This is a genomic window from Seonamhaeicola sp. S2-3, from assembly GCF_001971785.1.
Taxonomy (GTDB): domain Bacteria; phylum Bacteroidota; class Bacteroidia; order Flavobacteriales; family Flavobacteriaceae; genus Seonamhaeicola.
This window is the reverse complement of sequence record NZ_CP019389.1, coordinates 538,700-1,461,445: the sequence shown is the minus strand read 5'-3', so window position 1 is coordinate 1,461,445 and position 922,746 is coordinate 538,700. Positions and strand designations below refer to the sequence as shown.

The 922,746-nt window shown below is 32.8% G+C and carries 821 protein-coding genes, 8 tRNA genes, 5 pseudogenes and 2 riboswitches (2 of these 836 only partly in view); of the genes and pseudogenes, 453 read left to right on the top strand and 381 right to left on the bottom strand.

The features are described 5' to 3' along the window. Nucleotides 1–1,781: the 5' portion of a ribonuclease R gene (rnr, locus tag BWZ22_RS06785; protein WP_076698868.1), read on the bottom strand. Its footprint begins 418 nt before the window's first position; 1,781 of the gene's 2,199 nt are visible here — the first part of the coding sequence; it begins with the start codon at nucleotides 1,779–1,781; its stop codon lies beyond the left edge, outside the window. A 616-nt stretch (nucleotides 1,782–2,397) separates the two neighbouring features. Here rnr and rpiB point away from each other — a divergent pair. The 3 genes from rpiB to BWZ22_RS06770 are packed head-to-tail and all read left to right on the top strand — an operon-like array spanning nucleotide 2,398 to nucleotide 4,199. After that, on the top strand, nucleotides 2,398–2,832 hold the full coding sequence (gene rpiB / locus BWZ22_RS06780) for a ribose 5-phosphate isomerase B (RefSeq protein ID WP_076698866.1): 435 nt from the start codon (nucleotides 2,398–2,400) through the stop codon (nucleotides 2,830–2,832). Further along, nucleotides 2,833–3,750, top strand: a complete 918-nt coding sequence (locus BWZ22_RS06775) for a cation diffusion facilitator family transporter (protein ID WP_076698865.1) — start codon at nucleotides 2,833–2,835, stop codon at nucleotides 3,748–3,750. Nucleotides 3,751–3,752: 2 nt separating this feature from the next. Then, the gene (locus BWZ22_RS06770) at nucleotides 3,753–4,199 is read left to right on the top strand and encodes a GNAT family N-acetyltransferase (RefSeq protein WP_076698863.1); all 447 of its coding nucleotides are present in this window, start codon (nucleotides 3,753–3,755) and stop codon (nucleotides 4,197–4,199) included. Here BWZ22_RS06770 and BWZ22_RS06765 read toward each other — a convergent pair. The 4 genes from BWZ22_RS06765 to rnpA form a co-directional block, all read right to left on the bottom strand. Next, complete coding sequence (locus BWZ22_RS06765; RefSeq protein WP_076698862.1) at nucleotides 4,196–5,605, bottom strand: T9SS type B sorting domain-containing protein; 1,410 nt, start codon at nucleotides 5,603–5,605, stop codon at nucleotides 4,196–4,198. The genes BWZ22_RS06770 and BWZ22_RS06765 overlap by 4 nt on opposite strands. Nucleotides 5,606–5,608: 3 nt before the next feature. Next, the gene (locus BWZ22_RS06760) at nucleotides 5,609–6,472 is read right to left on the bottom strand and encodes an OmpA family protein (protein ID WP_076698860.1); all 864 of its coding nucleotides are present in this window, start codon (nucleotides 6,470–6,472) and stop codon (nucleotides 5,609–5,611) included. A 114-nt stretch (nucleotides 6,473–6,586) separates the two neighbouring features. Further along, nucleotides 6,587–8,221 (bottom strand): S41 family peptidase, encoded by a 1,635-nt coding sequence (locus BWZ22_RS06755; RefSeq protein WP_076698859.1) that lies wholly within the window; start codon nucleotides 8,219–8,221, stop codon nucleotides 6,587–6,589. After that, nucleotides 8,199–8,591, bottom strand: coding sequence for a ribonuclease P protein component (gene rnpA / locus BWZ22_RS06750; protein ID WP_076698857.1), 393 nt, complete (start codon nucleotides 8,589–8,591; stop codon nucleotides 8,199–8,201). Before rnpA ends, BWZ22_RS06755 begins: the two co-directional genes overlap by 23 nt. A 188-nt stretch (nucleotides 8,592–8,779) precedes the next feature. Here rnpA and BWZ22_RS06745 point away from each other — a divergent pair, with 188 nt between their 5' ends. Both BWZ22_RS06745 and BWZ22_RS06740 read left to right on the top strand, forming a co-directional pair. Continuing rightward, a complete protein-coding gene (locus BWZ22_RS06745; RefSeq protein ID WP_076698856.1) occupies nucleotides 8,780–10,630 on the top strand; it encodes an HPP family protein in 1,851 nt (616 codons plus the stop codon). A 3-nt stretch (nucleotides 10,631–10,633) separates the two neighbouring features. Then, a complete protein-coding gene (locus BWZ22_RS06740; RefSeq protein ID WP_076698855.1) occupies nucleotides 10,634–11,830 on the top strand; it encodes a succinylglutamate desuccinylase/aspartoacylase family protein in 1,197 nt (398 codons plus the stop codon). Between the two features lie 92 nt (nucleotides 11,831–11,922). Here BWZ22_RS06740 and BWZ22_RS06735 read toward each other — a convergent pair whose 3' ends face one another. The 7 genes from BWZ22_RS06735 to BWZ22_RS06705 form a co-directional block, all read right to left on the bottom strand. Then, the gene (locus BWZ22_RS06735; protein ID WP_076698853.1) at nucleotides 11,923–13,143 is read right to left on the bottom strand and encodes a hypothetical protein; all 1,221 of its coding nucleotides are present in this window, start codon (nucleotides 13,141–13,143) and stop codon (nucleotides 11,923–11,925) included. A gap of 103 nt (nucleotides 13,144–13,246) precedes the next feature. After that, nucleotides 13,247–14,086, bottom strand: a complete 840-nt coding sequence (locus BWZ22_RS06730) for a LytTR family DNA-binding domain-containing protein (RefSeq protein ID WP_076698852.1) — start codon at nucleotides 14,084–14,086, stop codon at nucleotides 13,247–13,249. 220 nt (nucleotides 14,087–14,306) lie between these two features. Beyond that, nucleotides 14,307–16,118, bottom strand: coding sequence for a M1 family metallopeptidase (locus tag BWZ22_RS06725; protein ID WP_076698850.1), 1,812 nt, complete (start codon nucleotides 16,116–16,118; stop codon nucleotides 14,307–14,309). Nucleotides 16,119–16,229: 111 nt separating this feature from the next. Next, nucleotides 16,230–17,840 (bottom strand): S8 family peptidase, encoded by a 1,611-nt coding sequence (locus tag BWZ22_RS06720; protein ID WP_076698849.1) that lies wholly within the window; start codon nucleotides 17,838–17,840, stop codon nucleotides 16,230–16,232. Between the two features lie 23 nt (nucleotides 17,841–17,863). Further along, the gene (locus tag BWZ22_RS06715; RefSeq protein WP_076698847.1) at nucleotides 17,864–18,724 is read right to left on the bottom strand and encodes an MBL fold metallo-hydrolase; all 861 of its coding nucleotides are present in this window, start codon (nucleotides 18,722–18,724) and stop codon (nucleotides 17,864–17,866) included. Between the two features lie 148 nt (nucleotides 18,725–18,872). Then, nucleotides 18,873–21,074: a SulP family inorganic anion transporter gene (locus BWZ22_RS06710; protein WP_076698846.1), complete on the bottom strand. Its 2,202-nt coding sequence runs from the start codon at nucleotides 21,072–21,074 to the stop codon at nucleotides 18,873–18,875. Continuing rightward, nucleotides 21,071–21,919 (bottom strand): universal stress protein, encoded by an 849-nt coding sequence (locus BWZ22_RS06705; protein WP_076698844.1) that lies wholly within the window; start codon nucleotides 21,917–21,919, stop codon nucleotides 21,071–21,073. Before BWZ22_RS06705 ends, BWZ22_RS06710 begins: the two co-directional genes overlap by 4 nt. A gap of 100 nt (nucleotides 21,920–22,019) precedes the next feature. On the opposite strand from BWZ22_RS06705, the gene BWZ22_RS06700 reads away from it, so the two are divergent. Continuing rightward, nucleotides 22,020–23,846, top strand: a complete 1,827-nt coding sequence (locus BWZ22_RS06700) for a sodium:proton antiporter (RefSeq protein WP_076698843.1) — start codon at nucleotides 22,020–22,022, stop codon at nucleotides 23,844–23,846. A gap of 14 nt (nucleotides 23,847–23,860) precedes the next feature. Here BWZ22_RS06700 and BWZ22_RS06695 read toward each other — a convergent pair whose 3' ends face one another. From BWZ22_RS06695 to BWZ22_RS06665, 7 genes are all read right to left on the bottom strand, one after another. Beyond that, nucleotides 23,861–26,260, bottom strand: a complete 2,400-nt coding sequence (locus BWZ22_RS06695; RefSeq protein ID WP_076698841.1) for a glycoside hydrolase family 31 protein — start codon at nucleotides 26,258–26,260, stop codon at nucleotides 23,861–23,863. A gap of 144 nt (nucleotides 26,261–26,404) precedes the next feature. Next, entirely contained in the window at nucleotides 26,405–28,312 is a 1,908-nt protein-coding gene (glgB, locus tag BWZ22_RS06690) for a 1,4-alpha-glucan branching protein GlgB (protein WP_076698840.1), read from the bottom strand. Nucleotides 28,313–28,329: 17 nt separating this feature from the next. Further along, nucleotides 28,330–30,270 carry an alpha-1,4-glucan--maltose-1-phosphate maltosyltransferase gene (locus BWZ22_RS06685; protein ID WP_076698838.1) on the bottom strand — a complete coding sequence of 647 codons (1,941 nt, stop codon included), beginning with the start codon at nucleotides 30,268–30,270 and terminating at the stop codon, nucleotides 28,330–28,332. 37 nt (nucleotides 30,271–30,307) lie between these two features. After that, a complete protein-coding gene (locus BWZ22_RS06680; RefSeq protein ID WP_076698837.1) occupies nucleotides 30,308–31,576 on the bottom strand; it encodes a glucose-1-phosphate adenylyltransferase in 1,269 nt (422 codons plus the stop codon). A 28-nt stretch (nucleotides 31,577–31,604) separates the two neighbouring features. Then, a complete protein-coding gene (gene glgA / locus BWZ22_RS06675) occupies nucleotides 31,605–32,807 on the bottom strand; it encodes a glycogen synthase (protein WP_076698835.1) in 1,203 nt (400 codons plus the stop codon). Between the two features lie 279 nt (nucleotides 32,808–33,086). Next, nucleotides 33,087–34,883, bottom strand: coding sequence for a translation elongation factor 4 (gene lepA / locus BWZ22_RS06670; RefSeq protein WP_076698834.1), 1,797 nt, complete (start codon nucleotides 34,881–34,883; stop codon nucleotides 33,087–33,089). A gap of 70 nt (nucleotides 34,884–34,953) precedes the next feature. Beyond that, nucleotides 34,954–36,057: a PD40 domain-containing protein gene (locus tag BWZ22_RS06665; RefSeq protein ID WP_076698832.1), complete on the bottom strand. Its 1,104-nt coding sequence runs from the start codon at nucleotides 36,055–36,057 to the stop codon at nucleotides 34,954–34,956. A 38-nt stretch (nucleotides 36,058–36,095) separates the two neighbouring features. Here BWZ22_RS06665 and BWZ22_RS06660 point away from each other — a divergent pair, with 38 nt between their 5' ends. The 4 genes from BWZ22_RS06660 (at nucleotide 36,096) to BWZ22_RS06645 (ending at nucleotide 39,850) form a co-directional block, all read left to right on the top strand. Beyond that, on the top strand, nucleotides 36,096–37,313 hold the full coding sequence (locus BWZ22_RS06660) for a M20/M25/M40 family metallo-hydrolase (RefSeq protein ID WP_076698831.1): 1,218 nt from the start codon (nucleotides 36,096–36,098) through the stop codon (nucleotides 37,311–37,313). Between the two features lie 45 nt (nucleotides 37,314–37,358). After that, nucleotides 37,359–38,354 carry a tRNA dihydrouridine synthase DusB gene (gene dusB, locus BWZ22_RS06655; protein ID WP_076698829.1) on the top strand — a complete coding sequence of 332 codons (996 nt, stop codon included), beginning with the start codon at nucleotides 37,359–37,361 and terminating at the stop codon, nucleotides 38,352–38,354. 17 nt (nucleotides 38,355–38,371) lie between these two features. Beyond that, nucleotides 38,372–38,650, top strand: coding sequence for a SelT/SelW/SelH family protein (locus BWZ22_RS06650; RefSeq protein ID WP_076698828.1), 279 nt, complete (start codon nucleotides 38,372–38,374; stop codon nucleotides 38,648–38,650). A 75-nt stretch (nucleotides 38,651–38,725) separates the two neighbouring features. Then, complete coding sequence (locus BWZ22_RS06645; RefSeq protein WP_371326824.1) at nucleotides 38,726–39,850, top strand: aminopeptidase C; 1,125 nt, start codon at nucleotides 38,726–38,728, stop codon at nucleotides 39,848–39,850. Between the two features lie 30 nt (nucleotides 39,851–39,880). Here BWZ22_RS06645 and BWZ22_RS06640 read toward each other — a convergent pair whose 3' ends face one another. Then, nucleotides 39,881–41,095: an ABC transporter permease gene (locus BWZ22_RS06640; protein WP_076698825.1), complete on the bottom strand. Its 1,215-nt coding sequence runs from the start codon at nucleotides 41,093–41,095 to the stop codon at nucleotides 39,881–39,883. Continuing rightward, the gene (rbfA, locus tag BWZ22_RS06635; protein ID WP_076698823.1) at nucleotides 41,096–41,491 is read right to left on the bottom strand and encodes a 30S ribosome-binding factor RbfA; all 396 of its coding nucleotides are present in this window, start codon (nucleotides 41,489–41,491) and stop codon (nucleotides 41,096–41,098) included. It abuts the gene before it with no gap. 80 nt (nucleotides 41,492–41,571) lie between these two features. On the opposite strand from rbfA, the gene mce reads away from it, so the two are divergent. The 4 genes from mce (at nucleotide 41,572) to BWZ22_RS06615 (ending at nucleotide 43,521) form a co-directional block, all read left to right on the top strand. Next, entirely contained in the window at nucleotides 41,572–41,976 is a 405-nt protein-coding gene (gene mce, locus BWZ22_RS06630; protein ID WP_076698822.1) for a methylmalonyl-CoA epimerase, read from the top strand. Nucleotides 41,977–42,026: 50 nt separating this feature from the next. Continuing rightward, nucleotides 42,027–42,100: transfer RNA gene (locus BWZ22_RS06625), tRNA-Ile, on the top strand. A 146-nt stretch (nucleotides 42,101–42,246) separates the two neighbouring features. Further along, nucleotides 42,247–42,969, top strand: a complete 723-nt coding sequence (locus BWZ22_RS06620; protein WP_076698820.1) for a DNA/RNA non-specific endonuclease — start codon at nucleotides 42,247–42,249, stop codon at nucleotides 42,967–42,969. A 348-nt stretch (nucleotides 42,970–43,317) separates the two neighbouring features. Beyond that, nucleotides 43,318–43,521, top strand: coding sequence for a PID-CTERM protein-sorting domain-containing protein (locus tag BWZ22_RS06615; RefSeq protein WP_076698819.1), 204 nt, complete (start codon nucleotides 43,318–43,320; stop codon nucleotides 43,519–43,521). Nucleotides 43,522–43,524: 3 nt separating this feature from the next. Here the strand turns inward: BWZ22_RS06615 and BWZ22_RS06610 are convergent, their stop codons facing one another. Next, nucleotides 43,525–44,115 carry a riboflavin synthase gene (locus BWZ22_RS06610; RefSeq protein ID WP_076698817.1) on the bottom strand — a complete coding sequence of 197 codons (591 nt, stop codon included), beginning with the start codon at nucleotides 44,113–44,115 and terminating at the stop codon, nucleotides 43,525–43,527. Nucleotides 44,116–44,180: 65 nt separating this feature from the next. Here BWZ22_RS06610 and pdxA point away from each other — a divergent pair, with 65 nt between their 5' ends. The 8 genes from pdxA (at nucleotide 44,181) to BWZ22_RS06575 (ending at nucleotide 50,046) form a co-directional block, all read left to right on the top strand. Then, complete coding sequence (gene pdxA / locus BWZ22_RS06605; protein ID WP_076698816.1) at nucleotides 44,181–45,221, top strand: 4-hydroxythreonine-4-phosphate dehydrogenase PdxA; 1,041 nt, start codon at nucleotides 44,181–44,183, stop codon at nucleotides 45,219–45,221. A gap of 80 nt (nucleotides 45,222–45,301) precedes the next feature. After that, nucleotides 45,302–45,844, top strand: coding sequence for a DUF177 domain-containing protein (locus BWZ22_RS06600; protein WP_076698814.1), 543 nt, complete (start codon nucleotides 45,302–45,304; stop codon nucleotides 45,842–45,844). An 8-nt stretch (nucleotides 45,845–45,852) separates the two neighbouring features. Continuing rightward, nucleotides 45,853–46,053: a 50S ribosomal protein L32 gene (gene rpmF, locus BWZ22_RS06595; protein WP_076698813.1), complete on the top strand. Its 201-nt coding sequence runs from the start codon at nucleotides 45,853–45,855 to the stop codon at nucleotides 46,051–46,053. 176 nt (nucleotides 46,054–46,229) lie between these two features. Next, a complete protein-coding gene (locus BWZ22_RS06590) occupies nucleotides 46,230–47,222 on the top strand; it encodes a beta-ketoacyl-ACP synthase III (RefSeq protein WP_076698811.1) in 993 nt (330 codons plus the stop codon). A 36-nt stretch (nucleotides 47,223–47,258) separates the two neighbouring features. Next, nucleotides 47,259–47,744, top strand: a complete 486-nt coding sequence (gene accB / locus BWZ22_RS06585; protein ID WP_076698810.1) for an acetyl-CoA carboxylase biotin carboxyl carrier protein — start codon at nucleotides 47,259–47,261, stop codon at nucleotides 47,742–47,744. 85 nt (nucleotides 47,745–47,829) lie between these two features. Beyond that, on the top strand, nucleotides 47,830–49,188 hold the full coding sequence (accC, locus tag BWZ22_RS06580) for an acetyl-CoA carboxylase biotin carboxylase subunit (RefSeq protein ID WP_076702346.1): 1,359 nt from the start codon (nucleotides 47,830–47,832) through the stop codon (nucleotides 49,186–49,188). Nucleotides 49,189–49,381: 193 nt separating this feature from the next. Further along, nucleotides 49,382–49,522 carry a hypothetical protein gene (locus tag BWZ22_RS16745; protein WP_198027658.1) on the top strand — a complete coding sequence of 47 codons (141 nt, stop codon included), beginning with the start codon at nucleotides 49,382–49,384 and terminating at the stop codon, nucleotides 49,520–49,522. 74 nt (nucleotides 49,523–49,596) lie between these two features. After that, nucleotides 49,597–50,046 (top strand): 3-oxoacyl-ACP synthase, encoded by a 450-nt coding sequence (locus tag BWZ22_RS06575; protein WP_076698808.1) that lies wholly within the window; start codon nucleotides 49,597–49,599, stop codon nucleotides 50,044–50,046. Here the strand turns inward: BWZ22_RS06575 and BWZ22_RS06570 are convergent, their stop codons facing one another. The 10 genes from BWZ22_RS06570 to BWZ22_RS06525 form a co-directional block, all read right to left on the bottom strand. Next, the gene (locus tag BWZ22_RS06570) at nucleotides 50,047–50,955 is read right to left on the bottom strand and encodes an ABC transporter ATP-binding protein (RefSeq protein WP_076698807.1); all 909 of its coding nucleotides are present in this window, start codon (nucleotides 50,953–50,955) and stop codon (nucleotides 50,047–50,049) included. It lies immediately after the preceding gene. A 59-nt stretch (nucleotides 50,956–51,014) separates the two neighbouring features. Continuing rightward, entirely contained in the window at nucleotides 51,015–52,460 is a 1,446-nt protein-coding gene (locus BWZ22_RS06565) for a TolC family protein (RefSeq protein WP_076698805.1), read from the bottom strand. Beyond that, nucleotides 52,453–55,701, bottom strand: coding sequence for an efflux RND transporter permease subunit (locus tag BWZ22_RS06560; protein WP_076698804.1), 3,249 nt, complete (start codon nucleotides 55,699–55,701; stop codon nucleotides 52,453–52,455). The genes BWZ22_RS06565 and BWZ22_RS06560 overlap by 8 nt, the downstream gene beginning before the upstream one ends. A 20-nt stretch (nucleotides 55,702–55,721) precedes the next feature. Continuing rightward, entirely contained in the window at nucleotides 55,722–56,807 is a 1,086-nt protein-coding gene (locus tag BWZ22_RS06555; protein ID WP_076698802.1) for an efflux RND transporter periplasmic adaptor subunit, read from the bottom strand. A 126-nt stretch (nucleotides 56,808–56,933) separates the two neighbouring features. Next, nucleotides 56,934–57,326 carry a hypothetical protein gene (locus BWZ22_RS06550; RefSeq protein WP_076698801.1) on the bottom strand — a complete coding sequence of 131 codons (393 nt, stop codon included), beginning with the start codon at nucleotides 57,324–57,326 and terminating at the stop codon, nucleotides 56,934–56,936. A gap of 79 nt (nucleotides 57,327–57,405) precedes the next feature. Then, nucleotides 57,406–59,529 (bottom strand): prolyl oligopeptidase family protein, encoded by a 2,124-nt coding sequence (locus tag BWZ22_RS06545; RefSeq protein ID WP_076698799.1) that lies wholly within the window; start codon nucleotides 59,527–59,529, stop codon nucleotides 57,406–57,408. A gap of 84 nt (nucleotides 59,530–59,613) precedes the next feature. Continuing rightward, a complete protein-coding gene (locus BWZ22_RS06540) occupies nucleotides 59,614–60,603 on the bottom strand; it encodes an aspartate-semialdehyde dehydrogenase (RefSeq protein WP_076698798.1) in 990 nt (329 codons plus the stop codon). A gap of 142 nt (nucleotides 60,604–60,745) precedes the next feature. Beyond that, on the bottom strand, nucleotides 60,746–61,147 hold the full coding sequence (mscL, locus tag BWZ22_RS06535) for a large-conductance mechanosensitive channel protein MscL (RefSeq protein WP_076698797.1): 402 nt from the start codon (nucleotides 61,145–61,147) through the stop codon (nucleotides 60,746–60,748). A 68-nt stretch (nucleotides 61,148–61,215) separates the two neighbouring features. Then, nucleotides 61,216–62,322 (bottom strand): alanine racemase, encoded by a 1,107-nt coding sequence (alr, locus tag BWZ22_RS06530; RefSeq protein ID WP_076698795.1) that lies wholly within the window; start codon nucleotides 62,320–62,322, stop codon nucleotides 61,216–61,218. Then, nucleotides 62,315–62,962 (bottom strand): thymidine kinase, encoded by a 648-nt coding sequence (locus BWZ22_RS06525; RefSeq protein WP_076698794.1) that lies wholly within the window; start codon nucleotides 62,960–62,962, stop codon nucleotides 62,315–62,317. Before BWZ22_RS06525 ends, alr begins: the two co-directional genes overlap by 8 nt. Before the next feature lie 109 nt (nucleotides 62,963–63,071). On the opposite strand from BWZ22_RS06525, the gene BWZ22_RS06520 reads away from it, so the two are divergent. The 5 genes from BWZ22_RS06520 (at nucleotide 63,072) to BWZ22_RS06500 (ending at nucleotide 66,121) form a co-directional block, all read left to right on the top strand. Beyond that, a complete protein-coding gene (locus tag BWZ22_RS06520; RefSeq protein WP_076698793.1) occupies nucleotides 63,072–63,815 on the top strand; it encodes a hypothetical protein in 744 nt (247 codons plus the stop codon). Nucleotides 63,816–63,827: 12 nt separating this feature from the next. Further along, complete coding sequence (locus BWZ22_RS06515; RefSeq protein WP_076698792.1) at nucleotides 63,828–64,403, top strand: pentapeptide repeat-containing protein; 576 nt, start codon at nucleotides 63,828–63,830, stop codon at nucleotides 64,401–64,403. 9 nt (nucleotides 64,404–64,412) lie between these two features. Then, entirely contained in the window at nucleotides 64,413–65,084 is a 672-nt protein-coding gene (gene rsmI / locus BWZ22_RS06510) for a 16S rRNA (cytidine(1402)-2'-O)-methyltransferase (protein ID WP_076698790.1), read from the top strand. Nucleotides 65,085–65,138: 54 nt separating this feature from the next. Beyond that, nucleotides 65,139–65,483, top strand: coding sequence for a HopJ type III effector protein (locus BWZ22_RS06505; RefSeq protein WP_076698789.1), 345 nt, complete (start codon nucleotides 65,139–65,141; stop codon nucleotides 65,481–65,483). 68 nt (nucleotides 65,484–65,551) lie between these two features. Continuing rightward, a complete protein-coding gene (locus BWZ22_RS06500) occupies nucleotides 65,552–66,121 on the top strand; it encodes a uracil-DNA glycosylase family protein (protein WP_076698787.1) in 570 nt (189 codons plus the stop codon). A 104-nt stretch (nucleotides 66,122–66,225) separates the two neighbouring features. Here the strand turns inward: BWZ22_RS06500 and BWZ22_RS06495 are convergent, their stop codons facing one another. Both BWZ22_RS06495 and BWZ22_RS06490 read right to left on the bottom strand, forming a co-directional pair. Beyond that, nucleotides 66,226–66,861 carry a toxin-antitoxin system YwqK family antitoxin gene (locus tag BWZ22_RS06495; protein WP_076698786.1) on the bottom strand — a complete coding sequence of 212 codons (636 nt, stop codon included), beginning with the start codon at nucleotides 66,859–66,861 and terminating at the stop codon, nucleotides 66,226–66,228. Nucleotides 66,862–67,146: 285 nt separating this feature from the next. After that, nucleotides 67,147–67,737 carry a carboxymuconolactone decarboxylase family protein gene (locus BWZ22_RS06490; protein ID WP_076698784.1) on the bottom strand — a complete coding sequence of 197 codons (591 nt, stop codon included), beginning with the start codon at nucleotides 67,735–67,737 and terminating at the stop codon, nucleotides 67,147–67,149. 54 nt (nucleotides 67,738–67,791) lie between these two features. Between BWZ22_RS06490 and BWZ22_RS06485 the strand changes: the two genes are divergently transcribed. The 3 genes from BWZ22_RS06485 to BWZ22_RS06475 are packed head-to-tail and all read left to right on the top strand — an operon-like array spanning nucleotide 67,792 to nucleotide 71,178. Next, the gene (locus BWZ22_RS06485; RefSeq protein WP_076698783.1) at nucleotides 67,792–68,214 is read left to right on the top strand and encodes an OsmC family protein; all 423 of its coding nucleotides are present in this window, start codon (nucleotides 67,792–67,794) and stop codon (nucleotides 68,212–68,214) included. Between the two features lie 2 nt (nucleotides 68,215–68,216). After that, nucleotides 68,217–69,908 carry a single-stranded-DNA-specific exonuclease RecJ gene (gene recJ / locus BWZ22_RS06480; protein WP_076698781.1) on the top strand — a complete coding sequence of 564 codons (1,692 nt, stop codon included), beginning with the start codon at nucleotides 68,217–68,219 and terminating at the stop codon, nucleotides 69,906–69,908. A gap of 1 nt (nucleotide 69,909) precedes the next feature. Then, a complete protein-coding gene (locus tag BWZ22_RS06475) occupies nucleotides 69,910–71,178 on the top strand; it encodes an MFS transporter (RefSeq protein WP_076698780.1) in 1,269 nt (422 codons plus the stop codon). On the opposite strand, the gene BWZ22_RS06470 is transcribed toward BWZ22_RS06475, so the two are convergent. From BWZ22_RS06470 to BWZ22_RS06455, 5 genes are all read right to left on the bottom strand, one after another. Beyond that, on the bottom strand, nucleotides 71,175–71,927 hold the full coding sequence (locus BWZ22_RS06470) for a UDP-2,3-diacylglucosamine diphosphatase (protein WP_076698778.1): 753 nt from the start codon (nucleotides 71,925–71,927) through the stop codon (nucleotides 71,175–71,177). The two genes, BWZ22_RS06475 and BWZ22_RS06470, sit on opposite strands and share 4 nt — an antisense overlap. 22 nt (nucleotides 71,928–71,949) lie before the next feature. Further along, the gene (locus BWZ22_RS06465; RefSeq protein WP_076698777.1) at nucleotides 71,950–72,750 is read right to left on the bottom strand and encodes a hypothetical protein; all 801 of its coding nucleotides are present in this window, start codon (nucleotides 72,748–72,750) and stop codon (nucleotides 71,950–71,952) included. Between the two features lie 43 nt (nucleotides 72,751–72,793). After that, on the bottom strand, nucleotides 72,794–73,249 hold the full coding sequence (locus tag BWZ22_RS06460) for a 6-carboxytetrahydropterin synthase (protein ID WP_076698775.1): 456 nt from the start codon (nucleotides 73,247–73,249) through the stop codon (nucleotides 72,794–72,796). Nucleotides 73,250–73,357: 108 nt separating this feature from the next. Continuing rightward, nucleotides 73,358–73,534 (bottom strand): hypothetical protein, encoded by a 177-nt coding sequence (locus tag BWZ22_RS16740; protein WP_198027657.1) that lies wholly within the window; start codon nucleotides 73,532–73,534, stop codon nucleotides 73,358–73,360. A 26-nt stretch (nucleotides 73,535–73,560) separates the two neighbouring features. After that, nucleotides 73,561–74,895, bottom strand: a complete 1,335-nt coding sequence (locus tag BWZ22_RS06455) for an MATE family efflux transporter (RefSeq protein WP_076698774.1) — start codon at nucleotides 74,893–74,895, stop codon at nucleotides 73,561–73,563. Between the two features lie 71 nt (nucleotides 74,896–74,966). Here BWZ22_RS06455 and BWZ22_RS06450 point away from each other — a divergent pair, with 71 nt between their 5' ends. Together BWZ22_RS06450 and BWZ22_RS06445 are read left to right on the top strand one after the other, a co-directional pair. Next, nucleotides 74,967–75,761, top strand: coding sequence for a universal stress protein (locus BWZ22_RS06450; protein ID WP_076698772.1), 795 nt, complete (start codon nucleotides 74,967–74,969; stop codon nucleotides 75,759–75,761). A gap of 55 nt (nucleotides 75,762–75,816) precedes the next feature. Continuing rightward, a tRNA-Ala gene (locus tag BWZ22_RS06445) sits at nucleotides 75,817–75,890 on the top strand. A 59-nt stretch (nucleotides 75,891–75,949) separates the two neighbouring features. Here the strand turns inward: BWZ22_RS06445 and BWZ22_RS06440 are convergent. The 8 genes from BWZ22_RS06440 to BWZ22_RS06405 form a co-directional block, all read right to left on the bottom strand. After that, the gene (locus BWZ22_RS06440) at nucleotides 75,950–77,254 is read right to left on the bottom strand and encodes a TRAP transporter large permease (RefSeq protein ID WP_198027656.1); all 1,305 of its coding nucleotides are present in this window, start codon (nucleotides 77,252–77,254) and stop codon (nucleotides 75,950–75,952) included. Continuing rightward, on the bottom strand, nucleotides 77,251–77,745 hold the full coding sequence (locus tag BWZ22_RS06435) for a TRAP transporter small permease (protein WP_076698771.1): 495 nt from the start codon (nucleotides 77,743–77,745) through the stop codon (nucleotides 77,251–77,253). Before BWZ22_RS06435 ends, BWZ22_RS06440 begins: the two co-directional genes overlap by 4 nt. Nucleotides 77,746–77,747: 2 nt before the next feature. Beyond that, on the bottom strand, nucleotides 77,748–78,722 hold the full coding sequence (locus BWZ22_RS06430; protein WP_076698769.1) for a TRAP transporter substrate-binding protein: 975 nt from the start codon (nucleotides 78,720–78,722) through the stop codon (nucleotides 77,748–77,750). 72 nt (nucleotides 78,723–78,794) lie between these two features. Then, nucleotides 78,795–80,207: a glucuronate isomerase gene (gene uxaC, locus BWZ22_RS06425; RefSeq protein ID WP_076698768.1), complete on the bottom strand. Its 1,413-nt coding sequence runs from the start codon at nucleotides 80,205–80,207 to the stop codon at nucleotides 78,795–78,797. A gap of 177 nt (nucleotides 80,208–80,384) precedes the next feature. Then, on the bottom strand, nucleotides 80,385–81,230 hold the full coding sequence (locus tag BWZ22_RS06420; protein ID WP_076698766.1) for a S9 family peptidase: 846 nt from the start codon (nucleotides 81,228–81,230) through the stop codon (nucleotides 80,385–80,387). Then, nucleotides 81,230–83,995: a PD-(D/E)XK nuclease family protein gene (locus BWZ22_RS06415; RefSeq protein WP_076698765.1), complete on the bottom strand. Its 2,766-nt coding sequence runs from the start codon at nucleotides 83,993–83,995 to the stop codon at nucleotides 81,230–81,232. The genes BWZ22_RS06420 and BWZ22_RS06415 overlap by 1 nt, the downstream gene beginning before the upstream one ends. Nucleotides 83,996–84,070: 75 nt before the next feature. Continuing rightward, complete coding sequence (locus BWZ22_RS06410) at nucleotides 84,071–85,459, bottom strand: OmpA family protein (RefSeq protein ID WP_076698763.1); 1,389 nt, start codon at nucleotides 85,457–85,459, stop codon at nucleotides 84,071–84,073. 198 nt (nucleotides 85,460–85,657) lie between these two features. After that, nucleotides 85,658–88,789: an exodeoxyribonuclease V subunit beta gene (locus BWZ22_RS06405; RefSeq protein ID WP_076698762.1), complete on the bottom strand. Its 3,132-nt coding sequence runs from the start codon at nucleotides 88,787–88,789 to the stop codon at nucleotides 85,658–85,660. 124 nt (nucleotides 88,790–88,913) lie between these two features. Here BWZ22_RS06405 and BWZ22_RS06400 point away from each other — a divergent pair, with 124 nt between their 5' ends. Further along, nucleotides 88,914–89,522, top strand: a complete 609-nt coding sequence (locus tag BWZ22_RS06400) for a superoxide dismutase (protein WP_076698761.1) — start codon at nucleotides 88,914–88,916, stop codon at nucleotides 89,520–89,522. Between the two features lie 562 nt (nucleotides 89,523–90,084). Here BWZ22_RS06400 and BWZ22_RS06395 read toward each other — a convergent pair. The 6 genes from BWZ22_RS06395 to purN form a co-directional block, all read right to left on the bottom strand. Beyond that, nucleotides 90,085–91,983: a hypothetical protein gene (locus BWZ22_RS06395; RefSeq protein WP_076698759.1), complete on the bottom strand. Its 1,899-nt coding sequence runs from the start codon at nucleotides 91,981–91,983 to the stop codon at nucleotides 90,085–90,087. Nucleotides 91,984–92,064: 81 nt separating this feature from the next. After that, on the bottom strand, nucleotides 92,065–92,991 hold the full coding sequence (locus BWZ22_RS06390; RefSeq protein WP_076698758.1) for a PfkB family carbohydrate kinase: 927 nt from the start codon (nucleotides 92,989–92,991) through the stop codon (nucleotides 92,065–92,067). Between the two features lie 199 nt (nucleotides 92,992–93,190). After that, on the bottom strand, nucleotides 93,191–93,946 hold the full coding sequence (locus tag BWZ22_RS06385; protein WP_076698756.1) for a CPBP family intramembrane glutamic endopeptidase: 756 nt from the start codon (nucleotides 93,944–93,946) through the stop codon (nucleotides 93,191–93,193). A 57-nt stretch (nucleotides 93,947–94,003) separates the two neighbouring features. Beyond that, on the bottom strand, nucleotides 94,004–94,195 hold the full coding sequence (locus BWZ22_RS06380; RefSeq protein ID WP_076698755.1) for a hypothetical protein: 192 nt from the start codon (nucleotides 94,193–94,195) through the stop codon (nucleotides 94,004–94,006). Between the two features lie 141 nt (nucleotides 94,196–94,336). Continuing rightward, the gene (locus BWZ22_RS06375) at nucleotides 94,337–94,978 is read right to left on the bottom strand and encodes a viroplasmin family protein (protein ID WP_076698753.1); all 642 of its coding nucleotides are present in this window, start codon (nucleotides 94,976–94,978) and stop codon (nucleotides 94,337–94,339) included. A 47-nt stretch (nucleotides 94,979–95,025) separates the two neighbouring features. Continuing rightward, complete coding sequence (gene purN, locus BWZ22_RS06370) at nucleotides 95,026–95,595, bottom strand: phosphoribosylglycinamide formyltransferase (protein ID WP_076698752.1); 570 nt, start codon at nucleotides 95,593–95,595, stop codon at nucleotides 95,026–95,028. Nucleotides 95,596–95,781: 186 nt separating this feature from the next. Between purN and BWZ22_RS06365 the strand changes: the two genes are divergently transcribed. The 5 genes from BWZ22_RS06365 to pyk all read left to right on the top strand — a co-directional run bounded on the left by BWZ22_RS06365 (nucleotide 95,782) and on the right by pyk (nucleotide 100,073). Next, on the top strand, nucleotides 95,782–96,015 hold the full coding sequence (locus BWZ22_RS06365; protein ID WP_076698750.1) for an acyl carrier protein: 234 nt from the start codon (nucleotides 95,782–95,784) through the stop codon (nucleotides 96,013–96,015). Between the two features lie 12 nt (nucleotides 96,016–96,027). Next, complete coding sequence (gene fabF, locus BWZ22_RS06360; protein ID WP_076698749.1) at nucleotides 96,028–97,275, top strand: beta-ketoacyl-ACP synthase II; 1,248 nt, start codon at nucleotides 96,028–96,030, stop codon at nucleotides 97,273–97,275. A 69-nt stretch (nucleotides 97,276–97,344) separates the two neighbouring features. After that, complete coding sequence (gene rnc, locus BWZ22_RS06355; protein WP_076698747.1) at nucleotides 97,345–98,028, top strand: ribonuclease III; 684 nt, start codon at nucleotides 97,345–97,347, stop codon at nucleotides 98,026–98,028. A 120-nt stretch (nucleotides 98,029–98,148) separates the two neighbouring features. Beyond that, nucleotides 98,149–98,631: an IPExxxVDY family protein gene (locus BWZ22_RS06350; RefSeq protein WP_076698746.1), complete on the top strand. Its 483-nt coding sequence runs from the start codon at nucleotides 98,149–98,151 to the stop codon at nucleotides 98,629–98,631. Continuing rightward, entirely contained in the window at nucleotides 98,631–100,073 is a 1,443-nt protein-coding gene (gene pyk, locus BWZ22_RS06345) for a pyruvate kinase (RefSeq protein ID WP_076698744.1), read from the top strand. The genes BWZ22_RS06350 and pyk overlap by 1 nt, the downstream gene beginning before the upstream one ends. Nucleotides 100,074–100,152: 79 nt before the next feature. Here the strand turns inward: pyk and BWZ22_RS06340 are convergent, their stop codons facing one another. The 3 genes from BWZ22_RS06340 to dinB (BWZ22_RS06330) all read right to left on the bottom strand — a co-directional run bounded on the left by BWZ22_RS06340 (nucleotide 100,153) and on the right by dinB (BWZ22_RS06330) (nucleotide 105,157). Next, nucleotides 100,153–101,517, bottom strand: coding sequence for a hypothetical protein (locus tag BWZ22_RS06340; protein ID WP_076698743.1), 1,365 nt, complete (start codon nucleotides 101,515–101,517; stop codon nucleotides 100,153–100,155). A gap of 12 nt (nucleotides 101,518–101,529) precedes the next feature. After that, nucleotides 101,530–103,947, bottom strand: coding sequence for a TonB-dependent receptor plug domain-containing protein (locus BWZ22_RS06335; protein ID WP_076702340.1), 2,418 nt, complete (start codon nucleotides 103,945–103,947; stop codon nucleotides 101,530–101,532). Between the two features lie 109 nt (nucleotides 103,948–104,056). Then, on the bottom strand, nucleotides 104,057–105,157 hold the full coding sequence (gene dinB / locus BWZ22_RS06330; RefSeq protein ID WP_076698741.1) for a DNA polymerase IV: 1,101 nt from the start codon (nucleotides 105,155–105,157) through the stop codon (nucleotides 104,057–104,059). A gap of 54 nt (nucleotides 105,158–105,211) precedes the next feature. Here dinB (BWZ22_RS06330) and BWZ22_RS06325 point away from each other — a divergent pair, with 54 nt between their 5' ends. Genes BWZ22_RS06325 through BWZ22_RS06315 form a run of 3 tightly spaced genes read left to right on the top strand, consistent with a single transcriptional unit; the run spans nucleotide 105,212 to nucleotide 107,110 of the window. Beyond that, on the top strand, nucleotides 105,212–105,685 hold the full coding sequence (locus BWZ22_RS06325) for a CYTH domain-containing protein (protein WP_076698740.1): 474 nt from the start codon (nucleotides 105,212–105,214) through the stop codon (nucleotides 105,683–105,685). A 4-nt stretch (nucleotides 105,686–105,689) separates the two neighbouring features. After that, the gene (locus tag BWZ22_RS06320) at nucleotides 105,690–106,232 is read left to right on the top strand and encodes a YciI family protein (RefSeq protein WP_076698738.1); all 543 of its coding nucleotides are present in this window, start codon (nucleotides 105,690–105,692) and stop codon (nucleotides 106,230–106,232) included. Further along, nucleotides 106,232–107,110 (top strand): endonuclease/exonuclease/phosphatase family protein, encoded by an 879-nt coding sequence (locus BWZ22_RS06315; RefSeq protein WP_076698737.1) that lies wholly within the window; start codon nucleotides 106,232–106,234, stop codon nucleotides 107,108–107,110. Before BWZ22_RS06320 ends, BWZ22_RS06315 begins: the two co-directional genes overlap by 1 nt. On the opposite strand, the gene pbpC is transcribed toward BWZ22_RS06315, so the two are convergent. The 3 genes from pbpC to BWZ22_RS06300 all read right to left on the bottom strand — a co-directional run bounded on the left by pbpC (nucleotide 107,111) and on the right by BWZ22_RS06300 (nucleotide 116,174). Beyond that, nucleotides 107,111–109,462, bottom strand: a complete 2,352-nt coding sequence (gene pbpC, locus BWZ22_RS06310; protein WP_076698735.1) for a penicillin-binding protein 1C — start codon at nucleotides 109,460–109,462, stop codon at nucleotides 107,111–107,113. 114 nt (nucleotides 109,463–109,576) lie between these two features. Continuing rightward, entirely contained in the window at nucleotides 109,577–110,446 is an 870-nt protein-coding gene (locus tag BWZ22_RS06305; RefSeq protein WP_076698734.1) for an SH3 domain-containing protein, read from the bottom strand. A gap of 166 nt (nucleotides 110,447–110,612) precedes the next feature. Next, nucleotides 110,613–116,174 (bottom strand): alpha-2-macroglobulin, encoded by a 5,562-nt coding sequence (locus BWZ22_RS06300; protein WP_076698732.1) that lies wholly within the window; start codon nucleotides 116,172–116,174, stop codon nucleotides 110,613–110,615. Between the two features lie 222 nt (nucleotides 116,175–116,396). On the opposite strand from BWZ22_RS06300, the gene BWZ22_RS06295 reads away from it, so the two are divergent. From BWZ22_RS06295 to BWZ22_RS06285, 3 genes are all read left to right on the top strand, one after another. Then, nucleotides 116,397–117,938: an aldehyde dehydrogenase family protein gene (locus BWZ22_RS06295; protein WP_076698731.1), complete on the top strand. Its 1,542-nt coding sequence runs from the start codon at nucleotides 116,397–116,399 to the stop codon at nucleotides 117,936–117,938. Between the two features lie 107 nt (nucleotides 117,939–118,045). Next, nucleotides 118,046–118,981 (top strand): OmpA family protein, encoded by a 936-nt coding sequence (locus tag BWZ22_RS06290; protein ID WP_076698729.1) that lies wholly within the window; start codon nucleotides 118,046–118,048, stop codon nucleotides 118,979–118,981. Nucleotides 118,982–119,003: 22 nt separating this feature from the next. After that, the gene (locus BWZ22_RS06285; RefSeq protein WP_076698728.1) at nucleotides 119,004–119,585 is read left to right on the top strand and encodes a hypothetical protein; all 582 of its coding nucleotides are present in this window, start codon (nucleotides 119,004–119,006) and stop codon (nucleotides 119,583–119,585) included. Between the two features lie 57 nt (nucleotides 119,586–119,642). Here the strand turns inward: BWZ22_RS06285 and BWZ22_RS06280 are convergent, their stop codons facing one another. After that, nucleotides 119,643–120,071, bottom strand: a complete 429-nt coding sequence (locus tag BWZ22_RS06280; RefSeq protein WP_076698726.1) for a lipocalin family protein — start codon at nucleotides 120,069–120,071, stop codon at nucleotides 119,643–119,645. Nucleotides 120,072–120,565: 494 nt separating this feature from the next. Between BWZ22_RS06280 and BWZ22_RS06275 the strand changes: the two genes are divergently transcribed. Next, complete coding sequence (locus tag BWZ22_RS06275; protein WP_076698725.1) at nucleotides 120,566–122,767, top strand: beta-glucosidase; 2,202 nt, start codon at nucleotides 120,566–120,568, stop codon at nucleotides 122,765–122,767. A 364-nt stretch (nucleotides 122,768–123,131) separates the two neighbouring features. Here BWZ22_RS06275 and BWZ22_RS06270 read toward each other — a convergent pair whose 3' ends face one another. The 8 genes from BWZ22_RS06270 to BWZ22_RS06235 form a co-directional block, all read right to left on the bottom strand. Next, on the bottom strand, nucleotides 123,132–124,541 hold the full coding sequence (locus BWZ22_RS06270) for an endo-1,4-beta-xylanase (RefSeq protein WP_232225238.1): 1,410 nt from the start codon (nucleotides 124,539–124,541) through the stop codon (nucleotides 123,132–123,134). A 64-nt stretch (nucleotides 124,542–124,605) separates the two neighbouring features. After that, complete coding sequence (locus tag BWZ22_RS06265; RefSeq protein ID WP_076698722.1) at nucleotides 124,606–125,736, bottom strand: IPT/TIG domain-containing protein; 1,131 nt, start codon at nucleotides 125,734–125,736, stop codon at nucleotides 124,606–124,608. A gap of 9 nt (nucleotides 125,737–125,745) precedes the next feature. Beyond that, entirely contained in the window at nucleotides 125,746–127,263 is a 1,518-nt protein-coding gene (locus BWZ22_RS06260; RefSeq protein WP_076698720.1) for a RagB/SusD family nutrient uptake outer membrane protein, read from the bottom strand. Between the two features lie 19 nt (nucleotides 127,264–127,282). Further along, the gene (locus BWZ22_RS06255) at nucleotides 127,283–130,435 is read right to left on the bottom strand and encodes a TonB-dependent receptor (RefSeq protein WP_076698719.1); all 3,153 of its coding nucleotides are present in this window, start codon (nucleotides 130,433–130,435) and stop codon (nucleotides 127,283–127,285) included. A gap of 35 nt (nucleotides 130,436–130,470) precedes the next feature. Continuing rightward, a complete protein-coding gene (locus BWZ22_RS06250; RefSeq protein ID WP_076698717.1) occupies nucleotides 130,471–133,152 on the bottom strand; it encodes a glycoside hydrolase family 3 protein in 2,682 nt (893 codons plus the stop codon). Nucleotides 133,153–133,583: 431 nt separating this feature from the next. After that, nucleotides 133,584–137,774, bottom strand: a complete 4,191-nt coding sequence (locus BWZ22_RS06245) for a hybrid sensor histidine kinase/response regulator transcription factor (protein WP_076698716.1) — start codon at nucleotides 137,772–137,774, stop codon at nucleotides 133,584–133,586. Between the two features lie 329 nt (nucleotides 137,775–138,103). Continuing rightward, nucleotides 138,104–139,237: an ATP-binding protein gene (locus BWZ22_RS06240; RefSeq protein ID WP_076698714.1), complete on the bottom strand. Its 1,134-nt coding sequence runs from the start codon at nucleotides 139,235–139,237 to the stop codon at nucleotides 138,104–138,106. 14 nt (nucleotides 139,238–139,251) lie between these two features. Then, entirely contained in the window at nucleotides 139,252–140,004 is a 753-nt protein-coding gene (locus tag BWZ22_RS06235; RefSeq protein ID WP_076698713.1) for an SDR family NAD(P)-dependent oxidoreductase, read from the bottom strand. A gap of 224 nt (nucleotides 140,005–140,228) precedes the next feature. On the opposite strand from BWZ22_RS06235, the gene BWZ22_RS06230 reads away from it, so the two are divergent. The 15 genes from BWZ22_RS06230 (at nucleotide 140,229) to BWZ22_RS06160 (ending at nucleotide 156,338) form a co-directional block, all read left to right on the top strand. After that, complete coding sequence (locus tag BWZ22_RS06230; RefSeq protein ID WP_076698711.1) at nucleotides 140,229–141,230, top strand: MoxR family ATPase; 1,002 nt, start codon at nucleotides 140,229–140,231, stop codon at nucleotides 141,228–141,230. Nucleotides 141,231–141,355: 125 nt separating this feature from the next. Next, nucleotides 141,356–142,222 (top strand): DUF58 domain-containing protein, encoded by an 867-nt coding sequence (locus tag BWZ22_RS06225; RefSeq protein WP_076698710.1) that lies wholly within the window; start codon nucleotides 141,356–141,358, stop codon nucleotides 142,220–142,222. Nucleotides 142,223–142,276: 54 nt separating this feature from the next. Next, the gene (locus BWZ22_RS06220) at nucleotides 142,277–143,917 is read left to right on the top strand and encodes a BatD family protein (protein ID WP_083692215.1); all 1,641 of its coding nucleotides are present in this window, start codon (nucleotides 142,277–142,279) and stop codon (nucleotides 143,915–143,917) included. Further along, complete coding sequence (locus BWZ22_RS06215) at nucleotides 143,917–144,921, top strand: VWA domain-containing protein (protein WP_076698708.1); 1,005 nt, start codon at nucleotides 143,917–143,919, stop codon at nucleotides 144,919–144,921. The genes BWZ22_RS06220 and BWZ22_RS06215 overlap by 1 nt, the downstream gene beginning before the upstream one ends. A gap of 98 nt (nucleotides 144,922–145,019) precedes the next feature. Next, nucleotides 145,020–146,057 carry a VWA domain-containing protein gene (locus tag BWZ22_RS06210; RefSeq protein ID WP_076698707.1) on the top strand — a complete coding sequence of 346 codons (1,038 nt, stop codon included), beginning with the start codon at nucleotides 145,020–145,022 and terminating at the stop codon, nucleotides 146,055–146,057. Nucleotides 146,058–146,114: 57 nt separating this feature from the next. Further along, nucleotides 146,115–146,996, top strand: coding sequence for a tetratricopeptide repeat protein (locus BWZ22_RS06205; RefSeq protein ID WP_076698705.1), 882 nt, complete (start codon nucleotides 146,115–146,117; stop codon nucleotides 146,994–146,996). Nucleotides 146,997–147,023: 27 nt separating this feature from the next. After that, a complete protein-coding gene (locus tag BWZ22_RS06200; protein ID WP_076698704.1) occupies nucleotides 147,024–148,799 on the top strand; it encodes a BatD family protein in 1,776 nt (591 codons plus the stop codon). A gap of 1 nt (nucleotide 148,800) precedes the next feature. Next, the gene (locus tag BWZ22_RS06195) at nucleotides 148,801–149,559 is read left to right on the top strand and encodes an SH3 domain-containing protein (RefSeq protein ID WP_076698702.1); all 759 of its coding nucleotides are present in this window, start codon (nucleotides 148,801–148,803) and stop codon (nucleotides 149,557–149,559) included. Between the two features lie 106 nt (nucleotides 149,560–149,665). Beyond that, nucleotides 149,666–149,914 carry a hypothetical protein gene (locus tag BWZ22_RS06190; protein WP_083692214.1) on the top strand — a complete coding sequence of 83 codons (249 nt, stop codon included), beginning with the start codon at nucleotides 149,666–149,668 and terminating at the stop codon, nucleotides 149,912–149,914. A gap of 87 nt (nucleotides 149,915–150,001) precedes the next feature. Further along, on the top strand, nucleotides 150,002–151,591 hold the full coding sequence (locus tag BWZ22_RS06185; protein WP_076698701.1) for a SulP family inorganic anion transporter: 1,590 nt from the start codon (nucleotides 150,002–150,004) through the stop codon (nucleotides 151,589–151,591). Between the two features lie 7 nt (nucleotides 151,592–151,598). Next, complete coding sequence (locus BWZ22_RS06180) at nucleotides 151,599–152,405, top strand: universal stress protein (protein WP_076698699.1); 807 nt, start codon at nucleotides 151,599–151,601, stop codon at nucleotides 152,403–152,405. Between the two features lie 44 nt (nucleotides 152,406–152,449). After that, on the top strand, nucleotides 152,450–153,079 hold the full coding sequence (locus tag BWZ22_RS06175; protein ID WP_076698698.1) for a carbonic anhydrase family protein: 630 nt from the start codon (nucleotides 152,450–152,452) through the stop codon (nucleotides 153,077–153,079). Nucleotides 153,080–153,092: 13 nt separating this feature from the next. Further along, entirely contained in the window at nucleotides 153,093–153,776 is a 684-nt protein-coding gene (locus tag BWZ22_RS06170) for a DUF2490 domain-containing protein (protein ID WP_076702333.1), read from the top strand. 65 nt (nucleotides 153,777–153,841) lie between these two features. Continuing rightward, on the top strand, nucleotides 153,842–155,707 hold the full coding sequence (locus BWZ22_RS06165) for a SulP family inorganic anion transporter (RefSeq protein ID WP_076698696.1): 1,866 nt from the start codon (nucleotides 153,842–153,844) through the stop codon (nucleotides 155,705–155,707). Between the two features lie 4 nt (nucleotides 155,708–155,711). Next, nucleotides 155,712–156,338, top strand: a complete 627-nt coding sequence (locus BWZ22_RS06160) for a carbonic anhydrase (RefSeq protein ID WP_076698695.1) — start codon at nucleotides 155,712–155,714, stop codon at nucleotides 156,336–156,338. A 59-nt stretch (nucleotides 156,339–156,397) separates the two neighbouring features. Here the strand turns inward: BWZ22_RS06160 and BWZ22_RS06155 are convergent, their stop codons facing one another. Beyond that, nucleotides 156,398–156,919, bottom strand: a complete 522-nt coding sequence (locus tag BWZ22_RS06155; protein ID WP_076698693.1) for a CvpA family protein — start codon at nucleotides 156,917–156,919, stop codon at nucleotides 156,398–156,400. A gap of 69 nt (nucleotides 156,920–156,988) precedes the next feature. Between BWZ22_RS06155 and BWZ22_RS06150 the strand changes: the two genes are divergently transcribed. The 9 genes from BWZ22_RS06150 to BWZ22_RS06110 all read left to right on the top strand — a co-directional run bounded on the left by BWZ22_RS06150 (nucleotide 156,989) and on the right by BWZ22_RS06110 (nucleotide 166,670). Further along, complete coding sequence (locus BWZ22_RS06150; RefSeq protein ID WP_076698692.1) at nucleotides 156,989–157,345, top strand: hypothetical protein; 357 nt, start codon at nucleotides 156,989–156,991, stop codon at nucleotides 157,343–157,345. Nucleotides 157,346–157,382: 37 nt separating this feature from the next. Beyond that, entirely contained in the window at nucleotides 157,383–158,402 is a 1,020-nt protein-coding gene (pheS, locus tag BWZ22_RS06145; protein ID WP_076698690.1) for a phenylalanine--tRNA ligase subunit alpha, read from the top strand. A 145-nt stretch (nucleotides 158,403–158,547) separates the two neighbouring features. Continuing rightward, entirely contained in the window at nucleotides 158,548–159,057 is a 510-nt protein-coding gene (locus tag BWZ22_RS06140; RefSeq protein WP_076698689.1) for a GbsR/MarR family transcriptional regulator, read from the top strand. Between the two features lie 20 nt (nucleotides 159,058–159,077). Then, the gene (locus BWZ22_RS06135; protein ID WP_076698687.1) at nucleotides 159,078–160,211 is read left to right on the top strand and encodes an efflux RND transporter periplasmic adaptor subunit; all 1,134 of its coding nucleotides are present in this window, start codon (nucleotides 159,078–159,080) and stop codon (nucleotides 160,209–160,211) included. Between the two features lie 27 nt (nucleotides 160,212–160,238). Next, a complete protein-coding gene (locus BWZ22_RS06130; RefSeq protein WP_076698686.1) occupies nucleotides 160,239–163,379 on the top strand; it encodes an efflux RND transporter permease subunit in 3,141 nt (1,046 codons plus the stop codon). Nucleotides 163,380–163,381: 2 nt separating this feature from the next. Then, entirely contained in the window at nucleotides 163,382–164,791 is a 1,410-nt protein-coding gene (locus BWZ22_RS06125; RefSeq protein WP_076698685.1) for an efflux transporter outer membrane subunit, read from the top strand. Between the two features lie 41 nt (nucleotides 164,792–164,832). Then, a complete protein-coding gene (locus BWZ22_RS06120) occupies nucleotides 164,833–165,648 on the top strand; it encodes a universal stress protein (protein WP_076698684.1) in 816 nt (271 codons plus the stop codon). A gap of 13 nt (nucleotides 165,649–165,661) precedes the next feature. Then, nucleotides 165,662–166,255, top strand: a complete 594-nt coding sequence (locus BWZ22_RS06115; protein WP_076698682.1) for a TetR/AcrR family transcriptional regulator — start codon at nucleotides 165,662–165,664, stop codon at nucleotides 166,253–166,255. Between the two features lie 19 nt (nucleotides 166,256–166,274). Beyond that, nucleotides 166,275–166,670: a hypothetical protein gene (locus BWZ22_RS06110; RefSeq protein ID WP_076698681.1), complete on the top strand. Its 396-nt coding sequence runs from the start codon at nucleotides 166,275–166,277 to the stop codon at nucleotides 166,668–166,670. A gap of 37 nt (nucleotides 166,671–166,707) precedes the next feature. Here the strand turns inward: BWZ22_RS06110 and BWZ22_RS06105 are convergent, their stop codons facing one another. The 3 genes from BWZ22_RS06105 to BWZ22_RS06095 form a co-directional block, all read right to left on the bottom strand. Then, a complete protein-coding gene (locus BWZ22_RS06105; protein ID WP_076698680.1) occupies nucleotides 166,708–167,178 on the bottom strand; it encodes a hypothetical protein in 471 nt (156 codons plus the stop codon). Between the two features lie 97 nt (nucleotides 167,179–167,275). Further along, on the bottom strand, nucleotides 167,276–167,629 hold the full coding sequence (locus BWZ22_RS06100) for a hypothetical protein (RefSeq protein WP_076698679.1): 354 nt from the start codon (nucleotides 167,627–167,629) through the stop codon (nucleotides 167,276–167,278). Nucleotides 167,630–167,680: 51 nt separating this feature from the next. Beyond that, nucleotides 167,681–168,682 (bottom strand): NAD(P)H-dependent glycerol-3-phosphate dehydrogenase, encoded by a 1,002-nt coding sequence (locus tag BWZ22_RS06095; RefSeq protein WP_076698678.1) that lies wholly within the window; start codon nucleotides 168,680–168,682, stop codon nucleotides 167,681–167,683. 132 nt (nucleotides 168,683–168,814) lie between these two features. Between BWZ22_RS06095 and BWZ22_RS06090 the strand changes: the two genes are divergently transcribed. Beyond that, nucleotides 168,815–169,750 carry a nicotinic acid mononucleotide adenyltransferase gene (locus tag BWZ22_RS06090; RefSeq protein WP_076698677.1) on the top strand — a complete coding sequence of 312 codons (936 nt, stop codon included), beginning with the start codon at nucleotides 168,815–168,817 and terminating at the stop codon, nucleotides 169,748–169,750. Between the two features lie 289 nt (nucleotides 169,751–170,039). Continuing rightward, entirely contained in the window at nucleotides 170,040–170,534 is a 495-nt protein-coding gene (gene lysM / locus BWZ22_RS06085; protein WP_076698675.1) for a peptidoglycan-binding protein LysM, read from the top strand. 33 nt (nucleotides 170,535–170,567) lie between these two features. Here lysM and BWZ22_RS06080 read toward each other — a convergent pair whose 3' ends face one another. From BWZ22_RS06080 to BWZ22_RS06065, 4 genes are all read right to left on the bottom strand, one after another. Continuing rightward, nucleotides 170,568–170,930 (bottom strand): methylglyoxal synthase, encoded by a 363-nt coding sequence (locus BWZ22_RS06080; protein WP_076698674.1) that lies wholly within the window; start codon nucleotides 170,928–170,930, stop codon nucleotides 170,568–170,570. A gap of 75 nt (nucleotides 170,931–171,005) precedes the next feature. After that, nucleotides 171,006–171,584 (bottom strand): nicotinate (nicotinamide) nucleotide adenylyltransferase, encoded by a 579-nt coding sequence (nadD, locus tag BWZ22_RS06075; protein WP_076698672.1) that lies wholly within the window; start codon nucleotides 171,582–171,584, stop codon nucleotides 171,006–171,008. 2 nt (nucleotides 171,585–171,586) lie between these two features. After that, nucleotides 171,587–172,171 carry a guanylate kinase gene (gene gmk, locus BWZ22_RS06070; RefSeq protein ID WP_083692441.1) on the bottom strand — a complete coding sequence of 195 codons (585 nt, stop codon included), beginning with the start codon at nucleotides 172,169–172,171 and terminating at the stop codon, nucleotides 171,587–171,589. 21 nt (nucleotides 172,172–172,192) lie between these two features. Further along, nucleotides 172,193–173,050: a YicC/YloC family endoribonuclease gene (locus BWZ22_RS06065; protein WP_076698669.1), complete on the bottom strand. Its 858-nt coding sequence runs from the start codon at nucleotides 173,048–173,050 to the stop codon at nucleotides 172,193–172,195. A 119-nt stretch (nucleotides 173,051–173,169) separates the two neighbouring features. Between BWZ22_RS06065 and BWZ22_RS06060 the strand changes: the two genes are divergently transcribed. After that, a complete protein-coding gene (locus BWZ22_RS06060) occupies nucleotides 173,170–174,192 on the top strand; it encodes a LacI family DNA-binding transcriptional regulator (RefSeq protein ID WP_076698668.1) in 1,023 nt (340 codons plus the stop codon). 60 nt (nucleotides 174,193–174,252) lie between these two features. Here the strand turns inward: BWZ22_RS06060 and xylE are convergent, their stop codons facing one another. The 14 genes from xylE to BWZ22_RS05990 all read right to left on the bottom strand — a co-directional run bounded on the left by xylE (nucleotide 174,253) and on the right by BWZ22_RS05990 (nucleotide 191,039). Continuing rightward, the gene (gene xylE / locus BWZ22_RS06055) at nucleotides 174,253–175,668 is read right to left on the bottom strand and encodes a D-xylose transporter XylE (RefSeq protein WP_076698666.1); all 1,416 of its coding nucleotides are present in this window, start codon (nucleotides 175,666–175,668) and stop codon (nucleotides 174,253–174,255) included. Between the two features lie 10 nt (nucleotides 175,669–175,678). Beyond that, a complete protein-coding gene (xylA, locus tag BWZ22_RS06050) occupies nucleotides 175,679–176,986 on the bottom strand; it encodes a xylose isomerase (protein WP_198027655.1) in 1,308 nt (435 codons plus the stop codon). A 10-nt stretch (nucleotides 176,987–176,996) separates the two neighbouring features. Continuing rightward, nucleotides 176,997–178,481: a xylulokinase gene (locus BWZ22_RS06045; protein WP_076698663.1), complete on the bottom strand. Its 1,485-nt coding sequence runs from the start codon at nucleotides 178,479–178,481 to the stop codon at nucleotides 176,997–176,999. Between the two features lie 326 nt (nucleotides 178,482–178,807). Beyond that, nucleotides 178,808–179,674: an RnfABCDGE type electron transport complex subunit B gene (locus BWZ22_RS06040; RefSeq protein WP_076698662.1), complete on the bottom strand. Its 867-nt coding sequence runs from the start codon at nucleotides 179,672–179,674 to the stop codon at nucleotides 178,808–178,810. A gap of 53 nt (nucleotides 179,675–179,727) precedes the next feature. Next, nucleotides 179,728–180,585 (bottom strand): ferredoxin-NADP reductase, encoded by an 858-nt coding sequence (locus BWZ22_RS06035; RefSeq protein WP_076698660.1) that lies wholly within the window; start codon nucleotides 180,583–180,585, stop codon nucleotides 179,728–179,730. 31 nt (nucleotides 180,586–180,616) lie between these two features. After that, complete coding sequence (locus tag BWZ22_RS06030) at nucleotides 180,617–180,823, bottom strand: hypothetical protein (protein ID WP_076698659.1); 207 nt, start codon at nucleotides 180,821–180,823, stop codon at nucleotides 180,617–180,619. A 14-nt stretch (nucleotides 180,824–180,837) separates the two neighbouring features. Further along, nucleotides 180,838–181,419 (bottom strand): electron transport complex protein RnfA, encoded by a 582-nt coding sequence (locus BWZ22_RS06025; protein WP_076698657.1) that lies wholly within the window; start codon nucleotides 181,417–181,419, stop codon nucleotides 180,838–180,840. Beyond that, nucleotides 181,416–182,048, bottom strand: a complete 633-nt coding sequence (gene rsxE, locus BWZ22_RS06020) for an electron transport complex subunit RsxE (RefSeq protein ID WP_076698656.1) — start codon at nucleotides 182,046–182,048, stop codon at nucleotides 181,416–181,418. The genes BWZ22_RS06025 and rsxE overlap by 4 nt, the downstream gene beginning before the upstream one ends. Further along, a complete protein-coding gene (locus BWZ22_RS06015; RefSeq protein ID WP_076698654.1) occupies nucleotides 182,038–182,742 on the bottom strand; it encodes an RnfABCDGE type electron transport complex subunit G in 705 nt (234 codons plus the stop codon). The genes rsxE and BWZ22_RS06015 overlap by 11 nt, the downstream gene beginning before the upstream one ends. Nucleotides 182,743–182,756: 14 nt before the next feature. Beyond that, on the bottom strand, nucleotides 182,757–183,758 hold the full coding sequence (locus tag BWZ22_RS06010) for an RnfABCDGE type electron transport complex subunit D (RefSeq protein ID WP_076698653.1): 1,002 nt from the start codon (nucleotides 183,756–183,758) through the stop codon (nucleotides 182,757–182,759). Beyond that, complete coding sequence (gene rsxC / locus BWZ22_RS06005) at nucleotides 183,751–185,109, bottom strand: electron transport complex subunit RsxC (protein ID WP_076698651.1); 1,359 nt, start codon at nucleotides 185,107–185,109, stop codon at nucleotides 183,751–183,753. The genes BWZ22_RS06010 and rsxC overlap by 8 nt, the downstream gene beginning before the upstream one ends. A 15-nt stretch (nucleotides 185,110–185,124) precedes the next feature. Then, nucleotides 185,125–190,068: a 2-oxoacid:acceptor oxidoreductase family protein gene (locus BWZ22_RS06000; protein WP_076698650.1), complete on the bottom strand. Its 4,944-nt coding sequence runs from the start codon at nucleotides 190,066–190,068 to the stop codon at nucleotides 185,125–185,127. 47 nt (nucleotides 190,069–190,115) lie between these two features. Continuing rightward, nucleotides 190,116–190,463, bottom strand: a complete 348-nt coding sequence (locus tag BWZ22_RS05995; protein ID WP_076698648.1) for a hypothetical protein — start codon at nucleotides 190,461–190,463, stop codon at nucleotides 190,116–190,118. A 494-nt stretch (nucleotides 190,464–190,957) separates the two neighbouring features. Beyond that, nucleotides 190,958–191,039, bottom strand: a tRNA-Leu gene (locus tag BWZ22_RS05990). Nucleotides 191,040–191,183: 144 nt separating this feature from the next. On the opposite strand from BWZ22_RS05990, the gene BWZ22_RS05985 reads away from it, so the two are divergent. The 3 genes from BWZ22_RS05985 to pth all read left to right on the top strand — a co-directional run bounded on the left by BWZ22_RS05985 (nucleotide 191,184) and on the right by pth (nucleotide 193,486). Next, on the top strand, nucleotides 191,184–192,125 hold the full coding sequence (locus tag BWZ22_RS05985) for a ribose-phosphate pyrophosphokinase (protein WP_076698647.1): 942 nt from the start codon (nucleotides 191,184–191,186) through the stop codon (nucleotides 192,123–192,125). A 23-nt stretch (nucleotides 192,126–192,148) separates the two neighbouring features. Continuing rightward, entirely contained in the window at nucleotides 192,149–192,772 is a 624-nt protein-coding gene (locus BWZ22_RS05980; RefSeq protein ID WP_076698645.1) for a 50S ribosomal protein L25/general stress protein Ctc, read from the top strand. A gap of 78 nt (nucleotides 192,773–192,850) precedes the next feature. Next, nucleotides 192,851–193,486 carry an aminoacyl-tRNA hydrolase gene (pth, locus tag BWZ22_RS05975; RefSeq protein ID WP_076698644.1) on the top strand — a complete coding sequence of 212 codons (636 nt, stop codon included), beginning with the start codon at nucleotides 192,851–192,853 and terminating at the stop codon, nucleotides 193,484–193,486. Nucleotides 193,487–193,507: 21 nt separating this feature from the next. Here the strand turns inward: pth and BWZ22_RS05970 are convergent, their stop codons facing one another. Further along, nucleotides 193,508–196,933, bottom strand: coding sequence for a reprolysin-like metallopeptidase (locus BWZ22_RS05970; protein WP_076698642.1), 3,426 nt, complete (start codon nucleotides 196,931–196,933; stop codon nucleotides 193,508–193,510). An 80-nt stretch (nucleotides 196,934–197,013) separates the two neighbouring features. Here BWZ22_RS05970 and BWZ22_RS05965 point away from each other — a divergent pair, with 80 nt between their 5' ends. The 16 genes from BWZ22_RS05965 to BWZ22_RS16475 all read left to right on the top strand — a co-directional run bounded on the left by BWZ22_RS05965 (nucleotide 197,014) and on the right by BWZ22_RS16475 (nucleotide 210,678). Further along, on the top strand, nucleotides 197,014–197,949 hold the full coding sequence (locus BWZ22_RS05965) for a bifunctional riboflavin kinase/FAD synthetase (RefSeq protein WP_076698641.1): 936 nt from the start codon (nucleotides 197,014–197,016) through the stop codon (nucleotides 197,947–197,949). Further along, complete coding sequence (locus BWZ22_RS05960) at nucleotides 197,942–199,258, top strand: HTTM domain-containing protein (protein WP_076698639.1); 1,317 nt, start codon at nucleotides 197,942–197,944, stop codon at nucleotides 199,256–199,258. The genes BWZ22_RS05965 and BWZ22_RS05960 overlap by 8 nt, the downstream gene beginning before the upstream one ends. Before the next feature lie 177 nt (nucleotides 199,259–199,435). Further along, nucleotides 199,436–200,707: a serine--tRNA ligase gene (gene serS, locus BWZ22_RS05955; protein WP_076698638.1), complete on the top strand. Its 1,272-nt coding sequence runs from the start codon at nucleotides 199,436–199,438 to the stop codon at nucleotides 200,705–200,707. A 489-nt stretch (nucleotides 200,708–201,196) separates the two neighbouring features. Continuing rightward, entirely contained in the window at nucleotides 201,197–202,972 is a 1,776-nt protein-coding gene (locus BWZ22_RS05950; protein WP_076698636.1) for a tetratricopeptide repeat protein, read from the top strand. A 36-nt stretch (nucleotides 202,973–203,008) separates the two neighbouring features. Then, on the top strand, nucleotides 203,009–203,338 hold the full coding sequence (locus BWZ22_RS05945) for a DUF4286 family protein (RefSeq protein WP_076698635.1): 330 nt from the start codon (nucleotides 203,009–203,011) through the stop codon (nucleotides 203,336–203,338). Between the two features lie 41 nt (nucleotides 203,339–203,379). After that, nucleotides 203,380–203,808: a GNAT family N-acetyltransferase gene (locus tag BWZ22_RS05940; RefSeq protein ID WP_076702332.1), complete on the top strand. Its 429-nt coding sequence runs from the start codon at nucleotides 203,380–203,382 to the stop codon at nucleotides 203,806–203,808. Between the two features lie 35 nt (nucleotides 203,809–203,843). Further along, nucleotides 203,844–204,632 carry a 16S rRNA (adenine(1518)-N(6)/adenine(1519)-N(6))-dimethyltransferase RsmA gene (gene rsmA / locus BWZ22_RS05935; protein ID WP_076698634.1) on the top strand — a complete coding sequence of 263 codons (789 nt, stop codon included), beginning with the start codon at nucleotides 203,844–203,846 and terminating at the stop codon, nucleotides 204,630–204,632. Nucleotides 204,633–204,650: 18 nt separating this feature from the next. Then, the gene (gene mgtE / locus BWZ22_RS05930) at nucleotides 204,651–206,030 is read left to right on the top strand and encodes a magnesium transporter (protein WP_083692210.1); all 1,380 of its coding nucleotides are present in this window, start codon (nucleotides 204,651–204,653) and stop codon (nucleotides 206,028–206,030) included. Nucleotides 206,031–206,144: 114 nt separating this feature from the next. Beyond that, on the top strand, nucleotides 206,145–207,080 hold the full coding sequence (locus BWZ22_RS05925) for a 2-hydroxyacid dehydrogenase (RefSeq protein ID WP_076698632.1): 936 nt from the start codon (nucleotides 206,145–206,147) through the stop codon (nucleotides 207,078–207,080). A gap of 9 nt (nucleotides 207,081–207,089) precedes the next feature. Continuing rightward, nucleotides 207,090–207,500 carry a response regulator transcription factor gene (locus tag BWZ22_RS17010; RefSeq protein WP_076698631.1) on the top strand — a complete coding sequence of 137 codons (411 nt, stop codon included), beginning with the start codon at nucleotides 207,090–207,092 and terminating at the stop codon, nucleotides 207,498–207,500. 106 nt (nucleotides 207,501–207,606) lie between these two features. Beyond that, the gene (locus BWZ22_RS05915) at nucleotides 207,607–208,065 is read left to right on the top strand and encodes a DUF4199 domain-containing protein (RefSeq protein WP_076698629.1); all 459 of its coding nucleotides are present in this window, start codon (nucleotides 207,607–207,609) and stop codon (nucleotides 208,063–208,065) included. Between the two features lie 5 nt (nucleotides 208,066–208,070). Next, nucleotides 208,071–208,529 (top strand): DUF1801 domain-containing protein, encoded by a 459-nt coding sequence (locus BWZ22_RS05910; RefSeq protein ID WP_076698628.1) that lies wholly within the window; start codon nucleotides 208,071–208,073, stop codon nucleotides 208,527–208,529. A 19-nt stretch (nucleotides 208,530–208,548) separates the two neighbouring features. Then, nucleotides 208,549–208,920, top strand: coding sequence for a VOC family protein (locus tag BWZ22_RS05905; RefSeq protein WP_076698626.1), 372 nt, complete (start codon nucleotides 208,549–208,551; stop codon nucleotides 208,918–208,920). Between the two features lie 11 nt (nucleotides 208,921–208,931). After that, entirely contained in the window at nucleotides 208,932–209,315 is a 384-nt protein-coding gene (locus BWZ22_RS05900; RefSeq protein WP_076698625.1) for a VOC family protein, read from the top strand. Between the two features lie 49 nt (nucleotides 209,316–209,364). Beyond that, a complete protein-coding gene (locus BWZ22_RS05895; RefSeq protein WP_157607919.1) occupies nucleotides 209,365–210,129 on the top strand; it encodes a sulfite exporter TauE/SafE family protein in 765 nt (254 codons plus the stop codon). Nucleotides 210,130–210,225: 96 nt separating this feature from the next. Beyond that, a complete protein-coding gene (locus tag BWZ22_RS16475; protein ID WP_083692208.1) occupies nucleotides 210,226–210,678 on the top strand; it encodes a DUF883 domain-containing protein in 453 nt (150 codons plus the stop codon). Nucleotides 210,679–210,681: 3 nt separating this feature from the next. Here the strand turns inward: BWZ22_RS16475 and BWZ22_RS05885 are convergent, their stop codons facing one another. From BWZ22_RS05885 to BWZ22_RS05875, 3 genes are read right to left on the bottom strand one after another with little or no spacing between them, the layout of a single operon-like run. Next, nucleotides 210,682–212,511 (bottom strand): GNAT family N-acyltransferase, encoded by a 1,830-nt coding sequence (locus BWZ22_RS05885; RefSeq protein WP_076698623.1) that lies wholly within the window; start codon nucleotides 212,509–212,511, stop codon nucleotides 210,682–210,684. Nucleotides 212,512–212,533: 22 nt separating this feature from the next. Then, the gene (locus tag BWZ22_RS05880) at nucleotides 212,534–213,784 is read right to left on the bottom strand and encodes an aspartate kinase (protein WP_076698622.1); all 1,251 of its coding nucleotides are present in this window, start codon (nucleotides 213,782–213,784) and stop codon (nucleotides 212,534–212,536) included. After that, complete coding sequence (locus BWZ22_RS05875; RefSeq protein ID WP_076702320.1) at nucleotides 213,771–214,265, bottom strand: GNAT family N-acetyltransferase; 495 nt, start codon at nucleotides 214,263–214,265, stop codon at nucleotides 213,771–213,773. The genes BWZ22_RS05880 and BWZ22_RS05875 overlap by 14 nt, the downstream gene beginning before the upstream one ends. A 121-nt stretch (nucleotides 214,266–214,386) precedes the next feature. On the opposite strand from BWZ22_RS05875, the gene fbp reads away from it, so the two are divergent. Beyond that, nucleotides 214,387–215,397 carry a class 1 fructose-bisphosphatase gene (gene fbp, locus BWZ22_RS05870; protein WP_076698620.1) on the top strand — a complete coding sequence of 337 codons (1,011 nt, stop codon included), beginning with the start codon at nucleotides 214,387–214,389 and terminating at the stop codon, nucleotides 215,395–215,397. 102 nt (nucleotides 215,398–215,499) lie between these two features. Next, nucleotides 215,500–216,728, top strand: a protein-coding gene (locus tag BWZ22_RS05860) for an IS3 family transposase (protein WP_371326805.1) whose coding sequence is annotated in 2 segments (ribosomal slippage) — nucleotides 215,500–215,860 and nucleotides 215,860–216,728 — 1,230 coding nt in all. Because the reading frame shifts where the segments join, the coding sequence is not laid out codon by codon here. A gap of 76 nt (nucleotides 216,729–216,804) precedes the next feature. On the opposite strand, the gene BWZ22_RS05855 is transcribed toward BWZ22_RS05860, so the two are convergent. From BWZ22_RS05855 to BWZ22_RS16735, 9 genes are all read right to left on the bottom strand, one after another. Continuing rightward, nucleotides 216,805–217,794: a T9SS type A sorting domain-containing protein gene (locus BWZ22_RS05855; protein WP_076698619.1), complete on the bottom strand. Its 990-nt coding sequence runs from the start codon at nucleotides 217,792–217,794 to the stop codon at nucleotides 216,805–216,807. A gap of 6 nt (nucleotides 217,795–217,800) precedes the next feature. Next, nucleotides 217,801–218,928 (bottom strand): hypothetical protein, encoded by a 1,128-nt coding sequence (locus BWZ22_RS05850; protein ID WP_076698617.1) that lies wholly within the window; start codon nucleotides 218,926–218,928, stop codon nucleotides 217,801–217,803. Nucleotides 218,929–218,958: 30 nt separating this feature from the next. Next, nucleotides 218,959–219,492, bottom strand: a complete 534-nt coding sequence (locus BWZ22_RS05845) for a hypothetical protein (protein WP_076698616.1) — start codon at nucleotides 219,490–219,492, stop codon at nucleotides 218,959–218,961. A gap of 4 nt (nucleotides 219,493–219,496) precedes the next feature. Further along, nucleotides 219,497–221,734: a T9SS type A sorting domain-containing protein gene (locus BWZ22_RS05840; RefSeq protein ID WP_076698614.1), complete on the bottom strand. Its 2,238-nt coding sequence runs from the start codon at nucleotides 221,732–221,734 to the stop codon at nucleotides 219,497–219,499. Between the two features lie 44 nt (nucleotides 221,735–221,778). Continuing rightward, nucleotides 221,779–222,714 (bottom strand): hypothetical protein, encoded by a 936-nt coding sequence (locus tag BWZ22_RS05835; protein WP_157607917.1) that lies wholly within the window; start codon nucleotides 222,712–222,714, stop codon nucleotides 221,779–221,781. A 19-nt stretch (nucleotides 222,715–222,733) separates the two neighbouring features. Next, nucleotides 222,734–223,690 (bottom strand): DUF6175 family protein, encoded by a 957-nt coding sequence (locus BWZ22_RS05830; protein WP_198027654.1) that lies wholly within the window; start codon nucleotides 223,688–223,690, stop codon nucleotides 222,734–222,736. A gap of 17 nt (nucleotides 223,691–223,707) precedes the next feature. Beyond that, nucleotides 223,708–224,235: a hypothetical protein gene (locus BWZ22_RS05825; RefSeq protein ID WP_076698611.1), complete on the bottom strand. Its 528-nt coding sequence runs from the start codon at nucleotides 224,233–224,235 to the stop codon at nucleotides 223,708–223,710. 19 nt (nucleotides 224,236–224,254) lie between these two features. Then, nucleotides 224,255–225,436 carry a hypothetical protein gene (locus BWZ22_RS05820; protein ID WP_157607916.1) on the bottom strand — a complete coding sequence of 394 codons (1,182 nt, stop codon included), beginning with the start codon at nucleotides 225,434–225,436 and terminating at the stop codon, nucleotides 224,255–224,257. 397 nt (nucleotides 225,437–225,833) lie between these two features. Continuing rightward, nucleotides 225,834–226,013: a hypothetical protein gene (locus tag BWZ22_RS16735; RefSeq protein ID WP_076698608.1), complete on the bottom strand. Its 180-nt coding sequence runs from the start codon at nucleotides 226,011–226,013 to the stop codon at nucleotides 225,834–225,836. A gap of 196 nt (nucleotides 226,014–226,209) precedes the next feature. Here BWZ22_RS16735 and BWZ22_RS05810 point away from each other — a divergent pair, with 196 nt between their 5' ends. Together BWZ22_RS05810 and BWZ22_RS05805 are read left to right on the top strand one after the other, a co-directional pair. Beyond that, nucleotides 226,210–228,243 carry a tetratricopeptide repeat protein gene (locus BWZ22_RS05810; protein WP_198027653.1) on the top strand — a complete coding sequence of 678 codons (2,034 nt, stop codon included), beginning with the start codon at nucleotides 226,210–226,212 and terminating at the stop codon, nucleotides 228,241–228,243. Continuing rightward, nucleotides 228,236–228,982, top strand: a complete 747-nt coding sequence (locus BWZ22_RS05805; protein ID WP_198027652.1) for a LytTR family DNA-binding domain-containing protein — start codon at nucleotides 228,236–228,238, stop codon at nucleotides 228,980–228,982. Before BWZ22_RS05810 ends, BWZ22_RS05805 begins: the two co-directional genes overlap by 8 nt. 61 nt (nucleotides 228,983–229,043) lie before the next feature. On the opposite strand, the gene BWZ22_RS05800 is transcribed toward BWZ22_RS05805, so the two are convergent. After that, a complete protein-coding gene (locus BWZ22_RS05800) occupies nucleotides 229,044–230,510 on the bottom strand; it encodes a glutamate synthase subunit beta (protein ID WP_076698604.1) in 1,467 nt (488 codons plus the stop codon). Nucleotides 230,511–230,514: 4 nt separating this feature from the next. Next, nucleotides 230,515–235,029 carry a glutamate synthase large subunit gene (gene gltB, locus BWZ22_RS05795; protein ID WP_232225236.1) on the bottom strand — a complete coding sequence of 1,505 codons (4,515 nt, stop codon included), beginning with the start codon at nucleotides 235,027–235,029 and terminating at the stop codon, nucleotides 230,515–230,517. A gap of 456 nt (nucleotides 235,030–235,485) precedes the next feature. On the opposite strand from gltB, the gene BWZ22_RS05790 reads away from it, so the two are divergent. From BWZ22_RS05790 to BWZ22_RS05775, 4 genes are all read left to right on the top strand, one after another. Next, nucleotides 235,486–236,496: an outer membrane beta-barrel protein gene (locus BWZ22_RS05790; protein ID WP_076698603.1), complete on the top strand. Its 1,011-nt coding sequence runs from the start codon at nucleotides 235,486–235,488 to the stop codon at nucleotides 236,494–236,496. 79 nt (nucleotides 236,497–236,575) lie between these two features. Continuing rightward, nucleotides 236,576–237,856, top strand: coding sequence for an ammonium transporter (locus BWZ22_RS05785; protein WP_076698601.1), 1,281 nt, complete (start codon nucleotides 236,576–236,578; stop codon nucleotides 237,854–237,856). A 180-nt stretch (nucleotides 237,857–238,036) separates the two neighbouring features. After that, nucleotides 238,037–238,375 carry a P-II family nitrogen regulator gene (locus BWZ22_RS05780; RefSeq protein ID WP_076698600.1) on the top strand — a complete coding sequence of 113 codons (339 nt, stop codon included), beginning with the start codon at nucleotides 238,037–238,039 and terminating at the stop codon, nucleotides 238,373–238,375. Nucleotides 238,376–238,401: 26 nt separating this feature from the next. Continuing rightward, nucleotides 238,402–239,631, top strand: coding sequence for an ammonium transporter (locus tag BWZ22_RS05775; RefSeq protein ID WP_076698598.1), 1,230 nt, complete (start codon nucleotides 238,402–238,404; stop codon nucleotides 239,629–239,631). 159 nt (nucleotides 239,632–239,790) lie between these two features. Here BWZ22_RS05775 and BWZ22_RS05770 read toward each other — a convergent pair. Beyond that, nucleotides 239,791–240,426, bottom strand: a pseudogene (locus BWZ22_RS05770) (phosphoenolpyruvate carboxylase); the annotation flags it as partial. 57 nt (nucleotides 240,427–240,483) lie between these two features. Here BWZ22_RS05770 and BWZ22_RS05765 point away from each other — a divergent pair. Both BWZ22_RS05765 and BWZ22_RS05760 read left to right on the top strand, forming a co-directional pair. After that, on the top strand, nucleotides 240,484–240,942 hold the full coding sequence (locus BWZ22_RS05765; RefSeq protein ID WP_076697894.1) for a helix-turn-helix domain-containing protein: 459 nt from the start codon (nucleotides 240,484–240,486) through the stop codon (nucleotides 240,940–240,942). Further along, nucleotides 240,888–241,736 carry an IS3 family transposase gene (locus BWZ22_RS05760; protein WP_232225262.1) on the top strand — a complete coding sequence of 283 codons (849 nt, stop codon included), beginning with the start codon at nucleotides 240,888–240,890 and terminating at the stop codon, nucleotides 241,734–241,736. The genes BWZ22_RS05765 and BWZ22_RS05760 overlap by 55 nt, the downstream gene beginning before the upstream one ends. Nucleotides 241,737–241,843: 107 nt before the next feature. Here BWZ22_RS05760 and BWZ22_RS05755 read toward each other — a convergent pair. After that, a pseudogene (locus tag BWZ22_RS05755) lies at nucleotides 241,844–243,796 on the bottom strand (phosphoenolpyruvate carboxylase); the annotation flags it as partial. A 272-nt stretch (nucleotides 243,797–244,068) separates the two neighbouring features. Between BWZ22_RS05755 and BWZ22_RS05750 the strand changes: the two are divergent. From BWZ22_RS05750 to nadB, 3 genes are all read left to right on the top strand, one after another. Then, a complete protein-coding gene (locus BWZ22_RS05750; protein WP_076698597.1) occupies nucleotides 244,069–245,871 on the top strand; it encodes a hypothetical protein in 1,803 nt (600 codons plus the stop codon). A 154-nt stretch (nucleotides 245,872–246,025) separates the two neighbouring features. Continuing rightward, complete coding sequence (nadA, locus tag BWZ22_RS05745) at nucleotides 246,026–246,952, top strand: quinolinate synthase NadA (RefSeq protein WP_076698595.1); 927 nt, start codon at nucleotides 246,026–246,028, stop codon at nucleotides 246,950–246,952. A 3-nt stretch (nucleotides 246,953–246,955) separates the two neighbouring features. Beyond that, nucleotides 246,956–248,527 carry an L-aspartate oxidase gene (nadB, locus tag BWZ22_RS05740; RefSeq protein ID WP_076698594.1) on the top strand — a complete coding sequence of 524 codons (1,572 nt, stop codon included), beginning with the start codon at nucleotides 246,956–246,958 and terminating at the stop codon, nucleotides 248,525–248,527. A gap of 48 nt (nucleotides 248,528–248,575) precedes the next feature. Here nadB and BWZ22_RS05735 read toward each other — a convergent pair whose 3' ends face one another. Continuing rightward, the gene (locus tag BWZ22_RS05735) at nucleotides 248,576–248,908 is read right to left on the bottom strand and encodes a single-stranded DNA-binding protein (protein ID WP_076698592.1); all 333 of its coding nucleotides are present in this window, start codon (nucleotides 248,906–248,908) and stop codon (nucleotides 248,576–248,578) included. A 168-nt stretch (nucleotides 248,909–249,076) separates the two neighbouring features. Between BWZ22_RS05735 and BWZ22_RS05730 the strand changes: the two genes are divergently transcribed. Together BWZ22_RS05730 and BWZ22_RS05725 are read left to right on the top strand one after the other, a co-directional pair. Continuing rightward, nucleotides 249,077–249,427 carry a hypothetical protein gene (locus BWZ22_RS05730; RefSeq protein ID WP_076698591.1) on the top strand — a complete coding sequence of 117 codons (351 nt, stop codon included), beginning with the start codon at nucleotides 249,077–249,079 and terminating at the stop codon, nucleotides 249,425–249,427. Nucleotides 249,428–249,475: 48 nt separating this feature from the next. Next, entirely contained in the window at nucleotides 249,476–250,186 is a 711-nt protein-coding gene (locus tag BWZ22_RS05725) for a hypothetical protein (protein WP_076698589.1), read from the top strand. 2 nt (nucleotides 250,187–250,188) lie between these two features. On the opposite strand, the gene BWZ22_RS05720 is transcribed toward BWZ22_RS05725, so the two are convergent. Beyond that, entirely contained in the window at nucleotides 250,189–250,656 is a 468-nt protein-coding gene (locus BWZ22_RS05720) for a CBS domain-containing protein (protein WP_076698588.1), read from the bottom strand. Between the two features lie 297 nt (nucleotides 250,657–250,953). Between BWZ22_RS05720 and BWZ22_RS05715 the strand changes: the two genes are divergently transcribed. Then, nucleotides 250,954–251,667, top strand: coding sequence for a M48 family metallopeptidase (locus tag BWZ22_RS05715; RefSeq protein WP_076698587.1), 714 nt, complete (start codon nucleotides 250,954–250,956; stop codon nucleotides 251,665–251,667). A 134-nt stretch (nucleotides 251,668–251,801) separates the two neighbouring features. Here BWZ22_RS05715 and BWZ22_RS05710 read toward each other — a convergent pair whose 3' ends face one another. Further along, the gene (locus BWZ22_RS05710; RefSeq protein ID WP_076698585.1) at nucleotides 251,802–252,317 is read right to left on the bottom strand and encodes a hypothetical protein; all 516 of its coding nucleotides are present in this window, start codon (nucleotides 252,315–252,317) and stop codon (nucleotides 251,802–251,804) included. Nucleotides 252,318–252,444: 127 nt separating this feature from the next. Here BWZ22_RS05710 and BWZ22_RS05705 point away from each other — a divergent pair, with 127 nt between their 5' ends. The 3 genes from BWZ22_RS05705 to BWZ22_RS05695 all read left to right on the top strand — a co-directional run bounded on the left by BWZ22_RS05705 (nucleotide 252,445) and on the right by BWZ22_RS05695 (nucleotide 255,209). Next, on the top strand, nucleotides 252,445–253,035 hold the full coding sequence (locus BWZ22_RS05705) for a HupE/UreJ family protein (protein ID WP_076698584.1): 591 nt from the start codon (nucleotides 252,445–252,447) through the stop codon (nucleotides 253,033–253,035). 152 nt (nucleotides 253,036–253,187) lie between these two features. Further along, nucleotides 253,188–253,619, top strand: coding sequence for a dCMP deaminase family protein (locus BWZ22_RS05700; RefSeq protein ID WP_076698582.1), 432 nt, complete (start codon nucleotides 253,188–253,190; stop codon nucleotides 253,617–253,619). After that, complete coding sequence (locus BWZ22_RS05695; protein ID WP_076698581.1) at nucleotides 253,620–255,209, top strand: S41 family peptidase; 1,590 nt, start codon at nucleotides 253,620–253,622, stop codon at nucleotides 255,207–255,209. A 43-nt stretch (nucleotides 255,210–255,252) separates the two neighbouring features. On the opposite strand, the gene BWZ22_RS05690 is transcribed toward BWZ22_RS05695, so the two are convergent. The 3 genes from BWZ22_RS05690 to BWZ22_RS05680 are packed head-to-tail and all read right to left on the bottom strand — an operon-like array spanning nucleotide 255,253 to nucleotide 256,647. After that, the gene (locus BWZ22_RS05690; protein WP_076698579.1) at nucleotides 255,253–255,858 is read right to left on the bottom strand and encodes an NAD(P)/FAD-dependent oxidoreductase; all 606 of its coding nucleotides are present in this window, start codon (nucleotides 255,856–255,858) and stop codon (nucleotides 255,253–255,255) included. A 1-nt stretch (nucleotide 255,859) separates the two neighbouring features. Beyond that, nucleotides 255,860–256,063 carry a hypothetical protein gene (locus BWZ22_RS05685; protein WP_076698578.1) on the bottom strand — a complete coding sequence of 68 codons (204 nt, stop codon included), beginning with the start codon at nucleotides 256,061–256,063 and terminating at the stop codon, nucleotides 255,860–255,862. Between the two features lie 2 nt (nucleotides 256,064–256,065). Then, nucleotides 256,066–256,647 carry a MarC family protein gene (locus BWZ22_RS05680; protein ID WP_076698576.1) on the bottom strand — a complete coding sequence of 194 codons (582 nt, stop codon included), beginning with the start codon at nucleotides 256,645–256,647 and terminating at the stop codon, nucleotides 256,066–256,068. Between the two features lie 89 nt (nucleotides 256,648–256,736). Here BWZ22_RS05680 and BWZ22_RS05675 point away from each other — a divergent pair, with 89 nt between their 5' ends. From BWZ22_RS05675 to BWZ22_RS05665, 3 genes are all read left to right on the top strand, one after another. After that, nucleotides 256,737–257,300: a DUF3109 family protein gene (locus BWZ22_RS05675; protein ID WP_076698575.1), complete on the top strand. Its 564-nt coding sequence runs from the start codon at nucleotides 256,737–256,739 to the stop codon at nucleotides 257,298–257,300. 473 nt (nucleotides 257,301–257,773) lie between these two features. Next, on the top strand, nucleotides 257,774–259,048 hold the full coding sequence (locus BWZ22_RS05670; RefSeq protein WP_076698574.1) for a ribonucleotide-diphosphate reductase subunit beta: 1,275 nt from the start codon (nucleotides 257,774–257,776) through the stop codon (nucleotides 259,046–259,048). A gap of 3 nt (nucleotides 259,049–259,051) precedes the next feature. Then, complete coding sequence (locus tag BWZ22_RS05665; protein WP_076698573.1) at nucleotides 259,052–260,842, top strand: ribonucleoside-diphosphate reductase subunit alpha; 1,791 nt, start codon at nucleotides 259,052–259,054, stop codon at nucleotides 260,840–260,842. 113 nt (nucleotides 260,843–260,955) lie between these two features. Here the strand turns inward: BWZ22_RS05665 and BWZ22_RS05660 are convergent, their stop codons facing one another. Then, the gene (locus BWZ22_RS05660) at nucleotides 260,956–261,834 is read right to left on the bottom strand and encodes an OmpA family protein (protein WP_076698571.1); all 879 of its coding nucleotides are present in this window, start codon (nucleotides 261,832–261,834) and stop codon (nucleotides 260,956–260,958) included. A 74-nt stretch (nucleotides 261,835–261,908) separates the two neighbouring features. Next, a complete protein-coding gene (locus BWZ22_RS05655) occupies nucleotides 261,909–264,200 on the bottom strand; it encodes an inorganic phosphate transporter (RefSeq protein WP_076698570.1) in 2,292 nt (763 codons plus the stop codon). A 287-nt stretch (nucleotides 264,201–264,487) separates the two neighbouring features. Here BWZ22_RS05655 and BWZ22_RS05650 point away from each other — a divergent pair, with 287 nt between their 5' ends. Beyond that, nucleotides 264,488–264,838, top strand: a complete 351-nt coding sequence (locus tag BWZ22_RS05650; protein ID WP_076698568.1) for a toxin-antitoxin system YwqK family antitoxin — start codon at nucleotides 264,488–264,490, stop codon at nucleotides 264,836–264,838. Nucleotides 264,839–264,911: 73 nt separating this feature from the next. Here the strand turns inward: BWZ22_RS05650 and BWZ22_RS05645 are convergent, their stop codons facing one another. From BWZ22_RS05645 to BWZ22_RS05635, 3 genes are all read right to left on the bottom strand, one after another. Next, nucleotides 264,912–267,800 (bottom strand): TonB-dependent receptor, encoded by a 2,889-nt coding sequence (locus tag BWZ22_RS05645; protein WP_076698567.1) that lies wholly within the window; start codon nucleotides 267,798–267,800, stop codon nucleotides 264,912–264,914. A 67-nt stretch (nucleotides 267,801–267,867) separates the two neighbouring features. Continuing rightward, entirely contained in the window at nucleotides 267,868–269,166 is a 1,299-nt protein-coding gene (locus BWZ22_RS05640) for a hypothetical protein (protein WP_076698565.1), read from the bottom strand. A gap of 276 nt (nucleotides 269,167–269,442) precedes the next feature. Then, entirely contained in the window at nucleotides 269,443–269,808 is a 366-nt protein-coding gene (locus BWZ22_RS05635; RefSeq protein ID WP_076698564.1) for a carboxypeptidase-like regulatory domain-containing protein, read from the bottom strand. Between the two features lie 164 nt (nucleotides 269,809–269,972). On the opposite strand from BWZ22_RS05635, the gene dgt reads away from it, so the two are divergent. Then, on the top strand, nucleotides 269,973–271,295 hold the full coding sequence (gene dgt / locus BWZ22_RS05630; RefSeq protein WP_076698562.1) for a dGTP triphosphohydrolase: 1,323 nt from the start codon (nucleotides 269,973–269,975) through the stop codon (nucleotides 271,293–271,295). Nucleotides 271,296–271,331: 36 nt separating this feature from the next. Here dgt and dxs read toward each other — a convergent pair whose 3' ends face one another. After that, nucleotides 271,332–273,089: a 1-deoxy-D-xylulose-5-phosphate synthase gene (gene dxs / locus BWZ22_RS05625; protein WP_076698561.1), complete on the bottom strand. Its 1,758-nt coding sequence runs from the start codon at nucleotides 273,087–273,089 to the stop codon at nucleotides 271,332–271,334. A gap of 39 nt (nucleotides 273,090–273,128) precedes the next feature. On the opposite strand from dxs, the gene BWZ22_RS05620 reads away from it, so the two are divergent. Further along, on the top strand, nucleotides 273,129–273,578 hold the full coding sequence (locus BWZ22_RS05620) for a nucleoside deaminase (protein WP_076698559.1): 450 nt from the start codon (nucleotides 273,129–273,131) through the stop codon (nucleotides 273,576–273,578). On the opposite strand, the gene BWZ22_RS05615 is transcribed toward BWZ22_RS05620, so the two are convergent. The 8 genes from BWZ22_RS05615 to BWZ22_RS05580 all read right to left on the bottom strand — a co-directional run bounded on the left by BWZ22_RS05615 (nucleotide 273,575) and on the right by BWZ22_RS05580 (nucleotide 286,179). Next, a complete protein-coding gene (locus BWZ22_RS05615; RefSeq protein ID WP_076698558.1) occupies nucleotides 273,575–273,811 on the bottom strand; it encodes a hypothetical protein in 237 nt (78 codons plus the stop codon). The genes BWZ22_RS05620 and BWZ22_RS05615 overlap by 4 nt on opposite strands. A 13-nt stretch (nucleotides 273,812–273,824) precedes the next feature. Continuing rightward, nucleotides 273,825–275,612 carry a chloride channel protein gene (locus BWZ22_RS05610; protein ID WP_076698556.1) on the bottom strand — a complete coding sequence of 596 codons (1,788 nt, stop codon included), beginning with the start codon at nucleotides 275,610–275,612 and terminating at the stop codon, nucleotides 273,825–273,827. Between the two features lie 44 nt (nucleotides 275,613–275,656). Beyond that, nucleotides 275,657–277,453 (bottom strand): chloride channel protein, encoded by a 1,797-nt coding sequence (locus BWZ22_RS05605; protein ID WP_076698555.1) that lies wholly within the window; start codon nucleotides 277,451–277,453, stop codon nucleotides 275,657–275,659. A 46-nt stretch (nucleotides 277,454–277,499) separates the two neighbouring features. Then, a complete protein-coding gene (gene aspS, locus BWZ22_RS05600) occupies nucleotides 277,500–279,254 on the bottom strand; it encodes an aspartate--tRNA ligase (RefSeq protein ID WP_076698553.1) in 1,755 nt (584 codons plus the stop codon). A gap of 233 nt (nucleotides 279,255–279,487) precedes the next feature. After that, a complete protein-coding gene (locus tag BWZ22_RS05595) occupies nucleotides 279,488–283,021 on the bottom strand; it encodes an efflux RND transporter permease subunit (RefSeq protein WP_076698552.1) in 3,534 nt (1,177 codons plus the stop codon). 29 nt (nucleotides 283,022–283,050) lie between these two features. Continuing rightward, nucleotides 283,051–284,220, bottom strand: coding sequence for an efflux RND transporter periplasmic adaptor subunit (locus BWZ22_RS05590; protein ID WP_076698550.1), 1,170 nt, complete (start codon nucleotides 284,218–284,220; stop codon nucleotides 283,051–283,053). After that, a complete protein-coding gene (locus tag BWZ22_RS05585; protein WP_076702313.1) occupies nucleotides 284,220–285,569 on the bottom strand; it encodes a TolC family protein in 1,350 nt (449 codons plus the stop codon). Before BWZ22_RS05585 ends, BWZ22_RS05590 begins: the two co-directional genes overlap by 1 nt. A gap of 4 nt (nucleotides 285,570–285,573) precedes the next feature. Then, nucleotides 285,574–286,179 carry a TetR/AcrR family transcriptional regulator gene (locus BWZ22_RS05580; protein ID WP_076698549.1) on the bottom strand — a complete coding sequence of 202 codons (606 nt, stop codon included), beginning with the start codon at nucleotides 286,177–286,179 and terminating at the stop codon, nucleotides 285,574–285,576. Nucleotides 286,180–286,303: 124 nt separating this feature from the next. Between BWZ22_RS05580 and BWZ22_RS05575 the strand changes: the two genes are divergently transcribed. Both BWZ22_RS05575 and BWZ22_RS05570 read left to right on the top strand, forming a co-directional pair. Next, nucleotides 286,304–287,278, top strand: a complete 975-nt coding sequence (locus BWZ22_RS05575) for a polyprenyl synthetase family protein (RefSeq protein WP_076698547.1) — start codon at nucleotides 286,304–286,306, stop codon at nucleotides 287,276–287,278. Further along, nucleotides 287,278–287,625: a hypothetical protein gene (locus BWZ22_RS05570; protein ID WP_076698546.1), complete on the top strand. Its 348-nt coding sequence runs from the start codon at nucleotides 287,278–287,280 to the stop codon at nucleotides 287,623–287,625. Before BWZ22_RS05575 ends, BWZ22_RS05570 begins: the two co-directional genes overlap by 1 nt. Before the next feature lie 34 nt (nucleotides 287,626–287,659). Here the strand turns inward: BWZ22_RS05570 and ric are convergent, their stop codons facing one another. The 9 genes from ric to BWZ22_RS05525 form a co-directional block, all read right to left on the bottom strand. Continuing rightward, on the bottom strand, nucleotides 287,660–288,376 hold the full coding sequence (gene ric, locus BWZ22_RS05565; RefSeq protein WP_076698544.1) for an iron-sulfur cluster repair di-iron protein: 717 nt from the start codon (nucleotides 288,374–288,376) through the stop codon (nucleotides 287,660–287,662). A 99-nt stretch (nucleotides 288,377–288,475) separates the two neighbouring features. Beyond that, nucleotides 288,476–289,258: an ABC transporter permease gene (locus tag BWZ22_RS05560; protein WP_076698543.1), complete on the bottom strand. Its 783-nt coding sequence runs from the start codon at nucleotides 289,256–289,258 to the stop codon at nucleotides 288,476–288,478. Next, nucleotides 289,251–289,958 (bottom strand): ABC transporter ATP-binding protein, encoded by a 708-nt coding sequence (locus tag BWZ22_RS05555; protein WP_076698541.1) that lies wholly within the window; start codon nucleotides 289,956–289,958, stop codon nucleotides 289,251–289,253. The genes BWZ22_RS05560 and BWZ22_RS05555 overlap by 8 nt, the downstream gene beginning before the upstream one ends. Continuing rightward, nucleotides 289,952–291,199 (bottom strand): nitrous oxide reductase family maturation protein NosD, encoded by a 1,248-nt coding sequence (locus BWZ22_RS05550; RefSeq protein WP_076698540.1) that lies wholly within the window; start codon nucleotides 291,197–291,199, stop codon nucleotides 289,952–289,954. The genes BWZ22_RS05555 and BWZ22_RS05550 overlap by 7 nt, the downstream gene beginning before the upstream one ends. Next, nucleotides 291,196–291,633 (bottom strand): CopD family protein, encoded by a 438-nt coding sequence (locus BWZ22_RS05545; protein ID WP_076698538.1) that lies wholly within the window; start codon nucleotides 291,631–291,633, stop codon nucleotides 291,196–291,198. Before BWZ22_RS05545 ends, BWZ22_RS05550 begins: the two co-directional genes overlap by 4 nt. A 14-nt stretch (nucleotides 291,634–291,647) precedes the next feature. Further along, entirely contained in the window at nucleotides 291,648–292,085 is a 438-nt protein-coding gene (locus BWZ22_RS05540) for a nitrous oxide reductase accessory protein NosL (RefSeq protein ID WP_076698537.1), read from the bottom strand. A 39-nt stretch (nucleotides 292,086–292,124) separates the two neighbouring features. Next, a complete protein-coding gene (locus tag BWZ22_RS05535) occupies nucleotides 292,125–292,715 on the bottom strand; it encodes a hypothetical protein (RefSeq protein WP_076698535.1) in 591 nt (196 codons plus the stop codon). Nucleotides 292,716–292,832: 117 nt separating this feature from the next. After that, nucleotides 292,833–294,797: a Sec-dependent nitrous-oxide reductase gene (gene nosZ, locus BWZ22_RS05530; RefSeq protein WP_076698534.1), complete on the bottom strand. Its 1,965-nt coding sequence runs from the start codon at nucleotides 294,795–294,797 to the stop codon at nucleotides 292,833–292,835. Nucleotides 294,798–294,922: 125 nt separating this feature from the next. Further along, nucleotides 294,923–295,426, bottom strand: a complete 504-nt coding sequence (locus BWZ22_RS05525) for a cytochrome c (RefSeq protein ID WP_076698532.1) — start codon at nucleotides 295,424–295,426, stop codon at nucleotides 294,923–294,925. A 116-nt stretch (nucleotides 295,427–295,542) separates the two neighbouring features. Between BWZ22_RS05525 and BWZ22_RS05520 the strand changes: the two genes are divergently transcribed. The 3 genes from BWZ22_RS05520 to odhB all read left to right on the top strand — a co-directional run bounded on the left by BWZ22_RS05520 (nucleotide 295,543) and on the right by odhB (nucleotide 300,231). Beyond that, a complete protein-coding gene (locus BWZ22_RS05520) occupies nucleotides 295,543–295,974 on the top strand; it encodes an Rrf2 family transcriptional regulator (RefSeq protein ID WP_076698531.1) in 432 nt (143 codons plus the stop codon). Nucleotides 295,975–296,241: 267 nt separating this feature from the next. Then, complete coding sequence (locus BWZ22_RS05515; protein ID WP_076698529.1) at nucleotides 296,242–298,980, top strand: 2-oxoglutarate dehydrogenase E1 component; 2,739 nt, start codon at nucleotides 296,242–296,244, stop codon at nucleotides 298,978–298,980. Between the two features lie 39 nt (nucleotides 298,981–299,019). Beyond that, complete coding sequence (gene odhB, locus BWZ22_RS05510; protein ID WP_076698528.1) at nucleotides 299,020–300,231, top strand: 2-oxoglutarate dehydrogenase complex dihydrolipoyllysine-residue succinyltransferase; 1,212 nt, start codon at nucleotides 299,020–299,022, stop codon at nucleotides 300,229–300,231. Between the two features lie 127 nt (nucleotides 300,232–300,358). Here odhB and BWZ22_RS17070 read toward each other — a convergent pair whose 3' ends face one another. Beyond that, nucleotides 300,359–300,445: a hypothetical protein gene (locus tag BWZ22_RS17070; RefSeq protein WP_198027670.1), complete on the bottom strand. Its 87-nt coding sequence runs from the start codon at nucleotides 300,443–300,445 to the stop codon at nucleotides 300,359–300,361. Nucleotides 300,446–300,680: 235 nt separating this feature from the next. Beyond that, nucleotides 300,681–300,743, bottom strand: coding sequence for a hypothetical protein (locus tag BWZ22_RS17065; RefSeq protein WP_371326823.1), 63 nt, complete (start codon nucleotides 300,741–300,743; stop codon nucleotides 300,681–300,683). A gap of 317 nt (nucleotides 300,744–301,060) precedes the next feature. Here BWZ22_RS17065 and BWZ22_RS05495 point away from each other — a divergent pair, with 317 nt between their 5' ends. Next, a complete protein-coding gene (locus tag BWZ22_RS05495; RefSeq protein ID WP_076698525.1) occupies nucleotides 301,061–301,498 on the top strand; it encodes a hypothetical protein in 438 nt (145 codons plus the stop codon). Between the two features lie 3 nt (nucleotides 301,499–301,501). Here the strand turns inward: BWZ22_RS05495 and BWZ22_RS05490 are convergent, their stop codons facing one another. Next, complete coding sequence (locus BWZ22_RS05490) at nucleotides 301,502–302,557, bottom strand: endonuclease (protein ID WP_076698523.1); 1,056 nt, start codon at nucleotides 302,555–302,557, stop codon at nucleotides 301,502–301,504. Nucleotides 302,558–302,695: 138 nt separating this feature from the next. Here BWZ22_RS05490 and BWZ22_RS05485 point away from each other — a divergent pair, with 138 nt between their 5' ends. Then, entirely contained in the window at nucleotides 302,696–305,464 is a 2,769-nt protein-coding gene (locus BWZ22_RS05485) for a TonB-dependent receptor (protein WP_076698522.1), read from the top strand. A gap of 33 nt (nucleotides 305,465–305,497) precedes the next feature. Next, nucleotides 305,498–306,880, top strand: coding sequence for a DUF5689 domain-containing protein (locus BWZ22_RS05480; protein ID WP_076702308.1), 1,383 nt, complete (start codon nucleotides 305,498–305,500; stop codon nucleotides 306,878–306,880). Nucleotides 306,881–306,936: 56 nt separating this feature from the next. On the opposite strand, the gene BWZ22_RS05475 is transcribed toward BWZ22_RS05480, so the two are convergent. Beyond that, entirely contained in the window at nucleotides 306,937–307,905 is a 969-nt protein-coding gene (locus BWZ22_RS05475; RefSeq protein ID WP_076698520.1) for an endonuclease, read from the bottom strand. A 77-nt stretch (nucleotides 307,906–307,982) separates the two neighbouring features. Between BWZ22_RS05475 and hflX the strand changes: the two genes are divergently transcribed. Beyond that, complete coding sequence (gene hflX / locus BWZ22_RS05470; protein ID WP_076698519.1) at nucleotides 307,983–309,194, top strand: GTPase HflX; 1,212 nt, start codon at nucleotides 307,983–307,985, stop codon at nucleotides 309,192–309,194. Between the two features lie 132 nt (nucleotides 309,195–309,326). Here the strand turns inward: hflX and BWZ22_RS05465 are convergent, their stop codons facing one another. The 13 genes from BWZ22_RS05465 to BWZ22_RS05405 form a co-directional block, all read right to left on the bottom strand. Next, a complete protein-coding gene (locus BWZ22_RS05465; RefSeq protein ID WP_076698517.1) occupies nucleotides 309,327–310,394 on the bottom strand; it encodes a hypothetical protein in 1,068 nt (355 codons plus the stop codon). Between the two features lie 113 nt (nucleotides 310,395–310,507). After that, on the bottom strand, nucleotides 310,508–311,437 hold the full coding sequence (locus BWZ22_RS05460; protein ID WP_076698516.1) for a DUF3078 domain-containing protein: 930 nt from the start codon (nucleotides 311,435–311,437) through the stop codon (nucleotides 310,508–310,510). Between the two features lie 70 nt (nucleotides 311,438–311,507). Beyond that, nucleotides 311,508–312,014: a DUF2480 family protein gene (locus BWZ22_RS05455; RefSeq protein ID WP_076698514.1), complete on the bottom strand. Its 507-nt coding sequence runs from the start codon at nucleotides 312,012–312,014 to the stop codon at nucleotides 311,508–311,510. Nucleotides 312,015–312,082: 68 nt separating this feature from the next. Further along, on the bottom strand, nucleotides 312,083–312,409 hold the full coding sequence (locus tag BWZ22_RS05450; RefSeq protein ID WP_076698513.1) for a DUF59 domain-containing protein: 327 nt from the start codon (nucleotides 312,407–312,409) through the stop codon (nucleotides 312,083–312,085). 66 nt (nucleotides 312,410–312,475) lie between these two features. Continuing rightward, a complete protein-coding gene (locus BWZ22_RS05445; protein ID WP_076698511.1) occupies nucleotides 312,476–312,898 on the bottom strand; it encodes a SufE family protein in 423 nt (140 codons plus the stop codon). Between the two features lie 38 nt (nucleotides 312,899–312,936). Then, nucleotides 312,937–313,701, bottom strand: coding sequence for an META domain-containing protein (locus tag BWZ22_RS05440; RefSeq protein ID WP_076698510.1), 765 nt, complete (start codon nucleotides 313,699–313,701; stop codon nucleotides 312,937–312,939). Nucleotides 313,702–313,747: 46 nt separating this feature from the next. Then, on the bottom strand, nucleotides 313,748–314,962 hold the full coding sequence (locus BWZ22_RS05435; RefSeq protein WP_076698508.1) for an aminotransferase class V-fold PLP-dependent enzyme: 1,215 nt from the start codon (nucleotides 314,960–314,962) through the stop codon (nucleotides 313,748–313,750). A gap of 91 nt (nucleotides 314,963–315,053) precedes the next feature. After that, nucleotides 315,054–316,367, bottom strand: coding sequence for a Fe-S cluster assembly protein SufD (gene sufD, locus BWZ22_RS05430; RefSeq protein ID WP_076698507.1), 1,314 nt, complete (start codon nucleotides 316,365–316,367; stop codon nucleotides 315,054–315,056). Nucleotides 316,368–316,433: 66 nt separating this feature from the next. Further along, nucleotides 316,434–317,186: a Fe-S cluster assembly ATPase SufC gene (sufC, locus tag BWZ22_RS05425; RefSeq protein WP_076698505.1), complete on the bottom strand. Its 753-nt coding sequence runs from the start codon at nucleotides 317,184–317,186 to the stop codon at nucleotides 316,434–316,436. Between the two features lies 1 nt (nucleotide 317,187). Continuing rightward, nucleotides 317,188–317,547, bottom strand: coding sequence for a hypothetical protein (locus tag BWZ22_RS05420; RefSeq protein WP_076698504.1), 360 nt, complete (start codon nucleotides 317,545–317,547; stop codon nucleotides 317,188–317,190). A gap of 13 nt (nucleotides 317,548–317,560) precedes the next feature. Continuing rightward, nucleotides 317,561–319,009 carry a Fe-S cluster assembly protein SufB gene (gene sufB / locus BWZ22_RS05415; RefSeq protein ID WP_076698502.1) on the bottom strand — a complete coding sequence of 483 codons (1,449 nt, stop codon included), beginning with the start codon at nucleotides 319,007–319,009 and terminating at the stop codon, nucleotides 317,561–317,563. A gap of 16 nt (nucleotides 319,010–319,025) precedes the next feature. Next, a complete protein-coding gene (locus tag BWZ22_RS05410) occupies nucleotides 319,026–319,355 on the bottom strand; it encodes an iron-sulfur cluster assembly accessory protein (RefSeq protein WP_076698501.1) in 330 nt (109 codons plus the stop codon). Nucleotides 319,356–319,580: 225 nt separating this feature from the next. Further along, complete coding sequence (locus BWZ22_RS05405; RefSeq protein WP_076698499.1) at nucleotides 319,581–319,820, bottom strand: hypothetical protein; 240 nt, start codon at nucleotides 319,818–319,820, stop codon at nucleotides 319,581–319,583. Between the two features lie 311 nt (nucleotides 319,821–320,131). Here BWZ22_RS05405 and thiL point away from each other — a divergent pair, with 311 nt between their 5' ends. After that, nucleotides 320,132–321,178 (top strand): thiamine-phosphate kinase, encoded by a 1,047-nt coding sequence (gene thiL / locus BWZ22_RS05400; protein ID WP_076698498.1) that lies wholly within the window; start codon nucleotides 320,132–320,134, stop codon nucleotides 321,176–321,178. On the opposite strand, the gene BWZ22_RS05395 is transcribed toward thiL, so the two are convergent. The 4 genes from BWZ22_RS05395 to BWZ22_RS05380 form a co-directional block, all read right to left on the bottom strand. Further along, nucleotides 321,168–321,410: a hypothetical protein gene (locus tag BWZ22_RS05395; RefSeq protein WP_076698496.1), complete on the bottom strand. Its 243-nt coding sequence runs from the start codon at nucleotides 321,408–321,410 to the stop codon at nucleotides 321,168–321,170. The genes thiL and BWZ22_RS05395 overlap by 11 nt on opposite strands. Before the next feature lie 81 nt (nucleotides 321,411–321,491). Further along, entirely contained in the window at nucleotides 321,492–321,758 is a 267-nt protein-coding gene (locus tag BWZ22_RS05390) for a hypothetical protein (protein WP_076698495.1), read from the bottom strand. A 58-nt stretch (nucleotides 321,759–321,816) separates the two neighbouring features. After that, a complete protein-coding gene (locus BWZ22_RS05385) occupies nucleotides 321,817–322,596 on the bottom strand; it encodes an alpha/beta fold hydrolase (protein WP_076698493.1) in 780 nt (259 codons plus the stop codon). Nucleotides 322,597–322,641: 45 nt separating this feature from the next. Further along, complete coding sequence (locus tag BWZ22_RS05380; RefSeq protein ID WP_076698492.1) at nucleotides 322,642–323,298, bottom strand: hypothetical protein; 657 nt, start codon at nucleotides 323,296–323,298, stop codon at nucleotides 322,642–322,644. A gap of 98 nt (nucleotides 323,299–323,396) precedes the next feature. On the opposite strand from BWZ22_RS05380, the gene BWZ22_RS05375 reads away from it, so the two are divergent. Beyond that, on the top strand, nucleotides 323,397–324,716 hold the full coding sequence (locus tag BWZ22_RS05375) for an aspartate kinase (protein WP_076698490.1): 1,320 nt from the start codon (nucleotides 323,397–323,399) through the stop codon (nucleotides 324,714–324,716). A gap of 68 nt (nucleotides 324,717–324,784) precedes the next feature. Here BWZ22_RS05375 and BWZ22_RS05370 read toward each other — a convergent pair whose 3' ends face one another. After that, nucleotides 324,785–326,077, bottom strand: a complete 1,293-nt coding sequence (locus BWZ22_RS05370) for an aminopeptidase P family protein (protein WP_076698489.1) — start codon at nucleotides 326,075–326,077, stop codon at nucleotides 324,785–324,787. Nucleotides 326,078–326,265: 188 nt separating this feature from the next. Between BWZ22_RS05370 and BWZ22_RS05365 the strand changes: the two genes are divergently transcribed. The 5 genes from BWZ22_RS05365 (at nucleotide 326,266) to BWZ22_RS05345 (ending at nucleotide 332,789) form a co-directional block, all read left to right on the top strand. Further along, nucleotides 326,266–328,113: a T9SS type A sorting domain-containing protein gene (locus BWZ22_RS05365; protein ID WP_083692201.1), complete on the top strand. Its 1,848-nt coding sequence runs from the start codon at nucleotides 326,266–326,268 to the stop codon at nucleotides 328,111–328,113. A 182-nt stretch (nucleotides 328,114–328,295) separates the two neighbouring features. Continuing rightward, complete coding sequence (locus tag BWZ22_RS05360; protein ID WP_076698486.1) at nucleotides 328,296–328,970, top strand: succinate dehydrogenase cytochrome b subunit; 675 nt, start codon at nucleotides 328,296–328,298, stop codon at nucleotides 328,968–328,970. Between the two features lie 10 nt (nucleotides 328,971–328,980). Further along, nucleotides 328,981–330,996 carry a fumarate reductase/succinate dehydrogenase flavoprotein subunit gene (locus BWZ22_RS05355; protein WP_076698484.1) on the top strand — a complete coding sequence of 672 codons (2,016 nt, stop codon included), beginning with the start codon at nucleotides 328,981–328,983 and terminating at the stop codon, nucleotides 330,994–330,996. Between the two features lie 22 nt (nucleotides 330,997–331,018). After that, nucleotides 331,019–331,762 (top strand): succinate dehydrogenase/fumarate reductase iron-sulfur subunit, encoded by a 744-nt coding sequence (locus tag BWZ22_RS05350; RefSeq protein ID WP_076702305.1) that lies wholly within the window; start codon nucleotides 331,019–331,021, stop codon nucleotides 331,760–331,762. Between the two features lie 127 nt (nucleotides 331,763–331,889). Next, nucleotides 331,890–332,789: a M28 family peptidase gene (locus tag BWZ22_RS05345; RefSeq protein ID WP_076698483.1), complete on the top strand. Its 900-nt coding sequence runs from the start codon at nucleotides 331,890–331,892 to the stop codon at nucleotides 332,787–332,789. Here the strand turns inward: BWZ22_RS05345 and BWZ22_RS05340 are convergent. Beyond that, nucleotides 332,786–336,205 carry a hypothetical protein gene (locus tag BWZ22_RS05340; RefSeq protein WP_076698481.1) on the bottom strand — a complete coding sequence of 1,140 codons (3,420 nt, stop codon included), beginning with the start codon at nucleotides 336,203–336,205 and terminating at the stop codon, nucleotides 332,786–332,788. The two genes, BWZ22_RS05345 and BWZ22_RS05340, sit on opposite strands and share 4 nt — an antisense overlap. Before the next feature lie 125 nt (nucleotides 336,206–336,330). On the opposite strand from BWZ22_RS05340, the gene BWZ22_RS05335 reads away from it, so the two are divergent. From BWZ22_RS05335 to BWZ22_RS05320, 4 genes are all read left to right on the top strand, one after another. Next, complete coding sequence (locus BWZ22_RS05335; RefSeq protein ID WP_076698480.1) at nucleotides 336,331–337,095, top strand: exodeoxyribonuclease III; 765 nt, start codon at nucleotides 336,331–336,333, stop codon at nucleotides 337,093–337,095. A gap of 31 nt (nucleotides 337,096–337,126) precedes the next feature. Next, nucleotides 337,127–338,086 carry an OmpA family protein gene (locus tag BWZ22_RS05330; RefSeq protein ID WP_076698478.1) on the top strand — a complete coding sequence of 320 codons (960 nt, stop codon included), beginning with the start codon at nucleotides 337,127–337,129 and terminating at the stop codon, nucleotides 338,084–338,086. A 184-nt stretch (nucleotides 338,087–338,270) separates the two neighbouring features. Then, on the top strand, nucleotides 338,271–339,302 hold the full coding sequence (locus BWZ22_RS05325) for an NADP(H)-dependent aldo-keto reductase (protein ID WP_076698477.1): 1,032 nt from the start codon (nucleotides 338,271–338,273) through the stop codon (nucleotides 339,300–339,302). 147 nt (nucleotides 339,303–339,449) lie between these two features. Beyond that, nucleotides 339,450–340,859 (top strand): T9SS type A sorting domain-containing protein, encoded by a 1,410-nt coding sequence (locus tag BWZ22_RS05320; protein WP_076698476.1) that lies wholly within the window; start codon nucleotides 339,450–339,452, stop codon nucleotides 340,857–340,859. A gap of 108 nt (nucleotides 340,860–340,967) precedes the next feature. Here BWZ22_RS05320 and BWZ22_RS05315 read toward each other — a convergent pair whose 3' ends face one another. Continuing rightward, nucleotides 340,968–342,512 (bottom strand): ribonuclease E/G, encoded by a 1,545-nt coding sequence (locus BWZ22_RS05315; RefSeq protein WP_076698474.1) that lies wholly within the window; start codon nucleotides 342,510–342,512, stop codon nucleotides 340,968–340,970. Between the two features lie 403 nt (nucleotides 342,513–342,915). Continuing rightward, a complete protein-coding gene (locus tag BWZ22_RS05310; protein WP_076698473.1) occupies nucleotides 342,916–343,206 on the bottom strand; it encodes an HU family DNA-binding protein in 291 nt (96 codons plus the stop codon). Nucleotides 343,207–343,348: 142 nt separating this feature from the next. Here BWZ22_RS05310 and mutY point away from each other — a divergent pair, with 142 nt between their 5' ends. From mutY to BWZ22_RS05285, 5 genes are all read left to right on the top strand, one after another. Continuing rightward, nucleotides 343,349–344,389 carry an A/G-specific adenine glycosylase gene (mutY, locus tag BWZ22_RS05305; protein WP_076698472.1) on the top strand — a complete coding sequence of 347 codons (1,041 nt, stop codon included), beginning with the start codon at nucleotides 343,349–343,351 and terminating at the stop codon, nucleotides 344,387–344,389. A gap of 88 nt (nucleotides 344,390–344,477) precedes the next feature. Next, nucleotides 344,478–344,924, top strand: coding sequence for a single-stranded DNA-binding protein (locus tag BWZ22_RS05300; protein WP_076698471.1), 447 nt, complete (start codon nucleotides 344,478–344,480; stop codon nucleotides 344,922–344,924). A gap of 52 nt (nucleotides 344,925–344,976) precedes the next feature. Next, the gene (locus BWZ22_RS05295; protein WP_076698469.1) at nucleotides 344,977–346,281 is read left to right on the top strand and encodes a gliding motility-associated protein GldE; all 1,305 of its coding nucleotides are present in this window, start codon (nucleotides 344,977–344,979) and stop codon (nucleotides 346,279–346,281) included. Beyond that, nucleotides 346,281–346,859: a gliding motility lipoprotein GldD gene (gldD, locus tag BWZ22_RS05290; protein ID WP_076698468.1), complete on the top strand. Its 579-nt coding sequence runs from the start codon at nucleotides 346,281–346,283 to the stop codon at nucleotides 346,857–346,859. The genes BWZ22_RS05295 and gldD overlap by 1 nt, the downstream gene beginning before the upstream one ends. 141 nt (nucleotides 346,860–347,000) lie before the next feature. Then, nucleotides 347,001–347,711 carry a hypothetical protein gene (locus BWZ22_RS05285; protein WP_076698466.1) on the top strand — a complete coding sequence of 237 codons (711 nt, stop codon included), beginning with the start codon at nucleotides 347,001–347,003 and terminating at the stop codon, nucleotides 347,709–347,711. A gap of 67 nt (nucleotides 347,712–347,778) precedes the next feature. Here BWZ22_RS05285 and BWZ22_RS05280 read toward each other — a convergent pair whose 3' ends face one another. After that, nucleotides 347,779–348,168, bottom strand: a complete 390-nt coding sequence (locus BWZ22_RS05280; RefSeq protein WP_076698465.1) for a heavy-metal-associated domain-containing protein — start codon at nucleotides 348,166–348,168, stop codon at nucleotides 347,779–347,781. Between the two features lie 155 nt (nucleotides 348,169–348,323). On the opposite strand from BWZ22_RS05280, the gene BWZ22_RS05275 reads away from it, so the two are divergent. From BWZ22_RS05275 to BWZ22_RS05245, 7 genes are all read left to right on the top strand, one after another. Next, nucleotides 348,324–349,202, top strand: coding sequence for a DMT family transporter (locus tag BWZ22_RS05275; protein ID WP_076698464.1), 879 nt, complete (start codon nucleotides 348,324–348,326; stop codon nucleotides 349,200–349,202). 79 nt (nucleotides 349,203–349,281) lie between these two features. Next, on the top strand, nucleotides 349,282–349,734 hold the full coding sequence (locus BWZ22_RS05270) for a DUF4199 domain-containing protein (RefSeq protein WP_076698463.1): 453 nt from the start codon (nucleotides 349,282–349,284) through the stop codon (nucleotides 349,732–349,734). Between the two features lie 96 nt (nucleotides 349,735–349,830). Further along, nucleotides 349,831–350,466: a 50S ribosomal protein L21 gene (gene rplU / locus BWZ22_RS05265; RefSeq protein ID WP_076698462.1), complete on the top strand. Its 636-nt coding sequence runs from the start codon at nucleotides 349,831–349,833 to the stop codon at nucleotides 350,464–350,466. A gap of 36 nt (nucleotides 350,467–350,502) precedes the next feature. Further along, a complete protein-coding gene (gene rpmA / locus BWZ22_RS05260) occupies nucleotides 350,503–350,763 on the top strand; it encodes a 50S ribosomal protein L27 (RefSeq protein ID WP_076698461.1) in 261 nt (86 codons plus the stop codon). Nucleotides 350,764–350,981: 218 nt separating this feature from the next. Further along, a complete protein-coding gene (locus BWZ22_RS05255; protein ID WP_076698460.1) occupies nucleotides 350,982–353,816 on the top strand; it encodes a TonB-dependent receptor in 2,835 nt (944 codons plus the stop codon). A 1-nt stretch (nucleotide 353,817) separates the two neighbouring features. Then, entirely contained in the window at nucleotides 353,818–354,819 is a 1,002-nt protein-coding gene (locus tag BWZ22_RS05250) for a phytase (RefSeq protein ID WP_076702302.1), read from the top strand. A 140-nt stretch (nucleotides 354,820–354,959) separates the two neighbouring features. Continuing rightward, a complete protein-coding gene (locus BWZ22_RS05245; RefSeq protein WP_157607915.1) occupies nucleotides 354,960–355,220 on the top strand; it encodes a hypothetical protein in 261 nt (86 codons plus the stop codon). A gap of 694 nt (nucleotides 355,221–355,914) precedes the next feature. On the opposite strand, the gene ahcY is transcribed toward BWZ22_RS05245, so the two are convergent. After that, the gene (gene ahcY, locus BWZ22_RS05240; protein ID WP_076698458.1) at nucleotides 355,915–357,231 is read right to left on the bottom strand and encodes an adenosylhomocysteinase; all 1,317 of its coding nucleotides are present in this window, start codon (nucleotides 357,229–357,231) and stop codon (nucleotides 355,915–355,917) included. 65 nt (nucleotides 357,232–357,296) lie between these two features. On the opposite strand from ahcY, the gene BWZ22_RS05235 reads away from it, so the two are divergent. The 16 genes from BWZ22_RS05235 to BWZ22_RS05160 all read left to right on the top strand — a co-directional run bounded on the left by BWZ22_RS05235 (nucleotide 357,297) and on the right by BWZ22_RS05160 (nucleotide 372,002). Continuing rightward, the gene (locus BWZ22_RS05235; RefSeq protein ID WP_076698457.1) at nucleotides 357,297–357,923 is read left to right on the top strand and encodes a 4'-phosphopantetheinyl transferase superfamily protein; all 627 of its coding nucleotides are present in this window, start codon (nucleotides 357,297–357,299) and stop codon (nucleotides 357,921–357,923) included. Further along, nucleotides 357,924–358,646, top strand: a complete 723-nt coding sequence (locus BWZ22_RS05230) for a geranylgeranylglyceryl/heptaprenylglyceryl phosphate synthase (RefSeq protein WP_076698456.1) — start codon at nucleotides 357,924–357,926, stop codon at nucleotides 358,644–358,646. A 4-nt stretch (nucleotides 358,647–358,650) separates the two neighbouring features. Next, nucleotides 358,651–358,911 carry a thiamine-binding protein gene (locus BWZ22_RS05225; protein WP_076698455.1) on the top strand — a complete coding sequence of 87 codons (261 nt, stop codon included), beginning with the start codon at nucleotides 358,651–358,653 and terminating at the stop codon, nucleotides 358,909–358,911. After that, complete coding sequence (gene pnuC / locus BWZ22_RS05220) at nucleotides 358,895–359,527, top strand: nicotinamide riboside transporter PnuC (protein ID WP_076698454.1); 633 nt, start codon at nucleotides 358,895–358,897, stop codon at nucleotides 359,525–359,527. Before BWZ22_RS05225 ends, pnuC begins: the two co-directional genes overlap by 17 nt. Continuing rightward, complete coding sequence (locus BWZ22_RS05215) at nucleotides 359,488–360,051, top strand: AAA family ATPase (protein WP_076698452.1); 564 nt, start codon at nucleotides 359,488–359,490, stop codon at nucleotides 360,049–360,051. The genes pnuC and BWZ22_RS05215 overlap by 40 nt, the downstream gene beginning before the upstream one ends. Before the next feature lie 3 nt (nucleotides 360,052–360,054). Then, a complete protein-coding gene (locus BWZ22_RS05210; RefSeq protein WP_076698450.1) occupies nucleotides 360,055–361,614 on the top strand; it encodes a DUF4301 family protein in 1,560 nt (519 codons plus the stop codon). Continuing rightward, entirely contained in the window at nucleotides 361,607–362,014 is a 408-nt protein-coding gene (arfB, locus tag BWZ22_RS05205; RefSeq protein WP_076698449.1) for an alternative ribosome rescue aminoacyl-tRNA hydrolase ArfB, read from the top strand. Before BWZ22_RS05210 ends, arfB begins: the two co-directional genes overlap by 8 nt. Before the next feature lie 51 nt (nucleotides 362,015–362,065). Beyond that, nucleotides 362,066–362,175: riboswitch (TPP riboswitch) on the top strand. Between the two features lie 97 nt (nucleotides 362,176–362,272). Then, nucleotides 362,273–364,366 carry a TonB-dependent receptor gene (locus tag BWZ22_RS05200; RefSeq protein ID WP_076698447.1) on the top strand — a complete coding sequence of 698 codons (2,094 nt, stop codon included), beginning with the start codon at nucleotides 362,273–362,275 and terminating at the stop codon, nucleotides 364,364–364,366. Nucleotides 364,367–364,484: 118 nt separating this feature from the next. Further along, nucleotides 364,485–364,599, top strand: a riboswitch (TPP riboswitch). An 87-nt stretch (nucleotides 364,600–364,686) separates the two neighbouring features. Beyond that, the gene (gene thiS / locus BWZ22_RS05195) at nucleotides 364,687–364,890 is read left to right on the top strand and encodes a sulfur carrier protein ThiS (RefSeq protein WP_076698446.1); all 204 of its coding nucleotides are present in this window, start codon (nucleotides 364,687–364,689) and stop codon (nucleotides 364,888–364,890) included. 82 nt (nucleotides 364,891–364,972) lie between these two features. Beyond that, nucleotides 364,973–366,835 carry a phosphomethylpyrimidine synthase ThiC gene (gene thiC / locus BWZ22_RS05190; protein ID WP_076698444.1) on the top strand — a complete coding sequence of 621 codons (1,863 nt, stop codon included), beginning with the start codon at nucleotides 364,973–364,975 and terminating at the stop codon, nucleotides 366,833–366,835. Between the two features lie 110 nt (nucleotides 366,836–366,945). Further along, nucleotides 366,946–367,578, top strand: a complete 633-nt coding sequence (locus tag BWZ22_RS05185) for a thiamine phosphate synthase (RefSeq protein WP_076702299.1) — start codon at nucleotides 366,946–366,948, stop codon at nucleotides 367,576–367,578. A 15-nt stretch (nucleotides 367,579–367,593) separates the two neighbouring features. Then, nucleotides 367,594–368,352 (top strand): hydroxymethylpyrimidine/phosphomethylpyrimidine kinase, encoded by a 759-nt coding sequence (locus BWZ22_RS05180; RefSeq protein WP_076698443.1) that lies wholly within the window; start codon nucleotides 367,594–367,596, stop codon nucleotides 368,350–368,352. Between the two features lie 10 nt (nucleotides 368,353–368,362). Further along, nucleotides 368,363–369,007, top strand: a complete 645-nt coding sequence (thiE, locus tag BWZ22_RS05175) for a thiamine phosphate synthase (protein ID WP_076698441.1) — start codon at nucleotides 368,363–368,365, stop codon at nucleotides 369,005–369,007. Between the two features lie 5 nt (nucleotides 369,008–369,012). Then, a complete protein-coding gene (locus BWZ22_RS05170) occupies nucleotides 369,013–369,783 on the top strand; it encodes a thiazole synthase (RefSeq protein WP_076698439.1) in 771 nt (256 codons plus the stop codon). Between the two features lie 46 nt (nucleotides 369,784–369,829). Next, nucleotides 369,830–370,942 carry a 2-iminoacetate synthase ThiH gene (gene thiH / locus BWZ22_RS05165; protein WP_083692198.1) on the top strand — a complete coding sequence of 371 codons (1,113 nt, stop codon included), beginning with the start codon at nucleotides 369,830–369,832 and terminating at the stop codon, nucleotides 370,940–370,942. 7 nt (nucleotides 370,943–370,949) lie between these two features. Further along, nucleotides 370,950–372,002 (top strand): HesA/MoeB/ThiF family protein, encoded by a 1,053-nt coding sequence (locus tag BWZ22_RS05160; protein WP_076698436.1) that lies wholly within the window; start codon nucleotides 370,950–370,952, stop codon nucleotides 372,000–372,002. Here the strand turns inward: BWZ22_RS05160 and BWZ22_RS05155 are convergent. After that, the gene (locus BWZ22_RS05155; protein ID WP_076698435.1) at nucleotides 371,999–372,424 is read right to left on the bottom strand and encodes a hypothetical protein; all 426 of its coding nucleotides are present in this window, start codon (nucleotides 372,422–372,424) and stop codon (nucleotides 371,999–372,001) included. The genes BWZ22_RS05160 and BWZ22_RS05155 overlap by 4 nt on opposite strands. A 231-nt stretch (nucleotides 372,425–372,655) precedes the next feature. Between BWZ22_RS05155 and greA the strand changes: the two genes are divergently transcribed. Together greA and BWZ22_RS05145 are read left to right on the top strand one after the other, a co-directional pair. Beyond that, on the top strand, nucleotides 372,656–373,129 hold the full coding sequence (gene greA, locus BWZ22_RS05150; protein ID WP_076698433.1) for a transcription elongation factor GreA: 474 nt from the start codon (nucleotides 372,656–372,658) through the stop codon (nucleotides 373,127–373,129). 5 nt (nucleotides 373,130–373,134) lie between these two features. Continuing rightward, nucleotides 373,135–373,524 (top strand): HIT family protein, encoded by a 390-nt coding sequence (locus tag BWZ22_RS05145; protein WP_076698432.1) that lies wholly within the window; start codon nucleotides 373,135–373,137, stop codon nucleotides 373,522–373,524. Here BWZ22_RS05145 and BWZ22_RS05140 read toward each other — a convergent pair. Next, entirely contained in the window at nucleotides 373,519–373,869 is a 351-nt protein-coding gene (locus tag BWZ22_RS05140) for a hypothetical protein (RefSeq protein ID WP_076698430.1), read from the bottom strand. The two genes, BWZ22_RS05145 and BWZ22_RS05140, sit on opposite strands and share 6 nt — an antisense overlap. A gap of 6 nt (nucleotides 373,870–373,875) precedes the next feature. Further along, a complete protein-coding gene (locus tag BWZ22_RS05135; protein ID WP_076698429.1) occupies nucleotides 373,876–375,027 on the bottom strand; it encodes a PAS domain-containing sensor histidine kinase in 1,152 nt (383 codons plus the stop codon). A 121-nt stretch (nucleotides 375,028–375,148) separates the two neighbouring features. Between BWZ22_RS05135 and BWZ22_RS05130 the strand changes: the two genes are divergently transcribed. The 5 genes from BWZ22_RS05130 to BWZ22_RS05110 all read left to right on the top strand — a co-directional run bounded on the left by BWZ22_RS05130 (nucleotide 375,149) and on the right by BWZ22_RS05110 (nucleotide 377,897). After that, nucleotides 375,149–376,018: a flavin reductase family protein gene (locus BWZ22_RS05130; RefSeq protein WP_076698427.1), complete on the top strand. Its 870-nt coding sequence runs from the start codon at nucleotides 375,149–375,151 to the stop codon at nucleotides 376,016–376,018. 29 nt (nucleotides 376,019–376,047) lie between these two features. Then, on the top strand, nucleotides 376,048–376,425 hold the full coding sequence (locus tag BWZ22_RS05125) for a DUF3127 domain-containing protein (protein WP_076698426.1): 378 nt from the start codon (nucleotides 376,048–376,050) through the stop codon (nucleotides 376,423–376,425). Between the two features lie 82 nt (nucleotides 376,426–376,507). Next, entirely contained in the window at nucleotides 376,508–377,137 is a 630-nt protein-coding gene (gene aat, locus BWZ22_RS05120) for a leucyl/phenylalanyl-tRNA--protein transferase (RefSeq protein WP_076698424.1), read from the top strand. Between the two features lie 107 nt (nucleotides 377,138–377,244). Next, nucleotides 377,245–377,538 carry a type II toxin-antitoxin system HigB family toxin gene (locus BWZ22_RS05115; protein ID WP_076698423.1) on the top strand — a complete coding sequence of 98 codons (294 nt, stop codon included), beginning with the start codon at nucleotides 377,245–377,247 and terminating at the stop codon, nucleotides 377,536–377,538. 2 nt (nucleotides 377,539–377,540) lie between these two features. Then, nucleotides 377,541–377,897, top strand: coding sequence for a type II toxin-antitoxin system HigA family antitoxin (locus BWZ22_RS05110; RefSeq protein WP_076698421.1), 357 nt, complete (start codon nucleotides 377,541–377,543; stop codon nucleotides 377,895–377,897). A 116-nt stretch (nucleotides 377,898–378,013) separates the two neighbouring features. Here BWZ22_RS05110 and BWZ22_RS05105 read toward each other — a convergent pair whose 3' ends face one another. After that, nucleotides 378,014–378,718: a DUF2490 domain-containing protein gene (locus tag BWZ22_RS05105; RefSeq protein ID WP_083692196.1), complete on the bottom strand. Its 705-nt coding sequence runs from the start codon at nucleotides 378,716–378,718 to the stop codon at nucleotides 378,014–378,016. Further along, nucleotides 378,684–379,250, bottom strand: a complete 567-nt coding sequence (locus BWZ22_RS05100) for a DNA-3-methyladenine glycosylase I (RefSeq protein ID WP_076698420.1) — start codon at nucleotides 379,248–379,250, stop codon at nucleotides 378,684–378,686. Before BWZ22_RS05100 ends, BWZ22_RS05105 begins: the two co-directional genes overlap by 35 nt. Before the next feature lie 91 nt (nucleotides 379,251–379,341). Here BWZ22_RS05100 and BWZ22_RS05095 point away from each other — a divergent pair, with 91 nt between their 5' ends. After that, the gene (locus BWZ22_RS05095; RefSeq protein WP_076702294.1) at nucleotides 379,342–379,959 is read left to right on the top strand and encodes a thioredoxin family protein; all 618 of its coding nucleotides are present in this window, start codon (nucleotides 379,342–379,344) and stop codon (nucleotides 379,957–379,959) included. Here the strand turns inward: BWZ22_RS05095 and BWZ22_RS05090 are convergent. From BWZ22_RS05090 to BWZ22_RS05080, 3 genes are read right to left on the bottom strand one after another with little or no spacing between them, the layout of a single operon-like run. Next, on the bottom strand, nucleotides 379,943–380,665 hold the full coding sequence (locus BWZ22_RS05090; protein ID WP_232225233.1) for a hypothetical protein: 723 nt from the start codon (nucleotides 380,663–380,665) through the stop codon (nucleotides 379,943–379,945). The two genes, BWZ22_RS05095 and BWZ22_RS05090, sit on opposite strands and share 17 nt — an antisense overlap. A gap of 42 nt (nucleotides 380,666–380,707) precedes the next feature. Beyond that, nucleotides 380,708–381,421 carry a tRNA pseudouridine(55) synthase TruB gene (truB, locus tag BWZ22_RS05085; RefSeq protein ID WP_076698418.1) on the bottom strand — a complete coding sequence of 238 codons (714 nt, stop codon included), beginning with the start codon at nucleotides 381,419–381,421 and terminating at the stop codon, nucleotides 380,708–380,710. 3 nt (nucleotides 381,422–381,424) lie between these two features. Further along, nucleotides 381,425–382,219 carry an undecaprenyl-diphosphate phosphatase gene (locus BWZ22_RS05080; RefSeq protein ID WP_076698417.1) on the bottom strand — a complete coding sequence of 265 codons (795 nt, stop codon included), beginning with the start codon at nucleotides 382,217–382,219 and terminating at the stop codon, nucleotides 381,425–381,427. 76 nt (nucleotides 382,220–382,295) lie between these two features. Here BWZ22_RS05080 and BWZ22_RS05075 point away from each other — a divergent pair, with 76 nt between their 5' ends. Then, entirely contained in the window at nucleotides 382,296–383,438 is a 1,143-nt protein-coding gene (locus BWZ22_RS05075) for a glycerate kinase (protein ID WP_076698415.1), read from the top strand. Nucleotides 383,439–383,477: 39 nt separating this feature from the next. Here the strand turns inward: BWZ22_RS05075 and BWZ22_RS05070 are convergent, their stop codons facing one another. From BWZ22_RS05070 to BWZ22_RS05060, 3 genes are all read right to left on the bottom strand, one after another. After that, entirely contained in the window at nucleotides 383,478–383,729 is a 252-nt protein-coding gene (locus tag BWZ22_RS05070; RefSeq protein WP_076698414.1) for a DUF3098 domain-containing protein, read from the bottom strand. Between the two features lie 72 nt (nucleotides 383,730–383,801). After that, entirely contained in the window at nucleotides 383,802–384,680 is an 879-nt protein-coding gene (locus tag BWZ22_RS05065; protein WP_076698412.1) for an ABC transporter permease, read from the bottom strand. Nucleotides 384,681–384,744: 64 nt separating this feature from the next. Next, on the bottom strand, nucleotides 384,745–385,683 hold the full coding sequence (locus BWZ22_RS05060; protein WP_076698410.1) for a DMT family transporter: 939 nt from the start codon (nucleotides 385,681–385,683) through the stop codon (nucleotides 384,745–384,747). A gap of 202 nt (nucleotides 385,684–385,885) precedes the next feature. Between BWZ22_RS05060 and BWZ22_RS05055 the strand changes: the two genes are divergently transcribed. The 7 genes from BWZ22_RS05055 (at nucleotide 385,886) to BWZ22_RS05025 (ending at nucleotide 394,657) form a co-directional block, all read left to right on the top strand. Next, nucleotides 385,886–386,443, top strand: coding sequence for a porin family protein (locus BWZ22_RS05055; protein WP_076698409.1), 558 nt, complete (start codon nucleotides 385,886–385,888; stop codon nucleotides 386,441–386,443). A gap of 212 nt (nucleotides 386,444–386,655) precedes the next feature. Then, nucleotides 386,656–389,730 carry a leucine--tRNA ligase gene (locus tag BWZ22_RS05050; protein WP_076698407.1) on the top strand — a complete coding sequence of 1,025 codons (3,075 nt, stop codon included), beginning with the start codon at nucleotides 386,656–386,658 and terminating at the stop codon, nucleotides 389,728–389,730. A 115-nt stretch (nucleotides 389,731–389,845) separates the two neighbouring features. Next, entirely contained in the window at nucleotides 389,846–390,124 is a 279-nt protein-coding gene (locus BWZ22_RS05045; RefSeq protein WP_198027651.1) for a SemiSWEET family sugar transporter, read from the top strand. A gap of 217 nt (nucleotides 390,125–390,341) precedes the next feature. Next, a complete protein-coding gene (gene ald, locus BWZ22_RS05040; protein WP_076698406.1) occupies nucleotides 390,342–391,442 on the top strand; it encodes an alanine dehydrogenase in 1,101 nt (366 codons plus the stop codon). A 141-nt stretch (nucleotides 391,443–391,583) separates the two neighbouring features. Further along, complete coding sequence (locus BWZ22_RS05035) at nucleotides 391,584–392,276, top strand: zinc metallopeptidase (protein ID WP_076698404.1); 693 nt, start codon at nucleotides 391,584–391,586, stop codon at nucleotides 392,274–392,276. Nucleotides 392,277–392,355: 79 nt separating this feature from the next. Beyond that, nucleotides 392,356–394,125: a hypothetical protein gene (locus tag BWZ22_RS05030; protein WP_076698403.1), complete on the top strand. Its 1,770-nt coding sequence runs from the start codon at nucleotides 392,356–392,358 to the stop codon at nucleotides 394,123–394,125. A gap of 46 nt (nucleotides 394,126–394,171) precedes the next feature. Continuing rightward, the gene (locus tag BWZ22_RS05025; protein WP_076698401.1) at nucleotides 394,172–394,657 is read left to right on the top strand and encodes a hypothetical protein; all 486 of its coding nucleotides are present in this window, start codon (nucleotides 394,172–394,174) and stop codon (nucleotides 394,655–394,657) included. Nucleotides 394,658–394,886: 229 nt separating this feature from the next. On the opposite strand, the gene BWZ22_RS05020 is transcribed toward BWZ22_RS05025, so the two are convergent. Continuing rightward, on the bottom strand, nucleotides 394,887–396,983 hold the full coding sequence (locus BWZ22_RS05020) for a S46 family peptidase (protein WP_076698400.1): 2,097 nt from the start codon (nucleotides 396,981–396,983) through the stop codon (nucleotides 394,887–394,889). A gap of 114 nt (nucleotides 396,984–397,097) precedes the next feature. Here BWZ22_RS05020 and BWZ22_RS05015 point away from each other — a divergent pair, with 114 nt between their 5' ends. Continuing rightward, the gene (locus BWZ22_RS05015; protein WP_076698398.1) at nucleotides 397,098–397,877 is read left to right on the top strand and encodes an amidohydrolase; all 780 of its coding nucleotides are present in this window, start codon (nucleotides 397,098–397,100) and stop codon (nucleotides 397,875–397,877) included. Here the strand turns inward: BWZ22_RS05015 and BWZ22_RS05010 are convergent. Together BWZ22_RS05010 and BWZ22_RS05005 are read right to left on the bottom strand one after the other, a co-directional pair. Then, entirely contained in the window at nucleotides 397,870–399,483 is a 1,614-nt protein-coding gene (locus tag BWZ22_RS05010; protein ID WP_076698397.1) for an Ig-like domain-containing protein, read from the bottom strand. The genes BWZ22_RS05015 and BWZ22_RS05010 overlap by 8 nt on opposite strands. 55 nt (nucleotides 399,484–399,538) lie before the next feature. Then, nucleotides 399,539–400,219, bottom strand: coding sequence for a ComF family protein (locus BWZ22_RS05005; protein ID WP_076698396.1), 681 nt, complete (start codon nucleotides 400,217–400,219; stop codon nucleotides 399,539–399,541). Between the two features lie 99 nt (nucleotides 400,220–400,318). Here BWZ22_RS05005 and BWZ22_RS05000 point away from each other — a divergent pair, with 99 nt between their 5' ends. Next, the gene (locus BWZ22_RS05000; RefSeq protein ID WP_076698395.1) at nucleotides 400,319–401,863 is read left to right on the top strand and encodes a glycine--tRNA ligase; all 1,545 of its coding nucleotides are present in this window, start codon (nucleotides 400,319–400,321) and stop codon (nucleotides 401,861–401,863) included. Between the two features lie 119 nt (nucleotides 401,864–401,982). On the opposite strand, the gene BWZ22_RS04995 is transcribed toward BWZ22_RS05000, so the two are convergent. Beyond that, nucleotides 401,983–402,453, bottom strand: a complete 471-nt coding sequence (locus BWZ22_RS04995) for an Lrp/AsnC family transcriptional regulator (RefSeq protein WP_076698394.1) — start codon at nucleotides 402,451–402,453, stop codon at nucleotides 401,983–401,985. A 142-nt stretch (nucleotides 402,454–402,595) separates the two neighbouring features. On the opposite strand from BWZ22_RS04995, the gene BWZ22_RS04990 reads away from it, so the two are divergent. Next, the gene (locus BWZ22_RS04990; RefSeq protein ID WP_076698393.1) at nucleotides 402,596–402,997 is read left to right on the top strand and encodes a DUF423 domain-containing protein; all 402 of its coding nucleotides are present in this window, start codon (nucleotides 402,596–402,598) and stop codon (nucleotides 402,995–402,997) included. A 57-nt stretch (nucleotides 402,998–403,054) separates the two neighbouring features. Next, on the top strand, nucleotides 403,055–404,671 hold the full coding sequence (gene pckA / locus BWZ22_RS04985) for a phosphoenolpyruvate carboxykinase (ATP) (protein WP_076698392.1): 1,617 nt from the start codon (nucleotides 403,055–403,057) through the stop codon (nucleotides 404,669–404,671). Nucleotides 404,672–404,745: 74 nt separating this feature from the next. Here the strand turns inward: pckA and BWZ22_RS04980 are convergent, their stop codons facing one another. Further along, complete coding sequence (locus tag BWZ22_RS04980; RefSeq protein ID WP_076698390.1) at nucleotides 404,746–405,495, bottom strand: uroporphyrinogen-III synthase; 750 nt, start codon at nucleotides 405,493–405,495, stop codon at nucleotides 404,746–404,748. Nucleotides 405,496–405,517: 22 nt separating this feature from the next. Then, on the bottom strand, nucleotides 405,518–406,162 hold the full coding sequence (locus BWZ22_RS04975) for a DUF4271 domain-containing protein (RefSeq protein WP_076698389.1): 645 nt from the start codon (nucleotides 406,160–406,162) through the stop codon (nucleotides 405,518–405,520). 115 nt (nucleotides 406,163–406,277) lie between these two features. Between BWZ22_RS04975 and BWZ22_RS04970 the strand changes: the two genes are divergently transcribed. Genes BWZ22_RS04970 through BWZ22_RS04960 form a run of 3 tightly spaced genes read left to right on the top strand, consistent with a single transcriptional unit; the run spans nucleotide 406,278 to nucleotide 408,855 of the window. Next, nucleotides 406,278–407,000 (top strand): polyprenol monophosphomannose synthase, encoded by a 723-nt coding sequence (locus BWZ22_RS04970; protein WP_076698387.1) that lies wholly within the window; start codon nucleotides 406,278–406,280, stop codon nucleotides 406,998–407,000. Continuing rightward, entirely contained in the window at nucleotides 406,997–408,337 is a 1,341-nt protein-coding gene (locus tag BWZ22_RS04965; RefSeq protein ID WP_076698386.1) for a dihydroorotase, read from the top strand. The genes BWZ22_RS04970 and BWZ22_RS04965 overlap by 4 nt, the downstream gene beginning before the upstream one ends. Continuing rightward, nucleotides 408,334–408,855: a DUF4296 domain-containing protein gene (locus tag BWZ22_RS04960; RefSeq protein WP_076698384.1), complete on the top strand. Its 522-nt coding sequence runs from the start codon at nucleotides 408,334–408,336 to the stop codon at nucleotides 408,853–408,855. The genes BWZ22_RS04965 and BWZ22_RS04960 overlap by 4 nt, the downstream gene beginning before the upstream one ends. Here the strand turns inward: BWZ22_RS04960 and BWZ22_RS04955 are convergent. Further along, nucleotides 408,833–409,840, bottom strand: coding sequence for an NAD-dependent epimerase/dehydratase family protein (locus BWZ22_RS04955; protein ID WP_076698383.1), 1,008 nt, complete (start codon nucleotides 409,838–409,840; stop codon nucleotides 408,833–408,835). The two genes, BWZ22_RS04960 and BWZ22_RS04955, sit on opposite strands and share 23 nt — an antisense overlap. A 120-nt stretch (nucleotides 409,841–409,960) precedes the next feature. Here BWZ22_RS04955 and tyrS point away from each other — a divergent pair, with 120 nt between their 5' ends. Further along, nucleotides 409,961–411,256 (top strand): tyrosine--tRNA ligase, encoded by a 1,296-nt coding sequence (tyrS, locus tag BWZ22_RS04950; protein WP_076698381.1) that lies wholly within the window; start codon nucleotides 409,961–409,963, stop codon nucleotides 411,254–411,256. Between the two features lie 128 nt (nucleotides 411,257–411,384). Here the strand turns inward: tyrS and BWZ22_RS04945 are convergent, their stop codons facing one another. The 3 genes from BWZ22_RS04945 to BWZ22_RS04935 all read right to left on the bottom strand — a co-directional run bounded on the left by BWZ22_RS04945 (nucleotide 411,385) and on the right by BWZ22_RS04935 (nucleotide 414,577). Further along, nucleotides 411,385–412,365 carry an acyl transferase gene (locus BWZ22_RS04945; protein WP_076698380.1) on the bottom strand — a complete coding sequence of 327 codons (981 nt, stop codon included), beginning with the start codon at nucleotides 412,363–412,365 and terminating at the stop codon, nucleotides 411,385–411,387. Nucleotides 412,366–412,478: 113 nt separating this feature from the next. Further along, nucleotides 412,479–414,125, bottom strand: a complete 1,647-nt coding sequence (locus tag BWZ22_RS04940) for a T9SS type A sorting domain-containing protein (protein ID WP_076698378.1) — start codon at nucleotides 414,123–414,125, stop codon at nucleotides 412,479–412,481. 107 nt (nucleotides 414,126–414,232) lie between these two features. Then, on the bottom strand, nucleotides 414,233–414,577 hold the full coding sequence (locus BWZ22_RS04935; RefSeq protein ID WP_076698377.1) for a T9SS type A sorting domain-containing protein: 345 nt from the start codon (nucleotides 414,575–414,577) through the stop codon (nucleotides 414,233–414,235). Nucleotides 414,578–414,771: 194 nt separating this feature from the next. Between BWZ22_RS04935 and BWZ22_RS04930 the strand changes: the two genes are divergently transcribed. Both BWZ22_RS04930 and BWZ22_RS04925 read left to right on the top strand, forming a co-directional pair. Further along, nucleotides 414,772–415,452 carry a response regulator transcription factor gene (locus tag BWZ22_RS04930; protein ID WP_076698375.1) on the top strand — a complete coding sequence of 227 codons (681 nt, stop codon included), beginning with the start codon at nucleotides 414,772–414,774 and terminating at the stop codon, nucleotides 415,450–415,452. Nucleotides 415,453–415,458: 6 nt separating this feature from the next. Further along, complete coding sequence (locus tag BWZ22_RS04925; RefSeq protein ID WP_076698374.1) at nucleotides 415,459–416,502, top strand: cell wall metabolism sensor histidine kinase WalK; 1,044 nt, start codon at nucleotides 415,459–415,461, stop codon at nucleotides 416,500–416,502. Here BWZ22_RS04925 and BWZ22_RS04920 read toward each other — a convergent pair. Next, the gene (locus BWZ22_RS04920; protein WP_076698372.1) at nucleotides 416,476–417,540 is read right to left on the bottom strand and encodes a glycosyltransferase; all 1,065 of its coding nucleotides are present in this window, start codon (nucleotides 417,538–417,540) and stop codon (nucleotides 416,476–416,478) included. The genes BWZ22_RS04925 and BWZ22_RS04920 overlap by 27 nt on opposite strands. Nucleotides 417,541–417,664: 124 nt before the next feature. On the opposite strand from BWZ22_RS04920, the gene trmB reads away from it, so the two are divergent. From trmB to BWZ22_RS04880, 7 genes are all read left to right on the top strand, one after another. After that, nucleotides 417,665–418,339 (top strand): tRNA (guanosine(46)-N7)-methyltransferase TrmB, encoded by a 675-nt coding sequence (gene trmB / locus BWZ22_RS04915; RefSeq protein ID WP_076698371.1) that lies wholly within the window; start codon nucleotides 417,665–417,667, stop codon nucleotides 418,337–418,339. Nucleotides 418,340–418,342: 3 nt separating this feature from the next. Then, nucleotides 418,343–418,978, top strand: a complete 636-nt coding sequence (locus tag BWZ22_RS04910; RefSeq protein ID WP_076698370.1) for a lysine transporter LysE — start codon at nucleotides 418,343–418,345, stop codon at nucleotides 418,976–418,978. After that, a complete protein-coding gene (locus BWZ22_RS04905) occupies nucleotides 418,975–419,304 on the top strand; it encodes an MGMT family protein (RefSeq protein ID WP_076698369.1) in 330 nt (109 codons plus the stop codon). Before BWZ22_RS04910 ends, BWZ22_RS04905 begins: the two co-directional genes overlap by 4 nt. 108 nt (nucleotides 419,305–419,412) lie before the next feature. After that, nucleotides 419,413–420,549 carry an Mrp/NBP35 family ATP-binding protein gene (locus BWZ22_RS04900; RefSeq protein ID WP_076698368.1) on the top strand — a complete coding sequence of 379 codons (1,137 nt, stop codon included), beginning with the start codon at nucleotides 419,413–419,415 and terminating at the stop codon, nucleotides 420,547–420,549. 5 nt (nucleotides 420,550–420,554) lie between these two features. Continuing rightward, nucleotides 420,555–420,797 carry a NifU family protein gene (locus tag BWZ22_RS04895; protein ID WP_076698366.1) on the top strand — a complete coding sequence of 81 codons (243 nt, stop codon included), beginning with the start codon at nucleotides 420,555–420,557 and terminating at the stop codon, nucleotides 420,795–420,797. 279 nt (nucleotides 420,798–421,076) lie between these two features. Beyond that, the gene (locus BWZ22_RS04890; RefSeq protein ID WP_076698365.1) at nucleotides 421,077–421,406 is read left to right on the top strand and encodes a 2Fe-2S iron-sulfur cluster-binding protein; all 330 of its coding nucleotides are present in this window, start codon (nucleotides 421,077–421,079) and stop codon (nucleotides 421,404–421,406) included. Nucleotides 421,407–421,835: 429 nt separating this feature from the next. Further along, entirely contained in the window at nucleotides 421,836–422,342 is a 507-nt protein-coding gene (locus BWZ22_RS04880) for a ferritin (protein ID WP_076698362.1), read from the top strand. 74 nt (nucleotides 422,343–422,416) lie between these two features. Here BWZ22_RS04880 and BWZ22_RS04875 read toward each other — a convergent pair whose 3' ends face one another. From BWZ22_RS04875 to BWZ22_RS04845, 7 genes are all read right to left on the bottom strand, one after another. Next, a complete protein-coding gene (locus tag BWZ22_RS04875; RefSeq protein ID WP_076698361.1) occupies nucleotides 422,417–423,211 on the bottom strand; it encodes a DUF1853 family protein in 795 nt (264 codons plus the stop codon). Between the two features lie 2 nt (nucleotides 423,212–423,213). Further along, nucleotides 423,214–424,110, bottom strand: a complete 897-nt coding sequence (locus tag BWZ22_RS04870; RefSeq protein ID WP_076698360.1) for a metallophosphoesterase — start codon at nucleotides 424,108–424,110, stop codon at nucleotides 423,214–423,216. A 69-nt stretch (nucleotides 424,111–424,179) separates the two neighbouring features. Next, nucleotides 424,180–426,264: a TonB-dependent receptor domain-containing protein gene (locus BWZ22_RS04865; protein WP_076698359.1), complete on the bottom strand. Its 2,085-nt coding sequence runs from the start codon at nucleotides 426,262–426,264 to the stop codon at nucleotides 424,180–424,182. Nucleotides 426,265–426,357: 93 nt separating this feature from the next. Continuing rightward, nucleotides 426,358–426,726, bottom strand: a complete 369-nt coding sequence (locus BWZ22_RS04860) for a hypothetical protein (protein WP_157607914.1) — start codon at nucleotides 426,724–426,726, stop codon at nucleotides 426,358–426,360. A 105-nt stretch (nucleotides 426,727–426,831) separates the two neighbouring features. Then, entirely contained in the window at nucleotides 426,832–430,284 is a 3,453-nt protein-coding gene (locus tag BWZ22_RS04855; protein WP_076698356.1) for a hypothetical protein, read from the bottom strand. Between the two features lie 158 nt (nucleotides 430,285–430,442). Further along, nucleotides 430,443–431,621 carry an acyl-CoA dehydrogenase family protein gene (locus BWZ22_RS04850; protein WP_076698355.1) on the bottom strand — a complete coding sequence of 393 codons (1,179 nt, stop codon included), beginning with the start codon at nucleotides 431,619–431,621 and terminating at the stop codon, nucleotides 430,443–430,445. Between the two features lie 117 nt (nucleotides 431,622–431,738). Then, complete coding sequence (locus BWZ22_RS04845; RefSeq protein WP_076698354.1) at nucleotides 431,739–432,455, bottom strand: tRNA1(Val) (adenine(37)-N6)-methyltransferase; 717 nt, start codon at nucleotides 432,453–432,455, stop codon at nucleotides 431,739–431,741. A gap of 135 nt (nucleotides 432,456–432,590) precedes the next feature. Here BWZ22_RS04845 and BWZ22_RS04840 point away from each other — a divergent pair, with 135 nt between their 5' ends. Further along, nucleotides 432,591–433,043 (top strand): DUF2383 domain-containing protein, encoded by a 453-nt coding sequence (locus BWZ22_RS04840; RefSeq protein ID WP_076698353.1) that lies wholly within the window; start codon nucleotides 432,591–432,593, stop codon nucleotides 433,041–433,043. Between the two features lie 6 nt (nucleotides 433,044–433,049). Here the strand turns inward: BWZ22_RS04840 and rimM are convergent, their stop codons facing one another. The 3 genes from rimM to BWZ22_RS04825 form a co-directional block, all read right to left on the bottom strand. Beyond that, nucleotides 433,050–433,574, bottom strand: coding sequence for a ribosome maturation factor RimM (rimM, locus tag BWZ22_RS04835; protein ID WP_076698352.1), 525 nt, complete (start codon nucleotides 433,572–433,574; stop codon nucleotides 433,050–433,052). Nucleotides 433,575–433,761: 187 nt separating this feature from the next. Further along, nucleotides 433,762–434,277 carry a 30S ribosomal protein S16 gene (locus BWZ22_RS04830; protein ID WP_076698351.1) on the bottom strand — a complete coding sequence of 172 codons (516 nt, stop codon included), beginning with the start codon at nucleotides 434,275–434,277 and terminating at the stop codon, nucleotides 433,762–433,764. 85 nt (nucleotides 434,278–434,362) lie between these two features. Continuing rightward, nucleotides 434,363–435,436, bottom strand: a complete 1,074-nt coding sequence (locus BWZ22_RS04825) for a lactonase family protein (protein WP_076698350.1) — start codon at nucleotides 435,434–435,436, stop codon at nucleotides 434,363–434,365. Nucleotides 435,437–435,595: 159 nt separating this feature from the next. On the opposite strand from BWZ22_RS04825, the gene dnaE reads away from it, so the two are divergent. From dnaE to BWZ22_RS04760, 13 genes are all read left to right on the top strand, one after another. Next, nucleotides 435,596–439,978, top strand: coding sequence for a DNA polymerase III subunit alpha (dnaE, locus tag BWZ22_RS04820; RefSeq protein WP_076698348.1), 4,383 nt, complete (start codon nucleotides 435,596–435,598; stop codon nucleotides 439,976–439,978). 79 nt (nucleotides 439,979–440,057) lie between these two features. Next, nucleotides 440,058–440,918: a hypothetical protein gene (locus BWZ22_RS04815; protein WP_076698347.1), complete on the top strand. Its 861-nt coding sequence runs from the start codon at nucleotides 440,058–440,060 to the stop codon at nucleotides 440,916–440,918. 354 nt (nucleotides 440,919–441,272) lie between these two features. Further along, a complete protein-coding gene (gene trxA, locus BWZ22_RS04810; RefSeq protein ID WP_076698346.1) occupies nucleotides 441,273–441,590 on the top strand; it encodes a thioredoxin in 318 nt (105 codons plus the stop codon). A 90-nt stretch (nucleotides 441,591–441,680) separates the two neighbouring features. After that, the gene (locus BWZ22_RS04805) at nucleotides 441,681–442,226 is read left to right on the top strand and encodes a ClpP family protease (protein ID WP_076698345.1); all 546 of its coding nucleotides are present in this window, start codon (nucleotides 441,681–441,683) and stop codon (nucleotides 442,224–442,226) included. 18 nt (nucleotides 442,227–442,244) lie between these two features. After that, nucleotides 442,245–443,174 carry a DUF58 domain-containing protein gene (locus BWZ22_RS04800; protein ID WP_076698344.1) on the top strand — a complete coding sequence of 310 codons (930 nt, stop codon included), beginning with the start codon at nucleotides 442,245–442,247 and terminating at the stop codon, nucleotides 443,172–443,174. 168 nt (nucleotides 443,175–443,342) lie between these two features. Further along, nucleotides 443,343–443,416: transfer RNA gene (locus tag BWZ22_RS04795), tRNA-Asp, on the top strand. Nucleotides 443,417–443,777: 361 nt separating this feature from the next. Beyond that, nucleotides 443,778–445,463, top strand: coding sequence for a PAS domain-containing protein (locus BWZ22_RS04790; RefSeq protein ID WP_076698343.1), 1,686 nt, complete (start codon nucleotides 443,778–443,780; stop codon nucleotides 445,461–445,463). 37 nt (nucleotides 445,464–445,500) lie between these two features. Beyond that, nucleotides 445,501–447,663 (top strand): ATP-binding protein, encoded by a 2,163-nt coding sequence (locus tag BWZ22_RS04785; protein WP_076698342.1) that lies wholly within the window; start codon nucleotides 445,501–445,503, stop codon nucleotides 447,661–447,663. 55 nt (nucleotides 447,664–447,718) lie between these two features. After that, on the top strand, nucleotides 447,719–448,087 hold the full coding sequence (locus tag BWZ22_RS04780; RefSeq protein WP_076698341.1) for a response regulator: 369 nt from the start codon (nucleotides 447,719–447,721) through the stop codon (nucleotides 448,085–448,087). Nucleotides 448,088–448,104: 17 nt separating this feature from the next. Beyond that, entirely contained in the window at nucleotides 448,105–450,600 is a 2,496-nt protein-coding gene (locus BWZ22_RS04775) for a sigma 54-interacting transcriptional regulator (RefSeq protein WP_076698339.1), read from the top strand. Nucleotides 450,601–450,780: 180 nt separating this feature from the next. Beyond that, on the top strand, nucleotides 450,781–451,194 hold the full coding sequence (locus tag BWZ22_RS04770; RefSeq protein WP_076698338.1) for a hypothetical protein: 414 nt from the start codon (nucleotides 450,781–450,783) through the stop codon (nucleotides 451,192–451,194). After that, nucleotides 451,169–451,615, top strand: a complete 447-nt coding sequence (locus BWZ22_RS04765; protein ID WP_083692193.1) for a hypothetical protein — start codon at nucleotides 451,169–451,171, stop codon at nucleotides 451,613–451,615. Before BWZ22_RS04770 ends, BWZ22_RS04765 begins: the two co-directional genes overlap by 26 nt. Nucleotides 451,616–451,675: 60 nt before the next feature. Further along, complete coding sequence (locus BWZ22_RS04760; RefSeq protein WP_157607912.1) at nucleotides 451,676–452,257, top strand: hypothetical protein; 582 nt, start codon at nucleotides 451,676–451,678, stop codon at nucleotides 452,255–452,257. A 116-nt stretch (nucleotides 452,258–452,373) separates the two neighbouring features. On the opposite strand, the gene BWZ22_RS04755 is transcribed toward BWZ22_RS04760, so the two are convergent. Beyond that, nucleotides 452,374–454,950 (bottom strand): TonB-dependent receptor, encoded by a 2,577-nt coding sequence (locus BWZ22_RS04755; protein ID WP_076698334.1) that lies wholly within the window; start codon nucleotides 454,948–454,950, stop codon nucleotides 452,374–452,376. Nucleotides 454,951–455,045: 95 nt separating this feature from the next. Continuing rightward, nucleotides 455,046–455,867, bottom strand: a complete 822-nt coding sequence (locus BWZ22_RS04750) for a helix-turn-helix domain-containing protein (protein ID WP_076698333.1) — start codon at nucleotides 455,865–455,867, stop codon at nucleotides 455,046–455,048. A gap of 179 nt (nucleotides 455,868–456,046) precedes the next feature. On the opposite strand from BWZ22_RS04750, the gene BWZ22_RS04745 reads away from it, so the two are divergent. From BWZ22_RS04745 to BWZ22_RS04735, 4 genes are all read left to right on the top strand, one after another. After that, nucleotides 456,047–457,054, top strand: coding sequence for a LacI family DNA-binding transcriptional regulator (locus BWZ22_RS04745; protein ID WP_076698332.1), 1,008 nt, complete (start codon nucleotides 456,047–456,049; stop codon nucleotides 457,052–457,054). A 409-nt stretch (nucleotides 457,055–457,463) separates the two neighbouring features. Beyond that, nucleotides 457,464–457,607: a hypothetical protein gene (locus BWZ22_RS16585; RefSeq protein ID WP_157607910.1), complete on the top strand. Its 144-nt coding sequence runs from the start codon at nucleotides 457,464–457,466 to the stop codon at nucleotides 457,605–457,607. 116 nt (nucleotides 457,608–457,723) lie between these two features. Further along, complete coding sequence (locus tag BWZ22_RS04740) at nucleotides 457,724–459,556, top strand: tetratricopeptide repeat protein (protein WP_083692191.1); 1,833 nt, start codon at nucleotides 457,724–457,726, stop codon at nucleotides 459,554–459,556. 11 nt (nucleotides 459,557–459,567) lie between these two features. Next, nucleotides 459,568–460,242, top strand: a complete 675-nt coding sequence (locus BWZ22_RS04735) for a response regulator (protein WP_076698330.1) — start codon at nucleotides 459,568–459,570, stop codon at nucleotides 460,240–460,242. 260 nt (nucleotides 460,243–460,502) lie between these two features. On the opposite strand, the gene BWZ22_RS04730 is transcribed toward BWZ22_RS04735, so the two are convergent. After that, nucleotides 460,503–461,006 carry a DUF456 domain-containing protein gene (locus BWZ22_RS04730; RefSeq protein ID WP_076698329.1) on the bottom strand — a complete coding sequence of 168 codons (504 nt, stop codon included), beginning with the start codon at nucleotides 461,004–461,006 and terminating at the stop codon, nucleotides 460,503–460,505. 139 nt (nucleotides 461,007–461,145) lie between these two features. On the opposite strand from BWZ22_RS04730, the gene BWZ22_RS04725 reads away from it, so the two are divergent. The 3 genes from BWZ22_RS04725 (at nucleotide 461,146) to BWZ22_RS04715 (ending at nucleotide 463,561) form a co-directional block, all read left to right on the top strand. Next, a complete protein-coding gene (locus tag BWZ22_RS04725) occupies nucleotides 461,146–461,508 on the top strand; it encodes a BlaI/MecI/CopY family transcriptional regulator (protein WP_076698327.1) in 363 nt (120 codons plus the stop codon). A gap of 2 nt (nucleotides 461,509–461,510) precedes the next feature. After that, a complete protein-coding gene (locus BWZ22_RS04720; protein ID WP_076698326.1) occupies nucleotides 461,511–462,968 on the top strand; it encodes a M56 family metallopeptidase in 1,458 nt (485 codons plus the stop codon). Between the two features lie 116 nt (nucleotides 462,969–463,084). Continuing rightward, entirely contained in the window at nucleotides 463,085–463,561 is a 477-nt protein-coding gene (locus BWZ22_RS04715) for a hypothetical protein (RefSeq protein ID WP_076698325.1), read from the top strand. Between the two features lie 5 nt (nucleotides 463,562–463,566). On the opposite strand, the gene BWZ22_RS04710 is transcribed toward BWZ22_RS04715, so the two are convergent. Both BWZ22_RS04710 and BWZ22_RS04705 read right to left on the bottom strand, forming a co-directional pair. Further along, a complete protein-coding gene (locus tag BWZ22_RS04710) occupies nucleotides 463,567–464,691 on the bottom strand; it encodes a glycosyltransferase (RefSeq protein WP_076698324.1) in 1,125 nt (374 codons plus the stop codon). Nucleotides 464,692–464,694: 3 nt separating this feature from the next. Continuing rightward, nucleotides 464,695–465,663 (bottom strand): lysylphosphatidylglycerol synthase domain-containing protein, encoded by a 969-nt coding sequence (locus BWZ22_RS04705; RefSeq protein ID WP_076698323.1) that lies wholly within the window; start codon nucleotides 465,661–465,663, stop codon nucleotides 464,695–464,697. Between the two features lie 28 nt (nucleotides 465,664–465,691). Between BWZ22_RS04705 and BWZ22_RS04700 the strand changes: the two genes are divergently transcribed. From BWZ22_RS04700 to BWZ22_RS04655, 10 genes are all read left to right on the top strand, one after another. Beyond that, on the top strand, nucleotides 465,692–466,330 hold the full coding sequence (locus tag BWZ22_RS04700) for an outer membrane beta-barrel protein (protein WP_076698322.1): 639 nt from the start codon (nucleotides 465,692–465,694) through the stop codon (nucleotides 466,328–466,330). Nucleotides 466,331–466,337: 7 nt separating this feature from the next. Beyond that, on the top strand, nucleotides 466,338–466,889 hold the full coding sequence (gene ruvC / locus BWZ22_RS04695; protein WP_076698321.1) for a crossover junction endodeoxyribonuclease RuvC: 552 nt from the start codon (nucleotides 466,338–466,340) through the stop codon (nucleotides 466,887–466,889). Further along, the gene (locus tag BWZ22_RS04690) at nucleotides 466,889–468,244 is read left to right on the top strand and encodes a hypothetical protein (RefSeq protein ID WP_076698320.1); all 1,356 of its coding nucleotides are present in this window, start codon (nucleotides 466,889–466,891) and stop codon (nucleotides 468,242–468,244) included. Before ruvC ends, BWZ22_RS04690 begins: the two co-directional genes overlap by 1 nt. Further along, the gene (hemW, locus tag BWZ22_RS04685) at nucleotides 468,245–469,378 is read left to right on the top strand and encodes a radical SAM family heme chaperone HemW (RefSeq protein WP_076698318.1); all 1,134 of its coding nucleotides are present in this window, start codon (nucleotides 468,245–468,247) and stop codon (nucleotides 469,376–469,378) included. A gap of 12 nt (nucleotides 469,379–469,390) precedes the next feature. Continuing rightward, nucleotides 469,391–470,140, top strand: a complete 750-nt coding sequence (locus BWZ22_RS04680; protein ID WP_076698316.1) for a cyclase family protein — start codon at nucleotides 469,391–469,393, stop codon at nucleotides 470,138–470,140. Further along, nucleotides 470,141–470,494, top strand: coding sequence for a DUF4260 domain-containing protein (locus BWZ22_RS04675; protein WP_076698315.1), 354 nt, complete (start codon nucleotides 470,141–470,143; stop codon nucleotides 470,492–470,494). 1 nt (nucleotide 470,495) lies between these two features. After that, entirely contained in the window at nucleotides 470,496–471,104 is a 609-nt protein-coding gene (locus tag BWZ22_RS04670) for a DUF4230 domain-containing protein (RefSeq protein ID WP_076698314.1), read from the top strand. Continuing rightward, on the top strand, nucleotides 471,101–471,466 hold the full coding sequence (locus BWZ22_RS04665; protein WP_076698313.1) for an MmcQ/YjbR family DNA-binding protein: 366 nt from the start codon (nucleotides 471,101–471,103) through the stop codon (nucleotides 471,464–471,466). Before BWZ22_RS04670 ends, BWZ22_RS04665 begins: the two co-directional genes overlap by 4 nt. A gap of 169 nt (nucleotides 471,467–471,635) precedes the next feature. After that, a complete protein-coding gene (locus tag BWZ22_RS04660; RefSeq protein WP_076698312.1) occupies nucleotides 471,636–472,436 on the top strand; it encodes a hypothetical protein in 801 nt (266 codons plus the stop codon). A gap of 115 nt (nucleotides 472,437–472,551) precedes the next feature. Continuing rightward, entirely contained in the window at nucleotides 472,552–473,130 is a 579-nt protein-coding gene (locus BWZ22_RS04655; RefSeq protein WP_076698311.1) for an alkylphosphonate utilization protein, read from the top strand. Here the strand turns inward: BWZ22_RS04655 and BWZ22_RS16725 are convergent. The 3 genes from BWZ22_RS16725 to BWZ22_RS04645 are packed head-to-tail and all read right to left on the bottom strand — an operon-like array spanning nucleotide 473,127 to nucleotide 475,057. After that, nucleotides 473,127–473,270 (bottom strand): hypothetical protein, encoded by a 144-nt coding sequence (locus tag BWZ22_RS16725; RefSeq protein WP_198027649.1) that lies wholly within the window; start codon nucleotides 473,268–473,270, stop codon nucleotides 473,127–473,129. The genes BWZ22_RS04655 and BWZ22_RS16725 overlap by 4 nt on opposite strands. A 34-nt stretch (nucleotides 473,271–473,304) precedes the next feature. After that, complete coding sequence (locus BWZ22_RS04650; protein ID WP_076702285.1) at nucleotides 473,305–474,609, bottom strand: S28 family serine protease; 1,305 nt, start codon at nucleotides 474,607–474,609, stop codon at nucleotides 473,305–473,307. A gap of 10 nt (nucleotides 474,610–474,619) precedes the next feature. Next, entirely contained in the window at nucleotides 474,620–475,057 is a 438-nt protein-coding gene (locus tag BWZ22_RS04645) for a DUF4440 domain-containing protein (protein ID WP_076698310.1), read from the bottom strand. Nucleotides 475,058–475,272: 215 nt separating this feature from the next. Between BWZ22_RS04645 and BWZ22_RS04640 the strand changes: the two genes are divergently transcribed. Next, complete coding sequence (locus tag BWZ22_RS04640) at nucleotides 475,273–475,551, top strand: hypothetical protein (protein ID WP_076698309.1); 279 nt, start codon at nucleotides 475,273–475,275, stop codon at nucleotides 475,549–475,551. 1 nt (nucleotide 475,552) lies between these two features. On the opposite strand, the gene BWZ22_RS04635 is transcribed toward BWZ22_RS04640, so the two are convergent. The 10 genes from BWZ22_RS04635 to BWZ22_RS04590 all read right to left on the bottom strand — a co-directional run bounded on the left by BWZ22_RS04635 (nucleotide 475,553) and on the right by BWZ22_RS04590 (nucleotide 489,996). Continuing rightward, nucleotides 475,553–476,653, bottom strand: coding sequence for a DUF4407 domain-containing protein (locus tag BWZ22_RS04635; RefSeq protein WP_076698308.1), 1,101 nt, complete (start codon nucleotides 476,651–476,653; stop codon nucleotides 475,553–475,555). Nucleotides 476,654–476,798: 145 nt separating this feature from the next. Next, nucleotides 476,799–478,211, bottom strand: a complete 1,413-nt coding sequence (locus BWZ22_RS04630; RefSeq protein WP_076698307.1) for a T9SS type A sorting domain-containing protein — start codon at nucleotides 478,209–478,211, stop codon at nucleotides 476,799–476,801. A 28-nt stretch (nucleotides 478,212–478,239) separates the two neighbouring features. Then, nucleotides 478,240–479,415: a cytochrome-c peroxidase gene (locus tag BWZ22_RS04625; protein ID WP_076698305.1), complete on the bottom strand. Its 1,176-nt coding sequence runs from the start codon at nucleotides 479,413–479,415 to the stop codon at nucleotides 478,240–478,242. Further along, entirely contained in the window at nucleotides 479,405–480,874 is a 1,470-nt protein-coding gene (locus tag BWZ22_RS04620) for a hypothetical protein (RefSeq protein ID WP_076698304.1), read from the bottom strand. The genes BWZ22_RS04625 and BWZ22_RS04620 overlap by 11 nt, the downstream gene beginning before the upstream one ends. Then, complete coding sequence (locus BWZ22_RS04615; protein WP_076702283.1) at nucleotides 480,861–482,339, bottom strand: RagB/SusD family nutrient uptake outer membrane protein; 1,479 nt, start codon at nucleotides 482,337–482,339, stop codon at nucleotides 480,861–480,863. The genes BWZ22_RS04620 and BWZ22_RS04615 overlap by 14 nt, the downstream gene beginning before the upstream one ends. A gap of 4 nt (nucleotides 482,340–482,343) precedes the next feature. After that, a complete protein-coding gene (locus BWZ22_RS04610; protein ID WP_076698303.1) occupies nucleotides 482,344–485,619 on the bottom strand; it encodes a SusC/RagA family TonB-linked outer membrane protein in 3,276 nt (1,091 codons plus the stop codon). Nucleotides 485,620–485,704: 85 nt separating this feature from the next. Beyond that, nucleotides 485,705–486,823, bottom strand: a complete 1,119-nt coding sequence (locus tag BWZ22_RS04605) for a FecR family protein (protein WP_076698302.1) — start codon at nucleotides 486,821–486,823, stop codon at nucleotides 485,705–485,707. 145 nt (nucleotides 486,824–486,968) lie between these two features. Further along, nucleotides 486,969–487,556, bottom strand: coding sequence for an RNA polymerase sigma-70 factor (locus BWZ22_RS04600; protein ID WP_076698301.1), 588 nt, complete (start codon nucleotides 487,554–487,556; stop codon nucleotides 486,969–486,971). Nucleotides 487,557–487,654: 98 nt separating this feature from the next. Then, on the bottom strand, nucleotides 487,655–488,512 hold the full coding sequence (locus BWZ22_RS04595; protein ID WP_076698299.1) for a DMT family transporter: 858 nt from the start codon (nucleotides 488,510–488,512) through the stop codon (nucleotides 487,655–487,657). A 95-nt stretch (nucleotides 488,513–488,607) separates the two neighbouring features. Beyond that, a complete protein-coding gene (locus BWZ22_RS04590; protein ID WP_076698298.1) occupies nucleotides 488,608–489,996 on the bottom strand; it encodes a dipeptidase in 1,389 nt (462 codons plus the stop codon). 99 nt (nucleotides 489,997–490,095) lie between these two features. Between BWZ22_RS04590 and BWZ22_RS04585 the strand changes: the two genes are divergently transcribed. The 7 genes from BWZ22_RS04585 (at nucleotide 490,096) to BWZ22_RS04560 (ending at nucleotide 499,976) form a co-directional block, all read left to right on the top strand. Further along, nucleotides 490,096–490,177: transfer RNA gene (locus BWZ22_RS04585), tRNA-Leu, on the top strand. Between the two features lie 659 nt (nucleotides 490,178–490,836). Continuing rightward, on the top strand, nucleotides 490,837–491,298 hold the full coding sequence (locus BWZ22_RS04580) for a GyrI-like domain-containing protein (protein ID WP_076698297.1): 462 nt from the start codon (nucleotides 490,837–490,839) through the stop codon (nucleotides 491,296–491,298). A gap of 805 nt (nucleotides 491,299–492,103) precedes the next feature. Further along, nucleotides 492,104–494,335: a glycosyltransferase family 4 protein gene (locus tag BWZ22_RS04575; protein ID WP_076702280.1), complete on the top strand. Its 2,232-nt coding sequence runs from the start codon at nucleotides 492,104–492,106 to the stop codon at nucleotides 494,333–494,335. Between the two features lie 75 nt (nucleotides 494,336–494,410). Continuing rightward, on the top strand, nucleotides 494,411–495,421 hold the full coding sequence (locus tag BWZ22_RS04570) for a glycosyltransferase family 4 protein (protein WP_076698296.1): 1,011 nt from the start codon (nucleotides 494,411–494,413) through the stop codon (nucleotides 495,419–495,421). Nucleotides 495,422–495,428: 7 nt separating this feature from the next. Then, nucleotides 495,429–495,704 carry a hypothetical protein gene (locus BWZ22_RS16720; protein ID WP_198027648.1) on the top strand — a complete coding sequence of 92 codons (276 nt, stop codon included), beginning with the start codon at nucleotides 495,429–495,431 and terminating at the stop codon, nucleotides 495,702–495,704. Nucleotides 495,705–495,709: 5 nt separating this feature from the next. Further along, on the top strand, nucleotides 495,710–496,897 hold the full coding sequence (locus BWZ22_RS04565; RefSeq protein WP_198027647.1) for a glycoside hydrolase family 130 protein: 1,188 nt from the start codon (nucleotides 495,710–495,712) through the stop codon (nucleotides 496,895–496,897). 511 nt (nucleotides 496,898–497,408) lie between these two features. Then, entirely contained in the window at nucleotides 497,409–499,976 is a 2,568-nt protein-coding gene (locus BWZ22_RS04560; RefSeq protein WP_198027646.1) for a metallophosphoesterase, read from the top strand. A gap of 8 nt (nucleotides 499,977–499,984) precedes the next feature. Here BWZ22_RS04560 and BWZ22_RS04555 read toward each other — a convergent pair whose 3' ends face one another. Further along, nucleotides 499,985–501,046, bottom strand: a complete 1,062-nt coding sequence (locus BWZ22_RS04555) for a phosphatidylinositol-specific phospholipase C1-like protein (protein WP_076698295.1) — start codon at nucleotides 501,044–501,046, stop codon at nucleotides 499,985–499,987. A 366-nt stretch (nucleotides 501,047–501,412) separates the two neighbouring features. On the opposite strand from BWZ22_RS04555, the gene BWZ22_RS04550 reads away from it, so the two are divergent. From BWZ22_RS04550 to BWZ22_RS04540, 3 genes are all read left to right on the top strand, one after another. Beyond that, the gene (locus tag BWZ22_RS04550; RefSeq protein WP_076698293.1) at nucleotides 501,413–504,454 is read left to right on the top strand and encodes a TonB-dependent receptor; all 3,042 of its coding nucleotides are present in this window, start codon (nucleotides 501,413–501,415) and stop codon (nucleotides 504,452–504,454) included. 3 nt (nucleotides 504,455–504,457) lie between these two features. Next, a complete protein-coding gene (locus tag BWZ22_RS04545) occupies nucleotides 504,458–506,230 on the top strand; it encodes a RagB/SusD family nutrient uptake outer membrane protein (RefSeq protein ID WP_076698292.1) in 1,773 nt (590 codons plus the stop codon). A 706-nt stretch (nucleotides 506,231–506,936) separates the two neighbouring features. Continuing rightward, on the top strand, nucleotides 506,937–508,193 hold the full coding sequence (locus tag BWZ22_RS04540) for a DKNYY domain-containing protein (protein ID WP_076698290.1): 1,257 nt from the start codon (nucleotides 506,937–506,939) through the stop codon (nucleotides 508,191–508,193). Nucleotides 508,194–508,526: 333 nt separating this feature from the next. On the opposite strand, the gene BWZ22_RS04535 is transcribed toward BWZ22_RS04540, so the two are convergent. The 3 genes from BWZ22_RS04535 to BWZ22_RS04525 are packed head-to-tail and all read right to left on the bottom strand — an operon-like array spanning nucleotide 508,527 to nucleotide 511,653. Then, on the bottom strand, nucleotides 508,527–509,561 hold the full coding sequence (locus BWZ22_RS04535; RefSeq protein ID WP_083692435.1) for an ABC transporter permease: 1,035 nt from the start codon (nucleotides 509,559–509,561) through the stop codon (nucleotides 508,527–508,529). A gap of 1 nt (nucleotide 509,562) precedes the next feature. Next, a complete protein-coding gene (locus BWZ22_RS04530; RefSeq protein WP_076698289.1) occupies nucleotides 509,563–510,501 on the bottom strand; it encodes an ABC transporter ATP-binding protein in 939 nt (312 codons plus the stop codon). Nucleotides 510,502–510,504: 3 nt separating this feature from the next. Next, complete coding sequence (locus BWZ22_RS04525) at nucleotides 510,505–511,653, bottom strand: NEW3 domain-containing protein (RefSeq protein WP_076698287.1); 1,149 nt, start codon at nucleotides 511,651–511,653, stop codon at nucleotides 510,505–510,507. Between the two features lie 434 nt (nucleotides 511,654–512,087). Between BWZ22_RS04525 and BWZ22_RS04520 the strand changes: the two genes are divergently transcribed. After that, the gene (locus tag BWZ22_RS04520; protein ID WP_076698286.1) at nucleotides 512,088–512,858 is read left to right on the top strand and encodes a LuxR C-terminal-related transcriptional regulator; all 771 of its coding nucleotides are present in this window, start codon (nucleotides 512,088–512,090) and stop codon (nucleotides 512,856–512,858) included. A 184-nt stretch (nucleotides 512,859–513,042) separates the two neighbouring features. On the opposite strand, the gene murF is transcribed toward BWZ22_RS04520, so the two are convergent. Continuing rightward, entirely contained in the window at nucleotides 513,043–514,317 is a 1,275-nt protein-coding gene (gene murF, locus BWZ22_RS04515) for a UDP-N-acetylmuramoyl-tripeptide--D-alanyl-D-alanine ligase (protein ID WP_076698284.1), read from the bottom strand. Between the two features lie 86 nt (nucleotides 514,318–514,403). After that, nucleotides 514,404–516,098: a gliding motility lipoprotein GldJ gene (gene gldJ / locus BWZ22_RS04510; protein ID WP_198027645.1), complete on the bottom strand. Its 1,695-nt coding sequence runs from the start codon at nucleotides 516,096–516,098 to the stop codon at nucleotides 514,404–514,406. 263 nt (nucleotides 516,099–516,361) lie between these two features. Here gldJ and porU point away from each other — a divergent pair, with 263 nt between their 5' ends. The 11 genes from porU to BWZ22_RS04455 all read left to right on the top strand — a co-directional run bounded on the left by porU (nucleotide 516,362) and on the right by BWZ22_RS04455 (nucleotide 529,890). Beyond that, complete coding sequence (gene porU / locus BWZ22_RS04505) at nucleotides 516,362–520,243, top strand: type IX secretion system sortase PorU (RefSeq protein ID WP_076698283.1); 3,882 nt, start codon at nucleotides 516,362–516,364, stop codon at nucleotides 520,241–520,243. Between the two features lie 34 nt (nucleotides 520,244–520,277). Next, nucleotides 520,278–521,498, top strand: a complete 1,221-nt coding sequence (porV, locus tag BWZ22_RS04500) for a type IX secretion system outer membrane channel protein PorV (protein ID WP_076698281.1) — start codon at nucleotides 520,278–520,280, stop codon at nucleotides 521,496–521,498. 179 nt (nucleotides 521,499–521,677) lie between these two features. Beyond that, nucleotides 521,678–522,160 carry a cytidine deaminase gene (cdd, locus tag BWZ22_RS04495; protein WP_076698280.1) on the top strand — a complete coding sequence of 161 codons (483 nt, stop codon included), beginning with the start codon at nucleotides 521,678–521,680 and terminating at the stop codon, nucleotides 522,158–522,160. 186 nt (nucleotides 522,161–522,346) lie between these two features. Then, nucleotides 522,347–523,345: a pyruvate dehydrogenase (acetyl-transferring) E1 component subunit alpha gene (gene pdhA, locus BWZ22_RS04490; RefSeq protein WP_076698278.1), complete on the top strand. Its 999-nt coding sequence runs from the start codon at nucleotides 522,347–522,349 to the stop codon at nucleotides 523,343–523,345. Nucleotides 523,346–523,348: 3 nt separating this feature from the next. Beyond that, nucleotides 523,349–524,989: a pyruvate dehydrogenase complex dihydrolipoamide acetyltransferase gene (locus BWZ22_RS04485; RefSeq protein ID WP_076698277.1), complete on the top strand. Its 1,641-nt coding sequence runs from the start codon at nucleotides 523,349–523,351 to the stop codon at nucleotides 524,987–524,989. A gap of 100 nt (nucleotides 524,990–525,089) precedes the next feature. After that, nucleotides 525,090–526,022, top strand: coding sequence for a M20/M25/M40 family metallo-hydrolase (locus BWZ22_RS04480; protein WP_076698275.1), 933 nt, complete (start codon nucleotides 525,090–525,092; stop codon nucleotides 526,020–526,022). Then, on the top strand, nucleotides 526,015–526,698 hold the full coding sequence (locus BWZ22_RS04475; RefSeq protein WP_076698274.1) for an SDR family oxidoreductase: 684 nt from the start codon (nucleotides 526,015–526,017) through the stop codon (nucleotides 526,696–526,698). The genes BWZ22_RS04480 and BWZ22_RS04475 overlap by 8 nt, the downstream gene beginning before the upstream one ends. Nucleotides 526,699–526,700: 2 nt before the next feature. After that, a complete protein-coding gene (locus BWZ22_RS04470; protein WP_076698272.1) occupies nucleotides 526,701–527,336 on the top strand; it encodes an HAD family phosphatase in 636 nt (211 codons plus the stop codon). A 127-nt stretch (nucleotides 527,337–527,463) separates the two neighbouring features. Then, entirely contained in the window at nucleotides 527,464–528,030 is a 567-nt protein-coding gene (locus tag BWZ22_RS04465; RefSeq protein WP_076702270.1) for an RNA polymerase sigma factor, read from the top strand. Continuing rightward, nucleotides 528,017–528,775: a hypothetical protein gene (locus BWZ22_RS04460; protein ID WP_076698271.1), complete on the top strand. Its 759-nt coding sequence runs from the start codon at nucleotides 528,017–528,019 to the stop codon at nucleotides 528,773–528,775. Before BWZ22_RS04465 ends, BWZ22_RS04460 begins: the two co-directional genes overlap by 14 nt. Before the next feature lie 38 nt (nucleotides 528,776–528,813). Next, nucleotides 528,814–529,890, top strand: coding sequence for a hypothetical protein (locus tag BWZ22_RS04455; RefSeq protein WP_076698270.1), 1,077 nt, complete (start codon nucleotides 528,814–528,816; stop codon nucleotides 529,888–529,890). Nucleotides 529,891–529,965: 75 nt separating this feature from the next. Here the strand turns inward: BWZ22_RS04455 and BWZ22_RS04450 are convergent, their stop codons facing one another. The 5 genes from BWZ22_RS04450 to BWZ22_RS04430 form a co-directional block, all read right to left on the bottom strand. After that, the gene (locus tag BWZ22_RS04450) at nucleotides 529,966–530,496 is read right to left on the bottom strand and encodes a DUF2911 domain-containing protein (protein ID WP_076698269.1); all 531 of its coding nucleotides are present in this window, start codon (nucleotides 530,494–530,496) and stop codon (nucleotides 529,966–529,968) included. Nucleotides 530,497–530,623: 127 nt separating this feature from the next. Continuing rightward, complete coding sequence (locus BWZ22_RS04445; RefSeq protein WP_076698267.1) at nucleotides 530,624–531,901, bottom strand: YCF48-related protein; 1,278 nt, start codon at nucleotides 531,899–531,901, stop codon at nucleotides 530,624–530,626. A gap of 44 nt (nucleotides 531,902–531,945) precedes the next feature. Further along, nucleotides 531,946–535,284 carry a bifunctional amidotransferase subunit GatB/aspartate--tRNA ligase AspS gene (gene gatB/aspS / locus BWZ22_RS04440; RefSeq protein WP_076698266.1) on the bottom strand — a complete coding sequence of 1,113 codons (3,339 nt, stop codon included), beginning with the start codon at nucleotides 535,282–535,284 and terminating at the stop codon, nucleotides 531,946–531,948. Then, a complete protein-coding gene (locus BWZ22_RS04435) occupies nucleotides 535,284–536,684 on the bottom strand; it encodes an amidase family protein (RefSeq protein WP_076698265.1) in 1,401 nt (466 codons plus the stop codon). The genes gatB/aspS and BWZ22_RS04435 overlap by 1 nt, the downstream gene beginning before the upstream one ends. 2 nt (nucleotides 536,685–536,686) lie before the next feature. Next, nucleotides 536,687–536,938: a hypothetical protein gene (locus BWZ22_RS04430; protein WP_083692185.1), complete on the bottom strand. Its 252-nt coding sequence runs from the start codon at nucleotides 536,936–536,938 to the stop codon at nucleotides 536,687–536,689. Nucleotides 536,939–537,564: 626 nt separating this feature from the next. Between BWZ22_RS04430 and gyrB the strand changes: the two genes are divergently transcribed. After that, the gene (gene gyrB / locus BWZ22_RS04425; RefSeq protein ID WP_076698263.1) at nucleotides 537,565–539,505 is read left to right on the top strand and encodes a DNA topoisomerase (ATP-hydrolyzing) subunit B; all 1,941 of its coding nucleotides are present in this window, start codon (nucleotides 537,565–537,567) and stop codon (nucleotides 539,503–539,505) included. Between the two features lie 99 nt (nucleotides 539,506–539,604). Here the strand turns inward: gyrB and BWZ22_RS04420 are convergent, their stop codons facing one another. Then, the gene (locus tag BWZ22_RS04420) at nucleotides 539,605–540,642 is read right to left on the bottom strand and encodes a substrate-binding domain-containing protein (protein WP_076698262.1); all 1,038 of its coding nucleotides are present in this window, start codon (nucleotides 540,640–540,642) and stop codon (nucleotides 539,605–539,607) included. A gap of 410 nt (nucleotides 540,643–541,052) precedes the next feature. Here BWZ22_RS04420 and BWZ22_RS04415 point away from each other — a divergent pair, with 410 nt between their 5' ends. The 5 genes from BWZ22_RS04415 to BWZ22_RS17060 all read left to right on the top strand — a co-directional run bounded on the left by BWZ22_RS04415 (nucleotide 541,053) and on the right by BWZ22_RS17060 (nucleotide 547,446). Continuing rightward, a complete protein-coding gene (locus tag BWZ22_RS04415; RefSeq protein WP_076698261.1) occupies nucleotides 541,053–542,087 on the top strand; it encodes a DUF6588 family protein in 1,035 nt (344 codons plus the stop codon). 252 nt (nucleotides 542,088–542,339) lie between these two features. After that, nucleotides 542,340–543,266: a malate dehydrogenase gene (mdh, locus tag BWZ22_RS04410; protein WP_076698259.1), complete on the top strand. Its 927-nt coding sequence runs from the start codon at nucleotides 542,340–542,342 to the stop codon at nucleotides 543,264–543,266. A gap of 73 nt (nucleotides 543,267–543,339) precedes the next feature. After that, a complete protein-coding gene (locus tag BWZ22_RS04405) occupies nucleotides 543,340–543,951 on the top strand; it encodes a hypothetical protein (RefSeq protein ID WP_076698258.1) in 612 nt (203 codons plus the stop codon). A 169-nt stretch (nucleotides 543,952–544,120) separates the two neighbouring features. Further along, a complete protein-coding gene (secDF, locus tag BWZ22_RS04400) occupies nucleotides 544,121–547,126 on the top strand; it encodes a protein translocase subunit SecDF (protein WP_076698257.1) in 3,006 nt (1,001 codons plus the stop codon). A 203-nt stretch (nucleotides 547,127–547,329) separates the two neighbouring features. Beyond that, nucleotides 547,330–547,446, top strand: coding sequence for a DUF6250 domain-containing protein (locus tag BWZ22_RS17060; RefSeq protein ID WP_371326822.1), 117 nt, complete (start codon nucleotides 547,330–547,332; stop codon nucleotides 547,444–547,446). A gap of 95 nt (nucleotides 547,447–547,541) precedes the next feature. On the opposite strand, the gene BWZ22_RS04395 is transcribed toward BWZ22_RS17060, so the two are convergent. The 6 genes from BWZ22_RS04395 to BWZ22_RS04370 all read right to left on the bottom strand — a co-directional run bounded on the left by BWZ22_RS04395 (nucleotide 547,542) and on the right by BWZ22_RS04370 (nucleotide 552,732). After that, nucleotides 547,542–548,492 carry an endonuclease/exonuclease/phosphatase family protein gene (locus tag BWZ22_RS04395; RefSeq protein WP_076698255.1) on the bottom strand — a complete coding sequence of 317 codons (951 nt, stop codon included), beginning with the start codon at nucleotides 548,490–548,492 and terminating at the stop codon, nucleotides 547,542–547,544. Between the two features lie 74 nt (nucleotides 548,493–548,566). After that, a complete protein-coding gene (locus tag BWZ22_RS04390; protein ID WP_076698254.1) occupies nucleotides 548,567–549,037 on the bottom strand; it encodes a DUF192 domain-containing protein in 471 nt (156 codons plus the stop codon). Beyond that, on the bottom strand, nucleotides 549,037–549,966 hold the full coding sequence (gene lgt, locus BWZ22_RS04385) for a prolipoprotein diacylglyceryl transferase (protein ID WP_076698252.1): 930 nt from the start codon (nucleotides 549,964–549,966) through the stop codon (nucleotides 549,037–549,039). Before lgt ends, BWZ22_RS04390 begins: the two co-directional genes overlap by 1 nt. 64 nt (nucleotides 549,967–550,030) lie before the next feature. Beyond that, on the bottom strand, nucleotides 550,031–551,176 hold the full coding sequence (locus BWZ22_RS04380) for a peptidylprolyl isomerase (protein WP_076698250.1): 1,146 nt from the start codon (nucleotides 551,174–551,176) through the stop codon (nucleotides 550,031–550,033). A 1-nt stretch (nucleotide 551,177) separates the two neighbouring features. Then, complete coding sequence (gldI, locus tag BWZ22_RS04375) at nucleotides 551,178–551,720, bottom strand: gliding motility-associated peptidyl-prolyl isomerase GldI (protein ID WP_076698249.1); 543 nt, start codon at nucleotides 551,718–551,720, stop codon at nucleotides 551,178–551,180. Continuing rightward, the gene (locus BWZ22_RS04370; protein ID WP_076698248.1) at nucleotides 551,713–552,732 is read right to left on the bottom strand and encodes a bifunctional oligoribonuclease/PAP phosphatase NrnA; all 1,020 of its coding nucleotides are present in this window, start codon (nucleotides 552,730–552,732) and stop codon (nucleotides 551,713–551,715) included. Before BWZ22_RS04370 ends, gldI begins: the two co-directional genes overlap by 8 nt. Nucleotides 552,733–552,817: 85 nt before the next feature. Between BWZ22_RS04370 and BWZ22_RS04365 the strand changes: the two genes are divergently transcribed. Further along, on the top strand, nucleotides 552,818–553,237 hold the full coding sequence (locus BWZ22_RS04365) for a nucleoside-diphosphate kinase (RefSeq protein ID WP_076698246.1): 420 nt from the start codon (nucleotides 552,818–552,820) through the stop codon (nucleotides 553,235–553,237). 126 nt (nucleotides 553,238–553,363) lie between these two features. On the opposite strand, the gene BWZ22_RS04360 is transcribed toward BWZ22_RS04365, so the two are convergent. From BWZ22_RS04360 to BWZ22_RS04350, 3 genes are all read right to left on the bottom strand, one after another. Next, complete coding sequence (locus BWZ22_RS04360; protein WP_076698245.1) at nucleotides 553,364–553,555, bottom strand: cold-shock protein; 192 nt, start codon at nucleotides 553,553–553,555, stop codon at nucleotides 553,364–553,366. A 101-nt stretch (nucleotides 553,556–553,656) separates the two neighbouring features. Further along, a complete protein-coding gene (locus BWZ22_RS04355; protein WP_076698244.1) occupies nucleotides 553,657–553,953 on the bottom strand; it encodes a DUF721 domain-containing protein in 297 nt (98 codons plus the stop codon). Between the two features lie 13 nt (nucleotides 553,954–553,966). Beyond that, nucleotides 553,967–555,046 carry a DNA replication/repair protein RecF gene (locus BWZ22_RS04350; RefSeq protein ID WP_076698242.1) on the bottom strand — a complete coding sequence of 360 codons (1,080 nt, stop codon included), beginning with the start codon at nucleotides 555,044–555,046 and terminating at the stop codon, nucleotides 553,967–553,969. A gap of 137 nt (nucleotides 555,047–555,183) precedes the next feature. Here BWZ22_RS04350 and BWZ22_RS04345 point away from each other — a divergent pair, with 137 nt between their 5' ends. The 8 genes from BWZ22_RS04345 (at nucleotide 555,184) to BWZ22_RS04310 (ending at nucleotide 561,715) form a co-directional block, all read left to right on the top strand. Further along, nucleotides 555,184–555,957 (top strand): tetratricopeptide repeat protein, encoded by a 774-nt coding sequence (locus BWZ22_RS04345; RefSeq protein WP_076698240.1) that lies wholly within the window; start codon nucleotides 555,184–555,186, stop codon nucleotides 555,955–555,957. A gap of 62 nt (nucleotides 555,958–556,019) precedes the next feature. Further along, nucleotides 556,020–556,505, top strand: a complete 486-nt coding sequence (ribH, locus tag BWZ22_RS04340; protein ID WP_076698239.1) for a 6,7-dimethyl-8-ribityllumazine synthase — start codon at nucleotides 556,020–556,022, stop codon at nucleotides 556,503–556,505. Nucleotides 556,506–556,688: 183 nt separating this feature from the next. After that, complete coding sequence (locus BWZ22_RS04335) at nucleotides 556,689–556,919, top strand: hypothetical protein (protein WP_076698237.1); 231 nt, start codon at nucleotides 556,689–556,691, stop codon at nucleotides 556,917–556,919. A gap of 19 nt (nucleotides 556,920–556,938) precedes the next feature. Continuing rightward, nucleotides 556,939–557,220, top strand: a complete 282-nt coding sequence (locus tag BWZ22_RS04330) for a riboflavin synthase subunit beta (RefSeq protein ID WP_076698236.1) — start codon at nucleotides 556,939–556,941, stop codon at nucleotides 557,218–557,220. A gap of 3 nt (nucleotides 557,221–557,223) precedes the next feature. Beyond that, nucleotides 557,224–559,074 (top strand): DNA mismatch repair endonuclease MutL, encoded by a 1,851-nt coding sequence (mutL, locus tag BWZ22_RS04325; RefSeq protein WP_076698234.1) that lies wholly within the window; start codon nucleotides 557,224–557,226, stop codon nucleotides 559,072–559,074. 3 nt (nucleotides 559,075–559,077) lie between these two features. Beyond that, a complete protein-coding gene (locus BWZ22_RS04320) occupies nucleotides 559,078–559,827 on the top strand; it encodes a rhomboid family intramembrane serine protease (RefSeq protein ID WP_076698233.1) in 750 nt (249 codons plus the stop codon). Next, nucleotides 559,828–560,676, top strand: a complete 849-nt coding sequence (locus BWZ22_RS04315) for a rhomboid family intramembrane serine protease (RefSeq protein ID WP_076698231.1) — start codon at nucleotides 559,828–559,830, stop codon at nucleotides 560,674–560,676. 13 nt (nucleotides 560,677–560,689) lie between these two features. Then, nucleotides 560,690–561,715 carry an endonuclease/exonuclease/phosphatase family protein gene (locus BWZ22_RS04310; RefSeq protein WP_076698230.1) on the top strand — a complete coding sequence of 342 codons (1,026 nt, stop codon included), beginning with the start codon at nucleotides 560,690–560,692 and terminating at the stop codon, nucleotides 561,713–561,715. A gap of 12 nt (nucleotides 561,716–561,727) precedes the next feature. Here the strand turns inward: BWZ22_RS04310 and BWZ22_RS04305 are convergent, their stop codons facing one another. The 7 genes from BWZ22_RS04305 to BWZ22_RS04275 all read right to left on the bottom strand — a co-directional run bounded on the left by BWZ22_RS04305 (nucleotide 561,728) and on the right by BWZ22_RS04275 (nucleotide 567,379). Then, complete coding sequence (locus BWZ22_RS04305) at nucleotides 561,728–562,039, bottom strand: DUF6122 family protein (RefSeq protein ID WP_076698228.1); 312 nt, start codon at nucleotides 562,037–562,039, stop codon at nucleotides 561,728–561,730. Then, nucleotides 562,039–562,662 carry a WbqC family protein gene (locus BWZ22_RS04300; RefSeq protein ID WP_076698227.1) on the bottom strand — a complete coding sequence of 208 codons (624 nt, stop codon included), beginning with the start codon at nucleotides 562,660–562,662 and terminating at the stop codon, nucleotides 562,039–562,041. The genes BWZ22_RS04305 and BWZ22_RS04300 overlap by 1 nt, the downstream gene beginning before the upstream one ends. Before the next feature lie 34 nt (nucleotides 562,663–562,696). Then, nucleotides 562,697–564,274, bottom strand: a complete 1,578-nt coding sequence (lepB, locus tag BWZ22_RS04295) for a signal peptidase I (protein WP_076698225.1) — start codon at nucleotides 564,272–564,274, stop codon at nucleotides 562,697–562,699. 67 nt (nucleotides 564,275–564,341) lie between these two features. After that, nucleotides 564,342–565,049, bottom strand: coding sequence for a 4-hydroxy-tetrahydrodipicolinate reductase (gene dapB / locus BWZ22_RS04290; protein ID WP_076698224.1), 708 nt, complete (start codon nucleotides 565,047–565,049; stop codon nucleotides 564,342–564,344). 46 nt (nucleotides 565,050–565,095) lie between these two features. After that, on the bottom strand, nucleotides 565,096–565,713 hold the full coding sequence (locus BWZ22_RS04285; protein WP_076698222.1) for a DUF5683 domain-containing protein: 618 nt from the start codon (nucleotides 565,711–565,713) through the stop codon (nucleotides 565,096–565,098). Then, nucleotides 565,703–566,611 carry a ParB/RepB/Spo0J family partition protein gene (locus BWZ22_RS04280; protein ID WP_076698221.1) on the bottom strand — a complete coding sequence of 303 codons (909 nt, stop codon included), beginning with the start codon at nucleotides 566,609–566,611 and terminating at the stop codon, nucleotides 565,703–565,705. The genes BWZ22_RS04285 and BWZ22_RS04280 overlap by 11 nt, the downstream gene beginning before the upstream one ends. A gap of 3 nt (nucleotides 566,612–566,614) precedes the next feature. Then, on the bottom strand, nucleotides 566,615–567,379 hold the full coding sequence (locus tag BWZ22_RS04275) for a ParA family protein (protein ID WP_076698219.1): 765 nt from the start codon (nucleotides 567,377–567,379) through the stop codon (nucleotides 566,615–566,617). A 182-nt stretch (nucleotides 567,380–567,561) separates the two neighbouring features. On the opposite strand from BWZ22_RS04275, the gene BWZ22_RS04270 reads away from it, so the two are divergent. Then, nucleotides 567,562–568,902, top strand: a complete 1,341-nt coding sequence (locus BWZ22_RS04270) for a sialidase family protein (RefSeq protein WP_076698218.1) — start codon at nucleotides 567,562–567,564, stop codon at nucleotides 568,900–568,902. A gap of 58 nt (nucleotides 568,903–568,960) precedes the next feature. Here the strand turns inward: BWZ22_RS04270 and scpA are convergent. The 8 genes and pseudogenes from scpA to BWZ22_RS04230 form a co-directional block, all read right to left on the bottom strand. Further along, nucleotides 568,961–571,083, bottom strand: a pseudogene (scpA, locus tag BWZ22_RS04265) (methylmalonyl-CoA mutase). Between the two features lie 122 nt (nucleotides 571,084–571,205). Next, a complete protein-coding gene (locus BWZ22_RS04260) occupies nucleotides 571,206–571,850 on the bottom strand; it encodes a hypothetical protein (protein WP_076698216.1) in 645 nt (214 codons plus the stop codon). Nucleotide 571,851: 1 nt separating this feature from the next. After that, nucleotides 571,852–573,210 carry a methylmalonyl-CoA mutase subunit beta gene (locus BWZ22_RS04255; RefSeq protein ID WP_076698215.1) on the bottom strand — a complete coding sequence of 453 codons (1,359 nt, stop codon included), beginning with the start codon at nucleotides 573,208–573,210 and terminating at the stop codon, nucleotides 571,852–571,854. Further along, on the bottom strand, nucleotides 573,207–573,524 hold the full coding sequence (locus BWZ22_RS04250) for a septum formation initiator family protein (protein ID WP_076698213.1): 318 nt from the start codon (nucleotides 573,522–573,524) through the stop codon (nucleotides 573,207–573,209). Before BWZ22_RS04250 ends, BWZ22_RS04255 begins: the two co-directional genes overlap by 4 nt. After that, nucleotides 573,525–574,130 carry a uridine kinase gene (gene udk / locus BWZ22_RS04245; RefSeq protein ID WP_076698212.1) on the bottom strand — a complete coding sequence of 202 codons (606 nt, stop codon included), beginning with the start codon at nucleotides 574,128–574,130 and terminating at the stop codon, nucleotides 573,525–573,527. 64 nt (nucleotides 574,131–574,194) lie between these two features. Further along, entirely contained in the window at nucleotides 574,195–574,602 is a 408-nt protein-coding gene (locus BWZ22_RS04240) for a cytochrome c (RefSeq protein ID WP_083692431.1), read from the bottom strand. Nucleotides 574,603–574,606: 4 nt separating this feature from the next. After that, nucleotides 574,607–575,734, bottom strand: a complete 1,128-nt coding sequence (locus BWZ22_RS04235) for a PQQ-dependent sugar dehydrogenase (RefSeq protein WP_076698210.1) — start codon at nucleotides 575,732–575,734, stop codon at nucleotides 574,607–574,609. Between the two features lie 5 nt (nucleotides 575,735–575,739). Then, nucleotides 575,740–578,037, bottom strand: coding sequence for a TonB-dependent receptor domain-containing protein (locus BWZ22_RS04230; RefSeq protein WP_232225230.1), 2,298 nt, complete (start codon nucleotides 578,035–578,037; stop codon nucleotides 575,740–575,742). 132 nt (nucleotides 578,038–578,169) lie between these two features. Here BWZ22_RS04230 and BWZ22_RS04225 point away from each other — a divergent pair. Beyond that, nucleotides 578,170–578,244: transfer RNA gene (locus BWZ22_RS04225), tRNA-Pro, on the top strand. Between the two features lie 217 nt (nucleotides 578,245–578,461). Next, complete coding sequence (locus tag BWZ22_RS04220; protein WP_076698209.1) at nucleotides 578,462–578,644, top strand: Arm DNA-binding domain-containing protein; 183 nt, start codon at nucleotides 578,462–578,464, stop codon at nucleotides 578,642–578,644. 89 nt (nucleotides 578,645–578,733) lie between these two features. Here the strand turns inward: BWZ22_RS04220 and BWZ22_RS04215 are convergent, their stop codons facing one another. From BWZ22_RS04215 to BWZ22_RS04195, 5 genes are read right to left on the bottom strand one after another with little or no spacing between them, the layout of a single operon-like run. Beyond that, nucleotides 578,734–579,669, bottom strand: a complete 936-nt coding sequence (locus BWZ22_RS04215) for a transposase (protein WP_076697213.1) — start codon at nucleotides 579,667–579,669, stop codon at nucleotides 578,734–578,736. 43 nt (nucleotides 579,670–579,712) lie between these two features. After that, nucleotides 579,713–580,096, bottom strand: coding sequence for a hypothetical protein (locus tag BWZ22_RS04210; protein WP_076697215.1), 384 nt, complete (start codon nucleotides 580,094–580,096; stop codon nucleotides 579,713–579,715). Continuing rightward, nucleotides 580,089–580,802 carry a transposase gene (locus BWZ22_RS04205; RefSeq protein ID WP_232225228.1) on the bottom strand — a complete coding sequence of 238 codons (714 nt, stop codon included), beginning with the start codon at nucleotides 580,800–580,802 and terminating at the stop codon, nucleotides 580,089–580,091. Before BWZ22_RS04205 ends, BWZ22_RS04210 begins: the two co-directional genes overlap by 8 nt. 38 nt (nucleotides 580,803–580,840) lie before the next feature. Beyond that, on the bottom strand, nucleotides 580,841–581,776 hold the full coding sequence (locus BWZ22_RS04200) for a transposase (RefSeq protein WP_076697213.1): 936 nt from the start codon (nucleotides 581,774–581,776) through the stop codon (nucleotides 580,841–580,843). A 43-nt stretch (nucleotides 581,777–581,819) separates the two neighbouring features. After that, complete coding sequence (locus tag BWZ22_RS04195; RefSeq protein WP_076697215.1) at nucleotides 581,820–582,203, bottom strand: hypothetical protein; 384 nt, start codon at nucleotides 582,201–582,203, stop codon at nucleotides 581,820–581,822. 241 nt (nucleotides 582,204–582,444) lie between these two features. Here BWZ22_RS04195 and BWZ22_RS04190 point away from each other — a divergent pair, with 241 nt between their 5' ends. Both BWZ22_RS04190 and BWZ22_RS04185 read left to right on the top strand, forming a co-directional pair. Next, on the top strand, nucleotides 582,445–583,425 hold the full coding sequence (locus BWZ22_RS04190; protein WP_232225226.1) for a site-specific integrase: 981 nt from the start codon (nucleotides 582,445–582,447) through the stop codon (nucleotides 583,423–583,425). Between the two features lie 183 nt (nucleotides 583,426–583,608). After that, nucleotides 583,609–584,025, top strand: a complete 417-nt coding sequence (locus BWZ22_RS04185) for a hypothetical protein (protein ID WP_157607904.1) — start codon at nucleotides 583,609–583,611, stop codon at nucleotides 584,023–584,025. A 227-nt stretch (nucleotides 584,026–584,252) separates the two neighbouring features. Here the strand turns inward: BWZ22_RS04185 and BWZ22_RS04180 are convergent, their stop codons facing one another. Further along, on the bottom strand, nucleotides 584,253–587,126 hold the full coding sequence (locus BWZ22_RS04180; protein ID WP_076698204.1) for an NACHT domain-containing NTPase: 2,874 nt from the start codon (nucleotides 587,124–587,126) through the stop codon (nucleotides 584,253–584,255). A 1,203-nt stretch (nucleotides 587,127–588,329) separates the two neighbouring features. Here BWZ22_RS04180 and BWZ22_RS04175 point away from each other — a divergent pair. The 5 genes from BWZ22_RS04175 (at nucleotide 588,330) to BWZ22_RS04145 (ending at nucleotide 592,863) form a co-directional block, all read left to right on the top strand. Further along, nucleotides 588,330–588,662, top strand: a complete 333-nt coding sequence (locus tag BWZ22_RS04175) for a single-stranded DNA-binding protein (protein ID WP_076698202.1) — start codon at nucleotides 588,330–588,332, stop codon at nucleotides 588,660–588,662. Between the two features lie 74 nt (nucleotides 588,663–588,736). Further along, the gene (locus BWZ22_RS04170) at nucleotides 588,737–589,180 is read left to right on the top strand and encodes a RadC family protein (RefSeq protein WP_076698201.1); all 444 of its coding nucleotides are present in this window, start codon (nucleotides 588,737–588,739) and stop codon (nucleotides 589,178–589,180) included. Between the two features lie 653 nt (nucleotides 589,181–589,833). After that, nucleotides 589,834–590,235, top strand: coding sequence for a BfmA/BtgA family mobilization protein (locus BWZ22_RS04155; protein WP_175545754.1), 402 nt, complete (start codon nucleotides 589,834–589,836; stop codon nucleotides 590,233–590,235). Nucleotides 590,236–590,246: 11 nt separating this feature from the next. After that, nucleotides 590,247–591,278 (top strand): MobB family relaxase, encoded by a 1,032-nt coding sequence (gene mobB, locus BWZ22_RS04150; RefSeq protein WP_072316412.1) that lies wholly within the window; start codon nucleotides 590,247–590,249, stop codon nucleotides 591,276–591,278. Nucleotides 591,279–591,288: 10 nt separating this feature from the next. Beyond that, the gene (locus BWZ22_RS04145; RefSeq protein ID WP_076698196.1) at nucleotides 591,289–592,863 is read left to right on the top strand and encodes a type IV secretory system conjugative DNA transfer family protein; all 1,575 of its coding nucleotides are present in this window, start codon (nucleotides 591,289–591,291) and stop codon (nucleotides 592,861–592,863) included. Between the two features lie 28 nt (nucleotides 592,864–592,891). Here BWZ22_RS04145 and BWZ22_RS04140 read toward each other — a convergent pair whose 3' ends face one another. After that, the gene (locus BWZ22_RS04140; RefSeq protein ID WP_076698195.1) at nucleotides 592,892–593,656 is read right to left on the bottom strand and encodes a LexA family transcriptional regulator; all 765 of its coding nucleotides are present in this window, start codon (nucleotides 593,654–593,656) and stop codon (nucleotides 592,892–592,894) included. Between the two features lie 56 nt (nucleotides 593,657–593,712). On the opposite strand from BWZ22_RS04140, the gene dinB (BWZ22_RS04135) reads away from it, so the two are divergent. From dinB (BWZ22_RS04135) to BWZ22_RS04125, 3 genes are read left to right on the top strand one after another with little or no spacing between them, the layout of a single operon-like run. After that, complete coding sequence (gene dinB, locus BWZ22_RS04135; protein ID WP_072316409.1) at nucleotides 593,713–594,924, top strand: DNA polymerase IV; 1,212 nt, start codon at nucleotides 593,713–593,715, stop codon at nucleotides 594,922–594,924. Nucleotides 594,925–594,927: 3 nt separating this feature from the next. After that, a complete protein-coding gene (locus BWZ22_RS04130) occupies nucleotides 594,928–597,948 on the top strand; it encodes a DNA polymerase III subunit alpha (RefSeq protein WP_076698193.1) in 3,021 nt (1,006 codons plus the stop codon). 29 nt (nucleotides 597,949–597,977) lie between these two features. Then, nucleotides 597,978–598,595, top strand: a complete 618-nt coding sequence (locus BWZ22_RS04125; protein WP_076698192.1) for an SOS response-associated peptidase — start codon at nucleotides 597,978–597,980, stop codon at nucleotides 598,593–598,595. A gap of 12 nt (nucleotides 598,596–598,607) precedes the next feature. On the opposite strand, the gene BWZ22_RS04120 is transcribed toward BWZ22_RS04125, so the two are convergent. The 9 genes from BWZ22_RS04120 to BWZ22_RS04080 all read right to left on the bottom strand — a co-directional run bounded on the left by BWZ22_RS04120 (nucleotide 598,608) and on the right by BWZ22_RS04080 (nucleotide 605,922). Next, nucleotides 598,608–598,973: a DUF4878 domain-containing protein gene (locus BWZ22_RS04120; protein WP_076698190.1), complete on the bottom strand. Its 366-nt coding sequence runs from the start codon at nucleotides 598,971–598,973 to the stop codon at nucleotides 598,608–598,610. Nucleotides 598,974–599,050: 77 nt separating this feature from the next. Then, nucleotides 599,051–599,884, bottom strand: coding sequence for a DUF4138 domain-containing protein (locus tag BWZ22_RS04115; protein ID WP_076698188.1), 834 nt, complete (start codon nucleotides 599,882–599,884; stop codon nucleotides 599,051–599,053). Between the two features lie 12 nt (nucleotides 599,885–599,896). Beyond that, nucleotides 599,897–600,823, bottom strand: a complete 927-nt coding sequence (traM, locus tag BWZ22_RS04110) for a conjugative transposon protein TraM (protein ID WP_076698187.1) — start codon at nucleotides 600,821–600,823, stop codon at nucleotides 599,897–599,899. Beyond that, nucleotides 600,820–601,437: a conjugal transfer protein TraK gene (locus BWZ22_RS04105; RefSeq protein WP_076698185.1), complete on the bottom strand. Its 618-nt coding sequence runs from the start codon at nucleotides 601,435–601,437 to the stop codon at nucleotides 600,820–600,822. Before BWZ22_RS04105 ends, traM begins: the two co-directional genes overlap by 4 nt. 41 nt (nucleotides 601,438–601,478) lie before the next feature. After that, entirely contained in the window at nucleotides 601,479–602,321 is an 843-nt protein-coding gene (locus tag BWZ22_RS04100; RefSeq protein ID WP_076698184.1) for a hypothetical protein, read from the bottom strand. A 3-nt stretch (nucleotides 602,322–602,324) separates the two neighbouring features. Then, the gene (locus BWZ22_RS04095; RefSeq protein WP_076698182.1) at nucleotides 602,325–602,906 is read right to left on the bottom strand and encodes a conjugal transfer protein; all 582 of its coding nucleotides are present in this window, start codon (nucleotides 602,904–602,906) and stop codon (nucleotides 602,325–602,327) included. An 18-nt stretch (nucleotides 602,907–602,924) separates the two neighbouring features. Beyond that, nucleotides 602,925–605,330, bottom strand: a complete 2,406-nt coding sequence (locus BWZ22_RS04090; RefSeq protein WP_076698181.1) for a TraG family conjugative transposon ATPase — start codon at nucleotides 605,328–605,330, stop codon at nucleotides 602,925–602,927. Beyond that, a complete protein-coding gene (locus BWZ22_RS04085; RefSeq protein WP_076698179.1) occupies nucleotides 605,323–605,601 on the bottom strand; it encodes a hypothetical protein in 279 nt (92 codons plus the stop codon). Before BWZ22_RS04085 ends, BWZ22_RS04090 begins: the two co-directional genes overlap by 8 nt. Nucleotides 605,602–605,634: 33 nt before the next feature. After that, on the bottom strand, nucleotides 605,635–605,922 hold the full coding sequence (locus BWZ22_RS04080) for a hypothetical protein (protein ID WP_076698178.1): 288 nt from the start codon (nucleotides 605,920–605,922) through the stop codon (nucleotides 605,635–605,637). Between the two features lie 184 nt (nucleotides 605,923–606,106). Here BWZ22_RS04080 and BWZ22_RS04075 point away from each other — a divergent pair, with 184 nt between their 5' ends. Continuing rightward, the gene (locus BWZ22_RS04075) at nucleotides 606,107–606,847 is read left to right on the top strand and encodes an N-acetylmuramoyl-L-alanine amidase (protein WP_076698176.1); all 741 of its coding nucleotides are present in this window, start codon (nucleotides 606,107–606,109) and stop codon (nucleotides 606,845–606,847) included. On the opposite strand, the gene BWZ22_RS04070 is transcribed toward BWZ22_RS04075, so the two are convergent. The 6 genes from BWZ22_RS04070 to BWZ22_RS04045 form a co-directional block, all read right to left on the bottom strand. After that, nucleotides 606,828–608,207, bottom strand: coding sequence for an RNA-binding domain-containing protein (locus BWZ22_RS04070; RefSeq protein WP_076698175.1), 1,380 nt, complete (start codon nucleotides 608,205–608,207; stop codon nucleotides 606,828–606,830). The two genes, BWZ22_RS04075 and BWZ22_RS04070, sit on opposite strands and share 20 nt — an antisense overlap. Nucleotides 608,208–608,304: 97 nt before the next feature. Continuing rightward, nucleotides 608,305–608,967 (bottom strand): ATPase, encoded by a 663-nt coding sequence (locus BWZ22_RS04065; RefSeq protein WP_076698173.1) that lies wholly within the window; start codon nucleotides 608,965–608,967, stop codon nucleotides 608,305–608,307. Then, nucleotides 608,951–609,700, bottom strand: coding sequence for a hypothetical protein (locus BWZ22_RS04060; protein WP_076698171.1), 750 nt, complete (start codon nucleotides 609,698–609,700; stop codon nucleotides 608,951–608,953). The genes BWZ22_RS04065 and BWZ22_RS04060 overlap by 17 nt, the downstream gene beginning before the upstream one ends. Before the next feature lie 9 nt (nucleotides 609,701–609,709). Beyond that, a complete protein-coding gene (locus BWZ22_RS04055; RefSeq protein WP_076698169.1) occupies nucleotides 609,710–609,994 on the bottom strand; it encodes a helix-turn-helix domain-containing protein in 285 nt (94 codons plus the stop codon). Nucleotides 609,995–610,264: 270 nt separating this feature from the next. Continuing rightward, nucleotides 610,265–611,110 carry an RteC domain-containing protein gene (locus BWZ22_RS04050; RefSeq protein ID WP_076698168.1) on the bottom strand — a complete coding sequence of 282 codons (846 nt, stop codon included), beginning with the start codon at nucleotides 611,108–611,110 and terminating at the stop codon, nucleotides 610,265–610,267. 18 nt (nucleotides 611,111–611,128) lie between these two features. After that, the gene (locus BWZ22_RS04045; RefSeq protein WP_076698166.1) at nucleotides 611,129–613,531 is read right to left on the bottom strand and encodes an aminotransferase class I/II-fold pyridoxal phosphate-dependent enzyme; all 2,403 of its coding nucleotides are present in this window, start codon (nucleotides 613,529–613,531) and stop codon (nucleotides 611,129–611,131) included. A gap of 200 nt (nucleotides 613,532–613,731) precedes the next feature. Here BWZ22_RS04045 and BWZ22_RS16580 point away from each other — a divergent pair, with 200 nt between their 5' ends. The 4 genes from BWZ22_RS16580 (at nucleotide 613,732) to BWZ22_RS04025 (ending at nucleotide 615,988) form a co-directional block, all read left to right on the top strand. Next, complete coding sequence (locus tag BWZ22_RS16580; RefSeq protein WP_076698165.1) at nucleotides 613,732–614,127, top strand: hypothetical protein; 396 nt, start codon at nucleotides 613,732–613,734, stop codon at nucleotides 614,125–614,127. Nucleotides 614,128–614,135: 8 nt separating this feature from the next. Further along, complete coding sequence (locus BWZ22_RS04035) at nucleotides 614,136–615,110, top strand: helix-turn-helix domain-containing protein (RefSeq protein WP_198027644.1); 975 nt, start codon at nucleotides 614,136–614,138, stop codon at nucleotides 615,108–615,110. Between the two features lie 116 nt (nucleotides 615,111–615,226). Then, nucleotides 615,227–615,652: a MauE/DoxX family redox-associated membrane protein gene (locus BWZ22_RS04030; protein WP_076698162.1), complete on the top strand. Its 426-nt coding sequence runs from the start codon at nucleotides 615,227–615,229 to the stop codon at nucleotides 615,650–615,652. Nucleotides 615,653–615,739: 87 nt separating this feature from the next. Next, nucleotides 615,740–615,988, top strand: coding sequence for a DUF6520 family protein (locus BWZ22_RS04025; protein ID WP_076698160.1), 249 nt, complete (start codon nucleotides 615,740–615,742; stop codon nucleotides 615,986–615,988). Nucleotides 615,989–616,095: 107 nt separating this feature from the next. Here BWZ22_RS04025 and BWZ22_RS04020 read toward each other — a convergent pair whose 3' ends face one another. From BWZ22_RS04020 to BWZ22_RS04010, 3 genes are all read right to left on the bottom strand, one after another. Further along, nucleotides 616,096–618,393, bottom strand: a complete 2,298-nt coding sequence (locus BWZ22_RS04020; RefSeq protein ID WP_083692182.1) for a zinc-dependent metalloprotease — start codon at nucleotides 618,391–618,393, stop codon at nucleotides 616,096–616,098. A 34-nt stretch (nucleotides 618,394–618,427) separates the two neighbouring features. Beyond that, a complete protein-coding gene (locus tag BWZ22_RS04015; RefSeq protein WP_076698157.1) occupies nucleotides 618,428–619,780 on the bottom strand; it encodes a RagB/SusD family nutrient uptake outer membrane protein in 1,353 nt (450 codons plus the stop codon). 96 nt (nucleotides 619,781–619,876) lie between these two features. Further along, a complete protein-coding gene (locus BWZ22_RS04010) occupies nucleotides 619,877–622,906 on the bottom strand; it encodes a SusC/RagA family TonB-linked outer membrane protein (RefSeq protein WP_076698156.1) in 3,030 nt (1,009 codons plus the stop codon). A 683-nt stretch (nucleotides 622,907–623,589) separates the two neighbouring features. On the opposite strand from BWZ22_RS04010, the gene BWZ22_RS04000 reads away from it, so the two are divergent. Then, the gene (locus tag BWZ22_RS04000; RefSeq protein ID WP_076698153.1) at nucleotides 623,590–623,835 is read left to right on the top strand and encodes a helix-turn-helix domain-containing protein; all 246 of its coding nucleotides are present in this window, start codon (nucleotides 623,590–623,592) and stop codon (nucleotides 623,833–623,835) included. 468 nt (nucleotides 623,836–624,303) lie between these two features. On the opposite strand, the gene istB is transcribed toward BWZ22_RS04000, so the two are convergent. Together istB and istA are read right to left on the bottom strand one after the other, a co-directional pair. After that, nucleotides 624,304–625,044 carry an IS21-like element helper ATPase IstB gene (gene istB, locus BWZ22_RS03995; RefSeq protein WP_076698151.1) on the bottom strand — a complete coding sequence of 247 codons (741 nt, stop codon included), beginning with the start codon at nucleotides 625,042–625,044 and terminating at the stop codon, nucleotides 624,304–624,306. A gap of 36 nt (nucleotides 625,045–625,080) precedes the next feature. Then, the gene (gene istA / locus BWZ22_RS03990) at nucleotides 625,081–626,634 is read right to left on the bottom strand and encodes an IS21 family transposase (protein ID WP_076698150.1); all 1,554 of its coding nucleotides are present in this window, start codon (nucleotides 626,632–626,634) and stop codon (nucleotides 625,081–625,083) included. Nucleotides 626,635–626,977: 343 nt separating this feature from the next. Between istA and BWZ22_RS03985 the strand changes: the two genes are divergently transcribed. Next, a complete protein-coding gene (locus tag BWZ22_RS03985; protein WP_076698148.1) occupies nucleotides 626,978–629,197 on the top strand; it encodes a S41 family peptidase in 2,220 nt (739 codons plus the stop codon). 40 nt (nucleotides 629,198–629,237) lie between these two features. Here the strand turns inward: BWZ22_RS03985 and BWZ22_RS16575 are convergent, their stop codons facing one another. Both BWZ22_RS16575 and BWZ22_RS03980 read right to left on the bottom strand, forming a co-directional pair. Beyond that, on the bottom strand, nucleotides 629,238–629,426 hold the full coding sequence (locus BWZ22_RS16575; RefSeq protein ID WP_157607902.1) for a hypothetical protein: 189 nt from the start codon (nucleotides 629,424–629,426) through the stop codon (nucleotides 629,238–629,240). Nucleotides 629,427–629,497: 71 nt separating this feature from the next. Beyond that, a pseudogene (locus tag BWZ22_RS03980) lies at nucleotides 629,498–629,623 on the bottom strand (ATP-binding protein); the annotation flags it as partial. On the opposite strand from BWZ22_RS03980, the pseudogene mobC reads away from it, so the two are divergent. The 10 genes and pseudogenes from mobC to BWZ22_RS03920 all read left to right on the top strand — a co-directional run. Further along, nucleotides 629,624–631,246 (top strand): annotated as a pseudogene (mobC, locus tag BWZ22_RS03975) (conjugal transfer protein MobC); the annotation flags it as partial. A 151-nt stretch (nucleotides 631,247–631,397) separates the two neighbouring features. Further along, nucleotides 631,398–632,240, top strand: a complete 843-nt coding sequence (locus BWZ22_RS03970) for an AraC family transcriptional regulator (protein ID WP_076698147.1) — start codon at nucleotides 631,398–631,400, stop codon at nucleotides 632,238–632,240. Between the two features lie 84 nt (nucleotides 632,241–632,324). Next, a complete protein-coding gene (locus BWZ22_RS03965; RefSeq protein ID WP_076698145.1) occupies nucleotides 632,325–633,647 on the top strand; it encodes a TolC family protein in 1,323 nt (440 codons plus the stop codon). Nucleotides 633,648–633,692: 45 nt separating this feature from the next. Continuing rightward, the gene (locus tag BWZ22_RS03960) at nucleotides 633,693–634,835 is read left to right on the top strand and encodes an HlyD family secretion protein (protein WP_076698144.1); all 1,143 of its coding nucleotides are present in this window, start codon (nucleotides 633,693–633,695) and stop codon (nucleotides 634,833–634,835) included. A 7-nt stretch (nucleotides 634,836–634,842) separates the two neighbouring features. Next, nucleotides 634,843–636,393, top strand: coding sequence for a hypothetical protein (locus BWZ22_RS03955; protein WP_076698142.1), 1,551 nt, complete (start codon nucleotides 634,843–634,845; stop codon nucleotides 636,391–636,393). Nucleotides 636,394–636,460: 67 nt separating this feature from the next. Then, nucleotides 636,461–637,210 (top strand): SDR family NAD(P)-dependent oxidoreductase, encoded by a 750-nt coding sequence (locus BWZ22_RS03950; protein ID WP_076698141.1) that lies wholly within the window; start codon nucleotides 636,461–636,463, stop codon nucleotides 637,208–637,210. A gap of 437 nt (nucleotides 637,211–637,647) precedes the next feature. After that, nucleotides 637,648–638,427: a lipopolysaccharide kinase InaA family protein gene (locus BWZ22_RS03945; protein ID WP_076698139.1), complete on the top strand. Its 780-nt coding sequence runs from the start codon at nucleotides 637,648–637,650 to the stop codon at nucleotides 638,425–638,427. A gap of 22 nt (nucleotides 638,428–638,449) precedes the next feature. Further along, nucleotides 638,450–640,693, top strand: coding sequence for a patatin-like phospholipase family protein (locus BWZ22_RS03940; protein ID WP_076698138.1), 2,244 nt, complete (start codon nucleotides 638,450–638,452; stop codon nucleotides 640,691–640,693). 91 nt (nucleotides 640,694–640,784) lie between these two features. Next, nucleotides 640,785–641,639 carry a universal stress protein gene (locus tag BWZ22_RS03935; protein ID WP_198027643.1) on the top strand — a complete coding sequence of 285 codons (855 nt, stop codon included), beginning with the start codon at nucleotides 640,785–640,787 and terminating at the stop codon, nucleotides 641,637–641,639. 444 nt (nucleotides 641,640–642,083) lie between these two features. After that, a complete protein-coding gene (locus tag BWZ22_RS03920; protein ID WP_076698133.1) occupies nucleotides 642,084–642,416 on the top strand; it encodes a hypothetical protein in 333 nt (110 codons plus the stop codon). A 212-nt stretch (nucleotides 642,417–642,628) separates the two neighbouring features. Here the strand turns inward: BWZ22_RS03920 and BWZ22_RS17055 are convergent, their stop codons facing one another. After that, nucleotides 642,629–642,829 (bottom strand): hypothetical protein, encoded by a 201-nt coding sequence (locus BWZ22_RS17055; protein WP_371326821.1) that lies wholly within the window; start codon nucleotides 642,827–642,829, stop codon nucleotides 642,629–642,631. A 563-nt stretch (nucleotides 642,830–643,392) separates the two neighbouring features. On the opposite strand from BWZ22_RS17055, the gene BWZ22_RS03910 reads away from it, so the two are divergent. The 12 genes from BWZ22_RS03910 to BWZ22_RS03855 all read left to right on the top strand — a co-directional run bounded on the left by BWZ22_RS03910 (nucleotide 643,393) and on the right by BWZ22_RS03855 (nucleotide 660,163). Next, nucleotides 643,393–644,649 (top strand): site-specific integrase, encoded by a 1,257-nt coding sequence (locus tag BWZ22_RS03910; RefSeq protein WP_076702264.1) that lies wholly within the window; start codon nucleotides 643,393–643,395, stop codon nucleotides 644,647–644,649. Nucleotides 644,650–644,769: 120 nt separating this feature from the next. Next, entirely contained in the window at nucleotides 644,770–645,456 is a 687-nt protein-coding gene (locus tag BWZ22_RS03905; RefSeq protein ID WP_076698130.1) for a response regulator transcription factor, read from the top strand. Then, nucleotides 645,453–646,736 carry a HAMP domain-containing sensor histidine kinase gene (locus BWZ22_RS03900; RefSeq protein ID WP_076698129.1) on the top strand — a complete coding sequence of 428 codons (1,284 nt, stop codon included), beginning with the start codon at nucleotides 645,453–645,455 and terminating at the stop codon, nucleotides 646,734–646,736. The genes BWZ22_RS03905 and BWZ22_RS03900 overlap by 4 nt, the downstream gene beginning before the upstream one ends. A gap of 66 nt (nucleotides 646,737–646,802) precedes the next feature. Beyond that, entirely contained in the window at nucleotides 646,803–649,217 is a 2,415-nt protein-coding gene (locus BWZ22_RS03895; protein ID WP_076698127.1) for a TonB-dependent receptor domain-containing protein, read from the top strand. A gap of 73 nt (nucleotides 649,218–649,290) precedes the next feature. After that, nucleotides 649,291–650,046, top strand: coding sequence for an isoprenylcysteine carboxylmethyltransferase family protein (locus BWZ22_RS03890; RefSeq protein WP_076698125.1), 756 nt, complete (start codon nucleotides 649,291–649,293; stop codon nucleotides 650,044–650,046). 165 nt (nucleotides 650,047–650,211) lie between these two features. Next, on the top strand, nucleotides 650,212–651,060 hold the full coding sequence (locus tag BWZ22_RS03885) for an RteC domain-containing protein (protein ID WP_076698124.1): 849 nt from the start codon (nucleotides 650,212–650,214) through the stop codon (nucleotides 651,058–651,060). A 145-nt stretch (nucleotides 651,061–651,205) separates the two neighbouring features. Continuing rightward, nucleotides 651,206–651,484 (top strand): helix-turn-helix domain-containing protein, encoded by a 279-nt coding sequence (locus BWZ22_RS03880; protein WP_076698122.1) that lies wholly within the window; start codon nucleotides 651,206–651,208, stop codon nucleotides 651,482–651,484. A 298-nt stretch (nucleotides 651,485–651,782) separates the two neighbouring features. After that, the gene (locus tag BWZ22_RS03875) at nucleotides 651,783–652,319 is read left to right on the top strand and encodes a hypothetical protein (RefSeq protein WP_076698120.1); all 537 of its coding nucleotides are present in this window, start codon (nucleotides 651,783–651,785) and stop codon (nucleotides 652,317–652,319) included. Further along, nucleotides 652,316–652,978: an ATPase gene (locus BWZ22_RS03870; RefSeq protein ID WP_076698119.1), complete on the top strand. Its 663-nt coding sequence runs from the start codon at nucleotides 652,316–652,318 to the stop codon at nucleotides 652,976–652,978. Before BWZ22_RS03875 ends, BWZ22_RS03870 begins: the two co-directional genes overlap by 4 nt. Nucleotides 652,979–653,304: 326 nt before the next feature. After that, nucleotides 653,305–654,300 carry a type IV toxin-antitoxin system AbiEi family antitoxin gene (locus tag BWZ22_RS03865; protein ID WP_076698117.1) on the top strand — a complete coding sequence of 332 codons (996 nt, stop codon included), beginning with the start codon at nucleotides 653,305–653,307 and terminating at the stop codon, nucleotides 654,298–654,300. Next, nucleotides 654,275–655,120 (top strand): nucleotidyl transferase AbiEii/AbiGii toxin family protein, encoded by an 846-nt coding sequence (locus tag BWZ22_RS03860; RefSeq protein ID WP_076698116.1) that lies wholly within the window; start codon nucleotides 654,275–654,277, stop codon nucleotides 655,118–655,120. Before BWZ22_RS03865 ends, BWZ22_RS03860 begins: the two co-directional genes overlap by 26 nt. Continuing rightward, nucleotides 655,121–660,163, top strand: coding sequence for a hypothetical protein (locus BWZ22_RS03855; protein ID WP_076698114.1), 5,043 nt, complete (start codon nucleotides 655,121–655,123; stop codon nucleotides 660,161–660,163). A 712-nt stretch (nucleotides 660,164–660,875) separates the two neighbouring features. Here BWZ22_RS03855 and BWZ22_RS03845 read toward each other — a convergent pair. From BWZ22_RS03845 to BWZ22_RS03835, 3 genes are read right to left on the bottom strand one after another with little or no spacing between them, the layout of a single operon-like run. After that, nucleotides 660,876–661,118: a hypothetical protein gene (locus tag BWZ22_RS03845; RefSeq protein WP_076698113.1), complete on the bottom strand. Its 243-nt coding sequence runs from the start codon at nucleotides 661,116–661,118 to the stop codon at nucleotides 660,876–660,878. Continuing rightward, nucleotides 661,096–661,518, bottom strand: a complete 423-nt coding sequence (locus BWZ22_RS03840; protein ID WP_076698111.1) for a DUF5675 family protein — start codon at nucleotides 661,516–661,518, stop codon at nucleotides 661,096–661,098. The genes BWZ22_RS03845 and BWZ22_RS03840 overlap by 23 nt, the downstream gene beginning before the upstream one ends. A gap of 2 nt (nucleotides 661,519–661,520) precedes the next feature. Then, complete coding sequence (locus BWZ22_RS03835) at nucleotides 661,521–662,276, bottom strand: hypothetical protein (RefSeq protein WP_076698110.1); 756 nt, start codon at nucleotides 662,274–662,276, stop codon at nucleotides 661,521–661,523. Nucleotides 662,277–662,491: 215 nt separating this feature from the next. Between BWZ22_RS03835 and BWZ22_RS03830 the strand changes: the two genes are divergently transcribed. Next, entirely contained in the window at nucleotides 662,492–662,689 is a 198-nt protein-coding gene (locus BWZ22_RS03830; protein WP_076698108.1) for a hypothetical protein, read from the top strand. A gap of 327 nt (nucleotides 662,690–663,016) precedes the next feature. Here the strand turns inward: BWZ22_RS03830 and BWZ22_RS03825 are convergent, their stop codons facing one another. From BWZ22_RS03825 to BWZ22_RS03805, 5 genes are all read right to left on the bottom strand, one after another. Continuing rightward, nucleotides 663,017–663,952 (bottom strand): transposase, encoded by a 936-nt coding sequence (locus BWZ22_RS03825; protein WP_076697213.1) that lies wholly within the window; start codon nucleotides 663,950–663,952, stop codon nucleotides 663,017–663,019. Nucleotides 663,953–663,995: 43 nt separating this feature from the next. Continuing rightward, a complete protein-coding gene (locus tag BWZ22_RS03820; protein ID WP_076697215.1) occupies nucleotides 663,996–664,379 on the bottom strand; it encodes a hypothetical protein in 384 nt (127 codons plus the stop codon). Between the two features lie 265 nt (nucleotides 664,380–664,644). After that, on the bottom strand, nucleotides 664,645–665,595 hold the full coding sequence (locus BWZ22_RS03815) for a transglutaminase family protein (protein WP_076698107.1): 951 nt from the start codon (nucleotides 665,593–665,595) through the stop codon (nucleotides 664,645–664,647). A gap of 8 nt (nucleotides 665,596–665,603) precedes the next feature. Continuing rightward, nucleotides 665,604–666,527: an alpha-E domain-containing protein gene (locus tag BWZ22_RS03810; RefSeq protein WP_076702258.1), complete on the bottom strand. Its 924-nt coding sequence runs from the start codon at nucleotides 666,525–666,527 to the stop codon at nucleotides 665,604–665,606. Nucleotides 666,528–666,540: 13 nt separating this feature from the next. After that, on the bottom strand, nucleotides 666,541–667,983 hold the full coding sequence (locus tag BWZ22_RS03805; protein ID WP_083692427.1) for a circularly permuted type 2 ATP-grasp protein: 1,443 nt from the start codon (nucleotides 667,981–667,983) through the stop codon (nucleotides 666,541–666,543). A 296-nt stretch (nucleotides 667,984–668,279) separates the two neighbouring features. Here BWZ22_RS03805 and BWZ22_RS03800 point away from each other — a divergent pair, with 296 nt between their 5' ends. From BWZ22_RS03800 to BWZ22_RS03790, 3 genes are read left to right on the top strand one after another with little or no spacing between them, the layout of a single operon-like run. After that, nucleotides 668,280–668,888, top strand: coding sequence for a SprT-like domain-containing protein (locus tag BWZ22_RS03800; RefSeq protein ID WP_076698104.1), 609 nt, complete (start codon nucleotides 668,280–668,282; stop codon nucleotides 668,886–668,888). Beyond that, entirely contained in the window at nucleotides 668,881–669,960 is a 1,080-nt protein-coding gene (locus BWZ22_RS03795; RefSeq protein WP_076698102.1) for a mannose-1-phosphate guanylyltransferase, read from the top strand. Before BWZ22_RS03800 ends, BWZ22_RS03795 begins: the two co-directional genes overlap by 8 nt. A 2-nt stretch (nucleotides 669,961–669,962) precedes the next feature. Next, nucleotides 669,963–671,408 carry a DUF389 domain-containing protein gene (locus tag BWZ22_RS03790; RefSeq protein WP_076698101.1) on the top strand — a complete coding sequence of 482 codons (1,446 nt, stop codon included), beginning with the start codon at nucleotides 669,963–669,965 and terminating at the stop codon, nucleotides 671,406–671,408. Between the two features lie 90 nt (nucleotides 671,409–671,498). Here BWZ22_RS03790 and BWZ22_RS03785 read toward each other — a convergent pair whose 3' ends face one another. Both BWZ22_RS03785 and BWZ22_RS03780 read right to left on the bottom strand, forming a co-directional pair. Continuing rightward, entirely contained in the window at nucleotides 671,499–672,266 is a 768-nt protein-coding gene (locus BWZ22_RS03785) for an ABC transporter ATP-binding protein (RefSeq protein WP_076698099.1), read from the bottom strand. Further along, entirely contained in the window at nucleotides 672,266–673,003 is a 738-nt protein-coding gene (locus BWZ22_RS03780; protein ID WP_076698097.1) for an ABC transporter permease, read from the bottom strand. Before BWZ22_RS03780 ends, BWZ22_RS03785 begins: the two co-directional genes overlap by 1 nt. Before the next feature lie 110 nt (nucleotides 673,004–673,113). On the opposite strand from BWZ22_RS03780, the gene pafA reads away from it, so the two are divergent. Beyond that, nucleotides 673,114–674,736: an alkaline phosphatase PafA gene (gene pafA / locus BWZ22_RS03775; protein ID WP_076698095.1), complete on the top strand. Its 1,623-nt coding sequence runs from the start codon at nucleotides 673,114–673,116 to the stop codon at nucleotides 674,734–674,736. A 1-nt stretch (nucleotide 674,737) separates the two neighbouring features. Continuing rightward, nucleotides 674,738–675,547 (top strand): DNA/RNA non-specific endonuclease, encoded by an 810-nt coding sequence (locus tag BWZ22_RS03770; RefSeq protein ID WP_076698094.1) that lies wholly within the window; start codon nucleotides 674,738–674,740, stop codon nucleotides 675,545–675,547. Here the strand turns inward: BWZ22_RS03770 and BWZ22_RS03765 are convergent. The 4 genes from BWZ22_RS03765 to gcvP all read right to left on the bottom strand — a co-directional run bounded on the left by BWZ22_RS03765 (nucleotide 675,540) and on the right by gcvP (nucleotide 681,001). Then, a complete protein-coding gene (locus BWZ22_RS03765; protein WP_076698092.1) occupies nucleotides 675,540–676,394 on the bottom strand; it encodes a glycosyltransferase family 2 protein in 855 nt (284 codons plus the stop codon). The two genes, BWZ22_RS03770 and BWZ22_RS03765, sit on opposite strands and share 8 nt — an antisense overlap. Nucleotides 676,395–676,451: 57 nt before the next feature. Next, nucleotides 676,452–676,979 carry a methyltransferase gene (locus tag BWZ22_RS03760; RefSeq protein ID WP_076698091.1) on the bottom strand — a complete coding sequence of 176 codons (528 nt, stop codon included), beginning with the start codon at nucleotides 676,977–676,979 and terminating at the stop codon, nucleotides 676,452–676,454. A 9-nt stretch (nucleotides 676,980–676,988) separates the two neighbouring features. Next, complete coding sequence (locus BWZ22_RS03755; protein WP_076698089.1) at nucleotides 676,989–678,047, bottom strand: 3-oxoacyl-ACP synthase III family protein; 1,059 nt, start codon at nucleotides 678,045–678,047, stop codon at nucleotides 676,989–676,991. Nucleotides 678,048–678,151: 104 nt separating this feature from the next. Next, the gene (gene gcvP, locus BWZ22_RS03750; RefSeq protein WP_076698088.1) at nucleotides 678,152–681,001 is read right to left on the bottom strand and encodes an aminomethyl-transferring glycine dehydrogenase; all 2,850 of its coding nucleotides are present in this window, start codon (nucleotides 680,999–681,001) and stop codon (nucleotides 678,152–678,154) included. A 120-nt stretch (nucleotides 681,002–681,121) separates the two neighbouring features. On the opposite strand from gcvP, the gene BWZ22_RS03745 reads away from it, so the two are divergent. Then, nucleotides 681,122–681,955, top strand: a complete 834-nt coding sequence (locus BWZ22_RS03745; RefSeq protein ID WP_076698086.1) for a hypothetical protein — start codon at nucleotides 681,122–681,124, stop codon at nucleotides 681,953–681,955. Here BWZ22_RS03745 and BWZ22_RS03740 read toward each other — a convergent pair whose 3' ends face one another. The 5 genes from BWZ22_RS03740 to BWZ22_RS03720 form a co-directional block, all read right to left on the bottom strand. Beyond that, nucleotides 681,956–682,219, bottom strand: coding sequence for a hypothetical protein (locus BWZ22_RS03740; protein ID WP_076698085.1), 264 nt, complete (start codon nucleotides 682,217–682,219; stop codon nucleotides 681,956–681,958). It abuts the gene before it with no gap. Nucleotides 682,220–682,221: 2 nt separating this feature from the next. Beyond that, the gene (locus tag BWZ22_RS03735) at nucleotides 682,222–682,773 is read right to left on the bottom strand and encodes a sigma-70 family RNA polymerase sigma factor (RefSeq protein WP_076698083.1); all 552 of its coding nucleotides are present in this window, start codon (nucleotides 682,771–682,773) and stop codon (nucleotides 682,222–682,224) included. Nucleotides 682,774–682,886: 113 nt separating this feature from the next. Further along, nucleotides 682,887–684,926, bottom strand: a complete 2,040-nt coding sequence (locus BWZ22_RS03730; RefSeq protein WP_076698082.1) for a M3 family metallopeptidase — start codon at nucleotides 684,924–684,926, stop codon at nucleotides 682,887–682,889. Nucleotides 684,927–685,068: 142 nt separating this feature from the next. Next, a complete protein-coding gene (gene purE / locus BWZ22_RS03725; RefSeq protein ID WP_076698080.1) occupies nucleotides 685,069–685,551 on the bottom strand; it encodes a 5-(carboxyamino)imidazole ribonucleotide mutase in 483 nt (160 codons plus the stop codon). 2 nt (nucleotides 685,552–685,553) lie between these two features. Continuing rightward, complete coding sequence (locus BWZ22_RS03720; protein ID WP_076698079.1) at nucleotides 685,554–686,708, bottom strand: 5-(carboxyamino)imidazole ribonucleotide synthase; 1,155 nt, start codon at nucleotides 686,706–686,708, stop codon at nucleotides 685,554–685,556. 266 nt (nucleotides 686,709–686,974) lie between these two features. Here BWZ22_RS03720 and BWZ22_RS03715 point away from each other — a divergent pair, with 266 nt between their 5' ends. Together BWZ22_RS03715 and obgE are read left to right on the top strand one after the other, a co-directional pair. Further along, the gene (locus tag BWZ22_RS03715) at nucleotides 686,975–688,084 is read left to right on the top strand and encodes an adenylate kinase (protein ID WP_076698077.1); all 1,110 of its coding nucleotides are present in this window, start codon (nucleotides 686,975–686,977) and stop codon (nucleotides 688,082–688,084) included. An 81-nt stretch (nucleotides 688,085–688,165) separates the two neighbouring features. Further along, entirely contained in the window at nucleotides 688,166–689,164 is a 999-nt protein-coding gene (gene obgE / locus BWZ22_RS03710; RefSeq protein ID WP_076698076.1) for a GTPase ObgE, read from the top strand. 4 nt (nucleotides 689,165–689,168) lie between these two features. Here the strand turns inward: obgE and BWZ22_RS03705 are convergent, their stop codons facing one another. After that, nucleotides 689,169–690,263, bottom strand: a complete 1,095-nt coding sequence (locus BWZ22_RS03705) for a S9 family peptidase (RefSeq protein WP_076698074.1) — start codon at nucleotides 690,261–690,263, stop codon at nucleotides 689,169–689,171. A 67-nt stretch (nucleotides 690,264–690,330) separates the two neighbouring features. Here BWZ22_RS03705 and BWZ22_RS03700 point away from each other — a divergent pair, with 67 nt between their 5' ends. Then, nucleotides 690,331–690,852 (top strand): DUF4136 domain-containing protein, encoded by a 522-nt coding sequence (locus BWZ22_RS03700; RefSeq protein WP_076698073.1) that lies wholly within the window; start codon nucleotides 690,331–690,333, stop codon nucleotides 690,850–690,852. Here the strand turns inward: BWZ22_RS03700 and BWZ22_RS03695 are convergent. The 3 genes from BWZ22_RS03695 to BWZ22_RS03685 are packed head-to-tail and all read right to left on the bottom strand — an operon-like array spanning nucleotide 690,849 to nucleotide 699,016. Further along, nucleotides 690,849–692,228, bottom strand: coding sequence for a M64 family metallopeptidase (locus BWZ22_RS03695; RefSeq protein ID WP_076698071.1), 1,380 nt, complete (start codon nucleotides 692,226–692,228; stop codon nucleotides 690,849–690,851). The two genes, BWZ22_RS03700 and BWZ22_RS03695, sit on opposite strands and share 4 nt — an antisense overlap. A 2-nt stretch (nucleotides 692,229–692,230) precedes the next feature. Continuing rightward, complete coding sequence (locus BWZ22_RS03690) at nucleotides 692,231–692,725, bottom strand: hypothetical protein (protein WP_076698070.1); 495 nt, start codon at nucleotides 692,723–692,725, stop codon at nucleotides 692,231–692,233. A gap of 36 nt (nucleotides 692,726–692,761) precedes the next feature. Next, nucleotides 692,762–699,016, bottom strand: a complete 6,255-nt coding sequence (locus tag BWZ22_RS03685; protein ID WP_076698068.1) for an MG2 domain-containing protein — start codon at nucleotides 699,014–699,016, stop codon at nucleotides 692,762–692,764. Between the two features lie 151 nt (nucleotides 699,017–699,167). On the opposite strand from BWZ22_RS03685, the gene BWZ22_RS03680 reads away from it, so the two are divergent. Next, complete coding sequence (locus BWZ22_RS03680) at nucleotides 699,168–699,905, top strand: lipopolysaccharide assembly protein LapB (RefSeq protein ID WP_076698067.1); 738 nt, start codon at nucleotides 699,168–699,170, stop codon at nucleotides 699,903–699,905. An 84-nt stretch (nucleotides 699,906–699,989) separates the two neighbouring features. Next, nucleotides 699,990–701,345: a UDP-N-acetylmuramate--L-alanine ligase gene (gene murC, locus BWZ22_RS03675; RefSeq protein WP_076698065.1), complete on the top strand. Its 1,356-nt coding sequence runs from the start codon at nucleotides 699,990–699,992 to the stop codon at nucleotides 701,343–701,345. A gap of 6 nt (nucleotides 701,346–701,351) precedes the next feature. Here the strand turns inward: murC (BWZ22_RS03675) and BWZ22_RS03670 are convergent, their stop codons facing one another. Together BWZ22_RS03670 and BWZ22_RS03665 are read right to left on the bottom strand one after the other, a co-directional pair. Further along, nucleotides 701,352–701,720, bottom strand: coding sequence for a DUF2200 domain-containing protein (locus BWZ22_RS03670; protein ID WP_076698064.1), 369 nt, complete (start codon nucleotides 701,718–701,720; stop codon nucleotides 701,352–701,354). A 1-nt stretch (nucleotide 701,721) separates the two neighbouring features. Then, a complete protein-coding gene (locus BWZ22_RS03665; protein ID WP_076698062.1) occupies nucleotides 701,722–702,609 on the bottom strand; it encodes a dienelactone hydrolase family protein in 888 nt (295 codons plus the stop codon). A gap of 275 nt (nucleotides 702,610–702,884) precedes the next feature. Between BWZ22_RS03665 and radC the strand changes: the two genes are divergently transcribed. The 4 genes from radC (at nucleotide 702,885) to BWZ22_RS03645 (ending at nucleotide 706,543) form a co-directional block, all read left to right on the top strand. Further along, entirely contained in the window at nucleotides 702,885–703,583 is a 699-nt protein-coding gene (gene radC, locus BWZ22_RS03660; protein ID WP_076698061.1) for a DNA repair protein RadC, read from the top strand. A 75-nt stretch (nucleotides 703,584–703,658) separates the two neighbouring features. Next, nucleotides 703,659–704,960, top strand: coding sequence for a polysaccharide deacetylase family protein (locus BWZ22_RS03655; RefSeq protein WP_076698059.1), 1,302 nt, complete (start codon nucleotides 703,659–703,661; stop codon nucleotides 704,958–704,960). Then, on the top strand, nucleotides 704,950–705,639 hold the full coding sequence (locus BWZ22_RS03650; RefSeq protein ID WP_076698057.1) for a YjjG family noncanonical pyrimidine nucleotidase: 690 nt from the start codon (nucleotides 704,950–704,952) through the stop codon (nucleotides 705,637–705,639). The genes BWZ22_RS03655 and BWZ22_RS03650 overlap by 11 nt, the downstream gene beginning before the upstream one ends. 46 nt (nucleotides 705,640–705,685) lie before the next feature. Then, the gene (locus BWZ22_RS03645) at nucleotides 705,686–706,543 is read left to right on the top strand and encodes a hypothetical protein (RefSeq protein WP_076698056.1); all 858 of its coding nucleotides are present in this window, start codon (nucleotides 705,686–705,688) and stop codon (nucleotides 706,541–706,543) included. 113 nt (nucleotides 706,544–706,656) lie between these two features. Here BWZ22_RS03645 and BWZ22_RS03640 read toward each other — a convergent pair whose 3' ends face one another. Continuing rightward, on the bottom strand, nucleotides 706,657–707,931 hold the full coding sequence (locus BWZ22_RS03640; RefSeq protein ID WP_076698054.1) for a replication-associated recombination protein A: 1,275 nt from the start codon (nucleotides 707,929–707,931) through the stop codon (nucleotides 706,657–706,659). Between the two features lie 181 nt (nucleotides 707,932–708,112). Here BWZ22_RS03640 and BWZ22_RS03635 point away from each other — a divergent pair, with 181 nt between their 5' ends. After that, nucleotides 708,113–708,883 carry a rhomboid family intramembrane serine protease gene (locus BWZ22_RS03635; protein WP_076698053.1) on the top strand — a complete coding sequence of 257 codons (771 nt, stop codon included), beginning with the start codon at nucleotides 708,113–708,115 and terminating at the stop codon, nucleotides 708,881–708,883. On the opposite strand, the gene rlmB is transcribed toward BWZ22_RS03635, so the two are convergent. The 4 genes from rlmB to BWZ22_RS03615 all read right to left on the bottom strand — a co-directional run bounded on the left by rlmB (nucleotide 708,880) and on the right by BWZ22_RS03615 (nucleotide 716,376). Continuing rightward, complete coding sequence (rlmB, locus tag BWZ22_RS03630; RefSeq protein ID WP_076698051.1) at nucleotides 708,880–709,620, bottom strand: 23S rRNA (guanosine(2251)-2'-O)-methyltransferase RlmB; 741 nt, start codon at nucleotides 709,618–709,620, stop codon at nucleotides 708,880–708,882. The genes BWZ22_RS03635 and rlmB overlap by 4 nt on opposite strands. Nucleotides 709,621–709,733: 113 nt before the next feature. After that, the gene (locus BWZ22_RS03625) at nucleotides 709,734–711,251 is read right to left on the bottom strand and encodes a RagB/SusD family nutrient uptake outer membrane protein (RefSeq protein WP_076702257.1); all 1,518 of its coding nucleotides are present in this window, start codon (nucleotides 711,249–711,251) and stop codon (nucleotides 709,734–709,736) included. A gap of 10 nt (nucleotides 711,252–711,261) precedes the next feature. Next, nucleotides 711,262–714,537 (bottom strand): SusC/RagA family TonB-linked outer membrane protein, encoded by a 3,276-nt coding sequence (locus tag BWZ22_RS03620; protein ID WP_076698050.1) that lies wholly within the window; start codon nucleotides 714,535–714,537, stop codon nucleotides 711,262–711,264. Nucleotides 714,538–714,684: 147 nt separating this feature from the next. Further along, nucleotides 714,685–716,376 (bottom strand): POTRA domain-containing protein, encoded by a 1,692-nt coding sequence (locus tag BWZ22_RS03615; RefSeq protein ID WP_083692172.1) that lies wholly within the window; start codon nucleotides 716,374–716,376, stop codon nucleotides 714,685–714,687. A 257-nt stretch (nucleotides 716,377–716,633) separates the two neighbouring features. Between BWZ22_RS03615 and rpsL the strand changes: the two genes are divergently transcribed. From rpsL to ctlX, 37 genes are all read left to right on the top strand, one after another. Then, a complete protein-coding gene (gene rpsL / locus BWZ22_RS03610) occupies nucleotides 716,634–717,008 on the top strand; it encodes a 30S ribosomal protein S12 (protein ID WP_076698048.1) in 375 nt (124 codons plus the stop codon). A gap of 20 nt (nucleotides 717,009–717,028) precedes the next feature. Beyond that, nucleotides 717,029–717,505, top strand: coding sequence for a 30S ribosomal protein S7 (gene rpsG / locus BWZ22_RS03605; RefSeq protein ID WP_076698047.1), 477 nt, complete (start codon nucleotides 717,029–717,031; stop codon nucleotides 717,503–717,505). A gap of 6 nt (nucleotides 717,506–717,511) precedes the next feature. Next, nucleotides 717,512–719,638, top strand: a complete 2,127-nt coding sequence (gene fusA, locus BWZ22_RS03600) for an elongation factor G (protein ID WP_076698045.1) — start codon at nucleotides 717,512–717,514, stop codon at nucleotides 719,636–719,638. Between the two features lie 11 nt (nucleotides 719,639–719,649). Continuing rightward, the gene (gene rpsJ, locus BWZ22_RS03595; protein ID WP_076698044.1) at nucleotides 719,650–719,955 is read left to right on the top strand and encodes a 30S ribosomal protein S10; all 306 of its coding nucleotides are present in this window, start codon (nucleotides 719,650–719,652) and stop codon (nucleotides 719,953–719,955) included. 149 nt (nucleotides 719,956–720,104) lie between these two features. Continuing rightward, a complete protein-coding gene (rplC, locus tag BWZ22_RS03590) occupies nucleotides 720,105–720,722 on the top strand; it encodes a 50S ribosomal protein L3 (RefSeq protein ID WP_076698042.1) in 618 nt (205 codons plus the stop codon). Beyond that, a complete protein-coding gene (gene rplD, locus BWZ22_RS03585; protein ID WP_076698041.1) occupies nucleotides 720,722–721,351 on the top strand; it encodes a 50S ribosomal protein L4 in 630 nt (209 codons plus the stop codon). The genes rplC and rplD overlap by 1 nt, the downstream gene beginning before the upstream one ends. Before the next feature lie 7 nt (nucleotides 721,352–721,358). Further along, the gene (rplW, locus tag BWZ22_RS03580) at nucleotides 721,359–721,649 is read left to right on the top strand and encodes a 50S ribosomal protein L23 (protein ID WP_076698039.1); all 291 of its coding nucleotides are present in this window, start codon (nucleotides 721,359–721,361) and stop codon (nucleotides 721,647–721,649) included. 5 nt (nucleotides 721,650–721,654) lie between these two features. Next, entirely contained in the window at nucleotides 721,655–722,482 is an 828-nt protein-coding gene (gene rplB / locus BWZ22_RS03575; RefSeq protein WP_076698038.1) for a 50S ribosomal protein L2, read from the top strand. A gap of 3 nt (nucleotides 722,483–722,485) precedes the next feature. Next, a complete protein-coding gene (gene rpsS, locus BWZ22_RS03570; RefSeq protein WP_027880209.1) occupies nucleotides 722,486–722,764 on the top strand; it encodes a 30S ribosomal protein S19 in 279 nt (92 codons plus the stop codon). A 5-nt stretch (nucleotides 722,765–722,769) separates the two neighbouring features. Then, complete coding sequence (gene rplV / locus BWZ22_RS03565) at nucleotides 722,770–723,177, top strand: 50S ribosomal protein L22 (RefSeq protein WP_076698036.1); 408 nt, start codon at nucleotides 722,770–722,772, stop codon at nucleotides 723,175–723,177. A gap of 9 nt (nucleotides 723,178–723,186) precedes the next feature. Further along, nucleotides 723,187–723,894 (top strand): 30S ribosomal protein S3, encoded by a 708-nt coding sequence (gene rpsC, locus BWZ22_RS03560; RefSeq protein WP_076698034.1) that lies wholly within the window; start codon nucleotides 723,187–723,189, stop codon nucleotides 723,892–723,894. A 19-nt stretch (nucleotides 723,895–723,913) separates the two neighbouring features. Continuing rightward, complete coding sequence (gene rplP, locus BWZ22_RS03555; RefSeq protein ID WP_076698033.1) at nucleotides 723,914–724,333, top strand: 50S ribosomal protein L16; 420 nt, start codon at nucleotides 723,914–723,916, stop codon at nucleotides 724,331–724,333. Nucleotides 724,334–724,346: 13 nt separating this feature from the next. Beyond that, on the top strand, nucleotides 724,347–724,538 hold the full coding sequence (gene rpmC, locus BWZ22_RS03550) for a 50S ribosomal protein L29 (protein ID WP_076698031.1): 192 nt from the start codon (nucleotides 724,347–724,349) through the stop codon (nucleotides 724,536–724,538). Between the two features lie 12 nt (nucleotides 724,539–724,550). Then, the gene (rpsQ, locus tag BWZ22_RS03545) at nucleotides 724,551–724,808 is read left to right on the top strand and encodes a 30S ribosomal protein S17 (protein ID WP_044626931.1); all 258 of its coding nucleotides are present in this window, start codon (nucleotides 724,551–724,553) and stop codon (nucleotides 724,806–724,808) included. Nucleotides 724,809–724,810: 2 nt separating this feature from the next. Beyond that, complete coding sequence (rplN, locus tag BWZ22_RS03540; RefSeq protein WP_076698030.1) at nucleotides 724,811–725,179, top strand: 50S ribosomal protein L14; 369 nt, start codon at nucleotides 724,811–724,813, stop codon at nucleotides 725,177–725,179. 13 nt (nucleotides 725,180–725,192) lie between these two features. Continuing rightward, a complete protein-coding gene (gene rplX, locus BWZ22_RS03535; protein WP_076698028.1) occupies nucleotides 725,193–725,504 on the top strand; it encodes a 50S ribosomal protein L24 in 312 nt (103 codons plus the stop codon). A gap of 2 nt (nucleotides 725,505–725,506) precedes the next feature. After that, nucleotides 725,507–726,058, top strand: coding sequence for a 50S ribosomal protein L5 (rplE, locus tag BWZ22_RS03530; RefSeq protein ID WP_076698027.1), 552 nt, complete (start codon nucleotides 725,507–725,509; stop codon nucleotides 726,056–726,058). A 3-nt stretch (nucleotides 726,059–726,061) separates the two neighbouring features. Beyond that, complete coding sequence (rpsN, locus tag BWZ22_RS03525; protein WP_076698025.1) at nucleotides 726,062–726,331, top strand: 30S ribosomal protein S14; 270 nt, start codon at nucleotides 726,062–726,064, stop codon at nucleotides 726,329–726,331. Between the two features lie 72 nt (nucleotides 726,332–726,403). Further along, a complete protein-coding gene (rpsH, locus tag BWZ22_RS03520) occupies nucleotides 726,404–726,802 on the top strand; it encodes a 30S ribosomal protein S8 (RefSeq protein ID WP_076698024.1) in 399 nt (132 codons plus the stop codon). A gap of 15 nt (nucleotides 726,803–726,817) precedes the next feature. After that, on the top strand, nucleotides 726,818–727,360 hold the full coding sequence (gene rplF, locus BWZ22_RS03515) for a 50S ribosomal protein L6 (protein ID WP_076698022.1): 543 nt from the start codon (nucleotides 726,818–726,820) through the stop codon (nucleotides 727,358–727,360). A 10-nt stretch (nucleotides 727,361–727,370) separates the two neighbouring features. After that, on the top strand, nucleotides 727,371–727,727 hold the full coding sequence (gene rplR, locus BWZ22_RS03510) for a 50S ribosomal protein L18 (RefSeq protein ID WP_076698020.1): 357 nt from the start codon (nucleotides 727,371–727,373) through the stop codon (nucleotides 727,725–727,727). 6 nt (nucleotides 727,728–727,733) lie between these two features. Further along, nucleotides 727,734–728,258: a 30S ribosomal protein S5 gene (gene rpsE / locus BWZ22_RS03505; RefSeq protein WP_076698018.1), complete on the top strand. Its 525-nt coding sequence runs from the start codon at nucleotides 727,734–727,736 to the stop codon at nucleotides 728,256–728,258. Nucleotides 728,259–728,269: 11 nt separating this feature from the next. Then, the gene (gene rpmD, locus BWZ22_RS03500) at nucleotides 728,270–728,452 is read left to right on the top strand and encodes a 50S ribosomal protein L30 (protein ID WP_076698017.1); all 183 of its coding nucleotides are present in this window, start codon (nucleotides 728,270–728,272) and stop codon (nucleotides 728,450–728,452) included. A 12-nt stretch (nucleotides 728,453–728,464) separates the two neighbouring features. Beyond that, entirely contained in the window at nucleotides 728,465–728,917 is a 453-nt protein-coding gene (gene rplO, locus BWZ22_RS03495) for a 50S ribosomal protein L15 (RefSeq protein WP_076698015.1), read from the top strand. A gap of 14 nt (nucleotides 728,918–728,931) precedes the next feature. Next, nucleotides 728,932–730,278: a preprotein translocase subunit SecY gene (secY, locus tag BWZ22_RS03490; RefSeq protein WP_076698014.1), complete on the top strand. Its 1,347-nt coding sequence runs from the start codon at nucleotides 728,932–728,934 to the stop codon at nucleotides 730,276–730,278. Between the two features lie 10 nt (nucleotides 730,279–730,288). Then, a complete protein-coding gene (gene infA / locus BWZ22_RS03485; protein WP_007094967.1) occupies nucleotides 730,289–730,504 on the top strand; it encodes a translation initiation factor IF-1 in 216 nt (71 codons plus the stop codon). Nucleotides 730,505–730,508: 4 nt separating this feature from the next. Next, nucleotides 730,509–730,625: a type B 50S ribosomal protein L36 gene (ykgO, locus tag BWZ22_RS03480; RefSeq protein ID WP_013305171.1), complete on the top strand. Its 117-nt coding sequence runs from the start codon at nucleotides 730,509–730,511 to the stop codon at nucleotides 730,623–730,625. A 106-nt stretch (nucleotides 730,626–730,731) separates the two neighbouring features. Continuing rightward, nucleotides 730,732–731,100 carry a 30S ribosomal protein S13 gene (gene rpsM / locus BWZ22_RS03475; protein ID WP_076698013.1) on the top strand — a complete coding sequence of 123 codons (369 nt, stop codon included), beginning with the start codon at nucleotides 730,732–730,734 and terminating at the stop codon, nucleotides 731,098–731,100. 6 nt (nucleotides 731,101–731,106) lie between these two features. Further along, nucleotides 731,107–731,490 (top strand): 30S ribosomal protein S11, encoded by a 384-nt coding sequence (rpsK, locus tag BWZ22_RS03470; protein WP_076698012.1) that lies wholly within the window; start codon nucleotides 731,107–731,109, stop codon nucleotides 731,488–731,490. Nucleotides 731,491–731,675: 185 nt separating this feature from the next. Further along, entirely contained in the window at nucleotides 731,676–732,281 is a 606-nt protein-coding gene (rpsD, locus tag BWZ22_RS03465) for a 30S ribosomal protein S4 (RefSeq protein ID WP_076698011.1), read from the top strand. Between the two features lie 100 nt (nucleotides 732,282–732,381). After that, a complete protein-coding gene (locus BWZ22_RS03460; RefSeq protein ID WP_076698009.1) occupies nucleotides 732,382–733,374 on the top strand; it encodes a DNA-directed RNA polymerase subunit alpha in 993 nt (330 codons plus the stop codon). A gap of 70 nt (nucleotides 733,375–733,444) precedes the next feature. Further along, nucleotides 733,445–733,927, top strand: a complete 483-nt coding sequence (gene rplQ, locus BWZ22_RS03455) for a 50S ribosomal protein L17 (RefSeq protein WP_076698008.1) — start codon at nucleotides 733,445–733,447, stop codon at nucleotides 733,925–733,927. 89 nt (nucleotides 733,928–734,016) lie between these two features. Beyond that, a complete protein-coding gene (gene carA, locus BWZ22_RS03450) occupies nucleotides 734,017–735,123 on the top strand; it encodes a glutamine-hydrolyzing carbamoyl-phosphate synthase small subunit (protein ID WP_076698007.1) in 1,107 nt (368 codons plus the stop codon). A gap of 155 nt (nucleotides 735,124–735,278) precedes the next feature. Then, nucleotides 735,279–736,568 (top strand): phosphopyruvate hydratase, encoded by a 1,290-nt coding sequence (gene eno / locus BWZ22_RS03445; protein WP_076698005.1) that lies wholly within the window; start codon nucleotides 735,279–735,281, stop codon nucleotides 736,566–736,568. 177 nt (nucleotides 736,569–736,745) lie between these two features. Beyond that, on the top strand, nucleotides 736,746–738,032 hold the full coding sequence (locus tag BWZ22_RS03440) for a citrate synthase (protein ID WP_076698004.1): 1,287 nt from the start codon (nucleotides 736,746–736,748) through the stop codon (nucleotides 738,030–738,032). Between the two features lie 134 nt (nucleotides 738,033–738,166). Further along, the gene (locus tag BWZ22_RS03435; protein WP_076698003.1) at nucleotides 738,167–739,078 is read left to right on the top strand and encodes a dimethylarginine dimethylaminohydrolase family protein; all 912 of its coding nucleotides are present in this window, start codon (nucleotides 738,167–738,169) and stop codon (nucleotides 739,076–739,078) included. A gap of 1 nt (nucleotide 739,079) precedes the next feature. Beyond that, nucleotides 739,080–740,024 carry a citrulline utilization hydrolase CtlX gene (gene ctlX, locus BWZ22_RS03430; RefSeq protein WP_076698002.1) on the top strand — a complete coding sequence of 315 codons (945 nt, stop codon included), beginning with the start codon at nucleotides 739,080–739,082 and terminating at the stop codon, nucleotides 740,022–740,024. Between the two features lie 39 nt (nucleotides 740,025–740,063). Here ctlX and BWZ22_RS03425 read toward each other — a convergent pair whose 3' ends face one another. After that, nucleotides 740,064–742,142: an ATP-binding protein gene (locus BWZ22_RS03425; protein WP_076698000.1), complete on the bottom strand. Its 2,079-nt coding sequence runs from the start codon at nucleotides 742,140–742,142 to the stop codon at nucleotides 740,064–740,066. Between the two features lie 453 nt (nucleotides 742,143–742,595). Between BWZ22_RS03425 and argS the strand changes: the two genes are divergently transcribed. Beyond that, on the top strand, nucleotides 742,596–744,368 hold the full coding sequence (gene argS, locus BWZ22_RS03420) for an arginine--tRNA ligase (protein ID WP_076697999.1): 1,773 nt from the start codon (nucleotides 742,596–742,598) through the stop codon (nucleotides 744,366–744,368). Here argS and BWZ22_RS03415 read toward each other — a convergent pair whose 3' ends face one another. The 6 genes from BWZ22_RS03415 to BWZ22_RS03390 all read right to left on the bottom strand — a co-directional run bounded on the left by BWZ22_RS03415 (nucleotide 744,369) and on the right by BWZ22_RS03390 (nucleotide 752,435). After that, nucleotides 744,369–745,133 (bottom strand): DUF5050 domain-containing protein, encoded by a 765-nt coding sequence (locus BWZ22_RS03415; RefSeq protein ID WP_076697998.1) that lies wholly within the window; start codon nucleotides 745,131–745,133, stop codon nucleotides 744,369–744,371. A gap of 3 nt (nucleotides 745,134–745,136) precedes the next feature. Beyond that, the gene (locus BWZ22_RS03410) at nucleotides 745,137–746,768 is read right to left on the bottom strand and encodes a DUF1501 domain-containing protein (protein WP_076697997.1); all 1,632 of its coding nucleotides are present in this window, start codon (nucleotides 746,766–746,768) and stop codon (nucleotides 745,137–745,139) included. 6 nt (nucleotides 746,769–746,774) lie between these two features. Further along, a complete protein-coding gene (locus tag BWZ22_RS03405) occupies nucleotides 746,775–748,415 on the bottom strand; it encodes a DUF1800 family protein (protein ID WP_076697996.1) in 1,641 nt (546 codons plus the stop codon). 126 nt (nucleotides 748,416–748,541) lie between these two features. Next, complete coding sequence (locus BWZ22_RS03400; RefSeq protein ID WP_083692170.1) at nucleotides 748,542–750,851, bottom strand: TonB-dependent receptor plug domain-containing protein; 2,310 nt, start codon at nucleotides 750,849–750,851, stop codon at nucleotides 748,542–748,544. A gap of 37 nt (nucleotides 750,852–750,888) precedes the next feature. Then, entirely contained in the window at nucleotides 750,889–751,785 is an 897-nt protein-coding gene (locus BWZ22_RS03395; protein WP_076697994.1) for a FecR family protein, read from the bottom strand. Nucleotides 751,786–751,916: 131 nt separating this feature from the next. Further along, nucleotides 751,917–752,435, bottom strand: a complete 519-nt coding sequence (locus tag BWZ22_RS03390; RefSeq protein ID WP_076697992.1) for an RNA polymerase sigma factor — start codon at nucleotides 752,433–752,435, stop codon at nucleotides 751,917–751,919. A 135-nt stretch (nucleotides 752,436–752,570) separates the two neighbouring features. On the opposite strand from BWZ22_RS03390, the gene BWZ22_RS03385 reads away from it, so the two are divergent. After that, nucleotides 752,571–754,331 (top strand): hypothetical protein, encoded by a 1,761-nt coding sequence (locus BWZ22_RS03385; protein WP_157607898.1) that lies wholly within the window; start codon nucleotides 752,571–752,573, stop codon nucleotides 754,329–754,331. A gap of 235 nt (nucleotides 754,332–754,566) precedes the next feature. Here BWZ22_RS03385 and BWZ22_RS03380 read toward each other — a convergent pair whose 3' ends face one another. Further along, nucleotides 754,567–755,196, bottom strand: a complete 630-nt coding sequence (locus BWZ22_RS03380) for a 7-carboxy-7-deazaguanine synthase QueE (protein ID WP_076697990.1) — start codon at nucleotides 755,194–755,196, stop codon at nucleotides 754,567–754,569. A gap of 127 nt (nucleotides 755,197–755,323) precedes the next feature. Here BWZ22_RS03380 and BWZ22_RS03375 point away from each other — a divergent pair, with 127 nt between their 5' ends. From BWZ22_RS03375 to BWZ22_RS03345, 7 genes are all read left to right on the top strand, one after another. Further along, nucleotides 755,324–756,100, top strand: coding sequence for a hypothetical protein (locus BWZ22_RS03375; RefSeq protein ID WP_076697989.1), 777 nt, complete (start codon nucleotides 755,324–755,326; stop codon nucleotides 756,098–756,100). 168 nt (nucleotides 756,101–756,268) lie between these two features. After that, entirely contained in the window at nucleotides 756,269–757,816 is a 1,548-nt protein-coding gene (locus tag BWZ22_RS03370) for a helicase HerA-like domain-containing protein (RefSeq protein ID WP_076697987.1), read from the top strand. A 37-nt stretch (nucleotides 757,817–757,853) separates the two neighbouring features. Beyond that, nucleotides 757,854–758,411 (top strand): hypothetical protein, encoded by a 558-nt coding sequence (locus BWZ22_RS03365; protein WP_076697986.1) that lies wholly within the window; start codon nucleotides 757,854–757,856, stop codon nucleotides 758,409–758,411. A 13-nt stretch (nucleotides 758,412–758,424) separates the two neighbouring features. Continuing rightward, entirely contained in the window at nucleotides 758,425–759,399 is a 975-nt protein-coding gene (locus tag BWZ22_RS03360) for a YitT family protein (protein WP_076697985.1), read from the top strand. Between the two features lies 1 nt (nucleotide 759,400). After that, nucleotides 759,401–759,766 carry a cupin domain-containing protein gene (locus tag BWZ22_RS03355; protein WP_076697984.1) on the top strand — a complete coding sequence of 122 codons (366 nt, stop codon included), beginning with the start codon at nucleotides 759,401–759,403 and terminating at the stop codon, nucleotides 759,764–759,766. Further along, nucleotides 759,766–760,593: an alpha/beta hydrolase gene (locus BWZ22_RS03350; protein ID WP_076697982.1), complete on the top strand. Its 828-nt coding sequence runs from the start codon at nucleotides 759,766–759,768 to the stop codon at nucleotides 760,591–760,593. Before BWZ22_RS03355 ends, BWZ22_RS03350 begins: the two co-directional genes overlap by 1 nt. An 18-nt stretch (nucleotides 760,594–760,611) precedes the next feature. Next, nucleotides 760,612–761,370, top strand: coding sequence for a pseudouridine synthase (locus tag BWZ22_RS03345; RefSeq protein ID WP_076697980.1), 759 nt, complete (start codon nucleotides 760,612–760,614; stop codon nucleotides 761,368–761,370). A gap of 9 nt (nucleotides 761,371–761,379) precedes the next feature. Here BWZ22_RS03345 and folD read toward each other — a convergent pair whose 3' ends face one another. The 3 genes from folD to BWZ22_RS03330 all read right to left on the bottom strand — a co-directional run bounded on the left by folD (nucleotide 761,380) and on the right by BWZ22_RS03330 (nucleotide 765,966). Beyond that, the gene (folD, locus tag BWZ22_RS03340; protein WP_076697979.1) at nucleotides 761,380–762,255 is read right to left on the bottom strand and encodes a bifunctional methylenetetrahydrofolate dehydrogenase/methenyltetrahydrofolate cyclohydrolase FolD; all 876 of its coding nucleotides are present in this window, start codon (nucleotides 762,253–762,255) and stop codon (nucleotides 761,380–761,382) included. Between the two features lie 88 nt (nucleotides 762,256–762,343). After that, nucleotides 762,344–763,675: a signal recognition particle protein gene (gene ffh / locus BWZ22_RS03335; RefSeq protein WP_076697977.1), complete on the bottom strand. Its 1,332-nt coding sequence runs from the start codon at nucleotides 763,673–763,675 to the stop codon at nucleotides 762,344–762,346. A gap of 245 nt (nucleotides 763,676–763,920) precedes the next feature. Beyond that, complete coding sequence (locus BWZ22_RS03330) at nucleotides 763,921–765,966, bottom strand: hypothetical protein (RefSeq protein ID WP_076697976.1); 2,046 nt, start codon at nucleotides 765,964–765,966, stop codon at nucleotides 763,921–763,923. Between the two features lie 140 nt (nucleotides 765,967–766,106). Between BWZ22_RS03330 and dnaG the strand changes: the two genes are divergently transcribed. Next, on the top strand, nucleotides 766,107–768,065 hold the full coding sequence (gene dnaG / locus BWZ22_RS03325) for a DNA primase (protein ID WP_076697974.1): 1,959 nt from the start codon (nucleotides 766,107–766,109) through the stop codon (nucleotides 768,063–768,065). Here dnaG and BWZ22_RS03320 read toward each other — a convergent pair. Both BWZ22_RS03320 and nadE read right to left on the bottom strand, forming a co-directional pair. Next, nucleotides 768,060–768,692 carry a response regulator transcription factor gene (locus tag BWZ22_RS03320; RefSeq protein WP_076697973.1) on the bottom strand — a complete coding sequence of 211 codons (633 nt, stop codon included), beginning with the start codon at nucleotides 768,690–768,692 and terminating at the stop codon, nucleotides 768,060–768,062. The two genes, dnaG and BWZ22_RS03320, sit on opposite strands and share 6 nt — an antisense overlap. A gap of 102 nt (nucleotides 768,693–768,794) precedes the next feature. Then, nucleotides 768,795–769,583, bottom strand: a complete 789-nt coding sequence (gene nadE / locus BWZ22_RS03315) for an NAD(+) synthase (protein ID WP_076697971.1) — start codon at nucleotides 769,581–769,583, stop codon at nucleotides 768,795–768,797. Nucleotides 769,584–769,675: 92 nt separating this feature from the next. Here nadE and gldB point away from each other — a divergent pair, with 92 nt between their 5' ends. Together gldB and gldC are read left to right on the top strand one after the other, a co-directional pair. Continuing rightward, on the top strand, nucleotides 769,676–770,638 hold the full coding sequence (gldB, locus tag BWZ22_RS03310) for a gliding motility lipoprotein GldB (protein ID WP_076697970.1): 963 nt from the start codon (nucleotides 769,676–769,678) through the stop codon (nucleotides 770,636–770,638). Continuing rightward, the gene (gene gldC / locus BWZ22_RS03305) at nucleotides 770,638–770,973 is read left to right on the top strand and encodes a gliding motility protein GldC (protein WP_076697968.1); all 336 of its coding nucleotides are present in this window, start codon (nucleotides 770,638–770,640) and stop codon (nucleotides 770,971–770,973) included. The genes gldB and gldC overlap by 1 nt, the downstream gene beginning before the upstream one ends. Nucleotides 770,974–771,039: 66 nt before the next feature. Here the strand turns inward: gldC and def are convergent, their stop codons facing one another. From def to BWZ22_RS03265, 8 genes are all read right to left on the bottom strand, one after another. Next, complete coding sequence (gene def / locus BWZ22_RS03300) at nucleotides 771,040–771,675, bottom strand: peptide deformylase (RefSeq protein ID WP_076697967.1); 636 nt, start codon at nucleotides 771,673–771,675, stop codon at nucleotides 771,040–771,042. Between the two features lie 33 nt (nucleotides 771,676–771,708). Beyond that, nucleotides 771,709–772,983, bottom strand: a complete 1,275-nt coding sequence (gene rodA, locus BWZ22_RS03295) for a rod shape-determining protein RodA (RefSeq protein ID WP_076697965.1) — start codon at nucleotides 772,981–772,983, stop codon at nucleotides 771,709–771,711. Between the two features lie 14 nt (nucleotides 772,984–772,997). Then, a complete protein-coding gene (gene mrdA / locus BWZ22_RS03290) occupies nucleotides 772,998–774,914 on the bottom strand; it encodes a penicillin-binding protein 2 (RefSeq protein ID WP_076697964.1) in 1,917 nt (638 codons plus the stop codon). Then, nucleotides 774,911–775,417, bottom strand: coding sequence for a rod shape-determining protein MreD (locus BWZ22_RS03285; protein ID WP_076697962.1), 507 nt, complete (start codon nucleotides 775,415–775,417; stop codon nucleotides 774,911–774,913). Before BWZ22_RS03285 ends, mrdA begins: the two co-directional genes overlap by 4 nt. Then, on the bottom strand, nucleotides 775,410–776,222 hold the full coding sequence (gene mreC, locus BWZ22_RS03280) for a rod shape-determining protein MreC (protein WP_076697961.1): 813 nt from the start codon (nucleotides 776,220–776,222) through the stop codon (nucleotides 775,410–775,412). The genes BWZ22_RS03285 and mreC overlap by 8 nt, the downstream gene beginning before the upstream one ends. Nucleotides 776,223–776,233: 11 nt before the next feature. Beyond that, entirely contained in the window at nucleotides 776,234–777,262 is a 1,029-nt protein-coding gene (locus BWZ22_RS03275) for a rod shape-determining protein (protein WP_076697959.1), read from the bottom strand. Nucleotides 777,263–777,420: 158 nt separating this feature from the next. After that, on the bottom strand, nucleotides 777,421–778,953 hold the full coding sequence (gene purH / locus BWZ22_RS03270) for a bifunctional phosphoribosylaminoimidazolecarboxamide formyltransferase/IMP cyclohydrolase (protein WP_076697958.1): 1,533 nt from the start codon (nucleotides 778,951–778,953) through the stop codon (nucleotides 777,421–777,423). A 166-nt stretch (nucleotides 778,954–779,119) separates the two neighbouring features. Further along, nucleotides 779,120–779,575, bottom strand: a complete 456-nt coding sequence (locus tag BWZ22_RS03265; RefSeq protein WP_076697956.1) for a GAF domain-containing protein — start codon at nucleotides 779,573–779,575, stop codon at nucleotides 779,120–779,122. Nucleotides 779,576–779,650: 75 nt separating this feature from the next. Between BWZ22_RS03265 and xrtF the strand changes: the two genes are divergently transcribed. From xrtF to BWZ22_RS03235, 6 genes are all read left to right on the top strand, one after another. After that, nucleotides 779,651–780,202: an exosortase family protein XrtF gene (gene xrtF / locus BWZ22_RS03260; protein WP_076697955.1), complete on the top strand. Its 552-nt coding sequence runs from the start codon at nucleotides 779,651–779,653 to the stop codon at nucleotides 780,200–780,202. Beyond that, complete coding sequence (locus tag BWZ22_RS03255) at nucleotides 780,195–780,623, top strand: exosortase F system-associated protein (RefSeq protein WP_076697953.1); 429 nt, start codon at nucleotides 780,195–780,197, stop codon at nucleotides 780,621–780,623. Before xrtF ends, BWZ22_RS03255 begins: the two co-directional genes overlap by 8 nt. Nucleotides 780,624–780,680: 57 nt before the next feature. Further along, on the top strand, nucleotides 780,681–781,091 hold the full coding sequence (locus BWZ22_RS03250) for a hypothetical protein (protein WP_083692168.1): 411 nt from the start codon (nucleotides 780,681–780,683) through the stop codon (nucleotides 781,089–781,091). Between the two features lie 71 nt (nucleotides 781,092–781,162). After that, nucleotides 781,163–783,403: a TonB-dependent receptor gene (locus BWZ22_RS03245; protein WP_076697952.1), complete on the top strand. Its 2,241-nt coding sequence runs from the start codon at nucleotides 781,163–781,165 to the stop codon at nucleotides 783,401–783,403. Nucleotides 783,404–783,444: 41 nt separating this feature from the next. Further along, a complete protein-coding gene (locus tag BWZ22_RS03240; RefSeq protein WP_076697950.1) occupies nucleotides 783,445–783,792 on the top strand; it encodes a heavy-metal-associated domain-containing protein in 348 nt (115 codons plus the stop codon). Between the two features lie 15 nt (nucleotides 783,793–783,807). Then, complete coding sequence (locus BWZ22_RS03235; RefSeq protein ID WP_076697949.1) at nucleotides 783,808–785,085, top strand: deoxyribodipyrimidine photo-lyase; 1,278 nt, start codon at nucleotides 783,808–783,810, stop codon at nucleotides 785,083–785,085. Between the two features lie 338 nt (nucleotides 785,086–785,423). Here the strand turns inward: BWZ22_RS03235 and groL are convergent, their stop codons facing one another. The 7 genes from groL to miaB form a co-directional block, all read right to left on the bottom strand. Continuing rightward, complete coding sequence (groL, locus tag BWZ22_RS03230; protein WP_076697947.1) at nucleotides 785,424–787,055, bottom strand: chaperonin GroEL; 1,632 nt, start codon at nucleotides 787,053–787,055, stop codon at nucleotides 785,424–785,426. A 90-nt stretch (nucleotides 787,056–787,145) separates the two neighbouring features. Further along, nucleotides 787,146–787,421, bottom strand: a complete 276-nt coding sequence (groES, locus tag BWZ22_RS03225; RefSeq protein WP_076697946.1) for a co-chaperone GroES — start codon at nucleotides 787,419–787,421, stop codon at nucleotides 787,146–787,148. Between the two features lie 167 nt (nucleotides 787,422–787,588). After that, nucleotides 787,589–787,942, bottom strand: coding sequence for a preprotein translocase subunit SecG (gene secG, locus BWZ22_RS03220; protein WP_076697944.1), 354 nt, complete (start codon nucleotides 787,940–787,942; stop codon nucleotides 787,589–787,591). Continuing rightward, complete coding sequence (locus BWZ22_RS03215) at nucleotides 787,939–788,895, bottom strand: hypothetical protein (RefSeq protein ID WP_076697943.1); 957 nt, start codon at nucleotides 788,893–788,895, stop codon at nucleotides 787,939–787,941. Before BWZ22_RS03215 ends, secG begins: the two co-directional genes overlap by 4 nt. A gap of 31 nt (nucleotides 788,896–788,926) precedes the next feature. Further along, nucleotides 788,927–789,433: an LPS assembly lipoprotein LptE gene (gene lptE, locus BWZ22_RS03210; RefSeq protein WP_076697941.1), complete on the bottom strand. Its 507-nt coding sequence runs from the start codon at nucleotides 789,431–789,433 to the stop codon at nucleotides 788,927–788,929. Nucleotides 789,434–789,551: 118 nt separating this feature from the next. Beyond that, on the bottom strand, nucleotides 789,552–790,820 hold the full coding sequence (locus BWZ22_RS03205; RefSeq protein WP_076697940.1) for a sigma-54-dependent Fis family transcriptional regulator: 1,269 nt from the start codon (nucleotides 790,818–790,820) through the stop codon (nucleotides 789,552–789,554). A gap of 7 nt (nucleotides 790,821–790,827) precedes the next feature. Next, nucleotides 790,828–792,276: a tRNA (N6-isopentenyl adenosine(37)-C2)-methylthiotransferase MiaB gene (miaB, locus tag BWZ22_RS03200; RefSeq protein ID WP_076697938.1), complete on the bottom strand. Its 1,449-nt coding sequence runs from the start codon at nucleotides 792,274–792,276 to the stop codon at nucleotides 790,828–790,830. Nucleotides 792,277–792,534: 258 nt separating this feature from the next. On the opposite strand from miaB, the gene BWZ22_RS03195 reads away from it, so the two are divergent. The 8 genes from BWZ22_RS03195 (at nucleotide 792,535) to BWZ22_RS03160 (ending at nucleotide 803,049) form a co-directional block, all read left to right on the top strand. Continuing rightward, nucleotides 792,535–793,317 carry a DUF2189 domain-containing protein gene (locus BWZ22_RS03195; RefSeq protein ID WP_076697936.1) on the top strand — a complete coding sequence of 261 codons (783 nt, stop codon included), beginning with the start codon at nucleotides 792,535–792,537 and terminating at the stop codon, nucleotides 793,315–793,317. A 139-nt stretch (nucleotides 793,318–793,456) separates the two neighbouring features. Further along, entirely contained in the window at nucleotides 793,457–795,946 is a 2,490-nt protein-coding gene (topA, locus tag BWZ22_RS03190) for a type I DNA topoisomerase (protein ID WP_076697935.1), read from the top strand. A gap of 5 nt (nucleotides 795,947–795,951) precedes the next feature. Beyond that, on the top strand, nucleotides 795,952–797,118 hold the full coding sequence (locus BWZ22_RS03185; protein WP_076697933.1) for a formimidoylglutamase: 1,167 nt from the start codon (nucleotides 795,952–795,954) through the stop codon (nucleotides 797,116–797,118). Nucleotides 797,119–797,281: 163 nt separating this feature from the next. Then, nucleotides 797,282–798,646 (top strand): gliding motility lipoprotein GldK, encoded by a 1,365-nt coding sequence (gldK, locus tag BWZ22_RS03180; RefSeq protein WP_076697932.1) that lies wholly within the window; start codon nucleotides 797,282–797,284, stop codon nucleotides 798,644–798,646. 84 nt (nucleotides 798,647–798,730) lie between these two features. Then, nucleotides 798,731–799,369 (top strand): gliding motility protein GldL, encoded by a 639-nt coding sequence (gene gldL / locus BWZ22_RS03175; protein ID WP_076697930.1) that lies wholly within the window; start codon nucleotides 798,731–798,733, stop codon nucleotides 799,367–799,369. 47 nt (nucleotides 799,370–799,416) lie between these two features. Further along, nucleotides 799,417–800,982: a gliding motility protein GldM gene (gldM, locus tag BWZ22_RS03170; RefSeq protein WP_076697929.1), complete on the top strand. Its 1,566-nt coding sequence runs from the start codon at nucleotides 799,417–799,419 to the stop codon at nucleotides 800,980–800,982. 39 nt (nucleotides 800,983–801,021) lie between these two features. Beyond that, nucleotides 801,022–801,912: a gliding motility protein GldN gene (gene gldN / locus BWZ22_RS03165; RefSeq protein ID WP_076697927.1), complete on the top strand. Its 891-nt coding sequence runs from the start codon at nucleotides 801,022–801,024 to the stop codon at nucleotides 801,910–801,912. Between the two features lie 93 nt (nucleotides 801,913–802,005). Further along, complete coding sequence (locus BWZ22_RS03160) at nucleotides 802,006–803,049, top strand: FAD-binding oxidoreductase (protein WP_076697926.1); 1,044 nt, start codon at nucleotides 802,006–802,008, stop codon at nucleotides 803,047–803,049. Here the strand turns inward: BWZ22_RS03160 and BWZ22_RS03155 are convergent. Then, on the bottom strand, nucleotides 803,046–803,444 hold the full coding sequence (locus tag BWZ22_RS03155; protein ID WP_076697924.1) for a DUF983 domain-containing protein: 399 nt from the start codon (nucleotides 803,442–803,444) through the stop codon (nucleotides 803,046–803,048). The two genes, BWZ22_RS03160 and BWZ22_RS03155, sit on opposite strands and share 4 nt — an antisense overlap. Nucleotides 803,445–803,530: 86 nt before the next feature. Between BWZ22_RS03155 and BWZ22_RS03150 the strand changes: the two genes are divergently transcribed. The 6 genes from BWZ22_RS03150 (at nucleotide 803,531) to BWZ22_RS03125 (ending at nucleotide 812,356) form a co-directional block, all read left to right on the top strand. Next, nucleotides 803,531–805,441 carry an ABC-F family ATP-binding cassette domain-containing protein gene (locus tag BWZ22_RS03150; RefSeq protein ID WP_076697923.1) on the top strand — a complete coding sequence of 637 codons (1,911 nt, stop codon included), beginning with the start codon at nucleotides 803,531–803,533 and terminating at the stop codon, nucleotides 805,439–805,441. Between the two features lie 78 nt (nucleotides 805,442–805,519). Next, nucleotides 805,520–806,650, top strand: a complete 1,131-nt coding sequence (locus BWZ22_RS03145) for an efflux RND transporter periplasmic adaptor subunit (protein ID WP_076697921.1) — start codon at nucleotides 805,520–805,522, stop codon at nucleotides 806,648–806,650. Next, the gene (locus BWZ22_RS03140; RefSeq protein WP_076697920.1) at nucleotides 806,647–809,844 is read left to right on the top strand and encodes an efflux RND transporter permease subunit; all 3,198 of its coding nucleotides are present in this window, start codon (nucleotides 806,647–806,649) and stop codon (nucleotides 809,842–809,844) included. Before BWZ22_RS03145 ends, BWZ22_RS03140 begins: the two co-directional genes overlap by 4 nt. Further along, on the top strand, nucleotides 809,834–811,150 hold the full coding sequence (locus tag BWZ22_RS03135) for a TolC family protein (RefSeq protein WP_076697918.1): 1,317 nt from the start codon (nucleotides 809,834–809,836) through the stop codon (nucleotides 811,148–811,150). Before BWZ22_RS03140 ends, BWZ22_RS03135 begins: the two co-directional genes overlap by 11 nt. Nucleotides 811,151–811,294: 144 nt before the next feature. After that, entirely contained in the window at nucleotides 811,295–812,116 is an 822-nt protein-coding gene (locus BWZ22_RS03130) for a Two component regulator three Y domain protein (RefSeq protein ID WP_076697917.1), read from the top strand. 167 nt (nucleotides 812,117–812,283) lie between these two features. Further along, nucleotides 812,284–812,356, top strand: a tRNA-Met gene (locus BWZ22_RS03125). 197 nt (nucleotides 812,357–812,553) lie between these two features. Here BWZ22_RS03125 and BWZ22_RS03120 read toward each other — a convergent pair. The 9 genes from BWZ22_RS03120 to BWZ22_RS03080 form a co-directional block, all read right to left on the bottom strand. Beyond that, complete coding sequence (locus tag BWZ22_RS03120; RefSeq protein WP_076697213.1) at nucleotides 812,554–813,489, bottom strand: transposase; 936 nt, start codon at nucleotides 813,487–813,489, stop codon at nucleotides 812,554–812,556. 43 nt (nucleotides 813,490–813,532) lie between these two features. Next, nucleotides 813,533–813,916: a hypothetical protein gene (locus BWZ22_RS03115; protein ID WP_076697215.1), complete on the bottom strand. Its 384-nt coding sequence runs from the start codon at nucleotides 813,914–813,916 to the stop codon at nucleotides 813,533–813,535. Nucleotides 813,917–814,317: 401 nt separating this feature from the next. Then, nucleotides 814,318–815,310, bottom strand: coding sequence for a T9SS type A sorting domain-containing protein (locus BWZ22_RS03110; RefSeq protein ID WP_076697916.1), 993 nt, complete (start codon nucleotides 815,308–815,310; stop codon nucleotides 814,318–814,320). 18 nt (nucleotides 815,311–815,328) lie between these two features. Next, the gene (locus BWZ22_RS03105; protein WP_076697915.1) at nucleotides 815,329–816,813 is read right to left on the bottom strand and encodes a glycoside hydrolase family 30 beta sandwich domain-containing protein; all 1,485 of its coding nucleotides are present in this window, start codon (nucleotides 816,811–816,813) and stop codon (nucleotides 815,329–815,331) included. A 17-nt stretch (nucleotides 816,814–816,830) separates the two neighbouring features. Then, nucleotides 816,831–818,249, bottom strand: a complete 1,419-nt coding sequence (locus BWZ22_RS03100) for a glycoside hydrolase family 30 beta sandwich domain-containing protein (RefSeq protein ID WP_076702249.1) — start codon at nucleotides 818,247–818,249, stop codon at nucleotides 816,831–816,833. A 42-nt stretch (nucleotides 818,250–818,291) separates the two neighbouring features. After that, on the bottom strand, nucleotides 818,292–820,031 hold the full coding sequence (locus tag BWZ22_RS03095) for a SusE domain-containing protein (protein ID WP_076697913.1): 1,740 nt from the start codon (nucleotides 820,029–820,031) through the stop codon (nucleotides 818,292–818,294). Between the two features lie 9 nt (nucleotides 820,032–820,040). Next, nucleotides 820,041–821,516 carry a RagB/SusD family nutrient uptake outer membrane protein gene (locus BWZ22_RS03090; RefSeq protein ID WP_076697912.1) on the bottom strand — a complete coding sequence of 492 codons (1,476 nt, stop codon included), beginning with the start codon at nucleotides 821,514–821,516 and terminating at the stop codon, nucleotides 820,041–820,043. 17 nt (nucleotides 821,517–821,533) lie between these two features. After that, on the bottom strand, nucleotides 821,534–824,482 hold the full coding sequence (locus BWZ22_RS03085; protein WP_076697911.1) for a TonB-dependent receptor: 2,949 nt from the start codon (nucleotides 824,480–824,482) through the stop codon (nucleotides 821,534–821,536). 277 nt (nucleotides 824,483–824,759) lie between these two features. Continuing rightward, entirely contained in the window at nucleotides 824,760–826,394 is a 1,635-nt protein-coding gene (locus tag BWZ22_RS03080; protein ID WP_076697910.1) for a DUF6377 domain-containing protein, read from the bottom strand. A gap of 863 nt (nucleotides 826,395–827,257) precedes the next feature. Here BWZ22_RS03080 and BWZ22_RS03075 point away from each other — a divergent pair. The 9 genes from BWZ22_RS03075 (at nucleotide 827,258) to BWZ22_RS03045 (ending at nucleotide 838,457) form a co-directional block, all read left to right on the top strand. Then, the gene (locus BWZ22_RS03075) at nucleotides 827,258–830,326 is read left to right on the top strand and encodes a type I restriction endonuclease subunit R (RefSeq protein ID WP_076697909.1); all 3,069 of its coding nucleotides are present in this window, start codon (nucleotides 827,258–827,260) and stop codon (nucleotides 830,324–830,326) included. Nucleotides 830,327–830,329: 3 nt separating this feature from the next. Next, nucleotides 830,330–830,926: a hypothetical protein gene (locus BWZ22_RS16855; protein ID WP_232225220.1), complete on the top strand. Its 597-nt coding sequence runs from the start codon at nucleotides 830,330–830,332 to the stop codon at nucleotides 830,924–830,926. After that, entirely contained in the window at nucleotides 830,911–831,981 is a 1,071-nt protein-coding gene (locus tag BWZ22_RS16850; protein ID WP_371326820.1) for a class I SAM-dependent DNA methyltransferase, read from the top strand. Before BWZ22_RS16855 ends, BWZ22_RS16850 begins: the two co-directional genes overlap by 16 nt. Continuing rightward, complete coding sequence (locus tag BWZ22_RS03065) at nucleotides 831,974–833,275, top strand: restriction endonuclease subunit S (RefSeq protein ID WP_076697908.1); 1,302 nt, start codon at nucleotides 831,974–831,976, stop codon at nucleotides 833,273–833,275. The genes BWZ22_RS16850 and BWZ22_RS03065 overlap by 8 nt, the downstream gene beginning before the upstream one ends. Beyond that, nucleotides 833,265–833,396, top strand: coding sequence for a hypothetical protein (locus BWZ22_RS16980; RefSeq protein ID WP_256371295.1), 132 nt, complete (start codon nucleotides 833,265–833,267; stop codon nucleotides 833,394–833,396). Before BWZ22_RS03065 ends, BWZ22_RS16980 begins: the two co-directional genes overlap by 11 nt. Then, nucleotides 833,389–835,620 (top strand): AAA family ATPase, encoded by a 2,232-nt coding sequence (locus BWZ22_RS03060; RefSeq protein WP_076697907.1) that lies wholly within the window; start codon nucleotides 833,389–833,391, stop codon nucleotides 835,618–835,620. Before BWZ22_RS16980 ends, BWZ22_RS03060 begins: the two co-directional genes overlap by 8 nt. After that, on the top strand, nucleotides 835,607–836,851 hold the full coding sequence (locus tag BWZ22_RS03055) for an McrC family protein (protein ID WP_076697906.1): 1,245 nt from the start codon (nucleotides 835,607–835,609) through the stop codon (nucleotides 836,849–836,851). Before BWZ22_RS03060 ends, BWZ22_RS03055 begins: the two co-directional genes overlap by 14 nt. Before the next feature lie 172 nt (nucleotides 836,852–837,023). After that, on the top strand, nucleotides 837,024–837,356 hold the full coding sequence (locus BWZ22_RS03050; protein ID WP_076697905.1) for a type II toxin-antitoxin system RelE/ParE family toxin: 333 nt from the start codon (nucleotides 837,024–837,026) through the stop codon (nucleotides 837,354–837,356). Nucleotides 837,357–837,371: 15 nt separating this feature from the next. After that, nucleotides 837,372–838,457 (top strand): ImmA/IrrE family metallo-endopeptidase, encoded by a 1,086-nt coding sequence (locus tag BWZ22_RS03045; RefSeq protein WP_076697904.1) that lies wholly within the window; start codon nucleotides 837,372–837,374, stop codon nucleotides 838,455–838,457. Between the two features lie 222 nt (nucleotides 838,458–838,679). Here BWZ22_RS03045 and BWZ22_RS16975 read toward each other — a convergent pair whose 3' ends face one another. From BWZ22_RS16975 to BWZ22_RS03005, 9 genes are all read right to left on the bottom strand, one after another. Beyond that, on the bottom strand, nucleotides 838,680–838,814 hold the full coding sequence (locus tag BWZ22_RS16975) for a hypothetical protein (RefSeq protein WP_256371294.1): 135 nt from the start codon (nucleotides 838,812–838,814) through the stop codon (nucleotides 838,680–838,682). 21 nt (nucleotides 838,815–838,835) lie between these two features. Then, nucleotides 838,836–840,293 (bottom strand): NAD(P)/FAD-dependent oxidoreductase, encoded by a 1,458-nt coding sequence (locus BWZ22_RS03040; protein WP_076697902.1) that lies wholly within the window; start codon nucleotides 840,291–840,293, stop codon nucleotides 838,836–838,838. A gap of 83 nt (nucleotides 840,294–840,376) precedes the next feature. Next, on the bottom strand, nucleotides 840,377–840,676 hold the full coding sequence (locus tag BWZ22_RS03035) for a hypothetical protein (protein ID WP_076697900.1): 300 nt from the start codon (nucleotides 840,674–840,676) through the stop codon (nucleotides 840,377–840,379). A gap of 18 nt (nucleotides 840,677–840,694) precedes the next feature. Then, a complete protein-coding gene (gene cydB, locus BWZ22_RS03030) occupies nucleotides 840,695–841,771 on the bottom strand; it encodes a cytochrome d ubiquinol oxidase subunit II (protein ID WP_076697899.1) in 1,077 nt (358 codons plus the stop codon). Nucleotides 841,772–841,773: 2 nt separating this feature from the next. Beyond that, nucleotides 841,774–843,108, bottom strand: coding sequence for a cytochrome ubiquinol oxidase subunit I (locus BWZ22_RS03025; RefSeq protein ID WP_076697898.1), 1,335 nt, complete (start codon nucleotides 843,106–843,108; stop codon nucleotides 841,774–841,776). Nucleotides 843,109–843,206: 98 nt separating this feature from the next. After that, nucleotides 843,207–843,644, bottom strand: coding sequence for an OsmC family protein (locus tag BWZ22_RS03020; RefSeq protein ID WP_076697897.1), 438 nt, complete (start codon nucleotides 843,642–843,644; stop codon nucleotides 843,207–843,209). A gap of 118 nt (nucleotides 843,645–843,762) precedes the next feature. Then, on the bottom strand, nucleotides 843,763–844,485 hold the full coding sequence (locus tag BWZ22_RS03015) for a peroxiredoxin (RefSeq protein WP_076697896.1): 723 nt from the start codon (nucleotides 844,483–844,485) through the stop codon (nucleotides 843,763–843,765). A 313-nt stretch (nucleotides 844,486–844,798) separates the two neighbouring features. Beyond that, nucleotides 844,799–845,095, bottom strand: a complete 297-nt coding sequence (trxA, locus tag BWZ22_RS03010; protein ID WP_076702246.1) for a thioredoxin — start codon at nucleotides 845,093–845,095, stop codon at nucleotides 844,799–844,801. Between the two features lie 13 nt (nucleotides 845,096–845,108). Then, nucleotides 845,109–845,528, bottom strand: a complete 420-nt coding sequence (locus BWZ22_RS03005; protein WP_076697895.1) for a DUF3365 domain-containing protein — start codon at nucleotides 845,526–845,528, stop codon at nucleotides 845,109–845,111. A gap of 207 nt (nucleotides 845,529–845,735) precedes the next feature. On the opposite strand from BWZ22_RS03005, the gene BWZ22_RS03000 reads away from it, so the two are divergent. After that, a complete protein-coding gene (locus BWZ22_RS03000) occupies nucleotides 845,736–846,194 on the top strand; it encodes a helix-turn-helix domain-containing protein (RefSeq protein ID WP_076697894.1) in 459 nt (152 codons plus the stop codon). Continuing rightward, the gene (locus BWZ22_RS02995; protein WP_232225262.1) at nucleotides 846,140–846,988 is read left to right on the top strand and encodes an IS3 family transposase; all 849 of its coding nucleotides are present in this window, start codon (nucleotides 846,140–846,142) and stop codon (nucleotides 846,986–846,988) included. Before BWZ22_RS03000 ends, BWZ22_RS02995 begins: the two co-directional genes overlap by 55 nt. An 89-nt stretch (nucleotides 846,989–847,077) precedes the next feature. Here the strand turns inward: BWZ22_RS02995 and BWZ22_RS02990 are convergent, their stop codons facing one another. From BWZ22_RS02990 to kduI, 4 genes are all read right to left on the bottom strand, one after another. Continuing rightward, a complete protein-coding gene (locus BWZ22_RS02990) occupies nucleotides 847,078–847,482 on the bottom strand; it encodes a c-type cytochrome (protein WP_076697893.1) in 405 nt (134 codons plus the stop codon). 574 nt (nucleotides 847,483–848,056) lie between these two features. Further along, nucleotides 848,057–849,232, bottom strand: coding sequence for a DUF4861 family protein (locus tag BWZ22_RS02985; protein ID WP_076697892.1), 1,176 nt, complete (start codon nucleotides 849,230–849,232; stop codon nucleotides 848,057–848,059). A gap of 16 nt (nucleotides 849,233–849,248) precedes the next feature. Next, a complete protein-coding gene (locus BWZ22_RS02980) occupies nucleotides 849,249–850,043 on the bottom strand; it encodes a gluconate 5-dehydrogenase (RefSeq protein ID WP_076697890.1) in 795 nt (264 codons plus the stop codon). An 8-nt stretch (nucleotides 850,044–850,051) separates the two neighbouring features. Continuing rightward, nucleotides 850,052–850,894, bottom strand: a complete 843-nt coding sequence (gene kduI, locus BWZ22_RS02975) for a 5-dehydro-4-deoxy-D-glucuronate isomerase (protein ID WP_076697889.1) — start codon at nucleotides 850,892–850,894, stop codon at nucleotides 850,052–850,054. 137 nt (nucleotides 850,895–851,031) lie between these two features. Here kduI and BWZ22_RS02970 point away from each other — a divergent pair, with 137 nt between their 5' ends. From BWZ22_RS02970 to manA, 3 genes are all read left to right on the top strand, one after another. Next, nucleotides 851,032–852,066: a LacI family DNA-binding transcriptional regulator gene (locus BWZ22_RS02970; RefSeq protein WP_232225218.1), complete on the top strand. Its 1,035-nt coding sequence runs from the start codon at nucleotides 851,032–851,034 to the stop codon at nucleotides 852,064–852,066. Between the two features lie 296 nt (nucleotides 852,067–852,362). Beyond that, nucleotides 852,363–852,545 carry a fibronectin type III-like domain-contianing protein gene (locus BWZ22_RS02965; RefSeq protein WP_083692160.1) on the top strand — a complete coding sequence of 61 codons (183 nt, stop codon included), beginning with the start codon at nucleotides 852,363–852,365 and terminating at the stop codon, nucleotides 852,543–852,545. 42 nt (nucleotides 852,546–852,587) lie between these two features. Beyond that, nucleotides 852,588–853,796, top strand: a complete 1,209-nt coding sequence (gene manA, locus BWZ22_RS02960) for a mannose-6-phosphate isomerase, class I (RefSeq protein WP_076697887.1) — start codon at nucleotides 852,588–852,590, stop codon at nucleotides 853,794–853,796. Between the two features lie 30 nt (nucleotides 853,797–853,826). Here manA and BWZ22_RS02955 read toward each other — a convergent pair whose 3' ends face one another. Further along, nucleotides 853,827–854,858, bottom strand: coding sequence for a LacI family DNA-binding transcriptional regulator (locus BWZ22_RS02955; protein ID WP_076697885.1), 1,032 nt, complete (start codon nucleotides 854,856–854,858; stop codon nucleotides 853,827–853,829). A gap of 152 nt (nucleotides 854,859–855,010) precedes the next feature. Between BWZ22_RS02955 and BWZ22_RS02950 the strand changes: the two genes are divergently transcribed. The 4 genes from BWZ22_RS02950 to era all read left to right on the top strand — a co-directional run bounded on the left by BWZ22_RS02950 (nucleotide 855,011) and on the right by era (nucleotide 858,644). Beyond that, entirely contained in the window at nucleotides 855,011–856,057 is a 1,047-nt protein-coding gene (locus BWZ22_RS02950) for a sugar kinase (RefSeq protein WP_076697884.1), read from the top strand. An 82-nt stretch (nucleotides 856,058–856,139) separates the two neighbouring features. Further along, complete coding sequence (locus tag BWZ22_RS02945; protein ID WP_076697883.1) at nucleotides 856,140–856,805, top strand: bifunctional 4-hydroxy-2-oxoglutarate aldolase/2-dehydro-3-deoxy-phosphogluconate aldolase; 666 nt, start codon at nucleotides 856,140–856,142, stop codon at nucleotides 856,803–856,805. A 110-nt stretch (nucleotides 856,806–856,915) separates the two neighbouring features. Beyond that, nucleotides 856,916–857,647 carry an FKBP-type peptidyl-prolyl cis-trans isomerase gene (locus BWZ22_RS02940; RefSeq protein ID WP_076697882.1) on the top strand — a complete coding sequence of 244 codons (732 nt, stop codon included), beginning with the start codon at nucleotides 856,916–856,918 and terminating at the stop codon, nucleotides 857,645–857,647. Between the two features lie 112 nt (nucleotides 857,648–857,759). Next, the gene (gene era, locus BWZ22_RS02935; RefSeq protein WP_076697881.1) at nucleotides 857,760–858,644 is read left to right on the top strand and encodes a GTPase Era; all 885 of its coding nucleotides are present in this window, start codon (nucleotides 857,760–857,762) and stop codon (nucleotides 858,642–858,644) included. A gap of 113 nt (nucleotides 858,645–858,757) precedes the next feature. Here era and BWZ22_RS02930 read toward each other — a convergent pair whose 3' ends face one another. Continuing rightward, nucleotides 858,758–859,279 (bottom strand): GTP-binding protein, encoded by a 522-nt coding sequence (locus BWZ22_RS02930; protein WP_076697880.1) that lies wholly within the window; start codon nucleotides 859,277–859,279, stop codon nucleotides 858,758–858,760. Between the two features lie 114 nt (nucleotides 859,280–859,393). Between BWZ22_RS02930 and der the strand changes: the two genes are divergently transcribed. Further along, a complete protein-coding gene (der, locus tag BWZ22_RS02925) occupies nucleotides 859,394–860,698 on the top strand; it encodes a ribosome biogenesis GTPase Der (protein WP_076697878.1) in 1,305 nt (434 codons plus the stop codon). A gap of 8 nt (nucleotides 860,699–860,706) precedes the next feature. Here der and BWZ22_RS02920 read toward each other — a convergent pair whose 3' ends face one another. The 5 genes from BWZ22_RS02920 to BWZ22_RS02900 all read right to left on the bottom strand — a co-directional run bounded on the left by BWZ22_RS02920 (nucleotide 860,707) and on the right by BWZ22_RS02900 (nucleotide 863,998). Continuing rightward, nucleotides 860,707–861,510 (bottom strand): YgcG family protein, encoded by an 804-nt coding sequence (locus BWZ22_RS02920; protein ID WP_076697877.1) that lies wholly within the window; start codon nucleotides 861,508–861,510, stop codon nucleotides 860,707–860,709. 44 nt (nucleotides 861,511–861,554) lie between these two features. Beyond that, nucleotides 861,555–861,992 carry a TPM domain-containing protein gene (locus BWZ22_RS02915; RefSeq protein ID WP_076697876.1) on the bottom strand — a complete coding sequence of 146 codons (438 nt, stop codon included), beginning with the start codon at nucleotides 861,990–861,992 and terminating at the stop codon, nucleotides 861,555–861,557. An 11-nt stretch (nucleotides 861,993–862,003) separates the two neighbouring features. Continuing rightward, entirely contained in the window at nucleotides 862,004–862,600 is a 597-nt protein-coding gene (locus tag BWZ22_RS02910) for a LemA family protein (RefSeq protein WP_076697875.1), read from the bottom strand. Between the two features lie 97 nt (nucleotides 862,601–862,697). Then, a complete protein-coding gene (locus BWZ22_RS02905; RefSeq protein ID WP_076697874.1) occupies nucleotides 862,698–863,027 on the bottom strand; it encodes a MerR family transcriptional regulator in 330 nt (109 codons plus the stop codon). After that, nucleotides 863,027–863,998, bottom strand: coding sequence for a M23 family metallopeptidase (locus tag BWZ22_RS02900; RefSeq protein ID WP_076697873.1), 972 nt, complete (start codon nucleotides 863,996–863,998; stop codon nucleotides 863,027–863,029). Before BWZ22_RS02900 ends, BWZ22_RS02905 begins: the two co-directional genes overlap by 1 nt. A gap of 212 nt (nucleotides 863,999–864,210) precedes the next feature. Between BWZ22_RS02900 and alaS the strand changes: the two genes are divergently transcribed. The 8 genes from alaS to BWZ22_RS02860 all read left to right on the top strand — a co-directional run bounded on the left by alaS (nucleotide 864,211) and on the right by BWZ22_RS02860 (nucleotide 874,220). Beyond that, on the top strand, nucleotides 864,211–866,823 hold the full coding sequence (gene alaS / locus BWZ22_RS02895) for an alanine--tRNA ligase (RefSeq protein ID WP_076697871.1): 2,613 nt from the start codon (nucleotides 864,211–864,213) through the stop codon (nucleotides 866,821–866,823). A 46-nt stretch (nucleotides 866,824–866,869) separates the two neighbouring features. After that, complete coding sequence (locus tag BWZ22_RS02890) at nucleotides 866,870–867,820, top strand: GSCFA domain-containing protein (RefSeq protein WP_076697870.1); 951 nt, start codon at nucleotides 866,870–866,872, stop codon at nucleotides 867,818–867,820. A gap of 80 nt (nucleotides 867,821–867,900) precedes the next feature. Next, the gene (locus BWZ22_RS02885) at nucleotides 867,901–868,443 is read left to right on the top strand and encodes a DUF6252 family protein (protein WP_076697869.1); all 543 of its coding nucleotides are present in this window, start codon (nucleotides 867,901–867,903) and stop codon (nucleotides 868,441–868,443) included. A gap of 22 nt (nucleotides 868,444–868,465) precedes the next feature. Beyond that, nucleotides 868,466–870,319 (top strand): PQQ-binding-like beta-propeller repeat protein, encoded by a 1,854-nt coding sequence (locus tag BWZ22_RS02880; RefSeq protein WP_076697868.1) that lies wholly within the window; start codon nucleotides 868,466–868,468, stop codon nucleotides 870,317–870,319. Nucleotides 870,320–870,552: 233 nt separating this feature from the next. After that, nucleotides 870,553–870,840 carry a hypothetical protein gene (locus tag BWZ22_RS02875; protein ID WP_076697867.1) on the top strand — a complete coding sequence of 96 codons (288 nt, stop codon included), beginning with the start codon at nucleotides 870,553–870,555 and terminating at the stop codon, nucleotides 870,838–870,840. Between the two features lie 10 nt (nucleotides 870,841–870,850). Continuing rightward, on the top strand, nucleotides 870,851–872,809 hold the full coding sequence (locus BWZ22_RS02870) for a sensor histidine kinase (protein WP_076697866.1): 1,959 nt from the start codon (nucleotides 870,851–870,853) through the stop codon (nucleotides 872,807–872,809). After that, on the top strand, nucleotides 872,799–873,449 hold the full coding sequence (locus BWZ22_RS02865; protein ID WP_076697864.1) for a response regulator transcription factor: 651 nt from the start codon (nucleotides 872,799–872,801) through the stop codon (nucleotides 873,447–873,449). Before BWZ22_RS02870 ends, BWZ22_RS02865 begins: the two co-directional genes overlap by 11 nt. Before the next feature lie 156 nt (nucleotides 873,450–873,605). Further along, a complete protein-coding gene (locus BWZ22_RS02860; protein WP_076697863.1) occupies nucleotides 873,606–874,220 on the top strand; it encodes a DUF4230 domain-containing protein in 615 nt (204 codons plus the stop codon). On the opposite strand, the gene BWZ22_RS02855 is transcribed toward BWZ22_RS02860, so the two are convergent. Continuing rightward, nucleotides 874,215–874,520, bottom strand: a complete 306-nt coding sequence (locus tag BWZ22_RS02855; protein WP_076697862.1) for a rhodanese-like domain-containing protein — start codon at nucleotides 874,518–874,520, stop codon at nucleotides 874,215–874,217. The genes BWZ22_RS02860 and BWZ22_RS02855 overlap by 6 nt on opposite strands. Before the next feature lie 108 nt (nucleotides 874,521–874,628). Here BWZ22_RS02855 and BWZ22_RS02850 point away from each other — a divergent pair, with 108 nt between their 5' ends. Both BWZ22_RS02850 and BWZ22_RS02845 read left to right on the top strand, forming a co-directional pair. Then, a complete protein-coding gene (locus BWZ22_RS02850; protein ID WP_076697860.1) occupies nucleotides 874,629–875,564 on the top strand; it encodes a pyridoxal-phosphate dependent enzyme in 936 nt (311 codons plus the stop codon). Between the two features lie 25 nt (nucleotides 875,565–875,589). Further along, the gene (locus BWZ22_RS02845; protein WP_076697859.1) at nucleotides 875,590–876,348 is read left to right on the top strand and encodes an enoyl-CoA hydratase/isomerase family protein; all 759 of its coding nucleotides are present in this window, start codon (nucleotides 875,590–875,592) and stop codon (nucleotides 876,346–876,348) included. Here the strand turns inward: BWZ22_RS02845 and BWZ22_RS02840 are convergent. The 3 genes from BWZ22_RS02840 to BWZ22_RS16715 form a co-directional block, all read right to left on the bottom strand. Then, nucleotides 876,345–878,105, bottom strand: a complete 1,761-nt coding sequence (locus BWZ22_RS02840; protein ID WP_076697858.1) for an aromatic amino acid hydroxylase — start codon at nucleotides 878,103–878,105, stop codon at nucleotides 876,345–876,347. The genes BWZ22_RS02845 and BWZ22_RS02840 overlap by 4 nt on opposite strands. A gap of 280 nt (nucleotides 878,106–878,385) precedes the next feature. After that, a complete protein-coding gene (locus tag BWZ22_RS02835) occupies nucleotides 878,386–878,931 on the bottom strand; it encodes a DUF4136 domain-containing protein (RefSeq protein ID WP_076697857.1) in 546 nt (181 codons plus the stop codon). 156 nt (nucleotides 878,932–879,087) lie between these two features. Then, complete coding sequence (locus BWZ22_RS16715; protein WP_198027642.1) at nucleotides 879,088–879,252, bottom strand: DUF5522 domain-containing protein; 165 nt, start codon at nucleotides 879,250–879,252, stop codon at nucleotides 879,088–879,090. 49 nt (nucleotides 879,253–879,301) lie between these two features. Here BWZ22_RS16715 and BWZ22_RS02830 point away from each other — a divergent pair, with 49 nt between their 5' ends. The 6 genes from BWZ22_RS02830 (at nucleotide 879,302) to BWZ22_RS02805 (ending at nucleotide 884,199) form a co-directional block, all read left to right on the top strand. Next, nucleotides 879,302–879,634 (top strand): hypothetical protein, encoded by a 333-nt coding sequence (locus tag BWZ22_RS02830; RefSeq protein WP_076697855.1) that lies wholly within the window; start codon nucleotides 879,302–879,304, stop codon nucleotides 879,632–879,634. Next, nucleotides 879,631–880,545, top strand: coding sequence for a 1-aminocyclopropane-1-carboxylate deaminase/D-cysteine desulfhydrase (locus tag BWZ22_RS02825; protein ID WP_076697854.1), 915 nt, complete (start codon nucleotides 879,631–879,633; stop codon nucleotides 880,543–880,545). Before BWZ22_RS02830 ends, BWZ22_RS02825 begins: the two co-directional genes overlap by 4 nt. Next, on the top strand, nucleotides 880,542–881,336 hold the full coding sequence (locus BWZ22_RS02820) for a glucosaminidase domain-containing protein (RefSeq protein WP_076697853.1): 795 nt from the start codon (nucleotides 880,542–880,544) through the stop codon (nucleotides 881,334–881,336). The genes BWZ22_RS02825 and BWZ22_RS02820 overlap by 4 nt, the downstream gene beginning before the upstream one ends. Before the next feature lie 6 nt (nucleotides 881,337–881,342). Next, complete coding sequence (hemL, locus tag BWZ22_RS02815; RefSeq protein ID WP_076697852.1) at nucleotides 881,343–882,629, top strand: glutamate-1-semialdehyde 2,1-aminomutase; 1,287 nt, start codon at nucleotides 881,343–881,345, stop codon at nucleotides 882,627–882,629. Between the two features lie 207 nt (nucleotides 882,630–882,836). Then, a complete protein-coding gene (locus BWZ22_RS02810; RefSeq protein ID WP_076697215.1) occupies nucleotides 882,837–883,220 on the top strand; it encodes a hypothetical protein in 384 nt (127 codons plus the stop codon). A gap of 43 nt (nucleotides 883,221–883,263) precedes the next feature. Continuing rightward, nucleotides 883,264–884,199 carry a transposase gene (locus BWZ22_RS02805; protein ID WP_076697213.1) on the top strand — a complete coding sequence of 312 codons (936 nt, stop codon included), beginning with the start codon at nucleotides 883,264–883,266 and terminating at the stop codon, nucleotides 884,197–884,199. A 101-nt stretch (nucleotides 884,200–884,300) separates the two neighbouring features. Here the strand turns inward: BWZ22_RS02805 and BWZ22_RS02800 are convergent. Continuing rightward, nucleotides 884,301–884,373 (bottom strand) — tRNA-Phe (locus tag BWZ22_RS02800). 158 nt (nucleotides 884,374–884,531) lie between these two features. Here BWZ22_RS02800 and BWZ22_RS02795 point away from each other — a divergent pair. The 7 genes from BWZ22_RS02795 (at nucleotide 884,532) to BWZ22_RS02765 (ending at nucleotide 892,444) form a co-directional block, all read left to right on the top strand. Next, nucleotides 884,532–885,263 carry a type III pantothenate kinase gene (locus BWZ22_RS02795; protein ID WP_076697851.1) on the top strand — a complete coding sequence of 244 codons (732 nt, stop codon included), beginning with the start codon at nucleotides 884,532–884,534 and terminating at the stop codon, nucleotides 885,261–885,263. Beyond that, nucleotides 885,260–886,570, top strand: a complete 1,311-nt coding sequence (locus BWZ22_RS02790) for a hypothetical protein (RefSeq protein WP_076697849.1) — start codon at nucleotides 885,260–885,262, stop codon at nucleotides 886,568–886,570. The genes BWZ22_RS02795 and BWZ22_RS02790 overlap by 4 nt, the downstream gene beginning before the upstream one ends. Nucleotides 886,571–886,589: 19 nt before the next feature. Continuing rightward, the gene (locus BWZ22_RS02785; protein ID WP_076697848.1) at nucleotides 886,590–887,972 is read left to right on the top strand and encodes a M48 family metallopeptidase; all 1,383 of its coding nucleotides are present in this window, start codon (nucleotides 886,590–886,592) and stop codon (nucleotides 887,970–887,972) included. A gap of 93 nt (nucleotides 887,973–888,065) precedes the next feature. Next, nucleotides 888,066–888,560 (top strand): LPS export ABC transporter periplasmic protein LptC, encoded by a 495-nt coding sequence (gene lptC, locus BWZ22_RS02780; RefSeq protein WP_232225216.1) that lies wholly within the window; start codon nucleotides 888,066–888,068, stop codon nucleotides 888,558–888,560. A 54-nt stretch (nucleotides 888,561–888,614) separates the two neighbouring features. Then, on the top strand, nucleotides 888,615–888,803 hold the full coding sequence (locus tag BWZ22_RS02775; protein ID WP_076697846.1) for a hypothetical protein: 189 nt from the start codon (nucleotides 888,615–888,617) through the stop codon (nucleotides 888,801–888,803). A 6-nt stretch (nucleotides 888,804–888,809) separates the two neighbouring features. Continuing rightward, on the top strand, nucleotides 888,810–890,099 hold the full coding sequence (locus BWZ22_RS02770) for a hemolysin family protein (RefSeq protein ID WP_076697845.1): 1,290 nt from the start codon (nucleotides 888,810–888,812) through the stop codon (nucleotides 890,097–890,099). Nucleotides 890,100–890,320: 221 nt separating this feature from the next. Then, nucleotides 890,321–892,444: a SurA N-terminal domain-containing protein gene (locus tag BWZ22_RS02765; protein ID WP_076697844.1), complete on the top strand. Its 2,124-nt coding sequence runs from the start codon at nucleotides 890,321–890,323 to the stop codon at nucleotides 892,442–892,444. A 106-nt stretch (nucleotides 892,445–892,550) separates the two neighbouring features. Here the strand turns inward: BWZ22_RS02765 and BWZ22_RS02760 are convergent, their stop codons facing one another. After that, nucleotides 892,551–893,462, bottom strand: a complete 912-nt coding sequence (locus BWZ22_RS02760) for a GYDIA family GHMP kinase (RefSeq protein ID WP_076697843.1) — start codon at nucleotides 893,460–893,462, stop codon at nucleotides 892,551–892,553. Nucleotide 893,463: 1 nt separating this feature from the next. After that, the gene (locus tag BWZ22_RS02755) at nucleotides 893,464–894,786 is read right to left on the bottom strand and encodes a hydroxymethylglutaryl-CoA reductase, degradative (protein ID WP_076697842.1); all 1,323 of its coding nucleotides are present in this window, start codon (nucleotides 894,784–894,786) and stop codon (nucleotides 893,464–893,466) included. A gap of 238 nt (nucleotides 894,787–895,024) precedes the next feature. Between BWZ22_RS02755 and BWZ22_RS02750 the strand changes: the two genes are divergently transcribed. The 4 genes from BWZ22_RS02750 (at nucleotide 895,025) to BWZ22_RS02735 (ending at nucleotide 901,252) form a co-directional block, all read left to right on the top strand. After that, nucleotides 895,025–897,229, top strand: a complete 2,205-nt coding sequence (locus tag BWZ22_RS02750; protein ID WP_076697841.1) for a S9 family peptidase — start codon at nucleotides 895,025–895,027, stop codon at nucleotides 897,227–897,229. A 37-nt stretch (nucleotides 897,230–897,266) separates the two neighbouring features. Beyond that, complete coding sequence (locus BWZ22_RS02745) at nucleotides 897,267–898,826, top strand: peptide MFS transporter (RefSeq protein ID WP_076697840.1); 1,560 nt, start codon at nucleotides 897,267–897,269, stop codon at nucleotides 898,824–898,826. 11 nt (nucleotides 898,827–898,837) lie between these two features. Beyond that, complete coding sequence (locus tag BWZ22_RS02740) at nucleotides 898,838–900,616, top strand: peptide MFS transporter (RefSeq protein WP_076697838.1); 1,779 nt, start codon at nucleotides 898,838–898,840, stop codon at nucleotides 900,614–900,616. An 87-nt stretch (nucleotides 900,617–900,703) separates the two neighbouring features. Then, on the top strand, nucleotides 900,704–901,252 hold the full coding sequence (locus BWZ22_RS02735) for a thioredoxin fold domain-containing protein (RefSeq protein WP_076697837.1): 549 nt from the start codon (nucleotides 900,704–900,706) through the stop codon (nucleotides 901,250–901,252). A gap of 6 nt (nucleotides 901,253–901,258) precedes the next feature. Here the strand turns inward: BWZ22_RS02735 and BWZ22_RS02730 are convergent, their stop codons facing one another. The 5 genes from BWZ22_RS02730 to surE are packed head-to-tail and all read right to left on the bottom strand — an operon-like array spanning nucleotide 901,259 to nucleotide 906,054. Further along, nucleotides 901,259–903,298: a ComEC/Rec2 family competence protein gene (locus tag BWZ22_RS02730; RefSeq protein WP_076697836.1), complete on the bottom strand. Its 2,040-nt coding sequence runs from the start codon at nucleotides 903,296–903,298 to the stop codon at nucleotides 901,259–901,261. Nucleotides 903,299–903,321: 23 nt separating this feature from the next. Further along, nucleotides 903,322–903,870: a C40 family peptidase gene (locus BWZ22_RS02725; RefSeq protein WP_076697835.1), complete on the bottom strand. Its 549-nt coding sequence runs from the start codon at nucleotides 903,868–903,870 to the stop codon at nucleotides 903,322–903,324. Between the two features lie 10 nt (nucleotides 903,871–903,880). Beyond that, nucleotides 903,881–904,993 (bottom strand): lipid-A-disaccharide synthase, encoded by a 1,113-nt coding sequence (gene lpxB / locus BWZ22_RS02720; protein WP_076697834.1) that lies wholly within the window; start codon nucleotides 904,991–904,993, stop codon nucleotides 903,881–903,883. Continuing rightward, nucleotides 904,994–905,275 (bottom strand): hypothetical protein, encoded by a 282-nt coding sequence (locus BWZ22_RS02715; RefSeq protein ID WP_076697833.1) that lies wholly within the window; start codon nucleotides 905,273–905,275, stop codon nucleotides 904,994–904,996. Continuing rightward, nucleotides 905,272–906,054 carry a 5'/3'-nucleotidase SurE gene (gene surE / locus BWZ22_RS02710; RefSeq protein ID WP_076702242.1) on the bottom strand — a complete coding sequence of 261 codons (783 nt, stop codon included), beginning with the start codon at nucleotides 906,052–906,054 and terminating at the stop codon, nucleotides 905,272–905,274. The genes BWZ22_RS02715 and surE overlap by 4 nt, the downstream gene beginning before the upstream one ends. A 177-nt stretch (nucleotides 906,055–906,231) precedes the next feature. Between surE and BWZ22_RS02705 the strand changes: the two genes are divergently transcribed. Continuing rightward, nucleotides 906,232–908,391: a carboxy terminal-processing peptidase gene (locus BWZ22_RS02705; protein WP_076702240.1), complete on the top strand. Its 2,160-nt coding sequence runs from the start codon at nucleotides 906,232–906,234 to the stop codon at nucleotides 908,389–908,391. Between the two features lie 10 nt (nucleotides 908,392–908,401). After that, the gene (locus tag BWZ22_RS02700; RefSeq protein ID WP_076697832.1) at nucleotides 908,402–909,496 is read left to right on the top strand and encodes an ABC transporter permease; all 1,095 of its coding nucleotides are present in this window, start codon (nucleotides 908,402–908,404) and stop codon (nucleotides 909,494–909,496) included. 6 nt (nucleotides 909,497–909,502) lie between these two features. Here BWZ22_RS02700 and yihA read toward each other — a convergent pair whose 3' ends face one another. Together yihA and BWZ22_RS02690 are read right to left on the bottom strand one after the other, a co-directional pair. Beyond that, entirely contained in the window at nucleotides 909,503–910,105 is a 603-nt protein-coding gene (gene yihA, locus BWZ22_RS02695) for a ribosome biogenesis GTP-binding protein YihA/YsxC (RefSeq protein ID WP_076697831.1), read from the bottom strand. Between the two features lie 33 nt (nucleotides 910,106–910,138). Next, on the bottom strand, nucleotides 910,139–910,903 hold the full coding sequence (locus BWZ22_RS02690) for an alpha/beta fold hydrolase (RefSeq protein ID WP_076697830.1): 765 nt from the start codon (nucleotides 910,901–910,903) through the stop codon (nucleotides 910,139–910,141). Nucleotides 910,904–911,187: 284 nt separating this feature from the next. On the opposite strand from BWZ22_RS02690, the gene mraZ reads away from it, so the two are divergent. The 11 genes in view from mraZ to BWZ22_RS02635 are tightly spaced (at most 60 nt apart) and all read left to right on the top strand, a layout consistent with a single transcriptional unit that may run on beyond the window. Further along, entirely contained in the window at nucleotides 911,188–911,655 is a 468-nt protein-coding gene (mraZ, locus tag BWZ22_RS02685) for a division/cell wall cluster transcriptional repressor MraZ (RefSeq protein ID WP_076697829.1), read from the top strand. After that, nucleotides 911,642–912,538, top strand: a complete 897-nt coding sequence (rsmH, locus tag BWZ22_RS02680; protein ID WP_076697827.1) for a 16S rRNA (cytosine(1402)-N(4))-methyltransferase RsmH — start codon at nucleotides 911,642–911,644, stop codon at nucleotides 912,536–912,538. The genes mraZ and rsmH overlap by 14 nt, the downstream gene beginning before the upstream one ends. After that, nucleotides 912,539–912,859, top strand: a complete 321-nt coding sequence (locus BWZ22_RS02675) for an FtsL-like putative cell division protein (RefSeq protein ID WP_076697826.1) — start codon at nucleotides 912,539–912,541, stop codon at nucleotides 912,857–912,859. It abuts the gene before it with no gap. Between the two features lie 60 nt (nucleotides 912,860–912,919). Further along, nucleotides 912,920–914,881: a penicillin-binding protein gene (locus BWZ22_RS02670; protein WP_076697825.1), complete on the top strand. Its 1,962-nt coding sequence runs from the start codon at nucleotides 912,920–912,922 to the stop codon at nucleotides 914,879–914,881. Next, nucleotides 914,878–916,341, top strand: a complete 1,464-nt coding sequence (locus BWZ22_RS02665; RefSeq protein ID WP_076697824.1) for a UDP-N-acetylmuramoyl-L-alanyl-D-glutamate--2,6-diaminopimelate ligase — start codon at nucleotides 914,878–914,880, stop codon at nucleotides 916,339–916,341. Before BWZ22_RS02670 ends, BWZ22_RS02665 begins: the two co-directional genes overlap by 4 nt. 1 nt (nucleotide 916,342) lies before the next feature. Continuing rightward, complete coding sequence (gene mraY / locus BWZ22_RS02660) at nucleotides 916,343–917,584, top strand: phospho-N-acetylmuramoyl-pentapeptide-transferase (RefSeq protein WP_076697823.1); 1,242 nt, start codon at nucleotides 916,343–916,345, stop codon at nucleotides 917,582–917,584. Further along, nucleotides 917,585–918,916, top strand: a complete 1,332-nt coding sequence (gene murD / locus BWZ22_RS02655) for a UDP-N-acetylmuramoyl-L-alanine--D-glutamate ligase (RefSeq protein ID WP_076697821.1) — start codon at nucleotides 917,585–917,587, stop codon at nucleotides 918,914–918,916. It begins immediately after the preceding gene. Nucleotides 918,917–918,920: 4 nt separating this feature from the next. Continuing rightward, nucleotides 918,921–920,114 (top strand): FtsW/RodA/SpoVE family cell cycle protein, encoded by a 1,194-nt coding sequence (locus BWZ22_RS02650; RefSeq protein ID WP_076697820.1) that lies wholly within the window; start codon nucleotides 918,921–918,923, stop codon nucleotides 920,112–920,114. Beyond that, nucleotides 920,114–921,211 carry an undecaprenyldiphospho-muramoylpentapeptide beta-N-acetylglucosaminyltransferase gene (gene murG, locus BWZ22_RS02645; RefSeq protein ID WP_076697818.1) on the top strand — a complete coding sequence of 366 codons (1,098 nt, stop codon included), beginning with the start codon at nucleotides 920,114–920,116 and terminating at the stop codon, nucleotides 921,209–921,211. Before BWZ22_RS02650 ends, murG begins: the two co-directional genes overlap by 1 nt. Beyond that, entirely contained in the window at nucleotides 921,208–922,560 is a 1,353-nt protein-coding gene (gene murC, locus BWZ22_RS02640) for a UDP-N-acetylmuramate--L-alanine ligase (protein WP_076697817.1), read from the top strand. Before murG ends, murC (BWZ22_RS02640) begins: the two co-directional genes overlap by 4 nt. 16 nt (nucleotides 922,561–922,576) lie before the next feature. Next, nucleotides 922,577–922,746: the start of a cell division protein FtsQ/DivIB gene (locus BWZ22_RS02635; RefSeq protein WP_371326813.1), read on the top strand. The gene runs 520 nt beyond the window's last position; the window shows 170 of its 690 coding nt (coding positions 1–170); it begins with the start codon at nucleotides 922,577–922,579; its stop codon lies beyond the right edge, outside the window.

The window sequence follows — 922,746 nt, the reverse complement described above, 5'->3', positions numbered from 1 at the left end:
AATAATCTATGAGCCATAACATCGGGGTAACGACGAATAGGAGAAGTAAAATGTGAGTAATAATCAAATGCTAAACCGTAATGCCCTATATTATGGGTAGTATATTCGGCTTTACTCATACTACGTATGGTTAGCGTATCTACTAAATTTTGTTCTTTTTTACCAACTACTTCGGTAAGAAGATTATTTAATGAAGCGGTGGTTGATTTTCTGTCTTTAAAATTTAGTTTATAACCAAATCTGCCAACTATATTTTGTAAAGCTGCTAATTTACTATCATCTGGCTCATCATGAACACGATATATGAAGGTTTTCTTAGGATTTTGTTTTCCTATAAATTCGGCTACTTTTTTATTAGCCAACAGCATGAATTCTTCAATTAGTTTATTAGCATCTTTACTGGTTTTAAAATACACGCCTTCTGGATTATTATCTTCATCTAAATTGAATTTTACTTCTACTTTATCAAAAGAAATAGCTCCATTCTTCATGCGTTTATTACGCATTATTTTTGCTAATTCATTTAATTTTAAAATAGCATTTGATAGATTTTCATTGGTTTTATAAGCTTTTCCTGTTAATGAAACATCTGAAGGAATTTCATTGGTTTTAGACTCAATTATGGCTTGCGCTTCTTCATAAGCAAAACGTGCATCGCTATAAGTTACTGTTCTTCCAAACCATTGGTGTTTTACTTCGGCTTTATCATTTATTTTAAATACTGCTGAAAAGGTATATTTTTCTTCATGAGGACGCAATGAACAGGCATTATTAGATAACACTTCTGGTAACATAGGTACTACTCTATCTACTAAATACACAGATGTTGCCCTATTGTAAGCTTCGTCATCTAAAACGGTACCTTCTTTTACATAATGTGATACATCGGCAATGTGAATACCTATTTCATACAATCCGTTTTCTAAAACTTTAAATGATAAAGCATCATCAAAATCTTTAGCATCTTTTGGATCTATAGTAAATGTAAGATCTTGACGCATATCTCTACGTTTGGCAATTTCATCTTTGGTAATAGAGGTATCTATTTTATTAGCAAAATCTTCTACTTCATAAGGAAATTCAAAAGGTAATCCGTATTCTGAAAGAATAGCATGAATTTCTGTATTATGATCACCAGGTTTACCTAAAACTTTAATAACTTTACCATATGGAGAATCGGCTTTTTCGGGCCAATCTTCTAGTTTAACTAAAACTTTATCACCATCTTCAGCTTTAAATGTTTTGTTAATGGGTATAAAAATATCTTTATACATTTTATTGCTATCTGGAATAACAAATGCATATTTATCATGTAATTGAATAACGCCTACGTATTCACTTTTAGCGCGTTTAATAATTTGTGTTATTTCACCTTCTAACTTACCGCGTTTTCTACGTTTATACACATAGAATTCTACTTCATCACCATTTAAGGCTTTGTTAATATTATTAGAGGCTATATATACATCATCATCAAACGCATCACTAATAATATACCCAGATCCTTTTGCAGATAAATCTAAAATACCAGTATGGTATTCTGCAGTTACTACAGCTTTAAATTTACCTCTATCTACTTGTTCTATTTCTTGTTTAGCTGCAAGTTTGGCTAGTGTTTTTATAATTTGATTACGGCTACTAGCATCATTAACACCAAGTTTAGCTGCAATTTGTTTATAGTTATAAGTTTTGTTTCTGTCTTTTTTTAATATACTAAGAATAGTATTTGTAAGGTTGGAAATTCCCTTTTTTCTGGATTTCCCTTTTCTTTTTTTTGTCATTTATTTTTAATCATATTCTATTTCCGTAAGTTAATGGAAATTCTGTTATTAAATAGCTTTATTTTAAGAGGAGAATGGCTATTTATTTTATGCAAAGCTACGCTTTTATTATTAAACTATATTTAATTAGTGTTAAATTCAACTTATTCACATTATATATTATAATATCTTTTTCTTTTAAAAATTTAAAAAAATAATAATGGTTATTATAGTGTGTTAATAACTGGTATAACTTTTTTAAAGTTTATTTTGAAAAGTTATTTATATAAGTTTATTGATAAGAAATAAACAGCCTCTTACTTTGTTAAGTAGTTAAAAATTAAGTTATTTTAAATTTATATTAACAATTGTTTATAACTCCAATTAACAAGATTTTTTAATAAAATTATTACTTAACATTGGTTATTAACATACTTTTTAGTGCTAATAACTTAACTAAAAATTTACATTAACTAATTTGGATGTTAACTAAACATTATGGATTGTAAAATAAGTTGAATTTTGCAAGTTTATTTTTTAGAAAGTAATGAACAGTTATTAACAAGTAATTAATAACACCGTTCACAATATTTATAATTAGTACTTTTGTTAAAAATAAAAACACACAAATAAAATTATGACTATTTCTATAGGAAACGACCATGCTGGTACAGACTATAAATTTGCTATTGTAAAATATCTTGAAGATAAAGGATATACAGTTATTAATCATGGTACAGATACTAGTGATAGTGTAGATTATGCAGATTTTGTGCATCCTGTTGCCGAAGATGTTGAAAACAATAAATCTACCTATGGTATTTTAATTTGCGGTAGTGCTAATGGTGTTGCTATGACCGCTAATAAACATCAAAAAATACGTGCTGGTTTATGTTGGAATAATGAAATTGTAGAACTTATCCGCCAGCATAATAATGCAAATATTTTATGTATTCCTGCTAGGTTTACCGCTATTCCGCAGGCAGTTAAAATGGTTGAAACATTTTTAAATACAGATTTTGAAGGTGGCCGTCATCAAAAAAGAATAGATAAAATACCATTATCTTGTTAAATGAGTCATTCACACACTCATAATCACTCTCATTCTCATACCGATTTAAAAGGTAGAAATCTTTTTATATCTATCTTTTTAAATATATTAATTACAGCATCTCAAATTATTGGGGGTTTAGTATCAGGAAGTTTAGCATTATTAAGTGATGCTTTACATAATTTTTCTGATGTACTGTCTTTATTAGTTAGTTATATTGCTAACAGACTTACTAAAAAGAAAGCTTCAGCATATAGAACTTTTGGTTATAAACGTGCCGAAATTTTAGCAGCTTTTATTAATGCCGCTACATTAGTTATAGTAGCAGTTTTATTAATTATTGAAGCGGTTAAAAGGTTTCAAAATCCACAAGAAATAGAATCTAACCTTGTTATTTGGTTATCACTTTTAGGTATTGTAGCTAATGGCCTAAGCGTACTTTTATTAAAAAAAGACTCTGATGTTAATATGAATATACGCAGTGCTTATATACATTTATTAACAGATATGATGGCAAGTGTTGCGGTATTAATAGGTGGTTTATTAATGAAGTTTTATCAAATTTATTGGGTAGATAGTATTTTAACTTTAGTTATAGCTATTTATTTAATTTTTATGGGATTAGATTTATTAAAAGAATCTACTAAAGTACTTATGTTATTTACACCAGATGATATTCCTGTAAAAAAAATTGTTGATGAAATAAATGCTTTTAAAAGTATTAAAAATGTGCATCATGTACATATATGGCAATTAAATGAAGAAGAAATACATTTAGAGGCGCATATAGATTTTAATAAGGATATAACTTTATCTGAGTTTGATTATATATTACAAGATATTGAAACATTGGTGTTTAAAAAGTATCAAATAAATCATGTAAATATTCAACCAGAGTTTGGTAAAGATGATGCTAAAGACATTATTGTACAAGATTAAAAATGCTAGTAATAAAAACTAAAACATTTTCTCAACTTACTACCCAAGAGTTATATAGTTTACTTCAATTACGTAGTGAGGTGTTTGTTGTAGAACAAGATTGTGTATATCAAGATATTGATGGTAAAGATCAAAAAGCACTACATATTTTAGGATATAATAATGATATTTTAGTTGCTTATACACGTATTTTTAAACCAGGTGATTATTTTGATAAAGCTAGTATTGGTAGGGTAGTGGTAGCTAAAAATAAAAGACAATTTAAATATGGTAATGCTATTATGGAAGCTTCTATAAAAGCTATTAAAACATATTTTAATGAAAGTACAATTAAAATTTCTGCACAATGTTATTTAAAAAGGTTTTATAACAACTTAGGCTTCAAAGAAGTAGGAGCGGAGTATTTAGAAGATAATATACCTCATATTGCTATGATTAAAAATAATTAGCGTTTTAAAGTAAAATGTCCTTTTATAGGAATATCTGCTTCACGGTAAATAACAAACCAATAATCATCAGTATACATTAATTTACCATTAAAAGTACCATCCCATTCAAAAGCATTTTTAGTTAAAGTTTTTAATAATTTACCGTATCTGTTATATATATTAATTAGTGTAAAAGAATTTGTGTTATCAATTACTTTCCAAGTATCATTTGTACCATCGTTATTTGGTGTAAAATATTTAGGAATAAAATATTCGCCTTCAAAAATGGTTACATAAAAACTGGTTTCATTACTAAAACATACTGTTTCATTGTATATGTAAATGGTTTGAGATTCAGAAATTATATCTCCTGCATATAATGCTAAACCATTTGCATCAGGTTCTGTGTAATAATTTCCATTACTTAAAGTTGGCAAGGTGTAATTTGTAAAAGAAGTAACATCATTTAAATTATCAACAGCCACAAAATTATCACATTCACTTTCTGAAGATACGTAGTTTGAAAATGTTGCTGGTTCCCAATTAGCAGGAATGTTATTAGGGTTATCAACAACTACACAACTTAAATTTGTATTATTTTCAAAATAAACATTAGTAGTATTGCTGTTATTTCCGTTATTCATGTTTATTAAACACAAATTATTATTAGAGCAATTTAAAGTTGTTAAAGATGAATTTTGGCTAAGATCTAATTCTGTTAATTCATTTTCAAAACAAATTAATGTGTTTAATGATGTATTTTGAGTAAGATTTAAACTTGAAATTTGATTAGAATTACATGATATATATGATAAATCTATATTATTATTAACATCTAAATTTGTTAATAAATTACCATCACATTCTAATCTATTTAAAGAAGTATTATTGGTAACATCTAAACTAGTTAAACTATTTAATCCGCAAGTAAGAACATTTAAATTTAGGTTATTACTAACATCTAAATTTGATAAATTATTATTTTCACAACGTAGTGAAATTAAATTAGGATTTTGACTAACATTTAAGGTAGAAATAGCATTATTAAAACACCACAATATTTGTAAATTAGTATTATTAGTTACATCTAAATTGGTAAGGTTATTAGCATCAACAAATAACTGTGTTAATTTTAAATTATTTGAAATATTAATGTTAGTAAGTTGGTTATTAGTACATTCTAGTATAGATAAATTAGTAAAATCTTCAATACCAGTTAAATCTGAAATGTTTTTAGAACTTATATCTAATGCTGTTATACTAGCAATATTAGCGGTAGGTACATAATCATTTAAAGGAGCTGTATCATAGCCTAAATCTATTAGAGCTTGTTCAAAATTATCATCTGGAATAAATGTATTTTGTGAAATGCAAGTTATACTTACTGTAAATAAGAAAGCGAAAAATAAGAAAGCTTTATTACACATTGATTATTGGTTCTCATCACCAACATAAGTGATTAAAATTTCAACCCGTCTATCATATTTAGGGTCGCCACCTAAAGGAAATTTTCTGCGCATGCCCATATAACGCATTCGTCTTTTATCTACACCTTTTTTTGCAAAGTAATCATACACAAATTTTGCTCTGGCTTCAGAGAGGTTACGTTTTTTTGTTCTTCTATCTACAGCATCTCTAGAGTATTTAGTACAACAAACATGCCCTTGAATTGTAAAATAAATATTATCGCGCTCTACTAAAGCTTCTGCAATAGATTCTAAAGTTTTTTTAGACTCTGGAGTTATTCTAGCATAACCAGTTTTAAATAAAATATTTTCAAAAATAATTTTATCTCCAGCCTTTAGTTTACTTCTTATCTGTTCTGCTTCAGTTTTCTTTTTATTAACTTCAACAACCTCTTTTTTAGGTTCAGGCTCTGGTTCTGGTTCTTTAGGTTTTACAATAATTTCTACTTTTCTATTTAGGCCTCTAATTTTTAAAATGTTTTTTTCATCAACAATTTTAAGTAAAACTTTGCCTTTACCATCAACATTTGTAATAAGGCTTTCGCTAATTTCATTATTAGAAAAAATGCTTTTTATAGCTTCTGCTCTTTGTTGCGATAGTTTTAAATTATAAGTATCTGCACCTCTATCATCACAAAATCCATAAATAGAGATAGATTCAATATCTACATCGGTTAACGTTGAAATAAATAAAAGTAATCGGTTTTTTTCTGTAGAAGGAACTTCGTACTTATCAGTATCAAAATATACTTCATGGGTTAATTTTTGCGAAAACACTAACCCACAAGTAAATAAAAAAGATATTATAAATACAAGCAGTTTATTCATAGTAGGATTTCATAAATATTGGGATATAAATATACTATTTTTAAACAATTAGCCCTGAAATTGCTATTGTTTTAAGTTAAATTGCAAATACTAAAGGTTAAAAAACAATAAATTTTAATTTAAATACCCTAAATATGTTGATGTATTACTAAGTATTTCTGTTGCTTTTTTAATTTTAGAATCATGTACTTTATAATATTCATATAAGCCTTCTCTATAGGCATAACGTTTTACAATTTCTTCAGTTAACAGGTCTAATAAAAAGTTTTTATTTTCATTAATAATATCTTCTTTAGAACGATTTAAATTTGAAATTAAGGTATTAAAATCTTTTTCAATGTTATCATCTAATTCTTCATTAGCAGCAGCTTCAAAAGCTTTATAAAGTGCTTTTTCGGTTTTAGTTTTAAATGAAAAATTATTGGTTTTTAAATATGTTTTAAAGTCTGAAAAATCAGCATCTGTAAGTTTAAAATCATTTAAATTGTTAATGTTGTGGTTGTAATAATAGTTAGTTGCAAAATTGAATATTAAATCATCATTTACAATGGCGTTGGTAACTGTAGCATTTTTAGAAGCATCAAAAGCAACATCTGGAAATACACCGCCACCATCAAAAACTTTACGTCCGTTTTTAGTTTTAAATTCATTATAATTTTCTTGTTTTACACGTACAGCGTTACCTTTTTCATCTCTATTCCAATAATCTAAAGATTGAATACATCTGCCAGATGGTGTATAGTATCTAGAGATAGTAATTTTAACTTGTGTACCATACGTTAGTTGTTTAGGACGCTGTACTAAACCCTTACCAAAACTTCTTGAGCCTACTATAACAGCTCTATCTAAATCTTGCAAAGAACCCGAAACAATTTCGCTTGCTGATGCACTTTTGCCATCTATTAAAACAACTAAAGGTATTTCTGTATCTATAGGTTCAGATTGGGTGTAATAGGTTTTATTGTATTTTTTTACTTTAGATTTTGTGGTAACTACCAATTGGCCTTTAGGTACAAATAGGTTTACAATTTTAATAGCTTCATTTAATAAACCACCTGGATTTCCGCGTAAATCTAATATAATACGTTTAGCACCTTGAGCTTTTAAATCACGTAGGGCATAATCAGTTTCTTTGTGTGCTTTTCTATTAAATTTACTTAAAACAATATACCCGGTATTATCATCTATCATAGAGAAATGAGGTACTGCTTTAATTTCTACTTCAGCTCTTTCAATGGTGGTAGTTGCGGTTTTTCCTTGCCTTTTATAAGTTACTTCTATTTTGGTGCCTGCAGTTCCTTTAAGTAAATCGCTACTATTTTCTTTAAAGTCTTTAATTAGGGTGTTGCCTACTTTTATAATTTCGTCACCTGCTTTTAATCCTGCTTTATCTGCAGGATAATCTTTATAAGGTTCTACAATTACTAGTTTGTCTTTAAAAGTTTTTACTTTGGCACCAATACCTGTGTAGTCTCCTGTATTATTAATTCTTGCAGCTTCAACATCTTGCTCATTCATAAAATTGGTGTACGGATCTAAATCTGCCAACATGCTTTTAATGGCGGTATCCATTAAATCGCCTGGGTTGGTTTCATCAACATAATTCATGTTGATTTCTTTAAAAAGTGTGGTAAAAATTTCTATTTGTTTAGCAATTTCAAAGAAATCATTTTTAAAAGCTGTTGTGCTTAAAAAAATAGTAGCTGCTAAGGCTATAAGGATAAATTTATTCTTGACTATTTTTTTCATAGGAAATTTTGTTTAAAAACTTTTCAAACACCTTATTCATACTTGTTTCAACTTGATAAAAAGTTGGTTTCTTTTTGCCAATGTACAAAATCATAAACGCATATTGTGTTGTAATGTTGTTAAAATAAGTAGCTTTATTAAGTCTGTAAGATTCTCTTAATAAGCGTTTTATTCTATTTCTATCTACAGCAGTTTTAAAATAACGTTTACTTACAGAAACGCCGGTTTTAGCAACAATATTTTCTTCAAAAGTAGTTTCTAAATATACCAAACGCAACGGAAAGGTAGAAACCGATTTGCCCTCTGTAAATAGCTGGTCTATAAGTTTTTTACTTTTTAATTTTTCTTTTTTTCCGTAAGTAAAATTCAATGAAGTGTTTTTTAAAAACCAAAGGTAGCAAAATATAACCCTATAATTAATAAAAGTAATATTTAGAAAGGCTAATTATTTCCTAGTTATCATTATAATGCATCATTGTACATATGATAAAAATCATAGTTTAAACCCCTATTCAAAATTAACTTAGCCTAGTTAAAGCAACTTAAAAATATAGGGTTATGGGAGATTTAAATGTAATAGAATTAAAAGGTAATAAAGATAGAGCAAATTACGTACATCATTTATTAAATGATATAAAAGCACTTGATTTAATAATAGAAAGAGGTCTTATAGAAGAAGCCCCTATTAGGGTAGGCGCAGAACAAGAATTTTGTATAGTAAATGAACAATTTTCACCAGAAAATAAATCGTTAGAGATTTTAAAAGATATTAATGACGACCATTTTACTACCGAAATTAGTAGCCATAACCTTGAAATTAATTTAGATGCCCAAGAATTAAAAGGTCTTTGCTTTTCTAAAATGTATGAGCAGTTAGAATCGTTATTAGAAAAAGCCAAAAAATCGGCAGCTAAAAAAAATGCAAAAATTATACTAACAGGTATTTTACCTTCTTTAACGGTTAAAAATTCTGATGAAAAAAACATGACCGAAGAAGAACGCTATGCGGTTTTAAATGATGCTATAAAAGGCCATAGAAGACAAAACTTTGATATACACATTAAAGGTGTTGATGAACTTAATTTATTACATGACTCGGTAATGTTAGAAGGCTGTAATACCAGTTTTCAAATGCATTTACAATTAGGTCCTAAAAATTTTGTAGATAATTATAATTGGGCGCAGGCTATTTCGGGCCCTATTTTAAGCGCTTGTACAAACTCTCCTATTTTATTTGGAAAAGAACTTTGGAGCGAAACTAGAATTGCGCTATTTACCCAAAGTGTTGATACTAGAACTAGTTCATTTTTATTAAACGAAAAACAATCTAGAGTTAGCTTTGGTACCAAATGGCTAACAGGATCAGTAACCGAAATATTTAAAGATAACATTTCTAGGTTTAGAAGCATTTTAACTTCAAGATTTATAAAAGATAGTGTTGAAATGCTTAATAACGGAGAAATACCTAAATTAAAAGCATTAGGGTTACATAACGGTACTGTTTACCCTTGGAATAGAGTATGTTATGGTATTATAGACGGTAAACCAAACTTACGTATAGAAAATAGATACCTACCCTCTGGTCCAACAACAAAAGATGAAATTGCAAACTTTATGTTTTGGGTTGGCGTAATGTTAGGTAAACCAAAAACGTATGATAACATTCATGAAAAATGGGATTTTAAAGATGTAAAAACTAATTTCTTTAATGCTGCCAGATATGGTATGGCAGCCCAATTTTATTGGAACGGAAAATACATTTCTAGCTATGATTTAATTTTGAATGAATTATTACCAATGGCCTATAAAGGCTTATACAAATATGGCATTTCACCACAAGATGCAGAATACTATTTAAGAATTATAAAAAATAGAGTACATAACAATAACGGTTCAGAGTGGTTAATAAGAAATTATAGAAATTTACTAAAAACCCATAAACGTTATGAAGCAATGCAAGTACTAACTGCAAATTTATACGAAAAACAAGAAAAAGGTTATCCTGTTTCTACATGGGGTATGTTACACCACAGTACAGAATCTAAGTTTAAAGACCAACGTGTTGTTAAACATATTATGAGTTCAGATATTTTTTCAGTTGATAAAAAAGATAGTGTAGAATTAGTTTTTAACATTATGAAATGGAAAAATATTCATCACATGCCTGTAATTAATGGCGATAGAGAACTTATTGGTTTATTAAGTTGGAATGATATAAAAGATTGTTTTGATAAGCCTAAAAAACTTAATAAGAGCATTGGTACTATTATGAAAACAAACATGGTTACTATTGATGAATACGCACCTGTAGATGAAGCTAGAGACTTAATGATAGCTAACAATATAGGTTGTTTACCAGTAGTAAATAAGAAAGAATTAATAGGTCTTGTTACCGTAAATGATTTATAAAATATGGTAAATGTTTACAGTAAAGCCTTAAATAAAACCATAACAGTAAAAAGACAAATAGGTAAAATTAAAGGAGCAAACTCCGGACCAACATTTGTTATTTTTGCTGGTATTCATGGTAATGAAACATCGGGTGTTTTTGCTGTAAACCAAGTTTTAAATACTATTAATTCTAAAAATATTGGCGGAGTCATTTATGCTATTGCTGGTAACTTAAAAGCGCTTAGTGCACACCAACGTTTTATAGACCAAGATCTAAATAGGTTATGGACAACAGATAATATTGCTACTATTAAAAATAAAGCGCATTTAAATTCTGATGAAAAAGAACTTATAGCGCTGTTAGATATATTAAACAACATTATAACTACCAATAAGCCCCCATTTTACTTTATAGATTTACATACAACCTCTAGTAAAACTTTGCCTTTTATTACCATAAATGATGCATTAATAAACCGAAAATTCTCAAAACATTTTCCAGTGCCTATTGTATTAGGTATAGAAGAGTATTTAACAGGCCCTCTGTTAAGCTACATAAATAAACTAGGTTATGTATCTTTAGGTTTTGAATCTGGTCAGCATGATGATGTTAATGCTATAACCAATAGTGTAGCTTTTTTAAATTTAGCATTAGTAAATGCGGGTGTAATTAAAAAAGATAGTAAAAAGTATAACGTTAATTATAATATACTTAAAGAGCAATCAAAAAACACTCAAAATTTTTTAGAAATCATTCATTTACATAAAATTAAGAAGGATGAAAATTTTAAAATGCTAAGTGGTTTTAAAAGTTTTCAAAAAATTAAAAAAGGAGTCCCTCTTGCTGTTAGTAACGGCGTTAATCTTTTATCAAAATATACAGGCCTTATATTTATGCCCTTATATCAAAAGCAAGGTGCAGATGGGTTTTTTATTATAAGAATTATAAAACCATTCTTTTTAAGGTTATCAGCGTTTTTAAGACGTATTAAAATAGATGGTTTACTAGTAGTATTACCCGGAATAACTTGGTTAAATAAAACCGAAGGTATTTTAAGAGTAAATTTAAAAGTAGCAAAGTTTTTTGCTAAACCTATATTTCACTTGTTGGGTTACCGAAGTAGATATTCAAATGAAATATATTTGGTCTTAAACAACAGAGAGCGTGTAGCTAAAACCAGCATGTATAAAAATGAAAAATGGTATAGAAGGTTTTAGGCTTGTTTAAAAAATTTAGAGATTTTTTAGTTATGTCTTAAATCATTTAAAACAATTAGTTAAATATAAATTATACGAATTTTTAGGCCTAGTTAATTCTCATCAGGTAAAATCCAATCTGCATTTCTAACAAATAAAATATATTGAGCATAATCAGTTGTTGAAGTACCATCAATAATATCATAGGCATCCCAAATAGATATCAATTTTTTAACTTTTGTACCTCTTGTGGAGTTTAAATAGGGTGAATTTTCAGCATCTAACTTTAATAAACTTATAGTGTTAGGTTTTGTTACCTTTTTATAGTCTGCAATTCCTTGTATGTACATAAATAATCTATTGTCTTGCGAATACTTAAAACGTGTAAATGCTTTGCCTTTATCTTGCATAAATTTAGGTAACGCTCTGCTATCTACAGTTAATTTAGAGTCTACATATAAACTATTTAAGCTAACTATTTTATTGGTAAAAGGCAATGTTGTGTCTCTTTTTATACGTCCAGCAAACGTATAATTATATGCTTGTAAAGTATGTGAAAAACCAAATCCGCCATAAATAATCATATTTTTCCATTGATTTTGTGTATACAATCTTTTAAAATTTTGATACATAAACTTATCTCTACTTCTGTTTTCTTTGTAATTATTTAGATTGAATGCTATGTTTTTTAATAAATTAAGAGTGTTTGCATCTAAATAAGATTTCTCATTTTCTAAAATAGTATTGAGTTTGTTTTTAGACCATGAAATCAACAAATCATTATCATTTTGAATCTCTTTGTGATATTTTTTAGGAAGTTTTTCTTTCAATAATTTTCTAATCAGTTCAAAGTCTGCTATTCTATCTACACCAACAAGCTCAAACTTTGAATTTTCAGGAAGTTGATGATAATAGGTTCTCATTTTCTCCCATTTATTTCTGTATTGTTGAGAAATACTTCCAATAAAAACAGGCCATTTTTTCAATATATTTTTTAGTTCAAGGTTATCAGAACCTTTTATATATTCTTGTAAATAATATCCTTGAGCAATGTCCATTTCGGCCAAATAGACGTCTACTTTTATTTTTTCGTTAAGTTGAGTAAACATTGCAAAATCTATTCTTGGAGACGTTTCTACTTCATGTACTTCGCCTACCAAAAAAAGTTTATTTTCATAAAAATTAGTATCTAGTGAATTAAACAGAAGAGAATCTGTCATTTTAACTACTTCAGTATTTTCTTTTAGGTATTTAACATATTTACTTGAAGAGCAGCTAGTAAAAAGTGCTATTAACATTACTAAGAAAATAAATGTAAGTGTATGCGTTTTCATTTGTTGTGGTTTTAAGTTCTCTACAAATAGAAAACATAAAAACAACAACAAAAAAAGAGTGTGACTAACTTGAAATTTTTGGGTTAACTTTGAAGTATGTGGGCTAACTTTGAAGTTCTAGGGATGAATTTGAAAGCCTTTTATTTAAGGCTTTATAGTAAACTTGAGAGATTGGTATGATATCTTCAGTTTCCGAAATGTGCATAAAACGTTTTCTTGCATTTCCTTCTACAGATGTAAGATAATCTAGGTTCACCAAATAAGAACGATGCACTTGCCAAGCCTTAGGTAATTGTTTCATAATATTAGATAGTGTATTACGAAATGTTTTCTGTTTTACACCTTTTTCTGTTTTAAAATAAACATCTACATAATTCTGTTGTGCTTTTGCAAAAATAAAATCAGATTCTAAAATGGTTAAAGTTTCAGATTTATTGTTTCCTGTAATAGTAATTGCAACCTTTTCTTCAACATGTTTTTTTCTGGGTAACGGAACCTCAATTAAGCCATATTTAGAACGTAAATAAAGCCACAAAGGCACCACAATAGGTGTAAATGGTAAACAGAATGTTTTAGCAAAACCCCATATGGCATGAAAAGTAAAAGCTTGTAGATTGCTAATTACTAAAAAATGATAAAAGAAAGCAAAAACAAATATTAAGAAAAGTGTTACGGCAATATATAGAAACTCATTCATTACAAACCAACGATTTGTTTGCTTGTTGTAAATATAATTTTCAATAGGATGAACTAGAAGCAAAGGTATTAGAATACAAAAGGCATAGCCTGATAGAATGATATATTTATAAGAAAATGTATTGCTATTGTCAAAAGGTTCTAAAGTTATTAATAGCAATGGTACTAAGGCTCCTAATACAACAGATATCAAAAAGGTATGCTTCCATTTTTTTGTATAAGCAATAGTTTTATTTAATGAGATCATTATGGATTTAAAATATTTTTTAAGCCTATTTGAAGCTATTGAATACTCACATGAGCTTTCTTAAATATGCCTAACTATAGAATTTATGTTGTTTTAATGATTTATATTCTGTGTTAAACGAAGGTAGCAAATTTTAGTTCAAAGTTAACATCAATAGCGCTTGGGTATAAAAAAACCGCCTAGAAATAAGCGGTTTTTATAAAGAGTAAATTAAAACGAGTTACTTTTTATTGTTTGTTTTGTTTACATCGGCCATAAGTTCACTAGGGTCTATTTGTACGCTTTTAACCTCTTTAGTGGTTTTAAACGTATAGGTTGGGTATGCCCAAGCCCAATCTTTAATTATAGTTGCTGTGGTAGGTTTTTCACCACGCATCATTTGTAATGGTATATAAAAATTTTCTGTAGAACCATCGGTATAAGTAATGCTTAAATCAATAGGCATTGGCATTAAACCAATACGCTCTAAGGTAATGGTGTTTCCTTCAACCTGTTTAACAGCATAATCTATGGTATTGGTTGTTTTGGTAAAATCTGTTAAGTACCAATCTAATTCTAACCCCGAAACTTTTTCGGCAACTCTAATAAAATCGTTTGGTGTAGGATGTTTAAAAGCCCAATCTACAAAGTATTGTTTTAAAGTTTTTTTCAGGTTTTCTTCTCCAATTACATAACCTAATTGGGCTAAAAATACTTCCCCTTTATTATATGCAGAAATACCATATACTTGGTTGTAATGATATCTATCGGCATGTGTTGTAAGGGGTTGTTGGCTGTTTGAGTTAGCTAAATAAATATATGCTTTGTAAGCATTTTTAAATGGATTTTTATTGTTTTGTTCCATTATTTCGTTCATAGCTAAATCACTAATATAGCTTGTAAACCCTTCATCCATCCACTCGTGTTTAGCTTCATTGGTTGCTAATAAAAATTGAAACCATGAGTGAGCCAATTCATGTGCTGTAACACCTACTAAACTACCAAAACTACGTTGACCAGTAATTAGCGTACACATAGCGTATTCCATACCGCCATCGCCACCTTGAATTACAGAATATTGCTTATAAGGGTATTTACCAATATGCTTACTGTAATATTGCATTAGTTCAACAACTTTTGGTTGAAATTTTTTCCAATCTTCTTTCTGTTGTGCAGATAATGTGTTTTTATAGTAAAAGTTTAATATGGGTCCGTTAGGTACTTGTATTGTATCATGAATATAATCTGGATCCGCAGCCCAAGTAAAATCGTGTACATTAGGAGCTGTAAAGTGTAGTGTTTTTTTGTTGTTTTCAACTTTTGGTTCGCCATTTAGGTAACCAGTACCTCCAACAACGTAGTTTTTATCAATAGTTAATTTAACATCAAAATTTCCCCAAACACCATGAAATTCTCTTCCTATATAAGGGTCTGCATGCCACCCTTCAAAATCATATTCTGCTAATTTAGGGTACCATTGTGTCATAGATAAAGCAACCCCTTCTTTGTTATTTCTACCAGAACGACGTATTTGAAGTGGCACTTGTGCGTTAAAAACCATATCAAAAGTTACTTTTTCACCTGGTTTAATAGGTTTTGCTAAATCTACTTCTAACACAGTACCTACCGTTTCGTGTTTTAAAGCAACTCCGTTTTGTTTTAAAGAGTTAACTTTTATGTATCCAATTTCATTGGGTTTTAGTTTACTAATACGGTCTCCAACTCTTGGGTCTGGGTCTGCAATGGTTCTTGAACGTACATCCATTTCACTATCAGGTTGAAATGCGTTAAAGTATAAATGATAATATACTTTGTTTAATACATCGGGTGAATTATTGGTGTAAACTAAAGTTTGTTTACCTTTATATTGATAGGTGTTTACATCCATATCAATTTCCATCTTATAATCTACATGTTGTTGCCAATATGTATTAACCGATGAAGAAACCAATGGTGTTTTAGGTGTAGTGGGAGATGTTATTTCAGTATTATTAGTACCCCCACAAGACCATAAAAAAATAAAGCTTAAAAAAACAATAAGAAAACGATTCATAGAGTTAAATTTTAAACAAATGCCGAAATCTTAGTTTCGGCATTTTATTATTATATTTCCCCAAAAACACACTTTAGCAAGCTTTGTGTGTACAAGTGAGACAAGATTATATTAGTTTGTGCTAGACATTTTAGAAGCCATTATTAAGGCATTGTATGCATTGGCAATTTTACCAGATTTAACAATGTCTGCAAACGGACGAACATCATCACTATTACCACCAACAATAACTTTAGTGTGAATAGCTAAACCAGAGTCCATAATAATTTGTTTTACCTGAGCAGCACTTAATTTAGGGTAATAAGAACGAATTAAAGCAGCAACACCAGCAACAGCAGGAGCTGCCATAGAAGTTCCGCCTTTAGTCATATATTCATTTTCTGGAGTGGTAGAATAAACCGAAGCACCAGGAGCAAAAATATCTACATTTTTCTTACCGTAGTTAGAAAAGCTTGCAACCATGTTAGATCCATATTTAGGTGCTAAAGCTCCCACTCTAATATATGTGTTTGATATTTCTACATAATTTACATTATCATCTGGAAAATTAGGTGCTGTATCTACATCTTTACTATCATTTCCTGCAGCGTGTACAAAAACTACATCATTATCACTAGCATATTTTATAGCTTCGCGCACATAATCACTATGTGGAGAAAAGCTTTTACCAAAACTTCCGTTTATAACTTTTGCACCATTATCAACAGCATAACGAATGGCTAATGCTACATCTTTATCGTATTCATCGCCATTAGGTACAGTTCTTATACACATAATTTCAACATTATTAGCAACACCATTAACACCTAAACCGTTGTTACGTTCTGCAGCAATAATACCTGCCACGTGTGTACCATGACTTTCACTTTTTTTAACGGGTTTTACATTACCATTACCGTAATATTTAGTTGTAAAATCGTTTGGATCATCGCCATTTACGCGTCCGTTAAATTCTTTGTTTAGGTTATAGTTTAAACGTTCGTTTATACTTTCTAACCCGCTGTTTAGCTCTTTTACTGCATCTTCTAAAGAGTCTAAACCATTACTAAACATATATTTTGCTAACTGTACAGATTTTTGTAAATCTTCATCTTCAGTTTTAATAGCGTTAACCTCTTCTTTTGTATAATCTTTTTTACCAAAATGACCTGTTAAAGTTTCATGAGCGCTAGAAACTTGAGCAAGAATTTGCTCATAGCGTGTTTTACGCTCCATCCATTTTGGGTATTCTTTGTTATATTCTTCTAAAGCTCTATCATAATCGGGGTTGGTTTTATCGCCTTTTGCTAAAATTCTAACATATTCTAGTTGTTCATCATAACCATCTCCTAAAAAGTTCCAGCCATGTACGTCATCAATGTATCCGTTTTTATCGTCATCAATTCCGTTGTTGGGTTTTTCATCTTTATTAACCCAAATAACGTCATCTAAATCTTCGTGATCTATATCAATTCCAGAGTCTATAACGGCAACTATTACTTTTTTTCCTTTTTTATTTTTAATTATTTCGGTATAGGCTTTATCAACACTCATACCAGGAATGGTATCTTTTACCAAATCTAAATGTCCCCAGTTTTCTTTTTCAGCTTTTGTTAGTTCTGAAACTTTTAATGGGATTTTGTCTATATTTTCAATGGGTGTTGAAATTATATTTGCTGTACCACAACTAGCCATAATTAAGGCCGAAAATGTTGTAGCGGTTAACACTTTAAATGTTCTCATATGTAATAATTATTTTAGTTTTTTTAATTGAATATTTCTTGCGTTGTGTATGTGGCTTTTAGCCTAACGCCTTTTTCTGTTTGTTTTACGGTTATTATTTCGTTATGTGCATCATGCTCTAAGAATAGGTAATAGTTATTTTTTGCTGCTAGGTTAAGAAATTTTTCTTTTTCGTTTAATGTTAATAAAGGACGTGTGTCATAACCCATAACGTAAGGAATGGGTAAATGCCCAACGGTTGGCAATAAATCTGCCATAAAAACAATGGTTTTTCCTTTGTAGTTAATTATAGGAATCATTTGTTTATCGGTATGTCCATCAACAAAAAAGATATCAAAATTTAACTCTGAGTTTTTTAAGGTATCGGTGTTTGGAACAGCTGTAAATTTTAGCTGTCCGCTTTCTTCCATTGGTAAAATGTTTTCTTTTAAAAAAGAAGCTTTTTCTCGTCGGTTAGGTTTGGTAGCCCACTCCCAATGGTTTTTATTACTCCAAAAGTGCGCGTTTTTAAAAGCGGGTTCATAACCTGTTTTATCTTTATTCCACTGAATGCTACCTCCGCAATGATCAAAGTGAAGATGGGTTAAAAACACATCTGTAATATCATCTTTATGAAAACCATATTCTTTTAAAGATTTGTTTAAAGAATAATCGCCCCAAAGGTGATAGTATCCAAAAAATTTATCAGATTGTTTATTGCCCATGCCGTTGTCTATTAATATTAGCCTGTTACCGTCTTCAATAAGCAAACAACGCGCTGTTAAATCAATCATATTATTGGCATCTGCGGGATTGGTTTTTTGCCATAAAGATTTAGGAACTACCCCAAACATGGCACCTCCATCTAACTTAAAATTCCCAGCATTTATAGGGTATAAATTCATAACATATTATAAAGGAAAGTACAAATTGAGTTATGTTTTTAATGTATGTATTTTGATAACTTTCACTTTGTGAGTAAAATTAAGAAATCTTATATAAATCTATAGAATAGTTAAGAGTTTATTAAGAAATTTAAAGTAAAAAATTACATTAAACAGATGAAATTACATCTTTAAGGCGTTTTCCGAAATCTAAAAGGGCTTTAATTTCTTTAATACTAGCTAAACGTTCTTTACCAAAAATTAACAAAGATGTTCCGTTAGATTCTACGTGGTAGTAGGGGTTGCTTTCAAAAAAGTGAATTAAATCATCATTAAAAAATGTTTTTATAGCCTGTTCATTATCTCCTAATAAATAGAAACGTCTTGAAAAATCAGAATGGTCTTGAATGGGGATATCTTTAAAGCCAGCAAAGGCGTAAACACGTTCTAAAAAACCTTCTCTATCTAGTGTAAACTCAGGAATGGTAGCATTTAGTTTTATGTGTAGCATAGTAGATCTTATAAGCTCTTTGGCTATAAATTCGCCCTCAGAAAATTCAATATCAAATAAATTTATTGTACCATTTTTAAAAGATAGTTGGTTGTAAATATGGTTTATGGTTTTGGTGTTAAAAAATAAGAAATTGTTTAAGAAATCTACTTCTTTATGTTTTTTAGGGTTGTATAGTAATTCATAGTCTGCAGCCAACTCTTCCATACTGGTTTGACGGCGCGTTAAGTTATTTTTTATAATGTTAGGTACTGGCAGTAATCTTCTTAAAGCAAAAGGGTGTTTAGAATCAGTATCATGCATATCTAAACCAATAACATCAAAATTACCGCCACGTTTTTTAAATAATTCTTGGTAATCATGCATGTTTTCCATAACAGTATGATCAACAAAACTACACAGTGAAAAATCTACAATAACATCTTCATTTTCTGGAACAGCATCTAATTTATTTTTTAGTTTATAATAATTTAAAAAGCTGCAAAAGTGTTTTACGCTTACATAGAAATCATGATTACCTTGAGCCTCCTGATACATTAAAACATTTGGTTTTAATACGTTTCTTATAAATAATGAAATGCTTTTATTAAGAATAATATGAATAATAAATGTAGTAACAACACCAGCCAAAATACCCGTTATTAAGCCAATTTTAAGAGTTACAAACAGTGTCACAAAAAAGATAACAAGCTGTTCTTTACCAATAGAGAAAATTTTAGTAATAACTTTAGGCGATGCCAATTTGTAGCCGGTATATACTAAAATAGCCATTAATGCAGGTAAAGGAATGCGTGTTAATTGGGTACTAAACAGAACAATAAATAACACTAAAAAAGTAGCATGCATAAAATTTGAAGATCTATTACTAGCGCCATTATTAACATTTACAGAGCTTCTTGCAATAACAGCAACAACGTTAAGACCGCCTAAAAAACCACTACCAATAGTGGCTAAACCTAATGCTTTTAAATCTTTGTTTACGTTAGAGCGCCGTTTTTCTGGGTCTAGTTTATCAACCGCTTTAATACTTAAAAGCGATTCTATACTTGCAATTAAAGTGATAGCTATTACGCTAGACCAAAATGATATTGTGCCAATTTTAGAAAATAATGGCAATTTTATAGTAGCAATAATTTCTTGAATTTCAGGAATTCCAGAAATCATATATTGTTGTGAAATGGGATTATCTTCGTGTAGTACGAGTTCAAAATAATAACTAAATCCAATAGAAAGAATAACAATCCACATAGGAGCTGGTACCAGTTGTAAATACTTATTTCTAAGTTTAGCATAAAACATCATGATAGATAAACTGATAATTCCAGCTAGGGCAGCAAAAATGAGGCCTTTATTTTCGTAATGAATAGCATCATTTATTGTATAAGGAATTTCAATAAGGTATTCTAAAGCGTCTTCTCTTGCAATTTTATGAGCAAGCATTATATGAAATTGTTTTCCAAGGATGATAAGACCAATAGCGGCAAGCATACCTTGAATGGCAGAAGATGGAAAAAAATCGGCCAATTTTCCCATTCTAAAAAAACCTAATGCCATCATAAGGACACCAGAACAAACTATAGCAGCATAAGCACTATCTAAACCAAGCGTGGTAATGGCCACCAAAAGCACACCTACCAGTCCGTTTCCTGGGCCTGTAATAGTAACATGGCTACCACCTAAAATAGAAACTATTATACCACCAACTATTGCAGTAATTATACCCGCTATGGGTGGCGCATCACTAGCCATTGCCAACCCTAAGGCTAAAGGTAGCGCAATAAGACTAACCACAAAACCAGAAAAAATATTTTTTGGCAGTACTTTAAAAAAGTCTTTTATTTTATTTCTTCTGGGGCTCATTGTAAGATTAACACATCGGTTGGTAATTCGGTTAAAATATGTTCTATATCATGTGGGAATAATCTATCCCAAAAAGTCATTTTACTTGGTGCATTCATTACTAATAAATCGGCTCTAGAAATTTGTGCATAATGACCAATAGAATAGCCTTGTTTTCCAAAAATAGGTTGAGATTTTATAGCAATGTCTTTTGTGTATTTTTTAGGGATATCTTCAATAATCTCATTAATTCTAGAGTTTTCACGCATTTTAATACGTTCTTTTATAATAGTTGCTTTACGTAATGATTTATCATCATCAACTTTTACAGAAACTTGCTCTTGTTTAATTTCTTCAACTATAGTAATTTTTTCGGCTTGTAGTTTTTTGGCAACATAAAAAGCCGCTTTAATGGTTTGTTCTGTTTTAGGGTCTTTTAACCCATTTACAACAATATGCTGACAACGAACCCGTTCAACCGAAGGTTTTATTAGTAATAAAACAGAGCATTTAGCTTTTCTAGTAATTTTTCTAGCAATAGAACCAACGTAGTATTTTAAGAAACGTTCACGTTGAACGGCTCCAAGAATTAAAAGATCTATGTTTTTTTCTTCATTAACTGTTAATATGGCTTCAACCGGATTACCTGGTTTAAAAACAACTTCATATTCTAAATTGTCTTTTTTAAACGGATTTAAAAAAACTTTAAGTGTTTTAATTTTGTCTTCAGACTTCTCTCCAACATGAATTAAAAACAATTTGGCCCCAAAGAATAGAGATAGTCTAGCCGCTTCATAAATGTTGGCTTTTAAATTAGGTGAGAATGCTGCACCTATTGCAATACTTTTAAATGGTTGTAACGACAAAAGCTTTAAATTTTACCAAAGTAGAAAGATAGTATTTTTTTAAAAATATAAAATCGTTGGTTTTACTTAAATTAGTAAACTCATAAAACAAGATGATTATATGTTAGAGCTGTCAGGAATTATTATCCTAGGAATTTTAGCCCAATGGTTTGCTTGGAAATTTAAGATTCCAGCTATTTTACCCCTAATCTTAATAGGATTATTTGTTGGTCCTATTGCATCAGAGTATTTAAGTGATGACGGTTATAAATGGATTGAGCCTATTTGGAACGGAAAAAAAGGATTGTTTCCAGGAGATGGTTTATATTACTTTGTATCTCTTGCCATAAGTGTTATCCTTTTTGAGGGTGGTTTAACTTTAAAATTAAAAGAAATTAGAAATATTAGTGGTGTTATTACCAAATTAATTTCTTTAGGCTCTTTGGTTACGTTTTTTGCTGGAGCGTTTGCAGTACACTATATTTTTGATTTAGATTTTGAATTATCTTTTCTGTTTTCGGCTTTAATAATTGTAACTGGACCCACTGTAATTACACCCATTTTAAGGAATATTCCACTTAAAAAAGATGTTTCTACTGTGCTAAAATGGGAAGGAATTTTAATAGACCCAATAGGTGCTTTAGTAGCGGTGTTGGTGTTTGAATTTATTTTTGTTGGCGGCGGCGGCGGCTTTACTAAAACGGCTTTAATAGAATTTGCTAAAATCATTCTTTTTGGTTGTACGTTTGGCTTTGCTTTTGCGCATGCCCTTCATTTTTTAATTAAGCAAAAATTAATTCCGCATTATTTAATGAATGTGTTTTCACTTTCTGCGGTGTTGGGTGTATTTGTTTTATCTGATAGTTTTGCTCATGAGTCTGGATTATTAGCTGTTGTAGTAATGGGTATGGTTTTGGGCAATAAAAATGGTTCATATTTAAAAGAAGTACTATATTTTAAAGAGTCTTTAAGCGTACTTCTAATTTCAGTGTTATTTATATTGCTTGCTGCAAATATTGATTTTGATAACTTATTACTTTTAGTTAATTGGAAAACCGCTTTATTATTTGCTGTGGTTGTTTTTATAATTAGACCTTTAGGGGTGTTTTTAAGTGCCTATGGGTCTTCTTTAACGTTTAATGAAAAATTATTTATTAGTTGGGTAGGCCCACGAGGAATTGTAGCCGCTGGTATTGCTTCTCTTTTTGGTAGTAAACTTATGGCAGAAGACGTTGTAAACGCTAATTATATTACACCTTTAGTGTTTATGATTGTTTTAGGAACGGTTTTATTAAATGCAACTACGGCCCGTTATTTTGCTAAATTAGTTGGTGTGTTTTTAAAAGATTCTAGAGGTATCTTAATTGTTGGGGCTTCTCCTGTATCTAGGTTAATAGGTAAGTACTTAGTTGATAATCAAAGGCACGTGGTTTTAATTGATAGCAACCAAAACAATGTAAAAAAAGCCCAGGAAATGGGATTAGAAGCTTTTAATACAGATATTTATTCTGAAACTTTAGAAGATAATATAGAACTTAACGATGTTGGTTTTTTAATGGCTCTTACCGGAAGTGCAGATATTAATAACTATGCTATTAATAAGTTTAGTGAGCAATTTGGTGAAAAAGGAACGTTTAGATTAATTACTGCTGATGAAATAAATGACCCAGAAAAGAGCCCAAAGGAAGGATTGTTTTCTCAAACTAGCGATTTTAATTCTTTAACTAAAGTTGCTAGAAATTATCCGACGATTCATGAAATTGAATTAAATGACAGAAAACATTTTGAAGAACTAATTGAAATAGCTAATACAGATGAAAATATTATTCCATTATTAATTAAAGACCATAAAGGCGTTCTAGAAATAATTTCATCTTATAATAAAAAGGATACTAAAATAGAAAAAGGCTTTCGTTTGGTATACTTAGGAAAGCCTTTACGTAATTAGTTTGTAGTTAAAGCTTAATCAGCTAATAACTGTAGGTTTGTAAATAGTTTTGTAACTACTAAAGAGTTATCTTTAAATTGAACATCTTTTAAATCTACATATTCATTATCTACTTTAACAGATTTTACTTTAAATGGTAAACCATAAAAATTTATTTTAAAGGTATCATAAGAGGTGTTAAACTGGCCTCTTTTATGAATTCTAATAATTATTTTATCTTCATTACCAGCAAAGTTAAATTTCTTTAAGCTGTAACGCCCTTTGGTATAATCATAACCATCGTTAGCATCTTCATATAATTCAGAATCTTCTTTACCATTTTTATAGTAAACATCAAGTGTTAGCTGCTCTATTTCTTTTTCTCCAACATATTGTTGTACTGGAAATTTTGGAATAATAGCACCTGCCTTAATAAATAATGGCATGCTATCTAAATCTGCATCAACCCAAGTTTCTTTTCCACCAACAATCACATCTTTAGTCCAGTAATTATACCATTCTCCTCTAGGGATATACATGCGTCTTCCCTTAGAATTAGGCTCGTTAATAGGGCATACTAAAATTTGATTTCCGCAAATAAATTCGTCTGTTCTGTAGTGTGTTTGCGCATCTTCTTGGTCAAACAACACTAACGATTTTAGCATGGGGATATTATCATGGTAGTATTGGTAGAAAGAGGTGTATAAATATGGTAATAGTTGATATCTAATTTCAATAAACTTTCTAACAATATCTGTAATTTCTTTATCGAAAGTCCAAGGTTCTTGGTCTCCATGGTCTCCAGAAGAGTGTGTTCTACAAAATGGATGGAAAACACCTAACTGAATCCAACGGGCATATAATTCGCCATTAGGTTGTTCTGCAAATCCACCAATATCAGAGCCTGCAAAAGAAAAACCAGATAGGGCTAAACGTTGTGCTTGAATATTGGCTATTTGTAAATGCTCCCATGTAGCAACATTATCACCCATCCAAGTAGATGTATAACGCTGTGTACCAGAATATGCAGAACGTGTAATTACAAACGGACGTTTAGGATAGTTAAAACGTTTTAAACCATGATATGTGGCTCTTGCCATTTGCATACCGTAAATATTGTGTGCTTTTTGGTGAGAGCATGGGTTACCGTCGTAATCATGACGCACATCTGGAGGGAATGATTTACCAGGAACATCCATTACGGCAGGTTCATTCATATCATTCCAAACTCCTTTTACACCAATTTCGGCAATAAGTTCTTTAAATAATCCTGCCCACCACTCGCGTACTTCTGGTCTTGTAAAGTCTGGGAAATAACATTCCCCTGGCCATACTTTACCTTTCATATAGGGGCCATCGGCACGTTTACAGAAATAGTCTTTTTCTAGACCTTCACGGAAAACATCGTATTCCATGTCTATTTTAATACCTGGATCTATAATAACCACGGTTTTAAAACCATCATCGGCTAATTCTTTAACCATGCGTTTAGGCTCTGGAAAGTATTCTTTGCTCCAAGTGAAACAACGGAACCCTTCCATATAATCAATATCTAAATAAATAGCATCGCAGGGAATTTTTAAATCTCTGAATTTTTTAGTTATTTCTTTAACGTTTGATTCAGGATAATAACTCCATTTACATTGGTGGTACCCTAGCGCCCATAAAGGAGGTAATTCTGGCGTACCTGTTAAATCTGTATAACTAACTACTACATCTTCCATTTTAGGACCGTAGAAGAAATAGTAATTCATTTCACCACCTGATGCCCAAAAACTAGTTACGTTTCGTCTTTCTTGGCAAAAATCAAAATACGTTCTAAAGGTGTTATCAAAGAAAATTCCGTAAGATTTACCATTGTGTAAACCTGTGTAAAACGGAATGGCTTTGTAAATAGGGTCGGTATTTTTTCCAAAAGCATAAGAGTCTGTTGCCCAATTTTCAAATCTTCGGCCTTTTAGGTTTGTATGTTCTGGTTTATCGCCTAAACCATAATAACTTTCACCACTTTGGGCTATTTTACTCATTTTAACTATATCGCCACCTAATTCATAGCTTTCTTCCCAATGAAATCCTAATTCGTCTTCACAAATAATTTTTTGGTCTTTAGCATCAAGAATGGAAGTTCTTAAATCAACTTTATAAATATGGCAAATAAGTTTGGCGGTGGTTACTATGTATTTTTCATCATCATCTGTAATTTCAAGATGATTATAGCCACGGCTAGCATTTTCATCAATAGCATATGAAAAGTCCTTATCAAACTTTCCAACGGTTGAGTATCTAAACCTTAAAACGCTATCTCTTAATACGGTTAGTTGTAATATAACATTGTTAGATGTAGTAAATTGTAATATATCTACATCTTTAACGTAGTCGACTATATTTGAGGGGAATAAATTTCCTTTGTATTCTAATTCAGTACTTAGTATCATAAAATCTGTAAGTCAGTTATTTAGGTGCCTAAAATAGTAAAATTAGCAAAATATAAAGGTTACTATTTATTAAAAATAAGGTTACATTTTTGTTTAAAATGCAAAAGTAATTATGTTAAATTTTTGATATCTATAAAATATAAATTATTTAATTTGAAAAACGGTGATAGCTAAGGGCGGAAGCGTTATTTCTGCTGAATATTCTTTACCATTCCATGGGTCTTTTTTAGCTGTAATTTGTCTTGGGTTACTTACGCCACTACCTCCGTACTTTTTAGCATCACTGTTAAATATTTCTTTAATTTTAGCCTTATTAGGAACCCCTATTTTATAGTTTTCTCTAACAGTTGGTGTGAAATTACAGACCACAATAACATTGTTTTCTTCTTGGTAGCCTTTTCTAATGTATGATATTACACAGTTTTCGTGGTCATCAAAACTTATCCATTCAAAACCTTCGCCACTAAAGCCTTTTTCGTATAAAGCAGGGGTATTTTTATATAGTGTGTTAAGTTCTTTAAAATAGGTTTGAGTGTCTTTATGGGGTTTAAAATCTAGCAAATTCCAATCTAAACTATTTTGGAAATCCCACTCGTTATATTGCCCAAACTCGCCACCCATAAACAATAGTTTAGTTCCTGGGTGTGTAAACATATAACCATATAGTAGCCTTAAATTAGCAAAGCGTTGCCATTCATCACCAGGCATTCTACCTAAAATAGAGTTTTTACCGTAAACCACTTCATCATGAGACAGTGGTAACATGAAGTTTTCTGTAAAAGCATAGGCTAAACTAAAGGTGATGTCATTTTGATGAAATTTCCGGTATATAGGGTCTTTTGCAAAATACTCTAGGGTATCATGCATCCAACCCATCATCCATTTCATACCAAACCCTAATCCTCCCATAAATGTTGGTTTAGATACCATTGGGAATGCGGTAGATTCTTCTGCAATGGTTTGTACGTCTGGGAAGGAGGCGTACACTTCTTCATTTAATTGTTTTAAGAAATCAATTACTGCAAGGTTTTCTCTTCCGCCGTAAATGTTTGGTTCCCATTCCCCGTCTTCTCTAGAGTAATCTAAGAAAAGCATTGAGGCTACGGCATCAACTCTTAAACCATCTGCATGATATTGGTCTAACCAAAAAATAGCATTACTAATTAAAAAGGAACGCACCTCGTTTCTTTCATAATTAAAAATTAAGCTTTTCCAGTCTTGGTGATAACCTTTTCTTTTATCGGGGTGTTCATATAAATGTGAGCCATCAAAAAAACCTAATCCGTGAGCATCTTCAGGGAAATGTGATGGTACCCAGTCTAAAATAATACCTATATCATTTTGGTGCAATTTATCTACTAAATATTTAAATTCTTCGGGGTAGCCAAAGCGTGATGTTGGTGCAAAATACCCTGTAATTTGGTAACCCCACGAGGGGTCATAAGGAAATTCCATGATGGGCATTAGCTCTACGTGTGTAAAATTCATTTCTTTAACGTAGTTTACCAAATCATCTGCTAACTCATAGTAAGACATATATCTGTCTTCTTCAATATTTCTTTTCCATGAACCTAAATGAACTTCGTAAACAGAAAAAGGAGCGTCTATAGCATTGTTTTTTTTACGTTTTTTCATCCAAGATTTATCTTTCCACTTATAGCTGTCATCCCAAACTATTGATGCTGTACTTGGTGGATGCTCACAGCGTCTTGCGTAAGGATCTGCTTTTTCTGTTTTTATATCATTATGGTGGCTTTGTATTTTATATTTATAAATAGCGCCTTTACCAACTAAAGGAATAAACCCTTCCCAAATACCACTTTCATCCCAACGAACATTTAGTTGGTGTTCGCCTTCAATCCAATAGTTAAAATCTCCTATTACAGAAACTTGTTTTGCGCTTGGAGCCCAAACAGCAAAATAGGTGCCGTCAATACCGTCTACAGTAACGGGGTGTGAGCCAAATTTTTCATAAAGTCTAAAATGTTTTCCAGCTTTAAAAAGGTTAATATCAAATTCTGTAAATAAGCTATAGGGTTTAACGTGTGCCATAGTTAATAGTTAGTGTATTACTTGTTTATTTTAAATATATGGAATGGTAAAGTTGGGTGCAACTCAACAAAATTCCATTCATTGCTCCAGTTATATTTGCTATCTGTAATTAAATCGTGCATTTCCATGGTGTGTCCTGCATTAATTTCTAGTTCATGCAATGGTACTTGTACGGTTCCTTGTTGAGAATTGTAAGCATCTAAACTTATAACTACAAAAATGTGATTGGTTTTGGCGTCATTCCATTTGTAAAACGCTATTAAATTATCGTTTTCTACATAACAGAATTTTATGTTGTTGGTTTGCTGAAGCGCTTCATTAAAGTGTCTTATATAATTTACTTTAGCAATTATGGTAATGAGTTTGTTTTTTATATCCCAGTTGTAATGAGCTATTTGAAATTTTTCAGAATTTAAGTATTCTTCTTTTCCAAGTAAAGAGTCAGATAACATATACTCAAAAACAGGTCCATAAATACCAATACTAGAACTTAAAGTTGCTGCAAGTACGTAGCGTTGTATGTGTTTAGGTTCGCCAGCACCTTGAAGGTGAAACGGATTAATATCTGGGGTATTTGGCCAAAAATTGGGCTGCATGTACTCTTTTAACTCTGTTTTGGTGAGTTCTTCTACATATTCAATTATTTCATGTTTGGTATTTCTCCAAGTAAAGTAGGTGTAAGATTGTGTATAACCTTGTTTTGCTAATTGTTGCATAATTTTAGGAGCCGTAAAAGCCTCTGCTAAAAAGATAACATTTGGGTGTTTTTCTTTTACTTTAGTGATAATCCAATTCCAAAAGTAAAAAGGTTTTGTATGCGGATTATCTACTCTAAAAATTTCTATACCACAATCAATCCAATATAATAAAATGCTTAGGCATTCATCCCAAAGGGCTTTATAGTCTTTAGTTTCCCAATAAATAGGTAGAATATCTTGGTATTTTTTTGGAGGATTTTCGGCATACTGTACAGTACCATCTGGCCGCCATTTAAACCATTCTGGGTGTTCTTTTACCCACGGATGGTCTGGAGCGGCTTGTAATGCGTAATCCATTGCAATTTCAAGGTTGTTCTCTTTTGCTTTTTGTATGAGCGATTTAAAATCATCTAAAGTTCCTAATTGCGGGTGAATATCTTTATGTCCGCCGTATTGTGAACCTACACCCCATGTAGAACCAACATCATCTGGTTGAGCTTCTGTAGTATTGTTTTTTCCTTTTCGGTTTACTTCTCCAATAGGATGAATGGGCGGTAGGTAAACTACATCAAACCCCATGTTTTTAATTCTTGGTAATAAACGCTCACAATCTTTAAAAGTACCGTGAACACCTTCGTGTTCTGATGCAGAACGCGGAAAGAATTCGTACCAAGTACTAAATCTTGCTTTTTTTCTATCTACATATACTTTATATTCTTTTGAGGTATTTTTAAGAATTTTTACAGGATTGTTATAAAAAAGTTGATATAATCTATCTGAAGTGGCTTCATTTATAGCTTCATCATACCTGTTTTCATCTTTAAAAATGGTATGAAGGTTTTCTAAATAAGCTTTATCATTTTTAGATGACACTTTTTTAATAATGGCTTTTACATATTCAGCACCTTCTAAAAGTTCTGATATAACATGTTGGCCATCATCAATTTTTCTAATAATACCATGTCTCCAATTAAGAGCATAATCTACCCAAGCTTCTACTTTATAACTGTAAAACCCTTGTTTTGTAACAGAAAAAGCAGCATCCCATTCATTATTATAACCAAGAGACATTCTGGTTTCTAGCCATTTTTTTTCATTTTGATGTTTATACAATACAGAGGCTCCTAATACATCGTGGCCATCTGCAAGTATATGTGCTCTTATATTTACTATTTCGTTTACTACTCGTTTTATATAAAACTCACCACAATTTATACTTGGCGAGATATAATCAATTACAACGCGTCTTTGGTCTTGCATGGTTTTGGTTAATAAGAAAAATAAAAATTATTTTTTGTTACTGTATAATGGTGTTTTTTGGAATTATTGCATCTTTTTTTAGAACAATAATACCATCTTTTATACAATAGGTGTCTGTTTCGGTGTCTTCAAGGTGTGGCCCGCCATTTATTTTAACATCATCACCTATACGGCAGTTTTTATCTATAATACAGTTTTTAATAAAACAGCGTTCACCAATACCCATTAACACTTCAATTTTATTATTTTCCATTTCTTCTAGGGTTTCATAATAGTCATTACCCATCATGTAGGTGTTGATTACTGTAGATTCTTTTCCTATTCTAGACCGAATACCAATTACAGATTTTTCAATTTTAGAAGCGCTAATAATACAACCTTCTGAAATTACAGTTCTATCTAAAATAGTGTCTGCAATTTTTGTTGTAGGAAGCATTCTAGCATGTGTGTATATGCGTTTGTTTTTGTCATATAAATCAAATTTAGGGATATCATCTGTTAATCCTAGATTGGCTTCAAAAAACGATTCTACAGTTCCAATATCGGTCCAATAGCCTTCATATTGATAGCTTAAAGTTTTATGAGAGTCTATAGCCTGAGGGATGATTTCTTTACCAAAGTCCATGGTTTCTTCATTTTCCATTAACTTAACTAATAAATCTCTATTAAAGATATAAATACCCATTGATGCTAAATAATGACGTCCTTGAGCTTTCATGTCATCACTTACTTCAGAGGTCCACTCAGGTAGTAAGCTAGCATCAGGTTTTTCAATAAAAGAAGTAATTATATTTTCTTGGTTTGCTTTAAGAATACCAAATCCTGTTGCGTCTTTAGCATTTACAGGAATGGTAGCAATAGAAATTTCTGCACCACTTTCTTCATGGGCTTGAATCATTTTATCATAATCCATTTGGTATAATTGGTCTCCAGATAAAATTAAAGCATATTCAAAATCATTAGCTAAAAAATGATGCATGCTTTGTCTTACAGCGTCTGCCGTTCCTTGAAACCAAGTTTTGTTGTGTGGGGTTTGTTCTGCCGCCAAAACATCAACAAAAGCACTACTAAAAAAACTAAAATGATAGGTGTTTTTAATATGTTTATTAAGACCCGCAGAATTAAATTGTGTTAATACATAAATACGCTTAATATCAACATTTAAACAGTTTGAAATAGGAATATCTACTAACCGGTATTTTCCTGCAATAGGAACTGCTGGTTTAGAGCGTTTTTCTGTTAATGGATATAATCTAGAGCCTTGACCGCCACCTAAAATAATGGCTAAAACTTTATTATTAATCATATTTAGTTGCTTTAATAGTTTAATGGATTCATATTAATGATTTGTATAGATCTTTGGTTTGTTTAGCAATGGCTACCCAATCAAAGTAGTCTTCAACACGTTTTCTACCTTTTTGAGCCATAGAGGTTCTTAGGGTGTCATTGTTAATTACTTTGTTAATTCCATTGGCTAAATCTCTTGAAAATTTATCGGGGTCAATAGGTTCAAAAGGTGCTTCTTTTTGTTGTTCTAAAGGCACTAAAATTCCAGTTTCTCCATCAACAACCACTTCTTTAATACCACCTACAGCACTTGCTACAACAGCGGTATTACACGCCATAGCTTCAATATTTATAATTCCGAAGGGTTCATAAATAGAAGGGCAACAAAATACATCGGCATGAGAATAAAGTTGAATAATTTCTTCTTTAGTAACCATTTTATCTATCCAAATAACGTTGTCTCTTGTTTTTTTAACTTGGTTAACAGCTTCCTTCATTTCTTCGCCAATTTCTTTGGTATCTGGTGCACCGGCACAAAGCACTACTTGGGTTTCTGGATCTATATATTTTATGGCGTTTACTAAGTGAATAATTCCTTTTTGGCGTGTAATGCGTCCTACAAAAAGCACATAAGGTTTGGTTTTATCAATGCCATAAACATCTAAAGTAGAGGTTTCTGAGGTTTGAACATACTGTTGCAAGTTAATGCCGTTATAAATTACCTTTACTTTATTTTCATCTACATTAAAGTGTTTAATCACATCTTCTTTTGTTTCTTCAGAAACTGCAATAAGGGCATCTGCCATTTCAATAGCAGTTTTTTCAACCCACGATGAAGCGTCATAACCACGTCCTAATTGTTCACGTTTCCAAGGGCGTAAAGGCTCTAAAGAATGGGTAGTGATTACTAGAGGAGTACCATAACAAAGTTTAGAGATAATGCCCGCAAAATGCGCGTACCAAGTGTGGCAGTGAACAATATCTGCATCTACCGCATTGGCGTTCATATGTAGGCCTGTACTAAGCGTTTTAAAAACCGATTTTAGTTTGTCATCAGCATTTTTAAATACACCATCTTCAAAAGGAAATCCTTTTACACTTAAGTTACCATCTTTAAAATCTTGATCGCCAAAACATCTTACTTCTAAATCCATTAATTTAGATAATTCATCGGCTAAGTATTCAACATGTACGCCAGCTCCACCGTAGACATATGGCGGAAACTCTCTAGTGTAAAAAAGTGCTTTCATATGGATTTCTTGAAAAATCGATTACAAATAATTTTTGTTGTTTAGTAACGGTTTAAACCAAAATAGGTTTAAGACCACTATCACATAAACTTACAAAAATATTGTTAATAACTTTGTTGAAATCTCATTTTTGAAGAAAAAAAAACATTATTAAGGAAAATGAATTTTTTTGTTAAAGAAATTCAACAAAAGTCTAAATTTTCCGATAATATTTTATAAATTTTGATGGAGTCTTTATAAAATGAAAAAATGGTTTTAGGTAATTAAAATAAGATTGTATTAATCATTAAGTTTAAGTACCGCCATAAAAGCTTGTTGCGGAATTTCTACATTACCAACTTGACGCATACGTTTTTTACCTTTTTTCTGTTTTTCTAGAAGTTTACGCTTACGCGAAATATCACCACCATAACATTTTGCCGTAACATCTTTACGAAGCGCTTTTACGGTTTCTCTTGCAATAATTTTGGCGCCAATAGCGGCTTGAATTGGAATATCGAATTGTTGTCGCGGAATTAATTCTTTTAATTTTTCACACATTTTTTTACCAATGGTGTGGGCATTATCGGCGTGTATTAATGCTGAAAGCGCATCAACAGATTGTGAGTTTAATAAAACATCTAATCGTACTAATTTAGATTGTTTCATGCCAATTGGGTGGTAATCAAAAGAGGCGTACCCTTTTGATACGGTTTTTAATCTATCGTAAAAATCAAAAACTATTTCAGCCAGTGGCATATCAAAATTAAGTTCTACACGCTCTGTAGTTAAATAGGTTTGGTTAGTTATTTGTCCGCGTTTTTCAATACACAAACTCATAACATTACCAACAAAATCGGCTTTGGTAATAATGGTTGCTTTAATATAAGGTTCTTCAACACGGTTTAAGGTTGAAGGGTCTGGTAAATCAGACGGGTTGTTTACAATAATAATCTCATCAGGGTTTTTATTGGTAAAGGCGTGGTAGCTTACGTTTGGTACGGTTGTAATAACAGTCATATCAAACTCACGTTCTAACCGCTCCTGAATAATTTCCATATGAAGCATACCTAAAAATCCGCAACGGAAACCAAAACCTAAAGCCGCAGAACTTTCTGGTTGAAATACCAAAGAAGCATCATTAAGTTGTAGTTTTTCCATAGAGGCTCTAAGCTCTTCAAAATCTTCAGTATCAACGGGGTAAATACCTGCAAAAACCATAGGTTTTACATCTTCAAAACCGGCAATAGCATTTTGGGTTGGGTTTACGGCATCTGTAATGGTATCACCAACTTTTACTTCTTTAGCTTCTTTTATACCTGTAATAACGTAACCTACATCACCAGCATTAATTTCTTGTTTGGGTATTTGTTTTAATTTTAGTGTACCAACCTCATCGGCACCATAGGTTTTACCTGTTGCAATAAATTTTATTTGCTGATTTTTTTTAATAGAACCATTTATAACTCTAAAGTAAGTTTCTACACCACGAAACGGGTTGTAAACCGAATCGAAAATTAAGGCTTGTAAAGGCTCATTAGGGTTTCCTTTAGGTGCTGGAATACGTTCTATAATGGCTTTTAAAATATTGTCTACACCAAAACCGGTTTTACCACTAGCGTGGATAACCTCATCTGGGTCGCAACCTAAAAGGTCCACAATATCATCGGTTACTTCTTCGGGGCTAGCACTTGGTAAATCTACTTTATTAAGAACAGGAATAATTTCTAAATCATTTTCTAAAGCCAGATATAAGTTAGAAATGGTTTGCGCTTGTATGCTTTGTGCAGCATCAACTATTAAAAGTGCACCTTCGCAGGCAGCAATACTTCTAGAAACTTCATAACTAAAATCTACATGACCTGGGGTGTCAATTAAATTAAGAACATATTTTTCTCCTTCATATTCATAATCCATTTGTATAGCATGACTCTTAATGGTAATACCGCGTTCTCGCTCTAAATCCATGTCATCAAGAAGCTGGTCTTGTTTTTCACGAGCGGTTACAGAACCCGTATAATCTAATAAACGGTCTGCCAAGGTACTTTTACCATGGTCTATGTGTGCTATAATACAAAAGTTTCTAATGTTCTTCATACCTGTTTCTTACTACAATAGAGGCGCAAAGATAGTTTAAATATTGAGTTTTTCTATTACTAAAAAGCAATCAATCTTGCCATTCTGCAATAAATAGATTAGTATCTCTTCCGCCACCATTATTTCTGTTAGAAGAAAATGCTAAATATTTACCGTTATTAGAAAATACAGGAAAGGCATCAAAGGTTTTACTATGGGTTACGCGTTCTAGGTTTTTGCCATCAATATCAATTAAATATAAATTGAATGGAAATCCGCGTTCTGATTCAAAATTTGAAGAAAACAGAATTTTTTTTCCTGAGGGATGAAAAAATGGACTCCAATTAGCATTTCCTAAATGGGTTAGTTGGCGTAAATCACTACCATCGGCATTACAAATGTATAATTCCATTTCGGTAGGTTCTACTAGGCCTTCGGCTAAAAGTTCTTTATATTCTTTAATTTCTTGTTCTGTTTTAGGTCTTGATGAACGGAAAATTATTTTGCTACCATCTGGAGAAAAAAATGCGCCACCATCGTAACCTAATTCATTAGTAATTTGTTTTACATTGGTCCCATCTAAATTCATAGTGTACAATTCTAAATCGCCACTGCGGGTTGAGGTAAAAACAATTTTATCACCCTTTGGAGATACGGTTGGTTCTGCATCGTAACCAGGTTCATGGGTTAATTGCTTTACAATATTCCCTTCTAAGTCTGCTACAAAAATGTCATAAGAGTCATAAACGGGCCAAATGTATTTTCCGTTTTTTCTTAATGGGGTATCGGGGCAGTTTTCATCTGCCAAATGGGTAGATGCATAAATGATATGCTTGTTATCTGGTAAAAAATAAGAGCAGGTAGTTCTGCCTTTTCCAGTGCTAACCATGGGTGGAGCTACAGAATCAAACGTATCGTTAAAATTCATTAAAAACATTTGGTCGCAACTCACATTCCACTTACTAAAATTAGACTGAAACACTAATTTAGTATCATCAAAACTCCAATAAGCTTCGGCATTATCACCACCATGTGTTATTTGTCTAATAGATTTAAAGTGTTTTTCTCCTGGAAAAATTAATGGATTGTTTTCTGTTTCGGTTTTAACTTCCTTTTCTAATTTTAATGGGTTTTTTGTTTGATTTTTACAGCTTACTATAATTAAAACCAGAATAATAACGTATATCTTATGCATTGTAATGACTAAATTTGTATAAACGTAAATTTAAAAAAATGAAATATAGTAGCCTATTAATTTTTTTGTTGGTTTTGGTAGCTTGTAAAAAATTAGAACCTATTTCTATAAAAGATGATGTTATTTTTTTGTCTGATGATAAACTTGAAGGCCGGCAAACTGGTACTGTTGGCGAAAAAAAAGCAGCTAATTACATTGCTAATAGGTTTAAAAATTTAGGAATTGAAGCAAAAGGCACTCAAAACTATTTACAACCTTTTACATTTAAACCAAAAACCAATCCGCACCAAAAAGTGAACTATAATGTTAAGGAAGGTGATAGTACTATAACCGGATTAAACGTTATAGGATTTTTAGATAATAAAGCAGAAAACACCGTTGTAATAGGTGCACATTATGATCATTTGGGTTATGGAGCCGAAGGGTCTTTACACCGAGGCGAAAAAGCCATTCATAACGGTGCAGATGACAATGCTAGTGGCGTTGCTGTTTTATTAGATTTGGCTAAAAAACTAAAAGAAACCAATACTAATAACAACTATTTGTTTATTACTTTTTCTGGTGAAGAAATGGGGTTATTGGGGTCAAACTATTTTGTAAAAAACCCAACTATTGATACTAAAAGGGTAAACTACATGATTAATATGGATATGGTAGGCAGACTTAAAACCGATAGTACTTTGGCAGTTTATGGTGTGGGTACTTCGCCAATATTTAAACAAACAGTAACTAGTAACAATGCTAACTTTAAACTAATTCCCAAAGAATCTGGTATTGGTCCTAGCGATCATACGTCGTTTTACAATGCCAATATTCCAGTGTTGCACTTTTTTACGGGTCAACATGAAGATTATCATAAACCAACCGATGATTATGATAAGCTTAACTACAAGGGCATGCAAACCATTTCTAATTATATTTTTGAAATTATTACCGATTTAGATGATAATGGAAAACTACCTTTTAGAAAAACTAAAAATGAAAGTGATGACACGCCACGATTTAAAGTGGTTTTAGGGGTGATTCCAGATTATTTATTTGATGGAAAGGGTATGCGTATTGATGGTATTTCTGAAGGTAAACCAGCCCAAAAAGCAGGATTGAAAAAAGGTGATGTTGTAATAAAATTAGGCGATAGTACAGTAACAGATTTAATGTCGTACATGAGGGCGCTATCAACTTTTGAAAAAGGTAATAAAACACAAGTAGTAGTTGATAGAAAGGGTGAAAAGGTAGAAGTAGAAATTGAATTTTAGATATATTGTTTGTTTTCAATACTTTTGCAATCCAAAATTGATAAGGTGGTAAAAATAGACAACATAGAACTTCCTGATTTTCCGTTACTTCTTGCGCCTATGGAAGACGTAAGCGATCCGCCATTTCGTGCTTTGTGTAAAGAACAAGGAGCCGATGTTGTGTATACCGAATTTGTGTCTAGCGAAGGCTTAATACGTAACGCAGCTAAAAGCGTTATGAAACTAGATATTTATGAAAAAGAGCGTCCGGTAGGGATTCAAATATTTGGTTCAAATCTAGATAGTATGCTGCAAACCATTGATATTGTTGAAAAATCTAACCCAGACATCATCGATATCAATTTTGGATGCCCTGTTAAAAAAGTAGTGAGCAAAGGCGCAGGAGCTGGCATTTTAAAAGATGTCTGTTTAATGGAAAAGCTTACCGCAGAAATGGTAAAGCGCACCAATTTACCTATTACCGTTAAAACCCGATTGGGTTGGGATCACGACTCTATAAAAATTGTTGAGGTTGCCGAAAGATTACAAGATGTTGGTTGTAAAGCCATATCAATTCACGGGCGAACCCGCGCACAAATGTATAAAGGTAGTGCCGATTGGAAACCCATTGCCGAGGTTAAAAACAACCCAAGAATGCACATTCCAGTTTTTGGAAATGGTGATGTTGACACGCCAGAAAAGGCAGTAGAAATGCGAGATAGTTACGGTTTAGATGGCGCTATGATTGGGCGTGCTAGTATTGGTAATCCGTGGTTTTTTAAACAAGTAAAACACTATTTTAAAACGGGTGAACATTTACCTCCTGTTTCTTTAGAAGAACGTGTTGAAGCAGCGCGTCGCCATTTACAAATGTCTATAGATTGGAAAGGTGAAAAACTAGGTGTTTTTGAAACCCGACGCCATTACACCAATTATTTTAAAGGCATTCCACATTTTAAAGATTACCGTATGAAAATGGTAACTAGCGATGACGCTAAAGATGTTTTTGCAACCTTTGATGAGGTATTAGATAAGTTTGCCGGATACCAGTTTACAAAGTAAATGTTCATAAGGTATTTATGAAAAATCATATTAAAATTATTTACTGTACACAATGTAAATGGCTATTAAGAGCCACTTGGATGTCGCAAGAATTACTCACTACATTTAGTGAGGATATTGATGCCTTAACTTTAGTTCCAGGAACTGGTGGTATTTTTGAAATTTATGCCAATGATGTAAAAATTTGGTCTCGTAAAGAAATGAATGGTTTCCCTGAAATTAAAACGCTAAAAATAAAAGTAAGAGATGTTATAGCGCCAGATAAAAATTTGGGACACACAGAACGCCATAAATAATTAGTGTAAGTAAAAGCATTTTTTAACTTAGCAGTTACTTTAAAATATTCTTATACATTAACACCATTTACCATGATAAAACAGACTTTTTTGTTGCTGGGAATTTTAGTTTCCGTTTTTACGCTTCAAGCCCAAGAACCGTACCAATTCACTACGGTAATAGATTTACAAACTACACCAGTAATAAGTCAAGGAAGAACGGGCACTTGTTGGAGTTTTTCTAGTACATCGTTTTTAGAATCTGAAATTATTAGGCTAACCGGAAAGCAAATTAATTTATCTGAAATGTACACCGTAAGAAACACCTATCCTGAAAAGGCAAAGAATTTTGTAATGAGACAAGGAAAGGCGCAATTTAGTGAAGGCGGATTAGCGCATGATGTATTAAACTCTGTGGCAGCATATGGTTTAGTACCAAACAGTGTTTTTAGTGGTTTGTTTGAGAATGAAACCAATCATAACCACGCAGAACTTGTTGCGGTATTACGAAGTATGGTAGAAACTTACGCCAATAATCCTGGGAAAAAATTAAGCAAAAAATGGGATGATGCTATTGATGCTGTATTATCTGTTTATCTTGGTAGTAACCCAGAAACGTTTCAATATAAAGGAAAGACTTATACACCAAAGTCTTTTTTAGAGATGACCACTTTAAATCCTTCAGATTATGTTAACATAACATCGTTTACACATAAGCCGTTTTACACAAATTTTATTTTAAATATTCCTGATAATTGGAGCAATGGTAGTTTTTATAATGTGCCATTAAACGAGTTTATACAAACTATTGATAATGCCTTAGAAAATGGTTTTACAGTTGGTTTAGATTGCGATGTTAGTGAGCGCACATTTTCTTCAAAATATGGAGTAGCTGTTATTCCGCAGCAAACTGAAAATAACCAAAAAGCTTTGGAGGGCATTTACCCAGAAAAAAGTATAACGCAAGCTTACAGACAGGATGAATTTGAAAATTTCACCACTACCGATGATCATTTAATGCATATTACGGGTATGTTAAAAGATCAAAACGGTACTAAATACTATAAGGTAAAAAATAGTTGGGGTACTGATGCCAATAGAAATGCTAACGGTGGTTATGTTTATTTTAGCGAAAGTTATATGCGCTTAAAAGCCATTAGTATTACGGTTCATAAAGACGCTGTTTCTAAAAAGCTTGCAGCTAAACTGCATATTAATTAAGAAACCGTTTTTGTGGCAACTTGTGCACCATTAAATATTTTTAATTAGGGATTTGGTTATTCTTGCCGAAGCAATTTTTGATGCTACTATACCTAAAACAGAAATGGTTAAAAACACCAAAAAGAGGTTAATCATTTTTATTTTTACTGGATACGGAAGCGTAGGCGTAATATAAATTTTAAGAAAATCTGGACCGTAAATTTGGTTGCTTATAAGTATTAAGCCCAAAACTACACCAATAAAACCGCCAACAATACTCATTAAACTGCCTTGATAGAAAAATATTTTTCTAACATCTTTTAAATGAATTCCCATGTTAAATAACGTGTTTAAACTTTGCTTTTTGTCTAACATCATCATAATAAGTGAGCCTATTACATTAAAAAATGCAATGATTAAAACCAGTGTAAAAATGAGGTAAACAGCAAGATATTCTGTGTTTAACATTTTGTAAAGCGCATCATTTAGTTGGGCTCTATTTTTAACAACTACTTTATCTCCTAAAACGTTTTTTATGTTTTGTTTTGTTGCTTCTATATCTGCACCTTCTTTTAGTTTAAACTCTAAAGCAGAGATTTGATTGGGCTTATAATTAAGCAATTTTTTAGCTAAATCTATTGAGGTATAAATGTAGTTATCGTTTAATTTTTCATTAATATAAAACACACCAACATTAACAGATCTAACGGTATTAAAAGCATTACTTGTAGAGGTAATTTGTTTTTTTCCTGGTTTAGGCACATAAATATCTATTGGTTTTGTAAAATCTAAAACACCAACAGATAGGTTATTTGCTATACCCCAACCAACAACTATTTGATTAGATTTTTGATCTAACCAACTACCATAGTCTATTTCAGACTCAATATTAACCACTTTTTGAAAATGTTCATCAACTCCTTTTATGGTAGCCAAAGTCTTTTTTTCATCAGAAGTTATTAATACACGCTCTTCAATAATTTTAGAATAAAGTGCAATGTTTTCTAAGTTGTTGAGTTTAGAAATGTCTTCATCTGTAAGTATAAACGATTTGCCAGATGCTACTTCGGCTTTTAAATCGGGGTCAACAATGCTAGAAAATTCTAAGGTAAAATCTTTTAAACCAGCAAAACCAGAAAGTACTACAAATAAAGAAGCAGAGCCTAAAATAACTCCAATAAGTGCAATATAGGTTATAAAATTTATAGCATTATTAGAGCTCTTAGAGCGTAAGTAACGTTTTGCTATATATAAGGATACATTCAATTAAGACTTGTTTCTTTTATCAAGTAAATCTGGGTTTTTTAATGGGTTATCTAACCCTTTTAAAGAACGCTCAATATTATCAATGTATTCTAAAGAATCATCAATAAAAAAATCTAGAGTAGGCATTCTTCTAAGTTGGTTTTTGGTACGTTGTGCCAATTCATGTCTTATTGCTGGTGTATTTGTTTTAATGCCTTCAATAAGTTCTTGGGCTTTATCATTAGGAAAAATGCTTAAATACACTTTAGCTACAGACAAATCTACAGTAACTGATACTTTAGTAACTGAAATGAGTACACCTTTTAAACCTCCATCTGTAGCGGCTCTTTGTAGTACATCTACCAAATCACGTTGTAAAACCGATGCTATTTTTTTTTGTCTTTGACTCTCTTCCATAATGCAAAAGTAACGGATATTTTATAGATAATCATGTTTTTTGATTTACAAATTTTGTACCTTTCTATGAAAGAAGAATAATGAATAAAATTGAACACATAGGAATTGCTGTTAAAAGCTTAAAAACATCTAATAAATTGTTTTCCAAACTATTTGGTGAATTACATTATAAGATAGAATCTGTTGAGAGCGAAGGTGTAAAAACAGCTTTTTTTAAGGTAGGAGAAAATAAAATAGAATTATTAGAAGCCACAAACCCCAATAGTCCAATTGCAAAATTTATTGAAAAAAAAGGAGAAGGTATTCATCATATTGCTTTTGATGTTGATGATATTGAAGCCGAAATTAAACGCTTAAAAGAAGAGGATTTTATTGTTTTAAATGAAACTCCTAAAAAAGGAGCCGATAATAAACTAGTAGCTTTTTTACACCCAAAAAGCACCAATGGGGTGTTAATAGAGCTGTGTCAAAATATAAAGGATTAATTTTTCTTGCTAGGAAATAAAAATAATAGTAATATTGCACTCCAATTTCGGGTCCTATAACTCAGTTGGTTAGAGTATCTGACTCATAATCAGAAAGTCCCTGGTTCGAGCCCAGGTGGGACCACCTCTTAAAGCCTAAATTACAAATGTAGTTTGGGCTTTTTTTGTGTTTAATTTTTTCAAAAAAATAAGTGGGGCTACTTATTTTATATAAAAATTAAAGTCTTTAACTTGAATGCTTACAATAATTTAAAGATAAATAACTTTAAAATGGATCATTCAAATTTAAAAAGAGAGACTCGATATGGTTTACCAGAAGCAGATCAAATTCTTTATAACAGGCATTATGTTTTAGGATATTCCTATTATTTTCGGCAAGCTAAATGGGCGCTTGAGATTGTAGACCCCAACTTCACTAATGTTGAACGAAAAGATTATTTTCGGTCTGACTATAGAATACCAGAAAAGTTTAGAGCAGATAAAGAAGTTTATGAAAATTCTGGCTTTAACAGAGGTCACCTAGTTGCTAGTGCAAACCAAATTGAGACTGCAATTCAAAATAGTGAAACCTTTTTATTGTCTAACATGTGTCCGCAAGATCCAGAATTTAATAGTGGTATATGGAAAAGGCTAGAAGATGCCGTAAGGTTTTTAGATAGTGATAAAAAGGTATTTGAAACCTATGTAATTTCCGGACCATTATTTTATTTTGATCAAGAAGTTGTTATGATAGGAGATGATGATCCAAACATTAAAGTTTCGCTACCTATTTCGCATGCTTTTTTTAAATCTGTTCTTACAGAAAGAAATACAGGCACTATTTATATGTGGTCTTTTATTATTCCTAATAAAAAATCAAATGAACCATTAGAAAATTTTTTAGTTGAAACATCAAAAGTAGAGAAACTTTCAGGGTTGTTTTTATGGGAAACCTTAAAAGGAACTAAAATCATGAATCAGAAGAACAAAATAAAAAAGATGTGGAAGCTTTAGAATTCTATTTATTTAGAATATTAAAAAGCAAATTAGGCAAGTAGTAGTTTAAGTGTAAGGTAATAACTTTTTATTTTGTTTAAATATCTAATAATGCCTTGATAATCAAATTAAAAACTAAAAGATATTTCAAATCATTTTATATATATTTGCATTAAAGTTAAAAAAGAGGGGTTGCTTTTTAGTTTAGCTATAATTTTTTGATAATAATTACGTTTCTTTGTGTGTATAAGTGAGTCGAGTAAATGTTATTTCGTCGATGATTTTAAACACTTTGCAGATGTTTTTTTCATTAAAAAGAATAGTAATTGTTTATACAACTCAGTTTTTTTATACATTTGTTATTAAATGACAATACAAAATAAAAGAATATTTGCCTCAATCTTATTTGTATTAATAAGTTTTGTATGTGTTGCCCAAGGGCAACTACCGCCACCAGGGTTACCACCACCACCACCTGGTTTACCTATAGATGGAGGTGTTATTTTTGGTGTTGTAGTAGCTATATTCTACGGAGTTAGAAAAATTCTTGTTTTCAGGAAACTTAAATAGTAGTTAGTTATTCATACTAACCAATTTGGTTACGTATTTTCCCAGAACATCAAATTCTAAATTAACTATACTTCCTTCTTTAAAGGTGTTAAAGTTTGTGTGCTCATACGTATAAGGTATAATGGCTACACTAAAACTGTCTTTTTTAGAGTTTACAACTGTTAAACTAGTGCCATTTACCGTAATAGATCCTTTCTCTATTGTAAGGTTGTTTAAGGCAGAGTCATACTTAAAAGTAAAAAACCAACTACCATTTTCTTCTTTAATATTAGTACAAACCCCTGTTTGGTCTACATGACCTTGTACAATATGGCCATCAAGCCTATCGCCAAGTTTCATGGCACGCTCAAGGTTAACTTTATCATTTAGTTTTAATGTACCTAAATTACTTTTATCTAAAGTTTCTTTAATAGCTGTTACTGTATATTCATCTTTATCAATATCAACAACTGTTAAACAAACACCATTATGAGCAACACTTTGGTCTATTTTCAATTCAGGTGTAATATTGCTTTTTATTGTGATATGAAGATTAGAATTTTCTTCTTTTAGGTTAGATACAGTGCCTATATCTTCAATTATTCCCGTAAACATAATATTCTCTGTTTATTTGGTTAAATTTGCAAAATCAAAATTACAAACAAAAGTTGTCATTTTTAATGAAGAAAGAAGAAAATATAATAGTTGGAATATCAATAGGAGATTTAAATGGCATAGGCGGAGAAATTGTTTTAAAAACTTTTGAAGACGCCAGAATTTTAGAGCTATGTACACCTGTAATTTTTGCTTCTGCAAAAACAATGAACTTTTTTAAAAGTCATTTTAAGTCTAGTATTAATTTTCATAACATAAATAATGTAAATCAATTAGTACACGGAAAAGTTAATGTGTTTAATTGTTGGAATGAACCTGTGAAAATTAATTTTGGAAAAGAAGACTTAAAAATAGGTGAATATGCTATAAAATCTTTAAAAGCAGCCACAAAGTCTTTAAAAGAAGAAGAAATTGATGTTTTGGTTACAGCACCAATTAATAAACATAATATACAAGCCGATGATTTTAAATTTCCAGGGCATACAGATTATTTAGCCCTAGAGTTACAAGGCGAAAGTCTTATGTTTATGATAACAGAAAATTTAAGAGTTGGCTTGTTGACAGATCATGTACCTGTTAAAGACATCGTACAACATATCTCCGAAGAATTAATAGTTGGAAAAATTAATACTATTTATAAATCGCTTCAAAAAGATTTTAGAATTTCTAAACCCAAAATTGCAGTTTTAGGTATTAATCCGCACACAGGAGACAACGGTGTTATTGGTAATGAAGATGATGATGTATTGCGCCCAACGCTAAAAAAAATAAAAGAAGACGGTAAGTTGGTTTTTGGCCCGTATGCAGCAGATAGTTTCTTTGGCTCAAACAATTACAAAAACTTTGATGCTATTGTAGCAACATATCATGACCAAGGTTTAATACCATTTAAAACCCTTTCCTTTGGGCAGGGAGTTAATTTTACTGCAGGATTAAATAGAATAAGAACCTCTCCGGATCATGGTACAGCCTATGAAATTGCAGGAAAAGGACAAGCAGACGCTGGTTCATTTAAAGAAGCTGTTTTTGCAGCAATACAGATATACAAAAACAGATATGATTATGAACAACTTACAAGAAACCCGTTAAAAAAGGCTCAGAAATAGATATAAACAAAAAAATGTTTATAAGTAATGTTGTGTAATATAAAAATTCATATATTTGCAGGCTCAAAATAGATGTGATAATGAAGCCATTAAAAGACTTTATAATCCAATTTGTAGGATTAAAATTAGGAAAGCATCATTTTGAGTACAAAATTGAGCCGGCGTTCTTTGAATATTTTGAGTATAAAGAATTTAATGATGTTAATGTTGATGTAAACGTTCAGTTAGAAAAAAAATCAACATTACTTGAGTTAAAATTTAATGTCTCAGGATTTGTAAATGTTAATTGTGATATAACCAATGAACCCTATAACCAAGCTATAGAAAATGAGTTTGAGCTAGTAGTTAAATTTGGTGAAGAATACAATGACGAGTATGTTGACATATTAATAGTGCCACATGGTACATTTGAAATAAGTTTACAGCAATACATTTATGAGTTAATTGTACTAGCAGTACCAATTAAAAGAGTGCATCCAGGAGTAGAAGATGGAACATTAAACTCAGATATACTTGAAAAGTTAGAAGAATTAAGCCCAAAGCTTAATGAAGAAAAGAAAAAAGATGAGGAAATAGACCCTCGTTGGAATACATTAAAAAAACTATTAACGGATAATAAATAATATAGAAAATGGCACATCCTAAAAGAAAAATCTCTAAAACAAGAAGAGATAAAAGAAGAACACATTATAAAGCAACTGCGCCACAGATTGCTACTTGTCCAACAACAGGTGAAGCTCATTTATATCACAGAGCTCACTGGCATGAAGGAAAATTATATTACAGAGGTCAAGTTTTAATTGATAACTCAGAAGAAGAAAACTTAGCATAAATTTTATATGCGTACAGAATAAAACGCTCACTTGTGAGCGTTTTTTTTATGAAACACATTTAAATACAAAAACAAATTATTTGTGTGTTATTACGCCAAAATTTAGTAGTTTTCACCAAAATTTAGTTTTTTTTAGTTAAAATTTAGCGGTTTTTTAGTCAATTTAACTACACGTTATGAGTAAAACATCAGCGGCAATTACAGCTGTAGGGGCCTATGTGCCAGAGTATGTATTAACCAATCAAATTCTTGAAACAATGGTTGATACAAATGATGAATGGATAACCACAAGAACAGGAATAAAAGAGCGTAGAATTTTAAAAGAAGAAGGAAAAGGAACCTCTTTTTTAGCCATAAATGCCGCCAAAGATCTTATTAATAAAAAAGGTATAAATCCTAAGGATATTGAGTTGGTTATTGTTGCTACCGCAACACCAGATATGAAAGCCGCTTCTACAGCCGCTTTTACAGCATCAGAAATTGGAGCAGTAAATGCTTTTTCTTTTGATTTAGATGCTGCATGTTCTAGTTTTTTATTCGGAATGTCTGTTGCAGCAAAATATATTGAGTCTGGAACCTACAAAAATGTACTTTTAATTGGGGCAGATAAAATGTCATCAATGATTAATTATAAAGATAGAGCTACTTGTATTATATTTGGAGATGGCGCAGGAGCTGTTCTGTTTGAACCTAATAAAGAAGGCTTAGGTTTAAAAGACGAGTATTTAAGAAGCGACGGCACAGGCAGAGAGTTTTTACAAGCAACCTACGGCGGTTCTGTGAACCCAATAACTCACAAGGCCATAGATGAAGGGGCACATTACGCATTTCAAGAAGGAAGAACGGTATTTAAAAATGCCGTATTTAACATGGCAGACGCCACTGTGAAAATTTTAGAAAGAAATAATCTAACCAAAGAAAATGTAGATTGGTTGGTAGCACACCAAGCAAATAAGCGCATCATTGACGCCACAGCAAACAGAATAGAGTTAGAAGAAGAAAAAGTAATGATGAACATTCATAAGTACGGTAATACTACTTCTGCAACATTACCATTACTTTTAAATGATTATGAAAATCAACTTAAAAAAGGAGATAATTTAATATTTGCCGCTTTTGGTGGCGGATTTAATTGGGGGGCCATTTTTCTAAAATGGGCATATAATTAATTAAAGATACCTAACCAATAACTAATTAGTAAAATTATGGATATTAAAGAGATTCAAAACTTAATCAGGTTTGTTGCTAAGTCTGGCGCAAGCGAGGTTAAATTGGAAATGGACGACGTAAAAATCACCATAAAAACAGGTTCAGATACAGAAACAACTATTGTACAACAAGTTCCTGCAGCTCCGGTTCCACAAGTTGCTCAAGTGGCAGCACATCCTGTACCACAGGAACCTGCAGCGCCTGCAAAAGGTTCAGCTGCACCAGAAAATGATGATTCAAAATACATTACTATAAAATCACCAATTATTGGAACTTTCTACAGAAAACCTTCACCAGATAAACCATTCTTTGTAGAGGTAGGGCAAACCATAGCAGAAGGTGATGTGCTTTGTATAATTGAAGCCATGAAACTATTTAATGAAATTGAATCTGAAGTTTCTGGTAAAATAGTTAAAATTTTAGTTGACGATGCTACACCAGTAGAGTTTGATCAACCATTATTTTTAGTAGACCCTTCATAACCTATTAAAAATTCCAATCTACAAATCCAAAACCCCAATTATTTGGAATTTGGTGCTTGGAAATAGAATTTTTAAAACTAAAGTTATGTTTAAAAAAATATTAGTAGCCAACAGAGGTGAAATAGCATTACGTGTTATTAGAACCTGTAAAGAAATGGGCATTAAAACAGTAGCGGTATACTCAAAAGTTGATGAAGAAAGCTTACATGTTAAGTTTGCCGATGAAGCTGTTTGTATAGGGCCTGCACCAAGTAGTGAGTCTTACCTTAAAATGTCTAACATTATAGCAGCAGCAGAAATTACAAATGCGGATGCTATTCATCCAGGATATGGTTTCCTTTCAGAAAATGCTAAGTTTTCTAAAATTTGTGCAGAACATGGCATAAAATTTATTGGTGCATCGGCTGAAATGATTGACAAAATGGGAGACAAAGCCAACGCTAAAGCTACTATGAAAGCAGCAGGAGTACCGTGTGTTCCAGGAAGTGATGGTGTTATTGAATCTTATGAAGAATGTGAAAAACTTGCCGAAGAAATAGGGTATCCCGTAATGCTTAAAGCTTCTGCCGGTGGTGGAGGTAAAGGTATGCGTGGGGTTTTCAAAAAAGAAGATTTAAAAGACGCATGGGATTCTGCAAGACAAGAAAGTAAAGCTGCTTTTGGAAATGACGATATGTATATGGAAAAGCTTATTGAAGAGCCCAGACATATTGAAATTCAAATAGTTGGAGATTCTACAGGTAAAGCTTGTCATTTATCAGAAAGAGATTGCTCTGTACAACGTCGTCATCAAAAATTAACAGAAGAAGTACCGTCTCCTTTTATGACTAAAAAGCTTCGTAAAGAAATGGGAGAAGCAGCGGTACGTGCGGCAGAGTATATTAAATACGAAGGTGCCGGAACAGTAGAGTTTTTAGTTGATAAACACAGAAACTTCTACTTTATGGAAATGAACACGCGCATACAAGTAGAGCACCCAATTACAGAACAAGTAATTGATTTTGATTTAATTAGAGAGCAAATTTTAGTTGCTGCAGGTGTGCCAATTTCGGGTAAAAACTATATTCCAAAATTACATTCAATAGAATGTAGAATAAATGCAGAAGACCCTTTTAATGGTTTTAGGCCATCACCAGGTAAAATCACAACGCTTCACGCACCCGGAGGCCATGGAGTTAGATTAGATACACATGTGTATGCAGGGTATTCTATTCCTCCAAATTATGATTCTATGATAGCCAAATTAATTACTACGGCTCAAACTAGAGAAGAAGCTATTAATAAAATGAAGCGTGCTTTAGATGAGTTTGTAATAGAAGGCATAAAAACCACAATTCCTTTCCACAGACAACTTATGGATGATCCAGATTATTTAGCAGGTAATTATACCACTAAGTTTATGGAAGACTTTAAAATGAAAGAAGTTTCAGAAGAACATGAATAATTAAAAACTCCGAAAGCAATTTCGGAGTTTTTTTATGATGACTTTCTATCTCAATTATTTTTTATGTAAACCTGTTAATAAGAAGTAAGACCTATAGTGTTTTCAAAGTTTTAATTCTGTTTACCTAGTGATAAAAATCATATTTTTAACAATTTACGTAAGGTATATTTGAGTTTCAATTAAAACTAAAATTATGTTTGAAGGAAGCATTGCTCTTTATAATTGGACAAATGGTGTAATAATGATGATAGTTTTTGGACTTATTTGTATATCATTAGTTGCAGCATTAATAATTTTTATGAGTGGAGGTAAGAAAAAAGATAAAACGGATTAATAATCTACTTTTTTTAAATACACAAAGTATAATATTGTTTAGGTTTTGTATTAATTCTATTTTTAGAATTTATTATGAACATTAAACAACAATTATACAACTACTGCATTGAGTTTATTGAAAACAGATTTCAAACCATTGAAAGTACAATAAACGAAATACAAAATGCTCTAACAACTGAAACTAAAAGCACTGCAGGAGATAAACATGAAACGGGTAGGGCTATGTTGCAGTTAGAACGAGAAAAGGCAGGAAATCAATTATCTGAAGTTCAAAAAATAAAAGAGGCGCTTATTAGAATAAACACTAATAAATCATCAAACACAGTTAGTTTAGGCAGCGTTGTATACACATCAAATTTAAATTATTTTATTGCTATTAGCGCTGGAGAATTAAGGGTTGATAAAGAAATCTTTTATGCTATTTCACCCAGTACACCTATTGGGCAATTATTGCTAGGAAAAATGGTTGGAGATTCTGTAATGTTTAGAAATCAAAAGTTTATTATTGATAATATAATCTAGCTATATTAGTAAGGAAACTGTAATGTTCTTTTCTAATTCATGTTGGTGTTCAAAAAAAATGTTCTTCCCATTAAAATCAGCTTCTATTAAATAGAAGTTTCCTTTATAGTAAGATTGTTTAACTGTAGCTTTTAAATCTGATTTTTTAACTACTTTAATTTGATTGGCATAAATAATACCGTAAGGTTCAATGACATTAAATTCTCCAAAAAAAGAGGCAATTAAGGGTGTTTTAGGATTATTATATAATTGTTCTGGTGTGCCGCTAGCAATAATCTTTTTGTTGTTAATTACTATCATTTTGTCTGAAAAAGATATCGCATCATCTTTATCGTGGGTAGCAACAATACATGTTATATTTTTTTCTTTTAAGTATTTAAACAAACTTCTTCTTAACGACTGTTTTTTAAAGTTATCAATATGACTAAAAGGCTCGTCTAATAAAATAATTTCAGGTTGTTTAGCTATGGCTCTAGCAAGCGCTACACGCTGTTTTTGTCCGCCACTTAACAATTTTACTTTGGTATTTGCCAAATGAGTTAACTCTACTACTTCTAGTAATTCATTAACACGTTCTTGCTTTTCTTTGGGATAAAAATTAGAAAGAAAAGCGCCTATATTTTCAGCTACTGATGTGTATGGCATTAAATCAAACTCTTGGGCGACGTATTTCATAAAATCGTACCCAACAACCAAGTTGTAAGCAGGCCCTAGAATTTGTGTGTCTTTCCAAAAAATACGGCCTTTATTCAAGTTGTATTCACCATAAAGTAGCTTAATGAGTGTGCTTTTGCCTGAGCCACTTTCGCCAATGATGGATAGATGCTCACCAACTTTAACTTTAAAAGATATGTTTTTTAAAATTGGTGTTTTGTTATATGAAAAACTTAAATTGAGCACATTTAACATGGATGTAAAAATAGCATAAAAAAACCGCCCAAAATAAATTGAGCGGTTTGAAGTTTATATTAATTCCATCCCCCTCCCAAAGCTTGGTAAACTTTTACATTGGCCAATAACTGGTCTCGCTTGGTTTCTATAATTTCAATTTTAGCATCTAAAGCCTCTCTTTGTGTTAACAATACTTCAGTATATTCTGCCCGTGCAGACTTAAACAACTGTACAGACAAATCAATAGATTTTGTTAATGCTTCTACTTGGTTTTCTTGTAACTGATAGCTTTTTTCAAGCTTTTCAATATTCGACAATTCATTAGTAACCTCTATATACCCGTTCAGTATGGCTTTTTCGTATTCATAAACGGCTTGCAGCTGCCGGTTATTGGCATTGGCATACTGAGCTTTAATAGCATTCCTGTTAATTAAAGGCCCTACCAAATCGCCTGCCAGGTTATATAAAAGAGACTCTGGTGTTTCGGTTAAAAATTTAGTTTTAAAGGCTTCTAAACCTATACCCGCCGTAATACCTATTGATGGGAAAAAATTGGCCTTGGCTACCTTAACATCTAATTTTGAAGCCTCCAACTCGTACTCGGCCTGTTTAATATCTGGCCTGTTAGCTAATAATTGTGATGGAACACCAGCATGAAAAGCATCCATACGTTTTGTAATAAAACTATCTGAGTTTCTTGGTATATGCTGCGGATATCTTCCTACCAGAAAATTTATTAGGTTTTCGGTTTCAACAATTTGTTGCTGTATCTGGTATTTGTTGCTTTGATTCTTGTAGACCTCGGCTTCAAAACGGTTTACTGCCAATTGGGTAGCTCTAGCAGCTTGTTTTTGAAGCTTAATCATTTTTAAAGCATTCTGTTGAATTTCCAAGTTTTGCTCAATAATCTTCAGCTGGTTGTCTAAGGCCAAAAGTTCATAATAAGCACTTGCTATTTCTGCAACCAATTGAGTTACCATAAAATTTTTACCTTCAACAGAAGCCAAATATTCCAGTACGGCCGCTTTTTTCTCATTTCGAAGTTTTTTCCAAACATCGAGTTCCCATGAGGCCGAAAGCCCCATGGAAAAATTGCTTAAAGGCTCTGGGAATTCCTCGTTGTCCCGAACATTTAGGTTATGTTCAACGGCTCCGTTTCTAGTATATTCCCCTACTTTTTCAACCTCAGCACCTGCATAAAAATCTACAAAAGGTAAATATTCTCCTTTTTTGGCTTTTATGTTGTTCTTTGCCATATTAACCTTTTGCAACATAATGTTTAACTCTTGGTTATTGGCCAAAGCAGTATCAATTAGGGATATTAAATTGGAATCGGAGAAAAAATCTTTCCACGACACCAATGCTGTGTTAAGGCTGTCGTTCGTCAATTGTCCGTTGTATTGCTCGGGCATGGTTTTGTTAGCTTCCCTAACGTTTTTGGTAGGGACGCATGAAGATAACGAAACCATAGCCAAAAACCATAGCCAACACCATTTGTTAAGCAATGTGTTTGTATTATTCATTTTTGTTCGTTTTTCTTAATTTGTTTAATAATTTTCTAAGCTTACTGATGTTTTCGGTATTAATTTTTGTCTGGTCTTCAGCTTCTGCACGATGCATAAATTCTTCTGAAAGTGATTCGTCTGCTTCATCTCTAATAAGGCTTTTACCATCGGCCATTTTTGCAAAAACGTAGTACAGACCAGGAATGATCAATACCCCACCAATAGTACCAATCAACATACCGCCTAAAGACGAACCTCCTATGGTTTTGTTTCCTACAGCACCAGCACCCGTTGCAATAACCAATGGCACCAATCCAGCAATAAAGGCAAAGGACGTCATTAAAATAGGTCTAAAACGCGCTTTAGAACCTTCGATGGCAGCTTCTAAAATAGACGCCCCCTGCCTGTGTTTTTGCACTGCAAACTCTACAATCAATACTGCATTTTTACCCAACAAGCCCACAAGCATTATAATACCGATTTGGGCATAAACATCGTTGGACAATCCCATAACCTTCAATAAAACAAACGACCCAAAGACTCCTACAGGGAGCGATAAAATAACCGCTAAAGGCAGTAGGAAACTCTCGTATTGAGCGGCCAAAACAAAATACACAAACACTAAAACAACAATAAAAATGTATAAAGATTCATTTCCTCTATTGGCCTCGTCGTACGACAGACCTTCCCAAGCAATATCGTAGCCTCTTGGCAACTCTTTTGCTGCCACTTCCTTGATCGCATTAATAGCATCGCCACTGGTATAACCGCTGGCGGGCAATCCTCGTATTGAAGCCGAATTGTAAAGATTAAATCGGGTAATTTCATTGGGGCCCAATTTTTTCTTAATGGTCATAAAAGCAGAATAGGGCACCATTTCTCCTTCTTCGTTCTTAATAAAGAGCTTTTCTAAATCAGAAGGGAAACGTCTGTATTCGGGACTTGCTTGGGTATACACTTTAAAGAAGCGCCCAAAACGAATAAACCCTTGCTCATAAGTACTACCAATCAAGATATTGAGGTTTTCCATTGCTTTGCTTATGCTAACGCCCTTTTGCATAGCAATCTTGTTGTTTATCTTTAACTCATATTGCGGATAATTAGCAGAAAAGAACGTAAATAAACCTGTTAGCTCTTTACGTTTTGACAAAGCCTCCATAAAATCGTTATTGATTTTTTCAAACTGGTGGTAATCTGTTGAATTGGTTTTATCGAGCAAACGCAAGGCAAACCCACCAGAAGAACCAAAACCAGGAACAGCAGGCGGTTCAAAATATTCTATAATAGCCCCTAAATCTTTGGTTTCTTCTTCCAATTCTTCCATGATTTCATGAACAGAATGCTGGCGTTCGGACCATGGTTTTAGGTTAATTAAACAAGTTCCTGCGTTAGAGCCCCTACCTTCGGTCATGATTTCATACCCTGCCAAAGAAGATACCGATTCTACCCCTTCGGTTTCTTCACATATTTTTTGGAGTTTTTTGGCCACTTCATTGGTACGCTCTAAAGTAGCCCCTGGTGGGGTTTGGATTATAGCGTAGATCATGCCTTGGTCTTCATTAGGAATAAAACCTGCCGGTAAAAATTTATTAGTGAAAAATATGCCCGCACAGAAAGCGGCCAACGCTCCAAATGTTATTATCCTACGCGCTACAATTTTATTCAAAACCTTAACATATCTTCCGGTTAACTTTTCGAAACCACGGTTAAACCAATCTATGAACCTATCTATAGGTGATTTCCTTTTTTTGCCATGGTTATTTTTTAGCAACATGGCACAAAGCACCGGTGTTAGCGTTAAGGCCACAATAGCAGAAATAACTATAGAGCCCGCCATGGTTATGGAGAATTGTCTATAAAACACCCCAACCGGTCCTGTCATGAATGAAATAGGAATAAACACAGAAACCATTACCAATGTTATGGCAATAATGGCCCCTCCTATTTCCCCCAATACTTCTGAAGATGCCTTATAAGGAGAGAGGTGTTCTTCTTCCATCTTTACGTGAACAGCCTCGACTACCACAATGGCGTTATCTACCACAATACCAATAGCTAACACCAAGGCAAAAAGCGTAATTAAATTGATAGACAGCCCAAAAAGTTGCATGATAAAAAAGGCTCCTACCAAGGATACGGGGACGGCTATAATAGGAATTAGTGTAGACCTCCAATCGCCTAAAAACAAAAAGACTACAATGGCAACAAGAATGAAAGCATCACGAAGTGTATGCAGTACCTGGTCTATAGAAGCATCTAAGAATTTGGAAACATCATAACTTATTTGAAAATCTACACCTGGTGGTAAATCTTGTTTTAATTCTTCTAATTTTGCTTTTACCGCTTCAATAACGTCTTTACCGTTACTTCCAAAGGTTTGCTTTAAAACAATTGAGGCCGACGGTTTGCCATCTAAGTTAGAATAGATGTCAAAAAACTCGCTTCCTAACTCTACTTTAGCAATATCTTTTAATCTTATTGTTTCTCCTTCCTTATTGGCTCTAATAATAATATTTTCGTATTGCTCTGGTTCATTGTACCGGTTTTGATAAGTCAGCACATATTCTAAAGCTTGAGACGCTATACCAGAGCTACGCCCCAAACGTCCAGGTCTGGCCAAAATACTTTGTTCTTCCATAGCTTCGAGAACCTCCTCGGCAGAAATATTGTAAGCGCGCATACGATCGGGTTTTAACCAAACACGCATGGCATACTTTCTACTTCCCAAAATTTTGGCACTGGCAATACCGTTTATACGCTGAATTTCTGGGATTATCTTGGTGTAAGCATAGTTGTAAAGGAACTTTTCGTCATTGTTCTTATCCTTGCTGGATAGGTTAACATACATCAACATACTGGGCTGAACGGGCGTAATAATAACCCCTTCGCGTTGCACCAACTCTGGCAATAGTGGCATGACTTGGTCGACACGGGTTTTTACCCGAACTACCGCTTGGTTGGGATCTGTGCCCGGTTCAAAAATAACCCTAACGGTTGCTTCTCCGGCACTGGTAGCATCAGTAGCAATGTACCGCATACCCTGTACACCATTTATAGCCGTTTCTAAAGGAATTAATGTAGAGTTAACTAAGACCTCTGAACTTGCCCCTGGGTAGGCTACAAATATATTTACCGTGGTTGGAGCTATTTGAGGAAATTGAGAGATAGGCAATTGTTTAATAGCAAGTCCCCCAATAAAAACTATTAATACTGAAATGACAATAGCCAGAACAGGTCTTTTTATAAATTTTTTAAACATAACTTTTGTAGATTTCTAAATTATTCTGTGTAAAGATCTAACTCAGATAATACTTTTTCAGGCTCCAAAAATTTGGTGTTAATCTTTTCGTTGTTTTTTACAACCCTAATGCCTTCCAGTAAAATGGTATCGTTTTCAGATAAACCTTTACTTATAATAAACAAGTGTGGCAATTCTGCTTCAACGGTAACTTCTCTTTGTTTCACCACATTGTTTTTGTCTATAACAAACACGTAAGTTTTATCTAAAATCTCAAAAGTTGTTTTTTGAGGGATAATAATAGCATCTTTGTAAGGTACTTTCATTAATACACTACCTGTTTCTCCATGTCGTAAAATTCCTTCTGGATTAGGAAAAGTGGCCCTAAAGGCTATGTTTCCTGTTTCGTTATTAAATTCTCCTTCTATGGTTTCAATAATTCCCTTATGGTTAAAGAGTTTATTGTTAGCCATTAAAAGTCCAACTTCCTTATTACCGTTATCTTTATCTTTACTCATAATGTAGTCTAGATATTCGGCCTCGGGAACATTAAAGTAAACCCACATTTTACTGTTGTCTGACAATGTGGTTAGTAATTCTCCTTCGTCTAGAAGACTTCCTTCCCTAGCTTCAAGGTGATCCATAATACCATTAAAAGGAGCCCTAATATTTGTAAAACTTAAATGGGTTTTAGCGGCATTAACTTCTGCAATAGCTTTTTCGTAATTGGCCTTTGCCAATGCCAATTCATTTTCTGAAACAACATTACCTTCTGCCAATAATTTAGTGTTCTTAAATTCAATTTCTGCAGCTTTAAGCTCTGCTTCGGCACTTTTTAGCTCAGCCTGGTAAACATTGGGCATAATTTGGAACATGGTTTGTCCTTTCTTTACGTACTGTCCTTCATCAACAGATACTTTTTGCAAATACCCTTTTTCTAAAGCTCTGAGTTCTATATGTTTTATAGAATGTATTTGGCAGACATAATCTTTTGTAATGGAAGTATCTTTTTTAATGGGACGGGATACTAGAAAGGCCGTCTCATCGTGTTTTTTTTCTTTTTTATCATGGCAACTTGTGGCAATAAAAAGCACAAGAATGCCTATGAAAAGGAAACTTTTTTTCATAATTATTTTAATTAAAATAGAGGTTAAAATGATTGTTTTAGTTTAGAGAGGACAAAGGATGCCCGTTAACTAACTAAATGGTTTTTTTAATATTTAAATTGGGATGGGTTACTTTTTAAAAAAAAATCAAATTATGAAAACCTGAAACCTAATATAAAGTTTGGTTGATGACTTGTCTTGATACTTTTTGCTATGACAAGTTATCTTTTTTTGAGATGGATATAACTCATTAAAAGAAATGAAGCCTAAAAAATAGGTAAAGAAGCTTTGAAGAGGTTGGTAATTTTTTGAAAATGATTCATCACCTTCTGCTTCATTAATTTCAATAGTTTCAAAAACTAAATGGTTTTCCTTTTTATGAGAAATTGGTTTTAAAGCAACAGGAGTATTATGTGTAGTTTTTGGAGCTGTAATACAAACACTAGTGTGTAAAAGGTCTGCAGAATTAGCGTTTACATTGCTAAACCCTAAGAACAGCAAAAGTAAAACCAATACGTATTTAAAAGTGTTTTTGCTCATAAACCAAGGCAAAACTAAAGTAATGTGTTTTTATTATCAAAAAAATTAGCTAAAAATTAACAGTATATGCGTTGTGAAATTATTTAGATATGTTCATGTTATAAAGTGTAAATCCAAAAATATCGGCGTATTGTTCAATAATTTTACTAACAGGTGTTCCTGCACCATGACCTGCATTGGTTTCAATTCTTATTAAAACGGGATTATTTCCTGCTTGTTTGCTTTGTAATTCTGCTGCAAATTTAAAACTATGCGCAGGTACTACACGGTCGTCATGATCTCCAGTGGTTATTAAAGTTGCAGGATATTTAGTGTCTGATTTCACATTATGTACAGGAGAATAGCCTTTTAAATATTCAAACATTTCTTTACTGTCTTCAGCAGTACCATAGTCGTATGCCCAACCTGCACCAGCAGTAAATGTATGGTATCGCAACATATCTAAAACACCAACAGCAGGTAACGCTACTTTTGCTAAATCTGGTCTTTGTGTCATAGTTGCACCTACTAAAAGTCCTCCGTTAGAGCCACCACGAATGGCTAAGTAATCTGAACTTGTGTACTTGTTTTGAATTAAATATTCGCCAGCAGCAATAAAATCATCAAAAACATTTTGTTTTTGCATTTTAGTACCGGCATCATGCCATTTTTTACCGTATTCGCCACCGCCTCGTAAATTAGGAACTGCGTAAATACCTCCTTGTTCCATCCAAACGGCCATAGCAATACTAAAACTTGGGTTTAAACTAACATTAAAACCGCCGTAACCGTAAAGGATTGTTGGGTTTTTTCCGTTTAACTCAATTCCTTTTTTATGAGTAATTATCATGGGTACTTTTGTGCCGTCTTTTGATGTGTAGAAAACTTGATTACTTTCGTAATCATCACTATTAAATTCAATAGCAGGTTTCCAATATAGTTCGGTTGTTCCTGTTTCTAAATTAAGTTTATATATACTAGATGGCGTATTGTAGTTTGTGAATGAAAAATAATCTATAGTTTCTTCTTTTTTGCTGCCAAAACCATTTGCTGTACCAACACCTGGTAATTTTATTTCTCTAATTAATTTACCATTATAATCATATTGTTTTACTTGAGAAATGGCATCAACCATATATTCTGCAATAAAATAGTTGCCAGAAGTTGAAACTGATAAAACGTTATTAGTTTCAGGAATAACATCTTCCCAATGTTCTGGTGTTGGGTTAGCAACATCAACTTTTACCAAGCGTTTGTTTGGTGCGTTTAAGTTTGTAACTAGGTATAGTGTTGAATCTTTAGTGTCAATTACAGATGTATTGCTATTAGTGTTATTTAAAACTGTAATTAGTGAACGGTTAGGTTTGGTTAAATCTTTGATATATAATTTGTTACCTGTTGTTGAAATTCTAGGGGTAATTATAAGGTATTTATCATCTTCTGTTACATTGGCATAAATATAACGATGTTTTTCATTGGGTGTGCCCCCATAAATAAGTTTGTCTTGTTTTTGTGGTGTGCCAAGTTTGTGGTAATAAACTTTATGCTGATCTGTTTTAGCCGAAAGCTCACTTCCTTTTGGTTTATCATAACTGGAGTAATAGAAGCCTTCGTTTTTATACCATGAAATTTTGGAGAACTTTACATCAACCAAGGTGTCTTCAATAATTTCTTTGGTTTCAGTATCCATTATAATTATTTTTCGCCAATCGCTGCCACCTTCAGAAATAGAGTATGCTAAAATACTACCGTCTTTAGAAAAACTTAAATCTCCTAGAGAAATGGTGCCATCTTTAGAAAAGCTATTAGGGTCTAAAAAAACTTCTTCTTTGCCATTTTTATTGGTTCTGTAAAGTACATTTTGGTTTTGTAAACCATTATTTTTTGAAAAATATGTGTAATTACCTTCTTTAAAAGGAGCGCCTACTTTCTCATAATTCCAAAGTTTTTCAAGGCGTTCTTTTATATCTTTTCTAAACGGAATCTTTTCTAAATAGTCAAAAGTTACTTTGTTTTGTGCTTTAACCCAAGCAGCAGTTTCTTCACTCATATCATCTTCTAACCAACGGTAAGGGTCTTTTACCGTTATACCAAAATAGGTATCTGCGGTGTCAACAGTTTTGGTTTCTGGGTAATTCACTGAAATTAATTTTTTAATTGATGTTTCATTTTTACAAGCTACAAACAAGGATAAACTAAGGGTAATGACTAAAATATTTTTCATTGATTGAATTTTTAGTTTTTACCAAAAATAAAAAAGCCTCTGTAAAACACAGAAGCTTTTAACAATCTTTTAATGAAAATGGATTTATACTAAATTATTTTCAATTAAATATTCTGCAATTTGTATAGTGTTGGTTGCGGCACCTTTACGGAGGTTGTCTGCTACAATCCACATATTTAATGTATTGGGTTGTGTTTCGTCTCTACGAATTCTACCAACAAAAACCTCATCTTTATCATGTGCATATATTGGCATTGGGTATGAATTGTTTGCAGTATCATCTTGTACAACAACCCCTGGAGTTTCACTAAGTAATTGGCGTACTTCATTTAAATCAAAATCATTTTCAAATTCAACGTTTACAGATTCTGAGTGTCCGCCAGCAGTAGGAATTCTAACTGCTGTTGCCGATACAGAAAATGTTCTATCATTCATTATTTTTTGTGGTTCTTGGGCTAATTTCATTTCTTCTTTGGTATAGCCATTTTCTAAAAATACATCGCAATGTGGTAATGCATTTCTACCAATTGGGTAAGGGTAAGCCATTTCACCTTCAATACCTGCAATTTCATTTTCTAGCTGTTGTACGGCTTTAACACCTGTACCAGAAACCGATTGATATGTTGAAACAACCACACGTTTCATGTTGTATTTTTTGTGAAGCGGATTTAATGCCATAACCAACTGTATTGTAGAACAGTTAGGGTTGGCAATAATTTTATCTTCTTTAGTTAGTTGGTCTGCATTTATTTCAGGAACCACTAATTTTTTAGTAGGATCCATTCTCCAAGCAGAAGAATTATCAACTACTTTAGTGCCAACTTCAGCAAATTTAGGAGCCCATTCTAAAGATGTACTACCACCAGCAGAAAATAACGCAATGTCTGGTTTCATTGAAACAGCCGTTTCTAAACCAACAACGGTGTAATTATTTCCTTTATATGAGATTGTTTTACCCACAGAGCGTTCAGACGCTACAGGAATTAATTCTGTTACAGGGAAATTACGTTCTGCAAGAACTTTTAGCATTACTTCGCCAACCATACCAGTGGCTCCAACTACAGCTACTTTCATTTTTTCTTTTTTTACTGTTATACTTTAGAGGGCACAAAATTAGGCATTAATTATACTTTTAAACCAAAAAAAAGACCTCATTTTTTTGAAAACGAGGTCTTTTTAACAACAAATAACAGAGTGTTATATATTTAACAAATGGTTATTTCTTTAATAAATCTCTAATTTCGGTCAATAAATCTTCTTGGCTTGGTCCTGCTGGAGCTTCTGGAGCTGGTTCTTCTTTCTTTTTCATTTTATTGATTCCTTTTACGATTAAGAACATAACAAAGGCCACAATAATGAAATCAATAACATGAGTTAAAAATGTACCGTATTCTAAGTAAACATCTCCTACCATTTCTCCAGCATCATTTAGTGTGCCGTCTTTTAGTTTGTATTTTAAATCTTTAAAGTCTGCGTTGAAAATTAACCCAATTAATGGAGACACAATACCTCCTGTAAATGATGTTACAACTTGTTTAAAAGCTGCACCCATAACAAAACCTACTGCAATGTCTACAAGGTTACCCTTCATTGCAAACTCTTTGAATTCTTTAAGCATAATTGTATATATATTTATAGTTAGTGAGACACTAAAAATATGAAAAAGTCACCAGAAAATACGTAAAACTATTTTAAAAAAGTACGTTTTACACGTTTAGAAATCCCAGTGATTAATTCGTATGAAATGGTATTGGCTGTTTCTGCTAAACTTTCGGCCGTGTTATTTGCATCAAAAATAATAGCTTCATCCCCTTCTTTACAATCAATATTAGTTATGTTTACCATAATCATATCCATACATACATTTCCAATTATGGGCGCTTTTTCCCCGTTTATGGTTACATAACCCTTACCGTTTCCGTATTGGCGGCCAATGCCATCTGCATGCCCAATGGGTAAGGTGGCAGTTTTAATATCAGCATTACTTTTAAATGCCATATTGTAGCCTACGGTATCTCCTTTTTTAACAGTATGAATTTGAGAAATAATGGTTTTAAGTGAAGCTATTGGGATTAAGTTTTGATTTTCTTTTTCAGAGTTTCCAAAACCATATAACCCAATGCCACTTCGCACCATATCAAAATGAGCCTCAGGATAATTTAAAATACCAGACGTATTGCACATGTGTAGCATGGGTTTGTAGCCAATACTGTTAATAAAGTTTTGAGCAATAGTTTTAAAGGTATTAATTTGGTTTAAAGAAAATGCTTTTTCATTTAAATCTTCGCTAGCAGCTAAGTGAGAAAAAATAGATGCTACTTTAATAGAGTTAGTTTCTTTTAATTTTGAAACAATAGAAGCTATGTCATTTTTATTAAACCCAAGGCGATTTAATCCGGTATTAAACTTTAAATGTACGGGATAATTGTTTAAATTTTTTGAAGTTGTTACTTTAATAAATTCATTTAAAACCTTAGTATTGTATAAATTAGGTTCTAAACAATTATCAATAATTGCATTAAAATTTGCAGGAAGTGGGTGCAGTACTAAAATAGGTAAAGTAATCCCCGCTTTTCTTAACTCAACCCCTTCACTAGCATAGGCAACGGCAAAATAATTGGCGCCTAAATGTTGCAGGTATTTTGCAATTTCTTTAGCATCACTTCCGTAACTAAATGCTTTTACAACAGCTAAAAATTTGGTGTTGTCTTTAATTTTAGATTTTAAATGCTCAAAGTTATGTTTAAGTGCTTTTAAATTTATTTCTAGAACGGTTTCTTGCGCTTTAGGCATCTTGGTCTTCAGGGTTTTTGGTGATTTCTTGGGGGTCATTAACATTCATATTTCTTACTTTATCACGCATCATGGCTTTGTAAAATGCGGCTCTACTTAAAGGTTCATATTCATCTACCTCACCAAGCATAACCAAATTATCGTTTTTAGCTTTACGGTAACTATATTGGGCTAAATTTCCGGTACGTGTACATACAGCATGCACCTTTGTAACATATTCTGCAGTAGCCATTAGGTTGGGCATAGGACCAAACGGATTGCCTTTAAAATCCATGTCTAAACCAGCCACAATTACTCTAATGCCTTTGTTTGCTAAATCATTACAAACTCTAACAATTTCATCATCAAAAAATTGGGCTTCATCAATACCAACTACATCGCAACCATCTGCCAAAATAGGTATGTTTGCGGCAGCAGGCACGGGTGTAGATCTAATTTCGTTGGCATCATGAGAGACTACCATATCTTCATCATAACGTACATCAATAGCGGGTTTAAAAATTTCAACTTTTTGTCTTGCAAATTGGGCACGTTTAAGTCTTCTAATTAACTCTTCGGTTTTACCAGAAAACATAGATCCGCAGATAACCTCAATCCATCCAAATTGTTCTTTATGATTTACCGTATTTTCAAGAAACATTTCGTAATTTTAGCACTAAAACAAAGCAATTTTTCGTTTTGTATAAAGGTGGCGTAAATTTATTAAAAATCAAAAGCCCACAACGCATTAATTTTAAAATTGTAGTAAGATGAAAAAGAAATTAGAATCTGAGTTAATAAGTATAGCCCATAAGATTCTTAAACTTAAAGGAAAAGAAGATGTTGTAAAGCTGCATGAAGAAGCAAGACTTGTTTATGAAAAACTCTCTGTTTTAAAATTTGCTCATGAAAATTTTGATGAAGATATACCAACCATTGGTAGCAATTCATCATTTTTTGGTATGCTAGATACTGCTTTTAATAATAAAGTGAGTGATAATATTGAAGTTGAAGATAAAATTTATGTTAATCTTGATGATGACAATGAAGAGGCCATTTCTGAGCCTTTAATGGAAACTATTAAAGACATGGTAGCCCAAATGCCTCATGAGTCTCAAGAAATTGATACCGTTTTTGAAGAAGCTATTTCTGAGCCTATTGCAAAACAAAATGATTTAGATGAAATAACTAAAGACTTTAAAGAAACTCCTGTTTTTGAACCAGTTTCTAAAGTTAAAAATGGTACGCAAGAGCATAAAAAATCTCTAAATGATAAATTAAAAAGAGGAGGACTTAACATTGGGCTTAACGATAAAATAGCCTTTATAAAACATTTATTTGAAGGAAAATCTGAAGATTATGACCGCGTCATATCTCAAATAAATACTTCGGAATCCTTTTCAGAAGCTAAACGTTTTATCACAGATATTGTGAAACCAGATTATAACGGTTGGAAGGGTAAAGAAGAGTTTGAAGAACGCTTTTTTGAAATTATTGAGGCTAAGTTTAATTAGCACATTATTTTAATGGAGGAGAGATTTATTGATGATGAGGTTTTTAATAAAATTGATTTTACAAAAAACCGTCTTGAAAAAGGAGAATATGATTCTTGTACTTTTATAAACTGTGATTTTTCTAATTCAAATACATCAGAAATTAGGTTTATAAATTGTGAGTTTAAAGATTGTAATTTAAGTTCTGCAAACATTTTTAATACAAGTTTTCAAGACGTTATATTTCAAGATTGTAAAATGCTAGGTATAAATTTTGAAAAGTGTTCAGATTTTGCCTTTTCTATTAAAATAGATACTTGTCAGCTTAACCATGCTTCATTTTATCAAAAGAAATTATCAAAAACAACATTTAAAAACTCTAAATTAAATGCTGTAGATTTTACCGAAAGTATGTTAAGTGATTCTATTTTTGATAATTGTGATTTACTAAATGCCACTTTTGAAAATACCAATTTAAAAGGGGCAGACTTTAAAAATTCTGTCAACTTTATTATTGATCCAGAAAAAAATATTATTGAAAACGCTAAATTCTCTTTACAATCTGTTATTGGGCTTTTAACAAAATACAATATTAAAATAACAGATTAGCATTTATTTATGAGTAAACTTTACCTTGTTCCCACGCCTATAGGAAACTTAAAAGACATCACTTTTAGAGCTATTGATGTACTTAAAGAAGTAGATTTAATTCTTGCTGAAGATACCCGTACATCGGGTAAGCTTTTAAAACACTTTGAAATTAGTACCCCTATGCAATCGCATCACATGCACAATGAACATAAAACCGTAGAAGGTATTGTGCAAAAATTAAAAGCAGGAACCACCATTGCCTTAATTAGTGATGCAGGAACACCGGCTATATCAGACCCTGGGTTTTTATTATCACGCGCTTGTATTGAAAATGATATTGAAATTGAATGTTTGCCCGGTGCTACTGCTTTTGTACCCGCTTTAGTGAATTCTGGCTTACCAAATGATAAATTTGTGTTTGAAGGGTTTTTACCTGTAAAAAAAGGCAGGCAAACCCGCTTATTACTTTTAGCAGAAGAAACTAGAACCATGATTTTTTATGAAAGCCCACATAAATTAGTAAAAACACTTGGGCATTTTTGTGAGTATTTTGGTGAAGATAGATTAGTTTCTGTATCAAGAGAACTTACCAAATTATATGAAGAAACTGTTAGAGGAACAGTAAAAGAAGTTTTAGAATATTATACAAATAAACCACCAAAAGGTGAGATTGTAATTGTGGTTAACGGTAAAAAATAGGCTTGTTGTTTCATTCAGAATATTTTGAAGTTTTAAGGATATAATAAATATAAAATGAACTTAAAAGATTTTAAGAAAAAACTAAAAAATACACCTAGAGCTATTGAGTTTTCTGAAACTATAGAAGTTATAGACTCTAACTATACATTTACACCAACGGCCTTTAAAAATGGCAATATAGAAAATGCCGAAGGACAAAATTCTGGGTCGTGCAAATTATTTGCTTTTGCAAAGAAACAGGGGTTTACAAAAGAAGAAACATTAGCTTGTTTTGGGCAGTATTATTTTAATGACGTTTTAAAAGACCCCAACGGAACGGGGCATCAAAATATTAGAAACTTTATGGTTACTGGTTTTAAAGGTTTAGTTTTTCAAAGAGACCCTTTAAAACAAAAATAAATTACAGTTGCTATTCAAAGTCATTAGGTTGATACGGTTTGAAATCTTGTTTCAAAATCTCAAATAAAATGGAACATTTACTCCAAAACATAAAACAATGCACTATTTGTAAAGCGCATTTGCCATTAGGTCCTAAACCTGTTGTATCTGCACATCCTAATTCTAAAATTGTAATAATTGGGCAAGCGCCAGGTACTAAAGTGCACGCTTCTGGTATTCCTTGGGATGATGCTAGCGGAAAACAGTTGCGTAAATGGTTAAATGTTTCTGTTGAAGATTTTTACGATGAAACCAAGTTTGCTATAATTCCTATGGGGTTTTGCTATCCAGGAAAAGGAAAATCAGGCGATTTACCTCCCAGACCAGAATGTGCTCCGCAATGGCATAAACTGTTGTTTGATGAATTGAAAAACGTTGAGTTGATAATTTTAATAGGCATGTACGCCCAAAAGTATTATTTAGGAAAAGCCGCGAAGAAAACTTTAACCCAAACCGTTAAAAATTATAAGGAATACTTACCCAAATATTTACCGTTGCCGCATCCATCACCACGTAATAGATTTTGGCTTACTAAAAATCCTTGGTTTGAGGTTGAGGTGTTGCCAGAGTTGAGGAAGCGGACTAATAATTACCTATAAAATAAAACCCCCAATTGTAGGGGGTATAAAACTTTAGGGGATATATTAGAATTAAAAAACTTTCATATAATTTAATGTCTATATTTAGTGAATACTAACTAAACTTAATCCTTATCAATATCATTTATACTAATAGCATTACTATCGTTATTGTAGTTGGGAGTAGTTTTTTCAGAAAGTAATTCACCATCTTTAAATTCCTGAGTAATTTTCATGTTATCTTTAACGTAAATTTTAGATATTACATCACCAGCCTCATTAAAAATTAAAGATGAATAAAGTTCGCCGTTTTTCATTCTAGATTCAGAACGTACTTGACCACCTTCATAATATTCAATGACTTTTCCATAAATTTTCCCTCTATTATAAGCAGAAAATTTCTTTAGTTTTCCAGAAGAATAGTATAATAAGTCTTCCCCATGAAGTTTCCCTTTAAAATACCTAGAATGGGTGAAAACTTTACCATTGTTATGGTATACAATATAATCCCCGTTTAAAAGGCCTTCTTTTACAGAAAACTCTTCCCACTTTTTAGATGAGTCACCAACAATATAGTAACCATTCATAACCTTTTTAGAAATCTTATCTCTATATATTGTTACACCGTTTCGGAAATCAACAATATAAGAGTCTCTTGGAATAAATTTAATTCCGTCATCGTTTGTTTCATTTTTGCAATTAAAGAAACTTAATAACGTACAAAATAGTAGTGCTATAACAGCAATTGTAGTTTTTTTCATATTAAATTGGTAATTTGGTTACTACGAATGTAATAATAAATGTTTAAAAAACAAGATGTTATGCAAAAAAAATCGATAAAATGAATTTAGTTGTGGATTTTTCTTAAAAAATAAAATATTATAAGATTTAATATAAACTTAGTTAGTTTTCTGTTTAAGAAATAAAATTATTTAGTGATTAATTTACTTTTCTGCTTTAATCAAAGTACCAAGTTTAAGCTTTATAAGTTGTTCTATTTAATTATAACTCTTAAATCGTAAATCAAAACCTTTGTACAAAACAATTTATTGGTGTTTCCCCTTCTCCCAACCATGTTTTCCTAAATATTGCTCGCCACTTTCAACAGCACCATTTTCAATAGTAGTTCCCATAGAGTCGTTCCACCGGTTTAGGTAACCAAATAGTGAAATTACACCCAGCATTTCAACAATTTCACCTTCATTCCAATGCTCGTATAAACGTTTTTTAATGGTTTCATCAACCGCATTAGGTACTTGGCTTGCTGCCAAACTAAAATCTAAAGCAACCCGTTCAGCTTCGCTAAACGCGGGGTGTGTTCTATACTCCCAAATATTATCTAATTGTTCTTGTTTTGCTCCGTAACGTTCGGCAGCTCTAATAGCATGCGCTTGACAATATCTACACCCTGTAGCATTACTGCTTACCCAAGCAATCATACGTTTTAAGGCAGAAGTTACGCGTCCTTCGTTAGCCATAACCGCTTTATTTAAATTTATAAAAGCTTTACTTATGGCAGGTCTGTGCTGCATGGTAAGTACAGAGTTTGGGCAAAACCCTAAGGTTTCATTAAAGAATTCTGCCAATTTTTTGGTTTCTAAATCGTGGTTAGCAGATAATGGTGTTACTAAAGGCATATGTAATTTTTAAGTAGTATTTTTGACTACTACAAGAAACAAAATAATTTAGATATGGCAGTAAAAGTTTCTACAAAGTGGTTGGGAAATATGCGATTTGAAAGTACCAATCCGTCAGGACATAATTTATTTATTGATGCAGGTGAAGAAAACGGTGGTAAAGGCGAAGGCTACAGGCCCAAAGCCTTAATGCTTTCTGGTTTAGCGGGTTGCTCTGGTTTAGATGTAGCATCCTTAATTAAAAAAATGAAGTTAGATGTTGATGATTTCAATATTGAAATTGAAGCAAATTTAACCGAAGAGCACCCAAAATATTACGATAAAGTGGCAATGCATTTTCACTTTTACGGAAAAGATTTAAACGAAAAGAAATTACAACGCGCCGTAGATTTATCAATTGAAAAATATTGCGGTGTTATGGAAATGTTCCGTCAGTTTTCAGAATTAAATATTGAAACTCATTTTCATAAGTCTTAAACATGCGCTGGACGCTTAAGCCAAAACCAAATCAAGAAAAAGTTGAAGCTTTACAAAAAGCTTTACAAGTTAGTGAGCCTATTGCAACTTTATTGGTACAACGTGGTATTGAAACCTATGACCAAGCAAAGGCGTTTTTTAGACCCAGCTTAAATGATTTACACAACCCATATCTCATGAAAGATATGGATAAGGCTGTTGAACGTATTGAAAAAGCCATTGCCAATAAAGAAAATATTTTGGTTTATGGCGATTATGATGTAGATGGAACTACGGCCGTGGCTTTAATGTCATCTTACCTAAAAACGAAACACGCATTGGTTTATACCTATGTACCTAATAGGTATGATGAAGGTTATGGCGTGTCTAAAAAAGGCATCAACTTTGCTTTAGAGAATGATTTTTCACTCATAATAGCTTTAGATTGCGGCGTTAAAGCTGTTGAAAAAGTAGCCTATGCAAAATCTTTAGGTATTGATTTCATTATATGTGATCATCATAGACCAGGAGCAGAAATACCCAAAGCAGTTGCCGTTTTAGACCCCAAACGTGAAGATTGCGAATACCCATATAAAGAATTATGTGGTTGTGGCGTGGGGTTTAAACTCATTCAAGCTTTAGCTCAAAAAGATGGATATACTATTGAAGATTTAATACCGTACTTAGATTTAGTAGCCACAGCAATAGGTGCAGATATTGTTCCTATAAATGGCGAAAACAGAGTGTTGGCTCATTATGGTTTAAAAGTTATAAACTCAAACCCCAGACCTGGTATTAAAGCTATACTAGATCAGGTTGAAAAAACAGAACTTACCATAACAGATGTGGTGTTTATTGTAGCCCCAAGAATAAATGCTGCAGGACGTATGAAACACGGTAATTATGCAGTAGCATTGTTAGCCGAAGAGGAATCAGAAAAAGCAAATAAGTTTGCCGCAGAAATTAACGAGTATAATTTAGATAGACGAGAAACAGATAAAGACATTACAGAGGCAGCGCTTAAACAAATTGAAGAACAAAAAGAACAAGACCGCTTTACAACTGTTGTTTATAACGAAACTTGGCATAAAGGCGTTATTGGTATTGTAGCTTCTAGATTAACAGAAACCTATTACAGGCCAACACTAGTATTTACCAAAAGTGGTGATAAATTAGCAGCTTCGGCACGCTCTGTTAGAGATTTTGATGTTTACGAAGCTATTGCTGCTTGTAGTGAATATGTTGAACAATTTGGAGGACATAAATACGCAGCAGGTTTAACGCTTAAAGAAGAAAATTACGAAGCTTTTAAACAGGCTTTTGAAGATTTTGTTTCAAAAACTATTGATAAAAACTTGCTCATTCCAGAAATAAAAGCAGATATTAAAATTGATTTAAAAGATATTACCCCTAAATTCTATAGAATTTTAAAACAATTTGCACCCTACGGACCCGAAAATATGACTCCCATTTTTATGACCGAAGATTTAGCAGATACTGGCCATGGTAAATGTGTAGGGCAAGATAAAACACATTTAAGGGTTACGGTTTCTCAACCCAACTCAAACACTTTTGTTGGAATTGGTTTTGGAATGGGTGATAAATTCAATATTATTTCAGATAAAAAACCTTTTAAAGCAGTGTATTCTATTGATGAAAATGAATGGCAAGGAAACGTATCACTTCAACTTAAATTAAGAGATATAAAACCATAACATGGCTAAAAACGACCCCTACGCAGCCTTACGTATAAAGGAATTCAATATCTTTTTATTGCTCCGGTTTTTGTTAGTATTTGGGTGGTCTATGCAATTTATTGTTATAGAATGGGAAGTGTATAGTTTAACAAAAGACCCTTTAAACCTTGGTTTAATTGGGTTGATGGAAATTATTCCCGCTTTTACCATGGCGCTTTTTGCAGGACATATTGTAGATCAAAATGAAAAACGCAACTTGTTAGCTAAGTGTATTGCCGCTTTTTCTTTTATTAGCTTGGGCTTATTTTTGTTAACTTCTGAAAAAATTGTTTCTAATTGGACAACCCAAAATATTTTAATAGGCATTTATGCTTTGGTTTTTTTCGGAGGCTTTTTAAGATCTTTTTTTGGTCCCACCATTTTCTCATTGGTGGCTTTAATAGTGCCTAAAAGAGTGTATCCAAATGCCGCAACTTGGAGCACAAGTACTTGGAAAGCAGCAGGCGTTTTAGGTGCTCTTTTTGGTGGGTTTTCTATTCATTGGATGGGTGTGCCCAAAACGCTTTGTTTGGTATTTATTATGGTAATGTTCTCATTAGTGATAACATTTAAAATTAAAAAGAAGCCTATTTTAAACCCCAAAATTGGGGAGTCTGTAAAAGAAAGTTTAAAGGTTGGTGTGCGTTTTGTATTTAGTAATAAAGCCATTTTAGGGGCATTAACTTTAGATATGATTGCTGTGTTATTTGGCGGAACAGTAGCACTTCTTTCGGTATTTGCTCAAGATATTTTACAGGTAGGTTCTAAAGGTTTTGGTATTTTAAACGCATCTATTTCTTTAGGGAGTATTTTATCTATGTTTTTAACTACGTATTTGCCAGTTAACAGAAATACAGGCGTTAAACTATTAGGTTCTATTTTTGTTTTTGGACTTTGTATTATTGCGTTTGGACTCTCTTCAATATTTTGGGTTAGTATTTTAGCCTTGTTTTTAAGTGGTGCTGCCGATGGTATTTCAATGGTTATCCGTCAAACGATTTTACAATTAAAAACTCCTGATGAAATGCGCGGACGAGTATCATCCGTAAATTCTATGTTTGTTGGGTCTTCAAACGAATTGGGTGCTTTTGAAAGCGGATTAGCAGCAAAATTACTTGGCCCTGTTACTGCTGTGGTTTTGGGAGGAACAATGACTCTTCTTACTGTAATTGCTGTTGGAATTAAAAATCCTATACTAAGGACTTTAGATTTAACTAAAGATATTGAAGAGCATGAAAACGATACCTAATAGGTTTTTAGTTCCATGTTTTCTCCATCAAAAACTCCATAGGTGTAATAGTTAATCCAATCGCCTAAATTAATATATTTTGAAGTTTTGTTCAGGTTTATATTTAATGGTAAATGCCTGTGACCAAATACAAAATAATCACGGTGTTTATCTTCTAATTTTCGTTTGCAATACTGTACTAACCATTCATTATCTTCACCTAAAAATTTGGCATCTTCTTCACCAGAAATAAGTTTGTTTTTAACCGATAGATGTTGCGCTAATTTTACACCTAAATCTGGATGTAACCAACGGAATAACCATTTACAAAACGGGTTAGTAAACACTTTTTTCATGCGTTTGTAACCTTTATCTCCAGGACCTAATCCATCGCCATGGCCAATAAAAAAGGTTTTGTTATTAAATGTAAATTCTTTGGGTTTATGAAAAACAGGTATGTTTAGTTCTTCTTCAAAATAGCCATTCATCCAAAGGTCATGATTGCCAACAAAATAATAGATTGGAATACCAGAATCACTAATTTCTGCCAATTTACCAAGGGTTCTTGTAAATCCTTTTGGGACAACCCGTTTGTAATCCATCCAGAAGTCAAATAAATCACCTAAAAGAAAAATGGCAGCAGCGTCTTCTTTTACCTCATCTAACCAAGCAACAAATTTTTTTTCTCTTGGTAATGAAGCCTCTTTGGTGGGAGCACCTAAATGATTGTCTGAAGCGAAATATATTTTTTTTCCTTTGGGAATTTGCATGTGTAAATATAGTATATTCTATTTATGCGCTAACTTTTTTATAATATACGCTTCGTAATTTTCTGTAAACCAATAAATAAATGGCGGCCATTGAAAATGAAATGAAAGTACCTAAGTAAATACCATATAATGGGTAAACTATGGAAACTGACAAGGAGTAAATTATTAAAGAAAACATACCAATAGGTACATTTTTAATTACTGTATGCACCTGTTTTTTTGAATATGTAAAATGAATAATGAGTATTAAAGGAAACAGCGTTGTTGGAAAAGCAGAAAAAAGACCCGCCCAAGTAGAGCCAACAAGTTTTGGAATACTAGTAATTAATAATATTATGGAGGCAGCTAATATGGCTCTTATAAAAAGTGTTTTATAATTAAGTTTTACTTTATTTTCAATTTGTACATTTTCAATTTTTTTAAAAAGATAGAGGTATATAAATGAAAATGAAACAGGAATTAAAATGGCAATATATTTATTAAGTTCAATAAAATGTAGTAGCCAAACAATAATAAAATAACCCAAAATTGAAGATAAAGAAGACAACAAGATGTTGTATTTAGTAAAATACGATGAGGCTAGATAATAGATATAAACAAAAGACAATTGCGCTGTTAAACCAACCATGTTATAAACCGCACTTATTGAAGCAAATTCTGAATTTATTTCTAACCCAAAAAAAAATAAAGTAATAGCAGACCCTGTTGGAAAAGCAGATAATACTCCAGCAACTTTAGGACTAACATTTTCTGCCAGAAGAGATAAACCTATTACAAACCCTATAGCAATAACTAACTTAATTAAGAATAATAGCTCTGGCATGCTTTTTTAATTTTTAATTGAAACCAAATTTTAATGATAAATTTTAAATATTATCATAAGCATACCATTCTGCAAAACTAGTGGTTGTTTCTTGTAGCTTTAATGAATGTAATTTGATGTTTTTTGGTAAACGTGGTTGAATTTTTTTGGCAAAATCAATGACCATCATTTCGCTAGTTGGTTGGTAATCTACTAACAAAACATTGTGCCCGTGTTCTTCTAACTTTTTAGCCAATTCTACATGAGGTGTGTTTTTGTTAAATACGGTAGCGTGGTCAAACACATCAACTATTTCTTCTTCTACAATTTTTTTAAGGTCGCCAAAATCTATAACCATACCGTATTTTACGTTAGTTTTATCTGAAATTGGCTGCCCAATAACAGTTACGTGTAATTGGTAGCTGTGTCCGTGTACGTTTTTGCATTTTCCGTCATACCCATAAAGAGCGTGACCAGTTTCAAAAGAAAATTGTTTTGTGATACGAATGTTGTTTCCCATTATCTTCGTTTTCCTCGGTTTCTGTTTATTATATAAACCACAATTAAAACTATGGCTAGTAGTAAAAATAATCCGTTGCCTGTTAAAAAACCTAGTATATCCATTTTTTTAATCTTTGTTCATTCTTTTTTTATTGTATCGGTAAATTACATAGGCTAATAATACCAAAATAACAAAAGGCAACATAGAGCCAATAAACACGCCAATTTCGTAACCTTTATCGGGTGCATTTTTTAATTTTTCTTCAATATCTACTTGCTGTAAAAGTGTAGTAAGCAATGACATGTTAGGTTGTAATCTAGACCACAAATTTAAGAGTTTTTAGCTAGCGGAAGGAATTGTTTTCTAAAATTAATTAATAAAGGTAAGCTTCTGGCTATCATCCAAAAAGTTAGGGCTATAAAAATACCGTTTAGTTTAAAATTAAAATAATCTAAAACATAGAGTACAGGTAAAAAAATTATGAATGTTGATAGCAATAATACATTTCTAAGTAGTTTCATTTTTCCCAGCCCTTTAAACACACCATCAAAAATAAAAGCTATTGCACAAATGGGTTGCATGATGAGTACTATCCAGAATACTGAGTAAAACTCACTTAAAACATGGGCTTCTTTTGTAAATAACAAACCTACAGGCTTGTATATTAAAACCCCAACAATTGCTAAAATAACACCTACTAAAACACCAATTTTAATTAATTTTTTATTTAAAGAAACAAGTTGTTTATAGTTTTTAGCTCCAAATAATTTACCCGATAAAATATTGCTAGCACTAGAATATCCATCAATTATAAATGCGCCTAAAAACCAAAGGTTAATAGCAATAGTGTAGGCAGCTATATAATTTTTTCCGTAGCCAGTAGCAAATCTTGTAGCAAAATAAAGTGTAATGTTTAGCGCTAATGTTCTAACAAATAAATTGAGAACCATACCGGTAAATCGTTTAATTTCTTTATTAAAAGGAAAACTCAATTTTAACGGAATAGAAGTTTTAGTTAATAAAAAATAAACTGACAATAAAGCCATTATAATTTGAGAAGTTACACTAGCGTAAGCAGCACCTTCAATGTACATTGGTTTAATAAAGCCATTAACGCCGTATACTAAAATAAAATCTAAGATAATATTTGCAAGTGCACCAATTATTGCAATTATCATGGGATAATAAGTATTTTGCAAGCCTCTAAAGGTTCCAAAAACAGCTATGGTAAATAGGGTAAAAGGAAATCCAAAAACTCTAATTTGGTAGTAAGTTACACTATAATCTAAAATTAAATTAGATGCATTATAAAGCTTAAAAATGTCTTTAGCAAAAGGAAAAGTGGAGACTATTATGAGTAAACTTAAAGCAGTGACGATAAAAATAGCCTGTGCAGGAAGATTTTTTACCGCGTCTAAATTATTAGCACCAACATACTGAGATACTATTGAAGAAATAGCACTTCTAGTTTGCCCCAACACCCAAATAAGCATAGACATAAAAGTGCCTACAATACCAACGGCTGCTAAAGATTCAACGGCATTTAAAGGTATGTTGCCAATAATGGCTGTATCTGTAATTGATAAGATTGGTTCTGAAATACCCGATATTAATGCCGGAATTGCTAGTTTATTGATGTATTTCAGATTAATGATGTCCGCCAATGTATATGAATTTGTTTATGCTTACTTTTGCAGCAAATTTATTGTAAATTTAACTACAAAACTTTCTAGATATGAAGAATATTTTAGTTCCTGTTGGATCATCTAAAAATGCAGTAAGTCACCTGCAGTATGCCGTTGATTTTGCCGAAGCTTTTAATGCAAAACTATTCATTGTTCAGGTTTATAATGTGTATACTAAAGCAGGAACTATGATGAACGTAGATAAAATTATTCAACGTGAAAGTCTAGAATTTTTAAACGGATTAGTGTCTAAAATTGATAAAAAAGGTGTAGATATAACGGTTAGAAGTTTAAAAGGAAATTTAGTAGACACATTAGAATTAGCAAGTAAAGCAGCTAACATAGACTTAATTTTAGTAGAACCCAGAACAACCTCTGTAAAAGATACTGTGTATTTAGGAAAAACATCTGGTAAAATTATTAAGCAAACACAAATACCAGCACTTATAGTACCAGAAGGATATACATTTAAACCAGCCACTAATATTTTAATGGCTCTAAAATCGGCTATTATAAAAAAGGAAGGAGTCTTAAATCCGCTTAAAGATGTACAGGATAAATTTAAAGCTGCTGTGAATTTATTATTAGTTAAAACGCCATACCATAAAGAACATGATTTTGATGTGAAAGATGATTTAAAATCATTAGTATCTAATATTACAATTACCGAAAATGCCACTACTTTTCAAGGAGTTTTAGAGCATTTTCAATCTCATAACCCAGATATGTTGTGTGTTGTAAGACGTAAAAGAGGTTTCTTTGCTAAGAAATGGGAAAAAAACACTATTCTTAAAAAAGACTTTTATAGTAGCATACCCGTTTTAGTATTAAGTGGATTAAAGTAAAAAGGTTTATAAAAACAATATTAATTTATATAAATTTGTATAATCTTTTAAAAAAGGGGCATTAGCTCAGTTGGCTAGAGCGTTTGGCTGGCAGCCAAAAGGTCATCGGTTCGACTCCGATATGCTCCACAAAAAGAGGCTTTCATTAATGAAAGCCTCTTTTTTGTTTTTTTACCATATTATGGTTTTTATAAATCGAAAAGTCTAGGTAACCACATAGAAATTTCAGGAATATAAGTTATTAGCAACAAAACAAGTACCATTATTAATAAAAATGGCAGCAAGGGCTTGACGACCTGAGAAACGGTTACATTTGCTATACCACTTCCTACAAAGAGAATAGTACCCACAGGTGGTGTACACAAACCAATACATAAATTTAATACAAGTACAATTCCGAAGTGAACAGGATCCATTCCTAAAGCCATAACTACAGGTAAAAATATTGGTGTAAATATTAATACCGCTGGTGTCATATCCATAAAGGTTCCTATTATTAATAAAGTAATATTAATTACAAAAAAGATAGCAAATTTGTTACTAAACTGTTCTAATAAAAAGTTACTAATAAGAGCAGGAATACTTTCAAATGAAAATAGCCAACTCATAGCCATTGAAGTACAAATTAAAAACATTACAACAGCAGTGGTTTTAGCACTATTTAGTAAAATATCAGGAAAACTTTTAAGAGTAACGCTTTTATAGATTAAAGCAAGTATAGCAGCATATAAAACTGCAATTACAGAGGCTTCAGTAGCTGTAAAAACTCCGGCAACAATACCGCCTACAACAATTACAAGCATTAATAAGCTAAAAAATGCTTTTCTAAAATGTTGCCAAACCTCTTTTAGTGTAGCTCTTTGTCCTTTGGCAAATTTTCTTCTTACAGCAACAAAAACTATATAGCCAATTAATGCTAAACCTAATAAAACTCCAGGTAAATAACCCGCTATAAATAAAGCAGCAACAGAGGCTGCACCACCACTAGCAAGAGCATATACAATTAAAATATTGCTAGGAGGAATTAATAATCCCGTAGTAGAAGAAGTAATATTTACCGAAGCACTAAATTCTCTTGGGTAACCTTCTTCTTCCATTCTATCGGTCATTATACTACCAATTGCAGAAGCTGCGGCAATAGCAGATCCTGAAATGGCGCCAAACAACATAGATGCTAAAACATTTACATAGGCTAATCCACCAGGGAGGCTAGCTACTAAAGATTTAGCAAAATTTATAAGCCGGTTGGCAATACCACCTTGTTTCATTATTTCTCCAGCCAACACAAAAAACGGAATAGCTAATAAGGCAAAACTATCTATTCCAGTAGTCATACGTTGTGCAATGGTTGTTAGTCCTGGTAGTTTATCAATATTTAATAATAGACTAATTGTGGTTGAAATTCCAATGCTATAAGCAACAGGAACCTTAAGCATTAAAAGAATAAAAAAACTAGAAAATAAAACAACAATACTTAAAACTTCAATACTCATAGCTCAGTTATTTGGTTTTTAGAAATTTGAGAAATATGGATGACAGAAAACCACATAATTAGTAATCCGCTAAATGGCAAAATAGCATAAATATATCCTAAAGGAATGCGTAAAGTACCAGAGAGTTGCCCTAAATGTAATGTGGTATAAACAAGGTTAAATCCGCCAATAACCATAACTATTAATGCAAATAGGAAAATTAAAACTTCTATTACAATAGAAACTTTCTTTTTGGTTGCTTGTGAGAACTTTCTATAAAGAAAATCCATTGATAAATGGGCTCTTTTAGCATTTAAATAAGCCGCACCTAGAACAGACATCCATATTAATGAAAATCTAGCAAACTCTTCAGTCCATGAAAAAGAAGCTTTTAAAACATATCTTGAAAATACTTGAAATAAAACATCAAAAACAAGTAATGCGAATATGACGATTAGAAAAATTTCCATGAATCTAACCACACTATTAAATAAAGAGTTGGATGGTTTCATACTTAATTAGATTTAATTTCTTTAACAATTTCAGCTAACTCAGGGTGTTCTTTTTGAAACTCTTCTAAAACAGATTTAGATTTTTCGGCAAACAAAGATTTTTCTGGAATAATAATTTCAACACCCGCATCTTTTACAATTTTCATACATTCATCAACAGATTCTTTCCAGAATTTCTTTTGTGCTTGCGCAGACTCGTCAGCAGCTTCTTGTACCCATTCTTTTTCTTGTTTAGATAATTTTTCCCATTGTTTTGTTCCAATTAAAAGAACATCTGGTACAGAAGAATGTTCATCTAAAGTATAATATTTACTAATCTCATAATGGTTTGATGATACAAATGACGGTGGGTTATTTTCAGCCCCATCAACAACACCTTGTTGAATAGCGGTGTATAATTCACCATAAGACATTGGTGTTGCAGCTCCACCTAAAGCATTAACCATATTAATAGCCATTTGATTATTCATAACTCTAATTTTGAGACCACGCAAATCTTCTGGCGTTCTAATGGCTTTGTTTGAGGTGTAAAAGCTTCTACTTCCGGCATCGTAATAACACAAACCACGAAGCCAAAATTTTTCTCCTTTTTCTAATATAGATTTTCCAACTGGTCCTTCTAAAACATCAAACTGGTGTTGTTTGTCTTTAAATAAATAGGGGATACCCAACACATGGTATTCTGGAACAAAGTTAGATAATGTTGCTGCACTTACTTTTGTAATGGCAACACTACCTATTTGTAAAAGTTCTAATACTTCTCTTTCAGAACCAAGTTGGCCGTCTGGAAATATTTTAATTTTTAAAGCACCACCAGATTTTTTTTCTAATGCTTTTTGAAATTCAATAATACCTTTATGAACTGGGTGTGTTTGTGGTAATGTATGTGCTAAATAAAGCGTTTTTGTATCTTCCTTTTCTATGCAGGAGAGTAGACTCATGCAAATTATAAGAGACAAAATAAGTTTAATTTTCATCTTTTTGTGGTTTTAGTTTAGTCTGAAACTGTTACAAAGATAATAAAAATACAATCGATTGTATTGTTTATTTTATGCAAAATTGAAATAGTTTTTTGCGTTATTATAACATATATCTTGAATCATTTTACCTAGAAATTCAAGGTCGTTAGGTACTAATCCTTGGTTTAAATCTTCTGCAATGATATTGCATAAAATACGTCTAAAATATTCATGCCTTGGAACCGATAAAAAACTGCGACTGTCTGTTAACATACCAATAAACTTACTTAAAAGCCCCATGTTTGATAGCACGTTTATTTGTTTTTCTATTCCGTCTTTCTGATCTAAAAACCACCATGCAGCGCCCCATTGCATTTTTCCTGCTATACCCCCAGTATTAAAGTTGCCCATCATGGTAGCAAAGGTTTCATTTTGTGCCGGATTTAAATTATACGTAATGGTTTTAGCTAGTTGATTGGTGCTGTCTAGAGCGTTTAAAAATTTTGATAAGCCCTCAATTATAGGATAATCTGCAATAGAATCGCAACCAGAATCTGCTCCTACCAATTCGTTTAATCTGGTATTGTTATCTCTTATTACCCCTAAGTGATATTGTTGAACCCAATTTTTTTCATGGTATTTTTTTCCTAAATATAGTAACAGGCTAGATCTGTATTTTTGAATTTCAAGTGTTGAAAGTTGTTCGCTATTTATGCCTTTAACGAAAATAGAAGCAACCTCCTGAGGGTTAAACGCTACATAAGAAAACGCGCCGCTAATACCGTAATCTGATAATCTACAGCCATTTTTATGGAAAAATTCTATACGCTCATCAATAGCCTTTAATAATGTTTCGTAATTTGTTATTTCAAAATTAACACAAGCACTTAATTTTTCTATGTATGAAATAAAATTATTTTCACCAATAAAAAATAAAGCGTCTGGTCTAAAAGTTGGGAATACTTTTACGTTAAAGTCGCCTTCAGCTATTTTTTTATGATATTCTAAATTATCTGTAGGGTCGTCTGTAGTACAAACTATTTCAACATTCATTTGCTCTAATAATTGAGCAGGAGTTTTTTCGGCTAAAATGCTATTGGCTTTGTTGTAAATGTTAGTAGCATTATTAGGCTGTAAAATATCATCAATATTGAAGTAACGTTTTAGTTCTAGCTGTGTCCAATGAAATAGCGGATTTCTAAGTGTATTAGGAACTGTTTCTGCCCATTTTTGAAACTTTTCTTCTAATGAAGCATTGCCCGAAATATATTTTTCTTCAATACCATTGGCACGCATACCACGCCATTTATAATGATCTCCTCCTAACCAGGCTTCGGTTATGTTTTTAATAGGCTTATTTTCTGCTATTTGTTTTGGAGAAAGGTGATTGTGATAATCAATAATTGGCATTGATTTAGCATAATCATGATATAGAATTTCGGCTTCTTTAGATTGAAGTAAAAAATTGTCTGTTATAATGTTTTTAGACTGAATTATACTCATAAATTTAACTTTAGTTTAGTACATGCGTTTATATAATTTGAAAAAGTATAATACAGAATTTTAGTGCGATTTTACGAGGCTAAAATAGATTGTGTATACTTTTCGTGTACGCACACGCAAATATAATAAATTCCTTTATCATTGGTTGATTTATGGTTAGCTTTTTTTAATTATTTGCTATTTAGAATTTAAGAAAAAGATAGTTTTATTAACAACTTCTTTTAGTGCTTTTGGCAGTTTATTTGTATCCCAAGGATGACGTGATTCAAATACATGATTAGCACCTTTTATAATTTCTAAAGTGCTTTTTGGATTCCATTTATGAAGGTTTTCTGCTTCATCAATAAAAACACTGGTATCATTGTCGCCATGAATAATTAAATGCGGTATTTTTAGGTTTGATACAGCGTTTTTTATGTTTAAGCGGTCTTTGTTGTTTACAGTATCTAAATAAAATTGATAATAGTGAGGCATTTGTTGTTTAGTGCGTCCATTTAAAACATATTTCACACCAGTTTTTTCCCAAGTTTCAACATCAACATTTGCTATGGTTCTGCTTAAAAAATCAGACACCCCAGCTAAACTAATAATAGCTTTTACTCTATTGTCTTCGTTGGCTTTTATTGAAACTATACCACCACCACGGCTATGTCCTATTAATGCTAATCTATCTAAATTACCTGTTTTTTTTATAGTGGCGTTTTCAAAACACCAGTTAATTACAGATTGTAAATCATCTAATTCTTTAGTGTAATTATTATTTCCAAAAGCCTCTAAATCTGGAAAATCAATAGGTTGCTCAATGGTGCCACCATTATGTGAAAAGTTAAATTTAATAAAGCAAAATCCAGCATTAGCAAAATATTCTGCCATAATGTTCCAAGCGCCCCAATCTTTAAAGCCTTTGTAACCATGGCAAAATATGATTATTGGGTTATTTGTTGTGTTGGCTAAATAACTTACATCAATTAGTATGGGTTTATTATGCTTGCCGTTAATTATAAAATCTTTTTTCTTTAGCATTATATTTCTTTTTCGGTAAATGGTATGTTGGGGTTGCAAATTTCTATAATAAGACGTTTTAATTCATTATTAAAATTATCAATTATTTCTTGAGTAATTAAGGTATCTTTTTTTGCGCCACGACCTACTTTATCTTTTTTAGTGAATTTTAAAAACCCACTGTTTAAATTTTTAAAAGAAATGATACCAGCTTCAATGGGTAATTTAATGTCTTTAGATTTTTGCATCATAAGGGCATAAGTTAGCACTTGAAAACTTTTACTGTACTTTTTATAATCTGTTGATATATCTTCCCAATTTACTATTTCAACATCGGCTTGCTCAACTTTTCCGGTTTTGTAATCTATAATTCTAGTTATGCCATTGTATTCATCAACACGGTCTACTTTACCTGTTATTTTAATACGGAAGTCTAACTCTGGAATTTCAATACTAACTTTGTTTTCAGCTTCAATAGCAATTATTTTTATTTGGTTTCCAGCTTTTAATTCTCTTATTTCTAAATCTAAAAAATTGTGTACGTAGCGCTTTGCTATTTCAAAAATGATTAAGTTTTTTCCCGTTTTAATATCACCTTCTTTATAGATGTCTTTAAAATGATGAGTAACGGTTTTAACTACGTTTTTTTTAAGGTTTTCAACTATTTCAACCGAAATAAAAGTACCTATAAATGGCTTATAAAAATCTTCAAGTGTGTTGTGTACCACAGTACCTAAGGTATTGGCTGCAACGGTTTCTTCTACTTCATCAAACGCTTGTATTTTTAATATTTTCTGATAATAAAAATCGATTGGATTTCTAATATAGTTTGTGAGTGATGATGGTGAAAACCCTTTTTGAGCAACTGCTTTTAGTTTTTCAATAACATCATTGGTTTTTGTAATAATGTTTACTTCCTGTTTAATAACAGGTACTTGTGGTGCTATAATTTGATGGTTTATTTTATGAATATCTTCTAATTCTAATTGGGTTATAAACCTGCTTTTTTCTCCTCCTGTAAGTACATCAGATTCTGTGTTATAAAGAATGTAAATATTTTTAGCACGCTGTAATAATCTATAAAAATGATAGGTGTAAACTGCATCTTTTTCTTTATAGGTAGGTAGTTTGTTTTCAATTTTAACATCAAAAGGAATGAACGAGTTGTTACTTTTTCCAGCAGGAAGAATGCCTTCATTAACACCAGAAATAATTACGGTTTCAAAATCTAAAACTCTAGATTCTAACATTCCCATAATTTGTAAGCCTTGTAAGGGCTCACCTTGAAAATCTAAGGTTTCTGTAGCTAAAAGTTCTTGGTAAACCTCAAATAGAGCTGTAATGTCTTTAATGTGGTTGTATTCTGAATTTAGCCGTTTTAATTCATTAAATAATTCATTAAAACGAAATAAATATTCTAATGAAAGTAAATTAGAGTCCTTGTTTTTATCTAAATAGTCTTTTATAGCAAGAATTATAAGCGAACAGTTGTTTAAGGCTGCTGTAACAGATTTGTCCCAATTAACAAATAGCAAGTCAATAATTTTAAAAGCCTCTTCAGCAATTTCTTTTAATCTGTGGCTAGTAACATAGATGAGGTTATTAGCATCAATAGTTTCTATAATTTTCGAAGCATAATCGGTAGTGTTTATATTAAATAGTGGTCTTATAAACTGATGCGAAATAATATTAATAACATCTTTATAATAAAATGAATTAGATGGTTTTTTATGTAAATGAAATAATGCTTTAAAAAGAGAAGCTAAAGGAATTGATTTTAGCGGAAACCCCATGGTTATATTTAATGCCTGAATATTTTGAGGCAATGAATTAAGAGTAGGGATGAGTAAGTTTTCATCACCTAAAACCACAGCGGTATTTTGTAACGAGGTATTCTTGTTTTTTAACTCATTTAAAAGGCTGCCAATATATTTAGCTTGCCCAATATTTTTTGGTATGCCATAAATAGAAATATTTTTGTTTTTAGAGTAGTTATTTGTAACCCAATTAAAAGGGTGTTTTTTAAAATACAACCAATTAGATTTGTGCTGTTTTGTAAATAAAGCCGCATCATGTTTTGGGTTGTTAAAGAATACTTTATCTATATCCCAGTAAATTTGTGCTATATCATTTTGAAGCAATTCTTGTATAATTGTTTCTTCGGCAGTATTAAGGGCGTTAAATCCTAAAAAAACATGTTGTTGTTTTTCATTAGCTTGAATGTAAGATTCTATATTTTCAACAGCTTCTCTGTAAATTAAGCCTTGATAACCATTTTTTTTCTTTAATAGTCTTTCTGTAAAGTGCGAGTAATACGTGTTTAGTTTTTTCCAGAATGATAAATATTTTTTAATGAATTCTGTTTGGTTTTCTTCTAAAGACCAATGGTTTTGTTCTATCTCTTTTATGGCACTTAAATAGTTGAAAATATTTGCTTGAGGTATAAGATAGCGGTCTATTTCATTAAAATCTTGAATTAAAATTTGCCCCCATTTTGAAAACGACTCGAAAGAATCCTTTTCGTTTTCATTTGTAAGTTGTAGGTATACTTCATAAAATTCAAAAAGAAGTTCTGTATTAGTAATATTTTTTAGTTCAGAGAGATTTTCAACAAACTCTTCTATACTAAGAATGGCAGGAGAAAAAATAGCTTTATCTGTTACCAGAGCTAGTTGATGTTTTAAAAATATTCCTGCACGTTTACTGGGTAATATAAAAGTAAGGCTAGAGAAATCTACGCCTTTTTTTTGTAAATCTTTTAATACATCAAAAATAAAAGTTGTCATTGTATAAAAATAAAAAACGCCTCGGGAATCCCGAAGCGTTTTTTAAAAAGTTATTTAGAGAATTAACTAAATAAATTATTTTACTAAGTTAATTTCAACTCTTCTGTTTTGAGCTCTACCAGCTCTAGTTTTGTTAGATGCAATTGGTTTAGATTCACCGTAACCTTTAGATGATAATCTGAATTGATCAACACCATGAGAAGTTAAGTAATCTTTAACAGAAGCAGCTCTAGACTCAGAAAGTCTTTGGTTTAATTTTTCACTACCAACACTATCAGTGTGTCCTTCAACAGTAAATTTAGCTGTTGGGTATTCGTTGATAATTTTAATGATATCAGCTAATACTTTTTCAGATTCTGCTTTGATAGAAGATTTACCAGTATCAAATAAGATAGTTTTAGCGTACTCATTTAAAGTTTTTTGAACTTCTTCAGTTACTTCAGGACAACCATTGTTTGCAACAGTTCCTTTAACTTTAGGACATTTATCATCTTTGTCTAATACACCGTCACCATCAGTATCTGGCCATGGGCATCCGTTATTTGCAGAAGGTCCAGCAGTGTTAGGACATTTATCATCTCCATCAGCAACACCGTCACCGTCAGCATCAGGACAACCGTTTAAAGCTTTTAAACCAGCTACAGTAGGACATTTATCATCTTTATCAGCAACACCGTCACCGTCAGTATCAGGACAACCGTTTAATTCAGCTAAACCAGCTTCATTAGGACAATCGTCTTTGCTATCTTCAATACCGTCACCATCAGAATCTGGACAACCGTTGAAAGCTTCTAAACCAGCTACGTCTGGACAAGCATCATCTTTGTCGTAAATACCATCTCCGTCAGTATCAGTTCCACCAAATCTAATAGAAATACCAGCAGTATGTTGGAAGTGAGTATCTAAGTAATCTTCAAAAGCGTGTTTGTATGCAGTTTGAAGAGTAAAACCAATATTATCGTTAAACCAAACGTTTAAACCAACAGTTCCGTTTAAAGTACCAGCACCTATTTCATCAATCCAAGTGTAACCACCACCTACACCTACGTAAGGGTCTATAGTAGTACCTTCTAAGAAGTTGTACTTAACGGTACCATCAATACCATAGTAAGATAAATCATCTACTGATGAAGCATCAGGAGTTCCTGCAACCTCACCCCAGCTTTCAATTTTGTTTAATGATCCTGTTACTCCAAAAGAGAACCCATCACCTAAATATTTAGAAACAGCAATTGAAGATAATGAAGGTAAAATGTTGTAGTTGTCTGTGTCTACAAATTTACTAAAGATAGACTCTGAGGCTTCTCCTGTTCCTGTAAATAATGCGCCATCTCCAGAAGGGAAGGCATCTACTGCATTTACCGCTATGGTAATTTGCCATGGATTGTTTTTGTCTTGTGCATCAGCATAATTGTAACCAAGTACAAGTACGAATGCTAACAATAATCTGCTAAGATTTTTCATATTCAAAAGTTTAATTTTTAAGTGTTAATTGTAAACAAAAGTAAGTTGTTAAATGTTATTAACAAAGACAAATATATAAAAAAATCGTACAAAAGCACCGTTATTCGATTGTTCAGAACGATTTTAGATAAAATATTTTGTCTTTTCTTCTAATATAGACACTCTTATAATAAAGAGGTCACATTAATTTTAAATTTTTTATAATTTTTTAATTGTTACCCTATCATCTATATAAACTAAAACTTTATGTTTAACTATTAGCTGCATGTTTTCTAATACATCTTGGTAGTCTTGTAGTTGCTGTACGTGTTTTTTATTTTCACTTCCGGTTTTATAATCTATAATTGTAACTTCATTTTTAGAATTTATATTAATTCTATCGGGTCTAAGTATCATGCCTTCCTTTGTAATGATATCTCTTTCATTATATATGGTATCATTTGAAGTGAAATATTTTTCTAAGAGCGGATGATTTACTATTTGTTTAACAATTTCTCTTAATTCATTTGCCTGTTCATGGTTTATTACAGAGGTGTTTAAAAAATCATTTATTACAAAATCAACATCATTTGTGGTTTTTATTTGTGACATTATATTATGAACAAGATTTCCTTTTTCAATAGCTTTATGTTGATTGGTATTCCATAAAAAGCCTGATTTTGTTACCACTTTAATATTATGTTCTTCTTTTGCTGTAGAAATAAACATTTTTTGGGTTTGCATGTTATCTTGTAAAACAACATTTTCTGATGTTTTTGTTGGGTTTCCAAAGTAGTATTTGAGTTGAGAGTTGTTCCATAAATTAACATGCTCTAAAAAATTAATGAATAAACCCGAATATCTTTTCTTGTTAACGTCTCCTTTTGATGAAATATCTTTTTTTGATATTACATAAAGTTGTTCAACGGCACGGGTTAATGCTACATATAAAAGGTTAATGTTGTCTAACTCAAGTTCAGCTTCATGTTGATTGTAAATTTGATATCCTTCTTCACCAAAATGTTCAAAATCTTTGTTATAATTTAATAAGGTGTGCGTAAAGCCTTGATATTGCTTAGGGTTTAATTCATACCATTGTTTAGCATCTACTTCGTTATAAATATCTAAATCTGCATAAGGAAAAATAACTACTGGAAATTCTAAGCCTTTTGATTTATGGATGGTCATGATTTGAACCGCGTTTTTACCTTTAGGAGAAACAATGCTTAAGCTATCTTTTTTCTTTTCATATAACTCTAGAAAGGCAGGAACATCTGATCCTTTTTTTTGCGAAAATTCTAAAACAAAGTCTAAGAAAAATTGAATATAGGCGTTAGATGTTTTACTTAAACCAAAGTTTCTTATAATAGTTTCAACCAAGTCATAAAGCGGAAGTTGTAATAAATTATTTTTTAAATAGATATTGTAATTTTCAAAGCTTTTAAAAAGTTTATGCAATGGTAATTCTAAATGCGTTGAGAAAAATTGATGTTTATTTTCAATATTTAACAGTGAAGTTAAATAGTTTAAAACCAATACTTTTATTTCAAGATTTTTAGGCTGAACTAATAATTTTAAAAAATTAATTACAAAATTGACCTCTTGTGAATTGCTAATTAGTAATGTTTCTGATGATACAATAGGTATTTCATTTTCACTTAAATAGTTTGCAATGGCCACTCCTTCTTTCTTCTTTCTAACTAAAATGCAAATATCTTTAAGAGAGAACCCATTATTTATACAGGTATTAATTTTTTCTAGGGTAGCTGTTGTAAAGCAAACATCTCTATCATCGGTTTTGTCTAAATCTAAAAAAGTTATTTCTACATAACCTGTATTTTCTATAAAGGTGTTTTGATGTGCGTTTTCATATAATGTTGCATAATCTTTATTATTAAAAACATGGTTTGAAAGGAATTTAAAAAAGCTATTGTTAAACTTTACAATTTCTTTATAACTACGGTAATTGGTTGGTAGATTTTCTACATGTTTTTCTATATGAAACGGGTTATCATTATTAAACAACCCTATAAATTGTTCTGCTTTACCTCCGCGCCATCGGTAAATGGCTTGTTTTGCATCTCCCACTAACATGGTGCTACCATTTTCTGTTGACAATGAGTTGCTTAAAAGCGGTATTAAATTTTCCCATTGTTTAATAGATGTATCTTGAAATTCATCAATAAAATAATGTCTAAATTTTTCACCAATGCGTTCATAAATAAATGGGGTAGGTTGCCCTTTTATTTGGTTACTAATAATGGTATTAAATTCAGAAATTAGCATTTTGTTTTGTTCTTCTTTTAACAATGTTAATTCATTGTTTATGGCATTTAAAACAGATAAAGGTGTTATGTTTTTGTGAAAATTCTTTAAGAATAGAAGGTGATAAACTTGCGCTTTTATTGTTTTATAAGTTATTTCAATTTCTGGCAGAATGGCTTCAATAGTGTCTGCTAAAGTGGGGTTTGTTTTTTTGGGGTATATATTTTTTCTTTCAACAATGTTTTCTTCTAGGTTGTTGTTGTAAAGACCGTATAAGTTAAGTTGAGCTGCTTTTTTAAAATGATTGGGTAAAGTGCTTCTAGAAAAATCTGAATGTTCTAAACCAGCTTCGTTAATTAAGGTAAGTACACTTTCGGCATTTTCAACTATATTATTTTCGGTTAATTTTATATCCTTTTTTAGTTGTGCTTTTAAAGTTATAAAATCTTTAAAGGTTTTTTCTTTTAAGGTTTCTATAAAAGGTATATCATTTTCGTTTACCAAAAGCTTTGAAATTTTGCTTAAATCTAAGGCAATATCCCAGCTTTTATCGTCATCTGCTTTTTCAATAGCAAATTCAACCAAAATATTTGTAAGAGCTTTGTTGGTTCCAGCTTTAGCTATAAGGCTATCTACAGCTTCATTTAAAAGCGCATCTTGGTCTAACTCAACCTCAAAATTTAATGGCAGTTTTAAATCATGAGCAAAAGTTCTAATGAGTTTATGTGTAAAACCATCAATAGTAGAAATATCAAAAGCAGCGTAGTTAAAAATTATGGAATCTAGAATAATTTTTGATTTATTATGAATTACTTTAGGAGCCATCTCTAACTCTTCACAAATAGTGTTAAACATACTATTTGGGTTTATTAAAATGGTGTCATCAGAAAACAATTTAAGAGCTTCTATAACACGTTCTTTCATTTCGGCTACTGCTTTGTTAGTAAACGTTATAGCAAGAATGTGTTTAAATTTTTCGGGGTTGTTAGATGTAAATAAAACTTTTAAATACTCTTTTACAAGTGTAAACGTTTTTCCGCTGCCTGCAGAAGCATTATAAATGGTGAATGAAGGATTTTTAATCATGAATGTTAATTTTATACAAGATAAAAACTATCAATGGTTTCATAACAATATATTATTTTTAATTGCCCTCTTTTATACGTAAATTTGAAATGAAATTAATTAATAATAGATAAAATAAGAAATTATGGCTTTTGAATTACCAGATTTAGGTTATGCATATGATGCATTAGAACCACATATTGATGCACGTACAATGGAAATACACCATACTAAGCATCACGCAGGATATACTAACAATTTAAATAATGCAATAGCAGGTACAGATTTAGAAGGAAAATCTATTGAAGATATTCTTACTAATTTAGACCTAGATAATGCTGCTGTTAGAAATAATGGAGGCGGATTTTACAATCACTCTTTGTTTTGGGCAGTTATGAATCCAGAAGATAGAGGGTATTTATCTGGCGAATTAAAAGACGCTATAGAGTCTACTTTTGGTTCTAAAGATGAATTTATTGAAGCATTTAGTAAAGCTGCAGCAACACGTTTTGGTTCTGGTTGGGCTTGGTTATGTGTTCATAAAGGCGGTAAAATAGAAATTTGCTCTACTGCTAACCAAGACAATCCGTTAATGCCTAGTATTGGTTGTGGCGGAACTCCAATTTTAGGATTAGATGTATGGGAGCATGCTTACTATTTAAACTACCAAAACAGACGTCCAGATTATATTAAAGCATTTTTTAATGTTGTTAACTGGAATGAAGTAGAAAAACGTTATGCAGAAGCAAAGTAGTTAAATACAATTTTAAGTGTTATAAACAATTAAATCGTCTAGATTTTTCTAGACGGTTTTTTTTTATGTCTTTTTACTAAAATTGAGATTTAAAATTTACAAAAACTATCAGGGTTTTTTAAAAAAGAGTGAAAAAGTATATAAAATGAAAAAGGTGAGCTAGAACGCTCACCTTTTTGCCCCAAATCTACCATAAACTTAACCTACTTATGTTATGGTGCTTCAAAGATATATTTGTGCTAAAGACTGGTGAAATATTTTGGGTGAACTACTAATAAATTGGCTTAATAGAGATAAGGTTTAAAAATTAGGGTGAAATGAAATGAAGTGCTTTTTTTGAAAGAATTCTATGTAATTTAGGTGTCTAAATTGCATAAAAAAAGGCGAACGAGAGTTCACCTTTTTTTGCCCCAAATCTACCATGAACTTAACCTACTTATGTTATGGTGGTACCAATTTATGTGTATTTTAGATAACAGGATTATTTATTAGATAAAAAGCGTATTTAATAGATGAAATACACTTTTTACGGTTTAACCGCAAGATTTTTAAGGACTTAAAATTAATAGGCTCGTTCTTTATTTCCTTCGTAAAAATTAATAAATGCTCTGTTTACAACTCTATTTCCTCCTACTGTTGGGTAATTACCTGTAAAATACCAATCTCCTAAGTTTTTAGGACAAGCTTTGTGTAAATTTTCAATGGTTTGGAAAATTATTTTTACCTCTGCATTTATACTTTCATCACTTAATAATTCAGCAATTTTATTAGAGATTTCTTCTGCAGTAAAAGGATTGTATATTTCTTTTACAAAGTTTTGTACGTCTTTATCTTCTAGGTCTTCTTGAGCTTTACACTTGTTATAAACGTTCTCAACAATATGGTATTTATTATTATCCTTAAGTAATTCTAAAGCAGCTCTAAAAGCCACTAAGCTTTCAAGGTTTGCCATATCTATACCATAGCAATCTGGATAACGAATTTGAGGAGCTGATGACACGACTATAATCTTTTTAGGATTTAACCTATCAAGCATTTTTAAAATACTCTTTTTTAATGTAGTTCCGCGTACAATACTATCATCAATAATTACCAAGTTATCATTTGGTTTTACTACTCCATAGGTAATATCGTAAACATGGGCTACTAAATCGTCTCTACTACTATCTTCTGTAATAAAGGTTCTTAGTTTTACATCTTTTATGGCAATTTTTTCAACTCTAATTCTTTCAGATAAAATTTCGGTTACTTTTTCTGCCGATATGTTACGTTGCCCAGATAGAATGGTTTTAGTTTTAGTTTTATTAAGTTCATTTTCGGCAGTTTCTATCATACCAAAAAACGATGTTTCTGCTGTGTTTGGTATATAAGAAAAAACTGTGTTTTTGGTATCGTTATTAATGGCTTGCATTACTTTAGGCATTAATAACCTACCTAGCATTTTTCGTTCTTCATAAATTTCGGCATCACTTCCTCTAGAAAAATAAATGCGTTCAAAAGAGCAGGCTTTGCGTTCTAAGGGTTCTAATATTTGTTTAAATCTTACTTCTCCAGATTTTTTTGTAATAATAGCATGTCCTGGGTCTAATTCTTTTACATCTTCAAATTTTACATTAAATACGGTTTGAATAACAGGACGTTCTGAAGCTACAACAACTACTTCATCATCTTTGTAGTAGTATGCAGGACGTATACCTGCAGGATCTCTTAATACAAAGAAATCTCCATGACCTATAAGACCAGCCATAGCGTAACCACCATCCCAATTCTTTGCAGCACGCCTTAAAATTTTGGCTACTTTTAATCGTTCTGCTATTTGTGGTGATGCTTCACGTTTATTATAGCCTTCTTTTTTTAAGTCTTTATATATTTTACTTACAGCATCATCTAAAAAATGACCAATTTTTTCCATCACAGTGACGGTATCTGTATATTCTTTTGGGTGTTGGCCTAATTCTATTAGATTGCTAAATAATTCTTTAACATTGGTCATGTTAAAGTTACCAGCCATAATTAAATTACGATGCATCCAATTGTTTTGTCTTAAAAACGGATGAACACTTTCAACACTGTTTTTGCCAAAGGTACCGTAACGTACATGACCAAGTAGTAACTCTCCTATATACGGAATATTTCTTTTTTGAGCTGCAACATCGTTTAAATATTCAGGGTGCGCTTTAAACTCATTATTAATTCTGTCATTAATTTGAGAAAAAATATCTTGAATAGGTTGTTGTTGAATAGATCTAATTCTACTTATATAACGTTCTCCAGGTTTGGTGTTTAACTTAATACTGGCAAAACCTGCACCATCTTGTCCTCTATTGTGTTGTTTTTCCATCATTAAGTACATTTTATTTACGCCATAAAATGCACTGCCATATTTTTCTTTATAATATTCTAAAGGTTTTAAAAGTCTTATAACGGCTATACCACACTCGTGTTTAAGAATATCACTCATTATGTAAAAGTTTTCGCTTTCGCGGAAAGATTAATTTGGTTTTATTTAATTAAAAAACGCGCTCTTTTTGAGCGCGCCAGTTTATTCTAATTCTATTTCAAATTGCGTTAATTGCTTAAACTGCAATAATCTTTTATGCACTTCTTCATTTGATAAATCTTGCATACGCTCTGTTCCAAATTTTTCAACACAAAATGAAGCTAATGTAGAACCATAAATAATGGCGTTTTTCATGTTTTCAAAAGATGTGTCATTTGTTTTAGCAAGGTAACCAGCAAAACCTCCGGCAAAGGTGTCGCCTGCTCCTGTTGGGTCAAACACTTCTTCTAAAGGTAGTGCTGGTGCATAAAACACATTGTCGTCATGAAACAATAACGCACCGTGTTCTCCTTTCTTTATTACTACATATTTGGGCCCCATGCTATGAATTTTTCTTGCTGCAACTACTAAGGAATACTCTCCTGTTAATTGTCTAGCTTCTTCATCATTTATTGTGATTACATCAACGCGTTTAATAACATTGTGTAATTCTTCTAGAGCAGAATCCATCCAGAAATTCATGGTGTCTAAAATAACTAAATCTGGTTTTGTTGTCATTTGATCTAGAACACTAGATTGGACGATAGGATGTAAGTTACCTAACATAACCACGCCAGCATCTTTATAATTTTCTGGAACTACAGGGTTAAAATCTGCAAGTGTATTGAGTTCTGTAACTAAGGTATCTCTAGAGTTCATATCATTGTGGTATTTACCACTCCAGAAAAATGTTTTACCTTCTTTTACAATTTCTACACCTGTAAGATTGATATTTTTGTTGGATAGTAAATTCAAATAATCTTGCGGGAAGTCTCCCCCAACAATAGATACGGCAGCAGTATCTATATTAAAATGAGATGCGGCTAAACCAATAAAAGTTGCTGCACCACCAAGTATTTTATCGGTTTTTCCGAATGGCGTTTCAATAGCATCAAATGCCATAGTGCCAACTATAACTAATTTACTCATAAAAAAGAGCGATATTTTTGTGCAAATATAAGTCTTTTATAGAGGTATTCAAGAATAATTTTTGTGTGGGTAATAACTCCTTTTTTTAGGGCAGTAAGCGACTTTGTATAATGAAACGATGTATTAAAACCAATTGCTGTTATTAATTTAATTGCTATTGGTGACGTAATTTATTTTATGATTTTTGATTATTTCTGTATTAAAACACTTTATTAGAAATTAATCTGTTAATTAAGTAAGCAAATAAAATTAAACTTAAACAGTAAAAATAAACAGAGAAGTTATCGTATATATAAGTTAAGAAGCTGTTTTTATGATGGTTAACATGATACTGTAATAAGTTTTCTAAAATAACTAAACCGTTATTAAGTGCATGAAGAATAATTACCATCCCTACACTTTTGGTTTTAAAATACACGTAACCTAAAAACAGACCTGAAATTAAGGCCCATAACATATTTAGTGAAGCTCCAATAAGATTTGTGAAGATTAAGTGTTCTAATGAAAATAAGATGGAAGATATTATTATGGATTTATTAGGTTTATAGCTAACTAAAAGTCCTTTTAAAATAACCCCTCTAAATATAATTTCTTCAAAAACAGGTGTAAGTATTACAATTGAAATAAGCCTTGTTTTTGAAGGTATAAAATTTTTATGAAATAAGTGAGAAATAGGTGAAATAAGTACTAAATATGTTAATAAGATTAAAGATAAGATAATAATGCTTTTATCAATTTTGAAGTTGAACCTCACTTTGATATTATTTTTTTTATTGACCACATAATATATTCCTAAAGCGAAAATGGAAGAACAAATATTGGCAATTATAGCTGATTTTTCAATCGATAATTTTAGAAAAAAAGCATTTAATGCAAATAGCGGGAAATAAGGAACCATATCAATTCCCATTATAGCAATTACCTCTAAAATGTTTGAAGGAAAGTGTTTTTTCATATTTAACAGAGTATAAACCCCATAATATATTAATACTATGGGGTTTGATAAGGTTAACTAAAACAGGTTGTTAATGCCATAAGCTATTAAATTCCAATTTACGGCAAAATGAAAATAGGCAATACGGTCACCTAAAATACTATCTCCATCGAACCCATTGGGGTCTAAATAGGGAATTTCTGTTCCGCCATTAACATTGATCATTTCTTTAGCATTTAGTTCTTTAGTGTTGAACTTTGTTAAAGTCATAATTTTTTAGATTTAAAATTATACAAAAATTTGAAAAACAAAAGAATGCGCATTATTTGTTTAGTTTTTGCAAGATAAACCCATTCACTGCACAAACCTTGCAGTGAAATATTCTTTAATAAGTTTTAATGAAAAAGTCTATTATTTCCTCCCAAAATCAGCAGGAATCTCTCCCCAAGCTTTGGTTTCCCACTTAACAATAATAGTTTTGTAAGTATTGGTTTTTAGCCAGTTTTCGGCTCTATCTACCAATTCAAAAAGCATCTTGTTTTTGTCTGTACGTTCTAGTTTAGTATTGCATTTTTTCTTTTTAATCCAGCTTATAGCAGTTCTAGAATCTGTGTATATAATTCTATTGCTTTTATGTTTTTTTAAAAAAGCCAACCCGTGAACAATGGCTAGAAATTCGCCTATATTATTGGTACCTTCTTCAAAAGGGCCTTGAATAAAGAGTTGCTTTTTAGTTTTGGTATCTACGCCACGGTATTCCATTTTTCCTGGGTTGCCGCTAACGGCAGCATCAACAGAAATAGAGTTATAATTAGGCTGCCCAATTTTTTTTAGTTGTGCATCAGATAGTTCACTTTTAAATTTTGAAGATTTTCCAATATAGTTTTTATAATTTTCTTCTAACGCTTTTTTAGCCGCATCTAGGGTTGAAAACGATTTGTAAATAGCCCCGTCAAAATTGTTTATCTGAGCTTTACAATCATCCCAAGACTCAAAAACGCCCGTTTTATGGCCTTTCCAAACGGTATAATATTTTTTCTTTTTCTTTGACATTTTTGTTATCCTGAACTTGCTTCAGGATCTCATTATTAATGTTTTACTTAATAGTTGTTTAACAATTTCTCAACAACTTTAGGGAAATGTTCCATCTCTAATTCATGAATTTTTGCGGCTACATCTTCAGCAGTATCAGTAGGAAGTACATCGCATTTTGCTTGAAAAATAGTAGCGCCTTCATCATAATTTTCGTTTACATAATGTATGGTAATGCCAGTTTCGGTCTCTTTATTAGCCACAACAGCTTGATGTACATGCATGCCATACATACCTTTTCCTCCAAATTTTGGTAATAAAGCAGGGTGCACATTTATTACCTTATTAGGAAATTCATTTAAAATAAATTCTGGAAACTTCCATAAAAAACCAGCCAAAATAATAAGGTCTGGTTTTGAGGCTTTTAAAATGTTCAAAACGTCGTGAGTCTTTGTAAATGCTACTCTATTAAAAGATAAAGTACTTACTTTAAGTTTTTTGGCGCGTTCTAAAACTTTGGCATGAGGATTGTTAGTAAGTATTTGAATAACAGATGCATTATCGCTGTTTTGAAAAAACTTAATTAAATTTTCAGCATTAGATCCACTTCCGGACGCAAAAATTACCACACGTTTCATATCACAGATTATAATGTTAAGATTGTTCAACAAAAAAAAGAATAATTATTAACATTTAGTAGGTAAAATTATAATACTTAAAAGTTATTTTAGTAAATTACAAACACATTTTTGAAGTAAACATGTGTTTTAAAAATAAAGTTTTTTATTTTTGCCAACTGAATTAAAACTTAAAATTAAAAGATTATGTCAGACATTGCATCAAGAGTTAAAGCTATTATCGTAGACAAATTAGGAGTTGATGAAAACGAAGTTGTTGCAGAAGCTAGCTTCACTAACGATTTAGGAGCAGACTCATTAGATACTGTAGAACTAATTATGGAATTCGAAAAAGAATTCGATATTCAAATCCCAGACGATCAAGCTGAAAATATTGCAACAGTTGGTCAAGCTATTTCTTATATAGAAGCTGCAAAATAAGCACGTTATTTTATGGAATTAAAGAGAGTTGTAGTCACAGGTTTAGGGGCTTTAACACCTATAGGTAACACCATAGATGAGTATTGGGATGGCCTAATTAATGGTAAAAGCGGTGCTGCGCCTATAACACATTTTGATACTGAAAAGTTTAAAACCAAGTTTGCATGCGAGGTAAAAAACTTTAACGTAACCGATTTTATAGATCGAAAAGAAGCCCGAAGAATGGATAAGTTTGCGCAGTATGCTATGATAGCTTCAGATGAAGCCATAGCAGATGCTAAACTAAATCTTGAAGCGGTTAATAAGTTGCGTGTTGGTGTTATTTGGGGAGCAGGTATTGGTGGTTTAGAAACTTTTCAGCAAGAAGTATTAAACTATGCTGCTGGTGACGGAACTCCAAGGTTTAATCCTTTCTTTATTCCAAAAATGATTGCTGATATTGCGCCAGCAAATATCTCCATAAAACATGGTTTTATGGGGCCAAACTACACAACAGTTTCTGCCTGTGCATCTTCTGCTAATGCTATTTTTGATGCCTTAAACTCAATTCGTTTAGGGTACACAGATGTAGTTGTTACCGGAGGAAGTGAAGCTGCAGTAACCATTGCCGGTATGGGAGGCTTTAACGCAATGCATGCACTATCAACTAGAAATGACAGTCCTGAAACAGCTTCAAGACCTTTTGATGGAACCCGAGATGGTTTTGTTTTAGGTGAAGGTGCAGGCGCTTTAGTTTTAGAAGAATATGAGCATGCTAAAGCAAGAGGAGCAAAAATTTATGCTGAAGTTGCAGGTGGAGGATTATCTTCAGATGCATATCACATGACAGCGCCTCATCCAGAAGGGCTTGGTGTAGTAGAGGTGATGAAAAATTGTTTAGAAAATGCAGGGCTAAAACCAGAAGATGTAGACCATATTAATACTCATGGAACATCTACTCCTTTGGGAGACGTGGCAGAACTTAAGGCCATTTCAAAAGTATTTGGTAGTCATGCTAAAAACATAAATATTAATTCAACAAAATCAATGACAGGGCACCTGTTAGGTGCGGCTGGAGCTATTGAGGCCATCTCAAGTATTTTAGCTATAGAGCATGGTATAGTACCTCCAACAATTAATCACACTACGGTTGATGAAAATATTGATCCAGAATTAAATTTAACTCTAAACAAAGCTCAAAAGCGCGATGTTAAAGTAGCAATGAGTAATACATTTGGATTTGGCGGGCACAACGCTTGTGTATTATTCAAGAAAATATAGACAGAATCCCGAGTGAAAAACATTCGTAACATATTAAATTCCCGTTTTAAACGCAACGGGAATTTTTTTATGGAAATAACTAAAATTGTAGGATTCAAGCCTAAAAATATTGAATACTTCAAAACGGCATTTACACATCGTTCTATGAATATAAAGGATGATGAAGGAAACGCTATAAATTATGAACGTCTAGAGTTTTTAGGTGATGCTATGCTAAGTGCTGTTATAGCTTCTCATTTATATCAGGAAGCACCAGGAGGAGATGAAGGTTATTTAACAAAAATGCGCTCTAAAGTGGTAAGTAGAGAGCATTTAAATGAATTGGGTAGAGAATTAAAACTAATTGATTTAGTAGAAAGTAAAATACCTGCCGGACAATTTGGAGATAATATTCACGGCAATTTATTTGAAGCTTTAGTAGGAGCCATATTTTTAGACCGAGGTTATAAATATTGCGAAAAATTTATCTTTAAACGGGTTATTATCCCTAAGGTAGATATTGAAAAGCTAGAGGGGAAAGTTATTAGCTATAAAAGTTTACTTATAGAATGGTGCCAAAAAGAAAAGAAAACCTTTGGTTACAATGTATATGAAGATACCGGAAACGATGATGTAAGACATTTTTCAGTAAAATTATCTATAGACCAAAAAGTAGTAGCAAAGGCTAGAGCAACTTCAAAGAAAAAAGCCGAAGAGAAAGCTTCAAAACGTGCTTTTTTTGCTTTTCAGAATAAGATTTCTAAAATGCTGTAAAAAATTACTGTTAATTAAAAGTTAACTATAACGTTTTAGTTACTTATCTTTTCAAGATTAACTAAATCCTATCTCAATTCAATATTATAAATATTATATTTACGCCTACAAAATTAGGGTATGGCAATTCATAAACTTGTTTTTGATGATGTTGAAGAAGACCTATTTACTTTAATTGCAATACATTGCACCCTTGAAGATTATAGGTTAGCTTATCTCTTGAACAAATTTTTAGGAATTACTTTAATTAGAAAACCATTAGATTTAGATTTTCAAAATGGAGAATTAACCTATTCTATTTATGAGTGGGAAGATTGCAAACAACAAACCATTTGGAATTTAGTATCTAACGTATGTAAAACGGAAGATTATAGACAAGGTAACAGTAATTCATTATTTAGTTTACAAGAAAAAACAACTAAAATAAATTACCTATTACCAGAATATAAAACCGTTAATTATTTTTTAAAAATAGATAACGAGTTCAATTTTAATAAAGAAAAATATATTATAGATAGTATATTAAAAATACCACAGGTGGCAACTGCCTACAGTATTAAATCTGATAAATTGAAATCTAAAGATCATTTAATTTTTAGCTAATGTCATTAACAAAAAAGACCAAAATAGTAGCCACATTAGGACCCGCAACAAGCAGTAAAGAAGTTTTAAAAGGCATGCTTGAAGAAGGGGCTAATGTTTTTAGGATAAATTTTTCTCATGCCGATTATGAGGATGTTGCCGAACGTGTAAAAATGATTCGAGAACTAAACGAAGAGTACGGTTTTACTGCTGCTATATTAGCAGATTTACAAGGGCCAAAACTTCGTGTTGGTGTTATGAAAGAAGAAGTAGTTGTAAGTCCTGGGGATGAGATTGTTTTTGCAACAGGAGAGCGTTTTGAAGGTACCAAAGAACGTGTTTACATGACTTACGACAGGTTTCCGCAAGATGCTAAACCAGGAGAACGCATTCTTTTAGATGATGGTAAACTTATTTTTGAAGTAGTTTCAACAGATCAAAAATCTGAAGTAAAAGCTAAGGTAATTCAAGGCGGACCACTTAAATCTAAAAAAGGAGTAAACTTACCTAATACCAATATATCACAACCGGCATTAACCGAAAAAGATATAAATGATGCTATTTTCGCAATTAGCCTTGATGTAGATTGGATTGCTTTATCATTTGTTCGTCATGCAGAAGATTTAATGCAGTTGAGAGATTTAATTAATGAGCACTCAGAGCATAAAATTCCTATTGTAGCTAAAATAGAAAAGCCAGAAGCTATTGAAAACATTGATAAAATAGTAACTCATTGTGATGGTATTATGGTGGCACGTGGTGATTTAGGCGTTGAAATTCCTGCAGCCGATGTTCCCTTAATTCAAAAGCAATTAGTATTGCGTGCTAAAAAAGCCAGAATTCCGGTAATTATTGCAACACAAATGATGGAAACCATGATTTCTAGTTTAACACCAACTAGAGCAGAGGTTAATGATGTTGCAAACTCGGTTATGGATGGCGCCGATGCTGTTATGCTTTCTGGAGAAACTTCCGTTGGTAATTATCCGGTACAAGTAATTAGTCAAATGGCTAGTATTTTAAAAAGTGTTGAGAATTCACCTTTAATTAAAGTACCACAATTACCACCACATATTCGTACTAACAGATATATTACTAAATCTATTTGTTATCATGCGGCAAATATGGCTAATGAAATTGATGCAAAAGCCATTTCAACCTTAACAAATAGTGGTTATACGGCGTTTCAAATTTCGGCTTGGAGACCATCATGTCATATTTTAGTTTTCACATCTAATAAACGCATATTAACCCGCCTTAGTTTACTTTGGGGAGTGCGTACTTTTTATTACGATAAGTTTGTGAGTACAGATGAAACTATTGAAGACGTTAATAAAATTGCTTGCCAAAAAGGATATGTAGATGTTGGTGATATGCTTGTAAGTTTAGCAGCAATGCCAATACAAGAAAAAGGTATGGTTAATACGTTACGTGTTACAGAAATAAAAAGCTGTAGTTTTTAATTTAAATTATAGCTTAGTTAATAAAAAAGAGGGGCAATAAATGTTGCCCCTCTTTTTTAGTGTACTTATAAAATGCTAATTACCAAGCACCAATAAAGTGGCTACCTTCAGCATTAATTAATTCGGCTCCTTTTGTTACGGTACCTGTTTCGGTATCTACAACATAAATATTACCGTTTTTACCTACAGATGCTGCGGTTAAATAAATATCGTTACCATCTACAGCATAACCTTGGTATTGGAACATTTCCATATCAACATCATAAGGAATATCGGTTATTTTAGTTGCTGTTTTTGCATTTAAATCTATTAAAGCAAAGTAGCTTTCTCCTCTTCCAGAAATACCTTCTTGAGAACCATCATGACGATAAGCTAATACACCTTTACCATTTGCAGCAGGCCTCCAAGCCAAAACATAAGCACCTGTAACACCTAAGGCTTCATCTAAATTAAAATCGTATGAATTATCATATTCATTATTGGCATCAATTTTTAAAATATAAGAACCTTCTGGGTCACTTTGGTTAGCTTGATACACGCTTCCGTTGTATTCAAAAGCATTAATACTACGGTAGCCATTTGTGTTTCCATGACCTACAGTTGATGTTATTATTGTTGGGTTTAATAATGATGGGTAATCTAGAACAATTGTTTTAGAACCTAAAATGTCGTAATCGCTATCGCTCTCAAGTGTACTTGGGTCTATTTTACTTATACGAGCACCTATGTATAATTTATCTCCAGCAGTATTTAATGTTGGCATATCTATTCTTGATATATAATAACCTTTTGCAGCATCTTCATCATTTAAAGTTATAGTATGTTCTTGGAAATTTTTAATTGAAGAGTTAACCAAATCAAGCGTTACAATACCAATGGTAGAATTTGTGTATAAATAAGTATCATCGGTAACATCTTCTGTAGTTCCATTGTCATCAACTTGGTGTTCTGTAGATACGTACACAGCGGCTCCGGTTTGGTCGCCATCAAATAATTTAATCCAACGAGGTGCTGTACCAACATAAGGCTCTATACTAATTTCAGAACCCGTTTTTACAAAGTTATTACCACCTTCAACAGTGTATTTTGTGTAAACACCTCCGGTATCGCCAGCATAACTAATATTAAATATTGTGTTGCCATCTTCCGATGCTTGTAAACGCGCTGTACGGTTTGATGGTGCAACAAAACCATTATTAAATGGGTCTATTTGTACATTTTCATCTTGTGCATCTTCTTTAGTAACCGAATAAATTAAGGTACCACCGTTACCATCTCCTGGTTCTGTTCCCATTAAGGCACCTGCAATGGTTATCCAACGGCTATTGTTTTCATTGTCTTCTTCAATAATATTTGGTGTATCATCGTCTGAACAACTAAAGAATATTGCTAAAGAACTAAATAGTAGTACTATAGTTTTAAGGTTTAGAATAGTTTGTTTCATTTTATACTTGTTTTAAAATTTATTGATTGAATAATTTAGTTTTACATAAAAAGCACGTCCTGGTTTTTGTACCGACATGTTATCGTAGGCCGCTTTATCAAATATATTTTTGGCGTCAAAGCTTAGCACCAGTTTTTTATTAGGAAATATGTAGCTACAACCTAAATCTTGAATAAATTGGCTAGGGATTACAAATTCATCATAGCCCGTATTACTATCTCCTGGTGGATTTAAATACAAAAACTCATCAGTAAAGTAGTTGCTGTAATAAAGATTTAATCGAGATTTATTTTGGATGATATTTTTAAATGAATAACGTAAGCTACCATTCATGGTAAATAACGGCGTATTAGGAATATCAACTGTGTTGCCATACCTATTTGTATATTCTAAAGTTAAGCGTGACAGATTAAAATTTAACCCGAAGTTATTTTTAAAATTATAACTAAATTGAAACTCGACACCTTTAGAAGTAGTTTCACTATCAAAATTAGCGTATTGTACTAGTTCATCGTTTTCCCAGCTATCTTCACTGCTTGCGGGTAGCCCAATTAAATCTTGTATGTTTCTAGCAAATAGGTTGGTAGAAATTGTAAAATCGTGTTCTTTAATAGAATATTTTCCGAAGCGAAATCCTAAATTGAAATTTTTACTAATTTCTGGTTTTACTGTAAGGTTAGCAATAACATTATCTCCAGCATCACCAAAAACTTCTATTTCACTTGGTAGCCTAATGGCTTTTTCGGCCGAAGCCAACAGGGTAAATGTTGGTTTAAAGGCATAAGACCCTGCTAGCCCAAAACCATTGTAGTTTTTATCGCTTTTATAAACGGTTTCAATAACTTCTGTTTCGTCATCGTTAAATTCGGGTGATGTGTTTAGTACTTTTTGTCTGTAGTGTTTACCAAAAACATTAAGTTTTAGTTTGTTTTTAAGTGCATTTAATTCGTAACTTAATGAGGTTATATTTTTGTATAAATCGCTGGTTTGCTGAAATGTGTTTTCAAGTAAAGACACCATTTCATCAGAATCTTCACGATCTAAACCACTATAAAAATGGTTCACTAAAATTTTATGATTACTGTTTATTTTATAAGAAACCCCAGCTCTAATAGATGACACATTTCGCTTTATATGAAGTAGTGTTGGTCCTTGCTCATTTTGCGCGCCCCAAGTATATTCATATTCATCACCTTTGTAATCTATAGCTCTATTACCTGTCCAACTATAAGCAATGGCGGTGGTATCATTAACTATTCTGTTTCGTTCACCAAATACCCCAGTAACATTTACATCTAAGCCGTTAACAAATAAATCTTTTTTTAAATAAACTAAATTGGCTAATACGGCATCAGACTCTAAAAACCGGCCTTTGTAAGGGCGTCTGGTTACAAAAGCACCATGTTGCACTTGTTTATAATCATCAGATGCAGTTACTCCAATAAAAAATTGGTCAGCCCATTTAACATCAGTATAACCTATGTTTAATATACCGCCCGTTGAGCGATAAGCATCATAAAAGCGTCTCGTTGTAATAGGGGTTTCTACCCCTCCAATACCAATATCTACAATAGTTGGTCCTGAAATTTTATAATCGTTGTCAGAATAATTATGAAATGCTGAGGTTTTTACCGTAAATCCCGACTTTTCAAAACGATAAAGACCATTTATATTAGCCTGAAAAGTATTAAAAGAACCATAAGAAACCGATGCGTTTAAACTTGTTTTAGTTCCTTTTTTTAAAACAATATTTATAGCGCCACCTAGTGCATCATCGGCCAAATGCCCAGGAATTACACCTTTGTAAACTTCAACACGTTCTATTAATGCAGGCGGAATACTGTTTAAGTTAAACGATGACCCGTACATAGACATAGGAATACCATCTATAAAAATGGTTACAGAGTTGCCAGATAAACCATTTAAACTGTATTCAACATTAGACCCTAAACCGCCATTTTGCCTAAGTTTTACGCCAACTGTTGCGTTTAAAAGTTCATTGGTTTGAACGTTTCTTAAACTTGCTTCTTTGGTTTCAATAAGATTTACAGAAAAACCTTTGGTTTCCGTTTTTCGTTTTTCTGTTTCTGTTTGTATTAATACTTCACTTAGGGCTTGATAATCTGTTATTTCTAGTATAACATTAACAGATTTGTTTGTGCTATTTAGTTGAATTTGTTTCGTTACGCTTTTAGCATTAAGCGAACTTATAGTTAGTGAATAATTACCAAAAGGAAGGTTTTTAAATACAAATTCACCATTAATTCCTGCTGAAGTTTCTTGTTTTAAAGAGCTGTTTTGAACAACTATTGTTGCGCCTAAAGCAGGTTTATTATTGTCAAATAAAACATAACCAGAAAGTGTGCTATTTTGAGATAATGCACTTAAACTAAAACAAATTGCAATTAAAGAAAATAACGACTTTGCCAAAATAACAGTTTTTTTATTTTGGGCAAAAATATACTTATTTAGACTAAATCCAAATAAAAACAAACGTTTTTTTAGAATGAATTTAAATAAGCGTTTTTTGTTTTAAAAATTAAAATCCAAATTTTAATTGTACACTTATGCTTTTTTTCTCTTGTGTTTTTTTTGGCTTTTCTGTATTTAAATTTGATAATGAAATGCCTAAAAGCCTTACAGAATTTTGTAGTTTTTCTTGGTATAATAACTCCTTAGCAGTTTCTAATATTACACTTTTATCGTTTATAAAATATGGTAGTGTTTTGCTGCGAGTTTGCAACGTAAAATCACTGTATTTAATTTTTAGGGTTACTGTTTTACCTGCTACATTACTCTTTGTTAAGCGTTTTGAAACTTCTGTGGCAATGTGGTCTAATTTATCTAGCATAAAAACTTCGCTAGATAGGTTTTCACTAAATGTACGTTCGGCAGCTAAACTTTTTCTAGTACGGTGGGGTTTAACTTCGCTAGTGTGAATACCTCTTACAATGTGGTAATAATACCTGCCAGATTTACCAAAATTGGCATCTAAATACTCTAATGATTTTTGTTTTAAATCAGCACCAGTAAAAATACCTTTTTGGTACATTTTTTCGGCCGTTACTTTGCCAACGCCGTAAAACTTTCTAATGTCTAGTTGCTCTAAAAATTCTATTACTTCTTCTGGGTTAACCGTTTTTTGTCCGTTAGGTTTATTGTAATCGCTTGCAATTTTGGCAATAAATTTATTAATAGAAATACCAGCCGAAGCCGTTAATCCAATTTCGTTTAAAATTCTATCTCTAATTTCTTTTGCAATTAGGGTAGCACTTGGGTTGCCTTTTTTGTTTTCAGTAACATCTAAGTAAGCTTCGTCTAATGAGAGAGGCTCTACTAAATCTGTATAATCAAAAAATATTTTTCTAATACGCTTAGAAATTTCAGAATAGCGCTCAAAATTAGGTTTTACAAAAATAAGTTCAGGACACAATTTTGCTGCTAATCTACCAGACATGGCACTTTTAACACCAAATGTTCTGGCTTCATAACTAGCGGCACTTACCACACCACGCTTACCGCCACCACCAACAGCAATGGGTTTTCCTTTTAATTTAGGGTTGTCCATTTGCTCAACAGAGGCATAAAACGCATCCATATCAACATGAATAATTTTTCGTATTGGTAAATCCACATACATACTGTAAATTTAGACATTAAATACTTTTTAGTATAACCTTCTTTTTAAAATTGAATGATAGAAATAGAACGTAAATTTTTGGTAAATTCTAATGCTTTTAAAAAAGACGCTTTTAAAGAAACTAGAATAATTCAAGGCTTTTTAAACACCCATAAAGAACGAACTGTAAGGGTAAGGTTAAAAGGGAACCAAGGTTTTTTAACCGTAAAAGGAAAATCATCAGATGATGGTTTAACACGTTTTGAATGGGAAACCAAAATATTAGATACCGATGCTAAAAAATTGTTAAATCTTTGTGAATCAGGAGTGATTGATAAAATTCGTTATGAGGTGCAGCTAAAAAATCATACTTTTGAGATAGATGAGTTTTTTGGAGATAATGAAGGCTTAATTATAGCCGAGGTTGAATTAAACTCTGAAAACGAAACCTTTGAAAAACCAGATTGGTTGGGAAAAGAAGTAACCGGAAATGTAAAATATTATAACTCTCAACTCAGTAAAAATCCTTATTGCAATTGGGAAAAATAAAAATATGATGAAAAAACTATTAATAACTCTATCTGTTTTAGCTTGTTTCATGTCTTGTAAAGAAGCACCTAAAACAAATTCAACAGACGCTAATGACAAGATTGATATAGAAGTAGATTCAACTAAAATAGACGTTGTTGAAGAAACTCCAGTTAAAAAAACAACCCAGCAAATAAAAGAAGAACTTACCTCAAAAGGTTTTAAGGTTTTTGATTATGTAGATGAAAAAACGCAAGATACTATCTTAATGCAACAATATTTTATGGCTTTTTTAAAACGAGGTCCCATTAGAAATCAAAACGAAGAAGAGGCAGCACTTATTCAAGAAGGACATTTAGCACATTTAGGTAAAATGTACGAGTTAGGTTATGCCGATATTTCTGGGCCATTTGGTGATGATGGTGATATTAGAGGTATAACCATTTACAACGTGCCAACCCTAAAAATGGCAGATAGTTTAGCAAAATCTGACCCAGCCGTTAAAGCTGGAAGAATAGAAGTTGAAATTCATCCGTGGTACGCAGCAAAAGGCTTTCCGTTACGCTAATGCTTAAAATTTTTCGCCCCATTATTTTTATTATTAATGTTATAATAATATTAGCATTAATAGGTATTCATTTTATAATCAAAGAGCATACTTACCAAACCTCTTTGTATTATTATACGTTTCCACTCCCTATCATTATCATTATAGTTTTGGTACTTTCTGTTTTCCTTAGCAAGAAATTTAGAAAGTATAATTTGTATTTAGCAGGCATTTTTTTAATTATTTGGTTAAGCAGAAGTTTTAAAATACATATAGCTGAAAATTTTGATGAAACAGATTTAGAAATTGTGTTTTGGAATGCCTCTCATTATAGAGAATTTGAAGATGTTTTTAAAGGGGTTGGAAGCATTCCTGATGTAGTGGTTTTGGTTGAATATCACGGTGATTATTTAGATGAAGCCAAAAAGAAATATCCTGAATATTATTTCTATGAAAGTAATGAAGAAGAAGTAGGTATATTTTCCAAAAACCCTATACAAGTTAAAGAGGTTATGCCATCAAAATATGGTTCTTCAGTTATTAATTTTGAAACTCATAATATTAATTTCTATGCTGTAGATGTTTCTGCAAGCATTGATGTTCCTAGAAGTTGGGAAACAGACTTTGTAAACAAAGCCATTACAAAAAAACAAAAAACCTTGGTGTTGGGCGATTTTAATGTTCCGTATGAATCGAAGTTTTTAACACCCATAAAAGAACATTTTAATCATGCTTTTAATAAAAAAGGATTTGGTTTTAGAGAAACCTGGTTTTATAATATTCCGCTATTATCTCTAGATCATATTTGGGTTTCAAAAGATTTAGAAATTTTAAAAACCGAAAAAGTAAGTACTTTTAAAAGTGATCATGCTATAATTAAAACGGTTATAAAAAACTAGTTATTTAGATACTTTAAACACACATTTAGCATCATTACCAAATGCATCAACCACTGTTAAAGTGTGCTTGCCTTGTTTGGGTAAAATAGCAAGTTCATGAATGTCTTTAGTACTACCAATAAAATGATTATCTATGTACCAAAACAGTGTGCTTTCAGGTTTTGAATGTGCTACTTTTAATATAAGTTGGTTGGTATCCCCATCAAAATTTTTAGGCAAATAAATAGTGTTATTGTCTTTTGGATAAATAAATTGCATAGAAATAGTTGTGTTGCCTAAACAATCATTTCTAAAAGGTGGTAATGTTTTATAAAACGGGTTGTTAGTTTTGTAATAATGCGCCATTAACGGTGGCAATACAAACCAAGAAGTGTGTTTTATATTGCTTACATCTTCGCAAGATGCATTTATTTGATAGGTTTTAGTACTATCTAAATGAACCAAAATATGGTACGGGCAAGGTTTAGTTTTTAGTCCGCTTAATTGAACATAAGTGTTTTCAGTATCGTTACAGTTTGGAGATGCTCTATAACCGCTTTGTTTACAAATGGTAATTGCTTGCATTTCATCAAATGGTTTGGCAAACCATTGGCTTTTTGGTAGTAAATTAAAAACTTCAAAAAGTATAGGTGCGGCAGTTTGCACGCCTACTAATCCGGGTCTGCCTTCACCATCAGCATTTCCAACCCATACGCCCACAACATAATCTTTAGTAGAGCCAATAGCCCAAGCATCTCTAAAACCAAAACTGGTACCGGTTTTCCAAGCTATTTGTTTAGAATCATCAAAAAACTCCCAATTTTCATCACCTTCGGGTCTGTTTACTTGTTTTAAGCTTTCAAAAGTTAAGTAAATAGAAGCGGCATCAAATAATGTTTTTTCAGATTGAAGGTCTCCAAAATCTACTGTTTTTGATGCAAACAAGGTTGGTTCGCAAAATTCATTAGAATAATATTCACTTGAAGTTTCAGAAAAATGATTTAAAGTTGAAGCCATGGCAGCATAACTTTTACATAAATCCCAAAGATTACTTTCGGCTCCGCCAAGAATTAAAGACAACCCATAATGATTAGCATTATATTTTAAGTCTTTTAATTTTAATGCTTTTAAATAATGATGAAACCTATCTAAACCAAACTCTTGTAGCATTCTAACCGAAGGCACGTTTAAAGACTGTGAAAGTGCTTTACTTGCAGGAATTGCACCTGCATAGGTTTTGTTGAAATTTTCAGGGTTGTAGCTTCCAAACTGGCTAGGTATATCGGCTACCAAAGTATTGGGCAATATATCGCCGGCATCTAACATGGCAGCGTATAAAAAGGGTTTTAAAATACTACCCGTGCTTCTGGGTTTATCAATAATATCAACATCTTTTTGGTGTGTTTTGGTAGTTGGTGTGTTGCCAACATAAGCCAAAACTTGTCTGGTTTTTACGTTTAAAACTAACACTGCGGCATTATGAATTTCATTTTGACTTAAAACCGAATAATGCTGTTTTACAATGGTATTTACTTGTTTTTGAAGTGAAACATCAATGGTAGTTTTTAAGGCTTCACCTGTATGTGTTTTAGATAATTTTTGCAACAAATGCGGTGCAATTTGAGGTAATGGGTAGGGTTTTTGTGGTAAATCTTCAGCAATAGATAAATTATAAGTTAATGAGTCTATAATATTATTTTGAAGTAATTTTTGAAGTAGTGTATTGCGTTTGTTACGTAAATGTATTTCGTTTTTACCCGGATAAATTAAACTTGGTGCATTAGGTAAAACAGCTAAAGTAGCACTTTCTGCCCAAGATAAATTGTAAGGACTTTGATTAAAATAGCGCCATGACGCGGCATCTAAACCAACTACGTTGCCACCAAAGGGCGCATTGCTTGCGTAGTAGCTTAAAATTTTTTCTTTTGAGGTTCTTAGTTCTAAGCGTGTGGCTAAAATGAGTTCTTTTAATTTTTCAAAATAAGTTCTTGGTTTTCCTTGTCTTGATAATCTAATTACCTGTTGTGTAATGGTGCTGCCACCACGTTTTATAGAGCCCGATTTTAGATTGTCTCTTAAAGCTTTAAAAATTGAGATAGGATTAAAACCTGGATGTTTATAAAAATATTCATCTTCAAACTGAATAATACAGGTTTTAAATTTTTCGGGTATGCTATCGTTATGCGGAAAACGCCATTGACCATCACTGGCTATTTTAGCGCCAATAAGCGTGTTGTTTGAACTGGTTATTACCGTTGAGGTTGGTGTTTTAAAAAGCTGCTTTGGTAAACAAAAATAGTAGGCTACCAAAAGTATGGCTAAGAAGGAAAATCTAACCTTACGTTTTTTTATGTAGCCTATTATTTTATTCAATTTTTATTGTTTTTATTAGTCATTTAGAATGCGTGAAGCAATCTAGTAATAAATAGAACTAAAATGATTTATAAGATTACTTTAGTTGTTTTTATTTGAAAATATGATTTAATATTAACAGCCCATAGGCACATTAAAAGCAACAATTTTTTCAATATTTTCATCATACATGGTGGTAAAAATAACTTTAAAATATATTTTACTAATACCAATTGTAGAGGCGCCTTTGTTAATTTTTTTATCGTCTTTAATCATATTATACCATACATCGCCACAATGCTCTTTTACGGCATTTTTAAATTCTGAAATATCAACGTTTATAAATTTATTTTGAGCTTTGTTGCTGTAGGTTATGGTTTCAAAAGTGCCTGTTTTTTTACTAGCTTTTAAAGGAGCCCAAGCAGAATAAAAATGTTTCCAATCTATTAAATCACAATGCGGACCTTCGGCTTGAATAGAGATGCTATTTTCATGTCTTTGAAACACTTTTATGCTTTTGTATTTTGAATGATGTCTAACACGAATGGTTTTGCCTTCAAGTGTTTCGCCCATTTCAAGAATGGCATCAACAGTATTATTTGAATGTGTTGAGACTTGCTCATCGCCAATAATTTCGGCATTTAAATTTTCAAATTCTAAAGTAAAGTCATCAAAACCTACAGTAAAGCGTTTTTCTATTTTATTTTCAGTTAAAAAACCATTAAATACGTAACCAGAACGGTTGTTGTAAATATCATCTTTACAGGTTACTTTTACCCATTCTCCAGAAACAATGTTGTTATCATCTTTAACATCAAGTTTTAAGTTTGTACGTTCTGTTATTTCTAGCGTGGTTCCATAAGCTAGTTTATCTATACGTTTTGAATCTTGACTAGGGTTGTCTCTTAAAAACAAACCATTATCGGCGTTTACATATCTTATTTCTTGTGCTTTAGCAATATTGAATGTTATTAATACTGCTATTATATAAATATATTTTTTCATTTTTTTAAAGTTTTTTTTTGTTATCTATTAAGCATAGGTAGTGTTAACCCAAATTTATTCTGGGTTCTCAAAAAAGATTAATAATCTATGTGATGAGACTCTGAACAACACTTGGATTGTACTTAGTGAATAGTTCAGAATGACAACTATAACTTTTTAGATAACGTTATTTGTTTACATTAATCCACTGCCCTTTAGTTTTCACTAAAAAGTCGTTATCATACATAGCTTCCGCCTGAATTCCAGGTAAGTAATAGCGCCCTAAGTAGGATGCATTTAGCATTACCGAGAATGTTTTGGTGCTATTAGAATTTCCGTTTTTGCTTAAGTCAAAATAGAAATTCACGCGGTCGTCTCTAATGTCTGTATAGCGCGCTTCACTAGAGGTTGTATCCCCAAAATCTGTAAACCGGGTATTTACAATTTCCCATCCCGAAGGGAAAATTTGGGTTAAAGCCACATCCTTAACTGGTGCACTTTTAAGGTTGTTAACTTTTACTGTAGCAATAAAATCTTGCCCTTGTTTTAAGTTGGCAACATCAATTGTATTGCCTTGCAAATCTTTATATGAATAGCTTATGCTTAGTCCGCGTTGTTCTGCAATTTCTTGTCCAACAGGTAGTTTTCCGGTGTTTAAAACACGCACATAAACCACATTATTATTACTGTTTGAAATTGAGATATTGTTTGTGCCTTCAACCACTTGTAATTCGCGTTGTGCAATGGCATTTTTAGTATTAATAGTTTCTTTTGATCCATTAATTGAGTAGTTGATATTTATGGCTTTTCCACCATTAGCATTTACCATTTTAGCCATAGCCAATAAACTGTAAGCGGTGGTTTGTGTACTCATCCAACGAGAACTAGATAAATCTTTGGCAATATATTCGGCTATTTCTCGCATTTTAGAATCTTTGGTTAATACCATAGTTTCTAGAGCCATGGCTCTATTTCTATCAACCGAACCGTATGAATAATAATCATATTTATTAGGTGTGAAATTGATGTTAGCCGATTGCGAAATACGTTCGCTAGCTTCTTTTTGTCCAGCCAAAGCATAAGCCGCTGCTAAGCGCCATTTGGCATCATTTGATAGTTCTGAAAACTCACGCAATCTATTCATAGATGCTAAATCTGGACTTCCTGCCAATGCTAAAGTGTACAATCTGTAGGCTTGTGCTACATCAGAATTATAATATTTGTAGCTTGGTCTCCAATCTCTAGCGGCTTGTTTTTGGTAGGTAATCCAATTACTTTTAAAAGTAAGTGGTAACACATAACCTTTCTTTTCTGCTTCAATCATAAAATGACCTGCGTAACTAGTACCCCAATCATCAGTACTGTTTTCACCTATCCAATAGCTTAATCCGCCATTTGGTTTTTGAAAATGAGCAAGACGCTTAATACCGTTTTTAATATTTTCTTGAATCTTTTGTTTTTTATCGGCAGTTAAATCGAAAATATCACTTAAGAATAACTGAGGGAATACGCTTGATGTTGTTTGCTCTACACACCCATGCGGATACTGAATTAAGTATTGCATTCTACGAGAGAAATCCATTGGAGGTAAAGTTGAAAACTCTACCGTAGCCGAATTTGTTCCGGCTACACCAAAGGTTTCAAAAGTAATTGTCTCTGAAGCATTAGCAGCCAGTGTTTTGTCTATAGATTTTGATGTAAACGGATTAGGGTTTACAACATCTAACTCAACTTTATAAGTAGATGTTTCACCATTACCTTTTGCAATAATTTCTACCGTATTGATGCCTTTAGCTTTACTTACATCTAAGGTGAAATAAGCCATTTTTTCATCAGGTTTTGGAAAACTAAGTTGTTTTGTTTTTTCACCTTCAATAGTAATACCATTGCTTAATTTTAGGCTAATATTTACGTTTTTAACTTTAGGTTCCATGGCAAAAATGGTTACTGGTAAGGTTACTTTTTCGCCTGGGCTTAATTTTCGCGGAAGCGTTGCTAACACCATTAAAGGTTTTTTAACTTGAACGGTTTTGTCGGTGCTTCCGTAAGCTTCATTAGTGTGGTCTCCAGCAACCACCATTGTTCTTACAGAGCCAATGTAATTTGGTATTTTTATAGTATGCGATTTTTGTTCGCCTTTCTTTAAGCTAAAAGGCCCTAAATACTTCACTACAGGTTTAAAGCGGTTAGCTTTTTTCTTTTTACCAGTAGTTGCACTACCATCACCACCAATGGCAAATACTTGGTCTATACTACCAGAATAGGCTCCTACTACATCATCAAAAACATCCCAAGTTTTTACCCCAAGCGCTTCACGTGCGTAAAAGCTGTTCCATGCATTTGGTGTTTTAAAACGTGTTAAATCTAGCAACCCTTCTTCTACTACAGCAATGGTGTAGGTCATGGGTTTTTTGTTTTTTTCAGAAACCGTAACCTTAAATTCTTGTTCTGGTTGTAGTACATCGGGCATGTATATTTGGGGCTCTAGTTTGGTGTTTGGATCTTCAACCATCATAGGTATTACACCGTAAAGTCTTATTGGTAAATCGTTTGCTGTTATAGCATGGGGTTGCAATAATGAAATGTTGATAAATACATTAGGTGCCATTTCTGGAGTTATAGGAATAGCAACCGTAGTTTCACCTTTTTGCGTTTTTACCCATTGGTAATCTATCACTTCGGTACCATTTTCAATACTCACTAAAGCACGTCCTTCGTTACCAGATTGAAAGGTTACTTTTGCTGTTTCTCCCACATTGTACGTTTCTTTATCACTAGAGAAAATGAGCATTTTAGCAGCTTCCTTATCGCCAGAACTTGCGTTTTGCCACCAATTTTTGTAGAAATATGCGGTTCTTCCTGTGGCATGCCCGCTCACAGGGTCTTCAATTCTAATTAAATAGCGACCTCTATCATGGTTTGGAACGTTAATGGTGAAACTTGCTTTACCATTGGCATTGGTGTTTATTTTTGATGTTGAATAAGGTCTGTGGTAGCTGCTAGACACGTAGCTTGATAAATTGTCGTAAGACGAGTTCCACCACCAACGCCATTCAATTTTATAGACTTTTACTTGCAGATTATTGCGTTTTATAGGGTTGCCTTGAGCATCAACTACTACAACATCAAAGGTTTGATTTTCATCTGTAAAGTACGAGCCATAAGCATTTCCTTTAGGAGAACGTAATCCTACAAATGAGCTGTAAGGTGCATACTTTTTTGTGAATGCATCAATAGAGAAGTCGCCACCATTTTCAAAAGCTCTCACTAAAAATTGAGCATTTAACATGCCAGGAGCTTTCTTTTTAATGTTTATTTTTTTATTGATGTTGGCTAAACCTTCGGCGTTTACTTTACCTTCAAACACATTAAACTCTTCAGAAGAAAAATTACGTGTAGGATCATTAAACACATAGTTTTTATAGTTTTTAAACCCAGCATTTGTTGATGTAAATTTTACTTTAACTTCGGTTTTTAAATTTTTGCCAGGAGCACCGTGTAGCCATTTTACGTCTAAATTACCAGTAAGTGGTTTTGTTGCAGTAAGCACATCATCTTCAAAATCAATTTTTATTTTTAATCGGTTAGGTTTTACGGTTTCAATTTTCAATCCTTTATGGAATGTAGCGCCACCAACCGATACTTTGGCATTGTAATTTCCTGTTTTGTCTTCGGCAGTTGTTGGCACCGTAAATTTGTATACATTATTTAGGTTGTAGCTGGTTACTTTTTTGAAAACTAACTTACCGTTAGGGTCTGTGATTTCTAGTTTTACTGGGTGGCCTTTAGGTAATTTGTTAGCATTGTCGTTTAACATAAAAGCTAAATGTAGCGTGTCACCCGGTCTCCAAACACCACGCTCACCATAAATGTAACCTTTAAGTCCGCGTTGAAGTTTTCTTCCAGAAACATCAAATTTGCTTAATGACAGTGCATTACCATCATAAAGACGCACGTAGGTAATATTATTGCCTTTTGAAATAATAGCGAAACTTGCATGTTTATCGGCATCTATAATAGTTAAACCATCTTTATCTGTTGTAGCCGAAGCAAGTTCTTGTTGCTGGAAATTATATAAAGTTACTTTAGCATTGGCTTCTGGCTGGGTAGTTAAAATATTAGTAACGGCAAAAAAGTAAGACTTATTGGTGCCTAGTTTTGCAATAACACCCAAGTTTGAAGCTATTAGGTTTTGTGATACTATTTTATTTTGATTATAGTACGCCTCATGGCAGGGGTTGTTTTCTTCACGCCAATTATAGGTGTAGTTTTTATAACGGTAAAGAAGGTTATCCCAGTATTTTTCTTCACGAAGTTCTTCATTTTCACTATCTGGATTATCATCTTCATAAAAATCGTCTTCGTAATAAGTATCTTCGTCTGTATTTGATGTATTAGTATTTGCTTCACAATCATACAATGAATAGCTTTTGTTAAAACTAAGTTCAACGCGGTAAATAGCGCCAATATCGGCTTTAAAATAGTTTGATAAATCTATACTATAAGCTTTCCATTTACCTGTGTTTTCGGCAGCTGTTTGCAATTGAATGGTTTGTTTTGCAATGCGGCGCCCCACTTTTTTAATGTTATATTGGTTATTGCTATTTAGGTTATTGTCTTGTAAAAACTGAAGCACATTGTCTTCAAAAATTTTAATAATTCTAACATCAACAGCACTTAGGTTTACCGCTTCAAAATTGAATTTTAATTCTTGCGAGTTTGGTAAAATACTACCGCTGTTTAATAAGCGCACTTGTGGTTTTAATGATTGAAAAGCAACAGTTTTAGAAAATGGTTTTTTAAGTTTAAAACCATCGGTATTTTTTATGCCTTGAAACACATCAACCTGAATATTACCTACCAATTTACTGCTTGGGTACACTTTTAAAACATTGCCGTCTACCACATATTTTGGGTTTTTTGCATTTTGAATAGACACCAAACCATCAAAATTTTGTTGCTTTTTTAATGGGTCTGAAAAATTAATAAGTAAATATTGTTCAGGTAATTGTACTACTTCGGTTTTTGTAATAGTGAAGTTATTTATACCTGGAATTACAATGGTATTTTCTCCTTTATTATTATCGGCATCAATAACTTTTCCATTCCATGAAACCTTAATATTACTGTCTTCAATAACTCGATTTATACTATCAATTTTAAATTCAAAAACCGTATTGTTTTTATAGCTTTCGTTAAAAACTATGTTTAGGTTTTTGCCATTTTGTTTGGCTGTAATTAATTTTTTAGCGTTTTCAATAGAAATAAGGTCTGCCGATTTTATAACGCCTTCAATGTATTGCCAGTTTTTGCTGTAAGATTGTAAATTGTTTGTAACTACATTAAAACTAGGGGTAATGGTTTTAAACTGAAAGGTGTAGTTTTTAAAATCTGAAGGTATGTCTTTATAAATTTCAGACAATTTTACGGTTACCGTATATTCGGTTGAAGCATCTAAATATTCATCTGGCGTAAAAATTAAGGTTTGGTTATTACCAACTTTTAGTGTGCCTTCAACATGAGGTTTAATGTTTATAATGTTATCTGTTATTTCTTGGTGCATTTCCCAACCATCAACTGGTTTAGCTAAATTAATTTGAATGGGTTTTACTACAGATGTTATTCCAGAAGTTGTGTAACTTATATAATCTCTGTACTTAAAAATATTATCGGTTTCAACAGTTTTTTCTTTACAGGAAGTTATTACTGAAACTACTAAAAAGGCGATAAATAATTTTTTTAAATACATGAGAAAAAAAGATTTTAAATGAACACAAACAAAAAATGTACGTTGTTTCCTGTTAATAAAGTTACGCTTTATAATTAAAGCTTAGACTTTATGTTTTTGTTAAATTGTTCTTAAATTTATATCACTAATAATTTTATAATTTTTATTAAAAGAGATTTTTTATTGATATTTTCGTAAAAAACGACTCAATAATTAAAAAATCAATATAAAATATACTTCAAAATGAAAGCATTTGGTTTAGATAAAGCATTACAAACTTTAGGTATTTTAACTGTAAACAACGGTACATCAACTGGTGTTAATAGTTTTGGTGAAGGTAAAATTATTAAAAGTTTTTCACCTGTAGATGGGCAATTGATAGGAAATGTAAAAACAACTACAGAAACAGATTACCAAAAGGTTATAGATGCTGCAACCAAAGCTTTTAAAACATGGCGATTAGTTCCTGCGCCACAACGCGGAGACATTGTACGCCAATTTGGAGATAAATTAAGAGCAAAAAAAGAAGCGTTAGGTAAATTAGTGTCTTATGAAATGGGAAAAAGCTACCAAGAGGGCTTGGGTGAAGTGCAAGAAATGATTGATATCTGTGATTTTGCAGTGGGTTTATCGCGTCAGCTACACGGTTTAACCATGCACAGTGAGCGTCCAGGGCATCGTATGTACGAGCAGTATCATCCGCTTGGGGTGGTTGGTATCATTTCTGCATTTAATTTTCCGGTAGCCGTTTGGTCTTGGAACACTGCTTTAGCTTGGGTTTGTGGCGATGTTTGTGTGTGGAAACCAAGTGAAAAAACACCGCTTTGTGGTGTTGCTTGCCAAAATATTATTGCAGAAGTTTTAAAAGAAAATAATTTACCCGAAGGTATTTCATGCTTAATTAATGGCAATTATAAAGTGGGTGAATTTATGACTAAGGACACCAGAATCCCTCTAGTGTCTGCCACTGGTTCAACCAGAATGGGTAAAATTGTGGCAAAAGAGGTAGCAGGCAGATTAGGTAAAACGTTATTAGAATTAGGTGGTAATAACGCTATTATTGTAACACCCGACGCCGATATAAAAATGACGGTTATTGGAGCTGTTTTTGGTGCTGTTGGTACCGCAGGACAACGCTGTACAAGTACGCGAAGGTTAATTATTCATGAAAGTATTTATGATAAAGTAAAACAAGCCATTGTTAATGCTTACAAACAAATAAAAATAGGAAATCCGTTAGATGAAACCAATCACGTAGGGCCACTAATTGATAAAGCTGCAGTAAAAATGTATGAAGATGCTTTAATTAAAGTTAAAAAAGAAGGCGGTACTATTTTAGTTGAAGGCAAAGTACTCTCGGGTAAAGGTTATGAAAGCGGTTGTTATGTTAAACCAGCTATTGCAGAAGCTAAGAATGACTTCGAAATTGTACAACATGAAACTTTTGCCCCTATTTTATACTTGTTGAAATACTCTGGAGATGTTACAAATGCTATTGATATTCAAAATGGTGTTGCTCAAGGTTTGAGTTCGGCTATAATGACTAATAATTTACGTGAAGCGGAACAATTTTTATCTCACGCAGGTAGCGATTGCGGAATTGCTAACGTTAATATAGGAACATCGGGTGCCGAAATTGGTGGCGCTTTTGGCGGTGAAAAGGAAACGGGTGGTGGTAGAGAATCGGGTTCAGATGCTTGGAAAGTTTACATGCGTAGACAAACAAATACTATTAATTACACCACAAAATTGCCCTTAGCACAGGGCATAAAGTTTAATTTATAACAATTAAACAAAATTTAAATGTGACTTTTTTCGGGTTAATGTTTCTTAAGTAATATGTAAAGTATTAAATTACAAACACTTAAACATTAATCAAAACAGTCTTTAAAATGAGTAAAAAAACATCCTATCTCTTAGGAATTCTACTCACAATTATTCTTGGTACTATTTTGTACTATTTCTTTTGCTGTAGTCAATGCTGTGATAGAAACTCTGATGCACAAAAGCAAAAACAAGAACCGTTGGTAGAAACCTCGCAAACAAAAAAAGCTACAAAAAATGCTTTTTCTATTACAGATGAAAATGGCGACTTAAAATTAGAAACTGCTAGCAATTTTAACTTTAAAACTTCAGAGTTTTCAATTTTACAACCCGTTTCTAATAATGTTGAAGAAAGCGTTTTAAAACTAAAGAATTATTTAATTGAAAATTCGCTTAAAGATTTAGAAATCACTGGACTTTATAAGAGCGAAGAGCAAAACAATTCTGCTTATCCTAATTTAGGTTTGGCAAGGGCCAATGCTGTTAAAAACTATTTGGTTTTACATGGTGTACCATCTAATCAGATTAACACTTTTGGTACGTTAAATGATGATATAGTTCCAGATGAAACTAATACACTTTACGGACCATTAAAATTTACAATGCAAACTTTAGATGCGTCTGATACTTCGGCACTAAAAGCATTAGAAAAAGCCTGCGATTCTATTAGAACTAATCCGTTAGTACTTCATTTTAAAACAGGACAAGCAGCTATTAATTTAACAGCCGAACAACGCCAAAAAATTGCCAACATTTCTCATTGTGTTGATAAATTAGGTGTAAAAGTTCAGGTAGTTGGACATACAGATAATTCAGGAGATACCAATAATAATGTTGTTTTAGGCAAACAACGTGCAGATTTTGCAAAAGGTTATTTGGTTAAAAATGGCATTTTAGAGCAAAATATTGAAACTTCTTCAAAAGGACCACATGAACCCATTGCAGACAATGCAACCGAAGAAGGTAGGGCAAAAAACCGAAGAACCGTAATAACAATTAATTAAAAACATTTTAAAAAATATAATCATGACTTTATTAACAATATCAATACCATGCTGGTTAATTCCGTTATTAGTAGGTTTAATTTCAGCAATATTAGGATACTTACTAGGCAGACTTATAGGAGGAGGAAGTAATGACGTAAGTGATAAAATAGCAAAATTAGAAGCAGATTTAGAGGCTTGTTTAAAAAGTAAGAAAACCCTAAAAAATGATTTAGACACTTGTTTAACAAGTAAAGAAACTTACAAAAGAGAATTGAACACTACCAAAGCATCTTTAGCAAATTCAACAAATGAGGTAGCTTTAATTCCTTTTAATGCAGCTACTGCAAAAACTGTTTTTGGTAAAAAAATTAAGGAAAACGATTTAACGGTGGTTGAAGGCATTGGTCCAAAAATTCAAGGGTTATTTCATAATCACGATGTTAAAACATGGAAAGCATTAGCAGAATGTAGTATAGAAAAATGTCAGGAAGTTTTAAAAAGCGGAGGTGATAGGTTTAAAATGCATAACCCAAGCACATGGCCAAAACAAGCTAAATTAGCCTATGAAGGTAAATGGCAAGAACTAAAAGATTGGCAAGACCAATTAGATGGTGGTGTTTAAAAAAAAGTACAGCCTGCTGTTTTAAGCGGGCTTTACTTTTTTAGACTAATTGATAAACTACCTTTTAAAATGAAGTTCATAATTGTTACTACCAATAACCAATTCTGTTTTGGTTAAAGTGATTATATTGGTTGCGTTTGTTGAGCCTTCACTTGTGAGTAGAATTTGATTTTCATCATCACTTAAAACATATGTTACTACTTCTATGCCTGTAGATTCACAATCGGTTCCATTAAATCCAAAGCTTTCTGCCACAAGCGTGCCGTCATTATAAAAATTATAATAAATGTTTTGTTCACACTCGTCGGCAATAAATTCTGTTACTGGCGTTGTTGAATTATCTACTTGTTTTACTATAAACCATTTGTGAGCCAAAAGTTCTGCTGTTGTTGGTTCTGTTGCATCATCATCACTAGAACAAGAAAAGAATGATGTTAGTAATACTAAAACAAAAAGTAATTTGTAGTTTTTGATAAGGGTTTTCATAATGTTTCTTTTAATTGTTTTTCTTTATAAAGGTTAACATTTTATACTTTAAAGATGTTACATTTATTTAGAGCTAAATTACTAGGCTCTTTAGATGTAGGGTACAACATATGTTACAAATGATAGAAGATATGTGATATAGTAATAATTTTATGTTTTAAATGGAAGGCTCTTTAAAAAGCGTTGAAGTCCTTAAAAATATTCCATACAATTAGTAAGTATTATTGTAAACTTATAGTCTTAAAAATTAAACCATAGAGATTAAGATAAAGCACAGAAGAAAAACTTTTTTTAAGAATGTTAATTTAGAGAGCATGGAAATTTTGTTTTTACAAAACTCAACTCTTACCATAATAGATTTCATCTAGTTTCTGTCTTTAATTTATAAGAATTGCAACATTTGTTTTAATCATTGCTTCACAAATAGCTGCTTTTTACACAGCAAGAAAGTAATTTTATTTTTTAAAAAATAAATATATAAACTCAAACGAAAAATGAAAAAACTTTGTAGATCCATACTTATTTTAACTTGTATGTTGGTGAATAATCCTGAAATTTTTGCTCAAAAAAAGGGTTCTAAATTAGACCATAATATTGAGTCAAAAATAGATAGTATTTTACCATTATTGACGCTAAAAGAAAAAGTAGATATGTGCCATGCGCAATCTAAATTTAGCACTAAAGGCGTAGGAAGGTTAGGAATACCAGAAATATGGATGTCAGATGGTCCTCACGGTGTAAGAGCCGAAATTAGCTGGGATTCATGGGATTATGCTGGATGGACAAACGACTCAATCACCGCTTTTCCTGCATTAACCTGTTTGGCAGCTACTTTTAACCCAGAATTGGCCGAAGCAATTGGATTTAGTCTTGGTGAAGAAGCACGATACAGGAAAAAAGATGTACTCCTAGGGCCTGGAGTTAATATTTACAGAACCCCGCTTAACGGTAGAAATTTTGAATATATGGGAGAAGACCCATTCTTAGCTTCAAAGATGGTGGTGCCCTATATTAAAGGTGTACAAAAAAATAATGTAGCCGCTTGTGTTAAACATTTTGCCTTAAACAACCAAGAACATTGGAGAAATACTGTTAATGTAGAAGTAAGTGATAGAGCCTTGCATGAGATTTATTTGCCAGCCTTTAAAGCAGCTGTACAAGAAGCCGGTGTTTGGGCTGTAATGGGAGCATACAATAAATTTAGAGGACAATACGCTACACATAACGAATTACTTACTAAAAAAATCTTAAAAGGTGATTGGAATTATGATGGAGTAGTAATTAGTGATTGGAGTTCTACGCACAATACAATGGAAGCTGCAATGAATGGATTAGATCTTGAAATGGGAACAGGAACAGATGGTTTAGGCACAAACTCTGTTAACCACTATGATAATTATTATCTAGCATCACCGTTTTTAAAAGCTTTAAAATCAGGAGAAATTGATGAAGCTGTTCTTAACGACAAAGTAAGACGTATCTTGAGATTAATGTTTCGTACAACATTAAAAACCAATAGAGGTTTTGGAAGAATTAATAATAAAGAACACCATGATGTAGCCAGAAAAGTTGCTCAAGAGGGAATTGTTTTATTAAAAAATGAAAATAAATTTTTTCCTATTGAAGATAAAAAAGGAGTAACAATTGCAGTTATTGGTGAAAATGCAACCCGTTCTATGACAGCCGGGGGAGGGTCTTCAGAGTTAAAACCTCAATTTGAAATATCTCCGTTAGAAGGTTTAAAAGTACGTTATAAAAACGCAAATATTGTACATGCTATGGGGTATGCAACTGGCCCATCAGTTTATGATGCTATTATACCATCTAAACTGAACGCAGACTCTCTCAGGACAGAAGCTGTAAAAGTTGCAAAAAATGCTGATATTGTTTTATTCTTTGGCGGGTTGAACAAAAGTCACCTTCAAGATTGTGAAGGTGCCGATAGAACGCAGTTTAACTTACCTTTTGGCCAAGACGAATTACTCAATGATATATTAAAAGTAAACAAAAATGTTGGATATATTTTAATGTCTGGAAATGCGGTTGAAATGCCTTGGTTAAAAAATATTGATGGCCTTATGCAAACATGGTACTTAGGTAGTATGGCTGGATATAGTATTGCTGATGTCATCAGCGGAGATGTAAATCCTTCGGGAAAATTACCATTTTCTTTCCCTGTTAAATTAGAAGATAATGCTGCACACTCATTTGGAGAATCTTCATATCCTGGGGTAAATCAAGAACAATACTATAAGGAAGGTATTTTAGTTGGTTACAGGTGGCATGATACTAAAAAAATCCCATCTCTTTATGCCTTTGGTTATGGACTTTCTTATACTAGTTTTAACATTACAGATGTAAAAACGGATAAAAAAACATACCATCCTAACGACAAAATTAGGGTAACTTGCCAAGTAACAAATAGTGGTAATTTTGATGGATCCGAGGTTGTTCAAGTATACATTGGTAAACCAAAATCTAAGGTAAAAAGAGCTTTAAAAGAACTGAAAGGGTTTCAGAAAGTACATTTAAAAAAGGGAGCATCTAAAAGTGTAGAAGTTATTATAGATACTGCCAATCTTGCTTTTTATGACGAATCTATTTCTGATTGGAACCTTGAAAATGGGGGTTACAAGGTTTATGTAGGCAATGCCTCTAATAACATTATTAAAACCATAAAAATAAACATTAATTAGAACTGTTAAAAAAACAGTATATTATTACCATACTTATAGATTTTAAAATCTCAGGTTGATTATCAATCTGGGGTTTTTTTATTCTTTAATCTTTAAAAACATTTCTTTATAAATCCAGAATATTTGTAAAACAATTTAAGAAATCTACTTAGGGGTCTCTTTAAATCATTTCACCCTTGTAATTAAGAATATGTAACACGTTTTTAACAGGATTGATTCTTGTCAGAAAAATGATTTTAGTAATTTAAATAAGTTATGTGGTAGAAATAACCCCAAATAAAGTATAAACTCCTTTTTATGAATAAAAAAAATCGTCTGAAAAGTATTTTCAGACGATTTGTCAAACTAAAAAACTAAACAAAACTTATTCTAACCCCTCTAAAAATCCTGTATGAGACTTTTTTAATTCAAATTTATTATTATACAATAGTGGCCAGTCATTCCCTGGATGATTTAAGTCGGTACTATAAGGTATCCAAGATTCGTTATCTTTAAAACCCCATACTGTTAAAGCATATTTATTTGCTTTAGGAAGCGCGTTATATATTTTAACAATCTCTTTATATTTTTCCTTTTGAGCCAATGCTCTTTCCTCTGTAAGGTAAGAGATGTCATTATTTTGGTTCACTTGAATATCTAATTCAGAAACGTGCACTTTTAAACCTAAGGCAACAGCTCTATTTATGTCTGTCTCTATTTGTTCTTTGGTTGGGCTTAAATAATTATTGTGCATTTGAAAACCAACTCCATCAATAAGGTTGTTCGACTTTAAATTATCTACTATACTAAATACTTTATCTTGTTTAGGTATATTGGTAGATGTTGCATAATCATTATAGAACAATAACAAGTCGGTATCTCCGGCAGCATTTGCAGCATCTCTCGCCCACTGGTAGCAATCTTTAATATAATCAGGACCCATTTTTTGGAGAAAAATAGTATTTCTCATGTTACCATTATCATCAACAGCTTCATTTACAACATCCCACGAGCTTACTTTTCCGGCATAGTGGGTAACTACATCGGTTATGTATTTTTTTACTTCTAAAGCAAACTCAGCATCTGTACCCGAAAAATCAGATAACCAATCGGGGACGGCATTATGCCACACTAAAGCATGCCCATGAACATTTATCCCGTTATCATTTCCGTAATTAACTATTTTATCGGCAGCTTCCCAATTATAAGATCCGCTCCCTGTGGAAATTGGGTCCATTTTCATTTCATATTCAGCCGTAATGCTGCTAAATTCATTTTTTAGTACCACATCATAAGCACTTCCTTCAGTCAATTGATTGGATTTAACCGCTACACCTACAAAAAAAGGATTTTCTAAAGCATTTGCTTTGACCTTAAGAAAAGTAGGGTCTTCAGATTCTTCAGGGGCAACCCCTGTTGTAGTAACTGTTATAACATTTGAATTATTGGTGATTTCTGTGCCTTTTTGGGCTCTTACCCTGTAATAATAGTTACTTGCCGGAGAAAGTCCTGTTATAGTAACAGCGTTATCTTGAACAATAAGAGCATCGTATCCAGTAAGCATAACAGAAAAATCGCTATCTGTTGAAACATCCACTAAATAATTTTCTGCCTCGGGAACCAAAACCCAATTGGCTTGAAAGGAATCATCTGTAACATTACTAGCTATTGAGGCAAATGGTATAGCTAACTTAGTAGAAGGTTCTGGGGAATTTTTATTATCGTCTTCACTACAATTTAGTAGTGTAAGCACTAAAAAAAAAGCTATTCCCATTTCTATCTTGATTATTCTCATTTTTATATGTTTAAAAAAGGTTACTATTTTTTATATAGTAACCTTTTGTGTTACTTTATCAGGGTTACTCTTCTACTTTAAATATAATATCATCAAATTTAACACTTGAAGCATTACCGTTATTGGGTAAAGATACTTTAACCTGTAGTATACCAGATGGATCTACTTTTTCCGTATCTGTTGCTGCATTCCCAGGGTTATATCCAGATCCAAATTCATCTAACCTAGCTGAAACTTCTTGCCATCCACTTGTTTCTAAGGTGAAATTATAAGCCCACGTGTCTAGAATGACATCAAAAGATGTGCCTGCATTAGCATTTACCTTCATTTTGAAGGTAACTTTAGAAGCTTCTGTGGCTGAACTTGGTAAAAATGCACCAGCTTCATCATTTTGGCATCCATTATATCCGAATGTTGTTGCTCCATTATAATCATATTGAGCACAATTACCAGTTTCGCCCGTAGCGGTTACAGATAAAGCACCTGCATCACCATAAAACCCCCAAGTACTAGTATATAAACCATTACCATCAAAATCTTCAAATAAGTAATTGACGAATCCAAAATTGATATCAAGAAAAGTAGTGTTTGTAATACCAGGACCAGGCTCTACAATTGCAGTGCTTCCTGCTTCGGTTGTAATAACAACATGTTGCCCTTCAGTTGCATCAGTTGGCACTAAGAAGTACATTTCTTGATCTGAAACTAGTGTATATTCTAGTGGTTCTCCTCCAAAAGTAACAGATTGAATACCTACAAACCAACTTCCTTTAATAGTTACTTTATCTCCTAGCTTAGGATTAGCAACACTAAATTTTTCAAAAACAGGAGCAGGTTGTATAATGTTAATTTCAGAATCAATTTCTCCATTTGCTGTTATGAACTTTATTGGTTGAACTCCAAAATTGTATGGATTTTCAAAATCATAATTAGGTATATTGAAAAAGATAGCATTATCAGAATTTAAATTTGGATTGAAGGAAACATCAAATTTATTGTCAAGAATAATTTTTTTCAAACCAGATAAATTTGTTCCTTCAATTTTAAGTAACTCACCAGGAGTTCCTGATGCATTTGGGTTTGATTGTGAAGAAAAAGTCGTTATTGTTGGTAATTCGACGTCATCTTCAGAGCATGAAAATAATGTAAGGGTAAAAATTGCCGAAACTAAATATATTTTTATCAAATTTTTCATAGTTGTAGTTTAAAAATTAAAAGGAACAGGTTCTGCTGTTAAATTCTCATTGATACTTATGGCACCAGACGGTAACGGCATAGAAAAGAACTCATCTGTTGGAGTGATTTTAATAGAAACCAACTCTGTTCTAGCATCATCACCGTAGAAACCTCTTTCTTGAGCAGCGATTTCTGCTAATGCATCAGCTCTATTTCTACGTTGTAAATCAAAATAATATTGCCCTTCCAATAAAAATTCTATTCTTCTTTCTTTAAATAAGCTGGCTTGGGTTATGGTATTAACCGGACTTAAACCTGCACGAGAACGCACTCTATTAAAAGCAGATAGTGCTTCACTGTCAGAGGTAGAGGCATTAGCTCCTAATTTGGCTTCGGCCATCATCAATAATACATCTGCATATCTTAACATATTGGTGTTTTGGTCTGTTCTCATAAAACAAACATTATAACCATCATCTGCAGAACCCACAATATATTTTCTAAAGTTTAAAGCTGTTTGAGAAGGAAGTTTATTGTATGTGTAACCACCTTTTTTACTTAACAATTCTGGGTAAAAATCACCATCCATCATAATAGAGGCTTTTCTTCTTTTGTCGCCATCTTCGTATAAACCAGGTAAATCGGTGGTTGGCATGTAAGACCCCCAGCCATCTCCACCTCCTGTTATACCAGAGCCTGATGGTGCAATAAAGGCTTGTTCTGTATTTTGAGTACCCCATTCATTACAATTTACTGTCCATTGTAAAGAGAATAAACTTTCTATGTTATTGTTGTAGTTGGGGTTATTGAATAAGTTACCATAATCTTCTAGCAAATCGTACTTACCACTATTAATGACTTCTCTACATAAATTGGCGGCCTCATCATATTTTTTTAAGTTTAACTTCACTTTTGCTAACATGCCCATGGCAGAATATTTACCAACTCTTCCCGTTTTTGGTTCTGTTGTTAATTTTTCTACGGCATCCTCTAAATCCATTTCGATGAATTTATAAACATCGGCTTCTAAATTCCTTTTGGCATTTATACCATCAGAGTTTTCATCAAAAATAGGTACGGGACCCCATATTCTAACTAAATAAAAATAAGCAGTAGCTCGCATGAATTTTGAAACTCCAATTCCTTGAATATAGGCGTCTTCAGGGATATTATCTTTGTCTCTAATTAAATCTTGTATTAAGGAATTAGCTTGGTTCACAACAGAAAACAAGGCTGTCCAATTAGTATTTAGTACGGGATTATCATTTAATACAGATGCCTCTGCAAATGGTCTAAATTCGCCATCGTTAGCCCATACGTTGCCTGCATAGGTATCTCCTTGGGTTATCATGCCCTTAAAATTATAATCAAACCAGCCTTTAGTATACATTCCGTTCTGAATGCCTTCATAAGGAGATGCTCCTGGAGGTAAACAGTCTACGCACAATGAATTCTCCGATCTTAACTCGGTGAAATCTTCCGAACATGATACCAAACAAAGAATCATGGTCACTAGCATTAATGCTTTTTTTATTTGTTTTTTCATAATAATCAATTTTAATTTTTTAAAATGTTAGATTAACACCTAAGGTTATTGTTTTTGCTAATGGGTATCTACCCACATCTAAACCTGCAAACCTTATATCTGAATTTCTACTTCCAACTTCTGGATCTAAACCAGAATATTTAGTGAAGGTGAATAAATTCTGTCCTGAAAGGTACACTCTTGCTTTAGTAAAGAAGTTTGTTTTACTTAAAATATTAGAGTTAATATTGTACCCCATGGTAATGTTTTGAATTCTAAGGTATGACCCGTCTTCTACAAAACGGTCTGAAACCCGTGTGTTTGAATTACCGTTTGCTAAATCAATTCTTGGAATATCTGTGTCTTGAGCAAGATTTGCGGCATCATCTAAAGTAACGCCATCTGGTAAATAATTTACAACAAAGTGATTTAGAGCATCTTTAGATTGATTTTCTCCTAAGAAACGTAAGGCTTCTGTATAAAATCTATTTTGATTGTATATTTTGTTACCGTAAGAACCGTTTATTACAACACTTAAATCAAAATCTTTATAAGATATGTTGTTATTTATACTGTAAGTAAATTTTGGAAGAGCAGACCCTATGTAGGTTCTGTCTTTAAGTGTAATTTCACCATCGTTATCTAAATCTTTAAATTTAATATCTCCTACACTGGTTTTACCTGGAACTTGTATAGCACTTTCATCAACTTCTTGTTGGGTTCTAAAAATGCCATCTGTAACATAACCGTAAATTTGACCTAAAGATTCTCCTTCTTCAACATAGCTATATAATAACTCACCATCTGATTGTGGAATATTGGCTGTTAATGGTTTTGTTCCGTCATAGAATTTGGTTAACTCGTTAGAGTATGTTGAAAATATAAAAGTAGAGTTCCATGAAAAATTATCTGTTTGAATATTTCTTGTGTTCAACTTTAAATCTAAGCCTCTATTAAGCATTTCACCCACATTTTCATAAGGGAGCACCCTTCCAGCTGTTCTATCATCTGCTGGTCTTTGAATTAATAAATCTGAGGATTTCTTTTGGTATAGGTCAAGATCCAATCTGATAGCGTTATCCAACAACCCTATTTCCAGGCCAATATTGGTTGATTTTAGAGTTTCCCATTTAATATCTGGGTTGCCATCTACTGTATAAACATATGAAAGTCCGCTAGATGAAGGAACGGCAGCAAATTGTGTTTGATATAAGAAGCTAGGAATGTTTTGGTTACCTACTTCACCATAACCTGCTCTTAATTTTAAAAAATTTATAGGTCCAGATGAAGATTTCATGAAATTTTCATTTGAAATGGTCCAAGCACCAGAAACTGATGGAAAGTAACCCCATTTGTTATTTGGGCCAAAATTTGAAGAAGCATCGGCTCTTATAGAGGCTGTTAAATAATATTTACTGTCATAGTTATAATTGGCTCTTGCAATGTAAGATTGCATAGCCCAAGCAAAACTTTGGTTATCTACTTCGGAGGTAGATTTTAAACCTAAAACTAAATTATCAAATTCATTATTTCCTTCTAAATCTCTTCTAGATCCTCTTAAATATTCAAAATTACTTTTCTGGCTTTCTTGACCTAATACTACGTTAATATTGTGTTTGCCTAAAGCGTTATTATACGTTAAAAAGTTTTTTACGGTCCAATAATAGCCTTGATCTTGCTGCTTAAGCGATGAATTTACCTCATTTGCGGCTGTACCTATGTCTTCATATGTAGGAATGAATACCCGACTATCTCCAGCATTCAAATCATATCCCAATTCAGTTCTAAAAGTTAAATGTTTTAAGAATGAAATTTCAGCAAATAAATTCCCATTTATTTTGAATTTTTTATCTAGATTGTTAACATATTCTGAATAGGCTACAGGATTTACTGCTTCATAATTATTAGAAGCACCATTTACACCGCCACTAGGAGCTCCGTAGCTACCGTCTGGGTATCTTACAGGGATTAACGGACTTAAACGTAAGGCTGAAGAAACAATACCTCCTCTATCATCATTCTTAACAATATGTTGCTGAACATTACTTAATGATATATTGTTACCTATTTTAAACCAATCATTAACTTTTGTTTCTATATTTAAACGCATTGAAATTCTTTCAAAATCGGTATTTACAATAACACCTTCTTGTCTAAAATATCCAAGGGATGTATAGTATCGCGTTCCATTTTTTTCGCCAGAAACAGAGAGTTGATTATTTGTTACTAATGCACTTCTAAAAATTTCCTTTTGCCAATCTGTTCCTTTACCTAATAAACTAGGGTTTTGAAATATAAACGGAACATCTCTGTTATCTGACTTCAATAGATCACTGGTATATTGAGCGTATTCTTGTAAATTCATCATGTCATAGTATTTAGCAACACTTTGAATACCTGTGTAGTGATCGAAATTAATAGTAGTTTTACCTCTTTTACCTTTTTTTGTTGTAATTAATACCACACCATTAGAACCGTTTGCACCATAGATAGCTGTGGCCGATGCATCTTTTAATATATCAATAGATTCAATGTCGGACATGTTTAAACCAGCCAAAGCGGAATTTACATTTTGCCCAGAACCACCTCCGGTAGCGGTTCCTAAATCTAAAGAAGTATTATTTCTGTCTGCAAATACAGGGGTTCCATCTATAACATAAAGTGGTTCATTGCCATAAAGCGATGTTATACCTCTAATTTTAATGGAAACACCCCCTCCTGGAGCTCCAGAGTTTTGGGAAACCGTAACACCTGCAGCTTTTCCTGTTAAGGCTTGGTCAACAGAAGAAAAGGGTTGGTCTTTTAGTTCTTCAGCAGAAACAGAAGATATTGCTCCTGTTAGGTCTTTTCTTTTGGAGGTACCGTAACCAATTACTACTACCTCTTCTAATTTAGAGGTGTCTTCCTTCAAAGTGATATTCAGTACATTTTTACCGTTATACGGAATTTCTTGAGTTGCATATCCTAAATAGCTAAATACAAATATACTGTTTGCTTTCACATCATTAATAGTATATTTTCCGTCAAAATCTGTTGAGGTTCCTTTTTTAGTGCCTTTTAAAAGAACATTTACGCCAGGTAACGGAACGCCATTCTTGTCTGAAACTACACCAGAGACCGTTTTAACCTGTGATAATGCATTTTGCATGCATAGCATTACTAGTGCAATACCTAAAAGTTTTAGTTTTATCATATTAAATAGTTTAAGTTATTAATTTAGTTTATTTGTTACTTATTTTTTAATGCTATTTTCTTCTCTAATACATTGGTTGTGTGGGTGTTTGAAAGACCTTTAAAACCGGGTTGTTTTCCACCTATGCTTATAACTAAATTACCTGGTTCTATTACAGGTTTACCATCTTCATTAATTAAACTGTATTTTTTTGGGTTAATATTATATTTTAGTTTTTTGGTTTCGCCAGCTTTTAAATGAATTCTTTCAAACTCTACTAAAGTTCTTATGGCCGCATTGGGTTTGCCTTTATGAGAGATGTATAATTGTACTACTTCATCTCCATCAAGGTCTCCAGTATTTTTTACTTCTACATTTATTTCAATATTACTACCTATGGTTATGCTATCAGGAATATTTAGATTGGAATATGTGAAATTGGTATAACTTAAACCATGACCAAAGGGAAACAGAGGGTCGCCTTTAAAGTATTTATAGGTTCTGTTTTCCATGTTGTAGTTTTTAAAATCAGGTAAGTCTTTTATTGATTTATAGAAGGTTACAGGTAATCTACCTGCAGGGTTATAATCTCCAAAAAGAACATCTGCAATTGCATTTCCTCCAAATTCACCTGGGTACCATGCCTCTATAATGGCGGGAATATTATTAGCTGCCCAATTAACGGCTAAGGCACTTCCATTCATTAAAACCAATATAGTAGGCTTACCTAAAGCTTGAATTTTTTTCATTAACTCAATTTGAGTTTTTGGAAGTGTAATATCTGACCGGTCACCTTTATCAAAACCTTCTAACAAAACAGGCATTTCTTCACCCTCAATATCTGGAGACAATCCTAAACACAGTACAACAACTTCAGATTTTTTAGCTGCTTCTAGAGCTGGTGTTATTAAATCTCGATCTATTTTAGCCCAAACAAATTGAGCTTGGGGGTCTGAATGATAATTATAATATTCAATTTTTATATTATGGGCTTTTCCTGATTTTAAATTAATATCAAAGTATTTAGTTTTTGGCTCATGGTCATCTTTAAATTCAAACTTTAAATCATCATCAAAATATAGTTTACCTGCGCTACTAGCTCTAAATCCTATTCTGTATTTTCCGCTTTCGTTTGGTGTTAATTGACCAGTCCATCTTACTGAAAATGCGTCTGTTTTTAAATTCTCAATAGGTTTTTTTAACGTCCAAATAAAATCTACTACACTATCATTTCTTATAAATTCTGGGTTTCCTTCCCAGTTTTTATTTTTAAAATATTCTCCTTTTAAGCCTTTATTTTTCCCATTTTTTAAAACAGAAGATGGTATTGTGTTTAACATAGGCCAACCAATGGCAATATCACATCCTAAGGCATAATTTACAGTAGCATTAGGCAATTTATTAGCGATAGCTTTTAATGGTGTATTGTAATTTTTTGGTGTTCCATGATAGTTTCCTAATAACGCTGGCTTAGAATTTGCATTGGGCCCTATGATTGCTACAGATTTTATATTTTTACTTAAGGGTAAAATATTATCTTGGTTTTTTAATAATACCATAGACTCTCTTGCTATCTTTTTTGATAAATCATAGTGTTTTTGACTTGCTACAACGCTATATGGAATTTTTGACCATTTTACATTTTCCTCTGGGTCAAACATTCCTAATTTGAAACGAGCTGTCATTAATTTAGTGAGGGCTAAATCTATTGTATCCTCATTTACCAATTTCTTAAGAACGGCTTCTTTTAAATTGGGGTCGTAACAGTCTCCGCAGTTTAAATCTGTTCCTCTAGAAACGGCTAATGCACTGGCTTCTTCTGGAGTTTTTACAAGCTCGTGTTTACCAGGTTCCCAAAAATCATTAATTGCCCAACAATCTGAAACCACATACCCATCAAACCCCCAATCATTATGAAGGATTTTATGTAATAATAAATTGCTTCCGCAGCAGGCTTCGTCTCTAAAACGATTGTATGCGCACATTACAGAATGTACTTTAGCTTCTTTTACGGCAGCTTCAAAAGCAGGTAAATAGGTTTCAAATAAATCTTTATTAGAGGTTTGGTAATTATCCTCATGTCTTGATTTTTCTGGGCCGCTATGTACTGCAAAATGTTTTGCTGTGGCTACTACCTTTAAATATTTAGAATCGTTTCCTTGAAGTCCTTTTATATAATTAACACCAATTCTACTAGTTAAGTATGGGTCTTCACCGTAAGTTTCTTGTCCACGCCCCCATCTTGGATCTCTAAAAATATTAATGTTGGGTGTCCAAAATGTTAACCCTTGGTAAATACCTCTTTTGCCTTCGGAAATAAATTTGTGGTGTTTAGCTCTTGCTTCATCTGATACAGCTGTTCCCATTTGGTAAATTAACGGTGCATTCCATGTGGCTCCCATGCCAATTCCTTGAGGGAAAACCGTTGCCTCACCTGCTCTTGCAACCCCATGTAAACATTCATTCCACCAGTTGTATGCTGGTACTCCCAATCTATCAATAGCTGGAGCATCATAACGCATTTGAGATACTTTCTCTGTAAGCGTCATTTGATGTATTAAATCTTGGACACGTTCTTCAATTTTTAACGATGGATTTTGAAACTTAAATTTGTAGGAGTCAATCTCTTTTTCATTTGTTTTACACGATGAAACTAATAGTAATACCATTACTGAAATCAACCGAAAGTTTGATAAATAAACTAATAATTTTGTGCCTCTGTATTTGTTAAAATGCATTCTATCAATATTTAAAATTGGTAATGATTGTTTTTATATGTAATTGAAAATAAGTAGAAGCAAAAACAACATAAACCCTATAATTAGGACTTCTTTCCATATTTTATACTTTGTTTTTTTTCGCTCTATCACCTATATTATATGAAATGTATTAACCAAATATAATTAGAGGCTAAGGTTTATAATAAAACTGATAATGCATGTACTGAAAGAATTGTTGCAATAATGAATTATATGCCTATTGTACAACATATGAAACATGAAATGCTACATTTGTTATATTAATAATGTGATTTAATTAGAAAAAACAAACATGACAGGGTTGTAGAAGCGAAACTAAACCCAAAATGAAATGGATTATGTATTGTTACTTAAATAGGGAATAGTGTGTATTGGGAAAAGGTGAAACAAAACTATTTCTAAATTTAGATTCAAGAATTTGATTCAATTTCTGTTGGTAATACCCCAAAATGGGCTTTAAAACATTTGGTAAAATAAGAGGGTGATGCAAACCCAACTTTGTAACAAACCTCGCTTACATTTACACTACCGCTTTCCAGTAATTGCTTAGCTCTTTGCAGTCGTGTTTTTCTTAAAAACTCATTAACGGTTTGTCCGGTTAGTGTTTTTATTTTTCTATAAAGTTGACTTCTACTTAGGTTTAATTCTGAAGCTAACAGTTCTACACTTAAATCTGAATCGCTCATATTTTCATTAATAAAATTTAATACTTTTTGAATGAACTCTTTATCAATAGATGTTGTGTTTGTTTTTTCTTTAGCGCCACTTATTTCGCCAAAATACTTATCAAAAATTAATTTTCTACTGGTAATTAATTGTGATGTACGAAGTTTTAACAATCTCAAATCAAAAGGTTTTACCATATAAGCATCTGCTCCATATCCAATACCCTCTATCCGATCATCTATTCTTGTTTTGGCTGTGAGCATTAAAAGAGGTATATGACTTGTTCTTATATCTGTTTTAATAATTTTGCAAAAATCAAAGCCATTCATTTCAGGCATCAAAACATCTGTAATAATCACATCAGGAAGCATTTCTCTGGCTACTTCCAATCCTTCTTTACCGTTGTTTGCTGTAAAAATTCTATAATCTTTCTTTAATTCGTTCTTTAAATAATTCCTGAGTTCAATATTGTCTTCAACAATCAAAATGCAATGGGGCTTAGTTGTTTTTTCTGTTTCTGTTTCTTCTTCTTTGTAATTATTATCTAAGGAAGGTGTGGAGTAAGTGTTTGAAATAAAGTGTTCTTTTTGAGGGATTGTAGAAGTTACTTCAGAAAGAAGTTCTTGTTCTGTAAAATGATTTTTCCCTGCCGGTAATGTAATTATAAAAGTTGTTCCTTCTCCTAGCTTGCTTTTAACTTCTATTTTACCTTTATGCAATTGAACAAAATTTTGGACTACTTCAAGACCTATTCCTGTTCCACCATAATAGGTTTTATTCAAGTTTTTTACTTGATAGAATCGCTCGAAAATTTTGTTGATTTGATCTTTTTCTAAACCTGGACCCGTATCAGAAATAATGATTTCGACAACCTTAACAGGTTTTGTTTCATCTACCAATGGCAAGATATGCAAATCATCTTTGGATAATATGTCGATATTTATAGCTCCGCCATCTGGTGTCACTTTCATGGCGTTGGAAAGTATGTTAAAAATAATTTTTTCTAGCATACTTTGATCTGCCCAAAGAATAATATTAGGTAAGTCTGCATCTACAGCTAGGTGTATATTTCTATTAAAAGCTTCTTCCTTGAAATAGCTTATGATTTCTTTAGTGAAGTTAACCAGATTTAATTCTTGAGCTTTTATTGACATTTTATTTAGCTCTAATTTTCTAAAATCCATTAATTCATTGATGAGCCTATAAAGTCTTTGTGTGTTCTTGTAAATTACGTTATGTTTTTCCTTAATGCGTGCTGGTAAATTTAAAGTGTTATCATTAATAATATCTTGTAGTGGGTTTATCATTAAAGTTAATGGCGTTCTAAATTCATGAGAAATATTAGTGAAGAACTGGATTTTATTTTTATGCAATTCATCTTCTTGAATTCTTTGGATTCTTTCATTTCTTAACAATTCCTTTTCTTTGATACGACGTTGAACTACTATATTTAACATATAAATTGCTCCCAAAAACAACATGATATATGTTACTAGCGCCCAATTAGTTTTCCACCAAGGAGGCAAGATGGTTATTTTCAACTCTAATGGAGTCTCATTCCAAACGCCATCATTATTAGCTGCTTTTAACTTAAAAACATAAGTTCCCTTGTCTAAATTTGTATAGGTTGCGCTTCTTAAGTTGCCTACATAATTCCAAGATTCCTCTAAACCTTCCAGATAATAAGCATATTGGTTTTTTTCTGGTCTGGTATAACTTATTCCTGAATACTCAATGGTAAAAACAGATTGGTTATGGTTTAGTTCTATTTCTTGTGTTTCGGCCAAGACTTGTTTTAAAGGAGAGTCTTCTTTATCTGGTAAAACTTCTTTGTTGAATATTTTAAGCCCAGTAAGATATAGAGTTGGTGGGGTTTTATTTAAACTAATGTCTTTTGGGTTAAAAAAATCAATCCCTTTATAATTCCCAAAATATAAGTATCCTTTCTTATCTTTATAAACAGCATTAAAGTTAAACTCATTGGAAAGTAGTCCATCGTTCAACGTAAAGTTAGTTATTTCATTATTCTTTAAATTTAGTTTTGTAAGCCCGGAGTTTACAGTAACCCATAATTTACCTTCTTTATCCTCAATGATATTAGAAACACTTTCTTCTGTGAATTCATACATTTCATTATACCATTGAAAATTTCCGCCTTTAGTATAGCGGCATAATCCTGAACCACGGGTTCCAAACCAAATTGACCCATCGGAACTTTCATACAATGACAATATGTGGTTTGCGCTTTTTTTATTTCTGTTACTATTTGTTTCTTTATTTGAAATAAATTCTACGTGATATTCGCTATTTCTATTTTTATTAATTCTAAATAGGCCTTCAGTAGTGCCTACCCAGACGTTATTTTTTGAGTCAACCAATACTTTTCTAACGGCATTTCCTATGAATTTGTTTTCTGGAAATGGCGGCATATACTGATTTGTAAATTCTTTATTTTCTGGGTTATACGTAACAACGCCACCATGAAAAGTACCTATCCAAATAATACCATCTGAATCTTCATCAAAACTTAATACGCTATTAGCATCGAGATTAGGGGTGTTTTCTGAATTATAATTAATAAATTTTTTAGTGCCATTTTTCATAAAAAACAGGCCATTATTCCAGCTTCCGGCCCAAATGTTTTTCTTGCTATCAATAAAAACGGTTTGAATATCTAAGCTAGTCAAACCTGTATAGCCTTTAGTGTTTGTTTTATCTATATGCTCAAATCTTTTAGTTTTTGGGTTATAAACATCTATTCCACCACCGTCCATACCTATCCAATAATTTCCGTTTTCATCTTGTTCAATAGCCGTAACAGATGAAAATTGCAATGAATTAGGGTTACCAGGTACACTTTCTAAGCTATTAAACTTATCATATAATTTGTCATAAACCGCCACGCCACTATTATAATACCCCATCCAGATTCTTTGGTTATTATCTACAAACAAAGACCAAATTGAGTTGGATTTTATACTGTCCTTATCTGTTTTATCTAAAGTATAATTTTTAATTACAGAACCATTTTTGTTTATATGAATAAGCCCATCGTTTTCTGTACCTATTAACAAAGTACCGTCAGGAATTTGAACCATTGACAGTATGCGTTTCTTGGTTATTTTATAATGGTTTAATTTAAATGAATCTTGGTTGTTATTATTTGATATGGCAACTTTATATAAACCGTTTTCTAGTGTGCCTATCCAAATATTTTTTGAGTTGTCCAACAATATAGATTCTATGGAATCATCTATTGAAACGTTTCCGTTTTCAGAGGAAAAGAGACATTTTTTTAGCATATTGACGTTACTGTCATATTCTAAAAGGCCAATATTAGATCCTGCATAAACTTTTCCATCCCCCCTAACTTGAATACCGTTAATATTTATATAGTTCGTTTCTAAATTTATACCATCTACAAGTATTTGTTCTATTTTATCATTATCTATATCATATTTATATAGTCCATTCTCAAAAGTACCTACATAAATATTCCCAGATTTATCAGAACCCAGACTACTGACGGTAACAGACATGTTTTTGTTTTTCTTTACCCTTTGGATTGGAATCTTTTTAAATCTATCAAACCTTCTTTCGTATAAATTAAGCCCCTCTTCAGTGCCTATCCATAATCTATTTTTATAATCTAGATGAGAACAATAAATTATATTACTAATCAAAGAGGTTGAATCATTAAGTATATGCTTATATGAAAGGTAATCAATCCCATCAAACCTATATAGTCCAGCACCGTTAGTACCAATCCATATAAAGCCGTCTTTATCTTGGGTAATACAGGGAACAGCCACTTTAGAAATGCCGTCTTTTATGTTAATAAAATTGAATTCTTTAAAGTTTACTTGGGTCCATACTTGTGAAGTAAGAAAAAGATAAAAAATAAGAATTCTGCATGTAATATTGTTAAAAACCATTTAAGCCTTTACTTTTTTTAGTTTAAATGTAGTATTTTTTTTAGTAATATAGGTGTTTAAAAACTATTGCAATTTAAAATTTCAAATAGATTTTAGAACTGTTTATGCTACAGTATTAAATAGATGGCTAGAGGTGAATGATGAAAAAGTGTTTCAAAAAATGTTTAAGCAATTGGGTTTTATGTAAAATAAAAACCTTGCTCCAATGCCGAATTATACGGGAGAAGCAAGGTTATATCTTAAAAAGATTAATAGCACCACAAAGGTAGTGAGTTTTGTCTTTTTAACAAAGTTTTAACGTTAATTTAAGGTTAATTTTTGCCAGAAAACTAACTGTATTTCACTTTTCTCAAAATTCGCATGGTTTCTTTGTGAAATTGATTAACCTCTTTGCCGTATTGTTTTAAATAAGGTTTGACTTCTTTTAGTTTATCTATGGCTTCATGAAATAAATTGAAGTAACAAATTAAGTATGTAGCTGGTAAATTCCTTAAATCTGATATTTCATGCTTTGTTAATGAGATTCCTTTTTTTAGTTTATCTAGTATGGCATTATTGGCATTATAAATATGATGAAGTACTTTTTTATCAAATTGTGGCGGTTCAAATAAAAGTTTGGTGTTGATATTATAATTGGCATTATCTTCAAACTCAATAATTGTTTCTTCTAGTTTGTAATATTTGTTATTGTTATGAAACCCAAGATTAACATATTCTATAATTTTAAAATTATCATCATTATAAGAAATAGAAACTTCATCTAAAGCAGAAAAGAATAATCGTACTTGTTCGTTTATTAATTCAATATCAACTCTAGAATAGTAAACATCGTCTTTTACAACTTTTTTTTGTCCAGACCAACATAGCACAAAATACTCTTTAAAAACTTTGTATTTTGGATTAAAGTCTTTTCGTTTATTTAAAAAATCAAAAACACCATCTAAAGTATGCTCAATATTATTTTGGGCATTATTTTCAATGGCAGCAACAATTTTAGAGTTTACGTCTTTAACTTCAATATCAAAAACTTTTGGCATGCTTATACTGCCATCTCTAAAAAACACAGAGCCTCCATAATATTTCCAAATGTTCTTTCTTAAAGAAGTTAGCTTGCCTGTGGGTCTTATAGTTACTAAACCAACTACTTTGTGGTCTGGTAAATGCGGAAATGGTATATTTTCATATTGAACAATTGGTGGGTTAGTTAAATAAGCATTAATGAGGTTTTGAATTTTGCTGTCATCAAAAAAGTCAACCCCAATAATGGTATTATCCTCATCTTCAACCCCAATAACAATGTATGAATTGTTTTTTGGGTTACTGTTAGATAGGGCACAAATGTGTTTTAAAAATTTAGCTTTTCCTTCTTTATGGCTAATATCAATTTTACGTTTTTTATCATAAAAACTATTTTCGTCATTATGAGCCAGAAGATGTTTTATAAGAAGGCGTTTGTTAATCATTGGGGCACTCTTAATTAAATTTCTTTTTTCACAAAGGTACTATTAGCTTGTGCGGTACAAAACATTAAAACATCTGCAATATTTACATGAGGAGGTCTAGATATTGCAAAATAGATAACTTCTGCAACGTCTTCGGCTTGTAAAGCTTTAAAACCCTTGTAAACGGTATCTGCAATTTTATCGCCTTTAAATCTAACTTTTGAAAATTCGGTTTCAACCAAGCCAGGATTTATTGCTCCCACTTTAATTCCGTAAGGGTTTAAATCTATACGCATACCTTCGGTAATGGCTAAAACAGCGTGTTTACTGCCACAATACACATTGCCTTTTGGGTAAACCTCTTTTCCTGCAGAAGAACCAATATTTATAATATGTCCAGATTTACGTTCTGTCATTCCAGGTATAATGGCTTTGCTTACATAAAGAAGTCCTTTTACGTTAATGTCTATCATTGCATCCCAATCATCAATACTTCCATTGTTAATAGGGTCTAAGCCATGAGCGTTACCAGCATTATTAATAAGGATGTCAATGTTTTTAAATTTCTCAGGCAATGATTCAATTGCTTTAAAAGTTTCTTCTTTGTTTCTAACATCAAAATTTAAAATATGCACATCGGTTAGTTTACTTAGTGCCTTTTTAATGGTTTCTAAACGTCCTAATCGGCGTCCGCAAAGTATCAAGTTAATACCGTGTTTGGCAAATTCAAAGGCGGTAGCATGCCCAATACCACTTGTTGCGCCGGTAATTAAAGCTGTTTTTTTCATTTAAGTTATTTTGTTTCTGTATAAAAGTAATTAAAACAGGTTTAAATTATAAATGAAAAAGGAGTAGTTTTATAACTAAGTATTAACATTTGTAAACTCTTGAAATTATTGATTTTACTCAATTTATTTTTAACCTATTTTTAACACCAAGTCACCAAAAATTTTAACAATTTGCACTGCTCAAAGAAGCTTATTATATTCGAGCTTTTAAAAAAATAAAAATGATGGAAGAAACAGGTACAATTGATATTAAGACAATTAACGAGAAGATTGAAAAGGAAAGTGCTTTTGTTGATTTACTTATGTTGGAAATGAATAAAGTAATTGTAGGTCAAAAGCACATGGTAGAACGCTTGCTTATTGGCTTACTGGGGCAGGGACATATTTTATTAGAAGGTGTTCCTGGACTTGCAAAAACTTTAGCAATTAATACCTTGTCACAGGCAGTAGATGGTAGCTTTAGCAGAATTCAGTTTACACCAGATTTATTACCTGCCGATGTAGTAGGAACTCTTATATATAACATAAAAGAAAATGATTTTTCAATAAAAAAAGGACCCATTTTTGCCAATTTTGTTTTGGCAGATGAGATTAACAGGGCACCAGCCAAAGTACAATCGGCATTGCTAGAGGCCATGCAAGAAAAACAAGTTACTATTGGCGATGAAACTTTTGTGTTAGATAAACCTTTCTTAGTAATGGCAACCCAAAACCCAGTAGAGCAAGAAGGAACTTACCCGTTACCAGAAGCTCAGGTTGACCGTTTTATGCTAAAAACCGTTATAGATTATCCTAAAATTGACGAAGAGCAATTAATAATGCGTGCCAACATGAAAGGCGCTTTTGAAAAGGTTAATCCAGTGGTTTCCATTCAGCAAATCTTAACTGCTCAAAAAGTAGTTAGAGAGGTTTATATGGATGAAAAAATTGAGAAATACATTTTAGATATCATTTTTGCTACTAGGTATCCAGAAAAATATAAGCTAGCCGATATAAAACCGCTTATTTCTTTTGGGGCATCACCTCGTGGAAGTATCAATTTAGCAACCGCAGCTAAGTGTTATGCTTTTATTAAAAGACGTGGTTATGTTATTCCAGAGGATGTAAGGGCTGTAGTGTACGATGTATTGCGCCACAGAATAGGTATTACTTATGAGGCTGAAGCAGAAAATATAACTTCAGTAGACATTATCAACAAAATAGTAAACGAAATAGAAGTACCTTAAATTAGTTGGCAGTATTCAGTTACCAGTCTTCAGAAATCACTAGCAAAATGTAAAACTGAAAACTTTTATACTGAATGCTTTATTTAGAACTGCTCACCGCATACTAAACACTGCAAACTGAAACAATGGATACTAAAGAATTACTAAAAAAAGTACGAAAAATAGAGATTAAGACACGTAGGTTGTCTGATCATATCTTTGGAGGTGAGTACCATTCTACCTTTAAAGGGCGTGGTATGACTTTTAGTGAAGTTAGGCAGTATCAATTTGGAGATGATGTTCGTAATATAGATTGGAATGTAACAGCACGTACCAATGAACCTCATGTAAAAGTTTTTGAAGAAGAACGAGAATTAACCATGATGCTTATGGTTGATGTTTCTGGATCTGAGCTTTTTGGTACAGAGCAACAATTTAAAAACGAGGTGGTAACAGAAATTGCAGCCACTTTAGCGTTTTCTGCAACACAAAATAATGATAAAATAGGGCTCATTTTGTTTTCAGATCAGGTAGAACTATATATTCCACCTAAAAAAGGGCGCTCTCATGTGCTTCGTATTATTCGTGAGCTTATAGAGTTTGAGCCAGAAAGTAAACAAACCAATTTAGCCGAGGCGTTAAAGTTTTTAACTAACGTAATGAAAAAGAAGGCTATTGTGTTTGTACTGTCTGATTTTATTGCAGATGATTATGAACATACCATGAAAATTGTGTCTGGTAAACACGATGTTACGGGTATTAGAGTGTACGATAAACATGAGGAAACTATTCCAAATTTAGGAATGGTTCAAATGCAAGATGAAGAAACTGGTGAGTTAATGTTGGTTAACACATCGTCAAAACAAGTGAGACTTAATTATAGCAAGTTCTATAACCAAAAAGTGAATTACTTTAAAGAGAGTTTTAATAAATCTGGTGCTGGTACTATTGATTGTAGAGTAGATGAGAGCTATGTTAAAAAGCTTTTGGGGTATTTTAAAAGAAGAGGTTAATCTAAGTAAAAGTTAAAAGTGATAAGAGGTAAGTTTATATATAAACAGAATAATTTGAGGTTATTGGGTGTTGGTAAATCATCTTCAATAATTTTTTCTACACTCTTTTTTCTGTGTTCTTTTTTTTCTTTTAGTCAAGTAACATCATCAATAGATTCTACTTCTATAAAAATAGGCGAACAAATTACTTATAAAATTCAGGTTGAAACAGATACAACTAGTTTGGTGGTTTTTCCAGAAGGACAAACATTTTCGCCACTAGAAATGATAGAATCCTACGCTGTAGACACACTTAAAAAAAGCGATAAATACAACCTAATTAAAAAATACGGATTAACACAATTTGATTCTGGTGCCTACACCATTCCAAGGCAAAAAATTATAGTAGGCAATAAAACGTTTTTTACAGATTCTTTACGGGTTGAGGTAAATGACATTGCTGTTGATACCACAAAACAAGGATTATATGATATAAAACCAATAATTGAGGTTGATAAAAAAGGAGGAGATTGGTGGAAGTATCTCTTAATAGCATTATTAGTTATAGGTGTTATTGGAGCTGTTCTTTGGTGGTTTATATGGCGGAAAAAACCATTAACAGAAGAAGAACAAATAGCCTTGTTACCTCCTTATGATAGAGCTAAATTAGCCTTAAAAAAACTAGATGAAAGCCACTATTTAGAACATGAAGATTTAAAAACATATTACTCTGAACTTACCTTGGTAATTAGAAAGTATTTAGATGAAAAAGTGTATGACCATTCTTTAGAAAGCACCACAGATGAGCTTATATCAAGACTTAAATTACTAAAAGATGGTAATCAAATAGATTTAAGCCAAGAAACAATAAAAAATATTGAAAATATTTTAAGACGTGCCGATTTAGTGAAATTCGCAAAATCAGCTCCAGATATAGCATTAGCAGAATTAGATAGAAATACCATTGATGCCGAAATAGACCACGTAAAAGAAGTATTACCAGAACCAACCGAAGAAGAAAAACTGCTAGATGAAAAATACAGAGAAGAATTAGAGCGCAAAAAGAAACGTAAAAAAGTAATTATTACAGTTGCTATTAGCTTGTTTTTAGTATTAGTAACTATTGGTGGTTTTTCAATAAAATATGGTTTTAATTATGTTAAAGACACCATTATTGGGCATGATAGTATAGAGCTTTTAAAAGCAGATTGGGTTACTAGTGAATATGGATTTCCGCCAGTAAGCATTTCAACCCCAAAAGTTTTAAAACGATTAGAGCCTAATTTACCAGAAGAGCTATTACAACAGGTTGATGTTACCATGTTTGGTTATGGTAGTTTAATAGAGAAGTTCAATATTGTGGTTGCAACTTCAAAAATTAAAAACATGGGTGATGGAGAGGCTAAAATAGACATTAAACAAGCCATTGATGGTAATTTAAAAACTATTGAAGCAGCAGGAGCAAAAAATATAGTAACAAAAAATGAAGAATTTGTAACACCCAATGGTGCCGAAGGTTTAAAAGTATTTGGAACTTTAGATATGCCAGAGGCTAATAATGGCAAATACGTAAAAGGAAACTATGTTATATTAGGGTTTACTGCAAAAAATGTAATTCAACAAATTATGCTTACTTGGAGAGAGAATGATGTGTATGCAGACCAAATAGTAGAGCGTATTTTAAATTCAGTTGAACTTAAAAAAGAAGAAAACTAATGTTTGAGGGCATTGAATTTTTAAACAAACAATGGTTCTGGTTGCTTTTAGCACTACCACTGGTTATACTTTGGTATGTTTTAAAGCATAAAAAGCAAACCGCAGAACTTAAAATGTCAAGTTTAAAAGGGTTTAAAATCACTAATACATGGTTACCAAAAGTTAGACATTTGCTTTTTGTTTTAAGATTATTAGCGCTCACATTATTAATAACTGCTTTAGCAAGACCTCAATCTGTTGATGTTTCAACAAAATCAAAAACCACCAGAGGTATTGATATAGTTATGGCCATTGATGTTTCGGCAAGTATGCTAGCCAAAGATTTGGCTCCTAACAGGTTAGAAGCATTAAAAGATGTAGCTTCAGAATTTATAAAAGGAAGACCAAACGATAGAATAGGCTTGGTAGAATATGCAGGAGAAAGTTATACTAAAACACCCATTACTAGCGATAAAGCCATTGTTTTACGTTCTTTAAAAAGTATAAAATACAACAACATAATAGAAGGTGGTACCGCAATAGGCATGGGGTTAGCTACCGCAGTAAACAGATTAAAAGATAGCAAAGCAAAAAGTAAGGTTATCATATTACTTACCGATGGAGCTAACAATGCCGGTTTTATAGACCCTATAACCGCAAGTGAATTAGCTGTAGAATATGGTATAAAAACATATACCATTGGTTTAGGAACTAATGGAATGGCTCTTTCTCCGGTTCGTCTTTTACCCAATGGACAATTTCAATATGGCCGTATTCAGGTAGAAATAGATGAAGCGTTGTTACAATCTATAGCAGAAGCCACAGGCGGTAAATACTTTAGAGCAACTGATAATAAAAAGCTTGAAGAAATTTATAACGAAATTAATAAGTTAGAAAAAACAGAAATAGAAGAATTTAAGTTTTATAATTACGAAGAAAAATACAGGCCATTAGTATTGTTTGCAGGCGTATTATTGTTGTTAGAATTACTACTTAGATTCTCTATTTTTAGGAGTTTTGTATAATAGAAAAAATAATAAAGACAAAAAATAAATTAAAGTTGCGGTATTTGTGATAAGTTTAAAAAACTGTTTACTAAATACTGCTACTGAATACTAATAACATGTATCAATTAGAAGAAAAAATATGGTTTTGGGCATTATTGATTATTCCGGTAATCATACTATTCTTTTTGGTGCTTCAACTTTGGAAATATAAAACCCAAAGAAAATTTGCTGATAAAGCATTATTAAAAAGAATAAGCCCTAATACCTCGCTATTTAAATCGGTTTTAAAAATCATCGTTTTAAGTTTAGCATTTTTGTGCTTAACCTTAGCATTAGTAAACCCTAAAATAGGCACAAAGTTAGAAACCGTAAAGCGCGAAGGTGTAGATATTGTTTTTGCGGTCGATGTTTCTAAAAGTATGCTTGCAGAAGATATTGCACCAAATCGGTTAGAGAAATCAAAACAGCTGGTTACTCAAATCATCAATAATTTGGCAAGTGACCGCGTAGGTATTATTGCTTACGCAGGAAAAGCATTTCCACAATTACCTATAACAACAGATTATGCTTCGGCTAAAATGTTTTTACAAGGTATGAATACTGATATGCTGTCATCACAAGGAACCGCAATAAATGAAGCCATAAAACTAGCTTCGTCTTATTTTGATGATGAACAACAAACCAATAGAGTACTCATCATTATTTCAGATGGCGAAGACCATAGCGAAGAAGCGGCTGCAGTTGCAGAACAAGCCAGTGAAGAAGGTATTAGAATTTTCACCATTGGTGTAGGCGATGTAAAAGGCGGCCCAATTCCTATAAAAAGAAACGGAGTCGTTTTAAACTATAAAAAAGATAGCCAAGGAGAAACTGTAATTACCCGTTTAAACGAAGAAACGCTTAAAGCCATTGCAGATGAAGCAAACGGAGCTTATATAAATGGTAAAAACACCAAAAATGTAGTAGAAAATATTAAAGAAATATTAACCAAAATGGATAAAACCGAGTTTGAAGCTAAACAGTTTTCAGATTTTAAAGACCAATTTCAATGGTTTTTAGGTTTTGGTATTTTCTTTTTATTACTAGATGTGTTCTTGCTAGAGCGCAAAACAGCTTGGTTAAAAAAGCTTAATTTGTTTAATGAGAATTTATAAATTCTTTAACTAAAACAAAAACAAGGTTTTATATATTAGAATTTAGATTTACGTAAAATGAAACACTTAGTAGTAATCATATTAACCTTATTAGCTTTTAACTCTTTTTCTCAAGAAAAAGAGGAAATAGATAAAGAAAAATTATTGGCTTTAAAGAAAGCTAATAATTACGTTTATGAAGCAAATAAACTAATATCAGAAGATTTTGTATTAGGTGAAATGGAGTATAGAAAAGCTCTTTCAGAAAATCCAAACTCTGTTGCAGGTAGTTACAATTTAGCAAACGCTTATTATAAACAGGGTAATTTTGAAGAATCTTTATACCGTCATCAACAAGCAGCTAATAAAGCCCAATCTAAAGCAGAAAAACACAAAGCATTCCATAACATAGGAAACATCTTAATGCAAAATAAAAAATGTACCGAAGCTGTAGAAGCCTATAAAAACGCTTTAAGAAATGATCCAACCGATGATGAAACACGCTACAATTTAGCATTAGCAAAAGAGTGCGCTAAACAGGAACAGCAAAATAAAGACCAAAACGAAGACGATAAAAACAACCAAGACAATAACGAAAACCAAGATAATAAAGAGAACCAGGACAATAAAGACAAAGACAAGGAAAACGAAAATAAAGATAACCAAGGCGATAATAAAGAAGATAAAGAAAACCAAGACGAAGGCAAGGAGAAAGAAAAAGAGGGAGATGACAAAAAAGATGAAGACGGAAAACCTCAAGATGAAAAAGATGATAAGGGTAAACAAGGCGATAAAAATGATGAAAATAAGCAGCCTCCAAAACCCCAGCAAGGTAAAATGTCTCCTCAGCAAATAAAGAATTTATTAGAAGCCATGAATAATCAAGAACAAAAAGTTCAAGAAAAAATGAATGCTGAAAAGCAAAAAGGCGTTAAAGTAAAAACTGAAAAAGATTGGTAAAGAAACTTGTTAGCTGAAATAAGAAGAATGAAGTTTAAAAATTACATATCCATTTTATTACTACTGTTAGTTTCAAGTTTTACAATGGCTCAAGTAACATTTGAGGCCAAAGTAAGTAAAAAGAAACTTGGGGTTAATGAACGATTGCGTATAGATTTTATAATGAATGAAGATGGCGATAATTTTAATCCACCAAGTTTTTCAAACTTTACAGTTGTTGCAGGCCCTAGTCAATCGGTAAGTAATTCTTGGATAAATGGTGTAAGAACTTATAAAAAAACCTACACCTATTTTCTGGCACCAAAAAAGAGAGGAACATTCACAATATCTCAAGCAAGCATTACAATAGATGGAGAAACCTATAAAACAGTACCTGTAAAAATTGAAGTAACAGAAGCTGTAGAAGTTCCTAAAGATCCTAATGATCCCAATTATGTGGCTTCAGAAAGCATCCATTTAGAAGCAGAAATTTCTAAACCTAACCCATATTTAAATGAAGCTATTTCGGTAGTTTATAAATTATATGTGGCTCCAAATATTCGTATCCAAACACCAGGAACTATAGATATTCCAACTTTTAAAGATTTCTGGAATCAAAATATAGAAATTAAAGAGTTAAGATTAGAACAAGGTACTTATAAAGGTGAAGACTACAGTTATGTAGTTATGATGAAACAACTTTTAATACCACAAAAAACAGGTAAATTAAAAATACCAGCTTTAGTATTAGATGTACCAGTGCAAGTACCAACTAACAGACGCGATATTTTTGGTAGTAGAATAATGACCAGAGTTAACAAAAGAGTGTCTTCTGGAATTAGAACAATTAATGTAAAAGCGCTACCAGAAACAGGAAAACCAGTAGATTTTACGGGGGCTGTTGGTAGAAATTTTAAGCTAAATGTTACAAGTTCTAAAGCAAAATTAGACGCTTCTGAGTCATTACAAATAAAAGTAAGTGTTAAAGGAAACGGAAATTTAAAATTGTTTAAGCTCCCTAAAATATCATTACCAAGTTCATTAGAAGTGTATGAACCCGAACATAGCGAGCAAATAAGAACCAACTTATCTGGAATGCAAGGAAGTATTTTAGATAGTTACACGGTGGTTCCTCAGTTTAAGGGTAAGTACCCCATACCAAGTATTTCATTTTCTTATTTCGATTTAGATACAAAAACTTATAAGCGTTTAACTTCAGAAGAAATTGTTATAGATGTTGTTAACGGACCTTCATCAAGCACACCAACTTCAGAAAACAGCACAGTAGAAAACAATAAACAAGCGGTTGTACTTAATAGCGATCAATTTGCATTTATAAAAACAAAAACTAATTTTAGTAATATTAGTAAAACACATTTCTTTAAAACTAAAGCATTTTGGAGCCTACTTTTATTACCATTTTTAGCAATTCCGTTAGCTATTGTAATAAGACGTAAAAAAGCAAGTAGAGATGCTGATGTATATGGAAACCGAATAAGAAAAGCAGATAAATTAGCAAAAAAATATTTAAAAGGCGCTAAAAAATCACTTGGTCAAAAAGAAGCCTTCTACATTGCATTAGAAAAGGCATTACATAATTATTTAAAAGCTAAATTACTTATAGAAACGAGCGATTTTAGCAAAGAAAAAATAACAAATCTGCTTAAAGAAAAACAGGTTGAAGAAAGTACCATTAATAACTTTATAAGCATTATAGAAAACTGTGAATTAGCCAGATATACGCCTATAGACACGGTTACTATGAACGAAGATTATGAAAAAGCAGCCAAAACCATTTCTTTAATAGATAAGCAAGCACGTTAAAATGAAAAAAATATTCTATTTAGCACTGTTATTGTTTAGTTCAACATTGTTTGCTCAAAATCAAGCATTGTTTGAGCAAGGAAATGCTTTGTATAATGAAGGTAAATATGCAGAAGCTATTGATAAGTATATGGCAATATTAGAAACAAAAAAACACTCTGCCGACTTATATTTTAACTTAGCCAATGCCCATTATAAATTAAACAATATAGCCCCTAGTATTTATTATTATGAAAAGGCTTTACAACTTAATCCTAATGATGCAGATATAAAAAACAATATAGCATTTGCAAAAAACATGACTATTGATGCTATAGAGGAAATACCAGATGCAGGATTGTCTAGATTAATGAAAAATATTACCAACACTTTAAGTTTTGATAATTGGGCAAAAACATCAATTGCTTTGGTGTTTTGTTTTGTAATCTTGTTTTTAGTCTATTATTTTGCATACTCTACCCTAGTTAAAAGAATGACATTTATAGGAAGTTTAGCATCACTTTTTCTAGTTTGTGTAACCTTAGCATTTGCGTTTCATAGATATAATTTAGATGAAAAAGATAATCCAGCCATAATTTTTGTGCAAGAAGCCAAAGTTAAAAGCGATCCAAATTTAAGAAGCGAAGAGGCTTTTAGATTGCATGAAGGCACTAAAGTACAAGTAGAAGAAACATATAATGATTGGAACAAAATTAAGCTTGCAGACGGAAAAACAGGTTGGATAATTTCAGAAGATATTAAATTGTTGAATGATTTTTAATATTTCCTTAACAATAAAAAGCATATATTTGCTTTTCAAAAATTTTTAATAAGTGTTTAAAAAAGTCATTTCTACATTTTTTTTAGTGATTTTTGTGTCATTTCTAATGGCACCATCAATCATTGTGTTAGTTGATGACTCTATTGATATTTCTACGTATTACACCACTTCAGAAGAAGAAGAAAAGAGTAATTCAAAAAGTAGTGATAAAAAGGTTTTATTTTCAGATTTAGGAGCAGATGATATAGTTATTGTTTCTAATAATTCTGAAAACAATTCAGAGTATTACTATAAAAAATATCAAAAACCTCACTTAAATTTAATTTCCCCTCCCCCAGACTTTTACATATTATAAATTTTAGTTTTTAAAAAGACATTACAGTCTAAAATCAATTTTTTAACCTCTTAGTTTTTTAATTAAGAGACATTATTTATTTATAATATGTTTAAAAGTATTAAAAAAGACTTACCAGCGAGTATAGTTGTATTTTTTGTTGCCTTACCATTGTGTTTAGGTATAGCTCTTGCCAGTGGAGCGCCCTTGTTTTCAGGATTAATAGCTGGTATTATTGGAGGTATTGTTGTAGGCGCATTAAGTGGCTCTAAAGTAGGTGTTAGTGGGCCTGCTGCAGGTTTAGCAGCCATAGTATTAACAGCCATAGGAACCCTAGGTGGCTACCAAAATTTTTTAGTTGCCGTAGTATTGGGCGGAGTTATTCAATTGTTATTTGGTGTATTAAAAGCAGGAGTTATTGGATATTATTTCCCATCATCAGTAATTAAAGGAATGCTTACTGGTATAGGTATCATAATAATTTTAAAACAAATCCCAAACTTTTTTGGTTATGATGAAGAGTCTGCGTGGGATTTAGAGTTTTTTGAAATAGATGGAGGAAATACGTTTTCAGAACTGTTTTCAATGTTAAGTAATATTCATCCAGGGGCTGCTATAATAGGCATTATTAGTTTAGCTATTTTAGTACTATGGGATCGTGTTCTTTCAAAAAAAGGAAAAATATTTAAACTTATTCAAGGGCCTTTGGTTGCTGTTGTTTTAGGAATTCTTTTTTATAATTTCACAAAGGGCGGCCCACTTTCTATTGCAGGTAAGCATTTAGTTAGTGTACCAATTCCTGAAAGTGCCTCAGATTTTCTTAATCAATTTAATTTCCCAAATTTCATGGCTATTACTAATGTTGATGTTTGGGTTACAGCATTTACAATAGCATTAGTAGCAAGTTTAGAAACATTATTGTGTGTAGAGGCGTCTGATAAAATAGATCCAGACAAAAATACAACACCTACTAACAGAGAGTTATTAGCACAAGGAACAGGTAATATAATTTCAGGTTTAATAGGAGGACTTCCAATAACGCAAGTAATTGTTAGAAGTTCTGCAAATATCCAATCTGGCGGAAAAAGTAAATTATCAACCATAATTCATGGGTTCTTACTATTAATTTCAGTAATACTAATTCCAAGATTGTTAAATATGATACCACTTTCTGTATTAGCAGCTATTTTATTGGTTGTTGGATATAAGTTAGCAAAACCATCGTTATTTAAATCTATGTATAAACTTGGGTGGAAACAATGGGCGCCCTTTATAGTAACGGTAGTTGGTATTGTATTTACAGATTTATTGTTTGGTATTGGTTTAGGTTTATTAGTAGGCATTGTAGTAATATTATTAAAAAGCTACCAAAACTCACATTTTCTTCATATTGAAGATAAAAGCAATGGTAAGCATAAAATAAAAATGACGCTTGCAGAAGAAGTAACGTTTTTTAATAAAGGAGCTATTTTAAAAGAATTAGACAGCTTACCAAGAGACACATATTTAGAGTTAGATCTTATTAAAACAAGGTATTTAGACAATGATATTATTGAAATTCTTGAAGATTTTCTGTACAAGGCAGAAGAACGAAACATTGATATTAAACTGGTTTCTAAAAGAGGTATAGTAGAAAATCCAGCAAGTTTTATCAAATTTTTTAATGATAGACCAAAGTCTAATTTAAGTTTAAGTTAATTAAGTCATGAAGCATAATAAATATAAAATTTTAGTACTTTCAGACTTAAGCAAAAGTTCTGACACTATATTAAAAACCACCGCCAATTTAGCTAAAATGATTGGCGGAGATATTAATCTTTTACATGTAAAAAAACCAGTTGAGGTTATTAAAACAGACAATCAACTTTCATCTTTACGTGTGTTTAATAGAGATTATTTAGAACGTAAAAATCATATAGAAACTATTGTAAAATCTGTAGACAAACAACTTCATATAAATTATGATATAGTTTATGGTAGCGTAAAGCATGAAATAGAAACGTATATACAAAACATAAACCCAGATATTATAGTTTTAGGAAAAAAGCGATTTAATGCACTAAAGTTAATTGGAGATAATTTAACCAAGTTTATTCTTAAAAAATACAAAGGTACAGTACTTATTGCCTCTAATAAAAGTGTTTTAGAATATAATGAGAATTTATCTTTAGGTATTTTAAATGATTTTGAACAATTATCAAACTCAGATTTAACAAAAACTTTAATGGATTTAACACAAAAACCCATTAAGGCATTTAAAATTAAAAAGTCTACTAATTTGTCTAGTCAGAACAAAAAAGATGTAACATCTAACAAAACTGTAGAATATGTGTTTGAGCCTAATTCTAATGTCTTAAATAACTTGTCAAACTATCTATTAAAAAGCAATGTTGGGTTGTTATGTATTAATAAAAATAGTGTTAATACCAAAAGTAACAAGGGGCTATACACAAATATAAATTTAGACGGAGTAATTAAGAGGCTTAATGTTTCTTTATTACTAACTGCATAGCAGTAAAGATTACAAACAAGAAATGATTTTAAATTAAAAATATTATGAAGGCACACACAAAAGAAACACAAGCAACAATGACTCCAGATAAGTCATTACAGTTTTTAAAAGAAGGAAACTTAAGGTTTCAACAAAACTTAAAAGCCAACAGAAACTTATTAGAACAAGTAAACGATACAAGCGAAGGGCAATTTCCTTTTGCAACCATTTTAAGCTGTATTGATTCTAGAGTATCAGCAGAATTAGTTTTTGATCAAGGTTTAGGAGACATTTTTAGTGTAAGAATAGCCGGAAACTTTGTAAATGAAGATATTTTAGGAAGTATGGAATTTGCATGTAAATTAGCAGGAACTAAGCTAATAGTTGTACTAGGGCATACAAGTTGTGGCGCGATAAAAGGCGCTTGCGATCATGCCGAAATGGGTAATTTAACAAAGCTTATTGAAAAAATTACACCAGCAGTAAATGCCGTTGCTGAACCAGAAGATTCTAGCCTAAGAAACTCAAAAAACCTTGAATTTGTTGATAGTGTTTCTAAAAAGAATGTAGAATTAACCATTAACAGAATACATAAAGAAAGCCCAATACTCTCAGAAATGGAGAAAAACGGAGAGATAAAAATAATTGGAGCTATGTACGATGTTAACACAGGAGTTGTAGAATTTTATGACTAATAAACCGCAAGGATTGGGAAAACTTGTATTGAAAAAGAAAATAAGTACGGTAGCATTAGTAATTTTACTAGTGCTGCCCGTATTTGCTCAAAGTCAAGATAGTAATTTTGGTAACTGGTTAATTTATATAGGAAACAAAAACATTAACCAAAAATGGAACCTTCATCATGAAGTTCAATACCGTAACTATAATGCTATTGGAGATTTAGAGCAATTACTATTAAGAACAGGATTAGGATATACTTTTAATGAAGGAAAAAATAATGTGTTATTAGGGTATGGATACATTCTTTCAGAAAATTATTTAGACGAAACAGATAATAAAACATCAGTAAATGAACATAGAATTTTTCAACAATTCATATCAAAACAATCTATAGGTAATGTAAGCTTAAGTCACCGTTACAGGTTTGAACAACGCTTTGTTGAAAGTGATTTTAAAATGAGGTTTCGTTATTTCCTAGCATTAAAAGTACCCTTTAAAACCAAGGAAAAGGAAAACAGTAAATTTTATTTATCAGCATACAATGAAATATTCTTAAACACTACAAGTTCCATTTTCGATAGAAATAGAGTTTATGGTGGTTTAGGATATAATTTAAATAAAAATATTAGAATTGAAGCAGGGTATATGAATCAGTTTTTTGAAACAAGTAGCAGAGATCAATTTAACATAATATCATTTGTTAACTTTTAAGCTTGTTCAAGAAATTAAAATGAACTACCTTCTTACGTTTCTTTTAAATTAAACTAAATAAAAAAATGAAAAATTTATTCTCGAATATTAAGGGAGATGCCTTTGGTGGTATCACGGCAGGTATTGTTGCATTACCTTTAGCTTTAGCCTTTGGAGTTTCTTCAGGTTTAGGCCCTAGTGCAGGACTTTATGGTGCTATTTTTATAAGCTTTTTTGCTGCACTTTTTGGAGGTACAAGTACACAAATTTCGGGACCAACAGCTCCAATGACAGCTGTAAGTATGGTAGTTATAGCTGGAATTATTGCTGTTAATGATGGCGATGTTAATAAAGCAATGCCCGTAATTTTATCAGTTTTTTTATTGGCAGGTTTAATGCAAGTTGGCTTAGGTATATTAGGCTTAGGTAAGTATATTAGGTACATTCCTTATCCTGTAGTATCAGGTTTTATGACCGCCATAGGGGTTATTATTTTAATTACTCAAATATTACCTTCATTAGGGTACTACCCAAAAGAAGATGAGCAGTTTGTAGAACAATTTAAACCACAAGCAGAAGAAATTATTCTTGAAAATATTTTAAAAGAAGAAGCTGGAGAAGGCATTTTAGTTTTAGAAAATTTTAAAGAAACCATTAATAGAGCTGAAAAAATTAGTGATGACGATATTTTAAGAGAAAGTAAAACCCTTGCAGGCACCGAAGCCTCAGGTGTTTTAGGAGCAATTAAAGTTTTGCCTAGAGCCTTAAAAAACATTAATTGGTTAGAGTTAGCTCTAGCTTTAGGAACCATTTTTATTATTTATGGTTTTAAACGTATTACAAAAGTTGTCCCTAGTACTTTGGTAGCATTAATTGTTATGTCTGGTATTGCTATAGGGTTTGGATTAAACTATAGACCTATTGAAGAAATTCCTAGTGGTTTACCTATCCCAAACCTAGAAATTTTCACAACCTTTAAACTAAGCAGTATAACACCATACATATTTACAGCACTAACCTTGGCATTGTTAGGAGCTATAGATTCATTATTAACTAGTGTTGTTGCAGATAATATGACAAAAACCAAACACAAACCTAATAAAGAGTTGGTAGGTCAAGGTATAGGTAACAGTATTGCCGCCTTTTTTGGGGGGCTTCCTGGGGCAGGAGCAACCATTCGTACGGTGGTGAATATTACTTCTGGTGGTAAAACCAAATTATCAGGTATGATAGCTGGGGTACTACTTTTTGTTATTCTTTTAGGTTTAGGTCCTATAGCCTCAAAAATTCCCGCAGCTGTTTTAGCCGGTATTTTAGTAACAGTTGGTATTGGTGTTATGGATTATAAAGGCTTAAAAGCCATACCTAATTTACCTAGAGATGTAAGTATTGGCCCTATTAAATTTAGCATGGAAGTAGTTATAATGCTAACCGTTTTAATATTATCTACATTCTGGAATTTAGTTTATGCCGTTGGAATTGGTTTAGTTATAGCGTCTTTAATGTTTATGAAAAAAATAGGAGATTTAACTGCAGAACGTTCTGATGTGAAAACATTAAAAGAAGAAGCATGGGAAGACGAAGTTGGTTTCCCAGAAAACCTAAAAGAAGAGGTGTTTATCAAGCATATTAAAGGACCGTTGTTTTTTGGGTCAACTAGCGATTTTCAACAATTGGCAACTCAAATACCAGATACAGCTAAAACAGTTGTAATACGATTTGATAGAATGCAATATATGGACCAATCAGGTTTATATGCCTTAGAAGACATGCTTTTAGATTTAAGAAAAAAAGGTATAGATTTCTTATTTGTTGACCTATTACCACAACCACGCTATATGATGGAGCGTATTGATATTATTCCAGATTTTGTTCCAGAAGAACATATATTTACTACATTTAAAGAATGTATGAAATGGATAAAAGAAAACGTTCAAGATACAAATACTTAAAACAATGAATCTAGATAAAGTATTTGAAAACAATAAAGCATGGATAAATGAGAAACTATCTGTAGATAGTAATTATTTTGATGATTTAGGTAAAGGTCAAAACCCAGATTTACTATACATTGGCTGTTCAGATAGTCGTGTAACAGCCGAAGAACTTATGGGAGCAAAACCAGGGGAGGTTTTTGTGCATCGTAACATAGCCAACATGGTAATTAGTATTGATTTAAATGCTATGTCTGTAGTTAATTATGCAGTTAATCATTTAAAGGTTAATCATGTTATAGTTTGCGGGCACTATGCCTGTGGTGGTGTAAAAGCAGCAATGCAATCGGCAGATTTAGGCATTTTAAACCCTTGGTTGCGTAACATTAGGGATGTTTATCGTATACACAAAAAAGAATTAAATGCCATTGAAGATGAAGAAAAAAAATATGACAGACTGGTAGAACTTAATGTAAAAGAACAATGTGTAAACCTAATTAAAACAGCAGCCGTACAAAAGGCATACAGAGATAGAGGGTTGCAAGTTCACGGTTGGGTTTTTGATGTTCATACCGGAAAACTTATCGATTTAAAAATTGATTTTGAAAAGTATTTAGGAGATATTATGGAAATCTATCATTTAGATTAAATAAAAAGCCGCTGTTTTTGAAGTGCCCCCAAAAAGTTAGACACTATTTGGGGGTATTTTTATACCTCATTATTCATAGTTTCTGCTTCATCATCGTTTTTATCACCCAAAATACTCGGGAAAATAGTAGGTACTAAAGATTTTACGGGTTGGTATAACATTGAAGATTCTAAATCCTCTTCATCAGCAAACGGAATGGTTTTATTAAATCTATCAAAAACAATTAAAACCACACTTAGTATTACAGCAATTTTCAGCGCTCCAAAAGCAGCTCCTAAAAGTTTATTAATAATACCCAAAGCTGCAAAATCTGCTAATTTAGTTAAGGCTTTTCCAGCTAAAGCAATAGCTAATACAATAACAACAAAAGTAATAGCAAAAGCAACAATGCTAATGGTTTTGTCATTCCAATCAACCTTTTCGGTTAAAAAATCGCCTGCAAAATTACTAAAGTGTATAGCTCCGTAAACACCGGCAACTAATGCTATTAAAGAAGCTACTTCAACAAAAAGCCCTTTCATTAACCCTCTAATTAGGCCAAATAAAATTAAAGCCCCTAAAACAATATCTATAAAACCCATAAAATTTCAATTTAAACAAATATAAATAAGTCGTGCCTAGTTTATTAACTTTGCAACTTAAAAATTAGTATGTCTAGAGACGAACAGTTAAAAGAACGTTGGCAAGAAGTGGTAAAAAAACTCTCCAATCAATTTGCAGATGGAGACCCACTAGATCTTGATGCTATTATATATTTAATTGGTGTTCAGGAACTTGGTCAATTAAACAGAACGTTTAAAAAAGACCAAAAACTAGACCTCATGCATATAGCCATATGCAGGCTTTTAGAACCCTATGGTTATTATAAATTAGATTTTATAGACCCTGATGGTTGGCCACATTACAAAATGTTAGAGCAATTACCACATTTAAAAGCAGGAGAACAAAGTGTTTTAATGAAAGAAGCTATTGTAAACTATTTTCTAGAAGCCGAGTTTATAGAATAGATTTACTAAATTTGCCTTCTATTTTTGAATTAATGTCATGATTGATAAATTAAAAGAACTCATAGCGGAAGCCGAAGCATTTTCAGCACAAACAAAGGAAGAAGTAGAAGCTTTCCGTATAAAATATTTAGGTAAAAAAGGCTTGTTAAATGATTATTTTGCAGAGTTTAAAAATGTTGCAAATGAGCAAAAGCGTGAGTTTGGTCAAACCATAAACCAACTTAAAAAAACAGCCGAAGATAAAGTAAAAGCCTTAAAAGAAGAGCTTGAAAGTAAAGAAGAAGAAAAAGGCATTTATGGCGATTTATCGCGCCCAGGAGAACCCATAGAAATTGGGGCACGTCATCCTATTTCTATAGTTAAAAATCAAATTATAGATATCTTTTCGCGCATTGGTTTTAATGTTAGTGAAGGGCCAGAAATTGAAGATGATTGGCATAATTTTACCGCCTTGAACTTGCCAGAATATCACCCCGCTCGTGATATGCAGGATACCTTTTTTATACAAACCAATCCAGATATTTTACTACGTACACACACCAGTTCTGTTCAGGTACGTTATATGGAAAATAACAAACCGCCAATTCGTACCATTTCACCAGGTAGAGTGTATAGAAACGAAGCTATTTCAGCACGTTCGCATTGTTTTTTCCATCAGGTAGAAGGTTTATATATTGATAAAGATGTTAGTTTTGCAGATTTAAAGCAAACACTTCAATATTTTACCAAAGAAATGTTTGGAAAGTCTGAAATTAGGTTACGTCCGTCATATTTTCCATTTACAGAGCCAAGTGCAGAAGTTGATGTGTATTGGGGTTTAAAAACAGAAACCGATTACCGTATAACAAAAGGAACCGGTTGGTTAGAAATTATGGGCTGCGGCATGGTAGACCCTAATGTACTTAAAAACTGTGGTATAGACTCTAAAGAATATTCTGGTTTTGCCTTTGGTATGGGAATAGACCGTATTGCTATGCTACTACATCAAATAGGTGATATTCGTTTATTAAGTGAAAACGATGTACGTTTTTTAGAGCAGTTTAAATCGGCTTTATAAAACTTAAATACACTAAAAATTTAATCCCGAGAAGTTATTTCTAACTCTCGGGATTTTTTATTTAACAATATTTTAACTTCGTTTTGTTCGGTCAAAACCGAACTAAATGTAAATTTGCCCCGTTATTATTTTTAAGAATGATATTATGACAAAGGAAATATGTAGTAAAAAAATGGCATTGGTAGAGAAGCTAGGGGTGCATTTAGAAAATAGAGAAAATTTAGCACCGGTGGCAGCAAGAATTTTGTCTTTCATTATATTAACGGGCAGAAGAGGCACTACCTTTGATGATCTTGTAAGCATTTTATGTGCTAGCAAAAGTACTATATCTACACACTTAAATCATTTACAAGACTTACAAAAAATAGAATATTTCACTAAAACCGGAGACCGAAAAAAATACTTTATAGTAAATAAAGACTCTGTACTCCATCATATTGATGCTATGATTTCAGAATGGGAAACTATTAAGGAATTGCATCTAGAAATTAAAGCCTACAAGCAAGCTATAAATAATCAAGTTACTGAAGAAAGTGAAGAAACAGAAAAATTTGAACTTTCGTTTCATAACGATTATTTAAAGTTTCTTAATGAAGCAATAAGATCTATCAAACAATTAAGAGAAAACCTAGTCAATAATAAATTTAACCTTTAACAAAAAAGAAAAAAAGAAAAATGAGAAATCGTAAAATAATTTTAATAGCAGTAGTTGCTAGTGTGTTTATAACCATAGTAAGCTGTGGTAATAAAGAAAAGGCGCCAGTAGCAGCAAAACAACAAGCCTTACCGTTTCCGGTAACGCAATTACAACCGCAAACAGTTACAGGCTATGCAGAATATCCTGTAAGTATAGAAGGTATTGTAAGTAGTGATGTTAGAGCAAAAACTACAGGATACATACAAAAAGTGTTGGTAGATGAAGGCGCAAGAGTACGTAAAGGTCAGCCACTTTTTAAATTAGAAACCCAAGCCTTAAGTCAAGATGCCGAAGCAGCAAAAGCACAGGTTAATGTAGCGCAAGTTGAGGTTAATAAACTAAAACCATTGGTTGAAAAAAATATTATTAGTCAAGTACAATTAGAAACAGCTAAAGCTAATTTAGCGCAAGCCAAAGCTAATTATAGCAGTATTGTTGCTAATATTAGTTACGCAACAGTAAAAAGTCCGGTAGATGGCTATGTTGGTTCAATTAATTTTAGAGAAGGCGCTTTAGTAAGTGCTGCAGATGCTACACCACTTACAACCGTTAGTGATATTAGTAAAGTATATGCCTTTTTTAGTTTAAATGAAACAGATTACTTAGATTTTATTCAAAACGCAAAAGGTAAAAACTTAGAAGAAAAACTTAAAAACTATCCAGAGGTAAGTTTAATACTTGCCAATGGTAGTACTTATAACGTAAAGGGTAAAATACAAACAAGTACAGGACAGGTTAATCAAAATACAGGAACTATTAGTTTACGTGCGATTTTTGATAACCCTAACGAAATTTTAACCAATGGTAGCAGTGGTAAAATTAAAATTCCTTCAACTTATAATAATGCTATTGTAATACCACAATCTGCAACGTATGAGCAACAAGGCAAAGTAATGGTATTTACAATTGATGAAAACAATTCGGCAAAAAGTAAAGTTGTTAAGGTACAAGCCAAAGTAGATAATTTGTATGTTATTGAATCTGGTATTGATGCTAATACTAAAATTATAGCATCTGGTGTATCAAAATTACGAGATGGTATGCCAATTACACCACAAGAAATTCCATTTGAAAAAGCCACAGAAAAAGTAGCTACTTTATTTAGAAACTAAAAAATCACATAAACATATTTATTAGTTATGTTAAAAACATTTATTGAAAGACCCGTTCTTTCAACAGTAATTTCTATTATTATTGTTGTACTTGGTGTTATAAGTATTACCAGTTTGCCTATAGAGGAATATCCAGATATTGCGCCACCAACTATTAAAGTTACGGCCAACTATACAGGTGCAAACGCAGAGACCGTTTTAGAGAGTGTTATAATACCAATTGAAGAGCAAATTAATGGTGTAGAAGGGATGACCTACATTACGTCTACCGCTTCAAACACTGGTACTGCCGAAATCACGGTATATTTTGATCAAACAATAGATGCCGATATAGCTGCGGTAAACGTACAAAACCGTGTAGCTAGAGCCAATGCATTATTGCCATCTGAAGTCATACAAACAGGTATTGTAACCCAAAAGCAAGAAACCAGTGCTTTAATGTTTATTTCTATGTATTCTGAAAATGACGAATATGACGCTACTTACATTCAGAATTACTTAAAAATAAACGTGATACCTGCCTTACAGCGTATTAAAGGCGTTGGTGATGTGTCTGTGTTTTCACAAAAAGATTATGCCATGCGTGTTTGGTTAAAGCCCGAAAAATTAGCGGCTTACAACTTAATGCCTTCAGATATTTCAGCTGCTTTAAGCGAACAAAACTTAGAAGCTGCTGCTGGTTCATTAGGTGAAAATAATGGGGAATCGTTCTCTTATGTTATAAAATATAGTGGACGATTTAAACAAGAAAGTCAGTATGCAGACATTGTTATTAAAGCCTTAGGAAATGGCGAATTTTTACGTTTAAAAGATGTTGCCGATATTGAATTAGATGCGCAATCATACGCATCTAACGCTATGACTAAAGGAAATCCTGCTGTGTTTATGGGGGTTTTTCAAACTAAAGGTTCTAACGCCCAAGAAATTATTGAAAATATAAAGTCAACACTAGAAGATGTTAAGCAAGACTTGCCAGAAGGATTAGACTTTTTTGTTCCATATGATACAAGTTTATTCCTTAATGCCTCTATAGATAAAGTAATTAGTACGCTATTAGAAGCCTTTTTATTAGTATTCTTGGTGGTGTTTATCTTTTTGCAAGACTTCCGTTCTACTTTAATTCCTGCCATTGCAGTACCGGTTTCCATTATAGGTACATTCTTTTTCTTAAATGTGTTTGGCTATTCCATCAACCTATTAACGCTATTCGCATTAGTATTGGCCATTGGTATTGTAGTAGATGATGCCATTGTGGTTGTTGAAGCGGTGCATGCCAAGATGGAAAGTGGGGAGAAAAAACCAAAAAGTGCTACGTTAAAAGCCATGAATGAGATTTCTGGTGCTATTATTTCCATCACTTTAGTAATGGCAGCGGTGTTTATTCCAGTAACCTTTGTAACGGGTCCAACAGGTGTATTTTACGAGCAATTTGGTGTAACCTTAATTATTGCCATTTTAATTTCGGCAGTAAACGCCTTAACGTTGAGTCCTGCATTGTGTGCACTTTTATTAAAAGAACACAAGCACGATGAAGAATTAAAAGGCAAAAACGCACTTCAAAAATTCTATACCTTATTTAATCGTGGCTTTGATGCTACAGTTAGCAAATACGGAAAATCACTTCAGGTTTTATATAAAAATAAGTTTGTATCTGTACTGTTATTAATTATTGCTGGTGTAGGTATTTATTGGGCATCAACAACAACTCCAACAGGATTTGTACCGAATGAAGATAGAGGAATTATTTTTGCAAATATTGAATTGCCTGCTGGAGCATCGTTAGACAGAACCGATGATGTTACTAGAAAATTATATGCAAAAATTAAAGACCTTGATGGTGTAGAGGCAGTTAGTTTTGTTAAAGGTAGAAGTTTAATTAGTGGTGCAGGTAGCAACTTTGGTATTGGTTTCGTAAAGTTAGATGACTGGTCTGATAGAGAATCAGAAGCCTTATCAGTACAAGCCATCACAGGTAAACTGTTTGGTATTGCAGCAACCATTCCAGAGGCTAATATTATTTTCTTCTCCCCACCTAGTATTCGTGGATTTGGTAATTCCGCAGGATTTGAAATTAACTTATTAGATAAGTTTGGTGGCGAGTTTACAGATTTAGATAAAGCCAATAAGGAGTTTTCTATGGCTTTAATGAGTCACCCCGAAATTAAGTATGCAACATCGGCTTTCAATACTAATTATCCACAATACGAAATGGAAGTTAATGTGCCATTAGCTAAAGAAAAAGGTGTAAGTGTGAGCAGTATTTTTGGAACCTTGCAAGGATATATTGGTGGAATTTACGCTTCAGATTTTAGCCGATTTGGTAAGCAATATAGGGTATATATCCAATCGTTACCTGAAGATAGAGCCGATGAAAGCGACCTAAACAGTATGTATGTAAGAACCAGTTCTGGAGAGATGACACCTATAACCCAATTTGTAAGCCTAAAACGGGTGTATGGTCCGCAATCGGTAACGCGTTTCAACCTGTTTAATTCTACAACCATAACAGGTGCCACAAACCCTGGTTATAGTACGGGTGATGCCATTAGGGTTATTGAAGAAGAAGTTGCTAAATTGCCAAGTAACTACACCGTTGCGTATTCTGGTTTAACACGAGAAGAGGTAAATGCAGGTAACCAAACCACGTTTATTTTCATCTTGAGTATTCTGTTTGTGTACTTCTTATTAAGTGCGCAATACGAGAGTTATATTTTACCATTTTCGGTATTATTATCGCTACCATTTGGTGTATTTGGTGCCTATATAAGTACAAAGTTTTTCGGATTAGAAAACAACATCTATTTCCAAATTGCACTCATTATGTTAGTTGGTCTTTTGGCTAAAAATGCTATATTAATTGTAGAATTTGCACTGCAACGCCGTAAACAAGGCGAAGGTATTGTAGATGCCGCAATTCATGGTGCCAAAGCACGTTTACGTCCTATTTTAATGACATCGTTTGCCTTTATACTAGGTTTAATGCCATTGGTGTTAGCCAAAGGTGTTGGTGCCGAAGGAAACAATTCTATTGGTACAGGAGCCGCTGGAGGTATGTTAATAGGAACCCTTTTAGGTGTATTTGTTATTCCAATTTTATTCATCTTTTTCCAATGGTTACAAGAAAAAGTATCAAGTAAACCTGTAGTACAAACAATTGAAGAACAATAACAATGAAATCAACTATAAATAGAAATTTTAGTAAAGGCGCATTGGTATTAATGCTTGCGCTAACATTACAAAGTTGTTTTGTGGCAAAGGACTATACACGTCCGGAGTTAGAAGAAACAGAACATTTATACAGAACCGATAATTTGCCACAAGATAGTGTGTCTTTGGCAGATGTATCGTGGAAAGATATGTTTAAAGACCAATATTTAGCTGAATATATTGAAGAAGGTCTTCAGAACAATTTAGATATTCGTGTGGCCATTCAACAAATAGCAGCTGCTGAAGCTTATATGAAACAAGGTAAAGCAGGTTATTTCCCAACCTTATCTGGAACTGCTCAAGTAACACACCAAGAACTATCATCAAATAGTCAATTTGGTGGACTTTTCTCTTCTTTAGATCAATATGAGCTGTCTGGAAGTTTATCTTGGGAAGCTGATGTTTGGGGAAAAATACGAAGCAATAAACGCGCTGGTGAAGCCAGTTATTTACAAACGGTAGCAGCACACAAAGCGGTTAAAACCGAATTAATTGCAGCAATTGCTTCAACGTATTATCAACTTTTGGCTTTAGATGAGCAATTAGAGATTACCGAAAAAACAATTGCTACTAGAGATAGTAGTGTGTATACAATAAAAGCGTTAAAAGACGCTGGAAACGTTACACAAGTTGCGGTAGACCAATATATTGCGCAGTATAACAATGCTAAAGCTTTAAAAGTAGATTTAGAAGCTGCTATTTTTAAAGCTGAAAATACCTTAAATCTGTTATTAGGTAGACCAGCAAAACATATTGAACGTAGTAAGTTAACCGAACAGCAATTGGATGCCAATGTTACATTAGGCGTGCCGGTAACATTGTTAAGAAACAGACCAGATGTGATTGCTTCAGAATATAGCTTAATTAATGCATTTGAGTTAACCAATGTAGCAAAAAGCAACTTTTACCCATCGTTAACTTTAACTGCAAGTGGCGGATTTCAAAGTTTAGAATTAGACGACTTATTTAGCGCTAATTCATTATTTGCAACGGTTATTGGTGGTTTAACACAGCCTATTTTTAATAAGCGTTCTATTAGAACTCAACACGAAGTAGCAAAAGCACAACAAGAACAAGCCTTATTGAATTTTAAGAAAACCTTGTTAACTGCCGGAAACGAAGTCTCTAACGCACTTTACGATTATAATGCTGAAACCAAAAAATTCGAGTATCGTAAAAATGAAGTTGAAGCGCTTAGACAAGCCGAAGCAAATTCAGAAGAATTATTGCAAAACGGTTTAGCAAATTACCTAGATTTATTAACAGCTAGAGAAAGTGTGCTAAGTGCTGAATTAAATGTGATTGATAACAAACTACAACAATTACTAAGTGTAGTTAATTTATACGAAGCACTTGGTGGTGGATGGAAGTAAAACTAGGGTTGTATAATTATTAACAGAATTAATTACAAATTATGAGTGCCATAATAGTAGCAACAAATTTTTCAAAAACATCAAACAACGCTGTGTTGTACGCAGCATCATTAGCGCAGGTGTTAAAAATTAAATTAGTGTTTTTTAATGCCTTTAAATTGCCTTTACATGCGTCAAACACTTGGTTGTCATCACAATCAATGGAAAAGTTAATTGAGAAAGATAGAGACAAATTAAAGAAACAGGCTTTAGATGTATCTGAAAAATTTAATATTGAAGTTGATTTTCAATGTAGTTATGTAGATTTTGAAAGAGAAATAGATACTTTAATGACAAGCTACAATTCACGGTTACTTGTAATTGGGATGTCAGAAAAATCAATGGAACAAAACTTATTAGGAAACCCTACAACAACCTTGATAAGCATGAAAAAGTTTCCGGTTTTGGCCATACCAGTAAAGGCGCAGTTTAAGGGTATACATAAAATTTTGTTTGCCTGTGATGTTATGAACGATATTCCTTTAAGAACCTTGGTGAAGTTAAGAAAAATAGCAGTTGACTTGAAGGCTGAAGTAGAGGTTTTTTATGTTGAAAAGAAAGTAAATGAGTTGCAAGCCAACAAAAACACTGTTGAAAATATAGAGGAAGGACTTGAAAATGTAACCTATCTATATAAAAAAGTAAATTCAGATGCGGTAATAAATGAAATTGAAAAAGAGATTGTAAAATCTAAGTCAGATTTATTGGTAATGATTCCCAAAAAATATGGTTTTTGGGAATCTATTACTCATAAAAGTAAAACAAGGGTAATGGCATCTGGGTTAGATATTCCTTTATTATCAATTCCTATTGAATAATATTGAATAAAAATTGATTACCAAAACCGAATTATTAAATTATGCTAAAACTAAATTCACACAATTTGGTAGCAAACATGTTACTTTAGATGAAATTGCAAGCGATTTAGGAATATCTAAAAAAACAATCTATTCTTTTTTTAAAAACAAAGAAGACTTAGTTGCAGGCAGTCTTGAAATTTTATTAAAAGAATATGAAGAAAATATAAATAGCATTATTACTAGTTATAGTAATGATACTGTTTTATGTGTTATATTAATTTATAAAAGAGGGTTTGAATATTTAAAATATTTCAAACCTTCTTTTTTATTTGGGCTTAAAAAATATTACCCTAAAGCCAACAAATTGTTTGAAGATTTTATTGAAAATTTATCTAAAAGCACTATTCTAAGTTTACTAAAAAAAGCTCAAGAACAAGGCCATATAAAACCTGAGGTAAACTTAGAATTAATAGTGAAAATTTATTTTTTTAGAGTAGATAATTTGCTATTTAAAAATAATAATTTATTTGAATTATACGGTGAAGATACCCTTTTTAAGCATTTTGTTTTGTATAACTTAAGTGGTATAATTAGCAAGCAATATTTTAATCCATATTTGAAGTAAAATATATATTTTTGACACCATGAAAAAAGATATTCAAATTCCAAAAGTAGAAGGAGTTTATATTGCTATTGTTAATGAATATAACCAGGTTTATAAAACCCAAGATTGGAATGCCTATATAATTAACGATAAAGAGGTTGCTTTAGACATGGTGCTTATAGTTACCAGTGGTTTTTCAGAAAATAAAAAAACCTCAGTACTTCGGAAAAAATTAGACAAACTACCTAAAAAAAGCTATGCTAAAATAGAGTTAATGCCTGAAGAATTGTTTGCGTTTAACAATCAATTTAAGGTTACTTTTTTTCAGGGCAACCAAATGTTTGATAAAACATACCTATTTAGAAAAAACACCATCAATTTAAAAGCATTACAGCCTGTACCCTTAATGGATGTTAAAGGGGTTTTAGTAAAATAAAAAAGCCTCATAAACACAAAGTTCATAAGGCTTTTTATTAAGCAGCAATACGTTTTATTTGTTTATTAAAAGTGTTTATCCATTTATTTGAAAATATAGTCTCACCACTTAAAGGAGGGTCTATTTCTTCATTATATACCCTAAACACATATTGGTTTTTAGATGTTTGAGAAAAACAAATATCAATTGTTGAAATAATTTCTTTTTTACTATTTTTAGTAGGTTTTCTGTTAATATTTATAAAACAATGCGATGTGTTTTTTAAATCAACAATAGTAGGTTCATCATTTTTTATATAAAAAGCAAGTAAATTTTCTTTATCTACGGCTATTATAGATTTATTAAAGATTTCAAACTCACTAATGTTGGCATTGTTCTTTTTGGCAACATCATTTAAATGGTTAATTAATATTTGCTTTTGTTTTTTTTTGTTAAAATAAAATATAATGAAAGGGATACAGCAAATAAAAGCTATAACTATCCCAATAAGAATGCTTTGTGAATCCATTTTTATGTTTTTTTAATTAAAATAAGGGTGTGAATTTTTACCTTAACTTCTCTATTTAGAAGCAAGAATAAATTTTAAAAACGATAAAAAGATAGATTTACCAGTGCGTATGAAAAGGAAAGATAATATCTGTGTTATTAAAAGGCACAAATATTATATTTTGTGTTTTAAATTTAACTTTATAAGACTCTGAAATTAGTGTTTCAAAATGTTTTTTAAAGTTAAATAGAGTGTCGTTAGGAGTAACATTATTAGAGTTAAACCTAACATCAGTTAAATTAAAAAGAATACTTTCTGTACTTTTTGGCGAAAAGTAAAATGTATCTGGATTATAAATTTTCCAGACATTTTCTTTTGTTGTAGTCTTGGTTGTAACATCTTCTAATGTATTATTAGAAGCGCTATAACCAAAAAGACTACATAGTAAAAGAAAGTATAAAATCTTTTTCATGGCACAAAAGTACCTAAAGATGAGTAAAATAAAAGACTTAAATTGTTAAATTTAATCTAACTTTTCTGTAAGCTTTTTAAATACCTTTTTTGGGTTTTTGTTTTCGTATAAAATCTCATAAACCGCATTTATTATAGGCAACCGTGTTTTTTTAAGGTTTTTTTCATTTAATAAATGAGCGCTTTTAGCGGCATAATAACCTTCTGCAACCATATTCATTTCCATTTGGGCAGATTTTACGGTATAGCCTTTACCTATCATATTTCCAAACATACGGTTTCTAGAAAATGTAGAATAGCCCGTAACTAACAAATCACCCAAATAAGCAGAGTTATTAATATTACGCTTCATTTTATGCATTTTTTTAATAAAACGCTTCATTTCTCTAATAGAGTTGCTCATAAGTACACTCTGGAAATTATCTCCGTACCCTAATCCGTGGGCAATTCCCGCAGCTATGGCGTAAATGTTTTTAAGCATTACGGCATATTCTACACCAACAATATCATCGCTAATTTTGGTTTTTATATAATCGCTAGATAATTTATTGGCTATTTTTCGTGCTTTTTTTGTGTCTGCACAAGAAATGGTTAAATAAGATAAACGTTCTAAGGCTACTTCTTCGGCATGACATGGACCTGCAATAACGGCTATGTTTTCTAAAGGAATATTATAAAATTCATGAAAATGCTCACCAACCAATAATCCAGTTTCTGGTATAATACCTTTAACAGCCGAAACAATAATTTTATTTGATATGTTTATGGTTAATTTTTCCAGCTCACTATGAATAAATGCCGATGGGATAACAAAAAATAACACATCTGCCCATTCTGCAATTTCGTTAATATCATTACTTAATTTAAGTTGATTTAAATTAAATTCAACAGAACTTAAATAATTGGGATTGTGTTGTTCTTTTAAAAGGTGTGCTTTAGTGTAAGCGCTTCTCATGTACCACCCAACTTCATCAGCATTTTCACAAAGCATTTTCACAATAGCTGTTGCCCAACTTCCACCACCAAAAACCGCATATTTTAAAGGCTTTTCCATAAAAAAATCAAGTAGTTTTTCAGTTCAAAAATACGTAAAATATTAAAGTTTGTTAGATACTTAAACTAATAATAACATTTTTTTGGCATGCGTTTTGAACTACAGATAATATAAACCCTAAAATAATTCAATATGAAAACTATAAAATTACTTTTTGCTTTTGCATTATCTGCAACTTTATTTACATCATGCCATACAGAAATTCGTGTTGATGATTTTGATGAGCCTACAATTTCAATAAATCAGTTGTTAAGCTCTTATGAGTTGTGGTATGTCGATATCAATGCAACCAAAGGATACGGAGAAACCCCTTTTTTACAAAAAGCATTTACAATATCATTTAAAGGAGGCGTGGTGTATGCAAATAATAATATTGTAGGCTTAGGTAGTAACGGAAATGGGTATGGAATTGACGTTGGAACTTATGATGCTTATGATATGATTTTAGATGTTTTTCATGATATTGATGGGTTTTCTACTTTCGACGTTTATCAAATAGATAGCAACACTATTGAGCTTTACAATCCTAATAATGATACATCTTATTTTTTAGATGGTTATCAAAGAAATACGTTTGATTACGATTACGTTTTTTATGATAATATTCACTACTTCTTACAAGAATATGAAGCTTGGGAAAAAATATATACTAGTAATTTTGGAGCTATAAATGAATTTGATAACGAAAACTTTTTACAGTTTTTACCAGGAGGTAATGATTCAACCTTTAAAAGTTCACAAGACAATGTAGGAACTAATGTAAATTATCTTTATTGGGATTACACAGGCATTTACGGTGTAGGGAATGTTACGGGTAATATGTATTTAAAAACTTTAACATTAGATTATGATTTCTTTGACAATGAATTCTTTGAATTAAGCGTTATAAATGACGAAACCATAGAGTTGTATCATCCATCATCTGAAACCGTGTATGAGTTTAAAGGAAGAGGATATATACAGTATTTAAAAACTACAGATTCAAAAGGTAAAACTATTGAGGTAGAAAAGAAACGTAAATTTAAAAATGACAGGGTTGATAACCCTAGAGAAAATACAAGAGACTAAACATTTGGTAAGAGCCAAAAAGATTAGGTTTTTTAAAAATTTGGTTGGTTATTTAGTTTAGAAACCGCTTTAAAGTAACTTCACTTTAAGCGGTTTCTTTTTTCTAAAACTCATTTAGATAATCAGAAAAATCAGCATTTTATTTTGCACAAAAACAAACAGTTACAAAATTTAATAATTTTTTTAAAGTAATGGCGCAAGATTAATTTAAATCTGTCATCTAAAAAAGTAGATAAAATTGAAACGTGATTTATAACAGTATTGTTTAGCCCTTTTAATTATGCTACTAATGAAGACATTTACATTTATAAAAGATAAAGGGACAAGAGTGTTTGGAATTGGCAAGATGAATCCGTTGGATGTATCTCAAGCTGCTATTATTGAAATGAAATTAGAAGAAATTGCAGCAATGAAATTGAAAAGAAAAATTTTAGACATGAAGTTTAAAGTGAGTGAATTTTCAATTTCTATTAACGATTGTATTGCAACTGTTAAAGGAATAGCTCCTAGTCAAGAAATTAAAGAAAAAATAATTTTAATTGTGGGCAATTCTGTAGGTATTGATAAAGTAGAAGATTTAATAATTGTTAAAGATAAATCTACTGAATCTAAGTTTTATACGGTTAGAGAAAAAGATTCTTTAGGTAAGATAGCCAAAGTTTTTTATGGAAACCCCAAAATGTATTACAAAATATTTGAGGCAAACAAACCAATGCTATCTCACCCAAATAACATTTATCCAGGTTTAGTGATACGTGTTCCAGTTGCTAATGGTATGCCTTAGCTTAGTTTTTCTTTTTTATAAAGCCCAAATGTATTAGAGTGCTTTAACTAATAATTCTGCTGTAGCAGGATTTGTAGCAAGTGGCACATCATGTACATCACATAATCTCATGAGCATATTAACGTCTGGTTCATGAGGATGCTTTTCTAAAGGGTCTCTAAAAAAGATGACCATTTTGCATATTCCTTCAGCAACTCGTGCAGCTATTTGGGCATCACCACCAAGTGGGCCAGATAATAATCGGGTAACTTTTATGCCTGCTTTTTCTACTTTACTTCCTGTAGTACCAGTAGATATTATATTGATGTTTTTTTCTTGAAGTTTTTCTTTATGATGATTTAAAAACTGAACCATTTCAGCTTTTTTACCATCATGTGCAATTATGGCTATTTCCATTCTTAATCCTATTATAAATTATTGTACATAAAACGAAATTAACTAAATGAAAATTTCATTCAAAACTAAGTTATTTTACTTATAAAAATTCATTTCATCTAAATATTTCCATACATTATGTGGTAATAAGGGTTGTATGTTTTTACCTTCTTTTATAGATTTTCTTATGAAAGTTGAAGAAATTTCCATTACAGGAGCGTTAATATAATGCACCTTTTTATGGTTGTTAAATTCTGTTTCTATGGGCTCTTTTAACATTCTTGGGTAAACATAAATATGGTAATTTTCAATAATAACACTAGCGTTTTTCCACTTATGAAAATGTTTTAAATTATCTTCTCCCATAATTAGGCAAAATTCATGGTTTGTGTATTTTTCTTCTAAATGAACAAGCGTATTAATGGTATAATTAGGTTGTGGTAATTTAAACTCAATATCACTAGGTTTTAATTTAGGATAATCTTCAGTGGCTCTATAAACCATTTCTAAACGTTGGTAATTATCTAAAAGAGAACTTTTTTTCTTAAATGGGTTATGAGGGGTTACAACAAACCAAACTTGATCTAGGTCGCTAAACTCAGCAAAATGGTTAGCAATAACTAAATGACCAACATGAATAGGGTTAAAGGAACCAAAGTATAAACCAACCTTCATTATTAAGAATTTACAAAGTTGTTAACTAAAGTTTCGGCTTCAGTAAGTGCGTGTTCTAAAGTATCATTTATAATAATTTCATCAAATAAAGGAGCTGTTGCTAATTCTGCTGATGCTTTAGCAACCCGCATACTTATTTTTTCTGGGCTTTCTGTTTTGCGTTTTTTTAGCCGTATTTTAAGTTCATCAATGCTTGGGGGTTTTACAAAAATGGCTAATGTTTGCTCTGGGAATTTACGTTTAATGCGTAAACCGCCAGAAACATCAATATCAAAAATAACGTGTTTGCCCATTGCCCAAATACGCTCAACTTCGGTTTTTAAAGTGCCATAAAAATTATCTCTATAAACTTCTTCCCACTCTAAAAACTCTTCGTTTTTAATTTTAGTTTTAAATTCTTTGGCAGATAAAAAATAGTAGTCTTTTCCGTTTACTTCAGTACCGCGTTTTTCACGTGAAGTAGCCGATATTGAAAACTCTAAATTTAAATTTTCAATATTTAATAAATGCCTTACAATGGTTGTTTTTCCAGAACCCGATGGTGCTGAAAATACAATTAATTTGCCTTGTTTTTTCTTTTGTTCAATCACTAATTAAAACGTTTTTAATTAAAGGACATTCAATAATTGTTCCTTAATTTTTTCAAGTTCATCCTTCATTTGTACTACTAATTGTTGCATGGGGGCGTAGTTACTTTTTGAGCCAATGGTGTTTATTTCTCTACCAATTTCTTGCCCTATAAAACCTAGTTTTTTTCCGTTAGAATCTTTGGTGTTTAAGGTTTCAATAAAATAGTTTAAGTGGTTTTTTAAGCGCACCTTTTCTTCTGTTATATCAAATTTTTCAATATAGTATACCAATTCTTGTTCAAAACGGTTTTCGTCATATTTCTCCTTTAGTTCTTCAACGCCCTTTAGCAACCTTTCTCTAACTGCTTTTATGCGGTCAGGATCCATTTTAATTACCTGCTCAAGAATAGTATCAATATTTTCAATACGTTTTCTAAAATCTGCTTCTAGAGTTTTACCTTCATTTAATCTATAATCATTTAAGGAGGTTACTGCATTATCAATTTCGGTTTTAATAGCATTCCATTCGTCTTCATCAATTTCTTCTCGCACTGTATTTAGAGCATCGGGAAACCTAACCGCCATTTTAAGCAACTCTATTTCATCGCCATTAACTACATCTTTTAATTGTTTGATGTATTGATTTACAACTGGTTTGTTAATTTGGGTTGAAGAGTCATCTGCAGTAACTTCAACATAAATAGAAAAATCTACTTTACCACGCACTAATTTATCAGCAAGTAATTTTCTAATTATAAGTTCTTTTTCTCTATAAATAGTAGGCATTCTTGCATTTAAATCAAGATTTTTACTGTTTAGAGATTTTAACTCAATGGTAATTTTTTTTGTAGGTAATTGCAAAACAGATTTTCCGTAACCTGTCATTGAATAAATCATAAGCTTGTGTATTAAGTTAGCAAAGGTAACTAAAACCTAAATGTATTGAAAATGCAGATTATAACTAAAATAAATGCTTTAAATTAGCTTACTTTTTGTTTGATGTATTTATTTTGAAGATGAAAAAGCGTATTACTTTAAAACATATTGCTAATGAGTTTGATGTGTCTATAGCCACAGTATCAAAGGCATTGAGTGATAGTTATGAAATTAGCGCCAAAACAAAAGATAAAATTCAGCAATACGCCAAGGCACATAATTACAAGCCCAATAGTGTAGCCTTAAGTTTGCTTAACAAAAAAACCAAAACCATAGGCGTAATTATACCCAATATTATGAATACTTTTTTTGCCAAAGTGTTTGTGGGTATTGAAGAAAAAGCAACCGAAAAGGGGTATAGTTTAATTTCTTGTATTTCAAATGAATCTCATGAAAAGGAGCTTAAAACTATGGAACTTTTAAAAAATGGCACTTTAGATGGTTTTATTTTATCTCTTGCAGAAGAAACCCAAGTAAAAGAAAGTTACCAACATTTAAAAAATGCTATTAATGAAGGTGTTCCTATGGTTATGTTTGATAGGGTAACACATGAAATTGAATGTGATAAGGTAGTTGTTGATGATTTTGAAGGGGCGCGTCATGCTACCAATCATTTAATAAAAACAGGTTGTAAAAAAATTGCATTAATTTCTGTGATAGATAATTTAAGTGTTGGAAAATTAAGAGCCGAGGGTTACAAAAAAGCTTTAATTGAAAATGATATACCGGTAGACCCAAAGCTTATTGTTAAGATAGGAAAGCATGATGATTTTGAAACTTTAATGAAGATTGTTCTAGGCGATAAATCTATTGATGGATTGTTATGTTTAGAAGAAAGTTCGGCAGTTGAATCTCTAGAAATTGTTAAACGTATGGGATATAAAATTCCTGATGAAATGTCTATCATTTGCTTTACAAATGGTAAATTACCACAATACGTATCACCTAAAATTACCACTGTTAGTCAGCACGGGAAATATATTGGCGAAATGGCGGCAACCATACTTATAAACAGATTAGAAGGAAATGCCGAAGAACCATTTCAAACAAAAGTGATTAAAACAAGTTTAATTGAAAGGCAGAGTACAAAACCGTTAAAATAAAAAAAGAAGCCTAACATAATTTATAGATAGACTTCTTTTTTGTTAAAAACAACCAAATAATTATTTTTTCTTCCAAATATTTTCCATTTCCTCTAGTGTTTTACCTTTAGTTTCAGGTACAAATTTCCATACTAATAAGGCCGCTAAAACACCCATAACACCATAAATCCAATAGGCAAAACCATGGTTAAATGTTTCTAATAAATAGGTGTTTTTATCTAACATAGGGAATGTCCATGAAACTAAATAATTAGAAATCCATTGTGCAGCTACAGCTACGGCTAAGGCTTTACCTCTAATTTTATTAGGAAAAATTTCAGATAAAAGCACCCAACAAACAGGTCCCCAACTCATAGCAAAACTAGCCACATAAATTAGCATAAAAATAAGGGCTCCTATACCCACAGATTCCATAAAAAATGAAGTACCTAAAGCAAACATTGCAAAAGCCATTCCTACGGCACCAATTATCATAAGCGGTTTTCTACCATATTTATCTACCGTCATTATAGCTAGAACAGTAAAAATTAAGTTAACAGACCCAACAATTATGGTTTGTAATAATGCCGCGTCTGTTCCAGAACCCATACTTTTAAATATTTCGGGCGCATAGTAAAGCACTACATTAATGCCAACAAATTGTTGAAAAACAGATAGTAAAACACCAATTATAATTACCGTTATACCAAAAGAGAATAATTTACCAGAATGACTAACTACTGTATTTTGAATTTCACCTAAAATCTTTTTAGCTTCATCAATACCATTTACTTTAGTTAAAACCTGTAAAGCTTTTTCTGGTTGTGATTTTAAAACTAACGATCTAGGTGTGTCTGGAACCATAAATAACATTAATAAAAATAATCCAGCAGGAATTGTTTCAGAAGCAAACATCCATCGCCATCCTATAGTATTTAGCCACGAATCGTCACCTTGTTTAGCTATGTAATAATTAACAAAATAAACCACCAACATACCAAAAATAATAGCAAACTGGTTCATTGAAACTAGCTTACCTCTAATTTTTGCAGGTGCAATTTCAGCAATGTACAAGGGAGAAAGCATAGAAGCTAGTCCAACACCAATACCTCCTATAATCCTGTAAACAATAAAAATATAGATAAAGGTATGATCTGCTTCTCCAATAGGTTTAACAAGCATTTCTGGCATTGCAGACCCTAAGGCCGAAAGCAAAAATAGAATAGCAGCTAAAATTAATCCGTTTTTACGTCCTAATTTTTTACTAATTACACCTCCAGAGAGTCCTCCAATAATACAACCTATTAAGGCACTTGAAACAACCAACCCTAAGCGGGAATTTGCAGCAGTTTCTTCTAGTCCAAATGGTAATACAAAGAAGTGTTCTAAAGAACTTACTGTACCTGAAATAACTGCTGTGTCATACCCAAATAGCAGCCCACCTAATGTGGCTACTAAAGTTAGTTTAATTAAATACTTAGAGTTAGTTGTTTCCATAATTTGTGTATTAAATATATTGGTTAATTATATTTTCAAAAAGTTCTTGTTTACCACTAATTAATGGTAATTCGCCATTTTCTTGAGCAATGTTATAAAGCGCTTTTAAATCAAGTTTTCCGCTTTCAAAATCTTTTCCTTTTCCAGAGTCAAAAGAGCTGTATCTTTCTTTTCTTAAGGTTTCGTATTGAGATGAAGATATTATTTTATCGGCGGTAATTAATGCTCTTGCAAATGTATCGGCGCCACCAATATGTGCATGAAATATATCTTCAATATCGGTTGAGTTTCTTCTAATTTTTGCATCAAAATTAACACCACCACCTTGTAAACCGCCAGCTTTAAGAAATACTAACATAGCTTCTGTGGTTTCTTGGATGTTATTAGGGAATTGGTCTGTATCCCAACCATTTTGGTAATCGCCACGGTTAGCATCAATACTTCCTAGCATACCTGCACTTGCAGAAACCTCTAATTCATGTTGGAAGGTATGTTGTGCTAAAGTAGCGTGGTTTACTTCAATATTCATTTTAAAATCTTTATCTAAACCATAGTTTTTAAGGAAACCAATTGCTGTAGCAGCATCAAAATCATACTGGTGTTTCATAGGTTCCATGGGTTTAGGTTCAATAAAGAAAGTACCCGTAAATCCTTGTCCGCGAGCGTAATCTCTAGCCATGGTTAAAAGTTGTGCCATGTGGTCTAACTCACGTTTCATATCAGTATTTAACAAAGACATGTAGCCTTCGCGTCCGCCCCAAAACACGTAATTTTCTCCATCTAAAGCCATGGTTGCATCTAAAGCTAATTTAATTTGTGCACCTGCTCTGGCCACTACATTAAATTCTGGGTTGGTAGCAGCACCATTCATATATCTTGGGTTAGAAAAGCAGTTAGCAGTTCCCCAAAGTAATTTTTTACCAGTTTCGGCTTTTTTCTCTTTAATATATTCAACAATGGTTTGCAATCTTTTTTCAGATTCTGCTAATGTTGGCGCTTCTTGAACCAAATCAAAATCATGAAAACAGAAATAGTCAAAACCCATTTTAGAAATAAATTCAAAAGCGGCATCGGCTTTATCTTTTGCAGCCTGAATAGGATCTGAAGCTTTATCCCATGCAAAGTTTTGTGTTCCTGGTCCAAATGGGTCTGCTCCTTGTCCACAGAAGGAATGCCAGTAAGCAATGGCAAATTTAAAATGTTCTCGCATGGTTTTACCAGCAACAACTTGGTCTGGGTTGTACCATTTAAATGCTAAGGGATTATCAGATTCTCTTCCTTCGTATTTTATAGCATCAATGCCTTTAAAATATTCCATAATTATAATGTTATTTATTTTTTAGTATTATTTCTAATTCTTTTTTCCAATTTAAATAAGCTTCTTGATAAGGAGCTTTGTCTTTTATAGGTGTAAAAGTCATTACGTGATCATTTTTAGTAATGCTGGCACCAAATTTTTCAAAATTACCATCGGTTAATCCAGCGGCTCGTGCAGCACCAACAGCTCCTGTGGTATTATAAATTTCAATTTCATGCCCTATAAGAGTAGCTACTGTTTTTGAGAAAATTTCGGCTCTAAATAAGTTGTCATTTCCAGCGCGAATGACTTTAATTTCGGCATTATCATTTTTTAAAATTTCCATACCATAAACAAAGGCAAAAGCAATACCTTCAAGCGCAGCTCTACATAAGTGCGCATTATTATGAAGGTTTAAATTGAAGTTTAAAAAGTGTGCGCCAATATTTTTACTGTTAAGCATACGTTCGGCTCCATTTCCAAAAGGAATAATTACAACACCATCTGAACCTATAGGAACTTCGGCAGCTTTATTATTCATAGCTTCATAAGAACCTATACCAATGTTATCTTTAAGCCAACGGTACATAATACCACAACCATTAATACATAATAATTTACCTATGGTTGTGTTTGTTGGTGTGTAATTTACATGAATAAAATGATTGATTCTTGATGATTCTTTTGATTGTAATTTATTGGTAACCGCATAAATTACCCCCGAAGTACCGCCAGTGGCAGCTACTTCGCCATGGTTGAAAATATTAAGTGATAAGGCGTTATTGGGTTGGTCTCCGGCACGATATGTAACAGGTACACCTGCAGGAATTCCAGTAGCCTCAAAAGCCTTGTTGTTAGTAACACCTTGGTTGGTAAAATTATCTACTATGGTGGGTGTTAAATTTTTATCAATGCCATAATAATTTAAAAGAGATTCGGCTAAAGCATCATTTTTATAATCCCAAAGAATCCCTTCAGATAAACTGTTTTTTGTGGTAACAATATCACCTGTTAGTTTGTAAGCAATATAATCACCAGGTAGCATATATTTATAAACTTGCTTGTAGATTTTGGGTTCGTTTTCTTTTACCCATTTTAATTTTGAAGCGGTAAAATTGCCAGGTGAGTTTAATAAATGTTCTGCGCAAAAGTCTTCGCCTAATCCTTTATGAGCAGTTTCACCAATTTCAACAGCTCTACTATCACACCAAATGATGGCGTTACGTAATGGTTTCCCATTTTTATCAACAATAACGAGTCCGTGCATTTGGTAAGATATACCAATACCTGCAATTTTTGAAGCATCGGCTTCTGTTTCGGCTAATACGCGTTTAATGGCTTTACAAACGTAGTTCCACCACATGTCTGGATCTTGTTCTGCCCAATCGTTTTGTAGGGCTAAAATTTCCATCTCTGTGGTAGGTTCGTTGAGGCTTAAAATATTTTCGCCTGATATGGCATTTACAAGAGCCACTTTTACAGAGGAACTCCCTATATCTAATCCTAAGTAGTACAAAATTTTAAAGTTTAGTTGGTAATTTAAACCTCTATTTATTATAGAGGTTTAAAGCGAAATGATTCTAACCTTAAAGATATTCAATTATTGTTAATATTTGTGTAATTTATAAATAAATAGCCTTGTTATTTATGTTTTAAAATTGATAAATAAGCAATGCTATATTTATATAGGATTATTTTGAAACCCTTGTATTAATGGGAGGTTTGAAAGGTTTCTTTGTTTTTATAAAAAGGAAGATGTAATTACTTAAACCTTTAAGTAATTTTTTAAAAATATAATGACTTTGATTATATATTTGATGAGTTTAAAAGTTAAAGATTAATTTAAGTGTTGCCCATTAATCTAGCACCCTTACGGATTATTTTTTTACTTTCTTTACCTTTTACAATAACACCGTTGCTTTCTACCCATACAATGGCTCCTGTTGGGCATCGTTCAATGGGTTTTTGGGTGTTATGGTTTTCTGCGTAATTAATATGGGGTAAATTATTTTTCATTGTAATTAATTCACCAGGGGCATCCATGGCACATTTTCCGCAGGCGGTACAACCTACTTGGCATTCTTCTAAAACAGCTTCTCCGTGTTCTAAGTTTTTACAGGCTACCCAAAGTTTATGGCTTATAGGTTGGAGAGAGAATAAATCTTTAGGACATGCTTCTACACAATCGCCACAGGCGGTACACTTTTCTGTGTCTACTACAGGTAATCCATGTTCATTCATGGTAATAGCATCAAAATCACATACCACTTCGCAATCACCATGTCCTAAGCATCCCCAAAAGCATCCTTTACCGCCACCTGAAACTAGGGCAGCTGCTTGACAACTTTGAATTCCTACATATTGTGCTCTATTAATAGCTACGTTGGTTCCGCCGGCACAAGCTAAACGCGCAACTTGTTTTTCTTCAGCACCTAAATCTACCCCAAGAAATTTGGCTATAGAGAGTCTGCCTTCATCTGTACTAACAGTGCATTTTCCAGGTAATGATTTTCCATGAACTAGAGCTTCTGCAAATGGTCTGCAACCTGGATACCCGCATGCGCCACAATTTGCGTGAGGTAACATATCTTCAACTTTATCTATACGAGGGTCTTCATAAACATAAAGCTTTTTGTTTGCAACTATAAGCATAATTGCAAGTAGTAAAGTTAACCCTCCAAGTGCGGCAATGGCGGTAATGATAGACATATTAATTCACGAATTTTATTGAAACATCATGTTTCTTTATTTAACAATTCACTTTAAAAAATAATTTCAGCCCATTTTCTACCAGCTATTAGTTCTGCTTTTCGAAGCTTCCATTTTTCTTCTGATCCTAGAACTTTAGAAAATGATTTGTTGAGTTTGCTAAGTATATTTGCATATCCTGCAACGTACACATAAGTGTTAGATTTAGAAAGTAGTTCTTTTAATTCTGCTGTTTGTTCTTCAATTACTTTTTCTAACTCAATAGAATCTGCCCAATGAGGTCTTGGACTTAGTGCATGAAATGCTTCAAAGGTATCTTTGTCATAGTAATTAGTTAAATCACCATCTTTATCATTTAAATACAATAATTCTAAACCGCTACGTGCACCATAAAACAATCTAATTTTTCCTTCCCAATTTTTTACATTTTTATAAATGTGTTTAATAAAAGCACGGAAAGGCGCAATACCTGTACCCATACCAATGAGTATCATGTTAGCTGTTTTATCATCAGGTACTTTAAATGGTAGTTGAAACGGCCCTGTAAGTGTTATTTCATCACCTTTTTTTCGGTTGCATAAATAATGAGAAGCAATACCTTTATATTCTTCACCATTAAAATCATCAACATACGAGCAACGTTTTACTAACATGGTAATTTTTGGATTACCATTAACTTTTGCTGGTAAATCTGCTACACTGTAAAGTCTATGATGATAAGTGTTTCCAAAATCTCCTGAGGCTTTTACCAATACGCCAAAACTTTGGTCTACCTCGCAATTAAATCCTTGGTCTTTAACTTCTAGTACAATTTCACGCACCTCTTCGGTGTCTTGTGGGGTTAATCTAGATGTTTTTTTAACCACTGCCTTATATTGTTTTTCGGTATCGAAATCTAATAAATGTGCCATGTTTATTTTATATTTTATTGTTATTCTTTATTTAATAAGTTTTAGGGGTTATTTCCCCTTTATCCTTTCGTTTACAAACGGTGGTACAACCACAATTAGAGCAGTTTCTTCTGCCTGCTAAAACATCGTCTTGAGAGTATTCTTCTTTAAAAACTTTTTTCCATAAGGTTTGCACTAGTACCCAAGCTACTGCTATAGTTACTATAAAACCAATTCCTATGATGAGTGATTTAATCATTTTGTTATTCTTTTTTAACCTCCTAAACCTGCAAATCCCATAAAGCATAGCGATAAGATGCCAGCAATAAATAGTGTTAAAGCTGTTCCTTTTGAAATTTTTGGAACTTCGGCAAATTCTAATTGTTCTCTTAATCCGGCAATTAATATTAATGCTAGTGTAAATCCTGCCCCGGCACCAAGCGCATATACTATACTTTCTAAAAAGTCATATTCTTTATTTGTTTGAAATAATGCTACACCCAAAATGGCACAATTTGTTGTAATTAAAGGAAGAAATATTCCAAGAGATCTGAATAAGGATGGACTTATTTTTTTAATGAACATTTCTACTAACTGCACGGTAGAAGCTATTACAACTATATAGCTAATAAGTTGTAAAAAAGGTGCACCAATACTTACTAAAAAAGCATGTATTCCGTAAGCACACATAGAGCTTATTAGCATTACAAACATTACTGCGCCACCCATTTTTGTGGCAGTTTCCATTTTTCCAGATACACCTAAGAATGGACAAATACCTAAGAAATAAGCCAAAACAAAGTTGTTAACTAAGCATGCATTTAGAAAAATAGTACCTAAAGATTCCGTATTCATGATTTTGTTTTTCTTGTTTGTATTCCGTTAATTATAAGTAGCCATATGGCTAGAGTAAAAAATCCACCAGCAGGTAATATCATGACTATCCAACTTTGAAATCCTTCAGGAAAAATAGCTATATTGAATATAGAACCGTTACCAAGAATTTCTCTTACTGCTCCTAAACAGAAAAGTGCAAACGTAAAGCCTAAGCCCATTCCTAAAGCATCAAAAATAGATTTTGATACGGTGTTTTTAGAGGCAAATGCTTCTGCTCTACTCAAAATCAAACAGTTTACCACAATAAGCGAGATGAAAGCTCCTAAGCTTTTATGTAATTCAACACTTATGGCTTGAATAGCATAATCTGTTACCGTAACAAACGTAGCAATGATGAGAATATATGAGGCTATACGTACCTGCTTAGGAACAAAATTTCTTAATAGAGAAACTAAAATATTAGACATTAACAAAACAAAAGCGGTGGCCAATCCCATGGCAAGAGCATTTTCTGCCGTATTAGAAACAGCCAATACTGGGCACATACCTAGTACCTGTACAAATACGGGGTTGTCTTTCCACAATCCTTTAATAAACTCATCGGTTGAGGTTACCTTTTTCTTTGATGAAGCATTGTCATTGCTCATTGCTTTCACTTGTTTTATGATTGTTGTTCTTAAAATGATTATATAAAATTGGAACTAAGGTTTCTGTACTTGTTCCAATAATATTTCCTATAGCTCTTGATGAGATTGTAGCTCCGGTAATGCCGTCTATTTCCCAAGGGTTTACTTTTTCGCCTTGTTTTACAGTAATTACTTTGTTGTTTAACTCTTTTTTGTTGGATGTTAAACTAACATCTAGTGCTTTAAAATTGTTTAGAAAATGTACTTCCTTTTCAATTTTATCACCCAGTCCTGGAGTTTCTTTACTTTCTAAAACTTGAAAACCAATGAGTATTTCTTTATCTGGTTTATACCCATACAATACCCTTATAATATCTGCATATCCTTGTCCCGAAGCTTCTACGGCATACCCTACAATATTGTTATTATCATCATACCCTGCGTAAACTGTAGTTTCGGTTTTGTCTCCTGCTTCCATTTTAAATAATTCTCCGTTGTTATTTACACCAAAAGCTTGGGTTTTAACGGTTCCTGGTAGCACTTCAAAAATGGCTTTTTCTAGTGCTTCAGCCTTTAATTTTTGTACACGTGGTAGTGTTAATTCAAAGGTTGTAACTATAAGCAACGCACTTATAATCCCAATACTAACCATAGCCAATAACATTTTTTTGCTACCAGCAAGATTTTGTTTTTTTATGTTAGCAACTTCACTCATGCGGCTTTCATTTTTTATTTAGTTCCATATACTCGATTTTTAATAACCGAATCTATATGGGGAGAAATAGCATTAGCTAATAGAATAGAATACATAACCCCTTCTGATAAACCACCCCACACTCTAATTACAATGGTTAGAATGCCAATTATAGCACCATATATCCACAAACCTAGTGGCGTTATTGGAGATGAAACCATGTCTGTAGCCATAAAAACAGCTCCTAGCATTAATCCTCCAGATAATAGCATAAACACTGGCGATGGGTATATTTCACTATTGAATAAATAAAGTATTCCACTTAATAAAAAAGCACTTAGTAGTACTGCAACTGGAATTCTCCATGACATCATATTACGTGCAATTAAATAGATACCACCCAAAGCAATGATTATAGCGCAGGTTTCTCCTGTTGAACCACTTATTTGACCGAAAGCTAATTCTGCTGTTGATGTTGTAATACCATCAAACTTAAATGCTGAAAGTGGGGTTGCTCCCGAAATAGCATCGTATTGTGGCTCCATAAAAGGCCATGTAAAAACAGATTGCGAAATAGATGTAAATCGGTTTGATAGAAATGCTGGATGCCATGTAGTAATGGCAACTGGAAAAGCGGCTTGTAAAACAGCTCTAGCTACTAATGCAGGATTAAACACATTGTATCCTAAACCGCCAAAAATATACTTACCAAGCGCAATAGCTATAACACCACCTACAAAAGCCATCCATAATGGAAAACTTGGGGGTAATGAAAGTCCTAGTAGCAACCCAGTAATTACTGCAGAATAATCATTAATAGTAGTTTCTTTTTTAGAAAGTTTACATAAAAAATGTTCAGTGAATACACTCGCAAAGGTTGTTGTAAATATTACTAGTAATGCATTTAGTCCAAAAGAATAAACAGAGAAAAACACAACAGGTAACAACGCCCATACTACGTTTTTCATAATATCTTCTGTACTTCGCCCCTTAACTATATGTGGCGATGAGCTAATATCTAATGTTTTTTTAAGCATCTACTTTCTCTTTTTTTTCTGCTTCACGCTTTCTTACAACGCGTTTGGCTAATCTAAAATACTGTACCAGTGGTATATGAGATGGACACACGTACGTACATGAGCCACATTCAAAACAATCCATTAAATTAAAATCTGAAGCCATTTCATTATAAGCTTCAAATTTTGCTAGGATACCTAGTTTTGATGGATTTAATAAAATAGGACATGCATCTACACAAGCGCCACATTTAATACAAGGATATATTTTAGGTGATCTACTTACATTCTTTTTTGTAAAGACAAGAATACCTGAAGTACCTTTTACTATTGAAATATCTAAGTTTGAAACAGCAACTCCCATCATGGGACCCCCCATATAAACTTCGCTAATTTCTTCATCAACACCTACTTGTTCTAGTACAAAACGTAGAGGTGTGCCTATTGGAATAGTATAATTTCCTTTCTTTTTAACTCCTGGTCCTGCAATGGTAATAACGCGTTCTTGAATGCCTTGACCATGAGGTAGTAATCTTCCTATTTCGGCAGTGGTTGCTACATTAACCACAACAACACCAACTTCAATAGGAAGTTTGCCTGATGGAATTTCTTTCCCTAAAACAGCAGTTACTAACATTTTTTCTGCGCCTTGGGGGTATTTAACAGGAAGCACTTTTACTGTAACAGGTAAATCTTCAGGAATATGTTTTTTTAAATGGTTAGCGGCATCTTGTTTGTTGGCTTCAATTCCTATAATAACTTTTTTAGTTCCTGTGGCTTTCAATAAATATCTAATACCGGTAAAAATGTCTTTTTCCTGCTCTAACATAACACGGTGGTCTGTTGTTAAATAAGGTTCACATTCAATACCATTAATAATTAAAGTATCACATTTTTTTCCTTCTGGAACTTTTAGTTTCACATGCGTTGGAAATGCAGCACCACCCAACCCTACAATTCCGGCATCTTGAATTGCCTGTAAAATTTCTTCGGGTGTTGCTGTATTGGGGTCAATGGGGTTTCCTTCAAGAACTTCTTGTGTTGAAAACGGAAATGCTTCAATAAAAATACCAGGAGACATTTTACCCGAAATTGTTGGAACATTTGCAATTTTCTTAATAATTCCTGAAACTGGCGCATGCATAGGCACAGAAACGTAACCACCAGCTTTTGCTAATAATTGTCCTCTATGTACTTCTTGTCCTTCCCGAACAATTATTTGTGAAGGCGCACCAATATGTTGCGCCATTGGTAAAATAATTAGTGGAGAAAAGGGAAACTGCCTTATTGGTAAGCCGTTAGTTTCGTCTTTACTCTCAGGTGGATGAATACCGTGCTTAAATGTGTCTTTATGAAAATTGAACAATGCCATTATGCCATTTGTATATTAATTATACTTTTCGCCTCTACTTATCCATTTTTCCATATCTTTTGCTAGTTTATCTGCCGGTAAACCAGGGTGTATTACACCTGCTGTACATTTTTCGGCAGCTTTAACTAAGTCTTCATAAGGACCTCCTTTTGGATTTTTTATATAAGCTTTGTTATCATCATTGTAAGCAAAAATATTGGAGTTAATATTTATGCACTCATCGCAAGAGGTACACTCATCAGATTCTAACCACGGCGCCATATATTCTCCATTTGATTGGGCTTCTTCTGCAGCTAAACCATTTGATTCTGCGGGTTTTTCCATAGCTATTTTAAGAGCGTCACTTCCGTTACCACCAGCAAGTTGCATTAAACCTTGTGCTATATTTCCAACAACTTCATTTCTTATTTTTTCTTCAAGGTTTTCTTCTTGTAGTTTTTCTGGTTCTACACCAGCAAGATCGCGTAGCATTAACCAGAAATCGCGTCGTTCTTCACAAGAATCTACAATTGGTTTAGCAACCAATACTCTGTTTAGTTTTTGATCTCTATCTACTGCCCAGATATAAGGGAATTTACCTTCGCGTTCGTTTTCATCTAATTCTAAAAAGTCTGCTAGTAATATCATGTTTTCATTCCAAGCATTTCTAGGTACTTTTCTAAAATGTTTTCTAAATCGGGCTTCGGTTAAAGCAAAGTCTGCAAAGGTCATTGGTAATTCCATGGTTTGCTCTTGACCGTATTCTAGGTATTTTAAAGTATAAGTTGGCCATGTTTGATTCATTGCAGGGTTTCCTGATAAATCAAAGGCTTCTTTAGCTTTTATTCCATTATCTGGATTGTATTTAAAAATAGGATATGCTCTAGATTCTACAGCAAGTTTTGCTTGATGAGAACCTAAATCATCTGCTACACCATGTTCTGGTTGGCAGGTTGTATATAGATTGAATAGCGCAGGACGTTTAGTGGTTAAACCATCAATAAATCCTTCAATCATTTGGCTTGTGTTTGCTAAAGAACCTTGTAACACATAAGTGTTTCTGTGTGCCATAGCTATGAGGCCAATTTCTTTTCTAGGTTCACTTTTTCCTTTCCATACTTTACCGTATTGTGCCATATCTGATACCTGACCAATAAATCCGGAAGTACAAGCTTGTCCTCCTGTGTTAGAATATACTTGTGTATCAACAATAATTACTTTTATTGGTTTTCCTGAAGCCATTAAACGAGATAAGTTTTGGAAACCAATATCGTACATGGCGCCATCTCCACCTAATGCTACTACTGGTGGACAAAGTAACCACTCTTCATCTGTAAATTGTTTCCAATTAAAATAGGTAAAGAATTGGTCATGTTCTTCAGGATTGTATTTTCCAGAAAGTTCTAGTTCTGCTTTTCTAATGGCTTTAAAACCATCTGCCATTTTAGCCATGTGCCCTTCAAATATTCCCATTGCCATAGAAGGTGAATCTTGGAATAAATGATTTGCCCATGGGAAAGGATATGGGTTAAAAGGCCATGTGCTACCCCAAACCGATGTACAACCAGTAGAGTTAAGCATACCCATATTGGCTCTACCTTTTCCAGTGGTTCCGTTGGTGTATTTCCATTGTAGGTTTTTTAATTGAGCAAGTAATTGCGTTACATCTCGTAACCATTCTTGGTCAACGGGTTCGCCTCCTTGTTCAGACTCTAACCTACGGGTTATTTCAGCCATGGTTAAATCTGAATTTTGCATTTCGGTTATGATTTTAGACATGGTATTGGAATCTGTTAAATTCACACCATCCATTAATTTAACCTGAATGTGTTTTTCTAGCTTATCTGTTAGCTCTTTTAAGTACGCCATATGCTTCTCAATACGTGGTTGCATGAGAGACTCTACAGTGGCTGTGAAAATGTGTACTACTGATTTTTCAGAACAACCTAAACATGCACCATCTCCACTAGCAAAGTTTAAGTAGGCGTCTTTGTTTAATAAAATAGTTTCTAATGGACCTATTTTTTCTTCAAGGTCATCAATACGATTGAACTTTTGAGGGGTGCTAGGTAAGTCTAACCAAAAATCCCATTCTTTATTTAATCTTGCAACAGAGCCTTCGGTTTGTGGTATTTTAATAAGTGCTCCATCATTACATACTTCAACACATTCCATACAACCTTTACACGTAGTAGGGTTAATGGTTATGCTGAATAATCCACCGCTGTTTTTTTCTTTTTTCTCATGTAAATCATAGTATGGTCTGGTTAAGGCAAATTTAAATTCTCCTAATTCGTCTTTAAACCAATCAAATTCTTTAATTAATCCTGGGTCGTTATTGAAGTCATCAAGCGTCATGTCTATACCATGCTTAATAAAATCATTAACTGTTTCTCCGCTTTTAGATGTATTGAATAATTTTCTAACATGACCTTCTAGTTTACGAACTGCTTTAGGTAGGTGTTCTACTTTTCCGTGGTTCTTTTTAACCCGTTTTACTATGGTATCAAAAACATCGGATACTTCACTTACCAGTCCAGGAATTGCTGTATCTGGGCATATGGTATAACAGTCGCCACAAGCTGTACAGTTATTAGGAATCCATTCTGGGTGTTCAAAACGAATACCTGTCATATCTCGGAATACCGATGAAACAGCAGGCATAACACTTAATCCAATAAACGGATCGGTAAGGTTATCATTACCCATTCCTTTTAGATAGAAATTACCTGTTTGCTCCCAAAAACGATGAATATCACTAAGTTTAGATTCACTTTGAGGAATTTCTTTCATCATTCTAGGAACTGGTAAACTTTGTGCGGCAATACCGTTTGTTTTCTTTTTGGTTCCTAGCGTTTTGTTTGTAATTTCATGTACTTCATCAAAACCACGTTTTACTACACGCATATTGTCATCTACAACACGTTGTCCTTTTGAACCAAATTTGTATTGTAATTGATCTTCAATAGCTTTTAGTAGTTTTTCTTCTGTAAGTCCAGATTTTTTCATTAGAGGGGAAGCTGCAAAAAAGGCGCCTTGGAAAGCAATACCCTGCATACGTAATTGAAGTTCAGGGTCTGTAGCTTCTTCTCTTGCAATTTTAAATCCATCTATATAGAATACATGAATATCATTATCAACAATTATTTTTTGGTAATGTTCAGGAATTTCGGCCCAAACTTCATCTGGTGTATTTTTATCACTTTGAATAATAAAGCTACCTCCTTTTTTAAGTCCAGCTAGTGCGTTGGTATGTTTAAATACATTTGGGTCTGGAGATAGTACTACATCAACAAAATAATATTCGCAATTTATTCTAATAGGTTCTGGGGCAGCAGCTAAATAATAAGTAGTGGGCTGTCCTTTTTTCTCAGAACCATATTTTGGATTTGCTTTAATGTTATAACCAAGTAGCTCATACAAGGTCATTGCAAGATTTTTACCCGTTGTAATAGCTCCCCAACCACCTATGGAGTGGAAACGCACAGTAATAGCGTCTTTTGGCATAAGGTTAGGGTTTTCTGACCCTCTAATAGCTAGTTCTTTAACTTTTGGATAAGATTCTTCAATGGTTTCTTGATAAGCTTTTTGTTTTGGAGAACTAGGTACTTTTTTAATAAAATCTATAGAAAGGTAAAACTGTTTTTTTTGTTTGCCTTTAGGTAGCATGTTTTCAACTGCACCTATAATACCTTCTGGTTGTAAGTCGCGGCTACCTAAACCAAATGCTCCAGAATATACTGAAGGAATATCGCCTAAAGCATATGAACTTAATTCTGGGTAAGGTTTTTGATTTTTGTTGATGCCGTTTTCTATACATTTATTTATAACAGAACGAACTTCTCGTGTAATTGGAGAATCTACTGCTAAAGGTTGGTCTAATCGTTCTAAAATAGTAACAGCTTTTTTACCTTTTAGTATTTCACCAAGCATATCTGCAGGGAATGGTCTAAACATAACTAAATCTACCACACCTACTTTAATACCTCTTGTTTCACGTAAATAATCTACAACTACTTCGGCACTAGGAACTAAACTTCCTTGTCCTAAAATAAGGTAATCTGCATCATCTGATCGATATGTCATGACACGTTGATAGCGTCTGCCAGTAAGTTCATAATATTCGTCAAAAGCTTGGTCTGCTAATGCTTCAATATGATCAAAGAAGAAAGGACGTTGAGCAGCAACACTTTGCATGTAAGAATCTTGATTTTGAACAATTCCTGCCATTAAAGGATTGTCTACATCCCAAAGTTCTGGTATACGACGACGTGTTTCACCATAAATAATACGTTGCGCGGGTGTTGGAGTTTTTATAATATCATCAGGTCTTCCAAGATATTCCTTAATTAATTCACGTTCTGGTAATAGAAAAGACTCTATTAAATGTGTGGTTAAAAACCCATCTTGAGCAATAATACCAGGAGTAAGCGCTAATTCAGCAATGCGGTGAGAAATAATATTAAGGTCTGCCACATGTTGTGCTTTTTTAGCGAACATTTGGAAAAAACCAGTGTCATCTACAGCATGGTAATCATCATGACCCGCGTGAACGTTTAATGTAGATTTTGTCATGGCACGAGCACCGATATTTAACACATAAGTTAGGCGTTTACCAACAGCTGCATAAAGAGATTCATGCATATATGCAATACCTTGACCAGATGAAAAGTTTGCAGCACGTAAACCAGTCATTGATAAGCCTGCAGTAACTGCAGCGGCAGCATGTTCGCCTTCGGGCTCAATGAATATTAAAGGTTTGTCTGAAATATTTAAATGCCCTTTAGCAGCAGCATCGGCCCAATATTCGCCCATTTGAGTAGAAGGTGTTATTGGGTATGCTCCAGCAGCATCGGTAGATTCACGTTCGCACATAATGGCGGCGGTGTTTCCATCGGTAGCAATGGGTTTACCTGGGTATTTAAATTTAGTTGTTTTGTTCTTCTTGCCTGTTCTTTTTTGAAATATCGACGTGCTCATAGGATGAGAATTTATGGTGTATTATTTTAATATCTGGTTACTATAATTTAATCAACTAATTCTTTGGTATGGTTAGCTAAATCAATACATTTTTGCATTTGATTAAATTCTGTACTATACTCGTAATCTTTCGAAAACGTTATAGGTTTTAAATCTAAATTGTTGAATTTATCACTAATGTTTTGGCATTTTTTTAGTAAAACTTCTACAGTGTCATCTTCATTAAATGCAACATTATTTTGCAATAAAAATCCCATTAAAAAATGGGCTATAGATTTGTGTGTACTTTTGCATACCATATATGGTACAACATCTTCTGCTGGTCTGTTTAATTCTTTTTTAGCAGATTCAAGAAATTGCTCTGCTTGTTTAAATTTAGTATCTGTGGTGTTCATAGTTAATGCTTTTTAGTTAACAATACTGTAGAACTTGTGGTGAAAAGCGGATTAAAATTAGATAAATGAACACTTGAATTTTATGACTTTTGTCAGGAATGGTTTGAATGCCAGTATTTAAAAAGATTATAAATAACGATGTTGCCTGATTTGGTGAAGAAACAACGGATCATGACCAATTTTTGCCTAAACACAACAATTGATTATGAACTGGGAAAATTCAATAATTTTATTCATAGGTAAAGCATAGGATATCCATAAGGTTGACCCGTCCTAAAATAGCTATACAAGTTAATAAATAAATCCTGATATAATTATACAAAGTTTAGTGGGTCTAGAGCAAGTTTCAGTACGTTGTCTTTTTTAAGAGAACCATTTAACTGTTTACACAATCTACACACAACTTTTGGACATGATCTGTGATTTAACGTACAATTCTTTAAAAACAAAAAAGCTAACAACTTATTAATTAAGAAGTTAGCTTTATTTTTTAGTACTCAAGGTGGGAATCGAACCCACACTTCCGAAGAAACTGGATTTTGAATCCAGCGCGTCTACCAATTCCGCCACTTGAGCGTTTCAGGACAGCAAAAATATATTATTTTTTAATATTATGCACAAAAATACTCTACAATATACTTTTTAGGTAAAAATAAATGTATAAATTTGCACCTCGTTTAAAAAATCTGGTCTTAGTCACTATAAAACAACACGTTACCCATGCCTATTGTAATTACAGAAGCTAAAATATTTGCTTGTACGCAAAGTGTAGAACTTGGTGAAAAAATAGCTAAAGCTTTTGGCGCAGAATTAGGTAATGTAATTACCTCTACTTACAGTGATGGTGAATTTCAACCATCATATGAAGAATCTATACGCGGAACACGCATTTTCATTATAGGATCAACACATCCTGGGCCTGAAAATTTAATGGAAATGTTGTTGATGATTGATGCTGCTAAACGTGCATCAGCAAGACACATTACCGCAGTATTACCGTATTTTGGTTGGGCAAGACAAGATAGAAAAGACAAGCCAAGGGTACCAATAGCAGCTAAATTAGTAGCTAAAATGTTAGAGGCAGCTGGTGCAACACGTATAATTACAATGGATTTGCATGCAGATCAAATTCAGGGATTTTTTGAAAAACCTGTAGATCATTTATTTGCATCAACCATCTTCTTGCCTTACTTAAAAAGTTTAAACTTAGATAATCTTACCATAGCTTCGCCAGATATGGGAGGTTCTAAGAGAGCGTATGCTTATTCTAAAACATTAAAAAGTGATGTTGTTATTTGTTATAAACAACGTGCTAAGGCAAATGTAATTTCTCACATGGAACTTATAGGAGATGTTACTGGTAAAAACGTAGTATTGGTTGATGATATGGTAGACACCGCAGGAACGCTTTCTAAAGCCGCAGATTTAATGATAGAACGTGGCGCCTTAAGTGTTAGAGCCATTTGTACGCATCCTATTTTATCTGGAAAGGCTTATGAGAATTTAAAAAATTCAAAATTAGAAGAACTTATTGTTACAGACTCAATACCATTAACACAAAAAAGTGATAAAATTAGAGTATTAAGTTGTGCAGATTTGTTTGCTGAGGTTATGGAAAGAGTACATAACAACCAATCAATAAGTTCAAAATTTATAATGTAAATTAATAATTAAATTTAAATAAAATGAAATCAATTACAATCAACGGATCTCAAAGAGAAAGCGTGGGCAAAAAAGCAACAAAAGCCTTACGTAATGCTGGAAAGGTTCCTTGCGTATTATACGGAGGAGACAAACCAGTGCATTTCTCAGCACCTGAATTGGCCTTCTCTAAACTGGTTTATACGCCTAATGCGCATACAGTTGTAATTAATTTAGAAGGTGGTGAAACTTTTGATGCTGTATTGCAAGATATACAGTTTCACCCTGTTACAGATAGAATTTTGCACGCAGACTTCTATCAATTATTTGAAGACAAAGAAATTTCTTTAAATATTCCAATTAAAGTTGTAGGTAACTCTAAAGGTGTTAAAAATGGTGGTATTTTAAGAAGACCATACAGAAAATTACGTATTAAAGCGTTGCCTGCTAACTTACCAGATTTTATTGAAGTAGATATTACACCATTAAAAATTGGAGACAAAATTAATGTAGGTGATTTACAAAATGATGCTTACACTATTTTACATCCAGATAACAATGTTGTTTGTCAAGTAAGAACATCAAGAACTGCAGTAGCAGATGATGACGATGATGAAGAATTAGAAGAAGGAGCAGAAGCACCTGCAGCAGAAGCAGCTCAAGAATAGTAATATTCTAGTTTAAATATAAAAGCATCCTGTGTAATTCAGGATGCTTTTTTATTTTTACACAAATTGAAAAATACCATGTGTCAGTTTATATGGAAACTTTTTAAAAAAAGAACACCGTCTTTTATTATTGAAGAAGAAAATCCTATGAAGAAGTTTTTAATAGTTGGTTTAGGTAATATTGGCGAAAAGTATGAAAACACACGCCATAATATTGGGTTTAAAGTATTAGATCATTTTGCTAAAAAAGAAGATGTAACCTTTGAAACCCAAAAATTAGGTGATATAGCTACCTATAAATTAAAAGGAAGAACGTTTATCTTTTTAAAACCAAATACATTTATGAATTTAAGCGGGAAAGCCGTATTGTATTGGTTAACTAAAGAGAAAATTCCGTTAGAAAATTTATTAATTATTACAGATGATTTAAACTTGCCTTTTGGAAGCATTCGCTTAAAAGCGAAAGGAAGTGATGGAGGGCATAACGGATTAAAAGATATTCAAGCTAAATTAAATACAACAAAATATAATCGTTTTAGATTTGGTATTAGTGATGCTTTTAGCAAAGGCAGACAAATTGATTATGTTTTAGGCGAGTGGAATGATGATGAAAATGATAAACTTCCAGAGAGACTTGACAAATCAGTAGAGCTTATAAAATCATTTGTATTGGCAGGTGTAAACAATACAATGAATGCCTTTAATGGTAAATAAAGTTGCTGCCAAAGATAAATTCTATTTAACAATTATCTTTTTAGTTGATTTTTTTACCCCATCACTTACATTTAAAATATACATACCAGATTGTACGTAATTAAGCTGAACATCTTCTTGAAAGTCTCCAGTTGCTTGAAATACTTTTCTTAATAAAAATCTACCTCTAGCATCAAAAAGTTCAATAGTAATATCTCTAGTTAGAGAGCCATTTAATTTAATGGTAAATTCACCATTATTAGGGTTAGGGTATACTATAAAGTTATCAAAACCATATTGTTCAATATTGGCAGTAGGTGTTATATTTAGCGTGTAATCTTCAACTTCGCCATCACCACCATTTGTAGAGGGATTTAATTCAGACTCACCAATATAGCCTGTTGCAACACGCATAATAGTGCTTCCTAAAGCGGCATCTATAGGCACATTTATAGAGAGCGGTGAGTTGCTTGTTATTGTATTTGAAGCGTTTGTTGCTTCTCCTAAATCATATGTTTCACCAGCATCTGTAAAAATGCCATTTTGGTTCCAATCTATCCAAGCCATTGTATTGGTGGTAAAATTTCCTTCAGTATTAACATTAACGGTTAAATCATAATTACTATTTCTATTAATATCTGTTGAAATTGATGTATAATCAGAATAACTAGAGTCTTTATCAGATGCATTATTAATACTGTTTAATTGTACCAATGAGATAGATGTTTCATAATCAGAATTTGGTAAAATATTTAGTGTGTAATCTTCAACCTCACCATCAAACCCGTTTTCACATGAAGTTACAAGTCCGTCATCTTTAAATTTTGTTGAAACTCTCATAGTAGTATTACCTGTAACGGCATCGGCAGGCACTGTAATTGTAAACGGTGAATTAGCTGTAGCTCCATTAGCAACATTGGTGGCATCACCTAAATTATATTCTTCACCAGCATCATCAAAACTACAGTTTTGGTTCCAATCTATCCAAACTTTTGTATTGGTTGTAAAATTACCATCGGTATTTACATTAACAGTTAAGTCGTAAGAGATATTTCTATTTACATCTGTTGATACGGAAGTGTAATTACTGTATCCAGAAGGTTTAGCAGATACTTGATTAATTGTGTTAAATTGAACTAAAGTGGTGCTGGTTGCATATTCAGTATTGGCTACAGAAGAGCAAACACCATTATAAAAAGGAAACTCAAAGTCTGTATTTTTAGTAATTGATGTTGATGTTCCTGTAACAGTAATAGTATAATCTCCTTGTGAAACATCATCTAAATCAGATATTGTCATGGTAACATTGCCTGAAGAGGACATGCTAGAAGGTGAAAACGATACTGTTGAACCTAAAGGATTTCCTGAAGCACTAAATGTTACAGTTTCAGAAAAACCATTAGCTGCTTCATAAACAAAATTAAAAGTGGCAGTAGCATCTCCACAATTAATTGGTGATAAAACGTCATTTACCATAAAAAAGTCGGGGTCTGTAGAAATAGAGAAGTTAAAATCAGATACATCATAAAATATATTATCAGCCGCTTCTATTAAAATTCTAGCTTGGTTAGTATCTGCAATGGTGGCAGGCACTGTGTAATCAAAAGAGCCATCATTAGGCGTGTTTGATGCTATAGTTGTAAATGTAGCGCCTCCATCGGTAGATAAAAGAATATTTACATTTTGACAATTTATAGTAGCGTTGGTGGTTTCTCCAACAACCCAAGTAATAGTTTGAATGCTTCCTTGTGCCCAAGAAATGGGGTTATCAACCGTAAAAGGGGTTACGTCTTCAACAATTATTTGCATGGTATCATAGCTAGATTGCCCTCCTGTTGAAGTGCTATTATATCTATCTCTAACTGTTAACGCCCAATTAAGCGTTCTTCCAACCGAAGCAACGGTTTCCCAGTCACTACCTAAAGTTGGATTGGTTTGTTCTGTTTTTCCAGCTAAAACACTACTGAATTTTGGTATATAGCGGTTTGGAGAACTAGATGGCGGTAAAGACCTGTTCATTGACCCTGTGGTTAATGTTGGGCCAAAATTTAGATAGTTAGTAATGCCACTATCGGTTTGTTCCCAGCAATAGGTTAGGTTGTCACCGCTATCAGTATCTGTAGCAGATCCTTTTAAAACATAAGCGGTTCCTTTAGGGATATTATAATCACTACCAGCATCTGCAATTGGAGGATTATTGCTTATAACTTCTGTTGTTTGACAACTTTTTCCTGTTAGATTATCAAGTATTTGTTTAATGCTGTGGTAATGAAAATAATCATCGCCACTTAATTCAACATTATTAGCTCCTTCAAGGCCAGCATAAGCCATTATTGTTGATCCACTACCAGGTTCAGACTGAACGCCTGTGCCTTCGTTTTCAAAAGCCCAAGTATGATTTGCACCCATCTGGTGACCAATTTCATGGGCCACAAAATCAATATCAAATAAATCGCCTTCTGGTACACCATCAGAAGGTGAAGTGTAGGCACTTCCTTTAGTATTATTATTACATACACACCCAATACAACCGGCATTTCCACCGCCACCAGATGCTCCAAAAAGATGCCCTATATCGTAATTAGCTTCTCCAATTACACTGGTTATTGTTGATTGTACTTCTGAGCTCCATGAACCTTCTGCACCAACACTAGCATTAGAATAGGGGTCTGTTGAGGGGTCTGTATAAATTAATTGATCATTATTTGCAACGAGTTCAAAAGTAATAGCCATATCGGTTTCAAAAACTTCATTTACTCTGCTTAATGTGGTGTTTATGGCAGCTAAGGCATCAGCTACGGTTCCGCCATGGTAATCTGTATATTCAGCAGTTACAGAAATGGCTATTCTGAATTTTTGAAGTACTTGGTTATTAGCACCGCCTTCATCATTTGTTTTTAAAGTTGAAAGGTTACTTTTTAAGGTTTCACTTACTTCATCAATTGTTTTACAATGTAATGTTGCGCTGTTACTACCCTTGTTGTATAAAACGTAAGTATCTGAACCTTTTTCAATGGGCTGCATAAACACGTTTGGTTTATCTGGATACGAAATCATGGTTTGAATACCTTCAGGAGAGGTACTCATTCTTAGTCGTACACCAGATTTGTTTAAACTATAACCTACATACGATTTAATTTGGGGGAATTTAGCCGATAATTCTGGAGCAAAAACAGGGGCTTCAAAAATTTTAAATTGTTCTATCTCTCCGTTAATTCCAGGAATTGAGATAATAGTGTTTTCATCTTTTTTTTTTGAACTTCTTAAAGAAGCTGTTGCTTTGTTTTTGTTAAATTGAGCCCTATTAACCTTAAAAAAATGTGCTTTATTTTTATCTATTTGAAACTTAGATATTTTTTCAGAGTTTTTAGCAGATTCTAGTTTTTTCCAATAAGAATTTTGAGCAAAACTTGAAAATGCAATTAAAAGTGTTGCTATTGATAAAACATAATGTAGTTTTGTTTTCATAAAGATTTTTCGGGGCAATTTCTTTTTGTTTAGTAACAAATCTAACTTTTTTAAATTAAATTAACAATTTGGTGAGTTAAATGAGTAGTGTAGAGAATATTACAGCGTATAAATCTGTAAAACCCACGGTGGTTACCATTGGTACTTTTGATGGTGTTCATATTGGGCATAGAAAAATTATTGAACGTCTTGTAAATACAGGGAAACAAGAAGATTTAAAATCTGTTATACTTACTTTTTTTCCGCACCCCAGAATGGTACTTCAAAAAGATTCTAATATTAAATTGATTAATACCATTGATGAAAGGCGCCAAATTTTAGAATCTGTTGGACTAGATTTTTTACTTATTAAAGAGTTTACTAAAGAATTTTCAAGGCTTACTGCTAAAGATTTTGTTAAAGATCTTTTAGTAGATAAACTCAATGCCAAAAAAGTAATTATTGGTTATGATCATAGGTTTGGAAGAAATAGAAATGCCGATATAAATGACCTTAAAGAGTTTGGTGAGATTTATGGCTTTGAAGTTGAAGAAATATCGGCTCAAGATATTGATGATGTTGCTGTAAGTTCTACAAAAATTAGAAATGCTCTAAACGAAGGCAATATAACCAAAGCCAATGCATATTTAGGTTATAATTTTATAATATCAGGAACCGTAACCAAAGGGAAAGGTTTGGGTAAGAAATTAGGGTTTCCTACGGCAAATATTAATGTTACAGAAAATTATAAACTAATACCAAAACATGGCTCTTATATTGTAAAATCTAATATTGAGGGAGTAACCATATACGGTATGATGAATATAGGAATGAACCCAACTGTAAATGGTAAAAAAGAAACTATAGAGGTTAACTTTTTCAACTTTAACAAAGATATTTATAACCAACCAATTAAAATAGAATTGCTTAAACGTATTAGAGATGAGAAAAAGTTTGAATCTGTTGAAGTCTTAAAAAATCAACTTAAAAAAGATAAGGAAATAGCACTCACCTATATAGCTACACACCATGATTAATAATGGCTTGTTTAAGCATATTGATAATGCTGCCCTTATTGTTTTTCGGGTTATTTTCGGGTTACTTTGTTTTCTAGAATCTGTTGGAGCTATTTTTACAGGATGGGTTAAACGTACATTAATAGACCCAGAATTTACATTTTCTTTTATTGGTTTTGAGTGGTTACAACCACTACCAGGATATGGTATGTATGGTTATTATGCTATTATGGGAGTTTTTAGTTTGTTTGTAATGTTAGGTTATAAATATCGTTTTAGCATAATTGCATTTACTATTATGTGGTCTGCAACATATTTAATGCAGAAATCATCTTATAACAATCATTATTATTTACTTATACTCATTAGCAGTATTATGGCGTTTTTGCCAGCAAACAAATATGCCTCAATTGATGTAAAACAAAATCCCAGTTTAAAACAATTTTCTATGCCTATTTGGTGCAAATGGGTTATTGTATTACAATTGTTTATTGTTTACACTTACGCATCAATAGCTAAGTTGTATCCAGATTGGTTAAATACAACGGTTATTGAATTATTAATGAAACCAAAGAGCAATTATTTTCTTGTAGGTGAGTTGCTTCAAAAAAAATGGTTGCATTATATTTTGGCTTATGGAGGCGTTATTTTTGACGGACTAATTATTCCTTTGCTATTATTTAAACCAACCAGAAAGTATGCTTTTTTTGCATCAATAATCTTTCATTTATTTAATTCGTTTGTGTTTCAAATAGGAATATTCCCTTATTTATCATTAGCATTTTCCTTATTCTTTTTTGAGCCAAAAACCATTCAACAACTATTTTTAAAAAAGAAACCGTTTTACAGTTCTAAAGAAGTTATACTTCCAAAATTTAAAATCCCGTTGGTTACATTTTTTACAGTTTACTTTGTTTTTCAAATACTGCTACCATTGCGTCATCATGTTATTAAAGATGATGTTTTATGGACTGAAGAAGGCCACAGACTTTCATGGCGTATGATGCTAAGAGCCAAAAGTGGTTCTGCAACATATACCGTTAAAAATAAAGAAACAGGGCGTGTTATACATGTTAAATTAAGCAACTATTTAACCAGAAAACAACAAAGAGGTGTTAGTGTAAAACCAGATATGATTTGGCAGTTTGCTCAACGCTTAAAAGAAATTTTTAAAAAGAATAATCAAGATGTTGAAGTATATGTAAATTGCAAAATAAGTGTAAATGGCAGGCCATATAAACAGCTTATAAACCCTGATGTTGATTTAGCTAGTGTTGAATGGGAAACTTTTAAACACAGTAAGTGGATTTTACCTTCAAAACAAGATTAATTTTCTTTGTAAATCCTTAAATTTATTCAGTAAAACTAAAATTTTGTGGCTTATAAAAAACAAAATTTAGTTTCATTTTAGTAACCACTTTTTTAGTCCATAATTTTATTTCATTTAGTTTTAAGAAACCTAAAAATGAAAAAAATCATGTACTTTTGTCGCTCAAATTTTTAAGACATGTTACAAGTACCTTTTATTAGAGAAAACAAAGATTTGGTAATAGAGAGGTTAGCAAAAAGAAATATTGATGCTACCAACGATATAAACCAAGTAATTGCTTTAGATGAAGATCGCAGAAAAATTCAAACAGAGTTAGATAATACTTTGGCAGAATCTAACGCGCTTTCAAAAGAAATTGGCATGTTGTTTAAGTCTGGAAAGGTAGAAGAAGCAAATCAAATAAAAACTAAAACCGGACAATTAAAAGAAACTTCAAAAAAACTAACAGAAGATCTTAATAACAAAACTAACGAGTTAAACGAGCTTTTATATAAAATACCCAATGTGCCTAACAGTATTGTTCCGGCAGGAAATACAGAAGATGATAATGAAGAGGTTTATAGAGAAGGCGATATACCAGTTTTAGAAGAAGGAGCATTACCACATTGGGAGCTTGCCAAAAAATATGACATCATAGATTTTGAACTTGGTAACAAAATTACAGGAGCCGGTTTTCCAGTATATAAAGGTAAGGGTGCTAAATTACAACGTGCTTTAATTACCTATTTTTTAGATAAAAATACAGAGGCGGGTTATACAGAATTTCAGTTACCTCATTTGGTAAATGAAGCCTCTGGTTTTGGTACAGGGCAATTACCAGATAAAGAAGGGCAAATGTACCATGTAACGGCAGATAATTTATATTTAATTCCTACAGCAGAGGTTCCAGGAACAAACATTTTTAGAGATGTTGTTTTAAATGAAACCGAGCTACCATTAGCTATTACTGGTTACACACCATGTTTTCGTAGAGAAGCAGGGAGTTACGGTGCGCATGTAAGAGGTTTAAATAGATTACATCAGTTTGATAAGGTTGAAATTTTAAGAGTAGAACACCCAAGTAAATCTTATGAAGCTTTAGACGGTATGGTGGCTCATGTAAAAACCATTTTGCAAGAGTTAAAATTACCTTACAGAATATTAAAGCTTTGTGGTGGTGATTTAGGATTTACCTCTGCATTAACTTATGATTTTGAAGTGTTTTCTACAGCTCAAGATAGATGGTTAGAAATATCATCAGTATCTAACTTTGAAACTTTTCAGGCTAACCGTTTAAAGTTGCGTTTTAAAAACAGTAATGGTAAAAATGAATTAGCACATACCCTTAATGGAAGTTCTTTAGCATTGCCACGTGTATTAGCCGGAATTTTAGAAAATTACCAAACAAAAGACGGTATTGTAATACCAGAAGTATTACAACCATATACAGGTTTTAAAATAATAAATTAAGCGTTCTACAGCCTTAAAACAAGAAGTAAAAACCTACAAAACAAATGGGTTTTTGTTGTTTTTATCGACGAAATGCATGTTTATAGTGTTGTTCAACGAATTTTAAAAGCTTCTCTTTGTTTTTCGTTTTATATTTTAGATGTTAGTACAACCAAATCTATCAAACTTACTAACCATGAAAAATTTAAAACGCTTCATTCTTTTAATTGCACTCATTTTATTTGCTGGTAAAGTATTATTTTCAGATTTTCAAATTGTAAAATCTGAGAATAATTCAACCGCTATTGTGAGTAAATAGGGATTTTCTCTTATAATATTTTAAAAAATTTAAGATTGTCCCCAATCTGAATAATACCATCGTTTTTATATTTAACGGTTGTTAATAGAACGTTTATTTTTTGGTTGGTTAATGTGCCCGAAATTTATTTCGGGCATTTTTTTATTAAAATATTTACATTTTCAACCTACTACATTTGTTATATTTACAGCATGAGAGCCCTATTTGTTTTATGTGTATTCCTGTCTTTTAATCTTTTTGCACAAGATGCAAATTTGGCTGTTGATTATTTTAAGAAAGGAGAGTTTGATAAAGCACTTCATGAGTATAAAAAGCTTTATGCTCAAAACCCTTCTAACATAAATTATGTAAATCAAATAATAGCTTCACATCAGCAGTTAGAGCAATATGATGAAGCCGAAACATTTCTTAAAAACCTTATTTCTAAAATTAATTACCCAGCCTTATTGGTTGAGTTAGGGTTTAATTACCAACTAAAAAATGATGTTCAAAGAGCAAATGCTTATTACTCACAGGCACTAGAACAGATTAATGAAATACCAAGTTATGTGTTTGCAATAGCTAGGAGTTTTCAAAGTCATTCACTTTTAAATGAAGCGGTTGTTGCTTATGAAAAAGCCATGCAACTAAATCCAGATTACAATTTTAATATTCAGTTGGCACAGTTGTATGGTGAGCAAGGACACATTGAGAAAATGTTTAACAGCTATTTAAATTTTGCAGAGACTAGTCCCATTTCATTAGGCGATATTAAAAGAAGAATAAACGGGTTTTTAGGAGAGAACGGAGATGATGAAAATAACATACTTCTTAGAAAAATTTTACTAAAAAAATTACAACAAGAACCCAATTTACTGTGGAATGAGATGTTGAGTTGGCTATTCATTCAACAAAAAGATTTCAAAAAAGCATTTATTCAAGAAAAAGCCATTTTTAACAGGCAACCAGAAAGTTTAGAAAGAATAAAAGAATTGGGAAGAATAGCTGCTAATGAAAACCAAAATGACATTGCTAAAGAAATTTACAATTACATCATTAATACTGCCCAAGATTTAGAAACAAAACTCAATGCGCAATATTATTTAATTCAAATAGAAACTAAAGAAAGCTCTAAAGAAAACTATCAAGAAATAAATAAAAAATATTTAGCGCTTTTTGAAGAATTCGGAACCTTTTCGCAGACCTTAGATTTACAAATTGCCTATGCGCATTTTTTAGCGTTTTATATGGATAAAACCACCGAAGCCACTAAAGTTTTAGAAAAAACCTTAGAATTACCTATAAACAGATTACAAAAAGCCCAAGTAAAATTAGAATTGGGAGATATTTTAGTTTTGCAAGAAAAATTTAACCAAGCCTTAATATATTACACGCAAATTCAGCGTAATTTAAAAAATAGTACAATATCTCAAGAAGCACGTTTTAGAGTAGCTAAAACCAGTTATTATAAAGGCGATTTTAAATGGGCAGAATCACAGCTTAAAATACTAAAATCATCAACATCTCAATTAATTGCTAATGATGCACTCGATTTAAAATTGCTTATCTCAGATAATAAGTACGAAGACTCTACCCAAACAGCTTTAAAATTGTATGCTAAAGCAGATTTATTAGCTTTTCAAAATAAAACAGACCAAGCTATTTCTATTTTAAACAAAATTTTAAACGAACATAATACAGAACCCATTATAGCGCAAACACTCTTTAAACAAGGGCAATTATTTAAACAGAAAGGTGAAATAAATAAGGCGGTAGCAAATTTTGAAGTACTTATAGAAAATTACAGAGATGGCATTTTAGCAGATGATGCCTATTTCAATTTAGGGCGTTTGTATGAAGAAGTTTTAAACCAACCAGAAAAAGCAAAATCTTTGTATGAACAAATTATATTTAATCATGCCGATAGTATTTATTTTGTTGATGCTAGAAAACGGTACAGAGCATTAAGAGGTGATGATATAAATTAAATACCCTAATTATAAAAATATTGGAATTTTAAAATTATGATAATATACAACGTAACAGCAAATATAGATGAGTCTATTCATGAAGAATGGTTAGAGTGGATAAAAGAACATATTCCACAAGTATTAGGTACCGGTAAGTTTGATAAAGCCACATTAACGCGGGTTTTAATTGAAGAAGAAACAGGAGGCGTAACATATTCTATTCAGTACAGAGCCTATTCTCGAGAAGCACTAGACGCTTATTATAAAGAAGATGCACAACGCTTAAGAGCAGATGCTCAAAAAAGATTTGCAGACAAAATGTTAGCTTTTAGAACCGAACTAGAATTGGTAGATGAATACTTTGTAAACATTAGTCCTAACTAAAGATTTTAGTGTTTTCAAAACTTGTAATTAATAAAAATACTATGAAAATATCTAAAGTAGATAAGGTAAGTGATTACGTTTTAAATGCTATAGAAAATTTAATTCCACAACTTTCGTCAACCAGCAAAATACCTACTAGAACAGATTTAGAAACTATAGTAAATTCTAATAGTACATACCTTTTTATTGCAGAAGAAGATAACAATATTTTAGGTACATTAACACTGGTGTTTAATAAAATACCCACCGGAGAAAAAGCTTGGATTGAAGATGTGGTGGTAGACAAATTAGCTAGAGGCAAAGGTGTTGGTAAAAGTTTAACACAATTTGCTATAAATTATGCCATTAGTAACGGGGTAACTAAAATAGACTTAACATCAAGTCCAGAAAGAGTTGCTGCTAATAAACTCTATCAAAAGTTAGGGTTTAAAAAAAGAACAACCAATGTTTATAGGTATATTGCCAATTAATAAATGAGAAATTCTCTCAAAATAACTAATAATAAGTGGCTAGTAATCAACATCAAGTAAAGGCAAAAAAATATTTAGGGCAGCATTTTTTAAAAGACGAAAATATAGCCAAAAAAATAGGCGATACACTTACTTTAAATGGCTATAAAAAAGTACTAGAAATAGGTCCAGGAATGGGGGTGCTCACCAAATACCTTTTAGAAAAAGATGTTGAAACCTACGTTATAGAAATTGATACAGAATCGGTTGCGTATTTGCAAGCTCACTACCTTAATTTAGCACCCAGAATTATTGAGAAAGATTTCTTAAAATATAATTTAAGTGAAGTTTTTGGAGACGACTCTTTTGCCATTACAGGTAACTTTCCATATAACATTTCATCACAAATAGTATTTAAAGCCTTAGAGTTGCGTCATCAAATCCCAGAATTTACAGGGATGTTTCAAAAAGAAGTAGCAAAACGCATCTGTTCAAAAGAAGGCAGCAAAGTGTATGGTATTCTTTCGGTTTTAACCCAAGCTTTTTATAATGCCGAATATTTGTTTACCGTGCCACCATCGGTTTTTAACCCTCCACCAAAAGTAGATTCGGGCGTCTTAAGGCTCATTAGAAAAACAGATTACAACTTACCATGTAATGAGGTATTATTCTTTAAAGTGGTAAAAACAGCATTTCAGCAGCGTAGAAAAACACTTCGTAACAGTTTAAAAACATTCAATTTATCAGATAATTTAAAAGCAAATAGTATCTTTGGCAAGCGTCCGGAGCAATTAAGTGTTACACAGTTCGTAGAACTTACTTTATTAATTGAAAAAGATGTTTAATCTTTTAAAGCTTTGCATTTGTCTGAAGAAAGAGATAACATACAACAATTTGAGGTTACAGAAGAACTTTTAGAGCAAGTTAAAACACTTGTTGAAGAACAAAACAACAAGGAATTACAAAAGCTTTTAAAAGAGTTTCATTATGCCGATATAGCCGAAATTTTAGATGAACTTAATCTAGAAGAGGCTATATATGTTATAAAACTTCTAGATTCTGAAACAACTTCAGATATTTTGGTGGAGTTAGATGAGGATACCAGAGAAAGGGTATTAAAAAACTTATCTGCCAAAGAAATTGCTGAAGAGGTAGAAGAATTAGATACCGATGATGCTGCCGACATGATTGCCGAACTTCCTGAATCGCGTCAGCATGAAGTAATCTCAAATATTGAAGATGAAGAGCATAAAGAGGAAATTAAAGAGCTCTTAAAATATGAAGAAGGCACTGCAGGAGCACTTATGGCTAAAGAGCTTGTAAAAGTTTACGAAACCTGGACCGTTGCGGGGTGTTTACGTAGAATTAGAGGGCAAGCCAAAGAAGTAACCAGAGTACACTCCATTTATGTGGTTACTAAAGATGAAAAACTTATTGGGCGTTTATCTCTTAAAGATTTAATAGTAGCCAAAAGCGATCAAAAAATAGCAGATATTTATATATCTAACGTAGATTATGTAAATGTAAACGAAGATGCCGAAGAGATTGCCAAAATTATGGCTAAATACGATTTAGAAGCCATTCCTGTTATTGAAAGCGACGATAATAAAGTACTATTAGGACGCATAACCATTGATGATATTGTAGATGTTTTAAAAGAAGAAGCAGAAAGAGACTATCAAATGGCAGCAGGTATTACTGCCGATGTAGATTCTGATGACAGTATTTTCGAACTTACTAGAGCCCGCTTACCATGGCTATTTTTAGGATTAATTGGTGGTGTAGGTTCCTTTTTAATTATGGAAGGTTTCCATGAGGCATTTAAAGAATATGCCGTATTATTCTTTTTTACCCCACTTATTGCAGCCATGGCAGGAAATGTTGGGGTGCAATCAAGTGCTATTATTGTTCAAGGACTTGCTAACGATGATGTAAAAGGAAGTGTTAATAGCAGACTTTTAAAAGAAATGCTTTTAGCAATGCTTAATGGTGTTATTTTAGCTGCGTTTTTATTCATATTTGTTTGGATATATGGAGGCGAAATGAATAAAGCCTTAGCCGTTTCAGTGTCATTAGTAGCTGTTATTATTATTGCAGGTTTAATAGGAACTTTTGTGCCTTTATTTTTAGATAAACGCGGTATAGACCCAGCTATTGCTACCGGACCATTTATTACCACCAGCAACGATATTTTAGGTATTTTACTTTATTTTTCTATTGCCAAACTTATTTTAGGTATTTAACATTTGTTAAGTTTAAACTTGCTTGTATTAAATTTATTTTAGTGCCTCATAAAATTCTTATGATTCCTTATTCGCTAATCTAAAACTTCGTAATTTTATCCAATATTTTTAATTATGAAAGTTCTTCACTTAGACACCAATCACGAGTTACTTATTAGTCAACTAAATAATTTAGGTTTTACAAATCATGAAGATTATTCATCTTCAAAAGAAGCTATTGAAGCTAAAATTTCAGAATATGAAGGTATTGTTATTCGTAGTAGATTTACCATAGATAAACAATTTTTAGATGCTGCCACTAACCTAAAATTTATAGGAAGAGTTGGAGCAGGTTTAGAAAACATAGATTGTGATTATGCCAAATCAAAAGGCGTTTACTTAATTTCTGCCCCAGAAGGTAATAGAAACGCAGTTGGAGAGCATGCTTTGGGCATGTTACTATCGCTCTTTAACAAACTTAATAAAGCCGATGCTGAGGTTAGAAATGGCAAATGGCTAAGAGAAGAAAACCGTGGTATAGAGTTAGACGGTAGAACTGTTGGGCTTATTGGCTACGGCAATATGGGTAAAGCATTTGCAAAAAAATTAAGAGGGTTTGATGTTAACGTGTTGTGTTATGATATTAAAGACAATGTTGGCGATGATAACGCTAAACAAGTTAGCCTAAAAGAATTTCAACAAAAGGTTGATGTGCTTAGTTTACACACGCCTCAAACACCTTTAACTTTAGGTATGGTGAACTCAGAATTTATCAATAAGTTTAAAAAACCATTTTGGTTAATTAATACAGCAAGAGGTAAAAGTGTAGTAACTTCAGATTTAGTTTCGGCATTAAAAACAGGGAAAATATTAGGTGCTGGATTAGATGTTTTAGAGTATGAAAAAGCCTCTTTTGAAAGTTTATTTTCTACAGAAATGCCAGAAGCTTTTAAATATTTAATTAAAGCTGAAAACGTATTATTATCACCTCATGTAGCTGGTTGGACGGTAGAAAGTAAAGAAAAATTAGCACAAACCATTGTAAACAAAATAAAAGCTAAATTTTGTTAAATTTATGAGATGAAAAAAACCGTTCTTGTTTTTTCTGTACTCATTTTTGCTATACTACTACTGTTTCAAATAAGTAAGTATGCAGTGCTTTCTGGTAGTCTAAAAATAGAAATAATAATAGGGGTTATAGCTATAGTTTTTTTAATTATTGGCATTTATATCAATAAAAAAAGCCTTAGTAAAAATGAGTTAGTTTCTACAGAAATAGATTATGAAAAGATTTCAGAATTAGAAATTACAAAACGAGAATATGAGGTTTTACAGGCTATTTCAGAAGGCTTATCAAATAAAGAAATAGGTAATAAATTATATCTTTCAGAAAGCACTATAAAAACACACGTATCTAACTTACTGGTTAAACTAAATGCTAAAAGACGCACACAGGCATTACAAATTGCTAAAGATTATAAAATTATTTAAAATTCATACATTTATACCTAAGTACTAATAGATTGGTACTTTAGTATGACCTCTAAATTACTGTTACCACCTACTTTTGAATTGTTAATCTTTAAAACGAAACGGTATGAAATCAACAATTTTTAAGTACGGGTTATACGGTTTATTAGTAGGCTTAATTATTTTCTTAATTCATTTAACACTAGGGAAAGATTTAAGCTATTCTACCAACGAAATTTTAGGGTATATATCTATTTTTATATCGCTGTCCTTTGTTTTCTTCGGTATAAAGCATTACAGAGATAACGTTAATAATGGTGTTATTTCTTTAGGGAAAGCTTTAATAATAGGAGTGTTTATTTCTGTTTTAGTTGCAATAGGTATTGGTATAGCAGATTTTATTTATACCCAATTTATAAACCCCGATTGGTTTGAAAATTATTATCAAATGATGCGAGATGCAGGAAAGGAAAATGAAATAATAGAAATGTCTAGCCTTAACGCCAGCATATTTATGGTTACATTAGTTACTGTTATCGGGTTTATAATATCTTTAATTTCAGGATTAATACTTCAACGTAAATAATTTATATGCAATACCAAGCCACATCACCAGACGATTATATTAGTCAAGTTCCTGAAGACAGACAAAACGCTCTAAAAAACTTAAGAAAAACAATTAAAGATAATTTACCAAAAGGGTTTGAAGAAGGTATTCAGTATGGAATGATTGGGTATTATGTGCCACACACTATATACCCTAGTGGATATCATTGTAATCCTAAAGAGCCACTGCCTTTTATGAGTTTTGCATCGCAGAAAAATTCAGTCAATCTTTATCATAGTGGCATTTATTCAAACCCAGAATTACACGATTGGTTTGTGAAAGAATACCCTAAACATTGCAAACGTAAATTAGATATGGGGAAGAGTTGCATTAGGTTTAAAAAGATTGATGAAATACCATTTGAATTAATAGGCAAATTAGCAAAAAAAATAACTGTAGAAGAATGGATAAACATTTATGAAACAGCCATTAAAAAGAAATAATCATAAAAATCAATAACAAATGAAATTAGGTGCATTTTCAACAAGTCTTAGTGTAAAAGACATTAAAGCCTCAAAAACATTTTATGAAACACTAGGGTTTAGTGTTTTTGCTGGTGCTATAGAGCAAAATTATTTAATAATGAAAAATGGTAATGCGCTCATTGGTTTATTTCAAGGTATGTTTGAACAAAACATTTTAACTTTTAATCCTGGTTGGGATGAAAACGCCAATGCTGTTAAATCTTTTGATGATGTAAGAGCCATTCAAAAACATTTAAAAAATCATAATATTAAGTTAGAAAGAGAAGCTGACGAGAACACTTCTGGTCCAGCAAGTATTGTTATGTATGACCCCGACGGAAATACCATACTTATAGATCAACACATTTAAATTAAATAAAAATGAAAAGAGTAACAGGAATAGGTGGGCTATTTTTTAAAACAAAAAACCCAAAAGCCACAAAAGATTGGTACAAAAAACACTTAGGGTTTAATACCGATGATTACGGATGTACCTTTTGGGGGAAAGATAAAGAAGGAAATGATAACTCTACACAGTGGAGTCCGTTTCCTGAAGATACCAAATATTTTGAGCCTTCAAAAAAAGACTTTATGTTTAATTATCGTGTTGAAAATTTACATGAATTAATTAAAACATTAAAAGAAGAAGGTGTAACCGTAATAGGAGAAATTGAAGAATACGATTACGGTAAATTTGGATGGATTTTAGATAACGATGGTAATAAAATTGAACTTTGGGAGCCCGTTGATGCAGCTTTTAAATAAAATGACATTACATTTGTAAAACAATTAAATAGCTTTTATCTAGCATAATTTGGGAATAGCAGAAATTCTTCAATCATATAATTTATCACTTTTAAAATGGGTAGCTATTGCAATAGCTGCCTTTGTTTTGGGCTTGTCTAAATCAGGAATTAAAGGTATTGGCATTATTATTATTTTAATATTAGCCTTTGTTTTTGGTGAAAAAGCATCAACAGGAATATTATTACCTATGCTTATTAGTGCCGATGTTTTAGCAGTAAGTTATTACAATAGGCACGCCCAATGGAAATTTATTAAACTACTTTTACCCTGGATGGTAATTGGCGTTTTAGTAGGAGTTTGGGTAGGTGATGCCATTTCTGAAGTACTGTTTAAACAAGTAATGGCTATTATAGTTATAAGTTCTGTTTTAATTATGTGGTATTTTGAAAAAAGAAAATCAACAACAGTACCACAAAACAAAGTGTTTTCATCTTCTATGGGTTTTTTGTCTGGGTTTACCACCATGGTAGGAAACTTAGCAGGACCAGTTTCAAATATTTATTTTTTAGCCATGAGGTTGCCTAAAAACCAGTTTATAGGTACAGCAGCGTGGTTATTTTTTATTATAAATGTATTTAAACTGCCATTCCACTTTTTTGTATGGAAAACGGTTTCTAAAGATACACTTGTTTTAAATTTAATATTATTTCCGGTGGTGGCTATTGGTTTTTTTATGGGAGCCAGAGTGGTAAAGTTAATTTCTAATGCAAAGTATAGGCACTTTATAATTATTGTTACTGCTATAGGAGGTATTATTATGTTATTTAGATAAAAAATGAAGTGTAACAGAATTAAAATTTAAAGCATAAATAACATTAAGTAAATTTAAATTTTTAATTTTATAGTCTAACCATAAATTAAAAACATAATGTCTGACGAAAAGAATTTAAGCGACGACCTAAACGATATGTTAGGAGATGCCAAAGAAGGCGCTAAAAAAACTGCCGATAAAGCAGGTGAAAAGGCAAAAGAATTTGCTAAAGAAGCCAAAGAGGCTGCTTCTGAGTTTGCAGGTGATGCAAAAGAAGTTTTAAGCGATGGTAAGAATGTAGCCATAATAGCACATATCCATTTAATCGGATGGATTATTGCATTAATTATGAATAGTAATAATAAAACAGAGTTAGGCTCATTTTATATTAGGCAAATGTTAGGATTAGTTCTATTGAGTTTTTTAGGAATTATTCCTATTATTGGCTGGATTTTGCTAATTGTAATTTTTGTTGCTTGGGTAATGAGTTTGGTAAATGCTTTAGGAGGTAAAATGAAACCAACATTTTTGTTAGGAGATAAATTTCAAGAATGGTTTAGTTCTTTATAATAACTATTCGTTTTTTGTAGCTGTTAGTTTAGCTTCTAACTCTGCCTGAAACTCTTCCATTACAGGGCGCACGGTGCTTTCGGGTAAGTCGGCAATTTTAATATACATTAAGCCGTCTACAGAGTTATTAAAAAGCGGGTCTACATTAAAAGCAACTAAACGTGCATTTTGTTTAATATACTTTTTAAGTAATACCGGGAGCCTAAGTGCTCCTGGTTCTATTTCATCTATAATTTTATCAAACTTGTTTAGGTCTGCTTTACTTTCATCAAAAACAAAATCTTTATCGGCATCTTTCAGTTTTACTTTAAACTCTTTTTTAGGCCTTACGTATTGCGCTAAATAGGGATCATAGTAATGAGATTTCATAAACTCAATCATTAATGACTTTGAAAATTTTGAAAACTGATTACTAATACTCACACCACCAATTAAATAGTTGTGTTCTGGGTAGCGTAATGTGGTGTGTACAATGCCTTTCCAAAGTAAAAATAAGGGCATAGGTTTTTGTTGATAGGCTTTAATAATAAAGGCGCGTCCCATTTCTATAGATTCGCTCATCATTTTATAAAGCTCGGGTTCAAACCTAAATAAATCTTGTAAATAGAAACCGTTAATACCATAACGCGCAAATATTTTAGAGCCCAATCCCATACGGTAGGCACCTACAATAACTTTGGTGTCATTATCCCATAAAAACATGTGGTGGTAGTAGGTGTCAAAAGTATCAAGGTCTATGGCTTCATTGGTGCCTTCACCAACTTCTCTAAAGGTAATTTCACGTAATCTACCTATTTCTCTAAGAATGTTAGGTATTTTATCGGCTGCTGCTAAAAACACCTCGTAATTTTTGCTTTGTAACAGTCTTAAATCGGCTTTTCTAAGCGCTTCAACTTCCTGTTGCATAACGTTTGTTTCAATAGGAGTAACAATACGTTTTGGAGGTTTTGGGGTTTTTAAAGTTGAGGGAATTTTATCTAGTATTTTAGATTTGTCTTCAAAAGCATTAGCAAGCATGTAGGTTTTCTTTCTAATAAATTCTGAAAAATCGTTTAAAGAATTGTATTCTTTTTGGTCTTTAACTAAAATAGGTCTTCCTATTCTAACTTTAATAGTTCTTCGTTTTTGAGTAAGTAATTCCGAAGGCAATTTAGCGGTTCTAAACGTATCACTTATTTTAGAAAGCTTGTAAAAAAGTTTGCTGTTTTTTGCATGAAAATAAATGGGAACAATGGGTACTTCTGCTTTTTTAATTAGTTTAATAGCAGCTTCTTCCCAAGGTTTATCTACAACCAATTTACCGTCTCGGTAAGTAGAAACTTCGCCAGCAGGAAAAATTCCTAAGGGGTGCCCATTGCGTAAATGAATAATGGCATTTTTAAAACCAGCAATACTTGATGCAGCGTCTTTTCTGTCTTCAAACGGATTTACAGGCATTATATAAGGCTTTAAAGGCGCTATACGGTGTAGTAAAAAGTTGGCTATAATTTTAAAATCGGAGCGCTGTTCTAACATTAATTTTAAAAGTAAAATACCATCAATACCTCCTAAAGGATGATTAGAAATGGTAATGTAAGCGCCATCTTTTGGAAGTCGTTTTAAGTCTTCTTCAGGTATTTCAAATTTAATTTGAAAATCATTTAAAATACCATTTAAAAAGTCTAGTTTAGTTAAATGTTTATTGCGTTTGTATATTTTGTTTAGAGTAGAAATTTTAAGCACTTTCATTAAAACCCAACCTATAAACGTACCAATAAAACCATATTTACCTAATTGAATGGCTTTGGCTACTTCTTTAGCGTTTACAAGTCCAGAATCTTGTTGTTTGCTCATGGGCGTAAATGTAGTAAATAAACTATTTGGTTACTATTTGAACAGTTTCTTGTGTTAATTGTTTCAGTAATACTGTTTTGCCTTGTTCTATTTTATTTAAGGCAGACTCATTGTAATGCCTTATAGTATACAATGATACATTTTCATGGCAATTTACACTAAATTTAGCTTTTAATTGTTGCAGTAATGCATCTAAATTGTTGTAAATATTATCTATGCATACCGAAAAACTAATAGCTGAATTTTGAATAACATGCACCTTCATTTTGTAGGTGTGAAGTAGTTTAAAGATTTCGCTAATATTTTCTTCAACTATATACGAAAAATCTAATGATGATAGCGATATTAATATTTGATTTTTCTTCACTATAAAACAAGGAATTTTAGGTTCTATAGATACACTTTTACCCACAGTAGTTCCAGAGTCTTCAGGGTTTAAAAACGATTTTACATGTAACGGAATTTCCTTATGTTGCAAAGGTTGAAGTGTTTTTGGATGAATAACAGAAGCGCCATAAAAAGCAAGTTCAATAGCTTCTCTATATGATATTTTATGAAGCAATTGGGCGTTTTCAAAATATCTGGGGTCTGCGTTTAATACACCAGGAACGTCTTTCCAAATAGTAACGCTTTCAGCATTTAGGCAATAGGCAAAAATAGCGGCAGTATAATCGCTTCCTTCTCTTCCAAGAGTAGTGGTAAAATTATTGCTGTCGCTTCCTAAAAAACCTTGTGTAATATTTAAAATAGAGGTGTTTAGAGCCGATGAAATAGTAGTTTGAGTGGCTTCCCAATTTACATTAGCACGCCTATAGTAGTCATCGGTTTTTATGAAATCTCTAGAATCAATCCATTGGTTTTTAATACCAATGCTGTTTAAATATTCACTTATAATTGTGGTTGATACCAATTCACCAAAACCAACAACTTGATCATAAACAAAATTGTAATTAGGCGATTTGTTTGTTTTAAAGAAGTTGTTTAGTTCATCAAAAAAAGTTTTTGTTTTTTTAAAGATGAGGTGGTTTTCGTTCTCAAATAAATCGAATAAAATATCGTTGTGGTATTTTATAACCTCTTGTAGTGAGCTTTGTAATTCAGTTTTATTATTAAAATAATTTGAAATTACAGTTTCTAAAGCATTGGTAGTTTTTCCCATTGCAGAAACAACAACAAGTGTGTTTTTATAACCCGTAGTATTTAAAACATCTGCTAGATTTTTTATTCCAATAGCACTTTTTACAGAAGCACCACCAAACTTAAATATTTTCATTGTTAAGTTTTGATATATAGTTCTTTATACTTTTTTCATTCATTTGAACCACATCCCAATCTCGCATTACATTGGCGCCTTTGCTCTCATAAAATTTTATGGCAGGTTCATTCCAATCTAAAACTTCCCAATTAATACGTTTAACGCCTAATTTGTGTGCGTGTTTAATAAACGCATCTAATAAAGCAGAACCTATACCAGTACCCCTAAAGCTTTGGTTTACAATTAAATCTTCTAGATGAATAATTTTTCCTTTCCATGTAGAATACCTGTGGTAGCCCAAAGCAATACCTTCTACTTTAGAGTTTACTTCTGCAACATAACAAAAGAATGCAGGGTTTTCACTAAACCCATCATTTTCAAGGTCTTCTAAAGTTATTTCTACAGCATCAGGTTCTTTTTCAAACTCTGCCAATTGCTTAATTAACGCTAAAACAGCTGGCATATCTTTTTTATTTGCTTTTCTAACAGTAAATTGCATAATATGTTTTATATTTTCAAATATAAGCCAAAGAAAAATAAACATTCTGTTATTCTTTAACGAAAACGATGTAGTTATTTGAAAATTATTGATATTTGTATAAACAAAACACATCTCATTTATGGCTCACCAAAAGCAAACTTTAGGCGAATTTATAATTAAAAACCAAACATCATTCAAGTATTCATCTGGCGAGTTATCTAGCCTTTTAAACTCCATTAGACTAGCGGCAAAAGTTGTTAACCATGAGGTTAATAAAGCAGGTTTAGTAGATATAATTGGAGCTGCAGGAGATACTAATATACAGGGTGAAGACCAACAAAAATTAGATGTTTATGCTAATGATAAATTTATACAAACCTTAACCAAAAGAAATATTGTTTGTGGTATTGCAAGTGAAGAGGAAGACGATTTTATAAGTATTAACAGTCAGGATGAAAATCATCAAAATAAATATGTTGTTTTAATAGATCCTTTAGATGGTTCATCTAATATTGATGTAAATGTTTCTGTTGGAACCATTTTTTCAATTTACAGAAGGGTAACCCCTATTGGAAGTCCGGTTCAACTTGAAGACTTTTTGCAAAAAGGAAGTGCCCAAGTTGCGGCGGGTTATGTTGTATATGGTACATCAACTATGTTAGTTTATACTACTGGCGATGGGGTAAACGGATTTACTTTAAACCCTGCAATAGGCTCATTTTATTTATCTCATCCCGATATGGAATTTCCCGAAGATGGTAATATTTACTCCGTAAATGAGGGGAATTATATTCATTTTCCACAAGGTATTAAAGATTACATAAAATATTGTCAAAAAGAAGAAGATGATAGACCGTATACATCAAGGTATATAGGTTCTTTGGTTTCTGATTTTCATAGAAATATGATTAAAGGCGGTATTTATTTATATCCACAAAGTTCTAAAAATCCTAACGGAAAATTAAGATTGCTTTATGAATGTAATCCCATTGCTTTTTTAGCAGAACAAGCTAAAGGAAAAGCTAGTGATGGTTTTACTAGAACATTAGATGTAGAGCCTACAGAGTTACACCAACGTGTTCCGTTTATTTGTGGTAGTAAGAATATGGTTGAAAAATGCGAAGAATTTATGAGAAATGCTCATTCTTGATATATAAGGATTAAAACATAAAAAAAGCGAACCTATTTTGGGTTCGCTTTTTATTTTTTACATGTCCCGTCCTAAAATAAGTTGACACAAAATCGACTTATTATGAAAAATAAAGAACACAAGCGATTTAAGCGCACACAACGAGATTACAATTTAGGCTTTAAATTAGCCTTGGTGTCCGAAGTAGAAAAAGGCAACTACACATACAAACAGATTCAAAAAGCTTATGGTATCCAAGGAAGGAGTACCGTTTTGGTATGGTTAAGAAAATATGGTACTTTAGATTGGAGTAAACCAAACTTTAATAATTTGCCTAAAGAAAAAGAAACACCAGCCCAAAGGATAAAGCGTTTAGAACGAGAACTAGAAGATGAGCGATTAAAGAACTTATTGCTCAATACAATGATAGATGTATCAGACAAACAATTTGGTACTTCTATTAGAAAAAAGCTTTTATCCCAACAATCCAAATCATCAAACAAGACAAGCAAGTAGCCATTGCGCACTCATGTAGATTGTTAGGGATAAGTAGACAAGCTGTTTATCAAGCTCAAAAACGTAAAGAAGCACGTATCAAAGAACTCTCAAAGATAAAATCCTTAGTACTTGTTATTCGTAGAGATATGCCAAGACTGGGTACACGTAAACTCTACTACTTGCTAAAGCCAGAGTTTGATAAACATCAAATAAAAATAGGGAGAGATGCCTTATTTGCTTATTTAAAAACAGAACATTTATTAATAACACCAAAGAAAAACTATACCAAAACCACAAACTCAAAACATTGGCTTAAAAAGCACCCTAACCTACTAAAAGACATCCAACCTAATAGGCCAGAACATGTGTTTGTAAGTGATATTACCTACATAAAAAGCAGAGAAAAAACACATTATTTATCTTTGGTAACAGATGCTTATAGTAGAAAAATAGTTGGATATCAATTAAGTGATGATATGAGTGCAAAAAATGTAGTCAAAGCTTTTAATATGGCCATAAAGAAAAGAGATACAAATAATGAAATTATCCATCATTCTGATCGTGGACTACAGTATTGTGCTTTTGTCTATCAAAAGGCTTTAAGGGAAAACAACGTAATACCATCAATGACTGATGGTTATGATTGCTACCAAAACGCATTAGCAGAGCGCATTAATGGAATTTTAAAACAAGAGTTCTTAATTTATAAGTGCAATAATGGAAGAGAGCTTGAACGGTTAATCAAAGAATCTATAGAAACTTATAACAATAAAAGACCGCATTTGAGCCTTAACATGAAAACACCTAACTTTATACACAACAAAAAACCTGAGAAGTTAAATTCTCAGGTTTAATTTAATTTATAAAAACTGTCAACCTATTTTAGGACGACTCAACAAAATATAAAAATAGATAATTGAGAATAGCAATTTAATTTTTGATGATTTTGAATGCGGCTTTTCCAGATTCTGATTCTAAAACTAAAACGTAGAGACCATTAGGAATACTATCTAATTTTATATTTGAGTTATTTTTAGAACTTGTGTAAACCACTTGCCCTAAATTATTATAGATCTTAGTTTTTAAGATAGTTTGGTTATCGGGCAATTTGATGAAAAGATTGTCACTAAAAGGATTTGGATAAATAAGTGTTTTTTCTTGAAGGTAAGTATCAATACTTAAGCTTTCTATTTCATCAAGAATTGTAGTAATAGACCATTTGTTATTAGAATCTTTTACTCGTACAAAAAGGTTATCGTTAAAATTATAGTTTCCAGTGGGGTAAGACACATTGAATGTCCAAGCACCATCGGCAGATGGTGTACTAATACTTTCTATGCTTTTTGTACTAAATCCAAAATCATCCTCAAAGAAATATTCTATTTCAACAATATCGGTATCTGGATTTAAATACACTTGTATATTCTTTCTAAAGGTATGACTCCAATTACCATAACTGTCTTTTATCCTTCCGAAGAGTTTATGGTAACCCAACGATACATTGGCAGCTATTTGTGCTGTAAAAGCTTGTTCAATATCTTGTTCTTCAGGGTTTATAGGAAAGGTTGTACTGTTACCATATCCAGTGTCAGTATCATCTATATAATACTCGCCCATTACAATATTGTTTTCAACAAAGGGGGCTACAATTTCAATATGTTTTCTTATGGTTTGGCTCCAGTTTCCGTTGACATCCTTTACCCGAATGTAGAGTTTGTGATAACCCGCCGAAATGCCAGAAGGAATGTCGGCTAAAACGGTTTCAGCAATATCTATATCCGGCGATGCGATATCAAGTACCGTGTTCTGTCCAAATCCATTATCGACATCCAAAAAATATTCAATTTGGGTAGCGTTGGATTGGGCACGGATTCCCAGTGTAATGGCCAATAAAATGGCTGTTAAAATAATCCGTTTCATCGCAAATTAGTTATTAGTTCGTGCTTTAACGGTTACCGAAAGCCCTGTACCAGGTTCGGACACACCAGTGGTAGTAACATCATAAGCTACGGGAATGGCACCTAAGCCAGATAAGTTATAACGATTAATTTCCACAACACCACCATAAGCACCACGTTCTGCACCATCGCTACCTGCTTGGTTATAAGAAGAACCCGATTGTAATTGGTATAAGCCATCGGTGGTGCCTTCTTCTACAAACAATAAAGCCATACTTGGTACCCAAATGTTTCCAGTAGTACCATCAAAGACACCGGAGGTTGACACTGTATTATACTGTACATTATTATTGGTTCCACTATTAATGTTTGCAGTAATACCCGCGGCTTTTAGAATATTGTTTTGGAAGGAGCCTGTGTTGAACTCTAAATTTAATTCATTAGCTGGTCCATCGAAAACATTATTGTTGCATTCCATAATAGTTCCAGTGCCCCATGCATTGTCTGTCCATAATAATTTTTTTTGGCATATGTTGTTGTTGAATATAATTTCTTGTGGAGGGATATAGGAACTACTTCCAGTATCGGCTATAGCACTAGTATTGTATGTGTTTGGAAAGAAATTTTGAAGAATATAAAGATCAATCAAAAGTGTATTGGGTCGAACGTAGCGCTCGATGCGGCATCTTTTTATTGAAATATCGTTGACGTTGACATATACAATACCGTCCACGTTACTGCCGTCATGTAAAACGTTCATGCCTATTAGTTGAGACGATTCCGAACCAGAATCAAATGTAACACGTCCAATTTTAGCATCATAGGTATTGTTTGAAACTTTAGGGTTTTCAGTTAAAAAGTAACCAGGGCCAATAATAACTAGCTCTTTTGTAATTGTGGCATCAGCATAAACAATGGTAGAACCTTCTATATGTAGTATGTCGCCATCATTTACATTAGGGTAAGCAACAGCTTCGTTAATTTCGCTAAATACGGGAAAGCTAGGTGTTCCCCCATAATTTTCACCAAAATTAGTGGTGCCATCGTAGTTTGATTGGTTGTTTACGCGCCAGATGGTTTGGGCATACGTCAAGGAGGTCAATAATAAGGCGGTATATAATACGGCCATGTTTGAGAGTAACAGTTTTGTTTTCATTTTTTAGAATTTTAAAGGATTAATTAATAGCTATATTTTATTCTTATAGGATACATTGGTGAAAACACCATCGGTAATGGAGTAGGTGTTTACGCCATCTGAAGCAGTAAACCTAAATTCTCCAGAAACAATGCGTTTGGTTTTGTCAATAAAAGTGATTTTTAAATAAGAATCTTCAGTAGATTCAGTAGTGGCTTCTTTTTCATTATCGTTCTCTACTTCAAAATAGTGCCCTACGGGAACACCTTTCCCACCGTCGTTTTTAGAGTCCCACACGGTATTTGGCCCCACAGTGTTAAACGATTTCTCGTCCATTATTGAAACAAGAATACTTTTGGCAACATTATCTATAACAGTACTGCCGTTAATGCTTAGTTGAAAGAACATGGGCGTTTTTACCAATACCGCAAAAATTTGGCTAAAGCCATCTTCTGGTGTTGGTACAAAATCACTACCGTTTATCTTGGCAGAGAATTGTGTGGTACCATTTTGGGCATAAATGCTTGAATAGTTAAAAGCGAATGAAAAACATACAATGAAGGCTATTTTTGAAAAAGTTTTCATGGTTCTAGTTTTTTATTATTTTTTTTGTAATTGTTCCCAAGCTTGACTTGATGTTTAAAAAATACAAACCGTTTTGAAGTTCAGAAAGGTTTATGGTATTCTCGCCTTTATCTAATATGTTACTTATTATAACTTGACCATTAATGTTTGTTAACACGTATGAGCTTTCTTGGTCTAGGTTTAAATAAACTTTGTTTTTTGTAGGGTTTGGATATACTGTTAGGTTGTTAATATTTTTTTTCTCCGTGGATAGTGTTGATGCTTCGTAACTTACTTCAAAATCATCTACATATAGTTTGTCTTGCCCAACGGTGTTAAAGTGCCTTACAATGATGCCAATGTTTTTTCCAGCAAATGTTATGGGTATAGCTGCTGTAATATCTTTAGCTGTTCCAGAACCACCTACTGTTAAAGTTTCTTCATATATTTTGGTGTCAAACGATTGTCCTACGGCTTCATCAAAAACATAAATAGCAAAGTGTTCTGCAGGGCGATCGCTACTAGAAGCCTCCACATTTAGTTTAAATGAAATGGATGATGCGTTACTAGGAACGGTTATGGCTCCAGTTGGTGTAATAAGTAAATTGTCTGGGGTTAATGCACCAGCAATATCATCATAAGATTTAGAAAAGAAACTTGTATCTGTTATAAGGCCTTTTCCTGCAACATTGCCGTTTTCTGTTTCCCAAGTAAAGGAATCGCCATCATTATTTGTGGCTGAAAAGTTTGCATAGTCACTAGAATCGGAAGACCAAATAATATTTTCCGCTGTTTGTTGATTTATTTTTAAATTAAAAACATCTCTATTACCAGCACTTGTATAATCTTCTATGCCAGAATTAAAATCTAAATCAACCGTTCCATTAAAACCTCCAGTTACATATAGATTATTAGAAAAATCATTAGTTATTGAATAAGCACTACACCATGTTCCAGGGGCTCCAGTTCCAAATGAGATTACCCATAGAAAGTTACCAGAGGCATCAAGTTTTTGAATGTAAGCATCATTATCTCCTACAGAAGTTAAATTCTCAATTTCTGTATTTGGATTAAAATCAATAGTGCCGCTAAAAGCTCCACAAACATATATGTTTTTAGAAGCGTCTGTTATTAGCGATGCTCCATTTGAGTAAAGGCCTGTGGTATTACTTGACATTGATTTTAACCAAATAAAATTTCCAGAGTTATCTAATTTTACCACATATATATCTCCAAGAGCGTTTGTAGAAAGAGCAGAAATTCCAGATCCAGGGTCAAAATCTACCGTACCAGAATAACTCCCAGTTATAATAATGTCTCCCGAGTTATCTGTAACTAAAGAATTAGCTTGATAACCGAATTCTCCAGAAGAAACTTCTTGAAATGATTTAACCCAAACAAAATCCCCATTACTATCTAACTTTAAAATGAAAACTTCGCTAGACCCATTAGAGGATAAATTAGATACTCCAGCATTTGGATCGAAGTCAACTGTATCAGAAAAAGAACCTATTGTGTATATATTATCATTTTTATCTATGGTTAGGCTTTTGGCTTGATCACATCCTGTATTGCCAATTGTTTTTACCCAAACAAGGTTACCATTAGGGTCAAATTTCTGAATAAAGATATCATTGCACCCTGAAGCTGTTATGTTAGTAGTTCCTACCCCTGGATCAAAATCTGTGGTTCCGTAGAAGAAACCAGCTATATATACATTATTAGAAGAATCTAAATCAATACTGTAAGATAAGTCGGTAGATGTTCCTCCATTGCTATTAGCCCAAATAAAATTTCCATTACTATCTAATTTTAGAACAAAGAAATCCCAATTATTATTATAAGAAGTCAAATTATATGTGCCAACATTTGGATTAAAATCTACAGTTCCAGAAAACCCACCAGTAATGTATAAATTTCCTGTCGTATCTGATGTTAAAGAGGTGGCAATATCATAACCAGTACCTCCTATAGATTTAACCCAAATGAAGTTCCCATTTGAATCAGTCTTTTTAATGTAAATATCTTTATCTCCTACAGCAGTCATATTGGTTGTTCCTGGCCCAGGTTCAAAGTCGACAGTTCCTGTGTAATATCCTGTAGTATAGATGTTCCCCGATGAGTCAGTTATAATAGAACTACTGTAATCATCATCAGAACTCCCTATTGAGTTACCCCATTCAAAACTTGGGCTTTGAGCACTGAAATGTGACGAAAAAAGGCTAAATACAAAGAATACAATGATATTATAATTTTTTTTCATTTTTAAAATTGGATATTTTTTGTGATTAATTATAGTGAGAGTAATTAATACCACCCCCTAATATTATATGTGTTAGGCTGTTGGTTATTACCATAAGCAACCCCAACATCTCTAGCCGCTTGGATTCTAGATTTTTCCACATCTAAAACTTTTAGTGCGTAGTTCCAGTTTCTGTCGCTTAATTCTTTGACTCTATCTGATATTTTAGAGAATAAAGATTTAACTTGATTGAAACAAGGTGCGGTTGGTTCAACAGTTGCTAAAAGTGCAGCGGCTTCGTTAGCGGCATTAATGTCTTGGTTGGCGGCCCAAATGCCACTAGCTTCCGATAGTTTAACTTTGCAATCAAATTCAATAGCCTTGTCATAATAAGTAGCAAGTTTGGTTTTTATTTTATCAAAACAAGTGCTAACTTCAGGAACGCTTGATAATAAAGCTAGAGCTCCTGCATAGTTGTTTTGAGATGCCAATGCATCAGCTTGCTTAATAACCAAGTTGCAATTGTTGTTAAAGTATTCAATAATGCGTTCTTTGCTTCTTGTTACTAAATTTTGTAATGCTTGGTTTTTAGGCTTTATTTGGTTTATGGCTGCCATATAAGCCTTGTTTTCGTTGGAGCCTACACCTTTAACTGTTAAGGATTCACTAGTAAACAAAGAGCCTTCAATACCATCACCAACATAAAGTGTTACCTCTAAGTTTAGCGCAATTGTTGGAGGTGCCGTAGGCATAATATCTTTACTAAGCACTGTAATGTTTGGTGTTATGATAAATCGTGTGTCAAAACCGCCCTGTGCAATACCGTTTTTTGTAATGATTTGGTTTAATTTGTTGGAAAACATACGTTTTGCGTAAGTAGGAATACTTTCTATTTGATTTGGAATGTAGGTTCCTAAAAAGATGCCGTCATAATTAACATTATTTTGCGCTACCAATGTTAGTGAGGCAATAAGTATAAAACTGAATATTAATTTTTTCATTTCTTTCATTTTTAATAATTTATTTACCACCTAAAATTATGGTGGCTCTTCCCAGCCCTTTCATGACTAATTTGTTTGGGATGTTATATGGAGCGCTTTTTAAATATTTACTAAGCTCATATACAAAACGTCGTGCATCTAAAGCTCTACCTTGTTCATTTTCTAATGGAATCCTAACTTGTTCAAACAATGCCATGTTTTCGGTCATGTCTGTGGTGCTAAATCGCCCTTTTACAGCGTTGTCTGCTAGCCAATCTTCAATGGCAAAACCAAGGACTTCACCACCATATTCCGTATCTAAATCACCATCCCAATCGTTCCATTTTTGAATGCGGACAATAATTTCTCTACCATTTTCAAACATGTCATCAAAATGGGCTTGTAAACGTTCTGTAAATTTATCCATGTGTGCTAACACGGCTTCGGAAAGCAATACTGGTAGTTCGGCCGAAAATGAAGGCGCACCTGTGCCAGCAGCCGTAGCAATTTGTTTATCGGTATAGGCGTCTATACCTTGCAAGTTAAATGTGATGGATTTTTTAGGACCAGTTTGGTTTACCGTCCAAGTAAGTTGCATGATAATATCTGCTTTAGCCACTTTTTTCAAAGCATCTATAGGGCTTTCGGCTACACCGCTACCCGAATCGCTAGAGGAACGTAAATTGTCTTCAGCCGAATTGGATTTTAGTGTTTTAATGACCGATTCCATATTTTTTAGAGGAAAACCTCTATCTGCCATCATGCCATTTATTTGGCTAATAACTAAAAGTACGTCGGAATCTTGTTGAAATGCTTTTTGATAATCAGGTATTTGAACCAAAGTGCCTTGGTCATCAAAATTCATAACGTAGCCATTTTTTATGCACCAAGCATCACTTGGAACCACCATAATTGTTGGTTTTTTAGCTTGGCTAAATGCTATTACACTTATTAAAAATAGGCAATAGGTAATGTATAACTGTTTCAGTTTTTTCATAAGTTGTGTATTAATAATTAAAATCCAGATGCTAAACCTTTTATAATGCCTTCTTCTTCCAATCGTTTTCTTAACATATCGGTTTGGACATTAACTACGGCGCCAATTTTGTATTCGCGTTTGCTTACTTTCAATCGGTCTCCAGGAGCTATGCTACCGTCTGTAGCTGCAGAAACGTATTTAAGGTAATCGCCGCCATCGGCAAAAAATGCATCAAAGAATTCAGCATGTTCAGCTGCGGTTTTAGCAGATTTTAGTAAAGGGCTAAAAGAAGTGCATCCTTGTCCGCCGCCTGCAAACCCTTTAAAAATGATACCATGTACAGCATTTTTCATGGCATGCGAAATGGCATGTTTTGGGTTTTTGGAGTAAGACCAAACTTTTACAAGTTTGGAGCCTAGTTTTGCAATGCCTTCACACTCGATATCATAACGAAAAATTTCGGTGTCTTTGTTTGCTTTTTCATTTTTCCATTGGGCGTTTGCACTTATCCCAATTACCAAGAAAGCAATTATAATAAATAGTGGTTTTGTTTTTTGTATCATGTTGTTTTAGTATTTAATGTTAATTAATTTGTCTAATTAGCATACCTGGGAAATATTTGTTTTTTCCTCCGCTAAAGGTGGTATATTCCAATTCTGAAGGATTTTCTTCGTTGGCATTAAAGCGGTTGTCCCAAATGAGATCCTTTTCAACTTTTATAACGCCTAAGCGTTCGTATTCAATAACTCCATTTTCATTGAGTACTTGTTCCAAAACTTCATATTTGTCTCCTTTTTCCAAACCTTCTTTGAGGCCAATTTTTGCTGCCAAAGGATCTGTACTTATCAGTGGCGTTTTTGTTCTGAAGACTTCAAATTCCCTTTGTAGTTTGGCAATAACGTTGTCAACCGCTCTAACCGTTGCAATACTTATTAAATCTTCGTTGCTTTTTTTGGTATAAACGGTGCTTTGTACATCGGCCCAAGAGGTGGCGTTACCAATGTATTCAAACTTGAATAGGTTGGTCTCATCAAAAGCATTTTTCTTTTCGGGATCAATGGCACTATCTTCCGTCCAGTAGCTATTGTAAAATATCCCAGCTATGTCATCGTTCCAAACTAGCTTGTACAAAAAGGCTTGGGTTTTGATGATGTAACCTTTTCCAGCAACTTCAACGCCTGCAGAGGTTGCCTCAGATACCGTTGCCACATCGTTTTTTCCGAGAATTGAAGCTACATCTGAAACGCTACCCAAAATGCCTTTGGCTTGGTTGGCTATTTCTTCTTTGTTGGTGTACTTAAAATTGTTGACCACCACAAAGGTGTTTTTTATAAGAGCTTCGCCTGCATCGGCTAACATAGCCGAACCGCGTTCACTATTGTTGGCAATTTTCACATCCAAATCGGTGGCGTTATAAAAGCCTCTTTCGGCTATTAAATCCATATTAAAACCACCGTTTTCACTTCTGTTAAACCATTTAGCAACCATGTCTTTAGCAATATTTTTACTGTTTAAATAATTTAATATGGCCAAATGTTGGGTGTCATCAGAACTATTATTGTTAGATTTTAAGGAAACTTTCGATAGTAGCCCTTTCTTTTTGGGGTGTTCGCTAGCTTTTGGTTTTGTATAAGCCAAGGTCGTATCGTTTTTAGGAATTAGCCTAGTAAATACCATGTGGTTGTTGAACTTGTTGGGCAAAGGGGCATTAACAAAAATGTCTTGGATGGTATTGGCATATTCCTGTTTTGGATCACTAATCATGAGGGTGTGCAGCGAACTGCGTTTATATTTCACATCAGTGTTTTGTTGTTGTGCGCTTGTAGATAGTGAAAACAAAAAAAGCAGCGAAAAAAAAACATTCTTAAAAAAAAGTTTCATGTTGAGAGTGTGTATGAATTAATAATAATACCGCAAGGCTTTCAGGAAGGCTACGGCTTGATTTGTTTAAATACTTTTAAGATTGAGGGTAACTGTTTTATATTCATTTTTTTAAAATTTTTATGTTTATTATTGATTTATTAAGGTTAGCAAAAACTTTTTTGGTCCCTTAAGTATGCTCTGTTTTAGGAAGTATCAGCTAAAGATTTTTTAAAATGATTTCTACTCTATTTATGCTTTTGAATTCAGAGTGTATTTATATTCCTATACTAGTAGAAAGCTATATCAGAAACAAGTTTTTTTGCTCAAACCAATAAATTTGGTCTAGAAATAAGCCTAATGTATAGTAGTCTATTTTAGAAGATTTATTACTTTTTGGTTTAGAGTATAAATGTTGAAAATTTATAATAGAATGAACAAACACCAAATTGGTAATACTTATTTGAGATAATGATTTCATTGTGGTCAGGATTAATTAATAGCGCCATGAAAATAGAACTGCAGCTATTAACAGAATACCTAAATTTATTATTTGCCGTCTTTTACTTATTATTTGTAGTTTTTTGTTTTATGTTAATAGTGTATTCTCTCTATTGTTTATATATTTGGTTTAATAACAATATTTTAACCCTTTTATGTTTAAAAAAATATGCTACTTGTTTTTTTTACTAAGTGTTGTTTTGGTAGCTCAACAGAGAGAAATAGACTCTTTAGAAAATCAATTGCGAAGCACTAAGTTGTCAGATTCTACAAGATTAAATTTGTTAACAGATTTAGGGTATTATTACTATTCCATTAACACAAAAAAAGGGTTAAAAGTCTTAGATGAAGCAGTTGCACTTGCCAAAAGTTTAAAAGATACAGATAAAGAAGCCAGAGCATATCAATACAAGGGGCATAATTATTCAACTATAGGTAATGATTCTATGGCTTTAGCTATGTATGATAAGGCAGGTGAAATTTATAAAGCCGATAATAATTTTAATAAGCAGGCAAGACTTATTTATAATAAAGGTCTCATTTATTTCAACAAAAGTGATTATATTAAGGCTAATAAATGTAATATTGAAGCCTTTGAAGCCTTTAAAAAAGCCAACGATAGTGTGTTAATGGCGAAAATGCTTAACAGTATGGGGGTGAATTACATGTATTTGTCTGATTACCCAACGTCTTTATCAAATTATTTAGAGGCACTTACTATTTATAGGCATTTAAATGATACTCTTAGTTTAGATTTTGCTAATACCACCGAAAACCTTGGGATTTTATATACTAAGTTAAAAACATATAATAAGGCATTAGTATATCATGAAAAAGCTTCAAAAATTTATAAAACTTTAGATTATAAATACGGTTTAGCAAATAGTTACAACAATATTGGTAACATTTATGATTATTTACGTCAGCAACAAAAAGCCATTGAAAATTACCAAAAATCATATGGTATAATGCAAAAAAGCGGAAATAAATTGGGAATGGCCAGCGCCCTAACTAATATAGGCATTGTAAACGTTGGATTAAAAAAACACAATAAAGCGCTAAACAATTTTAACAAAGCTAAAGCGCTTTATCAAAAGTTGAGCAATACCAACAATTTAGCCATAGTTTATAACTATATGGGAGAAAGTTACTTAAATACAAGTAATTTATATAAAGCTAAAAATCATTATCAAAACGCCTATAATTTAGCTAAAAAAGTCCAAAATTTATCATTGCAAGTATCTGCTTTAGAAGGTTTAACACAAGTAAACAAGCAATTAAAAAACTATAAAAACGCTTATAATTATATTAATGAAGCAGTTAAATTAAAAGACAGTTTTAATTCAATTGAAAAGAAAGGAGAGTTAGTAAGACTTGAAGAAAAATACAAGTACCAAAATGAAAAAAGTATACTAGAAAATAATCACAAACAAGAACAGTTAGTTTTTGCAAATGAATTAGAGAGACAAAAATTTATAAAAACAACCTATTTAGCTGTTGGCGGTATTATTGTATGTTTTGTAATTGGGCTAATGGTTTTTTATAAGAAAAAACGAGACGCCGATTTTAACACCAAAGTTGCTACAACCGAATTAAGAGCATTACGTGCTCAAATGAATCCGCATTTCATTTTCAATACATTAAATTCTATAAATAATTATATTGTTAGTAATAAGGTTGATGATGCGTCAAATTACCTTACTAAATTTTCCAAACTAATGAGACAGACATTAGAGGTGTCTATGTATGAAAATATTACTGTTGAAGAAGATATAAAACTGTTAGAAAATTATTTAGATATTGAAAAAAAACGCATTCCTAACACATTCAATTATGAAATTACTGTTGATGATGACATTGATAAAAGTAACGTTTTAGTTCCATCAATGATTATGCAGCCTTTTGTTGAAAATAGTATTTGGCACGGTGTGTCAAAACTTAACGATGCTGGTGTAATTACCATTCAAGTTAAAAAAATAAACAACCAACAACTGTGTTACAGTGTAGATGATAACGGTGTGGGTATGCCACTTGCAAACAAAAAGAATATGGCGCACACATCATTGGGTATAAAAATTACAAAAGATAGAATTGCGGTTTTAAACAAAACCAAAAAAACAAACGCACAAGTTAAAATTATTAATAAAAGTGTAGGTACAAGAGTAGAAGTTGTATTGCCCTTTCAGTTAGCCTATTTAAATGATGATTAACACAATAATTATAGATGATGAGCAGCATTGTATTGATGCTTTGCTTAAGTTAACCAATAAGCACAGTGATGTTTTTAATGTTGTTAAAACATGCACAAACCTTACAAGTGCTATTGAAGCAACAAAGGCATTAAACCCCGATTTGGTTTTTTTAGATGTTGAAATTAATAATCAAACAGGGTTTGAGTATTTACAACAAGTTAAACACTTAAATTTTATGGTAGTTTTCACTACAGCTTACAGTAAATACGCAGTAAAAGCTTTTAAATTTGCGGCGCTTCATTATTTATTAAAACCAATTGATTTAGATGATTTTGATGAGGTAGTTAGTAGATTGAAATCTCAAAAATCTACTGAAGATGTAAATAAAAAAATAGATACATTGCTTTATAATTTAAAAGAAGACACTACCAAAAAACGTATAAGTGTAAACACTATAAATGAATGTGTTGTTTTAGATGTTTCTAGTATTATTTATTGTGAAGCTAATGTAAATTATACAGATATTTACATTGAAAACGGAAAGAAAATAACAAGCTCAAAAACTCTAAAGCGTTTTGAAGAAATGCTAAACGAAAGTGGTTTTTACAGAGTAAGTCAGTCGTGTTTGGTAAACCTAAGCCACGTAAAAAAATACACAAAAACAAAACCACCATATGTTGTAATGAGTAATGCTGAAAAAGTTAAAGTATCATTAAGTAGTAAGGAAGGGTTTTTAAAACAGTTATTGAATTTATAGACATAAAAAAGCACACTATATAGTGTGCTTTTTTATTGAGTATTTATTTTAAGGTGTTGTTTTAGTGTAAACTCACTAAATCACCAGCTTCATTTTTAGTTGGTAAATCAGATTTACCCATTAAGAAAATATCAACTTGTCTTGCAGCTTCTCTACCTTCAGAAATAGCCCAAACAATTAATGATTGTCCGCGGCGCATATCACCAGCAGTAAAAATGTTTGGAATATTAGTTTGGTACTTTCCGTACTCAGCCTTATAGTTAGAGCGTGCATCTGTTTCAATACCTAATTTATCGGCTAAAGTACTTTCTGGTCCTGTAAAACCAAGTGCTAATAAAGCTAAATCACAAGGCCATATTTTTTCTGTACCTTCAATTTCAATTAGTTTTGGTCTTTCACCAGGAATCATTTCCCATTCTACATTAACGGTTTTTAAAGCAGTTAATTTTCCGTTTTCATCTGTTATAAATTCTTTAGTATTAATTAGCCAATTACGATTACACCCTTCTTGATGCGAAGAAGATGTTTTTAATTGTAAAGGCCAATAAGGCCAAGGAGTTGTAGGTGAACGATGTCCTGGAGGTTTAGGCATAATCTCAAAATTGGTAACCGATTTTGCACCTTGTCTGTTTGAAGTTCCAATACAGTCTGAACCAGTATCTCCACCACCAATAACAATAACATCTTTACCAGTTGCTAAAACTTGGTTTTTTACCTCTTTACCAAATAATACTTTAGTTTGTTGGGTTAAGAAATCCATAGCTTGTACAACGCCATCGGCATCAATACCAGGTGTTGGTAAACTACGTCTTTGAGTTGCACCACCACAAAGTACTACAGCGTCAAAGGCTTTTAGTTCTTCTACATCATAATTAACGCCAACATTTACATTGGTTTTAAATGTGATGCCTTCTGCTTTCAAAATAGCTAAACGTCTGTCTATGATTTCTTTTTCCATTTTAAAGTTAGGAATACCATAGCGTAATAAACCACCTATTTCATCATCTCTTTCAAAAACGGTAACGGTGTGTCCAGCTCTATTTAATTGTTGCGCAGCGGCTAAACCTGCTGGTCCAGAACCTACAATGGCAATAGTTTTGTCTGTACGTGTTTTAGGAGGACATGGTTTTATCCAACCTTCTTTAAAAGCACGTTCTACAATTTGTTTTTCTATATTTTCTATTGAAATAGGATCTTCAATGATACCCAGTACACATGATTTTTCACAAGGGGCAGGACATAATCTACCTGTGAATTCTGGGAAATTATTTGTAGAGTGTAATATCCATGATGCCTTTCGCCATTCACCTTGGTGAACCATGTGGTTAAAATCTGGGATTAAATTCCCAAGAGGGCAACCACTATGACAAAACGGAATACCGCAATCCATACAGCGAGACCCTTGTTTTGTTATTTCTTCCTCAGATAAAGGAATAGTAAATTCTTTATAGTGCTTTACACGGTCTTCAACCGGTTTGTAAGCTTCGTCTTGTCTATCAAATTCTTTAAATCCTGTTACTTTTCCCATAACACTATGCAATTGTTAATTCTTCAACCATTGGTTCTTCATTAGCTATTCTTTCTAAAGCTACTTTGTATTCTTTTGGCATAACTTTTACAAACTTAGGTAAGTAATTATTCCAATGGGCTAAAATTTCTTTACCCTTATCACTGTTTGTGTATGCTACATGATTGGTTATTAGTTGTTTTAATTCGGCTTCATCGGCTTCGGTAATAGGATCAAAATCTATAGTTTCTTCATTACATAAGCCATTTGTAAATTGGCCAGATTCATTTAAAACAAAGGCGTAACCTCCACTCATTCCTGCGGCAAAATTTCTACCTGTTTTACCAAGTACAACTATTTTTCCACCAGTCATATACTCACAACAGTGATCACCTACACCTTCAACTACAGCGGTAGCCCCAGAGTTACGAACTGCGAAACGTTCTCCTGCAATTCCGTTAATATAAGCTTCACCTTGAACGGCTCCAAATAAACAAACATTACCAACAATAATATTTTCTTCTGCAACAAAATCAGCTTCGGCTGGTTTTTTTACAATTAATTTGGCGCCTGATAATCCTTTACCTAGGTAATCATTAGCGTTACCTTCTAAAGTAAAGGTTAAACCATGTGCTCCAAAGGCTCCAAAACTTTGTCCTGCAGAACCTGTAAATTTAATGTTTAGGGTGTCTTCTGGTAAGCCTAAGTGGCCATAAATTTTAGAAATTTCGTTACTTACTATAGCACCAACCGTACGGTTAATGTTCTTAATAGGGTAAGCTAAATTAGTTTTTTCTTTTCTGTATAATGCTCTATGAGAGTCTTGTAGGATAGTGAAATCAAGTACGTTATCTAAATCATGGTCTTGTTTTTCAGTATTCCTAATGGTGAGTTTATTATACTCTGCAGGTCTGTGTAAGATATTTGATAAATCTAAACCTTTAGCTTTATAATGTTTTATAGCTTTGGTAGCATTTATCTTGTGGGTTTGCCCTACCATTTCTGCTAAGGTTCTAAACCCTAATTGTGCCATAATACCTCTTAATTCTTCTGCTACATAGTAAAAGAAGTTGATAACGTGTTCTGGTGTACCCTTAAAATTTTTACGTAGTTCTTTGTCTTGAGTAGCAATTCCTACAGGACAGGTATTTAAATGACATTTACGCATCATAATACAACCAGAGGCTACTAAAGGCGCTGTTGCAAAACCAAATTCTTCGGCTCCAAGTAAGGCTGCTATAGCAACATCACGACCTGTTTTTAACTGTCCGTCACACTCAACAACAATTCTACTTCTTAAATTGTTAAGAACTAAAGTTTGTTGCGCTTCTGCTAAACCAAGTTCCCAAGGTAAACCAGCGTGTTTAAGAGATGTTAAAGGAGATGCACCAGTACCTCCATCATAACCAGAGATTAAAACAACATCGGCTTTGGCTTTAGACACACCTGCTGCTATAGTACCAACACCAACTTCTGATACTAGTTTAACATTAATTCTAGCATCGCGGTTAGCATTTTTAAGATCGAATATTAATTGAGCTAAATCTTCAATAGAATATATGTCATGATGTGGTGGTGGTGAAATTAAACCAACAAAAGGTGTAGAGTTTCTTGCATCTGCAATCCATGGTAATACTTTTTCACCAGGAAGCTGGCCACCTTCTCCAGGTTTAGCTCCTTGAGCCATTTTTATTTGAATTTCTTTGGCGTTTGTTAAGTAGTGTGATGTTACACCAAAACGACCAGAAGCTACTTGTTTTATAGCAGAGTTTCTACTGTCTCCATTTATATCTTTTTGGAAACGACGTCTATCTTCTCCACCTTCACCAGAATTAGATTTTCCTCCAATTCGGTTCATGGCAATGGCTAAATTTTCGTGCGCTTCACGCGAAATAGAGCCATAAGACATAGCTCCTGTTTTAAAGCGTTTCACAATTTCGGTCCAAGGTTCTACTTCTTCAATAGGAATTGGGTCTAAATTATCAAACTCAAACAAGCCACGAATGGTCATTAGGTTTTCAGACTGTTCGTTAATTGCTTTTGCGTATATATCGTAACTTTTTTGGTCACTTAACCTAACAGCTTGTTGTAATTTAGCAACAGTTGTTGGATTAAACATATGGCGTTCGCCATTACGTCTCCAGCGGTAATCTCCACCAATATTTAAACCTAAACGGTTTTTAATTTCTTTATCTGGGTAGGCGTATTTATAGCGCTCATTGATTTCTTTTTCTATTTCGTATAGACCAATACCTTCAATTCTAGAGGTTGTGTATGGGAAATATTTTTCAACAAACGATGAGTTAAAACCAACAATTTCAAAAATTTGAGAACCTCTGTAAGAATGTAAGGTAGAGATTCCTATTTTGTTCATTATTTTTAAGATACCTTTTCCTATGGCTTTGTTAAAGTTATCTACAGCTTTTTGTTCATCTATTCCTTTAATAAAGCCTTCTTTTACTTGGTCTCTAATAATTTCATTTACCATATAAGGGTTAATAGCACTAGCGCCATAACCAAATAAGGTAGCAAAATGATGTGGCTCACGCGGTTCTGCAGATTCTATAATAATATCAAAATAAGAACGCTTGCGTAAGCGGTTTAATTGGTGGTTTACATAAGAACAAGCTAAAAGAGCAGGGATAGGAGCAAAGTCTTTGTTTACACCTCTATCTGATAGAATAATGATGTTTGTTTTTCTTTCTAATGCTTTTTCTACTTGTTTTATGATGTCTTCTAAAGCATCTTCAAGTCCATTCATTCCTTGTGCTTTTGGGTATAGCATATGAATGGTTTCAGCTTTAAAGCCTTCTATTTTAATGGTTCTTATTTTTTCTAAATCAGCATTTGAAATTACAGGGTTTTGAATGCGTAATTTTCGGCACTGTCTTTCTGTAATGCTAAATATGTTGCGGTCTTTACCTAGATTTAAACTAATATCTGTTACAATTTCTTCACGAATACCATCTAAAGGCGGGTTTGTTACCTGTGCAAATAATTGTTTAAAGTAGTTTGAAATTAGTTGAGGTCTGTCTGATAATACCGCTAAAGGTGTATCAGTACCCATAGAGCCTAAAGCCTCTTTACCTTTTTGTGCCATTGGTGTAATAACCTCTTGGATATCTTCAATAGTATAATTGAATAAACGTTGGCGCGTTTTAATATCAATGGTTTCTATTGGGCACGTTTCATTAGTATAAGGTACATCTCTTAAATGCAGTCTTGTTTTGTCTAACCATTCTTTGTATGGCCTTTCTGAAACAATTTTGTTTTTTATTTCTTCGTCATCAATAATACGTCCTTCATTCATATCAACCAAGAACATTTTTCCTGGTTCTAATCTACCATGTAATTCAACATCGGCAGGGTCTACATCAACAACTCCAACTTCAGAAGACATGATTAATTTACCACTTTTTGTAAGGGTGTAACGTGATGGTCTTAAGCCATTTCTGTCTAATAAAGCACCAATATAATCGCCATCTGTAAACGGAATTGAAGCAGGACCATCCCAAGGTTCCATAATACAGCAGTTGTATTCATAGAAAGCCTTTTTGTCTTCACTCATGGTTTTGTGTTTTTCCCAAGCTTCAGGAATCATCATCATCATGATTTCTGGTAAAGAACGGTCTGTGTGAGTTAGTAATTCTACTACCATATCCATAGAAGCAGAATCTGATTTTCCAGGAAGTACAATTGGGAAAAGTTTGTCTATTTGAGGTCCAAATACATCGCTTTTCATGATTTCCTCTCTAATTCTCATTCTACTAACATTACCGCGCAATGTGTTTATTTCACCATTCTGACACATAAAACGGAATGGTTGTGCTAACTCCCATGTAGGCATGGTGTTGGTAGAAAAACGTTGATGTACTAAAGCTAATCTGGTAACTAAATCTTTTTGTTGTAAATCGGTATAATAAGGCCCTATATCTTCAGGCATAATGATACCTTTATAAATCAACGTTGTTGTAGATAAACTTGGAACATAAAAATAATCTGATTGTGATATTTTTGATAGTCTAATATCATGTTCGGTTATTTTTCTAGCAGCGTATAGTTTAGCTTTAAAATTGGCTTCTGTTGCGCCTTCAGGTTTGCTAATAAAAAGTTGCTCAATATTAGGTTCTGAAGCTTTTGCAATTTCACCCAATTGCGAAGAATCTACCGGTACTTTTCTCCATCCTAAAATGGTAAGTCCTTGAGCTTTTACTTCGCGTTCAAATACATCTTTACAGTATTGATATTGGTTGGCAACTTTAGGTAAAAAAACCATACCCACAGCATACTCTCTAGGGGCAGGAATTTCAAATTCACAAACACGTTTAAAATAATCATGAGGGATATCAATTAATAAACCAGCACCATCACCTGTTTTTCCGTCGGCACTAACCCCTCCGCGGTGCTCTAATTTTACCAAAATTTCTAACGCATCATGTATGATTTGATTTGTTTTTTCTCCTTTGAGGTTACAAATAAAACCAGCACCACAATTTGCGTGTTCATAATCTGGGGAATACATTCCTTGTTTCTGCAGCATAATCAACTAAATTATATTGGTTTAAAACGTGACTAAGTAAGCGAAGATAATTATACATTTTAAATTAATAATAATAGGCAAAACATTATTTCGATTTTAGAAGCGAAGAGCAGATAAAAATAATTATATATCAATATTCCTCTAGTTTTTTAATAAATATTCAATTGCTAAAATTTAACGATAAATGCGGATATCTGAATTTATGTTAATAAAACATGGAATTATTAAAAATAACAGCATAAAAAAACAAAAAATAATGATAATAATTCAAATATTGCTGTTATTGAAAAACCAAAAAATCAAAAAAATAAACAGAATACCCCTAAAAAAATAGGGTAAAAATTAAAATATCTATAAAAATTAATTAAACACCCCCTTTTTTTATGGGGGTTAAAACTTTTTAACATAGTTTTATCACATTCTTAAAGAAAATTAAACATAATTAATAACTAAAAAATGAAAACAATTATGAGAAAACTATTTACTCTAACATTCCTTTTTGTAGCATCTGTTGTATTTGCTCAAGACGAAGAAACAAGCAAACTAAGTATTAGTGGTAGTGTAGATGCTTATTACCAAACTTATTTAACAGCTTCAGATAATGATGCGCCAAGTTTTGGAACTGCTTTTGCAGATAAATCTGGTTTTGCTTTAGGTATGGCAAACCTAGTTGTAAGCTACGAAGGTGAAAAAGCCGGTGCGGTTTTAGATTTAGGAACTGGACCAAGAGGTGCAGGAGCAACTTTTAATTTTGATATTGTTGACGGTATTGTAAATCAAGCTTATGTTTACTGGAATGTATCTGAAGGTACTACATTAACATTTGGTAGATGGAATACTTTTTTAGGTTATGAAGTTATTGCGCCAGCAGCAAACTTTAACTATAGTACGTCTTATTTATTTTCAAGTGGCCCATTTTCTCACATGGGTTTAAAAGCAGATTTTACTTTATCTGATGATTGGAGTTTAATGTTAGCTGTAACTAATCCTTGGGATACTAATGATACTTCTCTTTCAGGTGAGTATGCTTTAGGAGCTCAATTAGGTTTCTTTGGTCAATACTTAAACTTATACTATGATAGTGGAAATAATGATGGTTTAGGATTTGAAGTAGACTATACAGGTGGATTTGATTTATCTGATACTTTCTTCTTAGGAATTAACGCTGCATACAATGATAATGATGGTGAAGGATTCTACGGAGCTGCATTGTACCCACAAGTAGCAACTTCTGATAGTTTCTCAATTGGTTTAAGAGGTGAATATTATGGTTTACATGGAGATGGTGATGATTACCCAAGTGTTTTTGCAACAACTTTAACAGGTAGCTATACTGTAGATAACTTAATCATTAAGCCAGAAATTAGATTAGATTCTTGGAGTAATGATACTCCTTACTTTGATAGTGATGGTGCAGCTGCAGATAACTTAGCAGCATTTACTTTGGCCGCAATCTACTCATTCTAGTATATAAAAATTTATTTACGCATCCTTAATGGATGCGTAAATGTTTAAATAATTCACTAACCATTAAAAACAATTTATTATGTCTTTGTATAATATACCACTTTTTATTCAAGATACCGCCGCAATAGAAGGCGATATGGGAATGCTTTGGATGCTTATTTCAGGTATTTTAGTTTTCCTAATGCAAGCAGGATTCACATTAGTTGAGTCTGGAATGACACGTTCTAAGAACGTGGTTAACATAGCTATGAAAAATGTACTAGATATTGCCGTTGGGTCTTTAGTATATTGGTTCATTGGTTATTCTTTAATGTATGGAGATTCTCCTAGTGGATGGATAGGATGGGGTGGTTTCGCTTTTAATCAAGGTCCAGCAGATTTATTTTTCCAAACAGTATTTTGTGCTACCGCAGCAACAATTGTATCAGGTGCTATTGCTGGTAGAACAAAATATACAACTTATATCATTTTCTCAATAATAATGACTGCCTTTATATACCCTATAGCAGGTGGATGGGAATGGAACGGCGGATGGTTAAATGATACCGATGGTATTATGCCAGCTGAATTTATAGATTTTGCAGGATCATCTGTTGTACATGCTGTAGGAGGTTGGGCTGCTTTAATAGCTGCTGCCTTAGTAGGACCAAGAATTGGTAAGTACATAGATGGAAAAGCTGTTAGTATTCCAGGTCATAACAAATTGTTAGCCGCTTTAGGTGTATTTATCCTTTGGTTCGGATGGTTTGGTTTTAACGGAGGTTCTCAACTAGCTTGGGGTGGTGATGATGCAACAGGTGCTTCTATGGTAGTATTGGTTACAAACCTTGCTGCTTCTGCGGGTGCTTTAGGTGCGTTGTTCTTATCATGGGTTAAATACAAAAAACCAAATATTGATATGACTCTTAATGGTGCCTTAGCTGGTTTAGTAAGTATTACTGCTGGTTGTGGTAATATGGGTGAATTTGGCGCAATTGCTGCTGGTTTTGTTGGTGGTATTATTGTAGTATTCTCTATGGAGTTTGTAGAACAAAAACTTAAAATTGATGATGCTGTAGGTGCGTTTTCAGTACATGGTGTTGTTGGTGCATGGGGTACTCTAGTAATTGGTCTTTGGGGAATTGATGGCGATACTGGTATTGGTTTATTCAATGGCGGTGGTGCTAATCAATTTTTAGCTCAATTAATTGGTACTTTAGCTTATGCTATTTGGGCGGTTGTTACCTCTTTAATCTTCTTGACTATACTTAAGAAAACTATAGGACTTAGAGTTTCTGAAAAAGTAGAAATTGAAGGTCTTGATTTATCAGAGCATGGTGCATTAGCATATCCTGGTAAAAGACAAAGAGAAATTGAATAATATAATTTTAAATCTTATAAATATTTAGAATAAAATTTAAGCTAACTAGCTGATTAAAAACAGATGCCTTAAGAAATTTTCTTTTGGCATCTATTTTATGATATCACACTAAATTATATTAAAAAAGACCAATCCTAAACTCATTATTTTTAGGGAACTAATTATTAAAATTAAAATATTATGAAGAAAATTGAAGCTATTATTAGGAAATCCAAATACAGAGTAGTAAAAGAAGCTTTACACGAAGTTGGAGTAAACTTTTTCTCTTACTGGGATGTAACTGGTTTGGGAAATGAAAAGGAAGGACATGTTTATAGAGGAGTGTCTTATAGTACAAGTGACATTCAACGTAGGTATTTATCAATTGTTGTTAATGATGATTTTGAAGAAGCAACAATAAAAGCAATTCTCGATTCTGCCGCTACTGGCGAAGTAGGAGATGGAAAAATATTTGTATCAGATGTTACAGAATGTTACAGAATAAGAACAGGAGAAAAGGGTGGAGACACTTTAAAATAAATCATTAAAAATTACTTAAAAACATTATGGAATTACTCACCACAAATAACGTATGGATGATGATCTGTACGGCTCTAGTTTTCTTTATGCATACAGGTTTTGCATTTTTAGAAATAGGACTAACTAGACAAAAAAACACCATTAACATATTATTTAAAAATATTTTTATCATTACTATAGGGCTTTTGCTATACTGTTTAGTAGGCTTTAATTTAATGTATCCAGGTTTTGAAGAAGGCTCTTTAGGAATCTTCGGTTTTGCTGGATGGGGGTTAGATGCTACAGCTGCTGCAGATTTAACATATAACGAAGGGTATACTTACTGGACAGATTTCTTATTTCAAGGTATGTTTGCTGCTACCGCTGCCACTATTGTTTCTGGAGCTGTTGCTGAACGTATTAAAATAGGGCCTTTTATGATGTTTACCATAATATACGTTGGTATTATATACCCACTTGCGGGTTCATGGAAATGGGGTGGAGGTTTCTTAGATATGAGAGAAACCCCTTTTTATGATTTTGCAGGTTCTACATTAGTGCATTCTGTTGGTGGTTGGGCAGCTTTAGTGGCTGTTTGGTTATTAGGTGCTAGAATTGGTAAATTTAAGAATGGTAAACCACAAGCAATTCCAGGTCATAATATTCCAATGGCAACTGCTGGAGTTTTAATTCTTTGGTTAGGTTGGTTTGGTTTTAATGGAGGTTCTGTACTTTCTGCAGACCCTGCTTTAACTTCTTTAACTTTAGTTACTACTTGTTTAGCTGCTGCGGCAGGTGGTGTTGTTGCTGCTTTAGTTTCATTCTTAAAATTTAAAAACTTAGATTTAACTATGTTTTTAAACGGAATTTTAGGAGGACTTGTCGGTATAACCGCAGGAGCAGACCAAATGGGGCCTACAGACGCCATATTAATTGGTGCCATTGCTGGCGTATTAATTGTATTTGCTGTTAGTTTTATAGATAGATTAAGATTAGATGACCCAGTTGGTGCTATTGCTGTACATTTAGTATGTGGTATTTGGGGTACTTTAGCTGTTGGGGTTTTTGGAGCTTTAGCTGGTGTAGATCAGTTTATTAGCCAATTAGTAGGTGTGTTATCGTATGCTGCTATTTGTATTCCATCTGCATTTATCATATTCTTTATAATGAAGAAAACAGTTGGTATTAGAGTATCTGAAAAAGAAGAGTTAGAAGGACTTGATGGTTATGAACATGGTATGGATGCTTATTCAGATTTCCGAATGAATGAACACTAGTTTATAATAAGTACTATTAATTTAACAACTAAAATAGAGGTGTCTATAATTATAGATGCCTCTATTTTGTGTGTGTATTATATCAATAAAATCTAGGTATTAAAAAACCCCTAAGTATAAACTTAACTTAGGGGTTTTTAATATTATAGAGGCATATTTTTATGCCGAATTTCTACTAGCATTAATATTACCAAATAAAGATCGAGTTACAATCTTCTCAAAGATTTTAATTTCTTCTTCGTCTTTAACTTCAGCTTTCTTTAATTCTTGTATTTTTTTAAGCGCATATTGCTGAATAGTTAATAGTGGTAATACAATAGATTCTCTAACTTGAATAGATGCTTTACTTGCAGGTTCATGTTCCATTAACTCTTTATATCCAGTTACTTTTAGTAACAAACGTTTGGTTTCTAGGTATTCATTGTAAATAATAGTCCAGAATTCACCAAATTCTTTGTCTTTAGCCATGTACTTAGTTAAATCAAAGAATGATTTAGTTAAAGACATCATACTATTTTCTAGTAAGGTTTTAAAGAATTTAGAGTTATTGTAAAGTTGTTCTACTTTATGAAATTCGCCTCTATCTTCGTATTTTTTTAATGCTGTTCCTACGCCAAAGAATCCGGGTACATTTTGTTTTAATTGACTCCATGACCCTACAAAAGGAATAGCTCTTAAATCTGAGAATATTAATTTATCAGATTTGCCTCTTTTTGAAGGCCTACTACCTATATTAGTTTTTGCATAATACTTTAAAGTACTCATATGCTCTAAGTACGGAATAAACTTTTCGTGGCTTGAACTTTCCTGAAATAGGTTGACTAAAAATTAAACCATTAATTATAGTCACTTATGAAAACACAAAATGAGCACTGGCGAAAAAAAAGTTACCAAAAAGCCACTTTAGAAACCAAACTTTTAGTCGTTGACCAAATCCTAAACGGTCAACTATCCAACAACCAAGCTTCTAAAAAATACGACGTCCCCAGAACAACCATTTCCTATTGGTTAAGAAAATACAGTACCTTAGTACAACAAAATACAGGTATGAGTAAAAACGATGAAATTAAAAAGTTAAAGGAAAAGATTGAAGAACTTGAGTTTCAAAAAGACTTCCAACAAGACATTATCGCGGATATGGAACTTATTACAGGCGTTGATATGTCAAAAAAGTCATTGCCCAAAACATTAGCAAAAGAGATAGAGCTAAAGAAAAAACAGCGTATAAAAGAAAATGGCTCTATGGATGTTTTGGGATATCTAAACAAGCCTTTTACAAAAGACTCAAAACCCAACAAAAACAAGAAGTAGACCATCAGAAGCTAATGAAAATGGTCAAGGACTACCGTAAAAAAGTAGGCTCTAAAACTGGTGGAATTAAGCTACATAAAGAACTAAAACAGGACTTTATAAACGCTGATATTAAAATTGGTAGAGACAAGTTCTATCGCTTCCTTAGGCTAAATAATCTTTTGATTCCTAAAACTAAAAATTACATCACAACTACAAACTCAAACCATATGTACAAAAAATATAAGAACCTGGTAAAAGACCACGTTCCTACTCGACCAGAACAACTTTGGGTTAGCGATATAACATACATTAAAACAGAAAATGGGCACAACTATCTAGCTTTAGTCACAGACGCCTATTCTAAGCAAATTATGGGCTATAAACTCGATAATCATATGAGAACATCGCTTTGTACAGAGGCGCTTGCTATGGCTATTAAAAATAGAAAATATCCTAAACAAAAGCTTATTCATCACTCAGATAGAGGGTTTCAATACTGCAATCCTAAATATACCGAGTTTGCCGAAAGCAACGGAATAACAATGAGTATGGCTGAACAATACGACCCTTATGAAAACGCTGTTGCTGAACGTATTAATAGAACACTTAAATACGAATACGGCTTAAAACAAACTATTAAAAACACCGATTTAGCTCAAAAAATGACGGAGCAAGCTGTATATATTTATAACAATTTGAGAACCCATTTTAGTCTGGACCTAAGAAAACCTGCTGAAGTACATTTAAATCCAAACATCAAATACAAATCCTATAGAAAAAATAATGTAAATTTACCTGAACTTACAATTTAAGAACAAACCTAGTTCAAACTATTTTTTTGCCTTCTAAACGGCTAAAAAAAATCTTTTGAACAGCTAAATATGAACCAAAAAAAGTCAACCTATTTCAGTATAATACAGCTTTTAAAATCTTTATATGCCTGATAGCTTGTTTCGGCCAAATCATTCATAACTTCTCTATCTTCATCAGATAAAGCGTTGTTACTCTCGCCTATTCTGTTAAAAATACCAGAACTTATTAATTGTTCTAGGTTGAATTGTGATGAGTTTTTGGTTCCGAAGTTAGAACTTATGGTTTGTCCTTGTATGGTTAATTGAACTTCTTTGTCTTCTATGGTTGGACCTAAAGAAGCGTAGAAGTTATGTGTTTTTCCACCTCCACGTGCTGGTGGTCCACCTCTACCATCAAAGAAAATAGCTGTTACATCATATTTTCTAGATATTGCGGTTAATTGCTCTTTGGCTTTGTAAATACCCCAGTTTGCCATTAAGTAACCACCATCTTTGGTTCCATCTGAAAAACCAAGCATTATGGTTTGTTTGTTTCCGCGTTTTTCTAGGTGCGCTCTGTAAACGGGGTTTGTGTACAATTGCTCCATTACAGCAGGCGCATTTTCAAGGTCTGTTATGGTTTCAAAAAGTGGCACAATATCAACGGTTAAATCGTCATTAAAAGCAACCATTTTCAACATGGCAAATAGTTGCATAACGTTTAGTGCTGTTTGGTTGTTGCTAATAATGTATCGGTTAGCGCCTTTTTCACCATTAAAACCTTGAATTTCTTTTATAACTTCAATGGTTTTTAATGTGTTTGATACCATTTCGTCATCAAAAGCATCATAATCTATATCTTCATTAGTAACTTTAGAAAGAATTTCTATTTGCTCTTCTTCAGTTAATTCATGATAATTTTTTGGAAACGTTTTGCTACCCTTACTAATTAAATAATCTACTACGGTAGTGAATACAGAATGATGAATTCTACTGTCTTGTCTTATATCTAAAGTAGCAAAGTAATATCCAAACAAGTGTACTCGGTTTATTAAATCGTTAATTTCATGCTCGTACAAACTTTGGTGTTCTTCAACAATTACCTTTCTAATACTTAAAAGTTCAACTAAAAGCTCTTTGGCGGTAATGGCTTTTTTATAATTTAAATCTATACTGTATTTGTATATGATAGATTCTAGTTTAATGATTCTGTCTTCAACCCCTCTAAAAGTAAGTTTGCGTCTTAATTTTTTTAAGTCGGCATAATACTTTTTTAATATAGATTGTTTTAGTTTTCTAGCAACTTTTAGGGTGGTGCTTGGTTTTACAAAAGGGTTTCCATCACGGTCTCCACCAGGCCAGAAACCAACATTTATAATATCGTTATGTTTCTTGCCATCATCAAAAATATTTTGTTGAATGTAGTTGTATATTTCGCTAAACGAATCATAGAAAACATTTTCTAAATACCAAATTAAGCTTTTGGCTTCAAAGTAAGGGGTTGGTTTTTTGCGCTTAAAGAAAGGGGTTTTACCTAACTGCCCAAAAAGATTGTTAATTTCAGACAGGTTGTTTTCTTCAATAGCCTTGGTTAGGTCTGTAATAATGCCTAAAACCGGACCAGGGTAAAACTGAGTTGGGTGGGCTGTTAACACAATACGTACTTTAAATTCTTCAAGATATTGTTTTAGCTCTTCTAGCTTATTGTTAGATCTGGCAAAACCTTTTAAATATCTTAAAGTACCTACGCCTTCCATATTGTTTACAGTAGAAAATGCCGCATCTTCAATGGCATCAAATAATACTACTTGTCTTTCAATATACTGAATGAAGCGAAATAATAAATTTATCTGGCTTTGTTTATTACGTCTAGCCTGATATTTATTAAAAAATGTGTCAACAATAGTTGTTGGGTCATCTCCTTGTGCAAATCCTTTTTCACAAGTTTCATGAAATAACGGCAATAACACACCGGTTTTTGTAACAGAATCAAATGGTAATGTCATAAATATACTGTTGTATATTTGATATTTAGACATTACGTTTTGATTAAATCTAGTTAATTTTGGTTCTATTGACATCCTTTGCTCATATATAAATTGAACCGTAAAAATAATAAAGGAAAGACAAAGACCCTAAACGCATTGAAGTTTTATTGATTTATAGAGTTTGTAAGGCTGTAATTATGAAAAATTAAACATTTTTTAAATATCATTCCATTTTTATTGGTTGTTTTTATTAGCCCTACATTAATAGGTAGACTAAATAAGTATGATAAATATCATATTCTATAAAAATACACTGCAATAACTTTGTTAGCTTTAAGTAATAAGTAACAAATTAACTTCACAACATGAAACACGCACACACATTTCATATACCTGTAATGGGTATAGGATTTACTATAGATACCCCTTTAAAAGTAGCTCAATATGGAATGAGTTCTGCCATTTCATTGGTTGATGATATTTTGTTGGAGAAGATTAGAAAAATGTACTGCGAAAAATTTGAAGTTCCTTATAAAGAAATTACAAATAAAGTACATGATTTTAGAGCAAAACGTATTACCTCTTACCTCAATTTAATAAATGATTTAGTAGATAAAAAATTTGAAACTATTAAATATGATAACATCAAATCATATATTAATATGCTGCCTAACGGAGCTAATTTACGTGTTGAGTTTAAAAAGCTAACCGAGAATGGTGTAAGTATAAAAGCCATTAAACAATGGGCTTCTAAAAAATTAATTAAAGGCAGTATTGATGTAAACATCATGACTAAAGTTGATAAGGATAATTATTTACAAAATGAAAAACTGCCAACAGAGTTTAATGATGCACATGCAGCTTTAAGAGGCTTTGCTAATAGTAAATTAAAATCGTCTGTAATCTTATCGGCAGGAATGAACCCTCGGTTATATGCTTATATGAGTAGGTTTGAAGATTTTTATCCAGATAAAAACGGAGACTTTAAAAAGAAAATTACTTTAAAAGTAAGTGATTATCGGTCGGCATTAATTCAAGGGAAGTTTTTGGCAAAAAAAGGCTTGTGGGTATCAGAATACAGAATTGAATCTGGTTTAAATTGTGGGGGGCATGCATTTGCAACAGATGGGTATTTACTAGGACCTGTTTTAAATGAATTCAAACAAAAAAGAGAAGACTTAAAGCAAACCATTGAAACCATTTATAAACAAGAATTAATAAATTTAGGGCACCCTGTACCTGTAGCACCTTTAAGTTTTGAAGTGTCTGCACAAGGAGGTGTTGGCACCCAAGAAGAACATGATTTTTTAATTAAAGAATACAACCTAGAATCTGTAGGTTGGGGCACTCCTTTTTTGTTGGTTCCAGAAGCTACTACAGTTGATAACGATACATTAAATAAATTAGTGAAAGCTAAAGAAGAAGATTTGTATTTAAGCAACATTTCGCCTTTAGGCATTCCTTTTCATAACCTTAAAAACAACACTAAAGATTTAGAAAAAGAAAGACATATTAGTAAAAATAGACCCGGAAGTTCATGCCCCAAAAAGTTTGTAGCATTAAATAAAGAATTTAAAGAAGAAGGTATTTGTACAGCATCAAGAGAATATCAACATTTAAAAATAAAACAACTAGAAAGCGAAAATTTATCTGCTGAAGCTTTTAAAATAAGGTATAATCAAATTACTGAAAAATCTTGTACTTGTGTAGGTTTGGGAACTTCAGCATTGTTAGCATATAATTTAGATACAAAAACAGAGGGAACAGGCGTTTCTGTTTGTCCTGGTCCAAATATGGCTTACTACTCAAAAATAATGAGTCTTAAAAATATAACAGACCACATTTATGGTAGAGATAATATGCTATCTACCCCCAATAGACCTAATATTTTTATTAAAGAGTTGCATATTTATTTAGAGTACTTAAAAAATAAATTAGATGAAACCAAAGCTACTTTTACCAAAAAAGAAGAAAAGTATTTGGTAACATTCAGTAAAAACTTAAAAGAAGGAATTCATTATTATAAAAACATGTTTAAAGAGTTAAAAAATTCTTTTAATGATATTAAAGAACATGTTCTATTAGAGTTTGATAAAAGTGAAAAAACACTAGATTTAATTAATTTAGAAATTCAAAATTTGCGATATAAAGAATCATTTTCTGCTTAAGTTTTAAAGATTCTTTTAAAACACTAATTATTTTTTAATCAGTAGCTTCTTTTTCATTAAAACAGATTTCAATAGATTTTTTATTATGATATTTGCATAGTAATATATAATTTACATTGAATTAAATTTCATGTAATTATTTAGGTTAGTAAAAATGGATTTAGTAAAAGAGATAAACCAGTTAAGAAAAGAAAAAAATGCTGTTATTTTAGCACATTACTATCAAGAAGGTGCTATACAAGATATTGCTGATTATGTAGGTGATAGTTTAGGATTGTCTCAAAAAGCAGCAGAAACAGAAGCAGACATTATTGTGTTTGCAGGCGTGCACTTTATGGCAGAAACAGCCAAAATATTAAACCCTTCAAAAAAGGTTGTATTACCAGATTTAAAAGCCGGATGCTCATTGGCAGATTCATGTCCTCCAGCAGCTTTTAAAGAGTTTACAGCACAACACCCAGATCATATTGTAATTACTTATGTAAACTGTTCTGCAGAAATTAAAGCATTAAGTGATATTGTTTGTACTTCATCAAACGCACTAAAAATAGTAAACTCAGTACCTAAAGATACACCTATCATTTTTGCTCCCGATAAAAATTTAGGGCGCTATATAATGAAAGAAACAGGAAGAGATATGTTGCTTTGGGATGGTAGCTGCGTGGTACACGAAGCCTTCTCTATGGAAAAATTAATTGAGCTTCACCAAAAACACCCAGACTATAAAATTATTGCTCATCCAGAATCTGAAGAGCATATTCTAAATACTGCTACATATATTGGTTCTACTTCTGGAATGATAAATTATGTAAAAGATCATCAAGACGAAAAATTTATTGTTGCTACAGAAGCAGGTATTTTGCATAAAATGCAATTAGAAATGCCTAATACAGAATTAATCCCAGCACCCGCTGTAGAAGATAATACTTGTGCTTGCAGTGAGTGTCATTTTATGAAAATGAATACCATGCAAAAGTTGTACGATTGTTTGTTAAACGAAACACCCGCAATTGATGTGCCAGAACCATTAAGAACTCGTGCATTATTACCAATTGAACGTATGTTAGAACTTTCTAAATAAACCATGTTAGAAACACATTACTTAGTTATAGGCTCAGGAGTTGCAGGATTAACATTTGCGGTAAAAATTGCCGAAAAATTTCCTAATCATAAAGTTGTTATTGTAACTAAAGGTAGCGAAGACGAATCTAACACTAAATATGCTCAAGGTGGGGTTGCTGTAGTGTTAAATAAAGAAGAAGATTCTTTTAAAAAACATATTAAAGACACCCTTATTGCAGGCGATGGATTATGTAAAGAATCTGTTGTTGAAATGGTGGTGAAAGAAGGTCCGCAACGTTTAAAAGAACTTATGGAGTGGGGCGCTAATTTTGATGAAGATAGCACAGGTAATCTTGATTTAGGTAGAGAAGGCGGCCACTCAGAATATAGAATAGTTCATCATAAAGACCTTACAGGGGCAGAGGTTGAACGTACTTTGTTAAAAAGAGTGCACCAATTACCTAATATTACATTACTCTCGCATCATTTTGCTATAGATTTAGTAACAAATCACCATATTAAAAATAATGAAGATGCTAAATTGTCTTGTTACGGTGCCTATGTATTAAACCAAAAAAACGGAAACATTATCACAATAAAGGCTAATGCTACATTATTAGCTTCGGGTGGTATAGGTTGTGTTTATGGGCATACTACAAATCCTGTGGTTGCCACTGGCGATGGAGTAGCTATGGCTTATAGGGCTAAAGCTAGAATAAAAGACATGGAGTTTGTTCAATTTCATCCTACAGCATTGTATCAAGAAAATGGCGAATCTGCTTTTTTAATTTCAGAAGCTGTTAGAGGTTTTGGTGCTTATTTAAGAAACAGCAAAGGCTATCGGTTTATGCCCGATTATGATGAACGAGCCGAATTAGCATCAAGAGATATAGTTTCTCAAAGTATTGATACCGAACTGAAAAAATCGGGTGATAATCATGTGTATTTAGATTGTACACATTTGGATATAGAAGGCTTTAAAAAGCATTTCCCAACCATTTATGATAAATGCTTGTCACTTCATATAAATGTTGAAACAGATTGGATTCCTGTAGTGCCGGCGTCTCATTATTTATGCGGTGGTATAAAGGTTAATAAAAAAGGTAAAACTACTGTAGAAAACCTTTTTGCCTGTGGCGAATGTTCTAGAACAGGACTGCATGGTGCCAATAGATTAGCATCAAATTCGTTATTAGAGGCGTTGGTTTATGCACACAATATTTTTAAATATCTCAGTAAAAATGAATATAAAAGTAAAGATGTTGTTATTCCAGAATGGAATGATGAAGGTACTGTAATACCAGAAGAGCATGTGTTAATTAAACACAACCTTAAACGTTTACAAGCTTTAATGAGAGACTATGTAGGTATTGTACGTAGCAACAAACGTTTAAAACGTGCTATAAAACATTTAGATTTAATTTATGCTGAGGTTGAAGATTTATACCGTGAGTCTAAAATTACGGCTTCACTTTGTGAATTAAGAAACATGATTAATGTGGCACATCTTATAATTACCCAATCATTAGAACGAAAAGAAAATAAAGGAGGTTATTTTAATAAAGATAATGTAAAAAAAATAAAGAGACTCTAATTTGGAGTCTCTTTTAAATTACCTATATATTTTAAGGGCAAAAAAAGGTTATTTACTTAGCATTAATAATTCATTACAGAGTATTTCGGTAACGTATCTTTTTTCGCCTGTTTTAGTTTCATAACTTCTATTGGTTAATTTACCTTCAACAGCAATTTCTTTTCCTTTTGTAATATAGTTTTCAACAACATTTACTAAGCCTCCTTTAACAATTACATTGTGCCAGTAAGCACGCTCTACTTTGTTGCCGTTTTTATCTTTGTAACTATCATCTGTGGCAAGTGTAAATTTTGCCATCTTGTTACCATCTTGAAAGTTAATAATTTCTGGGTCTTGACCTAATCTTCCAATCAACTGTACTTTGTTTCTAAGTGCGTTCATAATTTTAAATTTTTAATGTTAAACAGTTAATACTATCGAGTTCTTATGTTTCGACACTGCAAATATGAATCAGCTTTCAAAAATTATTCGATTATTACTTATTTAAAATCGTTTGTAAATGTTTGTAGTCGTTTGTAAACGGATAATACTTTTTGTATATTGGCATCTATGGAAAAACAATGTTTAGAATGTGGCGAAAAAATTGTAGGCAGAATTGATAAAAAGTTTTGTAGTGATGGCTGTAGAAATGCTTACAATAACCGCGTAAACAAAGACAGTAAAAACTTAATACGCAACACTAATAATAGGCTTAGAAAAAACTACAGAATTTTAGAAGCCCTTAATCCAAACGGAAAAACAAAACTATCAAGAGCTAAACTTATTGAGCGGGGATTTGATTTTAATTACTTCACTAGTATTTACACCACCAAAGTTGGTACCGTGTATTATTTTGTATATGACCAAGGCTACTTACCTTTAGAAAATGATTATTATGCTTTGGTTAAAAGAGAAAGCTAAGTGTAACTAAATTATTTTTATTATTACTAATAACGGCATCTTATTTTTATGATTTTAGCCATCAATTTTCAAGATATTATGTTTCCTGTTTTAATGGTTTTAGCAATAATAACCGTTGGCTTTTTAAGCTATTATTTAGGCAGAAAGCAAACCATACTCAGGAAGTTTTCAAAGTTTAATTTAAGAAGCATAAATCAATTTAAAAACAATGAATTAACTAAAATTACGGGTAAAGTATTACATGTTCATGAACCTTTTGTTGCTCCATTTAGCAAGCGTAAATGCGTTATTTATTATATTAAAATAGAACAAAAAAAGAGTTCTGGTAAAAACTCATATTGGAAAACTTTGGTTGAAGAAGAAAATGTTCAGGATTTCTTTATTAAAGAAAATGATGAACTAGCTATAATAAAACCTATAAAAAAGCCTAAAAATTATTTTAATTATTTAGTTGAAGACAAAAGCATTTCCTCTGGATTTTTAAACAACCCAACGCCAGAATTTAAAAAAGTACTAAACCGTTATAATATTGAAAGTGAAACCTTTTTAGGTTTCAATAAAACGTTACGGTATTCTGAAAGAATTTTAGAAGTTGGTGAAATGGTAACTATTGGTGGTATTGCAAAATGGAAGTCTATAAAAGAGCCAATAGAAGGGTATAGCTACTCTAGAATTGCAACTCTAGAAAGTAGCAAAACACAAAAACTTATTATTACAGATTTGCCAGAAGCAAAAACACAAAAAAGACAAAGAATATAATTTTACTTCCAGGTTTGCCCTTTTAATGCCATGGCTGCTTTTAATACATCTTTTTGGCTTATTTGTCCCACCAATTTACCATTCTCTACTATAGGAAACCTTCTGTGTTTTGCTTCTAAGAATTTTTTAGCAGCATCAAAAATATTCATGTTTCCATCAATAGTATCTACATTACGAGCCATGAATTTCTCAATGGTTTTGTCTTGCATTGGCATATTATAATAGCGGCTTTCACTAATTTGTTTTATACAGTCTCCTTCAGAAATAATTCCAACTAATTCATGTTTGTCATTTACAACAGGTCCACCAGATATTCTATTTTTAATTAAGGTTTGCATAACACTTTCAATAGTTTGTTCTGGGGTAAAGGTTATCAAATCTCTAGTCATGTAATCACTCACCTTTAAAGGTGTATTTTCGGTTGCATTTGTTTGTTGCCTTCTGGCACCCTGAAAACTTTTTATTGCCATAATTTATTAGTTTAGATATTACTAAATATAAATATTTTTTTTGAGTTTTCCTAAAAGCTCATGTTATTAAACATTTTGGGTTTGTACTTATTTTTGGCATTGTTTGTGTTTTTAAATAAAAAATTTAAGCCTATAATTAAATAAAAGCCATTCTTTTAAGAGTTTCAATGTTAATTTTTTTTAGATTTAGGTCCATTAAAATTTTTGTGATACAATGAAGCAGAAACAATTTAGCCGAAGTTTCAAAAATGTTTAAATAGAAATTACATTAATCAATTAGTTAAATACAATAAAGCGATGAAAAAATTATTAGGATTAATTTTATTAATGAGTAGTTTTATGGTTAACGCTCAAAGCAACTCAGAATTAATTTCTCATTATGAAGCTTATTATGAGCAAATGATAAAACAAGGAGATGTTCAAGGAATAATCAATGCCATGACGCATTTAAATGTACTGTCTCCGTCTCAAGCAAGAAAAGATACACTGGCTTACATTTATATGGATCAAGGTATGAATAGGCAAGCCCTTAACACTATTGGTATTGAAAAAAATCCAAACGATTCTGATATAGCAATTCAAGTAAAGGCGTTGTCTTTAAAAGCTCTTAAAAGACCACAACTTGCTATTCCTTTTTTTGAAGAAATGTTTAAAAGAGATCCTAATCCTTTGGTGGCCTATGAACTAGCAGAGTTAAACATACAGCTAAGAAAAACAGCCGAAGCAGAAAAGCATATTATTTATGGTTTAGCAAACTCTAAAGATGATATGAAAAAAGCGTTTTTTGAAACCCAAACACCTTATGAAGTGCCTTTAAAATCTGCTTTTATGTACTTAAATGCTCTTAATGTTTACAATAAAGACACAAAAGCAAATATTGATGCTGCAGTTGATATTTTAGATGCTGCTTTAAAAGAATCACCTAATTTCAATATGATTCAAATTACTAAAAATGAATTGTTAAGACAAAAACAGGTGTTGCAAGCACAAGAATCTCAATCTAAAAATTAAGATAAGTAAAGCTAAAGAAAGCTATCTAAAAAGTATTAAACCTGTCATTCTGAATTTATTTCAGAATCTCAAATTAGTACAGGTTAACAAAAATACTTTTTAGATAGCTTTGTTTTTATAAAAAGATAAAGAGTTTAAGGTTTTTGAATATTTAAATTATCAAACTCTACCTTTTTGTTCATTTGGAGGTTAAGATTTGAGAAAGCTACTAATAAATCTTTTACTGTGCTTAAAAGTTCATCTTTTGTAGTAGTAGATAAATTTGATAAACTTTCTAGCTTTAAAAATTGTGTTTCAAAAGCACTTATTCTGGCTTCTATTGAAGGAGATTTTATAGCCTCTGGAATGTTTTTTCTTAAATCAGAGAGAGTAGTTTTTATGGTTTCTCGGTTATCATGAAAAAATCCTAAATCGGCTTTTTTAATCTCAAAAATCACTCCTTCAAGTTGGCTGTATTCTACCCAATTAGCAATAATAGTTTCAGTTTTTTCATCTAGAAGAAAATCAACATAGTCAATTTCCGAAATTTCTTTTTCTGTAAGCTCTTTGTTTTCATTTTCTGCATTATCATTAGTATCATTTCCCTGATTTTGTTTACAAGAAAAAACTACAACAAACAAACAAAGGGTGTATAAAAATAATCTACTCATAGACTGGTATTTTATAGTATAACGCAAATATATAGGAATAGTTTATTTTTTAAGTTAATTCGTTTAAAATCTAATTAATTGTATATTTGAAAACACCCTAAATCTAACATCAAATATTAAAAAAATTATGCTCGAAAATTTTTGGTTTAACGTAGAATATGGTATTAATCATGTGCTAGATATTAATGGTTATGACCATGTTTTATTTTTAATGGTTTTAACCGTTCCGTATATGTTTAAAAATTGGAAACGTGTTTTGTTATTGGTAACAACTTTCACAATAGGTCATACCTTATCATTAGTGTTGGCGGCATATAGTATAATACGTGTTAATGGCGAAATAGTAGAATTTTTAATACCTGTTACCATTTTAATTGTGGCACTTTTTAATGTGTTTACCGCAGGTAAAAGTGCACAAAAAGAAAAAATAGGTGTATTGTTTATATCTACTTTATTTTTTGGTTTAATACACGGTTTAGGTTTTGCGCGTGAGTTTCATATATTAGCAGGAGATTCTGATAACAAATTTCTTCTACTATTAGAGTTTGCTTTAGGTATTGAGTTGGCACAAATTATAATTGTATTTGTGGTACTCTTTTTAGGTTATATTGGGCAAACAATTTTTAGGTTTTCAAAAAGAGACTGGGTTATGGTAATATCAGCTATAGTAGTTGGTTTGGTAATTCCTATGATTTTAAACAGTGATTTTTTAGCCTAAAATTCAATAATTCCTAACTTTATAAAACTTTTAACTAACAAGCATTGTAATTAAAATACTAACCAAGTATCTTCGTTATACTATTTAGTTTGTGAAATTAATATGTTTGTTAAAGTTATTTTACAACTCACATCATCAACTATCAAAAATAAATGCCAAAAGAAAAGCAATTAAAGTACGATAAAGCCTATTTAAGAATGGCTAAAGAATGGGGAAAGTTATCGTATTGTAAGCGTAAACAAGTTGGTGCCATTATTGTAAAGGATAGAATGATAATTTCTGATGGCTACAACGGTACACCAACAGGATTTGAAAATTTTTGCGAAGACGATGAAGGTTACACTAAATGGTATGTATTACATGCCGAAGCTAATGCTATTTTAAAGGTAGCATCATCAACACAAACCTGTAAAGGTGCCACATTATACATTACATTATCGCCATGTAAAGAGTGTAGTAAATTAATTCATCAAGCAGGAATTGTTCGGGTAGTTTACAATACAGCATATAAAGATGATTCTGGTTTAAAATTTTTAGAAAAAGCAGGAGTAGAATTAACATTAATAGAAGATTTATCAGAATAAATGTCTAGTCAAAAAAAATATTTACCATTAGCCTTAGGTATTGCCATTGCAATAGGGATTTTTATTGGTGGTAAGTTAAATTTTAGTGACACTCCAGACCGATTATTCACCAAAAACAGCAAAAAAGATAAACTAAATAGGTTAATAGATTATATTGAGTATGATTACGTTGAAGATGTAAACACCGATAGCATTGTAGATGTTACAGTTAATGGTATTTTAGAAAATCTAGACCCCCACTCTGTATATATTCCTAAGGAAGATATGGAACGCGTAGCCGAAAACATGAAAGGAGATTTTGTGGGTATAGGCGTAAGTTTTTACACTTACAGAGATACAATTACCGTTATTAGAGCTATTGAAGGTGGTCCTAGCGATAAAGCAGGTATAAAAGGAGGTGATAGAATTTTAATGGCAAATGGCGATTCCCTGTACGGAAAAAATATTAAAGATACAGACATTGTAAAACGATTAAAAGGACCAATAAACACCAAAGTAGATTTAAAAGTATTTAGAAAAGGAGAACCAAAACTTTTAGATTTCACAGTTAAAAGAGGTGTGGTTCCTATTAAAAGCGTAGATGCAGCTTATATGCTAACCAATAAATTAGGTTATATAAAAGTAAATCGTTTTGCAGAATCTACTTATAGAGAATTTAAAAAAGGACTTGATAAACTTATAGATTTAGGAGCTACAGAAATTGCATTAGATTTACGTGGTAACCCCGGTGGGTTTTTAGGAATTGCAGAACAAATAGTTGATGAGTTTTTAGAAAACAAAAAATTAATTCTTTTTACCAAAAACAAACGCGGGGATATTGAAGAAAGTTTTGCTACAAAAAAAGGCGACTTTGAAAATGGTAAAGTTTATGTGCTTATTGATGAAAACTCAGCTTCTGCAAGTGAGATTGTAGCAGGCGCACTTCAAGATAACGATAAAGGTATTATTGTAGGGCGTCGCTCGTACGGTAAAGGCTTGGTGCAACGTGAAATGGATTTAGGTGATGGAAGCGCTGTTAGGCTAACAGTATCTAGGTATTACACGCCTACAGGTAGGTCTATTCAAAGACCTTATAACAATGGGCGTAAAGATTATTTTGAAGAATACTTTGATAGGTTAGATAGTGGTGAATTGTTAGACCCAACTAAAATTGAAGTAGCCGATTCTTTAAAGTTTACAACGCCAAAAGGAAAAGTGGTATATGGCGGTGGCGGCATTATTCCAGATGTGTTTGTGCCTATTGATAATGGCTTGCATAACGAAACCCTAAAATTTATTGAAGAATATCAATTCTTTGATAATTTTATTTTTAGACAATTAGATAAAGATCGTCATGTTTATGATGATATCTCAAGAAATGATTTTATTGAAAATTTTGAAATTGATGACGAAATGGTTATTCAATTTCAAGATTATGTAAATACACAAACCCGATCAAAAATTACTTTTGTGGCTTATCACAACGAAGTAAAACAGTATTTAAAAGCAACACTTGCCGACCAACTTTTTGGTAATGGTGCTTTTGAAGAAGTTTTCAATCAAGCAGATATTATGATTGATGAAGTGATTAAATTAAGTGAAGGAGAATAATTTTTTTGATGCTAAACGTGTTTCAGTATCTCCCATACTCTATTTATTCAATCTTATCATGTACCTTAGTATGTTTTCCGTCATTCCAAAGTGTTAAAATATCGGTTGCTACCTGTGCGCCACTTCCAGAGGCTATTGCAAATTGACTACGCCAACCCGCAAGTGTGCCAGCTACATACAGGTTTTTTTCAATTATATGGTCTGTGTTTTTTAACCAAATGCGTTCTTTTTCAGCGGCAGCTCTTGGGTGAGGTTCAATATACTCTTCTAAACCTTTAATGTTAATTAGATTTGTATAACCAACAGCTACTACAACTATTTTAGATTGGTGTTTGTTTTTATTGGTTTCTATATTAAAACCATCAGCATTTTTAGAAATAGATAATACTTTTTCGTTATCTATTTGTTCTACATGCGGATACAAATTGGTAAGTTGTTGTTTTCCGTTTTCAAGAATAGATGCACCAGTAGTACCAGGAGTTAATCCTAAAACATTATTAAATAAAGCTGTTTGTAAATGTGAGCTTTTTTGGTGTACAATAATACCAATGCGTTTACTTTTAGCAAAGGTTTTGTTTTTTGCAGAGCCTAACACTAAAGCGCAAGATAAGCCCGCAGCACCACCGCCAACAATTAAAACATCAAACATATTATTTTCTTTCTTTTACTTTTTGTTCTATACGTTTAGATATTCTTAGAATAACCATTAAAATAATGGCGCATAAGGCAGCTAAAATAGTTATTAAAGCAACCATACTGTCTCCTTCAAAAGGAGCTTTAAAGTCTATTTTTGTAGCGTTAAAAATTGCCATAGCAATAGCTAAAACAATAATAATAGCAGAAGTAATCCTCATAATTAGTTGAATAAAATTTTAATGTTTTCAGCAAAAAGCTTTACGGCAATAGCTAATAGTACAACACCAAAAATCTTTCTAATTATACTAATACCATTTTGCCCTAAAAAACGCTCAATTGATTTTGATGTCTTTAAAACTATAAAGATAAGAATCACATTTAAAATTATGGCTATAATAATATTTTCAACTCTAAATTCAGCTCTTAAAGAAAGCAACGTGGTTAAACTCCCTGGTCCCGCAATTAGCGGAAATGCTAACGGAAAAATAGAGGCTGTCATAACATTGTTTTCTTCTTCTTTATAAAGCGTTATGCCAAGAATCATTTCTAAAGCAATAAAAAATAGTATAAAGGCACCAGCAATTGCAAAAGAGTGTACATCTATACCAATGAGGTTTAAAATACTTTTACCTAAAAATAAGAATAGAATCATGATACCTCCAGCTATTAAAGAAGCTTTTTCACTCTGAATGTGTCCTGCTTTTTTGCGTAAATCTATAATAATAGGAATGTTACCAATAATATCTATAACAGCAAATAATACCATAAATGCTGTAAATATTTCTTTTAATATTAGTTCCATGTTATTTTTTTTAAATTTTGCGCAAAGGTCGGTATTTAATACTATACTTTAATGTTAAATTAAATGTAAAGTTTCTCTATTTTTGTCGCATGTTTCAGTTAGGAAAAACAATCGTTTCAGAAGATATTTTAAAAAAAGATTTTGTGTGTAATTTATCGGCATGCAAAGGAGCTTGTTGTATAGATGGTGATGCCGGAGCACCGCTTGATAAAGATGAAACACAAATTCTAGAAGATATTTATCCCAAGGTAAAACCTTTTTTAAGAAAAGAAGGAATAGATGCAATTGAGCGTCAAGGTACTTATATTACTACAGAAGATGGCGAATTAGAAACGCCACTAATAAATAATGCAGATTGTGCTTACGTTATTTTTGATGAAAATGATGTGGCACTTTGCGGTATTGAAGAAGCCTATAACCAAGGTGAGATTTCTTGGAAAAAACCAGTTTCTTGTCATTTATATCCCATAAGAGTAGCCGATTATTCTGAATTTTCAGCAGTAAATTATCATAAATGGCAAATTTGTGATGATGCTTGTGAACTGGGTGAAGAATTAGGTGTGCCTATTTATAAATTTGTTAAAGAAGCGCTCATAAGAAAATTTGGAGAAGATTGGTATGAAGCGTTAGAAAAAGTTGCTAAATCTTTTTAACAAACACAAGAAAACATTTTCACAAACTTTAAAATCTCTTTGTTTTATAGGGGTTGTAGGTTAAATTTATATTATTTTTTTGTAAACTTTTTATTTTTCAAAAAAAGTTAAATAATTGAAAAACAGTATGTTAAGTGTTTTTTCTTGTAAACTTTCTAGTATTCAAGGTTTTATTTTTTTGTTAAAAACTTGTTGAAAAGGTTTTTTAAGGCACTAAAAAACATATTAATCATTTTACAATCTTTGTGATACTCAATTCTGAGTAAAAAACACATTTTTTTAGCTTGTTAATCAACTTGTTAAAAATGTACTTGGTAATTGCCATATACATTTAACCATAAATAAATTTTGTTGAAATTTTATTTGTAAGATAATATTTTCAATAAGATAATTAAAATACATCAAATATTAGGGTGTATTTTCAGGATTATCCTGTTAGATTTTGTTCATCAATACTTAACCAAAACCAATACATGGAAATAACACATATCATTAAACGGGACTACGAAACAACCCCTTTCGTCTTAGACAAAATCACAAACGCCATTGAAAAGGCTATGCTTTCTGTGAACCATGGAACAAGACAAGATGCTAAAGAAATCTCAGACAGAGTATTTGAATCGCTTTTAGCAAGAAAAGCTGTTGATGCAAGGTATATTCCTACCGTAGAACAAGTACAAGATATTGTAGAAGATAAGCTAATGGATAGTGCCTTTCATGATGCTGCAAAAGCATACATTCTTTACAGAGATGAGCAAGCACGAAAAAGACAGTCTAATATTTTTGAAAAACGTATTAATTTAAAACCTTATGAATATCCAGATTTGTATGAATATGTAAATGCTATTAGGCATTCATACTGGATTCATACAGAATTTAACTTTACAAGCGATATTCAAGATTTTAAAGCGCAATTAACACCTTTAGAAAAATCGGCTATTAAAAACACCATGTTGGCTATTTCTCAAATAGAAGTAGCAGTAAAAACATTTTGGGGAGACATTTATCAAAAAATGCCTAAACCAGAAATAGGGTCGGTTGGAGCTACATTTGCTGAAAGCGAAGTACGCCATCATGATGCTTACTCTCATTTATTAGAGATTTTAGGTTTAAATGCAGAGTTTAAAGCCTTAAAAAAGAAGCCAGTAATTATGCGTCGTGTTCACTATTTAGAAACGGCTCTTAAAAATTCTAAAAGTGAAAATATACAAGAATACGCAGAGTCTATTTTGTTGTTTTCTTTGTTTATAGAGCACGTATCATTATTCTCTCAGTTCTTAATAATAATGGCTTTTAATAAGCATAAAAATATGCTAAAAGGTATATCAAATGTTGTAGAAGCTACCTCTAAAGAAGAACAAATTCATGGCGATTTTGGTATAGACGTTATTAAAATAATTAAAAAGGAAAATCCAAATTGGTTTGGAGATAACTATAACGAGAAAATTCAAACTGTTTGTAAAGAAGCCTTTAAAGCCGAAAGCGATATTATTGACTGGATATTTGAAGAAGGCGAATTAGATTTCTTACCCAAAAACGTGATAAATGAATTTATTAAAAACAGATTTAATAACTCATTAGAAAGCATAGGCATTGATAAAATTTTTGATATCAATGAAGAATTATTAGCACAAACCGAGTGGTTTGATGATGAAATTATAGGCACCAAACACGGTGATTTCTTTGTAAAACGATCCATTAACTATAGCAAAAGAACAAAAAGTATAACTAGTGACGACCTTTTTTAAAATATGAAAATTAAAACAAACCTACAAGACAACACAACAGAGCAACAATCTAACTACGAAAAATTAATTGATGCTAGAAAAGAACAAATTAAAAATTTAAAAAATTCTGAAGAAACTGAAGGATTTGAATGGTTAACCGAAAATAGCCGAAAATTTTTAGCATCAGGATACTTAACCGAAGGCGCCACTCCAGAAGGGAGAATTCGTGAAATAGCAGAAAGAGCAGAACAAATTTTAAAAATTGATGGGTATGCAGACAAGTTTTACCATTACATGTCTGAAGGCTTTTTCTCTTTAGCTTCTCCAGTATGGAGTAATTTTGGAAAAAAGAGAGGCTTACCAATTAGTTGTTTTGGCTCTAACATTTCTGATGATATGGGTAATATTCTTTATACCCAATCAGAAGTTGGTATGATGTCTAAGTTAGGAGGAGGAACATCGGGGTATTTTGGAAATTTAAGACACCGCGGTGCACCAGTAAAAAATAACGGGTCATCATCAGGTGCTGTACATATCATGCAGCTTTTTGAAAAAATGGTAGATGTTGTTAGTCAAGGGTCTGTAAGAAGAGGTAGGTTTTCACCATATTTACCAGTAGAACATCCAGATATTAATGAGTTTTTAGAAATAGGTACCGAAGGTAATTCTATTCAAGAGCTAACACACGGTGTTTCTGTTACCGATAAGTGGATGCAAGAAATGATAGATGGCGATGTTGAAAAACGTTCTATTTGGGCTAAAGTTATTCAACGTAGAGGTGAAATAGGATATCCTTATATTTTCTTTAAAGATCATGCCAATAACCAAGCTCCAGAAGTATATAAAGAAAATAACCATAAAATTGTGGCTAGTAATTTGTGTACAGAAATTATGCTGCCATCAAACGAAAAATGGTCGTTTGTTTGTGTATTATCGTCTGTAAATTTATTACACTATGATAAATGGAAAGACACAGACGCTGTTGAAACTATGGTTTACTTTTTAGATGCCGTAATTACAGAATTTGTTGAAAAACTTGAGGTTTATAGAGACTCTGATGATTTAGATGACAGACAAACATTTATGTTTATGGAGCGTGCCTATAATTTTGCAAAAGCAAATAGAGCCTTAGGTTTAGGAGCATTAGGATGGCACTCTTTACTGCAATCTAAAATGTTACCATTTGAGAGTGCCGAAGCTTTTAATTTAAATAGCGAAATTTTTAAATTAATAAAAGAAAAATCATATAAAGCATCTAAAGAATTAGCTGAATTGTACGGAGAGCCAGAAGTAATGAAAGGTTATGGCAGACGCAATGCTACTTTAAACGCCATTGCGCCAACAACATCATCGGCATTTATTTTAGGGCAAGTGTCTCAAGGTATTGAACCTATTTGGTCTAATATTTACGTAAAAGATATAGCTAAGATTAAAACCACAATTAAGAATCCGTATTTAGAGAATTTGCTTGAAGAAAAAGGGCAAAATACAACCGAAGTTTGGAGAAGTATTAGAGATCATGACGGTTCTGTGCAACATTTAGAGTTTTTAACAGAACACGAGCGCGATGTGTTTAAAACCTACTCTGAAATTGATCAATTGAATATTGTTTATCAAGCTGCAAACAGACAAAATCATATAGATCAAGGACAATCTGTAAACATTATTGTGCACCCAGATATGCCTGTTAAAGACATAAATAAAATTTATGTTACAGCATGGAAATTAGGATTAAAGTCTTTATACTATCAACACAGTATGAATGCGGCTCAAAAATTTAAGCAGAAAAAAGAATGTACTAGCTGCGAAGGCTAAAAGAGAAATTAATTTTCTTTAAGAGGGTATTCCCTCCTCACGGGGGGAACCCAAATTTAAACAAAAAAGCATCCTAAATCAGGATGCTTTTTTATGGAAAATGGATTATTTAATTAATCTAAAATATTCTCAGCTAAGGTGTTTTCATTTTCAGCCATTAAAGCAAAAAACTTGTCAATATTAGGAAGAATTACAATACGTGTTCTTCTATTTTTAGCTCTATTTTGCCATGTGCTATTATCGGCAATTGGTTGGTAACTGCTTCTTCCTGCAGCTATTAATTGCTCTGGGGCTACATTAAATTTATGTTGCAGTCTTCTAACTACTGAAGTGGCTCTAAGTACACTTAAATCCCAGTTATCTTTAATTTTATCTGTATTTATACCTCTAGAATCTGTATGACCTTCAACCATAACATCTAAGCTAGGTTCAGAATTAATAACTTCTGCTAATTTGGTTAAAATTTTATCGGCTTTAGAGCTAACTACGTAGCTTCCGCTGTTAAATAACATTTTATCTGAAATAGAAATCATAACCACCGTTTCATCAATATTTACCGCTATATCTTCGTCTTCATTAATATTGTTATTATTAATAGCGCGTTCTAGGTTGTATGCAACGGCTAAATTCATAGAATCTTTAAGCGTTTTAGCTTTATTTAGTTTCTCTGCATCAACGTTTTTTAGTGTAGCACGCATTTTAGCTTTAGCGTTGTTAGAAATTACAGCACCGTTTTTTAAAGTTTCAAACTTAGCATTGTTTTCTTCGGTAAGTGTGCCAACATCTTCTTTTAAAGAAGTTATTTTGGTATTGTACTCATTAACTCTAGCTTGAATTTTAGCAAATTTAGTTTCTAAATCTTCTTTTTCAACGCGTGTTTTAGTTAATTCACTTTTTATTTGGCCATTTTCATGCTCTAAAGCCAAATATTTTTTTTTAGAAACACAAGAAAAGGTTAAAGCTGCTAATAATAAAATTGCAAATTTTTTCATAATAATAATTTAGGTTTACATTCATTTACGTAATGAATGTAAATCTAGATTATTAGTTTATGAATTATTCTTAATTAACTATGCTCGTTTTCAACAGATGCTGGTGTTACTGTTGCATCATGAGAGTTGTAGTATTCTTCTAAAAGACTCATGGTTGCAGTTAATAAGTCTTTAGTTTCTAATAAAATACCAAAATATAATGTAGTATTTTTAGGGCTAGATTCTTCTTTGCGTGTACGTTCTACTTGTTTTTGAATTTTGTCTGTTAAAAGATTAAAAAGGGTATGTTTTCTTTTTAGTACAGAACCTATTTCATCAAAAGAGCCAGATTTAAAGGCGCTTCTAGTATCATTAAATAATATTTCAAAAGCATCATCAATTTCTTTAAGCTCTTTTATTTGACTGAATTTTAATTTTTTATGATTATTGTTGACATGTTTGTAGCTTGTGTTTGAGATGTAAGTTAAAGATTGAGCCATGTCTTGTAAGTATCTTAAAATACTTAAATAAAAGTTACTTGCTTTAACACTTGGTTCATCTAAATTTTTAATGAAATAGAATATGTTATCTTTTAAATCTTCAATTTCTTCAGTTAGTTTCCCTACTTGTGTTTTATTTTTCTTAAGTACTTTAAGATTATGTGTAGCAAGACCATTAACCGCATTGGTGTAAATTCTATTACTACGTTTAACAACGTTTGCAATATTGTTTGCACTTTCTAAAATAACACCTTGTGTAGAACTGCTTTCGGCTTTTTGTAAACTATCTTCAGCTTTTAATTCTTTTGTTTTTTTTCTGTGGTTTAAATAATTTCTAACTAAAACTATTAACGCAAAAGTAATTAAAGCTACAAGAGCATAGCCTCTGCCATAATATATAATTAAAGCCATTATTGCAGCGGCAACAAAAGCACTTAAAGCGGTAAAAAACCAACCACCAATAACGTTTAAAACGCCTGCTACTCTATAAACAGCACTTTCACTTCCCCAAGCTCTATCGGCTAAAGAGGTTCCCATGGCTACCATAAATGTAACATATGTAGTTGATAAAGGTAATTTCATTGAGGTAGCTAAAGAAATTAACACACTTGCAACCATAAGGTTAACAGCTGCTCTAACTAAATCAAAAGCAGGAAGATCTTCTTTTTTAATGGCAGCAGAAATAACAGGTTCTTTGAATTGCTGAGATGTAAAACGTTTAAAATTGTTTGGTAAAAGGTTGTTAAAATTATCTGATGCGGCAATAGACATTCTAACAATGTTTCTAGATAAAAAGTTAGGTTCAAAACGTTCTTTAACATCATCTTGTCTAGATAAATCTACCGATGTTTTTACAACGGCTTTAGCTTTACTAGAAAACCATAAGGTTAAGACCATAATTAAACCTGCTGCTAACAATATGTATGTAGGCGTGTAGATTTTATTACTAAGACTTTCCATAGTAAATTCTTGAGCTGTTAAGCCAAGTGTATTTACTTCTGGGTTTCCAAAGTCTAAATAAGCCTGATAAGCACCTGTTGTAGGCCCTATAAAGTTAACTAAATCATTACCTGCAAAAGCTACTGCTAAAGCAAATGTACCTACAACAATAATAATTTTGTAAATATTGGTTTTAAGTAGGGTCATAATTAGTAATGAAACTATTGTAAAGAAGGTAAAACCAATAGCAAGAACCATTGTGGTATTTTCTGAAATTAAACTTTTAAAGTTATCACTCATAAAAGTGGCATTCTTTATTCCTTTTATTAAAATAAAGTACATAATTGATGTTACCGCAAAACCACTAAAAATAGCCCCGTAAAGTTTGGGTTTATTGTTAAAGTTGAATGATAATAAAAGACGCGAAATGTATTGAATAATAGCACCTACAGAAAAAGCTACTACAACGGACAGCAAGATACCTAGAATGATTTCTATTGCCTTTTCGTTATTAATATAATTTCCAATGTCTAATAAAGACAGGTTATCATCTAATGTAATTTTTATAAGAGCCATAGAAACAGAGGCTCCTAAAAGCTCAAAAACTATAGAAACTGTTGTAGATGTTGGTAGTCCCAGAGTATTAAAGAAATCTAGCAGAAGAATATCGGTTATCATAACCGCCATAAAAATAATCATGATTTCATCAAATACAAACTCACCTGGAACAAAAATACCTTTACGAGCAATTTCCATCATTCCGCTAGAAGACAGAGCGCCAAAAGCTACTCCTATACTAGCTACAATCATTAAAGTTTTAAAGGAAACAGCTTTTGAGCCAATTGCTGAATTAAGAAAATTTACAGCATCATTACTTACACCAACAACTAAATCTGCTATTGCTAAAACAGCAAGAGCAATAATCATAAAAGTATACAGATTGTCCATTCAAATAAGGGTAAAATATATTGAAAACAAATGTCTTATTTTTAATTTAACCAAATGTTACGGAAATGTTATGTTCTTTCTGTATTTTATTTATTACTAATGAAAATTTAAAACAATTGCACTACTCTTATTGAGTTCTTATTATGTTAATAAATTTAAAATAAAGTAAAGCGCTAAAAATCAATTAATTACAAGTTTAATGTTAAATTAATGTTACGTAAATGTTGCGTATATGTAAAATCAGTTGTATATTTGTTATATAAATATTAATTAAAACCCCACGTATAATGAAAAAATATATCTTAATATTAGCAGTTTTATTTATAGGAACATCAGTTTTTGCACAAGAAAGTAATGCAAAAGTAAAACGTGTTCAAAAGAAAGAATTAACTGAAGCTACATATTTCTATGCAGATGGCAGTATACAACAAAAAGGCACTTTTAATAAAGCCGGAAAACTTCACGGTACCTGGACAAGTTATGATAAAGCAGGTAACAAATTAGCTGTTGGAAATTATGAAAATGGCAAAAAAGTTGGGAAATGGCTTTTTTATGCTAACGGTGTAGTGAACGAAGTGAATTATGTAGATTCTAAAATTACAAATGTTGCAACAACTAGTAAGGCAGAAGCTCTTTAACGAGTAGAGTAGTAGAATTAATTGAATAAAAAAGCTCCCAATTTGGGAGCTTTTTTGTTTATATCTAAACTCATTAAAACTTGAGTGAATAACCAAGTGAAAACTCTGTTCCTGGTTGTCTTAAAGAAAATATTTGATCTTGTGCTTTAAAAGATTCAAAAGCACTTTCTCTTTCATCACCTAAAATATTCTTTACTTTAAAATCAATTGAAGAATTTTTATTCTTACCAAAAGTAAAATTAGATGTAAAGTTTAAACTATGGAAAGGTTTGGTGTAAACATCAGGAAAATAACCATTACCAACTATTACTAAGGTTTTACCTTGTACGTTGTAAAATACACCAGTTCTTATACCAGAATCTCCAAAATTATAATCTAATCCTCCATTTATTAAGTAAGGAGCCATACCTTGTAAATCACGTGTTCTATCTACAGTTTCACCGGTTTTTATAACGCCATCTGCTGTACGTAATTGGTATTCAAAATCAGACATTTCTAATTCAGATTGTGTATAAGATGCGTTAGCAGTAAACTTTAAATTTGATAAAGACTCACTTAAAAACCCGAAGTTTTGACGAAACTCAAACTCTGCCCCATAAACTTTTGAATCTCCTAAGTTAGCTACTGTATATTGTGGAGCAGCCGAACTTGTATTTGGCATAAATACAATTTCTATAGGGTCTTTAAACGATTTATAAAAACCACTAAGCGCAATCATTTGGCCTTCTTCTCTAAAGATTTCATATCTTAAATCGAAGTTGTTAATATAAGTTGGACTAATAGGGTCATAAATAATAGCACCATTAGAGTCAAACTTACCAAATGCATTTCCTAAAAATGTATCGTTAGTTACAGGATCATAAATTTGAGCACTAGAAGCTTCTTTAAAAGAAGGTCTTGCTGTGGTTCTAGAATAAGATGCTCTTAAATTAGATTCATCAGATAGTGCATAAATTAAATTAGCCGATGGAAATACATCAAAATTGTCAATAATTTTTTCTCTTACGTATGCTGTACCATCGTTTTCTTCACCTGTATAGTATTGAACATAATTTTCTGCACGAATACCTAATACTGTTTTTAATTTTTCAGATAAGTTAAATTCAGCAGAAAAATATGTAGCACTCACTTGTTGTTCACCTTCATAAGCATTAGATGGTTCAAAGGCATTTTCTATAGTTAAGTAAGTACCTTCATCAGTATCTGGAGTCCAAATGTTTTCTGGCTGTAACAATAAGTTAGTATCACCATTTGGAATAATAACATTGGTTGATGTGAAAGAGTACTGATCTACACTAAAATCTCTAAATTTATAAGTATGAGCTCCACCAAATTTTAATTTAGCAGGTCTGTTAAAGATAGTAGCTTTTTTACTAAAATCGGCTTTTCCAGACCAGTTTTCTTCAGTTAAGCTTCTCCATAATTGTAATGGATAACTAGAAGAACTTGGAGAGATAAAATAATCGCCATCATCACTAATTTGTAAAGGTGTAATTCTGTGATCTTTATCATAAACTCCAGTAAATGTTGGAGATAATTTCCAATCAAAATTCCACTCGCTGTCTGCACCAAAAGCATGAGAACCAGCAACTAATAAATTAGTAATAGAGCGTTGGGTGTATAACAAACCATCTTTTACAATAGGCTCAAAAGAACCAACCCCACCACTGGTATTTACTTGTTGAGATAAAAAGTTAGAGGTAGATTCGCCGTTTTGTATGTGTAATAAGTTTATTTTAAACTTAGAACGGTTTGTTTTATAAGTAATTCCTCCTAAAGCACTTAGCAATACAGAATTTATGCTTTCTGACCCTGAACTTGTTCTACTAGCATCTAACTCATAAATATCGTTAGAACCAGAAGTAACACGTCTTGTATAACGACCATCAATTCTGTTTTCATAGAAAGTTACATCGTTCTTGTAAGACACGGCTACTTGATAACCAATTTTATCACTGTTTTCAAGTGCATATTGGTTACCTAAAGTAAAACCAAAATCAAAATTAGCACCGTTAGTAAAGTTAGTAGCTTTTAGTTGTTTTTCAAACCGACTTGTTAAAGATGTTAATAAGATTTTATCTTCAAAAGTACCAGGAATTGGTTGGTAACGATTAATAGGCAAACTTCTGGTGCCATCATCAAAACCAAAAATATCGGTATCGCTTCCTTCATACTCTAAAGCATTATCATTAAAATGCATGTCTGGGTTGTAAGCAGCTCCTACTGATATAGAATATTCTGCTTTTGTAGGGAAATCTTTTGTAATAATATCTACAATACCTCCAGTAAAATCGGCAGGGTGTTCTGCAGCAGCAGATTTAACTACTACAATATTATCAATAATGTTTGTAGGAAACACGTCCATTTGAACTGTGTTTCTATCTGGGTCTAAACCAGGAATATCAACACCATTTAAAATAGATTTAGAATATCTGTCTCCCAGACCTCTAACGTATACATATTTTCCGCCTTGAACAGAAACTCCAGGAACGCTTCTTACTGCACTGGCAGCATCACCTGCACCAGTTTTTTTAATGCTTTGTGCAGATAAAGCATCTAATAGTGTAACTGATTTTTTCTGAAGCGCTAATGCAGAACTTTCGGTATTTCTTTTGATAGATTGAGTAATGACTACTGTTTCTAAAGAATTTGATGCTAGTGTTACATCTAAGAAAGTTTCTTGTCCAGCTTTTATAACTACATCGGCAATTTCTTTAGTTTCATAACCAACAAAAGAAAAAAGAATTGTATAAGTACCGGCTTCTAAATCTAGTTGATATTTCCCTTCAAAATCTGAAGTGGTACCTGTTGTAGTTCCTTTAACTAGTACGTTAGCAAATGCAAGCGGTTCATTATTGTAGTCGCCATCAATAATGTTTCCGGTTAAAACTCCGGATTGTGCGTTGGCAACATCAAATAATCCTATTGCAAATAGAATAAGAACTATTAAATAATTTTTCATAAATGTGATTTATATACTACTGCTCACCTAGTGAGCAGTAGTTACTTATTTGTTAAAAATAGTTTGATTAGAAGCCTAAACTTCCAGCTGTATTAGCGTAAGTCCAGCTAAGAGCAGAAGTATTAGCTCCAACAGTTTGACTTCCTTGAGTTACAGCAGTAGCAGTATCTCCAAAACCTGTAACTGTAACGTTTTCTGCTTTGTTAGCAAAAATGCTAGTTACATCTGTAACACCACTTGGCAATACAATTTCCCAAGTACCTAAAGTAATTAAACCATCATTCCAGTTGGTAGCAACACCATCGTTATCTAACTCAACGTCTGAAGAATCTTTAAATCCGTAAGCATACACATTATTTACATGTCCTTGAGCGTTACTTCTAAAATCTGCATACTCACCGTTAGCAGTTGTAGTATTACCAATCATTGTTAAATTGTTGATAGTGAATTCACCATCAATAGAACCTTCTGGACCGTCAATTTCTAAACCGTGGTCTGAATCATCTCCTAAAACAACAACAGCATTGGTAATGGTTCCAGAGTAAGCTTGGTCAATATCTAAAGCATCATCACCTTGTGCCCATACTAATAAGTTAGATGCGTTTACAGTTCCACCAAAGAACTCAACACCATCATCAACGTTAGCAACAACTTCAACATTATCAATTGTAGTACCTCTACCAACACCACCTAATGTTAATCCGTTAATTTCATTTCCTTCACCTAATAAAGCTCCACCGTGACGGATAGAAACATATTGTAAAGTACCAGAGTTATCTTCATCATCAAAAGTTTCACCATCGGCTAAATCTACACCATAAAGACCAAATGTATCATCAGCAGCAATACCTTCTATATTAGCAAGACCAGTATCTCCAGAAACAGATATAGTGGCTCTACCTAACATAATAACACCACCCCAAAGACCTTTGTTAGCAGAAGTTAAGTTAGTTCCTGCTGTTTGTCCTGGCTCTATGTTATCACTTTCTGAAGTGAAAATAATTGGAGCATCAGCAGTACCAACAGCGTTAATTTTAGCACCTCTAGCAATAATTAATGCAGAAGATAAAGATCCTGTACCCGCTCTACCTTTAATAATTGTACCAGCTTCTATAGTTAAAGTAACACCTTCTTGCACTACTACTTTTCTGTCTAATACATAAACTTTGTCAGATGTCCAAGTTTCATCTAAAGCTATACCACCTGCTTTTATAATTGTTTCGTAATCTTCATCGCTGCCACTATTACCATCATTATAATAGTTATTTGTAGTTTCCTCAACAATTATAGGTGTGTCATCATCTTGTAAACATCCTGTAAATACTAAAGTAGATGCAATTAAAAGAGTTAAAATTATTTTTTTCATGAGTTTAAATTTTAGATAATTTTTTTGTTCAATTTTATGGTGCAAAGAAATGCACGTAATATGAACATGGTGTTACCAACAAGTTAAAGAACAGTGATAAAAGGGTTATTATAATGTTATGAGAAAAGTGTTTTTTTAAATAAACAAGCAACAATTTCTTAACATTAAAAAACAAGATAATTTACCTTTGTTGCAGAAAAATATAAAGTGAGTGCTTTTAAAACTAAAAAAGTTTATTGAAGTTAACTAGATAAAAAAACAAAAGAAGTATTATTACTAAATTTCTTTTTTGTCAATATTTTGGGCTGAAGCTACTTCTGTTATTGGTAAAGAAAAAGCTTCTAAGGAAAGTTTAATTTCGGCTGGGTGATAAGAATCTACATGTACTTTAATTTCTTTAGTTTCGTAACCAGCAAAATTACAAACCAAGGTATAATCACCATCTTTAAGGTTTTCAAAAAGAAACATTCCAGAAATATCAGAAGTTACACTATTTGAAGTACCTTTAATAGAAACATTAGCAAATGGTAAAGGTGTGTTATCCATTTCTTTATCTAAAATTTTACCAACAATTAACCCTGTATCTTGGGCAATAGCGCTTGTTGTAAACAAAATAAAAAATAAAATTGCTAATTGTTTCATTTTTAAGCTTATGGGTTTGTAAGTTGCAAATAACCGATTTTATTAAATTTTTAATGTTATGTAATTGTTATTGGTGTTTCAATTTTAGGTTAGCTTAATGTTAAGAGATTTTAGAATTTATTTTTACTGAATTTATTTATCTTGCTTGTTCTTAAATAAAACACATGAACTGGGAGCAATTATTGTCATTAAAACGCTATGGCGACACTAATAAACGTATAAGAAAAGAACAAGACGAAACACGATTAGGTTTTGAAGTAGATTATGATAGGGTTATTTTTTCATCAGAGTTTAGAAGCCTTCAAGATAAAACGCAGGTTATTCCACTTTCGCAAACAGATTTTGTTCATACAAGATTAACGCATAGTTTAGAGGTTAGTGTAGTTGGGCGCTCTTTGGGCAGAAAGGTAGGGCAAAAAATTCTTGAAAAGTACCCGCATTTAAGAAATGTTTATGGGTATCAAGCTAATGATTTTGGTGCCATTGTAGCCGCCGCAGCTTTAGCACATGATATTGGGAACCCTCCCTTTGGACATTCAGGTGAAAAAGCTATTGGAGAGTTTTTTATTAACGGTGAAGGTAAAAAATATAAAAACGAATTAACACCAAAAGAATATCAAGATTTATGTGATTTTGAAGGGAATGCTAACGGATTTAAGATAATAACCCAAAATAAGTTACGCTTAAGTTATGCAACCTTAGGGGCTTTTATGAAGTATCCAAAGGAATCATTACCTAAAAAGCCAACTAACCATATTGCCGATAAAAAGTATGGGTTTTTTCAGTCTGAAAAAGAAAAATTTGAAAACGTAGCTCAAGACTTAGGTTTATTAAAACGAAATGAGAAACATATAAGCTTTTCAAGACATCCGCTAGCATATTTAGTAGAAGCAGCAGATGATATTTGTTACACAATCATAGATTTTGAAGATGGTATTAACCTAGGATTGATTGAAGAAGAATTTGCTTTAGAATATTTAATTAATCTAGTAAGAGAAACCATTAAAACAGATACTTATTACGCTTTAACTAATAAAGAAGATAGAGTAAGTTATTTAAGGGCTTTAGCAATTGGAACCCTTATTGATGAAGCAGCAACTGTTTTTATGAAATATGAGGAGGAAATTTTAAAAGGAAACTTTGATTGTGCTTTGTTAGATAAAAGTAAATACGATGCACAAATAAAGGATATTATAAGAATTAGTGTAGAGAATATTTATCAATCAGAAGAGGTTATAGATAAAGAAATATCGGGTTATCAAATAATTAATAAGTTATTGAGTATTTACACTAAAGCTGTAAACAATAGTTTTAATGGAACTGCTTCAAATTATGATAAGCTTATCTTAAAAAGATTACCAAAAACTATCAACTTTTCTCAAGAGAATTTGTATGACAGGTTATTAGCTGTCTGTCATTACATATCATTACTATCTGATAGTAAAGCTATATTGAATTTTAAAACTATTGAAGGCGTAACGTTTTAGTATTGGCTCTAGATTTAGCTTGTTTTTTTGCACTTATTATGATGAAATTTTTTTAAATAAGCTTTTTAAGCTATCAATATCTAAACCAAGTAATTTTTGGAGTTCATAAATTGTACCATGTTCAATAAAATTATCAGGAACACCAAGAGTTTTTATAGCGTTTTTATAGTTATTCTCTGAAGCAAATTCTACAACAGCACTTCCAAACCCTCCTTTTACAGTGCCATCTTCAACTGTAATAATTGTTTTGTGTGTTTTAAAAACTTCATGAAGTAAGGTTTCATCTAAAGGTTTAAGAAAACGCATATCGTAATGAGATACATTTAACTCTGTAATAGCTTCAGTAATATTTTTAGCAATGGTACCAATACTTAAAATAGCTAAATTTCTCCCTTTTTTAAGTTGAATACCTTTTCCAATTTCAATTTCATTAAAAGGTTGTTTCCAATTGGTAGTTGTACCACGTCCTCTGGGGTAACGAATTGCTATTGGTTGTTTTAATTTTAATTGAGCAGTATACATTATGTTGCGTAGCTCTATTTCATTTCTTGGGGCAAAAATAACAAGGTTAGGGATGCATCTTAAGTAAGCTAAATCAAAAACCCCATGATGCGTAGCGCCATCTTCTCCTACTAAACCTGCACGGTCTAAACAAAAAATAACTGGTAAATTTTGTAAAGCTACATCATGAATAATTTGGTCATAAGCACGCTGTAAAAATGTAGAATATATATTGCAAAACGGAATAAGCCCTTGCGTTGCCATACCTGCAGCAAGTGTTACCGCATGCTGCTCTGCAATTCCCACATCAAAAGCGCGTTCTGGTATTTGTTGCATCATGTATTTAAGAGAACTTCCAGTAGGCATTGCAGGGGTAATACCAATTATTTTTTTGTTTTTTTTAGCTAATTCTACAAGGGTGTGTCCAAAAACATCTTGATATTTTGGAGGTTCTTTAGTCTCAGATTTAATAATGACTTCACCAGTAGTAGCATTAAATTTACCAGGAGCATGGTATTTTACTTGGTCTATTTCAGCTTGTTTTAACCCCTTACCTTTGGTGGTAATAATATGTAATAATTTAGGGCCTTTTACATTTTTTAACCGCTCTAATTCAGAAATAATTTTATTAATATCATGACCGTCTATTGGTCCAGAGTAATCAAAATTAAGTGCTTTAATAATATTATTTCTTTTTTGAGTTCCTTTTTTTACGTTAGTTAAATATTGTTTAAGCGCCCCAACACTTGGGTCTATACCTATGGCATTATCATTTAAAATAACTAACAAGTTAGCATCTGTAACACCCGCGTGATTTAAAGCTTCAAAAGCCATTCCGCTAGCAATAGAGGCATCACCAATTACAGCAATATGATGTTTATTTTCTCCTTTAAGTTTTGAAGCAATGGCCATACCCAAGGTGGCAGAAATAGAAGTTGAAGAATGCCCCACGCCAAAAGTATCATACTCACTTTCATCTCGTTTTGGGAAACCACTTATTCCTCCTAATTGTCTATTGGTGTCAAAAATATTTTTACGCCCCGTTAAAATTTTATGTCCATAAGCTTGGTGACCAACATCCCAAACCAATAAATCTTCAGGTGTGTTAAATACATAGTGTAGTGCAATGGTTAATTCAACAACCCCTAGACTAGCACCTAAATGGCCTTCTTTAGTAGCCACAATATTGATTATAAAATGCCGTAACTCTTTAGCAAGCTGAGGTAATTCGTCTTGTTTTAAAGACCGTAAATCTTTAGGTGAATTAATATGTTTTAATAACTCTTTTGACACAGGACAAAAGTACAAGAATGAAATTGTATTTTTGCTATTATGATAGAACCTTTTGATGATAATTACTTTATGCGGAAAGCTTTACAAGAAGCAGAACTAGCTTTTGATAAAGGCGAAATACCTGTTGGAGCTGTTATAGTAATTGATAATAAAATTATTGCTAGAGGGCATAATTTAACAGAAACATTGAATGATGTTACGGCTCATGCCGAAATGCAAGCCATTACTGCTGCGGCCAATTTTTTAGGAGGTAAATATCTTCAAAAATGTACATTGTATGTAACTTTAGAGCCTTGCCAAATGTGTGCTGGAGCTTTATATTGGAGTCAGATTTCTAAAATTGTTTATGGAGCTAGAGATTTAGAACGAGGTTGTATTAATTTAAAAACAAAATTACATCCTAAAACTAGTATTGAAGGAGGTGTATTAGTAGATGAAGCTAGTGATTTGTTAAAACGTTTTTTTGTAATGAAACGTAATTTAAATTAGTGTTTTTTTTCTTTTTGAGATTCTCGCATTTTGTCTAAATTCTCTTTAGTGAGCATGTAATCTTTTAAGTCTTTGCCTTTCCAACGGTAATAAGAAAATAGCGGGAATACAACTAAAAATAAACCAGCTACCCCAAAACCTATAAGTTTTTCAGAATAATTAACATTTAGGGTAAACCCTAAAATAATACTTGTAAAAACGGCAATTACTAATATGGCAATGAGATACTTCATGCAATTTGTTATATTATTTAGTAAATTTTATAAGTTGGCGTCTATAGGCGGTTAATAATTTTGATTTTGAAATATATCCATAGTATTTACCTTGTTTTACTACGGGTAAATTCCAAGCACCTGTAACCTTAAATTTCTCCATGATATCGTTCATAGAGTCGGTATCATAATCAATAATGTCGGCATCGGCATGCATAAGGTCTGCAACACGTACTTTGTCATAAAGGTCTGCTTTAAACATCATATGCCTAATATCATCTAGCCTAATAACACCTAAAAATTCATGTTTATTATTAATTACAGGGAAATGATTTCTGGATGATTTAGCTACAGCTTCGTTTAGAATTTGGCCTAATGTCATTTCTGGTTTAAGAGTAACAAAATTTGTTTCAATTACTTTTTTAATATCTAAAACCATAAGCACATTTTGGTCTTTGTCATGCGTCATTAATTCTCCGCGTTCTGCCAATTTCATTGTGTATATGGAGTGTGAAACATAAAATTTAGTTATTGCAAATGATATGGCGGCAACAATCATAAGAGGTACAAAAAGTTCATGTCCGCTTGTTATTTCAGCAATAAGGAATATGGCCGTTAATGGAGCGTGTAAAACTCCAGCCATAAGCCCCGTCATACCTAAAAGCGTGAAATTAGCTTCGGGTACAGAAAAATTCATTCCTATATTGTTAACAATTTTAGCAAAAGCATTACCTAAAACACTCCCCATTATTAGTGTAGGTATAAATATGCCTCCTACGCCACCGGCACCAAATGTTGTGGTCATGGCAATGGCTTTAAAAATGGCAATGCCTATAAGTAGCGCAATAACAATCCAGATATTATTTAAATCTAAATTCATGGGGGTTTTACCTATAGCAGCAAGGTGGTCACCTTTTAATAAGTTATTCATAAGGTTATAACCCTCACCGTAAAGCGGTGGGATAAAATATAGCATCGTTCCAATGGCAACACCTCCAATTAATAGGCGTAACGCTCTACTTTCAAATTGTTTAAAAAAGTTGGTAATAGAAAAAAATACTTTAGAAAAATATACAGATGCAATGGCTGTTACAATACCTAAAGCAATATATATGGGTAAGTTGTTAAATTTAAAACTATCTTCTAAATCAACATGTAGAAGAACATCGGTACCAAGAAACATATAAGAAGTTATAACAGCAGAAACTGATGCTAAAAGCAGGGGAACTAAAGAGGTAAAAGCAATGTCTAAACTAAAAATTTCAACAGCAAAAATAATAGCAGCAATAGGCGCTTTAAACATAGAAGCCATGGCACCAGCCGAGGCACAACCAATTAAAAGCAAACGCGCTTTTGTGTTCATATGAAATAATTGCGCAGTGTTTGAACCTAAGGCAGAACCAACACTAACTGCCGGCCCCTGTAGCCCTACAGATCCACCAAAACCAGCGGTTAATGGTGCTGTTATTAAAGCTGCGTAAATATTATATCTAGGAAGAATGCCGTTAAGTTTAGATAGCCCATATAGCGTTGTAGAAATACCATGGCCTATATGTTTTTTTAACCAAGTTTGCTTTATAACATAAACTAAAGCTAAACCGATTATGGGAAAAATAAAGTAAAGGGTATTTTGGTAATTTTTTAAAAAATTCAATTCTAATAATGAACGGATAAAATGAGTGAGGTTTTTAAGAACAACGGTGCCAGTTCCCGCCAAAATACCTACTAATATGCTTAATATATAAATAAACTGCTGTTCTGAAAGGTGTTTATATTTCCAGATTAAAAACTTACGTAATAGCTTTTTAGAGTTTTCAGGCATAATATGCTAAAAATAGTAAATTATTAGTGGAAAATCTTTGAGGATTAAGAATTTCCTTGAAGTGTAATTAATTGACGTCTATAAGATGTAAGTAATTTTGATTTTGATATAAAACCATAGTAAGTTCCTTCGTTTTTAGTAACAGGTAAGTTCCAAGCACTACTATCTTGAAATTTTTGCATAATATCAACCATTTTGTCTTTGTCTAAATTTATAACCTCTGGTGGTTTGTGCATGAGGTCGCTAGCCAAAATTCTTTTGTATAGAGATTGATCAAACATTATTGGTCTTAAATCATCTAATAAAATAATGCCCTTTAATCTTTTTGAATCCTTTTTAACAACAGGATAAATATTTCTGTTAGATTTTATAACAGCATTTTGTATTATTTGCTCTAAAGTCATTTCAGGATTTACGGTAATAAAGTTTCTTTCAATAACTTTATCAATATTCATTAATGTTAGTACAGCATGATCTTTATCATGAGTTATTAACTCACCTCTTCTACCAAGTTCCATATTGTAAACAGAATGTGGTTTATAGTATTTTGTAATAGCAAATGAAATACTAGCAGTAAGCATTAAAGGAATAAAAAGTTCATAACCTCCAGTAAGTTCTGCAATTAAAAAAATAGCAGTTAAAGGAGCATGTAAAACACCAGCTAATAAACCTGCCATACCTACTAAAGTGAAATTACTTTCAGAAATAGAAGTGTTAAACAAACCACAATTATTTATAATTTTGGCAAAACAATTACCCATAATACTTCCCATAAACAACACAGGAGCAAAAATACCACCAACACCTCCAGCTCCAAAAGTAAAGCAACTGGCTATAATTTTAAAGAACATAAGGCCAACTAACAGTATAATTATATTCCAGACATTATTTAAATCAAGATGGAACAAATTGTTGTTAAGAGAAAGTTCAGGATGTCCAGCTATAAGACTGTTAATTAAATCAAAGCCTTCACCATATAAAGGAGGCATTAAAAAAACTAGTAATCCAATACCTAAACTACCAACTAGCAATCTTTTGATTGGTGAAGAGAGTTTTTCAAAAAAATGATGAATTTTATCGTAAACATTAGTGAAATATATTGAAACAAAAGCAGCTACAACACCTAAAACTATATAGAATAAAGCATCAGAAAGATAAAACTTGTCTTCAATTCTAAAAGGTAATAAATTATCATTCCCAAAGAAAAAATGAGAAGTTAATATAGCCGAAATTGAAGCGAAAAGTAAAGGAAGTAATGACGCAAATGTAAGGTCTAAGCTAAAAACTTCAATAGCAAAAACCAAAGCAGCAATAGGAGCTTTAAAAATAGAACTCATAGCACCAGCGGCAGCACAACCAATAAGTAAATTTCTGGTGGTTTGGTTCATGTGGAACATTCTAGCTATGTTTGAGCCTAATGCAGCACCAGTTGCAACCGTAGGGCCTTCTAATCCTACAGAGCCACCAAACCCAACCGTTAAAGGAGCCGTTAAAATGGAACCATACATTTGAAACCGCTTCATAATACCTTTTCGTTTTGAAATAGCATATAAAGTTGAAGGTATACCATGACTTACTTTTTGTCTTATGATATATTTCATAATAAAATAAACCAGAGTAAGACCTATAACAGGGAATACAAAATAAAAGGCATGATGGTAATAGGTAATAAATTTGGTTTCAAGTAAATGTTGAAAAAAATGAGTTAAGTTTTTTAAAACAACAGCACCTAGACCAGCTGTAAAACCAATAAGTATGCTAAGTATAAAAACAAACTGTTTATTAGAAATGTGTTTAGCTCTCCAAATTAATAGTCGTTTTAAAATGGTTTTCTTTGGCATAACCCTTATTATTAAAAAATCCCGCTAAAAGCAGGATTTATAAATATTATGATTTTAAATTTAGTTTTAAACTTAATTCTTCTAGTTGTTCATCATCAATAGGGGCAGGGGCGTCTATCATAACATCCCTACCAGAATTGTTTTTTGGGAACGCAATAAAATCTCTAATAGTTTCTTGTCCGCCTAAAATGGCTACTAATCTATCTAACCCAAAAGCGAGTCCTCCATGAGGTGGCGCTCCATATTGAAAGGCATCCATTAAAAATCCAAACTGTGCTTTTGCTTCTTCTTCAGTAAATCCTAAGTAATCAAACATTAAGGATTGTGTTTCTTTATCATGTATTCTTATAGAGCCACCTCCAATTTCGTTTCCGTTTAAAACTAAATCGTAGGCATTGGCTCTAACCGCAGCAGGGTCTGTTTTTAATAATTCTATTTGTCCTGGTTTTGGTGCGGTAAATGGGTGATGCATGGCGTGGTAGCGTTCTGTTTCTTCATCCCATTCTAATAATGGGAAGTCTAATACCCAAAGTGGTGCAAACTCATTGGGTTTACGTAATCCTAAGCGTTCTGCTAATTCCATACGTAAAGCACTTAATTGGGTGCGTACTTTATTTTTATCTCCAGAAAGCACACAAATTAAATCACCTGGTTTAGCGCCAGTAACTTCGGCCCATTTTGCTAAATCGTCTTGGTTGTAAAATTTATCTACCGAAGATTTAAATGTACCATCTTCGTTACAGCGGCAATATACCATGCCTAAAGCGCCTATTTGCGGACGCTTAACCCAACTAATAAGTTTATCTATTTCTTTACGTGAATAGCTGTTTCCTCCCGGAACTGCAATACCAACTACTAATTCAGCTTGGTTAAATACGTTGAAATCTTTGTGTTGTGCAACATCGTTTAATTCGCCAAATTCCATCCCAAAACGAATGTCTGGTTTGTCGTTTCCGTATAAACGCATAGCGTCATCGTAGAATATCCTTGGGAATTTATCTATTTCAACACCATTTACTTCTTTTAATAAATGACGTGTTAAACCTTCAAAAGCATTTAAAATATCTTCTTGCTCAATAAAGGCCATTTCACAGTCTATCTGTGTAAATTCGGGTTGTCTATCGGCACGTAAATCTTCATCTCTAAAACATTTTACAATCTGGAAATACTTATCCATACCACCCACCATAAGCAATTGCTTAAAAGTTTGTGGCGATTGAGGAAGTGCGTAAAACTCTCCTTCATTCATTCTACTTGGTACCACAAAATCGCGGGCACCTTCGGGTGTAGATTTAATTAAATAAGGTGTTTCTACTTCAATAAATCCTTGGTTAGAAAGATAATTGCGAACCTCTTGTGTTACCTTGTGTCTAAAAATTAAACTGTTTTTTACGGGATTTCTACGAATATCTAAATAGCGATATTTCATTCGTAAATCTTCGCCACCATCGGTTTTATCTTCAATGGTAAACGGTGGTAAAATGGCTTTGTTGAGTATGTTTAATTCAGATACTAAAATTTCTATATCACCAGTTTCAATATTTGGGTTTTTAGAAGCACGTTCTATTACGGTTCCCTTAACCTGAATTACAAATTCACGACCAAGTTTTTGAGCTTGTTCTATAAGTGTTTTAGAGGTGCGTTCTTCATCAAAAACCAATTGCGTAATACCATACCGGTCTCTGAGATCTACCCAAACAATAAACCCTTTATCTCTAGACTTTTGAACCCATCCTGCAAGGGTTACTTCTTCATTAATATTTGAGGCTCTTAACTCGCCGCAATTATGACTTCTATACATAGTGAAATTTTGATGTGCAAATTTAAAGAAATCCTAAATAGATTAACCATTTTATGTAGCTTTTTTAAATACAAACCAAGTTATTCATTGAGGCTCATTTGTTACTTGTCGAAAAATATTTTCAAAAGAATTTAAAAAAGTAATTTAAATATTATACAGGTGTAAAAAAGAAAACCCGATGAATTGATACAGTCATCGGGTTTTCTTTTTTTTAAATAGTTTTATCTAATAGCCTAAGCTTCTTTTAAATTTTTTGTTGTACCTAATTCTTGTTCTTTTAACACATTATCTTGTACGGTTCTGTGTTTGTACAATCTCATTTTAAATTTGGTGACCAAATAAAATAAAATAGGTACTACTATGAGTGTTAAAAAGGTTGCAATTAAAAGCCCGTATATTACTGTCCAAGCTAATGGTCCCCAAAAAACAACATTATCACCACCTACATAAATGTTAGTGTCAAAATCACTAAAAAATGTAAAGAAATTAATATTTAATCCTGTGGCTAAAGGAATTAAACCTAAAATAGTGGTGATTGCGGTTAATAGTACGGGACGTAAACGTGCTTTACCTCCTGTTATGATAGCTTCTTTTAAATCATTGGTTTTTAAGTATTGGTTATCTTCATAATTTAATTCTGCCTTTTTTCTATCAATTAAAAGTTGCGTGTAATCTAAAAGTACCACACCGTTGTTTACAACAATACCAGCCAATGAAATAATACCCATCATGGTCATCATGATAACAAACGGTCTGCCAGTAATAATTAAGCCACCAAACACACCAATTAAACTTAGGAAAATGGCTAACATAATTATGGCAGGTTTTGAAATAGAATTAAATTGGAAAATTAATATGAAAAAAATGAGTCCTAAACCAGCAAAAAAAGCTTTCATTAAAAAGGCCATTTGTTTGGCTTGCTCTTCTATTTGTCCCGTGTAGTCTACTTTTATATTGTCAGGTTTTTCGGTGAAGGCTTCCATTTCTTTCTGAATTTTAGAAACAATAGCAGCAGCATCAGTATACCCTGGTGCTAATGCCGAATATAGTGTAACTACGCGCTTAACATCTCTATGCTTAATAGCACTATAACCAGAGGTGTTGCTTTGTTTAGCAACGGCAGATACTGGAATTTCTTTAATTTGACCAGTAGCCATATCTCTAAACGTAATTTTTTGGTTAAAGAGCGCACTTTTGTTATACCTGTTTTCCTCATTAAAACGCACATAGATATCATAATCTTCTCCATCTTTTTTGTAAATACCAGCTTTAGCACCAAAAATAGAATTACGCAATTGTTGTCCTACTTGACCCGCAGATATACCAAGTTCTCCAGCTTTTTTTCTGTCAACTATTACTTTCATTGAGGGTTTAGATTTGTTAACATCTATCTTTAATTCATCAATACCCTCAATATTTTTTGAGTTTATAAAGTCGCGCATTTTTTCTGCGGTAGCAATTAACTCAGAGTAATCTTCACCTTCTAGCTCTAAATTAATAGGGTATCCTACTGGTGGACCAACGGCATCTTTTTCAACAGAAATGGCAACACCAGGGTAAATGCCCTGTAAAGCTTCCTGTACTTTTTTAAGTAGTTCTTTACTGTCTGCGCCTTTTCTAAATTTAAATTCGCGCATGGTAGCGGTAATCTTACCTCGGTGAGGCATTTCAGCTTGAGAACCTCCATCAGTTTGTGGGTTTCCAGCGCCTTCACCTACTTGAGATATGGCACTTTCTGTTAGGAAATTATAATCTCCATTCATGTAAGCTTCGTCATTTATAATTTTATAAACGCGCTCTTCAATACTCTTAGTAATAGCATTGGTTTTTTCTATATCGGTTCCTTCGGGGTATTCTATATAAACAATAATTTGGTTTGGGTTATTATCTGGGAAAAACTCAACTTTGGTACGTTGGCTTCCAACAGACATTCCAAATCCCATAAAAGAGATAATGAGTAAAATAAATGTGCCTACAGAAATGATTACAGGCCATTTACCTTTAAAGGCACCACGAAGGGTGATTTCATACCAATTTTCCCAAATGGGTAAAATTTTATTTTGAAATGCATTAGCCCAATCTCTAAGAAATAATCTATATATCCAGAGCAGTATAACTGTAAATATCATTACAGATCCTAAGCCTCTTGCAGAACCTCCAAAAAGAAGAATTAGCAATCCTGAAATGCCAACTATTATAGAAATTCTAATGATGTTTTTTAAAGGCATTTGTATGTCTTCTGTGGTCATGTATTGCGATACTAAAACCGAATTAAAGAAGATAGCTACAAATAGAGATGATCCTAGTACCACGCCAAGGGTTTTGGGGAAGAAAATCATAAATTGCCCCATAACACCTGGCCACATTCCTAAAGGAATAAAGGCTGCTACAGTGGTAGCTGTTGAAATAATAATGGGGAATGCAATTTCACCAATTCCTTTTTTAGCAGCTTCAAGTCTGCTTAAACCTTCTTCATTCATAAGGCGGTACACGTTTTCAACTAAAACAATACCGTTATCAACCAACATACCTAGCCCCATGATAAGACCAAATAAAATCATGGTATTCATGGTAAAGCCCATAAAGTTTAATATCATTAGAGACATGAACATGGACATAGGTATTGCAAACCCAACAAATAGCGCATTTTTAAACCCTAAAAAGAACATTAAAACCGTTACCACTAGTATAATACCAAAGATGATGTTGTTTACTAAATCATCTACCTGACCTATGGTTTTAGTAGATTGATCGTTAGAGATGGTAACAGTTAAATCGGGTGGAAATACTTCTTCAACGGCTTTATCAACAATAGCTTGAATTTGTTCTGCAGCGGCCACCATATTTTTTCCAGCTCGTTTTTTAACATCTAGCATTACTACTGGGTGTCCAAACTCTCTTGCGTAAGTGGTTCTATCTTCTTCTTTAAAAGAAACTTTAGCAACATCTTTTAAGTAAATAGGGTTGTTATGTTCTGATTTTACCACGAAATTTTCAAGCTCTTCAGGAGTTTCAATTTCACCAATAACTCTAATGGTTCTTCGTTGTCCGCTAGCAATTAAGTTACCTGCAGACAGGGTCATGTTTTCATTGTTAATGGTATTTATGATATCGCTGAAACTAACTTGAGCAGCCATCATTTTGTAAATATCAACGGCCACTTCAACTTCTTTTTCTTGTGCTCCACGAATATCTACTTGCTTAATTTCTAAAAGGCCTTCAATTTCATCTTCAAGATATTCACCGTATTCTTTAAGTTTATCTATGGGGTAGTCTCCAGAGATATTAATATTAAGAATAGGGATTTCTTCAGAAATACTTAAATCGAACACATTAGGTTCTACTTTGGCACCGTTAAAAGTAGGCCAATCTTCGCTGGCGGTTTCAGAGTCAACCTCGTCTTTTACTTTTTGTTTGGCAGCTTCAACAGTTATATTTTCATCAAACTCAACAATTACAATAGAATAATCTTCTTGAGAAGTTGATGTGATTTCTACAACATTACTTACGGTTTTTAACCGGTCTTCAATAGGGTCTGTAATAAGTTTTTCAATGTCCTCTGCGGTGTTGCCAGGATATATTGAACTGATGTAGATTTTAGTTTCTTTAATTTCAGGAAAGCTTTCTCTAGGCATGCTAAAGTAGGCGCTAGAACCTAAAATTAAGATAACAGCAATTAAAACGTACATGGTAGTTTTGTTGCCAATAGCCCATGATGATAAGCCAAATTCTTTATCTACTTTTTTTGTGTTTTTCTTTTTACTCATTTGATGGTAGTCTTTTATAATTAGGCAACTTATAAATCAAGAATTTTAACTTCTTGCCCCTCTTTTACACTTCTTGCACCTTCATTAATAATTTCCATATTACTGGTTAAACCAGATAAAATTTCAATGTGGTCACCTTGTGTTTTACCAGTAGTAATAATTACGCGTTCTACTTTTGCGTGGTCTTCATTTTTATCGGTAATAGTGTAAACATATTGCTCACCTTCAGCATTTTCTGAAATGATACTTAAAGGAATTAAAATGGCTTTTTCATTGGTGTAATCATTTATTTTAAGTTTTGCAGTAAGGTTAGGCTTTATTAAATTAGCTTTATTAGTGATAGGTACTTGTATTTTAAAAGTTCTATTGGCAGGATTGATAAAACTACCTGCTTGACGAACTTTGGTATCAACTACTTTATCAAGAATTGGAAATTCTACCTTCACATTTTTACCAGTGGTAATACTGGTTATGTAAAGCTCTGGCACATCGGTTTCAATATACATGTCTTTTAAATTTACAATTCTAAAAAGAGCAGATTGACCTGGTGAAACCAGAGTTCCTTCATCTGTAATAATATCATCAATAATACCAGTAAATGGTGCTCTAACAGTGGTTTTTGCTAGTTGTTCTTTAAGTTGTTTTGTAGCTTGAAGTTGGGCTTCGTAATTGGCTTTGGCTTGAAGGTATTGTAACTCGCTACCAATTTTTTGTTTCCAAAGACGTTCTTGACGCTCAAAAGTGGTTTTTGCTAAATCTGTTTGAATTTGTAATTGAGAAAGTTGCATACTTAAACCACCATCATCAATTTTGGCTAATAATTGTCCTTTAGTAACACCTTGCCCTTCTTTTACATAAATTTTGGTTAATACACCGCTAAATTCTGCATTGATAACCACATTTTGATTGGTACTTACATTACCTTGTAATTCAACGTAATGTTTAAAAACCTGTTCTTGGGTTTTAAAAGTGGTAACTAAAGGAATTTTATGTTGTGGGTCTAATTCTTTAATTTTTTCTTCTAATTGTTTTATTTCGGTATCTATTTCTTGAAGATTTGTTTCTAGTTCTAATTTCTTTTTTCTTATTTCTGTAATATCATTAGATGCAATAATATCTTCAATAGATTTATTTTTATCTCCACAGCTACTTAAAATCACCGTAAAAATTATTATTGGAATGTAAAATTTGGTTTTCATTATTTATGGTTTAAAGGCGTGTTTAATACTTTATCTAATTCTGCTTTATTGTTAATTAAGTCTAGCATTGCTTGTAAAAATTCTTGCTGAGATGCGTAGAGCTGTGTTTGCGCTTGTCTTAAGTCAAAGCTAGAAGAAATACCTTCAAAAAACTTGGTTTGGTTTTTTTGTTCTATGCGTTCTGCCAGTGCCAAATTTTGTTTTTTGTTTTCATATTCTTCAATAGAAAACAGGTAGTTGCTTTTAGCTTGAGATATTTCTAATTTTAATTGTTGTTTGGTGTTTTCAAAATCGTTTTTAGCTTTTTCTAAATTAATTTTAGCTTTTTGGGTAGCTGCACTTTTGCCCAATGAACTAAAAATGGGAATATTCATGGTTACCCCAAAAAGAGAAGCTCCGTACCAATCTTGTTCTTTTTTTAAAAAATTAAATTGCTCGCCGTATCCGTTATAACTACCGTTAACAAAGGCGTTTAAAGTTGGTAGGGCTTTGCTTTTTTCTAATTTTAAAAGCAGCTCGTTAGAACGAATGTTGTTAGTGGCTATTTTATAATCTATATTATTTTCAACAGCGTTTTCGTTTTCAAAAATATTTAGAGTAATATTTTCTGACGCTAAACTTTCTAGAGAATCTGTTAGGGTTATTTTATCCTGAACATCTATACCCAAAGTTATATTTAGCATTTGGTAAGCTATGTTTTTTAAACGTTGGGTGTTTTTTAAATTACTTTGCACACTAGATAATGTGATTTGTAATTGTTCTACACTTTCTTCTTCTTCAAGACCGTTTTCATAAATCTTAGTTATTTCATCTAAGTTTTTTTGTAAAACGTCAATGTTTCTTTTTAAAATATTAATGCTTTCTTCTGCAAGTAGTACGTTGCCGTAGGCGTTAATAACGGCTTGTCTAATTTCTAAATCGGTTTTTTCTTTGGCGTTTTTAGAGATTTCTAAATACACTTTAGCCGATTGTAAACCAACTAAGTAAGAACCATCAAATATTTTTTGAGAAAGTGTAGCGGTAGCAGTTAAAGATTGTTTAGTGGTAAAAACGGCTTCTGCATATTCTCCTGGGTTACCACCAAAAAATTCGGCAGGAATAAGAGATATTTGTTGTTTTAGCCAATGATTATAATCTATACTAGCATTAATTTGCGGTAAACCTGTAGAGGTTGTTTCCCATTTTTGTTTTTTGGCAGCTTCAATATCAAGAGCAGCATTTTGCACGGTTCTGTTGTGCTCTAATGCGTAATCTATAGCTTCCTGTAAAGAAAAACTAAGGCTATTTTCTTGCGAAAAAAGCCCGAAACTACTTAATAAACTAAAAAATAAAATTAGTCTGTTTTTCATGTTTTTATGATTGATTAGAATTGATGTGGTCATTTAAAATGTCTAGTCCTTTGGGAGTGCAAATACCACGTAAATGATATTCTATATGGTTATTCATAAGCATTGACATGGTGAATTTGTCTTTAGGAAAAAGGTTGTTGTCTTTTATAATCATCATAGAATTAAAATAAATCCTAGAAATGAAATCTATATTAATGTTCTCTCTATAAAGTCCTTCTGCTACGCCACGTTCTAAATTTCTTATAACGCACCCTCGCATAACATCAAATTGTTTGTTTTTTAACGAGTTGTAAATTTTAGGATAGTATTTTTGTAGCTGGTATTGAGGCGAAGACTTTTCATTTTTAAGGTGCTTCATCACAAATTGCTTAATAGTATATATTTCTTCAATGGGGTTTTTGTTTAGCTCACAAATGCATGCAATGCCATTTGATATAGACTCAAACAAGCGCATTGTAGTTGCTTGTACTAGTTTAGTTTTATTAGCAAAATGAACATAAATGGTTTTTTTAGATATGCCCAAATTGTTAGCAATATCGTCCATTGTTATGCTTTTAAACCCATAGTTTAAAAATAACTCTCCAGCCTTATGTATAATTTTTTCTCTCATTTTCAGAGCGCAAATATAGGCAGGAAACTTTAAAAACCAATAAAGTTTCCTAAGTTTTATCTTTTTTTAACACTTAGTTTACTTTAATCCTTTTTTATACAATGAATTCATTTATTTTTGTTCTATGCTATCCATAGAAAAATACCAACAAGAATTTGTTTTCTTTCTAAAAAATTATCAGATAAAAAAAGAGCCTAAAGGGTTGTATAAACCCATTGAGTATATTTTAAATTTAGGAGGAAAGCGGTTACGTCCTGTATTAACATTAATGACTACCGATATTTTTGGCGGTAATTATAAAGAAGCTTTACATGCAGCTTTAAGTGTTGAGGTTTTTCATAATTTTTCTTTAGTACATGATGATATTATGGATGATGCACCATTAAGACGAGGCAAAGAAACTGTTCATGAAAAGTGGGATGTAAATACAGGAATTCTATCTGGTGATGCTATGTTAATTATGGCATATCAACTATTTGAAAATTACCAAGCCAGTACATTTCAAAGTTTAGCTAAGTTGTTTAGTAAAACTGCTTTAGAGGTTTGTGAAGGGCAACAATACGATGTAGATTTTGAAACCAGAAATGATGTTACTATTACAGAGTATTTAAAAATGATAGAATACAAAACGTCTGTTTTAGTAGCAGCAGCAATGAAAATGGGAGCCATTGTAGCAGGGGCTTCTAAAGAAGATCAAAATAATATTTACGAATTTGGAAGAAACTTAGGAATAGCATTTCAGCTACAAGATGATTATTTAGATGCTTTTGGAAACCCAGAAACCTTTGGAAAACAAGTGGGTGGCGATATTATTGAAAATAAAAAAACCTATTTATACTTAAAAGCTTTAGAGTTTTCTTCTGAAAAAGAACAACAGCATTTAAAGCATCTTTATAATATTGAAACCAATAAAACCGATGAAAAAATATTTGCGGTTAAAGAACTGTTTAAATCATCTGGAGCATCTAAAGCCACAAAACAAGCTATTTTAGATTATACAAATAAAGCTTTTTTAGTACTTGAAAGTTTAAATATTTCTGAAGCTAAAAAACAACTTTTAAAAGAATTTGGCACCAGTTTAATGAGTAGAAACGTATAATGCAACTTCCTACAACTTTTGATGATTTAGTTGAAGAGGCTAATAAATTAAACTTGTATAAAAAGTTAATTCTTCAATTAAACAAAGACTTTCAATTAGCTAATATAGATTTAGATTTTCATGAGGATATCTTGCCTACAAGTTTAAAATTATTGCTTCATGAAACCATTTACAAGCTTATTCAAGAAAAGTTTTCAGAATACTTAAATCTATTATATATAATTGATGTTTCTGAAAAAGCAATTAGGGCTTTAAACGGTGATGATACTTTAAAACTAGCAGAAGAGGTGTCGTTTTTAATATTAAGGCGCGAGTGGCAGAAAGTGTGGTTTCGCAATTGCTATTAATTAGTTTGAAACAACACCACTTCTGGTTTCTAGTTTAGCTAAAGCTTTGTTCTAATTTTTTAGCCTTAGGGTGTAAAATATTATTTTCTAAATGAATATGTTGGTGCAAATCTTGTTCAAATTCATCTAGTTTAGCGTAAAGCGCTTTAAAAGTGTTACAAGCCCCTTCTGGAGGTGTATAATTGTTAGTTAATTTGGCTATTTTTTTAAAAATATTGCCAGCTGTTTCATGCTCCTCTTCCATCATTTTTATAGGATTATTAACGGTTTCAAAAGGAGGTTTTGTTAACTCTAAATCTTCATTTTTATATTTTAATAATTTTTTAATGTATGGAAATAGTATGATTTCTTCTTTTTTTAAGTGTGCTGCCAACTCATTAGCAACTTCAGTAAAGAGTTTGTTAATTTCAATTACTTCGGTGTAATGATGCCCATGAACTTTGGCTACTTTGTTAGAGTATTGTAAAATTAAAGGTATAGATTCTTCTACATAAGCATGATGTACGTTGATAATATGATCTATTAAAAAGTCTAATTTCCATGAGTTGTAATTATAAGATTTTGGGGCATCATCTACTTGTAAGAGTTCGTTTTTAAGTGTTTGATAATCTAGTTGTTTTTTTTCGCAAGCTTTTTCAATGGTTATACCGCCACCACAACAAAAGTCTATGCCGTGTTTTTTAAATACATGAGCGGTTTTAATATTTTCTGCTACTACTTCTGCAACTGTTTTATTTTCGATTGTTTTCATAGTTTTAATTTAATAAAAGACATTTTTATCTTTTTTATTTTGATATCAAAGGTAGTAAGTTTAATGAAATAAAAACATGACATTTGTTATTTTTTTGCGTTAAAAATCTTTTTTTCTGGATTTAAAAACAATTCTTGTTATTGGTAAAATAACCCAAAATGAAAGTGTTAAAAGGGAAATAATGAGTCCGAAATTAGTACCAAAAAACTTTTTAAATATGGCGCCAGTGTATCCTAGTAGAGCCGAAATATCTAATTTTAAAAGGATAAGTGTTCTTGATAAATCTATAGGGTTTAGCATGGTGCCTATTAAGGATAATTTATCTAACGGATAATCTTCAAAAATAATTAAGGACATTAAAAAGATACCATCATAAATAATAGCTAAAAATAGCCATAACAGAATTGCATACCCAAAACCTTTAATTTTATTTTCGTTAGATAAGGCTATATTAAATGCTAATGCTGTAAAAATAAAGGTAAGGAAAGTACCTGTTATTAGCAATAATAAAAAATCCCAAATGGCAGACGATTTAAATAGTCCATAAAGTATAAAAGGAATACCTAGGCCTAAAATTAAACTCATAGAAAGTGAAATTGCCACACCTAAATATTGCCCTAAAAAAATAGATGATCGTTTTAATGGTTGTGCTAATAATAATTCGGTAAATTCTTTTGAATTGTAGTAATACATTACACCAAATATGGTGCCTATTAGCGGCACTAAAATAATAATAACGTTCATTAGGGTTATAACTGCTTTAGAAAGATTGTGGTTTAGAAATAATAACACAATTCCTAGCAACAAATAAAAAGCAAAATAAACGTAACTCCAGCGGCTACGCATTAAATCGAAAAAACTATATTTTAATATTTTAAGCATGGTTATTTGTTAAAATTGATGCAATGGCGTGTTCAAAATCTGGCTGATTGGTCTTGGTTTTTAGATTAGAGATGCTTCCTTTAAAATAAATTTTACCTTCAAGAAGAAACACAATTTCATCAGACACTTCTTCAACAAAACTCATAATATGAGAGGTTATTAAAATTGTTTTTCCTTTAGCCTTTTCTTTTTGAATAAGTTCTTTTAATCTAATTAATGAAATAGGGTCAAGCCCTGTTGTGGGTTCATCTAGAATAATTAAAGGACTATCAAACATAAAGGTTAGTACTATATTTACTTTTTGTTTAGTGCCACCAGAGAGGTTTCCTAGTTTTTTATCTAAAAAAGGTTCTAGTTCAAAAGTGTTGATTAAGTCTTTATCTGTTTCAGTTTTCCAGCGTAAATCTTTAATCATTTTAATTAGCTCCTTAACTCGTAAATTATTTGGGAAATTGGCTATTTGTGGTAGGTAATCTATTTTATGTTTGTAGCTAGCATTGTTTTTTATGTTTTCTCCCAGAACAGAAATTTCACCTTTATTGGGAACAACCATTCCAAGAATAGACTTAATAAGCGTAGTTTTACCAGAACCATTTGGTCCTAAAACCGCAAAAATTCCGCCTTTGTTAATGGTTAAATCTACACCGCTTAGCACTACATTTTTATTAAATTTTTTATGTAGATTTTTAATAGTTACCATGTTATTTTTTTTGTTGCTGGGTTGTTGTCTAATAGGTTATTGGGCGTAAAAACAGGAGATACTTTTTCTGAAAAATCAATAATATCTATAAATAAACTGCGCAATAAAATAATGGTTTCTGGTGTGCGGTTTACTACATAAGAAAATAGTTTTACAGGGCGATATGGTACATCGCCAATACCATCTTTATTTAAATCGTAACCCGTGTAACTGCTCCAATAATTTTTATCGAAAATATTATCATTTACTTTGCTGTTATACGCAATATCAAAAGAGTTATACAAAAAATTATTTTCTAAAAAACTGTTAGTATAGCAGGCGCCTCTTACTTTTATAGCCCACCCATTATTAATAAAATTGTTGTTTTTATAAATAATACGGTTAGAGCCTTCAATATTAATGCCTATGGTGTTTTCATTAAATGTATTGCCAATAATTTCGGCATCGTTAATTTCTTTTAATAGCATGCCGTACGACGCCGTACCCCAATTTTCTTTAAAAATATTGTTGTACATTTTAATATGTTTAGAGAACATAACAGCAACACCTGCTCCGTTATTTTCAAAGGTATTATCTTGATAACTATCGTTATTAGAAAACATAAAATGTAAACCATAACGCAGGTTATTAGAGCTTACATTATTTTTAATTAAGCAATTATTAGCAAACTCTAAATAAATGCCATCTCTAACATTTTGAACATAATTATGCTCTATTTCAATATGGTTGCTATACCAAAGTTGAATGCCGTTACCAGAGTTATACTCTTCAACTGCATCGCCAATTATCTTATTATGGTAAACTTTTCCATGATTAGCTTTTTCTAAATAAATGCCAAAAAAGAGTTTTTCTAGCACTAAATTTTTAATTGTAAAATATTTGCTTTTTTGAACTCTAATAGCTGCAAAATCTTCAGTATAACTTGTTCCTACATTTATTATAAACAGACCATCAACTGTTACATTATTTGAAGTAATTGTGATAATTTCTCCTTTTAATTCACCATCTATAATAGGGTAGTTTTCACCAACTATGGTTAAGGGTTTATCAATTACAATATTATATTCTTTGTAGGTGCCTTTTTTTACAGAAATAGTATCAAAATCATGTGCTGTTTTAATAGCTTTTTTTAATGAGTTTATAGCGCAAGAATTACAAACTGTTATTGTTTTGGCATGTAGTAGCGTGTTGCTATAACACAAATACATAGTTAGTAACAATATGTAGTTTAATAGTTTCATAATAATCCTCCAGATCTGGCACTAAAACCAACTAATACAAATAGCACAGAAACAATTGTTACGGAAATTATATGAAGCGCTAATGGTTTTAAAGCGCGTTTTGGTATTAAAAAAAATCTTGCATGCACTGCAAGAATTACGGTGCATAACAGCAATATTAGTTTAATGTAAATATGTTTGTTAAAATGATTTGAAAAATTAAAAGTAAGAAAACCATCTTCTGCATATTGAGTTGCCATATAAACTCCAGAAACTACTAATGTTAGTAATGCGGGAATACCAATTTTTTCATATTTACTTTCAAAAGATTCTATAATATTAAAGTCATTTTTCCGTAAAGCCTTAGGTAAAAAAGTTAAGGTTAAAATAAGATGTCCACCCGTCCAAATTGTTGCGGCAAGGATATGAATAAAAACAACTAATTTGAGTATCATTTTTAAAACAACTATTAATTTTGAAATTTAGTTAACAACGCTTCCCAACTGTAAAGTTTACCTCCTTTGTCTGCTTTAATTTTTGCAGCATCTTCTTTGGTTTTGAAAGCAGAAAGAAAAGCTCCCATAGGACTTGGTACATTTTTACTTATTAAAAAAGTTGCATTTGTAGCATCAATAAGCGTTTCTGGCTCTAGGTAATTGTTTGATAAGTAGAGTGCAATTTCAGAAGTATCAAATTCTTTCATAAAATGTATCATACATTCTGTAGCATCAAACTTGTAAACTTTCCCTTTTTTTGTAACTATTTCTGCTGCATGAACTTTATCTACAATAGTCATTTTACAGAAATGGCAACCATCGTTTCCGTAATCAATAGGTTTAGGAGAAACATTACAACCAAAAACTGTAAATAATAGTAATGATATTGAAAAGAGTTTTAGTGTTTGCATAATTTTAGTGCTTTAAGTTGGTAGTAATTATTACATAAATTACACTGTTTTATGGTTTTTCTTTCCAGTTAAATAGGCTATAAATGAAGCAGCAATTCCTAGTCCTAAAAATAACGCCCCAAGTCTTGGGTAAGAATGTGCTGTAAAATTCAAAATATCTTTAGTGCCAAAAAGCGGAGGTTGAAACCCCATAATAGAACCGTCAGGATTGGTAAATTTCATTATGGCTTTAGGGTCTAAGTTATGGCCATAATCGTGTTCCCAGATATAAAAATCGTAAAGCCCCGCACTACTTAAAACAATCATTAAAATAAACCAAAACAAAAACCATTTATAGTTTCCTTTAAAAGCTATTATTAGTCCAATAACAGTTGTGATAATAATACCTAACGGAAAAATTTTAAACTCTGGAATGGCATCTGGAATATATTTCATGCCAACATAATGATTCATTAAGTTGATGTTTTTAATGTCATGTGGGTGAACATCCGAAAAATCATTAATATGGATATTCATAGCAAGAGGTGTTGGGTATTGTGGTGCTTCTAAGGTAATTCTCCAAAGCGGAAATAAGAATAAACCTAAAGGAAGAATAGCAGCAAGAAGCATGATGATATTAGACTTTTTCATCGTATAAAATTTAGTGGTTTTGTTTTAATAGTGTTTTAAAAAGAAAGGCGAGAGCGAAAAAACTCTCGCCTTTTTCTAGGAAAATAAACACTAAAACAAAATTTTCCTAAGTTTTAATTACTCTATGTCTTCACCAAGAGACCAACGTAATGGTGTGTTTGCGTTGGCAGCAGATACTCTTACATATCCTTGCATTTCTTGATGTAATGCAGAGCAGAAATCTGTACAATAAAATGGCCATACACCAACTTGTTTTGGTTCCCATTTAAAGGTTTCAGTTTGCCCTGGCATAATTAGTAGTTCTGAAGTATTGGCTCCAATCATACTTACTCCGTGAGGTACATCGTAATCTTGCTCTAAATTAGTTACGTGGAAGTACACTTCATCTCCAACCTTAATGCCTTCAATATTATCAGGAGAGAAGTGACTGCGTATCATGGTCATATATACATGTACAGTGTTGCCATCTCTAACAACTTTGGTGTCTGCTTCACTTTTAGTTGCATATGGGTGATTGTTTTCTTCTAATTTAAATATTTTTTTAGAACGAGGTTTTATTAAATCTGCAGGACATCCAGCTGCGTAATGAGGTTCTCCAATTGTTGGAAAATCTAAAAGCAATTCCATTTTATCGCCAGAAATATCATATAATTGCGCAGATTGTGTTACTTCAGGGCCTGTTGGTAAATAGCGGTCTTTAGTAATTTTATTCATGGCAAGTACATATTTACCCCAAGGTTTTTGCGAGTTTCCTCCCGGAATCATTAAGTGCCCAACAGAGTAGTAACAAGGTTGTCTATCAACAACTTCCCAAGTTTCTAATTTCCATTTTACAACTTCTGAAGAAATAAAGAACGTAGTATAAGCATTTCCTTTACCATCAAATTCTGTATGCAGAGGTCCTAAACCAGGTTGTTCTACAACGCCAGCTAAAACATCTTCAAAGTTAATAATAGGAATACCATAAGCATCACCAGCAAATTTTTTGTTTTCAATGGCATCAAGCATTTTGGTAAATGAATGAACTGTTAAATTAGCCGAAAGTTTTCCGTTACCAACAATGTATTCTCCCGAAGGATCTACATCACAACCGTGAGGCGATTTTGGAGTAGGTAATAAGTAAACAGCACCTGGAACATCTAAAGGATTTACTGTAAGTACTTCTTCTTTAATGGTAGAGGTTGCAGAGTGCGTAGATTCATCATAAACATTATGAGCGTATTTAGAAGGCATCATGGTACCGCCACCATTGTTAACATATTCTTCTATTTTCTTCCAATTAACAGCAGCAATAAAATCTTTGTCGTTTTGAGAAGCGTTTACTTCTAAAAGGGTGTTGGCTTCTTCAGAATTATAGGTTGTAAAGAAAAACCAACCATGTGATTTTCCGCGTCCTGGATGCGATAAATCATAATCAAAACCAGGCATAATTAATTGGAATTTTATATCCATATGCCCATGTTCTGGCTCTACAGAAATAAATGTTAAAGCTCCTTTAAAGTTTCCCTTATAATCTTTAATAGGCATATCTTTTTGAGGAATAGGAATAGAGAACCTTGTTCCCGCCACTACATACTCTGTGTTTTCTGTAACAAAAGAAGAACTATGGTTTCCTGCACTATTAGGTACTTCTATTATTTCGGTAGTTTCAAAAGTAGATAAATCAATTTTTGCAATACGTGGTGTATTGTTACCGTTAATAAATACCCAACGCCCATCAATTTCGCCATTTGTTTGAGAAATGTCAGGGTGGTGTGCGTCATCCCAAGGAATAAATCCGTGCGAGGTATTTAACATGGGTTTGGTTTCTTCATTGTAACCCCACGCTTTTTCGGCATCTTGTGAAAATACAGGAATTACCTTAAATAAACGTCCAGAAGGTAGACCGTAAACAGAAAGTTGTCCGCTAAATCCACCAGATATAAATGCGTAAAATTCGTCATGATCACCAGGTTTTACATATACTTTTTCTGCAGCGCTACTAGATAAAGCTCCGGCGTTAGATTTAGAATCATTATTACAACTTGTAAATGCCACAAGAATACCTAATAATGTTACAATGGGTTTTAATACTTTTTTCATTCTTTAACTTGGTTTTAGTTGGTATTTTTATTCAATTGGAGGAAAAAAGCAGTTTGCTATTACGTGTACAATACCGATAGCTTTATATAGGTTATAAATTAGCGCCTCCAATAATGAGCTTGTTGTTATTTTAATGTTCTAAAATATTCAAGAACGGCTCTTGCATCTTCTTCAGGTAGATTTTGATTTGCCATAGGAGAACCGTTAAACTCCATTAATAAAGCCTTAGCTAATGGGTCTTTTTGAGTCATTTCATCTGGGTTCAAAATCATGTTCATTATCCATTCAGGAGATCTACGTTCTAAAATACCTGCTGGTGCTGGACCAATAAACTTTTTATTTGGTCTATGACATGCAGTGCACATTTTTTTATAAACATCAGCGCCATGAGCGGCCATAGTTTCATCTATACTCTCTGGTAATGAAAGCGATTTAATTGGGCCTATACCTTTATTAGTTAAATCTACTTGTTTAGAAGCGGGTATGGTTGCGTCTTTTTTCACTTCTTTTTTCACAGTGGTTTCTTTTTTTTCATAACTGAAACCTTCTTTCTTTTTTTCTTCTTTACCACCACAATTCATTAATATTGCAGTTAATAAGATGGTCATTAATTTTAGTGTTGTTTTCATATAATGTAATATTTAGGAATAGCAAAAGTATGTAGTAAACACACAAAAAAATATGATAAAAATCATATTTAAGATAATTATATCTTCTTTAAATTTGTACAAGATTATTTAAGTATATGTTTTCAAATTCATCAAAATACGCCATTAAAGCTGTGTTGTTTTTAGCATTACATGCTAGTGAAAAAAACAAGGTAATGGTTAAGGATATTGCAAATCCAATCAACGTGCCTTTGGCTTATATAGCTAAATTGCTTCAGCAGTTGGTTAGAGAAAACCTAGTGTCATCAGTTAGAGGGCCTAAGGGAGGGTTTTATTTAAGTGAAGCAAATTTGAACAAATCTGTAATAAATATTATTTATGTAATTGATGGCGAAGAAAAGCTTAATTCTTGTATGTTAAGTTTAAAAAAATGTCATGAAGAAACCCCTTGTCCGTTGCACAATGTACTAAGTGCTTCTAGAAATAATATTTTAAATAAACTTAAAAATATAACTATTAAAGAATTGGCATCTGATGTCAATGAAGGTAATTCATTTCTTCCTCTATGATATCCTCAAAATTTTAATAAATTCTAATTTATAGATTTATTAATAATGTTAAAATTTAATAAAATTAGAGGTGTTCTTATTGCTGATATTTAGCGATTAATAAAAAAACTCTTAAAATCTTAAAAATCACTAACAAATTAACATTTTAAAAAAAGTATTTGCTAAAAGTTAGGGTAGGAGTTATAATTCTTTGATTAGAAACATATAATTTTTATAAAAGTTGTATTTTTGGAGAATGTTTTTTCAAGAAGAGAATAGGATAGAATAATGGATAAATTTTCCTTTTTAAACGCAGCACACACAGCGTATTTTGCTGATTTGTACGAGCAGTATTTGCAAAACCCTGATAGTGTAGAACCTAGTTGGAGAGCCTTTTTTCAAGGGTATGATTTTGGTAGTGAAAACTACGGGTTAGATGGTGAAATTGTTGAAGGTGTATCGGCTCAAATGCCAGAGCATTTACAAAAAGAATTTCAAGTAGTTAAACTTATTGATGGGTACAGAATGCGAGGGCATTTGTTTACAAAAACTAATCCCGTAAGAGAAAGACGCACCTATACCCCAACCTTAGAATTAAAAAATTTTGGTCTTTCCGAAAACGATTTAGATACCGTTTTTAATGCCGGAGAAATTCTTGGTTTAGAAGCGCAGCCTTTAAGAGAAATTATAAAACACCTTGAATTAACTTATTGTGATACAATTGGTGTAGAATATATGTATTTGCGTAACCCAGAGGTTATTAAATGGTGGCAAGAAAAGCTTAACTTAAACGATAATCACCCTACGTATTCTGCAGATACTAAAAAATATATACTCTCTAAACTTAATCAAGCGGTTAATTTCGAGAACTTTTTGCAAACTAAATACGTTGGGCAAAAACGTTTTTCGTTAGAAGGGGGTGAAACACTAATACCAGCCATAAGTAATACGCTTTACAATGCTGTAGAAAAATACGGAGTTAAAGAAACCGTATTAGGAATGGCGCATCGTGGGCGTTTAAGTACCTTGGTTAATATTTTTAGAAAGCCATTAAATGAATTATTTAGTGAGTTTGAAGGAAAAGATTTTGAAGATCAAGATATTGATGGTGATGTAAAATATCACTTAGGCTTAACATTAGATAAAACCTATCAAAACGGTAAAACTATTAAGATGAATTTGGTGCCAAATCCATCACATTTAGAAACCGTTGGTCCTGTTGCAGAAGGTATTACAAGAGCAAAAATAGATAGCGATTATGGTGGAGATGATTCTAAAATTCTACCTATTATAGTTCATGGAGACGCCGCTATTGCAGGTCAAGGAATAGTTTATGAAGTGGCTCAAATGAGTCAGTTAAACGGTTATAAAACTGGCGGAACCATTCATATTGTAGTAAATAATCAAATAGGATTTACAACCAATTATTTAGATGCACGTTCTAGTACCTATTGTACAGATGTTGCCAAAGTAACATTGTCTCCTGTAATGCACGTAAATGCCGATGATGCTGAAGCTGTTGTACATGCAATTGAAATGGCGCTAGATTACAGAATGCGTTTTAAAAAAGATGTATATATAGATTTATTAGGTTACAGAAAATATGGTCATAACGAAGGAGATGAACCCAGATTTACACAACCTAAACTGTATAAAAATATAGCAAGACACCCTAATCCTTTCAAAATATATTCAGATAAACTTATTGCAGAAGGAACGGTAGATAAAGCATATGTAGATAGTATTGTAAGTGAGTTTAAGAACACGCTTGAAAGTGAGTATGAAAAGGCTAAAGAGGCAGAATCCTCTAAAGTTAGAGAGTTCATGCAAGAACGTTGGGCAAATTTTAAGCGTAGAGGCTTAGATGCAATGCTAGAACCAGCAGAAACAAAATATCCAGAAAATAATTTAAAGTCTATCTCAAAAGTAGTTTCAACAGTACCAGAAGGTGTTAAGTTTTTACGTAAAGCAGAACGAATTTTACAAGGACGCCAAAAGATGGTTTTTGAAACTGATACATTAGATTGGGGAATGGCAGAAACATTAGCTTATGGAAGCTTATTAGAAGAAGGATTTAATGTTAGAATTTCTGGGCAAGATGTTGAGCGCGGTACCTTCAGTCACCGTCATGCTATTTTACGTGATGAAATTTCAGAAGAACGTATCAATTTATTAAACACCAACCCCAATAATAAAGGCGAAATGTATATCTACAATTCGTCCCTTTCAGAATACGGTGTATTAGGATTTGATTATGGGTACGCCATGGCAAATCCAAACACATTAACCATTTGGGAAGCACAGTTTGGAGATTTTAGTAACGGAGCACAAATTATATTCGATCAATATTTATCAGCAGCTGAAGATAAATGGAAAGTACAAAATGGGGTTGTAGTACTATTGCCTCATGGTTATGAGGGACAAGGGTCTGAGCATTCTTCCGCAAGAATGGAACGTTACTTACAACTTTGTGCTAATGATAATATGATAGTAGCCGACTGTACCACGCCTGCAAACTTTTTCCATTTATTACGCCGACAAATGAAACGTGATTTTAGAAAGCCGTTGATTGTTTTTACCCCTAAAAGTTTATTAAGGCATCCAAAAGCAGTTTCCTCAATTAAAGAATTAGCTACCGGAGAATTTCAAGAAGTTATAGATGACACTATAAACCCAGATAAGGTTAAAAAATTAGTTTTCTGTACAGGTAAATTCTATTATGAGCTATTAACTGAGCGTGAAACTTTAAATAGAGATGATGTAGCTATTGTGAGAATAGAACAACTATTTCCTCTTCATTTAGAAAAGATTCAACAAATTATTGATAAATATCCTAATGTTGAAAAATACATTTGGGCTCAAGAAGAACCAAGAAACATGGGGGCTTGGAGTTTTATGGCACAACGATTAGATTTAGTTAAATTAGAAGCTTGTACCAGAAATTATAACTCGGTTCCTGCACCAGGTTCTAGCGCTAGAGATAAAGCAAGACAGCGTAAAGTTTTAGAAAACGTTTTCAGTATTTAAAATAAAAAAAAAGAAAAATTATAATTAAAATTATTACAGATGATTTTAGAAATGAAAGTACCATCACCAGGAGAGTCTATCACAGAAGTAGAAATAGCTACTTGGTTAGTAGAAGATGGTGATTATGTAGAAAAAGACCAAGCTATTGCAGAAGTAGATAGTGATAAGGCAACTCTTGAGCTTCCAGCAGAAGCAAGTGGTACTATTACCCTAAAAGCAGAAGAAGGAGATGCTGTAGCAGTTGGAGCTGTAGTTTGTCATATTGATACAAGCGCTGAAAAACCAGAAGGAGATGCGCCTACAAAAGAAGCTGTTAAAGAAGAAACTCCAAAAACCGAAACACCTTCGGCACCTGCTACACAAACAGCTACTTATGCTACAGGTAGTGCAAGTCCTGCAGCAAAAAAGATTTTGGCTGAAAAAGGTATAGAGGCATCAGTTATTAAAGGAACTGGTAAAGATGGTAGAGTTACAAAAGAAGATGCTATAAAAGCTGTTCCTTCAATGGGAACACCAACAGGAGGTAACCGTGGTACTTCTAGAAGTAAAATGTCTATGTTACGCCGTAAAGTAGCAGAACGTTTAGTAGAAGCTAAAAATACAACAGCAATGTTAACCACATTTAATGAGGTTGATATGTCTCCAATTTTTGCTCTAAGAAGTGAATATAAAGAAACCTTTAAAGCTAAACATGGAGTTAGCTTAGGGTTTATGAGTTTCTTTACTTTAGCTGTGGTTCGTGCTTTAAAAATGTATCCTGCTGTAAATTCTATGATTGACGGTAAAGAAATGATTTCTTATGATTTTTGTGACATAAGTATTGCCGTTTCTGGTCCTAAAGGTCTTATGGTACCAGTAATTAGAAATGCTGAAAATTTAAGCTTTAGAGGTGTAGAATCTGAAGTAAAACGATTAGCTATTCGTGCAAGAGAAGGACAAATAACTGTTGATGAAATGACAGGTGGTACTTTTACAATTACCAATGGAGGTGTTTTTGGTAGTATGTTATCTACACCAATTATTAATCCGCCACAAAGTGGTATTTTAGGAATGCACAATATTGTAGAGCGTCCTGTTGCTGTTGATGGTAAAGTTGAAATTAGACCAATTATGTACGTTGCATTATCATATGACCATAGAATAATTGATGGAAAAGAGAGTGTAGGTTTTTTAGTGGCTGTTAAAGAAGCTTTAGAAAACCCAATTGAAATTTTAATGAACAATGATGTTAAAAAATCATTAGAGCTATAAATTAGCCAATTATATTAAAGAAAAAAGAGATCGTCTAAAAAGCAATTTTTAGACGATTTTTTTTTCAGAATAGATTTTGTTTAGTTTTTGATTTAAAAAAAGGCTTTTTATCATTAGCTAATCAGTTTTATATAGCTAAACTATACTTTTTAAGGTTATGTGCCATTGCAATTAGTTCTATTTCTACATTTACTTTATCGATACCTCTGAGCATAAAGCGTTTTAAGGTTTATGTTTTTAAACTAGCTTCTACATCCCAACAGCGTTGTTTTCGTTTTTTGATACGTTCTTTGCTCGTCTTTTAAGAATAGTACACCTTCTTCTGCAAGCAAAATGACAACTTGAAGGAAGATTTTCTTTAAATGATTTTGTAAACGTTTGTTTGTAAAATCGTTTATTGTATTATGGTCTGGTTTGCTTTGACCATTAAGCACATAAAATGAATGTTCTCATAAATAAAAGGCTTGTTCTGTTTTTCTTGAGGAATAAAGATTATGTAAATAGCCATAAATAATTACCTTGAGTAAGATTTGTGGATGATAACTAGAGGTGCCACCGTCTTTATAGCTTGCTTCTAAAGCGTAATATCTGAATGATTAATAATTGTATTTACGATTTGAACAGGATGATGCTATGGAACTAAATCATCATAACTTGGGACAACAGACAAAGCAGGTCTTAGTTATAGGACTTGAAAACTACTTTTTTTACACATTCTTAAAGTTAAAAAAATAACTAAAAAAAATGCAAAAAAAAAGACTGTCTGAAAAGGCAGCCTCTTTTTTATAGATTAAAATCATTATTTTTGGTTTCATTTAAATTTATAACCATGTACGAGATTATACTTAATTTACATTCTTATTGGGCATACGTAGTGCTTTTAATATTAGTTATAGCTACTTTTAATGCCATTATAAAATCTGCTGGAGCCAAAGAATATAGTGCCAATGATTTTAGAATATCTTTGTTTACATTAATAGTTTCTCACATTCAACTTTTAGTAGGCTTAATACTCTATTTTGTATCACCAAGATTTGCTTTATGGAGTGAATTAGGTGGAGGTGTAATGAGTAACAGTTTAGCGCGTTTATTTCTAGTAGAACATCCATTAGTAAACATAATTGCCGTAACATTAATTACTATTGGATATTCTAAACACAAAAAGAAATTAACTTCTAAGGCAAAGTTAAAAACCATTGCTGTTTTTTACGCCATTGCCTTAGTGTTACTTTTATCTAGAATCCCTTGGAGTACTTGGATGGGTTAAAAATCATTTTTTAACCTCCTTAATTAAATAAACATACACAGGAAAGTGATCGCTAAAACCATTAGTGAAACTACCATTTGCAAAACTTCTAAAAGGGTAGCCTTTGTACTGCCCTTTTTTTGTTATTAAATAATTTTTATTAAAAATGCCTGCTTTATAAAACCTAAATGATGAAAAATCTTTTTCAAGTAGTGGTTTGGTAATAAGTATTTGGTCAAATAAACTCCAAGCATCTCTATAAGCGGTAGTCCCTAATCCGTCTTTAAAGTAATTTTCATAAGGATTGTAAATACCTTTAAGTCCAACTTTTGTTCTATCGTTTTTGGCTTTTAAAACCTTTTTCACACTCTCGTTGATGGGGTCATCATTTAAATCGCCCATAACTAAAATTTTAGCGTAAGGGTCATTAGACTGTAAAGAATCTACAAGGCGTTTAGTAAGTTTAGCAGCAGCTACACGTTTGGGTCTACTTCTAGCTTCACCGCCACTTCTAGAAGGCCAATGGTTAACAATTATATGTATAAGGTCACCTTCTAACTCACCACTTACTAATAATTGGTCTCTGGTATAAACTCTTTTTTTAGATAAATCATCAAATATTTTTAACTCGTGACTACTAGTAGATGTTGGTTTAAAAAGCTTTTTTTGGTATAGTAGCGCTACATCTATACCACGAGCATCTGGTGAGTGATAATGCACAATGCCATAATCTTTTTCTATTAGCATGGGGTCATTCACAACATCTTCAATAACTTTTCTGTTTTCAACCTCAGAAATACCAATAATAGCAGGAGAGTTATGGGTAACTTCTTGCCCAATATCTGCAATAACTTTAGCCATATTGCTTACTTTTTTCTTATAAACCTCCTCTCTATTTGTTTTTAACTCCATCATAGGGCTGGCTTCGTCAAACTTCGTGGGGTCGTTTTCGGTATCAAATAAGTTTTCTAAATTATAAAAAGCAATAGTGTGTACTTTGTACGTTTTTTTGTCTTGTGTGTAACTAGTTAAACTACATAAAGAAATTAGACCAAGAAGAATAAATTTTAGATATCTCATTAAAGAAAAGTTATGTTATTGTTATTTTGATTACAAATTTTAAGCCAAAAGTAAATATTTACTTTAAATAGCTTAAATTTGGCAATATTAAATAATCATTATTTAATGACAGTTAAAATATTAATTATAAATTAAAGTATGAAGAAAAGATTACTCATTTTTTTACTGGGAGTTTTTTCATTTTTTACGGTATCAGCGCAACAAACCCAAATAAAAGGTAGCGTAAAAGATGCTGTTTCTTATGAACCTATTCCAGATGTATCGGTTTCTGTTGAAGGAACAACCCTTAGTACAAGTACAAATGCTAAAGGCGAGTTTGTATTTGTATCTAACATTCCATTAGGAGAGCAAATTTTAAGAATCTCTAAAATAGGATACATCAGCAAAAGATTTCCAATTGTTGTAAACGAAAATCAAACGGTTGATATTTCGGATATGACTTTAGAAGCAGACCTTACTGCAAATCAAGATGTGTTTACTATTTCTCTTTCTGATGATGAATTAGATGATGACACCAGTGCTTCAGACAACATTTCTGGATTATTATCATCATCATTAGATGTTTTTCAAAGAACAGCTGCTTTTGAGTTTAGCCCTTCATTTTTTAGAGTAAGAGGTTTAGATTCCGAAAACGGCTCTATTTTAATTAACGGTATAGAGATGAATAAACTCTATAACGGAAGGCCGCAATGGAGTAACTGGGGTGGTTTAAATGATGTGGTAAGAAATCAAGAGCTTACTTCGGGGTTAACTCCTTCAAACTACAATTTTGGTGGTATTTTAGGTACTACTAACATTAACGTAAGAGCATCTCAAGCAAGACCTGGCGGAAGAATAACCTACTCATCATCAAATAGAAGTTATACTAATAGGCTTATGGCTACCTATGCCACAGGTTTAATAGAAGGTGGTTGGGCATTTACAGTTTCTATTGCCAGACGTTGGGGGAACGAAGGATTTTTAGATGCTTCACTTTATGATTCTAATTCGTTTTTTGCCTCTATAGAAAAGAAAATTAATGACAAACACAGTATTAATTTCACATCTATTTATGCGCCTAACAGAAGAGGGAAATCATCTCCAAATACTCAAGAAGTTTATGATTTAAAAGGTATTAAATACAATGAATATTGGGGGTATTTAGATGGTGAAAAGAAAAACTCACGTATTAAAGAGGTTGAAGAGCCTATATTAATGTTAAATCATTATTGGACTATTAGTGATAAAACCTCATTAAATACCAATGTTGGGTATCAATTTGGTAAGCTGGGTAATAGTCGTTTAGATTATTCGGGAGGTGGTAACCCTAGTCCTTCATATTACCAAGATTTACCAAGTTATGCATTGGCAGATCCAGACGGACCAGATTATGCAACAGCTTATCAATTAGAGCAAAACTTTTTAAATGATGGACAAATTGATTGGGAACGCATACTTGACGCTAATTTAACAAACAACATAGGTGCTCTACCAGCAGCTTACGTGTTGTACGAAGATAGAAGTGATGATAAACAACTTACTTTAAATACCATTTTTAGCTCAGAATTAACAGATAATATTATTTTAAATGCATCGGTTAATTATAAAAAATTGAAGTCTGAAAACTTTGGAGAAATTATAGATGTTTTAGGGTCTTCTACCGGAGCTTTAAATGTTGATTCATTTGATGGTTATCAATACGATAATTTAAATCCAGATAGATTAGTTGGCGAAGGCGATAAATTTAGATACAATTACAACTTGTTTGCCGATGTAATTTCTGGTTACGCTCAAGGTCAATTTAAATTTAACAAAATTGATTTCTATTTGTCAGGTAGTGTTACCAATACAACATACCAAAGAGAAGGTTTATGGGAACATAGCCGTTTTCCAGGAAGTGATTCTTATGGTAAAGGCGAAGAGTTAACCTTTACAGGTTATGGCGCTAAAGCAGGTTTTACTTATAAAATTACAGGAAAGCATTTGTTTGATGTTAATGCAGGATATATTTCTAGAGCGCCTACATTAAGAAATACCTTTTCAAATTCTAGAGAAAATCATAACATAGTTAGAGATATAACAGAAGAAAAAGTAACTTCTTTTGATGCTAGTTATATTTTTAGATCACCAATAGTAAAAGCTAAATTAACAGGTTTTTATACTACTATTGAAGATGCCAATGAGGTTGGTTTCTATTACGCCGATGGTTTAAGTGGTACAGAAATAGAAAACAATGAAACTTCGGCCTTTGTTCAAGAAGTTTTACAAGGTATAGATAAAAGGCACATTGGTGCAGAATTAGGAATTGAAGCACAAGTAACACCAACTATTAAGCTTAAAGGCGCTGCTTCAGTTGGTCAATACACCTATGATAACAACCCTAATTTATACTTAACATCTTCTAGTTTTACATCAGAAGATGGGTCAATATCTTATGGGCAAGCCAATTTAAAAGATTATAAACTTGCAGGCGGGCCACAAAGAGCTTACTCTGTAGGTTTTGAGTATAGAGACCCAGACTATTGGTGGTTTGGTGCTACAGCTAATTTCTTTAGTCATACTTACGTAGATATTAATACACTAACAAGAACATCTAATTTTTATTTAGATTCAGATGGTTTACCATTTAACGATTATGATGAAGAATTAGCTAATGAACTATTAAAACAAGAAAGGTTTGATGACTATATGGTTGTTAACCTTATTGGGGGAAAATCTTGGAAAATAGGTAATAAATACATTAGTCTTTTTGCAAGTATTGGAAATCTTTTAGACAAAGAATATAAAACCGGTGGTTTTGAACAAGGTAGGTTAGCAAATTACAGAGAATTAAGAGACGATGTTGCTAGTCCAAAACGTGTTTTTGGACCAAAATACTGGTATGGTAGAGGCACAAACTACTTTGTAAACTTAAACTTCAGATTTTAAAAAAAGACTATGGAAAACAAAATATTAAGCATTATGAGTACAAAAAAATTATTAAAAATAGCACTAACGTTAATGATTAGTGTAGCATGCTTCTCTTGTGTAGAAGATGATGATTATGTTATCCCAGCAAGTTTAGGGGATGAAGAAAATGAAGGATTAACCGCTATTATGGATAGTATTGCAAGTGGTGATATTACTGAAATTTCAATATCAGAATTGGTAGCTTTATACACAGGTACTGTAACTTTAATAGAATCAGATATTGTTGTTAAAGGTTATGTAACTTCATCAGATAGAACAGGCAACTTCTATAAAGAATTTTATATGCAAGATGCTCCTGAAAACCCCACTGCAGCCATTGGTGTTGTTCTTAATCAGGTAGATTCTTATAACCAATTTAATTTAGGAAGAGAAGTTTATATCAAGTTAAAAGGCGCTTATTTAGGTGAAAACTCATCAGAAGTAGTAACAATAGGAGGACAAGCCGATGGAGATCAGGTTGATGAATTTACAGCAAATCAAATTCCTAATTTCATTTTTAGATCTGAAAATACTATGGAAATTGTTCCTTTAGTTTTAAATCCTTCAGAAGTTAATAGTTCGCATTTGGGTATGTTTGTAACACTGGAAAATGTTCAATTCCCAATGAGTTTAGCAGGAAAAACCTTTTTAGAACCAACAGATGATTTTGATACTCAACGTAATCTAGTAAGTTGTTTAAATGGTTTTGAATTTCCTATAGAAACAAGTTCTTTTGCTAATTTTATTCAAGAACCTTTACCAACCGATGGTAGAGGAACAATATCTGGGGTTATTACACAAAGTTATGGTGGTGATGATATTGTAATGGTATTAAATGATACAAGCGATATTAATTTTACTGAAGATAGATGTGATCCTGTTTTTGAAGAATCATTTAATACAGCTATTGATAATACCACTTTAAATATTGATGGTTGGATTAATTATGCTGAAGCAGGAAGTGTAGTTTGGACAGAACAAGTTTATGGAGGCAATGGGTATGCAGAATTTAACCCTTATAACTCAGGAGATACTTCAAACATAGCATGGTTAATTACTCCTGGAATTGATTTAGATAGTCAAGATGGAGAGGTTTTAACATTTCAAACAGAACATGCTTATCCAGATTCTGGTCATGAGCCATTAGAGGTGTTTATTTCAACTGATTTTGATGGTACCGAAGCGGGTATTGCCACAGCTACTTGGCAACCATTAACTTTTGATGTTAGTTATGTTGTTGATTATGATACCTGGTTTACATTTACAGATTCAGGAAGTATAGATTTATCATCTTATTCTGGTACAGCATACATTGCATTTAAATATACAGGTAGTGATTCAAGCAATGAAAACATGACTTTACATGTTGAAAATGTATTGGTTACAGTTCCGTAGTTTTTTAATAAATAAAATTAATAAAAAAGGAGACCACACATGTGTGGTCTCCTTTTTTATTTCTTAAAAATAACATAAACAGGAAAATGGTCACTATAACCACCTTTATATTTTTTACCAACATAAGTTCTAAAAGGTGAGCCTTTATATTTGCCTTTAAATTGTTTTAAAAAATCTTCATCAAAAATATTGGCGTTGTAATACTCAAATTGGTCTTTAGAGCTTTTAATAAAGTTAGTAGTAAAAAACACTTGGTCAAACAAACTCCATTGTTTAAATCTGCTCACAGACCCTCTGTTAAAGGACCTAAGGGTTTCAAATGGGTTGTATAAATTGTAGTTTTCTACCAATCTAATTATACTGTTGTTATGTGGTTCATCATTAAAATCACCAAGAATCACAATTTTGGCATCTGCATTTTTGTCTTTAATACTAGAAATAATTTCACTTACTTTTTCAGAAGAAGCCAATCTTTTAAACTCGGTTTCTTTAGTTCCCTCACTTCTAGAAGACCAATGGTTTACAATAACATGTATTAATTCGCCATCTAGTTTACCAGACACCAATAGAATATCTCTGGTATAATCAAGAGAGCCATCCGCATCAGTTAAATGAACCGTGAAAGTTTCAGAATTCAATACATTAAAAGCAGATTTATCATAAATTAAGCCAACATCTATACCGCGTTCATCAGGTGATTCGTAATGTACATAATCGTAATCGTAGTCATCTAAATGTTTAGAATCTAAAAGGTCTTTAATAACTTTGGCATTTTCAACTTCGGCTAAACCTACAATAGCTGGGTTTTTTCCGGTTTCTCTTCGTCCAATATTAGAAATAGCAAACCCAAGTTTTCTTAATTTATTTTTGTAACGTTTTAGGGTCCATTTTTTCTTAGAATATGGCAGAAAATCATTATCGTTGGTATGTTTATCTTTTAAAACATCAAATAAGTTTTCTACATTATAAAATGCAATGGTTTGCATATTTTCCTTTACAGGGATATCCTCAAATAAATCAATCATAAACTTAAAAAATAGACCCCTAAAATATGAAATTAAAAGTAGTTGTAATTGCGTAACTTTGTACATTATTAATATTTATGATAGAAAAGAAAGACATAGCTTTAGAAAAAGCAGTTTTAATAGGAATTATAACTAAAAATCAAGATGAAGCTAAATCTAAAGAGTATTTAGATGAACTTGAATTTTTAACCTATACAGCTGGAGGCGTGGTAGTAAAGCGTTTTACTCAAAAAATGGATATGCCCAACCCTAAAACTTTTATTGGGTCTGGTAAAATGGAAGATGTTCGTAATTTTATTGAAGCAAATGATGTAGGAACAGCCATTTTTGATGACGAATTATCCGCTGCTCAAGAACGCAACATTAGTAAAATTCTAAATGTAAAAGTACTAGATAGAACCAATCTAATCTTAGATATTTTTGCACAAAGAGCCCAAACTAGTTATGCAAGAACACAAGTAGAGTTGGCACAATGCGAGTACTTATTACCACGATTAAGGGGGATGTGGACGCACCTTGAACGACAAAAAGGGGGTATTGGTATGCGCGGACCTGGTGAAACCGAGATTGAAACCGATAGACGTATTGTACGTGATAAAATATCGCTTTTAAAAGCCCGTATAAAAGCTATTGATAAACAAATGGCAGTACAACGCGGCAACCGCGGAAAAATGGTTAGAGTAGCCTTGGTTGGTTATACTAACGTGGGTAAATCTACCCTCATGAATGTGATAAGCAAAAGTGAAGTTTTTGCCGAAAATAAACTTTTTGCTACCCTAGATACCACTGTTAGAAAAGTAGTAATTCAAAACTTACCTTTTTTATTAAGTGATACGGTTGGTTTTATACGCAAGTTACCAACCCAATTGGTAGATAGTTTTAAAAGCACTTTAGATGAGGTAAGAGAAGCAGATTTGCTGTTGCATGTAGTTGATATTTCGCACCCAAATTTTGAAGAACATATAGATTCTGTAAACAAAATATTAGGCGAAATAAATAGTGGAGACAAACCTACTATTATGGTATTTAATAAAATTGATGCTTATAAACCAGAACCTATTGATGATGACGATTTAGCTACCGAACGCACTAAAGCAAATTACACTTTAGAAGAATGGAAAAACACCTGGATGAGTAAAATAGGTAACAATGCCCTATTCATTTCGGCTATTAATAAAAGTAATTTAGAAGACTTTAAAAAACGTGTTTACGATGAAGTTAGAGAGATACACATCACGCGTTTTCCGTATAATCATTTTCTGTATCCAGATTATGAAGATATGGAGTAGTTGGGCGTTACCACAAGGGTCGGGCTTTCGGTAGTCGCTCTCTGCGAGGAGCTCCAACAAATACCTCAATCCCTAACGCTCATTTTTGCTATGTTCTAGTTTAAATGAAAATTATTTAATTTTGGGTAACATTCAATTGTTTAACAATAGTTGAAGTCCCATTTTTAAATGTGCTTTCCATTTATCGTGTTCTCCTTTTACATTAATCACCTTGGCATTTTTAGATTCAAGAAATTTAATCTCATTTTCAGTTAGCTTTCCAACTCTTTGGTCATTTTCAATATAGATATATATGAGATTAGACAGGTCAGTGTCTTTCAGTAATTCGGTATATTTCTCGTCTCTATTTATGGCTGCTGCAATTTTTCGCATGTTAACTGTGTAAATATTATTTGATTTTTCACCAATTATTGGTGTAACAGCATCAGTTTCAAAATTAGCCTCAAATCCTTTAGAATAAGCTTCACTAACTTTTTTCGTCATATCAAGTCTACCTACCATTAATAAATATCTGTCTGCAATGTTGTTATAATCAACAAGAGATTTTAAACCAACTAAAGAGCCATACGACCCACCAACTACATACACTTTTTTATGTTGTGATTTAAAATAACTAATAAGCTCATAAAGCGTTTTTACCGTTTTTTCATTATAGTTTTTTGCCTGTTCCCATGAAATTTCTTCCTTTTCGGTGTCCTCAGGATGCAGAGTTTGTGATTCACGCATATTAATAAGAAAATAGTTGTTCTCATCAACTTCACCTGTAAAACTATATGAAAGTTTAAATCTATATGTTCTAAGATCATTTTCAGGCCCACCATCTATGTTTATAATTACAGTATCGCTATTAGGGTTTCCATATGAATAGCCAGAATTTATTAATGATTCAGGAATGTTTTCATATACAATTTTTATGTCATCGTTTTTAAGAATGCTTTTAACAACCAACGCTTTGTATTCTCCATTGTCATCTACAAACATACTGGGTATTAATTTTTGCCCCATTATTAATGGCAACACGTCTTTAAAGGCTACTGGTGTACCGTCTTCATAATAAACAGGTTCAAAATCGGCAGGTGGTTCTTTTTTTAACAGTTCTTGCAACGGAAGTAATCTTAAACTATCTGGAATAAAGGTGTATTCTTGGCATTGTGCGAAAACACATGTAAGTAAAACTGCAATAAGGAATAATTTTTTCATTTTATATCAGTATTTATGGTTGATTATGTTTTACAATTTAGGTAAAAACTAAAAAATCCGCTTCTAGAAAAAGAAGCGGATTTTTTAAAATTAGATATATAAAGTTTTAAAGCTTAAAACTTATAGCTTAAACCAATGGTGTAATAGCTTTGTAAATCGTTATCAACATCATCAAAACCAGTAGCTGTTGCTGGGTCTTGTGCTAGGGCATAATTTAATGCTTCTTGTTTGTTACTACGTAAACCAAAATCAAAACCTACACCAATCATTTTCCAAAGTGTGTAGCTAAATGAGTTGGTCCATGTCCAGTTTGATAAATCGCTAGATTTATAACTTTGAAAAGTAGAGAAGTTTGTTTTAAAGTCAATAGCACCAATTTTTCTTGTGTAATCTGCTACTATTTTAGCACCCATAGATGAATCAAAAACAGCATCATTATCAGCAAATACAAAGTTGTAGTTTAATGGGTGAATAACAACTATTAAATTTTCAATAGGCGTCCAAGTAGCACCAATACCAACATCTAAATAACCAGGGTCATTAAAGTTGTTTAAAATTGTAGTTCTGTATTCTAATAAACCAGAAACAGCTAAGTTTTTAGTAATGTTTCTACCGTAAAGCGATGATAGGTTAAATACATCGGTAGTAGGTTCAAAACTATCATCTTCATCGGTTCCGTTATCTTTGTCGTCTAGTTTTACCCATGCCAAATTAGTAGTTAATGAGTTTCTCCAAAAAAACTTGTCTTCAATTAAATTAGCAAAAGCGTTAAAGGTAAAGCCAATATTACCAGAGCTGTTGTTAGGTGTTCCTTGAGCATACCAATTATTAAAGTTAGATAAACTTCCACCAATAGTTCCAAAGGCACCTATTCTCCAACCTGGAAGTGCATCAATTTGAGCTTGTAATTTATTAGCTTCGGCTTGTGCTGCATCAGCTTCGGCTTGTTTTTCTGCTTTTTTAGCTTGTAATTCTTCTTTAGTTTGTGCGTTTATTGAAATTACTCCAAAAAACAACGATACTACTAAAAGTACTTTTTTCATAAAATTTTAAGTTTATTAAGTTTTGAAATATAAAATATAGACCCATTTTTTAATTTGGGGTCACAAGAAATTATTTGTTTTTATAAAGTGGAACCGAAGAGCAAGCTTCTCCATACATAATTGATTTTGCTAGGGGTTTTAACTTGCTAGCTAACATAATATATGCATTTTGAGGAACGGGTTTATTAGCGCATCCTTTTATAATAATAGGCTTGCCTTTAAACGTTTCTGTATTTAAATTGTTTATAATGTCTTGGTATATAGAAGTTTCTAAGGTTTCTAAATTGCCAACTATTACTTTTTTAGCGTAAGGCTCTAAATGAATGCTTAATAGTATATAAGCCCAACCTGGTACAATGGCATCTGTACTACATGTTAAGGCTATGTAGCAATCTTGAAATTGAGACCAATTGAATTCTAATACTTGAGCTCTAAAATCTTTTTCACGTAATACTAAGCCTTCAAATAACCAGTCTTTAATATCAAATAATACACGTTTACCTTCTGGATAAAAGTCTTCCAAATCTAAGGTTATTAGTTTACTATTCGCTACGCGATTTATAATTTCGTCTTTCAAAAAAGTAAGTTGTTTAATTGTGTATTGTTAAGTTGTGATGAAAACCATTACTTGAGACTGTAACTAAATCAAAGCATTCCTAATTCTAACTTAGCTTCTTCGCTCATAAGTTCTTGAGACCAAGGTGGATCGAAGGTGATTTCTACTTCAGCCGATTTTACTTCGTTAAGTGATTTTATTTTTTCTTCAACTTCTAAAGGTAATGTTTCTGCTACCGGACAATTGGGTGTGGTTAGCGTCATTAATATTTTAACGTCGTAGTCTTCGTTTACAAAAACATCATATATTAACCCAAGTTCATAAATATCAACAGGGATTTCAGGGTCATAAATAGTTTTTAATACGTTTACTATTTTTTCACCTAAGGCATTTGTGTCTATAGTTGTGTCGCTCATATTTTTAATTGTTTATGTGTTTATTCGTTGGTGTGTTTAAACAATTACACAAATTAACGAAATCCACTAATTCAACTGAGTTTGATACGCAATAGCGTACATTTTTAATTGTTTTACCATACTTACCAAACCGTTGGCACGTGTGGGAGATAAATGCTCTTTAAGTCCTATTTTATCAATAAAACTAGTATCTGCATTAATAATATCTTTTGGGTGCTGGTTAGAAAAAGCTCTTATTAAAATAGCAATAATACCTTTGGTAATAATGGCATCACTATCTGCGGTAAATTGTAACTTATCGCCTTTCATTTCAGCATGTACCCATACTTTACTTTGGCAACCTTTAATAATGTTGCTGTCTGTTTTGTATTGGTCGTCAATTAAGGGTAATTCTTTCCCTAAATCTATCATATATTGGTAGCGTTCTTCCCAATCTTCAAACATTGAGAATTCGTCTATTATTTCATTTTGAATATCTTCAATAGTCATACGTTCAATTTTAAGCAAAAATACAACAAGTAACGTTGCTATTCAACGTTTTGGGATAATGATAAGATTTCTTTAACAAGATTAGCAATATTTGGGTGCGGGTTACCATGATCAAAGCTAGGGGTTTCATAAGTTTTACCATTTAAGTTCACGGTTAATTTTGCTATTGCAGCACCATCAAAAAGGCGTTTGTTTGATGGGGCTTTTAAATTTGAAATACTATCGGGATTAACTAATTTAAACGCTTTAATTAGTTTTTGCCATTGCTTCTCGTTGCAGTCAATTTTTGTTATAGTTCCTTCTCTTTTATTTTGAATAGCAACAGATTTTTCATTCACTTTTATAAGTTGAAACCCTCCTCTTGAGTGTTGGGTATATTCAAACGAAATATTTTTAGAAACACCTTTTTTTACAGCGTTTAAGAGTTTATTCTCATTTTCTAAAAGTATTAAAGTGTCATTTTTTATTGAAAAATGGTTTGTCTTTGTTAAGGCGTCTAATAGTTCAGATTCAACACTGTTAAGCTTAGGTGTACACATTTTTCTGGTAGTGGCCAATGGACCTAATTTAATAGTATTGTTTTCAATGGTGTAAGAGCCAAAAAATCTATTACACCCAGAAAAACCAGATACCTGTTTGGTAGAATCTGCAAACGCAATGGTTAAATTAAATGCGGAAACATTTGTTCCGTTTAAAGTAGTTATGTTAAAGTTGTCTTGTAACATTGTTGTGTTTTGTTCTAAGCTAGTATTGTTACAAGTTTTTAATGTAATAATACTAAAAAGTATAAGTATCCACTTCATATAAGTAATTTTGAAAATAATATGCAAAAAGGGCGCCAAAATTAGTTTAAGACAACATCATTTTAGCTTTTTTAACGCCTTCAACTAAGGTGTCTATTTCGGCTTTGGTGTTGTAAAATGCAAACGAAGCACGTACGGTTCCTGGAATTTTATAAAAATCCATTATAGGTTGCGCGCAATGGTGACCAGTACGAACGGCAATCCCTAATTTATCTAAAATAGAACCTACATCATATGGGTGAATACCTTTAAGGTTGAATGATATAACTGATGTTTTGTGTTTAGAAGTGCCATAAATTTTTAAACCATCTATTTCAAGTAATTTTTTTGTGGCATACTCTAAGAGCTCGTTTTCGTACTCAGCAATATTATCAAAACCAATAGTGTTCATGTAATCTATGGCGGTTCCGAAAACAATGCCTCCTGCTATGTTTGGTGTTCCTGCTTCAAATTTATGAGGTAGGTCTGCATACGTGGTTTTTTGAAACGTTACTTCGGCAATCATTTCACCACCGCCTTGGTAGGGAGGTAGTTTGTTTAACCAAGCCTCTTTGCCGTAAAGAACGCCTACACCGGTAGGACCACACATTTTATGAGCCGAGGCAACATAAAAATCGGCATTTAAATCTTGTACGTTTGGTTTTATGTGCGCACAAGCTTGGGCGCCATCAATTAAAACGGCAGCACCAACATTGTGGGCTTTTTCAATGATGTATTTAACAGGGTTTATAGTGCCTAAAGCATTTGAAATGTGATTTACAAAAACCAGTTTAGTGTTATTAGAAAGTAGTTTTTCGTATTCTGATATTTCTAACTCACCGTTATCATTCATAGGAATGACTTTTAAGGTTGCGCCTGTGCGCTCACAAAGCATTTGCCAAGGTACAATGTTGCTGTGGTGTTCTAAGGCAGAAACTATAATTTCATCGTTTTTTTTAAGAATAGATGAAAATCCGTTAGCTACAATGTTTATACCGTGTGTTGTTCCTGATGTAAAAATGATTTCATGCGCATGTTTAGCATTAAAATGTGCTTGAATTTTTTGTCTGGATTGTTCATATAAGTCAGTGGCTTCTTGACTTAATGTGTGTACACCACGGTGTATGTTAGCGTTAAAGTTTGTATAATAATTTACAATAGCATTAATAACCTGCTGTGGTGTTTGTGATGTAGCAGCATTATCAAAATACACTAAAGGTTTGCCATTAACTTTACGAGCAAGAATGGGAAAATCTTTTCTTATTTCTTCAACGTTTAACATAGTTACTTTTTAGCCCCGATAGAAGCGGCATCCTTTTTTGAGGTACGAGAAAAAGATACAGCGGATAGCGGGAAATAGCTTCTAAAAAAAATTATAAATCGAAACCAATATTTACACCTAATTGATTAGCGATAATTTTTGTAATTCTACGCTTTAATTCTGGTATTTTAACAGAGTTTAGTACGTTATTACTAAATGCATACATTAACAATGCTTTGGCTTCTTTTTCTGGAATACCACGAGAACGCATATAAAATAAAGCGCTTTCGTCTAATTGACCTATAGTACAACCGTGTGAGCATTTTACGTCATCAGCAAAAATTTCTAATTGCGGTTTGGTGTTAATGGTTGCTTTATCACTAACTAAAATATTGTTGTTTGCTTGAAATGCATTGGTTTTTTGAGCTTCTTTTTCAACAATTACTTTACCATTAAAAACTCCCGTAGCATTATCATTAAATATACCTTTGTAATCTTGATGGCTTTCGCAATTTGGCTCTATATGGTGTACCAGTGTATTGTGGTCTACATGTTGTTTATTGCCAATAATGGTAACGCCTTTTAGGGTAGAATCTATACGTTCTCCTTCTTGATAAAAATTAAGGTTGTTGCGTGTTAATTTTCCGCCAAATGAAAATGTGTGTACAGACACAATGCTTTCTTGTTTTTGTTTAATGAATGTATTGTCTATTAACGATGCGTTAGCTTCATCATTTTGAATTTTATAGTAATCTACTATAGCACGTTTTTTTGTGTAAATTTCTGTAACACTATTAGTTAATACAGGGTTGCTGGTTAAACTTTGGTGGCGCTCTATTATTTGTACATGAGAGTTTTCTTCAACCACAATTAAATTACGTGGTTGTAACATGGTAGCAGATTCATTGCCTGTTGAAAAATGGACAATTTGAATAGGTTTTTCTACTATTTTTCCTTTAGGAATATGAATGTATGCCCCTTCTTTAGAAAATGCTGTGTTTAAAGATGATAAACTATCTTTAGTTGCCGCTTTGTTAAAATAGTTTTCTATAATTAAGCGGTATTTTGGTTTTGTTAGTGCTGCAGACATTAAGCAGACATCAATACCATCGTGTGTGGTTTCTGAAAGGTTAGAAGAGTATTTACCATCAATAAAAACTATTTTATAAGAATCTATTTCTTGTATAAAATATTTGCTTACATCTCTATATTCTAAAGCGTTTTCTTGTTTAGGGAAAACACTGTAGTCTTCTTTAAGTAATTTGTTTAAAGAGGTGTATTTCCAAGCTTCATCTTTTTTTGTTGGGAAACCTTTTTCTTTAAAGTTTTTTATAGCATCATTTCTTACTGTGTGAACATAAGAATCTGTTTCTGATTGATTTTCAAATACTAAGAACGATGATAATAATTTTTCTTTTAAATCCATGTTATTCCGTATTCAGTTACAGTAGCAATACAATTACTAATTGCGGCTGTAAACTGGTTACTGGTGCTATGCACCAACTTCTTCTTTTATCCAGTCGTAACCTTTTTCTTCAAGCTCATGAGCTAGTTCTTTGGTGCCAGATTTTACAATTTTTCCATTATATAATACATGTACAAAATCTGGGACTATATAATCTAAAAGTCTTTGGTAGTGAGTAATTACAATTACAGCATTGTCTTTACTTTTAAGTTTATTAACGCCATTTGCTACAATACGCAAAGCATCAATATCTAATCCAGAATCTGTTTCATCAAGAATAGCTAATTTTGGGTTTAACATAGCCATTTGAAAAATTTCATTACGTTTTTTTTCACCGCCTGAAAACCCTTCGTTTAATGAACGTGATAAAAACTTTCTGTCTATTTCTAATAAATCAGATTTTTCACGAATTAACTTAAGCATATCTTTAGCAGGCATGTCTTCTAAACCTTGTGCTTTTCTAGTTTCGTTAATAGCAGTTTTAACAAAATTAGTTACAGATACACCAGGAATTTCAACTGGGTACTGAAATGACATAAAAATACCTTTATGAGCTCTTTCTTCGGCAGCTAATTCTTCAATGTCTTCACCTTCAAAAATGATGCTTCCTTCAGAGACTTCGTATTCTTCCTTTCCAGCAATAACAGATGATAAAGTACTTTTTCCAGAGCCGTTTGGCCCCATTATAGCATGAACTTCACCTGGTTTAACCTCAAGATTAATGCCTTTTAAAATATTTTTATCTTCAACACCTGCGTGTAGATTTTCTATCTTTAACATATTACTCACTTAGTTTTATAACATTATTATAGTCATCATTTGGGGCTGCTTCTACATTAAGAATTTCTGTAATCTCAATTTTATTTTCCCAAAGAATGGTTTTGTGTTTTTCTTTATTTAATATTCCTTTAACTTCAACTCTAACCATATCTGTAGGTTGTTGTTTAAAAGCTTCTGCTTGTTTATTTAGTTCTTGTGCTTTGTTGTTAATAATTACTCCGTAAATAATACTGTCTGTTTGTAAAACAGCGGCATCATCTTGAAATACGTAATCTCCAGAAATTGTTATAATGTTTTTTTCTTCTTTCTTACAACTAATTGTAGCAGAAAAGCATAATAAAAGAATCATTAATTTTTTCATAGGTATGAATTATTTATCCAACACTTCCTTCTAAACTTATTTCTAATAATTTTTGAGCTTCAACAGCAAATTCCATAGGAAGCTTGTTTAATACTTCTTTACTAAATCCATTTACAATTAAAGCAATGGCTTTTTCGGTATCAATGCCACGTTGGTTACAGTAAAATATTTGGTCTTCACCAATTTTACTAGTTGTGGCTTCGTGCTCAATTTGAGCGGTTTGATTTTTAGCTTCTATATACGGAAATGTATGCGCACCACATTCATTACCCATTAATAAACTATCGCATTGCGAAAAGTTACGGGCATTATCTGCTCTTGAATTAATTTGAACTAAACCACGATAAGAGTTTTGTGATTTTCCTGCCGAAATACCTTTTGAAATAATGGTTGATTTAGTGTTTTTACCTAAATGAATCATTTTAGTTCCGGTGTCGGCTTGTTGAAAATTATTGGTTACAGCTATAGAGTAAAATTCTCCTACTGAGTTATCTCCTTTTAGTACGCAACTTGGATATTTCCAAGTTACGGCAGAACCTGTTTCAACTTGAGTCCAAGAAATTTTTGCATTTTTTTCACACAAACCACGTTTGGTTACAAAGTTGTAAACGCCACCTTTTCCTTCTGCATTACCCGGAAACCAGTTTTGAACGGTTGAGTATTTTATTTCGGCATCATCAAGAGCAATTAACTCAACTACAGCAGCGTGTAATTGGTTTTCATCTCTACTTGGTGCGGTACAGCCTTCAAGGTAGCTTACATAACTACCTTCATCGGCAATTACTAATGTACGTTCAAATTGCCCTGTTCCTGCTTGGTTAATACGGAAGTATGTTGATAATTCCATAGGACATTTAACACCTTTAGGAATGTAACAAAAACTACCATCGCTAAACACAGCGCTATTTAATGCTGCGTAAAAGTTATCTTTTTGAGGTACAACGGTACCAATATATTTTTTAACAAGTTCTGGGTGTTCTTTAATAGCCTCAGAAATACTCATAAAAATAATACCTTGTTCTGCTAAAGTTTTTTTAAAGGTTGTTGCTACAGATACAGAATCTACCACTACATCCATAGCTACTCCTGCTAATTTCTTTTGTTCGTCTAAAGAGATACCAAGTTTATCAAAAGTTGCCAATAATTCTGGATCTACCTCATCTATACTATTGTATTTAGGTTTGCTATTGGGAGCAGAGTAATAAGATATGGCTTGAAAATCTGGTTTTTCATAAGTAACATTTGCCCATTCTGGCTCTTCCATTTCGCTCCAAATTCTAAAGGCTTCTAAACGCCACTCAGTCATCCATTCTGGTTCTTCCTTCTTTTTTGAAATGGCGCGCACAATGTCTTCATTGAGACCGTTTGGAAACGTGTCTGACTCAATATCTGTGTAAAAACCGTACTCGTATTCTTTGGTTTTTAGCTCTTCTCTTAAATCGTCTTCTGTATATTTCGACATAGTTTTCTCTTAAAATTTATAGTGAAAACGATTCGCCACAACCGCAAGTTCTATTGGCATTAGGATTGTTAAAAACAAATCCTGTTCCGTTTAATCCACCGGAATATTCTAAAGTAGTTCCTATAAGATATAAAAAGCTTTTCTTATCTACAATGATTTTTACATCGTTGTCTTCAAATACTTTATCATCTTCTTGTTGTTCTTTATCAAATTTTAAATCATAAGATAAGCCCGAACAACCGCCACTTTTTACACCAACGCGCACATAATCTGTAGATGCGTTATAGCCGTCTTCGGCCATAAGCTCTATTATTTTTTTCTTTGCTGTTTCTGAAACTTTAATCATATCTTTAACTTAGATTTACTCTAAATAGAGTGCAAATATACAATATAAGTCAGTCATTACAAGATAACCTAACATTATATTAATATATGGTTTTATAGTTTTTTGTTATGGTAGAGTAGACCTAGTTTGTGTGAGTATTAGGTATGAGGTAATTTATTACTTTAGTTACTTAGGTTAACTGAAGATAACTGGTAAAAAATAAAGATTAAAAAGAGGTAGTAGTTTTTACTCGAAACCAATAAATTTATCAAGGTTAGCGCCTCTTCTATTTTTAAAATATTTTGAAACGGAAGACATCTCTCTGTAAGCAGATAAATTCATTATTTTATCATCATTTGTTGAGATAAAATGATTTCCACAACATTTGCATACTAATTCTGATGTGTCTTCGTCTATTTTTGAAACAAGTCTATAGTTGTGACCAAAAATGGCACAAAATCGGTTGATAGGTTTTTCAAATATCATGCTATTAATCAATTTGGGAATTACAAATATAGCTGTTTTAATCAAATAATTAGATTAAAAGCAATTATTTTCGATGAAATGCAGTTGTTTTTACGTTTTGTAGGTTAATTAGTTTGTTTATAAGGTGTTATTGCTTATTTGTTTAAAAAAATAAATAACCAATAAAAGGATAAAAAGCTTTGGCTTTTTAATTTTGCTCTACTTCTTGTTTTAATTGCTAATATTTTTATTGCGCTGACGTATTCTGAATATATTTCTAGTTTTTATAGTATAGTTGTATAAAAAACAAAATAGCTTCATATTTTTGCATCATGATAGAAGATAAAAACCAACAAAGAACTCCGTTAAGTGATTTAGGTGAATTTGGATTGATAGACCATTTAACCAAGAATTTTAAAATTAAACAATCATCAACCGTTAAAAGTATTGGAGATGATGCGGCTGTTTTAGATTTTAAAAAAAATAAAATAGTTGTAACAACCGATTTTCTTGTAGAAGGTGTTCATTTTGATTTAAGTTACATGCCTTTAAAGCACCTAGGGTATAAGGCGGTAATAGTAAATTTATCTGATGTATATGCAATGAATGCTAATGCAACTCAAGTAACGGTTTCTATAGCAGTTTCTAATAGATTTCCTTTAGAAGCTTTAGAAGCGTTATATGCAGGTATAGAAACAGCATCAAGAATTTATAATATTGATGTTGTTGGTGGTGATACTACATCTTCTACCTCTGGGTTATTAATATCAGTTACTGCTATTGGTGAAGTTGAAGCAAATAATGAAGTTTACAGAAGTGGTGCGCAAGTTAATGATTTACTAGTTGTTTCTGGAGATTTAGGCGGTGCTTATATGGGGTTACAGGTTTTAGAAAGAGAAAAGGAAGTTTTTAAAGTAAACCCAAATAACCAACCAGATTTAGAACCGTACACTTACATTGTAGAGCGCCAATTAAAGCCAGAAGCAAGAAAGGATATAGTTAAATTATTAAAAGATTTAGATGTGAAGCCCACCGCCATGATTGATATTAGTGATGGTCTTTCTTCAGAGATAATTCATATTTGTAAACAAAGCAATGTGGGTTGCGATTTGTATGAAAATAAAATTCCGTTAGACCCTCAAGTTATTTCAACTTGTGAAGAATTTAATATAGATAGTACTACTGTAGCGTTAAATGGGGGAGAAGATTATGAATTGTTGTTTACTATAGCTCAAAAAGATTATCCTAAAATAAAAGCAAATCCAAGCTTAACCGTAATAGGTTATATAAGAGAAAAAGAAGCAGGCATGCACTTAGTAACTAGAGCAGATACTAAAATAGCACTTAAAGCACAAGGGTGGAAAAATTTTAATGACTAAAAACTAGTAATTCAGGGTTGTTTCGTTGTCGTCTTTTTAAACGCCTTTTGTGAATATTTTCTAAAACAGCGTTAATTTCTTTAAACTTTGGTGTTAGTTCAACTAAGCTACCAGAACTGTTAGTTGTAAATTCTTTTTTACAATTTTTACATTTGTACTCTTTGACATGAAAAGTTACGTTTTTACTAACTTGAATGTCGTGTCCAAATACTTTACACTGAATGCGTTTCATATAATTTCAACCATTAATAATTACCTTAAAGAGAGACGCTTCTAAAGGTAAAAAAACTAGTTAAAAGTTATTAACAATTTATCAGCAAATCGATGAAAGAACAGGTTTTTCCTTTAAACGTTCAACTTTAGAATTGTGAACCCTTTCTAATATCGCATTTATTTCTTTGTATTTAGGGGTAAGTTCTACAAGTTCTCCATTACTATTAGTGGTTAATTGCTTTTTGCAATGCGAACAAGTGTACTCTTTTACGTGGTAAGTTACTCTTTTGGTAATTTTGTAATCATGTCCAAAAATGGAGCAATACATTCTAGGAAGTAAAGTAGGTTTGTTAGTAGTTTTTTGCATGGTTTTAATGTTTAGGGTGATTAAACCTACAAAAAAAATATAAAAAAACGTTAAAAAGTTAAATAAATTCGACGAAATGCATTAAAGAACTTAGTAATTCCTCTTTATTTTCTATAAAACTCATATGGCCGCCTTCAAATTCCACTATTTTTACTTCGGTGTTTTCTGTTTGAGTAATTAGTTGATTATAATCTAAAGCAGGATCATTTTTCCCTATAATCATCATTTTTTTATAAGGTGAAAAGTGAAGTAGAACTTCGCGGTCGTCTCTAATTTTCATGCCTTCTAACGCTGCTACAATACCTTGTAAAGGGGTTTGTAAACAATTATCAACTAAATCTTCTATTTCGTTTTTAAAAATAGTTCGATTTTTAGGTGTGAACAGGTTAGAAATAGCAATTCTAATAAATGTTTTGTGGTTTTGTTTTACAGCTTGTATGCCTCTTTCTCTATTTTTCCTTTTCTCTGGAGTATCAGCACTAGCGGTAGAATTCATTAAGCATAAACCTTTTACATTGTCTGGTTTTTTTTCTGCAAAAGCAAGCGCTACATAACCACCCATAGAATGACCAATAAAAATGGATTTTCTAATTCTTAAATGTTTAAGAACAGCATCTACAGCTTCTGCCATGAGTTCCATAGAATGTATATAGCCTAAACAACCTGTTTTACCATGGCCTAAAAGATCTATGCAAATAACTCTATTTTTTTTTGAAAGCTTTGGTATAAACGAATCCCAAATTTTGGAGCTTTCTAAAAAGCCATGCAGTAAAACAACAGCAGTACCTTTACCCGTGTCTGTATAAAAAATATTAGTGCCTTTGTACTCTAAAATCATAATTTATAAGTTGGTTACAAAGGTAAAAAGGATTGCTTAAAAAATTTAAGACTTCACCCTTTTAATGGCAGCAAAAGCTTTATCTACATATTCGTCTTCAACTAAAATTGTAAACTCATTGGTTGTTGAGAGTACTTCGTATAAAACAATACCTTCCCAAGCCAATCTTTTAAAAAAATGGTAATATAAACCTGCTATTTTTGAGTTGTTTTGTGGTAAATTTATACTTATTGCCGAAAGTCCTTCTTGAACAGCTATAAAGTGCTCATTTTTTAAATTTTCATGAACAAAATCTTTAAGGATGCTAGAGATAATTATGTTGCTTTCATGAATACCTCTTGTAAAGGTATAGAACAGCTTATTCTCTTGGTTTATTCTTTCTAAAATTTTAGCGTGATTATCAATTAAGGTGCTTGAATTTCTTACGGTAAAATCGGTTAAATTAGAGCGTACTGTAATATCACCCAGATTTTGAATAACACGTTTCATTTTAATAGAATTCCCCAAAGTTGGTGGCGGATTGTAACGCCTTAAGGCCATCATAATGGCTCCTGGCTTTACTTCTTTTTTAAGCATTTTACTAATAGGCTCGGTAAGTTCTACTGCTAAGGCACTATAGTTAATAATGTTTCTAGATAAGGCCTCTTCTAAATAAGGTTGCGTAATGAGTATGTCTTCTACACAGTTTGATACAGTTTTCATGTTAATTATTTAACAATATGTGTAAAAGTAAACATTTTTTTTAATAAACATAGTTTTTACAGGTAGTAGTTATAATTTTGTGCTCAAATTTAATAGAGATGAAAGTATTGAAGTTTGGAGGCACATCGGTTGGCTCTGTTGAAAATATGCAAAACGTTAAAAATATTATTAACGATGGCGAGAAAAAAGTAGTTGTGCTTTCTGCTATGTCTGGAACCACAAATCACCTAGTGGCTATTGCTAACAATATTGCAGAGAAGCAAACAGATGAAGCATTAAACAGTATTAATAAATTACATGAAACCTATTTTGAAACAGTAGACAAACTATTGTCTAATGAAGCCTTGAATAAAGAAGTTAAGGAATATGTTTCTGATGTTTTTAACTTTTTAATAGCCTGTACATATAAAGAGTTTTCTCAGGTTTTAGAAAATAGTATTTTAGCTCAAGGTGAGTTGCTTTCAACTTACATGTTTAATAGCTATTTAAAGCAAGAAGGAGTGAAATCTGCTTTATTACCAGCGCTTGATTTTATGCGAATTAATGCTGAAAACGAGCCAGATATGGAGCGTATTAAGGCGGGTTTTAAAACAATTTTAAATGAAGCAGAACCTTCTGAGATATATATAACCCAAGGTTTTATTTGTTTAGATGTAAATGATGATATTTCTAATTTACAACGTGGAGGGAGTGATTATACGGCAACAATAATAGGTGCAGCTATTAAAGCAGAAGAAGTTCAAATTTGGACAGATATTGATGGTATGCACAACAATGATCCTAGATATGTTGATAATACTAAGCCAATTTCAAATCTATCATTTGAAGAGGCTGCAGAGTTAGCTTATTTTGGAGCTAAAATTTTACACCCACAAACAGTAACTCCAGTAAGAGCAGATAATATTCCTGTTAGGTTAAAAAACACAATGAAGCCCGAAGCTTATGGGACTTTAATTAATAGCGACCATTCTGAAGTTGGTGTTAAAGCTATGGCTGCTAAAGATAATATTACAGCTATTAAAATAAAGTCTGCACGTATGTTAAATGCTCACGGGTTTTTAAAGAAAGTATTTGAAGTTTTTGAGCAATACCAAACATCAATAGATATGATTACAACTTCTGAAATTGCTGTTTCATTAACTATTGATAATGATACCAATTTAGAAAAAATTATTGCTGAGCTAGAAAAAATAGCACATATTGAAGTTGATAAAAACCAAAGTATTATTTGTTTGGTTGGGCACAGTATAGTGAATCATCCAGAAACACATAAATTATTTCAAATATTGCAGGATGTAAAAATTAGAATGATATCTTACGGTGGCAGCAATAATAATATTTCACTTTTAGTTGATACAAAAGATAAAATTAATACGCTGCAAAAACTTAATGATTATTTATTTGAATTAGTAGCGTAGTAATTTTTTAGATTTGACAATCTGAGTTACAAAAAAAAGCTGTCTTTTCAGACAGCCTCTTTTTTTGTTTATGAATTCATTAGGTCTTCAATTTCATCTGCTTCAATAGGGATGTTTTTCATTAAATTAAAAGGTTCTCCCGTTTCTTGAACAACTACATCATCTTCAATTCTAATACCAAAACCTTCATCAGGGATGTAAATTCCTGGTTCAACAGTAAACACCATATTGGCTTGTACAGGCTCGGTTATAATACCATAGTCGTGAGTGTCTAATCCCAAGTGGTGACTTGTTCCGTGCATAAAATATTTTTTGTAGGCAGGCCAATCAGGATTTTCATTTTGTACATCGGCTTTATCTAATAAGCCTAAACCTAATAATTCAGAAGTCATTATTTTTCCAACTTCAGCATGATAATTGTCTAGCATTAATCCAGGAGTTAACATTTTGGTGGCTTCATTTTTAACTCTATTAACAGCGTTGTAAACAGCTTTTTGTCTGTTAGTAAATTTACCAGAAACGGGTATGGTTCTAGTAAGGTCGCTACAATAATTGGCGTATTCTGCAGCAACATCCATTAAAAGTAATTCGCCTTCTTTACAAGTTTGGTTGTTTTCTATGTAGTGTAAAACATTAGCATTATTACCAGAGGCTACAATGGGGGTGTAAGCAAAACCTTTAGAGCGGTTTTTTATAAATTCATGAATAAATTCAGCTTCAATTTCATATTCTGTTACTCCTGGTTTTACAAAGCTTAAAATACGTCTAAACCCTTTTTCGGTAATGTTACAAGCTTTTTGAATTAAATCAATTTCAATTTCGTCTTTAACAGAGCGGAGTCTTTGTAAAATGGGGGCGCTTTTAGCAACAGCATGAGCTGGGTATTTTTCTTTTAACCATTTTGTAAATCTATCTTCTCTAGTTTCAACCTCTACATTGGCTCTGTAATGTTCGTTAGTGTTTATGTAAACCGTATCACATTGGGTCATAATTTCAAACATTACTTTTTCCATGTCTTGTAACCAATACACGGTTTTTATACCACTAACTTCAAAAGCTTTTTCTTTAGTGAGTTTTTCACCTTCCCAAACGGCAATATGCTCATTAGTTTCTTTTAAGAAAAGAATTTCTCTGTGTTTTTCCTTTGGGCAATCTGGAAAAAGTACTAGAATACTTTCTTCTTGGTCTACACCACTTAAGTAAAAAATATCTCTATGTTGCTGAAAAGGCATGGTGCTATCGGCACTTATAGGGTAAATATCATTTGAATTAAAAACTGCTAAACTATTGGGTTTCATTTTAGCAGTAAATTTTTTTCTGTTGTTTATAAACAATTTGTTGTTTATTGGAGAATATTTCATTTTTAAAAATTTTAGAAGGATAAAAGTAGCAAATCTCAAGAAATCATTTATTATATTTTGCTATATTTGATAATACCCCAGTTTTAACATAATGATAAAGCTGATTGTATGCCACTGGTATACAATCTTTTTATATTGTGCAAGAAGTCTTCTAGAAGATTTTTGTCGTATATTAAAAAAAAAGAAAAATGGAAAAAATTATTAAGAAGATTTTGTGTCTATGCACAATATTTGGTTTGTTGGGGGAGGTGTCTTTAGATGCTCAGTCTTTAATGAAAAAAGTGTCTTTAGAAAGTCAGATTTCTAATTCAGAATTAGTTGTAGAGGGTAAGGTTGTTTCTAAAAGAAGTACTTGGGATGCAAACTATAATCAAATCTATACAATTAATACCGTTGAAGTTTATAAGGTTTTTAAAGGAAATCCACTTTCACAAATAGAAGTTATCACTTCTGGTGGTGTAGTTGGCTTAAGTGCACAAATAACACATCCTAGTTTAAAGTTAAGAAAAGGAGACGTTGGTATATTTTCTTTAAAGAATAGTGAAATACCTTTAAAAACTACTGCTAAAAACGCAACTAAGCAGTTTAAACCTTATGCCTTATCACAAGGTTTTTATAAATATAATTTAAGGAAGGATTTGGCGGCAAATCCTTACAGTAAAAAAACAGGAATAGTCAGTTCTCTATATTCAGAAATAATAAATTACACCAAAACGCCTTATGTAGAACTTAAAAGTTTTGATGTAGCGAGTAAAATTTCAAAAATTAAGCAAAGTAGTAAAACAGCATTAGCTCCGGGAAATTTAACCTTAAATCCAACAACAATAACTGCAGGTACAAAAGAAGTCTTAACAATTACAGGAAGTAATTTTGGAACTACTCAAGGTAAAGTGTGGTTTAGTAACGCAGATGATAACGGTTTAACTTTTATAAGTGCTCTAGACTCTCAGGTTTTAACTTGGACCGATACTGAAATAACTGTAGAAGTACCGTCTAGTGCAGGTACGGGAGACATGTATATTGAGAATGCTAGTGCAGAAGTTTCTCCATATGCATCAATTACTATTCCTTATGCAGAGTTGAATGTGGAATATGATATTGATGATTTAACTGGAAATGATCCTCCTGGAACTAATGGTCCTGAACCAATGATTGCTTATCAAGTGCAACACTCATCTTATAATGGCTCTGACAATGAAGTGGTTTGGCATATGGAAACAGATTTTAATAATGATGCCGAAGTTTCTGGTGCAAAAGCTGCTTTTGAGCGTGCCTTTAATAATTGGATTTGTGAAACTAAAATAAATTGGAGTATTGGTGCAACCGCCACCACAGATGTTGCTGCTGATGATGAATACAATGTCATTAGGTTTGATAATGGAGAACTAGATTCGTCTACTTTAGGTGTCTGTACTTATTATTATAATGGTTGTGACTTAGGGGGTGGTACACTAAATTGGTTTGTGAGAGGTTATGATATAGAATTTAATAGAGATGATGTTACGTGGTATACAGGCACAGAAACAGGTGTAAATCTCCCTCCTGTGGGAATGTATGATTTAGAAAGTGTGGCACTTCATGAGTTGGGGCATGGGCATCAATTAGCACATGTGATTGATACCGATGATGTTATGCACTATGCGTTATCAACTGGTGAAGTACAACGTGTTATTGGAGCATATAACAGTACAGCAGCTAATGCTATACAAGATAGAAGTTTAACCAGTGTTTGTGGTAGAACACCGTTAGTAAACAATTCATCTTGCCCATTAAGTGTAGATGAAAATGAGTTAGAAAAATCAATTAGTATATACCCTAATCCAACTAATGGTGAATTTCAAATAAAAAATAATGCTTTTATTAACCTTAAAAAAGCTGTTATTTATGATGTTAGTGGGCGTAAAATATCAACTCATGATTTATCAAATACATCTAAAATAAAAACAATAAATATGAATGGAGTATCGTCAGGTATATATCTTATAAGTATTTATTCTGAAAAAGCAGCTGTTACCAAGAAAATAATTATTAATTAAAAAATGAACAAAAGTCCAAGAGGTATTATGTCCATTTTTTTAACTTTAAAATGATAAAAATCATTGTTTAATTCTAAGTATAATTACTTAAAATTGTTCTAAATTACAATTTTAATTTGATTACTTATTGCCTATCAATTTATAGTAATTTACCTTTGTGTATCTTAAATTAACTAACAAAAATGAGCGGATTTTTAAAATCTTCGATTGGAAGAAAAGTAGCCATGGCGCTTTCTGCATTCTTCCTTATGTTTTTCCTAATTATTCATTTAGCAGTCAACATTACTTCAGTTTTTAGTGAAGATTTATTTAACCAGTTGTCTCACTTTATGGGAACCAATCCACTAGTTCAGTTTGCGTTGCAACCTGTGCTTATTTTCGGGGTTGTTTTTCATTTTGTAATGGGTTTTGTTTTAGAGCTAAGAAATAGAAAAGCATTAGGTGTTTCGTATGCAAAAAACAATGGCGCAGCAAATTCTACTTGGATGAGTAGAAACATGATTTATAGCGGATTGGTAATACTAGCCTTTTTAGTATTGCATTTTATTGATTTCTGGATTCCAGAAATAAATGTAAAATACATTCAAGGCGATATGACCGGAATGCACAACGGAGAGTTTAGGTACTTCACCGAGTTGCAACACAAGTTTGTAAGCCCAATTAGGGTTGGTGCTTACGTAGTGGCTTTTATTTTATTAGCATTGCATTTGTTGCACGGGTTTACTTCGGCATTTCAATCAATGGGAGTTTCAGCAATTAGAAAACAATTCTATAAAAAACTTGCTGTTATTTATTCTGTTGTTATTCCATTAGGCTTTATTATTGTAGCCGTTTATCATTATTTTAATCACCATTAATTTTTAGAATATGAGTGTTTTAGATTCAAAAGTACCAGAGGGTCCTATTAAAGATAAATGGACTACTTATAAAGATAAAATAAACTTAGTAAATCCAGCCAATAAACGTAATATAGATATTATAGTAGTTGGAACTGGTTTAGCAGGTGGTTCTGCTGCTGCAACTTTAGCAGAGTTAGGATATAATGTAAAAGCATTTGCATATCAAGATTCTCCAAGAAGAGCACACTCAATTGCGGCACAAGGAGGTATTAATGCTGCTAAAAATTACCAAGGAGATGGCGATTCTACCTACCGTTTATTTTATGATACAGTGAAAGGAGGAGATTATCGTTCGCGTGAAGCTAACGTATATCGTTTAGCAGAAGTTTCGGCTAATATCATAGATCAATGTGTGGCGCAAGGAGTTCCTTTTGCACGTGATTATGGTGGGCTTTTAGATAATCGTTCGTTTGGTGGTGTATTAGTGTCAAGAACGTTTTATGCTAAAGGGCAAACAGGACAACAGTTGTTGTTAGGCGCCTATTCGGCAATGAACAGGCAGATAGCACGCGGTAAAATACAAATGTATAACCGCCATGAAATGTTAGATGTGGTAATTGTTGACGGAAAAGCAAGAGGAATTATCGCAAGAAATTTAATAACTGGTGAAATTGAGCGTCATTCTGCACATGCCGTGGTTATAGCATCAGGAGGTTACGGAAATGTATACTTCCTTTCAACCAATGCTATGGGCTCTAATGCTACAGCAGCTTGGAAAATACACAAAAAAGGTGCGTTTTTTGCCAACCCATGTTATACACAAATTCACCCAACATGTATTCCGCGTTCAGGAGATTATCAGTCTAAATTAACGTTGATGTCTGAGTCTTTACGTAACGATGGTAGAATTTGGGTGCCAAAACATAAAGAAGATGTAATGGCTATTAGAGAAGGCAGAAAAAAGCCAACTGAAATAGCTGAAGAAGATAGAGATTATTACTTAGAGCGTCGTTATCCTGCTTTTGGTAACTTGGTGCCTCGTGATGTAGCTTCCAGAGCTGCTAAAGAACGTTGCGATGCAGGTTACGGTGTAAATGCTACAGGAGAAGCAGTTTATTTAGATTTTGCTTCGGCCATTGAGCGTTACGGAAAAGAACAAGCAAAAATACACGGGATTGATAATCCTTCAAAAGAAAAAATTACTGAATTAGGTGAGAAAATAGTAGAAGCTAAATACGGAAACTTATTTCAAATGTACGAGAAAATTGTAGATGAGAATCCGTATAAAACACCTATGATGATTTATCCTGCAACCCACTACACTATGGGAGGTATTTGGGTAGATTATAATTTAATGACAACCATTCCAGGTTGTTACTGTATTGGGGAAGCAAACTTCTCAGATCACGGTGCTAATAGGCTAGGGGCTTCGGCATTAATGCAAGGGTTAGCCGATGGTTACTTTATACTACCTTACACTATAGGAGATTATTTAGCTGATGATATTAGAACTGGTGAAATTCCAACAGATTCTCCAGAGTTTGAAGAAGCAGAAAAAGAAGTTAAAGAACGCATTGATTTCTTCATGAATAATAATGGTTCTAAATCGGTCGATTATTTCCATAAAAAACTTGGAAAAGTTATGTGGGACAAAGTAGGAATGGCACGTAATGAAAAAGGCTTAAAAGAAGCTATGGTAGAAATTAAGACCATTCGTGAAGAGTTCTGGAAAGACGTAAAAGTTCCTGGTTCTGCTAATGAAATGAATCCAGAATTAGAAAAAGCTGGTAGAGTAGCAGACTTTTTAGAGTTAGGAGAGCTATTTGCTAAAGACGCTTTAATGAGAGAAGAATCATGTGGTGGTCATTTTAGAGAAGAATCTGTAGAAGAATCTGGAGAGCAAAAAGGAGAAGCTAAACGTAATGATAAGGACTTCGCTTTTGTTGCTGCTTGGGAATATAAAGGAGAACCAGCAGATGCGGTACTTCATAAAGAAGAATTAGAATTTAAAGACATTGAATTAAAACAACGTTCATACAAATAAGAGAGTTATGTCAGGAAAAGGAATGAATCTAACATTAAAGATATGGCGTCAAAAAGATGCCCAATCTAAAGGTAAGATGGAAACTTACAAGGTGAATGATATTTCAGAACACATGTCTTTCTTAGAAATGATGGACGTTCTGAATGAACAATTAATTGCAGAAGGAAAAGAACCTGTTGCTTTTGATCATGATTGTAGAGAAGGTATCTGCGGTATGTGTTCTCTATATATTAATGGTGAAGCTCATGGTCCAGATAGAGGTATTACCACATGCCAGTTACATATGCGTATGTTTAATGATGGTGATACTATTTACATAGAACCATGGAGAGCTGCTGCTTTCCCTGTAATTAAAGATTTAATTGTAGATAGAACAGCTTTTGAACGCATACAACAAGCGGGAGGTTATATATCTGTAAATACTTCTGGTAATACACAAGATGCTAATGCTATTCCAATTTCTAAGCATGCAGCCGATGAAGCTATGGATGCTGCTACTTGTATTGGTTGTGGTGCTTGTGTAGCTACCTGTAAAAACTCTTCTGCTATGTTGTTTGTAGGAGCTAAAGTATCGCAATATGCATTATTACCTCAAGGTCAAATAGAAGCTGCAGACCGCGTTAAAAATATGGTAGCGCAAATGGATTTAGAAGGTTTTGGAAACTGTACTAATACTGGAGCTTGCGAAATAGAATGTCCTAAAGGTATTTCTTTAGATAATATTGCTAGAATGAATAGAGAATTGTTAAAAGCAACTCTTAAGTAAGTAAAAGAAAGTAATAATTTTATATATAGCCCATGTTTTTTTAAAGCATGGGTTTTTTGTTTTCAGTTTTTTCAATTTAAAATTTAAAAAATAGGTATCTTTATTATTCATTAAAGATACCTATTACATGCCTAGAGCAATTATTATAGTACTTTTATACTTCGTTTTTCTAAATTCACAAGCCCAATCTAATTTAAACGATACTTTATTTAGTAAAGAAGCATTATTAAGACATGTGGAAGCACTTTCATCAGATTTATTTGAAGGCAGGCGTACAGGCACTAAGGGGGCGGTTAAAGCAAAAGAATACATTATTAATCAGTTTTATAGCTTAAAGGTAAAACCTTTAAAAAAGAGCTATGAACAGCCATTTGTGTTTACCAAAGGAAAGAAAGAATACAGAGGGACTAATGTTTTGGGATATATAAAAGGCGTTACCAAACCCAATAAAATTATTGTTATTAGTGCTCATTATGATCATGAAGGTATTCAAAATGGAGTAATTTATAATGGAGCTGATGACAATGCCTCAGGTTTAGGTGCTTTGTTTAGTTTTGCTGAATATTTTAGAAAACACCCACCACAACACTCTGTAATATTAGCGGCTTTTGACGCTGAAGAATTAGACATGAAAGGTTCATTGTATTTTGTGAATAATCTTTCTTTTTCTAAAAGAAAAATTAAGATTAATATAAACATGGATATGATTAGCCGGAGTGATAAAAATGAATTATTTGTTTCAGGATCAAATATATATAGTTCATTTAAAAATGTAGTTTGTTGTAATACATCAAAAAAAGTTAACCTAGTTATTGGGCATGATGGGTATGATGAAAAGGATAGCTGGGTATATGCATCAGACCATGCTAGTTTTCATAAAAAAGGTATTCCTTTCTTATATTTTGGAGTAGAAGATCATGAAGATTATCATGAACCAACCGATGATTTTAAAAACATTCATCCAGAGTTTTATGTAGAAGTTGTAAACGTTATTATTTCAGTTTTTAATAAAATTGATGCGCTTTAAAAATAAGCTTTTAGTTGTACAGAGCCTGTATGTATGGTTTTACTAGTTTCGGTTTTTCTTCCAAAGTAACTTAAATTTAAATCTAAAAATTTAGTAAGTTTTTTTTGAGCCAAAAGTGTCCAAGTAAAGTTTTTTCCAGGTTGTAAACCTTCTAGCATTTGGTAAGCTACTGGGGTGCTTGCACTACCATTAAAGGTGTTAGAAAAGAAATTAAATTCACCATTAATAGCACTTTTTGCATTGCTAGAGAACATAAAAGATGCCCCGTATTTTAGTTGTTTTAAGGTTTCAAAATCTGCAACCATATTTTCCTTTTTGGCATATTGAAAAAACACATCAAAGCTAGAGTTATCATTAAATAAATACGATAGTTTTGGACTAAACCTAGTTTCTTCAAAATTATAATTCTTACTAGTAAAATTCTCACTTATGCTTTCATTATCTTCAATGGCAGAAAGTAGTGTTACAAGCCAATTGTTAGAAATTTTATGATTAAAATTAAGCTGATGACTTTTTAAATTATTTTCAATAAAACCAACAGATAGTACGCTTTTTGTTTTGTTTTCTAAATAGGTATAAGAAGTGGTGTACTTTTGTTGACCTCTGTTAAAAAATAACACATTTCTAAAATTAAGTTGAAGTCCTAATTGATTGTTTGCATCGCTATCAAAAGGATTTAGGTTAAAACTATTGCCATCTCTTTCATTTTTTCTATCTATCAAATAACTTGTTTGATTATAGAAATGAGACCAGAATTTCTTAGTTTTTTGTTGGCTAACAGACCATTGTGAGGGGTTAATAGTTAGGGTTTGACTTAACCTGTTTTGATGCGTTTTAATGTAAACTTGGTTGGGTAATAGAACTCTTATGTACTTACCTTGGTCTTGAAATTGAGCTATTTCAAACTCTTCTAATTCCTGAATACCATTTTCGTTATAATCAATCCAAGTGTAGGAACCTTGACCTGCTTCTACTTCAACATAAGTAAAGTCTTGTTGAGCTATAGAACCCGAGTTAGTTTCAAAAATAGTGTTCCATTGAACAATGTTTTTAAAAAGTTTTTGGTTGAATTGAAGCCTTGAATTAAAAGACTTTTCATCTTCAATTTCTGCATCTTCACTTTTTAAATCTCGGTAGTTAGCATATACCGATAAATTGGTGTTTTTATTTTGAATTAGCTTAGAGTCTAAATAAAATGTGTTTGATGTATTAACTTTTTTAAGTTGGTTATCTCTTATACTATCATTCACCCTATTTTTATAGCCAACTTCAACAAAAACATTGGTGCTATCTCCCATACCAACAAATAACTCATACGATTTGAATTTTTGACTTAAATTGGTTAATGTGTTTGTAGCAACCTCAGTTTGTTGGTTATCTTCAAAGGCTAGTTTGGTACCAACCCAACTTTTTTTCATTCCATAAGTAATAGTGTTGTAAGACCTTAAAAAAGTAGATTTGTAGGTACTAGATGTAGCATTTAAAAAACTTGAATAAGAGTTAATTTTGAGATTATTAAATAATAAATTAGCATTTGCTACATGTCTATTTCCGTTAAACTCATCAGAATAGTTTAAATGTTCAAACTGGTAATTAACAAGACCTTTTTTGGGGTGAAACAGTTTTAAGCCCGAATTCATTAAAGTTTGGTTACCATCTATAATGCTTGATGTAGTTTCATCTGATGACAATAAATTCCAATCTCTAGAAAATTCTGCGTTATACAATCGTTCTATAGTTGAAAAATTTTCTTGAACGTGGTCTGCATTGGCAAAAACATTTAAAGACCAAAGACTGTCTTTTTTTATTAAACGTTGTTCCAGATTTAATTTTCCTGCAAATCCATTATTGTCATTATCATCTGCAGATGAAAATAAATTTAAATCATTCTTGCTACCCGCAAACTCAAAATCTATATTAGTTTTTTCATTAGGTTGGTAGTTACCATTAACAACTGCAATTTGTAATCTGGTAGGAGCTACAAGTTGTACAATGGGTTCGTAATTACCTTGGTTTTCTCCTACAAATTCGTAAATATTGTTTATAGCATTTGTATCACTTAAAATATAGCTACCTAGATTGGTCCCAACTTGGGTAAAGGTTACTCGGTATAACTCGTCGTCTGGATTGTTAGAAAACACAAAAGCTTCAACACCATTAACAAGCTCTTTTTTATATAAAATTTGATTTTCGGTAAAGGACTCTCTAACTTCTGAAGGGGCTACCATTTGCGAGCTATCATCGCCAGCATTGGCTAAAATTTGTATTTGCTCGTCTGAGAGGTTTTGTTGTAAGGGTTGATTTTTAGCATCACTTTCAGAAAAAACAGAAACTCCAATTTTTAACTTTTCGCTTTTTAAATTACCACCGCCATAAGCTACAAAACGCGAGTAATTCCGTTCGCTATATTGATAATCAACCGTAATGCGCATTTCAGAAGTTATAGGGTAAGTTGAGTTGAAGATAATTTCTCCAGCATTATAATCAATAATATAATCTTGGTCTTCACCACGTTTTACAGCAACACCATTAACATAAACAGTTTCACTACCAGAAACTACCAAAACATACAATTCGCCATTGGGTCCTTGTAGTTTATAAGGCCCTTGGTTACCCTCTTGGGCAGTAAATTGACTTCTTGTAAATTGACCACGAACAATAGCGCCAGCTGCAAATAGGTTGTTTTGTTTTTCTTTGCCTAAGGTGGTATTAACCAATAATCCTTGAACACGTTTAGAAAATTTTGCAAAGTAAGATTGGTTGTTTTCTAAGTCGATATCTCCCGCTCTAATGTTCCAATTATCACTAAAAAGCTCAATAAATACTTGATCAAATTCATCTAAGCGTTGGCTATAACCACTTTCTTGTAAGGGAATGTTAGCGTCTTGAATAGAGGCTCTAAGAGATACTTTATCATTTAGTTTGCCTGTAATTTGTAAGTCTAATTCACTATTTAAAACAGAGTTTTGATTGTTTCCTATAGTAACTCCTCTAGATATACTTCCAGAGGTTGTTAAGCCATCAAAAGGCATAAACGTATTATTGGTATTAGGTTGCGATAATTTATAAAGTGTTTGTATATTGTTGTTATTAGAAACTATAATAGACTCATCTAATTGCTGGTAGGTTCTAGTTAAAAACTCTGGAAATTTTAAATAATTTATTACTATTGAATCTGTTTTTATGGGTTTTTTAAATGTTAATAATGCCTTGGGGAAATCTATATTATAATAAGAAGAATCAACCAAAACATCTTCTTTAGTTTTTATAAAAAACCAACTAGAATTTATACTAACGCTATCAATTTTAATAGAATCCTTTACAGCAACTTTAACTGTTTTGTAGTTTGAGTTTTGCTCTTGAGCAAAAATGCAAAAGCTAAAAACAAAGAGTATAAAAGATAAATAGTATTTCATTTAGATATTTAAACTTCAATTAGTTTAAAATATTTTGTTTATAGTTTTATGAATAAAAGCTATAACAAACTATAGTGTAAAAGTAATGCATTATTTAATTTAGCTGAAATACAAAGAATCAAGTAATGAAAATCATATCATACAATGTAAACGGTATAAGAGCCGCAGTAAATAAAGGGTTTATAGATTGGTTAAAAGCTGCTAACCCAGACGTAATTTGTTTGCAAGAAATTAAGGCTTTAAAAGAGCAGTTAGACTTAAGTATTTTTGAAGAGGCAGGTTACAATTATCACTATTGGTTTAGTGCCCAAAAAAAAGGATATAGCGGTGTAGCTGTTTTAAGTAAAGTAAAACCCAATCATGTTGAATACGGTACTGGTATTGAATCTATGGACTTTGAAGGCCGCAATTTACGTGTAGATTTCAATAATTTTTCAATTATGAGTTTATATTTACCTTCTGGCACAAATATTGCTAGGTTGGAGCATAAACTAGAGTACATGGCTATGTTTCAAGAATACATAAACAAGCTTAAAAAAAATATACCAAACCTTATTATTTGTGGCGATTATAATATTTGTCATGAAGAAATAGACATCCATAATCCTAAGGGGTTAAAAAATGTTTCAGGATTTTTACCTGTTGAACGCGAGTGGATAGGAGCTTTTATTAACAGTGGTTTTATAGATTCTTTCCGTTATTTAAATCCAGACAAACAACAATACAGTTGGTGGAGTTACAGAGCTAATGCCCGTGCAAATAATAAAGGTTGGCGATTAGATTACGCTATGGTGGCACAACCTTTACAAGAAAACATAAAAAGAGCCGTTATACTTCAAGATGCTGTTCATAGTGATCATTGCCCAATACTTTTAGAAATAGATAAATAATTAAATACAGTCAAATCCAAAACCTAACCTAATGATTAAAAAATTTTCAGTACTAGTATTAACTTTAGTAGTTTTAACATCATGTGTATCTCCCAAAGTTTATAAAGAATTAGAGGGTAAATACAAGAATTTAAAAAATGAAAACAGAAAACTGTCTGATGCTAACGATGCACTTTTAAGAGAAAAAAATGCAGCAAAAAATGAGTTAAAGCAGTTACAAGCAGCCTATGATGAAACAGTAGCAGAACGCGACAAGTTACAGTCAGATTACAATGCATTAAAATCTAACTACGCTAATTTAAAAGCGTCTTATGATGCATTAGAAAAAAACAGTTCAGCAGCTATTGCTAAAAACTCACAAAAAAACAGAGAATTATTAGCGCAATTAGAAGCAAAAGAACAAGCCTTAGCAGCAGAAAATGCACGTTTAGAAAAACTTAAAAAAGAACTAGAAGATCGCTCAAACAGAGTTGCAGAATTAGAAAAAGTTATAGCAGATAAAGATGCTGCAATGAGTGCCTTAAAAGACGCAATTTCTAGAGCTTTAACAGATTTTGAAGGCAAAGGATTAACCGTAGAGCAGCGAGACGGAAAGGTTTACGTATCTATGGAAAACAAATTATTATTTGGCTCAGGAAGTTGGGCAGTAGGTGCAGAAGGGCGTAGAGCAGTACAGCAATTAGGTAACGTGCTTGCCGTTAACCCAGACATTGCCGTTTTAATAGAAGGACATACAGACAATGTGCCATACAAAGGTAGCGGGCAATTAAGCGGTAATTGGGATTTATCAACCAAACGCGCTACCGCCATTGTAAAAATTCTTAGAGAAAATACCGCTATTAATCCAGAAAATTTAACAGCAGCAGGACGTGGTGAATATGCACCAATAGCCACCAACGATACCGCCGAAGGAAGAGCAAAAAACAGAAGAATAGAAGTTGTTTTAACACCTAAATTAGATGAACTTTCTAAGTTGTTAAATGAAAATTAAAATGGCGTTACCACAAGGGTCGGGCTTTCGGCAGTCGCTCTCTATGAGGAGCTCCAACAAATGCCTCAATCCCTAACGCATAAAAAACCGTTAAAAGCTAAAAAGGCTTTTAACGGTTTTTTATCTTTGCTAACCTTAAAAACACTAAGAAATATAATAATTTAAGAAGTTCAAACAATCTACCATGAAATACACAACACTCCCAAATACCAATATAAAAGTTAGTAAAATATGCTTAGGAACCATGACCTTTGGCAATCAAAACACCGAAGCCGAAGGACATGCACAACTAGATTACGCAACAAATCAAGGCGTTAATTTTATTGATACCGCAGAATTGTATCCAGTTCCTGCTAATGCAGAAACAAGTGGACGTACCAGTGAAATAATAGGAACTTGGTTAAAGAAATCGGGGAAAAGAGACCAACTAGTAATAGCATCTAAAATTGCTGGCCCTGGAGATTATACAGCACATATCCGTACCAACGGGTTTAAAGGCAACGCAATTAAAGAAGCACTTGATGCCGAATTAAAACGCCTTCAAACAGATTATATAGATTTATACCAATTACATTGGCCAGAGCGAAATACCAATAGATTTGGTACAAGAGATTATAAATTAGATACAACTTGGGAAGATAATTTTAATGACATTCTTCATAGTTTAGAAAAAGAAGTTAAAGCAGGAAGAATTAGGCAAGTAGGAATTTCTAATGAAAATTCTTGGGGAACCATGCGTTATTTAGAAGAGTCTAAAACGCATAACTTACCTAGAATAATAACCATTCAAAATGCCTATTCTCTTCTTAACAGAACTTTTGAAGGCGATTTGGCTGAGGTTTCATTAAGAGAAAAAGTAGGTTTATTGGCATATTCGCCAATGGCTTTTGGTGTATTATCTGGTAAATATATTAAAGGAATAGCAGCAGATAACGCAAGATTAAAACTATTTCCTAGATTTTCAAGATATAGCGGGTTAGAAGCAACAAAAGCAGCAACACAATATTTAAAAATTGCCGAGGCAAATGAGATTTCGTTAGCGCAAATGGCTTTAGCATTTGTAAACCACCAACCTTTTGTAACAGCTAATATTATTGGGGCAACCAATTTAGATCAGTTAAAAGAAAATATAGATAGTATTAATGTTACTTTAAATAATGAAGTTTTAGATGCTATTAATGAAGTGCATAAAAGTATTCCTAATCCAGCGCCATAAAAAATAATCTTTCTATTTTAACGGTGGTTGTTAGGAAGTTTCAATGTTGGAAAATAACAAGTATTGTATAATTTAAAATATTCTCTTATCTTAAAAAAAGTAAGAAATTGTAAATAAACTCGTTTTATGTTATCTAAAAAAAGTTTTATGAAAGTATGTGTTCTAATAGCAATATTTATTAATTCATGCTTTTCTATAGCTCAAAATTTAATTAGTGCAGAGGTTATAGTTAATAGGTCTAAAGAGCAGGTGGCTTCTATTATAAATAAGGATATAACTAATGTTAACGCTGTAATAAGTTATAAGATTATATATAATACTGTTGACGTTAATGGCACCCCAACCGTAGCTTCAGGAGCTTTATATGTACCTCAAGGATTGTGTGATGAGTTGCCAATAGTTTCTTATCATCATGGAACCCAATTTGATAAAAATAATGTGCCATCTAATAATGAATACTATTATCAAGGACTAATTTTTTCAGGAAGTGGCTACATAACTACTATGCCAGATTACTTAGGTTTAGGTGAAAACTCAGGAATACATCCGTATATTCATTGGGAATCAGAAGCAACTGCCTCACTTGATTTAATTAGGGCTGCCCGAGAATTTTTGGCTAATAGTTTGTCAATAAGTGACAATAATCAACTTTTTTTAGCAGGTTATTCTCAAGGAGGGCATGCTACCATGGCTACGCATAAGTATATTACAGTTAATGATTTAAAAGATGAGTTTAACGTTGTGGCCTCTGCTCCTCTTTCAGCTCCATTAGACATATCTAAAACCCAAATGGATTTCATTTTTGATGATAGTCCTGTGTATTATACATCACAGTATATTCCATATGTGGCTGCATCTTATCAATTTGTTTATGGAAACCTTTATAATAATTTAAATGAATATTATGATAGTCCATATGATGTTACTATTGGAAACTATTTATCTGATGGTACATTCTCTAATAACCAATGGAACTCTGCAATCCCAAATAATTTATATACTTTTATGCAAGATTCTGTAGTAGATAACATAAAAAATAAATCTAATCATCCTTTTAGAAAAGCAGCAAGAGAAAACGATGTGCATAATTGGGTATCTAATGAACCAATAAGGCTTTTGTATTGTGGAGGAGATACGTCTGTTACTCCACTTAATTCAATAGTTGCGGCAAATGAAATGAATGCGTTAGGATCATCAGATGTTGTAGGGATTGATTTAAATTCATCTGGGACGCATGAAACCTGTTTAATTCCTACAATTAACTATGCTCTCAACTGGTTTAATAGTTTAACGGTATTTTGTGAATCTTTAAATCAAAAAAAAAAGGATAGTGAACTAAGACAAAAATATATATATCCAAACCCTGTTGGTAATATTTTAAACATCAATTTTTGCAACTATTGCTTTGTTAAAATTTATGATGTAAATGGTAGGGTAATATTAAAATCAAATTCAAACTCAATAAATGTTTCAAATTTAGAAAGTGGTATTTACTTTGTTGAAACTTTAGATTTAGATTCTAATAAGCATTATATTAATAAAATACATAAGCAATAAAATTATGCATAATATATTTTGAGTATATACACTAACTTTTTATAGTTTCTTATTATAATTAAACATAAAAAAACCCCAAGCTATGTAATATAGAAGGGGTTTTATAGTTTATTTAATTTGATTACCATCTTTATCAAAAAAGTGGTATTCTAAATATGTGTAAGCATCTCTAGGTAATATTTTCACCCATTTTTTATGTTCAAAAAACCATTTTGAACGTATAGATGGAAAACCTTTGGTTAAAAAGGCTGCTATAAAAGGATGTGTGTTTAAAGTCACCTTTTTATAGTCTTTTCGAAACAATACTTCAAGATCTTGCGTTATTTTTTGTATTAAACCAATGGGTGCTTCAACTTCGGCACCATTAACGCCGTTAGGGTTTTCCTCGCGGGTTTTAATGTTCATTTCTGGTCGTACACGCTGTCTTGTAATTTGTATCAAACCAAATTTACTTGGTGGCAATATTTTATGTTTTGCTCTATCGTCTTTCATTTCATCACGAAGATGATTGAACAAATTTTGCCTGTTAGCAGCATTGGTCATATCAATAAAATCTACTACTATAATACCTCCCATATCACGTAATCGTAATTGGCGTGCTATTTCTGTAGCAGCTATTAAATTAACTTCTAATGCTGTGTCCTCTTGGTTGTTGGCTTTATTAGATCGGTTTCCGCTATTTACATCTATAACATGTAAAGCTTCTGTGTGTTCTATTACTAAATAGGCACCCTTAGCCATGGAAACGGTTCTACCAAAAGAGGTTTTTATTTGTCTTTCAACGCCAAATTTTTCAAAAATTGGTATTTTAGAGTGATACAATTTAACTATTGATTCTTTCTTTGGTGCAATTTCTTGCAAATAATCTTTTACTTGATAATAAAGCTCTTCGTCATCAACATGTATAGCTGTGAAGGAGTCGTTAAATATGTCTCTTAAAATAGACGAGGCTTTATTCATCTCTCCTAAAACCTTACTGGGATGATGGGCTTTATGTAACTTTTTACACATTGCCGTCCAGCGACTAAGCAAATTCTGTAAATCTTTATCTAGTTCGGCTACTTTTTTGCCTTGTGCTACTGTACGAACTATAATTCCGAACCCTTGTGGTGTTATACTTTTTACCAAGCGTTTTAAGCGGTCTTTTTCTTCGCGGTCTTCTATTTTTTGTGAGATAGAAATTCTGCTAGAAAAAGGTACTAAAACAATATATCTACCAGCAATAGAAAGCTCTGAGCTTATTCTAGGGCCTTTGGTTGATATAGGTTCTTTTACTATTTGTACTAATAGCGATTGATTTGATTTTAAGACGTCTACAATTTTTCCGTCTTTATCAATATCTTTTTCAAATGGGAAATTTTTTAAAGAAAAATCTTTTAGTTTACCTGTGCTTACACGTTTTGTGAATTTTAAAAGAGAAGGTAATTTTGGGCCTAAATCATGATAATGCAAAAAAGCATCTTTTTCATAACCCACATTAACAAATGCGGCATTTAAACCAGGAACAGTTTTTCTTATTTTGGCTATAAACACATCACCAACAGAAAAATTGTTATCATCTTCATCCTTTTGTAATTCAATTAGTTTTCCATCTTTTAATAAGGCAAAATCAACAGCATCAGAACTAGATCGGATGATCAATTCTTTATCCATGTAGTTAATTTTTATCCATACGTTTTTAGTTAAAAGCTATAAGTTAAAAGATAAAAGTTTTCAAAAACTAATAATTAGCAACTAGCAACTAACAACTATTATAGTATAGATGGATTAAACAATATTTTTAAGGTTACCTAAAAAAAGTTTTTTAGATAATCCTAATCACAGGATTTTTAACCCGTGGAGCTCCATACTTTATGGAACTCATTTCAAAGAACGTTTTTGTTTTTAACCAAAAAAGTAGTTAATCTAACTACTTTTTTGATTTATTTATTCTTTTTGTGACGGTTAGCGCGTCTGCGTTTCTTACGCTTGTGTGTCGCTACCTTATGTCTTTTGCGTTTTTTACCACTTGGCATAAATAGTGTGTTTTTAATTAATAATTTATTTATTGCGTTTATTACTTAACGTCTACGTTAGTTTTAACACCTTCAACAAAAACTTTAGCAGGTTTAAATGCAGGGATATTGTGTGCAGGTATTTTTATTGTAGTGTTTTTAGAAATGTTTCTTCCAGTTTTTTCTGCTCTTGTCTTAATGATAAAGCTTCCAAAACCTCTTAAATAAACATTGTCTCCACTTTCTAAAGATGTTTTTACTTCCTCCATAAAAGATTCAACAGTTGCTTGAACATCTCCTTTTTCAATTCCTAATTTCTCAGAAATTTTTGCTACTAAATCAGCCTTCGTCATTTTAATTATTTATTTTTTAGATTACTATATAAAATTTTTAAGGGATGCAAATATAGGGATTTAATATTCAATATTTCAAACCTAATTCACTAAAATTTAATATTATAAACGTTAATTTTAGCGCTTTTTATAAAAAGAATCAATGCAATTTTTAAAATCTTTAATAAGCTGGTACTCAAACAATAAGCGTGAGCTTCCATGGCGACAAACTAAAAACCCTTATAGTATTTGGTTGTCTGAGATTATTTTGCAGCAAACACAAGTTAAGCAGGGGTTACCATATTATTACGCTTTTTTAAAAGCTTTTCCAACTATTTTTCATCTAGCAAAAGCTAATGAAAGTGAAGTTTTAAAATTATGGCAAGGTTTAGGTTACTATTCTAGAGCTAGAAATTTACATGCTACCGCAAAATATGTTGCTAATGAATTACATGGCGAATTTCCTAATAATTACAAAGCGTTATTAAAACTTAAAGGCGTAGGCGATTATACTGCTAGTGCCATTGCTTCAATTTGTTTTAATGAACCTACAGCGGTTGTAGATGGTAATGTGTATCGTGTTTTGTCTCGTTACTTTGGAATTGAAACACCCATTAATAGTTCTAAAGGTGCCAAAGAGTTTAAAGGTTTAGCACAAGAATTAATTGATAGAAAAGATCCAGCAACATTTAATCAGGCTATTATGGAGTTTGGTGCTGTACAGTGTAAACCTCAAAATCCAGATTGTTCCATTTGTCCATTAAATAATTCTTGTATAGCTTTTAATGAGAAAAGAATAGCAAACTTGCCTGTAAAAATTAAACCTGCCAAGGCCAAAAAGAAATATTTTAATTTTTTAGTTTTTATTTCAGAAGACGGGAAAACTATTTTAGAAAAGCGAGAGGGTAAAGGTATTTGGCAAAACTTATATCAGTTTCCTTTGGTTGAAACAAAATCAGATTTCATTTATAAAGATTTTAAAGCACTAGCACAAACACATGACTTGTTAAAAAACATGCCGTTTGAAATTATACTTTATAATAATCAGTGTATTATTCATAAACTATCACATCAGCATTTACATTCTAAGTTTTGGATTGTAAAAATTAAAAAGCTTCCTGTAAAAGGGATTTCGGTAAATGATGTTCATAAATACCCTGTACCTATTTTAATAGGTAATTTTATTGAAAGCTTTAGTTTTTAAACTAAAAGAGCGGCTTATCATATTTTTTTATTAATTTTAAAAATGAGTTACAATTAAGTAATTTTGCAACTACAAATAAATTAAAGCTATGTCAGGAACATTAAATAAAGTAATGCTAATAGGGCATTTAGGAGATGAGGTTAAAATGCATTATTTTGAAGGAGGCGGATGTGTTGGTAGATTTCCTTTAGCTACCAATGAAACCTATACTAATAGGCAAACTAATGAGCGTATTAGCAATACAGAATGGCATAATATTGTGGTAAGAAATAAAGGTGCTGAAATTTGCGAAAAATATTTAAGTAAAGGCGATAAGGTTTATATTGAAGGACGCCTAAAAACACGCAAATGGCAAGATGATAATGGTAATGAGCGTTATAGTACTGAAATTCAGTGTACAGATTTTACATTTTTAACTACAAAAAAAGAAAGTGAAAATAACGCAGCAAGTACAACAGCGGATCAAACACCCGTTGCTAAAGATAAGCCTGCTAGTGAACCTACTGAAGATGAAAATGATGATCTTCCGTTTTAAAAAAATTAATGAGCCTAAATCAAGGCTTTTTGTTTAACTAAAACCAAAATATTTGGACCCTGACCCCGCGAGTTTTTTAAGTTTAGTCATTGCATTAAATTATTCAATGATTTCTGGTTTTGCATTGCTGTTTTTGCTATTGGTTTGTTCTGCACTTATTTCAGGCGCCGAAGTAGCATTATTCTCACTTACTAAAAACGATATTGAAGAAGGTTTAGAAGATAATTCTAAACGAATGCAAGTAGTTGCAAAACTAACAGAACGTCCTAAAAAATTACTTGCCACTATTTTAGTAGCAAATAATTTTATAAATATTGCAACGGTTATTTTGTTTGCGTATTTAGGTGATTTTATTTTCGGAAATATTACAGATACCACTATTAAATTTCTGTTAGAAGTAATTTTAATAACATTCCTTATTTTGTTGTTTGGTGAAATTTTACCAAAAATATATGCCAGTAGAAACAATATAAAATTTGCTTCTTTTATGGCATATCCACTAAAGGTGTTAGATGTTATATTTTCACCCATAAGTTTGCCAATGCAAAACGTTACTTTGGCTATTCATAATAAATTAGGGAAACAAAAATCAAACCTAAGTGTAGATCAACTATCGCAAGCATTAGAACTTACTAGCGAAGAAGATACCACTAAAGAAGAACATAAAATACTTCAGGGCATTGTAAGTTTTGGAAATACCGATACCAAACAAGTAATGAGGCCACGCATAGATATTTTTGCTTTAAATGTAGAACAGAAATATGCCGAAATTATGCCAGAAATTATTGAAAATGGGTATTCTAGAATTCCAGTTTACCAAGAGAACATCGATCAAATAAAAGGTATTCTTTATGTGAAAGATTTACTGCCGCACATTAATAAAAAACAGTTTGATTGGGTTAAGTTAATTAGAGAGCCCTTTTTTGTTCCAGAGAATAAAAAGTTAGACGATTTAATGGCCGAATTTCAAGAAAAGAAAGTGCATTTAGCAGTTGTGGTAGATGAATACGGAGGAACATCTGGGTTAATTTCGTTAGAAGATATTATTGAAGAAATTGTAGGTGATATTAGCGATGAGTTTGATGATGAAGATTTACTATACTCTAAACTAGATGAAAATAATTATGTATTTGAAGGAAAAACGGCTTTAAAAGATATTTATAAAATTACTAAAATTGAAGACGAATCTGTTTTTGAAGAAAACAAAGGTGAAGCCGAAACTATTGCTGGTTTTGTTTTAGAAATATCAGGTAGCTTTCCAAAACTTAATAGCAAAATAAATTTTGAAAATTACGTTTTTACTATTGAAGCTTTAGATAAAAAAAGAATAAAACTTGTTAAATTCACAATAACTTAATGCGTAGCTATATATACCTTTTATTAATTTTTATTTGTGTGTCTTGTGGTGAAGACTATAAGCCAAAACCTAAAGCTTTTTTAAGGCTAGAATATCCAGAAGCTAAATATGTTGAAACCAAACTAAATATGCCTTTTACTTTTGAAACTAATGTATTGGTAGAAAATATTTCTACAAAAAAAATGAAGGCAACTACAGAAAGTTACGGTATTAATATTGATTATCCTGCCTTAAAGGGTACTATATTTTTAACGTATAAAGCCATTGAAGGCAACAAGAAGAACTTAGAAGATTTTTTAAGAGACGCACAAAAATTTACTTTAGAACACACAAAAAAGGCAGACGAAATTCCCCGTTTTCCTTATGAAAACAAAAACCAAAAAGTTTATGGTATGTTGTCTGTAGTTAAAGGAAATGTGGCTTCACCAGCTCAATTTTATGTTACAGATAGCGTTAATCATTTTTTAACAGGATCAATGTATTTCAATGCCAAACCTAATTACGATTCTATTTTACCTGCATCTCATTACTTACAAAATGATATGAGACGTATTATGGAAACCATTAGGTGGAAATAATAAGCGTTTAAAGTGTGGTTTTCTTCGATAAAGTGTTTTAATTTTTTTATTTAGGTTTAAAAAAACACAATAACGTTTTGCTTCTTTTCTATTAGTTATATTTTCGTTCACCTAAGAGGAAAATTAATAGCATAAAGCACGTTGAAAACATACAAAACAGAAGTAATAAAAGAATTGTGGGAATTACTTTGTCAAAAAATATTATTAAACTACATATTTTTAGGTATTATTTTTATTGATGCTTTAGGTGCTGTTTTACCAACATATTTAGATAGAAAGGTAACAATGTTTACTTCTTTTCCTCTAATTTTTATCATTTACATGTTAAATACAAACAAAAGAAGTTTGTTGTTTATACTTACTATAATCTTTAATTTTTTAGGAATTTGTAATTTTAATAATCCATATCAGGAGTATAATTCTAAGGGATTAATATATCATGTTATAGCTTTTCTTCTGTACAGCGTTTTATTGTTTAAACGTTTTAAACAGGTTGATGTAAAATTAGCCTTAAAATTAGTTGCGGTACTAATGGTGTTAGTGGGTGTTCCTTTTATGATTTTTTTTGAAGGAATGAATCAAATGTTTATTTTACAAGAAACAACATTGTATGTTTTATCAGCAACTATATTTGTTTTTAGTGCACTTTTATTGGGTTTAACTAACAAAACTAAGCTTAATAAGTTTTTAATAGTTTCTGCAACCTTTGTTTTTCTTAGTTCTTGTTTTCAAGGAGCAAATTTGTTCCTTAATAGGTATGCTTTGTTTAATTTTTTTGCTATTATATTCTTTAACTTAGCACATTATGCTATGTGCTGTTATATGATTAAATTTTCTTACAGAAAGTCTTAAGTGTTTTTTGTTTTGCTAAGGTTGATTATGTTATGTTTCATAATCAACCTAGCAAAAAAATATTGTTTTATTGTGATACCGAAAAATTGTCAACGGTTTTCATGTTGCTTACTTTGTATATGTCGGCAACATTAGTTACAGTTTCTTCTAAAGTATTTGGAGTTACTTTGGCTTCGTTGTATTCAACCATAGCTAATTTTTTATCAAAATCTACTTTAGCATATTTTACGCCTTCCATTTTAGCTATTTTCTTTTCTATAGTTTTGGCACAACCAATTTCGCAAGTCATACCATCTATAGTAAATTCTGCTTTAGCGTAGGTAGCATTTGGGTCTAACTCTTTTGCTGTTTCTGTTGCAACTTCAACAGTTTTTACTTCTGCTTTAGTTTCGTTTTTACAACTAAAAGCTAACAAAAGCATTAAGGCTAACCCTAAAATATGTTTCAATGTATTCATGTTTTTAAGTATTTAAAATTAAAGCAATGTATTTAAACAGAAGTTAACATTTATAGTATTAATAATAAATTACCATCTGTTGGTTTACAAAATTAATAAATAAAGATGTGTAATTAGATTAAATAGTTCAATTTTGTGATTTAAACATAAGATTTATGAAGGCATTTCATCTAAAGTGGATTTATTTATTAACACTTTCATTAATTTGGGGAAGCTCATTTATACTTATAAAAAAAGGGTTAAATGGCTTAACTCCAATGCGGTTAGGTGCTATACGTGTAATTTTTACTGCTATATTTCTTTTTATTGTTGGTTTTAAAAAAGTGAAAAATATAACCGCTAAAGATTGGAAATGGATTATAATAACTGGGTTGTTGGGTACATTCTTTCCAGTGTTTCTTTTTGCATTTGCCGAAACCGAAATAGATAGCGCCATAGCTTCTATTTTAAACTCTTTAGTACCGTTAAATACCATTATACTTGGCTTTTTTGTTTTTAAAATAAGTTCAACAAAAAGACAGGTTTTAGGTGTTTTTATTGGGTTGGCAGGTACAATAATGTTAATTATTAATGGAATTTCTTTAAATCCAAATCAAAATTATTTATATGCTGCTTTGGTAATAGTGGCTGCCTGTAGTTATGCAGCAAGTATAAATGTATTAAAACAACATTTACAACATGTTAATGCTTTAACAATTGCAGTAGGAAATTTTACAGCTATACTAATTCCTGCGGTTATAGTTTTAATTAGTACCGGTTTTTTTAGCGCAGAGGTGCTTACAAATCAAAATTTAAAACCTGCTTTACTCTATATGTTGGTATTGTCATTATTTGGAACTGCCATTGCAAAAGTGCTATTTAATAAATTAGTGCAAGTGTCTACCCCTGTTTTTGCATCTTCTGTGGCTTATTTAATGCCTATTGTTGCAGTTTTTTGGGGTGTTTTAGATGGAGAACGCTTTAATTTTTTACAAGGAATTGCTACTATTATAATTCTTATAGGTGTGTATTTAGCTCATAAAAAGAAATGCTAATAGGTTCATATAGTTAGAGTTAAATTATTAAATGTCAATTTTTTTTCCGAAATTTAAGAAAACTCTAATACCAACTATGATGAAAAAAATATCACTTCCCATAAGATTTGGCCTTGTTACAAGCGCTGTTTTAATAGCATATTTTTTGATTCTATCATTGTTTAACAAACATATAAATCCAGCTTTTAGCTTTTTCAATGCACTTATTACAGGTTTTGGCGTGTATGAAGCCGTAAAATTAAGCAAGTTGCAATTTCCAACTTCTTTTTCGTATGGTCAAGGCTTTAAAACAGGTATTATAACAGGTTTTGTTGCAACTTTTGTGTTTACAATTTTCTTTTTATTCTATTCTACAGAAGTAAATACTAATTTTTTGCCAGAATTGTTACAAACTTTTAAAGGAAAATTTGATGTCAACATTGGTATGATAACCTTTATTGTGGCTGTTATGGGATTAGCAACATCTGTAGTTGCAACCCTTTCTGTAATGCAACTTTTTAAAAATAGCAGAAATATACCTCAAAATCTCTAAAACGTTTGTATATTAATAATTTAGCAGTATATTTGCACCCGCCTTTAAAGAATTGAAGGCAATGTTAAATAATTTAATTAATAAAAACGTTACGCTATGTACGCAATTGTAGAGATAGCAGGGCATCAATTTAAAGTTGAAAAAGACCAAAAAGTTTTTGTTAACCGTTTACAAGCTGAAGAAGGAAAGAAAGTAGCTTTCGATAATGTTCTTTTAGTTGCAGATGGAGACAAAGTAACTGTTGGCGCCCCGGCTATAAACGGCGCTCAAGTAGGAGCAAAAGTCGTTAAACACCTTAAAGGTGATAAAGTAATAGTCTTCAAAAAGAAAAGACGTAAAGGTTACCGTGTAAAAAATGGTCACCGTCAAGCCTTAACTGAGATAGTAATAGAAAGTATTGCTACATCAGGAGCTAAAAAAGCTGCTCCAGCAAAAAAAGAAGCTCCAAAGGCTGAAGCTAAACCTGCAGCTAAAAAAGCTACAGGAAAAGCAGATGACTTAAAGAAAATTGAAGGTATAGGACCTAAAATTGCATCAACGCTAGTTGAAGCTGGAATTGCAACATTTGCAGATTTAGCTGCTTCTACTCCAGAGAAAATCTCTGAAATTATTGCAGATGTAAGAGGTAACCATGTTACAGACACTTGGCCAGAACAAGCTAAATTAGCTGCTGAAGGTAAGTGGGATGAACTTAAAAAATGGCAAGACGAATTAGATGGAGGTAAAGCTTAAGCTTACTTCTTATTGTTAAAATAAAATCGAAATAAAATGGCACATAAAAAAGGAGTCGGAAGTTCGAAAAACGGTAGAGAATCAGAATCAAAACGCTTAGGTGTTAAGATTTTTGGTGGTCAAGCTGCAATAGCTGGAAACATTATCGTAAGACAAAGAGGAAATACACATCACCCAGGTGAAAATGTGTATTCTTCAAAAGATCACACATTACATGCCAAAGTTGATGGTATTGTAAAATTCACTAAGAAAAAAGATAATAAATCTTACGTATCTATTGAGCCATTTGAGGCTTAATAAGTAAGTTTTATAAAAATACTCTAAAGCTCCTTCTGTTAATTCAGAAGGGGCTTTTTTTATTGTTACTCATGTTTACTAAAGTTCTTCTTAATGTTAAGTGAACTTAAAATATAGGTTTTTTCTTTCGTATAAATAACCATAACTTAAAATTTAATTAATAAAGATAGTAAGGTGCTTTTGTTATTTCGTATTAATAATTAACCAATTAATTAATCATGAAAAAACAATATGCATTTTTATTATTAACCTTGATATTTTCTTTTTTGGGGTTTTCGCAAAATGGAAATATTCAAGGAACCATTATTGATGAAAAAGGACTAGCCGTTCCTTTTGCAAACGTGCTAATAGAATCACTAAATAAAGGTGTGATTTCTGATGTAGATGGTAAGTTTGTTTTCGTAAATGTTCCCTCAGGAAACCAAACTATTAAAGTCATGTATTTAGGGTATGCCGATACCGAAACAGAGGTTGAAATAAAAAACGGCGAAACAACAAATGTTACTATAGCAATTAGTGCAAAAGCTTTAGAGTTAGAAGATATTGTAATAAACGGTTATAATAGTGGACAAGCAAAGGCATTAAATGCCCAAAAAAACAAGCAAAACATTACTAATATAGTATCAACCGATCAAATTGGTAAATTTCCAGATGCTAATATTGGTGATGCCGTAAAGCGTATTCCTGGTATTACCATGCAAGTAGATCAAGGTGAAGCACGTAATATTATTGTGCGTGGTTTAGCGCCTCAATTAAACTCGGTTACATTAAATGGTAGTAGAATTCCTTCGGCTGAAGGTGATAACAGAAATGTTCAAATGGATCTTATTCCATCAGACATGATTCAACTTATTGAAGTTAATAAAGCTGTAACACCAGATATGGATGCAGATGCTTTAGGAGGTTCTGTAAATTTAGTAACTAGAACATCTCCTAACGGATTTAGAGTAGCAGCAACTTTAGGTTCTGGGGTTAACACAATTACAGATAGAAGAATACTTAATGCCTCTTTCTTGATAGGAGATAGAAGTAAAAATGGTAAGTTTGGATGGATGCTATCATCATCAATTAACGATAACGATTTTGGCTCTGATAATATAGAAGCAGAATGGACAGATGAGTTTGCTTATTATGATGCCGATGCAGATGAAGAAGTTGAAGTAGATGTAAATCCATACACCAACGTTTTTGAACAACGCGCCTATTTTGTACAAAGAATTCGTAGAAGTTTTTCTGCTAACTTTGATTATGCGTTTAATGCTAATAACAAGATTTTTATTAAATCTATGTACAACTGGCGTGATGATAGAGAGAATAGATTTAGGTTAGAGCATGAAATTTTAGATGCCGAAGATATAGAAGAAGGAGATTTTACAATTACCAATGGTATTCCTACAAGATTTCCAGTAGAGGTTAAAAGACAAACCAAAGGAGGTATTGATAATGACAGAAATAAAAATACCCGTTTAGAAGACCAACGTATGCAAAACTATAGTTTAGGAGGCGAGCATTTATTTGGTAAACTGCAGTTAGATTGGTTAGCGTCTTATGCAAAAGCTTCAGAAGAACGTTTACATGAAAGATATGCAGAATATGAATCTGAATATATAATTTTAAATGACGTATCAGATTCTAAATTTCCTTTATTTACTCCCGAAAATTCTGCCAATGCCTCTCCAAGTAATTTTGAATTTGGTGAATTTACCGAAGAAAATCAATATACAGACGAAAAAGATTTTAATGCCTTTGTTAACTTTAAATTACCTGCAAACTTATTAGGTAAAGGTGGGTTCTTAAAATTTGGAGCTAGAGCTAAAGTAAAAGAAAAACAAAGAGATAATAACTTCTTTGAGTATGAAGGTTTAAATGAAGATTTTTATGAAAATATGCTAAACCTACCCTTAGTAGATAAAACAACGGATGATTATTTAGCAGGTAGTAAGTACAAAGCAGGGTTTTTTGTAGACGAAGAATTCTTAGGAGATTTAGATTTTTCTAATGCATCTTTATTTGAAGAATCTGATGTGCCAGATGAGTACCTAAGAGCTAACTATGAAGTAAAAGAAAACGTATATGCGGCTTACGCTATGTTTGATCAAAAACTATCAGATAAACTTAGTGTTTTAGCTGGTTTAAGATTAGAGAGTACTAAAACAGAAGCAACGGGTAATGAAATTGAAGATGAAGAAGATGTTATTGGTATCATTACAGAAGAAAAAGACTATATAAATATTTTACCAGGAGTACATTTTAAATACAATATTAGCAACAATACTGTATTACGTTTTGCATGGACAAACACGTTGGCAAGACCTAATTATGCCGATATTGTACCAAGTATAGATGTTGTTAATGATGATGAAGAAATATTTTTAGGAAACCCAGATTTAGAAGCTACAACTTCTATGAACTTTGATTTAATGGCAGAACACTATTTTAAAAGTGTTGGTATTATTTCTGGAGGAGTATTTCATAAAAATATATCAGATTTCATTTACACCTTCCAATTTGAAGATACAAGTACAGGATATGATGCGTTTCAACCTCAAAACGGAGATGATGCTACAGTTACAGGAGCAGAGGTGTCTTTTCAACGTCAGTTAGATTTCTTACCTGGATTCCTTAAAAATTTAGGTATTATGGCTAACTACACGTATTTAACCTCTAGTGCAGATGGTATAAGAAATGAAGATGGTGATGAGCGTGATGATTTAGACTTACCCGGTACAGCTCCAAATATGTTTAACGGATCGGTGTCATATAGCGGTAAAAAATTGAACTTACGTTTATCTGCAAACTATTCTGATGCTTATATTGATGAAATAGGAGGGAATGCTTTTGAAGATAGATATTACGATGAGCAATTCTTGTTAGATTTTAACGCATCTTACGCTTTTAATGATAACTTAAGATTGTATTTCGATTTAAACAACATTACAGATCAACCATTACGTTATTTCCAAGGCGTTAAAAATAGAACGATGCAAGCTGAATATTATGGAAGACGCATTACATTTGGTTTAAAGTATGACTTATTTAAAGCAAAAAATTAAAATGAATAAACTTATTATACTAGTTGGGTTAATATTAGTATCATGCGGAAAAAAGTTGCCTGTAACGCCACCAGATGTTATTACAGAAAAGACCTTGCATGATACCGATGACCCTGCTATTTGGGTAAACAAAAACGATGCTTCAAAAAGTATTGTTTTTGGAACAGATAAAGATACAGAAGGTGCTATTTACGCTTTTGATTTAGATGGTAAAATAATTGAAAGTAAAACCATTAGAGGCTTAAAACGTCCAAATAATGTAGATTTAGAATATGATTTTCAGTTAAATGATTCAACAAAAGTCGATATCATGGCATTTACTGAAAGAGAGCGTCAGCAAATTAGGTTATATACAGTTCCAGATATGAAACCATTAGATAACGGAGGATTTAAAGTTTTTACAGATGCTACCATGCCAGAGGCTAATTTACCAATGGGAATAGCTTTGTATAAATCAGTCAAAACCAATAAATTTTATGCTATTGTGGGCAGAAAAACAGGTCCTAAAAACGGGTATTTATATCAGTATGAATTGGTCTCAGATAGCACTGGCGTTAAAGCAAATTTGGTTAGAAAGTTTGGTGAGTTTAGCGGTAAAAAAGAAATTGAAGCAATAGCTGTAGATAACCAAAATGGTATTGTTTACTATTCTGATGAAGGACATTGTATTCGTAAATATTATGCAGAACCTTCAAAAGGAGACAAAGAAATTTATTGTTTTGGAGGTGAATATTTTAAAGAGGATATTGAAGGTATTGCCATTGCTAATTATCCAAATAATTCATTTTTAATAGTATCAAACCAGCAAGCGGGAACATTCAATATTTTTGATGTAGAAACTAATGCTTTTATAAAAGAAATTAACCTAGGAACCACAGAAACTGATGGTTGTGAGGTAACTACAGAAGCATTGGGTGATAAATTTCCTAATGGACTATTTGTTAGTATGAATGATGATAAGACTTTCTTTTTTCATGATTTAAAAAAGCTTAATTTGCAATAGTAATCTAATATTTTGTTATAAAATAAAGTCCTTTTCTGTAATAGAGAAGGGCTTTTTTATTGATTTTACCATAATAAATTATTAACTTAGGCTATTGCATTTGCAATTAAGAACATGTTTTACTTTAAAAATTTATGCTTATGCTACCATTCAGATCAGAAATACGGAATTCCCCAACGCAACCTACAATTAAGATTTTTTTAGGAGATGAATCTTTAGACTCTAGAATTAAAAAGCATTTAGAGCATTTTAATGAAATTGATACTATTGAAATTAGAAAAAGTGTTGAACGAAACCGAGTAAGCGAAAACCTAACGGTTTTTTTAAAAGATGAGGCTGATGTAAATAAAATGAAATCGAGTATAGATTCCAGTTTATGGTGGTATTTTGAGCAGGATTAATGAGAAAGGATTAAAACGGTTCTCGATACAATTCGCTTAAGGCGAATTACTCGAACTGACGGTTGTTTACTAAATATGTTGTATAGTTTTTTATAAGTTACGTCACTTCGAGTGATTTCGAGGCACGAGAAATTGTATCGAGAAGTTGTAGTTTATAAAACTGTTAAGTCTAGCTAATTTTAGTTTTTAAAGGTTCTCGATACAATTCGCTTAAGGCGAATTACTCGAACTGACGGTTGTTTACTAAATACGTTGTATAGTTTTTTATAAGTTACGTCACTAGTGATTTCGAGGCACGAGAAATTGTATCGAGAAGTTGTAGTTTATAAAACTGTTAAGTCTAGCTAATTTTAGTTTTTAAAGGTTCTCGATACAATTCGCTTAAGGCGAATTACTCGAACTGACGGTTGTTTGCTAAATACGTTGTATAGTTTTATTTATAAGTTACGTCACTTCGAGTGATTTCGAGGTACGAGAAATTGTATCGAGAAGTTTTACTGCGTTAGGGATTGAGGCATTTGTTGAAGCTCCCTGACGTAGGAAGGAGCGACTGCCGAAAGCCCGACCCTTGTGGTAACGCCCAAAAGAAGAATAAAAAAAATCCCAAACTAAAAATGTAGCTTGGGATTTTTTTTTATTTGAGATGCCGAAAAACACTTTGACTGCGCTCAGTGTGACATTATTCAGCATACAATTAATATCTGTAATGTTCTGGTTTATATGGACCTTCAACAGTAACACCAATATATTCAGCTTGGTCTTCACGTAATTCTGTTAATTCTACACCAATTTTTTCTAGGTGAAGTTTTGCTACTTTTTCATCTAAATGTTTTGGTAGCATGTACACTTTGTTTTCGTATTTGTCGCTGTGATTCCAAAGCTCTATTTGTGCTAAAGTTTGGTTGGTAAATGAGTTACTCATTACAAAACTTGGGTGGCCAGTAGCGCAACCAAGATTTACTAAACGACCTTCGGCAAGTATAATAATATCGTTACCATCAATGGTATATTTATCTACTTGTGGTTTAATGGTGTTTTTAGTGTTTCCGTAGTTTTCGTTTAACCAAGCCATTTGTATTTCGTTATCAAAATGACCAATGTTACAAACTATGGTTTTGTCTTTCATGGCTTTAAAGTGTTCTGCACGAACAATGTCTTTATTACCTGTAGTTGTAATTATAATATCGGCATTACTAACAACGGTTTCTAGTTTTTTAACTTCAAAACCATCCATAGCTGCTTGTAAAGCACAAATGGGATCTATTTCTGTAACGGTTACAATACTTCCGGCGCCTTTAAATGATGCAGCTGTACCTTTACCAACATCGCCATAACCACAAACTACTACGCGTTTTCCAGCTAGCATAACATCGGTTGCACGACGAATAGCATCTACAGCACTTTCGCGACACCCATATTTATTATCAAATTTAGATTTTGTTACCGAGTCGTTTACATTAATAGCAGGTATTGGTAATGTGTCATTTTTAACACGCTCGTATAAACGGTGTACACCAGTAGTGGTTTCTTCACTTAAACCTTTAATTCCGGCAGCTAATTCTGGGTATTTATCTAAAACCATATTGGTTAAATCGCCACCATCATCAAGAATCATGTTAAGTGGCTTACGGTCTTCACCAAAAAATAAGGTTTGCTCAATACACCAATCAAACTCTTCTTCGGTCATATCTTTCCATGCGTAAACAGCAGTTCCAGCAGCGGCAATAGCAGCAGCAGCTTGATCTTGAGTAGAGAAAATGTTACAAGAACTCCAAGTAACTTCGGCACCTAAAGCTTGTAAAGTTTCAATTAGTACTGCGGTTTGTATGGTCATGTGCAAGCAGCCAGCAATACGAGCGCCTTTTAAGGGTTGTTGGTCTTTGTACTCTTCGCGTAAGCTCATTAAACCTGGCATTTCGGCCTCTGCTAATTCTATTTCTTTTCTGCCCCATTCCGCTAAAGAAATATCTTTAACCTTATTAGGAACGTAAGCAACTGTTTTTGTACTCATATTGTTATATTTGTGGGTCTTAAATATTAAACGGCAAAGATAGCCAATAACTTTCATAAAACTAAATGCCTCTTTATAAAACCCTTATACCCAACTCACAAACTTGTGTTAAAATCTGGAAAATTACAGAGTCTTACAGTGATTTAATGAAACCATTAGCTTTAACTAACAAAAGTTTACAGCGTGTAGAGGCTATGAAAAGTAGCATGCACCAGCGTGGTTTTTTAAGTGTTAGGCATTTGCTTCGTGAATTTGGTTATGAGGATTCTGATTTGGTTTATGATGAGTTTGGGAAACCGCATTTAAGTGATGGAAAACATATTTCAATTACACATTCTTTTAATTTTTCAGCAGTAATTATTAGTAATGAGGTTGTTGGGATTGATATAGAAAAACAACGCGAAAAAATAAAAGTAATTGCACATAAATTTATTGATTATGAAACCAATTATTTAAATGAAAATGAGCCCGATTATATAAAAAAACTCACATTAATTTGGTGTGTAAAAGAGTCTTTATACAAACTTTTTGCAACGCCAGGTTTAAGTTTTAAAAATCATTGTTTAACTATTCCGTTTAATATTGAAGATTCTGAAACTATAGCTTGGATAGATTACTTAAACAGAAAATACCGATACCAAATTAAATTTATTGAATTTGAAGGTTTTTCTTGTGCTTATGCCATTACTTAAATGAATTCTATTTATAAAAAAATACAGGCTTCAGCTTTAAAAGGTGATAAACTTTTAGCAGTTTTAATTGACCCTGATAAGGTGGTAGTTAATGAGGTGTCTAGATTTATTTCAAAAATTAATGAGTCTGTTGCTACTCATATTTTTGTAGGAGGAAGCACTGTTGATGAAAATGATACCGAAGATTTAGTTGAAGAAATAAAAAAATATACCAATGTTCCCGTGGTTTTGTTTCCAGGAGATGTAAACCAGATTACAGGTAAGGCAGACGGACTTTTGTTTTTATCGCTTATTTCTGGTAGGAATCCTGATTTTTTAATAGGTAAGCATGTAGATTCTGTTACTAAATTATCAGAAACAGGACTAGAAATAATTCCAACAGGCTATATTTTAATAGAAAGCGGAAACAAATCTGCCGTAGAGCGTGTTACTAATACCAAACCCATGTCAAGAATAAATGTGTCTCTAATTACAAAAACAGCAAAGGCTGGAGAACTTTTGGGTATGAAACTCATTTATTTAGAAGCCGGAAGTGGTGCTAAAAGTCCTATTTCAGAAGACATTATAAAAAGTGTAAAAAATAAACTTAGTATTCCATTAATAGTAGGAGGCGGCATAAAAAATAGTAAACAACTAGAAAACGCATATAATTCTGGAGCAGATTTAGTAGTAATTGGTACTGCTTTTGAAGAAAATGAATCATTTTTTGAAGAATTAAAATAAAATCATGAAAATATCAGTAGAATTAACATTAACACCACTACAAGACGATTTTGAACCTGCAATCATTCACTTTATTAAAAGGTTAAGAGCATCAAATCTAAAAGTTAAAGAAAACCCTTTAAGTACTCAGGTGTATGGTGATTATGACAAGGTAATGGAGGTATTAAATGAGGAAATTAAAGAAGCTTTTGAACTTATTGACAAGGGACTTTTATACATGAAAATTGTAAAATCAGACAGACACAATTATGAACCCCATTTTTGATTTTTTCTTTGGGCAATATTTAGAATATGAAACAGTTGATATTGTTCTTGAAATAATAGCAGTAATTTTTGGGTTTCTCTCGGTTTGGTTTTCTAAACAAAACAAAGTTTTAGTATTTCCAACAGGGATGATAAGCACAATTATTTTTGTATATCTGCTATTAAAATGGGAATTGTTGGGAGATATGATGATTAATGCGTATTACTTTATTATGAGTGTTTATGGTTGGTATGTGTGGACGAAGAAAATTGATAAAGAGCATGTTACACCAATATCTCTAACAACATTCAACGAAAAAAAACTAAGTATCTCTATATTTATGGCAACTTTACTTTTTGTTTATTTAGTTTACATAACATTTGATAAATGGAACGGATGGGTAGCCTATGTTGATACCATTACCACAGCTATATTTTTTGTTGGCATGTGGTTAATGGCTAGACGCAAACTGGAGAACTGGATTTTCTGGATAATTGGCGATATTATTTCGGTGCCTTTGTACTTTTACAAGGGTTTTACCTTTACTAGTTTACAATATTTAGGTTTTACTATTATTGCAATTTTAGGCTATTTAGCATGGAAAAAAATCTTAAACAACAACCAGCAAACTGTATAAAAGTAGTTTTGTTTGGTCCAGAATCTACAGGGAAAACAACCTTATCTAGGCAATTAGCTAGGTATTATAATTCTGTTTGGGTGCCAGAATATGCGCGGGAGTATCTTCAAAATAAATGGAATAATGAACGAAAAACCTGCGAACCCAAGGATTTATTGCCAATTGCTATTGGACAAATGAAATTAGAAAATACATTAGCCCAAAAAACCAATTCTGTATTAATATGTGACACCGATTTATTAGAAACAAAAGTATATTCAGAAACATATTACTCAGGAGTTTGCGATCCTATTCTTGAAAAATACGCCTTAAAAAACACGTATGATTTGTATTTTTTAACTTATATTGACACCCCTTGGGAAGCCGACGATTTACGTGATAAACCAAATGAAAGAGAACGTATGTTTAAGGCTTTTGAAGATGAGTTAATAAAACAAAACAAACCCTATGTTTTATTAAAAGGAAGCCTAAAAGAACGTTTAGAAGTAGCAGTAAACCATATAAACAAACTATTAAAAAAATAAAAAATGTTCACTGAAAAAGACATTGAGCAAATTCATAGCAAAGGGATAACTGTAGATCAAGTTCATGCCCAAATAGAACGTTTAAAAAACGGTATGTCTTATTCTAAACTATTAGCAGCAGCTACTGTAGGAAGAGGCATTGAACGTTTTACTGAAAAAGAAATACAAGATTACATTCAATTTTATGATAATAAAAGGGATAACTTGTCTATTGTTAAGTTTGTGCCAGCATCTGGTGCAGCAACTAGAATGTTTAAATTTTTATTTCAGTTTTTAAGAACGTATAATCCAGAAAAAGAAACTATTAACGAGTATATTGATAGGCAGAATAATGATTTGGTAAAAACCTTTTTTTCAAATATAGAATCTTTCCCGTTTTATTCAGAAGTTGTTAAAAAATTAAAAGAAACAGTTCCAAACTTTGATTACTTCACATGTGATGAAACTTGCAGTGCATTTGTAAAAGCCATGTTAGATGAGAACGCTCTAAATTATAGCTTTTTCCCAAAAGGACTATTACCGTTTCATAAATATCAAGATCAAGTCGTTTCGGCTTTTAGAGAGCATTTACTAGAGTCTACTTTATATGCTAGTTCAAAGAAAACAGCAAATTTACACTTTACAGTTTCAAAAAAACATCACAATTATTTTAAGTCTGAATTTGAAAAAATAAAAAATGATTTAACAGAAAAAACAGGTGTTACTTTTAAAGTGTCATATTCTTATCAAAAGGAAGCTACAGAAACGGTAGCGCTTACTTCAGATAATAAAGTTTATAGAAATGAAGATAATTCTATTTTATTTAGACCCGCAGGACATGGGGCACTATTAGAGAATTTAAATGAATTAGATTATGATATAATCTTTATTAAGAATATAGATAATATTACTGTTGAAGACAAAAATGTATCTATTTCAGAATACAAAAAATTACTAGCAGGTGTTTTGTTAAACGTTCAAGAAAAGGTATTTGCATATTTAAATAAATTAGATAAAAATGACTGTGATGATGAGGATTACAAAATCATGGCTTTATTTTTAATTCACAGATTAAATGTAATGGTTCCATCAGATTTTGATGAATTTAGTTCAGAGAAAAAAAGCGCCTATTTAAGAGAAAAATTTAACAGACCTATTAGGGTTTGTGGTATGGTTAAAAACGAAGGACAACCAGGAGGAGGACCTTTTTGGGTAAAAGCAGAATCGGGTGATGTGTCTCTTCAAATAGTAGAATTTGCTCAAATTAACTTTAGTAGCAAAGAACAACAAGGTATTGTATATAAAGCAACTCATTTTAATCCTACAGATTTAGTTTGTGCCGTTAAAAATTATAAAGGAGAAAAATTCAATTTAAAAGAATATGTAGATCATGAAGCTGCTTTTATAACTATGAAAACTCAAAATGGAACCGATGTTAAAGCTTTAGAATTACCCGGATTATGGAATGGTAGTATGGCGTATTGGAATTCTATTTTTGTTGAGGTGCCTTTAGAAACTTTTAACCCGGTTAAAACAGTAAACGATTTATTAAAACCGGCGCACCAAGTAGAGGATAATGTTTAATGAAGTATCATTATTAAAAGAGCTTACTTTTAAAGCAGTAAAAAGTTCGGGTAGTGGCGGGCAGCATGTTAACAAAGTGGCCACTAAGGTAGAGTTACATTTTAATTTAATAAATTCTAAGGTGTTCTCAGAAACACAAAAACAACGGCTTCTATCAAAACTTAAACATAGGCTAACTAAAGAAGGAGTATTAATTTTATCTTGTAGTGAAAGTAGAAGCCAGATTAGAAATAAAGAACTAGTAATTAAACGTTTTATGGAGTTAATTAACAACTCTTTAAAAGTTAAGAAACAAAGAATTGCTACAAAAACACCAAAATCGGTTATAAAAAAACGATTAAAGAGTAAACGAAAGCAGGCTGAAAAAAAGGCTAATAGACAAAAACCAAGTTTAGATTAAAAAAAATTAATTCATACTTCAAAATTTATAAATCTGCTGTATATTTGCGCTGTTCTCAAAAAGGGGTGCCTAAATACTAAACTTGTTTAGTAACTGGCTGAGATCATACCCAATGAACCTAGAACAGGTAATGCTGTTTAGGGATATTAAGATGTTATACTAAACAATTTAGTTTTAGCATCTTATTTAATAAAATCAATTTTTAATAACCAAAAGAATAATTACCTCTTTTTATTCGATTATATTTTTTTAATCGACATGAAAAATTTATTTCTTTTTTTAACACTTTTAGTGTTATCAGTCAGCGCAAACGCGCAACAAAATCAAGTACAACAAGATTCAACTTCAACAGAAAAACTAGACGAAGTTTTAGTGAAAGCAGTACGTGTTGATGCAGATTCGCCCATTACCCATTCAAATGTAAGTAAAGAGGAGCTGGCAAAACGTAATTTGGGGCAAGATATCCCTACTTTACTTAATTATTTACCATCTGTAGTTACTACAAGTGATGCTGGAGCAGGTGTAGGGTATACAAGTATTAGAGTACGTGGTTCTGATGCCTCTAGGGTAAATGTAACCATTAACGGAATTCCTTATAATGATGCAGAAAGCCAAGGAAGTTTTTGGGTGAATTTAGGAGACTTTGCCTCGTCAACTCAGAGCTTACAATTACAGCGTGGTGTTGGTACATCAACCAATGGCTCTGGTGCTTTTGGGGCTAGTTTAAATGTGTTAACCGATGCCTTTTCTAAAGAAGCATTTGCTGAAATAGCAAATAGCTTTGGAAGCTATAATACCAGAAAGCATACGGTGAAACTTAGTACCGGTTTAATAAACAATCATTTTGAAATTTCAGGACGTTTCTCAAAAATTGATTCTGATGGCTATGTTGACAGAGCTTTTACCGATTTAAAATCGTATTTCCTACAAGGAATTTATAAAGATGGAAACACCTTAATTAAAGCCTTAACGTTTGGAAACAAAGAATACACCTATCAAGCTTGGTACGGCTTAACCGCAGAAGAGTTGAAAGAAGACCGTCGACAAAACCCATACACCTATGATAATGAAACCGATAATTACTGGCAAGATCATTATCAATTACACTGGAATCAAAGATTTAACAATAATTGGTCTACTAATATTGGTTTAAATTACACCAAAGGGAAAGGGTATTTTGAGCAGTTTAAAGAGGAAGAATCTGCAGAAGATTTTGCTAATTTAATTGAAGACGATTCTGATGTTATAGTTCGCAGATGGTTAGATAATGATTTTTACGTTTTAAATGCTAACGTAACATATAAGAATAATGCTATTGAAGTTATTTCAGGATTGTCAATGAGTTCTTATACAGGAGATCATTTTGGTGAAGTTATTTGGGGGAGTAATTTAGCACCAAATACCAATATACGAGACCATTACTATGATGGTGATGCCACCAAAAACGATTTCAGCATCTTCTCAAAAGCAACCTTTAAATTATCAGATGCTTTAACTGGTTTTATAGATTTACAAGGACGTTTTGTTAGCTATAAAACCAATGGATTAAATTCTGATAGAGAAGAATTTATTACAGATGCAGATTTTAGTTTTTTCAATCCTAAATTAGGATTAACCTATAAAACAAACAGTAATAACAGTTTATACGTATCTTATGCTAGAGCCAATAGAGAACCAAATAGAGATGATTTTGAAAATGGCGTAACCGAAAATGAAACTTTAAACGATATAGAATTGGGTTGGAGACATAATACCGAAAAAGTAGCTCTTAGCACCAATATTTATTACATGTTCTACCAAAATCAATTAGTGTTAACCGGAGAGCTTGATGATGTAGGTAGCCCAATAAGAGCTACAAGTGGTAAAAGTTACAGATTAGGTTTAGAAGTAGATGCTAACATTCAATTTTGTAAAGCGTTTAGTACTTCAACAAATGTGGCATTAAGTAGTAATAAAAATAAAGATTTCAATTCAACCACAGATGTTGGTGTTGTAAATTTAGGAAATACAACTATAGCTTATTCACCAGAACTTATAATTGGTAATGCTTTAAATTTTTACCCTTTAGAGAATTTGCAGATATCATTGTTGAGTAAATATGTTGGAGAACAATATTTGAATAATGTTGAAGATGAACGAGGTGTGTTAGATGATTATTTTATAAATGATTTTAATATTAATTATGAAATTTTCACAAATAAAATATTTAAATCAATAACCTTGTCTGGTTTGGTCAATAACATGTTCAACAAGAAATATGTTTCCAATGCTGTAGATTATGGAGGAGGATGGGTTTATTATTACCCACAAGCCACCACTAATTTTTTATTGGGTGTAACTTTAAAGTTTTAAAACAGCATTAAATTATTTCTGCGAAAGCAATAATTACTATAAGCGTTAAAGGAAGGAAAAGCATCGCATTACTGAGGTGCTTTTTTATTTCAATAAAATAAATAGTATATTTGTTTGAGATAAACTTTAGGGGTGTTTCCTAAAATTGAAAATATCAATTTTTGTGAAACTGAGATTTACCCTTTGAACCTGATGAAGTTAGTACTTACGTAGGGAAAAGTGAATGTTTTATTGTAAATAATACATGGGTTTTTGTAAAACCTGCACTTCGTAAAAACGGGGCATTCTACCTAAAGTTGTCATTTTTAAAACATGTATAAATGATAACAATAACAGTAAACAACAACCCCCAACGTATACCCAAAAACATTTCATTACAACAGTTTTTAGCAAATAAGGTGTCATCAACCCAAGGTATTGCTGTAGCCATTAATGAGCAAATAATAGCAAAAGCAAATTGGGCAACTCAAATACTTTCAAACGGTGATACTATTTTAATTATTCAAGCAACTCAAGGTGGGTAAAAACCGTTAGCTCTTGGCTTTTAGCCATGAGATTCAATATAAATTCAAATAAATTAAACGCCAAAGGCCAAAAACAATAAAAATGAAAATAAAGGATACTGCTCCAGCAGCGCAATTAATTACAAGAAACCCATTTCCAAATTCAAAAAAAATTTATGTAAAAGGACAAATATACCCTGAAATTAAAGTAGCTATGCGCCAAATAACGCTAAGTGATACTAAAGATTCTATGACGGGTAAAGTAACACCTAATGAGCCTGTTACAGTATATGATACATCAGGCCCCTACACAGATCCTGAAAAAGACATTAACGTACATAACGGTATTGAAAGAATACGTGAACAATGGATTTTAAATAGAAATGATGTAGAGCAATTAAGTCAGTTTTCTTCAAAATATTGTAATGAACGCTTAAACGATGCTAGTTTAAATCATATGCGTTTTTCACGCTTAAAAAAACCATTAAAAGCTAAAAAGGGCCAAAACGTAACTCAATTGCATTATGCTAAAAAAGGCATTATAACTCCAGAAATGGAATACATTGCCATTCGTGAAAATCAGAAAATTGATGAAATAACCGAATTAGCTAAACAACATCCAGGGCAAGATTTTGGAGCTTCAATACCAAAAAAAATAACACCAGAATTTGTACGTTCAGAGGTAGCTCGTGGTCGAGCAGTTATTCCAAATAACATAAATCACCCAGAAAGTGAACCTATGATTTTAGGTAGAAATTTCTTGGTTAAAGTAAATGCCAATATTGGCAATTCGGCAACTACATCATCTATTGAAGAAGAAGTAGAAAAAGCAGTATGGGCATGCCGTTGGGGTGCAGATACTATCATGGATTTGTCTACTGGTAAAAATATTCATGAAACACGTGAGTGGATTATTCGTAACTCGCCAGTACCAGTAGGTACAGTGCCAATTTACCAAGCATTAGAAAAAGTAAATGGCGTAGCTGAAGATTTAACATGGGAAATTTTTAAAGACACCCTAATTGAACAAGCCGAACAAGGTGTAGATTATTTTACCATTCACGCAGGCGTTTTGTTACGTTACGTGCCCATGACAGCTAAACGTGTTACAGGTATTGTATCTCGTGGTGGTTCAATTATGGCAAAATGGTGTTTAGCGCATCACAAAGAAAATTTTTTATACACACATTTTGAAGACATTTGTGAAATTTTAAAACAATATGATGTGGCCTTTTCTTTAGGCGATGGTTTACGCCCAGGCTCAATTGCCGATGCCAATGACCAAGCGCAATTTGCCGAATTAGAAACTTTAGGCGAACTAACAAAACTAGCGCGCAAGCACGAAGTACAATGCTTTATTGAAGGTCCAGGGCATGTACCAATGCATATGATAAAAGAAAACATGGAAAAGCAATTAGCGGCTTGCGATGAGGCGCCATTTTACACCTTAGGCCCTTTAACTACAGATATTGCTCCTGGTTATGATCACATTACATCGGGTATTGGTGCCGCAATGATAGCATGGTATGGCTGCGCAGTTTTATGCTACGTAACACCAAAAGAACATTTAGGCTTACCTAATAGAGACGATGTACGTAAGGGGGTAGTAACTTATAAATTAGCAGCTCATGCGGCCGATTTAGCTAAAGGTCACCCAGGAGCGCAACACCGTGATAATGCATTGAGTAAAGCGCGTTTTGAGTTTCGTTGGGAAGACCAATTTAACTTAGGTTTAGACCCCGAAAAAGCACGCGAATTTCATGATGAAACCTTACCTGCCGAAGGTGCTAAAATTGCGCATTTCTGTTCAATGTGCGGGCCAAAATTTTGCTCAATGAAAATATCACAAGAAGTTAGAGATTTTGCCGCCGAAAATGATATTGATGAAAACAACGAAATTTTTCAAAAAGGCATGACTAAAAAATCTGAAGAGTTTAAAGAAAAAGGATCAGAAATTTATTTATAAAATAAAAATAAGGGAGTTCCCACGCAGAAAAAGCGTGGGCGGGCTTTCCGTTGCAATCTTTTGCAGAAAAAGCAAAAGGATTTCCACTTCAATCCCTAACTCAACAAAACATGATAGTTTTAATAGCGCCAGAATATAATGTTACAAACGAAATTGATATACTACAGCAGTTGTTTAAAAACGGGTTACAGTATTTTCATTTGCGTAAACCATATATGAATTATGAGCAACATTGTGATTACTTAAACCAAATAGATTCAAAATATCACAATTACATAGTAACACATCGTTTTCATGAGCTATTAAAAAATTATAATTTAAAAGGTATTCATTTTCAAGAAGCCAAAAGGCGTCAGGTTTTAAACACAATGCCTTCTTCAATAAATAAAAAACAATTTATTGCGCAGTACGCTAAATTATTAAACGTAACATGTGGTTTCTTAGAAACAAAAACCATTAGTTCCTCGTTTCATGAACCTGATGAACTAGAAAATTGTTCAGTCATTTTTAATTACCATTTATTAAGTCCGGTGTTTTCATCTATTTCAAAACAGGGCTATAGTGGTCGTGGTTTTAATGTTAATAATATAAATAAAAAAGTAATAGGTATGGGCGGTGTTACTGCTAGTAATCTAGCAGAATTTTATAAACTAGGTTTTAAAGGCGTGGGTGTTTTGGGTGGTATTTGGCAAAGTAATACACCAGTTGAGGTATTTAAAACAATGAAATGTCATTTTAACTAATTTCTATATAATAAAATGAAAACACATACATATATATTAACCATTGCAGGTCATGACCCTTCAGGTGGAGCAGGCATAACCTCAGATATCAAAACCTTTGAATCACATGGTTTATATGGCTTATCGGTTTGCACAGCCATTACAATTCAAAATGATACAGATTTTAAAGAATGTATTTGGGTAGAGAAAGAATTAATTATTTCTCAAGTACAAACCTTGTTTAATAGGTTTAAAATTGAAGTGGTTAAAATTGGTATCATAAAAAATTGGAAAACACTATCAGTTTTGTTGGATGTATTGCATACTCTAAACCCCGATGTTAAAATAATTTTAGACCCCATTATAAAAGCAACGGCTGGTTTCGATTTTCACACAACTGAAAACCAAGATATTTTAAATACTATTTGGAAAAAATGCTATCTCATAACTCCTAATTATGATGAAATACAATTGCTGTATCCAGATAAAAATATTGAAGATACCATAGCGCATATTGCAAGTAAAACCAACATTTATTTAAAAGGAGGTCACCGAACCGATAAAAAAGGAACCGATGAGTTGTACCACAGAGGTATTGTAATGGTAAACATATTACCTAAAGCTAAAACGGTGTTTCAAAAACATGGTAGTGGTTGTGTGCTATCATCGGCTCTAGCTTCTAATATATGTTTGAATTTGCCTCTAGATGAAGCAGCTGTAGCATCAAAAAAATATATAGAAGCGTTTTTAAATTCTACCCAATCACTTTTAGGTATTCATAGTAAAATCCAATAACCAACAAACAATGATAAACAAACTTCATTATATTTCACAAGGAAACACGCCTAAAGAGCACTTAGAAAACATTCGAAAAGCCTGTCAATACGGTGCAGAATTGGTGCAATTGCGTTTAAAAAATGTGTCAGAAAAAAAGATTTTAAAAACAGCCGAAGAAGCTAGAGATATTACCAGCCATTTTCAAACTAGATTAATAATTAACGACCATTATAAAATTGTTGAAGCTGTAAATGCCGACGGTGTGCACTTAGGAAAAACAGATGCTAACCCAATAATAGCAAGAAAAACTTTAAAAAGTTGGCAAATAATTGGCGGAACAGCCAATACGCTAGATGATTGCCAACAGCGCATTAAAGAAAAGGTAGATTATATAGGTTTAGGACCGTTTAGATTTACTACAACAAAAAAACAGTTAAGCCCTATTTTAGGTGCAAACGGTTATTTGTCAATTATTGATGCTTTAAATGCTAGTATCCCTATTATAGCTATTGGAGGTATTACCATAAATGACGTGCCAGAATTGTTAAAAACAGGCATTCACGGTATAGCAATTTCAGGAGAAATAACACGCGATTTTAATAAAATTAAAGCACTTCATACGCTGTTAAATGCTGGTAGTATGCAAGAGCAACGCTACAGCTTTAAAAATTAAAAAAAATGAACGATATATTAAAAATAGCCGATAAAGAATTTAAATCTAGACTGTTTACAGGTACCGGAAAATTTAGTTCAAACAATGTAATGGCTCAGGCTATTCTAGCTTCAGAAAGTGAATTGGTAACAGTAGCTTTAAAGCGCGTTGATGCAGAAAATCAAAATGATAAAATGCTACAAAGTATACAACAGCCGCACGTGAATTTACTGCCAAATACATCTGGGGTAAGAGATGCTAAAGAGGCTGTTTTTGCAGCACAATTAGCACGCGAAGCTTTAGAAACTAATTGGGTTAAGTTAGAAATTCATCCAGATCCTAAATACCTGTTGCCAGACCCTATTGAAACTTTAAAAGCTGCAGAAACACTTGTGAAACAGGGTTTTGTGGTTATGCCATATATTCATGCAGACCCAGTATTGTGTAAGCGTTTAGAAGAAGTAGGAGCGCAATGTGTTATGCCTTTAGGAGCGCCAATTGGCACCAATAAAGGTTTAAAAACCATAGATTTTTTAGAAATAATTATTGAACAAAGTAATGTACCCGTAATTGTAGATGCTGGTATTGGGGCACCATCGCACGCGGCTTACGCTATGGAATTAGGCGCCAGTGCCGTTTTGGTTAATACAGCTATTGCTGTATCACAAAACCCAGTAGAAATGGCTATTGCTTTTAAAATGGCCGTTGAAGCTGGCCGTTTAGCATACAATGCAAAATTGGCTACAGTAAAACAACATGCCCAGGCTAGTAGTCCACTAACCTCTTTCTTAAATTAATATATAACATCACTTTTAATTGATTTTGAAAAATGAAATCCGAGTTATGAGTCAAACATTTCAAAACATTTTTAATACATATAATTGGGATGAAGCCTTAGCAAGCATAAATGCCAAAACAGCTAATGATGTAGTTGTTGCTTTAAATTCAACAAAAAGAGATTTAGAAGATTTTAAAGCACTTTTATCGCCTGAAGCAGCACCGTATTTAGAACAAATGGCAGCGCAAAGTAAAGCTATAACTAAAAAGCGTTTTGGCAACACTATTCAAATGTATATCCCAATGTATTTGTCTAATGAATGTCAAAATATTTGTACCTATTGTGGTTTTAGTATGACCAATAAAATTCCGCGAAGAACTTTAACAGATGCCGAAATTTTAAAAGAAGTTGACTTCATAAAAAATAAAGGATATGACCACATTTTATTAGTTACTGGCGAAGCAAATAAAACCGTGGGTGTGCCTTACATTAAACATGCCATTGAACTTATAAAAAACAAATTTTCTAACATTACAATTGAGGTGCAGCCATTAAACCAAAATGAATACGAAACCTTAATTGATGCCGGTTTATATGCCGTTTTGGTGTATCAAGAAACCTACCATAAAGCCGAATATAAAAAGCATCATCCTAAAGGAAGAAAATCTAATTTTAATTACCGTTTAGAAACTCCCGACAGGTTAGGTAAAGCAGGTATTCATAAAATTGGTTTAGGGGCTTTATTTGGTTTAGAAGATTGGCGTGCCGATAGTTTTTTCACAGCATTGCACCTTAAATATTTGCAAAAAACCTATTGGAAAACAAAGTATTCTATTTCATTTCCGCGTTTGCGTCCGCATAGTGGAGGTTTAGAACCTAAAGTAGAAATGACCGATAAAGACTTGGTGCAAACCATTTGTGCTTTCAGATTGTTAGATGAAGATGTTGAGTTATCTCTGTCTACCAGAGAAAGTGAAGCATTTAGAAATCACATGGTGCATTTGGGCATTACATCGGTAAGTGCAGAAAGTAAAACAAATCCAGGTGGTTACACTGTAGATCCTCAAACTTTAGAACAGTTTGAAATATCTGATGAGCGCCCTACCGAATCAATTGCCCAAATGCTAAAACAGCAAGGTTTAGAGCCTGTTTGGAAAGATTGGGAATATTTTAAATAGCCAAAAAATGCTAACGGATAACGAAAAAAATATATATAGCAGACATATTATTCTTGATGAAATTGGACTTAAAGGACAAGAGAAATTAAAACAGGCAAAAGTATTAGTTATTGGTGCTGGTGGTTTGGGTTGCCCTGTTTTACAATACTTAACGGCTGCAGGTGTTGGTACAATTGGTATTGTTGATGGTGATGTGGTAGATGTGAGCAATTTACACCGTCAAATATTATATACTATTGACGATGTTGGTAAATCTAAAGCTTTAACGGCTTCAAACCGATTAAAACGACTTAACCCTCATGTTGATTTTAAAGTTTTTGAAGTGTATTTGTCATCACAAAATGCCATCAATATATTTTCAGAATATGATATTATTGTTGATGGTTCTGATAATTTTCAAACACGGTATTTATGTAATGATGCCGCGGTAATTACCAATAAACCTCTTGTTTTTGGTTCTATTTTTAAGTTTGAAGCGCAACTATCTGTGTTTAATTATAAAAACGGACCAACATACAGGTGTTTATACCCAACACCACCAAGTGTAGGTTCTGTACCTTCATGCTCTGATGTTGGTGTTTTAGGTGTTTTACCAGGCATTGTTGGGTGTTATCAGGCTAATGAAGTTTTAAAAATAATATTAGAAAAAGGCACTGTTTTATCTGGGAAACTTTTAACCTTTAATGTGTTAAATATGCACCAAATGTTATTTGACTTTAGTAAAGATGAAGCACTAAAAATTACAACTTTAGAAACTGATTATAATGTGTTTTGTTGTATTGATAAGCCAGCAGAAAGTATTTCAATAGAAACCTTAAACGCTAATAAAGCCGCATATAATTTATTAGATGTAAGAGAGTCATGGGAACGCGTACAGCATAGTATTGGTGGGCAACATATTCCTTTAGGTGAATTAGCTACTAAGTTTCAAAATATTTCCACTGAAAAGCCTTTGGTTGTGTATTGTAAATCTGGCATTAGAAGCCAAAAAGCTATTGCTTTTCTAAAAGAACAATTTCCAAAAGCAAAACTCTTAAATTTAAAAAACGGAATAGGTTAATTATAAATAGTTAGGTAATTACCATTCTGCTCAACCCTATAAAACTTTAAAGAACACTGTAATTCTGCATTTTCAAGAGGCTCGCCAGTAACAAGACTATATTTGTTATTAGAGCAACCTCCAGTAGCTTCTAATCCAGAAGGAACTAAAGTAGAACAGTCGCTAGGTATTTCATTAGGGTCGCTAGCATCCCAAGCGTAGTAACCAATACCTGTGTTTACAACTATAATCCCCGCATTACCTGCATTAGGAATATAAACCGAATTTCCAACAAATGGTAATTGGCTGTATTGCGGTAAACTTAGGTTTATAGTTTCATAAACATTTATGTCTAATAAAAACTTACAGTTTTCGTTTTCTTCAGAATTGCCGCTACAGGCACTTAAAACAAACAAACAAATAAAGGAATAAAATAATTTCATTATAATTAATATAAGCGTTGCAATTTACAATAAAAGATAAACCATATAAATATTTTGTATATTTGTATTTGTAATCTCGTGGAAGCGGGATTTTTTTTGATGCTGACTATGTTCAGCATCTTTTTATTAAATAATAATGCCCCAAAAAAAATTTATAAGGGTTATGCTATTTAAATTTCGAAACAACATTCGATAACGTTTAAATATCATTAATTATTAAACGATGAAGTTATGAGTAAAGTATCTTATTACACAGCAGAGGGACTAAAAAAATTAAGAGACGAGTTAAATTATTTAAAAGACGTTGAGCGTCCTAAGGCGTCACAAGCTATTGCAGAAGCAAGAGATAAAGGTGATTTAAGTGAAAATGCCGAATACGATGCTGCCAAAGAAGCACAAGGTCTATTAGAAATGAAAATTTCTAAAATGGAAGAAACTTTAGCAAATGCAAGAATTATTGATGAATCTCAATTAGATACATCTAAAGTTTTAGCATTATCTACTGTTAAAATAAAAAATCAAACCAATGGTATGGAAATGACTTATACTTTGGTAGCCGAAAGTGAAGCCGACCTAAAAAGCGGTAAAATATCGGTAAACTCGCCTATAGGAAAAGGGTTGTTAGGAAAGTCTGTTGGCGATGTAGCAGAAATTCAAGTGCCAAGTGGTGTTATGAAATTTGATATTATTGAAATAACCAGATAACATTTATGGCTTCTATTTTCACAAAAATAATTAATGGCGAAATACCCTGTTACAAAATTGCCGAAACAGAGGCATTTTTTGCTTTTCTTGATATTAATCCCAATAGTAAAGGGCATACGTTATGTGTCCCCAAAAAAGAGGTAGATAAAATTTTTGATTTAGATGAAGCTACCTATAATGGGTTAATGAGTTTTTCAAGAACCGTAGCTATGGCCATTGAAAAAGCAATTCCATGTGAAAGAGTTGGTATTTCTGTTATTGGTTTAGAAGTTCCTCATGTCCATGTACATCTAATTCCGTTACACACAATGGAAGATGCACGCTTTATAAAAAAAGAAAACCTATCTACTGAAGAGTTTAAGGCAATAGCTAATGTTATTAAAGCCCACTTATAAATTAGGGTATATTGCCAATACTGAAATTATAATAATTAGTAAAATAAATAATAAAATAGCAACCCAAGAAGCTTGTTTTAAATATTTAGAAGCTTTTTTGGGTTGTACTGTTTTTTGTTGGTATTCAAATACGCGTTCAATGTCATTAGTCCATTGTATTGGGTAAATGGTGGTGTTACAAACTTTACACTCTAAAATATGGTTAACCTGTGAGGTGATAGATTTGTAGAATTTAGTTTCTACTATTTTTTGTTGAAAGGTTAAACGTAACCCCTCTTTACTATAGCATTCTGGACAGTTATTTTTTAAAACAACTTCCTTTAAATTAATAAATGATTCCTTCATAACTTTTTAAGCTGACTTTAAGTTAATTTGAATGGTTGTTCCCTTGCCTTTTTCAGAATTAAGCACTTTTATTTTACCATTATGAAAATCTTCAATAATTCGTTTTGTGAGAGATAAACCCAGTCCCCAACCACGCTTTTTAGTAGTAAATCCGGGTTCAAAAATTTTATTAAAATGTTTTTTTGCAATGCCCTTTCCAGTATCGGTTACTTTAACTTTAACATTGTCTTCTAGTTGAGAAATTTCAACAGTTAATTTGCCTCTGCCTTTCATAGCATCAATGGCATTTTTAACTAAATTTTCAATAGTCCAACTATACAGTTGTTTGTTTAAAGCCACAGGTATGTACTCATCAGGAGTAATTAAATCAAACTCAATAAGGTCTGATGCTCTAGATTTTAAATAATCGTAAGAGTGAATGGTTTCTTCTACAATGTTAGCCGTTTCTAAGGTAGGAATAGAGCCAATTTTACTAAATCGTTCTGTAATAATTTTTAGTCTGTCAACATCTTTTTCAATTTCAGAAATATAACTTGGGTTAACATTTTCGCTTTTTAAAATTTCGGTCCACCCAATTAAAGAAGACAATGGCGTACCTATTTGATGGGCTGTTTCTTTAGCCATTCCAGACCACAATTTATTTTGAGTAGCATTTTTATTGCTGCTATAAAAGAAGAAAATTACAGCACCAAATAACACAACAATAAGTATTAAGGCTAACGGATAATATTTAAGTTTATTAATTAGCGGAGAGTTACCATAGTAAATAGTATTGTAAACTTCGCCATCAAACCTTACTTCAATAGGTTTGTTTTCTTTTTCAAATTTTGCAATAAGTTTTTTTAAATAAACAGAATCTTTAATTTTATTAGAATCTAGGTTGTTGTGGTCTATAGAGCCGTCTTTGTTAACCATAATCATTGGGGTGGTTTTGTTACTAGTAATAACCTGTAACGGTAAGTCGCCCATATCAGAATTTAGGTTGCCAGTTTTTATAAGATCGGTTTGTGCAGAAGCCCAAATTTCAATTTTGGTACGTTCCTCGTGTTTAAAATGCTGAAAAAACTCATAAGTTTTCCACATAATAACAGACACTATAATGAATGAAGCCACTACAATAATCCAGCGAAAGGTGTTTTGATGTTTAGTGAAAATCATTAAAATTTAATTTAACATGTAATATAATGCAAATCTGTTAATATTATTGTCCAAGTTGTTAGTAAATCGGTTTTTAGTTGCACGCTTTATTAGTTACATTTGTTAAAATTAAAAGTGGTAAATGGCTTCGTTCAATCCTAAAGACTTATCAACAAGAAAATTACATAGTTATTTGCTGAGTGCTGTTGCGCCCAGGCCCATTGCTTTTGCAAGTACTGTTGATGAAAAGGGAACGCCCAATTTGTCACCTTTTAGTTTTTTTAATGTGTTTAGTGCAAATCCACCAATTTTGGTATTTTCGCCGGCACGTAGAGTTAGAGATAACACTACAAAGCACACATTATGCAACGTAGAAAAAACAAACGAAGTTGTAATTAATGTGGTGAATTTTGATTTGGTGCATCAAGCATCGTTAAGTAGTACAGAATATCCAGAGGGAGTAAATGAATTTGAAAAATCTGGTTTAACCATGTTAAAATCAGATTTGGTAAAACCCTTTAGAGTTGCAGAGTCGCCCATTCAGTTTGAGTGTAAAATTAATGAGATAGTTGCTTTAGGAAATGAAGGAGGCGCCGGTAATTTAGTAATTTGCGAAGTGCTTAAAATGCACATAGATGATGAGGTTTTAAATGAAGATGAAACCATAAATCAAAAAAAATTAGATTTAGTTGCACGTGCAGGAGGGAGTTTGTATAGTAGAGCAAGTAAAGGTTTTTTTGAAATACCAAAACCATTAACAAGCTTAGGAATAGGCGTTGATAGTTTTCCAGAACACGTTAAAAACAGCATGATTTTAACGGGTAATAATTTAGGCATGTTGGGTAATGTAGAAGCTTTACCTTCAAAACAAGATGTAGAAAGTTTTATAGAAGATATAGGTGCTAGATATCCTAAAATAAAAGAAGCTTCGCATAGAGAAAAACATAAATTAGCACAGAAATATTTAAGCTACGGCGATGTACAAAGTGCTTGGAAAATATTATTAAGTTAAGACAAATAAATAAAAAAGTAATTTAAGAAATGGAAGTTCAAGGAAGAATTAAAGTAATAGGAGAAACGCAAACTTTTGGAAACAATGGGTTTAGAAAGCGTGAAGTTGTAGTTACCACAGAAGAGCAATACCCACAACATATAATGGTAGAATTTGTACAAGATAAAACAGATTTACTAAATAATTTTCAAGTTGGGCAACAAGTGAAAATAAACATTAATTTACGCGGAAGAGAGTGGGTTAACCCACAAGGTGAAACTAAATACTTCAACTCTATTCAAGGATGGCGTATAGAGGCATTACAACAAGAACCAACAGATGGCAATGTGCCTCCTGTACCACCAATGGATGCCTTTGAACCTGCTGGGGAATTAAATGAAGAAGATCAAGACGATTTACCGTTTTAATAAATTTGATGTTCCCGTATAAAAAATGGGAATACATTAAAAACCTCAACAGATTAATGTTGAGGTTTTTTATTTTTACACCATGTTTTTTCTTAATAAAGACCTGTGGTTTCCAGATGTAAATAAAGCTACTCCAGAAGGTATTTTGGCTGTTGGGGGCGATTTATCGGTAGACCGATTACTACTAGCATATAACTCTGGAATTTTTCCGTGGTTTGAAACCGATGAACCCATTATATGGTGGAGTCCCAATCCGCGTTTTGTGCTGTTTCCAGAAAAGCTAAAAGTGTCTAAAAGCATGAGACAAGTCATGCGCAATAAAACATTTACAGTTACCGTAAATAAAGCGTTTAGAGATGTTATAACAGCCTGTGCGCATATAAAACGTAACGGACAACAAGGTACTTGGATAACCCAAAACATGATAGAAGCCTACACAAAATTACATGAGTTAGGATATGCCAAATCTGTTGAGGTGTGGCAAGACAATACATTAGTTGGAGGTTTTTACGGCGTAGATTTAAACAATGGTGTTTTTTGTGGTGAGAGTATGTTTTCTAAAGTAAGTAATGCCAGTAAAGTGGCGTTTATTAGTTTTATTAAAAACACCCACTATAAACTTATAGATTGCCAAGTATATACCAATCATTTGGCAAGTTTAGGAGCCGAAGAGATACCAAGAGATGCTTTTTTGAAGTTTTTAAAAACTTAATTTTGTTTGGTGCAGAATCTAAGTCATTAGAACGACGTGTATTCTAAGACGAAAAATATTACCAATTTGGTAACTTTTTTGTTATATTTGCGACAAACAAGTATAAAGTGAGAGTTATAGCAAAACGAACTTTACGAGATTTTTGGGATAAACACGCTGATTGTGAGGAACAATTAAAATCTTGGTTTAGAGAAACTGAAAAATCTGAATGGAAAAATATTAATGAATTAAAGAAAGATTACCCAAGTGCCAGTATTTTAAAAGACAACCGAATTGTTTACAATATTAAAGGTAATAACTACCGTTTGATTGCAAAATTCAACTTTGAATACCAAATATGCTGGATAAGATTCATTGGAACTCACGCCGAATACGATAAAATAGACGCAAATAATATCTGATTATGAAAATAACACCGATAAGAAACGAAAAAGATTATCAAAATGCTCTGGATAGACTTGAGGAGATTTTTGATGCAAAAAAAGGAACTGACGAAGGAGATGAATTAGAAATCCTATCAATTTTAATTGACCGATATGAAAATGAGAATTTTCCAATTGAAATGCCTGATCCAATTGAGGCAATCAAATTCCGAATGGAACAGATGGGAATGAAACAAAAGGATTTAGCCGAAGTTATCGGGTTTAAAAGTAGGGTTAGTGAAATCTTGAACAAAAAACGTAAGCTAACTTTAGGAATGATTAGAAAACTCAATTCAACACTTCATATACCAACTGAAGTTTTGGTTCAAGATTATTAATAAAAGTCTGTAATGGCTATAAGAAATAATTGCTTATTCTCGCCACTTATAATAATCCTCGCGGATTTTCAATTTAATGTATGCTTTCAAAATTTAGTGTTCTACTCACAAAAAATCTAAAGTCTACAAACAGCACCAGTTAACAAAAACAAGTAGTTTTTAGTATGAACATTAAAACTTTCTAGGCGGTATTCTAATCCGGTTTCAAATTTTAAATCTTGGCTTAATTGCCAACCAATTTTAGCAGTCGTTCTTTTGTCTAGTAAGGGGGCTTTGTTTTTACTCACAATCCATAACCCCTCTAAAGATGCTGTAAAATGCGTGTTAGCATTTTCTAAACTATTGCCATTTAGTGGGAAATTTATACTAAAGCGGTAGCGTTGTCTAAAATCTGTAAAGCTATCAAATATGCGTTGCTCTAACCTTATTCTATGCCCAAAACGTATATTTTGTTGTTGTTTAGTATAATTAAATTGCTGTGAAAGCCTTAGTTCATCACTTCCGCTATTAAACCAATCTCTATTTCTGTAGTAAATACCAAGACCTAATTTTTTAGATAGGTTTAAGTTAAAGGTAGAATAATGAAAAACATCTAGCTGTTGTTGCCTATACCCAAAACTATTTTGGTGTAAAAAATACCTGCTTCTAAGTGTGAAATTTGTTGTGTAATTTTTTGATACTTTGTGGTTTAAAGCAGCTGAAGTTTCACCTAAAGCATCAAAATTATCATCTTGAGCCAACAACGCATCATTACAAATAAGAAAACAAAAAATAAGTAGCCCTAAACTATACTTCATCATATCTAAAACAGCTTGTAACATGATTGTTTACCATTCCAGTTGCCTGCATGTGTGCATAAACCACTGTGGTACCCACAAACTTAAAACCATGTTTTTTTAAATCTTTACTAATAGTATCACTTAAGGCTGTGTTTGCAGGAACTTCATTTAAAGTTTTAAAATTGTTTTTTATAGGTTTGCCATCAACAAAACCCCAAATGTAGTTGCTAAAGCTACCAAATTGTTTCTGTATTTTAATAAAGGCTTGGGCATTGGTAACCGTTGCATTAATTTTTAGTTTATTCCTAATTATGCCAGCATCTTGTAATAACTGGTCTATTTTATCTTGTTTGTATTGGGCTATTTTTTTATAGTTAAAATCATCAAATGCTTTTCTAAAATTTTCACGTTTACGTAAAATGGTTATCCAGCTTAATCCCGCTTGAAAGGTTTCAAGTATTAAAAATTCAAACAACTTAGCGTCATCATAAACAGGAACACCCCATGCTTCATCATGGTATTTTTCATATAGAGCATCACCTTCACACCAAGCACACCGTTGCTTAATATTCATGAATGTAAGTTTTATTGGTTAGGTATGACAAATGTCATCTTATAAAGAACGGCAAGATACTAATTTTGTACCGTCATCAAAACCATTTGTTATGAACAACATTATAAAATCTAGTTTAGAAAATAGTATGTCTTATGAGGCATATCGTAGTTTAATGCTTAAATTAGTAGAACAGGAAAGCGCTACTGGAGTTGATAAAAGTGCTGATAAAATAGACTTTACTAAGTTGAATAACAGGCGCATGAAGCGTTGGGATAAGACTTTAAAAATAGACAACAAATCTAAAAAACGTCTTTTAGATTTTAATGCTAATGTTACGTGGTTAGTTATTACAGAAAGTTGGTGCGGAGATGCTGCCCACGTTTTACCCGTTTTGAATAAAATTGCAGAATTGAACCCTAAAATTACTATGCGTGTAGTTTTAAGAGATGATAATCTTGAATTAATGGATATGTTTTTAACCGATGGAAACAGGGCAATACCAAAGTTAATTATGATTGACAATGAAACGGGTGCTGTTTTAGATACTTATGGGCCAAGACCAAGCGAAGCGACTTATTATGTGAAAAGATTTAAAGCTGAAAATGGTAAGCTTACGCCAGAGTTTAAAGAAGATTTACAACATTGGTATAATAAAGATAAAGGAAACACAATAATAGATGATATTGCTGAAATGTTAAGCAGATTTCAACCTAGTTTTTCCCAATAAAGTTAAATGTAATAGATCCTATTTGGGTTGGTTTTGAAGCATCTGCACTAAATATAGACTCTTTAGCGTAATCTAGAGCGTGTTCAATTAAGCATTCGTTATCAGAATTTGATGAGGTGTTTACATAAGCATCAATAACATGTCCTGAAGCATTAACGGTTATGTTTACTACAATTTTTCCGTTAACTTCACAAAGATACACAGGAATAGGTATATAAACTTTTGTTCTTCCTTTTAAAGAGAATCCAATAGTGCTATTGGCATTATTGGCTTCTTCTTGTTGTTTTTTTAGTACGTTATTAACTTTGTCAAATTGAGAGAGCGCTTCTTCATTTAAGTCGTCTAAGTGGTTGTTTTTATATTTTTCTTTATAATTGTTTAACGCTTGGTCACTGTCTATATCGCTTGTTTTAGGAACATAATCTTCGGGTGGTGCAATAGTTTTATAAGCTTGTGCAAAATGATTCGCTTTTTGTGTTTCGTTAAAAGCGCTATTAGTTTCGGCTTTAGAGCTGTTTAGTTTATCTAAAGCTTCAATAATTTTAATTTCTTCCTCAGTAAGTTCCTCTTCAGGTTCTAATTCGAAATAACTTTCAGCAATACGTTCTTGTTGTTGTTTTAGGCTAAAACTAAACACAGAAAGTACTACCGTTGCTGCTACAAGAAAGGTTAATACTAGGGCTTTATGTTGATTTGAGAGATGCAATTTTTACCAATTGTTTATCCAATATACGTAAAAATAAATATTTTAGTTCTTTAAATTAGTAATGAAAGTTTCAATAGAGGTAGCTTTTTCAACATTAAAATTGCCAATTCTAGTGCGCCTTAAAGCAGAAAGGTGTGCGCCAGAGTTTAATGCTTTACCAAAATCGTTAGCTAAAGAGCGTATGTAAGTGCCTTTACTACAAACCACTCTAAAGTCAATATTTAAACTAGCTGTACTAAGCGCAGTAGAAGTTTCAATATTAGTAATTTCAAATTCTGAAATAGTTACTTTTCTAGGTTTTATTTCTACATCTTCACCAGCTCTAGCAAATTCATAAAGGCGTTTTCCATCTTTTTTTATAGCAGAAAACACTGGTGGAAACTGTTCAATATCGCCAATAAATTGTTTTGTGGTTTCGTTTATTAAAGTTTCGGTAATATGTTCGGTAGGAAAATGTTCGTTTATTTCGGTTTCTAAATCAAACGAAGGCGTTGTACAGCCTACAACAAAAGTGCCTGTGTATTCCTTTATTTGAGCTTGATAAGTGTTAATTTCTTTGGTTTTTTTTCCTGTGCAAATAATTAATAATCCTGTTGCTAAAGGATCGAGTGTGCCCGCATGCCCAACTTTTATTTTTTTTATTTTGAAGGCTTGTCTAATTTCCCACCGCAGTTTATTAACTACTTGAAAAGAAGTCCAGTTAAGAGGCTTGTCTATTAATAATATTTGTCCAGAAAGGAAATCTTCAGCAGTCATATTTTAATTTAGAAATGAAACTGTAATAGCAATAAGCCCCACAATAACGCAGTAAATAGCAAAGTATGATAATTTACTTTTTTTAACTAAAGCAATCATCCAAGTACAGGCAAAAAGTCCAGCTACAAAAGCGGCTACAAAACCAACGGAAAGTGCCGTAAAGTTTTGACTTTCCATAGAAATATCGCCACTTAAAACATCTTTAGCAATTTTCCCAAAAATTAAAGGTACTACCATTAAAAATGAAAAACGCGCAGCTTTAGTTTTATCATTACCAAGTAAAACAGAGGTTGAAATAGTGGCGCCAGAGCGCGAAATACCAGGAAGCATAGCAATGGCTTGTGAAATACCAATAACAAATGCGTTACTAAAGGTTACTTTTTTGTTAGTGTCTTTAGCTTTATCGGCTAAAAATAAAAGGGCTGCCGTTACAATTAACATAGCGCCTACAAGCAAAATGTTACCACTAAAAAGGGTTTCTAATTGTTCTTCAAAAAATAACCCAACTATTACAGCAGGTAGCATTGATACAACAATTTTAACTAAAAACTGCATGTCTTCATTCCACTGAAGCTTTAAAATCCCTTTAATAATATCAAAAATGTCTTTTCTAAAAATAACTATAGTACTTAAAGCGGTTGCAAAGTGTAGTACTACGGTAAAAAGTAAGCTTTCTTCAGGCACAGAATGGTCGCCCAGAATTGCTTTACCCAATTCTAAATGTCCGCTAGATGATACAGGTAAGAACTCTGTAAGCCCTTGAATAATACCTAAAATAATTGCGTCTAATGTATCCATGGGGCAAAAATAATTAAATAGAAATACAAATTGTGTTTTAATATGTTAATGATGTAATATTTGGTATTTTTAATATATGGAAATAATTGTGGCACCCGATAAGTTTAAAAATTCGCTAACAGGAATAGCATTCTGTAATGCTGTAGAGGAAGGTGTAAAATCGGTTATTCCTGAAGTTGAAATTTTAAAATTACCATTAGCCGATGGTGGCGATGGTACTATTGATGTTGTAAACTATTACTTAAAAGGCAACATGGTAAAATTAATGGTTAATAACCCATTTTTTGAACCTGTTGAAGCGTCTTATTTATATTCTGAAGACACCAAAATAGCATTCATTGAAATGGCCGAAGCCTCTGGTGTTAAATTATTAAAACCACAACAGTTTAATTGTAAAAATGCGTCTACTTTTGGTACAGGCGAGTTAATTAAAGATGCTTTAAATAAAGGGGTAAAACACATTATTTTAGGTATAGGCGGAAGCGCTACTAACGATTGTGGTATTGGTATGGCATCAGCATTAGGTTTTCAGTTTTTTAATGCTAACAATAAAGAGGTTAAGCCTATTGGTGCTAATCTTTCAGAAATAAAAAAAATAGAAGTCTTAAAAGCACATCCAAAGCTGCTAACTACCAAGTTTAGTGTAGCCTGCGATGTTACCAACCCATTATACGGCAAAAACGGAGCAGCCTATGTATATGCCGCACAAAAAGGAGCTACAGAAAGTGATATTAAAATGCTTGATAAAGGTTTACAAGATTTTTCAAAGCTTTTAGAAACTACTTTTAAAGTTGATGTGCAAAGTGTAAAAGGTGCTGGTGCAGCTGGTGGTATGGGTATTGCTTCAAAATTGTTTTTAAATGGCGAATTAACTCCAGGTATTACGCTCATTAAAAATTTAGCAAATTTTGACACTAAAATATCTAAAGCCGATTGGATTATTACTGGCGAAGGTAAATTAGACACGCAAACCATGTCTGGAAAAACCATTCAAGGTGTGTTAACTTCCGCGAAAGCGCAACAAATTAAAGTGGCTGCTTTTTGTGGTTCGCTAGAGTTGTCAAAAGAAGAAACTACCAAAATGGGAATTAATTACGCTAGTTCTGTAATTGAAAACGCAACTGATTTAGATGATGCCATGAAAAATAGCTATAATTATGTAAAACAAATGGCAGAAACGTTTGCTTTATCATTCCTGCGAAAGCAGGAATCTATTTAAAAGAGAAAAAGAAGTTCATACTTTTTCAGTAAAATGCTACTATTTATCAGGATTTAAAAGAATAGCATAAATTTGAATACCAAATCCAGCTAACACTAAAGCGGGTGCTAAACGGATGCGCCTCCAGTTAAAAATTTCAGGATTAAAAACATTAGGGTCATCACTACCACCACCAGACATTAAAATAAAACCAATGGCAATAAACGCTAATCCAATAAACATGAATTTATAGTTTTTTTTACCAAAAATAAAAACTGGTTTAGATTCTTCTTTTCGTTTTTTTTCTCCCATCTTTCTTTTAGAATAATTGCAAATTAAAGGAATTATTTAATACTTAAGTGTTAATGCTGTTTTAAATTAGTGCTAGTAGTAAAGTTCATCTGTTCTTAAATTCAAGAAACGTTGGGTAGCAAAATGGGTGCTTATCCATGTAATTATAATGCCTAGGCCAAAAACAAACACAAAAAGTAAAATTACAAGAATAGGGTTAGCTAAAAGTTCTAATTCTGGAAAAGTTTGGTTTAAATAATAAAAAACAACTGCCATTCCTATTAAAGCTAATGTGGCACCAATAATGCCTAAACGTATACTTTTCCAAATAAATGGTCTGCGTATAAATTGTTTTGTAGCCCCAACCATTTGCATGGTTTTTATAGTAAAACGTTTAGAGTAAACAGATAAACGTAATGAGCTGTTAATAAGCAATACGGCTATTACAGTAAAAAGGGCACTAATTACCAATACCCAAAAACTTATTTTTTTTACGTTATCGTTCATTAAGTTTACCAAGTCATTATCATAGCTTACTTCATCAACAAATTTTTTGTTTAAAGCCTCTACAGATACGGTTTCTAAATATTCAGAGGTTACGTAATCGGCTTTTAAGTAAACGTCTATAGAATTTTGTAACGGATTGTAACCAACAAAGTCCATAAAATCTTCACCCGTTTCGGCTTTCATAAATTCGGCAGCTTGTTCTTTACTAACGTATTCAATAGATTTAACATAATCGCTCATAGCTAAACTTTTTTCAAGTTGCTTAATTTCTATGTCTTTAGCGTTTTCTTTTAAATAAATAGTAACAACTACCTGTTCTTTAAAATGATCAGATACTTTTTTAGCATTAATTAAAATAATACCCAATAATCCCAGTAAAAACAATACTAAGGCAATACTTAAAACTACAGAGAAATAAGAAGAGATAAGTCGGCGCTTTTGTTGTTTTTCAAAGTATGAGCTCATAAATGTTTTTGGATTAATAATGTAAAAATAATAAAGTATTCTTATTCTATATTAGCAACAACGCTTAATCTTTTACTATAGTTCTTTTTTTATCGTTTTTTTTTTTTGGCTTGCTAATAATATAAACACCAATAGCTACTAAAACGCAGCTTAAAATCTTAATCAAATTAATATCTTGGGCATATTGGTTTAGAGCAAAAAGATAGGCTAAAATACTAACTAATAAAAAGCTAACCACAGGTTGTAAATAAACATAGCTACTGGTTACTGATGGGGCTAGGTGGTTAAGTGCATAAATATTGAATAAATAAGCAAAAAACGTAGTAAACAAAACAACATAGCCTATGGTTAGGTATGTATTTGTGGTAAAGGCTTCAAAATTGGTGTTTAAAATATCTGAAATTCCAAAGGGAAATATGTAAAGAAACCCAAATAGAAATAGCCAACTAGCAACAGTAATGGCATGGTATTTTTTCATTAGTGTTTTGGCTAGAACTAAGTAAAGTCCGTAGCTACAAGCGTTTAGTAATATAAATAAATTACCAAGAAACGAGCTGGTACCAACAGCTTTGTTTCCGTATAAAATTAAAAAAATAGCACCAGTAGCAGCTAAGGTTATTCCTAGTATCTTGTTTTTAGTAATACGTTCTTTTAAAATAATAACGCTAAAAATTAAAACTAAAACAGGCGTTGCTGTTTGAATTATAGAAGCATCAATAGGTGATGTTAAATTAATGCCATGAAAAAATAACATTTGATTGGCTGCTCCTCCAAAAAGTCCACATAGCGCAAGCATAAAAAAGTCTTTTTTCTCAACATTTTCTTTAATAAACAAAAGCTTAACAACCCAGAATAGTAGCGCGCAACAAGAAAGCCTTATAAAAACAAAAGCCGTTGGCGAAATTTTATCGGGCATAATACCTTTAGCTATAATATAATTGGCGCCGTAAATTATATTAGCTCCAAGTAGCGCTAAATGTGCTTTGTACTTGTTGTTTAACAATAGAAATTAGTAAAAAAATGAAACAGTATAATTTTCTAAAAAGAAGCAAAAGTAATATTTAAAAATAACTTTATAATCAATAAAAATCTATTAAATAATTAGTGTAAACCTGCAGGTGTTTCTGTTGGGTAAAACAAATGATTATTTTTATTTGGCACAGTTCTTGGAAAATAGCAAACCCTAATTTAAACTTTAAACTATTATGAAAAAATTATGTATTGTTTTAGCAATTGCTGCTTTGGGAATTTCACTACAATCAACTGCTCAAGAGGTAACTTTTGGTGCCAAAGCAGGGATTAATATTGCTAATTTTTCTGGAGGCGATGCCGATAGAAATGCTTTAATAGGGCTTCAAGCAGGATTGATTTCTGAAATTGCATTCAGCGACAAATTCTCACTACAGCCAGAGTTGTTGTATACAAGACAAGGTTCTGAAGCCGAAGATATTGTTAAAGTTAAACTCGACTATATCGCGGTTCCAGTATTGGCAAAATTTTATGTAGCCGAAAATTTTAGTGTGGAAGTTGGCCCTCAATTTTCTTTTTTGGTAGATGATAAGGGAGACTATAACGATAGTAGCATCCCCGATGCTGATACCGACGCCTCAAGTTTCGATTTTAGTGCAAACTTAGGTTTGGGTTATAATTTTGGGGCAAATATGTTTGCTCAACTAAGATATAATTATGGTATTACAACAGTTGTAGAAAATCCAGATATTAAAAATAGCGTCTTTCAATTGGCTTTAGGGTATAAGTTTTAAAGCTAATTTTCTTATATAAACCTTAAAAAAACATCCTGTAACTCAGGATGTTTTCTTTTTAGAATACTTATATAACATTAATAGGCAGTTTAATACCTATTCCTTAAATTTGCAACTTCAAAAAGTGTGTTGTAGATAGGTGTTTAGTGATTCAATACATTGAAAATCATAGCTTTACCCTTGTAATTAACGATAATTAGAATTTAGTTTAAATGAATTACAATTTCAACGAAATAGAAGCCAAATGGCAAGAATATTGGGCCAAAAACCAAACGTTTAAAGCCGAAAATCAAAGTGATAAACCCAAATATTATGTGTTGGATATGTTTCCGTATCCAAGTGGTGCGGGTTTACATGTTGGGCATCCATTAGGTTATATTGCTTCTGATATTTATGCACGTTACAAACGTCATAAAGGTTTTAACGTATTGCATCCGCAAGGATATGATTCTTTTGGTTTACCGGCTGAACAGTATGCCATTCAAACAGGTCAACATCCTGCCATTACTACTGCCGAAAATATTAAAACCTATCGTCGTCAGTTAGATCAAATTGGTTTTTCGTTCGATTGGTCTCGTGAGGTAAGAACCTCTGATCCGAAATATTACAAATGGACACAATGGATTTTTATTCAGCTATTCAATTCATGGTATAATTACGAAACAAATAAAGCCGAAGACATTTCAGCATTAATTAAAATATTTGAAGTTGAAGGGAATACCAATGTAAATGCCGCTTGCGATGATGATGTAGAAAGCTTTACTGCAGAAGATTGGAATGGTTTTGATACTACAAAAAAGCAAAAAATTCTATTACAATACCGCTTAACGTATTTAGCCGAAACCGAAGTAAACTGGTGTCCTGCTTTAGGTACGGTATTGGCAAATGATGAAATTGTAAATGGCGTGTCTGAGCGTGGTGGACATCCTGTAATTGGAAAGAAAATGACCCAATGGAGTATGCGTATTTCAGCCTATGCAGAACGTTTACTTCAAGGTTTAGAAACTATTGATTGGACAGATTCTTTAAAAGAAAGTCAGCGTAACTGGATAGGAAAATCGGTTGGAGCTTCAGTAACCTTTAACGTCATTTCGAGTGAAACGACGCAATCTCATACCATAGAAGTATTTACCACACGTCCTGATACTATTTTCGGAGTGAGTTTCATGACTTTAGCGCCAGAGCACGAGTTAGTTTCTAAAATAACAACACCCGAGCAAAAAGAAGCAGTAGAGGCTTATGTTGAAGCCACCGCAAAACGTAGTGAGCGCGATAGAATGGCCGATGTTAAAACCATTTCAGGGGTGTTTACTGGGGCTTATGCAGAACATCCGTTTACTAAAGAACCTATTCCAATTTGGATTGGAGATTACGTATTAGCAAGTTACGGTACAGGCGCTGTAATGGCAGTACCATGTGGTGATCAACGCGATTATGATTTCGCGAAGCATTTCAACATTCCTATTCCAAATATTTTTGAAGGTGTTGATATTTCTGAGCAAGCCTTTGCAGATAAAGAAAAAACCATTATTGCCAATAGCGATTTTATTAATGGCATGAACTATAAAAAAGCTACCAAACGAGTAATTTATGAGTTGGAGCAAATTGGTCATGGCAAAGGAAAAACCAATTACCGCTTACGCGATGCTGTGTTTAGTCGCCAGCGTTATTGGGGAGAGCCGTTCCCAGTGTATTACGTTGATGGCTTACCACAAATGATTGATACCAAGTATTTACCAATTGAGTTGCCTGAGGTTGAAAAATATTTACCAACCGAAACCGGTGAACCACCATTAGGAAACGCCACCAAATGGGCTTGGGATACCGTAAATAATAAAGTGGTTGAAAACGAAAAGATTGACAATAAAACCGTATTCCCATTAGAGTTAAATACCATGCCAGGGTGGGCAGGAAGTTCGCAATACTTTAACCGCTACATGGATCCACATAATGACGAGGCCATCTTCTCTAAAGAAGCTATAGATTATTGGCAACAAGTAGATTTATATATTGGTGGTAGTGAACACGCAACCGGTCACTTACTGTATTCGCGTTTTTGGCAAAAATTTATGTTTGATAAAGGCTATGTAAACCACGATGAGTTTGCTAAAAAGCTAATTAACCAAGGCATGATTTTGGGGACGAGTGCTTTTGTTGCAAGGTTTTCGGGGTATTATAAAATTGGAGTGTATGTTTCAAATGAAAACGAAACAAACAAGGAGCCTCTTTTAAAAGATAATCCAATTATGGAGGTTTCAACTGAAAAAGGTGTTTTGTACGTTTCTAGTGGAATAACAGATGATTTAGAATTACTTAAAAGTGAGACGAAACAAATTGTTCTTGATAATTTTAAAAAGAAAATTGATTTAACTTCAAGTTTTGATTTTGAAATAGATTTAAAAATAGAATTTATTGATTATCAATTAGATTTTATACATTCAGATGTTTCTTTTGTCAACTCATCTGATGAATTGGATGTCGAAGCCTTTAAAAATTGGAGAGAAGAATTTATGAGGGCGAAATATCTTTTCGAGGCTGACGGAACCTTTAAAGTAAAAAGAGAAGTCGAAAAAATGTCCAAATCAAAATATAATGTAGTTAATCCAGACCAAATTTGTGTTGATTATGGTGCCGATAGTTTACGTCTTTACGAGATGTTTCTTGGGCCTTTAGAGCAATACAAACCTTGGAATACGGCTGGTATTACCGGTGTTCACGGTTTCTTAAAGAAGCTTTGGAAACTGTATTTTGATGACAACGGACTTAAAGTAACCGATGCAGAACCAACCAAAGACAACCTTAAAACATTACATAAAACCATTAAAAAGGTTGAAGAAGATATTGAGAATTTCTCTTTCAATACATCGGTATCAACCTTCATGATTGCGGTTAATGAGTTAACAAGTCAAAAATGTACAAGTAAAGCTATTTTACAACCATTATTGGTGCTAATTTCACCCTATGCGCCACATGTAGCAGAACAACTTTATGCTTGTGTTGAATTTGGTAAGTACATTCAACCAGAAGAATTACCAAGTGATTACAAAGGTATTAGTGATGTTGCGTTTCCTAAGTTTGACGAAAGTTATTTAATAGAAAGCAGCAAAGTATACCCAATTTCGTTTAACGGAAAAATGCGTTTTACTATGGAGTTACCATTAGATATGAGTAAAGAAGACATAGAAAAAGCAGTAATGGCGCACGAAAAAACACAAGAACAATTAGCGGGCAGAACGCCTAAAAAGGTTATTGTAGTGCCTGGTAAAATTGTGAATATTGTAGGGTAAAAAACGTCGTTCTAAGGGGAGCATCGTGGAGATTTCAATCATAATAGGTATTCCAAATTGTAAAGATTGTTCCTACCTTGAGGTTTTAGAATAACATCTATATTTTAGAGGGATTATGCAAGTTTTCAATATAGACTACATAGAAATAATAGGTTTAACGGCCGCTGTTTTAACAACATCGGCTTTTTTACCTCAAGTTTATAAAACCTGGAAAACCAAAGATGTATCTGCATTGTCACTTCCTATGTTGCTTATCTTTTTTATTGGTATTGTATTTTGGTTAGTGTATGGAATTTTAGAAAAAAGTCTTTCCATGATTTTGGCTAATGCCATTACTATTATGTCTTCATTTTTACTGCTTTATTTCAAAATAAAGTATGGTAAACGTCAATAAATGTCTTTTAAACTAAGGGTTTTTTTAAGTGGTTTCGTCTTATTTACAGAAAACGCAATAAAATTCTATTAAATCGATATATTTTATTTTATTCATAACTCAATGTTAAATTTGTTATTGAATTTTTAAAAAATTAGTTTTTTTAGAATTAATTTTCAATCTATTATTTTAAATTTGTTACCGTTTTTAATCAATAACTTAAAAATTATTACCGCTTATGAAAATTGGTGTTCCTATTGAAATCAAAAACAATGAAAATAGAGTTGGCATGACGCCATCGGGTGTTTTTGAACTTACTAAAAGAAATCATTCTGTTTATATTCAAAAAAATGCAGGATATAATAGTGGATTTTTAGACGAAGATTATATCAATGCAGGCGCTACAATATTAGATACTATTGAAGAAATCTACGATGTAGCCGAAATGATTGTAAAAGTTAAAGAACCTATTGAAAAAGAGTATAGTTTAATTAAGGAAGACCAAGTGGTGTTTACTTATTTTCATTTTGCATCTAGTGAAACACTTACTAGAGCTATGATTGATAGTAAAGCGGTTTGTATAGCTTATGAAACTGTTGAAGATGAAGATGGTTCTTTACCATTATTAATACCAATGTCTGAAGTTGCAGGAAGAATGTCTATTCAACAAGGTGCTAAATATTTAGAAAAACCCATTAAAGGGCGTGGTATTTTATTAGGAGGAATACCTGGAGTACCACCTGCAAAAGTATTAATATTAGGAGCTGGAGTAGTAGGGGTTCAAGCGGCACGTATGGCTTCTGGTTTAGGTGCTAACGTGTTTATTTTAGATATAAATATGAAGGCATTACGTCATGTTAGTGAAACCATGCCAAATAACGTTATTAGTGAGTTTTCTAGTGAATATAACATTAGAAAACATATTAAAGATTCTGATTTAATTATTGGAGGCGTGTTAATAAAAGGAGCCAAAGCACCAAAATTAATTACCAGAGACATGCTTAAAGACATGCGCCCCGGAACCGTAATGGTTGATGTGGCGGTAGATCAAGGTGGTTGTTTTGAAACTACAAAACCAACAACACACCAAGATCCAACTTATATTATTGATGAGGTTGTACATTACTCTGTTGCTAATATGCCTGGGGCTGTACCTTATACTTCAACTATGGGATTAACAAATGTTACTTTACCATATGTAATTAAGTTAGCAGATATGGGTTGGAAAAAAGCTACCAATACAAATAAATCGCTTGCCAAAGGACTTAATATTGTAAACGGAAAAATAGTTTATAAAGAAATAGCAGAAGCATTTGATTTAGAATACGAAATGGTTTAATTCTATTTGAACTGATTAATAGCGAATAGATCCTGATAGACTGTATGTTTATCAGGGTCTTTTTTTTGTATCTGACAAAATTACATTTTAAAAAATTGGTGTAATTATTGCTATATTTACTATAAATTAAAAAAAGAAATTATGTTTGGATATTATATATTAATAGGAGCAATTGCCTTAGTAAGTTGGGCAGTAAGTAATACCTTAAAACGAAAGTTTGAAAAGTATTCTAAAACGCAATTACGAAATGGTATGAGTGGTGCAGAAATAGCACAAAAAATGCTAGCAGATCATGGCATTTATGATGTAGAAGTTATCTCAACACCAGGTAGATTAACAGATCATTACAACCCAAAAAATAAAACGGTTAATTTAAGTGAAGCGGTTTACCATGAGCGAAATGCAGCAGCAGCGGCAGTAGCAGCACATGAATGCGGACATGCAGTACAGCATGCAAAAGCATATAGTTGGTTGCAAATGCGATCTACATTAGTGCCTGTAGTTAGTGTAACTTCTGGCATGTCTCAATGGTTAATAATTGGTGGTCTTATTCTTGGTGGAGCAGCTGGTTTAGGCTTAGGCTGGTGGGTTGCAGTTGCAGGTTTAGTTATGATGGGAGCTGCAACAGCGTTTAGTTTTATTACGCTTCCTGTAGAGTACGATGCTAGTAACCGTGCATTAGCTTGGTTAAAAAATAAAAATATAGTAACCCCAGAAGAATATAAAGGTTCTGAAGATGCACTTAAATGGGCAGCAAGAACTTATTTAGTGGCTGCCATAGGTGCTTTGGCAAACTTATTATATTGGGCACTACAAGTTTTTGGTAGAGACTAATATTTTCAAATTATAACTTATAAAAAGCTCTGATTTTTCAGGGCTTTTTTGTTTCTTTAATGAACTTTTTTTCAATGAAATGAATCATCCTCTAGAATATTATAAAGAACATTTAAAGCAGTATCAAGTTAAAGCCAAAGTGTCTTACAAAAGAATGACTACTTTAAGTCTATTGCGCTTACTAGTATTTTTGCTTACAGGTGTTGGCGTTTACGTAATGTTTAACATTTGGCAACCGGCAGTTTCAATAGCTATCATTGGTATTGTAATTTTTGTAAAACTACTGTCTAAGCATACCGATGTTAAACAAGAAAAAGTGTTTAATGAAGCCTTGGTTGCTATTAACAGTGCAGAGTTAAAAATAGCTTCGGGTGATTTTTATGATAGAGATAACGGACTTCAGTTTCAAGATCCAGCACATTTTTACAGTTTAGATATTGATTTGTTTGGTCGTGGTTCATTCTTTCAATATATAAACAGAACCAATATAAGCGAAGGCACTCAAACCTTAGCAGCTCTATTAAAAGCTAATAATATTAAAAATATACCTTTAAGGCAAGACGCTATAAAAGAACTAAGTTCTAAACCAAAATGGCGTCAATATTATTCGGCAACTTCAAGTTTGGTTCATGTTGAAACACCTGCTAAAGACATTGTTAATTGGCTAAAAAGTTATACACCTTTTCTTCCTTCTGTAATGCGTTGGTTACCACTAGGGTTTACCGTAGCAACACTAGTTTTATTGGGGGCAACCTTATTAAGTTTAATTGATGTTGCCTTTATTGGTTATTGGCTGTTTATTGGTTTAATAATTACTGGGTTTTATGTAAAAAAAATAAATTCACTTTCAATACATGTAGATAAAGTTAAAGATACTTTTAGGCAATACGCACAATTATTAAAGTTAATAGAAGAAGAGAATTTTTCTTCAGAATTACTACACCAAAAACAAATAAAAATTAAGTCTGAAAACAAAGAAGCCTCCATTATTTTTAAAGAACTCTCCAGAGCTTTAGATGCCTTAGATAACAGAAATAATATTATTGGGGCAATTTTTGGCAATGGCTATTTTTTAACTGATATAAAGAATGCTTATCGTATAGAAAAATGGATTAAGCAATACGCCAATAAAGTAGAAGATTGGTTTGAAGTAGTATCATTTTTTGATGCTTATAATTCCTTAGGGAATTATGCTTATAATCATTCAGATTTTATATATCCTGAGGTTTTAAAAACAGGCTCTGTTATTAAAGCCGAAAAATTAGGACATCCGCTTTTAGATAAAACAAAACGAGTGGATAGTGATTTAGTAATTGATGACAAACAATTTTTTATAGTTACAGGTGCAAATATGGCAGGAAAAAGCACGTTTTTACGTACAGTATCTTTGCATATTGTTATGGCAAATATGGGTTTGCCTGTGTGTGCAAAATCTAGCAAATACTCACCGGTAAAACTAATAACTAGTATGCGAACTTCAGATTCGTTAACTGATGATAGTTCCTATTTCTTTTCAGAATTAACACGTCTTAAATTTATAGTTGATACCATTTCTAAGGAACCCTATTTTATTGTTTTAGACGAAATTCTAAAAGGCACTAATAGTACCGATAAAGCTATTGGCTCTAAAAAATTTGTTGAGAAATTAGTTGCATCAAATGCTACAGGAATTATTGCTACACATGATTTGAGTTTGTGTGAAATTGAAAATGAACTAGAAGCTGTAAAAAACTACTATTTTGATGCAGAAATTATTAATGATGAACTTCACTTTGATTATAAATTAAAACAAGGTGTTTGTCAAAATATGAATGCTTCATTTTTATTAAAAAAAATGGATATTATTTAGTGACTTTGATATTAAAAAAGCGTCTAAAAGGTAAATTATTTTTATTATGAAAAAACCTATTAGAGCTACTTTATTAATAATCTTTGTGTTAACAGGTTTATCTGTTTTTTCCCAAGAAGTTATACTAAACCAGAGTATTTATCAAGTAAATAAAAATACAATCTTTAAAGAAGGGGTAGATGTTACAAACGACCTTTCAAAAGAAGAAAAATCAGAAATTTTTAAGATTTATAAAAAGCAACAGAAAGATATTACTAAAATTAAAAAGGCACAGAAAAAAGCAGAAAAAGAACAGGAAAAAGCCGAAAAAAAAGTAGAGAAAAAGAAAAAGCAAGCAGAAAAGGCGTTAAAGAAAAAAGAAAAAGCGCAAGCTAATTATGATAAAGCAATTGAAAAGCATGAAGCGGCACTTAGTAAATATGAAAAACTAAAAAATAAAGGAAAACTTTCTCCAGTTGCCGAAGCAAAATGGAAAGAAAAGATAGCCCATTTAAAAACCAAGATTGCAAAAGCCCAAAAGAAATTAGAATAGTTGCAATTAAAAATTTGCCTTAAATCTACTTTGTTACTTTTAAACAAGTAATACCTAAAAGAGTTCAAAAAAAATAAATTTTTGAACTCTTTTTATTTGATGCGGTATTGTAGGGTTGAATAGTTTGTAAATTACAGTTAAAAGTACTTATTAAAAAATAAAATGAACTTAGCAGTATACCAAAGAGTTGTATAGATGACAAAAAACAATTAGTGGTTTTTGCTCAAAATTATTTAGTACCTGTTTTTGGGTGTACCAATGTCATTTCATCAATTAAATGTGTGGCACCAGCGTATTTATCAATAATAAAAAGTACATAACGTAAATCTACCATAATGTTTCTACATATTTCGGGGTCGTAGTATATGTCACTCATAGTGCCTTCCCAAACTCTGTCAAAATTCAAACCAATTAAATTACCATGCGCATCAATGGTTGGACTTCCAGAGTTACCGCCGGTGGTATGATTGGTTCCTAAAAAACAAACAGGGACTTTTCCATTTTTATCTGCGTAAGGACTGTAATCTTTATTATTGTAGAGTTCTAGTAATTTTTCAGGAACATCAAATTCATAATCTCCTGGAACATATTTTTCAATAACGCCGTCTAAATAGCTAATGGCATTGTAGTATACAGCATCTCTAGGCGAATAGCCTCTAACCTGTCCGTACGTAACTCTTAGAGTGCCATTGGCATCAGGGAAATAACGCTCATTTGGTAGTACTTTTATTAGCGCTGTCATATACTCCTTTTGCAAAGCAGAAATAGCTAGGTTTTTTGTTTCATATTCCTTATTAATAACATTGTAAAATTCTTCAATAATAGGTTTTGCGTATTTGTAAGCAGCATCGTTATTAATAGCTGTTATGATTTCCTCTTTTGAGCCTTCAAATAATGCTAATGAGGTGTTTAAATTGGTAAATGCGGTTTTATTATAAATAGTGGCATCTACATTTTGGGTGTACATTGGCATAACACTTTCAAAAACGCCTTTATCAACAGTAACATCGTAATTTTTATGGATGCCTTTTATGGTATTGATAATGTAATTTTTGGCTTTGTCTAAAGCGTCGGGATTATTCTTGATGGTTTGTTCAAATTGATAGGTTCTAAAAACCATTTTCATCAATTCATTAGTTACTAAAAACACCTCAATAAAATTTCTTCGCTTTACATCAACATTGGCAAAATCTTTATAAAGTTTATCAAATTCTGGAAGAATATGGCCGTATTTGTCTTCTAAACCTTGTTCTGTATATGCTTTGATAAATTTAGCTTCAAAAGCTTTTCTTAGGGCTATTGCTTTACTTTTTTTAAGACCAGAATTTTGGCCAATCCACTTTTTCCAAGCATTAGCTATTCTGGCTTGTTTTGATGCGTATTTAATTCTAATATCATCATTTACTTTCATTTTGGCATCAATTACTTTTAGAGCCGCTTCTCTAATAGCAATATTACTTGGGTTGAAATTTTTTGTAATGTGTTCAATAGCTACAGCAGGTAAATATTCGTCTGTAGTTCCTGGAAAACCAAAAACCATGGTAAAATCACCTTCTTCAACACCATCTAATGAAATGGGTAAAAAGTGTTTAGGAGTATAAGGTACGTTATCTTTACTGTATTTAGCTGGACGATTGTTTTTATCGGCATAAATTCTAAACAATGAAAAATCGCCAGTATGTCTTGGGAAAACCCAATTATCGGTATCGCTTCCAAATTTTCCAATGCTTGTTGGTGGAGCACCTACTAATCTAATATCTTCAAAACGTTCTGTTACAAATAAAAAGTATTGATTGCCTTTGTAAAATGATTTTACTTTAGTGTCTTGCCAAGGTTCTTTTTCAACATTCTTTTGTAATGCGTTACTGTTTTTATCAATTAAAGACTGTTTTTCTTTTTCAGTCATATCATCAGAAATTCCAGATAAAACCTGAGATGTTACGTCTTCAATTCTTACTATAAACTCAATAAACAATCCGTTATTAGGCAATTCTTCCTCTAAACTCATAGCCCAAAACCCATTTTTTAAATAATCATTTTCTAATGAAGAATGGGATTGAATTTGAGCAAATCCGCAATGGTGATTGGTAAGAACTAGTCCTTTTGGAGAAATAACTTCGCTAGTACAACCGCCATTAAAATGCCCAATTGCATCTTTTAAGCTAGAGTTGTTAACATCATAAATATCTTTAGCTGTAAGTTTGCTGCCTAGAGCTTGCATTTCGGCTTCGTTCATCCCTTCTAAAAGCGAAGGAATCCACATGCCACCTTGTTGAGCTGTTACTTGAAAAAATACAAATAATATGAGGAATTTAATGAGTTTCATAAAGTGAAATGTTTAATGTACCAAAGATAGCAAAGGGATTAATTAAAACGTAAATTTTTGTTATTTTAATAGAATCTTAAAACAAGCAGCCAATATTTAAAACACTATTTAAACATGCAAGAACATTTAAAAGTAGCATTGCTTCAATCTGATTTGGTTTGGGAAAACCCAGAACGAAACCGAAGTAATTTTGCTGAAAAAATAGCATCCATCTCAGAAAAAGTAGATCTTATGATACTACCCGAAATGTTTACAACGGGTTTTACTATGAACGCCAAAAGTGTTGCTGAAACTATGCAAGGCAATACAGTTGCATGGATGAAGCAAATAGCTTCAAAATATAATTCTGCTATTACAGGAAGTTTAGTGATTATTGAAGAAGGTAAATTTTATAACAGATTGTTGTTTGTTGAAGCCTCAGGACAAGTTACTACGTATGATAAAAAACATACTTTTACGCTAGCTAATGAAGATAAAACATATGCAAGTGGTAGAGAAAGAGTGATTATTAATTATAAGGGTTGGAACATATGCCCGTTAATTTGTTACGATTTACGTTTTCCGGTTTGGGCTAGAAATACTGTTAATTATGATGTTTTATTATATGTTGCCAATTGGCCAAAAACCAGAGTAAATGCTTGGGATGCGTTGTTAAAAGCCCGTGCTATAGAAAATATGAGTTATTGCATAGGTGTTAATAGAGTAGGTGTTGATGGTGTTGCTATTGAATATAACGGGCACTCTGCAGTTTATGATGTTTTAGGAAACCAAATAACCTCTATAAAACCTAGTAATGAGCAAATTGAAATAGTTACTTTAAAAAAGCAACATATAGAAACGTACCGAAACGCTTTAAAGTTTTTAAATGATAGAGATGACTTTATGTTTACTTAAAATTTAAGGTTTGAATGCTTCCCCAATTAGCTCTTATTTGCTCATTATTATCAAAAATAAAATGGCTTACATGTTCGGGTTGAATTTTCTTTAAGTAACTACCAGTATCATATTTTTTGTTGCCATTAGCATCATGAATAACTCTAATATTATACCTGCCTGGTGTTAAATTTTGAAAATCTATTTGCCCTTCTTTAGTGGCATATTTTTCATATTTCACCTCACCTTTATCATCAGTTAATTGAATAATAAGTGGGTATTTAGCATTCACCAAAGTAAAACGGGCAAAACCAAAGTCTGATTCTTTTCTAGTACCTAAAGCATAAGATAGGGTGTCTGTTTGAACGTTGTTAAAAATATCTGTAAAAGCTTCAGGTAAAATTTTCATAGCATACTTGTTTTCATAACTTTTCTTAAAATTGAATATGTATGCATTGTTTAGGGTATCAAACGTAGTAGAGAAATCAACATTGGTAGAGTCTTTATCTATAAGAGAAACTTTAGAATCATCAAAAGAAGCAAAAGGCGTACTGCCAATAATTTTAAAAGGCTCATCAATACCAATAGTTCCTGAAACAGATGATTTTAAAATTAATGAATCTCGTTTTTGTTCGCTAATTTTGGCTGTAAACTCTTTTTCATAGTTTTTGTTAGAAACTTTAAAAACTAAAGAATCAACCTCTAATCTTGGAGTGTACCAATAATATAAAGTGTCGGCTTTTTCGTCTTTTGTAATTCTATAACTAAATTCTTCTGGTACTTCAGAAAGGATATCAATTTTCATATTTGTATAATCGCCTTCATATCCAAAAGCAATTTTTTCACCAGAAAATAATCTGGGTTTATTAGCTCTAAAATCTGGAATTTCTTTAAATAATTTTAAAATATAAGACGAATCTGTTGGTACTTCAATAAAACTTTTATGAAAGGCAATTTGATCGGTTTTTTGTTGAAATTTATTATCACCATTATTGTCTTTTAACGCCATGAGCATATACTTTCCTGCTTTTACATTTTCAATTGAAAACGTGGTAAGGCTATCAAGCGTATTGGTAATGTATTTAGGAGTTTCTTTATAAACAATAGAATCTGAGAATGTAGAATCTACTTCGTAAAGAGCAACGTTGACAAAGGTTTCGGGTTCTTTATTAAAGGCGTCAATTATTTTTCCTGTTACTTTTAAAGAGTCAATATAATCGCCTGTTGAAAAAACATATCTAAAATACGGGTAAGGATTTCCTTCGTTATTGTCAGTAATACTATTGCCAAAATTAAAAGCATAAGTGGTATTTGGTAATAGTGTATCAGAAATTTTAATAGTTATAAATTTACTAGCACTACTAAAAGGTTTCACCACTGGTTGCGTTTTCATAGGTGGCGAAATGATGAGCTGCTTCTGTAAATCTTTTATTTTAATGTACTCATCAAAATAAATTTTAATTTCATTTTCATCAAAATTGGTTGAAAAATTCTCTGGAACAGATTTAATAATTACCGGTGGGGTTTCGTCCTTAGGACCTCCTTCGGGTGTGCCACGGTTAGCACAGTTTATAAAAGCTACACTTAAAAAAAGTATTAAAATAAAATTTGAAAGGGTTTTAGTCATTACCAATTTTAAATTTTGCACAAACCTACATAATTTTAGAGATATAACGCGCTACTTAAGGTACTATTGCCATAGTAGCAATACTAATTTTAACGTTTTTTGCCTGTTTTAATACCGTAGTACAGGCTTCTATAGTAGCTCCGGTGGTTATAATGTCATCTACAAGTAAGATGTGTTTATTTTCAATAAGGTTCATATTTTTTAAAGCAAAAAGTTCATTGCTGTTTGTCCATCGAGCAAAGCGTCCTTTTTTAGTTTGAGATTTTGTGTTTGTAATTTTAACTAAAACATTGTCTATATATTTTGCATTTAAAGCTAATGCAATTTCTTGTCCAAATTTAGCTACCTGATTGTAGCCTCTTTTACGTAATTTCTTTTTGTGTAGTGGTACAGGAATTACAATATCAATATTTTGATATGCTTTAACTTCCTTTAATTCGCCACCTAACCAACCACCAAGCGTTGTACCAATGTTTTGGTAACCTTTGTATTTTAATCCGTGAATAAGCCTTTGCACAGATTCTTTTTTTTCAAACCTAAAAAGCGCTGTTCCGTTTTCAATTTGGGCACGTCCATACAATACTTTTTTTATAGCGTCATTGTCTTCAAAATGAAAATTAGTAACAGGTAAATTATGTCGGCAATCTATACAAATAGTGTTTTCGTTATCACCAAGTAAATTATGGCATGCGTAACACACTTTTGGAAAAAATAGATTTAATAATGGTTTAAGCATTTGTAAATAGCGGTAAACTTAAATTGAAATATATCAAATTTAGTTTAATTTTTAATGCTTATAGTTATTAGTTTCAAGGGGTTTTATATTTTTGCACCTATGGCAAATCAAGACGATAAATTTAAGAAGGTTATTTCGCATGCAAAAGAATACGGTTATGTGTTTCAAAGTAGCGAAATATATGACGGTTTAAGCGCTGTGTATGACTATGCGCAAAACGGTGCAGAATTAAAGAAAAACATACGCGACTATTGGTGGAAAGCCATGGTGCAGATGAATGAAAATATAGTAGGTATAGATGCAGCTATTTTTATGCATCCTACCACTTGGAAAGCATCAGGACACGTTGATGCTTTTAACGACCCTTTAATTGATAATAAAGATTCTAAAAAGCGTTATAGAGCCGATGTTTTAATTGAAGACTATTGTGCTAAAATTGAAGCTAAAATTGAAAAAGAAGTTAAAAAAGCAGCTAAACGTTTTGGAGATGCCTTTAATAAAGAAGAGTTTCTCTCTACAAATGGGCGTGTTTTAGGTTATCAAGAAAAGATAGATAAAACATTGTCTAGAATGGCAAAGTCTCTAGAAAATGAAGATTTAGCCGATGTTAAAGCGCTAATTGAAGAATTGGAAATTGCAGATCCGTTAACGGGTTCTAAAAACTGGACAGACGTTAAGCAATTCAACCTCATGTTTGGAACAAAACTAGGTGCTTCTGCTGATAACGCCATGGATTTATATTTGCGCCCAGAAACAGCACAGGGTATTTTTGTAAACTTTTTAAACGTGCAAAAAACAAGCCGTTTAAAAATTCCTTTTGGTATTGCTCAAACTGGTAAAGCCTTTAGAAATGAAATTGTTGCAAGACAATTTATTTTTAGAATGCGTGAGTTTGAACAAATGGAAATGCAGTTCTTTATTAAACCAGGAACTCAAAAAGAATGGTATGAGCACTGGAAAGAAACCCGACTAAAATGGCATTTAAGTTTAGGAATGGGTGAAGATTTGTACCGTTTTCATGACCACGAAAAATTAGCGCATTACGCCGATGCTGCTGCCGATATTGAATTTAAATTCCCATTTGGATTCAAAGAATTAGAAGGTATTCACTCTAGAACAGATTTTGATTTAAGTCAGCATGAGAAATATTCAGGTAAAAAACTTCAGTATTTTGATCCTGAGGAAAATAAAAGTTATGTGCCCTATGTTTTAGAAACATCAATAGGTTTAGATAGAATGTTCTTAGCTGTATTTTCAAACTCTTTACAAGAAGAAGAGTTAGAAAATGGCACAACCAGAACCGTTTTAAAATTACCAAGTGTTTTAGCGCCAGTTAAAGCGGCTGTTTTACCATTAGTTAAAAAAGATGGTTTGCCAGAAATTGCGCGTAAAATTGTTGATGAATTAAAATGGGATTTTAACGTTATTTATGATGAAAAAGATGCTGTTGGCCGTCGTTATCGCAGGCAAGATGCTAATGGTACACCATTCTGTATTACTGTTGATCATGATACTTTAGAAGATAACACAGTAACCATACGTCATAGAGATTCAATGGAGCAAGAACGTGTTAAAATAGAAGATTTAAGAGAAATCATTAAAAAAGAAGTAGATGTACGTTCTTGGTTAATGAAAATGAGATAGTCTTAAAGTTATGTTGAACTGTTGCATTTTACTTGATGAAGTGTTAATTCAGCATCCATAAAACAAAAAACCGAGCAAAATGGCTCGGTTTTTTGTTTTTATATATAATACAAATATTGTTAAATCTTCATTTGTCTATCAATCTGCTGGTCTAAAGAAATAAAAGTTTCTGTTCTAGAAACTCCAGAAATAGTCTGAATTTCATCATTCAATAAATGCATTAAATGCGCATTATTTTTACAAATAATCTTAATTAATACATTCCAGTTTCCAGTAGTATAATGGCATTCTAAAACTTCGGGAACTTTTTTAAGTTGTTTTATTGCCTCCGGATTGTGTATGGCTTTATCTAAATAAACACCAATAAAAGCAACAGTAGTATATCCTAAAACTCTTGGGTTTATAACAAATTTAGAACCTGTAATTAATCCAGATTTTTCAAGTTTACGTAAACGTTGATGAATAGCAGCTCCAGAAATACCCACATTACGGGCTATTTCTAAAATGGGAGTTCTAGCATCTACCATTAACGCGCGTAATATCTTTTTGTCTATACCATCTATGGTAAGGGTTTTTTCTTTATTCTTCATTTTGTGGTGGTTTCTGTCTAGAAGGCAAATGTAATAATTTGATTTCAAATTAAAACTAAAAATATAAAAATGATTGTGCTGGTATATGAAAATAGTTGTAATTAGTTAATTAGCTTTGTAAATAATTAATATAAATACCCTTATGAAGAAAACCGTATTAGTAACTGCAGCAGCTTTAGGACTTATAGCAATTGTTTTAGGAGCCTTTGGAGCTCATGGTTTAAAAGAATTAATTTCACCAGAAGCTCAAAAAACTTTTGAAACCGGAGTAAGATATCAAATGTATCATGCTATTCTACTTTTATTTGTTGGTAATAGCGCTTTGTTCTCTGAAAAAACCATGAAAATACTTTACTATTTAGTAGTAGTGGGTGTTTTATTTTTTTCGGGTTCTATTTATGGATTAGCTACAAATAGTTTAACATCTTTTAATTTTAAAACCATTGGGTTTATAACACCTGTTGGTGGCTTATTTTTTATTCTTGCTTGGGGTATTTTAATTGTTAAATTCTTAAAATTAACTCCAAAAACTGATATAAAATAAATAATATATCAAAATAAATATATTATTTTTGGCTTTTAAATAAATTTTGAGCAATTTATGGATAACTACAATCAAATTACGAAAACGATTTCGTTAGAACGCTACGGTATTAAAAATGCAAAATTAAATTACCAATTATCACCAGAAAAACTTCATGAGATTACTATTGAAAAAGGTTTAGGAGTTGAAGCTTCGTCTGGAGCATTAGCTGTTAATACAGGAGAGTTTACAGGACGCTCTCCAAAAGATAGATTTATAGTAAAAGATGATATTACCAAAGACTTAGTTTGGTGGGGAGATATTAATATTCCTTTCGATGCAGATAAATTTGATAAGCTATACAGTAAAGTGGTTAATTACTTATCTGGAAAAGAAGTTTTTGTAAGAGATTGTTATGCCTGTGCAGATGAAAACTATAAGTTGAGCATTAGGGTAATTAATGAACTTCCGTGGAGTAACCAGTTTGCATATAACATGTTTTTAAGGCCAACACCTGATGAATTAAGTAATTTTAATCCAGAATGGACGGTTGTAAATGCACCAGGATTTATGGCAAACCCTGAAGAAGATGGAACGCGCCAACATAATTTTGCAATTTTAGATTTCTCAAAAAAAATTGCTCTTATTGGAGGTACAGGCTATACAGGCGAAATTAAAAAGGGCATTTTTTCGGCGTTAAATTTCATTCTTCCTGTATTTAAAAATACCCTACCAATGCATTGTAGTGCTAATGTTGGTGAAAAAGGTGATACAGCTATTTTCTTTGGACTTTCAGGAACAGGAAAAACAACCCTGTCTACAGACCCAAAAAGAAGTTTAATTGGTGATGATGAACATGGGTGGACTAATGAGAATACGGTATTTAATTTTGAAGGCGGCTGTTATGCAAAGGTTATTAATCTTTCAAAAGAACAAGAACCAGAGATTTATAATGCCATTAAAAAAGGTGCCATTCTTGAAAATGTAATTTTAGATGAAAATGGTGTTGTAGATTTTGCTGATACTAGTATTACTCAAAATACCAGAGTAAGTTATCCAATTCATCATATTGAAAATATAAAAGTGCCATCTATAGGGCAAAATCCTAAGAATATTTTCTTTTTAACGGCAGATGCTTTTGGGGTAATTCCACCAATTTCTAAATTAACACCAAGTCAAGCAGCATATCATTTTATTTCTGGTTATACAGCTAAAGTAGCTGGAACTGAGGCCGGAGTGGTAGAACCAGTACCATCTTTTTCGGCTTGTTTTGGAGCACCTTTTATGCCTTTGCATCCAGCCAAATATGCCGAAATGTTAAGCAAAAAAATGATTGAAGCTAACGTGAACGTTTGGTTGGTTAATACAGGGTGGACAGGTGGTCCTTATGGCGTAGGAAAGCGTATGGAGTTAAAATATACCAGAGCCATGATTAATGCTGTTTTAAACGGTGATTTAGGCTTGTATAATTATGAGGATTATCATATTCATTCTGTTTTTGGAGTGGCACAACCAAGAACATGCCCTGGTGTTCCTACTAGCGTATTGAGTCCTAGAGCTACATGGAATGATGATGAAGCTTATTATACAACAGCTTTTAAATTAACCAATGCGTTTAGAGAAAATTTTAAAAAGTTTGAGGCACATTGTAGCGAGGAAATAAGACGAGGCGGTCCGCAACGATATGCGTTTTAAGTGTTATTGTATAAAAAGAAAAAAGGCTGGTTTTTTATTTTAAAACCAGCCTTTTTTAATTGTGTAAAAGTTAATTATTTACCTTTATTAACTTTTTCAATATATTTTTCTAAAGCCATGGTCATTGAAGGTGTTTCGGGTGTAGGTGCAGCAATATCTACACGTAGTCCTTTTTCTTTTACGGCTTTTATTGTAGTGTTTCCAAAAACAGCTATACGCGTATCATTTTGTTTAAAGTCTGGGAAATTTTGAAACAATGATTCAATTCCAGAAGGACTAAAAAATACTAATATATCATAATACACATCGGCTAAATCTGATAAATCACTTACTACGGTTTTGTAAAAAGTGGCTTGTTTCCAATCTACACCTAAAGCATTTAAAGTGTCGGGAACTTCTTGTTTAACTTTATCAGTATTAGGTAATAAGAATTTCTCGTCTTTATATTTCTTAATTAAAGGAGATAATTCAGAAAAAGTACGTTTACCTACATAAATTTTACGTTTTCTATACACTACATACTTTTGTAAATAGTATGCCACAGCTTCTGATTGGCAGAAGTACTTCATTGAATCTGGAACAGTAAAGCGCATTTCTTTGGCAACTCTAAAAAAGTGATCTACAGCATTTCTACTAGTTAAAATAATAGCTGTGTACTTTGATAAATCAACTTTTTGTTGTCTTACGTCTTTAGCAGATACACCTTCTACATGAATAAAAGGTCTAAAATCTATTTTTACTTTTTGTTTTTCTTGTAAATCGAAGTAAGGTGAGTTCTCTATTTTAGGTTCTGGTTGAGATACTAAAATTGTTTTCACTTTCATAAGCGCAAATTTGGTCGTTATTCTAGGTCAAAAACACCTTATATAATATTACATAGGGTGTAATTTCAAGAGCGCAAAGATACAAAATAAAATAGAAAAATTGGTGTTTTATTAAATATTGATGTGTTTTGTATGACGTAATAAGTCCAATAATATTTACAATTAATAAAATGGTAAACATTACGTAAATTATAGGTAAAGTTAAATTAAAACCATATAATAAAAGGGCGTTAATTGGTAGTAATAAGATACCTAAATAATTTTTATAACTAGTTTTCTGAAAAATGTATTCATCAATTAATTTATCTATTTCAAAAAGACTCCCTATAAGCCTTTCTATAAGTACTTTTATTAAAAAAAATGAAGCAATACCAATAGCAATTTTAAATAGTAAATTAACCGAAGTTTCTTTGGTTTCAGTGAAATATTGAAATAGAATATATACAAAAACAGAGCTTGTAATAACTAGGTTTCCAAATAGCAGCGCATCAAACTTATCTAAGAATTTTTGGTCTTTAGAATAAATTTTCAAGTATTTGTAATTACCTAAAATATACACCAAATCATTAAAACGTCTGGGGTTTACTAATTTTGCAATAGCCACAATAGCAAGACCTATAACCAATAAAATGGTATATAATTCATTTGATACAATTTCTCTTAGCATGCCATAAAATTATCACAAATTATTAATAAGGTCTTTAAATAATTAAGGAATATTTAAAAAAAATAAACTCATATTACCTTACATTTGCCAAATATAAAAGTTCAACAAATAAGGTATGACAGGAGCCATTGTTATTATTCCTACTTATAATGAGATTGATAATATAGAGGCTATTATAAAAGCAGTATTTTCTCAATCTAAAGAAATTCATATTCTTATTGTTGATGATAACTCACCAGATTTAACAGCTTTAAAAGTAAAAGAGTTACAAACTAACTATAAAAATCGATTATTTTTAGAAGAACGCAAAGAAAAAAGCGGTTTAGGTACAGCATATATTCATGGGTTTAAATGGTGTTTAGAAAAAAAATACCAGTATATTTTTGAAATGGATGCCGATTTTTCACATAATCCTAATGATTTACAACGCTTATATGATGCTTGTGCCATTGATGGTGCAGATTTATCAATAGGTTCGCGTTACATTACAGGGGTAAATGTGGTTAATTGGCCCATGGGCAGAGTGCTTATGTCTTATTGCGCCTCAAAATATGTACGCTTTATAACGGGTATGAAAATAAACGATACCACAGCTGGTTTTGTATGTTATAAACGAAAAGTTTTAGAAACAATAAATTTAGATGCCATTAAATTTATAGGTTACGCATTTCAAATAGAAATGAAATTTAAAGCCTATTTAAAGCAGTTTAAAATAACCGAAGTTCCGGTAATTTTTACAGATAGAACCAAAGGAGAATCTAAATTAAGTTCAGGAATTATTTCTGAAGCTATTTTTGGAGTAATATCAATGAAACTAAAAAGTCTTTTTAAAAAATGAAAAAAACACTTATAAAAAATGCCAACATAGTAAACGAAGGTGTTATTTTTAATGGAGATATATTAATTGAAGGCGAGTATATAAAAAAGATAGACAAATCACTCACTCCTAAATCGGCCGATGTATTGGTTTTAGATGCAGAAGGTAAATATTTACTACCAGGCGTTATTGATGATCAAGTGCATTTTAGAGAACCTGGGCTTACCCATAAAGGCAATATAGAAACAGAATCTAAAGCAGCAATTGCAGGTGGAATTACTTCTTTTATAGAGATGCCCAATACTAATCCGCAAACTACAACTATTGAAAAATTAGAAGAAAAATTTGAAATAGCAGCCAAAACATCTTCAGCTAATTATTCATTTATGTTTGGCGGAACCAATGATAATTTAGATGAAATTTTAAAGTTAGATGCTAGTAAAGTTGCTGGGTTAAAATTGTTTTTAGGCTCTTCAACAGGAAATATGCTAGTTGATGACCCAGAAGTTTTAAAGAAAATTTTTGAAAGTACTAACTTGAGAATTTCGGTTCATTGTGAAGATGAAGGTACAATTAAAAAAAATCTTCAAGAGCATATTGAAAAATACGGTGATGATATCCCATTAAGGCAACATCCAAAAATTAGAAGTGAAGAAGCTTGTTATTTATCTTCTTCTAAAGCTATTGAGTTAGCTAAACAAACAGGAGCAAGATTACACGTTTTCCATTTGTCAACCGGAAAAGAAACCGAATTATTTGATAATAGTATTCCTTTAAAAGATAAAAAAATAACAGCAGAGGTGTGCACACATCACCTGTGGTTTTCTGATGAAGATTATGATAAAAAAGGAACCCTTATTAAATGGAATCCAGCAGTTAAAACAGCTCAAGATAGAGAACAACTGTGGGAAGCTTTACTTGATGACAGGATAGATGTTTTAGCAACAGACCATGCTCCACATACTTTAGAAGAGAAAAAGAACGTTTATACTAAAGCACCCTCTGGTGGTCCGTTAGTACAACATGCATTACCTGCTATGTTAGAAATGTATCATAGAGAAAAGATTTCGTTAGAAAAAATAGTAGAAAAAATGTGTCATAATCCTGCTATTTTGTTTGAAATTGACAGACGTGGGTATATTAAAGAAGGGTATTATGCAGATTTAGTTTTGGTAGATTTAAGCAACCCATGGACAGTAAAAAAAGACAATATTTTGTATAAATGTGGCTGGTCTCCGTTTGAGGGAACAACATTTAAATCAAGAATTTCTCATACCTTTATAAACGGTAACATAGCATACCAAAATGCTAAATTTAGTAAAAATACTTATGCTAAACGCTTAACTTTTAATAGATGAAACTAAAACCATTTTTGCTAGTTTTTATATTGATTTTGTTCATAGGAGCTTGTACTGGGGGCGTTAAAAAACCTAAGAATTTAATTTCTAAAGACATGATGGTTAATATATTAATTGACGCCAAATTAATAACCTCTGCTAATACTATTAGTAGAAGAACTTTAGAAGAAAACGGCGTGTTTCCAGATAGTTATATATTCAATAAATACGGTGTTGATAGTGCTCAATTTGCCCAAAGTAATGCCTATTATACTTATAAAGTAAAAGATTACGAAGAAATATATACTTTGGTAAAAGATAGTTTAGATAAACTAAAAGCAAAGTACAAAGCTTTACAAGAACAAGAACAAAAAGAAAAAAAGATTAAAGACTCTCTAAAAGCTATAGAGTTAGAAGCGCTTTCAAAAAAAAGAGATTCATTAAAAACAGTAAAAAATAAAGATTCTTTATTAGTTAAAACACCTATAAAAACTCCTGAAGAAGAAGGTGTTTTAATTAATCCTGTTTCAGAAAAATAGCACCAACATCTTTAATACATTTATCAATAGGCTTAAAACTAAAGTCTAAAGCATTTTTTACCTTACTGTTATCGTAATGTTTTTTGGTTGATAAAGACTTAGCTATATGTTTTGTTAACGTACGTCTTTTTCCTGTTAATTTGGTTTTTAACCAATCTAATTTCCATGCAAATTTTAATAAGAATGCCTTAGCTAGTTTTTTTGGTGGATTAGCATTTACAGATGTAGTTAAAGCTTGTAAAAATTGCTTGTATGTCCAGTTTTCAGCAACCAATATAAAACGTTCGTTTTTAATGTTGCTTTTCATGAGTTTTATCATAATAGTAACAACATCATCAACAGCTACTAATCCAACAGTTCCAGACGTGTAATAATTTAAGCCTTTTTTTGCTTTTTTAAATAAGCTTCCACTACCATATTTCCAAATACCGCCTCCTAAAATAAGTCCAGGATTAACAATAACAGCGTTTAAACCTTCTTGGGTAGCACGCCATACTTCCATTTCGGCACCATATTTTGTAATACCATAAACGCTATTGTCTTCTTCGGGGTTCCATACGGTATCTTCAGTTATTGGCTCGTTATTAATAGGAGAGCCAAGTGTAGCAATAGAGCTAACATAACACAGTTTTGTAATATTAAAAGCACAACATAAATTTACAATGTTAGCAGTACCTTCAATATTAGTTTTTCTTAAATGCTGGTATTTATCGGGCTCAAACGATACAAACGCAGCACAATGATATACGTATTCAATATTTTTAAAAGCTATGGAAAGCGAAGGAATATCTACAATATCGGCTTTTACCCATTCAATTTTATCAAAAGCAGGTTGAAACGCTTTAGTATAGCAAGAAAAAACGTTTTTAACGTTTTTAAGTTTTTTTTCATTTCGGTAAATAGCTCTAACCTTTTCACCGTTATTTACTAATTTGTAAAGCAAATGCGCCCCAACCAAGCCTGTACCACCTGTAACTAAAATCATGGGGCTAAAATAACGAATATTTTATATAGCTTTTGCTAAAATGCTTCAGAAAGAATGCTAATTATAACTCACTAATTGTATGGTATTTTTATATTTGCAGCACAATAAATTATATAAAAGATGAAAATGAATTTTGTTGAAGAATTAACGTGGAGAGGTATGTTGCATGATGCCATGCCAGGAACCGAAGAACATTTAATGTCTGGTATGCAAAGCGCCTATGTTGGTATAGATCCTACGGCCGATTCTTTACATATAGGGCACTTGGTAAGCGTTATGATGTTGCGTCATTTTCAATTAGCGGGCCATAAACCTTATGCCCTTGTTGGTGGTGCTACTGGTATGATTGGTGATCCTTCAGGGAAATCTGCCGAACGTAATTTGTTAGATGAAAAAACACTGCGCCATAACCAAGAAGCTATTAAAAGTCAGTTATCACGTTTTTTAGATTTTGAAAGTAACGAAGCTAACGCCGCCGTTTTAGTAAATAATTACGATTGGATGAAAGAGTTTTCGTTTTTAGAATTTATTAGAGACGTTGGTAAACACATTACCGTAAACTATATGATGGCTAAAGATTCTGTTAAAAAGCGTTTGTCTTCTGAAGCCAAAGAGGGCATGTCTTTTACAGAATTCACCTATCAATTAGTACAAGGCTATGATTTTCTTCATTTATATAAAGAGAAAAACTGCACCTTACAAATGGGAGGTAGTGACCAATGGGGAAATATAACTACGGGTACAGAACTTATAAGACGTATTGGTGGCGGAAAAGGATATGCCTTAACATGCCCATTAATTACAAAAGCCGATGGTACTAAATTTGGTAAAACCGAAGGCGGAAACGTTTGGTTAGATGCTAACAGAACATCACCATACAAATTCTACCAATATTGGTTAAATACCAGTGATGAAGATGCCGAAAAATACATTAAAATATTTACCTTTTTAACTAAAGACGCTATTGAGGCATTGGTTAAAGAACACAATGAAGCCCCACATTTAAGAGTGCTTCAAAAACGTTTAGCCGAAGAAATAACTACCATGGTACATTCTAAAGAAGATTTAGATAATGCCATAAAAGCTAGTAATATTTTATTTGGAAAATCTACTAGTGAAGATTTAAAAGCACTAAACGAGCAAACATTTTTAGATGTATTTGATGGGGTGCCACAAACCGAAATTTCAAAAAGTGATATTGAAAACGGACTAGGCATGATTGCTGCTTTAGCTGAAAAAGGTGGCTTTTTAAAATCTAACGGTGAAGCAAGACGCGCTTTAAAAGAAAACTCAATTTCTGTAAATAAAGAAAAGGTAAAAGAAGATTATAGCATTACTGCGGCAGACTTAATTAACAATAAGTTTGTGTTATTACAACGCGGTAAAAAAAATTACTTCATTTTAAGAGTAGTATAAAAAATATAAGGCTTGGTGAAAACCAAGCCTTATAACTAACCAACCAATTAAAAACTAATCTTTCTTTCTCTTAGCTCTTTAATAGTCGGTTAAAAGTTAATAACCTTACGCACGTATTTATTTTTTATTTATAAAACCATTAGGTTGCATCCGCGAATATCAGAGTGGTCAAACCTACCAATAATTTCAAAAGAACCATCAGCGTTTAAGCTTCCTAAATCTTGGGTTGCAATAAAAGCACAAGAATTTATATTGGCAAGGTCTATAATATTTAAACCGCCTGTTTTTCCTGTATTTTGAATGGTTAACGGGTCTTCGGTATCACGTGTTAAAATGCGCATCCAATTAGGGCAATTAAAAACACCGTTACCCTTTGAGTAGGCCTGACTTAAAAGTTCGGTCATGCCATATTCGCTATGTATGGTATTAACGCCAAAACCGTCTTTTAATATGCTGTGAAGTTCATCTCGTATCAATTCTTTTCGTCTACCTTTCATACCGCCAGTTTCCATTATTATGGTGTTTTTTAAATGGAATTTGTAAGTTTCAACTAAATCTAATAACGCAAAAGAAACGCCAATTAATAATGTTTTTTTTCCTTCGGAATCTAAGGCTGTTAATGTGCTTTTTAATTCTGATAGGTTATTTAAATAAAAGCCACTTTCGGGGTGTTTTGATTGTTTTATAAGCGCATTAACCATGTAAATTAATGATGAACCTTCACGCTCTAAATACGATGGCAATAGCGCTAAAACTACATAATCTTCAATATTACCGTAAAAATGAGAAAATCCTAAATTAAAACTGTCTTCATAAATTTTTAGGTTAGTAACATGGTGCTTGCTGGTGTTTTCTCCTGTTGTTCCAGAGCTTGTAAAGGTGGTTTTAATAGTGTCTTTTGAACTTAAAACGGTATGCGATTTAAAAAATTGAATAGGTAAAAACGGAATATCACGCAGGGTTTTAACATCACTTGGTGTTTTGTAAAGTAAATCGCAAAAAGACCTGTAAACTCTATTGTTTTCAAACTGAAATTTAAAAACTTCAAGTGCTTTTAAAGTAAACGCTTGCTCTGTTTTTATGTTGAAAATGGTATTTGGGTCAATCATTGATACATCTTTAGTTTTAATACAATTATTTTTAAAACCTGTATTTAGAACAAAAGTATGTAAAATAAAAAAGCGCTGCTATTGCAACGCTTTTTTTAAGATAATTTAAGAGTTTATTTAATAACTAATCGTTTAGTTATTGTAGCATTATCTTGGGCTACTTTTAATAAATAAACGCCTGTATTTAAGTTAGAAACATCTAAAGTATTGTTGCTTAAAGTTTTGTTTATAAGTTGTTTTCCTAATAAATCAAATACTTTAACACTCATTGCAGAACTACTTCTGCTGCTAATGTTAATATAACCTAAGTCTGTTGGGTTAGGGTACATTTCAAAGTTGCTAATTTCTTTATCAATAGCAGTTAATGAAGAACAATCAGAAGCTACTATAGTTCCTAATGTAGGGCAGCTAGTAGCGTAAATTCCAACATTAGACAATGTCCATGATGATACTGTGTCGCTATCAGCATATTGAATACCAATATAAACAGCAGTTCCAGTAGAAGGAATACTTAGGCTGTAGTAACCATCATTACCACTTGCAATGGTTTGAATAGAGGTCCAAGTTGTAATACTAGCATCAGGGCAACCGCCATAGGCGTTAGTATAAAAAATACCTAAATCACTACCACTAAAGCCTTCCACAGAATTAAACACTAATTCTGTTCCTGCAGCACTAGATAAATCTAACGGGCCAAAAACTAACCAACTATCAGTTTCGGTTTCGGTACAACCACTACAATAGCCGTTAATAGCGTATGCACCAGAATTTAAATACCAATTATCACCATCATCATTAGCAGCAATTTGTACAATTTCAAACTCATTGGTTCCTGTTAAATCAAAACAAGCGGTAGGTAAACATTCAACTTCTGCTACGGTGCCAGATTTTGTAGAACCGTCACAAATACCTCCATTAATAGTAATGTCCCAAGCATCGCCTTCAGTTAACCCAGTAATGGTTATGGTACCGTCAGAAACACTTGCTGGGTCATCACCGCCAACAGTTCCAGTGCTTGAAGTAACAGAAGTTATTGTAGCATCAGAACCCGTGTAAGGAATATTAATAGTTACACTATCAGAATTACCAGTTGTAGAAGCATTACAAGTGTAGGTAGCTTCTCCCAAAGTAACATCGCATGAAACATATCCGTCAATAAGTCTAATGTTATCTACGGCAATATCTTCGTCTCCAGAGTTAAATGAAAAAGTTAAAACAATATCTATCACACTTCCACTACCAGATATTGCAGCTGCAAATTCAGCAAATTGGCTAGTAAGCGTTGTACCATTTACTTGGGGTTCAGCATTTGTGCCTTGGGAGTTATTATCAGCAGTAAGTAAGGTAGTAAAGGTTCCAGAATTATCAATATCATAGCTAACAGAAAAATAATCTGAATCATCCCAATCTTGATTTCCATCATTTGAATCGTCTTCAGCTAATAAAATAGCAAAGGTCAAATCTGTATATCCAGAGATGTTGATGTCGTCAAAAGTAATCGTTTGTGTTGCACTACTACAATCGCCATCAATATCTTGAGCAGCAAAAAAATAAGTGCCGTCATAACCATTAACTTCATAATTAGAAGCTATGTCACTTCCATCTGTAACGGTGAAAAAGTCAGAAGAAGTATCATTACAAGTTTCAGAGATAGTACCTGCGTATGGAGTGCTTTCAAACGACTCTTGAAAAACAGTAGTCTGCCCAAACGAGGCGCTAGAAATTAATAAAACACTAAATAAAAAGTAAAGTTTTTTCATAATAAAGAATTAATTAAATTAAGTCCTCTAAAATTACTGATAAATTTTAGTTTAAACTAAAAAAACAGCCCAATGAGCTGTTTTTTAACGGTGTAATAACATTGCGGTTACTTTATTACTAATTTCCTAGTTTCGCTAATATCATTTTCGGTAATTTTTAAAATATAAACACCTTTGCTTAAGTTAGCAATGTTTAATTGTTTACCAACTAGCCTTGTGGAGTAAATTTTTTTTCCTAAAACATTAAAAAATTCAATGTTTTTAACCAAATTCTTTTTTGAAGTAATATAAATAAAGGTTTTACCACTATTAACAGGGTTGGGGTATATAGATAAATCTTCTATACTTTCTTGTACAGGACTAGCTGTTGCAAAGTTTTGAGCCTCACTATTAAAAGTGGTAAAAAACAATGCAAAAAAGAAAAATAAAGTTAAATAGTAGCTTTTCTTCATAGGCTTTATTCGGTCGAAATAAAATTACAAATTAATAGCAAAAGTTATACCAAAAAAATGTTAAAGATTTGGGTGATTGGTCGAAACGTTAATTTTTAGTAACATGTTTGTTACCTTAACGTTATTAATTTTACAATTTTAAGTATATTGTACATTAAGTTTTATATTTACCTTTTACAAACTTTAATTTACAAATGAAGAAAAAGGATATTAAAATATTATTAGTTGATGACGAGCCCGATATTTTAGAAATTATAGGGTATAACTTAACAAGTGAAGGTTATCAAGTAATAACTGCCGAAAATGGACATGAAGGCGTTAAGAAGGCAAAAAAAGAGCATCCGCAGCTCATTATTTTAGATGTTATGATGCCTGAAATGGACGGAATTGAGGCTTGTGAGCTTATTAGAAAAAGTCCTGATTTAAAAAATACCATCATTACTTTTTTAACTGCTAGGGGTGAAGATTATTCTCAAGTAGCAGGTTTTGATGCTGGAGCAGATGACTATATTACTAAGCCCATTAAACCAAAAGTGTTGGTTAGTAAAGTAAAAGCACTTTTAAGACGCTATAAAGAAGAAGATGTAGCCAATACGGTTACCATAGGAAGCTTGGTTATTAACAGAGATGAGTACAAAGTAACATCAAAAGGAAAAGAGATAATTTTACCAAGAAAAGAGTTTGAATTATTATCTTTATTGGCATCAAAGCCAGGGAAGGTTTTTAAGCGCGATGAGATTCTTGATACCGTTTGGGGAAATGAAGTAGTAGTTGGAGGTAGAACCATAGATGTTCATATTCGTAAACTTCGAGAAAAATTAGGAGACGATAGCTTTAAAACCATAAAAGGCGTTGGGTACAAGTTTGTTGATTAATGCCAAATGCAGACAAAATTTAAAAAATCGTATAAGTTTGCCAAAAGAACAGCTCTATATATAACCATATATGTTACGCTCTTAACAAGTATTTATTTATACTATTTCTTTGAGTTAAAATGGTATCATCCATTTATTCTAGCTGCTAATGTTTACCTGTTTTCTTTTGTAATTATTCAGTTTAGATTAGAACGCTTTATTTATAAACGGGTTAAGAAAATCTACGATGATTTAACACTTTTAGAATCGGCAAGTTTAAGCAAAGGGGCTATTACTACAGATATGAGAACCCTAACTCAAGAAATTGATAAGTACGCCAGAGATAAAAAGTTACAAATAGAAACCCTTAAAGTTAGAGAGCAATACCGAAAAGAATTTTTAGGCAATGTTTCGCATGAATTAAAAACACCATTATTTACTATTCAAGGTTATATTTTAACCTTGCTTGATGGTGCTATGGAAGATGAAAAACTTAGAAAAAAATACTTAACAAGGGCTAGTAAAGGCATAGAAAGATTAGGCTACATTATTAAAGATTTAGATATGATTACCAAGTTAGAAGTTGGTGATTTAAGTTTAAACACAGAAGTTTTTGATATTGTAGAATTGGTTGAAAGTGTTTTTGATATGTTTGAAATGAAAGCAAGCAAAAAGAAAATAACGTTAACCTTTGATATGGATTATAACAATCCGGTTATGGTTAAGGCCGATAAAGAGCGTATTCAGCAAGTGTTAGCCAACCTAATAGTAAACTCTTTAAAATACGGAAGGGAAAAAGGAACTACCGAGGTTAGTATAGAAAATCTTATTAAAAATAAAGTAATTGTTAGGGTTACAGATAATGGCGAAGGTATAGAACAAGAACATTTATCTAGGTTATTTGAGCGTTTTTACAGAGTAGATAAAAGTGGTTCTAGAAAAGAAGGTGGTTCTGGTTTAGGACTTTCAATTGTAAAGCATATTATTGAAGCTCATAATGAAAAAATATATGTAGAAAGTGAATATGGTGTAGGTAGTGAGTTTTCATTCACGCTTGAAAAGGCTGAATAAATCTTCAAAATTAGCCTCAAAATCAAAAGCTTTTAAACCTTTAAAATTAGCTATGTCTTCTATTTTATCAATAGTAAAATCTTCTTGTTTACAGCTAGGTACTAGATTAAGTTTTGTTAAGCGTTTGGCTAAGTATTCTTGTTCAAATTGCCCAGGTGTTGGTATAAAAAAGGCTTTTTTATTCAGTTTTGCTAAATCCATTACGGTAGTATAACCAGACCTAGATATAACAAGTTCACTCTCGTTAATTGTTTTTTCTAATAATTTAGAAGTCATAAAATTATAAATGGTCATATTAGCCTTAACCTGTACGGTTTGTTCCTTTTCCATAACACCCTTAACAAATACTACTTTTTCAGGGTAATTTTTCAATTCTAAAAGTAGCTTTTCTTCAAGCAATGTACGTTGTGGTTCAGGACCCGAAATTAAAACCAAAATTTTGTTTACTGGTTTTGCAGCTTGTTTTTCAAACCGACTAAGTGGCCCAATGTATTTTGTAGGGATGTCAAACGTGTTTTTATGTCCAAGTTTTCCGCTTAGGTTAATATCGCCTTCAGTATCGGGTACCCAACAAACCTTAAACTTTTTTATAATTTTTTGATGCATTTTGGTGCTTAACCAAGTAGTGCTTCCGCTTAATACATTAAGCTGATGTGTTATAAAAACCGATGGCACCTTTTTACTGTAAACTCCTAAACGGTTATCAGAAATAATACCTGCAATATCCTGCAAATTAACAATGTTTTTTATGGCTTTTTTTTCAGCCTTAATAGCTTGTAGTAGTTTGGGAGAGTCTTTAATTAATTTTAATTTAAAGTGCTTTCCTTTTTTAGCGTATGTTACATTATAGGCAGGTAATGTTATAGAAGAAAGGGTAGGAAACTCTTTTTGTAAAAGTGTTAAAGCAACACCATCGCTAGCAATAACCGGCTCAAAACCATGCTCTAATAAAGCATTTATAATGGGTATGCACCTAGTGGCATGACCTAAGCCCCAATTTAAAGGAGCAACTAAAATGCGTTGTTTATTCTGTTTCACACAAGTATTTATCGGTTAAAACATCATTAAAATATGAAAATGCTAAAATAAAGATATAAACACTCTTATATATTTCCTTAATTTTACCAAATAAATATAAATAATAAGAAATCGTTAAAATTAAGTGGGAAGTAAAAACAAATTAAAACGTTTTAAAGAAAACGAAACTTTTTCAAACGTTTATCAACCTAAAAGAGACGAGTTGGTAGATGCCAAATTTAAACTAAAAGGAAATTGGAGAACCACCGTTTTTAACAATAACAACCCCATTGTATTAGAGTTGGGTTGTGGTAAAGGAGAATATTCTGTGGCTTTGGCTAAAAAATACCCAAATAAAAATTTTATTGGTATTGATATAAAAGGCGCACGATTTTGGAGAGGTGCTAAAACAGCCATTGAAGAACATATACCTAATGTAGCTTTTTTACGTACACAAATAGAATTAATAAATTACGCTTTCGCGGAAAATGAAGTAGATGAAATTTGGATAACATTTCCAGATCCTCAAATTAAATATAAACGCACAAAGCACAGAATGACTAATGCCGTGTTTTTAAGTAAATACAAGCAAGTATTAAAACCAGAAGGTGTGGTAAATTTAAAAACAGATAGCGAGTTTATGCATGGTTACACTTTAGGGCTCTTGCACGGTGCAGGTCATGAAGTTTTATATGCTAATAATGATGTGTATAAACAAGAAGGAAGTCCAGAAGATGTTACAGCCATTCAAACATTTTATGAGTCGCAATACCTAAAGCAAAACAAACCAATTACGTATATTAAATTTAAAATTAAGTAGGTTTTGAATATTACTATTATCTTCTTTTTAGGCTTAGTTATTGCCTTAGTAGGTGTAATTCCACCCGGTTTATTAAATATGACGGCAGCTAAAATTAGTTTAAAAGAAGGTCATAGTAGGGGAATTATTTTTTCAATTGGGGTTTGTGTAATTGTTGTAGCTCAAACCTATATAGCCTCAATTTTTGCAAGGTATTTAAGTAAACATACCGAGGTGATAGATGTATTACAGCGTGTTGCTTTAGTAATTTTTATCTTAATAACCGTTTATTTTCTGTTTATAGCCAAATCTAATCCTAAGCAACAAATAGCTCCTAAAATTAGAAGCAAACACAGCAGGTTTTTTCAAGGCATGTTTTTGTCTTCAATTAATGTGTTTCCAATTCCATATCAGGCTTATATGACAGTTACGTTAGCTTCATTTGGGTGGCTAAGTTTTGAACAAATAAGTATTCTGTCTTATGTAGCAGGAGCCGCATCAGGAACATTTGTAATGCTATACATGTATATTTTCTTTTTCGATAAAATTAAGAGCGAATCATTCACCTCTCAAAAAAACATGAACTACATTATTGGGGGAATAACAGGAATTATTTCCATTATTACCTTAATAAATATTCTAAAGGAAATGTACCAATGAAACCCGAAACTTTAAGTTTTTTTGACAAAGTTTACCAAGTTGCTCGTTTAATTCCTCATGGTCGGGTAACAAGCTATGGGGCTATTGCAAAATATTTAGGAGCTGCCAGAAGTGCGCGTATGGTTGGGTATGCCATGAATGGTTCTACAGGAAAAGATGTTCCAGCTCATAGAGTTGTAAACAGAAAAGGCTTGTTAACAGGTAAACATCATTTTGATGGTACCAACCTTATGCAACAACTTTTAGAAAGTGAAGGCGTGAAAGTAATAAACAACCAAATTCAAGATTTTCAAAAGGTATTTTGGGACCCTTTAAAAGAACTATAGAGATATTACATTTTTAGATATCTCCATTGTAAAATCTTATAATAAACACCTTCATTCTTCTATCAATATTACCTATCTTTGTAGTTAGAATGATTCTTAATAGAACCCATGAAATTAAATAAGAAAGATATATTAAAAGCGCTTGAAACTATTACTGTTCCTGGTGAAGGACAAAACATGGTAGAAAGTGGCGCCGTGACAAATGTAATAACCTTTGGTGATGAGGTTATAGTAGATATTACCATAAAAAACCCAAGCCTGCAAGCTAAAAAGCGTGTAGAGGTTGATATTTTAAAAACCATTCACGAAAAAGTGTATGAAAAGGCTAAAATTACAGTAAATGTAAAAGTAGATGCTCCAGCAACTCCAAAGCCCAATGTTATTAAGGGAAACCCAATTCCAGGTATTCAAAATATTGTAGCTGTAGCCTCTGGTAAAGGTGGTGTTGGTAAGTCTACCGTTACTGCAAACTTAGCAGTGTCTTTAGCTAAAATGGGATTTAAAGTAGGTGTTTTAGATGCCGATATTTATGGACCATCTATACCTTTAATGTTTGATGTAGAAGCAGAAAAACCTTTGGCAGTTAAAGTAGAAGGAAAGTCTAAAATGAAACCAATTGAAAATTATGATGTTAAAATACTTTCAATAGGGTTTTTTACAGAACCAAATCAAGCAGTTGTTTGGCGTGGTCCTATGGCATCAAAAGCATTAAACCAAATGATTTTTGATGCGCATTGGGGTGCATTAGATTTCTTGCTTATAGATTTGCCTCCAGGAACAGGCGATATTCATTTAAGCATTATGCAAGCATTACCACTTACAGGTGCTGTTGTAGTTAGTACGCCTCAAAATGTGGCTCTAGCCGATGCCAAAAAAGGAGTGGCTATGTTTCAGCAAGAAAGTATAAGCGTTCCTGTTTTAGGAATTATTGAAAATATGGCGTACTTTACACCAGAGGAATTACCAGATAATAAATACTATATTTTTGGAAAAGAAGGTGCTAAAAATTTAGCTGAAGATTTAAACGTACCATTCCTAGGAGAATTGCCATTAGTACAAAGTATTAGAGAAGCAGGAGATGTTGGTCGTCCAGCAGCATTACAAACAGCTACACCACTTGAGCTAGCATTTGAAAAATTAACTCAGAATGTAGTGCAAGAAGTAGTTAAACGTAATGATAACTTACCACCAACCGAGGCAATTAAAATTACCACAATGGCGGGCTGTTCGGCAGTAAAAAAATAAAAATTATGACTTCAGAAGAACTAAAAGAAAAAGTATTAAATGCTTTAGATGAAATTCGTCCGTTTTTACAAAGTGATGGCGGAGATATTTCTTTACTGTCAATTGAAGATGATAAGTTGGTAAAAGTACAACTTCAGGGGGCATGTGTAGGCTGTAGTGTTAACCAAATGACCTTAAAGTCTGGTGTTGAAATGACTATAAAAAAACATGCGCCTCAAATAGAGAAAGTTATCAATATAGAAGCTTAATTAAGTTATCTACTAAAGATAAAGATGCAATAAAGCAGTATTTTTATTGAAAAAGGACTTTAAAAGCGGTATAAATTTTAATAAATCTTCAATTTTTTTAATTCCTATTAAATTAGTAGGAAAAAGTTTTAATAATCTCATTTACTTCAATTAAATTTGCGGCACAAATTATGATATGTCTTAAAACAAGGCTTATATGTGTTATAAGAAAATTAAATTTTAAGCATTAATATAATTTTAAAAATTATTAAATCTCAATTTTAGAGTAAACATATTACAATGCAAGACGTAAATATTAAAATAACAGATAGAGATGGTGTGACTCACGATGTTGTAGCGCCAACAGACATGGCTATGAATTTAATGGAAGTTGTACGTTCATATGAACTAGCTCCAGAAGGTACCATAGGTATTTGTGGTGGTATGGCCATGTGTGCTTCTTGCCAGTGCTATGTTAAAAGTGATAATGAACTACCACCAATGAGTGATGATGAAGAAGCTATGTTAGCCGAAGCGTTTGATGTTCAAGAAAACTCACGTTTAGGATGCCAAATACCAATAACTCCAGAAATGGAAGGTTTAGAAGTAGAATTAGCTCCAGAAAGTTAATTTTTATTTATTCTAAATAAAGGCTATATTTGCGCCGTGATTTATCAAAATACTATACAAGAAAGTTATCAAATAAAGCAAGCTACGTTTTGTAAATATGCTTTAATTACGCCTAATAAAACTATTAACTTAAGTTTTCCGCAAATGCTTGAGTTAAGGCGAAAAATAAATAAATTAACCACTTTTAACTCGTTAAATAGAATTATTAATAACGAGAATTTTGTACTGCTTTTTGTGGCAGATAAGCAACATCTTATTTTTTTAGAAATACCTCAATTACTCCATTTAAAAGAAGAAATAGACTTGTTTTTTCATACTCCAAGTAAGGTTTTAGTATAAAACTTTATGTTTATTTAGACTTTATCCAAATTTTATTTAAAATTATTCCAAGCCTTCTTTTATTGTAAATTTGTGTAAAAAGATTTAGGTATGAATACAATAGTTAGAAAGCAAATGTCTATTAACGCAGATGTGATGGACTTATTAAACAACCAAATTGCTATGGAAATGAAGGCTTCTGCTTCATATTTGGCCATGGCTTCTTGGTGCGACCAGCGTGAACTTTTAAACAGTAAAGCATTCTTCTACAAACAAGCCGAAGAGGAACGTGAGCACGCTATGAAAATATTTGAATTTATTAATGATAATGGTGGTGCAGCAATTTCACCAAACGTTACCAATGTAAATAATGATTTTGAAAGCTTAAGAGCTATTTATGAAACTGGTTTAGAACAAGAAATAGCCGTAACAGAATCTATCTTTAAAATTTTTAAAGCTGCTAGAAAAGCCGATGATTTTATTACTGAAGTATTTTTACAATGGTTTATTAATGAACAATCTGAAGAAGAAGATACCTTTAGAAGCATTATTGATGTATTTGATTTAATGGAAGGTATGCCACTAAAAATGATTGACGAAAGATTACCAAAAGAATAAAACAAATAAAAAATACATAGCTATTGCATTAATTGCAGTAGAAGTGTTGTTTAAGCATTTAAAATGTTCTTAGTTTACCACCAAACTAGGAACATTTTTTTTATAATTCCGTTTTTAAATTTTAACCAAAATAAAGTTGAATATTTCTGATCTAGGTATTCTAAAGCCAAAGAACTAAACGTTACAAAATTTAACCAAGCTACGTTGGGGTGTGGTGTAATTAACCAATCTTTTTTATTAGGAATGAAAAACTTACAATCTTTAAAATTAATAATAGTGTTTATTGAAATGTAATATCCAGAAATGCATTGGTTGTTTAGTGTTTTTAGCTGAATATTTTGGTTGTTATAAGGTAGAAATAATTGCGCCTTAAAATACACTTGTTGTGAGATGGTTTTTGCGTTTAAACCAAGATTGTCTAAATATGGTTTACAAGCTTCAGAATGGAGTAGAGGCAGTTGTTTTTCTTTTAATTTAATTAACTTTTCAATAAGTGAATCTTTTCTGTTAGGACCAATAAAATGGTCTGTTTCTGTATTTCCTACGGTTTCATCATACAAATAAAACTTGTAAATAATTTCTAAATGAATGGGGGTGTCGTTTTTTAGTATCAAACAATCTAATTCACCTAAAGTAATTTTGTTTTGTTGAATTTGAATGTTTTCTGCTAGAATTGAAATATTGTTTTGTTGTTGTAATTCAAAAGACACAAAACGTTCAATATATTTTCCTAAACGCAGTTTATCATCAACATTTATGTTAATGTTATTTGTGGTAGTTTCAATTTCAAATTGTTGTAAGTTAAGCACAACATTATTTTGCCATAAAACAGGTGTTTTTAAAAAGCCTTCATATCGTTTTTGTAACATGATTAAGTATTGTAATCCATCAACTTAACAGGGCCTTCTAGTAGGGTTCTAATAATTTGTAAGGTGCCATCATCTTTTGTGGCTATATGCCATTTAATTAATGATATGGCGCCGTTTTCAATTTCTAAACCTGTAATGCTTCGTGGGTGAACGCAACTGCCATCGTTAAAAAAGGCAATATCTCCAGGTTTAGGAAAACGCGGTCGATGGGTGTGTCCGAAAATAGTAAGTAAATTGTTATTTTCTGCAATCCATTTTTTGGCGCGTTTTTCAATTTTTATTAATTCGGTATAGTTCTTTGCAGGACTTGTTGGGTCTGCAATTCCCATGACGTTTAAAGGTTTCCATAGAATACGCACTAAAAATCTACTCCATTTCCAAAAGAGAAAGTTCCACCAATCGGCTTGATGGCCATGGGTTAAAAATAGTTCTTGCTCGGTTCTGCAATGCTTTAGTATTATTCCTTCGTGATATGTAATGTCCTTAAAAAGCTCAACGTCTTCACCTATTTTAGGGTCAAAATAGGTTGATAAATGTTTTTTTACATAATTAGGGTTTCTGTAAACCATATCATGATTACCCCATATCATATGTAGTTTGTTTTCCTTATGAAATTGCTTCATAAGCATATAAACGTTTTTATGAGCATTTAAAATAGAGGTAAATGAAATGTTTTCCCAAAGTTCATCGCCATCACCCAGTTCGCAATATTGAAAACCTTCGGTGTAATAGTATTTTAAAGCATGGTAGTAAATATTACGGTTATTGGCAAAATCATCTGCAAAACTATTATCACCGCGGTGGCAATCACTAAAAAGGATGAATTTACTATCGTCGTCAAAGTCAATAACTTTGGCGTTATTATAGGCACGATTTAATCGTTTTTTTGATGAAAACATGAAGTAAAAGTAAACAAAAAAGCGTTTCAAAATGAAACGCTTTTAAAATTGAGAGGGACAAAAAAGGTTTTAGAATTTATATTGTAAGAAAGCAGTGAAATTACGTCCAGGTTCTGTTATAGGACTCATGTCAAAATCTGCTTGATTTCTGTATGAAAAGTTTAGATGATTGGTGTAGGTTTCATCAAATAAGTTTAAACAAGCAACGCCCAGCGTGAAATTTTTAAATAGGGTGGCACCCATTTTAACGTCAAAAGTTTCATAGCCAGCAGTTTCGGTTTCTCCAAATGATGGTGCAATATGAGACTGCTTTGAAGTTATGTTGTACTGTGCTTTAGCCCAATACAATGCTTTTTCTATACCAATAGAGAATGATGAGCTAAATGGCGGATTTAAAGGTAAAGATTCTCCAAAATCTTTATTCTTGGTTCTTACATAAGCCGATTCGTTTTGTAAATAATAATCTTTTAAAATGTTAAACCTAACCATAAACTCAAATCCTGTTTTATAAGCATCATCAATGTTGGTGAATACTTTGGTGTATAAAGGTTCTTCAGTTGGCATGAATTTTCTTGGAATGCTAGGATCTACCACTGCCGATATATAATTATCATATACACTATAAAAAGCAGAAAATTGGTAGCTGAAATTATTAACGTTGTTAAGTTTTGAATATCCTTTAAAACCAATTTCAAATTGATTGTTTATTTCTGGTTTAAGGAACGGATTTCCTAAATATTCGTAACTGTCTTGCCCTACCGAAAAATGGTTTATATAGCGTTCTGCCATATTTGCGGTTCTAACGCCTCTACCATATGCAAATTCAAGTATTGCTTTTGGTGTTATTTTATGTTTTAATGATATGGTTCCGCTTACATTGGTTTCACTTTTACTTACGTTGTTGCCATAATACAAGGCAAAATCATCTTCTAAATCTTTAGCATCAGCATTTACAAAATCTACTCTTATGCCCGCAGTAAATGTAGTTTTGTTAATTTGATAGTTGGCTTCTGTAAATACACCAATGTCATTTAATTCAGCATCTTGCCAAATTTTATCTTGTATAACAACAGGGGTATCTAGCATATTACCATTCATCATTTTAATGGTACGTGTACGGTTGCCTTCTCTACTAATAAGGTTAACATCTGCTCCAGTATATAAGTTTAGTTGGTTAAATAACCAATGCGTTTCTACTTTACCACCTATGGTTGTTGATGTTACTGGCGATGAAGCAAAAACCATATTAAAATTAGGTCTGTTTTCATTGGTCATTAAATGATCTACGTAGCTATAAAAGGCTTTAGCAGTTATGTCTTTTAAGTTGTTGCTAATATTTTCTGCCTTGTAATCTAGAGATGCTATTGAGCTATTATCAAACTCGGTATCCATTTGTAATGCAGCGTGTTTAGTGTCTCTACCAAACGATTGACGCCAATGTGCTTGTATGTATTGATTTTCAGAGAGGTTATACCCAAGTTTTAAGCCGTAATCTGTACTTCTGAAGGCTGATGGAATAGTATTGTTATTGCCATCTTCATAATCATCAAAATCTCTATATCCAACGTTACCAGTTACATTAAATTTGTTTGAGACGTGTTGTAGTTGAATTAAGCTAACCAAGGCATTTCCGTTGGTTTCATAGCCTACAGAGGTTTTGCCATGAAGCCCTTTTTCAAGCTTATTAGGGTCTTTGGTTACCATATTTACAATACCACCAAAAGTAGCACCGTATCTTACAGTATAAGGACCTTTAACAACTTCAATTTTTTCAATTTCTTCTGGAATAACATGGGTAGTTATTGGATCCATACGGTTTGGACAAGCATGTACCGCTTTTGTGCCACCATCATACATTACATTTAGTTGTTCATAAGCCGAAGCCCTAAATACAGGGTCTATAGCATAGTTACCGCGTTTAATTGCCGAAAAGCCATTAATTTCTGAAAATAAGTCGGCTACATTTTTAGGTTGTGTTCCTTTTTTTTGATAGTCGTTTTTTACAGTATTAAAAGTAGGGTCTGTATTCGTGTTTCCTGTTACAATTACTTCTGGTAATTGCGTTCTATTTGTGTGGGTAGTATCTTTTTGTGTTTGAGAAAATGATACACAAACAGATAACACACACAGCCATAAGGATATGTGTAATTTCATTTATAATAGTTTAAAAATGTTAAAAAGTGCTTTTTGTTTAAGTATAGCATTATGTTTAAACAATGCTTTTTTATACTTAATAAGTATTTTAAACTATATAATTGGAGGTTGAAAAATAGATTTCTTTATATTGAAATTATAAAGGTTTTTGTAATAAAAAAAGTGTTCCTTTTTTAAAGTAATTACAGTGCTTTTAGATATGTTTAGAATGTTAACAAAACCAATAGGATAATTTTCCATATAAACGGATAGCGTGGTTAAGGGCTCTTGTTGTTGCTGTTTTTTTAGCTCTTTTGCCAGGTGGCATTTTCCGTTACACTGTAGCTCGGGTTTGTCTTTATTAACACATAAAAACTCAGCAATATAGTCTTGATTAAGCAGATATTCAATACAGGGTTGAATAGGTCTTAACATAGCTAGCATATACAAGAAAACAAAGAATATGGCTGTGGCTTTTGTCAACTTAGTTTAGTTTTTACAAATGTATAGTAAGGCCGTTTTACAAGCAAAAAAACCTTAGCTAATTATTAACTAAGATTTTTTTGCAACAATATATGAAAAACGTACTCATTTTTTAAATAAAGGGTCTGCTCCAATTGTTCCAACCAACCCATTTATATAATCTTTAGATTTTACTCTGTTATATAGTTTTTTAACAGATTTTAAGCGTTGTTCTATGTTCAATTCTTTAACTAAAATATTATTATTTGGGTCTGCTTTAAAAGCTTTTAAATATTCTATTTGAGAACCATAATATTTAATATCTTTTTGTTGTTTTAGCGCTAACCTTTCTTTGTACCAATCTGAATTTAAAACATAGTCTCTATTGAAATATTGACGTAATTCAGGATCGTTAATATCTTTACCTTCATAATTTCCGTAAGCCATTATGTGTAATAATATTTTTAATGGTGGTATAGCAGCTTCAATACTACCATCTTCAAAATAATTTAAGGCTACTTTTTGTTGTGCTTCAACAATGTTGTTTATACCATCAACAAAATCTTCCAGTCCTTGAAGTTCTGGTTTAAGCATTCTTTCGCTAAATACAGCTGTAGGTTCATCAAACAGCCTGTTTAAGCATAGTAAAGCAAAGGTTTTTGTAATTCTGTAACCTAATCTACTAGCTAAAACTTTTTTGCCTTTATACTCAAAATCTTCAAGTTTTTCTAAAGAACCGTTTTTAATTAAGTTGTTAGGATCTCTATCTTCAGGAGCCATTCTCGCCCAAATTTCAGGGATTAACAAACTCACGTCATGGTCTATTTTATTTTCGGCACCAATATAACCAGCAGCGGTACTAAACCCGTTAGATTCTGTTAAAATATGCGATAGTAAAGCGTTGTTTAAATCGGTTGTTGGTGTTAACATATTAAACGGTGCTTTGGTTAAGGCACCTTCAGACCCAGCACCAGTAGTTGATGGCGATTTACCTGTTAAACTACAAATAAAATCCATAAATAATTCTGGTGTTTCTTGATAGTGAATAGGGTTATAAACCGCTAGAGGTCTAATGCCAGCTTTTTTATCTACAGGGTTGTTTCTTCTGCCAGGTAAAACGGCATTTACAACATGTATTACAGGGTCTTCTGGTTTAATTTTTCTTTTTAAACGCACCCCCATATCTGAAATATAAGTAGCTTCGGTTTCTTTATAAAACCTGTTGGGTTCTAAATAACGAGGATTTTTTGTTGGTAAACCATCTTCTACAATTCTTGGGTGAGAAGGTAAAACAAACTGTATGTTCTCATCATCACTATCTATAATCTCTTTAATAAAGTCTTTAACAGGTTGCGTGTATTTATCGTAATTTATGGTGTCTTCATAAATTTCAATAGCATCTTTTTTAGTTAACATTTCATAGTTAGTTAAAAATCTGCCATCTGTTATAATATCTAATTCTGCACCCTTATCATAACCTCTAACAATAGCTTCATCTGGTCTTTGGAATAAATGAGCTTCGCAGTTGGTTACAACTTTAACGCTTTTGTTAGGGTACTCTGAGTTTAAATTTTTAAATTTATTTCTAGGAAGCGTAATTGATGCTGTAATATCATCTTCGGTTTGAATTTTTTCGCACGCTGAAAAATCTGAACGTAATTTATTTAGCATCCAGTTCCCCTGTTGGTTAAACCCAATACGAACATAACTACCAACTACAGGCGTGTGATTATACAGTAATGCTGTGCCTTTATCGCCATTAATAATATCTACGGTCATCATGTCTTTCCAATTAAGGTTGGCACCATGAACTTGCCTAAATAAACGCTTTACAAATAAAACTAAAGAGCGCACATGAACAGGGATATTTCGTAGCCATTCATTAAACTCATCAGAGTTTTCTTCTGAGGGTGTTAGCAGTTTTACAACAGAACCTAAAGTTCTTTTTTCACTTAAGAAAGATCTTGATTTTGGTCTGTTAGGATCTTTAACTTTCCACCGTGTAGAATAATCAAATTCAATAATTTCGTCGGCTTTTTTAAAGTCTTCTTCTATGTCATGAATATTGAAAGCGCTATATGTAATAGCATTTTGCATAGATTTAGAAATCTCAGATTTTCCACCACCAGAAACGGTGCAAGGTTTATGACAAAATACGCCTTCTGGGTAGGTTTCTATCATACGCCATAAATCAATAGATTTATGTTTTTCTAACCTAAGTTTATTTCCAGATGGGTGCATATAGGTTTTGTAAGGAGATATTTTTAGTTTTTGTTCTTTACCTTTATATTGCCAAGTTATGCTGTTTGTATTTGTGTTGAAGAATGACGATTCTGGTATGTAAACTATATTAGGATATTTTTTGTCTATCGCATAGTTTTCAGGTTTTACTTCAATGCGGTCTCCTAGTAGTTTTTTAACATCTTCAAAAGTATGATCTAATCCGTAGTATTTACTGTAATCATTACAGTTAACGGTATCGCCCATAACACGTCTTGCGTAAGCTATGGCGCCACCCGCATGTTCTTCTTCTAAGATTCCATAAAGGTTTGCAGAATAACTAATTTGGGTTTTAATTTCCTTTTTAGAGTAGCCATAATAGTTATCTGCAATTAAGGTAACTACAACGCCTCTTTCGTCTCTACATGTAATTTTAAAAGCACCACCGTCGTTATAAAGTTCGTGTTCATCTATCCAGCACATACCATCTTTTTTCTGACGGTCTGTGGCATCATCAAAATGAGGAAGGCCTACATCTTTCTTTTTTAATTTTAATAGTTGAGGAGCAAGAATTATACATCCGGTGTGTCCTGTCCAGTGTTCTGGGTCTAAAGCAGCATCATTGTGTGCTAAATTAGGATTGCCAGCATTACCAAAAATGTTTTCAACAAAATCTAAATTACTCACTAAAGATCCTGGAGCAAAGAAACGAACTTCTAATCTTTTTTCAGAAATTACGCCTTTTACCTCTGGGCATACCACTGGCTTTAAAAGCATTGAAACCATGGTTTTTGCTTGTTCTTCTTGGCTCGATGTGAAAGGAAGTGTGTTTAGCTCATCTGAAGGTTTAAAAGCTTCATTTAAAAAGTGAGCTAATACTACTTTGGGTACTTCTTTTTTATCTAAAGGAACTGGAAGAGGACCTTCAACAATATGGAAGGTTCCTTTAGTAGTTCTTTTATCGTGTAAAGGGTTATTTAAAATACCTTGTTTTAATCTTTTAGAATTTACTAAATCGCTTTCAAAAGAATCACCATCGGGTGGTAAACTAGCTTCTCTGGCTTGTCCTTTTTTTGATAATATCAAGGTGTTGTTTGGTAATTTATAAGATTTGTTAACCTTAACATCTTTTAAATAATCATCAATAAAAGCTTGAATTCTGGAGTCTGCAGGACAAAGATGGTCTGCTAAAAGTCTAGACTTTTCTCTAAGACTCATTATAAGGGGTCTTGTGGTTTTTTCAAATTCAGGGTCACAAAATTTTTCCTTACTGTTTTCTTTGTCTTTAAAAACAGGTTGTCCTATAGAGGCTAGTTGTAAATTAATAAATTGAATGATGTCTTTCCTTGATTCTTCCATGCTTTGTAGCTTTGATTATTTGCTAGTATACCTTGTAAATAGGTGTTACAAATTTATAGCTACAATTTATTAAAAAAACTGTCAAAAGTCATGTAATCGTTAAATTATTAGGATAATAACTTGGTTATAAGGAAATATTAATAAGTAAAATGAATGTTTTATTTAAACGCATTTAGTCCTGTAATATCCAATCCGGTTATTAAAAGATGAATGTCATGTGTACCTTCATATGTAATAACACTTTCAAGGTTCATCATGTGGCGCATAATAGCATATTCACCGCTAATTCCCATGCCTCCTAAAATTTGACGTGCTTCTCTTGCAATATTAAGAGCTATTGCTACATTATTGCGTTTAGCCATAGAAATTTGGGCCGAAGTTGCCGTGTTGTTGTTTTTCATAACACCTAATCTCCATGCTAGTAGTTGCGCTTTGGTAATTTCAGTAATCATTTCAGCTAATTTTTTTTGCTGTAGTTGAAATTGACCAATGGGTTTGCCAAACTGCATACGTTCTTTGCTGTATTTAAGTGCGGTATTATAACAATCCATAGCGGCTCCAATAGCACCCCAAGCAATGCCATATCTTGCAGAATCTAAACAGCCTAATGGTGCGCTAAGTCCAGATTTATTAGGTAATAAGTTTTCTTTTGGCACTTTTACGTTGTTAAATATAAGTTCGCCTGTAGCAGAGGCGCGTAAAGACCATTTATTGTGAGTTTCTGGCGTTGAAAAACCTTCCATTCCGCGTTCTACAATTAAGCCATGTATTCTACCTTCTTCATTTTTAGCCCATACAATTGCTATCTGCGCAAAAGGAGCATTGCTTATCCACATTTTAGCACCATTTAATAAGTAATGGTCTCCCTTGTCTTTAAAGTTGGTTACCATAGCACCAGGGTTACTTCCGTGGTCTGGTTCTGTTAAGCCAAAACACCCCATCCATTCTCCACTAGCTAGTTTGGGTAAATATTTTTTACGTTGAGTTTCATTACCATATTTCCATATAGGATACATTACTAATGAAGATTGTACTGAAGCCGTAGAGCGCACTCCAGAGTCGCCACGCTCAATCTCTTGCATAATTAGTCCGTAGCTAATTTGATCTAAACCTGCGCCACCGTATTCTTCAGGAATATAAGGACCAAAAGCACCAATTTTGGCTAAACCACCTATGATTTGTTTTGGGAATTCTGCTTTTTGGGCATAATCTTCTATAATAGGAGAAACCGCTCTTTTTACCCACGCCCTAGTAGCATCACGAACCAGTTTGTGTTCATCAGAAAGGAGTTCGTCTAGGTTGTAGTAATCGGGAGATTCAAACAAATCAGGTTTCATAAATTTGATTTTTATTTATGTTTTACACAAATTTATTGAAAATAATGAAATACTTGATTGTTATTTTGAGAATTGTTTAATTGAGAGCGGTGTTTTTACAGAACTAAAAATTTGATGTTACATTTTCAAATAAAAATCCTTAGTCAAATCAATATACTCTTGTGTGTATTGATGTCTTTCGGTTTCAATTACAAGTTCGTTAGTTTTTATTTCGCTTTCGCGGAAGGAAAATTCAATTAAGCTTCGTTTTATTTCAGAATTTGGATTGCCTTTAATGCGTAAAATACGATTTGGGAAAAGCTTAATAAGGCTAGCTTCTTCTATATATTTGTTTTCTTCTTTAAAGGGAAGGACTATAGAAAATTTACCTTTTTTTGAAAGAAAGGAAATTACAGCAAAAATGATATGTTCCATTGGCATAGCATCGCTAAAACGTGCTAAATCTCTAGATTTGTCATTAGTTTTGTAGTTTTCTGAGTAAAAAGGCGGATTGCAAATAATAAGATCGAATTTTTCATCTACAGCTTCAATATACTCTAATAAGGAAGCATGAAAGCAAAAAAGCCTGTCGTTCCAAGGAGAATTTTCAAAGTTTTCAGCACATTGTTCAAAGGCATTATCATCAATTTCAATAGCTTCAATTTGTTGTGCTTTGCTTCGTTGTGCCATCATGAGGCTTAAAATACCTGTTCCGGCTCCAATATCTAAAATATTAAAAGGGTTGTGATTAATTGAAGTCCAAGCGCCTAATAAAACACTATCGGTTCCAATTTTCATGGCACATTTATCTTGATTAACTTGAAATTCTTTGAATTGAAAAGGTTTTTGAGACATTTGTGAGTTTTAAAATGCAATAATAGTAAACAAAAAAATGAAGATATTAACAATTATTGTTAAAACTTTATTGGCAATGAAATCTTAAAAAAGCAATATTAACGTATATTCATAGCGTGAAAAATTAATTGTGTAGTGAAACGAATTGATAATATTCTTGAAAAGTTAAACGACTTACTAATACTAAATGAGGAAATTGAGAATGCTTATACCAAAGCAATTAATATGCTAACAGATAGTTTCTATAAGCAATTTTCTAATGAAAGAAGCCTAGAGCGGAGTGGTTACGTTAAGTCTTTAAAAAATGAATTGCATAAGCTTGAAAAAAAAGCAGAAAACCCTGTTGCTTTAAAAAGAAGAGATCATGTTGTACGATTAAATTTTAGAAATTTTTTAAAGATTGAAGACGAAAACAAGTTTCTTAGAAAGGTATATGATATAGAATTGTTAAGTGTACAGAAGTATGACGAGTTACTTACACAAATGAATATGCCTTTATCACTTTGTAAATTACTTTTAAAACACAGAGATAATATTCAAGCCAGATTATTTGAAATGGAAAGAGATAACGAGGTAATTATAAGATAAAAGTTTTTATAAATATAAATCTATAAGTCCTTCAGGGGTTTCAACAATAATTGTTTTGTTATCTCTATCTACTTTTAAAATAAACTCATCATTCATGGGTATGAGTATTTCTATGCCGTTTCTGTCTATTTCAAAAAGTGCCTGAGCGGTAGAGTCGTTTATAGATTTTATAATACCAACATCACCAAAGTTTTTGTCTTCAATTTTAAAACCAATTACTTCATGAAAGTAAAATTTATTTCCATCTAATTTTGGTAGTAAATCTAGTGGTAAGTATAGTTTGGTTTTTATTAGGCTGTTGGCATCATTCTCTGTATCTACATCTTCAAATTTAATTCTAAGCAAATCTGATTTATGTAGTTGAGATCGTTCAATAAAAAAAGGGACTAGGTTATTTTTAAGTTCTATAAAAATGGCATCTAAATGCTCGTAAAGTTCTGGTTGGTCTGTGTCAAGTTTTGCTAAAACTTCTCCTTTAAAACTGTACTTTTTTACAATTTTCCCTAAATAAAAACAGTCTTCTTTTTTCATGACAAACTATTTATTTGTCACCCTGAAATTGCTTGTACTGAATTTATTTCAGTATTTCAGGGGCTCAATTTTAGATTTATAGAAATGCTGAAAATAAATTCAGCATTATATATAAAAAATGAAACATTTATTTATAAAAAAACTCCGATAGTTACTATCGGAGTTTAAAAGTATAAAAAATAATTTTTTATTCTTCTTCGTTTGTAGCGTCAGCTTCAGCAGCAACTTCTTCAGTAGCTTCCTCTTCTTCAACTACAGGCGCAGCAGCAGCAATTCTTGCTTCGTTAATAGCTTTTTCAGCAGCAAGTGCATCAGCTTTAGCTTTAGCTTCAGCTTCTGATAAGCCATCAGCTTTAGCTTGAATTTTTGCAGCTTTTTCTTCTAACCAAGCTTTGAATTTTTCTTCAACTTGCTCTTCAGTTAAAGCACCTTTTTTTACACCGCCTACTAAATGATTTTTAAGTAAAGCACCTTTATAAGATAATAAGGCTTTAGCAGTATCAGTAGGTTGTGCACCATTTTGTAACCACTTTACTGCACCGTCAACATCTAGTTCAACAGTTGCAGGGTTAGTGTTAGGATTGTAAGCACCTAGTTTTTCTAAGTATCTACCGTCTCTTTTTGCGCGCGCATCTGCGGCAACAATCCAGTAAAAAGGTTTTCCTTTTTTACCGTGTCTTTGTAATCTAATCTTTACTGGCATAGTAATTAATTATTTGAGGTTCCCGACCTCGGTTATTAATGAGGGCGCAAAGATACTTTAATATTTTTAATTTTCAAGGGTTTAGCTAAAATAATAAGCATACAGGTGTTGGTGTTTTAACATCGTGTAAAAAAGTAAGTTTTCCAGTAGTTTTGTTAATGTTAAAAACCGAAATATTGTTGCTTCTTCTATTGGCAGCTAATAAAAAATTTCCTGTTGGGTCTAAAGTAAAATTTCTAGGCCAGTTACCATGAACGCTTATGTTTTGTATTTTCTCAATTGTGCCATCTTTAGTGTTTCTTTTAAAAACAACTATAGAATTTTCGCCTCTATTAGAACCGTATAAAAATTGCTCGTCTTTAGATAAATGAATATCGGCACAAGAGTTTTTTCCTAAATAGTTTTCGTCTAAAGTAGAATCTTCATCAATGGTTTTAAAACCAGATTCGGTTCTTTTTACAGAAGTTATAGAGCTGCCATATTCATTGATGATATAAATAAATTGTCCGTTTTCGGTTATCGAAAAATGGCGCGGTCCAGGATTTCCTTCCATTTTAACAATAGATTCAGATTGTAATTTGTAGCTGTCATCTTTTAGTTTATACTCATAGACAGCATTTCTGCCTAAATCGGCTACAAATAAATCGTCTTTAAAAAATTGAGCAGAATGCGCTTTGGCTTTTTCATTCTTTGTATTGTGGTTAAATACTTGAGAAGCCTCGTTTAAAGACCCGTCAGAATTAATATTGTAAACAGATACTTTTCCAGCTGTGTACATAGAAACTACAGCTTTATTGCCCGCTTTGTTTAATGAAATGTGGCAAGGGTTTTTGCCATTACTACTTACACTATTTATTAAGGAAAGTGTGCCATTTGGATTTATTTTGTAAGATGAAATATAGTCGTTCTCAGTGCTTGTTTTGTTTACAGAATATATGAATTTTTTATCTGGGGAATAATCTAGAAAAGACGGACTTACAGCTTCTATAGATAAAATCTTATTACTTAATTCACCGGTTTTGGTATTAAAATCAAAGCGGTATATGCCTTTGCTACCTTCATCTGTAAAAGTGCCTACAAATAAAGGAACGGTTGATGATTTACAATTGAAATTAAGAATACTAATGGCTAGAATAAAAAAAGAGAATTTAAATTTCATTATGTGAAATTGTTTAATTTCAAAAGTAAATATTTTTAAATGAACTGTTGTTTAAAACTCATAATAACTTCACTTTAAAAAAGTATTATTTCTATGTATTTTTATAAATTCATTATTTACCATTCAATAAATAGACGCATTAATAAATAAATACAAAGCATGTACTTAATCTTTGATACTGAAACTACCGGATTGCCAAAACGTTGGGATGCTCCCATAACCGATGTTGATAATTGGCCAAGGTGTATTCAAATTGCATGGCAACTCCATGATGATATGGGGAATTGTATAGAGCATCAAGATTATTTGGTAAAACCAGATGGTTTTAACATTCCGTATGATGCTGAAAAGGTTCATGGTATTTCTACCGAGTTAGCACAAGAACAAGGCGTGCCTTTAAATGAAGTATTAGAAAAATTTAATGCTGTTTTACAAAAATCAAAGTTTATTGTTGGGCAAAATGTAAAGTTTGATTTGAATATTATGGGAGCCGAATTTGTTCGAGCTAATATAGCGAATAACTTGCAAGAGCTCCCTGTTTTAGATACTTGTACAGAACATACAGCACAGTTATGTAAAATTCCGGGAGGGCGCGGTGGTCGCTTTAAATTACCAACATTAACAGAGTTACATGAGCATTTATTTAATACTCCGTTTGCCGAAGCACATAATGCAACAGCCGATGTTGAGGCTACAACACGTTGTTTTTTAGAATTAGTGCGCTTAGGTGAATATACTAAAGAGGAGCTAGATGTAGAGGATGATTACCAAGTAAGGTTTAAAGAGGCTAACCCCAGCACCATTCAGCTTATAGGTTTAAAACATGTTAACCTTAAGCAAGAAAGCGCTAAAATTAGAAAACGTCTTCAAAAACTAGAAGAAGCCAAAACTACAGATAATGATACAGTAAAAGATGTAGATTTAACAGGTGTAGATTTTGTACATCTTCATAATCATTCGCAGTTCTCGGTATTACAATCTACTATGAGTATTGCCGATGTGGTTTCTGCGGCAGCGTCTCATAACATGCCTGCTGTAGCCTTGACAGATCATGGTAATATGATGGGAGCCTTCCATTTTATAAATGCAGTTAACAAGCAAAATAGTAGCATTAAAGCGGCTATAGAAGCAGCCGAAGAAAAAGGAGAAACCACCAATAAAAAGTTAATAAAACCTATTATTGGTTGTGAGTTTTTTGTTTGTGAAAATCATAAAGATAAAAGCCGTAAAGATAATGGTTACCAAATTGTACTGTTAGCTAAAAACAAAAACGGATACCATAATTTGGCAAAATTATCATCTCATGCCTTTGTAGATGGCTTTTATTATGTGCCAAGAATTGATAAAGATCTTATAAGACAGTATAAAGAAGATATTATTGTTTTAACAGGAAACCTTTACGGTGAAGTGCCAAGTAAGGTATTGAATATTGGCGAAAACCAAGCAGAAGAGGCTTTAATTTGGTGGAAAAATGAGTTTGGAGATGATTTGTACATTGAGTTAATGCGCCATAACCAAGAAGATGAAAACCGCGTAAACGACACCTTGGTTAAATTGGCTAGAAAACATGATGTAAAACTTGTAGCTACCAATAACACTTACTATCAAAAACAAGAAGATGCCAATGCGCATGATATTTTATTATGTGTAAAAGATGGAGAAAAGCAAGCTACTCCAATAGGTAGAGGGCGTGGGTATCGTTACGGTTTACCAAATCAGGAGTACTATTTTAAGTCTTCAGAAGAGATGAAACAACTCTTTAAAGATTTGCCAGAAGCCATTTTAAATACTCAAGAAGTAGCCAATAAAATAGAAGCCTTTCAATTAGCTCGTGATGTACTATTGCCTGCATTTGATATACCCGATGAATTTAAACATGAAGAAGATTTAGTTGATGGTGGTAAGCGTGGTGAAAATGCCTATTTACGTCATTTAACTTATGAAGGAGCTAAAAAACGCTATGGTGAACCCCTTTCTGATGAAGTAAAAGAACGTTTAGATTTTGAGTTGAATGTTATTGAAAAGACAGGATATCCAGGATATTTCTTAATTGTTGAAGATTTTATTCGTGAAGCCCGAAACATGGATGTATCGGTGGGTCCAGGACGTGGTTCGGCAGCAGGTTCGGTAGTAGCTTATTGCTTATGGATTACCAATATAGACCCCATGAAGTACGACTTACTTTTTGAGCGTTTCTTAAATCCAGATCGTATTAGTATGCCCGATATTGATATTGATTTTGATGATGAAGGCCGAAGTAGGGTTATGGACTATGTTATTAAAAAATACGGTGCTAACCAAGTGGCTCAAATTATTACTTACGGTACTATGGCAGCAAAATCATCTATTCGTGATACGGCCAGAGTATTAGATTTACCGTTGTTTGATGCTGATAGAATTGCAAAACTAATTCCCAATATGTCTAAACTAAATAAAATTTTTGGTTTAGATGAAAAAGCTTTAGCAAGTAAGTTTAGAGCAGAGGAGTTAGAAAAAGTAAATGAGCTTTTAAATATTTCAGAAGGAAACGATTTAGAAGCTAAAACCGTGAATACGGCTAGAACTCTAGAAGGTTCTGTAAGAAATACAGGAATTCACGCTTGTGGAGTTATTATCACGCCAGATGATATCACTAAGTTTGTACCAGTTTCTGTAGCAAAAGATTCCGATTTATATGTTACCCAGTTTGATAACTCGGTGGTGGAATCTGCGGGACTGTTAAAAATGGATTTCTTAGGCTTAAAAACCTTAACCTTAATAAAAGATACCGTAAAAATTGTAAAAGCAAAACACGGTATTGAGTTAGATCCTGAAAGTTTTCCGTTAGATGATGAAGAAACTTATGCGCTATTTCAACGAGGTGAAACCGTAGGGGTGTTTCAATATGAATCTCCTGGAATGCAAAAACACCTTCGTGAGCTAAAGCCAACAGTGTTTGAGGATTTAATTGCCATGAATGCCTTATACCGTCCAGGACCAATGGAGTACATTCCAAGTTTTACTAGACGTAAACATGGTGAAGAAGAAATTGATTATGATTTACCTGCCATGGAAGAATACCTAAAGGAAACTTATGGTATTACCGTTTATCAAGAGCAGGTAATGTTGTTGTCTCAAAAGTTAGCAAATTTCTCTAAAGGTGAAGCCGATATGCTTCGTAAAGCCATGGGGAAAAAGCAAATTGCGGTTCTAGATAAAATGAAGCCTAAGTTTATAGAACAAGCAAGTGCTAATGGTCATGATGCTAAAGTTTTAGAAAAGATTTGGAAAGATTGGGAGGCATTTGCAAGTTATGCGTTTAATAAATCGCACTCTACTTGTTATGCGTGGATAGCCTATCAAACGGCTTACTTAAAGGCGCATTATCCTGCAGAATATATGGCTGCAGTACTGTCTAATAACATGAACGATATTAAGCAAGTAACCTTCTTCATGGAAGAATGTAAACGCATGAAATTAAAGGTACTTGGACCAGATGTTAATGAAAGTTACTATAAGTTTTCAGTAAATAAAGAAGGAGCAGTACGTTTTGGTATGGGGGCTATAAAAGGTGTTGGTCATGGTGCGGTTATGACTATTGTTGAAAACAGAAAAGAAGACGGTCCATATAAGTCTATTTTCGATTTTGCTAAACGAATTGATTTAAGAGCAGCCAATAAAAAAGCCTTTGAAAATTTAGCTTTAGCCGGAGGGTTTGATTGTTTTACAGACACTCATAGGGCACAATACTTTCATAAAGAAGGCGATTTAACCTTTTTAGAAATGGTTATAAAATATGCTCAAAAACATAAAGAAAATGAGAATTCTGCACAGGTAAGTTTATTTGGTGAAGCTAGTGAGGTTCAGATTGCAGAACCTACCATTCCGCCTTGCGAAGAATGGGGAACCATGGAAAAATTAGCTAAAGAAAAAGACGTTGTTGGTATCTACATTTCTGGTCACCCGCTAGACGATTTCAAAATAGAAATGAAAACTTTTTGTAACGCTACTGTAGCAATGTTTAATGACTTACAACCTTATGTAAATAGAGAATTGGTGTTTGGTGGTGTGGTAACAGATGTTCAACATCGTGTTAGTAAGCAAGGTAAAGGCTGGGGGATGTTTACTATAGAAGACTATACAGATAGTTTTGAATTTAGAATTTTTGGCGAAGATTATTTAAAATTCAGACACTTTTTAATGGTAAATAACTTTGTGTTTGTAAAAGCTTTTATAAGAGAAGGTTGGGTTAATAAAGATACAGGAAAAAAGAGTGACCCGCGTATACAATTTAATAGTTTTCAGTTGTTGCATGATGTTATGGAGAATTATGCTAAAAAACTATCGCTTCTATTTGATATAAACGATTTAAAAGAAAGTAAAATAACCCAAATACAAAGTTTGTTAAGTATGCATCCAGGTAATCATGCTTTAAATTTTGTGGTGTATGATGCTAAAGAAAAAATAAAGTTGAGTATGCCAAGTAGAAAACAAAAAGTAAAAGTTTGCCAAGAATTAATTTCAGAACTAGAATCTCAACATATTCATTACAAATTAAATTAAAAATTTTCTTTTTAAGGGTAGGAAAAATTAAAGAGTAATTGTTCTATTAGTAAACAATTAATTTATAAAACATTTTACCATGAAAAAGATTTTTAGTTTATCATTTTTTCTTTCATTAGCTTTAATAGCTTGTGATAATGAAGGAGTTCAAAACGATTTAAACAGTACAGGAGCAGTATCTGTTGAAGCTGAAGTGGCTATTGAAGAAACAGAAGCTGTTTTAGATGATATTGCGCTATATTCTGAAAGCGCTTACGGTATTTCAACTTCAAAAAGTTCTTCAACCTTAACATCTAAAAGCGATGATAAACGAGGTTATTCTGAGTTTTTTAGAGAATGTTCAGATATTGTTATTGAAATTACAGATACACTTATAACTACCACTATTACATTTAACGGAGAGTGTGAAGATAATGACGGTAATGTTATTACTGGTACTATTACCAAAGTTAGAGAAATTGGTGACGGAATTAAAACTAAAACATTAACATTTACAGATTTAAGTGTAAATGGTTATTTAGTTAACGGTACAAAACAATATACTTTTACTGCAGAGAATGATAATGGTAACCCAGAAATAACCGGAACTACCAATATTACAGTAGAGACAGAAGATGGTACTTATACTAAAGAAGGAAATAGAACTGTTGAAATTACAGCAGGTGGTGATACTTATACATGCTATGATGATGAAAAAACAATAACAGGATCTTTTACTTTTACAAATGCAGAAGGAAGCACTTTTACTATGGAAATTACAACAGATTTGGTAAAACCAGCAGCATGTAAATACATAGCTTTAGGTGTTAAAACATACACAACCCCAGAAGGAACAATTACTTTAGATTATGGTGATGGTACATGCGATAATGTAGCTACTAAAACAGCTATTGATGGCACAGTAACAGAAGTTGAGTTAAGGAAAAAGAGAAAAAAATAATTATTAAAAATTTCAACAAAAAAGGCTATCTGAATTTGATTAGATAGCCTTTTTTTAAGAAAGAAAATCAAAATAATTTTATAAAGTTTGTACAGGCTATTCTCAGAAAAGTGATTAGATGTTAACTTATTTCAAGAGTCTAGGGGCTATAATAGGGTTTATGTTTTCTTGTAAATGCAATATGGATTAACCTTTTTAGAAGTGTTTAAGCAATAAGTGTTTGTTCTGGAAATTATTGAAATAAAGTAAGATAATACAGGTATAAATAAAACAAATTGTTAGTTTGTAAGTATTAGCGTTTTTTTTGACTAATTTTGTGTTAATAAAAAATAGAATATTTTAAATACACATATTATGGCATTAGAAATAACAGATGCAACGTTTGAAGAAACAGTATTAAAAAGTGATAAGCCTGTATTAGTTGATTTTTGGGCAGCTTGGTGTGGACCATGTAGAATGGTAGGACCAATTATAGAAGAAATAAGCGGTGAATACGAAGGGAAAGCCGTTGTTGGTAAAGTTGATGTAGATGCAAACCAAGAATTTGCAGCAAAATACGGTGTACGTAACATCCCAACGGTATTAGTTTTTAAAGATGGTGAAGTAGTTGATAGAAAAGTAGGTGTTGCACCAAAAAACTCTTATACAGAAGCAATAGATGCTCTTCTATAAAAGAATTAGAAAAGAAAACTAAAAAGGTTTGCTGTAATGGCAAACCTTTTTTTATTTTAGATGAGTTATAAACTTTCATAAATTTTTTAAATGGAAAAAAAAGGTAAAGTACAAGATGCTATAGATGCAAAACTAATTGAAGATAGAAAAGTTTTTCTGTGGGGGCAAGTAGATGATGATTCTGCAAAACACGTAATAGACCGCTTAATGTATTTAGATGCCTTAAGTGCAGATGATATTCATTTGTACATAAATAGTCCTGGTGGCTATGTAACCTCAGGTTTTGCAATTTATGATTGTATAAAATCATTAAACAGTAACGTATCAACTATTTGTACTGGTTTTGCCGCTTCTATGGGATCTATTATCCTATCTGCGGGCACAAAAGGAAAACGTTTTATACAACCTCATGCCAGAGTAATGATTCATCAACCTAGTGGTGGTGCCAGAGGGCAAGCAAGTGATATTGAAATTACCGCCAAAGAAATTATTTTAACCAAAGAATTAAGTGCACAAATTTTAGCAGATAATTGTGGGCAAACTTTTGAAAAAGTAATGAAGGATTTTAATAGAGATCATTGGATGGGTGCAGAAGAATCTGTTACTTATGGTATAGTAGATTCTATTTTGTATTAATTCTGATTATATTTTTTAATGGACTTACGCCAAGAACTAAATAAAGCAGAAGGGTTTAAAAACCTAGGGCTACTAGCAAAACAAGTAGTAGAAGGCTTTATAGCTGGTATGCATAAAAGTCCGTTTCATGGGTTCTCATCAGAATTTGCAGAGCATAAAATTTATAATAGAGGTGAGAGCACGCGCCATATAGATTGGAAACTCTACGCAAAAACAGATAAACTTTACACCAAAAGATATGATGATGAAACCAATATGCGTTGTCATATTATAGTTGATAATAGTAGCTCTATGCACTATCCTGAAATGACAAGTTTTTCTATAGATAAATTAAATAAAATTGCATTTTCAGCATTGGCATCGGCAGCATTAATGCAAATGTTAAAGAGACAACGCGATGCTGTTGGTTTAAGTATTTATAGTGATGATTACGATTTTTATGCTCAAGAAAAAGGTAGTGAGCGTCATCATCAAATGTTGTTAAGAGCATTAAGTGAAGCGGTTATTTCAAAACCATTAAATAAGCAAACCGAAACATATAAATATTTACATGAAATAGCAGAGAAAATTCATAGGCGCTCTATGATTTTTTTGTTTACAGACATGTTTCAAACCACAGAAGATGATGTGAAATTATTTGAGGCGCTTCGTCATTTAAAATACAATAAGCACGAAGTAGTTTTATTTCACGTTTTTGATAAAAAAAAGGAGTATAGTTTTGATTTTGATAGTACTCCTAAACGCTTTATAGATGTTGAAACAGGTGAGTTTATTAATTTGTATGCAGATACTGTAAAAGAAAATTATAATAAAAAAATTAAGGCTTATTTTACAGCATTACAATTAAAATGTGCACAATACAAGATTAAGTATGTAGAGGCCGATATTAATGATAACTTTAATCATATTTTAACCACATATATGGTAGAGCGCCAAAAGTTTGCTTAAAATTTTATTCTTAAATTATAATAATTTTAATTTTAGAATAGATAATAGTAGTAATTTACAAATGGAAACCTTTGTGGTTTAGGTGCTTAAAAATTTTTATTAAAAAAGGCTAAAAAAGATTTGACATATTAAAAAAGGCGTGTATATTTGCATCCGCAATCATGCAACGGTCTGGTAGTTCAGTTGGTTAGAATATCTGCCTGTCACGCAGGGGGTCGCGGGTTCGAGTCCCGTCCAGACCGCAAGATTTAAAAAAAGGCTCTGAAAAAACAGAGCTTTTTTTGTTTAAAAATGTTGTGTTGTTCACGCTATAAGCGTGATGTAGTCTACTAAGTGACTTAGTAGCCAATGGAAAGCTTTCCTTTTTTCTGAATAAGAAGATTGGGATGCTTTTTTGTTTTTTAGCTGCATTGTAAAGACCTTCCTAAAAAGAAACCTGACGGTCAACTTAACAGATACTTAATAGGTATAGCGTATATACTATATAGTAAAAGTATGTTATTATTATAATTTATTTAGGTTTCAAATATAAATTGTAATTTACAAAAGGGTTTGTATAACAATGGTTTTAAAATATATAGCTTTTAAAAGATACTAATTAGCATGGGTGTTTACACTACTATTATTTTTGAGTTGTTACTTGTGGTAACAAGTATTCTTATTTTATTTAGACTTAGAGGTAAGTTAGGGTTAGCACCACTGTACATTCTTTTAGGTACGTTACAGTTTCTTCAAGCTCATTTAGGAAGCTCATTTAGTATTCAAGTTTTTGAAGATTATGTTATTCACCCGGGGTCTATTATATTATTTAGCGGAGTCCTTTTTGGGATTTTATTAATATATATAAGGGAAGGGGTGTCAAGTGCTCGGTCATTAATTATAGGTATTGTTGTCTCAAATGTAATTCTATCCTTATTGTTTCACATAACTTATTTACAAGAAACTATAACTAGTAACATTAATAACACCCCGTTAAACGCTCAATCTGTATTTAAGATTAATTATAAATATTTTTTTGGCGGTACTGCAATTCTATTTATAGACTTCTTTTTGTTAGTTATTCTGTATCAATATTTAATTTTAAAATTAAAAAAAATACCGTATTTATTCATTATTACATTATCATTATTAACTGTTTTAATATTTGATGCTTTAGTGTTTAACATAACGTTATTTTATGGCACACCAACATTTAAAACATCTTTAACAAGTCATATTATAGGTAAATCAATTGCTGCAATTTTATATTCAATTATTCTGTTTTGGTACATTAAATTTATTGATGATAGAAAAGGAAAATCGGCTTTTATAGCCAATAAAGAAAGAGAGGTTTTATCAATAATAAAGTATAAAAAAAGATACGAAGACCTTAAGGTAGAAAAAGAAAAAGTAGAGCAAAAACTAACATCTCAAATAGAGAATACACTACGTAATATTTCAGATGGTTTTATGGCGCTAGACACTAACTGGTGTTATACCTACATTAACAAAAAGGCTGCTAATTTTTTAAATGAAACACCAGAAAACTTAATAGGAAAACATATTTGGAACGAATTTCCAGAAGGATTAAATCTACCCATTTATAAAATATTCAAAGAAGCCGCTAAGACTCAAAAAACAATATATTTTGAATATTATTATAAACCATTAAACAAATGGTTTGAAAATAGGGTTTACCCTTCAAAAGATGGGTTAACAGTTTATTTTACAGATGTAACAGAGCAAAAAAAAATAGAAGAACAGCTAGCTCAAAGCAAAAAATTTACTTATAACATTATGAATAACATAGGAGATCCTGTGTTTGTAAAAGATAGTGAGAGTAGAATTGTACTTGTAAACAATGCTTTTTGTGAAATTTTTAAACTTCCAAGAAAAGATATAATAGGCAAAACTTTAGCAGAAAATGTGCCTCTTAATGAAAGAGAAAGCTTTTTAAGTGTAGATAAACAAGTAATAGATAGTGGAGAAGAAAGCATAAATGAGGAAACCTTAACGTTAAAAGAAGGCGATACAAGAAATATAATAACAAGAAAAACCAGGTTTATTGATCAGGATGGTAAAAAGTTTTTAATTGGAGTTATAAAAGATATTACAAGTAGAAAAAAAGCCGAAATTGAACTAGAAAATCATAAAAATAATTTAGAAGCATTAGTAGAGAAACGTACAGCAGAGATTGAATTAAAAAACGCAGAATTACAAAGGATGAACAAATTATTTGTGGGTAGAGAATTAAAAATGAAAGAACTAAAAAACATAATAAAAGAACTTAAGAAAAAACACAATAAATAAAAATTACAAATGAAACATTCATTTAATTAGTTTTAATATGAAGAGTCATCCACTTTACTTTTTCTTTAAAAAACCAATAGCTGCTGGCATTTTAGTTTTTTTGTTGCTACTTTTTGGTACTCAATTTATATCGTATCAACAATATTTAATAAATGAAAACAAACAAAAAAAAGAAATTGATAACGAAATAAACTTAATAAAAGAAAAGCTACAAGCATTAGTAATGTATAGTTATGCTGCTACAAAAACACTAGCATACATTGTAGAACAAAATGGAATACCTAAAGATTTTAATAGCATTGCAGTAGAGTTACTAGAACGAAATGATTACTTTGATGTTGTAGAATTAGTAGATGCACAAGGTTATATTACACATGTTTATCCGCTAAAAAACAATGAGGTTATAGGCTTTAATGTTTTAACAAGCTCAACAGCAAAAACAGGAGCGTTGGCAGCCATACAAAGAAAGGATTTTTTTATTGCGGGTCCTATTAATTTAGAACAAGGTGGCGTTGGTATGATTAGTAGAGTTCCCATTTTTGTAGATGGCAATTTTTCTGGTTTTTCTACTGTAGTAACTAAACTTTCTACTTTTTTTCATGATTTAAATATTAATACCTCAGAAGATGAAAGCTTCATCTATCAGTTATCCAGAGTTAATGCTAACACAGGTGAAGAAGAATTTTTCCTAGACACTAACATGTCAAATTTTAAAGAATTTGCCGTACCAATACAAATGTCTATGGGGGAATGGAAATTATACGTCGTGCCTACACACAACAAAATAAATCCAGCAATATGGTTTGCTATATTTGGTTTTGTTATTGCTATTGTAGGCGGATGGGGTGTTTGGTATTTTATGGGGCATACGGCGCGCTTAAATAGACTTATAAATATTAAGTTAAAAAACCAAGAAGTACAATTAAAATCAGTTTATGAAGCTTCTAAATATACAATAGAGCAGAGTGAAGAAAATTTAAATAGAGCGCAAAAAATTGCAAAAATAGGAAGTTGGGAAAGAGATTTAAAACAAAATACATTATCATGGTCTAAAGAAATGTATAGAATAGTTGAAAAAGCCCCAAATGAATTCAAAGTTACTCAAAGTAGTTTTCTTGATATAGTACACCCAGATGATAGAGAATTAGTATTAGACCAGTACAAGAAAGCTTTAAAAAATAAAAGCTATTATCAAGTTATTTACAGGCTGCTTTTAGATGAAAAACATATTAAATATGTTAGTGAACGCGGAGAAATATTTTATGATTCAAATAATTTACCCATAAAGTTTTTTGGAACCCTACAAGATATAACAGATAGAGTTCTTAGTGAAAAAGAATTGTTAAATTATAAAACTAATTTAGAGAAATTGGTTGATTTGAGAACAGAAGAACTCAATGAAAGTAAAGAGGCACTATTAAACCTTTTAGAAGATTTAAATACACAATCAATTGAATTAGAAAAAGAAAAAGTAAAAGCCCAATCTGCAGATTTAATGAAGTCTGCATTTTTAGCAACCATGTCTCATGAGCTAAGAACGCCAATGAACTCAATTATAGGGTTTACAGGAATTTTGTTAAAAGAACTAGCGGGTCCTTTAAATGAAGAGCAGAAGAAACAATTAACCATGGTTAAAAAAAGTGGAGAACATCTTTTGCGTTTAATAAATGATATTTTAGATATTTCAAAAATAGAAGCAGGTAAATTAAAAATGTCTCTATATCCTTTTGATTATATAGAAACGTTAAAAGGCACAGTGTCGTTTTTAATGCCACAAGCTAAAGCCAAAAATCTTAGTATTGAAACACAATTACCAGTATCTAAAATAACAATTACTAGTGATGAAAGACGTATAGAGCAAGTTTTACTCAATTTACTGTCAAACGCTATTAAGTTTTCTAAAAAGGGAATAATACAAGTAAAAGTTCATTTAAAAGAAAATGAAATAGTTACTGAGGTTATAGATCAAGGTATTGGTATAAGTAAAAAGGATCTTGTTAAACTATTCACGCCTTTTATCCAACTTGAAACAGGTCTTAATAGAAATCATGATGGTACGGGGTTAGGGTTAGCCATTTCTAAAAACTTAATAGAAAAACTAGGAGGTTCAATTCAAGTAGAAAGTATAGAAGGAAAAGGAAGTAATTTTACTTTTACCCTACCTATAGAAAATTCATACAAAAACAACAGTGTTATATAACTAAATGTCTTATATTTAATATTTTAACTAATTTAATCAACCTTTAAGATAAAACATGAAACAATCCATTTTAATAATTGAAGATAATGAGCAAAATATGTATATGCTATCTTATCTTCTAGAAAAGCACAACTACACTGTAATAAAAGCTTTTAATGGAAAAGATGGATTACAGTTAGCCCATGAATTGCACCCAGAAATAATTTTAATAGATATACAGCTACCAGATATGGATGGCTATGAAATATGTGTTAAACTAAGGCATAATGGTTTACCTAAAAATACAACAATTATAGCAGTAACATCATACGCCATGGGAGGAGATAAAGAAAAAGCCATTGAAGCGGGAGCTACAGGATATATAGAAAAACCCATAAACCCAGAAACATTTGTAGCTCAAATGGAACAAATTCATAATATGTAATAACTGAATTTATTAAAATGAAAACTGTTTTAATTGTAGATGATATTTATGAAAACCTTTACCTGCTTAAGGTTATACTAGAGGGGGCTGGATATAATACTATTGAGGCTAACGACGGAAAACAAGCATTAAATAAATTACGAGAAAATAGTATAGATTTAATTATCTCAGATATTTTAATGCCCGTTATGGATGGCTATATGTTTTGTCAAGCCTGTAAAAAAGAAGAAGCATTTAAAGATATTCCTTTTGTTTTTTACACTTCTACATACACAGAAAAATTAGATGAAGAATTTGCCCTAAAATTAGGTGCAACCCATTTTCTTAGAAAACCAACAGACTCTGAAACTATTACAAAATTAGTTCAAAAACTATTAAACGAAGCAACTCCTAATACTAAGATACAACCAGATAAAAAACCAGAATTTACAGAGCAAGAAGTTTTAAAGCTTTACAGTAAAAGACTTATAAGTAAGCTTGAACAAAAAAATTTAGATCTAGAAAATGAAATTTTAGAAAGAAAACAAGCTGAAGTAAAGTTAAAACTAGCCAAAGAGTTTAATGATAAACTCATTATGTCTATGCAAGAAGGACTCTTAATTGTAGATCTTGAAGGTAAAATTATTATGGCCAATAACTCACTTTGTGAAATTCTTGGGTATACACAAGGTGAACTCATAGGGCTTAACTTACCTTATCCTTTTGCAAAAAAAGGCGATCTAGAAAAAATGTTAGCTATTAAAGAAGATGTAATAAAAGGAGAAGCAAAGTCTTTTAAATTAGAGTTTTATAAAAAAAGTGGAAAGGAATTTATAGCATCATTTTTATCTGGAAATATTTTGAATGATAAAGGCGAGGTTATAGCTATATTCGCGACTATTAAAGACATTTCAGAAGAAGAGAAGGCTAAAAAAATACTAGAAGAAACAGCTTTAAAATCTAAACAGAAAAAAAGAGTTATTTTAGAACTAGCTAACCTTTTAGGAGAAGATTTTGGTAAGTCTTTAAATAAAATTACTCAATTAGCTGCTCAAACCTTAAATGTTGAAAGGGTTAGTATTTGGAGTTTTAGTCCAGATAAAACCCAAATTTTATGTGAAAAATTATATTTATTGGGTAGTAATTTGCATAAAGAGGGCGGTGTTTTAAAATTTAAAAACAACCCACATTATTTAGAAGCACTAGAAAAATTTCAAACTATAAGAGTTAAAGATGCGCAGCATGATAGTATAACACAAAAATTCTCAAAAGATTATTTAATTCCTAATAATATTACATCTGTAATGGATGTGTTGGTTAATAGCACAAAAGGACATTATGGCGTAATTTGCTTTGAACATGTAGGAGATACATTAAGAGATTGGACTGCAGAAGATCAAGAATTTGCAACATCTATAGCCAACATAGTCTCTTTAATGTTTGAAAGTGCAGAACGCAAGCAGGCAGAAAAAAACTTAGTATTAGCTAATAGTGAACTAAAAAAAGCTAATAATGAACTTAATATTCTACGAGATCAGTTAGAACAAGAAAACTTTTACTTAAGAAATGAGTTAGACCTAGTTTTTAATTATGAAGACATGGTTTATGGAAGCGCAGAATTTAGCAATGTATTAACCGAGATAGAAAAAGTTGCTCCTACAAATGCAACGGTAATGTTATTAGGAGAGTCTGGTACTGGAAAAGAATTGTTAGCTAGAGCAGTTCATAATATCAGTTTGCGCAATGATAAACCACTTATTAAAGTTAATTGTTCTGCCATACCACGTGAGTTAATAGAGAGTGAATTGTTTGGACACAAAAAAGGCTCGTTTACAGGAGCAACAAATGATAAAGTAGGAAAGTTTGAATTAGCAGATGGCGGCACCTTGTTCTTAGATGAAATTGGCGAGTTGCCACTAGATATGCAGCCTAAAATTTTAAGGTTTTTACAAGAAGGTGAGATTGAAACAGTAGGTGGTACAGAATTAAAAAAGTTAGATGTTAGGGTTATAGCTGCAACAAACAGAAATCTTAAAGAAGAAATTGAAAAAAAACAATTTAGAGAAGATTTATATTTTAGACTTAATGTATTTCCTATTGAAGTGCCTCCATTAAGAAAAAGAAGAGAAGATATTCCTTTGTTAATTGAACATTTTGTAGATAAGTTTAACAAAGCCTATGATAAGAATATTAAATACATACCTGCAGAAACCATGAATCTTTTAAAATCTTATGATTGGCCAGGAAATATTAGAGAATTAGAAAACTTAATTGAGAGAGCGTCAATATTATCAACAAATGAAACTTTATTAATACCAGGCTTTGAGTCTACTATTCAAAAAACAAAACAACCAATTAATAACCAAGATTTAAGCTTTGACACGGCTCAAAGAAATCATATTCTTCATGTTTTAGACAAGTGTAATTGGAAAATTACGGGAAAAGATAGTGCCTCTACTTTGTTAAACTTAAAACCTAGTACACTTAGAGATAAAATGACCAAGTTAGGTATATTAAAACCAACAAAACAGTAACGGAATACCGTTAATTTTACAATTTTAAACAAAAGCCACACGGAATACCGTGTGGCTTTTGTTTGTTAGTATATCTGTACATTTTTATAAAAACCACAACGTCAGTAGTTTACGTGTTTGTTTGTGCTTAAAATCTTGTTTGGCACATCAGTTGTTTCGTGGTTTTTGTAATAAAGAACGATGAAAAAGGAAGTTGTATTTGATAATATGGAATTTGGGTTAGACCATAATTTTATCCAATGTAAGTTTGTAGGAAAATTAGATAAAAGATTTCTTCTGCTTGAAATGGAAGATATTTTAATTGAGGTTATACCTACGTTATCAGAAATTAACTATAAACCGATAATTTTTGATTTAACGCAAATTAGTAAGCTTGATGCTTTTAGAGTTTTTAAGATACTATCACGTAATTCAAATATTAAATCATTAGTGCTTTCAAAATCATTTTTAGTTAAGTCATTTGACTTGAAATTGCTTTTTGATTTGTGCAGTTTTAAATGTGGGGCTGTAGTGCCTAATAAAGTTTTTACAAGTTATAACCAATCAGTAAAGTTTTGTAGTAAAGATTATGAGCAATTTAATGCCTGTTACTAAAAAAACAATAGAAGAAATAATAATATTAGAAAACGCTATGTTTTGGATAGATAATTCAAAGTTTCTTCATTGTAAGTTTACAAATAACGATTCTAATTCTAAATTGAATTATGGTTTAGTAAAAAGGTATATAAATGCTATTAGCAAATTATGTAATGGCACGCCTATGCCATTTATTATAGATGTTAGAAATACTCGGGGTACGTTCTCAATTTCAGCAGCTAAGTTAATAGCTAATAGTCCAGAACTTATAAAGCTTAGAATATCCGAAGCTTTTGTTGTTAATACCATTGGTATTAGATTATTAATAACGACATATAAAAGGATATATAACCCAGTTACACCATTTGGTGTTTTTAAAGACTTAGAGTTAGCTAAAAACTATTCTATAGAAAAAGACAAACAATTTTATAATAATTAGAAGATAAGATTTTATAAAAAACAATTACTAAAAAAGGTGAGCAACATTAATAATAAAAAAATGACGGTTAAGAAGATACGCATAATATGGGTGTTTTTATTAGCACTTAGTTCATTTAATTGTTTTGCTCAAGTTGTTAATGAAGGGGTTTTGTTTATAGCAGATGAAACTAACATGTATGTTGAAAATGAGTTTTTAAATGAAGAAGGAGCAGTTGTTGTAAATAAAGGCGCTGTATATTTAAATGTAAAAACAAGAAAAAACGCTCAAGTTTTACCGTCTGGTATTACTTATTTTAAGTGCTCTGTTAATCCCGATAAAAATGGTTTTGTGTTTGAGAACGATAAAATATTCAGATTATCAAAACATTATAACGATAGAATAATTTACATAGGTGAAAAAACAAGAAAGTTTAAAGTAACTGCAGAGGTTAAAAATGAGTCTATTATAGATAGTAGCGTTTTTGTGATTAGAAAAAGTAGTTCAGAATTGGTACAAACCAATACGTTAAAAAATTCAATTTACGGAGAGGTTGAATTGGCAAACAATGACTATATAGAAATTTGGGAGCAACCTTTTAAAAAGAATCAAGTTTCTTATAAAAAGGAACTTTCTCTAAAGATTAGTATAAGTAGTAATTAATAGCAAAAGGGATTTTGTGAGAGGGGTCCCTCAAAAAGCATCCTAATATTACATTGTAATAGAGGGATGCTGTTTTGTTTTAGAACTTATGTGTACTCACTAAAATAGTTTGCTTACTATTTAAAGTGTTTGTTTCCTTGAAAATCTTTAGTTTTTTTCTTCTTGTTATTCATGTTAAGTGAATAGGTTACACCAAATTCTACTATAGGGCCAACTCTTTCATATAAAGTTTCTTGATAAAAGATTTGTTGATTAGATGCGTTAAAGGCATTGGTGTCTAAACCAGTATCATTTTGAGCAAAAATATCTAAACCTCTTACAGAAATATCCCATGCGTTAGAAGGTTGATAACTTAAAGCAATGTTAGAAACTGAAAAGGCATCATTTTGACCTTGTGATGTTACTGTGTTAGATATCCTGCTAAAATCATAATTAAATCTTAGCTTGTTAGATAGGGTAAAATTAGCATTTGCTTTTAAAGACCAATTTGTACTATTTTGGTCAACATTATAACCAAAAACTTCTCCTTTAATTTGGTAGTTGTACAAAGAACCGCCAATAAAGAATTTAGCCCAAGAGTTGGCAATTAAATTCATGTTCAATTCGGCTCCTAATGATGTAGAATTACCAGCATTGGTGTAAGATCTAATTAATACATCTTCGTTTAAAATAGTATTTAATTCGGGGTTTTCGTTTGCTGTTGTAACGGTGTTTACTCTAAAAACGGTGTTATCAGTTCCTCTGTAAAACCCTGTTAACCCAAAGGTGTTTTTTCCTAGTGTTTTTTCAAATGTAATTTCAACATTGTTTAAATATTCAGCCTCTAATTCTGGGTCTCCAACCACGTAAACTTCAAAATGACGACGGTATAAAAACGGAGCTAATTTAGTAACAGATGCTCTATTAATTCTACGGCTACCAGCTAAGGTAAGGTTATTGGTTTTGTTAAATTTGTAATTAAAATGCGCCGAAGGAAATATATCTAATTTATTTTGAGTGTAGTTTTGGTCTAAATCTGCTCCAAAAATAGGAACATAATCGGTATTGCCTATTTTTAAAGTTTGATCGCCATACTCAGCACGTATTCCTAAAATATAACTAAGTTTTCCTCTGTTAGCAGAATAATCGGCATAGGCAGCGTATACAGTTCTAGTTAAGTCAATGGTGTTATCTAAATCTTTTGTAACAAGGGTGTTATTAAAATAAAATTCACCTTCAATATTAGTATATTGAATTTGAGCGCCGGTGCCAAAAGTGCTAAATTCATCAATTTGTTTTTCATAATCTGTATTAAAACGAAGTCCTTTTAGTGGTGTGTTGTCTGATAATGAATAATTATCAACAAGATTAGCATTTGCATAATTATTGTCAATATCATTATCAACCTCGGCTCTAGTGTTATAGAAATAGTTTTTGTTATTTAACGCTCTACTTAGCTTAGAAGTTTCATATGCTGCAGCCATTTTAAAAGAAGCATCATTTTTTAATGTAACAGAATAATCTACATTAAAGGTGTTGTACTCACCGTATCTATCATCAATATTAGGATTGTACATAAATTGCTCTGTTGCTATGTCTTTGTTAGATTGGTCTGCGTTTGCAAAAAACGTGTTGTAAATGTAATATGCAGCTCTTCCTTCATTTCTATTTCCGTAGAAATATGAGAATGATAATTTTTTAGTATCAGATAAATCAAGGTCTATTCCAGCGTTTGCTGTATAGTTTTCGTACCATTCCGGACGTTGCCCATTTTTGGCATTCATATGAAAAAAATCACCTTCGGGTTGATTAACAAAAACCCTTGCTTCTCCAGAGCGTTTACCGTTTACGTTTTTCATATTGTAATTGAATCCGCCATAAAGAGTTATATTTTTCTTTCCGTATGTTATATTAAATCCGCCACCATAACGGTCATCTTTTAAGTCATGTTCGCTATATTCATCGGTTAAATTACCCCATGGAGCTCCCCCAATTAATCCATTTACAGAAACCGATAAGCCTTGGTTGATATTTTTCTTGGTAGTAATATTAATAATGCCACCTTTACCTTGTGCATCATAACGAGCTGTAGGTACTGTAATGACGTCTATTTTGCTAATATTATTAGATTGAATTTGGCCTAATAATACAGAGGGTTTAATGTTTGTAGGTTTACCGTTTAAATAAACCATAAAATCACTAGTGCCTCTAACCGAAACATCACCACTTGGGTCTACTGTAATAGAAGGTAGTTTATTTAAAACATCGGCAGCATTACCACCTTTTGCTGTGGCAAAATCACTGGCATTATAAACTTTTCGGTCTATTTTGGTTGTTGCTGTTTTGGTTTGAGATTTAATAGTTACAGCATCTAAAGATTCTAGTTGAGGTTTTAATAAAATAGAACCAATATTAGCTTCATTAGACGTTTTTGAGATTGTTACGTTGCTTATTGTTGTAGTTTCATAACCAATAAAAGATATTTGTACGCTATAAGTCCCAAATTTTATATTGCTAACGTTAAAAGTGCCATCATCAGATGAAATAGCACCCGAAACTGTATCAGAATTATTATTTAAAATAACTACCGTTGCAAAAGGAATGGGGTCTTTAGAGTTGTTATCTATAATAAGTCCTTTAATATTCCCTTTTTGGGCAAAAGTAAAAGCAGAGAATAAAATAAATAATAATAAAAATGAAATAGTATTTTTCATAAAACAGTTTAGCTTAAATAGGGTTTAATGTTATTAGCGGCTAAACTAAATTATTTAAAGTAGGTTGAATGGTCTTTTTGAAAATAAAATGGTATTTAACTTAAATGATTGGTTCTGTATGTGCTTGGGGTAAAACCTACGTGTCTTTTAAAATATTTTGTAAAATGAGAGTTGTCTTTAAAAGATAAAGAATAGGCAATTTCAGTTATAGTTTTGTCAGTGTAAAGAAGCAGTCGTTTAGCTTCGCTAAGAATAAAATCTGATAAAACTTCAGAAGCAGATTTACCACATTCATTTCTACAACTAGCATTTAAGTTTTGTGGACTTGTATTTAGTAAGTCTGCAAAGTGTTCAACACTATTAAAAAGTTTGTCTTGGGCAGAAAGCAATTCAATAAATTTTTGATAAATGCTATTGTTAATAAGAGGTTTTTGTTTTTTAAATTGAAGTAATTTACCTAACAATGCTTTAAAAAGCCCTTCAATAATTGTATTATTTTTATTTTTAGATTGGTTTTCATTTATTAATAATTTAAAAAGGCATATAATGGTTTTGTTATCTTGAGGAGTTAAATGCGTATAAGCACTTATTTTAAGTAATAAGTGTTTTATCTCTATGTCAATACAATTATCTAAAAAAGATTTTTTGATAATGATAACAAACCCATCAGGTTCTGAAGTGAGGTTCCAAAAATGAATTTGTTCTTTTCTAACAACAAAAAACATAGGCGGGGTAATATCTATTTTTAAATTATCTATTACATGGTAACCTGTGGCGTTAGTAAAATAAACAAACTCAAGATATTTATTATGTTTATGCGGAGATGTTTTTCTAACGTTTTTCCTAAAAGGTTCAATTTTTATAGTGTCATAAGATAAAGTCTTATCTTTTATTTTTAGTTCAGAAACCCCGCTCATAGTTTAATTAAAATTGAAGTGCTAATGTACAAAAAGGACAAATTATTATAAGGTTTATATAGAAAAGTGAGTTAAACAAGTAAAAATTTTAAATTAAACTAATCAAAAAAACACAATTACTTTTTACAAAGAAGTAATTTTGTAAATTGCGTATCAGATAAAACACGGTATTATAAAATATGGTTACTTTAAAACAGTTGGCAAAAGAGTTGAATGTTTCAATTTCTACAGTTTCAAAAGCATTAAACAATAGTGAAGAGATTGGTGAAGAAACGGTTAAACGTGTTAAAGAATTGGCTCAACTTTATAATTATAAGCCCAATAAAGTAGCTTTAAGTTTAAAACAAAATCAAACTAAAACTATAGGTGTAATTATACCTAATATTTTAAATCATTTTTTAGCCAAAGTACTTTTTGGTATAGAGAGGGAAGCTACAAAGCTAGGATACAATATAATAACCTGTATTTCTAACGAATCTTTAGAAAAAGAAAAAGAAGGTCTTCAAATTTTAGCTAATGGTAGTGTAGATGGGTTTATTTTATCAGTAGCCGAAGAAACTCAAGAAAAGAATGAAGTAGAACATTTTAAAAGAACTATAAACCAAGGGTTACCCATTGTTATGTTTGATAGGGTAGCACATGATGTCATGTGTGATAAAGTAATTGTAGATGATTTTGATGCTACTTATAATGCCACTAAAGGTTTAATAGAAGAAAATAGAAAACAAATTGTATTTATTAGTAATATTCAAGGTTTAAGTGTTGGCAAATTAAGAGAAAGAGGTTATACAAAAGCCATTTTAGAAAGTCAAACTATGGAGCCTCTAATATTGAAGATTAAAAAGAAAGATGATCATCAAAAAAAAATAAAATCTTTCTTTAAAAAGAATAAAAATATTGATGGAGTAATTGCAGCCGATAGCTCATCTGGAATTATAGCCATAAATACAGCCGTTAATTTAGGAAGAAAAGTGCCTAAAGATATTTCTGTAATTGGTTTTGCTAGTAAATCAGACTCTAACCATGCATTACCAAGATTAACTACAATAAGGCAACACGCTAAACTTATAGGTGCCAAAGCAGCACAAATGTTAGTTCATAGACTTCAAAATAAGCATTTAAAAGAAGAGGTTAAAACAAAAATTGTTAAAACAACACTTATAAAAAGTAAATCTACATTGAAGTAATTTGTACAATTTTTGAGCATGTTCCATAAAGTGTTTAATGCCTAAAAATATTATTAAAACAACTACATTACCGTTTATCGATGCATTTCAACGATAAAATACGCATTTCATCGATTTTTTGTGTTTTAACTAATGCTTGCAATTACTTTAGTCACGTCTTAAAGGCATAACAATTCCCTCTGCCATTTAAGAAAAATTAATCCATTTAAAGTGACTGTGAGGTCACATTCCCCTCAAACAATATATTTTGTATAAATCTGTATGCTAGTTTGCATTCGGTTTTAAAAGTTAATTATTCCATTTTCCCTCAACAGAGATTTTGAATTTTCAGAGTCTTAGTTAAAGAATTTTATTAAAAATTTAAATAGAGAAAATAGTTTAATAGTTTAACCTTAAAATCGAAATTAATATGAAATCCCTAAAAATTACTTTAATTGTAGCCGTAATTCTAGCATCTTTAACATCTTGTACAAAACAAGATTTAAGCGAAGATGATGTACTTAGAAACCCAGAACAAACAATGCCTTATACAGGTGGCGGTGTAATAGACTAAAGCCTGCATACATAATTTTTAAAAAGCTCTTTACAAAAAGTAAAGAGCTTTTTTTGTTTTACCCTAGAATTAAAAAATTATAAATACATTTGGATAAATAGTTAAATCAATATTTTTTGAAATTTAAATTAGTCCATTTATTTGTATTATTCTGGTTTAGCTTGTCATTTGCACAAAGTTCAAATGATTTAAGAAATATTGATTCTATTCAAAAATCTATTCTTAATTCTAAGACTAAAGATTCTTTGTTAATTGCCAATGCGCATTATAAAATAGGCGAAATTTATAGATATAGTTTTTCTGGAGATAGTGCTTATTACCACTACCAAAAAGCAGAAAAAATATATAGAAGTAAAAATGATAAGTTTAGAACAGCCATAACTTTGTATGGAATTGCGGCTATTCAAAACAATGAAAAAGACTTTACCGGTTGTGAGGTTACTGCCATTGAAGCTATTTCTTTATTAGAGTCATTAAAACAAACTGATAGAGTAATAAGATATAAGTCTTATTTGTATAATCTACTAGGGCTTACTTTTGGTCAGTTAGAACAGTATGATGAATCTATTGCATATTATAATAGAGCAATAGAATTAAAAAGATTGCTAAAAAATAATAAATCAACACTTCAAAATTCAAGAAACAATTTAGCATTATCATATAAAAAATCTGGTAATTACACTTTAGCTTTAGAGAAATACAAAGAAATTTTAGATGAAGATAATTTATTAAAAGAACGACCAGATTTTTATGCCTTGGTACTAGATAATTATGCCCATACTTTATACCTATCTAAAAAAAGAAAGCAGCTTCCAGAATTATATTTTAAAGCATTAAAAATAGCAGAAGATGTAAATCCAGGAGGATATAATTCTGTTATAATAAATCAGCATATAGCAGAATATTATAATGACTTAAACCAAAAAGACTCTGCTAAATTTTATGGTTATAAAGCAAAAGATTTAGCTAAAAACTATTTTAATGATGATTATTTAACCTCTCTTTTACTATTGGCAGAAATTGAAGATGGCGAAAAATCTGCCCAACATTTAAAAGATTATGTTAGAATTAATGATAGCTTACTAAAACATGAAAGAGCTATAAGAAATAAATTTGCTAGAATTAGATTTGAAACAGACAAAATTGAACAAGAAAACATACAAATAGCTAAAGAACGTATGTGGTTATTTATAATTTCTGTAGTAGTAATTATAGCATCGTTCTTATTATATTTAGTAATTACGCAAAGAAATAAAAATAAAGAGCTTCAGTTTATTCAAAAACAACAAGAAACCAACGAAGAAATTTATAACCTTATGCTATCACAAAATGAAAGTATTGAGGAAGCAAGAACCATTGAGAAAAAACGAATTTCAGAAGAACTACATGATGGCGTGTTAGGGCGTTTATTTGGTACACGTTTAAGTTTAGATAGTTTAAACTTTAATAACTCTCCAGAGGCTATAAAAACAAGAAGCCAGTATATTGAAGAATTAAAAAATATAGAGCAAGATATAAGAAAAGTGTCTCATGAATTAAATACCGATTTTATTTCAGGCTCTGGTTTTATTGATATTATAAAAACACTGGTAGAAACACAATCAATAGCATATAAACTTCAATATAATTTGTTGTACGATGATACTATTAATTGGGATGATGTATCAAATAAAAAGAAGATTCATATTTATAGAATTATTCAAGAAACGCTTCATAATATTTATAAACATGCCCGTGCTTCTAAAGTAAATATTAGTTTTAAATTAAAAAATAATGTAATTTGCTTAACAATTGAAGACAATGGACAAGGGTTTGATATTAACAAAGTAAAATCAGGCATTGGTTTAAAAAATATAAACTCTAGAATAAGTGAAATTAACGGAAATCTTAATATAAGTTCTAAAATAGATATAGGTACAACAGTTATTATTGAAGTCCCAATACCCTAACGACTAATTTTATGGCTGAAAAAATAAAAATATTAATGATAGATGACCACCCAATGATTATTGAGGGTTATCAAAACACACTCCAATTTACCAAAAAGGAAACACAAGAATTATATATTGATATTGCAAATAATTGCGATGAAGCTGTTGCTTATATGGATAAATCTTTAAAAGAGGAAAATCCGTATAATATGCTTTTTATAGATATAAGTTTACCACCATCTTTAGATGGTTCAATGAGTTCTGGTGAAGATTTAGCAGAATATGCTAGAAAAATACTTCCAGAAGCAAAAATAGTTATACTTACTATGTATAATGAATCTTTTAGAATTCATAATATCATTAAAAATATAAATCCTGAAGGTTTTTTAATTAAAAGCGATTTAACTTCTAGTGAGTTAGCAAGTGCATTTCAAGCGGTACTTAATAACCCTCCATTTTATAGTGGCACAGTAAACAGCCATATAAGAAAAACCATTGCTAGCGATATTGTAATAGATGATAAAAACCGAAAGATTTTACATTTATTATCTCAAGGTGTAAAAACTAAAAATTTAGCAGCCCATTTAGATATTTCTCTAAGTGCCGTAGAGAAACGAAAAAAGCAATTAAAAGAAATATTTTCAGTAGATGATGGTCAAGACGAAACTCTATTAAGTGAAGCCAGAAAAAAAGGTTTTGTATGATTTATATTATTTTTTGAGTTGGCTTTTCGTTGTTATTTAATTTTAACATAAAATTAAGACACCTGTAAACCTACATTATAACTGAAAACTACTTGTAAACCGTACAATAGTTACGGTTTTTCCACAGCTGAAAGAGAACTGTATTATTTATCTTTGTTCCTGTCAACACTTCAAAAAATTAATTAATCCCTCAATTTTTTTGTTGATAATAGCAATTTACAGGCCCTGTGGAGGTGAGAGACCCACAGGGCTTCTTCTTTTTAAAAAGTAAAAATAGCATTACTATTATCCCAAACAATACCAATAAAAAGACCTAGGTATATTACAGCTACAATAAATTTTATAAATGCAGATGTTAAAAAGCCTATAAACGAACCAAAAGCAGCTTTAATAGCTGTATTAGAATCTGTTTTATTCAATAACTCACCAAGAAAAGCTCCAATAAAAGGTCCTATAATAACTCCAAACGGAATGGGGGCTATTAAACCAATAACCAATCCTATTGATGTACCAATCATACCATATTTTGTACCACCAAAACGTTTGGTACCAATAGCGGGTATAATATAGTCTAACACCCAAATAAGCACTGCAACAATAAGGGTTATTATTAAAAAAGGCTTATCCATAGGCACTGTATTTGCCAAATGAAGAATAAGCAACCCAACCCAACTAGTAAGCGGACCAGGTAAAACTGGTAAAAAACTACCAATAAGCCCTAAAACCATAAATAGGGCAGCAATAATAATTAAAATAATGTCCATATAAATTAAATTCTATTAAGTAAGACGCAATTATCATATAAACGTTACATTTTAAACTAAAAAATTAGTTTAAACTAATTTTTTAGTTATATTTGTTAAAACTAAATCTTTAGTTCAAAACAAATATTTGTAAAAAACAATGAAACAACTCACCAAAGCAGAAGAAGATATCATGCAAATACTTTGGCAACTAAAAAAAGCCAATGTAAAATCTATAATAGCGCAAATGCCTGAGCCTAAACCAGCTTATAATACCGTATCTACTATTGTTAGAATTTTAGAAAACAAAGGTTTTGTAGGATATGAAAAACAAGGTAAGGGGCATGTGTACTTTCCTATTGTAGAAAAACAAGATTATAGTAACCAATCTATCAATAAATTGGTTGATAATTACTTTCAAGGGTCATTTAAAAGTATGGTGTCTTTTTTTGTAAAGAAAAATGATATGAATATTAAAGACTTAGAGTCTGTACTAAAAGAAATAAATAAAAAAGATTCCTAATCATGGTTCAATATGTTATACAAACCATTGCGTTTCAACTTTTCTTTTTAATGGTTTACGATTTTCTTTTAAAGAAAGAAACCTTTTTTAATTGGAATAGAGCCTATTTATTAGGAACAGCGTTGTTATCATTATTAATTCCTTTAATAAAAATTGAACGTTTTAAATATGTAGTTTCTCAAGAGTATATTATCTCTTTACCAGAGATTTTTTTAGGAAACACAAAACAACAAGAGCCAGATGTTATTGTATTAGATCCAGTAATTATTTTACCAAAAACATTTTGGTCTTGGGAGTTGATGTTCTTTTTAGGAGCCTTAATTGCCATGATGCTTTTAAGTTTTAAGTTTTTAAAAGTGTATAAGTTACTTTTAAAAAATCCGAAGAAAAAAGTAGGAAACCTACATATAATTAATTTACTAAAAAGTAATGTTGCCTTTTCATTTTTTAAATATATTTTTTTGGGTGAGTTAATTAATGAAAACGAAAAGAAAGCCATTTTAAAACATGAAATGGTACATGTTAAACAGTATCACTCATTAGATTTATTATTTTTTGAAGTATTAAGAATTCTCTTTTGGTTTAACCCTTTAGTTTATATGTATCAAAATAGAATAGGTGAGCTTCATGAATTTTTAGCCGATGCCCAGGCAGTTAAAACAGAAAATAAAAATACCTATTATCAAAACTTATTATCACAGGTTTTTGATACTAAAAAAATATCTTTCATCAATCCATTTTTCAAACAATCATTAATCAAAAAACGAATCGTTATGTTACAAAAATCAAAATCAAAACAAATCAATTTATTAAAGTATGCTTTATTAATACCGCTTGTTTTTGGAATGTTAATTTATACGTCTTGTGCCCAAGAACAAGTTAAGAATTCAACCGAGCAATTATCAATTTCAGAACAGATTGAAACGTTAAAAGCTTCTCTAGATGCAAAGGAAGGACAGCTAACAGATGAAGAAAAAAGCAGTTTGTTGGAATTATTGAAAAATGTGAATTTTTCCAAATCTGAATCAAATCCTTGGAAAATATCTGTTGTACAGAATGAAGTTAATGAAGATATTGATGTTCCTTTTGCAGTTATAGAGCAAGTACCTGTTTTTCCGGGTTGCGAAGGTTTATCAAATAACAATGACCGTAAGGCATGCATGTCTAAAGAGATAAGCATGTTTGTAAATGAAAATTTCAATACTAAAATAGCTAAAGAGCATAATTTAACAGGCAAACAACGTATTAACGTTATTTTTAAAATAAACAAAGCAGGTAATGTTGTAGCTCTACAAGCAAGAGCACCACACCCTGCTTTAGAAGTAGAGGCAATAAGAGTGATTAGCTCACTTCCCAAAATGATTCCTGGAAAGCAAAAAGGAAAACTAGTAAATGTACCTTATAGTTTACCTATTATTTTTCAAGTGGCAGATGAGAAGTCTGATACAAATAAAGGATAATTAAAGCCAATTGATTGAGTGAAGATGTGTAAACCGAAGCTAAAAACTTCGGTTTTTGCGTTTTATGTGAATATAAAAAGTAAAAAAATTGTACTTTTCGGTCATAGTTTTAATCCATGAAGTACTTTCTCGTTATTTTAATATTTGTTTTGCTCTCTTCCTGCAAGTATTTTGACGTAAAAAAAACATCTTCAGAAGCTATTTTAAATGAAGAGTTAAAAACTTTTAATTGGGACGAGGTTGATGCATATCCCACATTTTCAAAGTGCGATTCTTTAGAGCAAAAGCATGAAAAAATGTATTGTTTTCAGTATTTCTTAAAAAAACAAATTTTCAATGCCTTAGAAACAGAAGTTATTGTTGTAACTCAAAATATTAGTGATACCATTCAACTAAAATTTCAGGTTTCAGAAACAGGAGATTTAACCTTATTAGAGACCGATATAGATAGTCTTACCATTGCAGAAATACCTAACTTAGAAGCGTTAATTGTTGAAAGTTTAGATGGTTTACCAACCATTTACCCTGCTTTAAAACGGGGGCAGCAAGTAAAAACAGAATTTGAGCTTCCTATTATTATTAATGTGGAATAGTAATATTACCTTTTAAAAGTTCTTCCTTTCCATTTGTAGGTTTTAAATACCGATAAAAAAGCAACATATACACTAAAAAACGGATACAATATTAAAGCCAAAGGGTAGCTTTGTAAGGCTTCTTTTTGATTAAAAAATGTTGCCGATTTGTAAATTAAAAAGAAATCTATGTTAAACTTGATAAAGAATAAATAAAGAAAAATTTTAACGTTGAAAACACCTAAAATTGATAATAATCCTAAAGATATTATTAAGGCATTGGTTAATAAAACAATGAGTCCAGTAAGTTTACTAAACCAATTAGTATAAGCATTTGCTTTTGATGCCCAACGCAAACGTTGCTCAATTAATAACAACCAAGATTGTTGAGGTTTAGTGCTTACAATGGCATGCTCATTTTTTAAATAATGAACCTTTTTAGGATAGGCTTTCACCATTTTTTCTAACAAAAAAATATCATCACCACTAGCAATGTTACTATTGCCTTTAAATCCGTTAAGCTCATTAAAAGCAGATTTTTGATACCCAAAATTGGCACCATTACATAAAAAAGGTTTTTTAATACCAAAACTACCAATAGTAGTACCCTGTAAACTTAACAAGTCTAAAAGCTGAAATCTGTTTAAAAAGCCATTAGTTTTATTATAAGTAACTGGAGCAACAATGCATTTTGAATGATGTTCTTGTATAAATTCATCATAACAATCTAGCCAGTATTTAGGTAAAATACAATCGGCATCGGTGGTTATAATCCAGTCGTTTTTGGCATCTTTTACAGCAGTAGTTATGGCGTCTTTTTTAGGTGCATTAGACGTTCTTTCATTCATAATAATCTCTATGTTGTTTTGAGATTTTGCAATGAATTTGTTAATAATTTCTACCGAGTTATCATCAGACTCGTCATCAACAAAAATAACTTCAAATAAATGCTTTGGGTATTCTAGCTTTATGATAGACTTTAATAAACTTGGAAGATTTTTGGCCTCATTTCTAAAAGGAATTATAACTGTAAAAGTAGTTTTTGCAGGCGTGTCTTTTAGTTTAAAAGGTTTTACTTTATCAAAACCAAAAGCAAAACTTCCTATTAAAAACAGATAAACTAAAATAATTATTATACTTATTACCACCATTTTTTAATCTTTTTGTTTGGGCAAATTAAAATTGAGAACAAAATAGCTACCAAATATACTGGGTAACACAAAATTGAGTAGCCACATAATGGTGGTTATACTCAAAATAGTGAGTTCGTTAATTTGAATAAGAGCAAATAAATAGATTGCTATACTGCCTTTTATAACCACATCAAAAATAAAAATAGAGGGTATAACAGATGATAAAAAATACATAGATGTAATAAATACCATGGCGTTTAAGTAGCTTATATCTACCTTAAAAATATGTAATAAAACATAAAACTGAAATGAAAAAGTTAGGTAGCGTATTATAGATAAAACTAATGTTAATAAAAGTGTTTTTTTAGGAAAGGTTAAAATATAATCTTTAATTTTTTCTATTGAAAACCCTTTTACAGTAAACGTATTGTTTTTTATTACAAACGCTATGATGATTAATACCAATAAAAACAATAGCACAATTTTACCTAGTTTATAATAGTCTATATTAATATTATATTTTGTTATAAAAAATGATAGTCCAATTATTCCAAAAATGGTGGTTGCCATCATTTGAGTTATGTTACCTAATAAATTTAGCAGCACAATTTTTTTTCTGTTAGCACCTGTAAAGTAAATAGCTTTTGCCCCATATTCACCTATGCGGTTTGGTGTAAAAAGAGATGCTGTTAAAGCTCCTAAACTTTGTTCTAAAGCTTTTAGAAACGAAATTCTTTTTAACGTGTCAACAAGTTTTTGCCACTTTATAATTTCTAAAAACCAATTAAAAAAGCTTAAAAAGAGTAAAAAAAGTGTGTTTTTTAATGAAAAAACATCATTTTCAGTTAAAAAATCAATAAAAACTGAAAAATCTAATGCCCTATTATTAACTAGTTTATTATAAATAAAATAAAATGCCCCAGCTACAATACTTAATTTAATGAGTACAAAAAAGAATTGCTTAGTTTTGTAGTAAAGCGCATTATTCATACCTGCAAATTAAACCATTATTTAGCTTATGAACTTTAATTTTAAAATTTATAAAACAGTTTTTTGTTTGTTATGTTCTTTGGGGTTGAGTTTAAATACTTTTGCCCAATACGGTAAAAGTGCAATAAAAGCTCAGGCAGGATTAGGAGTTAGTAGTCCTTCGCAAAGTGGATTTGTTGAAGACTTTGAAGGGAACAACATTAATTTTCCAGCCGTAAATTTAGGAGTTCAATATATGTTTCAACCTAAGTTAGGAGCAAAATTAGATTATAATTTTAGTAGAATATCAAATGCTGATGATTCGCCAGAATTCAAACTAAATTATTCTAGAGTAAATTTACAGGCGGTTTACAATGCCTCTAGTGTTTTTAGCTTTTTTCCACCAAGGATAGGTGTTTTTGTTCATGCTGGCCCGGGATATTCTTTTGTGAAACCTTTGGGTAATTATACACAAAACAACACATCTTATTTTAATGTTATGGGTGGGGTAGAATTTCATTATGGTATTTCTGATAAATTATCAATTTTTACAGATGTATCTTATGTTAACGGATTTTCTAAAGATTTTAACCCAGTTACTAATGGCTATGGCTCTTTCAATGGTAACATTTTAACAATAACTTTTGGAGCTTCAATTTCGCTTAGCGGATGTTACTATTGTGATTAATAAATACATGAAAGAAAGAATAATATTAGGAATAGACCCTGGGACAACTATTATGGGTTTTGGACTTATAAAAGTGGTTGGTAAGCAAATGCAGTTTGTTCAGCTCAATGAGTTGGATTTAAAAAAGTATAGCGATCATTATTTAAAACTCAAACTTATTTTTGAACGCACCATTGAACTTATTGAAACGCATAACCCCGATGAAATAGCTATTGAAGCACCTTTTTACGGGAAAAATGTACAAAGTATGCTAAAACTAGGGCGCGCTCAAGGGGTTGCTATGGCTGCAGGGTTGAGTAGAGAAATACCTATAACAGAATACCTTCCTAAAAAAATAAAAATGGCTATAACTGGTAACGGAAATGCTAGTAAAGAACAAGTAGCTAAAATGCTTCAAAGTTTACTAGGGTTAAAAACATTGCCTAAAAATTTAGACGCCACCGATGGTTTAGCAGCAGCGGTTTGCCATTTTTATAACTCCGGAAAAGTAGCTGTTGGTAAAAGCTATTCTGGGTGGGATGCATTTGTGAAGCAAAATAGTGAGAGGGTTAAAAAGTGATGGATGTATATAAAATATTTAAATGGATATATTCCTTTGAGGAAGAAACTGAAGTTGATATAGAAGAGACATTTTCAAATTCAAAAGGTACCGTTTGGTTAAGTAAAAATAATAAAGGATTAAGTTTTAAACTTGATCACCCACATTCTAAGTTATTTTACAAAGAAAAATCCAATTTTATTATTTCCTATGGGACGTTTAAAATAAAAATAGATTACTTTTTAGTAAAATCTGTTAAGAATAATATCTTCAGTAAAATAGGTTTAGCTTATATTTTTAAATCTGTAAATTTTGATAGAGATACACCAAAGTTTTATCGATACTACTCTAGAATAGATAGTTTTTTTATGATTTCATTTTTAAAAGGTGGTCAAAGAGAGCTCTCCATTAATTTGGATGAATTTAATTTTAAAATTTACGTATGTTCTTTTAGTCCAGAAATACAAGGGAATTTCCTTTGTGTTGAATGCGATTCTAAAATTGAGTTTGAAGTTTTTAAGAACTATGTCAATAATATAATTGTATCAATAGCTTTCTTTAGGGGTGAATTCTATAAATTAGAGGAGTTTTATTTTCAATCGAATTTTGAGGGTTTTTCAAAGAAAACAGAAGTCTTTTATAGGAATTCGGATAAAAGATATGTTTTTCCATATCCGTTTACCAAGTCTCCTAATGATTGGGAATGTAAATTTAGAGAGGACTTTGTTCTATCCGAAGATATTGAAGAAAAATGGGCTTCATTTATTAATGAAAGCAAATTTAAATCATTTGTTACGCTATTAATATCAAGACCAAAAATTTACTTTTCTATTAGAGTTGTTTTTGATTTCAATTCTTACCCATCAATTTCAAGAATTTCTTTGATGTTTGTTGTTTTTGAGACATTATGTGAGGAATTAAACGAAAAGACTTCAAGAGTTGAAAAACAAATTAAACAAAAAAAGGCGGCTGAAGTTTTAGATAAAATAAAAGATAAAATCGGAATTAATGATTTTAAAGTTCTTAATGATATTATTGAAAATATAGATGTTAAGTTGGTTAATAATGCTGTTCATTTTGAACAAACTTTAAAAAGTTTAGGTATTAAATATAATAATGAGGAAAGAAATATTTTAGCTAAGAGAAACGATTTTTTTCATGGTAGAATAATTCCAAATTCATGTCCAATTAAGAATGAAGAAACATTTGATACTTTAGAGAAAAAATATAATTATTATTCTCTTAGATTATATGTTTTGGTTTCAAAAATTTTATTAAAGAAAATTAATTTTGAAGGCTATTTGATTAATTACCCCAAACTATTTGAAATTGATTATGGAGTTAAATTAAATGAACCTTACTTCACCGAATTATAAATGTCTGGCATCTACATTCATATTCCGTTTTGCAAACAAGCTTGTTATTATTGCGATTTTCACTTTTCTACATCTTTAAAAAAGAAAGAAGAACTCATTCAGTCATTAATTAAAGAAATAGAATTACGAAAAAATGAGTTGCCAAATAACACTATAGAAACCATTTACTTTGGCGGAGGTACACCTTCTTTATTAACAAACAATGAGTTACAGTTAATTATTAATTCGGTATATAATAATTTCAACATAGCAAAAAATCCAGAAATTACTTTAGAAGCAAACCCTGATGATCTTTCTAACGAAAGAATAAAAGCATTAAAAAACACACCAATAAATAGGCTTAGTATAGGTATTCAATCTTTTTTTGATGACGATTTAAAAATGATGAATAGAGCCCATAATGCAGAAGAATCTAAAAACTGCTTGTCTGTGGCAACTCAATACTTCAATAATATTACCATCGATTTAATTTACGGTATCCCCAACATGTCTTTAAAAAAATGGCAGCAAAATTTAGAGTTGGCTTTTAAATTTGGCGTAAATCATATTTCAAGTTATGCGCTTACCGTAGAACCTAAAACAGCGTTAGATAGTTTTATAAAAAAAGGAACCTATCCGCCACTTGATGAAACTTTGGCATTAGAACATTTTAATCATTTAATTGAGAGCACAAAAAATGAAGGGTTTATTCAGTATGAAATTTCAAATTTTGGAAAACCCAATTATTTCTCTAAACACAATACAAGTTATTGGCAAGGTAAAACGTATTTAGGTATTGGACCTTCAGCACATTCTTTTCTAAGTGACCAACGCAGTTGGAATGTGTCTAATAACTCAAAGTACATTAAGGCCATTCAAAAAGAAGAATTACCAAATACCGTTGAAAAACTTTCAAAAACAGATAAGTTTAATGAGTATATAATGACGGGGTTAAGAACCATTTGGGGCGTGTCTTTTAATAAGGTAGAAAAAGAATTTGGTGCTGTGTTTCTTCAACATTTAAAAAAAACATCTAGAAAATTTTTAGACGAAGGTTTACTAATTATAGAAAGTAAGGAACAAGAAATATTAGTAACCACACAAAAAGGTAAGTTTTTAGTTGATGGTATAGCTTCTGAATTGTTTATGATTTGATTATATTTGAGTATGATAGCAACAATACAATACAACTCAAGAAAAATACAAATAGATGTATCAAAACCTATAGATATTTCTATAGCTATTGATATGTCAAAGACCAATGTAAATGCTTGGTATGTTGATGATCCTAAGATTTTCCCTGAACGTATTGATGACGAAATTGTCAAAGTTTCAGAAGGCGCGGTAGTTAATTTTAATAACATTCATTTTAATCCACACTCACATATAACACATACTGAGTGTGTAGGGCATATAACCAAAGAAGTATATTCTGTAAACAAAAATTTAAAACATTATTTTTTTGTAGCCGAAGTGGTTACCGTTGCACCAGAAAACAAAGGAGACGATTTTTTTATATCTGCAAAACAATTAAAAACAGCATTAAGAAATAAAAAAAGAGACGCTATTGTTATTAGAACACTCCCTAATTTATTAGAAAAAAAGAGCAGAAGATACTCAAATACTAATCCGCCTTTTTTATTAGCTGAAGCTGCCGAATATTTAAAAGAAAAAGGTATTAAACATTTGCTAATAGATTTGCCATCTGTTGATAAAGAAAGAGACGAAGGCAAGCTATTAGCTCATAATGCATTTTGGAATACTAATGGAAAACTAAGGATGGATGCTACCATAACAGAATTTATTTATGTGCCAAATACTATTGAAGATGGCGAGTATTTACTAAACCTTATGATTGCTCCTTTTGAAAATGACGCTACTCCAAGTAAACCTGTTTTATATCAAATTCTAGATTAAATGGAAAAATTATTAAAAATTGAAGAGTTACTTATGTTTGTTTTAGGAATCTATCTCTTCAGTAATTTAGATTTTAATTGGTGGTGGTTTTTGGCATTAATACTTACCCCAGATATAGGAATGTTAGGGTATTTAGTGAACTCAAAAATAGGAGCTATAGTATATAATCTATTCCATCATAAAGGACTTGCAATTATAGTGTATTTACTAGGTGCATACAGTAATAATCAAACATTACAGCTTGTTGGAATTGTTTTGTTTTCACACGCTTCATTAGATAGAATATTTGGCTACGGATTAAAATATTCTAATGCATTTAATAATACGCATTTAGGACAAATAGGAAAAAAATAGCATGGAAACTTTTTTAGCTATCATTATAGGGGTATTGGTTACTTTAGGTATTGTAACTATATTAAAAACAATTAAAAAAAAGCAGTTAGTAAACGCACAATCAGTAATACTTTTAGATAAAATTAAAAAGGTATGTAAGTTTATAACTGTTGAAGGCGATTTTGCAGAAATATACCACTACCAAGATGTAAAACAGAAATTTTTAAAACTTATTTCTAGTAAAAAGAAAGCTTTGGTTGTAATTAACGCCAAGGCGCATGTTGGTTACGATTTGTCTAAAATTCAACTAACAAGTAATACTGCAAATAAAACTATTATTTTAGAACATTTCCCAGAGCCCGAAGTATTATCAATAGAAACTAATTTGAATTATTATGATAAGTCAGACGGACTCTTCAATAAATTTGAAGCTACAGATTTAACAGGCTTGCACCAAGAAGCCAAACAACATATTCAAGCTAAAATACCAGAAAGCGGACTTATTCAAATTGCCCAAGCAGAAGTAAAAGAAACCATTCAGCTTATAGAAACATTAGTAGAAACTATTGGTTGGACTTTAGATTACTCAAACTTAAAATTTGAAAGTAAAAACAATAAGCTTTTACAATGAACATAGAACAAATAAGAGCCTATTGTTTAAGTAAAAAAGGCACATCAGAGGGTTTTCCTTTTGATGATAATGTGCTTGTGTTTAAAGTGTTAGGGAAAATATTTGCGCTAACAGGTTTAGATAGTTGGGAAAAACAAGAGGCAGCTATTAATTTAAAAGCAGACCCAGATTACTCAGAAGAGCTTCGTGCAGAGTACAGTAGCATTCGCCCAGGGTACCATATGAGCAAAAAACACTGGAACACGGTATACATTCATGAAGGTGAATTATCCTTCCAATTTCTTAAACAACTCATAGATCATTCGTATGATATGGTTGTAAAAGGCTTACCAAAAAAACTTAGAGATACCTTGGTGAGTTAGTAAATTCTTGAAAATTAAATAATTATATTTTTTTATTGTATATTTAAAAATCCCCTAATGGTTAATTAATAGCGTAAAAAGGTTAACCAAGCTTTATTTGTTGCTACATAATCTTTTTTAAAAGAGTTTAATTCAAACTAATATACTAACCTTTTTAATTACAAAGATTATGAAAACAACCAATCAAATTTTCTCAACTTTAATGGTAATGTGTTTACTATTTAGTACTTCTACTTTTTTTGCTCAAGATGATACTCAAAAACGACCAGAGTTTATTACCGTAACCAAAATGTACTGGAGTAAAGATTATGACGCTACACCAGATGAATGGCGAGCTACCGAAAAAGAGTATATGAATAAAGTTACCAGTAAAAATGAGCACATTGTTAGCGCTGGTTATTACACTCACCTTTTTACAGAGAATAGTAATGAGATTCTCTACGTACAATCTTATCCTTCATGGGAATCTATAGAAAAGGCGGCATCTAGAAATGCAGAACTTATAAAAGAAGCATGGCCAAACGAAGATACCAGAAATACTTTTTTAGTTAAAATGAATTCAGCCTACGCTTATTTTCATTCAGATGAAATTTATGCAACCATGCAAGGAGCTATACCAATGGAAAACCAGATGGAAAAAGATATGGTATTATATGTAAGAATTAATAAAGGTTCATTTCCAGAAGATGGAACTTTTGAAGAGTTTGAATCTTTTAGAAAAAAATTAAGAGAAGAAGTACTTTCAAAAAACGAATTTATTAAGGCCTATTACCCATCATTACATGCTTGGGGAGCAGATAAAAGAGACTTTGTAGAAGCTGTTTATCTAGAGTCTTTAGCAGATTTGCATAAAATGTTTGATAAAAATCAAGAATTAATGAAAGAATCTTTTACAGAAGAAGAGGCTAAAGCCTTTGGTAAATACTTTGAGGGTCATGGAGACTATTTATATACAGCAATAAAACTGTAAGTTGTTATAATTGTTGATAAGAAAGGTGCCAATTAGGTGCCTTTTTTATGGTTAATCTAATGATGTTTTTACAACTATTTGTGTAATATTGCAAAAAATATAAAAACAAAATAAAATGAGTGTATTGCAAACTTTAAAAGAAAGAAGCAACAATTCTTGCGAATTATGTGGAGCTAATAACGAATTAAACCAATACACCATTCCGCCGTCATTAAATGAAAATGTAGATAATGATATATTAGTTTGTTCAACTTGTAAAAGTCAAATTGATGGAGATGTTGAAATGGATCCAAACCATTGGAGATGTTTAAATGATAGTATGTGGAGTGAGCATGTAGCTGTACAAATTATGGCGTGGAGGATGTTACAAAGACTTCGTAATGAAGGTTGGCCAAAAGATTTGTTAGATATGATGTATTTAGATGACGAGGCTTTAGCTTTAGCAAGAGCAACAGGAGAAGACAAAGACCCAAGCGAAAAAATAATCCATAGAGATTCTAATGGCGTTGAATTAAAAGCAGGAGATTCTGTAGTGCTAATAAAAGACCTAAAAGTTAAAGGCTCTAGTATGGTTGCAAAACAAGGAACCGCTGTTAGAAATATTAGGTTAGACCCAGAAAATGCTAAATACATTGAAGGTAAAGTAGGGGCACAACAAATAGTAATTATAACAGATTTTGTAAAGAAAACTTAATCTTCTTTATTACCTTTTTTAAACCAATTAAAACCAAAAGGTATTAGTAAAAAAAGGAAAAAGTATCTACCTGTTATTATTCCAAAAGCGGTGATTATTAGTGAAATAATTAAAAGAATAGTAAGGTGTTCTTTTTTCATTTTATAAATATACCAGAGCAGTTTTATTTATAAATTATTTTAGCCAACTATCAATAATGCTATAAATTTCATTTTGTTTTTCTTTTTCAAAACTATTTATACGCGTTCTATGATTGCCTTTTGGTTTAACAAATTTATACAATTCTCTTTTTGAAGCATTGTGGGGTAAGTTAACAGCTGTAGCGCTCCAAGCATCATATTCGCCATAAATGAAAATCATTTTTTCGGCAGTAGTATCTAGAAATGTTTTTATTTCTTGCATGGGCTTTGGGTTGAAAGGTTTTGTAATACCCTCAGGGAATGCCCAATCAAATTTTAATATCTCATCAGAGTTAAAATATTTTTTAAAAGGTTTTGTTTCATACCCGTAAATACCCTGCTCTGTTAAGGCAGCCCAAAAATAAGGCTGTAAATCTTTAACAGAAGAAGCCTCAAAGAAACTGTAACCAACAACATCAATTAAATGTTTGTAGATAGTTTTGGCAGAGGTGTTTTCAGTAGGAATGCTGTTAACATCAAAACCCCATTGCCAAAAAGCAAAAGAGTATTCTAAAATGGTGTAATTAAGCGCATTTTCAATTCCAAACTCCCAAGTTAGCTGTTTTTCTTCGGCCGCTTTTTTCATCAGTTTTAAAAGTGCTGCTCTGTTTTCAAAACATAAATTTTGAAAAGCTTTTACTTTTTCTCGTTCTTCTTTAGTGCCTACATTTTTTAAAAACTCAAAGATTCTTGGGTCTTCTCTTTTAAAGTTTAAAGGACCTACATAACAAACACTGGCATCTACATTTTTAGGAAAATATTTTCTATGTGCCATGGTAGTTTGACACCCTTTAGAGATGCCTGTTGAAATGAATTTAGAATTTGGGCAAATAGCGCTTCTAATGGCATTTATAATTCTTGCTTGATCTTTAGCCGCATTTTCAATGGTTAAGGTGTTCCAGTCTATTTTTTCGGGTCTAGAATTGTTAAAATATCTATGCTCTATGGTTAGCTGGTTGGCTTTATAATGATTAGCTAATTCACTAGCTTTATCAGAATAGATGCCATAACCACGTAATTGAACTATTACTGGTTTTGAAGCATCTGTTAGCCCTAAAAATACGCGTTGATTATAGGAGCCTTTAGAGGCATCATTATGGTCTATAGGTTGTTTAAACCAGATTTCATAATTTTCATCAAAATGACTTGTAGCTTTACGTTTCTCAATTTTAACTACTTCTTTAATAGAAGCTAATTTTTCAAAATTAGATTTCTCTGTAGTTTCAGTTATAGGTGCTACAGATTTACAACTAACAGCACTTAATATAAATAAAGGAATAAGTATTTTAAATAGTTTCATAGTATTGTAATTAGTTAGAAGTGTCTGCAATAATTTTCCATTTTCCATTTATCTTTTTAAATACAAGCATAAAAATACCATCGGCATTACCAACATCTCGTTTAATATGATATTCTCCTAAAACATAGTAAGCGCCTTCGGTAATTTTAGTTATGGCATTTATTCTGTAGTTTAATTTTCCGGTATGGTCTTTTGTGGGGTAAGCTTTTAAATATCTGTTTAGAATAGCTTCCCAACCTTGTGTAATGCCGTTGCTACTGTAAAATTGCAGTGAGTCACTTTTCCAGTAACCCTCCATAAATTTTTCAATATTATTTTTAGACCACGCTAGTCTTTGAGCTTTTAAAACCGCCTGAATCTCTTTTTTGTCTTTTTCTTCAGAGCTTTGAGCATTTATTTTAAGCAAAGGCGAAGCAAATAGAACTAAAATAATTACAAGTTTTTTCATAATTGAGTGAATTTGAAAGCAGTAAAAATAACGAAAACATATTTTAAAATGGTTACTCATCGATTAATTTGACACCTAAATTTATTTTAACTAAAGTTCAGCTGTATTCATCGATAAATTAAGGTTTTTACTTACATTTATATGTACTTTTATTCCATAATCAAAATATGATTATTCTCCCTCAAATTTATTATTAACATAAAAAAAACTTGATTATGGAATTAAAAATTACAAACTGCAACAATTTTTTTAAGATTAAAGGTATCTTAAATCGTGCCAACTTAGAATTATTTACAAACGAATTTAGTGGAGTTTTTGAAAAATTAGATAGTGTAACAATTAGTATTGAAGGTGTTGAAAGTATGGATAGACATGGTGTAGATGCTATAGCTAAATTACACCAAGAAGCCGTAAATAGAAATAAAAGTTTGTCTATTATTGGCTACGGATGTAAAGATTTATACAATCATTTTAAAACAGAGGCTGCAGCCTAAACTACAAAGTATTTTTTTGGTTTTTGAAGAAAGCATCTGCTTGTAACTGCATAAGCTCTCTAGCTTTTTTGCGCTTATATGTGTAGAGTTCTTCTTCTTGCTCAATATCTGTGTAAATACGGTCGTTAATAGCGTTTTCTGTTTTTAGTTGAAGTTCTCTTTGATTTTTGTTTTGAAGTAGTACTGCTTTAACAGCGGTTTCTAAATCTTCAAGCTTATAGTCATAAGTGCCTCTAGGTGATAAGAGTTTTGCTATAATTGGTGATGTTTCTATGGCTAAAAACAATAAGAAAATAAAGAATGAAGGAAGCCATGGGAGTTCATTTAAAGCATTAATACGAGCCATTAAACCATCAAAATTATTGATGATTGGTTGTGAATTAATAACTTGGGTTTCGTAGTCTCTTTTTAGTTTGGCTATTTCAGATGTTGCACTGGCTATTTTAGCTTTGTTTTCAATTTTAAGCTGTTGTAATTCGGCTAACAGTGCATCGTGTTTCTCTCTCTTTTCTTTGTAAACAGGCCCTTTGCCAACTAGTTTTGTGCCTTCACGCCCTTCGGCTTCAGCAATGTATGTGCTATATAATTTATTTACTTCGGCCTCTTTGGTATCAATTTGTTGCTGTAAAGTAGCAATGTTATTGTTTAAAGTTTCAATAGAAGGTGTGTACTGTTCTGCAATTTGAGATTTGTTATTTAATGTTAATTGGTTTTTTTGTTCTAATAAAACCTGATTAATTTCTTTTTCAAATATTTTTAATTCTAATGGTTTAGCAATAACTATTGCAATAATTACTGCTAAAATTATTCTGGGAGAAGCTTGAATAAGTTCGTTTGTAATATTACCTGTTTTTTTTATGGTAGAAACTATATATCTATCTAAATTAAAAATGAGTAATCCCCATACTATACCAAAAAATATGCTAGTTAAAGCATTGTTGAAAACAGTGTAAAGGGCATAACTAGCAGCTATTGTTGCCATAAGAGCAGTAAAAAAAACCGTGGCACCTATACCAGCATATTTATTCTGTTCGCCTTTTGAGCATTGTTCTAAAATATCAGTATCGGCTCCAGAGCAAATGATGAAGAATTGCTTTAACATAATATGATTGTTTTTTGATTGATTGACTATTAGAACGTTAAAACTGATGAAATGTTACAAAAAAAGCCTCGAAATTTCGAGGCTCTCTTCTTCAGGAATTTTCTTAGGGATAATTCAAGAAACGCTATTAATCAAATAATTAATGTCATTTTACTATAATTTTTTTACTTATAGTACTCAATTGAGTTTCAATTTTAAAAATATAAAGACCACTGGTTAAGTTTAAAGGAATACTTTCTGTTTTAATAACACCTTGCGTTACTAAATTACCAGTAGTATTGTAAATACTATATTTTTGATTTATTAAATCTTTAGGGATTTTAACGAAATCTGTGGCAGGATTTGGGTATATAGAAATTATTTCTGCAACATTATTTGTAGTAGATAGTGTTGAAGGATCAAAACTGTAAAGCTCTTTTCCTGTAGTGCCATTATTGCCTTCAAAATATATTTTTCCATTTAAAACAGCTAAATCATCTACGTCAATAATAGAGCTATCAATTTGAAGAATAGATGTGCCATCTGTTCTATAAAGATGATATTCAGTGTCATTACTATCTTTACCTTTGTAATATAAGAAACCATCATTTATTACATATTCAGCAGGGTCATGGTTACTATTAGAGCCAGAAATGCTACTAATTTGAGTTACAGTATCTGTAGCAGGATTGTATGCGTATAATTGGTCTCCGTTTGTGCTGTCATCGCCTTCAAAATATAAAACATTATTCCATGCAAAAAGGTTATTTATTCCAGCTAAATTACTTGCTTTATCTACAGCTACTGTTCCATTTTCTGTACCATCGGTTTTCCATAATGCATTGTCTGCTTCAAAATAGACTTCGCTGCCAACTAGAGTGAAATTGCTAATACTAGAATCTCCTGTACCTGTGTCAACATCTTTAATTAAAGTAAATAAACCTGTACTTGGGTCGTATTCATACAGTTCGCGCCCTATCGTTGGCTCGTCTTCAGAATAGTCCATATAGCATAATAATTTGTTATTAAAAACCGTAAAATTTGCTCCTATTACTGCTTCTGTACCTGTACCATTATTAGTTACTGGTGAAATGTTAGAGCCGTCAAATTGATAGAGTTTATTGCTATCTGTAGTTAATACAAAGTATATCAATCCGCCAGTTTCTATTGGGTTAAATACAAAAGGGTGGCCTGTAGTATTGGTGCCGCTTTCTGTTCCGTCGGTTGAAAATAATACGTTGCCACTACCACTGTTTGCAGAAAAATAGAGTGTATTGTTGTATTCAAAAAAACCTGAGGGAGAAGAACTGCTAGAACCAGTTCTTAAATCTTTTACAAAGGTAGTACCTGCCTCGGTTCCATCTGTTACCCAAAGTTCTTTTCCAAGGTCTGCACCACCTGGGGTATTGGATCCGTTAGAATCATCAGCAGCAAAATAAATTTTTCCATTAAAGGTGAATAAATTTGCAGGGTTTGAATTAGAAGAGCCGCCATCATTTATTTCTTTAAGTAGCGTTATTTGTGCGTTTAAACTAGCAATGGTGAGTATTGCTATAAAATTTAGTAATAATTTTTTCATAATTTTTAAAAGTTTATAGGGTTATTAATTATTCTGTAGGGAGTTTAGGTATAAGTGTTCTGCCTTTATTAGATTTTAGAGTTCCTAAAAAAGCAATTAGGGCTTTAATTTCTGATTTTTCTAAGTTTAGTTTTTTTAGAATTGGCGATGTGGTAGGTATTAAAGAGTCTCTGCCAACGCCTAAATATTTTTTTTGTATTGGTGCAGGGTTACCAAGGTTATAGTATTCTACAACATCTAAAAGGCTAGGGAAGTGACCATGATGCATCCAAGGTCCCGTTCTTGAAACTTCTCTTAAGGTTGGTGTTTTAAATTTGCCAAGATCTTCCATGTTGTTTGTAACATGGTATCTGCCAAAATCTTCATCTTTTGTTCCAAAAAGGGTTTGCCCGTCATTATGGAAATTATTATCGCTAAAGTAAGGGGTGTTGTGGCAGTTTATACAACGGGCTTTGGTTCTAAATAGATGTAAACCAAGCACTTCTTCATTAGTAAGTTTTGAAGAGTCGCCTTCAACAAATTTGTCAAATCTACTTTTATAGCTATTTACGGTTCTTTCAAAGGTTGCAATGGCGTATTGTATGCGTTGTAAAGACACAGAGTCATTACCAAAAGCAGCCTTGAAAAGTGGTTTGTAGCCTTTAATATTAGCAATTTTATCAACAGCAATGTTTAACTTTTCATTCATTTCTAGAGGATCTGTAACAGGAAATCTTGCTTGGTCTTCTAAACTGCTTGCGCGCCCATCCCAAAATAAAGTGTGAGCAAAACCACTATTTAAAATAGTCATGGAGTTTCTTTTGCCTGTTTGCCTGTTGTGGCCAAATGAACGGGTGGAATTATCTGTCCACGCTAATTCTGGATTGTGACAAGAAGCACAGGCAATTTGTCCGCTTACAGATAATCTTGGGTCAAAAAACAGGGTTTTACCAAGTTTTGCTTTTTCAGCAGAATACGGGTTGTATTCTGGGTGTTTTACTTTTGGTAAGGCGCCAATATCTTTAAAGGTAGATTTATCTATGGTCTCATCTAAATTGGGTTTGGGCCATAACGATTGATCTCCACTAGAGTATATTTTTTTTAACTCAGTTAAAGAGTTGTCATTTTTTTTGAATGCATTATCTTTTGTTACTAAAAAGCTGGTAAAAACTACAGCTATAATAACAATTGTAACAATAAGTGGTTTTTTTAATTTAGAGTTCATAAACAGAAATACAGTTAGTGTTAGTTAAATTTTCAGGATCGGTATAGCTGTTGTTGTAAATACGATATTCTGCTGAAACCGTACCGCCAAAAACAGCCTCATTGGTAGCGTTTAGAGTAAATTTTAATTCAAATAAACCATCGCTTATTTCTTCGTAGGTGCCTTCCCCAGAAATAGCTATGGAATGTATATTGCCATTTTTACCTGAAATACTTAAAAATTGAGGTATGATAAGTATATTTCCTTTAGTTGTACTATTACCATTTTCTGGAAAAAACTCAATAGCAGGACTAACATTAAACCCAGGTGAATTTGCTATGGAAGTGAGTTCGTTACTAAACCATCGTTTTAGGTTAAAGGAGTTTGTTGTTATTCTTGTAGATGAGCCAAAACCTATCTGGAAGGCATGATGGTAAATATCATCTGAAGTGTCTTCTGTTCCATTATCGCTATAAAGAACTGCGTTAGGATGTGTTGCGTCTACTACCACAGGATATGTGAAAGCGAAAAAATAGCCCCATTCGCAAATGCCATCTTCATCAAAATCGTTCCAAACCTCTCCGTAGGTTCTGTTATAAGGATCATTTAAGTTGTAAAAATTTGAAGCTGTAAATACCGCATTATCTCTCTCTGTTACAATTGGTTTAACAATTTGTAGGGTAGAATTTCCAGAAACTGAGTAGTTATCAGTATCTAATAAAGTTATTACAGATTCGTAATAAACGTCATCGTTTTGTATAGCTTCATCTAAAGTTATTTTATAGGTGATGTATGTTTTGTCTTCCGAAATATATTCAGTTGAAAGTGTGTATTCAAAACCATTTAAAAATTTGAATATGGAAGCTGTGTCAATTTCAGATTCAATAAAACCGTTAGGGAAATTTACATTAAAAGTTATTTCCTCACCTTGTTCTCCAGTTATTTCAATTCTATTGGTTTCAATACTGTAATACGTTTCAATTTCATCAAGGTTTATTGTAAATGTATTGTTTGGATAGGTGGCGTTTATATTGCCAATATTAATGGAGGTGTCTGAAGCGCTATCTAAACTAAAGCTTATGGTTTGGTATTCTGTCCAGCGTTCATTAAAACTAACATAAATAGTGTCTGTTAATTGTGTGCCACTAAAGCTTACTTGGTTTTCAGGAAATACAGTAAAAGCATTTTCATTACCAGATGAAGCTACACTAAAATTAACTGTAATGGTTTCAGATAATGTTTCTGAAGATAGCGTAACAGGAATTTTTACAGGTGCAATGGAACTGTTTGTATAGCTAGAAATAGGAATTAAAGCACTGCTTACAGATGGATACTCTAAAGGTTCGTTATTACTATTTACTAAAAAATTAAATCTTACAAACGGTTCTGAAAACGGATTTTCTTGATTATCATCGTTTGTACAAGCAATAGCCGTTAGTAAAAGCACTAGAATTTTAATGTTTTGTTTAATACGATGCATTTTGTTGTAAATTTTCGTTAAGGTCTATGTTGTCTTGCGGAATTGGTAAAATGAATTTATCTGATGGATAGTTGAGATTACAGGTTTGTGAAATACACCCATCATTTCTTATTATATCTTGTTGGTTTCTTGATAAATCAAATAAATATTGACTTTCAAAACAGAACTCTTTTCTACGTTCTTCAAGTAAAAGTTCTTCTAAGTTATCTGTAGAGGTTAGTAAGGATGCTTTGGCACGTTCACGAATTACGTTAATGTCATCTTTAGCATCTTCAAAATTTTCTAAACCTATTGAAGCTTCAGCTCTAATAAGGTATAATTCACTAAGTCTAAAACCAACAAAAGCAGCGTTGTCTTGAAATTTTTTAGTGAAGTAATAATTTACATCTTCAAGCTCGTTGTTTATTAAGGTTGCCAAAGGTTGCTCTAAGAATAATTCTTTTCTAATATCTGTGGTTTCAAATAGGTTTAATAAATCTTCTGAGGCTACATATTTTTCGTAATCGGAATCTGAAGTATATCCGTAAAAAGCCGACATTGATCCGCCAACGGTATCTCCACTATCTCGAGGTACCGAAAATTCTAATAATATTTCTGAAACTGGCGTATCTGTTTTTTCCCATTCTGAAATATAATTTTCACTAGAAACGAGAGTAACACCAGAATTTAAGATAACATCGTTTGCCATATCATAGGCATTTTGCCAATCTTGTTGGGTTAAATATACCCTTGCAAGAAATGCTTTCGTGTTATATAGGTTAAAATAGGAATACTCTGGGCCTTCTAGAATGTTTGCATCATTATAAAAGTTTAAAGCTTCTGTTAAATCATTAACTATAAGTGCGTAGGTTGCAAAAGCTGTTTCTCGCGATGGATAAGTAATGCCGTTTGTTAGGGTGGTGGTATTATAAACTATTCCTAAATGGCTAGCATCTGTGGTATAATTATAGTTTTGAGCATAAATTTGTGCTAGTAAGAAATGGCAGTAGGCTCTTATAGTTAGCGCTTGTGCTTTAATTTGATTTATTTCTTGACTGGTAGCATCTGTTAAAGCATCAACATATTCTAATATTAAATTAACTTGGTTTATAATATCGTAATTATCATCATATATAGATTCTAAATCACTACTTTGAGCTAAGTCTTGAAAATTATATACGTTTTCTAGATTTATTGGTACGCTTAATTCTCCTAAACTACTACTGCTTAAGTTTGGAGAGAATTTTAAATTTCCTCCTTGTAAATCTGCATAAATAGCATAACGCTCACTTCTTACCGTAGATTCTAAGGAAGTGTATGCACCAAGTAAAGCTTCTAAAACACCATCTTTTGAAGAAAGTTGTTCGCTTATTGAGGTTTGTGATCCTGGTTCTTGTTCTAAAAACTTGTCGCAGCTTTGTGTTAAACAAATTAAAACTAAACCAATAGTATTAAGTAATGATTTTATATATTTAGACTGTTTCATAGCTTTAAAATTTTCCGTTAATACCCATTGATATGGTTCTTGCTTGTGGGTAGTTAAATTTAAATTCTCTAATACCGTTTCTATCGTAAGGGCTTTTATCTTTATACCAGTAGCCAACATTAGAAACATCTAAGAAAAGCGATAGGTTATCTAAAAACTTAACACTATTTGCTGGTAAATTGTAGGTTAAATTGATATTGCTTATTTTTAAATAAGTATTATCGTATAGGTATTTGCTGTAGTTTGATATGGTTGGGTTATTACTGGTAACAACAGGTTGTAAAGCAATGTCTCCTTGATTTCTCCAATAATCGTAAGCATTTACAGAAAGGTTTCTGTTTGATGTGTTACTGTATTTTGAAATAAGTTCGTCTTCAACAAGAAAATCGCCACCTATTTGAAACGAACCACGAATTGATAAGCTAAGATTTTTAAATTTAAAACTGTTATTAAAACCACCATAGGCATCTGGTTGGCTGTCTCCTATAGGTACCCAGTCTGCGCTATCAAATAAATTATTGTACGTAACAGCATCGTAAATTTGTCCGTCTTTTTCTAGTAAATCTCTACCAGTTCCCGGGTCTATACCTGCCCATTTTATACCCCAAATAGTAGTGGTGCTGTAACCAACTTTTTGCGCTAATGCACGTTCGGAAGTAGAGTATTGACTACCAAGCCCTTTTAGTTCTGTTACCTTACTATTTAGTGTGGCTATATTAAAAGAGGTTGTCCAGTTAAATTTTTCAGAAGTAATCCAATTTATTTTGGTAGAAAGTTCTAAGCCTTTATTATACATACTGGCTGCGTTTAACTGTAACGATGAGTACCCTGTTTCTGAGGGAATACTTCTTGAGGTAATTAAATCTGACATGGCATCGTAATAATACTCTAACGAGAGTTGTATACTATTTAGAAAATTAAAATCTATACCGGCATTAAATTTTGTGTTTTTTTCCCAGCTTAAAGAACCATTAGGTGCGGTTGAGGTAGAAGCTTCATCTAAATTATTGTATCCGTTGGCATAGGTGTCATATAAGCCTTTAGAGCGGTAGGAGCCAATTCTGGAGTTTCCGGTTGTTCCGTAACTTGTTTTTATTTTTAAAAAGTTAATAAAGTTACTATTAAAGTTGTTTTCGTTACTTATAATCCAACTAATTCCTACACCGCCATTGTAGGCTACGTTAGTATCACTTCCAAACACTGAACTTTCGTCTCTTCTAAAATTACCAAGAAAATAATAGCGTTTTTTGTAATTGTAGTTTATTTGTGAGAAGAAAGAAACTCTAGAGTTATAGCTAATATCAGAATCATAAGTTTGGTTTCCTGTAGTTTCATCTACAGTAGTTGTAATGTCATCATCTTGAATAGCATTTGTAACCGCATTAATTACATTTGGGTTAACAAAACCTCGTCCGGAAGCGTAATCAAAGTCGGCTTTATCTTCGGATAACTCAAAACCTATTAAACCATCAATATTGTGGATTTTATTAAATTGTTTATTGTATAAAAGCTGCCCTTGCCAATTCCATTTTTTAGAATTTCTTTGGTTTATAACGCGTCTACCGTAGTTTGGATACTCTGTGCCGTTTAAGGTAAATGTTCCACTGTATTGACCACTTTCGTTTTCTCCAGAAAAATACCGGTCTTGTTCTTTGTCGGTGTAGTTTAAACCAAAAAGTGTAGAAATTTTCAGGTTATCATTAATCGGGTAGGCTAAATTTAGGCTTCCTAAAACACCGTATGTGTCTGTTGTATTAGTGTTTTGGTCTATTGCAGCTAAAGGGTTTCCAAGTCCGGTTACACCTACAGCGCTATAGGAACCGTCATCATTATATGGAGACAAAGTTGGGATATAAGCATAGTTGTAATAAATGTTAGGAGCATTTTTTTTAATATAACTTGGATTTAAGGATAAACCTACATGTAAGTCGTTTATATGATAGCTTATGTTTATACCAGCGTTTAGCTGTTTGCTGTTATTGCCCTTTTGAGGTTCTTCTATATCTAGGTAGGTTACGCTAGTTCTAAAATTAAATTTGCCATTACCACCAGATGCTGCAAAATTGTATTTATTGTAAACGCCTGTACCGTTTAATAGGCTAAACCAGTCTGTGTCTACACCGTTATAAGGAACAGTACTTGCTCCTGTATTTGTTAAATACTCGTTTCTTAACTCGCTATATTGTTCGCCATTTAAATATTTAATTTGATTTATTGCACTAGATATACCAAGTTGCGTTGAAAAATTGAATTTAGTTTTGCCTTTACTACCTTTTTTAGTGGTTATTAATATAACTCCATTGGCACCATCGGCTCCATATATACTTACAGCTGCCGCATCTTTTAGTACGTTTATACTTTCTATGTTTTCGGCAGATATTTGTGCTAAAGGATTTGCAAGGGTTTCGGTATAGGAACCACTACCATCAAAAAAATTACTGTCTATGGCAGATTCTTCACTCATTATAACACCATCAACAATAATTAATGGTTGAGTTGAAGTGCCTAAAACTGAATCGGACAAAGGGGTTAAACTACCTTGTCCGCGAATATTAATTGATACGGGGCCTCCAATTCCTGAAGTGTTTTCAACTAAAACACCAGCAAGTTGGCCTTCAATCATTTTATCAATACTTTCTGAAGCTTGGTTTGTTGCTATATCTTTTGATTGTAGAGTTTCTATGCTACCAACAACTTCTTCTTTTAATTTTTGGGTACCATAAGATGTTGTTATTACTACTTCTTTTAATTTGTTTGTGCTTTCTTCTAAGTAAATGGTGAAGTTTGACTGGTTTCCTACAAGAATATCCTTGGTTTTCATACCTAAATAGGACACTTCTAAAATTATATTATTGATATTTGAGCTTTTAAGTAAGTACGTGAATTGGCCATCAATATTTGTAATAGCTCCTTTTGCTGTTCCTTTTATTTTAATGGTTGCACCAGGTAATGGGAAATTTTCAGATGTGCTTATTACAGTGCCTTTTATTAAGCGTTCTTGTTTTTTTTGTAAATTACTGGTACTTGTTTGTGTGTGCTTTTTGGTAAGTAGAATTTGATTATTGTTTATAACAAACGTAATGTCTGTGTTTAAAAACAATGCTTTTAGTGATTCTTTTAAAGTTTTATTTTTAACAGAAACGCTTATTTTTTTACTACCATCAATTTTTTTAGTGTTATATATAAAACGGTAATTGGTTTCTTTTTCAACTTTTTTTAAGATGTTTTTTAGAGGTTCTTTATTATAATTAAGGGTTAGTTTTTTGTCTTGTGAAGACATGTTTAAGCAACATAAAAAGAGAGTAACAGTTATTAAGTTTTTAATTAAGTGGTTAGGGATAATTATTGCCATATATTTTAAAGAGTTAATGCGGTTGTATAATTTTTATGATGTTGTTTTTAATACTGTATTCAAATGGTGTATCAATTTTTAGAAGATTTAAAAAGTTAGTTATATCCTCTTTTACATTTACAGAACCAGAAAAGTGTTGTTGTGACAATGTTTTACTGTTGTTGTTTATTTTAACATTGTAAGCGCGCTCTATTTTTTTAAGTATTTCAGGAAATGGCATATTGTTAAAAATAAGTTCGCCATGTATCCATGAAATATGGTTGTTTATGTTAATAGTATTAAGCTTAAATGTTTTTGTTGTTTTATCCCATTTAGCTTGTTGATTGGGAGCTAAATGTATACTGTTGTTTGGGTTGGTAGTTTCAGTTGCTAATACAGCACCCTCCATAAGTTCACAGTGTGCAAAATTGTCGTTATCATAAGTGCTTAGGTTGAATTTTGTTCCTAAAACTTCAATGTTTATTTTGTTTGTTTCTACAATAAAAGGATGTGCTTTATCTTTGGCTACTTCAAAAAAGGCTTCGCCAGTTAAAACTACTTTTCTAGTACTCAAACCTGCAAATTGTACAGGATATTTTAATGTACTACCAGCATTTAAGTGTACAATAGTACTGTCTGATAAAACTACCTTAAATGTTTTGCCATAAGGAACTTTTAATGTGTTGTAAGCTGTGTTTTTTGCGGTTATTTCTTTTGCGGTGTAAATAATTTGGTTAGCCTGTTGTTTGCCTAAAACTTGCCCTTTTGTATCTGTTACAACTTTATTTGTAGTTTCCGTAAGTTTTTGGGTGTTGCCATTGCCAAGTTCCAATACTACCTCATTTTCAATAGGTGTATTGTTATAGTAGTTTTTTAAATAAAAACTTACCGAAATTAATAACACAACAGTAGCTGCATATTTAAGTATTGTTTGTGTTTTAAATACGGGTTTATTTTTAATTTTTGCTTGTATTTGTTTTAAAGCAAGAGCTTTATTTTTTGCGTTTTCAGCAGGAGTCATTGCCCATGCTTTTTTAAGGGCAATAAATTGTTGCTTGTTAGCTTCAGAAGCTTCAATCCATTCATGAATTTTATGGATTTCGCTTTCAGTAGCTTCGTTATTTAGGTATTTGTATATTAATTCTCTATTCATGTTGCGCGTGTTTAGTAGTATTGTTTTATTAGATTGATAAATGAAAATGAATCATTCTAAACGGCTTGATATAATAAGTACCCTTAAGATTGAGAGAACCCTATAAGAATTTTTAAATTTTTTGTAAAATTGGTGTTAAATAACTTTAAAATATTGAAGATAGATAAGAAGCTAGTTTTATTCTAAGCATCTTTAGAGCAGTAGTCATGTGAGATTCAACGGTTTTTATGCTAATACCGAGCTCTTCAGCAATTTCACTATTTTTTTTGTTGTCAAAACGCTTTTTTATAAAGATTGTTTTGGTTTTTTGAGGCAGTTCATTAACAGACTTCTCTATAAGTGATTGTAATTCGTTAAGTGATAAAGCATCAAACTCCATAGATTTTAACACTTCAAAATTTAGAGTTTGTTCTTTTTTGTTTAGGGTATTGTTTTTGTAGTTTTCTTTAACCTTATTGTGTCTAATAGCATTTAAACATTTAGATTTTGCATAGGTGTACAAATAGGTTTCAATGCCTTTGGGTTTGTTAATGTTTTCACGGTGCTTCCAAAGGTTTAAAAAAGATTCTTGCGTGATGTTTTTGGCTTCATTTTCATCATAAATAAATTGTATGCAAAAGCCTAAAATGTGATCGTAGTATTTGTTGAAAAAAAACTCAAACGCTTTTTCATTACCTGTTTTAAATTGTTTAAATAGAAGATGGAGTATGTGCTCTTCATTGTCTTTTGTCATCCAAATTTGCTATTAGAAGCAATAAATGTAATTAATAAATATTATTGGGTTATTATTTAACAATCCTTTTACTTCAAAAATAAATTTGCTTGCTTGTTTTATTTCCTGCTTCTAACACTTTCAATAATTACAGTAGCAATAATTAATGAGCCACCAATAAATGTTTTAAAAGATGGTGTTTCGTTTAAAAATATAAAAGCAATTATAATTCCAAATATTGGTTGGCTACTACCTATAATGCTAGCGGTACTTACAGAAAAGTGTTTTAAACTGCTTATAAATAAAGAGTGTCCAATGGCAGTTGTGACTAAGCCTAATATAATAATGTAGGGGAATTGGGTTTTTATGTTGCTAGTGTCTAAATAAAACATAGCCGGTAGTAAAAGAATACTAACTATTATGGCTTGTTGCATCATAAGTACAGAGCCGTCATAGGTATTAACATGCCTTTTTAATATTAAATTTCTTAAGGCGTAACATAAAGCTGAAAACAGACCAAATAGGATGCCTTTTAAATAAGTGTTTTTAAAATTGAGTTCTGGTGCTAAAATATAAATGCCTAATAATACTATAAGAGCTAGTAAAATATGAATAGGGTTGAATTTTGATTTAGTAAAAAATGGTTCTAATAACGCTGTAATTACTGGAAATGTAAACATTGATAGCATACCCAAAGCAACATTTGATAACTTTAAGGCATAAAAATAGGTGACCCAATGGGTGCCTAGTAATACGCCTCCTAAAATGATAGATGGCAAATCTCTGTTACTACGTATTTTTAAATTGAGTTTTTTATAACGACAAAAACCAAATATAAATAAGGCGCCTAGGGTTGCACGCCACCAAATAATTGCAGCTGTTGGAAGGTCTATAAATTTTCCTAATGTTCCAGATGTGCTAATTAAAAGTGTTGCAAATGTTAATAGTAATAGGTGATTGCTGTGGTTGTTTTTCATGTGGTTTTTGTCCCGTGTTAGCGATTGCAACAAGCTACCGTGTAGCGTGGAAAGCGCGCCCAACTTTTGCTAAACAAAAGTTGGGAACACCCAAATTATTTAGATAATTCTGTGAAATATTTGTAAAAATAGGGGATGGTTTCAATGCCTTTTAAATAGTTCCAAACCCCAAAATGTTCGTTAGGTGAATGTATGGCATCACTATCTAAACCAAAGCCCATTAGTATGGTTTTGCTTTTAAGTTCTTCTTCAAACAAAGCTACAATGGGTATGCTACCGCCACTACGTTGTGGTATGGGGGTTTTTCCAAAAGTTTTAGCATAAGCTTTACTTGCTGCTTGATAACCTACACTGTTTAGTGGAGTTACATAACCGTTACCACCGTGGTGTGGCTTTACTTGTACTTTAACGCCTTTTGGAGCTATGCTTTCAAAATGTGTTTTAAATAAATCTGTGATTTCTGCCCAATCTTGGTTGGGTACTAAACGCATAGAAATTTTAGCATAAGCTTTACTTGGTATAACTGTTTTTGCGCCTTCGCCAATGTAGCCGCCCCAAATACCATTAACGTCTAGGGTGGGTCTTACAGAGTTGCGTTCATTGGTGGTGTATCCTTTTTCACCGTAAACAGCTTCTATATCTAAGGCTTTTTGGTAAGCTTCTAAAGAAAATGGTGCTTTTGCCATTTCTGCACGTTCTTCTTTTGAGAGTTCTTCAACCTTATCGTAAAAACCAGGGATAGTAATGTGGTTGTTTTCATCATGTAAGGAAGCAATCATCTTTGTTAAAATATTGATAGGGTTGGCTACAGCTCCACCATATAAGCCAGAGTGTAGATCTCTGTTTGGTCCGGTAACTTCAACTTCAACATAACTTAAACCTCTAATACCTGTGGTTATTGAAGGTGTGTTATTTGCAATCATACCCGTATCTGAAATAAGGATAACATCATTTCTTAACTTTTCTTTATTGTTTTTTACAAAGGTTCCTAAACTTTTACTACCAACTTCTTCTTCTCCTTCTATCATGAACTTTACGTTGCAAGGGAGTTGATTTGTAGAGGTCATGAATTCCATAGCCTTTACATGCATAAACATTTGTCCTTTATCATCGCAGGCACCACGGGCAAAAATTGCGCCTTCAGGATGTTTTTCGGTTGTTTTTATAATGGGCTCAAATGGTGGAGAATCCCAAAGTTCAATTGGGTCTGGTGGTTGTACATCGTAGTGCCCATAAACTAAAACCGTTGGTAAGGTTTTATCAATTATTTTTTCGGCATAAACTATAGGGTAGCCTTCTGTTTCACAAACTTCAACAGTATCACAACCTGCATTTTTTAAACTTGTTTTAACAGCTTGGGCGGTTTTTAAAACGTCGTTTTTATAGTTAGAATCTGCGCTAATGGATGGTATTTTAATTAATTCTATTAACTCATCTAGAAAGCGTTGTTTGTTTTTGAGTAAATAGTCTTTAATATTATTCATGTGAGATGTTTTAAATTTAGTCAAATGTATAAAAAATGAATGTTTTTTATAGGAGAGCGTTTGCAATTTAAAAATCTTGATTATATTTGCAGTCCTTTTGCGGGCGTGGTGGAATTGGTAGACACGCTAGACTTAGGATCTAGTGCCGCGAGGTGTGAGAGTTCGAGTCTCTCCGCCCGCACAATATAAGGTAAAGCTTCTCAGTTTTTGAGGAGCTTTTTTTGTTTGGGTACAACATTTTATATTTTTTGGGATCATAACCAAAAGTTGTGTTTACGTAAAAAGGATCAAGTCCAAAATCTGGGTTTTTACGGATCATGACCAAAAGTTGTGTTTTAAGCAAAAATTGGATTATGATTCATACAAATGAAGAAGTTCGTTAGTTTTAGTGTGTTTCACTAAATTGAAGTTGTTAATTAAGAATTCAGGTAAAAACAGTTTTAATAGGTCTAAGGTAAGTTCTAATACAATAATTTTAAAACCTCAAAACTAACCCTGTCTTAATTTATACACAACTTTTTGGGTTAATCCCTCTTAACTTCACTGTCGCTAAGTTTGGATTTCCGCTTACGTGTTTTAGCAGAATGATTACTTTTAATGGAGTTATCATCAAATATTTGCGTTATTTCCTTGAAAACAATCGTCAATAGTACTGCAAATTTCAGTAATTTAATCATTAGAAAGTATAGGTGGTAATTTGTTTAAATATTTAAATTTCAGATATTTAAATGTGATTAATTTCTGCTTTTTTACGTCGAACTCACGTTAATTTAGATAGTAGAATTACTTTAAAAACTTACTAAACAACAAGAAAACACATCAAATAAGATAGCTATAGAAATGGAAAAAATCAGTACAAAAAACTTTAAATTAATTGGCATAAAACTAGGACATAAAACAACAAATGAAAATAAACAGTCTAGTACAGATTGTGGTTTCCTCTGGCAGAAATTTGAAAAAGAAAAAATTTTCGACCTCATTCCTAATAAAGTAAGTAATGAAATTTACGCCGTATATTTCGATTATGAAAAAGACGAAACAAAACCCTTTTCTTATTTCATAGGTTGTAAAGTTGATGACATTTCTGAAATTCCCAAAAATCTAAACTCATTAGAAATCCCCTCCCAAAACTATGCAAAATTTACAGCCAAAGGCATAATGACAAACTGTATAACTGATACGTGGGAAAAAATTTGGAGTTCAAATATTCAACGTAAATTTGGTTTCGACTTCGAAGTTTATGATGAAAGAAGCCACGATTGGAATAACGCAGAATTGGATATTTACATTTCAATTATCTAAAAAAACCTGTTGTACAAGTCTTAAATATTTCTAAGCCAACATACATACAGAACGATGCTATGCTCTCTAATTAACAAAAAAGTAAAACTTCCAAGACCAGAAAAAAATTCTGGGTTTTTAGCTCTAATATTTATTCAAAGAAATTAAAATACAGAGTATAGTTTTTTAAAAGCAATATTAGTAATTTTGATTAGAAAAAGTTGTGCAAGCTGCTTATGGCTATAAATTGTAATAATTACAAAATAATCTTCATACACAACTTTAAAAAAAATTACATAAAACATTGGAAACATTGCTCAGAATATCACCAAATCAACTTTTGGTCTTTCAGTGCAAGACGTTCACAATAAGTAATCTGAAAGGCATATTAGCAATCACCAAGAAATATCTTGGTTTAAATAGCAAGTTTGGTCTTTTCAGAAAATTACCTTCTGAATATGATCAAAAAAACATGCCGTACATAAAGACTATAGGTAAGCAATTAACCTGTCTTGACAACTACATACATGTCAGTATAGCTGTGGAAATTTGCAAACTTTCAAGCCTCTTTAAAAGAAGGTTTCAATCAGTACTCTACAACAAATGTAAAAAACGTATTGGGACACCATTTTAGCTTCCACGCACCCAATTTATAGTACGAAGGTTCCACACCAAGACCTTCAAGGGATTCTAGACTTGAATATTGTTAGAAATTAAGGCTTTGACGGTAATCCAATACACAAAATTTATATTCGGAAGAACATCAATAACATAAAAAACGATATTGTTTAAAAGGTACTATGAGTTTAATTAAAAAATGAATATTATGAAAATTGTTTTTATAGGCACCTACCCTCCTCGTAAATGCGGAATTGCAACTTTTACCAAGAATCTTTTTAATTCAATGGTTAATTCCAATAAGAACATTGAAGGTTCTATAATAGCAATGAATAACCATGAACAAACATACAATTACCCTGAAGAAGTAAAGTTAACCATTAGGCAGGAGCATCAAGGCGACTACCTAGAAGCGGTTAAATCTATAAACATCAGTGGAGCCGACTTATGTATTCTGGAACATGAATTTGGTATCTATGGAGGACAAAGCGGTATATATATACTTCCGCTAGTACATAGACTTGAGGTGCCATTAATCGTAACCCTGCACACAATTCTCAAAGAACCTTCCAAGGAGGAAAAAATAATTTTACAGCAAATTTGCAAAGTAGCCCAAAAGGTAGTGGTTATGAGCCAAATAGCCATTGAATTTCTTGTGGACATATATGGTGTGGACAAAAATAAAATAGCTTTTATAGAGCATGGTGTCCCCGACTTATATTTTAATCAAGAGCAATCTAAAAAAGTGTTTAAACTCGAAAAGAAAAAACTACTGCTTACCTTTGGCATGCTTAGCAGGAACAAAGGTATAGAAACCGTTATCAAAGCCTTGCCTAAGGTTGTTGAAAAGCATCCGGAAGTGTTATACTTGGTTTTAGGAAAAACGCATCCTAATGTAATACGGGCAACCGGTGAAGAATACCGCAATTACTTACAGCGCTTGGCCAAGAACCTAGGCGTTGAAGACCATATTATCTTCATGAACAAGTTCATTAACCAAACAGAACTTTTTAAATATTTATCTGCTTCAGATATTTACATTACCCCCTATTTAAATGAAGCACAGATTACCAGTGGCACCCTTTCTTACGCTGTAGGTGTTGGTACCGCTGTTATCTCCACTCCTTACTGGCATGCTTCGGAACTATTGGCCAATGGCAGGGGGCGTCTCTTCAATTTTGGCGATTCAGAAGAACTTTCTGATATTTTAATGGAATTACTGGACCGCCCAGAGAAAATGAAAGAACTCCAAAAAAGGGCTTTTGATTATGGCAAAACAATCACTTGGCCCAAATCGGGGGCTAAATATGTAGCTCTTGTAGAACAGGTGCTGTCTGAAAAGCCAAAAATACCCGCTAAGAAAAAAACATTTATAGACCCCCTTCTACTCCCTCAATTTTCATTAAGCCATATTAAACGGATGACCGATGACACGGGAATCATCCAACATGCAAAATACGGAATTCCCAATCTAAAAGAAGGGTATTGCTTAGACGACAATGCCAGGGCCCTACTTATGGTACTAATGACCTACCGCCAGAAAAAAAACAAAACCGCCCTAGAACTGGTCCCTATATATTTAAGCTATATCCATTACATGCAAAACAATAACGGTACATTTAGAAACTTCCTGAGTTTTAACAGGTGTTTTCTTGACGAGGTAGGCTCTGAAGATTCGTTTGGCCGTACTATATGGGCGCTTGGTTATTTATTGGGCAACCCACCAAACAATGCCTATTACCAAACAGGGAAATTTATATTCTTTAATGCCGCGCCTAATTTTGATAAGCTTAAAACAATCAGAGGCATTGCCAACACCATGATAGGTATTAGCCATTACCTAAGAGGAATGCCCTCCGATACGGCAATGAAAGACACCCTAAAGAAACTTTCTTATAAGTTAATTGGGCATTATACCGAAAACAGCTCTGGCCATTGGAGGTGGTTCGAACAGTTGCTAACATACGACAACGGCATACTACCTCTCGCCCTTTTACATGCTGCAGAAATACTTAACGACGACAAAATCAGGGAAGTTGCTATGGATACAATGGATTTTCTAACAGATGTGACCCTAAAAAACGGGTATTTATCCATTATTGGAAACGAAAAATGGTACATAAAAAACAAAGAACGTTCTGTATATGCCCAACAACCTATCGATGCTTTGGCCATGGTTTTAATGTTCCAACAGGCTTTTCATCTAACAAAAAACAACGATTACCTCACAAAATTATTTACTTGCTTTATGTGGTTTATGGGAGAAAACGACCTTAAGGCCAACCTTTTCGATTTCGAAACCAAGGGCTGCTATGATGGATTTGACAGTTCCAATGTAAACCTAAACCAAGGTGCAGAAAGCACATTGGCCTATCTGATCTCCCATCTGATTGTATTACAAGCATTTGAAAATATAGAAGACCACGGTACACACAAATAAGCCATCCAGAGGGTATGGCTTTTTTGTACCTTTTAAAAAAAGAGAAGATTATCGTTTTACTTAAAATATGGTTAAATGAAAATAGCTGTATTAGCTCCTATTGCATGGAGAACACCGCCCTTAAAGTATGGGCCTTGGGAGCAGGTAGCATCCAATATCACCGAAGGGCTTGCAGAACGGCAAATCGATGTTACCCTATTTGCCACAGGCAACTCACATACCCAAGGTAAACTGGAATACATCTCAAAAACGGCCTATGCAGAAGACCCCAGCATAGACCCCAAAGTATGGGAATGCCTACACATTAGTAATTTAATGGAAAAAGCCGATGAGTACGATATCATCCATAATAATTTCGATTTTTTACCTCTTAGCTATTCACGGCTTATTAAAACCCCCATGGTAACGACCATCCATGGGTTTTCGTCTCCTAAAATAATCCCTGTTTATAAAACATATAATTCGAGTAACTTTTATGTGTCCATTAGTAATGCCGACCGTAATCCAAAACTAGATTATATAGCAACCGTTTACAATGGTATAAATACCGAAGAATTTACATTTTCGGCAACCCCTAAAGAATACTTATTGTTTTTTGGGCGCATACATCCCGAAAAGGGCACCTACGAAGCCATTCAAATAGCCAAAAAAACCGGCAAGAAGTTAATTATTTCCGGCTTGGTACAACACAAAGAATATTTTAACGAAAAAATAAAGCCATATATTAATAACGATGATATAATATACGTTGGCAATTCAAATCCCACCAAGCGAGATGAATTATTGGGCAAAGCCTGTGCGCTCTTACATCCTATAGCCTTTAAGGAACCTTTTGGGCTCAGTGTAGCAGAATCCATGATGTGCGGCACCCCTGTTATTGCTTTTAATTTAGGCTCTATGCCCGAATTGATTTTACACGAAAAAACGGGGTTTCTGGTAAACACTGTAGATGAGGCCGCCGAAGCCGTTGCCAATATTCGATATATAAGCAGGAGAACCTGTAGGGATTGGGCATTCTCAAAATTTAGCCGGGAAAAAATGATAGATAATTACTTGAATGTTTATAAACAAATATTAAAAGATTAACTTTTTTATGAAAAACATATATAGAGCCAAACCTATTGTAAATAGAAAAAAAACAAAAATAGAAAGAGATACCTCTCGGGTTATATGCAGGCCTTATATACCTGGTAATATTTCCCGCATAACCAATATTATCAAAAGGGTTGTTAATCTTCCTGACGATGCCACCAAGTATATGTTGGACAATATCCGTGATAATTTTTACGATAGGCATAAAAACATAGAACAACAGTTAACAAAAAACTTTAATTATATCTCCGAATTCATTCCCCCAACGCCAACATAAACAATATGAAAAAAATGCTTATAGGAGCATATTTTACTATGGAATATTCTGTCGAATCGGCCGCTTTATTCAATCCTTCAATAGTAAAACATCCTAACCAAACAGGTCTTAAGAATGGAGAACTTCGTTTTATCATGAGTTTGCGAGCCACCGGAGAAGGCCATATATCTTCCATAGTCTTTAGAAGCGGCATCATTCAACAGAATGGCCATATTATTTTCGACAAGATATCGGATTTTATAGAAACCCCTACAATAACCCAGAAAAAACGTTATGATAAACATATATTTCATCGTCAACTAAAAAGTATGAATTCATGGGATAAAACAAGTAAGCAAATATTTAAAGAGTTACCCGATTTTTTCTCATATCATGACTTACATGATAACATCAATTCTTTAAATACATCCACTTCTTTTAAGTGCAACAACCAAACTATAATCAACATAAACTGGTTAGCAAATTCAAATTATAGTATAAAATTTGACGAAACATCTAAAGTTTCTGAACGCGTTATATTTCCTGTTTCTGAAAATGAAAGCAACGGCATTGAAGACGCTAGATTTGTTCAGTTTTATGAAGATAATGGTGAAAGCACTTATTATGCAACATATACAGCCTATAATGGCGTATGCATAATTCCTCAATTATTAGAAACCAAAGATTTTGTGCATTTCAATATCATGACGTTAAATGGTAAAGCTGTAGAAAACAAAGGTATGGCCTTGTTCCCTAGAAAAATCAATGGAAAATATGCTATGCTTTCTCGTTTAGATGGTGAAAAAAACTACATTATGTTTTCAGACAACCTTCGTTTTTGGAACACTACTAAAATGCTCCAAGAGCCCAAAATGCCATGGGAATTTGTTCAAATTGGTAATTGTGGTTCTCCTCTTGAAACTAGTGAGGGTTGGTTGGTATTGACCCATGGTGTGGGACCAATGAGACAATATTCCATTGGTGTTATTTTATTAGATCTTGATGATCCTTCAAAAATAATCGCTAGACTTGAAACACCCTTAATTGTTCCAAACAAAAAAGAACGTGAAGGGTATGTTCCTAATGTGGTTTATTCTTGTGGAGCAATTATACATAATGATGAATTGATTATTCCCTATGCCATGTCTGATATATCATCTGGTATTGCCAACATAGGGGTAAAAGACTTAATTAGTTATATGAAGCCTTCATAATATTTTCTAATGGCTGTTTTTTTTTGAAGAAACTAGTTTAAGAGCATAACCATTCAACTCTTTTAGGTATTTATTAAAATGGTTTCTATAATTGCTTTTTTCAAAATATGATGGTCAATAAATTTCGTTTCCTACCCCTTCCTCTATACTATGGCAATTCATTTCCATACTAATAAACTTAATTCATATCAAGCATATTATAATGCTAACTTTAATTTTTTAAAAATAGATATATTCATAATATGGTGTACTCATTGTATTTATTCTAAAGTTTCTTAAAAAAGTTAAAATCTTAACCAAGGTAAAATAATTAACTACTCATTTATAAACGCATTTAACATAACGTTTATTTAGATGTATATTCTTAATAAACAATTATTTTAACCTAGTTTAAAATTAATGTTTACTTAATAACATAAGTAATTGCTAATATTATTTTTATACCCAAATTATTCTCACTAAATCTTCTAATTAAAATTTAAGCATGTTCCATCTTCGATATTTTTTTTATTTGCTGCTACTTACTACCTCAACTCTTGTTGCTCAAAAGTCAATTAAAATACATTCTCACAATGATTACAATCAAAATTTACCGTTTTGGAAAGCTTATGGTTGCGGATTAAATTCAATAGAAGTAGATGTGTTTTTAAAAAATGAAGTATTATATGTAACTCATGATGAAACTGATATAGAAGAAGACAAAACGTTAGAAACAATGTATTTAAAACCGTTGAGCAAAGTGGTTTTAACACATATTGGGAATGAACAAAACATACAATTATTAATAGATTTAAAATCTGAAGCATACACAACCCTAAATGCTATTGTAAAAACATTAAAAAAATATCCAGAACTCACTAACAACCCTCAACTTTCATTTGTAATTTCTGGATTCAGACCTTCTGTAGCAGATTACAACAATTATCCTAATTATATATCATTTGATTATCAGCGTTTAGAAACTATTCCTGCTGAAAGTATTAATAAAGTTTCTTTAATAAGTTTAAGCTTTAGTAAGTTTTCTTCGTGGGATGGATTGAAACCAATGCCCAATAAAGACCTGAAAAAAATTGAATCGATAGTAAAAAACGCACATTCGCTTAATAAACCATTTCGCTTTTGGGGAGCACCAGACACGCCTTTAGCTTGGAAAACATTTTATGATTTGGGAATTGATTTTATAAACACAGATCATCCCTTAGAATGCTCTCAATACTTTAAAAAACTAAACCATAGTGCAAATGATGTTCGCATTGCTTTTATTTCAGATATTCATTTTCAAGATTTATATGGAAGTTTCTCTGATATAAATTATAAAGGAATATTTAATGATAAAACAAAAAAGTTTACCCTTTTGCGTACTATGGATGCTCAACTACATTCTACACGTATTTTTAATGAAAATTATTTTGCGCTACTTGCCGCTTTAGACGATGTTGTTAAAAAGGGCATAAAATATGTAGCCTTACCGGGTGATTATACTGATGACGGGCAAGCCATACACCTGAGAGGATTAAAGAAAATTTTACAAACATATAGCAACAATTACGGCATACAGTTTTTTATTACAACGGGTAATCACGACCCTGTGGGACCACTTGCTCAAGAATCTGGAAAATCAGATTTTCTAGGTATTCATGGACAAACTCAAGGTATTTATAGCAATTCAAGCATAAACACAACAAAAAATAAAGATTTACCAAATATCATTTCTAAAGACCTAAAAAAACTGGGGTATAAAGGTATTTTTAATCACCTAGAACCTTTTGGCTTTTTCCCTCAAGAAAGCTATTTATATTGGGCTACACCTTTTTCTAATTACACTCCAGAAAGCTATACATACCAAAAAGGATTGGCAAATGCACCTCTTGACAAAAGAATGTATGATATACTTCCTAAATATACCATACCAGATGCTAGTTATGTTGTAGAACCTCTACCTAATTTATGGTTATTAGCTATAGATGGTAATGTATACTTGCCTAAAGACACTATAAATAGTAATCCATTAAATCCAAAAAATTATAATTCAGCAAGTATTGGTTACAATAATGTAATTAAACATAAAACTCACTTAATTAATTGGGTGAAAACAATTTCAGATCAGGCTAAAAAATTAGGAAAAACATTAATTGCTTTTAGCCATTACCCAATGATAGATTTTAATGATGATGCATCTAATGACTTAAAAAATTTCTTTGAAGGTAATAAATGGCAATTAGAACGTGTTCCTAATGAAAAAGTAGCGCAATTATTTTCAGAAGCGGGCATAAAAGTTCATGTAGCAGGACATATGCATATAAATGATACTGGTTTTAGAACTTTTGAAAATGGAACATCATTAGTTAACATTCAAACACCTTCAATAGCTGCCTATATTCCAGCTTATAAAATTTTAAAAATAAACCCTAACAACACTATAGAGGTAAATACCATTTCTATAAAAAAAGTACCTAATTTTAACGATTTATTCCCTCTATATGAAAAGGAATATGAATACTTAAAAACACATAAAAAGCCATTGTGGAATCATGATATTTTAAAAACCAATTCGTATTATGATTTTACTATATTTCATTTAAAAGAACTTGTTCGTATGCGATTTTTAAAGGATGATTGGGTTCCAGAGTTTAAAGATTTTATGCTAAACATTACAGGTGAAGAATTACTCTTACTACCCTATTTAAATTCTAATATAGATTTTAAAACCCTGATAGAACAAAAAGGTTTTTATACAAATGAATGGGAGCTAGCTAAAACAAAAGCAGAATCTGATTTAAAAAAAGTCGGTTTGTCTTTAACCGATTTTAAACATTGGAATGGCTTTGATATGATTTTCGATTTTTACAGAGTTAGAAATGCCGATGTTTTAGCCATTGACGATATAGGGCAGCATCAAGTTGAAATTTACAAATGGCTTTTTAAAAATTACAACTCTAAAACTAAACAAACAAAAGTAGATGTGAACAAAAATAAGCTAGGTGAGTTTTATAATATCTTTTCAATGTTTTTAAACGGTGCTCCAGCTAATAATTTTATCATAGACCTTAAAACAAGTACATTAAAAAACATCAATTAGCATGTATTTTACTTTTTAGTTACAGGATTCTTTCTTACATAAGTATTATTTTTAAATGAGATATAATAATCACTTTTAAAAAGTTTACTTGGTAAATAATAATCGGTTGTAATAATTTGTGCCCCAGATTTTTTTGCAGCTTCAAAACGTGAATAATCATTATTTCTAGCTTCTTTAGTATTTGCATCGGCACGAGTTCTTATTAAATATCCTTTTTTTACTAAGTTTGGAATATTTTCATCGTTCGGGTTATTTAAAATCATAGTAGCTGCTTCTGGTTTTCCTGCTTTTGCATTAACAAATAATATGCGTCCTTTTAACGAAGGGTGATTTGATATATAACGCTCTTGCTTTTCTCCGTGTGCATCTAATATAAATAAAAACTTACCTTTAGCTTCTTCTAGTGTTGGCCAATTGTTATTTAAAACTGCTTGCTCCAAAGTAGCGTATTTTCCTCTTACATCATCTGGTGTAATAACATGTTGCTTTCCTAAATGTTTAATGATAGTAGCATCTAGTCTATCAAAAACTTCAGAAGTAAATGGTTCTGCCGATGAACCAAATAAATTTGCTGAATCATCTTTAGGTTCTAGCGTAATAAAAACAGGCTCGTGAGTAGGGTTGCTTTCAGACCATTTTTTTAAGTCGTCTAAACATTCTGATAACAGATAATATTCACTTCTAAAATCAATATCCATTATATGAAACATTTTAAAACCAGGCTTGTTCATTTTTCCTTCAGAATCAAAATCTGGCTGCTCCCTAACCAAATCCATTCCTTTAGGATGCGCAAAACGACCTCCTTTTGCATCTGCATAAGCATCTAATTCAAGGTTTCTTAACCCCATATTTAACTGTTCTAAAATAGGAATATGTTCATATTGTAAACTGTATACTTTCTTCGTACTGTCTTTTTCTATCAAATACTCAAAAAGTTTAGGGGCAATTGCCTTTTTATAACTGTTGTGGGAACCAATAACTTGGATTTGATTAATTTTTAAAGCGTCTTGTTGAGCATTAATATACATACTCACAAAAAAGACTAAATATAAAGGCTTATAATATTTCATAACTAAGTGTTTTTAAGATATAAAAATACACGCTAAGAATTAAATATATGTTATGAAATCAAAAAGAAAATACAATTATTATGTTTTACTAAAAACCCAACAAAACACTGACAAACAACAGCTTAAACAAATTGTTAAATATCAACAATTTAATACTCTTTTAACTTTTAGATAAAACACCACAAACAAACATTTTATTATTTAGCCAAAATTAAATACCCCTACAGAATAAAAAATCTCTCTATTAATCTTTTAAATTTTAAAACCCTATGAAATAAAAAAACACAATCATTACAAAAAAAAACCGCAGTTGCTACGAACAACTACGGCCTAGTAATTAAGCATTGAATAACCAATAACTTAAAGATGTACAATAAAATTAATTTTTTTATACTAAAAAACATAGCTTTTTTAGTACTATTTATATTTATATGTAATACAGCACATTCGCATAGTATTACTAAAACAGAAATTTTAAATTATACCCAACAAAAAACAATACGCGGTATAATTGTAGACGAATCTGGAGTTCCTTTACCTGGAGCTACCATTGCTTTAAAAGGAACAACCAAAGGTGTTTCTACAAACTTTGATGGAGAATTTTCTATTGAAGCCGAATTAGGTGAAACACTTAAAATCTCTTTTTTAGGATATGAAACCAAAGAAGTTCTTATTGATTCAGATTACATATCAATTACCCTAAAAACTAATAATTCTTTACTTGATGAAGTTTTAATTGTTGGTTACGGTAAACAAAACAAAAAAGATCTTACAGGAGCCGTTAGCCAACTCTCTGAAAATAACTTTAAAAAAGGAGTTAATGTATCTCCAGACAATTTATTGCAAGGTAAAGTAGCTGGTGTACGCATTGTACAATCTAGTGGTGAGCCTGGTGCAGGTGTAGATGTTTCTATACGTGGTATAGGGTCTATAAGAAGTGGTAGCACACCTTTATTTGTTGTAGATGGAATTCCTTTAAGTAATTCAAATGTAAGTTCTGCTAGCCCTAACTTTGGTCTTGGTAGCTCTAGCGCAAAAAACCCTTTAAATTTTCTTAACACAAGTGATATAGAGTCTATTACCGTTTTAAAAGATGCCTCTGCAGCAGCTATATATGGTGCAAGAGGGTCTAACGGTGTTGTAATTATTACAACGAAACAAGGGAAAACAGGAGATGCTTCTATAACTATGGATTCTTACCTAAGTATAGCCAACGTAATTAAAACAATGGACGTATTATCTGCTAGTGAATATCGCGATGCTATTACCGATGATAATTATGATCACGGTGGTAACACAAATTGGCAAGATGAAATATTTAGAGAAGCAATTACACAAAATCATAATTTTTCTTTTGCTAAAAAAACAGATAGCGGAAACTACTATGCTTCTCTATCCTTTATGGATCAAGAAGGTATTGTTGAGTCTAGTGGATTTAAAAGAACAACAGCACGTTTAAATGCAGAAGAATCTTTCTTAGATAACAAGCGTTTAAATGTAAAAATAAACTTAACCGCTAGTCAAATTGATGAAACAGGAGTGCCAAATGGTGCCAACGCAGGTTCTGATGGGCAATTAATTGTACATGCCTTAATGGCTAATCCTACACAGCCTGTATTTACTGAAGATGGAGCATATACAAACTTTAATTTGAACCAAAATTATAACCCAATGTATTTGTTGCATGTTTATGATGACCAAACAAAAACTCTAAGGGTTTTAGGAAATATTGAAACAACTTTTAGAATAATAGACGGACTAGATTATAAATTCAACTATGGTATAGATCGTTCTGTTTCCGAAAGAAATTCTACCATTTACCCTAACTTTACAGATAGAACTCCAGATGGCGCTTATTCTCAAAGCAATTTAGAGTCGCAAAGTTCCTTAATGGAGCATTATTTAACCTATCGTTTTGGTATAGAAAAAAATAATTTTGAAATTCTAGGTGGGTTCTCATATCAAAAATTTGACTTCTCAGGTACTTCTTTCTCGCTTTCAGGTATAGATGAAATGGGTACTGGAGTAGCTCCAAAAAATGACCCTGGTTATTCTGGTGAGCAATCTGGTGTTAGTGGTTATGCCCAAGAAAATGAATTACAATCTTACTTTGGTAGATTAAACTATAATTTTGACAATAAATATTTACTAACAGCTTCTTTAAGAGCAGATGGTTCTACCCGCTTTGGAGAAAATAATAAATATGGGTATTTCCCTTCTTTTGCATTAGGTTGGAATTTAGACCAAGAGAATTTTATTAGCAACATTGAAACTATTAACCAATTAAAATTCAGACTTAGTTGGGGGCAAACAGGAAATCAAGAAGTTCAAAATAAAATAACCCAAGCAAGTTATTCTCAATCTGCTTCTGGAGGTTATTATCTTTATGATGACTACAACCTAATAAATGGTGTTATTGTTAACAGAACGGCAAATCCAGACTTAAAATGGGAAGTAGTTACCCAACTTAACATTGGAACCGACTTTAGCTTGTGGAATAATAAACTTTATGGTTCGCTTGATTATTACAATAAAACAACCACCGATGCCATTTTAAATATTCCTTCAGAACCATTAAGCCCAACCTCAACCGTATGGAAAAACATTGATGGCGAAATAGTTAACAAAGGCTTTGAGTTTACTTTAGGTGCTCTATTAGTAAGTACAGATGATTTATCATGGACTTTAGATGTAAATGGTGCTACTTTAAACAATAAGATTAAAAATTTACCTGTATCAGAATTATATTCTGGTAGCGTTGCAGGATCTGGATTATCTGGTGTTGCTGCCAACATTTATAAAAGTGATTACGAAGCTGGATCTTTCTTTATGCTAAAGCATTTAGGTTTTGATGAAAACGGAAATGATATTTTTGAAGATTTTAACGATGATGATGTTATTAATAGTGATGACAGACAAATTTTTGAAGGTGCATTACCTAACTTTACTTTTGGTATAAACTCTAATATTTCTTACAAAAACTGGGATTTCAGTCTTGCTTTTATTGGGCAAACTGGTGGACTACTGGTTAATAATACTAACCTAGCTCTAAACATTAATAATATAGCATCAGATAGAAACGTATTATCCGATTATTATTATGCTGGCGCTAGTCCTACAAATACACCTCAGTTATCCACGCTTTACATGGAAAAATCAGACTTTATTCGTTTAAACAATGCACGAATAGGCTACACTTTTAAAACAGAAAACCTTAACATAAACTGGTTAAAAGGTTTGAATCTTTATGTTAGCGGGCAAAACTTATTTACAATAACTAACTACTCAGGATTTGACCCATTAGTTAATAGCCCACGCTCAACTAACGGTAATCAATCTATTGGTATAGATTATACAACGTATCCATCTTCTAGATCTTATATGATTGGTGCAACTTTAAAATTATAATTTATGAAAATTTCAAATATAACAACAAAATTAACTTTCGCTTTTATTATTAGCGTTGTACTTTTTAATTGTACTGACTTACAAGAAGAAGTGATTGACGAGGTTATTGGAGGAGAAAGTTCCAATCCAGAGAGTGCCATGGCTGCTGCTTATGGCCAATTAGCCAATGGTACTTTTACAGATCATGGTAATGTTTTTGGCTTACAAGAATACCCAACCGACGAATGTATGTTGCCCACCAGAGGTAGTGACTGGGGCGATGGCGGTAAATGGAGAGCTTTAACTGAATTTACTTGGGGCACTAATAATGCTGCAGTTGCTTCTACTTGGAATGCTTTAACTAGTGGCATCACAAAAACCTTAACTGCTATAGAATCTTTACAAGAAAATCCTGATTATGCAAACTATGATTTATTTATGGCTGAAGCTAGAGGTTTATTAGCGTTATATGTTTACAATACACTAGACCTTTTTAACCAAGCGCCTTACAGAGATTTATTTTCAGAAGATAAATCTTTAGTTATTCTTCAAGCTGATACCGAGATTGATAATTTAATTACTGAGGTTGAAACTATCATTCCAAACCTTGCAAATCTTGGAGAACAACAAACCTATAATGGTAGGTTTACAAAACAAGCTGCATATGCTTTATTAGCAGATATGTATTTAAACAGAGCTGTATTAAAAGATCGTTATAACGCCAGTTCAGACTTCAATTTTACAGAAGCAGCTGTTGATAATGACGGTAATGATATGGATAAAGTAATTTATTACACCTCCTTATTAATAAATGATAACTTTAGTCTTGAAAGCAATTATTTTGACAATTTCAGTATTAATAACACTGGTGGGTCAGAAATTATTTTTGCTGTAGCTCAAGAAAATGACAACATAAGACGAAGCGATAATGATTTTGCCTACATGTCTACCGGTAGAGCTCAAAAACAAACACCAGATAATAGAGGCACAAATGCATCTTGTGTTGAACCAGAGTTTTATTACACTTGGGATGGTAACCATGACGACCCTAGATTCCATAGACATTATCAATATTCTGATGGAACTTGGTTCATGAATGACGGTACCACAGGAAGTGTTCCTGCAGAAGACACTAGAAAAGACACAGGCAAATACATCTTTCACTTTAACAGAGGCCTACAAGTGGGGCAACAATACGGACCTACACTTGATGGAGAAGGCGGATTCAATATGACTACAGATGGCCGAATAGCTATTAGTATGTTATATATGGAAAAAAACACAACCGTTCCTATGGACTATACACCCGAATTAAATTTTGATAATCCATTAGAAGCTGTATTCACACAAGATCAAATAAATAGAGGTGTTCGTAATTTTAAATGGGAATTCGATCCTAACTATGGAAACGGCACTAGTGCTGTTGATGTTCCTTTATATCGTTTAGGCGGTATATATTGCATGCGAGCTGAAGCTTATTTTCGTAACAATGAAACAGCACTTGCTCTAGCCGATATTAACACGCTTAGAACAAGCAGAACTCGTGAAGCGTTATTTGATAATGCCCCTGGTGTTGCAATTACATCATTAGATGAAGAAACGTTATATAATGAAATTGGTTTTGAAATGTATTGGGAAATGTACCGAAGAAAACAGATGATTCGTTTTGGAACTTATGACGAGGCTTATACAGCTAAAGCTGCCACAGACCCTTATTTAAGAGTCTATGCAATTCCGCAAGCTACAATAGATGTTACCAAGGAAATCACCCAAAATTTTGGATATATCACACAATAGTTTGAGTTTAGTTTAGTTTTTAAAACCGATGCTTAATTAATTAAGCATTGGTTTTTTATTTTTACAATATCTATTGTTAACCGTTTTGTTGGGATTACAAAACTAATAACACCTTTGTAAGCATTAAAAAAAACAACTAGTTACAATTTATTTCCTAAAACAAATAACAGAATAGGTAACTTTTAATCGTTTCGATTCTTGTTTCTAATAAAATACATAAGTCTTAAAATTTCTTATTTACCAGTCTAAATAATGACAAATACTGATCTTTAAAATTAAGCCTATCATCATGACACTTATGAAATTATTTCAAAATTTTTGTAACGGCAGGATTCAAACTTTTTTAACACTAGCCCCTATTATATAAATCTTTATAAAATCTGTTAATCTAATTATTTACAGGTTACTTAATAGTAAATATTACAAGTTAAGGCACACTTAGCTTGGATACCTAAAATAAACCCAAAAATTTAGATAGAATTCCCCTATTGTCATACACGTTTTTCATAGAAAATTAAGTATGATTTGTATGATAAATTGCACTGTACTTTTATGAAATAGACTCACTAAAATCAATCATCTAATTATATGTCAAGAAATCAAAAGTGATGAATACATCGCATCTCCTTCCCTTAGGCCTGTGGCAAAAATTATTATATTTACTCGCAAACATTACAATCATAAGCTATAAACGAAACAAAATACAATGGCCGAACCTACAGGGATCTTTATTGAATTTGCAATTGATGAAAAGGGCATAAAAAAACTGCTTAACCATAAGTTCGAAAAAGCTGCTTACAACAAAAAACTGGGGTATTATTTTTGCGAACTGCTATACGATTGCAATGACAATCCGGGTAATGTATTTATCTTAAACTACCATGTAAAGTCAAACAAATGCTTCATTGCCTATGTATTGAACCACTTTGAAAAATCGTTAATACAACCCCTAATAGGCAGCTTGCAAATTATCAGCTCATTAAAAAGTCCCCAAACCACCGAATATTCGATTATATCCTCCACATTTCCAGAGGTGCTCGAGGCTTATAAAATTACCGATGGAAAAGTAGCACAGACCAACCAAGCATTGCCATCGGATATTGTAACTAATTTGATGGATAGATTCTGGTCTTTTTCAGAAAACAATGCCTTCCCCGAACCTAACATAGCCTTGACCAAAAGGAATTATTTTTATAAAAACTTCAAAAACTATTACAAAAAATACCTCGGGTATATCGAAGAAATAGAAAGACCCCATAAAATTGCAAAGGCGACAAAGGATAATCCTTATCATTTATTTGACAATTTTTACACCTATGACAATAGGGTCTTTGAGTTTAGAAATCACACAAAACAAATTATTGAACTCCCTCAATCGGACCCGGTTTCATTTAGGGATGTTGCGGGAATCAAGGCCGACAAGAATTTTGTCTATAATGCGGTACTAGCTCCCAACTCCCCACCAAGTACGATCAAAGTCGGTAGTTTTACCAAAAATAATCCTGATGCCATTTGGCAATGGGTCATTATGGAAGGTATTGATGGGGAGAGTTTTAATTATGTAAAAGAAAAATGGGACACCGTATATTGGAAGGACAAAAACGCTGTGTTCATCTATAAGAACAAGGAACTTATAAAATTGGAAGGCGCAGATCGTTCGTCTTTTACTTATTTGGACTTTTGTTACGGCAAGGACAACAACCACATATTTTATTTAGACCAGGTCATTCCCATTGATGTAAACAATTACACATTAAACAAAAACGGATTTATTTATGATAAGAAAAACGTCTTTCATTATGAAAACCAACTGGAACTGGATGCCGGAACATTTAAGGTTTTAAAATATGAGTCTGAGGTAAATCCGTTTATGGGAGAGTTTATCTTGGAAGACAAAAATGGCCGATATAGTTACAACAGAAAAAGGAAAGACGAGCTAATACGGCCCATAAGCAACCCATAGGAACACTAAAAATTAGGCAAGAATCATGTGGGTAAAGCAGATTAACTCATATTAACTCTTACGGTTAACAGTCTTGTTCAAATGGCAGAACTATTTTTAAACATAAGCAGAACCGAAAACCAACAAACCGAAATAGGTTAGAAAATTCATTGTTCGGCAGTCCTCTAAGTTTTAAAATCTCAAGTTAAAAATTAATCTGAGATTTTTTATTCATTAATTTTAAACTTTACAAACTTGGTGAGATACTACCAAAAATAAAAAGGAGGTCGACTAGTTACTTTCTAGATGACCTCTTTTTTTAATAGCTTTTGTTTCTTATCTCTTGTATAAATATCAAGCCCTTATTTCGCGTTTCATAAATAGATAATATGATAAAGCAAAACACAACACTGTAGAAGCAATAAGCCCTGTTAATTGTGGCCATACTATGATTAAGCTATCTTTTAAAGATAATGCTGAAGGAATAGCGCCTTGTGTTTGACTAAATGATAAAGGTCCTAAACTTCTAATAGAAGGTATTAATAAAGTTGTAGAAGCATCTGTAAATAATTGATTAGGAGAAATATTCATTATCCCCATAAAAAACTTTTTATAATTAAAAATTTGAGCCATGTTTGCTCCCTTGGTTGGTATAAAAGCTTTTGCTATTATGTTTATCAGAATTTGATAGAATATGGTAAAAAATAGCCAAACAGCAATAGAGGTTAAGGCAGATGTAGCGGCTTGCCTAAATTTAATAGAGAAAAGAATAGATAAATTTAACCAAAACGCTACATATAAAATGCTTAGTAAGGTAAAGGCAATTATTCTTAAAAATTCACTAAAATTGGGTGTTAATCCTGATACTAAAATGCCGAAACCAACAAATAAGAAACTTAAAGTAAAAAATAGTGTTGAAATGATTATTAAAGCAGAAGTAAACTTTGCATTAATAATATAGTCTCTATGAATGGGTTGTGATATAATCCTTACTAAAGACCCATTGTTGTGTTCAGAATTAATAGCGTCAAAGCCCAAGCTAATACCTAATAACGGACCTAAAAAACCAATAAATACATAATATGATGGTAAACTTCCATCGGTTGCAGTAAGTAACTTTAAAAAAGCAAACATATTGTTAGGATCTTTGCTATTACTTAAAGCTTCATTTAGATGGCTCATAGAATTATATAGAGTACCAAAACATGTAAAAGCAATAAGTATAAGTAATATTATAAACCTCCAACTACGTACATGGTCTGCTATTTCTTTTTGTACCATAACCCAAAAAGGATGAGACTGTTCACGTGTTGATGTTTTGTTTAAAATAGATTTAAACTCCCTAACAATATTCAATAATGGGTTGTTTAGCTTATTTATAATTTTCATTTTATTCAAAATAACGTTGGTATATATCATCTAAACCGTATTCTCTAACATGTAAATGTTTTATATTAAAATCGGCATTTACAAGTGTCTTTATTATGTTGGTAGTTGCATCATCAGTACAATTAACAATAATGTTTTCTTGCTGAATAGAAACCTTTTGAATAGCATTTGATTGATGAAGTAGTTGCTCTAAAGTTGATAAATTATCTTTATGATTTTCTTGCAACTGAATTTCTATAGCATAAGGTTCTTCATTAAAAAGCGTTTTTGATAAAGAAGGAATATTTCCTTTAGCTATCAAACTGCCTCCAACAAAAAGACCAACTCTATCGCATACTTGTTGCACTTGATGTAGGTGGTGTGAAGAAAGTAATACGGTAAGCCCATCTTCTTTACTTAATTGTCGAATTAAATGTAAAAAATCATGTATACCTTTTGGGTCTATACCTAATGTGGGTTCGTCTAAAATTATAACCTCAGGACTTTTAATGAGTACATCGGCTAAACCTAACCGTTGTTTCATTCCTCTGGAATAGGTACCTACATTTTTGTTTATACTATCTTCTAACCCTACACGTTCAAGCAGCTGTTTGGCTTTTTTTGTTGCTTTTTTAATGGAAATACCATTTAATCGAGCAACGTAAAGTAAATTTTCTAGACCAGTTCTGTTGTTATAAAACCCTAAGGTGTCGGGCAAATAACCTACGTTTTTTTTAACTTCAATGGGGTTTGAAGTAGCATCATGTCCGCACACCCAAGCAGTTCCAGAGCTAGGTTCTGTTAAGCCTAACATCATTAAAATAGTGGTTGATTTTCCTGCACCATTGGGTCCTAAAAGTCCAAAAACTTCCCCTTTATAAATTTCAAGACTTAATTGGTTAACAGCTTTAAAGGATCCATACTTTTTGGTGAGGTTGTCCAGTTTTATAATGGATTCCATAATTTATCGTCTTCCGTACTTTTTTATTAAATAATAAACGCCTCCTAAAGCAATTAAAATAATTAAAATACCTAGCCAACCAGAAAGAATAGATGTGTGAACGGTAATACGAAACTTTTGTTGCGTTGAAGTTTCTGAGGCTTTTACATCAAAATTAATTTCATAATCACCAGATAAGGCGTCATCATTAACGTTAATTGTGGCATCAATTTCTTTTGATTTTCCTGCCTCAATTTGGTCTATTTCTTTAGGCTCAAAATCTACAGACCATTTTGAAGGTGTTCTAGCTTTTAACTCAATGTCATTTATAGTGGCAGAACCAATGTTTGTAACTAAAAGTTTAATTTTTTTGCTATCACCGGCGGTAGCATCTGTACTTAATAGGTTAGTTGGGGTAGATAAAGTAACATCATAAGTACCTGTTATAACAGTTTCCAGTTCTAATTGGGTAAAAATATTACCAGCCCGAGCAGAAACAGGTATTTTATAAGAGCCTGCTTTAATATATCTTGAAGGCTTTATTTCAATAGTAATGCTCTGAGTTTGGTTAGCTTTTACACTTACAGATGAAACTTGTTTGCCATTGGCTCTAAAAGTAGCTTGCCACCCAGCAGAAGGTAAAGTTGCTTTAAGGGCATATACTTGTTCTATAGCAGTACTGTTTTTTAAAGTAGCATTGTATGTGAAAGTTGTATTAGATGCGCCTTCAATATTAGGTTGTTTAGAAGTGAATTCAGCTTGATAAACACCTTGTTTAGAAACAGTAACGGTTAAAGGAAGAGAGCTATACCCTTCGGCTATAACTCTAAATTTATATACACCTTTATCTACTTTTAATGGCACATTTAGTTTTAATGATAGTCTTTCTTTTTTCTTAGGCAACGTAGAAATTTGTTCTACATTCCAATTGCCAGATTTTAGTTGGTAACTCCATTCTTTAGGTAACCCCAATATTTTTATGTTTGAAGTTTTTATAGAGCTACTATTGTTAATAACATCAATGTTATAGTTTATTTCTTGCCCAGGGGGAACCGTTACTTTGGTTATTGGAGTGTATAATGATACACTTTGAGCGTTAATATGATAAGAAAATAATGAGGTTAAGAATAATAAACTAATAAAACAATACAGACGTTTTGTACATGTAAACATAATTTAGATTGATTAAAATTAAAAAAACTAATTAGCATTACATTTTAAAATTGTACAATCTTTTATCCATTTTTAAGAAAAACAAAAGATTGCGTCTTAAAAATGCCCGACCAAATTATTTAAAAAAGCAATATTTAAATCTTAAAAAAAACATAAAAATTTAATGTGTTTAATGAAAGGTTTGTTTTTTTATGAAAAAACCTGAAAATCAACAATTAATATTTTTTAAATTATATTACATTGTAAAATGTAAAGTGCTATTGTTTTAGGGGAGTTAAGTTTTTTTTAACATTTTTAAAAATGAATGTTATAATTTTTTAGACATTATTTAAACAAAATATTACTGTATTATTTTGAAAAAAAAGACTTAACTTATATACCATAAGCGCTTAATTATTAAAACTTTGTAATGTGTTATTTAACTTAAGTGTGTTATGGATATTAAAGAGATAAAGGGCGTTTATAAAGAAGTTTTTAGGTCTTATGATTACCCATATTTAGAAGAACATATAAAAAAAATTATAGAATTAGATACCTTTTTACCCTACAATTCTACTTTTTTTTGTGTTACTAATACACAAGATTTATGTTTTGAATATATTAGTAAAAACATGACTTCTTGTTTGGGTATTAAAAGAGAAGAAATGCATAAGGGAGGGATGGAATATTTTTGGACTAGAATTCATCCAGATGATATTAAGCCTTGGTTAAAAGCACTTAATGATTTAATGGAATTTACTCTAGATACCATTTCTGATGTAAACAGAAAGCAAATGAGTTATACTTGGAACTTTAGATTTAAAAATGCTCATGGTGTGTATGTTAATATTGTACAAAATACAACACCCATAGAGTTAGATATTAACTTAAAACCCATTATAGGTTTAGCTCATTACACGGTTTTAGATTCAAGAATTAAGTTAGATATTACGGCAACTGCAAAATTATTAAACAGTAATAATGAGTATGAAACTATGTACTTTAATAATTTTTCACAAAAACTTTTAACAGACGGTATAAGTAATAGAGAACGCGATATTATTAGACTTTTGTTATTACATAATTCTAGTAAAGAAATTGGAGATAAGCTAAATATTAGTTCTCATACGGTAGATACTCATAGGCGCAATATCTTAAAAAAGTTAAAGTTAACCTCTACAGGAGAACTTATTGCTTTAATGAAATTAAATAGAACTATAATATAACTTTTGTCGGGTAATTTGATCTGTATACCGAAAATATGCCTATGTTGGTTGTGAATACTCAAATTGAGTATTGCGGTATCTGAATTATTTTAAGACATTTACCATGCTATTAATTAGTTCTTAGGGAGAACATAAAGAAGTGTTGTTATAATTTTTATAAAATTAAAAACAGCACTTTCTTTTTTTATAATAAATCAAGTACTCTTTCTAAAGCCATTCCTCTAGACCCCTTAATTAAAAGTGTTGATTTTTGAATTTCAGAAAAATCAAAATCAGTTTTAAAAGAATTAAACGATTTAAATTTTGATGCTTTTGTTAAATCGATATTAGTTTTATAGAAGTTTTCTCCAATAAAGATTAATTTATTTATGTCTAGTGAAATAGCTAAATTAACTATGTTTTGGTGTTCTATTTCAGCTTCGTTTCCCAATTCAAACATATCTCCTAAAATAGCAGCTTTCTTTCCAGATTGCTTCTCAAAATTTAATAAAGCAGCTTTCATACTGCTAGGGTTAGCATTGTACGCGTCTAATATTATTTTAATGTTTCCTTTGTTTATTATTTGTGAACGGTTGTTAGAAGGAATATAATTTTCAATAGCAATTTTAATATCTGTAGCATCAACTTTAAAATAATTGCCAATAGCAATAGCCGCCGCAATATTATTGAAATTATATTCACCAATTAAATGGCTTTCAATAACTAAATTGTTACAGAGTACCTTTACATAAGGTTGAGCATCAATTAAAGATATTGCTATATTGGATGATTCATTTCCAAAACTATAGGTTTTTGCGTTAACTGTTTTTTCAACCTGAATGGCATCATTAGTGTTAACGAAAACAGTTTTATTGTTAGGGATTAGATAATTATACATTTCGCTTTTGCCTTTTATAACACCTTGAATGCCTCCGAAGCCTTCTAAATGTGCTTTTCCAAAATTTGTGATGTATCCAAAATCAGGTTTTGCTATAGTGCATAAAAATTCAATTTCTTTTAAATGATTAGCGCCCATTTCAATAATGCCAATTTCAGTGGTATTATTCATTGAAAGCAGCGTTAATGGTACGCCAATGTGGTTGTTTAAGTTTCCAATGGTGGCAGTAGTGTTATATTTTTTTGATAAAACAGTGTTTATTAGTTCTTTAGTGGTGGTTTTACCGTTGCTTCCTGTTAGCGCAATGATAGGAATGTTTAAATAATCTCTATGAAATGACGCAAGTTTTTGTAATGCTTCTAAAACATTATCTACTAGAAAGATATTAGGGGCGTTAACAAACTCTTCTTCATCAACAATTGCATATTTAGCACCTTTTTCTAAGGCCTTTGTTGCATATTGGTTGCCATTAAAATTTTCGCCTTTAAGGGCGAAAAATATAGTGTTTGCCTCAATTTTTCTAGTATCAGTACTTACTTTTTTGCACTTTAAAAAAAGTTTGTGAAGTTGTTCTGTATTCAATGGTTTAGTATAAATTTTGAAAATAAAAGTATAAAAAAAGTCCTAACTAGTAGCTAGGACTTTTTTAATTATTTTAGTAAGAATGATTAATTCTTAGTTTTCTTTTTAGCTTTACTTTTAGAGCCTACACGAGACATAGCACATCTAAACCCAATATAGTCTGTTGCCATATCTTGTGGGAAGTAGCGTCTTTGTGCGGGGTCTAACCAGTATTCTCTATCTTTCCAAGAACCACCTTTGTAAACTCTTACTTGATCGTTTATTAAAGATGTTCTGTTATTATTCTTGTCATATTCTCTAATAATATTACCATTCTCATCTCTGGTAATGGTGTGTTTTGGAGAATTGTACATTTTTCTAGTTTCAGCATCTACGTTTTCGCCATCCTCACCTTCATCATTAAAACTTTCAAAATAACGAGAAGAACGTCTATCACCATCTCTGAAGTTTATTTCATTACTTCTATCAAAGTTGGTACGTAAATAAGTTTCATTTTCATCAACAGGAACTTGTACTATTTCACCAGGAAGATTTCTAGCAACAACTTTACCGTTTGAAAGTGTATCATAAACTATATCGTCAACGGTTACAATTTTTACAGAGCCATCTTCATTAATAGCATTTTTAGTGTATACATTACCACGATAGTAGTTAAAATCATTAAATTCATCATCAATAATAGGTCTGTAAACATCAGCTACCCATTCTGCAACATTACCTGCCATATCATAAAGACCAAAATCATTAGGTTCATATGATTTTACAGCGTTAGTAATATCTGCACCGTCATCAGACCAACCTGCAATTCCGCCATAATCTCCTTTTCCTTGCTTAAAGTTAGCTAATTGATCACCACGATATTTTCTACTTCCGTTACGTGTATATTGTCCATCCCAAGGATATTTTTTACGACCTCTGTATAAATTATAGCTTCTAATTTCACTTAATCCTAAAGCGGCGTATTCCCATTCTGTTTCAGTAGGGAGTCTGTATTTTGGAGAAATTAAACCAGTTTCTCTAGTTGCATAAATGTTGGTTTCATTACCATCGGCATCTACTCTTACGTTTCTTCTGTTTCTTCCATCACCATTTAAAATTTCTTCATTACCACCATAAGTTAAAGTAGGTGCATTAATGTAAGTATCAGTGTTAAATGTAGATTCAGCATTTACATCTGTAATTTTAGCATCTCGTTTTAAATAGCCTGCTTTTTCTAAGTTGTATTCGTTTACACGATCAGATCTCCAATTTGCAAATTCAACAGCTTGAATCCAACTAACGCCAACAACAGGATATTCGCCATAAGCTGGGTGGCGTAAGTAATTTTCTGTCATTACTTCGTTAAAACCTAAACGGTTTCTCCAAACTAGAGTGTCTGGTAATGCACCATGATAGATGGCTCTAAAGTTTTCATCAGATGGCGGATACACTCTTTTAATCCAATCTAGGTATTCCATGTACATAGCATTGGTAACCTCTGTTTCGTCCATGTAAAAAGATTGAACGTGTTGTTGTGTAGGGCTATTATTCCAATCGTGCATAACATCATCTTGAACACGACCTTTGGTAAAGGTACCACCTTCAATAAATACTAAACCAGGAGCAGTTTCTTGCTCTTTAAAATCTGTATTGTACTGAAATCCACCCTCTCTAGAATTTATTTGCCATCCTGTAGCTCTTGAGGTGTTCTTTGAACTCGAAGATTTTTTACAACCAGTTGTAGCCACTGTAAGGGCTAAAACTAAAAGAATCTTGAATGCTACTACTTTTTTCATATCCATAGGTTTAAGTAAGCTAATAATATTTTGGTGCTGCAATATAAGAATTAAACCGAATAAAGCAAGCTGTTTTCTGCATTTTAACCAAAAAAAAGTGTATTTCAACCTGTTTTTGATACTTTTTATCGATGATTTTACTGCGTTTTACGTTTGATTAGTGTTGTAATAACGTACATTTAACGAATTTATTATTGTATTTTTGTTTCAAAATTTAAAATTGTTGTTTTTTTAAATAATAACACACTTTTAATGGCGTTATTGTAGCAATGAAAGAGAAAATTTTACTGTTTTTTTTACTTGTTTCTGTTTTAGGGAACTCTCAGCAAAAAACTTATACTATAGTTTGGGAGGGAACTCAAACAGTTTCTGGTGGAGATTTTAGTTTTAAAATTCCATCGTTTAATAAAGAAAACATAACGTTTAATTTTGATGAGGGTTTGTTATTTACAGACCAGTGGCAAATTAATGGCGCTGTTAATGAATCTTCTTTAAATATTAGTAATGTTAGGTATGCGTATATTTCAAAAAATGAATTATACGATTTAGATATATCTAAAATACCTAGTACCTTAAAGTATAGTTTAAAAAATTCTTTTGGTAGGGATAATCAATATGCTTTTTTTCAGATAACACCTATTGTAAAAGATGCCAATGGGGCGTTTAAAAAAGTAACTTCATTTCAAATAAGTTACAATACCTCTAGTAGTGCAAAAACATTGCAAACTAGAAAATTGTTAAATTCAAATGCAATATCAAATTCGGTTTTAAGTTCTGGTCAGTGGTATCGTTTTTATGTTGATACTACAGGTGTATTCAAGTTGTCTAAAAGTTTTTTACAGCGTTTAGGGGTTAGTGTTAATAGTGTGGATCCTAGAACTATTAAATTATATGGGAATGGCGGTAATATGATTCCGTTTTTAAATTCAGAAGTGAATTCTTTTGATGTAACTGAAAATGCCATAAAATTTGTTGGAGAAGAAGATGGTGTTTTTGATGATGAAGATTACATCTTGTTTTATGCGCAAGGACCAAAAGGCTATAACGCAGAAAGTAACACAAATATTAATTGTTATACAGATAAAACTTACTATTTTATAAATGTTGGTTCTGGTTTTGGTAAGCGCATTCAGCCATTTGCTCAACCAACAGGAACGCCAAATTTGATAATTAACACTTTTCATGATTATCAATTTCATGAAATTGATGAATATAACATAGCTTCTTTAGGAAGGCGCTGGTTTGGTGATAGGTTTGATGTAGATAGTAATAAAACTTTTGACTTTAGTTTTCCAGATTTAGTAACTACAGAGCCAATTATGTTAAAAGTATATGTGGCAGCAGTGTCATCTACTACAACTACTATGGATTTAAGTGTTAACGGAACCAATATAACTAATTTAAGTATTGGGGCAGCTTCATCTCCAACTATGGCTAATGAGGCAATTTACTCAGGAGATGTAAGTGTAAGTTCTTCAAACATTCAAGTAGGATTAAACTATAATAATCAAGGAAATCCAAGTGCTTTGGCATACTTAGATTATATTTCAATTGAAGCAGAACGTGCTTTAAAATTTAACGGAAATCAATTTCAATTTAAAAACAATGCTGTTGCACTAGCATCTGGCATAGGAGAGTACAACATTACTAATGCTTCTGATGTATCTGAAATTTGGGATGTTACAGATATCTACAATGTTTCAAATTTTATAAATGAAAACGCAAATGATAATTTAACGTTTACCGCTACATTAGGAAGTTTAAAAACATACGTAGCTGTAACTCCACAAGACTATTTCGTTCCTCAGATAGATTCTCAAACAACGGTAGCTAATCAAAATATTAAAGGTACCATTTTTCAAAATAGTTCTGGGAACTTTCAAGATGTTGATTATTTAATTGTTTCGCCAGATAATATGTTAAGTCAAGCAGAGCGTTTGGCAGAAATTAATAGAAATCAATACAGCTTAAATGCTAAAGTGGTTTCGCTAAGTCAAATTTACAATGAATTTAGTACTGGTAATCAAGATATAGGGGCTATTAGAAACTTAGTAAAATATATTTATGACAACGCTAGCACACCAGAAAACAGAATAAAATATTTGTGTTTGTTTGGAGATACGTCTTATGATTATAAAGATAGAATTTCAAATAACACCAATATAGTTCCTTCATGGCATTCTTACAGTAGTTTTAATTTAACAAGTTCTTTTGTTTCTGATGATTTCTATGGAATGATGGATGATAATGAAGGTACAATGTCAACTGCTGATAGACTAGATATTGCTGTAGGTAGAATTATAGCCGATACACCACAAAGAGCAACAGAATTAGTAGATAAAATAGAGTCCTATTATCAAAAAGAAGCTTTTGGAAGTTGGCGAAACAAATTTGTTGTGGTTTCTGATGATGTTGATGAAGATTGGGAAGGTATTTTACAAGAAACAACAGATGATATTGCAGATTTAGTGTCTGAAAAAAAACCGTTTATAAATGTTGTTAAGATTCATAGTGATGCTTTTCAACAAGAATCTTCTGCAGGAGGTGATAGATATCCAGAAGTTACAACAGAGTTAGTTAACTCTATTGATAAAGGGGCTTTAGTGGTAAATTATTTTGGACATGGTGGTGAAGATGGTTTAGCACAAGAACGCATTTTTTTAAAAACAGATATTGAAGGACTTCGTAATTATTATAAATTAAGTTGTTTTGTAACAGTAACTTGTGAGTTTACAAAATTTGATAATCCTTTAAGAGATACAGCTGGTGAGTATGTTTATTGGAATGATGAGGCAGGGGCTATTGGACTAATAACAACAACGCGTCAAATTTTTGTGAATTTTGCTATAACTTTTAATAGCATACTTGGGCAATATCTATTTTCTTATAGTGATAATGATAGTTATTCAGATTATGAATATCCTTCAATAGCAGAAGCCTTAAGGTTGGCAAAAGGAGATACTTCAATTTCAAGTAATTCTCAAAGGCGTCTTATATTTTTTATAGGAGACCCTGCCATGAAATTGGCATTCCCAAAACCAAATATTAGGTTAACTACATTAAATGATGTGCCTATTGGGCAATCAACAGATACCATTAAAGCTTTAAGTCATGTTAAATTAACAGGTGAGGTTACAGATCTATCAGGAAATGTGTTAACAGATTATAATGGAGTGCTTTCAACAACTATTTATGATAAGTCTATTGATAGACAAACACTAGCCAATGATGGTACAAAATTAAACGACGAGTTAGTAACCTTAGATTTTACAACATTAGGAGAGATTATCTTTAGAGGTCAAGCATCTGTTACAAATGGAAGTTTTGAGTTTGATTTTATAGCCCCTAAAGATGTTGGTATAACTGTTGGCTTTGGTAAGGTTAGTTTTTATGCCAAAAATGATGAGCTTTTAGAAGACCAAACTGGAGCGAGTGTAGATGTTATAAGGATTGGAGGTATTAATGAAAATGCACCTGAAGACAATACCGGACCAGTAATTTCTCTTTACATGAACGATGAGAGTTTTGTTTCTGGAGGCATTACTAATGAATCTCCAACTTTACTAGCAAAATTAGAAGATGAAAATGGCATAAATACCGCCAGTGGCATAGGTCATGATATTGTAGCAATTATTGATGGAGATGAAACAAACCCATATGTGTTAAATGATTATTATCAAACAGAAGTTGATGATTACCAAAAAGGAGTTGTAAGTTTTCCGTTTAGTGATTTAGAACCAGGTCTTCATACCTTAACTCTTAAAGCATGGGATGTTTATAACAACTCCTCAGAAGCTGAAATTCAATTTATAGTATATGATCAAGATCAGGAATTAGTAATAAATAATGTACTAAATTACCCCAATCCATTTGTAAATTACACAGAATTTTGGTTCAATCACAATAGTTCGGAGGCTTTAGACGTTTCTATACAGATATTCACCGTGTCTGGTAAATTGGTTAGAACCTTAAACGGGCAAACAACAGGTGGAACCATCACCACAAGTTCCCTTTCTAGAGATATTGTTTGGGATGGAAGAGATGATTTTGGTGATAAAATAGGTAAAGGTGTATACATCTATAAATTAACGGTACACTCAAGCTTTTTAAATAAAAAAGTAGAAAAAATACAGAAACTTGTTATACTCTAATAAAAAATTATATTTGTTAAATAAAAACTATTTCATGAAGAATCAACTATTACTATTAATTGCCTTCGCTTTTATAGTTAAACTAAATGCACAAGAAACGATAATCTTTGAAAATCAAGATAAACGGGTTATTACCACAGGAGTTCCATTTCTCTTAATAGCGCCAGATGCTAGAGCAGCAGCTATGGGAGATATGGGAGTAGCTACTTCTGTTGATGCGTTTTCTCAACAGTGGAATTCGTCTAAATATGCTTTTTCTGAAACCAAATCAGGTTTTGGAGTAAGTTACACACCATATTTAAGTAAACTAGTAAACGATATCTTTTTAGGAAACCTAACCTATTTTAATCGTTTAGACGAACGTAGTGCTTTTGCTGCAAGTTTAAGATACTTTTCTTTAGGAGATATTGAGTTTATTGATAGGCCAGAAGATGAGCCTAGAATTCAAAAACCTAATGAATTCACTTTAGATGCGTCTTATGCGTTGCGTTTAAGTGACCAATTTGCTATGTCTGTAGCTATGCGTTATTTACGCTCAGATTTACGTATACAAGGCGTAGACGGAGATATTTCTCCAGCAAGTACCTTTGGAGTAGATATTTCAGGGTACTATCAAAGTGAAGAAGAAGCCTATGCCGATTTTAACGGACGTTGGCGAGGTGGTTTCGCTATTCAAAATATAGGCCCTAAGTACAAATATGACGAAGGGGGTATTGAAAACTTTCAACCAACTAATTTACGTTTAGGAGGTGGTTTCGACTTTATTTTTGATAATTACAATAAAGTTTCGGTAACTGCAGAAGTAGCTAAATTATTAGTGCCAACACCACCTATTTATGGGTTTGTTGATACAGATGGCGATGGAGAGCAAAATAATAATCCTGATTCTAATGGTTATGAACCAACTATCATAGTAGAAGGAAAAGATCCAGATGTAAGTTTTCTTTCAGGAATGTTTCAATCGTTTGGCGATGCGCCAGATGGTTTTAGCGAAGAGTTAAAAGAATTTACTTGGGCATTGGGAGCAGAATATTTATATCAAGATTCTTTTGCCTTTAGAGCAGGTTATTTTAATGAAAGTGAAGATAAAGGAGCTAGAAAATTTTTGGCATTAGGAGCCGGTTTTAAAGCAAATGTTGTAAATATAGATTTGTCATATTTGTTTTCGGCATCAAAAATACAAAGCCCATTAGAAAACACGCTTCGTTTTTCTTTAACGTTTAATATAGGCGAAGGAGAATATCAAGAATATTAATAGATTATTAAATATCTAACTTATATTAAAAACTATTGTCTATGGCAATAGTTTTTTTGTCTAAAAATGTTTCTTAATTTTATAAGAATGTAATGCGCCACATTAACTAAAAACTTATTACTCATCTCAATGTTTAATGGCAAATTACATCAGACCTTATAGAAACAATAAAAAAACAAATGAAAGAAATAAAAATAGAGTCTAATTTTTTTGTTTATCAAAATATAGAAACACTTCCCAAAGATGTTTTTTCATTACTACAAAAAGCTACAGAAGCCCGTAAAAAGGCTTATGCACCATATTCAAAATTTCAAGTAGGTGCTGCAATATTGTTAGAAAACGGAGAAGTAATTACAGGAAGCAATCAGGAAAATGCATCATATCCATCTGGCTTATGTGCAGAAAGAACAGCTATTTATTACGCAGGTGCTCAATTCCCAAAGGTTAAAATACTTAAAATGGCTATTGTAGCAGGCTCTACAAAAAAGGTTACAGATAAGCCAATTCCACCTTGTGGTGCTTGTAGGCAAGCAATAGCAGAGTATGAGATTAAACAAGAGTCGCCTATAGAAATTTATTTTATGGGAGAAACAGGTAAGATTGTTAGGTCAAATTCGCTAGCTAATTTATTGCCATTAGTTTTTGATAAATCTGTATTATAGCCATATTAAGAATAGGATACATTAAAATTCTTATATGTTTCATATTAAAAAATTAGCAAATTGGTAATATTGTTTGTTTAGAGTCTTTTTTTTAATATTTTTTCTAGTTTAATGAAATTAGATTTTTACAATAATAACCAATGTATTACTTTTGTATTCCGCTTAATTAAAACCCTTTATTAGTCGATGCAAAAAATCACTAAAGAAACATACCTAAAGTGGTATGAAGATATGCTGTTCTGGAGAAAGTTTGAAGATAAACTGGCAGCAGTTTACATACAGCAAAAAGTTAGAGGATTTCTTCACTTATACAATGGTCAAGAAGCTGTGTTAGCAGGAGCCTTACATGCTATGGATTTGACCAAAGATAAAATGATAACGGCTTATAGAAATCATGTACAGCCAATAGGTATGGGTGAAGATCCAAAACGAGTTATGGCTGAGTTATACGGGAAAGTAACCGGTACCTCAAGAGGTATGGGAGGCTCTATGCATATTTTTTCAAAAGAACACCGTTTTTACGGAGGTCACGGTATTGTTGGTGGACAAATTCCTTTAGGAGCTGGTATAGCTTTTGGAGATAAATACCACGGAAGAGATGCTGTAACCCTTTGTTGTTTTGGAGACGGTGCTGCAAGACAAGGATCTTTACATGAAACCTTTAATTTAGCAATGCTTTGGAATTTACCAGTTGTTTTTGTTTGTGAAAACAATGGGTACGCAATGGGTACTTCTGTAGAACGTACAGCAAACCATGAAGACATCTGGAAATTAGGGTTAGGGTATGAAATGCCTTCTGCTCCTGTTGATGGTATGAATCCTGTAAAAGTAGCCGAAGCCTTTGATGAAGCTATTCAACGAGCTAGAAAAGGTGGTGGTCCATCATTTTTAGAACTAAAAACTTACCGATATAGAGGGCACTCTATGAGTGATGCTCAGCATTATAGAACAAAATCAGAGGTAGAAGAATACAAAAAAATAGACCCTATCACGCAGGTTAAAGATGTTATTCTTGAAAACAAATACGCTACAGAAGAAGAAATTAAAGCTATTGATAAACGTGTAAAAGAGCGAGTAGCAGAATGCGAAAAGTTTGCAGAGGAATCTCCATTCCCAGAAAAGCAACAACTTTACGATATGGTTTACGAACAAGAAGACTATCCATTTATACAACATAAATTATAAACTATGGCAATAGTAGTAAATATGCCACGTTTAAGCGATACCATGGAAGAAGGTACCGTAGCTTCGTGGTTAAAAAAAGTAGGAGATAAAGTAGAAGAAGGTGATATTTTAGCTGAAATAGAAACAGACAAAGCCACTATGGAGTTTGAGTCTTTTAATGAAGGGACTTTACTTTATATTGGAGTTCAAGAAGGTGAAACTACTAAAGTAGACGAACTATTAGCTATTATTGGAGAAGAAGGAGAAGATATTTCTGCTTTATTAAATGGGGGCGATACTCCAGCTGAAGAAAATAAAGAAGCAGTTGCAGAACCTGCCAAAGCTGAAACTTCTGAGTCTGTTACCGAAGAGAAGCAAGAAGCAGCATCAGTTGATATACCAGAAGGTGTTGTAGTAGTAACTATGCCTCGCTTAAGTGATACTATGGAAGAAGGAACGGTAGCACTTTGGGTTAAAAAAGTAGGTGATACTGTTGAAGAAGGAGATATTCTAGCCGAAATTGAAACAGATAAGGCTACTATGGAATTTGAATCATTCCAATCAGGTACGCTGCTTTATATTGGGTTACAAGAAGGCGAATCAGCAAAAGTAGATGAACTTTTAGCAATAATAGGGCCTGCCGGTACAGATGTTTCAGATGTAGCTAAAAACTTTAAATCTGTAGCTAGTAAAGAAGAAGAAACACCAAAAGTAGAAGCGCCAAAACCAGCTGCACCTGCACCTAAGGCTGAAGCTCCTAAAGTTGAAACAAAAAAGGAAACACCAAAACCAAAAAAACCAGCTAAATCTGGAGAAAGAATATTAGCGTCTCCTTTGGCTAAAAAAATGGCCGAAGAAAGAGGTATTAATTTAGCTCATATAACAGGTACTGGTGAAAATGGTAGAATAGTAAAATTTGATATAGAGAATTTTGTACCAGGTTCTTCTGCAGGTGCTGTTGGTAAATATGTTCCAACAGGTCAAGAAGATTATGAAGATGTTCCTAATTCTCAAATGCGTAAGGCTATTGCTAAATCGTTAACTAAATCAAAATTCTCAGCGCCACACTATTATTTAGCGGTAGAATTTGATATGGATAATGCTATTGCTTTCCGTAAGCAATTTAACTCTATTCCAGACACTAAGATTTCGTTTAACGATATGGTTGTTAAAGCTTGTGCTTTAGCATTAAAAGAACATCCTCAAGTAAATTCACAGTGGTTTGATGATAAAATGCGTTTAAACAACCATGTACATATTGGGGTAGCTGTTGCTGTTCCAGATGGTTTAGTTGTGCCTGTTGTGCGTTTTGCTAACGAACAGTCATTACCACAAATTGGTGCAGAGGTTAAAGAATTAGCTGGTAAAGCAAGAAATAAGAAATTAACTCCAGATGAAATGTCTGGTAGTACATTTACAGTTTCTAACTTAGGAATGTTTGGTATAGATTATTTTACATCTATTATTAATCAACCAAATTCAGCAATTCTTTCTGTTGGAGCCATTGTGCAAAAACCAGTGGTAAAAGAAGGTCAAATTGTAGTAGGTAATACTATGAAATTAACCCTTGCTTGCGATCACAGAACTGTTGATGGTGCCACAGGTGCTCAATTCCTTCAAACTTTAAAAGGGTATATTGAAAACCCAGTAACAATGCTAGTTTAAGATAGAAATAAGTTCGCTACAGCGCGAACTATCTAAATAAGTAAAACCTGCTTCTTTTTGAAGTAGGTTTTTTTATCTTTAATTTTTAAATTTTTAATTTATGAGAAGGGTATTAAGCATTTGTTCTCTATTACTAGTATTAAGTTGCAAATCTCAACCTGTACTTCCCGAGTCAGATAGTGTTAAAAAAACTTTAGAATATTTAGCTTCAGATGAATTGGAAGGAAGAAATACAGGCTCTAAAGGAATTGAAAAAGCAGCTGTATATATAGAAGAGTTTTTTAAAAAACATAAGGTGAAACCTTATTTTAAAACTTACAGAGATAGCTTTAATATTCAAGATGTTGTAGGCTATAATATTGTAGGGTTTATAGAAGGGAATGATACAAAATTAAAAGATGAGTTTGTTATTCTTGGGGCGCATTATGATCATATTGGTATTGTAGAAGGAGTTAATGGAGATACTATTGCAAATGGAGCCAACGATGACGCTTCAGGAACAGTTGCGGTTATGGAGTGGGCTAAATATTTTGCAAAATCTAAAAGTAATAAACGTAGCATATTGTTTACCTTATTTTCAGCCGAAGAGATGGGGTTAAAAGGTTCAGAGCATCTTGCAGAACGATTAAAGAAAATGAATATAGATTTGTACACCATGATTAATTTTGAAATGATTGGTGTACCTAGAAATTTTGGTAAAAAATTAAGTTATATAACAGGATATAAAAAATCTAATATTGCTGAAAAATTAAATACTTATGCAGGTGAATCTTTGGTTGGGTTCTTGCCACAAGCACAGAAATACAAATTATTTAAACGTTCCGATAACTTCCCGTTTTTCAACAAATTTAAGGTGCCAGCGCATGCTATTTCCACCTTCGACTTTACAAATTTTGATTATTATCATCATGTAGATGATGAAACCGATAAAATGGATTTTAATCACATGACGAACTTTATTAATAAAATGATTCCTGCTATTGAAGGAATGACTAATAGTATGTCTAAAGAAATTAAAATGAACAATGAGTAAAAATGTCATCATTACAGGAACCAGCAGAGGGATTGGTTTTGAACTAGTAAAACTGTTCGCAAAAGCAGGTCATAAAGTTTTAGCCTTATCTAGAAATGAAAAGCCCGTTTTTGAGCTTCCGTTTGATAATGTAACCACCTTTCCTTTCGATTTAAGTAACCCATTAGATTATAAAAGGGTTGAAACTTTTTTAGAACTAAAATTTAAAAAGGTTGATATTCTTATTAATAATGCAGGAACACTTTTAAATAAACCATTTGCAGAAACCACTATTGAAGATTTTGAACAAGTATATAAAACCAATGTATTTGGGGTTTCAGAAATGATAAGAACCAGTATGCCTTTTATGAATAAAAGCAGCCATGTGGTAACTATTAGTTCTATGGGTGGCGTGCAGGGAAGTATGAAATTTCCGGGTTTAGCAGCCTATAGTTCTAGTAAGGGGGCTGTGATAACTCTGTCTGAACTTTTAGCCGAAGAATACAAAGAAACAGGTCCTAGTTTTAATGTACTGGCACTGGGAGCCGTACAAACCGAAATGCTAGAAGAAGCTTTTCCTGGGTATCAAGCCCCAATAAACGCATTAGAAATGGCAGAATATATATTTAATTTCTCACTCACAGGAAATAAATATTACAACGGAAAATTGTTGCAAGTTTCAAATTCTACACCTTAGTTATGAGTAAATACAAATTTATAATCTTTGATTGCGATGGCGTTTTGGTTGACAGCGAAGTCATCAGCAATCAAGTTTTAGTTGATATGGCTAATGAGTATGGCGCTAATATTGATTTAGAATATGCTTTTAAGTACTTTAAAGGAAGTTATATTGATGCCTGTTTAGAAAGAATAAAAAAACTGGCTAAAAAACCTGTAAGCAACAGTTTTATTGAAGAATATAGAAACAGAAGTTTTGCCGCTTTTAAAGAAAATATGGAGCCTGTTAAAGGTATTCATCATGTTTTAGATAATTTAAGTTTACCATTTTGTGTAGCTTCTAGCGGACCCGAAGAAAAAATTAAACTCAATTTAAAATTAACTAATCTCTTACCTTATTTTGAAGGTAAAATATTTAGCTGTTATGCTATTCAAAAATGGAAACCCGCTCCAGATGTGTTTTTATGGGCTTCAAAAACTATGGGTTTTAAGCCCGAAGAATGCTTGGTAATTGAAGATAGTTTATCTGGTATTAAGGCTGCCATTAATGGTGGTTTTGATGTTTTTGGATATACAGCTCGTGATTATAAAAATGAATTAAAAGCCCATGCTACTAAAACTTTCAATAATATGGAAGATCTTTTACAACTAATTTAAAAACATTAGTGTTTTAACTCGCTGATAATCAGTAAATATTTTAACTTTCAAAATATTTTATAAACCTAAGGCAACCATTTGCATAAAATTTGCGTCTGTAATAGTATAAAGCCAAATGAAACCTTTTTTGAAAGTTATACAACTCCACAAAAACGAATCTGCTCTCATAAAAAGAGCTATTAAAAACAATCGTGAGGCGCAACACGTATTGTTTGAGTTGCATGCACCAAAAATGTTAAGCGTTTGCAGATATTATTTAAAAAATGTGCAACATGCAGAAGAAGCCATGCTTAATGGGTTTTTCAAGGTGTTTTCAAATTTAAAAAGTTATAAACATAAAGGCAGTTTTGAAGGGTGGATAAGACGCATTATGGTACGCGAATCTATTTCTATGTTAAGGCAGCAAAAAAAAATGGAGCTTCCTTTTGATGATATTGAAATTACAAATGAGTATGCCAATAATATTAACACAGATATTGAAGTAACAGAAATACAGCAATATATTGATGCGCTACCAGAGGGGTATAAATTAGTGTTTGTAATGTATGCTATTGAAGGCTATAAACATCATGAAATAGCTGAAATACTTAACGTTAGTGAAGGAACATCAAAATCACAATTATTTAAAGCCCGAAAAATACTGCAAGATAAAATTAGAAAATCTAATAAAGCAAAAAGTTATGGCACCAGTTAATTTTGATAAGCATATAAAAGACAAACTTGAAGAAAGACGGTTAAAACCATCAGTTAATGCTTGGGATAAATTGTCAGAACGTTTAGATGCTAATGAAAAAAAGAAACACGTTAATTTATACTGGTGGTACGGTGTCGCTGCAAGTATTGTAGGGGTGTTGTTTGTTGTATCTCAATTGGTAGATAATAAACAAGAAATTATAGCTCCTCAAGTAGTTGAAACTCCCAAAGGTAATAAACCCGAAGCATTAGAACAGAAGTCATTATACAGTTCAGGCCAAAAGCAAACTCAAGAGAAAATAGTGACTACCCAAAAATCAGGAATTAAAATAAAAGATGAATCACCAGTAAAAAGTGTTGGTCCAATTTTAAATAAAGTTCCCGTTATAGTTTCAGAAAATATAGAAGTATCAAAAACATCAGAAACTATTACACCTACCAAAGAGTTAAAAGAAGCATTAACCTTTGAAGAACAAAAAGTACAGCAAGTAGTAGCACAAGTAAAAGCGTTAAAAGAGCAAAAAAATAAAGTTACAGATACTGAGGTAGAAGCGTTGTTACAACAGGCTCAGAGAGAGATTGCTTTAAAAAAGCTCTATAATGAAAGTGCTACAATTGTTGATGCTAATAAACTACTTCAAGAAGTTGAAACCGATTTAGATAAATCTTTTAGAACTAAAGTTTTTGAAGCTTTAAAGGCAAGTTACGGTACGGTAAAAACAGCAGTAGCCAATCGTAATAATTAAAGAAAATCATCATTCATCAATTAAATAAACGAACAGTTATGCAAACAATTACTAATTATTTAGCACTATTGGTGCTATGTTTATGTGTGCAATTAAGCAATGCACAAGACTCAATTCCTAAAGTTAATAAAGAAAAAATAGAAACTTTAAAAGCGCTTAAAGAACAGATTAATGAAGAAGAGCGCGAGTTTTTGAAAGTCGAGGTAGAAGCCATAAATATTAGGTTAGAAAAAGGTGAAATAACTAATACAGAAGCCGAAGTTTTAAAACAAGAAGTTGCCAAAAAACGAGCTTTAAATATTGAAAATAGAATAGCTATTATTAATAATAAAATAGCTTTATTAGAACGTAATGAAGAAGGCTACAAAACTCAAAACGATGAAGATTTATCAAAAATAGGGGTTAGTATAGGAGGTGAAGAAGGTAGTTTTGCAGGAGTTAAAATAAACAGTAAAAACAAACCTAAAAAATATGACAAGCGTACCACCAGTGATTTGGTATTGGCATTTGGTTTAAATAACGCTATTATTGAAGGAGAGAGTTTAGATGATTCTCCGTATAAGTTTGGAGGCTCTCGTTTTATTGAAATTGGGTGGGCGTGGAAAACACGTGTTTTTAAAAACTCTAATTTTTTAAGATTCAAGTATGGCTATTCTCTTCAAATTAATGGGTTAAAACCTAAAGACAACATGTATTTTGTAAAACAAGATAACCTAACGGAATTAGAAGAATTTCCGTATGATTTAAAAAAATCTAAGCTATCAATAACCAATTTAGTATTCCCTGTTCATTTTGAAATTGGACCATCAAAAAAAATAGAAAAAGACACTTATTTTAGGTATTCAACTAAAAAACAATTTAAACTAGGTTTGGGTGGTTATGCCGGATTTAATATAGGTACCCGCCAAAAACTAAAATATAAATTAGATGGAGAGCGTATTAAAGAAAAGCAAAAGCGCGGACTTAATACTACAGATTTGGTTTATGGTTTAAGTGGGTATATGGCGTTTGGTAATGCGGCTTTGTATGTTAAATACGATTTGTCTCCCATATTTAAAGATCAGTTAGTAGATCAAAATAATATTTCTATAGGTGTCCGTTTTGATATGGATTAAATAGCCTTTAATTAAAAAAAAGCTTCTCAAGTTTATAGGTTTGAGAAGCTTTTTTTATCGTAAACTGTTCTAAGGTTATTTTGTAATAGGTACGGTAACTCTGGTGGTTCCCCAACCCAAGTGCATATTGCCTTCTGTAAAGGCTATAGAAAAGGCTTCAAGTGTTTTTTCACCAGTGCTCACAGGGGCAGATACTCTTATAACATCATTGGCTTCATTATAAGAATAAGCTCCCCAAACATTTATATCTTTATTTATAATAATAGTCCACTCTTTGTCTCCTGGTATAGTAAAAAGCGAATATTCTCCAGCTTTAACTAGTTTTCCTTCAATTTTCATATCATTATATAAAGTAATAGAAGTAGCTTCGTTAGCACCAGTTCGCCATACCTTACCATTTGGAGCTAATTTACTTAGTTCTCTTCCTTTTAGTTGAGGTCTGCTATAAATTACTTTTACCATGGCAGGAGCCTTTCTAGAGGTTCTGTAAATAGCAGCATCCATAGGGCTTTTGTCTAATCCTCTAAATTCTTGAGCGGTAATGTTAGTAGTTAAAAATAAGGTTAAAACTAGTGTAGCAATACCTAAAAAAGATAATTTTTTCATGTTTTTAATTTTATGTGGTTTTAAGTTGATGTTGTCTGAAAGTTAGGGTAAAACTTACCGTGTAAACGTTAAATTTTATATAAATTATGTTAGAAATTTAAGCTGAAAATAATTAGTAAATTCTAAACTATAATTTAATTATTTGTTTTGAAATTTTGCCTAAATTATTGTGGAATTCAATAATATAATGCCCGCTAGCTAGGTAGTTTACATTATAATTATAAACTTTTTTAGTTTTGGTAGTTATTATATCGCGTTGTAGTTTTTTTAAAAACTTGCCATTACTATCATATAAGTTTATAAGAATATTATCTGGTGCTTTAAAATCTATTGTAAATTCTAAAGTATTTTCTATCGGGTTTTTTGTTATTAAAATTGCTAATGGATTTTTAGCTACATCATTATTAAAACTCTCAGTGTTTAAAGTTTTAGAGGTATATTTATAAATACTAGTACCTGATGCATAAGCTAATGATTCATTAATAACAAAAATTCTATTTAAATTACTTCCAACATTAAGGTTAGTCCAGGTTTGTCCACCATTATCTGTTTGGTAAAAACCTGTGTTATGACCACCCATCCAACCTGTGGTTTCATTAATAAATCCAACAGCTTGCACATCACTTTCTGGAGCATCAAAACTGCTCCAAGTTATTCCTGCATTAGATGAAGAAATTAATTTTCCAGGGTTAGGAGCTGTACTGTAAACAGCACCAAAAAAAGTATTAGGGTTGCTATTTAAGATTTGTAGTTTCCAAACGTATTCACCAGAAATATTAGAGTTGTAAATTTCTGTCCAGGTTTGTCCACCATCAGTAGTTTTTAAAATAACTGCACCTGTAGTGCTTTTACCAGCAACATAGCCTGTAGTTTCTGAGGTGAATTTTATTTCAACCAAGGCTGTTGCATAGGTAGACATATCTATGTATTGCCATGTGTTACCACTATCTGTAGATTTTATAATATGAGCTGGTTCAAAATAAGCGCCACAACCATAAATAGTTGATGTTCCAACAACGTCTAGCCCACAAATAGCATTTGGATTTGGTGTTATGTTTGTAACTTCACTCCAAGTTTGTCCACCATTAGTGGTTTTAAAAAAAACATTGTTTAAAGTGCCTAAAAAACCAATATTTTCATTTAAAAATATGATGTTTCTAAAATAATAACTACCAGATAGACTGGCTTCGTTGAGTTGCTCAGTCCAAGTTAAACCTCCATCGGCTGTTTTAAAAACAGAAGCATAATAACCATTAGCTGCCCAACCTGTATTTTCATCTAAAAAATATACATCATCAAACCGTTGCCCATTATTATTTGGTGTAATATTAGGGGCAAGCTTCCAGCTAGATTGTGCAAAAACAGAAAAGCTTAAAAGTAAAATAGATATTTTAATTGCTTTCATTAGCAACAAACATAGCTAAAATGTATTAGAGGAAGTATTAAAAATTACTTTTTCATAATTTTAACATTCATTTCTTCCACTTTTTTATCAGACAAAGGTGATGGTGCGCCAAATAATAAATCTTCACTAGTACCAGTTTTAGGAAATGCCATTACTTCTCTAATAGAAGCTTTTTTCTCTAAAATCATCATTAAGCGGTCTACACCCCAAGCTATACCACCGTGTGGTGGTGCGCCATAATGGAATGCTTTGTACATAGTGCCAACGCTTTTCATCATTTCTTCTTTGTTGTAACCCATGTTTCGGTAGGTAGCTTCTAAAATTTCAGGCTTATGCGCACGTACAGAACCGCCACCAATTTCGTAGCCATTCAAAATTAAATCGTATTGTTGTGCTATAATTGAGCCAATTTCTTCTTCTTTACCGTTTATATGTTTTTCAATGTCATAAGTTGCTGGCATTGAAAAAGGATTGTGTGTAAACGTCCAATTACCTTCATCGGTTTTTTCAAACATAGGAAAATCTACAACCCATGCTGGTCTTAATTCTTTGGGGTTTATGAGCTTTAACATCCGACCCATTTCTTGTCTAACAGCATCTAAAGCTTTATTTGCTGTGGCATAATCAGCAGCAGAAAAGAACACTATATCTCCTACTTGCGCATTGGTAGTTTTTATGATTCCTGCAGCTATATCTTCACCTAAAAATTTAATGATTGGTGATTGTAAATCGTTTTCATTTACAATAATATAAGCTAAACCACCTAAACCGTGATCTTGTGCAATGCCTGTTAGTTTTTCTATTTGTCCTTTAGACATGCGTTTGTTGCCTTGTTCTTTAGCAGAAACTTTTATGCATTTTACAATACCGCCTTCATCAATAGGTTTACTAAATACTTGGAAGGTGGTATCTTTAACTATTTCAGTTATATCTTGCATTTCTAAACCAAAACGAAGGTCTGGTCTGTCGCAACCATATTTATCCATGGCTTCCTTATAAGTTAATACTTGGAATGGTTTTAAAATCCATTTTTTGCCATATACTTTCTTTACAATTTCATTAAACATTTTGGTGTTTAAATCTATAATTTGTTGCATGCTGGCATAAGCCATTTCAATATCTAATTGAGTGAACTCTGGTTGACGATCACCACGAGAATCTTCGTCTCTAAAACAACGTGCTATTTGGAAATACTTTTCATAACCACTCACCATAAGCATTTGTTTAAATTGCTGAGGTGCTTGTGGTAGGGTGTAAAAAGCTCCAGCTTCTTTACGTGTTGGTACTATGAATTCGCGAGCGCCTTCATCGGTTCCTGCACTTAAAATAGGTGTTTCTATTTCTAGAAAATCTTGTGCATCTAAAATATCGCGCATTAGTTTAATAACTCTATGACGATTTTTTATAACACGGTGAACATCGGCATTTCTATGGTCTAGAAATTTGTATTGAAAACGCGTAGTTTCATTGGTTTTGGTTGCACGTTTAATTTCAAATGGCAACGTTTTTGAAAGGTTTAGGATGTCTAACTCTGAAGTTTCTAACTCAATGGTTCCTGTTCTTAGGCTTGGGTTAAAGTCATCTTCTTTACGTTTAACAATTTCACCCGTGACCATAATAACAGATTCTGGTTTTAACTTTACCAATTCATCTAAATTAGGGAAGGTTTCTCTGCTTAAACGCACTTGAAAAATTTCGTTACTAGAATCGCGTAAATCTATAAACATTAGCTCACCATGGTCTCTAACACTAGATACCCATCCTGAAAGTGTTACTTTTTCTGAAATAGAAGCTTCAGATAAATCGGTTGCAACGTGTGTTCTATACTCATCTTTAACTACTAAGGGAATTTCGGGTAGTGTTTCTTCCTCTTCTTTAGTAGTTCCTTTTTGGGGTTGAGTTTTCTGAGATTCTTTCTGTTTTTCTGTTTTAGCATCTACTACATTTTCAGCAGCTAGAGCATCTAAAATACCTTGACGAATAACTTTTCCTGATGCACCTTTACCAATAATACCAATAACTTTACCAACTAAAATACCTGCTTTACCTTGGTTGCCATTTTTAATATCGTTAGCTATAGCATCATTTTCTTTAATAACTTTTGCTATAGCACTGTCAATTTTTTCTTTTGAAATGGTGTTGTCTTCAAAATACTTATTGTAGTCAAAATTTCTATCTTTTAAATACGATGTAATGGCATTTTGAACTAATACCGAAGTAATTTTATCTTCTTTGAAAAGTTTAAAAATTTCAATAAGGTGCTCAATTCTGTAGATGTCAGCATAATCATCGGCACCAATGTTATTTACTAATGTTTTAGCAACAAACGATGGGTCATTAAGCTCTTTGTTTATGGTCATAAAAGTTTTAGAGCGTAATGGGTCTGCCGTAAAAAATTTGGCATCTTGTGGTAATACACCGCCTTTAATTAAAATACGTTCTACAGCATATGGCAGTGAACTTATATCTACATCAATAGATTCTACAACATCTTTTATATTTACAAATGGTAAATCTGGTTCAGAGATGAAACGGTAATCTGCTTCAAACTCTTTTTTACGCATGGTTTTAGTTTGCTTTAAATCGGCATCAAATAAAACCGTTGTTTGGTCTGGTCTAAATTCTTTGTGTTCTATATAGTAGTTAAGCTGTTTTTCAACTTCTTCTTTTAAAGCCTCTGTCATAAACTTAAAAGAGTTTAAGTTTTTTATTTCAGTACGCGGATTTAAGCTGTAGCTACGCTTTTTTCTGAGCGACACAGATACGTCTGATTTAAACTCTCCTTTTTCAAGATTAGCTTCAGAGATTTTTAAATTTTGAACAATGCGTTGTAAATATTGTGCATAGGTTGAAGCATCTTCAATATGATGAATACATGGCTCTGTAACAATTTCAATAAGAGGTACACCAGCTTTATTAAAATCTACCAAAGAAACTTTTTTCTCGTGCACTAATTTAGCAGCATCTTCTTCTATATGAACTTGGGTTAAATTTACTGTGAATTCACTCCCATCATTTCTAAAACAAGATACTTGTCCGTCTGGTATTACTGGATGATGAAATTGTGTAATTTGAATGTTTTTAGGGTTATCTGGGTATTCGTAATGTTTTCGATCCCATGAAATAACCTCATTACTGAAAGTAGATTTTACGGCTTTACCAAAATAGATGGCTTTGGTAATAGCTTCTTTATTAATAGCAGGTAAAACCCCCATTTGTCCTGTACAAACAGAGCAGATGTTTTCATTAGGAGTTTCAATCTCTTGATTAGGGCAAGAGCAGAATAATTTGGTTTTTGTATTTAATCTAATGTGGGTTTCTAGTCCTATAACCAATTCTAATTCGTGGGCTTTTAAAGCCTCTTTTAATTGCTCTAAATCCATTATATCGTATCTTTTAAGAAGTTAGCAAACTTCAAAACAAGTTCGTCATTATCTTTTGCGGCAGTAATTTGTAAGCCAGTTTCTGTGCCTTGAGGCACTGTTAAGGTTGGTAATTGCCCAAGGCTAAAGCCAACGGTATAAGCGTCTGACAAATACATGGCTAGTGGGTCTTTTAAGCTATCACCAATTTTTGGTGGAGCCATTGGTGTTACGGGTGAAATTATGATGTCAACCTCTTTAAAATCGTTTTCAAAATTTTGAGAAATTTGATCTCTTAAAGCTAAGCCTTTTAAGTAAATTTCATCACTAAACCCTTGTGATAACACTTGGTTGCCACCAACTATTCTGCGTTTTGTTTCCTCTGAAAGATTTTCAGAACGGGTAACAGAATAGCTTTCTTTAAGGTTATCGGCTTCAATGCGGTTTCCGTAGTTTGTACCATCTAAACGCGATAGGTTAGAGGCGGTTTCGGCCATGGCTAAGGTGTAATAGGTAGAAACTAAAGTGTCAGATTCAAAAAAATCTAAAGCTTTAACCTCTATGCCTTTAGCCTTTATTTTATCAATAGTTGAAAGGAAGTCTTTTTTGATGTCTTTATCTATAGCTTCACTATCAATAAAGTTTTTAAAATAACCTACGGTTTTAATACCATCTGAGTTTAAAATAGTATTCTGCTTAATTTCCGCTGAAGCGTAAGTAGTTTGATCTTTTACGTCTTTACCACTCATAGTATTTAAAACAATGCGAATATCTTCAATAGATTTAGCAATGGGACCAACGCAATCTGTAGATGATGCATAGGCCATAATACCATATCTTGATATGCGCCCATAAGTTGGTTTTAAACCGTAAATACCATTGTATCCAGCAGGTTGGCGGATAGACCCTCCTGTGTCTCCTCCAATGGAAAATACGGTGTAGTCTTTAGCAACATTTACTGCAGAACCACCACTAGAGCCACCTCCAACAAGTTCTGGGTTTTTGGCATTTTTTACGGCGCCAAAAATGGTATTTTCACTAGATGAACCATGTCCAAAACTATCGCAATTTTCTTTTACTAAAGGTATAGCACCGGCATCTAATAGTTTTTGTATAGCCGTAGCTGTGTAAGCAGATTTATAGTTTTTTAATAAATTAGAACTAGCAGTGGTATAGGTGCCTGCAACCATATAAACATCTTTAATGCCAAAGGGAATACCTTCTAGCAAACCTATAGCTTCACCATTAGCAATTTTATCATCTACTTTTTTTGCTAATTGTAACGCAGTATCTTCTAATAAACTGTTAACGGTGTTATGGGTGTTTTTCTTTAGTAGTTCTAATTTTTCTGTTACTAGGCTTAAACAAGAAATCTCTTTGTTTACTAGTTTTTTGTGTATTGTGTGTATTTGAGATTCCATCATTATTCTTCTATCACTTTTGAAACAACCAAGTATCCATTTTTTTCTTTTGGAAAATTCTCTTTAATAATTTGTTTTTCTGTATCAGAGCTTTCAATTACAACATCATCTCTTAAATCATTAACAGAAACCGAATTATTATTGGCATTAAAAGTATTCTCATTGGTATGGGCATTTTTTATTACATCAAATAATTTGCTTACCGCTTCAGAGGGTTTAGCGCCTTTAATACTCGACAATACGTCGACTGTCATAATTTTACTCATCTCTTAATTTTTGTATTAAAAAAAGCCTTCCGTAGAAGGAAGGCTTTATATATTTTTAAACAATAACCTTCCTAATCCTATACGTTAGGATTATTAGAGTTGTTATTGTTATTATTATTTAACATCATCAATTTTTAGTGCTCAAATATATGTAGAATTATTGAACTACACGTCTTTTTTTTTATGATCACTTTTGAATTATCAAATTAATAAAAAATTAGGTTCTAATTTGAAACTTGTCTATCGTTTAAAGGTTTAATTTGATATATTAATTGAAGGTGAAGGTTTATATTTAAATCATATAAAGAAGTAGGCTTTTTTGTGGAAAATTTAATTTATAATATTGAATTTGGATTCAAATAAAAGCTTCTAAGCAATTGTTTTAAAATTTAATTTTAACAAAACTTAAAATAAGGCTAAAATCGATTTTAAGCCACTTTTTAGGCGATTTAAGGCATTTTTGCGTAATTAACAATTGTTGATAATTTTTGTATAAACTCCCTAAAAAGCTTTTTAACGGCTTTTATAATTTGTATATTTGTTATACATGAGAATGATGCAGTTGCGTCATTTTTTTATGAGATGAAATTAGAAGTTAAATTAAAAAAACATATATGAGCGAAGAAGCTAAAAAGCACAATTATTCTGCCGATAGTATTCAGGCACTAGAGGGAATGGAGCATGTGCGTATGCGTCCATCAATGTATATTGGAGATGTTGGAGTACGTGGTTTACATCATTTAGTTTATGAAGTAGTAGATAACTCTATTGATGAAGCATTAGCTGGTCATTGTGATACTATAAAAGTAACTATAAACGAAGATAACTCTATTACAACTGAAGATAACGGACGTGGTATTCCTGTGGGGTTACACAAAAAAGAAGGCGTTTCTGCTCTTGAAGTTGTAATGACCAAAATTGGTGCAGGTGGTAAGTTTGATAAAGATTCTTATAAAGTATCAGGTGGTTTACACGGTGTAGGTGTAAGTTGTGTTAATGCCTTATCAGAACATTTAAAAGCAACAGTACATCGTGAAGGTAAAATTTGGGAACAAGAGTATGAAAGAGGTAAAACACTTTATCCTGTAAAAACAGTTGGAGATTCTGATAAAAATGGAACAATAGTTACGTTTAAACCAGACCCTCAAATTTTTACTCAAACACTAGAGTACAATTATGATACATTAGCTAGCCGTTTGCGTGAGTTAGCTTTCTTAAATAAAGGTATTACAGTTGTTTTAACAGATTTAAGAAATAAAGACGAAGAAGGTAATTTTATTTCAGAAACGTTTCATTCAGATGAAGGTTTAACAGAATTTGTTAAATATTTAGATGCAACAAGAGAACCATTAATGCAAGATGTTATTGCGTTTGAAGGTGAAAAAAATGGTATTCCAGTTGAGGTTGCCATGATTTACAATACCTCATATGCCGAAAATTTACACTCATATGTAAATAATATTAATACACATGAAGGAGGTACACATTTAACTGGTTTTAGACGTGGTTTAACACACACACTAAAAAAGTATGCAGATTCTTCTGGTTTAACAGATAAGTTAAAGTTTGATATTGCAGGAGATGATTTCCGTGAAGGCTTAACAGCTATTATATCTGTTAAAGTGGCAGAACCTCAGTTTGAAGGTCAAACCAAAACAAAACTTGGAAATAGAGAGGTTTCTTCATCTGTAAGTCAGGCAGTTTCAGAGATGTTAACAGATTACTTAGAAGAACATCCTGATGACGCTAAAACTATTGTTCAAAAAGTAATTTTAGCAGCTCAAGCACGTCATGCAGCTCAAAAAGCGCGTGAGATGGTGCAGCGTAAAACTGTTATGAGTGTTGGAGGGTTGCCAGGGAAATTAAGTGATTGTTCTGAGCAAGATCCTGAAAAATGTGAAGTGTTCTTAGTAGAGGGAGATTCTGCAGGGGGAACTGCTAAACAAGGACGAGATAGAGCATTTCAAGCTATTCTTCCTTTAAGAGGAAAAATATTGAATGTTGAAAAAGCAATGCAGCATAAGGTATTTGAAAACGAAGAAATTAAAAATATCTTTACAGCACTTGGTGTAACTATTGGAACAGAAGAAGATAGTAAAGCTTTAAACCTTTCAAAATTACGTTATCATAAAATTGTAATTATGTGTGATGCCGATATTGACGGTAGTCATATTGCAACTTTAATTTTAACATTCTTCTTTAGATATATGAGGGAGTTGATAGAAAACGGACACGTTTATATTGCTACACCTCCATTATATTTGGTAAAACGTGGAGCCAAAAAACGTTATGCTTGGTCTGATGCAGAACGAGATGAGATAATTGCTGAATTTGGAGATGGAAGTAAAATACAGCGTTATAAAGGTCTTGGTGAGATGAATGCAGAACAACTATGGGATACTACCATGAATCCAGAATTTAGAACTATGCGTCAAGTACAAATTGAAAATGGTTCTGAAGCTGATAGAATTTTTTCTATGCTTATGGGAGATGAAGTACCCCCACGTAGAGATTTTATTGAAAAAAATGCAATTTACGCAAATATTGACGCGTAAATCATACTAAATAAGGCAGGAAAACCTCATAGTTAACGCTGTGAGGTTTTTTATTTTATGCACTTTAAAAGTGGATTACATTTTGAGGTTTATAGTAGCCTAAATAGAATCAACGTTTTCTTTAGTTACAACAGTCATAGGCGAGGGATAAATAGGCTTAGGAGTTTTATTCATTACTAAATAATCACTTAGTAATTTAATGCCTTTATAACCTTGATTATATGGGTTCTGACAAATTAAAAAGTCTATAGTATCATTCTTTAAAAACTCAATATTCTTTTTATTAGTATCATATCCTACCAACCTAATATTGTTAAGTTGAGAATTTTCTAAATATTCAGCAATTAAAAAAGAGCTACTAGAGGGTACAAAAATGCCATCAATAATATCATCTTTTAAAACATCATTTAAGCTACTATTAATTGCGTCTATACTTTTAAAATAAGGAATTGCTAAATCCTTAATTTTTACAGAAGCATATTTTTCTTTAAAAAAAGTTTTAAACCCGGTAATTCTATTATTTATTGATGAATAGTTACCTTTATTTAATCTGAAAACAGGAATCAAAATTTGTGCATTATTGGGTACCATTACACTCATGAGTTTAGCTGCTAAATAACCACTTTTATATGAGTCTTGACCAATAAATGAAAGTGCATTAAAACCCTTTATTTCAGTATTAATAAATACATAAGGGATTTGTTTCTTATCTAGTTGATTTATGAGTTTTTCGGTTTCTTTATGAAAAACAGGAGCTATTAAAACAGCATCAAAATTACCTTCAATTAAATTTAAAAAAGCATCTTGATAAGAACTAGAGTCAAATTGATTGAACATAAAAAATGTAGCAGAAATTTTAAAGTTTTTTATTTCTTCAATAGCGTTTTCTATACCTTTTTTAGGTTCAGACCAAAATTCATTTTCGGTTCCTGCTTCAGGAATTAATACCCCAATTTTATAGCTTTTGTTAAGTGCTAATGTACTGGCAATAGTATTAATTTGAAAATTATGCTCTCTAATAATTTTTTGAACATGGGCTTTTGTTTTTTCAGAAACACCAGGTCTGTTATGTATAACTCTATCAACAGTACCTGTTGAAACATTGGCTTTTTTTGCTATGTCTTTTATAGTTGTCAATTATTTAAAAATTTAAAGGAAATTAAACTACAAAAACACTTAAAAGTAACGTTTTGCCAGATTTAATCGGGGTAAATTTACAATTTTGCGTGTACGCTCACAAACCTTGTTTTAAAAGCACTTGTTTTTATTCTGTAATAAGTAAAAGTTTTTATCAACGTTGTGATATTTTTAAATTTAAGAAAGCGTTAATAAATTAAAGAAGCTATAAGGTTAACATAAAAGACTTTAATTTTATTATAGTAAGACTAGTTAGGTACAATACCAAAAACGATGCTTTTAGTTAAATTTCCATCTGTTTTTTTTATATTATAAAATCGTTAAAAAGTAATTTTTAATCGATGAAATGTTGTTTTTTGCAGATTTTTCCATATGTTTGTTTAATCAAATCTAATTGTAAATCAAAAAAAATGAAAAAGATACTTCTACTAATGTTACTGTGTTTTATAACACTAACATCAAAAGCACAAGATATAGATGCTTTACTAGCTGCAGGTGTAGACAATGCAGAATTATTTGCCAATGATTATTTAAAACCAGCAACTAACGGGCTTATGCATAGTATGAATGCTAACTGGTTTAATACCGCCGATGCGAAACCGCTTGGTGGTTTTGAAATTTCTATCATTGCAAATGCCGCTATAGTTAATAATGAAAATAAATCATTTTTAATGAATATTTCTGATTATAACAGCAACCCAGATCAAGATTTTACAGTAGAATTTGCAGACCTAGCTGCAACTAAAAATGTAGCAACTGCTTTGGGTGAAAATGACTCTGATGTAGATGTTATTATAACCTATGAAGATGATGTTTTAGGAGAACAACAAGAAACAATTACACTGCCAAGTGGTATAGGTTCTTCTACGGCAAATTTACTGCCAACAGCATTTTTACAAGGCGCTTTAGGCTTAAGTAAAGGTATTGAATTAAAAGCACGATTTGTTCCTAAAATTGAAACAGATGATGTAGAGTTAGGTATGTACGGTGCTGGTTTACAGGTAGAATTTACAAAATGGTTGCCAGCAGATAAACTGTTGCCTGTTGCTATATCTGGTTTGGTGGCTTACACAAACTTAAACGGTACTTACAATTTAACTGAGTCTTCAAATATTGATGGAGAAAACCAACGTTTAGAAAATGATACAAGCACATGGCTATTTCAATTAATTGCCTCAACCAAATTGCCAGTAATTAACTTTTATGGTGGTTTAGGGTATATTAAAGGAAAATCAGAATCTGATTTATTAGGTACTTACACAGTGCAAAGTGGACCATTTTTCTCTGAAACTATTGAGGATCCATTTTCAGTCTCTAGTGAAGTATCTTCAGTAAGAGGAACCATTGGTACTAAACTTAAATTAGGATTTTTTAGATTGAATGCAGAATACCATCTATCAGACTTTAATGCCTTTTCAGTTGGAATCAATTTTGGATTCAGATAAAATCCTCTTATAATAAAGAATTTACAAAAAACGATGTTTTAATTTTAGTTAGTTTATATTTAATTTTTTGTTTTAAAAAGTACAGGATTTTATCCTGTACTTTTTTTATTTAGAGCATTTTAATTCTTAATTTTGCATGACTTTGGTCATAAATTATTACTTTTTAAATGGTGAATTTTGTATCACAATGAGTGAACCAAAAAGAAGGACTATTAAATTATTCTAAATTATATAAAAATAAACAATAAAAACATGAAAGTAACAGTTGTAGGAGCAGGAGCAGTAGGTGCAAGTTGTGCTGAGTATATTGCTATTAAAAATTTTGCTTCAGAAGTAGTTTTGTTAGACATTAAAGAAGGCTATGCTGAAGGTAAAGCAATGGATTTAATGCAAACAGCATCATTAAACGGTTTTGATACCAAAATAACTGGTATTACAAACGATTATAGTAAAACTGCAGGTAGTGATATTTGTGTAATTACCTCTGGAATTCCTCGTAAACCAGGTATGACTCGTGAGGAGTTAATTGGTATTAATGCAGGAATTGTTAAAACAGTATCGTCAAGTTTAATTGAGCACTCACCAAATACCATTATCATTGTGGTTAGTAACCCAATGGACACCATGACGTACTTAGTACACCAATCTACTAACTTACCAAAAAACAAAATTATTGGTATGGGTGGCGCTTTAGATTCTGCTCGTTTTAAATACAGATTAGCTGAAGCTTTAGAAGCTCCAATTTCAGATATTGATGGTATGGTGATTGGCGGACATAGTGATACAGGTATGGTGCCATTAACAAGTCATGCAACTAGAAATAGTATAAAAGTTTCTGAGTTTTTAAGTGAAGAAAGATTAGAACAAGTTGCTGCCGATACTAAAGTTGGTGGAGCTACACTAACTAAATTATTAGGAACATCTGCGTGGTATGCTCCAGGAGCTGCTGTAAGTGCTTTAGTTCAAGCTATTGCTTGCGACCAAAAGAAAATATTCCCATGTTCTACATTATTAGATGGTGAGTATGGTTTAACCGATATTTGTATAGGTGTACCTGTTGTTTTAGGTAAAAACGGTATAGAAAAAATAGTAGATATACCTTTAAGTGATGCCGAAAAAGAACACATGCAAAAAAGTGCTGAAGGTGTTAGAAAAACTAACGGATTATTAGACGTTTAGTAATCAAAACCTTAAAATAGATATTTATATAAAGACTGTAGCAATACAGTCTTTATTTTTTTATATTTGGCGCATGAACGCAAAATGGTACTTTAGTACATTAATAATTGCATTAACCCTTCTTGGAGTTTGCCAAAAACAAGTTTCTGTACCCAATCAGGAAATTGTAATGGACTTTGTTGATGCTAATGTTACTTCAGAAGACGTTCAAACTGCCATAGCAAATGTTAAAGAACAATTACAAGAAGTTGGTGCTGTTAATATTAAAGTTTTAAAAGAAAAAAACGGCACTTTAAAAATTTCTTATTACAGCAAGGTTAATGTAACCAATGTTAAAAAATTACTTTCAAAAGATAACTATTGGCTATTTGGTTATGCATCTAATAATCAAGGTGAAAAAGATTCACAACCTTCAAAAAATAAACTAAAAGATTATAATCTTGATGTTTATGAAATAAAAACAAGTCAGGAATCATCAAGCTTAAATGGCAAATGTGTTTTAGAAATAAAACATGATTATGACCGGTTTACAAAACCTAATCTATATAGTCCGTTCCAAAAAGACTTTGTTAGTGAACTAAATTGTTCTATAAAAGTAGCCTACAAAATAAATAGCAATATAGCCATTGCATTAGATGACACTTCAAATAAAAAACCAGAAGTAAGAGCAGGACCTTTGTGTTAAAATTTCCTCAATTAGTGGTTTTTCCCTTATCTCAAACTATTTAAAGAATAAAAGAGGTTTGTTAATAAAAACCTTAAGAATCAATTATAAACAAAAAATAATTGTCAAATCTTACAGTAAATCATACATTTGCTCGTTTTTAAAAATTTGACCAAAAAATAACATAAGAATGCAAAACAAAGGATTAGTTAAATTGTTTGCTTTATTATTCGGGTTGGTAAGTGTTTACCAGTTATCGTTTACGTTTAAAGCAAATCAAATTGAAAAAAATGCCGAAGAGCTAGCTATAGAAAAAATTCCTGAGACAGAGCCAGATTACCGTGCTTTAAGAAGTCAAGAAGAAGCAAACTACTTAGAGTCTATTGCTACAGATACCGTGTTTAATATTGGTATAGCAAAATATACATACAATGAAGTAAAATCTAAAGCCATGAATCTTGGTTTAGATTTAAAAGGTGGTATTAACGTAATTCTTCAGGTATCTGTAAAAGATATTTTAAAAGGATTAGCAAATAACACTACAGACCCTGTTTTTAATACAGCTTTAGAAAACGCATCTGAAGTTCAAAAAAACAGTCAAAATACTTTTCTTGAAGATTTCTTTATTGAATTCGATAAAATTAAAGGCGATACTAAATTAGCTTCTCCAGATATATTTTACACCAAAGATTTAGATGGTGAAATTGATGGAAGCATGACAGACGAAGAGGTTAAAAAAGTAATCTCAACAAAAATTGATGAGTCTGTAGTATCTGCATTTGAAGTATTACGTAAACGTATTGATGGTTTAGGGGTTACATCACCTACCATTCAACGTTTAGGAAATTCAGGTAGAATTTTAATTGAGTTACCAGGTGTAAAAGACATTGAAAGAGCAGAGCGTAACTTTACTACCATGGCGCAATTACAATTCTGGGATGCCTATAAAGGAGAACAATTTTACCAGTTTTTAGCGCAAGCAAATGAGGTGTTAAAACCACTAGTTGAAGAGGCTAAAACAGAAGCAGATGAAGCAAAAGGAAATGATTCTGAAGATGCTACACAACAAGATGCTATTGATGATCTTTTAGGTGAAGCTACTACAGATTCTACTGAAGTTAAAAGTGCAGCAAACCCATTATTAGATTTAATAAAAGGACCAGGTTACCAAGGAGGACCAGTAATTGCTCAATTTGATATTAAAGACAAAGAGCTAATCTTAGAGTATTTAAATAAGAAAGAAGTTAGAGCTTTATTACCTGCAGAACAACGTTATACTAAGTTTGCTTTTGGAAAACCAAGTAAAAACTCTGAGATAGTAGGTTTATATGCTTTAGTAGGAAACAGAGAAAATGTACCTCAATTAAGTGGAGCTGTAGTTACAGATGCTCGTGTTAATTTCGGACTTACAGGTAAACCAGAAGTATCAATGCAAATGAATAGCAAAGGTGCTAAAATCTGGGAACAAATGACAGGAGAGGCTTATAATAAACAAAGCCAAATAGCTATTGTTTTAGATGATATTGTGTATTCTGCTCCAGGTGTAACTACTGGGCCAATTGCAGGAGGTAACTCATCAATTTCAGGAGATTTTACATTAAGTGAAGCCGAAGATTTAGCCAACGTATTACGTGCTGGTAAATTACCTGCTTCAGCCGATATTATTTCAAGTGAAGTAGTAGGACCTTCATTAGGTCAAGAAGCTATAGATAGCGGTACTATGTCATTCATTATTGCTTTAATAGTAGTATTACTATGGATGGTTTTTTACTACGGAAAAGCAGGTGGATTTGCAGATATTGCTATGGCGTTCAATATCCTGTTAATTTTTGGTATTTTATCTGGGTTAGGCGCTGTACTTACCTTACCAGGTATTGCAGGTATTGTGTTAACTATTGGTATGTCGGTTGATGCAAACGTACTTATTTATGAGCGTATTAGAGAAGAAATTACAAAAGGTAAAGGTTTAAAAGAATCTATAACAGACGGATTTGGTAATGCATTATCTTCTATTCTAGATGCCAATATCACTACAGGTTTAACAGCTTTAATATTATTTATTTTTGGTACAGGTCCAATTAAAGGATTTGCTACTACATTAATAATAGGTATTGGTACATCACTATTTACAGCTATTTTCATTACAAGATTGTTAATAGATTGGTACGTAAATAGAGGTGGTAAGTTAACTTTCGCAACAACAATTACTAAAAATCTTTTCAGAAATATTAATATAGAATTCTTAAAGAAACGTAAAGTTGCTTTTATTACTTCAGGAATTCTTATTGCAATAAGCTTAGGTTCTTTATTTACAAATGGTTTAGATCAAGGTGTAGATTTTGTTGGAGGTAGAACTTATTTAGTACGTTTTGCAAACAATGTTAGCTCTAGTGAAATTACAGAAGCATTATCGCAACCAGAAATTTTTGGAAGCGCAGAAGCAAAAACCTTCGGGTCTGAAAACCAATTAAAAATCACTACTAAATATAAAGTGAACGAAAGTGGTGCCGAAGTTGATGAAGAGTTAAGACATAAATTATTCACTGGTTTACAACCTTATTTAGAAGGCTATAACTATGAACAATTTATAGATTTAACCAACGAAAACAAACAAGTAGGTTTATTACAATCAGATAAAGTAAGTCCAACCATTGCCGATGATATTAAGCAAGCATCTGTTTGGGCTGTATTAGGGTCATTAATAGTTGTGTTCCTTTATATATTATTCCGCTTTAAGCGTTGGCAATACTCTCTAGGAGCCGTAATAGCGGTATTCCATGATGTATTAATAGTATTAGGTATATTCTCATTAACCTATAAATTTATGCCATTTAATATGGAAATAAACCAAGCGTTTATTGCAGCCATATTAACGGTAATAGGTTACTCATTAAATGACACCGTGGTTGTATTTGATAGAATTCGTGAGTTCTTTAATGAACACACAAGTTGGGACTTTAACCGTGTAGTAAACTTGTCGTTAAGCAGTACTTTAAGTAGAACATTAAATACCTCTTTAACAACTTTAGTAGTGTTATTAGCTATTTTTGTTTTTGGAGGCGATTCCATTAGAGGTTTCATGTTTGCCTTAATAGTAGGTGTAATAGTAGGTACCTATTCATCATTATTTATAGCAACACCAATAATGTATGATTCCGTACAGAGATTAGACAAAAAAGATGAAAACAAAGAGTAAATTAAACTAACTCAATTTAAAAAGCCTATTAACAATTGTTGATAGGCTTTTTTGTTTTAGGGCGTTACCCTATCGGGTCGGGCTATCCGCTATATCTTTTTCTCGTACCTCAAAAAAGGATGCCGCTTCTATCCCTAACGCAAAAGCAACACGCTAATATTTTATAAAGTTTTTACCAAGAGAGTTAAAGTTTTAAAACCCACATTCAATATTACAGAAACAACCAATTAATTTTTAATTTCTATGATTCAGAACCACTTACGTCTGGGTACTTTGGTTTTCGTACCACAATTAACCATATGACAACAGATAACGTTTAGTGTATGCGGAGTGGCGGATTTCGGAGCTATTCGCTATCAAAACTTGATGTTTACTACTTTTCCCGCCATTACGTATAACACATTGTTAGCAAACGTTATTCTTTCAATTCGTTAATCAATTTATCTATTTCAAACAGTTTCTCATATTTTACAATCAACTGTTCTCGTTTTTTAAGACTCTCAATCGAGCCGTTTAAATTATCAATTTTCTTTGCTTTTTCAATCAAGTCTGCGATTAAATCAGCGAATCTTGTATGTGAGTCAGATGATAATTCCTTTAACTTAATTGTCAAGTGGTCACTAAACAAATCGTTTAATTTTCCAAGTCTCGTTTTGGTCTGTAATTCAAGTGTCAAAGGAACATGGTCACTTAAATCAATCCAGTTTTTAGCTTTACCAACTTTAATTTCAAATCCATCTTTTATAATCAAGTCTGATGCGAAAAAATAATCAATGTGATAAGGTTTTTCAGTCTTGCGATACATGTGAAAAGTTGGATGAATTTCTTTTCCTTGTTCAATTTTCTCTTGCTTATGGTACAAACTGAAAATATTTTCCTTTTTCAGGAATTCAACCATATCAGAATGATTTCCAACTCGCTTTTTCTCGTCCCAAATTTTATTTGAGTTGAAATCACCTGTCAAAACACATGGCAAGGATAAAAGATTTGAGTAATAATTTATCGCAAGCCAAATCTGTCCGATGTATCTTGCTTCTGGTTTTTCTTTATTATCCATTGCCCAAATTGCAAAAAGCAAAAATGAACTGTCTTTTCCTGTGACTTTTAATGGAATAATAAATCTAAATCTTGGGTTAAATATTTTTAATAATTCAAATTTGTAGTCTGAGTATGAGAAAATTCCAATTCCTTTGTTTTCAGAATCACCGTACCAGAAAAAGTCAGTCGGTTTTGGAGTCAAATCACCAAATTTTAGTTTGTTTTCCGATTCACATTCTGGAATTATCAAAATATCAGGTCGCAATGATAGAATCCTATCGTTCTTTTTTCTAAATGCTCCCTGACTATTCCATTCAATGATTCTCATGCTGTAATTTTCTGCGACCTAATGTTTGCTAACTTTAAGGTTTATAAACTTTCAAAAGATTAAACAGTAGTAATTTAAAAGCTTAAACTATCACCTACTTTTAAGTTCCAAGAATCTGCTAAACCAGCATTAATTTCTAATACGTACTTAGCAGGTGCATTAGAAGGGAGAGAGGTTTCATCAAAGGGTTGTGCATTTTTTTGAAAACTCACTATAGTTTTATCTCCCTTAATAAAAATAAGGTCTAACGGAATTTTTGTGTTTTTCATGTAAAAAGAACGCGGTCTTTCATCATCAAAAACAAAAAGCATGCCTTGGTTGTTCTTCATAGAATCTCTATACATTAACCCTGTTTGAATATCATAATCAGTATCAGCAATTTCAATATCTAAATCAATGGTAGTAGAATCTGTTTTAATTTTATGAATAGAGAGTTCGCCTTCTTTTTTAAAAGTTACCTTAGTTTGTTTAATAGCTTTGTTGTTGTCTTTACAAGCAACAAAACCTAATATTAGTAAGCCATAAAAAAGTCCTTTAAAACGCATTATTTAACAGCATGTTTAGGTTTGTAAACAAACATAAAATATAAACCAACAAGTATAAACGGAATGCTTAACCATTGTCCTGTGTTTAACAGCCAGTCGGCACGTTCTAAATTTTGAGGTTCTTTTACAAACTCAACAAAGAAACGAACGGTCCAGAGTAAGATTAAAAATAAACCAAATAAAAATCCAGTTTGATCCTTTTTAGGAGTTTTAGAGTAAAAATACCATAAAATTAAGAACACAAAAATATAACAAAAAGACTCATATAATTGAGCGGGGTGCCTATAAGGAACTGCTTGTAATAATTCAGCAAATTGCGGATTATCAGTTACTGCGTTATAAGCCTTTTGAACATCTTTTATACCTGTTAGTTGTGTAATTTGGCTTTTGTAATAATAATCTTGAATAAAACGTACGCCTAACGGAAAGTCTCCAGATTCTTTACCTATAATTTCAGAATTAATAAAGTTTCCAATTCTAATAAATACGGCACCAGAGGCTACAGATATAACCAATCTGTCAAGCAGCCAAAGTAAAGATTTGTACTTATATTTTTTTCGGTATAAATACATGCCTACTATAATTCCAATAGCAGCTCCATGACTTGCCAATCCTTGAAATCCGGTAAATTCTATACCATTTTTAAAGCTAAAGGGTAAGAAAATACTAAAAAAGTCTTCAGATATTAGTTCAGATTGATAAAATATAACATGACCTAATCTAGCACCAATCATAGTGGCTAAAACGGTGTATATAAACAACGGGTCTAAATAAGTTAAAGATACTTTTTCTTTGGTGAAAATACGTTTCATAATGTACCAACCAACTAAAAAAGCAATAATCCACATAAGGCTATAAAAGTGCAATTTAAAATTACCTATAATATCAATGCCTGTTATGGGGTTCCAGTCAAATTTTAATACGTGCATGCTTATTATTTTACTGTGTAAATATAAGTTTTTACTATAACTTTAGTGTTAAAAATATGTTGGATTATCTTAGTAATTCTAAAACTTCAACTTCAAAAATTAGATTAGATTTAGGGGGGATTCCGTTATTGCCTGCTTCACCATAAGCTAAATAGTATGGCAAAAATAAGGTGGCTTTATCGCCAACATGCAATTGCTGAAGTCCTTCTTTAAATCCAGGAATCATTTGTGCATCTGGACCAATATCAGCAGTTATTGGCTGGTATTTGTTAGCTTTTCGTCGTTTTTCGTTAACGGCATAAAGGGCTTCAGCTATTTTTAAGTTACTTGTTTCAATAAGTTTTCCGTTTTCATAATATACGGCGTAGTGTACTTTTGCAATAGCATTACTGGGGAGTTTTTTGCCTTCTCCTTTTTTAGAAATATAATATTGTAAACCAGAAGGCAATGTTATGGCTTTAGCTAATTGTTCATCAAATATTTTTTTAGTTTTTTTAATAATAGCTTCAGCTTTTTCTTTGGCTTCTTGTTCTTTGCGTTCTTCTTCTGCAAAATGGTTAATGAAAACCTTGGGGGCATCAAAATTTATGGCAGCACTACCTTTTCTAATAATATTTACAGATGTTATAACATCGTTTACTTTAATAGAGTCTATAACATTAAGACCTAAAATAACTTCTCCAAAAACAGAATGGCAGAACACATAATCTTCTTCACAAAATTTTAAAATACCTTCTTCGTCATAAGCGTCTAACCATGGCGTTGGAATTTGAGTAATGTAAAATTGACTACCATTAGAGTTGATACGACCTGGGTTAGCCATGGCTAAGATGCCTTTTTTATCGTGTTTTAGGGTTTTGTCAAATTCATCATTAAACCTATAACCCGCATCAGACATCCCGTATTTAATGGGTTTTCCAGTTTGAATTATAAATGAGTCAATAACCCTATGGAATGTGAGTCCGTCATAAAATTTTTTCCCAAGAAAGGTGCTATCAACAAGGGGGTTGTTTGCTTCTGCTAATGATACAAAGTTTGCAACCGTTACAGGTGCTTTTTTGTAGGCTAATTTGGCAACCATTGTACCTTTAGTAGTGTTTATTTCTGCATACAAACCATTATCTAATTCTGGATATTGGTCTTTACAAGACACACATGCTATTAATAAAATGGCACAACAAACTTTTAAAATGTTGTTAAGGGTAAGCATTTTATTTGTCTTGGTTTTGAGTAATAGAGTTAACTGTAACTTCGCAAATTAAAGGGACATTAGTTCCTATTCTGTTTTCATCACCGTAATACCCATAGGCTTTTTGAGACGGAAATAGAAAAGTAACAGTTTCGCCAGTTTTCATGAGTTTTAAACCTTCTCGTAAGCCAGTAAAAAGTTCTTGCTTATCCATGGCGTAATTTTGGGTTTTTATTTCGGCTTTAGAGTAGATGAGTTTACCATTTAAGGTTTTTACATTGTAGTTATAGTTAACAATATCACCAAAGTCTGGAGTTTTTAAAGTATCTGCATCTACCTTTGTATTGTAGTAATACCAAAATCCACTTTCAGAAGCAATATAATCATGTTTTTCTTGTTTCATGATATTTTCTATAGCAGCTTGTTCTTTGGCATTTAATTCTTTATTTCTTGCTACAGACTCATCTATAAAAGAACCAGATTTTGATGAAATAGGTCTTCTGGCTTCTGGTGTTTTACAGCCAAATGCCAATAATAGTAGTATGAGTATAAGTAATTTATTCATTGTTTAGGGCTTTATTATAAGTAGGTAATATACTAATAAATTTTTCAACGGTTTCTTTTAAAGTAGCATAACTTTTTCCGCCTGCGGCATTGGTGTGCCCGCCACCGTTAAAATGAGCTCTAGACATTTCGTTTACTGAAAAATTGCCTTTAGAACGCAACGATATTTTAATAATACCTTCTTGCTGGTCTTCAATAAATATGGCTGCTAATATTACGCCTTCTAGTGATAATCCATAATTTACAACGCCTTCAGTATCACCTTTAGTGTAATTGTAGGTGTTTAATTCTTTTTGAGATAATGTAATATAAGCCGTTTTAAACTCTGGTATTACTTTTAAATTATTAAGAGCACAACCTAAAAGTTGAAGCCTATTATAGCTGTTGGTGTCATAAACATTATTATGTATGTTGGCATTATTGGCACCTTTTTCAATAAGATTTGCAACTATTCTATGAGTTGTGCTTGTTGTTGACGAAAACCTAAAAGAGCCGGTGTCTGTCATAATACCAGTGTATAAACAGGTGGCAATGTTTGCATCAATTAAATCTAAATCACCTAACATATCTATAAAATGATAAATCATTTCACAAGTAGAACTCATTGTAACATCACTAAACATATAGGTTGCATAATCATCGGGAGCTTGATGATGATCAATCATTATTTTAATAGCATTACTATTAGCAAGCACTGTTTCCATATTCCCTGTTCTATGGAACGCATTAAAGTCTAAAGTGAAAATAATTTCAGCTTCATTAATTAAATTTTCGCAAAGTTTGGTTTGAGTATCATGTTTTAAAATAAAGTTTTCACCAGGTATCCATTTTAAAAAATTAGGGTAATTATTAGGTGTTATAACTTGTGCCTTATGATTGTTTTTTAAAAGGTAATGGTACAAACCAAGAGTAGAGCCTATAGCATCTCCATCTGGGTTTTTATGCGGAACAATTACAATCTTTTTAGTGGTTGATAATAACTGCTTTATACTATTAATGTCTTGTTTTTTCATAGATGACGAATATACAATTTTTTAAAATTGGTTTGTTTGGGTTTAAATAGAAATAGCTTACTTTTGCGCCAAATTAAAATATAAAATGGCAACAAATAGAACATTTACAATGCTTAAGCCAGATGCTGTTGAGAAAGGACACATTGGCTCAATATTAGAGAAAATTTCGGCTTCAGGGTTTAGAATTGTAGCAATGAAATTAACGCAAATGACAAAAGCTGATGCAGAAACTTTTTATGCAATACATAAAGAGCGTCCGTTTTTTGGTGAATTGGTTGAGTATATGACTCGTGGGCCAATAGTAGCAGCAATATTAGAAAAAGATAATGCTGTTGAAGATTTTAGAACTTTAATTGGAGCTACAAATCCTGCCGATGCTGCAGAAGGAACCATTCGTAAACTTTATGCAGATTCTATAAGTGAAAACGCTATTCACGGAAGTGATAGCGATGAAAATGCAGCTATTGAAGGTGCTTTTCATTTTTCGGGAAGAGAACAGTTTTAGTTAAAAAACTTAACAGATATAAAAAATCCAGCAATTATTTTGCTGGATTTTTTTTTGCAAAAAAAAAAAATCTGCTAAAATAAATTAGCAGATTTTCGCATTTTGTAATTGTAAAGTATATATCTATTAGATTACTTTTACGTTTACGGCGTTTAATCCTTTTCTACCTTCTTGTAGATCGAATTCAACATTGTCGCCTTCACGAATTTCATCGATAAGTCCTGAAATGTGTACGAAATGTTCTTTGTTGTTGTCCTCTTCAACTATGAATCCAAAACCTTTAGAATCATTGAAGAATTTTACGGTACCTTTACTCATTGTAATATGTATTAAAATAAAAATTAAGCCACAAAGGTAAGTTAAATAATGATAGGTTGTTGGTTTTAATTGAATTATTTATAATAAAATAATAAGTATAATTATCTTAAAATCAATTTTTTAATGATTTCTTTACCCAATTCTTCATTAAGCATATCAATTATTTTTTGTTTTCCGTAGCTTAGTTCTTCTCTTAAAACACTAGAACTTAACTGAACATAAAGCGTGTCTCTTTGTAAATTTACAGACGTTGTATAATTATTAACGCCGTTACCCATTAGTTTAGCCCAAGCATCGGTAACATTAACTTTGTCTAAGCCTTTTTCTAAATTATTAGTTTCTACAAATTCTTTTAAGGCGTCTTTTATGCTAATATGTTCGTTATGGCGTTTAGGCATAGTTTTTCAAAATTTAAAGTTTGAATATTTCATAAGATTGATGTACTTGCTTTACGGCATTTTCGGTACGTTCGGCATGTGTGTCGCTAATAAATAACTGACCAAAATTTTCATCATCTACTAATTTAATGATTTGAGCCACACGTTGTTCATCTAATTTGTCAAAAATATCGTCAAGTAGCAGAATTGGGTTTACACCGCTTTGTGCTTTTATAAAATCAAACTGTGCTAACTTTAAAGCAATTAAAAACGATTTTTGTTGCCCTTGACTACCAAATTTCTTAATGGGGTGTGTTTCAATATTAAAAAGCAAATCGTCTTTATGAATTCCAACACTGGTGTATTGTAAGGCTTTATCTTTATTTAAAGCGTTTGTTAACAGCGTATTTAAATTAGCCTCAAATAAATGGCTGTTATATACCAAATTAACAGATTCATTTCCATTGCTTATAGCATAGTAACGCTCTTTAAATATAGGAATGAATTCCTTTAAAAAAGCATTTCGTTTTTCAAAAATAAGCGTTCCGTATTCCGTTAATTGGTTGTTGTAAACCTCAAGAGTATCGGCATTAAAAGTATGATTTAAAGCAAAATATTTTAAAAGCGCATTGCGTTGAGCTAATATTTTGTTGTAATTAATAAGGTGAGATAAGTAATTTTTATCGCTTTGAGAAATAACACTATCTACAAATTTTCGTCTAGTATCGCTACCTTCAATAATTAAATTTCTATCTGCAGGAGAAATAATAACTAAGGGTAAAAAACCTATATGCTCACTAAACTTATCGTAGGCTTTTGCGTTGCGTTTAATAACTTTTTTTTGCCCCCGCTTTAGGCTAATAACTATTTTTTCAGTTTTTTCGTCTTTATCATATTCTCCATTAATTACAAAAAATTCTTCACCGTGTTTTATGTTTTGAGTAGCTACCGGATTAAAATAGCTTTTCCCAAAAGATAAGTGGTAAATAGCATCTAAAACATTGGTTTTCCCAATACCGTTGTTACCAACAATACAGTTTATTTTTTCATTAAAATTAAATGAAATACTATCAAAATTTTTATAATTAAGTAATGAAAGTGATTTTAAAATCATACTACAAAAAACAAATTAAAGTCTGTTTTAGAGGAAAAGCCGTTAAAAAGAAGTGCAAATTATTGAAAAATATCAAATAAATAACCTTTTAGTTAGCAAGAAAAATTATATTTTTGCGGCGCATTAATTTATAACATATGGCAACGTACAAGAAGAGAGGATATAAACCAAAAACTAAAGTAGAAAAACAACACAATATAGAAGAAGGTTCTACAACTGCTGAAGTTTTTAATACCTTAGATGAAGGCGCATCAAAAACCGAAGCTTTTGTTGAAAAAAACCAGAAATACATTTTTATCATTCTAGGAATTGTAGCAGTAATAGTTTTAGGAACTATGGGATATAGAGAATTTATTTCGGGACCCAAACAAGTTGCTGCAATGAATGATATGTATCAGGCACAAAAATATTTTGATGAAGCAACAACGTCAAGCGTAGCTAAAGATTCATTATATAACTTAGCATTAAATGGAGGAGAAGGAAAGTTTGGAATGCTAGACATTATTAGCGAATATAGCGGAACAGATGCTGCTAATTTAGCAAATTACTATGCTGGAACAGCTTATTTAAGATTAAAAGATTATAAGAACGCTGTTGAGTATTTAAGTAACTTTAAAAGTGAAGATGAAATTTTAGCGCCTTTAGCAAAAGGAAATATAGGTGATGCATTTGTGCAATTAAATCAGCCAGAGGATGCATTAGATTATTATGAGCAGGCAGCTAACATGAGAGATAATGAGTTTACTACACCAATGTATTTATACAAGGCTGGAAACATTGCTTTAGAGTTGGGTGATGCAGATAAAGCACTTTCTTATTTTAAAAGAATTAAATCTGATTATGCAAACTCTACAGAGGCCTCTAATATTGACGTATTTATTGGTAAAGCACAAGTTTTAGCCAATAAGTAAAGTAATTTAGCCTATTATTTAGGAAAGCCTTAAAAATAATTTAATCTCGATTATCGAGTATTATGGCAACAGAAAATAAAAACTTATCACATTACGATAAAGCTACAATCCCAGATGCGAGCAACTTTCGGTTTGGGATTGTTGTTTCAGAATGGAATGATACTATTACAGAAGCTCTATACCAAGGTGCCTATGAAGCATTGGTAGATAATGGTACATTACCAAATAACATCATCCGTTGGGATGTTCCCGGAAGTTTTGAGCTTATTTATGGTTGTAAAAAAATGCAAGAACAAATGGTTAATGCAGTTATAGCCATAGGTAGCGTAATACAAGGAGAAACCAAGCATTTCGACTTTGTTTGTGAAGGGGTTACACAAGGTATAAAAGACCTTAATGTGCAAAATGAAACTCCGGTAATATTTTGTGTACTTACCGATAATACTTTAGAGCAAGCGCAAGCACGTTCTGGAGGTAAACATGGTAATAAAGGTACTGAAGCTGCTATTGCTGCTATAAAAATGGCAGAACTTCGTAACAATAGTTAGTTTGTATTACCATTACAAGTTTTACTTTTTTGTAAAGCATGACATCTATTTATCATGAAAAATGTACGGTAGTACCTCATTTATAAAGACAAATTACTTTCTGTTTTATTAACAATTTTTAGGTTTTCAAATTCTTAACTCTATCTTATTTTAAGTATTTTTGAATTTAAGCATTACAGAAATTTGTTTAAGCAGCGAAAACATAGAACCTTTAACTATCAACCTCGGTTTTCAAAAGAAAACCAAGAAGTTTCTAATTTAGAAAATGAAACTTCAAAAGATTTTATTTCTAAATGGAAAGAAGCAAGAGCGAGTAAACGTAAAGTAAAAGGCGTTTTACCCATAAGAACCTTAATTTTAGCTTTGGTATTATTATTGATTCTTATGTATGTATTAGAAAAAAAATACATGTAACTCTAAAAACCAAGAAATTATGGGACTTTTAAAATTACGCAAAAACAAAAAGTTTAACTATACACCTCGTTACTATAAAGGTGAAGGTAACCCATACGAAATTAAACACAAGTTTGATGAGCATAGAGTAACGGTGGGTAACAATGCAGGCTTAAAGAATAAATTTAACAATGCAGTAAACGATTTTAAAAATAACCCCAATAAACAAGCAAATAAACGCGTGTTAATAATAGTAGCTATTTTAGTTTTAGTTTTTTTGTTTATTATTGGTTTTGATTTATCTATTTTCTTTTCAAAATAATACATGGCAGACATTATACAGCTTTTACCTGATCATGTTGCAAACCAAATTGCTGCTGGAGAAGTTGTTCAACGTCCAGCTTCAGTAGTTAAAGAATTGCTAGAAAATGCTATTGATGCAGGTGCTACAACTATAAAACTTATTATTAAAGATGCTGGTAAAACCTTAATTCAAGTTATTGATGACGGTAAAGGCATGAGTGTTACTGATGCCCGATTGAGTTTTGAACGCCATGCAACTTCAAAAATAAAAACGGCCGATGATTTGTTTCAACTTAATACAAAAGGTTTTCGTGGCGAAGCTTTAGCAAGTATTGCTGCTATTGCACATGTAGAACTTAAAACAAAACAAGCGCATGATGATGTTGGAACCGCAATTATTATTGAAGGTAGTCAAGTAACCTCACAAGATGTAGTTGTTACACCAAAAGGAACTTCGGTCTCTGTTAAGAATTTATTTTTCAATATTCCTGCACGTCGTAATTTTTTAAAGTCTAATGCCGTAGAGTTACGTCATATTATTGATGAATTTCACCGTGTGGCTTTGGCGCATCCTAATTTAAGTTTTGCAATGTATAATAATGGTAGTGAAACTTTTAATTTACCAATTAGTAATTATAGGCAGCGTATAGTTAATATTTTTGGAAATAAAACCAATGAAAAACTAGTTCCTGTTGAAGAAGAAACCGAAGTACTCAAAATTTCAGGGTTTGTAGGTAAACCCGAATTTGCTAAAAAAACCAGAGGAGAACAGTATTTTTTTGTTAACAATCGTTTTATAAAAAGTGCTTACTTAAATCACGCAATCGTATCAGCTTTTGAAGGTTTGTTAAAAAGTGGCACACACCCAAGTTACTTTTTAAATTTAAAAGTAAACCCAGAAACAATTGATATTAATATTCACCCTACAAAAACAGAGATTAAGTTTGATGACGAACATACTTTGTATGCGTTATTACGGTCTGCAGTAAAACACAGTTTAGGGCAGTTTAACATTGCTCCAGTTTTAGATTTCGACAAAGATCCTAGCCTTGACACACCATACAACATTGAGAAAAAGGTAACTAACATACCAGTAATAGAGGTAGATAAAAATTTTAATCCGTTTAAAAATGATGTTAAACCATCTGGAAAGCAAACAACTTCATTTAAACCTACGGTTAGTAATTGGGATAGTTTGTATGTTGGATTAGAGTCTAAAAGCAATGATAGCCAACAAGATTTTGGTGAAGTTCATTTTGAAAGCGAAGAAACAACAGGGTCTATTTTTACAGATGAAAAAGAAACAGAACAAGTAAATACAACCTATCAACTTCATAACAAATATATAGTAAGCACTATTAAATCAGGTATGTTGGTGATAGACCAACACAGGGCACATCAGCGTATATTATATGAGAAATTTTTGAAGAATATGACAATTAAAGAAGCCGTGAGTCAACAATTATTGTTTCCGCTTCAGCTTCATTTTTCAATTCAAGAAATTCAAATATTAAATCAGTTAAAAGAAGATTTAGAACATACAGGGTTTGTGTTTTCTAAAGTTTTAAAGGAGTCTGTAGAAATTACAGGAGTGCCTATTAGTGTTCCAGAAAGCGAAGTATCAATTATATTGGAACAGTTAATAAGTGATGTTGAAAATGAAGTTCCAGATGCTCATTTTAGTGCTACCGATTTATTAGCAAAATCTATGGCAAAAAGTTTAGCTATTAAAACAGGACAAGCACTAAAAAAAGACGAACAAGAACATTTAGTTAATAAGTTGTTTGCCTGTAAAGAACCCAATGTATCACCAACTAATAAAACAACATTTATAACAATGAGTGTTGATGAGTTAGATAAAAAATTTATTTAGAATATGATGAGAATTTCAGAAACCGTAAAGCATTTATTACTCATTAACGTGATTATGTTTATCGGTACATTGGCAATAGGTGAAGGTATTTTGTTTTATGATTGGTTTGCAATGCATTTTCCTGGAAATGAATCTTTTAAACCGTGGCAAATAATAACTCATATGTTTATGCATGGTGGCTGGAGCCATTTGTTTTTTAATATGTTTGCATTGTGGATGTTTGGCTCTCCCGTAGAACAGGTTTTAGGTTCAAAAAAGTTTTTATTTATTTATTTTTCTGCAGGGTTAGGGGCTGTGGCTATGCAAGTTGGGTATTATTATTTTCAGTATTTACCAATTTATGACTCTCTTGTTTCTTCTGGGTTATCAGGAAACGAAATAATTCAAATGCTATCAACTAATAAGGTTATTGAAGGAACAACACAAGCTCAAGTTGCAGAATTACAAAATATATTCCCTATATATAATGCATCAATGGTTGGTGCTTCGGGTTGTTTAATGGGCATAATGGCTGCTTTTGGGATGATGAACCCCAATGCAGAATTAATGCTAATATTTTTGCCCATACCAATTAAAGCAAAGTATTTTATCCCCGGAATTATTGCTTTAGATTTAATATCTGGTATAAGCGGACAGTCTATTTTTGGGTACGGAAATGTAGCTCATTTTGCCCACGTTGGGGGTGCTATAACTGGAGCCATAATTATGTGGTATTGGAAAAAAACACAGTTTAATAGAAATAGATGGTATTAAATGACAACGTTTACACAAGACATAAAAAATAAGCTAAGTACACTTAATGTTTTAGAGAAAATTATAGCTGTTAATGCAGTTGTTTTTATAATAGAAAAGCTATTTAGGTTAGGGCTTGTGTGGTTAAAATTACCAAGTAATTTTTTAGATTTTATTGTTCAGCCTTGGAGTATAGTAACATATGCCTTTTTACATGCCGATTTCTTTCATATTCTCTTTAATATGCTTTGGTTGTATTTTATTGGGCGTATAATTCTTAATTTATTTAACCCTAAAACAGCCTTAAATATTTATTTTTTAGGAGCCATTTCAGGAGGGTTACTTTTTATGTTAGGTTACCAAGTATTTCCTAATGTTTTTGGAGGAAATTCATCATTGGTAGGGGCATCAGCAGCAGTAAGAGCATTATTAATTTTTATTTGTGCTTACATGCCACACCAAGAAGTACGCTTTTTTACATTTAATTTAAAATTGTGGTACTTAGCTGCTGCAATTGTTGCTCTAGATGTAATGGGACTTTTTGGTGGTAATGCAGGAGGTAACTTAGCACATTTAGGCGGTGCTTTACTGGGGTATTTTTATGCTAAACAGTTATTGCAAGGTAATGATATAGGTAAAGGTTTTGAACGTTTTATGGACTCTATAGTTAGTATGTTTAAACGTTCTAAAAAAAGCCCTTTAAAAACAGTGCATAAAAATAAAGGTAAAGTTGGTGGCTATACTAAATCTGATTTTAATGAGTTTAATAACCAGAAAAAAATAGATGTTATTTTAGATAAAATAAGTAAAAGTGGTTATGATAGCTTAACATCAGAAGAGAAAGATTTCCTTTTTAGAGCAGGAAAGTAAGCTTTAGCAATGTATGAAAAAATTAAGCTTCATAAATAAAATTATCTACTTCATCAATAGTGTTGTTGCGGTTTTATTGCTTTTATCTTATGTGCTCCCGTATTTACCTCCTAAAACATTTGCTGTATTATCTGTATTAAATTTAGGGGTGTCTTTTTTAATAATTGTCAATATTCTATTTGTGTTATATTGGTTAATTAAACTTAAAAGGCAGTTTATAGTATCGTTTTTAATTCTGCTTATTGGCTATGCCTCATTTGGTTCATTATATAAGTTTTCATCATCTAAAACAGTTGAAAATGATGGTAATTTTAAGGTAATGAATTACAATGTGCGTTTATTTAATTTGTATAATTGGATTAAAGAAGATGCTGTTGAAACAAAAATTGTAGATTTTATAAAAACCGAAGCTCCCGAAATACTAAGCATTCAAGAGTATCATCCTCATAAAAATATTGATTTATCTTTTTTTAGATACAAATTTGAAAAGCTTTCTGGAAAGAAAACTAAGTACGGACAAGCTATTTTTTCACAATTTCCAATAATAAATTCAGGATCTATAGAATTTCCAAACACAGGAAATAATGCCATATATGCCGATGTTGTAAAAGGTGCAGATACCATGCGTATTTATAACATTCATTTAGAGTCTATGCGTATTAATGCCGATGTTGAAAGTCTTAAACACGAAGATTCTGAAAGGTTATTTAAAAGAATAGGGTCAACTTTTAAAATGCAGCAATTTCAAGCAGAACTTTTTTTAATGCACAAAAAACAGTGTAAATACAAAATGGTTATTTGTGGCGATTTTAATAACACTGCATTTTCATATGTATACCGAAAAATAAAAGGAGATTTACAAGATGCTTTTAAAGAAGCTGGTAGCGGTTTTGGGCGTACACACGATTTTAAATTTTTCCCGGTTAGAATAGATTTTATTTTTGCAGATGAAGCTTTTAATGTAAATGGTTTTAAATCTTTTAGCGAACATTATTCAGACCACTTTCCAATTATGACAACGTTGAGTTTAAATGAATAAACAACGTATGTATTATTGCATAAAAGAACAATCTACAACATCAGCAATAATATGAATAACCAACCCTAAAGCAACTAACCTAGATTTTTTAGGAATTAAAAGGAACAAATAAAATAAAATTGCAAAAGAAGAGTGCAACGGATGAAAACCAATACTACATCTGTTTGGGTCAAAAACAGGAGTTGCTAATAAATGATCTAGGTCTATTAACATGCCTGCAATCATTATTAAATAAGCCATTTTCCAGTTGGCTCTAAACCAAATAAAAGCAACTAGTAAAGGCATTAAAAAGTGACACCCGTAATGAGCTATATTTTGAAGCATTATGGCATTGTTAGGGTTTGAGACTCTAAATAATTTAAGGTATTTGGGCCTTCGTTAAATAGTAAATCTAAAATGCTTAAGTTGCCAATATAACCGTGTTTGTTACAAAAAACCTGAGTGTATTTTTCAAAATTTTGAGGCTGTTCTTTTTTAGCATTTACTAAAAATCTTAAATCTACTTTGTCTTCTACATTTTTTTCAAAGCTTCTTGATTTTGAAACGTTTAACTCTAGTTGTAAACAATTACAAATAACTTCAAAACATTTTAGGTTGAAGTCTAAAATATAGTCGGCTTTTTTTTGAAATAAAGGGTGTAATTCGTCCTCATAATATTCAAAATAAGGAGAAGTTCTATAAGCAGATAGTAAAGATTTCCAATGATTTAATTGCCATTTTTCGGCATTAAAAATTTTTACATCTTTGTATTTTTGACGATTTTTTTGCGAATGAATAACAGGTATATTTAATACCAATTTACCATTAGCAGCGTAAATATTAGTTCTGTTTCTGTAGGTTTGTTTTACAAAGTTATCTTCTACCTCAAATATAACCTCTTTAGCCTTAACCATACCAACAAAATGAGCAATATTAGGGAAATACGTTGGGTGGATTATAATGTTCATTTGTTAAGTAGAGAACAAGGTTGAAGTTTAACAATTAACCATTAGACTTTTTACGTTTACGCCACTTATTAAAACCTATAAAACCAAATAAAATAATAATAAACGGAATAAAGTATGACGTAGCTTTTCCGCTACCACCAACGGTTGTAAAGAAACGTTCCCAACGCGGATTTTTAATGCCATCCCAACTCATCCAAATAAACACAGGTTTGCCAACAACATGATCAAACGGTACAAATCCCCAAGCGCGTGCATCTATAGAGTTGTGCCTATTATCACCCATCATCCAGTAGTAGTTTTGTTTAAAGGTGTATTTATCGGTTACTTCTCCATTTATTAAAATTTGATTTCCTTTAACTTGTAGTGTATTGCCTTCGTATTCAGTAATTACGCGTTTGTATAATGGTAAAACATCAACATTAATATCTATAGTTTTTCCTTTTTCAGGAATATAAAGTGGTCCAAAGAAATCTACATTCCAATTATAATTAGGATCATGCGGAAATACATTTGGGTCTCTCACCCCTTTCTCTTGTTTATTAGGGGTAATACTAGCAACATTAGGGTGATTTTTAAATTTAGCTAAAGCTTCATCTGAAATAGCAGAGAAATAATAAGTGTTTTGATCATTTACAATACCAAAACCATCAGTAATATCATATCTCTTTTTTAAAAATTCTGGATTAAATTGATTGGTTTTTGGTTGCACATAATAACTAAATTGTAAATGTGCTCTATCTGGTAATTCATTTTTCTTTCCGTTTATATAAACAAAACCATCACGAATTTCTAAAGAATCACCAGGCAGACCAACACAGCGTTTTACTAAGTTGGTTTTTTTATCAATGGGTTTGTAGTAGTTTCTGTCTGGATGAAAATTATTCATATCCAACAGGGTATCTGCTGGTTGGTTAAAAACTACAATGTCATTTCTTTTAATGTTTTGAAACCCAGGAATCCTTAAATAAGGTAATTGCAATTTGTTTTTCCAAGAATCACTTCCTTTATGATCATCAAATAAATAAGATTTCTTTTTAATTATAGGAATAGTGTCATGTACCATAGGTGCAGCAACTGTTGTCATGGGTATTCTGGCACCATAATGAAATTTACTTACAAATAAAAAGTCGCCTACTAAGAGTGATTTTTCTAAAGAAGATGACGGAATGGTAAAAGGCTGCATAAAATAGGTATGTACTATTGTTGCAGCAACAATAGCAAACAATATAGAACTTGTCCATTCTCCAGAAGCGGATTTTGGATTTAAATCTCTGTTTTCAACATACTGTACATCGGCAACATAATTTAGATAGAAATTATAAAACCCAAGGGTTATTACAGCTAAAAACGTGTCTGCCATTTTGTTTTTACCAAAACTTCTGGCAGTTTCCACCCATACAATAGCCAACATGATAAGGTTTACTATAGGAAGGAATAATAAAATAACCCACCACCAAGGTCTATTGATAATTTTCATTAAAACCACAGCGTTATAAATAGGAATAAACGCTTCCCAAGCTTGTCTTCCGGCTTTAATGTATAACTTCCAAGTGCCTAATCCGTGAATCACTTGTATAATTAGTATGAATATAAACCATTGGATTAATGTCATAATTGAAATATTTTAATCAGTTTGTTTGTGGCTAACATATTGCTAATGTTACACATTATAATTGTTATTAACCAATATTTAACACGTCGTTCATAGAAAATACCCCTGTTTTTCCAACAAGCCATTCAGCCGCTACTACAGCACCAAGAGCAAACCCTTGCCTATTGTGGGCAATGTGTTCTATGTTAATGGTATCTACTTCACTTTTATAATTAACAGAATGCGTTCCTAGTACATCTTCAATGCGTTTAGCTACAATAGGGATAGATCTTTTGTTATTGGTTTCATTTAACTCCCAAGCATCATAATTGGCATTGTTTTCAATAACACCTTCAGCCAAAGTAATAGCCGTGCCACTTGGGGCATCTAACTTTTTTGTATGATGAATTTCTTCCATAGTAACATTGTACTGGCTTAAGTTACTCATCATTTTGGCTAAAGTTTTATTAAGTTCAAAAAAGATGTTAACCCCTAAACTATAGTTAGATGCATAAATAAAAGCACCCTTTTTTTCTTTACAAAGAGCTACGGCTTTTTCGTAATCATCTAACCAACCGGTAGTGCCAGAAACAACGGGTACATTATTATTAATACAATTGGTAATATTTCCATACGCTGCAGATGGTAGGCTAAAATCTATGGCTACATCTGCTTTGGTTATATCGTAATCTTTATCGTCTTTATCAATTTTTAAAACAACATCATGTCCGCGGCTAATTGCTATTTTCTCAATGGTTTGTCCCATACGTCCGTATCCTAGTAAAGCAATTTTCATTTATTTAAAATTTAGTAAAAGTTAATAGTTTTTTTATGGGTTAAATTTAAAATTTAAAATTTAAAGTTAATCCTAAATTACTTGTAGCATCAAATTCGTTAAATTCATAATGCGGAGCCAAAGATAAGTTTTCGTCAACATTATATTGCAAAAGGTGTGCATCAACATTGGCATCAATAATATTAAGAGCATAAATGCCTATGGTTACCAATAGTGATATTTCCTTGTTTCGGCTATAAAAATCTTGTGCATCTTCTAAACCATCTGTACTAACTCTTGGGGTAGAAAGTTGGTTACCGCTAGAGTCAAAGTAAAATTCATCATCTGTATAGCCTGCAAGCCTTCTTTTGTATGCATCTCTATATCTATTATACTCTTTGTTATTGTTTACATAAAAGTAAATACCGGTTCCTAAAGCCCCATAAACAATGGGTATTTTCCAGTATCTTTTATTGTATGCTTGTCCTAAACCAGGTAGGATGGCAGAATAAAAAGCAGCTTTAGCTGGAGATAAAGGGTTTATAGGTTCTCTTTTTATTACAGAGTCTACAACAATTTCTTTTGATATTCTCTTTTTCTTTGTTTTCTCCTCTTTTTCTTGAGCTACTAATGAAAAACAAAACAAAAAGGCAAGTACACTTACTATAACGGATTTATTTAGCACCCTGAATTAATTTTTTAATACGATTAAAGTCTTCTTCTGAATGAAAAGGAATAGTTATTTTTCCTTTACCATTTTTAGAAACTTTAACGTCAATTTTGTGCCCAAAGTATTCTGAAAACACTCCAATGCCTTTTTTTATGTAATTTGGAGTTTCTTCTTGGTTGTTTTTTGAAGGTATTTTTACTTCTTTAGAAGTGTTGTAATTTCTAATTAAAGTTTCGGTAGCCCTTACAGAAAGTTCATTTTGAAGCACTTTTTCATAAATTTCTAGCTGCACTTTATGGTCTTCAACAGAAATTAACGCGCGCCCATGCCCCATAGAAATAAAACCATCTCTCATACCTGTTTGAATGATGGGGTCTAATTTTAACAACCTTAAATAGTTTGTTATGGTAGAACGTTTTTTACCAACACGCTCACTCATTTGTTCTTGAGTAAGGTTAATTTCATCAATTAAGCGTTGGTATGATAAGGCAATCTCAATAGGGTCTAAATCTTGACGTTGGATGTTTTCTACCAATGCCATTTCTAACGATTCTTGGTCGTTAGCAATTCTTATATAGGCAGGAATGGTTTCTAAGCCAATTAATTTTGAAGCTCTAAAACGGCGTTCACCAGAAACGAGTTGGTATTTATTAAACTCTAACTTTCTTACAGTTATGGGCTGAATAATACCTAATTCTTTAATAGAAGAGGCTAATTCTTGTAAAGATTCTTCACTAAAATTAGTTCTAGGCTGAAACGGATTAACCTCAATAAAATCTAAATCGAGTTCAATAATATTACCTATAACTTTATCGGCATTTTTATCTTGAACCGATTGAATATCGTTCTCTGGGTCTTTTAATAGTGCCGATAAACCTCTACCTAAAGCCTGTTTTTTTGTTGCCTTAGCCATATTTTAGGAATTTTTATTGATAATTTCTTTTGCCAAACTTAAGTAATTATTAGCGCCTTTACTACTGGCATCATAATTAATTATGCTTTCACCATAACTTGGAGCTTCACTTAAGCGAACATTTCTTTGAATAATAGTTTGAAAAACCATGTTGTTAAAATGTTTTTGAACTTCTTCAACTACTTGGTTTGATAATCTTAAGCGCGCATCATACATGGTTAGTAATAAGCCTTCTATATCTAAATCTTGATTATGTATTTTTTGTACACTTTTAACAGTGTTTAATAATTTGCCCAATCCTTCTAATGCAAAATACTCACACTGAATAGGTATAATAACAGCGTTGGCAGCAGTAAGAGCATTAAGCGTTAATAAACCAAGTGATGGTGCGCAATCAATTAAAACATAGTCATATTCATTTTTTATGTCTTGAATTGCCTTTTTGAGCATATATTCTCTTGATTTTTTATCAACCAGTTCAATTTCAATGGCAACAAGGTCAATATGAGCCGGAATAATATCCAAATTAGGCGTGTCTGTTTTAATAATAGCTTCTTTAGCAGAATGAGAATGTTCTAAAAGTTGATAGGTTCCAACTTCAACAGATTCTACATCAATTCCAATTCCAGAAGTTGCATTTGCTTGAGGGTCAGCATCTATCAATAACACTTTCTTTTCTAGTACTCCTAATGAAGCTGCTAAATTAATAGATGTAGTTGTTTTTCCTACACCGCCTTTTTGATTAGCAATAGCAATGATTTTACCCATTAAATTATCGGTTTTATTATCGGTAAAAATACAATTATTTACGAGGAATAAAAATCCATTTTTGTTAACAAGTTTTAAATACTAAAACTAGTATGCTTTTTATTGAATATACGATGTTTTACGTATTTCAAATTTAATAAGCTAAAAATATTTTTGTGCTTTAAAATCTAATAAAATTATTTATGAAATTTAAAATTACACTGCTTGCACTTATTTTTACAGCTCAAATGTTTTCACAAAAATGGACGTCAACATTGCCTGAAAATCCAGAAGAAATATTTAAAAGTGCCATTGTTTATGGTTATTTAAATGAAACAATTTTTGCATCAGGAAGTGATGGTGTGCAGTATTATAACAATTTTATTTATTCAACAGATAAAGGTGCTACGTGGAGTTCTCCTGTGCCAATATTTACAAACACATCAAACAAAGAACAAGTAGCCCAGTATTTAGGAGTAAAAGATAGAATGTATGCTGCTGTAAGTTCAAATTTGGGTTATAAATACTATTATTCAACAGATAACGGAAGTACTTGGGTTTTAGATACCGATGGCTTACCAGGTAAATATACATCTTTAACCGAACCAGAGTATAAAGATGCTTTTGTTTTGGCTAAATTAAGTGAAGATTATGTTGTTGCTTATAATGCTCATGTTTATAATTTTGCTTATTACAAGAAAATTGGTGATGCTAAATGGAAACCTTTGAAAACATATTCAAATAATTACTATAACAAACATACGGCTTTTACTTCAATTGGTAATGCTTGGTATGCATTAAATGGTTATGTAAGTAGCAAGGATGAAAAAATAACAAAGTCAAACGATTTTGGAGCGACTTGGCAACCAATTTCAAAAACGGGACTTCCTGATAATTTTGAAGGTGGTTTTCTAGTATCTAATAATCAAGATAAGTTGTTTTATGGTGCAGGTACAACAGACACAAATTCAACAGATGTTTATGTTTCTGAAGATGACGGTGTTACTTGGCAGTTAACTAATGCAGGGGCTTTAGGAGATGTAGAAGGCGAATTAAATTTTATATCTAATATTTATGCCAATAATAATGATGTTATTGTAACCTATTATTTCCCTGGTTTTGAAGACTCGCCTAGGTATTTATACTCTAATACAGAAAGTGTGCTTTTTAAACAAGGAGATATTACCGGAATAGATGGCGGCGGCCCTTTCACAGGAAAATGTTTTTTTGATATTGATGGGCAATTTTATGCTGTCTTTAGGTATATTTTATATTCAGAAAATACTAGTTCTCTTAATATACAAGACTTTAATTTAGAAAATAAGTTAATACTTTATCCTAATCCAACTACAAATGAAATTTATATTAACTCTAATGATTCCTTTTCATGGCAATTGTACACCATTTCAGGAAATTTATTAGTGTCTGGCAGTTATAAAAAAGGTGTTTTAAGTGCTTCTAAAATAAGTTTAAAAAACTTGAGTAAAGGTGTTTATTTGTTTAAAACTAGTATGGGGGAGAGTAAAAAAGTAGTAGTTCAGTAGGTGGTTATAGTCTTTATTTTGAACCAAAAACATACTTATAAAAGTGTGTTTTTGGTTTTTATTCATCTAATAAAATCTCTAAAATTTTAATGGCTGCATCGCTAATTTTTGTGCCAGGGCCAAAAACTGCAATAGCGCCTGCATCAAATAAAAATTGATAATCTTGTTTTGGTATTACGCCACCAACAATTACCATAATATCATCACGTCCATACTTTTTAAGCGCTTCAATTACTTGAGGAACTAAGGTTTTATGACCTGCGGCTAACGAAGAAATTCCTAAAATGTGTACATCATTTTCAATAGCTTGTTTAGCTGTTTCTTGCGGTGTTTGGAATAACGGACCAATATCTACATCAAAGCCAACATCGGCATAACTTGTAGCAACAACTTTGGCACCACGATCATGACCATCTTGTCCCATTTTAGCTATCATAATACGTGGGCGTCTGCCTTCTTGTTCTGCAAAAGTGTCGGCTAGTTCTTGTGCTTTTTTAAATGATTTGTCGTTTTTCATTTCTTTGCTATAAACACCAGAGAATGATTTTATTTGAGCTTTGTAACGTCCAAAAACTACTTCAAGGGCGTCGCTTATTTCACCTAAAGTAGCACGTTCTCTTGCGGCTTCAATAGCTAAAGCTAGTAAATTTTCTTCACCTGTTTTAGCGGCTTTGGTTAATTTTGAAAGTGCCTGTTGTACTTTTTTAGAATTTCTTTTGGCTTTAAGCTTTTTTAAACTTTCAATTTGTTGGTTTCTTACGGTTTGGTTATCAACTTCTAAGGTTGCTATAGGCGCTTCTTCTTCAAGTTTATATTTGTTAACTCCAACAATAATATCTTGATTAGAATCTATTCTAGCTTGTTTTTTTGCTGCAGCTTCTTCAATACGTATTTTAGGTATACCAGCTTCAATGGCTTTTGTCATGCCCCCAGTTCTTCAATTTCTTCAATTAACGCCCATGCTTTATGTGCAATATCATGGGTTAATTTTTCAACATAATAGCTGCCTGCCCAAGGGTCTACAGTTTTGGTAATGTGTGTTTCTTCTTGTAAGAATATTTGCGTGTTTCTTGCTATTCTTGCCGAAAAATCGGTTGGTAAAGCAATGGCTTCGTCTAAAGCATTAGTGTGTAAACTTTGTGTGCCACCAAAGGCAGCTGCAGTAGCTTCAATGGTGGTTCTGGCTACATTATTAAAAGGATCTTGCTCGGTTAAACTCCAGCCACTTGTTTGACAATGCGTTCGTAATGCTAACGATTTTGGGTTTTTAGGGTTGAATTGTTTAACAATTTTAGCCCACAGCATACGGGCCGCACGCATTTTGGCAATTTCCATAAAATGATTCATGCCAATGGCCCAAAAGAATGATAAACGTGGAGCAAAAGTGTCAATATCCATACCAGCTTCAAGTCCTTTTCTAATATATTCTAACCCATCGGCTAGGGTGTAAGCTAGTTCAATATCGCAGGTAGCACCAGCTTCTTGCATATGATAGCCCGAAATACTAATACTATTGAATTTAGGCATGTTTTTGCTGGTGAATTCAAAAATATCAGATATGATTTTCATTGAAGGCGTTGGCGGGTAAATGTAGGTGTTACGCACCATAAATTCTTTTAAAATATCATTTTGAATGGTGCCTGATAATAATTCTGGTTTTACACCTTGTTCTTCGGCAGCCACAATATAAAATGCCATAATGGGTAATACCGCGCCATTCATGGTCATGGAAACCGACATTTTATCTAATGGTATTTGGTTGAAAAGTACTTTCATATCTTCAACCGAATCAATGGCAACACCTGCTTTACCAACATCGCCCACAACGCGTTCGTGGTCACTATCATAACCTCTGTGTGTAGCTAAATCAAACGCTACAGATAATCCTTTTTGGCCCGCCGCTAAATTTCTGCGGTAAAAGGCATTACTTTCTTCTGCGGTACTAAAACCTGCGTATTGTCTAATAGTCCAAGGCCGGCGAACATACATGGTACTGTATGGTCCACGTAAATTGGGGGCTATACCAGCTACAAAATCAAGGTGTTCTATGTTTTCAATGTCTTCTTTTGAATAATTTGATTTTATGTTAATACCTTCAGCAGTATTAAAAGTTGAAACCTCAAACTTTTTATTGTTGTTTGGAGTTTTTATTTTGATATGTTGAAGGTTTTTTCTTTGCATTGTTTTTAAGATAATTTATTCAGTATAGCTTCCTTTTAAAGAAGCAAGTTTTTTGTTTTTAATTCTTAGCAGAGTTAACTACAAATTAGAATTAGAACACCTGCTATTACCAGTTATAGTTGTTAAGGTGTTTTGTTAAAATCTACTTTATTATCAGGTTTGTCAAAATTTATTTTTGAATAATCAATGTCAAATAATTTTGAATAATAAAAATCGAAAGCAATATAAGTAGCCAAATATTTGTCGTTTAAAGCATTTCTGTATTTTGTTGTTAAAGGCGCTCCAAAAAGTTTGGGGTCTAAATCGTTAACCGACAATAATGAATTAAAGGTTTCTTTTAAATTGTTGTCTTTTATATTTTTTGAAATACACTTTATTAGTGGGCTGTTGTAGTTTAAATGACTTTTTGTGTTTTCTGCATCCCAAAGCGTATTGTCGTCTTTTAGAGCTTTAAAAACATCTAAGGTGTGTTTTGATACTACACTTTCATAAGGAACATGGCTGTACACTACAGTTCTAATAAATTGATTGTATGCGTATGTTAAGGTAGGAGTTGAATTAGTAGCTCTTTTGTTTTTTCCGTAAAAATTTAAAATGTCATCCTCAAAAGCGTAAAGTGCTTCTTTGTACAGGTTTTCATTTGAAATTTCACAAGCTACGGTAGTTGGTTTGTCTGAATACTTGTAATTAAAATTTGAGTTTTGTTTTTTACAATTGAATAAAATAAGTGTTAATGTAAACGCAATAATTTTTACTGTTGTTTTCATTTTAATTTTCTTCTTTTAAACGTTGTTGTTCTAAATTTTCGGCTAATCGTTTTTCTATTATAGGTTCAATTAAAGTTTTTCTTTGGTATGTTTTTACAAAAGGGTAAAGCTCTAAATTACCCTTCATTTTATCTTTAGGGTTAGGGTGTTTATTAGAGCCTAAAAGAATTTCTTTTCCTGCATTAAATTGGTTTTGTTCTTTGGCGGCATATTCTTTAATTTTTCTTTGAACAGTGCCTACTTTTAATTGTTTTAAAAAACCACCATTAGATTCAATATTTTTAAATAAAGTTAAAGCTTTATCGGCTAATTGATTTGTGAGAGACTCTATATAGTAAGCACCATCTGCGGGGTTATTAACTTTATTAAAATAGCTTTCATGTTTTAAAATTAATAGTTGGTTTCTGGCTATTCTATCGCTAAATTCATTGTTTTTATGAAATATGGCATCATAGGGTAAGTTATTAATAGTATTAGCACCTCCTAAAATAGCACTCATGCATTCTGTTGTGGTACGCAACATGTTGGTATTGTAATCGTAAATTGTTTTGTTACGTTTAGTGGGGGTTGCAAAAATATGACAATTTGTATTGATTTGATATTCTGAAGCTAGCGTTTCCCAAAGTAGGCGTAAAGCTCTTAGTTTAGCTATTTCAAAAAAGTAATTAGAGCCTATAGATACATTAAAAATTACATTTGTAGTTTTATTAATATCTTTTAAATAGTTTAAGTATTCATTGGTATGTGCAAGAGTATAAGCTAGTTGTTGTACCATATTTGCTCCAGCATTTTGGTATAGTGAAGCATTAATACACAGTGAATTTGTTTGGTTAACTATGGTTTTAAATTCTAAAAAATCATCATTTAAATTGTTAAACCAATTACCAGTTTTTGCAAGATTTCCTATGACATCAACATTGATATAAAAATTTTTTTCTGTTGAAGTTTTTATAAGTTCAGTTACAAAATTTGGGGATAAAAACTGTAATTCAAAATGAATTTCGGTAGATGTTAAATGGATGTTTTTTAACAAACTTTCAATTGAAACATCTTTAGAAGGAATGATAAATTTTATACTATCTGCGCCTTTGTTTAGAGCGTTAATTGATTTTAAGTTTGATTTTTCTGTATTTGCAACAAAAATAGTTTCGCAAATTTTCCAATTGGTAGCTTTGGTATTTGAAACCGGAGGGAACGTTTTAAAATCATCAGAATGATAGAATGGTTTAACAGAAATATCATTGTTAGTGTGCCAAACAAGGGTATCATTATAATCAGCTCCTTTTAAATCGAACTGTATTTTTTGTTTCCATTGTTTAGCTGAAACTGAATCAAACTCTTTAAACAAAGTTTTACTCATTCTTCTTGTTTTAAACTATCTTCGTATTCTATTATAAAAATTTCTTCGTTATCGCGTTTCATGTAATATTCTTCGCGAGCAAACTTTTCTAATCCCTCTTCAGTGCTTAGTTCTTTTAAAATTTTATTGTCTTTTTCAATCTCTTTTTTATAGTATTCTTTTTCGTTTTCTAAATCTTTAATTTCAGTGTTTAATTCGTGGTGAATGACCCAAGAATTAGCATCAAAAAACAACATCCATATGGCAAATGCCACTAAAATAAGGATGAAAATGTTTTTAAATGGTTTAAAGAATTTATGTTTAAAAAGGTTCATTTACAATTTTTCGTTAATTATGGTACGTACAATATCAATGGCTACAGTATTGTATTTGTTGTTTGGAATAATAATATCTGCATATTCTTTCATGGGTTCAATAAACTGATCATGCATGGGTTTTAAGGTGTTTTGATATCTAGATAAAACCTCGTCTAAATCTCTACCGCGTTCTGCTATGTCTCGTTTTAATCGTCTTATTAAACGCTCATCAGAATCGGCGTGCACAAACATTTTTATGTCGAACATTTCTCTTAGTTCTGGGTTTGTTAAAATTAAGATGCCTTCTACTATCATTACTTTTCTTGGGTGTGTAATTATAGTATCACCAGTTCTATTGTGTTTAACAAACGAGTATACGGGTTGTTGTATAGGTTTGTTGTTTTTTAGTTCTTTTAGGTGTTTTTCTAAAAGGTTAAAATCTATAGAGCTAGGGTGGTCAAAATTTATTTTAATACGTTGGTCATAAGTTAAATGAGAGGTGTCTTTGTAGTAGGAGTCTTGAGAAAGAACTCCAACTTCGCCCTCAGGTAACTCGTTTAAAATTTGATTAACAACAGTGGTTTTACCGCAACCGGTACCACCTGCAATTCCTATAATGAGCATAAATTGGAAATTAATTGGCTTTTAACAAAGTTACTTAAATGTAAAATATTTTATAGCAATTGACTTATTTTTTAATTTTAGAGACTTCTTCTTCGGTAACTATTTTACTATTCTTGTTTCCCCAATTGTTGGTTATATAGTTCATAACATCGGCAATTTCATCATCACTTAAGCCCATAGGAGCCATTGTATTATTGTAAGTAATTCCGTTAACTATTATTTCACCTTCTTGCCCATATTTAATGCCCCTAATGCTGGCTTCTCTATTTTTTATGAGATAGTCTGATTTTGCTAATGGAGGAAATGTGTTTTTTACACCTTCGCCATTAGGCATATGGCAGTTTATACAAAAATCGTTATATATTTCACTGCCTCGTTCTATACTTTCTTGTAGAAGCGTTTCTTGTTTGTTTTGAGAGTTAATTATTGATACGGTAAAAATAGCTATTAGAAAAAGGAAAGTGTTTTTCATAGAATTAATTTTTTGGAACAATTTTTACAATACCGTGGTTTTCAATAGCAACATAAATATACCCATCTGGTGCTTGAATAACATTTCTAACTCTGCCTCCTAAGTTTTCAAATAACTTTTCGCGTTTTACCACTTTATTGTTTTTTAAAACAAGACGCTCTAAGTATTGAAATTTTAATGAGCCAACAAGTACATTGCCTTTCCAGTCTGGGTATTTATTAGAAGAAACAATAGCCATTCCGCTAGGAGCTATAGAGGGAACCCAATAGAACAAGGGTTGTTCCATACCTTCTTTTTCTGTAATATCTGTAAAAGGCGTGCCACTGTAATTAATACCATATGAAATAACAGGCCAACCATAGTTTTTTCCTTTTTCAATAATATTAATTTCATCTCCACCTTTGGGACCGTGTTCATTTACCCAAATGGCTCCAGTAAAAGGGTTTTTAACCATACCTTGTGGATTGCGGTGACCATAACTAAATATAGCTTTTTTAGCATTTTCTGTATTTACAAAAGGATTGTCTGTAGGGATGCTGCCGTCATCATTCAATCTGTAAATTTTGCCACAATCTCTGGTTATGTCTTGTGGGTTTACATCTCTATTTCCACGATCTCCAACAGAGAAATATAAATACCCATCATTGTCAAACTCAATTCTAGAACCCCAATGCTGTCCTTTTTTTGTATTGGGTTCTGCTTTATAAAGCAGCTCCATGTTTTCTAATTTATTATCAATTAGTTTAGCTCTTACTAGAGCTGTATTACCACCATTACCTTCTCCTTGAGAAGAAGCATGAGTCATGTAAATCCACCCATTATTTTTGTAATCGGGATGTAATTTAATATCTAAAAAACCACCTTGCCCCCTAACATAAACATCAGGAGTACCTTCAATATTAATTTTTTGTCCGTCTTTAAAGTGAATTAATTCTCCTGTTTTTTCTGTAATAAGCATGCTTCCGTCTGGTAAAAAAGCCATCCCCCACGGAATGTTTAAATCTGGAACTACCATTTGCGTGGTGTAGTTAGTATTTAAAGGAGTTTCGGCTTTTACTTCAGATTCTGTTTGTTGAGCACAAGAAAAGCAGGTAATTAATGTAGTTATAATTAAAATGTTTAGTCTTTTCATTTTTTTTAAAAAGTGTAATTTAAGTTAACACCGCTATAATAATTAACGGGATTTCCAGGGTAATAATACCTAGGTGTGCTACCACCAAAACTAGTTGCGTTAATCAAGATTTGTGATGCGTAATGCGTATCAAAGATATTATTTAAACCTATAAAAAGATTCATTTTTAAAGTTTTATTAAGATTTTTTTTGAAACCAATTTTACAATTAGTTAAGTTGTAACTGTCAGAATATAAGGTGTTACTATCTGTTATAGGCATTTTGCCAACGTGTTGAAAGTTGAGGTTGCCGTATATTCCAGAATTAGAATTAATATCAATTATGGCATTAAAAACTTCAGAAGGAACACCGGTTAAATCGTTATCCGAAAAATCATTATCATCATCAATAAATTCTTTAAATTTATAGTTGTTTAATGATAAGTTGGTTGAGATATTCATTTTAAATTTTTCTGTTGAAATTAACTCATAACTTATAGCTGCTTCTAATCCATCATGTTGAGTTTTTCCTGCATTAATACCAATATACTGATCCTCAGCAGTTCTTCTGGAAACTAATAAATTTTTAATACTTAATCTATATATTGAAGCATTAAATTGTAATCTGTTATTATAATTAGTGCCTTTGGCGCCTATTTCATAATTCCAGCCTGTTTCTGGGTTTAAATTGGTATTTATTTGTCCATTAGGGAGAAGTGTTTCGTTTAAAGAAATAGGGGAGAATCCATGGCTAATACTTGTAAAAATATTTAAGTGTTTTGATAGTGACTGTGATATTCCAAATTTAGGTGATACTATGGTTTTGTATTTAAAAGATCCGGATTGATCTGGATTATTTTGCGATATAGGAAAGTTATCTTTCAATTTATATGAAGTTTCATTTATATTAACTCCAAACAAGAGCGTAGTTTTATTAGAAATATCATAATTGGTTTCAATAAAAAAGTTGTAATAACTTCTTTTTTCTTTAAAATCAGATAGTTTATAGCCTTTAACACTTCCGGTATCAGGTGGGAAATCTTCATACAAATTTTCATAAGTGTCAGATTTAAGAGTGTCTTTAAATAGCTCAGTGCCAATAGTCCAGTTTAATGGATTATCTAATAACTGCGAATTACCTATTAGCCGACTTCTAATACCAATAGCAGAAGTTGTTTCTGATAAAATATTGAATGGTCTAGGTTCGTAAGTTTTTTTGAAAGATGAGAAAATACTTGTTGACTGTTTTAAGTTTGTATTATATTGGTGAAGCCATGAGAAACCAAAAACACCTCTTTTAGAATCTTCAAAACCCTTAGCGTTTTTCCAAGTAAATGCAGCAGATTTAGGATTGTTTAAAAACGCAGATTTGCTAATTGAACTAGGAATAAAAGCTTTTAAATTAACATAGCTAGCTAGAAATGATATCTCATCCTTTTCATTTATAAAATGGTTAGTATTTAAAGTAAACGTTTTTCTTTTGTATGTATTATTTTCTCGGTAGCCATTACTTTGGGTGTTGCTATAAACCACATTAATATTGTTAGTTTTTGAGCTTAAATTTAAACTCGATAAATTTTTAATTAAGCCAAAAGATCCAAAAGTGAAATTATTATCAACTGTTTGTTTATTAAAACGGCCTTGTTTCGGGATTAAATTTATGGTACCTCCTAATCCAGCACCATAAATGCTAGAAACAGCCCCTTTTATAATTTCTAATCTAGATATAGTACCTAGCTCAAAATCTTCAATATTGGTCTCTCCGCTGCCATTAGTTAGAGGTATGTCTTTAAAAAAGGCTCTTATTTTTGAAGTGCCATATGGGGTTCTAGAACCAATACCTCTAATGGTAATTCGGTTGGTGTTTAAAGCACCCGTTTGCATAAAAACACCTGGTGTTTGGTTTAATATTGAAACGGGATTTATATTGTTTGAGCGTTCAATTTCTTTTAATGAAATGATATTGATTGATGCAGTAGACTTTTTTAGTTTTTTAGGAATGTGATTGCTAAAAACGACAACTTCATTTATTTGATTTGGATTTAGGCTTAGTTGTATTACGTAATGTGAACCCATTTTAAGAGTAACCAAATTACTTATATAACCAACTTTATTGAATGAATATGTGCCAGATTCAGTTAATTGAAAATAACCATTTTGGTTAGAAATAACGGTTTTTTGTGTTATAACGTTAGTTATTTTAACCGAAGGTAATCTTATATTATTGTCAGAATCAATAATGCTTCCAGTTATTTTTAATTGGCAATAACCATTGAAATAACTTATAATGGAAAGAAAGAAAATTATTTTTTTTAACAGAAGCAAGATTTATACAGAGTTTATGAAATTATAAAAGTATTGATTTTAATATTATTTGTAAGTGAAATATTTTCATAAAAGATTCTTTGTAATTAAGAAAAAAAAGTATATTTGCACCCCGCTACAGAAAATATTACTCGGGGTGTAGCGTAGCCCGGTTATCGCGCCGCGTTTGGGACGCGGAGGTCGCAGGTTCGAATCCTGCCACCCCGACAAAATTGATTTATTGAAAACTAAATAAACATTAAATAAATGATTTTCAGGAATTTAATGTTTATTGTTTTCAATTGATTTCATACGAATCCATTGCTAAAGATGTCCTATAGGGTGTCCTATTCAACTGGGATGAATTTCGTAAATTGTCTTTCCTACGGGACTTACCAGAGATTTGACTTTCACTTTAATCATTGTTTAACTAAAGTGAAACGTAATGAAAACCACAAAATCATTCAGTATTGGCTTTTGGCTGAAAAAAACAGCAATCAAAAGTGACGGACAAATTCCTATTTATGCACGTATCCGTGTCGATGGAAAAAGCGCGGACATCAGTGTTAAGCGTACAACGGATCAAGTCCAAAATCTGGGTTTTTACCATTTTAAGAATATAATTTAATCAAGCGATATAAGAAGTATTCCGTATTCCTGACTCCCCTAAATTGAGATCTAAAAGGGATCAAGTCCAAAATCTGGGTTTTTACCATTTTAAGAATATAATTTAATCAAGCGATATAAGAAGTATTCCGTATTCCTGACTCCCCTAAATTGAGATCTAAAAGCCTTTACTTTGGCATTAAAGGATTCAGCTGAAGCATTAGTACTTCTGTTTATAAAATAGTTGAGTACAGAGCGGTAATTTAAAGTAATACTATTGGCTACCGTTTGGAAGCTCTTAAATCCAGACTCCTCTACATCTTTGTACCAGTGGGCTAGTTTGGTGTAAGCTACTTTAATATCTATGGCTTGGTTAAAAATATTCCTCAAGCCTTGAACAAGTCCATAAGCTTTCTTTAATTCTGGGTATTCATTAAACAATATCTGTCCCCTCTCTTTCTGATTTGGAGTCCATTTATCTGGGGATTTATACAGTAGATATCTACTCCTGGCCAGGAGTTGTTTTGAGCTATCACCATTAGAAAAAGTTACAGGTTTAAATTCTTTGTCGGCAGCTCTAGATAGCTTTATCTGTTCATTTTCTTGATCCAAAGCTTCCCATCGGTATTTGATACGAAGATCTTGGAGCGCCTCTATTGCCAGCTTCTGTACATGGAACCTGTCTGTTACTTGGATGGCTTTCGGGAAACATTTAGTGGAGATCGTTTTCATAGAGTTAGCCATGTCTAAGGTAATCTCTTTCACTTTAGCACGCTTCTTTGCTGGGATCTTCAAGAGTTGTTCGATAATAGGCTCCACTTTAGTTCCGTGGAATATCCCAACTAAAGCCCCTTTCTTTCCTTTGGCCTTCTTATTGGTAATGATGGTATAGAGCTCTCCCTTGGACAGCGCTGTCTCATCAATGGATAAATAAGAACCTAAGTTTTCAGGGAAAACAAGCCACTGTTTAGCATGACTCTTATGCTCCCATTGCTTAAAATCACTTAAGTGATCCTTATAATGTCTTTGAAGCCTTTTTCCGGACATACCATACTGGTGCCCAAGTTGTTGGCTGCTCAGAGCAGTATTATCAGTCGATTTCTTTTAAAAAAGCAGCAAACTCTTTTGATATTCGAGTTCCCTGTGCAATAAATTCATCCCATTCACGACTTACTTTAATCCTCTTTTTATCAAGTAGAACGTCCCAACGCCTTCGTTTAAGATTTAATGATAGTAGATTGTCTCGAACGGGATAATCCTCGATTATTCGAGGCTCCATGAAGCCACTGGCTTTATACTTGCAATCCTTGTACTTAGATGGTATTTGTTTTTTCTCCTCCAAATATATCGTTAGACGGTTCTCATATAAAACATGCTTTATAGGCTTCTTATCGAATCCAACAATATCAAAATACTCTAATATTCCTTCTGGTAATATTAAACTTAATAAGGATAACTCAGTGTCTTTATTCATCAATATAATTTAAAGTACAAAGAAAATTATTTTTCTCTTTAGACCCAACTTTTGAGATTGATCCTCTAAAAGCCTTTACTTTGGCATTAAAGGATTCAGCTGAAGCATTAGTACTTCTGTTTATAAAATAGTTGAGTACAGAGCGGTAATTTAAAGTAATACTATTGGCTACCGTTTGGAAGCTCTTAAATCCAGACTCCTCTACATCTTTGTACCAGTGGGCTAGTTTGGTGTAAGCTACTTTAATATCTATGGCTTGGTTAAAAATATTCCTCAAGCCTTGAACAAGTCCATAAGCTTTCTTTAATTCTGGGTATTCATTAAACAATATCTGTCCCCTCTCTTTCTGATTTGGAGTCCATTTATCTGGGGATTTATACAGTAGATATCTACTCCTGGCCAGGAGTTGTTTTGAGCTATCACCATTAGAAAAAGTTACAGGTTTAAATTCTTTGTCGGCAGCTCTAGATAGCTTTATCTGTTCATTTTCTTGATCCAAAGCTTCCCATCGGTATTTGATACGAAGATCTTGGAGCGCCTCTATTGCCAGCTTCTGTACATGGAACCTGTCTGTTACTTGGATGGCTTTCGGGAAACATTTAGTGGAGATCGTTTTCATAGAGTTAGCCATGTCTAAGGTGATCTCTTTCACTTTAGCACGCTTCTTTGCTGGGATCTTCAAGAGTTGTTCGATAATAGGCTCCACTTTAGTGGATCAAGTCCAAAATCTGGGTTTTTACCATTTTAAGAATATAATTTAATCAAGCGATATAAGAAGTATTCCGTATTCCTGACTCCCCTAAATTGAGATCTAAAAGCCTTTACTTTGGCATTAAAGGATTCAGCTGAAGCATTAGTACTTCTGTTTATAAAATAGTTGAGTACAGAGCGGTAATTTAAAGTAATACTATTGGCTACCGTTTGGAAGCTCTTAAATCCAGACTCCTCTACATCTTTGTACCAGTGGGCTAGTTTGGTGTAAGCTACTTTAATATCTATGGCTTGGTTAAAAATATTCCTCAAGCCTTGAACAAGTCCATAAGCTTTCTTTAATTCTGGGTATTCATTAAACAATATCTGTCCCCTCTCTTTCTGATTTGGAGTCCATTTATCTGGGGATTTATACAGTAGATATCTACTCCTGGCCAGGAGTTGTTTTGAGCTATCACCATTAGAAAAAGTTACAGGTTTAAATTCTTTGTCGGCAGCTCTAGATAGCTTTATCTGTTCATTTTCTTGATCCAAAGCTTCCCATCGGTATTTGATACGAAGATCTTGGAGCGCCTCTATTGCCAGCTTCTGTACATGGAACCTGTCTGTTACTTGGATGGCTTTCGGGAAACATTTAGTGGAGATCGTTTTCATAGAGTTAGCCATGTCTAAGGTGATCTCTTTCACTTTAGCACGCTTCTTTGCTGGGATCTTCAAGAGTTGTTCGATAATAGGCTCCACTTTAGTTCCGTGGAATATCCCAACTAAAGCCCCTTTCTTTCCTTTGGCCTTCTTATTGGTAATGATGGTATAGAGCTCTCCCTTGGACAGCGCTGTCTCATCAATGGATAAATAAGAACCTAAGTTTTCAGGGAAAACAAGCCACTGTTTAGCATGACTCTTATGCTCCCATTGCTTAAAATCACTTAAGTGATCCTTATAATGTCTTTGAAGCCTCTTTCCGGACATACCATACTGGCGCCCAAGTTGTTGGCTGCTCAGAGCAGTATTGTCAGTCGATTTCTTTTAAAAAAGCAGCAAACTCTTTTGATATTCGAGTTCCCTGTGCAATAAATTCATCCCATTCACGACTTACTTTAATCCTCTTTTTATCAAGTAGAACGTCCCAACGCCTTCGTTTAAGATTTAATGATAGTAGATTGTCTCGAACGGGATAATCCTCGATTATTCGAGGCTCCATGAAGCCACTGGCTTTATACTTGCAATCCTTGTACTTAGATGGTATTTGTTTTTTCTCCTCCAAATATATCGTTAGACGGTTCTCATATAAAACATGCTTTATAGGCTTCTTATCGAATCCAACAATATCAAAATACTCTAATATTCCTTCTGGTAATATTAAACTTAACAAGGATAACTCAGTGTCTTTATTCATCAATATAATTTAAAGTACAAAGAAAATTATTTTTCTCTTTAGACCCAACTTTTGAGATTGATCCCGTACAACCTTGGAAACCCATTGGTGTTCGGAATCTTCAAGACTTAATTCACGGGTTAAGGGCGCACAGAGTATAAACTTGTATCTGGATGATGTTTATGCCGATTTAATGGATTGCCATAGACAACTCTATTCTGAAGGTCGCCCCATAACTTCCCAAAAAATTAAACTCCGTTATTTGGGAAAGGATAAGACTTTTGATAAGCTATCCGATATTATAATCTACCACAAGGAAGTTGAAGCTCCAAAATTATCACAAGGCACTTTAAAGAACTATGGAGCAACGGAAAAGTATCTTAAACGGTTTATAGAACACCAATATAAAACCAGTGATATCCAGTTGAATTTTATCGATTACCTCTTTATTGTAGATTTTGAAAATTATTTAAGAACCTGTAAACCGCTAAGGTCTTCACAGCCATTAAATAATAACGGTGTTATGAAGCATATGGAGCGCTTTCAAAAGCTCATCAACATTGCTGTTAAGTTTGGGTGCTTTACTACTAATCCCTTTAATCTGTATAGTTTAAGGTATGATGATTATGACAGCGCTTTTCTGGAATTAAAGGAGCTGAACAAGTTAAGGTCAGTTAAATTAAAGGAGCCAGGTTTGCTACTTGTAAGGGATTTGTTCATGTTTTCTTGTTATACAGGTCTAACCTATACCGAGGTTGAATTGCTTAAAAAGGATGATATAGTAGAAGGTGTTGATGGTGATTTATGGATTGATATCAAGCGAAAGAAAACCAAAACAACAGTAAAAGTCCCTTTGTTATCCCAAGCCAAAGAAGTCTTGGAGCGTTATGCTAATTATCCAAACCAAGTTAACCAAAACAGACTTTTACCCGTAATTTCCAATCAGAAGGTAAATAAATATCTGAAAACCATTGCAACTGTAGCAGGTATTAATAAGCATTTGACGTTCCATGTAGCCAGGCATACCTTTGCAACAACGATTACTTTGCTTAACGATGTCCCATTTGAAACGGTGTCTAAACTATTAGGGCACACTAAATTGTCGACTACTCAGAGGTATGCCAGAGTAGTTGAAAAGAAAATAAGTAAGGATATGGGGAAATTAAAAGATGTTTTACATAGGGAGGAAACTAAAATTGCTTCAATACCAAAAGGAAAAAATGCTTATCTACGTATTGTGTGAAAATTTTTTAATGAGTGAATTGTAGATTTTAGAAAATAATTGTTTTGTTTTTATGTGTTAATATTTGTAGCAAAGACTGCATAAGAATATTATTTTTCGAATCTATCACTAGAATGGATAAATGATTTGTTTATATTCGTTTTTAAATAATTTAATATGTGTGCAAAATCCAAAAGACCTCACTTGTCCGAAACTGAAACAGAATGGGATAAGTTTTGGAAAAACTTCTGGTCTGGAACTAAACCTGTAATAGAATCTTCTTGGTGTCAACACGGGCGTATTAATCAAGGTGTTAAAACCAAGATTACTAAAGTTATAAACATTATCATTTCTCACCATAATAGTAATTTTAAGATTGGAAAAACAGGAGATTCTTATATAAGAACCGACCAAAAGGATTATAGAAATGACTATCATTATATGTATCTGCTTTATAAATCCACAAGCAAAGATTTTGTTTCGTATTTAGAAGAATATTACATAGCAAAGTATTTGGTTTCACAACCAGTATTAATCCAAAACAAAAGGGTAAAAGCGCCTGGCAAGAAAATGTATTCTTATGACGGGTTTTATTATTTATATCTAGTTTGTGCAGATTAAACATAATGCTCTAACTTTTTTTAACTTTCCCATAAATGATGACACTATCCTGTAGGGGCTTAGTTTGGAGTTAGGTGCGCCAGACCGTTCTGGTAGGTAGCCATTATGGGATAGTGTCATAAAGAAAAATAGCCCTATCTTTTTTTGACGAGGCCATTTTTCAGAAGGTACCTACCGAGCTGTTGTAGCCTTACTCAAATTGTGTGATGAAGTAGGGGTATAATCAATCAGCCTATGTAATCAACCTCCTTATTGGTTATTTTATCAATTTGATTAAAAAGTTCAATGAAATTTTTGAATATTTCAGGGTTATTTAGAGTTCTAATGTATTTTGAGAATTCTTTTTTCTTTTTGTCTTTTATTTTGAAAATGTTCTCATTAAAAGGTGTTTCTTCAAGCATATTTTGATCTTTTAAAACTTGAATATCAAAATAATGTTCTATTTCAAAAAGGTTATATTCCTGCTCCTTAATTAGATAGAAATCTAATTCACCAGGAACAGGAAGACAAAGACCAAAAATATTATGTGAAATATGTTTTTTTACTGTGTCTTTAATTAGTGTAGGAAATATATTTTCTTTTAAACTCCTAAACTCTTGAAGCCCTGAAGCATCGTGGTCAAAGACACCAATTACAAAATTTTTATTATCTAGGATAGGTTTGATTGCATTCAATGATTTTGAGACTTCTTTGGCTCCGCCAGATATATTACCTGCACTTGAAATACTCCAATAAGGCAAGCTGCCATTAGTTAAGCAATAATAAGCATGTTCAATAATTTCAGCGTCGGTTTTCCCTTCTACAATTAATTTAATATCTCTGTCGGCTTCAATTGAGTCTAAATTACTAAATCTAAGTTTTGCGGCTGGTAGTTTTATTAAGGTTTGTACTGGTTTACTGATTTTATGTAAATAATCTTTTTTTAGTTCTTGTTTGATTGATTTGTACTTTTCTTTTCCTAAGATGTTTAAGCTGAAATCTAATAAAACATACAGAGAAGGCTGTTTTAAAATGTCTTTGTTTTCTATTATTTCATATAAAGCATCTGGATGGTTTATTCTTTTGGAGTCTAAGGTTAAGGCAAGTTTAATTGCTTTGAAAGCATCAACGTTTTTTTGACTAGTTTTGAAATTTTGAATTATTTCATTGAAAGCTAAAACCAAAGGGTCTTTTACTGTTAATGAGTTGAAATTCTCAAAGAAATAGAATAAATTCATTAATTGTAAAATAGGAATATTGTAGTTTTTAAATAAGGAAGAATTATCAGAAGCTAGCTTAGTTGTGGTTTCATATGTATTGATGCTCAGGTCTAAAGCCTTTAAAATAACATCCTTTCTTAAAATGTTATCTGTTTGGTACAGGGCTTGTAATAAATATCCAGCACCTAAGATGCCCATAAATGAATCTTGTAAAGCGGTAGCCTTGTTTAATGTAAGAAGCACTTTTTCTAAAAACTTAGGTAAATCTTTAGATTTACCAGCATAAAATATAGCTGCATTTTGCCAGTTATGTTTTAAGAAGTTCTCGGCAAGTAAATCTTCTTTTTCTCTTTGATGTTTAAAAATTTCTAAGGCAGAATAGTATTCTAAATAAGAATCATGGCTAAAATTAATCCATTTATTATCTTTGAATATAAGAATACCAGTATGTTCGATTAAATATTCAAGAACTTCTTCAAGCGTCCCCTTTTTTATAGGTAATGTTTTTTCTTTAAAATAGTCGCTGAAAAATTTAATAAACCCTTCTTTAGTTAATGGTTTGTTATTTTCTATTTCAAGTAAATGCAAGGCATAAAGAGATAAAATTCTTTCTTTAAAAGAAATATCTATAAACTCAATTCTACTATTTACATTTGCTCTTCCTATAATTAGGGAGTTGAAATTATCATATATATCAGCTATTGTCGCTGGTATTTCTAGATTGTTTTCTTCGTATAGAATAGAAATAAGAGAAAGAGTTAGAGGTGTAATAGGCATTCTTTCTATAATTCTGTTTTCTTTTAAAGCATCAATTAGATTTTCAGCCTTATTACTGTCTGATGTGAAAAATTTTGAAACAAATTTTTTAATTTGATCATTATTAAATTTCTCTATGTGGAAGATTTTTATGCCATTTTTTTCAATTAATGATGATACCTTTTCTGAGTTCCTAGTAGCAAGAATAAACTTAATTTGTTTTTGAGAAGATAATTCAGTTAGGTCTTTTAATATTGATTTTTGGATGTCTTTTTCTAGTTCATCAATGCTGTCTATCAGTAACGTTATTTTATAATTTTCATAAAAGCCTTCATTTACTTCAAAATTTAGCGAAACTTTCCTTTCTAATAAATTCTTAATGTTGTAATCATTTTCGAAAATTTCCGTGGTACTAAAAAAAATTGGAAGATTTCTATTTTTATTATCCGTATTATTAAAGATTAAATTTTCTCCTATTTTTTTTAATAATGTAGTTTTACCAGTTCCTGCATCTCCAGAAATAATGTTATTGTTTTTATCATTTATTAAATAGTCGAGGCCAATTTTTTTTCTTACTGGTGTGTTGGTAGATTTATCTTCATAGGTATAGTAGATTCTTGGTTCGATAAAAATATCTAATAACTTTTGGTATTTATCATTGAATATTTTTAATTTTTTAATTTCTGTATCTTGAATAGTTGTGGAACAAAATGCCTTTTCATATTCAATCAAGTTTAAATCGCTATGCTTCCAAAAATCCTCATAATTTTCGTCAATTAATTGAATAAGGTCATCTCTCCCTATGAAACTAACTGAGATATTTTCAATAGATCCATTGATTTTAGATTTTACCCCGTTTGAAATATTATTCTTGGAAATTATATAATAGCTATTAGCTTTTAAATCTATTTGGATTTCCTTAAGTTCATTTGTTATTTTTTCCTCTTCTATGTTTCCTGATAATTTTTCGTTAAATAAAATAAATATATGTTCATCATTAGTCAATGGTCCTTTAAGGATTGATTTTATAATATTATTCTTAATTGAATTAATTTCTGAATAGCCTAACCTTGATATTAGATTAGAGATACATTCATTTAAATCAACTAATGAAAGATTATTAATTTTATTGATTTTATTGTTCATTACTTATTTAAAATTTTTGTTTACGATAAATGTACTGTTTATAATTAAAAATTGCTATCGTAATATTGTTTCACTATTAAAAATATTTAATCAATAGAATTCCTTGAGGCTTGACTTGGGGGTAGCAAAGGAAAAACATCAAAAAACTGATGGTTTTTCATAATGCTTTGAAAAGCGTATATTCCTAAAGTGAAAGATGAACATATGTAGGAGTCATAACAAAAGATTGTTGTCGTGCCTTTTAGTTTTTCCTTTGAAATACATTTCTTGGGGTCTGATTATTTGTTCTTAGAAGGCTTTTAGATTAAAGTAGGTTAATTATATCTTATTTAATGAGTAGGTGGTTTTAAGCCGTTAATTTTATTTGGGCGTACCACCACTTGCATTTTTTTGAAGGTAAAATGCAAGCGGGTCGGGTCATCCACTATATCTTTTATGGTTTTAAGGAACCACAAAAGGATGCCGCTGCTGCCCCTCACGCTAGAGGCATGTAGTAATTTGTAGTTTATATCGTATTCTCAGTACATTCCCCTATATTCCGCTAAGCTCCATTTCGGGAAAAGCACTTCACAAAACCATCTTGAACACAAGCTTAAAACCAAAAGTGTATTTAATTGCTACGGAATTTCGATTTTAAGCCAGAGCCCGCTGCCGCTGCTTAGCCCTCATAAAAAAGTAAAGGGTGAGTGTTTTAATCTAAAAACATAATAAGGAAAGCCAGCTCCGGCATTTTCTTGACCGCCCTGTCGGCAAAGTCTTCTCGGGACTTTGTTCGCCAGTTCTCAAAAATACCACAGCTGTCAAAGCATTTTAAGGGGTTTGTAATGTTTGGGGCCTTTATTGGTTTTTGGTACATCAAAAACCAGGCATAGCCCAAGGCGCTTCTATCATGAACCGCCATGCCGCCCTTTGCTCAACTTCCCGTACGCGCAGGCCGCCATGGGTTCCATGAGAAGGCCTAAGGCTATTGTGGAACCTGTCAAGACCATGTAAATTTTATAAAAACTTAAGGTTTCTACTTCCTTGAAAATCCGAGGATTTTGCTACGTCGCAGACACTCCTGAACTTTTGATAAAAGTCTTGACAAAACCCACCCCAAACATGGTCCTCTTTTAGAGAGAACTGAACAAAGCACCCCTTAAAATTCAAGTTCAATTGAAATCAAAACAAGGGGCATTTATTAATCTTTTAAATTTTTAAACCATGAGTACATTAAGAAACAAAGTACAGTTGATCGGGAACGTAGGGCAAGAGCCTGCCGTTACCAAGTTGGACAGCGGTAAAAAAGTAGCCCGAATTTCATTGGCTACCAATGAGAACTACAAAAACTCCAAAGGCGAGAGACAGACCGAAACCCAATGGCATACGATTGTCGCTTGGGGCAAGACCGCCGACATTATCGAGAAGTATGTAGGCAAGGGCAAGGAGATTGCCATCGAAGGAAAACTGACCACCCGTTCCTATGAGGACAAGGAGGGCGTAAAACGCTATGTAACTGAAGTGGTGGCTTCAGAAATCCTACTGCTGAGTAAATAGCCTTAAAAATAAGAGGGTGCTCCCTTTTAACTCAGCACCCTCTTTTCGTTTTAAAACCTCATAAATTGAAGCTCATGAAAAGCAAAGTTAACGAAATACAGATAAGCTACAAGGAACAGTTAAAAACTTCGGTAGCAATAACCAGTTCGAAAACGGCCCATGAGGTCATTTACGGACATTGGGACAAAAACACGATCGCGGTGTACGAATCTTTTAAGGTGGTACTGCTCAATAACGCCAATAAGGTGAAAGGAATCTATCAATTGTCCACTGGCGGTATGACCGGCACTTTGGTCGATGTCCGTCTATTGTTCGCCATTGCATTGAAAGCCCTGGCAACTGGAATAATTTTATGCCACAACCACCCTTCAAATAAATTAAAGCCCAGTGATATGGACAAGCAGATTACCGAGAAAATCGTAAAAGCATCCAAACTGTTGGACATCAAAGTTCTGGATCATATCATCGTTACCCCAGAGGGCGGTTTTTTCAGCTTCGCCGATAATGGACTGATTTAAAATACAGAACCATGATCTATTTGAATTATACCAATTTGGATGCCGAGACCCAAGAGCGGTTGATGCAGACTTCAAAAGCTGATATTGAACACAAATTCGGCAACTCGCTAAAAGCCTATGCGCTAAAGCACCGTTTGAACTATCAATCAGTTCTGGAAGAGGAAGCGACACGGAATTTATACCGTTATAAGTTTACTTTTAGAATATAAAAGCACATTTAAATTTAAGCACAAAGGCCTCCTTAAAGGGGGCTTTTTTCTTTTCAAAAGCCGTTGGGTATTTCAGGGGAACAGACGTCCAAAAGTTACACTTTTCATAAAACCATATTTTTTGGTGCCAAAACCGACCATTTGGAACCAAACGGCGTTTCGTTTTTACGCCCCAATCCAATACCTTTAAAAGAGCTGTAATACGGTAAAAAGCAACTGACTTTTTAAGTCAGGTTGTATGAAAATTTTGTTCGCCTGCGGCGAACGAAATGGAGCAGCAAGAGGGTAACACGCTCTGCGGTGTTACGTTTTTGATGTTCCTCCGGAACCCTTATATAATAAGGGTTTTGGGGCGGTGCCCGATTTGTGGTCTGGGCCTTTGGCCAAGGTTTTTCAGAAAAAACCTTGGCAGCCCAATAAAAACAAGAAAATTTTTCAGAAAAAATGGATAAAGGCTATGAAAAAGAGCGATTTGAAAAGCTGGGGATTAAAACTTCCGTGGCAAAGAAATTCAGGAAATTCTGTAGAAAAATGTCCTGTTCCCAATCGATGGGGCTGCTGCTGATGATTGATTTTTTTGAGGAGCACGGCATTTCGCCAAAGGAGTCCTTGGGGCCAAACATGCAGACGTTGGAAAGTAAAATCAAGAAACGAATCAATGCCGTCATCGCCATAATGCGCGATGTGGAAAAGACCCAGACCAAGCCCACGGTCGCAATGCTGCAATCTTTGTTTGAAGTGGACGAACCCAAAAAGAAACCGCTCATTCTGGAAAAGAAATATGCCGGGGATAAACAGAAAGAACCCAAGTTCAGGGAAAAGAAGAGCACAAATGATAAACCTTAAACCAATCTACCATGTACATTACCATCACGCCCCAGAAATTGGGAACCGACTATCCGCAAAGCTCGGCCGACTTTGTGGGCTACCTCGAAAAGGAAAATGAGGGTCTGGCCAAAGAAGATATGGAGCACTTTTTCAACCAGTACGGCGATAGAATATCGGCGGGGGAAGTTGTCAGGGAAATTGACGGCAACACCGCCAAGCTCAAAAAGAAAGAGCCCAAGTTCTATTCAATAACGGTCAGCCCCTCTAAATATGAGCTGCGGAAGCTTCAGGACAGTAGCAAGGGCCTTAAGCGCTATACCCGCGAGTTGATGAAGGATTACGTGGCCAGTTTCAACCGAGAGATCAATGGACGCCCCGTTTCGGTGGACGACATCAAATATTTTGCAAAAATAGAGCACCAACGCAGCTTTAAGGGAACGGCCAGGGAGATTCGAGAAAACCAACCTTATGCCACAAAGATTCTTCAGTTTAAAACCGAAATCCGGAACATTCAAAAAGGAACGATGGAAGGCAATATCAAAAAACGACAAAAGGAAATAGCCAAGCTCGAAAAGGAAGCACCGCACCAACAGAACGGCAAGCGCATCGTTCAGGGAATGAAGAAAGCGGGTAACCAGAGCCATATCCATATCATCGTCAGCCGAAAGGATGCTTCCAACACCTTTAGCCTGTCCCCGGGCAGCAAGCACCGGGCATCCCAAGTGGAGATGCACGGCAAGGTGGTGAAGCGAGGCTTCGACCGTGATCGGTTCTTTGAACGTGCGGAGCAGACGTTCGATAGGGCGTTCGGTTACAAACGTAACTATGCCGAGACCTATAGGGCAAAAAAGAACTTTGTGCAACACCCGAAACTTTACTTTGCTGCCCTTATGAACCTGCCGGCCAACGAGCGGGCCATGGCCTTTAAGATCATCGGCAAGTCGGGGGCGCCAATGCTGCCCAGTATCCCCACCAGTCAGGCTCAAATGGCATTGCGGATATTCAAACGGTTGCGACGAGGCGCGGAAATCGCCGTGAAATCAAGCTCAATAGGAATCTAAAATCAAGATTATGGACAATTTTATTCAAATTATATTGACACTTATAGGTGTGGGCGGCCTGTTTTACGGCTGTTTTCGTGTGGTCAAATATGCATTCGCCCTAAACCTGTTGTTGACCGGTCTATTGGTGTTCTACCTATCAAGGGAGTTGGAAATGGCCCTAGCATTGCTTTATTACGCCTGTCCGTTATTGCTCATCAATACAGTGGGCTATGTGTTCCTGCACAGGGCTGACCAATCAAAATCAGGAAACGATAGATACCGTGTAGGTTTTGCCACAGCCAATGGCCGTTTCGAACTGAACAACATCAAGCGTGGCGCATCGGTAATCGGTTCCGCCGGGAGTGGAAAGACTGAAAGTGTAGTCTATGGTTTTCTAAAACATTTTAAAAAACATGGGTTATGTGGTGTCATCCACGATTATAAGGATTTCGAGCTCACCGAAATGGCCTACCCACTTTTTAAGGATAGCGAGGTGCCGTTCAAGGTCATTTCCTTTGAAAACATCATCCATAGAGCCAACCCCATTGCCCCGCGCTATCTGGAAAATGAGGAAAGCGTCAATGAAGTGTCCCGGGTACTGATTGAGAACCTATTGGAACAACGGGAAAGCGGCTCAACGGGCACGACAAAATTCTTTAACGATGCCGCCGAGGGATTGGTTGGTGGACTGATCTGGAAACTAAAAACGGATTACCCCCAATACTGTACCCTGCCCCATTTGATAGCCATATACCAATTGCTGGACACGGACAGCCTGATCGGATTTTTGGAGACCAACACTACATCGAGGGCAATGGCGGACGCATTCATCAGCGGAAAGGATTCCGAAAGGCAGACGGCAGGTGTTAAAAGCACCTTGGCCAATGCGTTGAAACGGATCAGTACGCAACGTATTTTTATGGCGTTGTCGTATGATGAAGTACCGTTGGATATCAACAGTGTGGAGCATCCATCGGTCATTTCCGTGGTCAACAATCCTAAATATGAGACGTCCTATGCGCCAGTTATCGCCACCATCATACATACCATCACCAAACAGATGAGCGTGCGCCATTCAAGACCGTCCTTTCTTTTGATGGAAGAAGCGCCGACCATTAGGTTGTTGAACATGCACCGTATTCCGGCAACGCTCAGGAGCTATGATATTGTTACGGTCTATGTAATGCAGGACAAGATACAGAACGATATGATGTACGGCGACAAGGCAAGCAGGGCAATTTTGAGCAATCTGTCCTATCAGTTCTTTGGGAAAGTGAACGACCCGGATACCGCCAAGTATTACGAGCGCTTTTTTGAAATAATAAAGGATCCGACAAAGAGTGTCAGCCGTGGGCACAACCTGGATTTTGATACGCGGGTTACCACGGGCGAAAAGGAAATCCCGAAGGTTCGGGCGGACGTTTTTTTCAGGTTAAAGCAAGGCGAGTTCATTACCTATGCAGATGGCAGGGATAAAAAGGTACAGTTCAAACTGACCAGAATACAGAGGGAACTGCCCAAAGGTGAAAGGCCATATTCAAGTACCGACCTACAGACCAATTTTGATAGGATATATGATGAGGCCCGGTCGATTTTTTCATAGCCCATCACATATTTGGTCAAAATTCTGTTTACCTTTTAAGAGCTTCCAGTTCAACCCCCAAAGCATTGAACATCTGAAGAATACTGCTGATCTTCAATTCGTCGGGACTATATTCCTGTGTTTGGATGGCACAGGTGAACTCCCAGAGTTCCAAAACTTCATCGGCCTTAATTTCATAGGGACGGTACTCCCTGTTGTCTGAAACCAAGAGCAGCGTCCCTTTGGAATGTAATTGGTCAAAGACCCGTTTATAGACCATGCCATCGTTTTTGGTCAAAAGCACATAGGTCGTGCCGTTTTTGATATCGGCCATGTCCTCAACATAGCGGCCAACAATGAATGAGCCATTTTTCATGGGCAACATCGAATCCCCCTTAATGGGAAAGGCACGGTGCTTCCCAGAAGGAAGAAAAGGTAACTTAATCTTTTCCAGTTGTTCAATGTACTCCGGGTCATCATATCCTGCCAGATACCCGGCGGAAGTCTTTACGGGTACCACCTCGATAAGGTCTTCATTTTCTGAGTCCACCATGATAGGGAACAGGACCCGTTGGTTGCCCAAGTCTATAAATGAAAAATCCTTGGTCTTGGTGAGATCCTTTTTTATAAGGATATCAACAGGTATCTTGAAGAAATCCGATAGGGTTACCAATAGCGCCAGATTGGGTTCGGAACGTCCTTCCTCTTTGGATCCGAGGTTCGATCGGGAAATACCCAATTCCTCTGCGAGTTGTTCTTGGGAAAGACCTTTTAAATCACGAAGATGCCTGATGTTTTTGGGTATAAAATTCATAATACTACAAAATTAAGCAATAAAAACTACATATTGTAGTTAATTTTGCTTTTCCAATGGAAAATAAAATTCTACATCTCGATTTGGACACTTTTTTTGTGTCCTGTGAACGGCGACTGGACTCCAGTTTACAGAAACGTCCTTTATTGGTAGGCGGCACGGGCGATCGTGGCGTGGTTTCCGCTTGTAGTTATGAAACCCGAAAGTTTGGCATCCGCTCGGGAATGGCGATGAAGTTGGCCCGGCAGCTTTGCCCCGAAGCCGTTGTCATTCGTGGCAATGCCGGAACATATACCAAGTTTTCGCAAGAGGTTACGGAAATCATTAAGGAGCAAGTACCTATTTTTGAAAAGGCGAGCGTAGATGAATTCTATGCAGACTTGACGGGAATGGACAAATTCTTTGGCTGCTACAAATACGCCACAGAGTTGAGGCATAAAATCATCAAGGAAACGGGACTGCCCATTTCCTTCGGACTGTCCTCCAATAAAATAACCTCAAAGGTGGCCACGGGTGAGGCCAAGCCCAACAACCAGATGAAAATCGATTTTGGTCTTGAAAAGGCGTTTTTGGCTCCGCTGTCCGTGCACAAGATTCCTTCCGTAGGCGGCAAGACTTTCCAATGCCTAAAGAATATGGGGGTTTTTAAGGTGCAGACCATTCAGGAAATGCCGGAGGAAATGATGATCAGTGCGTTTGGGAAAAACGGGCAGACCATTTGGCGGCGAGCCAATGGCATTGATAGGCCGCCACTGATCCAATACCATGAACGGAAATCCATTTCGACCGAACGCACCTTTTGGGATACGACTGATATGGTAAAGTTACGAACCACGTTAACGGCGATGGCAGAAAATCTAGCCTTTGCCCTGCGGAACGGCAATAAGCTCACTTCCTGTATCTCCATTAAGATAAGGTATGCCGATTTCAATACCTATACCAAACAAGCGAAGATACCGTATACCAGTGCCGACCATATCCTGATTCCAAAAGTCTTGGAGCTTTTTGAACAGTTGTACCAAAGGCGGATATTGCTACGGTTGGTAGGTGTGCGGATGGGCGATTTGGTTTCCGGGAACTACCAAATCAACCTGTTCGACGACACCGAGGAAATGCTGAACCTTTACGGTGCAATGGACCATATCCGCAAGCGATTTGGTGAAAACAAGATCATGCGGGCATCCTGTATGGGTGCGAAATCCATCGGTAGATTTTACAATGTGTTCAATGGCGAACCGCCAATGGTGTTGGCGCACAGAACCCAATAGCCTATGTATCTGAACTGCCATACCTTTTATTCCTTACGGTTCGGGACGTTTTCCGAAATCGACCTGTTGCAGCTTGCCAAGGATAACGGTGTGGGCGAATTGGTACTTACCGACATCAACAATACATCGGCCTGCCTCAATTTTATCCGTAAGGCTCCTGATTTTGGCATCCGCCCGATGGTAGGCATTGATTTTAGGGACGGGGCAAAACAACTGTACGTAGGTATTGCGAAAAACAATGAAGGTTTTCTTGAACTGAACGCATTTTTATCAAAGCATTCCCATAATGCCATCAAACTGCCCGAGGTTGCACCGAAGCTGAAAAATGCTTTTATCATTTATCCTTTTGAACAGCTTTTGCAACTGGATAAGATCCACTTTTTGGACAATGAATTCATCGGCATTTCCATAGAAAATTTAAGAAGACTGCCGTTTTCTGCCTATCGGAATTTTACCGACAAATTGGTGGTACAACAACCCGTAACTTTCCGAAATAAAAAGGATTTTAACGCCCATAGGTTACTTCGGGCCATTGACAACAACACACTATTGAGCAAATTACCCACTACGGAAGAAGCCAGTGAGACCGAAAGGATGCTGCCCTTGGAAGATTTGGTGGGGCGTTACCGGGACTTTCCCCATATTATCAAAAACACCGAAAACCTATTATCGCAATGCCAAATCGATTTCAGTTTTGGCTCTAACAGGGTATCGCAGAACCAACAGGTTTTTAGCGAATCAAAGGAGAAAGACTATCAGCTATTGACCGAACTCTGCAATAATGGCCTGCCCAAACGCTATTCAAATCCCAACGATATTGTTTTGGCACGCTTGGAAAGGGAATTGCAAGTTATACGGAAGATGGATTTTGTGTCCTATTTCTTGATTAACCATGATATTGTGAGCTATGCCAAGAGCCAAGGGTATTTTCACGTGGGCCGTGGCAGTGGAGCAAACAGTATTGTAGCTTATATCATTGGGATAACCGATGTAGATCCCATAGAGCTCGACCTATATTTTGAACGCTTTATCAATCCGTTCCGGGCTTCACCACCCGATTTTGATATTGATTTTAGCTGGCGTGATCGTGATGATGTTACCGCCTATATCTTCAAACGCTTTCCAAATACGGCATTATTGGCTACCTACAATACCTTCAAATATCGGGCTACGGTACGGGAATTGGGTAAGGTATTCGGATTGCCGAAAAGCGACATCGACCAATTGAGCGATGGAAACTTTCCAACAACAAAATTAAACGACATCCATAGGCTCGTCATCAAATACGGTTCGCTTATCCAAGGGATGCCCAACCATTTGAGCGTACATAGCGCAGGAATCTTAATACTGGACAACCCCGTTCATTATTATTCGGCGACCGATTTGCCGCCAAAGGGATTTCCAACGGTGCAGTTCGATATGATTATTGCCGAGGATGTGGGCATCTTTAAGTTCGATATCCTGGGGCAACGGGGATTGGCGAAAATTAAGGATGCCATAGACATCGTAAAAGAGAACCGTTCCGAGCTTCCCGAAATCGACATCACGCAAATTGAAAAATTCAAGAGAGACGATAATCTTAACCAAATGCTTTCCAAAGGAAAGGCCATCGGGGTGTATTATGTGGAATCCCCTGCAATGCGGGGGCTGATGAAAAAGTTGCAAGTAAGTGATTATTTGAGTCTAGTGGCTGCCAGTTCCGTGATTCGTCCTGGCGTTTCTTCATCAGGGATGAAAACCGAGTTTATCCGTAGGCATAGGGAACCGGAACGAAGAAAGGAAGCCCATCCCGTTCTGGCCAAGATTATGCCGGAGACCTATGGTGTGATGGTGTATCAGGAGGATGTCTTAAAAGTGGCGCACGAGTTTGCCGGACTGGATTTGGGCGAAGCCGATGTGCTGCGACGTGGAATGAGCGGAAAGTTCCACTCCCGGGAGGAGTTCAAGGCCGTGGAATTGAAGTTCAGGAGCAATTGCTTGGAGAAAGGCTATTCGGAGGCGGTCATCAACGAGGTGTGGGAACAGATTGCCAGTTTTGCGGGGTACGCCTTTGCCAAAGGGCATTCGGCCAGTTATGCCGTGGAGAGTTACCAAAGCCTCTATTTGAAATGTTACTATCCCTTGGAATTTATGGTGGCCGTACTCAATAACGGTGGCGGCTTTTATAGCAGCGAACATTACATTCAGGAAGCCCGGATGTGTGGTGGCATTATCCACGCCCCTTGCATCAACAACAGCGACCACGCCAACAGCATTAAGGGGGAACATATTTACTTGGGATTTGGCTACCTGAAGAATTTGGAAACCTTTTTGGTGCAGCGGTTATTGACGGAAAGACAGCTCTACGGGAAATATGAATCCTTGGACGATTTTATTGACAGGGTTGCAGTAAGCATTGAACAGCTAACGATTTTGATACGCATCGGGGCGTTTCGGTTTACCCATAAATCGAAGCCCGAATTGCTCTGGATGGCCACGTTCAAATTGAATACTTTGGGAAAACGGAGCGCACATCCGCAGTTGTTCCGTCCCAGGCACCGAAATTTTCCCTTGCCCGAGTTCAATCAGGGATGGTTGGAAGATGCCTATGACGAAATGGAGCTTTTGGGCTTTCCGTTGTGCAGCTATTTCGACCTGATTTCAGAAACCCCAAAAACCAATTGGATGGCCAAAGATATGCCCAATTTCAGTGGCAGGGAAATGTTATTGTACGGCATTATGGTGAATTCAAGATTCCATACAACAAGCCAGGGCAAGCGGATGCGGTTAAGCACTTTTATTGATGAACAGGGCGAGTATTTTGATGCGGTACATTTTCCAAAGGCTGTCGATAAGTACCCCGTTCACGGTAGGGGCGTATATGCCTGTTACGGTAAGATTACCGAAGAATTCGGGCATTTTAGTATGGATGTGGTTTGGAGTAAAAAAATGGCTTTAAAGACTGACCCACGCAGCCCTGATGAGCCGACTTATGAAGATGTCTTTAAACTAAAATCCGCCAAACGAAAGGAAATTAAAAGCTAATTTGGTATATTGTAACAAACATTTTTGTTATGTGTTACCGGACCAGACTCAACGCCAAATTAGAGGATATAGAAAAATCGTTCGATGCCTATTTTGAGGAAAAGGAACGCTACCAGCCCAGTGAGGAAATCAATGGTTTTGCACATTCGTCCTATCCTGTTATCGTGGATGAAAGCCCGGGCGAAATCCAATTTTATAGTTGGGGCTTGATACCGTTTTGGGCAAAGGATAGAAAAATTCAAAAGGCGACCTTGAACGCCAAGGTGGAAACCCTTGACGAAAAACCGTCTTATCGCAATTCTGTACAGAAACGATGTTTGGTACTGGCGGATGGGTTTTACGAATGGCAATGGTTGGATCCAAAGGGTAAGGCCAAACAAAAGTTCGTCATAAAACCTCAAGACCAAGACATTTTTGCACTTGCGGGGATTTATTCGCTATGGAACGACCCCGAAACCGGAGAGGAATTGGGGACATATAGTATAGTCACTACCGAGGCCAACGAGCTGATGAGCGAAATACACAACACCAAGAAAAGAATGCCCATAGTTTTACGTGAACAGGATAGAAATCGTTGGCTCACCAATGAAGATTACAGTTCGTTTGCTTTTCCATACGAAACCAATTTGGTGGCTTCCAAGTGTTAGATTAGTCAAAAATCAAAACGGGGATTTTTCACGCAATCCTTTCTCTGTAACTTTCCAGTTTCCATCCAATTTCACGAGCTTAAAGGTTTCGGGTTCATCGCTGTATGAAGTAGTAAACTTCACCCATGCCGTATCGTCGTTTACGGCTTCATCGAGAACCTTGAAATTTGATGCGCCGTCCATTTTGGTCGGGACTAGCATATCATGAACGGCCGTAAAGGCCTCGTAGCTTTCGGACGTGGTGTTCTGTCTTAAGGCGGAAAGATCCTTTTGGTAAAAGCTTTCGATAACGGTTTGGGCGGTTTCAACGGGTGATTTTTGTGTCGTGGTGCAGGCCATAAAAAGTATGGGCCATAGGTAGGGGACTATTTTTTTCATCTGTTTGGGTTTTGGGATTGATCTGTTTTATTATTGTTTAAATTTTATTGCCTGTTGCGGGTCATCATTTAATTGTGTCAATTAGGGTTGTTGATGGTCCTGTGCGATATTTTCAACTTTAGGTTGCGCTCACCGTTCCTTTCATTGAGTTCCAATAGGGCCAAGCGCTCGTCGCTAATGGAAAACTTTGGTACGGCATAGACCACTTTGGCCTTTTGGCCCTCCTTGATTTTTGACGGGGCACCATAAATATAGAGCGGAGCGACATCCAAACGCTGCAATGATTTTTTCCTGCCCTTCTTTCTGGTCTCGATGCTCAGGTGCAGAAAGTTCACATCATAATCCAATGACGACCGGTTTTCGATGGTCATCACGAAATACAGTTCCTCCCTGTCGAAAACAATATTCTCGATACTCATCACCATGCCGTCGTGCCGTTTTTTAAGCTTGCCGATGCGCTGCCTCCTATTGACCAAATACGAACAGAACCGTTCATAATATCTGGCCTTTGGATCGGCAGAAGGTACCGGTTGTATCGTTTTGTCGGAATGGGATTCCATTGGTTTTTCATTACCGATGGACGCCGAAACCGGAATGAAATAATTCAGTTTTTCCAGTGTAGGACTATATCTTACAATATACGAAAAAATTTCGCCATTGTTGTTGATTATCAAAAGATTACTTTCTTTTCCCGGGGTGGCCTGCAACAATCCGAAATACTGCTGTTTTTCGCGGTTGTAGGTGAAAACGAAGTGGTCTGCACCGGTAATACCCTGTCTAATGGGATTGGGAAAGAACAGGGCCACGTTCTTATGCTCGTTGGCATAGATGGTGTCCAATCTCATTTTGGGCTGGGCATTTAAAATGGCCGTGACCATAAACAAAATTAATAGGATGGATGAATGTTTCATGTGTCTGGATATTTATGGTTCTGGTTTCAATAGAAGCCTGTAGTTGTTGATTACGGTAACCTTTACGGTCCGGTTGCTACGCTGGAAAACTTTTTTGATGCCACCGACCTGTGGAAGCCCGACGACATTGATATCACCGACAATATCCTCCACGACCTCACGGCCTGCCTCGGCACGGAAACTGTTCTCCACATAGATACCCTCGCTGCCGTCCTGGAGGTCAAAGGCCTTCAGTTTGATGGGACGGTGCCCGATGTTTTCAATCCTTATCATCGCGCGATTGGGCTGGAAGCTGATAAAGCCATAAATCGGTGTGTTTTTTGGAACAACTTTATTGCCGATTTGGGTCTCCTTTGCGAGCCGCATCCGTAAGCGATGGTTGGTGCTTACGGTCTGGTCGCCATCCACTATCACATGGATTACGGAATCCGTATGGCGTAGATTCAAAGTGGGATCTTTGGTCGGGGCAGAGGCAAAGAAGAGTTGGTGCTCCAGCCCCATTTTATTGGCTCCAACTTTTGTGTCCGTTTTGGCTATGGTGTCGATATCCTTTTTTTGCCCAAGAACCGCTGAACGGGGTACGGTCTTGGAATAAGTGCTTTCGGAATAGCTTATCCTGTTGGCTCTATAGATACTGTCCACGATATGGCGCTTCCTTTTGATGGGCAGGTCGGGGTCGTATGTGCCGGTGGAGTCCAATAGGCTCTCGTCATAGATGCTGGGCGCATCGGTCTGGCGGACTTCCTTCAGGTCGTCGATGGCCTCCAGTTTGGAGTCGTACTCCTTTTGCTCCGCTTCCAGTTCGGGTACCTGGACCTGCTCCAGATTTTCATCCCCGTCGCCGTCATCGTCCATCAACATGGCGGAATAGGCGATCAGGAATATCACTACCGTGGCCAGTACCACGGCAAATACTATTTTGTTCTTTTCGATTTTCATGGTGTTCCGTTTTGTGTTTTTCTAAGGCGCTTTTCAAAATAATCGGTGATGAGCAAGCCGTGCGGATTGTTGGGAAAGTGCCGGTCCACCCGAATGAGCTTGCCCGTGGTAATGAGCTCGTAGGTATCGGTGGTCGCCCCGCGGTTGATTTCAAATACCAATCTGGTCTCAAACCCGTAAGGTTCGTTCTGCACGTCCACTTTCGATTCAATGTCCAGCACCCTTTGCACCAGTGAGTACTGGAGCAAGCGGTTGAAGACCCCGTCCGCCTTTTTCTGCCGATAGAGGTTGTCCACCGAACTGTTGCCCAGCCACAGTGCCTTTTCAAGGTGCCTTTCATAGTTGCTGGCATCGATGTCGTAGAAATAGGTGTGGAACAGCTCCAGGTGCGACAATATCTCCACCTTCAGGTTCTCGTTCTGCGAGACCAGCTTCAGGGGGATGGCGCTCCCATCGGTATTGACCACAAAGGCGCTGCCCACGGTGTCCCTGTGCAGCTTGATGACCATCAGTACGGATACGATGGCCGTGACCGCAGCGGCAATGACCGAGGCCAGTACGATGAACCGGTTCAGCTTTAGCACGTCGTAGATGTTCTTATAAGGTGTTTTCATTCATTTGGATGTTGGTTTAAAAAAAATCAGCATGATTTGGTCTACCCGCCACTGAACAGCCGGAGGGTGAACGAGGTCGCCTTGCTGTAGAGCTTGAACTTCAGGAACACGATGAACCCGATGGAGCCCAACTGCAACAGGGGCGCAAAGAAATGGCTGCCCCAGTCCGTCCCGAAGAGGTCTCCCCAGAAATTGGTATTGACCTCCGTATAGAGGTTGTTGATGAACACGTTCACCAGAAAAAAGGCCGGCACGAGCATGTACACCCCGGCGTATAGCCTAAAGAACTGGTAAGCCATGGGCCTGAACTTCTCGAACACGGCGAGACTGATGACCAGAGGGAAAAAGGCCTGCATGATGCCCAGCAGAAAATACCTTTCTGCGAGAAATAGCGGATAGATAAAAATATCCAACAGCCAAAGGAAGATGCCCACGATAAAGGCAATGAGCTTCAGCCCGTAGAGCGGGGTCACCAAGGCTTCGTACAATAGGGCAAAGGCCTTTTTGGCGGCTTCCAGTGCACCCACATCCCGTTCCAGGTCGATGTCCTGCATCTGTAGCGGGAGGAGCGCCGGAGCCGTGTCGCGGTACTGGGCCTCGATGGCCACCAAAATGGCATCGAAGGCGCCCAGCACCTGTGTGGAAAAGATGACCAGTATGACCACCGCAAAGTTCTTGGCCAGTTCGGTAGGGGTGAGCCCCCAGGTATGGCCGTCCCTATCGGCGAGGCCTTCGTTGTACTTTTTCAGGATGTTGATCAGGAAAAAGAGAACCGCCAAGGTCTTCATGCCCGTTATGGTGTACTGCGAGAACTCGCTGTTCTTTATTGTCTGGAACACCGTGTCCACATACTCCAATCCTATGCCCAAAACTATCCCGCCCATATACTAATATTTGGCGGCGCGGTTGTTGATGGCGTCCTGCATCGCCCTAAAGGCGATGATCTCGCGGTAGCGCTTGGTCTTGGCCTCGATTTCGGCCACCATTTCCCGGGATTCCTTTTCCTTGGCCTTGAGCACTTCGGCACGTTCGGCATCCGTCATTTTCAGGGTGTTACTGGTGAGTATCTTGTCGATGTACTCCAATCCTTCGAGGGAATTGCTGACGATATCATTGAAGGAATCCGAAATGCGGTCCACTTCATCGGCCTTGATGTAGGGGGAGTTTAGGATTTCCCTAAGATCGTCCTGTACGAGGTCGAACAGACGTTTGTTGTTCCGGGCCATTTCCCTGACGGCCTTGAGCTGTTTGATAGCATTGTTGACCTTTTCGATGTTCTCCTTTTGCGTCTTTAGGAACTGGACGGTCTTGAGCAATTGGGCGGTCTGCTTGCCGGACTCAATCAGCGATTTGGTAAAACTGATAAAATTGGTGTTATCATACACAGGCATCCCCTGGCAGGCAGCGCCTGCGGGCAATAAAAGAACGAAGGCCAGTGCTAGTACAAGGGTTTTGGCGTGCTTTTTCATGTTTAAAGGTTTTAATGGTTATTTATTTTTATGTTTTAAAAATTGTTCGATGGCGGTTTCCATGTCACCACAGGTTTCATAGAGTTCCATAATCTGGGTGCTTTCGCTGCCATCGGTCAGGTAGGCGGCGAAGACCTCTGGCGGTACTTCAAGCCTGAAGATGTTGCTCTCCTTGCCGATCTTGATGAACATCTCGGTGTGCTTGCGGCCACCGGTCAGGTTGTTGCGGATGGACTTGAGCTGGTTCAGGTCGTGGGCGGAGAGGTTGAGCCGTTTCTTCAGTTCGGCGTAACCCTTTTCGTTGCGGAGACTGTAGATGACCTGTGTGTTCTCCAGTATGCTGGCCGAGGTGGAACTGTCGGGCAGTTGGTTGATGGACTGCAAAATGATGCCAATGGCGCCGTTCTGCTTGCGTATGGCCTGATAGTAGAACTCCACGCTCTCCAATACGTTGTCGAACTTCAGTTGCTTCGCGAACTCATCGAAAAGGATGATACCCCGCTCGGAGCGGTTGCGCCAAATGGTACGCTGGATGGCCGACTTGATGAGCTTCAGCATCACGGAAAGGATTTCCTTGTTGTCCCTAACCTCGTCCAGTTCAAAGACGATGAGCCGTTTGTCCTCGATCTTATAGGTCTGGTCATCGCCCACATTGAACAGGAAACTGTAGAGCCCGCCGTCCACATACTCCGAAAGGATGTGCAGAAAATCGGTGACGTTGAAATGGTCTTCCTTGATGCTGAGTTCCCGTAAGAGCGTATCCTTATGACCATCGACAAAGCGGTAGAGCGATTCCAGTGAATGTGCCTTACGTACCTTTTTGTAGTAGTTGAGCAGCACCTTTTTGATGGCGACCTCTTGAGCCTTGGTGGGCCGGGTTTCGGCCATGAGCTCCAATAGGAACACCCCCAAATCCTCCAAGCGTTCCGGTGTCAGGTCGGACTCCCGTGCCATAAAAAAGGGGTTGATGCCCAGGTTCTTGCCCTGTTCGTAGCGAAGGATGATGTGCGCATCGGGGTAGAGCTTGGCAAACTTGGAATAGGAACCGCCCAGATCGATGATCACCAACCTGACATCCTGTTCAAAATATTGGCGAAGGATATTGTTGGCCAAAAAGGACTTGCCTTCGCCAGTGGGAGCGAAAATGGCAAAGTTCCGGGCCTTGATGCGTTTTTTGTTCTCGTCCCAAACATCCTTCAGTACGGGGATGTTGTGCTGCCGGTCGTTGAATATGATGCCCTCGGCATCCGAACGGTAATTGGTATTGTTGATGAACAGGCAGAGGGCATGCTTCAGGTCGGTCACGTACAGGTCGCTGTTCGAAAAATTGGAGCAGTGGCAGGGGTGCGAGTTCAGGAAATATTGCTTGCGCTCCTCGCCCTTGGGGGAGTAGGGCAGCATGTCCAGTTCCTTGAACTCCGTTTTGATCTTGGAAGCGACCTGGCCAAGACGTTCGGCGTCACCGCACCAGAACAGCACATTGAGGTGCCCGCGGATGATGCGCGATGAATCGTCCCGATTGATCTTATCGACAATGTCCTCAATTTTTTTGAGGACGACCTTGTTCTGGGTCCCGAAATTTGAACTTTTGTTCAATTCCTCAATCTTCTTTTCCAATAGCTTGCGCCATTTATGTTTGTCGTCCAAGTAGAGGATGTGGTTCACGATATGGTCCTCGTCCAGATCCAGACCCAGTCCGTCGATAAAGCCCTGGTGGAACACGAAATCATCCGAGGTGAAGCGGTCGTTGGTCTTGCTGCTCTGCACCGTTTCGCCAAAGCACAGCTCGCTGTTGATGGCCAGTACGTCAAAATGGTGGTCGCCGATATCGATATGGGGCTTTTTCAGTTGGATGTCCGTATCGAAGCCCTCATTATAACCGTTGAAATAGTTGCCGGTAAGTGACATGATTTCATTTTCATCCAATGGATTTAGTGATACCCTTCGGCTGTTGTTCACAAAGGAGACGGCATCGTTTACCGCCGATATAAAGGCCTCGGTGTTGTGGTCCATTTGTCGGTATATGCCCTTGTCCAGCTTTCGGAAGGGGTTGGTGAACTTCGGTGCGTTCAATGCCCGGTTGTGGGGCATTACAAAGAACAGGTAGCTTTGGTGCCGCAGGTAGCCGCGTCCCTTGAAATACCGATGGGTGGCCTTTTGTAGAAAGGTGCTGTTGGGCAACTGCTGTGCCGAATATTGGCTTTTTCGGTACACCTCCTGTTTGTGGATGACCGTGCCGTTGGGCAGTGACTTAAAGGCTTGGAACCATGCCCCATGGATATCCTCGAAATCCGCTTCCGAAAGGGAATAGATCTCTGGTAGACTGACCCCATAACAGAGTACCAGGTTCCCGTTGCTGGCAAAGACGGTGTGTCCTTGGATATCCAAGATGGGATGGTATGTGGAAAGGTTGATGTTATTCATAGTCCAATAGGCTCGTTTTTTTGTTGCTGATGGTGCTGGGGAACACTTTCTTTAGGTGCAGCAGCCCGGGGTTATTGGCCATGTGTACCAAGGCGACATAGAGCGCCCCGTTGAATGCCATTACCGCTAGGATGACCGCCCAGCTGAATGAAAAGATGATAAGCAGCAGGGAGCCGATAACAGATGTCATCATTAGGGCGAACAGGGCTATGGGCAGTCCCATAATCATGGCGCGTTTTCTGATGTTCCTGTAGACTTCGTAAGATTTCATAAGGATTTAGGTTTTTAAATGTCGCTTGGCGACCTAGACTACGATGCCTATGAGATAGGTGAATATGCCCACCACGGCTCCCGCAATGAGCACGAATACCAAAACACGGGTGATGCCCTTTTTAAGGTCGGCGTTTTCCCCGAAGAAATGCCCCGCATTGAACAGGAAGCCGATAAGGAAGATGACGCCCAGGATGATGGGGAATATGGAGCGGATGGTATCGGACACATCGTTGACGGAATCCTCGATGCCCCCAATTTGGGCAAATAGGGACGTGGACAACAGTGAAAGCAGACTGGTCAAATAGAATGATTTTTTCATGATGGACGGGTTTAGGTTTTCGGTTCATTTTTGTTATCCGAAAATTAATGTATTTTTGGGTATAAATAGCTGAAAATCAAATAATTGAATAAAAAATATTGTTTGGTTTTGTTTGGTTTCCGTTGGTGCCAATTGGCACTAAATCCTATGGGATTTTGGAGCCAAACTGGTCAAAATCAAAAAAATGAAGATGAAAAAAGTGCCCAAAAACGTCAGATTTCGAATTTTCGCCGTTCAGATTGTAATGGTTCTGTTCCTCAAAAGTGGACTCCTTTTTGGGCAGGATTTGGGTGCAAAAAAGGTAATTGTGATCGATTCCGGGCATGGTGGGAAGGATTTCGGTGCCGTGGGGGTGAATGGCATAAAGGAAAAGGATGTGGTCTTGGATGTGGCCAAGGCCATTCTGGAACTCAACGAAAGCTTAAGATTTCCTTTTGATATCTATCTGACCAGATATGGCGATACGCTCATATCCCTTACAGATAGGGCTAAATTGGCCAAGAGACTTAAAGCAGATGTGTTCCTGTCACTGCACTGCAACCATTCAGACAACCCCAATGTTAGGGGCGTTGAAGTGTATGCTTCCAATCAAAATTCTGAATTCTCGGATGATGCTACTTGGTTGGCTTTTCGGTTACAATCCGAGCTTAATAAAAATCTTGGTTTTACGAGTAGGGGCGTGAAGTTTGCCAATTTTCAAGTGTTAAGGGAAACTGCTGAATCAATGCCGACCATTCTTTTAGAGTTGGGGTTTTTGAGTAACGGGGATGAAGTGGATTATTTAATGAAGCAGGGAAATACAAACGCCTTAGCATTGGTTACCTTTTTAGGTTTATGGAATGTTTATTTTCCACCTAAAACCGATTTTCCATTGGAATTGTTTTCTACCCACCTTTCTACCCACTTTAAGGAAGTATGTAATTAATTTGCCAATGGCCACCTTTGGCACCACCAACTCTTTCTATAAGACCTAAATCTTTTAGAGCATCAAGATTATTATCAATAGCAGTAGCACTTAAGCCAACTTTTTCTTCAAGTTCTCTTTTGGAAACTTTACCGTTTTCATGAATAGCTTTAATAATATTAACTCTATTATCAGTAAGATTATCTACCCACTTATCTACCCACTTATTAAAATCAAAAGGTCTTCTAACTGTGACGGTAAACATGCCTTCAGTATTAAATTCAGGTTCGGTTAAATCAGCTTCAATCATTAAATCTCTCATTCTCCCAATACCAGAACCTACTTGTTCGACCATTCTTATTCTCTCAAATAGACCAAATATCAGAGGGTTTCTGCTTAAGCTTCTTTTTCCAAATTCATTTTTAGGAATGCCACTGATTAAACCACCGGGATTAGAAATTTCAACCCTATCATTAAATACTTCAACAGTAATTCGAGCCCCTTTGTCATAATAATCCCTGTGGGCCAGAGCATTGATTATGGCTTCCTTGAAAACGGTTTCCGGAATTTCCCAAATTTCCTTTCTTGGTTGTGACCCTTCGCCTTCAATATCATAACGTACATCCAATTTCTTTTTCAACCAAGACATTGATTGCAGATATTGATTGTATAATGAACCGGTCATGATTTTATCATCTTCAATAAACCGTTTGTCGATACCATCAAAGGCCACACAGCGAACGACCGCTTTTTCGAAGAGTTGTTCGGGATTTTCAGCAAAAAATAAAGCTGCCCCATTTTTTATGAAACCTTCTTTCGTAATCAATTTGAGGTTGTTGAGAATCTGTCCATTTGGTACAGTGGAAGTTAAACCCGCCAACAATTTAAACTGATCGACATTGTTGCTTGGGAGATGGGTGTTCATGTCAAATTCTTTACAGGGAGCTTCGTCAAAGTAAATCCGGTCCGCCTGTTGGAAGAAATCCCTCATCTCTTCTACAGTAGTGAGTTTTTGTGAGTTTGGGCCCTGGCGTACAAAAATAGCTCCAGAGAGCACATAGGGCTTATTGTCTCCAGAAGGCACTTCAATAACTACAACATCTTTGGAATCTATATTTATGGTATAGATCTCACAATGTAGCGCAGGTGATATTTCATTGATTGAATTTTGTAGCGCAGAACGTTTTGTGTTATTAAAAACAACACCCTGAACAACATTTTCGTCGTTTACCCCAATGAGAACGGTACCTCCTGAAGCATTGGCAAATGCACATATTTCTTCAGTAACCTCCTTTACCTTGCTGGGTATGTTTTTTTTGAATTCTAAATTATACCCCTCTCCAGAGTCAATGAGTGATTTTATTTCGGTAGAGCCTAACATAAAAATGAGTTGCAATTAAGGCTAACAAATCTATTAAATTTGTTTTAGTTTCGGTGTTTGAAATGTAGATTTTACGGTGCCATGTTAGTACCGCCTATCATTTTCTTTTATCCACAGCACCCTTATCAAATGCTACCAAATTGAACAGTTCCCGCATGCGGCTGCGCACTCTGTTACCGTAGCGTTCCTCCAGTTCCTCGGCATTGAGGTTGGTGGTGGCATGGGTCTTTATTTTTCGGTTGCTCTTCATGTACAGTTCATGGCGGGACAACAAAACCTCGCCCATCACGTTCAGGTCCTTGCCATAGAACCTCCCTACGGGCTCAACGCCCAGGTCATCAAAACAGTAGAACCTGCTATTGCCATAGTCCTCGATGGTCTTGAACCCCAAATGGTTGAAGCCAAAGGTGACGTTGCGACAGGGTATGACCTCGTAGGGTTTCCGGTGGGGTACGATATGGCGTAAAAGTTTCATAAGGCTGGTCTTTCCGCAGCCGACCGGCCCCGATAGCAGGATGCCCTTGTCGATGTCAATCCCATGCGCCTCACAATACTCCCGGTCCCTGATGGCGTACGAGCAGAGCTTCAACAGGATATCGCGATCTGTCTCATGGATCCTGAACTTTTTGCCGAACAGCAGTTTTCCTTTGGCATCGAGGTAGATGAGTATCTTCGGGAAATCATAAACCACGTTCCTACCGTCAAAAGTGCCTAACGAATATTCCACGCCGCCTTCGGTGATTTTAGAGGGGTTGCCCATAGTCCTTGGTTTTGCTGGTTCGTAAGTGGTCCTCTTTCTGGGACACTTGTTTTGGTTTCGTGCCGTTTTCCGCCGCAGTGCTAGTGCTGTGTTCCATCCAGCTTATGGCCAGGGCCTGCCAATCCCGTACCGGTTGTCCATCGCCCGTTTGCCAAAGACGGTCGGTATAGTACCCATGGAATTTTTTTGCTTCATCGGCACCAAAACCTTTTTTTTCAAAAAAATCGATGACCGCCCGACAGTCCTTTGGCCGTTTATTAATGTTTACTTGTTTGGTATTGTTTATATTAGATACCAATGCTTGTCCACTGGTGGGACGGTGCGGGTACACGTCATGTCCATCATTGGGACGGTGGTGTCCCGTAATCGGTACGCCCCTGGGACGGTACTGTTCGGCAAGCTGTTCCAACATGGGACTGTAGTGTCCCGATTCCGGTACCTCTTGGCAAAAGTTGGCCATCTTTACCGAACTCCCCTTATAGGGGTTGTTGGACGGCAGATAGGACAGGTATCCCCAACTGTCCAGGTCCACGATGCACCTGTGGTAGGTGGACTTGGAGCCAATCTTGGCCGCACGCATGAGTTCCCTGCGGCTCACGAAGAAGCCATCGGCAAAGCGGTTGGCGTTCCATTCGTGAAACAGCGCCATATAGAGGCTGACGTGTGTGGGGTTGGGGCGGTCGTCGAAATATAGCCTTTCGAATGCCGCGTTGAGGAGCCTGATGTAGTTCATGGCCGGAAATTAACGTCTCAGGCCGTGGCGCACGCGGTTGGCCTCCATGACCTTTTGTATCTCCTCGGCATCGTAGAAGATGATACCGCCCACCTTGGTATAGGGCAGGGTACCGTTGATGCGCAGGTTCTGCAATGTGCCCGGACTGATCTGCAGGAGGTCCATGACCTCGGAGGATTTTAGGTATCTTTTGAGGCCGCCCTTGGACTGTTTTGCTAAGAGGTCCCTGATGTCGTCGAGGAGTTCCATCTTGAACTCCATGAGGTCTTCGGTGGTAATGATGGTTGCTGCCATTTGTAACTGTTTTTTTGGTTAAAAAAACAAAGCCGCCCTTGGCCCGATGGCGTTTGGGCGACTTTGCCCTGATTTGACTTTCGTACTGCAAATCTGGACAGGATTATTTGAAAAACATCCATAGTCGTCCCCAAGGTGGGTGATTTTTTTCGGCATTTATTTTGGGGCATTCTGTATCAAAATGGTAACGGAAAACCCCTAAAGAGAAACCAAAAAGCCATAAATTTTATGGGTTTTGGAGAACCAGTGGTTTTCCCAACTTGGGGTCATCTATGGATTGGCGTCGGACTCGTCCAGACGCTTTGAGAGCACCTCGATGAGGCGGTCCAGGAACTTGGTACGGCTGCACTTGCGTGCCCGTATCTCGATAAAGGTGTGGTAGTAGTTGCCCAGGTCGATGTTGAACGCCTGCTCGAAATGGGTGGCCATTTCCTTGATGTCGGCGGTGCCGCTGTTGATGGCCCCACTGGCCTGTAGGGCGTATATCAGTTCGATGAGCTCCGTCTTGCTGCCCGTCCAGAAAAGTTTTGATGATTGCCTCATGGGATATGGTTTTGGGTTATCGGTATGGTTCTCCAGCTTTGCGATCTCCTGTTGCAGGTAGACGATGAGCATGTCGTAGGCCATGATGGTGGCCACGGTCAGGTCCTGGCAGGTGGAGAACTGCTCGTCGGTGAAAAAGTGGAAGGAATCCGTAGGTATGCGCAGGTCCGACCGCCCCCTGACGAAATACTGGTCGTCGAGGGAGGTGGCGCCCCTACGGTAGTAATGGTAGAATTCGAGGTTGTCGTTGAAATAGACCTGGAGCCTGTCGATCTGGGCATTGAGGTACTTGACCTGGAACTTGGAGCTGCTGCGGGGGCGTTTGCTCTCAATGCCGTACAGCTTGCCGTAGTAGATGAGCTTGCTGAATATCTGGGGCTTGACGTGCTTGAAGAAGTGGATTTCCTCCTGTTTACTGTCGAAGCCTTTGTCCACGATTTCACTCCGTAGCCTCTTGAGGCACCGCTCCGTATGCTGGATGCCCGTTTCCGCTTTCTGTAGGATGTCGATATGGCGGGACTCCAGGCCCTCAAGTCCCGTCTCAAATTGCGATATCAAATCCTGGTACTCCATAGTAACAGCCGAATGGCATTACCGGCCCTCAAGAACACCAAGGCGTTCGAGTATATAGTTATCCGCGGTCTGTAGGTAGGCATAGCGTCCCTCGACAAGGGCACCGAGCTTGCGCTTTTCGAAGGCGGCGGTCATGCCCAGATCGATCTGTCGGCATTTCAGGTCAATGGCGCGTTCGATGGTGCGGTAGAGCAGTTGGCGATAGGTGCCGTAGACTTCGTTGGAACCGTAGTCCAGCCCCACAAAGGCGGGAACGTAGGTCTGTCCGCCATTTTTATAACAGAGCATTGCCCCGATAATTTGTTCTGGGCGTTCCTTCGGGGCGATGGCAATGAACTCCCAATTCGGGTGGGCGGCCATATTATCGAACAGCTTGGCGGGAAACGAAAAGGTGTTCAGCCCAAGGTTGTTACTGTGGACGTTATTATATAGTTCCCGGATGCGTTCCAGTTGTGCAGGATTGGGAGATTCAATGATTCCAACTTCGGTCAAGGGTATTTTGGACAGGATATCCTTTCTGAAATGCCGTCGGTTCCGTGCCGATAGCTGCCCGATGTAATCCCCAATGGAAATGCCCTTATCCAGATGGACCGAACAGGAATCCGGCATCTGCACACGGACAAAGCCCTGTCCCTGAAAATGGGCGTGCAGGGCATCGTTCTCCCCAAAGTCCCGGAGCACCACCATTTTGGCGCCGTGCTGCTTTTCAAGCCGTTCCAAGTTCTGGAACAGGATGTCCAGTGCCCTGTGCTTCAATGGCATGGAAGCGTCCAAGTAAAGGTGACCGCCCTCAGTAAATAGCGAGCCCATGGAAAGCACCTTGGAGGTCATGTGGTAGGGGGTCTCCTTTCTCAGGGCCTCGATTTCGGCCGACAGTTTGGGCGGGGCCAGCATATCGTCCTTCCAAAGGGAAAGGGTGAGGTAGGTGGCCAGGATAGGGGTGCCGTTACGGTCACGGACGATCAGGTACCAGAATTTCCAATCGTGCTCCCTTTGGCCGTTGCCGCTGAAACTTTCCTCCAAAAACTTGAGACCGTCCCAATCGAAGGTGCCCCGATGTGCCATACAGCGGTTCCAAATGGTTTTGTCAATTTTTTCAATAGAGGTCTCCAGTGTGACCAATAGCCCATGGGGCTCTATGCTATCATCCTTGGTCTTGGGGCGCAGCTTAAAGGCATGGAACACCCGTTGGGGCGTGGTATTGGTGTCAGCCAATGCTTTCGGGAAATGGTAGGCCATGGCCTCGATCAGGCCTTTTATCTCCTTTTTCTGGTTGTGCCGTGAGATGGTGATGCGCACCCCGGTGTTCTTGACGGGCACGGCGGGGAACAGTCCGAGGTTGACGTAATAGCCCTCCTTCATGAGCCGGTTCACAAAGTTATAGCCCGTTTTGGGCATGCCCGTACCGATGTAGAATACGGGGGAATTGTTGTGGTCGACAAGGGGCAGGTCGGTATCCTGTAACAGGCCATTGAAATATTGGATGCGACCGCGCAGGTCGTTCTGTAGTTCATAGATCTCGGGAGAGAGGTGTATGTCCGCCGAGGCGATGGCCGCTGCCACGGAGGCCGGCTCCAACTGTGCGGAAAAGGTGAGCGGCCCACCGAACGTTTTTATTTTATTGTGCATTTTTTTGTCGGCACATGCCAGTACGGCCCCACTGGCCCCAAAGGTCTTGCTCAGGGTGCCGAAGAGCAGGACGTTATCGGGCAGTTCCCCGAGCTCGGACAGTGCGTAGCCCGTGCCGTTTTTCCCGATCCAGCCCATGCCGTGGACATCGTCTATGTAGAGGAAGAGTTGGGGGTATCTGTTACAAAGAGCCATGAGTTCCCTGATGGGGGCATAATCGCCGTACATGGAATAGATGCCATCGGCCATGTACCAGATGCGCTCCCGTTTATTGGAGTGCGATTTTATTTTGTCCTCCAATATATTCAGGTCGTTATGGCGCACCATATCTATGGGGACGCTCCGGTTCTTGAGCACCTTGGAGGCACTCTGTACGCTCCAATGCACTTGGTGGTCGAGTATGATGGCGTCCCGGTCGCTGACCGCGCTGGGGATGACCCCCAAATGCCCGAGGGTGCTGTTCTTGGTGATGATGATGGGGCTGCCGTACATCGTCGTGACCTTTTCCTCCAATTGGTCGTATAGGGGGTGTGAGATGTAGGATTTGGAGAGCGGGAACTGGGTGCCATAGGCCATGATGGCATCGGCGGCGGCCCTTTTGAGCCTCATGTCCTGTTCGAGCCCCAGATAGCCCGTGGTCCCAAAATGGAACAGTTTCCGTTCGCCTATGCCAATGGTGCGCCCCGAAAAGGAGCCGCCCTTGGCGTAGAGGTGGAGGATGCCCTCCTGTTTGGCGTCCGTAAAGACCGCGTTTACGGTGTCCAAAAAGTTGTTGTGCTTGATCTTTGCCATGTCGTTTGATTTTTATGTCATAAAAGTTAACGCCATTTGTAGCGTTTTGGAAAACGGGTGTGTTCCAAAATCCCTTACGGTCAACCTTAAATCCTTATAGGGCAACAAAAGCTCCATGGTTACGGGGTTCAAGTGTCATATTATCAGTTCGTTTGTTGATAATTTTGTAAGTTTATCGTCATTTACCAGTTTTCTGAACCATGTGCCGATATTTTGAAAATGACTATTCGTCCTATCGGTTGGAAGGGGGCATACTCCATGTGACCTACCACAACCGTATCTACATCGACCTCGATGCGGCCATCCGCATCGTGGACGACCGGATAGCCCTGCACGAGGGACGTGCGCTGCCGGTGCTCTGTGATGTGAGGAGCGTTGCCGGTATCAACAAGCCCGCCCGCCACTATCTGGCCATAGAGGGCTCCACCCTGATTCGGGCGGTCGCCTTCCTAGTGGAGCCTGCCGTGTCCGAGGCCATGTCTCAGTTCTATATCCGTACCAGCTATCCGCCCATCCCCACCAGATCCTTTAAGAAAAAGGAAGAGGCCCTGAAATTTTTGAGGCCCTTCGTTGAAGGGAAGGATGGCCTTAAATGAACCGTGCAATGGGCAAAAAGAGCAAAAAGAAACGGATGCAGCAGATCAACCGGATGCTATTGGAAATGGCTTCGGGCAACTTCTTTTACCGCTTGGAGCGCAGTTCAAGGAACGATACGACGGAGGTCCTGATGGTGACCCTGAACATGTTGGCTGAGGAAATAGAGGCTTTCATAAAGCACCAAGGCTATGTGAACACGGACAGTAGTATCGTGCACATGGTACAGATGAGCTTCGTTCTGGACCACAATGGTATGGTGGCCATGGCCAATCAAGAGGGCTGCAACCTCCTGTCGATGCTCCAGTCCGATATTGTCGGCAGACTGTTCGAAGATCTGCTCACGGAAACTTCAAAAAGCAAGTGGAAACAAAAATGGACGAACCTGCAAAAGAAATCGTTTTATGATACAAGAATCGAACTCCATTTTAAAACGGTTAGTAAACTGACCATCCCGAAGGTCTGTTACATTACCACTTTTGAAACAGGACACAAACCCAGGCAGACCTTGATAACCGCCATTCACCAGACCAATAGCCAAGAACTCATCGAAAAGCGCCTGAAAGGGCAGGTGGTCGGGCATTCCAAGAATAAGGAGGCACTGGGCAAAAACACGCCCCAAAAGGCCAAGCCACGCCTGAGCTTTGAGGATGTGCATAAGATACGCAAGGGGCACGATATTATCCTGAACAATCTGGACAGCGAGCTCCCGTCGCTGAAGGAGTTCGCACTACAGCTTGGTACCAACGAATTCAAGCTGAAATACGGTTTCAAGGAACTCTATGGCATTACCGTGCACCGCTTTTTGCTGCGTGAACGCCTCAGAAAGGCCAAGATGATGATCCAGTTCAGCGACCAGTCCATTAAGGCCATCGCCCATATGACGGGCTTCAAGAGTACGGCGCATTTTTCACGTAGCTTTAAAAAGCACTATGGCTATACGCCCAGCGAACTTCAGAAAAAGGCATTCGGGAAGGATAAGTGAATTGACGGGTTTTTAGACCCAAAACAATCCAATTTATACGGAATCCTTTAGGGGCAAGGCTTCATCCCTTAAAAATAAAATTTACTGCGGAACTTTACCATATCAAACCAAAAGCTATGGGCCGCATAAAATTTGACCACCAAGCCATTACAAAATGTATCGTTCTGCTTTACGTGCTGCTGTTCACCTATGCCGCAACGTCCAAGCTATTCGATATGGAACAGTTCAGGGGGCAATTGGGGCGCTTTCCGTTCATTTCTGACTATGCCGATTTATTGGCGTGGGGCATCCCGACCTTAGAATTATTCATTGTAACACTTTATCTGCTTCCGAAAACTACCTTGACGGCACTCTATACCAGTTTGGGATTGATGGTGGCCTTTACGGTATATATCGCCTTGGTGCTGAGTTTCAGCGAACACATGCCCTGTGCCTGTGGCGGGGTGCTGTCACAAATGGGCTGGACGGAACATTTGGTGTTCAATCTGGTGTTTGTGCTTTTGGCCATCATAGGAATTCATTTAAAACACCAACAAAAATAAAAACACTTTAAAATATACTGTGCAGTGCCAGGGGGAAGGCCGAAAACCTGTAAAACAGAGTAGGCCATTAATTTAAAATTTAATATTATGAAAACGAAAGTATTGAAAGGGCTGTTGCCGGCCTTGGTGATGGTACTGGCCATTGGCCTGTCGTTCGCCACCGTATCAAGTGAAGTGAACCAGCAAGGGTACTATTGGGACCCCATTACTAATCAGATAGAGGAAGTGCCCGGTGGTGTAGACTGTCCACCTTCGGGAACAGAGGCCTGTCTCTATGAAGAGCAACCTGTGTTCGCTGATGAAGACCGAACCATACCTCTATACGAAAAGGATTAATCCGTTCGTGTTGTATGACCACAAAAAGGTGTCCCCATTTGGGACACCTTTTTTCGACTAACACAAAAGTTGGCCATCAAAATGGCCAGGATCAAGACATGAAAAAATCAAAGGTCCTTCATCAATTTCAGCATGCGCATGGCATGGCCCTGTGCCGCTTCCGTTTGGAACCGGTCCATGTTGTCCGATATCTGTTGCCTGAGACCGATCAGCTGTGCCATGAACAGCGCCTTGGAGCGGGCGGAATGTACAGACCTGTTTTTTTCTGCTTGAATGGAGGATGGTCCCTGTTCCAGGTTCTGTAGCAATCTCTGGATATAGATTTCCTGTAAGGCCATGGTCCTGGTATACGTACCTTCGGAATCCTCAAAGAAACTTTCAAATAGAGCTGTTTGCAGCCGCTCCATAACTCTTTCGGCAATACCATCGTAAGTTCCATAATTTTCCAAGTGCTCCAGACGCTTCAACCTTTCAGAGCGGAGCAGTTCATAGAGCAACCGGGCCTGCATTTCCAAAATGTGATCTGGATGGGTGGAATAGCGTTTCCTTTTTAAGACATTAGGAGCGGCCAGCCACTCTGGTGGGGAAAGGGCCTGTTCCAAAAGGAAGTCCAGGGCCTCTATTTGCTCAGCGTAGGGTATTGGCCAATACATATTGCCCTCTTGGGATGGGGACTTATACTGTACGGTATAGCCCCCGACCATGGACATGACCCTGACCAAATGCAACCGCCATAGTTCGAGGAGCTTGTCGTAGAGCCTTTCGGCCAGGGCGAAGTCCTTTTCCTTTTTGTTGATTTCTGATAAAATATCCAAGGTACGCTCCATGTTTTTCAGTGCCAATGCCGTGCTCCCAATAGGGTCGTCGCTCTCCACGACCTCATTGGTGAAACCGGGGCCGATGGTCTCGAACCCGCCCTTGGTATAGCGGTACCAGGCCACGGTATCCTGTTCGCGCACGATCTGTTCCAGAAAATGTTGCTCCTCCCTAAAGTCGGTATTATGGAACGGGGTATAGCCCCAACGGATATTATAGGTGTCTATAGGCCCGGTCCTCTGCACTAATAGGGACGGCGGAATGCCGTCTTCTGGCTGTGGCAGGTTATTGTGGCGAGCATAGCTCATGATGCTCGGGGTATGCCCCATGCGCTCCAACCAGTCAAGGTCGCGAAGCTTTTCAAGCAGGTAGGCATGTTCCCCATAATTCGCATCCATCAGCCCCAGGGCATGTCCCGTTTCATGGGAGACCACGGACTGGATGAGTTCGCCCATAAGGTCATCGGGAAAAGGATACTGCTGGGCACGTTCGTCCAAGGGCGCGCACCGGATAAAATACTTGTCCGCCAAGTGCTGTAGTGAGGAGTTGATGATGATGTCGGATTTTAGGATCTCCCCGGAACGCAGGTCGATAATGGACGATACGGTAGAGCCCCCGCCATCCTCGAACCCCCTGACCCCTTCGAGCTTTCTCCAGCGTACCATGGCATGGTTCACGCTGCTCTCCAATAGGCCGCTGTCCCCTTCAAAGGAATCGTTGACCTCTATGGCATCCTTAAAGCCTGCGGCTTCGAAGGGTGGTAGCCAAGCGAGGATGCCCGCCCTGACATAGGGCCGCCATTTTTTGGGGATGTCCTTGGACAGGGTAAAGGTGATGGGGGCTATGGGGACGCTGATGTCCTGGTTGGGATATTTCTTTTCCAGCCGCCATCTTGTAATGGCTGCCCGTGGATTATGCAATCTGTAACTAATGGTGCTATGCTTGTCCTCACAGAAGAAACCCACGCGATGGTCAAAGAGTCTGGGCTGCATGGGCCTGGGCAACCGATAAAAGCTAAAGTCCAATCCAACGGTATGGTTGGCCTTGCCATTGGCAGTGGTGTGGATGGTCCTGACCATGGTCTCGTTGTCCAGATTGAGCGTACTTTCGATATACGATAGGTCTTTTATGGCCGTACCCAGGTTCCAGCCCAGGTCCACTTTCAAGAACAGTTCGGTGATATCGATAAATATGGTCTTAGGGCCACTACGTTCCCTGATGTTTGGAAATGCGGCCAGGGTCGTGTGCTTGGCCTTCGGGGCGTCGTGAATGGGGATGGTGACGCCCGTCAGCGAGGTCGCCCTGACCGCTTCCAGAAGTATTTTGTCGTGCCGTTCCGTCCAGACCACCTGTCTGTAATCGTGGTGGTAGCCATCGTGGTGGCAGACCATCAGTATGGTATCGTTCAAAACCGAACGGGGGATTTGCAGATAAAGCCTGTTGCCGTCAAACTCCGTTCTTAAAAATCCATCCAGGTAGCGCTTTACGGCCACAGGGGTCATGTCCTTGGGTCTTGGAGCTGCCTTGGCCCAGCAAAAGAGCCCCAAAAGAAAAAAGGCCATCAATATATGGGGAATATAGGTTTTCATGAGTTTCTTGTTTTAAAGTGCTTTCCGTGTTCCATCAATACCCGGGGTTCTGTGGGCGCAGGTTTTGGTTGTTCTCCAGTTCGTCCTCCGGTAGGGGGAGCAGCAGGTCCGTTGGCTGCCAATTGGGTTTGACGGGTGCCAGGACATCATTGGCGAGTCCCATCCGTTTGAGGTCGTACCACCGCTGGCCGTGCTCGGTAAAGAGTTCCAATCGGCGTTCCCTGAGAATGGCCAAAAGGAGCGCGCTTTGGTTGTCGGCCAAGGTGTTTTCCAGCCCCGCGCGTTGCCTGATGGCATTGAGGTCGTTGCTGGCCCCCGGAATATCGCCCAATCGGGCTCGGGCCTCCGCACGAATGAGGTACTGTTCGGCGAGCCTGAAGACTATGGAGTGCTCGGTGGATTCCTCGTCACTGAAGGTCTTTTTGTACTTGTGGGGGTAGAAGAGGGTGGTGAGCCCATCGTTGCTGGTGTGGCTGCCCACCCAATGTTCCAGCCTTAGGTCGCCCAGTTCGAAGGCGGCCAAAAGGGCATCGCTCAGGGCATAGGCCTGTCCAGGAATGGCATTGATGATAAAGGCAGTGCCCTCATAGGTGTTCATATCCGAAATCCCGTTGGGACGGAACTGCCAGAGCGTCTCGGGGCATTCCTTTAGGAAGACCTTGGTGATATCGGGTTCCAGTACATAGTCGGCTATGAGTCCGCTGGCGGTCGATTCGGCCAGTTCCCAATCCTCGGCATACAGGGCCATTCTGGCCAAAAGGGCCTTGGCGGTGTCTGAACTGGGCACGACCCGACCTTCCGTAGGGCTTTCGGAATCCATAAGGTCGATGGCCAATTCTAGGTCTTCAATGATAAGCCCATAAACGGAAACTGTGTGCATCCGAGATGCAGAACCATTGGCCACATAATCCGTGGTGGCGATATAGGGGATGTCCCCAAAAAGCCCCACGAGCAGGCTGTGCATATAGGCCCGTACGAACAGTGCTTGCCCCTTGAATCGGTCGCGTTCTTCATCGGTCAGACCGTTGGGGGCGTCCATGCCCTCAATGATATCGTTGGCGGCATAAATGGTATTATAGGCCTGTCCCCACCAAGAGGTCACGATACCATTGGTTGGGGTGAGCACGTTGCCATGGAATTCGGTATAATCGGTATTGGACAGAAAATAGTCCAGCTCGTCGGCGTAGAGGCCCATAAGGATACTGAGCCCGTTGCGGCCGGAGGCCATGCTCTGGTCGCGCATTTCCAGATAGATGTTGGTCAGTGCGGATTCCACGGTGGCGGGATTGGAGAATACCGTTTCCGAGACCAAGGTGTTCTTGGGAGGATCCACTTCCACGAATTCCGAACAGTCCCACAGTGCCGTGGCCAGAATGAAAATAATCAAAGGCTTGACATTCCGAGCTAGAGGAAGCCAAAAGGAACATTTCGGGGAGATAATAGTGTTGATACGTATAGATGTCATAAGGATAATTTTTTATGGTTAAAAGCCAAGTTGCAGTCCAAGTGTGATCTGTCTGAGTGGGGGCAGGATGATACGTGAGGGCTGTTCGGGGTCCGGCCCGTTAAAATCGGTCAGTGTCCAAAGGTTCTGCCCCTGGAGGTAAACGTTCAGGTCGAGTCCCTCGCCGATACCTTTGGGCAGGGTATAGGTTAGGGATATGTTCCGCAATCGGACAAAGGAGGCATCGGACACCGCGGCACTGCTGCGCCTCAGATTGCTGCGGCTGGCAGAATGGCTACGGTCCAGTCCGGCCGTGGCCTTCATGATGGTGGCGGTGTCCCCGGGCTGCTGCCAATAGTCCAATAGGGCTACGGGGGCATTGCCTCGCAGTCCGGCAGCGGGATAGGTACGCAGATGGTTGTAGCCCCGTTGCTTTTTGAACTGAAAGAAGAGGTCCAACGACAGGTTTTTATAGGAGAAGGTGTTGCCCAACCCGCCGTAGAGTTCGGGGGCAAAATCATCGATGTGCTTTTGGTCTTCCGAACTGGTAATGTTGCCATCGCCGTTAAAGTCCTCGAACAGGTAGAGACCCGTTTGGGGGTCTACACCAAGGGAGCGGTACAGGTGGACGATGGAAAGTGGCCTGCCGATGATATAGTCCTCGGCAAAGGCGGATGACTCCAAACCGGGGAAGGCCACCAATCGGTTCTTGGGTAGGGTTAGGTTGAAGGTCGTGTTCCATGAAAAATGACCGCCCTGTATATTCTGGCTGCGCAGCTCGATTTCCATTCCGGTGTTCTCCACGGTGGCGTCGAAATTGCCCGTCAGTTGGGAAAATCCCGTGGTGGCCGCCAGGGGCAGTCCGATAAGCTGGTTGGAGGATCGGTTTTGGTACCACGAGGTATTTAGTGAAACCCTGTTTTTAAGCAGGCCCAGTTCAAGGCCCACTTCCAGTTTTTTGTTGACCTCCCATCCGAACAGCGGGTTGGCGATGCCCGAGGGCGCTAAGGTGGACACCCCATTGTAATCGTCGCCTGTTACGCTGTAGGTGCCCAGGAATTGGTAGTCCCCAATATTGTCGCTGCCCGTGGTGCCGTAGCTGCCCCGCAGTTTTCCGAAGCTGAGTATGGCACTGTTCTTTAAAAAGGGTTCTTCCGAAAAGAGCCATGCGATGCCCACCGCCCCAAAGTTACCGAACTGCCGTCCGGGGCCAAATCGGGAGGAACCATCGCGACGTCCCGTCAGGTTAAGGATATAACGCTGCTTCCAATTGAGGTTGATGCGCCCGAACAGGGCACTGTAACGGTAGTCGCTATCGGAATCCTCGTATATATTGAGGCTGTTCGCAGCCGATAGGTTGAACAGTAGGCTGTTGTTGGGGAAGCCCCTTCCCCTTTGGACGAGCTGTTCGGAATTCTGCTGTTGGAAGGTGCCGCCCAACAGGATTTTGATATCAAGGTTTTTCCAATCGCCGTTCCAATGGAGCTGGGGCTCAATTATCCACGATTGGCGGTTGGATGAATTCAGGGTGATGGAGGAATAGCTCTGCGGGGTAAAGCCAAATCGGGGGTTACGGGCATTGTGGGGCAATAGCCTGTAAGAATCCAGATTATAGGTGTTGAAGCCCATATTGGTCCTGAATTCCAGGTTCGTTAATATTTTATAGGATATGCTGCCGTTGGCCACAAGGGTATTGATTTTGGCCTGGTAGTCCTCCAATAGGGAGGCCAAGGGGTTGTCCCAGGTATTGTCCTCCCAATTGAGCTGTCCGTCCTCGTCATAGAGTGTCGGGGCATTGGGCTCCAAGCTATAGGCCTCACCGGTCAGGTCTGTACGCGGCAGTTTGTTGTGCTCACGGGTATAAAGGGTAGAGAGGTTTAAGGAAAATCGGCCGTCCTCGGAGCGGTGGTTCAGCGTGTTGTGGAAAGCGGCCTTTTTGTAATTGGAATCCCCGGGAAACACGGTGGTCTCCTTTTGGATGCTCCCGCTGGCCAGGAACTGGGTGCGCTCACTTCCCCCGGACACGGAGAGCTGTGCTTGGTTGCGGTAGGCCGTGCCCCCGATCAGCTCCTTTTGCCAATCGGTATGGCGGTCCTGTTCCCAGGTTTTCAGGTCGGGCCAGAGGTAATCATAGGAAGGATTGTCCAGGTCATCGCCGCGACCATCATTGATGATGCCCTCACGGCGTGCCTTGAGATACTGTTGGGTATCCATCAGATCGACAAAGTTGGATACCTGCCCAAGGGAACTGCTCACATTGGCCCGAAACCGCATCCTGCCGGCCTTTCCCTTTTTGGTGGTGATGAGCACGACCCCGTTGGCGGCACGTGATCCGTAAATGGCGGTGGCATCGGCATCCTTCAAAACTTCGATACTTTCAATGTCGTTGGGGTTGATGGCATTGAGGGGGGTCACGTTCCCACCATTGATGCCCGAAGAGACCCAGAAGGTCTCCAACGAGGTACTGCCCATGGGTACGCCGTCTAGGATGTAGAGCGGTTCGGTGCTTCCGTTGATAAAGTTCTGACCGCGGATATTGATCTCGAAACCGCCGCCGGGAACGCCAGTGGACTGTACGATGTTCACCCCGGCCAGGTGCCCCTGCATGGCGGAAAGGGGATTGTTGACGGGCTGTTTTTCAATGGTCTTGGCCTCCAGCTTCGCAATGTTGCCCGTGCGCTCCCTGTCCCTTACGGTATAGTAACCCGCGTTGATTTCTACGGTGCCCAGGTCGGTGATACCCGGCTCCAATTTGACGTTTATGGACGATCGGCCGTCCACGGAAATGGTCTGGGGTTTGTAGCCGAGAAATGAAAAGACCAGTTTGTCATCGGGGTGTACCAATAGAGAGTAGGAGCCGTTGAAGTCGGAAATTGTGCCCTTTTGCGTGTCCTGTATGGTAACGGCGACCCCAGCCAAGGGCATACCGAGGCCATCTGTTATCACACCGGAAACCTCGTTCTGTTGTATTGGAAGCCCATCCAAGGCGTGGACGGAAACGGAAAGCATCAGGACAAGGAAAAGATGGAACAGATGGTACCTGCCCATAAATAATGGATTATTTTTCATAATTTTGGATTAAGATTTAACATGTACTGTTGGATCGTGGCCTCCTTAAGACCCTGCAAAAGTTTCTGGGAGGCTTTTTTTTTGTTCGTTCTATGCCATAGACGTATGGTGTTTTTAGGTTTGGATTAATGAATATTCAATCAGTATGACCTTGGTATATGGCAACAAAAGGCCATGTCAAGGCATGTTAAAGGTGTTAACGGGTATTGTCCGGATGCAAAAAAGATGGAAGAAATGTGGTTATGGGATAAAATGGTATCGTGGATTCCGGAAAAGATGTATCGTGGATCCCATAACAAGGCCCTTATATGGGGTTCTTGGGTTTCTTTTTAAAAAGGATGTCGAACACGGACACTTCCAGCACCAAATGGTTTTGGAAGGTTTTGTTATGGCCAGATGTACAAGAGTTGTGTTTCATCTTTTTAAGCTTAAAAGCTTGCAATTCTTTATAAAGAATGCAGTGTTAAGAATTAATAAGTGGCTCACGCAATAGAACGTGAGCCTTAACTTATGGTCCCACTTCTATAAAATTACCAGTTTTCTAGGGTGGGGTTGATGCAATTGTTTCAAATGTTAGTGTAGAACAAAAGCAGTATTGATATTTCTATTGCTAATATAATAAAATTATTAAATGTAAACCAAAGTGTTTACGATAATTTTTTGAATTATGTCAAAATTGCGTTATGGCTGAAGAACGACATGATGATATAATTTTCAACAAAAAGGTTGCCGACAGAATAAAAGAGTTGAGGATAAAAATCAATCCTATACAGGCTCATTTTGCAAGGGATAACTATATTGATAGACAATTATTGAACAGATGGGAGAATCAAAATGATAAAAGAGGAATTTCGATTCACTCAATACGTCGTTTTTGCAATATGATAAATATATCCTTGAAAGATTTTTTTGATGATGAAAGATTTTGAATTTGTTCATAACTCTGTTTTGTGTCTGAATTATAGTCTTGAATTCTTCGGATATTTTAAGAAACGCTAATTCGTTTAAAGTCTTCTTTTCCCTACCTGTGCACGGTTCCTGTTACAGGAGAATTTTTCAATTCTCATCATTATTGGGTCTTGCTAAAGGTTTGAATGTGCATCCAAAAGATTTATTGGATATTGATTTTGAATTGGACAAAGAAAGTTTATGAAAAGAGGCTCATTTCTTTAATTTAGCCTACCCAAAACTCTCTAACAGTATAGAAGCTTCTTCAAACATCGACCCAGGAGGTTTTAGTCGTTATGAGCACGGAATAGGAAATCCAACTCTTAAGACCTTATTGAAAATAGCAATAGCACTTAAGCTTGAATCGTGGCTATTTCGGTGTGACCATGCCACGTATTTCGGTCAAACAGTGCCACTTTAAGAGATCATACAATAATAGTTAAATTTAATTAATACTGTTCTTTCAATTTTCCTTTTCTCAAGGATTCTCCAGTAAGGTTTATCCTGTGCGATGAGTTAACGATACGATCTAGTATAGCGTCGGCGATGGTACTTTCACCAATAATATCATACCAGGCAGATACCGGTATCTGAGATGCAATAATAGTTGCGTTTTTATTATGTCTTTCATCTATTATATCCATAAGCGCTTCCCTGTCATGATTGTCGAAGCTCTGCAATCCAAAATCATCAAGGATAAGCAGGTCAACTTTTAATAGTTTTCCAAGTTCTTTGAGATAGGTGCCGTCTACTTTGCTTAGCTTTAACCGTTTCATCAGTCTGGCCGTATTTGTGTATAGCGTCCTTTTGTCCATCATACATGCTTGGTGCCCCAATGCCTGGGCGATATAGCTTTTGCCCACCCCAGAGGCCCCTGTAATGATCAAGTTTTCCTTTTTTTGTATAAAATCCAGAGCAGCCAAACGCTCGAACATATTTCTATCCAAGTTTCTGTTGTGTAGATAATCGATATCTGCAAGGGTCGCTCCCTGCTTAAAGGCGGCTTGGGTTATCAGTCTTTTTATCTTCCGGTTCTGAAGGTCTTCCCATTGGTGGTCGGTAAGCAATGCCAGATACTGGTCTGGAGTAAGGCCTTCTATGCGGTTGTCACTAAGGTGGTTGCGGTGGAGCTCGGCCATGGCCGTCAATCTCATTTTTCTGAGTTTCTCGATGGTGTGGTTTGTATTCATATCCGTATAAAATTTAAGTGATTTTTTTATGTTGCTTTATTTGTAATTGGATGCCCCACGGATGTTCGCATGCTTGGGGATGTGCGAACTTCGGTCTGTTTCTTCTTGCAGGAATAAAGAACTTTGGTCTAGGTTGTTTTTCAGGATATTGCTTATCCTGTTATAGCTTACGGCATCAGCCTGTAGGGCTCTTTTGCAAGCATTGTCCAACCTTTGGGAGCCATAAGATTTATGGAGCTGTATAACGCCCATGGCCCTTTTGTACCCTGTTTCAGGATAGTCCAGAGCGGCAATGATCTGTTCTACACACGCTGCAACATAACTACCATGGGCAGCCGCCTTGTTCTTAAAGTATTGGGGGCTCCACTGGCTGTATTGCTTATGGGAGCTACTAAGATGGTCCTTGTTGGTTATGTATGCCCCTTTTGCGCCGCTACGTTGGTGCGTAGCTATGCGCTGTTGGTTATAATACACCTCTACCATGCCTTTGGTATAGTGCAGGGTGGTTTCCTTGCCGATGTAACGGTACGGGACGCTGTAGTAGGTCTTGTCCGGCGAAAAATAGATATAGCCTATTTTCTGAACTTTAGCTCTTTTGTATTCCTTTATCTCATAGCGTGTACCGCTCAATGGTTTTAGATATTCCCGTTCCACGGTTTGGAAGAGCTCCAGACGACTGGCCTCTTTGCGCTGGAACAGCAGGTTATTGTAGCGTTCTAAAAGCAATCTTATTTGTTTGTTTAGATCTGCCAAAGAGAAAAAGGTCATCTCCCGAAGTGGATAATAAATGCGTTGATAGGCCAGGTGCACAGCGTTTTCCACTAGCGCTTTGTCCTGGGGAGAGTAACTGCGGGTTGGATTGACCACGCAGTTATAATGACGCGCAAAGTCTTTAAAACTCCTGTTTATCTGGGCTTCGTATTTACTGGATCTGGTAACGGCAGATTTCAGGTTGTCCGATACGATGGCCTTGGGCACGCCCCCGTAGAAGTGAAGGGCGTTTTCGCAACAACTTATAAAATCTTCACGCTTTTGGCCCATGCAGGCCTCAACATAGGTGTACTGGCTATTGGGCAGGATGGCAACAAAGACCTCTACTGGAAGTATTTCACCTGTATTTTTATCTACAATCTGAAGTTTTTTTCCGGCAAAGTCCACGAACATCTCTTTTCCTGCTTCGTGTTCAAGTTTCATAGAACCCTTGATCTTGGCGTATTTACGATGGTAGTGTGCCATGAACTGGGTGTAACCATAAGGGTTCTTCACCTTTTGACTATAGTCGGTATAGTGATGTAAAAAAGTAAATCCTGGGTGGTTCCGGGCCTTATTGATGCTTTCAAAATAAAGCATCAGTTCATCATAGCGTTTGTTATTTATGGTTGTATGGGAAGTGAAGAGCTTTTCCAGAGCGTGGTTATCTAGCTTTAATAACTCCTTAAAACTATAGCCACTACCTTTAAATAGGTGTATATAGCTATTTATAGTGTTGCGGGAGATGCCAAGAGTGGCTCCAATTTGGCGGTTGCTATAACCGTCCTGTTTTAAGTTGATAATCTGTTTTAGGTCCATAGGATCAAGTGTGTTGGCCATATCGCTTTTTAAACGATAAGGTAATTACTTGATCTCTTAAAGTGGCACAAATTGAAACGGAAACATTGGCACAAATCGAAACGTTTTGGTCTAAATAATTTCCAGTTGGCATAAATCGAACCGTTATAAGTGGCACAATTTGAACCGAAATTAATGGCACAATAACTCCGAAATCACTGGCACAAATTGAACCGTGTTAGCCATTTATTAGAAACCCTAGTATTTAATACATTGCAAACAATGTTGTTAAATATATAAATATGTTGAGAAAAAAACTACATATTAAATATAATTCTTTTTATATTTAAAAACCCAAATTTCTTGTTTATTTAAGTATAATAAAATGATAAAAATTAAATACACATGTGTTGTTTTAATAAGTTTCTATTTTGGCTCTTGTCAAAGTCAAACTTTAAATAAATACAATCTGGATTTTGAAAATTACAATTCTTTAATGATGCTTCCTGACAATTGGTTTGAATGGGGAGATTACAATATACAGGCTGATACTATTACGGTTCATTCAGGGAAATATGCTTCAAAGATTAAATCAAATAAAAAAGGAAACTCCTTTGGATGTATAGCCTATAAAATTCCAGCTAACTATAAAGGAGAATTTATTCGACTTGAAGGTTATATGAAAATTAAAAATGTGGAAAATGGATTTAGCGGTTTGCTTTTAAGAATTGATGGCAGTAATAAAATATTAGCAGGAGATAATATGGAAAGTCAAAATATTCAAGGCACAAAAGATTGGCAGAAATATTCAATTTCATTGCCATATCCTGAAAATTCGAAAACCATATATGTTGGGGGTATTTTAACTGGAAACGGTCAAGCATGGTTTGATGACTTTATATTAACAATAGATGGTAGAAACGTTCAAACTTTAAAAGAAAGGGAGAAACCTGTATATAAGGCAACTTTAGATAAAGAATTTGATTTAGGTTCAAAAATTGTTTTTCCAAAACTTAATGAACAACTTATTAATAATTTAGAATTGTTAGGTAAAATTTGGGGGTTTTTAAAATATAATCATCCAGAAGTATGCAAAGGCAATTATAATTGGGACTATGAACTTTTTCGGATGCTTCCAAAATATCTAAATATAAAAAGTAAACAAGAAAGAGATCAATTTCTACTTAATTGGATTTCTAAATATGGAGAATTAGATAAGTGTGCCGAATGTAAAGAAACTTCTTCACAAGCATTTTTAAAGCCTGACCTGTTTTGGTTTAATGATTTTGAGTTAAATTCTCAGCTAATTATAGAATTAACTAATATTTATGAAAATAGATCACAAGGAGAGCATTTTTATATTGATATTGATTATGCTGGTAATCCCAAATTTATAAATGAAGAACTTTATTACAATATGTCTTATAAAGATAAGGCATTTAAACTATTAGCTCTTTATAGATATTGGAATATGATTCATTATTTTTATCCAAATAAACACTTGATAGATAAAAATTGGAACGATGTTTTAAAAGTAAATATTCCAAAATTTATAAATACTAAAAATAAATTGGAATATGAATTAGCTTGTATTGAATTGATAGGAGAGATAAATGACACGCATGCAACTACGTCAGTAGGTTTCAATAATGTACAAAACATAAGAGGAAATTTTTATCCTCCGTTTAGCACTCAATTTATTGATAATAAGTTAGTGGTTACTGATTATTATAACCCCGAATTAAAAGAAATTTCTAAATTAGAAATTGGAGATATCATAACACGCATTAACAATAAACCTGTCAAATTTATTCTTGATAGCATTAGTCCCTATTATCCGGCATCTAATGAAGCAGCTAAATTGAGAGATATTTCTAGAGATATTTTACGTTCAAATGAAAAAGAAATTAGTATTGATTATATTTCAAATGATAAAAAACGTCAACACCTTTTGCCTCTATATAAGGAGAACATTTTGAATAAAAATTGGCATAAATGGACTGGTGATAAATGTTATAAAGTTATAGAGGGGGATATAGGTTATTTGTCTTTAGAATTTATAAAGAAAGAAGATATTCCTGTTATTAAAGAAGCTTTTAAAAATACAAAGGGGATTGTTATTGATATTCGTAACTATCCTTCAACGTTTGTACCATTTACTTTAGGATCTTATTTTGTTTCTACATCAACCCCTTTTGTGAAATTTACCAATTTTAATTTGGATAATCCTGGAGAGTTTAATTTTACAGATGCCTTGGATATTCCAAAAGGAGAGGAAACTTATAAAGGGAGATTAATAGTTTTGGTTAATGAAATTACACAAAGTATGGCGGAATATACAGCCATGGCATTTAAAGCTGGAGATAATACAACTATTGTGGGTAGTCAAACAGCTGGAGCAGATGGAAATGTTTCGTCATTATATTTACCAGGAGGATTACTTACTAGAATATCTGGTATCGGAGTTTATTATCCAGATGGAACAGAAACTCAAAGGATTGGGATAATACCTGATGTGGAAATAAAACCAACTATTGAGGGAATTAAAAATGGAAAAGACGAACTATTAGAAAAGGCTATTGAGGTAATAAAAAAACATGAATGACCCCGCAGCAAGCTGCGAGGAATTCTTAAGATTAAAATTACTAATGTGGGCATCCCCAATTCATACACGTCATCGTTTCATCAGGACCTGTGGTACAACCACAATTAGAATTTTGACCAAGCAAACAAGTGTCGGCTGACGTACAATTTTGAAAAGAGTCATATCCTCCATATCCTCCCACAATAGATTTAGCTTGTAGATTGGTGGATAGGGCGGACAAACTGAGCATAGCGCGGCGGGTCAAACTGAGCATAGTAAACTAAGTGCTCAAAATCGATTCATTTGTGGTTAAATTTAGTGTTATTTTTTTAATTTTTTACGCATCGACTCTCCTTTAATATCGATACGGTGAGCTGTGTGAACAAGCCGATCCAAAATAGCGTCAGCAATAGTTTGTTCTCCTATCATTTTATGCCACGCTTCCACACTATGGGGTTAGGTTATATTGCTTTGATGATGGCTGGTGTTTGGATAAGCAGGCTACTGAAAAATAACCTCATGGATGATGTTTTCAATATGGAGAACGAAAGTTTTATGCAGGAAACCAAATTGATGGAAAATGAATATTCTGTCAATCTTCCGACCAAATTTTGGTACAATAAAAAACAGCACAATGGTTGGATTAATATCGTTAATCCTTTCAGGGCAACGATCGTGTTAGGTACTCCTGGATCAGGTAAATCGTATGCGATAGTCAACAACTATATCAAACAACAAATTGAAAAAGGTTTTTCGATGTATATCTACGATTTTAAGTTTGACGACCTATCTACTATTGCTTATAATCATTTGTTGAAACATAAGGATAAATACGAAATACAGCCCAAATTCTACGTCATCAACTTTGATGACCCTAGAAAGAGCCACCGTTGCAATCCACTCAATCCTGATTTCATGACGGATATATCCGATGCTTACGAAGCAGCGTATACCATTATGTTGAATCTGAACCGTTCGTGGATACAGAAGCAAGGAGATTTCTTTGTAGAATCTCCAATTATTCTGTTGGCTGCCATTATCTGGTATTTGAAAATCTATGATAACGGTAAGTATTGTACGTTTCCGCACGCCATTGAGTTGTTAAATAAAAAGTACTCGGACGTATTTACAATTCTTACTTCTTATTCAGAACTTGAAAACTATCTTTCTCCGTTTATGGATGCCTGGCAAGGTGGCGCACAAGACCAATTACAGGGGCAAATTGCATCCGCTAAAATTCCATTGTCAAGAATGATATCACCACAATTGTACTGGGTTATGACAGGCGACGATTTCTCTTTGGATATCAATAATCCCAAGGAGCCTAAGATATTGTGTGTTGGAAACAATCCCGATCGTCAAAATATTTACTCCGCAGCATTAGGCTTATACAATTCAAGAATTGTAAAGCTTATCAACAAAAAAGGACAACTCAAAAGTTCGGTTATTATCGATGAGTTACCTACGATCTATTTTAGAGGATTAGATAATCTGATAGCCACTGCCCGAAGCAATAAGGTAGCGGTTTGTTTGGGCTTTCAGGATTACTCTCAATTGATACGGGATTACGGTGACAAAGAAGCCAAGGTTATCCAGAATACAGTCGGTAATATTTTCTCAGGTCAGGTTGTTGGCGAAACCGCTAAAAGTCTATCTGAACGTTTCGGAAAAGTATTACAAAAACGACAAAGTATGACGATCAATCGCAACGATAAATCAACTTCTATTTCTACTCAGTTGGATAGCCTAATTCCTGCTTCTAAAATATCAACTTTAACACAAGGTATGTTTGTAGGTGCTGTTTCGGATAACTTTGATGAACGCATCGAACAGAAGATATTTCATGCTGAAATTGTAGTAGCTAATGATGCCGTTGCTGCCGAAACGAAAGCCTATCAACAAATACCACAAATCTTATCCTTTGTTGATGAACAGGGTGATGACCAAATGAAACAGGAAATAGAGTCTAATTACAAGCAGATAAAAGTAGATATTATTCAGATTATTGAAACGGAATTGGAGCGTATCAAGAATGACCCAAACTTACAGCATTTGGTACAACAGGAGTAATAACCCCAAAAACAGTGATGAAGAATTATATAATATAGTAAATCAACTTACAAAATGTTTAATTTATCTATTATACAATAATCCATGTTGTTCAAAAAGTCTTTTATAAATCTTTATCTTTGAAAGAATAGCACAAAAGTCGGTATTAGAAATGCTTAAAATATTTGATGAAAGAGTCTTAGTTGAAAAAGTAGTTGAAGGAGAACTCATTCGGCCTTCACAGTCTTGCGTTGTTTTCATCCAAAAGGGTAGTATTGAGCTTGAAGTGAACAGTGTACGTACGACTTACCAGAGTTCAGCATTAGTTTTGTTTTCTCCGATGAAAATGTACAAGCTCATTCATTGCTCAGAACACCTCAAGGCATACTTTGTTCTGTACAACCAGGAAGTACTAAAAGAACGAATCAATGTAAGTTTTAATAAATTTTCCGTTATTCAACTTATGAATATGGAGCAGAGCAAAGATGCATATTCGCTATCTAAAGAGGCATTCAGCCACTTTTGGAACACCACCGAGCAGCTATATTTTTATTTAAAAAATCCTAACTGTTCAAAATTTAACGAGGAAATTGTTGTTCATAGTTTTACCGTAATCGCTTATATGTTCGTGGATACCATGATGAAAAGTAGCCCACTGAATACAGAGCATAACACCAGAAAAGAAGCTATTGCCATAAGCTTTATAGATCTTGTATCCACTCATTTCACCAAAGAAAGAGAATTGAAGTTTTATGCGGATAAACTATTTATATCCATTAAATACTTGTCTATTTGTGTTAAAGAAGTTACAGGAACTTCACCTCGTATCCTCATTGCAAATACGCTTCTAGATGAGGCAAAGCTCATGTTGATTAATTCAGGGCTGAATATTTCCACCATAGCCGATCACTTGAGTTTTTCCGATCAGTATGCGTTTGGGAAGTTTTTCAAGAGACATACTGGGTTAAGCCCTCGGAGCTTTAGAAAGGATATTGCTTCAACACATACCATTTAGACCTCTTTTCCTGTTTTTCAGACCTTTTAAAACGCTACGATTCTTCTGAGCTTTGCAGCGTACAATTTAAAAGCGTAGAATACAATGAAAAAGAACCCATTCAGTTATCTATTATGGATATTCTGTTTATTTTTTTCGGGCTCCTTAGTTTATGCCCAAGAACCCGTGCAGAAAAAGATCACCATTGAGAATCTTTTTTTGCTGGTCGTCGAAAATAACCCGTCACTATCCGTCTCCAAAACAGATGTTAAGGTTGCAGAACAGGCCGTTAAGGTCTCCAAAGATATGCGACTCCCTGATGTTAATTTTAATGCAAGCGCCTTATATATTGGTGATGGTACTATTCTGGACAAAGATTTCTCCAATGCTACAAAAGTAGAACTGCCCCACTTCGGAAACACGTTTTCCATAGAAGCTACGCAATTGATTTGGAAAGGAAATGTCGTGCGTAATACGATTCAAATAAAATCACTCCAAGAAGATTTGGCAACTCTCAGTTATCTCTCTAATGAGCAAAATGTCAAACTACTTGCCTTAGGATACTATTTGGACTTATATAAGCTGCAAAATCAGGCAAGTGTTTATCGTGAAAATATAGAACTCGCAGAACAACGCATACGGAATATCAACCGTTTCTATGACCAAGGAATGGTAACCCGAAACGATGTAATACGAGGCGAGTTGCAGATATCCAATTTAAATCTCGCTTTACAGGTTATCGAGAATAATATGCAAATTTTAAACAGGCAGCTAACGGTAGCTTTGGGGTTACCCGAAGAAACACAAATCATAGCCGATGATTCTGTTTCAAGCGAACACCCAGAAATCCTTCTCTTGGAGAGGTATCAGAACGATGCGCAAAACCACCCCTCCGTTTTACGGACCCAAAAGGCAGTAGAAATTTTTGAAACTTCCGAAAAGATAACCAAAACAGAACGGATGCCGGCTTTGGTCGCTTTTGCAGGAAATACGTTGCAACGGCCTATTACTACTACATCGCCCGTTTTGGATATGTACTCCCATGGATGGAATGTGGGCTTGTCACTTAATTTTAATATCGGATCATTATACAAAACTTCTAAAAAAATACAGCTAAACAATTACGAAACGGAAAGAGCAAAAGCCCAAGCAAAAGAAGTGGAGCAAATGGTAGGGATTGGAATAAATACGGCTTATGTCAAATACAATGAAGCGATTACTCAAAATAAAACCATTGAAAAGAATCGAGAATTAGCGGATGAAAATTATCGGATAATGGAAAGCAAATACAATAACCAACTGGCAATTTTGTTGGATATGATAGATGCAAGTAATGCGAAGTTAGATGCAGAGTTACAACATACAAACTCTGAAATAAACATTGTTTTCGCCTACTACAGACTATTAAAAGAGAGCGGGAAGCTGTAGTTCTCTTATTTGTTTTTTTTTTAACCTATTTAGAAATTATAAGTCATGTCACAAGATAAAACAGAACAACAACAAACCGAGAAGATAGCAAAGAACTCAAAAAAACCAAACAAAGGAAATAAGGGAGTTAAAGGAAGGGTTATCAGTATGATTGTATTGGTATTGGTCTTGGTGGGTTTATATTGGGTAATAAAGTCCTATTTCAATATCGGAAATAATCGTTACACCAATGCTGCCCAAATAGAGTCTTTTATCAATCCAGTAAACACACGCGTTTCGGCATATATAAAAGAAATAAGGTTCGTAGAACATCAATACGTTAAAAAAGGGGATACGCTCGTTATTCTGGATGACCGAGAAATACAGACACAGTTGGGACAAGCTGAGTCGGTCTATCTCGCAGCTTTAGCATCAAGAAATGTTACAGCGAATGCTTCAAAAACAGCATTTAATAATATTAGTACCGCACAGTCAAACGTGACGGCCGCCGAAGCGAATATGGAATCGGCAAAGGCAAGGTTGTGGAATGCAGAACAGAATTATGAGCGATTTAAAAATTTGTTGATAGATGAAGCCATTACACGCCAGCAATTTGATCAGGTAAAAACGGAATACGATGCCAGTAAGGCTCAGCTAGAAGCCATTACTTCCCAATATCACGCTATGCGAAATACAAAGGGAACCAGTGAGTTGACTGCCAATGAAGTTCAATCTCGAATAGGAATGAACGATGCTGAAATACAACGTGCCGAAAATGCGCTTGCCATGGCAAAGCTAAATCTTTCCTATACGGTAATCACTGCGCCACATGATGGGATAATGGGTAGAAGGAGCATCAATATCGGTCAATTACTGAATTCCAGTCAGCAGGTTGCAACAATTGTGGATATCAACAGTATCTGGGTTACCGCCAATTATCGTGAAAAACAAATGAAGAATGTTGTAATCGATGGTTTGGTGAGGATAAAAGTTGATGCTTTGGGAGGACAAGAATTTGAAGGAAGAGTAACTGCTGTATCAGGAGCTACAGGCGCTAGATATGCAGCTATTCCTGTGGATAATTCAACGGGGAATTTTGTAAAAGTACAACAGCGAATACCTGTACGAATTGAGTTTACAGACAATAATAAGGCTGATGATTTGAAATCACTACGAGTAGGAATGAACGTTGAAGTAACCCTAAAATAGCAAAACTATGTACAATAAAGGTCCGTTTGCAGATTGGGTTCCTAAACCGCTGATGCTACTGCTCATTATTATTTTTCTGTTTCCGTTATTGGCGGTGATGGGGGTTTATAGTAGTAATACGACGGATATAGCAGGTGCCTTGGCAACCTATTCGGAATACATTTCGCTGGCAAACAACGCTACCACTATCGGTATGGCAATCGCTGTTACAATTGCCTTACGTATAAAGATGTATTTCCGTTCAAAAGAAATAATTGCAGGTTCTGCCATTGTATTGGCATTTCTATCTTATATGATTGGAGTGACGGACAATCCCTTGGTCGTAGTTGCAGGGAGCTTTTTTATAGGCTTCTTTAAAATGTTTCCCATTATTGAGATGATATTGCCCGTAATGTTTATCCTATCGCCTTCGGGGGACAAGGGAAGATTCTACGCGATATTTTACCCTTTGTCGATATGCATCGGGCAATTATCATCTTATTTAATGTCCGACCTTATTTTTAACAGTAATTGGCAGGCTCCTTATTTCATCATGTCCATATTGATGCTTGTGATTGCTGCCCTGTCATTAATCTTCCAGCACAATCAGCGTTTTTGTTTTAAAATGCCCTTATATCAGATTGACTGGCTATCTCTGGGGCTGTTGGCTGTTTCTGCCATGGCCTTTAATGTAGGGCTTACCTTTATGCGTCAGCAAGGCTGGTTCAGTTCACCTTTGATTATGGGTTCCTTGCTAATGGGGATACTCTTTCTACTAGCAACAATTTTAAGGCAAAAAACACGTAAGCGGAAATTGATAAAATTTGATTTTATCGTAAAAAGAGTAAACATCTGGCACAGTCTGATTCTACTTATGATTTTAGGTGTTTTTTTGGCTAGCTCAAGCATTTTTATTCAATATACAGTGGGGGTTTTAGGTTATAACAACCTCATAAATTCAAAATTGAATCTGTGGATGCTCCCCGGTATCGTGATTGCTGGAGTTTATGCATTTTATAGTTTTAAAAACAAGTGGAATTTAAGGTACTTTTTGGCCTCGGGTTTTGTTGCATTCTTTCTGCATACCCTAATGCTGTATCTACTTATCCAACCACAGATGAACATAGAATACCTATACATTCCAATGGTGTTGAAAGGTCTGGGAATGGGTATCCTCTTTATCGGAATCTGGTTTTATGCCTCGTTAAATCTAGAGATGAACGATTTGCTTGGTATTATCGGTATTCTACTTATGGTTCGGACTTTTGTCGCAACCGCTTTTGGTGGAGCTATCATTGGTTGGGCAACTTATCAGAGCCAATGGCAGAGCTTAAACGATATTTCGATGTACTTAGATCTGGGAGATTTTACAAATGGAATGAGCATATATGGAACAGTCCAGATCAATGCAATGCTAGCCTCTTTGAAAATCGTCTTAGGATCTTTGTGCTGGGTTATTATTCCGATACTCACTTTTGTACTAACACACCATTACGGACAATTCAATTATAGAAGATTGATCTTGTTCAGAAAGGCAATAAGAGGAGATTCAACTAAAGGGTATAAGTTTTCTGATTAAGGAAAAAGTTCTTAGAAAAAAAGCATATAAATAATTTCATATAATAATTAATTAAAAAAACAATATCATGGAACGTTTAAAAGGAAAAATTGCAATAATTACAGGAGCATCGCAAGGAATGGGAGAATCTCATGCAAGAGCATTTGTTGCTGAGGGAGCAAAAGTCGTATTGACAGACCTTAACGAAGCGCGTGGCAATGCTATTGCTGAGGAATTAGGGTTAGACAATTCGCTGTTTATAAAACAAGATGTAAGCAAAGTTGAAGACTGGAAAAATGTTATTGAACAAGCTGAACTTAAGTTTGGACCGGTGAATGTTTTGGTAAATAATGCTGGTATTTTGGGACCTATAGCCAATGCGATAGAACTGGATGAAGAGCAGTATCAAAAAGTAATCGAAGTTAATCAAGACAGCGTTTATTATGGCATGAAATATACTTTGCCATCTATGATAAAGGCTGGTATTGGTTCTATCGTTAATATCTCATCCATTGCAGGTATAGTGGCCATTTATGGTTATCCGAGTTTGGCTTATATGGGAAGCAAATTTGCTGTTAGAGGAATGACAAAGGCAGTTGCGGTTGAATTTGCAAATAAAAATATACGTGCAAATTCCGTTCATCCAGGATTCATTAAAACTCCAATGATGGCTGATGCTACCGACGAAGGCGGAGGAAGTGCAACACAATTTATTCCATTGGGTCGATTAGCTGAGACTTCGGAGGTAAGCAATCTGGTTGTATTTCTGGCATCTGATGAATCTTCCTACCTAACAGGGACAGAGCAAATCATTGATGGAGGAATGAGTATCCAATAGTAATTAACGTTAGGAATGAAAGTCACTATTGAGAGTGAGATGGATTTCCTAGTAGTCACATCTGTCCGCCAATCAGGTAGAGATTGAAGCTCATTTGTGTAGCGGGAAGGGATTACTTATTTTAAAAACTAAAGAATTGGTTGATCATAGCTTTAATATCTTAAAGCTATGATTGCATTTTTAAGCAAGTCTAAAACGGTAAGTTCTTGCCTTTATTTCTATAGGCCATCTAAGAATGGTAAGACTTTTTCGGCTAAAGAAACTGAAAAGCTTTTCGCGAAAAATTACTAAAAGAACTTAAAGAAAAAATCGAAGAACTGCATAATGAATACAAGTTGACCTAACACATTATCTTCAGACAACGGGGAGATAAATTTTATGATTTTATCACAAAGAAGATGCTGTTATAAATTTAATAATGGAAAAATTGATGAGAAATGAAGAGAAAGATGAAAATCCATTTAGATTACTTACATCTAAATGGATTTATTACAGATACTATTGACAATTTTACTACGCAAGGAGATATTATTCAAAACCATAGAAATGAAATTAAGATTTTTGAATACGGAAAGTATAAATTTGTTGTAAAATCTTTTAAAAAGATTACCATAGCTAATAGAATTATTTACAAATTTTTTAGAAAATCTAAAGCCAGACGCTCGTATGAAAATGCCCTTAAATTATTGGAACTTAAAATAGGCACACCTTTTCCTGTTGCTTATATAGATGAGAGTTCTGTATTATATTTAAAGAATTCTTATTTTATAAGCTGTTTTTTGGAACATGAAACCGCCGATAAATACTTAACCGATAGTCCTGATGTGCCATTTTTAGAAGCTATGGGAGCGTTTTTATTTCGTCTTCATAAAAAAGAAGTATTTCATTATGATCTACACACATCTAATATATTAACGATAGATGACCATAAAGGGAATTTTGATTTCAGCCTGGTTGATATCAATCGATTAAAGTTTGAAAAGCCAACTAAAAAAAGAAGAATTAAGAATTTGAATCGGCTCTTTCTGCCTTTTGATCAATATTCAATTCTTATCTCAAAATATGCAGAAATGGCTGAGTTCGATGTTTTTTCATTTGCTCACAAACAATTATATCAGAGAAAAAAACATCAGGTTTTTATACAAATAAAAAGCCTGTTTAAAGATTTATATAAAAAAAATGTGGCACCTGCAATAAGTAGGAATACGCAAAAATAAGCTATCGACTAAACTTTTACGAATGAAAAACTATTTCCTATTTCTTTTATGCCTCGTTGGTACTATTGCTTTTTCCCAAGAAAAAGAACGTCCCAAAATTGGGCTTTCCCTGAGCGGTGGCGGCGCCAAAGGGCTTGCTCATATAGGATTGTTACAGGCTATTGATTCTGCCGGAATTAAAGTGGATTATGTTACCGGAACGAGTATGGGCGCTATTGTTGGCGGACTTTATGCTGTAGGTTATAGCGGAAAAGAAATAGAGGACATTGCGCACAAAATAGATTGGGATAAAATACTCACAAATAGATCATCTTATGATTTGCTGATACTCCCAAAGAAAAATAACATGGGAAAATATCTTGAAATCCCTTTGATAGATGGGAAAATATCTTTCCGAAAAGGAGCTTTGGAATCAAATGAACTTTGGTTGACGCTCAACGAATTGTTTTTTCCTTACCTGACAACCTCCGATTTTAGTAAATTCCAAAAAGGATTTCGCTGTGTTGCGGCAGACATTGAGAATGGAGATGCTGTGGTTCTTAAAAATGGTAATATCGTTAAAGCTATTCGTGCAAGTATGGCAATTCCCGTTGCTTTTACACCTGTCGAAATTGATAAAAAAACACTTATTGACGGCGGTATCGCGATGAATTTTCCGGTGTCAGAAGTCAAGGATATGGGCGCAGATTTTGTTATAGGCAGCTCTGTTTCGGGTATTTTATTGCAAAGAAAAGATATCGATAATCCATTTCAAATGATTTCACAACTTGCATTCTATAAGGAGAATAAAGATTTTCAGCAACAAGTAAAATCTACTGATATTTTTGTTGATTATCCTATTGAAAAATACAAGGCCTCTAGTTTTTCATCCTCAAATGAGATCATTACTCTAGGAATAAAGAGAGGAAAGGAAATGTATCCGCAATTGAAGCAATTGAAGGATTCTCTTGATGCAATATATGGCAAAGAACCCGTACACATTGAGAAGCGTAAAATGACAAATGAATTGTTTGTTTCAAAATTTCATGCCAACGGACTCAGTGAAAGAGAAGCCGATTTTTTTATGAATATGATGGGTTTTGAAGATAATAAAAGTTATTCTTCGGATGTATTCTCCGATAAGATCAGGGAAGTTTTTGGGTCGGGGAATTTCAGAAAAATAAATTATGAGGTTGTACCAAACAATGAAAGTGACAGTATAACGGTAAATATTAATTTTGAAAAGGAACCTCAGAATCTTATTAAAACGGGGTTGAATTATAATTCAGAGCGAGGGATTGCATTGATACTTGGTTATACGGTATTGGGGTATTCTAATCCATTTTCTGAAACCTCTGCTGAAATTGCGATTGGTGAAAATCCACAGTTTAATATCCGCAATCATTATTTCTTTAATAACAAAAGAAACTGGTATCTGGAATCTACTGTAAAAGCAGAATATACAGACATATCCGTATATAATGAGAATCTTAAAAAATCAGGTCTATATAATCAAAAACATTTTTCATTTGAGGTAAAAGCCAACAAGCTTATTACGGGCAATTTTACGGCAGGAATAGGTTCTCGGTATGAATATCTAAAATATTCACCCGAGATAGAAACATTCCCAAGGGTTTATGGGAAAATTAATTTCCTTACCGGATTCGTTGATTTGCATTTTAATAACTTAAATAGTCCTTCCTATCCAAACAGTGGTAATATTATTGACTTTGAAGCCGGCGTAAACTATAATCAACACCCTGATTTTAAGTATGATGATGGGAATTCAGCAACGCCACAATCTTCTCCCTTATTCAGTAAAAAAGCATATTATTCCATAAAATATTATTCAGCTCACTATTTGCCTGTTAATAAACATTCCCTATTTTTTAAATTACATTCGGGTATGCATTTTGGAAATAAGCAACCTTTTCTCAACGATTTTATTGTCGGAGGCAACGATTTGGTAATACGGAATCAGATCTTATTTCCTGGTTTTCGTACTAATTCCATTTTTAGCTCAAGCGTGATTGCTCCACAAGTAGGATTACATTATTCCGTTACCAAAAAACTTGTTGTAACAGCTACATCAAGCTTTCTGAAATACGATTTTATTAAATCTAATATTATCATAGATGAGAATCACGGGAACAGTTCCGTTTGGGGTGTCGCTTTAGCCGCGGGTTATAGATCCTTTATTGGACCATTAGAAGCTATTTTTATGTATAACGACATTAATAATAATATTTCGCCAAGTTTTAATATAGGCTATTCTTTGAATTTTTAAACGACACACACTTGTTTATAGTTTGATGGAAATAAAAACAACAATATTACTAGTTAACAAAATGTCATTAAGCACTTTAAAAAGTTACAAAATGAAAATAACGAAAAAAATACTATTCCCTACGGACTTTTCTATTGTTGCAGAAAATGCTTTTATATATGCATTATCACTTGGAGAGCAGATAAAAGCTGAAATTCAAATAGTCCATATAGTACCTATTTTTGAGTCTGGAGAAGCAGAGAATATTCAAGTACATCCATTTATGAAAACGGCAAATCAACATCTAGAAATTTGCAAATTAGAAGAATTCAAAAAGGAACAGGAAAGATTAGAACAGCTTGTCTCCATATTACATAAAGAGCATATACATCTTAAATTCTCCTTTTTGAAAGGAGAATTCTTGGATGTGATTGCTGATTTAATTGAATGTCAATATGTTGACATGGTTGTTATGGGGACATCTGGAGCAAATACGATTGACGAAAAGTTATTTGGTTCCAATACGATGAATATTATCACCAATACTGAGATTCCCGTTATGGTAATCCCTTCAAAAGCAAAATTCACTTCTATAAGTAATTACTGTATGGCAGTTATGTTGGAGCCAGAAGAAATATTCACTATTAGACAAATAGCTAACTATTTGTCCTTATTAGAACTTCCGATGAGTTGTGTAAACATTGTTTCATCCCCTCAAATGTTACTCATTGCAGAACGTAAAAGGCAAGAGTGGATGCAGAACGTAAATTATTCGAATGTAACAGTTGATATCATTATTAACAATGACGTAAGCAAAGGGTTACTGGGCTACGCTCGGGATAACGAAATAGATCTATTGGGCATTCTACATCGGAATTTGCCTATAACAAAAAGACTTTTCAGTATCAATCATAGCAAACTATTTTTGAAGCAATCCCAGACTGCTCTTTTAATATATAATATATGAAGATGACCAGATACGTTTATCTGTTTGATACAGATGTACCTGACTTACTTTGTTTTGGTGAAATTGCATCCGATATTCTAAATTCAAGTCCGGGATCAGGATGTGAGTTCAATGTGCAAACTAAGCTACTTAAAGTAAAAAATACGGAGTTATTGATAAACGAGATCAAACAGATTTTTGAACGTTACCAAGTAAATTATAATCTGCTAGATAATAAGTGAATGGATAAATTATATAAAGAAAAATTATCGAAATTGGAAACTTCAATCAACGAATTGGAAATTCAAGTTGATTGTCCCATAAAACGGATAGAGACTATAATATTGATTAAGTAATGTAAATTTTAGAGGAGTATTAGATTCTTGTTTTTTCGATGGATATGATGTTTACCATTCTAACTTTATAAGTTTAAATAGGTATTCTAGAACTAAGCAAAAGAATAAAATGTTGGAAGTTGATTTTAATGAAGCTACCTTGAAGGGGGGTTCCTTCAGATATGGAATAAGTTTAGAACATTGTCTTTTTCCTAATGGCCCTTTATATATATTTATAAAAAACCCTAAGGAAACCTTTGAGAGAGCAATAAAAAAGATTGAAGGCACTTGGGCTATAGAAGATAAAGACTTAGCAATTCGTTATATTAAAGCTGTCTATTATACCAATACTGATAAAGACCCTGAAAATGTATTTATGGATAAACATATTTTTCTGGAGGAAGATGGAGAGGAATTTGCTAATGCATTTTTTAAAGTTATAAATGAAGCAAATGCAGTATAGACTTAAAGTTAATTAGCGTTGTTATTCCCGAACTCATTTTAAAATAACCTGCCCCCATATCAGGAAGGTTTTAAATATGGGTTGGTTATTGTTTTATATAAGGAGTAACCTTAATGAAAATGATTATTTGTAAAGACGAATGTGGTCAGATACCCATATTGTTCATGCTTTATAAGCATAGTTTACAGTAAGTATTTCTGTTTTGGGCTATCCTAACTACTGTCCTTGAGCTTTAAATTTATTAGAGTAGGAGCTAAAATCGATAGAAGAGTTATTAAAAACTTCAAAAGCGTGTTTTCGTTTAAGTTTAGCTGTGGGCGTTGATTGTTGTATGTATCGATAGCATGACTAAGTACTGCTTCAAGCTTAGTTAGGGAATTAATATGTTTGGGGTACAGAAATTGGTGTTTCATCACTTTATTAAAAGCCTCAATCATAGAATTAGAAAACAACACATCTTGTTGTGCTATTTTATGTTGAAGGTTTCAATTGGAGGCCTTTCAATATTAGATATAGTTCAGTGCTCTAAAAATAATTTATATGTTTTTAAATATAAAATTTTAATGGATAATTTACTTAAAATTGAGTTGAAGTAGTCTTAATTCTAGTATTTTGACTAAATTTGATGAGTGAATGTCTCAAACTCAATTGGCTATGTCCTATAGAGTGTCCTAGTTGAAAATAGTGATTATAAACTTTTGGAATACAGTGGTTTGGGTTTTTTTTCAGAATCCTGCCACCCCGACTAAAATTAATACCAAAGAAAACTAAAACCTTGTAAATTGTGTGATTTACAAGGTTTTATGGTTTTTAGACTATCATAAGAATTGAATTAATATAGTTTAATTCGGTTAACAATTCGGTTAACAGTTAGCAAAGTAAAAAAGTGTTAACCGAATAGATGCTTAAAATGCTGTAATTGAAATAGTTGATTTGACTTTCGTCTCGATGAATGTTTAACAAAAAGACGACAACTATGCAATCACAAACCACCTTTAGGTTATCATTTTGGGTAAGTGCTACACGTAAAATTAATAACCAAGTTTCTGTTTATGCTAGAATAACAGTTAATGGTAAACGAGCAAATATCAGTTTGCAACGAAAAGTAATTGTATCTGAATGGGATTCCAATAAAGGAAGAGCAAGAGGGAACAAACAAGAATCAAGACTACTCAACAGGTATTTAGACCTGGTTAAAAATAGAATTCACGAAGCTCATGACGAACTTGTAAAAGAAAAAGCTTTTATCTGTGCACAATCTATAAAAGCTCGTTTTTTAGGAGAAGATAACGAAGAGTACTCTTTGCTAACGCTAGTAGACTATCACAACACCCAAATGAGTGAATCTTTAAGTTATGGAACTTTAAAGAATTATTTCACGACTCAAAAGTATATCAAACTATTTCTTACCAAAAAGAAAATACAAGACATCTATTTATCTCAATTAACATATCTTTTTTTAGTGGATTTTGAAAAATTCTTACGCTCATATGTTCCAGAAGACCATCAGAAGAAAATGGAAAACAATACTGTTATGAAACATATTCAACGACTTCGTAAAATGGTAACATTAGCTTATAAAATGGAATGGATAGATAAAGATCCCTTCATAAAATTCAAACCAACGTATATCAAAAATGAACGTGAGTTTTTAAGTGAGGATGAATTGCAATCTATTATCGAAAAAGAATTTGAAATAGAAAGACTAGAGCTCGTTAAGGATTTGTTTGTTTTTAGTTGCTATTCTGGTTTATCATACATTGATGTCATGAACCTCAACGAAGATAATATTACGTTTGGTATTGATGGTGGCAAATGGATAATCACCAATAGACAAAAAACACATAACAAAGTAAAAATTCCATTACTTCCAATTGCTGAAGAATTAATAGAGAAATATAAAGACCATATTAAAACCAAGAAAACGAAAACCTTATTCCCTAATATTTCAAATCAAAAGCTCAACTCATATTTAAAAGAAATTGCGGATTTATGCAAAATCAAAAAGAATCTAACTTTTCATATAGCTCGTCACACTTTCGCAACTACCATAACTTTAAGCAATGGTGTGCCCATAGAAACAGTGTCAAAATTACTTGGCCATTCAAAAATTGCAACTACCCAAATATATGCTAGAGTAATTGAACGTAAAGTTAGTGAGGATATGCAATTGCTCAGAAAGAAACTTTATGCGGAAAATAATAATAATAATGGAAACCAAGAAATTTCATGAGGATCAATTACGTTAGTCTTGTTTTTTAAGTAAGAAATCCATTAACTTTGAGGATTATAAAAATTTTATAAAATGTAGCTTTTCAAAAGAGCAGCTGTTTAAATTAACACCATTTTTCAAATGAAAGTTCTCTTAATTGAAGATAATTATGATTTAGCTGAAAGTATTGAAAAATATCTTTCTGCCGAAGGCTACATTTGTGAAACTGCATATACCGTTGAAAAGGCTATTGAGAAGATAGAGCTTTATGAATATGACTGTATATTACTAGATATATCTCTTCCAGATGGTAATGGTTTTTCTATTTTAGAATCATTAAAAAAGAACCATAAGCAAGATGGGGTAATAATTATTTCGGCCAAAGATTCTCTAGATGATAGATTAAAAGGTCTTGTAATTGGAGCTGATGATTATCTGGTTAAACCATTTCATTTGGCAGAATTGTCAATGCGAATTATGGCAGTTGTTCGCAGACGAAAATTTAACGGAAATAATCTACTTAATTTGGGAGGGATTAGTGTTAATCTTATAGAAAAAACTATTTTTTTTAATAAAAGACCAGTTGAAAGATTGTCCCCAAAAGAATATGAACTTCTTCTGTTTTTTATGTCGGCACCCAAAAGGGTTTTAACCAAAAGTACTATTGCAGAACATTTAATGGGAGACCATGCCGATATGTTTGATAATTTCGATGTTATTTATGCACATATTAAAAATTTGAAGAAAAAACTCAAAGAGGCTGGGTGCATTGGTTACATCAAAACAATTTATGGGATGGGCTATAAATTTGAAGCAGAACAGTCATGAAACTCTTACATAAAACCTTAAAATTATATCTAGTTTTTTCAGTCATTATTTTTTTTATAAATGTTCCCGTATTTTACTTTCTAGTACAAGATTTATGGATTTCGGATGTTGATGATACTTTAATTTATCAAAAAGAAAATATCATTAACGGAATTGAAGGGAAAGATATGGATAGTATATCCATCGTTCGATTTTCTGAAGCTTTATCAAAAACGGGTGCCGGTATTTCCATCACTCAAATTTCAGGAAATCATCTACCAAAAGATTTCATTTATTATAATAACTTTTATGAAATTTCAAGGCAACATGTCGAACCTTATAGAGAGTTGAAGTCTATAGTTGAGGCGAACAATAATTGGTATAAAATTATAATTAGAAAGGATTTGGTTGAGAGCGAAGACTTAATCCAAGGCATTGTTTTTGTGCAAATTATTCTTTTTCTAATATTCTTAACGGGAATGTTATTGTTGAATAATTACTTCTCAAAAAAAACATGGAAGCCTTTTTATTTTATTGTTTCAAAATTACAATCTTACAAGATTGATAGTGTACAACCTATAGAAACAGTGCCTTCAGATATAGAAGAGTTTAATACGCTTAACGATTCTCTTCAAAAACTAACAGAGAACAATATTCAGATTTTTAGGGCACAAAAAGAGTTTACCGAAAATGCGTCCCATGAAACACAAACCCCTTTGGCAGTCATAAAAAATCAAATAGATTTATTAGTACAGGATAAACAAATAAGTGAAAATCAATCTGAAATAATCAATAAAATTAGTAAACATGTCAATCTTTTAACAAAGTTGAACAGGAATTTATTAATGCTCTCTAAAATTGAGAACAATCAATTTGATAAAAAAGATTCCGTAATAGTGCCAGATATTATTGATGATATTTATGATATGTTTAAAGAGCATATTGATTTAAAAAAGATTCATGTTGTTTCTGAAATTTCCAACATAAAGTCTATAGTGTCAAATAAACAATTGATACAGTCACTCATTATTAACTTAATGGGAAATGCCATAAAATATAATATTGAAGGAGGTACAATAAAAATAGTTCTAAAAGATAGGTCGCTTAGTTTTACAAATACCGGTATAAATATTTCTTTGCAAAAAGATAAGGTGTTTGAGCGCTTTTATAAACAATCCCAACAAATAGAAAGTGTTGGGTTGGGATTGGCAATTGTAAAACAGATTTGTGATACTTTGGGGTATAAAATATCTTATCAATTTACCCTTCCCAACAAGCACACTTTCATTGTTTTGTTTTAAACGGCATTCTAAATGTTTTCAGAATTGAAATTTATGTTTGTAGAGTTCAATTCAAAACAATAAATAATGAAATTTTATTTTACACTTGCTATTACGTTAATCTTAACCATTCAATCTTATGCTCAAGGCAATGCCGTTATATCAGGGAGAGTAATAGAGTTATCAACAAAAAATCCGATTCCTTATGCTAACATTCTTATAACCAACGATAGCGATGCTACGGTAACGGGTTCAATAACAGGTGAAAACGGTAGGTTTTCAATAAAAGGTTTAACAGAAGGGGATTATAAAGTCAAAATATCATTTATTGGTTATAAAGAAAAAGAAATTCCTGTTTTGGTAGGTAGTTTAAATAATGCGTTTGACCTTGGGAAAATTGAATTGAAAGAGTCTTCAGAAAACCTAAGCGAGGTTGTAATTACAGCAAAAAAAGACATAGTAAGTTCAAGTCTGGACAAAAAAAGTTTCAACATTGAAAATAACATTTCACAGGCAGGAGGTTCTGCCATGGATGCTATGAGAAACCTGCCTGGTGTTACCGTAGATACAGAAGGTAAAATATTGCTAAGGGGAAGTGATAAAGTAACCGTGCTAATTGATGGGAAACAATCTAGTCTTACCGGTTTTGGAAACCAAAAGGGGCTTGATAATATTCCCGCTTCAAATATTGAAAGAATAGAAATTATTAACAACCCATCTGCAAAATATGATTCTAGAGGTTTGGCAGGAATTGTGAATATTATTTACAAAAAAGAAAATAAAAATGGGTTTAACGGAAATGTAGGGTTGAATTTTGGTGTTGGAGAATTAAATATCAGAAAAGCGAATCTTCCCAACATCATGGATAAATATGCGTTTACTCCAAAAATAAACCCATCTTTTAACCTAAACTATCACTCAAAAAATGTGAATTTATTTTTGCAGACAGATGGTATTGTTAGAAAAAGAGTTAATAGTAATGAATTTATAACACGTATTTATTCAAACGGAAACCCTAATATTAGGTCTCAGTTTTTAGAAAATAGAACGCAAGAACTGTACAATATAAAAGCAGGCGTTGACTGGTTTATTGATGACACTAATAAATTAACTTTGTACTCACTATTTCAAGATGAATATCATATTGATAGAGGTGATGTTCCTTATGATTTTATTTTAGATGGCAGTAGGAAACGTTTGTGGTCATGGGCAGAAGATGAAAATACACGCTTTATAAATTACGTTGCAAATTTCGCCCATAATTTTAAACAAGCAGGACATACTTTAGATGTGGGACTTTTGTATACCAAAGGAGGTGAAGATGAATTATTCCCATTTACAGATACAAGTGATACAGGAAATTCAACAGACGAAACACATTTATTGGTAGATGAAATTGTCACAGGTTTAAATGTAGATTATGTTAAACCATTAAGGTCTGGTAGAATAGAATTGGGGTCAAAAGTAGAAATTCGAAAAATCCCTATTTCTTATAAGATAAATCCTGGAACAAATTCGGTTTTAGATCCAAATTTAGGAGAATGGTCAGAATATAACCAAGATGTTTACGCCTTATATGCCAACTTAATACATGAAGGGGAAAAGCTAGATATTGAAGGCGGTTTTAGAGTGGAACAAACTACAATAAATTATGATATTGACCCGGCCAACATTTATTACTCCAAAAATGATGCTTACAATTATTTTAAATTTTTCCCAAATGTTAGGCTAACCTTAAAAGCAGATAAAAATAATAAAATTTCAGCTTTTTATAACCGTAGAATTGATCGCCCTGGAGAATTTGAATTGCGACCATTCCCAAAATATGACGACCCCGAAATTTTAAAAACAGGTAATCCGTATTTAAGACCTCAATTTACTCAAACTTTTGAGTTGGCCTACAAGACCAAATGGAGGGAGGGCTCTGTTTACCTCGCTGGATTTTACCGTTCAATAGAAGATATTTTTGAACGTATTTTTACAAATGACGATACAACATCTGGTACCATTATTAATTCAATCCCTCAAAATTTAGGTAAAGGTTCTAATTTAGGATTTGAGATAACACTTGAGCAAACGGTTACAAATAATTGGGATATCAATGGTAGTTTTAACTGGTATACCAATAAAATAAATGCTTTTTCGGGAACAAGTATTTATCCATCCCCACAACCTTTCTATTTTGATGAAAGTAAAAGTAACACTTGGAATTTTAAGTTGAATAATAATGTAACATTGCCTTATAAAATAGATTTTCAATTATCGACTGTCTATTATGCGCCTAATATTATTCCACAAGGAAAAGTAAAAGAGCGCTATTCGGTGGATTTTGGACTAAAGAAAAACGTTCTAAAGGACAAGGGAGAAATTAAATTATCTGCCACAGATTTATTGAACACTTTTGGAATAAAAAAATCAATAATTGGGGATGGTTTTAATTTAACATCAACAAACTATTATGAGACACAAGTTATTACTTTGGGGGTGAAATATAAATTTTAGCGAAACGCTGTATGCAATATTGGAACAAATATCACCTTAATTTAAATAGTATTAATTCAAAAATAGAAAAATAATGGCATTACAAGAAGAATTTGAACAGCAAGGAAATTGGCTTTTTAAGTATCGTAGTTTCTTGCCTTTAATCATTTTAGTAATCGGAACAACCCTTTATCTACGAACAGAAATTTACCCCGAAACTTTCATTTTAGAAGAAACACCGTATGAAATATATTACGAAATGTTTGCTCTAATTGTGAGCTTAATCGGGCTTTTTATTCGTATTTACACTGTTGGTCATACACCTAAAAACACTTCTGGTAGAAACACAAAACAAGGACAAGTTGCAGATACGTTAAACACATCTGGAATGTATTCTATTGTTCGACATCCTTTGTATGTTGGAAATTATTTAATGTGGTTAGGACCAGCAATGCTAACTGGACACTTTTGGTTTATCGTTGCATTTACATTATTTTATTGGGTTTATTATGAGAGAATTATGTATGCAGAAGAACAATTTTTAAGAACCAAATTTGGAAAACAATATTTAGAATGGTCTAAAAATGTACCTACTTTTATTCCAAACTTTAAAAATTTTAAAAAATCTAAACTTCCATTCAGTTGGAGAAAAGTCTTGAAAAAAGAAAAAAATGGACTTTTTGCTTTGTTTTTAATATTCTGTGTTTTTGACATTTTAGGAGAGATTATAGAAAATGAAACTGATTATAACTACTTTTTAATTGGAATGAGTTTATTAACAGGACTAAGTTATATGGTTTTAAAATACCTTAAAAAGAGAACACATTTATTAGACGAATTGAATAGATAAAAAAGCACTGTATATTACATTGGCTTCGCTGTCATTGATTTTATATAGAGCCTGTTTGAAAAGGAGACATCTGTTAAAAGCGACTTGAAATTTAATGTATTCAGTCGCTTTTATCTTTTAAAAAAGAAACATCTGTTGCATTATGACTAATCAAATAAAGTGAAATTGACTCAAAAAATCACAAACCTACTTGCTAAACTTAACGATCAATTAAGTTTTATAGATTTAGAAATAGATAACCAATATCTTCGTTGTGAAAAGGCTTTAGAAGTGATTTTAAAAACAATAAACTCATTAAGGACGCTTCTGTCAAAAACAAAGTTTAAAACTGATGCAGAAGAAATTAAATTTTTTAAAGAAATAAAGCCACAGTTTACCTCTAAACTAATTTATTATAATACGCTTTTCAAAATTGAAATGAAAAGACCAAATGGAGGAAATCGTATTGTAAAAAAGTATTATAACAATGAGCTGGTTAAATTAAAAGCTTTCTTCGATAATGAGTTAGAGTTTTACAAATACTATCGTTCAGGGAGTACCTATCTAGATCATAAATACTTTTTACGTAGTAAGTTCGATATTAAAATGTCTCTAGATAATTCTTATTTTGAAGCAGATACGAGCTTTTCTACATCCCATGATTTTAAGGTAGCCAAAGTATTGGCTAACGATTTAATTCAATTGTATTTAGAAAATCAATTAGTAATAATTGAAAATAAAGATAATGGAGAAAAATCACAACGCAAACCGAACTTGAAAATGATTTGGACAAGTCCAAAAGTGGCATTAATTGAGCTTTTGTACGCATTACATACTGAAGGTGTTTTTAATAATGGAGCAGCAGATCTAAAAGATATAGCAGAATATTTTGAGAATATTTTCGAAATAAATTTAGGACAATATCGCCGTACATTCCTAGAAATTAGAACAAGAAAAACCAACAGAGCTAAGTTTCTTTCATCGTTAAACGATAACCTTTTGAAACGGATGGAAGACACTGATGAAGGTGTTTAAATAAATCGTACACAACGTAATCCGTGTTGTGAACAAGCTTAATTAATTCACTTCATATTTGCCAAACGAAAGTCAAATCACATTAATAGCTGCTGCCGACAATGAGAGTTCGAGGAGGTAGCTATTTTAAACTAAAAACTTTATTATGGCAGCAACAATTATCACTACAGAAGATCTTCAACAATTCAAAGAAGAATTACTGGAAGACATCAAAGCTATTATGAATCATCAATCAGGATTCGCGCCTAAAAAATGGCTCAAATCACCAGAAGTTCGCGACCTGTTAAGCATCTCACCAGGAACATTACAAAATCTTCGTATCAATGGCACACTACCTTACACAAAAGTCGGTGGAGTCATCTATTACGATTACGAAGAAATTTTAAAAGTAATGGAAGAAAACCGCATCCATAACAAATTCTAAAGAAGAAAAAATGACATCTATATTAATTCTGTAGTAAAATCAAGTCAATGAGTAGTGATAGGCAATGGAGCATTGCCGAAGCGAAGCGGTTGCAATGCGCATGATAAATCATTGATGCAGATTTTCAAGGAATTAATATGAAGTCTTGATTTTTTGTTTCGTTTTGCATCAAGGCAAAATGAAAGGGTAAAAAATATGCAAAAAGTAAATTATAGGATCGAGCGATTAAAAAACATCCAGTGGATGTTATTAGCGAAGAGGCCGGCTGGCGCATTGGCTTTAAATCTGATGTACTAATATGCAAGAAGTAAATTACATTAAACATCTCAATGAGGTATTTGTCCAATTCTCAAAAGACAGTCGTTTAAACCCAACTCACATAAGCTTATACATAGCCTTATTCCAGTTGTGGAATTCAAACCGATTTTTAGAAGAGTTTTTCATAAACCGTGATGAGGTTATGCAACTATCTAAAATAGGCTCTAAATCTACCTATCACAGATGCATCAAGGAATTAAACCATTGGAAATATATCGTGTATTTCCCATCACACAATCCGTATCGTGGAAGCAAAATTAAGATGTTCAAATTCGGGACAAGTTCTGGACAATTAGTGGTACACAACTCTACTCAAATCGAGACAAGCAGTGGACAAGCACTGGTACCTATATATAAACATATACAAACTATAAAAAACAAAAACATTAATAAACAGGGGAATTTTAAAAAATCAAATTTTAATGATTCTGAAAACAGTACAAAACATAATCGAACTGTCTCAAATCAAGACAACCTAAAGACTACTAAAAATAAAAACTACAATGAGCCTTTATGAAAAATGAGCAACCACATATCATTATTGAAAAAGGGGTGCAATACAAACTTGGCAAACTAAAAGATAATCACATTCTTTACGATTTCCAAAAAATATTAATCTACCTCGATGCCAAAGGAAAATTGTTATTCGGTAAAAATTTTAAAATTTACGAAGAAGATGAGGTGGTACTTTACAAATTATGTATCTATTTCATCCGTGATTTTGAAGCTTGCGAAAAACTAAACATCGACCCAAACAAAGGCATTTTATTATCTGGTCCAGTAGGTTGTGGTAAAACTAGCTTAATGAAATTATTAAGACACATTGTGCCACATCATAAACCTTATGAACTAATTCCAGCAAGAAACATCACATTTGCTTTTAACAATATCGGCTACAAAACCATTCAAGAATATGGTAATAGTAGTTTTTACTGTTTTGATGATTTAGGCGTAGAAACAACCGGAAGACATTTTGGTAAAGACTGCAATGTTATGGGTGAAATCCTTTTATCTCGTTACGATTTATTTCTTCAAAGAAAAATCAGAACCCACGCCACTACAAATTTAAATGCACAAGAATTAGAAGAAAGATATGGAAATCGAGTCCGCTCAAGAATGAGACAGTTGTTTAATCTGATAGCTTTTAATGAGCAAAGTATTGACAAGAGAAAATAATGCACAACACCGACACAACACCGATAATTTCCCATTAATACACCAAGGTAAATATTACCTTCGTTTTCAAAACGAGGGCAAAAAATCTTAAAAATAGCCCTCGTTAATAATATTTTATTTGCAATCAACTACACAATTTGTAGTAAATCGCAAATTAAACTTTGGCAAAAAACTCAAAATTAGCCAAAGCTTAATTACCAAAAGCAAACTATTATTTTCTTACTACCCTACTTATTCTCAAATACTTTTTATACATTTGTTCATGTTTTACATTTGTTCACGAATAATGAACATTTAAAAATAATGAACAAAAAAGGTTGGCAATAATGAATGAAATAGATATTTTAAATAATGCAATTCATAATTTAGAAAAGGACATTCCAATAATTTGGAACTGGAAAAATATGGATTACAATAATGATATTGGTATCGATGGAGAGTTAGACTTAATAATAAACAATCAAAATATTTTAATGGTTGTTGAAGTTAAGAAAGACGTTAAAAACCACCAGTTATTTAACATAATTGAATACAATAACAGGTTTGAAAACTTTTTGTTGGTAGCGGAAAAATTATATCCAAAGGTAAAGAAAGAACTGCGAGAAAATCAAGTAAATTATCTTGAGGGTAATGGTAATGTGTATATTAATAAAGCAGGTGTTTTCCTTTATATCGATACAAATAAAACTGCCAAAAATCAAAAAGAAAAAGGAAATCGAGCTTTTACAAAAACAGGGTTAAAAGTAGTATTTCACTTTTTATTGCATCCTCAACTTATAAACCAAACGCAACGAGAAATTGCTGATATTACCAATGTTGCGTTAGGTAATATTCCGTTGATTATAAATGGATTGTTGGAAAACAACTTCATCTTAAAACTAAATAAAAATGAATATGTGATTAACAATTATCAAGAGCTGTTAAACAAATGGATAACAGAATTTGAACAAACATTAAAACCCACAATATTCAAGCAACGATTCAGATTTCAAAATGAAAATCAAGACTGGAGAGCATTACAATTAAACAATGAAAAAACGGTTTGGGGAGGTGAACCTGCTGGAGATATTATGACCAACCATCTACGTCCGGAAAATTTCACTTTGTACACCAACGAAACCACAAGAGATTTAATGATGAATTATAGATTATTACCAGATGATGAGGGTAATATTTGGGTATATGATAAGTTTTGGACAATGGACTTTAATAATATAGCACCAGCAGAATTGGTCTATACCGATTTGATTATTAATGATGATAAAAGAAGCAAAGAAACAGCTAAATTAATTTTTGATGAGTATATCCAACCAAACATATAAACAGCTTTCAATTCCCTATTTTAAAGAAGTTTTTGACTGTATTGATAAAGTAATGGTAAAACTAAACGTGCCTTATTATCTTATTGGTGCAAGTGCTATAGCTTTAGAGATTTTAAAGAAAGGAATAAAACCAAGTAGAGGTACAAAAGATATAGATTTTGCCATAATGATAGCTTCCCTACAAGAGTTTGAAACAATAGTAAAAGAATTGAGCAACTACGGCTTTAATAAAGTAGAAGCACCCTGGACACTCTACAACGATAAATTTAATATAGTCATAGATTTATTGCCTTTTGGAGAAATTGAAGAAAATTTCACAATCAATTTCAATGAACGTTATACCGATTTACACGTTTTAGGTTTTAGCGAGGTATTGCAAAATCCAGAAACTGTACAGATAGAAGAAAAGTCAGTACAAATCCCATCCTTATCAGGAATGGTTATTTTAAAACTAATTGCCTGGAGCGACAGACCTGAAGAACGCGATAGTGATTTATACGATATTTTAAGAATCATCGAATATTATTTTGACTTGAATTTTGATGAAATAGTAGAACATCACAACGACACCTTTCCTGAAGAGGAGGATTTAGATCAACTTAAAATAGCCGCAAGAGTTTTGGGCAGAAAAGCAAGTCAATATTTAAATGTATCTGAAGCAATTAAAAGCAGAATTTTAAACACATTAAACGATAATGTTTCGGATGCCAAAAATTCAGCAATTGCAAAACAATGGGTAAGTAAAAAAGAATGGGATTTAGAATATGCTGTTCAAATTTTGGAAGAGCTTAAACTTGGAATAATAGAAAAAGTAAATTAAATGGCTGGAGAAGCAAGTGTATTTCAAACAGGTGGAGGCGGTTTTGACTATGAAAACTATGTGCAATCATCATTTTTATTACAAATGATGATTAATGGTGTTATTCCTTCATTTCCTAATGGTAAAATTATTGAAATTGGATTTCAAAATAAAAATAAAGGATATCAAACAGATGATTTGTTCTTTAAGATTGAAGAAAATAACATTTCCAAAAGAGTAATTTCTCAAATAAAGTATAATATTCCTATTTCGTCAAAGAATGAAGTTTTTTTAGAAGTAATAAAAGCTTTTTGGGATGATTTTAATAATACCAGTCATTTTGATAAACAAAATGATAAAATGTTCCTTATAAAATCTAGCCTAACTAATAATGATAAAAATCATATAGCTTATTTATGCCAAATAGCTTATAAACAGAGTAATTCAGAAGATTTCTTCTCTGAAGTTAATAGAGTGAAAATAAAGAAAGCTGCTCTTGATATCTTTGAAGAAAGTCTAACACTAGCTAAAGGAGAAACTATTACTGAAGAAGAGTTATTCCAGTTTTTAAAATGCTTTCATTTATTGGCTTATGATTTTACTGCTGAAGCCAGTACAGATGAAAACTATACGCTTAATCTTATTCAATTATCAAAGTCTAAAGATGTAGTAACTACCCCTAAAGAAATTTGGAGTGTGATTCTTAACGAAGTTGCTACATATAATCGAAATGGAGGTAGTATTTCAAATGATGATTTAAAGAATTTTGAACCACATAAGTATTTTGATTTATCTATATCTTATGACGCTTATTCTTCATTTAAAAAAATACACCAAGATGGAGAACTACTTTTAAAGCCATTCAAAAACACAATAAAAGGCTTTCATATAGATAGGGCAAACATTAAAAAGTCAATAATACAATCTTTAAATCAATCTGATATTTCAATTATTACAGGTTATCCTGGTGTTGGCAAATCTTCGATTGTAAAAGACATTTTAAGTGGAGAGTTATTCGATACAGTCCCTATAATTTTTAAGGCAGACCAACTTAATAAGACTTCTTTAGCTCAAGTATTCAGTGAAGTTGGAATAAACCATAGTTTAATCGATTTATTTAGTTTAATATCAACACTTCCAAATAAAATTATTGTAATTGATAGTGCAGAAAAATTATTGGAAGCACAACCCGATTCTGCTTTTAAACAATTATTATCAATTATTTCTGAAAATAAGGGTATAAAACTTTTAATGACCTGTAGATCTTATGCGGTTAACGTGATTAAGCAAAAGTTCGGTATTGACTCTGAAAAGATAAATGTTGTCGATATACCTCTTTTAAATGATGATGAAATAGAGCTAATAAGAAATGAATTTCCCCAACTAACCAATTTCCTTTCAAATAGTAAAATAAATGAAGTTTTAAGAAGTCCTAAATATCTTGATTTTACAGTGTCAGCAATAAAAGAAAGTGAAAACATATCGAGTGATATTAGTTATTCAGAATTTAAAGAGATACTATGGAATGAAGTTATAGAAAATTCAACTGTAACAAAGAATGGTCTTCCAAGAAAAAGAGGCCTTACTTTTATGCATATAGCTGTAGGGAGAGCAATAAATATGAGATTATTTTTTGAACCAGAAGATGACAAAATAGATTATGAAGCGGTAGAGCTTTTGGAAAGTGATAATATAATAATTAGAAGTGGTAATAAATTTCAGTTTTCCCCTTCTCACGATATTTTAGAAGATTGGGCATTAATAAGATATATAACCTCAATTGAAAATAAACTTTCTAATAAAGCGGATTTATTTAATCAACTTGGTAACCAACCAGCTTTACGAAGAGCTTTTAGGTTATGGATTGAAGAATTACTTACTAATGATATTGATACAGTAGCAAACTTAATTTCTTTGACATTAGAAGACGACTCGATTCCTACATATTGGACAGATGAAATACTTACAGCTGTTTTTAGGTCAGATGATTGCAGTTCTTTTTTCAAATATTTCTCTTCAAAATTATTGGAAAACAATTGTATGTTTTTGAATAGGTGCATTCTGCTTATAAGAACTACTTGTAGGGAATATAGTTTTAACAAAGAAAACTCTAAAGACATTTTATTTCCTGTAGGTTCTTGTTGGGAAGAAATGTTATGCTTTTTATCTTCAAATATTTTAGAAATAGAAAGTATAAGGAAGTCTATTTCAAATTTTTTACTGGACTGGGAATATAAATTTCTTTTCCAATTTAAGCTTTGTTCTATTAAAGAGATAGAAGCAGCAAATATATTGGTTTTTCATTATGTAAAAGAAATGTACGATGGAAGTGACCTTTGGGGTTATTCATCAAAAAACGACTATCAAAAGACAAGCTTTGTATATATGCTTTTTGGTTTTGCGTCTTATTGTAAAGATGAATTAAAGAAATTCATTGAAGAATGTAGTTCAAATACAGATGAGTATGGAAGATTAAAAGGTTTTAGTGAATTGGTAATTAAAAAGGCTATAGGTGGTGTTAGAAATGGCTTACTAATTAAAGAATTACCGGATACATTAATTCGCATAGCGAACAAACATTGGAAACGTATACCACCTGAAAGTCTACCTAAAAGAGAAGGCCCTTTTGGATTTTCTTTTCCGGAACGTAAAGAAAGAGAAGATGCCTGGGGTATAACAAAGACTAGATTCGATTTTTTTCCGTCTGGGATTTATAAAACTTTTGTTTTTAATTTATTAAGATATCATCCTTTAAAGGCTGTAGCTTTTATTTGTGAGTTCACTAATTATATAGCATCATCTTATAAAGAATCTGATTTTAGTGTAAAAGAGGAACTAAAGGAAATTAAAATGATGTTAAATGACGGTAATGTAAAGACAATCTATGGAAATGAGTATTTATGGAATGCGTATAGAGGCACAACTGTAACTCATTACTTGCTTGAATCCATTTTAATTAGCCTTGAAAAATATTTATTAGAAATTGCTCGATTTGAAGTTCCTGACAATAAGTTATTAAAGACAATAACCAATTATTTATTAGAAAATTCAAATTCAGCTACAATAATTAGTGTTTTAACCAGTGTATTTATAGCTTATTCAAAAGCATTTGGGGATACCATTTTACCAATTTTAAGAGTTAGAGAGTTTTATGAATGGGATACACATAGAGCAACAAGAGAACATTCCGCTACGGCAATTTATGATCAAAGAATTTCTTATGCCCAAAAAGAAAAAGGAGAATTTAATAGACTTCCACACAGAAAGAAATATCAACGAGGTCTTCGAGAGTTTATACTTCATTATCAAATAAATAATGGTTTGCTTAATAAAGAACTACAAGTAATATTCGATTGTTTTTATGAAAATTGTAGTGATGATATTTTTTGGGAAAAGGCTATTACTGAAATGGATGTGAGAAAATACAAGACATCATTTGTTGATGAAAAAAAAGGGGTTTTTCAGTTAGAGGTTAACTATCCAGAACCGATTTTTAATGCTGTTGAAGCTTTTACAAAAGAAAATGAGAATGATAATCTTTCTTTACACTATTCTCATTCATTAAGGCAGGTTAAAGAAAAAAAATCTGAAATGTCATTTGATGAATGGGAGACTATTTTCAAACACTTTTCTTCAGATGAAATTGAGAATACAATGTGGGATTCACCTGTAACATTATCTGTTTTGGGCCTAAATTTATTTTATGAAAAATTAAGTAAAGTTCAAAAAGAGTATTGTATTGAAACTATTATTGATGCACTGGAACAAATAATAAAAGAAACAAATGATAGAGGTAGTTTTAGCCGTTTGTATGGGTATAATATATTGGAAAAACAATTAACGATTGAATCTATTCATTTACTATATAAATTCAGTGGAGGTGTTGTTGATGAGGAAGATCTTGATGTACTTGTTACATACTTACTCATTAGTCATTTGGCAGACCACGAAATAAGAGATTTTCAAAAATATTTCAGAAAAATTTTCAGTAAAGAATTACCGGAAAAGGCTCAAAAACTAATTATTGTACTAATAAAATATGCGAAATTCTATAGTGAAAATAGGGTAAATCAATATCGTAGCCAACAAGAAACAAAGTGGTACAGAGAAAAGGAATTTGAATTTATTAAAAGCGTATTAATCGAAAGTGATTTGCCTGAAACTTCTTCTTTGTCTTTTGAATTGTATGAATCACATTTTTTAAACAATGCTTTACTTCTAATAACTTCAAGTGTGAATATTGAGTTCTTTCAAAATTACATTTTGAAAATGTGTGAATTAATTTTAGAAGACTTAAAGTTAGAAGATGATTTGTCATATTCTCGTTCAAGAAAATCTCGAAAAACAAATTATACAATTCTTGTTGACTTACGTTTTTATTTTAACGAGGTTCTTTTGTTTAATGATGTAAATTTCAGCAAATCGTTAATAGATAAATTATGCAATCCCATTCTAAATAACGAGTTCAAGAATATGCACAATATTAAAGATTTGTATGAGCTTATAACAGGTGTTTTTAATACAACCGTCACAAGGTTGGATGATTTAATTAATGAAGATAATGATGTAGAAAGGTATAGAAATCATTTTTGGGAATTATGGTATTATCTTTTCAACAAAGTTAAAGAATCAAGTAAGTCTTATTTTGTGAAAGAACTTTTGTTAGATGTTAATGAAAGATTTTGGTCAATTAAATCAAATAACTGGAAAGGGTTTGTCAATTATAAACCCCAGTATAATGAGTTTATAGATTACTTTAAAATTAAATCTTTGCCACATATAATTTCAGTTTTTTCTACTTTTGGAGAAAAAGTTTTTCTTCCATCAGGAATTAATTTAATAGTGAAAAATTTAAAAGAGGATGATAGCATTTACAAAAGTTTAGACTCGTCAAATGCAGTTAAATTGATTCAAGTACTTTTCAATAACCATATACAAGAAATTAAAGAAAGTCAAAGTTTGATAGAGGATTTTGTTTATATCCTAAACAAGATGATTGATTTAGGATATTGCGAAGCTTATTTAATAAGAGAGTGTGTAATTACCTATAAAAAAACAGTATAAATCCCCACAAACCAAAACCCAGTTTGTTGCAAAAGCAAAAATCCTCTGTCTTTTGGTTTGTTCCGCTTCCCATGCTCATGTAGTGTTTAAATTGCCAACGCTTATGCAGCACATTACAGCTTGCTTACTCGTACCTCGTTCACAACTGTAAAGAGCTACACTTTGCCAAAAGCTATTAATTTAAACACTACCCAAAGCTATGTTTACATAACGGGTAGTTATAGTAGCATTCATTCACTTTCTGTACTATAACGCCATTATGTAAAATATCCGCCATTCCTACGCTCAATTCCGAACTTCAATTGAAGTATAGAACATACAACTTTGCCACTTTTCCCCACCACCCTTTTCAGCGGTGTAGGTTACAGCAATTATTAATGTTTGCCAAGTGTCTGCGGTAGGATGCATTTCATTCGCTCAATCCCTTATCAGGGAATCACTCTTTTCATTTACCCACCTCAACACCGCGCATAAAAAAAGAGCATTTTTAGAAAATGCCCTTTATTTACCTTTCCAACCGCTTAACATCAATAATCACTTCCACCTACGACACTTTGCCCCGATAAAAGTGATAAACTTTTTGAGCAGTAGAGAAACAAAGAAACTAACGATAGCACCAACAACAGCCAAAATAATAGTAGTAATCAAATCCTCAACACCAATATTAACGATTGATGAAAAGAAAGTACCGCCAACAATGGCAGACTTGGTGTTATAGTCCATCGTCATCCTCATCAGTTTCGGAATTTTCATCATCAGTAACAACCGCTTGACTTACTGCGGTGGCCACAGTTCCAGCAACGGTCATATAAGTAGCAATGGTTACCACAATGGCAGGCATTGTTATTGGTGCAGCTATGATAGCACCACCTGCAGTAGCTAAAGCGATACCAATATTTCGTAAAGTTTTAAAGAATTTTGGAGTTGGTTTTTTATAACGCTCTGCAATGTTCATAATTCTGTGATTTAATAGTTAATAAAATGGTTTCTTTTCGGTCTTTAGCCTGATAAACCAAAGACAACAGTTTTTGCATAGCATCTTTTGAATAAACACCTTTACCAATACCACTTAAATAAGTTACTGGAGCAATACACCCTTGAAGCTCTTTTAGGGCATCATTCGCAGGATGAAAGAGAATAAAACTTCTATCTTTTACAGCCTTCAAAATCAAATGATGCTTAAACCGTTTAGAAAATCGTGGTTCAACTTCATAAACACCTTCAGGAATACAGGAAATGTTTCGCTTGTTATCGTTCCAGGGCAATTCGATAGTATGACAAAGAAATCTATCAGAAGTAAAGAGAGTACCGTTGGTACCCTCTTTAAAATAAGCTCTATGCAACACTAATTCCATACTTACGGCGTATCTACAATAACAACAGCTAAAGCATTGTAAGCACCGTTCTTAAGTGCATACATTTGTCCGTTTACCTCTTGATAAAACTCAATACCAAGCACTTGTACAACAGGCAAAGTTGAGTTAGCAGTTAATGAAGCTGTTAAGGCAATAGCAGCCGTATCGGCAGCAGTGTAAGGAAGAATAGCAGTCTCATCATTTTCAAATGTTGAGGTTTCATTCTCAAAATCCAATTCAGAAGCACCCATTACCACCTTAAAATGGGTTGTTCCTGTAGGAGCTGCAATCCTAACCGTTGGAGAAAATGCATCAAGGTTAACCGTAGCATCACCAGAAACACGGTCAAATGCATTTGTAAATGGAGCAAATAAAGTTGTTCCTAACTTACCATTCAAATTGAATTCAAAGCTTTCCAATAAGCTTAAATTACCATCTTGAAGTGTTCTTAATCCTCTTTCATTAGTAGTGTCAGTCTTAACAATTGTCAAAAGATCTTTTGTCAAACGAGAAACCACTCGTTTGTCTTTTGCATTCTGCAAAAGCATACGAATAGCATTTCGTAATACTTTACCACCTTTACCTGCACGACCAAATTCAGAACCATTTTCACGGGTTCTTTGAAACGCAGGATCATTCGCAATACGATTGGCATCAACACCACCTTTTTCGCGTGCTAGATGTCCGTCAGTTGTTTTGTAAAAGGAAATACCACCAATAGTTCCTTTTAGTTTAATAATTCCAGTTTGTTTTGCCATAATAATTCGTTTTTTGATTAATATTTCAAATCACGTAACTTTGTGTATTACAGTAAAAAAGTAGATTCCGTTTTTGGTCATACATTCCGATAAAACCAAAAACGTCATTAAAATATTGATAACACTATCGTGTTGTCAACATTTTAACAACGCATCATCACCATCATCATAAATTAATTATGTTTAATCCATAGATAAAGCATACATAAAGTATCATGAATCAGAAAAGAGCTTGCATATACCCAAAAGATATTCAGCGTATCACAGGACGTAGTGAACGTTATGGGCGTAAGCTTTTAAATGATATTAGAAACTACTTTGGAAAAGAATCTTACCAATTTATCACAATAAAAGAATTCGTTGAATACAGTGGAATTGAGGAAGAAATTGTCAACAAATATTTAATAGATTAATCATAATATTTGATGTAAATTGACTGGTTTTAATGGAGTTAAAATTGTAAATTTGTAGTAAGACGTTCAGATAAATAATACTATTTCAAACTAACAGATAGGTCTACAATTCGGTTCACACTGTTTTAGTCTACTTCTGAAAGTATTGATTTTACTGTATAGTGGCGGTTTAGTTATCATCCTGCCACCCCGACGACCTAGTAATAGGAAAAAGCAAAACACTGTTAATTGTATGATTATCAGTGTTTTTTGTTTTTATGCATTTTATTTGATATCAAATAAAAGCATCTATTCTGGATCAAGTCCAAAATCTGGGTTTTTACCATTTTAAGAATATAATTTAATCAAGCGATATAAGAAGTATTCCGTATTCCTGACTCCCCTAAATTGAGATCTAAAAGCCTTTACTTTGGCATTAAAGGATTCAGCTGAAGCATTAGTACTTCTGTTTATAAAATAGTTGAGTACAGAGCGGTAATTTAAAGTAATACTATTGGCTACCGTTTGGAAGCTCTTAAATCCAGACTCCTCTACATCTTTGTACCAGTGGGCTAGTTTGGTGTAAGCTACTTTAATATCTATGGCTTGGTTAAAAATATTCCTCAAGCCTTGAACAAGTCCATAAGCTTTCTTTAATTCTGGGTATTCATTAAACAATATCTGTCCCCTCTCTTTCTGATTTGGAGTCCATTTATCTGGGGATTTATACAGTAGATATCTACTCCTGGCCAGGAGTTGTTTTGAGCTATCACCATTAGAAAAAGTTACAGGTTTAAATTCTTTGTCGGCAGCTCTAGATAGCTTTATCTGTTCATTTTCTTGATCCAAAGCTTCCCATCGGTATTTGATACGAAGATCTTGGAGCGCCTCTATTGCCAGCTTCTGTACATGGAACCTGTCTGTTACTTGGATGGCTTTCGGGAAACATTTAGTGGAGATCGTTTTCATAGAGTTAGCCATGTCTAAGGTAATCTCTTTCACTTTAGCACGCTTCTTTGCTGGGATCTTCAAGAGTTGTTCGATAATAGGCTCCACTTTAGTTCCGTGGAATATCCCAACTAAAGCCCCTTTCTTTCCTTTGGCCTTCTTATTGGTAATGATGGTATAGAGCTCTCCCTTGGACAGCGCTGTCTCATCAATGGATAAATAAGAACCTAAGTTTTCAGGGAAAACAAGCCACTGTTTAGCATGACTCTTATGCTCCCATTGCTTAAAATCACTTAAGTGATCCTTATAATGTCTTTGAAGCCTTTTTCCGGACATACCATACTGGTGCCCAAGTTGTTGGCTGCTCAGAGCAGTATTATCAGTCGATTTCTTTTAAAAAAGCAGCAAACTCTTTTGATATTCGAGTTCCCTGTGCAATAAATTCATCCCATTCACGACTTACTTTAATCCTCTTTTTATCAAGTAGAACGTCCCAACGCCTTCGTTTAAGATTTAATGATAGTAGATTGTCTCGAACGGGATAATCCTCGATTATTCGAGGCTCCATGAAGCCACTGGCTTTATACTTGCAATCCTTGTACTTAGATGGTATTTGTTTTTTCTCCTCCAAATATATCGTTAGACGGTTCTCATATAAAACATGCTTTATAGGCTTCTTATCGAATCCAACAATATCAAAATACTCTAATATTCCTTCTGGTAATATTAAACTTAATAAGGATAACTCAGTGTCTTTATTCATCAATATAATTTAAAGTACAAAGAAAATTATTTTTCTCTTTAGACCCAACTTTTGAGATTGATCCAATAAAAGCATCTATTCTCATTAAAAAGGTGTGCAATTCGGTGTGCAGTTTTTCACTAAAAAAGTACTAACTTTAAAGAGCTTTTGGGGAATCATGACCAAAAGTTGTGTTTTATGCAAAAATTTGTATTAATCTAAACAGCAAGAATTCGGTATTTTAAACTTTACACACTTAGTGAGTTACTATCTTTTTAAAAAAAATTTATTGCTGTTGCTGTTGTTGTATGAGTTCTAAATTTTTTTGGTAGCTGTTTTTATTTGAGTTAGGTTGTTTTTCTTCAGGAACTTCAAATTTGTCATTTCCATTTTTAACAGAACTAACTTTTACTTCTACATATAAATAATCATCAACATTGCCTTTAAAGACACCTTTAACGGGTGCACAATCTTTATAGTTTTTACCGGCTGCTAGTTTTACATGAAATTGATTGGCAATGGTATTGTTTGTTGGGTCTACACCAAGCCATCCGTAGAATGGTATATAAGCTTCAATCCAAGCATGAGTAGCTCCTTCACCACGAGAGTTTTCTTCGTTTGGACAAATATAACCACTAACATAACGTGCTGGAATACCTAGCATTCTAACCTTTTGTAGTAAGATATTTGTAAAATCTTGACAAACGCCTGCTTTTAATTTCCAAACATGGTCTAGCTTTGAGTCTACACCAGTAACTCCTTTTATGTATTTAAAATTATTGTAAATGTATTCACTAAACTCAAGTACAATATTGTAGGGCGATATTTTGTTTAAATCTTTAGATTTAATAAGTTCTGCAATACCATCGGTACCATCAAAAGTTGTGTATTTTAAATAATCTATAAACTCTGGATTATGTTTTAAAGATTTTAGTTCTTCCCATTGTTTTTGTATGGGAGCAGAGTTATTTGGTAAATCTATTTCATTGGTTATTACTTCAACTTCTGAAAGTATAGAAAGATAATCATGAGGTTCTATAATCATAAATGTACCTACAGTATTGCCATAAAAATCGGTTCTGGTTTCAATTTTTGGGTTGTTATTTACAACTATTTTTTGTGACACTACTTTTTGAAACTCGTTTTCTATTGGGTATAACATAATTTGACTAGCGCCATCAAATACAAGATTGCTATATGTATACTTGGTAAGGTGTTTTATATAAAACTTAGGCATAATTTGTATTAATTAGAATGTGAAAAATATACCGTATTTATAGAGAATGAAATGTTTCTTATGTCTTCTTTAATTTCTTCAATAAAGTTATTAAGACCTTGTTCATTAATACTTTCAATAGTGGTATATTTTATAGTGCTTTCTAGCTTACCTAGTAAAAAATCTATATTATTTTTTTTAAGTTCATTAGCATCAATAAGCATGTTTATATGCCTGTTAAGTTTGTTAATACTGTAATACAGAGACCTAGGGAATAGTTTGTCTTGAAATACCATAGTGATAATGTGTTTTTCTTCAAAAGCTGATTTATGTTTTTTTAAATAAAGTTGATATCCGCCAATTGAGAGTAGTAGGTTTTTCCAAAAAACACTTCGTTCTAGGCTATCTGAGGTTTTGGCAATTTCAATGAGTTTTAAAGCGGTAAAATCTGATATTTGAATAACGCGTTCTAAATACTTTCCTACATTCATAAAATAATAAGAAGTACCTCTTTCTTGTGTTACATCCATACATCCATAAAACATTAAATGAAAAGCCTGAAGGTTATCTAAAAAAATAATAGGGTCTTCCTCTTTAAGTTTATTAGGCAGGTTGGGGTTGGTTACAAAATGATAGTAATTATTAATACAAAGCCATAACTCTCTTGATATGTGTTCTTGTACACTTCTAGCATTTTCTCTAGCTTTTTTAACAACATTTATAATAGAGTTTGGGTTTTCTGTTTTAAAAACCATAAAATCTATACATTCAATGGGGTCTTCAGTGAGAAAATTGGTAACTCCGGCATAATTCTCAATTATAGGAGACCAAGAGAACAATTCTGGTGCATCTTGATTTGCAGAATAATTCACTTTAAGCAAGCTTAAAATGCCATTACCACGTTCCATATATCTTTCTAACCATATAAGGTTATTTGCAACTCTACTCAGCATAGTTTTGTTTTTTTTATTGAATAACCCAAGTGTCTTTACTACCACCACCTTGGGAACTATTAACAACTAACGATCCTTCTTTTAAAGCAACTCTAGTAAGACCGCCAGGTGTGATTTCTATTCCATCTCTTCCAGATATAGCAAAAGGTCTTAAATCTATACACCTAGGGGCTAATATGCCATCTATACAACAAGGTGCTGTAGAAAGTCTTAAAATAGGTTGCGCAATAAAGTTAGAAGGATTTTTTTTAACTGTTTTAAGGTAGTCTTCTATTTCTTTTTCGCTAGCTTCATGCCCCATAAGCATACCATAGCCACCACTTCCGTCGGTTTTTTTAATAACTAAATTGGTGATGTTTTTTTCAACATATTCAAGTTCATCTGGGTTTTTTAATTGGTAAGTTTTTATGTTATTTAAAATAGGTTCTTCGTTTAAATAGTACTTTATCATATCTGGTACATAAATGTAAATAGCCTTGTCATCGGCTATACCAGTACCTGGAGCGTTTACAATATTAACGTTGCCTTTTCTGTAAGCAGCCATAATACCAGCTACACCTAATACACTAGAGGCATTAAACTCTAAGGGGTCTAAGAAATCATCATCAATTCTTCTGTAAATTACATCAACACGTTTTAAACCATTTGTGGTTTTCATGTACACAAAATGATCATTAACAACTAAATCACTTCCTTCAACTAAGTCTATACCCATGAGTCTTGCTAATGTGGTGTGTTCATAATAAGCAGAATTATAAATACCAGGAGTTAACAGTACTACGTTAGGGGTGGCTTGATCTGACAGTTCTTTGAGTTTCTTGTAAAGAATATTAGGGTAATTAGATACGCTTCTTATCTGGTTTTGTGGTAAAATACCAGGGTAAATTCGTTTTGAGATTTCTCTGTTTTCAAGCATGTAACTTACACCAGAAGGAGTTCTTAAATTGTCTTCAAGTACATAGAATTCTCCGTCGTTATTTCTAATTAAGTCTACCCCAGCAATATGAGTGTAAATATCATGCGGTACTTCTACGTTCTTCATTTCCCTAAGAAAATTAGGGCAGGAGTAAACTAAGTTAGCAGGAATAATACCATCTTTAATAATAAATTGTTCGTGGTAAATATCTTTTATAAATAAGTTTAATGCAGTAATACGCTGTTTAATACCTCTTTCAATTTTATCCCATTCTGTGGCGGTTATAATTCTAGGAATAATATCAAACGGAAATATTTTTTCAATACCCTCATTGTCATTGTAAACAGTAAAGGTAACCCCTTGAATCATAAACAACTGTTTAGCTAACTCTTCTTTTTTAAAAAGATTGTCAGAAGATGTGTTTTTTAAAAAATTAGTAATCTTTTCATAGGGCTGCCGTACTATTTCTTTATGGTTATACATTTCATCCCATGTATTGGGTAATTGATTGTAAAATGAAAACAATTTATTGTTAACCATAGGCATACTTTTGTTTTAATGATGTGTGTTAAATAATGCTCAGTTAATTTAATTAATTTTAAAAAATAATGAAGTGTTTTTCTTAAATTATTAGAAACATTTTTGAATTTAATTAAAATTATTGTTAATAATTATTGTTTGTTTAATTTAGTGTAGGCTTATTTTACGATTTTAAATTAATGGTAATTTTGCTAACTTTTTTATTTTAAACAGAATTTAGTTTTAATGAAAGTAAACTTGAACTAATTCTGTTATTAACCTATTTTACTTTTAATAATTACTGTATTTTTACACTAATGCAAACCCAAATACAAGATTATATTCCGCAAGCAGCTTTAACAAAAGTTTTAAAATTATTAGAGCATGATAACTTGGTAGTTAAAATAAAAAAGGAACGTAAAACTAGGCATGGAGATTATAGACCTTTACCCAATGGCAAGCATCAAATTACGGTAAATTCTAATTTAAATGAATATCGTTTTTTAATTACTCTTATACATGAAATAGCCCATTTTGAAGCCTATAAAACTTTTGGGCGCTTTATAAAACCGCACGGTATAGAATGGAAACGAACCTTTCAGCATTTAATGTTACCATTTTTAAACCCAGAAGTGTTTCCTAGTAATTTGCTGCCTATTTTAGCTACTCATTTTAAAAACCCAAAAGCATCTAGTGATACAGATACGTCATTAGCCTATGCATTAAGGCAATTTGATGAACATAATGATAAAACATATGTATTTCAGTTACCTTTAAATAGTGTTTTTAAACTATATAATGGAAAAGTATTTAAAAAAGGAAAAAAAAGAACAAAACGTTTTGAATGTGTAGAACTTAAAACAGGAAAGTTGTATCTTTTTAACCCAAATGCAGAAGTAGAACCACTAAAAGAATACCATGAATAAAAATTATTACGCTATTTTAATGGCAGGAGGTGTAGGGTCAAGATTTTGGCCAGTAAGTACACAAGATTTTCCAAAGCAATTTCACGATATGCTTGGAACAGGAGATACTTTAATTCAAAAAACATTTCAAAGATTAGCAAGATTAATACCTAAAGAGAATATCTTCATTTTAACTAACAAGCGTTACAATGATTTGGTTTTAGAACAGTTGCCTGGTGTAGAACAACGTCAAGTGGTTTTAGAACCCGCAATGCGTAATACAGCACCTTGTATTTTATATGCATCATTAAAAATACAAAAAGAAAATCCAGATGCCGTTATGATTGTGGCGCCAAGTGATCATTGGATTGAAGATGAGGAAACTTTCTCAAAAAACGTAGAACAAGCTTTTGAGTTTTGCTCAAATAATGATGCGTTAATGACCTTGGGTATTCAACCAACATTCCCAAATACAGGCTATGGTTATATTGAGTTTGATAAAACTTCAAACCAAGTTATAAAATCTGTAAACCAGTTTAGAGAAAAACCAGATTATGACACTGCAAAAGAGTTTATTGCACAAGGAAACTTTTTATGGAATGCAGGTATTTTTATGTGGAATGTTAAAACGGTTGTAAATACTTTTGAAAAAAATCAACCCGAATTATTCCAACTTTTCAAATCAGGAATGTCTGCGTATAATACCAATTCAGAAGCGGCTTTTATAGAAGAAAATTACCCAAAAGCAGAAAACATATCGGTAGATTATGCCATTATGGAAAAATCTAAAAACGTTTATGTAATTGCTGCTGAATTTGATTGGAATGACCTTGGTACATGGGGAAGTTTATACGATAAGCTGGATAAAGATGAACATAAAAATGCAGTGGTTAACTCTAGAACACTTGTTGATGATGCTACCGGAAATATGATAAGAACCAAAGCTAATAAAATTGTAGTTGTTGATGGTTTACAAGATTATATTATTGTTGATAAAAATGAAGTTTTGCTTATCTTTCCCAAATCAAAAGAGCAAGACATAAAGAAAACACTCCAAAAAGTAAAAGATAAATTTGGGGAACAATATGGTTAAACATGAGTGAAGAAAGTAAATTTAATTTCTCTGAAGAAGAGGTTTCTCAAAAAGATGAAGCAGTAGCTCAAAGTAAAGAAGCTATAAAGAAGGATGCACAAGGGTTATTTCAAAGCATCAAGCAGTTTTTAAGTGAGTTATTAGCCTTTAGAGAAGATACTGATAGAGATGCTACTATTGCAGCAATAAAAGGCGATATTCCCTTTAAAGGGGCTACCGCGTGGATTTTAATTTGTTCCATTTTTGTTGCGTCGGTTGGGTTAAATGCTAACTCAACAGCAGTTGTTATTGGTGCCATGTTAATTTCGCCACTAATGGGACCAATTCTAGGTGTGGGGCTTTCAATAGCTATAAATGATATTGATACGCTTAGAAAATCTCTAATAAACTTAGCAGTTATGATAGTGTTAAGTTTAATTACAGCCTTTTTGTTTTTTAGATTTTTTCCGTTAGGAAGTCAAGAAACATCAGAGCTTTTAGGAAGAACTAAACCCGATTTAAGAGATGTGTTAATTGCATTTTTTGGTGGTTTAGCACTTATTATAGCCAGAACTAAAAAGGGAACCATTGCTTCTGTAATATTTGGTGTTGCTATTGCCACCGCTTTAATGCCACCTTTATGTACTGCTGGTTACGGGTTAGCAAAAGGCAACTTCGATTATTTTGGAGGCGCCATGTATTTATTTAGTATTAATACTATTTTTATTGCTTTAGCCACATTTCTTGTTTTAAAGTTATTGCGTTTCCCTATGTTGCGTTATGCTAATTCTAAAAAACGCAGAAATATTTCTAGGTTAGCATTGTTAATTGCAATTTTAGTTATGGTTTGGCCTATTTACACTTTTGTTAAAGTGTTTAAAGAAAGCCAAATGGAAAATGAATATAAATTGTTTTTAACAGATGAAATAGAGTCTAATGAATCACTTTGGCTTCAAAGAGAAAAACTAGACCCTCAAAACAATAAAATTACGCTGTATTTTAATGGCGAAATAAATCAAGCTACAGAGACTGATTTAAGGAATGAACTGAACAAGTATGAAAACATTAAAGATTTTAATTTAATCATTAATGGTAATAAAAATGTAAGCGCAGAACGTTTAATGGATTTGTATGATAAAGCGTTATTGACAATTGAAGAAAGAGATAGTGTTATAATTAATTTGAACAAAGAAATTGAAGCACTCAATTCAAACAAAGGCATGTTAAATGTTGATGATTTTACACACCTTGCTAAAGATGCTAAGATTAAATTTACCGATTTAGAATCTTTTGGTTTTGCTAAAATGTTAAAATCTAATGATTTTAAAAATGCAGATACTGTAGCATTAGCTAGTGTTAAATGGAATACTTCTTTAAAAGATAGTATTATTTCTATTAAAGAAAAAGAACTTCTTACTTGGATTAAAAAGGAATTGAAACTAAAAAATATAGAGATAAAAAGAGATTAATAAAACAAGTTTCTTAGATGTAAAATAAATGCGCAAAACTAATTGTAATGATAAAACCAGTTATAATAAGTGCTGTATAAAAAGCGATAATTAATCGTTTTCTTCTATATACATTCGGCGGACTTTTTTAAACAGGTTAGAGGAGTATACAAAATCGGTTACCGATTGATTATCGGTTTTAAAAATGGTTTTGTTAGAGCCTTCCCATTCTTTTTTGCCATTTTTTAGAAAAACAATTTTTTCACCAATTTCCATTACAGAATTCATGTCATGAGAATTAATAACCGTAATTATTTGGTATTCATCTGTAATTTCTTGTATAAGGTTATCTATAACAATAGCTGTTTTGGGGTCTAAACCAGAGTTTGGTTCGTCACAAAATAAATATTTCGGGTTGTTAACTATGGCTCTAGCAATGGCTACACGTTTTTGCATTCCGCCAGAGGCTTCACTAGGCATTTTAAAATGAGCGTCAGGTAGATTAACGCGTTTTAAAACAAAATCGGCACGGTCTTCCATTTCACTTTTACTCATTTTAGTAAACATTCGTAGCGGAAACATCACATTTTCAACAATGCTCATAGAATCAAAAAGAGCACTTCCTTGAAAAACCATCCCTATTTCTGCTCTTAAATTTCGTTTTTCTGCTTCAGAAAGTTCTGCAAATACTTTTCCGCTAAAAGAAATTGTGCCTTTCTCATAAGGAAAAAGGCCTAAAAGACATTTTAAAAAAACGGTTTTTCCAGAACCACTTTGTCCTATAATTAAATTGGTTTTTCCTTTTTCAAAAGAGGTACTTATACCTTTTAAAATTTCGGTATCACCAAACGATTTATGTAAATTATCAACTACTATCATTAGCCTAACATCATGCCTGTTAAAATATAATTTAATAGAATTATAACTACTGATGTCCATACAAAAGCAGTAGTACTAGCTTTACCTACTTCTAAGGCGCCTCCCTTCATATAATACCCGTAAAAGGAAGGTATAGTTGCCAAAATAAATGCAAAAACAAATGTTTTTATAAAAGAATAGGTGACGTGAAAACCGTCAAAATCTGTTTGTAAGCCTAGTATATAATCTTCTAAACTTGTGTATCCCCCAAAAACACATGCAGCCATACCACCAAGCATACCTAAAAACATACCAATAGCTATTGCAAATGGATACAATAATAGCGCTATAGTTTTAGGGAAAACTAAGTAGTTTAAAGAATTTATACCCATAACCTCTAGGGCGTCTATTTGTTCTGTAACTCGCATGGTTCCTATGCTAGAGGTAATAAAAGAGCCCACCTTACCAGCCATAATTATAGAGGTAAATGTTGGGGCAAACTCTAGAATTACAGATTGCCTTGTTGCAAAACCTACTAAATATCTTGGTATTAATGGGTTTTCTATGTTTAACGCAGTTTGGATGGTGATAACACCTCCAACAAAAAATGAAATAAAAGCTATAATTCCTAAAGAGCCAATTATTAAATCATCAATATCCTTTAATATTAATGTTTTCATAACAGACCATTTAGTTGGCTTGCGGAACATTTCTGCAACCATTAAAAAATATTTGCCAATATTATGGAGATACTTCATAAATAAAATGTTACTGCTAAAGTAAAAAAAACTTGGAGGTATTTAACCTTAATTTTAAATAATGATGTATTAATATGTGTATTTTTGAAGTCTATAAATCTAAATTTAAAATGAAATACTTAATTACACTTTTATTAGCGTTAGTTTTAGCTACACCATCTGTAGCACAAGAAGAAAAACCTAAACTGGTTGTTGGCATTGTGGTAGACCAAATGCGTTACGATTATTTAACACGTTTTGAACATAGATTTGGTAATGGCGGTTTTAAACGCATGATAAATGAGGGTTTTAACTGTAAAAATAACCATTATAATTACATACCTACTTATACAGGGCCTGGGCACGCTTCTGTTTTTACGGGTACTACGCCTAAAACTCACGGTATTATAGCCAATAATTGGTATGATAAATATGAAAAGAAAATGGTGTATTGTGCCGAAGATGATTCGGTTGAATCTGTAGGTACAACTTCTAGCGATGGAAAAATGTCACCACAACGTATGAAAACCACAACCTTTGCAGATGAAAATCGTTTGTTTACACAAATGCGAGGGAAAAGTATTGGTATTTCTGTAAAAGATAGAGGTGCTATTTTACCTGCTGGTCATTCTGCAAATGCAGCTTATTGGTTTAGAGGTAAAAGTGAAGGAAAGTTTATTTCAAGTACTTATTATATGAAAGATTTGCCAAAGTGGGTAAAGGAATTTAATAATTCTAAAAAGGTAAAATCTTATTTAAAAGAATGGAATACACTGTATAAAATAGATACCTATAAAGAAAGTGGAAGCGATTTAAATGATTATGAGCGCGGATTTACAGGGAAAAAAACTGCTACTTTTCCGTATAATTTAAAAAAGTTGAATAGATTAAACGGTGGTTTTGATATCTTAAAATCAACACCATACGGTAACAGTATTGTTGCAGATTTTGCTATTGAAGCCATAAAAAATGAAGCATTAGGTAAAGATGAATATACAGATGTTTTAACAGTAAGTTTTTCAAGTACTGATTATATAGGACATAATTTTGGTGTAAACTCAAAAGAAATAGAAGATACCTATTTGCGTTTAGATAAAGATTTAGAGCGTATTTTTAAAACGCTAGATAAAAGAGTTGGAAAAGGAAATTACACGGTGTTTTTAACAGCAGACCATGGCGCTGTAAACGTGCCTAGTTATTTAAAAAGCGTAAAAATACCATCTGGGTATTTAAATAATGGTGAAGCAAAAGAGCAATTGAAAACCTTTATGGTAAATAGGTTTAAGGCAGATGATTTAATTGAAAACGTTAGCAATAATCAAATCTTTTTAAATAGAGAAAAAATTAAATCGCTTGGGTTAGATTTAGTAGAAGTTCAAGATGCTATTGTAAATGAAATTATAAACTATAAGCATGTTTATAAAGTGTTTTCGGCTCATGCACTAAGCACAAACGAATATACCACAGGTATTGAAGCACTATTACACAATGGTTTTAACCAAAAACGTTCTGGTGATATTTTAATTATTCCAGATCCTGCATATATTTCATATTCTTTAACGGGGTCAACACATGGCAGTGGTTTAAATTACGATACGCATGTACCTTTGTTATTTTTTGGTAAGGGTATACAGCATGGTGAGACTTACAAAAAAACTGTTATTCCAGATATTGCACCAACTATTTCAGCTTTATTAGGAATTAGTTTTCCTAACGGTGCTAGTGGTCAACCATTAGAGTTTGTTTTAAAATAACATGCGTAGAAAAACATTTTATTCTTTATTAGCTATCTTAATTCTTGTTGGTGCTTTTTCTTATGAATATTTTTTAGAAAAAGAAGAGCAAATACAAGTTATTGCAGATGGTAAAAAGGTAAAGAAAGATACAAATGAGTATTTTTTGCCAACCAGTACTACAGGACAAATAATACATCATAACGGGTATTCTTTGTCATATAATGAAGCTCATGAACAAGCCGAATGGGTGGCTTATGAATTAAAAAAATCGCAGTTATCTAACACCAATTTTAAAAGACCTTATTTTGAAGTTGATGACATGGTTAAAACAGGAGCTGCCCATTGGCGCAATTACAAAGGTTCTGGTTATGATCGCGGACATTTATGTCCTGCAGCTGATAGAAAATTTAGCAAAGAGGCACATGATGAAACCTTTTTAACTAGCAATATTAGTCCGCAACGTCATGACTTTAACGCAGGTGTTTGGAATAGGTTAGAACAAAAAGTACGTTATTGGGCTAGTAAGTACAACGGTGTTTTTGTTGTAACAGGAGGGGTTTTAAAAGGTAATATGAAAACTATAGGTGATGAAAATGTTTCGGTGCCCAATCAATTTTATAAAGTATTGATTGATAACAATACAGGTGAAACCAAAATGATTGCTTTTTTAATACCTCATAAAGATTCTAATAAGCCATTATACGAATTTGTTGTTTCTGTTGATGAGATTGAAAACTTAACAGGAATAGATTTTTTTCCAGAGTTAGAAGATGCTATAGAAAATAAGTTAGAAGCCTCTAGTAGTTATAAAGGTTGGGGGTTTAATTAGTCTTTAATTTCCCAAGCATACCTTTCCAACGTAATTGTCTAATAAATTTGCCTTGTGCTTTGGTAACTAATTGTTCAGGTTTTCCTTTTTTAGCCTTAAAATAGCCACTCATATAATCTTTAAATAACTCAAAATTTCTTTTTTTAAAAGCTAATTTTATGGCAGAAATTACAGTTATTACAAAACCGTAACGCATTTTATACATAGCTTCTCCTTGTAAATATTTTGAAGCCTTATTATAGCTTACTCCCGTTGGTTTTAAGTGTTTTACGTGCAAGTTTTCATCGGTTAAAATTTCCCATTTATAAAACTTAGCCAATAATTCATCAACAGTATCCCAACCCATAGAAGGTTTAAGTTTTCCTATGTCTAAAAAGCAGGCTTTTCTATAGGCTTTTAAGGCACCGCGAATATGGTCTTTCCGAGTTAGGTTTTCTAGTACCCAATCATTGTTTTTTTTAATATAACAAAATCCAGAAGCCATTCCTAGACGATTATTTGCTTTAAAATGAAGCGCTAATTGTTCTAAATAATTTTCTGGAAAAATTAAATCGGCATCAAACTTACAAATCACATCATAATCTTCGTCTAAAACATTATAGCCTTTGTAAAAAGCATTTATGATTTTAGCTCCAGGTAAGTGTTGATTAGATGATTTTGAGTTTACTAGTTTTATAAAGTTATATTTTGTTGAGTAGCCTTCAACTATATCTAAAGTTTTGTCTGTAGAGTTATCATTAACTACTACAATTTGTTTTGGCTTTAAGGTTTGACTTGCCAAAGAAGCTAGAGTTAAACCAATGGAACTTTCTTCGTTATGAGCAGGTATTACAATGTAGAAATTCATAGTATAAAACTCAAGATAAATATATCAAATTCCAAGAAATTTGAGAGCTTTATCAAGTTATTTGTTAACTCTTTCAGCGTATACAATGTAATACCTTGGGGTAAACCATCTTAGAATAGGGCGGATGCCAATTTTTTTGGTGGGGTTGGTCCATTTTTGGCTGTCTATTATTTTCCATCCTGTTTTTTCTAATAACCAATCAAACTGCCAATCTTCAAACTCATGATAATGTCTGTCCCTTTTATCTGTTTTACTTTTATAAGCAGGCGCAAACCATAATTTTAACGGTATGCTAGCTACTAATTTATTAGCCTTTATTTCTTTTAAAACCGTATAAGGCGAAAGCAGGTGTTCAAAAATTTCAAAAGCGGTTACTACGTTGGCTTTAGAATTTTTTATGTTACTTATATCTTCGTCTAAATCTTCGCCGTTAGTATTTTTAACGGTATAACCATGTTTTATCATAATTTTAGAAAAAGGATTTTCTACACCTAAATCTAAAATAGTTTCAGTGGTAGTAATATGCTTTTTTAAGAACGAAATAGTATGTTTAAAACGTTTGTTAGGGAAGTTCTTTTCGTACATTAAGTTAGACTAGTATTTGTATACAATAGCATTTATATTCATGCCTGCACCAACACTTGCAAACATAACAATATCACCTTTTGATAGACTATGGTTTTCTAATTTATTATTTTTTACCAAATCAAATAAGGTTGGTACAGTAGCTACTGAACTGTTACCTAGAGTTTGAATGCTCATAGGCATAATATGCTCAGGAATTTTTGTTTTGTATTGCCTGTAAAAGCGTTTTAAAATAGCTTCATCCATTTTTTCATTGGCTTGATGAATGAATACTTTTTTAACATCATTTATTCCGTAACCGCTATTATCTAAGCATGTTTTCATTGCTTTAGGAACATTAACCAAAGCAAACTCGTAGATTTTACGACCATCCATTTTTATGTAACGGGTATCTTGGTTTAGTTCTGGGTTATTAGAGTTGCCAAAGTACAGATAATAAGCTTCGTCATAAGTATAACTAGCACTTTCATAAGCTAAAATACCGCCTTCTTCTTCAGTGGCTTCAATAATAGTAGCACCGGCACCATCAGAAAAAATCATAGAATCTCTATCGTGTTTGTCTACTACTCTTGATAAGGTTTCTGTACCAATTACTAAGCAACGTTTTGCCATACCAGATTGAATGAAAGCTTTTGCGTGAATAACACCTTCAATCCAACCAGGGCAACCAAATAAGATATCGAAAGCTACACATTTTGGGTTTTTAATGCCTAAACTATGTTTAATTCTGGTAGCTAGAGATGGCAACATGTCACTTTGAATAGTGTTGTGTTTTACATCTCCAAAATTATGTGCCACTATAATATAATCTATAGTTTCTGGATCTATATTGGCATCTTCAATGGCTTTTTCAGCAGCAAAGAAACCTAGGTCTGAAGAGTTATGATGTGATTTTGCATAACGACGTTCTGCAATACCAGTAATAGCTTTGAATTTTTCAACTATAACTTCATTAGGGGCATTTATTGTAGAACCATCTGCATTTAAAAATTCATGATTATGAAAACTTTCATTTTTTTCTACGGTGTCAGGTATATAGCTACCAACACCAGTTATTTTAATGTTCATAATACGTTTTTTACTATTAAAATTTGAGTTATCTGCTAAGATACTTGCTTTATATAAACTATATAAAAAATAGTAGTTTTTATTACGATGTTCAACAGCCTAATTTATGCCTCTATATAGTCTTCAATAGGGGCACAAGAGCATACTAAATTCCTATCACCATAAGCATCATCAACACGCCTTACACTTGGCCAGAATTTATTATCTCTAATATATTCTAACGGAAATGCAGCCTCTTCTCTTGTATATGGAAAATGCCATTCATTAGAAGTTATCATATCAAGTGTGTGAGGTGCATTTTTTAAAACATTATTTGTGTTTTCTTTAGTTACACTATCTATTTCCTTTTTAATTGAAATCATAGCATCACAGAATCTATCAATTTCTTCTTTGCTCTCACTTTCGGTGGGTTCAATCATTAAAGTTCCTGCTACAGGAAATGACACAGTTGGTGCATGAAATCCATAATCCATTAATCGTTTAGCAATATCTGTAACCTCAATGCCATTTGCTTTAAAAGGTCTGCAATCTACAATCATTTCATGAGCCGCTCTACCACATTCACCAGAGTATAAAGTATTGTAATAGCCAGCTAATCTATGCTTAATATAATTAGCATTTAAAATAGCCACTTTGGTAGATTGTGTTAAACCTTCTGCTCCTAACATTTTAATATAACTGTATGAAATTAAGCAGACTAAGGCAGAACCAAAAGGTGCTGCAGAAATAGCTGTAATAGCTTTGTCTCCGCCAGTTTTAAATATGGGGTTTCCAGGTAAAAAAGGAGCTAGTTGTTTAGCTACACAAATGGGGCCAACACCAGGACCACCGCCGCCATGTGGAATGGCAAACGTTTTATGAAGGTTTAAATGACAAACATCGGCACCAATATTACCTGGGTTGGTAAGACCAACTTGGGCATTCATATTTGCGCCATCCATATAAACTTGTCCGCCATTTTCATGAATAATTTGGGTAATTTCTTTAATGGCAGATTCATACACTCCATGGGTTGATGGATAGGTTACCATTAAAGCTGCTAAATTGTCTTTATGTTTAATGGCTTTTTCTCGTAAATCATCAACGTCAATATTGCCTTCATTAGTAGATTTTGTAACTACTACTTTCATACCTGCCATAACTGCACTTGCAGGGTTTGTTCCGTGTGCTGAAGCAGGAATTAGGCAAATGTTTCTATGACCTTCATTTCGAGATTCATGATATGCTTTTATAACCATTAAGCCAGCAAATTCGCCTTGAGCACCAGAATTAGGTTGCAATGATGTAGCGGCAAAACCAGTTATTTCAGTTAATTGGTTTTCTAATTTTTTTAAAACTCTACGATAGCCTCTAGCTTGTTTTTTAGGTGCAAACGGATGAATGTTTCCCCATTTAAACCAACTTAATGGCAGCATTTCAGAAGCCGCATTAAGTTTCATAGTACATGATCCTAACGAAATCATAGAGTGATTAAGTGATAAATCTTTGCGTTCTAAAGATTTAATATAACGCATTAATTGTGTTTCAGAATGGTATTTATTAAATACGTCTAGTTCTAAAAATGCCGATTTTCTTTGAAGAGATGCATCAATATTATTAGCAGGAGTTACTTCAGAAATTACAACGGTTTCTTTGTTGGCTGCTTCGGCAAAAATTGAAATTAAATAATTTATATCTCTTAAAGAAGTGGTTTCGTTTATTGAAATTGTAACTGTGTCTTTGTCAGGATAACAAAGGTTTACTTTTTTTCTAGTAGCAATTTTTTTAATCTTTCTAGCTTTGGTTTTTATTTGAATTGTATCAAAAAACGATGTGTTTACTTGTTTATAACCAAAACTTTCTAAAACTTCGGCAAGTTTAGATGTTTTATAATGAATTTTATTAGCTATAAATTTAAGGCCTTTAGGTCCGTGATAAACGGCATACATACTAGCCATAACCGCTAATAATACTTGAGCAGTACAGATGTTAGAAGTGGCTCTATCGCGTTTAATATGTTGTTCTCGTGTTTGTAAAGCCATACGTAATGCTCTGTTGCCATTGGCATCTTTTGTAACGCCAATAATGCGCCCGGGTACATCTCTTTTATAGGCTTCTTTGGTAGCAAAATATGCTGCATGTGGTCCACCATAACCCATTGGTATACCAAAGCGTTGGGTGGTTCCAAGTACTACATCGGCACCAAAATTACCCGGAGCTTCAAGTTTTACTAAACTTAATATATCTGCAGCTACTGCTACTTTAATTTGAGCTTCTTTGGCTTTTTTAATGAAAGATTTAATGTCTGTTATTTGCCCATCTCTACCTGGGTATTGAAGGATAGCTCCAAAATATTCAGAAGAAAATTCGAAGTTGTTTTCATCTCCAATTACCAATTCAATACCAATTGGAGTTGCTCTTGTTTTTAGTAAAGATAAAGTTTGTGGTAAAATATTTTCTGTAACAAAAAACTTATTAATACCTGCTTTTTTTTGAGCTCTATCTCTTACTGAAAATAATAAACTCATGGCCTCTGCAGCAGCGGTACTTTCATCTAATAAAGAAGCGTTGGCAATTTCCATTCCAGTAAGTTCAATGACCATAGTTTGGAAATTTAAAAGCGCTTCTAATCTGCCTTGAGCAATTTCAGCTTGATATGGTGTGTATGCGGTATACCATCCTGGGTTTTCTAGTATGTTTCGTTGAATAACAGCAGGCATTACGGTTGGATGATATCCTAATCCTATATATGTTTTGTAGGCTTTATTTTTTTTAGATAAATCATGAATATGAAGCAAATACTCATGTTCCGTCATAGGTTCATCTAGGTTTAAACCATTTTTTAATCTAATATCATCTGGTATGGTTTCATATATAAGTTGGTCTAGTGATTCTAAACCTAAAGTTTCTAACATTTCTTTTTGGTCTTTTTCATTAGGACCTATATGACGCAGTGCAAAAGCGTTTGTGTTCATGTAGTAACAATTTGTAATTTAAATCGCAAAAATACATAATATTTAATGTTGTTTATTTCTTATAGATGAAAGTTTTTAACCATTTAGCAACGTTATTAACAGTTTGTTTATTTTTGTTTCATGACTTTAATTAAACAGTTTTTAAACTTTTATATAAATAGTAGTATTCATGTGTCTTTAGCGGTATGTTCACTTACTTGGATTACCTTAATTGAGTATGAAATACCATTTGATAAAAATTTATTATTTTTTGTGTTTTTTGCCTCTGTAACAGGGTATAATTTTGTTAAGTATTACGGTATTGCAAAGTTTCATCATAGGGGGTTGGCTAGTTGGTTAAAAGCTATTCAAATTTTTTCATTTTTCTGTTTCATTTTTATGCTTTTTTATGCTTTAAAGTTAAACACAAAAACATTGCTATGCATTTTAGGTTTTGGGGTTGTTACTTTTTTTTATGCTATTCCTTTTTTACCCAAGCATTTTTTTGTTGATAAGAAACAAAACCTAAGAAGTATTGGTGGGCTAAAAGTATATTTAATAGCATTAGTGTGGAGCGGAGTTACGGTTTTAACTCCTTTTATTAATAATAAAATGAATTTAAGTGTGGATGTTTTTATAACAAGTCTTCAACGCTATATGTATATTATTGTTTTAATGCTTCCGTTTGAGATTAGAGATTTGAGGTTTGATAATCTTAAATTATCTACAATTCCTCAAAAAATAGGGGTTAATAAAACAAAAATTATAGGTTCTTTAATTCTAGTAAGTATCTTTTTTCTTGAATTTTTTAAAGATGAATTGTCATTAAAACTCTTAGTGGTAATGGTATTAATTAATTTATGTACGTTAATAGCTTTGTGGTTAGCACAAATAAATCAAGGGAAATATTATAGCTCTTTTTGGGTTGAAGGAATACCCGTTTTATGGTTAATGTTACTGTTATTGATTAATTAGTTAGTCTACTTGTTCTTTAATAGCTTTGTCTAGCTCTTTTTTCATGTTTTTTTTACAATTAGGATCTAAGCATTTAACTTTAGATTCTTTTATTTTTTTGGTTAACATGGTGTTATTTTTGTAGTAGGCTCTAGTAATTTTGCAGTATGACAGTCTAATGCTGAGTTTTATTTTTTCCCATAAACTAGCTTCATTATATTGAGCTTTATCACATATAAGTTGAGCTTCTTCGCAGCTTATAAATAAAAAACCTTTTTTCTTCATAATTAAAACCAATTTTCTTTTAGGCAAGTTGCCATAGCCGTACGCGCTCTATGAATAATTACCCAAAGGTTAGACGCTGTAATATTAAGTTCTTTACAAATAACTTCGGTTTCAAAGCCTTGTATTGTTTTCATTTTAAAAATTTCGGCTTGCTTTTTAGGAAGTTTATCTAAGCACTTATAAATGGCTTCTCCAAGTTCACTATTCTGCATCGTGTCTTCTGCAGTTTTGTCGTAGGGGTCTGCAACACGTTCTTCTAACCAATCACCTTCAGTTTCGTCGTCTTTATAATTAATTCTAACTTCAGCTTTTCCTTTATTAGAATTAATTTTTCTATAGTGATCAATAATTTTTCTTTTTAAGATAGAAATTAGCCATGTACGTTCACTAGCTTCACCTTTAAAGTTTTTCATTGATTTTAAGCCTGCTAAAAAAGTGTCTTGAACCAAGTCTTGAGCCACCTCTTTATCACTTACTCTTGTAATAGTGTAGTTGTACAGGTAATCAGAATATAAATCGATCCATTTATTTGGATTAATTTGATGTTTGGGCATTGTGCTAGCAATTGTTATATAACATCAAAAATACATGATTTTTTTCACTTAAAATTTATATCGACTAGATGAATAAAAATCATAAAAGATTAATGCGCATTTTTAAACGTTTCTTACTTTAATAAACCAGCGCGTTTTAATAAGGCTTCTGGTTTTGGTTCTTGTCCTCTAAAACGTTTGTAAAGCGTCATAGGATTTTCTGTACCTCCTTGAGATAACACATTGTTTTTAAATTTATTGGCTACTTCCTTGTTAAAAATACCAGCTTCTTTAAAATACTCAAAAGCATCGGCATCTAAAACTTCTGCCCATTTGTAACTGTAGTAACCCGAAGAATAACCACCTTGAAAAATATGTGCAAAAGCGGTACTCATACAATTGTTTTCAACATCAGGATATAATTTAGTGCTACTGAAAGCCTTATTTTCATGTGCTTTAACAGAGGTAATTTGCTCTGGGTTTTGGTTAGCATGCCAACTCATATCTAACAAACCAAAACTTAATTGACGTAGTGTTTGCATGCCTTCATTAAATGTAGCTGAGTCTTTGATTTTTTCTACTAAGTCCATTGGAATTAATTCACCCGTTTCGTAATGCTTAGCAAATAATTCTAATGCTTCTTTTTCGTAGCACCAGTTTTCCATAACCTGACTAGGTAATTCTACAAAATCCCAATATACGCTAGTGCCAGATAAACTAGGGTAAGTAGTGTTTGCAAGCATACCGTGTAACGCATGACCGAACTCATGAAAAAGGGTGGTAACCTCGTTAAAAGTTAAAAGTGAAGGTTTACTTTTTGTTGGTTTGGTAAAGTTGCATACAATAGATACGTGAGGTCTTGAGTTTTCACCATTCTTTATATATTGAGGCTTAAAAGATGTCATCCACGCACCGTTTCTTTTTCCAGGTCTGGGGAAGAAATCGGCATAAAAAATGGCTATAAAGTCACCGTTAGTATTGGTAACTTTATAAGTCATAACGTCTTTATGATATTTATCGATGGTGTTAATTTCTTCAAAATTTAAATCGAATAATTTATTAGCAACAGTAAAAGCACCTTCAATTACATTTTCTAGTTTAAAATATGGTTTTAGTAACTCATCATCTAAACTAAAAAGTTTTTGTTTTAGTTTTTCAGAATAGTAAGCGCCATCCCATTTTTGAAGTTCATCTATACCATCAAGTTCTTTAGTAAATTGGCTCAAGTTTTTAAATTCCTTTTCGGCTGCAGGTTTTGCTTTTTCTAATAATTCGTTTAAAAAGCTTTCAACTTTCTCAGGTGTTTCTGCCATGCGTTCTTCTAATACAAAATGAGCATGGGTTTTATACCCTAAAAGATTGGCGCGTTCATGACGTAACTTTACTATGTTTAAAACAATGTCTTGATTGTCTAAATCATCATTTTTAAAACCTTTGCTTCCTGCAGCAAGTGTTATTTTTTTTCGTAATTCTCTGTTGTCTGCATAAGTTACAAAGGGAATGTAGCTTGGGTAATCTAAGGTGAATAACCAACCTTCTTTTTGTTTAGACTCAGCTAGTTGTTTAGCTGCTTCTTTAGCGCCTTCAGGTAAACCCGATAAATCATCTTCATTGGTAATAAGCATTTCAAACTTGTTAGTTTCGGCAAGTAAATTTTCACCAAAGGTTAGTTTTAATTTGCTTAATTTTTTGTCTATTTCTCTTAGTTTTTCTTTTTTATCTTCAGGAAGATTAGCGCCATTTCTAGAAAAACTTTTATATTTTTTATCTAAAAGAGTTTTTTGTTCGGTAGTTAAGTTTAATTTGCTTTTAGAGTTATAAACAGCCTTAACACGTTTAAATAATTCTTCATTTAAAGTAATGTCATTACTGAATTCTGCCAATAAAGGCGAAACTTCTTGAGCTATTTTTTGAATAGTTTCATTGGTTTCGGCAGAATTTAAATTAAAAAATATATTAGATATTCTATCCAATTGTTCACCAGAAAACTCTAAAGCCTCAATAGTGTTTTTAAATGTTGGAGCTTCTGGGTTGTTTGTTATACTGTCTATTTCGGCTTTAGCTTTGTTTATAGCTTCTTTAAAAGCAGGTAAAAAATATTCGTCTTTAATTTTTGAAAAGGGAGCCGTATTATATGGAGTTTCAAAATTGTTTAGTAATATCTTAGATGACATAGTTTAATAAATGTTAAAGTTTTAATTTATTATGTGCGCATAATAAAAAAAATATATATTTGCCACTTGAATTTTTAGAGTGACTAACTCATAAGAATTTTATGTTAATAGCTAAAAAACCTCGAGTGTACTCGAGGTTTTTTTATTGTAAATCTTTAGCAGATTCGTTTACTTTTATTTTAAGCCCTTCTTTATAGGCTATAATTTTGTCTAACACACACTTATCTGAAGCTCCAATAATTTGAGCTGCTAGAATACCAGCGTTTTTTGCGCCATTTAAAGCAACAGTAGCCACAGGAACACCACCTGGCATTTGTAAAATAGATAGTACGGAATCCCAACCATCAATAGAATTGCTACTTTTTACAGGTACCCCAATAACAGGAAGCGGCGATAATGAAGCTATCATACCTGGTAAATGTGCTGCACCACCTGCACCAGCAATAATTACAGCAAATCCTTTGATGTGTGCGTTCTTACCATAATCAAAAAGTTTTTCTGGTGTGCGATGAGCAGAAACAATATCTACTTCAACTTCTATATCAAATCCTTTTAAGATGTCTATTGCATCTTGCATAACAGGAAGATCACTTTTACTTCCCATAATTACACCTACTTTGCTCATAATTATTTACTTATAACTTTAATAGATTTTTTTACTTCTTCGGCAATACGCCTTGCTTCATTTAAATTTTCATTTACAATGGTTACGTGTCCCATTTTTCTAAATGGTCTGGTTTGTTGTTTACCATAAATATGAGGAGTTACACCATCCATTGCCATAATGGTTTCAATGTTTTTGTAAATTACATTACCTGTGTAACCTTCGGCTCCAACTAAATTAACCATAACGCCACCAACTTTACTATCGGTTCTGCCTAAGGGTAAATCTAGAATTGCTCGTAAATGTTGTTCAAATTGAGACGTGTAACTAGCTTCAATAGTTTGGTGCCCAGAGTTGTGCGGTCTTGGGGCAACTTCATTTACCAAAATATCATCATTTTTAGTTTGAAACATTTCAACTGCCAATAGCCCCACATGGTTAAAGGCTTTAGATACTTTTAAGGCTACATCTTTAGCTTTTTTTGTTACATTTTCATCAATTCTAGCGGGACAAATTACATATTCAACTTGGTTGGCTTCTGGGTGAAATTCCATTTCAACAACTGGATAACTTTTAGTTTCACCAGAAACATTTCTAGCAACAATAACCGCCAATTCATTTTTAAAAGGTACTAGGTTTTCTGCAATGCATTCAACATTTGGCAAGCCTTCTAAATCTTCAATGGTTCTAACAATTTTAACGCCTTGTCCATCATAACCAAATTGCGCACTTTTCCATACAAAAGGTAAACTTAAACCACCATGATTTATAGCTTCTTTAATTTCTGAAGTGTAGGCAAAACGAGAAAAAGGAGCAGTTGGAATATCATTATCTACATAAAATAGCTTTTGTTTTGCTTTGTTTTGAATGGTTTTTAAGGTTTTAGAAGTAGGATAAACTTTAATACCTTCTTTTTCTAAATCTTCAAGCGCATCAACATTTACATTTTCAATTTCAATAGTTAAAACATCTACTTTTTTTCCAAAATTGTAAACAGCATCATAATCCATTAAATCACCAAGCGTAAATTCATTACAAGCAATTTTACATGGAGCTTCATTACTAGCATCCATTACAGAAGTGTTTACATCAAATTTTCTGGTGTTATAAAGCAACATTTTGCCTAATTGCCCGCCACCAAGGATGCCAAGTTTAAAGTTAGAAGAAAAGTAGTCCATTCACTATTTTTTTACAGAAACTGTTTTAAAGTAATGCAAAAGTACATGAATTTTTTCATTCATAAATTCATAAAAATAAATGAAAAAAATCAGGTTTTAACAAAGAGATTAAAGAGGTAAAATAAAATTTTGTGATTTATGAAACAGAATTTAGTTTTTTACAGAAAAAAATACGCTTAAATATAAAATTTGGTAGGAAAAGATAAATCAAAAAATGGTATTACTTAATCTATTGATTATCTTTGCATTTTTAAAACAAGTTTAGGGTGATAAAATTACATGATAAATATTTTAAACCTTTTATTTCTGCAGCAGAAATAGATAAAGCCATTGATAAATTAGTAACTGAAATTGCTAACGATGTTGGTGATGAAATACCCGTATTTGTGGGTATTTTAAATGGGTCTTTTATGTTAACAAGTGATTTTGTTAAAAAATATCCCAAACCTTGCGAAGTACAATTTATTAAGTTAGCATCTTATGAAGGTTTAAAATCTTCAGATGATATTCAACGGTTAATTGGGCTTACGCAAGATTTAACAGATAGAACCGTAATTATTCTAGAAGATATTATTGATACTGGTAAAACATTGGCAGAGGTTCATCGTATTTTTGAACATGAAAATGTAAAAGCGCTTAAAATAGCAACCCTTTTTTACAAACCAGAAGCTTATAAAAAAGATTTTAAACTACATTATATTGGTATTGAAATTCCAGATAAATTTATAGTTGGTTACGGACTAGACTATGATAATTTAGGAAGAGATTTACCAGAAGTATATCAAATTAAAGAAACACAACACATGACAAATTTAGTGCTATTTGGCCCTCCAGGAGCAGGAAAAGGAACACAGGCAGAATTTTTAAAAGAAAAATATAATTTAGTTCATATTTCAACAGGAGATGTTTTTAGATTTAATATTAAAAACGAAACTGCTTTAGGAATGTTGGCCAAATCTTATATAGACAAAGGAGAGTTGGTGCCAGATCAAGTTACTATTGATATGTTAAATGCAGAGGTTGAAAAAAACACCGATGCAAACGGATTTATTTTTGATGGATTCCCACGTACCAATGCACAAGCCAAAGCATTAGATGAATTAATGGATACAAAAGATTCTGAAATTAGTGCCATGGTAGCGCTTGAGGTAGATGATGAGGTTTTAGTTAAACGTCTTTTAAAAAGAGGTGAAACTAGTGGTAGAGCAGATGATGCAGACGAGTCTATTATTAGAAACCGAATAAAAGAATACTACAACAAAACAGCCATTTTAAAAGATTATTATTCTGCACAAAATAAATACTTTGGTGTTGATGGCGTAGGAAGTATAGAAGATATAACAGTGCGCTTAAGTAGTGTTATAGATAAATTATAAGTTGGTTGCGTTTATTTGTTTATTCGTATAGCTTAAAGAAATCGAATAAACAAATCCACGAATTAACAAATAAACACAATAATGACTGAAGGTAATTTTGTTGATTACGTAAAAATTTATGTAGCGTCTGGAAACGGAGGTAAGGGATCTGTGCATCTACACCGTGAAAAATATATAACCAAAGGCGGACCCGACGGGGGTGATGGAGGCCGCGGCGGACATGTGATTCTTAGAGGGAATTCTAACCTTTGGACATTATTTCATCTAAAATTTAAAAAACATATTAGAGCTGGTCATGGTGGGCATGGTAGTAAAAGCCGAAGCACAGGAGCCGATGGAGAAGATGTTTATATTGATGTGCCTTTAGGAACTGTGGTGCGTGACACAGAAACCAATGAAATTATTTTAGAGATTACCGAAAATGGCGAAGAGCAAATAATTGCAGAGGGTGGTAAAGGCGGTTTAGGTAACTGGCATTTTAAATCATCTACCAATCAAACACCTCGTTATGCACAACCCGGTTTACCTTTAGAAGAAAAACATATTACTTTAGAGTTAAAAGTACTGGCAGATGTTGGTTTAGTGGGGTTTCCAAATGCTGGAAAATCTACGTTACTTTCTGTAATTACGTCTGCAAAACCAAAAATAGCCGATTATGAGTTTACTACTCTAAAGCCTAACTTGGGTATTGTAGAATATAGGGATTTTCAAACTTTTGTAATGGCCGATATTCCAGGAATTATAGAAGGTGCTGCAGAAGGTAAGGGGCTTGGGCATTACTTTTTACGTCATATTGAGCGTAATTCGGTCTTGTTGTTTTTAATTCCAGCAGACGCTGATGACATTAAGAAACAATACGATATTTTATTAGATGAACTAAGACGTTACAACCCTGAAATGCTTGACAAAGAACGACTCATAGCTATCTCAAAAAGTGATATGTTGGATGACGAACTTAAAGCAGAATTAAAGAAAGAACTTGATAACGAGTTGCCAATACCTTATTTATTCATTTCTTCGGTTGCGCAACAAGGAATCCAACAGCTAAAGGATGCTTTATGGAAAATGTTAAATGATTAAGCATTTAAAATCGTTCTAAAATCCAATTTTTTATTATTGCTAAAGCGGTGGGAGAAAATGTTTCTTCTATGGTTTTGTATTCATTTATTAATCCTGTTTCTGCTGTTTGAAATAAATGATTTAACCCTTCTAATTCTGTAATTGTAACATCTGGGTTTTCTTTTAAAGCAGATTCAATGCCTCCCAAATTCAATTTTGGTAAAACTTGTAAATCCTTACTACCATTAAGAGCTAAAACAGGACAAGTTACTTTTTTTAAGTAATCTTGAGGGTTGGTTTTTATAAAAGTACACATCCATTTGCTTTTTCCCATTCCAGAAACTTGATTTATTAACGCATCTGTAACATATACAGAAAACGGACTTTCCTTATTAACCAAATCTTCTTTAAAAGCGATAAGAGAATCTTTTACTTTGGCTTCAACTTTACTAAAATCATTTTCTGCAATTATAACATCATAAAGCTTATTAGTTAGTGATTTATTGAACTCAAGTACAACTTGGGTTGCACCAGATTTTTTTGCCATTTCCCAGGCTTGCGATTCTAAAACTTCGCGTCCTAATACTCCAGTTCCAGCAAGAAGAATATTAAAAGCAACATCATCATTTCTAGAGGTAACTATGGGGGCAATTAAACCACCTTCGCTATGACCAATTAGTCCTATTTCAGATTTTTCAAATTCCTTTCTATTTTTAATATAATTAATGGCAGCTTCAACATCTGTAGCAAAATCAAAAGATGTAGCATTTTCAAAATTACCTTCAGATTTTGCGGTACCTCTATCGTCATATCTTAAAACAGCAATACCGTTATTGGTTAAATAATTGGCTAATACTAAAAATGGTTTATGACCAAATAATGTTTCGTCTCTGTCTTGAGGGCCAGAGCCACTAATTAAAATAGCAACGGGTGGTTGTACGTTGTTTTTAGGAATTGTTAAAGTACCAGCAAGTTTAATACCATTAGCTTTATTATTAACAAAAGAAACTTCTTCTACCATATAGTTAAACGGTTCTTTAGGTTCTTGAGGGCGTTTATTTTGAGCCGTTAAGTTTGTAGAAAATAGAATAAATAAAAATAAATAGAGTGTAGATTTCATTTCTTTTGGTAGCTAATTAATAAAAGGAATAATTTTTGATTAAATTTAATCAAAAAAAATAAGGAAGATGAAATCATTGAAAATAACACTAATTGTTTTACTTTTTGTAGGTTGCGCACCTATTAAAGTAAATTATGATTTTGATAGAACAACAGATTTTTCAAAATACAAAACTTACCAGTATTATGGCGATATGGAAACGGGTTTAAGTGAATTAGATACCAAACGATTATTAGATGCTATAGACACAAAAATGGCTAGTTTAGGATTGACGATTTCTGAGAATCCAGACTTTTTAATTGATATTAGAAGTGTTGAATTTCAAGGAGCTCCTAGACAAACTGTAGGTGTTGGTTTAGGTGGCGGAGGCCGTAATATGGGAGGCGGTGTGTCTATTGGTATTCCTGTAGGAGGTACTAATGTTAACCGGCAAATAACTGTTGATTTTGTTGATGAAAAAGGTAAAGGTTTATTTTGGCAAGCTGTTAGTGAGTCTAGTTTTAATGTAAACGCATCGCCAGAAAATAGGGAAGAACGTTTAAAGGCTATTGTAGAAAAGGTGTTAGCAGGGTATCCGCCTAAATCTTAGAGTTTGACCACTTTTTTGGAGGCAATTAAAACATTATCTGCATAAATATTGGCAAGATAAATTCCAGAATTTAGCTTACCGATATTAATTTTTGAAAGTGCGTTTAATGTAGCGGTTTTTACTTTTTTGCCGTCAATACTAAACAAATCTACTTTAAAGTTTGATTGATTTTCGCTTTCAATTTTAAAGTTTAAAAAAGTATTGGTTGGGTTAGGGAACATTTTTATTTGAAAACTATTTTCTTTACTAGTAATATCTTCAATTCCTAAAGTAGAGTAATTAATAGTCCAGGTTACTGTATATACATTTATGGTTTCATAATTGTCAATTCTAATAAGGCTTGTGTTGTCTGTAATTGTTGCTGTAAGTGAGTTTTCACCATTAATTAAATTGGTTTCATTTAAAGAAATTTCATCTAAATTATTAGCAAAAACATTACTGTTTAATGTCCAAATACTTTCTAAAGTATTAGGGATGGGTTTAACTAAATTAAGATTGAAATTTATAGGAAAATCAGAGGTTTCAATAGTTTTAGAGCTAGGAGTATAACTATCAATTGGAGGTATTAATTCATGAATTTTTGCAATGATGCCTTCTTTACAAACCGAGCAAAATGCTTTATCTATTTTCTCCATAATGCAATTTTGGTGTGGTTTATACCAATCTGCACAATTTCCGGTATCGCAAGTATATTGATAAACGCCAACATTGTTTGTGTTTATCCAGTTTTTCCATTTTACTAAGGTTGGATTGGATTCTTGGGTCATGTTTATGGCTTCGGCGGCCAATTCATCTCCAGGATAATATTCATCTTTTAAATTGAAAAGCGAGTGTCCAATCTCATGCATAATTACATTGTTTCCCCAATCGCCATTGTAAGCCATAGGGAAACTGCCACCGCTACCACCGTAATCGGGAGAATTAACCAAAATAAGTCCTACATCGTAATTTGGTGTATTATTGGCTAAAACATTAAGTATTTTGGCTTCGGTGTTATTGGTGCTATAACCATCAATTTCGTAATAAAGTAAATAAGGTTTTCCGAAGGCTTCGTAAGTAGCATTAAAATATGTGTCTACATAGGTGTTGGTTGATGGTCTATCGGCACCACTTTCATTAGATGGTACTTTTATAGCATAAACATTAAAATAATTGGAATAATTTGAAAAAGGAGGCTCTGCAAACATGGTTGCGGTAAAAGTTTGCGCATCAGAAATAAAATTGTTTAACTCACTTTCTTGGTAGCCTTCACTTAAAATAACAAGGTTTATGCGTTTGTCTTCATCACCAGTAATTTTTATGGCTTCTACATCAAAAACTTGGGCGTTTATAATGTTTGTTAGAATTAAAATGAGATAAATGACGACCTTTTTCATTTTTAATTCAATTTTGTAGTTATTAGTTCATTTGTGTTTTTTTTGCCTTTGGTAATTAAAAACAAGCTTAAATAATGTGCGTTAGGATGCAGTTGCAATTTTAATGAAATAGGCGCTTTTTTTAATACCTGTTTTTGTATTGAAAATTTAAGAGAGTCATTTAAACTTTCTGTAAATTTTATTAAAGGATTAGATAGGTAATCAACATGAATTTCTTTGTGATTTTTATCCAATTGAACACATTTAATATCATTGGTTTTGGGTTTGCTTATAAAATTATGGCTTTTGCTTTTAACCACTCCATTTGTGATTTTTTTATTAATTAAATTTACAACCTTAAGTTCTCCTTGATCCTCAATGGTATAGTTAATAAATAATAGTTTGGCATTTTTAGTAATAGGAATGGTGTTGTTGGTAATTTGTTTACGCCCGCTGCAAGCCACGAGGAATAATAACCCAAGTAAAAATATTACTTTAAAAGTAAACAACCGTTTCATAAACGTAACAGATTTTGAGGCAAATCTGCCACAAATTTAATCAATTTGGTTTACATGTAACTTAACCCCTTCGTTATGGCTGCTAAACTCTGGTGCATACATACTTTGAATAGTAGTAATACCATTACTCATGTTGCCAGCATTATTTGCCCTTAAATCATATTCAAAAACATAAACGCCTTTTGGTAAATAATCAAAAAAGAAATTGGTGCTAGCATCTTTAGTGCTTTCATAATAGCCTAAACCATCTTGCCATTTGTATTTAGAAATTACATTTATGGGTTCTAAACCAGCGGCTCTCATATCTTTCATGTGCACAAATTCCATTGGTCTGTCACTTCTTAATTCTATTCTTACTCTAATTAAGTCGCCAACTTCTAAATGAGTTGTTGGGGTTATTTCTGTAATTTCTTCACCAGTAGCAGTATTCTTTTTTAAGAATAATTTCTTTTTAAGTTTTAAAGGTGTTTCGGCAGATGAAATTTTATCTAAATCTTCAAAATATTGCCAAAACAAACCACCCCAAGCAATACCATCGCCTTTTTTGGTGAGTTTAACTTCGCCCATATTGGGATTAATTTCAGAAGCATTCCAAGAGGTTTTAAAATAGCCAGTTCCCGCTTCAACTTTAACATCTTCTAATTTTAAAGGGTCTATTTTTTTATCGCCTATAATAACATCAACCATTTCTGTTACACTTAACCAATCACTACCTTGAAGTAATAAGGCGTATACGGCTTCGGTGGTTGCTTTGGTGGTTTTCCAACGATTGGTTTGTTTGTTTTTAAGTAACCAAATTTTCAGGTTATCAATGGTTTCTAAGTTTTTTGTTTCATTTTGAATAAGAGTTCCTGCTTCTGAAAAAGCTTCAATTAGTAATGCCTGTGTTTCTATGGGTGCTTGGTACCAATACCATGAGTTGGTGTTTGCTTTCCAGTACATGCCTAATTCTGTATTGGTAATACTGGTTTCTTGTAATGATTTTAAAATTTTTGAAGTTGTTTTGTCGTCATTCATTCTATAAGAAACTAAAGCCATAAGCCCTTTGGCGTAAAGCGAACGTTTTAGCCAATATTTTTGAATTTGCGTTTGGTAATATTTGCTAATACTTTCAACTTCTTTAGTTTTTTTAATCTCTGGAAAAAAGCTGCGCATATACAAGTAATGTAGTTGTGTGTAACTTAAATGGTCTTTACTTAAATCTACATCTTTATTATACTTGGTTAAATTTTTATATTCTTTGATAAATTGCGTGTCTAAATATTTAATAGCTCTATTAATTATTTGAGATTCTTCGCTGTCATATTTAATAACATTTAGTTTTTGAAGGTGTCCAAATCCAGTAATGATGTGTTGCGTAATCCATCGGTTTTCAGATCCGCCTTTAAACCAAGCCCAAGCACCAGAAGCCATTTGATTGTTTTTAAGTTTATTTAAAGCCGATTCTAATTCATTATTCATTTTGTTTAAATCAAATAATAAAGCAATGCGCTTTTTTTGCTCTGTTTCACTTTGAGCATCGCGTAACCAAGGAGTTTCTTGAATTAAGATTGACTTTAATTCTTGGTTTTTTTCCAAATTAGAAATAAGGGCATTGGTGTTTTTCCACTGATTGAAAACCTCCTGAATTTTTGGGTTAGAGTTTGCAATATGACTTGCTAATGCGTTGGCATAATACCTGCTAAAAGTTTGTTCATTACATTGATACGGATACTCCATTAAATAAGGAAGGGCTTGAACCGCATACCAAGCAGGGTTTGAAGTCATCTCTAAAGTTAACTTATGATGTTTTAATGTTGTTGAAGTGTTGTTTCTTAACTTGTCTAAAGAGAATGTTCTAGTTTCATTGCTTTTTATCCACATAGGTAAAGTCTCTGTGACTAACATACGATTGCTTAAAACAGGTAACGCGTTTTGTTCTCCATCGCTAAAATTTTCAGATTTAGCAATGATTTTATATTGAACTGCCTGCACATCATCTGGTATTGATAAACGCCATGATACTTGGGTGTTTCCATTGGCATCAACAGTGAATGGTTTATTGTTTGCCGCATTACCTAATTTTGTGTCAATATTGTTTCCAGAAATAGCATTAGTTAAAATTAAAAGTGCTTGTCCAGAAAGTTGTTTATCTGTTAAGTTTGCAATTTTGGTGCTTATAGTTATTTGGTCGCCTTCACGTAAAAATCGAGGCGCATTGGGTATTACCATTAACTCTTTTTGAGTTACTGTTGTTAAGGTTTTTGTGGAACTTTCTAAAGTTTTGGTGTGGGCTAATAGCTGTAGTTTCCATTGGGTTAAAGCCTCTGGTGTTGTAAAACTAAAACTTACATGACCTTTTTCATCAGTTTTTAAATGCGGAAAGAAAAATGCAGTTTCTTTTAGGTTTTTTCTAACTTGTACTTGTGTTAAGGAATTCAATCCTTTTTTTGTAGTGATTATTACAACACCATTAGCACCTTTTGCACCGTAAATGGCTCTGGCAGAAGCATCTTTTAAGACTTCCATAGATTCTATTTCACTTGCAGGAATATCTAAATTGCCTTCAACAATTTTGCCATCTATTATATACAATGGGTTATTATTAGATGAGGCGCTGTTACCTCCGCGAATTTGAACACTAGAAACCGCTGCAGGTAAGGATTCTTTTTTTTGAGTGCCATAACCAATTACCACAACTTCATCTAGATTAGAGCTGTCTTCTTCTGCTTCTATTGCATTCTCAACAATTTGAACGCCGCTAACTTTACCACTCAATGCTTTGGTTACTTCATACCGTCTTTGATTTCCAAAATAAAATCCAAACCAATTTAATTTATCAAAATACTGTTGAGGGTAGCTTAATTGATATCTCTTATTATTGTAGACTCTAAAATTTTTATTTCCAAAACTTTGGTTAGCGCTATTTCTAAATGAAGAGTAATAAAGCGGCGTGTTTATAGGGTTGAAATTCCATGTATGAGGTTTAAACTGGTCTAAAGAGGCATCATACATACTTGCTAATAATTCACTACTTACTTTATCGCCTTTTGGCCCTGTGATATTAAAACTCCAGATTTCTTCAGTACCCGGTTGTAACCTGTCTCTAAACGTATTGGTTTCAATGTTTAAATCGGTTTTAGGATAAGGCACCATAATGGTTTGAGAACCCGATTTAAAACTATTGAAGGCAGCAAAACTATAATGTACCATAAACCCACCAACATCATTTTTAGTAACGGGAATACTAATAACTCTTTTATTTTGATTTAGTTGAATAATCTCAGTCTGAATAATTTTTTTATTCTTTTCAATAGCAATTGTAACGTTTAAGTTTTTAGCAGCTGAAGCCATGGTTAAATAAACCGTATCTCCTTCATTATATGTTGATTTATCTGTTGTAATATTAAACAGTTGGTTGTCTGCTAAAGTTTTATCGTCATCACTGTAAAGGGTAATTTTTGTTTGGTCTTTAACGGTTTGTCCAAATTTATCTTTGCTTTCTAATATTACTAGATATTTGCCTGATGCCCACTTTTTAGTTTTACCAAGTTTTAATGTTTTGGAGTTATTGGTGTCAAAATCTTCTTCAAAAACTAATGTGCCTTTTTCCCAATTTTCTGGGTTGTGTTCATTGGTGTAAGCATCATGCGAAAATAGGTTTTTAAATGCTTCTTCTGAAAATTCTTGGTAATCTGGTGCTTCCCAAGGTCTTGACCTTAAAACCGTATTAGGAGCTTTTAGTTTAAAGATTTTTACAGTGCCAGTTGCGGGCACAAATTCACCGTTTAAATTTTTGGTATCAATACTAAGACTATGGTCTTTTTTTGTTTTATCAATGATTTCATTAATAGTTATGTTTGCGGTTAATGCATGGTAGCCCACGTTAACTGTGGTAGTAGCGCTTCGAGTTTCGCCGTTTATATCGGTTATATTGGCTGTGACTTCATATTTAAAAATGGGTAAGCTAGATTTGTCTACACTATTATCGGGGAGTGCTTTAAAGGTTATTTCAAACTCACCGTTATCATTTGTGGTACTTTCACCATGCGTAATTTCTTGAGGTTCGCTATTAAAATAGGGTCTGTACCAATAATACCAACGTGGATATTGTACTTTGCGGTGTACTCTGTAAACCACTTTGGCATTGCTTATTTTGCTACCAGCATAAGCAAGTGCGTTACCTTTTATGGTTATAGAATCATTAACTTTAAAGGTTTCTTTTATAGGTTTAAATTTGGTTTCAAATTTAGGTCGTTTGTATTCTTCAACAGAGAAATAGTATTCTGTGAATAAGTCTTCTTCGTCTCCATCAAACTCAATGTAGTATTGTCCGTTTAATCCGTTATTTGGTAGTATAAATTCACCGCTAACAGCACCAAATTCATTGGTTTTAAATTCAAGTTCTTTAATTTCTTCATCATTTGTATTGTACAATACAGCGTACACAGGTTCATTGACTAAAACCTCAGACTTTCCCTTTTTAGTTTTCATTGCAATAGCTTTAAAGTAAACGGTTTGTCCGGGTCTGTAAATACTTCTATCTGTAAAAATAAAGGCTTTGTATTGCGTTTCTTCTTTGTCTGGTTTTTGACGTGTTCCCATCCAATAATTACCAAAAAAAGCGACTTCATTCCCTTTATTTACTTTAAGTGTTATGTTGCGATAATAGTTGTTGTCTTTTTCAATTTTTATTTGACCAAGATTATTGGTTGTGTGATTTTCGGTTTGTCTATGGTTAGAGTTTTTGGTGTTAAAAGTTAGTTCTACACTTGCATTTTGAATAGGTGTACCATTATTTCTATTGATTATTTGAAAGATTTGATAGCTGTTAGTTTCAGTATCAACCAAAGCTATATCAGTTACCTGAAGCGTAGTATAGGCATAAGAAGTTGAAGTGTTTTCTTTACTGTAAGCAACTACTACATATCTACCATTATTGAGTTTAGGTACTAGAATTTCGGTAGTGTGTGTTAGGTAGTCAGACTCGTTTTTAAGTTTGCTTTCCCAGGTTTTGGAGGCATTTAATTTATTTAAAAATACCCATTTTTCGTTTTGTGTGTAAATTTTACTGAATTTCTCAAATTGTCTTTCATTTAATTTATAAGCGACAAGTTTTAACGAATCTAAGTTTTTGTAACGCACTAAAATTCTAGCATGCTTTTGAATGGGTAAAAAGGCTTCTGTAGTGATGTTTAATGATTCCTGTTCAATTTGATGTTTTAAAACTTTACATTTAATGGCTCCTGTACTTTCTGGAAATTTAGTTATTACCTCGCTGCAAATGTCAATAGCTTCCTTTGCTTTCCAACGGTATTCTTTGTTGGTTTTTAAGTTATATTTTGCGCTTTGTTGGTAGTAAATTTGAGCAATTTCAAAGTTGTATAATGCCGAAACTTCATGGTGTTTCCATGATTTACTAGCAGCTTCTAAAGTTTTAAGAAACAAGGCTTCCTTATTTTTAAATGTAGCGTGCTGATGGATAAATTTTAAGCGTTCTATATTAACACTAACTAATGGTTTTGGCGATTCTTTTTTTAAATGAAATTGAATTAAGTCTTGGTATATTTTTAAGGCGTGTAGTTGTAACGAAGTAGAGTCTTTCGATGCAATTTTTAATTTTGAAAAAGACGAAGCATCACTTAAAAAGTCAGGATTATCAATTTCAAATTTGTAAGCAGGTTTAGTAATGTGAGTTTCATTGGTTTTATAAAATTCTAAAGCATTATGACTTAAAAAATCAAATAGTGTAGGTCTAAATAATTTTGAGTCTTTTTGAGTGTTTAAAATAGCATTGTATTTTTCTAAAGGCTCTAGTTGTAGCATCAATGCATTTTGTAACGAGTTTTGAAAGTGTACATGTATTTCATTAAACAAGGTTTGTAAATCCCAAGTTCTAAAATCTATTTTGTTTACTTTTTCAGAGGTTTTGGTTCGGTTATAAAACTTCCATCTATTTTGGTTAAAGTATTGCCAATACAGGTTTGCTAGAATGTTTTCTAAAATATTTTTAGCAGGAAATTCATTGTTTTTAATTTCAGTTTTAAAGTCGTTTATAATTTTTAATTGAGCATCTTCTTCTAAAATTAAGGCGAATTTACTTTTAAAAATAAGTGTTTTTATAAGTTGAGGATTGTTACCATCTTTTTTTGCTTTTGCCGAAATATCTTCAACTATTTTTAGAGCAGATTTAGGTAAGCCTTCCATTTCAAAATGTTCTACCTGTTTCCAAAGCGCTTCGTAATTATCACTTTGAGCAGCTGTAAGGTTAGAAAATAATATAATCATTAAAAAGAGTAATGTATTTTTCATTAGATTAGAGTTGTAAAAGTTTACACCTAAAGATACTTTCAAAAGCTATACCAAAAACAGTTAATGAGTAAAGTGCTTTTATGGTTGAGTGAAGTTACTTATTTTTAGAGAAATTTGTATTGCTTAACTTTGTGTTTTACATATAAACTACATGAATAAATTCCTCTTAATACTGTTAATGCCTTTTATAGCCTTTAGTCAGCTTAATTTTGAAAAAGTTAAAGAGCTAATTAAAGATAAACAGTATGATGAAGCAGAACAAATACTTAAAAATTATGTAGATACTAATGCTAATAATATACAGGCAGTTGAGTTATTAGGGGATGTTTACGGGCATCAAAAAAAATGGGATGAAGCTATTATACAATATAAAAAGCTAGTAAAGGCAAAGCCTGAAAATGCAAACTTTCATTATAAATATGGTGGTGTTTTAGGCATGAAAGCTTTATCTGTAAATAAGTTTAAAGCTTTAACTATAATAGACGATGTAAAAGCAGCATTTTTAAAAGCTGCAGAATTAGATAGCAACCATATAGATACACGTTGGGCTTTGGTAGAGTTATATATGAAATTACCAGGAATTATAGGCGGTAGCAAAAGTAAAGCGCTGCACTATGCAAATGAATTAGAAGCACTTTCTAAGGTAGATGGCTATCTTTCAAAGGGATATATTTATGAAAGTGATAAAGAGCCACAACAAGCAGAGAAGTATTATAAAATGGCTGTAAATAAAGGCGGTTCTTTGGTGTGTTATGATAAGCTAACTAAATTTTATTTAGCTCAAAACCTTCCAGAAAAGGCTATTTCTAATCTTAATGAAGCATACAAAAAACACAAAAACGAAGATTTATTGTTACAAATAGAAGCAATTAAAGCCAACAATTATTAACGTAGAAATAATTAAAATAAATTGTGTTTTCTTTTTAAAGAAAAATTTATCAATCAGTATCTTTACAATCTACAAATTTAGTTTATGAACGTACATTTTATAGCTATAGGAGGTGCCGCAATGCATAATTTGGCACTAGCTTTACACAATAAAGGATATAAGGTTACAGGTAGCGATGATACTATTTTTGAACCTTCAAAATCTAGATTACAAGCCAAAGGATTATTGCCTAATGAGTTTGGATGGTTTCCAGAAAAAATTACCCAAGATTTAGATGCCATTGTTTTAGGAATGCATGCCAAAGCCGATAATCCAGAGCTTTTAAAAGCGCAAGAATTAGGGGTGAAAATCTATAGCTATCCAGAGTTTTTATATGAACAAAGTAAACACAAAACCCGTGTAGTAATTGGTGGAAGTCATGGTAAAACCACTATAACATCTATGATTTTGCATGTAATGCATTATCATGACAGAGATGTAGATTATATGGTTGGAGCCCAATTAGAAGGTTTTGATGTGATGGTAAAACTAACCGAGGAAAACGATTTTATTGTTTTAGAAGGTGATGAATATTTAAGTTCGCCTATTGATAGACGTCCAAAATTTCATTTGTACAAACCCAATATTGCACTATTAAGTGGTATTGCATGGGATCATATTAACGTGTTTCCTACTTATGAAAATTATGTAGAGCAGTTTAGCATTTTTGTAGATTCGATTGTTAGTGGTGGAAGTATAAACTATAATGAAGAAGATCCTGAAGTAAAGCGTGTAGTTGAAGCAAGCGAAAACACTATTAGAAAAATACCTTATTGCACGCCAGAATACACAGTTGAAAATGGTGAAACCTTGTTAGAAACTCCAGAAGGACCTTTGCCAATTGAAGTTTTTGGTAAGCATAACCTTAATAATTTAGCAGGAGCTAAATGGATTTGCCAACACATGGGCATTCAAGAAGATGAGTTTTATGAAGCCATAGCCACTTTTAAGGGGGCTAGTAAGCGTTTAGAAAAAATTGCCGAAAGTAATAATAGCGTAGCATATAAAGATTTTGCTCATTCACCTAGTAAAGTTGAAGCTACTACCAAAGCGGTAAAAGAACAATACCAAAACAGAGCTTTAGTAGCCTGTTTAGAATTACATACTTATAGTAGTTTAAATGCAGAATTTTTAAAAGAATACAAAGGCGCTTTAGATGCTGCCGATATTGCAGTGGTATTTTATTCACCGCATGCAGTAGAAATTAAAAAACTAGATGCTGTGTCACATGAACAAATAGCAGAAGCCTTTCAACGCGAAGATTTAATTATTTATACCAATCCAGATGATTTTAAAGACTTTTTGTTTTCGCAAGATTTTAATAACAAAGCCCTGTTATTAATGAGTTCTGGTAATTATGGAGGATTAGATTTTGATGAGGTTAAAGCGCTGATTAAATAGTTAATATTAGTTGGCTTTCCTTAAAATCTTTTCCATTTTCCTACCTCTAGCTAGTTCGTCAATTAATTTATCTAAATATCTTGCTTTTTTAGTTAATTCATTGTCTATTTCTTCAATTCTGTAACCGCAAATAACCCCTTTTATTAAATGAGCGTTAGGGTTTATAGTGGCTCTAGAAAAAAAGGTTTCAAACGTTACTTTTTCATCAATAAGAGCTTTTATTTCGTTATTGTCAAAACCTGTGAGCCATTCAATTACTTCAAGTAATTCTTCTTTAGTTCTGCCTTTTTTTTCAACTTTTGTCACATAATGAGGATATACAGATGCAAACGTCATGTTTGCAACTCGGGCATTATGTTCTGGGGTAGTTTTCATATTATTTTAATTTTTCTTTAAAAAATGCTATAGTACGTTCCCATGCTAAGGTAGCTGCTTTTTTGTCGTATCTAGGTGTACTGTTGTTATGAAATCCGTGGTTGACATCTGGATAAAAATGAGCCGTATATTCTACATTGTTTTCTTTTAAAGCTTTTTCATAGTCTGGCCAACCTGCATTAACGCGTTTATCTAATTCAGCAAATTGTAACAATAGGGGCGCTTTTATTTTTGCAGCATCTTCAGCCGATGGTTGTCCACCATAAAAAGGCACTGCAGCTTTTAAGGTTGGTATTTTTACAGCCATCATATTTGATATCCACCCACCAAAACAAAATCCAACAACACCAATATTGCCATTGCAATCTTTGTGATTTTTTAAATAGTTATATGCAGCAATAAAATCTTCTAACATTTCATTTCTATCTCTTTGACGTTGCATGGTTCTGCCTTCATCATCGTTACCAGGGTAACCACCTAAAGGAGAAAGGGCATCAGGAGCTAAACTTATAAAACCTTCAATAGCTGTACGTCTGCCCACATCTTCAATATATGGGTTTAAGCCACGGTTTTCATGTACCACTACAACGCCTGGTAATTTAGTAGTAGTGTTATCTGGTTTAGATAGCAAACCTTTTATAGCTCCACCACCTTTGGGAGATTGATAAGTAATGTACTTAGAATCAATACGCTCATCATCTGGTTTCACCACAAGATTGTCTAAATAATTGGGAGTTATAAAACTTAATAATGAGGTTACTGTAATGCCTCCAATAGCGTAAAGCGATAGTTTTTCAATAAACTGACGGCGGTCTATTTTATTGTGAGCATAATCATCATAGAGGTCAAATACTTCTTGTTTTATATCTTCTTTTTTTAGTGATTTCATGATTGCTATTTTTTTATAATTTAATGTGTATTAGTGTTTTGTGGTTTCTAAAGTTAAAAAAAGAAGTTGACTTTCAATAATTTATCATACTCCAAAAGGTTTTAAGTAGTGGTCTAAATGGTTATATTGTGCTTGTCTCCATTGCGGTTTTGTGGTAGCTTTTAATTTTTTTAGGCGGTTTAAAATTTCTTTATGGGCTTTAGGTTCTAGTAACAATTTTATTGTATATAAGAATTTATATTGCACTTAAAATTTACAATAATTATCTTTAGCAAATGACAGAAAAAAGTACGTCCTTTTCAATAAAAAATTGGTCGCAAGATGATCAACCCAGAGAAAAACTTCTCTACAAAGGGAAAGCTGCTTTAAGTGATGCCGAATTAGTAGCTATTTTAATAGGTTCTGGCAATAGAGAAGAAAGTGCAGTAGCTTTGTGTAAGCGTATTTTAGCAAGTGTAGATAATAACTTAAGTGAACTAGGGAAGCTTTCTATAAAACAGTTAATGGCATTTAAAGGAATAGGAGAAGCCAAAGCCATAACTATTGCTGCTGCGTTAGAGTTAGGAAGGCGCCGTAGGGGAGAAGAAGCTCTAGAGAAAAAGAAAATTACTTCTAGTTTATCGGTATTTGAACTTATGCAACCTATTATTGGCGAGTTACAACATGAAGAGTTTTGGATTATCTATTTAAATAACTCTAACAAAGTAATTCAAAAAAATCAATTAAGTAAAGGGGGTATTACAGGCACTTTGGTAGATGTACGTTTAGTGCTTAAAAATGCCTTAGAAGCAGGAGCAACTTCTTTAATTTTAGCTCATAATCACCCTTCAGGAACTTTAAAACCTAGTGAAGCAGATAAACAAATTACTGCCAAACTAAAAAATGCTGCAGAAAGTTTAGATATAAAAGTGTTAGACCATTTAATTATAACCGAAAAAGCCTATTTTAGTTTTGCAGATGAAGGGGTGTTATAATTTAATTAAGAATAAATGAATTTTGAAAGAACAATTTAAACTGTTTACTGCTACTGAAAACTGCTTGCTGAAAATATGCTTCTAGTTTATACTCATAAAATATCGCCCAGAGTTAAGTATGTATTTAAGCATATTTGTACCAGAATTTTAGGTATAGAGGTTAGTTTTACTACTGCTATAGAAAAGCTTATTGCGCATGATAGCCTAAAAATGTCATATACCAAACAGCAATTGGGTAATGAGTTTTTTGTAAGAAGTCATGATATTATGTTTGAACAAGGCTTATCTGATGTTGAAGTTAATATTCAAGATTGGGGTAATACTAAGTGTTTTTTCTTTATTGGTGAAAAAGGATCTATTCCGTTTGATATTTTTGCCGCATCTTTTTATCTATTGTCTAGGTACGAAGAATATTTACCCCATGTTAAAGATGAGTTTGGACGTTTTACCGCCACAGAAAGTTTAGGATATAAATACGGTTTTTTACACCAGCCAGTAGTTGATATATGGGCATATAAATTTAAAGAGGCATTACAAAATCAATTTCCAGATTTTAAATTTCCCACAAGAACTTATAGTGTAAGACCCATTATAGATGTACCAAGTGCTTATAGTTATAAACTAAAAGGTATTATACGTACTATTGGAGGCACAGTAAAAGATTTGTTTAAATTTAGATTTAGGAGTTTATACCTAAGGTATGCAGTGCTTCTTGGGTTTAAACATGACCCGTATGATACATTTAAATACATTATAAACAGACAAAAATTATGTAAAAATAAGTTCTTGTTTTTCTTTTTAATAGGCGACTATTCTACCTACGATAAGGGTATTAATGCCAGTAAAAAAAGCTTTATATCGCTCATTAAGCACGTTGCAGATTATTGTAACGTGGGTTTAAAAGTTTCTTATTTTGCTATAGATGATGTTACCATTCTTAAAAAAGAAAAAAATAGAATGGAAGATATTTTAAACACACCTTTAAAAGCATCAAGGCAGTCTTTTTCAAGATTAAATTTACCAGAATCTTATAGAAATTTAATCGATTTAGAAATTAAAGAAGATTACACCATGGGGTATGTTAATCATATAGGTTTTAGAGCAGGCTCATGTACACCTTTTTTGTTTTATGATTTAGATTATGAAGTACAAACACCATTGATGATTTACCCTTATCACCTTTTAGATTACGCATTGTTAAATAACAAATCTTTATTAGATAAAAAGAAAGTTTTAAAAGAAGTTATAAATGAAGTTAAACAAGTAAATGGCGAATTTGTTCCTGTATTTCACAATTATACATTTACAGATGTAGATCAATGGAAAGGATACAAAGAGTTGTTTAATTTAATTTTAGAATCGGCTAATGAAAGTTAACGGAATTACAGATATTTTTTTTGATTTAGACCATACCCTTTGGGATTTTGATAGAAATTCTGCATTAACATTTGCTAAAATTTTTGAACTCAATAAAATTGATGTAGAAGTAAATGATTTTCTCTTTCATTATGAGCCTATTAACCTCAATTACTGGAAACTTTATAGAGAAGAAAAAATTGATAAACAATCGTTGCGATTTGGGCGTTTAAATGATGCTTTTCTTGCCGTTGGAGAAAAAGTTAGTAAAGATTTAATATATAAATTAGCAGACGATTATATCACCTATTTAACCACACATAATTATTTGTTTGAAAACACGTTAGAAGTATTAAATTATTTAACAACAAACTATATACTCCATATAATTACCAATGGTTTTGAAGAGGTACAGCAAAAAAAACTAATTAGGTCTAATATAGATAAATACTTTAAAACAGTAACAAACTCTGAAATGGTTGGAGTTAAAAAACCAAACCCTAAAATATTTAATTACGCACTTAATATGGCTGAAACTAAGGTTGAAAATAGTATTATGATAGGCGATAGTTATGAGGCCGATATATTAGGAGCGCAGAATGTAGGAATGGATGTTATTTTTTTTGATGCAACCAATACGGTAGCAACCAATGGTGTTAAAAAAATTAATAATTTAATTCAATTAAAAAAATATTTATAGTAAAGCAGTATCTTTACTTTTACAGTATAACCATAATTAATTTATAATGAAAGCTAAGTTTTTTTCAGTAATTATTACATGTTTCATAATATCATCAGCATACTCTCAAACTAATTTAAATGAATATAAATACGTAATTGTACCAAATAAATTTGATTTTTTAAGAGAGAAAGACCAATACCAAATGAATTCCTTAGCCGAATTTTTATTCGAAAAATATGGTTTTAATGCTATTATAGAAGGCGAGGAGTATCCAGATGATTTAACAAAAAATAGATGTCTTGCATTACGATCTGATGTTTTAAAAGATAAAGGTATGTTTAAAACTAAGTTACAAGTAGAACTTAAAGATTGTAATGACCGTGTTGTTTATACATCTCCAACAGGCGAAAGTAGAGAAAAAGAGTATGGAAAAGCTTATAATGAAGCATTAAGAAATGCTTTCAAACCTTTTGAAGCAATGCATTATTCATATAAGCCTAAAGAAAATGTAACTGCAATAACTACAAACGAAAATGGATCTCAGCAACCAGTTGCAAATAATAAGGTATCTAAAGAAATTGAAGCGTTAAAAGCAGAAATAGAAAATCTTAAAAAAGAAAAAGAAGTTAAACCACAGCCTACAACTGTAATTACAACTAATCAAAAAATTAATGAAGTTAAAACACAGGTAAAAGAAGAGATTGCTGTTGCAGGTGTTTTATATGCTCAAGAAATAGCTAACGGATTTCAATTAGTTGATAGCTCGCCTAAAGTGGTTTATAGAATGAAAAACACCGGATTAGATAATGTGTTTTTGGTTGAAGGTAAAAGTGCTATTATTTTTAAAAAAGGTAATAATTGGGTAATTGAATATTATTTAGGTAATCAATTAAAACAAGATGTACTTAATATAAAGTTTTAATGTAATACCTTTTTATGCGTTAGGGATTGAACGGTTTGTTGGAGCTCCTCAACATTGTTGAGAGCGACTAGTGAAAGCCCGACCCTTGCGGTAACGCCCTAATAAAATAATTTTTAGTAATTGTACTTGTCTTTCCAACGTTGTTTTAAGAAATCTCTATGAGCTTTTTCTCTGGCGTTATTTCCGGGTTCATAAAACGTGGTGTTTTTAATTTCGTCTGGTAAAAATTCTTGATTAGCAAAATTGTTCTCGTAGTTGTGTGCGTATTTATAATTATCGCCATAACCAAGTTCTTTCATAAGTTTGGTAGGTGCATTTCTAATATCTAAGGGCACACTTAAATCGCCAGTTTCTCGAACTTTTTGTTGGGCTAAATTAATGGCAGCATAGGCGGCATTACTTTTTGGGGAACAAGCTAAATAAGTGGCACATTGGCTAAGTATAATTCTAGATTCTGGATATCCAATGGTAGATACTGCCTGAAATGTATTGTTGGCAATAACCAATGCTGTTGGGTTGGCATTACCAATATCTTCGCTGGCAGCAATTAATAACCTACGGGCTATAAATTTTAGGTCTTCACCACCTTCAATCATACGCGCTAACCAATATACTGCACCATTAGGGTCACTACCGCGAATAGATTTTATAAAAGCTGAAATAATATCGTAATGCTGCTCTCCAGTTTTATCATATCTAACCGTATTATTTTGCACTTTTTCAAGCACCATTGCATCGGTAATAACTACATCATCATCTTGAGAGTTAACAATAAGCTCAAAAATATTAAGTAATTTTCTGCCATCACCACCAGAAAGTTTTAAAAGCGCATTGGTTTCTTTTAGTGTTATATTTTTTTTAGATAAAATTTCATCTCTTTCTAAAGCTCGGTGTAAAAGAGTTTCTAAATCAGTTTTATCAAAAGCATTTAAAATATAAACTTGGCAACGCGATAAAAGTGCCGAAATAACTTCAAAACTAGGGTTTTCTGTTGTAGCACCAATTAAAGTTACCCATCCTTTTTCAACCGCTTGTAATAAAGAATCTTGCTGAGATTTACTAAATCTATGAATTTCATCAATAAACAAAATGGGGTTTTTGGTAGTAAATAGTCCGCCACTTTGTTTGGCTTTTTCAATAACATCTCTAACATCTTTTACTCCAGAATTTATGGCACTTAATGTATAAAAAGGTCTGCCAGATTCTGTAGCAATAATATTAGCTAAGGTTGTTTTTCCGGTTCCAGGTGGTCCCCATAAAATCATAGAAGGAATTAGTCCTTGTTGTATACTTTTTGTTAACGCACCGTTGGCACCAACTAAATGAGATTGACTCACGTAGTCCTCTAAAGTTTTGGGTCTTAATCGTTCTGCTAAAGGCTCATTCATAACCGTAAATTTAGTCTATTTTTTGGTTTGGGCGTGCCCTTTTTTGTGCTTTCCACTGTCAAAGCACAAAAAAGGTCGGGCTTTACGCGTTACACGGTAACTTGCTACAATCCCTCACGCACTTACCTGCCAATTTATCACCAATACCAATTTTGGATTGTTATTTGCTATCTTTAGTTCTATGAAACATCAACACTTCAAATTTACTACAGGTGTTATTGCATACCCAATTTTTTTTGTGCTAATAATTTGGTCTGTGCTTTCTTTTGAGGTGCGTTTCAATGTAAATTTTAATGAATATGGTATTTATCCTTTAACTTTTAAGGGCCTTAGAGGTGTTTTTTTTAGTCCGTTTATTCACGGTAGTATAGAACATTTATATCATAATACAGTGCCCTTATTTGTGTTAACTATGGCGCTCTTTTATTTTTACCGCCATATAGCTTGGAAAGTTCTTTTTTTTGGAATCATTGTTTCAGGATTTTTAACATGGTGTATTGGTAGACCTTCTTACCACATTGGTGCTAGCGGATTAATATACGTACTAGTAAGTTTTACCTTTTTTAAAGGGGTATTTGCTAAACATTACCGTCTTATCGCTTTATCGCTATTGGTTGTATTTCTTTACGGAAGTATGATTTGGTATGTTGTTCCTATTGATGAAAACATTTCTTGGGAAGGGCATCTATCTGGTTTAATAACAGGTTTTCTTTTTGCTCTATTCTTTAAAAAACAAATAGCAAAGCCCAAAAAATTTGAATGGGAGGAGGAACATTATAATGAAGAAAACGACCCTTTTTTAAAGCATTTTGATGAAGATGGTAACTTTATAGAAGCCCCTTCTAACTTCCCCAAAGGTGAAGAAGTTGATAATGATAATAATGATAAAATTACTGTAAACTATGTTTTTAAACCGAAGCCTCAAAACTCAGATGAGGTAGGCAAGAATTAGGGAGCTATTCGTTGCCTTACAGCTTCATATAAAAAAGCACCACAGGCTACAGAAACATTTAAAGATTCAATATCACCTAGCAGTGGAAGTTTAGCCTTATCATCAACAACTTTTAGAGTAGAAGGATTGATACCTCTATCTTCAGATCCCATAATAATAGCACAAGGTTCTTTAAATGATACTTCGTATAGTGTATTGTCTGTTTTTTCGGTAGCAGCAATAACTTTTATTCCAGAGGCTTGCATATAAAAAACAGCATCTTTTATATGATCTACCTTGCAAATAGGAATTTTAAATACCGCTCCAGCACTTGTTTTAATAGTATCTCCATTTACGGGAGCACCGCCTTTTTTCTGAATAATAATGCCATCAACACCAGTGCATTCTGCGGTTCTAATAATAGCACCAAAATTTCTTACATCACTTAACTGGTCAAGTAATAAAAATAAGGGCGTTTTCCCACACTCTATTACATTTATAACTAATTCTTCAATATCATAAAACGCTATTGGTGATATTTGAGCAACAGCCCCTTGATGATTTTTTTTAGTTAAACGGTTAAGCTTTTCAACAGGTACATACGAAGTGTTAATACTTTGTTTTCTTAAAAGGGCTTCTAATTCAGTAAATAATTCACCTCTTAAACCTTTTTGAAGAAAAACTTTATCAATAGTTTTACCTGCATTTACGGCTTCTATAATAGCTCTAATACCGAATATTTGTGTTTGGTTTTGCATGGGGTAAAGGTATAAAAAAAGGTTCAGCAGCTTAGGAATTCTCAGGGTTTTAATTAAAAAAAAGAGGCTGCCTTTTCAGACAGCCTCTTTTTTTTAATTAACTATTTAGTGGACTAGTCAATAAACGGATTGTTTTGAACTTCACTTTGTGGAATTTCGAATGTCAAGATATCATCATTATAAGACCAAGATTCACCAGCTAAATAAGTGTGGTTAGGGCCTCTTGTTACAGTACCTTTATTTCTTTTAAGTGCTAAAAAACTTTTTCCTTCACCAAAGAATTCTATTCTTGTTTGTAAGTAAATTTCATCTTGTAAGTCTTGACCTGTAAGAGCATCTACATAAGCGTAATCTGCAGGATCGTCAAAACGTTCAGCTAAGACTTCTTTTAATCTATCTTTAGCATCACCTTCAAAACCTTCTCTAGCAGATAATTCAGCAGATAACATATACATCTCATCAATTCTCATGAATACATAATCGTCTTCAATAACACGTTGCCCTCCTCGTGAGCGGTTTCCGTTATAGAATTTTTTGAACGGTATTAATTTCTCTGTATCTTCTAATTCATTAACTGGATCAGCAATATCAGCATCACTAGCAAATTGTGTTTTTCTGATATCATTGTCATCGATAGCGTTGTATAAGTTTTCATCAATGGCTTTTTTATCTCCAGCCCATTGGTAACTATAAGTGTAAACATCCATTTGTCCCCACCATGAAATTAAGTCTAAACCTGCATCAGTAGTAATATCAATAGCCCATAACCAACTTGGGTTAGAATCAATTCTGTTAAATCCTCCAACAGTTTGTTCTTTAGTTGTAATTGGTAAGTTAGATTGTGTAATAACTTCATTAGCTAAATCTCTAGCTAAGATATTATCATTGTTTTCTCCCCTAGCAGCATAAACATAGGCAAGTAATGCTTTAGCTACAGATTGATTAACTTGGTAAAGTTCGGTTCTTGTGTAGCCTTCTAGTAAAGTAATTGCTTCTGATAAATCGTCAACCATTTGTGCATAAACTTCTTGAGTTTCACTTTGAGGCAAAGCCACTCCGCTAGAGTCTAGGTATAATGGTAAAATTTTACTCGTAGGTGTGTACTCTGGAATATACAATTGAGAAAGATAGAAATATGCATAAGCACGCATAGCTTTAGCTTGCCCCATTGTCACTTTATTAGCATCTGTAATAGTAGCATCGTTTCCACCTATAGCATCAATAATTCCATTAGCATATGAAATTAATCTATAGTAGTATCTCCAAGCAGTGTAATTACCAGTGATTCGGGTAAAGTCATTGGTAGTTTGTAATTGTACAAATGGCCCGTACCTATTATAGTTATTAGCTGTTAAAGCTAAGTCACCAGAAAGGAAATCTAAATAGATATCGTACCCTTTTTGGCCAAAATCTTCATGGTCAGTTGTTCCGCCTGTTCCTGTTGTAAAGGTTGCGTTAGAAATACCTGTAAGAGTACCTGCTAATATGTCAGAAAAAACCTCTCCTGTTTTAGCTACGTCATCTACAGAAACATTTTCTGTTGGAGTTTCTTCTAAGAAATCAGAACTACAGCCTACAGCAAGAACTGAAATGGCTGAAACTAATAGTGTTTTTAAATATATTTTTTTCATTTTCATTTTTTTAAAATTTAACTCTTACACCTAATGTTACCGTAGTAAGTGGTGCATAACGATATGTGCTTGAAGCATTAGTCTCTGCTGTATTTGGGTTAAATCCTGCTCTTTTACTTTTGATAAATAAATTATCTGCTGTTAAAGAGAAGTTAACGCCAGTAAGACCAGTGTTTGTAAGTAGCGTGTTTGGTAAGCTGTATCCAAGACTTGCGTTATTAAGAGCGATATAATCAGTAGATGTTATGAAACGAGTAGAAGTAGAATTAGCGTTTGAGTTAAAATCAGCTCCACTAGTTAATCTAGGTACGTCTGTAATATCTCCTGGTTCTTTCCAACTGTTTCTAATATCTGTGTGCCAGTTGTTGCTACCAATTTGATCGTTATCCATTAAACGAGAATAAGCAGAATCGTATCCATAACCACCTAGACTGTAAGTAAATTGAGTACTAAGCGTAAAGTTTTTAACTCTAGCATTTATTCTAAAAGCACCCCTTACATCTGGTATAGCAGAATGACCTGTGTATTTTTGAGTCGCATCAGCATAAACACTTGTAGTTGTTTTCTTAATATTATTGTTTCCTGGGTTGTTTTTTTCAAATTCTGTTAAGCTACTGATTGCTTCACCAGAATCAAGAGCATCATTATCGTTAGCATCATTATAGTACTGATTCCAAAGAGCACTACCGTTATCTGGATCTACACCTGCCCATTCTCTCATATAAAAATCGTATATGCTATGACCTTCAGACCTACCATAAATAGTGTTTATATCTAATAATTTTGCTTCTCCTGTTGCTTCATCAAAAGGCATTCTTGTAATCTCATTATCCAAAATCTCACCATTAATAGCTATACTTAATCCATAATCTTTTCGGTTAATAATGTTTGCTGTTAAATCAAATTCTAAACCTCTGTTAGCTAAATTTCCATCATTTACGGTAATTAAAGCTTCACCAGTTGAAGGCGCTAATCGTTTATCAAAGATTAATTTGTCAGTATCCTTTACGTAATAATCTAAATTTAAGTCAATAACATTTTTAAATAAAGAGGATTCAATACCAACTTGAAACATTTTTGAAGTTTCCCAAGTTAAGTCAGGATCTTCAATGGCGTTAGGGATTAATGAAATTTCACCAATTAAATTATTGATACTATAAGAGTTTTGACCACTATAATAATCAACACCACCTTCATCACCAACTAAACCGTAACTAGCTTTAAGTTTTAAGAAGTTAATTGCTTCTGAAGAGTTTAAGAAGTCTTCATTGCTCAATACCCATGCAGCACCCACAGATCCAAATGTACCCCATTTGTTTTTGTAAAACCTAGAAGAACCATCACGCCTAATAGAACCTGTTAAAAAGTACTTTTGGTTGTAGTTATAATTAAGTTGACCAAAATAACTTTCCATAGTTCTAGATCTTCTATATCCCATTGGAGGAGAAGATACAACTACGTAGTTATTGGCTTGATCTAAACCATTTTGTAAATTAACCACCTTGTTTTTGCTTATAGAAGCATATTCATAATCGTTTTGGTTAGTTTCAAATGCAGCAAGAATTTCTAAACCGTGATTTCCAAAACTTTTGCTATATCTAAGCATGTTTAAGAAGTTTTGAGTAATCTCAGAAGTGTTTACTTTAAATAAACTACCTTTTTGAGAATCTCCAGCAGCTGAGCCATAGAAAGGGTTGTTAATGACATTACGAATACGATTGTAGTATTGTATACCATAGCGTGTTTCAAAACTAAGGTCTTGAGTGATGTCAAATTTAAAAGAGAATGATCCGTTAACGGCGTGCGTGTTATTTTCGTCTCTATCGTATTCAGAATCTGCAATAGCGTTGGTTAAACCACCGAACCCTCTGGTGTTACCATAATCGTATTGGTAACCACCATAATAAGGATCTTTAACTTTATTACCATTGCTATCTCTTAGATATAAAGGGTAAATAGATGGGATGTTATCTACAAACCAAAATACGCTACCTGAATCTTCAGATTGCCCATTAGATAAAGTTTCATCATAAGTATAACTAAGATTACCTGAAGCCGTTAACCATTCTTTTGGTTTATGATTTATATTTAAACGTGTTGTATAACGTTTGTATTCAGAATTATTTATGTAACCTTTTTGATTTAAATAGCCAAAAGAAGAAAAGTATGTTGTTTTTTCATTACCGCCACTCATTTTTAAGTTTGCTTCAGTAAGAATAGAAGATTGGAAAGCATTATCTTCCCAGTTTTCTGGATTATATTTAGTTGTAACCCCAGGAATCATTTTACCTGTTGTAGGATCAATTAATTGGGATACATCTGTAATGTTGTAGTTATTATACATTGGGTGAATACCTAAATTTGAACTATATAGGTATTGATTTGCATAATCAACAGAGTTAAGTGAAGGATACTCTAACTCGAAGTAATTTTTAAGTGCACCCCAAGCAATTTCAATATATTCGTTAGGGTCTTTAATGACATCATATCTAGGAATAGCTTGGAAGTTTACACCAGTTTTAAAATCTGTTTCAATAACACTAGTTCCTGATTTACCTGATTTGGTAGTAATTAATACTACACCATTCGCCCCACGAGCACCATAAATAGCGGTTGCGGTTGCATCTTTTAATACAGTAGTACTTTCAATATCAGCAGGGTTAATAGAATTTAATGCTTTGTTATTTACGGCCTCACCATCTTCGTCAAAGCTAGAAGATGTCGTTAAAGGCACACCGTCCACTACATAAAGAGGAGCTCTGTTTCCATTAACTGATCCAAAACCACGAATACGTACTTTAGAAACAGTGCCAGGTTGACCAGAAGTGTTAATAACATTTACACCTGCAACCTCACCAGCTAAAGCTTGGGTTACGTTGGCAAAGTTTTTTGTTTCTAAAACTTCTGATTTAATTTCTTTAACGGTACCTGAGAAAGCTTGTTTTGTAGAAGTACTATACCCTACAATGATAACTTCTTCAAGAGATGTTGCATCCTCTTTCATAGTAACATTAATTGTGCTGGAAGATCCAACAGTAACTTCGCTAGTTGTATACCCAACAAAACTAAACACAAGAACGTCTCCTGCGCTTGCTTTTATTGAATATTTACCATCGAAATCGGATGATGTACCAGAGGTGGTACCTTTTACTAAAACAGTAGCTCCAGGTAACGGTAATCCAGAATCATCTGAAATTGTACCTGAAATTGTCTTTTCTTGTGCAAATGATATATGCACAACAAACGCTAGTATTAGCGTTAGAATTCCACTAAACTTTGTTTTCATTTTATAATTATTTGAATTAGTCAATGCCAAAAATCATAATAAAAAGTTAATAAAACAATAAATAATGGTTAAAATTTGCTTTTTAGGCTAAAAAATTAACGAAATGAATTAATTAGGTTCTAATTTTATGGAAAAGTTTAAATTTTATTAAAAAATTGTAGTTAAGCTAATATGTACTTTAGAGTTTGATAGTTTGAATTGTTGATTTTCACTCTTGCCATTAGCATAATTAAGCTTAAATAGCCCGGATTTAGTAAGAATTCCAAAACCAAAACCAAAGCCAAATAGTTTTTCATGATGTGATGAAATCTTGTTTTCAAAATAAGCAGCGTCAATTACAGAGTGTAAGTAAATTGCGTTATTAAGTTTAAATCTGTATTCTGTGTTAATTAAGCCATATAAAGTTGCAAATAGGCTGTTTTCTTCAAATCCTCTTATAGAGTTTATGCCTCCAAACCTTAATAGTTCGTTTTCAAAGTAAGTGTCTGAATTAATTATACTGCCGTTTGTTCTAACGTAAATACTGTTGTTTGTGTTTAGATTGAATATTTTAAATGCATTCAGGGTAAGTTGTGATTGTTTTTCTTTGTAATCATTGTCGTTTCTACTTCCAAAATTTGTTTCTATATATATATAGGAGTTAAGCGGGAATAGTAAGTCGTAATTTTGGGGTTTTAAAAATTCATACTCAAAGGAAAAATAATTCTTTTTGTAGTCTGTAATTAATGATGATGTTTCATTAAGTAAGTTGTTTGATTCTTCAAATACTAGACCTGAGTAAATTTTATGTTTAGAATTGATTTGGTAGTGAAGTTTAGCTGTTTGTTCTACAGTTGTAAATGTGGAATCTTTTTTAAAAATGTTTAATGATAAGTCTATTCCTATGGGCGACTTCAATATGTAAGGCAGTGTTAGGTTGGTGTCAAATGTTTTTTGATCATTTTCATCGCTTTTGTATAGTAGTTTAAAAGATTCGCCAAAATTTAAGTTGTTTGTTAAATTTAAATTCAAATAACCGTCGAATTGAATTTTATTGGTGTCTTCATTGGTTCCAAACCCTAAAAAACCATCAAACGAATTGCTTTGAGTTTTTTCTAAATATAAATATAGTGTTGTTGAATCTTTAGTAAACAGAACTTCGGGAGGTTTTATTTCAGTAGTAAAACCAAGGTTTTGAAGTTGATTGGTTTTGTTTTTTATTTCATTCAAATCAAAAACATCAAAAGGCTTTATTTTTAAATAATGTTTTAAATATGATTTTGGAAACTTTTCATAACCTTTAATTATAATATTGCTAATGGTTCTTTTTTCTTGGGTATTATCAACTGTAAGTTCTGCTGTTAAGTGCTTGTCTTTTTTAACTTCAATATTTGAAAGTTTTAATTTTGAAAAGGGGCGTCCTTCTTTTGCAATTTCAGAATTTATAATATTTAAGGCATTTTCAATTTCGGTAAATTTTAATTCAAAATAATCATTGTAAATTTTTTTAGAAACCAAAGATAGAACCTTATTAGAGGTTAAAGATTTATTGAAATATACATGTATAGTGTTATATTGTTTTTTTAAAAGAAAAGAGGCGTTATAAATAGAATCGTTAATTTGTTTTAGAGCTACTAATTTGTTTTCAATAAACCCTTTCTTGTTTAGAAGTTGTTGAATGGTGTCTACTTCGGTTTTTAAAGACAAAAAATTATTGTGTACTTTTTGATAGTTTAAAGAATCAATTATTTTGGTTTCAGATAAGGAGTTTCCTGTAATTTTGAGTTTTAAATTTTGACAATTAGCTTCTACAGAAAAAAGAGTATATATAATAAGGAGTAATAAATAAGTGTTTTTCACATTTTATAGAGTTAATTTTCAAAATTCAAATTACAAACTTTAAAAAGGTGATTTTTGTTGTAATAGAATGTAGTTAACTGTACAATTAACTTAAATAACTGTGTAAATCTAACGGAAAAACCACAGATATAATATGACTTTTCAGTATAAATTTAAATTCAATTGAAAATTAATGAATTAGGGTTTGAATTATTAATTTTAATTTCTACCTTTGCAGCCCTCTAAGAAGAGGATTTTAAATTTATATAATAATTTATATGCCAACAATTTCACAATTAGTAAGAACAGGAAGAGCCAAAATAACCAAGAAGAGTAAATCGGCTGCTTTAGATTCTTGTCCGCAAAGACGTGGTGTATGTACTCGTGTTTATACAACAACGCCTAAAAAACCTAACTCTGCAATGAGAAAGGTGGCTAGGGTACGTTTAACAAATGGAAACGAGGTTAACGCATACATTGGCGGTGAAGGACATAATTTACAAGAGCACTCGATAGTATTGGTTAGAGGTGGAAGGGTAAAAGATTTACCAGGAGTTAGATATCACGTCGTTCGTGGGGCATTAGATACCGCAGGGGTGTCTGGTAGAACACAACGTAGATCTAAGTATGGTGCAAAACGCCCTAAAAAGTAATTAAACTTTAAGAAGAAGACATGAGAAAAAGACAAGCTAAAAAGAGACCTCTTTTACCAGATCCAAAATTTAACGATCAGTTGGTTACGCGTTTTGTAAACAATATGATGTGGGATGGGAAAAAGTCTGTAGCCTTTAAAGTATTCTATGATGCTATTGATATTGTAGAAGCTAAAAAAACAGATGAAGAAAAATCAGCTCTGGATCTTTGGAAAGATGCTTTATCAAATGTGATGCCTCACGTAGAAGTACGTAGTCGTCGTGTTGGTGGTGCTACTTTTCAAATACCAATGCAAATTCGTCCAGATAGAAAAATTTCTACAGCAATGAAATGGTTAATTGGTTATGCGCGTAAGCGTAATGAAAAATCAATGGCTCAAAAATTAGCTGCTGAAATTTTAGCTGCGGCAAAAGAAGAAGGAGCAGCTGTAAAGAAAAGAGTTGATACACACAAAATGGCAGAAGCAAACAAAGCATTCTCTCACTTTAGATTTTAATAAGAAATGGCTAGAGATTTAAAATATACAAGAAATATAGGTATTGCTGCTCATATTGATGCAGGAAAAACTACAACTACAGAGCGTATTCTTTTTTATACAGGGGTGTCTCATAAAATTGGTGAAGTTCATGATGGAGCTTCAACAATGGACTGGATGGAACAAGAAGCAGAAAGAGGTATTACTATTACTTCTGCAGCAACAACCTGTACATGGCAATTCCCAACAGAAAACGGTAAGCCAACTCCAGAAGCTAAAGGATATCAATTTAATATCATTGATACTCCTGGTCACGTAGATTTTACGGTTGAAGTAAACCGTTCATTACGTGTGTTAGATGGGTTGGTGTTTTTATTTAGTGCGGTTGATGGTGTTGAACCACAATCTGAAACTAACTGGAGATTAGCCGATAACTACAAAGTGCCTCGTATCGGGTTTGTTAATAAAATGGACCGTCAAGGTGCAAACTTCTTGGCTGTTTGTCAGCAAGTGAAAGATATGTTAAAGTCTAACGCTGTGCCAATTGTATTGAATATTGGTGATGAAGCAGACTTTAAAGGTGTTGTAGATTTAGTGAAAAACAGAGCCATAATATGGCATGAAGATAACTACGGATCAACTTTTGACGTTGTAGAAATTCCAGACGATTTAAAAGAAGAAGCAAAAAAGTACAGAGCTTTATTAATAGAAGAAGTTGCAACTTACGATGAAAACCTTCTTGAGAAATTCATGGAAGATGAAGATTCTATTACAGAAGAAGAAGTGCACGCTGCGCTTAGAGCTGCTGTAATGGATATGGCTATTATACCTATGGTTTGTGGTTCTTCGTTTAAAAATAAAGGAGTGCAGTTTTTATTAGACGCAGTATGTCGTTATTTGCCTTCTCCGTTAGATAGAGATAATATTGTAGGAACTAACCCTAATACTGGTGAGGAAGAAACGCGTAAGCCAGATGCAAATGCACCTTTCGCTGCATTGGCATTTAAAATTGCTACCGATCCTTTTGTAGGTCGTTTAGCGTTTTTTAGAGCTTATTCTGGTCGTTTAGATGCAGGTTCTTATGTGTTGAATAACCGTTCTGGTAAAAAAGAACGTATTTCTCGTATATACCAAATGCACTCTAACAAGCAAAATGCTATTGATTTTATAGAGGCTGGTGATATTGGAGCTGCTGTTGGATTTAAAGATATCAAAACAGGGGATACATTATCAGATGAAAAAGCGCCTATCGTTTTAGAATCTATGGATTTCCCAGATCCTGTAATTGGTATCGCTGTTGAGCCAAAAACAAAAGCAGATGTTGATAAATTAGGTATGGCTTTAGCTAAATTAGCAGAAGAAGACCCAACATTTACAGCAAGAACAGATGAAGCTTCAGGACAGACTATTATTTCTGGAATGGGTGAGCTTCACTTAGATATTATTGTTGACCGTCTTAAACGTGAGTTTAAGGTTGAAGTTAACCAAGGTCAACCACAAGTTGAGTACAAAGAAGCAATTACACAACGTGCAGAACACAGAGAAGTTTACAAAAAACAATCTGGTGGTCGTGGTAAATTTGCTGATATCGTATTTACTATTGAACCAGCTGAAGAAGGAAAACAAGGTCTTGACTTCGTTTCTGAAATTAAAGGTGGTAACGTACCTAAAGAATTTATCCCTTCAGTAGAAAAAGGATTCAAAGAAGCAATGAAAAATGGCCCGTTAGCTGGTTATGAAGTAGATGCTATGAAAGTAACATTGAAAGATGGTTCTTATCACGATGTGGATTCTGATCAATTATCATTCGAATTAGCTGCTAAATTAGGATTTAAAGCAGCGGCTAAAGCTGCTAAAGCAGTAATTATGGAGCCAATCATGAAGTTAGAAGTGCTTACTCCAGAAGAAAATATGGGTGATATAGTAGGAGATTTAAACAGACGTCGTGGACAAGTAAATGATATGGGAGATAGAGCTGGATCTAAAGTTGTTAAGGCTGATGTTCCATTATCAGAAATGTTTGGTTATGTAACATCTTTACGTACCCTGTCATCTGGTAGAGCAACTTCTACAATGGAATTTTCACATTATGCTGAAACACCATCTAATATATCTGAAGAAGTAATTAAGAATGCTAAAGGTGTTGAAGCTTAAAACCTAAGAAAATGAGTCAAAAAATCAGAATAAAATTAAAATCTTACGATCACAACTTAGTAGATAAATCTGCTGATAAGATTGTAAAAACGGTAAAAAGTACAGGTGCTGTTGTTACAGGTCCAATTCCTTTACCAACTCACAAAAAGATTTTTACTGTATTACGTTCTCCACACGTAAACAAGAAATCAAGAGAGCAATTCCAATTATCTTCTTATAAAAGATTAATGGATATTTACTCTTCGTCATCAAAAACAATTGATGCCTTGATGAAACTTGAATTGCCAAGTGGAGTAGAAGTAGAGATTAAGGTATAAGTATCTAAGGCTATCACAAGGTAGCTGCAGGAACACATGTCCCACCGATGCGGTCGCGGGAAAAACGGAAAAAATACATTTCAGGGGCGAAAGGTATTTTTGTCCCTGAAATTTTTTAAATAAGTAATAAATAAATTAATAATTAAATTATGTCTGGGTTAATTGGAAAAAAAATCGGTATGACCAGCATCTTTGATGAAAACGGGAAAAATATTCCTTGTACAGTAATCGAAGCTGGACCATGTATCGTTACCCAAGTCAGAACTAAAGAAGTTGACGGCTACGAAGCTGTTCAATTAGGTTTCGATGACGCGACAGAAAAAAGCGCTACTAAAGCAGACTTAGGTCATGCCAAAAAAGCGGGTACTTCTGTAAAACGCAAAGTCGTTGAATTCAAAGGTTTTGAGGAGGAGTACAAATTAGGAGATGCAATCACTGTAGATCACTTTGTTGAAGGTGAATTTGTTGATGTATCGGGAACATCAAAAGGAAAAGGATTTCAAGGTGTTGTGAAACGTCATGGTTTTGGCGGTGTAGGTCAAGCTACTCACGGTCAACATAATCGTTTAAGAGCACCAGGTTCTATTGGAGCTGCATCATATCCTGCAAGAGTATTCAAAGGCATGAAAATGGCCGGAAGAATGGGTGGTGAAAAAGTGAAAGTTCAAAATTTAAGAGTGTTAAAAGTAGTTCCTGAAAAAAACTTACTTGTTGTTAAAGGTTGTGTACCTGGACACAAAAACTCTTATGTAACAATTCAGAAGTAATGAAAGTAGCAGTTTTAGATATAAACGGAAAAGACACGGGTAGAAAAGCAGAGCTTTCTAAAGAGGTGTTTGCTATTGAACCAAATAATCACGCGGTATATTTAGACGTTAAACAGTATTTAGCTAACCAACGTCAAGGTACTCACAAATCTAAAGAAAGAGGTGAGATTGCTGGTAGTACGCGTAAGATTAAAAAGCAAAAAGGAACTGGTACTGCTAGAGCAGGTAGTATTAAGTCTGGAGTTTTTAAAGGTGGTGGTCGTATGTTCGGTCCAAGACCAAGAAACTACAGTTTTAAACTTAATAAGAATTTAAAAAGATTAGCACGTAAGTCTGCTTTGTCAATTAAAGCTAATGAGAAGTCAATAACAGTTTTAGAAGACTTTAATTTTGAGTCTCCAAAAACTAAAAACTTTACAGCTATTTTAAAGGCTTTAGACTTAGAAAACAAAAAATCTTTGTTTGTGTTGGGTGGGTCGAATAATAACGTATATTTGTCATCGCGCAATTTAAAAGGTTCTGAAGTTATAACTAACACAGAACTAAATACTTATAAGATTTTAAACGCTAATCAAGTAGTTCTTTTAGAAGGTGCTTTAGAAGGAATTGAAACAAACTTAAGTAAATAAGAAACAGATGAGTATCTTAATTAAACCTATAATCACAGAAAAAGCGACTACTGATAGCGAGTTAAGAAACTGCTATACTTTCGCGGTGAATACAAAGGCGAACAAGGTGGAAATCAAAAAAGCTGTTGAAGCTACATATGGTGTTTCTGTTGAAAAAGTTCGTACTATAAATGTCCGTCCAGATCGTAGTACCAAGTATACAAAAACTGGTATTCAACATGGTAAAACAAATGCTGTTAAAAAAGCAATTGTACAACTGGCGGAAGGTGAGATGATTGATTTATACGCTAATATGTAATTAGAATGTCAGTAAGAAAATTAAAACCAATCACACCAGGACAGCGATTTAGAGTGGTAAACGGGTATGACGCCATTACTACTGATAAGCCGGAGAAAAGCTTATTAGCTCCGAAAAAACGTTCAGGTGGTAGAAACAGTCAAGGAAAAATGACCATGCGCTATAAAGGTGGAGGTCATAAGAAGAAGTATCGTATCATTGATTTTAAACGTAACAAAACTGGTATTCCAGCAGAGGTTAAAACTATTGAATACGATCCAAACAGATCAGCTTTTATTGCTTTATTGAATTATCAAGATGGTGAAAAAAGATATATTATTGCTCAAAACGGTTTACAGGTTGGGCAAAATGTAGTGTCTGGTGAGTCTGGTGTTGCTCCAGAAATTGGAAATGCAATGCCATTAAGTGAAATTCCATTAGGAACTATTATTTCTTGTGTAGAGTTACGTCCTGGTCAAGGTGCTGTTATGGCACGTAGTGCTGGTGCATTTGCTCAATTAATGGCAAGAGATGGTAAGTTTGCAACCATTAAATTACCTTCAGGCGAAACACGTTTAGTGTTAGCTGCTTGTATGGCAACTATAGGTGTTGTATCTAACTCAGATCATCAATTAATAGTTGGTGGTAAAGCGGGTAGAACAAGATGGTTAGGAAGAAGACCACGTACCAACCCAGTTAGAATGAACCCTGTAGATCACCCAATGGGTGGTGGTGAAGGTAGAGCTTCTGGTGGACACCCACGTTCTAGAAATGGTATACCTGCAAAAGGTTATAGAACCCGTTCTAAAACAAAAGCGAGTAATAAATATATTGTAGAACGTAGAAAGAAATAAAACATGGCAAGATCACTAAAAAAAGGACCATACGTTCATTATAAGTTAGAAAAAAAGGTAGCTGCAAATGTAGAAGCTAACAAAAAAACAGTAATCAAAACTTGGTCTAGAGCCTCTATGATTACTCCAGATTTTGTTGGACAAACTATAGCAGTACACAATGGCCGTCAATTTGTTCCTGTTTATGTAACAGAAAATATGGTAGGTCATAAATTAGGAGAGTTTTCACCAACACGTTCATTCCGTGGACATGCAGGTGCTAAAAATAAAGGTAAAAAATAAGAGCTATGGGAAGTCGTAAAAAACAAATGGCAGACGCTATTAAGGAAAGTAAAAAGCAAGTAGCTTTTGCTAAACTTAATAACTGTCCTACGTCACCAAGAAAAATGCGTTTAGTAGCCGATTTAGTAAGAGGTGAAAGCGTTGAAAAAGCACTTAATATTTTAAAATTTAGTCAAAAAGAAGCATCAAACCGTTTAGAAAAGTTATTACTTTCAGCAATTGCTAATTGGCAATCTAAAAACGAAGATGCAGATGTAGAGTCGGCTGAATTATTTGTAAAAGAGATTAGAGTTGATGGCGGATCAATGTTAAAAAGATTACGTCCAGCACCTCAAGGTCGTGCACATAGAATTAGAAAACGTTCTAACCACGTAACATTAGTGGTAGGAGCTAACAATAACACACAAAGCTAAGATAGAAGTATGGGACAAAAAACAAATCCAATCGGAAATCGCTTAGGAATTATCAGAGGATGGGAATCTAACTGGTACGGAGGAAATGATTATGGCGATAAGCTTGCCGAAGACGATAAAATTAGAAAATACGTTCACGCGCGTTTATCTAAAGCTAGTGTAAGTAGAGTAATTATTGAGAGAACGCTTAAGCTTGTAACCGTTACTATCACTACAGCTCGCCCAGGTATCATTATTGGTAAAGGCGGTCAAGAGGTAGACAAGTTAAAAGAAGAGCTTAAAAAAATTACTGGAAAAGAAGTTCAGATTAATATTTTTGAAATTAAAAGACCTGAACTAGATGCATACTTAGTAGCATCAAGTATTGCAAGACAAATTGAAAACAGAATTTCATACCGTCGTGCAATAAAGATGGCTATCGCTGCTACTATGCGTATGAATGCAGAAGGAATCAAAATTCAAATTAGTGGTCGTTTAAATGGTGCTGAAATGGCACGTAGCGAACACTATAAAGAAGGACGTATTCCTTTATCAACATTTAGAGCCGACATTGACTATGCTTTAGTTGAAGCACATACTACTTATGGTAGATTAGGTGTTAAAGTATGGATTATGAAAGGTGAAGTATATGGTAAAAGAGAGCTTTCTCCGCTTGTTGGTTTATCTAAGAAGCAAGGAAAAGGTGGACGTGGAAAAAATCCTCGTCGTAGAAAGTAATTTTTTAAAGTAAAGAAACATGTTACAACCTAAAAGAACAAAATTTCGTAAGCAACAGAAGGGACGTATGAAGGGGATTTCTCAAAGAGGAAACCAACTTTCTAACGGTACTTTCGGTATAAAAGCACTAGATTCTAAGTTTATAACATCACGTCAAATTGAAGCTGCACGTATTGCTGCTACTCGTTACATGAAAAGAGAAGGGTCGCTTTGGATTAAAATTTTTCCAGACAAACCTATCACAAAAAAGCCTCTTGAAGTACGTATGGGTAAAGGTAAAGGTGCTGTAGAGTTATGGGTGGCTGTTGTAAAACCTGGACGCGTTTTATTTGAAATTGGTGGTGTGCCTGTAGACGTAGCTAAAGAAGCATTACGTTTAGCAGCTCAAAAATTACCAGTTAAAACTAAGTTTATAATTGCTCGCGATTACGAAGCATAATTTATTTGATATTATGAAACAATCAGAAATTAAAGAATTATCTACAGCTGAGTTGCAAGAAAAACTTGGTGAGACTAAAAAAAGTTATTCAGACCTAAAATTGGCTCATGCAATATCTCCTTTAGAAAACCCAATTCAATTACGTTCAGTGAGAAGAACAATAGCAAGAATTGCAACCGAATTAACTAAAAGAGATTTACAATAATTCTGCTGAAAGATGGAAACAAGAAATTTAAGAAAAGAACGTATAGGAGTAGTTACTAGTAACAAAATGCAGAAATCTATTGTGGTTTCTGAGGTTAAAAAAGTAAAACACCCTATGTATGGAAAATTCGTTTTAAAAACGAAGAAGTACGTTGCACACGATGAAAAAAACGACTGCAACGAAGGAGATACAGTAAGGATTATGGAAACTCGTCCTTTAAGTAAATCTAAATGTTGGAGATTAGTTGAAATAATTGAAAGAGCTAAGTAATTATGGTACAACAAGAATCAAGACTTAAAGTAGCAGATAACACTGGAGCAAAAGAAGTATTAACAATACGTGTTCTAGGTGGTACTAACAGAAGATACGCTACAGTAGGAGACAAAATAGTTGTTTCTGTTAAAGATGCAACGCCTAATGGAAACATTAAAAAAGGAGCAGTTTCTACTGCAGTAGTAGTACGTACCGTAAAGGAAGTAAGAAGACCAGACGGATCTTATATAAGATTTGATGATAACGCATGTGTTTTATTAAACCCAACCGGTGAAATGAGAGGAACACGCGTATTTGGTCCTGTTGCAAGAGAACTTCGTGATAAACAATTCATGAAGATTGTATCATTAGCACCAGAGGTGCTTTAATACATTATTTAAGATGACAAAGCTTAAAATTAAATCAGGAGATACCGTAAGAGTAATTGCCGGAGACCACAAAGGATCTGAAGGTAAAGTACAAAAGGTATTTAAAGATACAAACAAAGCCATAGTAGAAGGTGTGAACATGGTGAAAAAACACACAAAACCAAGTGCACAAAACCCTCAAGGTGGTATTGTAGAAAAAGAAGCACCAATTCATATATCTAACTTATCATTGTTAACCTCTTCAGGAGAAACAACAAGAGTTGGGTTCAGAATAGAAGGTGATAAGAAAGTGAGATTTTCAGTAAAATCTAATGAAGTAATATAGTTATGGCATATTCACCAAGACTTAAAGAAGAGTATAAAAGCAGAGTAATTTCAGCTCTTACAGAAGAATTTGGATACAAAAATGTAATGCAAGTTCCTAAACTAGAAAAAATAGTTATTTCTAAAGGAGTAGGTGCAGCCGTTGCTGATAAAAAGTTAATTGACTACGCTGTAGAAGAGTTAACTGCTATTTCAGGACAAAAAGCTGTAGCAACTATTTCAAAGAAAGACGTTGCATCTTTTAAATTACGTAAAGGTATGCCAATTGGAGCTAAAGTTACTTTACGTGGCGAAAGAATGTATGAGTTTTTAGACCGTTTAGTAACATCTGCTTTACCACGTGTAAGAGATTTTAACGGAATTAAAGCTACTGGTTTTGACGGAAGAGGTAATTACAATTTAGGAATTACTGAGCAAATAATATTCCCAGAAATTAATATAGATAAAGTTAATAAAATTTCTGGAATGGATATTACATTTGTAACATCTGCCGAAACAGATAAAGAAGCAAAATCATTATTAACCGAATTAGGATTACCTTTTAAAAAGAACTAAGACATGGCTAAAGAATCAATGAAAGCCCGTGAGGTAAAAAGAGCTAAAACAGTAGCTAAATATGCTGCAAAACGTAAAGCTTTAAAAGAAGCTGGAGATTATGAAGCATTGCAAAAGTTACCAAAAAATGCTTCTCCAATTCGTATGCATAATAGATGTAAATTAACAGGAAGACCTAAAGGATATATGAGAGATTTTGGTATTTCTCGTGTAATGTTTAGAGAAATGGCAAACAAAGGCCTTATTCCTGGTGTTAGAAAAGCTAGTTGGTAATATTATTTAAAATAATCAGATTTAAGGTTCAGTAACCAACACTGAAAACCAAAATCACTAAATCAATTAATTATGTACACAGATCCAATTGCGGATTATTTAACAAGAATTAGAAATGCAGTGCGTGCTGGCCACAGAGTGGTTGAGATTCCTGCGTCTAATTTAAAGAAAGACATAACTAAAATATTATTTGAACAAGGATATATTTTAAGTTATAAATTTGATGATTCTACAACACAAGGCACTATTAAAATAGCACTTAAATATAATAGTGTTACTAAAGAGCCTGTAATTAAGAAAATTCAAAGAATAAGTAAACCAGGTTTACGTAAGTATGCAGGTGCAAAAGAATTACCTAGAATTCTTAATGGTCTTGGTATAGCCATAGTTTCTACTTCTCATGGAGTAATGACAGGTAAACAAGCCAAAAGGGATAATGTAGGTGGAGAAGTTTTATGTTACGTTTACTAAAAAAGGGAGAAAGACATGAGTAGAATAGGAAATAACCCAGTTGCAATTCCAGAAGGAGTTACTGTAGAAGTAAAGGATAACGTAATTACAGTAAAAGGTAAATTAGGAGAATTAACTCAAAACTTTGATACTGTAAATGTTAAAGTTGAAGAAGGTAATGTTTACGTTACACGCTCTTCTGATAATAAAGATAACAAATCTAAACATGGTTTATACAGATCTTTAATCAATAACATGATTGAAGGTGTATCAAAAGGATGGACCAAAGAATTAGAATTAGTAGGTGTAGGTTACAGAGCTACTAATCAAGGGCAAAAACTTGATTTAGCTTTAGGTTTTTCACACAATATTGTTATGAGTTTAGCTCCAGAAGTTAAAGTTGAAACAGTAAGTGAAAAAGGTAAAAACCCAATAGTTAAACTAACATCTCACGATAAGCAACTTGTTGGGCAGGTAGCAGCCAAAATTCGAGGTTTTAGAAAACCAGAACCATACAAAGGTAAAGGTATCAAGTTTGTTGGTGAAGAAATAAGAAGAAAAGCAGGTAAATCAGCTTAATAAATTAGTTATGGCATTAACAAAGAATCAAAGAAGATTAAGAATAAAAAACAGGATCCGTAAGGTTGTTTCTGGTACAGAAGCAAGACCAAGATTAGCTGTTTATAGAAGCAATAAAGAAATTTATGCTCAAATTGTAGATGATGTAACTGGTAACACTATTAGTGCTGCATCTTCAAGAGATAAAGAAATTAGTTCTGCAAAAGGTACTAAAATTGAAAAAGCAGCTTTAGTAGGAAAAGCTATTGCAGAAAAAGCTTTAAAAGCTGGTGTTGAAACTATTGCTTTTGATAGAGGAGGGTATTTATATCACGGAAGAGTAAAATCATTAGCTGACGGCGCTAGAGAAGCAGGACTTAAATTCTAAGAAATTATGTATCAAAAATATAAAAGTGTAGAATTAGTAAAACCAGGTGGATTAGATCTTAAAGATCGTTTAGTTGGTGTACAAAGAGTTACAAAAGTAACTAAAGGTGGTAGAGCATTTGGTTTCTCAGCAATTGTAGTAGTTGGTGATGAGGCTGGTGTTGTAGGACAAGGTTTAGGAAAATCTAAAGACGTTGCTAGTGCAATAGCAAAAGCCGTAGAAGATGCTAAGAAAAACCTAGTTCGTATCCCTATAAGAAAAGGAACTTTACCACATGAGCAAAAAGGTAAGTATGGTGGTGCAAGAGTAAATATTATTCCTGCTGCTCCTGGTACAGGTGTAATTGCTGGTGGTGCTGTAAGAACAGTTCTTGAAGCAGTTGGTGTACATGATGTATTATCAAAATCTCAAGGGTCTTCTAACCCACATAACGTTGTAAAAGCAACATTTGATGCTTTATTACAATTAAGAGATGCTAATACTATTGCCAAAGATAGAGGTATTTCACTTGAAAAAGTTTTTAACGCTTAATAAAATCAATCATGGGAAAGATTAAAGTAACAAAGGTTAAAAGCGCTATCAATCGTACGCAAAGACAAAAAAGAACTTTAGAAGCTCTTGGTCTTAAAAAGATTGGACAAGTTAAAGAACACGAGGCAACTCCAAACATTCTTGGAATGATTGCTAAAGTTTCACATTTAGTTTCTGTTGAAGAAGCAAAATAATACAAAACTGAAATGGATTTAAGTAATTTAAAACCTGCACAAGGTTCAGTAAAAAGTCAAGGAAAAAGAGTAGGTAGAGGACAAGGTTCTGGAAAAGGTGGTACCGCTACACGTGGTCACAAAGGTGCCAAGTCACGTTCTGGTTATTCTAAAAAATTAGGTTTTGAAGGTGGTCAAATGCCGCTTCAAAGACGTGTGCCTAAATTTGGCTTTAAAAATATAAACCGTGTTGAATATCAAGGTATCAATTTAGATACATTACAACAATTGGTTGACGATAAGAAAATTAAAGATACTGTAGATTTAGATGTTATTTTATCTAACAGGTTAGCTGGAAAAAATGATCTAGTTAAAATTTTAGGTAGAGGAGAATTAAAAGCTAAATTAAAAGTATCTGCTCATAAGTTTACTGCTTCAGCAAAAGCTGCTATTGAAGCTGCAGGAGGAGAAGCTGTAACATTATAAGACCCTATTACAGTATGAAATTCATAGAATCAATAAAAAATGTTTGGAAAATAGAGGAACTAAGAAACAGAATCATAGTTACACTTGGTTTGTTATTAGTTTATCGTTTTGGTACTCAAGTTACATTGCCTGGTATAGATGCAGGTCAATTAAGTGAATTAGGGGCTAATACTGAAACGGGAATCCTTGGTTTACTTAGTGCCTTTACTGGTGGAGCTTTATCAAGAGCATCTGTGTTTGCATTAGGTATTATGCCATACATTTCTGCTTCTATTGTTGTACAGTTAATGGGTATTGCTATTCCTTATTTGCAAAAGTTGCAAAAGGAAGGTGCTAGTGGTCAAAAGAAAATTACTCAAATAACACGTTGGTTAACTATTGCAATATGTTTGTTTCAATCTCCAACCTATTTAGCTAGTTTGCCTAGTTTAGGTGTGCCACAAAGTGCCTTTTTATTAGGAACAGGACCGTTGTTCTATTTTTCATCTGTAAGTATTTTAGTTACAGGGTGTATTTTTGCAATGTGGTTAGGTGAAAAAATCACAGACAAAGGTATTGGTAATGGTATTTCATTATTAATTATGGTTGGTATTATTGCTACATTGCCACAAGCCTTTCTTCAAAACGCAGCAACTAGAATGGAAGGTAATAACGTAATGCTTATTCTTTTTGAATTAGTTATTTGGTTTGTTATTATTCTTGCTTCTGTTATGTTAGTAATGGCTGTTAGAAAAATTGCAGTACAATACGCAAGAAGAACAGCATCTGGTGGTTATGAAAAAGCTGCCGTTGGTGGATCAAGACAATATATACCATTAAAGCTTAATGCTTCTGGTGTAATGCCAATCATTTTTGCTCAAGCTATTATGTTTGTGCCTAGTTTAATTGGAGGATCTTCTTTCTTAAAAGATACCTCAGCTGGAGCTTGGTTACAAACTAATTTTGCAGATATTTTTGGTTTTTGGTATAATTTAGTATTTGCTTTATTAATTATTGTATTTACATATTTTTATACGGCAATTACAGTACCAACTAACAAAATGGCAGATGATTTAAAACGTAGTGGCGGTTTCATACCAGGTATTCGTCCAGGTTCTGAAACAGCTGAATATTTAGATAAAATAATGTCTCAAATAACTTTGCCTGGTTCTATATTCTTAGCGCTTATAGCTGTGTTCCCAGCATTTATTGTTAAGCTTATGGATGTAAGTCAAGGTTGGGCATTATTCTTTGGTGGTACATCATTACTAATTATGGTAGGAGTTGCAATTGATACCGCACAACAGGTAAATTCATACTTGTTGAATAGACATTATGATGGCTTGATGAAAACGGGTAAAAATAGAAAAGCAATAGCTTAAATATTATACTATGGCAAAACAAGCAGCAATAGAACAAGACGGAACCATTATAGAGGCATTATCAAATGCTATGTTTCGTGTTGAATTAGAAAACGGTCACATTGTGACTGCTCATATTTCTGGTAAAATGCGTATGCATTACATTAAGCTATTACCAGGAGATAAAGTGAAATTAGAAATGAGCCCTTACGATTTAACTAAGGCTCGAATAACTTATAGATACTAATAAGATGAAAGTAAGAGCATCAGTTAAAAAAAGAAGCGCAGATTGTAAAATTGTGCGTAGAAAAGGTAGACTTTACGTTATAAACAAAAAGAATCCTAGATTTAAACAAAGACAAGGTTAAATTAGAAAAGAGTCATTAGTTTTTTAGTGGTTAGATGAATCTGCTTGAAATAGAAATGTTTAGGATTCTAACAACTAAAGACTAACAACTAGAAACTAAAAACAATATGGCAAGAATTGCAGGTGTAGATATACCAAAACAAAAAAGAGGAGTAATTGCTTTAACATATATCTACGGAGTAGGTAAAAGTAGAGCACAAGAAATTTTAGCAACTGCTAAGGTTGATGAAAATATCAAAGTTCAAGATTGGAGCGATGATCAAATAAGTAGCATTCGTGAGGCTGTTTCAGCTTACACAATAGAGGGGGAATTACGTTCTGAAACTCAAATGAACATTAAACGTTTAATGGACATAGGATGTTATAGAGGTATTCGTCATAGAGCAGGACTTCCTTTAAGAGGTCAACGCACAAAAAACAACTCTAGAACTAGAAAAGGTAGAAGAAAAACAGTTGCTAATAAGAAAAAAGCATAATTTATTATGGCAAAGACAAGTAGTAAAAAACGTAAAGTTGTTATTGACGCAATTGGTGAAGCACATATTACAGCTTCTTTCAATAATATCATTATATCTCTTACCAACAAAAAAGGCGATGTTATCTCATGGTCATCTGCTGGTAAGATGGGATTTAGAGGATCTAAGAAAAACACCCCTTACGCTGCTCAATTAGCTGCTGAAGATGCTGCTGCTGTAGCTCAAGAAGCAGGATTGAAAAAAGTAAAAGTATATGTAAAAGGTCCTGGTAACGGTAGAGAATCTGCTATTAGATCTATACATAATGCAGGTATTGAAGTAACAGAAATTATTGATGTTACTCCATTACCACATAACGGATGTAGACCTCCAAAAAGAAGAAGAGTATAATATATACAACTTATCTTTAGAATAAAATAAAATTAATATCATCTGTTACTCAGATGATGTTAATTTTTTGCATACATTTGCAAACTGAAAAAATTTAATTAAAACAAGTATCAACAAGAGATAATATGGTTATCGAAGGATAAGATTAAGACCTTAATTCATAACCACTCTTAAAACAAATTAAAATGGCAAGATATACTGGTCCTAAAACTAAAATAGCTCGTAAATTTGGAGAAGCTATTTTTGGAGAAGATAAATCTTTTGAAAAAAGAAATTATCCTCCAGGTCAACACGGAAACAACAGAAGACGTGGGAAAAAATCTGAATACGCTATTCAATTAGCAGAAAAGCAAAAAGCTAAATATACTTATGGTATTTTAGAGCGTCAATTCAGAGGATTATTTAAAAAAGCAAGAGCAGCACAAGGAATTACTGGTGAGGTATTATTACAACTTTGTGAATCTAGATTAGATAATGTAGTATTTCGTATGGGAATTGCTCCATCTAGAAGTGCTGCAAGACAATTAGTATCTCACAGACACATCACCGTAAATGGTAAATTAGTAAATATACCATCTTACCAATTAAAAGCAGGAGATGTTGTTGCTGTAAGAGAAAAATCAAAATCTTTAGAAGTTATTCAAAATTCGCTAGCAAATTCTTCTCATGTTTATGAGTGGATTACTTGGAATAATGATACAAAAGAAGGTACTTACGTTTCTGTACCTGCTAGAATTCAAATTCCAGAAAATATTAACGAGCAATTCATCGTCGAATTATACTCTAAATAATAAATTAATCATATTGGTATTTAGCCAAAGGGTTCATAGGTTCTTCTTCAAACTTATAAACCGCGCAACTGAATAACAATTAAAACGAAGAAAAAACATTATGGCAGTATTTAATTTCCAAAAGCCCGACAAAGTAATCATGATTGATTCTACTGATTTCGAAGGTAAATTCGAATTCAGACCTTTAGAACCTGGTTACGGATTAACAGTTGGTAATGCATTAAGAAGAGTATTACTTTCATCATTAGAAGGTTTTGCAATAACTTCAGTAAGAATTGAGGGTGTAGACCATGAATTTTCTGCAATAGAGGGTGTGGTTGAAGATGTTACAGAAATTATTCTAAATTTAAAACAAGTTCGTTTTAAAAGACAAATAGATGATATTGACAATGAATCTGTTTCAATTTCAATTTCTGGTCAAGAAAGAATTACAGCAGGTGATTTTCAGAAGTTTATATCAGGATTTCAAGTGTTAAATACAGAGTTAGTTATTTGTAACTTAGATCCTAAAGTAAATCTTAATTTTGAAATTACTATAGAAAAAGGTAGAGGTTATGTGCCTGCAGAAGAAAATAAAAAAGCTGCTGCTCCAGTAGGAACTATCTTTACAGATTCTGTTTATACACCAATAAAAAATGTTAAATATAGCATTGAAAATTACCGTGTAGAACAAAAAACTGATTATGAAAAATTAGTTTTTGAAATCATTACCGATGGTTCTATTACACCTCAAGATGCTTTAACAGAAGCTGCTAAAACGTTAATACACCACTTTATGTTATTCTCTGATGAGAGAATTACGCTTGAAGCAGATGAGATTGCACAAACTGAAACATATGATGAAGAATCATTACATATGCGCCAGTTGCTTAAAACCAAGTTAATAGATATGGACTTATCTGTGCGTGCACTTAATTGTTTAAAAGCAGCAGAAGTAGATACTTTAGGAGATTTAGTGTCATTCAATAAAAACGATTTAATGAAATTTAGAAACTTTGGTAAAAAGTCTTTAACAGAGCTAGAAGAGCTTGTAAGTGTTAAAGGTTTAAGTTTCGGAATGGATTTAAGTAAATATAAATTAGATAAAGATTAAATAATCAACTCCTTTATAATTTGCTCCTCAAATGAGTGTAGTAGCAAGATAGAGGTTTAAAACAAAGGTCATGAGACACGGAAAAAAATTCAACCATTTAGGTAGACAGACAGCTCACAGAAAGGCAATGTTAGCAAATATGGCTTGTTCTTTAATAGAGCACAAGCGTATTAATACAACTGTTGCAAAAGCAAAAGCTTTAAAACAATTTGTAGAGCCTTTAGTAACTAAATCTAAGGTAGATACAACACATAACAGACGTCTTGTTTTTAGTAAATTAAGACAAAAAGAAGCTGTTACAGAGTTGTTCAGAGATGTAGCTGTTAAAGTTGGTGATAGACCAGGTGGTTACACAAGAATCATTAAGTTAGGAAATAGGCTAGGTGATAACGCTGATATGGCAATGATAGAGCTAGTAGATTATAATGAAATCTATAATGCTGGTAAACCTAAAAAGAAAACTACAAGAAGAAGTAGAAGAGGTAAGTCAACAACTGTTCCTACTCCACCTGTAGAAAATAAGAATACTTCAACTAACGAAGAGGAAGAATAAATGTTAATAAGCATTTAATATATAAAGGATAAACTATTTTAGTTTATCCTTTTTTTTATGCAATTTTGCAAAACTTTTTTATTGAAAACATGAAATATCAAAAAAAGCAAGACGCCATCATTCTTTTAGCAGATGGGACTATTTTTTACGGTAAAGCGGTAGGGAATAAACAAGGAACCGCCTTTGGAGAGGTGTGTTTCAATACAGGAATGACGGGTTACCAAGAAATTTTTACAGACCCATCATATTTTGGGCAATTAATGGTGGCTACCAATGCACATATTGGTAATTATGGAACTAATGAAGATGAAGTTGAATCAGATTCAATAAAAATAGCGGGGTTAATAGTTAAAAACTTCAGTTATGATTATTCTAGAGACTCAGCAGATAGTTCATTAGAAAAATTTTTAGAAAAAAATAATCTTTTAGCTATTTCTGATGTTGATACTAGAGCTTTGGTTAGTTATATAAGAGACCATGGTGCTATGAATGCTGTAATTAGTACAGATATTGATAATGTTGAAGGCTTAAAAAAGCAATTAGCAGAAACACCTAGTATGGAAGGTTTAGAGTTGGCTTCAAAAGTATCAACAAAAGAACCTTATTACTATGGAGATGAAAATGCAACTTACAAAGTTGCAGCATTAGATTTAGGAATAAAGAAAAATATCTTAAGAAATATAGCTAGTAGAGATTGCTATATAAAAGTTTTTCCATACAACTCTAAGTTTGAAGATTTAGAAGCATTTAATCCAGACGGATACTTCTTATCTAATGGTCCTGGAGATCCAGAACCATTGGTAGATGCTCAAAATATAGCAAAAGAAATTATTAAAAGAGATTTACCTTTATTTGGTATTTGTTTAGGACATCAAGTTATAGCAATAGCTAATGGGGTTTCAACTTATAAAATGTATAATGGACACAGAGGAATTAATCATCCGGTAAAAAACCTTAAAACAGGAAAAGGAGAGATCACATCTCAAAACCATGGTTTTGCTGTTAATAGGGAAGAGACGGAAGCTAATGCTGAATTAGAAGTTACTCATGTTCACCTTAATGATGATACAGTAGCAGGATTAGCAATGAAAAACAAAAATGTGTTTTCGGTTCAATATCATCCAGAAGCAAGTCCAGGACCACATGATTCGTCTTATCTATTTGATCAATTTATAGAAAATATTAAACAAAAATAATTAATATAAGCCTTTAAAAAATTAATTTTTTAAAGGCTTATATTTTACTAAAACGTTATAGAGGTTAATTTTATAAATTCTTTAAAAACAACTAAAAAAAGACAAGATTTAACCGTAAATTTGAAGTATTAAATTAAAGTATAAATAAACTAATTATGAGTTCAATAATAAATATTCATGCTAGACAAATTCTAGATTCTAGAGGAAACCCAACAGTAGAGGTAGATGTTATAACAGAGAACAATGTTTTAGGTAGAGCTGCAGTACCATCTGGTGCTTCTACAGGAGAACATGAAGCAGTTGAGTTAAGAGACGGAGGAGATACTTACATGGGTAAGGGTGTTTTAAAAGCTGTTGAAAACGTAAACACTATTATAGCCGAAAAGCTTTTAGGTGTTTCTGTTTTTGAACAAAATTTAATCGATCAAATTATGATTGATTTAGATGGTACACCTAATAAATCTAAATTAGGAGCCAACGCTATTTTAGGAGTATCTTTAGCTGCTGCTAAAGCCGCTGCTGCAGAATTAGGATTACCTCTATATCGTTATGTTGGTGGGGTGTCTGCAAATACACTACCTGTTCCTATGATGAATATTATTAATGGAGGTTCTCATAGTGATGCACCAATTGCATTCCAAGAGTTTATGATTATGCCTGTAAAAGCAAAAACTTTTACACATGCAATGCAAATGGGTACAGAGATATTCCATCATTTAAAGAAAGTGCTACACGATAGAAATTTAAGTACAGCAGTAGGAGATGAAGGTGGTTTTGCACCAACTTTAGATGGAACTGAAGATGCCATTGAAACTATTGGTAAAGCAGTTGAAAACGCAGGATACAAATTTGGTGATGAAGTAAAAATAGCTTTAGATTGTGCTTCAGCTGAATTCTATAAAGACGGTAAGTATGATTATACTTTGTTTGAAGGAGATAAAGGTGTGGTAAGAACGTCTGAAGAGCAAGCAGCTTATTTAGCAGAGTTATGTGAAAAATACCCAATTATTTCTATTGAAGATGGAATGGATGAAAACGATTGGGATGGATGGAAATCATTAACAGAAAAAGTAGGTGATAAAGTTCAGTTAGTAGGTGATGATTTATATGTAACCAACGTAGAGCGCTTATCTAGAGGTATTGAAAATGGAATTGCAAACTCTATCTTAATTAAAGTAAACCAAATAGGTTCTTTAACAGAGACTATTGCAGCTGTAAATATGGCTAAAAATGCAGGATATACTTCAGTAATGTCTCACCGTTCTGGTGAAACTGAAGATAATACTATTGCAGATTTAGCGGTAGCTTTAAACTGTGGGCAAATAAAAACAGGTTCTGCTTCACGTTCAGATCGTATGGCAAAATACAATCAATTATTACGTATTGAAGAAGAACTAGGTGATGTTGCGTATTTTCCTCAAGAAAAAGCTTTCAAAGTAAGCTAAAAAAACAATTATAAAATTTTCAAAAAAAGGCGATTATTGTTTAATAATCGCTTTTTTATTTATTATTAATTTTAGATATAGCTAAATTCATTAATAACATAGAAGAATAGCTTTTAAAAATAAGGGCTTTTTTTGTATTTTAGCATTCCGCTTAAACAAAATAAATTACTTAAACTTATGGCAAATACTGCAACCATTGAAATTGATGGAAAAAAATATGAATTTCCTTTAGTTGAAGGAACGGAAAAAGAAGTTGCAATAGATATTAAAAGCCTTAGAGCAGCTACTAATGGTATAATAACCTTAGATTCTGGATATAAAAATACAGGGTCTTGTGAAAGTGCTATTACGTTTTTAGATGGTGAAAAAGGAATTTTAAGATACCGAGGATATTCTATTGAAGAATTAGCTGAAAAAGCAGACTTTTTAGAAGTAGCTTATCTGTTAATTTTTGGAGAATTGCCAACAAAAGATCAGCTTGAGAAATTTCATAGTGACATAAAAAAGAACTCTATAGTAGATGAGGATGTGCATAAAATTTTAGATGCTTTTCCAAAAGCCGCACACCCAATGGGGGTTTTATCATCTTTAACTAGTGCTTTAACAGCGTTTAATCCTTCTTCTGTAAATGTAGAATCAGAAGAAGAGATGTATAATGCCATCGTAAAAATTATGGGGAAAATGCCTGTATTAGTAGCATGGACTATGCGAAAAAAACAAGGCTTACCTTTAGATTATGGAGATGATAGTTTAGGCTATGTAGAAAATATCTTAAAAATGATGTTTTCTAAACCAAACCATAAATTTGAAAACAACAAAATTTATGTAGATGCTTTAGATAAATTATTAATTCTACATGCAGATCATGAACAAAACTGTTCTACTTCAACAGTAAGAATCGCTGGTTCGTCACGCGCAGGATTGTTTGTTTCTTTAGCTTCAGGAATCTCTGCCTTGTGGGGGCCACTTCATGGTGGAGCCAACCAAGCAGTACTTGAAATGCTAGAAGCTATAAAAGCTGATGGAGGTGATACAAAAAAATACATGGCTAAGGCCAAAGATAAAAATGACCCATTCCGTTTAATGGGATTTGGTCATAGAGTTTATAAAAATTTCGATCCTCGTGCCCGAATCATAAAGAAAGCAGCAGATGAGGTTTTATCAGATTTAGGTGTTGTAGACCCTGTTTTAGAAGTAGCTAAAGGATTAGAAAAAGAAGCTTTAGAAGATCAGTATTTTATTGATAGAAAATTATACCCAAATGTAGATTTCTATTCTGGAATTATATACAGAGCCATGGGAATTCCTGTAGAAATGTTCACCGTAATGTTCGCTTTAGGGCGTTTACCAGGATGGATTGCACAATGGAGAGAAATGCGTTTACGTAAAGAGCCAATTGGAAGACCAAGACAACTTTATATTGGTGAAACTGAAAGAAGTTTTGTGCCAATAGAAAAGAGATAATATTTAATTATTTTTAAATAATTGTTAAGCTTTATGAATTTTCATAAAGCTTTTCTTTTTTTTAGGGTTTTTTTTAAGAATAATTCAAAGAATTGTTTTTTATGCTTAGATTTGAATTTTAAATTAGCTTTTATATGAAGTTAAATATTCAAAATGAAACCTCAAGGTTAAGAGCAGTTGTTTTAGGAACGGCAAAAAGCTGCGGACCAACACCTAAAGTTGAAGATTGCTACGACCCTAAAAGCATTCAGCATGTATTAGCGGGCACTTATCCTAAAGAAGCTGATATGATTTTAGAAATGGAAGCTGTTGCAGAAGTTCTAAAAAAATATGATGTTACAGTTTACAGACCAGATGTGTTAAAAAATTGTAACCAAATTTTTTCTAGAGACATTGCTTTTGTTGTTGAAGATAAAATCATTAAAGCCAATATATTACCTGATAGAGATAAAGAGATAGAAGCTATAAGATATGTTTGGAATAAAATAGAAGGTGAAAATAGAATTATTTTACCAGATGAGTGTCATGTTGAAGGAGGCGATGTTATGCCATGGAATGACTACATTTTTATAGGCACTTATACAGGAGCAGACTATCCAGATATCATTACCGCAAGAACAAATATACAAGCCGTACATGCTATTAAAGATTTGTTTCCAAATAAAAAAATAAAAGCTTTTGAACTAAGAAAATCTAATACAAACCCTAAAGAAAATGCATTGCATTTAGATTGTTGTTTTCAACCAATAGGGAAGGATAAAGCTATTATTCACAAAAACGGATTTTTAGTTGAAAGCGAATACAATTGGCTTGTTAATTTCTTTGGAAAAGAAAATATATTTGAAATAACTAAATATGAAATGTACCAAATGTATAGCAATATATTTTCAATTTCAGAAGATGTTATTATTTCAGAAAAAAACTTTACTCGGTTAAATAATTGGTTGCGTAAACAAGGCTTTACTGTTGAAGAAGTTCCTTATCATGAAATAGGAAAACAAGAAGGGCTCTTGCGTTGTACCACATTACCCTTAATTAGAGATTAAAATGAAACAAACAACTAATACTATTTTAATGATTCGTCCGGTTAGTTTTAGGATGAATGAGCAAACAGCAGTAAATAACTACTACCAAAAAGATATTAATAATGTATTACCAAACTCAGTAAATCAAAAAGCACAACAAGAATTTGATGCTTATGTTGAAAAACTTAAATCTTTTGGCGTTAATGTTATAGTAGTTTCAGATACTGATGATTTTGATACACCAGATTCTATATTTCCAAATAATTGGATTTCTTTTCATGAAGATGGTACGGTTGCCATATACCCTATGTTTGCAGAAAATAGAAGACATGAACGTAGAGAAGATATTTTAAATGTATTAGAAGATAATGGTTTTTTAATAGAGCACATAGTAGATTACACATCTGCCGAAGAAGAAGATATTTTTCTTGAAGGAACAGGAAGTATTATTTTAGATAGAGTAAATAGAAAAGCCTATTGTGCATTGTCTCCAAGAGCAGATGAAGATTTATTTATTGAATTCTGTGAAGATTTTGAATATACTCCTATTGTATTTACTGCTAACCAAACAGTAAAAGGAGAGCGAAAAGCAATTTATCATACCAATGTTATGATGTGCATAGCAGAAACCTTTGCAGTAATTTGTTTAGATGCTATTGATGATAAAAAAGAACGGAAAAATGTTGTAAAGCATTTAAAAGAAACCAATAAAGATATTATAGCAATAACAGAAAATCAAGTAAACAGTTTTGCTGGAAATATGTTGCAGGTACAAGGAGCAAATAATAAGTTGTATTTAGTAATGAGTCAAGCTGCATATAATTGCTTAACACCCCATCAAATAACGCAAATAGAAAAACATTGTCCAATTATTTCAAGTTCTTTAGATACTATTGAAACTTGTGGCGGTGGTAGTGCTAGATGTATGATGGCTGAGGTGTTTTTACCTAAGCAGAGTTTAAATTAGAAAAGTAAAGTTAAAAAGTCTTTAAGAAATTAGCTTATTTTAAGCATCTTCGGGTCTTGATTTAGGTAATTGCACGTAGAAAGTAGTTCCTACATTTAAAGTGCTTTCAACCCAAATTTTACCATGGTTGAGTTCTACCAATTCTTTACAAATTGAAAGTCCTAAACCAGTACCTTTTTCATTATTAGTACCTGGAGTAGTAAAGGTGTTATTTTTGAAAAGTTTCTCTAAATTTTCTTTAGAAATACCAATGCCAGTATCTGCAATACTAACAATACAGCTGCCATTACTAATATGGTTAGAAATAGTGATAGTGTCTCCTTTCTTAGAGAATTTTATAGCATTAGCTAAAAGATTTTGAATTACTATTTCAAACATACTGCGGTCTGCATAGGCAAAATCTCTTAATGAATGATCTACTAAATTAATACCTTTACTTTCTAATCTTTGTTCAATAAGTTTTAATTTATCTTCAAAAACCTCTTGTACATCAAATAAACTTGGTTTTGGCTCTAATGATTGCATTTGAGATTTAGACCAGTTAAGTAAGTTAAAAAGTAATAAAGAAGCATTGTTTGCATTTTCGCTTAATTCAGGTATTAAGTTATCAAACTCTTCTCTAGATAAAGAACCATCTCTTAACAACTCTATAAAACCATTAATAGAAGAAAGTGAATCTTTAAGATCATGAGATACAATTGAGAATAATTTATCTTTTACATTGTTAATGTTTTCAAGATGTTTGGTTTGTTCTTGAAATGCCTTATTTTGAAGTTCAATTTTTATATTTTTTTCTTCTAATTCTTGGGTGTACTTAATATTACTATTACGTTTTAAATAAATTAAAATTAAAAAGGTAGAAACAATAGCAAGAGCTGCTAATAGCCCATATAAAATCAGTTTAAACTTATCAGTATTTTTAGTGTCACTTTTAGTATCACTAAATACAGTTTTACTGCTTTTTGTTGTTTCAGTGGGGTTGTTTTGTTCTTCGGGTTTGTCAAAGTTAGGGTCTAGATTTAGGTTTATATTTTTACTAGATATACTAACTTTAGCTTTTTCTCTATCAATTTTATTTTTTAAATCATAATATTCACGTTGCCAAACAAAAGCCCTAGCAAAATTCTTTTTAATAGAATCTAGAGACTTCATGTACTTGTAATGTTTTAGTAATTCTGGTTTATTATCAAGTTCTTTGGCAATGGTACCAGCTTCTAATAGTTGTTGCTCTGCAACTTTTAGTCTGTTTTGTTGAATGTTTAAATTACCTAAATTGTTTAAAGCTATTAATAAATTTGGTTTATCGTTTTTTCGTTTAGTAACGTTATAACCTCGTATTAAATATTTTGTAGCATTGGCATAATCATTAAACATTAAATATTCTCCACCTAATTTTGGGTAAATTTTACCTCTAACAGAATCATTTTTATTGTTAGCTAAAACTTTTTCATAAAATTCAATAGCTTTTCTATGTTCCTTTTTAAGAGAATATAATTCTGCCAAATTACTATTAGAAATATTTATACCAATAGAATCATTAAGTTGTTCTTGAAGTAGTAAAGCTTTCTCATAAAACTCAATAGCTTTGTCATAAGCCTCAACATTATTATAAGCTTCGGCCAAATTACTGTATGCTAGTTTTAAATCTTCTCTTAAATTTCGTTTTTCTAATTCGTTAATAGCGGCTAATGAATATTGTAAACCCTTTGCATAATTACCACGTTTAATCTCAATAAGTCCAATACTATTGTTAACCTTTGCTATTCCTAACGTGTCTTGTAAAGTCTTAAATAATTTTTTAGCTCTGTTATAGCCACTTAAGGCGTTAATGTAATCGTCTTTTTTAGCATAAATTAAGGCTTTGTAAAAAGTTATTTCTGCAATTCCTTTATTATAATTTATATTGCTAGAGAGTTTTTCACTTTGTACAATATATTTTAAAGCTCTATCATAATCTTCATTTTCATAAAGAGCTTTTATAAGTTTTAAAGAAGTGTCTACTTTTAAAGAGTCTTGAGTTTGGTAAGCTAATTCTATAGAGAGACTATCTATGTCATTGGTTTGAGCAAACCCAATGTACATAAACAAAAACATAATTAAAATAATTATTCTCCTCATATAACATTTAAATTACAACACAACAAAACAACCCACAAAAGAAGTCTTATTTTTGAGGGAAAAGTAAGATTGCTTTATTTAACTGTAATTGTTTGTTAGTGTTTAAAATGTTTCCAATAAAAATTGGATATTAATAGCTTTACAAAACAAAATTTGTAAAAAGACATTTTATAATCTAATTTATAGGTTTTAATACCAATATATTAGATAAAATGATGTATGAAAATTAAGTAAAATATCGACGAATAGACGAACGGCAAAAATCATAGAAAAACTACACTTTTGTCGATGAAATGCAATGTTATTAAACCAGTTTTATTCATGTTTTTTTAATTGATTGCTTATGAGAAATTTACAAAAATAATTAATTAAAGGCTAGTAGTTTCTAATAGTTTTTTTGTGTTAAACCTTTAATAAAAGTTTTATCTTTGCCACCTAAAAAATAAACTATCAATGAGTCTTCAATTAACCTTAGAAAACCAAGTAAAACAAGCTATTGTAGCTTCTTTTAATGTTGAAATTGAATCTGTAGAATTTCAAGCAACAAGAAAAGAGTTTGCCGGAGATATAACAGTGGTTGTTTTTCCCATGTTAAGGTATATAAAAGGTAATCCAGTTCAAATAGGTGAAACTATAGGTAAATACTTGGTAGAAAATGTTGAAGATGTTAAAGCCTATAATGTTGTTAAAGGTTTTTTGAATATTGAAATTAGCGATTCGTACTACCTTAACTTTTTTAATTCTATAAAAAATGATGATAGCTTTGGCTTTGTAACTCCACAAGCAAGTGAAAAAGCTATTATGGTAGAATATTCATCTCCTAACACCAACAAACCGCTACATCTTGGTCATATTAGAAATAACCTTTTGGGTTATAGTGTCTCTGAAATTTTAAAAGCTAGTGGTAAAAAGGTTTACAAAACCCAGATTATTAATGATAGAGGAATACATATTTGCAAAAGTATGTTGGCTTGGAAACGTTTTGGTAAAGGAGAAACACCAGAGAGTACTGGTTTAAAAGGCGATAAATTGGTTGGAAATTATTATGTAAAATTCGACCAAGAATATAAAAAGGAAATAGAAAACCTAATTGCTTCTGGAGAAACAGAAGAGAATGCAAAAAAGAATGCGCCTATTTTATTAGAAGCTCAAGAAATGCTACGTAAGTGGGAAGCTGGAGATGAGGAAACTGTTAACCTTTGGAAAACCATGAATGGTTGGGTTTATGATGGTTTTAATCAAACCTATAAAAACTTAGGAGTAGATTTTGATACCTTATATTATGAGAGCAACACCTATTTATTAGGAAAAGAATTTGTAGAAGAAGGATTAAAATCTGGCGTATTTCATAAAGAAGAAGATGGCTCTGTTTGGTGTGATTTAACAGAAGAAGGTCTAGACAAAAAAATTGTTCAACGTGCCGATGGTACAGCTGTTTACATGACGCAAGATATAGGAACTGCTATACAACGTATAAAGGATTTTCCAGATGTTGGCGGTATGGTTTATACTGTAGGCAATGAACAAGATTACCATTTTCAGGTGTTGTTTTTAATTCTAAAGAAATTAGGATTTGATTGGGCAAAAAATCTATATCATTTAAGCTACGGTATGGTAGATTTACCTAGTGGAAAAATGAAAAGTAGAGAAGGTACCGTAGTTGATGCCGATGATTTAATTGATGAAATGGCAGCTACTGCTGAAGAAATTTCAAAAGAATTAGGAAAATTAGAAGGCTATTCTGAAGAAGAAAAAAAGGAACTCTACAAAACCATAGGTTTAGGGGCTTTAAAATACTACATTTTAAAAGTAGACCCTAAGAAAAGAATTCTTTTTGATCCTAAAGAGTCTATAGATTTTCAAGGAAATACAGGGCCATTTATACAGTATACGTATGCTAGAATTCAATCTATTTTAAGAAAAGCATCAACTAGTAATAAAGATGTTGTAGTTGATTTACATGCAAAAGAAAAAGCATTATTAAAACAACTTCAGTTATTTCCAGAAGTTATTCAAAATGCAGCTGCACAACATAGTCCTGCATTAATAGCTAATTATACTTATGATTTGGTTAAAGAGTTTAACTCATTTTACCAAAATGTATCTATTTTAGGAGCCGATAACGAAGATGAAAAAATTTTTAGAGTACAGTTATCTAATACTGTAGCTAATACTATTAAAAATGCCTTTAGTGTTTTAGGAATTCAGGTGCCTAAGCGTATGTAATTATAATTCAAAATAAGGAGCTATAGCTGTTATCCAGCCCTTTATTTCTGTTGGATTGGTTGAAATTAGTTCACCTGTTTTTAGATTAAATCTGCTAATTTCATTAAACGGTGTTATAGTAACTATTTCATCATTAAAAACGGTAAGACAATAGGTGCCTGTACTTTCGGCTATAGGTATTTTACTTTCTTTTTTGTTAGATAGTTTTAGTTTAACTACGGGTTCTGTTTCAGAATAGCGTAAGTAGTATAAATTGTTATCATAAATAGCAATATCGGGGATATTATACGACGAGTTTTTTGTAGAAATTTCTTCAACAAGCGTTCCGTTTTTTTCTATTTTATTTATTGTTTTGTAGTTTGAATAATATAAATAATCATTTAACAGGGCAATACCTTCTGTTTTAATGTTTTTTATTTCAGATATAATGGAACCATTTTCTGGGTTAAGTTGGTAAACAGATTCGTTTTCGGCATCACCACCAACCCATAAAAATTCGCCATCAAAAGCCAGAGCGTGTGGCGATTCTAAATTCACAGGTAAATCTAATTTTAACTCAACAGTAGCGGTTGTTTCATTATACAAATATATACCAGGACTTTCGTATCTTTTATGTGTTAAAACCCACAACCTAATAGTGTCAGTGGTAATTGTTGGTTCTTCAATTAAAACACTACCTCCGGTTTTATCGTCTAAATCATAACTACAAGAAGGCGTTATAATTGCGATAGTAAATAAAGTTAAAAGAGCTTTAAGTGCTTTCATAAACTAAATTTTAATAACCTTATGGATTTCGGTTTTATTGTTTTCTAAGAGTATTTGAAAAAAGTAAACACCGCTACTATATTTAGATAAATTAATACTTGCAGCTCCATCAATTAAATTTGCTGTTGTTTCTAACAATAAAATACCCGAAGCATTATATACTCTAAATGAAACAGTTTCTGTGTTATTAATACTAGACAAATTAACAGTATCTCTAAACGGGTTTGGGTATATTAGCCATTGTTTGTTTTCTTTTGTTGAGTCATTTGTACTAGCAACGCAACCTTTTGAGATGTCATATTCAGATTTTAAAATATCTTCAATTTTTAAATTCACAAAACTATCATTTAAGGTGTGGTTGAAAAACGTAGCATCAATAACGGTATCATTAGCACCAAGATAGTTTTGTAGTAGGGTTGCAAAGGTTTGCCTGTAATCGTACTGAACTGTTTTTAGTTGATAGTTGTTATTACTTGTAGCTTCTGTTAAATCTGGATTTGTACCAGAAACTCCGCCAGCAACGGGTTTTCCAAAAATAAACATGGGAGCTATCTCGCCGTGGTCTGTACCTAAATTACCATTTTCGGCTGCTTTTCTTCCAAATTCAGAAAAGGTAAGTCCTACCACATCATCGGCTAAATTTTGACTATTTAAATCATTTATAAAAGCTTCCATACTTTCAGAAAGCTCTGTAAGTAGTTCGTGATGTCTTCCTAATACTTCGCCAACACCTTGTACTTGTGCATCATGGGTGTCAAATCCAGAAATACGTACCATGTATATTTTAGAACCTAAATCGCCACTTATTAATCTAGCTACTGTTTTTAACTGATTAGATAAATCGGAATCAGGATAAGTTATATCATTTCGTCCTTTATTAAATGCATTAGAGATAGATTCTGCATAGGTGTTAGATAAGGCATCGGTATTGGTTATAAATTTTAGTTGATCACCATAATCTGAATCTGGAATGTTTAAAGGTGGTACACCACCTAATCCGCTTAAAACAGTATAAAATCCTGCGGGGTCTTGCCCTGTAAGATTTAATGATAACCCATGTGCTTCTTCAGCGTGAAATCCTAATGATGTTTTGTTGGAACCAATTTCTACGGCAAGGGGATAGGTTTCTACAATTAAATCGGAATAAAATAATTCCATAAAACGTCCCATCCAACCTGTATCAGAACCATTTAATAGGCTGTTACCATCATTTCCTGTTAAATATAAATCGGTAGATTTAAAATGACTTTTATTTTGTGATGGATATCCCACAGATTGTATTACGCGTAACCAACTCTTATCATATAAAGATTTAAACCCTGTAAGAGCTGGGTTTAATCCAACCTGCTGGTTATCTGGTAATGTGCTGTCTAAAGTAATGTATTTATTAGTTCCCGAAATAGGGACTTTTATAGTGGGTCTTAAATTACTATAAATGTCATATTGATTTAATGGTATAACGGTGTTTAATCCATCATTTGCTCCAGCTAAATTTATAAGTACCAGTTTTCTGTTTGAGATGTCTGGACATTCAAAATAAGGCATAAAAGATTTTAATGCCGCTTGCAGTTGAAAAGGTGTTAACCCAATAACTGAGGCTGATGCCGAAAGTTTTATAAAGTTTCTTCTTTTCATAGTTTTTTACATTAATTGAAATTCAGCAGCATTAATCATAGCAATTATTAAAGCATCTAAACGTGTTTTTACAGTAATATCATCATTACTGCTTAGATATTGGTTCCATACACCCGTCCAATAATAATCTGGGTAGCCTTCATCTACTAAAAAGCTTTTAAAATAATTTATTCTGTCGGTATCAATAGATTCTGGATATAGTAAATCTGCAATTTCAGAAATAAGTAAATTGGGGTCTTGGGCATTTGCAATTTTATTTTTTACAAATAAAACGGTATTTAATGATGCATAAGTGTTACCAGAAGTAATGGTGTTTTTTTCTTCAATTAAACTTTCAACCAGTTTGTACCTTCCTATAATTGTGTTAGAAGAAAACCAATATCTGTCAAAATTTGGTTCTTGGTAGTAAGCTGGATAACCAGCTACATCTTCTGGATTGAAAAAGTCCATCCCCGAAGCTTCAAAGTAACTGTTATGAATAAATTTATAGAAGAAATTGTAGTAATAATCTAAAGCACTACTAGATGGGTTAGGAAACGTTACACTAAACATAGAGCAAATTTCAGATAGTAATTGTAGAGGACTTTTAATAATACTTCCTATTATTTCATCGGTAGCATCACTATCATCGGCATCATAAAAATGTTCGCTAGATAATAGAGTTTTTACAACAGGTAAAATTTCATAATCATTATCTATTAATAATTGTGCAAGTGGTTCTATAATATCGGTTTCAACTTCTTCATCCCAAGTACTTTTAACAAAGTAACGGTATAGTTTTCTGCAATAAGCTTTTGCTGTTTCTGGTTGTGCAAAAACCATTTCAACAAAATCATCAAGTTCTTCAAAAGCACCAGTTTCAGTATCTCTACCAACAATAACTTGATTACCAAAAGCACTACTAAAAGTTTTATCATTTGTATCATGTTGGTCAATGTTTACATATCCCATAGGGATGTTAGTGTCTGGATCTATATCTGTTCTTTCTAGGCTTTGTTTAAAACCAGATAGTACTTTGGCAGCTTGTTGTATATCTACTTCTGTATAGTTTGTGTAGTTTTCTGGACCAATTTGTTCGCCTTTTAAAATGGTGAATAACTCTAAATATTCTCGGGCATAGTTTTCGTTAGGATTATTTTTATTGTTTTGTGTATTATCTAAATAATCTAACATAGCATTATCTAATGTGATTTTTTTAGCTAAAGTTTTTATATTCCCTAGAGCGTAAAAATCTAATAGTCTTAGGTAATCATAATAATAGGTTGAAGCGCCTGCACCATCATCTTTAGCAACAGTAAAGCATGTATGAAAGAAAAATGATAACTTATGTTTTAAACTTATTTGGTTTATGGCATTATACCACCACCATGCTGTTACAATACCTCGTTTTCTGGCTTGCCCTGAAAAGCTGTTTGGTAGCGCTTCTGAAGAGGTCCAAAATTCATCGGGATTATCAGTTGGAAGCGGATCATAAGGTTCTGGTAGTATGTATGCCGATTCTGTGGTTATACTATCAATGGCTTGGGTTGCCGTCATACCTGTAAATACTTCCAATTGTTCTTTGGTGAAATTAAAAGTAGCACGCCTTAGTAAATGCTTAGCTTTTCTTAAGTCTAAGCTTGACGTAAGAGGATTTAGTGATGCCATTTTTCTTTTTTTGAGAAAAATAGAAAATATATTTACTAGCGAATCAAAAAAGAATGAATTTTCGTTGAAATTCAGTTAATTATATCGATGAAATGCGTGTTAATATCGATTTAATGATGTTTTAAGTTAAAAATGTAGTCTAAAACTTATATTTGGAGTAATGCCTAATGATTCATTTTCTATTTTAGATATGTTTCCTTCATTATCAGATGTATAATAGGCATTTATAATATTTTTTCGGTTTAAAATATTCCAAACAGATGCTCCTATAGTGGCTTTAGAAGTTCTTGAAAGGTTAAAAGAGTAGGTAGCAGAACAGTCGGCTCTTAAATAATCATCTAAATTATTACTATTAGGGCTTTGATAAGTAATTGTTGGGGGATTATGGGCTCTATTTTCATCAGGAAGCGTAGTGGGTTTTCCAGAGTTCCAATTTAGCCCAATGGCAAGTTTTAAATTGTTTTGAGTGTAAGTACCCGCAAAAGTAACAGCATGTCTTATGTCTACATTGTTAGGGAATTTTTCACCATTATTTAGGTCTGGAAATAGGTAATTATTGGTGCTATATGAATAAGAAATCCATGTGCTTACAATATCATCAAACTGTTTGTTAAGTAATATATCAATACCTTTAATTTCATAACTGCCAACACTATGAATAAATTGATATTGATTTTGAAAACCTTGGCTCCTGGTAGTTATACCATCCACCTTTTTAATATAGGTTTCTGCACTAACTAGGAGTTTGTTTTTATTATAATGAACTCCTGCTGATAGTTGCTTGCTTTTTAAAACGGGTACGGGAAATATGGTTTGGTTGCCGTTTTCAATAACCTCTTTATTGTTATTAGAGAGTACCCACCTGCGTTTTTCAATGCCTAAAAAATCGTTTTGTAGGTCTATAATTTGAGAGGTGAATTGGCTTTTTAATTCTCCTAAAACTTCAAATCTGAAATCACTTAAAAAACGCTGGCTAAAACTTAATCTGGGTTCTGCAAAAAACGTATTAAACTTATCAAGATAGTTTAAACGGGTGCCAAATTTTAATTTGGTTTGAGCTCCATAAGAAAGCAATGAGGTTTCTGCATAAACAGCATGACTTTTTACAACTTCTTTTATATACCTGCTAAAATTTGGGTTGTTAATGTCTTCAAAATTGCTAATACCAACCTCGTTTAATTGATAACCACCATTAAGTTGAAGCTGATGATTGTGTTTGTAATTGAGGTCTATTTTGGCTGCACGATCATAAACTCTATTTTCTTGAATTAACCTTTGGTTATTTAAAACATCATGGTTTGTAGCATCTAAAGCATAGTTTGAAGCATATACTTGGGCTGTGGTAGATAATTGGTCTGTCCAATCTTTGGTGTAAGTAATACCTAATGCTAAATTTTGTTGTGATAGGTTACTGTTTAAATACTCCGGTCTATCGTTAATGGTAGATTGCTCATCATAATCAAACTTATTATTTACGTTTAAAAAATGAAGTCTTAATTTATCTTTTTTAGTAATATCATACAAAAATTTTAGAGTAACATCATAAAAATAAAATGATTCATTTTGAGATATAGAATTACCATCACTGTTATTGTTGTTGAAATCTGAATCTTGAAAAATACGTTTAAAATATTGGTTGTAAGTGGTAGTTTCTATTAAATCTGTTACAGAGCGACGTGATGAAAGTTGTAACTCTGTTTTTTTAGAAAGCGGAATTTTAGCAAACCCATCGGCATTAATAAAGTTAAGACCAACTCCTGCTTTAAATTCATTATCAATTTTGTTAGGTAATTGTATGTCTATAATGCTAGAAATACCTTCGCCATATTTAGCGCTAGTTCCGTTTTTGTAAACGTTAATTTTTTTTGTGATGTACGGATTGAATGCCGAAATGAGTCCGAAAAAATGACCAGATTGATACATTTTTATACCATCCCAAAGTAACAGGTTTTGGTCATGAGTGCCGCCTCTAACATTAATATTTGAAACCGTTTCATCGGTACTTATTACACCCGGTAAAGCTTGAATAGTTTGTAAAACATCAGGTTCTATTAACCCAGGTAGAATACCAAAAATTTCTGGTTTTATAGTTATAGAACCATCGTTAAATTTTGTTAATCCAGTAGTTAAGAAATTGGTTACTATAACTTCTTCTAGGTTTTGTATTCTAAAGCTAGTTCTCTTTTTTTTTACTGGTTTTATAACTACAAAGCGGTTATTTAATACTTCAAAATCTAGGGTTGTTTCTTTTTTTAAAAGTCTTAGAGCGTCTTGTAATGCTAAACTTTTATCAGGCAGTGTTGCTTTTTTATCTTTAACTGTTTTGTCTGCATAAGAAAAACTAATGTTGTATTGGTTTTCTAATTGCTTTAATATAAGAGTAAGGGGTTGCTTTTCTTTTTGAACGGTTTGTGCTTTTAAAAGTGTAATGTTCAAAAAAAACAGAAAAATAAAAAGATAAATAAGTCCTTTGCTATTCACGCTTTAAAATTATAGTATCGTTTGATTTACTATAAGTTAAATGTAAAGGCAAGGTAATAGATTTTAATGCAACTTCAATATTGTCATGTGTAAAATTACCTGTGAATAATTCTTGAGAATCTACGCCAAGTAAAGTAATTTTAACATTGTATTGTCTTTCAAACTCTGCTATAACTTGCTTGTAGGGTAAGCTTTTAAAATGGCTTTCGTTATTTAACCACGAAGGTGTTAAGCTGTTTTCTTTTTCTTTAGCAATTGTTTTCCCATCTATAATTAAAAAACTGTCGCCAGGATTTAATTTAGTTTCAAGAGAATTAAAAGTAACGCCTACCAAACCTTCGTAGCAAATAACCTCAAAATAATTGTCTCTTTGTTTTACATTAAATTGAGTGCCATAAACCGTAACGGTTCCTGTTTCTGTTATAACATTAAAAGAAGAACCTTTGGCAACCTTAAAAAAAGCTTCGCCTTGTAGTTCTACTTCTCGGTTGTTTTTCCAAGAGTTTTTGTTAAATACTAAAACCGATTTAGCGTTTAAAGATACGCTTGTAGCATCTGGTAAATTAACCGTGGTTTTTTGAGCCATATCGGTTGTTATAGTAGTATCAATAGTTGTGGTGTAATAATAAAGGCCAAAACAAATAGCTAAAATAGCAGCAACACGCATAAATGGTTTTATCCAATGCGTTTTTTGTTTTTTACTACTTTTAATGGTTGCTAACACGTTTTCAAGTTCTTTTGAGGTCTCATATTCTGGAGCCTTAAAAGCTTGTAAGTTGTTATTTAACTTTATTAAACCATCATAGTCTTCAAGGTTTTTAAAGGCTTGAAGTTCTTGATCATTCAAATCATTGTTTAACCATTTTAATATTAAAGTTTCTTTGTCCATTTTCCTCTATTCAACTATATAACAAGTTACTTTTATTTTTTCCTACCCTTCTTATTTAATTTTTTAAATAAATTCAAATTTTAATATTTCTCTACTAAAAATTATGTTGATTTTCAACCAACAACAATCAACTACAACTCCTTAATATCTTCCCTCAATTTTTTCAATGCTCCATAAATACGTTTTTCAACCGCTTTGGTAGAAATATCTAAAATTTCGGCAATTTCTTTAAAGCGTTTCCCTTCAACTCTGTTCATCATAAAAGCAACCCGTTGTGGTTCGGTTAGGTTAGCAAGTGCTCGTTGCAATTTGTCGTTATATTCTTTTTCACGCATTAAAAACTCAGGGTTTTCATTGGTGCTTAATTTGGGGTTTGTATTTCTTTGATGTTTTAAAACCACTTTTTGGTGTGCCGCTTCATTTAGCATTAAATTATTAGCAGTTGTAAACAAAAAACTTTTAGCTTTATCTGGTGTTATTTTAGCGCAGTTTTCCCAAAGTTTAACAAATGCTTCTTGAGCTTTGTCTTTTGGATTTAGTAATTCGCCAAATTTATAGTATAAAAAATTGTGTAGGTCTTTAGCATGTTTATTAAATATTGATGAGAAAATATGTTCTGCACAAATATCATCATGTAATTTTTTGCTCATGGTTTTGGTAGTTGGTGCAACTAAAATAATCCTTTTTGCTAGAATTTTAACTTTTTTTAAGATATAGGGTAGGAATTTTTAAAGTTGGATTGTTTTATCATTAAAAAAGCTATGTTTAAACTAAAACCAAACATTATGAAAACTAATTGGAGAATATTTTTATTACTACCTTTTTTTGCCCTTTTGTTTTTTAATTCCTGTCAAGAAGAAGAAGTAAAAATAACAGAAGCGTCAGAGGAAGAAGCTTTAGTGGCAGAATCTGAACTTACAGCATTTGTAAGTGCAGCTTCTAAAATGGACGGTTCTAAAGATAATATTATAGATCAGGCTAGTTGTGTTTCTGTTAAATTGCCTGTTACCGTTATTGTAAATGGTGTAGAGATTATTATAGATTCCGAAGAAGATTTTACCGTTGTAGAAGCAGCTCTTGATGAGTTAGAAGAAGATGATGATAGTCTGGAAATGATTTTTCCCGTAACCATTATTAATGCAGATTACGATGAGGTTGCCATTAATAATGAAGCAGAATTAGAAGCTTATGTTGAAGCATGTGGCGGAGAAAATGAAGAAGATGATGACATTGAGTGTATAGATTTTCAATACCCAATTTCATTCTCAATTTTTAATGCAGATTTCTTAATTATTGATACCGTTGAAATTGAAAAGGATAGACAATTATATCGTTTCATGAAAAAAGTTAGAAACAGCGAAGTATTAGCAAGCATCAATTACCCAATAACAATGGAATTAGCAGATGGTACAGAAGTAGTTGTAAACAACAATCTGGAGTTACATAATACCATAAAAGAAGCCAAAGACGCATGTGATGAAGATGATGATAACGATTATAATGATGACGATTTCACTAAAGAACGTTTAGATGAGTACTTAAAAAAATGCCCATGGTTAATACATGAATTTAAAAGAAATGTAACTAACTTAACCGATACATATTTTGAATATGCTATCAACTTTAAAGAAGATAGTGTTGTGGTAATGAAAGCTAGAAATGGTGATGTTATAACAGGTACATGGGAAACTAAAGTTGTATTAGGTAAAGGTGTAAAGTTAAAAATGGAATTTGAGAGTTTAGAAGACTTTACATTAGAATGGTACGTTTATGAAATAGAAGAAGGAAAAATTAAAATATACGAAGAAGATAGTAACAAAATTATAATGAAACGTTACTGTGATATCATTATAGATTATACTATAGACCGCGTAGAAAGCTATTTACAAGAGTGCTTTTGGAGAGTAGCTAAACTAAACGTTGACGGAACAGATAATGAGGCAGACTACATAGGTACACCTTTAAAATTCTATGAAAACAATGTTGTAAAAATTAGAGTTAATGGCGAGTTAGTTGAAGGAACTTATGAAGTATTTGTTATAAATTCAGGAAATATAGGGGTGTCAATCCAGTTAGAAAACAGACCAAATCTAAAAAAACAATGGGTAATTACATTCTTAGCAACAGACCTAATCAAGTTAGAAAATAACAACAGTAATAAAATGATACTAAAGAGGCATTGTCTAGGAATAGATGATGACTTAAATTACATAGATGACCTTGTTGTTTCAGGCACTTGGGAGGTCGCTTCATACATGGTTTTAGACGCAGATTTAACAGAAAATTTCTATTTATACACAATCAATTTCTTAGAAAGCGGACGGGTTAAAGTAACAGACCCAAATAACGGAATAATTTACGGTTCTTGGTTGGCTTATAGAAACTCAGAGTTGTATTTAGCAATGCACTTTGGTATAGAGCTTCCATTTAGTCAACTCAACTACAGATGGAAAATCAAAGAAATTACAACAAACAGAATAGAATTAGTAAACCTATCCTTTGTAGGGGAAATAGAAAGTACACTAGTTCTAGAAAGAAAAGAATAATTATTTATGAGGCAATATCTCATCAAGTGTGTAAAGTTAAAAATATCGAGGGTTGCAACCCTCGATATTTTTTTTGATTAATTTTAAATGTTATACACTTATGATGAAAGAAGATTTATTAAACGATGATTTTTTTAAACTTATTAAAAAGTGCGGCGTGGCATTAAAAAAATGCTAGAGGGAGATTTTTATACACATTTGGACGGTAAAAAGGAAGTCTTAAGGCTTTTGTTGTTTACGGAATATTTAAATATTTATGAGTTTGTAAAGATACTTTCCATTTAGGATGCTGCATCACATAATCTACTATTAAAGGTATTACTTTATCACGCTTACTCCATTCTGGTTGTAAATACAAAATACAATCTTTATTTACTTTTGCGGCTTGTTCTTCGGCAAAACGTAAATCGTCTTTATTATAAACTATCATTTTTAACTCATCTGCTTTGGCATAAATCTCATTAGTAGGCAATTTCATCTTTTTAGGAGATAAACAAATCCAATCCCATACACCTGTTAATTTATATGCACCCGATGTTTCAATATGGGTTTGCAAACCTTCGGCTTTTAATTTAGTTGTTAATAAAGTCATATCCCATGTTAACGGTTCGCCTCCAGTAACCACTATGGTATCGCTGTATTTTTTAGCATTTTCAACTATTTTATCAGTCTCTGTTGGCGGATGTAAATTAGCATTCCAACTCTCCTTTACATCACACCAATGACACCCTACATCACATCCTCCTATGCGTACAAAATAAGCTGCCGTTCCTTTGTGAAACCCTTCCCCTTGAATGGTGTAAAACTCCTCCATTAGAGGTAACATTTCACCTTTATTAACCTGTTTTTGTATTGCCTCATTCATAAGGCTGCAAAGATACGCATTACCTTTAACTTGATTAATATGATTAGTTTCATTTATTTATTGTTTATTTTCTTACTTTTGTGAAACACTATTTTGTAAATTGTCTAAATTTTTCTCTCTCTTAACTATGAAAAAAATAGCACTTACCATTATACTATTTATTAGTATTTATGATGGGTTTTCCCAAGTTGGAATTGGCACAACGTCTCCAGACGCTTCTTCAATTCTACATGTAGAATCTACTAACAAGGGCATGCTTACGCCAAGACTAACAACAACTGAAAGAAATAGTATTTCAAACCCTGCCAAAGGGTTACTTATCTACAATACTACTCTAGATTTGTTTGAATATAATTCGGGAACAGCTAGTGCACCTATTTGGACTCCTATAAACGCAAACTCTTCAGTTAGTTCAGACGCTGGTAATATTATTACCTCAGGAACAGATTCTGGCGCCTATTTAGGAACCACTGTTTACTTTGGTAAATTTATAATTAGCGGTACAGGAAACCAAACAATTACGGGCTTACCTTTTCAACCTACATCAATTAAATTTACGGCACATGCCAATGTAGAAAGTTATAATGTTAATTTAGATAACGGTGTTGGCAACAACAATGGTACATTTCAAAACGCTTTTGGTAGTTGTACAGGTTATGCTACAAATTACGGAGGTAGTATTAGCCAACAAGTTATTTATATTGGTGGTAGTGGAAATTCTATAAACAACATTTCTAGATATGCATCTAGCTCTAGAGCTATAGGAATTAGATATTCTAATCAAAACGGAGGTAACCTTGGCCTAACAGCCGCTTCGGTAACTAGTTTTAATGCTGATGGCTTCACCATAAATGTATCAAATCACACCGAAAACATTGTAGTACTTTACGAAGCTCATAGATAGTTAAAAATAAGCTTATTAGTTATTTTAAAGTAGTTAGAGTTCTGTTTTACAAAACTTTAAAACATCTATTATTGCTGTATTTATATAAGAAAAATATAGCAATAATTAGGAGAACCCTTATTTTTTTCTTCCTTTAATTTCCTGTATTTTTATCCAAAATACTAGAGCATGAATTCAAAGGAAACTTTTTATAATTTCATTACAGAAGGCTACAAAACCAAAGGAGATTACATTCCTATTGGAGCTGCCATGTTAGATGGTGAAACTATTACAGGAGCACACGTAAAAATTCCATTAAAAACCATGAACAGACATGGTTTAATTGCTGGAGCTACAGGAACAGGAAAAACTAAATCTTTGCAAGTTTTAGCCGAAAATTTAAGCGACAAAGGAATTCCTGTATTATTAATGGATATTAAAGGTGATTTAAGCGGATTAGCACAACCTAGTCCAGGACATCCAAAAATTGATGAACGCCACGAAAAAATAGGTTTACCTTTTGAGTCCAAAGCGTTTCCTGTTGAAGTCATGACTCTATCAGAACAAGATGGTGTTAGATTAAGAGCTACCATAAGCGAATTTGGACCTGTTTTATTATCTAGAATTTTAGATTTAACACAAACCCAAAGCGGTATTGTTTCGGTTATTTTTCAATATTGTGATGATAACAAACTACCTTTACTAGATTTAAAAGACTTTAAAAAAATTCTGCAATACGCTACCCAAGAGGGCAAAAAAGAATTTACAGAATCTTATGGTAGAATTTCAACCGCTTCAACCGGTGCTATCTTAAGAAAAATTATAGAACTTGAACAACAAGGTGCCGATTTGTTTTTTGGCGAAACGTCTTTTGAAGTTGATGATTTATTACGTGTTGATGATGACGGGCGTGGCTATATAAACATCATTAGGCTAACCGATATTCAAGATAGGCCTAAACTTTTTTCAACCTTCATGTTAAGTTTATTGGCCGAAATTTACTCTACTTTCCCAGAGCAGGGTGATAGTGACAGACCAGAACTTATCATGTTTATTGATGAAGCTCACCTAATTTTTGATGAAGCTTCAAAAGCCTTATTAAATCAAATTGAAAGCATTGTAAAACTAATAAGAAGTAAAGGTGTTGGCTTATATTTTGTTACCCAAAACCCAACCGATGTTCCTGAAGAAGTCTTAAGTCAGTTAGGATTAAAAGTTCAGCATGCTTTAAGAGCATTTACAGCTAAAGATCGTAAAGCCATTAAGCTAACTGCCGAAAACTACCCAGATTCTGATTATTATGATACCACCGAAGTACTAACATCATTGGGTATAGGTGAAGCATTAGTTTCGGCATTAGATGAAAAAGGACGTCCTACTCCATTGGCAGCAACCATGATGCGAGCTCCCATGAGTAGAATGGATGTTTTAACTGACACAGAACTAAGCACATTACTATCTCAATCTAAACTCACCAAAAAGTACAATAAAGAAGTTGATAGAGAAAGTGCTTATGAAATGCTTAATGAAAAAATTAAAAAAGCAGAAGCCGAAGAAGCCAAAGAACAAGCAAGAAAAGAAAAAGAGGCTTTAAAAAAAGCCGAAACTAAACGAAAAACCAGACGCACAAGTACCCGCCAAAAAAGTACCAGAATGAACCCTGTGGTTAAAGTGCTTACAAGTGCTACATTTATTAGAAGTGTATTTGGCATATTAACAAAAGTTATGAAAAAATAGTAGATTATTGGTATATCATTTTAAATCAAAAAAAATAATGCACAAACTCATTTTAAGCCTCATATTTCTATCTGTAATTTTCACAAGTTGCAAAAAAGAACAAAACCCTTTTGAAATATCAAAACACCACATTGGTTTATTAACAGATTCAACCCAAATAAAAGACTTAAAAACTATTTTTATTAATGATTCTATTTCAAAATACACCAGCGGCGATGAATTTGCAGGCAGTGTAAACAATATAGAAATCTTTAAAAAAAGCGGTGAAAAACGCCTTATTTTAACGCCCCAAAACTCATTAGATTCTACATCGGTAATAGAAAGTATTCAAATTCTAGACCCAGAATATAAAACAACCAAAGGTATTTCTACATTAAGTACTTTTAAAGATATTATTACGGCTTATAAAATTTCTAAAATTGATAATCTAATCAACTCAGTTGCAATTTATGTAAATGAAATAAACGCTAGTTTTGTAATTGACAAGAAAGAATTACCCGCTAATTTACGCTTTGATTTAGATTTAAAATTTGAAGAAACCCACATTCCCGATAATGCAAAAATTAAGTATTTTTTCTTAATCTGGAATAACTAAAAAATCATTTATAATGAATCCTTTCTTGTCTAAAATACTAGTAGATCTAGCTCGAAAGAGGCTAGAAAACAAAAGCAGTAATAAGTCTGTTAGCAAGAAAGAAATTGTACCTTTAGTTAGACGTTTACAAGTAGAACTTTCTCATTCTATAAGTGAATATGCTTATATAATTATTGGAGTTTTTTCGGCAGGTTTTGGCTTAAAAGGTTTTTTGTTACCAAACAAATTTATAGATGGTGGAGCAACTGGTATTTCGTTATTATTAGAAAATATAACCTCTTTAAAACTAGGTGTTTTACTAGTTTTAGTTAATATTCCTTTTATTGTTTTAGCATCAAAAACCATTAGTATAAAATTTGCATTACGCAGTATAGTTGCCATATCTTTTTTAGCATTTGTAGTCCATTTTGTAGATTACCCAACTATTACCGAAGACAAACTACTTATTGCCGTTTTTGGTGGCTTCTTTTTAGGTTTAGGTATTGGCATGTCTATGCGTGGTAGAAGTGTTATTGATGGTACTGAAGTTCTTGCAATTTTCCTAAGCCGTAAACTATCGGTTACTGTTGGCGATGTTTTGTTGTTAATTAACATTATCATCTTTTCTTTTGGCGCTTATATCCTATCTATTGAAACAGCTCTTTATGCTATTCTAACTTATTTATCGGCGGCAAAAACTGTAGATTTTGTAGTTGATGGTGTAGAAGAATATGTTGGCCTAACCATAATATCCAACAAACATGAAGACATCAGGTTAATGTTAACTCAAAAATTAGGACGCGCTTGCACTATTTATGTCGGAAAAGGTGGATTTAACGAAGGTGAACCTAATACCGAAAAAAATATTATATATTCTGTAGTTACACGTTTAGAAATACCTAGAATAAAAACTGAAATTGAAAAAATAGACCGTAAAGCCTTTTTAATTATGGGACTTGTAAAAGATATTAAAGGCGGCATGATAAAACGGAAACCTTTTAAGGAATAATATGAAAAAATACCTAATTCAAAACAACCCCTTTGTAGTTCCTACTGATGATGGGAAAATAATAAAAGAGCATTTTGGAGTTGCTAGTGACGGAAACACTCAAATTAGCATAGCACATATGACAGCTCGACCTGGATGGAGTGAGCCTTTTCAAACACCAGAGTTTGATGAATACACTTTTATAATTAAAGGGAAAAAGCAGTTTATTATAGAGAATGAAACTATAGTTTTAAAAGCAGGTCAATCTATAAAAATTGAAAAAAATACTCGTGTACAATATTCTAATCCATTTACAGAACCTTGTGAATATATTGCTATTTGCACACCTGCTTTTTCTGTAGATAAAGTAAATAGAGAAAACAAATAATGAAAAAAATTATAATAAAACTTATTGGTTCTTACATTAATTTACTAAGTTATTTCTCAGGGTATTATGCTGCTAATAAAGCCTTACATATCTTTTCTAAACCTAGAAAAGGCGAATTAAAACCTTGGCATAAAGAATTTTTAAAATCTGCAAAACAAGAATTTTTAAAATACGAAGGTTTAAATATTGCTACCTACCATTGGCAAGGAAACAAAGCTACAATCTTACTAGTTCATGGTTGGGAAAGCAATTCGGCCCGATGGAAAAATAAAGTTAAAGATTTTATTGCCGAAGATTTCAATGTTATTGCTCTTGATGCACCCGCACATGGAGCCTCTGGAAGCGAATTATTTAATGCTCTTTTATATTCTGAATTTATCAATGTTGTTGCTAAAAAATACAATCCAGAAGTTATAATTGGCCATTCTGTAGGCGGTATGGCTTCAGTATTTTTTCAACAGAAATATCAATTAAAATCTTTAAAAAAATTAGTTTTATTAGGAGCTCCTTCAGAGTTTGAAAACATATTAAAAAATTACATTAAACTTTTAGGCTATAATAAAAAGGTTGAAAAAAATCTAAACAAAGTCATTCTTAAGAAATTTGGCGCAGAACCAAGTGATTTTTCAACCTCTAAATTCTCTAGAGATATTGATGCCGAAGCACTAATTATTCATGATGTAAAAGACATGATTATTCCCTTTTCAGACGCTAAACGTATTAACAAAAATTTCAAAAATAGTACGTTAATTTCAACCAAAGGATTTGGGCATTCATTAAAAGATACTTCTGTAACTAAAAACATATTAGAGTTCTTAGATAAATAAAGCGCTTATTTTTGCATTATGAACAAACCATTAAAACGTATTAATAAATATTTAAGCGAAGTTGGTTATTGCTCTAGAAGAGAAGCCGATAAACTTATAGAAGCTGGTAGAGTAACCGTAAACGGAGAAATACCAGAAAAAGGCACAAAACTATCGGCTGAAGATAAGGTGTATGTTGATGGTAATCTTATTGAAAACACAAAACAAGAATTTGTTTACTTAGCTTTTAACAAACCTGTTGGTATAGTGTGCACCACAGACACTCGTGTTGAAAAAGATAATATTATAGATTTTATAAACTACCATAAACGCATTTTCCCTATTGGGAGATTAGATAAACCTAGCGAAGGTTTAATACTTTTAACCGATGATGGCGATATTGTAAACAAAATTCTTAGAGCTAGCAACAACCACGAAAAAGAATACATAGTTACAGTTGACAAGCTAATTTCGCAAACTTTTGTAGAACGCATGTCTAAAGGCATTTATTTAGAAGAATTAAAACAAACCACAAAACCATGCGTAGTAAAAAAGTTAAACTCTAAAACATTTAAAATTATACTTACTCAAGGTTTAAACAGACAGATACGAAGAATGTGTTCGCACCTAAATTATGAAGTTAAAACACTAAAAAGGGTGAGAATTATGAATATTAAACTTGATGTACCTGTTGGAAAATATAGAGAACTTACTAAAGACGAGTTTGCTGAATTAAGTAAACTTATAAGTAATTCTACAAAAGAATTTAATCCTAAAACAGTAAAAAGAAAACGCTAAGTTTAAAAACTAAGATCTTCGTTCTCTGGCCAATAGCGTGTTTTTTAAAAGCATAGCAATAGTCATAGGGCCAACGCCACCAGGAACTGGGGTAATATAACTAGCTTTTTTACTTACGCTTTCAAAATGTACATCGCCTGCTAAACGGTAACCATTCTTTTTTGTTTGGTCTGGAACACGTGTAATACCTACATCAATAACTACAACATCTTCTTTTACCATATCTCCTGTTAAGAATTCAGAGATTCCTATAGCTGCTACAATAATATCGGCTTCTTTGGTAATGTCTTTTAAGTTTTTAGAACGACTATGTACAACAGTTACAGTAGCATCACCTGCTTTACGTTTTTGGCTCATTAAAATACTCATTGGGCGACCAACTATGTGACTTCTACCCATAACAACAACATTTTTTCCTGAAGTTTCAACTTGGTATCGCTCTAAAAGTTCCATAATACCATAAGGCGTTGCTGGTAAAAAGGTTGGCAAATCTAAAGTCATTCTTCCAACATTTGTTGGGTGAAAACCATCAACATCTTTATCAGGGTCTATAGCCATTAAAACCTTTTGCTCATCTATTTGTTCTGGCAATGGTAGCTGTACTATAAAACCATCAATATCATCATTGGTATTTAATTCATGTATTTTCTCTAACAATTCTTCTTCAGAAGTGTACTCTGGTAATTCAATTAGTGTTGATTTAAAACCTATTTTTTCACAAGCTTTTACTTTAGCATTTACATAAGTCATGCTTGCTCCGTCATTCCCTACTAAAACAGCTGCAAGGTGAGGCACTTTTTCTCCTTTAGAAACCATTGCAGCTACGTGTTCTGCAATTTCATCTTTAATATCGTTACTAACTTTTTTACCGTCTAAGATTGTCATATTTATTAGTTTTCGGCCTGCAGTATGCAGTAATTATTTATGATGATTGATTTGACTGCCAATTGATGACTAGTCTTACTGTAAACTTTTATCGTTGCATATTCTTCATCATCTGCATCATCTTTTTACCGCCACCACCTTGCATCATTTTCATCATTTTGCTCATTTGGTTAAATTGCTTTAAAAGCTGATTAACTTCTTGTACAGAAGTACCAGACCCTTTACCAATTCTCTTTTTTCTACTAGCGTTTATTATTGATGGATTTGCTCTTTCTTTTGGTGTCATAGAATGAATGATAGCTTCAATTCCTTTAAAGGCATCATCATCTATATCAATATCTTTCATCATTTTTCCAGCGCCAGGTATCATGCCTATAAGGTCTTTCATGTTACCCATTTTCTTAATTTGCTGAATTTGCTTTAAGAAATCATCAAAACCAAACTTGTTTTTAGCAATTTTCTTTTGAAGTTTTCTAGCTTCTTCTTCATCAAATTGTTCTTGGGCTCTTTCTACAAGTGAGACAACGTCTCCCATTCCTAAAATTCTATCGGCCATACGTGATGGATGGAATACATCAATAGCATCCATTTTTTCACCTGTACCAATAAATTTAATTGGTTTATTTACAACCGATTTAATTGAAATGGCTGCACCACCACGAGTATCACCATCTAATTTGGTAAGAATTACACCATCAAAATTCAAGACATCGTTAAAGGCTTTGGCTGTATTAACAGCATCTTGCCCTGTCATTGAATCTACCACAAATAATGTTTCTTGTGGTTGTATGGCTTTATGAATGTTAGATATTTCGGTCATCATAGCTTCATCTACAGCTAAACGACCTGCGGTATCTATAATTACCACGTTATGACCGTTTGCTTTAGCATGTGCAATAGCTGCTTGCGAAATAGCTACAGGATCATTATTTCCTCTATCACTAAAAACCTCAACGCCTATTTGGTCTCCTACTACATGTAATTGGTCTATTGCGGCAGGACGATACACATCACAAGCTACTAATAAAGGTTTTTTAGTTTTTTTGTTTTTAAGATAATTGGCAAGTTTACCAGAAAAAGTAGTTTTACCAGACCCTTGTAAACCAGACATTAAAATTACGCATGGAGTACCTGATAAATTAATACCTGCTGCATCACCACCCATAAGTTGGGTTAGCTCATCCTTTACAATTTTTACCATTAATTGCCCTGGCTGTAATGTTGTTAATACATCTTGACCAAGTGCTTTTTCTTTTACTCTATTGGTAAAATCTTTGGCTATTTTAAAGTTAACATCGGCATCTAGTAAGGCGCGTCTTACTTCTTTTAAAGTTTCGGCTACATTTACTTCGGTGATACTTCCGTGTCCCTTTAATACATGTAAGGCTTTATCTAATTTATCACTTAAATTATTAAACATAATTTTCTTTAAATTTTAAGAAGCGCAAAGTTAATGATTTGACCTGTATTTATAAAGCTTGTGCTTGTAAAAATGATGATATGGGTTTGTGTTTGCGTTAGGGATTGTAGCAAGTTACCGTGTAACGCGGAAAGCCCGACTTGAACGCAGTGAGAGTAACGCCCAAAAAAAGGTACAAATAAAGCTGTTAAAAACACTATTAAAATTTGACAGACTTTTGTAGTATAACTTTATTAAAAGATAGGTTACCTTATTTCATATTGAACATGATAAAACCCTTCATTATTATTGTTAACATCTTTATCGTTAATACTTAAATATAATTTTCCACTAGCATTCGCAGTAATGGTTTTGTTAGACCCTATGTAAAACCAAGAGCCTTTACTACCTATTTTACCCATTAGAGAACCATGTTTAAAGTTTCTAACTTTATTATAGGCACTAAAACCATTAATTCCTGATGGGGAAGCGTATCCTGCAAAAGCGCCTATTTGTATTTTACCCCAAGCTTTAAAAGTAATTTGTTGCCCAGTTTTAACTAATACATCAGTTACATTACTAAAAGAAGAAACTTTTAAAGTTTTGTAATCTGCTCTTTCTGTCATTATTGGCCAATTTGCAAAGTTGTTTCTTTGAGCTCTAGCAACTAAAGCACCATAATCATCAATCTCTAATCCATACAAGGTTCTTCCGCTTTTAATGTATAAATCTTTTTTATCGGGTTTTATATCAGGAGTCATGCTATTTTTAAGTATGTTCCTATACTCAGAGGTTAATTCTTTTGAGTATAGTTCAAAAAGTTCTCTGGTAACATTAGGTATAATCAGTTCAGTATAGGCAAAATCTTCACCATCAACAGAAGTGAGTGCAGAACACTTTATTTTCATGCCCTTACTGTTTTGAAAAGTTTCATTATCTCCAGAAATGGCATTGGTTCTTAAACGCATGTACCTCTTATCTTCTACAAGATTAACAAAACGTTTAGCGTCATTAATATTGTATTTTCCGTCAGGGTTTATTAAGCCAAGGTAAGATTGTAAGATGTAATGTAACTCTTCAAAGGTTGGTAGGTTAGATTCATATTGAATACGCAATTCACGTCTTAACTTAGCTACTAGTTGCTTATTAGTTCTAATTACAGCAGCTTTTTCGGCTTCTTTTTTTCTTCTTTCTTCTTCATGTTTTTTAAGTATTTGCTCTATTGCTGTTTTTCGTATTTCAATATAATTAGTTAAGGTTTTAATAGCTGTATTAGCATTTGTGTTACTAGTGTATTTGTTTAATAAAGATGAAAGTTCACTTGTAGTATATAGGGTTTTGGCTTTGTTAATAATGGCATCTTTTAGGTTAGCGGTATAGGTGGTTTTTTTCTGCCTATATGTGTTTAAAAGTGTTTTAACCTCTGGTAAATAAAGATATTTTTTATAAGAAGCATTCAAATTGTTCCAGGTGTCATTTATACTGGAAATAGTTTTTCCTGCAAAATTTTGAGACACTAAATTAGCTTGTTTTTTTGTAGCTAACATAGCTACCATGTTTTCACATCGTTGTTTAATATCGCTGTTTATTTGCGAAGTATGTTTAGGAGAGGCACTGCTAAATAATTGCCTGTTGTAATTTCTAAACGATTCTAGTTTATTAACTGACTGAAAACTTGGACTCAAATTATTTAATTCTGCCATTTTCTCTTCCAATGTATTGTCGGCAATTAACCGCTCATGTTCTTTAATTAAGTTGTTTAGATTATTTATTTCAGAAGGCAAAAGTTTAGAATATTTATACTTTACACTACTTTTTATTTGTAAGAGTTCATTAAAACTTACATTATTAGAAATAATTTTATTGGTAGTTTCTTTTAGGTTTTTTCTATTTTCATGTATTAAAGCCACTTCTTTTAAAACTTTAGTATAAGCCCTAGGTTGATTGAGAGCTCCCCATAAATACCAATCTAGTCTATTAGCCCATGGGTACTTAGATTTTCGTTTATAAGAGTTAACTTTTGATGCCACTTTGTTTCTTTTTGAAGCACTCATTTTATCTATTGATATTCCAAAAGCAGGAACAAAATAGGTGTCAGAAAGTAAGTGATGCCTAATTAAGTTGTATTTATAGCTACCAGATCTTAATTTTGATTGGGTAGATTGCCATTCAATTTCAGGGAATTCTTTTTCTACGGCATGTACCCACTTTTCAAGAACTTCTCTTTTTTGTGAAAAGGCATTATGCTTAACAAAAAATATAGAAGCTAAAACAAAAAATAATTTTAGGAGAGAGGAAGTTTTAAGTTTCATAAACTATTGATTTTAAGATGTTTTTAGGAGGTTAAAACGAATTTATATGAAATTATCTACATAGTCAAATTTTGAAGCCAATATATATTTCTGTAATCAATTCATTAATATTAAATTTACATTCGCTTTAAATTATAAAATTGATATCACAATCATCCATAGACCAAGTTTTTGAAACCGCCAGAGTAGAGGAGGTTATAGGCGATTTTGTAAACCTTAAAAAAGCAGGTAGCAATTTTAAAGGGTTAAGTCCTTTTAGTGATGAACGTACGCCAAGTTTTATGGTATCTCCCGTGAAACAAATTTGGAAAGATTTTAGTACGGGGAAAGGTGGTAATGTAGTTGCTTTTTTAATGGAGCACGAGCATTTTACATACCCAGAGGCCATAAAATATTTAGCAAAAAAGTACAATATTGAAATAGAAGAAACAGAGCAAACCAATGAGCAAAAAGAAGCCGCCAATGAACGTGAGAGCTTATATTTGGTAAGTGAGTTTGCTAATGAGTACTTTCAGAAAATACTTCATAAAACAGACCAAGGAAAATCTATAGGACTTAGTTACTTTAAAGAACGTGGGTTTACAGACGAAACCATTAAAAAGTTTGATTTGGGCTATTCACTTGATGAATGGCAAGCCTTTACAGATGAAGCTTTAAAAAAAGGTTATCAATTAGAGTTTTTAGAAAAAACAGGTCTAACAATAGTTAAACCCGATAAGCATTTTGATAGGTTTAAAGGACGCGTTATGTTTCCTATTAAAAGTATGAGCGGACGCGTGTTGGGTTTTGGAGGTAGAATTTTAGTAAATGATAAAAAAGCTGCTAAATATCTTAATTCTCCAGAGAGTGATATATACCATAAAAGCAAGGTTTTATATGGTATTTATAACGCCAAACAAAGTATAGCTAAAGAAGATAATTGTTATTTAGTGGAAGGATATACAGATGTTATTCAGTTTCATCAAACTGGTATTAAAAATGTTGTATCCTCATCAGGAACGGCTCTAACATCAGAACAGATAAGGCTTATTAACAGACTTACAAAAAACATTACCGTGCTTTTTGATGGAGATGCGGCAGGTATGCGAGCTTCTCTTAGAGGAATTGATTTAATTCTTGAGCAAGGTATGAATGTAAAAGTATGTACCTTTCCTGAAGGCGAAGACCCCGATAGTTTTGCTAAACAAAATACGCTTGAAGAATTAGCTCTCTATTTAAAAAATAATGCTAAAGATTTTATTCAATTTAAAGCGTCAATTTTGCATGAAGATGCTAAAGAAGATCCCATAAAAAAAGCTGAAACCGTACGTGATATTGTAAACAGTATCTCAAAAATTCCTGATAGAATAAAAAAAGAAATCTACATTCAGGAATGTGCTAGAATTATGGATATTAGTGAGGAAGTTTTATTCAGTACGTTAGCTCAAATTAATAAAAAAGAATTTCAAGAAGAAAATAGAGAATATAAAAAGCAACAAAAATCATTTGAAGTTATTAAACATGAACAACCTGTAAAAAAGGTAGATGTTCAGTATTTGTTAGAACGAAAAATTATAGAGATTTTGTTGTTATATGGAAGTAGAACAGAAAATTTTGAAGATTTAGTTTTAAAAGAAAATGATAAAGGCGATTTAATTCTAGAACCCGTTATTCAAGAAGCAAAAGTTTTTGAAAAAGTGTTTTTAGACCTTCAAGAAGATGAAATGGAGTTTTCAAACGAAAGGTTTAAAACTTTATATTACACTATTATAGATACTTTAAATCAGAATACTGAATTCAATTTAAAGATGTTTATAAATTCTGTAGACCAAGAAACAGCAAACGAAATCACCTCCATTTTAATGGATGATGAACGCTACAGTTTAGATAATTGGAATAGAATGGAAATCTATCCAAAAGAAAAAACAAACACAGTAGCACAACTAGTTAGCGAAACAATTTTAAGCCTGCGTTGCTTTTTAATAGACCAAAAGGTTAAAGAATTTCAACAAAAAACATTACAAAATACCAGCGAGGTAAATAAAAATATTCTTGAAGAAGTAAAAGACTACTCAGGCTTAAAAATGTTATTATCTAGAAAACTTAACAGAGTGTTATAACTGCTGGGTAAGTTTAGCTTGATTAACCAAATCTACCAAATTAGTAACTTTAAGCTTACGCATTAAACGCGCTTTGTAAGTACTAACGGTTTTTTCGTTAATATCAAGTTCTTTAGAAATTTCTTTGTTTTTTCTACCAATAGTTAAAAGTTTAAGCACTTCGGCTTCTCTGGTAGACAGTTTTTTATAGAAAGATCCAGTGCTTTTTCCAACACGATTTCCAAATGCCAATTGTTGCGTTAGCTCATTACTTAAATAAATACCACCTTCATAAACTTTTAAAATGGCTTCATTTATTGTAATAACATTTACCGTTTTAGAAATATAACCAGAAGCACCAGCTTTAATGGCATTTATGGCATATACTTCTTCTGGCTGACTACTAAAAATAATAGTTTTAATATCTGGGTAGTCATTTTTTAAATGACGTAACAGGGTTAAACCATTAAGTTTAGGAAGATCGGTCTCAGTTAAAATAATGTCAACTGGATTTTTCTTAATAAATTCAAGGATGGCTTCGCCATCGTCTACGCTTCCAACAATTTTAATGTCAGAAGAGGCAGAGAAAAGTACTTCAAGTCCTTTTCTTGTAATAGGGTGATTGTCTGCTATTAATAACTTTATCATAATTTTGGTTGTTTTGCATAATTAATTTTTAGAGAGATAGTTTTGTTAGTTGAGAGAATATGCAACCCCAAAAGTAGTGATTTCCTGAATACTTTACAACATTTATTTGTAATTATTAGGAATATTACAAACAGGTATAGGAATCATTTTGTGTTTATTGGCTGTATTAAACCTTTTATATATTTTAAAAACAGCTTGTTTTCTGCCTTCAAAATCAGATTCTGTTTTGCCTTCATTATCCATTTTCATAGCCCATTCAAGCTCTGGGTAAGAGGCGCCTATTTGGTCTTCATCACTTCTGGCATCACCAAATAAACCATCGCTAGGGGCAGCATTCATAATAGACTCTGGTACTTCTAAAGCTTCACCTAATTGGTAAACTTCAGATTTTAAAAGGTCTGCAATGGGGCTTAAATCTACCCCACCATCTCCGTATTTGGTGTAAAACCCAACGCCAAAATCTTCAACTTTATTGCCTGTCCCTGCTACTAAAAGTTTGTAAAGTCCGGCATAGTAGTATAACGTAGTCATTCTTAATCTAGCACGGGTGTTGGCTAATGCCATATCTACTGTAGCTTGGTCACCATCAAGAAATACTTCTGTTTTAAATTCATCAAAAACAGGGGTTAAATCGGTACGTGTATCGCTAACGTTATCAAACCTTGTTTTTAACTGCTTAATATGTTCTTGGGCTCTGCTTACATGGCTTTTGGCTTGGTGTATAGGCATTTCAACAACTAAAACATTCATGCCTGTTTTGGCACATAAAGTTGAAGTGACGGCAGAATCTATGCCGCCAGAAACGCCAACAACAAATCCGTTTACACCAGCATTTGTAGCATAATCTTTTAACCAATTAACAATATGATTAACAACTTTTTCTGTTTGCATATTAAGTGAATTTAATTCTAAGAATAGTACCTTTGTAAACAAAAATAAACGAAACACTTAATTAATAAAAATTTATAACGAGTAAGTTTTATATGAAAAACCTATTATTATTTTTATTATTAGCCGTAACTGTATATTCATGTAAAAAAAATAATCAACTTGAAGCTGATATTGCACAAATAAATATTGATGTTGAAGTTGAAAGATTTGACCAATTTTTTGCAGAAACCAATGCAGAAACCCTTCCTAAATTAAAGAAAGCATATCCGTTTATGTTTTCAAAAAAATATAAAGACTCGTTTTGGTTAGCTAAAATTAATGATACATTACAGCAAATGTTATCTTCAGAGGTAAATAAAACCTTTAGCAATTTTAGTGATACAGAAGCTGAAATTGAATCACTATTTAATCATATAAAATATTATTTTGAAGCATTTAACCCACCAAGAGTTATTACTACTACCAGTGATGTTGATTACAGAAATAGAGTCATAGTAACAGATACTATTGCTATTATTGCTTTAGATAATTATTTAGGAAGCAATCACGAGTTCTATACTAATATCCCTAAATATATTAAAAGTCATTTTAAAAAAGAACAAATAGTAGTTGATTTAGCTACAGAATATGCCAAAAAATATATTCATCAAGCGCCAAATAAAACCTTATTAGATGAAATGATATACTTTGGAAAACAGTTGTATTTTAAAGATGTAATCATTCCTTTTAAAACCGAAGCACAACGCATTGGGTACACAAAAGATGAGCTAAATTGGGCAAACATCAATGAGAGTGATATATGGCGCTATTTTGTAGAACGCGAATTACTTTTTAGTACAGATTCTAAATTACCTAGCAGATTTATAAACCCAGCACCATTTACCAAATTTTATTTAGAAGATATAGATGCCAATTCTCCAGGTAGGTTAGGGCAGTATATCGGATGGAAAATGGTTAGAGCTTACATGAATCAAAATAAGGTATCGCTTAAAAAAATGCTAATTACCAGTGCCGAAGAAATTTATAATAACACCAAATATAAACCTAATAAATAATGCCTAAAACACACACCTCTAAGATAGAATTGAATGTAGAATTAGATGAAAATAGAGTGCCAGAAAAACTATTTTGGTCTGCAGAAGATGGCGGTATCACTAACCAAGAATCTAAAGCCATGATGCTTAGTGTTTGGGATTCTAAAGCGCAAGAGTCTTTACGTATAGATTTATGGACTAAAGATATGCCAGTTGATGAAATGAAAGTGTTTTTTCATCAAACCTTAGTTGCTATGAGTAATACCTTTAATAGAGCTACGCAAGACGAAAAAATGACAGCTACCATGAAAGATTTTTGCGATTATTTTGCCGAAAAGTTAGAACTTAAAAAGTAACATTATAATTAGGGCGTTCCCAAGCTAAGGCTTGGGCGGGCTTTCCGCGTTACACGGTAACTTGCTTCAATCCCTAACGCGTTTAGCGTCGTTAATTTCTTTGTCTAAATGATCTAAATATAAGATACCATTTAAATGGTCTATTTCGTGCTGAAAAATAACAGATGTAAAACCTTCAATAGTTTCAGTTTTATGCTCAGCATTAGCGGTGTCATATTCAATATTAATAGTTTTAGATCTACAATTTAAAGTTTCTGTTCTATCAGGAATAGATAGGCAGCCTTCTTTTACAGTTAATTTTTCTTCAGAATATTTGGTAATCTTGGGGTTTAAATACACTTCAAACGGAAAATTTTCTTTATCAAATCGTTGTACCCAAATAATATTTTTTAAAATACCAACTTGTGGTGCTGCAATGCCAACACCTAAAGACATACTATCTGTAACTGTAGCATATAGTCTTTTAATTAACATTTGTTGCACCTTATCTTTTGAATTGGGTTTTATATAAGTGCTTTTTGTACGTAGTAAAACAGAATCTTTTTTGTTGGTAATTTTATAAACACGCATTGGGGTTAAAGAATCGGCCGATGTAATTAACGTAATTTCTGTTTTAGAGAAACTGCTTTTTGAAGCGTTTTTAGTACTAGAACACCCAATAATTAAAAATATTCCAATAACTATTAAGAAACTTTTTTTCATTAAAGCAAAATAATTAAATGCCAACTTATCTATCTACCATTCGTTTATACGATTGGAATCTAATTTAATAAAGATAAATATTAAAATGGTAAAAGCCCATAGCCCAGAGCCACCATAACTAAACATAGGTAACGGAATGCCAATAGTTGGTATTAACCCCATTACCATACCAATATTAATTAAAAAATGAACAAAAATAATAGAGGCAACACCATAACCATACACTCTACTAAATTGTGATTTTTGTAATTCAGCTAAATGTAAAATTCTTAAAATGAGTAGAACAAACAGAATTACAACAAAAGAAGAACCTAAAAAACCCCATTCTTCGCCAACAGTACTAAAAATATAATCGGTATGTTGTTCTGGTACAAATTTACCTGTGGTTCTGGTACCTTCCATAAAGCCTTTGCCACTAAAACCACCAGATCTTATGGCTTTTTCAGACTCGTTTAAGTTGTAAGCAAATGTTCTTTTCATTTGCTCTAGTTTTGCGGGGTCTTTTTCTAGGCGTAACCATAAACTAATGCGGTCTTGCTGGTGTGGTTTTAAAATAGATTCGTAAAAGAATTTTACTCCATAAGAGATTCCTACAGATAGTATAAAAATAAAGAGTGACTGAAAAAAATTAATTTTCTTTTTATTAAAAAAATAGAAAACAAAAATGAGTACACCTGCTATAATTGATGTAAAAATGGCTCCAAATTTTAGAGCTAAAATAGCTATAATTAAAGCAGAAACTCCAATGGTTAGATAGTATTTTGGCAAGCCTTCTCTATATAAAACAAAAAAGAAGGCACCATAAACAATGGTGCTTCCGGTGTCATTTTGTAATAAAACTAGTAATGCAGGAATTGCAATAATAGTGAATGTTTTTAGTTGGTCTTTAAAGACTTTTATATTAGTGTTTAAGTCACTTATGTGTTTAGCTACTGCAAGCGCTGTGGCTGCTTTAGCAAACTCACTAGGTTGAATAGTAAAACTGCCAAAGGCATACCATGATGTAGCGCCGTTTACATTTTTACCAAATATAAAAAGACCTACTAGTGATAGCATTGATAAAATGTAAATAACACTAGAAAAACGTTCATAAAACTTAGCGTCTATGGCTAAAAGTATAACTATAAGACCAAAGGTTAAAAATATAAAAATGAGTTGTTTACCGTATGATTGTGAAAAATCGAAATAATTTAGCGTGTCTCCAGTATGTGATGCAGAAGCAATATTTAACCACCCAAAACTAACCAATAATAGAAACAGGATAATGGTTATCCAATCAAATTTAAAATGTCTATCTGTTAGCCTCATTGTATGGTAAATTATTACAGATTATTATCGGTGTATAATCCTTTAGGCATAGGCACAATTTCTTCGCGTCTGTCGTTTATAGTAAAGGGTTCACCTAAATAAGGTTTTTGATATTCAAACTCTAAACTACGTGTTAAAACCCAATTTTCTAAATCTTTTCTGGTAGTATGCCCTTTAATATATTTTTCAATCATTAAACTAGCAATTCTACCTGCATAAATAGAGCCATAGTGACCATTTTCAACAAAAACAGCAATGGCAATTTTAGGGTCATCTTTAGGAGCAAAAGCAATGAATAGCGAATGGTCTGTTAATTGGGTTCTAACACCATCAATAACTGTAAAGTTTTCTGCAGTTCCTGTTTTACCACAAATTTCTATACCTGGTATTTGTAAAAAATGTGCGGTACCACCATTGTCGTACACATCAAAAAGGCCTTCTATTACTGGTTCAAAATATTTTTTATCTATAGTAGTATGCCTAATGGTTGTGAATTTTTCATCAATAGGCTCATTTCCAATAGATTTAATAATATGTGGTGTATAGTAATATCCTCTATTGGCTATAGCTGCAGTCATATTAGCTAAATGAATAGGAGTTACTAAAATTTCCCCCTGTCCAATGGAGTTAGAAATAACCGTGGTTGCACCCCATTTAAAGTCTGGATACCATTTATCGTAATAGGCACCATTAGGAATATTTCCTTTTTTCCCAATGGGTAAATCGGTTCCTAAATATTGTCCTAAGCCAAAACTTTTAATGTGTTTGCTCCATTTGTCCATAGATTTACTTGCATCTGGATATAAATCTATAGTTTTTCTAAAAGCTGTTGCAAAATATGAATTACAAGATTTGGCAATACCTTTTCTTAAATCTCTTATTCCACCACCACAGTGACATCCCATTTTACCACGTCTTCCATAATGATAAACACCAGTACATGTTACGGTGGTTTCTGGAGTGATAGCTTGCTCTTGGAGTGCAGCCAAAGCAACTAATGTTTTAAATGGAGACCCAGGCTCATGGACTCTTAATAAACCTTTATCTATAAGAGGTAGGTGAATACTGTCTCTATAGAGTTTTGTGTAGTTTTTAGAGCGTTTTCTTCCTACTAATAAATTAGGGTTGTATGATGGAGCAGATACCAAAGAAAGAATTTCGCCTGTTTTGGGTTCAATAGCTACAATGCCTCCTTTTTTATTTCGCATCAACAATTCGCCATACTCCTGTAATTGGGTGTCAATGGTAATAGTAATGTCTTTACCTTGTTGAGGAATGGTGTCAAATTTTCCATCTTTATAAGGTCCTATATCTCTATTAAACCGGTCTTTTTGAATAAATTTAATTCCTTTTACTCCTCGTAATTCCTTTTCATAAGATAATTCAACCCCCTGTTTGCCTATTAAATCACCCATTTTGTAATATGGATTGTTCTGCATTTGGCTTTGATTTACTTCTGCAATAAAGCCTAAAACATTGGCACCTACTTTGGTTTGATAATCTCTTAAGGAACGTTTTTGAATATAAAACCCTTCAAATTTTCGCATTTTTTCTTGTAAAACAGCATAGTCTTCTTTAGATAAATGCGAAACAAAAACATAAGGTAATCTTGGTGAATAACGATATGCTTTTTGATATTTTTGAATAAATTGTTCTTTACTAATTTTTAAAAGCGAGCAAAATTCTAAAGTGTCTAGAGGTTTTACCTCCCTGGGTATCACCATTACATCGTAAGATGGTTGATTTGAAACTAGTAGTTTTCCGTTTCTGTCGTATACAAAACCTCGTTTGGGGTAATCGTATACTTTTCTAATGGCGTTGTCTTCAAATAAATCTTGACCTTCAAAAGAATAAATTTGAAGATAAAATAACCTTGAAATAAACAAAACTCCAACAAGAATTACAGAACCAAAAAGTAAAAATTGTCTCATTTATTGTTTCTACTGAAAATAATGGATATTATAATGCTTAATAAAATAGTAAATATACTAGAGAATAACGTTTTTTGAAGGATTAAAAGTATTTTAGAAATGCTAAAAATTTCTAATGAAAATAAAACAAGGTGGTGTGCAATAACTAATAGTGTTATATATGTGATTTTAACCCCAAAGCTTACGGCATTAAACCTTACACTTTGGTATTCATAAACTGTACCAAATGAGGATTTTAAAATTACGGGTCTCATATAAGCAGCAAGTACACTTGCAGCTGCATGTATGCCACCTGTATCTAAAAACAAATCTATAGATAAACCTAGTAGGAAACTTGAAAAAATAAATAACGGCCTATTGTTTTTTACAGGAAAAAAAGCAATAAACAAAATATAAACATAAGGGTTTATGTAGCCTAAAAAATTAACGTGGTTAAAAATTAAGACTTGTGCAAAAACAAGTGCAAAAAACCTGATGATATGTCCGGTTAAACTGTTATTCATTTATAAGACTATTAATTTCTTCTTTATGAATATTTTCAATAACATAAACATGTTCTAGGTTAGTCATGTCGTTAAACAGTTTTACGTTTATTTCATAAAAGTTTTCGGCTATATCATGTTTATAATCTTCAATGGTGCCAATAAGAATACCTTTTGGAAAAATTGAAGATTGCCCAGACGTGATGATGGTATCTCCCTTTTTAACATTAGCGTTTATGGCAATATCTACTAATTGAACTATTTGTGGATTCTCCCCATTCCATTCTAATGATCCATAGTGATTGGTTTTTTTTAATCCAGCACTAATTTTACTAGTTGAATTTAAAATAGAAATTACTGTAGCAAACTGGTTGCTGGTTTTGTCAACAATACCAACAATTCCTTTGGTTGTTATAACACCAAAATCTTGTTTTAAACTATCTCTTTGACCTTTATTTATTAAAAGAATATTATCTGTTAAAGAATAGCTGTTTTTGATAACATTGGCAGAATAAAATTTATATAGTTTACCAGAAGAGGTCGTATTTGTAAAAGTAGAATCTTTAGTTGTATTTATGTTGAAAAGTTGTTCGCGTAGTCTGTTATTTTCTTCAGCAAGTAGTTTGTTTTGAGATTTTAAACTTAAATACTCACTAAAATTATTTAAAGAGTTATAAACGCCTCCACTTAAAAAGTTAGCAGAATTTATAAATTTACTTTTATGGTAAGAGTGCGATTGTATTGTAAATACAATTGAGATGAAAAATAGCGATAAGAACAACAGAAAGTTTTTATTCCGTATTATAAAATTTATAATCTGTTGCATGTTCTAACGCCCTATTTTATCAATACACTTTTGTATTTATCTAAATTTTTAAGTGTAATACCTGTACCTCTAACTACCGCACGTAATGGGTCTTCGGCAATATAAACCGGAAGGTCTGTTTTTTGAGACAAACGTTTATCTAAACCACGTAACATAGAACCACCACCAGCTAAATATATTCCTGTATTATAAATATCAGCAGCTAATTCTGGAGGTGTTTGAGATAAGGTTTCCATTACGGCATCTTCAATACGAAGTATTGATTTATCTAAGGCTTTGGCAATTTCTCTGTACGATATAGAAACTTGTTTTGGTTTACCGGTTAATAAATCACGTCCTTGAACACTCATGTCTTCTGGGGGTAATTCTAAATCTTCGGTTGCGGCTCCAATTTGAATTTTAATTTTTTCAGCAGTACGCTCACCTACATACAAGTTATGTTGTGTGCGCATGTAATATACAATGTCATTTGTAAATACATCTCCCGCAATTTTAACCGATTTATCACATACAATACCACCTAAAGCAATTACAGCAATTTCAGTGGTACCACCACCTATATCAACCACCATATTTCCTTTTGGTTGCATAATGTCAACTCCAATACCAATAGCAGCTGCCATAGGTTCGTGTATTAGGTAAACCTCTTTACCGTTTACACGTTCTGCACTTTCTTTTACGGCTCGCATTTCTACTTCGGTAATGCCAGAAGGGATACAAATAACCATTCTAAGAGCAGGTGTAAAAAACTTCTTTTTTAATGCAGGTATGTTTTTAATAAACATACTTATCATTTGTTCAGAAGCATCAAAATCTGCAATAACACCATCTTTTATAGGACGAATGGTTTTAATATTTTCATGGGTTTTACCTTGCATTAAGCTTGCTTCCTGTCCTACTGCAATTATTTTTCCCGTAACTCTGTCTCTAGCTACAATGGAAGGAGAATCAACAACAACTTTATCATTATGGATAATTAGCGTATTGGCTGTACCTAAATCTATTGCAATTTCTTCGGTTAGGAAGTCAAAAAAGCCCATGTATTTTTAGTGGTTTTATTAAGTTAGTAATTGAAATCTTGTAAATGTAATAAAAGTTAATAAAAATATACGCTATACAAGCACCGAAAATGCTAATAATTTTAGGCGTATCATTCTTATACGTTTTTTATCGGTTTTTAGACTTGCTAATTAACTTTTTAATGTTTGAAATGACGCGTGCCAGTCATTACCATAGCTACATCATTTTCATTACAATAATCAATACTTAATTGGTCTTTTATAGAACCACCAGGTTGTATAACAGAAGTAATACCAGCTTTTTTTGCTATTTCTACACAATCTGGGAAAGGAAAAAACGCATCACTAGCCATAGCAGCTCCATTTAAATCGAAATTAAAAGAATTGGCTTTATGGATGGCTTGTTGTAAAGCATCAACACGACTAGTTTGTCCGGTTCCGCTAGCGCAAAGTTGTTTGTTTTTTGCTAAAACAATGGTGTTAGATTTTGTATGCTTACAAATTTTTGATGCAAATAATAAATCCTCAATTTGAGCGTCGGTAGGAGCTATGTTGGTAACATTTTTCAAATCGGCAGCTGTATCGGTTACATTGTTTCTGTCTTGTAATAAAACGCCATTTAAACAACTTCTTACATTCATTGCAGGCATTTCTACATCATGAATTTTAAGTAAAATTCTGTTCTTTTTACCTTTTAACAATTCTAAAGCTTCTGTGTTAAAAGAAGGTGCTATTACAACTTCACAGAATAATTTGTGAATTTCTTCGGCGGTAGCCAAATCAATTTCTTTATTACTAATTAAAACACCACCAAAGGCAGAAACTGGATCTCCGGCCAATGCATCAATATACGCTTGTTTTAAAGTGTCTCTTTGAGCTAAACCACAGGCGTTGTTATGTTTTAAAATAGCAAATGTTGGTGCATCATTTTTAAATTCTAACATTAAATTTACAGCAGCATCAACATCTAAAAGATTGTTATAACTCAATTCTTTACCGTGAAGTTTTGTGAAAAGTTCATCAAAATTTCCGAAGAAAAAACCTTTTTGGTGTGGGTTTTCTCCGTAACGCAATGCTTTGCCTTTGGTTTCGCTTACTTTTAAAGCAGCTATTTCGTGATTCTGATTAAAATAGTTGAAAATAGCAGAGTCGTAATGTGACGATACGTTAAAAGCTTTGGTAGCAAAACGTTTTCTGTCTTCTTCAGAAAGGGTTCCGTTTTTCTCTGTAATTAATTCTAAAAATTCGGCATAATCATCAACTGATGATACACAAACAACATCGGCATAATTTTTTGCAGCGGCTCTAATTAAAGAAATACCACCTATATCTATTTTTTCAATAATATCTTGATTGCTAGCACCAGAAGCAACCGTTTTTTCAAACGGATATAAATCTACAATAACCACATCTATTTGCGGGATGTTATATTCTGCTAATTCAGCTACATCACCATCATGGTTTTGTCTATTTAAAATACCTCCAAAAATTTTAGGATGAAGTGTTTTTACACGCCCTCCAAGAATTGAAGGATAAGAAGTTACATCTTCAACAGGAACAACATTTATGCCTAAATCGTTAATGAACTTTTCGGTTCCACCAGTAGAATAAATGGTAACACCTTGTTCGTTTAATTTTTTTACAATAGGTTCTAAACCGTCTTTACTGAATACTGAAATTAGGGCAGATTTGATAGTTTTTTCGTTGCTCATTCCTGTTTGTTTTTTAAATACTTATTGTTGTGGTAATGAGTATTTAAGATTATTTTATGGTTAAATTTTTAATAAAGTGCAAAAGTAACTATTTGAACCAAAAAATAAACGCAACAACTATAAAAAAAGCAATGTTTTTTTAACCAAAAACGGAAGTTATTAACAACTATAAAATTTCAGCTACTTTTTGGCAAACAAACTCTAAAAAACGTTCGTCTGCTTTAGTAAATGGGTCTGGTGTATTAGAATCTATATCAATCTGACCGATATTTTTACCGTTTACAAAAATGGGGATTACAATTTCTGCCTTAACCGTAATGCTACAAGCAATATAATTATCTTGAGCAGCTACATCGGGAACTACAAAATTTTGGTTACTTACAGCTACTTGCCCACAAATACCTTTGCCAAAAGGAATTACTGTATGGTCTGTTGGTGCACCAACATAGGGGCCTAATACTAATTCTTCTTTATCTCCGTTTCTAAAATAAAACCCAACCCAATTATAGTATTCAATGTGTTTTTCTAGCAGTTTACAAATAGCTAGTAATTTGTTATTAACACTAAGTTCTGTTTTAGAAATAATGTTGTCAACTTCGGGTTTTAGCTGCTCAAAATTCATATTTTAATTTCAATTTTTGAGTAAAAGTATTTAAAAAGGTGTAATTTCGGTACTCAGATTCATAAAATATTTTTATTGAAAACACTTCTTATAAAATATAAAGCGGTAATAAAGTTTATTTTTAAGTTTTTATTGGTTTACATTGGGTTTTCATTACTATATAGTTGGTATTTACAAGTGTCTGATGGTTCAAAATTTTATCCAGATTACGTTACTAATTTGGTTGCTATACAAACTGAAGCAATAATAAATATTTTAGGTTATAATTCAGAAGTGCAACCGCACCCCGATGAACCTTCTATGAAAGTAATTGTAAATGGAAACTATTTGGGTAGGGTTATTGAAGGTTGCAATTCAATTAGTGTTATTATTTTGTTTGTTTCTTTTATAATTGCTTTTTCTGGAACATTTAAAACCACTTTTTTGTTTTTACTTTCTGGTAGTGTGTTAATTTATGTGGTTAATTTATTAAGAATAGTGTTGTTATCTCTTGGTTTGTATCATTACCCTGAAAAACAACATGTTTTACATACGGTTGTTTTTCCAGCTATTATTTATGGAATGGTGTTTTTATTATGGATTTTTTGGGTGAATAGGTTTTCTAAAATTAAGACAGCACATGAGTAATTTAACCAAATACATTTTGCTGTTTGTGCTTTTTGGGTTACTTGTTTTAATCCGGATTTTTGAGAATGATTTATTTTATGATCCTTATTTGGTGTTTTTTCAAAATGATTATTTATATGTTGATAGTCCTAGACGAGAAGTTGCTAAACTTGTAGCTTTTACAACACTTCGTTATGTGTTAAATACTATAATATCGTTAGCTATTTTATTTGTTGTTTTTAAAGATAAAGGTGTTATTAAGTTTTCTGTTTTAGTTTATGTTATAGCCTTTGTTATTTTACTTTTTATTTATTTATATTTTGTTATAAATCCAAAACAAGAAGACTATTACATGTTTTTTAATGTACGAAGGTTTTTAATTCAACCTATTATTTTGTTATTGTTATTACCTGCTTTTTATTACAATAAAATAAGGAAGTAAAATGTTAATCATTTAATAAAACGGGTATATAAAATATAGGTTTTGTATTTTTGTACTGTGATAAAAGCATTTTTACATAAAAGTTTTTCAGTTACTTTAGCATTGTTAGTGTTGTTTTCAACGGTGTCTTTTACCATTGAAAAACACTATTGTGGTGATGTTTTAGTAGATGTTGCTCTATTTACTGGGGCTGAAAAATGTGCTATGGAATCACAAGAATTAGCTTCACAAAAAATTACAAAAAAACATTGCTGTAAAGATGAAGTAGATGTTATTAAAGGACAGGATGAGCTTATAAAGTCTTTTGACGATTTAGATTTTGAACAGCAATTGTTCATAACATCATTTGTTTATACTTATCATAATCTTTTTGAAAGTTTGCCAAAGCAAACCATACCACATAAAGATTATACCCCACCAAAATTAATATCCGATATTTTAGTTTTAGACCAAGTTTTTTTGATTTGATTTAAGCATATTTTTCATTTCCGCAAGAGTAGAAATTTTAAAAACAATGTTATTAAATCAAATACATAAAAATGAAACAATTATTATATATGTTGTTTCTAATGCCACTACTATTTAGTGCACAAGAGCAAATTAGTGGTGTAATATTAGAAGCAAATACACAAAATAAAAATATAAGGTTAGCAGGTGCTAATGTATATTGGTTAGGTACAGAAGTTGGAACTGTGACTAATATTGATGGAGAATTTACCCTTCAATATAAAAAAGAATACACCAAGTTAGTTATAAGTTATGTTGGGTATAAAACCGATACACTAACTATTACAGCACCTAAAACTATTAAACATTATTTACAACCAACAGATAATTTAGATGCTGTAACAATAACTTCAAGAAAGCAAGCAACTGCAAAGTCTTACTTAAAAGCAACCAATACCCTTACGGTAAGTAGTGACGAATTGCTAAAAGCAGCTTGTTGTAACCTTTCAGAAAGTTTTGAAACAAATCCGTCTATAGATGTCAATTTTGCCGATGCCATTACAGGAACACGCCAAATAAAAATGTTAGGATTAACAAGTCCTTATATTTTAATAGCTACCGAAAATATTCCGTCCATTCGTGGGGCATCACAGGCTTTTGGTTTAAGTTTTATTCCAGGTACGTGGGTAGAGAGTATACAAATTACCAAAGGAGCTGGTAGTGTAGTTAATGGTTTTGAAAGTATTGCAGGACAAATAAATGTAGAACTTGTAAAGCCTACAACTGATGATGCTTTCTTTGTGAACTTATATGGAGCAAGTAGTGAGCGTTTTGAAATTAATACTCATATAAATACTAAGGTATCTGATAAATGGAACACAGGTTTGTATATTCATGGTAATTCACACCAAGCAAAACACGATGTTAATGATGATGGTTTTTTAGATATGCCACTCTATAACCAAATAAATATAATGAACCGCTGGCAGTATACAGATGCTAATAAGGGCTTTGTTAGTTTTATAAATTTGAAATTTTTAAATGATGAAAAACAAACTGGCGAATTAGATTTTAATCCAAATACCGACAAGTTAACAACAAACTATTGGGGAAGCGAAATAGATACCAAGCGCTATGAAGTATCAGCTAAATTTGGTTATGTAAACCCTAATGTACCTTGGCAAAGTTTAGGGGTGCAAACCGCTTTTAGTAGTCATGAACAAAAGTCATATTTTGGCTTAAATGAATACAATATAACGCATAATAGTTTGTATGCCAATGCCATTTATAATTCAATAATAAGTGATTCTCGTAATAAAATAAAAACAGGAGTAAGTTATACTTATGATCATTATAACGAATTTGTAAATACAACAGATTATGAGCGTACCGAAAATTCAGTAGGAGCGTTTTTTGAATATAGTTATGATAATTTAGAGTTACTAAATCTTACGGCAGGTGTGCGTATAGATCATCATAATTTATTAGGTACATTTGTTACACCTCGTGTGCATGTGCGTTATTCGCCTTGGAGTAAATCGGCTTTTAGAGCTTCTTTTGGTAGAGGTAAACGAAGTGCCAATATTTTCACCGAAAACCAACAAATGTTCTCAACCTCTAGACAAATTAATATTTTAAATACTGGTGGTGCTGTTTACGGATTAGATCCTGAAATTGCATGGAATTATGGTGTGTCTTATTTACAAGGGTTTAATTTTTTGGGAAGAAAGGGAGATGTTACTTTCGATTTTTATAAAACCGATTTTAAAAATCAAGTAGTAGTAGATTGGGAAACACCTACCGAGATTAATTTTTATAATCTTGATGGTAAAAGTTATGCCAATAGTTTTCAAACAGAAATAAACTACACACCTTTTGAAGGAGTAGATTTACGTACCGCCTATAAGTATTATGAAGTAAAAACCGATTATAATTCTGGAAAATTAGAAAAACCATTAACACCTAAACATAGGTTTTTTGCTAACATAGGGTATATAACAAATCGTGAAGAAGGTGCAACAAGCCGTTGGAAATTTGATGTTACTTATAATTGGTTAAGTAATCAGCGGTATGCTTCTACTGCTAGCAACCCAGTGCAATATCAATTACCAGAAAGAACGCCAACCGTAGCAACTCTTAATACACAAATTACAAAAGTGTTTTCTCCTAAATTTGAAGTATATTTAGGTGGTGAAAATATCACCAATGTTAGGCAATCAAATCCTATTTTAGGAACAGATGACCCCTTTGGTGCTAATTTTGATTCCACTTTTGTTTATGGTCCAATTTTTGGAAGTATGTATTACGCAGGATTACGATATAGAATTAATTAACTAGATTACCCTTAACCCCAAAACATATAAAACAAAAAGAAATGAAAAAATTAATCACAATTACATTATTACTAATAGGAACCGCAACCTTTGCACAAAACAAAAATGCCAAAGCAACTACAGAGGTTGATGGTGTTTGCGGTATGTGTAAAGCGCGTATTGAAAAAGCATGTTTAAATACCAAAGGCGTAAAATGGGCCGAATGGAATGTTGATACCCATGAGTTAAAATTGATTTTTGATGAACGTAAAACTAATCTTAAAGATATTGAAGCAAATATACTAGCTGTAGGGCACGATGTAAAAGATAAAAAAGCAACAGATGAGGCTTATAATTCTGTACACCCATGTTGTAAATATCGTGACATAGAGGTTAAAGAAGCACATTAACAATTAAGGAAATATATGGCTGAAATATCAGTTTTTTGGTTTAGAAGAGATTTAAGACTTCATGATAATACCGCATTAAACAAAGCACTTTCTAGTAATCAGAAAGTGCTTTGTGTTTTTATTTTTGATGAAAATATTTTAAATGAATTATCCAAAGATGATGCTAGAGTAAATTTTATTTACCAAAGACTAAAACTGATAAATAAACAGCTTCAAAATTATAAAACATCACTTTTAGTTTTAAAAGGGAAGCCACTTGATATTTGGAAACAAATAGCAGAAAACTATCAAATTAAAACCGTTTTTTCTAATAAAGATTATGAACCATATGCTATAAATAGAGATGTTAAAATAGCCGAAATTTTAAAAGAAAAAGGCATTGTTTTTAGCACTTTTAAAGATCAGGTAATTCATGAGGAAAACGACGTTTTAAAAAATGATGGTAAGCCATATACTGTTTTTACGCCCTATAAAAACAAGTGGTTAGATGTTTATAAACATAAAACACCTGAAAAAATAGCAAATACCAATAAATTTCTAAATACAACACATGTTTTTCCAACATTAAGCGATATAGGTTTTAAAGCTTCTTCTATACAAGTTAGAGATTATAATTTAAATCATTTAGGTGTTTATAAAGAAAAGCGTGATTTTCCAGATGCCGATATTACCAGTTATTTAAGTCCGCATTTACGTTTTGGTACTGTAAGTATTAGAGAAATAATTAATAAGCTAAATAAAAACAATAGCGTGTTTTTAAGCGAGTTAATTTGGCGTGAGTTTTTTATGCAAATATTGTATCATTTTCCGCATGTGGTAACAAGAAATTTTAAATCGAAATACGATGGTGTACCATGGCGCAATAATAAAGCTGAATTTAAAAAGTGGTGTGAAGGAAAAACAGGATATCCTATGGTAGATGCTGGTATGCGTCAATTAAATAAAACAGGTTATATGCACAACCGTGTAAGAATGATAACAGCGGGTTTTTTATGCAAACATTTACTAATTGACTGGAGAAGGGGCGAAGCTTATTTTGCTAAAAAGTTGTTAGATTATGAGCTAGCTTCAAATAATGGAAATTGGCAATGGGCAGCAGGAACAGGTTGTGACGCGGCACCTTATTTTAGAATCTTCAATCCTATAGAACAGTTAAAAAAGTTTGATAAAAACTTAGAATATGTTAAAAAATGGATTCCAGAATTTGGAACATCAGATTACCCAGAACCCATAGTAGATCATAAGTACGCAAGACAAAGAGCTCTTGCAACTTATAAAGAAGGTCTACAATAACTAGATTGATATAATCTTTATAAACAAAATTTACGTGACTTCAGTTTTAATCATTAATAGCGGAAAAGAAGTAAGTGAAATGTAATAAAAATATTTACTTGTAGTAAGTATCACGTTAAACGCATTCTTTAATCTTACAGGAATAATTTCACTATACCATAAAGGGTTTTATTGTTGGGGTAATTTTTATAGCGTAAATTAATTCAAGGATATGAATAATCAAGATTACACTCAAATAAAAAACGCTTCAAATATTTTTTGAAGCGTTTTTTTATATCTACATCTCACTAAAAATTTTAAAGTTTGAGTGAGAAGTTTTTGCTTATCCAAGCTCTCGATTACATCATACCTGGCATACCACCACCTCCCATTGCAGGTGCAGCAGGAGCATCTTCTTTAATATCGATTAAAGCACACTCGGTAGTTAAAATCATTCCAGCAACAGAAGCCGCATTTTCTAAAGCAATACGTGTTACTTTTTTAGGATCTATAATTCCTGCTTTAAGCATATCAACATATTCTTCAGATTTGGCATCGTAACCGTAGTCTTTTTGACCTTCTAATACTTTGTTGATTACTACAGAACCTTCGCCACCTGCGTTTTCAACAATAGTACGTAAAGGAGCTTCAATAGCTTTATTTACAATTTGAACACCTGTTGTTTCATCTAAATTATCGGTAGTTAGTTTCTCTAATACAGTTTTTGCTCTAACTAATGCAACACCACCACCAGCAACAATGCCTTCTTCTACAGCAGCTCTAGTTGCATGTAAAGCATCATCAACGCGGTCTTTTTTCTCTTTCATTTCAACTTCAGAAGCGGCACCAACATAAAGTACAGCAACACCACCAGCTAATTTAGCTAAACGCTCTTGTAGCTTTTCTTTATCGTAATCTGAAGTGGTAGTTTCAATTTGCGCTTTAATTTGGTTTACTCTTGCTTTAATAGCTTCATTATCTCCAGAACCGTTAACAATTGTAGTGTTGTCTTTATCAACAGTTACAGTTTCAGCAGTTCCTAGCATAGATAGGTCTGCATTTTCTAGAGTAAATCCTCTTTCTTCAGAAATAACAGTTCCGCCAGTTAAAATAGCAATGTCTTCTAACATAGCTTTACGTCTGTCTCCAAATCCAGGAGCTTTTACAGCAGCAATTTTTAAACCACCACGTAATTTGTTAACTACTAAAGTAGCTAATGCTTGTCCATCAACATCTTCAGCAATGATTAATAGAGGGCGACCAGATTGTGCTACTGGTTCTAAGATTGGAAGAATTTCTTGTAAGTTAGAAATCTTTTTATCAAATAAAAGGATGTATGGATTTTCTAAATCGGCAATCATTTTATCTGAATCTGTTACGAAGTAAGGAGAAAGGTAACCTCTATCAAACTGCATACCTTCAACAACATCAACATAGGTGTCCATTCCTTTTGCTTCTTCAACAGTAATAACACCTTCTTTACCAACTTTTTCAAAAGCTTGAGCAATTAACTCACCAATAGTGTCATCATTGTTAGCAGAAATAGCAGCTACTTGTTTTATTTTTTCAGAAGAGTTACCTACTTTTTGCGCTTGATTTTCTAAATCTGTAGTGATAGCTTCAACAGCTTTATCTATACCGCGTTTTAAATCCATTGGGTTAGCGCCAGAAGCTACGTTTTTTAAGCCTTCTTTTACAATAGCTTGAGCTAAAACGGTAGCAGTAGTAGTACCATCACCAGCTAAATCGTTGGTTTTACTAGCTACTTCTTTAACCATTTGTGCCCCCATGTTTTCATGAGCGTCTTCTAATTCTATTTCTTTTGCTACAGAAACACCATCTTTTGTTACAGAAGGCGCTCCAAAGCTTTTAGAAATAATTACGTTTCTTCCTTTAGGGCCTAATGTTACTTTAACTGCATTTGCTAATGCATCTACACCGCGTTTTAATCCGTCGCGTGCTTCAATATCAAATTTTATGTCTTTTGCCATTTTTTAAAAATTTTGCTTTTTGCCTTTAGCTTTGGGCTATTGGCTATAAGAATTAATAATTAATTTTAATTGAGCTTATAATAGCTTAAATTATACAATAGCAAGAATATCGCTTTCTCGCATAATTAAATAATCGTTACCTTCTAGTTTTAACTCTGTTCCTGCATATTTACCATATAAAACGGTATCACCAACCTTAACAGTAATAGGTTCGTCTTTTGTACCAGGTCCAGCAGCAACTATGGTTCCTTTTTGTGGTTTTTCTTTTGCGTTGTCTGGTATAATAATACCTGATGCTGTTTTTGTTTCTGCTGCAGCAGGTTCAATAACAACTCTGTCTGCTAATGGCTTAATGTTTAGTCCCATTTTTCTATATATTTTTTATTTATTGATTAATTTAACGCTTTAGCGTTATGCTAAAAATGTGCCAATGGTAAATACCTGACAAACTTACAGGCTTGTTTTTTTAGTGGTAGGTATAAAAAAAATGCCAACTGTAAGAGTTGGCATTTTTTTAATGTTTTATCATTGTATTATTCTGCAGATGTTGAATCTGTTGCAGTATTACTGTTGTCTGTTTGGGTAGGAACAGGTAAAGGTTGTGTAGATTGTGTGTCTGGGTCTAACGCTTTAGATTCTACATTATCTCCACCTTTGTTTATTGCTACGTTAGAAGCTAAAATTAACACCAATAAAAAGGTAGCTAAATACCAAGTACTTTTATCTAAAAAGTCGGTTGTTTTTTTAACGCCTCCTAATTGCTGTGTGCCACCACCACCAAATGATGATGATAATCCGCCACCTTTAGGGTTCTGTACCATAATAACTACTATTAGTAAAAATGCTACTACCACAATTAATACTAAAAATATTGTAAAACTCATTATTTTTTATTGTTTTGTTCTTGTAATTGTTCTACTGCCTTAATTTGGTTTGCAAAGAAACCACTTTTTTCTGGATATTTCAAACTTAAAATCTTATAAGATTGAATTGCTTTTTTGTAGTTTTTTTGTTCTACATAAATACGAGCCAAAGTCTCTGTCATTAAAGACTCTGGTTTTATCATTTGTGCTTTTGCTAAATTGCCTTTTTTATTAGGGGTTGAGGGCTTTATTTTAGGGTTTTTACTAATAAATCTATCAATTAGTTCAAATTTTTTAGCTTTTTCTATAGATGCAGGTTTACTAGGGGCTTCATTTTTTTCTTCTAATTTTGTTTCAATCAGTTCATTTTCTCTATCAATAGGTTTAAATCTAGTTAGTTTTAACCATTCATTGAAAGAGTGTTTTTCGTTTTTTTCAAATTGAAGAGGTTTTCCTAAATTTAATATTTCAGAAGCAGAAAGCTGAGGTTCTTCGTTGATTTCTGTTGTGGTTTCAATAGTTTTAGATTCGTCTAATTTAAAAGTGTTCTCTTGTTTAGGTAAAGGGGTTTTAGGTTGAAAAAGAGCGGGGTCTAAAACACCTTTAGTTTCTTTAATTTGACGTTTTAAAGCGTCATCAACTTCAACACTTTTATTAACTGAAATATCATCGGCAGAAACTTCAATATCTTTTAAATGAGCAGTATTTTGCTTTATAAATTGAGAAATTTCGTTTTGAGCAAAGGCTTCAGATGTAATAAAATCAAATAAAATACTGCGGTCTGTAGTGTAGGCAGCTGTGGTTTTTAATTCTTGATTGTATTTAAAACTACTATCATTTTTTAGTCCTTTTAGATACACTGCACGTGCCGATTGAAAATATGGAAATTCATCAATAACAGACTTGATAGCTTCAGTTTGTTGATGCGTAATATCTTGGGGGTGTTGTAGTATGTTTATAAAATCTGACGAATTCATTTTTTTTGGATAAACCAAATTTAATCATTTATTACCACCTAGCTAAGGTGGCGTTAAATATGTCTTGTGTTAAGCGGTCTAAAATTTCTTCATGAGCTGTTTCTTTTACAGAGCCTACTAACTGCTCACTGGCATCAAAATCATAGAAAAAAGAAAATGTTTGCTCTAAATCATCTTCTTCATTATTTGTATTGTAAAACCTAAGTCTAACAGAAATTGTTAATCTGTTTTGGGCAGCAGTGTTATCGGATGTTGAGGTTGTTGGAGAAATTCTGTAATCTGTAATTTCACCTTCATAAATTAAGTCGCCTCTAGATGGTACCAACCTATAGTTTGTTTGATTTTGTATTAAGTCTTCAAGAGCCAATTTAAAGTCTCTTGCTAAAGTTGCATCAAATAATAAAGCTGTATTTTCAAATTGGTTTACTTGGTATGTTTCTGCAATTATAGAGGTTGGTGGATTAAAGCTGTATTGTACTTTACAATTTGTTAAGGTAACAAATGCCAATGCTAAAAAAATATATTTTAAGTGTTTCATTCGATATAATAGATGCCTCTAATTGTACTAAGTATATTATTAAGTTAATTATTTTTAAACGGATACTTTTTTATAATGTTGTAATTTAGATTTTATGCCAGAACTATTAATGTGTTTTTTAAAGATTATATTGTTTAATCTTCCTGTATAAAGTACGTTCACTAATTCCTAGTTCTGCGGCAGCTAATTTACGTTTTCCGTTATGACGTTCAAGTGATTTTTTTATTAATTCTAATTCCTTGTCTTGTAAAGATAGGGTTTCTTCTTCTTCTATTTCTTCAGCAAAATGATATTTATCTTGAGTTTTTATGGCGGTTTCGTTGTTTGTTACAAGCTCAGGAATAGATAAAACTTCGGTTTCTTGAACGGGTTCATTATACGAGGTTTCCTCTGGTTTATCATCGCCATAAATTTTTTGTATAAGGTGTTCGTGGTCTTTTTCAACATCCTTTACATTGCCACTTTTCATAAGTTCCATGGTGAGTTTCTTTAAGTCGTTTAAATCGTTTTTCATATCGAATAAAACTTTGTAAAGAATTTCACGTTCACTACTAAAATCGCTTTCAGATTTTGATGTTTTTACCACGGCAGGTAAATTATTACTTGCGGTTGGTAAATAACTACGAAGTGTCTCTGCAGAAATGGTTCTGTTTTGCTCTAAAACAGAAAGTTGTTCGGCAATATTACGAAGTTGACGAACGTTACCATTCCAACGATATTTTGTTAAAATTTGAACAGCATTATCTGTTAATTTTATTGTTGGCATTTTATATTTTAAAGCAAAATCACTAGCAAATTTTCTAAAAAGCAAATGAATATCTTCTTGTCTTTCTCGAAGCGGAGGTAGGTGAATTTCAACAGTGCTTAAGCGATAGTATAAATCTTCTCTAAATTTTTCTTTTTCAATAGCTTCAAACATGTTAACATTTGTAGCAGCAACAATACGTACGTTTGTTTTTTGAACCTTACTAGAGCCTACTTTTATAAACTCGCCATTTTCTAAAACACGTAGCAACCGTACTTGTGTTGTTAGTGGTAGTTCTCCAACTTCATCTAAAAAAATGGTTCCGCCATCGGCTACTTCAAAATAACCACTACGGGTTTGTGTGGCTCCTGTAAAGGCGCCTTTTTCATGACCAAAAAGTTCACTATCTATGGTGCCTTCTGGAATGGCTCCACAGTTTACAGCAATATATTTATTGTGCTTTCTGTGTGATAATTGGTGTATTATTTTAGGAATACTTTCTTTACCAACACCGCTTTCACCAGTTACTAACACCGAAATATCTGTTGGTGCTACTTGAATGGCTTTTTCAATAGCACGATTTAACGATGGTGAGTTACCAATAATACCAAAACGTTGTTTTATAGCTTGAATTGATTCCATTGATTTTTTAATTATTTTCTGAGTACCCAACAGCTTCACCAATAAGTGTAGCGCTGGTACAATCAGTAATTTTTACGTTTACAAAATCACCTACTTTATAATTACCTTTAGGAAATACTACAACCGTATTTTGAGTATTTCTACCAGACCAATGTGCATCTGAACGTTTAGATGCTTTTTCAATTAATACTTCTTCAATTTTACCAACATGGGCTTTAGTGCGTAATAAACTGTGTTTTTGTTGTAAAGCAATAATTTCATTTAAACGACGCTTTTTTACATCAAAAGGAATGTCGTCTTCTAATTTTCGTTCTGCTAGGGTGCCAGGTCTTTCAGAATAGGCAAACATAAAACCGAAATCGTATTTTACATACTCCATTAAACTCAGGGTGTCTTGGTGGTCTTCTTCAGTTTCTGTGGGGAAACCAGCAATCATATCCTGACTTATGGCGCAATCTGGAATTAAACCTTTTATATTGTCTATTAATTCAATGTATTCCTCGCGAGTATGCAAACGGTTCATGGCTTTTAAAATACGATTGCTACCACTTTGAACAGGCAAATGAATATAATTACAGATGTTTTTATGTTCTGCCATGGTTTTAATAACATCCATGGTAAAATCTTGCGGGTTTGATGTAGAGAAGCGAAAACGCATTTTAGGTTGTGCTTCTGCACACATTGCTAGTAATTGAGCAAAATTTACGGCAGTAGCTTTTTGTAAATCACTGGCTTTGTCAAAATCTTTTTTGAGTCCGCCACCATACCAAAGGTAACTGTCTACATTTTGCCCTAGCAATGTAATTTCTTTGTAACCCCTATTCCATAAATCGTTTACTTCTTCAATAATACTTTGTGGGTCTCTACTACGTTCGCGTCCGCGGGTAAATGGTACCACACAAAAGGTACACATGTTATCACAGCCTCTGGTTATAGAAACAAATGCTGTTACACCGTTAGTGTTTAAACGTACAGGAGAAACATCTCCGTAGGTTTCTTCTTTTGAAAGGATAACGTTAATGGCTTCTCTTCCTTCATCAACCTCAGCTAAAAGATTTGGTAAATCTTTGTAAGCATCTGGTCCAACAACTAAGTCTACAATTTTTTCTTCTTCAAGAAATTTGCTTTTTAAGCGTTCTGCCATACAACCTAAAACACCAACTTTCATATGTGGGTTATGTTGTTGTTTAACAGCATTATATTTTTCTAAACGTTTGCGTACTGTTTGTTCTGCTTTATCTCTAATAGAGCAGGTGTTTACTAAAACCAAATCGGCATCTTCAAGGTTTTGGGTTGTGTTGAATCCTTGGTCTGCTAAAATTGATGCTACAATTTCACTGTCAGAGAAATTCATTTGGCAACCATAGCTTTCAATAAAAAGCTTACGTTTGTTGCCTTCTTTTTGCTCTAAAATTAAAGATTCTCCTTGCTTGTTTTCGTCTATTATCTTTTCCATAGTATGTTAGAACCAATTTATGGTCAATAAGTGTGCAAAGATACAATTAATTTAGGTTTTCTGACAAAGTGGCATATTCTAATTTTTAGTTAAATTTTTGTAATGATTTTTAGGGATAGAACTGTTAAAAAGAAAATAAACCATAAGGAAAATCTGTTTATAAATAGTTTTTTTGTTTCAATTAGTAACAAATTGTAAAAAACAATTACTTTTATTGTGTGAAAATTTAACTCATTAACTAACCAAATATAATTTATAATGAATTCCTTTAACGTTTTAATTGAAAAGATAAGTACAGCCAAAGATTTAGATTTTGGTAATATTTTTAGTAATTCTATAGAGTTGTTTAAAAAAACATGGCTCCAAGGATTTTTGCTTCAACTGTTTACGGTAATTGTAATGTTGCCTTTAATTATTGTGTTTTACGTTCCGTTTATAGGAGCAATTATTGCGCAACAAGAAAGTGGTTATGGAGATACTCAAGCATTTGATAGTCTTTTTGCAGGCATGTCTATTCTTTATATTCTATTTGTTATTGTTGGCGTTTTAGTTTTAGGGGCTATTTCTGTAGCGTTGAATGCTGGTTTTTATAGAATTATGAGAAAGTTAGATCATGATGAGCAAGTGTCAACTTCAGATTTTTTCTATTTTGTTAAAGGAAAATATTTAAGCAAAACGTTTGTTTTAATGCTAATATCTATAGGAATAGGAGTTGTAGCAGCTTTATTATGTTATTTGCCAATTTTATATGTAATGGTACCTTTATCTTTATTTGCAATAGTATTTGCGTTTAATCCAGAATTAAGCGTAGGAGAGATTGTAAAAGTAAGCTTTAAACTAGGTAATAAAAAGTGGTTGCTTATTTTTGGATTATTGATAGTTTCAGGCTTATTAGCTGAAATAGTAGGGCTGTTATCATGTGGTATAGGTATTTTGTTCACGGCAGCATTTCCTTATCATCCAATTTATATGGTTTATAAAGAAGTTATAGGTTTTGATGAAACTTCTGCTATTGAAGAAATAGGAACTTCAGCAGAATAAATCTTTTTAAAATGCTTTTAAAAGCCCATGTTTACTATGTTTAACAAGGGCTTTTTTAAAAAAATATTTTACAGTTAATCTTTAAAATGCAGCAGATAAACTTTTTTTCATATACATTTGTAGCTTCAAAAACGGAAGTATGGCGAAGAATTTAGTGATTGTTGAGTCTCCTGCAAAGGCAAAGACTATTGAAAAATTTTTAGGAAAAGATTTTAAAGTAGAGTCTAGTTTTGGGCACATATCAGACCTTCCTTCAAAAGAATTGGGGGTTGATGTAGAGGGAGACTTTAAACCAAAATATGAAGTTTCAAAAGATAAAAAAGCAGTAGTTAAAAAACTTAAAGAATTAGCAAAAAAAGCAGAAACTGTTTGGTTGGCTAGTGATGAAGACCGCGAAGGAGAAGCTATTGCATGGCATTTAGCCGAAGCTTTAAAACTAGATAAAGAAAAAACAAAGCGTATTGTTTTTCATGAAATTACAAAGTCTGCAATTCAAAAAGCTATTAAAAACCCAAGAGGTATAGATTATGATTTGGTAGACGCGCAACAAGCACGTAGAGTTTTAGATAGAATTGTGGGGTATGAGTTATCTCCCGTTTTATGGAGAAAAGTAAAAGGGGGCTTATCAGCAGGTAGAGTACAATCGGTTTCAGTTCGATTAATTGTTGAAAAAGAACGCGAAATCAAAAACTTTAAACCAGTAGCTTCGTTTAGAATTATTGCCGAATTTTCTAATGAAACAGGGCAATCATTTAAAGCTAAATTACCAAAAACTTTTCCTTCTAAAGAAGAAGCAAAAAAATTCTTAGAGCAAAATACTTCGGCAAGTTTTAAAGTAGCAGATTTAACTAAAAAACCTGCAAAAAAATTACCTGCAGCACCGTTTACCACTTCTACTTTACAACAAGAAGCATCACGTAAATTATATTTCTCTGTTAGTAAAACCATGACTATGGCACAACGCCTATATGAAGCTGGTTTAATAACCTACATGAGAACAGATAGTACTAATTTATCTGATGAAGCAAGACAAGGCGCTCAAGAAGAAATAGAAAAAGCCTATGGCTCTAATTACAGTAAACCTAGAAATTACTCTGGAAAATCAAAAGGTGCACAAGAAGCGCATGAGGCTATTAGGCCAACAGATTTTTCAAGACATACGGTTAATATAGATAGAGACCAAGCACGCTTATATGAATTAATTTGGAAACGCGCCATTGCATCGCAAATGAGTGAAGCCCAATTAGAGCGTACCAATGTTAAAATAGAAGCTTCAACACATAACGAAATATTTACAGCAAGTGGTGAGGTAATTACTTTTGATGGGTTTTTAAAAGTGTATTTAGAAGGAACAGATGATGAAGATGTAGAGCAAGAAGGTATGTTGCCAGCAATGAAAACAGGTGAAACACTTGTTAATAATTATATTACAGCAACAGAGCGTTATACGCGTCCACCAGCACGATATACCGAGGCTTCTTTGGTTAAAAAACTAGAAGAGTTAGGTATTGGTCGTCCGTCAACTTACGCACCAACAATTTCAACTATTCAAAATAGAAATTATGTAGAAAAAGGTTCTGTTGAAGGTGAAGAAAGGCAATATGCTCAACTAACACTTAAGGCTGGAAGTATTACCGATAAAACGCTTACAGAAAAAGTGGGCTCTGACAAAGGAAAGCTGGTGCCAACTGATATTGGGATGATTGTAACAGACTTTTTGGTAAATCATTTTGATCAAATACTAGATTATAATTTTACAGCTAAAGTTGAAGAAAGTTTTGATAGTATAGCCGAAGGAGAAGAAGATTGGACAAAAATGATGAAGTCATTCTGGAAAACCTTCCATCCTAAAGTAGAAGATGTAAAAGAAAATGCCGATAGAGAATCTGGAGAGCGTATTTTAGGAACAGACCCTAAAACAGGAAGGCAAGTAAGCGTACGTTTAGGAAGGTTTGGGCCTATGGTGCAAATAGGAACTGTAGATGACGAAGAAAAACCGCAATTTGCTAGTTTAAGCCCAGACCAACAATTAACCACCATTACTTTTGAAGAAGCAATGGATTTATTTCAGCTTCCAAAAAAATTAGGAACTTATGAGGGAGAAGAAGTTCAGGTTAATAACGGGCGTTTTGGACCTTATGTTAAATTTGGTAAAGCTTACGTTTCACTACCAAAAGGAACAGATCCGTTAAGTGTAGATTTAGATGATGCTATTGTTTTAATAAAAGAAAAACAAAAAGCAGATGCACCAATATATATGTATAAAGATTTACCGGTGCAAAAAGGTAAAGGACGTTTTGGCCCATTTATTAAATGGAACAACATGTTCATTAACGTGAATAAAAAGTACGATTGGGATAACCTATCTGATGCCGATATTGTTGAATTAATTGAAGATAAAATTCAAAAAGAAAAAGATAAATTAATTCACCATTGGGAAGATGAAGGTATTAGAGTAGAAAAAGCGCGTTGGGGAAGGCATAATGTTATACAAGGTAAAATTAAAGTAGAGTTGGCTAAAACTGTTGATGTATCTAAAATGACTTTAGAAGAAGCAAAAGCCATTATTGAAGCCAATGCACCAAAGAAAAAAACAACAAGAAAACGAAAAACTACCAAAAAGAAATAATATAAATGAATTTTAACTTTCTATCTCCAGTTTCAGATTTAGTTTTAGCCCATAACGAGCTGTTATCTGCACAAGCGCTAGGAAGAAAAATTAAAATTCACTCAGAACAAAATGGCATTCCAGATTTAGAAGACGTTTCTGTTGCTATTATAGGTGTTTTAGAAAATAGAAATGATGTAAATTATATAGGTGCAGAATTTAATTTAGATGAAATTCGTAAGGCATTTTACAGTCTTTATCCCGGTACTTGGACTACTACCATTGCAGATTTAGGCGATATAAATAAAGGCGAAAGTGTAGAAGATACCTATTTTGCATTAAAAACAGCCATTAATATACTAATTAAAAAAAATATTATCCCTATTATATTAGGAGGGAGTCAAGATTTAACATATCCTAATTATAGAGCTTATGATAACCTAATTCCTATGGTAAATATAGTGAATGTAGATAGTAAGTTCGATTTAGGAGATTCTACAAAACCCATTAAAAATAACAGCTTTGTAGGTAAGATTGTTTTAGATAAGCCTTATAATCTCTTTAATTACGCAACAATAGGATATCAAACTTATTTCAACTCACAAGAAGAGATTGATTTAATGGATAATCTTTATTTTGAATCTTACAGATTAGGAGATGTATCTAATAATATATCACTAGTAGAGCCTGTTTTAAGAGATGCTAACATTGTAACTATAGATTTATCATCAGTTAGAAGTGCAGAGGTGAGTTTAAATCAAAAGTATTCACCTAATGGCTTAGATGGAAAAGAAATTTGTGCCATATCAAGATATGCAGGTATTAGTAATAAGGTAACCTCATTTGGTATCTATGAATATAAACCTTCTAAAGATGATGAAATTACATCTATGCTCATCTCTCAAATGTTATGGTATTTTATTGAAGGCGTAAACCTAAGAGTTAAAGATGATGACTTCTCAGATGAAAGAAACTACCAAAAGTTTATTACGTTAATAGAGTCAGAAGAGTTAATATTTTATAAAAGTAATAAAACTGGAAGATGGTGGATAGAGATCCCTTTTTTATCAGAAGTAAATAATAAATTGAAAAGACATACGTTATTACCTTGCATGCATCAAGATTACCTAGATGCCTGTAATAATAAGGTGCCAGACCGCTGGTATAAAGCTTTTAGAAAGAATTGCATGTAAGATATTCAGTATGGTTAAAGGGATTATTTCATCGGTGAAACGTTATTTTTTCACGATGAAATGTAATTTTTTTGTAGAAAAAGTTGTTTTTATAGAATATTATAAATATGTTTACGCCACGAAAAGTGAAGCTTAATTAATTAACCTCGAGTTTACTATAGATATGAAGAAGTTTATTTTATTAACCGCAGTAATAACAATGCTAGCTAGTTGTGGCTCTAAAGATAGAGGTGAGCTAGTGGGTGTTAAAGGTAAAAAATGGCACCCAGAAAAGCCTTATGGGATGGAGCTTATTCCTGGTGGAGCATTTATTATGGGAAAAGCAGACGATGATTTGGCTGGTATACATGATGCGCCTGCAAAAACAGTAACTGTTAGAGCATTTTATATGGATGCTACAGAAATAACTAACAGTGAATATCGTGAATTTGTTCATTGGGTTAGGGACTCAATAATTAGGATGAAATTAGCTATTCTTGCCGATGAGGTAGGTTTAACACAAGAAGATGAAGGTACTATTGGTGAGTTTGCATTTAAAGATGCAGATACCTCTAATATGACCGTTTATGAAAAATACATGTTCGAAAACTATACTGGTTTGGGACCTACAGGTTATGAAGGAAGAAAAATTAATAAAGACATAGATTTAATCTTTGATACGTCAGAGTATATAGATGAGTATTATGCCGAAGTAATGGATACTATGTATTTACCTATAGAAGAATCTTATAATGGACAGCGTACATGGGATGTAAAGAAATTTAAGTTTCAATACAATTACATGGATATTAAAGAGGCTGCAAGAAATAGAGGTATAGCTAGAAAAGACGTTATTAAAAAAGAAGAAATAGAAGTATATCCAGATACTACAGTTTGGATTAGAGATTTTGCTTACTCATACAATGAGCCAATGCATAATGATTACTTTTGGCACGATGCTTATAGTGAATACCCTGTAGTTGGCGTAACTTGGAAACAAGCAAAAGCATTCTGTGAATGGCGAACTATTAAGAAAAACTCTTACCAAAAATCTAAAGGAGCTGCTTTAGTAAATAGATTTAGATTACCTTCTGAAGCAGAATGGGAATACGCAGCAAGAGGTGGTTTGCAAGCAGCAACTTACCCTTGGGGTGGTCCATATACCAAAAGTGACAGAGGTTGCTTTATGGCAAACTTCAAGCCTGTAAGAGGAGATTACGCAGCAGACCAAGCATTATATACTGTAGAGGCTAAATCATACGAGCCAAATGACTATAACTTGTATAATATGGCAGGAAACGTTTCAGAATGGGTAAATGCCTCGTATGATCCAGGTTCTTATGAATACACATCAACCATTAACCCTAACGTTAATGATGAAGATAATACACGTAAAGTTATAAGAGGTGGCTCTTGGAAAGATGTTGCTTACTTTTTACAAGTAAGCTCAAGAGATTACGAATATGCAGATTCTGCAAGAAGTTATATAGGTTTCAGAACCGTTCAAGATTACATGGGGACAAAAGTAACTAGTAACGGGGGTAAATAACATTTATTTAATCAAATCAAATTTAATACTATTAATTAACCTACTTAAGTAATAACCTACTTAAAATTTAAAAACCGAGAAATTATGGCACAGTCAAAAACAAGTAAAAGATTCATGAATATGGCCTACGGATTAGGGGCATCTATTGTAATCGTTGGAGCATTGTTTAAAATTACACACTTCGAAATTGGATTTTTAACCGGTAACGTTATGTTAACCATAGGTCTTGTTACCGAAGCAATTATTTTTGCATTATCTGCATTTGAACCAGTTGATGATGATTTAGATTGGTCGTTAGTGTATCCAGAATTAGCTGGCGGGCAAAAAAGCAAAAAAGAAAAAGAAGAAAATCCTCAAGGATTATTGTCTAAAAAATTAGATGACTTATTAAAAGAAGCTAAAATTGATGGTGAATTAATTTCTAGTTTAGGAGAAAGCATTAAAAATTTTGAAGGTGCAGCTAAAAATATGTCATCAACTGTAGATTCTATTGAAGCTTCTAAGAAGTATGGTGAAGAATTATCATTAGCAGCGGCTCAAATGGAATCTTTAAATAGTTTATATAAAGTACAATTAGAGAGCATTAACAAACAAGCAGCAATTAACGAAGAGTCTGTAGAAAATGCAGCTAAATTAAAAGAACAAATGCAATCATTAGCATCTAACCTTTCTTCATTAAATGGCGTTTATGGTGGTATGTTATCTGCAATGAATAAAAATTAATTAGGGGTTGCCCAAATTATCAATAATTAACCAAAACCTAATTAAAAATGGCAGGAAATAATTTATCAGCAAGACAGAAGATGATTAATCTGATGTATTTAATCTTCATTGCTATGTTAGCATTAAATATGTCTAAAGAAGTGCTTTCAGCCTTCGGATTAATGAATGAAAGACTTGTGGAGTCAAACCAAGCAGCCGAGGAACGTAACAATAATTTTGTTGCTAGTTTAAACCTTAAGGCCGAAGAACAACCAGAAAAATATCAACCTTTAAAAGCAGAGGCTGAGAGTTTACATAAATTAGCTTCTAATTTTGATAGCTATTTAGCAGAACTAAAGAGCAAGATGACTGCAACTGTAGACAATCCAACTGATTATGAAATCATGGATAAAGGAGACTATCTTGATCAAAACTTTTTTAAAGGAGATAAACTTAAACCAGAAGGACAAGAGTTTTTAGACCAAATAAATACTTTTAGAGAAGGTGTTGTTTCCTTGTTAGAAGGGAAAAAAGGAATGGAAAACATAGTTAGAGATGTAAAAGAAAAATTCAGTACTGAGCCAGAAATTAATAGAGATGGCAGAAAAGTAGATTGGTTAGATTACCACTATAAAGGCTTCCCTTTGGTGGCATCATTAACTAAGATGACTCAATTACAGTCTGATATTAAAACTACAGAATCTGAAGTTTTATCTCAAATGTTAGCAGGAACACTTTCTAGTGAGGTGTCTATGACAAACTATTCTACATTAATGGAAACATCAAAATCAGCCTATTTTAATGGTGAAAAGTTTGATGGAGAAATTGTGTTAGGAAGAACAGATGCTTCTACTAAACCTAGTAGAGTAGAATTATCTTTAGACGGCAGAAAGTTAGAAGAAGGTAAAGATTTTACTCTAGAAGGCGGTAAAGTGAAATTAAATGTAAATTCTGGTTCTCCAGGAGAGCACAAAATTAAAGGGAAATTAATCTTTGCTCAAGATGGAGAAGAAGTAGAGGTTGAAGTAAATCAATCTTTTGCTACAGTACCAAAACCAAATGCAGCTACTATTTCTGCAGATAAAATGAATGTAGTGTACAGAGGTGTTAAAAACCCTATGACCATTTCTTTTGCAGGTGTTTCTGATAATAAGGTACACGCTAGTGCTCAAGGTTTATCTAGAGTTTCTGGTAGTAAATATGTAATGGATGCTACAAAAATTAAAGGTAGAGAAGTTACTATTAATGTTACAGGTACGTTACCAGATGGTCAAAAAGTATCAGATAACGCTAAATTTAGAATTAAAGATTTACCAAAACCAACAGGTACCGTAAGAGGAGAAGATGGTTCGTTAAAAATGCAAAGAAACTCTTTAGAAATCTCTACCATTGGTGCTAAATTTGATGACTTTGATTTTGAATTACCATTACGTGTAGCAGAATTTAAATTTAAAGTACCAGGACAACCAACAATTATAGTAAAAGGAAATAAATTAGATAGTAGAGCAAAAGCAGCTTTACGTAAAGCTAAAAGAGGTTCTGGAGTTCAAATATTCGACATTCAAGCAAAAGCAACGGGTGTTAGTGTGAAAATAAAGAAAGTTTCACCAGTATTTATTGAGCTTACAAACTAAAATGTTGGGTGTTTACCTAATAAATAAAAAGTAAAGAAAATGAATTTAAGAAGTTTTTTATTAACCGTGGCAACTGTTTTTACAGCTACTAATATGTTTGCACAAGCTAATATATTAAATGCCAAAAGCCCAGAAGAAATAGGTGTAAGAACAGAAGAACAAAAAGCTATAGATAACGATAAACCTTTAGAGTATGGTTATGTAGACGACAGAGATATTCTGTTTGCTAAAATGGTTTGGGAAAGAGTAGTTCTTGATGAGCGTATTAATTTTCCGTTATATTACCCAATTGATACCAATAATATAGGTAAAGACAGACGTTGTTTATATGACGTTCTTATGAAGAATATTAAAAACGGGAAAATAGAAAACATCTATGATGATTCTTACTTTTCAACAAAACGTACTTTAAAAGATATTGAAGCAGCATTAGTGAAAATTGATACCACAGAACTAGGTATTGAGCAATTAAATGCTGGAGAACAGGTATCAGAAGAGTATATAAATAGAAGAGAAATAACAGCAGCTGATATTGTTGAATATCGAATGAAAGGTCTTTGGTATTTTGATAAACGTCAAGCAGAAATGAAATACAGGTTGTTAGCCATAGCTCCTGTAGCTCCAGACGTTAACTTTATAGATTCAGATAGCCCAGATTTAGTGCCTTTATTTTGGATATTTTTCCCAGATGCCAGAGAGGTATTGCATGAAGCTAAAGCGTTTAATAACCAAAATAGCTCGCAACCTTATTCTTTTGATCATCTTTTAAATTCCAGACGTTTTAACGGCTTAATATACAAAGAAGAAAATGTTTATGGAGACCGTGAAATCAAGGAGTACGTAACTGATAATTCTTTAATGCAGTTGTTAGAATCTGAAAGAATTAAAGATAAAATCAGAGATTTTGAATTAGATATGTGGACCTACTAATCCACTTAATATAATATAAAAAGTCCGCTTAAAAGCGGGCTTTTTTTTTGCTATTGTTTATATAGGTAGAAATCGATTTTTTATCTTCGCAGTATGCATGTAGATTATATAGTTGTAGGTATAGGGTTAGCAGGTATTAGTTTTTGTGAACAACTTAGAAATAACAATAAAACCTTTGTAGTTTTTGATAATAATTCGCAATTATCATCAGCTGTTGCGGGCGGACTTTACAATCCTGTAGTTTTAAAAAGATTTACACCTGTATGGAAAGCCAAAGAACAATTAGAGTTAGCATTACCCATGTATGCTAATTTAGAGCAGTTTTTAAATGTAAAGCTAGATTATAAACTACCAGTATACCGTAAGTTTGCATCAACCGAAGAACAAAATAACTGGTTTGAAGCTTCAGATAAACCAATTTTAGAAACGTACCTATCAGATACCATTATAAAAAATGAAAATACAAGTATTCACGCGCCTTTTGGTTTTGGTGAAGTATTTAAAACTGGTAGAATTGATGTTAAAACATTAATAGAGTCTTACAAAAAATACCTAAAAAAGAATAATTTATATTTTGAGGCAGATTTTCCTTTTGATGATGTAAAAATAGAATCAGAAAAAATTAACTTCAAAAACATTGAAGCTAAACAAGTAGTGTTTGCTGAGGGGTTTGGGGTTAAGCAAAATCCGTTTTTTAACAAATTGCCTTTGGTACCAGCAAAAGGTGAGTTATTAATAATACATGCACCAGAATTAAAAATAAATTTTGTTTTAAAATCTGCTGCATTTTTAATTCCATTAGGAGATGATTTATACATTGTAGGAGCTACTTATGAATGGAAAGATTTAACTAATAAAATATCATTAAAAGCTAAAGAAGCACTTTTAGAGAAGTTGAGCAAACTAATAAAATGTCCCTTTAAGGTAGTTGGTCAGGTAGCAGGTGTAAGGCCAACTGTTAAAGATAGAAGACCTTTGGTAGGTAAGCACCCTCAATTTAATAATTTATTTGTATTAAACGGCTTAGGCACAAGAGGCGTAATGATTGGTCCTTATGTAGCCAAACAACTTTATGATTTTATAGAAAAAGGAACACCTTTAGATGGAGAAATAGATATTAATAGGTTTAAAATTTAGCTGTCTTGAGTTTTTTTCTTAACTAAATTTTCATCATAAGACATAAAAAAATTAATCCAGATATTTCTAGAAAGGCGCATTATTATTGGCATAAATACTACTAAGGTGCCAACAATAGAAATAAAAGTAACCTTTAAACTGGCATTAAAAATAAGGTTGCTAATAACAAAAGCAGCTACGGCAAAAGCAATACCAACCGCATAACTTACGTACATAGCTCCGTAAAAAAATGAAGGTTCTATTCGGTATTTAGTATTACATTTAGAGCAACGTTCGTTCACTTTTAAAGTATCAGACAATATATAAGGGTTTTTAGTACTGTACATTGATTCCTGATGACATTTAGGGCAACAACCTGTAATGATGCTATAAAGCTTAGTTCCTTTTTTAAACATTTATTTTTAGTGTATTTTTGCTTGCGTTTTAAAAAAACAAAAGTAATTGTATTTGTTTAAAAATTTGTAACTAAAGTCACATTTCTATGCTTAATATTCATAATTTATCAATTTCATTTCAAGGAGAATTTCTTTTTGAAGACATTACGTTTAAGCTAGGAAACGGTGATAGAGTAGGGCTTATTGGTAAAAACGGAGCTGGTAAGTCTACCATGTTAAAAATTTTATCAAAAGAATTAGAGCCAGATTCTGGGCAAATAGCCGCAGATAAAGCATTAAAAATAGGCTTTTTAAAACAGGATATAGATTTTATTCTTGGTAGAACGGTATTAGAAGAAGCTTATGAGGCTTTTACAGAAATTAAGGCGTTAGAGGCTAAAATGGAAGCCATAAATACCCAATTAGCAGAACGTACAGATTATGAAAGTGATGGCTATCATCAATTAATGGTAGATATTAATGAATTACAGCATCAGTACGAAATTTTGGGTGGTTACAATTATCAAGGTAATACCGAAAAGATTTTACAAGGACTAGGGTTTCAAAGAGAAGAATTTAATAAGTTAACCGATACGTTTTCTGGTGGGTGGCGTATGCGTATTGAGTTAGCTAAATTATTACTTCAAAATAACGATATACTACTCTTAGATGAGCCTACAAACCATTTAGATATTGAATCTATTATATGGTTAGAAAACTTTTTAAAAAGTTATGCTGGAGCCGTGGTTATAGTTTCTCATGATAAAATGTTTTTAGATAATGTTACAAATAGAACTATTGAAATTTCATTAGGTAGAATTTATGACTATCCTAAACCCTATTCTAAATACTTGGTTTTACGTAAAGAATTAAGAGAACAACAATTAGCATCGCAAAAAAATCAGCAAAAGCAAATAGAGCAAACAGAGAAACTTATTGAAAAATTTAGAGCTAAAGCCTCTAAAGCCTCTATGGCGCAATCGCTTATAAAAAAGCTAGATAAGATTGAGCGTATTGAGGTTGATGAAGATGATAACAGCGTCATGACACTTAATTTTCCTGTTTCTGTAACACCCGGAAAAGTAGTTATTGAAGCAGAATCGGTTTCTAAAAATTATGGAGACAAGGAGGTGCTTAAAAACATCAATTTACTAATTGAACGCGACAGTAAAACAGCTTTTGTTGGGCAAAACGGACAAGGTAAATCTACTTTAGCTAAAATTATTGTTGGAGATATTAAATATGAGGGCATATTAAAATTGGGTCACAATGTGCAACTGGGGTACTTTGCTCAAAATCAGGCAGAGTATTTAGACGGCAACAAAACCGTTTTAGATACTATGGTTGATGCCGCTAATGAAACAAACCGAAGCAAAGTTAGAGATATTTTAGGCTCGTTTTTATTTAGAGGCGATGAGGTAGAAAAGTATGTTAGAGTACTATCAGGAGGAGAGCGTAACCGTTTGGCCTTGGCTAAATTAATGTTGCAGCCATTTAACGTATTGATAATGGATGAGCCAACTAATCACTTAGATATTAAATCTAAAAATGTACTCAAAGAGGCTCTAAAACGATACGAAGGTACCCTAATTTTGGTATCTCATGATCGTGATTTTTTACAAGGTTTAACAAATAAAGTTTATGAGTTTAAAGACCATAAGATAAAGGAATATCTAGGAGATATTGATTACTACTTGGAACAACGAAAAGTTGAGAGCCTACGGGAAGTTGAAAAAAGAACCGTAGTAAAAGAAACGCCTAAAAAGAAAAAACAACAATCTTACGAAGAGCAAAAGAAATTAAAGTCTTTAAACAACAAGTTAAGTAATGTTGAAGCTAAAATAAATCAGTTAGAAAAAGACATTAAAGCTATAGATTTAGAGCTTGAAATTAACTATGAAGAGGTAACTTCAAAACCAGATTTTTTTGATAAGTATCATCAAAAGAAAACAGACTTAGAAAGTTTAATGGAAACGTGGGAAGCACTTCAAGAAGAAATAGATATGTTAAGTAATTAGTTTTTTTTAAGTTTTTTTTAAGACTTTTAAGTTAAACTATGCGGTAGTTTTGTTGTTATATGCTTAAACTACCAATCAATGCGAAAAATTATACTATCCGTAATAGGTGTTGTTTTAATTGTTGCTTCCATTTTGGCGGCTAAAAAAATAATAGACAGTAAAAACAAACCCAAGCCTGTAAGAGAAAAAGTGGTAAAAACAGTTATTACAGATACTGTTTTTAATACCAATGTTAAAATTGTTGTTCCTGCAAATGGTAATCTGGTTGCCAAACAACGGGTTGAAATTTATGCAGAAGTTCAAGGCATTTTTAAAACAGGAAAAAAACTTTTTAAACCTGGGCAAAAATATTATAAAGGCGAAGTTTTAATTCCTATAGATGCGTCTGAGTATTACGCAAGTGTCCAATCGGCAAAAAGTGAATTGTACAATAGTATTGCTGCTATAATGCCAGATTTACGTTTAGATTTTCCTGATGTTTTTCAAAAATGGCAAGACTATTTAAGTAGTTTTGATTTAAGTAAAACAACACCCAAGCTACCTGAAATGACTTCCGATAAAGAAAATTATTTCATTACAGGCAGAGGTATTGTAAGCAGTTATTACAATGTAAAAAATTTAGAACAGCGTTTATCAAAATATAATATTACCGCACCATTTACTGGAATTTTAACCGAAGCTTTAGTAACCGAGGGCTCATTAATTAGAAGCGGACAAAAACTAGGTGAGTTTATAAATCCGTCGGTTTATGAAATGGAAGTAGCCTTAAGTAAAACCTACGGTACGCTTTTAAGAGTAGGTGAAGATGTTGTGTTGAATAATTTAGATAACACCGAAACTTATAAAGGTAAAGTATCTAGAGTAAATGGAAGTATTGATGCCACAACCCAAACCATAACAGCTTTTATTGAAGTAAAAGATGATGCGCTTAAAGAAGGCATGTATTTAGAAGCTCAATTAAATGCAAAAGAAGAACCTAACGCCTATGAAATGGATAGAAATTTATTACTAGAAGACAATCAGGTTTTTGTAGTAAAAGATAATGTTTTAGAGGTAATAGATGTAAATCCAGTATATTTTTCTGAAGATAAAGTAGTTTTAAAAGGCATTCCAGATAGTACAGTGGTCCTTAAAAAACCGGTACCTGGAGCTTATGTTGGCATGCGTGTTAAATCTGCTATTAACTCAACAGATACAGTTCAAGAATGAGAAAGGTAATTGAATATTTTATAAGGTATCATGTTGCGGTAAACATATTTATTATTGCGTTTTTTGTATTTGGAATAATAGGAGCATTAGCCTTAAAGTCTTCGTTTTTTCCGCTTTCAGATTCTAAAATTATAACCATTGCAATAACCTATCCTGGTGCGTCTCCTTTAGAAATAGAAGAAGGTATTGTTCTTCAAATTGAAGATAATTTAAAAGGATTAAAAGGGGTAGATCGTGTAACTTCAGTTTCAAAAGAAAATAGCGGAACCATTACTGTTGAAATTGAAAAAGGTGAAAACATTGATTTCATGCTGTTGGAAGTTAAAAATGCAGTTGATAGAGTGCCTACTTTTCCAACGGGTATGGAGCCTTTAGTGGTTTCAAAACAAGAGGCGGTAAGAGAAACTATTTCATTTGCTATAAGCGGAAAAGACATTCCTCTTGCAACATTAAAGCAATTAGCAAGACAAGTTGAAACAGATTTAAGAGCTATTGATGGTATTTCGCAAATTGAGATCTCTGGATTTCCAGAAGAAGAAATTGAAATAGCTGTAAACGAAACTCAGTTGTTAGCCTATAATCTCACCTTTACAGATGTGGCTAATGCGGTGAGTAAAGCCAATATTTTAGTAACAGGAGGAAACGTAAAAACCGAAGCTGAAGAGTTTTTAATAAGAGCTAATAATAAGCAATATTATGGTAGAGAATTATCAAATATTGTAGTAAAAGCTTCTTCCGATGGTAAAATAGTACGCTTAAAAGATGTAGCCATTATAAGAGATCGTTTCTCAGAAACGCCTAATGCAACTTATTTTAATCAAGATTTGGCAGTAAATATTTCAATAACCAGTACCAATAATGAAGATTTAATTTCATCGGCAACTAAGGTTAATGAGTATATTGAAGAATATAATCAAAAGTATGATAATGTAAAGATTGATGTTGTAAGTGATAGGTCAATACCACTAAAGCAACGTACCATGTTATTACTAACTAATGCCTTACAAGGTGTTTTCTTAGTGTTACTGTTTTTGTCATTATTTCTAAACACAAGATTAGCTTTGTGGGTGGCTTTTGGGTTGCCTATATCGTTTTTAGGGATGTTTATTTTTGCAGCTCAGTTTGATGTTACTATCAATGTATTGTCGCTTTTCGGAATGATTATTGTTATTGGTATTTTAGTTGATGATGGTATTGTAATTGCAGAAAATATTTACCAACATTACGAAAAAGGTAAAAAACCCATTCAAGCTGCTATTGATGGTACAATGGAGGTAATTCCTCCCGTAGTTTCAGCAATAGTTACTACGCTTTTAGCATTTTCGTTATTCTTCTTTTTAGATAGTAGAATAGGAGAGAATTTTGCCGAAGTTTCGGTAGTTGTAATACTAACTTTGGTTGTATCGTTAGTAGAAGCATTAATTATTTTGCCAGCGCATTTAGCACACTCAAAAGCTTTAAAACCTCCTGTTAAAACTGAAACGCCTTCAAAAATAAAACAGTTTTTCTCTGTAATGCGGGGTATTAATAAGTTAGGAGATAGAATTATGACTTATTTACGGGTACGTTTATATACTCCAGTTTTAAATTTTGTGCTTCAATTTAAACTATTTTCACTTGGCATATTTGTAACTCTTTTAATTTTAACGCTGGGGGCTCTTGGTGGAAGCGTTATTGGTGTTACATTGTTCCCAAGAATAGCTAGTGATGCTGTAACGGTAGAATTGGTTATGCCTACTGGAACCAACGAGAAAATAACCGATTCTATTATTTCAATGATTGAAGAAAAATCATTTATTGTAAATGAAGAATTAACCGAGAAATATTTAAAAGGAACTGGAAAACAACTTTTTGAAAACACCATTGTAAATATAACAAGTAGTTCTAGTGCTACTTTAAGAATTAATTTATTACCGGGTGAAGAGCGTCCAGACGAAATAAAATCGTTTTTAGTAACCAATAGATTAGAAGAATTGGTAGGTCCTGTTATTGGTACAGAACGCCTAATTTATGGCTCTGGTGGTAATTTTGGTGGCAACCCAGTTTCTGTATCATTATTAAGTAATAACATTGAAGAATTAAAAGCTTCAAAAGAAGCACTTAAAGCGTATTTAAAGTCTAATCCACTACTAAAAGATATTGGAGATAATGATCCGGCAGGTATAAAAGAAATACGTTTAGAACTTAAAGAAAGCGCTTATTTATTAGGTTTAGATTTACAAACTGTTATGGCACAGGTGCGCTCTGGTTTTTTTGGTAATCAAGCGCAACGTTTTCAACGTGGGCAAGACGAAATTAAGGTTTGGGTTCGCTATGATAGAGACAACCGAAGTTCTATCAATAACTTAGATCAAATGCGTATTGTTACACCAACAGGTGAGCGTGTAACACTAAAAGATATAGCCAATTATACCATTGCTCGTGGCGAAGTTGCAATAAATCATCTTGAAGGTATGCGAGAAATACAGGTATATGCAGATTTAAAAGATCCAGGTACAAGTGCCACAGATATTATTGATGATATTAAAACAAACTTTATTCCAGAACTACAGTCTAAATACCCAACCATAAACGCCTCTTATGAAGGGCAAAATAGAGAAGCTAGTAAGTTAGTAAGTTCTTTAAAAATTGCTGGTCCTATAATTTTATTACTAATTTATATAACTATAGCTTTTACATTCAGAAGTTATTCACAACCATTACTACTACTATTATTAATACCATTTAGTTTAACAGCGGTGGCTTGGGGACATTGGATTTTAGGTTTTCAAGTAAATATTTTATCGCTTTTAGGAATTATTGCCTTAATAGGTATTATGGTAAACGATGGTTTGGTACTTATAGGTAAATTTAATAACAACCTAAGAGCAGGTATGAAGTTTAACGAAGCTCTGTCAGAGGCCGGAAAATCACGTTTTAGAGCTATTTTCTTAACGTCATTAACTACCATGGCAGGATTAGCCCCTTTGCTTTTAGAAAAAAGCAGGCAAGCTCAATTTTTAAAACCTATGGCAATTTCAATATCATTTGGTATTGGGTATGCCACCATTTTAACTTTATTAGTTTTACCGTTATTTTTATCATTTAGTAATAGCATTAAACAAAACGTAAAATGGTTGGCAACAGGTAATAAAGTAACCAAAGAAGAAGTAGAACGAGCCATTATAGAGCAAAAAGAAGAACATGAAAATTAAAATTAGTCTATTAAGTTTATTGTTTATTTCTACCTCCTTAGTTGCGCAAGAAATAATAACCCCAGAGAAAGCTGTAAGTTTAGCTTTAGAGCATAATTACGGCATTAAAGTGGCTAAAAGTAATGTTGAAATTGCTAAAAACAATGCCAGTATTTTAAATTCTGGTTATTTACCTACAGTAACAGGAAACGCAGGAGCCTCAATTACTAAACAGGATTCTGAGGGCGAATTAGCTAGTGGAGAAACAAGAATAGCTAACGGAGCAGAAACACGTAGTTACAACGCTTCAATAAATTTAAATTACACTTTATTTGATGGTTTTGGTAGAGCATATGATTATAAACAGTTAAAAGAGACAAAAAATTTAACCGAATTACAGGCCCGTGAAACCATAGAAAATACCATTTTACAACTCTTTTCGGTTTACTACAGTGTAGCAGAACAAGAAGAAAATACACAAGCAATAAAACAAACTTTAGAAATTTCTAAGGAACGTTTAGTAAGAGCTCAATATCAATTTAATTATGGACAATCTACTAAGTTAGAAGTGTTAAATGCAGAGGTTGATGTTAATAATGATAGCATTAACGTCATGAATTCTAAACAAGAACTTATTAATTTTAAAAGAGATTTAAATCTTGTTTTAGGCAATAGTTTAACAACCGATTTTAGTATAGATACTAATATTACGTTTAACACATTATTAGATAAGGAAGCACTTTTAGAAAAAGCAAAACAGTATAATACTAGTTTGCTACAATTAAACAAAAATATTGAAATAAATAAGTTAGTTGTTAAATCGGAAAAATCGGCATACTTGCCAAGTATAGGATTAACAGGTAGTTACGGGTGGAACGAGTCTACAAATAATAGTCCATTAGCATTTACATTACAAAACACCAACTCTGGTGTATCAGGAGGTTTAAATTTAACATGGAATTTATTTGATGGAGGTAGTACAATAACTAATGTTAAGAATGCTAAAATAAATCTAGAAATTCAAAATACTCAAAAAGAAGAATTATTAATTACTTTAGAGCGTGATTTTAATAACGCTTGGGATGATTATCAAAATAAACTTAATATTTACCGTTTACAAGAAACCAACATAGAAACCTCTCAAAATAATTTTGATAGAACACAAGAAAAATTTAAGCTAGGGCAAGCTACTTCTATTGAGTTTAGACAAGCACAAATAAATCTATTAAATGCCGAATTAACCAGAAACCAAGCTAAATATTCGGCAAAATTGGCAGAATTAGCACTTTTAAAAATTAGCGGAGACATATTAAATACTAGTTTTTAATTAGTTTGAATATGCTGTTTTATAGATGAAATACATCATATTTATTATATTTTGTTAAAATTTTATGCATTTTATCGATTAAAATGGTTTTTAGTCCGATTTTAAACTAAATTCGTTCTAGAATTAATCCCTAATCTGTTCAATATGAAAATTTTAAAACTAATAGCAATTTGTTTATTAACAAGTGCTTATTCATTCGCTAATATTTCTTCTACAGAGAAGGATGCCCTTATAGCCTTGTATAATTCAACAAATGGAGACCAATGGAATACCAAGTGGGATTTAAATGCAGCTATTAGTTCATGGTATGGAGTAACAGTAGAAGAAAACCATATAGTTGAAATAAACTTACCATTTAATAACCTTCAAGGTGAGTTACCTCAAGAAATAGGAAATTTTACTAGTTTAAGAAAATTAAACTTAGGTTTTAATAAAATATCAGGAACCATTCCGTCTTCATTAAGTAATTTACAAGAGCTAGTATCTTTAGAATTATTTATGAATGCTTTTGAAGGAGAAATTCCATCAGAATTAGGAAATCTTAAGAATTTAGAATCTTTAAAGTTATATAGTAACAAACTATCAGGAGAGATTCCTAGTTCGCTTATGGGCTTAACTAACTTAAAAGAGCTTTTGCTAGGAAGTAATTTTTTAACAGGTACTATACCAAATGATATTTATGCCTTATCAAAATTAGAAAAGTTGAGTTTAATGGATAATCAATTTGAAGGAGAAATTCCTGTAGAGATAGCTCAATTAACTAATTTAGAAGAGTTGTTGTTGTCATCAAATAACCTTACGGGCGATTTACCAATAGAGTTTATGAGTTTAACAAAGTTAACTACTATTATGGTAAGTGATAACAATTTAAACCAAGAATATATTAGTGTTTCTGGTAAAAACCCTCCAGGAATAAAAACAATAAATCCAACAGCTACAGCTGTTTTAGATATTGAAAAAGAATAATATTAAGGAACGTTTTATAAAAAAGTGGCTTTATTAATTTAAAGTCACTTTTTTTATTTTTTAAATTTGAATTACCTCAATTACAGGAGACTAGTGTAGGGCAATAATTTTTTTCAGTATAAACGCTTGTAAAATCTAAAAAGGGTTGTATATTTGCAGTCCAATATCGCGGGATAGAGCAGTAGGTAGCTCGTCGGGCTCATAACCCGAAGGTCACTGGTTCGAGTCCAGTTCCCGCTACTAGAAAAGACAAGGCTTTCGAGAAATCGAGAGCCTTTTTTATTTGTATGGGTACAGAATAGGTACAGAATATTCTTGTTTTTCTTCCTCTTAATGGATCAAGTCCAAAATCTGGGTTTTTACCATTTTAAGAATATAATTTAATCAAGCGATATAAGAAGTATTGGATCAAGTCCAAAATCTGGGTTTTTACCATTTTAAGAATATAATTTAATCAAGCGATATAAGAAGTATTCCGTATTCCTGACTCCCCTAAATTGAGATCTAAAAGCCTTTACTTTGGCATTAAAGGATTCAGCTGAAGCATTAGTACTTCTGTTTATAAAATAGTTGAGTACAGAGCGGTAATTTAAAGTAATACTATTGGCTACCGTTTGGAAGCTCTTAAATCCAGACTCCTCTACATCTTTGTACCAGTGGGCTAGTTTGGTGTAAGCTACTTTAATATCTATGGCTTGGTTAAAAATATTCCTCAAGCCTTGAACAAGTCCATAAGCTTTCTTTAATTCTGGGTATTCATTAAACAATATCTGTCCCCTCTCTTTCTGATTTGGAGTCCATTTATCTGGGGATTTATACAGTAGATATCTACTCCTGGCCAGGAGTTGTTTTGAGCTATCACCATTAGAAAAAGTTACAGGTTTAAATTCTTTGTCGGCAGCTCTAGATAGCTTTATCTGTTCATTTTCTTGATCCAAAGCTTCCCATCGGTATTTGATACGAAGATCTTGGAGCGCCTCTATTGCCAGCTTCTGTACATGGAACCTGTCTGTTACTTGGATGGCTTTCGGGAAACATTTAGTGGAGATTGTTTTCATAGAGTTAGCCATGTCTAAGGTAATCTCTTTCACTTTAGCACGCTTCTTTGCTGGGATCTTCAAGAGTTGTTCGATAATAGGCTCCACTTTAGTTCCGTGGAATATCCCAACTAAAGCCCCTTTCTTTCCTTTGGCCTTCTTATTGGTAATGATGGTATAGAGCTCTCCCTTGGACAGCGCTGTCTCATCAATGGATAAATAAGAACCTAAGTTTTCAGGGAAAACAAGCCACTGTTTAGCATGACTCTTATGCTCCCATTGCTTAAAATCACTTAAGTGATCCTTATAATGTCTTTGAAGCCTTTTTCCGGACATACCATACTGGTGCCCAAGTTGTTGGCTGCTCAGAGCAGTATTATCAGTCGATTTCTTTTAAAAAAGCAGCAAACTCTTTTGATATTCGAGTTCCCTGTGCAATAAATTCATCCCATTCACGACTTACTTTAATCCTCTTTTTATCAAGTAGAACGTCCCAACGCCTTCGTTTAAGATTTAATGATAGTAGATTGTCTCGAACGGGATAATCCTCGATTATTCGAGGCTCCATGAAGCCACTGGCTTTATACTTGCAATCCTTGTACTTAGATGGTATTTGTTTTTTCTCCTCCAAATATATCGTTAGACGGTTCTCATATAAAACATGCTTTATAGGCTTCTTATCGAATCCAACAATATCAAAATACTCTAATATTCCTTCTGGTAATATTAAACTTAACAAGGATAACTCAGTGTCTTTATTCATCAATATAATTTAAAGTACAAAGAAAATTATTTTTCTCTTTAGACCCAACTTTTGAGATTGATCCGTTTTTACGGATCATGTCCAAAAGTTGTGTTTTATGCAAAAATTTGCGTTAATCTAAAGAGAAAGAATTCTTAATTTAGAACAGCCCTCAAAACAAATCACACCACTTTTAGTTTAACAATAGTTATTAATACCCTTTTTATAGATGTAACATACTTTTACTATATAGTATATACGCTATACCTATTAAGCATCTGTTTAGAGATTTCGTTTTGTACAAATTATTAAATACTATCAAATATCTAGTCTAGTGCAGGTTTCAATACGTTGTATTTTAAGGCAACAATTAAACTATTTACACAGTCTACACACAACTTTTGGGGTTGATTCGTTTTATTTTAGTACACTATAATTTTTTGAACAGTCGACGAAGAATTATTAGTAATCTGGACAAAATAAATACCATTTGTATCCGACTGAAAGCTTATACTTTCGTCTGAAAGTGTTTCTACTTGCTGCATGTTTTTAATGAGCCTGCCATTTATATCGAATACGCGTATGGAAGTGATATTAGATGTAGTATCTAAATTTAAGAATTCAATCGATCTGGTGTTTTTATGGTATACTAATCGTAAAGGGTTTGTACCATTCACAGTCTCTAAACCTAGTACGGTACTGCAAGCATTAAAGACATCATTTATTACGCTTCCCGAACTAGTTACAGTGATGAGTCTGTTGTTTTCTGCAACATATTCACATGACGCATCTGGTGTTTCATCTGTTCCCCAAACATTACCATTAAGGTATTTATATTCGTAAGTTACTGGGTAATCTGATGGAGTGGGTAATCTAAGTTCAACACTGTAAATACTTCCTGTATGGTTAATAAGCTGTAAATTATCTGTAGACCAACCATTTAATGATCCTGCCATATGAACTCCATTTTCGGATATGGAAGATTCACTAGATAAATCAATATTAAATGTTGTAGTAAACCCTGTAGAGGCGTCATTACATCCACCAAATGGCACTGGAGTTAAATTTACAGCTTCACCCGACTCGTTAATATAGAGAAATCTGTTACCATTTGACGCAGCACATGGTAAATTTGCGGTTTCTTCTGTTCCCCAAGCATTACCATTTAAATATTTAAATTCATGCCAACCAGGATTGACTTGTATCGTGGCAGAATAAATACTTGTAGATCCCTCTTGTGTAAGTGGATTGCTTGTGGTATTCCATCCGTTTATAGATCCTACAACATGCACTCCGTCTGCACTCACTGTCTCCGCAGACATATCAACTTTAAAGGTGACATCTACTTGTGAAAAAGTCTGATATGATAGCAATACAAAAAAAGCCACCAAATAATTAACGTAATTATTTTTCATAATTATGTGATTTAATAATTAATAAATTAGAGATTGAATTGCATGGGGCAGAATTTTATATGTAATTTCATGTGTGCCTACGATTAGCTTATAGTCAATAGGTGCTTCTGTTTTATTCATGACAACAGTTACAATTTTGCCATCAGGATTTTGAAATGAAGTACTTTCAATAGTACTTCTACTGGTAGTAGTGCTAATACGTTTTGCGCCAGGTTGAATGAATTTTGAAAAATGACCTATATAATAATAGGTAGGTGTATAAATCAGTTCGTTAGTTCTAGTATCTGCATGGATTGGTGCAAAACAGAAGTTTTGAACATGGTTAGGTCCGCCAGTATGATCTAATAGTATATTCCAATCGGTCCAACCTACTGTGCCATGATTAAAATCGTTAATCATAGAGTTGCCGTAACGTTCAGCGTTAGACCATCTTTGGTACGCTGTAGCGTCAAATTTTTCTTGACATCCTTCTGTAAATAATAAATTTTTATCTGGAAAGGATTCGTTAATACTCCTTAGGTTGTCATATTTAGCGTCTCCGCCTGTCCAAGTTTCATACCAGTGAAATCCAATTCCCCAAGCGTATTTAGAAGCTTCAGGATCTTCAAAAATAACGTTAGCACGATGTGAGATTAAATCTCTGTTATGATCCCAAACCACAATATTTTTATCTCCTAAGCCGGCTTTTTCAAATGTTGGGCCTAAATAATTTTTTAGAAAATCGCGTTCTTCTTCAGCTGTATAGATACAAGATTCCCAACGTTGGGTTGCCATTGGTTCATTCTGAAGAGTGACTCCCCAAACAGGTATTCCTTCAGCTTCATAAGCTTCTATGAATTTCACGTAATAATTAGCCCAGTTTTGATTGTATTCTGGTAGTAATTTTCCACCTTGAAGCATGTTTTTATTGGTTTTCATAAAAGCAGGAGGACTCCACGGACTAGCGTAAAATATTAAATCGTCACCGATTAATGCCGTTGCTCTTTTTATCATAGGAATTCTAAATTTTCGATCGGCTTCAATAGAAAATGTATTTAAATCGGCATCTCCTTCTTCAATGTATGTATAACTTTTAGAGCCAAAATCACTGCTGTGTATACTGGTTCTAATGATGTTGTAATTAATACCATCTTCACTATAATACGCGTTAAGCAATTCGTTTTGTTTATCAGCACTTAATTTAGCAAAGACTTCAGCAGAAGCATCTGTGATTGCGCCACCAATACCAATAAAGGATTGAAAACTTTTATTAGGATTTACAAATACAGCAATATCGGTTTCTAATGGCTGTGTGGCTTCGGTAAATGATGATACTCCTTGGTTGGATAATCGTAATGTTGTGTTTTCTGCCGTGGTATACAGTGTGGCTTGTGTTGGTGTAAAAACCTCACTGTTCTTAGTTTTGGATTCTGTGTTTGAGTTTGTTTTAGTACTATCTACGTTGTTAGCGCATGAAGCTAGTAGGATTCCGGTTAAGCCGAGTATGAATTTTTTTATCATCATTAAGTAGTGTCTTTAGTTTACCATACGAAGGTTCCAACAGATCCAGCTGGTAGTATCGCTGTAATGGGTTCTTGAGGTGTGTTTAGGTTAAATGTTTTTTGTGTATCAGAGTTATTTAATACAATGACCACAATGTTGTCTTCAGGCGTTTTATAAGCAACATTTGGGAATTCTGTAGAATAATTAGATTCTATTCTAACAGAACCAGCCGGAACAAATTTTGAGGCATGAGCAATAATGTAATAAGCAGGATTTCTTTCTACAGTATTTCCGTCAATGGTAATGGCGCCTAAGCATTCGGTGCATCCACCGTCTGTATGTGGATTATTATTTGGATCTGCAGCTAAATTCCATTCTAAAACAGTTTTACTCCAGTTTCTTGGTGCTCCAACAATTAATTCTCTAATATGCCATCTTATATCTGAATAAAAATCTCCAGGCGCTTGAATCCATTGTTCTGTGAAATAAACATTTTTATCAGGATGCGCATTGTGAACTAAAGACATATTATCGATTTTACCTTCGTATAAGTGAAACGCAGAACCGTCGATATAACTTTTAGTAGCCGCATCATTTAAAATTGAAATCGGATATTCAGGGTGATCTAAGTTATGATCAAACAGAATGATTTTAGTGGCAATGTTTTCTGCTTGAAATGTTGGTCCTAAATAATCGCGAATAAAGGTTTTTTGCTGTTCTGCAGTCATCACCATACTTGGGTTGTTATATGGATTCTCAGGTTCGTTTTGAATGGTGATGGCATCAATAGTAATATCTTCTGCAGCCATGCCTTGGATGTACTTTACAAAGTAGTTCGCGTAGGTGTCATAATATTGAGGTAAGAGTTCGCCTCCTATAGTTGAGCCGTTTGTTTTCATCCAAGTTGGAGCAGACCAAGGTGAACCTAAAATTTTTATATTTGGATTTATGGCTGTAATATCTTTTAACAAGGGAATAAGATTAGCCATATCTGGTTGCAATGAAAAGTTAGTTAAATCTTCATCGGTTTGTCCAGCAGGTAAATCGTTGTAACTAAAGGTTGTGGCATCTAAGTCTGAGGATCCAATACTAATTCTTAAATAGTTGACTCCGATACTGTTTTCACCTGTGCCAAAAAGCTCTTGTAATAAGCTTTCTTTTGCAGAAGTAGACATACCATTAATTAACGCAGCACTTCCTCCTGTTAATGTATACCCAAACCCATCCATTTCTTGATAGGTGGTACTTTCAGAAACACTTATTGTAAAATTGTTATTATCGGTTAATGGAAATATATTGTTTGTCTGTAATGCTAATAAATTGGACTGATCTGGTGTGGTTAAATAGTATTTTGCTCCCACTTCTGATTGCTCTGGAGGAGGGTAATACGTGTTGTCTGTATCATCGCATCCTTGTGCTACTCCTAAAAAAGTTAGAAGAATTAAAATTAATTTCATGTTTGTGCTATTTATACTAATGTTCATCGTTATTATCGTTTTTTATTGGGCTACAAATTCGTAGGTACCTGTTGCGTAATCGTCACTTATCGTAGTTGTAATTGTATAAGTGCCACCTGTAGATATATTTCTTATGTTAGAACCACCACCATTGGTAATTGTTCCAGATAGCTCGTTTGGAGATTCAGAACCGAAATCATTATCCCATGGTGAGAAAAACTTCATGTCATAATCTGCTGAAAGTGTTTCTGTGAGCGTAAAACTGTTAGGGTGGACATAAGTCATTAAAAACTCATTTCTATCATCCCATCTTTGGTTAATTTCATCCCAATGGAATAGGAATAAATTGTAATATTTCCATTGAAAATTTGCATTCGCAAAATTGATTGTAAACCCATAGGCTTGATCTCTATCAACTACAATGTCTCCAAGACCAGCCGTTAATGTTGCTCCTTCGCTAACCAAAGCCGCATCTGGTGAGGTTGTCGCCCCAATACTCATTGCGCTTGTAAATGCGTCTCCAGAACCATCTGAAGTCGTGTTTAATGAGACAACATCTCCAACCTGAAGAGCGAGGTATGTACTATTGGTAAATGTATCGCCATCCTTAGCAAGCTCTTCAATCATATTTCCATTTACAAATAGATACAATTGATCTGGTGTTGTAAGTGGAGTAGGAGGTGTAGAGGTGTCTTCTTCAATCGTGTAGGTGTAACCATTTGCAGATAGGTCTAGAGTGACTAGGAAAGTTCCTAATTGGGTAGATTGAATATCTTCGAATTCGACACCTTGGTCTGCCGCCTGAGATTCCATAATTAATGAACTTGGTTCGCCTACGATGCTTTTTAATAAATAAGACCAATCTCCATTTGCTCGGAAAAGAAAGCCGCCAACATCAACAAGTTCAATTGTTGCACTCCAAATACTATTGCCTTGGTAAGAGAGTGGTTCATCTCCTCCCCAACCACCATTAATTGGCTGGCCGACCATGCTCCAATAGTCTATTTTTAATAGGCTATATGTGTTATCGTCAAGATTTACGGTAATTCTATAAACCCCATTTTCTGTGACTGTTATTGGTAATCCAGATTTAACTAGTTCTCCATCAGATCCGCCATATTGATGTGCTGGTAAAGTATTTTCACTATAAAATTTAAACGAATTTCCTGCGGTTAAGCTCGTATAAACTTCATGTATGTTTGAAGGATTTCCTTCAGAATTATTTAAACGTTTTAGTTGAATGGCTTCAGACAAATTATTAGCATTTTCTGTAGCTGTACCCGAAATGTATAATCTGGTTGGGATAATTTCATCTTCAAAACGTGTGATGTCTATGGGTTGAGAAGTATAAGCTGTTTTACTCAAACTCATCGATTTTACTGCCCATGTTAATGGAGTGCTTTCGTTTGCAGCATAGCCAGAAACGGATAAGGCTTCATCTATTTCGGCGAAAGATACCACGGCTGATGTGCTACTCCCAGAATTGCTCGATGCGACTTCATAAATTGGCGTATCAAAATTAGTGGAACCTAAAGTGTCTATAACTACCGCATAAGTAATGGCATAGCCTGCTGTAGAAATTGCAGGTTCCCAGCTAAAGGTTATAGTTTCGTTAGGTGTTTCCTGATCTAGTATAATACTTTGATCTGCGGCTGGAAGTGTAATTGTTGGTGCGATTAAGTCCCATTGACCTTCGGGTTGCATGTTTTCATCCTTTTCGCATCCGGTTATAGCCATAGAAGCTATAGCAAAAAACAAAAGGTGTTTATATATTTTTTTCATAACTGTTTTTTATAAAGGATTTTGAGTCAATGCTGTATTTCTATCTAATTCTTGTTGTGGAATTGGCAATAGTATTTTTGCTTCTGTCATATTATAATTTACAGGGCTGTTATTTCTTAAGTCTATTTCAACCAAATTATTCATTGTAGATACGGCAACATTATATCTAACCAAATCATCCCAACGATGTCCTTCTTGAAATAATTCTAAACGGCGTTCTTTTAAAATTGTAGTTCTTAGTACACTTTGAGAGCTTTTTTGCTCTGGGGTTAAGTCTGGTAAAGACACTCTGTTTCTAATTCTATTCACTTCGGTAGCTGCAGATTCTAATTGTCCTAATTCGTTGAGGGCTTCTGCTTTTAGTAAAACAATATCACCATATCGTAACAGGTATTGGCGGTCAGCGCTAGCCCAACCATCAGCATGTTTCCATTTGTAACTAAAAGGAATAGCGCTACCTTGATTATTACCCCAAAATTCATCGACCCATTGCACTTCTTCAAAAAGTACAGAAGCGTTTTTTCTAACGTTGTCACCTTGCTCGTCAAAAGCATTTATTAAATCGTGAGAAGGAGTAACAAATTTTCGCCAAGAGTCGCCAGAGATGGATGGCGGTAATAGTAGTTGAGGGCCATAGTTTCCTTCAACACCACCTAAATACTGAATTTCTAAAATAGATTCGGCATTATTATAATTATTGCCATCAAAAAGATTATTGTAATCTATCAGCGTGTAGTTGGCGGCACTACTTTCTACAGCATTAATATGATTTAATACGGCATCATAATTAGGAGTAGGTTGTTGCGCGTATGCTTTGGCTGCTAGTGCGTGTGCTGCTCCAGAAGTTGCTCTGGCTTTATTGATACTAGCATCATTACCATAGGTGTCTGGCAATAGGCTAGCAGCAGTTTCTAAATCGGTTGTAATTTGTAAATAGATATCTTCAACACTAGATTTAGGTATATTTACACTTTCAGGATCTACGGCTACGATGGTATTTGTAATTAAAGGGACACCTCCCCAAAGTTTTACTAATGTAAAATAGTGGTAAGATCTAAGAAATAGAGCTTCACCTTTAATTTGTTGTTTTCGTTCTTCGGTAAGTAATGGATCTGAAATACCATCCACACGTTCAATCACTAAATTGGCTTTAGAAATGGCATTATACAAATTAGACCAATGTGTAAATAATCTTGAATGGGTTGGAGTAATTTCCAAATAATCGTATTGAAAAATTTCAGGATTATCTCCACCTGCATAAGCATTATCAGATCTTACATCTTGAAGTAAAATATTGTCCCAAACATAATATTCTGCTGATTGAAACGATTCGTATGCTCCAACAAGAGCGGCTTCAATCTGGCCGGCAGATTCATAAGCATTGCCAGTTGTTTCTTCTGAAATAGGTTTCAAATCTAAATAGTCTTCACATGAAAATATTGAGATTGAAAGTAATACGGTAATTAAATATTTATTGTATTTCATAATAACTGAGAATATTTTTAAAATGTAACACTCATACCAAAGATGAGGTTTCGAGTTTGTGGATACGTGCCAAAATCAATTCCTCTAACGGTATTGCTCGACCCAAATGAATTTACTTCAGGATCATAACCAGAATAATTGGTGATGGTAAACATGTTTTCACCAGTAATGTAAAGTTTTAAGGAGCTTAGATTGGCATGTTGAATCATAGATTCAGGGAAATTATAACTCAAGGTAATGGTTTTAAATCTTAGGTAAGAACCATCTTCTACAAAGCGTGTTGAGATTCTTGAATTATCTGTGTTACCAAAACTAGATCTTGGGATATTAGTAATATCACCTGGTTGTCTCCATCGATTTAGAACTTCTGTAGACTGGTTTTTAGGGTCAGACATACCTTCTAATTCAATTCTGGTAGCATTGAGAATATCATTGCCTTGTGAACCTTGCAAGAATACAAATAGGTTAAAACCTTTATATGAAAATGAATTGGTAACGGAATAGAAAAAATCTGGATTAGCATCACCAATAATCACACGATCATCTGCATCTGGTGTAAACGTAGATTCGCCGTTTTGATTAATATAATAGGCATTTCCTGTTGTAGGATCAACCCCTCCAAAAATATAACCGTATAATGTGCCTAAAGGTAAGCCTTCTTTAACTAATGTGGCTTCTCCGCGTCCTGCAATACTTCCTTGTAATAATTCTTGTCCAACTAAATTGGTAACTTCATTTTCGTTAAATGAAATATTGAGGCCTGATGACCATTTAAAGTTATCTGATAATATATTTTTTGTGTTAAGTGTAAACTCCAATCCCTTATTCTGTAATTCTCCAATATTTTGAATAGCAGAACTAAAGCCTGTAGAGGTTGGTAAAGGTGCATTTAAAAGCAAGTCTGAGGTGTTTTTTACATAAGCGTCGGCTGTAAATCCTATTCTGTTATCTAAAAACTGAATATCTATACCCACATTAGTTTGTTCAGACTCTTCCCATTTTAAAGACAAGTTTTCTATAGATCCAGGATATGTGCCTGGTTGAGCGACACCTCCAATTGGATAATTAGCACCACTACCAACAGTACCTAAATAGGCATAGTTACCAATTTGGTCGTTACCAACAATTCCCCAACCTGCTCTGATTTTTAAATCGCTAATGAAATCTACATTTTCAAGAAAGTTTTCATTAGAAACTCTCCATCCTAAAGAAAACGAAGGGAAGTAACCCCAGCGTTCATCGGGACCAAATGTACTAGAGCCATCTGCTCTAAAATTAGCGGTTAACAAATACTTGTCATCAAAGGCATAATTTAGTCTACTTATAAATGAGGTATTTGCTTTTTCAGATTTAGTAGCTGAAGCTCCAAATATTTCGGAACCGCCATTTGGTGTGGTTACAGATTCACTAGCAAAGTTTCGAGTTTCTATAGAGCTATTTTCCCATAAGTACTTTTGATTTACTGAGCCCAATAGTACTTCAATATTATGTTTATTAATGTTTTTCTTGTAGTTAAGTGTGTTCTCTATGATATAGTATTTGGTGCTATTGGTTGTATTTATAGATTGCCCATTTAAAGCCCTACCATAACCTGTTCTAAAAGGGTCTAGAAAGAAATCGTAAATACCGTTACTGTTGTCAATACCGTAATTAAATCTATAGGTGAAATCTTTTAGAAATGTTGCATCTAAATAGATGTTTCCTAATAGTCGTTGGCTATTATATTCGCGCTCGCTACCATCTGTACTAGATAAAGGGTTTTCCCAATTTTGAAAGGGGTTACTTGTAAAACTGCCATCTTCATTATAAATACCAATAATTGATGGTGTGGTTAATGCCCCTAGCAATACTCCACCAGAATTAACATTAGTATTGTCTGTAATGTCGACGTCTCTATAGGACGTGTAAGCAATTCTGGTTCCTATTTTTAACCAATTGGTTACTTTTTGATCTAAATTGATTTTAAAGTTAGAACGGTCTAGTTCGGAACTTCTAATGGCTCCTTCTTGACTGACATAGCCAGCAGAAACATAATAATTAGTGCCATCACTTCTTCCAGATAATGAAAGCTGATAGTTTTGTGAAAACCCATTCTGAAAAATTTCATCTTGCCAATCTGTACGTTCTGTATAACTGTCCCAATCTGTGGTTAAACCCATTTCGGTCATCAAGTCTCTGTATTGTTCTCCGTTAAGTACAGAAATTGTTTTCCAGACTTCATTAAAACCCGTATAGGAATCGAGACTGATTTTTGGCTTGTTAGTGGTACCACGTTTTGTTGTAATTAAGACAACGCCATTAGCACCTTGCGCTCCATAAATAGCTGTTGAAGAGGCATCTTTTAATATGGAAATGCTATCTATATCTGAAGGATTTATAGATCTGGTATCGGTTGTAGGAACACCATCTACAACATAGAGAGGTTCGCTACCTGCATTAATAGAATTGGTACCTCTAATTCTTATACTGAATCCGGCTGAAGGTTTTCCTGAATTAGACGTCACTTGCACACCAGCAGACTGCCCTTGTAATAATGAGCCAACTTGCGTGTTTGGTCGAGATTCAAAGGATTCCGAATCTACAATGGATACCGATCCCGTTATATCTTTTTTCTCTTGGGTACCGTAACCTACAACAACAACTTCGTTAAGCATTTGTAGATCTTCTTCTAAGACCACATTAATTTCATCTTCGGTGCCAACAATACGCTCTACTGTAGTCATTCCTATGTAAGAAAACACTATTGTAGAAGTGTCTGTATAGGATCCTTTTAGTTGGTAAAAGCCATCGAAATCTGTTGTTGTACCTGTTGTTGTACCTTTAATAATAACAGAAACACCAGGTATTGGAAGTCCGCCTGAATCCGTAACATTACCACTAATTGTTCTTTCTTGAGCATGCACGGTGGATATCACCAGCATAGCTAATAGAATTACTGTTTTTTGTATTCCTTTAATACTACTCATTGTTTATTTATTATGGCTATTTAATGTTGATGTAAATTATTGCAGATTTAATACTGGGTTTACATCTTTTACAAATTAATTACATAATAAAGCGTTAAACAATGAGATGTAGTAAAAAAGTAGTAAAAATGAGATGTATTTTTTTATTAAATTCCTCATTTTTAAGGTTTTGTGAATTTTTATAATTATAAAAAAGGTAGATTATGTTTGAAAAAAAGTAGTGAAATGTGTGTGAATTTGATAAAATTACAGGAATAAAATTACTGTATATGTAATTTTATTCTATATTTTTTACTTTGTCTTCAAAAGAATTTCGGTCGCCAATGGCGTTATTTCTAACCTTTACTCTGTAGTTATATATGGTATTTACAGAATATCTTAAAATTTTTGAGATCTTAGAGCTGTTGGTAATCCCTAATCTAATTAAGGCCAAAATGCGCAATTCTGTATTTAATGCTTCGCCCTTTTTTACGATTAATTGCCCTTCTGGAACTAAGAGTTTATTAACTTCAGCGATAAAATTAGGGTGAATATGAAGAAAGGATTCATCAAAATTTTTGTAAAACAGTTTTATTTCCGCACCAACCACTTGTTTAGATTTTGTAAGTTCTAAAAGTTCTTGGGTTTTATTTGTAACAATATACTTTCTGACAAGTTTTCTATACACATCTAATTTATCGATGTATTCAGAATAGAGGTTTAGAAACGTACCCACATAATACTCTTTTACTTTATCGGATTCTGAAAGTTCTAAATAGAGTTGTTTTAATTCTTTATTTGAATTATTCAATTTTAAGTTAGAATCTTGAAGTTGCTCATTTACTAGTTTTAGTTTATTTCTGGCATCAGCAACTTTTCTAACTTGTTTAAAAACTAAATAAATGGCAATACTTAAAAAACCAGCGAGTATACTTATAAAGATTAAATAGTTTTTAAGTTTCTCTTTCTGTTTGGCACTCCTCTCGTTATAAGCCTTAGTAATCATCGGTAAATTATTAGCGATGTTGACGTAGCGTAATTGAGAATTATAAAAATTGGCATCATCAAACGAAAAATTAATATACTGATGAGCACGTTCTATATCTCCTTCTTGAAACATGATACTTGCTAAAACACCCATGGATGCACTATCCTTTACAGAAGCTTCAATATCTGACATAGCAGAGAGTATAAGGTATTTTTTTTGATTTACTTTGTCGTGCTTTAGTTCGTATAATAATGATCTTTCAAAAGTGATTAAAGAAAACCCTCTAGATCCCATTTGAACATTTTTAAGACGTTGAGAGTTAATTTTTAATGCTTCAGACAATTGTCGGCTATCTCTAAACTGCTTTTCTTTTAGCCGTAGAGACTCTTCAGAATTGGGATCTAATCTTAATAAAAGTGAATCTTGATAAGCAGTATATAATTTAGAGTAATAAGCTTTACTTCGAACAACAGTAGTATTATAGGATAAACCAGAATATCCTTCCTTATAAGCTATATAATAATTATTGATTAATGAAGCAGGTAGAGAATCGCGTTTTATTTCATTTAATACATCGATTGATTCTTTATAACGACCTGAGTCTACTAGTAAAAGACTTAATGATAATTTAGATTTGTTAAGGAAAATGTCATTATTAAGAGTTTCGGCAATTTTAATGTTTTTCTCAAGATATTCTAGAGCTTTGTCAAAACTATAAAATTCATATTCATCAATAATTTCATTTATGATTAAATACTTTTCTCGTAAAGTGGTTGTTGCAGCTGCTTTCTCTTTAAGAATTTTAATACGTTCTTCTTTTTGTTGATCGAAAATGTCTCGTTTATCCATTTTAGATTCTAAAGCTGATACAAGTGAATCTAAACTTTGGTAGGCGTATATGCCTTGTACACAAATTAGAAATACGAAAAGAGATATGAACTTCAATTTATTATTAATTAGTTGCTTCGAGAATATAAAATTAAACAACTTTATTCTTTTGAAGAATTTTTATCTTAAAATTATAGTGATTTATGTTTCTAAGAGGTTAAAACCGCCTTGAAAGAATATTTATATAAAAACAGAAAATTTTTCTTGTAAATTGTATTATAATTAATGGATATTTGAGAGTAAAATTAAATATAAATTAAGAGTACACGATAGGGTACACCATATTTATAGAGGAAAGGTTACAAGTGCTATTTTTTGTTCACGTAATTAGGAACATGAGATCTAATGTAACAAAAAGAAGAATATCTTTAATTGGAGTTTTATTTTTTGTTATTGCACAACGTGTGTAATAAAGCATGTGTTTTGTTTGTAAACTCATAAGGATTGTGTTAAAAAAAAGGGGAATTTACCTATAAAAATTCTATAATTTTATTCATAAGTAGGGCATAGGACATCCATAGGACATCCATAGGACATCTATAGGGTATCTATAGGGTTGGTATTACGTGAGTAGTGAGTAGTGATTAGTGAGCAGTGAGATGTGACTTGTTCTAAAATGACTATACAGATTGTTAAGTAAATCTTGATGTAATTGAGGGATGCATTTTAAAATGGTTTTGAGTAGTTGTTTTTAGGTAATAGACTCTTAAGAAATTATTGTATTACATAGGGTTGGAATACAAAAATGCTTAACACAAGGGGGGAGTAGTGTAAGTTGTTGTAGCTTTTGGGGTAGAAGAAAGTAGTGGTTTTTTGGACTTAATGTCAGGGTAACCATCTAAAAATAATTTATAGATTAAAATTGTCTTAATGTGGGAAAAAATATATATTTAGCTTTCAAGAATATTTTACTATAGTTAATGATTTTCAACGAAGATTCAAGAGTTAAACTTCCTGCCATACTTCATTTAACCCAACTTGGGTATACATACATTTCTTTAAAAGAAGCCATTTGGGATGAAGATACCAACATCTTTACAGATATTTTTAAATCATCTATTTCTAAAATAAACCCTGATTTATCACCAATCGAAATTGACAGGCTCTATCAGGATATTTCACTGGATTTAGAAAATGAAGATTTAGGAAAAACATTTTACGATAAACTCATCAATCGTTCTGGTACGCGATTAATTGATTTTGAAAATTTTGATAACAATGAATTTCATGTTGTTACTGAATTGACTTATAAAAATGGAGAAGATGAGTTTCGGCCAGATATTATTTGTTTGATTAACGGGATGCCTTTGGTATTCATAGAAGTTAAAAAACCTAATAACAGGAATGGTGTACTTGATGAACGCAAACGCATCATCACACGTTTTCAGAATAAGAAATTTAGAAAATTTGTAAACCTTACACAGTTTATGATTTTCTCAAACAATATGGAGTATGATGATAATGAAATTGAACCTTGGCAAGGTGCTTTTTATGCGTCACCTTCTTACGTGAAACCGATTTTTAATTATTTCAGAGAAGAGATTGGTTTTAACTTATCGCAGGTTTTAAAACCTTTAGATGAATCGGTTGAAGCTTTTGTTTTAAAAGACACCAATTATCCTTCCATAAAGAATAGCGAAGAATACAAAACCAATAAAAACCCAGATAGTGCAACTAATCGCATCTTAACGTCTTTGTTATCTAAAGAGCGTTTACAGTTTGTATTACAATATGCATTAGCGTATGTAAAAGAAACCAATGGTTTACAAAAACATATTATGCGTTATCCGCAATTGTTCGCAACCAAAGCCATTGAAACGCATTTAGACAAGGGTAAAAAGAAAGGGATTATATGGCATACACAAGGTTCGGGTAAAACAGCCTTGGCGTATTACAACACACATTTTTTAACCCATTATTTTCAGAAAAAAAATATCATTCCAAAGTTTTACTTTATCGTAGATCGTTTGGATTTATTAACCCAAGCTAGAGATGAGTTTACCGCACGTGGACTAAAAGTACATACTGTAAACTCTCGTGATGAATTTGTTGCTGACTTAAAGAAAACCACGGCAGTCAATAACGATAAAGGTCAACGTGAAATTACCGTAGTTAACATTCACAAATTTAAGGACGATACCGATGTTAGTAGAGAAACGGATTACAACATCAACATACAACGCGTGTACTTTTTAGATGAAGTTCACCGTAGCTATAACCCTAAAGGTAGTTTCTTGGCAAACTTGGAGCAATCCGATAAAAACGCCATAAAAATTGGACTAACAGGCACGCCTTTAATTGGTAAAAACTTAAAGTCTAAAGACTTATTTGGTAACTATATTCATAAATACTACTACAACAAATCCATTGCCGATGGATATACCTTAAAGTTAATCCGTGAGGAAATAGCAACGGAATACAAGGTATTACTGAAACAGGCTTTAGATAGTATTGATGTACTTAAAGGCGATTTGGATAAAAAGATAGCCTATGCCCATCCATCGTTTGTAGCACCCATGCTCGATTATATTGTTAAGGATTTAGAACTCTTTAGACAACGTAATGATGATGCTACCACAGGTGGAATGGTAATTTGCGACAGTAGCGAACAAGCACGTGAAATGTTTAAAATCTTCAATAGCTACAAAGAAGATGAAAGCAAAGAATCTTCTTTGCCACAAGCTGCTGAAGAAACTAGCGAATACTTAATCAAACAAAAGGAAAGCTACAAGGTTAAAAAAGCAGCCTTAATTTTATATGATAGTGGTTCTAAAGAAGAATTGGAAAAATGGCGTGATGATTTCAAGGCAGGAAAGATTGATATCTTGTTCGTGTACAATATGTTGCTTACTGGTTTTGATGCCAAACGCTTAAAGAAAATCTATTTAGGTCGTATTATTAAAGCCCATAACTTATTACAAGCCTTAACGCGTGTTAACCGAACCTATAAAAACTATCGCTATGGTTATGTGGTGGACTTCGCAGATATTTCTAAGGAGTTTAACAAAACCAATAAGGCCTATTTTGATGAGCTTCAAGAGGTGTTGGGCGACGAAATGGAAAGCTATTCCAACCTCTTTATGTCTCGTGAAGAAATGGAAGAAACCATTTTGGAGATAAAAGAGAAATTGGCTGATTTCGACCTAAAGAATGCTGAGAAATTTCAGCAACAAATTTCACAAATCGATGACCATTCCGAAATGCTTCAAATTAGAAAAGCATTGGATGACGCTCGTTCATTGTACAACATCATCCGTTTGGTGGGGGAATACGAATTATTAGATAAAATCGACTTTAGAAAACTAAACACCTTACGCATTGAAGCCGAAAACCATTTGGCCTTGATGAATGCCAAAAATGCCTTGGAAACCAACGAAGAAATTGGCAACTTACTGAATGTGGCTTTAGAGGACGTACTCTTTATGTTCAAAAAAGTAGGTGAGGCTGAATTGGTATTGGCAGACGAACTTAAAGACTTACTTAAAAAAACACGCGAAGCACTTGGTGGAAATTTCGATACTAAAGACCCAGAATGGGTTTCGTTGTATGATGAGTTACGTCGCTTGTTCGATAATAAAAATTTAAGTGAAGTCTCACGTGAGGAAATGGAAGCCAATATGACCTCGCTAAAACAAATTCACGAAAAAATAAAAGAACTGAATCGTAAAAATGAGTTGTTAAAAGACAAATATCAAGGCGATGTCAAATATGCTCGCGTTCAAAAACGCTTGGTCGAAATAGGTAAACCTTCAAAATTAAAAACGGTGATTATTGAAGCCTTGCAGCATATAAAAGAAGAAACTGATATAGCAGTGCTTAACCGTGCCGATAGTTTAAACAACGAACACTACTTTGGGCAATTGGTAGCACGTTTGGTATTTCAAGAATTTAGCAAACAAAAGGTTTCTATGGATGTAGAAACCGTAGAATTTATAAAAAACATTATCGTAGAAGAATATTTAAACGAATATTACGGAAGAACCGCATAAACTATGACAAAAGACATCAACTCTTCGACAAGCTCAGGGCAGGACAACCAACCCTTTGTAATAAAAACCAAAACGCTAATAGACGAGCTTAAAGCCGTTTGTGCCAGTTATGGTTTGGGTAACGATGGTAATGAGTTTAAAATCATTAGCCAGATATTTTTATACAAATTTTTAAACGACAAATTCGCTTACGAAGTTAAACAGGTGAAACCTGAATTGGCAAACACAGAAAACTGGGAAAAGGAATTGGCAAAAATGCCCGACAATGAATACCAAATGCTACGCTATCAAATGAGCGATAGCACCGCGTTTTTATTACCACACCAATTAATACCCAATTTGTTTGAACGCCAAAACGAACCTGATTTTGCCAAAACCGTAGACGATACCTTAATGGATATTGCGGCAACTAATAATGATTTGTTTGCCGTAAAAACCGAAGACGGACAAAAAATACGCCTTTTTGACCGTATTACAGAGTTTGTAAGTAGCAAACGCGATGCCTTTGCCAAAGCCTTGTTTAATAAACTTACCATTTTCAATTTTGAAAACATCATGGGGAAGGTTTTGACTTTTTCTCTACTATTTTTGAATACCTAATTAAAGACTACAACAGCGATGCTGGTGGTAAGTATGCCGAATACTACACGCCACACGCCGTATCTAAAATTATTGCCAATATCTTGGTGCCAGAACCCGTGAGCAACAAAACCATTTATGATCCAAGTGCTGGTTCGGGTACCTTGTTAATGAATTTGGCACACGCTATAGGCAACGATAAATGCACGGTGTACTCGCAAGACATCTCTCAAAAATCGTCTAACCTATTGCGTTTAAATTTGGTACTGAACAATTTGGTGCACAGTATAGAAAATGTGATACAAGGGAACACGATGACCGACCCATATCATAAAAAAGATGGTAAGCTGCGCCAGTTTGATTATATAGTTAGTAACCCACCATTTAAGCTCGATTTTAGTGACGATGTAGAAAATCTAAAGAAAAAGGAAAACAAAGACCGCTTTTTTGCAGGTGTGCCCAATGTGCCTAAAAAGGCGAAAGACAAAATGGCGATTTACACCTTGTTTTTACAACACATTATGCACAGCCTAAATGACACAGGAAAAGCCGCCATTGTAGTACCCACAGGTTTTATTACCGCACAAAGTGGTATCGATAAAAAAATACGCCAAAAACTGGTAGACAACAAAATGCTGGCAGGTGTGGTAAGTATGCCGTCTAACATATTTGCTACCACAGGTACCAACGTGTCTATTGTGTTTTTAGATAAGGAAAACAAGGAAGATGTGGTATTGATAGATGCCTCCAAATTAGGAACCACCGTAAAAGAAGGTAAAAACCAAAAAACGCTATTAAGCGAAGCCGAAGAAAACCAGATTATAGAAACCTTTACCAACAAGACCGAAGTAGAAGATTTCTCGGTAGTAGTTAAGTATGACGATATAAAAGCGAAAAACTACAGCCTAAGTGCAGGGCAGTATTTTGAAGTAAAAATTGAATATATAGATATTACTGCGGAAGAGTTTAATGCCAAATTAAAAGGTTTTGAAAGCAATTTAGAACAGTTGTTTGCGGAAAGTGATACGTTGGAAAAGGATATTCAAGAAAATTTGAAGCAGTTGAAATATGATTAAAGTTATTCTGAATGATATTATAGATATAATAAGTGGCGGAACACCAAAAACAACTATTGAAGAATATTGGAAAGGTGGAACAGTAGGTTGGTTGTCTGTTAATGATTTCAATAATGATAATAGATATGTCTACGACTCTGAAAAGAAAATTACAGAATTAGGTGTTGAAAAAAGTAATACAAAGTATCTAAACAGAGGTGATATAATAATTTCTGCGAGAGGCACAGTTGGGGCGTTGGCTCAAATAGGTAAGCCAATGTGTTTCAATCAGTCTTGTTTTGGGATAAGAGGTAAAGATGGGATAGTTGATAATGATTTCCTTTATTATTCATTAAAGAATTACGTTAGAAATATTATTAAACGTAGTCAAGGTTCTGTATTTAATACAATTAATTTGGCTTCATTTGAATTAATGGAATTGGAAATCCCTGAATCAATTGATGAACAAAAACAAATCGCCAAAGTCTTATCCGATTTAGATGCCAAAATAGAAGTCAACAACAAGATCAATGCGGAGTTAGAGGCACTCGCCAAAACCATTTACGACTATTGGTTTGTCCAGTTCGATTTTCCCTTCGACTTCGCTCAGGGCAAGCCAGATAAGAACGGCAAGCCCTACAAATCTTCTGGCGGTAAAATGGTGTATAACGAGCAGTTGAAACGTGAGATTCCTGAGGGGTGGGAAGATGGTTCATTAGTGGATATAGCTACCTATACAAATGGGATTGCTTGTCAAAAATACAGACCAGATTCAGATGAGTTTTTACCTGTTATCAAAATTAGGGAAATGAGAGACGGGATAACTGCAAATACAGAAAAAGTAAAAATTGATATTCCAGAAAAAGTAAAGGTCTTTGATGGAGATGTATTGTTTTCTTGGTCAGCTTCATTAGAGGTGATGTTGTGGTCTGGTGGTGATGGTGGATTAAATCAACATATATTTAAAGTCACTTCTAAAAAGTTTCCAAAGAGCTTCTATTATTTTGAATTGCTTAATTATTTACAGCATTTTAAGATGGTAGCTGATTTAAGAAAAACTACGATGGGACATATAACAAGAGACCATTTAAAACAATCAAGAATTATAATTCCATCATTAGAAGTAATTAAAAAATTAGATGAAAAATTGAAACCAATTTTGGACAAACAAGTTCTTCTAAATAAACAAAACCAAAAACTCGCCGAGTTACGCGATTGGTTGTTACCAATGCTTATGAATGGGCAGGTTACCGTTGGTGAGGCAAAAGAGCAGTTGGGTATGGTTGCGGAAGAAGGAGAGAAATATGGAGAGTAATAATTTAACATATACAGGAGGAGACATAAGAAGATTAGGCGAACGAATTGTTCAAAACAAAGGAACTATTGGGAGTAAAGATTTATTAAATACCACACCAAAGAACAGTGAATATGAATGAAAAACTACATAAATTAAAAGAAGAATTTTTAAAGACATGGCCCATAGAGAAACTAAAAGTCATGACTTTAGAGCAGTATACAGATACAAAAAGAGAAAACTCATTTTGCTATTGGTTAGAACATATTACTAGAGACTTAGGAAGCATATCTGGAGGGAGTTCTTATAAATTTGGCATTTATAAAATGAGTGAGGATTCTAAAACAGAACCAGCATCAAATAGAACTAATGATGGTATTTATGCGTGGCATACTAAATATGGAAATACCTCTTTTGAAGCATTTAATTCTATAAAAAAAATAATAATAAATATAGCTGAATTAGCTAGTGAAAATAATCTTAATCCAATTGAAAATATAGATTTAGGTGATGCATATAAGTGTAAAATAGCTTTTTTATACAGTGATTATAAAGTAATAAATATTTTTAAAAGTGAAGCTTTAAGATTTATAGCAAACTCTTTGTATCCAAATAATATAACTCCAACTAGATATGGAGATTTAAACAGTTTTATACTTTCTTACAAAAACGAAGAAGATTACTTTTCTTTCACAAAGAAGTTGTGGGAACATTATGGCAATTATAACTCTAAAGAAACCCAATTCAAGGAATGGTTAGAGAAAAATGCAGAGGTTGGTAGTAGCAAAGCCAGTTCTTATTTAAGAGCTATAAAAATATTAATTAATGAATTTAAAATAGCTGTTTATACAGAAGAAGATATTAATGTACTTCATGAACTTTACGAAGATCTTAAACTTAATCAAAAAGACCCTAAAGGAAAATACGCTTATCATAAAAAATCTTATGGTGAAAAAGGTTTTTATTCAGCAGCAATAAAAGCATATATACAATTTTTAAATCAAGAACCACTTACTGAAATTAAAGAGACAAAAGAAATATATAATCGTAATTTTAAACAACTGCAATCAAAACCCATAAACCAAATACTCTACGGTCCACCAGGTACTGGAAAAACACATTTCTTAAAGGATACATTATTCGAGAAATACACATTAAAAGAGCAAGCAATATCTAAGGAGAAATATTTTGAAGAAGTAGTGTCAAATATTACTTGGTGGCAAGCCATTACTTTAGCATTGCTAGAAGAAGGGAAATCAAAAGTGAGTGATGTTTTAGATAATAGATGGGTTGCAACTAAAGCAAACTTGAGTGTGTCTAAAAATGTAAGAGCAACTATTTGGGGTACTTTACAAATGCATACAATTGAAGAATCTACAAGCGTAAATTATAAACAGAGACAAGCACCGCTTATTTTTGATAAAACCGAAGATAAATCTTGGGTGTTACTTGATGCGGAGCTTAAAGAACAAGCACCAGAAATATTTAAAATTAAGGATGAGGTGGATAACTTTAAGGTTAGTCCAGTAAAGTCCATTAGACATTACGATTTTGTTACATTTCATCAATCTTTTGCTTATGAAGATTTTATAGAAGGTATTAAGCCTGTTTTTTCAGAAAACGAAGAAGAATCTTCCAATTTAGGTTATACGGTTGAAGATGGTGTGTTTAAGCGTTTATGTTTACGCGCAAAAAATGATCCAGATAATAGGTATGCCATTTTTATAGACGAAATAAATAGAGGTAATGTGTCTGCTATTTTTGGAGAATTAATTACGCTTATAGAAACCGATAAGCGTCAAGGAGAAATTAATGAAATGAGTGTTAGACTGCCATATTCTAAAGAAGCGTTTTCTGTGCCGTCAAATTTAGATATTTATGGAACCATGAATACAGCAGACCGTTCTGTTGAAGCTCTTGATACGGCATTACGTCGTCGGTTTGAGTTTAAAGAAATGATGCCAAATTATGAAATTATAAAAGATTTTTCAGTTGAAGGTTTCTCTTTAGCAGAAATACTACAAACAATTAATCAAAGAATAGAATTGTTAATAGATAGAGACCATACAATAGGGCATTCATACTTTTTCAATGTAAATACGCTTGATGACTTAGTTATGGCTTTTAACAATAAGATTATACCATTGCTACAAGAATATTTTTATGGGGATTATGGAAAAATAGGTCTTGTTTTAGGGAAAGGGTTTGTAGAAAGAATTAAGAATGATAAAATTAATTTTGCTGATTTTGGCTATGAGAATCAAGAAGATTTTAAAGTAGATAGTTATAGTTTAAAGGCTGTTAATACAAATAATATTCATGAAGCTTTAAGTCAATTACTAAATAAGTCTGTTGAAGAAAATTAAACAAATATCAGTTTTTGAACATCAACGTTTATTAGTTGGTACAAATGGTTTTAAACAAGAACATCTCGATGCTTTATTAAAACTTAATGAGTATCATGAAGGAAAATATTTTGAACCAATTGCAAAGGGATTAAAGTTTAATCAATACGTAGGTATTATTCAAGTAGATGGTTTAGTTATTCAAATTCACCCAAAGGCAGATAAGGATGATGACGATAGTAGATGGAGTGGTGTTTTGCTGAATATGTTAAAAGCTTGTGGCAAACTTAAAGCGAGTTCGGTGGGAGTGGCTCATGTTAATCGTAAAAATTTAAATCTCTTAGAAGTTTATTTTGAGTTGTACTTACAAGAAATAGATGGCTTACTTAGAAAAGGATTAGTTAAAAAATACCGTAAGGAAACAAAAAATGTGTATAGTCTAAAAGGTAAATTAGAGTTTGCGGGCCATCTTCAAAAAAATATAATTCATAAAGAACGATTTTATACCACACATCAAGTATATGATGAGAATCATTTACTACACCAAGTGCTGTGTAAAGCATTGACAATTGTAAGTTATTTTACGAAAGGAACACGATTGCATGATTATTTAAAAAGAGTTCAATTAAATTTTCCTGAAGTCTCAAATTCAAATATTACTAAAAGTCAATTAGAGAATATAAAGCTGAATAGAAAAACTAAAGATTATTCATATGCTTTAGAGTTGGCAAGATTAATTATTTTAAATTTTTCACCAGACATTTCAAGCGGTAAAGAAAAAATGTTATCTCTTCTTTTCGATATGAATCAATTGTGGGAAGAATACATCTTAAAACAACTACAAAGAACCTGTCTGAATAATGATATTCACGTTTCTGGGCAAGAATCAAAATTATTTTGGGGAAGCAATTTATTAAGGCCTGATATAGTGTTGAGAATTGGTAGCAATACCTTAATTATTGATACAAAATGGAAGAGACCATCAAACAGTTCTGCTTCGGTAGGTGATTTACGACAAATGTATACATATTGCCGTTTTTGGGATGCAAAAAAGGCTGTTTTACTATATCCAGGCAATGAAATAGAAAATGAATTTAAAACATATAATACCGATGATTATTCAAAACAAGATAACACAGAAATTGGAAGGATAGAGCATCAATGCAAAATGGGATTTGTTTCGGTTTTGGATGAATTTGGTAATTTGGATATCCAAATTGGAAACAAAATTTTAAAACTATTGGAAGATTAATTTTGGATTGATAATATCCATAACTAACGCGGGATATTCAGTTGTAATATTGAGACCAAAGTAAAATAGTATGCAAAACATTTTGTTTTTAGATATTGATGGAGACAAGTATAGTTTGAATAATATTTAATTTTTGTTAATACTAAGTGTAAATTATTTTTGTATATTTGCGGTGAATATTAGTTTCAGTAATAGTAAGTTAAAAAAATATGCCAATAATGATGATCAAGGGGTTAAAAACTTAGGAGCATTAAGGCATAAGAAGTACAAAAAGAGGTTAGATCAACTAAGAGCTTCAATGACCTTAGAAGATGTTAGATATCAACCCGGTAGATTTCATGAATTAACAGGAGATAGAAAAGGACAATGGGCTTGCGATTTAGACCATCCATACAGATTGATTTTTAAACCACGCGAAGATCCTATCCCTACAGATGGTAATGGTAAATATATTTGGGTTGAAATACTAGGTGTAGATATTATTGAAATTGCAGATTATCACTAAAAACACACAAACAACATGGCATCGGTTAATGAATATTATCCCGAATCGGTAACACATCCATCAGAGTTTCTTAAAGAAATATTGGAAGAGAAACAAATGGGAGCAAAAGAATTTGCGGTAAAAACAGGGAAACCTGAAAAAACAATTTCTGCTGTGCTCAAAGGGAAAAGTGCCATAACATCAGAAATGGCAATTCTATTTGAACAGGTTTTGAAAGTGCCTGCTCACTTCTGGATGGAAGCTCAAAAGAACTATGATGAATATAAGGCTAGAATTGAGTTTCAAAAGAATATCGATTCAGCAAAAGAATGGGCTAAAGCGTTTCCCTATGCTAAAATGGCAAATCATGGTTGGGTAGCGGCAACTAGAAAAATTGAAGAAAAAGTAATTAATCTATTTGAGTATTTTGGTATAGCATCCTTAAAGGCATTTGAAGATTATTATTTTAATCAAAAAACTCAAGTAGCTTTTAGAATTTCTTTGAAAAATCAAGACAATGCTTTAGCAATTGCTTCGTGGTTACGTCATGGAGAAATTCAAGCACAAAATATGACAGTAGCTAAATACAGTCAAAGTGCTTTGAAAAAAAGTTTACCAAAAATCAAAGAATTAATGGTGAATCAACCTGATAATTTCTTTTCAGAATTACGAGCTATTTGTGCCAATGTTGGTGTTAAACTTGTTTATACTCCATGCCTGCCTAAAGCCCCAATACATGGTTCAACCAGATGGATTGGTGATACGCCTCTAATTCAATTAAGCGGGCGTTATAAAAGGAATGATAGTTTTTGGTTTACATTCTTTCATGAAATTGGCCATATTCTGTTACATGGTAAAAAATATATTTCTATTGAGAACATTGAGATAGAAGGAGAATTAAAAGAATATGAAAAAGAAGCTGATGATTTTGCAGCTAAATGGTTATTATCTAAACAAGAAGAAGCTGAAATATTAAGTAATGACGAATTGTTTGTTGAAGACATTGTTTTTTATGCTAAAAAATTCAAAACACATCCAGCTTGTATTATAGGTAGATTACAACATCTTAAAAAAATAGATTATAATGTAGGTAATGAGTTTATAAAAACGGTTGAATTTTAATTGGATATCAATTATCTAGAACAGATTTTAAATGTGTTTTTTGAACAATATGAATTATTTAATTTTGTTTAGTTTCTAAGTTTTTTAATTAGTAAACAAATCTTATCCGCCTAAGGCGGACACTGGTTTGAGTCTAGTTCCCGCTACTAAAAAAGAAAATCGCCTAAAAATTGCTTTTTAGACGACTTTCTTAAAAACCAACCAAAAACACTGATAACTACATCAGTTTACTTTTCTAGTGCCGCCATGTCCTCCAGCTACAATAACCATAATTTTAATACTTAAAATTATAAATTTAAAAAACTGAAGTACCGGATTCATCATTCTAAACCGCATTCTAGGAGATATTCTTTTCATGTTCTTTTCTATTTAATATTATTACTCAGGAATTAGCCACCAAAAAGGTCTCATTTTTGCTTTCCACAAAAAGGCATGATGTAGCATTAATTTAAGCCAATGACCTGCTAGCCCAATAGAGCCAAAGGTTTTTCCTAAATGGCGCCCATGACTATCTGGATATTTCACAAAATCTGGAACAATAGGAAACGTTGTGATGCTTACTCCGCTACCACTCCAAAAACCAAATCCTGCAGAAGCAATACAAGCAGCTCCCATATTACCCATAGAGCCTTTATGCTGCAAACTGTTATCTCCTTTTTTAATGGCATCAATTATATTATCGGCTACTAATTTGGAGGTAATTCCTGAAGGCATACCCGTTCTAGGAGGTGCAGGAAAAATATCAGTTCCGTTTTTACTTTTTCTAGGTTTTGAGATGGTGTGTGGTGGCGCAAATGCTATACCTGGAGCAAAAATGTTTTTATAGTTAGGGTTTTGATAGGTTTCTGGCCAATCTTGAACGGTCCATTCTTCATAAGGTTTTGGTGTGTAATCTGCATCTACAATCATGAAACCCTTAAAAAGCTTATTAGTAATATCTTGATTGTTTTTATCATAGGCTTTAAAACCATGTCCTGAAAATGCTGGAATTAACATGGCGAAGTCATAAGTTTCTACTTTATGTTCGCCTTCTAAATTTTCATAATAAGCTATACCATCTTCAATTTTATTTACTCCAGCTCCTAAAATCCATTTTATACCTCTGTCTTCAAAAATCATTTCTACTAGCTCGCTAGATTTCATAATCATATCCCCGTAGCTCATTAACATACCATCCATTCCAAAATCACCAAGGCTGTACTCGTTAGAAATCCAGGTAATTTCGGCCATATCACGTACTTTATGACGTTTCAATTCTTTTTCTACGTTTAAAATATATTCAAAAGCAGCTCCTTGGCATGTAGATTTTGCATGTCCTGTACCAATTAGTATTTTGGCTTTTTTGCCTTTTTTCATGCTTTCAATTAAGGCACTTAATCCTTCCCAAGCATGATTAGCATGTGTATATGTGCAAACGGAGTAAGTTTTGTTTTTACCAGGAATTAAGCCTTCTGTAGCTTCAAAATTAAGTTTTGGTCCTGTGGCATTAATTAGGTAGTCATATGTTACTTTTTCTTGTTGTCCTTTTTTTTCGCCAGTAACATATTCGGATACAATGTAGGGTTTTTGTTCTTTTTTGTCTCCTTCTGGGTAAAATGTTACCGCTTTGGCTTGTTTGTAGTTAATGCCCTTTTTTTTGTAAAGTGGAGCAAGCGGAAATAGTATTTTTTTGGACTTCATTCTACCAATTCCTACCCAAATATTTGATGGAATCCATTGATAATTACTGTTAGGAGAAACAACAACAACTTCGTGTTTTTTAGGGAGTTTTCTACGTAAATGTGTAGCAGCTACGTGTCCTGAAATACCTGCGCCTAGAATGACAATTTTAGCCATGACCTTAATTTTTATTAAAGGTACTTAGCTTTTTTATAGTTACTAGTAACTTAGGTTACACAAGAAGAGGGCTTTAGCAAGTGTTATTCTTTATTCATTTTAAAGTATACTTTTTTAGCAGCTATAAGCCCTAATATACCTCCTAAAGCAGATACAATGATATTGATAGTTAACCGTAAACCATTAAAATCTCCATTGTTCATAATTGACCAAGGATTAAAACCTAATCTTCCAAAAGTTTTAATTAATAAAATGCTGCCAAAAACACCTACTAAGGTATTTCCTGTAAGGCCAAAAGAATATTTTCTTTTGAAATAACCTGTTAAATTTGCACCAATAATACCTACAAAAACACTTATTAAAGAAATTAAAGTGCCTGTCATAATTTAGTAAGTTTTTAATTAATGTTCTCCGTAGCCAACATCATCCATCTTACCTTTAAAAACACGGTATTGAATGGTGAAATATGCAATTACCAAAATAACTGCAATAACAAACCAAGAAATACCAACAGATAATCCGTAATCATCTGCAGCAACATTGTATAATGTTAGGTCTGGATTAACATTATTTGTTGATGGTAAAACTTTAGGGAAAATTGAAGCTACCGTAGAGGTTAATCCTCCAAATAAAAACAAAGATGAAAATAAGAATCCTTTTCCATGTTTTTTAAATGATCTCACTCTAAACAACCCAAATAAACCAGTAAAGGTGATGATAGGAAAAATCCATAACCAAGGGTTTTGAATGAAGTTATGAAAAGGTTTAGGTTCTATAATATGCCAAATGAAAAGAGAAATAATAACTAATACTAATAGAACAAAACTAAGAGTGAAGACTACTTTTTTAAGTTTTTCATTTAAGCTTGAGTTTGTTTTAAAAATAATCCAATTAGCACCATGTATGGTTAGTGCAATAACACCAATAATACCTAATAATAGTGTAAACCAGTCTATGATACCTAATTGTTCGGTTTGCGGACTAAAAGTAGGGTTCCATAATGGTAAAAAGAAATAGTGCGCTTCTTGTGTAGAAACACCATTTACAACATTACCTAAATTAACACCTCTAACAACATTACCTAAGGCAACACCAAAAAATAAAGCAAGTAATAAACTAGAAATTCCAAAGGCTTTATCCCAAATGCTAGTCCACATTTTATTGTGTATTTGTCCTCTTAATTCTAATCCAATAGCTCTAAAAATGAGTAGCCATAAAATCATAATTAGGGGTAAATAAAATCCGCTAAAAGAGGAAGCGTATAACGTAGGGAATGCAAAAAATAAGACGCCACCAGCAGCAATTAGCCATACTTCGTTGGCATCCCAAAAGGGGCCTATAGCATTTGTAATGGCCTTTTTATCTTTTTCTTTTTTTGCAAAAAACAAGTGAATAATGCCTGCACCAAAATCGTAACCATCTAAAATTACATAAATGGCTAGCATGGTCATTAAAACGATATACCAAAATAATTCCATAATTAGTGTTGTTGATTTAGTTGTGGGCCTTTGTTAATTATTTTTCCTGCTAACATTAAAAATAGTAAACCTAAAAGTAAGTACAAACCTATAAAACCAAGTAAAGTAAATAATGTATTACCAGAGGATACTGTTGGTGAAGCACCTTCAGATGTGCGTAGTAAATTATAAACTAGCCAGGGCTGTCTGCCTAATTCTGCGGTGTACCAACCTGTTGTATTTGCTATATAAGGGAATGGTAACATAAACATTAGTACCCATAAAATCCATTTAGTTTTATAGAGTTTTTTTCTGTAAAGTTGAATTGCAGCTAATAGCATTAGCCCAATAAAAATGGTTCCTAAGCCTACCATGATGTGGTATGAATAATATAAACCAGGAATATTAGTGGGGTAATTTTTTTCATCAAATTCATTTAAACCTTTAATTTCTGCATTCCAATCTTTATGAGTTAAAAAACTTAAAATATTAGGAACAGCAATTTTGTTATCTAGTTTCTTTTCTAGAATGTTAGGTTGCCCAATAAGAACAATTTCAGAGCCTCCATCTTCCGTTTCAAAAATGCCTTCCATAGCGGCAAAGGTTACGGGTTGGTGTTTAGCTACATTTTTAGCAGTCCAATCTCCAGTTGGAAAAGCAACAAGTACACTAGATATTAAACCAAAAATAACTCCAGTTTTTACAAAAAGTTTACCAAATTCACTGTGTTTATTGTTTAAAATATAAAAGGCGCCAATGGCGGCAACTACAAATGAAGATGTAATAATAGAGGCAAACTGGTTGTGTAAATAAGCAGGTAACAACCAAGGGTTTGAAAAGAGTGCTCCAAAATTATTTAGAACAAACTTTCCGTTTTCAACTATTTCATAACCAACAGGGTATTGCATCCATGAATGGGTGGCAATAATTAAATAGCCACTGGCCCATGAACCTAAAAATACTAGAAAACCAGTAACAAAATGAAGTTTATGACCCAATAGTTTTTCGCCAAATAAAAAGAGTCCTAAAAAGGATGATTCTAAAAAGAAAGAAAACATGCCCTCCATAGCCAATGTTTGACCTATTACACCACCAGTTAACTCTGAAAATTTAGCCCAATTGGTACCAAATTGAAATTCCATTGGGATGCCTGTTACAACACCCATAGCAAAATTAAGGGCGAAAATTTTCATCCAAAATTTTGCTGCATCGTTATACTTTTCGACTTTAGATTGTAAAAATTTCCATTTAAAATAGACTATCATCAATGATAACCCCATGGTTAATTGTGGAAATAAGTAGTGAAAAGTGATAGTAAATGCAAACTGCATTCTATCATAAAAGAGCATATCTTCCATAAAAAAACCTTTTTAGTTTTTTGTAAATTGTTTGTTGTGTTTATAGTATATAAAAATACAAGATTTAGTATTTATAGACTATTTTAAACATTAGTTTTTTATACTACTTTTATAGTAATATTCATTTTAATGTTAGATTTAACAGAGTTTGTTATTAAGCAAGCTTTTTCAGATTTTTCTAGAACTTTAATAGCCAGTGCTTTTTGGTCTTCATTAGAAATTGTTACTACGGGGTTTAAAATAACTTCACTCATTACGAACTTTCTATCTATCATTTCTAACTTACCAACAGCATTCGATTCAAAATCAATAAAATCAAGTTTAAAATTTTCAGCTACAGCTAAAAAAGTGGTCATTAAACAACCGTTTATTGCAGCAACAAAGTAATGCTCTGGAGACCAAATATTGGCTTCGCCTTTAGGGAATTCTGGAGGCGTTGCAATGGTTATTTTTTCGTCTAAATTATTGGATGTAAGAATGCCGTTTCGGTTTTTGTTCCAATTTACATTTACTTGGTAGTAATGTTCTGTAGCCATATTATTGTTTTTATTGATGTAGCAAAATTATTGCCTTTTATTGAGATTGCTTGTAACAAATATTACAGAAGAGGCTGTTATTATTAACAGCCTCTTTAATATCTAAATTATGTAAGTTTTAATTTTTTAAAACTTCGCCTAAAACCAAGTCTTTATCTAGTTTTTTAGTGCAGAAAAACCAGTCTTCACATTCTAAATCGTCTGTACCTTCCATTCGTTCTTCAGCAACACCACAAGAGCCAGCAGGAGATATTATAACGTCTTTTCCGGGTTCCCAATCGGCAGGGGTAGCTACGTTAAATTTATCTGAGGTTTGCATTGCAATTAAGGCTCTGTAAATTTCGTCAAAATTACGTCCTAAGCTTAAAGGATAGTAAATAATGGCTCTAACAATACTGTTGGGATCTATAAAAAACACGGCTCTTACAGCTTGTGTTTGGTGTTCACCTGGTTGAATCATGCCATATTTTTTGGCAACTTCCATGGTTATATCTTCAATTAAAGGGAATTTAACTTCAATATTTTCCATGCCGTTGAACTTAATTTTGTCTTTTATGGTTCTTAACCAAGCAATATGGCTATATAACCCATCAACAGATAAGCCAACTAATTTGCAATTGGCTTTTTTGAATTTTTCTTCAAGATGAGCAAAGGTCATAAACTCTGAAGTACAAACTGGTGTAAAATCAGCAGGGTGACTAAATAAAATAGTCCATTCACCTTTATAATCTGAAGGGAAGTTAATTTCTCCTTGTGTAGTTACTGCTTTAAATTCTGGTGCTTTATCACCAATTTTAGGCATTGAAAATACGGTTTCTTTTGTTGTTTCTGAATTATTCATGATACATTACTATTAAATTAATTTATGGTAAATGTAGTTGTTAATAGTAAATATCAATGTAACATGTGTTACCGTAAAGTAGCTTTTTCAAAAGAAATTTATGATTAAATTCTGAATAAGGTTAATTTTTTAAGTTGGGAGAGTCTTCTATAAAAAGTGTATTTAAACCATGGTTATACAAGTAGTATTGCCATCATCCGGAATTAAAAAAATTATATAATTGGTTAATATGTGCTTTTAGGGGACTTCTCCTAAAACCCAGCCATTTCATTGTTTTGCTTATTGTTGCTCCCAAAATTTTCTGATAAATTCATTATAAATTGGAGGTGATTACGTTTAAAATATCATCTTTTTGAAGTACACCAGATTGTCTCCAAACTTGTTTGCCTTTTTTAAAGAGCATGAGTGTTGGTACGCCTCTTATTTGATATTTTGTGGCTAAGATTTGGTTTTTGTCTACATCTATTTTAATGATGGAAACACGGTCTCCTAAACTATCTTTAACTTGTTTTAAAATAGGACTCATCATTTTGCATGGTCCACACCATTCAGCAAAAAAATCTACTAAAACGGGTTTGTCTTGATTTATTATTTCAGAAAATTTGCTCATACCTGACTTGATTTTATTTTTCAAAAGTAATACTCCAAATACCTCTTACCTCATTGATATTATACCCAATGGCTTTATCATTTGGGTATAAATCGTTGATTTTGTTTAAGGTAGCTTTTTCTATAGTTTCATTTGGTTTTCCGTGGCATTGTAAACACATATTGTTTGTGATTATAGGGTAATATACATGTACATTATTTTCTGTTTCTTTAACTATGGGTTGGGGTTCATTGTTTTTAGCAATTACTTGTTTAAAAGTATTAATGTAATTTAATTCTTCTAAACTAGCTTTGTTGTTAGGGTTTCTGGGTTTGTCAGAAACTCGTTTTATATTGGCTTGATGTACTATTGCCATACTATCGGTTAAAGGATAGGCGCTTTCATTACAAAACGATAGCGCTTCAATAGTACCTTTTTTTTGTATGTTACCCATTAAGTTTTTGCCTAAAACAGCTTTAGTAGTAAGTGCATATTTTAATCCTCTATCGGCATATGGTAAATCTTTAAAATTGGTTGTTGTTGGTTGTTTTTGCGTATTATTTTTATTGTTGTTTTTATACCAATTAGGTTGTTCAATTTCAAAATCTGAACTTTCCTGAAATAGGTTGACTAAAAATTAAACCATTAATTATAGTCACTTATGAAAACACAAAATGAGCACTGGCGAAAAAAAAGTTACCAAAAAGCCACTTTAGAAACCAAACTTTTAGTCGTTGACCAAATCCTAAACGGTCAACTATCCAACAACCAAGCTTCTAAAAAATACGACGTCCCCAGAACAACCATTTCCTATTGGTTAAGAAAATACAGTACCTTAGTACAACAAAATACAGGTATGAGTAAAAACGATGAAATTAAAAAGTTAAAGGAAAAGATTGAAGAACTTGAGTTTCAAAAAGACTTCCAACAAGACATTATCGCGGATATGGAACTTATTACAGGCGTTGATATGTCAAAAAAGTCATTGCCCAAAACATTAGCAAAAGAGATAGAGCTAAAGAAAAAACAGCGTATAAAAGAAAATGGCTCTATGGATGTTTTGGGATATCTAAACAAGCCTTTTACAAAAGACTCAAAACCCAACAAAAACAAGAAGTAGACCATCAGAAGCTAATGAAAATGGTCAAGGACTACCGTAAAAAAGTAGGCTCTAAAACTGGTGGAATTAAGCTACATAAAGAACTAAAACAGGACTTTATAAACGCTGATATTAAAATTGGTAGAGACAAGTTCTATCGCTTCCTTAGGCTAAATAATCTTTTGATTCCTAAAACTAAAAATTACATCACAACTACAAACTCAAACCATATGTACAAAAAATATAAGAACCTGGTAAAAGACCACGTTCCTACTCGACCAGAACAACTTTGGGTTAGCGATATAACATACATTAAAACAGAAAATGGGCACAACTATCTAGCTTTAGTCACAGACGCCTATTCTAAGCAAATTATGGGCTATAAACTCGATAATCATATGAGAACATCGCTTTGTACAGAGGCGCTTGCTATGGCTATTAAAAATAGAAAATATCCTAAACAAAAGCTTATTCATCACTCAGATAGAGGGTTTCAATACTGCAATCCTAAATATACCGAGTTTGCCGAAAGCAACGGAATAACAATGAGTATGGCTGAACAATACGACCCTTATGAAAACGCTGTTGCTGAACGTATTAATAGAACACTTAAATACGAATACGGCTTAAAACAAACTATTAAAAACACCGATTTAGCTCAAAAAATGACGGAGCAAGCTGTATATATTTATAACAATTTGAGAACCCATTTTAGTCTGGACCTAAGAAAACCTGCTGAAGTACATTTAAATCCAAACATCAAATACAAATCCTATAGAAAAAATAATGTAAATTTACCTGAACTTACAATTTAAGAACAAACCTAGTTCAAACTATTTTTTTGCCTTCTAAACGGCTAAAAAAAATCTTTTGAACAGCTAAATATGAACCAAAAAAAGTCAACCTATTTCAGTATAATACAATCATACAAATATTCGGCTATTTGTGCTATGGTTTTTTCTGGATAATATTGTTTAGGCATCACCCCAAAACGTTTTACCTCATTAGGCATTTTAGCATTTTCTGAAATAGGGTTTTTTACCCAATCTTGAATAGATTTTATAAAATCTTCTTTAGAAATATTATTTACCTTGTATTGTTCTTTAATTGCAATCATAGGAGGTCCAACTCTATCTTGGTTGCTAGCTGTGGGGTTGTGACATAAATAGCAGTTGGTTTCCATTAGTTTTTTTCCAGGGTGATTATTAGCCTTATTTTGAGTATCAAAAGCCGATGGTTTCTCTTTTTTTGAGTTGTTACAACTGAAAATTAATCCTGTAAATAATAGTATTGTAAATAATTTATTCATTTAAAAATGATGCTTTTTGAATTATTTAATTCAATTAATTAGTGTTTAATAAGGTAATAATTTTTAAAATTATAATAAAAGTAATTAACTAAAAGTGACTTGGGTTACATTTAAGAGATGATATAAAAAAACAGCTGCGGTTACTAAAGTAAAAGAATTTACAAAACCATCGAGAATAGTTGATGGCTTTCCAATGAATTCTAAAGAAAGAAGGTTACATAAAGTGAGATTTTATAGGTTTTAATTTGATAGTGAGTTTTGAACTATAAGGTTTACAGAGAAACAATTAATAAAGCATTATTTAGAAGCCTTTTAAAATTAGTTGGTTACTGTAGGAAGTTAGCAGAAGTAGGTATTTGATACTTCTTAAATTTCAAGAGGCAAAAAGATGCGTCGGCTGCTGATGTAGGAGTTTGTGGTTTGTTTGAATTAGTTAATAAAATCTTATGATATAACTAATGCTTTTATTACTAACTTTAGCTTACAATTTGTATAATAAAAATTAGTACTAAAAAAAACCAAGATTGAATAATTTCAATCTTGGTTTTTTGTTTATTAAATTTATAGCTTAAATCTACTCATTTAAACTAACTTTTAATGGGTTGTTTATTTGCTTAGAGAACTTATTTAAGTAGTTCTCCCATTCAGTAGGTGTTGTATATTGATTAGCTTCTTTCCAAGCAAAACCAGCATAGTATATAACCTCATTATTGTTAACTTTTAAATGAGCATATGCATTGCTTAAATCTTTTGCATTGGTATTATAAGTTTCAAAATCTATAAAGGTATGTTCTGGTGCAACAATGGCAGTTCCTAATTCAGAGTCGGCATGTGGTTGCCAATAGCTAACCCAACCGTTTTCTTTATTACCTGTAATATTGCCATCTTTTTCGTGTAAAGTTAATCCAGCCGAAATAGTATCTGTGCCTTCAATATGAGTAGTAAACTTAGATAGATTACTACCTAAATCTAAACTAATAACTTTAGATTCTTTAATGGTTTTACCACCAGCATCCCAAGATGCGTATTCTAAATAAAAACTGGTACGAATAGGACCAGTTGTAATGGTACGCCATTTGGTATAATTTTTAGAGAAATAATAAGTAGTGTCTTGCTTTACAGCAATGCCGCCAACGCCTCTACTAATTCCTACGTGGAAATTATCTAAACCTTCAGGTGAAGGCTTATGGTAAGCACCTGGTTTTTCGCTATTTTTTTTATACCAATTATTTATAATAGGGTATTCTACTTTTTTTAACCAAGCATCAACACCGCTAGATAGTGTGCCTCCAGGTGTGCCATCTTCAACCATTTTTTGAGCTACAGGGCCATAAACACGAAAAGCTACTTTGTTGTTTTCCCAAGTATAATCATCTGTACGTTCTGGTACAAACCTAGAATAACAAAGCGTATCGGCTTTTGGCTTTTGGGCTTCAGTAATTGTTACTATGTTGAAAGTTTTTTCAGAATTAGCAGCAATTACAGGTTGAAATAAAATTTCATCCATAATGCCATCGCCATCATTATCTACAGTTTGAGTAACTTGTAATTCGCCACTTTCAGCATCTTTAATGCCAATAGTGTTTAGGTCTTCAACCTTTAAAAACGATTTAGTTAACTCAACAGTTTCAGAAGTTCTTTCAAAATCTAGGGTATTTTTAACTACAATAGATTTTAAATTTTCTTTTTGATTACAAGAAGAAAAAAATACGGCACACATTAGGCATGCTACCCATAAGGTTTTATTCATAATATATTGAATTTAATTAGTCTTCGTTTGAAGGTTTTCCAATAGTTGCAAGAATACCACCATCTACATATATTACTTGTCCGTTAACAAAGTCGCTTGCTTTTGAACTTAAAAATACGGCAGCACCTTGTAAATCGTTAGGGTCTCCCCAACGAGCAGCAGGAGTTCTGTTAATAATAAAATCGTTAAATGGATGGCCATCTACACGAATAGGAGCCGTTTGGCTGGTAGCAAAGTAACCAGGACCAATACCATTGATTTGTATATTGTGTTTTGCCCATTCTGTAGCCATGTTTTGGGTAAGCATTTTTAGACCACCCTTTGCTGCGGCATAGGCACCAACGGTGTTTCTTCCCAATTCACTCATCATAGAGCAGATGTTAATAATTTTGCCAGCTTTTCTTTTTATCATGCCTTTAACAACATGTTTAGACATAATAAAAGGGCTTACCAAATCGACCTTAATAACTTGCTCAAAGTCGGCCACTTCCATGTCCTCAAGAGGAATCCTTTTGATGATTCCGGCATTGTTTACAAGAATGTCAATGTTTCCAACTTCTTTTTCTATAGCTGCGATATTTTTAATAACCTGTTCTTCGTTAGTAACATCGAAAAGATATCCAGAAGCTTTAATGCCCAAAGATTGGTAGTGTGCTACGGCTTTGTCTAATTTTTCCTGAGAAGAAGCCCCATTTATAACCAAGGTAGCTCCAGCATTTCCTAAACCAGTAGCCATGGCTTGTCCTAAACCGTGGGTGCCACCAGTTACAAGAGCTACTTTACCTGTTAAATCAAATAAATTAATAGACATAATTTTTATTATTTTAGTTCGTTTATTTTACAATGATCCATATCGCCGTAGTCTAAGTTTTCACCGGCCATTCCCCAGATAAAGGTATAGTTGCTGGTACCAGAACCAGAGTGTATAGACCATGCTGGAGAAATTACAGCTTGATGGTTTTGCATCCAGATATGTCTGGTTTCTTGAGGTTGCCCCATAAAATGACATACAGCTTGATCTTCTGGTACATCAAAATAGAAATATACTTCCATTCTTCTGTCATGCACGTGTGCTGGCATGGTGTTCCATACGCTTCCAGTTTTTAATTCTGTCATACCCATTTGTAATTGGCAAACATCTACAACGCTGTTTACAATATATTTTCTTAGGGTTCTTGCGTTTGCAGTTTCTGGCGCTCCTAATTGAACAACTTCAACGTCATTAATTCCTATTTTTTTATTAGGGTATTCTTTATGAGCAGGTGTAGAGTTTAAGTAAAACAACGCAGGCTCGTTAGCCGATTTGCTAGAAAAAGTAACTTCTTTATTACCTCTACCAACATATAAAGCTTCTCTGTTGTCTAGTTCATACTCAGTACCATCAACAGTAACTGTACCAGACCCTCCAATGTTTATAATACCTAATTCACGTCTTTCAAGAAAGTAATCTGCTTTTAGCGGATCAATAGCTTCTAATTTTAAAGAAGATTTTGTAGGAACCGCGCTGCCAGTAATAAAACGGTCGTAATGAGAATAAACCAAGTTTACTTGGTCTGGTTCCATAAGGTTATCGATTAAAAATTCGTCTCTTAATCTAGTTGTGTCGTATGATTTAACATCTTGCGGTGATGCTGCGTATCTTACTTCATAATTGTTTTTCATGATATTTAACTTTTATAAATTTTAATTCAAATTTTGATAAGAAAAAAACTGTGTAAATATATGAAAAAATATTTAAATACAATCGATTGTATTTTGTTATATTTGTAAGCATAAAACTAAACTTTTTAACTTGAATTTTGAATAATAAGCCAACAATACACGACATTGCTAAAGTTTTAGGTATTAATAGTTCTACAGTTTCTAGAGCTTTAAATGATAGTCCGCGAGTAACAAAAAGTACTAAAGCTAAAATTTTGGCAAAGGCTCAAGAATTAGGATATCAGCGTAATATGCTGGCTTCTAATTTGCGAAAAAATGTAACTAATACTATAGGGGTGGTGGTTCCTAGAATATCACGGCATTTTTTTTCATCAGCAATTCAAGGTATTGAAGAAACTGCTTATTTGGCTGGTTATAATGTTATAATCTGTCAATCTTTAGAACAATTTGAACGCGAAAAAAAAATAATTGATGGGTTGGTAGCAAATAGGGTAGATGGGTTGTTAATTTCGGTTTCAATGGAAACTTTAAACTATAATCATTTAGAAGTAGCAAAAAAAAGCAATATTCCGCTTGTGTTTTTTGATAGGCATTGTGATATCCCAGGGTATAGTAATGTGCTTATTGATGATTTTAAGGGAGGATTTGATGCCACAGAACATTTAATAATTAAAGGTTGTAGAAATATTGTGCATTTTTCGGGGCCTCAAGAATTAGAGATTTATAGAAACAGATTTAACGGTTATAAAGCTGCACTTGAAAAACACAATATTCCATTTAAAAAAGAATTGGTTGTTACCTCTAGGTTAATGGAGCAAGATGGTTATAATAATATGCAAAATATTTTAAGTAGTAAACAAGCTATAGATGGGGTTTTTTCTGCAAATGATGTAGCAGCTATTGGGGCTATGAAATGTATTAAAGAGCAAAAAATTAGCATACCAGAAGATATTGCTATTGTAGGTTTTAGTAATGAACCTATTTCAACCGTTATAGAGCCATCATTAACAACTATAGACCAGTCTGGTTTTGAAATTGGTGAAATAGCAACACGTTTATTATTAGAATACATTGTGAAAAAAGAAATACCAGATAAAGGGCAAACCATTACCTTGGCTACAAGCTTAATAGAAAGAAATTCGTCAAAAAAAACAGTGGCTAGATTTTTATAGTAATAATCAAACTTTAGCTTTCACAGAATTTTTTAAAATCTCATCATAATAGTTCTATTTTTTGTTAATTTAAGTCTGTTAAATAAAGCTTGTATGATTAACATCGAGAACTTGGTTACGTAATATTCTAAATAATCATTGAGTCTCCTTTATTAATGTCAAGTAATAGATCAACCAATAGTAATTAATAATAGAAGGAGTATTTGAGGAATGCTAACCTATAATATGTAAGAAAACACAGGTAATAGAGCTGATAATGAAATTGTTATGAATCTGTACTTAGAGGTTTTGAAAGAGTGCCTTTAAAACCTGGTGAAACAAAAACTATTAATTTTACACTTCACCCAGACGATTTAGCTATTTTTGACAAAAATATGAATTGGACGGTTGAACCCGGTTTTTTTGAGGTTTTAGTAGGAAGTTCTTCCAAAGATATAAAACTTAAAAAGCGCTTTGAAGTGGTAGCCGTAGATAAATAGACTAACTTATTAAACATTTAAAAAGTAAAATAATTAACAATTATGACAAAGATTTTTGCTCTAAAAGGGAAGATTCAAAATTATGCATGGGGAGGTAAACAATATATTCCAAATTTATTAGGAATAACACCAGAAAATAAACCATATGCTGAATATTGGTTGGGAGCTCATGTAAATGCGCCCTCAGTTGTAAAGAGTGAAACGGGTTCAGTTAATTTAGATACTTTTTTAAATAATAACCTAGAAGAAAGTTTAGGTACAAAGGTTGCAAACCAATTTGGCAGACTCCCATTTTTGTTTAAAGTACTTGATGTAAATGATATGTTATCCATACAAGTACACCCAACTAAAGCGGAAGCCGAAAAAGGATTTAAACGCGAAAATGAACTAGGAATTCCACTAACAGCTCCTCACAGAAACTATAAAGATGATAACCATAAACCTGAAATTATGGTAGCTTTAAGTGAGTTTTGGTTGCTTCATGGTTTTTTAACTGAAGATAAATTAAGAAAGGTGCTTAATTCTGTACCTGAATTTACTGAGTTTTTACCAGTTTTTGATACCGAGGGTTATTTAGGTCTGTACCGTACAGTAATGGAGCAAACAGAAGAAGAGACTAACAGAATTTTAAAACCTTTGGTAGATAGAATATTACCGCTTTATAAAAAAGGCGAATTAAGTAAATCAGATCCAGCTTATTGGGCAGCAAAAGCTATATATACAAGTGATGACGAAGCTATCGATAAAGGAATTTACTCTATTTACTTCTTTAATATTGTTAAAGTTGAAAAAGGGGAAGCGGTGTTTCAAGATGCAGGAATTCCACATGCTTATTTAGAAGGACAGAATATGGAGCTTATGGCTAATTCTGATAATGTATTAAGAGGTGGTTTAACACCAAAACATGTTGATGTGCCTGAATTATTAAAGCACGTAACTTTTGAAGCTACAGTCCCAAATATATTAAAAGGAGAAGCGCAATCTGACGGTCTAGAACGCATATATAAAAGTCCCGCACCAGATTTTGAGTTGAGTCAAATAAAGCTTTCAAACAATGATGTTTATACTTCAACATCAAGCAGTGCACAAATTTTAATGGTTTTAGAAGGAGGTGTTGAGTTGTCTGAAGAAAAAGAGAATGTTATTAGCTTAAGTAAAGGAAAATCTGCTTTAATTTTAGCTAGCTGTAAGTATGTTATAACAGCTAAATCTTCAGCTATAATTTTTAAGGCTACAGCACCAGAAGTGTAATTCAACTTGATAAAATAGAGATAAATACTCTTAGTTGTTAGATATAGCAGACGAATCTCTTACAACCAATTTAGCATCTAAAATTTTCTTGTTAAGAGATTGTTTTACAACATCTTTTTTCATGTGTTCTAAAAAAGTTAAGGCCGCAAGTCTTCCTATTTCTTTACTATGCTGGTTTATGCTCGAAATAGAAGGCTTAATTAGAGCTGTAAAAGGTTCGTCTCCAAAACCAACCAATGCCATTTCTTGTGGGATATTAATTTTATTTTCATTTAATACTTGTAAAGCTCCTAAAGCTGCATAATCACCAGCAACATATACGGCATCTGGTTTATTTTTTAAGTTTAAAAGTTGTTGCATTTTAGCTCTTCCGTCTTCAATAGTTAAGCTACTTTCAATCAACAATTCATCTTCTAGCGGTAGGTTATGTTTTTTAATAGCATCAATGTAGCCTTTAATTCTGTTGTTAAAAATTCTAGTACGTTTAAACCCGCCAATATGGGCAATTCTTTTACAACCTTGATTGACCAAATGTTCAATAATCATGTGGCTACTTTCATAGTCATTAATACCTATGTAATCTACGTTCAAATCGTTTTCACCACGGTCAAATAAAATAAGCGGAATACCTTTAGATTTAACCTTTTTGTAATAATCTAACTTAACCGTTTCATTGGCCATAGAAGCAATTATACCATCAACCTGTGTAAATAGCAAAGCATCTATATTATCACATTCTTTTTTATAAGATTCGTTTGATTGGGTAATAATAATATTATACCCTTCTTTATTTAAAACCTCCTCAATACTTTGAATGACCGATGAAAAAAAATTACTATTGGTTCTAGGAACAATAACACCAACCAAATTGCTTTTTCCTTTTCTTAAAGCACTAGCTAAATGATTGGGCTGATAGTTTAAATTTTTAGCAACCTGCTTAACGGCTTTCTTAGTTTTTTCACTAATTCTGGAATCGTCATGAAGTGCTTTAGAAACTGCAGCAGGAGAGATATTTAATACATTTGCAATATCTTTTATAGTAGCTTTTTTTTTGTTTGCCAATTTTTTATATATTTGCTTAAACGATTAAGCAAATATATTGTATTGCTACCTATAATCAAAACCCCTTATCTATATATTGTGTTTTGATTTATTTTTAAAATACTGCTTAAACGTTTAAGCAAACTAATTAATGTTAAAATAAGAATTAAAAAATGAGTAAAGTAGTCACATTTGGAGAAATCATGTTAAGATTAGCTCCACAAGGGTTTTTAAGATTTTCACAAGCAAATAATTTTGATGTTGTTTATGGTGGAGGTGAGTCTAACGTAGCTGTTTCTTTAGCTAACTATGGTGTAGATGTAGATTTTGTAACACGTTTACCAAAAAATGATATTGGTGAGTGTGCTATGATGGAAATGCGTAAAAGAGGTGTTGGTGTAGATAAAATTGTTTGGGGTGGAGACCGTTTAGGTATTTACTTTTTAGAAACTGGTGCCGTATCTCGTGGTAGTAAAGTTGTATATGATAGAGCACATTCTGCAATGTCTGAAATTGAGTCTGGAATGATTGATTGGGATGCTGTTTTTGAAGGTGTTGAATGGTTTCACTGGACAGGTATTACACCAGCAATTTCACAAGGAGCTGCAGATGTTTGTTTAGAAGCTGTAAAAGCTGCTAGTGCTAAAGGTATTACCATTTCTACAGATTTAAATTACCGTGCAAAACTTTGGAAATATTGTGATGCTGCTCATAGAGAAGCTATCATGACAGAGTTAACATCTTACTGTGATATTGTTTTAGGGAACGAAGAAGATGCAGAAATGCACTTTGGTATTAAGCCAGAAGGAATTAGTGTGCAAACAGAAGGACATAATGTGAAAGCCGAAGCATTTTTATCTGTTTGTCAACAAATGATGGAGAAATTCCCAAGAGCTAAAAAGGTTATTACAACTTTAAGAGGTTCTATTTCTGCTTCTCATAACACATGGGCTGGTGTTTTATATGATGGTAAAAAATTATACGAAACACGCCAATACCAAATTACCGATATTGTTGATAGAGTAGGTGGTGGAGATTCTTTTATGGGAGGATTAATTTACGGATTATTAAAATACCCAGAAGATGATCAAAATGCATTAGATTTTGCTGTAGCTGCTTCTTGTTTAAAACACACAATTAAGGGTGATGCTAACTTAGTAACTGTTGCAGAAGTTGAAAAATTAATGGGTGGTGACGCTTCAGGGCGTGTAGCTAGATAATTATAAAATGTTTAAACCTTTAATTGTTGATTTGTGTAATCGATTCAACAGTTAAAAAAATAAACGAATAAATATTAAAAAAATGGCACAATTTACAAGATTAGAAGTTGCTCAGGCAATGAAAGATACAGGAATGATTCCTTTATTTTTCCACAATGATATAGAATTAAGCAAAAAAGTATTAAAAGCATGTTATGATGGTGGTGCACGCTTAATGGAATTTACCGCTCGTGGCGATTTTGCTCATGAAGTTTTTGGTGAGTTAACCAAATATGCCATAGCAGAATTACCTGGTATGATTATGGGGGTAGGTTCTGTAACAGATGCAGCACAAGCATCACTATATATGGCTTTAGGAGCTAACTTTATAGTAACTCCAGTATTAAGAGAAGATATTGCAATTGTTTGTAACAGAAGAAAAGTACTTTGGTCTCCAGGTTGTGGTACATTAACCGAAATTACAAGAGCTGAAGAGTTAGGGTGTGAAATTGTAAAATTATTCCCTGGTGATATTTACGGACCACAATTTGTTAAAGGTATAAAAGGACCACAACAATGGACATCTATTATGCCAACAGGCGGTGTTGCTCCAACAGAAGAAAACCTAAAAGCTTGGTTTGATGCTGGAGTAACCTGTGTAGGTATGGGGTCTAAATTAATTTCTAAAGAAATTATTGCAAATAAAGACTATGCTAAATTAGAACAAGATGTTAGAAATGCTTTAGCAATTGTAAAATCTGTTAGGTAGCATACATATGGTTTGATTAACAAGAGCCTCAATTTATTGGGGCTCTTTTTTTTTATTCTGAACATAAATTCGTTAATTCGCATCACATAAAACATCAAACAATTTAAATAATGAAAATAGAAAAAGTTTTAAGCCTTTTTGCATTGGCTTTATTAGTAGTATCATGTAATCAAAATGGAGCACAAAATAAGCCTTTAAAAACACAAGCAGATTCGCTAAGTTATGCCATTGGTATGGATGTAGCTAGAAATGTTGGTGTTAGTTTTGATGCCAATGAGTTTGATCATGATCTTTTCTTTCAAGGTTACAGAAATGTTATTGATTCAGCAGAAGTTAAAATAGATCAAGCAGCAGTTCAAGGTATTATTAGAACTTACATGCAGAAAAAACAACAAGAACAGTTTGAAAAACAACAAGCTGAAGCTAAACAAAAAGCAGAAGAGCAATATGGAGATTTAAAAGCCGCTGGAGAAAAATTAATGGCAGAAAATATTTCTAAAGAAGGTGTGCAAACTACAGAAAGTGGTTTACAATATATTGTTTTAAAAGAAGGAGATGGTGAAAAACCAACACCTACAGATAGAGTTAAAGTACACTACCACGGTACATTATTTGATGGTACTGTGTTTGATAGCTCTGTTGATAGAGGTGAACCAGCTACATTTGGAGTGGGGCAAGTAATTAAAGGATGGACAGAAGGTTTACAGTTAATGTCTGTAGGGTCTAAATATAAATTCTTTATCCCACAAGAATTAGCATACGGTTATCAACAAAAAGGACAACACATTAAACCATTCTCTCCATTAGTGTTTGAAGTAGAATTATTAGAAATAGTTAAATAAAACTATTCAAAATAAATTTTTAAAAGCAGGAAGTTTTCTTCCTGCTTTTTTTGTTTGTGCTATTATAGTGTAATAAAGTAATCAAGGTTGTAACTTTGCAAAAAATATAAACATGAGTCATAAAGCAGGTTTTGTAAATATTATAGGCAACCCAAATGTTGGTAAATCAACATTAATGAATGCTTTTGTTGGTGAAAAATTATCAATAATAACATCTAAAGCTCAAACTACCAGACATCGTATTTTAGGTATTGTAAATGGCGATGATTTTCAAGTATTAATAAGTGATACCCCAGGAATTATAAAACCAGCCTATGAGTTGCAGGCCTCTATGATGGACTTTGTTAAATCTGCTTTTGAAGATGCCGATATATTAATTTATATGGTTGAAATTGGAGAAAAAGAACTTAAAGACGAAGCATTTTTTAAGAAAATAACTAATTCAAAAATACCTGTTCTATTACTGCTTAATAAAATTGATAACTCTAATCAAGAACAACTAGAAGAACAAGCCGAATTGTGGCAAAAAAAAGTACCAAATGCAGAGTTTTTTCCAATTTCAGCATTAACTGGCTTTAATGTAAAAGAAGTATTTAATAGAATTATAGAGTTGCTTCCAGAGTCGCCTCCATTTTACCCAAAAGATCAATTAACAGATAAACCAGAGCGTTTTTTTATAAACGAAAGCATAAGAGAAAAAATTCTACTTCACTATAAAAAAGAAATACCTTATGCTGTTGAGGTAGAGACCGAAGAGTTTCATGAAGAAGAAAATATTATTAGAATTCGGTCAGTTATTATGGTTGAACGCGAAACACAAAAAGGAATTATCATAGGTCATAAAGGAAGTGCTTTAAAACGTGTAGGGGTTGAAGCTAGAAAAGATTTAGAAAAATTCTTCGGGAAACAAATTCACTTAGAGCTCTATGTAAAAGTAAATAAGAACTGGCGTAGTAACCAAAACCAACTAAAACGTTTTGGTTACAATAACAACTAAAAGCTAATCATTACTTTATGTTTAAGTAACTGTAACTTTACATTTGTAAAATACATTTGTACCATCAAAATTTGTTAAGCTTTTTGAGTTAGTTAGTTTAGTTATAAAAAGTCTTAGTTAAGTTCTTTAGTTAAGGCTTTTTCTTTTTTTAGTATCTGGTTCATAAAATCATTAAGTTTATGCATTTCATTTTTATTAGAGTTTTTACCAATGCTTCCTGCAAAGTATAGGGTAAACCAAATAACTACCATTAAAACCATAATACAAATTTGTATTATATAATCACTATCTAGTTTCCAATTGGTATATGCCCAAATACCAAACCCAATAAATAAACATGCTACAATAAAGTGTAAAAACATAAACATAGTCCAAACTGTTGGGTTAGGACCAAACAATCCGTATAAAAGACTTGTGTTATTATCTATTTCATCAATTTCTAAATGAAGTTGAGGTGTCCAAAACTGTTGGTCTTTTTTAGGAAATTTTATAAAAACATGATTATCTAATCTAGTAACAACAAATTCAGAATATTCTTTTTTAGCATTTTCAAAAGCTTTTAATAGAACTTCGTTATTTTTATTAAGTTTTTTTTTAAATCTAGGGCGTAAAACTATGTTGTTACTGGTTGGCATTTAGTTGGTAGTTTAATATTGTTAAAGTACTATTTTTTATTTAAACAGTAATAGTCTCTAAAAAGATGTACTTTTGCAAAATGTTTCAAACAGAAACTCAAATCTTTTAAGTATATGAGTAATATAGTAGCAATTGTAGGAAGACCAAATGTAGGGAAATCAACATTTTTTAATCGTTTAATCCAAAGACGTGAAGCCATTGTTGATGCTGTAAGTGGGGTTACTAGAGACCGTCATTATGGTAAAAGTGATTGGAACGGAAAAGAATTTTCTTTAATTGATACTGGAGGATATGTTGTTGGTAGCGATGATATTTTTGAAGCCGAAATTGATAAGCAAGTAGAATTAGCTATTGATGAAGCCGATGCCATTATTTTTATGGTAGATGTGGAAACAGGGGTTACAGGAATGGATGAAGATGTTGCGAAACTGCTACGAAGGGTAAACAAACCAGTATTTTTAGTAGTAAACAAAGTTGATAATGCTAAAAGAGCCGAAGATGCTGTTGAGTTTTATTCATTAGGGTTAGGAGATTATTATACTATTGCCAGCATTAACGGTAGTGGAACAGGAGAATTGTTAGATGCCTTAGTTGAGGCTTTACCAGAAAAAGAAGAAGTTGAAGAAGAGGAGCTACCAAGGTTTGCAGTTGTTGGTCGTCCTAACGCTGGTAAATCTTCGTTTATAAATGCTTTAATAGGAGAAGATAGATACATAGTTACCGATATTGCTGGAACTACAAGAGATGCTATAGATACCAAATACAATCGTTTTGGATTTGAATTTAATCTAGTAGACACCGCGGGTATTCGTCGTAAATCCAAAGTTAAAGAAGATTTAGAGTTTTATTCGGTTATGCGTAGTGTTCGTGCTATTGAGCATGCCGATGTTTGTTTACTTGTTGTTGATGCTACTAGAAATTTTGATGGGCAAGTGCAAAACATTTTCTGGTTAGCAGAACGTAATAGAAAAGGTATTGTTATTCTTGTTAATAAATGGGATTTGGTTGATAAAGACCATAAGTCTGTTAAAGAGTATGAAAAATTTATTCGCAAGCAAATAGAACCCTTTACAGATGTACCCATTGTGTTTATTTCAGCCTTAACAAAACAACGTATTTATAAAGCAATTGAAACGGCAGTTGATGTATATAAAAACCGATCTAAAAAAATAAAAACAAGTACTCTAAACGATGTGCTGTTACCAATAATAGAAAGTTATCCGCCACCAGCATATAAAGGTAAGTTTGTAAAAATAAAATACGTTATGCAGTTGCCTACACCACAACCACAATTTGCATTCTTTTGTAACTTACCACAGTATGTAAAAGACCCGTATAAGCGTTTTCTTGAAAATAAACTTAGAGAACATTTTAACTTTACAGGAGTACCTGTTAGTGTTTATATGCGTAAGAAATAAGTTGTAATTTACCAGCTTCCGCCAGCGCCACCACCAGAAAAACCGCCGCCACCGAAGCCACCGCCAAAGCCGCCACCAGAAGACCATCCGCCTCCAGAGCTACCCCAACCACTTCTGCCACTGCTTGACGAGCGCCCCATGTTACTTAGAATTATAGCTTCTAAGATACTGGTGCTATTAGTCCTGTTTCCTCTATTTCCACCAGATCCTCCACCGTGTCGTTTTGAGATAGAAATTAGAATAATAAAGAAAATAAAAATGAACAGTATAAAGAATCCCACAGGGAAATCATTATTATTAGATTTTCTGCTACCTTGATACTCGCCATTTAATACTTTAAAAATGGCATCACTACCTTTATCTAAGCCAGAATAATAATCCCCTTTTTTAAATTCAGGAATTATAACATTTCTTATTAATTCTCCCGTAATACCTGCGGTTAATTTATGCTCTACACCATAGCCTGGTGATATCCATATTTGTCTATCATCTCTTGCAAGTAATACAAATACACCGTTATCTTCTTTTTCTTGTCCAATACCCCATTTATGAGCCCACCTTGGTGTAAGTAAACCTATGTTTTCTCCTTGTGTTGTTTTTATTATAGCTACAACAATTTGGGTTGAAGTAGTGTCAGAATATTTAATTAATTTTTGTTCTAAACTGCTTTTTTGAGTAGGGGTTAATAAATTAATATAATCATAAACACTAGTTTGAAATTTTGGTGTATCAGGAATATCAAACTGTGCAAAAGATAGATTAAAAGAAAAAAGAGCAAAGCAAAGTATTGAAGTAAAAGAAATAGATTTCATTTTAAAATACTGTTTGCTGAATATAGATAAATGCATACTGATTTTTAACCTTTTGAAATTTCGTTTGACAGTTCGTTAGTGTCAGAATCGGTGTATGGGAAATATTTTTTTAATTGTTCGCCAGACATTAAGATGCCTTCAACCAAGCCTTGTTTAAAATTACCTGTTTTAAAATGTTTTTGAATGATGTCTTTGGTGCTATCCCAAAAATCATCAGATACCACATCGTTAATGCCTTTGTCTCCATAAATAACAAAGTTTTTGTCTTCAACAGCTACATAAATTAACACCCCATTTAAATCTTTGGTATTGTCCATTTTTAAAGAGTGAAACACTTCTAGTGCTCTGTTTGTAGCATCACCGTTAGCAGTTTTTTCAATATGAACACGTATTTCACCAGAGGTATTTAACTCTGCTTCTCTAATGGCTTCAACAATTTCCTCTTCTTCAGATGCAGAAAGAAAATTTTCAATTTTAGACATATAGTAATGTATTAAAATTCCATTTCTTCAACTTCAACAGGTTTTTCGGCACCAACTTCAGCATCAAAGTATGGTTTTTCATCAAAATTTAAAATACCAGCTAGAATACTTCCAGGAAACTGTCTTACATGATTGTTGTATGGACGTATAGCTTCGTTAAATCTGGTTCTAGCAGTTTGTATTGTGTTTTCAGTACTTGTTAACTCGTCCTGAAGTTTTAAGAAGTTTTGATTCGTTTTTAATTCAGGATATCTTTCAACAGTAACTAATAAACTTTTAAGAGCACCACTTAAGCCACCTTGAACTTGGTTGTATTGAGCTAATTGTTCAGGTGTAACTTTTGAAGGATCTATAGTAATAGAGGTAGCCTTAGCACGGGCGTTTATAACAGCCTCAAGAGTACCTTTTTCAAAGTTTGCAGCACTTTTTACTGTGTTTACTAGGTTTCCTATTAAATCATTTCTTCGTTGGTAGGAGGTTTGAACATTTCCCCAAGCTTCTTTAACGGTTTCGTCAAGTTGAACAGCCGTATTATTAAATCCTTTTCCCCAAGAATACAGTCCTATAACTACTATTCCAACAATAATCCATGGTAAAAATTTTTTCATGATAAGTTATTTATATAATTTGTTAATGGTTAATAGATATGACACTTAATTTTAAAAAAAGTTACAAAAATAAAAGCTCTTTTTAAGTTTATAAAAGCTAAAGGTGTTCTTTAATTTTTATTAATTGTACTTTTATTTCTTCTAATTTGCTTACAATTTCAAAGTTGCTGAGCGCTTCTTTTTTTTCTTCTTTTAAATGAATTTTAGCGCCTTCTAAAGTAAAACCACGCTCTTTAACTAAATGGTAAATAAATTTAAGATTTTTTATGTCTTCTGGTGTAAACTTACGGTTACCTTTTGCATTTTTTTTAGGCTTAAGTATATCAAACTCTTTTTCCCAAAAACGAATTAATGAGGTATTAACACCAAATGCTTTGGCAACTTCGCCAATACCGTAATATCGTCTTTCTGGTAAGTCTATATGCATTAATCTAAAGATTGATTTTCTAAGGATGCGTGTTCTAGCAATTTACTAAATTCTTCGGCAGTTAAACTTCCGTAATAGAAGTTAATAGGGTTAATTCGTTTACCATCTTTAAAAATTTCATAGTGTAAATGAGGCCCTTGAGATCTACCTGTGCTACCAACAAACCCTATTAAATCGCCACGTTTTACCTTTTGGTTTTTACGTACGTTGTATTTGTAAAGGTGTGCGTATAAGCTAACATAACCAAAGCCATGATCTATTCTTATGTGTTTACCATAACCACTGGCTCTAGAGTCTGCTCTAACTACTTTGCCATCACCACTAGCATAAACAGGGGTGCCTCTAGGAGCTGTAAAATCCATACCCCAGTGCATTTTTCTAACTTTAGTAAAGGGGTCTGTACGCATACCAAAACCAGATGCCATTCTAGTTAAATCTTCATTACTAACAGGTTGTATGGCAGGAATTGCAGCCAATAATTTTTCTTTTTCTTCGGCAAGAGCAGCAATTTCATCAAGCGATTTAGATTGTACCACAATTTGCTTTTGAAGAATATCTAAACGTTTATTAGTTTCAATAATTAATTCAGAGTTATCAAAACCTTCTAAGTTTTTATATCTGTTAATTCCTCCAAATCCAGCTTTTCTTTGAGCTTCGGGTATGGGGTTGGCTTCAAAATAAACACGATAAATATTATTGTCTCTCTCGGCAACACTAGCTAAAACAGCTTCGGCCTCAGACATTTTTTTGTTTAATATATCATATTGTAATTGCATATTTTGCAATTCACGTTTTAAAGCTTTTTCTTTAGGAGATTCTATGTATTGGCTAGCAATAAAAACAAATCCAAACCCAAATAAAGCCGAGGCTAAAAGAAACACTGTTATGTACTTTAGTGTTCGTCTTTTTTTGCGCTCAATTTTTCGGTAAGAAAGCGATTCTGGATCGTAGTAATATTTTACCTTACTCATTACGTTATTTATACTATTTTTGCATCTAATAATTTCAAGCCCAAAACTTGAGTTTTATGCTTAACGACCAAACTTGATAATTATTATTTTGATGTTTGTTGATAACCTATTAAATATAATAAGCTTAGCAAACACCAAAATTTAAAAATAGAATTTGGTGAGTAAAGATAAAAATTGTTTTACAATTTATACAATTAATAAAATTTATACGTGTGAAGTCACAAGAGATTCGATCTAAATTTTTAAGTTTTTTTGAAAATAAAAAGCATAGTATTGTTCCATCTGCACCTATGGTGTTAAAAGATGATCCTACTTTAATGTTTGTAAATGCGGGTATGGTGCCTTTTAAAGAATATTTTTTAGGCAATTCACAACCCAAAAGCAGTAGGATAGCAGATAGCCAAAAATGTTTACGTGTTTCTGGTAAACATAATGATTTAGAGGAGGTTGGTTATGATACTTACCACCACACCCTTTTTGAAATGTTGGGGAATTGGAGTTTTGGAGATTATTTTAAAGAAGAAGCCATAGCTTGGGCATGGGAGTTGCTAACAGAGGTCTTTGGTATAGATAAAGATATTTTATACGTTACTGTTTTTGAAGGTGATGAAGATGATAAACTACCTATGGATACCGAGGCGTATGATTTTTGGAAAAAACACATTTCTGAAGACCGAATTTTAAAAGGAAATAAAAAAGATAACTTTTGGGAAATGGGAGACCAAGGTCCCTGTGGCCCCTGTAGTGAAATTCACGTAGATATCCGTTCTGCCGAAGAAAAAGCTAAAGTAGATGGTAAAGATTTAGTGAATATGGACCATCCGCAAGTTGTAGAAATCTGGAACTTGGTTTTTATGCAATACAACCGTAAAGCCAATGGTTCATTAGAGCCTTTACCAAATAAGCATATAGATACTGGTATGGGCTTTGAGCGTTTATGTATGGTTTTACAAGGCGTTCAAAGTAATTATGATACCGATGTTTTTACGCCGCTAATCAGGGAGGTTGAAGCTATTACTCATAAAGATTATGGTAAAGATGAAAAAATTGATGTAGCTATTAGAGTTATTTCAGACCATGTACGTGCTGTAGCATTCTCTATAGCAGATGGACAATTACCAAGCAATAATGGAGCAGGTTATGTAATACGAAGAATTTTACGTAGAGCTGTGAGATATGGTTTTACATTTTTAGACAAAAAAGAACCATTTATATATCGTTTGGTTGATGTTTTGAGCAAAAAAATGGGAAAAGCTTTTCCTGAATTGAAATCTCAAAAACAACTTATAGAAAATGTTATTAAAGAAGAAGAAAATTCTTTTTTAAGAACACTAGAGCAAGGTTTAATTCTTTTAAATAGAATTGTTGAAGAAACTAAAGGCGAAACCGTTTCTGGCGCAAAAGCCTTTGAATTGTATGATACCTATGGTTTTCCAATAGATTTAACCTCGTTAATTTTAAATGAAAAAGGTTTAAAATTAGATGAAGCTGGATTTGAAAAAGAACTGCAAAAGCAAAAAGAACGCTCTAGGGCTGCAAGTGAAATGTCAACCGATGATTGGACGGTTTTAGTTGATGATGCCGACCAAGAATTTATAGGTTATGATACCTTAGAAGCTAATGTAAAAATTACACGATACCGTAAAGTAACCTCTAAAAAAGGAGGTGAAATGTATCAACTAGTTTTTAACTTAACACCATTTTATGCCGAAGGTGGAGGGCAAGTAGGAGATAAAGGATATTTAGAAGATGTAAACGGTGATGTTGTTTATATTTTAGATACTAAAAAGGAAAATAACGTAATCATTCACTTTGCTAAAAATTTACCTAAAAATGTTGAAGCGACCTTTAAAGCGGTTGTTGATGCCAAACAACGTTACCGTACAGAGTGTAATCACACTGCAACGCATTTACTGCACCAAGCATTAAGAGAAGTTTTAGGAACCCATGTAGAGCAAAAAGGTAGTGCGGTACACTCAAAGTATTTACGCTTTGATTTTTCTCATTTTTCAAAACTAACTGTTGAAGAGTTACGCGATGTAGAAAACTTTGTAAATGCTAGGATTGATGGGAAATTACCTCTAGAAGAAAAACGAAATATCCCAATGGAAGAAGCCATAGCCGAAGGCGCAATGGCTCTTTTTGGTGAAAAATATGGCGATACCGTAAGAGCAGTTCGTTTTGGGCAATCTATTGAGTTGTGTGGTGGTACTCACGTAAAAAACACTGCCGACATTTGGCATTTTAAAATTATTTCTGAAGGAGCCGTAGCTGCAGGAATAAGGCGTATTGAGGCTATAACCAATGATGCTGTTAAGGAGTTTTATCATGAAAATAATAGAGCTTACTTTGAAATGAAAGATTTGCTTAACAACGCAAAAGAACCAGTTAAAGCACTTCAGAATTTACAAGAAGAAAATGCTAAATTAAAAAAGCAAATAGAATCTCTTTTAAAAGATAAAGCTAAAAATATAAAAGGCGAATTAAAAAGTGAATTGACAGAAATAAACGGCATTCAATTTTTAGCTAAAAAAGTAGATTTAGATGCAGCAGGAATAAAAGATGTAGCTTTTGAATTAGGAAGTCAGTTTGATAATTTATTCTTATTACTAGGGGCAGAGCAAAACGGAAAAGCTTTATTGTCTTGTTATATTTCTAAAGAATTAGTGGCAAGCAAAAATTTAAATGCAGGACAAGTTGTGCGCGAACTAGGAAAACACATTCAAGGTGGCGGAGGCGGACAACCATTCTTTGCAACGGCTGGAGGGAAGAACCCTAGTGGAATAAATGAAGCTTTAAAAGCTGCTAAAGAATATTTGAGTTAACAATTTATCATCCCGAAACTTGTTTCGGGATTTTTACTCATTTTAAATGAACTTTCAAACCAAAATATCATTAAGCAAGCAACCTCATAATCTAATAGATTACAAGTCTAAAATACTTTTGTTAGGTTCTTGTTTTACAGAGCATATTGGTAGTAAGTTAGAGTATTTTAAATTTCAGTCTAGTGTAAATCCCTTTGGAATTTTATTTCACCCAAAAGCTATTGAAAGTTTAGTTTCAAATGCTGTAAAAGGTAACGTTTACTCAAATAATAATATCTTTTTTAATAATGAACAATGGCATAGTTTTGATGCGCATTCTAAATTAAGTAATGTTTCAAAAGATGAATTATTGAAATGTTTGAATGAGCAAATCAAATTAACTAATCAACACATTCACGAATCTACACATGTTGTCATTACCTTAGGAACTGCTTGGGTATATAGGCATATTAAAACAAAGGCTGTTGTAGCTAATTGCCATAAAGTACCGCAAAAAGAATTTAAGAAAGAGTTGTTGTTAATAGACACAATTTCAGACTCTTTACAAAATATAGTAGACTTAATTAGAAGTGTAAATACTAATGCGTCAATTATATTTACAGTATCTCCTGTACGTCATTTAAAAGATGGTTTTGTTGAAAATACGCTAAGTAAATCACTTCTTATTTCGGCTATTCACCAAGTAATAGAAGCAAGAAAAAATCTTCACTATTTTCCTTCTTATGAAATTATGATGGATGAATTACGAGACTATCGTTTTTATAACGAAGATATGATTCACCCTAACCCTACAGCTATAAATTATATTTGGGAAAAGTTCAAACTTGTTTGGTTTACAGAAGAGGTATATAAAATCATGGATGAGGTAGATGTTATTCAAAAAGGATTACAACATAAACCTTTCAATCCAAATTCAGAAGCACATCTTCAGTTTCTTCAAAAATTAGAAAAAAAGAAAGCTCAATTAAGCTTAAAAGTTCCACACATCGTATTCTAAATATACGCAATTCATCGTATTGATTTAACTCCTCAGTTGTTGCAGTTTTGTGATGCTATTAATCATAAAATAATTCAACAATGAAAAAATTAAATTTATTCTTGCTTTTGCTTGTAACAATGTCATTAGTAACTTTTTCCTCATGCTCTAGCAGTGACGATGGAGGTGATGGAGGTAATGCACCCTCAGGATTGTTAATTGCAAAAGTAGATGGCGAGTCTTTTAAATCTTTTGAGCTATCATCGTCTGCTACTATTACAAATACAGCTTCTACCAAAAGCTTGTTAATAATAGCTACAAATAGTGATGGCAATGCATTTTCAATGACCATTTTTGGTTATGAAGGAGCAGGAACGTATGAGTTTACCGGAGCTAATTTAGCAATAACTAATGTGGCATCTTATTCAGAAACAGATGTTAATTTAAGTAACCCTACAGCTTCAACAACAGAGCTTTGGCAAGCACCTTATGATGATACTTTGGTAGGAACCATTTCAATAAGTGAAGAAACAGATACCAACGTTATTGGAACTTTTAGTTTTAAAGCAAAAAATGTTAACGGAGATGGTTCAATTAAAAATATAACAGAAGGTTCTTTTAACCTAAAAAAACAAACCACATAATACAACTAAACAAAATTCAACAATGAGAAATTTAAAACAAATAGTGATACTTGTAGCGGTTTTGTTATTAGCTCACGCCGGATGGACTCAAAAAACCACCCCAGATTATCAATATGCTTTTAATGGTCAAGTAAAATGGTTAATGCTTCATGAGTCAGGAACTTTATTAGCTTCAACAGGAGAGGCCTTGGCAGGCATTCGTCCTAATAGTAGTGAAGTGTCATTTAAATTAGAGCGCCTAAAACGTGTAAAAGAAGAAAATTTAGAGTTTGTTCCAAACACACCTTACTTAATAGTTAAACCACGTGGTATGTTTACACATACGGTTGTAGTTGATGTAGTAAAAGGAAAAATTGTATTTGATTCTAAAGCCGAAAAATGGCAAAATGGTGTAACTAGCCGACATTTTTTAGCCCCAGAAATGATGTTTGTTGTTAACGGTATGCATAAAGAAGAGGGACTTGGTCAATATAAAGCTGGTGTAGGTTTGTACGATTTAAAAACTGGAAAACTTGTTAGAATTTTTGAACGAAAGCCATCAAACCCTATGACAGGAAAGCCAGATATTATGGGAGATAATATTATTATTCCTGGATTAAAAAATGTGGAGTGTTATGATATTAATTCTGGTGCTGTAAAATGGACTGCTAATGTTAAAAATGCCACTCAAATAGTTACAAATGAAGATTCTAAAGAAGTATATGCCTTCCGTTCTAAAGGCGATAACACCGTGGTTTATAAAGTTAATGCAGATAATGGAGCTTCTTTATGGCCAGAAGGTAATAAAATTAAAGGGGTTATTTCTACTATAGAATTTACTAAACATGGTTTAGCTATAGTAACAAACATTTTAAGTGGCGGAAGTAAATTAGCTAGTAAATTAAAAGGCTCTGGTACTTCAAAAGTGTATTTGTTAGACTTAAATTCTGGGGCAGATTTATGGGATAAATCTCCTAAAACTAAAGGTATTATTAATCATTTTTATATTGAAGACGATGGTATAATTTTCGGTGTATCAGATGGAGGAATTAATAAAATTGCTTTTGATGGCACACCACGATGGAAAAAACCTTTAAAAACAGGCCCTGGTATTCAAATTATGGCTACAGTTCCTAAAGGCTTATTATATATTTCTGAAACCGATGCCGATATTATTGATATGACAAGTGGTGAGTCGGTTTTTGGTAAAGCTATCAAATATAAGCGTTCGGCGGCAGTAGCTTCTGCCTATGATCAAATAAGAGATCGTTTTTTAATTACTTGTAAAGATGGTGTTTATGAAGTAGATGGTAATAATGGAGAATATAACTTAATAGCTAAAGGAACTAAGTTTGAAGGAAAAGAAGACCCAACAGGTATTGATGTAAGAGAAACAGGAATATTGCTTACAGCATCACAAAATTTAGAAATGTTAGATTTTCAAGGAGATTCTAAATGGCATACTTATAAAAGAGCTCCAGGTAAAAGTGCTTTTGGAGCCATTGTAATGGGAGCTTTAACTGCAGCTTCAATGACCATGGCATCGGCTCATTCATATAGAGCGGGGGCTATGAAAGGAGCTGGTGTGCCCTCTTATAATTCAGTATTACAAAGAGAAGAGGCAGCAGCAGATATGTTTAGTGATATTGCCGATGCATCTTTTCAGGAAATGATGAAGCGTTTTAAAGCAACTAAAGCTACGGCAAACGCATCGTTTATTTTAACTAAGGTTGATGAAGGTGTTGCCCTAGTAAAAGTAGATAAAGACTCTGGAGAGACTATGAATGAAATAGTTATAGAAGATAAAAAACCTATGTATGAGGTTGATGATTATGCTGGGTTTCTTTATTTTAAAGATAAAAGCAACAATGTAAGTGCTTACAATTTAAATAAGTAAAATCTTGTTGTTGAGATTTGTATGATTGGGCGTAGTAAATTATTTTATTGCGCTTAATCTTTTTTAATAACAGTTAATCGATAATTTATTTAACATTTAACATATAGTTGTAGATTTAAAATGCTATTAATCAGTTCATATCAAAAACATCAATTGTATAAATCTTATTATAAAAGATATGCGGTTGATGTTTTTTTTATGATTATTGTCAACCTTATTAAAATCAAAAGCAGATGAGTATAGATTTTAATTTGGTTTTTGAAATAGTAATTTACCTGAGCATTTTAGGGCTGTTAATTTATATTGTAATAACCTATAGAAATACTTTAATAGCAGAGAATAAAGCTTATTTAATCAATAAAGAATTGAAAATTAAATTGAAACTAGCTAAGAATAAAAGTGAGTTGTTAAATCAAAAAAATATTCTTGTAGAAGAAATTAATGAAACAGTTTTTTTGAATTTTTTTGAAATTATCAAACAACTCCTTTTACTTCAAAAGACTATATTAGAGGAACATTAATAAGTTTTTTATGAAAAGAAAGTTACTCTCACTTACTTTTTTGTTAGTTGTTTCATTTTGTTCTTCTCAAGATAATACAAAAATAATTGACAGCCTTAAAAAGATAATAGCAAACAAACCTTCAGATTCACTTAAAATTAAAGCTTACGGAGATTTATGTTGGTATTATAGATCAATATCATCAGATTCTGCGTTTAAATATGGAGCGTTAGCCTTAAAAATTTCAAAAGAAACTCATAGTAAAGTAGGAGAAGCTCAAGCGTATAATGATATAGGAATACTGCATTATGACTTGGCAAATTATAATGAAGCTTTAAAGTTTTATGATGCCTCATTAAAAATTAGAAACACATTAAATGATACTTTAGGTTTAGCAGCCCTTTATAACAAAATAGGGCTTGTACACCAAAATACCTTCAAGTTAGATTCTGCTATTTTTTATGCCACTAAAGCTTTAAAAATATATGAGTCTAAAAATAATACACGGTATGTATCTTATATAAAATCTAATATTGCTAATATTTATAGAGGTTTAAAACAGTATAAAAAAGCATTAGATACGCATCTTGAAATTGCAGAAGTAAACAAAAGTACAAATGATAATTTGGGTCTTACTAGAAGCTATAACAATATCGCTAATGCCTACTTGCATTTAAAAGATACTGTTCAAAGTGAGGTATATTATTTAAAAAGCATAGATATAGCCAAAACAAATAACTATACAAAAGAGTTGGCAACACTTTATAATAATTACGGAGGTTTGCTACGTGATATGCAAGACTATAACAAGTCTGTTAACTATAATATAAAAGCCTTAAAATTAAGAGAAGCCTTAAAAGATAATTATGGCATTACCAGTTCAACTTTGCGTCTTGCAGGATTATATATAGATTTAAAGAATTTTAAAAAAGCAGAGAACTATTTGTACCCTGGTCTGGATTTGGCAGAAAAGTATAACCTTAATGAGTTAAAAATAGATGCTTATGATAAAATGGCTATTTATTACACTTACAGAAAAAATCCAGATAGTGTAATGCACTATAGAAATTTATTTAAAATTTTAAACGATTCTATTTATAATACAAGAATAACAAAAGAAGTTGCCGAAATTCAAGAGAAATATAATACAGCACAAAAAGAAAAAGAAATACAAACCCAACGCGCCAAAATTGCCGAAAAAGAGCTTAAATTAAACAGAAAAAACACCCAAATTGGAGGGCTTGTAGTGCTTACTTTAGTCTTATTTGTTTTAGGGTATTTACTTTATAATCAGCAAAAATTAAAAAATCGTCAATTACAAAAAGAGAATGAACTTAAGCAAGCCCTATCTAAAATAGAAACCCATAATAAACTACAAGAGCAACGTTTAAGAATTTCAAGAGACTTGCACGATAATATTGGTGCACAATTAACTTTTATAATTTCTTCAATAGAAAATTTACAGTACGGATTTAATATCACGAATGATAAGTTAAAGCACAAACTAACAGATATTAGCACTTTTACAAAAGAAACCATTTATGAATTAAGAGATACTATTTGGGCAATGAATAAAAACCAAATAACACTTGATGATTTACAAGCACGAGTTTCTAATTTTATAGATAAAGCTAATGCATCCGCAGTTAGTATAAACTTTAATATTAATGTAGCAGAGTCGCTTTCAAGGCATTTAGTTTTTAGCTCGGTTAAAGGCATGAACATTTACAGAATTATCCAAGAAGCTGTAAATAATGCCATAAAACACGCAAAGGCATCCAATATTAATGTTCAAATTGAAAATACCAAGCACACCATAATATTCAAAATTAAAGATGATGGTAATGGGTTTGAAATAAATAATATTGAAGAAGGTAACGGACTAACAAATATGAAAAAACGAGCCGCAGATATTGAAGCTGAAATAACCTACCTAAGTAAAAAAGAAAAAGGAACCGAAATAATTTTAACCCTAAAGCATGACTATTAAAGTAGCTATAACAGATGATAATAGTTTTTTAATTAACGCTGTAAAAGAAAAACTGTCTTTTTTTGATGATATAAAAGTGAGTTTTACGGCTGTTAACGGTAATGATTTACTTGAAAAATTAGAGGAAAATCATAATCTAGATTTAATTTTAATGGATATAGAAATGCCAATAAAAAATGGTGTTGAAGCTACAGAAAAGGTAAAGCAAAAGTATCCGCAAATTAAAATTATTATGTTAACCGTTTTTGATGACGATGAAAATATTTTTAATGCCATAAAAGCAGGAGCAGATGGGTATTTACTTAAAGAAGTAAGCCCTAAAAATTTATATAATGGCATAAAAGAAACCCTAAATGGAGGCGCAGCTATGACACCTTCTATTGCATTAAAAACCTTAAAGCTACTTAGGCAGCCAGTTAAATTTGAAAATTCTAATAACACAGAAGAAATAACATTAACCAACCGTGAAGTTGATGTGTTAGAGCAATTAAGTAAGGGGCTAAGTTATAATGCTATAGCAGAAAATTTAATCCTTTCAACGGGTACAATAAGAAAGCACATTGAAAATATTTACAGAAAATTACAAGTGCATAATAAACTAGAGGCTGTACAAAAAGCTAAAAAAAATAACTTAATATAAACTAAACTTTCGTTAACATTTTGGTAAACTAAAACACAACTATCTCGCATATCTTTGTAGTGTAAATTTTTATTATATAAAATGCATTGGTTAGACTTCTTATGTCGAAGGAAACTAATGTTTTTTTTTGCTCTAAAAAGTTACCTAAATTAGCATATGCGAAAAATTCTATTTGGTGTTATTATAACCTTGGTTATTCTATTTACTTTTAAGTATTGCAATGATAAAAGAGAAGACAAAATAGTACTTCAAGAAAGTTCTGCCCTAATTCAAGAGCAAATTAAAAATGTGGGTAAACTTATTGTTACAGAAGGTCATTTTAGCGAAGTATTCAATTATAAAAATTCAAAAGAAATTTTTAGTGAATATTTTACTTCAGAAAAAAAAGCATTGGTTGTTGTAAATGCAAGCGTTTCTATAGCTTATGATTTAAGTAAAATTAAATTTAAAGTTGATGAAACCAATAAAACGCTTCATATTTTAAATATTCCAAAAGAGGAGGTTAACATCAACCCAGATTTAGAATATTATGATGTACAATCAGATTTTTTTAATCCATTTGAAGCCAAAGATTATAACAATATAAAACATGCTGTTAATGCTTCTTTAGCAAAAAAAATTGAAGCTTCCGATTTAAAAAAGAATGCTAAAAACCGATTAATTAGTGAACTTTCAAAGTTTTACATTTTAACCAATTCTTTTGGGTGGACACTTCAATATAATGAAACACCCATGACTTCTTTAGAATCTCTTCAAAACTTAAAACTATAATTTTCTAGATAAACTTTGCCAACCACCACCATTAATAACTTCAATACCATGAGGTCTTAAAATACTGCATGCAGTACCAGAGCGCATACCGCTAGCGCAACAAGCAATTACAGGTTTGTTCAGTTTTCTAAGCTCATCAATTTTAGAGTTTAATGTTTGTAACGGAATATTTTTAGACCCTGCAATGGCGCCTTGTTGAAATTCATCAGGTGTTCTAACATCAACTATTATAGCACCTCTGTTTTTAAAATCTTCAATCATATTTTTTTTATTCCCAAATAAAGAATCAAGTAGTCCCATTTTTCTAATTTTAGGCAAATATCCTTATTAATTTATTAAAGTTATGTAACATCAGTTACCATGTAATTTTAGTATATTCAACAAAAATATTTGTAATAGGTTTACCAAATGAACAAGTCTCATTTACAAAGTGTTTATAATCAAATTAAACCTTATGTACACAGAACTCCCGTGTTAACTTCACAATTATTGAATGAAATTAGCCAAGTAAAGTTGTTTTTTAAATGCGAAAACTTTCAAAAAATGGGTGCTTTTAAAATGCGGGGAGCCACCAATGCTATTTTAAATTTAACCAAAGAGCAACAGAGTAAAGGAGTAGTTACACATTCATCTGGAAATTTTGCACAAGCTTTATCATTAGCTGCAAAAAGTATAGGTGTTAAAGCATATATAGCAATGCCAAAAAATGCTCCTCAAGTAAAAAAAAATGCTGTTTTAGGTTATGGAGGTATTATAAGGGAGTGTGAACCCAATACATTGGCAAGAGAAGCAGAAGCCAATAAAATTCAAAAAGAAACAGGGGCTACGTTTATTCATCCTTCAAACGACATTAATGTTATTTATGGTCAGGGAACTGCTGCTATGGAGTTACTAGAAGATTATCCTGAATTAGATTATATGTTTGCTTCAGTGGGCGGCGGCGGATTGTTAGCTGGTACTATTTTGGCAGCTAATGCATTTTCTAATAGCTGTAAAGTAATTGCAGGAGAGCCCGCCAATGCTGATGATGCTTATAGATCTTTAATTTCTGGTAAAATTGAATTTAACCAAACCACCAATACTATAGCAGATGGTTTAAGAACAAATTTAGGAGATAAAAATTTTCCTATTATAAAAACAGGTGTTGAACGTATTATTTTAGTTGAAGAAAACGAAATAATAGAAGTCATGAAACTAATTTGGGAGCGCATGAAAATAATTGTAGAACCATCTAGCGCTGTGGCTTTAGCGGCAGTTTTAAAGCATAAAAAAAATATTAAAGGAAAAAAGGTTGGAGTGATTCTTTCTGGTGGAAATGTTGACATTTCAAACTTACCCTTTTAAATTAGAAATATAGTAATTTGCAGTTATGATACAACCGTATGTTAATTTAACAATTGAAGATAAAGTAGGAGTTATTGAGTTTTTTCACCCCAACAGAAACTCAATGCCCAGTGATGTTTTGCATAAATTAGAGCAAACCATCATAGATGCAGGAAATAATGAAGTCATAAAAGTGTTAATTCTTAAAAGTGGTGGCAATAGAACATTTTGTGCTGGGGCTAGTTTTAATGAATTGATAGCTATTGAAAACGCAGAAACAGGTAAACAATTTTTCTCTGGGTTTGCCAATGTTATAAATGCTATGCGCAATTGCCCAAAATTAATTATAGGAAGGGTACAAGGAAAAACTGTTGGAGGAGGGGTAGGTTTGGCTGCTGCAACAGATTATTGTTTAGCAACTCAGTATGCATCTGTTAAATTAAGTGAATTGAGTATAGGTATTGGTCCTTTTGTTATAGAGCCAGCTGTATCTAGAAAAATTGGTAAAACAGCCATGTCTCAAATGACTATTAGTGCAGAAACATTTTATTCTGCTAATTGGGCAAAAGAAAAAGGTTTGTTTGCAGAAGTATTTGAAACAACCGAAGAACTTGATGATGCTGTAAACGCATTAGCTAAAAACTTAAGTTCTTATAACCCCGAAGCCTTAAAAGAAATGAAAAAAGTTTTTTGGGAAGGTACCGATAATTGGGATGTTTTATTAAAAGAACGTGCCGCTATTAGTGGGAAATTGGTGTTAAGTGAATTTACCAAAAAAACATTAAAGCGTTTTAGAAAAGACTAATTGTAAACCATTTTATTTTGAATAATTTTTAATCCATCATCAATTAGCTTACCAACTTCAGGTCTGTTTTGTTTTATCTTTTCTAAATGATTTAGAATACCTTTACAAAGGTTTTCTTCATTACTGGTATAAGCTAATTCATAAATTTCTATAGGTAATAACCAATCTTTTGGATGATTTTCTATAAGATTTTCTAATACTTTTGTTCTAGAAATGATTGTGTTTTTACCAACTCTGTAGTCTCTTATTTGTTGGTATAAAGTTTCTAATTTAAGTTGTTCTTCAGATTTTTTTATATGTATCGTTTTTTCAGATGGAATATGTGTAACTAAATTAAAACTATTTAAATCTGCAGGTCCAGAAAAAGCAGAAACAATATCTTTTCCAACAGCCATATCATAAATGCCCCAACTAGGTTTAAATAAGATTTTGTTGTTATAACTTACCGTACAATTTTTAAAACTGATTAAAATAATTTTTCCTTGCAGGTTGCGTTTTCCGGTAATTATTTCACCAGAAACAGTAATACCTCCTTCAAATTCAAGAGTCACAATTTGTTCTTCGTAAATGTTATAAGCAGCCAAATCGCGCGGGCTCATATCTTCTATAGCTATATTAATACCTTTAAGTTTTCCTATAGGGCAACCAAAACCTTTAGGGTGCGTTTCACAGCCATGACCAACGAGTTCTTTTTCTCTATAAGCCAAAGCTGTTTTTCCAGTAGTTTGTATGTAAATAGGATTGTCTTCATTTTCAATAACACTAGTAAAAACACCTGAAATCTGAATGCCTGTGCTCAATTCAACAGTTCCTAAAGCTTTTGAGTTAATGAGTTTATTAACTCCAGAAAGGCCTCCTTTTCTAACCGCCATAGTATTGGCAAATTCTTCTAAAACTAAACTTAAATGAGCAAAATCAGGTGTAACAAAAAGTTGAGGTTGCGGCTTGGTAATATCAAAATTTTGGTAAGTAGCTTCAATGGTATATGGTAGTTTTTTAACAGCGTTGGTCATGCACCATTCACTTTCTCCAATAGAGGATAGTAAGCCTGCACCATAAATTTTTGGATTTTCAACAGAACCTATAAGTCCGTATTCAACCGTCCACCAATGTAAATTTCTAATAAGTGCCATTTCACTAGGCATTCCCATATTTTCTTGAAGCTCTTCAACCTTTTTTTCTGCGGAAGCGATATCGTTTTTAGATGTATTTGGCGCTTCTTTAATAATTGATAAATGCCTAACAGCTTCATATAATTCGTAATCTTTAGCAGAAGATATAGCTTTACACCCAATTTCACCAAAGCGTCTTAAATACTCAGCGTACTCTGGATTTGCTATTATGGGGGCGTGTCCTGCGCCTTCATGAATAATATCTGGTGCGGGCGTGTATTCAATATGTTCTAATTGTCTAATATCGCTAGCAATAACTAACACATTATAAGCCTGAAATTCCATAAAAGCATTAGGAGGAATAAACCCATCTACAGCTACAGCAGCCCACCCAATATCTTTTAAAATGCGGTTCATACCATACATGTTTGGGATGCTATCAATAGAAATTCCTGTTTTTTGCAATCCTTCTAAATAAGATTTATGAGCTACCTTACTTAAAAAATTTACATTTTTTCGCATTACATAACGCCAAACAGCTTGGTCTATAGCAGAGTATTCCTCATAGTTTTGAGGTTTTATAAATTGCCTTAAATGTTCGGGTAATTTTTGTAAAACGGGATTTAATTCAATTAAACTTTTCATGTAAGATGCAGCTAGTAATTATATAAAAATAATAAATTCTTATAAAAATAAATTTATTTTGGTTTTTATTTAACAAAAATGGGGTATATGTAAATATTATTTAATTTGAAAGAGTTGCGTATATTTAATACAATTTCATTTTTAAAACTATCGCTTCAGTATCATTATAAAGCAAAAATAAATGAAGGGAGAGGGTAGATGTTAATCACTGTTTAGTTGATACGGATATGTTGAATAATATTTCTCATAAAAAAAGCCACTTTAAAGTGGCTCTTTTATTTTATTGAGTTGCTCCTGGAGGATATTTTTCCATTATTTTAGTAACAAACTCTTTAATACGCTCTTCTTTTTTTTCTAAGTTTCTACTTAAATAACCTGTTCCCATACCTTGCCAAATCAATTCTTTTTTGTTGGCATCTATTAAATCTATATATAAGGTGCCTTGAGTACTTGTTGTAACAGATGGCTGACTCCATCCCCAACCAGGTCCCCATCCTGGACCCCAGCCCCAAGCACCATAACCCCAAGCATTATTGTAAACATCAACGCGTTGTTGAGATTTTGTAAATAGGCTAACTAATAAGTCTGGATTATCAGATTTTGTGTATCCTTTAGCAAGTAATTCTGCTTCAATAGCTCTAAGAATTCGTCGTTTATCTAAGTCGCTAATTTCAGCTTTATCAATTCCTGTTTTAAAAAAAGCAAAAGTTTTGTAGTCTTCAAAACTTACGTTTTTATCATAGTCTGCTGCAACCCTCACAGAGGAACAAGATGTAACCATAAATAGAATGGCTAATAGTGGTAAAATTCTAAAGAATGTTTTCATAATGCAAAATTTTTAACGGTTATAGTAAATTTATAAAACAATTATTAACTGTGTTAGGTTTAGCACTCATTTTAACAAATAAAGCTTTTAGTAAATAATGTTACTAGGTTTAATAGCATCAAGAATTGTACCAATAAAATCTAAATTAAATGGTGCTTATTTTTTAACTCTTTTTGTAGAAGTATTATAACCATACGGGCAATGCCTGCAACCACTTTCACAACAATAACCTCTTTTTAAATGATATTGCTCTGTAAAACAGCGATAACCTTCAGGAGTTAAGTAGTAATCGCCTTCTTCTATTGGAATTATTTTTTTCATTTAGGCAAAGATAAATTAAATTGGATTGATTTTTGAGTTACAAAAGGCAATGATTTTAATTTCAAAATATTTGGTGCCCAAAGGGTATTTAGGATTAACTTTATTTCCGTTTGTGTTTTTAAAAGCATCGCATTTAAAACTTAATAAAGTGCTTATAAATCACGAAAGAATACACCTTCGTCAGCAATTAGAATTAGTAATAATACCATTTTATTTAATTTATGTTTTAGAGTTTAGTGTACGGCTAATTCAATATAAAAAATGGCACTTGGCATACAGAAATATTTCTTTTGAAAGAGAAGCTTTTAGTAAAGAATATGATTTAGATTATTTAAAAAACAGATCATTTTGGGCGTTTTTAAAGTATCTTCGCAAAAAATGAATTTTAAGTTAGAAAATAGCATTAATCAGCCTGTTGTCTTAAATCCCGATAGCGGGGTAGAACTTTGGATAAAAAGAGAAGACAAAATTCATTCTTTTGTTTCTGGTAATAAGTACAGAAAGTTAAAATACAATCTTTTAAAAGCAAAATCATTAGGTCATGATACGCTTTTAACTTTTGGCGGTGCCTACTCTAATCATATAGTAGCTGTAGCTTATGCAGGTAAAATGTATAATTTTAAAACTATAGGTATTATTAGAGGTGATGAGCTAAAGAATAAAATTGATGATAATGAAACACTTTCTTTTGCCAAATCTAACGGTATGCAATTTGAATTTGTATCAAGAGCGTTATACCGAAAGAAAACCGACAAAGTATTTTTAAATAATTTAAGTGAATTTTTTGGTGATTTTTATTTGGTTCCAGAAGGAGGAACTAATGAATTAGCAGTAAAAGGGTGCGAGGAAATTTTAACCAATGAAGATGCTTGTTTTAACTACGTTTGTTCTGCGGTGGGAACAGGAGGTACCGTTTCCGGACTTATAAATTGTTCAAAACCTAGTCAACAAGTTTTAGGCTTTCCAGCATTAAAAGGTGACTTTTTAAAAGAAGATATTAGTAAATTTGTAACTAAAACAAATTGGAGCTTAATCACCAATTACCATTTTGGGGGGTATGCAAAAATAAATTCAGAATTAATAACGTTTATAAATAACTTTAAAGTTCAGAATAACATTCCCTTAGATCCCGTTTATACTGGAAAAATGATGTTTGGTATTGTTGATTTAATTAACAAAGGTTTTTTTAAAAAAGGCACAAAAATTTTAGCAATTCACACAGGTGGTTTGCAGGGAATTAACGGAATGAATTCAGTTTTAAAAAAGAAAAATTTACCATTATTAAATACATGAAGAGAGTACTAATTATATTATGTTTAGGTTGTTTTGTGTTTAGTTGTAAAACAAGAAAAATAGAAAGTTCTAAACCAGAAAAACCTAAAACAAAGGTAGTTGTAAAAACAGAAGAAAAGCCAACAGAAGTAGTTAAACCTAAAAAGGTATATGCCAATGATACCGAAAAATATATTGATACATACAAAACCATTGCTCAAAATGAAATGCAATTGTATAACATACCAGCAAGTATTACTCTAGCTCAAGGTATATTAGAGTCTGGCTCAGGAAAAGGTAGGTTATCGGTTAAGGCAAATAATCATTTTGGAATTAAATGCCACGGATGGACAGGAGCTAAAATTTATCATGATGATGATAAAAAAGGCGAATGTTTTAGAAAATATAAAGATGCTAAATATTCGTTTAGAGACCATTCTTTGTTTTTAACAGATAGAAAACGATACGCTGGTTTATTCAAACTTAAAAAAAGCGATTATAAAGCATGGGCAAAAGGCTTAAGAGCTGCGGGTTATGCTACCGATAGAAAATATCCGCAAAAGCTAATTTCATTAATAGAACGCTATAAATTATATGAATATGATAGGGAGGTTTTAGGAGATTCATATAAACCAATAGAAACACCAAACAAGGTGCCAGAAACCTATGTAGTTGTTAAAGGAGATACGCTTTACTCCATTTCAAAAAGATATAATATTTCAGTAAAAGAACTTCAAAAAATAAATGGTATAAACGGAACCACCTTAAGTATAGGGCAGGTTTTAAAAGTAGAACCATCTTTAGAAAACTAATATTTAATGATTTACCAAAGAAGCAGTGCTTTGTTTGCCGAAGCAGAAAAAGTTATTCCAGGAGGTGTAAATTCGCCAGTAAGAGCCTTTAAAGGAGTAGGAGGAACTCCCATTTTTGTTAAAGAAGCCAAAGGTGCTTATTTATATGATGAAGACGGAAACCGATTGATAGATTATATCAATTCATGGGGACCCATGATTTTAGGGCATGCCTACAAACCAGTGGTTGATGCCGTAATTGATAAGGCTCAAAAAGGAACATCTTTTGGAATGCCAACAGAAATTGAAACTAAAATAGCCGAATTAGCGGTTTCAATGGTACCTAATATTGATAAAATAAGATTTGTAAATTCTGGAACCGAAGCCTGTATGAGTGCTGTAAGGTTAGCGAGAGGCTTTACAGGTAAAGACAAAGTCATCAAATTTGCAGGTTGCTATCACGGTCATAGCGATTCTTTTTTAATACAAGCGGGTAGTGGTGCTAGTACTTTTGGCACACCAAACAGCCCAGGAGTAACACAAGGTACCGCTAAAGATACCTTGTTAGCAAAGTATAATGATATTGATAATGTTAAAGCACTTATAGAGGCTAATAAAGGAGAAGTTGCTTGTGTAATTATAGAACCTGTAGCTGGAAATATGGGGTGTATTCCTCCAAAAGATGGATTTTTGCAAGAGCTAAGGCAGGTTTGTGATGCTAATAATATATTACTAATTTTTGATGAAGTAATGACGGGGTTTAGGTTGTCAAAAGGTGGTGCGCAAGAACGCTTTAATATTAAAGCAGATATTGTTTGCTTTGGAAAAGTAATTGGAGGTGGTTTGCCTGTTGGGGCATTTGCATCAAGAAACGAAATTATGAATCATTTAGCACCATTGGGCCCTGTGTACCAAGCAGGAACTTTAAGTGGAAATCCGCTTGCTATGGCTGCTGGTTTAGCAATGTTAAAAGCGTTAAATAATGATGCCGATATTTTTAATAGATTAGAAGAAAAAACGAAATATTTACATGAAGGAATTAGTAAAGTATTGAAAGAAAATAACGTTGTGAATACTGTAAATAGAGTTGGTTCTATGATTTCTGTTCATTTTTATGAACATGCGGTAGTAGATTTTGATTCGGCAGCTAAAGGAAACAACAATACTTTTAAAAAGTTTTTTCACGGATTACTTAATGAAGGTGTTTATATTGCTCCAAGTGCTTTTGAAACTTGGTTTATAACAGATGCGTTAACTTACAAAGATTTAGATTTTACAATAAATGCTGTTAATAAAGTAGCTAAAGATTTATAAGAGTCGTCCTAAAAATAGGTTGACAGTTTTTTTAATAAAAATTAGATTAAAACCAGTGAATTCAAATTCACTGGTTTTTTGCTGTTGTCAATACAAGTTATGAATTTTCATATTAAGGTTCAAATGAGACCTTAAGTTATTTGGGATCAATCTCAAAAGTTGGGTCTAAAGAGAAAAATAATTTTCTTTGTACTTTAAATTATATTGATGAATAAAGACACTGAGTTATCCTTGTTAAGTTTAATATTACCAGAAGGAATATTAGAGTATTTTGATATTGTTGGATTCGATAAGAAGCCTATAAAGCATGTTTTATATGAGAACCGTCTAACGATATATTTGGAGGAGAAAAAACAAATACCATCTAAGTACAAGGATTGCAAGTATAAAGCCAGTGGCTTCATGGAGCCTCGAATAATCGAGGATTATCCCGTTCGAGACAATCTACTATCATTAAATCTTAAACGAAGGCGTTGGGACGTTCTACTTGATAAAAAGAGGATTAAAGTAAGTCGTGAATGGGATGAATTTATTGCACAGGGAACTCGAATATCAAAAGAGTTTGCTGCTTTTTTAAAAGAAATCGACTGATAATACTGCTCTGAGCAGCCAACAACTTGGGCACCAGTATGGTATGTCCGGAAAAAGGCTTCAAAGACATTATAAGGATCACTTAAGTGATTTTAAGCAATGGGAGCATAAGAGTCATGCTAAACAGTGGCTTGTTTTCCCTGAAAACTTAGGTTCTTATTTATCCATTGATGAGACAGCGCTGTCCAAGGGAGAGCTCTATACCATCATTACCAATAAGAAGGCCAAAGGAAAGAAAGGGGCTTTAGTTGGGATATTCCACGGAACTAAAGTGGAGCCTATTATCGAACAACTCTTGAAGATCCCAGCAAAGAAGCGTGCTAAAGTGAAAGAGATTACCTTAGACATGGCTAACTCTATGAAAACAATCTCCACTAAATGTTTCCCGAAAGCCATCCAAGTAACAGACAGGTTCCATGTACAGAAGCTGGCAATAGAGGCGCTCCAAGATCTTCGTATCAAATACCGATGGGAAGCTTTGGATCAAGAAAATGAACAGATAAAGCTATCTAGAGCTGCCGACAAAGAATTTAAACCTGTAACTTTTTCTAATGGTGATAGCTCAAAACAACTCCTGGCCAGGAGTAGATATCTACTGTATAAATCCCCAGATAAATGGACTCCAAATCAGAAAGAGAGGGGACAGATATTGTTTAATGAATACCCAGAATTAAAGAAAGCTTATGGACTTGTTCAAGGCTTGAGGAATATTTTTAACCAAGCCATAGATATTAAAGTAGCTTACACCAAACTAGCCCACTGGTACAAAGATGTAGAGGAGTCAGGATTTAAGAGCTTCCAAACGGTAGCCAATAGTATTACTTTAAATTACCGCTCTGTACTCAACTATTTTATAAACAGAAGTACTAATGCTTCAGCTGAATCCTTTAATGCCAAAGTAAAGGCTTTTAGATCTCAATTTAGGGGAGTCAGGAATACGGAATACTTCTTATATCGCTTGATTAAATTATATTCTTAAAATGGTAAAAACCCAGATTTTGGACTTGATCCGTCATGATCCCATGTTGTCCCATTATAAACAAAAAATCCCGTAAACATTAGTGTTTCGGGATTTTTTTGTGGTACCTCCAGGAATCGAACCAGGGACACAAGGATTTTCAGTCCTTTGCTCTACCAACTGAGCTAAGGTACCTCGCTAAAGCGGTTGCAAATATAAAATCATTTTTATTATTTGCCAAAATAAAAATAAAAAAAAAGACCTGTTTTTAATTTTATTTTGATATTCAATATTATAATTTAATTAAGAGTATAATCCTCAGTGTTTTGTAATTTTGCAGCTTAATAAAAATTATGAATTTAATTATTGATGTAGGAAACTCTTATGTGAAACTTGCTGTTTTTAGTGGGAATACGTTAAAACAGAAAATGGTTGTAACAAATGATGATTTAAGCACATCTATTGTTTTAATATTAAAAAAATACAAATCAATAAAAAAAGGAATTATTTCTTCAGTTGGTAAATTAGAGGTGGAACAATTTGATGAAATTAAAAAAACATTAGACCTTTTTGTGTTAGATTCTAAAACTAAGCTTCCTTTTAAAAATAAATACAAAACACCCCAAACATTAGGAGTAGATAGAATTGCACTAGTTAGTGCTTCTGTAAAATGTTTTCCTAAAAAAGATGTTTTAATTATTGATGCGGGTACTTGTATTACTTACGATTTCAAAAATAACAAAAATGAATATTTAGGAGGAGGCATATCTCCAGGGTTGCGAGTAAGATATAAGTCTTTAAATAATTTAACGGCCAACTTACCGTTATTAGAGACAGAGAGACCAAAAAGTATTATTGGGCAGAGTACTAAAGAATCGATACATTCTGGTGTTGTAAATGGTATTTTAAATGAAATTGATGGTGTTATTAATGAATATAAACAAAAATATCCAGATTTAACAGTTATTTTAACAGGTGGTGATGCTAATTTCTTGTCTAAACAATTAAAAAGTAGCATATTTGCCCATTCTAATTTTCTTTTAGAAGGATTGAACTATATTTTACAAACTAATTTAAACGAATGATAAAAAAACTTGTAATAGTTTTTGTTACCTTAATTGCATATCAAATACATGGGCAAGAGGGTACAGCATCTCCATATTCTTTTTACGGTTTAGGGAACCAAAAATTTAAAGGCACTGTTGAAAACCGAAGTATGGGTGGTATAAGTGTTTTTATTGATAGTATCCATGTTAATTTACGTAACCCAGCATCTTATGCTACTAAAAATCTACAAGCTTTCAATGGAGAAAGCAGACCAGTTAAATTTGCCATAGGAGGGAGCCATAATAGTATTAAGTTAAAAACTGATTCTAGTTCAGAAGAGGCTAGCTCTACAACTTTTGATTATATAGCTTTGGCTATACCAATGGGCAGGTTTGGATTTGGATTTGGATTATTGCCTAATACATCGGTTGGATATAAGCTTGAATCTTTAAACAATGACGGAGATATACAAAATAGGTTTAGAGGAGAAGGAGGAGTAAACAAAGTTTTTTTAGGACTAGGATATAGACTAGCAGATGGTTTAAGCATAGGTGTAGATGCCCATTATAATTTTGGAAATATTCAAAATAGTATTGTAGAGTACCAATATGATAATGGCGTGCCAATTATATATCAATCAAGAGAAAGTAACCGGTCTGATTTAAGTGGATTGAATTTAAATTTTGGTGTTTCATACAAGAGAATGGTAACTAATAAATTAGAATTATCTGCTACTGCAACCTACTCACCAGAAAGTACTATAACTTCTAAAAATAATCGTTCCATTGAAACAATAAGTACTTCTACTACAGGGCAAGAGTATGTGAATGATTCTGATGAAATAGATTTAGAATCTTTAGGTCAAGCCGAAACAGAATTAATCCTGCCATCAATATTTACTGTTGGATTAGGTGTTGGAGCTCCCAGAAAATGGTTTGTTGGGGCAGAATACTTATTTCAAAACACTAGTAATTTGAGAAGACCCATATCGTCAAGTATGCCGCCTAATGGGCCAACTCACAAAGATGCCACTACCATTTCTGTTGGAGGATTTTTTATACCAGATTACAGATCGTTAAATAATTATTTTAAAAGAACTGTTTATAGGGCTGGTTTTAGGTATGAGGATACAGGGCTTAATATAAATTCAGAAGCAATTAAAGAGTTTGGCATATCTTTTGGAGTAGGGTTACCATTAAGTGGAGGTATATCTAGTGCCAATGTAGGATTTGAAGTAGGTAAACGTGGAACAACTAATAATAATTTAATACAAGAGAATTTTATTAATTTACAATTAAGTTTATCTTTGGGCGATAGATGGTTCCAGAAAAGAAAGTATAATTAAACACAGAACAATTTATATCATGAAGACGAGAATTACTTTATTATTAACATTATTCATGGCGGTAAGTTTTGGTTTTGCACAACAAGATGAAGAGTGTATGGCTAAATTATCTATATTTCATGAGTATGTAAAAGCAAAAAATTACGATGCGGCATATGAGCCTTGGATGGCAGTAAGAAATAAATGCCCAAAATTTAATAATGCCATATATGTAGATGGGGAGAAAATTTTAAATCACAAGATTGAAAATACTACTGGAGCAGAAAAAGTTGCTTTTATAAACGATTTAATTAAACTTTATGATCAAAGAGCTCAATATTTTGCAAGTAAAACACCTAAAGGAAAATATGGTGCTATGGCTTGCCAATTAATGTATGATAACAGAGAAGAGCTTGGTAAATCTGCTGAAGAATTATATAAATGTTTTGATGAAGTTTATATTGCCGATAAAAAGAACTTTAAAAATCCAAAAAGTTTATACAGTTATTTTTCTTTAATGGTTGAGTTATATGATGCTAAGAAAAAACCAGCTGAAGATTTATTTAACAAGTATGATGATGTGATTGAAAAAGTTGAAGATGAAATTAAAATAGCTTCAGAAAAATTAAATAAGTTAGTAGCTAAAGAAGATGCAGGAACAGCGCTAACAAAAAAAGAAGGTCAGTATAAAAGATATTATGGACAAGTATTAAATGCTTATGATAAAATTTCATCAGGTATTGATGGTAAATTAGGGCCTCGTGCAAACTGTGAGAACTTAATTCCTTTATACCATAGAGATTTTGAAGAAAACAAAACAGATGGTGTTTGGTTAAAACGTGCAGTAAGTAGAATGTACTACAAAGATTGTACTGACGACCCACTATATGAAAAAATGGTAAAAGCTTATGATGAAGCAGCACCATCAGCAGATACTAAATACTTTGTTGGAACAGTTTTATTTAAAAACGGAAAAGAAAACGAAGCAATTGGTTACTTTAAAGAATCATATGATTTAGAAGAAGACACCTTTAAAAAAGCTAATTTAGCTAACAGAATTGGTTTAATTCTTAAAAAGAAAGGAAGATATGGTCAAGCAAGAACATATTTTAGAAACTCTTTAAAATTAAATCCATCAAATGGTCGTCCACATTTATCAATAGCAGCTATGTATGCCGCTAGCGCGAATAGCTGTGGAGATACAACATTTAACAAAAGAGCCGTATATTGGTTAGCTGCTCAAGAAGCACAAAAAGCCGCAAGAGTAGATCCTACTCAAAAGAAAAATGCTGCTAAGTCGGTAGCTAATTATAAAGCTAAAGCACCTCAAAAAGCCGAAAATTTTAGTGCTGGTAACTCAGGTCAAGTTATTAAAATTGGCTGTTGGATAAATGGACAAGTTACTGTTCCTTCAATAAACTAAATGTATTGCGGTTTGAGTTAACTCTCAAAACAATAAATGAAACAAACAGTTAAATATTATATATTAAACATAGTCACAGTCTTAACTGTGACTATGTTTTTTTCATGTAAAGACAACTATGCTGAAGTTCAGAAAATAGGAATATCTGAAAACGAACCTATTGGTGAGGCAGAAAACATCAATTTAAAATATACAGATTCTGGAAAGGTTACCAGACACTTAATAGGGAAAACAATGAAAGACTATTCTAATAGAGATTTTCCTTATTATGAATTTCCAGATGGCATTACACTTTACATTTATGATGATGCCAAAAAAAGCACTATTGTATCAGATTACGCTATTATTTATGATGCAACAAGTATTATAGATTTACAAGGAAATGTAGTTATAACCACGCACGATAAAAGAATTTTAAAATCAGAACAACTTTATTTCGATAGAAAAAAAGAATGGTTGTTTACTAACGTACCAGTTACATTTGAGTCTGAACAAGATATTATTCATGGTAATGGGTTTGATTCTAATGGCAGTTTTACAAATGCAGAAGTATTAGAAGTTACTGGTATTATTGCTGTAGATGATTAAGCTTCTTATTTATTGCTTTCCTATTTTAACTATCTTTACACAAATTATATATAAATGAAATATTTAAGTATTTTTCAATATGTTTATTTGGTTTTTGCAGCATTGTTTTTATATGATGGCATCTCTAAATGGGGTAATGGAACTAACGGTGCCTATATATCGTTAGGATTTGCTGCTTTAGCAATTTTTATGTTTTTCTTCAGACGAAAGTTTAGAAAAAAGTTTCAAAACAGAAACAAGTAAAATTAAATGACACTGTATGTTGTAATAATTGTTGTGTCTTTAATGCTTTCGGCATTTTTTTCGGGTATGGAGATTGCTTATGTGTCTTCAAATAAAATACATATTGAAATAGAAAAAAAGCAAGAAGGCCTATTAGCAAAAGTTTTAAGTAAGCTCACTGCAAAACCTTCAAAATTTATAACCACTATGCTTATTGGTAACAATATAGCATTAGTTATTTATGGTTTTTTTATGGGGGATTTATTAGTTAATTGGTTCCAAACGTTATTACCAAGCTCAAGTTCTTTTGTAAATTATGTATTAACAGATTTAAGTTTACTATCTCAAACTGTTATTTCAACTTTTATAATTTTAATTACTGCTGAATTTTTACCCAAAGTATTCTTTCAAATTTATGCCAACACCCTTGTTAAAGTATTAGCGGTACCAGCGTATATTTTTTATCTATTATTTAGTTTAATATCTGGGTTTATAATTTGGATTTCAGATTTTATACTCAAAACGTTTTTTAAAACTGAAGGCGACCAAATTCAACTAGCTTTCACAAAAGTAGAACTGGGTAATTATATAAGCGAACAAATGGAATCTGTTGAAGAGCATGACGAGGTAGATTCTGAAATTCAAATTTTTCAAAATGCATTAGAGTTTTCAGAGGTTAAAGCGCGTGAAGTAATGATTCCTAGAACCGAAATTATTGCTGTTGAAATAAATGAATCTATAAAAACACTAAGTACGCTCTTTACAGAAACAGGCCGAACAAAAATTTTGGTATATAAAGACACTATTGATGATATTTTAGGTTATGTGCATTCTTTTGAGCTCTTTAAAAAGCACAAGAACATAAAATCAATGATGCTGCCCGTAGAGTTTGTTCCAGAAACGGTTCTTATAAAAGATGTGCTAAATGTGCTTACAAAAAAACACCGCAGTATGGCTGTTGTAATAGATGAGTATGGTGGTACTTCGGGCATTATGACGGTTGAAGATATTGTTGAAGAATTATTTGGCGAAATTGAAGATGAACATGACACTATTGATTTAATAGAGGAAAGGATTGATGAAAATACATTTAAGTTTTCGGCTAGATTAGAAGTAGATTATATAAATGAAACTTATAAATTAAATTTACCCGAAAACGAAAACTACGAAACATTAGGGGGCTTGATAGTGAATCATACTGAAGAAATTCCAGAAAAAGATGATGTAGTATTAATTGAGGATTTCAAATTTATTATCAAAGAAGTATCAAACACAAAAATAGATTTAGTAACACTTAAGTTGTTAGAAGATAATTAACTAGGGTAATAATTACTGAGTTTTAAAGCCGTTTATTTAAATTAAAAAAAAAATACTCTCAACAATGGAGTAGTTTAATTCAATTATTGATGGTTTCGGCTTTTATTATTAAATAGAAAATGGTATTTTCGCGCACGATATTTTTGTCAATCAGTCTGTTTTGATTGATTTCTAATATTAAATTGAAAACACCTTAGGGTTTATAAAATCACACATAAAAAATGGCAATTTTAAATAAGATTAGACAAAAAACCATAGTATTAATAGTTGTAATAGCAATGGCTTTATTTGCATTTGTACTATCTGGTCTTTTTGATGGAAGCGCAAGCTTTTCTGGTAAATCTCAAAATGTAATTGGGTCAATTAACGGTAAAGATATTTCTCGTGAAGAGTTTCAATTAAAAGTAGAAAATCTTCAAAGACAAATGGGTTCTAGTGCCACAACTACTCAAGTAATGAATAGAGTTTGGGATCAAGAAGTGAGACAAAACGTTTTAGAAACTCAATTTGAAGCTTTAGGAATTTCTGTTGAAAAAGACCAAATGAGAGATTTATTAAAAACAGCATTGGCTACTAATCCGCAGTTTTTAAATGAAGCTGGAATATTTGACGAAAATAAGTTAAATGAGTACATAGCAAACCTTAAAGATAATTCGCCAACAGGTTATGCAAGTTGGATAGATTACGAACAATCTATTGCTACTAATGCCTTACAACAAAACTACTACAACTTAGTTAAAGCTGGTTTAACAGGTACTTTGGCTGAAGGTGAATTAGAGCACAAATTAGAAGGTAATAAAGTAGATATTAAATATGTGCAAGTGCCATATTCATCTATACCAGATAGTATTGTAAAAGTATCAAAGTCTGATATTTCAAGTTATATTAAAGACAACGAAAAAGAATTTCAAGTAGAAGAATCTAGAGATATTAGATTTGTTGAGTTTGAAGAAGTAGCATCAGTAGCCGATGAAACAGCTATTATCAATGAACTTAAAACATTTTTAAATGGTAGATTGGTAGATGAAACCGGAAGAAAAGATACTATAATAGCTTTTTCAAAAGTTAAAAATGATGCAGAATACATAAACCTAAACTCTGATATTAAATTTGATGACCGTTTTGTTTTTAAATCTGGTTTAGCATCTCAAGTTGCAGATAGTTTAATGAAACTTAATGTAGGTGAAGTTTATGGTCCATATAAAGAGAATGGATATTTTAAAATTTCAAAATTAATTGCAGAAAAACAAATTCCAGACTCAGCCAAAGTAAGACACATTTTAATTCCTTTTATAGGAGCGCAAAGTGCTGGTACCGATGTTACTTTAACAGAAGATCAAGCTAAAGCACAAGCCGATAGTTTATTAACTGTAATTAAAAGAAACCGCTCTAAATTCCCAGAATTGGTAAAAGAATTCTCATCAGACAGAGGAAGTGTTGATAACGGAGGGCGTTATGATTGGCACCCATATAACTCTATGGTTCCTGAATTTAATGACTTTGAATTTGAAGGTAAAGTAGGTGATTTAGGTGTGGTTAAAACGGTTTTTGGTTTCCATATAATAGAAATAGAAGGACAAACAAGTAAAAAAAGAGCTGTAAAAGTAGGAAGTATTGCTAGAAAAATTGAGCCATCTGAAGAAACAACTTCTAAAATATTTAGAGAAGCTTCTAAATTTGAAATAGCTGCAGCCGATAAAGATTTTGAAACTTTAGCTGAAGAAAGCAGTTACACTGTAAGACCTGTAAACGGTATTAAGGCTTTAGATGAAAGCATTCCTGGTGTGGGTAACCAAAGACAAATTGTACGTTGGGCTTTTGAAGAAGAAGCTAATGTTGGAGATATTAAGCGTTTTAATATTCCTGGAGGATATGTGGTTGCGCAATTGGTAGCTAAAAATAAAGCTGGTTTAATGTCTGTTGAAGATGCTACCGCTAAAGTTTTACCAATAATTAGAAAAGAGAAAAAAGCAGAATTAATAAGAGAGAGAATATCTGCTACCACTTTAGAAGATTTAGCTGCTGCTGAAAATACTACGGTAAGAACTGCATCTGCTATAAATATGAAAAATCCAACAATTTCTGGTGCTGGTAGAGAGCCTTTAGTTGTAGGAACTGCTTTTGGTTTAAATGAAGGAGAAACTTCTGGATTAATTGATGGCGAAAGAGGTGTATACATGGTACAGGTTACCAAAATAACACCAGCTGTAGAGTTAGATAATTATCAAGCTGCGGCTAATAGAGTAGAGCAACAAAAATCAGCTACTGTAAATAGTAAATTATACAATGCTTTAAAAGCTGTAGCTGAAATTGAAGACAATAGAGCAGAGTCTCAGATTCAGTAAAATTATATGTAAATAAAATGTTATAAGCCTCGTTTTTAACGGGGCTTTTTTATTGTTAATATTCCGTGGTCATTGAAGCAAGTCAGGAAAATAGTTTTATTATAATTTATAAAACCATTTTTAAATACGGAATAATAGTATGGAATCCTTTATTTTTAAAATAATTTGTTGGATTGTTTTTAGAGCTAGCTAAAACAAAATCGCCTCCCCAAGCCCCAAGACTTTTTACACTTCCACCAAAATCATTAAAAAGTAGTTCTTTAACTGTTCTTTGTTTAGTAATATCAGCAATAATAGACTCGTGCTTGTTAATTAAAACATTAAATTCTTCTAAAGAATTACATGTTATCATTTTAGAGGTTATAGCGTTAATATCAGAAATAACTTCTTTAATACGGTTTTTGTTTTGCGTTTTATAATAAGCAATACCTTCTCTACTATTTTGTTTTTTGTTTAAATGAACAAAGTATAAGTGTTCTTTAAAAGAAGGATTAAACGCTGCTTTATCAATTACAGGGGTTTTGTTTTCTAGTTTATAAGTAATAGGATGATTATTCTGTGCGCAGGCAATATCATAGCCACTGCCTCCAAATGTGAGTTCTAATAATTTAAAAGCATCAACCTTTGTCCATTGTGCCATATTATTTATTAATGTTGAAGAAGTGCCTAATCCCCAATTTTTAGGAAAATCTAAAGATGTAGTAATCTTGTATCCTTTTTCAGAATTTAAAAATTCAGGATTTAATTGTTTACAAGCGTTAAGTATTTGTGTAATTCTTTCAGATACATCATTATTTTGAATGGGTTTCAGTACTTTTTCATTATTAATTTCAAATTCACCCTTAAACCAAAGATGACCATTTTCATCAAAACTTTCCCAAATAACTATAGGTTTATCAATTAAATCTAAATTAAGAGATTGACCGTATTTTGTGGGTATGGCTAAAGAAACAGCCCCATCAAGAACCACATACTCACCGGTTAGTAAAAGTTTACCGTGGCTGTAAAATTTTTGCATCTTAGTTTTTTGATCTTAAATTCTGTATAGCCTCAACTACCGCACTATGTGTTACAGTATTGTTTTTAAAATGTTCTGTTAAGGTTTGCTTTTCAACATCTGTGGCTTCAAACTGATTTAAAATATTCATTAAGTGCATTTTCATATGTCCTTGCTGAATACCAGTTGTTGTAAGAGAACGTAAAGCTGCAAAATTTTGAGCTAAACCTGCTACTGCAATAATTTGCATGAGTTCTTTAGCCGATGGCTTGTGTAACAACTCTAAAGCTAGTTTAACTAAAGGGTGTAAACTTGTAAGCCCACCAACAGTACCTAAAGCTAGTGGAACTTCAATCCAAAATTTAAACGTATCACCTTCAATTTTAGCATGTGTTAAACTGCTGTATTTACCTTTTCTTGAGGCATAGGCATGCACGCAAGCCTCAATGGCTCTAAAGTCGTTACCCGTAGCCAAAACAACGGCATCAATACCGTTCATGATGCCTTTGTTGTGTGTTACAGCTCTATAGGGTTCTATTTCAGCTATATTTACTGCTTGAATAAATTTTTGGGCAAAGTCTTTACCAGAAACAGCATTATTTTCGGTTAAATCGTCTACATGGCAACTAACTTCGGCTCTAACCAAACAATCTGGAACATAGTTAGATAAAATGCTCATAACTATATCAATTTGCTTTTCTTCATCAGAAAATAAATTGAAGTTTTGAGCTTCATTTTTAAAAGTTTTAGCAAATTGCTCTAAGCAGGAGTTTATAAAATTGGCACCCATAGCATCTAATGTTTCAAAAGATGCATGTAGTTGATAGTAGCCGTTTATGTCTTCAGTTTTATCTCGTAATTCAATATCTATAATACCACCCCCACGTTTATCCATATTAGATGTAATAGGTTTTGTGTCATCAATAAGTTTAGGTTTAATAGAGTTGAAATACTGAGTTAATTTTTTAAAATCACCTTTATAAATAAAATGAACCTGACCAATTTTTGTGGTAGAAATTACTGTGGTTTTAAAGCCTCCGCGCTCTAACCAAAATTTAGCAGCTTTACTAGCAGCAGCAACAACCGAACTTTCTTCAATTGCCATTGGAATGGTGTAAAGTTTACCATTTATTAAAAAGTTAGGAGCTACACCAAGAGGTAAATAATAGTTAGTTATAGTGTTTTCTATAAACTCATCATGCAGTTGTTGTAGTTTTTCGTTGCTATTCCAATATTGTTTTAAAATACTTTTGGCACTTTCGGCGTTGGTGAAATAAGTTTCTACAATCCAATCAATTTTTTTAGACTTTGAAAGTTTAGAAAAACCAGCAATAGATTTACTCATAAAATGATAATTTGTTGCGCAAAGATACTACACTTGGTATGAATATTAGATATCTTAATTGCTAGGGCTTAATAAAGTGTTAATAATTGCTGTATTTTGAATAATTTTTATTAAAATTGACATCGTTTTATAAAAAAATCATTTCTTTTTAAGAAGCATCTGTTATTTTCAATTATAAATTGTAAGGATAGTTTTATAGGTGTTGTTCTTAAGTAGATAGAAGTATATAAATTACTAGATGAGATATCTTAATTTTTCTTTTTGCGTTTATTTTATTTTTACATCTCTTTTAAGCGCTCAAAATCAAGACATTACTTTAGAAGAAATTTGGAGTGGAGCTTTCAGAACTGAAAGAATGGAAGTATTACACTCAATGTCTAATGGGCAGCAATATTCTGTTTTAAATTTTGATAGAAGTGTACCATCAACCTCTATTGATATTTATGATTATAAAACACTAAAAAAGGTAAAAACCTTAGTGTCATCAGCAGATATTTCTGAGCTGTATTATTTTAGCGATTATTCTTTTAGTAAAGATGAACAAAAAGTTTTGTTAGCCACAGAAATAGAACAAATTTACAGGCACTCTACTAGAGGACTTTATTTTGTTTATGATACCAATACAAAGGATGTTATAAAAATTTATGATGATAAAATTGAGCAACCTACCTTTTCACCCGATGGAAATAAGGTAGCATTTGTTTATAAGAATAATTTATATGTTAAAAATTTACTATCTGGAAAGACAACACAAATTACTACAGATGGTAAAAAGAACAGCATTATTAACGGTGTAACAGATTGGGTTTACGAAGAAGAATTTGCTTTTGTTAGAGCTTTTGATTGGAACACAGATAGTAATAAAATTGCGTTTATAAAATTTGATGAAAGTAATGTTCCAGAATTCTCTATGGATGTTTATGGTACTGGACTTTATCAGAAACAACATGTTTTTAAATATCCTAAAGCTGGTGAAGAAAACTCTAAAGTTTCAATCTTTACCTACAATTTAAACACCAATAAAACCAAACAGGTAAAAGTTAATAACACGTTTAAAGATTTTTATATACCTAAACTTAAATGGACACATAAAGCAGATGAGTTGTGTGCTATTTATTTAAATAGGCATCAAAATGAAGCACATATTTGGTCTATTAATACCTCCACCAATAATTCTAAAATAATTTTAGTAGAAAAAGATGAAGCTTATATAGAACAAGGGTATTCCATTCATTTTTTAAAAGATAATAGCTTTATTTGGTTAAGTGAAAAAGATGGATACAATCATATTTATTACTATGATAAGGATGGGCAACTAATAAATCAAGTTACCATAGGGAATTGGGATGTAACCAAATACTATGGGTATAGTGAAAAAACAAACCGTGTTTACTATCAATCTGTAGAAAATAGTTCCATTAACAGAGATGTGTACTCTATAAAATTAAATGGTAGAGGCAAGAGAAGACTTACTAGTACCAATGGAACAAATAATGCATCGTTCAGTGCAGATTTTTCATATTTTATAAATACCTTTTCTAATGCTACAACACCACCAAAATATACTTTACATAATGCTAATGGTAGTTTAATTAAAAGTATTAAAAATAATGATGCTTTGGCTCAAAAGCTTTCAAATTATAAACTGTCTAAAAAAGAATTTAGTACCATTAAAATAAATGGAAACAATTTAAATATGTGGATGATTAAGCCTGCCAATTTTGATACTAATAAAAAACACCCTTTATTTATGTATCAGTATTCAGGACCAGGCTCTCAACAAGTAGCAAATAAATGGCATACCGCTAACGATTATTGGTTTCAATCTTTAGCACAACAAGGTTATATAATTGCTTGTGTTGATGGTAGAGGAACAGGTTTTAAAGGTGCTGCATTTAAAAAGGTTACTCAAAATCAATTAGGAAAATACGAAGTAGAAGATCAAATTGAAGCAGCAAAATATTTGGCAAGTTTACCTTATATTGATGCCTCTAGAATAGGAATTTGGGGTTGGAGTTTTGGAGGTTTTACTAGTAGTAATGCCATTTTTAAAGGAAATAAAGTTTTTAAAATGGCTATAGCAGTAGCACCAGTAACAAGTTGGAGGTTTTACGATACTATTTATACAGAACGTTATATGGGAACACCTCAAGAAAATCCTAAAGGTTATGATGATAATTCTCCATTAAACCATGTTAACAAATTAAAAGGTGATTTTCTGTTAATTCACGGTTCTGCCGATGATAATGTACATTTGCAAAACACAATGCGTCTGTCCGAAGCATTAATTCAAGCCAATAAACAGTTTGATTGGGCTATATATCCAGATAAAAACCACGGTATTTACGGCGGTAATACTAGATTGCATTTGTATAAAAAAATGACCAATTTCATTCATGAAAAATTGGGAGATAAACTAAAATCTGAAAAGGATAAACTTTAAAAGTTAAGGAGAATAATAACTAACTAACCAAAAATATATGAGTAATACTTCTTTAAAACCACATCAAAAAGAGCTTTTTGGGCAACCAATTGGTTTGTATATTTTATTTCTAACAGAAATGTGGGAGCGTTTTTCTTACTACGGAATGCGTGCATTATTAGTGCTTTACATGACGGCTTCAACCTTAGGAGACGATGCTAGAGGAGCTGGTTTAGGTTGGACAGACAAAGAAGCTTTAGCGCTCTATGGCTGGTACACAATGTTAGTTTACGTTATGTCAATTCCAGGAGGCATGATAGCAGATAAATTAATTGGACAGAAAAAAGCAGTGTTGTTAGGAGCCATAGTTTTATGTTTAGGGCATGGTGTTTTAGTGCTTACAGATATTTGGGCGTTTTATACAGGCTTAGGATTGGTTATTCTTGGAGTTGGGTTACTTAAACCTAATATATCTACCATGGTAGGAGGGTTATACAAAGAAGGCGATATAAGAAGAGATAAAGGGTTTAGTATATTCTACATAGGTATAAACTTAGGGTCTTTATTGGCTACTCTAATTGTAGGGTTGGTAGTAGCAAAATGGGGCTGGCATGCAGGCTTTGGTCTTGCCGGAGTTGTTATGTTGTTAGGTTTGATTAACTACATTGCTGGACAAAAATATTTAAGTCAAGTAGGAAATTATAATCCGCCTAAAGAAAATGATACCAACGAAATTTCATACGGTAAACTTTACGGGAAACTGTTTTCTTCACCAAAGCAATTAATTTTTACGGGCATTTTACTACTAGCTTCTATTTACGGGTGGTATACTTTAGAGTGGGGTTATGGCTTGCTATTTATTTTTTTAACAGCTATTGCAGCTCTTTTAATGATGATTTACAAAGAACTAGAAACACAAATATTTAAAGACAGGTTTCTAGTTTTATTATTATCATTTATTATGGTAATTGTTTTTTGGGGAGCCTTTGAACAAGCAGGAGGGTTAATGAATCTATACACCGATACAAAAACCGATAGAGTATTGTTTGGTTGGGAAATTCCAACAGTTATGTTTCAAAGTTTAAATGCAGGATTCATTATACTGCTAGCAACATTAGTGGCATCTATTTGGGCCAAGAGAAAGCTAAAAGGAAAAGAAGGATCATCATTATTTAAAATGGCAGTAGGTATTATTATTATGGGCTTCGGTTTTATATTTATGGTATTTGCAGCTATGGAGTTTGAAAAATCTGGAGCTTCTAGTATGGTTTGGTTGGTATTAGCATATTTGTTTCATACCATAGGCGAGTTATGTTTATCGCCAGTAGCACTATCATTTATAACTAAACTTACCCCAGTAAAATACGCATCATTAATGATGGGGGTTTATTTTGCAGCTACAGGCTTAGGAAGCAAAGTAGCAGGTATTGTGGGTGAAGCAGCAAGCGACTTTGGAGAGTACGCAATATTTTTAGGAATCTTCATTTTTACAATTATAATAGGCATGTTGTTTATATTACTTTTAAAACCCTTAAAACGATTAACTCATGGGGCAGAAGATAATGAACGCATAATGCATTATGATGAAACAGAAGGTTTTGAACTAGCTGATAATTAAAACTAACTTATATGGAAAATACATCAACAGATCATTTTTTTAAAAATACCGTTTTAGGTCATCCTTCAGGGTTATTCGTTTTATTTTTTACCGAAATGTGGGAGCGTTTCTCTTACTATGGTATGCGAGCCATTTTGGTGATTTTTTTAACAGGAGCTATTACTGGAGAAAATCCTGGTTGGGGATGGGGTAAAGCAGCTGCCTTATCTCTTTTAGGAACCTATGCTATGTTTGTTTATTTAACACCAATAGTTGGAGGTTGGCTAGCCGATAATAAAATTGGTTATAGAGTAGCTGTTGTTATTGGGGCTTTGTTAATGACATTAGGACACGCTTCTATGGCGGTTGAAACACCAACTTTTTTATATATAGGAATTGCTTTACTTATAATAGGAAATGGATTTTTTAAACCTAACATGACATCTATAATTTCAAAAATGTATGAAGGCAGAAATGACAAGAAAGATGGAGCCTATAATATTTTTTATATGGGTGTAAATGCTGGGGCTTTTTTAGGAATTATGTTATGTGGTTGGATAGGTGAAAATGTAAGCTGGAGTTTTGGTTTTGGTCTTGCAGGAATTTTTATGTTTTTAGGAATGCTTCAATTTTATTTTGCTCAACCACTTTTTGGAGATATAGGTAGTAAACCAAGAAAAGAAGAACTAGATTTAGTAGATACGCTTGTTGAAAACCCAACATCAAAGACTCAAAAAGAAGATGTTAAATTAAATAGGTTTTCAATTTTAGATTATTCCTTAATAGGTATTTTTATCCTTTCAGCCCTAATTTTTATTGTTAATGATCCCTTAAGTAAAATAGGGAATATTAATGTACTTAATTTTACTGTGGCTGGAATGACAGATTCTTTGTTTTTTGCATTATTAGCAGCTATTCTTTTTATTGTAATATTAGTAGTAAGAATTCCTAGATATGAGAAAATTGTAAGAGATAGAATGATAGCTTTTACTATTTTCTGTATTTTCACTATCTTCTTTTGGGCAGCTTTTGAGCAGGCAGCAGGATCGTTACCATTATATACTAGAGACTTTACAGATAGGGTTTTAGTTGGAAATGCGGCTTCCATATTTAAAATAATAGATTTAATTGTAACGGTTGTTCCTATTGCTATTATTACCTATGTTCTTATCAGTTTGTTTAAAAAAACTTTCAGTAAAATAAGTTTGTCAAACATCATATTAGGAATAAGTTTTGTTATAATATGGGCATTGGTTATTTATAAATTATATATAAATTTCACGGTAGAAGCTAAGGAGGTTGAAATTACTTGGTTTGCAATTTTAAACTCACTGTTTATAATCATATTTGCACCTTTATTTACAAAATGGTGGGATAGTAAATATAATCCGCCAGCAGCTGTAAAATATGGATTAGGTTTAATTATTATGGCTATAGGTTTTGGTTTATTGGCATTTGCAACTAGAAATGTGCCTTTAGGAGCAGAAACAGCTAAGTTAAGTATGATATGGTTAGTTTTAGCATATTTATTTCACACACTTGGAGAATTATGTTTGTCTCCTATGGGATTATCATATTTAAGTAAACTTGTACCAGCTAGAATGGTAGCGTTTATGTTTGGAGTGTATTATTTAGCTATTGCCATAGGAAACAAAATGGCACATTATGTGGGAGGTGATATTGAAAAAATAACAGAAGAAAGTGGTTTATCTCACTTTTTCTTGATATTTACTATTGTTCCTATTGTGCTTGGATTGATTTCATTTGCGCTCCATCCGTTAATTAAAAAACTAATGCACGGTGTTCGTTAATCGAAAAAAAAGTTAAAAAATATTCAAAATGCTCCTTTTTAGGAGCATTTTTTGTAAGTTGGGCTCAATAATTGCAACAAATTGGTTATGAAAAAACTACAATTTATATTATTACTAGTATTGCTTACTTCGGTTAGTGGTATAGCTCAAACCATTAATTGGGTAACGTTAGAAGAGGCTATTGAACTTCAAAAGAAAACGCCTAAAAAGATTATGATGGATGTTTACACCAATTGGTGTGGACCTTGTAAAATGTTGGATAGGAATACCTTTCACAACAAAGATGTAGTTGATTATGTAAATCAACATTACTATGCTGTAAAGTTTAATGCAGAAGGAAACGAAGAGATAAATTATGAAGGAAAAACGTTTACAAACCCTAATTATAATCCAGAATTAGCTAACAGACGTAATTCTCCTCATGAATTATCTAGATACTTTCAAATACAAGCATACCCAACTATTGTTTTTTTAGATGAAGAAGGTAAATTGATTTTTCCATTACGCGGTTATCAAACACCTCCACAGCTAGAATTGTATTTGAAAATGTTTAAAGATGATAAGCATAAGGAAATGGATACTCAAGAAAAGTTCAATGCTTACTATAAAGCTTTTAAACCAGAGTTTGAAGGCTAAAAGCAACTAATAATTAATAATAAAAGCTCCTTTTTTACTAGTTTGGTGAAAAGGGAGTTTTCTTTTTTTACAGATAGCTTCCCAGTGTTCTATATAAGATTTGTAGTTGCTACCATCTGCAATAATATAATTTGGTTTAATAGAATCTATTAACCTGTTCAAATTTAATTTAGGAGATTGTCTTAACAAAACATAATTGGGGTGTACAGATTTTACGTTGTAAACCCCAAGGCTATCAACTACTAAAATTGTTTTTTTATTTAGTAAATAAATGGGTTGGATAGAGTCTGTTTTAATAGAATTAATATAATTTCCAACGGTATAATCTTTAATAATTTTGTTTTTTGAAAGTGTAATACTATCAAAATCATGAGCTATAGTTATGTGGTTTTTAGTTACATTTCCTATTAAACTATATCTGCTTTTGTGGAAAATAATAAATTGATTTTCAGGAAACTGAAATTTAGTATATATAACTGAAGCTTGGAAAATTAAAATAGTAATTAAAAAGAATCTAAGGCTTCTATAATTCCTTTTAATAAATAATTGAATTAAGGCAATAATAATTAGATAAGAAGTAATAACATATAAAATACTAAAAGGAATATCTTTAAAAAGAAAGGCTTCTTGATTAGAAATCCAACTAACAACACTATTCATAGCACTAATAACACACCCAAAAATACTCGCTAAAAATTGAGGCAATATATTAGCGGTTGCTAAAATAATTACAAGTATTCCAAAGCCTAAAATAATTCCTAAAAGCGGAATGATGGCAAGGTTAGAAATAAAAAACAACCCCGGGAACTGATGAAAATAATAAAGACTCACAGGAATAATTCCAAATTGAGCAGCAATAGTTATGGTAAGTGTATGCCAGTAAATATCTACTATTTTATATTTAGGTTTCCACAGGTTATATAAAAGTGGGTCTATAGAAACAATAGCAAAAACAGCTAAATAGCTTAATTGAAAACCAACATCAAAAATAAATAAAGGTTTAAACAGTAAAATAATAAGCATTGAAATTGCTAGTGTATTATAAACATTAGTTGGTCGTTTTAAATTCATAGCAATGGCTACAATGCTAAACATGGTAACAGCTCTGGTTACCGATGCTGATAAACCTGCAATAACAGCAAAACTCCACAGTATAGAAACAATAATTACGGTTTTAATGAAATAACCGTTTTTAATTCGTTCAATAGGTTTAAATACAAAATTTAGTATTAATAAAATAATACCCACATGTAAACCAGAAACCGCTAGTATGTGAATAGCACCAGCATTGGTATAGCTAGAATAAACTGCTTTGCTAATATCTTGTCTTTGACCTAAAAATAACGCGTTAATAATGGCTAATTCATTGGGTTTAAAATTGTAGGGTTTTAACTTAGTATTAATAAATTCTCTTAAATTATTGGCTATCCCAAATATGGTATGCGTTTTAGAACTAACTTTTAATAACGATTGATTTTTAATAAATAATTGGTGGTAGATATATTTCTTTTCTAAATAATTTTTATAATCAAATTGGTTGGGGTTTAACGGGTGAATTAAGTTTTTAAAGTTGGTTTTTGTAATATATATATCATCAACTTTTATCTCAGGAAAAAGGCTGTCTTTTTCAATATTTAAAAGTGTTTTACCCTTTGTTTTTGTGTCCTCAACTTCTAAAACATCAACAACGTATTTATTGTAATAATTACCTGGTTTTAAAACTTCTCTTATTCTAAAAGAAATAGTTTGAGAGGAGTCTTTATCTTCTGAAATATAATGAGAATAATGACTAGAAAAATTAATTTCATTATGGAAATTAGTAGTTAAAACACCAACAGAAATCATTGATAAAAAACTAATAATACCAAACCAAATAGTTTTAGTAAATTGGTTTTTAGCAATAAAAAAAGAAACTGCTAAAATTAAAAAAAGTGATAAGGTTAAGAATAAAGATGTTTGTAATGGGATGTCTATAAAATACCCAATAATAATACCTGTAATTAGGCAAACAGTTAACTTAATAATTGTGAAATTTAGTAGCTGCATACCGTTGTAAGATAAAAAATATCTTATAAAATACGGCGCGCTTCAACAAAGGCTTTGAGCCAATAGCTTTCATTAAGTCCAGAAATAATAACGCCTTTGCTTGTAGTGGCGTGAATAAATTTAATATCGTTGTTTTTTATTTCAACAATTAATCCAACGTGATTAATGGCGTTTCTTCTGTTTTTGGTTTTAAAAAAGAGTAAATCGCCTTTTTTCACATCTTTAAGTTTTAGTTTTATGCCTTTTTTAGCCATATCTCTAGATATTCTAGGTAAGTAAATATCATGTGATCTAAACGACTCAAAAACTAAACCAGAGCAATCCATTCCTGCTTTTGTGGTGCCACCCCATTTATACCTAACACCTTTAAATTGTTTTGCAAACTTTACAATACCATCAGCTTTTGAAACTGCAACTTTGTTATTAGAGTTTTTGTGCTTGGTACTATTGTTCGTTTTGGTTGTTTTAGTAATGATTTTTGAAGTTGAAACCTTATTGTTTTTAGCCTTTTTTGAAGATTTGCAGCTGCCAAAACTAAAAAGAACTAAAATAATTAAAAGGAATTTTTTCATAGGTTAAGTTCTACTGTTTAATAGATTCATAAATCAATTTAGCAGTTTTTTTACTAGCCCCCTTACCTCCTAAAGCCTTTTCTAACTCATAATAATCCTCAAACATTTTTTTTCGTTTCTCACCTTCTAAAATCTTTTCAAGCTCTTCTTTTAGTTTTCTTTTGTTAAAATCGTGCTGAATAAGTTCTGTTACTACCTCTTTATCCATTACTAAATTAACTAAAGAAATAAATTTTAAAGTAATAATTCTTTTAGCAATGTGATATGAAATAGCACTGCCTTTATAGCAAACTACTTGTGGTACTTTAAATAAAGCGGTTTCTAAAGTGGCGGTACCCGATGTAACCAAAGCTGCATAAGAAACACTTAACAAGTCATAAGTTTTGTTAGAGATAAATTTAACGTTATCGGTTTTTATAAATTGCTGATAAAAGCTTAGTTCCTGACTTGGTGCTCCTGCAATAACAAATTGATAATCTTTAAAATCATCAACCAAACTCAACATTACCGATAGCATTTTTGTTATTTCTTGTTTTCTGCTTCCGGGTAATAAGGCGATTATTGGTTTTTCACTCAGGTTATAAGTTTTTCTAAAATCAGATTCACTAATGGGTTTTCTGTCTGCAATAGCGTCAATTAATGGGTGTCCAACAAAATGGACTTTGTAATTATACTTTTCGTAAAAAGGTTTTACAAAAGGCAGAATAACAAACATGTTATCAATATCACGTTTAATTTTTTTTACCCTACTGGCTCTAGATGCCCAAACTTGTGGTGAAATGTAATAATTAGTTCTAAATCCTTCGGCTTTAGCCCATTTTGCTATGCGTAAATTAAAGCCAGAATTATCAATAAAAATAACAACATCGGGATTGAAATTTTTTATGTCTTCTTTACAAAATGAAATGAGTTTGAAGATTTTTGAAAGATTCATAATAACTTCAATAAATCCCATAAAAGCACGTTCTTTATAGTGCTTCACTAAAGTGCCGCCGGTAGCTTGCATAAGATCGCCACCCCAAAACCTAATATTGGCATGGGCATCTTCATTCAGTAACGCCTTCATTAGGTTAGAACCGTGTAAATCTCCCGATGCTTCTCCTGCAAGTATATAGTACTTCATTTAGAAGAGTTTAAAAACAAACGTAAAAACAGCAATAAAAACGGTAATTAATAGTACGCCTCTTGCTCTATAATCTTGTCTTTTCTTTATAAAAATAAAGAAAGCAATTAGGTTTAAAATGGCTCCTAAACTAATAAGTTTTCCTAAAAAACCTTCTTGAGCTGCTGCTTTTATAACAGTAGTAAAATCATCTCCTTTTCCCAATAGTGTTGCAGCAATTATTAGTCCAATACTATTGGCAATTAAACCAACAAACATGCCTATTATTATTTCTTTTTTCATTCAGAGTTGTTTAAATTCCAAGTATTTAATTCTTTAATAAATGGGTGTGCTGTTAAATCAAATTGAACAGGAACTACCGATATGTAACCATTCTCAAGCGCATGCTCATCGGTATCTTCACCACCATCTAAATTTACAAATTTACCAGAAAGCCAATAATAATTTTTACCAGAGGGGTTTTGGCGTTTATCAAATTCTTCAACCCAATTACCTTTAGCTTGCCTACAAACTTTAACCCCTTTTATATTGTTTTTTGGTAGGTTTGGAATGTTTACATTTAAAACAATACCATTGGGTAATTTATTTTCTAAAACTTGTTCTGTTATATTTTTAACAAAGGTTTTAGAGGCTTCAAAATTAGCATTCCATGAGTAATCTAATAAAGAAAAACCAATAGCAGGAATCCCTTCAATACCAGCTTCTACGGCAGCACTCATAGTGCCAGAATAAATAACACTTATTGAAGAATTTGAGCCATGATTAATACCAGAAACACAAATATCGGGCGTTCTGTCTAATAATTCTCTTATGGCTAGTTTAACACAGTCTGCAGGTGTGCCAGAACAGCGGTATTCTGTTTGTGGCCCATCATCAATTTGTACTTTATCTACAAAAAGTGTAGTGTCTACCGTAATAGCATGTCCCATACCACTTTGCGGGCTATCTGGGGCTACTACCACAACCTCTCCAATGGTGTTCATAATGCTAATTAAGGTTCTAATTCCTGGGGCATTTATACCGTCATCATTGGTAACTAGAATAAGCGGTTTTTTTGTCATTCGTTTTGTAGTATAATCATCGCTAAAATACATAATTTCATTTGTAAACACTCAATTTCTTTGGTTTAACAAAAAATTAGGGCTATTTACCATAGTTGGCATAGTTTTTTCTTTATTTTAGTGAAAAATTACTATTACTTTAATAGAACTATTAAACATTAACCGATGAGAAAAATTATGAAAAGGAATTATAAAGTTCTATCATTACTACTGTTGTTAGCGTTTGCATCTTGCAGTTTTACAACAAAATCATTTGATAATCCTGATAAGGATAAGCTGTTAATTCAAATTATAACTTTTGTTTTAGAGCGTGGTCATTTTGATCCAATTGAATTAGATGACAGTTTTTCAGAAGAATTATTTAATGATTATATAGAAACTCTAGATCCTTTCAAAAGATATTTTTATGAATCTGATATTAAAGATTTTGAAAAATATAAGCTAGAGTTAGATGATCAACTTAAAGCTACCAATGTTACATTTTTCAATGTTACGCATGAACGTTTATTAAAGCGAATTGCCGAAGCTAGAGAAATTTATAAAGAAGTGTTATCGAAGCCATTTGATTATACTATTGACGAAACTTTTAATACAGACTATGATAAAGATAAGTTTGTTAAAAATAAAAAAGAATTAAAGGAACGTTGGAGAAAGCAACTAAAATTTTCTACACTTTCTAACTATGATGATATTCATATTCAGGAAAAACAGTCAAAAGAAAATGACCCTTCTTATGTAATGAAAACAGAAGAGGAAATAGAAAAAGAAGCACGTGAAGCTACATTAAAATCTATAGATATTTACTTTAATGATAACATTGATGATTTAGAGCGAGAAGATTGGTTTGGTATTTACATAAATACTATAGTAGAAGAATTTGATCCGCACACTTATTATTTACCACCTAGAAGCAAAGAAGCTTTTGATATGGATATGTCTGGTAAATTAGAAGGTATAGGCGCAAGACTTCAAAAAAGAATGGATTACATTAAAATTGTAGAGCTTATTTCTGGTGGTCCTGCATGGAGAAGTGGAGAGCTTGATGCTGAAGATATTATACTAAAAGTAAAACAAGAAGACGAAGAATATCCTATAGACATTGTAGGCATGCGTATAAATGATGCCATTAAATACATTAAAGGACCAAAAGGAACCAAAGTAACATTAACCATAAAAAAGGTTGATGGTACAATTAAAGATGTAGAAATTGTTAGAGATGTTGTAGAGTTAGGTGAAACCTATGCAAAATCATCAGTGGTTGAGAAAGACGGAAGAATATTTGGGGTTATTAATCTGCCAAAATTTTACGTTGATTTTAACGATTACAAAAACGTTAATGCGGCACAAGACGTTAAAAAAGAAATAGAACGCTTAAAAGCCGAAGGAATGGAAGGTTTAGTGCTAGATTTAAGAAACAATGGCGGAGGTTCTTTACCAACAGTTGTAGATATGGCAGGCTTGTTTATTGAAGAAGGGCCTATTGTTCAGGTTCGCACAACAGGGTCTCATAAGGAAGTGCTTAAAGATAGAGATAGATCCATAACATGGGATGGTCCTTTGGTAATTTTAGTAAATGAATTATCAGCGTCAGCATCAGAAATTATGGCTGCTGCAATGCAAGATTATAAAAGAGCAATCATTATTGGTAGTAAGCAAACTTACGGTAAAGGTACTGTTCAAAATGTGCAAAATTTAAATGATTTTGTTAGAAGTAGTACTAGTACCGATTTAGGAGCTTTAGCATTTACAACACAAAAATATTATAGAATTAACGGTGGTTCTGTACAGCTAGAAGGTGTGCATAGTGATGTAACTGTACCAGGACGTTTTAGTTTTATTGAAGTAGGTGAAAAAGAAAAAGACAACCCTTTGCCTTATGATGAAATTACTGCTGCAGATTATACACCATGGGAATATTACTTTGATTACGATGCTACAATACAAAAAAGTAAAGAGCGTATGAAAAACAATGAGCAGTTAAAGCTTATTGAAGAAAATGCAAAATGGGTTAAAAGTAAAATAGATGAAACAGTGGTGTCATTAAACTATGAAGTTTATAAAAAAGACTATGAGAAAAATAATCAAGAGGCTAAAAAGTTTGATGCTATGTCTAATTATAAAACCAATTTAACATTTAGATCTCATGCTTATGAAAAAGCGCTTTTCACTCAAGACACAACAGACTTGAAAGAAAAACGAGAGCGTTGGCACGAAAGTTTAGCTAAAGATGTTTATATAGAAGAGGCGTTAAATGTATTAGAAGATTTAAAAACATCATATCCATTAAAAAAAGTAGCTGCAGCAAAAACTAAAGCAGCAGCAACTGTAAAACATTAGAAATGAGTTTATGAGTCATAAGTCAAACTCATTAAAACAATTAGCGCTCCAAAAGTTTAAAAAGAACTTTTGGGGCGTTTTTAGTTTCTATTTTTTAGTGTTTGTGGGGTGTATATCGGTGTTTGCATATGTAATAGCACCAGATAATTCGCAGCATGCAAACCAAATGCATTTATCTATCCATTCTAAAAAACCAGGATTTAAAGTAACCATACTTACAATACCTTCTCAATTTGAAACGCAACAAAGTGTTTTGAGTAAAATATTTTTTGGAAAGAAGAATACAAACACAGAAGTTCCTATTTCATATTATACTATTAACAATGAGGTTTTAAACTATAAAGAATATGCATCTGATGGTGTTGAAGGTGTAGAGAAATCAATTCCTTTAAAATCATTTCCAAATAAAGATGTAAATAAGTTTATAAATGAAAAAACGTTTCTTTTTGGAACAGATAAATACGGAAGAGATTTATTAAGTAGAGTGCTAGTTGGGGCTAGAATTTCATTTTTTATTGGGTTTGTAGCTGTTTTTATTTCTCTGTTAATTGGACTTTTAATGGGGAGTTTAGCAGGCTATTTTGGCGGTAAAGTAGATGCTGTTATTATGTGGCTTATTAATGTTACTTGGTCTATTCCAACTTTACTGTTAGTAATAGCTATTACACTAGCTTTAGGGAAAGGTTTTTGGCAAGTTTTTATTGCAGTAGGGCTCACTATGTGGGTTGAAGTAGCACGGGTAGTACGTGGGCAAATAATAAGCGCAAAAGAAATGCAATATGTAACGGCTGCAAGAGCACTTGGTTTTAGTGATTTAAGAATTATTATTAAACACATTTTACCAAATATTATGGCTCCAGTAATAGTGATATCTGCTGCTAATTTTGCAGCAGCTATTTTAATAGAAAGCGGATTGAGTTTTTTAGGTATAGGAGCACAACCACCTATGGCTAGTTGGGGTGCTATGATAAAAGATCATTACAATTACATAATTCTTGGAAAACCCTATTTAGCTATTATTCCAGGGCTTTGCATTATGAGTTTGGTAATGGCTTTTATGCTAATTGGTAATGCTTTGAGAGATGCTTTAGATGTAAAGAGTTAGTGGTTTTTAGTTACTCATAGAGTTATTTAAAGTATCAATGTACTCTAAAACAGCATCTTTACCAATGCCTTTTGAAGAAGAAGTAACAAAGTAATTTGGCATTTCTTCCCAAGTTTCTAAGAGAATAGATTTGTAGTCCTCTATATGATTTTCAATAGCTTTAGGTTTCAGTTTATCTGCTTTTGTAAAAATAATAGAAAACGGAATGCCATTTTCTCCCAACCATTGCATAAATTCTAAGTCTATAGGTTGTGGTTTATGTCTAATATCAACTAAAACAAACCCAGAAACTAATTGTTCCCGTAAACCAAAATATTGAGTAATAAACTTCTGGAATACTTTTTTTGAAGATTTTGAAACACGAGCATATCCATAACCAGGTAAATCTACTAAATGCCAGTTTTTATTAATTAAAAAATGATTAATAAGTTGCGTTTTTCCTGGTTTTCCAGATGTTTTTGCTAAACTTTTTCTGCCAGTAAGCATGTTTATAAGAGAAGACTTTCCAACATTACTTCTGCCAATAAAGGCATATTCAGGTAGCATGCTCTTGGGGCATTTAGCAACATCAGAATTGCTCATTACAAATTCGGCAGATTTTATTACCATTGTATTAATATTCTCTTAAAATTGGGGTTTTATTTAGAACGATCGCTCATTTAACCATTTCTCCATAATGGCATTAAACTCATCAGGATGCTCCATCATAGCAGCATGCCCACACTTATCAATCCAAAACAAGTCAGAATCGGGTAAAAGTGAGTGGAATTCTTCAGCTACTTCGGGCGGTGTAACATTGTCATTTTTACCCCATATAATACAAGTTGGAGTGTGCATTTTAGGCAAATCTTTTGCCATATTATGCCTAATAGCACTTTTTGCAATGGCTAAAGTTTTAATAAGTTTATTTCTGTCGTTTACTGTGGCATAAACATCATCAACAATTTCTTTAGTAGCAATTTCAGGGTTGTAAAAAACTTCTTGTGCTTTTTTCTTTATTACTTCGTAATCACTTCGCTTCGTGTAGCCGCCTCCCATAGCGCTTTCATAAAGCCCAGAGCTACCGGTAATTATTAATGCTTTTACTTTTTCAGCATAAAGTTTGGTATGGTATAAACCAATATGCCCGCCAAGGGAGTTTCCTAATAAAATTACTTGGTCAAAACCTTTAAATTCAATAAAATCGTAAAGGTATTTTGCAAAACTTTTTACGTTGGTTTTTAGCAGAGACATGCTGTAAATAGGGAGCTCAGGTATAATAACTTGATACCCTTTTTTGCTAAAAAAATTTATAACAGAGCTAAAGTTACTTAAGCCTCCCATAAGTCCGTGCAAAACAATAATGGGGGTTCCTTCACCTGCTTCTATATACTTGTAATTACCTTCTGTTTTTAAACTGTGCGTCATTAATCAGTTAATCATTTCGTTAAAAACAAATATAGTTATTTCATTCATATTTCATTCAATCATAAAATACAAATCAATAAAAAGTAGCTGTTAATAATATTTTGGGATGATGTCTAAAACTTTTAATCCTTTGATAGTCAGTATTGGGTGTTTTTTTATCGTTACTAAATGCCTTTTTGGGTGTGTTTACTCTAAAATTTATTAACAATGTGGTAAATTGTGGTAAAAAGTGGTAAATTTTTCAATATATTTGAATTTGGAATGGTGTAACTAATAAACCGCGTTTGAGCTTTTTAACAGGAACATATGAGTGCAAAGTAGATGCTAAGGGTAGGCTAATGATGCCGGCACCCTTAAAAAAGCAAATGGCTGCTGTATTAGCAGATGGTTTTGTGTTGCGTCGTTCTGTGTTTCAAAAATGTTTAGAGTTATACCCAATGGCAGAGTGGCAAACACTTATGCAAAAAATGAATAAGCTTAATAGGTTTAAAAAAAAGAATAACGATTTTATCAGAAGGTTTACAGCAGGTGTAAAAATGGTTGAGGTTGATGCAAATGGGCGTTTGTTAATACCTAAAGATTTAACGGTGTTTGCTAATATTTCAAAAAATATAGTTGTGGCTTCGGCTATCAACATTATTGAAATTTGGGATAAAGATTTATATGAACAAGCTATTGATGATGCAGCATTAGATTTTGCAGATTTAGCTGAAGAGGTAATGGGACAAGATGATGAAGATGGAATATCATAATCCAGTTTTGCTAAAGGAAACCGTTGATGGTTTAGAAGTTGTGCCAAATGGTGTTTATGTAGATGTAACCTTTGGTGGTGGCGGTCATAGTAAAGAAATTTTAAAAAGGCTTGATGAAAACGGAAGGTTGTTTGCTTTCGATCAAGATAAAGACGCTCTTGAAAATGCTATTGATGATCCTAGATTTACATTGATAAATGAAAATTTTAGATATGTAAAGCGCTTTTTAAGGCTACATGGTGTAAGACAGGTTAATGGGGTTTTGGCAGATTTTGGAGTTTCATCGCATCAGTTTGATGTTCCAGAACGTGGTTTTTCAACTCGTTTTGAAGCAAATTTAGATATGCGCATGAATCAGCAAAATAAATTATCTGCATTTCATGTAGTTAATGAGTATGAAGAGGAGCAATTAAGGCAAGTGTTTTCGCAATATGGAGAATTAAGGCCAGCACCAGCTATGGCAAGATTAATTGTTGAGCACCGAAAAAAAGAGCCTATTGTAACAAGTGAGCAATTAAAAATGGTATTAAGAAAATTTTTGCCACCGCGTCATGAAAACAAAGTGTTGGCTCAAATATATCAAGCTATAAGAATAGAGGTGAATCAAGAAATAGAAGTTTTAAAAGAGTTTTTGTTGCAAACACCAGAAATTTTAGTGAAGGGAGGGCGATTAAGCTTTATTTCATATCACTCTCTAGAAGATAGGTTGGTAAAGCGTTTTATAAGAAATGGTTTGTTTGAAGGAGAACCAGAGCGTGATGTTTTTGGGAATTTTGAAGTGCCACTTAAAAAAGTTGGGAAGCTAATTGTTCCTTCGCAAGAAGAGATTAAAATGAATAATAGAGCTAGAAGTGCAAAACTGAGAATAGCAGAAAAAATATAAATGAAAAAGAGCATTTATAACATATTAAAGGGAACATTTTTAGTAAGTGATGATTCTTTTAAGAATTGGAAGTTTATTCTGTTCATTTCGTTCTTATCAATAATAATGATTGCAAGTTCTCACAGTGCCGATAAAAAGGTTTATGAGATTGCAAGATTAAAAAATGAAGTGAAAGAAATTAGATCAACGTTTTTAGAAGGGCGCACCAAATTAATGCGCCTTAAAATGGAATCTAATGTTATTAAGATAATGAAAGATAAAGGAATTGCGCCATCAGTAATTCCTCCAAAAAAAATAAAAGTAAAATCTCAAAATAATTAGAAGGCATTGGCAGTTAACGAAAAAAACATATTAAATAGACTCTACTTTGTATCTGGGTGTATGTTTGTCTTTGGACTTGCTGTGGTGTTCAAGCTGCTTAGTATTCAGTTTATAGAAGGAGATAAATACAAAGCTTTAGCAGAAAAACGTGTTGTGAAAGATGTTGTTATTCCTGCTAATAGAGGTAATGTGTATTCGGCTAACGGAAATTTATTAGCTACTTCTATTCCAAAATATGATATTAGAATTGATGCTGTTACGTCATCTTCTAAAGATTTTAAAAAATATTTAAAACCCTTAGCAGATTCTTTAGCAAAGTTTACTGGTAAATCATCGAGTTATTATCAAAGAGAGTTAAGAAAAGCAAGGGCAAATAAAAATAGGTACTATTTATTGGTAAGAAACATTGGGTATTCAGACTATATAAGGATACGAAATTTCCCATTATTAAATCTTGGGGCTTTTAAAGGAGGTTTAATTGTTGAGCAAAAAACAAAACGAGAACATCCTATGGGAGGTATTGCTCAAAGAACTATTGGTTATGAACGTATTGATGAACAAGGTAATGTTACAAGACCTGGAATTGATGGTGCTTTTGGAATTAAATATTTGCGTGGGGTTGATGGTAAAAGAAAAAAGCAACGCATAGGTAAAGGGCAGTGGAAACCTTTAAGTGATGCTAATGAAATTGAACCTAAAGATGGGTATGATGTTTATACAACAATAGATGTAAATATTCAAGATATAGCGCACCATGCGCTTTTAGAGCAATTAGAAAAGTACAAGGCAGATCATGGATGTGTTGTTGTAATGGAAACCAAAACCGGCGAGGTAAAAGCTATTTCTAATTTAGGAAGAAGTAGCAAGGGGTATTATTATGAAAAAAGAAATTATGCAGTTTGGGAATCTCATGAACCAGGTTCAACCTTTAAACTTATGGCTATTACAGCTGCTCTTGAAGATAAAGTAATTGATACTAGTGATGTAGTAGATACAGGAAAAGGTGTTTTAACATACTACGGAAAAAAGGTGCGGGATTCAAAATATGGTGGTTACGGAAAAATATCGGTTTCTAAAGCTTTTGAGGTCTCTTCTAATACAGGAATTGTAAAAGTAATACATAAAGCCTATGCTAAAAACCCTGAAAAGTTTGTAGATAGGTTGTATGCTATGAATTTAAATGATACGCTTCAAATTCCAATAATTGGTGAGGGGAAACCTGTTATTCCAGACCCAAGAATTAAAAACGGACGTTGGAGTGGTATTGCGCTGCAATGGATGGCTTATGGTTACGGGGTGTCTTTTACACCGTTGCAAACCTTAACATTTTATAATGCTATTGCTAATGGAGGTGAAATGGTGAAACCTAGATTTTTAAAGGAAGTTAGAGAGTTTGATAAGGTTATAGAACCTTTTAAAAAAGAGGTTATTAATGAGCAAATTTGTTCTAAAGAAACTGTAAAAAAGGTTCAACAGCTTTTGAAAAATGTGGTGGAGAAAGAACATGGTACAGGACATAGATTGTATTCTAAAAATTTCTCTATGGCAGGTAAAACAGGTACTTGTCAAAAAGATTATAGCAATAAAGAAAAACTAAATTATATCTCATCATTTGCAGGGTATTTCCCTGCTGAAAATCCTAAATACTCTTGTATTGTGGTAATACATGAACCAGATAAAAGTGTAGGGTATTATGGTGCAGATGTTTCGGGGCCTGTATTTAAAAGAATTGCTCAAAAAATTTATACAGATACACCATTGGTTGATGAAGTTGAAACTTTAGAAGTTAAGCAACCATCGGTAGAAAAAGAGTATGAAGGTTATTACAATTTAGCTCAAAAATATAAAACCATCATGCCTAATGTAGTAGGCTTACCTGCTATGGACGCACTTTCGCTTTTAGAAAATATGGATGTAAAACTAAAAGTAAAGTTGAAAGGAAGTGGTGTGGTTAAAGAGCAATCTGTAAATAAAAGTGTGAAATTAAAAGATAATCAAACTGTTGTTTTAAGCGCTTCATGAAAATTTTAAGAGACATATTATATAGGGTTTCTATCAATGCGGTTGTAGGTGATACAGGTGTCTCTGTGCGCAACATTCATTTTGATTCTAGAAAAGTTAGTCAAGGCGATGTCTTTGTTGCAATTAAAGGAAGTTTAGTTGATGGGCATGACTATATAGAAAAAGCAATTGCCCAAAAAGCAATTGCTATAGTATGTGAAAAATTACCACAGGTTTTAATTGATGGAGTAACTTATGTTGAGGTTGATAATTCTAATAAAGCCTTAGCAGTTTTAGCTTCTAATTATTATGAGTCGCCTTCAGAAAATTTAAAACTGGTGGGGGTTACTGGAACCAACGGAAAAACTACTGTTGCTAGTTTGTTGTATCAATTATTCAAAAAAGCAGGTTATAAAGTAGGGTTATTGTCAACTGTAAAAATTTTAGTTGATAATAAGGAATATAAAGCAACTCATACAACACCAGATTCACTCACTATTAATAAGTATTTAAAAGAGATGAATGCAGAAGGTGTAGAGTTTTGTTTTATGGAAGTAAGCTCTCATGGAATCCATCAAAGCAGAACAGAAGGCTTGCATTTTGAAGGTGGTATTTTTACAAATTTATCACATGATCACTTAGATTATCATAACACTTTTGCAGAATATAGAGATGTTAAAAAAGCATTTTTTGATAAGCTTCCAAGTAGTGCCTTTGCTTTAGTAAATACCGATGATAAAAACGGTTCTGTGATGCTACAAAACACCAGAGCTAAAAAGTTTACTTATGCTTTAAAGAGTTATGCAGATTACAAGGCGCAAATTTTAGAAAATCAATTGGGTGGGCTGCTTTTAAAGGTTGATGATAATGAAGTTTGGACTAGACTCATAGGGAGTTTTAATGCTTATAATGTGTTGGCTATTTATGCTACAGCAGAATTGTTAGGGCTTGAAAAGTTTGAAATTTTAAGATTGATTTCTGATTTGGAAAGCGTTAGTGGCCGATTTCAATATTTAATTTCAGATGAAAAAATAACAGCTGTTGTTGATTATGCTCATACACCAGATGCTCTTAAAAATGTATTAGAAACAATTAACAGTATAAGAACAAAAAACGAAGAATTAATAACCGTTGTTGGGTGTGGCGGAGATAGAGATAAAACAAAGCGCCCTAAAATGGGACACATAGCAACAGAATTAAGTACCAAGGTCATTTTTACTAGTGATAATCCACGAAGTGAAGATCCTGAAGAAATTTTAAAAGATATAGAAAAAGGTGTAGAGCCTTATAATTTCAAGAAATCATTAACCATTGCAGATAGGGCGCAAGCCATAAAAACTGCATGCCAATTAGCGCAACCTAATGATATCATTTTAATAGCTGGTAAGGGGCATGAAACCTATCAGGAAATTAACGGAGAGCGTTTTGATTTTGATGATTTTAAAACCGTTCAAAAATTTTTAAAACAGTTACAAAAGTAATATGCTATACTATTTGTTTGAATATTTAGAAAAACAATTCCAATTTCCTGGAGCTACCCTTTTTGGTTTTATAACGTTTAGGGCAGCTTTGGCAATGATTCTCTCGTTGTTAATTTCTACAATTTATGGTAAAAGAATCATTCGTTTTTTACAAAGAAAACAATTGGGTGAAACCATAAGAGATTTAGGTTTAAAAGGGCAAGCAGAAAAAGCTGGAACTCCAACAATGGGGGGTATCATTATCATTTTAGCAACATTAATTCCAGTATTGTTATTATCAAAATTAGAAAACATATATATCATTCTTTTGATAATAACCACGTTATGGATGGGGGTTATTGGTTTCATAGATGATTATATTAAAAAGTTTAAAAATAACAAGGAAGGTTTAAAAGGACGTTTTAAAGTTATTGGTCAGGTAGGGTTAGGGTTAATAGTTGGTTTAACCTTGTATTTTCATAAAGATGTGGTAATAAAAGAAAAATTACCAATAGCAGAACAACAACAAATCTTAAAAGCTAATCCTGAAGCTACTGAGTCTGCATTCTTTAAACCAGAACAAAAATCAACCAAAACAACCATTCCGTTTGTTAAGAAAAATGAGTTTGATTATGCCGATTTAATAACATGGATACACCCCAATTTACAAAAATACGCTTGGGTTATTTTTGTAATAATAGCCATCTTTATTATTACAGCAGTTTCTAATGGTGCAAATTTAACCGATGGAATTGATGGATTAGCTGCAGGAACTTCGGCCATTATTGTACTCACACTTGGCATTTTTGCTTGGGTGTCTGGTAATATAATTTTCTCAGACTACCTAAATATTATGTACATCCCAAGAGTTGAAGAAATCACCATTTATATTGCCGCATTTGTTGGTGCCTTAATAGGATTTTTATGGTATAATACCTATCCAGCACAAGTGTTTATGGGAGATACCGGTAGTTTAACTATTGGTGGTATTATAGCGGTAATAGCTATTGCAGTACGCAAAGAATGGCTCATTCCTGTGTTGTGTGGCATCTTTTTAGCAGAAAATTTATCGGTGGTTATGCAAGTGAGTTGGTTTAAGTACACTAAGAAAAAATATGGAGAAGGACGTAGAATTTTTAAAATGTCGCCCTTGCATCATCATTATCAAAAATTAGGATATCACGAAAGTAAAATTTCAACCCGTTTTTGGATTATTGGAATTCTACTTGCTATCCTATCAATAGTAACATTGAAGATTAGGTAAATGGGAAAATTGGTTGTTCTAGGTGGAGGAGAAAGTGGTGTAGGTACAGCACTTTTAGCACATGAAAGAGGTTACCAAGTTTTTGTTTCAGATAAAGGAGAAATAAAAGAAAAATATAAAAAAGTTCTTATACATAATGAGATTGAATGGGAAGAAGGAACGCATTCTGAATTAAAAATTCTTAATGCAGATGTGGTTATGAAAAGCCCTGGAATTCCAGATAAAGTGCCTTTGGTAAAACAAATTAGAGAAAGTGGTATTCCGGTAGTTTCAGAAATAGAATTTGCTGCAAAATTTACCAATGCAACCGTTGTAGGAATAACAGGGAGTAACGGTAAAACAACCACAGCAAGTTTAACGCATCACATTTTAAAACAAGAATTGCAAGTGGGGTTGGCAGGTAATATTGGTGATAGTTTTGCTAAACAGGTTTTAGATGAAAATTATCCAAATTATGTTCTAGAAATTAGCAGTTTTCAGTTAGATGATATCATCAGTTTTAAGCCGCATATTGCTATAATCACCAACATTACACCAGATCATTTAGATAGATATGATTATCAGTTTGAAAATTATATCAAATCGAAATTTAGAATAGCAGAAAATCAAACTAAAGAAGATTATTTGATATATGATGCCGATGATGAGGTTATTACAAATCATCTTAAAAATTACCCAGTTCAATCAACATTATTGCCATTTTCATTAGAAAAAAAAGTGGAAAATGGTGCGTATTTAGATAACGATAATATAAAAATAACAATAGATAATAAACAGATTAATATGCCAACAAAAAATTTAACATTAGAAGGAAAACATAATATTAAAAACGCTATGGCTGCTTTAACAGTAGCACATTTGCTAAATATTAGAAAGCAAACTATACGAGAAAGTTTAGCAAATTTCCAAGGAGTAGAACATCGTTTAGAACATGTTTTAAAAATTAATAAGGTTAACTATATAAACGATTCTAAAGCTACTAATGTAAATGCAACCTATTATGCGTTAGAGAGTATGGATGCCCCAACCGTATGGATTGTTGGAGGAGTAGATAAAGGGAATAATTATGAGGAACTTTTTCAGTTTGTAAACGAGAAAGTAAAAGCTATAATTTGCTTAGGAGTAGATAACGAAAAGCTAATGAAAACGTTTGAAGGTATGGTTGATGTTTTAGTTGAAACTCAATATATGAGTGAAGCAGTAAAAATTGCATACAAAGTTGCAGATATGGGAGATAACGTATTATTATCACCAGCGTGTGCAAGTTTTGATTTGTTTGAAAACTATGAAGATAGAGGACGCCAATTTAAAAATGCAGTACGTAATTTATAGGTAAATGCAGGCATTGTTTAAAAACATAAAAGGCGATAGATTAATTTGGGCAATAGTGGCTTTGTTGGCAATACTATCATTCTTGCCCGTTTACAGTGCTGCCAGTAATTTAGCTTACAAGGGTGGTGGTAGTAATACCTTTGCTTTTTTTGTAAAACATTTTGTGCATTTGTTTTTAGGCTTTGCTATTATGTATGGGGTTCACAAAATTCCGTATAGGTATTTTAAAGGGCTTTCACTTATTATGATTCCGGTGGTGTTGGTTTTGTTAGGAATCACCATGTTAAAAGGAACTGTTATAGAAGGAGCTAATGCTAGTAGATGGATTCAAATACCTATTGTGGGTATGTCTTTTCAAACATCAACTTTAGCATCGGTAGTTCTTATGGTTTATGTGGCGCGGTACATGTCTAAAATTAAAGATAAAACAGTAACTTTTAAAGAATCTATTTTGCCACTATGGTTGCCGGTATTTTTAATAATAGCCTTGATTTTACCTTCTAACTTTTCAACCGCTGCCATTATTTTTTTAATGGTGTTTGTTTTGGTGTTTTTAGGAGGGTATCCTATTAGATATTTGGTGGTAATTTTGGGGTCTGGATTGGTTATGCTGGCAATGTTTATTTTAACAGCCAAAGCATTTCCTGATGCGATGCCAAATAGGGTTGATACTTGGATGAGTAGGATAGAAAACTTCTCTAATGGAGAAGATACAGAGGCCGATTACCAAATTGAAAAAGCAAAAATAGCCATTGCTTCAGGAGGTGTAAGTGGTGTAGGACCAGGTAAAAGCAGACAGAAGAACTTTTTGCCGCAGTCGTCATCAGATTTTATTTTCGCCATCATAATAGAAGAATACGGTTTGTTAGGAGGCTTAACAATCATGATTTTGTACATGTGGTTGTTGTTTAGAATTGTAATTGCGGCTCAAAAATCAGATACTATTTTTGGTAAGTTGTTGGTTTTAGGAGTGGGATTACCTATAGTATTTCAGGCATTAATTAATATGGGGGTAGCTGTAGAGTTGTTCCCTGTTACAGGGCAAACATTACCATTAATTAGTAGTGGTGGTACATCAATTTGGATGACGTGTTTAGCTATTGGAATTATACTTAGTGTAAGTGCAAAAAGAGAAGAGATTAAAGAAAAGGAGAATGAGGAAGAAAATCCATTAGAAATTTTATCTGAAACAATTTAATGAGTCATTATAAAATCATATTATCAGGCGGAGGAACAGGAGGTCATATCTATCCTGCAATAGCTATTGCTAATGAGTTAAAATCTCGTTATCCAGATGCTGAGTTCTTGTTTGTAGGAGCAAAAGATAGAATGGAAATGGAAAAAGTACCACAAGCAGGATATAAAATAATTGGTCTTTGGATTTCAGGAATCCAGCGTAGTTTAACGCTAAAAAATTTATCATTTCCGTTTAAGGTAATTAGTAGCCTTTGGAAGGCTCGAAAAATTATAAATTCTTTTAAGCCAAATGTAGCTATTGGTACGGGAGGTTACGCTAGTGGTCCGTTGTTATATGTGGCTGCTTCTAAAAATATTCCTAGCTTAATACAAGAGCAGAATTCTTATCCGGGAATTACCAATAAATTGTTAGCAAAAAAGGCTCAAAAAATATGTGTAGCCTATAATGATTTAGAGCGTTTCTTTCCTAAAGAAAAAATTATAAAAACAGGGAATCCGGTTCGTAAAGGTTTATTAAATATTGAAGAGAAAACAGTTGAGGCTAAAAAACAATTCAATTTAAAAGAGGGAAAACATACCTTGTTAGTTTTAGGAGGAAGTTTAGGGGCAAGAAGGATAAATGAATTAATTGAAAAAGAGCTAGATTTTTTTGATACTCAAAACGTTCAAGTTATTTGGCAATGTGGTAGTTTGTATTATCAACAATACAAAATCTACAATAACACAAAAAACGTACAAGTACATGAGTTTTTAAATAATATGGGTAGTGCTTACGCTGCTGCAGATATTGTTATCTCAAGAGCAGGAGCAAGTTCTGTTTCAGAATTGTGTATTGTTGGTAAGCCTGTGATTTTTGTGCCATCCCCTAATGTGGCAGAAGATCATCAAACTAAAAATGCTATGGCTATAGTTAAAAATAATGCAGCCATGATAATAAAAGAAGAAGATTTAGCTATTGATTTTGAAAATAAATTTTCACAATTAATAGCTTCTCCAGAAAAACAAAAAGAATTAGGAAAGAATATTAAAAAATTAGCATTGGTAAATGCAACAAAACAAATAGTTGACGAAGTAGAAAAACTACTAAATAAAGCATGAATTTAAAGAATATACATAACGTCTATTTTATTGGTATTGGTGGTATTGGTATGAGTGCTTTGGCAAGATATTTTAATGCTAATAAAAAACTAGTAGCGGGCTATGATAAAACGTCAACAGAGATTACCCAAACCTTAATGAATCTAGGAATTGATGTTCATTATGAAGATGCAGTAGCCAATATACCAACCTCATATTTAACGAAAGAAAATACTTTGGTTGTATACACACCTGCTATACCAAAAAATCATGAAGAGTTAACTTATTTTAAAAACAACAAGTTTAAGGTTTTAAAACGATCAGAAGTTTTGGGACTTATTACAGAAAATACATTTTGTTTGGCAGTAGCAGGCACACACGGAAAAACTACCACAACAAGTATTTTAGGGCATTTACTACATGAATGTGATGTTGAAGTAACGGCATTTTTAGGAGGAGTAACAGAAAATTATAACTCTAATTTAATATTAAAAGGAACCAAAGTTGCGGTTGTTGAAGCCGATGAGTTTGATAGATCATTTTTAACATTATCACCAAATATGGCTGGTATCACTTCTATGGATGCAGATCATTTAGATATTTATGGTGAAGCAGAGGCTTTAAGAGAATCGTTTGTTGAGTTTACAAAACGTTTAAAGCCAGAAGGGAAGCTGTTTGTGAAAAACGGATTGCCCATACCAGGAATTACTTATGGAATTGAGGATGATTCCGATTATTCCGTTCAAAATATAAAAATAGAAAGTGGCTCTTATGTTTTTGATGTTAAAACGCCAAAAACAGTGCTTAAAAATATACAATTTAACCTACCCGGTAGACATAATTTGTCGAATGCATTAATAGCCTTGGCGATGGCTGTAGAGTATGGTTGCCCTCACCAGCAGCTCGTTAAGGCTTTGGCATCTTTTAAAGGAGTTAAAAGGCGATTTACGTATCATATTAAAACTGATGAGTTGGTTTTTATTGATGATTATGCACATCATCCAGAAGAGATAAATGCGGTACATCAAGCAGTACGAGAAATGTATCCAAATAAAAGCGTATTGGCTGTATTTCAACCTCATTTATTTAGCAGAACTCAAGACTTTGCTAATGAGTTTGCAGATAGTTTATCTCAGTTTGATGAGTTGATTTTGTTAGATATTTACCCAGCTAGAGAATTGCCAATCGAAGGTGTTACTTCTGCTTGGTTGCTAGATAAAATAGATGTAGAAAAAAAGCAATTAATAAGTAAAGAAAATTTATTAGAAAAAATACAAGAAAGTAACGCTCAAATCATCCTAACTATTGGTGCGGGTGATATAGGTGAAGAAGTGAGTAAAATAAAAAAAGGATTAAGCATTGCGAGTTAATTGGAACTACATAAAAATGTTTGTTTTATTTGGTGTGATAGTATTCTTATACGCCTTTTCGTCGTATAAGAATAACGCAAGAAAAGTATCTAAGCCAAATATTGAATTTATTGGTGAGAACAACCCATATATAACCAGTGAAAATGTTAGTAAATTGTTAATACAAAATTACGAAGGCTTTAAAAA

Coding starts and splice junctions, on each gene's coding strand:
- BWZ22_RS04055 (WP_076698169.1), bottom strand. CDS start 609,994: ATGGCAGCAACCATCATTACCACCGAAGACCTCATGGAGTTCAAGATG.
- BWZ22_RS04435 (WP_076698265.1), bottom strand. CDS start 536,684: ATGGAATCTCAAATACACACAATACACAAAAAACTAGTAAACAAAGAG.
- BWZ22_RS04360 (WP_076698245.1), bottom strand. CDS start 553,555: ATGAGTAAAGGTACCGTAAAATTCTTCAATGATTCTAAAGGTTTTGGA.
- BWZ22_RS03435 (WP_076698003.1), top strand. CDS start 738,167: ATGAAGTTAAATATTCAAAATGAAACCTCAAGGTTAAGAGCAGTTGTT.
- BWZ22_RS02950 (WP_076697884.1), top strand. CDS start 855,011: ATGAGTAAAGTAGTCACATTTGGAGAAATCATGTTAAGATTAGCTCCA.
- BWZ22_RS05460 (WP_076698516.1), bottom strand. CDS start 311,437: ATGAAAAAAGTACTTTTAGTAGTATCGTTGTTTTTTGGAGTAATTTCA.
- BWZ22_RS05900 (WP_076698625.1), top strand. CDS start 208,932: ATGAAAAGAGTAACAGGAATAGGTGGGCTATTTTTTAAAACAAAAAAC.
- BWZ22_RS06320 (WP_076698738.1), top strand. CDS start 105,690: ATGATGAAAAAACTATTAATAACTCTATCTGTTTTAGCTTGTTTCATG.
- BWZ22_RS16980 (WP_256371295.1), top strand. CDS start 833,265: ATGGAGAGTAATAATTTAACATATACAGGAGGAGACATAAGAAGATTA.
- BWZ22_RS16580 (WP_076698165.1), top strand. CDS start 613,732: ATGTGCCGATATTTTGAAAATGACTATTCGTCCTATCGGTTGGAAGGG.
- BWZ22_RS03720 (WP_076698079.1), bottom strand. CDS start 686,708: ATGGACTACTTTTCTTCTAACTTTAAACTTGGCATCCTTGGTGGCGGG.
- BWZ22_RS04100 (WP_076698184.1), bottom strand. CDS start 602,321: ATGGGCGGGATAGTTTTGGGCATAGGATTGGAGTATGTGGACACGGTG.
- BWZ22_RS17055 (WP_371326821.1), bottom strand. CDS start 642,829: ATGAAACACCAATTTCTGTACCCCAAACATATTAATTCCCTAACTAAG.
- istA (WP_076698150.1), bottom strand. CDS start 626,634: ATGGCCAACACACTTGATCCTATGGACCTAAAACAGATTATCAACTTA.
- BWZ22_RS05645 (WP_076698567.1), bottom strand. CDS start 267,800: ATGAAAAATTATTTAATAGTTCTTATTCTATTTGCAATAGGATTATTT.
- BWZ22_RS05560 (WP_076698543.1), bottom strand. CDS start 289,258: ATGCTTAAAATATTAAAATATAGTTTTTTCGATTTAATGCGTAGCCGC.
- BWZ22_RS03940 (WP_076698138.1), top strand. CDS start 638,450: ATGAAAAACTATTTCCTATTTCTTTTATGCCTCGTTGGTACTATTGCT.
- BWZ22_RS06385 (WP_076698756.1), bottom strand. CDS start 93,946: ATGAAAAAACACTTTCCTTCAAACATTTTAGAGGTAATTGCTATAATG.
- istB (WP_076698151.1), bottom strand. CDS start 625,044: ATGAATACAAACCACACCATCGAGAAACTCAGAAAAATGAGATTGACG.
- gltB (WP_232225236.1), bottom strand. CDS start 235,029: ATGCTGCAGAAACAAGGAATGTATTCCCCAGATTATGAACACGCAAAT.
- BWZ22_RS05790 (WP_076698603.1), top strand. CDS start 235,486: ATGAAAACAATTATGAGAAAACTATTTACTCTAACATTCCTTTTTGTA.
- BWZ22_RS06030 (WP_076698659.1), bottom strand. CDS start 180,823: ATGATTAAATCACTCATCATAGGAATTGGTTTTATAGTAACTATAGCA.
- BWZ22_RS16475 (WP_083692208.1), top strand. CDS start 210,226: ATGTCTGACGAAAAGAATTTAAGCGACGACCTAAACGATATGTTAGGA.
- ctlX (WP_076698002.1), top strand. CDS start 739,080: ATGAAACAAACAACTAATACTATTTTAATGATTCGTCCGGTTAGTTTT.
- greA (WP_076698433.1), top strand. CDS start 372,656: ATGAGTAAAGTATCTTATTACACAGCAGAGGGACTAAAAAAATTAAGA.
- BWZ22_RS03245 (WP_076697952.1), top strand. CDS start 781,163: ATGAAACAATTATTATATATGTTGTTTCTAATGCCACTACTATTTAGT.
- BWZ22_RS06325 (WP_076698740.1), top strand. CDS start 105,212: ATGATAGAAATAGAACGTAAATTTTTGGTAAATTCTAATGCTTTTAAA.
- BWZ22_RS05725 (WP_076698589.1), top strand. CDS start 249,476: ATGATTTTAGCCATCAATTTTCAAGATATTATGTTTCCTGTTTTAATG.
- BWZ22_RS03320 (WP_076697973.1), bottom strand. CDS start 768,692: ATGATAAAGTTATTAATAGCAGACAATCACCCTATTACAAGAAAAGGA.
- rplF (WP_076698022.1), top strand. CDS start 726,818: ATGAGTAGAATAGGAAATAACCCAGTTGCAATTCCAGAAGGAGTTACT.
- argS (WP_076697999.1), top strand. CDS start 742,596: ATGAGTCTTCAATTAACCTTAGAAAACCAAGTAAAACAAGCTATTGTA.
- ffh (WP_076697977.1), bottom strand. CDS start 763,675: ATGTTTAATAATTTAAGTGATAAATTAGATAAAGCCTTACATGTATTA.
- cydB (WP_076697899.1), bottom strand. CDS start 841,771: ATGGAATTATTTTGGTATATCGTTTTAATGACCATGCTAGCCATTTAT.
- BWZ22_RS06505 (WP_076698789.1), top strand. CDS start 65,139: ATGAACTTAAAAGATTTTAAGAAAAAACTAAAAAATACACCTAGAGCT.
- serS (WP_076698638.1), top strand. CDS start 199,436: ATGTTACAAGTACCTTTTATTAGAGAAAACAAAGATTTGGTAATAGAG.
- BWZ22_RS02910 (WP_076697875.1), bottom strand. CDS start 862,600: ATGAAAAAATTTTTACCATGGATTATTGTTGGAATAGTAGTTATAGGA.
- BWZ22_RS03135 (WP_076697918.1), top strand. CDS start 809,834: ATGAAAATTAAAATTAGTCTATTAAGTTTATTGTTTATTTCTACCTCC.
- BWZ22_RS02805 (WP_076697213.1), top strand. CDS start 883,264: ATGTCCGGAAAAAGGCTTCAAAGACATTATAAGGATCACTTAAGTGAT.
- BWZ22_RS05905 (WP_076698626.1), top strand. CDS start 208,549: ATGAAATTAGGTGCATTTTCAACAAGTCTTAGTGTAAAAGACATTAAA.
- BWZ22_RS05835 (WP_157607917.1), bottom strand. CDS start 222,714: ATGAAAAAATTAATATTCAGTTTTATACTTATTGCCTCACTAACATTG.
- BWZ22_RS05245 (WP_157607915.1), top strand. CDS start 354,960: ATGCTACCATTCAGATCAGAAATACGGAATTCCCCAACGCAACCTACA.
- BWZ22_RS04170 (WP_076698201.1), top strand. CDS start 588,737: ATGAAAAGCAAAGTTAACGAAATACAGATAAGCTACAAGGAACAGTTA.
- BWZ22_RS06410 (WP_076698763.1), bottom strand. CDS start 85,459: ATGAAAAATCTTAGCAGATTATTGTTAGCATTCGTACTTGTACTTGGT.
- BWZ22_RS06235 (WP_076698713.1), bottom strand. CDS start 140,004: ATGAAAAAAACAGCTTTAATTACCGGCGCAACAAGTGGTATTGGGCAT.
- BWZ22_RS04240 (WP_083692431.1), bottom strand. CDS start 574,602: ATGAAAAACACTTTCCTTTTTCTAATAGCTATTTTTACCGTATCAATA.
- BWZ22_RS04980 (WP_076698390.1), bottom strand. CDS start 405,495: ATGAAAGTGAAAACAATTTTAGTATCTCAACCAGAACCTAAAATAGAG.
- BWZ22_RS04315 (WP_076698231.1), top strand. CDS start 559,828: ATGACAACGTTTACACAAGACATAAAAAATAAGCTAAGTACACTTAAT.
- BWZ22_RS06125 (WP_076698685.1), top strand. CDS start 163,382: ATGAAATCAACTATAAATAGAAATTTTAGTAAAGGCGCATTGGTATTA.
- BWZ22_RS04645 (WP_076698310.1), bottom strand. CDS start 475,057: ATGAAAAAACTTGTAATTATTTTAGTTCTATTTGCTTCGCCTTTGCTT.
- BWZ22_RS06150 (WP_076698692.1), top strand. CDS start 156,989: ATGTCTAGAGACGAACAGTTAAAAGAACGTTGGCAAGAAGTGGTAAAA.
- BWZ22_RS03110 (WP_076697916.1), bottom strand. CDS start 815,310: ATGAAAAATAATTACGTTAATTATTTGGTGGCTTTTTTTGTATTGCTA.
- BWZ22_RS03645 (WP_076698056.1), top strand. CDS start 705,686: ATGAAAGCTAAGTTTTTTTCAGTAATTATTACATGTTTCATAATATCA.
- BWZ22_RS03015 (WP_076697896.1), bottom strand. CDS start 844,485: ATGAATAATTCAGAAACAACAAAAGAAACCGTATTTTCAATGCCTAAA.
- BWZ22_RS04070 (WP_076698175.1), bottom strand. CDS start 608,207: ATGTTAGGCTCTACCGAAATAAAATCACTCATTGACTCTGGAGAGGGG.
- BWZ22_RS04935 (WP_076698377.1), bottom strand. CDS start 414,577: ATGAAGAAAAGCTACTATTTAACTTTATTTTTCTTTTTTGCATTGTTT.
- BWZ22_RS04305 (WP_076698228.1), bottom strand. CDS start 562,039: ATGCTTCAAAATATAGCTCATTACGGGTGTCACTTTTTAATGCCTTTA.
- BWZ22_RS05275 (WP_076698464.1), top strand. CDS start 348,324: ATGAAGGCATTTCATCTAAAGTGGATTTATTTATTAACACTTTCATTA.
- BWZ22_RS03065 (WP_076697908.1), top strand. CDS start 831,974: ATGATTAAAGTTATTCTGAATGATATTATAGATATAATAAGTGGCGGA.
- BWZ22_RS04750 (WP_076698333.1), bottom strand. CDS start 455,867: ATGAGCGGGGTTTCTGAACTAAAAATAAAAGATAAGACTTTATCTTAT.
- BWZ22_RS06105 (WP_076698680.1), bottom strand. CDS start 167,178: ATGGATTCACAAAGCATTCTTATTGGGATAGTTATAGCTTTTATTTGC.
- BWZ22_RS06405 (WP_076698762.1), bottom strand. CDS start 88,789: ATGATTAAAAATCCTTCATTCACCATTTATAATGCTTCTGCAGGCAGC.
- BWZ22_RS06740 (WP_076698855.1), top strand. CDS start 10,634: ATGGTAAATGTTTACAGTAAAGCCTTAAATAAAACCATAACAGTAAAA.
- BWZ22_RS02730 (WP_076697836.1), bottom strand. CDS start 903,298: ATGCAGCTACTAAATTTCACAATTATTAAGTTAACTGTTTGCCTAATT.
- BWZ22_RS16725 (WP_198027649.1), bottom strand. CDS start 473,270: ATGAAAAAAGAACACCTTACTATTCTTTTAATTATTTCACTAATAATC.
- BWZ22_RS02830 (WP_076697855.1), top strand. CDS start 879,302: ATGATTTTAATTTCAAAATATTTGGTGCCCAAAGGGTATTTAGGATTA.
- BWZ22_RS05735 (WP_076698592.1), bottom strand. CDS start 248,908: ATGAACGCACTTAGAAACAAAGTACAGTTGATTGGAAGATTAGGTCAA.
- BWZ22_RS03810 (WP_076702258.1), bottom strand. CDS start 666,527: ATGCTGAGTAGAGTTGCAAATAACCTTATATGGTTAGAAAGATATATG.
- pheS (WP_076698690.1), top strand. CDS start 157,383: ATGATTGATAAATTAAAAGAACTCATAGCGGAAGCCGAAGCATTTTCA.
- BWZ22_RS05215 (WP_076698452.1), top strand. CDS start 359,488: ATGGAAAAAAATCTTAAACAACAACCAGCAAACTGTATAAAAGTAGTT.
- rplN (WP_076698030.1), top strand. CDS start 724,811: ATGGTACAACAAGAATCAAGACTTAAAGTAGCAGATAACACTGGAGCA.
- secY (WP_076698014.1), top strand. CDS start 728,932: ATGAAATTCATAGAATCAATAAAAAATGTTTGGAAAATAGAGGAACTA.
- BWZ22_RS04280 (WP_076698221.1), bottom strand. CDS start 566,611: ATGGCTAAGGCAACAAAAAAACAGGCTTTAGGTAGAGGTTTATCGGCA.
- BWZ22_RS06200 (WP_076698704.1), top strand. CDS start 147,024: ATGAAGTTTAAAAATTACATATCCATTTTATTACTACTGTTAGTTTCA.
- BWZ22_RS04710 (WP_076698324.1), bottom strand. CDS start 464,691: ATGGTGGTAATAAGTATAATAATTATTTTAGTTTATCTGTTTTTAATA.
- BWZ22_RS05495 (WP_076698525.1), top strand. CDS start 301,061: ATGTACGAGATTATACTTAATTTACATTCTTATTGGGCATACGTAGTG.
- BWZ22_RS05665 (WP_076698573.1), top strand. CDS start 259,052: ATGAAAATTAAAACAAACCTACAAGACAACACAACAGAGCAACAATCT.
- BWZ22_RS04260 (WP_076698216.1), bottom strand. CDS start 571,850: ATGAAAACAACAGTAAAAATTATTGCGTTTACATTAACACTTATTTTA.
- BWZ22_RS04475 (WP_076698274.1), top strand. CDS start 526,015: ATGAGTAAAAATGTCATCATTACAGGAACCAGCAGAGGGATTGGTTTT.
- BWZ22_RS03035 (WP_076697900.1), bottom strand. CDS start 840,676: ATGACAGGCACTTTAATTTCTTTAATAAGTGTTTTTGTAGGTATTATT.
- BWZ22_RS03635 (WP_076698053.1), top strand. CDS start 708,113: ATGAAACATCAACACTTCAAATTTACTACAGGTGTTATTGCATACCCA.
- BWZ22_RS04890 (WP_076698365.1), top strand. CDS start 421,077: ATGCAAGACGTAAATATTAAAATAACAGATAGAGATGGTGTGACTCAC.
- BWZ22_RS03370 (WP_076697987.1), top strand. CDS start 756,269: ATGAATTCAAAGGAAACTTTTTATAATTTCATTACAGAAGGCTACAAA.
- BWZ22_RS06065 (WP_076698669.1), bottom strand. CDS start 173,050: ATGATTTATTCAATGACAGGTTACGGAAAATCTGTTTTGCAATTACCT.
- BWZ22_RS06340 (WP_076698743.1), bottom strand. CDS start 101,517: ATGAAACAAACTATTCTAAACCTTAAAACTATAGTACTACTATTTAGT.
- BWZ22_RS05410 (WP_076698501.1), bottom strand. CDS start 319,355: ATGATTAAAGTTTCAGAAACAGCAAAGAAAAAAATAATAGAGCTTATG.
- BWZ22_RS05130 (WP_076698427.1), top strand. CDS start 375,149: ATGGCTTCGTTCAATCCTAAAGACTTATCAACAAGAAAATTACATAGT.
- BWZ22_RS05595 (WP_076698552.1), bottom strand. CDS start 283,021: ATGAGTAAAAAGAAAAACACAAAAAAAGTAGATAAAGAATTTGGCTTA.
- BWZ22_RS05340 (WP_076698481.1), bottom strand. CDS start 336,205: ATGAAATACTATTTATCTTTTATACTCTTTGTTTTTAGCTTTTGCATT.
- odhB (WP_076698528.1), top strand. CDS start 299,020: ATGATTTTAGAAATGAAAGTACCATCACCAGGAGAGTCTATCACAGAA.
- BWZ22_RS03905 (WP_076698130.1), top strand. CDS start 644,770: ATGAAAGTTCTCTTAATTGAAGATAATTATGATTTAGCTGAAAGTATT.
- rimM (WP_076698352.1), bottom strand. CDS start 433,574: ATGAAAAAAGAAGACTGTTTTTATTTAGGGAAAATTGTAAAAAAGTAC.
- BWZ22_RS02875 (WP_076697867.1), top strand. CDS start 870,553: ATGAGTATAGATTTTAATTTGGTTTTTGAAATAGTAATTTACCTGAGC.
- BWZ22_RS04010 (WP_076698156.1), bottom strand. CDS start 622,906: ATGAAAAATAATCCATTATTTATGGGCAGGTACCATCTGTTCCATCTT.
- BWZ22_RS02870 (WP_076697866.1), top strand. CDS start 870,851: ATGAAAAGAAAGTTACTCTCACTTACTTTTTTGTTAGTTGTTTCATTT.
- BWZ22_RS06000 (WP_076698650.1), bottom strand. CDS start 190,068: ATGAGCACGTCGATATTTCAAAAAAGAACAGGCAAGAAGAACAAAACA.
- BWZ22_RS04785 (WP_076698342.1), top strand. CDS start 445,501: ATGAAGAGTCATCCACTTTACTTTTTCTTTAAAAAACCAATAGCTGCT.
- BWZ22_RS03045 (WP_076697904.1), top strand. CDS start 837,372: ATGGCATCGGTTAATGAATATTATCCCGAATCGGTAACACATCCATCA.
- BWZ22_RS06295 (WP_076698731.1), top strand. CDS start 116,397: ATGAAAGCATTTGGTTTAGATAAAGCATTACAAACTTTAGGTATTTTA.
- der (WP_076697878.1), top strand. CDS start 859,394: ATGAGTAATATAGTAGCAATTGTAGGAAGACCAAATGTAGGGAAATCA.
- BWZ22_RS05970 (WP_076698642.1), bottom strand. CDS start 196,933: ATGAAAACAAAACTACATTATGTTTTATCAATAGCAACACTTTTAATT.
- BWZ22_RS05440 (WP_076698510.1), bottom strand. CDS start 313,701: ATGAAGTGGATACTTATACTTTTTAGTATTATTACATTAAAAACTTGT.
- nosZ (WP_076698534.1), bottom strand. CDS start 294,797: ATGAAAAAAGTATTAAAACCCATTGTAACATTATTAGGTATTCTTGTG.
- BWZ22_RS06685 (WP_076698838.1), bottom strand. CDS start 30,270: ATGCAAGACCAAAGACGCGTTGTAATTGATTATATCTCGCCAAGTATA.
- BWZ22_RS03835 (WP_076698110.1), bottom strand. CDS start 662,276: ATGGCAAAACAAACTGGAATTATTAAACTAAAAGGAACTATTGGTGGT.
- BWZ22_RS05820 (WP_157607916.1), bottom strand. CDS start 225,436: ATGATTAGTGATCCAAAACAGGAATATGCCAATACCATCCAAGACATT.
- rpsK (WP_076698012.1), top strand. CDS start 731,107: ATGGCAAAGACAAGTAGTAAAAAACGTAAAGTTGTTATTGACGCAATT.
- lptE (WP_076697941.1), bottom strand. CDS start 789,433: ATGAAACACTTAAAATATATTTTTTTAGCATTGGCATTTGTTACCTTA.
- BWZ22_RS05330 (WP_076698478.1), top strand. CDS start 337,127: ATGATTAAAAAATTTTCAGTACTAGTATTAACTTTAGTAGTTTTAACA.
- BWZ22_RS05615 (WP_076698558.1), bottom strand. CDS start 273,811: ATGAAGTATCTCATTGCCATATTAGTAATTGCCGTTTTTACAAGTATT.
- BWZ22_RS04370 (WP_076698248.1), bottom strand. CDS start 552,732: ATGAAAAAACAAGACATTAATAGTATAAAGCAGTTATTATCAACCACT.
- thiC (WP_076698444.1), top strand. CDS start 364,973: ATGAAAATAAAGGATACTGCTCCAGCAGCGCAATTAATTACAAGAAAC.
- BWZ22_RS04095 (WP_076698182.1), bottom strand. CDS start 602,906: ATGAAAAAGCACGCCAAAACCCTTGTACTAGCACTGGCCTTCGTTCTT.
- BWZ22_RS04275 (WP_076698219.1), bottom strand. CDS start 567,379: ATGGGTAAAATCATTGCTATTGCTAATCAAAAAGGCGGTGTAGGAAAA.
- BWZ22_RS06110 (WP_076698681.1), top strand. CDS start 166,275: ATGAAAAAAGATATTCAAATTCCAAAAGTAGAAGGAGTTTATATTGCT.
- mdh (WP_076698259.1), top strand. CDS start 542,340: ATGAAAGTAACAGTTGTAGGAGCAGGAGCAGTAGGTGCAAGTTGTGCT.
- BWZ22_RS05850 (WP_076698617.1), bottom strand. CDS start 218,928: ATGAAAACAAAACTGTTACTCTCAAACATGGCCGTATTATATACCGCC.
- BWZ22_RS04175 (WP_076698202.1), top strand. CDS start 588,330: ATGAGTACATTAAGAAACAAAGTACAGTTGATCGGGAACGTAGGGCAA.
- BWZ22_RS05020 (WP_076698400.1), bottom strand. CDS start 396,983: ATGAAACTCATTAAATTCCTCATATTATTTGTATTTTTTCAAGTAACA.
- BWZ22_RS05830 (WP_198027654.1), bottom strand. CDS start 223,690: ATGAAAAAACTGAAACAGTTATACATTACCTATTGCCTATTTTTAATA.
- uxaC (WP_076698768.1), bottom strand. CDS start 80,207: ATGAGTATAATTCAGTCTAAAAACATTATAACAGACAATTTTTTACTT.
- rpsN (WP_076698025.1), top strand. CDS start 726,062: ATGGCTAAAGAATCAATGAAAGCCCGTGAGGTAAAAAGAGCTAAAACA.
- BWZ22_RS03365 (WP_076697986.1), top strand. CDS start 757,854: ATGCACAAACTCATTTTAAGCCTCATATTTCTATCTGTAATTTTCACA.
- pth (WP_076698644.1), top strand. CDS start 192,851: ATGTGTCAGTTTATATGGAAACTTTTTAAAAAAAGAACACCGTCTTTT.
- BWZ22_RS03115 (WP_076697215.1), bottom strand. CDS start 813,916: ATGAATAAAGACACTGAGTTATCCTTGTTAAGTTTAATATTACCAGAA.
- BWZ22_RS03650 (WP_076698057.1), top strand. CDS start 704,950: ATGAAAGTTAACGGAATTACAGATATTTTTTTTGATTTAGACCATACC.
- purH (WP_076697958.1), bottom strand. CDS start 778,953: ATGAGCAACGAAAAAACTATCAAATCTGCCCTAATTTCAGTATTCAGT.
- rpsQ (WP_044626931.1), top strand. CDS start 724,551: ATGGAAACAAGAAATTTAAGAAAAGAACGTATAGGAGTAGTTACTAGT.
- BWZ22_RS04670 (WP_076698314.1), top strand. CDS start 470,496: ATGGAAACTTTTTTAGCTATCATTATAGGGGTATTGGTTACTTTAGGT.
- BWZ22_RS06725 (WP_076698850.1), bottom strand. CDS start 16,118: ATGAATCGTTTTCTTATTGTTTTTTTAAGCTTTATTTTTTTATGGTCT.
- xylA (WP_198027655.1), bottom strand. CDS start 176,986: ATGGAATATTTTAAAGGCATTGATGCTATAAAATACGAAGGAAGAGAA.
- BWZ22_RS04310 (WP_076698230.1), top strand. CDS start 560,690: ATGAAAAAATTAAGCTTCATAAATAAAATTATCTACTTCATCAATAGT.
- BWZ22_RS02885 (WP_076697869.1), top strand. CDS start 867,901: ATGAAAAAATTAAATTTATTCTTGCTTTTGCTTGTAACAATGTCATTA.
- BWZ22_RS04345 (WP_076698240.1), top strand. CDS start 555,184: ATGGCAACGTACAAGAAGAGAGGATATAAACCAAAAACTAAAGTAGAA.
- BWZ22_RS02715 (WP_076697833.1), bottom strand. CDS start 905,275: ATGAAAAAAGAAATAATAATAGGCATGTTTGTTGGTTTAATTGCCAAT.
- lepB (WP_076698225.1), bottom strand. CDS start 564,274: ATGACATTAATCCAATGGTTTATATTCATACTAATTATACAAGTGATT.
- sufC (WP_076698505.1), bottom strand. CDS start 317,186: ATGTTAAAGATAGAAAATCTACACGCAGGTGTTGAAGATAAAAATATT.
- BWZ22_RS06215 (WP_076698708.1), top strand. CDS start 143,917: ATGTTTGAGGGCATTGAATTTTTAAACAAACAATGGTTCTGGTTGCTT.
- BWZ22_RS03785 (WP_076698099.1), bottom strand. CDS start 672,266: ATGATAGTAGTTGATAATTTACATAAATCGTTTGGTGATACCGAAATT.
- yihA (WP_076697831.1), bottom strand. CDS start 910,105: ATGGTAATAAAATCTGCCGAATTTGTAATGAGCAATTCTGATGTTGCT.
- gldC (WP_076697968.1), top strand. CDS start 770,638: ATGCCTAAAACACACACCTCTAAGATAGAATTGAATGTAGAATTAGAT.
- BWZ22_RS02750 (WP_076697841.1), top strand. CDS start 895,025: ATGAGATATCTTAATTTTTCTTTTTGCGTTTATTTTATTTTTACATCT.
- BWZ22_RS02650 (WP_076697820.1), top strand. CDS start 918,921: ATGCAGGCATTGTTTAAAAACATAAAAGGCGATAGATTAATTTGGGCA.
- BWZ22_RS03395 (WP_076697994.1), bottom strand. CDS start 751,785: ATGGACAAAGAAACTTTAATATTAAAATGGTTAAACAATGATTTGAAT.
- BWZ22_RS04080 (WP_076698178.1), bottom strand. CDS start 605,922: ATGAAAAAATCATTCTATTTGACCAGTCTGCTTTCACTGTTGTCCACG.
- ahcY (WP_076698458.1), bottom strand. CDS start 357,231: ATGAGTACAAAAACAGTTGCTTACGTTCCTAATAAGGTTAAAGATATT.
- BWZ22_RS03150 (WP_076697923.1), top strand. CDS start 803,531: ATGCTTAATATTCATAATTTATCAATTTCATTTCAAGGAGAATTTCTT.
- BWZ22_RS02665 (WP_076697824.1), top strand. CDS start 914,878: ATGAAAATTTTAAGAGACATATTATATAGGGTTTCTATCAATGCGGTT.
- BWZ22_RS03330 (WP_076697976.1), bottom strand. CDS start 765,966: ATGAAACTTAAAACTTCCTCTCTCCTAAAATTATTTTTTGTTTTAGCT.
- BWZ22_RS03285 (WP_076697962.1), bottom strand. CDS start 775,417: ATGAATAACAGTTTAACCGGACATATCATCAGGTTTTTTGCACTTGTT.
- BWZ22_RS05610 (WP_076698556.1), bottom strand. CDS start 275,612: ATGCCTGAAAACTCTAAAAAGCTATTACGTAAGTTTTTAATCTGGAAA.
- BWZ22_RS05135 (WP_076698429.1), bottom strand. CDS start 375,027: ATGATTTTCACTAAACATCAAAACACCTTTCGCTGGATTATTGTAGTG.
- BWZ22_RS04075 (WP_076698176.1), top strand. CDS start 606,107: ATGAAGATGAAAAAAGTGCCCAAAAACGTCAGATTTCGAATTTTCGCC.
- BWZ22_RS05325 (WP_076698477.1), top strand. CDS start 338,271: ATGAAATACACAACACTCCCAAATACCAATATAAAAGTTAGTAAAATA.
- mce (WP_076698822.1), top strand. CDS start 41,572: ATGAATAAAATTGAACACATAGGAATTGCTGTTAAAAGCTTAAAAACA.
- BWZ22_RS04955 (WP_076698383.1), bottom strand. CDS start 409,840: ATGATTTTAGTTACAGGTGGTACAGGCTTGGTTGGGGCGCATTTGCTT.
- BWZ22_RS05140 (WP_076698430.1), bottom strand. CDS start 373,869: ATGAAGGAATCATTTATTAATTTAAAGGAAGTTGTTTTAAAAAATAAC.
- BWZ22_RS04035 (WP_198027644.1), top strand. CDS start 614,136: ATGGGCAAAAAGAGCAAAAAGAAACGGATGCAGCAGATCAACCGGATG.
- BWZ22_RS05580 (WP_076698549.1), bottom strand. CDS start 286,179: ATGAGAGAAAAAATTATACATAAGGCTGGAGAGTTATTTTTAAACTAT.
- BWZ22_RS05640 (WP_076698565.1), bottom strand. CDS start 269,166: ATGAAAAAAATAATTTTAACTCTTTTAATTGCATCTACTTTAGTATTT.
- BWZ22_RS04415 (WP_076698261.1), top strand. CDS start 541,053: ATGAAAAAGATACTTCTACTAATGTTACTGTGTTTTATAACACTAACA.
- BWZ22_RS05940 (WP_076702332.1), top strand. CDS start 203,380: ATGAAAATATCTAAAGTAGATAAGGTAAGTGATTACGTTTTAAATGCT.
- BWZ22_RS06140 (WP_076698689.1), top strand. CDS start 158,548: ATGACAAAGGAAATATGTAGTAAAAAAATGGCATTGGTAGAGAAGCTA.
- BWZ22_RS05155 (WP_076698435.1), bottom strand. CDS start 372,424: ATGAAATTATTTTATTCCTTTATTTGTTTGTTTGTTTTAAGTGCCTGT.
- BWZ22_RS02940 (WP_076697882.1), top strand. CDS start 856,916: ATGAAAATAGAAAAAGTTTTAAGCCTTTTTGCATTGGCTTTATTAGTA.
- BWZ22_RS04155 (WP_175545754.1), top strand. CDS start 589,834: ATGGATAAAGGCTATGAAAAAGAGCGATTTGAAAAGCTGGGGATTAAA.
- BWZ22_RS05995 (WP_076698648.1), bottom strand. CDS start 190,463: ATGAACACCACAGATACTAAATTTAAACAAGCAGAGCAATTTCTTGAA.
- BWZ22_RS04635 (WP_076698308.1), bottom strand. CDS start 476,653: ATGTTAAAGCAATTCTTCATCATTTGCTCTGGAGCCGATACTGATATT.
- BWZ22_RS02690 (WP_076697830.1), bottom strand. CDS start 910,903: ATGACGCACAGTTTAAAAACAGAAGGTAATTACAAGTATATAGAAGCA.
- BWZ22_RS04675 (WP_076698315.1), top strand. CDS start 470,141: ATGGAAAAATTATTAAAAATTGAAGAGTTACTTATGTTTGTTTTAGGA.
- BWZ22_RS06650 (WP_076698828.1), top strand. CDS start 38,372: ATGAAAAATCATATTAAAATTATTTACTGTACACAATGTAAATGGCTA.
- BWZ22_RS06285 (WP_076698728.1), top strand. CDS start 119,004: ATGACTTTATTAACAATATCAATACCATGCTGGTTAATTCCGTTATTA.
- BWZ22_RS06090 (WP_076698677.1), top strand. CDS start 168,815: ATGAAAACTATAAAATTACTTTTTGCTTTTGCATTATCTGCAACTTTA.
- rpsE (WP_076698018.1), top strand. CDS start 727,734: ATGTATCAAAAATATAAAAGTGTAGAATTAGTAAAACCAGGTGGATTA.
- BWZ22_RS05065 (WP_076698412.1), bottom strand. CDS start 384,680: ATGAGCTCATACTTTGAAAAACAACAAAAGCGCCGACTTATCTCTTCT.
- BWZ22_RS05485 (WP_076698522.1), top strand. CDS start 302,696: ATGAAGAAAAGATTACTCATTTTTTTACTGGGAGTTTTTTCATTTTTT.
- BWZ22_RS05200 (WP_076698447.1), top strand. CDS start 362,273: ATGAAAAATTTATTTCTTTTTTTAACACTTTTAGTGTTATCAGTCAGC.
- nadE (WP_076697971.1), bottom strand. CDS start 769,583: ATGCAAACAGAAAAAGTTGTTAATCATATTGTTAATTGGTTAAAAGAT.
- BWZ22_RS03950 (WP_076698141.1), top strand. CDS start 636,461: ATGGAACGTTTAAAAGGAAAAATTGCAATAATTACAGGAGCATCGCAA.
- murC (WP_076698065.1), top strand. CDS start 699,990: ATGAACGTACATTTTATAGCTATAGGAGGTGCCGCAATGCATAATTTG.
- fusA (WP_076698045.1), top strand. CDS start 717,512: ATGGCTAGAGATTTAAAATATACAAGAAATATAGGTATTGCTGCTCAT.
- BWZ22_RS16975 (WP_256371294.1), bottom strand. CDS start 838,814: ATGAAAAGAATATCTCCTAGAATGCGGTTTAGAATGATGAATCCGGTA.
- BWZ22_RS05590 (WP_076698550.1), bottom strand. CDS start 284,220: ATGAAAACCAAATTTTACATTCCAATAATAATTTTTACGGTGATTTTA.
- rpsL (WP_076698048.1), top strand. CDS start 716,634: ATGCCAACAATTTCACAATTAGTAAGAACAGGAAGAGCCAAAATAACC.
- BWZ22_RS03895 (WP_076698127.1), top strand. CDS start 646,803: ATGAAATTTTATTTTACACTTGCTATTACGTTAATCTTAACCATTCAA.
- mscL (WP_076698797.1), bottom strand. CDS start 61,147: ATGCTTAAAGAATTCAAAGAGTTTGCAATGAAGGGTAACCTTGTAGAC.
- BWZ22_RS06545 (WP_076698799.1), bottom strand. CDS start 59,529: ATGAAAAATATTTTAGTCATTACCCTTAGTTTATCCTTGTTTGTAGCT.
- BWZ22_RS05670 (WP_076698574.1), top strand. CDS start 257,774: ATGGAAATAACACATATCATTAAACGGGACTACGAAACAACCCCTTTC.
- BWZ22_RS06040 (WP_076698662.1), bottom strand. CDS start 179,674: ATGTCTATCATTACCGCCATTGCCGCACTTGGAGGGTTAACTTTACTA.
- BWZ22_RS05910 (WP_076698628.1), top strand. CDS start 208,071: ATGCAATACCAAGCCACATCACCAGACGATTATATTAGTCAAGTTCCT.
- BWZ22_RS06400 (WP_076698761.1), top strand. CDS start 88,914: ATGGCTTTTGAATTACCAGATTTAGGTTATGCATATGATGCATTAGAA.
- BWZ22_RS04990 (WP_076698393.1), top strand. CDS start 402,596: ATGAAGAAAACCGTATTAGTAACTGCAGCAGCTTTAGGACTTATAGCA.
- BWZ22_RS03255 (WP_076697953.1), top strand. CDS start 780,195: ATGAGTAATTTAACCAAATACATTTTGCTGTTTGTGCTTTTTGGGTTA.
- BWZ22_RS05360 (WP_076698486.1), top strand. CDS start 328,296: ATGAGCGGATTTTTAAAATCTTCGATTGGAAGAAAAGTAGCCATGGCG.
- BWZ22_RS03890 (WP_076698125.1), top strand. CDS start 649,291: ATGGCATTACAAGAAGAATTTGAACAGCAAGGAAATTGGCTTTTTAAG.
- BWZ22_RS02820 (WP_076697853.1), top strand. CDS start 880,542: ATGAAGAGAGTACTAATTATATTATGTTTAGGTTGTTTTGTGTTTAGT.
- truB (WP_076698418.1), bottom strand. CDS start 381,421: ATGACTGCTGAAGATTTCCTTTCTGGACAAATATTATTAATAGACAAG.
- BWZ22_RS03770 (WP_076698094.1), top strand. CDS start 674,738: ATGCGTAGAAAAACATTTTATTCTTTATTAGCTATCTTAATTCTTGTT.
- radC (WP_076698061.1), top strand. CDS start 702,885: ATGACAGAAAAAAGTACGTCCTTTTCAATAAAAAATTGGTCGCAAGAT.
- BWZ22_RS06600 (WP_076698814.1), top strand. CDS start 45,302: ATGAAGCCATTAAAAGACTTTATAATCCAATTTGTAGGATTAAAATTA.
- BWZ22_RS06255 (WP_076698719.1), bottom strand. CDS start 130,435: ATGATAAAACTAAAACTTTTAGGTATTGCACTAGTAATGCTATGCATG.
- BWZ22_RS03745 (WP_076698086.1), top strand. CDS start 681,122: ATGACTTTAATTAAACAGTTTTTAAACTTTTATATAAATAGTAGTATT.
- BWZ22_RS04365 (WP_076698246.1), top strand. CDS start 552,818: ATGGCAACAAATAGAACATTTACAATGCTTAAGCCAGATGCTGTTGAG.
- BWZ22_RS05800 (WP_076698604.1), bottom strand. CDS start 230,510: ATGGGAAAAGTAACAGGATTTAAAGAATTTGATAGACAAGACGAAGCT.
- BWZ22_RS05965 (WP_076698641.1), top strand. CDS start 197,014: ATGAGTAGTGTAGAGAATATTACAGCGTATAAATCTGTAAAACCCACG.
- BWZ22_RS05050 (WP_076698407.1), top strand. CDS start 386,656: ATGAATTACAATTTCAACGAAATAGAAGCCAAATGGCAAGAATATTGG.
- BWZ22_RS06130 (WP_076698686.1), top strand. CDS start 160,239: ATGTTAAAAACATTTATTGAAAGACCCGTTCTTTCAACAGTAATTTCT.
- BWZ22_RS03655 (WP_076698059.1), top strand. CDS start 703,659: ATGCTTCTAGTTTATACTCATAAAATATCGCCCAGAGTTAAGTATGTA.
- BWZ22_RS03355 (WP_076697984.1), top strand. CDS start 759,401: ATGAAAAAATACCTAATTCAAAACAACCCCTTTGTAGTTCCTACTGAT.
- BWZ22_RS04215 (WP_076697213.1), bottom strand. CDS start 579,669: ATGTCCGGAAAAAGGCTTCAAAGACATTATAAGGATCACTTAAGTGAT.
- BWZ22_RS05585 (WP_076702313.1), bottom strand. CDS start 285,569: ATGAAAAACAGACTAATTTTATTTTTTAGTTTATTAAGTAGTTTCGGG.
- manA (WP_076697887.1), top strand. CDS start 852,588: ATGACAAAGATTTTTGCTCTAAAAGGGAAGATTCAAAATTATGCATGG.
- lgt (WP_076698252.1), bottom strand. CDS start 549,966: ATGCACGTATTAAAATTTGACTGGAACCCCATAACAGGCATTGATATT.
- BWZ22_RS04030 (WP_076698162.1), top strand. CDS start 615,227: ATGGGCCGCATAAAATTTGACCACCAAGCCATTACAAAATGTATCGTT.
- BWZ22_RS05345 (WP_076698483.1), top strand. CDS start 331,890: ATGCCTAGAGCAATTATTATAGTACTTTTATACTTCGTTTTTCTAAAT.
- BWZ22_RS03380 (WP_076697990.1), bottom strand. CDS start 755,196: ATGAATGAGGCAATACAAAAACAGGTTAATAAAGGTGAAATGTTACCT.
- BWZ22_RS05775 (WP_076698598.1), top strand. CDS start 238,402: ATGGAATTACTCACCACAAATAACGTATGGATGATGATCTGTACGGCT.
- BWZ22_RS05235 (WP_076698457.1), top strand. CDS start 357,297: ATGCCTCTTTATAAAACCCTTATACCCAACTCACAAACTTGTGTTAAA.
- rplE (WP_076698027.1), top strand. CDS start 725,507: ATGGCATATTCACCAAGACTTAAAGAAGAGTATAAAAGCAGAGTAATT.
- BWZ22_RS04855 (WP_076698356.1), bottom strand. CDS start 430,284: ATGGAAGAATCAAGGAAAGACATCATTCAATTTATTAATTTACAACTA.
- BWZ22_RS04480 (WP_076698275.1), top strand. CDS start 525,090: ATGAGAAGGGTATTAAGCATTTGTTCTCTATTACTAGTATTAAGTTGC.
- BWZ22_RS06250 (WP_076698717.1), bottom strand. CDS start 133,152: ATGCATTTTAACAAATACAGAGGCACAAAATTATTAGTTTATTTATCA.
- BWZ22_RS06680 (WP_076698837.1), bottom strand. CDS start 31,576: ATGATTAATAATAAAGTTTTAGCCATTATTTTAGGTGGCGGTCAAGGC.
- BWZ22_RS05840 (WP_076698614.1), bottom strand. CDS start 221,734: ATGAAAAAAAATTATAATATCATTGTATTCTTTGTATTTAGCCTTTTT.
- BWZ22_RS06565 (WP_076698805.1), bottom strand. CDS start 52,460: ATGAATAATACAAACACATTGCTTAACAAATGGTGTTGGCTATGGTTT.
- BWZ22_RS05465 (WP_076698517.1), bottom strand. CDS start 310,394: ATGAAAAAATTATTCCTTATTGCAGTTTTACTTACATGTGTTTTCGCA.
- rsxC (WP_076698651.1), bottom strand. CDS start 185,109: ATGGCATTGTTCAATTTTCATAAAGACACATTTAAGCACGGTATTCAT.
- BWZ22_RS05450 (WP_076698513.1), bottom strand. CDS start 312,409: ATGAGCGACACAACTATAGACACAAATGCCTTAGGTGAAAAAATAGTA.
- BWZ22_RS04975 (WP_076698389.1), bottom strand. CDS start 406,162: ATGCTAAGAGAAATTGTATCAAATGAATTATATACCATTTTATTGGTT.
- BWZ22_RS04655 (WP_076698311.1), top strand. CDS start 472,552: ATGAGTGTATTGCAAACTTTAAAAGAAAGAAGCAACAATTCTTGCGAA.
- BWZ22_RS06300 (WP_076698732.1), bottom strand. CDS start 116,174: ATGTATTTAAAAAAATTATTTATCGCCTTTTTAGTAGTTTCAGTAATA.
- BWZ22_RS04575 (WP_076702280.1), top strand. CDS start 492,104: ATGAAAATTGTTTTTATAGGCACCTACCCTCCTCGTAAATGCGGAATT.
- gldD (WP_076698468.1), top strand. CDS start 346,281: ATGCGTAGCTATATATACCTTTTATTAATTTTTATTTGTGTGTCTTGT.
- BWZ22_RS04780 (WP_076698341.1), top strand. CDS start 447,719: ATGAAACAATCCATTTTAATAATTGAAGATAATGAGCAAAATATGTAT.
- BWZ22_RS06240 (WP_076698714.1), bottom strand. CDS start 139,237: ATGATTAACAAACGCCTTCTTATAAAACATCTTCTGGCTCATAATGAC.
- BWZ22_RS04555 (WP_076698295.1), bottom strand. CDS start 501,046: ATGAAATATTATAAGCCTTTATATTTAGTCTTTTTTGTGAGTATGTAT.
- ribH (WP_076698239.1), top strand. CDS start 556,020: ATGGCAACAGAAAATAAAAACTTATCACATTACGATAAAGCTACAATC.
- BWZ22_RS03075 (WP_076697909.1), top strand. CDS start 827,258: ATGATTTTCAACGAAGATTCAAGAGTTAAACTTCCTGCCATACTTCAT.
- BWZ22_RS05310 (WP_076698473.1), bottom strand. CDS start 343,206: ATGACGAAGGCTGATTTAGTAGCAAAAATTTCTGAGAAATTAGGAATT.
- rplR (WP_076698020.1), top strand. CDS start 727,371: ATGGCATTAACAAAGAATCAAAGAAGATTAAGAATAAAAAACAGGATC.
- surE (WP_076702242.1), bottom strand. CDS start 906,054: ATGACAAAAAAACCGCTTATTCTAGTTACCAATGATGACGGTATAAAT.
- BWZ22_RS04405 (WP_076698258.1), top strand. CDS start 543,340: ATGAACGCAAAATGGTACTTTAGTACATTAATAATTGCATTAACCCTT.
- dapB (WP_076698224.1), bottom strand. CDS start 565,049: ATGAAAATTGCTTTACTAGGATACGGACGTATGGGACAAACCATTGAG.
- BWZ22_RS16855 (WP_232225220.1), top strand. CDS start 830,330: ATGACAAAAGACATCAACTCTTCGACAAGCTCAGGGCAGGACAACCAA.
- BWZ22_RS03385 (WP_157607898.1), top strand. CDS start 752,571: ATGAAAACTAATTGGAGAATATTTTTATTACTACCTTTTTTTGCCCTT.
- rplD (WP_076698041.1), top strand. CDS start 720,722: ATGAAAGTAGCAGTTTTAGATATAAACGGAAAAGACACGGGTAGAAAA.
- BWZ22_RS02755 (WP_076697842.1), bottom strand. CDS start 894,786: ATGAGTAAATCTATTGCTGGTTTTTCTAAACTTTCAAAGTCTAAAAAA.
- BWZ22_RS05570 (WP_076698546.1), top strand. CDS start 287,278: ATGCAACTTCCTACAACTTTTGATGATTTAGTTGAAGAGGCTAATAAA.
- BWZ22_RS05785 (WP_076698601.1), top strand. CDS start 236,576: ATGTCTTTGTATAATATACCACTTTTTATTCAAGATACCGCCGCAATA.
- BWZ22_RS04610 (WP_076698303.1), bottom strand. CDS start 485,619: ATGTCTTCACAAGACAAAAAACTAACCCTTAATTATAATAAAGAACCT.
- BWZ22_RS03265 (WP_076697956.1), bottom strand. CDS start 779,575: ATGAATTTTGAGCAGCTAAAACCCGAAGTTGACAACATTATTTCTAAA.
- BWZ22_RS02740 (WP_076697838.1), top strand. CDS start 898,838: ATGGAAAATACATCAACAGATCATTTTTTTAAAAATACCGTTTTAGGT.
- BWZ22_RS06100 (WP_076698679.1), bottom strand. CDS start 167,629: ATGAAAAAGATTTTATACTTTCTTTTACTATGTAGTCTTTTTGGTTAT.
- BWZ22_RS06470 (WP_076698778.1), bottom strand. CDS start 71,927: ATGCAAATTCCCAAAGGAAAAAAAATATATTTCGCTTCAGACAATCAT.
- BWZ22_RS05335 (WP_076698480.1), top strand. CDS start 336,331: ATGAAAATCATATCATACAATGTAAACGGTATAAGAGCCGCAGTAAAT.
- BWZ22_RS04625 (WP_076698305.1), bottom strand. CDS start 479,415: ATGAACTCTAAATTAAAAAAACCACTTATTGTTACAATTGTTATTATA.
- BWZ22_RS05185 (WP_076702299.1), top strand. CDS start 366,946: ATGATAGTTTTAATAGCGCCAGAATATAATGTTACAAACGAAATTGAT.
- BWZ22_RS03805 (WP_083692427.1), bottom strand. CDS start 667,983: ATGGTTAACAATAAATTGTTTTCATTTTACAATCAATTACCCAATACA.
- BWZ22_RS06230 (WP_076698711.1), top strand. CDS start 140,229: ATGGAAGAAACAGGTACAATTGATATTAAGACAATTAACGAGAAGATT.
- BWZ22_RS05700 (WP_076698582.1), top strand. CDS start 253,188: ATGCCAAAAGAAAAGCAATTAAAGTACGATAAAGCCTATTTAAGAATG.
- BWZ22_RS02915 (WP_076697876.1), bottom strand. CDS start 861,992: ATGTCTAAAATTGAAAATTTTCTTTCTGCATCTGAAGAAGAGGAAATT.
- BWZ22_RS05490 (WP_076698523.1), bottom strand. CDS start 302,557: ATGAGATATCTAAAATTTATTCTTCTTGGTCTAATTTCTTTATGTAGT.
- BWZ22_RS02890 (WP_076697870.1), top strand. CDS start 866,870: ATGAACTTTCAAACCAAAATATCATTAAGCAAGCAACCTCATAATCTA.
- infA (WP_007094967.1), top strand. CDS start 730,289: ATGGCAAAACAAGCAGCAATAGAACAAGACGGAACCATTATAGAGGCA.
- gldN (WP_076697927.1), top strand. CDS start 801,022: ATGAATTTAAGAAGTTTTTTATTAACCGTGGCAACTGTTTTTACAGCT.
- BWZ22_RS03830 (WP_076698108.1), top strand. CDS start 662,492: ATGAATCAGAAAAGAGCTTGCATATACCCAAAAGATATTCAGCGTATC.
- BWZ22_RS03345 (WP_076697980.1), top strand. CDS start 760,612: ATGAACAAACCATTAAAACGTATTAATAAATATTTAAGCGAAGTTGGT.
- BWZ22_RS16715 (WP_198027642.1), bottom strand. CDS start 879,252: ATGAAAAAAATAATTCCAATAGAAGAAGGCGATTACTACTTAACTCCT.
- BWZ22_RS05160 (WP_076698436.1), top strand. CDS start 370,950: ATGCTAACGGATAACGAAAAAAATATATATAGCAGACATATTATTCTT.
- secDF (WP_076698257.1), top strand. CDS start 544,121: ATGCAAAACAAAGGATTAGTTAAATTGTTTGCTTTATTATTCGGGTTG.
- pafA (WP_076698095.1), top strand. CDS start 673,114: ATGAAATACTTAATTACACTTTTATTAGCGTTAGTTTTAGCTACACCA.
- BWZ22_RS03945 (WP_076698139.1), top strand. CDS start 637,648: ATGAAGAGAAAGATGAAAATCCATTTAGATTACTTACATCTAAATGGA.
- BWZ22_RS04715 (WP_076698325.1), top strand. CDS start 463,085: ATGAAGTACTTTCTCGTTATTTTAATATTTGTTTTGCTCTCTTCCTGC.
- BWZ22_RS06755 (WP_076698859.1), bottom strand. CDS start 8,221: ATGAAAAAAATAGTCAAGAATAAATTTATCCTTATAGCCTTAGCAGCT.
- hflX (WP_076698519.1), top strand. CDS start 307,983: ATGATAGAAAAGAAAGACATAGCTTTAGAAAAAGCAGTTTTAATAGGA.
- BWZ22_RS06155 (WP_076698693.1), bottom strand. CDS start 156,919: ATGGGTTTTATAGATATTGTTTTAGGGGCTTTAATTTTATTTGGCCTA.
- BWZ22_RS03815 (WP_076698107.1), bottom strand. CDS start 665,595: ATGCCTAAGTTTTATATAAAACACCTTACCAAGTATACATATAGCAAT.
- BWZ22_RS04235 (WP_076698210.1), bottom strand. CDS start 575,734: ATGAAAAGACTAAACATTTTAATTATAACTACATTAATTACCTGCTTT.
- BWZ22_RS06610 (WP_076698817.1), bottom strand. CDS start 44,115: ATGTTTACGGGAATAATTGAAGATATAGGCACTGTATCTAACCTAAAA.
- trxA (WP_076702246.1), bottom strand. CDS start 845,095: ATGAGCAAATTTTCTGAAATAATAAATCAAGACAAACCCGTTTTAGTA.
- era (WP_076697881.1), top strand. CDS start 857,760: ATGAGTCATAAAGCAGGTTTTGTAAATATTATAGGCAACCCAAATGTT.
- udk (WP_076698212.1), bottom strand. CDS start 574,130: ATGCTCATTATAGGAATTGCAGGTGGTACCGGTTGCGGTAAAACCACT.
- BWZ22_RS04195 (WP_076697215.1), bottom strand. CDS start 582,203: ATGAATAAAGACACTGAGTTATCCTTGTTAAGTTTAATATTACCAGAA.
- BWZ22_RS04745 (WP_076698332.1), top strand. CDS start 456,047: ATGGTTACTTTAAAACAGTTGGCAAAAGAGTTGAATGTTTCAATTTCT.
- BWZ22_RS04705 (WP_076698323.1), bottom strand. CDS start 465,663: ATGAATAATGCGCTTTACTACAAAACTAAGCAATTCTTTTTTGTACTC.
- BWZ22_RS05515 (WP_076698529.1), top strand. CDS start 296,242: ATGGATAAATTTTCCTTTTTAAACGCAGCACACACAGCGTATTTTGCT.
- BWZ22_RS04770 (WP_076698338.1), top strand. CDS start 450,781: ATGAAAAAGGAAGTTGTATTTGATAATATGGAATTTGGGTTAGACCAT.
- BWZ22_RS05030 (WP_076698403.1), top strand. CDS start 392,356: ATGAATCATCCTCTAGAATATTATAAAGAACATTTAAAGCAGTATCAA.
- BWZ22_RS06025 (WP_076698657.1), bottom strand. CDS start 181,419: ATGAATACGGAATCTTTAGGTACTATTTTTCTAAATGCATGCTTAGTT.
- BWZ22_RS04125 (WP_076698192.1), top strand. CDS start 597,978: ATGTGTTACCGGACCAGACTCAACGCCAAATTAGAGGATATAGAAAAA.
- BWZ22_RS05555 (WP_076698541.1), bottom strand. CDS start 289,958: ATGGTAACTATTAAAAATCTACATAAAAAATTTAATAAAAATGTAGTG.
- traM (WP_076698187.1), bottom strand. CDS start 600,823: ATGAAAATCGAAAAGAACAAAATAGTATTTGCCGTGGTACTGGCCACG.
- rpsC (WP_076698034.1), top strand. CDS start 723,187: ATGGGACAAAAAACAAATCCAATCGGAAATCGCTTAGGAATTATCAGA.
- BWZ22_RS05730 (WP_076698591.1), top strand. CDS start 249,077: ATGGAAAAACAATGTTTAGAATGTGGCGAAAAAATTGTAGGCAGAATT.
- BWZ22_RS04530 (WP_076698289.1), bottom strand. CDS start 510,501: ATGGAATCCATTATAAAACTGGACAACCTCACCAAAAAGTATGGATCC.
- BWZ22_RS05550 (WP_076698540.1), bottom strand. CDS start 291,199: ATGAAACTATTAAACTACATATTGTTACTAACTATGTATTTGTGTTAT.
- BWZ22_RS05680 (WP_076698576.1), bottom strand. CDS start 256,647: ATGGAACTAATATTAAAAGAAATATTTACAGCATTTATGGTATTATTT.
- BWZ22_RS04735 (WP_076698330.1), top strand. CDS start 459,568: ATGGCTGAAAAAATAAAAATATTAATGATAGATGACCACCCAATGATT.
- BWZ22_RS05070 (WP_076698414.1), bottom strand. CDS start 383,729: ATGGGAGAAAAAAAACGAAAAGAAGAATCTAAACCAGTTTTTATTTTT.
- BWZ22_RS05270 (WP_076698463.1), top strand. CDS start 349,282: ATGAAAAAAATATCACTTCCCATAAGATTTGGCCTTGTTACAAGCGCT.
- BWZ22_RS04085 (WP_076698179.1), bottom strand. CDS start 605,601: ATGAAATCTTACGAAGTCTACAGGAACATCAGAAAACGCGCCATGATT.
- BWZ22_RS04380 (WP_076698250.1), bottom strand. CDS start 551,176: ATGCTTACCCTTAACAACATTTTAAAAGTTTGTTGTGCCATTTTATTA.
- BWZ22_RS04460 (WP_076698271.1), top strand. CDS start 528,017: ATGGCACCAGTTAATTTTGATAAGCATATAAAAGACAAACTTGAAGAA.
- BWZ22_RS05010 (WP_076698397.1), bottom strand. CDS start 399,483: ATGACTAAAACCCTTTCAAATTTTATTTTAATACTTTTTTTAAGTGTA.
- BWZ22_RS05170 (WP_076698439.1), top strand. CDS start 369,013: ATGAACGATATATTAAAAATAGCCGATAAAGAATTTAAATCTAGACTG.
- BWZ22_RS03920 (WP_076698133.1), top strand. CDS start 642,084: ATGTTGGAAGTTGATTTTAATGAAGCTACCTTGAAGGGGGGTTCCTTC.
- rsmH (WP_076697827.1), top strand. CDS start 911,642: ATGGAATATCATAATCCAGTTTTGCTAAAGGAAACCGTTGATGGTTTA.
- BWZ22_RS06515 (WP_076698792.1), top strand. CDS start 63,828: ATGGAGGAGAGATTTATTGATGATGAGGTTTTTAATAAAATTGATTTT.
- BWZ22_RS02860 (WP_076697863.1), top strand. CDS start 873,606: ATGCGAAAAATTCTATTTGGTGTTATTATAACCTTGGTTATTCTATTT.
- BWZ22_RS02795 (WP_076697851.1), top strand. CDS start 884,532: ATGAATTTAATTATTGATGTAGGAAACTCTTATGTGAAACTTGCTGTT.
- BWZ22_RS06395 (WP_076698759.1), bottom strand. CDS start 91,983: ATGAGTGATATTCTTAAACACGAGTGTGGTATAGCCGTTATAAGACTT.
- BWZ22_RS02945 (WP_076697883.1), top strand. CDS start 856,140: ATGGCACAATTTACAAGATTAGAAGTTGCTCAGGCAATGAAAGATACA.
- BWZ22_RS03845 (WP_076698113.1), bottom strand. CDS start 661,118: ATGAACATTGCAGAGCGTTATAAAAAACCAACTCCAAAATTCTTTAAA.
- BWZ22_RS02990 (WP_076697893.1), bottom strand. CDS start 847,482: ATGAATAAATTATTTACAATACTATTATTTACAGGATTAATTTTCAGT.
- purE (WP_076698080.1), bottom strand. CDS start 685,551: ATGAGCAAAGTAGGTGTAATTATGGGAAGTAAAAGTGATCTTCCTGTT.
- BWZ22_RS05125 (WP_076698426.1), top strand. CDS start 376,048: ATGGAAGTTCAAGGAAGAATTAAAGTAATAGGAGAAACGCAAACTTTT.
- BWZ22_RS03155 (WP_076697924.1), bottom strand. CDS start 803,444: ATGTTTAAAAAAGGAACTAAGCTTTATAGCATCATTACAGGTTGTTGC.
- BWZ22_RS04620 (WP_076698304.1), bottom strand. CDS start 480,874: ATGCATCGTATTAAACAAAACATTAAAATTCTAGTGCTTTTACTAACG.
- gcvP (WP_076698088.1), bottom strand. CDS start 681,001: ATGAACACAAACGCTTTTGCACTGCGTCATATAGGTCCTAATGAAAAA.
- BWZ22_RS03705 (WP_076698074.1), bottom strand. CDS start 690,263: ATGAAATCTACACTCTATTTATTTTTATTTATTCTATTTTCTACAAAC.
- BWZ22_RS05015 (WP_076698398.1), top strand. CDS start 397,098: ATGCAAGAACATTTAAAAGTAGCATTGCTTCAATCTGATTTGGTTTGG.
- BWZ22_RS06590 (WP_076698811.1), top strand. CDS start 46,230: ATGAGTAAAACATCAGCGGCAATTACAGCTGTAGGGGCCTATGTGCCA.
- BWZ22_RS05605 (WP_076698555.1), bottom strand. CDS start 277,453: ATGCCAAAGAAAACCATTTTAAAACGACTATTAATTTGGAGAGCTAAA.
- BWZ22_RS04050 (WP_076698168.1), bottom strand. CDS start 611,110: ATGGAGTACCAGGATTTGATATCGCAATTTGAGACGGGACTTGAGGGC.
- BWZ22_RS04800 (WP_076698344.1), top strand. CDS start 442,245: ATGGACTTACGCCAAGAACTAAATAAAGCAGAAGGGTTTAAAAACCTA.
- mutL (WP_076698234.1), top strand. CDS start 557,224: ATGGCAGACATTATACAGCTTTTACCTGATCATGTTGCAAACCAAATT.
- BWZ22_RS02845 (WP_076697859.1), top strand. CDS start 875,590: ATGATACAACCGTATGTTAATTTAACAATTGAAGATAAAGTAGGAGTT.
- BWZ22_RS04815 (WP_076698347.1), top strand. CDS start 440,058: ATGAAAAAGATTTTTAGTTTATCATTTTTTCTTTCATTAGCTTTAATA.
- BWZ22_RS04970 (WP_076698387.1), top strand. CDS start 406,278: ATGACAGGAGCCATTGTTATTATTCCTACTTATAATGAGATTGATAAT.
- BWZ22_RS06120 (WP_076698684.1), top strand. CDS start 164,833: ATGAGTGCCATAATAGTAGCAACAAATTTTTCAAAAACATCAAACAAC.
- murD (WP_076697821.1), top strand. CDS start 917,585: ATGGGAAAATTGGTTGTTCTAGGTGGAGGAGAAAGTGGTGTAGGTACA.
- mobB (WP_072316412.1), top strand. CDS start 590,247: ATGTACATTACCATCACGCCCCAGAAATTGGGAACCGACTATCCGCAA.
- BWZ22_RS06315 (WP_076698737.1), top strand. CDS start 106,232: ATGCTTAAAATTTTTCGCCCCATTATTTTTATTATTAATGTTATAATA.
- BWZ22_RS03025 (WP_076697898.1), bottom strand. CDS start 843,108: ATGGAAGATATGCTCTTTTATGATAGAATGCAGTTTGCATTTACTATC.
- BWZ22_RS02905 (WP_076697874.1), bottom strand. CDS start 863,027: ATGCATATAGACTTACCAGAAAGACGATATTACGGTATTGGCGAAGTT.
- BWZ22_RS03240 (WP_076697950.1), top strand. CDS start 783,445: ATGAAAAAATTAATCACAATTACATTATTACTAATAGGAACCGCAACC.
- thiS (WP_076698446.1), top strand. CDS start 364,687: ATGATAACAATAACAGTAAACAACAACCCCCAACGTATACCCAAAAAC.
- hemL (WP_076697852.1), top strand. CDS start 881,343: ATGATTTACCAAAGAAGCAGTGCTTTGTTTGCCGAAGCAGAAAAAGTT.
- BWZ22_RS03680 (WP_076698067.1), top strand. CDS start 699,168: ATGAATAAATTCCTCTTAATACTGTTAATGCCTTTTATAGCCTTTAGT.
- BWZ22_RS06010 (WP_076698653.1), bottom strand. CDS start 183,758: ATGCTTAAAAAAACATTAGATATTAGCTCATCGCCACATATAGTTAAG.
- BWZ22_RS06435 (WP_076698771.1), bottom strand. CDS start 77,745: ATGAAACCATCCAACTCTTTATTTAATAGTGTGGTTAGATTCATGGAA.
- BWZ22_RS04790 (WP_076698343.1), top strand. CDS start 443,778: ATGGGTGTTTACACTACTATTATTTTTGAGTTGTTACTTGTGGTAACA.
- BWZ22_RS05180 (WP_076698443.1), top strand. CDS start 367,594: ATGAAAACACATACATATATATTAACCATTGCAGGTCATGACCCTTCA.
- BWZ22_RS03005 (WP_076697895.1), bottom strand. CDS start 845,528: ATGGGTAACATACAAAAAAAAGGTACTATTGAAGCGCTATCGTTTTGT.
- BWZ22_RS04520 (WP_076698286.1), top strand. CDS start 512,088: ATGGATATTAAAGAGATAAAGGGCGTTTATAAAGAAGTTTTTAGGTCT.
- rplC (WP_076698042.1), top strand. CDS start 720,105: ATGTCTGGGTTAATTGGAAAAAAAATCGGTATGACCAGCATCTTTGAT.
- murG (WP_076697818.1), top strand. CDS start 920,114: ATGAGTCATTATAAAATCATATTATCAGGCGGAGGAACAGGAGGTCAT.
- BWZ22_RS03970 (WP_076698147.1), top strand. CDS start 631,398: ATGCTTAAAATATTTGATGAAAGAGTCTTAGTTGAAAAAGTAGTTGAA.
- BWZ22_RS04115 (WP_076698188.1), bottom strand. CDS start 599,884: ATGAAACATTCATCCATCCTATTAATTTTGTTTATGGTCACGGCCATT.
- BWZ22_RS05875 (WP_076702320.1), bottom strand. CDS start 214,265: ATGCAATTTACTGTTAGAAAAGCAAATAAAAAAGATATGCCAGCTGTT.
- dinB (WP_076698741.1), bottom strand. CDS start 105,157: ATGTATGTGGATTTACCAATACGAAAAATTATTCATGTTGATATGGAT.
- mraY (WP_076697823.1), top strand. CDS start 916,343: ATGCTATACTATTTGTTTGAATATTTAGAAAAACAATTCCAATTTCCT.
- BWZ22_RS06245 (WP_076698716.1), bottom strand. CDS start 137,774: ATGGTTTTTAACAATATTACATGCAGAATTCTTATTTTTTATCTTTTT.
- BWZ22_RS04765 (WP_083692193.1), top strand. CDS start 451,169: ATGAGCAATTTAATGCCTGTTACTAAAAAAACAATAGAAGAAATAATA.
- BWZ22_RS02775 (WP_076697846.1), top strand. CDS start 888,615: ATGAAATATTTAAGTATTTTTCAATATGTTTATTTGGTTTTTGCAGCA.
- BWZ22_RS05635 (WP_076698564.1), bottom strand. CDS start 269,808: ATGAAACAATTAGCAATTTTATTTTTTATTTTGTTTACAACAAGCGCT.
- BWZ22_RS06715 (WP_076698847.1), bottom strand. CDS start 18,724: ATGAATTTATACCCTATAAATGCTGGGAATTTTAAGTTAGATGGAGGT.
- murC (WP_076697817.1), top strand. CDS start 921,208: ATGAATTTAAAGAATATACATAACGTCTATTTTATTGGTATTGGTGGT.
- rplQ (WP_076698008.1), top strand. CDS start 733,445: ATGAGACACGGAAAAAAATTCAACCATTTAGGTAGACAGACAGCTCAC.
- thiL (WP_076698498.1), top strand. CDS start 320,132: ATGATAGAAGATAAAAACCAACAAAGAACTCCGTTAAGTGATTTAGGT.
- BWZ22_RS03405 (WP_076697996.1), bottom strand. CDS start 748,415: ATGGCATCACTAAATCCTCTTACGTCAAGCTTAGACTTAAGAAAAGCT.
- BWZ22_RS05885 (WP_076698623.1), bottom strand. CDS start 212,511: ATGAGCAAACAACAAGATTCTGGACTTGTAAACGCTAAAGAAGTAGCC.
- BWZ22_RS03360 (WP_076697985.1), top strand. CDS start 758,425: ATGAATCCTTTCTTGTCTAAAATACTAGTAGATCTAGCTCGAAAGAGG.
- BWZ22_RS05520 (WP_076698531.1), top strand. CDS start 295,543: ATGTTTTCAAATTCATCAAAATACGCCATTAAAGCTGTGTTGTTTTTA.
- BWZ22_RS06305 (WP_076698734.1), bottom strand. CDS start 110,446: ATGAAAAAATATATTTATATAATAGCAGTATTAATAACATTCAATATT.
- BWZ22_RS06440 (WP_198027656.1), bottom strand. CDS start 77,254: ATGAGTATTGAAGTTTTAAGTATTGTTGTTTTATTTTCTAGTTTTTTT.
- thiE (WP_076698441.1), top strand. CDS start 368,363: ATGATAAACAAACTTCATTATATTTCACAAGGAAACACGCCTAAAGAG.
- BWZ22_RS02770 (WP_076697845.1), top strand. CDS start 888,810: ATGACACTGTATGTTGTAATAATTGTTGTGTCTTTAATGCTTTCGGCA.
- BWZ22_RS05705 (WP_076698584.1), top strand. CDS start 252,445: ATGCTCGAAAATTTTTGGTTTAACGTAGAATATGGTATTAATCATGTG.
- BWZ22_RS06700 (WP_076698843.1), top strand. CDS start 22,020: ATGTTAGAGCTGTCAGGAATTATTATCCTAGGAATTTTAGCCCAATGG.
- BWZ22_RS06415 (WP_076698765.1), bottom strand. CDS start 83,995: ATGACAACTTTTATTTTTGATGTATTAAAAGATTTACAAAAAAAAGGC.
- BWZ22_RS06265 (WP_076698722.1), bottom strand. CDS start 125,736: ATGAAAAATTTGATAAAAATATATTTAGTTTCGGCAATTTTTACCCTT.
- BWZ22_RS04960 (WP_076698384.1), top strand. CDS start 408,334: ATGAAACTAAAACCATTTTTGCTAGTTTTTATATTGATTTTGTTCATA.
- BWZ22_RS06080 (WP_076698674.1), bottom strand. CDS start 170,930: ATGGAAATAGCCATAATTGCACATGATGGTAAAAAAGCTGAAATGGTT.
- rplX (WP_076698028.1), top strand. CDS start 725,193: ATGACAAAGCTTAAAATTAAATCAGGAGATACCGTAAGAGTAATTGCC.
- BWZ22_RS05380 (WP_076698492.1), bottom strand. CDS start 323,298: ATGAAAACTGTATCAAACTGTGTAGAAGACATACTCATTACGCAACCT.
- BWZ22_RS06015 (WP_076698654.1), bottom strand. CDS start 182,742: ATGAGTGAAGTTGCTAACATAAAAAAACAAAATCTTGCTGGTAGCAAA.
- BWZ22_RS06195 (WP_076698702.1), top strand. CDS start 148,801: ATGAAAAAAATATTCTATTTAGCACTGTTATTGTTTAGTTCAACATTG.
- BWZ22_RS06765 (WP_076698862.1), bottom strand. CDS start 5,605: ATGTGTAATAAAGCTTTCTTATTTTTCGCTTTCTTATTTACAGTAAGT.
- BWZ22_RS06420 (WP_076698766.1), bottom strand. CDS start 81,230: ATGCTAAAGAAAAAAGATTTTATAATTAACGGCAAGCATAATAAACCC.
- BWZ22_RS02760 (WP_076697843.1), bottom strand. CDS start 893,462: ATGCAAAAATTTTACAGCCACGGTAAACTTTTACTAACCGGTGAGTAT.
- BWZ22_RS06380 (WP_076698755.1), bottom strand. CDS start 94,195: ATGACTTTAACAAAGTTCAACACTAAAGAACTAAATGCTAAAGAAATG.
- BWZ22_RS04825 (WP_076698350.1), bottom strand. CDS start 435,436: ATGAAATTTAAATTCTCTTTTTTTATTCTAGCCATTAGTATTCTTAAT.
- BWZ22_RS06500 (WP_076698787.1), top strand. CDS start 65,552: ATGGAACATTTACTCCAAAACATAAAACAATGCACTATTTGTAAAGCG.
- BWZ22_RS05095 (WP_076702294.1), top strand. CDS start 379,342: ATGAACAACATTATAAAATCTAGTTTAGAAAATAGTATGTCTTATGAG.
- BWZ22_RS16585 (WP_157607910.1), top strand. CDS start 457,464: ATGAAATCCCTAAAAATTACTTTAATTGTAGCCGTAATTCTAGCATCT.
- BWZ22_RS04000 (WP_076698153.1), top strand. CDS start 623,590: ATGGCTGAAGAACGACATGATGATATAATTTTCAACAAAAAGGTTGCC.
- BWZ22_RS04545 (WP_076698292.1), top strand. CDS start 504,458: ATGAAAATTTCAAATATAACAACAAAATTAACTTTCGCTTTTATTATT.
- dnaE (WP_076698348.1), top strand. CDS start 435,596: ATGTACTTAATCTTTGATACTGAAACTACCGGATTGCCAAAACGTTGG.
- BWZ22_RS02880 (WP_076697868.1), top strand. CDS start 868,466: ATGAGAAATTTAAAACAAATAGTGATACTTGTAGCGGTTTTGTTATTA.
- fbp (WP_076698620.1), top strand. CDS start 214,387: ATGGCTCACCAAAAGCAAACTTTAGGCGAATTTATAATTAAAAACCAA.
- rplW (WP_076698039.1), top strand. CDS start 721,359: ATGAGTATCTTAATTAAACCTATAATCACAGAAAAAGCGACTACTGAT.
- rplV (WP_076698036.1), top strand. CDS start 722,770: ATGGGAAGTCGTAAAAAACAAATGGCAGACGCTATTAAGGAAAGTAAA.
- BWZ22_RS06745 (WP_076698856.1), top strand. CDS start 8,780: ATGGGAGATTTAAATGTAATAGAATTAAAAGGTAATAAAGATAGAGCA.
- BWZ22_RS02840 (WP_076697858.1), bottom strand. CDS start 878,105: ATGAAAAGTTTAATTGAATTAAATCCCGTTTTACAAAAATTACCCGAA.
- BWZ22_RS05320 (WP_076698476.1), top strand. CDS start 339,450: ATGAAAGTATGTGTTCTAATAGCAATATTTATTAATTCATGCTTTTCT.
- BWZ22_RS03730 (WP_076698082.1), bottom strand. CDS start 684,926: ATGTCATCTAAGATATTACTAAACAATTTTGAAACTCCATATAATACG.
- BWZ22_RS05350 (WP_076702305.1), top strand. CDS start 331,019: ATGAATCTAACATTAAAGATATGGCGTCAAAAAGATGCCCAATCTAAA.
- BWZ22_RS03670 (WP_076698064.1), bottom strand. CDS start 701,720: ATGAAAACTACCCCAGAACATAATGCCCGAGTTGCAAACATGACGTTT.
- BWZ22_RS02670 (WP_076697825.1), top strand. CDS start 912,920: ATGTTTGTCTTTGGACTTGCTGTGGTGTTCAAGCTGCTTAGTATTCAG.
- BWZ22_RS16740 (WP_198027657.1), bottom strand. CDS start 73,534: ATGTCATTGCTTACTACACTTTTACAGCAAGTAGATATTGAAGAAAAA.
- BWZ22_RS06525 (WP_076698794.1), bottom strand. CDS start 62,962: ATGTTTCTTGAAAATACGGTAAATCATAAAGAACAATTTGGATGGATT.
- BWZ22_RS04395 (WP_076698255.1), bottom strand. CDS start 548,492: ATGAGAATCATTGAATGGAATAGTCAGGGAGCATTTAGAAAAAAGAAC.
- BWZ22_RS04680 (WP_076698316.1), top strand. CDS start 469,391: ATGATAGCAACAATACAATACAACTCAAGAAAAATACAAATAGATGTA.
- BWZ22_RS04250 (WP_076698213.1), bottom strand. CDS start 573,524: ATGAACCTTTTTAAACATAAATTCTTTAAACCATTTAAAAACATTTTC.
- BWZ22_RS04775 (WP_076698339.1), top strand. CDS start 448,105: ATGAAAACTGTTTTAATTGTAGATGATATTTATGAAAACCTTTACCTG.
- BWZ22_RS04550 (WP_076698293.1), top strand. CDS start 501,413: ATGTACAATAAAATTAATTTTTTTATACTAAAAAACATAGCTTTTTTA.
- BWZ22_RS06730 (WP_076698852.1), bottom strand. CDS start 14,086: ATGATCTCATTAAATAAAACTATTGCTTATACAAAAAAATGGAAGCAT.
- pnuC (WP_076698454.1), top strand. CDS start 358,895: ATGAACCCCATTTTTGATTTTTTCTTTGGGCAATATTTAGAATATGAA.
- BWZ22_RS16575 (WP_157607902.1), bottom strand. CDS start 629,426: ATGCTCAGTTTGTCCGCCCTATCCACCAATCTACAAGCTAAATCTATT.
- BWZ22_RS04065 (WP_076698173.1), bottom strand. CDS start 608,967: ATGGGCAACCCCTCTAAAATCACCGAAGGCGGCGTGGAATATTCGTTA.
- BWZ22_RS04650 (WP_076702285.1), bottom strand. CDS start 474,609: ATGAAACTATTTAAAATACTTATTCCTTTATTTATATTAAGTGCTGTT.
- BWZ22_RS05750 (WP_076698597.1), top strand. CDS start 244,069: ATGAAACACGCACACACATTTCATATACCTGTAATGGGTATAGGATTT.
- BWZ22_RS05000 (WP_076698395.1), top strand. CDS start 400,319: ATGGCAAATCAAGACGATAAATTTAAGAAGGTTATTTCGCATGCAAAA.
- BWZ22_RS05445 (WP_076698511.1), bottom strand. CDS start 312,898: ATGACTATTGAAGATATTCAAAATGAAATAATAGACGAATTCTCAATG.
- BWZ22_RS04965 (WP_076698386.1), top strand. CDS start 406,997: ATGAAAAAAACACTTATAAAAAATGCCAACATAGTAAACGAAGGTGTT.
- BWZ22_RS06225 (WP_076698710.1), top strand. CDS start 141,356: ATGGATACTAAAGAATTACTAAAAAAAGTACGAAAAATAGAGATTAAG.
- BWZ22_RS03440 (WP_076698004.1), top strand. CDS start 736,746: ATGGCAAATACTGCAACCATTGAAATTGATGGAAAAAAATATGAATTT.
- BWZ22_RS06760 (WP_076698860.1), bottom strand. CDS start 6,472: ATGAATAAACTGCTTGTATTTATAATATCTTTTTTATTTACTTGTGGG.
- BWZ22_RS05080 (WP_076698417.1), bottom strand. CDS start 382,219: ATGGATACATTAGACGCAATTATTTTAGGTATTATTCAAGGGCTTACA.
- BWZ22_RS03800 (WP_076698104.1), top strand. CDS start 668,280: ATGCAAACCCAAATACAAGATTATATTCCGCAAGCAGCTTTAACAAAA.
- BWZ22_RS03790 (WP_076698101.1), top strand. CDS start 669,963: ATGAGTGAAGAAAGTAAATTTAATTTCTCTGAAGAAGAGGTTTCTCAA.
- BWZ22_RS04020 (WP_083692182.1), bottom strand. CDS start 618,393: ATGAAAACCTATATTCCCCATATATTGATGGCCTTTTTTCTTTTGGGG.
- BWZ22_RS17070 (WP_198027670.1), bottom strand. CDS start 300,445: ATGCTCAGAGGTATCGATAAAGTAAATGTAGAAATAGAACTAATTGCA.
- BWZ22_RS04450 (WP_076698269.1), bottom strand. CDS start 530,496: ATGAAAAAATTATCTTTTTTAGGTATTGCTACACTAGTTTTAACCTTA.
- BWZ22_RS04995 (WP_076698394.1), bottom strand. CDS start 402,453: ATGAAGAATAAAGAAAAAACCCTTACCATAGATGGTATAGACAAAAAG.
- BWZ22_RS05525 (WP_076698532.1), bottom strand. CDS start 295,426: ATGAAAACAACACTAAAATTAATGACCATCTTATTAACTGCAATATTA.
- BWZ22_RS03120 (WP_076697213.1), bottom strand. CDS start 813,489: ATGTCCGGAAAAAGGCTTCAAAGACATTATAAGGATCACTTAAGTGAT.
- BWZ22_RS04130 (WP_076698193.1), top strand. CDS start 594,928: ATGTATCTGAACTGCCATACCTTTTATTCCTTACGGTTCGGGACGTTT.
- accC (WP_076702346.1), top strand. CDS start 47,830: ATGTTTAAAAAAATATTAGTAGCCAACAGAGGTGAAATAGCATTACGT.
- BWZ22_RS05045 (WP_198027651.1), top strand. CDS start 389,846: ATGCAAGTTTTCAATATAGACTACATAGAAATAATAGGTTTAACGGCC.
- gldL (WP_076697930.1), top strand. CDS start 798,731: ATGGCACAGTCAAAAACAAGTAAAAGATTCATGAATATGGCCTACGGA.
- BWZ22_RS06460 (WP_076698775.1), bottom strand. CDS start 73,249: ATGGGAAACAACATTCGTATCACAAAACAATTTTCTTTTGAAACTGGT.
- BWZ22_RS05225 (WP_076698455.1), top strand. CDS start 358,651: ATGAAAATATCAGTAGAATTAACATTAACACCACTACAAGACGATTTT.
- BWZ22_RS02850 (WP_076697860.1), top strand. CDS start 874,629: ATGAACAAGTCTCATTTACAAAGTGTTTATAATCAAATTAAACCTTAT.
- BWZ22_RS05385 (WP_076698493.1), bottom strand. CDS start 322,596: ATGATTTTAGAGTACAAAGGCACTAATATTTTTTATACAGACACGGGT.
- rpsH (WP_076698024.1), top strand. CDS start 726,404: ATGTACACAGATCCAATTGCGGATTATTTAACAAGAATTAGAAATGCA.
- BWZ22_RS05715 (WP_076698587.1), top strand. CDS start 250,954: ATGAAAAAATTATTAGGATTAATTTTATTAATGAGTAGTTTTATGGTT.
- xylE (WP_076698666.1), bottom strand. CDS start 175,668: ATGGAAACAACTAACTCTAAGTATTTAATTAAACTAACTTTAGTAGCC.
- BWZ22_RS04485 (WP_076698277.1), top strand. CDS start 523,349: ATGGCAATAGTAGTAAATATGCCACGTTTAAGCGATACCATGGAAGAA.
- BWZ22_RS04755 (WP_076698334.1), bottom strand. CDS start 454,950: ATGAAAAATACTATTTCATTTTTATTATTATTTATTTTATTCTCTGCT.
- BWZ22_RS06660 (WP_076698831.1), top strand. CDS start 36,096: ATGAAATATAGTAGCCTATTAATTTTTTTGTTGGTTTTGGTAGCTTGT.
- BWZ22_RS06280 (WP_076698726.1), bottom strand. CDS start 120,071: ATGAAAACCCTTATCAAAAACTACAAATTACTTTTTGTTTTAGTATTA.
- BWZ22_RS04605 (WP_076698302.1), bottom strand. CDS start 486,823: ATGAATAGAGAATTAATATACAAATACCTAAATAACGAAGCTACTGAA.
- alr (WP_076698795.1), bottom strand. CDS start 62,322: ATGCCTAAAGCGCAAGAAACCGTTCTAGAAATAAATTTAAAAGCACTT.
- pdhA (WP_076698278.1), top strand. CDS start 522,347: ATGCAAAAAATCACTAAAGAAACATACCTAAAGTGGTATGAAGATATG.
- BWZ22_RS03965 (WP_076698145.1), top strand. CDS start 632,325: ATGAAAAAGAACCCATTCAGTTATCTATTATGGATATTCTGTTTATTT.
- BWZ22_RS04720 (WP_076698326.1), top strand. CDS start 461,511: ATGGTTCAATATGTTATACAAACCATTGCGTTTCAACTTTTCTTTTTA.
- thiH (WP_083692198.1), top strand. CDS start 369,830: ATGAGTCAAACATTTCAAAACATTTTTAATACATATAATTGGGATGAA.
- BWZ22_RS04925 (WP_076698374.1), top strand. CDS start 415,459: ATGCAGACAAAATTTAAAAAATCGTATAAGTTTGCCAAAAGAACAGCT.
- BWZ22_RS03735 (WP_076698083.1), bottom strand. CDS start 682,773: ATGCCCAAACATCAAATTAATCCAAATAAATGGATCGATTTATATTCT.
- BWZ22_RS02725 (WP_076697835.1), bottom strand. CDS start 903,870: ATGAAAAAATTCCTTTTAATTATTTTAGTTCTTTTTAGTTTTGGCAGC.
- BWZ22_RS05980 (WP_076698645.1), top strand. CDS start 192,149: ATGAAATCAATTACAATCAACGGATCTCAAAGAGAAAGCGTGGGCAAA.
- gatB/aspS (WP_076698266.1), bottom strand. CDS start 535,284: ATGGATTTAGAGCAATTAAAAGAGGCTTTAAAAGCCCACGAATTAGAA.
- BWZ22_RS03825 (WP_076697213.1), bottom strand. CDS start 663,952: ATGTCCGGAAAAAGGCTTCAAAGACATTATAAGGATCACTTAAGTGAT.
- kduI (WP_076697889.1), bottom strand. CDS start 850,894: ATGAAAAACAATTATGAAGTAAGATACGCAGCATCACCGCAAGATGTT.
- BWZ22_RS04320 (WP_076698233.1), top strand. CDS start 559,078: ATGATGAGAATTTCAGAAACCGTAAAGCATTTATTACTCATTAACGTG.
- BWZ22_RS06720 (WP_076698849.1), bottom strand. CDS start 17,840: ATGAGAACATTTAAAGTGTTAACCGCTACAACATTTTCGGCCTTAATT.
- BWZ22_RS06035 (WP_076698660.1), bottom strand. CDS start 180,585: ATGGCACATTTATTAGATTTCGATACCGAAAAACAATATAAGGCAGTG.
- BWZ22_RS05710 (WP_076698585.1), bottom strand. CDS start 252,317: ATGAGTAGATTATTTTTATACACCCTTTGTTTGTTTGTTGTAGTTTTT.
- BWZ22_RS05055 (WP_076698409.1), top strand. CDS start 385,886: ATGAAAAAATTATGTATTGTTTTAGCAATTGCTGCTTTGGGAATTTCA.
- BWZ22_RS04845 (WP_076698354.1), bottom strand. CDS start 432,455: ATGTCTCAAAAACCTTTTCAATTCAAAGAATTTCAAGTTAATCAAGAT.
- BWZ22_RS04045 (WP_076698166.1), bottom strand. CDS start 613,531: ATGGCAAAGATCAAGCACAACAACTTTTTGGACACCGTAAACGCGGTC.
- BWZ22_RS03205 (WP_076697940.1), bottom strand. CDS start 790,820: ATGGAATCAATTCAAGCTATAAAACAACGTTTTGGTATTATTGGTAAC.
- BWZ22_RS04570 (WP_076698296.1), top strand. CDS start 494,411: ATGAAAATAGCTGTATTAGCTCCTATTGCATGGAGAACACCGCCCTTA.
- BWZ22_RS05355 (WP_076698484.1), top strand. CDS start 328,981: ATGAGTGTTTTAGATTCAAAAGTACCAGAGGGTCCTATTAAAGATAAA.
- lptC (WP_232225216.1), top strand. CDS start 888,066: ATGTTTTTTTCATGTAAAGACAACTATGCTGAAGTTCAGAAAATAGGA.
- BWZ22_RS06710 (WP_076698846.1), bottom strand. CDS start 21,074: ATGAGCCCCAGAAGAAATAAAATAAAAGACTTTTTTAAAGTACTGCCA.
- BWZ22_RS05960 (WP_076698639.1), top strand. CDS start 197,942: ATGATTAATAATGGCTTGTTTAAGCATATTGATAATGCTGCCCTTATT.
- BWZ22_RS02865 (WP_076697864.1), top strand. CDS start 872,799: ATGACTATTAAAGTAGCTATAACAGATGATAATAGTTTTTTAATTAAC.
- BWZ22_RS03460 (WP_076698009.1), top strand. CDS start 732,382: ATGGCAGTATTTAATTTCCAAAAGCCCGACAAAGTAATCATGATTGAT.
- BWZ22_RS04525 (WP_076698287.1), bottom strand. CDS start 511,653: ATGTTTACATGTACAAAACGTCTGTATTGTTTTATTAGTTTATTATTC.
- BWZ22_RS03185 (WP_076697933.1), top strand. CDS start 795,952: ATGAATTTTAACTTTCTATCTCCAGTTTCAGATTTAGTTTTAGCCCAT.
- BWZ22_RS04300 (WP_076698227.1), bottom strand. CDS start 562,662: ATGAACATTATAATCCACCCAACGTATTTCCCTAATATTGCTCATTTT.
- folD (WP_076697979.1), bottom strand. CDS start 762,255: ATGACAATCTTAGACGGTAAAAAAGTTAGTAACGATATTAAAGATGAA.
- BWZ22_RS04615 (WP_076702283.1), bottom strand. CDS start 482,339: ATGAAACAGTCTAAATATATAAAATCATTACTTAATACTATTGGTTTA.
- rpmA (WP_076698461.1), top strand. CDS start 350,503: ATGGCACATAAAAAAGGAGTCGGAAGTTCGAAAAACGGTAGAGAATCA.
- BWZ22_RS04690 (WP_076698320.1), top strand. CDS start 466,889: ATGGATGTATATAAAATATTTAAATGGATATATTCCTTTGAGGAAGAA.
- BWZ22_RS03985 (WP_076698148.1), top strand. CDS start 626,978: ATGATAAAAATTAAATACACATGTGTTGTTTTAATAAGTTTCTATTTT.
- groL (WP_076697947.1), bottom strand. CDS start 787,055: ATGGCAAAAGACATAAAATTTGATATTGAAGCACGCGACGGATTAAAA.
- gldJ (WP_198027645.1), bottom strand. CDS start 516,098: ATGGATATGAAAAAAGTAGTAGCATTCAAGATTCTTTTAGTTTTAGCC.
- BWZ22_RS06180 (WP_076698699.1), top strand. CDS start 151,599: ATGAAGCATAATAAATATAAAATTTTAGTACTTTCAGACTTAAGCAAA.
- BWZ22_RS06290 (WP_076698729.1), top strand. CDS start 118,046: ATGAGTAAAAAAACATCCTATCTCTTAGGAATTCTACTCACAATTATT.
- BWZ22_RS03700 (WP_076698073.1), top strand. CDS start 690,331: ATGAAATCATTGAAAATAACACTAATTGTTTTACTTTTTGTAGGTTGC.
- BWZ22_RS05650 (WP_076698568.1), top strand. CDS start 264,488: ATGAAAAAATATATCTTAATATTAGCAGTTTTATTTATAGGAACATCA.
- BWZ22_RS06185 (WP_076698701.1), top strand. CDS start 150,002: ATGTTTAAAAGTATTAAAAAAGACTTACCAGCGAGTATAGTTGTATTT.
- rplB (WP_076698038.1), top strand. CDS start 721,655: ATGTCAGTAAGAAAATTAAAACCAATCACACCAGGACAGCGATTTAGA.
- mutY (WP_076698472.1), top strand. CDS start 343,349: ATGCAATTTTTAAAATCTTTAATAAGCTGGTACTCAAACAATAAGCGT.
- rlmB (WP_076698051.1), bottom strand. CDS start 709,620: ATGCAAAACCAAACACAAATATTCGGTATTAGAGCTATTATAGAAGCC.
- BWZ22_RS05945 (WP_076698635.1), top strand. CDS start 203,009: ATGATAATATACAACGTAACAGCAAATATAGATGAGTCTATTCATGAA.
- BWZ22_RS04900 (WP_076698368.1), top strand. CDS start 419,413: ATGAAATTAAATAAGAAAGATATATTAAAAGCGCTTGAAACTATTACT.
- BWZ22_RS05660 (WP_076698571.1), bottom strand. CDS start 261,834: ATGAAAAAATTTGCAATTTTATTATTAGCAGCTTTAACCTTTTCTTGT.
- BWZ22_RS05365 (WP_083692201.1), top strand. CDS start 326,266: ATGGAAAAAATTATTAAGAAGATTTTGTGTCTATGCACAATATTTGGT.
- BWZ22_RS06060 (WP_076698668.1), top strand. CDS start 173,170: ATGAAAAAGCGTATTACTTTAAAACATATTGCTAATGAGTTTGATGTG.
- BWZ22_RS06490 (WP_076698784.1), bottom strand. CDS start 67,737: ATGCCTTTAGTAACACCATTATCTGCTAACCACGATTTAGAAACCAAA.
- BWZ22_RS03040 (WP_076697902.1), bottom strand. CDS start 840,293: ATGGCTAAAATTGTCATTCTAGGCGCAGGTATTTCAGGACACGTAGCT.
- BWZ22_RS03935 (WP_198027643.1), top strand. CDS start 640,785: ATGAAAATAACGAAAAAAATACTATTCCCTACGGACTTTTCTATTGTT.
- BWZ22_RS06275 (WP_076698725.1), top strand. CDS start 120,566: ATGAAAAAACTTTGTAGATCCATACTTATTTTAACTTGTATGTTGGTG.
- BWZ22_RS04660 (WP_076698312.1), top strand. CDS start 471,636: ATGAAAACAACCAATCAAATTTTCTCAACTTTAATGGTAATGTGTTTA.
- BWZ22_RS06540 (WP_076698798.1), bottom strand. CDS start 60,603: ATGAAAGTAGCTGTAGTTGGAGCCACTGGTATGGTTGGCGAAGTAATG.
- gldK (WP_076697932.1), top strand. CDS start 797,282: ATGAAGAAGTTTATTTTATTAACCGCAGTAATAACAATGCTAGCTAGT.
- BWZ22_RS03685 (WP_076698068.1), bottom strand. CDS start 699,016: ATGAAAAATACATTACTCTTTTTAATGATTATATTATTTTCTAACCTT.
- BWZ22_RS03625 (WP_076702257.1), bottom strand. CDS start 711,251: ATGAAAAAAATATATTTAAAAACACTATTAGTTTCAGCCATTTCAGTT.
- BWZ22_RS17010 (WP_076698631.1), top strand. CDS start 207,090: ATGAAAAAAACCGTTCTTGTTTTTTCTGTACTCATTTTTGCTATACTA.
- nadD (WP_076698672.1), bottom strand. CDS start 171,584: ATGAAGGTTGGTTTATACTTTGGTTCCTTTAACCCTATTCATGTTGGT.
- BWZ22_RS06615 (WP_076698819.1), top strand. CDS start 43,318: ATGACAATACAAAATAAAAGAATATTTGCCTCAATCTTATTTGTATTA.
- BWZ22_RS03130 (WP_076697917.1), top strand. CDS start 811,295: ATGAAAATTTTAAAACTAATAGCAATTTGTTTATTAACAAGTGCTTAT.
- BWZ22_RS03160 (WP_076697926.1), top strand. CDS start 802,006: ATGCATGTAGATTATATAGTTGTAGGTATAGGGTTAGCAGGTATTAGT.
- glgB (WP_076698840.1), bottom strand. CDS start 28,312: ATGGCACACGTTAAACCCTATAGCTTATTTACAGAATTTGATATTAAC.
- rpsG (WP_076698047.1), top strand. CDS start 717,029: ATGAGAAAAAGACAAGCTAAAAAGAGACCTCTTTTACCAGATCCAAAA.
- rplP (WP_076698033.1), top strand. CDS start 723,914: ATGTTACAACCTAAAAGAACAAAATTTCGTAAGCAACAGAAGGGACGT.
- BWZ22_RS04200 (WP_076697213.1), bottom strand. CDS start 581,776: ATGTCCGGAAAGAGGCTTCAAAGACATTATAAGGATCACTTAAGTGAT.
- tyrS (WP_076698381.1), top strand. CDS start 409,961: ATGAAAATGAATTTTGTTGAAGAATTAACGTGGAGAGGTATGTTGCAT.
- BWZ22_RS03665 (WP_076698062.1), bottom strand. CDS start 702,609: ATGAAATCACTAAAAAAAGAAGATATAAAACAAGAAGTATTTGACCTC.
- BWZ22_RS06350 (WP_076698746.1), top strand. CDS start 98,149: ATGGCAATTCATAAACTTGTTTTTGATGATGTTGAAGAAGACCTATTT.
- BWZ22_RS04895 (WP_076698366.1), top strand. CDS start 420,555: ATGACTTCAGAAGAACTAAAAGAAAAAGTATTAAATGCTTTAGATGAA.
- BWZ22_RS06165 (WP_076698696.1), top strand. CDS start 153,842: ATGAAAAATTTATTCTCGAATATTAAGGGAGATGCCTTTGGTGGTATC.
- BWZ22_RS04120 (WP_076698190.1), bottom strand. CDS start 598,973: ATGAAAAAAATAGTCCCCTACCTATGGCCCATACTTTTTATGGCCTGC.
- ykgO (WP_013305171.1), top strand. CDS start 730,509: ATGAAAGTAAGAGCATCAGTTAAAAAAAGAAGCGCAGATTGTAAAATT.
- BWZ22_RS05405 (WP_076698499.1), bottom strand. CDS start 319,820: ATGATATTTGAAAAACCTATCAACCGATTTTGTGCCATTTTTGGTCAC.
- BWZ22_RS05005 (WP_076698396.1), bottom strand. CDS start 400,219: ATGCTTAAACCATTATTAAATCTATTTTTTCCAAAAGTGTGTTACGCA.
- BWZ22_RS05210 (WP_076698450.1), top strand. CDS start 360,055: ATGTTCACTGAAAAAGACATTGAGCAAATTCATAGCAAAGGGATAACT.
- BWZ22_RS04540 (WP_076698290.1), top strand. CDS start 506,937: ATGGCCGAACCTACAGGGATCTTTATTGAATTTGCAATTGATGAAAAG.
- BWZ22_RS03755 (WP_076698089.1), bottom strand. CDS start 678,047: ATGAACATTAAAATAACTGGTGTTGGTAGCTATATACCTGACACCGTA.
- BWZ22_RS05280 (WP_076698465.1), bottom strand. CDS start 348,168: ATGAATACATTGAAACATATTTTAGGGTTAGCCTTAATGCTTTTGTTA.
- BWZ22_RS02675 (WP_076697826.1), top strand. CDS start 912,539: ATGAAAAAGAGCATTTATAACATATTAAAGGGAACATTTTTAGTAAGT.
- BWZ22_RS05475 (WP_076698520.1), bottom strand. CDS start 307,905: ATGATTGATTTATTTGAGGATATCCCTGTAAAGGAAAATATGCAAACC.
- BWZ22_RS04880 (WP_076698362.1), top strand. CDS start 421,836: ATGAATACAATAGTTAGAAAGCAAATGTCTATTAACGCAGATGTGATG.
- BWZ22_RS03145 (WP_076697921.1), top strand. CDS start 805,520: ATGCGAAAAATTATACTATCCGTAATAGGTGTTGTTTTAATTGTTGCT.
- BWZ22_RS03960 (WP_076698144.1), top strand. CDS start 633,693: ATGTCACAAGATAAAACAGAACAACAACAAACCGAGAAGATAGCAAAG.
- BWZ22_RS03195 (WP_076697936.1), top strand. CDS start 792,535: ATGAATTCCTTTAACGTTTTAATTGAAAAGATAAGTACAGCCAAAGAT.
- lpxB (WP_076697834.1), bottom strand. CDS start 904,993: ATGAAGTACTATATACTTGCAGGAGAAGCATCGGGAGATTTACACGGT.
- BWZ22_RS03900 (WP_076698129.1), top strand. CDS start 645,453: ATGAAACTCTTACATAAAACCTTAAAATTATATCTAGTTTTTTCAGTC.
- BWZ22_RS05145 (WP_076698432.1), top strand. CDS start 373,135: ATGGCTTCTATTTTCACAAAAATAATTAATGGCGAAATACCCTGTTAC.
- BWZ22_RS05765 (WP_076697894.1), top strand. CDS start 240,484: ATGAAAACACAAAATGAGCACTGGCGAAAAAAAAGTTACCAAAAAGCC.
- nadB (WP_076698594.1), top strand. CDS start 246,956: ATGTTAGAAACACATTACTTAGTTATAGGCTCAGGAGTTGCAGGATTA.
- BWZ22_RS04830 (WP_076698351.1), bottom strand. CDS start 434,277: ATGCCAGTAAAGATTAGATTACAAAGACACGGTAAAAAAGGAAAACCT.
- BWZ22_RS05825 (WP_076698611.1), bottom strand. CDS start 224,235: ATGATACAAAAAACAAAACCACTATTTATTATAATTGCTTTCTTGGTA.
- BWZ22_RS02900 (WP_076697873.1), bottom strand. CDS start 863,998: ATGAGTAAGGTAAAATATTACTACGATCCAGAATCGCTTTCTTACCGA.
- BWZ22_RS16745 (WP_198027658.1), top strand. CDS start 49,382: ATGTTTGAAGGAAGCATTGCTCTTTATAATTGGACAAATGGTGTAATA.
- BWZ22_RS04905 (WP_076698369.1), top strand. CDS start 418,975: ATGAAACCCGAAACTTTAAGTTTTTTTGACAAAGTTTACCAAGTTGCT.
- rpmF (WP_076698813.1), top strand. CDS start 45,853: ATGGCACATCCTAAAAGAAAAATCTCTAAAACAAGAAGAGATAAAAGA.
- BWZ22_RS06465 (WP_076698777.1), bottom strand. CDS start 72,750: ATGCCAGAGCTATTATTCTTAATTAAGTTAGTTATTGCTATAGGGTTT.
- BWZ22_RS05695 (WP_076698581.1), top strand. CDS start 253,620: ATGTCTAGTCAAAAAAAATATTTACCATTAGCCTTAGGTATTGCCATT.
- ald (WP_076698406.1), top strand. CDS start 390,342: ATGAAAATTGGTGTTCCTATTGAAATCAAAAACAATGAAAATAGAGTT.
- BWZ22_RS04580 (WP_076698297.1), top strand. CDS start 490,837: ATGGAAAAAATCAGTACAAAAAACTTTAAATTAATTGGCATAAAACTA.
- BWZ22_RS04725 (WP_076698327.1), top strand. CDS start 461,146: ATGAAACAACTCACCAAAGCAGAAGAAGATATCATGCAAATACTTTGG.
- BWZ22_RS06475 (WP_076698780.1), top strand. CDS start 69,910: ATGGCTAAAAACGACCCCTACGCAGCCTTACGTATAAAGGAATTCAAT.
- rsxE (WP_076698656.1), bottom strand. CDS start 182,048: ATGAGCAATGACAATGCTTCATCAAAGAAAAAGGTAACCTCAACCGAT.
- BWZ22_RS04730 (WP_076698329.1), bottom strand. CDS start 461,006: ATGGACATTATTTTAATTATTATTGCTGCCCTATTTATGGTTTTAGGG.
- rodA (WP_076697965.1), bottom strand. CDS start 772,983: ATGAGGCTAACAGATAGACATTTTAAATTTGATTGGATAACCATTATC.
- BWZ22_RS03020 (WP_076697897.1), bottom strand. CDS start 843,644: ATGGCTACAGAACATTACTACCAAGTAAATGTAAATTGGAACAAAAAC.
- rpmC (WP_076698031.1), top strand. CDS start 724,347: ATGAAACAATCAGAAATTAAAGAATTATCTACAGCTGAGTTGCAAGAA.
- fabF (WP_076698749.1), top strand. CDS start 96,028: ATGGAATTAAAGAGAGTTGTAGTCACAGGTTTAGGGGCTTTAACACCT.
- BWZ22_RS04255 (WP_076698215.1), bottom strand. CDS start 573,210: ATGAGTAAAACTTTGTTTAAAGAGTTTGATTCAGTTTCAGCTAAACAA.
- BWZ22_RS03690 (WP_076698070.1), bottom strand. CDS start 692,725: ATGAAACGGTTGTTTACTTTTAAAGTAATATTTTTACTTGGGTTATTA.
- BWZ22_RS05780 (WP_076698600.1), top strand. CDS start 238,037: ATGAAGAAAATTGAAGCTATTATTAGGAAATCCAAATACAGAGTAGTA.
- sufD (WP_076698507.1), bottom strand. CDS start 316,367: ATGGATTTAAAAGAAAAATTATTATCATCGTTCTTAGTATTTGAAAAT.
- BWZ22_RS05985 (WP_076698647.1), top strand. CDS start 191,184: ATGCCTATTGTAATTACAGAAGCTAAAATATTTGCTTGTACGCAAAGT.
- gldB (WP_076697970.1), top strand. CDS start 769,676: ATGAAAAACCTATTATTATTTTTATTATTAGCCGTAACTGTATATTCA.
- BWZ22_RS05575 (WP_076698547.1), top strand. CDS start 286,304: ATGCTATCCATAGAAAAATACCAACAAGAATTTGTTTTCTTTCTAAAA.
- accB (WP_076698810.1), top strand. CDS start 47,259: ATGGATATTAAAGAGATTCAAAACTTAATCAGGTTTGTTGCTAAGTCT.
- arfB (WP_076698449.1), top strand. CDS start 361,607: ATGTTTAATGAAGTATCATTATTAAAAGAGCTTACTTTTAAAGCAGTA.
- miaB (WP_076697938.1), bottom strand. CDS start 792,276: ATGGAAAAGATAATAGACGAAAACAAGCAAGGAGAATCTTTAATTTTA.
- BWZ22_RS03085 (WP_076697911.1), bottom strand. CDS start 824,482: ATGAGTAGTATTAAAGGAATACAAAAAACAGTAATTCTATTAGCTATG.
- gldI (WP_076698249.1), bottom strand. CDS start 551,720: ATGAATAAATTACTTATACTCATACTACTATTATTGGCATTTGGCTGT.
- BWZ22_RS02735 (WP_076697837.1), top strand. CDS start 900,704: ATGAAAAAACTACAATTTATATTATTACTAGTATTGCTTACTTCGGTT.
- BWZ22_RS04850 (WP_076698355.1), bottom strand. CDS start 431,621: ATGAAACCTGATTTGTTTGAATCTCCCGATTACTACAACCTAGACGAA.
- BWZ22_RS05620 (WP_076698559.1), top strand. CDS start 273,129: ATGATAGAACCTTTTGATGATAATTACTTTATGCGGAAAGCTTTACAA.
- BWZ22_RS05690 (WP_076698579.1), bottom strand. CDS start 255,858: ATGTTTGATGTTTTAATTGTTGGCGGTGGTGCTGCGGGCTTATCTTGC.
- BWZ22_RS05395 (WP_076698496.1), bottom strand. CDS start 321,410: ATGAAACGCATTCAGTGTAAAGTATTTGGACACGACATTCAAGTTAGT.
- BWZ22_RS05300 (WP_076698471.1), top strand. CDS start 344,478: ATGTCAGGAACATTAAATAAAGTAATGCTAATAGGGCATTTAGGAGAT.
- ric (WP_076698544.1), bottom strand. CDS start 288,376: ATGAAAACAATCGAAAATAAAACAGTTGCAGAAGTAGTAGCAGAAAAT.
- BWZ22_RS16720 (WP_198027648.1), top strand. CDS start 495,429: ATGAAAAACATATATAGAGCCAAACCTATTGTAAATAGAAAAAAAACA.
- BWZ22_RS06135 (WP_076698687.1), top strand. CDS start 159,078: ATGAGAAATCGTAAAATAATTTTAATAGCAGTAGTTGCTAGTGTGTTT.
- BWZ22_RS04350 (WP_076698242.1), bottom strand. CDS start 555,046: ATGATTTTAAAATCACTTTCATTACTTAATTATAAAAATTTTGATAGT.
- BWZ22_RS05915 (WP_076698629.1), top strand. CDS start 207,607: ATGAAATCAACAATTTTTAAGTACGGGTTATACGGTTTATTAGTAGGC.
- BWZ22_RS06695 (WP_076698841.1), bottom strand. CDS start 26,260: ATGATACTAAGTACTGAATTAGAATACAAAGGAAATTTATTCCCCTCA.
- aspS (WP_076698553.1), bottom strand. CDS start 279,254: ATGTATAGAAGTCATAATTGCGGCGAGTTAAGAGCCTCAAATATTAAT.
- BWZ22_RS04145 (WP_076698196.1), top strand. CDS start 591,289: ATGGACAATTTTATTCAAATTATATTGACACTTATAGGTGTGGGCGGC.
- BWZ22_RS05025 (WP_076698401.1), top strand. CDS start 394,172: ATGAAAAAACCTATTAGAGCTACTTTATTAATAATCTTTGTGTTAACA.
- BWZ22_RS06575 (WP_076698808.1), top strand. CDS start 49,597: ATGAACATTAAACAACAATTATACAACTACTGCATTGAGTTTATTGAA.
- BWZ22_RS03865 (WP_076698117.1), top strand. CDS start 653,305: ATGAATGAAATAGATATTTTAAATAATGCAATTCATAATTTAGAAAAG.
- BWZ22_RS03760 (WP_076698091.1), bottom strand. CDS start 676,979: ATGTACGAAAAGAACTTCCCTAACAAACGTTTTAAACATACTATTTCG.
- BWZ22_RS06520 (WP_076698793.1), top strand. CDS start 63,072: ATGAAAAAGAAATTAGAATCTGAGTTAATAAGTATAGCCCATAAGATT.
- BWZ22_RS05075 (WP_076698415.1), top strand. CDS start 382,296: ATGGAAATAATTGTGGCACCCGATAAGTTTAAAAATTCGCTAACAGGA.
- dgt (WP_076698562.1), top strand. CDS start 269,973: ATGAACTGGGAGCAATTATTGTCATTAAAACGCTATGGCGACACTAAT.
- BWZ22_RS04700 (WP_076698322.1), top strand. CDS start 465,692: ATGAACTTTAATTTTAAAATTTATAAAACAGTTTTTTGTTTGTTATGT.
- BWZ22_RS04355 (WP_076698244.1), bottom strand. CDS start 553,953: ATGCCTAAACGCCATAACGAACATATTAGCATAAAAGACGCCTTAAAA.
- BWZ22_RS02745 (WP_076697840.1), top strand. CDS start 897,267: ATGAGTAATACTTCTTTAAAACCACATCAAAAAGAGCTTTTTGGGCAA.
- BWZ22_RS06570 (WP_076698807.1), bottom strand. CDS start 50,955: ATGTTAAATGTGCTCAATTTAAGTTTTTCATATAACAAAACACCAATT.
- BWZ22_RS05540 (WP_076698537.1), bottom strand. CDS start 292,085: ATGCAAACACTAAAACTCTTTTCAATATCATTACTATTATTTACAGTT.
- BWZ22_RS02825 (WP_076697854.1), top strand. CDS start 879,631: ATGAATTTTAAGTTAGAAAATAGCATTAATCAGCCTGTTGTCTTAAAT.
- BWZ22_RS05375 (WP_076698490.1), top strand. CDS start 323,397: ATGAAAGTATTGAAGTTTGGAGGCACATCGGTTGGCTCTGTTGAAAAT.
- BWZ22_RS05720 (WP_076698588.1), bottom strand. CDS start 250,656: ATGGCAATAAAAAGTTTTCAGGGTGCCAGAAGGCAACAAACAAATGCA.
- BWZ22_RS06620 (WP_076698820.1), top strand. CDS start 42,247: ATGGATCATTCAAATTTAAAAAGAGAGACTCGATATGGTTTACCAGAA.
- BWZ22_RS04535 (WP_083692435.1), bottom strand. CDS start 509,561: ATGAAAATTATAAATAAGCTAAACAACCCATTATTGAATATTGTTAGG.
- BWZ22_RS03795 (WP_076698102.1), top strand. CDS start 668,881: ATGAATAAAAATTATTACGCTATTTTAATGGCAGGAGGTGTAGGGTCA.
- pyk (WP_076698744.1), top strand. CDS start 98,631: ATGTCATTAACAAAAAAGACCAAAATAGTAGCCACATTAGGACCCGCA.
- BWZ22_RS04565 (WP_198027647.1), top strand. CDS start 495,710: ATGAAAAAAATGCTTATAGGAGCATATTTTACTATGGAATATTCTGTC.
- BWZ22_RS03060 (WP_076697907.1), top strand. CDS start 833,389: ATGAATGAAAAACTACATAAATTAAAAGAAGAATTTTTAAAGACATGG.
- BWZ22_RS04870 (WP_076698360.1), bottom strand. CDS start 424,110: ATGTTTTCATCAAAAAAACGATTAAATCGTGCCTATAATAACGCCAAA.
- rpsJ (WP_076698044.1), top strand. CDS start 719,650: ATGAGTCAAAAAATCAGAATAAAATTAAAATCTTACGATCACAACTTA.
- BWZ22_RS04875 (WP_076698361.1), bottom strand. CDS start 423,211: ATGTTACAAAAACGATATGAAGGCTTTTTAAAAACACCTGTTTTATGG.
- rbfA (WP_076698823.1), bottom strand. CDS start 41,491: ATGGAAGAGAGTCAAAGACAAAAAAAAATAGCATCGGTTTTACAACGT.
- BWZ22_RS06260 (WP_076698720.1), bottom strand. CDS start 127,263: ATGAAAAAACAAATAAAAAAAGCATTAATGCTAGTGACCATGATTCTT.
- BWZ22_RS06375 (WP_076698753.1), bottom strand. CDS start 94,978: ATGTCAAAGAAAAAGAAAAAATATTATACCGTTTGGAAAGGCCATAAA.
- BWZ22_RS03390 (WP_076697992.1), bottom strand. CDS start 752,435: ATGAGCAAAAAATTACATGATGATATTTGTGCAGAACATATTTTCTCA.
- BWZ22_RS06390 (WP_076698758.1), bottom strand. CDS start 92,991: ATGAGTAAATTAGTTATAGTTGGCACTATGGCATTTGATGCTATTGAA.
- BWZ22_RS02785 (WP_076697848.1), top strand. CDS start 886,590: ATGAAGACGAGAATTACTTTATTATTAACATTATTCATGGCGGTAAGT.
- eno (WP_076698005.1), top strand. CDS start 735,279: ATGAGTTCAATAATAAATATTCATGCTAGACAAATTCTAGATTCTAGA.
- BWZ22_RS05950 (WP_076698636.1), top strand. CDS start 201,197: ATGAGAGCCCTATTTGTTTTATGTGTATTCCTGTCTTTTAATCTTTTT.
- BWZ22_RS05390 (WP_076698495.1), bottom strand. CDS start 321,758: ATGCAAAAAACTACTAACAAACCTACTTTACTTCCTAGAATGTATTGC.
- rplU (WP_076698462.1), top strand. CDS start 349,831: ATGTACGCAATTGTAGAGATAGCAGGGCATCAATTTAAAGTTGAAAAA.
- BWZ22_RS06365 (WP_076698750.1), top strand. CDS start 95,782: ATGTCAGACATTGCATCAAGAGTTAAAGCTATTATCGTAGACAAATTA.
- BWZ22_RS02790 (WP_076697849.1), top strand. CDS start 885,260: ATGATAAAAAAACTTGTAATAGTTTTTGTTACCTTAATTGCATATCAA.
- BWZ22_RS04595 (WP_076698299.1), bottom strand. CDS start 488,512: ATGAAAAACAACCACAGCAATCACCTATTACTATTAACATTTGCAACA.
- BWZ22_RS05480 (WP_076702308.1), top strand. CDS start 305,498: ATGAGTACAAAAAAATTATTAAAAATAGCACTAACGTTAATGATTAGT.
- BWZ22_RS04455 (WP_076698270.1), top strand. CDS start 528,814: ATGCAAACAATTACTAATTATTTAGCACTATTGGTGCTATGTTTATGT.
- BWZ22_RS06485 (WP_076698783.1), top strand. CDS start 67,792: ATGGCAGTAAAAGTTTCTACAAAGTGGTTGGGAAATATGCGATTTGAA.
- BWZ22_RS04220 (WP_076698209.1), top strand. CDS start 578,462: ATGAAAACCACAAAATCATTCAGTATTGGCTTTTGGCTGAAAAAAACA.
- BWZ22_RS06160 (WP_076698695.1), top strand. CDS start 155,712: ATGAATCTAGATAAAGTATTTGAAAACAATAAAGCATGGATAAATGAG.
- BWZ22_RS03105 (WP_076697915.1), bottom strand. CDS start 816,813: ATGATGATAAAAAAATTCATACTCGGCTTAACCGGAATCCTACTAGCT.
- nadA (WP_076698595.1), top strand. CDS start 246,026: ATGGATTTAGTAAAAGAGATAAACCAGTTAAGAAAAGAAAAAAATGCT.
- BWZ22_RS02765 (WP_076697844.1), top strand. CDS start 890,321: ATGGCAATTTTAAATAAGATTAGACAAAAAACCATAGTATTAATAGTT.
- BWZ22_RS04060 (WP_076698171.1), bottom strand. CDS start 609,700: ATGAACTACATCAGGCTCCTCAACGCGGCATTCGAAAGGCTATATTTC.
- BWZ22_RS04940 (WP_076698378.1), bottom strand. CDS start 414,125: ATGAAAAAACTTTACTTTTTATTTAGTGTTTTATTAATTTCTAGCGCC.
- BWZ22_RS06770 (WP_076698863.1), top strand. CDS start 3,753: ATGCTAGTAATAAAAACTAAAACATTTTCTCAACTTACTACCCAAGAG.
- porV (WP_076698281.1), top strand. CDS start 520,278: ATGAAGAATCAACTATTACTATTAATTGCCTTCGCTTTTATAGTTAAA.
- BWZ22_RS03415 (WP_076697998.1), bottom strand. CDS start 745,133: ATGAAAGCACTTAAAGCTCTTTTAACTTTATTTACTATCGCAATTATA.
- BWZ22_RS06735 (WP_076698853.1), bottom strand. CDS start 13,143: ATGAAAACGCATACACTTACATTTATTTTCTTAGTAATGTTAATAGCA.
- BWZ22_RS03140 (WP_076697920.1), top strand. CDS start 806,647: ATGAGAAAGGTAATTGAATATTTTATAAGGTATCATGTTGCGGTAAAC.
- BWZ22_RS04760 (WP_157607912.1), top strand. CDS start 451,676: ATGACGGTTAAGAAGATACGCATAATATGGGTGTTTTTATTAGCACTT.
- BWZ22_RS04210 (WP_076697215.1), bottom strand. CDS start 580,096: ATGAATAAAGACACTGAGTTATCCTTATTAAGTTTAATATTACCAGAA.
- BWZ22_RS04390 (WP_076698254.1), bottom strand. CDS start 549,037: ATGCGTTTTAAAGGACTTTTTTATGGCTTACTAATATTAGGTTTTGTT.
- rpsM (WP_076698013.1), top strand. CDS start 730,732: ATGGCAAGAATTGCAGGTGTAGATATACCAAAACAAAAAAGAGGAGTA.
- BWZ22_RS03235 (WP_076697949.1), top strand. CDS start 783,808: ATGGCTGAAATATCAGTTTTTTGGTTTAGAAGAGATTTAAGACTTCAT.
- BWZ22_RS06775 (WP_076698865.1), top strand. CDS start 2,833: ATGAGTCATTCACACACTCATAATCACTCTCATTCTCATACCGATTTA.
- BWZ22_RS06560 (WP_076698804.1), bottom strand. CDS start 55,701: ATGTTTAAAAAATTTATAAAAAGACCTGTTCTGGCTATTGTCATTTCA.
- glgA (WP_076698835.1), bottom strand. CDS start 32,807: ATGAAAGCACTTTTTTACACTAGAGAGTTTCCGCCATATGTCTACGGT.
- dinB (WP_072316409.1), top strand. CDS start 593,713: ATGGAAAATAAAATTCTACATCTCGATTTGGACACTTTTTTTGTGTCC.
- sufB (WP_076698502.1), bottom strand. CDS start 319,009: ATGTCGAAATATACAGAAGACGATTTAAGAGAAGAGCTAAAAACCAAA.
- rpsD (WP_076698011.1), top strand. CDS start 731,676: ATGGCAAGATATACTGGTCCTAAAACTAAAATAGCTCGTAAATTTGGA.
- aat (WP_076698424.1), top strand. CDS start 376,508: ATGTTTTTTCTTAATAAAGACCTGTGGTTTCCAGATGTAAATAAAGCT.
- BWZ22_RS06550 (WP_076698801.1), bottom strand. CDS start 57,326: ATGAGCAAAAACACTTTTAAATACGTATTGGTTTTACTTTTGCTGTTC.
- BWZ22_RS03000 (WP_076697894.1), top strand. CDS start 845,736: ATGAAAACACAAAATGAGCACTGGCGAAAAAAAAGTTACCAAAAAGCC.
- BWZ22_RS03410 (WP_076697997.1), bottom strand. CDS start 746,768: ATGAAAAGAAGAAACTTTATAAAACTTTCGGCATCAGCCTCAGTTATT.
- BWZ22_RS03695 (WP_076698071.1), bottom strand. CDS start 692,228: ATGAAAAAGGTCGTCATTTATCTCATTTTAATTCTAACAAACATTATA.
- BWZ22_RS04665 (WP_076698313.1), top strand. CDS start 471,101: ATGAACATAGAACAAATAAGAGCCTATTGTTTAAGTAAAAAAGGCACA.
- BWZ22_RS03840 (WP_076698111.1), bottom strand. CDS start 661,518: ATGGAATTAGTGTTGCATAGAGCTTATTTTAAAGAGGGTACCAACGGT.
- BWZ22_RS16735 (WP_076698608.1), bottom strand. CDS start 226,013: ATGAAATCATTATCTCAAATAAGTATTACCAATTTGGTGTTTGTTCAT.
- BWZ22_RS03875 (WP_076698120.1), top strand. CDS start 651,783: ATGCAAGAAGTAAATTACATTAAACATCTCAATGAGGTATTTGTCCAA.
- BWZ22_RS03375 (WP_076697989.1), top strand. CDS start 755,324: ATGAAAAAAATAGCACTTACCATTATACTATTTATTAGTATTTATGAT.
- BWZ22_RS04090 (WP_076698181.1), bottom strand. CDS start 605,330: ATGAATAACATCAACCTTTCCACATACCATCCCATCTTGGATATCCAA.
- BWZ22_RS02835 (WP_076697857.1), bottom strand. CDS start 878,931: ATGAAAACATTCTTTAGAATTTTACCACTATTAGCCATTCTATTTATG.
- BWZ22_RS04105 (WP_076698185.1), bottom strand. CDS start 601,437: ATGAAAACACCTTATAAGAACATCTACGACGTGCTAAAGCTGAACCGG.
- BWZ22_RS02810 (WP_076697215.1), top strand. CDS start 882,837: ATGAATAAAGACACTGAGTTATCCTTGTTAAGTTTAATATTACCAGAA.
- BWZ22_RS04445 (WP_076698267.1), bottom strand. CDS start 531,901: ATGAAAGCAATTAAAATATCTATTTTACTTTTAAGCTTTTCTGTTTTT.
- BWZ22_RS03765 (WP_076698092.1), bottom strand. CDS start 676,394: ATGAATTTCTACATTGTAATACCTGCTCATAACGAAGAAAGTTCCATT.
- rnc (WP_076698747.1), top strand. CDS start 97,345: ATGGAAATAACTAAAATTGTAGGATTCAAGCCTAAAAATATTGAATAC.
- BWZ22_RS04330 (WP_076698236.1), top strand. CDS start 556,939: ATGGGACTTTTAAAATTACGCAAAAACAAAAAGTTTAACTATACACCT.
- BWZ22_RS05655 (WP_076698570.1), bottom strand. CDS start 264,200: ATGGACAATCTGTATACTTTTATGATTATTGCTCTTGCTGTTTTAGCA.
- BWZ22_RS03740 (WP_076698085.1), bottom strand. CDS start 682,219: ATGAAGAAAAAAGGTTTTTTATTTATAAGCTGCGAAGAAGCTCAACTT.
- BWZ22_RS05250 (WP_076702302.1), top strand. CDS start 353,818: ATGAATAAACTTATTATACTAGTTGGGTTAATATTAGTATCATGCGGA.
- BWZ22_RS04590 (WP_076698298.1), bottom strand. CDS start 489,996: ATGAATAATATTAAAGACTATTTACTCAAAAACAAACAACGCTTTCTA.
- BWZ22_RS04600 (WP_076698301.1), bottom strand. CDS start 487,556: ATGACAAAAGACAATGAAGAGCACATACTCCATCTTCTATTTAAACAA.
- BWZ22_RS02985 (WP_076697892.1), bottom strand. CDS start 849,232: ATGAATAAAACCTTATGGGTAGCATGCCTAATGTGTGCCGTATTTTTT.
- purN (WP_076698752.1), bottom strand. CDS start 95,595: ATGAAACGTGTGGTAATTTTTGCGTCCGGAAGTGGATCTAATGCTGAA.
- trxA (WP_076698346.1), top strand. CDS start 441,273: ATGGCATTAGAAATAACAGATGCAACGTTTGAAGAAACAGTATTAAAA.
- BWZ22_RS06190 (WP_083692214.1), top strand. CDS start 149,666: ATGGCACCATCAATCATTGTGTTAGTTGATGACTCTATTGATATTTCT.
- porU (WP_076698283.1), top strand. CDS start 516,362: ATGAAAGAGAAAATTTTACTGTTTTTTTTACTTGTTTCTGTTTTAGGG.
- BWZ22_RS03215 (WP_076697943.1), bottom strand. CDS start 788,895: ATGAATTCGTCAGATTTTATAAACATACTACAACACCCCCAAGATATT.
- BWZ22_RS04640 (WP_076698309.1), top strand. CDS start 475,273: ATGGAATTAAAAATTACAAACTGCAACAATTTTTTTAAGATTAAAGGT.
- BWZ22_RS06205 (WP_076698705.1), top strand. CDS start 146,115: ATGAAACACTTAGTAGTAATCATATTAACCTTATTAGCTTTTAACTCT.
- BWZ22_RS05685 (WP_076698578.1), bottom strand. CDS start 256,063: ATGAGGATTACTTCTGCTATTATTATTGTTTTAGCTATTGCTATGGCA.
- BWZ22_RS03910 (WP_076702264.1), top strand. CDS start 643,393: ATGCAATCACAAACCACCTTTAGGTTATCATTTTGGGTAAGTGCTACA.
- gldM (WP_076697929.1), top strand. CDS start 799,417: ATGGCAGGAAATAATTTATCAGCAAGACAGAAGATGATTAATCTGATG.
- BWZ22_RS05255 (WP_076698460.1), top strand. CDS start 350,982: ATGAAAAAACAATATGCATTTTTATTATTAACCTTGATATTTTCTTTT.
- pckA (WP_076698392.1), top strand. CDS start 403,055: ATGGATAACTACAATCAAATTACGAAAACGATTTCGTTAGAACGCTAC.
- BWZ22_RS06095 (WP_076698678.1), bottom strand. CDS start 168,682: ATGGAAAAGCCTTTAAAATATGCGGTTTTTGGTGGTGGAAGTTGGGCA.
- BWZ22_RS03100 (WP_076702249.1), bottom strand. CDS start 818,249: ATGAAATTAATTTTAATTCTTCTAACTTTTTTAGGAGTAGCACAAGGA.
- BWZ22_RS03860 (WP_076698116.1), top strand. CDS start 654,275: ATGAGTATATCCAACCAAACATATAAACAGCTTTCAATTCCCTATTTT.
- groES (WP_076697946.1), bottom strand. CDS start 787,421: ATGGGACTAAACATTAAGCCATTAGCAGACAGAGTTGTTATTGAACCT.
- BWZ22_RS05100 (WP_076698420.1), bottom strand. CDS start 379,250: ATGAATATTAAGCAACGGTGTGCTTGGTGTGAAGGTGATGCTCTATAT.
- BWZ22_RS05545 (WP_076698538.1), bottom strand. CDS start 291,633: ATGATACTCAAATTAGTTGTTTTTATTCATATCCTTGCCGCAACAATT.
- BWZ22_RS03855 (WP_076698114.1), top strand. CDS start 655,121: ATGGCTGGAGAAGCAAGTGTATTTCAAACAGGTGGAGGCGGTTTTGAC.
- BWZ22_RS06665 (WP_076698832.1), bottom strand. CDS start 36,057: ATGCATAAGATATACGTTATTATTCTGGTTTTAATTATAGTAAGCTGT.
- mreC (WP_076697961.1), bottom strand. CDS start 776,222: ATGCAACAGATTATAAATTTTATAATACGGAATAAAAACTTTCTGTTG.
- BWZ22_RS04180 (WP_076698204.1), bottom strand. CDS start 587,126: ATGAACAATAAAATCAATAAAATTAATAATCTTTCATTAGTTGATTTA.
- BWZ22_RS02930 (WP_076697880.1), bottom strand. CDS start 859,279: ATGCCAACCAGTAACAACATAGTTTTACGCCCTAGATTTAAAAAAAAA.
- BWZ22_RS05855 (WP_076698619.1), bottom strand. CDS start 217,794: ATGAAACGGATTATTTTAACAGCCATTTTATTGGCCATTACACTGGGA.
- BWZ22_RS03640 (WP_076698054.1), bottom strand. CDS start 707,931: ATGAATGAGCCTTTAGCAGAACGATTAAGACCCAAAACTTTAGAGGAC.
- ruvC (WP_076698321.1), top strand. CDS start 466,338: ATGAAAGAAAGAATAATATTAGGAATAGACCCTGGGACAACTATTATG.
- BWZ22_RS06175 (WP_076698698.1), top strand. CDS start 152,450: ATGAAGGCACACACAAAAGAAACACAAGCAACAATGACTCCAGATAAG.
- BWZ22_RS06495 (WP_076698786.1), bottom strand. CDS start 66,861: ATGAAAAAAACTACAATTGCTGTTATAGCACTACTATTTTGTACGTTA.
- BWZ22_RS05925 (WP_076698632.1), top strand. CDS start 206,145: ATGAAAGTTCTTCACTTAGACACCAATCACGAGTTACTTATTAGTCAA.
- BWZ22_RS03425 (WP_076698000.1), bottom strand. CDS start 742,142: ATGAGGAGAATAATTATTTTAATTATGTTTTTGTTTATGTACATTGGG.
- carA (WP_076698007.1), top strand. CDS start 734,017: ATGAAATATCAAAAAAAGCAAGACGCCATCATTCTTTTAGCAGATGGG.
- BWZ22_RS05845 (WP_076698616.1), bottom strand. CDS start 219,492: ATGAAAACTTTTTCAAAAATAGCCTTCATTGTATGTTTTTCATTCGCT.
- BWZ22_RS06270 (WP_232225238.1), bottom strand. CDS start 124,541: ATGAGAATAATCAAGATAGAAATGGGAATAGCTTTTTTTTTAGTGCTT.
- BWZ22_RS02855 (WP_076697862.1), bottom strand. CDS start 874,520: ATGGGACTACTTGATTCTTTATTTGGGAATAAAAAAAATATGATTGAA.
- BWZ22_RS04430 (WP_083692185.1), bottom strand. CDS start 536,938: ATGACAGTCGACGTATTGTCGAGTATTAAAGGCGCTAAACCCTCTGAA.
- BWZ22_RS03880 (WP_076698122.1), top strand. CDS start 651,206: ATGGCAGCAACAATTATCACTACAGAAGATCTTCAACAATTCAAAGAA.
- cdd (WP_076698280.1), top strand. CDS start 521,678: ATGAAAGAAATAAAAATAGAGTCTAATTTTTTTGTTTATCAAAATATA.
- BWZ22_RS03275 (WP_076697959.1), bottom strand. CDS start 777,262: ATGGGCTTTTTTGACTTCCTAACCGAAGAAATTGCAATAGATTTAGGT.
- rpiB (WP_076698866.1), top strand. CDS start 2,398: ATGACTATTTCTATAGGAAACGACCATGCTGGTACAGACTATAAATTT.
- BWZ22_RS04865 (WP_076698359.1), bottom strand. CDS start 426,264: ATGAAATTACACATATCCTTATGGCTGTGTGTGTTATCTGTTTGTGTA.
- BWZ22_RS06450 (WP_076698772.1), top strand. CDS start 74,967: ATGAAGAATATTTTAGTTCCTGTTGGATCATCTAAAAATGCAGTAAGT.
- def (WP_076697967.1), bottom strand. CDS start 771,675: ATGAAAAAAAGTTTCTTAATAGTTATTGGAATATTTTTAATTATTGGG.
- mrdA (WP_076697964.1), bottom strand. CDS start 774,914: ATGAGACAATTTTTACTTTTTGGTTCTGTAATTCTTGTTGGAGTTTTG.
- rpsS (WP_027880209.1), top strand. CDS start 722,486: ATGGCAAGATCACTAAAAAAAGGACCATACGTTCATTATAAGTTAGAA.
- BWZ22_RS05535 (WP_076698535.1), bottom strand. CDS start 292,715: ATGAAAAAGTCTAATATCATCATGCTTCTTGCTGCTATTCTTCCTTTA.
- hemW (WP_076698318.1), top strand. CDS start 468,245: ATGTCTGGCATCTACATTCATATTCCGTTTTGCAAACAAGCTTGTTAT.
- BWZ22_RS03350 (WP_076697982.1), top strand. CDS start 759,766: ATGAAAAAAATTATAATAAAACTTATTGGTTCTTACATTAATTTACTA.
- BWZ22_RS02705 (WP_076702240.1), top strand. CDS start 906,232: ATGAAAAGGAATTATAAAGTTCTATCATTACTACTGTTGTTAGCGTTT.
- BWZ22_RS03820 (WP_076697215.1), bottom strand. CDS start 664,379: ATGAATAAAGACACTGAGTTATCCTTATTAAGTTTAATATTACCAGAA.
- BWZ22_RS03955 (WP_076698142.1), top strand. CDS start 634,843: ATGTACAATAAAGGTCCGTTTGCAGATTGGGTTCCTAAACCGCTGATG.
- BWZ22_RS04630 (WP_076698307.1), bottom strand. CDS start 478,211: ATGAAAAAATTATTACTAAATTTTATAGCAATACTCACCATTGCTAGT.
- rplO (WP_076698015.1), top strand. CDS start 728,465: ATGGATTTAAGTAATTTAAAACCTGCACAAGGTTCAGTAAAAAGTCAA.
- BWZ22_RS03780 (WP_076698097.1), bottom strand. CDS start 673,003: ATGAAGTATCTCCATAATATTGGCAAATATTTTTTAATGGTTGCAGAA.
- BWZ22_RS05805 (WP_198027652.1), top strand. CDS start 228,236: ATGATTAACACAATAATTATAGATGATGAGCAGCATTGTATTGATGCT.
- obgE (WP_076698076.1), top strand. CDS start 688,166: ATGACTGAAGGTAATTTTGTTGATTACGTAAAAATTTATGTAGCGTCT.
- BWZ22_RS05370 (WP_076698489.1), bottom strand. CDS start 326,077: ATGAAATATTCTCCAATAAACAACAAATTGTTTATAAACAACAGAAAA.
- BWZ22_RS02980 (WP_076697890.1), bottom strand. CDS start 850,043: ATGTCTATTAATTTATTTGATTTAACAGGTAAAGTAGCTCTTGTAACT.
- BWZ22_RS03095 (WP_076697913.1), bottom strand. CDS start 820,031: ATGAAAAAAATATATAAACACCTTTTGTTTTTTGCTATAGCTTCTATG.
- BWZ22_RS04470 (WP_076698272.1), top strand. CDS start 526,701: ATGAGTAAATACAAATTTATAATCTTTGATTGCGATGGCGTTTTGGTT.
- BWZ22_RS04805 (WP_076698345.1), top strand. CDS start 441,681: ATGGAAAAAAAAGGTAAAGTACAAGATGCTATAGATGCAAAACTAATT.
- BWZ22_RS05675 (WP_076698575.1), top strand. CDS start 256,737: ATGTTTCAGTTAGGAAAAACAATCGTTTCAGAAGATATTTTAAAAAAA.
- BWZ22_RS04140 (WP_076698195.1), bottom strand. CDS start 593,656: ATGAATTTTATACCCAAAAACATCAGGCATCTTCGTGATTTAAAAGGT.
- BWZ22_RS02920 (WP_076697877.1), bottom strand. CDS start 861,510: ATGAAATCTATTTCTTTTACTTCAATACTTTGCTTTGCTCTTTTTTCT.
- BWZ22_RS06430 (WP_076698769.1), bottom strand. CDS start 78,722: ATGAAAATTAAACTTATTTTGTCTCTTATAATTTGCATGAGTCTACTC.
- gyrB (WP_076698263.1), top strand. CDS start 537,565: ATGAGCGAAGAAGCTAAAAAGCACAATTATTCTGCCGATAGTATTCAG.
- BWZ22_RS05230 (WP_076698456.1), top strand. CDS start 357,924: ATGAATTCTATTTATAAAAAAATACAGGCTTCAGCTTTAAAAGGTGAT.
- BWZ22_RS05110 (WP_076698421.1), top strand. CDS start 377,541: ATGAAAATAACACCGATAAGAAACGAAAAAGATTATCAAAATGCTCTG.
- BWZ22_RS06555 (WP_076698802.1), bottom strand. CDS start 56,807: ATGAAAAAAAGTTTCCTTTTCATAGGCATTCTTGTGCTTTTTATTGCC.
- topA (WP_076697935.1), top strand. CDS start 793,457: ATGGCGAAGAATTTAGTGATTGTTGAGTCTCCTGCAAAGGCAAAGACT.
- BWZ22_RS05420 (WP_076698504.1), bottom strand. CDS start 317,547: ATGAAAAAATTAATGATTCTTTTATTATGCTTTTCTGCTACAATTAGT.
- BWZ22_RS03870 (WP_076698119.1), top strand. CDS start 652,316: ATGAAAAATGAGCAACCACATATCATTATTGAAAAAGGGGTGCAATAC.
- rsmI (WP_076698790.1), top strand. CDS start 64,413: ATGAGTAAACTTTACCTTGTTCCCACGCCTATAGGAAACTTAAAAGAC.
- BWZ22_RS04930 (WP_076698375.1), top strand. CDS start 414,772: ATGAAGAAAAAGGATATTAAAATATTATTAGTTGATGACGAGCCCGAT.
- BWZ22_RS05435 (WP_076698508.1), bottom strand. CDS start 314,962: ATGTTAAACGTTGAAGAAATAAGAAAAGATTTTCCCATTCTTGCTCGT.
- BWZ22_RS05105 (WP_083692196.1), bottom strand. CDS start 378,718: ATGTTACAAGCTGTTTTAGATATGATGAAGTATAGTTTAGGGCTACTT.
- pdxA (WP_076698816.1), top strand. CDS start 44,181: ATGAAGAAAGAAGAAAATATAATAGTTGGAATATCAATAGGAGATTTA.
- rpmD (WP_076698017.1), top strand. CDS start 728,270: ATGGGAAAGATTAAAGTAACAAAGGTTAAAAGCGCTATCAATCGTACG.
- BWZ22_RS05880 (WP_076698622.1), bottom strand. CDS start 213,784: ATGAAAATATTTAAGTTTGGTGGTGCTTCTGTAAAAAGTGCTATTGGA.
- BWZ22_RS04025 (WP_076698160.1), top strand. CDS start 615,740: ATGAAAACGAAAGTATTGAAAGGGCTGTTGCCGGCCTTGGTGATGGTA.
- BWZ22_RS04270 (WP_076698218.1), top strand. CDS start 567,562: ATGAAATTTAAAATTACACTGCTTGCACTTATTTTTACAGCTCAAATG.
- lysM (WP_076698675.1), top strand. CDS start 170,040: ATGAAGACATTTACATTTATAAAAGATAAAGGGACAAGAGTGTTTGGA.
- BWZ22_RS04945 (WP_076698380.1), bottom strand. CDS start 412,365: ATGATTGACCCAAATACCATTTTCAACATAAAAACAGAGCAAGCGTTT.
- BWZ22_RS05035 (WP_076698404.1), top strand. CDS start 391,584: ATGTTTGGATATTATATATTAATAGGAGCAATTGCCTTAGTAAGTTGG.
- BWZ22_RS03090 (WP_076697912.1), bottom strand. CDS start 821,516: ATGAAATACAATAAATATTTAATTACCGTATTACTTTCAATCTCAATA.
- BWZ22_RS02700 (WP_076697832.1), top strand. CDS start 908,402: ATGAGTCATAAGTCAAACTCATTAAAACAATTAGCGCTCCAAAAGTTT.
- BWZ22_RS06210 (WP_076698707.1), top strand. CDS start 145,020: ATGTATCAATTAGAAGAAAAAATATGGTTTTGGGCATTATTGATTATT.
- lepA (WP_076698834.1), bottom strand. CDS start 34,883: ATGAAGAACATTAGAAACTTTTGTATTATAGCACACATAGACCATGGT.
- recJ (WP_076698781.1), top strand. CDS start 68,217: ATGCGCTGGACGCTTAAGCCAAAACCAAATCAAGAAAAAGTTGAAGCT.
- BWZ22_RS05315 (WP_076698474.1), bottom strand. CDS start 342,512: ATGGATAAAGAATTGATCATCCGATCTAGTTCTGATGCTGTTGATTTT.
- BWZ22_RS03620 (WP_076698050.1), bottom strand. CDS start 714,537: ATGAAAACAAAGTTTAGTGGAATTCTAACGCTAATACTAGCGTTTGTT.